This window comes from Microbacterium sp. JAI119, from assembly GCF_013410135.1.
In the GTDB taxonomy this organism is placed as follows: domain Bacteria; phylum Actinomycetota; class Actinomycetes; order Actinomycetales; family Microbacteriaceae; genus Microbacterium; species Microbacterium oxydans.
The window spans coordinates 1-682796 of the sequence record NZ_JACCCK010000002.1 but is presented as its reverse complement, the minus strand read 5'-3'; the positions used below and the strand labels follow the sequence as shown (position 1 = coordinate 682796).

Below are 682796 nucleotides of genomic sequence, written 5' to 3'. Positions count from 1 at the left end.
GTGGGCCAAATCAAACCGACATGAACACCCCGGCGCGTCGCAACATGGGCCAGACCAAAGCGACATCCCTGGGCCAAATCAGAGTGACAGAGTCACGAGCCTGATGGTCGAGGGCATCGTCTACCGGTATCGGTGCGGGATCTGCCGGACGTGTTGGGGCCGTGGCAGACCGTGTGGACCTGGCATCACCGCATGGCCACGGAAGGCACGTGGGACAAGGTGCTCGCGGCGCTGACTGCCGCCGCGGACGAGGCGGGGCTGGTGGATTGGTCGCTGTCGGTGGATTCCACGATCGTTCGTGCGGATCAGCACGCGACGAACACGAAGCGCCTGACAGGGGGCTGGATCGAATTACACGAATCCGGGCGTCGAGCCGCGTGATCACGCGGTCGGCCGCTCCCGCGGCGGCCTGTCGACGAAGATCCACCAGCTCGTCGATGGCAACGGCCTCCCGCTGGTCGCGTTGCTGACAGTGGGGCAGGCCGGCGACTCGCCGATGTTCCTGCCGCTGATGGGGCACCTGCGTGTCGCTCGTCCCGTCGGCCGCCCCCGCCCCGACCCGACGCGGTCCGCGGCGACAAGGCGTACTCATCCCGCGCGATCCGCGGGCACCTGCGCGCCCGCGGCATCAAGGCCGTGATCCCCGAACCGTCCGACCAGTAAGGCCACCGCAAGCGCCGCCGGTCACGCGGCGGACGACCCGTCGGGTGTGATGCCGCCGATTACAAGGGCCGCAGCGTCATCGAGCGCCGCTACTGCCACCTCCAGCAATGGCGTGGACTCGCCACCCGCTACGACAAGCATGCGATCGTCTATCGCGCCGCAGTGATCCTCAACGCCGTCATCGCCTGGACCCGGCAATTGTCAGACACGCCCTAGACCACGGGTGACCGCTGGTGAAAATCATCTCGACGTTGCAACAAGCTGCGCCCGATTGCGCGCGCCGACCTTCCGGAGAAGGTTCGACACATGGAACTTCACCGTGTTGACGGAGATGAGGAGCTCTTCCGCGATTTCGGCATTGCGCGCTCCCGATGCGAGAAGCCGTAACACATCTCGTTCGCGCATGGAGAGTTGTGAGAATTCCGGAAGTGGCTCGGGTTCCGCCGGCGGATCGAGGGGGAGCCGGATGTCGACTGAGGACCCCCAGCCGGGTGTTGAGGAGACCGCAATCGCGCCGTCGAGGGCTGTGACGCGTTCGACGATTGGGCGGATCGAGTCGTCGTGTGCGGAAAGTTCGCCGGCCCCGTCATCTCGGATGCCGATCAGGAGATTTAGGCCGTCGCAGTCCCACTGGATGCGCACCCGCCGAGCCTCGCTGCGATCCGCGAATGCGAGCACCGAGCTGCGGACGATGGCGCGCGCCGCGTGCGCGACCTCTCCTGGGAGTGCACGACCGGTCGCGGGCGGCTCAACGAACTGCACGTCGAGATCGCCGAACCGGACGAGGGGGAGCAGGTCGCTCTGCAGTCGGGCGAACGCACCGACGACGGGTTCGAGGATGCTGCTGCGTTCCTGATCGGTAACAGCGCGCAGCCCGATCAAGGCGCTCGTTGCCGCCTCGATCGCCATGTTGCGTGCTGCGCGGTCATCGAGGCGGGGCGATCGCAGAAGCGCGAGCATAGATTCGAGCGTGATTGCGTGCCGGTCAGCATGTTCGGCGACGATTCGGGCGTGGTCGGCGACATGCTGACGTGACGCGGGCGACGCCAGTTCGGTGAGGTCCATGGTGACAACCTACCCACTCAGGTAGGCCCATTCTTACGGGTAGGTGGGCCTGCTCCTTTGCGGGGGAGCCAACGCGACCGTCGGCTGTGATGATAGGGCGATGGATGTCCTCGAAATCGGTGTGGGTAACTCGCTCAGCCGCATCGCCCGCGAACTCGAACTCACCACCGACAGACTGATCGCTCGCGACCGGGCGGGATTGGCGGAGCTCGCGGACATCGTCGACGCTGCTCCGCGAGTCTTCGTGCTGGGTGCAGGCCGATCGGGGCTCGCGCTGCGAATGACCGCGATGCGACTCATGCATCTTGGCCTGGCCGTCCACGTCGTCGGGGAGGTCACCGCTCCTGCGATCGAACCAGGTGACTTGCTCCTCGCTGCCAGCGGTTCCGGAACGACGGGCGGCATCGTGCGCGCGGCACAGACTGCCGTCGATGCTGGCGCCCGGGTGGCGGCTGTTACAACAGTCCCAGACTCTCCGCTCGCAACGCTGGCAGCCGTCACGGTAGTCGTGCCGGCTGCCGGCAAGCTTGATCGCTCTGAAGCGGCATCTGAGCAGTATGCCGGCAGTCTCTTCGAGCAATTGGTCGTTGTCCTCGGCGACGCGCTTTTCCACACACTCTGGCGCCGCTCCGGCTTGACCGCTGATGAGCTCTGGCCTCGCCACGCAAATCTCGAATGATTCAAACCACTGCACGAAAGGAATCCAAATGAAACTGCAGTTTGCCATGGACACCCTCTCCACCGAGGCCGCCCTCGAACTCGCTGCTGCCGCCGCGCCGCACGTTGACATCCTCGAGCTCGGTACCCCGCTTATCAAGAGTGCTGGCCTTTCGGCGATCACCGCGATCAAGAAGGCCCACCCCGACAAGGTCGTCTTCGCCGACCTCAAGACGATGGATGCCGGCGAGCTCGAGGCTGATATTGCCTTCACTGCGGGTGCCGATCTCGTGACGGTCCTCGGTAGCGCCGGTGACAGCACGATTGCCGGTGCTGTGAAGGCGGCGAAGAAGCACGGTAAGGGCGTTGTGGTCGATCTCATCGGCGTGAGCGACAAGGCGAAGCGTGCGAAAGAGGTCGTTGCACTTGGAGCAGAGTTCGTCGAAATGCACGCGGGCCTCGACGAGCAGGCCGAAGAGGGTTTCACCTTTGCCACCCTGCTCGAGGACGGCAAAGCTTCGGGCGTGCCGTTCTCAGTCGCAGGCGGCATCAATAGCTCGACGATCGCTTCGGTGCAGGAATCTGGTGCGCAGGTGGCTGTGGCGGGAGGCGCGATCTACGGCGCTCCCGATGTCGGTGCTGCCGCCGCGGGACTCCGTGCAGCCATTGTCTGACGACCCTGGGGCGTGTCTGACAATTGCCGGGTCCAGGCGGTGACGGCGTTGAGGATCACTGCGGCGCGATAGACGATCGCATGCTTGTCGTAGCGGGTGGCGAGTCCACGCCATTGCTGGAGGTGGCAGTAGCGGCGCTCGATGACGTTACGGCCCTTGTAGTCGGTGTCGCGCGTCAGACTTAGTGGCAGGGGTTGTTAGTTGCTGAGGCAATGCCCCTACTGGAAGGTCTAAGAACTATGAGTCGTCCCCCGGTGATCCCGGCGGAGAAGAAGATCCGCATTGTGTTGAGAGTGCTTCAGGGTGAGATCTCGATCGCGGAAGCCGCGCGTCGGGAGAAGGTGTCAGCTACTGATTCCCAGGAGGCAGGTCGCCTGCGTCGCGGGTGGTGCAGGAGCGATTCTGTGGAGAACAGCAGTAGGAGGGGCCCGGATTGGGCCCCTCTTACTGCTGTTAATAGTTCTTGCTGGCGGATCCGACGCTGTGGCCGCCACGCTTCAACCAACCACTACGTGCACCGTCCCGGCCGCCGATATCTGACGCGCCAACACCCAAGGAGAATCACATGAAGTACATGGTCCAGATGACTGTTACCCCGCCCAAAGACATGGATCCGCAGGAGTGGCAGGAAATCCTGCGCCGTGAGAAGGAGTACGGCCAGGAGTTCATGAAGAACGGTAAGTTCCAGCACATCTGGCGGATTGTGGGCGAATTCGCCAACGTCAGCATTTTCGACGTCGAATCTAATGACGAACTGCACACCATCCTCGCCGGATTCCCGCTCTTCCCCTACATGGACATGAACGTCACGGCCCTAGCCAAGCATCCCTCTGCCCTCAACTGATCACAGCAGAGCTGTGCGTCGCTGACGGCGGGAACCTGGTCACCGGGTTCAATCGCCAGGGTGTGGGTGTCACGGGCATTCAATTCACCCGACGCAGACAGCCTCCGCACTTTTCGACGCCGAACACCGACGTTCATTGGGCGATGCGGCCATTCGAGGACTTCGCGGCATGGGTTGTGTCCGGCAGAGTGGTGTATCGGTAGCTCGGTGAGCGTGTCGCCTGGGATGGCGACGGTCACCGCGTGATCTTTGGCGCTTGACCCCTGATCTTGGACTCGCTGATTCCAGCACGATGCTGGGGAAGCGAGAATCCAAGGGATGGCTAGGAAGAACTACACGGACGAGTTCCGGCAGCGGGCGGTGGACTTGTATGAGTTCACGCCGGGTGCGACGCTCAAGGGCATCGCCGGGGATCTCGGGATCTCTCGGGGTGCGCTGAAAGAGTGGGTCGACAAGTTCGGCTCCGGGGTCACGGTTGCCGCTGCGTCGCCGCCGGGGGCGACGGGGCGACCGGAGTCGCAGGCGGCGAAGGTCCTCCGGTTGGAGGCCGAGCTCGCGGCCTCGCAGGCCGAGGCCCGCAAGCTCGAGACGGAGCGGGACATCCTCCGTCAGGCGGCGAAGTATTTCGCCGGGGAGACGAACTGGTGAACCGCTTCCAGTTTGTTGAGGATCACAAGGACGCCTACGGCGTGAAGCGGTTGTGTGAGGTCGTCGAGGTCGCCCGCTCGTCGTTCTACGCCTGGCTGGACTCCGCCGGGCGGCGAGCCGCGAAGGCGACAGACGACGCGGTGTTGGCGGCGCGGATCCGGGTGCTGCAAGACCCCGCTCAGGGCGGCGACCGCGCCTACGGGGCACCCAGGATCACCGCCGACCTCAACGACGGTGTGCCCGTGGCGGAGCGGGTGAATCACAAGCGCGTCGCGCGGGTAATGCGTGAGCACCGTCTCGCGGGGATCCGGTTGCGACGACGGGTGAAGACCACGATCGCGGACCAGTCCGCCAGGCGCTTCCCCGACCTGATCGGACGGGACTTCTCCGTCGGCGACCCCGGCCGCCGCTACGTGGGCGACATCACCTACCTGCCTATCGCTGACGGCACGAACCTCTACCTCGCGTCCTGCATCGATCTCGGCTCCCGGAAGCTCGCGGGCTGGCAAGTCGCCGACCACATGCGCACCGAACTCATCGAGGACGCCCTCCGTGCCGCGCACCGCGACCGCGGGTCGCTGGTCGGCGCGATCTTCCACTCCGACCACGGCAGCGTCTACACCTCGAAGGCCTACGCCGCGCTCTGCGAGCAGCTGGGCGTGACCCAGTCCACGGGCGCGGTCGGCACGAGTGCCGACAACTCACTCGCGGAAAGCTTCAACGCCACGCTCAAGCGCGAACTCCCGGACCAGGCCACCGCCTACCGGGCCGTGTTCCGGTGGGCGAACCGCTACAACACTCGCCGGCGCCACTCCGCGATCGGCAACATCAGCCCGAACGCCTACGAAGCCGCGCGCTCCGCTACGCTCGCGGAAGCGGCATAATCGAACCGACACCGTGTCCACGATCAAGGGCCAAGGTCCGTCCGCGGCTTCAGCGGCGTGAAGCAGCATTTGGATGCTGGAGAGTCCTTGCGCGACGGTGTCGTGGATTTCACGCGCGAGACGTGCACGCTCGGTGAGGACGCCTTGCTGGCGTTCGGTCGCGGCAAGCCGGTCACGGGTGGCGAGCAGTTCGGCAACAAGTGCTTCCCGCTCGACGGCATCACGGGCGAGTGCACGGTAGCCGAGACCGATGAGGAGCGCCACGCCGGCGCCAACGAGGGGACCGATCACACCGCCGACGGTGAAGCCGCCATGCAGCCCGAGGGCGAGAACCGCGATCAGCGTCGCGATGATCACGGCGGCAGGCCCGACGATTCGGGGTAGGACGTGCAGGTAGAGAAAGAACAGCGGGAACACCAGGTACGCCGCTTCCGGCACCAGCACGAGCAGGTTCGGGATCCTCGTCGGGGAGGTCGCAGCTGTCGATCAAGGAAAAGCGAGCGGCCAAGCGCGAAAAGCGCGAACCCGACGTCTTCCTCAAGCCGCGCAAGGGAGCGAGCCGCTGATCGGCTGACCGGGGGACCCCTTGGGTGCGAGGAGTTCCCCGGTCGCAACCGACCGCTCGCAACCGTTCAGGAGCAGGATGCAACCCTCGACAGTGTTCACCATCGGTCACTCCACACACCCGATCGAGGAGTTCATAGCGCTGCTCGAAAACAACGGCGTGCAACAACTCATCGATGTGCGGACGGTTCCCGGCTCCCGACATAACCCGCAATTCGGCGCGCAGGCGCTTGAGGAAAGCCTGACGGACGCAGGCCTGCACTATGCGCGGATGGAAGAACTCGGCGGTCTCCGCCACACCCCAGTGAATGTGGAGAGCATCAACGGCGCCTGGCGCAACAAAAGCTTCCGAAGCTACGCCGACTACATGCAAACCGAGCCCTTCGCGCGTGGAATAGACCGTCTGATCGATCGAGCAAAAGAGAAGACTGTGGCGATCATGTGCGCGGAAGCGGTCCCGTGGCGCTGCCACCGGTCTCTCATCGCGGATGCGCTGCTCGTTCGCCACATTTCTGTGGAGGACATCATGAGCGCCACCTCCACCAAACCTCACACACTCACGTCGTTCGCGTCGGTGGACGGGCAGCGGGTCTGGTACCCGCCCACTCACCTGGAAGGGCAACCGTAGGCATAGCGAGCCTCTCGCCGATGTGACCGAGTTGTCATTCCGAGAATGGATGTCGTCCACCATGGGCACACTGCACTACGGCGGGTCGGAAGCGCCGATCCACATCGAGGAGCGTGCCCTCGCACACCTCAAAGTGATCGTCGCCACCAAGCTCCGCCGCAACGAGTCCTTCATCCTGTCCTGGCGTCATCCGGAAGGGGACCCTGAAGGGCGTAGCACCGTCTGGTTACACCCGTCGATCCCACTGCAATTCACCTTCGATGAGCTCGAACCCCCGCAACTCAACCTGCAATGGCTCCACGCGCTGATGGAGTCAGCCAACAGCTCCGGAGGCATCACGTTCCTCGAGGAAGTCCTGGAAGCACCCACAGGATGACCCTCACTCGAGTGGGAACGATACTACGTGGTCCAGCCTTGAGTATTGCGAGTCGAAAACTCTCGAGCCGAGGGAGCAGCCCTCTCGAAACGATGAGTTCCCCAAAACCGAGGCTCCGAGAGGGCTCGTCACAGAAACGTGACATCGCCTCGTTGCGTGTGGCGTAGCGCCCCAGACGCTCCGCAAGTAGCCCCAGCTACTAACCAAACGTTACCATCCATGTCCCCCAAAAGGTGGGCATGGTGGCTTAACTGCAGCGGCGCGGCGTTTGCTACAGGCAACTTACCGCAGTGACTCGCCCCGGTGTGTCCGGAGACAGGATTCCTTGGAAGGATCTGTCTTATGGGACGTCCCAGTAAGTATCCGCGCGAGCTTCGTGAGCGCGCTGTCCGTATGGTCGCCGAGGTGCGATCCGATTATCCGAGCGAGTATGCCGCGATGACTGCGGTCGCGCAGATGCTCGGGATCGGGTCGCCGGAAACGATCCGCACCTGGATCCGCCGGGAGCAGGTCGACGCGGGCGACCGGCCCGGTGTGACGACTGACGCGACAGTGGAGATCAAGCGCCTCAAGCGGGAGAACGCCGAGTTGCGGCGGGCGAACGAGATCTTGAAGGCGGCTTCGGCTTTCTTCGCGGCCGAACTCGACCGGCCACACAAGCGATAGTCGACTTCATCGACGAACACAAGGACCGCTGTCCAAGCAGCGGATGCAGGAATTGGCGCGATCATTCGCGATCGAATCAAGACGATTGGCCCGGCAGCGACTGCCCTCGCGAACCTTGCAGCTCTTCTCTGGCTTCTGCTGCTGTAGCGACCGCGCCGACCCCAAGATCCGTGCACCGAAGTCAGCTCGACGTAGGGAATCCCCTACATATCTGGGGTGACGAGTGAGGTCAGCAACCCGCTCACAAGTCCGGGCAGATATCGCCCTCCTGCCGTGAAGCGGGGTTAACGTGGGCGTATGCCGGTCTCATCCGCAGTCACACGCAGCGGGTCACTTGAGCCGACGGGAAGAGATGCGTTATGTCGAAGGAACTGAGCAAGAAACGCTCACGGTCAGCAGCTGGCCGCCTGAGCCGTGAACTCATCGTCGAGACGGCGTTGGAACAGATTGACCGTTCGGGCGCCCAGGGGTTGTCGATGCGCTCCCTCGCCCAAGAGTTGGGTGTCGAGGCAATGTCCCTATACCGATACGTGCATGGGCGAGAGGATCTCCTGGAGGGTGTGATCGCTCTGCTCCTCGGCAGGCTGACCTCAAACCTGGATGACGAGCTAGCCGAGCATTGGCAAGGGTTCCTGCAGGATGTTGCCCACAAGGTGCGGCAGATCGCGATCGATCATCCTCACGCGTTCCCTCTGGTCGCTACACGGCATCCTGCCGCTCCGTGGCTGCGTCCTCCGTTGCGCAGTGTCGAGGTCGTGGACATGTTCCTCCGCACCCTTCTGGGTCATGGCTTCACCGACGCTCAAGCGGTCGACGCGTACCGCGCGTTCAGCAGCTTTCTGCTCGGCCAGCTCCTCCTGGAGTCCGCGGTGCGCGGGGCCGAAACCGGTCCTGTGGAAGAGCCCCTGGATGAAGGGGACGCGGACATCCCCGAGCGCGACGGCCAGGTCGGTTTGCACGATGCACCGGAGGTGCGGAGGTTGCGGTCCTTGCTCAGCGAGGACCGCTCCGATGAGGAATTCGAGGTGTCGCTCGAGGTTCTTCTCGACCGCCTCAACCGAGACATGACCCAATAGCCCTGCGGCTCCACGAGTGCGGTCGCATCTTCCGCCTCCGCGCCGCGGGTCCGGTGATGGGTTACTGTTTTCCGGGCTCACCCTGATCCGTGTCGTGGGGCGTCCGCGTCGTTCGAGTCCGCTTGTTCGCGGAGCTGGCGGCCCTGCTCAATGTCCTTCTGTTCCTTCTCGGCGGCCTTATCGCTCTTGCGGGTGTCGCGGGGAGGGAGCTGGATGTCCTCCTCCGCAGCGATTCCGGCCTGCAGCTGGCGTCCGCGCTCGAGCTCGGCGTCGAATTCCGCACCAAAGAGCAGCGCAAGATTCGCGAGCCACAGCCAGAGCAGGAAGATGATGATGCCGGCGAGAGAGCCGTAGGTGCGGTCGTAGTTGGAAAAGTTCCCGACGTAGAATCCGAATGCGAGCGTGGCCAGAGCGAGGACGATGATCGCGAGGAGGGCGCCGATGCTGATCCACCGGAACTTGGGCTGCTTCGCGTTCGGGGTGGCGTAGTAGAGGATCGCGACGACCAACACCACGATGAAGGCGAGCAGAGGCCACTTGGCGATGGACCAGATCGTTTGGGGAACGTCGCCGATGCCGAGGGCATCGCCGATCGCTTTGGTGACGTCGCCGGAGACGACGAGGATGATCGCGGCGAGAACGAGCAGCACGATGATGATGACTGTGACCAGCAGCTGGGCGGGCTTCAGCTTCCAAAACGGCCGGCCCTCCTCGATCTCATAGATCCGGTTCATCGCACGGCTGAACGCGCCCACGTAGCCGGATGCCGACCAGATGGCCAGCAGGATACCGGTGATGAGAGCGAAACCGGCACCCGGAGACTCGGCGATCTGCTCGATCGGCCCACGGATCGTGTCGACCGTGTCACCGGGAGCGACCTGCTCGATGATTCCCAGCACTGCGTCGCTGGCGGCTTTTCCTTGGCCGACGACACCGAGGAGCGAGAAGATTGCGATGAGGGCAGGGAAGACCGACAGCACCGCGTAGTACGTCAGCGACGCGGCGATGTCGGTGCATTGATCGGAAGAGAACTCGCGGATCGTTTTCCGCAACACGTACTTCCAGGACCTCTTGTGCAGATCGTCCGGGGAGTCGGGCTTGCTGGTGGATTCGGGGTCCGGGGCGTTGCGTTCGGTGGAGGGGGCTTTGCTGCTCATCGCGAGTCCTTCATCGTGGGGGGCGGGCCCGTCTGATGACGGGCCCGCCCGATCCGTGTAGGTCAGTTGTCGGAGATGTTCTCGCGAGCGTGCTGAGCCTGGTCTTTCACTTCACCGGCGGCGTTCTGTGCTTCATCCTTGACCGTGGAGACGGAGTTTTGCGCCGATTCCTTCACGGATTCGACGGAGGCCTGCACGGGCTCTTTCAGATGCTCGCCGACTTCCTTCGCGACGTCTGTGACCTCGTCCACCAGCGGCTGCGCCTGCTCCTTCACCGTGGCAGCGAGATCCTTCTCTTTCGACGATGCAGGGATCAGCGAGGCGACGACCAGACCGGCACCGAAAGCGATCAATCCGACCGCGAGCGGATTGCCTTCCGCTTTGGCCACGGCGCGGTCCTTCACGTCGCCGACGTGAGATCCAGCGCCCGACAGTGAGGAGCCGGCGTCGTCTGCGGCGCCCATCACACGCTCCCGCACGGAGCCGAAAACTCCGCGGACCTTGTCGATCTGCCGGTCCACGATCTTCGACGGCGAGACCTTGTCGGCCAGCGCGTCCACATCCATGCCGAGGTCTTGGCGGGTCCGCTCGATGTCGGCGCGGATCTCATCGGGTGAATCGCTCATCGGTTCTCCTCATTTCTCTTCAGCGTTTCGGGGATCTCTTTGAGGGTGTCCACGGTTTGCGGGGCGCCCTTGACTTGCTTGAACTGAGTCCGTCCCACCAGGAACAGGATCGCGGCGATAATCGCCCAGAGAACGGCGACGACGACGCCAGACCAGCCTCCGCCAATCAGGGTCCCCAGTGCCCACCACAGTGCGACAGACAAGAAGAACACCGCCATCAGCCCTCCGTAGCCGGCGGCACCCATGAGGCCTGCGCCCTTGGCGGACTTGGTTGCCGAGTCCTTCAACTCCGCTTTGGCGAGCGTGACCTCTTGGCGCATGAGCGTCGAAATGTCACGGGAGACCTCGCCCAGCAGATCTCCGATAGACGTCGACGCGGCCTTCGCCTCAGACGGCGTTGGGTCGGTCATAGCCGCCCTCCCCGAGAAGATCCGGACGGCTAGAAGCCGTCTGTGTGTAGACGGGGGTGCCGCCCGCGCCGAGGTCGTTCACGACAGGGACAGGTACCGAGGGGTCCGGGTGCACCTGCTGCGGCGGCGACACTGGTGCCGATGAGGCGTTTTTCTCGTCCGACGCGTTCGCGGCGAGAGCGCGAGTGAGGCGGCCGACGACGATTCCGCCGATCGCTGCGGCGAGGATGAACGTGCCCGGCTTGCGGCGGGCATAACGCTTGACTTCCGTGAGCACGGAACCGGGATCGCGGTCACCGAGCCACGTCGCGGCTGCGGACAGGCGACCCGAGACTTGCTGGACCAGATCGCTGGCGACGCCGCTGCCGTCGGAGTTAGTGGCCATGGAACTGAGTTCGTCGCTGACCGAGCGAAGACCTCCCGCGAGGCGCTGCTGCTGCGTGTTGGCCTGCTCCGACAGCTCCCGCTGGGTCTGCGCGTACAGATCCTTCGCCTGAGTCTTCGCCTCCCCGACGACAGAAGCCGCTTCATCCTTGGCCGTACCCAGAACATCCTTCGCCTGCGACGTGGCCGTGTCTTTCAGGTCAGAGGCTTCCTGCTTGGCAGCGTCCACCTTGCCTGAGGAATCCGGGGATCGTACGTCCGAGCCGCTCGGGCTGGTCGTCTCATAGTTGTCCGACATTAGTGCTCCTCTCGCGGACCGATCAAACCGATCGGTGAATCCTGTTGTAGACCCCCGCACCCGACTTCATCAGGACCCTTGCACCGAGCAGCCTTACGGTGTACACGGCCCGCCGGATCTCGAACAACGCCAGAGCCGGAGCCTTACTATGTAAGGTCGCATACAGTACGCCTCTATCTCCGGGAGGACAACCACCTCCCTCACCGGAATCCTCACCGCCCTCGGCGCTGCCGTGGTCACTCTCCTCGGCGCAATCCTCGGCGGCCTCGCAGGAATGCGCTACCACCGCAAGGTCGACCGCGTCGGACTCGGCCGCTGACCCTGCGGCAGACATCCGCGTCTTTAAGCGTTTCTCTCCCTCCGCCCCATCAACGAACGAACGAACGGCAGCATCGCATGATCAGCGAACAGAACATCGCCAGTCTCATCGGAGCCAACGTCACCGACACTGAGGGCAACAAGATCGGAAAGGTCGGCCAGATCTATGTCGACCCCACCACCGGCCGCCCGAACTGGGCGACAGTGGTGACCGGCCTGTTCGGTACCTCCGAATCGTTCGTTCCCCTCGACCAGGCCGACGCCGTCGACGGGGAACTCCGCGTCCCGCACACCAAGGACGTCGTCAAAGACGCTCCGCGCATCGACTCGGGCACCGACCTCACCGACGCAGAACAAAACGAGCTGTACACCTATTACGGACACGGCGGTGCTCCTGCCACCGCTCCCGCAGACGGTAACACCGCTCAGGTCGAGGGGTACGACACCTCCGGCCCGACCACCGACGACGCGATGACCCGGTCCGAGGAGCAGCTGCACGTCGGCACCGAACGGGTCGAGACCGGTCGAGCCCGCCTCCGCAAGTACGTCGTCACCGAACAGGAGACCGTCTCCGTCCCCGTCAGCCACGAAGAGGTTCGCCTCGAGCGGGAGCCGATCACTGACGGAAACGTCGGCGACGCTCTCGACGGCCCCGACATCAGCGAAGAAGAGCACGAAGTCGTCCTCACCGAAGAACGCCCCGTGATCGCGAAGGAAACAGTACCGGTCGAGCGTGTCCGCATCGGCACCGAAACGAAGACCGACACCGAGCAGGTCAGCGCCGAAGTTCGCAAGGAAGAGATCGAGCTCGAGGACGACACCACCCACCACACCGACCGCTGACCCAACCGTCAGTCCACTGAAAGGAGAATCCGATGGGTATCGGAGACGACATCAAGAACACCGCCGAAGATCTGAAAGGCAAAGCCAAGGAAGCCGCCGGCAAAGCAACCAACGACAAGTCCACCACCGCCGACGGTCACGCCGACCAGGCCAAGGCTGGCGCGAAGAAGGCCGGTCAGAACGTCAAGGACTCTCTGACCGACAAGTAACACCCTCAAGTTTCACGACGTATCCGGTGCCCCTACTTTCCCTTCGGGCACCGGATACTTTTTGCCCCCCATCAGCCCGGAACGCGCGCCGCAGCGCACGGAGACGCGCCAGCAGCTCGTCGTAATCGAAGGGCTTCCCCAGGTAGTCGTTCGCTCCGCCGTCCAGACCGGTGACACGATCGTCCACGGTACCGAGCGCGGTCAGCATCAGGATGGGGGTCGTGATGTGGGCCGTGCGCACGGCACGGATGAAATCCACGCCGTCCATGCCGGGGAGTCGTCGATCGACCACCATGACGTCATACCGCCGGCTCAGCGCGAACCGGAGCGCGGTCTCGCCGTCTGAGGCATGCTCGACGTCGTACACGTCTTCCAACACTTCGACGGTCAGCGCAGCGATGTCGGCGTCATCCTCCACGTAGAGCAGCGAACTGCGCGGCCTCTGTGCCGAGTCACCCATGGTCGCCGTCCTGTCGTCTGCGATCGAGATCATCAGCGTACGCCCGACCCAAACCCGGTCGGGTATCGCAGACTGATCTTCCGCATGCCGTCGCCGTCCGGCCAGAAACGATCGTTTTCGACTGGCGCGTCCTGGGTGCTCAGGTTGGTAGCCGGTAACACTCTCCGAAAGAGGGTTCTGGTGGGCGATTTTGGCCGATCGACGCATCCATTCGGTTGGGCGCGGCAGCTTGAACACTCGCGAGTTCGTGTCTTGCGTGCGTTGAGTTCTTGGAGTGTGCTTCTCTTACCCGGCTTTTCGATTCGTCATAGACGGAGTGGTTGCACCGTCCCCCCTCCTTGGTGCCCACTCCGAGCGGGGTGCCTCGACCTGTATGGCGGGCACCCCGTGCTTCATGCGATACCCAGACGCAGGCGGTCAGCGCTGCCGTTGGCTCTCCACGTGACGATGGTGATCGTGTCGGCGAGGCCGATGACTTTGCCGGCATGGTCGTCCGATTTAGGCAGGCGGCGAGGGGCGTGTGCGGGATACTGGTGATGCACCCGGCAGGAAGGCTGGTTATGGGTAAGTTCACGTACGAGGGCGACCAGAAGGTCGAGATCGAGGACCGCGCTCTGACTCATGTTCAGCTCGTCATCACGGCGAAGCTGCGTCGCGGGGAGCCGTTCCCGTTCACCTGGCGGGAAGATGTCAGCATCGGCGGCGGCCGGACGACGGTGTGGATCCACCCGGGCAGTAACCTCGTGTTCAAGTACTACGGGAGCCGGACACCCCCGGTCAATCGCGCGTGGATAGATGCGTTGGCGTTCACGGCGAACTCGCCGGCCGGCCTCTTTGTGGTGTCGGAACCGGCGGAGGGCACCAGGGCGGAAGAGGACCTGGCACCTGCCTTAACGTGACCTGCTCGCGCAACCCCTTTCGCCGACGGATCGGGGTTGTCGTACGGTGCTCTCTATGCATGAGCGGACGGTGGAGCAGACCCACGTGAGCATCGACGGCTCTCGTTTCGTGGTGTCCCCGTCACAGGACGTGGATGCGCTGTGCGAACAGCTGGAAGCTGCCGTGGCGACGGCGGGACTATTTGTGCGGTTCACGACGATGGAGGGCCGCCAGGTGAGAGCGTTGATCACGCCGCGCAGCCGGGTGCTGATCACCGATGAGAGCGTCACGTACGACTCGGACGACTCGGTGTTGTCGCTGAGCGCGTCGGGGAACTGGGATCTGCTCTAGGCGTTGCTGGCCTCGAGCTCGGGCGTCTCCAGGACCTCGTCGACGAGCATGATCCCGCCGCTGGAGTTCGCGGTGTGCATGAGCTGCTCCACCCACTTCACGTTGATCTGAGGGGCTTCGGGTTCGTCGAACACGAACCGCAGCGGGATCGAGGGGTGAACCCAGATCGTGGAGCGCCCGCCGGGCTCGCCTTCGGGGTGCTTCCAGGACAGAGAGAACGACTCGTTGCGGCGGAGTTTGGTTGCGATGACGATCTTCAGGTGCGCGAGAGCACGGTCATCGATATGGATCGCATCATCGGATGCCCCGTAGTAGAGAGTCGCCATACGCTCACCATAGCGGCAGAGGTAACCGGTGCCGCACGAGATCGCGCGGTCGAAAACCAACGCGCGTCGGGAGGATTGTGACCACGGGACGCCGTCTCCCGATGCGCGGGGACGGGCGTTGGTGATCGGGCGGTTGCTGAAGACTCTGGGGGAGGGAAAGCAACCGCCCGACCGCGTCGAAGATACCGGTCCCCAGGAAGGTGCCTCCCACCCATCGATGTCGCAGACGCGAAACAACAGTCCCACCTTTCCCCATGCCGCACAAGGCTAATTTTGCGCCCGGGGTCCGCTCGGCCAGGGGGGACGGGGTCGTCAGGGGAGCTGGTCGAGGACGAGTTCACCCCGCGAGGCGACGTGCTCCATCATCCGTTCGATCCGTGCGGGGTCGCTGAGACGCAGCAGGGCATCGTCGAAGGCGAAGATGAGGGGGATGCTCGGATGCATCCAGATCGTTAGACGACTGGCCGGAGCCTCGTCGCGGGGGAGCCAGGTCATCATGAAGCTCTCTTGGCGGCGGAGCTTGGTGCCGATCACGATCTTCAGATGCGTCAGCGTCTCGTCGTCGATCTGAATCGGCGGCCGGGAGCTGTTGTATTCGAGTGTCCCCATGACGTGAACCTACTCGGTCCCCGCGGACATACGAACCGGCCACGAGATCTGGCACGGTGCAGGGATGGATCCCGATCACTCCTGTGCCTTTGCCGTCAGGATCGGGGTCGTGGGGGTGGGCCGCATCGGGGAACCGGCCAGCGAATCTCGCAGCGTCGATTCGGCACTCACTCCACGAGAACGACGGCCCACCAACGACCCGAGAAAGAGTCACGGTTGGCGAGCCGCCGTCGCGACAACGAATATTGCGAGTCTTCCCCCGAAGACGGCTAGCGGTGTCAATAGCTGAGTCTACGGGCTTCACCAACCAGCTCAGCATGGCTGCCTTGAACGCACAGCGTGTGGCCGGCGTGACTGCCGCAATTGTCCTCATGATGACCCTGGCCGCGTGCGGTTCCGGCGAGGAGATAGAGATGCCCGACGTCCTGGGATTGTGTGTCGTGTAGGAACTGGTGACATCCTTCCAGACCAGCCCTCCCGGGCTAGCCACGCTCGATGTCACCAGTTCCTACATCGGACCCGGGCACTATACCGGCTCGATCGCTACACATCAACCCAAGGCGAGCCCGTTGACACGTGGTTCCTGGGGGCGTTTGCTGTCTAGCGATGGGGCCGGCGTCGGAGAGGCCTTGCCAGAAAGACATCGAGCAACACAATCGGATCGGAGTGGACATGAAAGCAGTGGTGTATGAGGGGCCCCGTCAGGTCAGCACGAAGGAGGTCCCGGACGCGAAGATCGAGCGACCCACCGATGTGCTGGTCAGGGTAACGACGACGAACATCTGCGGCTCGGACCTCCACATGTACGAGGGGCGGACCTCCTTCGAAGTAGGCCGGACGTTCGGTCACGAGAACATGGGGGAGGTCATCGAGGTCGGTAGTGGCGTGGAGAAGGTCAGGGTCGGAGACCGGGTTGTGCTCCCGTTCAACATTTCGTGCGGATTCTGTAAGAACTGCGAACGTGGCCTGACCAACTACTGTCTCACCACCCAGCCCGAACCATCGTTCGCCGGTGCGGCCTATGGGTTCGCCGATATGGGTCACTATGGCGGTGGCCAAGCGGAGCTGCTCCGTGTGCCTTTCGGTGACCACAATGCGCTGCGCCTGGGCGAGGATGCGGAGGAGAGGGAGAACGATTACGTCATGCTCTCTGACATCTTCCCCACCGGCTACCACGCCACCGAGATGGCCGGCGTGATCCCCGGCGACAGCGTGGTGATCGCTGGGGCGGGTCCGGTCGGATTGATGGCCGCCCTGTCCGCAATGATCAAGGGCGCAGCAAAGGTGATGGTGGTCGATCGCCACCCTGACCGGCTCGCGCTGGCCGAGCAGATCGGTGCGATTGCCATCGACGACTCCAAGGTCGACCCCGTGCAGGCTGTTCTCGACGAGACGATGGGGCTCGGAGCTGACCGTGGTTGCGAATGCGTGGGCTACCAGGCCCACGATCCGCAGGGCAACGAGGACACCGCCGCCACGCTGAACATGCTCATCAACTCGGTCCGCTTCACCGGAGGAATCGGCACCGTTGGCGTGTTCATCCCCCAGGACCCTGGAGGCAAGGATGACCTTGCCAGGCAGGGCAAGGCAGCCATCGACTTCGGCACACATTGGTTCAAGGGGCAGACCATGGGAAGCGGTCAAGCCCCGGTCAAGCGGTACAACCGCCGGCTGCGGGACTTGATCGCGGCCGGCAAGGCGACCCCTTCCTGGATCGTCTCCCACGAAATCTCGCTGGACCAAGCCGCCGATGCCTACAAGAACTTCGACGCCAGGTCCAAGGGTTGGACCAAGGTCCTCATCAAGCCCGGCATGTCAAACGGAAAGAAGGAAAACTGAGATGGCAGCAGATCTTCAGGGCAAGAGGGTCGCGATCCTCGCCGCCGACGGAGTCGAACGCGTTGAGCTCGAGCAACCCCGCGAAGCACTGGAACGGGCCGGCGCTCAGACCGAGGTCCTCTCGATCCACGACGGCGAGATCAAGGCCCGTAAGAACGACCTGGATGAAGCGGGCACGTTCACCGTCGACGGGTTGGTCGCCGACGCCTCGGCGGGCGACTACGACGCCCTGCTACTTCCCGGCGGCACGGTGAACCCCGACCAGCTCCGGGTCGACAAGGACGCCGTTTCCTTCGTCCGCGACTTCGTCGAGAGTGGCAAGCCCGTGGCGGCGATCTGTCACGGTCCGTGGACGTTGATCGAGGCTGGCGTGGTCGGAGGTCGCACCTTGACGTCCTTCCCGAGCATCCGCACAGACCTGCGCAACGCCGGTGCGGACGTCGTCGACCAGGACGTCGTGGTCGACGGGAACCTGATCACCAGCCGCTCACCCGACGACCTGCCTGCGTTCTGCGACACGATCGTGGCGAAATTTGCGAGCAATTCGACCCAGGAAGAGGTGACGTCATGAGCGTGACAAAGGGACTGCTTGTCAGGGTGGAGGCCCTGCCCGGCAAGGAAGACGAGGTCCAGGAATTCCTCGGCATCGGGCGAGGGCTCGTCGAGGAGGAACCGGCCACCATCGCGTGGTTCGCGATCCGTCTCGGCCCGTCCTCCTTCGGGATCTTCGACGTGTTCCCCGATGACGCCGGCCGCGACGCGCACCTGTCCGGCGCAGTCGCTGCCGCTCTCGGCGAGCAGACGGGCAAACTGTTCAGCGAGCCTACGATCGAGAAATTGGACGTCCTGGGCTCCAAACTCCCCGCCTGACACCACAGACCGGGGAGTACTGGCCCAGAAAGGAGGGGTCGCTGCGCTCGGTGACTTCGGGCTTACACAGCCCGCTGACGTCGTGGCAGCGGCCCCTTCTCTTGCGGCCTAAACAGATCGGGGAACCGCGATGACAGGAACTGACGACGGCGTTGCCACGACGCGTTCACCCGAGGTAGCAGTGATCGGGGGCGGGATCGTCGGTCTGTCGACGGCGTACGCGCTGCGGGAGCAGGGCGTGCCGGTGCGCTTGTACGAGGCTGGTGTGCCCGGGACGGGTCAGTCCGCAGGCGAGTCGCGGATCTTCCGGCATGCCCACGACGACCCGCGACTCGTCGCTTTCGCGCGCGAAAGCCGTGGCGTATGGGATGAGTGGTCCGAACACTTCGACGTCGAGCTGGTCTCATCAGACGGTGTCCTGGCGATCGGAGACAGCGCCCTGGCGCGGCTGCGGGTGCTCGACCAGGTCGGCGGCGTGGAAGCGCACGAGATCGATGCGGCCGAGGTCGCCCAGCGGATGCCGCTGCTTGCTGGGTACTCGGGGCCAGCGGTGCTCGACGAGTCGGGCGGCGCGATCCGCACCCGCGCCGCGATCACGGCACTCACGGGTGCCCTCGCAGATGCGGTCACCACCGGTGAGGTCATCTCCATCGATCCCCGCGCCGACGGGACGGTCGAGGTGCGCAGCGTCACCGACCGGGCTGTTTACTCCAAGGTGATCGTGTGCGCCGGCCGCGAAACCGCCCGCCTGGCACGCAGCGTCGGCCTGTCGCTGCCGGTTCGCCTTGCCGCACACGTCAGGCTGACCTTCGACGTGAAAGCCGCCGGCCCGGAACGAGTCGCGTGCCTGCAGGACAGCAGCGGCGTCTTCGGCGAAGTCGGCGTCTACGCGACGCCGCTACCGGGCAACAGCAACTATTCGGTCGGACTCAGCGACACCGTCGGCGTCCGCGACGACGGAACTTTCATCGACCCGGCGGCGATTCGATCGCTGGACAAACGCGCACGCGAATACGTGACACGGGCGCTGCCCGGTCTCCACCCAGAGCCGCGCGACTTCCTTCACTGCTGGGTGACCGATCTCCCGTGGAGTGAGGACGGCGTGGCCGTGTGGGAGGCAGGCTCTGTCCTTTTTGTGGCCGGTCACAATTTGTTCAAGCAGGCACCTGCGCTGGGTCGTGCTCTTGCCCGGGCTGCGACCGGCGGCGGTCTCCGCGTCGAGCTCACGCCCGAAGCGCGCCTCGGCGAGGCCCAGAGCTAGGGCGTGTCTCCCAATCGCGGGGGGTGACCCGCGATTCTGGCCGGCAAACTGTTCAGCGAACCCACGATCGAAAAGTTGGACGTCCCGGCCTCTAAGCTCCCCGCCTGAGACTAGGCGGATTCCAGCGGTCGTTGCAACACGACGTCCTCTGAGCATACGAAAGTGCCCCTTCCGGTCGTTCGCCGGAAGGGGCACTTCTATCGTTACTCGAGAGTCGAATCAGGGTGCGATGGGGCGGATTGGAACGAGGCAGTCGACCTCGCCCTCTCGCTTGTAGTACTCGATGTGCGGTCGGTTATCGTCGTGATCCGCAAGGGCGAAGAGAGCATCGAATGCTGGAGCGATTTGCCCGTAGATTTCAGGTGCGTTGCCACGAAGTCGTAGGCGAAGGTAGGGGCCGCCGTGGATCGTCGTTTCGTCGAGGCTGAGTGAGTTGGCGGTGTCTCGGTCGAGGCGCACGGATGACAAGCGGTAAATATCGTTGCCGCCGAAGACGAGCCCCATCATCTTGCGGCCCTGCAGCGAGTCAAAAGCTCCTTCAAATTCAGGCCACGCGGTTTGCACTGCATCGACATCGAGAGTGACATCACGGCTGAGCGCCGGGGTGTCGGGGAGATCAAGAACATCGATTCGCCCAAGGGCGTGCGTGTGCGGATAGATCGTCATGCCCTCGTGTCTAGCATTTTTCTTGTCCCCAGCGACAGCCCCGGGCCGAGCCCCTTACCTGGCGCTGAGCAGACACGCCATCCGTTGAGTGGGAGTGTCCCAGTCGAGAGTCTTGCGGGGTCGCGTGTTCAGCTCATGAGCAACCATCTCGAGCGTCTCGGCCGAGTACTTTGACAGGTCGGTGCTCTTCGGGAAGTACTGCCGCAGGAGACCGTTCGTGTTCTCATTCGAGCCGCGTTGCCAGGGTGAGGCGGGGCCGCAGAAGTACACGGGCATGTCGGTCGACATGGTGAACGACCGGTGCTTGCCCATCTCGCTGCCCTGGTCCCAGGTGAGAGAACGGCGCAGGTGCGCGGGGAGCCGCTGAATCGTGTGTGCCAATGCGGCGCCGACGGTGACGGCGCCGTGGTCGTCGGGCAGGTGGACGAGCATCGTGAACCGTGTCGTGCGCTCGACGAGCGTGTCGATCGCGGAACCGCTGTTCTTCCCGATGATGAGATCGCCCTCCCAGTGGCCTGGAACGGCTCGCTCTTCAACCTCAGCCGGTCGATCACTGATCATCACCATGGGGCGCGGTAGCGCGGCTGGCGAGTCTGAGCCTGCTTGTGGGTCTTCCGGCGCAGTTCACCCCGTCCCTGGACGTAGAGGGCGAGGTAGATCGTTTCGTGGGCACGCGCACCTCCGGTCGGTCGGGGAAGTCCCGCTTGAGTGAGTGCACGATCTGCTCGGGGCTCCATCGGATCTCCAGTTTGCGCTGGATGTAGTCCCGAAGCTCGGGATTCTGTGCGATCTTCCCCGCCTTCGGCCGCGGCAGACGCGCCATCGCCCGGTCGTGCGCGGCATACGGACAATAGTCGCCCGACCGGGGGTGACTGTTCCGGCGAACCTCCCGGCTGATCGTCGACGCCGGCCGTCCCAGCTCGGCCGCGATCTTCCGCAGCGACCACCCCGCACGCAAGCTGTCGGCGATGAAGATGCGATCCTTCTCCACTATGATCCGGTCATGACTTCGTCTGATTCTTCACCCGCCGCCGACGCGCAGGTTCGGGTCTCGGGTGCTCGGGAGCACAACCTGCGGAATGTGGACCTCTCCGTTCCGCGGGACTCGTTAGTGGTGTTCACGGGTGTGTCGGGTTCCGGGAAGTCATCGTTGGCGTTTGGGACGCTGTACGCGGAGTCGCAGCGACGGTATTTGGAGTCGGTGGCGCCGTACGCTCGCCGTCTGATCGACCAGGCGGGCGTTCCCGATGTTGACTCCATCACCGGGATGCCGCCGGCCGTGGCGTTGCAGCAGCAGCGTGGAGGACGCAGTGCCCGGTCCACGGTGGGAAGCATCACCACGGTGTCCAGTCTCGTGCGGATGCTGTACTCCCGCGCCGGGGACTATCCGGATGGGCAGCCGATGCTCTACGCGGAGGATTTTTCTGCGAACACGGTGCAGGGGGCCTGTCCGGAGTGTCATGGCATTGGTCGTGTCTACGCGGTGCCCGAGGAGCGGATGGTGCCGGATCCGTCGCTCACGATCCGGGAGCGCGCGATCGCGTCCTGGCCGACGGCATGGCACGGACACCAGCTCCGCGACGTGTTGGTGGCCCTCGGCTATGACGTTGACGTGCCATGGAAAGATCTGCCACGAAAAGACCGGGACTGGATCCTTTACACGGATGAGACCCCGTTCGTTCCGGTCCACTCCCGGTTGACGCTTGCTGAGGCTCGCGCCGCGACCAAGGCCGGGGTCGAGCCGAGCTACTCGGGCACCTTCGTCGGAGCCCGCCGGTATGTGTTGGACACATTCGCGAACTCGAAGAGCGCGTCGATGAAGCGTCGCGTCGCGCAGTACCTCGACGCTGCCCTATGCCCGGTCTGCCACGGGAAGCGGCTGAAGCCTGAAGCGCTCTCGGTCACGTTCGAGGGCCTGGACATCGCGGAGTTCTCGCAGTTGCCGCTTCGAGAGCTTGCTGACATGCTCTCCGACGTTGTTGCGGAAGCGCAACAGGCCGAGACCGTTCCGAATGGTGCTGTGCTGCATGCCAATTCCCGTCGCACAGCCACGGAGCAGCGCATCGCCGCCGGAGGGTCCGCGCACGCCGCCGCACCCGATGTGCGCCGCACCGCAAACCGTTCGCCGGAGAAGCGCGCCGCTGCGTCTCGACTCGCTTCCGGGCTGATCGAGCGACTCCGCCCACTGACCGATCTTGGCCTCGGGTATCTGTCGTTAAGTCGAACCACCCCGACCCTGTCGGGTGGCGAGTTGCAACGAATCAGGCTCGCCACACAGCTCAGCTCCGACCTGTTCGGCGTCGTCTATGTCCTCGATGAACCATCCGCAGGCCTTCACCCACAAGACGTGACAGCGCTCTTGAAGATCCTCGACGGGCTCAAGAGAAGCGGAAACAGCCTGTTCGTCGTCGAACACTCCGTCGATATCATGCGGCACGCGGACTGGCTCGTGGACATCGGCCCCGGCGCGGGCGAGCACGGCGGCCGCGTTCTCTACAGCGGCCCTACCGATGGGCTTGCCGACGTCAAGGACTCAGTGACACGCGGCTACCTCTTCGGTGGAAGTGGACTGCCCCCGCACACCCCTCGCGACCCGCGCGGGTGGCTCCACTTGAAGGACGTGACTCGTAACAACCTGCACGGCGTCTCCATCGACATTCCCCTGGGTGTTTTCACCGCGGTCACCGGAGTCTCGGGTTCCGGCAAGTCGAGCTTGGTCAGCCAGGCCCTCCCGGCTCTCGTCGGTGACCGCCTCGGTCACAGCACTCCGGCGGAGGACGAACCGACCGGCGACGAGTTGCTCCTTGCCGATACCCCAGAGCGGCTCGACGGTGTCCTCGACGGCTCTCTCGAGGGGGTCCGGCGGGTGGTCAACATCGATCAACGACCCATCGGACGAACCCCCCGATCGAACGTTGCAACATATACGGGCTTGTTCGACCACGTCCGTCGACGCTTCGCTGAGACGCCCGAGGCTCGCTCGCGTGGGTACAAGCCCGGCCGTTTCTCCTTCAATGTCTCCGGCGGCCGCTGCCCCACCTGTGAGGGCGAAGGGTCCGTGATGGTGGAGCTACTCTTCCTCCCATCCGTGTACACCGAATGCCCCGACTGTCACGGGACCCGGTACAAAGCCTCGACCCTCGAGATCACTTGGCGGGAGCGCACCATCGCTGACGTGCTCGCGATGAGCGTTGAGGAAGCCCACCCGTTCTTTGACGGTGAAGACGACATCACCCGCTCACTAGCTGCACTGTCAGACGTGGGCCTCGGATACTTGCGACTCGGACAACCGGCAACCGAGCTCTCTGGAGGTGAGGCACAACGCGTGAAGCTCGCAAGCGAGCTACAGCGCGCACAACGAGGGGACACCTTGTATGTTCTCGACGAACCAACTTCGGGCCTGCACTGCGCTGACGCTGACCGGCTCGTCACGCATCTGCAAACCCTCGTCGACGCAGGAAACACCGTCGTCGCGGTGGAACTTGACATGCGCGTGGTGGCAGAAGCCGACTACGTCATCGACCTCGGACCCGGCGCCGGCGATGATGGCGGCGCAGTCGTCGCCGCTGGAACTCCTGCACAAGTTGCCGAGAACGGCGTCGGCGCGTCCGCGGAATACCTTGCCGCGGCGATCAAACTGATCGTTGCGGCTACCTGAGCAGAAGAGCCGACGCTTGACAACCGATGACCCGGTACGCAGTCACAAGAGCACTGAGCAGCCAAACTTTCCACAGGCGAATCAAGTGTGTACACACCTCAGGGATCGGCTACGGTCGTCTGCGCCGCGAACGCCCAAGTTCAGTGGAGGGCGGCTTTCCACGCCTCGAGCCAGGGGATGACGTCGCGCAGGTCCTTCGTGTCAACGGCAGCGGACGCGGCCGCCCGAGCCGGGGCCCGGCGTTCAGAGTGAGTGATGTCGGCACGGCGGCGAACAGCGGAAGGTCGGACCGACTCTCACCGATGGCACAGCAGTGATCGATCGAGACGCCGTGCTCCGCCGCGAACTGGAGGGCGCGATCTCGCTTGTCGTACTCGTTGAAGTGCTCCGCCACGGTGCCGTCTCCGACGCCGTGTAATCGGCCCACTCTGGCGCCGGCGACTCGCCGAAGCCGAGCAGGTCGATGGCGATGCACCGCGGTGGGTGCGCTCGAGCAGCGGGATCACGTGGTGAAACGTCACCGACGAGGACGCGATACCGTGCAGCAGCAGCACCGTCGGGCCCTCGCCGCGTTCCTCGGCGATATGCAGCACCGGCATGCGGCGAAACCACCTCATTCGACGCAACGTCGAGCGGATCTCGCCCGCTACGCCCGCATGGGCCACCGGAGGATCCGCGGGTTCTCCCACGGCTGCCGGGTTCGGGGCGGCGTGCGGCGTCAGGTGTCCCTGGATGTCGGAGCTCATGCGCACACCCGACTGTGACGACCCTCGTTCAGGTACTCGTGGATCTGCCGGACCACACTGGCGCCCTCACCCACAGCCGAGGTCATTCGCTTCACAGACCCGTGCCGCACATCGCCGATAGCGAAGACCCCGGGGATGGTGGTCTCCAAAGAGAAGCGGGGGCTTCCTTCCGTCCGCGCGCCGGCCAGCTCCGCCTCCGCGCCGGTGAGGATGTACCCGTCAGGATCGCGTGCCACATCGACCTTCAATCCCGTCGTCGCCGGAGCGGCGCCGATGAAGACGAACACGTGCCCCACGCGGAGCTTCTCCAGCACGTCACCGTGACGGACTGTGACCGCTTCCAAACGGTTGCCGCCGTGTGCTTCCACGACCTCCGAGGACAGCAGCACGTTGATACGGGGGTGATGTTGGATCTGGTCCACCAGGTACCTGGACATTCCCGCTCCCAGGTCCGCGGCGCGCACCACAAGGTGCACACGGGAGGACGTGCGGGCAAGAAACAGCGCCGCCTGGCCGGCGGAGTTGCCGCCGCCGACAACAGCGACAGGTGTGTCTACGCACATCTGCGCTTCCTGCGCTGTTGCCGCGTAGAACACGTTCGAGGTCTGGAACCGGTCCAGCCCCGCGGCGGGAAGCGAGCGGTATCGCACTCCGGTGGCAAGGACCACCACATCTGAGGTGACCTCCCTGCCATCTTGGAAGATCACCCGGAAGCAGTCCTCATCTTCCACGACCTCCTGGACCGTGGTCGGGATGTCCAACGTGGCACCGAACTTGCGCACTTGCAGGAGGCTGCGGTCGGCGAGCTCAGTGCCGGAGATTCCGGCAGGAAACCCCAGATAGTTCTCGATCTTCGCTGACGTTCCCGCCTGCCCGCCGGTGGCGACCGTGTCGCACAGGTAGACCGACAACCCATCGGAGGCTGCGTACACCGCCGCGGCAAGACCAGCCGGCCCAGCGCCGACCACCACCACATCGCAGGTGGCCGGTGGGGCGGGCGGGCGCATCCCCAACTCTTCGGCAAGCCGTGCCGGGGTGGCACCCAGGACGGTGCGTGAGCCGCCGAGGATCACCAGCGGGAAGTCGGCGACGGTGGCGCCGAGCTGACGGACCAGCCGCTCCGCTTTCTCGTCGTCATCCAGGTCCACCAGCCGGTGGGGCAGCCGGTTTCGTGCGATGAAGTCCAGCAGATCCCGGGTCTGCGGGGAGAAGCAGGAGCCGACGATCCGCAGGCCCGCTCCCGCCCCGATGGCCAGGGAGCGGCGGATGAGGTAGGCCCGCAGGATGATCTCACCCAACAGCGGGTCCGAGGTGACGATGGCCTCCAGCTCATCGACGGGCACCTCCACCACCTCGGCGGCGCCGATGGCGGAGACGAACACGAAAGACGGTTGTCCTTCCAGCAGCCCGACATCCCCCACGAACCGGCCGCGGCCGTGCACCTCGACCGCCAACGACTCATCGGAGTGACGCGGATCCGCCGCAAGCTCGGTGTCCGCCGTCAGCAGGTGCCCTTCCAGGACGACATAGAGGGAGGACGGGTGCTCGCCGGGCTGGATGAGAACCTCCCCGTCGGTGAGGGTGCGGCGCTGCCCTCGTACGAGCAGCACCGCGATCTGCTCGTCGCTGAGCCGCGGGAAGGCGCCGATGGTGTCAGGCGTCTCGGCCTGAGCGACCTGGCGGCGGTTGGCGGCGGGCGTGTCACTCATAGGTACGCTTCGTCCACGTAGCACCAGCTCCAGTTCTCCCCCAGCTCCAGCGACCGCACGATGGGGTGCCCCGCCGTGAGCGCATGCGTGCGGGCGTGCCGCATCGGGGAGGAGTCGCAGCACCCGACCTTCCCGCAGGTGCGGCACATCCGCAGGTGCAGCCAGGGCGTGCCGGCCGCCACGCAGTCCCCACATGACCCGGGTGTCCGGGGACGGACCGGGCGGATGAGCGCGACGTGTGGGTCGACATATCTCATCGAGCAGCACCGGCCGAGTCAGCCTTCTTCTGCAGCGCCTCGTCCACCCAGCGCAGCAGCACGTCCGGCGGGGCGGCTCCGGATTGGCGGGAGAGCACGTTCCCCTGGTTGAGGATGAGCAGAGTCGGCACCGCCTGGACGGAGAACTTGCGGGCCGTCTCCGGCGCGGCGTCCACGTCCACTTTCACCAGCTTGAGCTTGCCGGCACGTTCCGTGGCGACCTTCTCGAGGGCAGGGCTGACCATCCGGCACGGTCCGCACCAGGTCGCCCACAAGTCCACGAGCACCACTTGCGGGGCCTTCTCGACCACCTCGGCGAAGTCCGCATCGCCCGCATCGACGATCCACGGCACGGCGCTCTTGCAGACGCCGCAGCGCGGGTACCCCGACGCGGCGGCGGGGACACGGTTCTTCTTCCCGCAGTTGGGGCAGGTCACAATCGCGCTCACGCCGTGTCCTCCTCTTCGACGGGCGCTGCGATGTTGAAGACGAGGTCGCCGTCGTGCACGTCCAGCGTGACCGTCGACCCGTCCATCACCTCCCCGCTCAGCAGCGCACGACCCAGTCGGGTCTCGATCTCATGGCTGATGTAGCGTCGCAGCGGACGCGCACCGTACACGGGGTCGTAGCCGCGGTCGGCGATGAGTTGGCGTGCCGCGGGCGTCAGCTCGATGCGGATCTGACGCTCGGCCAGCCGGGAGCGCAGGTCGGTGAACTGCAGCTCCACAATGTCCCGGATCTGTTCACGACCCAGCGGCGAGAACACCACGATGTCGTCCACCCGGTTGAGGAACTCGGGACGGAAGTGGGCGCGCAACTCACCGAGCACACTGTTTCGCACGTCGTCGGGGATCGCGCCCCCATCGGAGCCCAACAGGTGATGGGCACCGATGTTGGAGGTCATGATGACGATGGTGTTGCGGAAGTCGACGGTGCGTCCCTGGCTGTCGGTGATGCGGCCGTCGTCAAGGACCTGCAGCAGCGTGTTGAACACGTCCGGGTGCGCTTTCTCGATCTCGTCGAAAAGGACCACGCTGTACGGGTGGCGGCGCACCGCCTCGGTCAGCTGCCCTCCCTCGTCATACCCGACATACCCGGGAGGTGCACCGACCAGCCTGCTGACGGTGTGACGTTCCTGGTACTCGCTCATGTCCAGCCGGACCATCGCCGACTCGCTGTCGAACAGTGCTTGCGCGAGCGCTTTGGCCAGTTCGGTCTTTCCCACACCGGTGGGGCCGAGGAAGATGAAGGAGCCGATGGGTCGGCGCGGGTCGCGGATGCCGGAGCGGGCACGGATAATCGCGTCGCTGACGAGCGTGATGGCCTCATCCTGACCGACCACCCGCTCCTTGAGGGTGGCGTCCAGGGTGAGGATCTTGTTGCGTTCACCTTCCTGCAGCCGGGCCACGGGGATCCCCGTCCACGCTGCGACGATCTCGGCGATCTCGTCCTCGGTGACCACCTCCCGCAGCAGCCGCTGCCCGCCTTGTTTGGAGGTGAGACGCTCCTCCTCGGCGCGCAGGCGTCGTTCCGCGTCAGCGATAGCCCCGTACCGCAGTTCAGCGGCACGGTTGAGGTCGTAGGAGCGCTCAGCTTCCTCCGCCTCCCGCCGCAGCCGCTCCAGCTCACCGCGCAGCTCCTGGACCTTGCGGATCGCTTGACGCTCCGCCTCCCACTGGGCGCGCTTGGAGTCCGCCTCCGCCTTCAGGTCGGTCAGTTCCCGGCGCAGCTCCTCCAGCCGTTTCTTGCTGGCAGGGTCCGTTTCCTTCGACAGCGCCGCTTCCTCGATCTCCAGGCGGGTCACCCGCCGGGTCAGCTCGTCGAGCTCAGCGGGCATTGAGTCGATCTCGGTTCGCAGTCGCGCGCAGGCTTCGTCGATGAGGTCGATGGCCTTGTCGGGCAGGAACCGGTCGGAGATGTACCGGTGCGACAGCACGGCGGCAGCGACCAATGCGCTGTCCTGGATGCGGACACCGTGGAAGATCTCCAGTCGTTCGCGCAGGCCGCGGAGGATGGAGATCGCGTCCTCCACGTCAGGCTCCTCGACCATCACCGTCTGGAACCGGCGTTCCAGGGCAGCGTCCTTCTCGATGTGCTTGCGGTACTCATCGAGGGTGGTGGCACCGATGAGGTGCAGCTCCCCGCGGGCGAGCATCGGCTTAAGCATGTTGCCGGCGTCCATTGCCCCTTCGGTGGCTCCCGCCCCCACCAGAGTGTGGAGCTCGTCGATGAACAGCAGGATGCGTCCCTCCCCTGCCTTCACCTCTGCCAGGACTGCCTTCATTCGCTCCTCGAACTCGCCCCGGTACTTCGCGCCGGCGACCAGGGCAGACAGGTCCAGCGAGAACACGGTCTTGTCGCGAAGGCCCTCGGGCACGTCCTCACGCAAGATCCGCTGGGCAAGGCCCTCCACGATGGCGGTCTTTCCGACACCGGGCTCGCCGATGAGGACGGGGTTGTTCTTGGTCTTGCGGGAGAGGATCTGGATGACCCGGCGGATCTCCGCATCACGCCCGATGACCGGGTCAAGCTTGCCCAACCGGGCGTCAGCGACCAGGTCACGGCCGTACTTCTCCAACGCCTCGTACGTCTGCTCGGGGGTGGCGGAGTTGACGTGCTGGTTGCCGCGGATCTTGGTGAGCGCGCTGAGGAAGCTCTCCCGGGTGACACCGTGCCCGCGCAGCACGCGGGACGCGGCACGGTTGGAGGAGTCGTCGGCGAGGGCCAGAACGAGATGCTCCACGGAGATGTAGGAGTCTTTCAGCCGCTTTGCCTCCCGCTCCGCCCGTTCCAGGGTGGAGGTGAGGCTGCGGCTCAGATACACCTGACCGGTCTGCGGGGAGGACCCGGAGACGCTGGGCTTGCGGGCGATCTCCGCTTCGACGTCGGCGCGTACCGCTTCCACGTCAGCACCCGCTGTCTGCAGAAGTCGGGGAACCAGCCCCTCCTCCTGCTGGAGCAGTGCGAGCAGGAGATGCTCCTCGTCCGTTTCGATCTGACCGGCCAGGACCGCGATGCTCTGGGCCGAGGTGAGCGCTTCCTGCGACTTCTGAGTGAGTGAGTTCATGTCCATGGGGTGTCTCCTTCGAGTCGGATGGTCCGGTGCTGCTCGAGCTGCTCGATGCGGGCGAGCAGGTCGAGCACGAGTGCGATGCCGGCGTAGTTCACGGCAAGATCGGAGTGCAGACGCACGATGGTGTGCACGCGGGCGGGGACGGTACCGGCGAACCACAGCCGGCCGCTGGTGTCGACGTGGGCGGTGACCAGCCCCAGCTCGACGAACTTCCGCAGCGTATCCGGGTGGATACCTGCGGCCACGGCGGTCGCCGCCAGGTCGGCCCGGGCGACACGGACGGGCAGGTGATGTGAGGTCATGATCCTCTCCTGGCATCAAACGACGATTCGTCGCGGAGCTGTTCGAACAGCTCCTTCTCCTTCTTGCTGAGAGTGCGCGGAACGACGACCTTCACCCGCGCATACAGGTCTCCCGGCTGTCCTCTGCGGGGCATCCCCTGCCCGCGCAGGCGGAGCCGCCTGCCAGTGGACGAGCCGGGCGGAACGTGCACGGTGACCGGGCCGCCGGGGGTGGGCACGCTGACATCCGCGCCCAGCGCCGCCTCCCACGGTGAGATGGGAAGGTCCGTTTCGATGTCCGCGCCGCTGAGCCGGTACCGCTTACTGTCCTTCACGCGCAGCGTGACCAGCAGGTCCCCGTCCTGTCCATCGGCGCCCGCTCCGCCTGCGCCCGAGATCCGCAGCCGCTGCCCGTCGACAGCGCCCGCTGGGATGTCGATGGTGTACTCCTGCGCGCCGCCGTACGGGGACGCGACCTGCACGGTGCGACGCCCGCCCCGGTAGGCCTCCTCGACGGTGATCTCCAGCTCCGCGGTGTGGTCGGCGCCGCGACCGAAACCACCGAAGCCGCCCCCGAAGAGGTCCTCCCAGTTCGAGCTCTGCGCGCCGCCCCCGCTCCACGTGTATCGGGTGCCCCCGCTGCGGCGCGGCTGCTCGGAGGAGCGAGCCGCGTCCGCGGCGGCGTACTGCCGGAAGTTCTCACCGAACCGGTCGTACTGTGAGCGGGTTTCCGGGTCCGACAGCACATCGTGGGCTTCACTGATCCGTTTGAAGGTCTCCTCCGCCCCCGGGGTCTTGTTGACGTCCGGGTGGAACTTGCGGGCCTTCTCCCGGTAGGCGCGGCGGATCTCCTTCTGATCCGCCGACCGGGAGACCCCGAGCGCGCTGTAGAGATCCTCCGCCATCTCCTACTCCTCATCCGGCCTGCGGGTGACCACGACCGCAGCCGGTCGCAGCATCCGCTCAGGCGTTCCGAACCCGGGGCGAGTGACGGCGAGGATGCTGCGCGGCGGGACGCTGGCATCCTCGACCACCGAGACCGCCTCGTGCAGCTGCGGGTCGAACTCCGCACCGTCGATGACAATCTCGGGGTACCCGAGTGCGCGCAACGCATCAGCGGCCTGCGCCCGGATGGCCTGCATGCCACCCAGAACGCCCTCGTCAAGGTCCACCCCGAAGCTGAGCGCCCGGTCCAGCCCGTCGACGACGGGCAAGAAGGCTTTGGCGGTGTGCCGCCGCTCCTGCTCGCGGACCGTCTGGATCTCGCGCGCCATCCGTTTGCGGAGGTTGTCGTAGTCCGCCGCCGCCCGGCGCCACCGGTCCTCGGCCGTCTCCAACTGGGCGGCGACCGCTGCTTGCGCGGCGCGGATCTCCTCCGGGGACACGTCGGTGAGGTCGTCGTTCAGCAGGTCCACGGCCCGCGTGTCCTCGTTCTGCTCCTCGACCATCGCGATCCTCCCTCCGTGCTACTTGTCGAATTCGGCGTCGACGACGTCGTCTTCGTCGTCCTGAGCGGGCTGCTCAGCGTGGCTGGCGTTCGCGCGGGCCGCAGCAAGGGACTGCGCAACCTGCAGCAGCTCGCCGGTGCGCTCTTTCGCTTCCTGCTCGCCGACGTTGTTCTGCACTGCCTCGCGGGCCTGCGTGATGAGCAGCTCCGCGCGGGCACGCTCGTGCTCCGGTGCAGCGTCGCCGAGCTCACGCAGTACCCGCTCGACCTGGTAGGCGGCGGAGTCCAGCTCGTTGCGGGCGTCCACGGCCTGGCGCAGCGCCTGGTCGTCAGCACGGTGCTGCTCGGCTTCCTTAATCATCCGGTCGATCTCGCCCTGGTCCAGATTCGAGGTGTCGCTGATGGTGATGCCCTGCTCGGTGCCGGTGTCCTTGTCCTTCGCCGTCACGTGCAGGATGCCGTTCGCGTCGATGTCGAAGGTGACCTCCACCTGCGCTTCACCGCGAGGAGCGGGGCGGATGCCGGTGAGCTGGAACCGGCCCAGCACCCGGTTGTCTGCGGCGTTCTCCCGCTCGCCCTGCAGGACGACGATCTCCACCGACGGCTGGTTGTCTTCGGCCGTGGAGAACACCTCGCTGCGTCGGGCGGGGATGGTGGTGTTGCGTTCGATGATCTTCGTCATCACGCCACCGCGGGTCTCCACACCCAGCGACAGCGGGGTGACATCCAGCAGCAGCACGTCGTCGACGTCGCCCTTGAGGACGCCCGCCTGGATGGCGGCGCCCACAGCGACCACCTCATCGGGGTTCACCGTCATGTTCGGCTCCTTGCCGCCGGTGAGCCGCTTGACGAGCGCTTGGACAGCGGGGATGCGGGTGGAACCGCCCACGAGGATGACCTCGTCGATATCGTTCTCGCTGACCTTCGCGTCGGCCATCGCCTGACGCACCGGACCGAGGCACCGCTCAACGAGGTCAGCGGTGAGGTCTTCGAACTTGGACCGCTTCACGGTCATGGTGAGGTGCCTGGGTCCGCTGGCGTCGGCGGTGATGAAGGGCAGGCTGACCTGGGTCTGGGACACCGAGCTGAGCTCGACCTTCGCCTTCTCGGCCGCCTCGAACAGTCGCTGCAGCGCCTGCGGGTCGTTGCGCAGGTCGATGCCGTTCTCGTTCTTGAACTCGTCGGCAAAGTAGTCCACCAGCCGGCGGTCGAAGTCGTCGCCGCCCAGGTGGGTGTCACCCGCGGTGGATCGCACTTCGACGACCCCGTCGCCCACGTCGAGGAGGCTGACATCGAACGTGCCGCCACCGAGGTCGAAAACCAGGATGGTCTCGTGGTTCTTCTTGTCCATTCCGTACGCCAGTGCGGCGGCGGTGGGCTCGTTGATGATGCGCAGCACCTCGAGCCCGGCGATGCGTCCGGCGTCCTTGGTCGCGGTGCGTTGGGCGTCGTTGAAGTAGGCGGGAACGGTGATGACGGCCTCGGTCACCTTCTCACCGAGGAACTTGCTGGCGTCGTCGACGAGCTTGCGCAGCACCTGGGCGCTGATCTCCTCCGGCGCGTACTGCTTGCCGCGGATGTTGAACCGTGCTTCGCCGTTGGGGCCTTCCACGACGTCGAAGCCGACGGCGTTGGCTTCCTCCTTGATCTCGTCGAAGGACCGGCCGATGAACCGCTTGGCGGACGAGATGGTGCCCTTCGGGTTGAGGATGCTCTGCCGGCGGGCAAGCTGCCCCACCAGCCGTTCACCGTCCTCGGTGAAAGCGACCACCGACGGGGTAGTGCGGGCTCCCTCCGCGTTCGGGATGACCTTCTCCTCGCCGGCCTCCCAGACGGCGATAACGGAGTTCGTGGTTCCCAGATCGATTCCTACTGCCTTGGCCATGATGGTTGTTCCTTTCTTGTCACGTGAGACACGTTGCAGGGGTCGTCAAAGAGCGCGCCAGGATCGGCGCAGGCGCAGGGCTGAGTGCCCAGAGTCAGGAAGCAGGCTGCTTCAGGGGGATCTTTCCGGACGGCGGGCTGCTCGATGGGCATCACCACCCGCAGGACGCCCAGATCGCAACTGGCGGTGACGCTGTCGCTGTCGATGCCGGGCGCCAGTCCCAGCAGCCGCATGAATTGCCCGTGGGGGCCGTTCGGCGGTGAACCACTTCGCGCCGGCGGTCCCGGACTGGGCCGCTGACCGCGCGGACGGTGAGCGGCTGGCCGCCCACCCAGCTCGATGGACTCCGAGTCGATGCCTGGCAGGTTCGCCTCAGGAACGTACTCGTCGCCCGCTCGGGACAGATCGACCGACATCGAGCGCGGATCCATCTGCTGAGCGATGCGCAGGTCCGCACATGAGGTCACCATCTCACCACCCCCTCCCATTTACGCTGAGTCGCTATAACTCCACTGCCGATGTTTGTTCGACGGTCGGAGGTGTAGAACCCACCAGGACGATGTGGTCCAAGCAGAGGCGCGAACGAAACTCGTTCTGGCGCCAGCATGGACCCCACGTAGACATTTCGCAAGACATTTGCCTGACGAACGGAGCCTGACCCGCTTTTCCGGACACCGACTTTGAGGCGATGATCGTCTCGGAAGGAGTCCGTGACATGCCTGCTGCCCACCCGCCGGAGTTCCGGCGTCGAGCCCTCGATCTTGTTGCTCAGGGCAATCCCGATGCGCAGACCGCGCGTGACCTCGGGATCAGCGAATCCTGCCTTCGGAACTGGATGAACCGTGACGCTGTCGACTCCGGCCGCAAGGCCGGGGTCACCACCGACGAGCACAAGGAGCTCGTCGAGTTGCGGCGCCGGAACCGGGTGAATGGGCGAGCCGGCCGCCGTCACGGCGCGCGATCGCGGATGCGGAACTGACGACCACGATCCGCCGGATCCACTCTGACTCGCGGGAAACCTACGGTGCTCCGCGGGTGCTCGCCGAGCTCCGGCTCGGACTCGGCGTTCACGTCAGCCGCAAGCGCGTCTCGCGCGGCTGATGCGACTGGGCAGGCTGGCCGGAGTCTCGCACCGCCGGAAGCGGCGCGGCTGGAAGCCCGACACCGCCACGCACGAGGACCTCGTGAAGCGGCAGTTCCGCGCTGACGCGCCCAACCGGCTCTGGTTCTGCGACATCACACAGCACCGCTCGAGAGACGGATAGGTCTACTGCGCCGCCGTCATCGACGCGTTCAGCCGCCGCATCGTCGGCTGGTCGATCAGCGACCGGATCACCGCCGAGATCGTCGTCGACGCGCGGCAACGGACTCCCTCTGGTCACGCTGATCACGCCCGGGCAGGCCGGGGACTCGCCGATGTTCCTGCCGCTGATGGCGCACCTGCGCGTCGGCCGCGACACCGGTAGGCCGCGCACCCGACCCGAGGCGGTCCGCGCCGACAAGGCGTACTCGTCCCGCGCGATCCGCGGCCATCTGCGCTCCCGTGGAATCAAGGCCGCGATCCCCGAGCCCGACGACCAGAAGGGTCATCGCAAGCGTGGCGGGTCACGAGGCGGCCGCCCGGTCGGACTCGACGCCGCCGACTACAGGAACCGGAACGTGATCGAGCGCCGATTCTGCCACACCAAGCAATGGCGAGGGCTCGCCACCCGCTACGACAAGCACGCGGTCATCTACCGCGCAGCCGTCCTCATCCACGCCGCGATCAGCTGGATTACAGAGCGGGGCCTATATCGCACCCTGCAACGGCTAGAGAACTCCGGCTTCCTGATCAGTACGCAGGTCGAGGCCCACCGCACCGGAGCTAGTCGAAAGACCTTCACCGTCACCGACACCGGAAAGCGATTCCTCAGCGAGATCTCTGGACGGCTAATCACGCTGACGGAGACGGGTCCTTCAAGACGCTAGCGGCGTCGGCGTCGGCGTCGGCGTCGGCGTCGGCGTCCTTGCCCGTAGAGCAACAGCAGCCCGCAATCCCCGGGGCTCGAAAGCCACGCTGGGCGTCCAAGGTCGGACGTTCCTGGACGCATTCACGACCAGCTCGCCTGAAATTTCCGATGACAGGTAACGCCGAAAGGAGCGCGACATTTAACGCCCCAACTCACAGGCTCGCCGCGTGGGCGTGCGCGGGGTGTCTCGGTAGGGGATCGGCTTACGGCACGGCGGTATGGTCAAGCGGATTTCCGGGTGATGCCGGCCGTAGGTGATCATGCAGGCCTCGACTCCTACCCGGGCGTCACCGCCTTCGTCCCTCACCTGCGTTGAGCCCGCATAGGGTTGGCTACGTGGACCAGGTCATCCTCATGTGCGGTCCGGCTGGATCGGGGAAGTCGACCTACGCGCGTGGCCTGGAGGCCCGGGGCTATGTCAGGGTCTCGTTCGACGGCGAGGCGTGGGCCCTCGGGCACCGGACGCACCCGATCGGCGACGACGCGCGCCAGGTCGTCAACGGAACGCTCCAGGACAAGCTCGTCGACTGTGTGAAGCAGGGGAAGGGCGTCGTCGTGGACTCCTCGTTCTGGTCCCGTGCCTCGCGCGATGAGTTCAGGCGGCTCTGCGCCCCCCTCGGCGTCGTCCCGGTCGTCTACTACCTGGACACCAGGCGGTCGATCCTCCTGGGCAGGTTGGCCCAGCGCGAGAACTCCGGCCCGGACGACATCGCTGTGTCGCGCGAGCGAGCGATCGCGTACATCGACGGGTTCGAGACGCCCACACCTGAAGAAGGCCCACTCAGGATCGTCCACGTGACAAGCCCGATGTGATCGTGGCTGCGCCCAGACCGGCGCCACGCCCACGCTGGTCGCCCTCCTGACTCGAAGGGGTATCCCCGGTGGGCGGTCTCGCAGAGACACATCACAGTCGCCGATTCTCATTGCCTGCCCCGGCTTCATTCCTCAGCTACAGCTCGCACGCCTGCGTCGGATCTGCTCATCGACCGGCGCAATTCTCGAGCCGCCGCTGCGGTCTCAAGAAACCTCTCCGTCGGCGCCGCCCATTCAAGGACCTGCCGAGGCCGTTCGTTCAGGAGCCTCTCGATGCGTTCGAGCTCGTCGTTACTCGTCGCGTTCATGTTCGTGCGTCGCGGGAGGTACTGGCGCAGGAGGCGGTTAGTGTTCTCGTTGGTGCCGCGCTGCCACGGGCTGCGGGGGTCGCAGAAGTAGACCGGGGCGTCGATGAGTGCGCTGAGGAAGGCGTGGTCGGCCATCTCGCGGCCGCGGTCCCAGGTCAGGGACTTGCACATGCCGGGTGGGACGTTGAACAGGGCGCGGGCGACCGCGATGCTGACGTCCTTGGCCTTGATCCCGTCGGGCAGCGGCACGATCTTCAGGTAGCGGGTGGTGCGCTCGACGAGGGTCGCGACCGCGCTCGGGCGCTTGCCCATGACGAGGTCACCTTCCCAATGACCCGGCTCGAGCCGGTCGGTCACGGTGGCGGGGCGGTGGTGGATGGAGACCATGTCGCGCAGATGCCCTCGCCCCATGCCTGCCACACGACGTCCTGTACTGCCGCTGGCAGCGACGTCACCACACTCATCCCAGCCTCCACGACAACGCATCATCTACCCTCGTGGTGCGTTGGTGGGTTGAGACCGCCATCGTTTCGGTGCGACTGTCCGTCAGCCGATCTAGAATGTACGCAGAAGCAGTATCCCTCCAAGTCTGCATAGCAGCGGAGGGTGCAATACCCCGACTGCGTAGCAGCGGGGATACCCCGCGTAGCGGGGTATCGATGAGATCCCAAGCCGGCGGGACCGGCACCCTGTCTCATCGGCGGAGAGGCTGCAAGCCGGCGGGACCGGCACCCTGTCTCATCGGCGGAGAGGCTGCAAGCCGGCGGGACCGGCACCCTGTCTCCCCGCAGGTGGTCTGCGCTCGCGCCGTCATCTCCCGTCCTCCCCGTGGGTCGGGGCAAGATGTCCGCTGATTCGATCGCAGCTTGCGGATTAGTCCGCCCACCAGAAGCCCTAACTGACCTGTCTTTCCTGACCGGCGCCGGGCGACGGGGCGCTAGCGCCAGTTCGGAGACACGGTGCCCGACTACCTCTCGCAGCTCCTCGACGCCGCCCCGCCCGCATCAGTCGTCGCCCTGGCCACTGCAGTCAGTGCCCGCTACTGCCTCAAAGTGTTCCTAGCGATGGTGGCGACCTTCGGACGGGGCGAGACCCGGAAGAACGCCGAGCGCGTGCTGAAACTCCTGTTGGGACCAAAGCGACCGCGTGGTTCATAGCGACCGATTGACCGTCGGCACCGCGGTTCGCACCGTAGTGCAGCACTGATCCCGCCGAAATCGATCATTTACGGCGCGATCTAGTGCCTGCCTAGGAGTTCCCGTCACAAACGTTCGCCGCAACCGCCAAACGACAAGGGCTTTCGGCTGATCTCGGACTGTCCCGCTCGTCTCTGCCCCGTCCGGGGTATGAGGTGACGTTGGTAGACAGTTTGGACGGTTACCAGGCGTAGACGTTCTCGGAGATCTTGACCGCCCCTTCCGGTGCTTGAACTCCGTCGACCACGACTTGGTACTTGCCTGCCAGACCGTCGACCCCGACCGTGCCGCCACCGCAGCCCACCACCCACTCATCCTTGCCTGCGTCCGCGACAAGACAAACGGTTGAGTTTTCGAGGCCGCGAGCGAGCCAGAGCGAAGTGCCCGCATGCTCCCCGACGTAGCGACTCGTCGATACGTCGACGTCGTCATACGCATAGTCCGTGAGTTCCGGCAACTCATCGCGGCTTTCTCTCTCCCCTTGAAGGTCCGAGAATCCGACCAGGTCAGTACTGCAGCCAGAGAGAAGCGTGATCGACGCGAGAACCAGAGCTGTCGCAGAAGCGTAACGGAGGCGAGGCATGGCCCCCATCTTGGCTCACCACAAACAAGAGCACCACAGGTCGACCGCCAGGCAGCCGATAACGATCGTTTCCGGCGAGCTCGCATCCCACGTCCTTAGACGCCTGCCGCTAGTGCTCGCCGGTACCTGCTTTCGGCAGGCGTTTCTGGCTTGTCCCCCCATCGGGCATTATCCACTCGGAGCCTCGAGGGCTCGAATGGCGATCCATCGACTCGGAACCCGTCATCGCCGCTACGCCAATACGTTGAGTCCCAGCCCGATCGTGAAGGCTGCGAGGAGCACGACAGCCACGATGCCCGCGAGAGTCCGGGTGCTAAACGTGGTGCGCAGGAGAGCGAGCATTTTGACGTCGACGAGGGGGCCGACGAGGAGGAGGGCGACGACTGATCCTGCGGAGAAGAATGACGCGAACGACAGGGCAAAGAACGCATCCACGTTCGAACAGATCGATACGACCATCGCGATCAAGATCATTGCCACGATCGACATGACTGGATTGGATCCGACAGACAGGAGAACCTCACGGGGGATTAGCACCTGAATGGCACCGGCTAGTGCGCAGCCGATCACGAGTGCGGGCATGACTGCGCGGAACTCGACGACGAACTGGGTGAGGCTGCGCCGACCGCGGCCACGGCTGCCTGACTCGTGGGCGGCTCTGTCGCATGTATCACGGAACTGGTCAGTGAGTAGAGTTCCCGGATCGGGGTGACGGCTGTACAGCCAGCCGATGAGGTTGGCGATCGCGTAGCCGCCGAGAAGGCGCGCAATCAGGATGCCGTCATCGAATCCGAAGGCTTGGTGGGTCGTGAGAATGACGATCGGGTTGACGATCGGGGCTGCGATCAAGAATGTGAGCGCATCCGGGACAGTGAAGCCGCGCATCAGCAGTCCCCGAGCAAACGGCACGTTGCCGCATTCGCAGACCGGGACGAACATGCCCAGGAGCGAGAGCACCATCCGACGCAGCCATGCCCGTCGCGGCATCCAACGTTCGAGCACCCCGGCGGGAATCCACACCTGCACGATGATCGACAAGACCACGCCGAGCGTGACGAATGGCATCGACTCAATGAGGACGCTGACAGCGAGTGTGAGGCCGTCCTGCGCGCGGGTCGGGAGGGAAACCGGGAAGAACGTCGGCGCGAAAATTTCGATCAGCAATAGTGCCGCAATCACGCACACGCCGACACCGACCATCGCCCACGCAGCACGCGAGCGAGCAGCAGGAGGTGCCCCGCTGCTCGCCCTGGTGGTCACCTGCTCCGGGTCAGGCAACCGCGTCACTCGTGCTCGACTCATCGCAGCCCGAATGCGCCACCGCTAACCAGGATGAAGATGCCCAGACCGATCAGAACGAGCGGGAACAGCACGTGTTCCCAACGTTCCAGGATCTCCGCGATCGGTCGACGAGTAGCGATGAACTTTGCGACAACGACCAGGACCGCAACGAGGGCCAGGAACACCACGCAGTACGCGACGACCGCGGCGGGACCCACGCTGAGGAACACGGGGACGTAGACGCCGATGTTGTCACCGCCGTTGGCGAAGGTGACCCCGGCCACAGCCCAGACCGCGACCTTTTTTCCTTCGATCTTGCCCTCGTCGTCATCGTCGTCGTCGCGATTGCGCCACGCCTGCCATGCCGCCCAGAGACCCAAACCCAGGGGGATGAGGCCGAAGTAGGGAATGACTTCAGGAGGGAGGAACGCTCCTGCGCCGAGAGCAACGAGTACGGCGGCGCCGAGGATGCCAGCGAACCCCAAATACTGTCCGAGCAGAATCCGGGTCGTTGTACCTCGTTGGCCCGCACCTCGGGCGAAGAACAGCGAGAGCACGATGATGTCGTCGATGTTCGTTACCAGGAACAGACCAACTGCTTGCAGGATGGAGAGGAAGATCATGCGCTGACCTCCATCGTGCAGCAGTCCGCAACTGTGCACGTGGGGTCGATGCACTCGGCCTCGTGATCCACGGCCAGGGTCGTATCCAGTAGAGCGGTCAGCGCCGTGGTCAGCCGAGGATCTGCGACCTCGTATCGAGTGCGCCGCCCCTCGGGCTCTGCCACGACGATGCCGCAGTCACGGAGGCACGTGAGATGGTTGGAGACGTTCGATGGGCTCAGGCCCAGCTCGCGGGCGAGCGCCGCCGGATAGATCGGGCCGTCAAGCAGCGACATAAGAATGCGTGATCGCGTCGAGTCGGCCATAGCGCGGCCGAGGCGATTCATCACGTCCAAGCGAGTAGTAATAGTCAGCACTCAATGAATATACACGCTTGGATGTATTATCGAGTGCGGCGCCAGATCCTCCGAATGGGCGCGATCCGAAGCGTCTGGACTACAAACGCTCAACGTCAGGAATCCCCTCGTGCACACCTCATCACTCCTACCGGAGCACCGTGCTGGCGCCCGCCATACCTACCGCATGAGTGGCGCCTGGTGAGGCGGGATCGAGGTCGGAGGCTGGTTGTTGCGCTCCTGGTCGCATTCAGCATGACGGTGATCGACCAGGGTTCGAAGGCTCTAGCCCTGACCCGGCTCAGCGAGCACGAGCGCATTCCCCTAGTTGGTGACCTGTTGGGCCTCCAGCTGGCATTCAATCCCGGCACAGTCATGTCGCTCGGGTCGGGGAGCACGTGGGTGTTTACTGTGATCGGAACCACAGCGACGATCGCACTCCTCTACGCTGCGTGGCGATCCAAGTCGATCGTGTGGGCGGTCGCTATCGGATTCGTCTGGGGCGGAGCAGTGGGCAACCTCATCGATCGCCTCCTTGCCCCGCCGGGATTCGGCGTCGGTCACGTGACCGATTTCCTCGCCTACGGCAACCTCTTCATTGGCAACATCGCGGATATCTCCATCGGCATCGGCGTCGGCCTGGGCCTCATTCAGATCATCCTGAATCCCCGCCCTGAGCTTCCCCGTGGACAGTCTCCTGGTGCCTGACCTCCGCAAACTCATCTCGTCTTTACCGTAGTCATCTGTTTGCCATGTCCGCGTGAATCTCCTCCCCGTGCTGGGACGCTCGCGCTGCATGGGTCACGCGAATATGGCTTCAGCGCCCGCCGAAATCGATCGTTTTCGGTGGGACGACCGGCACCGCCGCTCAGGTGCGCGACACGCCGTGAAACGATCCGCCGAAACCCCCTGCCGAAACCTAACCGCGCCGGAACATCGGCAGTACCGTTTTCGGCATGGCACACGAAGTCGGATACGCCCGCGTCTCGAAACGAGACCAGAACCCCGAGGCGCAGGAAGCCGAGCTGCGCGCCGCCGGCTGCGAACGCGTCTTCGTCGACCACGGCGAGTCCAGCCGAGTCACCGACCGACCGCAGTGGCTCGCCTGTCTCGACTACCTCCGACCGGGGGACACCCTCAAAGTCCGGCGCCTCGACCGTCTCGCCGGCAGTGAGCGCATCCTGATTGAAACGCTGCAGGATCTCGACACTCGCCAGGTAAACATCGTCAGTCTTAGCGAGCCCCTGATCGACACCACCACCCCGATGGGGCGGGCGCTCTACGGCATCGTTGCGGTGTTCGCGCAGCTCCGCGTCGATACCATCCGAGACAACACGCAGCGTGGCCTCAATTTCGCGCGCAGCCAGGGCCGCGTTGGCGGCCGTCCGAGCGTGATGACGCCCGAGCGGATCGCGACCGCGGAGCGCATGCGCGCCGAACACGCGAGCTGGGAGAGCATCGGCCGTGTACTCGGAGTGGGTGCGTCCAGCGTGCGCCGAGCGCTGCGATCCAGCTAAAGGTAGGTGGATTGCGCTCCCTCAAGGGTCAGAGTGCCCTTCCGAAGTTGCTCGACTGGTGTGTCCGCGCTGGCTGACGGTGAGGTAGTCCACCATTCCAAGATCTGCCATCGGGCATCCTCCGCCTCAGCCCCGTCAGTCGTCAGATGAGCATAGAAATCAGCATTGATATCGCCGACAACGGAGTGAATGTTCCCAGAGTCGTGATCGAGCTGGAACGACGGAAAGAGCTTCGCTTCGCCCATTGTCACCCACACCAGGGCATGGCGACTTCGAAGATAGTTCAGCCAACTGCGGCGTTCCTTGGGCTCGCGACTGTGGAGGAGTTCTCGCATCGTCGAGGTGCTGGCCAGGTTGAGATCGGCCAACAGGCTGACGCGCTGGGCTACTTTCGGATCTCTCTGATAGTTCTCTCGCCACATGTCAGCGGTTTCCCACCCGGGTGGAAACCCGAGTGCGTCAAGATCAAGCCCCAGCTTGTCGGTACGCGACTGGATGAAAGGTTGGATGCGCGTCCTCCAGTCGGCCGCGGGCGCAACTCTCGCCAGCAGAAACGTGAGTACGGAGATCGTGCCGTACAGACGGCGTTGTGACTTGCTGGCGAGATGGGCTAGGTCGGGGATGTGAGCTGCGGAAGCTAGCTCCACGTCGAAACTGCGGTTCCACATACGCGAGTGGTGCGCGCAGAGGTTCCGAATGTAACGAATGTGGTTGAGCCAGTTCGACAGCAGTGTTGCATCACCTTTGCCGTCCTTGCCGATGAGGTCCAGGCTGGCAGCGATCCGCTCGCGATCATCTTGTGCGGCGCCGCCGTACAGTTGCGCGAGCGTGCCGAAGGACATGACCTCGGTCGCCACCCACACCGGCAGGTGCGGGCCGTACTTGGAACGAAAATGAGTGGCGAACGCCTCCTGGGAACGGCGTTCCTGGTCATCGAAGCGCTCCAGCCATTCCTGATGACGCGTCTTTGAGGGGACCTGCTCGACTGGGTCGGTCTTGGCGTCCCCCTGCGCGCCCACGCCCGAATGGGTTGTTTCTCCTGACTCCGCCTGCGCCGGCGCCAAGACGAATCCGGGGTCCAAGGCAGTGGGCTGGCGGTGCGCAAAAACGTCTCGCCGTCCTAGCGTATGCCCAACCTGAAACCGAAGGGCTACCTCAACTGCTTCCAGGGCATCAAACAGGGAGGCACGGAGTTCGCGATCGAAGTCGTACACCGAGCAGACATGGGCGAGCGTCGTTCCGGGCCGGACGGAAGATTTCACGATGGTGTTACCGACACCGTCGATTTCTCGCTCTCGATACGGATACCAGTATCCCGACAGTCGGTAGTAGCCGATGCGGCTTAGCAGCGTTTCCGCTGTCTCCTGGTCCCCAACATCCATGCCCCGCGACGCGAGCAAGGCAACCTGTTCGCGCACCGTCTTGAACGGCTTAGCGTAGCTGCTGTCATGCGTCATAAAAGAAAACTAGCCGCCTCTCGGTGAAGAGATAGCGGCTAGCCGTGTTGGGACAAAGCTAACACACCCCACCGACCTTCGGCTGAAAACAGGTACGGAGGAGCTTCTGGAGGCCGCACATCAACCCCAGTGACGAGAAAAGGTGTGTTATGCGTATTTTTGGACCACACATGCGGTAGAGTTTCACGCATCGAGCGAGGAGGCGTCCCATGACGATCTTGAATCTGTTTCCCCAAGAAGGAGCCGGCGATGAAGATCGCCTCGCTGAGCTCGACCTGTACTCCAGCGACTTTCAAACCGCCTTCCGTCCCGGATTGGCCCGAGCTATCAACCGCTCTGAGCTCGCGCCGCCCAACGCCGCGGGGACAGATCTCTACAATGACACTTTCGAGCTTCTCGCGCAGATCCTCGTCGCACGCGGCTGGCGAAAGGCCGTCGTGATGGGGCAGCCGCGCCTCCTCAACCCGGACGGAAAGTGTCAACTCGCTCTCTCCTCGGCCGAGCATGTTTCTGACCCGGATCCTCGAGTCAGCCCAAAAACTCGCCGCAAAGGCCCGGCAACGCAGCACTCCCTCGACAACGACCGCCCGAAGTCTCAGCTACCCCTCCCATTGCCCGAGTGGGTCGAGAACGACGATGAGCTTCCCCAGAAACTCAAGGAGGCTCCGCTCTGGTTCGTGCTTTACGGACGTAAACCCAGAAGTAGTTTTCTCCAGCTCGGTCTTGGCCGCCCGGCGAGGATGGATGTCTCCGACCGTGTTGTCGAGTGGAGTGACCTCATCAACATGACCGGGCTTGAGGGTGTGGGTGACCTCAGCGCCTTCGACCTGGATGACGACGGTGATATCGACGTTCCAGTCGAGCCCCGCGACTGACATCACAATCACGACGTCCCCGAATGTTCAGTCCAGTCCGCCTAAAGCTCGCCCGCCAACGTCGCGGCCTCACGCTCACCAAGCTTGCCGAAGAGAGCACAGTCTCGCTGCGGTCTCTCACCAACTACGAGAACAACAGCACTGAGCAGCCTTCCGATGAGTCTCTCCGTAAGATCGCACGGACGCTCGACGTCTCACTCGAGTACTTCCATCGACATGAGGTCGAACCCGTCCCTGTCGAGGCAGTGAGTTTCCGCAAGCTCTCGAAGACCTCCGCGACCAAGAGGGACGCCGTTCTATCGTCGGCGACCCTCGCTCTCGAGCTGTTCGATGTCATCGATCGTCACTTCCAGCTGCCAAACCCGGAGATACCGACATACGACAAGTTCTCGCCAGAACAGGCTGCCGAGATGGTCCGTCAGCTGTGGGGTCTCGGAGACAAGTCCATCGCTCACATGATTCACCTGCTGGAAGCCAAGGGCGTTCGGGTCGTGTCGCTGGCTCACGACTACACCGACATCGACGCCTTCTGCTTCTTCCGCGACTCTGTGCCTTACATGTTTGTGAACACCACTAAGTCCGGGGAGCGGCAGCGGTTCGATGTAGCTCACGAGTTGGGCCACCTCGTGCTTCACGATGAACGAGACATGACGCCAAAGGACTCGCGAGAGCGTGAAGCCGAAGCCAACGCCTTTGCGGCAGCCTTCCTGATGCCCGCCACCGGACTCCATGCCCAGGCGATGTGGAGTGCGAGCATGCCAAAGATACTCGCGGCCAAGAAGCACTGGAAGGTCTCCGCCATGGCGATGACCCACAGGCTCCACGAACTCAAGATGCTTAACGACTGGCAGTACCGCTCGACGGTCGTGACGCTGTCGAAGGCCGGCTACCGAAGCAGCGAGCCGGACGGCATCGTCCCCGAATCGTCGCAGCTTCTCCGCAAAGTCCTCTTCGGGCCAAAGGGCGTGTCGCTGAGCCGCGCGGCGGAGGAGCTAGCGGTTCCGTCTCGTGACCTCACAGGGCTCCTACAGGGTCTTGTGCCAGTCGCGGCATAGCAGCAGAAGCGATCGGACTGGATCAAGTTCGCCACGACTCGACACCACGGCCGAAGGTACTGGACCACAAAAAAGACCAGCCGCTGAGGTGTGGACTCTCAACGGCTGGCCTTCCGTTTCTGCGGGGGTGAGCCCGTAAGTGCGCATCAGATGTGCACGGGCTGTATCACCCTGGCCGTCTTGGGTGTTGAACTTGGCGGTGGAGACCAAGCAGAAGGCCGAGAAACTAGGGAACATGCTCCCCGCCTGACCTTATACACAAGGAGACCACCGGGCGCAACCCTCAGTCATCGGGACCTCTGTTTATACCCGTACCGAACATGTATAATAGCCCTAACGGGACCCCTATAGAGGTACCCCTCGTCACGGCGCATCAGTACTCACGCCAGTTTAGCCCTGAACTGCGGTTAGGGCAAAGATCAAGGGACGGACGCGATGGTGAACGCACTAGCTAAGGACGTAAGGCGAGACACTTGCCCTCTTCGCCGTTCTTTCGTAGAGCGCCCGGAGGGCAGTGACGCGCTGACACCTCTGGCCGCTCTCCTGAGAACCTCTGGGGAGGTCGGCGGAAAAGGCGGCGGCTTGCGAATCGCTCTGCTGATGTCGTTGATCTGGGTCACCGCGCGCCCCCCCTACGTGACGAATCGAGTGGCGCCCTATTGGGCGGAGCTACTTGGCAGAGAGGATCCAGGAGGGGTCGGTGCGCGAGCAATCCGCGATGCACTGCACGAACTCGCGGATCGTGGTCTCGTTCAGTTGCGCAGCACGGGTACCCGGCTGGAGATCATCCTCTGCAACGAATCTCAGCCCGAGACGGCCGCAGGAGATCCGAACCTCTACGTTCCCCCATACGGGCTTGAACAGTACATCCCTGTTCCTCGCTCGTTCTGGACGAGAGGACTTGCAGGGGAATTGTCCGGCGCAGGGATCGCGATGTATCTATGCTCGCTCGCGCTGACACGTAGCGACGATCCGGAGTTCTTCATCGCTGGCGCCCACTTCGAGGAACGCTACGGGATCTCGCGATCTAGCCGGAAGCGAGGCCTCGCGGAACTCACAGAGCGAGGAGTCCTAACGGTTCGCGTCGAAGAGACGATCGACTTCAAGACTTTTCGAAAGGTTCGACGCAACATCTACCGTCTTGCGAAAAGGTACCGGCAGCCGGAGGCGTGGACGCCGCCAGCCATAGAGGCGGGAGCTGAAAAGACGAAGAACGCCCTCGACCCGGCAGCCCGGCTCAGCGCGATCACATCTCCCTCGTCAGGGCGTGAGCGCGAGGAGACAGCTCGTTTGCTCGCTTCGTCGATGAGCTCGAAGCGACGCTCGCAGAAATAGGAGAGCGGTTCGCGTCGGCGCGGCGCGCAACAAGCAGAGTACTGTCACCCCCTAGCGTCAGAGTAAGCAGCTCTGCGTGAGGCCCTCCGTTGGCGTGTCGTTGCCTTTTGATCCCATTGGACCTCCTAGAGTGATGGTGCGCGATAGAAGTGCGCCTCGAACCCGGCCTAGAAGCCGGGTTTTGTCGTTAAGAGCCATCCGTGAGCCGTGAGCCTGACCCTTGGGGTACACGCACACGGAACGCGTTCGCGGCTCATGCCGCGTGCCGCCGGCCACAGTTCCGTGGACGGACCACCCAGAGGGGAGGTCGCAACGTGGATCTTTCGAGCCTGTTCTCGGATCCGCTGTTGCTGCCTGCTCTGCTGATCGCAGCCGGCCAGGTCACCTGCCGGCTGCTGCCCCTTCTGTCGAAGCGAGCTAACAAGCTCGCCGTTCGGCTGATCCGGGCCAAGCGGAGCAAGTAGCAAAAAGCGCCCAACGCCAATGGTTAAGGAGGAGTCTGCCCAAAATCAGACTGACATAATTACGACTATCAGTGGCGCCACCCGTCGGTCACAGCGGAGCGGTGCAGACCATTTGTTTAACAGGATAGGCCCGGGCCCGAATTTGTGACGAGCACGGTGATCCGGGCGGCGCCAGGTGTCCCCCAGGTGTCCCCGGGTATCGCGAGGATACTGTTTCAGGCGATCTCTCGCGTGCCGGAAGTGCGTCAGGTGCATCCTGATAATCCCTGTTCATCCGCCAAAAGCAGAAGTTTCCTCGGCTGATCAGGTTCAGGGTCTCGGTGCCGCACTTCCGTCAGAATCACCCTGCTAAGGTGGAGTCCCCTCACGGGGACCAGGGGTTCAAATCCCCTCGTCTCCGCAGAAGAACCCCCGCTCCGGCGGGGGTTTTCTCGTTCCCGACCCGTGCGCCCCGCTCACTGCGCTCCGGTTCACTGCCCTCCGTCCAGAAAACTGCTGCCGACTGTGAACGGAGCGTCGCCCTCGGGTAGCCTCGTCCGCATGTCCTCCGCCACGACGCAGACCCACAAACGCGAAGCCTTCGGCTCGCGGAACGTGTTCATCCTCTCCGCGATCGGCTCAGCGGTCGGCCTCGGGAACATCTGGCGGTTCCCCTACGTCGCCTACGAGGGCGGCGGCGGGGCGTTCCTCATCCCGTACCTGTGCGCGCTGCTGACCGCCGGCATCCCGCTGCTGTTCTTCGACTACGCGATCGGTCATCGATACCGCGGATCGGCGCCTCTCGCCTTCCGTCGTCTGCACCGTGCTGCCGAGCCCCTCGGATGGTGGCAGGTGCTCATCTGCGTCGTGATCGCCGTCTACTACGCCGTGATCATCGCGTGGGCGGCCATGTACACCTGGTTCTCGGCCCAGCTCACCTGGGGTGCGGGCAACGAGAACGACTTCTTCTTCGCCGACTTCCTGCGCTCGGCGGACGTCGCCGAAGTCGGCGTCTCGACCGACTTCGTCCCCCAGGTCGGCATCCCTCTCGTGGTCGTGTGGCTCATCGTCATCGTGATCATGGCGCTGGGTGTGAAGCGCGGCATCGGCAGGGCGAACATGATCCTGATGCCGTTGCTCACGGTCATGTTCGCGATCCTCGTGGTGCAGTCGCTGTTCCTCCCCGGTGCGATGGACGGCCTCAACGCCTTCTTCACCCCGAACTGGGAGGCACTCGCCGACCCGGGCGTCTGGGCCTCCGCGTACGGCCACATCTTCTTCTCGCTGTCGGTCGCGTTCGGCATCATGGTGACCTACTCCTCGTATCTCAAGCGCAAGACCGACCTGACCGGTTCGGGACTCGTCGTGGCCTTCGCGAACTCGGGCTTCGAGATCCTCGCCGGCATCGGTGTCTTCGCGGCCCTCGGCTTCATGGCGCAGGCGCAGGGGACCGAGGTGGCGGGAGTCGCCTCTTCCGGCATCGGATTGGCGTTCATCGCGTTCCCGACGATCGTGTCGCAGGCGACGGGCGGATCGATCATCGGCGTCCTCTTCTTCGGGGCTCTGGTGTTCGCCGGAGTCACCTCGCTCATCTCCATCCTCGAGGTGATCGTCGCCGCGCTGCAGGACAAGCTGGGCTGGGCGCGTGTGCGCACGACCCTGACCGTGGCGATCCCGCTCGCTATCGTCTCGATGGCGCTGTTCTCGACGACGACGGCGCTCTCCGTCCTCGATACGGTCGATGCCTTCGTGAACTCCTTCGGCATCATGGCGGTCGCCCTGGTGGCCGTGATCATCGTGGCCTGGTTGCTGCACAAGCTGCCGGTGCTGGTCGAGCACCTCAATCGTCGATCGAGCTTCCGGGTGGGCGCGATCTGGAAGCTGCTCGTCGGCGTGCTGGCACCCGTCGTACTCGGGTACCTCTTCATCAGCGAGCTCATCGCGAAGACGTCCGAGCCGTACAGCGGCTATCCGGCCTGGTTCCTCGCCGTCTTCGGATGGGGCATGGTGATCGCCCTCGTGGTGCTGGCCCTGGTCCTGTCGGCGTTGCCGTGGAGCGGCCGTTCCCACGCGAAGGACGATCCCGAGTACGACGAGTTCCTCGTCGAAGAGGAGTACGAGCCGGATGCGGAGACGTCCGCGATCCCGGCCGTTAGCACCACGACGAAGGGAGCGAGCGCATGACTCCGATCGCTGTCGTCATGATGATCATCGCCATGGTCACGGTCTGGGGTGGGCTGGTCGCCGGGATCGTGAACCTGGCCCGTCATCCCGAGGAGTCGGAGACGGAGCCGGCACCTCCCGTCGAGCTCTGACCGGGCGTCGACGGAGAACCGATCGCATCCGACCGGAGAAGTCGGGTCGGCGTATGAGATGCGCAGCGACGATGGTGGGGAAAGGAGGACCCCATGATCGGCACGCTGAACGCCCTGGTCGACCTCGTCGACACCTACGGTGTCGCGGGAGAGATCGACATCGACGCGTTCGCCCGTGAGAACGGCACGACGGAGTACCACCTGCGTCGGATGTTCTCGGCGCTGGCGGGGATGCCGCTCTCGGAGTACGTGCGTCGTCGCCGGATGACGCACGCGGGAGCGGAACTCGCAGCCGGCGCTCCGAGCCTGCTCGACGTGGCCGTGCGCCACGGATACGGCTCGGTCGAGGCGTTCGCTCGCGCCTTCCGCGCGGTGCACGGCATCGGACCGGCCGATGCGCGCCGTGACGGGGGTCCTCTCCGTACACAACCCTCGCTCCGGTTCCGCCTGAGCGTGGAAGGGAGCATCCCCATGCACGTCACCATCACCCACCGGCCCGCGCTCGTGCTCGTCGGTCACGCCGTGGAGGTTCCGTTGATCCACGAAGGCGCCAATCCGCACATCCAGGCGCACATCGCGGCCATCCCGCCCGAGGAGCATGCGCGGCTCAAGACCCTCGGCGATGCCGAGCCCTCGGGGATCCTGGCCGTCACGGCAGACGTCGAACCCGACGCCCCGGAAGGCTCGCTGCTGAGGTATCTGCACGGCGTCGCGGTGCAGAGCACGACATCGGTTCCGGAAGACCTCGACGTGCTTCCGGTCGACGAGGGATCGTGGGCGGTCTTCGCCGCCAGTGGGCCCTTCCCCGCCGCTCTGCAGACGCTGTGGGCGGCCACGGCGACGGAGTGGTTCCCGTCGAACCCGTGGAGGCTGCGCCCAGGCCCGTCGATCGTGCGCTACCTGGAGTTCAGCGGTGACTCCGCGTCGTGCGAGCTCTGGCTTCCGGTCGAACCGGCCTGAGGCCGGCGGGGTGGGCGCGCGTGCGCACCCACCCCGTGTCCGTGGCCCGTGCGACACTGAGCGCACGATCCAGGGAGGCACGTGATGGCGGCCATCGATCCGAAGAAGACACTCGACGCGTACCGGGCGAAGCGGGGCGAGTTCCGCGTCGTCGAGGTGCCGCCCCTGCAGTACCTGATGATCGACGGGGCAGGAGACCCGAACACCGCGCCCGCCTATCGGGACGCCGTGTCGGCGCTGTTCCCCCTGGCATACGCGCTGAAGTTCGCGAGTCGGAACGACCTCGGCATCGACACCGTCGTGATGCCGCTCGAGGGACTCTGGCATGCGCCCGACATGGAGTCGTTCACCTCCCGACGTGACAAGTCGGCCTGGATGTGGACGATGATGATCATGGTCGGCGATCACATCACCCCCGCGATGTTCGCGGCAGCCGTCGAGTCGGTGTCGCAGAAGGCTGTGAAGAAGAGGGAGCCGATCCCTGCGCTCGACTCCGTGCGGCTGCAGACCCTCGACGAGGGCAGCTGCGTACAGACACTCCACGTCGGACCGTTCGACGACGAAGGACCGGTGCTCGAAGAGCTGCATCACCACTTCATCCCCGACAACGGGCTCCAGATGCGGGGGCTCCATCACGAGATCTACCTGAGCGACCTGCGCCGTGCCGATCCGGCGAAGCTGCGCACCATCCTCCGGCAGCCGATCATGCCGCACGCCTGAGCGACAGGGCGGGAGCGACAGGGCGGGAGCGACAGGCGAGGCGAAATCAAGCCCCTCGGCGGGGTTCCGCACGACGGATACGCTTCAACGATGAGCACGGTCAAGAACGCGGCGCGCGTCGCCAAGAGGTCGTCGACGTTCCGACGGGTCGCCCGTGCCGGCTTCGTCGTCCTCGGTCTCATCCACGTCATCATCGGCTCGGTGGCGATCTCCATCGCGGCCGGCGCCTCCGGTGACGCCGACCAGGACGGGGCCATGGAGCAGATCCGCCAGAGCCCGATCGGAGGGCTGCTGCTCGTGCTCGTGGCCGCCGGGCTGATCGCGCTCGCCGTGTGGCAGATCGCCAGTGCCTTCCTCGCCGCCGATCCGGCCGAGACGAAGAAGTGGGGTCAGCGCGTCAAGCTGTTCGGCATCGCCGCCGCCTACCTCATCGTCGGGGGCATGGCCCTGATCTACGCCGTGGGTGGCAATGCCGACTCCGAGACGGCGTCGAAGACCCTGAGCGCGGTGCTGCTCTCGGCGCCCGGCGGCGTCGCCCTGTTGGTCGTCGTAGGGCTCTCGGTCGTCGGGGTCGGGGTCGGGTTCATCGTCGGCGGCTTCACCCGCGGCTTCGAGAAGCTGCTCGACCTGCCATCGGGAGTCGCCCGCAGGGGCATCGTGACCCTGGGAGTGATCGGCTACTTCGGCAAGGGCACCGCCGTCGCCGTGACCGGGGTGCTCTTCGTCGTCGCCGCCGTCACGCAGGACCCGGAGAAGGGCGCGGGGCTCGATGCCGCCCTGCACAGTCTGCTCGACCTGCCCCTCGGCGGACTCGTCCTGGGTGCTGTCGGCGCGGGGTTCGCCGTCTACGGCGTCTTCTGCATCGCCCGGGCCCGCTACGCCAGGATGTGAGTTCGAGCGTTCACGCGGTGGCGGGTTTCTCGCTCCACACCAGCAGGAAAGCGCCGAGAGCGATCATCAGCCCGCCACCGGTTGCCCCCATCGCCTCAATACGTCGGGGCGAGCGGCCGAACCAGTCACGGGCGGCGCTCGCCAGGAGCACCCATACGGCGTCGCAGCTCACGCCGATCACCACGACGACCACCCCGAGCAGGAACAGCTGCGCCGGCACCGATCCGGCATGCAGATCGACGAACTGCGGGAGGATCGCGAGGAAGAACGCGATGGACTTCGGGTTCGTGACGCCGACGACGAAGCCCTCGGTGAGAAGCCGCCAGCCCGAGCGCTTCGCCGGCGCCGTGGCCATGGCTCTCGCCGCGTCCTTCCGGTGGCGGATCGCCTGGATGCCCAGGAAGATCAGGTAGCCGGCGCCGAGCACCTTGACGATCGTGAACAGCACGACCGACTGCGCGATCACGGTGCCGACGCCGAGAGCCACCGCGACGACGAGCACGATCGATCCGACCGCCGTGCCCAGGATGCTGAGGAATCCGCCCATCCGGCCGAGCGCCATGGCTCGGCCGATCGTGAAGAGCACGGTCGGCCCGGGGATGACGACCATGATGAACGCCGCGACGACGAAGGTGAACAGCGTGTCCTGGGCGATCATGGGACGAGCTTAGAGGCGCGGACGCCGGGCGGTCGAGGTCCGCGACCACCCGGCGTCGCTCGAATCGGGGGACGGATCAGGCCGTACCCCAGAAGCGATCCTCCGCTTCCTGGTCCTCGCTCATCAGCCAGACCTCGACGATGCGGCCGTCGGCGACACGGAACACGTCGACACCGTGCTGATCGAGAACGTGCTGATCGAGGTCATCGTGCCCCACGCGCTGCGCGCGGAATCGCACGGTGGCGGATACCAGGGCACCGCTCTCGGTCGCCGACTCCGTCTCGAGGGCGAACGTGCCCCCGCTCAGCTGCATGAACCGTCCCAGGTGCGCGATGATCGCGTCGGGGCCGACGTGATCTCCTGACAGCTGGTTCGCTCCGGGCTGGTGCCAGACGGCATCCGGATGGAAGGTCGCCGCCAGCGCCTCCATGTCTCCGGCGGCCATGGCCGCACCGTACTGTCCTACGACGTCGATCGCCGACATGATGCTCCTTCTCGATGGGTCGGTACTGTGGAGCATCCAGCGTCTCGGCAGGGGCGCGGTTACTTCAACGTCACCGGAAGGGGCAGCGGATGTCGAACACGTGGACGGTGTTCTCGGCCAGCTGCCCGTCGCGCGCATCACTCGCGCGCATCGCGAACAAATGGACCGCGATGATCGTCGTCCTCCTGCACGAGCAGCCTCTGCGCTTCGGCGAATTGCACACCAGGATGGACGGAATCACGAAGAAGGTGCTCGTCGACACGCTCCGCGCCCTGGAACGCGACGGCATGCTGGAGCGCGGCGTCGGAGACGACGGCCACTCCCGCTATCTGCTCACTCCGCTCGGGCGCACGCTGTATGCGCCGCTCCAGGCGCTGCAGGTCTGGGCGGAGTCGCATGTCGAGGACGTACGTGACGCGCAGGACCGCTACGACGCGGCCGCCGACGCGAAGACTCTCGGCGGCCCTTGACCCGTCGCGCCCACCCCCGGTCCGCAGGTGGGAACATGGAGGGATGAGCACTTCTCCCGGTCTCGACGTGATCGCCTCCCTGAACGACGCCGAGGTGCGGCGCATTCGCGGCGACTTCCCGATCCTGGGTGCACAGGTGCACGGGCGTCCGCTGGTGTATCTGGACTCCGGGGCGACGTCACAGCGACCGGTGGCTGTGCTCGACGCCGAGCGCGACTTCGCCACCTCGATGAACTCGGCCGTGCATCGCGGTGCGCACACGCTCGCTGCCGAGGCGACCGAGCTGTTCGAGGACGCCCGCACGGCCGTCGCCCGATTCGTCGGCGCGGACGACGACGAGATCGTCTGGACCTCCAACGCCACCGAGGCGATCAACCTCGTCGCGTACTCCCTCTCGAACGCGTCGCTCGGGCGTGGCGGTGCGGCTGCGGAGCGCCTGCGGCTCCGAGAGGGCGACGAGATCGTCACCACCGAGATGGAGCACCACGCGAACCTCATCCCGTGGCAGGAGCTCGCGGCCCGCACCGGCGCCACGCTCAAGGTGATCCCCCTCGACGACGACGGTGCCCTGCGGCTCGACGCCGCGGCCGAGCTGATCACGGCACGCACCAAGCTCGTCGCCTTCACGCACGTCTCCAACGTTCTGGGAGTCATCAATCCCGTGGAGCAGCTGGTCGCGCTCGCCCGTGAGGTCGGGGCGCTGACGCTGCTCGACGCCTGCCAGTCGGCACCGCATCTGCCCCTCGATGTGCGCGCCCTCGACGTCGACTTCGCCGTGCTGTCCGGACACAAGATGCTCGGACCCACCGGGATCGGTGCCCTCTACGGCCGCCGCGAGGTGCTGGCTGCGATGCCGCCCTTCCTGACGGGCGGCTCGATGATCACGACGGTCACCACGACCGAAGCCGAGTACCTTCCGCCGCCGCAGCGTTTCGAGGCGGGCACCCAGCGGGTGTCGCAGGCGATCGCGCTCGCCGCAGCGGTCGGCTACCTGACCGAGGTCGGGATGCCGCGTATCGCCGCGCATGAGGCGGCCTTCGGTCGACGACTCGTCGACGGTCTGAGCGCGATCGACGGGGTGCGCGTGCTCGGCGCCGGTATCGACCTGCCCCGCGTGGGACTGGCGAGCTTCGACGTCCAGGGCATCCACTCCCACGACGTGGGGCAGTTCCTCGACGATCTCGGCATCGCGGTGCGCGTCGGCCATCACTGCGCACAGCCGCTGCACCGCCGGCTCGGCGTGACCTCATCCACCAGGGCGAGCACCTATCTCTACACGACCGATGCCGAGGTGGATGCCGTGATCGAGGGCGTCGCCGGAGCCATCGACTTCTTCCGGAGGGGCGCATGAGCGACCTGCAGAACCTGTATCAGGAGCTGATCCTCGACCACTCGCGCACCCCGCACGGGTATGGGCTGCGGGAGGAGATCCCGGCGCAGTCGCACCAGCTGAACCCGACCTGCGGCGACGAGATCACCCTCCAGGTGCACCGCGGAGCCGACGGCGGCATCGAGGCTATCGCCTGGGAGGGACACGGCTGCGCGATCTCGCAGGCATCCGCCTCGCTGCTGGCAGAGCTCGCCGAGGGGCTCAGCGTCGAAGACCTCGAGGTGCGCATCGCCGCATTCCGCGAGGCGATGCGCTCCCGCGGCAAGATCGAACCCGATGAGGAGCTGCTCGGAGATGCCGCAGCTCTCGGTGGGGTGTCGAAGTACGTCGCACGCGTCAAGTGCGCCATGCTCGCCTGGGTCGCAGCGGAAGACGCGCTCACCCGCAGCTGAGGTGCAGGATGGACGCATGTCCGTGCAGCTGATGCCTCTGCCCGCCGAACGCTTCGACGAATGGCGGTCCGCCGCGCGGAAGCGTCTCATCGACGGCAACAGGGCGTCGGACCGGCGCCCCGGCGTCGACGCGGTCGCCCACGTCGATCAGCTCTTCGGCGAGGTGTTCCCGGACTCCGCCGCGACCGCGACCGCGCGGGTCATGCGCGTGGTCATGGACGCGGAAGGGGAGGTCGGGACGCTCCTGCTGAATCTGCGGGACGACAAGCTCTTCCTCCTCGACCTCGTCGTCGACGAGCCGTTCACCGACGCGCACAGCGACGATCTGCTCGCAGAGATCCTGCGGGTCGCGCGAGAAGAGGGCGCCACGCAGGTCGGCATGCAGCTGTTCCCGCAGGACTCGACCGGTCGGGCGTTCGCGCGCGGGAGAGGCTTCGAGGTGGCCTCCATTCAGATGGTGCTCGAGCCGCTCCCGGCGCGCGACGTCGCTTCCCACGTCGACGTGTCGCCGATGATCCCGGAGCGCTTCCCGACGTTCGCCGCCGCATCGGAGGAGGGGTTCGCGAACGACCTCGTCGAGTCCGGTCGCTACACCCCGGAGGAGGCGCTCGCCGAGTCGCATCGTCAGATGATCGCCGAGCTTCCCGACGGACTCGACACCGCGGGGCAGGAGCTCTTCACCGCCTCCGTCGACGGGACGGAGGTCGGCATCCTGTGGGTCGGCGTGCGTCAGCGCGAAGGTCGTCCTCATGTGTTCGTCCTGGACATCGAGGTGGCCGCCGAGCACCGGCGCAGAGGGTACGGGCGCGAACTGATGCATGCCGTCGAGCGGGAGGCGCGCCGGCTCGGTGCGGACTCGATCGGTCTGCACGTCTTCGGCTTCAACACGGGAGCGATCGACCTGTACGAGCAGCTGGGCTACCGCCGCACCGAGGAGAGCCTGCTCCGTGACGTCTGAGCCGTCGTAGGAGGACTCGACGGGAATAGCCTCGAGCGCCCGGCGTTGGTCCCGACATGACAACTCTCGGAATCATCGGTGCAGGACACATCGGCAGCCAGGTCGCACGCGTGGCGATCGCGAACGGGTACGACGTGGTGATCGCGAACTCGCGGGGACCGGAGACTCTCGCCGACCTCGTCGCCGAGCTCGGCCCGAACGCTCGCGCCGCCACTGCGGAGGATGCCGCCGCCGCTGCGGACGTCGCGGTCGTCACGGTGCCACTCCGCGCGATCGACGACCTGCCTGCAGAGCAACTCGCCGGCAAGATCGTGCTCGACACGAACAACTACTACTTCGAGCGGGACGGGCACATCGAAGCCCTCGACAAGGGGGAGACGACGACGTCGGAGCTGGTGCAGCGCGCGCTCCCGAACGCCAAGATCGCGAAGGCCTTCAACCACATCTTCGCCTCGGAGATCACGTCGGACGGCACTCCTGCCGGCACGCCGAACCGGCGGGCGTTGGCGACTGCCGGTGATGATGCGGAGGCTGTCGCCTTCGTGACCCGCTTCTACGACGAGGCAGGGTTCGACACCGTCAACGTGGGACCGCTCAGCGAGTCGTGGCGGGTCGAGCGTGACCGTCCGGCGTATGTGGTCCGACAGAACGCGGAAGAGCTGACGGAGAACCTCGCACGCGCGAACCGTCTGCCCTGAGCATCGATGCGGGCGGGGGGACGCATCCTCTCGCCCGGTCGTCGGGGTCCATCGGCGCGGAGCCTTGGGATACCAAAAGTTGAGGAACACCGGCAGGGGTGCGACAATGCCCAGATGGCGGGGGCTATAGCAGCAGGCGGGGAACTCGAGTCGGTGCGGGTCACCCGCATCCTTCGTGACGACATCATCCTCGGACACCGGAAGCCGGGTGCGCGACTCGTCGAGCGGGACATCGCCGCGGAGTTGAACGTGTCCCGCCTTCCGGTCCGCGAAGCCATCCGCACGCTCGTCGCCGAGGGGATCGTGGTCGCGCGTCCTCGTACCTGGGCTGTCGTGAGGGAGTTCACGCACCGCGACATCCAGGACTTCGCAGAGGTGCGCGAGGCTATCGAGACGCTGATCTTCGTCTTCGCGGCGGAGCGGCACGACGAGGCGGGTATCGCCCGCATCCGTGCCGCGTACGAGCGCGAGCTCGCGGCCGCACGTGCCGAGGATTCCGAGGCGGCGAGGATCGCGGCGGCGGAGTTCCATGAGGTCGCCGTCGAACTCGCCGCGAACGAGATGCTCGGAGAGCTGATCGCCGTCTTCCTCACCCGTCTGCGCTGGCTGTTCGGTCAGCACGACGACCTGCTCGCCATGGCGGACGAGCACAGGATCATCCTCGAGGCGATGACGGCGCGGGATACGGAAGCGCTGCGTCGGATCGTGCCGGCGCACCTCGCCAGCGGCCAGTCCGCGGCGGAGCGGCGGCTTGCGGCGCGCAGCGACCTGACGGTCTGAGCCTCGCGGGTCCGCGCCCCCCCCGAGGTGAGGTCCTGCGGAGGCGCCTCCGGTTGTATATTGGGGCGATCGGAGTCGGTCCGGAACTGGTGCGCTGTCCTGGGGAGCGAGATGCGAGGTCTTGCTGTCGCGGTCGGATGCCTCTTACTTGTCGGTGGGATCACAGTCGTCGCCATCGCCGATCAGGAGCGTCTGGAATCGATCGCCGCGGTCAAAGCGGAGATCGTGCGGATCGAGCATGCGCTGAAGATGACGCGCGACGACAACCGGGAGCTCGCCGCGCAGCTGACCGCGCTGCGTTCTCAGCTCGCCGAGCAGGACGCGCAGATCGCGGACACGACGGGCTTCCTCCCGTGATGCGTCGCGCCGTGGCCGTCGCGCTCGCGGCCTCCGTGCTCCTCGTCTCGGGGATGATCGGCAGATCCCAGGGCCTCGAGCAGGAGAGGGCGTCCGCCGTCGCTGAGCTGACCGCGCTCACCGAGCAGTACCACGATGCCGGACAGCGCACGGACTACCTCGACGGTGCGGTGGACCGCGCGGAGCAGGACACCGCGGAGCGTGCCGCCGTCCTCGCCCAGCGTCCCGCCTTCCTCGCGGAGGTGCAGGCGCTCACCGTCGCCCTCAAGGGTGCGGAGGGGCGGGTGGACACCGCCGCGCACCGTGCTGCCGCGCTTTCGGCACAGCAGACGGTCGCCGCCGAGAAGGAGAACCCCGACACGGTCGCTGCGGCCACGGCGACCGTGCACGCGCTCACCGAGAAGGTCGGCACGGAGGTCGCCTCGTGGCAGGCGGCGCAGAGCTCGGGCCCCGGCGGGCCGGCGTGGTCGTCGAGCGGCCCTGACGGCTACGCGCGGGTGCGGGCGGCGCTCGACCTCGTCGGCGGTGGAGGCGTCGGGCTCTACGAATCGTCGTCCTGTGCGGGGGGAAACGCCCCGGCCTGCGCGAACAGCAACGGGTACATCAAGTACCGCGCCGACATCGCGAGCTGGGGCGCCGGCCGGTTGAACTGGGCGATGGCGCACGAGCTCGCGCACATCTATCAGTTCCGTGTATGGGGCTCGCTCACGTCGTCCGGTGCCTACGGGTCGCTGTTCGGCGGCGACCCGGAGTTCCTCGCCAACTGCATGGCCGTGGTGCGGGGATATCCCGGATCGGTCGGCTGCAACGGCGATCAGCAGGCGTGGGCCTCGGGTATCTGGGTGGGCGTCGTCCGCTGAGGCGGTGCGCCTCATCGGCGTCAGGATATCGGCGTCGTGGTGTCGATCGCTTCGCGCAGCGGCCGCCGCATCACACGCCAGTACGACGCCGGCGCGATACGGGTGAGCACATCGATGAGGCGCGCCTCGCGGCCGACCATGGTCCGTGCAGCCCGTCGTTCGGTCGCGCGGATGATCCGCGCCGCCGCGTCTGCGGGCTCGGTGTGGTACATCTCCGCCTGGGCGGCGGCGGCGCGGGCGGCGACCTTCGGGTCGATCGCCGCGGCATAGCGGCCGTGCAGGATGATCCCGGTGCGCACCCCTGCCGGGTACACGGCGCCGACGGTCACAGAGGTGCCCTCCAGCTCGTGCCGCAGTGCTTCCGAGAAGGCGCGGACGGCGAATTTGCTCACCGCGTAGGGGATCCGTCCGGCGGGGGCGGCGAGGGCGTAGACGCTCGCCAGATGGGTGATGTGGGCGGCAGGGGCGGCGCGGAGCGCGGGGAGGAGCGCCTTGGTGACGGACACGGTGCCCCAGAGGTTCACGTCGGTGAGCCAGCGCATCTCCTCCATCGTCAGCTGGTCGATGTCGCCGAGCATGGAGGAGCCGGCGCACGTGATCAGCGCATTGATCCGCGGGTGCGACGCGGTGATGTCCGTCACGGCTGCGAAGACGGCGTCGTCGTCGCGGAGGTCGACGACGTGCGTGGTCACGCGTGCGTCGTGCAGCTCCTCGGCGATCCTCGCAAGAGCCGCGGTGTCGTGGTCGACCAGCGCGAGAGATGTTCCTCGGGCAGCGAGCCGGCGTGCGATCTCCGCGCCCATCCCGTTGGCGCCTCCGGTGATCACGGTGGTGCCCCCGGTGAGATCGAGGTGTTTCATGCGTCTCCTGCAGGGCGTGATCGGGGCGCGAACCCGCGGATGTCGGATGGTTGGGGCATGCTGATTCCGACCATTCTGGCCGACACCGGGCCGCATCGATACCGGTACGCTCAAGGAGAGGAGGTACCGGTGGGACGGACAGCGGATGCCATCGCCGAAGGCGTCGCGATCGCGACCGCTGCCGCGCGCCTGGCCGTCAAGAACCACATCCTCATCGGCACCATCGCCGAGGACGGCGTGTTCGACATGGACAAGTACATCGACGACGCGCGTGAGGCGCTCCGTGCCATGGCAGAGGAGTCGGAAGAAGCCGCGGCCACCGTCACCGCCCTGCGCAAGCGGGCGAGGGGCCGGCATTCCGACCCGGTGGGAACGCACGACTACCGCGATCGCGATGTGCGCAACCTCCGCCGTCGGGCCAAGCAGTCCACCGGCGTCGCCGTGCGTCTGCGCGAGATCATGCAGGACCGGGAGCAGCTCGCCGCCATCGTCGAGGAGGCGAGGAGCGCGGCCTGGGCCGACGTGCGCCACAACCTCGACCGTCGACTGCGTGTCGAGGGGATGCGCCCCGACCAGGATCCCGACTACAACCGCATGCGCGAGGCCCGGATGCAGGCCCTTCGGCTCGTCGACCTGCAGGCGCTCTCCTCGGAGCAGAGAGCCAAGGCCAAGAGGCGGAAGAAGCAGCAGAAGGCCGCATCGGCCGACGACTGAGGCCTCGTTTCGCTTTCGCGTCGGGACTGTTGTAGGCTGTTCTACGGCCCGCTGAGCGGGCCGGGCGCCCGTAGCTCAATGGATAGAGCATCTGACTACGGATCAGAAGGTTAGGGGTTCGAGTCCCTTCGGGCGCACACTGTGTTGAGACAGTGAAGGAACGGCTTCCGCTTCGGTGGAGGCCGTTTCTGCGTTAACGCCCGTCGCGAGCCATTCGAGACTCACGCCGCACGCCGCCGCGATTCGGGCCGTTACGTCGAACTGCGGCATCGAGCGTCCCGTCTCGTAATTGGAGAGCGAGTTGCGGGCGACGCCGACCGCCGCCGCCAGCTGAGTCTGATCGAGGCCCGCATCCTTGCGCGCCTTCGCGAGAAGTTCACCAAGGGTCCATGTGACTGTCATGCTCATGCGATCAGTGTAGCGCGCCCAATATCTCGACACGCCGCACTCAATGCGTCGGCGTGTTGTGCGCATGTCGAAATTATGGGCACATGAGCTTGAACGCGTACATCTGGGCGGCGAACCTCCCACTCAGCGTCTGCAACGGTACGCCGTTCCGGGTGCTCCTCCAGTTGGCGGATCGTGCGGACGATCTGGGCTACGGAGCCTACCCGCATGTCTCGACCATTGCCGAACGCCTCGAATGCTCCGAGCGCACTGTCCAGCGAGCCATCAAAGAGCTTCGCGCGTGCGACCTGATTCGCGAGGGCGACCAGCGGTGGGTGGAGCACCTAGACCCCCGCTACCGGCCCACTGTCTACGACGTGCTGACGACGGCGCTTCGGTACACGGAGGAGAGAGGGGGAGGCCTCGAAACCAGGGGTGACACCTAAGTCACCCCTGGTCGATCCAGGGGTGACAGAAACAGGCGTCCAGGGGTGACAACTGCTGTCGCTCTAAGAACCGCCCTTAGAACCCTCTTACTCAACTAACTCTCTCTCCCTACCTACCTGAACGCGCGAGAAAGCGAAAAGACGATGACGAAGCACTACTGGATGTACGACATGAACCGCGACTTCCACGTCACGCTGACCGATCCCGAAGCCACGATCTTCGACGCTGTGCAGGTCATCCGCGACCACGCCGGAGTCGAGGCGTTCGGCTACCAGGTCACCCGCTCGGAGGCCAGAGCCAACGAAGAGGTTCTGGTCGTATGACCGATCCGCACCGCTACCTCGAATCCGGTTGGTGCAGTTGCGGGCACCACCGGCGAGACGGACGCCAAGACCGCGACCACGTCGAGCAGCCCACCATCGCCGAGATTCGCGCGATTCTCGGCCCCACGTATCAGCCCAAGGAGCAACGCAGATGAACACCCCAGACAACTTCCCGGCCCTGTGGGTCGCCCTTCTCTTCGTCGCCATTCTGGTTCTCTGGATCGCGTTCGACCTTCGCGAGCGCAAGCGCATCGCTCGCGAAGCCGCAGCTGGTGCCGTCCTCGTGGCAGAGCATGCGGTCTCGATGGCGAGCAGCGGTGAGTGTGCCCGAGCGTGGGTCACGAGCGAGCGCGCGGGCCACCGCGTCCACCTGTGCGCACGACCGTACGAGCACACAGGGCCGTGTGACTGCGGTGTATGCCCGGAAGGGCTCGACCGATGACCCTAACCAAGGCAGAGGCTCACGCATGCCGAGCCACCATCAACCGCCTTACCACGCTCGTGGACTCAGCACGCGACCTCCGGGGCGAAGCCAAGACGCTCGGGCTTCGGGACACCGCGCGCTCGCTTCACGACGCGGCACGGACACTGGACGGCGCACGGACGCGCCTTGTCGAAGACGGGCCGGAGTACCTGGACGCTGCACGCGCATTCATCAATGCGGCAGAGAACATGCTCACTGACCGTGCCATCTACATCGGGCGCTTCGCCAACGGGCGGCACTGACCGATGGGCGCCAAGCACCAGACACCCGAGTACCGACGCAACGCGCCGGTCATCCGCTCACGCGTGCACGCCGCACACCGAGCAGGGCGGGCCGTCGCATGCTGGCGCTGCCGCCGACCCATCGCGCCCGGACAGCCCTTCGACGTGGGGCACCTGCCCGGCGCGCGGGCATCCGCACTCAACGAGCTTGCACCCGAGCACCGCCACCGCACGGGGCAGTGCGTCGGCAACCGCGCAGCTGGAGGGCGAGAGGGAGCATCCATCACCAACGCACGCCGACACATCAACGTGCCGACCAACCAAGAGACAACATGGCCAGTCTGATCGCACCAACGTTCGAAGAGTCCGACGCCGCTTCTTTGAGTAGCGGCGTCACAACTACCGCCTCCGGCAGCGAAATCCCCCCCCAGGACTGGGCAGGGGTGGAGCTACCCGAAGAGGTCTTCGAACATCCCCTACTCCAAGAGGATGCGTGGAACGAGCTTCGCGATTCCGGCCGCGACCCCCTGGACGAATCCACCCTGCACAGCACTTACCAGTCTCGCGCCGAGTTCCTGGTTGGCGCATGGATCATCAACGAACTCGTTCCCCGTCGCATCATCCCTGGGGGGCTCCTCGGAAACCTCCAACCGCAGATGCTCCGAACCGCCGACGTAATCGGCACAGGCGGTCCCGTCGACCCGGACGACATCGGCCCCGACGAGGCCAGCTTCCTCAACGCGATCCTCGAACCTCGCCGCTCCTCGAAGACCACGAGCCTGTGGTGCATCCTCCTCGGACGGTGCTGGATGCGCGCCGTCTACATGGCCGGTTACACCATGCTCACCACCGCGAAGAAGGCGGGCGAAAGATTCAAGCTCGACGTGCGCGACTCGATCCTCCGCAAGTGGCGCGACAAGACCTACCGCGAGAAAACGATGGGCGTGAAGCTCACTGAAGGCAACGGCAACCTCGGCATTGAGTTCTCCAACGGGTCCAAGCTTGCGATCCTCTCGCCCAACGGCGATGACGTGCGCTCCGGTGCCTATGACATCCTCGTGCTCGATGAGTCCGGCGAGGCCGAGCCCGAGATGTGGGATGACATCGTGGGCGCGGTCGTGCCCTCCTTCGACACCCGCCCCGGCGCGCAGCTCGTCTACGCCGGTACTGGGGGTAAGTATCGCGACGGTTCCCACTTCTGGGCCACCCTCCACGACCTCACGGCGGGCCGTATTCGCTACGGCGTGCCGGATGACATGGATGAGAAGAAGCTGGAGACGTGGGAGGCCGGAGCCGGTGAACTCATCGAACGACTGCACCCGGGACTCGACGGCCTCACCAACCTCGCCACCATCCGCCGTAACTTCGCCATCCTCGGCTGGTTGCGATTCTCGATGGAATACCTCGGCCACTTCGGCAAGGCGGCGGGCAATGACACCATCATCGGCGGCGAGTGGAGCGACACCACCGAACGCGGCCCCGTGCCCACCGGAGTCACACCGCTGTCGCTCGCGTTCGCCGTCCACCCCGGAGGGCTCTGGGCATCCATCGCTGTGGCGTGGTACCTGCCCGACGATGCGGGCGACCTCGCTCGCGCCGCTTGGGCGCTCGACGGTGACGACGACAGCGCCCCGCGAATCGGCATCAAGATTATCCACCACCAGCAGGGTAATGCCCGGATGGCTGCAACCCTCTGGAAGTACTGGAAGCAGCTTCGCCTTCCGATCATCTATGACGATTCTCCGCAGGAGAAGGCGATCATCCAGGAGCTCAACCGGGACGCCCGCCCCCGCCCCCAGTCGCAACTCATCCGCTTCGGGGAGAAGAGTGTCGCGCACACCAAGCTCCTCAATGGGCTACGACACGGCGACGTGCGCCACTGGGAACAAGAGCCCTTGGACAAGGCCGCAGCCGGAGCCGTTAAGCGCACGTCTGGTAAAGCTGTCCTCTTCGGCACCCCGGTTGCCGATCCCGAGTTCGACATCACGCCACTGGAGGCCACGGCGGCGGCGCTCTACAAACTCCCCGATCCCACCGCAGGGAAGTCCTTCGCCCCGATCATTATGAGCTAGTTACAAAGTTATCCACAGGTCTTTGTTGACTACCTACAAAGATCGTGGATAGCTTTCTCGCATGTCCTGGTTCTCGCGCTTCCTGTTCGGCTCGCCCGCATCGGCAGCGAACGTGCTGTCGGGATTGCCGATCCTGCCCTACTCGCCCGCGCCCGAACTGGCCGCTCTCGTCTACTCCGACATCTACGGCCCCACCACGGCGGACGCCGTGACACGCGAAACGGCGATGGCCGTGCAGCCCATCGGTCGCGGGCGTGCTGTCATCGTCGGCCGCCTCGCCGACCTCGTGTTCGAGCTCGGCGAGATGATCGACGGCGAGTTCGTTGCCGACAAGCAGCAACCCGCATGGCTCACCGCAACACGCACCACGCAGACGTGCTGGCACCGATTCGCGTGGTCACTCGACGACACCGTGTTCACCGGATGGACCCTGTGGCTCGTCGAGCGCGATGAGGCCGGAGCCATCATCGACGCCGCACGCCTCGCCCGCCACCGCTGGACATTCGACACCGCATCTCCCACGGGAGTATCCATCGACCAGCAGCCGGTCACGGACGAACGCGGCGTCATCCTCTTCGCCGGACCGGATGACGGGCTACTCATCAAAGCCCGCGACACGATCCGAGGCTGGCGCTACATGGAGCGCGCATGGGTGGGCCGCGTCCGCAACCCAATCCCCCTCGTAGTCCTCCACGAGAAGGAGGACAACGGCGTGGAACAGGAAGAGGCGCAGCAGTACGTGGAGGCGTTCGCGGCGGCACGCACCAGCGATAACGGCGCAGTCGGCTTCCTTCCGGCCTCCCTCGAACTCGAAGTATACGGCGAGATTGAGGCCGACCTGTACGACAAAGGGCGCAACGCCGCCCGCATCGACATCGCCAACGCGATGAATCTGCCGGTGTCGTATCTCGACGGCTCCACCGCAACCTCCTCGCTTACGTACGTCACACAGGAGGGCACTCGGAACCAGATCATCGACGACCTGGAGTACTGGATCGCCCCGTTCGAAGCGCGCCTATCGCAGGAAGACGTGACCGGCGATCCCAAGAAGGTCATCCGCCTGAACCGCTCGAACCTCACCGCGACCCCGAACGACACGTACGGCGCGACCAATCGTGCCGACGCCACGACGCCTGAGGAGGCAGCTGCATGACCGATCACGGAGACTTCTCCTACGACCCCGCCACGCGCATCCTGCGCGGCATCCTGCTCCCGTTCGGCGAGCGTTCGCGGACCAGCGTGTCGGGGGCCGAGCCCATTGAGTTCGGCGCCGACAACATCGACCTGCCGCGTGACGCCTCTGTCGTCGGGCTCAACCGGCACCACAACCGGCACGATCCGGTAGGCCGGGCCACGTTCCTGGAGAAGCGTGCCGAGGGCGTGTACTCGGAGTTCCGGATCGCGGACACCGACGAAGGCGATGCGTACATCCGTGACAACCTCGACGCGTTCGGCAAGCCGAAGCCGGGCGCACTGCGCAAGCTCTCGGCGGAAGTCACCGACATGGTGCGCGATGGCGCTCGGGCCGTGCGCGCTCGCCTCACGGGGGCTGCACTCGTGACCGAAGGTGCCTTTGCGTCCGCCGCCCTCTTCGCCGCCGACGACACCGTGACGGTGCACGGGTACGACATGCCCGCCGAGTCCGAATCGTCCTCCAGCTGGTCGCAGACCAACAGCGACGGCACGGGCGAGGAGTCCACCACAAGTACCACCGAGGAGGCCGAAGACCTCGGCGACGGCAAGAAGCGCATCACCCGCACCACGACCACTGTCACCACCATCACCGAAGAGCCCGAAGCCGACGAAAAGGCCGAGGGCGAAGACAACGACAAGGAAGAAGCACTCATGGGAAACATCGTCCCCGGCGACGGCATCACCGCCACGCCCCGCCCGACCCTCGACGGCATGTTCGCCGCCCTCGCGCGCAACAACCCCGACGACCTCGCCCCCTACGCGGGAGCGGGTGACCTGTTCGCCATCGCCAACCTCCAGCACTCCGGCCCTGGCGCTGTCACCATCGGAGTCGATACCCAGCAGACCGGCTACCTCGGCGAGCTCTGGGACAAGCTGCCCTATCAGCAGCGCTTCATTCCGCTGGTCACTCAGGAGACGCTGACCAGCTACACGATGAAGGGATGGCGCTGGGTGGAGGGTAAGTCCCCCGAGGTCGGCGATTACACAGGCAACGTCACCGATGTTCCGAGCAACGCACTCGATACCGAGCCGGTGGACGTGAACGCGGCTCGCCTCGCGGGGGGCCACGCCCTCGACCGTCGCTACACCGACTTCAACGACCAGGCGGTCATCTCCAGCTACGTCACCCACCAGGGCGACGATTACAAGCGCAAGGCCGATGCGAAGTGCCTTGCCGCCATCATGGGCGCAGCCACGGCCACCGCGCCGGGGTCGGTCCCCGCTGGCATCGCCAAGGGGCTCGCGGCCATCGTGGACGGCGCGCTCGACGTGATCGGCAGCGAGAACCGCCCGGCCTACTCCCTCGTGTCGCCCGAGCTGTGGCGAGACATCGTGCTGACCCCGAAGGACGACGTGCTCGCCTTCCTCAACGCGGGCTTCGGCCTGGAGGAAGGGGACATGGCTGGCTTCAAGATCATGCCGGCCCCGGTCGGCGCGGGCAAGGTCATTGTCGGCGCGAAGGAGGCCGTCACCTTCTGGCAGCTGGGCGGCGAGGCACCCATCCGCGTGGACGGCGTGCGCCCGGGCCAGGGGGCCACCGAGATCGCGGTCTTCGGTTACTACGCCTCCCTGGCGAACAACGCCAAGGCCGTCCGCTCCGTCACGGTCGCGGCCTGAGAGACGGGAGCGTAGACGATGGCTGAATGGCTCACCGCCGACGATGAGGACCTTCCGACCCTGTGGCCGGATGTCCCCATGAACGACGACGCGGCAACGCTCTACCTGAATGCCGCGAAGGAAGCCTGCCTCGCCTACGCTCCCGCCCTCGCTGAGGGAGCCTCCATCCCGGACGGCTGGCGGCTCGCTCAGGCACTCCAGGCGCGCAACACCTACAACTCCTCGAAGGCCGCCCCGGGCGGGGACTTCGACGGCGGCGGGTACGGCATCAGCGCCTTCCCGCTCGACTGGCAGGTAAAGCAGCTTCTCCGTCCTCGACGCGCTCTGGGGGCAATTGCATGAGCGTGCGCAAGGACGTGGAAGCGCAGCTGGGCGCCGACTGGGCCGACATCCCTCCGCTCGCTGCACTGCGTGTCATCGCCACAGAACGCGAGCTTGACGACATCACGCAGCCCACCGCGCTCATCCGCGCCAAGAGCTACGACCGGACGCCAGCCGCTCCACAGTCTCACCGCAACGTCGGTCTCTTGCTCACGCTCATCTCTCCACACCTCGACCTCGACCGCGCCGGGGACCAGCTGGACGACATCACGACAGCCGCCCTCGACTACCTCGACACCCGGTTCTCGCACGAACAGGCCACCGCCGTTGGGTACGGCGCGCGGCTCGCCTTCGACATTCCTCTCACCGTCATCGCATCCAAGGAGTAGCCACATGTCCACCCCTCCCGTTGTCCCCATCATCCTCAACGACTGCGAACTCCTGGTCGAAGAGGACAACTACGAGGCGCACGTATCTCAGGTGCAGCTTGACCCCTCGACGAACATCGCCCGCTGGAAAGGCCTGACCCCGACCAGCACCCATGCATTCCCGACGACGCCCGAGTGGGCGTTGCTCCTCGCGTATGCGCAGGACTGGGCGACCCCGAACAGCCTCAGTTCGTATCTCTTCGAGCACGTTGGTGAGCGCAAGACGTTCAAGTTCAAGCCGAAGAAGGCGGCGACTGGAACGGCTCCTACGATCACCGTCGTTGCCTTCATCGCCCCCGGCTCCATCGGTGGCCAGGTTGACCAGGTGGCAACGGCCTCCGTCACTCTGGGTGTCGAAGGACAGCCGACCATCGCCGCCGCGTAGGACGAGCGGGACGACGATGCGCCTCGACGCCAAGGAGTCACCTGAACTCCGTGCGGCCATCTACGCGATCCGTGCCCTGGATCGCACCATCGCGAAGATGAACCGCCAGGAGACGAAGCGCATCGCCGCCCCCGAGTGGAAGAAGGCGCTTGCGGAACGTGCCGATACCAGGCTCGAACACCGCGTCATTGTGGACACGTCCGTCGTGTCTGTCTCGAATCAGAACGTCCGCATCCAGTCAGCCTCGAAAGGGCGGGCTCTCTCCGGAGGGCTCGCCCCCAAGGCTGACTACCCGGCCATCGAGTTCGGCGCTGACCAGCAACGCAAGACCAGCTACCAGCGACGCGGACCCAAGGGTCGACCGCACAAGGTCACCCGTCACGCCACGCGTGCGCTCAAACCGCGCAACAGCAACGGCTACGTCTTCTTTCCCGCCGCCCGCGAGATGATCCCCCGCCTCGCCGCCCTCTGGGTGCAGACCACCGTCCGCACCATCGCCACCGCCTTCGAAGGGAAACAGGAGTAATGGCCCTCAGCATCGATATCGCCGCCAACACGCGCGCCGCGCAACGTGATGTCAAAGACCTCTCCAAGGCGCTCGACGACACCAGCGAAGCTCTCGACGACCTCGCCCGAGACAGTGGCCGCTCCGGCGACAAGGTGGAGGCGTCGTTCCGCGACATGGTGCGCGCAGCAGGGAAAGCCGATGACGCAGTAAAGAACATCGGCGAAACCTCGCGGCGATCCTTCGACGATGCCAAGGAAGGCGCTGAGGAGTTCAGGGACGAAGCCAACAGCACCGCACGGGAGGCCGCCGCATCCTTCGACGGTAGCGCCGAGTCAATCGCGGACATGTTCCAGGAAGTGGCCGCCAACGCGTTCGCCGGGTTCGGCCCGGCAGGGGCGGCGGCGGGCCTACTTGCGGCAGCCGGGATCGGGCTTGGCGTCGCCGGTTTCGAGGCGATGAACGAAGCCGAGCAGGAGTCTCGTGAACGCGCCGCAGAGTGGGCCGATGCCTACGTGGAGGCAGGAGGACGCATTCTCAACGCGTCGCAACTCGTGGAGAGAGCGCGGGCGATTATCACCGACGAAGAGCAGTATGCCGCGGCGCAGCGGAACGCGAAGGACTGGGGAGTAACCGAGTCCGTCGCCTTGCTCGCTATGGCTGGCGACACTAACGCATTGGCCGAGGCCCGTGAGTCCCTGGCGCAGAAGGAGACGACCGTGGCTGCTGCCCTCGAGAAGACGGGCGGTGATATCCGAGGGCTCAGCCACGACATGCGCACAATGCGAGAGGACGTCTCAGTCGGGGGAGAGTCATTGTCCGCTCTCACTGGAGAGATGAACGCCGGAGCCGAGCAAGCCGACGTCTACTCGACTTCACTGCGGCTCCTGGCGGACCGAACCGAGGGCGCGACACGAACGGTAGATGAGTTCGGCGACACCGTGGTGACACTGCCGGATGGCAAGCAGATCTACATCGACGCCGAGACGGGCCGAGCGACTGAGAACGTGGACGCCATCGAGCGGAAAATCTACGGCATTCCGGACGGGAACTCGACAGTTCGGGTGGGTGTGGACACCAGCGAATGGGACCGGGCGGCACGTCGCATCTCCGGGACCGTGCTCAAGGTCGGAACCAAGGTGCTGACCCCGGACGGGTGGAACCGATGACCACGATCACGCACGCCTCCGGAACGATCGTTCCTACCGTCGTCGATGGCTACGAAGCTTCGAGCGAAGCGCGCTCGATTGTCCACACGGTGATGGGTCGCACCGATCCGGACATCACGTTGCGCCCGGCAGGAATGCGCACTGGCACCCTCTCGCTCGTGTTCGCAACGCGCGCGGCGGCGTGGGCCGCGTTCGCGATCCTGCGCGTGCCCCAGGTGCTCACCCTCACCGATCCCGACGTTCCCGAGGTGGGGATGTCGTTCGTCGTGGCCGGGGGTTCCATTTCGATGGGCCTCGATGACGAGACGCGCTCGGTGTGGACGGTTTCGGTTCCGTTCCACGAGGTCCAGTCATGACCTCCGTATCCAAGCCGATCTACACCGCCCGCGTCTTGGACGTGGCGGGCGATATCAGCCTGTCGCTCGACGAGGGGAGCACGGGCGGCGTGGGCCTCGACGCATCGCGCATCCCGCACGTCGAGGGCGAGATCACTATCGCGGTGAAAGACCCGATGCTCCTGACGAAGCTCGACCCGCGAGACTCGCGCCGCGTCGTGATCGATGTGGACGCCGTGCTCGCGGATGCCACGCGGAATCGATCCTTTGACCTTGGTATCCGTATCGCGAAGCCGGACAGGGCCGGGTCGACGGTGACGATCACTCTCGCGTCGGATGAGGCGCTCCTGGGGGACTTCGCGCAGCTCGTGGATGATGGCACGCCGCGGACGTATCAGGCATCGTTGCGGGCGGTCTGTGACTACGTTCTCGGCCGTGTGGGTGGGCTCGCACCGAACCGGGCGCAGGGTCCGCGCGGCACATCGGCCGCGGTGTGGGCGGCGTCCCAGTCCGGTTCGGGAAGCCCGACGCTCACCCCCACGACGACTGTCGGTCTGAACGTCGGTGGCGAGGGCATCGATACCTTCCTGCGCGCTCAGGCGACCACGGCGAGCACCTACATTGACGTCCGTGGCACCGCGACGAATAACCTCCTGGTGGCACCGCTGGGCACCGCGATCACGGTCTCGGCGTGGGTGCGCCCGTCGTCGATCACCGCGCCTGTCGGGCGGGTCTATGTGCAGCAGCTCGACGCGGGCGGAACGTCGCTCGGCACGTCCGATGTGGTTGCGACCGTCACGTCCGGGCAGTTCACGCGGGTGTCGGCGACGGTGGCACGGTTGCCTGGCGCGGTGCGCGTGGTCCCCATCTTCCGCATCACCGGCACGATCCCCGTGGGTGGGCGTCTGGACGCGACAGGGTTCGTGACGGAGCAGACCAGCAGGCTCGGCCCGTACCGGGACTTCATGCTCGCATCCGGCACGGAGGACGCCAACGTGACGGCCTACTGGCCGATCACGAACCTCGTCACGAATCCGTCGATTGAGGTCAACGCGGACGGGTGGACGGCGGGCACGAACGCTTCGGCGGTGTCGCGTCAGCCGGTGACGTTCGATCCGCCGTCCGGGTTCGGTCTGAGGTGGACGACGAACGCCGCAGGGATCAGCTACGCCGACTATGCGGCCGCGTCGGGTATCCGCGTCACCGGGGGCCGCTGGTACGTACTCGCCGGTCACATGATCTGTAGCGCCGCCTCGACCGTGCACGCCCGCGTGCACTTCAAGGATCAGCAGGGCGTGACGATCGCGCAGGTGACCGGCGCGAATCTCGCCGTGTCGGGGTCTGCGTGGAGCCGCCCGTTCGTGATCGCGAAAGCGCCTGTCGCCGCGACGAGCGCGAGCGTGCACTTCGGGTACCAGGCCACCGCAGCGGGCCAGCAGCCGTACGTAGATGCGGTGATGTTCTACGAGGGCAATGAGGTTGTGCCGTACTTCGACGGCGCGACAGCCGACACCGTGACGTATGACTTCGCATGGTCGGCGGCGGCGCACGCCTCGTCGTCGTCGCGTACCCCGGCTGTCGAGCGCCCGCCCGAGTCGCTGGTATGGCGTGCCGGGGTCTCCGGAATGGCATTCCTGGAGCCTCTACTCAAGGCCGCAGGACTCCGGCTCGTGTGCGACGAGATGCGACGGTGGACGCTCCGCAACAGCGACTACCGCGCGGACGGGAACCAGACCTACCGGCACGCGGTGAACATCGAGACCGCCGACGAAACCCTCAGCCGCGAGGATGACGCCTGGTTCGACGGTGCCGTGTACGAGTACGTCTGGACCGATCGCGACGGCATCGAGCAGCGGCGTATCGATGCGTTCGCGCTCACCGCGAATCCCACGAAGGTGATCCAGGTCGAAGTGCCCGATACCCCGTATCCCGGTCCTGGGCGTGCGGAGAGCATCGTGCGCCGCGCGCAGGGCCGCGGGCGCACCGTCAGCGCGTCCGCGATACCCACCTGGACCGAACGCACCGACCAGACCCTCAGCGTGCTCCTGGAGGGCACACCGATCCAAACCGGCATCGCTGAATCGGTGCGGTTCGACTTCGACACAGACACCGTGACCGTGACGTCACGCACGACCGACACACCCGCCGCCGCCTGGATCCTCATCCCGGCCGGTGAGCGCTGGACCGACTCGCCCGTGGGCGGGACATGGAAGAACGAGGTGATCTAATGCCCGAGTCCTACGTAGGCAACGAAGGAACCACCGCCGCCGCCGACGGCATGAGCGTCCTGGACGGCACCGAAGACCGCCGCACCGGGTGGCTCGCGATCAACAAGACCCGCGACTACATCGTGTCCAAGTGCGCCGCAGCGCTCACCGCAGCGAAGAACTACACCGACACGAAGGTCGCCGCCATCTCGCTCACCTGGGGATCGATCAGCGGCAAGCCCTCCACCTTCCCGCCGTCGGCTCACACGCACACGTCGCTCGACAACGGTGGGATGCGGTTCGGTGAGGCGAGTGGACAGTGGGCGACCGCGCAGACGATCTACACCGGTGCGAACATGTCGGTGGGCGGTCACGTGATCGTGCCGAACGCGACGCCGGCCACGTCCGGCTACGCGGTCGCGTACATCAACGGTGACGGGCGGCTCGCGAAGAACGCATCCTCCGAGCGCTACAAGAAGTACATCAGCGCGATCGACCCGGCCAGCCTCGGCGACATCTGGCCGACGCTCAGCCGGTACCAGATGCGCCACGGTGATGGCTCCTGGAGGTACGGCTACATCGCCGAGCGCCTGGCCGAGCACCCCGACCAGGAACCGTTCGTCGTCTACACCTACGACACCGATGCCGACGGCAACACCACGGTGACCGACCAGCCCGACAGCATCGACTTCATCGCCCTTCTCATGGCGCAGTGCGCGCAGCTGCACCAGGCTGTGGACCTCCTCGCGCAGCGCCTCGACGCCCTGGAGGGACGATGAGCGCGCTGGACATCATCCCGCTGCCCGGGCAACCGGGAAAGTGGGGCCGTCGCGTCCTCGTCGAAGCGTGGATCGAAGCCGGATCGCCGCCCGTGAACGACGGCGGCGCGGGACGCCTCTACGGCCTGCAGAAGTACTTCTGGGACGGATGGGCGGACCGGCTCCCCGGCTTCAACCCCGCCGACAACCCCGACGACGAATCGCAGCGCCTCGCACACGTCCGCTTCGGCGCACTCGACATCACCCCCACACCCGAACGGGTCCGCCGCCTCGAAAACGCCGGACTCATCCGTCCCTACAAGTACGAGCCCTGGCACTTCGAACTGCCCAACATCCGCAATTACCCCATCGTCCGCGCACTCCCCGCCGCCGCCACCGGCAGTGCAGGCGCACAGGAAGGAATCATCATGGCCGAGGCCATCGTCTCCGCACCAAACGGGATCGTTGTGCACCTCCGCACCGGAGGCAAAACGAACTTCACCAAGCCCGACGAGTACAACACATTCCGCGATCAGGTCGCGTTCCTCCGCAACATCGGAGCGACCGACCTCATGCCGCTCCCCGAGCTCGCAAAGGTGCCCGAGGTCTCCTGGGACACATTCAACTTCCTCTGCGCCTATATGGGCGCGCCCAACAAGTAGACCCCGGAGAATCATATGAACAAGCAAACCATCTTCCTCATCATCTCGATCCTCGCGGGTCTCGGCCTGATCGGCGTGGTGTTGCTGCTCATCGTCAAGCCCGACGCGACAGCCACGCTCATGAACTTCTTGTTCACGCTGCTCACGCTGCTCGCTGGTTTCGGCGGCTTGGCAACGATGCAAGCGCAGCAGAACAAGGAGATTGCGACAATCAAGGCGAACACCAACGGGACACTCTCTCGCAAGGACGAGGAGATTGCGGTACTCCGGGGCGCGCTCGCTGAGCACGCCCCGGAGGCGCTACGAGACGTCGAGACCGGCGCTGTCCCGACCGTGGTCACCCGTGCGCAACTCCGCGCCGAGCGGGAACAGCTGACGGACACCGGTCAGCAGTAGCGCCGGGATGAGCGCAACAGCCGCGAGCCCGCCGCCAACGACCATCCACACGGTCGGGGCGTCGGGCTCGTCGGAGCTATTGCCGAACACGACGAGAGCAACGAAGAACAACACGAGGCCGCCACACACGATGACCCACGCGACGCGTTCGGCGAGGGTGGCTCTGCGTGATCCGTCAGGCATTGGCGTAGCGGACATCAGCGGCCTCCAGGTCTTCCACGAGCGATCGCATCCTCTTGCGATCAAGCTCAACATATCGCCTTGTCGTCGAAGGCGAAGCATGTCCCAGTAGCTCCTGCACGAGAAGCAGGTCACTTCGAAGTGCATACGCCCGCGTGCCGAACCGGTGGCGCAGGGTGTGCATCGTCCAGCCATCCGGCATCAAATTGCGGATGCGCTTGCCCACGTAGGCGGGGGACAGATGTCCCGGCCCCCAATCGCCGGGGAACAGATATCCGCTCGGAAGGTCTTGGATGGCACGCGCGAGTGAACCGGGCACCGGCACTACACGCTCCTTATCGCCCTTCCCGTGGACTACGAGGGACCACCCAACCAAGTCATCGAGCAGATCGCGCGTGTGCGCCTGGGCGACTTCCGACCGGCGCAGCCCCATCTCCGCAGCCATCCGTAGCATCAGCGTTTCACGGGCGGGCGCGCGCAGCAGCGCTTCCCGATAGACCGCATCCGGAGCAGGACGTGGACGCGGGGGCGTGGCGCGGACTATCGGGAGCACTTCCGCGACCACCGACTCGCACCGCCCCGTCGCGACTCCCCACCGCCAAAACGCGAGGAAGGTCGCGCGGCGGGACCGGCGCGTCTCCTTCGCCCACTCTTGCTTCCCGACGTATGCGATCAGGTCTTCGCCCACGACGCCCCACGGGGTCTTCACGTCGAGACGACGGGCAAGGTGATAAAGGTGGTCACGGCGAGCCCGACGTGTCGTCTCGGGCTTGCCTCCCGCCTTCTGGTGCGCCAAGAAGCCATCGACTTCGGCGATCCATGCCTCATTCAGCATGTGTACTCCTCATTAACTGGATGAGGCCGCGCCCTTCGCACGGCCTCATCATAAGTAGAGCGTTTGGATTTAGTGGCTCCGAACATCGACATCTGGCGCGGTGGTGCCCGCCATGTAGACGCGGCCGCCGTACTCGGTCGCAGCGCCGTCGCGGAACTCCTGACTCGCACTCATGACTGCGGTGCCCGCGTTGGGGTCGTGGCGGGGGCGCGGCTTCCGATCATTCATTTGCTCTGTCTCCGAATCTCGTGTACGGCGTTCATGCGGCACACGCCTTTGCGTACCGCTCCTGTGCGCTCTGGCGCTTGATCCCGAGGGCATCACCGATGTACTGCCAGGCGTGGCCCTGGTTGCGGAGGCCGACGACGGCGCGAGTGATCGCGGCTTCGATGTCATCCCGGAGGGTGATGAGTTCGGCCAACTCGAAGTCGTCGGCCTCGGCGCAACGCTCTCCGGCGGCGCGGATAACTCGACGCGCAAACGCGATGTAATCGAGCGTTTCGACCGTCTGACGGCTCATGATGCCGACCCCACCAGGTTCGCGATTTCAGCGTCAGGCTCCACCTGACACCACATTGCGGCGAGGATCAGGGAGCGCTCAGGGGTCCAGAACGGGGCCGTGTCTCCGAAACAGAAGGTTAGGGGTTCGAGTCCCTTCGGGCGCACACTGTGTTGAGACAGTGAGAAACGGCTTCCACTCCGGTGGAGGCCGTTTCTGCGTTGTCGGGAACGAGCCGACTCATCGTTGAGGATGAGCCCCGCGTCGTCAGGTGAGCAGGCTCGTGATCGCCGGGTCGCGGTCGGCCACCTCGGCGGCGGTCGCGACGATCACGTCGCGGATCGCGGCGACGGCGACGGCCGGTGTCACATCCGCACGGTGGGCGAGGCTGACCGTGCGGGTCATCATGGGGTGCGTCAGCCGGACCGATCGCAGGGCGGGGCGATCGAGGAGCACCATCGCCGGCACGACCGCGACGCCGACACCGCGCTCGACGAAACGCAGCACCGCGTCCATCTCGGCGCCTTCGAGCACATGGGTGGGCCTGAGGCCCTCGGCGCGGAAGGCCGCCTCGGTCGTGGCTCGAAGCTCGTAGGTCTCGTCGAGTGCGATCAGGGGGAGGGACGCGAGGTGGAGGAGCGTCATGGATGCCGAGCTCGATACGGGCGGCTCGGTCGCGGCCGAGACGACGACGAGCTCCTCGGTGAGCAGCGGCATCCGCGTGAGGCTGAACCCCGAGGGTGGAGGGCCGTCGGATTCCGTGATGAGTGCGATGTCGACGGCGCCGACGGCGAGCTCCTCGACGAGGCGGCGAGAACCGCTTTCGGTGAGATGCAGGTCGACGCCGGGGTGCGCGGCGTGGAAGGAGCGGATCGCCTCGGCGACGAGGCTGATGCAGAGGGTGGGAGGGGCGCCGAGGCGCACGCGTCCCCGTCGGAGTCCCGCCAGCTCGCCCATCTCGTCGCGGATGGCATCGGCCTCCGCCAGCATGCGCTGTGCGCGGGGGAGGAGCGTCTCGCCGGCGGCCGTGAGGGCGATATGGCCGCGCGCGCGGTGGAACAGCTCGGCGCCGAGCTCGCGCTCCAGCGTCGAGATCTGCCGGCTCAAAGACGGCTGTGCCAGGTGCAGGTGCTCGGAGGCGCGGGTGAAGTGTCCGAGACGTGCGACCTCGACGAACCCGCGGAGCTGCTCGAGGTTCATGGCCATAGCCTACCCGCATCGTTTCAAGTCGAACTATGCATTGGAGTTATTAGGTTCCCCTAACTACCGTGGACCGCATGGCTACGCGCGAACGTCAGATATCCACCACCGTCCTCGTCATCGGCACCGGAGGCTCGGGTCTCCGGGCAGCGATCGAGATCGCCGAACACGGCGTCGACGTGCTCGCCGTGGGCAAACGGCCGCGGCAGGACGCGCACACTTCCCTCGCCGCCGGCGGCATCAACGCCGCGCTCGGCACGATGGACGCGGAGGACAGCTGGCAGCAGCACGCGGCCGACACCATCAAGGAGAGCTACCTCCTCGCCAACCCGCACACGGTCGAGATCGTCACTCAGGGCGCCGAGCGGGGCATCCGCGACCTCGAGCGCTGGGGCATGGACTTCGCGCGTGAAGACGACGGCCGCATCTCGCAGCGGTTCTTCGGCGCTCACACCTTCCGGCGTACGGCATTCGCCGGCGACTACACGGGGCTCGAGATCCAGCGCACCCTCGTGCGCAAGGCCGAGCAGCTCGACGTGCCGATCCTCGACCACGTCTACATCACCCGCCTCCTGGTGCGCGACAACGTCGTGTTCGGGGCCTACGGCTTCGACCAGGCCGACGGCACCCGCTACCTCATCCACGCGGATGCCGTGATCCTCGCCGCGGGCGGACACAACCGCATCTGGCGCCGCACCTCTTCCCGCCGTGACGAGAATACGGGCGACTCCTTCCGCTTGGCGGTCGACGCGGGAGCTCGCCTGCGCGACCCCGAGCTCGTCCAGTTCCACCCGTCCGGCATCATCGAGCCGGAGAGCGCGGCGGGAACCCTGATCTCCGAGGCGGCTCGCGGCGAGGGCGGCATCCTGCGCAACGCGCTCGGTGAGCGGTTCATGGCTAAGTACGACCCCGAGCGGATGGAGCTGTCGACGCGGGACCGCGTCGCGCTCGCGGCGTACACCGAGATCCAGGAGGGTCGCGGCACCGAGAACGGTGGCGTCTGGCTCGACGTGTCGCACCTGCCGCGCGAGACGATCATGACCCGCCTGCCACGCGTCTATCAGACGATGATGGAGCTGCAGATGCTCGACATCACCACCGACCCGATCGAGATCGCACCGACCGCGCACTATTCGATGGGCGGTGTGTGGGTGCGGCCGGAAGACCACCAGACCGATGTCGACGGCCTGTACGCGATCGGCGAGGCCTCCAGCGGACTGCACGGCGCCAACCGACTCGGGGGCAACTCGCTCATCGAGCTGCTCGTCTACGGGCGGATCGTGGGGCAGGCGGCCATGGAGCATGCGGCCGGGCTGGATGCGCAGCGTCGGTCGGCGACGGCCGTCGCCGAGGCGCGTGCGGAGATCGACGACCTGCTCGCCGCGGAGGGACGTGAGAACGTCCGCGCGCTGCAGCGCGCGATCCGCAACCTGATGACCGAGTACGCCGGAGTCGTGCGCTCGGAGGAGGGGCTGCGCGCGGGACTCGCCGACCTCGACATGATCGAGGGGCGCATGGAGGACATCGGCATCCACCCCGACATCGCGGGTTTCCAGGACCTCGCGCACGCGTTCGATCTCAAGGCGTCGGCGCTCGCTGCACGCGCCACCCTCGAGGCGGCGCTGGAACGTCGGGAGACCCGTGGATGCCATAACCGCAGCGACTTCCCCGACACCGACCCGACACTGCAGGTGAACCTGGTGTGGTCGCCGAAGGACGGTGTGACCCGAGAGGCGATCCCTGAGATCTCGCCTGAGATCGCCGAGCTCATGCGGGAGGTCGACACCGAGGGCAAGCTCGTCGAGTAGCGGGGACCCCGTTCACGACCGCGGCCCCGTCCTGCCGATGACAGCAGGACGGGGCCTCTGTGGTGCTCCGGATTCTTCGGGAGCTCAGTCGGCCTGCGGCTCTTCCGTGTCGATCACGCCGATGCCGACCGCCTCGTGATCGGGCTCGGGCTCATCGCGCTTCGGAGCCTTGGGCTCTTCGCCCGGGGCCTTCTCGGTGCTGGGCTCTTCGAGCTCCTCGGTGCTCGGAACCTCGCTCGGGTCGGCGTCTTCTGGCGATTCCGCCTCGGCGGGTGTCGTGACCTCGCCCTCGCTCGTGTCCGACGACGGCGTGGGCGTGGGGGTCTGCGATTCGGGGGAGGCCTCGTCCGTGGTCTCCGAGTCGGGAGTGGTGTCGGTCATGATGACCCCTTTCGACGATGTGGTCTGAACAGGATGGCTCCGCACACGCAGGACGGGAAGGGGCTTGACGCGCTGATGAGTTAACCGCGGTGAACCGAAGTGGTGAATCCGGCGTAGCCTGGAGGGGTGACAGCGTACGTCTCGGCCTTCGACCTCTTCTCCATCGGAGTGGGGCCATCGAGCTCCCATACGGTCGGACCGATGCGAGCGGCCCTCGACTTCGCTCGGCGACTCACAGCGACGGGCATCCTTCCCCAGGTCGCCCGGATCGGCAGCACCCTCTACGGTTCGCTCGGAGCGACGGGTATCGGGCACGGCACCCCGGATGCGGTCGTCGCGGGCCTGCGCGGTCTCACGCCGGAGACCTGCGATCCTGCCGACGTCCGTGCAGCCTGGACCGATCTGCCCGCGCAGGCCATGATCCGCATCGACGGCACCCACGACGTCCCCTTCGCGAAGGACGACATCGTGTTCGCGCCGCGCACCCGGCTTCCCGGGCACCCGAACGCCATGACGATCACCGCCTGGGACGACTCGGGTGCGGTGCTCGCCGAGGAGACCTACTACTCGGTCGGCGGAGGCTTCATCCGACGCGACGGCGAGGAGGCGAAGCTCGCGACCGCCGGATTCCCGTATTCCTACGCGGATGCGGCGTCGCTGCTCGCCCTCTGCGACGAGAACGGACTGTCGATCGCCGAGGTGGCGCGACTGAACGAGACATCGCTGCGCTCGGAAGAGGAGGTCGCTGCCGGGCTCGATGCGATCTGGGATGCGATGTCGGGTTGTGTCGATGCCGGCCTCCACGCCGAGGGCACGCTCCCCGGAATCCTCAAGGTCAAGCGGCGTGCCGGTGTGATCCGCGGCCAGCTCGAGGAGGTGGAAGCCGACGGGCACCGCGAGCTTCCCGGCGAATGGCTCGGGGCTTTCGCGCTCGCCGTGAACGAGGAGAACGCGGCGGGCGGTCGCGTCGTCACCGCGCCGACCAATGGAGCCGCAGGCATCCTCCCAGCCGTCGCGATGTACTGGTGGCGTTTCCTTGCCGACTCGGGGCTCGGGGCGGGCAACGCGGTCACCCCGTACGGCGAGCTGGTCGGCAGTGCGCTGCTCGGTTTCGAGTCGGACGTGCGTGCGGTGAGCGACGGGAGCGACCTCGACGAGGAGCAGACCGCTGAGGCGAACCGTCGCCGCGGCATCCGTCGCTTCCTGCTGACCGCGACGGCGCTCGGGTCGCTGTTCAAGGCCAACGCGTCGATCTCCGGCGCGGAGGGCGGGTGCCAGGCCGAGGTCGGCAGCGCCTGTGCCATGGCGGCCGGCGGCCTCACCGCGGTGATGGGCGGCACGAACCGGCAGATCGAGAACGCGGCCGAGATCGCGATGGAGCACCACCTCGGTCTCACGTGCGATCCGATCGGCGGGCTCGTGCAGATTCCGTGCATCGAGCGCAACGCGATCGCCGCCTCGACCGCCGTCACCGCTGCGCGGCTCGCCCTTCGCGGCGACGGCAGCCACTACGTCTCGCTGGACGCCGTCGTCGAGACGATGCGCCAGACGGGGGCCGACATGTCCACCAAGTACAAGGAGACGAGCGAGGGTGGCCTCGCTGTCAACGTCATCGAGTGCTGAGGCTCCTTCCCGTGTCCCTGTCGGGGGATGCGGGTAGCCTCTCCGAGACGCCACACGGGGAGGGATCACGATGGATGCGTTCTGGGAGCCGACCTCTCGGCGACGACGGCAGCAGCCCGTCGTCGCGGTCCGTCCGAACGATGAGGCGCCGACGACGGGCACGGGGTGGCCGACGAACATCCCCGCGGTCGCCCAGGTGCTGCGTGAGGGGATCGACCTCGACCCCGGGGTGACCTTCCTGGTCGGCGAGAACGGCAGCGGCAAGTCCACCCTGGTCGAGGGCGTCGCGATCGCGTACGGCCTCTCACCCGAGGGAGGTTCCCGGCAGGCTCGACACACCACGCGGGCGACCGAATCGCCATTGTCCGAGTGGTTGCGGCTGCAGCGGGGAGTGGGCTCGAGCCGTTGGGGGTTCTTCCTCCGTGCAGAGACGATGCACTCCTTCTACACCTACCTCGAGGAGAACCCGTCGACCAGCGCACCCGATGTGCCGTTCCACGAGATGAGCCACGGCGAGTCGTTCCTCGCACTGCTGGAGAGCCGTTTCGACGAGCCGGGCTTCTACTGCCTCGACGAGCCGGAGGCCGCGTTGTCCTTCAACTCCACCCTCGCCCTGATCGCCGTGCTCCGACGCATCGCCGACGAGGGAGGGCAGGTGCTGTGCGCCACCCACTCGCCGGTGCTGGCGGCCCTGCCGGGAGCGAAGATCCTCGAGGTCGGCGAGTGGGGTGTGCGCCCGGCCGAGTGGGACGACCTCGAGATCGTGAACCACTGGCGTTCGTTCCTCGAGCATCCGACGCGCTATCTGCGTCATCTGCTCGACTGACCGGCGCGCCGTGCCATCGCCGCGCATCATAGGCTGACGGGCATGACCGAGCACAAGCCCCCCAGGCGGCGTGGCCGTCCCCGCGGCGTCTCGGACTCGCGCGCGCGCATCATCGCGTCCGCCGTGGACGACTTCGGGGAGAAGGGCTACGACGGAGCGACGATCCGCTCCATCGCCGCGAGGGCCGGGGTGGACTCCGCCCTCGTGCACCACTACTTCGGCACCAAAGCCGACCTCTTCGCCGAAGCCGTGGGCATCCCGCTGCGTCCGGACATCGATGTGCCGGGGATCCTCGCGGGTCCGCGTGACGAGGTCGGTGAACGTCTGATCCGATACGTCCTCGAGGCGTTCGAGCAGCCCGAGGTGCGCCGGCGCGGGGTCATGCTCCTGCGCACCGCGATCGGGAGTCGGGTGACGACACCGCTGCTGGCAGGATTCCTCTCGCGTGAGCTCCTCTCCCGCATCTCGCGGAGCCTCGACGTCGACGACGCCGACCTCAGGGCATCGCTCGTCGCCTCGCAGATCGCCGGGATGCTGATTGCCCGATATGTGCTGAAGCTCCCTGCGCTCGCTGCCGCCCCGGTGGAGGACCTCGTCGCACGGCTGGGCCCCACGGTGCAGCGCTACCTCTTCGGCTGAGCTCCACTTCCTTCTGCTCTGCACCTTCTACGGCGCTCCACCTTGCTGCGCTCTGGAGAACCCGTTGACGCCGTCGAGCGGGAGGCGCATAATTCATCGCATGATGAATAATGCTGCCGTCGAGATCACGCAGCTGCGCGTGCGGCGCGGGGCCGTTCGTGTGTTCGACGGCATCGACCTCGCCGTGCCCCGCGGCCAGATCACGGGGCTGCTGGGTCCCTCGGGGTGCGGCAAGACCACGCTCATGCGGTCGATCGTCGGGGTGCAGCGGATCGCGTCGGGCGACGTGACCGTTCTCGGTGAGCCGGGCGGTTCCCGCCAGCTGCGGCATCGTGTCGCGTACGGCACGCAGGGCGCCTCGGTCTACGGCGATCTCAGCGTGCGGCAGAATCTCACCTACTTCGCCTCGCTCCTGAAAGCGCCGAAGGGCGATGTCGACCGGGTCATCCAGGAGGTCGGTCTCGGCGCGCAGGCGGCGCAGCTCGTCGATTCGCTGAGCGGTGGCCAGGCGACGCGGGTGTCGCTCGCGGTCGCACTGATCGGCGCCCCGGAGCTCATCGTGTTGGACGAGCCTACGGTCGGCCTCGACCCTGTGCTGCGTGCCGAGCTGTGGAGCCTGTTCCGCCGCCTTGCCGACCGGGGCGTCACACTCATCGTCTCGAGCCACGTGATGGACGAGGCTGTGCGCTGCGACCGGCTGCTCCTGATGCGGGAAGGGCGGATCATCGCCGACACGACACCATCGTCGCTGCTCGCCGACACCGGCACGAGCGACGCCGAAGCCGCGTTCCTCGCTCTGATCGAGCGCGACAGCGCGGCCGGCGCCGCGACCACCAGGCGGGCGCGGCGAGAGGCGCACGAGCGGGATGAGGAGGTCGAGGGATGAACGGCCGTCGGCTGTTCGCGACCGCCGGGCGCGTGCTCACGCAGCTGCGGCACGACCCGCGGTCGATCGCCCTGATGCTCATCGCCCCGAGCCTGCTCGTCGGTCTCTTCGCCTGGCTGTTCAGCGAGCAGGACGGTGTGTTCGACCAGTTCGGCGGTGCGATCCTGGCGCTGTTCCCGTTCATCGTGATGTTCCTCATCACATCGATCACCACCCTGCGCGAGCGCCGTTCCGGCACGCTCGAACGGCTGATGACCACGCCACTCGAGAAGGCCGACTTCATCCTCGGCTACGCACTCGCGTTCGGGCTGATGGCCCTGCTGCAGGCGGTGATCACGGTGTCGTTCGCGGTCGCGGTGTGCGGCCTCGACGTCGACGGGCCGCTGTGGCAGCTCGGCCTCGTCGCGGTTGTCGATGCTCTGCTCGGCACGGCGCTCGGGCTGCTGGCGAGCGCGCTCGCCCAGACCGAGTTTCAGGCCGTGCAGTTCATGCCGCTGCTGGTGTTCCCGCAGATCATCCTCGGCGGTCTGTTCATGCCCCGAGACCAGATGCCCGATGTGCTGCACGCTATCTCCGACTGGCTGCCGCTCAGCTACGCGATCGACACGATCAACGCGGTCGCGGCGGGCGACGAGGGCGCGGACGTGTTCGGTCCGCTGCTCATCGTCGTGGCGTTCGCCGTCGGGGCCCTGGCGCTTGCCGCCCTCACGCTGCGGCGGCGAACTCGCTGAGACCGGCTCGGGGGTGCGGGTCAGCGTGCGGCGCGGTTCTTGGTGTGCTTGGTCGGCGCCGCTGCCCACGGATCTTCGGGCCATGGGTGCAGGGGGTAGCGGCCGCGCATCTCGGCGCGCACCTGGGCGTAGGGACCGGACCAGAAGGAGGCGAGGTCGTCTGTGACGGCGAGCGGCCGCCCCGCCGGGGACAGCAGGTGGAAGAGCACGAGAACGCGTCCGTCCACCAGCCGCGGCGTCTCCGCCCAGCCGAAGCACTCCTGCAGCTTCACTGCCACGACGGGGCGTGCGGTCGCGTCGCCGTCGGGCTCCGGGTAGGTGATGCGCACCCGGGACCCGCTGGGCACGGCGAGCCGTTCCGGGGCGAGCGTATCCAGGTGCACGGCTTCCGGCCAGGGCAGCAGACGGCGAAGGGCGGACGTGAGATCCAGCCGGCTGGCGGGGGCGCCGGACGCGAGGGCATCGAGCTCCGTCGCCAGCCACGTGTCGAGCGATTCGAGCAGCCCCGAGTCCGACACGTCGGGCCAGGGTTCGCCGAGCTCGCGTCGCAGCAGCGCGAGTCGGCGGCGCAGGGCATCCGCACTCTCGGACCAGGTGAACATGCCGAGTCCGTCGCGTCGGAGCGCCCGCTCCACTGCATCCCGGCCTTCCGACGCCGCCGCCCGCACCGGCACCGATGAGCGGACGATCGCCCCGATTCGGCGCTCACGGCGGGCCTGCACGCGACCTCCGACGAACTCGGCCTCGATGCGGTCTGTCATCAGGTGGCTGGCCGCGCTCTCCATCTGCCCCTCCGTCAGCACCGCCGCCGATCGGATGACCGCGCCGGAGCCCGCCGCCGCCCGCGATGAGGCCCGGGTGACGTCGGCCACGGCCAGCCACTCCACGGCGGCGAGCGGACCGGTGACCCCGGCCCGGGTGCCCGAAGCCAGCAGGAAGGTCGCGCCCGACTCCGAGCGCTCGACGCGGTGGGCGACACGGTCAGGGAAGGCCAGCGCGATCACGAGACCCACTCCCTCGAGGCCCGAACGCGTGTCCGGCGTCGGATCGACCATCCGCTCCAGGCGACGCGCGTCCTCGTGCCAACGGCGAGCGTCGGGGGTCCGACTTCCGCGCAGTGCGATGAGAGCGTGGGCGACGTCGGCGTCGGGGACGCGCTGGTCTCCGCTCAGAAGCGCGACCACCTCAGCGGCGAGTCGGTTCCCCACCACGGGACTGCCGTCCCGCAGCGCCCTGGCCAGTCGCGGGTCGGTCGGGATACGTGCCAGCACTCGGCCGTCTGCCGTGGCGCGACCGTCGTCGTCGATCGCGCCGAGTCCGCGGAGCACGGCCACGGCGTCGGCGAGGCTGTCGGCTCGCAGCGGTTCGATCATGCGCAGACCCGCGCCACCCGGTGCGCCCCAGCAGGCGAGGAGGAGGGCGGCGTCGGCGAGGTCGGCCGTGGCGATCTCCGGCGACGGACGAGCGGGAGCCGCGGCGTAAGTGCGCTCGTCGACGCAGCGGATCACGGCGCCGGGGCCCTGCCGGGTGGCGCGTCCGGCACGCTGCACGCACGAGGAGCGTGAGGCGGCGGTGGTGACCAGACCCGTCATGCCACGGGCCGCGTCACGCTGGGGCTGCCGCGACAGGCAGGTGTCCACGACCAGCCGTACACCCGGCACGGTGAGAGATGACTCGGCCAGGGAGGTGGTGACGATGATGCGGGCGACCTCGCGCGGCGCGCGGCCGCGGATCACGGCGTCCTGTTCCGCCGGGGCGATCCGCCCGTGCAACTCGCGCACGTCGAAGGCGTCGCTGAGGGAGCGGACGCGTCGCGCGATCTCCGACACCTCACCAGCGCCGGGGGCGAAGACCAGCACATCGGCTTCCGGGTCTTCGCGGACCAGTTCGGCGGCTGCGGATGCGGTGATGCTCGCGACGTGGTCGAGGAACCCCCGGGTGACTCCCCGTTCGTCGATGCGGGGCACGGGACTCGGAGCCCATCGCTCGGTGAGGGGGAAGGCCGGGACGTCGTGGTCGACGACCGGCGCAGGGGACTCGTCGGTTCCGATGACGGCGGCGATCCGGGCGGCGTCGAGGGTGGCCGACATCGCCACGACCGTCAGGTCGTCCCGCAGCTCGCGCACCTCGGAGAGCAGACCGACGAGGAGGTCGGTCTCGATGGCGCGCTCGTGCACCTCGTCGATGATGACCGCGCCCACGCCGTCGAGTCCCGGGTCGTCGAGCATCCGTCGCAGGAGGACCCCCGCCGTGACGAACTCGACTTTCGTGTCGGCTCCCGCGGAGCGCTCGCCGCGGACGGTGAATCCCACGCGCCCGCCGAGAGGCGAGCCGTCGAGCTGCGCGAGTCGGCGAGCGGCCGCGCGTGCGGCCACCCGGCGCGGTTGGGTGACGACCACCCGACCGGGGGTTCGCGAGGCGAGGAGCGGAGGCACCAGGGTGGTCTTGCCCGTGCCCGGTGGTGCGGTCACCACCACGGATGAACTCGTGTCGAGGGCGGCGGAGAGCTCCTCGACGGCGCCGGCGAACGACAGGCCGGCGCCGATCGTGGCGATGTCGAAGGCGGCGCGCGTCATCCGTCCAGTCTGCCCGGTCGGAGAAACGGCGGATGCCGCGACCGAATCGATCGCGGCATCCGCCGTCATGCGCCGATTACTCCGCGGGCGGCGCGGGCGGCGGTGGCGTGGTCGGCGTCGCGACGCGCGGCGTGGGCGCGGCCGCCGAAGCCTCTGCGACTCCTGCGCCGAAGCCGCGGCCCACGGCCTGACCCTGGATGATGCCGGCCAGGTCGAGCCCCGTAGCCGAGTGGACGCTGTCGAACACCGAGGCCAGCGCCTTGGCGCTGTCGGCGCCCACGACGGTGGATGCGCCGTCTTCGCCGGAGCTGCCGATGATCGACACGTTGCCGATCGCCGCATAGCCCTTCGAGAACTCGGCCATGATCGACGGCAGCACCTCGAGGACGCGCTGCGAGAGGAATGCGTCCTGGTTCGAGGCGATGGCCTTGGCCTCCGCCTCCAGGGCTGCCGCACGGGCGTCACCCTCGGCACGGATCGCGTCGGCCTCGGCGCTGGCGCGGAGGCGGCGGGCTTCTGCTTCGGCCTCGGCCTGGGCTCGGAGGGCATTCGCCTCACCGCTGGCCTTCGCGATCGCCGCTGCTGCTTCACCCTCGGCGCGGGCCTTGTCGGCCTGGGCCTGCTGTTCGGCGATGCGCGTGCGGGCCTCGGCCTGCTTGACCTGCTCGATCGCGGCGGCTTCGGCCGAGCGCTCGCGTGTGTAGAGCTCGGCCTGGGCGCGGGTCTCCGCCTCGTAGCGCTGGGCGTCGGCGACGCGCTTCACGTCGGCGTCGAGCTGTGCCTGCTTGTTCTCGGCCTGCTGCTGCAGCACCGCCTGCTCGGCCTGCGCGCGGGCGAGTGCCTCGGCCTGCTCGGCTTCGGCGCGCGCCCGGCCGATGCCGGAGTCCGCGTTGGCGGTGTTGGTGTCGAGCGCGGTCTGCTCGATCAGGTTCGCTTCCTGGTTGGCGATGTTCTTCTGGTTGATCGCGCGGTCGGCGTTGGTCTGCGAGATCTCGGCGGACTGGCGCTTCGCCTGGATCTCGGGAGCGCCGAGCGACTGGATGTAACCCACCTTGTCGGTGATGCCCTTGATCTGGAACGAGTCGAGGATCAGCCCCTGCTCGGCGAGCTCCTGCGAGACGTCTGCCGCGATCTGGTCCGAGAACTTCTTGCGCTCGCGCATCAGCTCGACGACCGACAGGGTGGCGACGATACCGCGGAGCGCACCTTCGAGCTGCTCGGTGGTGAACTGCTCGATGGCCTTGTCCTGCGAGGCGAATCGTTCGGCTGCGCGGCGGACCAGGATCGGGTCGGATCCGATCTTCACGATCGCGACACCGTCGACGTTCAGGGTCACGCTGTCGAGCGACTGCGCTTCGGCGTTCAGGGAGACCTGACGTGAACGCAGCGAGATGATCTCGTGACGCTGCGTGATCGGGTTCACGAGCGACTTGCCGTTCACGATCACGGTGACCGGCGACTCCGACATCTCGGACCTGCTCGAGCCGTCGGCCGAGAGCACGGCCGTCTGCACCTTCTGCTTGCGTCCCGAGATGACGAGTGCCTCGTCGGCGCGAGCGACTTTGATCCAGCTGCGCGCGAACAGCAGCAGGACGAGCAGTAGGACGACGGCGACGACGACGGCGATTCCGACGATGACGAGGATGCCGACGATTCCGGCGATCTCCATGGATGACCTCCCTGATTCCCCCCGAGGGGGCGGTCTCGGGCGCGCCGTGATGCGCGCCTTCGCCCCCACCCTGCCAGAAAAGCGCCCGGCGTCGCCGCGGCGGACGTCATCTCCCGTGCCCCATGGGGAACTCATCCTCCCCAGAGAAGCTGTGGAGGAGAGTCGGACGTCAGCCCTTGCGGAGCTTCTCCGCGAGGTCGCGCAGGGCGCGGAGCTCGTCGTCGTCGAGGCGGGACATGCGCTCGGCGATCGAGCGTCCGTGCACAGTGGCGAGCGAGCGGAAGGCCCGTGCCCCCTCGTCCGTCGCGCGGATCAGGGCGCCGCGACCGTCGTCGGGGTCGGGGCACTTCGCCACGAGACCGCGCGCGACCATGCGGTCGACCAGTCGCGAGACGCTGGGTTGGCTGATGAGCATATTCGCCGTGATGTCCCGCAGCCGCGCTGTGAGGTCGGGGGAGCGGGTGACGGTGAGCAGCACGTCGTACTCGGCCTGCGCGATATCGCTGTGCTCGAAGTCGCCCATCATCTCGGTGAACAGCTCGTGCTGCGCGCGGAACAGGCTCTCCCAGGCCTCCAGGGCGAGCTTGCGATCGGTCATCCTCACAGAATAGTGCGAACAGTAAAGGGCCGGTCGGAGAGGCTCCCGACCGGCCCTTGTCCCTTGCACCAAGAGTGTCCTGCAATCACATGCGGTGGATGCCACAGCAAACATTCACCGTGCGATCACTGTATAACGGCGAGGTAACGAATGCAACGGTTTGATCACGGAATCTTGAGCGCAGGCATCGATGTCCTGTCTCACCGGATCTGTAGAAATCTCATCTTCCTGTAGAAAGTCTCATCGGAGTACTTAGGCGATCACCCCACGGACACCGTTGCGGACACGTCGCTCCGCGTCGAATCGTCGCTCGAGCGACCTCCTGCACCCGTCCGGATGGAGCAAGATGTAAAAGGGAGGTGATGACGATGAATCTCTACCTAGTGAGGAACCCTGACGGCGTGCCTGTCTGGGTTGCGTTAGAGAGTGACCAGAAGCGCCTGTACACCTACGTGCAAAATACTGGAAAGTTCCATCTCAACGCCGGGCTCTATGAGGACTTCTACTTCGATCACACGATGACGTACGAAACAGTCGATCAGCAGGCCGCTGAGGCAGCGATCCTGAGTGGAGTCGGCCTCCGGGACGAACGCTCATTCGTCCACATCCTCGCGCGCTACCGCCAGGATCCGAATGCCCTCTCACCGGAGGCGGTGTTTGGCCGAGCTCTCTAGCCGCCCGTCAACGAAATCGCTGTCCATCACGAGCACAAGGATCAAGAGAGGGATACGCGACGTGGAGGCTCCGCGCCCCGATGGGCCGCGTGCAATCGGTCAGACACGGCACGTACTTGCCTGCGACGGTGACCATGCCGTTTGCTCATCTGTTTCGAAGAGACGCGCGCTCGTTCGTTCCAGAAGAGTGGGCATGATTCGGCGTGTGGGCGCTAGATTCGGGAGGACATTCCATACCGAGAGGCACGCCGGTACGCGTCATGAAACTCATCACGTTCACGCTCGAGGGATATCGCCGTTTCCTTGCGCCGACGTCAGTCAAGCTGCATAGCGACCTGATTGCGTTCGTCGGGCCGAACGAAGCCGGGAAGAGCTCGTTGCTACGGGCGCTCACCCACCTGAACCACGACGAGCCGTTCGATCGCTCCGAACACCCGAGACGATCGATTGATACGGTTCCTTCTCTCCGCTGGCAACTCCAACTGGAGGACGAAGACAGGCAAGCAATTGCGCACATCCGCGGTGGTGGCGATGTGGAGAAGATCATCGTCTCGAAGATGGGCGCTGACGGGCGAGTGATCGATTTCCATCCGTCGAGGCCGAGCAGGGATCCAGTGCCTCGGGTGCATCTCGGCGATTTGATGGGCGAGTTGAGGCCTGCTCTCGAGAGGATGGCTGAGTATGTCGCGGTTGACCTTGACTTGATCGACAGCGTCATCGCGACTCTCGCGGACGGTGAGATACCGACGGCCGTGGGGAGTTTGGACGTCATTGCTGACTCTGCAGAGGGGGCTGCGGGGGTCCTAGAGGCAGGAGCAATCGACGCCGCTGCCTTCCCGAACGAAGCTATTTCGGTATGGCCGGATAAGCTGCGTAGCCTCGTCGCGGGCCTGAGAGCGAGTGTCCAAGAAGCGGCGGAACCCGAACCGGCCGCCGTTGCAGCGGCCGTACTTCTCGCCCGCCTTCCCGAAATGCGGCTCCTGGGGCCAGAGGACCACAATCTACGATCCGAGTACGACCTCGAGTCCGAAGCAGACCAACCGAGCCCGGCTCTGGCACACCTTGCGCGGCTGGCTCAACTCGATCTCGTCGCACTGCGCCAGGAAGTACGAGACGCCAACTACGCCGATGTTTCAACCCGCCGGATGCATGCGAATGATCGCTTACGAGAGGTCTACGCGGAGAGCTGGAACCAGGAGAAAATCGCTCTGCAGATCGATGTTCAGAATGGCCTTCTGGTCGTTCAAGTGACGACACCGAACGACAAGGGGTACTCGAGCCTTGCGGATCGGAGTGATGGACTGCGATGGTTCGCTGCGTTGCTCGCGTTCACCCATGGTGGTCGCGGTCGTCCGATCTTGCTTGCGGATGAGATCGAGACTCACCTTCACTACGACGCGCAAGCCGACCTCGTCGGGGTCCTTGCGCGACAAGAGTACACATCGAAGGTGCTGTACACGACGCATTCATTCGGCTGCCTTCCGCACGATCTTGGCAACGGAGTGCGCGTAGTGGAACCAATCGACGCGGGCGCATCGTTGCTGCGCAATGGGTTCTGGGAGGCAGGTGCCGGATTCTCGCCGTTGCTCAAGAGCATGGGCGCTGTCGCGGCGACGTTCACGCCTGCTCGTCACGCGCTGATCGGAGAGGGGCCCTGCGAGGCGATCCTCTTGCCCACCCTGCTTCGGCAAGCCGCTGGCCGTGAGCGGATCAAGTTTCAGATTGTCCCAGGGCTGTCTAGCGTTGCCTCGGTGCGCGTGGCGGAGCTTGTGTCCCAGGCAGGACAGGTTGCCTTCATCGTGGATGGCGATCCCGGCGGATTGGAGAACCGGAAGAAACTCCTCAGGGCTGGAGTGGACCCCAGCCGTGTGCTCGTGTTGAACGAGACAGATGGCGCTGGCGCACTCGAGCTTGAGGACCTGATCCACCCGGATGTATACGCTCAGTGCGTCGTGGAAGAGGCTGACTGCTGGTCGGCGACCAAGACTCAACTCGACGGGAGCGCGCTCCCCGAGAGCCTGCGTACGAAAGCGGTTGAACTATGGGCGACAGCGAACGGAGTAGCCTCGCCCGACAAGGTTGCAGTGGCTCAGCGGGTCGCGAATTTGAGTGCTGATCGCGAGATTTTCGATCCCAACAGACGCGAGCTCTTGAACGAGCTTCTAGGAAGCATCGAGTCGGCTTTGCAGGTCTGACTCGTCGCACAGCACGCTCGCGGAAACCATGACGCCAAAGGCCCCGCATCAACTCGGCGGGCTGAGTTAGGTGACCCACAAACCGGACCGTACCGCCACGGTTTGATGGAACTCGCGTTCGCGCGCCGGGCGAACCGTCAAGGTCCCCGAAAGCGGGAGCTAGCTGCAGGAACGGCGGGGCTCGGGCGGCGCGCTCGACGAGGAGGCCTTCGCCTACCGGCTGAGCTTGGCCGAACTATGTTAGGGGCGCGCCAGTTGGCGCACACGCTTAGCAATGGGTGGACCGGGAAATGAGCTTCTCTGACGAGGCACGATCACGCATTCTGACCGAAGGATGGTGCCCTCGTGGCGAGTCATTCCCAGAAGCGCTGAGCCACGCCACGCCCGTAAGCATCCGTGAGACGCAGGATGCCTTTGCTGCGGTCGGGAGCGGGGAACCGGTGGCCGCGCTTCTTCTTCACGCGTTCACCGGTGCGCGACCGGTCGTGGGTGATGACCAGTCTGGCGGCGGAAGCGGTCGGAACGGTGCAGCCGACATCATCTTGCAGCGCAACGACGGCCTCGTGGAGATAGTGGAGGTAACCCGGTCGCTCGACGCGAAGTATCAGAGGTCGCAGGCACACACGAGAAGGTTCGAGGCGGCTGTGGAGCGGGAGTACCTAGGCAGCATGGCATGGCAGCTGGATCTCGAGCGCGGCTGGGAGAGCTCTGATCTGAATGAGGTGGCTCAAGCGGTTGCTGCGGAGCTCAACCGGCTGGTGGGTGTAGGCGCCACTACAGAGGGAATGCTCGACGTTCATCCTGTCGTGCGTGCTGGGGTCGTTGGACCGATGGATCCGCCGCGGGTCATAGTGATGAGCGCAAACGCCGGCGCCAGTAACGCGGAGGCGCCGTATCTGACCGAGCTTTCCGGTTATCTCGCCAACGACCCGATCATCGCAAAGAAGCTCGCCAAGCTCGAACGCGAGCGCGAAGAGTACGGCGCAGCCCGCACCCACCTCTTCATCCATATGGCGGCCACTGGGACGCGTGGCGGTTTGCTGCCCACATCCCCGTCCTATTTCACCTGGGGCGAGTTCCGCGCTCCAGAGGTTCTGACGGATCTGTGGCTCTACGGCAACACGGGACATCTTTTCCACTGGACGGTGGAATCAGGCTGGATCTTTCACGTGACGTCGGGCTGAGATCTGGGACGAGCGTCATGACTTTCAGCTCAGGACCCGGACCACCCAACACGACCTCACCTGAACGCGGAGCATGCTTCCCTCGTAGCCAGCCTGCTATCAAAGGGGTGGGTCAATCTACGACGGTGTCACGAGCGGCGGGTTCGGATCGGAACTCGAGAAAGCCTGCGTAGTCGGGGAACAGGATCTTTGCGGTCCGGTTGTATGTGTTCTCGAGGTAGCGCAGCAGCTTCTTCTTCAAACCGGCCTTGATGATCACCGCGACGAACGGCAGTGCGGATGGATGCCCGCGCTGCCTGTCAGCACTGAGGCTAGCCGCAAGCTTCGCTGAGTCTCCGCGCACCCACGGTACGTCTATCGCCTCGAACGGGTCGATCCTCTGGATGCGGAAGTCCCTCGTGCCCGAAGGCGACGCGATCACTTCCCCGCGAGGAGGGGGAATCGCTCCGGCGACGAAGAACCCTTCCTGGGCTCGGAGTCGCTCGTTGGGGACAGCGGATCGCACCAGGAATGGCGTCGGGTCCTGGAGAGCGTCATGCAAAGTCGATCCGGTGGGGTTATGCAGGGAGCCCCAGCTGCGGCCGGTGGGGACGGTCGAGATCTGGCGCATGCCTGTCGTGTTGAGCGCGAGGAGAATTCCGCTCCTCGCGGCGCCGGGTGCTTTAGGTGACTGGCAGGCAAACCAGAGGGCCGTCATCGGGTTGCTCGTGAAATCAAGTAGCCTGGTCGCGATCCCGTAGTGCTGCAGGTCTGCGAGGAGCTGCAGGTCATCGACATACCCGCCGGGGCCGATTCCCAAGCCCCAGTCTCTCGCTGCCGCTAAGAGCTCGACTTCAGCTGCGCGCATCTCGGTCTCCGATGTCTCGGTCCCGAGCTTCCGTTGCAGAGACGATGTGAGACGGTAGTCCGCACTGGACATACCGCGCCAACTGAAGCTCTGACGGGCGTTGTAGACGCCGATCGCGCCCAGGATGTTCATGACATCACGAGCAGTATTTGGACGAATCCACCAACCAGTTGAAGTCCACCAGAATCCGACGTCGCTTGGCATCTGTCTCCTCGCTCGAAATCAAACGCCGGCGGGAAGCGCAGCCCCGCCCTGCTGGTTCGCCAGCTAGTGGCGGATCAGCCTAGTGTTCCGTGACTCGATAGCCACGGCGATGTCATCTGCTGCGCCAGGTCCGTGCTGAACTATGGCCTGCCCGAGCTCGTAGATGTCTTCCAGTAGCAGCTTGGCGGGATTTATCCACCGTCGATACGCATAATCGACTCCGGCGTTCAGCCAGAAGGATTCGTCATCGCGGACATCGTCGCTCATGGTTCCGAAGCTACCGCACGTGCACCTGTGGCGGATGGTGCGTCAACATTGAGCATCGCCCCGCAGACTGCCAGGCTCCGTCTCGATGAGGCCGACCGGCCTCTCACACCCGATGTCAGTCAGGGAACTAAGCCAATGTCGGACCTCACCCCTAGCATGTTCCTATCGAACTGGGGATGCCCCACAGATGGGAGTGACATGGCGAATCTAAGCAACTGCTTTGCGACCGCGCTGACGATGATCGAGCCCTCGTCGACCGACAAGGAGAACGCACCTCTTGCTCATAAGTCAGTCCGCGAGGCGCTGACGGCCGCCGATTCCCTTAGGGACTGGGGGCTTTCGCCGGTGCTGATTGGGTCGTACAAACGAGATGTGTCAATCCGGCGCGTGAAGGACGTCGACGTCTTCTGCCGAATGGACACGATCGATACGAACGTGTCAGGCCAAGAGGTCCTCAACGCGTTCTTCAAGGTGCTCAACGCCGAGTATGGCCGTGACGACTCCGGCGCGCCGCGCGTGCGACGCCAGGCGCGATCCTTGCAGGTCACGTTCCCTGAGTACGACGGCCTCTACGTGGATGCCGTGCCGGCTCGCTCACGTTACGACGGCTATTGGGAGATCCCGAAGAAGGATTCGGACGAGTGGCAGAGCACCAACCCTGAAAAGCTCACCGATCTGAAGACCGAGATGAACGCAGCGATGGATGGTGTGTACGTGCCAACCGTCAAGCTTCTACGACAGGCCCGCAGAGCGATCCTCGATTCGCGCCCTGGCGGGCTTTTTGTCGAGCTTGCGCTGTATGACGCCTGTTCACGGGGCACCGTGCAATGGGATTCTCAGGCGCACGCGTTCGTCACAGGCTTGGAGGGTATCGCGAGCTACCTTCGAGACAAGGTCAGTTGGGGCCGTGAATTACCGGACCCGACGATGCTTGGCCACAACGCCAGCTTCCGTGCTACCGACCTTCAGTGGGAGAAGGCTCGTGACCGTTTTCAAGCTGCTGCCGAAACTGCGAGGGCGGCCTTCCGCGAGGACGATCTCGGCCTCTCAGCGCTCGGGTACCAATCCATACTGGGCGACAACGGCGACGATGAAACCGTCTTTCCCATGCCAGCGGGCTACGGTGACGACGGCAAGAAGAAGGCGCTGGCCGGTCCGATTACCGCAGGAGAGCGAATGGTCCCGGCCGGTGACCGGCGCTTCGGATGACCGTCTGGGGCGAGCGGCTCGAGGCAACTCGAACTGAGTTCATTGAAGGACTCGAGTCACGCGGCTGGCGCCTCGTGGCGAGATCAGAGCTGACGAAGAAACTCTTCACCGGTGAGATCAGCCATAACGTCATCGTTAGCGTTGACGCTGACTTTCCGTTTGCGCCGCCCAGGGTCTTTCCCCCGGCGGACCTTCCGGCCTCTTGGCACAGAGAGCTTGACGGCGCCATGTGTTTGTATCCGGAGACCGGGCGCGGCAGTCTTCCATGGTTGGACGTTGATGATTTCGTCGCGACCATTGAGCGATGGCTCGAGGCAACAACGCTTGGGTGGCCTGCTGATGCTCCCGACATGGATCTCGAACGGTACTTTGAGCCGATCCAGGAATCCCTGCTGGTTATCTATGACGAAGCGATCGATTTGCTCCTGAACCGGCTGGTCCGTTTCAAGGTTCAGGGCCCGCGGATCGAACTGGCCGGCTCAGGCGTCAAGCCGAGGAAGGCGAGCCAGCGGCGCCACCGGCTTTATGGCTACGTGGCAGACATCGGAGAACCGGAGCGACCACCGCGTAGTTGGGGTGAGCTCCTCGACCTTCTTGACCAGAGGGCCGTGGCAATGCTCGAAAGAGAAGCCCGTCGTGGCGCGATTGACCTACTTCTGCTCCGTTACTCGAGAGGAGGCGCGGCCGGAGCGATTGCGTTGCTGCTTTCGTACAATTCGGATGGCATAAGCCTGAGATCGGTGCCGAGCGCATCCAATTCGGTCGCTACGTTAGGGCTGCGTGGTGGACGTGATGCCCCGTTGCTTAGCAGCAAGCGGGTATTGGTCGTTGGCGCCGGAGCCATCGGATCCTTCATCTGCGACTACCTGGCAAGAAGCGGTGTCGGGCACATCACGGTGAGAGACCCTGACATACTCCGCCCGGGAAATTCTGTCCGCCATCTCGCACCACCGCAGCTGGCCGGGCAGCGAAAGGCGTTCGCGATCAAGTACCTGCTGGAGCGGCGGCCCGGAAACATGACCGAGGTTGAAGTCGATCTGCGTCCGTTGCGCGCGCCACATGAAGTGCCAGAGTTGCTCGCCGAGTTCGATCTCGTCGTTGACGCGACCGCGGATGGCGCCGCATCAGCAATGCTGGCGGACGCAGCGCGAACGCTTGGCAGTCATATCATCAGTGCATCTTTGCAAGATGAGGGTCGAATCGTTCGCACCGATGTGATCCCTCCCATAGGCCGCGACCCGATTCCAGCGGCCGACCTCGAGAAGTCGAACGCTCTGGTCTTCGAAGCAGGTTGCGGTGATCCGGTCTCGATGACTCCGCCGTACGCCGTGAACGAGGCAGCGGGGGTCGCCTCCCGGCTTGCGGTTCGACTCCTGTTAGACCCATCATCCTCCGGTGCCGGCGCGGTTCATGTCTATGCGTAACGAGGGGATGGTCGTTCGCGCTTCACGAGCCTCGTTTGCGCTGGCCTCGCGTCATGCGCGTGAGTCCTTGCCGCACGAGACCGGTGGCATCCTGACAGGGTGGCGAGCAGGCCCAGAGGTCATAGTCGACTCCTTCCTCGAGGTCCGAGATCGAGATGCGACCCGAAGTGGGTACTGGCGGCGTGAGAGTCCGGCAACGCGGATACTGGCGGATTACCTGAAGGCTACAGACGATTCAGACCTCGGTTACGTCGGCGAATGGCACTCACATCCGCGACTGCTGCCTGCAAGCAAGACTGACATCGCCAGTCTGAAGGCGATCGCAATGCAGGTGCGCGCGCCCATTGCGCTCGTCGTTCTCATGGTGGACCAGATACAAGGTGTCGTGAGCGCGGACACAAGCATCGCGGCGCGAGGCCCCTTCTTCCGGACCGCCGTCTCCTCAGTCGCTCTCAACCTCCACTAGGAGTCGCCATGATGACAGAAATGCCGAGCGCAACCGGTGTGCGGATCGCTGGCGACCGGTACCAGTGGCTCGTGGCATGGCGCGCGTGTCTGCAACTTCTGCATGAACATGCCACTGGCCGCGCTGGGAACAGGCTCGTTGCGGTCGGGGTCGAAGCACGCGATGCCGGCAACGCAGATGACGTCGTGTTGTATCGGTCTTCGCCGCCCCACAGCTACATGCAGGTGAAGTACGCGGTTGACGCAAGCTCACCACTCAACCTTGACTACCTCGCGAGAGAGCCGATTCTCCGCAACCTCATAGCGACGCATCGCAGGCTCAAGGCCGAGGACGGCGTCGTGGAGATTTGGCTCGTGACCAACCGTCAGATCGATTCCGCGGATGTTCTTCTGAAAGATCGTGACAGCCGTGACCGCCGCCTCGTTCCCCGGGCGCTTCAAGGCGGTCCGGGATCGAAGCGCGGACTGGCCCGAGCGGAGTGGGCGCATGAAGCAGACGTCGACCTTGGTGAGCTTGGTGATTTTCTAAGCGATTTCTACATCGAATCGGGGTATGACGCGGAGCACCTGCGAACTGAAGTCAAACTTCTCATGACAGCGAATGGGCTCGAAAGTGATGACCGAGCGATCGAGCTGGGGCTCTCCTGGGTGCACGATCGCGTAGTCGCAGGCGAACGTATGTTTGATCTGCAGTCCATCAAACAAGCGGTCGATGACATGGGCATAATCAGGTCAGAACCGTGGGGCACTGTTTCCGTGGCCATCGTCGACTACGATCCGGCCGCCAGAGAGTCGTCTGTTTCGATCGATCGTGTCGGGAGGATGGAAGGAAGCACGCCGTGGTTACGCGTTCGACCGAACGCTCCATATACCTGGGGTGAGCTTGCGTCGGACATCAGAGGGACCTTTCGTCCGCTGAAGCCTGGTCGCGTTCTGGTGACCGGCTTCATGCGTCAGGCCGTGGGCTTCCTTGTTGGAACCGAGCTCCGAGGCGTGCGCGGGTTCACTGTGGCGACTAGGCAACACGCGCAGCTGTGGACATCAGAGGCTCCCACAGAGCCCTTCCCGCTTGAAATCGAAGAGGTGCCTGTGGGGAAGGGAGAGGATCTCGCAATCGTCCTCCAGATCTCCTATCCGGGTGCTGACGATGCGGCCGATTGGATTCGTGCATCAGATCTCCCTGTTGACTCGATCCTTGTCGTCAGCACACCAAGTATTGACGCGACGTCGATCGCCACACCGGGGATCGCAAACTCGGTCGCGACGCAGGTGCGCAATCAAGTGCGATCGAGACTCAAGGGCGTCAGGCGGTTGCACCTGTTCCTAATCGGGCCGCTTGGGCTTTCGATACTCCTTGGTCATCACTGGAGCCGTATGCGGCCGACCACCGTCTACGAGCACATCGACGGAGCGGAGTACGAAGCGGCGTTCGACATCGATGCCTAGGCAGATAGGCACGGTGCCGGCGCTGCTTCATTGCGTGGGCAGCCGCGACATGGTGCCCCGCGACACGGGGTCTGCGTCTGCCGGCGTCTCGCCGTAACGGTGGCGTGAGCGGCATGGACCCGCTCGTCAAGTTCGCTGGGGCAGTAGCGCTATCGGTCTGATGTCGGTCCGTGGCTCTACCTTCGTAGCATGTCCATCGGTGCCTTGCTGTCGGTGCGCTTGTCGGCGGCGTTCTGGCCTTCGTGGGCGGGTATGTCCAGCGACAACAGGTCGAGCGACGCACCAACCGCTCTCGCATCTACGCGACACTCCTCAGGGACGCGCCAACGGAGACCGAGGACTACGTGCGACGGCCCTTTCGTGAAGGACCGCTCGAATACATGAGCAGCGAGCGCCTCTCATCAAGCCTCAAAGAGACATACCGCCGAGCACTCATCGCCTCTCGCTTCGGACTTTCCCAGCCCGGGTGAACGAACGAATGAGGTTCGGGTTCTCAGGCCCGAAGGTCGCCGCACACTGCCTGAGACCGTCCTGCGCAAACTCGATGGCGCGCTCGATCGATGACTCCCGCTTCGGGTAGCTGAAGACCATCCGCGGATCAGCGATTCACTTTTTTGACACCTCTCGTGAGACAACGGCTTCTCACGGTGGCTGAGCTCTCCTGCGGAAATCCGCGTCTCGCGTGTCTCAACTCATGACAACTCCCGTGAGATCGAACAATCGAGCGCCTGTGTCCGATCTCACGAAAAGTGTCGGAATCTCAGATCGCGTGTCGTCGTGTCGCGTGAGGCCTGACTGGGGCGGTGGTCGTCAGAGGGGCGATGCGGTCAGTGCTCTGTGGCAAGCGCGTCGATGCCGTCGCGAAGGGCTGTCACCCGAAAGTCAGGGAATGCGGTGCGGAACTTCGCGTCGCTGAAGATGTTGTCCTGGTGGTAGCGGGGCAACAACTCACCCATCTCCCGGGCCGCGGGTGAGATGCGACCGGCGGCGCGAAGCGCCCAGCTGGGGAGGATGATGGCTTTTTTTGATGTTCCGAACGCCTGGTCGGCCGTGGCGATGATCTCGCGATATGTCGGGTGTGCGGCGTCCACCGGGAGATGCCAGGTCTGACCGTACGCATCGGGCGTCGAGCCGAGCGCGGCGAGCGCGCGGCTCGCGTCGGGCGTCCAGATGAGGGAACGTCGTGTGTCGGCCCGGACGGGGATAAGTGGGCGCTTACCCTGCTTCACTCTGTCGAACACGAGGGAATTCGTGAATCCCTGTGTGCGTTCGGGTCCATAGAACTCCGGGGCCCGGGCGATGAGCGTGGGCATCTCGCCGCGGTCGATCTCATCGAGCACCATCTGAGCCATGCGTGCGCGGACGACGCCTTTGCGCCCATCGGGGTCGAACGGGGTGTCCTCCGTTTGGACGCGGGCGTCCTGCGGGTACATGTATGTGTTGTCGAAGTAGACGAACTTCGCCCCCGCGGTCCGGGCGGCGTCGAGCGCGTTGCGCAGCATCGTCTCGAACTGCTTCTCCCACAGCTCTGTGTCAGCGGGCAGGCCTGCGGTGAAGTAGATCACGTCACTGCCGACCGTGGCGTCGGACGTCTGCGTGGCGTCCGTGAGATCGGCCGATGCCGTGGCGTCGTCGGCGTTCACGGCGTGGGGCTTGCGGCTCACGAGTCGCAGTTCGTCCGTGCCGTGGAGCGCGCGTGCCAGGCCGTTCGCGATCTGGCCACCCGCTCCGAGAATCGTCTGCATGATGTGTCCCCAATCGTGTGTCGACGTGTTATGTTAGCACCGTTCACATCGAGGAGTGCGGAATGACCACCTACCACCATGGCAATCTGCGTGAGGCACTCGTCGAGGCGGCCATCGAGAGCATCGAAGAGGGCGAAGAGCTCTCGATGCGCGCTGTGGCTCGTCGCGCCGGGGTGTCGACAGCGGCGCCGTACAGACACTTCGCCGACCGGACGGCCCTCGACTCCGCGGTCGCCGTTGAAGGGTTCCATGACATGGGCGCTGAGCTGCGCGCCGTCGTCGAAGAGGACGGGCCCGACGTCGTGGCAGACCTCGCCGTGGCGTACGTGTTCTTCGCGCTGCGCCGTCCCGCCGTATTCCGCCTCATGTTCGGGAATGAGTGCGACCCCGAGAACGCCGACCGTGTCCAGGCGTCGACCGCGCTGCACGACCTGCTCGCCGGCGTCGCCGCGCGGCTGTATCCGTCCTCCAATGCCGACGCGCTCTCCACGGCGCTGTGGAGCATGGCGCACGGCCTCGCCTTCCTGCACCTTGACGGGAAGTTCCGTCCTCACCCTGAATCCGACGTGGAGAACCGCGTTCGGACCACCTTCGCCGTCGTCACGGCGGCACTCTGAGATCCCTAGGGGGGAATCATGACGAAGCGCATCCTTCACGTCGTCACCAACGTTTCGCACTACGACGACCCGACCGAGCACCAGACAGGCCTCTGGCTCAGCGAACTTGCCCACGCCTGGGAGGTGTTCGCCGAACGAGGGTATGAGCAGAAGATCGTCAGCCCGCACGGTGGCGCCGTGCCGCTCGAACCCCGCTCGCTGAAGTTCCCGAACTATGACAAGGTCGCCCGCGCCTGGCACAACGATCCGGCGAAGATGGCGCTGCTCGAGAACACACTCAGCCCCGATGAGCTCGACGCGGCCGACTTCGACGCGATCTACTACACCGGCGGTCACGCCGTGATGTACGACTTCCCCGACAACGATGGCCTGCAACGCCTCACGCGCGAGATCTGGGAGCGTGGCGGCGTGGTGTCGTCCGTCTGCCACGGCTACTGCGGCCTGCTCAACGTGAAGCTCACTGACGGCTCGCTGCTCGTCGACGGACGCCGCCTCACCGGCTTCGCCTGGCAGGAAGAGGTGCTCGCCCGCGTCGACAAGCTCGTGCCGTACAACGCCGAGGAGATGATGAAGGAACGCGGCGCTCTGTACGAGAAGGCCAAGCTGCCGTTCGTGTCGTACGCCGTGATCGACGGCAATCTCGTCACCGGTCAGAACCCGGGCTCGGCGAAAGAGACGGCGGAGAAGGTCGTGCAGACGCTCGGGGCGTGAGGGACGGCGGCGCTCGGACTGTGCAGATCGTCCGAGCCTCATGAACGCCCACCAGTATCGATCGTCTACGGCAGCACTCCCGGGCCGCCGGTCGACCACACGACACGCTGGCCGCGCGCCTACCGAAACCCTGCCGAAAACCCGCTGCACCGAAACTGAGCGACCGACGTATTAGGCAGGTTGAGGGTGAGGCGTGATCTTTCCGACGCGCTTCGTGAGACAACAGGCAGCCTCGGCGGCAGATCAGACGCCCGTCTTTCCAAGGGCGTTGCGTCTCACGGTCCGACATGTTTCGTGAGATCGGACAGCCTGCGAGTGAGCAATCGGAAGCTGACGTCCCAGATGTACTCGAGCGGTCCTTTCCGGAACCGGCGGGACCAGAGGTTCGCGAAGAGGACGACGATGCCGGCGATGCCGAGGAACATCACGAGGGTTCCCACGAGTGGGTCGAGCGTCGTCGACAGCGGCGAGTGACCGATCAGCTGCTGCGCGACTCTCCCGAGGATGTTCTGCAGCACGTAGCAGCTCAACGCCATCCGTCCGACGAGGGAGAGTTGCCGCCCGACGAACCCGATGGGGTGTCTCTGGTAGAACGCGGCCATCAGGGCGAGGATGCCGAAGGCGACGAAGGGAGCGGAGAGGAACCGGTCGAGCCCGAACTGGTCCTGCGCGAGGAAGAAGGTGAGCTCCAGCGGAAGACCGATGCCGAGTCCGATGATCATGACCCACCTGCGCAGGCGTGCCCCTCGCGGTTCGAACAGCCCGTGGCGATACAGGATCGCGCCCAGCGTGAAGAGCACGAGCCCGAGCGAAAGGATGGACCCGGTGTCCGTGCCGATGGTGAGGTCGGAGAACACGGTCAGTGAGTTCGCCTGCACCGTCGCCCAGTACCCCGATTGGCCGCTCGAATCGCCCGCGTCTCCCGGGAACACGAGCCCCGGGAGCATGAAGGTGCCATCGGCGGTGAACAGCGGCATGAGCATGAGGGTGATGTGCGCGGTCAGTGCGACCCCGATGAAGATCCACTGGCGCTTCTCGGGCAGCAGGAGCACGAAGGCGACCACGAAACCGAGGATCGCATAGGCCCGGAGCACGTCGAACTGCACCACGAAGATGTAGTTCAGCACTCCGTCGAGGAGCAGGAGCCCGAGGGACTTGCCGTTCGAGGCGGCCGACAGCAGGTCATCCCACCAGATGTCGATGACCCGTTCGCCGAAGAACGCGCGGAACAGCCAGATGTTGCTCGTGAGGGTGCCGATGATGGCCACGCCGCGGATGACGTCGAGCGACGCGATACGGGCGGGATATCGGCTGTGGGTGGAGAGCGGTCAGTCGCCCCGGACCAGGCGTGGGACGAGCGCCACCATCACGACCATGACGATCAGTTCCACCATCGTCTGCGTCACGACGATGAGCGGGGCGATCGCGAAAGCATTCGGAAGAGCCAGTGCCAACGGCAGCACCACGAGCGAGTTGCGGGTGACGGCGCTGAACACCACGGCACGCCGCCCCGGCGCATCGAGTCGTGCGACGCGTGCCGCCAGGGCTCCGAGCGGCCCGACGATCACGGCGAATCCCAGAAAGAGCGGAACCGTCACGAGCACGCCGGCCCATGCCTCGCCGAGGTCCGCCACCTGCGAGGCGACGACGGTGGACAGGGTCAGCATCATGAGCGGCACCATTCCCCCTGCCGATCCCTGCTCGACGGCCCGAGCGAACGCGTGTCTCCTCGCCGTCAGCTGCGTCAGCGCGGCCAGCCCGAGCGGCAGCACGATCAGGAGGAGGAACGTGTCGACGAAAGGGCGGGCATCGAACGAACGCAGAACGCTCGGCCCCATGATGAGGGAGACGTAGACGGGGAGCAGGAGGATCTGCACCAGCATGAGCAGTGGAGTCGCCGCCAGCAGCCGGGCGCGGTCGCCACCGGCGAGGCCGGTGAACACGATCACGTAGTCCACGCAGGGAGTGAGCAGCACGAGCAGTACACCGAGGAGCACGGCTTCGTCGGTGGCGACGAACCTGGTCAGGCCGAACACCACGAGCGGCACGACGGCGAAGTTCACGATCAGCAGCGTGACGAGGAAGCGCCAGTCGGTGAAGGCCCGCCCGACGCGAGAGAAAGGCACGCTCAGGAACGTCGCGTAGAGCAGCAGGCCCAGGGCAGGGGTCATCGCAGACTCCCACCACGGAGCACTCGCAGGTGCCCATAGACCGATCGCGGCGCCGACGACGATGGACGTCAGGTACAACATCACCTGGTGCCGCTCGCCCCATGCCGTCAGCTCGCGCATCACCACCTCCAAGACCCTGTTTTTTCACGGCGATTACGCGGGATGCGATACATTGCAGTGTAGGTAGAACTTCAGGCTCTACTACATTTGCGTGCTCGAGCGGAGGACAAGGCAGTGGCACTCTCAGGCGGACCCCTCGAGCGCAGGTCGATGAGCGATGAGGCCTACAACCGGCTGCAGGACGCGATCATCAGCGGTGAGCTGCGCCCGGGAGAGCGGCTGCGTGACTATGAGCTCGCCGAGCGCCTCGGAACCTCGAAGACTCCGATCCGGCACGCTCTCGACCGACTGGCAGACCACGGCCTCGTCGAGATGCAGCGCAACCGCTACACCCGGGTCGCGCCGATCGACCTCGATCAGGTCCGCAACGCGGTCGACCTCTTCGGAGACATCTGGATCGGATCGGTGCGCCACGTGATGCCGCTCATCCAGGATGACGATCTCGCGTACCTCGCCGAGCTCGCGGATGAGATGTCCGCTGCGATCAAGTCGCGCGACGTCGCCGGCTTCGGTGTCGCGCTGCGAGGCACGGCGACGGGCTTCGCGCGCATCGAGGGCAACGCCTCGCGGGCGGTCATCATCGAACGCCTCGGGCCGCAGATCCGCCGGTTCGGTCAGCACGCGAGGGATGCCTTCGACTGGGAGGGCGTCGGTGGATTCGTCGACTCCCTGCGCAGCGCGATCCTCGAGCGTGATGCCGTGGGGACCCGGGCCGTGCTCGTGACGTTCTTCGATGAAGTGCTCCCCGCGATCATCGATCGCGCCGAGGAGCAGGAGCTCACCCGGCCTGAGATCAGGGACTAGCAGCTCCCGCATCGATCGCCGACGCTCCTTCCTCGCTCGGAGCGGGACGTTCCCGGCAGATCCACAGGAAGCGCAAAGGGTGTTCTCCTAATCTGGGGGAACCCAAGGGGAGTACTCCGACACGGTGGGGTCGTCATTACGGATGCATGTCGCATCCCGGGCCACCGGTTCCATGTTCCATGGAATGGAGAAGACTTTGGCGGTACTGTCGTACCCCGAGTCTGGAGCCCGAATTTGGACGTCACCCCCCTGATCTGGATCATCACGATCGCCGTCACGATCGCGTTCTTCGTCTACGAGTTCTTCGCGCACGTGCGCACGCCGCACGAGCCGACGATCGGTGAATCGGCCCGCTGGTCGATCTTCTACATCAGCCTCGCGCTGCTGTTCGGTGTCGGTATCGGCGTCGTCTCCGGCTGGACGTATGGCGGCGAGTACTTCGCCGGCTACCTCACGGAGAAGGCGCTGTCGATCGACAACCTCTTCGTCTTCCTCATCGTGATGACCGGCTTCGCCGTGCCGAAGAAGTACCAGCAGAAGGTGCTGATGATCGGCATCGTGATCGCGCTGATCCTGCGCGGAATCTTCATCGCCATCGGCGCGACGCTCATCGAGAACTACTCCTGGATCTTCTACCTGTTCGGTGCTCTGCTGCTCGTGCTCGCCTACCGTCAGGCGTTCAGCGACCACGAGAGCAACCCGGCCAACGGGCGGTTCATGACCTTCGTGCGTCGTCACCTGCCGGTGAGCGAGGACTACAACGGCGACCGCCTCACCGTCGTGAAGAACGGCAAGCGCTTCGTCACTCCGATGCTGCTGACGATCATCGCGATCGGTTTCATCGACCTCGTGTTCGCGGTCGACTCGATCCCCGCGATCTACGGCCTCACCGACCAGGCGTACATCGTCTTCACGGCGAACGCCTTCGCGCTCATGGGTCTGCGTCAGCTGTACTTCCTGATCGGCGGGCTGCTCGAGCGGCTCGTCTACCTTGCTCAGGGCCTCGCCGTCATCCTCGCGTTCATCGGCGTCAAGCTGGTCCTGCACGCGCTGCACGTCAACGAGCTTCCGTTCATCAACGGCGGCCAGGGCGTCGAGTGGGCCCCCGAGATCCCGATCTGGTTCTCGCTGCTCTTCATCGGCGCGACGATCGCCGTGGCCACCGTGGCCAGCCTGATCAAGACCCGTCGCGTCCCGGCCTCGGGCCACGAGGTCTCGTCCACCGAATCCACCACCCACACCAACAACACCACCGACAACAAGGAGCATTCTTGAGCGCGCAGCGCTGTTCTGACTCTTCGGACTCTGACAGTACGAGCGCCCGGTTCGTCCCGGGCGCTCACCCCACCACAGACGAGGCGGCCCGCTGATGGGCGACCTGCTCTGGAACATCGCCCTCGTCCTCGCGTTCGTGCTGATCGGCGGTGTCTTCGCTGCGACGGAGATGGCGCTGGTCACGCTGCGTGAGAGTCAGATCAACGCCATCGGGCAGCGCGGTCGTCGTGGAGCGAAGGTCGCCTCCCTCGCTCGCAATCCCAACACCTTCCTGTCCGCGGTGCAGATCGGTGTGACCGTCGCGGGCTTCGCCTCGGCGGCATACGGTGCGACGTCGATCGCGCCGTCCCTGGCACCGGTTCTCGAGTCGTGGGGGCTGACGCCCGCCCTCTCGCTGACCGTCGCGACGCTCGTGCTCACCCTCGTGATCGCGTACCTGTCGCTGGTGCTCGGCGAGCTCGTGCCGAAGCGTCTCGCGATCCAGCGCAACGCGCAGTTCGCCTACGCGGTCGCGCCAGCCCTCAACGGGTTCGCGACGATCATGCGTCCGGTGATCTGGCTGCTCTCGGTCTCGACCAACGCCCTCGTCCGGCTGCTCGGAGGGGATCCGCACAAGACCAGCGACGAGATGACCGACGAGGAGGTGCGCGACATCGTGGCCAGCCACCAGGGGCTCCCGGATGACGAACGACGCATCCTCGACGACGTGCTGTCCCTGCGCGGACGCCAGGTCAGCGAGGTCATGCGGCCGCGCCCCGAGGTCGTCGCCCTCGACGAGGCCGCGCGGGTCGGAGAGGTGATCGCGCAGGTGCGCGACCTGCCGTTCTCGCGCTACCCCGTGTCGGAGACCTCGATCGACGACATCACCGGGTTCGTGCACGTGCGCGACCTGTTCGAGGCTGCCGCCGACGATCCGACCCGTCCGCTGAGCGCGCTCATGCGCGACATCCCCTACATCCCCTCGACCGCGCGCGTGCTGCCGACCTTGACCCGCATGAGGGCCGAGGGGCATCACATCGCGGTGGTCGTCGACGAGTACGGCGGGACGGACGGTCTCGTCACCCTCGAAGACCTCGTCGAGGAGGTGGTCGGCGAGATCTTCGACGAGTACGACGCGGAGGTGTTCATCTCGGCGGACGACGGCATCGACGGGCGACTCAACCTGCAGGACTTCGAAGAGGCGACCGGGTTGGCGATGCCGCGCGGATCGTCCGACACCATCGCCGGCTTCGTGACCGAGCAGCTGGGACGCCTCGCCGTGGTCGGAGACACCGTGGAGGTTCCCGGTGCGACGATCCAGGTCGCCGAGATGGACCGCCGACGCATCGCGCGCGTGCGGGTCATGACCGATCCCATCGCGGAGTCGGACGCCTGATCCCGCGCCTCCGTCGTCAGGTGCGCGGTGTCAGGGTTCCCAGCTCGTGGAGTCCCTCCGAGAGGACATCGACCAGCAGGCGGGCGTAGCGCCCGTCGGGGTCGAGGTCGGGGTCGAAAACCGTCACGGAGGCGCCGACGGCGCGCGGCGCGAGCTCCCGCAGCAGTGCGGTGAGCTCCGCCGCGCCGATCCCTCCCGGGTCGGGACTGTCGACCGCGGGCATGACGGAGGGGTCGAGCACATCCACGTCGAGCTGCAGCCAGTAGGCCGGCCCTGCCACTGCGGCACACTCCGCGCCGACCCGCTGTGCTCCGCGGGATAGGACCTCCGCTGCCGGAGCAACCGTCCCCAGGACGGCGCGTGCCTCCTGCTGCTGCTCGTCGTCGTCGCGGTGGCCGATGTGCGCGGTGCGGGCGGCAGGGAAGTAAGGGCCGCTGCCGTCGATGTCGGCGATGGCCGGCCAGTGCAGTCCCACCGCCGCGGCGAGGTCTTCCCCGGCCACGCTCGCGCTGTCGGGGTCGTTGCCGGGGTGGCGGAAGTCGGTGTGGCCGTCGATGTGCACGAGTCCGATCCCGCCGCGATGGGCGGAGGCGATGCCTGCACCCAGGAGGATCGAGCAGTCGCCGCCGATCACCAGCGGCGCCTCATCCCTGTCGAACGCCTGACCGATGCGGGCGGCGAGGCGTCGCGCGTGATCGACCATCGCGACCTCGTTCCGCACGTGGCCGGGGGGCCTCGTCGCGGCATCGTCGACATAGCGTCCGGGGAGGACGACGCCCGAGTCGGTGGCGCCGAACGCGGCGAATCGGCTGAACAGCCCGGCCTCGCGCAGCGCTTCCGGGGCCTTCGCCGCACCCGGAACCGCGCCGGGCTGTGGCGGGCGGAGGCCGAGGTTGGACGGCGCGGAGAGCAGCGTGATCATGGCCTCATCCTGTCGCGGGGGTCGGACACCCGGCGCCGTCACGTCGGGAAGGGCACCCCGGTGAGGCGCTCGGCCGCCGCCCACAGCGCCGCGCCCACCTCGGATGAGCGCACCTCCTCCGACGCCGCCACCCGCGCGGGGCTTCCGCGGAACTCGAGCACACCGCCGGGACCCCAGTACTCGCCGTTGAGGACTTCCGCCGATGTCGCAGCATGGACGATCGGCAGCGCCCCGCCATCCTTGCCCTGCACGAGCATCTTGGTCGGTGCCGCCAGCGCGCGGACGAATCCGGGCACCGCCGCCAGGCCGGGGCGCTGAGGGGTGAGCGGGTCGACCGCATAGCCCGGGTGCGCGCAGACCGCCGAGCGGGATGAGCCGCCCCAGCGCCGTGCCAGCTCGAACGCGAAAGCCATCAGAGACGCCTTCGACCGCCCGTACTGCTGCAGTGAGGAACCGGTCCACGGGTCGTCGAGCGTCGCCGGGTCGAGGCGTGCGAAACGGTGGGCGATCGAGCCGACCGCGACCACACGGGCATCCGGAGCGAGCCCCGCCTCGAGCTGTGCGACCAGGGCGAAGTGACCGAGGAAGTTCGTGCCGACCATGAGGTCGTGGCCGTCGCTCGTGCGCGCCGCCCGATCCGCCGCCTTCACGCCGGCGTTGCAGATGATCGCGTCGAGGCGTTCATCCACTCCGGAGGCTGCGTCTGACACGCTTCCGAGCGAGCCGAGGTCGAGTGCCAGCACGCGCAGGTCGGCGTCCGGCACCCGGCTTCTGATCGAGGAGACCGCCGTGCGCGCGCGTTCGGGGGAGCGACAGCCGAGGACGACGCGTGCGCCACGTGCGGCGAGCTGCTCCGCGCACCAGTAGCCGATGCCCGCGTTCGCGCCCGTGACGAGAACCGTCCGACCTAGCAGATCCCGAGCCGACGTCGGGGGAGCGGTTTCCATCCCCTCAGCCTAGGTGCCGCCCCTGGGGGCGGCTTCAGCGTGCGTCGTCGTTGTCGTTGTCGTGGTCGTGGTTGTGGTTGTGGTCATGGTCGTGGTCGTCGTTCTCGAGCAGCATCCCGACCGACGTCGCGCAGGCGTCGCCCCGCCATGCCTCGAGGCCCTCGCGCACCGCGAAGGCGGCGATGACGAGACCGGCGACCGCATCGGCCCACCACCAGCCGAGCAGCGAGTTCGCGACCAGCCCGACCAGCACCGCGGCGGAGAGGTAGGTGCAGATGAGGGTCTGCTTCGAGTCTGCGACCGCCGTGGCCGAACCCAGTTCTCGCCCCGCGCGGCGTTCGGCGAGGGAGAGGAACGGCATGACCGCGACGCTGATCGCGGTCAGAGCGATGCCGATCGTGCTGTGCTCGGGGCGCTCGGCCGTGACCAGCGCGGTCGCGGACGTCGCCGTCACATAGATCGCCAGTGCGAAGAAGGCGATGGCGATCACGCGCAGAGTCGGCTTCTCCCAGCGTTCCGGATCGCGGCGGGTGAACTGCCAGGCGACCGCGGCCGCGGAGAGCACCTCGATCGTGGAGTCCAGTCCGAAGCCGACGAGCGCGGCTGACGAGGCGACGGATCCGGCGGCGATCGCGATGACCGCCTCGATCAGGTTGTAGCCGATGGTGATTCCGACGATCAGGCGGATGCGGCGGTGGAGGGTCTCGCGGCGCGTCGCGGCTGCCGTGGGGGTCATCAGCAGGTGCAGCCTTCACCCGAGCAGCAGTCCGGCTCGACGATGAGCGTGACCCGCATGAGCATGTCGAGGGCTGGAGCGAGGTGGCGATCCGCGAGTCGGTAGCTGCTTCGGCGTCCGTCCGGAACGCTCTCGACGAGCCCGCATCCGCGGAGGCAGGCGAGGTGGTTCGACATGGCCTGGCGTGAGACGCCGAGCGCATCGGCCAGGTCGGCGGGGTATCGGGGCGCTTCTCGCAGTGCCAGCAGCACACCGGCCCGGGTGGCGTCCGAGAGGGCGTGCCCCAGACGGGCGACTGCTGCCGTGTGGGTGAGGGAGGCGAGAGCGGTGGTCACAGCTCAACTGTACAGAAAAGACTGAATTCAAGATATTCTGAATCCAGTCTCCTCACGAAGATCAGCGGATCGCGTACACCGCGCTTCCGACGATGACGGCGACGACGGTGGTCCAGCCGATGATGGCCAGAGCCTGCCAGAAGAGGATGCGCGCCCTGCCGATGCCGGAAGCCGCAAGCATGGTCGCGGTGAACTGCGTCGGCAGCAGGAGCGGTCCGAGCAGGCTCACCCCGGGAACGCCGTAGCGCTCGAACGCACGTTGGAACTTCTCGCGACGCGCGGTGCCGCGACCAGTGTCGGCCGCATCCGCGGCCGGCTCGTCGATCGTGCCGCCGCCGGCACCGGCGAGCGCCGCGGTCTTGGCTCGCGAACGGTTCACGACGGCCTGTCGGGCTCCGGAGCTGACGATCACTACCACCAGGACGCAGAGGAAGTTGCCCACGATCGCGGCGATCGCGGCTATCACCGGAGAGATGCCGCCGATGATGCCGATGCTCACCGCCCCTTCACCCTCGATGAAGGGGATCGCGCCGGCGAGGGCGACGATGAGCGGCTGCACGAGTTCGGGGACCTGGGCCACCAGGTTCTGGAAGGTCTCGATGAGGTTCATGGGATACTCCCGGTTGTCGGTGCGATCGGAGTCTCCGATGCGATGGCTCCAGTCCAGCCGAATGCTCCCTTCGGCGGCAGTGTCGGCCCGTCATCGCTTCCCGGGCAGATCGCACGACGCGTCCGTGACAACTGTCACGGCCCTATCGTGGGGAGCGTGAGCAGTCGTATCGAGCCCCCTGCCTCCGTCGGGCCGAGTCCGGGAGCGAGGCAGTTGTCGCGGGGTGTGACCGCGACCTGGTGGTACACGGCGTCCGCAGTCATCATGTTCGAACTCGCGCTTGTCGCTGCGTGGACGGTCACCACGCTCGCGGTCGACCTCCGGGGTATCGGCGGTGTGATCGTCGGAGGCGGTGGAATCCTCTGGGTCGCCTCCACAGTCTCGCTGCTCCTCGACTATCGGCATCGTCTGGACGCGGAGCCGGGTGTGCGTTGGATGCGCCTCGGCGCACCGCTCCTCATCGCGGTCGCCTATGGTGCGGCTGCCGGCGGCTTGATCGGGAGCTGGCAGCTCGCCCTCATGCCCATCGTGCAGTCGATCGTGCTGCTGAACTGGCAGCCGGGTGTCCGATACAAGGTCGTCATCGCTGCGACGGTCGTCCTGGCCGCCCTCGCAGTGGTCGACTCGCACCTCGACGTCGCTCCCGAGGTGCCCTTCCTCTTCACCGCCGCCTACACCGTCTTCCTCCCCGTGATGACGGTCACCTCGCTGTGGTGGTGGGATGTCTTGATCACCCTCGATCGCGCCAGGGCCTCCGAGGCTCGGCTCGCCGCCACGCAGGAACGCCTCCGGGTGGCGACCGACGTGCACGACCTGCAGGGGCATCACCTCCAGGTCATCGCGCTGCAGCTGGAGCTCGCCGAGCGTCTGCTGCCGAGTGACGCCGATGCGGGGATGGAGCAACTCCGTGCGGCGCGGATCAGCGTCGACGAGGCGCGACAGGGGACCAGAGACCTCGCGACGCGCTTCCGCTCCGTGCCGCTGGGAGACGAACTCGCCAACGCCCGTGATCTCCTGACGGCGGCCGGCCTCGATGTGGGAGCCACGATCGATGCGGATGCGAACGCCGCACCGGCATCCGCCCTCGGTCCGGTCATCAGGGAGACGACGACGAACGTTCTCCGACACGGCGGCGGACGGTATGCACGCCTCCTGCTGGGTCGCGTCGGCGACGACTGGCGCTATGAGATCGCGAATGATGTCGCGGTCGACGCCGATATCGAGCACGACGGATCGGGCCTCGACGGTGTGCGGCGGCGGATCGAGGAAGCGCGCGGAACTCTCGATGTCCGGCGTGAGGCCACCGAATTCGTCGTCGTCGTCACTGTGCCGATGGGATCGGAGGAGGCTCGATGATCCGGGTGCTGCTCGCCGATGACGAGGCGATGATCCGATCCGCGCTCGCAGCCCTCCTCCGGTTGGAAGACGATATCGAGGTCATCGCCGAGTGCGAGGACGGCGAGCAGGCGGTCGTCGAGGCTCTGCGACTTCAGCCGGATGTGTGTCTGCTGGACCTCGAGATGCCGGGGCTCGACGGCGTGCAGGTGGCCGAGAAGCTGCACAGGGCGATCGCGACGCGGTGCGTGGTCGTCACCCGTCACGCGCGTCCAGGCGTGCTGCGCCGTGCCCTGGCCTCGGGTGTCTCCGGCTTCCTGCCGAAGTCCCGTGGGGCCGACGAGGTCGCCGCTGTCATCCGCCGGGTCGCGGCTGGCGCCCGCTATGTCGATCCGGAGATCGCCGCCGATGCGCTGAGCGACGAGCGCTCACCGCTCACGGACCGCGAGCTCGACGTGCTGCGTGCCGGTCGGCGTGGGGAGACGACCGGCCAGATCGCACGGGCGCTCTCACTCGCCCCGGGGACGGTGCGCAACCATATCTCCGTCATCCTCGGGAAGCTCTCGGTCGGAACCCGTCAGCAGGCCGTGCTGATGGCCGAGGAGCGCGGCTGGATCTGAGGGCGGATATGCTGGGAGACATGGGAACAATATGCGCAGCGCCCGTGATGGGGCGCACTCTCGTGTTCCGCGACCGCCGCGCCTGACGGCGCGCTCGCTCTCCGCACGCATCTGCGCGCCGTCCACCGAGATGTCATCGCACCTCGGGACGGGCAGTCCTCACTGACGCCTCTTCGCGTCGTCTCCCTCCTCCGAGGTGCTCCGATTCTTCTTCTGGAGCGCACTCATGCCTCGTTCAATCCATGGCGGCCGTCACGAACTCGGCCAGAACTTCCTCACCCACCGCCCGACCCTGACCCGCATCGCCGCCCTCGTCGGTCGTACCTCGGGCTCGATCCTCGAACTCGGCTGCGGCGACGGAGCGCTCACTCGCGTGCTCGCGGATCTGGGCAGACCGCTCACCGCGATCGACGTCGACGAGCACCGCGTGCACCGATTGCGCAGGGCATTGCCCGGTGTGCGCATCGAGATCGCCGACGCCACACGGCACCCGCTCGATGCGGACACCGTGGTCGGCAACATCCCCTTCCACGCGACGACGCCCATCCTGCGGCGCCTGCTCTCGGGCGACCGCTGGAACGAGGCGGTGCTGCTCACGCAATGGGAGGTGGCGCGCAAGCGCGCCGGTGTGGGCGGCGCGACCATGATGACGGCGCAGTCCGCGCCGTGGTTCGAGTTCGCCCTGGAAGGGCGCGTCCCCGCGTGGGGTTTCTCACCGCAGCCGAGTGTCGACGGCGGTCTGCTCGCCATCACCCGTCGGGGGTCGCCTCTCGTCGCGGTATCGGATCGGCAGCGGTACGAGGCGTTCGTCCGCGCGATGTTCACGGGCCGAGGGGGGAGCCTCGCCGCGGTCGTGGCCGCCGCCGCACGCATCCCTATGGGCAAGGCCCGGCGGGCAGTGGCGGCAGCCGGGGCGAGGGAGTGTCGCCTTCCCCGTGAGCTGCGCCCGGAGCACTGGGCAGCGCTCTGGCATCAGCTCTGCCGCGGTTGACGTGTCGAGGCCGTCGAGCTGGTCGTGCGCTCGATGGCCTCGATCGGCGGGCGTTCCTCAGCGGTCGAGCACCTCACGAAGACGCGCGGCGAACTCCCCGGGGTGATCGACGAATCCGGTGTGGTCGCCGGGGAACCGGGTCGGCTCGACTCCGAGCCGTTCCCCGAGGGCAGTCGTCGTGCGTTCGCACAGCTGGCCGACCGACTCCCGGCCGATTCCGAGCACGAGGTCGGCCGTGCGCGCTCGCAGTGCCTCCAGGTCGGGCTCCCAGCGCACGCTGGCCGGAAGCTCGTGACGGAACCAGAACTGTTCGTCGGCGTGATGCTGCGGATCGACCTCGCCGCCGAACCACTGGACGAGCGCCTCCTCGGGCATCGGGATGTTCGCCTGCGCGAAGAAGAGCCTCCAGGCGCCGACGCGGTCGCCGGAGAGCGCCGCCGACCGGAGTTCGTCGGTGAGGCGGCGCTGTTCGACGCGGTCGGGCAGCAGTTCCAGGAGTGGGGGTTCGTGGGCGATGACGACGGATACGAGGTCGCCGTGCGCCTGCAGGACCGCCAGGCTGGTCACGGCGCCGCCGCTGGAGCCGAAGACGCTCGCGGGTCCGCGATCGACGTGCTCGATGAGCGCCGCGAGATCATCGGCGCGCTGCTCGGGACTGGAGCCCTGCGAGCGGTCGTGCAGGATGCTCCGTTTGACCCCGCGCGGGTCGGTGGTGAGGACGGTGTGATCGGTGGCGAGCTCGTCGGCGAAGGGAGCGAAGGCGTCGGCATCCATCGGCGCGCCGATCAGGACGAGCAGCGGTCCCTCGCCGCGGAGCTCGTAGTGCAGACGGACATCGGCGAGGTCGAGCGCGGCCGTGGTGGTGTTCATAGGGTGCTCCTTGTCAGCGAGATGGTGATCGTGCACGGTAAGGGATGCCACCATCCAGGGTCGCGCCGGAAGCGGCGGGGCGCCATACCCTCTCCCCGCGAGATCGCTCCTCCGCGCCGTGATCGTTCGGCCGGTCTGCGTGTCCGGAACGGGCGGTACTCTCGACGCATGTCGGCTTTCGGAACGCTCGCGACTCCGGTCGGCGTCGTCGGAGTCGTCAGCGACGGTGGGGCGATCACCCGCGTCACGTGGCGGTCGACTCCGCCCGACGGGAGTGTGGTGGTGTCCGAGCCGGGCGCCGATCCGCTGCTCACGGAAGCTCTCGCGCAACTCCGAGCCTATTTCGACGGCAGGCTGCGGTGCTTCGACGTGCCGGTCGACCTCGGCGTGCAGACCGCGGCGACCAAAGCTGTGCTCCTTGCCCTGCACGAGACCGTCGCGCAGGGTGAGACGATCACGTACGGCGGCTTGGCTGCACGCAGCGGAACCGCGGTGCCCGCCAGGGGGATCGGCTCGATCATGGGAGCCAACCCCGTGCCCTTGATCGTCCCCTGCCACCGGGTCGTCGCCGGCGACGGACTCGGCGGCTATTCGGGCGGCGACGTCGGTCGCGGGCTCGAGACCAAGCGTTGGCTGCTGGAGCACGAAGGGGCACTGCCCACCTCGCTGTTCTGAGTGCAGCGCCCGCCTCCGTCATCGCGTCAACTCGACGGGGAACACCCTGCGAGAATGGACGGGCCGAGTCCCGAGCCGAGGAGCCAACGTGCAGTTCATCTCCACCCGCGGCGGCATGCAGCCGCAGTCGTTCAGCGAGACGCTTCTGGAGGGCCTCGCGCCCGACGGCGGACTGGCGGTGCCCGAGGTCATGCCGACCGTCGACGGCGAGACGCTCGAGCGCTGGCGTGCGCTGACGTATCCGCAACTCGCGACCGAGGTGCTCGGGCTGTTCGCCACCGACATCCCCCGTGCAGACCTGGCCAGGATGACGGATGCCGCGTACGCCGACTTCCCCGACGGTGTGGTGCCGCTGCGCGCGATCGACGACGACCTGACGCTCGTCGGGCTCTCCGAAGGACCGACGCTCGCGTTCAAGGACATGGCCATGCAGTTCCTCGGCCAGGTGCTCGAGTACACGCTGGAGCGCAACGACGCGGTGCTCAACATCCTCGGCGCCACCTCGGGAGACACCGGCTCGGCGGCGGAGCACGCGCTACGCGGCAAGGAGCGCGTCGCCGTGTTCATGCTGTCGCCGCAGGGCCGCATGAGCGCGTTCCAGCGGGCGCAGATGTTCTCGCTCGATGACGCGAATGTGCACAACATCGCGGTCGAAGGCGTCTTCGACGACTGCCAGAACCTGGTGAAGAAGCTCGCCGGTGACCTCGACTTCAAGCGCGCCCAGCACCTCGGCGCGGTGAACTCCATCAACCTGGCACGCATCACGGCGCAGACCGTCTACTACTTCTGGGCCTGGCTGCGGGCGACGGATGCCGGAGGCTGGACAGAGCTGTCGTTCACGGTGCCCTCCGGGAACTTCGGCAACATCCTGTCCGGTTTCTTCGCGAAGCAGATGGGACTCCCGATCCGTCGTCTCGTGCTCGCAGCTAACGAGAACAACGTGCTGGACGAGTTCTTCCGCACGGGCGTCTATCGACCGCGCAGCGCCGCCCAGACCCTCGCCACGTCGAGTCCCTCGATGGACATCTCGAAGGCGTCCAACCTGGAGCGCTTCATCTTCGAGCTCGTCGGCCGCGACCCCGCTCGCGTCGTCGGCGCTTGGGACGATCTGGAGGCGCAGGGCCACTTCGACTTCTCCGCCGACAAGGAGCGCTTCCTCGAAGAGTTCGGCATCGTCAGCGGCACGTCGACGCACGCGGATCGACTGGCGACCATCCGCTCGGTGTACGAGGCGACCGGCGAGGTCATCGACCCGCACACGGCCGACGGTGTCAAGGTCGCCCGCGAGTATGTCGAGCCCGGCGTGCCGATGCTCGTGCTCGAGACCGCGAAGCCCGAGAAGTTCGCAGAGACGCTCCACGAGGCCATCGGTGTCGAGCTCGGCTACGCGCCGGAGCTGCAGGAGATGCTCGATGCGCCTCAGCACGTGACCGAGATGGGCGACGACGAGCAGGCCCTGCGCGCCTTCATCGAGACCAACGCGCTGCACTGACTCCACGCGCCCCAGGCCGTCCTCGAGACCCACGCCTGGCGCCGAGACCCCCTCCTGCCCGCGTCGGCAGGAGGGGGTCTCGGCGTTGAGCGTGGGTCTCGGCGTCGTTCTTGGACAAGAGACAGGCGAGGAAGAGGAACCTTAGGTGTGCGACCTGCACATCCTCGCGTGATTCTCGTGCGATATGCACATGTCGGGGCCGTGGGAAGCGTCGCTACTGTGGCGCACAACCCGTCCTCCTCCTCCCGAAGGATCCTCATGGCACGCACGGCGCACGCAGACGACTTCGCGCTCTCCCGAGTGACTCCCGAGGCCCGCAAACCCTGGTTCGGAATCGCCGTGCAGCGATTCGGACAGGTCTCGGCCCTCTCGCAGTTCCTCCTCGGCGCGACTCTCGGCTACAGCATGACCTTCGGCGAGGCCGTCCTCGCCTTCCTGTTCGGCTCGCTCATCCTCGAGGTGATCATGTGCGTGGTCGGCTTCATCGGCCAGCGCGAAGGCCTGAACACCGCACTCCTCGCCCGCTGGACCGGCTTCGGCGAGATCGGAGCCTCGCTGGTCGGCCTCGCGATCGGCATCAGCCTGATCGGCTGGTTCGGCATCCAGTCGGCCATCTCCGCCCAGTCTCTCGACGCGCTCATGCCCGGTGCCCTGCCGGTGTGGGCCTGGAGCCTCATCTTCGGTCTCGCCGTCACCGCGATCGTGGCCTTCGGGTTCGTGGGGATGCAGTGGCTCGCGAACATCACCGTGCCGCTGTTCCTCATCCTGGTCGGCTGGTCGGTCATCTCCGAGCTCACCCGCCACGACATCGGCGAACTGCTCACCGGTCCTGCCCCAGGCCCGACCATGAGCGTCTGGGCCGGGACCGGCATCGTCGCCGGCGGTCTCATCGTCGGTGCGATCATCACCGGTGACATGACCCGCTTCAACCGCTCCCGCGCCGACGTCGTCAAGCAGACCGTGGTCGGCGTCTCGCTCGGCGAGTTCGTGATCGGGCTCGCCGGCGTGCTGCTCGCCCACGCGGCCGCCAGTGGCGACATCGTCGCGATCGTGACCTCGTCGGTCGGCTTCATCGGTCTGTTCATCGTGCTCACCGGCACCCTGAAGATCAACGACTGGAACCTGTACTCCTCCACGCTGGGACTCGTGAACTTCATCTCGACCGCGTTCGGCAAGAACCTGCACCGCGTCACGACGACCATCGTGCTGGGCATCGTCGGGTCCGTGCTCGCCGCAGTCGGCATCCTCGGCCAGTTCACCGAGTTCCTGATCGTGCTCAGCGTCGCATTCCCGCCGATCGCCGGGATCATGGTCGCCGAGTACTACATCGTGCGTCGCTGGCGCCCCGAGCTCGACGCCACCCGAGAAGCCGGCACATTGCCGGCGACGGCACCGCGCATCGTGCCCGCGACCATCGTCGTCTGGCTCGTCTCGGCACTCGTCGGATACTTCGTCACGTGGGGCATCCCGTCCCTGCTCAGTCTCTTCCTCTCCATGGTGCTGTACATCGTGGCGGGCAAGCTCGGCTGGGTGCGCGGGGTCGGAGTCGCCACGACGCGACAGGCAGCCCCGATCGAAGAAGCGGCAGCAGCGGCCTGACCGGCCCCGAGACAGACATCCCCTCACCGGAAAGCGAGAATCATGCACATCGGCATCGACGTCGGCGGCACCAACACCGATGCCGTCCTCATGGACGGCACCCGCACCCTGGCGGGGGTGAAGCACTCGACCACACCCGATGTGACGAGCGGCATCATCCAGGCGATCGAGGATCTGCGGGTCGGACACGCCTTCGCCGGTGCGGACATCGACGCCGTGATGATCGGCACGACGCACTTCATCAACGCCCTGGTGCAGGCCAGCCGTCTCGCGCCCGTCGCCGCCCTGCGCCTCGGACTGCCGGCGACGCGCGCACTGCCGCCGCTGGTCGACTGGCCGGAGGTGCTGGTCGAGGCGACCCAGGCCCGCAGCTACCTCGCGCACGGTGGCTACGAGTTCGACGGCAGGCCGATCTCGCCCCTCGACCCCGAGGAGATCCGCGCGCACGCCGAGGACATGAAGGCGCACGGCATCCGCTCGGTGGCCATCTCCTCGGTCTTCAGCCCGGTCAACCACGACCTCGAAGTGCAGGCCGCCGAGATCGTCGCGTCGGTGCTGGGGGATGATGCCGCCATCTCGTTGTCGCACGAGATCGGACGGATCGGGCTGCTGGAGCGCGAGAACGCGACGATCATCAACGCCGCGCTCCGCGAGCTCGCCTCCGAGATCGTCGACGGGCTCACCTCGGCGGTGCGTGCCCAGGGCATCGAGGCGCCGATCTTCCTCAGCCAGAACGACGGCACGCTCATGGACGAGGAGTACGCGCGCCGCTACCCGGTCGCCACCTTCGCCTCCGGACCGACGAACTCGATGCGCGGAGCAGCGGCCACCAGCGGTCTCGACGACTGTGCCGTGATCGATGTCGGCGGCACGACCGCCGACATCGGACTGCTGATCAACGGCTTCCCCCGGGAGACGGCGAACGAGGTGAAGGTCGCCGGCATCCGCACCAACTTCCGGATGCCGGACGTGCTCTCCCTCGGCATCGGCGGCGGCAGCATCGTCGATGAGGAGACCGCGGAGGTCGGACCGGCATCGGTGGGGTACCGGCTGACCACCGAGGCCCTGGTCTTCGGCGGTTCCACGCTCACCGCCACGGACATCGCGGTGGCCGCGGGTCGCGCCCAGGTGGGCGATGCGAGCAGGGTCGCACACCTCGACCCCGTGTTCGTGCAGCGAGTGCTCGCCCGCATCGCCGAGCGCGTTTCCGAAGCAGTCGACCGCATGCGCACCTCGCCGGAGCCCATCGCCGTGGTGGCCGTCGGCGGCGGATCCATCCTGCTCCCCGACGAGCTGCCCCTGTTCGGCACCGTGCACCGACCGGAGAACTACGCGGTCGCGAACGCCATCGGCGCATCGATCGCCCAGGTCGGCGGCGAGATCGACAAGGTCTATGCGATCGAGCCCGGTCGTCGCGATGAGACGATCGCCGAAGTCCGCGCGGAAGCCGTCGACAAGGCGATCGCGGCGGGTGCGAAACCCTCGACGGTATCGATCATCGACTTCGACGAGGTTCCGATCCCGTACCTCCCGGGCAACGCCACGCGCATCCGCGTGAAGGCCGTCGGCGACCTCGACATGGGGGCGTGACATGAGCTGGACCATCACGTCTGCGCACATCGACGGACTCGCCCGCGGTGCTGCCGTCCTCGGCACGGGTGGGGGAGGAGACCCCTACATCGGAGCACTCCTCGCCCGTCAAGCGCTGGCCGCCGGTGAGGTCACGGTCGTGGGCCTCGACGAGGTGCCGGACGACGCTCTCGTGCTGTTCGTCGCGATGATGGGCGCACCGACCGTCATGGTGGAGAAGCTGCCGAGTCTCGCCGAGGTCGTCGAGCCGGTCAAGGCGCTCAGCATCCATCTCGGCCGTCCGATCACCCACATCGCGTGCGCCGAGGTCGGCGGAGTCAACTCGACCATCCCGATCGCGGCCGCCGCAGCACTCGGTCTGCCGCTCGTCGACGCCGACGGGATGGGACGTGCCTTCCCCGAGCTGCAGATGGTGCTCCCGACCCTCTACGGGGTGACCGCCTCCCCTCTCGCGTTCAGCGACGAGAAGGGCAACACCGGCGTACTGCAGACGGTCGACAACTCCTGGACGGAGCGCATCGCCCGCGTGGCCTGCGTGGAGATGGGCTGCTCGGTCATGATCTCCGGGTTCTCGATGTCGGGTTCCGCCGCACGTGAGTCGCTGGTGGCGGGCTCGCTCTCCCGATGCATCGAGATCGGCGAGCGCATCACGGCGGCGCGGGACGCGAAGACGGACCCGGTCGATGGCGTCGTCGATCTGCTCGGCGGGCGTGAGCTGTTCGACGGCAAGGTGGTCGACGTGCACCGGGCCACCACGACCGGCTTCGCCCGGGGGCGCGCGCGCATCGACGGCGACGGCGGGGCGACGCTGACCCTGCAGTTCCAGAACGAGCATCTGGTGGCGGAAGCCGACGGCGTCGTCCTCGCGACCACGCCCGACCTGATCATGGTGCTCGACGGCGAGTCGGGTGAGCCGATCACGACCGAGGCGCTGCGCTACGGACAGCGGGTGCGGGTGATCGCGGCTCCGGCCGACGAGCGCTGGCATTCGCAGGCGGCGCTCGCGATGGTCGGCCCCGGGTACTTCGGGTACGACATGGATGCGCACCGCTTCGATGGCAGCGTCTCCGTCGGAACCGCTGCGGCGGGAGCCGCCGTATGAGCTGGCAGCTCACGGCCGCCGACCTGCCCGACCTCGCCAGGGGCGCGACGCTGCTCGGTACCGGCGGGGGAGGCGATCCGTACATCGGCAAGATGCTCGTCGAGCGCGTTCTCGGCGAGGGCAGCATCACGATCCTCGACCCGGATGAGCTCCCCGACGATCTGTTCGTGATCCCGACCGCGCAGATGGGGGCGCCGACCGTGATGATCGAGAAGATCCCCGCGGGCACGGAGCCCACGCTGGCTCTGCGCACGCTCGAAGAGCACCTGGGGCGCAAGGCCGATGCGACGATGCCGATCGAATGCGGTGGCATCAACTCCATGATCCCGCTCATCGTCGCCGCGGAGACCGGGCTTCCCGTGGTCGACGCCGACGGCATGGGACGGGCGTTTCCCGAGCTGTCGATGGAGACCTTCGCCGTGTACGGCGTGCACGGATCGCCCCTCGCCCTCGCCGGCGAACGGGGCGAGAAGGTCGTGATCGACACGGGCGACGACGACCGGCAGATGGAGTGGCTCGCCCGCGGGATCACCATCCGTCTCGGCGGCGTCGGGCACATCGCCGAGTATGCGATGACCGGAGCCGACGTGCGGAGGACGGCCGTGCCACGCACGATCTCGATGGCGCTCGCGCTCGGTCGCGCGATCCGCCTCGCGCGCGAGGAGCATCGCTCGCCGTTCGAGGCGATCGCCCGCACGCTCTCGACCACCCTGTACCCGCACCTGCGCGAACTCTGCGTCGGCAAGGTCGTCGACGTCGAACGCCGCACGACCGAGGGATTCGCGAAGGGGCGAGCCGTCATCGCACCGCTGGGCGCGGACGAGGGCGACACGTTCGAGATCTCGTTCCAGAACGAGAACCTCATCGCGCACCGCGGCGAGACGCTCGTCGCGATCGTCCCCGACCTGATCTGCGTGGTCGATCACGAGACGGCCGAGCCCATCACGACGGAAGGGCTCCGGTACGGTCAGCGCGTCCGGGTACTGGGTATCTCCACTCCGGAGATGATGCGCACGCCCGATGCCCTCGCCGCCTTCGGACCTTCGGCGTTCGGCCTCGCAGCGGAGTTCGCTCCGATCGAAGCGCTGGCCGCGGGTGAGGGCGTTTCTCCCTAGGCTGGAGCGCATGATGCTGCAGCGCGACGACCTCACGGCGCTCGCCCGCGGCTATGCGCTCCTCGGCTCCGGCGGCGGTGGCTCGACGACCATGCTCGAGCTGATGCTCGCCGGAGCCGAGGGCTGGCCGATCGAGGTCTCACCGGTCGCGGCGCTGGACCCGGCAACGCCATGCCTGGGTGTCGCCTTCGTCGGCTCCACGATGCTGCTCGGTGAGCGGCTCCCCGGGGCGAACCCGTTCGCCCGGCTGCTGGGCGCGGTCGAACGCTGGATCGGCCATCCGGTGCCGGCCGTCTGCTCTCTCGAGGGCGGGGGCATGAACGGCCTCGCTCCGCTGACGCTCGCAGGTTCACACGTGATCGTCGACGCGGACTGCACCGGTCGCGCAGTGCCCGGCCTCGACCAGATGTCGTTGTTCGTGGATCAGGTGCCCGGTCTCGTGTTCGCGTGCGACACGGGGTCCGACGGCGTCGCGCTCGTCGAGGCGCACCGCGCGATCGACGCCGAGAGGGTGGTGCGGTCGGCGATCGTCCAGGCGGGCGGGGTCGGATGTGCCGTGCTCGGCGGGTTCACGGTCGGCGATCTGACGGAGCACGCGATCGGTGGACACCTCGCCTACGCGCTCGAACTGGGCCGGGCCTACCTCGCAGCCTCGGCAGCACCCCTCCCTCTGCTCGCGGACGTCCTCGGGGCGGAACTGCTCGCCGAGGGTCGCATCATCTCGGTATCGCCCTGGGCGCACGATCCACACGTGAACGCGGTGGAGATCAGCGGTCTCACCGGCGCAGTCCATCGCGTGGTCAGCCGCTCCGAGACCCTCGCGGTGCTCACGGATGGCCGTCTCGTGGCGTCGGCGCCGGAGATCATCGTGGTCGTCGACGCGATATCGCGCGAGATCCTCGAGGTGACCGAGCTCCGGCTCGCGCGCACGGTGGCGGTGCTCGCGATCCCGGCGCCTCCCTGGTGGAACGCCAGAGCGGACCGACGCGCGAAGGTGCTGCCCTCGGCGTACGGCCTCGAGGGTGTGGACGCCGCGTGAACGAGAGACTGCAGCTGAGCGCGCTGCTCGCCCACTCCGAGAACGGCGCCCTCAGGCGTGTCGCCGGACCCGCGGATGCACTGTGGGATGCCGTCGCGGTGGGGGCGAGTGAGGCAGAGCTGGTCGAAGCCGGCACCGGCCGACTCGCGATCATCACGGCGGCAGCGCCGACATCGACCTGGCAGCAGGATGCACTGCTGCGCCGCCTGCGTGATCGCGGGTACTCGGGGCTCGCCCTCCCCGGAGCCGCCTCGTTCGACGCGGGCGCGTTCCGCCTCGCAGACCGTATCGGCCTCTGCCTGCTCGATGTCGAGCGACCGATCCAGCTCGCGAGGGCCTGCTGGATGCTGATCGAGGCGCGGGATGCGTTGACGCTCAGTCAGGTGCGCAAGGTCGCCCAGTCCTTCGAGTACGCCGCCGATGACCTGGCCGACCTGCTCGGCCACATCGCCGCGAACCTCGGCGTCGGAGCTGCGCTGATCGACTCGTCCGGCGTGCTCCAGGAGGCGGGTGCTCACCTGGACGAGCGGCTGCACGCCGCGATCGGCTTCGAATCCTGGCTGGATCGGACGAGCATCGGGGATGCTGCGGCCGCATCGGTGCGCGTGGACAGCCCGGGGCGCAGCGGTCTGCGGCTCGTGCTGTTCGGCCGGGGGCTCGGTGAGGCGCAGGTGCAGTCGCTGTCCGTCGCGGCCGAGGTCGCGATGCCCGCCGTCGCCGCACGCATCCTGATCGACGAGGTGGCGGCCGTGAACGACGTCGCGGTGTCGTCCGGACTGCTGCGGGACTTCGTCGACCTGCACGGTGCGGCGGATGCCGACGTCGAACGACGGATGCTCGAGCGCGGGTGGCGCACCAGCGGACATCACCTCGGCTTCCGGATGGTGGCACGGGGCCGCCTCGACTCCTTCTCGCTGCTGCGTACGGTCAGCGCCGGCCTCAGCGCCATCGACGGCGAGGCGCATGCGACGACGGCCGGTCGTGGACTGAGCGGGTGGCTGACCTTCGCCGAGTCGCCGGATCCGGATCAGGTGGAGCGGGCCGTCGCCGCTCTGCGGGACCTGCATCTCGGGGTGCTGCGCGATTTCGCCGTCGCCACCGGGGTCGGCTCGCTCCAGGGCGGTTCGGAAGGCCTCGCAACGACGCTCGACGAGGCGGGCGACGCGGCGCGCATCGCGGCATCGCGGTCGGCGACGGGATGGTTCGTACGGGTGGACAGTCTCGGACTGGAGCAGCTCCTTCTCGCGTGGACCGGCAACGACACGTTCGTTCCCGCGGCGGAATCGCTGTTGGCTCCGCTGCGGGAGGGAGGCGGCGAACTGCTCGTCACGCTCTCGGCCTACCTCGACCACGAATCGGGCATCGCCGCGACCGCGACTGCGCTGGGCCTGCACCGCAACACCGTGACCATGCGGATCAGACGCGTGCAGGAGCTTCTCGGGATCGATCTAACCGACCCGGAGGCGCGCCTCGCCCTGCACCTCGCGTGTCGTGCCGTGCAGCCGCGTTGAGCCGGGGAGTCTTCATTCCTCCGGGTCGCCGTGCAGCATCCACGGGATGCCGAACCGGTCCACGAGCATCCCGAACAGGCCGCCCCATGGGGGCACGTCGAGCGGCATGGTGATCGTCGCCCCGTCCGAGAGCCTGTCCCACACGGCGCGGGTGGTCTCCTGCGAGTTCCCGCTCAGCGAGACCCAGAATCCCTGCGGCTTCTCGTAGGGCATGCCGTCGGGGGTGTCCGAGGCCATCAGCACCAGACCGTCCGGAGTGTCCAGCTGCGCATGCATGATGAGGTCCCGCTGGCTCGGATCCTGCACCATGTCGGGGAACTCCCCGAACGTGTTCACCACGAGGTCGCCCCCGAGGACGCGTTGATAGAACTCCATCGCCGCGCGGGCCTCGGTGCGGAAGGACAGGTACGGGTTGAGAGCGGGCATGAGAACTCCAGGAGGCTGACACGGACGACACGGCCGGTGCCGCTGAGGCTCAGTCTGCGCCGCGGTCGTCGTGCCCGCAAGAGGTTCAGGCCGGGAGCGCTCTGACCGCGGCGGTGAGTACCTGCGGCACGGTCGGGACGCCGGCGGCGCGGAACACTTCGAGGCCACTGGCGTCGCGGATGATCACCGTCGGTGTGACCTCGATGTCGAGTCTCTCGGCGGTATCCGGGTCTCGCGCGACGTCGATCTCCGTGATGGTCGCGTCGGGAAGGAAGCGTGCCGCCTCGGCCAGCACGGTCCTGGTCCGTGCACACGCGCCGCAGAACGACGACGACACCAGGGTCAGTTCCATCCGCACCTCCTCGGACGCTCTCGCGTCATCACCAGAGGTGCAACCTCCGCCCGGTTCTTCGTGTTCCCCGACCGGCTCCAGGACGCTATTGCGCGGCGAGCCACTCGGCGAAGCCCTGGTGCCCGAGGTCGGCGTCGGGGCCGGGGAGCGCATGGCCCGCCCTCATCCCCGCCATCTGCGGCCCCGGCACGTTCACGGTGGGCACCCAGCCGCGGTATCCGCGACGTCGAGCGAAAGCGCGGACCATGTCGGACAGCTGCTCCTCGCGGGGTCCGGCGAGGTCGCGTACCCGGCCCTGCGGTTCCGCCCCTGCCAGTGCCGCGAGACGTGCGCCCACCTCACGGGCTGCCACAGGCTGGGTGCGGGCGTTCGGGGCGAGGTGGAGCGGTCCGAGCTTCGCCCGCTCGAACATCTGCCCGGCGAACTCGTGGAACTGCGTCGCTCGCAGGATCGTCGACGGCACGCGGGATCCCTCGACGATCTTCTCCTGGGCGATCTTGCCGGCGTAGTAGTCGTACGGGATGCGGTCGATCCCGACGATCGACAGCAGCACGAGATGTCCGACACCCGCGTCGGCAGCCGCAGCGGACAGGTTCCCGGCCGCCGCGGTGAAGAACTCGATCGCCGTGCTCGCCTTGAGGGTCTCGACGCTCACGACATCGATCACCGCATCCGCGCCGGCGAGTGCCTCCCCCACGCCCTGCCCGGTCACGAGGTCCACTCCTCGGGATCGGCTGAGGACGACGGCGTCGTGGCCGGCCGATTGCAGCGCCTCGACCGTGTGTCGACCGACGGTCCCGGTTCCTCCTGCGACGGCGATCCTCATGTGCGTTCTCCTTCGTCTCGGTCCATCCTCGTCTTTTTCGCCGAGCCGGACGAGCGCGAACGCAGTCGGAAGGCTCGCGATGAGCGGATCCGCCGCTGGGTACGATGGCGCTGTGACCACATCGACCGTGCGCCCCGGCATCGCCGAGAGGCTTTCGCAGATGATCCGGATCCCGACGGTGTCGGCCGAACTCGATGAACGCGGCTCGGCTCCGTTCGAGGAGTTCGTCGCGCTGATCGCCGAGCTCTACCCGTTGACGCACGAGAGGCTGCGTCTGGAACGGCACACCGAATTCGGCCTGCTGTTCCACTGGAAGGGGAGCGGGAGTGCTGCGGCGGACGAGGGGCCCGTCGTGCTGATGGCGCACTACGACGTCGTCCCCGTCGACGAGAGCGACGCCTGGACGCACCCGCCCTTCGCGGGCGTGATCGCCGGCGGATCGGTCTACGGTCGAGGTGCTCTCGACGACAAGGGGCCGCTGATCGTGATCCTGGAGGCGGTCGAGAATCTGCTCGCCGACGAGTTCGTCCCGCCCCGCGACGTGTACCTCTCCTTCGGCGGGAACGAGGAGACGTACGGACGCGCCGCCGAGGAGATCGCGCGGGTGCTGCGCGACCGGGGAATCGTCCCCTGGCTCGTCGTCGACGAGGGCGGTGCCGTCGTCGATGCGCCCTTGCCGTTCGTTCCCGGACGGGCCGCGATGATCGGTGTCGGCGAGAAGGGTGTGATGACCCTGCGGCTCTCTGCACGGGGCGAAGGCGGCCACGCCTCGGCCCCGCCGACCCTCACGGCGGTCCGCCGCATCGCCAGGGCTGTCGACCGACTCGGCCCGACGACCTTCCGCCCCCGTGCCTCGAAGGCGATCCTCCGGATGCTGTCGCAGTTGGCCGCGCAGACGCCGGGCACGGCTCGCCACCTGCTGCGGTTCCTCGGCTCTGCGCCGCTGCTGACCGCGCAGATCTTCGCCGCGCTGGGTGGTGAACCGGCCGCTCTCGTGCGCACGACCGTCGCGCCGACGATGCAGTCCGGAGGAACCGCGGCGAACGTGCTGCCGTCGCAGGCTTCGGCCACCGTCAACCTGCGCATCGCGCTCGGGGAGACCACGCAGCAGACGGTGTTCCGGGTGCGCCGGCGGGTCCGCGATCCGCTCGTCGCGGTCGAGGTCGTCGAAGCGAGCGAACCGTCGCCGGAATCATCGACCGATAACGCGCAATTCGCTCTGCTGGCCGACGCGCTCGAGGTCGCGTTCCCCGGCGTGCCTGCCGTCCCGTATGTGATGATGGCGGCCACCGACTCGCGACACTTCCATCGCTTCTCACCCGCGGTCTATCGGTTCGCGCCGCTGGACATGTCGAATGCGCAGCGCGCGTCGATCCACGGCGTCGACGAGAGCGTGGAGATCGCCGCGCTGGAACGGGGAGAGCGGTTCCACAGGGCGCTGCTCGAACGGCTAGGGTGATCTCACCCTCCCCTCGGAGCCTGCCGGGGGACCCGAAGCAGAAGCAGGAGACGCGATGACGCGCACCCGCACCCTGGGCACCCTCGCCGTCGTGGTCGGCTTCCTTGCCTTCGTGGAGTTCACGAGCGGTGTGCTGCAGGGGTACTACACCCCGATGCTCACGGACATCGCCCGCCATCTGGGCATCCACGACGCCGACGTGAACTGGCTCGAGGGCACGCAGCTGATGCTGTCGGCACTCGTCGTCCCGGCCTTCGCCAAGCTGGGCGACATGGTCGGGCACAAGCGCATGCTGCTCATCTCCACCGCGGTCACGGCGGCCGCGGCGCTGGTGCTGCCCTTCACCGATTCATTCCCGGTGTTCCTCGCCGCGTGGGCGCTGATGGGCTTCTACGTCGTCTGGCTTCCACTCGAGATCGCCCTGATCTGGTCGCGTTCGCGCCGCATGGAGGGTCGTTCGTCGATCACCGCCAAGGCTGCGGGGCTGCTCGTCGCCGCTCTCGAGGGCGGCGCGATCATCGGCGCCCTGGTCGGCGGTGCGCTCATCGACGTGCTTCCCCTCACCGTCGTGCTGCTGGTCCCGGCCGTGCTCATCGTGGTGTGCTTCTTCGTGATCCTCCTTGGGGTCAAGGAATCGCCGGAGCCCACCGGCGGTGTCTTCGACACGGTCGGCCTCGTGCTCATCTCTCTCGCCCTCGTCTGCTTCACCGGCGGGCTCAGCCTGCTCCGCCTGGAGGGCGGTCTGACCAACCCGTGGTCCTGGGCGGTGGTGATCCTCGGCGTGCTGCTCGTGGTCCCGTTCGTGCTCTGGGAGCTGCGCAGCGCAGACCCGCTGATCGACGTGCGCATGTTCCGCTCGCCCGCGCTCGGACCGGTGTTCCTCACGGCCGGGCTCTTCGGCGTCAGCGTGCTCGGCGCGCAGGCCCCGCTGTCGACGTTCGCGCGCACCGACCCATCGGTGTACGGCTACGGTCTGGGCACGACCGGCTTCGCCACCTCGTTGATCATCGGCGTCTACCTCATCGCCATGATCACGGGGGCGCTGCTGTTCCCGGCGGTGGCGCGGCGTGCCACACCGCGGGTGACGCTGATGGGAGCGTCGATGCTGGTCGGCATCGGCTTCCTCCTCTTCCTGCCGTTCCACGGCTCCTATGCGCAGGTCATCACGAACATGGTGGTCGTGGGGCTCGGGTCCGGGGCACTGGTCGCGGCGCTCCCCGCGGCGGCGGCCTCCGCGGCTCCGGCCACGCAGACCGGCGTCGCGACGGGCCTGACGAATTCGGTGAAGACCGTGGGCGGAGCGATCGCGTCGTGCGTCTTCGGCATCGCGCTCCTGCACGGCGTCGCGAGCACCGCCGGCGCGACGGATGCCACCGCCGGTTCGCTCGCCGGGTACTTCACGGTGTGGATCGTCTGCGGGGTGACGGCGCTCGTCGCCTCCGTGATCCTCGTGTTCGTCCCGAAGACCGCATTCACCGATCGTGCCCCGGAGGTCGAGGTCGCGCCGGCGCTCTGAGCGTCAGGCCCGCAGGTGGAGCGCGTTCACGATCGGCGGCCATGCGAGTGCGCCGAGCTCCGCGTCGGCGGCGGGAGAGCCTCCCCGCGCCATCGTCACTCCTGCGGTCACGGCCGATTCGCCGGGGAGCAGCAGTCGGTGCCCCGCGTCCGGGTGAGTGATCACCGTCGTGTCCAGACCCTTCGCCGTGCGGCGTTCGACGAGCTCGCGGGCGAATCGGATGCTGGGCCAGACCCGGTCGTCGCCGCCGGCGACGAGCACGACGACACCGTCGATGTCCTCCGCCCGGATCGCGGCGGATGCGGCGGCCGAAGGGTCACGATCGACGCTCGACTCGTACAGAGCACGATACTCGGGCGGGTCGGTCGACGGCGTCCACGACGGAGCGAACGGGACGAACGGGATCGGGGTACCCCGACGGGTCCAGTGCGACGACCAGGTCCCCTCTGAGTTGCCAGCCCAGACGACAGAGGACGGGGCGACGGCGACCGTCGCATCGATCGGGTGCAGGGACGCGGTCACCAGCGCCGCCTCCGCTCCGAACGATGTTCCGAAGATCGCCACGCGATCGGCGTCACGACGCAGCAACTCCACCTCTTCGACAAAGGTCTCGATCGGCACTTCGTGCGGGGCCGGGCGCTGGCTGATGCCGCCGAACCAGCGGATGGCCCTCACACGGGCGCCGTGCCGTGCCAGCATCTCCGCCCGCTCGACCTCCACACGCCCGCTGGATCCGGCGAGGAGCAGGACAGCCGTGCCGCACGGGTTCTCCGGGAAGGCATCGTGGCGGTCGGCCGGGTGCACCCCGATGCTGTGTCGAGGCGTCATCGTCACTCGCGGTCGAGGCCGAACGTGCGTTTGACGAGCGCCTGCACGTCGCGGTCGAGACCGTCGATGCGGGTGTTCACGGAATCGAAGCGGGTGTTCACGGAATCGAAGCGGGCATTCATCTCGGTGCGCAGCCCATCGATCTGGCCGTTCATCTCCGTACGCAGGCCCCCGATCTCGCTGCGGAGGATGCGGACGAACAATGTCGAGACGACGGTGAGCGTGCTGAACATCAGCACGGTGAACGACCCGATCATCGTCCAGATCTGCGCGTCGTTCATGACTCCCACTCCCTCATCGTCGCATCGATCCGGCAAGCCTGCCAGAGCGCAGGAGCCGAAGATATCGGTTGCCCACGATCCGTGGATGACACGCTCTCCGTCGCGTCGGTGCAGGAAGGACTGGGCGGGGGAGGCCCCGCCCAGTCCCGGTCAATCGCCCTTCACGTTGACGACCTGCCGCAGCGTGTGCCGGATCGACACGAGGCTCGCGGCATCCGCCATCACCCGGTCGATCGGCTTGTACGCCTGGGGGATCTCGTCGATGAACGCGTCGGTGTCACGGAACTCGATGCCGGCCATCGCCACACGTAGCTGCTCGTGAGTGAAAGTCCGTCGCGCCGCGGACCGCGAGTACTCCCGGCCGGCGCCGTGCGGCGAGGAGCTCAGCGACTGCGGGTCACCGAGCCCTTCCACCACGTACGAGGCGGTGCCCATCGATCCGGGGATCAGACCCGGACGACCGGCGTCCGCCTGGATGGCGCCCTTCCGGGACACCCATACCTGCTTTCCGTAGTGCTTCTCCGACTCTGTGAAGTTGTGGTGGCAGTTGATCCGCTCCTGTTCCTCGACCGGAGTGCCGAGGAACTCCGACACCTGGCGGATGACCCGATCCATCATCTCCTCCCGGTTCAGCAGGGCGAAGTGCTGTGCCCACCGCAGTTCCCGGATGTACCGCGTGAACTCCGGTGTGCCCTCGACGAGATAGGCCAGGTCGGGGTCGGGGAGGTCGATCCACCACTGCTTCGCGAGCCGCTGCGCGACACCGATGTGATGGGTGGCGATCTTGTTGCCGACGCCTCGCGACCCCGAGTGCAGGAACAGCCACACCCGGTCGAGCTCATCCACCGACACCTCGATGAAGTGGTTCCCGGATCCCAATGTGCCGAGCTGCAGACGCCAGTTCCCGGCGTACTGCGCGGGGTCGAAGCCGTTCTTCTCTGCCAGCTGCTCGAGCGCGGCGATGCGCGGCTCGGCCGTGGCCACGACCTTGCGGTTGTACCGGCCGGCCGACAGTGGGATGGCGCGCTCGATCTGTTCCCGGAGCTCGGCGAGCTCGCGCCCGTCGAGGTCGTTCCTCGTGAACTGCGTGCGGACGGCGATCATGCCGCAGCCGATGTCGACGCCGACGGCGGCGGGGATGATCGCGCCGAGCGTCGGGATGACCGAGCCGACCGTCGCCCCCTTGCCGAGGTGCGCATCCGGCATCAGCGCCAGGTGCGGGTGGATGAACGGCATGCGGGCCGTGGTGTGCGCCTGAGCGAGTGTCTTCTCGTCGATCAGTGACGCCCACGACAGCAGCCGTGCGGAGAGCCTCTCCATGATTCCTTTCCTTGTGGTGGTCTTCAGCCACAGGTCAGGGGAGCCTCCAACGGAAGAACGCCCCGGACCTGACGGTACGGGGCGTTGCGAGAGCGGATGCTGTCACACGACGCGTGCCGGAGGGTACGACTCGTAGCGGTCATTGCGCTTCTGCTGAAGCTGCAAGACCGCGGCGATGGGGAGGTTCCGCTGCGCGGTCATCCGTCGACTCCTCGGCTGGTGTGCTGCACCGATCGGCACAGCTTTGCCACCCTAGGGCGCGACACGCCCGGGAGTCAACTCGCCTCGCGAGGAGGGTTGTACATGAACTCGATCCGGATGCCGTCGGGGTCTTCGACGAAGGAGGCGAAGTAGCGCTCCGAATAGCGGGGGTACTCCTTGGGTTCGCGCACAGCCGTCCAGCCGGAATCCTCCGCGATCGCGTGCAGGCGTTCGACGTCTTCGCGCGAGGGCACCGCGAACGCGATGTGCTGCCAGCCCACGCGGCCGTGCCGGTGCGGAGTGGCGTCGTCATCCCAGGTGTAGAGGATGATCTCGGTCTCGTCGCCGTTGTTCCATGAGATCGAATGATCGTTCGCTCCGCCGCTGACATACCCGAGGGCGGAGAGCACGGGATGGAACTGCGCCCTGCCGCGTTCGAGGTCGGTCACGGTGATGCCGAGGTGATCCAGAAGTGCCATGTGCCGAGTCTCCCAGCAACGGCCGACGTCGCACTAGTGCGGCGCGTGGTACTCCGCCTCGCCGCGCTTCCAGTACCCCTTCACGACTGCTTTCGCACTGTCGACGCCCCACCGTTCGAGCAGTGCCCTGCCCGGCTTGACGATCGACTGCTCGGCGGCGACGAAGACGAACGGGTCGAGGCCGACCGTGTCATCGGCCGTCAGCCCCTCGAGGAAGGCGATGAGGGCGGAGCCGGAGGGCTTCTCTCCCCGGTGCAGCCACTCGACCTCGACCGGGGCCTCGACCTCGACCTCTCGGCCGGGGTTCACCGTCTCAATCACGATGCGTGCAGGAGTGCCGTCGGGGATGAGCGCGGCGAACCGTCGGATCGCGGGGATCGCCGTCTCGTCGCCGACCAGCAGCCACGATCCGGGCTCGCCGACCAGCACGGCCGCCCCGCGGGGGCCGCCGACGCCGATCGTGGATCCGAGGGGCGCGTTCGCCGCCCAGGGGGCGGCGACTCCCTGGTCGCCGTGCACCGCGAACTCGACGTCGAGCCAGTCGTCGCCCCAGGCGAGCGGCGTGTACTCGCGGCTGGGGGAGGCGCGCAGCTCCTCGACGGAATCCGTCGGGCCCGCGGGGAAGAACAGGCGCATGTGGTCGTCGGAACCGGGCGAATCGAAGCCGGCGAGATCCGAGCCGGTCAGTCGCACCCGCACGAAGTCCGGCGCCAGCCATTCACGCGCGCTCAGTGTGACGTTGCGGAAGCGCAGCTCGAGGCCGCGACGCTCGATCGAGAAACCGGATTTCGTATCGCTCATAAAGTAAGGCTAACCTAAATGAGACGACGCGGGTGATCCCCGTGCGTCGCCCCGGCGCCCATCGTGTGCGCGCCGATCCCGCAGAACAGGAGTCTCTCCATGTCCGTGCCCAGAACCCTCACCGCTACGAGTGCCGCTCTCGTCGGCCTCCTCGCCCTCGCCGGGTGCACCTCCGGAGGCTCGGAGGAAACGGAGAAGACCGAACCGGCAGCAGCCACCGTCACGATCGAGGACAACACGGGCACGAAGGAGATCGCCACCCCACCCGCATCGGTGGTCGCCCTCGACAACCGCACCTTCCAGACGCTCTCCGACTGGGGCGTCGAGCTCTCCGCCGGGGCCGTGGCACTCATGCCGGAGACCGTGTCGTATGTGAAGGACGACGGGATCGTCGACATCGGCCTGCACAGCGAGCCGAACCTCGAAGCCGTCGTCGCCGTCGAGCCCGACCTGATCATCAGCGGCCAGCGTTTCACGCAGCACAACGCGGCGATCGCGGACCTCGTCCCCGACGCCACCATCGTCGACCTCGAGCCGCGTGACGGCGAGCCCTTCGACGAGGAGCTCAAGCGCCAGGTCACGGTGCTCGGCGAGATCTTCGGCAAGCAGGACGAGGCGAAGAAGCTCGTGGACGACTTCGATGCCGCCGTCGAGCGCGCGAAGGCCGCATACGACGACGCCGACACCGTGATGGCCGTCAACACGTCGGGAGGCCAGATCGGCTACCTCGCGCCGACCGTCGGCCGATCGCTGGGACCGATCTACGACATCCTCGGACTCACGCCCGCTCTCGAGGTGGACGATGCGAGTGACGACCACCAGGGCGACGAGATCTCCGTCGAAGCCATCGCCTCCTCGAACCCGGACTGGATCCTCGTGCTCGACCGCGATGCGGTGTTCGCCGCTGAGACCCCCGACTACGTGCAGGCGGCCGAGATCCTCGAGAGCTCCGAAGCCCTCGCTTCGGTCACCGCCGTGAAGGAGAAGCAGCTCGTCTACATGCCGACAGACACCTACCTGAACGAGGGCATCCAGACATACACCACGTTCTTGAACGACCTCGCCGACGCCCTCGAGAAGAGCGCGAAGAACTGAGCTGACGCGGCGGCATCCGGGTGATCCGGATGCCGCCGCCGCACCACCATGGTCTCCACAGACATCGCTTCGCCGCCCCGCAACGCCGGGCGGCTCTTCGACGTGAAGCTGCTCATCGGCGTGCTCGTCGTCGCCGCCCTGCTCGTGATCTCGCTCTTCACGGGTGTGTACGACATCGCCGGCGCGGACGACGGCGCGCAGATGTTCCAGATCACACGTATCCCGCGCACGGTCGCCCTCGTCCTGGCCGGCGCCTCGATGGCCATGGCGGGACTGGTGATGCAGCTGCTCACCCAGAACCGCTTCGTCGAGCCGACCACGACGGGTACCACGGAGTGGGCAGGGCTCGGCCTCCTCGCCGTCATGATCCTCGTGCCGCAGCCGTCCCTCCCGCTGCGGATGGCCGGTGCGGTACTGGCAGCCTTCGTGGGCACCATGGTGTTCTTCGCGTTCCTGCGGCGGGTGGCGCTCAGATCATCCCTGATCGTCCCGATCGTCGGCATCATGCTCGGTGCCGTGGTGGGTGCTCTCTCGACCTACCTCGCTCTGGCCACGAACTCGCTGCAGATCATCGGCGTCTGGTTCGCCGGCAGCTTCACCTCGGTGATGCGCGGCCAGTACGAGATGCTCTGGATCGTGGCCATCATCGGCGTGATCGTCTTCATCGTCGCCGATCGACTCACCATCGCCGGACTCGGCGAAGAGATCGCGACCAACGTCGGGGTGAACTACAACCGGATCATCCTGCTCGGCACCGTCCTGATCGCGGTCACCACCGGCGTGGTCACCGTCGTCGTGGGGAATCTCCCCTTCCTCGGATTGATCGTGCCGAACATCGTCTCGATGGTGCGCGGCGACGATCTGCGCAGCAACCTGCCCTGGGTGTGTCTGCTGGGGATCGGGATCGTCACGGTCTGCGACATCATCGGGCGCACGATCATCATGCCCTTCGAGGTCCCGGTCTCGCTGATCCTCGGGGTCGTCGGCGCCGTGGTCTTCGTGCTCCTCCTGCTCAGGCAGCGTCGACGTGGCTAGCGGCGTGATGCGCGCCGCGATGAGCGACGCGGCGACTGCCGGAGGGCTCCGTTCGGCGGGCTCCTTCACGACCCCGCAGGCGCGGCGTCGGTACTTCCTCGTGCTCGGCATCCTCATCGTCCTCGCCGCAGGTTCCGGTTTCGGTCTGCTCGCGTGGGCGAATCCCATGCCCGTCGGCTCCGCGGGCTTCTGGCGCATCGCTCAGCACCGGGCGACAGACGTGACCGTGATGGCGCTCGTCGCCGTCGCTCAGGCCGTCGCCACGGTGAGCTTCCAGACCGTGACGAACAACCGCATCATCACGCCGTCGATCATGGGCTTCGAGTCGCTGTACCGGGTGGTGCAGACCTCGACCGTGTATCTGTTCGGCGTGGCGGGCATCGTTGCCATCCAGGGCGTGGGGCAGTTCGCGATCCAGGTGGCGATCATGGTCGGCCTCGCGGTGGCGCTCTACGGCTGGCTGCTCTCGGGTCGTTACGGCAACCTGCAGATCATGCTCCTCGTCGGCATCGTGATCGGAGGCGGTCTCGGCGCGATCGCCACCTTCATGCAGCGTCTGCTCACCCCCAGCGAGTTCGACGTGCTCGCCGCGCGTCTGTTCGGCAACGTGTCCAACGCCGATCCCTCGTACCTGCCGCTGGCGATCCCGCTGGTGGTCGCGGCCTCGGGGCTGCTGTGGCTGCGCTCGCGCCGGCTCAACCTGATGGCACTCGGTCCGGATGCCGCGCGCTCACTCGGCGTCGATCATCGGCGCGAGCTGTTCATCGTGCTGTTCCTCGTCGCCGTGCTCATGGCGACCTCGACCGCGTTGGTGGGGCCGATGACCTTCCTCGGCTTCCTGGTCGCGACGCTCGCGTACCAGTTCGCCGATACCCATGATCACCGGCTGATCTTCCCGGTCGCCGTGCTCACGGCCTTCACCATCCTGGCCGGGGCGTATTTCGTGATGAAGAACATCTTCTACGCGCAGGGCATGGTGTCGATCCTGATCGAGCTCGTGGGCGGCATCGTGTTCCTCATCGTCATCCTCAGAAAGGGCAGGCTGTGATCGCACTCGACGGCGTCCGCCGGGACTACAGCAGCGAGGTCGCGATCGGCCCCGTCGACCTCGAGATCCCCGCCGGCGGCATCACCGCTCTCATCGGTCCGAACGGTGCAGGCAAGTCGACTCTGCTCACGATGATCGGGCGTCTCAGCGGGATGGACGCCGGAGCCATCGAGATCGCCGGACTCGATGTGGCCTCCACGAAGTCGAAGGACCTGGCGAAGGTCGTGTCGATCCTGCGCCAGGAGAACCACTTCGTCACGCGCCTCACCGTGCGTCAACTGGTCGGCTTCGGGCGCTTCCCGCATTCGAAGGGTCGGCTGAACCGCGCGGATGAGGAGATCATCAGTCGAGCCATCGACTTCCTCGACCTCGGCGCGCTGGAGGGCAGGTATCTCGACGAGCTCTCCGGTGGGCAGCGCCAGCGCGCCTACGTCGCGATGGTCCTCGCGCAGGACACCGAGTTCGTGCTGCTGGACGAGCCGCTCAACAACCTCGACATGCGGCATGCGGTGCAGATGATGAAGCACCTGCGACGCGCGTCGGAGGAGCTCGGACGCACGATCGTCATCGTGCTGCACGACATCAACTTCGCGAGCCACTACGCCGACCACATCTGCGCCATGAAGGATGGAGCCGTCGTGGAGTTCGGGGCGCCGGCCGCGATCATGACGGACGACGTCCTCACACGGGTCTTCGACACTCCCGTGCGCGTTGTCGACGGTCCGTCAGGGCCGCTCGCCGTCTACTACTGAACTGTGCCGCTACTGAGCTGTGCCGCGTTCCCACGGGCGAGGGGATCGAGGTCAGAGCTCGATGCCGTGGTCCTCGTCGTTGACGCCGGCGTTGTTGCCGCGCCGCGATTCGTACCCGAGGAACCAGCCCAGCCACACGATCGCGGCGAGCAGCACACCGAGCCAGACGTTCTGGAAGATCAGCCCGATCACGACGCCGACGATCAGAAGGCCGACGGTGACGAGGATGCGCAGCATGGAACGGGACATGGCACCAGCATAGGTGCCGGTGTCAGCGGCGGCGATGGTCCTCCGGTGCGAGGCGAGGACCCCGTCGCGGTTCCTGCACACCGCTGGCGTGGATGAGGCGCACGACGCGTTGCCGCTGCCCGGACCAGGGGGAGAGGAGTTCGATCATCCCGTCGTCATCGGTGCGAGTGCCGGTCAGGGCGTAGCCGACCTGGTGGGCGAGGTGGTAGTCACCGACGCTCACCGCGTCGGGGTCGCCGAGCGAGCGGATGCGGGTCTCCGCCGATGTCCACACCCCCACGCCGGGAAGGCTCGTGAGCACCCGATCGCGATCAGCCCCTGTGGAGGCCGTGCGTACGGCGCGGGCGATGCGGTCTCCGCGTTCAGCCGCACGCACGATGGTGCGAGACTGCGGTGGCTCGACTCCGGCTCTGTGCCAGGCCCAGGAAGGGATCCGGTGCCACTGCTCAGGTGCTGGCGCGGTGAACATCGGGCGCGGCGTCGGTCCCGGCGCGCGCGTTCCGAAGCGGCTGACCAGCCAGCGCCACGCGCCGAAGGCCTGCATGCCGGTCACCTTCTGCTCGATGATCGCGCACGCGAGCGCGTCGAACACCTCGTCGGTGCGGGTCAGGCGCAGTCCCGGATGCCGCCGCGCGGAATCGGCGATGAGGGGGTGATGCGACGGATCGAAGTCCCCGGCGTCGTCGTGCGCCCCGCACAGGGCGGGGACGAGCTCGAGGGCCGAACCCGATCCGGGGCCCCACGCCGTCGCGCGCACCTCGCCGCCGATCATTCGCAGCGCCAGGGTGGCCGGTCCGAGCGGCGTGCGCATCGCCCGCCAGATGACCGGCCCGTCGATGACCATCGTCGGGTCGTTGCCACCGCGTCGGAGCATACCCACGGTGCTGCGCAGATCGAGCTCGTGCGGCGGTCGGTAGACCGTCTCTCGAGGGGCCTCCGAGCGAGCGGCTCCTGCCTCAGCGGGGTCGGCCGTCAGAGTCATGCGCCCACCCTACGCTCCGGTCCTGACACCGGAGTCCTGGGTGCTCAGAACCGGTCGGGCGAGGGCGTGCCGTGACCGTAGCGGATCACGACGTCGGCGTGCCGATCGAAGCGGTAGCCGATTCCGCGCACGGTGCGCACGATGTCCTCGTAGCGACCCAGCTTCGCCCGGAGGCGGCGCACGTGCACGTCGATCGTGCGCTCGCCCGGCGTCTCGTCGTCCTGTGCCTGCCAGAGCGCTGACACCAGTTCGCTGCGCTCGATCGTGCGTCCCTCGCGCAGCACCAGGTACTGCAGCAGCTCGAACTCCTTGTAAGTGAAGGCTGCGGACTCGCCGTCGATCAGCACACGCTTGCGGGAGATGTCGACCGTGACGCCGCTCTCCTCGTCGGTGGTCTCCTCCTCGGCGGCGGCCTTGGTGCGGGCGATCGCGCCCGGCTCCTGCAGTGCGAGGCGCACGACGTCGAGGTCGCGCCCTCCCGAACCGTGGGGCGCGAGGGCGACAGTGGCGTGGGTCTCGGCTCCCGGCGCGAGCTCGGCGAGCGTGCGACGCAGGGCATCGACGAGCAGGGGGAGGCTGACTCCGGCCTCTGCGGCCTTGATCTCGTCCAGGCCCACGTAGAGGGCGAAGCCACGGGGTGAGCGCACGGCGGGGAGGTCGGCTCCGGCAGGAGAGAGCGGCGCGGCGGTCTCGGGCTGCGTGCGGACGGCGGCGGTGGTGGCGGGACGCTCGAGAAGTGCGGTGTTCGACATGATGATGAAGTCCTCAGGACGTGAGCCCGGACCGAAAGGGGCTCTGATGCGTTGCATGAATGACCGGCGGAGCCGGGAATCGAGCAAAGGGTGGATGCTCGGTGACACTGACCTCGCAGATGGCGAGGGGTTCAGGTCAGGCGGGGTGGCTGTTCGTTCAGCGACACATTCGGCAACACATGCCAACGCGACCGGGCATCATCATCCCGGCAGTCCTGTTCGCCTCCTGGGCGGACGAGGGGCTTGCGTTGGTAGTCATGGGGGGATTATGTCCGATCGTGACGTCTCATGTCAAAACGCCCGGGCGTCCCTGACGGGCGTAACGTGGTTGCAATGACGATCTCGCACACCGTCGGCGGCTTCATCCTGACCGACGAGAAGGACGCCTCGCGTTACACGCTCATGCGTGACGGCAAGCTCGTGAGCGTGCTCGACTACCGTGACGACGGCCACACGATCGCCCTCACCCGAGCCTTCACGATCCCGACTTTCCGCGGGAACGGCTATGCGGGGAAGGTCGTCGAGGGTGCGGTGGCCGACATCGAGGAGCGCGGCGATCGCAAGGTCGATGCCGTGTGCTGGTACGTGGCCGACTGGTTCGCCGCCCACCCGGAGCGCGCCGGCCTGCTGCGTACTCGCTGACTCTCCGACCGTATGACGAACTGTTACGCCGCGCCCCTGCGAGGATGACGTCATGAAACTCGCCGAGGCCCTCACCGCACGCGCCGACCTGCAGCGCCGGATCGAGCAGCTGCGGGCGCGCATCGTCGCGAACGCCCGCTACCAGGAGGGCGAGGAACCGGCGGAGGATGCCGCCGCCCTGATCGTCGAGGTCGACGCGGCGTTGACGCAACTGCGCGACCTCATCCGCCGCATCAACGCCACCAACGCGCGACTGCATCTGGGTGCGGACGGCACCATGACCGACGCGCTGGCCTCCCGCGACGTGCTCCGTCTTCGGCACTCCGTGCTGACGGATGCGGCAGCCGCCGCTTCGGGGGCCAACGACCAGTTCCTCCGCCAGATGCGTTCGGAGCTGCGTCAGGTCTCCGCACTCCCCGTCTCACAGCTGCGCTCGCGCGCCGACGCCGTCGCGCAGGAGTTGCGTGAGCTCGACAACAGGATCCAGCAGGCGAACTGGTCGAACGATCTCGAGGAGGAGAGCGGGAGTCGGTAGTCACGACGAAGCGGGCACAACCCTCAGCCGGCGGGGCAAGCCGGCACCTGTCGGGCGGAGGGCAGCCCTGATCTCGCATCGCGCAGCCCTGCACTCCGCACAGGTGAAGGTGCACAACGCATCTCGCATCACCGCGTGCCGATCGTCGTGGCGAGGGTGGGTCAGGGGACCTTCCGCTCCCTCCTCCGCGCCGGGTGCGGGCCGCGCACGGCACGCCTCGGACGGAATGTCGGAGGGGGTTCGTACCGTGTGAGTATGCGGATCCTGCACACCTCGGACTGGCACATCGGCCGGACGTTCCATGGCAATTCGACCATGGACGCTCTCGCCGAGGTGCTCGAGTCGCTCACCGCGCAGGTTCGCGACAATGCGGTCGACGTGGTCGTCGTCGCGGGAGACGTCTTCGATTCCGCCACCCCGTCCGGCGCGGCATACACGCTGCTGGGCGATGCGCTGGTGGCGCTGCACGAGACGGGCGCCCGCGTCATCGTCACGAGCGGCAACCACGACTCCGCCGCACGACTCGGGTTCCAGGCGCGCCTTCTCCGCGAGGGCATCCACGTGCTCACAGACCCCCTCGCGGTGGGTGTGCCGGTGACCATCGCCGATGACCACGGACCGGTGCATTTCTACGGCATCCCCTACCTCGAGCCGGCCATCGTGCGTCAGCACTGGCCCGAGGGCGATGCATCCGGGCGTCAGCTGCGCACGCAGGCGCAGACCATGGCGCATGCGATGGACCTGGTCCGCGCCGGCATGGACCAGCGCGGAGGCCGAGCGGTGGCGATCGCGCACTGCTTCGCCGCGGGTGTCGACGCGACCGCCGGGCTCGAGCGCGAGGTGCGACAGGGCGGTCTCGACGTCGTGCCGCTGAGCGTGTTCGACGGACCCGACTACGTGGCGCTCGGCCATATCCACGGACGCCAGCAGCTCAGCGACCGCGTGCGCTACGCGGGCGCGCCTCTGCACTACAGCTTCGGAGAGCAGCACAAGCCCCGTGGTTGCTGGCTCGTCGACATCGACGCCGAAGGACTCGCCGGCGTGGAGTGGATGGAACTGCCGGTGCCTCGGCGGCTCGTCACCCTCACCGGCCCGCTCGACGAGATCCTGTCCACCGAGTTGGTCGCGCAGCACGCGGATGACTGGGTCTGCGCCGTCTACACCGATGCGGTGCCGCAGCGCGAGCCCATGCGGCGTCTTCGCGAGAGCTTCCCGTACTGCGCCATGGTGCAGCACCAGCCGGAGGTGACCGCCGAGGTCGACGAGCGCTCCTATGTGCAGCGGCTGCGCACCGCTGTCACCGATGCCGACCGCATCGATGCCTTCCTCGAGCACGTGCGGGCCGGGCACGGACCCACAGAGGCCGAGAGCGAGCTGATCCGCGCGGTGCTCGACGAGCGGGTGCGTGCCGAGGCGCTCGTCTAGATGCGTCTTCATCGTCTGGTGGTCGAAGGCTTCGGCCCGTTCCGGTCGCGACAGACCGTTGACTTCGACGCCTTCGCCGACGACGGCATCTTCCTGATCGCCGGACGGACCGGGGCGGGCAAGTCGAGCATCCTCGATGCGGTGTGCTTCGGCCTGTACGGCGGGGTGCCTCGATACGAGGGCGGCGAGAAACGCCTCCGAAGCGATCACTGCGAGCCTGACGATCCCTCAGAGGTGGTCGTCGAGTTCAGCACGCCGGCCGGTCGATACCGCGTCACGCGCTCGCCCGAGTACCTGCGCCCGGCCAAGCGCGGTGGTGGCATGACCAAGCAGGCGGCCACCGTGTCGCTCGACGAGTGGACGGACAGTGGATGGATCGGCCGTGCCGCGCGGGCGGTCGACGTAGCCGGCGAGCTCGATGAGATCCTTCAGCTCAGTCGGGAGCAGTTCCTGCAGGTGATCCTGCTCGCACAGAACCGGTTCTCGGAGTTTCTGCTCGCGGGCAGCCGCGATCGCCAGGCACTGCTGCGGCGGCTGTTCGGAACGCAACGATTCGAAGACGTGCAGGCGCGGTTCGACGATCGTCGCCGTGCGGCCGAACAAGTGCTCGGCAGTCGTCTCGCCGCCGTCGAGGCGCGTATCGACGAGGCCGAGAACCTCGTGGTCGCCGGCGGGCTGTCGGGAGACGGCGATGACACCGTGGCGGAGACGTCGCAGGCTCCCGCGTCGATCGACGAGCGGCTGGAGGCCCTCCGGCGGGCGAAGGCTCGCGCCGACTACCGTGCGGAGCGTCGTGCCTCCGATCGCGCCGATGCCGAGCAACAGTCGACCGCTGCCGACGCCGAACTCGCCATCGCCCGAGAGGAACGACGCGCGCAGCAGGAACGCGATCGAGCCAGATCCGCCCTCGAACGCCTCGATGCCGAGGCGCCGTCGATCGAGCACGCCCGTGCCGAGCTCGCCGCGTCGCGCGCCGCCGAGTCGCTTCGTCCGATGATCGCCGCCGCTGCGCGAGCGGCTGGAGCGCTCGAGGCTGCCGGCCTGGAGGAGCAGAACGCCCGCGTGACCGGGCAGGCGATGGGGCTTCCCGTCGACGACGACCTCGAGGCGTGGGCGCAGGAGCGCACCAGGGAGATCGGCGCCTGGCAGCGGGCGCGGGAACTCGAGGAGAGCGCACCGGCTCTGGACGCCGAGGTGCGCGCCGCCGAGGAGGCGGTCGCGGTCGCCACCGCACGCATCCAGGCCGCCGATGCGAAGCGAGCCGCGCTGCCGGAAGAGGTCGCCGCACTCAACGCATCGCGCGACGCGGCGCGGAGCCTGGCAGATCGGGTGGAGGACAGACGGGCGGCACAGGAGACCGCAGACGCACGTCGCGTGGCGGCGCGGGAGGCGGAGAGGCTGCGGACAGCGGAGCTCTCGGTAGACGTCGAGCTCACGCAGGCGACGGCGTTGCATGCGGCGGCTCAGTCCTCGCTGGCCGAGCTGCGCCGGCGCCGCACGGACGGCATGGCGGGAGAACTCGCGTCGACGCTCCGACACGAACAGCCCTGTCCGGTCTGCGGCTCGCTCGAGCACCCTGCGCCGGCCACGCACGCCGATCCCGTCTCGCCGGAGGACATCGCCGTCGCGGAAGAAGCGCGCGACTCCGCGGCCCGGCGGGAAGGCGAGCTGGCATCCAGATCCTCTGCGCTCCGCGCCGAACTCGCGGCCGCCACCGCTCGCGCCGACGGGCGCGACGTCGAACGTGCCGAGACCGAGTACGAGGAGGCCGCTGCGGCTCTCGCGGACAGCCGCGCGGCTGTCGAGACGCTGACCGCGCTCGACACGCAGCTCGCGGACCTCGTGACGCGGCTCGAGCATCTCGACACCGAACGAGAAGACGACGCGAGGGCTTTGGCGGAGGCACGCGAACAGCATGCCGTCCTGCGTCAACGTCGCACGGAGGCACAGGAGCTGATCGCCGCGGCGCGGGCTGCATTCCCCACGGTCGCCGAACGGCTGGCGGACAACGAGGTCAAGGTCGCGGCTGCGCGTGCGCTGAGCCAGGCGATCTCCGAGCGCGTGCGCAGGGCCGAGGCCCTCGTCGGCGCCCAGGCACAGCGCGACGCCGGTCTCGCGGACTCCGTGTTCGCTGACGAGGCAGCAGCGGAAGAGGCGCTGCGCCCGCTCTCAGTCCAGGAAGCGCTGGACGCGCGGATCACGCAGCACGCGGTGCAACGGGAGAAGGAGCGGGCCGTGCTGTTCGACCTCGAACTCCGCACCCTGCCGGAAGAGCCCATCGACCTGGCACCGGCCGAACGAGCATCAGCGGAAGCTCGTAGCCTCTGGACCACGGCGGTCGACGAGGCAGCCAAGGCCGCCGGCACCGCGGAACGGCTCGGCGGGCTGATCGATTCTGCCGCGATCGAGCAGGCTCGCAGCGCCGACGAGGCCGCGGAGTTCGAGGTGCTGCAGAACCTCGCGGACACGATCGCGGGCAGGGGCGTCAACACCCGCAAGATGACTTTGGAGACGTTCGTCCTCGCAGCAGAGCTCGAGGAGATCGTCGAGGCGGCCAACCGTCGGCTGCACGAGATGTCCACCGGGCGGTATCAGCTGCGGCACTCCGACGCGCTCGCGGCCCGCGGTGCGGCTTCCGGACTCGGCATCGTGGTGTTCGACGCGTTCACCGGCCAGACCCGACCACCGCAGTCGTTGTCGGGAGGTGAGACCTTCCTCACGTCACTCGCGTTGGCGCTGGGATTGGCCGAGGTCGTGACGGCACGCGCGGGCGGCATCCGCTTGGACACCCTCTTCATCGACGAGGGGTTCGGTTCCCTCGACGGTGACACTCTCGACGTGGCCATGCGCACACTCGATGAGTTGCGTCAGGGCGGCAGGACCGTCGGTGTGATCAGCCATGTCGAGGCCATGCAGGAGCAGATCCCCGCGCAGCTCACGGTGCGAGCGCTGCCCAACGGCCCCAGCATCATCGACGCCCGCTGACGCGGGCCAGTGCGATCCGCCTGTCGCGCGTCAGACGCCGTATTCGCTGCGGATGACGTCGCGCAGCTGCACGCTGCAGCGGGCGACGGCCTCGCGCCAGTCTGTCAGCGCGCCGTCTTCCGCCTGGTCGGACACCGCACGCAACACGCGGATCGGAACACCGAACTGCTCGGCGACCCAGATGAAGGCGTAGGTCTCCATGTCGACCAGTGCAGCACCGGAGGGGCGGATCACGGCGGTGACCTCGGCGTCCTCGACGAAGTGGTCACCGGTCGCGATCAACACGCCGTCGCGTCCGGTGGAGACGCGTGCAGGCAGTGAGACGTGCTGCCCGCGAACGCCGTCGAGGTCGGTGACGTCGTGCTGGAACGCGCTGCCGACCTCGTGGACGGTCGCCTCGAGGCCGGGCTCGATGGCTCCGGCTGTTCCGACCACCACGATCTCGTCGTAGACCTTGGCATCGAGTGCGCGGGTCAGGCCGTACGTGGCCGGCAGCTTTCCGGCGCCGGTCACGAGTCGGTCGAAGCCGTCGAGCTCCTCCGGGAATGCGGACAGTTCGGAATCGAGGGCAGCGACGAGGAGCTTCACCGGTCCATTCTCTCAGGCCTTCGCTGGCAGGAGCATGCGAACGCCGCGGTGTCACCCGGACGTAACACGCAGGGGCGATACTGGTCGAGGACAAGACGGAGGATGACATGTCGTTGCAGAAGCAGATCTCTGAAGACCTCGGCGTCAGGCCCGAGATCGATCCTGAGGCCGAGACCGATCGTCGGATCGGCTTCCTCGCCGACTACCTGCGTGCCACCGGAGCGAAGGGGTTCGTGCTCGGGATCTCGGGCGGGCAGGACTCCACGTTGGCCGGCCGTCTGGCACAGCTCGCGGTGGAGCGTGTGCGCGCCGAGGGCGGCGAGGCGAAGTTCCTCGCGGTGCGTCTGCCCTATCGGGTTCAGCACGATGCCGAAGACGCGGAAGCCGCGCTGGCGTTCATCGCGCCCGACTCCTCCGTCGAGGTCAACATCCAGAACGGTGTCGACGGGGTGGAGGAGGACATCGAGTTCGCGGTCACGAGCGACATCAGCGACTTCAACCGCGGCAACATCAAGGCTCGCGTCCGCATGGTCACGCAGTATGCGCTCGCCGGTCACGACGGACTGCTGGTGATCGGCACCGACCATGCGGCGGAGGCGGTGACCGGCTTCTACACGAAGTTCGGTGACGGCGCTGCCGACATCCTCCCGTTGTCCGGGCTCAGCAAGCGGCAGGGACGCTCGCTGCTGCAGTTCCTCGACGCTCCGGACCGACTCGCCTTCAAGGTGCCGACGGCCGATCTCTTGGACGGCCAGCCCGGACGCGCCGACGAGGACGAACTCGGCCTCACGTACGAGCAGATCGACGACTTCCTCGAGGGGCGCGAGGTCGATCCTGAGGTCGCCGGTCGCATCGAGGCCAGGTATCTCGCGACGCAGCACAAGCGACACCTCCCGGTGACGCCCGACGACACCTGGTGGCGCTGAACCCGCGCGTCGAGGAGCCGTCCGCTTTCGCCTGTGTCCGATGCCGCGGATAGTGTCGAAGCATCCGACAGAACGGGAGCATCGTGCGGATCGACACTCAGGCGCAACGCGTCATCTGGAGCGCGAGCGACCTCAAGGCGGCCGCCGAGTGCGAGTTCGCGTGGGCCCGGGCGATCGACGCGAAGCTGGGGCGCGTCCCCGCCGTCGAAGAGCCGGAGGATGCGACTCTGAAGCGCGCGGCCGAGCTCGGCGACGTGCACGAGCAGAACGTGCTCGACCGGTACATCCACGATCTCGGTGACGAGAACGTGCACCGCATCGAGAAGGTGTCCTCGGTCGACGCGGAAGCGCTCGCTGCGGCAGTCGACGAGACGGTGGCTGCACTGCGCTCGGATGCGCTCGTCGTGTTCCAGGCGGCTTTCGCGACGGACGAGTTCGTCGGGTTCGCGGACTTCCTGCGCAAAGACGATGAGGGGCGCTGGCGTGTGCAGGACTCGAAGCTCGCCCGCAAAGCCCGTGTGACAGCTCTCATGCAGCTCGCGGCATATGTCGACCAGCTCGACCGCCTGCGGATCTCCCGTTCCGACGAGGTGGACCTGATCCTCGGAGACGGCACGCTCAGCACGCACGCCGTCGACGATCTGCTCCCGTTGTTCCAGGTGCGCAGGGCAAGGCTGCGCGCCCTCATCGCGGATCGCCGCATCGCCGACGGCGCCGCGGGCGCTCCTCTGGCCTGGGGCGACGATCGCGGTGACCTCCAGGTGGTCGCCTGCGGGCGCTGCGCGACCTGCGAGGAGCAGGTGCTCGCACACCGGGACCTGCTGATGGTGGCGCGGATGCGTCCGGTGCAGCGAGCTCGGCTCCGGGCTGCAGGCATCGAGACGATCGACGCCCTGGCCGGCGCGATCGAGGCGCCGACGGGGATGAACGCCGATACGTTCGAGACGCTCCGTGCCCAGGCCCGCCTGCAGCTGCGGGCTGACACCGAGGGTGTGCCGACCTTCGACGTGCACTACGCGCAGGCCATCCACACGCTCCCGCTCCCCAGCCACGGCGACATCTTCTTCGATTTCGAGGGCGACCCGCTGTACACCGAGCCTGCTCCCGACGGCGAGGCGCACTGGGGGATCGACTACCTCTTCGGCTGGGTGGACAACGCCGACCAGTACTCGGCACTGTGGGCGCATACGTTCGCCGAAGAGAAGCGGGCGCTAGAGACGTTCCTCGACTTCGTCAATGCCCGCAGAGCGGCGCATCCGGGAATGCACATCTATCACTATGCCCCGTACGAGACCTCGCATCTCGTGGCCATGGCAGCGCGGCACGGAGTGCGCGAAGGCGAGGTCGATCGGCTGCTCCGTGAAGGGGTGTTCGTCGATCTGTATCCGCTCGTGCTGCGGACGGTCAGGGTGGGCTCCCGGTCGTACTCGATCAAGAAGCTCGAGCCGCTCTACATGGGCGACGACGTCCGGACGAGCGACGTGCAGAAGGGTGACGACTCGATCGTGCAGTACGTCGCGGCCCGCGAGCTCGCCGCGGCCGGGCAGCGGTCCGAAGCAGACGCGGTCCTCGCCGACCTCGCCGACTACAACCGCTACGACTGCGTCTCGACACGGCGCCTGCGCAACTGGCTGATCGACATCGCGAGGGAGAAGGGCGTCACGCCGGCGCCCCCCGACGACGCGGACGAGGTCATCTATGAGCCGTCTCCCCGATCGGTCGCGCTCCTCGCCGATGCGGAGCGCGCCGTGGAGGCAGGCGGCGACGGACAGGTGCACCGCATCGCGGCCGCGGCCATCGACTACTTCCCCCGTGAAGCGAAGAGCTTCTGGGTGTCGCACTTCCAGAGGCTGCGCGAACCGGTCACGATGTGGGACGGCACGCGTGATGTGGTGCGGGTAGACCGTCCGTCGTCATCGGTCGTCCGGGAGTGGAGCATCATCGAGGGGCGGAGAGTGATGTCCAGGGACATCGAGATCCGCGGCGAGGTGTCACCCGGCACCACGCTCGGTCCCGGTGCCCAGCCGTTCGCGCTGTACGAGGTGCCAGCCCCGTTCGACACCGAGGTGCCCTCACGCGCCGTCCACGTACCGCACACGGTCACGATCGCCGAGGTGCTCGACGACGGCTACCTCGTCACAGAAGCGGCTGTGCAGGGACAGACCTGGGATGAGCTGCCGCTTGCGCTCACTCCGGCGGCTCCGCCTCGGGTGGTGTCGCTGCAGGGCGCGATCGACGAGTGGGCCGACGCGGTGCACCTGGCCGCGCCGGGCTTCCCCCAGGATGCGGCCACCGACATCCTGCGCCGACTGCCCCCGCGCACCTTCTCGGGCGGCGCGCTCCCGGAAGCAGGTGATGACACGATCGATGCGATCGTGCGCGGAGTGCTCGACCTCGATCACAGCTACCTCGCCGTGCAGGGCCCTCCGGGGACGGGGAAGACCTACACGGGTTCGCGCGTGATCGCGCGTCTGGTCAACGAGCACGGCTTCAAGGTCGGCGTCGTGGCGCAGTCGCACGCCATCATCGACACGCTTCTCGAGCGGATCGTCGCCGACGGCGTCTCGCCCGCCCAGGTGGCGAAGGCGCCGAAGGATCCCGATGCGGACCCGTCATACACCGTGATCCCGAAGAACGGCATGGCCTCCTTCCTCGCCGAGCACGCCGGTGAGGGCGCGGTCGTGGGCGGTACGGCCTGGGACTTCAGCAACACCCAGCGCGTCGAACGGGCCGGGCTCGATCTCCTCGTGATCGACGAGGCGGGGCAGTTCTCGCTCGCCTCGACGATCGCGGTCGCGGCCGGAGCGAAACGGTTGCTGCTCCTCGGCGACCCGCAGCAGCTCCCGCAGGTGAGCCAGGGCGCCCACCCCGAACCGGTGGACACGTCCGCTCTCGGCTGGGTGATGGACGGCGATCCGGTCGTGCGGCCCGAGTACGGCTACTTCCTCGCTCGGTCGTGGCGGATGCACCCCTTCGTGGCCGCTCCGGTGTCGAAGCTCGCCTACGCGGGACAGCTCGCCTCGGCACCCGGAACCGAACTCCGGTCGCTCGAGGGTGTCGACGTGGGTCTCCATGTCATCCCGCTGCGCCACCGCGGAAACGCGACGCAATCGCCCGAGGAAGCGGCAGAGGTCGTCCGCCTGGTCGCCGATCTGGTCGGCCGGGTCTTCACCGACAACGACCCCGAGGCGTCGACGCGACCACTCGCGCAGTCCGACGTCATCGTGGTCACGCCCTACAACGCGCAGCGTCAGCTGGTGCTCGACGCGCTCGCCGACGCCGGCTTCCCCGACGTCCCTGTCGGCACGGTCGACAACTTCCAGGGCAAGGAGGCAGTGGTCTCCATCACCTCGCTCGCGGCGTCGAGCGGTCGGGATGCGCCGCGCGGTCCGGAGTTCCTGCTGCTCCAGAACCGCCTCAACGTCGCGATCTCCCGAGCACAGGTCGTCGCCTACCTGATCCACTCGCCCGCGCTGCTCGACGACCTGCCGTATACGCCTGAGGGCGTCGCCAGGCTCAGCGCGTTCGCCCGGCTCGTCGGAGCGGCCGAGTGAGCGCCCACACCACCGACCAGATCATGCGCGCCGCGGCAGCGTGGGTGTGGTTCCCCCGCGACAGTGAGCACGAGCGCGAGCATCTGCTCCTCGTGCGGGATCCTGCACGGTTCGGCGGGGGAGTGCGAGGTTCGCAGGTCGACTCCGCGCTGTCGGCCGTCGACGTGGTGGATGGCGCACTGGCGCGGACGAGAGCATGGGGCGCCTCGCAGTTCACGTTCTGGACGAATCCTTCCGATCGGCCCGACGTCGAGGACGAGCTTCGGCGACGCGGGGCAGAGCACGTCGATACGGTGGCGGTGTTCGCACGACCCGTCGACGAGGTGGAGGTCGAGGTGCCGTCCGACGTGTCCACCGAGATCGTGCGTACCCTCGATCAGGTACGCGACCTCGACGGCGTCAATGTGCCCGTGTGGCACCAGCAGCCCCTCGATGAGGAGGGTCTCCGGGCCGAACTCGACGAGGTGTCCGCGGCGCTCGAGGCGCAGACCGGGTTCCGTGTGCTCGCGCGCATCGATGGACGCGCCGTCAGCACCGGGGGATGCACGATCGAGGACGGGTTCGTGCGGCTCTGGGGCGCATCCACACTGGAGAGCCACCGCGGTCGCGGCGCCTACCGCGCAGTGCTGGCCGAGAGACTGCGGCAGGGTGCGGCATGGGGAGCGAAGACGGCCCTGGTGAAGGGTCGCGTCTCGACGTCAGCGCCCATCCTCGCCCGTGCGGGCTTCACTCACCACGGAGATGAGCGCGCCTACCGCCTCACCATCTGAGGCGGAAGACGCGCCGAAGAGGTCGTACGCTGCCGAGGATCAGACCGTGCCGTAGAGCCGGTCGCCCGCGTCGCCGAGGCCGGGCACGATGTAGCCCTTCTCGTCGAGACGCTCGTCGAGCGCGCCGAGCACGAGGGTCACGTCGCGGTCGCCGGCCATCGCCTCGATCGCGGCGACGCCCTCGGGAGTGCCGAGCAGGCAGATGGCCGTGACATCCTTGGCGCCGCGGTCGAACAGGAACTGGATCGCGGCGGCGAGCGAACCACCGGTCGCCAGCATGGGGTCGATCGCGAAGCACTGGCGGTCGCTCAGGTCGTCGGGCAACCGCTCGGCGTAGGTGGTCGGCTCGAAGGTGGTCTCATCGCGCACCATGCCGAGGAAGCCGACTTCAGCCGTCGGAAGCAGCTTCACGAGGCCTTCGAGCATGCCGAGACCGGCGCGCAGGATCGGCACCACGATGGGGCGGGGCTCCGAGATCTTCACACCCGTCGTGGTGGTCACCGGGGTCGTGATCTCGATCGGGCTGACCTTCACGTTGCGGGTCGCCTCGTACGCGAGCAGTGTCACGAGCTCCTCCGTGAGCTGTCGGAACACCGGTGAGGGCGTGCGCGCATCGCGCAGCACCGAGAGCTTGTGAGTGATGAGAGGGTGGTCGGCCACGTGAACACGCATGAATACAGGGTAATGCGCCACGCGGTCAGGCACGACATCGGGACTCGGGCCGGGCTCGACGGCTGTCGTAGGCTCGACGCATGACCGCAGCCGACCGACGCGCGATGACGCGTGCCCTCGAGCTCGCCAGCGAAGCGGCCATGGCATCCGAGATCCCGGTCGGAGCGGTGGTCCTCGATCCCGAAGGCCGGATCATCGCGGAGGGACGCAACACTCGCGAGGAGACCCACGACCCGACGGGGCACGCCGAGGTCGAGGCGCTCCGTCGGGCGGCGGCAGCGGTCGGGTCCTGGAATCTCGAGCAGCACACACTCGTGGTGACCCTCGAACCCTGCATCATGTGCGCGGGCGCCGTCCTGCAGGCACGCATCAGTCGCGTGGTGTTCGGAGCATGGGACGACAAGGCCGGTGCTGCCGGATCGATGTACGACGTGCTGCGCGATCGACGGTTGCCCTATCGTGCCGAGGTGGTCGGCGGCGTCGAGGCTGAGGCTGCGACCGCGCTGCTGCGTTCGTTCTTCGAGCAGCGGCGCTGAACGCGGTCCCCGTTCAGTCCGACGACTTCAGCACGAAGACGTCGGTCGAGGGCTCCGGGTCGATCGCGGGGCGGTAGACGTCGGGCTCGATGTAGACGACCCGCGCGACCGGCACGGCCTCCCTGATCCGAGCCTCGATCGCGTCGATGTCGTCGGCGGCCTCCCGCAGCGGCTTGTCCGCGTTGAGGGCGATCTTCGCCGCCACCATCAGCTCGTCCGGGCCGAGGTAGAGGGTCTTCATGTGGATGATCTTCTCGATCTCGTCGCCGGCGTTGATCGCATCCACGATGCGGTCGTGGTCGGCCTGGGTCGCGCCCTCACCGACCAGGAGGCTCTTCGTCTCGACACCCAGCACGATCGCGATCAGCACCAGCAGCACACCGATCATCACGGTGCCGAGTGCGTCGAACATCGGATTGCCGGTGAGCAGCGTGAGGCCGACGCCGAGCAGGGCGAACGTGAGGCCGGTCAGGGCGCCCACGTCCTCCAGCAGCACGACGGGAAGCTCGGGTGCCTTGGAGCGGCGCACGAACGACACCCACGACTGCCCCTTCTCCCGCACGAGGTTGCTCTCCCGCACGGCTGTGCGCAACGAGAACGACTCGAGCCCGATCGCGATGACGAGCACCACGAGCGGAAGCCACCACCACGTCTTGTCGAGCTCATGCGGATTCGTGAGCTTCTCGACGCCCTCGTAGATCGCGAAGAGACCGCCGACCGAGAACAGGATGATCGACACGACGAACGCGTAGACGTAGCGCTCGCGACCGTAGCCGAACGGGTGCGCGCGGTCGGCCTCGCGCCGAGCCTTGCGTCCGCCCAACATCAGGAGCAGCTGGTTGCCGGAGTCCGCGACGGAGTGGATGGCCTCGGCGAGCATCGAGGCGGAGCCGGAGAGCGCCCAGGCGATGAACTTCGCGAGGGCGATTCCCATGTTCGCCAGGAACGCCGCGACGATGGCCTTGTTGCCTCCGGATGCACTCATGGGACGAGTCTAGAACCGCCCGCCCGGGGATGTCGGAGTGCCCGCCGTAGGATGACGACATGTCTGACTCGCTTCCTTCGCTCGCTTTCCTCGGTGCCGGCTCGATGGGCGGTGCGATCCTCCGCGGAGTGGTCGCCTCGGGTGTCCGCATCGATGGCGGGATCACCGCGACGAACCGCACGGCGGAGAAGGCAGAGGCGTTCGCCGGCCTCGACGGGGTCACCAGCATCGCGCTCGCCGATCGGCCGGAGGGCAACGTCGAGGCGGCTGCCGGTGCGCGGATCGTGCTCGTCGGCGTGAAGCCGGCGATGGTGCCGGACCTGCTCCGCGAGATCGCCCCGCACCTCGCCGCTGATGCGATCGTGGTGAGCGTCGCCGCCGGGGTCACGCTGCAGACCTTCGCCGATGTGCTGGGTTCGGAGGCGAGGGTGATCCGCTCGATGCCGAACACGCCGTCAACGGTGCGCAAGGGAGTGACGGGGCTCGCCGCCGGTGCTGCGGTTCCCGCCGAAGACATCGCCCTCGTCCGTCGTCTGTTCGAGACCGTCGGCGCCGTCGTCGAGGTTCCCGAGTCGCAGATCGACGCGCTGTCCACGATCTCGGGATCGGGACCGGCCTACGTGTACCTGCTGATCGAGGAGCTCACCAAGGCCGCCGTCGGCATGGGCTTCACCGATGCGGATGCGCGGCTCATGGTCGAGCAGACGTTCATCGGGGCGACGGCCCTGCTCGACGCCTCCGGCGAGGCTCCTGCAGAGCTGCGCCGTCGGGTCACGAGCCCGAAGGGGACGACGGAGCGGGCGGTCGCCGTGCTGCAGGAAGCACGCCTCGATCGCACCTTCGCGGAGGCTGCGGACGCCGCACTCGCGCGTGCCAGGGAGCTCGCCGCCGGAGCCTGAACCATGCGGCTGAGGATCGAGGGACCCATCTGGTACTGGCGCGGGCCCGCGCCTTTCCACTTCGTCACCGTGCCACCTGCCGAGAGCGAGATGATCCACGAGATCGCCTCTGTCGTGACCTATGGCTGGGGCATGATCCCGGCCAGGGTTTCCGTAGGCACCACCACCGTGGCCACGGCCCCGTGGCCGAAAGACGGCGGCTACATCGTGCCGATCAAGAAGACGCTGCAGGACGGCGAGGGCCTCGGGGTGGACGACGTGATCGAGGTCGTCCTCGACATCGACGCCTGACCCGTCGGGCCTGATGTCGCGGGAGGCCTGGTGCCCGGGGCCTGCGTGTCGCGTGGGGTCCGTCCGCGCTCAACTCTCGCTGGACACGTCGGCGAGCACCTCGGGCCAGCGGCGATCCAGGAACTTCCCGCCCAGCGCGGTCCCTCCCCAGAGCGCGAGGCCGCCGAACGCGAGTCCGCACGCGAGGCTGATCCAGCCGAGCGTGGGACTCCAGATCGCCGCGATGGCGAACCCGAATGCGGGTGCTCCGAGGACGAGCGTGATGGGTCCGATGATGACCATCGCGAGCAGCGACTGCACCCCGCCGGATGATCCGCGCCCGAAGGGATTGGCTTCCGGAGCGGGCGCACGGCCCGGAAGGAAGCTCCCCACCCAGGCACCGGCCCCTGCAGCGATCGCCGTGAGACCGAGGGATGCGCCGATGCTGCCGGGGAGCAGATCCGGCCGCCCGGCGAGGAGGCAGGTCGCCACGCACAGGGCGAGCGTCACCGGCACTGCGATCATCCCGAAGCCGAGCAGGCGCCCGGCACGGTCCGCCGCCCCGGACACACCCGTGAGGATGTGCGCCGCGACGGCATCGTTGTCATAGGCGATCGACATCTGCACGATCGTCCCGGCGAGGAGAGCGTTGATCGCCGGGATCAGTGTGATCGCGGGGGCGAAACCGAGGGACTCCTCCTGCAGGCCGTTCATGAGCGCGATGCCGATGAAGATCGCGGGCAGGAGCAGGAGCATCACGATGTTGACGAGCTGACGCGGGTCGCGGCGGTAGTAGTGCAGAGATCGTGCGGCGATCGCACCCATCGGGTTCGCCGGCAGCAGTCGATCGAGCAGACCGCCGGAGCGCACCCGTCCACCGCCGCTGCTCTGGATGGGGGAGACGAGCCGGGCGGCGAGCAGCCGCTGAGACGCCCACCACAGGACCACGACCGTCGCGAGGGCGATCAGCAATCGCAGCGTCGCGGTGAGCACGTCGCCCTGCGCTACCGATGCCGACACCCCGAACACGGCGCCGAACGGCGTCCAGGCGGCGATGTCGGCAGCCGAGGCGAAGGCACCCCCGACGTCCGTCACGGTGGTGAGCGCCCCGATCCCGAGGTTGAGGATGAGGCCGGACGAGGCGGCGAGCAGCACCCCGAGGGTCAGCACCAGGTCGCGGGTGCTGCGTCGGGCCAGCCATCCGGCGAGCAGTCCGCTCACCACGCGGGCACCGAGCACGCAGGTCACGACCGCCACCGGCATCATGATCACCGCGGTGAGCAGTGCGGGAAGGCTCACCGACCAGCCGAGGAGCATCAGCAGCAGGGCGACCGTGGTCCCGATGCCGCCGATGGTCGTGGCTCCGGCGACGACGAAGCCCGGCAACAGGGAGGGGGCGGTCACCGGCAGCAGGGCGAAGCGCTCGGGGGCGAGGGAGTCGTCGGCGCTGACCAGGATGGAGCCGATCCACCATCCGAGGACGAGCACGGACCCGGTGAGCACGATGGCGGTGACAGCGCCCTCCGGTGCGGCGAAGCGCAGAGCGACCAGACCCGCAGCGAGTCCGGCGAGGAGCCCGAGGGCGATCATCCCCGTGATGATCAGGGTGACGATCATCCACGGGTTCCGCGACAGTTGATGCCGCAGCTGCCGCCAGCGCAGGCTTACGAGGAGCGCAACCATGCGAGCGTCTCCGTCCCGAGATCGTGCGCCCCGACGAGCGTGAGGAACCGCTGCTGAAGCGAGAGTCCGGCTCGCACCTCGTCGAGCGGACCGTGCGCGAGCAGGCGCCCCTCGGCGACGATGGCCACCCGGTCGCACATCGACTCGACGAGCTCCATCACGTGGCTCGACAGCACCACGGTGCCGCCGCCGTCGACGAACGAGCGCAGGATCTGGCGGATCGTCTCGCCCGAGACGGGATCGACGGCCTCCAGCGGCTCATCCAGGATGAGCAGGCGGGGAGCGTGGATCAGCGCGCAGGCGAGCCCGATCTTCTTGCGCATGCCGGCGGAGTAGTCCACGACGAGGGTGTCTCGCGCCTCTGCGAGCCCCAGCGCCTCGAGCAGGTCGCCCGTCCGCGAGACGACGTCGGCCTCTGCCATGCCGCGCAGCAGTCCGGTGTATCGCAGCAGCTCTGCTCCACTGAGACGATCGAGCATGCGGATGCCGTCGGGGAGCACACCCATGCGGGCTTTCGCCTCGGCGGGGTTCTGCCACACGTCGGCGCCCAGCACCCACGCCGCGCCGGCATCGGGGCGGAGCAGTCCGGTGGCCATCGCGAGCGTCGTGGTCTTGCCTGCGCCGTTCGGCCCGAGCAGGCCCAGCATGGATCCGGGCGGCACGTCGAGGGACAGACCGTCGACGGCGACCTTCTGCCCGAACTGCTTGCGAAGCCCGCGAAGGGCGAGGACGGGCGGGGCCGCTGTGGGGTCGGTCATGGCCCCATCCCACCACGGCCGCCGGGCGTCGCGCATCCGCCGCGAGGGGGAGTCGCTCGGAAGGCGGGAGGGAGACGTCAGCGGTCGAGGCCGGCGAACCGCTCGATGTCGCTGTTCGTACCGGACACGATGATCAGGTCATGGTTGGTCACGATGGTGTTCGCCTCGGCGTAGCGGAACGGCTTGCCCGGGCTCTTCACGCCCACGACGGTCACCTTGTACTTCGAGCGCACGCCGGACTCGTTCAGGCCGACGCCGCGGATGAACTTCGGCGGGTACATCTTGGCGAGCACGAAGTCGTCGTCGAAGCGGATGAAGTCGAGCATGCGCCCGGAGACGAGGTGCGCGACGCGCTCGCCGGCCTCGCGCTCGGGGTAGATGACGTGGTTGGCGCCGACGCGCGCCAGGATCTTGCCGTGCGACTGCGAGACCGCCTTGGCCCAGATCTGCGGGACCTTGAGGTCGACGAGGTTCGCCGTGATGAGCACCGAAGCCTCGATGGAGGAGCCGACGGCCACGACGGCCACCTGGAAGTCCTGCGCACCGATCTGCCGCAGGGCGTCGATGTTCTTGGCGTCGGCCTGGACGGTGTGCGTGACGCGGTCGGACCACTTCTGCACGAGCTCGAGGTTGTCGTCGATCGCGAGCACCTCGCGGTCGAGGCGGTCGAGCTCACCGGCGCAGGCGGCACCGAACCGGCCGAGGCCGATGACGAGGACGGGAGCGTCGCCCCGGAGGACTTCAACCAACGATCGGCCTTTCCACGGGCAGTGAGTAGTACTGCGTTCGCGATGTCGCGGCGACCGCCGCGGCGAGAGTCACTGTACCAACGCGGCCCATGAAGATCGTCGCGGCCATGACGTAGGAGGCGGAATCCGGCAGCTCGCCGGTGAGGCCTGTCGAGAGACCGACGGTACCGAACGCGGAGATCACATCGAAGAGCACGTGACTGATGTCGGCCTTGGTGATCTGCGCGATCACGATGGTCGACAGCGCGACGATCGTCGCTCCCCACGCGACGACGCTGAGGGCGACGCGCTGCACGTCGCTGGGGATGCGGCGACCGAAGGCTTCGACGGACTGGCGTCCCTTGGCCTCGGACCAGACGGCGATGGCGAGGACGGCGAGGGTGGTCACCTTGATCCCGCCCGCGGTCGAGGCGGAGCCGCCGCCGACGAACATGAGCATGCTCGCCGCGAGCAGGGACGAGCCGTTCAGGTCGTCCATCTCGATCACGTTGAAGCCGCCGGAGCGTGTCATCGCCGACAGGAAGAAGGCTTGGAACGTGGTGTCGGTGGCATCCATCGAGCCGAAGGTCTTCGGGTTGTTGAACTCGAGGATCACGAAGACGGCCGCACCCAGGATGAAGAGCAGGACGGTGGTGACGATGGTGAGCTTGGAATGCAGGGACCAGCGCTTCACGTGCCAGACATGCTTGGCGAGGGTATAGATGACCGGGAAGCCGATGCTGCCGAGGAAGACGCCGACCATCAGGAGCGAGAGCACCAGGTAGTCGTCGGCGAAGACGGCGACGCCGCCGTCGTTCGGCGCGAATCCGGTGTTCGTGAACGCCATCGCCGCGAAGTAGGGCGCCTCCCAGAGCGCCGCGATCGGGTCGACCTTGGCCATCACGAGGGCGGGGTAGAGGAGGATCGCGAGCGACGCCTCGATGATCAGCGCCGAGACGGCGACCGTGGTGAGCAGCTGGCCGACCTCGCCGAGTCGCACGGTCTGGCTCTCGTTGACGACACCGCCGTGCGCGCGCATCGGGTTCGTGTCGCCTGCCGCCATCAGCTTGGCTCGCAGACCGAGACGCTTCGAGATCAGCATTCCCATGAGCGATGCGAGGGTCAGCACCCCCAGCGCGCCGATGTTCACGCCGAGGAAGATCAGCACGTGTCCGAACGGCGACCAGTAGTTGGCCATGTCGACGGTGGCGAGTCCCGTCACGCAGATGGTGGAGACGGCGGTGAACAGCGCATCGCTGAGGGGGGTGACCCTGCCGGACGCGGAGGCGATGGGCAGGGAGAGCAGCACCGTGAAGACGAGGATCAGCAGAGCGAAGATCACGATCGCGAAGCGCGACGGCGATGACGTCACGAGGTGCTTGACCCAGCCGGCTGCGCTCTTCAGGCTCTCGCGCGGGGACGACGCCGAAACGATGCCCGACATCGCTGCCCCCTGTGTGTCGTCGCACGCCCTGCCTCGGGCGGCGGCACGGCGCCTGTCGCCGAGCCTTCGTCATGGTACTCCGTGCCGGGGACGACTACCCTGAACTCATGACGGACATCTTCGACGTGATCGCAGACGGTACGAGGCGAGACATCCTCCAGCTCCTGCTGCGGCGCACGACCGAAGGAGAGGCCGGCACCAGCGTCAGCCAGATCGTCGCCGATCTGGGTATCAGCCAGCCCACCGTGTCGAAGCACCTCAAGGTGCTCCGCGATGCCGAACTCGTCACCGTGCGCGAGGACGGACAGCGTCGCTTCTACAGCCTCGCGGTCGAGCCGCTCGAGGTCGTCGACGACTGGCTGGTGCCGTTCCTGGTGGATGCCTTCGGAGATGGTGCGCCCGACATCGCATACCCGGGTGCCTCGCTTCCCGACAGCGCCGCCCACGCGGCCGAGGTCGTCGGACGCGCGGCGGCATCCGCGAAGCATGTGGTCGCGTCGGCCCTCAAGCGCCTCGGCACCTGACGTTCGGGCGATCCCCGCAACGACTCTCCCCTGACGACACGGGGGGCTTGCCGTCAGGGGAGAGGTGCGGGTCCCCACACCCGGGGGGCGGACTCGGCGGTGCCGCACGAGACCTGCGATGACTCTGCCAGTCGCGATTGAGCGAAGCCCGCAGAATGCCTATGCGCCGGCTGGGCGCCTCTCAGAGTCCCGCGATGCCTCACTGATCACACGGGTCACAGAGGTTTACACGTGTCCCAGCTACCACATAGAGTGTGCACATCGAGAAAGGGGTACGTGGGATGCCCGAGGTTCCTGACGTCCGATTCCTCACGGTTGCTGAGGTCGCCGAGCTGATGCGCGTGTCCAAGATGACCGTGTACCGGCTGGTTCATGCTGGGGAGCTGCCCGCCGTCCGTTTCGGCCGCAGCTATCGTGTTCCGGAGTCCGCTGTGGCCGATGCGCTGCAGCGACCCATCGCCGACGTCGGTTGACGTCGCAGGCTGTCCCATGCTCGGCCGCCCTCGGGCGGAAGGCGCGTGTGACAGCCCACGCCTTCGGGTTTGCTAGACTGACCCGAGGCATTTTCCGTGCCCGTACCCGGGTGTCCGATTTCGGAGACACCCAGCCACTGACTTAGTGAGGTTTCCGTGGGTTCTGTCATCAAGAAGCGCCGCAAGCGCATGGCGAAGAAGAAGCACCGCAAGCTGCTTCGCAAGACTCGCCACCAGCGTCGCAACAAGAAGTAAGCGACCAGACACGAGCGCCTGTCTTCGGACGGGCGCTTTGTGTCTCCGGCCCCATCTCCGTCCTGCCGAGAGGTTGTCATGAAGTCGATCACCGTCACCGAGCTCGCCGAGCGCACCGGTACCCCGCTCATCGATGTACGGGAAGTGGACGAGTTCGCCGCGGGACACGTCCCCGGCGCCGTCAACATCCCCATGTCGGAGATCGGCAACCGTCTCGAGGAGCTGCCGAGCGAGGCGTTCGACGTCATCTGCCAGGCCGGCGGTCGATCGGCGCGTGTGGTCGAGGCGCTCGAGTCGCGCGGCTACGACGCCACGAACGTCGAGGGCGGGACCGGCGAGTGGATCGCCCAGGGCCGCGCGGTCGAGGTGCCGTCGGCGTGACCACGCTGACTCTGATCGGCAAGCCCGACTGCCACCTGTGCGACGTCGCCTCCGACGTCATCGACGCCGTGGTCGCCGAACTGCCAGACGCCGCAGCCGAGCAGATCGAGATCGTCGAGGCGTCGATCCAGGACGACCCCGCACTGTACGAGCTGTGGTGGGAGAAGATCCCCGTGGTCCTGATCGACGGCGAGCTGCATGCGCACTGGCGCGTGGCACCCGATCGACTGCGTGAGGCGCTCGAGGGCGCTCTCCGTGACGGGGCGGCGAAGACCGGAGTGAAGGAAGCGCTATGACGATCCGCCATGTCGTGACCTGGAAGCTCGCTTCCGAAGATGCTGCCGAGCGCGCGGCGCAGGCTGCGGAAGTCGCCCGCCGCCTCAACGCGCTCGACGGCGTCGTGCCGCAGCTGCTCACCATCTCGGCAGGGGCGAACGTCGCCTACCCGGAGGCGAACTGGGACGTCACGCTCGTCGCGGACTTCGCGTCGGTCGAAGCGATCGACGAGTATCAGGTGCATCCCGCGCACGCCGAGGTCGCCACGTACATCCGCTCGGTGGTCGCCTCCCGAGTCGCCGTCGACTTCGAGGTCTGAGACCGCGTCGCGCCGGCTCGGGAACTCGGTTTCCACGTGTGATCGGGGCCTACTCGCAACACAAACGTAATGTGCGTGGACGTGGATGTCATTGGTCACGCGACGAGCCGCATGTTTAGATGAACTCCTACCCGTCAGCGGGCCTCCGTGCCCTCGACTCACAGGAGCCGACATGCCTCGTCGCAACCTCATCGCCGGTCTCGCCCTCGTGGCGACGGCCACCCTCGCGCTCGCCGGCTGCGCCACCGGATCGTCCGACGCGGGCAGCAGTGACGCTCCCGCCGCCGACGACAAGTACGGCCTCGTCGAGGCCGGAACGCTCACCGTGTGCTCCGACGTCCCCTACCCGCCGTTCGAGGTCGAGGACCTCTCCAGCGAGACCGGCTACTCGGGCTTCGACATCGACCTGCTCAGTGCGATCGCCGAGAAGATCGACCTGAAGCTCTCCGTTCAGGACGTCGGGTTCGACGCGTTGCAGTCCGGCACCACCCTCGCGGCAGGCACGTGCGACATCGGCGCGTCGGCGATGACGATCACGGATGAGCGCAAGGCGAACATCGACTTCTCCGACCCGTACGTCGACTCGTTGCAGTCGCTGCTGGTGCGCGCCGACTCCGACATCAAGTCCATCGATGACCTCGACGGGAAGAACGTCGGCGTGCAGCAGGGCACCACCGGCGAGACCTACGCGGGCGAGAACGCACCGGGCGCGCAGCTCGTGCAGTACCCCTCGGATGGCGAGCTGTGGCCCGCCATGCAGGCGGGGCAGATCGACGCGATCCTGCAGGACCAGCCCGTCAACTACGTGCACGAGCAGGACGACCCCGACTACAAGATCGTCGAGACGTACCCGACCGACGAGTCGTACGGGTTCGCCTTCGCCAAGGGTGAGAAGGACGAGCTGCGCGATGCGGTCAACAAGGCGCTCAAGGAGCTCCAGGACGACGGCGGCTACCAGAAGATCTACGACGAGTACCTCGCGGCCAAGTGACCGGCGGGATCGGTAGAGCGGGAGGACCTCGACGATGGCGTTGAGGCGTACCACCAAGAGCAAGCTGTATCGCTACACGGTCTACGTCGTGCTGATCGCGATCGCCGTCTGGGCGATCGTGAGCACCGACTGGGCGAAGATCGGACCGCTGTTCTTCAATCCTGAAGTCGCGGCGAAGATGTTCCCCGGGATCATCACCACGGCCCTGGTCAACACGCTATGGTTCACGGCCGTCGCTTTCGCCGGCGGCCTGGTCCTCGGCGTCGTGCTGGCGCTGATGAAACTGTCGACCATCGCGCCATTCCGCTGGATCGCGACGGTCTGGATCGAGCTGTTCCGTGGTCTGCCGGCGATCCTCACGATCTTCGGCATCGCCTTCATCCTGCCGATCGCCCTGGGCGTGCCTGGGACGAAGCTCGGTGGGCCGGTCGTGCTCGGGCTCATCGGTCTCGTCCTGGTCGCCTCGGCCTACATGGCCGAGACGATCCGCGCGGGTATCCAGGCCGTTCCGAAGGGGCAGACCGAGGCGGCCCGCTCGCTCGGCATGTCGCCCATGAAGACGACGTTCTGGATCATCGTGCCGCAGGGGTTCCGGATCATCATCCCGCCCCTGACCAACGAGTTCGTGCTGCTGCTGAAGGATACGTCGCTGCTGTTCGTGGCGGGTTCCTTCATCTGGTCGAAGGAGCTCACCACGTTCGCCCGCGATGCGAGCACGCAGAACGCGAACGGAACGCCGTTGATCATGGCGGCGATCCTGTACCTGATCGTGACGATCCCGCTCACGCGCTTCAGCGCGTGGCTGGAGCGACGGATGTCGAGGCAGCGATGATCACCGACCTGATTGATGTCCACGCCCCCGCGATCGATGTGCAGGGGCTCGTGAAGTCGTTCGGCGACAACGAGGTGCTCAAGGGCATCGACCTCACCGTCACCAAGGGAGAGGTCGTGTGCGTGATCGGACCTTCGGGATCGGGGAAGTCGACGCTGCTGCGCTCGGTGAACCTGCTCGAGGAGCCGACCGGCGGCAAGGTGCTCATCGAGGGGATCGACATCACCGACCCCGACGTCGACATCGACCGCGTGCGCACCCGCATCGGAATGGTCTTCCAGAGCTTCAACCTCTTCCCGCACCTCAGCGTGCTCGGCAATCTCACGATCGCTCAGCAGCGCGTGAAGAAGCGGTCGAAGAAGGAAGCCGAGCTGATCGCCCATGCCATGCTCACGCGGGTCGGTCTGGCGGAGAAGGCCGACGCCTACCCGGGGCACCTCTCGGGAGGGCAGCAGCAGCGCGTGGCGATCGCCAGGGCGCTGTGCATGAACCCCGACATGATGCTGTTCGACGAGCCCACATCGGCACTCGACCCCGAACTGGTCGGCGAGGTGCTGCAGGTCATGCGCTCGCTGGCCGACGAGGGGATGACGATGCTCGTCGTCACGCACGAGATGGGCTTCGCCCGCGAAGTCGGATCCCGGCTCATCTTCATGGACGGCGGCTACATCGTCGAAGAGGGCGACCCGCGTGAGGTGCTCGGCAACCCGCGGCATCAGCGCACGAAGGACTTCCTCTCCCGCGTGCTCTGACACGAGATCCGGTTCGCCGAGACCCATCGCAATCGCCGAGACCCCCTGTTGCAGACGTCTGCAACAGGGGGTCTCGGCGTGAAACGTGGGTCTCGAGCTCAGTCGGCTTCGACGACCTCGGCGTCCGCGGCGTTGCGGCGCACGGAGTCGATGCCGTTCAGAGCGGCGGACTTCGACGAGTAGCCCTCGCTGATGGCGATGACCTCGCCGTTGCCGGCCTTCAGGCGGAACCGGTACTCGCCGGACTTGTCGGTGTACAGCTCGAACTTGCCTGCCATGAGGCGTCCTTTCTCTCTCGGATGGAGGGAACCCCGCCCCTCGGCCCTCACGCTAGCGCCCGGGGTATGTCAGGGGAAGAGCGGTGAGTCAGCCGCGCGGATGCACGGCCACGGGCTCCGCGGCGATCGCGATGCGCACCCGGTCGCCGAAGGCCGGATGAGTTCCTGGCGCATGCTGCACCCGGACGAGTTCGCCGGACTCGGTGCGCACGAGCGTGCGACGCATGCTGCCGAGGAAGGTGCTCTCCTCGACCAGGGCCTCGGCTGCGGCGTCGGCCTCCGACGCGAAGTAGACGTTCTCCGGCCGCAGGTACACGTCGACCGGACCGTCTGCCCGCGACTGCAGGGGGAGTCGCTGCCCCCACACCATGACGTGATCGCCCTCGGCGACGCCCGACACGACGCTCGACAGCCCCACGAACGCGGCCACTCCGGCGGTCGAGGGCATCGTGTAGAGCTGCTCGGGAGACCCGATCTGCTCGATACGGCCGGCGTTCATCACCGCGATCCGATCCGAGACGGCCAGAGCCTCTTCCTGGTCATGGGTCACGAAGACGGTGGTGATGCCGAGTCGCAGCTGGATGCGGCGGATCTCGTCGCGCAGCTGCACGCGCACCTTCGCATCGAGCGCCGAGAGCGGTTCGTCGAGCAGCAGCACCTTGGGTTCGGTCACCAGCGCTCGTGCGAGTGCCACGCGCTGCTGCTGGCCGCCGGAGAGCTGGTGGGGGAACCGATCCGCGAAGTCGGCGAGGCCGACCAGGGCGAGGGCGTCGACCGCGCGCCGTGAGGCCTCCGCCTTGCCGACGCCGCGTCGCCGCAAGCCGAATGCGGTGTTCTCGGCCACCCGTAGGTGCGGGAAGAGCGAGTACGACTGGAAGACCATGCCGATGTCGCGCTTGTTCGTGGGCACTCGCGACACATCGCCGCCACCCAGCAGCACGGCGCCTTCGTCTGCGCCTTCGAGACCGGCGAGCACACGCAGCAACGTGGTCTTGCCGCACCCGGAGGGCCCGAGGAGTGAGACGAACTCGCCGGGGGCGATGTCGAGGTCGACCCCGTGGAGCACCCGGTTGCCCGCGTAGCTCTTGACGATGCCCCGCAGCTCGACACGGGTGCCTTCGCCCGCCTCGGCGAGCAGCAGATTGTCCTTGGTGCGCGGCAGCGCGTGGTCGACGGTCATGAGCGGGCCTTTCCGGTGCCGCGGGCGACGCGGCCGATGACGAGGAGCAGGAGGAAGACGAACACCAGCGCGAGCAGCGTGAAGATGGCCGGCGCGTAGGGGTCCTGTTTGTTCACCACGACCATGGCCGTCTGGAACACCTGGCGGTTCAGGAGCGAGGCGATCGTGAACTCTCCGAGCACCACGGCGATGGAGATGAGGGACGCGGCAAGCAGCCCCTGTCGGAGGTTCGGGGCGAGCACCTTCAGCACCACGGTCGGCCAGCTCGCGCCGAGGGACCGCGCGGCTTCCGAGAGCGTCCGGAGATCGGCCGCATCGATCGATGCCTGGATGGAGCGGAATGCGAACGGCAGCACGGTGATCCCGTAGGCGAAGGCGAGAGTCCAGGTGCCCGTGCCGAGGGCCCGCCCGATCTGGAGGTAGATCGGTGCGAGGCCGACCACGAGCACGATGGCGGGGATCGAGATCGGCAGCAGCACCGCGAACTCGAAGGCAGGCTTGAGCTTCGGGAAGCGCAGGTTCACCAGGATCATGGTCGGGGCGAGCAGCAGCAGCACGATGGCGACAGTCACCACGGCGAGTACCAGCGAGTTGCCGAGACCGGTCCAGATCGGCTTGAGGGTGGCTGCGGCCGCCGGGTCGAACAACGCGATCCAGCGGGCGAAGGAGAGTCCGCCGGCGGGGTCGCGCAGTGTGAAGAGGAACGTCGACACCAGGGGCACCGCGAAGAACGCACCCACGAGGACGCCGATCACCCACCGGGTCGTGCGGGAGGGGCCGAGCCGGTTCACGACTGCCACCTCGCCGCGCGTCGCTGCACGAGGGAGTACAGGGCCATCACGACTCCGACGATCACGATCATGCCGAGCGCAAGCGCGCCGGCGAGATTCTCCCGACCGAGCACCGTCTCGCTCGTGAGCGCCGTGCGGATCTGCAGCGGCACGATCTGGGCACCCTGGCTGGCGAGAGCGGCGGCGGTGGCGTACGACGAGAACGCGTTCGCGAACAGCAGCAGCAGGCTGGCGAGGAACGAGGGCGCGAGCACGGGGATGCCGATGCGGAGCCAGAAGCTCGCGCGGGTACCGCCGAGAGTGAGGTTGGCTTCGGCCCACTGCGGCTTGAGGGCCGCGAGGGCCGGCATGAAGGTGATGACCATGAGGGGGATCTGGAAGTAGAAGTAGGGGAGTACGAGGCCGGGCAGCTCGTAGAGCCAGGTGCCGTTCTCGAAGATGTTCACGCCGAAGGTGTCCTTCAGGAACACGGTGACGACGCCCTGGATGCCGATGGTCGCGATGAAGGCGAAGGCGAGCATGACGCCGCCGAACTGCGCGAGCACACCCGCGGCGGCATCCACGGCCGAGCGGGTGCGGCCTTCGGGGTCCATGCCGAGGAGCGCGTAGCAGACGAGGGCGCCGACGAGCGCCCCGACCACGGCGGTGAGCAACGAGAGGCCGGCCGAGTTGGCGAAGGTGTCGAGCACGACCGGGTCGGCGAGGGCCGACATGTTGGTCCAGGTGAAGGAGCCGTCCTTGGTGAAGAAGCCGGAGCCGATGGCCAGGATCGTCGGCACCGCGAGGAAGAGCACGACATAGGCGGCGAAGGGGACGAGCCCGAGCCAGGCGAGGGACGGAGCGGACCGCCGGGCCCTCGCGTGCTGCGAGGACCCGGCGGGCGTGGCGGGGGCGGACGCCGCAGCATCCGCCCCCGTTGCGGTGAGGGTGGTCACTGGACCGCCGCGGCCCACTTCTCGCCGAGCAGCGTGCCGGCGTTCGTCGACTGCTCCTCGGTCGGGACGACGGTCTCCTCCGGAGCCTCGGGGAGCGCGGCGGCGAGGTCGGCGTCGATTGTGCCGGCGTCGGTCATGGCCTCCATCCGCACCGGACGGGCGCCGCCCTTCAGCCACAGGTTCTGCACCTCGTCGCTGTAGAGGAACTCCTGCCACAGGCGGGCAGCGGCCGGGTGCGGGGCGTCGGCGTTGATGGCCTGGTTGTAGTACCCGGCGTAACCGGTGCCGTCGAACACGACGACCTTCCAGTCCTTGTTGTCGGCCGTGTGCGAGGCGTTCAGGTAGTCCCAGTCGAAGACGACCGGGGTCTCGCCGCTCGCGATGGTCGCGGTGGTCACGTCGACCTTGAGCAGGTTTCCAGCCTTCTGCAGCTCGGAGAAGAAGTCGATGCCCGGCTGGAAGTCGTCCAGCGTGCCGTCGGACTGCACGGTCGCGAGACCGACGGCGGCGAATGCGGCCCCCGCCTGCGTCGGGTCGCCGTTGATGGCGACGGCGCCCTTGTAGTCGGCGGAGAGCAGGTCGGAAAGTTCGGCGGGAGCGTCGAACTTCGACGAGTCGTAGCCGATCGACATGTACCCGCCGTAGTCGCCCACGAAGAGGCCGGTGGGCTCCTTCAGCTCGTCGGGGATGTCGTCCCACGTCTGCACCTTGTAGGGAGCGAACACATCGGTGTTCTGCAGGGCGACCGTGAGACCGATGTCGAAGACGTCGGGTGCGGTGTCGAGACCCTCGTTCGTCTTGGCGGCCTGGATCTCCTCGGCGCTGGAGACGTCGGGAGACGCCTCGTTGATGGTGATCTCCGGATACTTCTCGGCGAAGAGGTCGAGGATCTCGCCGTAGTTGGCCCAGTCGCGGGGCAGCGCGATGACGTTGAGCGAGCCCTCGGCCTTGGCTGCAGCCTCGAGGTCGGCGAACGTGCCGAAGTCGGCGACCGAGGCCGCTGCGGCGGCATCGACGTCGGAGCTGCCGCCACCAGTGGCGTCCGCTGCTCCGGAGCAGGCGGTGAGCGCGAGTGCGGCGGTGGTGGCCAGGGCGATGCCCGCGCCGATGCGCGCGCGGCGGGTGAAGCGAGCCATGAGTGTCCTCTCGGTGTCCGGCGCTGTGAGCCGGTGTCGGGTTGCGAGAGGACACTATGAGGTGGAGGTTGCCGCCCGTCGCGGGTCAGGTGAACGGATGGTGGCTGGGTGCTGTCCGGTCGGGGCCGCCGGGGCTTCAGCTCTGGGAAACCGTGTACTTGAAGCCGCGATGCGAGCCGACGTAGCCGAGCCGCTCGTAGAAGCGGTGGGCATCGACGCGGGCGGCGTCGGAGGTGAGCTGCACCATCGATGCGTCGACGGCTGGGGCGGCGACCTCTCCGACCCAGCGCATCACGGCGGAACCGATGCCCGACGAGCGCAGACTGCTCTGCACCCGTACTGCCTCGACCAGCAGCCGCCGTGCACCGCGACGCGCCATGCCCGGGATCGAGGTGAGCTGCAACGTGCCGACCACCGCACCGTCGAGCTCGACCACGAGCAGGTCGTTCGACGGCTCGGCCAGGATCTCGCGGAGACCGCGCTCATAGGCCGGGCGGTCCTCAGCGGATGCCACATCGCCGCGTGCCGCACTGATCGGGTCGTCGGCGAGGAGGGCGATCACGGCATCCGTGTCGTCGACCGTCGCGCGGCGCAGGAGCGCGGTGCCGATGCGCGATTCGAAGGAGTGGGGCAGCGGGAGGGCTTCGAGCATGGCTCCAGTCTGTCAGCGGATGAGTCTGTCGGCGGATGCGAGGGCGGCGTCGACTCTCTGGAATCATGGCGAGGTGGATATCGGCGCCGTGCTCGGACTCGAGCAGCTCACCTGGGGGATGCTGCTGCTCGTGGTGATCGCCGCGTTCTGCGCCGGCTGGATCGATGCGGTCGTGGGCGGGGGAGGGCTGCTGCAGCTGCCGGCGCTGCTCCTGATCCCCGGCATCTCCCCGGTGCAGGCGCTCGCGACGAACAAGCTCGCCTCGGTCTTCGGCACGGCCACCAGCAGTGCGACCTATTACCGACGAGCCAAACCCGACCTGCGCACCGCCCTGCCGATGGCGATCATCGCGTTGATCGGCTCCTTCGGAGGGGCCGCTGTCGCCACCGTGCTGCCCCCTGCCGCGTTCAAACCCATCATCGTGATCGCTCTGCTCGCTGTGGCCCTGTTCACGGCGTTCCGGCCGCAGATGGGCGCGGCGACCCAGCTGCGCTTCCATGGGCACAAGCACCACATCATGGCGGGCGCAGCGGGACTCGGGATCGGCTTCTACGACGGGATGATCGGTCCTGGCACCGGTACCTTCCTCGTGATCACGCTGGTCGCGCTGCTCGGCTACGACTTCCTGCAGGCGAGCGCCAAAGCCAAGATCGTCAACCTCGCGACGAATGCGGGTGCGTTGATGCTGTTCATCCCGCACGGCGCCGTGCTATGGCTGCTCGGGGGCATCCTCGCGGTCGCGAACGTCGCGGGAAGCTACTTGGGCTCGCGGATGGCGATCTCGCGCGGGACCACGTTCATCCGCGTCGTGTTCCTCGTGGTCGTGATCGCGCTGATCGGCAAGCTCGGAGTCGATGTGTGGAACGAGAACATCGTCCCGGCCTTCGCATCGATCGCAGGCTGAACGAAGCGACGCCGCCGCAGGCAGAAACGCCGGATCAGGCAGGTTCCTCGCAGAACCGCCTGATCCGGCGTGTGTGCCTGTGCTCGCGCGAGGCGGCTGGACTCAGTCTTCGTCCTCGGGCTCGAAGTCGACGCCGGCCTCGGCGCGTTGCGCATCGGTGATCGGAGCGGGAGCGGAGGTCAGCGGGTCGAAGCCGTTGCCCGACTTCGGGAACGCGATGACCTCGCGGATCGACTCGGTCTTAGTCAGGTGCTGCAGCACGCGGTCCATCCCGAGTGCGATCCCACCGTGGGGCGGAGCGCCGAACTTGAACGCGTCGAGTAGGAAGCCGAACTGCTCGTCGGCCTGCTCGTCGCTGATGCCCATGACCTCGAACACGCGCTTCTGGATGTCCTCACGGTGGATGCGGATCGACCCGCCGCCGAGCTCGGAGCCGTTGCACACGATGTCGTACGCGTACGCGAGGGCCGATCCGGGGTCGGTGTCGAACGTGTCCTCGAACTCGGGCTTGGGACCCGTGAACGCGTGGTGCACGGCCGTCCAGGCACCGGCGCCCACTGCCACGTCACCGGAGGCCACCGCGTCGGCCGCCGGCTCGAACATGGGAGCGTCGACGACCCACGTGAAGGCGAACTCGTCGGGGTTCAGATAGCCCAGGCGGCGACCGATCTCGACGCGCGCTGCACCGAGGAGTGCCCGGCTCTGCTTGGTGTCACCGGCGGCGAAGAACACGCAGTCGCCCGGCTCTGCACCGACGAGCTCTGCGAGTCCGGCCTGCTCGGCCTCCGACAGGTTCTTGGCTGCGGGGCCGCCCAGCGTGCCGTCCTCGTTGAACAGGACGTAGGCGAGGCCACGTGCACCGCGCTGCTTGGCCCAGTCCTGCCAGGCGTCGAGCTGCTTGCGCGGCTGGCTCGCGCCGCCGGGCATGCGCACAGCGCCGACGTACTCGGCCTGGAAGACGCGGAACGGGGTGTCCTTGAAGTACTCCGTCGCCTCGACGAGCTCGAGGCCGAAGCGCAGGTCGGGCTTGTCGGAGCCGTACTTGGCCATCGCCTCGGCGTAGGTCATGCGCGGCAGCGGGGTCTGCACCTCGACGCCGATGGTCGCCCACATCGCCACGATGAGCGACTCCATGAGGGCGATCACGTCCTCCTGGTCGACGAAGCTCATCTCGATGTCGAGCTGCGTGAACTCCGGCTGACGGTCGGCGCGGAAGTCCTCGTCGCGGTAGCAGCGGGCGATCTGGAAGTACTTCTCGACGCCGCCCACCATGAGCAGCTGCTTGAACAGCTGAGGGGACTGGGGCAGTGCGTACCAGCTGCCGGGGCTCAGGCGCGCGGGAACCAGGAAGTCACGGGCGCCCTCCGGCGTGGAGCGGGTGAGGGTGGGCGTCTCGACCTCGGTGAAGTCGTCGGCGTGCAGCACGTCGCGGATCGCCTTGTAGACGTTCGAGCGCAGGCGCAGGGCGGCGGCCGGGGCCGGGCGGCGCAGGTCGAGGTAGCGGTACTTCAGGCGTGCTTCCTCGCCAACGGTCTCGGTGTCGGCGAGAGCCGTGGAGACCTGGAAGGGGAGCGGAGCGGACTCGTTCAGCACCTCGACGTCGGTCGCGATGAGCTCGATCTCGCCGGTCGGCAGGTTCGGGTTCGCGTTGCCCTCGGGGCGCTGCGAGACCTCGCCGGTCACCTTCAGGACGAACTCGTTGCGAAGCGGGTGCGCGATCTCCTCGTCGCGGATGACGACCTGGGCGATGCCGGAGGCGTCCCGCAGATCGATGAAAGCGACTCCTCCGTGGTCACGACGGCGATCGACCCAACCCGAGAGGGTGACGGTCTGACCGATGTGCTCGGCTCGCAGAGAGCCTGCCGAGTGGGTGCGAAACACGGAGTATTCCTTCTGATCTGGGAAATGGGGAACCCGCCCATTCTACGGGGGCGGTCGGCCGGTCATCGGCCCGGTCACCGACGGCCGGGACGGCGTATCAGTAGGATCGCCACGACACAGCTCATACACAGAAAGAGTGCACCGTGGACAACAACGGCATCTCCGATCTCTATGCGTCGATCTTCTCGGGTACCACCGGCCTGATCGCGCTCGTCTTCTACATCCTCGTCGCGGTCGGCCTGTGGAAGGTCTTCACCAAGGCCGGGTACCCGGGAATCCTCGCCATCATCCCGTTCGTGAACCTCGTCTTCCTGGTGAAGATCGCCGGCCTCTCCGGCTGGTTCGCGCTGCTGTACCTCATCCCTGTCGCGAACCTGATCCTGGCGATCATCGTCGCGTTCAAGCTCGGTGGACGCTTCGGCAAGGGCGGGGTCTTCTCGTTCTTCCTGCTGTTCCTCTTCCCGTACATCGGGTACCTGATCCTCGGCTTCGGGGACTCGCGCTACAGCAAGGCGTGACATGACGGCGTCCCGGCTGCACCTCGTGCGACACGGTGAGGTGCACAATCCGGCCCGCGTGCTCTACGGACGTCTTCCCGACTACCACCTGAGCGACGCGGGCCGGGGGATGGCCGCAGCAGCGGCCGACCATGTGGCCGCGCTCGACCGTCCCGTCTCCGCGCTGTACGCGTCACCTCTCGAACGCGCCCAGGAGTCGGCCGAGCCGTTCGCCGCGACGTTCGACCTCGTGCCGGAGATCGACATCCGGCTGATCGAGCCGACGAACGTGTTCGAGGGGACGCAGATGCGCCGTTCCCTGATGAACCCCCTGAACTGGTGGCATCTGCGCCAGCCCTCGGTTCCCAGCTGGGGCGAGCCCTACTCCTCCATCGCTGAGCGGATGCTCGGTGTCATGGACGAGGCGTGGGATGCGACACCCGATGGAGACGTCGTGATGGTGTCGCACCAGGCGCCCATCTGGATCACGCACCTCCGCGTCGCGGGGCTTCCGCTGCAACACGACCCACGCACCCGACGCTGCGCGCTGTCCAGCGTCACCTCTTTCGAGCGCGTCGGTGACGTCTGGCGAGAGGTCGCCTATGTCGAGCCTGCCGCGACCGGCGGTGCCGTCGACGTCGGCGCGGTCTGACCCCCACTTCCGAATCGCGCAGGTGGTTCCATTCCGGCGACGGATGGACCCACGTGCGCGATTCGAAACGGGGTCAGTGCTCGGCGGCCAGGAGTGACTGGATGATGCCGACAGCGGCCAGCTGACCCGCGGCGGCCGCCAGCAGCACGGATGCCATCGGGCCGGGGAGGGTCGCACGGTGGGCGAGGTCGCCCGCGGCGAACACCCCGGGGTGCGAGGTGCGTCCGAACTCGTCGATCTCGATGCACCCGGACTCGAGCATGCCGAGTCCGAGCTGCGCGGCGAACGGCGACCGCTGACGCATCGCCCCTGCGGCGATGAAGACTCCGGCGACCACACGCTCGTCGTCGTCCGTGCGGACGAGCACGCCGCCTTCGACCTTCTCGACGGAGGCGACGGGGGTGCGACTCACCCGCGCGCCCTTCGCCTCGAGCGTGCGGATGTCCTCGTCCGTGAACGCCTCCTCGACCGGCACGACCGTGATGCTCGCGACGATCCTCCCCAGCAACCCGATGAGGTGCTCGGCGCGGGGCGCGGCGCCGACGATCGCTATGTCCTTGCCGGCGTGCTCGTGCCCGTCGCAGAACGGACAGCTGAAGGCGAGCGTGCCCCACAACTCCTGCAGTCCGGACACGATCGGAAGATCGTCGGCGACCCCGGTGGCCAGGATGACCCGGCGCCCCTCGACCACGGATCCGTCGGCGATGCCTACCGCGAACGCGTCCTCGACGCCGGTGATGCTCGTCGCCGCAATGTCGCGGATCTCCACGTCGTCGTAGGCGGCGAGCTCCTCTCGGGCGGTCGCGCGGAGGCCGGCGGGAGCGGCACCGTCCTCCCCGATCATGTTGTGCATGTGCAGGACGGTGCCGTTGCGGTACTCGCCCGAGTCGAGCAGCAGCGTGGAGCGGTGCATCCGTCCGAGGGTCAGAGCGGCCTGCAGTCCTGCCGGTCCTGCGCCGATCACGATGGCGTCGTACATGGTGGTCCTTCCTCTGGATGTTGCGTTCCACGCCAGTCTGTGACTTCATGTCAACATGAAGTCAAGTTCCGAGCATCCGTGGTCCGTCGGTGATGTCGCGACCCGTTTCGACCTGCCGACGAACGTTCTGCGGCATTGGGAGTCGGTGGGGCTGCTCACCCCTCCGCGCGACGCTGCCGGGCGGAGGCGCTACGGCGAGGACGAGGTCGTGCGCATAGCCGTGATCCAGCGCAGCAAGGCCGCGGGGATGACGCTCGACCAGATCGCCGTGCTGCTCGATGACGGGAGTGCAGGGCGGCATCAGGTGCTGCAGCAGCACCTGGACGACATCGACAGGCGCATGGAGGAGATGCGTCGATCGCGCGAGATGACCGAGCACGCGATGGGCTGCCGCGCCCACGACATCGCCACATGTCCACGCTTCCGGGCGGGTGTGGACGACATCCTGGCGCGCTTCTGAGGGGCGTCGGAGGAGGTCCCGTTTCCGGCTCGCGCATAGGATCCTCTGCGTAAACTCGGAGTCGTGCCAAGCGATTCGACGGTCCGTCAGATCCGCAGCGGCCGCTCCTCCCGCACCCGGCGTTCGCGTCGTGCGGTCGGTGCCGCGCTCGCTGCGGTGCTCGCCATCGGTCTGAGCGCGTGCGCTCCCGATCCGGTCAGCGAATCGTTCCTGAACGGCGAGAACACCGGCTACGTCGCAGCCGACGGCGCGATCGTCGAGATCCCCGTCGCCGAGCGCGGCGAGCCCGTCGTGTTCAGCGGCGTGACGGAGAAGGGCGAGGAGTTCGACAGCGCCGACATCGCCGGTCAGGTCGCGGTCGTCAACTTCTGGTACGCCGGTTGCGCGCCATGCCGTCTTGAAGCGGCAGATCTGGAAGGCGTCTGGCAGGACTTCAGCGATCAGGACGTCGCGTTCATCGGCATCAACACCCGTGACCAGGCCGACACCGCCGTGGCCTTCGCGAACGAGTACGACGTCACGTACCCGAGTCTTATCGACGTCGACACCGCTCAGGCCAAGCTCGCCTTCGCGAAGGAGACTCCGATCGCCGCGACGCCGACGACTCTCGTGCTCGACAAGCAAGGGCGCGTCGCGGCGCGCATCATCGGGCCGATCGACGGCAAGTCGATCCTCTCCACGCTCGTCAAGGACGCCCTCGCGGAGGACTCGTGAGCGGCCAGGACTGCTCATGAGTCCCGAAGCGATCATCGGCTCCGGGGCCCTCTGGATCGCGATTCCCGTCGCGATGCTCGCGGGACTCGTCTCGTTCCTGTCTCCCTGCGTGCTCCCACTCGTTCCCGGCTACCTCGGCTTCCTCGGCGGTGCGGTCGCACCTCGGTCGACCGCTGCTGCCGGCGGGGAAGGCGGGACGACGACGCAGACGGCAGAAACCGCGACGCGGGGGCGACTCGTCGGGGGAGTGCTGCTGTTCATCCTCGGCTTCACGATCGTCTTCATCCTCTACACCGTGCTCGGCGGAACGGCCGGGGTCTTCCTGCTGCAGTGGGGCGACCTCATCACCCGCATCCTGGGCGTCGTCATCATCGGGATGGGCCTGGTCTTCCTCGGGCTGTTCGGGTTCGCGCAGAAGGAATTCCGCTTCCACGTGGATTCCAGAGCCGGAATCGTCGGGGCGCCGCTCCTCGGCATCGCGCTCGGCATCGGATGGGCTCCCTGCATGGGACCGACGCTCGCGGCGATCCTCGCGCTGTCGTTCAATGCCGGAGACCCGGTGCGGGCGGGCTTCCTCGGCCTTGCCTACTCGCTCGGCCTCGGTATCCCGTTCCTGCTCGTCGCGCTCGGCTTCGGCTGGGCCACGAAGGCGATCGGGTTCCTGCGTCGGCACATCCGGGTGGTGAACATCATCGGCGGCGTGATGCTTCTCCTCCTCGGCGTCCTGATGGTCACCGGACTCTGGACCGACATCATGTCGAGACTGACGGCGGTGATCGGCAGTGTCATCCTCCCGCTCTGACGATCCCGAGACGAGCGAGCGAGATGGTAGCCGTCCCGACAAGCCCATCCGTCCCGAGAAAACTCCCCGCACTGAGAAGGTCATGACCAAGAACAAGGGTGCCGCGAACAGCGACTCCAGCGATCCGCTCCGCCCGTCCGACCACGTCGACGGAGACGACTCGATCACCCAGCCGCGCCTCGGGTTGGTCGGCTGGCTGCGCTGGGGCTGGCGTCAGCTGACCTCGATGCGCACGGCACTGATCCTGCTGCTCGTCCTGGCGATCGCCGCCATTCCCGGCTCGATCTTCCCGCAGCGGATGGCCGACCCCAACGGTGTGACGCAGTGGGAGCGCGACAACCCCGACCTGTTCCCGATCCTCGACGGCCTCAAGCTCTTCGACGTCTACCTGTCGCCGTGGTTCTCGGCGATCTACCTGCTCCTGTTCGCCTCGCTCGTCGGCTGCGTGATCCCGCGCATCAAGCACCACGCCAAGGCGCTGCGTGCCCGCCCGCCGCGTACCCCCGCCCGGCTGCAGCGCCTCGAGGACTACCGCGCCGTCACGCGCGATCCCGCGGCGGACTCCGGAACCAAGACCGGCGATGCGGAAGCGGAGGCGGCCGCGTCCATCGACGTCGCGACGAAGCAGCTGAAGGCCCTCGGCTACCGGGTGGAGCGCTACGACCGCGGACGCACGTTCTCGGTCTCCGCCGAGCGCGGCTACTGGCGCGAGACCGGCAACCTGCTCTTCCACCTCGCGCTCGTCGGCGTGCTGGTCACGGTCGGCATCGGCGGAGGGTTCTCCTACACCGGGCAGCGGGTGCTGGTCGAGGGCGAGACCTTCGCCAACACGCTCCTCGACTACGACTCGATGAACCGCGGACGGTTCGTGGGCGACGACGCGTTCTCCCCGTACTCGATGCGCCTCGACTCCTTCGACGTGACCTACCAGCCGTTCGGTGAGCCGGGGTCCGGTCAGGCCGGCGACTTCTCCGCCAACGTCACCGTGCAGGAGAACGGCGAGGAACGTACCGGCTCCGTCAAGGTCAACGAGCCCCTCGGTGTCGCCGACGACGACGTGTTCCTGCTCGGCAACGGCTACGCGCCGACGGTGACGGTGCGCGATCCCGAGGGCAATGTCGTGTTCACCAACAGCACGCCGTTCCTGCCGCAGGACAACAACATGACCTCGCTCGGCGTGCTCAAGGTGCCGGACGGGTTGGCCGAGCAGGTCGGCCTGGTCGGGTTCTTCTACCCGACCACGGGTGTGCTCGAGAGCGGTGCGTTCTTCTCCGCGTACGGCGACCTCACGAACCCGACGCTCACGCTCGACGTGTACACGGGTGACCTCGGCATCAACGAGGGTGTGCCGCGCTCCGTCTACGTGCTCGACACCACCGGCATGACGAAGCTCACGGGCCGCACCACCGACGTCAAGTCGATCGAGCTCGCCCCCGGGCAGACCGCGCAGCTGCCGAACGGCCTCGGCTCGGTGACCTTCGAGGACGAGTCTCCGGCCGGCGCCACGGATGCCTCCCAGTCGGTGAAGCGCTTCGCCTCGCTGCAGATCCACCGTGACGAGTCAGGTGTATGGGTGCTGGGCTTCGCGCTGCTGGCCCTCGGCGGTCTCATGATCGCGCTGTTCGTTCCGCGGCGACGTGTGTGGGTCAAGGCCACGGCGCAGGACGGCGAGGTCGCCCTCGAATACGCGGCGCTCGCCCGTGGGGAAGACCCGACGCTCGCGGCAGCGGTGGACGACCTCGTCGCCGGCCACGCCCGACTGCTCGACGCGGCAGGCGGCACCACGGTGCGGGCCGAGGACGACGAGAACCCTGCCGACGACACCGCGGACGATCACACCGTGGCTGATGACATCGCGACCAAGTCCGCCGAGGTGGAAGCCCCGGCAACCGACACCCGGAAAGTAGACTGACACCATGCTCGAGCTCAACGTGATCTCGCCGGTCCTGCTGTGGACGGCGATCGCGATCTACGCGGCAGCCTTCGTGGCCTACGCCTTCGATCTCGCGCGGCGTTCGCAGGCGACGGCCGATGCACAGAACGTGCGGGAGTCGGTGCTCGTAGGGGCCGGTGGAGCGAGCATCCCCGCAGCGTCGGGCGGGTCTGATGCCGGTTCCGCCCCGCAGCGATTCGTGATGGCCAGGATCGGCACCTCGCTCACGGTGCTCGGCTTCCTGTTCCACCTCGCGTCCGCTGTCACGCGTGGCATCGCGGCCGGTCGTGTGCCGTGGGCGAACCTCTACGAGTTCGCGATGATGGGCACGCTGCTCATCATCGCCGTGTACCTCGTCGTGCTCACGCGTATCGACCTGCGGTTCCTCGGCACGTTCATCACGGGCCTCGTCGTCGTGCTGCTCGGCCTCGGAGCGACCAACTTCTACGTCGACGTCTCGCCGCTGATGGACCCGCTGAAGAGCGTGTGGCTCGTCATCCACGTGTTCGTCGCCTCGCTCGCGACGGCATTCTTCGCGCTGGCTTTCGCCCTCTCGGTGATCCAGCTCATGCAGTCGCGACGTGAGCGCCTGCTGGGCGAGGGGGCGACCAAGACGGGCCCAGGCTTCCTCCGCACCTTCCCGAACGCGGTGCGCCTGGAGAGCCTGGCGTACATGTTCACGATCATCGGGTTCATCCTCTGGACCTTCACTCTCATCGCGGGCTCCATCTGGGCGTACTACGCCTGGAGTCGCTTCTGGGGCTTCGACGTGAAGGAGACCTGGACCTTCGTGATCTGGGTCATCTATGCCGGCTACATCCACGCACGGGCTACCCGCGGTTGGCGGGGCAACCCCTCGGCGTGGCTCGCGATCGTCGGATTCTCGGCCGTGATCTTCAACTTCACGATCGTGAACGTCTTCTTCAAGGGTCTGCACGCCTACTCCGGCCTGAGCTGAGCCGCGCTCGGCTGCGACGACTCGGCTGCGAAATCCCGGCCGCGAACACTCAGCTGCGAAAACAGAGACCTCCTGCATCAGGCCCGGCGCGTCCACACAGGACACGCGGGGCAGAGTGCGGGAGGTCTCTGTTTCGGCCGGAGTGGGAGTGGGGAGTGGGGGTCAGCCTCCCAACGGCAGGACCTCGGCGTGCTCGATGCCGTCCTCGTACCAGACCAGCTCGGCTTCGGTGATGGTCTCGGCGGGCGCAGGCTCGAGAGCACGCGACTCGGGCTGCGCGAAGTGCGACCAGACCTCCGGGTCGAGAGTCTTGCCGTAGAGCACCGAGAGGTGGAAGGTCCACTCCTCCAACGGCAGCTCGCCCAGGCGGCGGAAGTCCGTGGCATCCAGTGCGGTGGTCAGGGACGAGTACGCCGAGACGAGTGATGCGGTGCGGGCGAGGCGCACGATCAGGATCTGCCACGGCGTGGGGAACTCGTCCACGGCCTCGGCGGTGATCTCGATCGGCGTCTGCTGCGCCGCCCAGGAGCGGATCAGCGTGGCGAGTTCGTCGCGCCGCTCGGGCTCGTAGAAGCCTCGGAGCGTGACGTGCCCGGTGTGCGGTCGTCGTACCGGAGCGCCGAGCCGTGCGAGTGCAGTGTCCTGCACTTCCCGGTAGGTATCGGCGACCTCGACAGTGGGCCGGAGCACGAGGTACTGCTGCCCCTCCAAGCTCTCGAGCTGGTCGGGGGTGTCCATGAACGGTCGACGCATGTCAGGAGCCTAGGTCCTGGTCACCGCATGCGAAAACGGAGACCGTCACGCGCACGGCTCGGCGCGTCACATGTCGACGCGCTGAGCTGAGGGGAGATGGTCTCCGTTTTGGCAGGGCAGGGCAGGGCAGGGCAGGGAGGGGGCAGGGAGGGGGCAGAGCAGGAGGGAGTCAGGTGGTGGCGAGGACCGCCTTGGCCGAGGTGGTGCGTCGCAGCGTCACGGCGAGCGTGGTGGCCACGAGTGACAGCACGCCCCAGACGACCAGCGCGGCGACGGCCGAACCACTGGCCGTGATGAGCCCTGCGAAGGCCGGGGCCGTCGGAAGTGCCGCACCGATGCCGGCGAGCCAGTCCGGCACGGTCGAGATCAGGCCCGTCGCTACGGCGAGCACTCCCACCAGGGCCGAGATCCAGCGACCGACGCCGCCGAACACCGCGACGAGAGCCTGGTTGACGGCGGCGAACACCACTCCGGCGAGGACCGCTGTGCCCGCGAAGGCCCACCAGGTGCCCGCGTCGTAGCTCGCCACGATCTGCACGATCAACGACACGAGCAGACCCTGACCGGCACCGATCAGCGCCGCCGGAGCGAACGCGCGCAGAGTCAGACCCGCCGAAGACCGTCGAGAGGTGAGCGTGCGAGCGGTGTGGGCGCGCATCACGACGAACGTCGCGAGTCCACCGAACCAGAGCACGACCGCGGCGAGCAGCGGGATCGCGGTGGGGCCGAAGATCGTGTCCACCGACGAGTTCGACGACACCGGGTCGGCGATCACCGAGGCGAGCGACTTCGACTCGGTGTCGCTGAACGAGGGGAGCGAGTCGGATGCCGTGCGCAGCCCGCCCGCGAGGTCGCCCGTGCCGGTCGCCAGCGTGTCGAGTCCGGTCGTGAGCTCGGTCGCGCCGTCGGCGAGAGCGGTCGCGCCGCCGGCGAGCTGGGTCGCACCGGATGCGAGGCTGCGCGCGCCAGAGGCGGATGCCCCGATACCCTGGTCGGCGAGCTGGGTGAGGCCGGAGGACAGCTGCGTGGCGCCAGCGCCGGCCTGGGACATGCTGGACGCCAGAGTGCTGAAGGTGCCAGGGAGGGCTGCGACACCACCGGCGACTTCGTCGTTTGTGAGGATGCCCGATGCCGTGCCGGCGTCTTTCGCGACAGCTCCGGCGTCGGTTGCAAGCGACGAGTACAGATCGCACTGCGCTTGGTCGGTGACCGGAGGTGTGCATGCCTGCTGAGCCAGGCCGCCCAGACGCTGCGCGAGCGCTACCGAGCTGGTCGCTGCCGATTGCGCCGATGCGGAAGCGCCTTGCACGGCCCCGACCAGCTTCTGAACCCCGCCGACGTTCTGCTGCAGCTCCGCACCACCAGCCGCCAGCCCGGACCCGATCTGTCCCGCACCCGCCGCAGCTTCACGGGTCTTGCCCGCGATCGTGTCGAGCCCCGAGGCGAGTGAGGATGCACCCGTGCTGAGCTCACCCGCGCCGGAGGCGAGTTTCGCCGCACCGTCCGGGATCGCCGCGGCTCCGGTGGCGGCGTCGCGTGCTCCGTTCGCGAGCTTGACGGCACCATCTGCGGCCTCGCCGATCTGGTCGCCGATCGTGGTGAAGCCGACCAGGATGTTCTCGGTCGTCGCCTCGGAGAGCATCGTGCCCATGGTCGAAGCGGCGACGTCGGCGATCTGGCCCGTGATGAGGTCGTCGGCGACGAGTCCGTCCTTCGGGGTCGTCACCTCGATGGTGGCCTTCTCCGCCTTCCCTCCGCCGTCGGAGATCGCGGTCCCGGCCGAGGTGGCGGCGGACGAGAAGTCCTCGGGAATCGTGATGACGGCCTGATAAGAGCCGTCGGCGAGTCCGTCAGCGGCGTCGTCCTTGTTCGAGATCACCCACGTGAGGTTCGAATCGAGGTCGTCCGATCCCTCGACGAGGCCCGAGGCGAGCTGACGTCCGAGCGGGGTCATCTGGCCGTCGATGGTCACGGGCTCGTCGAGATTGACGATCGCCGCGGTCATCGAGTCCAGCCGCTCGGTCGGGTTCTGCAGTGCCGCGACCAGGATGCCGCCGACCGCCGCCGGCAGCAGCAGCACGCCGAGGATGGTCAGCCACGTGATGGGCTTGCGGGAGCGCGCGCGCTCGATGGGGAGGGTCATGCGGTCACCTCGGTGGATTCTGCGGCGCTCGGGCGAGGGGCGCGCGTGTCGAGTGTCTGGGCGTCTGGCCATCCGGCCTCGGCGAGGGTCGTCCGTGCCGAGTCGGCATCGGATGCGGTGGTGAAGACCGCGATCGTCCGGGTCGCTGCAGCATCGCGGAGCATCGCCGTCGCCTGGTCGCGCTGCCCGCCGCTCAGCCGGTCGATCCCGTCGATCCCGACGATGGATGACTTTCCGCGCAGGGCTTCTGCGAGATCGTCGAGCCCTGTGTCGGCATCGTCGATCAGCACGCAACCGACATGTGCGCGCACCCAGGCGGCGCGGCCGGGGAGGAGGTGCCCCGCAACCCTGAGTCGTCCCTCCGTCGGGGTCAGACGTCCCGCGATCGTCAGAGCCAGTGCGCGGCGGCTGCGGTGGTCGCCACCGGTCGCGATGAGGGCACCGCCCTCCGGGATCCGCATCGACAGGTTCTCGATCAGCGGCGCATCCGCGCTGATCTCGAGGTCGTCGGCGGCGACGACCGATCCGTCGCCCGGCCACGCGGCCAAGTGGCGTTCCCGTTCGACGGCCTCGCCTTCGACGTCGATGCGGGGGAGGATCTTCTCCAGCCAGCCCGGGAGCTCCCAGGCGCGCTCGCCCAGGATGGCCATGAGGGCGGGGATCAGCGTCATCCGCACCAGGAAGGCATCGAACGCGATGCCGGCGGCGAGGCCGAGTGCGATGGGCTTGAGCGACGAGTCGCCCTCAGGGACGAAGGCCACGAACACCGCGAACATGATGAGTCCTGCCGCCGTGACGACCTTCGCCGAGCCGGTGAAGCCGCTGCGCACGGCGCGGAGGGCAGCGGCCCTGCGGGTGGCGCGGTCGGGACTCTTCGCGTCCTTATCGTGCACGAAGTCCTCGCGCATGCGGGAGACGAGGAACACCTGGTAGTCCATGGCGAGGCCGAACAGCACGCCCATCAGGATGATCGGCATGAAGCTGATGATCGGTCCCACCTTGGCGACATGCAGCAGATCGGCGAACCAGCCCCACTCGAACACGGCGCCGACCACACCGAAAGCGGCCACGATCGACAACAGATAGCCGATGGCGGCGGTGATCGGCACCCAGAGGGATCGGAACACGATGGTCAGCAGGATGAGCGAGAGGCCGATCACGAAGACGCCGAAGGGCAGCAGCGCGTTGCCGAGCTGGTCGGAGATGTCGATGCCGACGGCCGTGAAGCCGGTGACTTTGAGGTCGATGCCGAACTCGTCGAGCCATTCATCGTGGTGGCTGCGCAGCTCGCGCACGAGGTCGGCGGTCGCAGGGTCGTCGGGCGCGGTCTCCGGCACGATCTGCACGATCCCGGTGTCTGCGGTCTCGTTCGGGGTCGCGAGGGCGACCTCCTTGACGCCGGGGACCTTCGCGACCGCGTCGCCGAGGTCCTCCATCAGCGTCAGCGGATCGGTGGAGGTGACGATCGTGCCCGTCAGGATCATCGGACCGTTGAAGCCGGGGCCGAACTCCTCGCCGACGAGGTCGTAGGTCTGCCGTGCCTCGTTGTCCTTGGGTAGCACGCCGGCGTTCGGCAGAGCGAGGTCGAGGCTGAGCGCGGGGACGGCGACGATCCCGAGGCCGAGCACCACTGCGATCGACACCAGCACGGGGTGCTTCATGACGCCGCCGACCCACCGGGCGCTGCCCTTCACCGGGACGACCGGCTTCGAGGGCACGGAATCGTCCGCCTGACCGGCGGCGGTCTTGTTCGTCTTCGGGGTCCTGACCTTCTTCGGGCGCCCGACGACCCTGCCCTTCATGAAGCCGAGCAGGGCGGGAGTGAGGGTGACGGCGATAGCGACGGCGACGGCCACGGCGGCGGAGGCGGCGATACCCATGGTCGTCAGGAACGGGATGCCGGCGAAGCCGAGGCCGATCAGGGCGATGAGCACGGTGACACCGGCGAACACGACGGCGGATCCGGCGGTGCCGACGGCACGGGAGGCCGACTCCTCCGGGTCGACGCCGTCGCGCACCTGGTCCTGATGTCTCGCCATGATGAACAGTGCGTAGTCGATACCCACCGCGAGCCCGAGCATGAGAGCCAGCAGCGGGGTGGTGGACGATACGGTGGCGAACGCGGTCGCGGTGAAGATGCCGGCCATCGAGATGCCGACACCGAGGATCGCGGTGAGCAGGGGGAGGCCGGCCACGACGAATGAGCGGAACGTGACGATCAGCACCAGCAGGGCGATGAGCAGTCCGACGGCTTCGGTGAGCGTGACGCCGGGGATCGAGATCGCGAACAGATCTCCGCCGAGCGAGGTCTGGGACCCTGTCGGGAGTTCGGCTCCCAGGTCGCTCACGACCGTGCGCAGCGCATCCTTCGTCTCCTCGGAGACGTCAGTGGATTCGCCGTCGAACTGCACGCGCACGATGGCGGCGGTGTCGTCGTCGTTGATCATGCCCTTGACCATCTCGTCGTACGGCGAGGTGGCAGCGAGCACGCCGTCGAGGTCGCCGAGCTCATCGACCGCGCCCTCGATGTCGTCCTGGTACTCGGCGTCCGTGATCTTGTCGCCGTCGGCGGCGACCACGATGAACTGCGCATTGGTGCCGCTCACCTGCGGGAACGAGCGCGAGAGCTGCTCGAGCCCGGCCTGCGACTCGGTGCCGGGGATGGAGAACGTGTTGTCGGTTCCCGCGCCCAGGACGAGCGCTCCGGCGCCGGCGATGCCGAGCGCGAGCAACCAGGACACGAGGACCCGCCACGGGTGCCGGAAGGACCAGCGTCCGAGCGAGGACAGGAGAGTGGACACGCGTTCCTCCGAGGGGTGCGGGGTGGATACACAGGTGTATCCAATACATAGATGTATCGTAAGGTGACCCGCCCGGCCAAGCCTGTGTGCGGGGTGTGAATCATGCGAGAGTGAAGGGCTAGGAGGTTTCGATGTCGACACCCGCAACCCGCAGCCGCGAGAACACGCGCGCTCGCCTGCTGGAAGCCGCGGCGCAGGTCTTCGCCGAGGTCGGGCTCGATGGAGCGTCGGTCGAGGCGGTGTGCGAACGCGCCGGATTCACGCGCGGCGCGTTCTACTCGAACTTCGAGTCCAAGGATGAGCTGTTCCTCATGCTCGCCGCCAGCGTCTCCGAGGTGCGCGTGAACGCCGTGCGCACCCGTGTGGAGGAGTTGACGGCCGCCGGTGCCCTGGTGGAAGGCTGCGATCCGATCGAGCTCGTGCAGCAGATCATGGAGCTCGGCGGCGACGACAGGCTCGGCGTCATGCTGCTCAGCGAGATCCGTATCCGTGCGCTGCGCGACGCGAAGTTCGGCGAGGCGTACCTCGCGCAGGAGCGGGAGATGGTCGCCAGCATCGCCCAGATCGTCGACGACATCGTCGCGGCCGGTCTGCTGCGTCTGCGACTGCCCGCGGTGGTCGCCGCCCGCATGCTCATGATCATCTGGGAGGGCATGACCGTGCGCGGGGCGATGGCCGGACAGGACGATGCCCAGCTCCGGCACTCCGGTGGCGAAGAACTCGGGCGCCTGGTGCAGCTGCTCATCGAGTCGTAGGCCGGGCTTTGGTTCCGCAGATTCAGCGCGTGGTCGTGGACAGCTCGCCGTAGCAGCGGGCGAGCCGGGCGAGCCACCATTCGCGACGCTCGTCGGGCGCCGCGAGCCGGCTGAGCGACTCCGCGTCCGGCGTCACGCGGCCGACGGGGATCGAGCCGTCGACCGGGCGAAGATCTGCCACGTCGTCCAGGAACAGGGAAGCCGTTCCGAGCCCGCAGTCGTAGTCGAGCATCGGGAGCGCGGCGGCGAGGGCGGCACCCTGGGACAGGCCGATGGCCGTGTCCAGCGCGCTCGAGACCACGACGGGAAGGCCGGCGGCGGTGACGATCTGCAGGGCGTGCGTGATCCCGCCGAGGGGCTGCGCCTTGATCACGAGCAGGTCGGCGGCTCCGGCGCGGGCGACCGCGAGGGGGTCGGACGACTTGCGGACGCTCTCGTCGGCGGCGACGGGGATGCCCATGTACTTCACGCGTCTTCGGAGCTCCGCCAGTTCGGGAACCGTCGCGCACGGCTGCTCCACGTACTCGAGGTCGCACTCGCCGAGGGCGTGCACCGCGTGCTCGGCCTCGTCGACGTTCCAGGCGCCGTTCGCGTCGATGCGGATGCGGCCCTCCGGACCCATCGTCTCCCGCACCGCCCGGACGCGCGCGACATCGTCGCCGAGCGTCTGCCCTGGTTCGGCGACCTTCACCTTGGCCGTGCGGCAGCCGGCGAAGCGCGCCAGCAGCTCGGGCACCAGTGACGCCTCGATGGCCGGAACCGTGGCGTTGACGCCGATGCGATCCCGCAGCGCGGTCGGCTGACGATTCCAGGCGAAGTCGATCGCGGCAGCCAGCCAGGTCGCCGCCTCCACGTCGTCGTACTCCACGAACGGGGAGAACTCCGCCCAGCCTTCCGGCCCCTCGAGGAGCAGTGCCTCCCGTGTGTCGACGCCACGGAAGCGGCTGTGCATGGGGAGGGCGACGACCCTGGCCGAGTCGAGCAGGTCTGCGAGCGGCGGGATCATGTGCCCATTCTGCTCCGAGTCGCCCTGCGGGCGTGGCCCGTGGAGGGGTGAGTCTCAGTTCGGTGTGCGGTTGACGATAGTGTGCGACACACAGTAATGTGACGGGCATGAACGAAACCCTCGACATCCACCTGCAGGAACTGCGGCGCGGCACCGTGGTGCTCGCCTGCCTGCAGCTGCTGCGCTCGCCGGGATACGGCTACGCGCTGTTGGAGATGCTCGAGCAGCGCGGTTTCGCCACCGATGCGAACACCCTGTACCCGCTGCTGCGCCGTCTGGAGAAGCAGGAGTACCTCACGAGCGAGTGGAACACCGACGAGGCGCGTCCCCGCAAGTTCTACCGCACCTCGGAAGCCGGCGTCCGCCTCGCCGACGCCCTCACCGACGAATGGCGGTCGCTCACGGCGGCGATCGCGTCCCTCACCTCAGAGGAGAACTGACATGACCACCACTCTCACCGAACGCTACGTCAGCGCCACGATCCGCAGTCTGCCGCCGGAAGCGCAGGCGGATGTCCGTGCCGAGCTCGAAGCCTCCATCGCCGACGCGGTCGAGGCGCGCGTGGAGCAGGGAGAAGCGCCCGAGGATGCCGAACGCGCGGTACTCACCGAGCTCGGCGATCCCGGCGCTCTCGCGGCAGGCTATGCCGACCGCCCCCTGTACCTGATCGGGCCCCGTTACTACCTCACCTGGTGGCGTCTGCTGATCCTGCTGCTCAAGTTCGTCCCTGTCAGCGTTTTCGCCGCCGTCGCGCTGGGCCTGACGATCTCCGCGGCCCCGATCGGGGAGATCATGTCCACGTCGCTCCTCGCCACCGGCGGCACGATTCTCCACCTGTGCTTCTGGACCACCCTGGTCTTCGTGATCCTGGAGCGAGCCGGTACCGACACCGGGGTGAGATGGGATGTCGATCAGCTTCCCGAGCCGACCGACGACGGGGTGGGCCGCAGCGAGCTGATCGCCTCGCTGGTGTTCCTCGGCATCAGTGTCGGAGCGCTGTTCTGGGACCGCTTCCGCGGTTTCGTCCAGGTGGACGGTGAGGCGCTGCCGATCCTGAACCCCCAGCTGTGGCCGTGGGGGATCGGCGTTCTGTTCGTGCTGATCGCGGCGGAGGTCGTGTTCGCCTTGGTGCTCCACCGGCGGCGGCGATGGAGCATCGGTCTCGCCGTGGCGAACACGGTGCTGGCCCTGGCCTTCCTCGCCTGGGTCGTGAGCCTGCTGCTGACGGATCAGCTCGTGAACCCCGAGTTCCTCGCACAGATCGCGACGGCCGGTGGCGAGGGTTTCGCCGCCGGTCAGGCGGAATCGGCCGACGAAGGCGGGGTGTTCAGGATCCTCGCCGTGCTGCTCGGATTCGGCGTCGCGATCGGGGTCGGGTGGGACATCGTCGACGGCTGGCTCAAGACCGCCCGCGCGAACAGACGACCGGAGCAACAGGAATAGGGTGGATGCCGTGACCGATGCCTTCGTCTCCGACCTGTTCGACCCGGCCGAATGGGTGCTCGCGCCCGGCGCCGAGGACTACACCGACATCACCGCGCATGTCTCGCGGGACGGCGGAGTCGCGCGCATCGCCTTCAACCGGCCGGAGGTGCGCAACGCCTTCCGTCCGCACACGGTCGACGAGCTCTACCGTGCCCTCGACATCGCCCGACAGGATGCGCGCATCGGTGCGGTGCTGCTCACGGGAAACGGACCGAGCCCGAAGGACGGCGGCTGGGCGTTCTGCTCCGGTGGCGACCAGCGCATCCGCGGTCGCGATGGATACAAGTACTCCGACGCCGAGACGGCGATCGTCGACGGGGCGAGCCGCGCGGCGGTCGGTCGACTCCACATCCTCGAGGTGCAGCGGCTCATCCGCTTCATGCCGAAGGTCGTCATCGCGGTGGTGCCGGGGTGGGCGGCCGGCGGCGGCCACTCCCTGCATGTGGTGTGCGACCTCACGATCGCCTCGGCGGAAGAGGCGCGTTTCAAGCAGACGGATGCGGACGTCGGCAGCTTCGACGCCGGATACGGCTCTGCATACATGGCGCGTCAGACCGGACAGAAGTTCGCCAGAGAGGTGTTCTTCCTGGCGGAGGAGTACTCCGCACAGCGCGCGTACGAGGCCGGTGCGGTCAACCGCGTCGTGCCGCACGTCGACCTCGAACGCGAGGCGCTGAAGATGGCGCGCACCGTGTTGACCAAGTCCCCGACCGCCATCCGGATGCTGAAGTTCGCCTTCAACGCGGTCGATGACGGTCTCGTCGGCCAGCAGGTCTTCGCCGGCGAGGCCACTCGCCTCGCCTACGGCACCGACGAGGCCGTCGAGGGGCGCGACTCCTTCCTCGAGAAGCGCGACCCCGACTGGTCGTCCTTCCCCTGGCACTACTGAGTCCGTCGGTCCCACAGAGTCGGAGACACGCATGACCGCCCTGATCCCCACAGATGCCGAAGACCCGGTTCTGCTGCGGGAGGCCCTGCAGCGGGCGCTCGACGGCGGCCCCGCTCTGGGGCTGGGGATGGTGGCCGATGCCCCGGAGAACGTAGCGGACGCACTCGCGGCGGTGATCGCGACGTCGGGATCGAGCGGCATCCCGAAGCGCGTCGCCCTGAGCGGTGAGGCGCTGAGGGCGAGCGCAGAGGCGACGGCGGCACGGATCGGCAGCGGCCGCTGGCTGCTCGCACTGCCCGCCGGCTACGTCGCCGGGCTCCAGGTGCTCGTGCGGTCGATCCTCGCGGGTACGCAGCCCACACGGATCGAGGGGCGATTCTCGCCGCAGGTCTTCGCCGAGGCGACGTACGAGATGATGCGGCCGTCGTCGAGCACGGGGATGCCCGACCTGTACACCTCGCTCGTGCCCGCCCAGGTCTCGACGCTGCTCGACGCCGCGGACGAGACGTCGGTCCGTGCGGCCTTGACGGCGTATCGGGCGATCCTCGTGGGCGGCCAGTCTCTTCCCGAGCCGCTGCGCGAGCGAGCAGCCGACCTCGGGGTGCGACTGGTGCGCACCTACGGTTCGACCGAGACCAGCGGGGGATGCGTCTACGACGGCGTACCGCTCGACACGGTCGGCGTCCGCACGGTGGACGGAGAGCTGCGCATCGCCGGGCCCATGCTCGCCGAAGGATACCTGGGAGATGCGGCACTGACCGCGCGCACCTTCGTGCGTGATGAGCACGGCATCCGCTGGTACCGCACCGGCGACCTCGGCCTCGTCGAAGACGGCACCGTGCGCGTGCACGGCCGGGCCGACAACGTGATCGTCTCCGGCGGCATCAACATCTCCCTCGACCGTGTGGAGCGGGTCGTCCGCCGCGTCCCCGGTCTCCACGAGGCCGTGGTGGTCGGCGTGGAGGATGAGCGGTGGGGCGAGGCATCCGTGATCGTGGCGGCGCGGGGGGAGGTGCTCCGGCGCAGCGAGTCCGAGCAGCTCGCGCACGCCCGGGGCGCGGTCGAGGAAGAGCTCGGCAAGCATGCCAGGCCTGCACGGTTGATCGTGGTCGACGAGATCGACGTGCTGTCCTCGGGCAAGCCCGACCGCGAGTCCCTCCGACGGATGGTCGCCGAGCTGCGCTGAGGCGTGCCACGACCGGTCTCGAAGGGCTCTGCCAGACTGACCCCATGGCCTCGTACACGCATGGACACCACGAAACCGTCCTCCGCTCGCACAACGTCCGCGACATCGCGAACTCCGCCGAGTACCTCCGTCCGCACCTCGGGGCCAGCACACGACTTCTCGACGTGGGCGCAGGTCCTGGGAGCATCACGGTCGACTTCGCCGGCATCGTGGCGCACGTGACAGCGACGGAGATCGACGAGAACGCCCTGTCCCTCTCGGAGCGGCTCGCCGCCGATCGCGGCCTCACGAACCTGTCGTTCTCCGTCGAAGACGTGCACGCGCTGAGCTTTCCCGACGAATCCTTCGACGTCGTGCACGCGCACCAGGTGCTCCAGCACGTCGGCGACCCCGTGCAGGCTCTGCGCGAGATGCGCCGCGTCACGGTTCCGGGCGGTGTCGTCGCCGCACGCGATGCCGACTACGCGGGCTTCGTGTGGTTCCCCGTACTGCCGGAGCTCGACCGGTGGCTCGCGCTGTATCGCGCCGCGGCCAGGGCCAACGGCGGAGAGCCGGATGCGGGACGACGGCTGTTGGCCTGGGCACGCGCTGCGGGCTTCACCGACATCTCGGCGACGGCGTCGACCTGGTGCTACGCGTCTCCGGAAGAGCGGGCTTGGTGGGGCGGCATGTGGGCCGACCGCATCCTCGAATCCGCGCTCGCACGGCAGCTCGTCGACAGCGACATGGCGACGCCCGCTGATCTACAGGAGATCAGCGACGCCTGGAAGCGCTGGGCCGATGACGGCGACGGCTGGTACCTGGTGCCGCACGGCGAGATCGTCGCACGCGCCTGACCCGGCACGGATACATCCCTCGACGGATGCCCACGCGCAGACGCTCGCGTAGCGTGGGGGAGTGATCCGCCCGCTCTCCCGCACCGCGCTGATCCTCGACATCGTCGGGGCGGCGTTGCTCTTCCTCGTGCTCGCACCGATGTCGCTGGTGTTCTACGGGCCCGTCACGGACAACCCGGCCGTCGGCGGCGCGGCGATCGTGATCCTCGTCTTCGCGAGCGTGCTCATGTCCGGCGCCGTCGCCATCGGACGGCTCGCGCCCGGATGGGCGTTGGCCACAGCCTGGGCCGGCGCCGTGCTGCAGATGATCGCCGGTTTCGGGCCACTGCCGATCGACGTCGCGATCCTGCTGGTGCTGTACGCGACCTCCGCCTGGGGGACGCGCCGGGTGCTCTGGTGGGGATTCGGTTCAGCGCTCTTCGGCGGTCTCGTGGCCGCCGTATTCATGGTGATCGTCAACGGTGTGGCGTTCGGAACCGGCGACGGATGGCAGAAGATCACCACGGGGACGCTGCTCCTCGTGCTCTCGGTCATGGCGCTCGGCTTCGCCTGGGTGTGCGGCCTGCTGTGGCGTGTCGTGCTGCGCGCGCGCCGAACGAGGTCGGCCCAGCTGCAGGCCGAGTCCCTCGCCGCCGAGGAGCAGGAACGGGTGCGCATCGCGCGCGACATGCATGACGTCGTCGCGCATTCGCTGGCCGTGGTGATCGCCCAGGCGGACGGTGCCAGGTACGCGGCCGCGGTGCAGCCCGAAGTGGCGACCGAGGCTCTCGGCACCATCGCCCAGACCGCGCGCGGAGCTCTGAGCGACGTACGGATGCTGCTCACGCAGTTGCGGCATCGACAGGGCGACGGTCCGCAGCCGACGCTCGCCGACCTCGAGGCGCTGTTCGCGCAGGTGCGGCAGGCCGGGATCGAGCCGCGCGTCACCGTGGATCCGATGCCGCCGGGGGAGCCGCCCGCCGCGATCCAGCTCGCCGTGTACCGCATCCTCCAGGAGGCGCTCACGAACGCGATCCGCCACGGAGACGGCGCGGTCGACGTGCACATCGCCTGGCTTCCCGACCGCGTCGACGTCGATGTGCGGAACACGGTCGCGAGCGAGGCGACCTCCGTCCCCGGCGGACACGGGCTCATCGGCATGCGTGAGCGTGCGCAGCTCGTCGGCGGTAGTCTGCAAGCCGAGCGCAGAGGGGCACAGTTCGTTGTCCACGCCACGCTCCCGATCGGAGTCTCCGAATGATCAGAGTCGTGCTCGTCGACGACCAGGCGCTCTTCCGTGCCGGAATCCGGATGCTCATCGCGTCACAGCCCGACCTCGAGGTGGTCGGCGAAGCCGGCAACGGCCAGGAGGCGATCGACGTCGTCCGCACGACCCGCCCCGACGTGGTGATGATGGACATCCGGATGCCGGTGATGGACGGGCTCACGGCGACTGCGGAGATCCTGGCCCGCCCTGATGCCCCGCGCGTCGTCATGCTCACCACGTTCGATCTGGATGAGGCAGCGGCGAGGGCGATCCGGCAGGGCGCGAGCGGATTCCTCCTCAAGGACGCCGACCCCGAGTTCCTGCTCGCGGCGATCCGCACGGTGCACTCCGGGTCGAGCGTGATCGCTGCTTCGGCGACCCGCGATCTCTTCGAGCACTTCGCCGAGGCTCCCAAACCCGTTCCGCCGCAGTATGCCGACCTGACGGACCGGGAGAGGGAGATCTTCGCGCTCGCGGCCCGAGGGCTGTCGAATGCCGAGATCGCGAGCCGGGAGTACCTGAGCGAGGCGACGGTGAAGACGCACATCAGCAGGATCCTCAGCAAGCTGGCGCTGCGCGACCGGGTGCAGCTCGTGGTGTTCGCCTTCGAGCACGGCCTCGCCTGACGCAGACATCCCCTGACGCACGTCTCGCCTGACGCACGTCTGGCCTGACGCACGCCTGGGTGGGACGGGATCATCCTTGCGATGTATGCCGATGCGCCCCGCGGGCGATGACCCGCCACGGGCGGCGGAAATAGCGTCGGAGACATGGAGATCACGACCACCGACCTGGGGCTCGCCGCCCGCGTCCAGCACCTGAAGAAGACCTACGGCTCCGGCGAGGGCACCGTCCACGCGCTGGACGACGTCAGCGTGGGCATCCGCCGCGGGCAGTTCACCGCCATCATGGGGCCTTCGGGTTCCGGCAAGTCGACCCTGATGCACATCATGGCGGGACTCGACAGCCCGACCGAGGGACGCGCGTGGATCGGCGACACCGAGATCACCGGCCTGGGCGACATCGACCTCACCATCCTGCGGCGTCGCCGGGTCGGCTTCATCTTCCAGGCCTTCAACCTCGTCCCGACGCTCGACACCCTCGGCAACATCATGCTCCCGTTCGAGCTCGACGGTCGCCGTCCGAGTGCGATCGAGCGCGCGCGCATCGACGGGCTCGTCGAGACGCTCGGCCTGGGCTCGCGGCTCTCCCACCGTCCGCACCAGTTGTCCGGCGGTCAGCAGCAGCGTGTCGCCATCGCCCGCGCCCTCGCCACGGCACCCGACCTCGTGTTCGCCGATGAGCCCACCGGCAACCTCGACTCGAAGACCGGCCGTGAGGTGCTGCGCCTGCTCGCCACCGCGAGCCGCGAGCACGGGCAGTCGATCGCGATGGTCACGCACGACGCGATCGCCGCCAGCCACGCCGACCGCGTGCTCTACCTCGGCGACGGACGCATCGTCGCCGACCACCCCCGTCAGACCGCTGAGGAGATCTCGGCCTACATGCTCGCCGCGGAGGTGGCCGCATGAGCGCCGTCGCCACGGTCGTCCCCGAGACTCGGGCGACCGGACCCCGACTCGCGTGGTTGCGCGACCGCGGGATGGGGGCCAGCATCCTGGTCGCGGCACTGTCCGCGGCGTTCGGCGTGCTCCTCGTGGAGATCACCGCCTACATCGGCGCCGTGCTGCAGAACGATCCGTTCATCGGCGACAGCGAGACTCTCGCCTTCGTCGTCGCCCTGCTCTCCGTCCTGTTGACCGTCGTCGCGATGTACGTCGCGGCCATCGTCACCGCCAACACCTTCTCGACGATCATCGCCGGTCGTACGCGGCAGATCGCGCTCATGCGCCTGATCGGTGCGACCGCGCGCTCCCAGCGCGCCGAGGTCGGCAGGCAGGGACTCGTCGTCGGACTCCTCGGAGCAGCGATCGGTCTGCTGGTCGGGATCGGGCTCGCGGCCGTCGGAGTGCAGATCGGCGGGCAGCTGATCACCAATGCCCCGTCCGATTTCTCCCTCGCTCAGCCCTTCGTGGCGCTTCCGGCGATCGGCGTGGCCCTCACGACATGGGCGGCGGCGTGGGCCGGTTCCCGACGCGTGCTCGCGGTGACCCCGCTGCAGTCGCTGGGCGGTTCGGTCGAGCGCACCCTCGACGAGGTCTCCGGCAAGCCGGGCCGGCACATCGGCGCCTGGGTGCTGCTCATCGCCGGTGCGCTGCTCCTGGTCGGCGGGATTCTGGTGGGGCTCATGACGCCGCTCGGCGTCGTCGTGGCGTTCGTCGGCGGTGTGCTCTCGTTCACCGGCCTCGCTCTCGGATCCGTGCTGTTCATGCCGCCCGTGCTGCGTCTGGTCGGCCGGATGTTCGGGTCGAGCGCCACCGCTCGCCTCGCCGCCGAGAACGCGCTGCGCTACCCCGAGCGTTCGTCGCGGATGGCGATCGGCGTGGTGATGGGTGTGACCCTGGTGACGATGTTCGCCGTGGCCCTGGAATCGGCCAAGGCGTTGATGATGAGCCAGTCGACGGGAGAGGTCCCTCCGGAGTTCTTCGCCCCGATGGACGCTTTCGCGGCGGTGATGATGGTGCTGGTCGCCGTCTCCGCGGTGATCGCCGCTGTCGGCCTCGTGAACCTCCTCACGATCGGAGTGGTGCAGCGACGCAGGGAGCTCGGACTGCTGCGCTCGATCGGTCTGTCGAATCGCCAGGTGCGACGGATGGTGCTGCTCGAAGCCACGCACATCACGGTCGCGGCGACTCTGACGGGCCTCGTGCTCGGGGTCGTGTACGGCTGGATCGCCGCGCAGTCGCTGCTCGGTTCGGTGCCGACGTTGCCGGACTTCACGCCGGCGGGGCTCGTCGCGCCCCAGATCCCGTGGGTTCCCGTGGTCATCATCGTCGTCGCGACGGCGGTGCTCGCGCTGGTGGCGGCCGCGACGCCGACGCGACTGGCGACCAGGGTGGCCCCGGTCGAGGCTCTCGCAGCCGACTGACGCCTCTAGGCTGGTCGGGTGCCGTCGCCGTTCGATCAGTCCACGTATCAGGTCCGCCTCGACTGGGGGACAGCAGGTCTCGACCGGCTCGCCGGCGCCGACGTCGTCGTGGTCGTCGATGTGCTGAGGTTCTCCTCGATCGTCGTCGACGCCGTCGCGTCCGGCGCCGAGGTCGGTGTGGCCGAGGCGGAGACCTGGTCGCGCAACGGCGCGGCGGTCGCGGTCGCGGCCTCCCGCGGATCGACGGTGCTCGTGGGAAGCATCCGCAACGCCGGCGCCGTCGCTCGCGCGGTGCAGACCATCCAGGAGCGTCGGCAGGCACGCACCTCCGTCGCCGTCATCGCGGCCGGCGAGCTCGACGAGAACGAGCTTCTCCGGTTCGCCGTGGAAGACCAGCTCGGTGCGGGCGCGGTCATCGCCGCGCTCTCGGCTCGGGGCATCGATCACACGGCCCCGGACGCCGCGGTCGCCGCCGAGGGGTTCCACGCACTCCGCGCCGCCGTGCGGCATATGGTCGGGGCGAGCGGTTCCGGGCGGGAGATCGCGGGCGGCGTCGCGGCGACGGCCCGCATCGAAGCAGCAGGACTGACACCCACCACGGTCGCCGACGCGGCGGTGCTCGACGCGGTCGACGTCGTCCCCGTGCTGCGTGATGGGGTGTTCACCCGCTTCGAGTGATGTCGCCTCGGCCCGTCCGGCGCGATCCTGCCGGCACGCAGATGTGTGCCGGATGCCGCGGGGCAGGCGCCGGTGTGGGCGAGGACACGTAGGGTCGTGTCATGAGGTACCTTCCCGCTGTCGTCGTCGACGTCGTGCTCGTGCTGATCTTCGCGGCGATCGGTCGCGCCTCCCATGACGAGAACCCCGCAGGGTTCCTCCTCACGGCATGGCCGTTCCTGATCGCCCTCCTGGTGGGGCATGCCCTCGCGGCCCTGTTGCCTGGTCGACCCCGCCGCCCCTGGTCATTGCTGTGGGGCGCGGTGGTCTGGATCGTGACGGTCGCCGGTGGCATGCTCATCCGCGTGTTGAGCGGTGATACGGCGGAGGTGCCCTTCATCATCGTCGCGACGCTCGTGCTGGGGGTGTTCCTGGTCGGCTGGCGCGCGATCGCGGCGCTGGTGCGTCGTCGGCGCAGCTCGGCGGAGAGCATCGACGGATCCGCACCGGTCGAGACGGAGGGCGTCGACGACTCCGACAGGTGAGTCGCGGTCAGCGCGGGAGCTGCGCGGCGAGCCGCACGTCGCTCGTGATCTCACGTCGGGTCCAGGCGAACAGGTGCCGGGAGTCGAATGTGCGCGAGCAGCGTGCACACGACGTCGGCCTCGTGGGCCGGCGGTGCCGGTACGTGACGTGCCCGGCGGGGCAGCTGCCCACCCAGGGCGCGAGCTCCACCGCCGTCTCGCCGTGATGGGTGGTGCCGCCGACGTAGCCGAGGTCGCGGGCGACGCGCTTCCAGATCGGTCCGTGGGCGGCTTCGTGGCCGGCGAGGGCGTGCGCGACCTCATGCAGCAGCACCTGGTGGATGTCGTCATCGTCGAAGCGCGCGGCGAGGTAGCGCGACACGGTGATCCGCTTCTTCGTGTAGTCGCACTGACCGGCCCGACGCTTGGCATTGTCGAAGCCGAACGACCAGCTGTCGTCGAGATGCAGCGTGATCAGTGCCTCGCCCCAGACGCGCACACGGTCAAGTTCCGCCATGCGATCAGGCTAAGCCATGCCGGTGACATCGCGGCCGCGCCGGGCCTCAGCCGGGGATGAGCTGCGGTGGGCGCCGACGCTCGACCGCTTCGATCGCCAGGAGCGCGGTCTCGAGCTCGCTGTCTTCGGCCCCGGACTCGCGACGCAGGAACAGCGACTGCTTGAAGCTCTCGCGCGCGGTCTCGTAGTCGCCGGCGTCGTAGGCGTTCTTGCCATGGTGCTGGTACGCGAAGGCCGCGATCGACAGCCACCGCTGGCCCTCGGCCTCGGCGGCGCAGGTCGCGAGCTCCTGTTCCGCTGCGGCGTGCGCACCCCGATACTGCAGGATCGTCGCATGCAGCACGCGTGCGCGAAGCACGTCCTTGCGAGTCCCCGCCATGCGCGCCTGGCGCACCGTCTCGTCCGCCAGCGCGAGCGCCTCATCGAGGCGGTCGAGCACCTTCAGCAGCCACACGCGCTCCAGCAGAGCGGGCAGGCTGCGCTGCGAATCGATCTCCGCGAGACGGGCCTCGCACTCATCGAGATCGACCTTTTCGCGGAGGGTCTCCTGGTCGTATCCCCGGATGAAACTCATTGCTCTCCTTCCGCAGCGTCCCCACCCAGTCTGCCTTCCGTGCGCGGGGTCCACCCGACGGCGCGCCCTGGTCTGCCGCATCCTGATTTCGACACGCCGCCATCGCTTTCCGGGGGCGCCGTCCGAGCCGCTCGCGCGCGGGGAGCGGGCGGTGCGTCAGCGCAGGAACAGCGAGGCGTCCGGCCGCGGTGAGGCGACGGCGTCGGCATCTGTCACGATCCGCGCCCCCTGGATGAAGGCGTCGACCTCGGCGCCCTGAGCGATCTTGGCGGGATGGGGGCCCGCGGCCAGGATGCGCGGCAGCCACTCCGTCGGCAGGGGAGCGGCGGAGGCGGCGATGACGAGATTCCCGAAGCGCCGGCCCTTGAGCACCTGGGTGTCGGCCAGGATGCCGACCTCCGGAAGCACGTCCGCGATCGTCGCGGCCTGGCGGCGGGCGAAAGCGAGTCCCGGCCCGTCGGCGACGTTGACGAGGAGCACCCCGCCCGGGGCCAACAGCTCTGCGAGTTCCCGGTAGAACTCGACGCTGGTGAGATGCGCGGGTGTCTGCGCACCCGAGTAGACATCGGAGACGACGAGGTCGCAGCTCGCGCGGAGCGCGCTCGGCAGCTTGGCGACTCCTTCGCGGGCATCGCCGATCCTGATCCGGATCGGCGCTCCCTTCGGCAACGGGAGGTGTTCGCGCACCAGCTGCGCGAGCGGAGCCTCGAGCTCGATCACCTGTTGACGTGAGCCGGGCCGCGTCGCGTCGATGTAGCGCGGTACGGTCAGCGCGCCGGCCCCGAGGTGCACGGCGGTCAGGGGGCCGGGGGCGAGCTGATCGATGACCGCGCCCATGCGGACGATGTACTCGAAGTGCAGGTGCGTCGGGTCGTCGAGGTCGACATGGGACTGCGGGGTGCCGTCGACGATGAGCTCGAAGCCGCTCGTGAACTCCGAGGGCACGATGCCGGCGATGCCGCCGTGGTCCAGCCGGACCTGGGGATGCTCGGTGTCGCGCGATCTCGTCCGGCCCATGGGCACGAGCCTACGCGCTGCTCAGCGTCTCAGCGGCTCAGCGCTGCTTGCCGTTCGCACACGTCTCCTGATCGACCGTCTGACCGGAGATCGCCGAGTCGAGCGTCGCACGGGGAGACGGCGCGTCCGTGGCAGGAGCATCCGTCGCCGGCGGATCCGTCACCGGAGCCTCGCCTTCCGTGCCCGGCGCAGGTTCGACGAGTTCGACGCCCCCGTTGTTGCTGACGTCGCCGGTGAGCTGCACGGGCTGACCCGCTTTCAGAGCGTCCCAGATGGTCGCGGCGGCCTGCTCGTTCGGGATCACGCGGTCGGAGTCGTCGGGGTCGGCGAAGACCGGGTACTGGAGGAACACGAACTCGGAGAACGGCACGTCCTTGATCGACAGGGCCAGCTGGGCGAGCCGGATGGGGTTTCCCAACTCGACGCTCGGATCGATGTTGTCCACGATGGTGTCGGCGAGCCCCAGCACCTTGCCGGGGTCGGACAGCACCTCGTCGCTCATGATCTTCTTCACGAGGCGGGACATGTACTGCTGCTGGTTCGACACGCGCGCCATGTCGCTCTCATCGCCGACGCCGTGCCGCGTGCGGATGAATTGCAGGGCCTCGTAGCCCGACACGGTGCGCAGACCCGGCTCCCAGTCGAGCGCGGTGTGCCGGTCGCGGATGCCGTCGCCGCCGATGCACACCTCGACGCCGCCGATCGCGTCGGTCACCTCCATCACGCCGTCGAAGTCGATCTTGGCGGCGAAGGGGATCTCGATCCCGGTGAGCTCGGTGACGGTCTTCGCGACGCAAGACATCCCGGCGTTCTGATAGATCGAGTTGATCTGCGTCTTGCGGGTCTCCGAGGCGATCGATCCGTCTTCTCTGGTGCACTCCGGCGTCGGGATCATGAGGTCGCGGGGAAGCGAGACGACGGTGACGTTGCGCGGCTCTGCCGAGACGTGGACCAGGAGGTTCACGTCGTTGAGGATCCCACCGTCGGCCTTCGAGCAGCGCTCGCCCAGCAGACCCGTCGACACGGCACCGCATTCGTCGGTGCCGAGGACGAGGATGCTGAACTCCCCGGGGTAGGCGCTGATGGACGGCGGCTCCACCTCGGGGGCATCCTCCAACGCGACGGCGCCCTCGTTGAAGCGGTTGAAGTAGTCGGTGACGACGAACGCGGCGACCGCGATCGCGGCGACGAGGATGACACCGACGGAGATCCCGGCGATCTTCAGGAATCCTCTGGCGGGCTTCTGAGCGGGGCGTGTCGCGTGGCGAGCGACCGTCGAGCGGTCGTTGTCAGGAGTGCGGCGAACCATCCGGGGAGCCTACCGGGGGAACCTGATGTTACGGCCACATGACGATTGTGAGAGGAACTTGCAGGTAATTAGTTAGTCGTGGATACTTTTTCCTAACCCCCGGTGAGTACCCGATGCTTGCCAGGACTTTTCAAAGAGGAGATCCCCGCAATGCACAAGCGCATTCTCTCGGCTGTGGCGCTCGGCGCCGTGGCCACGCTCGCCCTCGCCGGTTGCGCCGGCGGCAGCGACACCGGCTCCACCGACGGCAAGGGCCAGGAGCTCACCGTCTGGATCATGAAGGGCACCAACCCCGACGCCTCCGCCTTCTACGACAAGGTGTCCGACGCCTTCGAGAAGGAGACCGGCGCGACGGTCAAGATCGAGGAGATCCAGTGGGCCGACGCCCACGACCGCTTCGTGACCTCCATCGCCGGTGGCACGACCCCCGACATCGCCGAGACCGGCACCACCTGGACCGCGGAGTTCGCCGACGCCGGCGCGCTCGAGCCGCTCGATGAGTACGTCGACACCGAGAAGGGCCTCCGCGACGACCTCGTCGAGGGCCTCGAAGTCGCCGGCACCTACGACGGCGAGCTGTACGGCATGCCGTGGTACGCGGGCGTCCGCTCGCTGGTCTACCGCGCCGACGTGTTCGAGGAGCTCGGTCTCGAGGCTCCGAAGACGTGGGACGACATCGTCGCCGCGGGTGACGCCATCAAGGCGGCCAAGCCCGACATGCTCCCCTTCCCGGTTCCCGGTGACGCCGAGTTCCAGGTCTACCCCTGGGTCTGGGGCGCCGGCGGCGAGATCGCCACGAAGGACGGCAAGACCTGGACCAGCGAGCTGGACAGCACGCAGTCGCAGGCGGGCATCGAGTTCTACACGGGCCTCGCCACCGAGCACGGCTTCTCCTCCGCAGGTGCCACCACCTGGAAGGAGACCGACCTCCGTGACGCGTTCACGCAGGGCAACGTCGCCATGATGCTCTCGGGCTCCTGGACGCCGAAGTCGCTCATCGAGGCGAACCCCGACCTCGAGGGCAAGATCGGCGCAGCCGTCATCCCGGGTGAGGACGGCGGTATCGCTCCGTCCGTGCTCGGCGGATCACACCTCTCCGTGTTCAACACGACCAAGAACGCCGACCTCGCGTGGGAGTTCGTCAAGCTCATGACCACCGGCGAGTTCGCCGAGCAGTGGTCGAACGAGACCGGCTACTTCCCGGGCGTCCAGTCCGCGATGGAAGAGGCGCTGGCCTCGACCGACCCGCTGGTCGCACCGTTCGCCGAGCAGATGGTCGACGGTGGCGCATCCGTCCCGGTCACCCCGAACTTCGGCGCCGTGCAGGCGAAGAAGACGACCAACTCCATGATCCAGGCCATCCTCAGCGGGCAGAAGGACGTCGCGACCGCGACGAAGGACGCCGCCGCCGAGATGACCGAACTCCTCAACCAGAAGTAAGGAAGCATTCCTTCCATGTCGATGGTGCAAGCGCCACTGCCGGCCACGGAAGCGGAGTCCCCCTCCGCTCCCGTGGCCGGCGGCCGGAAGCGACGCGGTCTCTCGATCGTCGCGGCCCGCCCCTGGCTCCTTCTCGCGCCCGGGCTGGCCATCCTCGCGGTGCTCATGCTCTGGCCGCTCATCCAGGTGTTCATCTACTCGCTGCAGGACTACGGTCTGCGCGAGATCAACACCGGGGAGAACAACTGGATCGGTCTCGACAACTACGTCGAGGCGCTCACCAACCCGACTCTCTGGACGGTGGTGCTGCCGAACACCGTCGGGTTCGCCGCCGTGGCCGTGTTCGTCACGGTCGCCGTCGGCACGCTCGTGGCGCTGCTGCTCGCGCGGCTGGGCACCACCTGGCGCGTCATCGTCTCCAGCTGCATCATGGTCGCGTGGGCGATGCCCGCGGTGACCGGCACGTATGTCTGGACCTTCATCTTCGATGCCGACCGCGGCATCTTCAACACCGTCCTGCGCGACCTCGGCCTGATGGACGATCCCGTGAACTGGTTCACGAACCAGTGGTCGTTCTACGCCATCGTGCTCCTCAACGTCGTACACCACGGCTTCCCGTTCGTCGCCATCACGGTGCTCGCCGGCCTGCTGGGCGTCTCGAAGGAGATGCTCGAAGCCGCAGCGCTCGACGGCGCGGGCGCCTGGCGCCGGTTCTGGAAGATCATCTTCCCCACGCTCAAGCCCGTGTTCTCGGTCGTGATCATCCTCTCCACCATCTGGGACTTCAAGGTCTTCGCGCAGGTGTACCTCATGCCCGGTGGTGGCGGTGGCAACCGTCAGGTGCTGAACCTCGGCGTCTGGTCGTACGTGGAGTCCTTCGGCCAGAACCGGTACGGCTTCGGTGCGGCTCTCGCCGTGCTGCTCACGCTGGTGCTGATCGGCATCACGATCGTCTACATCCGCTCCCTCATGAAGGAGGACGAGCTGTGAACCCGCGTCCGAGGCTCCGCTCCCGCATCGGAATCGGGATCGCGGTCGCCGCCGTCCTGATCTTCACCCTCTTCCCCGTCTACTGGATGGTCTCCAGCGCCTTCGACGGCAAGGCGTCCAGCGGTGGACAGTCGCTCCTCCCGCAGGAGTTCACGTGGGACAACTTCGCCTTCGTGCTCACCGACGGCGGATTCGGCACGTACCTGCGCAACTCGGCGATCGTGGCGCTCGTCACGGTGCTCGTGAGCGCTCTGGTGTGCCTGCTCGCCGCGGTCGCGGTTGCACGCTTCAAGTTCAAGTTCCGCACCACGATCCTGATGATGATCCTGATCGTGCAGATGGTGCCGCTCGAAGCGCTCGTCATCCCGCTGTTCCTGCAGGTCAAGAGCCTCGGTCTGCTCAACAGCATCCTCGGCCTGATGGTCGTCTACGTCGCGCTCTCCCTCGCCTTCGGCATCTGGATGCTCCGCGGCTTCGTCGCCGCCGTTCCCGTCGAGCTCGAAGAGGCCGCCTACATCGACGGTGCGAGCTGGTGGCGGATGTTCCGCTCGGTGCTGCTGCCGCTGGTCATGCCGGGCCTCGTCGCCACGAGCATCTTCAGCTTCATCACCGCATGGAACGAGTTCATCTTCGCGATGACCATCCTGGGTGCGCAGACCGACCAGTACACGGTCTCGATCGGTCTGAAGTCGTTCTTCGGCCTGCACTCCAACGACTGGGGCAGCATCATGGCCGCGTCGACCATCATCACGGTGCCCGTCATGATCTTCTTCGTGCTGGTGCAGCGCAAGCTCGCCTCCGGCATGGTGGCAGGAGCGGTGAAGGGATGACCGACGAGCTCGAACGTCTCGCGAACGGCGTGCTGTGGCCGGGCTTCTTCGGCACCGAGGCGCCCGCGTGGCTGCGCGACGAACTGCGTGATGGACTGGCCGGAGTCGTGTACTTCGGGCAGAACGTCGGAGAGGGCCTGCCTGCGTTGAGCGCCCAGATCCTCGACGCGAACCCGAATGCCCTGATCGGCATCGACGAGGAGGGCGGCAGCGTCACCCGGCTCGAGTCCGCCACCGGGTCGACGGTTCCCGGTGCCGCGCAGCTCGGCCTGCTCGACGATCTCGTCGCCTCGGAGGAGACCGGAGCGGAGTTGGCACGTCGTGTGCGTGCGGTCGGCGCCAACGTCGTGCTCGGTCCGGTCGCCGACGTGAACACCGACCCCCGCAACCCGGTCATCGGCGTTCGCGCGTTCGGTGACGACGAGGCGCTCGTCTCCCGGCACGTGGTCGCGACGATCGACGGCATCCAGGACGGCGCGGTCGCGGCGTGCGTGAAGCACTTCCCGGGTCACGGCGACACCCACATGGACTCGCACCACTCGCTTCCCGAGATCACGCTCGACCTCGAGGAGTTCGAGCGTGTGCATCTGGAGCCGTTCCGCGCGGCGATCGATGCGGGCGTCGATGCCGTCATGACCGCTCACATCGTGGTCCCGGCTTGGGGCGAGCAGCCGGCCACCCTCAATCCGCGTGTGCTCGGCATGCTGCGTGACTGGGGCTACGACGGCGTCATCATCACTGATGCTCTCGACATGGCGGCCATCCGCGAGACGGTCGGACTCGGCGGGGGAGCGGCCATGGCCCTCGCCGCCGGAGCCGACCTCCTGTGCATCGGAAACCCTACCAACCCGGGCGATGCGGCTCTGCCCGACCAGGACGAGCAGGACTTCCGCGCGGCGAGAGACGGGATCGTCGCGGCTCTCCGCGACGGCTCGCTCCCGCGTGAGCGCGTCGAGGAGGCAGCAGCCAGGGTCGCTGCGCTCGCGACCAAGCTCCGCTCCGCCGCGGCCGCGGTAGAAGCCACGCAGGAGCCGACAGGCGACTTCGACGCCGCCGGGATCCTGCGCCGAATGGTGACGATCTCCGGAGGTACTCCCGAGGTGTCGACGGAGCTCGCGGTCATCGATGCGCGTCGCCGATCGACACTGGCGGTCGACAGCGCGGGTTCGTACGTCGCGAGTGCGCTCGCGGAGGAGGGCCTGCGCGTGCGTCTCGACGTGGCGTCCGCGCCGCTGTCCGAGCAGGACCGGGTGCTCGACGAGATGGCGGCCGCGGCGGCCACAGCCTCCGCGACGACCGTGCTCTTGATCGACCGGCCGGACACCGACGCCGCGCAGCGGGCACTCGTCGAACGCGCTGCCGTGCGCGATCCGCACGCTGTGGTCGTCAACGTGGGGCTTCCGACGGCGCAGCCGTTGCCCCTGCCGACCGTGGAGGTCGCCGCAGCCAGTAGGCTCGGTGCCCAGACGGCGCGTGAAGCACTCCTCGGACGCTTCACGGCGCAGCAGAGGATGACCAGCGCCGGCTGAGACAGGACCCTCCATGGACGATGACGTTCTCGCTCTGGTGCGGCGCTCCCTTCCCAAGGTGAGCGCCGCAGAGGCGCGCGTCGCGGAGAAGATCCTGGGCGACCCGACCCTGGTCGTCGACCTGGCGATCAACGACCTCGCCCAGCTCTGTCAGACCTCGCTCTCGACGGTCGCCCGCTACGCCCAGTCCCTCGGATACAGCGGCTACCGCGAACTCAGGGTCGCGGTCGCCCGCGCGATCACCCTGGAGCAGGCGCAGCAGGCACGGTTCGGTCTGGACACCACCGCGATCGACCCCGACGACGGTCCGAGCGCGATCGCCGCCAAGCTCGCCGCCCAGGAGATCGACGCGATCGAGAAGACCGCGCTCGCCCTCGACGCGGCCGCGCTCGACAGGGTCGCCCGTGCGGTCGTCGATGCCCGGCACATCGATCTCTTCGGCCAGGCCGCGTCATCGCTGACGGCGCAGGACCTGCAGCTGAAGCTGTCGCGCATCGGCTGCTCCGTCTCGCACTCGGCCGACCCGCACCTCGCGGTCACGACGGCTTCGCTGCGCAGTGCCGCCGACGTGGCGATCGCCTTCTCCCATGGCGGCGAGACCACCGAGACACTGCGTGCCCTCGAGGTCGCCCGCGACGCCGGTGCGCTCGCGGTCGCGGTCACCAGCGCTGCGGACTCGCCTGTGGCACTGGCGGCCGATGTCGTGCTGCTCACACACGCGCACGAATCCCCCTTCCGGATGGCCGCGATGTCGAGCCGCATCGCACAGCTCGCGCTCGTCGATGTGCTCTTCGTGCGGGTCGTGCAGCACCGCGGGGAGCCGGTCGCCGTCTCGCTGCAGCGCACTCACGACGCGGTCCCGGCCCGGCGTCGCAGCTGAGGCCCGGCGTCGCAGCTGAGGCCCGGCGAGAAGCACCGGTGCGAGAAGGCAGGCTCGAGAAGGCTCAGTCGACGTGGTCGCGGGTGCTGACCAGGGCGCGGGTCGCGATGCGATGTCCGCGCGCGAGACTCCCCGTCAGCGAGAGGCCGGTGAGCACCCCGGCGAGGAAGCCGGCCGCGAAGGCATCGCCTGCGCCGATGGTCTCCACCACGGGCGCGTCGAGCGCGTCGCTCTCGGCGGTCTCGGTGCCGTCGAACGCCACGGCACCGCTCGCGTCGGTGATGAGCAGATGGCGCGGGTGGGGGAACAGGGCGCGGATCCGCTGCGGCTCGCTCGTGCCGAACACGGCCTCCGCGTCGGGTCGGGTGCAGAACACGATGTCGGCGCGGGATGCGAAGTCCGCGACGATCCTGCGGCCCTCGGCCTCGCGTCCGAGCCAGAGCGCGGGTCGCCAGTTCACATCGAAGCTGAGCAGGCGGCCGGGGCGTCGCTCCGTGAACAGCGCTTCCTGGGCGGCGAGGGCTGAGGCCGACAACGCGGGTGTGATCCCCGAGGTGTGCACGAGCGCCGCATCGCCGAGGAGTGCGGATGCCACCGGCGTCGTGAGCGTCCGGGGCGACAGGGACGCGGCGGCCGACCCGGCGCGGTAGTAGTGCATGGTGCCGTCGACGGCACCGTCCTCCCGTGCCGACAGCTCCTTCACGTAAAGCCCGGTGGGTGCGTCGCCGTCGACCTCGACCGCGGAGTCGTCGACGCCGTGGGCACGCAGCTCAGCGGTGAGGAAGCGCCCGAAGCCGTCGTCACCGACGCGGGAGAGGACCGACGTGCGCACACCTGCCGACGCCAGAGCGATCGCGGTGTTCCACTCCGCCCCGGCGAGGGAGCGGTGGAAGGTCCGGCAGTCCTCGAGCGGACCCGCGGTGGCGGCGACGAGGGCGACCATGCCCTCTCCGAAGCAGACGGCGAGCGGAGTGGTGTCTGGCACGATCTGGACACTACCGGATCGATGCCGGTCCCGCCGATATCGGATTGCAACCTGGATGCGTTTGGTATCTGAGGATCTGCTGGGTACCGTCGAGTCATCACCGTCACCGAGGCGAGGAAGCCTCGGGACGCGCAAAGAAGCGCCCGACAGGGAAGGTCACACAATGCACCAATCAGTCAAGCGTCGGCGAGGACTCATCGCCGTAACCGGAGCCACGATCGCGGCGCTCGCGCTCGCCGGCTGCGTCGCCAGTGAGCGTGGCGACGAGGGCTCGGAAGGATCGGGCGACGTCGACGGGACGTTCGTGTTCGCTGCGTCCTCGGACCCGGCGAGCCTCGACCCCGCCTTCGCGCAGGACGGCGAGAGCTTCCGCGTCTCGCGCCAGATCTTCGAGGGTCTCGTCGGCACCGAGCCCGGCACCGCCGACCCGGCACCGCTGCTCGCCGAGTCGTGGGAATCGTCCGAAGACGGAATGTCGCACACCTTCGAGCTGAAGAAGGACGTCACGTTCCAGGACGGCACGCCGTTCAACGCCGAGGCCGTCTGTGTGAACTTCGACCGCTGGTTCAACTGGACCGGTCTCGCGGCTTCCGAAGCCTTCGGGTACTACTACAACAAGCTCTTCAAGGGGTACGCCTCCAACGCGGCCGACGCCGTCTACAAGTCCTGCACCCCCGACGGCGAGAACTCGGTGACGATCGAGCTCAACAAGCCGTTCGCCGGCTTCGTCGCCTCGCTCTCGCTCCCGGCCTTCGCCATGCAGAGCCCCTCGGCGATGCAGGAGTTCGGTGCGGATGAGGTCAGCGGTTCCGCCGAGGCCCCGCAGCTGTCCGAGTACGCCATGGGCCACCCGGTCGGCACCGGCCCCTACGCCTTCGACGAGTGGGCGCCGGGCGAGCAGGTCACGCTCAAGTCCTACGACGGGTACTGGGGCGAGAAGGGGCAGATCGACGAGATCATCTTCCGCACGATCGACGACCCGACCGCACGCCGCCAGGCGCTCGAATCCGGCTCGATCGACGGCTACGACCTCGTCGGACCGGCCGACACCAAGGCTCTCGAGGACGACGGCTTCACGATGGTGTCGCGCCCGCCGTTCACGATCCTGTACCTCGCCTTCAACCAGGCGGTGCCGGAGCTGCAGGACCCGAAGGTGCGTGAGGCGCTCTCGTACGCGGTCGACAAGGACGCGCTGATCAGCCAGGTGCTGCCGGAGGGCACGCAGAAGGCCATCGAGTTCGTCCCCGAGGTCGTCAACGGCTACAACCCCGATGTCACGACCTACGACTACGACCCCGAGAAGGCGAAGTCGCTGCTGGCCGAGGCGGGCTACACCGAGGCGAACCCGCTGAAGCTCACCTTCAACTACCCGGTCAACGTGTCGCGTCCGTACATGCCGGACCCCGAGCAGATCTTCACCGTGCTGTCGTCGCAGCTGTCAGAGGTCGGCGTCGAGACCACCCCGGTCTCGGAGGAGTGGGTCGAATACCTCGACCGCACCACCGGCACCTCGGACCATGGCATCCACCTGCTCGGCTGGACCGGTGACTACAACGACACCGACAACTTCGTCGGCGTCTTCTTCGGCCAGCAGAGCTCCGAGTGGGGCTTCGACAACCCCGAGCTGTTCCAGAAGCTGAACGAGGCGCGCGGCGTCTCGAACCTCGAGGACCAGACGGCGCTGTACGAGGAGATCAACGAGATGGTCGCCCAGTTCATCCCCGGTGTTCCGCTCGCGCACCCGGCGCCGACCCTGGCGTTCGACCCGCGCGTGAAGAGCTACCCCGCCAGCCCGGTGAACGACGAGGTCTTCACGGACATCGTCCTCACCAAGTAGGCCTGACCACTTGATACGTCGTTCCCCGGTCCCACCCCTTCGGCGGGACCGGGGAACGACGTACCTTCTGATCGACGGAGATCTTCGTGCTGCGCACCATCGGCAGGCGACTGCTGTTCCTCATCCCCACCCTGTTCGGGCTCAGCATCCTGCTGTTCGCCTGGGTCAGGGCCCTTCCCGGCGGCCCCGCGGTCGCCCTGCTCGGCGAGAAGGCCACACCCGAGGCCGTCGCCAGAGTCAACGAGCTCTACGGCTTCGACAAGCCGCTCATCGAGCAGTACTTCATCTGGATCGGGCGGCTCCTCCAAGGAGACTTCGGAACCTCCATCCAGACCAACCGTCCGGTGACCGAGGAGTTCATGCGGCGCTTCCCCGCGACGCTCGAGCTCAGCGTGATGGCGCTCATCTTCGCGGTCGGCATCGGCATCCCGCTCGGATACTGGGCCGCCCGCCGCCACGGCAAGTTCACCGACCACGCATCCGTGGTGCTGAGCCTGATCGGCATCACCATCCCGGTGTTCTTCCTCGCCTTCATCCTGAAGTACGTCTTCGCGGTGCAGCTGGGCTGGCTGCCGTCGGACGGACGACAGAATCCACGAATAGACGCGACCCATCCCACCGGGTTCTATGTGTGGGACGGCATTATCACCGGAGAGTTCGATGCCGCATGGGATGCGATCCTGCACCTGATCCTCCCGGCGCTCGCGCTGGGTACGATCCCGCTCGCGATCATCGTCCGCATCACCAGGGCCAGTGTCCTGGAGGTGCAGAACGCGGACTACGTGCGCACCGGTCGGGCCAAGGGCGTCGGTGCGCCGACGCTGCGCAACCGCTTCATCCTGCGCAACGCCATGCTCCCGGTGATCACCACGATCGGCCTGCAGACCGGGCTGCTGATATCCGGGGCGGTGCTCACCGAGACGGTGTTCGCCTTCCCGGGCATCGGCTCGTTCCTGGCGAGGGCGATCTTCACCAGGGACTTCCCGGTCCTCCAGGGGTTCATCATCTTCATCGCGATCGCGTATGCGCTGATCAACCTGGCGGTCGACGTCTCCTACAGCTTCATCGACCCGAGAGTGAGGGTCCAGTGATGTCCCTCTCCATCGTCCGAAAGGAGGCGGTCGCATGACCATCGCACTCCCGCCCGCCCAAGGTCCCTCGGCGGAGAGCGGCGGCAGCATCGACACCGTCGCCATCGCCCAGGCCGACCTGAAGAACGGCTCCGGCGGCTTCTGGCGGGATGTGTTCCGCCGCCTCCGCCGCAATCCGACGGCATGGATCGGCGCGGCCATCGTGGTGGCGTTCCTGCTCATCGCCGCTCTCGCACCTCTGATCGCTCCCTACCCGGAGACGGCGCTGCCCGGCGCGAAGTACATCACGCCGACCTACATCCCGGGGCCGGGGGAGCTGCCGCAGTTCCCGCTGGGCCTCGACCGCTTCGGCGGCGACGTGCTGTCCAAGCTCATCTGGGGTGCGCAGGCGTCGCTCATGATCGGTGTCATCTCCACCGCGATGGGCCTGGTCGGCGGCATGATCCTCGGGTTGCTCGCCGGCACGTTCGGCGGATGGGTGGACACGCTCATCATGCGCATCGTCGACATCATCCTGTCGGTGCCGAACCTGCTGTTGGCCGTCTCGATCGCTGCGATCCTCGGGCAGACGCCCTTCGCGATCATGATCGCGATCGGGGCGTCGCAGGTGCCGATCTTCGCCCGGCTGCTGCGCGCATCCATGCTGCAGCAGCGCTCCAGCGACTACGTGCTCTCGGCGCAGACGCTCGGTCTCGGCCGCGGCAAGATCACCATGTCGCACGTGCTGCCCAACGCCATCGGCCCCGTGATCGTGCAGGGGACCCTGACGCTCGCCACCGCCGTGATCGATGCGGCGGCGCTGTCGTTCCTCGGCCTCGGCGGAGGCCGCCCGGAGACGGCCGAGTGGGGGCGCATGCTCACCTACGCACAGGCCGAGCTCGCCATCGCACCCTGGCTCGCCTTCCTGCCCGGCATCTGCATCGCCGTCACGGCGCTCGGCTTCACCCTGCTGGGTGAGGCGCTGCGCGAGGCGATGGACCCACGGACGAGGGCGCGATGAGCGCCGCGAAGGAGAAGCAGATGTCGACCGAGCCGTTGCTGTCGGTCCAGGGCCTCGCCGTGGACTTCGCCACCATGGACGGCGTCGTGCACGCGGTCGAGGGCGTCGACCTCGAGATCCGTCCCGGTGAGACGGTCGCGATCGTGGGAGAGTCCGGTTCGGGCAAATCCACCACCGCGATGGCCATCATCGGGTTGCTCGCCGGGGGAGGCCGGATCGCCTCCGGCAGCATCCGCCTCGACGGGAAGGAGATCTCCCGAGCGCCGGAGAACGAACTGCGCACGATCCGCGGCCGCGACATCGGCCTCGTGCCGCAGGACCCGATGTCGAACCTGAACCCGGTGGCGAAGATCGGCACACAGGTGGCGGAGACGCTGCTCGCGCACGGCCTCGCCACGCGGCAGAACGTGCAGGCGAAGGTGGTCGAGGCCCTGACTGCCGCAGGGCTCCCTGATCCGGCGCGGCGCGCGAAGCAATACCCGCACGAGTTCTCCGGAGGCATGCGCCAGCGGGCGCTCATCGCGATCGGTCTGGCCTGCAAGCCGCGCCTGCTGATCGCCGACGAGCCCACCAGCGCCCTCGACGTCACCGTGCAGCAGACCATCCTCGATCAGATCGGGCAGATGACGCGCGAGCTGGGAACGGCGGTGCTGCTCATCACCCACGACCTGGGACTCGCTGCCGAGCGCGCGGAACGGGTGATCGTGATGCACCGCGGCAAGGTCGTGGAGCAGGGCGATGCTCGGCAGATCCTGGAGGATCCGCAGCATCCGTACACGCAGTCGCTCGTGAAGGCGGCACCCTCGGTGGCGGCGGCCCGTCTGCGGCCGGAGGCGTTCCGGGTGCAGGAGCCGGTGGACTCGGCGACGGACGCTTCGACAGGATCAGCGACCCCCGGGGTTCCCGGCTCCCAGGGCTCGTCGAAGGGCAACATCGTCGAGATCGAGAACCTCACCAAGGTCTACCCGGTACGCGGCCGTGGGGAGGACTTCGTCGCGGTCGACGACGTGTCGCTGGTGATCCCGCGCGGGGAGACGGTCGCGATCGTGGGGGAGTCCGGTTCGGGCAAGACCACGACCGCGCGGATGCTGCTCAAGGTGATCGAGCCCACGAGCGGGCTGATCCGCTACGAGGGCAAGGACATCGCGTCGCTGAGCCGGGCGGAGACGAAGGACTTCCGCCAGCGGGTGCAGCCCATCTTCCAGGACCCGTACTCGAGCCTGAACCCGATGTTCACGATCGAGCGGCTGATCGCCGAACCGTTGGAGTTCTACAAGCGGGGGAGCACTGCGGATCGTCGCAAGCGCGTGCGGCAACTGCTCGACGACGTGGCGCTGCCGCAGTCCATGCTGCGTCGCTACCCGTCCGAGCTCTCAGGCGGTCAGCGGCAGCGCGTCGCGATCGCCCGTGCGCTCGCGCTCTCGCCCGATCTGATCGTGTGCGACGAGCCCGTGTCGGCGCTCGACGTGCTCGTGCAGGATCAGATCCTGAAGCTGCTCGGCGACCTGCAGAGCGAGTACGGCCTGAGCTACCTGTTCATCTCGCACGACCTCGCGGTGGTGCGCCTGATCAGCGACTACGTGTGCGTCATGAAGGACGGGAAGCTGGTGGAGGCCGCGACCTCGGAGGAGATCTTCACGAACCCGCGCGACCCCTACACGAGGCGTCTGCTGGCGTCGATCCCGGGCAACGAGCTGAACATCGCCTCCTGAGGCCCCGTTCGCCGACACCCAACCCGCCCGCCGAGACCCATCGCCGCAGACGTCTGCGGCGATGGGTCTCGGCGCTGACGGTGGGTGTGGACGACTCCGGCGGGGTGCCAATACCGCAGGTTCGAAGATTGGTCAAGGATTGCGCTTGCCATGTCGCAGAATCGTGCGTATAGTTGGTAGTTGCGCTCGCTTCTCCCTGCCCTCATATGGTGGTCGGCATCTGTTGAGTTCCCGGGCGCACACTCCACCTGACGACAAAGGAATCGAGAAGCCCTGCGGGGCTCACGGAGGTTATTCCCTTGGCTGCTGCTCGCAACGCATCCACATCCACCACCACCAAGAACGGACGCGGAGCTTCCCGTCTTTCGTTCGCCAAGATCTCCGACACGCTGACGGTCCCTGACCTTCTCGCCCTGCAGACCGAGTCCTTCGGTTGGCTGGTCGGCAACGACGCCTGGAAGGCGCGCGTGGCCGAGGCCAAGGCCGCCGGTCGTACCGACGTGAACGAGAACAGCGGCCTCGGCGAGATCTTCGAGGAGATCTCTCCGATCGAGGACCTCGGCGAGACGATGCAGCTGTCGTTCACGAACCCGTACCTCGAGCCGGAGAAGTACTCGATCGAGGAGTGCAAGGAGCGTGGCAAGACCTACGCCGCTCCGCTGTACGTCGAGGCCGAGTTCATGAACCACCTCACGGGTGAGATCAAGACCCAGACGGTCTTCATGGGCGACTTCCCGCTCCAGACCGACAAGGGCACGTTCATCATCAACGGCTCCGAGCGCGTCGTCGTCTCGCAGCTCGTGCGCTCGCCGGGTGTCTACTTCGACAAGACCCCCGACAAGACGAGTGACAAGGACATCGTCTCGGCGCGCGTCATCCCGAGCCGTGGTGCATGGCTCGAGTTCGAGATCGACAAGCGCGACCAGGTCGGCGTGCGTGTCGACCGCAAGCGCAAGCAGTCCGTCACGGTCTTCCTCAAGGCGCTGGGCATGACCAGCGAGGAGATCCTGGCCGAGTTCGCCGGCTACACCTCGATCGAGGAGACGCTCGCGAAGGACACGATCGTCACGAAGGAAGATGCTCTCCGCGACATCTACCGCAAGCTCCGTCCGGGCGAGCAGGTCGCAGCCGAAGCCGCGCGTGCGCTTCTCGACAACTTCTACTTCAACCCGAAGCGCTACGACCTCGCCAAGGTCGGTCGCTACAAGATCAACCACAAGCTGGGCCTCGACCAGCCGCTGACCTCGTCGGTGCTCACCGTCGAGGACATCGTGGCCACGATCAAGTACCTCGTGCGTCTGCACGCAGGCACCGAGGAGACCTTCACCGGTATCCGCGGCGGCAAGAAGGCCGAGATCCGTCTCGCGACCGACGACATCGACAACTTCGGCAACCGTCGCATCCGCGCGGTCGGCGAGCTCATCCAGAACCAGGTCCGCACGGGTCTGTCCCGCATGGAGCGCGTCGTCCGCGAGCGCATGACCACGCAGGACATCGAGGCCATCACGCCGCAGACCCTGATCAACGTGCGCCCCGTCGTCGCCGCGATCAAGGAGTTCTTCGGAACCTCGCAGCTGTCGCAGTTCATGGACCAGAACAACCCGCTCGCGGGTCTGACGAACAAGCGTCGTCTCTCCGCGCTCGGCCCCGGTGGTCTCTCGCGTGACCGCGCCGGTGTCGAGGTCCGTGACGTCCACCCGTCGCACTACGGCCGCATGTGCCCGATCGAGACTCCTGAAGGCCCGAACATCGGTCTGATCGGTGCGCTCGCGACGTTCGCGCGCATCAACTCGTTCGGCTTCATCGAGACCCCGTACCGCAAGGTCGTCGACGGTGTCGTCACCGAGCAGATCGACTACCTGACGGCTTCCGAAGAGGTCGACTTCAACATCGCGCAGGCCAACGCCCCGCTCGATGCCAAGGGTCGCTTCGTCGAGAGCCACGTCCTGGCACGCCCGAAGGGCGGCAGCGGCGAGGTCGACATGTTCCTCCCCGAGGACATCGGCTACATCGACGTCTCGCCGCGCCAGATGGTGTCCGTCGCGACCTCGCTCGTCCCCTTCCTCGAGCACGACGATGCACAGCGCGCCCTCATGGGTGCCAACATGCAGCGTCAGGCCGTGCCGCTGCTGCGCAGCGACTCGCCGCTCGTCGGAACCGGTATGGAGGGCTACACGGCCATCGACGCCGGTGACGTGATCACCGCCGAGAAGGCCGGTGTCGTCTCCGAGGTCTCCGCGGACCGCGTCGTGGTCATGCTCGACGAGGGCGGAACGCAGGAGTACCACCTGCGCAAGTTCGACCGCTCGAACCAGGGCACGTCCTACAACCAGAAGGTCGTCGTCAACGCCGGTGAGCGCGTCGAGGTCGGAGAGGTCATCGCCGATGGCCCCGCCACCGAGAACGGCGAGCTGGCCCTCGGGAAGAACCTCCTCGTCGCGTTCATGACGTGGGAGGGCTACAACTTCGAGGACGCGATCATCCTGAGCCAGGACCTGGTGAAGGACGACACCCTCTCCTCGATCCACATCGAGGAGTACGAGGTCGACGCCCGCGACACCAAGCTCGGCAAGGAGGAGATCACCCGTGACCTCCCCAACGTCAGCCCGGAGCTGCTGAAGGACCTCGACGAGCGCGGCATCATCCGCATCGGTGCCGAGGTCCGCCCCGGCGACATCCTCGTCGGCAAGGTCACGCCGAAGGGTGAGACCGAGCTGTCGGCCGAGGAGCGTCTGCTCCGCGCGATCTTCAACGAGAAGAGCCGCGAGGTCCGCGACACGTCCCTGAAGGTGCCTCACGGCGAGCAGGGCACGATCATCGCGGTCAAGGAGTTCAACGCCGAGGACGGCGACGACGAGCTCGGCTCCGGCGTCAACCGCCGCGTCGTGGTCTACATCGCCCAGAAGCGCAAGATCACCGAGGGTGACAAGCTCGCCGGCCGTCACGGCAACAAGGGTGTCATCGCGAAGATCCTCCCGATCGAGGACATGCCGTTCATGGCGGACGGCACCCCGGTCGACATCGTCCTGAACCCGCTCGGCATCCCGGGTCGAATGAACTTCGGCCAGGTGCTCGAGACCCACCTCGGGTGGATCGCGAAGCAGGGCTGGAAGGTCGAGGGCACACCGGAGTGGGCAGTGCGTCTGCCGGAGCAGGCCTTCGAGGCAGCCCCCGGCACGAAGGTCGCGACCCCGGTGTTCGACGGTGCGAGCGAGGAGGAGATCGCAGGTCTCCTCGACGCGACCATCCCGACCCGCGACGGTGTCCGTCTGATCGACTCCACCGGAAAGGCCCAGATGTTCGACGGCCGCTCCGGCGAGCCGTTCCCGGCCCCGATCTCGGTCGGCTACATGTACATCCTGAAGCTGCACCACCTGGTCGACGACAAGATCCACGCACGTTCCACGGGTCCCTACTCGATGATCACCCAGCAGCCGCTCGGTGGTAAGGCGCAGTTCGGTGGACAGCGCTTCGGTGAGATGGAGGTGTGGGCCCTCGAGGCCTACGGCGCCGCGTACGCGCTCCAGGAGCTCCTCACGATCAAGTCCGACGACATCCTCGGCCGCGTCAAGGTGTACGAGGCGATCGTCAAGGGCGAGAACATCCAGGAGCCGGGCATCCCCGAGTCCTTCAAGGTGCTCATGAAGGAGATGCAGTCGCTCTGCCTGAACGTCGAGGTCCTCTCGGCCGACGGCACGCTGGTCAACCTCCGCGACACCGACGATGAGGCGTTCCGCGCCGCAGAGGAACTCGGTATCAACATCTCCAGCCGCTTCGAGGCCGCCTCGATCGACGAGATCTAATCCTTCGGAGGGCCCGGGACCCACGTCTCGGGCCCCCCGAAGCAGACTTCTCAAAAAGAATTTCCGACACAGGAGAACTAGTGCTCGAGTCCACAACTTTCGATGAGCTTCGCATCGGCCTGGCGACCGCAGACCACATCCGCGCGTGGTCCTACGGCGAGGTCAAGAAGCCCGAAACCATCAACTACCGCACCCTCAAGCCGGAGAAGGACGGTCTCTTCGGAGAGCAGATCTTCGGCCCGTCCCGCGACTGGGAGTGCGCCTGCGGCAAGTACAAGCGCGTCCGCTTCAAGGGCATCGTCTGCGAGCGCTGCGGCGTGGAGGTCACCAAGAGCTCCGTCCGTCGTGAGCGCATGGGTCACATCGAGCTCGCCGCTCCCGTCACCCACATCTGGTACTTCAAGGGCGTGCCCTCGCGCCTGGGCTACCTGCTCGACATGGCACCGAAGGACCTCGAGAAGGTCATCTACTTCGCCGCCTACATGGTCATCTCGGTCGATGAGGAAGCTCGTCACCGCGACCTGGGCACGCAGGAGAACAACATCCGTCTCGAGCTGAAGACGCTCGGCGACCGCCGCGACGCCAAGATCGCGGAGCGCCTGGCCAAGCTGGAGGAGGAGCTCGCTGCTCTCGAGGCGGAGGGTGCCAAGGCCGACGCCAAGAAGAAGGTCAAGGACGCCGCCGAGAAGGAGATGTCGCTCATCCGCAAGGGTGCCGACGAGGCGATCCTGAAGCTGGAGCGCGTGTGGGAGGACTTCCGCACGCTCGAGGTCGGCGCACTCCGTCCGGAGGACGACGTCTTCCACGAGCTGCAGGACCGCTTCGGTCAGTACTTCGAGGCCTACATGGGTGCCGAGTCGATCCAGCGTCGCCTCGCGGCGTTCGACCTCGAGGCCGAGGCGGAGAACCTGCGTCTGCAGATCTCCGAGGGCAAGGGCCAGCGCAAGATCCGTGCGATCAAGCGCCTGAAGGTCGTCAGCTCGTTCCTCGAGACCGGCATGAGCCCGGCGTCGATGGTCCTGGACGTCGTCCCGGTCATCCCGCCGGAGCTGCGCCCGATGGTCCAGCTCGACGGTGGCCGCTTCGCGACCTCCGACCTGAACGACCTGTACCGCCGCGTGATCAACCGCAACAACCGTCTTCGTCGTCTGATCGACCTCGGTGCCCCCGAGATCATCGTCAACAACGAGAAGCGCATGCTGCAGGAGGCCGTGGACGCACTGTTCGACAACGGTCGCCGTGGTCGCCCCGTCACCGGTACCGGCAACCGTGCCCTGAAGTCGCTCAGCGACATGCTGAAGGGTAAGCAGGGTCGTTTCCGTCAGAACCTGCTCGGAAAGCGTGTCGACTACTCCGGCCGTTCGGTCATCATCGTCGGCCCGCAGCTCAAGCTGCACCAGTGCGGTCTGCCCAAGCAGATGGCTCTGGAGCTCTTCAAGCCGTTCGTCATCAAGCGTCTGATCGACCTCGGTCACTCGCAGAACATCAAGGCCGCCAAGCGTGCCGTCGAGCGCACCCGTCCCGAGGTCTGGGACGTGCTCGAGGAGATCATCCGCGAGCGTCCGGTGCTGCTCAACCGTGCACCCACCCTGCACCGTCTGGGCATCCAGGCGTTCGAGCCCCAGCTCGTCGAGGGCAAGGCCATCCAGCTGCACCCGCTCGTCTGCGCGGCGTTCAACGCCGACTTCGACGGTGACCAGATGGCTGTCCACCTGCCCCTGTCGGTCGAGGCTCAGGCCGAGGCCCGCGTGCTGATGCTCGCGTCGAACAACATCCTGAAGCCGTCGGACGGCCGTCCGGTCACCCTGCCTTCGCAGGACATGATCATCGGTCTGCACCACCTGACCACGGTCAAGGAAGGCGCGACCGGCGAGGGCCGTGCATTCGGTTCGGTGGGCGAGGCGATCCTGGCCAAGGACGAGGGCTCCCTCGACCTGCAGGCGAAGATCCGCATCCGCATCCCCGGCCTGACGTTCCTCGAGGGCGAAGCTCCCGAGGGCTACGAGCGTCACGGTCTCGTCGACGCCTCGCTGGGTCAGGCGATCTTCAACGACACGCTGCCGAAGGGCTACCCGTTCGTCCGCGAGCAGGCTGACAAGAACAAGCTGTCGCAGATCGTCAACAAGCTGGCCGAGGAGTACCCCAAGGTCGAGACGGCTGCGTCGCTGGACCGCATCAAGGACGCCGGCTTCTACTGGGCAACGCGCTCCGGTGTGACCGTCGCCCTGAGCGACATCCTCACGCCGCCGAACAAGGCGGAGATCGTCGCGGGCTACGAGAAGCAGGCCGCGAAGGTCCAGTCGCAGTACGAGAAGGGTCTGACGACCGACTCGGAGCGTCGCCAGGAGCTCATCAAGATCTGGACCGAGGCCACAGACGAGGTTCAGGCCGCCATGAAGGCGAACTTCCCCGAGGACAACACCATCAACCGCATGGTGTCGTCGGGTGCTCGTGGTAACTGGCTGCAGATCCGGAACATCGCCGGTATGCGTGGTCTGGTGAACAACCCCAAGGGTGAGATCATCCCGCGTCCGATCATCTCCTCGTACCGCGAGGGTCTGTCGGTTGCGGAGTACTTCATCGCGACGCACGGTACCCGTAAGGGTCTCGCCGACACCGCTCTGCGTACCGCCGACTCGGGTTACCTGACCCGTCGTCTGGTGGACGTCTCGCAGGACGTCATCATCCGCGAAGAGGACTGCGGCACGTCGAAGGGCCTCGAGCTCCCGATCGCCGCTCCGAACTCGCAGGGTGAGCTGGTGCGCGACGCGAACGTCGAGAACTCGGTGTTCGCCCGTACGCTGGCCTCGGCCGTGGTCGACAGCAAGGGCGAGGTTCTCGCCGAAGCCGGTGAGGACGTCGGTGACGTGCTGATCGACAAGCTCGTCGCTCTGGGTGTCGAGACCATCAAGGTGCGCTCGGTCCTGACCTGCGACTCCGCCGTCGGTGTGTGTGCACAGTGCTACGGCCGTTCGCTCGCGACCGGAAAGACCGTCGACATCGGCGAGGCCGTCGGCATCATCGCGGCCCAGTCGATCGGTGAGCCCGGTACCCAGCTGACGATGCGTACCTTCCACACGGGTGGTTCGGCATCGGCGGATGACATCACGCAGGGTCTGCCCCGCGTGCAGGAGCTCTTCGAGGCGCGTACCCCCAAGGGCGCGTCGCCGATCGCCGAGGCCGACGGCCGCATCGCGATCGACGAGACCGACAAGGGCAAGAAGGTCATCCTCACGCCCGACAGCGGCGACGAGCCCGTCATCTACCCGGTGCTGAAGCGTGCCACGCTTCTCGTCGAGGACGGGCAGCACGTCACGGTCGGTCAGCCGATCCTGGTGGGCACGCTCGACCCCAAGGAGATCATGCGCGTCATGGGTGCTCGCGAGGTGCAGCGTTACCTCGTCGGCGGCGTCCAGGGCGTGTACCGCTCGCAGGGTGTGCCGATCCACGACAAGCACATCGAGGTCATCGTCCGTCAGATGCTCCGCAAGGTCACCGTCGTCGATCACGCCGACACGACCCTGCTCCCGGGTGAGATGGTCGACCTCAAGCGCTACCAGTCGATCAACCGCGAGGCTGTGGCAGAGGGCAAGCGCCCCGCGTCCGGCCGTCCGGAGCTGATGGGTATCACGAAGGCGTCGCTCGCGACCGAGTCGTGGCTGTCGGCCGCCTCCTTCCAGGAGACGACCCGCGTGCTCACCGAGGCTGCGATGCAGGGCAAGCGCGACCCGCTGGTCGGTCTCAAGGAGAACGTCATCATCGGTAAGCTCATCCCCGCCGGAACCGGTCTCTCGAAGTACCGCGACGTCACGGTCGAGGCCACAGAGGAAGCCAAGAGCGAGCGCTACCCGAACCGGATCTTCGCATCCGACGGTGCGTACGCCGATGGTGACTTCGGCTACGTCGACTTCGACGCGTTCTCGACGGACGACATCACCCCAGGCACCTACAACTGATTGAGGTTGTCGAGCGACGAAGTCGCGACACAACTGAGTGCTGAGTGACGAAGAAGGCCCCAGGGTTCGCCTTGGGGCCTTCTTCGTGCCCGGGTTTCACGCCATGCCGTCGACGGGGCTCCGGGCGCGGCGGGGTCAGTCGAAGATGTGCTCGATGATGCTCGAGGTGTAACCGGTCGGCGCCAGGTTCGAGTAGCGGGTGTCGATCATGACGTCGTCACGCCAGAACAGGGTGCGGCCGTCCGTCACGGGGTACTGCTCGTTGGGCCAGGTCTTCTCGCATCGGGTGCCGCCGTCCGGCGTGAAGCAGGAGAAGCCCTCGTTGTCGGCGAGTGCATTGAGCATGTCGAGCGCGGGACCGCGGTTCATCCGCGAGATGGTGGTCGTGAGCCTCGTGGTGTCTGCGCGCGGGTCGGCCCAATTGCAGGTGAGGGCGCCGTCCGCACCCACGCCCGAGGGTCCGAAGGCGGCGTCGTTGAGCGGGATGTCTCCGAGCTCGGCGAGCACGGATTCCGACAGGATCGCGCGGCAGTCTGTCGGGAGCGTGACGGCCTTGGCGGTGGGCGTGGGGGAGGGCGTTCCGGGCCCCTCCGTGCTGGTCGAGTCCGGGCTGGGCGCGTCGCTCGCTGCTGAGGGCGCCGAGGACCCTGCTCCCGCGCCGGCTTGCGGAGTGCACGCCGTGAGGGCGATGAGGAGCGAGAGGGCCACGGCGGCGCCGGCGAGGCGGGGGTTCATGGCCACACCGTACTGCCCTCCGGCGTCGGGACGCGAGAGGATCGCGGTGTTGTCAGGGCGTCCCGGCACCGCGATAGTGTCAGCGGGTGAGCAACGTGACTTCTGCTGCCGGTTCCGTGGTCGTGATCGGCGATGCCCTGATCGATGAGATCCGTGATGATTCGGGGGTGCGCGAGCTCGTCGGCGGCGCTGCGCTGAATGTGGCCGTCGGCCTTCGTCGGCTGGGGGTCGACACCACGCTGATCGCGATGGTCGGTGACGATGAAGCGGGCGCCCACATCCGCGAGTACCTCGGGGATCACGGGGTGCGCCTGATCTCGAGCGAGGCCCCGCACGGCTCCTCTCGTGCCGTCGTACAGCGCGCGTCGAATGGCGAGCCGCAGTACGTGTTCAATGAGGCGGCGCAGAAGCGCAGCATCCGATACTCCGATGAGGCACGTCAGGCGATCTCCGACGCCGCGCTCGTCGCCATCAGCTGCTTCCCCTTCGATGTGCCGGCAGAGGTCGATGCCCTGGTCGATGCCCTGGGCGATGCGAGGGTCGCCGTCGACCCGAACCCGCGCACCGGGATGCTCAGCGATCGCGAGGAGTTCGTCCGCGGGTTCGAGCGGCTGGCGACGTCGGCGGCCGTCGTCAAGGTCGGCGCGGATGATGCAGCGATCCTCTACGACGGCGACCTGGACGCACTGCGGGGGCGCCTGCGAGACCTCGGAGCCGCTGCCGTACTGGCGACCGCGGGAGCGGAAGGTGCCATGATCGATGCGGACGCCGGTGTCGTCTCCGCGCCCATCGCCCAGCTTCCCGGAGCCGTGATCGACACCGTCGGGGCGGGTGACGCGACGCTCGCGGCGGTCTCCGAGGGCCTGGTCTCGGCGTCGCCGTCCGACCTGGCGCAGTGGCGCGTGCTCCTGCTGCGAGCCATGGACATCGCCGCTGCGACCTGCCGCGCAGAGGGCGGCCTGCTGCGGACTCCGGAGTCTCTGGCCGACTCGGGGCGGGGCGTGAACGGCAGCTGACGTTTCGATTTCTTGCACCCGCCTCGGACAGGTATGCTTGTCTCTCGTGCCCCCGGTTGGCTGTTCAAGTCGGACGGGTGCGCTCTGGCGAGTTACCCAAGCGGCCAAAGGGATCTGACTGTAAATCAGACTGCACTGCATTCGGGGGTTCGAATCCCTCACTCGCCACCAGAATCAAGGCCCCGAGATCCGCGGATACACGCGAGATTCGGGGCCTTAGCTGTTCCTCGAACCAGCCGCGCGACCTCCACGTGACACGGCCGGTCAGGGCGAGCCCGATCCCGGGCACCCGCGACGGCGTTCCGAGCATCCACACGGGTCGGCGTGCGTATCCGACGTCACCGCCGTCGTCGCCTGGCCACGTCCGCTGCACGGCCCTCGACGGAGCGGACCGTGTGAAGGGGGGACCGGACCTGCATCGCACGTCGACGGGCTCGACGAAGTCTCCCTGTTACGCGTCGTGAAGCCGGATATCCATCGACGACGAACGGTGACTGCGGACGGGCTGCAGGTGCGGGCGAGCCCATAGATTTCGGGCAGAAGTCGACCCGAGGAGTCCCGTGCACACCGTCAGCATCCCAGCCGTCGCGCCATCGGCGCAGACGAGCATCACCCTGGCCGGGCGACCAGTCTCCCGGCTCGGCTTCGGCGCCGCCCGGCTCACCGCAGGTGACGGATGGGGGCGCGCCTCCGACGAGGGCGAGCCACGTCGGCTCCTGCGTGCGGCGATCGACGAGGGATACGACTACGTCGACTCCGCCGATGCGCTCGGTCCCGGCATCAGCGACGAGATCATCGGAGACGTCGTCCGTCCCTCTGAGAAGGTGCTCGTCGCGTCGAAGGTCGGGATGCTGCGCACCGGTCCGCACGGGTGGGGTGTGCTCGGCCGACCGGACTATCTCCGTCAGCAGGTGCACGCCACGCTGCTCCGACTGCGCCGGGATCAGATCCCCCTGCTGTACCTGCACCGCATCGACCCTGCCGTCCCGCTCGCCGATCAGTGGGGAACGCTGCGCGAGCTCCGCGACGAGGGGCTGATCGGTCACCTCGGTGTGTGCGAGCCGGACCTCATCCAGCTCGACGAACTGGTCGAAATCGAGGTGCCGGCGGCCGTGCAGAGCCTGTACAACATCGCGGCGCCGGCGAACGCGGTGGTCGCCGACAGAGCCGCGGAGCTGGGCGTGCCCTTCGTCGCCTACTGGGCGCTGATCGGTCGTGGGCTGGCGCGCAGCGAGTACGACCGGGTCTTCCGGGTGCTCGGCGCGGGGGGAGCACCGTTCGGATTGTCGGCAGCGCAGACCGCCCTCGCCTGGGCGCTGAGCACGCGTCCGAACGGACTCGCCCTCGTCGGGTCGCGCTCCCTCCGACACCTCGCCGAGAATCGACGTGCCCTGGAGTTGCGACTGCCGGATGATGTGACGAGTCGGCTGGCAACCGAGGTCGCCGATGCGCTCGGCGGCGTCGCCTTCGACCCGCGTCGCACGGCGGAGGACGAGAGATGAGCCTCGACATCCGACCCGGCACAGACCCGCTCGACGCGTATCTGGCCTTCGACACCGCCGCACCGCAGCGGGGGAGCATCCCCGCCGATGCCTCGATCGAGAGTGCCTTCGACGGTGCCGCGGACGGCACGCACGACCGCATCGCCGCGTCGGTGAGGGCTCTGCGCCCCGAGCTCGTCGCGCTCGCCACCGATCTGTACGAAAACCCCGAGATCGGCTTCCAGGAGGTCTACTCCTCCGGACGCATCGCCGACCTCCTCGACGCACACGGCATCGACGTCCAGCGCGGAGCCTTCGGACTCGACACCGCTTTCCGGGCCACGGTGGGCGAGGGCGACGCGCACTTCGCGATCATCGCGGAGTACGACGCGCTGCCGGAGGTCGGTCATGCGTGCGGGCACAACATCATCGCCGGTCAGGCAGTCGGAGCCTTCCTGGCGGCACGGGATCATCTCGCGCCGGGCGGAGGGCGCCTGTCGATCATCGGTACCCCGGCCGAGGAAGGCGGGGCGGGCAAGGAGCTCATCATCCGCGCCGGCGGTTTCGACGACGTGGATGCCGCGGCGATGGTGCACCCGGGCGGAGGTACCAGTGTCTCCCCGGTGTATGGAGGCGGCACGAGCGGCGTGCGCCGCGTGCGGGTGACCTACCGCGGTCGCGCGGCCCACGCCGCGCTCAGTCCGTACCTCGGTCTCAACGCGCTCGACGCCGTGGTCACCGCCTACCAGGGCGTGGCGCAGCTGCGTCAGCACATCCTGCCCGTCGACCGGATCCACGGCATCATCACCGACGGCGGCGCGGCGGCCAACGTCGTGCCGGAGCGCGCCGCTGCGGAGTTCCTCATCCGCTCGACCGAGGTGGCGACGTTGAACGCCTTGACGCAGCGAGTGGTCGACATCCTCGAAGCGGCGGCGCTCAGCACCGGCACCACGGCGGAGCTGGACGTCGACTTCGAGCCGCCCTACCTCCCGCTGCGCCCGAACGTCGAGCTGAACAAGCGCTGGGCCACCGCCCTCACCCGGCAGGGCAGATCCGTCCCCGTACGGCCGGCGGTCGTGCGGCAGGGCGGCCCATCGACAGACATGGGCAACGTCAGTCAGTTCATCCCGGCGATACACCCGGCGCTCGGTCTGGGCGCGGCCTCCGACGTGCTGCCCCACAACGCCGCCTTCGCGGATGCCACCGTGCGTCCTCCTGCGTTCGACACGCTGGTCGACGGTGCGATCGGTCTCGCCGCGACAGCACTCGACTACCTCGCCGACGAGGGGCTGCAGGCGGCGGTCTCCGCCGAGTTCGTCGCGACCGGTGGACGGTACCGCTGGGGGGACGGATGACGGCGACAGCAGCGCTCGCACCGGCCACCCGGGTGCGCGGCCTCCGTTTCGGGGGGTGGCTGCCGTTCACCCTGCACCGGCTGCTCGACGCGGTGATCGTGCTCTGGGCAGCGGCGACCCTCGCTTTCGTGGCGCTCAAGCTGATTCCCGGCGATCCGCTCGACAGCCTGCTCGCCGGGGTGCTCGATGCGCCGCCGGAGCTGCGCCAACAGGTCGCCGCGTATTACGGCCTCGACCAACCCGTGTTCGTGCAGTACCTCACGTTCCTCGCGAACCTGGTGCAGGGGGATCTGGGGATCAGTTACCAACGCTCCGCCCCCGTCACACAGATCATCTTCTCCGAGCTCGGTGCGACGGTCGAGCTCACGGTGACCGCCATGGCGATCGCCGGCATCGTCGCGGTGGGACTCGCGCTCGCCACTTCCGGACGTCGCCGCTCGGCGCGTCTGGCTGCGCAGGCGATCGAGCTGGTCGCGATCTCGGTGCCGTCGTTCTGGCTCGGCATCCTGCTGATGAACCTGCTCTCGTTCACGTTCCCGATCTTCCCGGCCTTCGGCGCCAATGGTCCCGCCTCCCTCGTGCTCCCCGCCGTCACCCTCTCGGTGCCGCTCATCGGGGTGCTCGCCCAGGTGCTCCGCGAGCGCATGGAGTACACGCTGCACGAGCCCTTCGTGACGACCGTCCTCGCCCGTGGTGTCTCGGAGAGTCGGCTGCGCTCGCACCACGTGCTGCGCCATGCCGCGATTCCGGCACTCACGCTGAGCACCCTGATCTTCGGCTCGCTGCTCAGCGGCGCAGCAGTGCTCGAGACCCTGTTCGCCCGTCCGGGCCTCGGCCGCATCGCCGTCTCCGCGGTCGCCGACCGCGACATCCCGGTGGTGCTGGGCACCGTGGTCTTCGCGGCCCTGGTGTTCGTGGTCGTGAACATCGTGGTCGACCTCGTGTACCCGCTGTTCGACCCGAGATTGAAGGAGGCGCGCTCATGACCGCTTCGGCCGTCCTGCAACCGGCCCCCGCCGACGGCCTCGTGCGCCGACGGGTGCATCCGCCGGTCGGCGTGCTCCTGGCGATCGCGGTGCTCGCCGCCCTGCTCGTGATCGGCCTCGCTCCTGGGGCCTTCACCTCATATGACCCGTTGCAGGGTGATCCGCTCTCCTCACTCCAGGCGCCGAGTGTGGCGCACCCCTTCGGTACCGATCAGCTCGGTCGCGACGTGCTCTCACGCGTTCTGCACGGCGCCCAGTACTCGCTCTCTCTGGGCCTGCTCGCGACGGCGATCGGCCTCGTCGGCGGCATCGTGCTCGGGGTCGCCGCCGGATACTCCCGCGGCTTGGCCGACCGGCTGATCAGCCGGTTCCTCGACATCCTGCTCGCCTTTCCCGAGGTGCTGCTCGCGCTGATCCTGATCACCGTGCTCGGCCCGGGGATGTCGAGCGTCATCTGGGCCGTCGGTATCGGCCGTATCCCCGGTGCGGCTCGCCTCGTGCGGTCTCAAGTGCTGCAGGTGCGCCGATCCTCCTACGTCTCGTCGGCCGTGGGGCTCGGGCTGCCGTCGCTCACGGTGGTCGCGCGGCACGTGGTTCCCAACAGTCTCGGCCCCGTGCTCGTCAACTCGGTGCTCGGCGTCGGGGTGTGCATCATCTTCGGCGCGTCGCTGAGCTTCCTCGGACTCGGTGCCGTGCCGCCCACCCCGGAATGGGGGCTGATGCTGTCGGAGGCCAGACAGTACCTCTCGCTCGCTCCGTGGGTCAGCGTCTGGCCCGGAGTCTTCATCACCCTGACCGTGGTCTCGGTCACGGTGACCGGCCGTTGGTGGCAGCAGAGCGTCGTCTCGCGGAGGAGGTCGCTGTGACCGTCGTCGATTCCCACCCCCTGGTGTCGACCGTCGACGAGGAAGCCAACGAGACGGCGATCGTCTCGGTGCGCGACCTGCGTGTGCGCTTCCCCGGGGCCGTTGCCCCTGCGGTCGACGGCGTGTCGTTCGCCGTCACTGCCGGACGCTGCGTGGCCCTGGTCGGTGAATCGGGGTCGGGCAAGAGTGTCACCGCGCGCAGTCTTCTCGGACTGTCCGGCCGCGGCGCGCAGATCACATCGACCGAGCTCCGCTACGGCGCGATCGACCTGAGGGGGCTGCGTGGTCGCGGATGGTGTGCCGTGCGGGGGAGTGGGATCGGCCTCGTGCATCAGGACGCGCTGGTCTCGCTCGATCCGCTGCGTCGGGTCGGAGCCGAGGTCGCCGAAGGTCTCGATGGCATCGGCTCCCGGCGGGCGCGTGCGGCCAACGTCGAGGAGCTGCTCGGTCGCGTCGGTGTCCCCGAGCCTCGGATGCGCGCGCAGCAGCGTCCGCATGAGCTCTCGGGTGGATTGCGACAGCGTGCTCTGATCGCGTCGGCCATCGCGGGTGGGCCGCGCGTGCTCATCGCGGATGAACCGACGACGGCGCTCGATGTCACGGTGCAGGCGCAGATCATCGATCTGCTGATCGAACTCAAGACCACCGGCACCGGCATCCTCCTGGTCAGCCACGACCTCGCCGTCGTGAGCCGCATCGCCGACGAGATCCTGGTGATGAACCAGGGCGTGGTCGTCGAGCGGGGAGCTCCACGCACGATCTTCGCCGACCCGCAGCATCCGTACACGCGTCGGCTCATCGACGCGATTCCGGCCGAGCATCGTCGCGGCACGCGTCTTTCGACCGCCCCGCTGCCGGTGCTGCAGGAGCGGCGGTCATCGGAGGCCACCCTGCAGAGCGCGACCCCCGTGATCGAAGCCCGCGGCCTCCACAAGACGTACCGCGCGCCCGGTGGTGTCCTCACGGCTCTCGACGACGTCTCCTTCGCCCTCCGCCGCGGCACCACCCTGGGCGTGGTCGGGGAGTCGGGCTCCGGCAAGTCCACGGCCGCGCAGATCGTCCTCGGCACCCTCGCCCCCGATCGCGGCGAGGTGGTGTTCGACGCGAAGCCCTGGTCGGGGATCCCCGAGCGGGAGCGACGAAGCCGGCGTCCGCGCATCCAGTCGATCTCCCAGGATCCGCTCAGCTCGTTCGACCCGCGCTATGACGTGGCCGCGTTGCTCGGTGAAGCGATCGCCGCGGGTGCTGTTCCTCGCGAGCGGCGTCGGGAGCGCGCCGAGGAGCTGCTGACCCAGGTCGGACTGACCGGTGCCGTGCTCGCACGCCGTCCCCTCGACCTCTCCGGTGGGCAGCGCCAGCGGGTCGCGATCGCGAAGGCGCTCGCGACGAACCCCGACGTGCTGGTGTGCGACGAGCCGGTGTCAGCGCTCGACGTCTCGGTGCAGGCACAGGTTCTCGACCTGCTGCAGGCGCTGCAGGAGCAGCTCGGCGTCTCGCTCCTCTTCATCAGTCATGACCTCGGCGTCGTCCGCCATCTGGCGCACGACATCGTCGTGATGCGGCACGGACGTGTCGTCGAGTCGGGCCCGGCCGACGACATCTTCGCCGCTCCCGCCCAGCCCTACACCCGCGAACTGCTCGCCGCCGTCCCGCGCCTCTTGCCCTGACCGCCCACCCGACCACACCCGCACACAGCGACCAAGGAAGAACCTTCACCATGAACAGAACACGAGCAGCATTCGCGCTCGGCGCCGTCCTGACCGCCTCCCTCGCCCTGTCCGCCTGCGCCGGCGGCGCATCGGCGCCGTCGTCGTCGGATGCCGCGGACGCCTCGCCGGTCTCCGGTGGGACGCTCACCTATCTCGCGAACACCGAGCCCGGGACCTGGGACGGATAGAAGGTCCCTTCCCTCAACCTGAACTCGATCAACAGCAGCATCTTCGACCCGCTGGTGGTGCAGGCGGAGGACGGCACGTACAAGCCGCATCTGGCCACAGGGTGGGAGATCAGCGACGACGGACTGGTCTACACCTTCACGTTGCGCGATGACGTCGTCTTCCATGACGGAACCCCGTTCAACGCGGCTGTGCTCAAGCAGAACCTCGACCGACCGCTCAACGAGGTCGGTCTGGCGACTGCGGGCAATGCCATCGTCTCCACGGCTGTCCTGAGCGACGACGAGCTGCAGGTGACCCTGGGTCGCAAGAACGCCGCGTTCATCCACGCGCTCTCCACCCCGCACTGGCCGATCTACTCCGGCAAGGTGCTCAGCGAGCACACCCCCGCCGAGCTCGGGACCGACCCGGCCCTGTCGATCGGGACCGGCCCCTTCCGCGTCAAGGAATACGCGAAGGGATCCAAGCTCGTGCTCGAGCGCAATCCCGACTACGCGTGGGCACCCGAGACCGCGGACCACGAGGGGCCCGCCTACCTCGACGAGGTCGTCATCCAGTTCGTGCCGGAGACGCAGGCGCGCATCGGTGCTCTCAACTCGAAGCAGGCCGACGCGATCGATCAGGTGCCGCCGCTGAACATCGGCGAGGTCGAGGCGGCCGGCAACACCGTCATCACGCAGGACAACACGGGAACGCCCTACTATCTCGCGCTGAACACGAACATCGCTCCCTTCGACGACAAGAACGTGCGCCTCGCGTTCCGAGAGGCGATCGACATCGATGCCCTCCTGAAGAGCGTCTACGGCGGTGTCTACAGCCGCTCCTGGACGACGACCTTGCCCGGCACCCCGCCGGTCGGCGCCTACGACGAGAGCCTGGAGGGCTCATGGGGCTACGACCTCGACAAGGCGCAGGAACTGCTCGACGAAGCGGGCTGGGACGAGTTCGACTCCGCGGGCTACCGGGTCAAGGACGGCGAGCGTCTGCACATCGACTGGTACTTCGACAGCCTGTACGTGCAGACCGATCAGCGTCAGCAGCTCGGCGAGGCCATCGCCTCCTCGCTCAAGGACGCCGGATTCGAGGTCGAGCGCATCCCGTTCGACACCGCCTCCTTCACGGCGGCGATCGCGAAGAACGAGCACAACCTCGCTGACGCCTCCCGCGGCTACGCCGATGTGGGCACCTCCGTCTCGCCCTTCACCTCCAGCGCCGACCCGCGCAACGGCGGCAACGGCATCAACTACGGCCTGCTGAACGACGAGGTCATCGACGCGCAGTACGCGATCGTGCAGTCCGACGGCGACCCCGAGGCGCGCATCGAAGCGGCGCACATCGTGCAGGCCCGCATCCTCGACGGGGGCTTCGCGGTTCCGCTGTACATCCCGAAGAAGATCGTCGGCACCACTCCGGCCGTTCACGGATGGACCTTCGACGCCGTCGGCTACACCGACTCGTTCTACGACACCTGGCTCTCCGAGTGACGCACCACCCCTGTTGAGAGGAAAAGGACCAGCACATGCCACGCATCGATCTCTTCTACTACGGAGACGTCTCGCCCGGACAGAGTCCGGTCTCGCTCTATCGCGACATCGAGGAACAGGTGATCCTGGGTGACCAGCTCGGATACAACGGCGTCTGGATCACCGAGCACCACCTCACGATGCGCGGGGAGGTGCCGGACCCGCTGCTCTTCCTCGCACGACTCAGCGGAGTGACCAGCCGCATCCGGCTCGGGACCTCGATCGTGTGCGCCCCGTTCTACCACCCGATCCGACTCGCGGAGTCGGCGCTGCTGCTCGACGCGGTATCCGGTGGGCGGCTCGATCTGGGGGTCGGCAGCGGCGTCGGCTCGGAGGAGTTCTTCGCCGTGTGGGGAATCGACAAGGCCTCGTCCTCCGCGCGGTCGGCCGAGGTCCACGAGATCCTGCGGCAGGCGATCGATGAGAAGGTCGTCGACTTCGAGGGGGAGTACTACTCCTTCCACGGTGTGGAGATCTCGCCGCCGGCGGGGCGTCCCGCACGCGACCTCATCTGGACGGCGGCCGGCCGCAACGCGATCGGCCTGGCGGCCCGGCACGGCTACCGGCTGATGATCCCGCGTCCGCTCCCGCTGGAGGAACGACTGCGGTTCAGCCGCGAGTATCGCGCCACCGTACCCGGCGGAGAGATCATCCATCTTCGATCCGGTCTCGTCGCCGAGACGAAGGACGCCGCACGCGCCGGAGCGCTGGAGTTCTTGCGCACGTACGCGCGGATCTATCTCGGTCTGGACTGGACAGGAGGGGTGGACTCCGAGGACTACGACGACATCGCCGAGCAGCTGAGCTTCGCGATCGGCACCGCACCCGAGGTCGCCGACAAGGTCCATGAGTGGAACGACCAGTTCGACGGCACCGAGCAGACCGCGATCCAGTTCCAGGGACCGGGGATCAGCCAACTGCAGGCGCTGACGGCGATCGAGCTGTTCGCGGCGGAACTGCCCGCGCTGCAGGCGGACGCCGTGCGCACGGCCGTCGACTATGTCGATCCCCGCATTCCCGAGCGCGCGCTCAGTGCCGGCCCTCGCGTGCAGGAGGCCCGCGGATGACCGCAACTACAACCTCCCCGTTCGGAGGCACCGACCTGCCCCTCGGCTCTACCACGATCGGTGACCGTCTGCGTATCGGCTTCATCACGCACCTCGACCACAGCGAGGATCCGCGATTCGTCTATCGAGACACGATCCGTCTGATCCAGGAGCTCGAGGAGCTCGGCTACGACAGCGCCTGGATCGCCACACGGCACTTCCACTCCGGGTGGGCGGCTCTTCCCTCCCCGTACGGGTTTCTGGGGGCGCTCGCCGCCGCGACGAGCACGATCGGACTCGGTACCGCGGTGCTGCCGATCATCCTCGACGATCCTGTGCGCGCCGCGGAGGAGGTCGCCGCGATCGACCATCTCGCCGGTGGGCGGCTGCTGCTCGGCCTCGGGAAGGGAGTCCCTTCCGACTCTTATCACGTGTTCCACACCTGGACGAATGACCGCGACACCAGCTTCGAGAATCAGATCGACCGTCTGCACTGGGCGCTCCAGGGAGGCGTGGTCGATGGGGGCACGGGCGCGATCTGGCCACAGAACACCGCGCTCGAGGGACGGCTGTTCCACGGCAGCTCGAACATCGAACGATCCGTTTCGCGGGGCGCACCGGCGACGGCTTCATCCTGGAGCGGTTCGGCAACGGGCCGGAGCGGCACCCTGATGCACGGGCGGCATTCCAGCGGCGCCAGGCGGACTCCGTGCGAGAGTATCGTCGGGTCTTCGCGGACACCTGGGGATCGACGCGCACTCCCTGGGTCGTCACCTCCCGCTCCGCTTTCCCCGGCCGCACGACCGAGGAAGCCCTCGCGTTCGCCGGAGAGCGCACCGCCCGCTGGAACGTCGCCAGCGCTGCAGCCGGACGCGTGGATCTGTCGCTGTCGATCCCGGACCAGCTGCTGTCGGACAACTTCGCCTGGGGGAGCCCTGAGGCGCTCGCCGCCGATCTGCTCGCCGACCCCACGATCGCGCTGACCGACGAGCTGGTGCTGGGCATCCATCCGGCCGTGCTCGACAGGGCCGAGACGATTGATCGCGCCCGCGTGCTCCTGCGAGAGGTCGTGCCGCTGGTCGAGGAGGGGTGGCGCGCGCAACGAGCACCCGCGCTGGCAGAGGTGAACGCCAGAGCGGACACACTGCAGGGGAGCTGACGCGGCTCGAGTCGATTCGCAGAACGGGGGCGGGGCGGGGGGTCCCCACCCCGCCCCCGCGAACGGTTTCCTAGACTGGAGAGATGCGACCGCTCACCGAAGCCGAAGTCCGGGCATCGTTCGTCAATGCGGACGATGACGAGCTGCGTCTGATGGAGATGCCTCATGACTTTCTGCTCGTCGACTGGGACTACCTCGACTTCTTCGCCTGGCAGGACCCCGGAGCGAGCCGTCGCGGCTATGTGCTGATCCCGCATGACGACGAGGTGATCGGAGTGGTGCTGCGTGCGACGGACCCCGGTCGCGCGAGGTCGGGCATGTGCAACATCTGCCACACGATGCAGCCGGGGAACCAGGTCGCCCTCCTCTCCGCCCGTCGAGCAGGCGAAGCGGGCAAGCGGGGGGATTCGTTCGGCACCTACATGTGCGCCGACCTCTCCTGCCACGAGAACGTGCGCCTCGCGCACCCGCTCGCACCGAACGAGGTCAGGTCGCCCGGTCAGGTCGACTTCCGTCTCGACGGCACGCGCCGGCGCATGGAGAGCTTCGTCTCGCAGGTCTGGGAGCGGGTCTGATCGCGGTTACGCTGGTGCGACACGTTCTGTGCTCGAAGGAGAAGCCATGACTGACGCCATCCTGTTCGCCGTCGAAGAGGGGATGGCTCGGCTCACACTGAACCGGCCCGCTCGGCTCAACGCGTTCAACGCCGACCTGGCGCACGCCTGGAAGGACGCGACGGCCGAGGCCACGTCGCGCACCGACGTGAAGGCGATCCTCATCGATGCCGCGGGTCCTGCGTTCTGCGCGGGAGGCGACGTGATCGACATGGCGACGACCATGGGCGCGTCCGGTGCGGAGATCACCGCGCTTGCCGAGGTCATCAACTCCGGTATCCGCTCGCTGACGGAATCAGCGGTGCCTGTCGTCGCCGCGGCCCACGGCACGACCGCGGGAGGTGGCCTGGGCATCCTGCTGTGCAGCGACTACGCCGTCGTGGGCTCGCGGTCGAAGCTCGGTAGCCTGTACGCGAACATCGGTCTGACCCCAGACCTGTCGGTCTCCGCTCAGCTCGCTCGTGCCGTCGGCCAGCGCCGTGCCCTGCAGCTCGTCCTGCAGGATCGGCTGCTCACCGCAGCGGAGGCCGTCGAGTGGGGACTCGTCGCCGAGGCCGTCGAGGGTGAGGACGCCGCCGCGGAGGCGGAGCGTGTGCGAGCGCGCGGTGAGGAGATCGCACGCTTCTGGCTGGCGGGTGCCGCCGACGCTTACGGTCAGGCGAAGAGGCTGGTGCGCGAGCAGCCGGAACGCTCCTTCGTCGAGCAGCTGGGCGAAGAGGCGCGCTCGATCGGTGCCGCCCTCGAGACACCCGACGCGCAGGCGAGGGTCGCGGCGTTCGCTGCGGCGTCGGCGAAGAAGACCGGCTGACCTCTCCTCCCCAGACCCGAAGGGTCAACAGACTTCTCGCGACGGGGTCGAACCCCTGGCAACCGTCGGCGCGCATGGCAGGATGAAGGCATCGCCGCTCGACGAGAGGAACGCCATGTCCCAGCCGGACATCACCACGCATCGACCGCAGGGTGAGAAGAAGAACATGTCGCTGCTGATCAGGGGCTCCCTGTGGATCGCCATCGGCGCTCTCATCGCCGCGGCCCTCGTGTGCGTCATCTGGGTGCTCATCGGTGACCAAGACGGTCTGATCGGTCGTGCGTTCCTCACGATCCTGCTGCTGGCAGCGTTCGCGGGAATCGCGATCCTCGAGGCCGGGTTGGCGCCGAACCGCCCCGACTGGCTGCAGCTGGCGAGCATGGTGAGCTGGATCGTCGCTCTCCTCGTCGGCGCCGTGAAGATCTGGCTCCCGGAGGACGGGTTCTACTTCGGCGCCGAGCGCTTCTTCCAGCTGCTCCTCGTGATCGGCATCCTCCAGCTGGCCCTGCTGCACGTGCGCCTGTTCACGCCGGCAGCGCAGCGATACGTCACGACCTTCACCCGAGTGATCTACATCGTGACGGTCACTTTCCTCGTCGGTCTCGTCGGCATGCTCGTGTTCTTCCTCGCCTTCCCCCACACGTTCCACTACGGCGAGCTGTATTGGCGCATCGTGGTCGCACTCACGATCCTCGTGGCCGTTGGCACCACGCTGATCCCGTTGCTCAATGCGCTCTTCGCGCCGAAGAAGAAGACCCCGGCCAACCGTGCCGTCGCGTCGGCGCCGTCGTGGCCGACCTACGCCGATGGCATCACCCCGCTTCCGGCGCTGCCCGATGCATCGCCCGACTGGAACGCCTACTACACCGGGTACCCGACGGTCGCCCCGCCCCAGCAGGCACTCCCGCAAGCGCCCGTCTCGGGGTTCCCCGTCGTGCCGCAGCCCGTCTCGCCGCAGCCCGCGCCGCCGCAGCCCGCTGCGTCTCAGTTCGCGCCGCCGCAGTTCTCGCAGCCCGCAGAGCCCGCGCCTTCGACTCCGGGCGAGCACCCGATGCCCCCTGCCCCGGCCACGCAGATCCCGGCCTCCCCGCAGGAGGCTTCGCAGGCTTTCCCGCCGCCGCCGCCCGCGCCCCGGCAGCCCGAACAGTGACGCTGGAACTCGAACTCCGCGACCTCGCGACCGAGATCGCCGAGGAAGCAGGGCAGCTCGCGCGACTTCGACGACAGGAAGGGGTGCGCCTGGCGGCGACCAAGTCGTCGTTGGCCGACATCGTCACGGACGCAGACCGAGAGGTCGAAGCGCTCATCCGTTCGCGTCTCCGCGCGGCGCGGGCGGACGACGGCTTTCTCGGCGAAGAGACGGGGGCCGAAGCGGGGAGCAGCGGGATCACGTGGATCGTCGACCCCATCGACGGCACCGTCAACTACGCGTACGGCATCCCGGCGTACAACGTGAGCATCGGCGCGGTCCGCGGGGAACCCGATCCCGAGACCTGGGAAGCGCTCGCCGGCGCCGTCAACGCCCCGGCGTTGGGAGAGACCTTCTCAGCGGCGCGAGGTCATGGCGCCTGGTCGAACGGCATTCGTCTCGCGGTGACGGACACGACCCCGGCCGGCGCTCTCCTCGCCACGGGCTTCGGCTACGACCCCGCCACCCACGAAGGCGACATCGCGACCGTGGCGCGGGTCATGCCGATGGCTCGCGATGTGCGACGTATGGGTGCGGCCGCACTCGACCTGGCCTTCGTCGCTGCGGGGCGACTGGACGGTTACTTCGAGCGGGGCCTTCGCCCCTGGGACTTCGCCGCCGGTGCGCTCCTCGTCGAGGAAGCCGGAGGCGTGGTGTCCCGAACGGATGTCGACTCCCCACGCCCGATGCTGGTGGCGGGGGGAGTCGATGTGCACGCCCGACTGCTCGCGATCCTCGCGGAGAATCCGTGAACGATTCATGGCATTCTCAGCCTGGTCACGGTAGGGTTTACCCGATCGTTACTTTCATCACCCGAAGGTGAAAGTCAAAGTTTGCGCCCCCCGAGCACGACGCACGACCGAGAGAAACGCTTTGCCCCTCGAGAACTCCCAGGCTGCCTCTGCGCCCACGCGCCGATCTAGCCGACTCCGCACTGCGGCCTCCGAGGCCCCCGCGGCGGGACCGACGGCACCCCTTTCTGCCGCTGATTCCACTGCCGTCGCCCTCGTTGCTGTCGCCCCCCTTTCCCGACGCGCCGCCCGTCAGCGGCCGGCACCCGACGAGGTGGTCACGGAAGCGCTGATCGAGCCTTTCGTCGCCACGAACTCGGAGCCGGTGATCGCCGATGTTCCCGCGGTTCCTGTCGCCTCGGAGCCGGTCGAGGCTCCTGCGGCTCCGGTCCGCGAAACCGGTGAGGCCGGGCGTGGACCGGCGGTCGAAGCCGACGCGTTCGAGCGCGCTTCCCGTGCCTTCCGCGCGACAGGTGCGGTTCCGACGGTTTCCACGGCTGAGCGCTCGTCGTCCGCAGCGAGTTCGGACGCTGAGCCTGTCGTCCCCTCGCATGTGGCCCCTCGTCGCCCCCGTAACCTCCGCAAGGTGGTCACGGTCGGAGCAACCGTAGGTGTGATGAGCCTCGCAGGGCTTCTCGCGGTGTCCATGACGCTCCCCGCGGAGGCGGTCGCCGGTGTGCGGGGCGGCTCGGCCGCATCCATGTCGTTGGTCTCCGCTGCTGCCGCCGACTCGAAGGACGAGGCCGAGGACGAGATCCAGGCTTTCGTCGCACCGTCCGGCGTCGAGAGCGTCCCGCTCTCCCGCTCCGATGACTTCAGCACGGTCTCGCTCGCCGAGGTCGCCGCCGAGCAGGGCATCAACTACTCGGGTGAGATCTTCACGAACGACCCCGACGCCGCCATCCAGTGGCCGTTCCTCGTCGGTGTCGGCATGAGCTACGGCTATGGGATGCGCAGCGGCCGCCTCCACGAGGGCATCGACTTCGTGCCGGGCAACGGTGCGCCGATCCAGGCCATCGCCGACGGCACTGTCCGCATCGCCACAGAGCAGGGCGGGGCCTTCGGGGTCACGGTCTACATCGACCACGTCATCGACGGCCAGGTCATCACGAGCCACTACTCGCACATGCAGTACGGCTCCCTCAACGTCAAGGCCGGCGACACCGTCAAGGTCGGAACGATCGTCGGCAAGACGGGTAACACGGGTCGTTCCTACGGCGCTCACCTGCACTTCGAGCTCATTGTCAACGGAACGACCATCGACCCGATGCCGTGGCTCAAGGCGAACGCCGGTCGATCGTCGCTGACCGCGGAGGAGTGACCGGCTCGATTTCATGAGGACGCCACAGTAATGGTATTCTCGTACGGTTGCCCCGCGAGGGGCAGCACGCCCCGATAGCTCAGTGGCAGAGCACTTCCATGGTAAGGAAGGGGTCGTCAGTTCAATCCTGACTCGGGGCTCGCAAGCATTCTTCTCACGCGGACGGATGCCTCGCGGCAGGGTAGCTCAGCTGGTTAGAGCGCACGACTCATAATCGTGAGGTCGCGGGTTCAAGCCCCGCTCCTGCTACAGAAAGTACCACCCAGGTGGACCCGATAGTGTCCCCGATCCACTGAATCTCGCGGAGCGAGGGTCACGCGGCCCGGCTGAGAATGAACGACCGAAACAGCGTCGTCGTCACTCCGAGCTCGGCAACGATCCGCCTCTCATCGCGGCACCAGCCATACAGGTCGGCCAGTTCGTCCGGACAGATCAAGTTCTGTGCGGCGAACTGGTCGGCCTGTTTTTCGTGCTTCGGGCGATCATCGGGGTGCAGCAACTCAGCGTGCCCGAGCTCATGGGAGAGCGTGAGCCGCAGGTCGCGTGCTCGAAGACGGTCACTGAGAAGAATCTCCCCGTACTCGCGAAAGTAGCGGCCGTTCGCCGTCCGGAGCCGGCGCACATACACGGGGATGCCGAGAGCGTCCGCGTGCTCGAAAGGATCGTAGGCGCGCCCCCTAGGGAGCGTCAGGCTCGTCGAAGCCAAGCTCAGGGTCCGTGTTGGCTGCGGATTCTCCTTCGAATGCATCCAACTCCTCCTCAGTCATCTCGGATGGCTTCTTCTTGCGGGCTTGATTAGCGATCGTAGGGATACCCTCGGACGCTAGCCGCTCCTCATGTTCGGTGTCCTTCATGATCTCGGCCATCACATCGACGGGATCAACCCCGATTGCGCGGGAGAGCATCACGAGGTCCGTAGCCGTGATCGGGGCGTTCGCCTTCAGCTTCTTCTGCAGCGTTGGAAGGGGGATTCCCGATCGCTCGGACAGTTCCTCTTGTGTGAGCCGCTTCCTCTTGTAGTAACCGGTGAGAACATCGGCTGCGACTCGGCTGATCAGTGGCTGCGAAGGGGACATGGATACCAGTTTAGATTCCGAATCCATCGAAATCGACTGAAAAACTTTCACTAACGGCTTGCAGCCATCGCTATCGGCATGTAGCCTATCGATATGGACAGGCAAGCAACCGGAATCGGTATCGCAAGAAGAGTCGACCTCGCTATCAGCGAGGCCGGCTTCGACCTGAACACTGTCGCACAAGCCGCCGACATCACCACTCCCGAACTGGAGGACCGCCTTTCTGGGCGCGTCGACTTCCAGCTCGATGAACTGGTGCGTGTCGGCGGCTTTTTGCGCACCCCTGCCACTCGATTCATGGAGGAGGCCGCGTGAGCGCGGAAAGCAAGACTGACAGCAGAAAGCCCATCGGGCTGACCGTCGATGATGCCGCCGCAGAGGTTGGCCTGTCGAGAGACTCCATCACCAAGGCGATCAAGAACAACCAGCTGCCCGCCAAGTACTTCGGCAGCAAGCCCCTCGTGAAGTTCACGGAGCTCATGCGCTGGTTCGACAGCCTGCCGGACGAGAAACCAGGGCGTGTTGCATGAGCGCCCTGGTCGTGAACGAAGTAGCCCCAGCAGTGCTGCAACACGCTGGGGCTGGGACTGATGGAGATCAGTACGCCCAGGGTACCGCAGTGACTGATGTTGCGCTTCTTGACTCGCTCCCGAAGGCGAACCAGGAGATCGTCGTCACCCAGTCCCTTGAGCAGGCGAATCAGTGGATTGACCGTGCCAACCTCGGACAGTCCACCGTGTACGAGATCAAGGACTTCAACGCATTCGTTGCCACGGTGACCGAAGCCGCCCGCCAGAAAGAGCTGAGCGGCGAGATCGTACTCAAGGCGCAGAAGACACAGCGTCGCGCAGAAGACGCGCTTGGCCGCGCGGTACGTCGGGGGCAAGAAGCCGGTGAGATCCGCACGAATGGTCAGCGTGCCACGGTGGCGAATCAGTATGGGCGATCTGCTGCTGCTGACGTGGAGAGTAGCAGCAGATCACCCAAGGAGTTCCTTCCCAGCTCGAAGGAGGCGGCTGACATCTATGCCATGGCAGATGCCGACCCCGAGCACGTCACGCAAGCTCTCGACGAGGCGGAGGAGGAGGGCAACCTCTCGCGGTCGAACGTCGTCCGCAAGATCAAGAACTTGCCGACGTTCTCGGAGGCGCAGGCGGAGAAGTGGCAGACGATCGCGGACCTCGCGAACGATCGCCTGACTTCTGCCCAGATCGCGAAGAAGGTCGGCATGTCGGAGAAGGGCATGCGTAAGGGCGCAGCTCAGCGCGGCATCACCTTTCCCGCCGATGAGGTTCTGGGGAAGACGAAGAGGATCAACGGCCTGGACGTGCTGGAGCGCATTGTCGCCAGTATCGAGGCCGACGAAAGCGTTCTTGGGCTCGTGGAGTTTGAGAGCATCACGCCGGAGCAGGCGGCCGAGTTGCTGCAACGACTCACCTCCCCCCTCCGTGCGATCAATCGAATGAAGAACCGACTGAAGGAGATCAGTGGTGAGTAACGCAACGGCAACCGTGACGCCCATCGACGCGGCCAAGAAGATCAAGCGTCAGGCGCAGCTCCGGACGATCCGCCTGGCCGACATCCGAATTTCGCCGGCAGCACAGCGTGACGTGAACGCGGCGCGCGTGAACAAGATCGTCGATTCGCTCGACATGGAGCGTCTCGGCACCCTCACGGTCTCAAGGAGAGACGGGTTCTACTGGCTCATCGACGGCCAGCACCGCTACACGGCCCTCAAGGAGTTCTTCGGGGAAGGGTTCGAGGAGTGGGAGGTCACCGCATGGACGTACTTCGACCTCACCGAAGACCAGGAGGCCGAGAAGTTCCTCCAGCACAACGAAGTCCTCGCGGTCTCCGCGTACGACCGCTTCAAGGTCGGCGTCACGGCAGGCCGCCCCATCGAGACCGACGTTGATCGCATCGTCCGCTCGCTCGACCTCAAGGTCGCTCGAGCTCAGTCGCACGGCGCCATCTCCGCAGTTACCGCGCTGACGTCCGCCTACAAGAAGCACGGTCCCCGCGGGCTCGTCGGCACCCTCTACGTGATTCGCGAAGCCTTCGGTGACCGCGGGTTCGAGTCCGTGATCATCACGGGCCTGGCTCTGTTCCGTGGCCGCTACGACGGGCGGATCGAAGAGGAGCGCCTGATCAAGAAGCTCAACGCGACTAGCGGCGGCGTGAAGGGTGTCCTCAACCGGGCTGCACTCATCCGCGAGAAGACCGGACAGCCCATCCCGACCTGTGTCGCCGCCGCCGTCACCGACATCTACAACGCCGGCCTCCGCGGCACGAACTCGCTCGGATCGTGGTGGAAGGACGCGGCGTGATTGACACCATTCCTCTCTGGTTCGCGATCGGTGGCGCCGTGTTCGCGACGTACTGCTACCTCGTTCTGGAGTTCCGCGCGTCGGCCCGGTATTGGGCTGAGCGTGACGCAACCGATCCGGTCGTGGTTACTGGTTCTGGTGTCCGTCGAGACTCCCGTCCGTACGCATGTAAGAGCGCAGGAGGTGTGCGATGAAGAAACGTCCCGAAATCGGAACGCGAGTGATGCGTACGTACGGACGCAAGGAGTACGTGGACTACGGAGAGCTCGGAACCGTGACCGCGCACGGTGACGGCAAGTCTTTCTCGATGACACTCGATGCGGATCAGCCCTTCGCCCGGTGGATGTGGGGATCGAAGGCCAAGCGCACCGATCACGGCGGACTGGTTCACGACCGGCTCGGCCCGTCAGAGGTGGAACCTCTGGCATCCGTCTATCGCGAGAACGCCCGCCGTTTTCGCAGCGTCGCTAGGGCGTGGGATGAGCACGCACGCGTGGTCGAGGAGAGTGCATCTTGAGTCAGTTCGCTTCCACCCTGTACCCGCAGACCAACCCGACGAACCCGATCCTGCTTGCCTATCGCGAGTATTTCGAGGACCGCATGCTTCCTCTTGGCCGCGTAGCCACCATGTTCCTCAAGATGGCGGATCTCGGCTAGTCCACTTTGGCAAGCAGGCGCACTGCACTTGGCGGCGCCGAACCGGCTGATCCCCGTTACAGGTTCCGGCTCTACTCCCCGTCGCTGGGGGTAGCGCTACTCGGCGTACCCGGAAACGGGCCGCTTTCAACTGAACAGAACTCGCAGGAGTAACCCCTCGCTGATCCCTCGGGATATCGGAGGTCGCCTTGGGTACGCGCCCCGGCTACGAGAACTGCGAGCGGAACGTCACCGAATACCGCACCCCACCATCGTGGGGTCAACCACGGCGGCGTGAACCCCTGCAAGCGACCCTTTGGTGCGGCTGGCTGGGCGTCGTGCTGGAGCGGGCGACGTAGGGCTTAGGGGTCGAAGGAAAGGAAACGCCAATAGGCGTACAAGATTCGACAGTTCGCCGCCGTGCAACACGGGCGGAACCAGCCGCGAAGGGTCAAGCGGATGGCACGGGGTTAGTCGCCGTGAACCAGGGCACAGGGTTAGTGTCCGCGTGAACCAGGGAGTACACCGGTGGCCAGTCATCGGCGCGCACGAACATCACTAGAGAGAGGCTGTTCAATGGCTGGACATGAGTGCCCGAGTAGTCACTCGGATATCCAATGTGGTGAGTGCTTGCTGTACTTCCGCCTCGACGGCGACCTGATCGCCCACCGCGAGGAAGAGCACAGCGAAGCGCGCCCGACGTCAATCCTGCGCGGTGTCGTCTCCGGTGGACGGTTCGTGCCGACGAGCGATTGGGAAACGCTATGAGTGCCCAGCATGACGAGGCATGCGAGGCGGACTGGGGTCCGGAGGGCCAGGAAAGCCCGTGTAGGTGTGGACAGTTGATGCCAGCAGAGCGCCCCGACACCTGCCCGCACGAGAGCTTCACGTCTCTCCACATTGGTCGAGGCATGGTGCGGATGACGTGCCATGACTGCGGGGAGACGACCGAAGCTCCCAGCGCCACAGCACAAGCCGACATCGACGAACGAAGCACACGATGATCCGGTGCTACTGCTGCGGACGCCCTGGACCCGACACCCGTGTGGACGGTGGTCCGATGCACTTCCGCTGTTGGGGCGAACACCACTCCGATCCGACCGGGGAATGGCCGGTGGATCACGAATGCGAAGGAGGCAGGCGATGACTGACTCGAATGCCATACAGGCGATGCGGGCCGGTATGGATATCTGTCCCGACGAGCACAAGGGTCACGTTGCTCTGAAGGCCGTGTGGCTTGCGGGCTTCATGCGGGGATACCGATTTAAGCAAGAGGAGCAGGCCGATGAGCTGGCATGACCATTACGAAGAGGCCCGCACGGCGCTCGAATCGGGTGTCGCAGCCGTGGAGAAGATCATCCGAGACAGGGACGTCGAGTCGCACATTGCACGGCTCAGACTCGAACGGCTTACGGGACTCCTCGACCGAATGCAGTCGATCCAGGAGCCATCCGACGCGATCCTCGACCGGTATCTGCTCGAGGAGTGGAAGCACGAACGATGGGCGTACGGAGAAGATGATGTACCCCGATGCGGGTGTGGCGAACGACTACGGGACAGCGATCGTGGCCCCGTGAGCTCACTTGAGCAACATCGAGTCCGGATGTCACTGCGTGCCGCATTCGCCTTCACCCCGGAGTGCCCGCAACCGTGCGAGCACCTGTCACAGGAGGACTCACGCGACGGCCACACGTGCGCTGAGCACCCATGCACCTGTTAGCCATTTCGGCCCGTGCGTGCGCTCGCAGATCGGCGCACGGGCACTCGGGTTCGCGGTCTCTTGAGTTTGTAGGCGGGCAGGAATCCGCCGTAACTCCCGCGGAACCCTCGGGGCTGGTGTTGGTGGGAAGACGTCGATGACGACTGAGCGCAGACCTAACCCGGCCATCCATGACTACTGCCGTCCCTGTTTCGGGTGGGGCAGTACCACGGTCCGCAAAGGGACCGACTACGAGAACGAGATCGAATGCCTCGCCTGCTCAGGGAGCGGGCGACAGGCCAACAACCACGAGATTCGGAGACAAGACCATGCCTGAGAAGTGCCCGTACTGCGCTGAGCGTGAGCGCATGAACGTCGAGTACAACGTCCAACCGCCGATGGGGCCGTGCCCGCTGCACGCTCCCGCCGATGTCGAGATTCGGAGGCAGAGCGATGTCTGAGTACGTCTGCCCGGGGTGCCGGGATAGCAATATGGCCGACGAGTGCTGGCACGACGAGAAGACCTGGACGCTGGCCGAGGCGCTGTCGGTCGGGCTTCCCGGTGGTCCCGCAACGTGGGGAGATCCGGTCAAGCGCGCGTGGGCATTCATCGACGACGCCGAGGCGCTCATGGGCGACGTCGGCGAGCCGCCCTACGCAGTGTCGATGTTCCATCCCGCAGGGGTCGCACCGTACACCACCGTGGGCCTCGTGAACGGCCGCTACCTGTTCGCCGTGGATGAGGAAGCCACGTTCATCGGGGACGTGTGGGACGAGCAGGGGCGATCCCGCCTCCTGATGCCCACGCTCTCGGCAGATGCCGAGAGTCGGAGCGTGTCATGACCGCAAACAGCATCCCTCCTGTCCTGGTGGAGCGTGCCGACACCAGACCCATCCGCCTCGTACCCCTCCGTGACACCCGGGCGTGGGCAACGTTCACTGCCGTGTCCTCAGGGATCGCTGGCGCCCTCGCTGGTGGGTGGTTCGTCTACGGGCTCGTGCTCCTCAATGGGGGACCCTGACTGCCCGAAGTGCGCACACCCGACACCGGGCCAGCCGCCCCACAACCCCTCGCTGGCGTGCACACGTCGGCCCATCATCGTCCCCCATTGCGCCTGCACGGCCTGCTTTGGGTGAAAGGAACCAGACATGAAAGACCGTTGGAGAGTCGTTCACGGAGCATATGGGGCGTGGCGAGTGATGCACGGCGAAACCCGCATCGCTGTCTTCACCGCATGGCATCGCGCCTACGAGTACGCCCGTGAACAGGCCACGTTCGAGAACCTCAACATCGTCAGTCTCGAGATCTGCTCATGACGTGCCCCCTATGCCTTGACCGCGACGAAGTGGTCATCACCCATAACCCGACCGTGTGGATGGACTGCCCCCACACCTACTGGAAGGACCAGACATGACCGACGTGTTCACCGCTGAGCCTGAGAAGTTCTGGGATCAGGTTGATCGCAGTGGCGAGTGCTGGGAGTGGCGCGGAAGCACGACGTCTGGTGGGTACGGGAACATTCGCCGCTCCGGAAAGAACGACTACGCCCACCGCGTTTCATACCGACTATCCGGACGCGAGATACCCGACGGATTCCACATCGATCACTTGTGCCGGAACACCAAATGCGTGAGGCCCGAACACCTCGAAGCTGTGCCTCCCGCAGTGAACGTTCGTCGTGGCGCCAGCGGGTACGGAGGTGTGCGCACCGAGTGCCGCCACGGCCACGACATCACCAATCCGGCGAACGTGTACACGCAGCCAGACGGGGGACGACGCTGTCGTGTCTGCTCGCGCGCGGTCACGGCCCGTCAGACCGCGGAGCGCAGAGCGCGAGGTGACCGGCGCCTCATCCACAAGACCGAGTGCGTCCGTGGTCACGCTTTCGACGAGGAGAACACCCGCGTGAACGCCAAGGGGCATCAGAAGTGCAGAGCGTGCGCGCGAGAGAACGAGAAGAAGTACAGGGAGGCGCGGAAAGCATGACGTACTCAGGACTTGTTCATGGACTTGATGAGCATCTTTACCACCGTCAGCCCGGCCTGAGCTCCACCGGGGCGAAGAAGATCCTCCAGTCCCCGGCGCACTACCGCCACTACGCGGAGCACCCGGAAGAGCCCAAGGCTGGTTTCGACCTGGGGTCCAGTGTCCACACGAAGGTGCTCGGCGTCGGCGCTGGCATCGCCATCTACCCGGATGGGAACGGCCCGGAACGGTTCGAGTACGACGGGACCGAGCTCGACAACGTGCTCGCATCGAACGGTGCCATCTCCACCAAGGCCGCGAAGGCCTTCGAAGCTGACGCACGCGACCGGGGACTGATCCCCGTGAAGCGCGTCACTGCACGGGTGGTGGACATCATGGCCGAATCGGTGCTGTCGAACCCGACCGCTCGCGCGCTCTTCGAGGGCGGGGATGCGGAGGTCTCCATGTTCGCGACCGACCCCATCACAGGCATTCCGATGCGAGGACGCCTGGACTACCTCAGCAAGCGAATCGCCGACCTCAAGACGACCGCGGGGGACGCATCCGAGTCCGGGTTCGCGCGCCAGGCGTTCAGTCTCGGGTACGAGATCCAGTTCGGCTGGTACTCGCACTTGTACGAGCTGATCACGGGGGAGCGTCCGCCGTGGCTGTTCGTTGTCGTCGAGACCTCAGCGCCGTACCTCGCCAACGTGCATGTGCTGAGCGAAGACGGTCAGCGCATCGGCACACAGAAAGCTCGAGCGGCACGCGAGCTTTACGCACGGTGTGTCGAGTCCGGCTCTTGGCCGGGCTATCCGAACCGCAGTGGGGGAGCCATCGGCATTCTCGACGTCCCGATGTACGCCATCTATGAGTACCAGGAGAGATTCAATGACAACGGGCTCGAACTCGTACAGCCGAGATCGAATAGCTGAGGCCATCGGCAAGCGGCGTTGGCCGACGATGAAGCGATCTCTGCTGTTCCACGATCTCAGCCCAGAAGAGTGCTGGCCGTGGCAAGGGTGGGTCGACAGCTTCGGGTATGGGCGCGCCTACCCGGATGGTGGTCGCGCCAACGCGGCGGGCGCGCATCGCGTCGTTTGGATGCTCCTGAACGGGCCACTCGACAGCAGCGTTCAGATCGACCACAGGTGCCATGACTTCACAAGGTGCACTCTGGCACGTGACTGCCCGCATCGACGGTGCGTGAACCCGCATCACCTCGAACCCGTGAGCGCGCTGGAGAACGGGCGGAGAAGCAACAGTCCCCACTCTGAGAACGGACGCAAGACGCACTGCATCCGAGGCCACGAGTTCAACGCAGAGAACACCCTTCCACACGGCAACGGCTACGGACGCAGGTGCCGCATCTGTGAAGCCATCCGAGCGCGAGCTCGACGGGCAGATCGGGGCGTCAAGCCTCGCATCGCTCGCAGACGAATCGAGGTTCCAGAATGACCGACATTGCCATCCCTGAGGACACGAGGAGATCCCGTCTCCCGAAACCTCACGCACAGGTCATGGATGAAGAGTTCGTGACTGCAGCGGAACGGTTCGCCGCATTCCGCGAGCAGCACCCGAACGGGTACGTGGAGGCCACCCTTGACCGGGTTCTGGAACACCCGGACGGGCATGTCACCTACGTGATGAACGCCGCCGCCTACCTCGAGCGCCCCGGATTCGGGATGGTGTCACGTCCGGATGCGACCGCATGGGCACAAGGCTCCACGAAGGACGACAACGCAATCATCGCCGGTTCGCCCCTCGAGTCTGCCGACACCATCGCAAGGTCAAGGGCACTCCGCAACCTTGGCATCCTCGACGGCGCCAAGCCGGCCAAGATCCGTGAACCACAGACCGAGGAGCAGATCGGCGCCGAGGTTCAGGCGGCAAGGGAGAAGATGCCTGGGCTGTCCCAGAAGGGGCTGGCGCTCGTCATGACCACCCGCGGCTTCAAGTGGTCACAGGCCACCGTCTCCCAGATCGAGAAGGGCGAACGTCCGTTGCGGCTCAGTGAAGCCGACCACCTGGCCGAGCTCATCAGGTTCCGGACGTGAGCGCGATACCCGCGAAGGTCCGTGCAGCAGTGCATGAGCGGGCGCAGGGCAGATGCGAGGGGTGCGGCAAGATCGCACCCCTCGAACTGCATCACCGGAAGTACCGGTCACGTGGCGGCAAGCACACCCTGTCGAATCTCGTCGCACTGTGCGGGTGGGGGAACCACACCGGCTGTCACGGGCTCGCTCACGGACCCAACCCGCCTCAAGGGTGGTCGCTCCCATCTGGGCGTTGCGACCCCGCCGAAGAACTGTTCCTGCACCACTGGGGACTCATCTACCTGAAGGACTAACCATGAGAATCCTGACTGTTCGCCAGCCCTGGGCTTGGGCGATCATCCACGGCGGGAAGGACATCGAGAACCGGGTGCGGAACGTGGCCGGGGGATACCGGGGGCCGGTTGCGATTCACGTCGCACGCGCCGACGCTGAGGCCGCCCCCGAATCGCTCTGGCTGCAGCACTCCGATTGGTACCGCGCGCGCACGGCCCAGCCCAAGAAGTTCGATCCTGCGTGGTCTGACCGCGGACACATCATCGGCGTCGTCGACCTCGCGGATGTACATGACTCCGCGAAGTGCTACGACGAAAGCATCCAGCACGCAGTGGACCTCTACCGGACGGATCGCGAAGCGTTCGACGCCCTGCCGGTTCGGAACGGTGCCGGTGGCCTGATCGCGCGTGGTGGCTACTGCTCCGAGTGGGCACAAGACGAGGCGCATCACCTCGTGCTCGCGAACCCTCGGGCGCTCCCTGAGCCGATCCCGTACACGGGTGCGCTCGGCCTCCGAGGTCTGGACGACGACACGATCGCTCGCATCAACGAGGGGCTGTCATGACTCCCGGTCACGTGTTCCCGGCCCGCTACGACGGCGTCTGCGCCGCGGAATGCGGATCTCGCATCCACCCCGGAGACGCGGTGAGGTACGACGACGATGACCAGCTGCGGCACGACCAGTGCACCCCGAAGCGGTCCAAGTTCGACATCGGACCCCGTGAGGTCGTCTGCCCGGACTGCTTCTGTATCAGGCCATGCCGATGTGTCGATTGAAAGGAGGGTGAACGGTGCCCTGGTTCAAGGTAGATGACCAGTTCTGGTCTCATCCGAAGGTCGTCGAGTTGTCCGCCGAGGCGGTTGCCCTCTGGGTGCGTGCCGGGTCGTATGCCGCACAGCATCTGACGGATGGGGTGGTGACGTACGGGATCATCCGCATGCTTGCTGCCGACAGAGACGCAGCCACAGAGCTCACGAATGCGGGGCTGTGGGACCAGCAGGACAACCGCACCTGGTTGTTCCACGACTGGGACGACTACCAGCCTGACGCGGTTGTCTCGAAGGAGCGAAGACAGAAGAAGCAGGATGCGTCAGCGCTCGGGAATCACGACCGTTGGCACGTCGCTAGAGGTATCCAGGTCGAGGGGTGCTCGCACTGCATCGCAGGTGCGATCCCACCTGCGATCCCTTCTGCGATTCCCGGGGGATTCCCCCCGTCCCCGTCCCCGTCCCCGGACTCTACTCACCTTTCAGAGAGTCAGTCACGAGATACACGCGCGAGCGTCGGGACGGACGAGCAATCTGCGGAGCCGTACAAGAGCACCCTCGCTTCGCAGTACGGGATCGACGTCGCCCGGGTGCGGAAGCACCTTGACGACAAGCTCGGCCTGATACTCGCACCGCCCGACGTGGTGAACGTGTCGATGTGGATCCTGAACAAGATCCCACAACCACCGCGAGCACCCACGAGCTACATCATCGGGTCGATCACGAAGTCGCCCGCCGAGGTGCAGCAGTACATCCACGAATCAGCGCTCATCTGACCGCTGACCGATCGCAGGCCACCACCCACACGGGCTGGTGGCCTTTCCCATTGACGGAGGAAGACATGCCCCCAACACCAGGACGGCCAACCGACTGGGGACTCTCAGACGAATGGTTCACCGATTTCATCACCGACCTCCAGAACTCACCCACACGACGACGCAGGCTCCACCGGGAACGAATCGTCGCCCTCCCCGTGAAGGACACCCTCGCCGTCACCTTCCAGGAGAAGACCGAACAGCTACGGCGATACCTCGCCGGCGAACGAGAGAAGGACATCGCATGAAGGGGATTCGCAAGCCGAGGGTCTGTGAACATCCCGGGTGCGACAAGCCGCACCATGCGAAGGGCATGTGCAGTCTCCACCACGCCAGGCGAAAGCTCGGGATCGGTATGGATCTCGAGAAGAAGTCGCTGCAGGAGCGATTCATGGCGAAGACCCGCGTGACCGAGGCCGGATGCGTCGAGTGGACGGGCGTCAAGCATCGGGGTTACGGGCACTTCGCCATCACGCTTCCCGATGGCCGCCCAACGATGGCCAAGGCGCACCGCATTGCCTATGAGCTGCGCTTTGGTGCGATCCCGGACGGTCTAGTCATCGATCACCTGTGCCGGAACAGATCCTGTGTCAATCCGGACCATCTCGAGGCGGTGACATCGCGGGAGAACACGCTCCGAGGTGTCAACTTCTCCGCAGTCAACGCGGCGAAGACCCACTGCCTGCGAGGGCATCCATTGTCGGGAGACAACCTGTATGTCATCCCTTCGACCGGAAGTCGAAACTGTCGAACTTGCCGAAAAGACCAGAGCCGTGCGCGCTGCGCTCGCGAAAGGAAGGGGGAGCAATGAGCTCCGAAATTCTGCACGATCAAGGATTCCCGCACGGAACTGTTGATGGGTTCACGCTTGGGTGTCGGGGCTCTCGCTGCCCAAGCCCAGTTGCCTGCGTAGACGTGCAACGCCTTTACGCAGGGGACTGGGCGTTCAGGAGACAGATCAACGCAGGGATGACCCCAGCACAGATCGTCGCCGCCGAACAGAAGCAGGCACAGGAAGCCGCACAAGCCGATCTGAGAGCCAAACGAGCCCGCCCAGGTGTACGTGCCGGGGCAAGCCGAGAAGACCGCCGTGCAGCCGCCAACAGGGCACGCGGCGACGGCCTCGCACTCATCCCACGCCACACCCTCCGCGAACTCCTCAACGCGGGACTCACAGACCGGGAAATCGCGACCAAGCTCGGCCTCAACCGCCGCCAAGTCACCGGGTCACGCCGCAACGCCGGGTATGAACGCAACCCGGACCGGAACCGGCGTCCAACCCCCAACCCAGCCCCCGCAACCTTGGGGGCTTCTTCGTTCCAGGAGAACACATGACGACGCCGGTTCCATACGCCGAGTTCATCGCTCGCCGTCGTGCACGAGTGGTGTTCTCGGCATTCGCCGGCGTCGGGTCGGAACTCCACGTTGCGGTCCGGCTTGGGCGCCGAGCGCGCGGCATCGAGCTCAAGCCCTCGTACTGGCGGACCGCATGTCAGTACCTGCATGAGCTCGAAGCGGAGATCGCAGCGCCCAAGCTCACCGATCTGCTCACGGCGGAGGACTCGTCGTCATGACCTGGACTCTCGAGCTCCCATACGACCGCCCACCCAAGGGGCTGTCAGCCAACTACCGAGGCCACTGGGCACCGAAAGCGAAGTCCACGGCGGAGGTGCGTGCACTCGTCGTCACCCTCGCCCGCAACGCCCGCATCCCGACCATGGGCCGCATGCAGGTGGAACTGGTGTGGGTCGTGACGGACAACCGGAAACGGGACGCCGACAACGTGTTCCCGCTCCTAAAAGCCGCCGCTGATGGTCTCGCATCCGACAGGGGAGTGTCCGCACACCTCGTCCCGGACGACAGCCCCGAATGGTGCGTGAAGATCGCACCCCGAATCGAGAAACGCGACACCGACACAGCCCACTTCGAGCTGATCGTCACTGACATCACCCACCGGCCCGAACAGGTCGACCAACTCACGAAGGAAAGACTCACATGAGCAAGCGCACAAGCCAGCACGAGCAGGTAGATCATTCTCAGATCGCAGTCGGTGACCAGATCCGCTTCCAACCTGACTCGCGGGAGCGCGCATGGTGGACCGTCACTCACCGAAACGACGATCATGTCGTCGCGGTGAGGCAGGCGCCGTTCCATCCGAAGGGCACAGTCGAGTACACCGTTACCGGACGCATGGACGGACGTCGAAACGGCACCGGCCCCGGACTCGTCCGGTCTTCGCTCAATACCCTCGGGGGCGGTTGGGACTTGAGTAACCGCGAGGACGCCGGCTCGGTGGAGATCCTCGACGCCCTCGAATCAGGGCAGTACGAGCTCTCAATGCGTCGTGTCATTGACGTCCACAGCATCCATCGAAGGTCGGGCGCGCAGCAGCCCACCACTGACCTCACCCCGTCTGAACTGGCCGAGGTCACCCGGTTCGGCATCCACGAAGACGACCAGGAGAACGAACAGTGACCGACAACAAGAAGCTGATCGAGAGACTGCGCGCTGTAATCGACACCGCGACCTCTGACTCCATGCTCGTCGAGAACGACCGCGTCGTCACGAACGCTGAGCACGACGCGTGCCGGGCTGAAAGGGACGAAGCCGAGGCGGTGCGTGACCTCATCATCGCGGCTCTCACCCCTACCGACGACGAGCGGGAAGCGCTGGTCGCGATCCTCGAAGCGCCGCTCACCGAGGAGTCGCAGGGGCGTACGTTCTCGGAGATGCTCGCCGATGTGATCCTGGTGCGGTTCAGTTTCCGTCGCACCGAGGTACCGGAGCCGAGCGTCGAGGACTGCCCGGATGCTGAGGGTCTGGTCGCGCTTCGGTCCAACGGATCGGAGCCACAGGGCGAACCGTCCGAACACCGCGACCGGATCGCGCTTGCTGAGTTCATCGACAAGGCGCTCGACGGAGACGCAGGGTATGGGGTCGGCGAGTTCCTCGCGGGCGGAATCCTGTCGTTCCTGAGTGAGCGCACCGCTCTCCACGCAGCGTTTGAGCCACAGGGCGAACCGTCCGACGCGCACCTGAGCAACGTCAGCATCGACGGCGTGCAACAGTCATGGAAGCAGCTGTACGAGCGCGAGCACGAGCAGCACCTCGCACTGCAAGGCTACCGACGCATGCTGTCCGACCTCGATCGCAACGCGAGCGGACGCCACGAGGGTGACTACGACTCGCACGCGACGGGTAACGGCGGGATCTCGGCGGGCAACCCGCACCTGACGACAGGTCAGATCATCGGGTACGACATCGGCGGACGCGAGTATGTCGTGCCCGAGCCTCGCGACCGCGGCACGCTCTCGGCCTGGGTTCGTGCTGCTGGGGAGGCTGGCTCAAGGTTCTTGAGCAGAACGTCGCACAGCACGTGAAAACCGTGCACCACGGCTCACCTCGGAAGATCGATTGCGGTCACTGCGGACGGAGGATGCACCGGAGCAACAAAGCGCGCCACCTGAGGCTGGTGCATTTCATCCAGGCTGAAGGAGCGACCGATGCCTGACGTCCTCGGCCCCGACTGCAGGGACGGGAAGTGTGCGGCCTGTACGTGCGACGCATGGAACAACACCACCGATCGACCATGCGCCTGCGAGTGCGCATGCCACGACACGAAGGAGGGCGAGTAATGGCGATCGTCACGCACTACACGGACGAGCAACGTAAGAACATCGCTGAACGAATCGGTGCACTGTTCGAGCTCCCCAACGCGGGCATGAAGATGACCCGCGAAGGATGGCGCATGGAGGGCTGGGGCGATGGAGTCCAGCTGACCGTCGAACTCGTGACGTTCATCACCCCGGAGGAAGCCGAAGCCATCCTCAACGCCAAACCGATCGAGGGAGCCGCAAAATGAGCGATCATGCAAACGTCGGCTACCTCACCTGGGAAGAGTTCGACCGGTTCCAGAAAGCCGTGCACAACTCACAGAAGGTCGTCCCATGGTTCCGCGTCGCCGGGTACATCAAGGGCGGAGTCGAGGAAGTGCGCGCCCCGTCATCGAACCACCCAGTCGGCATTCCGCCGACGTGGCTCGCGGCCGAAGAGATCACCAGGCTCTCCCGCGAGCTCCGATACTGGGCCAACCTCGAAGACATCGCCAACGACGACATCGGCGCCATGACCGCACGAGACTTCACCCGTGAGGTCGAAACCGCGATGGCACGCTGGCCGATCGAGGACAAGCCCCGCAAGGTCCGCCACGTTCGCTGCCAAGGCTGCGCCGGCGAGACCATCCGCTACACGCCACCGGTAGGCATCTGGCAGCCCGTCAAGATCGCGTGCACCGAATGCGCACGCACCTACACCGAGGACGAGTTCAAGACCCTCGTCGAACTCGTCAACGCCGAGATCAAACGAACGGAGGAAGCCATTGGGCGCACTAGACGACTGGGTGCAGCTTGACGAAGCCACCACAATCACTGGCAGATCCACCCACACCATCTACCGGTGGGCCAGAGAAGGAACCGTCCGCACCGTCAGGCCCGGTGATGTCATCTGGTACAACATCCGAGACCTCAGAAACGCATCCAAGAAAACACCGGGACGCCCGAGGAAGTAATCTGCAAAACCTGCTACAGTAGCCGCGAGGCTCAAGAACTATGTTCCCAGCCCCCTAAGCCGCCACTCACACGAGGGCGGCTTCTTGCTTTCACGCCTGATCCGCGAAACGATCCGCCTGGCCCCCGTAAGGGGCTACTTCTCGTTAAGAAGCCCCGACGCTGCTACCAACAGCTCGGGGCGGTGACCGACTTCAAGGAGTCGATATGAAGAATGCTAACTCATTGAGCGATGTTCCCCTCCACGCTCGCGAGCGTCTCGCCGCGGGGATACAGGAGACCCCAAGCGGGTGTCATGAGTACAGGATCAAAGCCAAGCGAGGGTACGGGCATCTGCGCTTCGCGGGGCGCGAGTACGCGGCTCACCGCGTTGCGTGGGTGATTTCCAACGGACCGCTCCTCGACACTGACGTTGTTATCCATCACGTATGCGAGAACCGGAGCTGCGTGAATCCCAGGCACCTTGAGGCGGTCTCGCAACGGGCCAACCTCCTGGCGACATCCTCAACCATCGCGGCGCGCAACTCCACCAAGACGCACTGCATACATGGACATGAGTTCACGCCTGCGAACACAATCCGGACGAAGACCGGTCGCGCTTGCAGGCCATGCAGCCGAGAGGCAAAAGCCCGATACCGCGAGAAGAAATCCCCAAGCCTCCCGGCAGATCGTTGACCCAGAGTCGCGGTTAGCTCGGTCGCAGGACGCCGCAATGACACGCGGCACATAGAGCACCCCATGACGGGAGCTCACCAACTGAACACACTCGGTGCCCGCGTGATGGCGTGGCCGAGTACATGCCTCTAGCTCATTGGCAGAGCGGCGGTCTCCAAAACCGCGCCGTACCAGGTTCGATTCCTGGGAGGTATGCGACACCGCAAGGTGCTATCGAGGTCCGCCGTGCACCCGCGTAAGCAAAGCTCGGCACCCTCTCCTTTCCTTCGACTCCACCCCACCAAACACGGGGAAGCGATCGGCGTAATCGAATAGCCAATACGGCTATTAATCCCATCTCATGCAGGGAGCGGGAATGAAACTCACGCTCGGCATCGTCGCCGGCATCAGCCTCTCGATTCTCGCCCACATCATTTGGAAACCTGCCCTCGGATGGGCACTCTCGAGAGGCGACTGATGAGTGACATTCGCGAAGTCAACGCCGCACACCAGCCGAATGACCTCCAGCGGCGCCGTGACCTTCACCGCCTCGACAAGCGCGAACTCGTCAACATCATCCGCGGCTACGAGACAGGCATCGCCAACCTCACAGCCCGCATCGACGCATACACGGACGAACCATGAGCGCCTACGTCTGCGAGCTCTGCGGCATCGACCGGCACACCTACGCCGCCATGATGGCCTGCGAAGAGGAATGCCACGCCGAGAACATCGCAGCCCGCAAGAACCACGTCAGCCCCCGCATCATGCGCCCCATGCACAGGTGGGAAGACGACTGACATGGCGCCCCACACCTGCCCCAGTGCGGCACCCCATGGCCATCCCCAGCCGACGCCGACACCTGCTGCACCCACGATCACCTCACGGGATACGAGCACAGCGGGGACGACAGGCACGGTGTCAGCTACCAACTCGGCTACGACTGAGGAGGTGGGCGCGATGGTCCGCCGCAACAGCAACATGCAGAACCGCATGAGGGAGCACGTACGCCGCCTCGGGGGAAACTGCCGCATCTGCGGTGAACCCATCGACTACACGATCCCATACTTCCTGCCAGGGACACGCAAACCAAACCCTGAAGCATTCGTTGCCGACCATGACATCCCCATCGACAAGGGCGGACGTCACGACCTGAGCAACGCACAGCCTGCACACTGGCGATGCAACAGCAAGAAGCGCGCACGCCTGGTAGCCCCGATCATCAAGAGGTCAGGCACACTCAACTGACCTTCGAACACGACTCCGAACCCCAGGGGGAGTGCCCCCTCACCCGCATCGACAGCGGGTCTCCGGGGCTTGCCGTTCTCTCTCTCTGGTCTTTTTTTCGTTTCCTCGAAAGGGGCCGTGATGAAGAATCGAACGTCTGTTCTTCGGGCGGTGAAGGCTGATGAGGTGCCGGAGCCGCCGAAGATTCTGACTCTCGCTGAGGCGATCGAGTCGGGTGACTACTTGCAGATCCTTCTTGCGCAGCGTCGCGAGATCGCGAATGACCTCCCTGATGAGAAGGGGCCGGCGAAGGCTGCGCTTCACCGTCAGCTCTCGCTTCTGTCGAAGGAGATTGAGGCGTTGCAGCGCGGCGGCGAGGAAGACGCGGAGGGCGGCGCGAATGTCGAAGACGGAGAGTTCGACGCCGCCGCGATCTGAACCGAAGCTCACTGACCTCGCCCGCCACGTGGTCTACCCCAAGGGGATCGTGTCGACGGCGTGGCCTCGAGTGGTTGCCCAGTGCGCCGCGATGGGCGTCAAGTTTGACGAGTGGCAGCACGGCATCGGCACGGTGGCACTGGGCAAGTCGAAGGACGGCAAGTACGCGGCGACGATCGGTGGCATTGTCCTCTCGATCCCGCGTCAGGTCGGCAAGACGTTCCTCGTCGGCATGATCATCATCGCCCTGTGCATCCTGAACCCGAAGATGACGGTTCTGTGGACGGCACACCGGACGAAGACGGCCACGAAGACTTTCCAGACGATGCAGGGCATGGTCCGGAAGAAGAAGATCCGTGGTCATCTCGCCGCTGGGCGCAATGACGGCATTCGAACAGCGAATGGCGAACAAGAAATCCGGTTCCGCAACGGTTCGGTGATCATGTTCGGCGCCCGCGAGGGTGGTTTCGGCCGTGGTTTCGATGAGGTCGACGTCGAGGTGTTCGACGAGGCGCAGATCCTCGGCGAGAAGGCGCTCGAAGACATGGTGGCGGCGACGAACCAGTCCCGCCAGCCGGCCGGCGCACTTCTGTTCTTCATGGGCACACCGCCACGGCCCACCGATCCTGGTGAGGAATGGCTGGGGCGTCGCAGCGAGGCGCTCGAGGTCAAGCCGCTCGATCAGGTCGTGGGTCTGTCCGACGACATGGTGTACGTCGAGTTCTCAGCGGACAAGGATGCCGATCCGGATGACCGGGCGCAGTGGGCGAAAGCGAATCCGTCCTTCCCGCACCGCACGCCGCTCGAGTCGATGCTCCGCATGCGGAAGCAGCTCAAGAACGAGGACTCATTCAAGCGCGAAGCGATGGGCATCTACGACGCGCTCGATTCCGGGCAGGTCATCGATGACAACTCGTGGGGTGCTGTCAAGGATCCCGCGTCGATGGCGATCGATCGGATCACACTTGCGATCGATGTCGCCCCGGATCGCTCGGTGGCTTCGGTGTCTCTGGCTGGTCAGCGTGCTGATGGTTTGTGGCACGTGGAGCTCGATGAGCAGAAGCGGTCGGTGGAGTGGGTGTCTGCGTGGGTGAAAGCTCGTGCGGAACGCAATCAGCTGCACGCGGTCGTCGTGGATGAGATGACCGGACTCGTCGAGGAGCGACGCGGCCGGAACTATCTGGTCGGAACCGATGTTGTGGTGACGCTCGCTGCTGCTGAGGGCCGGGATATGGCGATCGCGTGCGGGCAGTTCTTCGACGGAGTGATGGAGCCTTCACCGAAGCTTCGGCACACGGACCAGCCGCAACTGAACGTGGCCCTTTCCCTCGCCCGGAAGCGCCCGCTCGCTGGCGCGTGGGCGTGGAACCGGAAGGACGCAGAGTCGGACATCACTCCGATCGTGTCAGCGACTCTCGCCCTGTGGGGTGCTCAGAAGGACGACGTGGAACGCCCGACGCGGCGCCGCGCAACGGAACGTACGGCTTTGGTGCTGTAGGGATGGGGGACCGCATGGTTGATGAGACTCTGCGAGTCCCGGGACTCTCTGACGACGAGACGGTGGACCTGAACTTCCTCGCGAAGCAGCTGGAGGACAAGTCACCTCACAACAAGAAGCGTTCTGACCTGTACGACGGGAAGTCCGCTATCCGTCAGGTGGGGACGATCATTCCACCGCAGTACCACCGGCTGGGGCTGGCCCTGGGGTGGACAGCGAAGGGCGTCGATGGTCTCGCTCGCCGGTGCAACCTCGACGAGATGGTGTGGGCTGACGGCGACCTGGACGCGCTCGGAATGCAGGAACTCGAGGACTCGAACTTCCTCCGTTCCGAGCTGTCCCAGGGGCGCACGGACTCTCTCATCCACGGAATCTCCTACCTGATCACGACGCAGGGTGGCGAGGATGAGCCGAAGGCGCTGGTTCACGCGAAGGACGCGCTCAACGCGACCGGCGAGTGGAACAACCGGAAGCGTCGTCTCGACAACCTGCTCTCGGTGACCTCGCGTGAGCGGAACAAGATCACCGGGCTCGTGCTGTACCTCGACGGCGAGACGATCAACGCCGACATCGTGGACGGCAAGTGGGAGATCGACCGCTCCGAACACCCATGGCATGTCCCGGTCGATCCGCTCGTTTACAAGCCGCGGTCATCGAAGCGCATGGGACGTTCCAGGATCACGCCGGCTGCGATCTCTCACCAGTACGCCGCGATTCGCGAGCTCGTCCGCCTCGAAGCGCACATGGACATCTACGCGATCCCGCAGCTCATCTTGCTCGGTGCCAACGAGTCGATGTTCAAGAATGCTGACGGATCGTACAAGGCCGCGTGGCAGGTCGCACTGGGCCGAGCCCTTATGCTGCCCGATGCGGTTGATGAGCGCGGTGACGTGATTGAGGGCGGCCGCGCCGCCGTCGAGCACATCGCCGCGCAGTCCCCGGCGCCGCATCTCGCGGACCTGAATGCGCTGGCGAAGCTCGAGGCGCGCGAGTACGACCTTCCTGACGCTGCGTTCGCGCTCACCGACATGGCGAACCCGACTTCCGAGGGCTCCTACATCGCTGGGCGTGAAGATCTCATCGCTGAGGCGGAGGGTGCGACGGATGACTGGTCTGTTCCGATCCGTCGCCGAGTGATGACCGCGCTCGCTATCCAGAACGGCCTGTCGGAGATTCCGAAGGAGTGGGCGTCGATCGACACCAAGTGGCGGTCGCCGATGTACCTGTCCAAGGCGTCGCAGGCCGACGCCGGCGCGAAGCAGATCGCCGCGGCTCCTGAGTGGGTTCGTGACACTGAGGTGGGTCTCGAGGTTCTCGGGTTCAGCACTCAGCAGATCGCCCGACTGCAGGCGGATCGGGACAAGATGCGTGGTCGCCAGTCGGCCGAGTCCCTGATAGCGGCACGTCAAGCGGAGGTCGCGAATGGTGACGCCACTCGAGTCCAAGCAGCTCCTAACCCTGCTGGGTGATGACGCGGAAGATCAGGTGCGGTGGATGCTGCGCCGGTCCTCCGGGTCATGGGAGTCGCGTCGGCTGCAGCTTCTCGACACGATACCTGGGGTTCTCGCGTACTACTCGGAGGGGTCCGCTGCACTGGCCGCGGATCTCTACGATGATTCCCGTTTCGGGGTCGCCGAGGGTGCGTACAGCGCGACTCCGGTGGTCCTCGACCGGACGGTGAAGATCCGCAGAGGTGTCGCGTGGGCATCGGATCCGTTGTCGATCGACGACGACGAGCTCGCGGCCGCGCGGTTCGCACAGTTGATGCGAACGGAGATGGCGCGCCCGTACCGGGACACGATCATCGCGAATCGGAAGCAGGATCCGGCGTGCGTCGGGTGGAAGCGGATCACGCGTGACTCGAAGTCGTGCAGCTTCTGCCGGATGCTCGCTGACCGTGGCGCCGTGTACCGCAAGGAGACGGCCACGTTCGCGGCTCACGACGACTGCATGTGCACCGCTGCTCCCGTCTTCCAGGGTGGCGAGATCGGCCCCGAGGCTGACACCGCTCAGTACCTGGCGTCGAAGCGCCGGCGCACCGCCAAGGAGAAGGCGTTCCTGCGCGACTACCTCAAGGGGAACTACCCCGATTGACTTCCCGCCTCGGTGGGCTGTACCCGACAGTTTCGGGGTTCTGACGTGCGACGGCACAGAAACGGATGGAACCAATGACCGAAGGAACTCCCAACCCCGAGCCGAATCCTGGCGCGGGGGGCGAGCCGAAGCCCGCCGAGGGAAAGACGTTCACGCCCGAACAGCAGGCCGAGGTAAACCGCATCGTGCAGGAACGCGTCCAACGTGTCGAAGCGAAGTACGCGGACTACCCCGACCTGAAAGCGAAGGCAGACGGGGCGAAGACGCTCGAGGATCGGCTGGGCACGCTGGAAAGCGAACTCAGCACCACACGATCCGAGGCTGCACGCACCCGAGTCGCGGCGAAGTTCGGCATCAGCACCGAGAAGGGCGCCAAGGGCGAGCCTTCCGACGCCGAACTGCTCCTCACTGGTTCCGACGAAGAGGCGATGACCAAGCAGGCCGAACGGGTCGCGGGGCGCATCGCGGATCAGAAGAAGAACGGCAACGTCGCCCGAAAAGAGGGCGGCACCACAACCACGCCGGACAAGGACAAGGACATGCGGGAGTTCACCCGCAGCCTGTTCGCGTCGGCACAGACCGAATAGGGAGGTAGCCACATGGCTGCACTTGCAACGGGGTTCCTTGAGCTCCCCGATCACATCATCGACCCGTGGCTCGGCAAGGTCGCCGCGGGCTCGACCATCGCGACCCTGTCGCCTTCCGAGCCGCAGAAGTTCGGCACCGGCAAGGCGATGATCTTCGACTCGGGTGAAGCCGAGCTGGTGTCCGAGGGCGGGCAGAAGTCCTCCAACGACATCACGAAGAAGATCCAGACCGTCGAGCCTCACAAGTTCCAGAAGACCGTTCGCATGAACGAGGAAGTCATCTGGGCGGACGAGGATCACCAGCTGCAGGCTGTCGAGAGCATCCTCGCTCAGATCCAGCCGGCGCTCTCGCGTGCCCTGGACTTCGGTGGCATCCACGGTGTCAACCCGAAGACCGGTGCCGTCGCGGCCTCGATCACGCAGAAGCTCTCCGCCGCAACCAACCAGGTTGAGCGCGTCGCTTCGGATAAGCCCTACGCGAACCTCGACGCCGCTGACGCGCTCGTTCTCGCTGATGGCTACACTCCGAGCGACATCGCCCTCGACCCGGCGTTTGCTGCGAAGTTCTCTGCCCTGCGTGGCGTGAACAGCGAGCAGAAGCTCTACCCGAACTTCCGCCTGTCGCTGGATCCCTCCGAGCTGGAAGGCCACCGCGCGTCGGTGTCCCGCACGGTCGGCGGCGCCGGCGTCCTCGCAGTCGCGTCGAACATCCTCGGCATCGTCGGAGACTTCTCCGCCTTCCGCTGGGGCGTGCAGCGTGCGCTCGGCCTCGAGCTCATTCGCTACGGCGACCCGGATGGCCAGGGCGACCTCAAGCGCAACAACCAGGTCGCGTTCCGCGCAGAGGTTGTCTACGGCTGGGGGATCGCGGACCTCGACGCGTTCGCGCTGATCGTGGACAAGGTCGCGGGCTGATGCGTCTCCTGAACATCGTCACTGGGGTGGTGGTCAACGTTCGCGATGACCACCCGATCGTGTCCGACTCTCAGTGGGCCGATGTGGACGCGAAGCAGGCCGTGGAGCGATCGGACGCTCCCGACAAGTCATGGAAGGTCGCGGATCTCAAGGCTCATGCCGAGGAGAACGGGATTGACCTCGGCGATGCCACCAAGAAGGACGACATTCTCGCGGTCATCGTTGCCGCTGGTGCGTCCGGCTCGGAGGACGAAGAGGAATCCGGCGAAGAGGAGTCCGAAGAGGACTAACTAGGGAAGGGGGCGGTCATGACTGTGACTCCCGCAATGATCGCGGTCAAGCTCGGCAGGGCCGCCCCCGAACCTGGCTCCATCACGGAGCAGCAGTGGGACATGGACATCGACGATGCGTTGATGCTCATCCAGAACCGAGCCGAGGAGCTCGACGTCGACATGTCGACGATCTCCGAGGTGAAGCTCGACTACGTGGTGCGTGAAGCTGTCGCCGCGTACATCAAGCGTCCAGACGACGCGACACAAGTCTCTGTGACCGTTGACGACGGCACGACAGCGCGTACCTACCAGTCGGGCAAAGGCCGTATCGACATCATCGACGAGTGGTGGACCCTTCTCGGCCTCACTGACCCGGATGACAGTGGCGCGTTCTCGATCGACATGATCCCCCCGGTTGGGTCACAGCATCTTCCCTGGTGTTCCCTCGCATTCGGGGCGACGTTCTGCTCCTGTGGGGTAGACATCGCGGGGAAGCCGATCTTCGAGCTGGGGGAATGGTGACCCTCGGTACAGACATCGCTGCAGCCCTGCCGCAGCTGCGCGCTGAAGCCGAATCGCGGATGTTCGAGACGGTGCTCGTGGGGAAGTTCCGTGACGGAATCGACCCAGACACCAAGGATGCCACGCGCGTCCTCGACGCCGAGCGGTACACCGGCAAGGGCCGGATTCGATGGGGGTCGCGCGAAGTGTCCAACTCCCAGGCGACAGGCTCCCCAGTCGCGATGCAGGAACCGTACCTGTCTGTCCCGTTCGGCACGGCACGCTTCTTCACCGACGACGAGGTGGAGTGCAGCGGATCCGATGACCCGATGCTTGTCGGTCGGCGGTTCAAGATCGCAGGCGCGGCCGGTGGGGGACAGGTGACCGCCTACCGCTACCCGTTGGAGGAGCTGAGCTGATGGCTGACGACTTCTCCGAACTCGCTGAACTCGCCGCAGATCTCTCCGCGGTCCCCCCGGAAGCGAACCGGAACATCAAGAAGGCGCTCGAGGTCACTGCCAGGAGCGTGAAGGAAGACTGGCGGCAGGGGGCCGAGGTTGGCCGCGGCGATGGCTACTCCGAGCGGTACGCGTCATCGATCTTCTACGACATCAAGTACCCGCTCAACGGAATCGAAGCGGAGATCGGTCCTGAGCTCGGTCGCGCGGGCGCTTCCGCAGGCTTCCTGGAGGATGCTCCGGGTGGTGTGCAGGCGGCCCCACAGCACGCCGGACGTGACGCCCTGGAAGCGAACGAAGCCGACTTCGCGCGTGGCCTTGAGATCGCCATCACGCAGGCCGTGATCGACAAGGTGGAGGGCTGATGTTCTCTCACTTCGCCGCGTTCCGTGCGCTCCTGCTCGCCGTGGCCGTCCTGGTGGGGAAGGTGTACGACAACGTTCGTCGCGTCGATGGCAAGCCCGTCCGCGCGAACTACATTGTCCTGTTCCCTGACGCACCCGCAGAACTCAACGACAACAGGTTCACGTCCCGCCAGAGGGCCGATTCCCGGTCCAAGTGGCGGTACGACGTGCGGATCGTCGCGACGACCGCAGACGGGCTCCTGGAGCTTGCCGACGCGGTGATGACAGTGATCGGGAAGATCCCGGCTGTGTCGGGGCGTCGGTGTGACCCGGTGTCGCTTGTTCCCGGGGTTGAGGAAGGGAAGGGCCGGTTCGATCCGGTCACTGACCTCCACTACCTCGACCTGTCATTCGAATTCGTTTCAAGGAGGGCGTGATGTTCATTCGCGTGCGCAGCGCGGTTCCTGGTGGGCCGCTACATGAGGTGGACGTTCCCCAGTCATGGGTTGAACGTCACCCAGACCGATACAAGGTCATCGATTCGGAGCCGGTTGCTACACAGCGACCGGCTTCTCACTTTCCCGGCACGGTGCCGGTGAAGAGTTCCGCACGTCCCAAGCGTGCGAAGTCTGCGAAGAAGCAGGCGACCAGTCCTGGTGAGGATTCGAACGCCCCCTCCGAGGGGCTTACCCCTGAGGAGAACTAATGGCAACCGAGGAAGTGCAGGAGTCTTTCGGCTACGACGGGATGGGCGTGGTGCTGCACTGCACCACGATCGCAGACCCGTCGAAGCCGACCGTCGCGGAGCTCGCGGCCGGCACCCCGATCACGTACGGGCTTTACGGCCCGACCGGATACGCGCTCGAGACGACCATCAACGAGCGCACCTCGACGCGTTACACGCTCGAGCAGGAGCTCTCATCTGAGGGCACGAAGAAGTACAAGCTGACGCTGCTCTACGTCTACAACCGCGAGACGCCGACCGAGGTCGAGACGATCCTCGGCACGAAGGGTGTCGCCGGGTACATCGTCCACGCGCTCGGCTACGAGTCCGGTCACACGTTCGCGGCGGGCGACAAGATCAACGACGTGGTGCCGATCCGCACCGCAACGTCGGTCGATGTGCCGGCGACGGCGAACACGGACGCGCACAAGCAGACCATGCCGTCGATCACGGGTCGCGTCGAGCAGGAAGTCGCTGTCGTCGCGTAGCCCCAAGCTCCGGGGGTGGGGTTTCCCTCACCAGGCTCCACCCCCGGGTCATCTCTCTTCTGGTGAGGATGGTGAGGAATAGGTCTCATGGATGTCGCAACTGAGCGCCCAGTGAAGGCGCAGCTGACCACGGCTCGGCTGTTGCTGGCGCAGTTCATCGCACAGCTCGACGAGTACGCGGCGATGAACCGCGAAGCCCGCCGCACACCTCGCGGACGCGATCTTTCCGCCCGTCTCGGCGGACTCAAAGACGGCCGCGAGAAGTGGGCTGCGAAGGTCGACGAGCTCGAAGCTCGGCTTGCAACGGAGGTCTCTGAATGATCGATATCGACGCGGGGATCGCGAAAGCACGCGCGCGAGCCGAGAAGCGCGAGACGGTCGTGCAGCCGGTGATCTTCAACGACGCGCAGATCGGCGTGAAGATGACCGCGATGTCTGATGACGACTGGCGCGCCTACACACTGTTGCATCCTCCGCGCGAGGCAGTCCGCCTGGACCTGAACGCGGCCACCAACCTTGACTCCGCTGTCCGCGAGTACCAGGGCGTCGTCCTGGTCGACGGTGACGAGTCAGACGATCTCCTCGCGACGAACGCGGATGGTGAGACGGTCTACCGATGGCCTGAGGTGTATGACACTCTCTCCCGCCAGGACCGCGAGAACCTCGCCTTCGCTCTGTGGATGATCCACGATTCCTGGTACCAGGAGGCGTTGAAGACGGCGGGAAAAGCACGGACGGGCTCGCCGCAGAGCTAGCCCAACTCGCGCTGGAGCTCGGCGTCACAGTGCGGGAACTGCAGGGCCACGCCACCGAGACGCGCACCTACAGCCCGGATGGGACACTGCTGTCCGTGTCCTTCGCCGAGGCGCGTTTCACGCCGTACGAGGTGGGGGCGCTTCTCGGCGCCCGTCGAGCAGCAAATGAGCCACGCAGCAGCACCGGCTGGAAGATGTCCGACGCCACGGACAAGAAGAACATGGGTCGCTTCAAGCTGAGCGATCCTGTCACCGATTTCGCTTTGAAAGCGCGCGTTGAAGGGATGGAAGCCGCCGAGAAGAAGTACGGCGAGAAGATGCTTCGCTACCTCAGCTTCCGCGTCGAACTCGACGACTAATTCTTGCCGACGAGCTCCTTGTAGGACCGTCCGACTGAGGCTGACAGCGCCCAGAGGATTCCTGCCGCGATCAGAAACACGAATCCGCCCATCGGGGCGAAGAAGAAGAAGACGACTGCGACAGGGATGCACAGAAGTGCGAGCGCGCCAAAGAGGACGTACACCGCGAAGGTGAACCGCGCGCCACCGAGTTTTGTGCTCATTCCCTGATGGTAGCGGTTCGTCGCGAGCCATGGGGGTGTTCGTATGGCCGATCGCGTCGTCAAGGTTCGGTTGCTTGCTGAGGTTGCGGATTTCAAGCGCGGCATGGAGGAAGCCGCAAGCGAGACTCGCAAGGTCGGGACTGCCTCCGAGCAGCTTGCGCAGAAGCGCGAGGCGTTCAACCAGCTAGGAACGGTCGCCCTGGGTGTCGGTACAGCGATGACCGCGATGACGGCGCTCTCGATCAAGGCCGCGATCGGCTGGGAATCTGCCTGGGCTGGCGTCACCAAGACTGTGGAGGGTACGCCCGCGCAGCTGGCTGCAGTAGAGGATGGGCTTCGCGGCCTGACCTCTGTGCTCCCCGCTTCGCACGACGAGATCGCCGCGGTTGCCGAAGCTGCTGGACAGCTCGGCATCAAGACTGAGAACGTCGTCGCCTTCACACGGACGATGATCGACCTCGGCGAGACGACCAACCTGTCAGCGAATGACGCGGCCACTTCGCTCGCCCGGTTCATGAACATCATGGGCACGGCTCAGGGTGACGTCGACAAGCTCGGTTCGGCCATTGTCGGTCTGGGCAACAACTACGCCACGACCGAGGCCGAGATCATGGAAATGGCCATGCGTCTCGCTGGTGCCGGCAAGCAGGTTGGGCTCACTGAGGGTCAGGTTCTCGGACTTTCCACTGCGCTCTCTTCTGTAGGTATCGAGGCTGAGGCTGGCGGATCCGCCATGTCCAAGGTGATGATCGACATCGCCGCCTCCGTGGAGGAGGGAGGCTCACGCCTCGAGCTGTTCGCCAAGACAGCGGGGACGTCAGCGGATGAGTTCGCCGCGAAGTGGAAGTCTGACCCGGCTGCGGCCCTGTCGCTGTTCGTGAAGGGGCTGTCGGACGCAGAGTCACAGGGTTCATCGACTCTCGGTGTCCTGTCGGAGCTCGGTATCACCGAAGTCAGGATGCGCGACGCGCTCCTGCGATCTGCCTCGGCAGCGGACATGTTCGCCGGCGCGATGGGCATGGGCAACAGCGAGTTCGAGAAGAACAACGCGCTGCTCACTGAGGCGGAGAAGCGGTACAACACCGTCGAATCGCAGATGCAGATCGCGGGGAACGCAGTCAACGACGCGGCGATCTCATTCGGCTCGGTGTTCCTGCCTGCGGTCGCGGAAGCAGCGGGCGGGCTGAAGGAGTTCGCGAGCTTCCTCGCAGACATTCCCGAGCCCGTTCAGGGCATCATCGGTGTGCTTACCGGGGTCGTCGGCGTCACGGCTCTCATCGGGGGCGCGGCCCTGGTTGCGATCCCGAAGGTTGTGGCGTTCAAGGTCGCGATGCAGTCCCTCCCGAGTGTTACCAGCGCGGTGCGTTCTGGTTTGGGCGGCCTCTCCTCGTTCCTGGGTGGCCCGTGGGGCGTTGCGCTCTTCGCGGCTACGGCGGCTGTCGCACTGTTCAACAAGCAGATCGAGGATGGCGTGCCTGCTCAGGCGGACATCCTCAACGCGATCAAGACGTCTGCCAGCGCGGCAGAGAGCCTGAACGCAGCCTTTGAGCGAGGATCGCTCGAGACTTTCATGTCCGGGGACTACGCCGAAGAACTGAAGGATCTTCCTGGGCTGCTCGACCACGCGATCGATGCTCAGAAGAACTGGGCGGATGCACTTTCCACCACCGTTTCTCAGCGTGGTGCCTACGACTCGCTCAAGCGCTACGGCGGAGCTCTCTCGGAGATGGCCTCGAGCGATCTCCCCAAGGCGCAGCTCGCTTTCCGCGCGCTGCGGGATGAGAACAAGCTCACCGCCGAGCAGACACGACAGCTGCTCAATGAGATGCCCGCGTATCGTGACGAGATTTTGAAGCTGGCGGCAGGGCAAGGCATCGCTGCGGACAGCACGGAGTTCCTGCAGCTCGCGATGGGCGAGCTTCCGGGGTCTACTGCTGAGGCTGAGGCCGCGCTTGCAGAGATGAAGACAGAGGCGACAGAGGCGGACGAGGCGCTTCGCGGCACCGCTACCGCGTTGACTGATGTTGGCGATGCGGCGATGTCGATGGGGGACGCGAGCGATCGCGCTCTGTCGTCGCTGAACTCGCTTGCCAAGGCTGCCGAAGAGGAGGGGGCGGTCCTCGACGGGACCAACGACGCCTCGATCCGTCTGCGTGATGCCATGCGTGAGGTGGAGCAGTCGCACCTCGATTCCGCTACGGCGATCATCAACAACGGTGGGACTCTCGCAGCGGCAACGGAGGAGTGGGAGAAGGGCCGGCAGAAGGTCATCGAGATGCGTGTCGCGAAGGGTGAGGACATCGCCACGGCGACAGCGTGGGCTGACAAGAACCTCGGATCTGCCTCACAGGTCACGTCGGCGCTTGGGAACGTCTATCAGGCGTGGCTGAACTTGCCCGAGAACCGCGAGACGAAGTACCGAGTCGAAGCCGAACAGGCCGCTGCGAAGCTGGCTGAGGTAAAGGCGCGCCTCGACGCGATTCCCGGGTACAAGCGGATCACCCTCGAGTCTTTCTCGGTCGGCAAGTTCGACGTGACTCCGAACGCCACTGGCGGCTACTACCAGGGCGGCGTGAAGAAGTTCGCGGCGGGTGATTTCCTGCCTGGGATCTATCCGGCCACGCCTGGTGGGATCGAGCACCGTGTCATGGCTGAAGCTGGCTACGACGAGATGTACGGGACGACTGACCCGAAGTACAGGGACCGCACTCACGGAATCTGGCAGACCTTCGGAGATCGAATGGGCTTCACCCAGTCGCAGCGCCCGTCGTCTTCTGCCCCCATTCAGGTATCTCTTGCTGGGGCTGAGTTCACGTTGTTGGTCGACGGGAATCCGGTGCGGGCGATCGTCCAAGAACAGATCGTTGCGAAGGCCAAGACGGATGCTGTTGCGTACAGCGGAGGGCAGGTGTCGGCATGACGGTTGTTCTCACTCCTTTGTCGGATATGACCCCGGTGCCTCGCGTCGAGATGGTGATCGAGTCGGCTGATGTGCTCGCGGGTACCAACCGGGTGACCCTATGGCGTATCGCCGATGGGCGTGAGATCAAGGTGCGCGGCGGGGTCGACCGTGCGTTCGCGGGCGGGCCTCCTCTGGAGGTTCGACGGAACGTTGACGTCGACCCCGCCGGCACCTCGACGTCATCCCATTCGGCGTCACAATCGGGGGCAGGTTCACCGACGTTCACGGCCACCTCAACGCTGGGGATGAACGTTGGCGGGATGGGGATCGACACGTTCGTGCGTGTCGAAGCGACAGCCGCATCGACCTACCTGGATGTGCGCGGCACGGCGACAAACAACGTCCTGAAGACCCCGTTGGGCCCGGACATCGCGGCTTCGGCTTGGGTTCGCCCGTCGTCGATCTCGGATCCCATCGGACGGGTCTACATCCAGCAGTACAACTCATCCAACGTTCTTCTGGGCACCTCGGATGTTGCGACTGGTTCCATCGGTAGCGGGTGGAACCGTGTGGGCTTCTCTGTCCCGCGGCTTGCCGGCGCAGTGCGCGCAGTGCCGATCTTCCGCATCACGGGCACAGTCCCCGTGGGTGCACGACTGGACGTCACAGGGTTCCTCACCGAGTCGGCCAACAGTGTCGGTCGGTGGTTCTCCGGTTCGTCCACGCCCTACCTGGGGTACGCGCCGTCATGGTTGGGCGCGGTGAACGCGAGCGCCTCGATCGAGTCGGCGGGTACGGGCTCACTGTCCCTGATCGACTATGAGCCGCCCCTTCGGGGATCGTTCTCCTACGAGGCGGAATGCTGGGCGGGTAGCACCCCGCTGGGACGAGTCGCGATCGGGTCGTCGACAATCGGATGGACTGGGGGGACTGTCATCCAGCAACCGCTGGATCCGTCCCTGGCGGTCAAGGTTCAACTGAACTGGGGCACGGCGCCAGAGCTCACGCGAGCAACACCGGGTGGCCTGGTCTTCTCCTCGGGAGAGGCAACACCCGACTACGTGGGCTTCGGTCCCCGTCGCTCGCTGCAGGGAGTCCCCGTGGTGTTCGAGGTCGCGGATGCTGACCTCGAGACGCTGCACGCAACGTTGGGCACCTACGAGACCCCGCAGTTGCCCATCTGGCTGATCCGATCTACATCGGGGCGCTGGCCTTCCGTGTTCTTCTGCCACGTCCCGTTCCTTTCAGAAGTCGACAGGTCAGGCTACGGCGGCGATGTTCTGGGATTCACGACCACGGTCGATGAAGTGAACCCGCCTGCGCCGGCGCTCGTGATCGCAACACTGTCCTACGCCGACCTCGACGCGGGGTATGCGTCGTACACGGCTCGAGATGCCGCCTATGCGTCGTATGACGCACAGGATCGCGACTACTCCCTGGCGGGGCTTGCTGGGTGAAACGGGGGTGCGGGATGCGTGATGTTTCAGCCCGCACCCTCGATCTCATTCGCAGCGGTGGTTTCTCGCGCGTCTGGGTCGCTGACCTGATGTATGACGGTCAGCGTCGGCTGGCGAACCTGGATATCTCCGACGTGGACCTGTCTTGGGACGGGAACCAGTTCGTCGCAGGGTCTGGCTCCTGCACCGTGGTGTGGGCGGATGACCATGCGACGTCGATGATTCCGAAACAGGTGGGGGACTGGTTCTCGCCCTTCGGGTCCGAACTCCAGATCGACTGTCTGGTGGGAGCGGGGGAGTTCACGGAACGCATCGCGATGGGTCGGTTCGTCATCGACTCCGTGCCGACGTCGGTCGAGTCGCAGATGCCGTGGACGGGCCGAGTCATCCACCCCGGCGAGTCGTTCGAGCTGAACCTCAAGGATGGACTGCAGCGCGTCATCCGCGACCGATTCGCGGTGCCCACCCAGTCGGCGTCCACGTCGGTATGGGGCGAGATTCAAGCGATCACGGGTCTGCCGCTCGTGCGCAACGTCGCGGATGCCACGATCGCGACCCCGGTCGCACACGATGAGCAGAAGGATGCCGCAGTATCGAAGTTGTTCGACAGGCTCGGCGCATGGCCGGCGCTGAACGCCTCCGGTGTACTGACAGCCCGCCCGAAGGCATGGCCCGAACCTGTCGATGACCTGACCGGTTACGTGTCCGCACCGCGCACGCTGACGGCTGAGAAGACGTACAACCGGGTTGTCGTGAAGGGCAAGAGCCCGACCGGCGAGCCGGTCTATGGTGTCGCCAGCGTGACGGATGGCTTCCTGCGGGTCGGGAACGCTGACGGTTCCGCATCACCCTTCGGCGTCGCCACCTACACGTACTCGTCGGATCTCCTCACCACCACGAAGCAGTGCTACGACTACGCGGCCGAACTGCTTCCGCGCGTATCGCGTGTGCGTGGGGTCACCAGGGAAGTCACGGAGCGCTTCAACCCGCTGCGCGAGGTCGGTGACGTGTTGCGCTTCGAAGGGTCGCGAGTTCGGGTGCTGAAGGTGTCTCACAGTGATGAGGCCACGCGGCTCACTGTGGAGGTGGCGGATGAATGACACCGACCGCCTCCTCGACCTGATCGCGAAGAAGTCGAAGGTCATCACCCGCGTGGGAACCTTCGCGGGCATCTCCGCCGGTCAAGCGCTCATCGACATCGACCAGTCCCGATTCCCCGCCGCGTTCCTCACCGCCTACGTGCCGTCCGTGAACGAACCCGTCCACGTGTGGTCGGTCGATGGTTCCTGGTTTCTGCTCGGTCCCACGACGGGCCGGCCGGGAGTGGGGGTTGTGACGACGGTCGGTTCCGGGGTCGTGAATGTGACGACCGACTTCGGCGAGTTCTCGATGCCTTCGGTCGGCACGGCTCCCACCTCGGGGCAGACGGTCGGGATCTCGTGGCCCGGGCCGGTGTGCCTTGGTGCGCTGTCGGTTCAACCGGCGTCCCCGACGCCTCCTCCCACCCCTGGCGGGGGCGGGGTGACGGTGAAGGAAGCCACCTTCCGAGCCATCGACGCAGGCTCCACCGACAGGGGAGCGACGCGATGGTGGACGGCGCAGCCGTGGGCGTCGAACTCGACCTATGGGGCATGGTTCTACGGCACGCAGATCAAGGACACGATCCCTGCCGGTTCTCAGCTCGTGTCGATGGAGATGTTCATCAACCGGGTGCAGGACCAGGGCTCCTCGCCGAATTTCGCGCTCCACACCTCACCGGGGAAGGCGGGCGTTCCCGCGATGGGGAGCCTGTTCCCCTGGGATCCGCCGAACGGGTGGAACCCGGTACCGAACAATGCATGGTTCGCCGCGCTCATCGCGGGGGGCTCCTTCTACGGTGTGGGGCTCAACCAGGGCGGGTATTCGAAGTTCGCTTCCCTCGCTCAAGACGGCCTCTCTGGCGCGCTGCGCATCAAGTGGCGTTGAGCCTCCCTCTTCCTACGACTCTCGCGTGAGCTCAGCCGCGCGCCAACAGAAACGAGGTAGCTCATGGGCTACACCCTTGATGCTTACGGCAAGCCGGTTGTCTCCCCGACACCCACCCAGACCGTGGTCGACCTGCAAGCGATCGCCGACTTCGCGGCGTCGTTCGCCAACGTGCGAGTGGGCTCGAGCACGGAACGTCAAACTCTGCCCGCCGCGAAGCACCGCAACGGCATGCTGTGGGTGGAGACGGACACCGGGCGCATCTATCGGTCGAAGGACGCAGCCTGGGTGCTCGCAGCGCCCGGAACCGACTGGGTGACCCTGACTCCTGCATCCGGGTGGGCGGTTAGCAGCGGCGCGATCCGCTACCGGCTCACACCGGGCGGTGCGGAGATCTCCGCGTTCGAGGTCACCCGCACAGGATCCAACCTCGCTGTGAACGCCGGCGCCGCAGTCGTCGTCGGAGTCCTCCCCGCAGGTGTGCGCCCACCCGGCAACGCCCCCCTGGGCTCCGGGACGATCGGTGTCGGCGGGAACCTCGGCGCGTCCCGCTGGTACGTCGGCTCAGACGGAAGCATCTTCTTCCAGTCGATGGTCGTCAACGGCACCATGACGACCGCTGGCGGTGTCGCCAACCACGCCTTCTTCGGCACCGGCCGATTCGAGTTCTAGGTGTCATGTCTCAGGACGTTGTTCACTCGACATGAACTCGAGGACGTCATCGAAGAGACGGCTTTCGTCATGACCCACGGGTATGACGGTCTCCGGCCAGACCATTACCTGAGGACTCAGTCGGAAGTCGCTGGGGGCCACTGACGCGGGCGGCTTCATACCGTGCGCGGTGTGTGGCCGCTCGTGGTTGTAGTAGTTCAGGAAGCGGTGCAGCTCTTCGATGCGGGCGTCTTCGGACTCGTAGCCCTGCACCTGGAGCCACTCGGCTTTCAGAGTGGCGTTGAACCGCTCGACCTTGCCGTTGACGCGGGGCGTGTAGGGCGGAGTGAACCGGTGGTGAGTGCCGGTCGCTTCGAGTGCCTCATTGAAGGGCCGCGAGCGGTACGCACCGCCGTTGTCCGTGAGGCAGTTCTCGACGGTCGTGATCGCGTGGTGGGCGAAGAACTCGAGCGCGCGGAGCCAGTGGCCGGCCGCGGTCGTCCCCTTCTCGTTGAGGTGCACTTCGGAGTACGCGAGCCGTGAGTATGCTTCGACGGCGGTGTGGATGTAGATGTAGCCGACCTTGCCGACGCCCGCGCGCTTCGACTTGCGGTGCAGGTCGGTGCCCTGGCCGTGGATGAACCACCCGCCGCCGTCGGGGATGCGGCCCACCTTCTTCACGTCGATGTGCACCATGTAGCCGAGGTACTTCGGGTCCATGGTCTTGTACGTGGGGCGCTTCTTGATCTCACCCGTGGCAGGGTCCAGGTCACGCACGCGGCTCAGCCCGCGCTTGGTGAGCACGCGGTGCACGGTCGAGGGGGAGATTTCTACCCCGTACTCGGAGAGCATGAACGCGGCGATCCGCGCGGCTCCCCACTTCTTCGATAGGCGAATCGCTACGAGAATCTCGACGACGTCTTCCGTCGTCTCTGTGGGGCTGCTGAGGGGCCGTGAGGACGCTTCCTGTAGCCCGTCGAACCCGTACGCGAGGTAGCGGCCCCACCACTTCGTGGCGGTCTGCCGAGAGATTCCCATCTCCGTGGCGACGTGTGCGATCGGGCGGCCCGTCTGCAGGCGCTCGATGAGTCGTCTCTTCCCCTCGGGGGTAAGCGGCGAGTTCGCGTGCAAGAGAGTTCCATGAGTAAGGGCGCCCTGAAGCACCAGCCGTGTGGCTCCTCTTGCTCTCTCGTCTCGCTACGAAGAACTATCGCACAAGCGTTCCGAATCTGACTCGATCGTCCAGAGGTCTTTACATCTGTCTTTACTCGATGGTACGCTAATGTAAAGACGAAAGTAAAGACACTAAGGAGCAAAATGCCTGTTCAGGTCGAACATCAGTCGAGCGGCGATCGACGGCGTGTCGCAGAGAAGCGAGTTGAGGGCGGCGTGCTCGCGTCCCCGACATGGCCGGACGGGTGCAGGCTCACGCTCAACGAGTTGGCGACTCCTGGTGCTGGACATGTCGACTGCTCGACCACCTGCAGTCACCCGATGGGTTTCACGGTCGTCAAGGACGGGCACGCGACGTGCTTCGACTGCAAGGCCGCCAGCCCGGGCCGCTGCGTGTGTGGGGCTCTGTACCGCACGATGGTCTGCCAGGGCCGCGCACACTTGAAAGGCGCTCGGCTCGAAGCGGAGGTAGCACGATGACCGGTGGACCGCTGAACATCGAGCGAGAGAACGCCGCTGCCGCACACGTCAAAGCGGACCGAGATGAGGTCTACTCGAACAACGAAGACCGCGTTCACAACGCTTTCGTGTCGGGGGCCGAGTGGGAGCGCGATGGACATGAGGTGGGAGGAATCGCCGGTCTTCCACCTACGGCGACTCCCACCTCAGCAGACGCGCAGGTGTCGTACGACGAAGCGACAGCGGCCCTCGAGAAGTTCCGCGAGGTGGAGACGATCGCAAGCGACATCGACGCGATGTGGGCAGTCCTGGTGGAACGCTCGGCATGGAGCCTCGTGCCAGCAGTAGCCGCAACCGACGAACGGCCGTACTGCACACGAAAGGGCCACAGGAACTGCGAGACCGAACCTGCCACCCGTCAGGCCGATGCGTGGGATCAGGGATACTGGCTTGGCATCAACGGGCACACCGGACCAGGGAACCCCTACCGGGAATCGAACCATGTCCCGCTGAGGGGCAGTGAAAAGCAGGGGAACGCATGACCGCCGTAAAGACATCTGTAAAGATGTCGTCTGTGACCAAGACGCCCGTGACGAACTTCCGCATCCCGCCCGACATCAAGGCCGCGGCTCAAGCGAAAGCGGAAGCAGAGGGCAAGACCCTCTCCCGAGTCGTCGTCGATCTCCTACGCGAGTACGCGCGGGAGAAGAAGTAGCTACCCGCCCGCGGAGACAGAAGAGACCCAGTGTTCATCACCGGGTCTCTTCTTCGTTTCCACCCCGCGGGTGTCAACAACGTCACGAGATAGAACATCTAGGAGTCGACATGGGCGGCACATTGAGCAAGACGGACATCGGTCACGGACGTGGGTGGCTCGAGACCGAAGCGGCGAAGAGTCAGGCGCGGATCGATCGAGCTCTCGGGCATCCGCAGCAGATCACCGAGGCCGGTCGATCGTGGGAGCAACAGAACGCGCACTGGCTCACATTCCTGAGGTACGGGAAGCCGATCGCGCTGCACCCGGACACCCCGAGCGTGCACCAGAAGGGGCGTGCGAAGGACACCGACGAGCGCAACGTCGCCCTGATGAACGAGCACGGGTGGTTTCAGACCGTCTACCGCACGGTCAACGGTCGCCGAACGCTCGTCGAACCGTGGCACTTCGAGTACTTCCCGGAGCGCGACAAGCACCGCAACGACCCGGCACCCGCTGGCGGCAAGACGACCGCAGCGGCCATCACGACCCTGGAGGAACCCGCCATGCGCACCATCCGCTGGAACGGCAAGCACGTCTTCACCTTCGGTGAGGAGAAGGTCTCCCACCAGGATGTCCCTGTGGACGCGATCAACGCCGCGATCATCCACAACCCCGATCAGAAGTACCTCGAGCTCGACGACGCGGGACTGACGACCGCTCTGAAGACCTTCGGGGTGCCGTGGTCGGCGCTCGACGCGTGCATGCGTGGTCTCGCCTACGACATCTCGGGAGCTGTCGGGGGCCGGTACTGGTCGCGGGCTGTGGAGCAGAAGATCGACACATCCCAGCTCGCTCAGACCATCGCTGGCCTACAGAAGACTGCCGCCTCCGTGCCGGCCGTCGAGGGATGATGCGGAGGGTATGGCTCGCGTCGATCTGGCACCCCGACGCGATTCCACCAGATGAGTGGAAGTACCGGTCACTGAAGCGCGTCTGGTTGCCGGTGTACGACCTGATCGCGATCGGTGCGGGGATCTGGGCGGCGCTCTTCGGCTCTCCCGTGTTGCACGAGCTCTTCGATGAACCGGTGATCGACACCATGGGGACGCTGCTCGCGATCGTTGCCACGACCTGCTTGCTGGGCGTCGCATTTCCGCGCTTGTGGCGGTGGGAGATCTGCGGCAAAGCGCTGTTGGTAGCGCTTCTCGCTGCTTACGCCGCTGCCGTGGTGCTGTTCCGGGCCAATCCCGCCGCGTCTGCCGGTTTCGTCGCGTTCATCATTGTCCTCGCTCTGCCGCTCCCGATCTTCCGGCTCACCCTGCTCGGTGAGGAGATCAAGGAACGGCGAGAGGAGGGCGCCTGATGGACCCGCAAACGATCATCACCATCATCGGCGCTGGCGTGGGCGGGATGGGCGTTGTCCTCACCTTCCTCGCCACGCGTGGCAAGACCAAGACTGATGCGAAGACCGCGCTCGATGCGCGAATCGATAAGCGGGTGAGTGAGCAGCTCGAGGGTGCATGGACAGAGATCACGGCTCTCAAGACGGATGTCGCGACGCTCACCGAGAAGGACCGTCTCAAGTCGTCCGCATTCGCTCGCATCCTGCGCGCTATCGCTCGCCAGTGGCCGACAGACCACGGTCCCGACCTTGATCCGTCCGACATCGCGCTGATCGAAGACACCATTCCTCCCACATGGCTGCGCAAGCACCACCCCCGTCCCGAAGGAGATCCCACATCATGACTGACCCCATCATCCCCGCTGCGACGAAGCTCGCCGCGAAGCGCGGATTCATCCGCACCGCTACCCAGTCGCTCGCATCGGTGATCCCGATCGCAGCGATCGCGATCCCCACGACTGGTGACGCGCTTCTCGGCATCGGCCTCGCCGCGGCTGGCGCGGTCGCCACGGCGGTTCTCGCTGGTGCCGCGTCCGCGCTCTCGATCGTGTCGAACGGGATCCCGAAGGACTACGCCGACGTGACGCTGGTGCGCCAGGCCGTGCTGGACGCGCCCGAAGCTGAGGCCTCCGTCGAGATGGCCGTCCAGCGGGTCACGCTCCGCCGCGACCGGAAGCGAGGTTGATCATGGCGTTCACGAACGACTCGAAGGAAGCGGCGGCACTCGCCGTCACCGCGCGCGGAAACTGGATCAGCCTCCACACGGCTGACCCGGGCGTCACGGGCGCATCGGAGGCCACCGGGGGCACTCCCGCGTACGCGCGGAAGCAGACCGCATGGGCTGGCGGTGCGGTCGACGGCGTGGTGTCCGGCTCCAGCGTGGCCGTGGATGTCGCCAGCGGTAACTACTCGCATGGGGGCATTTGGACGGCTGCTACCGGCGGCACGTTCGTTGGCGGCTTCGCGCTCTCGTCCCCGACCGGGCCGCTTCCCAGTCAGACAGTGGTGAACGTGGTTCCCACGGTCAACGTCACCTCGGTCGGCTGATCGATCTTTCTGGGCATCGGAGGTAGTCATGGCTGATGCCGCAGTGCTGGGAACCGCGTACACCCGTGTGAATGACTCTCTGAGTCCCGCGGTGAGCATCGCTGACGTGCCGGTGGGGGCATGGGTGATCGTGTCACTCATGTCCGCATCGTCCACGGCGACGTTCACCGCACCTGCCGGGTGGGAGGTGCTGAAGGCAGCCATGGGATCAGAAGCAAGACGGTCCATCGCGACTTCCACGGCAATCAAGCGACCCAGGTTGATGCCCATGCGCATAGCACGAGCGGCGTCCGCAGATACGCTCATAGTAAATCCTTGTACTCGTTGCGGTAGTTCTCGAACGCCCGCCGCACGATGTCGGACGCTGACTCGCCATTGATCTTGGCTAGGTGCAGTACGTCACGTTTCAGGTCACCGTCGATCCTGAACGACATGTGAGGCGTCTTCGGCTTATTCGCCACGAGATGATTCGAAGCTGGCAATCGCGTCGGCTATTCCTTTGGATGCCTCGTGGGCAGCTTCGCCGATCTCGATTGCGGCACACCGGAAGTAGTCATCCATGGCTTGCTGCTGCTGAGCGTTGAGACTTGACATGCATCCATCGTACCGGGTGTATATACACCGCGCAACCATTCAACGTCAGAGGTTCACGGCAAACTCCACCCCATGACGCCCACCGACCTACTCGCCTTCGAGGCCCAACACCCGCGCCACACCCCCACCAAGACATCACGCATCCGCCACGAGCTCGGAATCACAGAGGTCAGGTACTACGTGCTCCTTGCCAGAGCTGCACAATCCGTCGAGGGGATCGCTGCCGACCCCACGACAGCGCGCATGGTCAGGCAGCGGGCGGAGCGTCGAGCTGACGATCGGGCGAAGCGGGCGGCGTGAACAACGCGGAGAACTGGGCGTACGCCGCGGTGAGCCTGTCCCGGTTCTGCGCTGACTGATAGCCGCGAGTCGTGGCGCGTGTGGAGTGCCCCACGATGGTCATGATGATGTCCTCTGGAATTCCCGCCGCGTAGAGCAGATCGACAGTCGTGTGGCGAACGTCGTGAAGGCGTACGTTCTTCTCCAGGCCAGCCTCAGCCAGAGCGGTTCGCCAGTCGCGTGATGCCTGGTCAGGGCCGATCGGGCGTCCGTTCTTCGTGAACATGAGCCCCCATTCGTTCTCTGGGGTCTCGTTCATGTGGCGTTCCAGGATGGTCTTGAGCGGATCCATCAAGGGGATGACGCGCCACGACTTCGAGGACTTGGGGCGCGTGAGGTAGAGCCCACCGGTGAGGTGCCGGTACTCATAGTCGACCGGCACGTCTGGGCGCCCATCGGTGTCCGAGAGTGGCAAGCGCAATAGCTGCCAGGACAGATCGAGGACGTCGGTGATCCGGTCCCGCTCGAGCCCAAGCACTTCCCCGCGCCGAGCGCCGGTAAGGAGGGCGGTGGCCCACAATGCGCCTTGCGGGCGGTACGCCGGCTGGTCGTCGAGCGCGTACTTCATGAACGCCAGAGCCTCGGCCAACGTGAGCGCCTCGAGTGTGGAGCGCGCCTTTCGTGGAGGCGCGGTCAGTGCGGCCGGATTCCGTCCGATCCGGCCTTCCCGGACGGCCATCTTTAGAGAGACGGACATCGTGCGGTGGGCAAGGAGAGCGGTGGTTGACGACAGCCCCTTCAAGATGATGGAGTCGTGGACGCGGCGAATGTGCGTCGCTGTCAGCTTGTCGAGCTTCACCTTCCCGATTGCCGGGATGATGTGGTTCTGAACCGTGCGACGGTATCCGTCCAACGTGTTGGGGCGGATCTCTTTGGCAACCTGCTTGAGCCAGTAGAGGAACCACTGCTCCACGGTCTGGTTCTTGGTGGGCAGGTCGCCGAGGCGTTCTAGCTCAGCCTTCGCTTCATTCATCGCTTGGAGAAGATCGGCCTTGTTCTTGCGCCGGATCTTCTTGCGACGCCGCTCGCCGTTGAGCGACGGGAGTTCGATCACTCCGGTCCAGAGCCCTCGACTGTCTTTGAAGATCGAGCCTTCGCCTTTGCCTCGCATGGTTGCCCTTTCGTGGTGATTGAGTTCCGCGTGCTCGGGCAACACCCGAGGGTCTTCTTCTCTTGCTTACGACGTACGTCACAGCTGTTCCCTTCCGGCCAAGGTCGGTGTACCCGGTGGTGTACCCATCGGTAACGGCGGCTAGCGGTTGCTGACTGCCGTTAAAGCCACCATATACGTAGATTTCGCCGGAAAGCAAGTCGAAATCGACAGATTCCACACGACTCATAATCGTGAGGTCGCGGGTTCAAGCCCCGCTCCTGCTACAGATGAAAACCCCCGGATTCCCGGGGGTTTCGTCGTTCACGGGGGCAGCGCGTCGAAGCTCAGTCGCGGGACTGGCGCGCCGGTTGGAGCCCACCGATCGGCGAATCAGCCTCGCCGTTGACGTACATGTAGCCGTCGATGATGTCCGCGGATCGCCCTCGGCCGAGCCATGCGTCGATGCCGTCGCAGGCGTTCTCCGTCTGGGGGAGGAGCGTCTCCAGCTCGATCCTTCCCGCCGAATCCTGCGACCAGCGGCCGCTCAGATCGTTGCACCCGTCGCTGCCCGTGACGGTCCCGTCGGGACTGAACGACAAGAACGTCGCTCCGTCGACGCTCGCCTCCCAGCCCCCGACGGGGTCGGGGAGTGGCGGAGTCGTCTCGGCGGGAACCTCACCGTTCGCGATCCTGTCGTTGCGCGCGTACATGGGGGCGAGCCCGGCTTGGAAGACGGCGCTGGTGGTGATGGCCGACACCAGCACGAGGACCACGCCGAGCAGGGGAGCCCAGTAGGCGGGCTTTCTCCGATGCCGGAGCGTGAACGCGGCCACGATCGCCGCGATGACCGAGGCAGCGACCGCCCACGGGAAGACGGCGCGGGCGCCGAAAGCGACTGCCAGGTCGCAATCGCCTTCGCAGCCGACGGCGCTGAACGACTCGAGGATCTGCGCGACGTACGCCGCGACGACGAGCAACGGAACGAGCAACCAGAGGGCGACGGCGAGTGCGGAGCGGTGCGCACGGTCGCGATGGGCAGGTTCCGGATCCTCGACGGTCATGTCCCTGAGGGTATGGCGGAGTGCCGAGACGGACCGCAGGCGCGACGCGTGTCGTCGGCGCGGTGATGGCACGTCTCGGCTACGACGCGGCAGAGGTCGTGGTCGCCGTCGGCGAGGAGTCGACCCGCTTCGCCGTGGGGGATCGCGTGTTCTACGCCGGGCAGATCGATCGCTCGGGCACGAACGCGCGGTTCCACCTGGTGGACGAGAGCATCGTCGGCCATGCTCCTCGCACGCTGTCGGTCGCCGAGGCGGCCGCACTGCCGCTGATGGTCATCACCGCGTGGGAGAGCCTGTTCGACCGCCTGGCGCTCACCCGCGAAAGCACGGGAGTGCTCCTGGTGATCGGCGCGGCAGGAGGCGTCGGCGCGCTGATCATCCAGCTCGCGAAGGCCCTCACGCGTCTCGAGGTCATCGCCGTGGCCTCGCGCCCGGAGACGGCGGAGTGGGTGCGTCAGATGGGGGCCGACCACGTCGTTGGCCGTGACTTCGCCGGCGAGGTGTCGGCGCTCGCCCCCGCCGGCGTCGACTACGTGTTCACCTCGTTCACTCCCGGCAACGTCAGGGCGATCGCCGACGTGATCCGTCCGCGCGGACGGGTCGTCTCCATCGACGAGACCGGGGGCAGCATCGACGCGCTCAAGGCGAAGAGCGTGACCTGGCACTGGGAGCTCATGTTCACGAGGCCCGTCACCGATCCCTCCGACCACTACCAGCACGACCTCCTGGAGAGCGTCGCGAACCTGGTGGATTCCGCTGGACGCCGCGACGATGCGTCGGGCCCACGAGATCGTGGAGGCCTCCCGGACGATCGGCAAGGTCTTCGTCACCGACTGGCCAGAGGCGGAACGCCCCTAGCGCTGCGGTGCGTCGAAGGCCGGACCCACGTCTCCCGCCGTAGCGTCTGCGACGCCGACACGTCCGCGGATGAAGAACAGCAGCACGAGACCGACCACGATCACGGCGGGGTTTCCGAGCCCAGCCAGCGTCGAGACCGGACCCTCGACCGGATAGGCCGTGTGGAGGAAGATACTCGGATCGGTGCTGGCGTGCAGCAGGATAGGCGCGATGAGAGTGCCGGTGACCCGCATGGCGAGGTACATGCAGATTCCGAAAGCGAAGGTGTAGACCACCTGGAACGCGGTGGCGAACAGTGATTGACCGCTGAGCAGGTTCCCGGAATGGAGTCCGGCGAACACCGCGGCCGAGATCACGGCGACGACGATCTCGCGGTATCCGGCCTTGCGCAGCATGTTCACGACGAGACCGCGAGTGAGCACCTCTTCGGCGAAACCGATGAAGACGCCGGCGAGCAGCCAGGTCGCGACCACCTGGAACCCGGCCTCGCCGTAGTCGATGCTGAGCAGGTGCAGGACGTTGAACAGCAGCACGATCACGATCGCGATCCACATCCAGCCGCGGCCCGTGATCGGCTGCCGTCTGAAGAGTTCGCCGAGCCAGCTGACCGACGCGGCGAAGCCGACCAGGAGCAGACAGCCGACGAGAACGGGAAGTGCGTAGAAGACCAGGATGCCGGTGGGGCCCGTCGGGTCGTCGATCTGTGCCGCGAGCGGAGTGAAGGCGAGCGACAGTCCGTTGTAGAGCACGAAGTAGACGGCCGCGAGAAGGAGTGCGCGCCACCAGCCGCCCTTCTCCCAGAATCTCTTCCAAGGGGTGCCGGTCGCGGCGGCGGGGGCGGGTGCGGTCATGAGAGCTCCAGGGCTCGGGGGGACGGTTCTCCCGATCAGTGTGGCGCAGCCGTAGGCGCCGCGTCCATCCGCCTGGTCATCGCGGGCGCGTCCCGCGCCCTGCTCTCCCCGTCGGCGGAGGTAGACGAGGGATCGGGATCGGGCGGGTGGCGCGCGAGGTGTCGTGGAAGCGCTGGACAGCGGTGAGCACGTCGTTCACGGACGAGTAGCGCAGGGCGAGGGGGAGGTCACGCAGCCAGAGCACTTCGACCTCTGTCGGCGCATCCTCATAGACGCGGCACACGACCCGCCGGTGATCTACGTCCGGGTATTGCAGATCGACGATGGCCCAATCCGTGGCGCTGACCTGCTCGAGAGCGAACCGTGGGTCTGGTACGCGATCCATCATTCTCCTGACTGTCCCCACGATGAAGCATGCCCGCAGGTGAGCCGGGGCGGGAGCCCCTTGACAGACGGCGGCCCCTGCTCCAGAGGGGGCAGGGGCCGCCGTGTTCACCGAGCTGGCGTGTTCATCGAGATGGCGGTGTCGAGTCAGACTCCTCCGGTGCGCCAGACGACGCGACTGCAGCTCCCGACCATTCGACGCCTCGTTGCTCGGCCTCCAGACGCTCCGCTTCCTCTCCGCTGATGGCCTCGCCCCTGGCCACGAGCCCCGCGGTGTCCGACAGCGGGATCTGCTTCAGGAACAGCGAGAGCAGCAGCGCGAGGGCGATGAACGGCACGAGATACCAGAAGACCGGGGCGAGGGCATCCGCATACGCGGTGACGATGCCGTCGCGCACCTCGTCCGGCAGGGAGTTGAGCGTGGAAGGGTCGATCGTCGATGCGGCCTCTGAGGCGGCATCGGGGTCTTCGCCGGCGCCGGCGAAGACCCCGAGCAGGTTCTCGGTGAGGCGAGTGGTGAAGATGGTGCCGAAGACCGCGGTGCCGAGAGACGCGCCGACCTCCCGGAAGTAGTTGTTCGTGCTGGTCGCGGTGCCGATCTCACCCGCCGGAACCGCGTTCTGCACGACCAGCACCACGACCTGCATGATGAGGCCGAGCCCCGCTCCGAACACGAACAGGAACACGCAGATCAGCCAGATGGGAGTCGACGCCGAGAGTGTGGTCATCGCGACCATGGCCATACCGGTGATGATCGTGCCGAGGATCGGATAGATCTTGTACCTGCCGGTCTTCGAGATCGCGATCCCGGAGAAGATCGACGTGCCCATGAGGCCGACCATCATGGGGATCATCAGCAGACCGGATTCCGCCGCAGAGGTGCCGGAGGACATCTGCAGGAACGTCGGCACGAATCCGATCGCCGCGAACATGCCGATTCCGAGCACCAGTCCGATCGCGGTGGCGTTCACGAAGATCGGGTTGCGGAACAGGCTCAGCGGGATGATCGGGTCCTGCACGCGCGATTCGGTGATCACGAACGCCGTCGCCGCGACGATCAGCCCGGCACCCCATGCCCAGGTCGCGAGCGAGTCCCATCCGAACTCCTTGTCACCGCCGAAGTCGGTGAAGAAGATGAGGCACGTCGTGGCGATCGAGAGGAAGATGACCCCGAAGATGTCGATCGGCTTCTCGGCCTTCTTGCTCGGGAGCTTGAGGGCGATGAGGGCGATGATGAAGGCCGCGATCCCCACCGGGATGTTGATGTAGAACGCCCACTGCCAGGTCAGGTGATCCACGAAGTAGCCGCCGAGGAGAGGGCCGGCTACGGCCGAGAGGCCGAAGACCGCCCCGAGGGGACCCATGTACTTGCCACGCTCGTTGGCGGGCACGATGTCGGCGATGATCGCCTGGGACAGGATCATCAGGCCGCCGCCGCCGAGACCCTGCAGGGCGCGGAACACGACGAACATCCAGAAGTCCGTGGCGAACGCGCAGCCGACGGATGCCAGCGTGAACAGTGCGATCGCGACGAGGAACAGGTTGCGCCGGCCCAGCACGTCGCCGAACTTGCCGTAGATGGGCATCACGATCGTGGTGGCGAGCAGGTAGGCGGTGGTGATCCACACCTGGTGGTCGACGCCGCCGAGCTGTCCGACGATCGTCGGCATGGCGGTGGACACGATGGTCTGGTCGAGGCTGGAGAGCAGCATTCCCGCGATGAGAGCGCTGAAGATGATCCAGATGCGGCGCTTCGTGAGCAGGAACGGCGCATCCTTCGTGGCGGTGGCGGACATTCAACGGGCTTTCTGTGACGGTGCGTAGAGCGAGCGGGCGAGGTCGAGGCGTCGCCCGATGAGATCGGCGAACGGCTCGGGGGACTGGTGGTGCAGGAGCTGGTCCATGCTCATGCGCACGAGCGCGCCGACGGTGTGCACGACCACCTCGGCGCGGAGTTCGGCATCATCGCCGCCCTCGGTGCGACGGAGGATCAGGGTCTGGTCACGGCGCTCGTTCTTGGCGAGCTGTTCGAAGGCCGCCTTCAGCAGCCGCGGCTCCTGCTCGATCACGGCGAACATCGCCGGCGCATCATCGACCGGGTTGAAGAGCTCGAAGCGACGGATCGTCAGCTGGATGAAGTCGTCGAGGAGGTCTCCGCGCTGCGTGGCGAACTCCTCCTCGAGAGCTTCCTGGCGGGAATCGATCGTCGCGAAGCCGAAGACCGCGTTCTCCTTGCTCTCGAAGTAGTTGAAGAACGTGCGCCGCGAGACTCCGACCTCGGCGCACAGCTCCTCGACCGTGAATCCGGCGAACCCCTTCTCTGTGGTCAACCGGCGTGCGGCATCGGTGAGGGCTCGGGAGGTCTCCCGCTTGCGCTGTTCCCGCAAGGATTCTGCACTGTCGCTCATAGAGTGCAATATTGCACTTGGAAGCTTGGAGTGCACTGTGAAGTGCTCGTATCCGTTGTCGGCGACTTTCTTCGGATCGATTTGTGACATCCGCTGCTCGCGATCCGTCCTAGTCATAGCGTCGCCGACCGCGACCGGCGCCCCTACGGGCAGAACACGGATGAAGGAGCTCATGATGGCGAACACGACTCCGGGCACGCAGCCCGAGATCCACGTCGAAGCACCGCTGCAGGGGGCTGCAGTGGGCACGACGACGATCGAGGATGCGGTGGTCGCGAAGATCGCCGGCATCGCCGCGCGGGATGTCGACGGGGTTCATGCGCTCGGCGGGGGCGCTGCGCGCATGGTGGGAGCCATCCGGGATGCCTTCAACACGACCGACCTCTCGCAGGGCGTGTCCGTCGCGGTCGGCGAGGCGCAGATCACCGTCGACATCACGATCGTCGCCGAGTATCCGGTCGCCCTGCAGAAGGTCGCCGACGAGGTCAGGGCGGCGATCCATCGAGACCTCGTCGAGCTGGCAGGGGCGGACCTCGTCGAGGTCAACGTCACGATCGACGATGTGCACGTCCCCTCGGACGACGTCGAGGGCGAGACCGCTGTGGCAGCGAGCGAGTAGTCGCCACATCCAAGACACGGCTCCGAGACCCGGGGCCGTAACGAGAAAGGGAGAAGAAATGAGCGCTGAAGACAAGATCAAGGCCACAGCCGAGAAGGTCGCCGGAAAGGCCAAGGAGACCGTGGGCAAGGTCATCAACGATGACAAGCTCGTCGCCGAGGGCAAGGCCGAGCAGGCCAAGGGCAACGTGCGCGACGCGGCGGAGGACGTGAAGGACGCGTTCAAGAAGTAGGCGGGACCGGGGGAGAGGCCGCACCGCCTCTCCCCGATCCCTCACAGGCGGGTGAGACATGATCCGATCCGATGGGGCATCTGTTCCGAATTCCTTCGGGGATCGGATCGAGGGGTGGGGTAGATGGAGAAGGAACGCTTTCGGACAGCGCTCGAGGATGCGGACGACGGCATCGTCGCCGGACGGGCGATGGATGGGGACGTCGAGGCGTTCGCCGTCTTGGTACGCAGGTATACGCCGATGATGCGTGCCTATACGCAGCGGATGCTGAACGCCTCCGCCGACGTCGATGACATCGTGCAGGAGTCCTTCGTGGTCGCGTGGCAGCGGTTCGGCGAGCTCGAGGATCCGGCGAAGGTCAAGAGCTGGCTGATGCGGATCGTCAGCCGGAAGGCGGTCGACCGCATCCGTGCGATCCGCCCGGCCGTCGACATCGACTCGATCGACCGACCGGCACCTCTTCATGCGGCACCGTCCGCGGTCGTCGAGGCTCGCGCCGGTGTCGCAGCCCTCGGTGCTGCTCTGCGGGAGCTGCCCGACGCCCAACGCGAGTGCTGGGTGCTTCGCGAGATCGGCGGCTACACCTATGAGGAGATCTCGGAGCAGTTGGACATCCCGATCTCCACGGCGCGCGGCCTACTGGCCCGCGCCAGAAAATACATGATCGTACGGATGGAGGAGTGGCGATGACCGACGACAGAGACGCGCCTGAAATCCGCAGACTCGGACTCGAGCCCACCGACCTCGACGGGCACACCCTGGACGAGCTCACCGACTACCTCGACGCCGGAAGACGCCCGGCCGACCGTTCCATCGACGAGTCGCCCGGGTGTCAGCTGGCCTTGGATGCGCTTGAGCGTCTGCGAGGGCTCGGCGCGGAGCTGCTCGCTGCGGAAGCCGCAGCCGAACCCGAGGTCGATGACAGCTGGGTCGACCGCATCCTGAGCGGCATCGCGATGGATGCGCGGGCCGGACGCCGCATCCCCTTCGAATCGCCCGATCCGAAGGCGGATCTCGCCATCACCGAGGGAGCCGTTCGCGGTCTCGTGCGCTCCTCGGAAGACGCCGTTCCCGGTCTCCTCATCGGCCGGTGCCGGCTGGAGGGCGATGTGACCCGGCCAGGCGCCCCGATCCGCGTCGGGATCGATGCGAGCGCGCTGCATGGACAGCCGATCCCGAAGGTCGCGGACGAACTTCGAGCCGAAGTGGATCGTCGCCTTCGCGCGCACACCGAACTGAACGTGGTCGCGATCGACATCGCGATCCGAGACATCAGAGAGGTGTCGTCGTGAGCGGCGGAGACGTGAGTGGGGGAGACGTGATGCAGGCGGAGGAGCGCGAGGAACTCGCTGCGGCGATCGAGGCGACCCTGCGATCGACCCCGGGGGTGCGCAGCGTCTACAGATCGGGATCTGTGATCTCTCAGCTGTTGCGACTCGGCGCTGAGGCCATCGGCGCGCGAAAGGACGATGAGCCCATGGTCTCGGTGATCGTCACCGACGGCGGGGTGGTGGTCGAGGCCACACTCGGGGTCGAGTCCACGGCGAGATCGGGCGACATCCTCCACGCCGGGCACGGGGCCGTCGACGCGCTGCTCGACGCCCGAGGCCTGCGGCACGAGAGCATCACCCTCACGGTCGCGCATGTGCAGCCGGCCGAACGCCCTCAGGTGCCTGCGACCTCCTGAGGCACGGAACCACCGAGTGCCGCCGTCCGGGGGGACGGCGGCACTCGGTCTTGCGGGGCCGATCAGGCGGAGGCGGCGCGGAGTCCCTCGACGAGCGGGGTCGTGGGGCGCCCGATGAGGCGAGCGAGCGTGCCGTCGGTATCGGCGAGCGCGCCGTCCTTGATGCCGGCGTCGAGGGCGGCGACGAATCCGGCCGTCCCCTCGTCGAGCCCGGCCTCGCGGAGCGCGGCGACCTGGTCGTCGTGGTCGAGCGCGACGAACGCGACTTCGCGTCCCGTGACCTCGGCGATGGCAGCAGCGAGATCGGTGTAGTTCCAGGCGACATCGCCGCCGAGCTCGTAGACCTCGCCGACGTGTCCGTCCTCGAGCGCGACGACGGCTGCGGCCTCGGCGAAGTCCTTGCGGCTCGCGGAAGCCACCCGCCCTTCTCCCGTGCCGGCGGCGAGCACACCCGTCTCCGCGGCGCGGGCGAGGTCCGCGACATAGTTCTCGGTGTACCAGTTGTTGCGCAGGATCACGGCGGGCAACCCGGCCGCGGCGATGAGCTCTTCCGTCGCCTTGTGTTCGGGGGCCAGGATCAGGTCGCTCGTCGTGGCCTTCGGAGCGCTCGTGTAGACGAACTTGGAGACGCCGGCCGCCTTCGCGGCATCGATGACCGCCCGGTGCTGCGGGACCCGCTGGCCGACCTCGGAGCCGGATACCAGGATGACCGTGTCGACGCCTTCGAGTGCGGACGCGATCGATGCGGGGTCGGTGTAGTCGAGGTGCGCGACGCGAACGCCGAGGTTTGCGGCCTTCGCGGTGTCGCGGGCTCCTGCCACGATCGACTGCGGGTCGGTGCCGCGCTCGAGCAGGCTGGCGATGATGAGGCGGCCGAGGTTGCCGGTCGCACCGGTGACGAGGATGGTCATGAGGGTCCTTTCGTAAGTGACACCCACGACAACCCGCGATCGGGTGTTCGGCATTCCGATCTGACGGTACCCACTTTGAAGTAAGGTACACACATGACGGTTAGTTTCGCGCAGATAAAGGAATCGACTCCGTTCGTGTTCGACCAGAATTGCGGCACGCGTGTCGTCCTCGATCACATCATGAGCAAGTGGGGAGTGCTCGTGCTCTCCTGCCTGTCCGACGGCACCCACCGCTGGGGCGCCCTCCGCAGGGAGGTCGACGGCATCAGCGAGAAGATGCTGGCCTCGACGCTGCGGACGCTCGCCGATGATGGCCTGGTGCACCGGGAATCCCTTCCGACCGTCCCTCCGCACGTGGAGTACAGTCTGACCCCGCTGGGGCGTGACCTGATGGAGCGCATGCTGCCGCTGATGGAGTGGGTGGCTGACCACGCCGACGGCATGCTCGAAAGAGGCTGAATCTGCGGATTCCGTCGTGAGCTCCACTTCTTTGCTTCGGATTCATGCTGTCTGAGAAAGCCGTTGACGCGAGAACCGTTGTGGCTCTACTGTTCTGACATGGCAGCAACGACGCCGATTCATCTGGAACGACCCGACGGCAAGGGTCTGGCCGCCGGCACTCTGGGACTCTGGGGATCGACCGTGATCGGTCTCGCCTCGACAGCACCGGTGTACTCGCTCGTGGCGACGCTCGGCTTCGTGGTGCTCGCGGTGGGGGCGCAGGCTCCGATCGCGTTCATCATCGCCTTCGTCCCGATGCTCCTGATCGCCTTCGCGTACCGCGAGCTCAACAACGCCGTCCCCGACTGCGGCACGACGTTCACCTGGGGAACCAAGGCGTTCGGTCCCTGGGTGGGCTGGATGGGCGGGTGGGGAGTCGCCGTCGCGGGAATGGTCGTGCTGGCCAACCTCGCGCAGATCGCCTCGGTCTACTTCTGGTCCCTGATCGGACAGGATCTGGAGAACAACGACTGGCGCGTCGTCGTCGTCGCCGTGCTCTTCATCGCGGCGATGACCTGGGTCAGCTGGCGCGGCGTCGAGATCGGCGAGCGCATCCAGAACATCCTCCTCGCGATCCAATACCTGGCACTGGCGATCTTCATCGTCGCGGCGCTGTGGCAGTTCTTCGACGGCACGGCTCCGAACGCGACGCCTTTCGACTGGGAGTGGATGAACCCGTTCGCGTTCACCGACTGGTCGGGCTTCACGGAGGCGATCCTTCTGGCGCTGTTCATCTACTGGGGGTGGGACACCTGCCTCGCGCTCAACGAGGAGACCAAGGACCCGAAGCGCATCCCCGGACGCGCCGCGCTGCTGACCACCGTGATCCTGCTGTTCACGTACGTCGCGGTGACCATCGCCGCGATGATGTACGCCGGACTCGGCGAGGACGGCACGGGCCTGGGCAACGAGGCGAACGCCGACGACTTCTTCCTCGCGATCAAGGACGGGTTGCTCGGTCCGTTCGGCTGGGTGCTGGTGGTGTCCGTGATCATCTCGGCCATCTCGTCGACCCAGACCACGATCCTGCCGACCGCCCGGGGAACGCTCGCCATGGGTGTCTACCGCGCCCTGCCCGCCAGGTTCAAGGAGGTGCACCCGACGTACAAGACGCCGTCGTTCTCGACCATCGTCATGGGTGTGGTCGCCTCGGTCTACTACGTCGGGATGACGCTGATCAGCGACAACATCCTGCAGGACTCGATCCTGTCCCTCGGTCTCGCGATCGCTTTCTACTACGCCATCACCGGCTTCGCGTGCGTGTGGTACTTCCGCAAGGACCTCACCTCGTCCGCGCGCGAGTTCTTCTTCAAGGGGCTGTTCCCGCTGCTGGGCGGGCTCATGCTCGCGTGGGCGTTCATCCAGTCGGCCATCGACATGTGGGATGTCGACTACGGATACACGGTCCTGTTCGGTATCGGCGGCACGTTCGTGATCGGCGTCGGCTCGTTGGCATTCGGTCTGGTGCTGATGTTCGTCTGGTACCTCTTCCCGCGCTCGAAGCGCTTCTTCCGTGGCGAGAGCCTGAACCGCGACACCGAGGTGATGGTCCCGGACGAGCCTGCCGTGACCATCCGGTCGATCGACGGAGGCATCTGAGGATGGCGGTCGCGACGGCGGACCTCTACGACGAGCTCGGGGAGGAGATCCAGTCGCTCTCGCTGCAACTGCGCTCCTTCGGCCGGCGGTCGGCGTTCGACGGGCCGATCCGCACCGTGCGCTGCTTCGAGGACAACGCGCTGGTGAAGGCGGTGCTGGCGACTCCCGGTGCGGGCGCGGTCCTGGTCGTCGACGGCGCTGGATCGCTGGAGACGGCACTGATGGGCGACCTGATCGCGGCGTCCGCCGTGGCGAACGACTGGGCCGGGGTCGTGATCAACGGCGCCATCCGCGACAGTGTCGCCATCGATGCCCTCGAGCTGGGGGTCAAGGCCCTGGGGACGAATCCGCGCAAGAGCGCGAAGCTCGGAGCCGGTGAGACCGATGTCGCGCTCGTGATCGAGGGTGTGGTGTTCCGGCCGGGGGCGCATCTCTACAGCGATCGGGACGGAATCCTGGTCGAACGGTGAACGCCGCCTGAAGTCCGGTGGTCTCGGTGTCCTAGGCTTGCTGCGTGCGCATCCGGCTCGACATCGCCTACGACGGCACCCATTTCCGAGGGTGGGCGAAGCAGCCGACTCTGCGCACGGTGCAGGGCACGCTGGAAGCCGCCCTCGCGCGCATCGTGGGCTCGGACGTGCAGTTCGTGGTGGCAGGTCGCACGGATGCCGGCGTGCACGCGAGCGGCCAGGTCGCGCACGTCGACCTCGACGAGAAGCAGTGGTCGCGCATCGAAGCCCGGCAGGGGCGGGCGCCGTCGGAGCCCGCCGAGACCATCGCGGGCCGCATGCGGGGTGTGCTCGGTGCGTACTCGGATGTGACCGTCACGCGGTCGTCGATCGCCCCCGAGGGGTTCGACGCGCGGTTCTCTGCGGTCTGGCGTCGCTATCGCTATCGTCTCGCCGACGGACAGGCCGGGTACGACCCGCTGCGGCGCCACGACACGACCCTCGTCCGCGGCCGCCTCGACGAGCGCGCGATGGATGCCGCGGCGCGGACGCTGATCGGACTGCACGACTTCGCGGCGTACTGCAAGCCTCGGGAAGAGGCGACGACGATCCGCACACTGCTCGACTACCGCTGGGAGCGCGATGCCGACGGCGTGCTCGTCGCGGAGGTCAAGGCCGACGCGTTCTGCCACAGCATGGTGCGCGCACTCGTCGGGGCCTGCGTCGCCGTGGGGGAGGGGCGCCTCGATGTCGACGACCTCGTGGTGCTGCGCGATGCGCTCACCCGCACCAGCGAGTTCAAGGTGCTGGCCGCGCGGGGATTGATCCTCACCGAGGTCGGGTACCCCGCCGACGAGCTGCTGTCGTCGCGAGCGATCCAGACGCGCGCGCGTCGAGACCGCGACTGACGCGCGCCTCGAGCAGGGGGCATGCGGCGCAATACCGCAGACGAGTCACGGTGTGCAACCCGGAGCAGATGCACAGCGGGCCGGAGTAGCGTGGAACGGTCATGAAGGTCATCTCGTACAACCTCCAGAAGCATCGAGCCGCGGGTGAGCTCGTGACTCTGGTGCGCGAGCACGATCCCGACATCCTCTGTCTGCAGGAGTGCGACGTCCCCGCGCTGCCGACGCAGATCGGCGACCTCGTGCTCGCCGACGCCACCCAGGGCAACCGTCTCGGACTCGCACTCTTCTATCGCGCGAGCACGTTCCACCTGCAGGCGATCCGCATGCTCGGACTCAAGAAATCCCTGCACGACCGGATCGCGAAACCCGCACACGAACGCGTTCTCGGTGCGCGATTGCGCGACATCGACGACGGCCAGGACTTCATCGTCGCCTCCTTCCACGCCGCTCCGCTGACCGCGTTGAACTCCCTGCGCCGTCACCAGATCCGCGCCGCGCTCTCCGAGCTCGCCGCGCTCGGAGAGGGCCTGCCCCAGCTGATGGTCGGTGACTACAACTATCCGATCTTCAAGGAGAACCTCGGTCAGGCCGTGCGCGACCACGGTTACGCGCTCTCCCTCAGCGACGACCACACGTACACGCGCTACCGGGTGTTCCGGGGCCATTACGACTTCGCCACGTCGACGGGCTTCGAGATCGAGCGCATCACGACCCTGCCGCAGGGGGCGAGCGATCACCGTCCGATCCTCGTCACGGTCAAGCCCGACTGAGCCGCGGTTTGGGCATACGGCACCGGTGGCGTATGATTTCCCTTTGGTGCCTTTCCCGTCCGCGGAGAAAGCGCATCGTCCGAACGTGAGCCCTCCACTGGCGTGTTCCTCCCTGTCGGGAAGAACCACCCCGGAGTGGGATTCACGAACTTCTCCGTTCGACACAAGAAAGCAGCACTATCGTGACGCGCACTTACACTCCCAAGGCTGGCGAAGTCCAGCGCGATTGGGTCGTCATCGACGCCACCGACGTCGTTCTCGGCCGTCTGGCTTCGCACGCCGCTACGCTCCTGCGTGGCAAGCACAAGCCGACCTTCGCCAACCACATCGACTCGGGTGACTTCGTCATCATCGTGAACGCCGACAAGGTCGCGCTCACCGGTCAGAAGCTCCAGAAGAAGATGGCCTACCGCCACTCGGGTTACCCGGGCGGCCTGAAGTCCGTCACCTACGCCGAGCTCCTCGAGAAGAACCCGGTCCGCGCTGTCGAGAAGGCCATCCGTGGCATGCTCCCCAAGAACAGCATCGGCCGCCAGCAGCTGTCCAAGCTCAAGGTGTACGTCGGTGCCGAGCACCCGCACGCCGCGCAGCAGCCGACGCCGTACACCCTCGACCAGGTCGCCCAGTAAGCGCCGTAAGACTTAAGGACATACTCGTGGCTGACATCCAGGACACCACCGAAACCCCCCAGAACTTCTCGACGTCGACTCCCGAGACCGACGCGGTCGAGGCGGCTCCCCGCCCCGTCCTCAGCGTCCCGGGTGCCGCTGTCGGCCGTCGCAAGCAGGCCATCGCCCGCGTGCGCATCGTCCCCGGCTCGGGCACGATCACGGTCAACGGCCGCACGATCGAGGACTACTTCCCGAACAAGCTGCACCAGCAGCTGATCAACGACCCGTTCACCGTGCTGAACCTCGCCGGTGCATACGACGTCATCGCGCGCATCTCCGGCGGAGGCCCCTCGGGCCAGGCCGGTGCGCTTCGCCTCGGCATCGCCCGCTCGCTGAACGGCATCGACGAGGAGAACAACCGTCCGACCCTGAAGAAGGCCGGCTTCCTCTCGCGCGACGCTCGCGTCAAGGAGCGCAAGAAGGCTGGACTCAAGAAGGCCCGTAAGGCGCCTCAGTACTCGAAGCGTTAAGGTCAACTGCTCCGATGCCGATCTTTGGCACGGACGGTGTGCGAGGACTCGCCAATGGCATCCTCACCGCCGACCTGGCGCTCACCCTGGCCCAGGCGACTGCTGTCGTCCTGGGCCAGGGCCGTACTGCGGAGGCTCGCAAGGCCGAAGGCAAGCGGCTGACCGCAGTCGTGGCCCGCGACCCCAGGGTCTCCGGGCACTTCATCGCGGCGTCCGTCGCTGCCGGTCTCGCCTCCTCGGGAGTGGACGTGCTCGAGGCGGGGGTCATTCCGACACCCGCGCTCGCCTTCCTCGTCGCCGACCGTGACGCCGACTTCGGTGTGATGATCTCCGCATCGCACAACGCCGCTCCCGACAACGGGATCAAGATCTTCGCCCGCGGGGGCCGCAAGCTCCCCGACGAGGTCGAGCGGCGCATCGAAGAGGCCATGTCCGGCGAGAAGTTGCGCCCGACGGGCGCCGGGGTGGGACGCATCGACCGGTTCTCCGACGCGGAGGACCGCTACGTCATGCATCTTCTCGGCTCGCTCCCGAACCGCCTCGACGGTATCCACGTGGTGCTCGACTGCGCCCACGGCGCCGCCTCAGGAGTCTCTCCTGAGACGTTCCGGGATGCGGGCGCCGAGGTCACCGTCATCGGCGCCGACCCTGACGGCTGGAACATCAACGACGGCGTCGGCTCGACCCATCTCGACAATCTCGCCGAGGCCGTCGTGCGCCTCGGCGCCGACATCGGGATCGCCCACGACGGCGACGCCGATCGCTGCCTTGCCGTCGACGCCGAGGGCAACCACATCGACGGCGACCAGATCATGGCCATCCTCGCGGTGTCCATGAAGGAGCGCGGGCACCTCACCGACGACACCCTCGTCGCGACGGTGATGAGCAACCTCGGTCTGCACGTCGCCATGCGCGAGCACGGCATCACGGTACGGCAGACCGCTGTCGGCGACCGCTACGTGCTCGAAGACATGAACGAGGGCGGCTACGCGCTCGGCGGTGAGCAGTCCGGTCACGTGATCATGAGCGAGTTCGCCACCACGGGCGACGGGATCCTCACCGGCCTGCACCTGGTCGCCGAGATGGCGCGGCAGCAGAAGTCGATCGCAGAGCTCGCGTCGGTGATGACGGTCTACCCGCAGGTGCTCATCAACGTGCGCGACGTCGACAAGGACCGTGTGTCCGAGGACGAGGTCGTGCAGCAGGCTGTGCGCGACATCGAGTCGGAGCTCGGCGATTCCGGAAGGGTGCTGCTGCGCAAGTCCGGAACCGAGCCGCTGGTGCGTGTGATGGTGGAAGCCTCCGACGCGGAATCCGTCCATGCCTACGCCGGTCGCCTCGCCGAGGTCGTGCAGGATCGTCTGTCGCTCTGACCTCGCGACCGAACACGGCCGACCGCTGATCTCAGCGGTCGGCCGTTTCGCGTTCCCCACCGTGCCGAGCGGCGTCGCGATGGGTGCGCAATGCGCGGGGCGTGGCACCGTAGTCCTCCTCGATGGCGCGGCGAAGGCTGATCGGAGAGGCGAAACCTGAGCGCTGCGAGATCTGCTCGACGCTCAGATCGTCGTATCGGCTGTCGGTGAGCAGCGACCGCGCCAGGAGCGTGCGTCGGTGTCTGATCTCGCCCGCGACCGTGTTCTCGACCTCGGCGAAGACCAGCTGGAGCTGGCGGAGGGAGGTCTGCACCTCGCGGGCTACCCGCGCGGGGTTCAGCCCCGGATCGCCGCACTGCTGGGCGATCAGGGCGACCGCTCGGTCGCGCAGGGCGGCGTGAGCTGAGCGCGGTCCGGATACGGTGTCCACGCGGTCGAGCAGCACCGCTCCGCTCATCTCCACGATCAGATGCTCCATCGCATATCGTTCGATCGCGGTCGTCTCGTCATCGACGGCCAGCACCTGCTCGATGAACGCCTGCATCGCCCGATCGAGCGGACGTCGCTCCTCGAGGATCCATGTCGAGGAGGGGAGTGCGGCGACGTATGTCCCGAGCGCGGTGCGGGGAACATAGGCGGCGATGATGTGCCACGTGCCGAAACACCGCACGCGCTCCGCGACCCCGGGCGGGGCCACCACGAGCCCGCTCTCGACGGGCATCCACGGACCGTTCTGCTCCTTCGCCGCGAGCCCTGCGGCGTCGACGAAGGCGAAGACCGCGTGGTCGGGGTGAGTCGTGGTGGTGTCGATGGCGAGCTCCGTGGTGCTGCCCTGCAGGGACAACAGGGTCACCGGACCCGACGTCCGCCGCGTCACCAGGAGGGGGACACGTTCATCCACCGCGTGCACGCCATGCGCGCTCAGCTCCGCGGAGTCGATCGTGCTCTCATCTCCAGGACCCACTCAGCACCCCCCGACGCCGATGACCACCGACGGTGTCGACCAGCTGGCCGCCACGCCGAGCGATCACCTCCCGTCCTCCTCCGAGCGGGCGGGCCGGTGCTCGCTTGATCAGAGGATACCGGCGCGGACCGGGCGGGCAACAGAGGATGTTCATCCGATGTCACGCACCGCTCAACGGGAGGAGTCGCTCCAGTTCAGCTGTTCGATGTAGCGCAGCAGCACGCCTTCGCGCAGCGCCCATGGTGAGACCTCGAGCTCGTCCACGTCGAGGGCGGTCATCGCGGCATGCAGAGACACGGCCGCGGCCACGATCTGGAACGTCCGATCCGGGGTGATGCCGGGCAGCTCCTGTCTGGCGGACGCGGGCAGACGTGCAAGCCGGGGGATCCACGATCCGAGAGCGGTGCGGGGGAGCAGCATCCGTTCGCTCCCCGACCATCCCTGGGCCGGATATCCGACCAATCGGGCCAAGGAACGGATGGCCTTGGACGAGCCCACCACGTGATCGGGGCGGGGGAGAGCGACGAACCTCGGCAGCACCCCTGCGAGCGTCGCCGTCGCGTGCGCGCGCAGTCGTTCCACGTCCGTCTCACCGGGCGGGTCGTTCGGCAGGAACTGTACGGTCATGCGCCCCGCGCCCAGGGGGACCGAGACCGCAGCGTCCGGCAGCTCCTCGGCTCCCGCTGCGATCTCCAGTGAGCCGCCGCCGATGTCGAGCAGCAGGAGCTGACCTGCCGACCAGCCGAACCAGCGACGGACCGCGAGGAAGGTCAGCTCCGCCTCGGTCTCGCCGTCGAGCACCTGGAGACTCTGTCCCAGCGCTGCTTCGATGCGGGCGATGACGTCGGCGCCGTTGCGGGCATCGCGCACGGCGCTCGTCGCCGTGGCGAGCAGGGCATCCACGCGCTCGCTCTCCGCGACCCTTCGGGCCTGCGCGACCGCGGCCTCGAGCGCGACGACGCCCTCCTCCGCGATGGACCCGTCGGGGGTGAGGTAGCGCATGAGGCGCAGCACCGTCCGGTCGCTCGTCGTCGCGAGCGGACGTCCACCGGGGCGGACGTCGGCCGCGAGCAGGTGGACGGTGTTGGATCCGATATCGAGGACTCCCAGGCGCACGGGATGAGAATACTCTCCCGCGGACATCGCGCCGTGAGCGCGCCGATACGATGGACCCCGTGACCACCGCCGACCCCACGCTGCCGCTGTCTCCGTATCGGGAGATCGGGCGTGCGGAGTGGGCGCGCCTCGCCGCCGGACTCGACCAGCCACTCACGGAGACCGAGGTCGTCGAGCTGCGCGGCATCGGAGATCGCCTCTCGCTCACCGAGGTGCGCGAGGTGTATCTGCCGCTGAGCCGATTGCTCAGCCTGTACGCGACGTCGACGAAGCGCCTGGGTGCCGCCACCTCTTCGTTCCTCCAGGAGGACGACACCACCACCCCGTTCGTCGTGGGAGTCGCCGGGTCTGTCGCCGTGGGCAAGTCGACCATCGCGCGCCTGCTGCGCGAACTCATGAGCCGTTGGCCGGGGACCCCGAGGGTGGAACTGGTGACGACCGACGGGTTCCTCTACCCGAACGCGGAGCTCGAGCGCCGCGGCATCATGGACCGCAAGGGCTTCCCCGAGTCCTATGACCGCCGCGCCCTGATCGAGTTCCTGACCGAGGTCAAGAGCGGTGCCGCCGAGGTGCGTGCTCCCTTCTACTCGCACATGCGCTACGACATCGTCCCGGATGCGAACGTGGTGGTGCGCCGCCCCGACGTCGTCATCGTCGAGGGCCTGAACGTGCTGCAGCCGCCGCCCGCGCCGAACGACGTGGCCGTGAGCGACCTCTTCGACTTCTCGATCTTCGTCGACGCCGACACCTCGCATATCGAGAAGTGGTACGTCGATCGCTTCCTCGCCCTTCGTCAGGCCGCGTTCAGCAACCCCTCGTCGTACTTCAACGTGTTCGCGCACCTCACCGACGAGGAGGCGATCACCACTGCACTGGGATATTGGAACGAGATCAACATGCCGAACCTCGTCGAGAACGTGATGCCCACCCGGCACCGTGCGCGGCTCGTGCTGCGTAAGGGCGCGGATCACGACGTGGAGAGCGTGCTCCTGCGCAAGCTCTGAGGCGGCCGCCGGCACCCGATTGTACGGACGACTCGCAAAAAACGCGCCTTACTCTTGATCCCATGTGTGGAATCGTCGGATACGTGGGCCCGCGCCCCAGCCAGGACATCCTTCTCGCAGGCCTCGCACGCCTGGAGTATCGCGGATACGACTCTGCGGGTGTCGCGGTCATCGATGGCGACGGCACGCTCGGGATGCGCAAGAAGGCGGGCAAGCTCGCCATCCTGCGCGACTCGCTCGCCGATGCCCCGCTCCCCGACGGCTCGACCGGCATCGGGCACACCCGTTGGGCGACGCATGGGGGTCCGACCGATGGCAACGCGCACCCGCACCTGGCCGATGACGACAAGCTCGCGGTCATCCACAACGGCATCATCGAGAACTTCTCGGCCTTGCGTGACGAGCTCCTCGCCGACGGTGTGGTGTTCCGCAGCGAGACCGACACCGAGGTCGCCGCAGCCCTGCTCGGACGGGAGTACGCCGGCAACGGCGGCGACCTGCAGCTGGCCTTCCGCAGCATCGTGAACCGCCTGGAAGGGGCCTTCACTCTGCTGGCGATGCACCAGGACCACCCGGGCCTCGTCGTCGGCGCTCGTCGCAACTCTCCGCTCGTGATCGGGCTCGGCGAGGGCGAGAACTACCTCGGATCCGACGTCGCCGCCTTCATCGAGCACACCCGCAAGGCGCTCGCGATCGGTCAGGACCAGATCGTCTCGATCACCCCGGACTCCGTGACGGTCACCGACTTCGCCGGCACACCCGTCGAGCCGGAGCCCTTCGACGTGTCATGGGACGCGGCAGCCGCCGAGAAGGGCGGATGGTCGAGTTTCATGGCCAAGGAGGTCGCTGAGCAGCCCGAGGCGGTGGCGAACACCATCCGCGGCCGCATCCAGGACGGTCAGGTCGTGATCCCGGAGCTCGACGGGCTCGACGAGCTCTTCGTCGGCATCAACCGGGTCATCATCACCGCCTGCGGCACGGCGTCCTACGCGGCGCTGGTGGGCAAGTACGCGATCGAGCAGTGGGCGCGCGTGGCGGTCGACGTCGAGCTCGCACACGAGTTCCGCTACCGTGACCCCGTGATCGGTGCCGACACCCTGGTAGTGTCGATCAGCCAGTCGGGAGAGACGATGGACACCCTGATGGCCGTGAAGTACGCCCGCGAACGCGGTGCACGCACGCTGTCGATCTGCAACACGCAGGGCGCCACCATCCCGCGCGAGTCGGATGCGGTGGTCTACACGCACGCCGGGCCCGAGGTCGCCGTGGCCTCGACCAAGGCGTTCTCGGCACAGATCACCGCCCTCCTGCTGCTGGGGCTGCACATGGGCCGGGTCCGCGGTGCCGTGGCCGACGCCTCGCTCGATGCGGCAGAGCTCGCAGCGCTCCCCGAGAAGATCGCCAAGGTCCTCGACAGCGAGCAGGAGCACGTCACGCAACTCGCCGGGTGGATGGCCGACACGCGCTCGGTGCTCTTCCTCGGCCGGCACGTGGGGTACCCCATCGCGCTCGAGGGTGCGCTCAAGCTCAAGGAGATCTCCTACATCCACGCGGAGGGCTTCGCCGCCGGCGAGCTCAAGCACGGTCCGATCGCATTGATCGAGCCGGGGCAGCCGGTGTTCGTGCTCGTGCCGTCGCCGCGTCACTCGGCGCTCGTGCATTCCAAGGTCGTCTCGAACATCCAGGAGATCCGCGCGCGCGGTGCCAGGGTGATCGTGATCGCCGAGGAAGGCGACGCGGCCGTGCTGCCGTTCGCCGACGAGGTCATCCGCATCCCGCTCGCCGGCCCGATGTTCGAGCCGCTGCTCGCCGTCGTGCCGCTGCAGATCTTCGCGATGGCCCTGGCCACGGCGAAGGGACTCGACGTCGACCAGCCGCGCAACCTCGCGAAGTCGGTGACGGTCGAGTAGACCCGGCCTCCGATTCGCGCGAATGGCTTCGTTTCCAGCGGAAACGGAGCCATTTGGGCGATTTCAACGGGATTCAGGCTCGGTAGGCTGAACGGGTGATCATCGGAACCGGCATCGACCTCGTGGACATCCCGAGGTTCGAGCGGACGATGGAGCGGACGCCGCGACTTCGCGAACGCCTCTTCGCCCCGTCGGAGCGCACGTTACGCCTGCCTTCCCTCGCCGCGCGCTATGCCGCCAAAGAGGCGTTGATCAAGGCTCTGGGCGGATCCGACGGTGTGCACTGGACCGAGATCGAGATCGCCTCGGAACCCTCCGGTCGCCCGCACTTCGTGCTCTCCGGGTCGACGGCCGCCGTCGTCGAGGAACGGGGCATCCTCACACTGCATCTGACTCTCACCCATGACGCCGGCCTCGCCGCGGCGTTCGTCGTCGCCGAAGGAGCACCGCTGTGACCGTCCCGTTCCGAGAAGCGACCATCGATCTCGATGCCATCGCCGACAACGTGCGGCACTTCCGGCGCCTCACCGGCGTCGAGGTGATCGCCATCGTGAAAGCCAACGCCTACGGTCATGGTGCGGCTTCGGCAGCGGTGGCCGCGCTCTCGGCCGGTGCCACGCGGATCGGCGTCGCCGAGATCCCCGAGGCGCTCGAGCTGCGCAGACAGGGCGTGCACGCGCCGATCATGGCGTGGTTGCATGCGCCGGGGGAGAGGTTCGAGCACGCCGCGGCACAGGACATCGAAGTCGGGATCTCCTCGTTCGATCAGCTCGAGGCAGCCGGCGCGGCAGCCGCTGTCGACCGGCCGGTCGGAGTGCACCTGAAGCTCGAGACCGGGCTGTCGCGCAATGGCATCGCCCCGGCGGACTGGGGACGTGTGCTGGCGGAGGCGGCGCGGCTCGAGCGCATCGGGCGCCTGCGCATCGTGGGACTGTTCAGCCATCTCTCCAACACCTCTGTGGACGACGACAGGGCGGCGCTCGCGAAATTCGAAGAGGGGGTCGCCACCGCTGCGTCGTTCGGCGTCCATCCCGAGATCCGACACATCGCCGCCACGGCAGCAGCCATAGACCTGCCCGAGATGCGCCTCGACGCCGTCCGCATCGGCGTGGGACTCTACGGCCTCTCGCCCTTCGACGACCGCAGTTCAGCGGAACTCGGGCTGCGGCCGGCCATGACCCTCCGGGGCGCGATCGCCGCCGTCCGTCGCGTGCCGGCGGGAACCGGGGTCTCCTACGGCTATGACCATCGCACCGACCGCGACACGACCCTGGTGCTCGTTCCTCTCGGCTACGCCGACGGGGTGCCCCGCAACGCCTCGGGGAAGCTTCCGGTCTCGATCGGCGGGCGCCGGTTCCTCAACGTCGGACGGATCGCGATGGATCAGTTCATCGTCGACGTCGGGGACACCCCCGTCTCGATCGGGGATGAGGTGGTCCTGTTCGGCGACCCCACCCTCGGGGTGCCCTCGGCTGCGGACTGGGCCGAAGCCGCCGACACCATCAACTACGAGATCGTCACCCGGATCGGCTCCCGGGTGCCTCGGAGGACGTCGTGAGCGTGGATCCCGCCTTCCTCGGCCGCCGGGAGATCGCCACCGCCGAGGAGATGGAGCAGCTGGGTCTGCGCATCGGCGAGCAGCTCGAGGCGGGCGACCTGCTCGTGCTGACCGGTCCTCTCGGCGCGGGGAAGACCACCTTCACCCGCGGTCTCGCCGAGGGGCTGGGGGTGCGCGGACCGGTGCAGAGCCCGACCTTCGTGATCGCCCGCACTCATCCCTCCCTGGTCGGCCGAGCACCACTGGTGCACGTCGACGCCTACCGGCTCGGCTCGGCTGCTGAGCTCGACGACCTCGACCTCGACCTCGAGCGGTCCGTCGTGGTGATCGAGTGGGGGCGTGGCATGGCCGAGGAGCTGGCGGACTCGTGGTGGGACATCGAGGTGGAACGGCCCGTCGGAGCGGCGGATGTCGACCCGTCCGAGCTGGATGCCGACGCGCCGCGCTTCGTCACGATCACGCGCGAGAGCGCCTCGTGAGCTCGGGGGACGTCCGCGCCCTGGTCGCCGTGATCATCGAGGACGATCCCGGTGTGCGCTCCCTGCTCGACGAGGTCTTCCTCGCGGCGGGCTTCGAGACGATCCTCACGGGGTCGGGTGTGGACGGTCTCGGGGCCGTCGAGCGGCACCAGCCGGTGATCACGACCCTCGACATCAACCTGCCCGGCATCGACGGCTTCGAGGTGGCGCGGCGCATCCGTCGAGTCAGCGACACCTTCATCATCATGCTCTCGGCGCTCTCCGACGAGTCCGACGTGGTTCTGGGGCTCACCTCCGGTGCCGACGAGTATCTGGTGAAGCCGTTCCGCCCGCGCGAGCTGCGTGCCCGCATCGAGGCGCTCCTGCGTCGTCCTCGACTGCCGGACGTCCGCAGTGCGTCGAGCCTGCGTGCCCCGGTCGAACCCGAGCCCGTGGCCGACGGCGCGACCGTGCTCACCTGGCGTGGGCGGGTGCACCGGGACCTCAGCCTCGACCTCGACACGCGGATGGTCCTGATCGGGCAACGGCGGATCGACCTCACCCCGACCGAGTTCGATCTGCTCGCCGCACTGCTCGAGGCGAAGCAGCGCGTATGCAGCAAGGCCGAGCTCGCCCGGGGGTTGCGCGGCCTTCCCCCGGGCTCGAGCGACTACGTGAGCGAGCCGGACAAGCGCGCGATCGAGACGCACATCGCCAACCTGCGGCGAAAGCTCGGTGACAGCACGAGCGCCCCTCGCTACGTCGAGACCGTGCGCGGGGTCGGCTACCGCCTGACCCCCGCAACGATCGAAACGAACTGACCGGGGCGGAGCCGCGGCTCCCCAGCCGCGGCCCCGGATGCCTGCGAATCCCCACTCGCCTGGCCCCGGCGTCTGCGTTGTTCCCCAGTCGCAGTTTCGGCCCCACTCAGAATGCTAGGGGTGAGAGGCCGCCCGAAGAGCGGGCTGCACCGATCTTTGAGTAATCTTGCGGGAAAGCTGAGGATCGACCGGAGGGCGGGCGAAGAGCATGATCCGCACCGTCTCGATCTGGCGATGGCAACTGGTGTTCATGGGCAGCATCGTCGCCATCGTGGTGATGATCACCGCCTTCAAGCCCCAGACCTTCGCCAACCCTCTGATCGTCACGGGGATCGCCCTCGTCGTCGTGACCACTCTGGTGACCCTGGCCGTGCCCTGGCATCGACTCCCGCACAGCGCGGTGGCTGCCATCCCGCTCCTGGACGCCCTCGCCGTCGGCTTCACGACGAACGCGCCCGACATCCGCCTGGGCTTCCTCTGGGTCTTCCCCGTGGTCTGGCTGGCGACCTACTTCTCCCTGCCGTGGGTGCTCGGAGGCATCGCCTTCATCAGCGGCACCCTCGTGGTCTTCGCGGATCAGAACGGCACTCCGGCGGACATCCTGCTGCGGCTGTTGACGCTCGTGATCACCCTCGGGTTCCTGGGCGTCACGGTGCGCATCGGCGCTCAGCGCTCTCGTGCGGCACGCCGACTTCTCCAACGGCGGTCGGAGCAGGTCAATCGCGCGGCCGAGCGCGCCGAAGCCAACCAGCGCAGGGTCACGCAGATCGTCGACGCGCTGGGCGCCGCGCTCGTCGTAGTCACATCGTCCGGTCGCATCCTGCAGATGAACGACGCGTACAGGTCTCTGTACGGGCGCGACCGCTTCGGCGCCGCTCTGCCCTCCGCCTCGGTCGAGTACGACGCGCGTCGCGGCCATGCCGTGCCGCAGACGCGCACGACGCTGGCAAGGGCGGCGCGCGGAGAGACGTTGCAGTCCGAGCGGGTCTGGCTGTTCGACGGCGGTGGACAGTGGAGGGCGCTGGAGGTGAGCACACAGCCGATGGCCACGGCCGGCGAGGGGGAGGACATCACTCTCGTCGTGATCGATGATGTGACCGCGATGCTCGAGGCCGAGGAGGAGCGCAGGGCGTTCACGGCGGTCGTCTCGCACGAGCTGCGCAACCCGCTCACCGCGATCATCGGCCACGTGGAGCTGCTGCGCGAACGCGAGGATCTCCCGGGCAGGGTGCCCGCTCAGCTCGAGATCATCGCGCACGCGGGCGATCGCATGCAGGAGCTCGTCGGGAGCATCCTGGAGCAGACGAGCCACACGGCTCCGGAGCCGTTCGCCCCTGTGGACCTGCGCGAACTCGTCGAGGCGTCCGCCGCTTCGTACTCACCGCTCATCGCCGGCAGCAGACAGACCCTCACCGTGGAGGGGGAGGGCGGACTCGTCGTCTCCGGCGACGCTTTCCGCCTGCGCCAGGTGCTGGACAACCTGCTCAGCAACGCCGTCAAGTACACCCCCGCCGGAGGGATCATCACCGTGGACCTCTCGACAGGGCCCGATGGGTACGCGGAACTCGCTGTCTCCGACAACGGTACGGGGATGTCTCCCGAAGACCTCTCGCGGGTGTTCGAGCCCTATTTCCGTGCGGACAGCGCGATGCGCGCCGGCATCGGCGGAACGGGGCTCGGGATGGGGATCGCCAGGGAGATCGTCGCCGCCCACGAGGGCACCATCGATGTGGTCAGCGAGGCCGGCACCGGAACCAGGGTGACACTGCGGTTCCCGCATCACCGAGCGAAGGAGAAGCACACATGAGTCCGCTCGTTCCGGTGAGCGTCGACATCACCACCAGCATGGTGGCCGTCGTCACCGTGCTGACAGCGCTGGTGGTGGGGCTCGGAACGCTCGCCCGCCCGAGCCGCGCGACGGTGACCTGGGCCGGCGCGTTCGGGCTCGGGATGCTCGGGGCCTACCTGTGGCTGGCCGGGCAGCAGACCGATGAGCAGATGCTGCGCGCCGCGGCCTCTGCGCTGATGCTGTGCTTCGAGCCGCTGGTGTGGATCGGACTGCGGCTGCACTTCGGTCGCCGCGCATCCTGGTGGGCGGTGATCCCCTTCCTGGTGGCCGCCCCCGTGCTTCTCGTGGCGACGACGGAGACGCCCTGGTATCTGCCCACTTTCCACGTCGTCTTCCTCGTCAGCGGGGTGTTCGCCGGCATGGTCGCGTACGAGCTCCTGCGCGGACGGCCCGTGGCCAGGGACATCGTGCTGCCGCTGGCTCTCGCCTCGTGCGGATTCGTGGTCGTGGCGGTCGTGAGCGCCGCCTCCGCCCTCGTCGTGGGCGGTGCGGGAACCCAGGAGCAACTGAGCGCGCTGCGCGGCATGAACGCCGTCGGGACCCTCGTGGTGAGCACCTGCGCGGCCTTCACCCTCGTGCTGCTGGTGCGCGTGGGGGAGAAGGCCGCTGCCGGTCGCAGCACCGACGGGGCGGATCGCGCCCGCAGACGTCTGCGCAAAGCCGAAGCGCAGAACGACCAGCCGTGGTCCGTCCTCGACATCCGCCTCGACGATCCGGTCGACCTCCGCGAAGCATCGACCGGAGCGGAGTTCGCCCGCATCGTCGATCGCTTCCACGACGACATCGAAGACGCGCTGCCGGCATCGGCGGACGCCGATCGGATCGAGGACGGGCGGGCCGTCGTGATCATCCGTGGCAGCGACGAAGCGGTGCGGTATCACCTGCGCGCCATGCTCACCCGCATCGCCATGCTCGAGAGGGGAGCCTCCGCGAGTGGTATCCGCTCCTCCGCCAGCATCGGCTGGGCGCCCGTGTCCGTCGTCGGCTACGACTACGACCTGCTGCGGGCTGCGGCGGACCGGGCCGCGGTCAGAGCCAGGGCGGCGGGCGGCGATCAGTGGAAGCGCGCCAACGCGGACGACCTGATCGGCGTGCGACCGGCGGGCTGACTACCGCGTGCGGGTCTCTCGTCCTCGCGCGAGGGCAGCGACGATCGCGCCTTCGGCGTCGTCACCCGTCTCGGCGGCGGCCGACACGTTCTCGGCGACCACGGCCTCGATGATCTCGGTCCTCTGGATGCGCGTCTCGCGCGGCGCCTTCACGCCGATGCGCACGCTGTCGCCCTTGATCTCGAGCAGCGTGACCTCGATGTCGCCGTCGATGCGCACGCTCTCACCGATCCGCCTCGTCAACACCAGCATTCGTTCAGCCTAGTGCTGCGGGGACGACGCCGACCGCCGGTGCGGGGATGTCGTGCACGACGCCCACCGTCTCGATCGTGAGAGCCGCGGCAGTCGCCTCGTTGTACGACAGCACGGGGAGGCCGTCGGTCTGCGCGGAGATGAGGCGCCGCACGGCCGGTCGCAGCGAGGGTGCGCACACGAGTACCGGCTCGCCGCCTTCCCGCACCGAGGAGACGGCGTGCTTCACGGACTCGATCACGGTCTCCATACGCTGCGGATCGAACACGATCTGACTGCCCTCGTCGCTCGAGCGCAGGCTCTCGAGCATGGCCTGCTCCAGCAGCGGGTTGATCATGACGACGCGCAGGGTTCCGGCATCGGCGAAACGGGCGGCGATCGCCGGGCCGAGGGCGGCGCGGGCGGCCTCGATCAGGCCCTCCGGCTCGGTGGACACCCTGGCCCGCAACGCGAGAGCCTCGTAGATGCGGCTGAGGTCGTTGATGGGGACCCGCTCCGCCAGGAGGCCCTGCAGCACGCGCTGCACCTCTGCCAGCGAGAGCAGAGCGGGGGTGAGCTCCTCGACCGCAGCGGGCGAGACCTGCTTGAGGGCGTCGGTGAGCTGGCGCACGTCTTCGCGGCTGAGCAGTCGAGCGGCGTGGGCGTGGATGACGCTGGAGAGATGCGTGATGATCACACTCGCGCGGTCGATCACGGTGGCCCCGGCGAACTCTGCGCTGTGGCGCATCTCCATGGGGATCCACTTGCCCTCGAGACCGAAGACCGGGTCGAGCGTCGCCGTGCCGGGAAGGCTGTCCAACCCCTGTCCGAGCGCGAGCACCGACCCGACGGGTGCCGTACCGCGACCGGTCTCGACCCCGGCGATCCGGATGACGTAGGTCGCCTGCGGCAGCTCGATGCTGTCGCGGGTGCGCACCGGTGGCGCGACCAGCCCCAGATCGAGGGCGATGCGGCGTCGGAGGGCTTTCACGCGTGCGAGGAGGTCGTCCGGGCCCCCGGTGACCAGATCCACGATGTCGGGGGCGAGCAGGATCTCGAGCGGATGCACACGCATCTTCTCGATGAGCTCCTCCGGCTGGTCGGTCGGAACCGTCGACGGGCTCTGCACCGCAGCCGCCTCTTCGCGTTTCTGGGTGGCCTTGATCCGCTGCGCGATCAGCAGCAGCGTCGCGCCGATCGCGACGAACGGCAGCATCGGCATGTGCGGGATGAGCGACATGATGATCGCGGCGCATCCGGCGATGATCAGCGCATTGCGGGACTGGCCGAGCTGGGCGGACGCCGCCGTCCCCATCTCCGCCTCCGCCGTGGAGCGGGTCACGATCATGCCGGTGGAGACGGCCATCAGCAGGGCGGGGATCTGCGTGACCAGACCGTCGCCGATCGTCAGCAGGCTGTAGGTGCTCACGGATTCGTCGATCGTCATGCCGTGCTGCACGATCCCGATGGCGATGCCGCCGACGATGTTGATGATGATGATGACGAGACCGGCGATCGCGTCGCCCTTCACGAACTTGGACGCACCGTCCATGGCTCCGTAGAAGTCGGCCTCGGCCGCCACCTCGGCGCGGCGCTCGCGGGCCTCCGCATCGGTGATGAGTCCGGCGTTCAGGTCGGCGTCGATGGCCATCTGCTTGCCGGGCATCGCGTCGAGCGTGAATCGTGCGCCGACCTCGGCCACGCGCTCCGCACCCTTTGTCACGACGACGAACTGGATGACGACGAGGATGAGGAACACGACGGCGCCGATGATGAGCGAGCCGCCGACCGCGATGGCGCCGAAGGCCTCGATCACCTGCCCCGCATACGCCTCGCCGAGCACCAGACGGGTGGAGGCCACGTTGAGCCCCAGGCGGAACAGCGTGGCCACGAGCAGCAGCGAGGGGAAGACCGAGAAGTCGAGCGGCTTCTTCACGAACATCGACGTCAGCAGGATCACGAGCGCGAACATGATGTTCAGGATGATGAGGATGTCGAGCAGGAACGGCGGCACCGGCACGACGAGGAGCATGATGATGCCCACGACGCCGATCGGCACTCCGAGCTTGGGAAGCAGCTGTCTCATGCGGTCCTCCGGTAGGGAAGGGAGTGGATGCCGCGGGCGGCCCCGCGTCGTCGCAGCGAGTCGACGAACACGAGCACACGGGCCACGGCGTTGTACAGGTCTTCGGGGATCTCGTGCCCGAGCTCGCAGGCGGCGTGCAGAGCCCTGGCGAGGGTGATCTCGCGCACCAGTGGGACACCGGCGCGCACGGCCTCGTCGCGGATGCGCTCCGCGATCACGCCGCTGCCCTTCGCGACCACCTTGGGCGCGGCCCTGCCGGGTTCGTACCGCAGTGCCACGGCGATGTGGGTGGGATTGACCACCACCACATCGGAGCCGGCGACGGCCGCGATCATGCGGTTGCGGCTGACAGCGAGCTGCCGTGAACGGCGCTGCTGGCGGATGAGCGGATCGCCTTCGGAGTTCTTGCTCTCGTCGCGGATCTCGCGCTTGGTCATGCGCGTGTGCTTGCGGTTGCGTCGCATCACCACGAACATGTCGATCGCGGCGAGGGCCAGCCCCACGCCGATCGCGGTCTGCAGCAGGGCGGTCGTGCCTTCGCTCGCGGTGCCGAGCATTCGGGTGACGGAGTGCGCCCCGCTCGCGGTCAGCACGGGCATCAGGCTCGCGATCACGAACCAGAGGGCGATGCCGATGGCGGCGGTCTTCATGAGGGCCTTGGCGCCCTCCCAGAGAGCCTGCATGCCGAACACGCGGCGCACGCCGTTGACGAGGTTGAACTGCTCGAAGCGGCCCGTCAGAGGGCGCAGGTGCACACCGCCCTGGATGACCGCGCCGATCAGGGTGACGATCGCGACGGCCGTCAGCATCACGGTGAGCGTCGGGAGCACGGAGGCCAGGCCGCGGCCGAGCGCTGCGAGCGCGGCCTCCGGCGTCGGCGCCGCGACCAGGGAGTCGAGCGTGAGCAGCTGCTCCGTCCCCGCCGATGCACCGAGCGCGATCGCGGCGGGCATCGTGACGGCCGCCGCGCCGATACCGAGCCAGGCCGTGAGGTCCTGACTGCGTGACAGGCGTCCCTTCTTCCTCGCTTCGCTGAGGTGCTTGTCCGTCGCCTTCTCGCTGCGTTCGCCGGTATCGGTCCCGCTCATCGGTGCACCCCCTGCATCATCCGCAGGGCGTTGGCGGCGAGGGCGTCGACGATGCCGGGGAGCACGGCGTACACGGCTCCGGCGAGCAGCAGCGTGAGCAGGATCTTCACCGGGAAGCCCATCGCGAACGCGTTCAGGGCAGGGGCGACACGGGTGATGAGCCCGAGCCCGACATCGGCGAGGAACAGCACGAGCACGAGCGGTCCGGCGATCTGCACGGCCGCCAGCACGAGCTGCGTCACCCCGTCGACGAGCAGTTCGGCAGGACCGGCCACCTGGAAGATACCGTTGACGGGCACGGCCTCGAAGCTCCGCGCGAGCCCGGCCAAAATCAGCTGGTACCCGCCCGAGGCGAACAGCAGCGTGAGCGCGGTGATGTGGAACAGCCGGGTGAACTGCGCGCCGTTGACCATCGAGTGGGGATCGAACGCCTGCGCGAGCTGGAACCCGCCGAAGACGTCGATCAGGCTTCCCGCAGCCTGGAGCGCGGAGAAGCACAGCAGCACCAGGAACCCCAGCAGGGCACCCGTGACGAGCTGCAGGACGAGCGCGCCGAGGAAGGGACCGGTGTCGAGGTTCTCGTACCCGGGGGCGACGGCGGTGCCGACGGCGAGGGAGAGCCCGATCGCGAGCATCGCCTTCACGCGCACCGGGATCGCCCCGTAGGAGAACGGCGGAGCGATCATGATGAAGGCCGTGATGCGCACCGCGGTGAGCATCGTGGCCTCCAGCCACGCGAAATCGATGGGGATGTACACGCCGTCATCCGCTCAACAGCGAGGGGATGCGGGCGAACATCTCGTTGGTGAAGGCGATCATCTCGGCGATCATCCAGTTGCCGGCGATCAACAGTGCGATGCCGACGGCGACGATCTTCGGGACGAACGACAGCGTCACCTCCTGCACCTGGGTGATGGACTGCAACAGCGAGATCGCGAAGCCGACGACGAGCGCGGTGACCAGGACGGGGGCGGCGAGCTTCGCCGCGATGATCAGTCCCTGCGTGCCGATGTCGATGACCGCCTCGGGGCTCATCGGACCCCTCCGTAACTCTCCAGGAGGGCTCTGATGATGAGCCCCCAGCCGTCGACGAGGATGAACAGCAGGATCTTGAACGGCAGCGAGATCATGACGGGCGGGAGCATCATCATGCCCATCGACATCAGCGCCGCTGCCACGACGAGGTCGATCACCAGGAACGGGATGAAGATCACGAAGCCGATGATGAACGCCGCGCGCAGCTCGGAGATCATGAACGCGGGGATGAGCGTGTACATCGGGACGCTCGAGGGGTCCTCGGGGTTGGGCTGGCCGGCCATCCGCGTCATGAGCGCGAGGTCCTCTTCGCGGGTGAAGCGGAGCATCCACTCCTGCAGGGGCAGCTGGCCCACGTCGATGGCCTGTGTGAACGAGAGCGAGCCGTCGATGTAGGGCTGCACCGCGACCGTGTTGATCTCGGTGAGCACCGGCCACATGATGAACAGCGACAGGAAGAGGGACAGCCCCGCCAGCACCTGGTTCGGGGGGATGGTCGGCAACGAGAGGGCGTTCCTGGTCATCGCCAGCACGACGAAGATCTTCGTGAACGACGACATCATCAGCAGCAACGCGGGGGCGACCGAGAGCAGCGTGATGCCCAGCAGGGTCAGGATCGACCCCGACGGACCGCCGTCGACGCCGTTGATGTCGATCGTGACGCCCTCGCCCTGATCGTCCGGGGTCACCTGTGCGTGGGCGGCCGTGCCCGTGATGAGGGTGAGGACCACGACGAGTGCGAGTGCCGCGGCGAGGATCAGCGCGATTCGTCGCAGCGCGCGCCCGTCGACGACCCCACGGGTGACGCTCATCGGGTGCGCCGGATGGCCTCGGCGGTCTGCCGCCACGTCTCGGGGGAGAGGATGGAGCCGCGCAGCGGATCGTTGCGGTGCCGCACACGGCGCTGCGGCGCCGATGACTCCGGAGGGATGTCCGTCGATTCCGTCAGGGCCGCCGCGGCCAGGATCCGGTCGAACTCCGCGGCGTCGGACGCCGCTTCCGTGGTCGCCGGCGACCATGCCGGGCGGGGTGTCTCCTCCGAGGTGTCGGTCCGCTTGACCGGCAGCCGATCGACGACGTTCACGCCGTGCTCCGTGACGCCGAGCACGTATCGGGCGTCCTCGGTCTGGATCACGACGATCTGCGCCTTCGGGCCGACTCCCTGGCGTCCGAGCACCGTGATCGCCTCACTGTCGCGACGACGGGCCTGCGTGCGCGCGACACGGCGCTGCAGGAACCACAGCACTCCGAGTACTGCGGCGAGCGAGAGCACGACCCGCAGGCCGAGCAGGAGGTCGTCCAGGGTCAGGCCTCGACGTTCTCGAGGATGCGGGTGATGCGCACCGCGTAGTCCTGATCGACCACGACGACCTCGCCATGGGCGATGACGCGTCCGTTGAGCTTGATGTCTGCGGGGGCGCCGGCGGAGCGGTCGAGCTCGACGATGCGTCCGGGTTCCAGGTCCAGCACGTCGCGCACCGCCATCCTGGTGCGGCCGATCTCGACGGTGAGCTCCATCTCGACGCCGGCGATGCGGTGCAGCCGGCGGGACGGGTTCGCGGCTCCTGCCGGCGCGCGGGTGACGACGACGGCCAGGCGTCCGACCGTGTGGTCGGCGTCGTCCTGCAGATCGAACAGCTGCACAGCCGGGTCCGCGAAGAGGGCGGAGGCATCGCCCACGGCGGCCTCGCCGAGAGCGCCGGAGCCCAGTGCGCTGGTCGCGGTCTCGAGGGCATCGCGCAACCGATCGGTGAGCGGTGTGCCGCCGAGCCCGTCGACCAGGATCTCCGGCTCGAAGAGCTGCACGGCGAGCTGGGCGCTGGCCTCGCCGACGAACTGCACGATCACGGCGTCGCCGGTGTCGCCCGAGACCTGGGAGGCGCGTGCGATGAGCGGGGAGGGCGTCGGGAGCGATGCGGCGAAGGCGGCGGCGACGGCGGACTCGTAGGTGGTGGTGCTGCTCACGCGGACTCCTCGGCGGATGCGGGATCGGGGACGGTGGTGGTGACGACACAGGCCAGCCGCGCGCCCGCGCTGCCAACGGCAGCGGTCGCGATGGTCTGATCGCCGACGGTGAGGACCATCGGACGGTCGGCGGAGTGCGGGAAGGCGATGATGTCGCCCACAGCGAGATCGAGCACCTCGCGCGGCAGCACCGTTCGGGGTGCGAGCCGCAAAGCCACCTCGACCGGTGCCACCTCGACCTGGCGGCGGATCCGGTCGGGTGCGGCAGTGCGCTCGAGGTCGGAGGGACGCACGGTGAATCCCGCGAGCACCGAGGCGGGCAGCATCACGCTCGTCGGCACCGTGCGACCAGCCAGACGCATCGAGAACCGCGCGACGATGACGGGCTCACCGGCAGCCGCGACCTGCGCGAACTGCGAGCTGTACTGGATACCGCTGAACGAGACGCCGACGGGGAGCAGACCATCGAGCGCCCCGGTGAGGTGGTCGATCGCGTCGACGATCAACGAGCGGATCAGGGCCTGCTCGATCGGGGTGAAGGTGCGGTCCTCCGAGGCGGTCGATGCCCGGCCGCCGACCATCTGCACGATCCACGCCGTCGCGGCGGAGGTGGGCAGCTGCACGATGAGGCGCTCTTCGGATTCGGGGAGCGCGCACACGATCATGGTGGTCGTGGTGGGGAGGGACTGGGCGTACTCGCCGTAGGTCATCATCCCGACGTGCTCGACCGCGATCGTGGCCCGCACGTGGATCTTCGCCGACAGCTGCGCCGACCACTGCCGCGAGAACGTCTCGAAGGCGAGTTCCAGGGCGCGGGTGTGCTCGCGGGAGAGGGTCGCGGAACGGCCGAAGTCGTACACCTCGACTTCGGGGGCCTTCGCCGTCGTCCCCGCGCGCACTTCGGAGCGCACGCTGTTATCGATCACCACGAACCGGACTATCGGGCGGTGATCGGCGTGCGTTAGGAGGAAGGGTGCTCAGGAGGCCGGCTTCCCCGCCTGGGCCTGGGGGATGAGGGCTCGCACCTCCTCGTTCGCATCGGACAGGACCACGATGTCGACCCTGCGATTCTGGGCCAGTGCGTCCGGTGCATCTCCGGCGGCGACAGGACGCGTGTCGCCGAAGCCGACCGACTTGAGATGGGCGGGGGGAAGGCCCGAGGCCTCCACGAGGTGTCGCAGCACCTGCGTCGAGCGGCCGGCGGAGAGCTCCCAGTTCGTCGGGTACGGGGCGACCGACCCACGCACGTCGGCGTGGCCCTCGACCGAGATCTCGTTGGTGGTGGTGACCAGTACGGAGCCGAGCGCATCGAGGACCAGGAGCGCCTTGTCGCTGAGCGTCGTGCTGTTCGTGTCGAAGAACGTCTCCGCGCTCACCAGCCCGATCGTGAGGCCGCGCTCGTCGATCGTGAAGGTGACATCGGCCTCGAGACCGTTGTCGGCGAGCACCTGGCGCAGACGCTCGCGAAGCGCCGAGAGCTCGTTGAACTCGGTCTGCGCGGCGGCCAGGTCGACGTCGGCGAAGTCCTCGCCCTTCTCGTCGACCAGCTCCGGGGGCACGACCACGCCCGTCGTGGCGTCGATCTCGTCGGACGGCTCCTGCCCGAAGCCCGTGGCGAGAGAAGCGCTCAGAGCCTCGAACTTCTCCTGGTCGACGGTCGACATGGCGAACAGCACGATGAACATGCACATCAGCACGGTCACCATGTCCATGTAGGACGCCATCCACCGCTCGTCCGGACCGCTGTGCTCCTCCTGCGGCACGCGGCGACGGGCACGGACGCTCATGACGCCTGCTCCGTCTCCTCGGCTGCTGAGGTGCGGGCCTTCCGGCCGGATCGGGCAGAGGGACGCTCGGACACCAGCGCTCGCAGACGCTCGTTCACGAACTGGGGCGGAGCGCCGGCCTGGACCGCGAGCATGCCCTCCATGAGCACCGTCATGCGCTCGACTTCGAGCTCGCCGAGCCGCTGCAGGCGACCGCCGATGGGCAGCCAGATGAAGTTTGCCGAGAGCAGACCCCACAGCGTCGCCACGAATGCTGTCGCGATCATCGGACCGAGGGTGTCCGGCTTGTCGAGCTTCTCGAGCACGTGCGTGAGGGAGACGACGGTGCCGATGATGCCGACCGTTGGCGCGAAGCCTCCGAGCGTCATGTAGAAGCGTGAGGCGGTGCGGTTGCGGGCGGCGGTCGAGGTGAGCTCGTCCTCCAGCAGCGTGCGCAGGTCTTCCGCGTCCGTGCCGTCGGCGATGCTCTGCAGTGCCTGGCGCAGGAACGGGTCCTTCTCGTCCCCGAGTCCCTGCTCGAGGGCGAGGAGCCCTTCGGCACGCGCCTTCTCGGCGTAGCCGACCACCGTGTCGATCATGCTCGACGCGGTGCGGCGCTCACCGCGGAACGCGCGGGGGAGCGATTTGACCGCATGCAGCGCATCGCGCATGGTGCCGCTCGCGATGCCGACGGCGATCGTGGCTCCGAAGACCAGCACCATCGGGGCGGGGATCAGCAGCGATCCGAGGGTCGCGCCCTCGAGGTTGATCATGGCGATCAGGGCGCCGAACGCGAGGATCAGTCCGAGGATGAGAGACGGATCCATCAGAGACCGACCTCAGAAGCGGGGGCCGCGGAATCGGTTCCCGCTGCGGCGATCAGGGCGGCGGCGGTTGCCAGCACCCCGGCGCGGAACCGGGTGATCTGCGCGATCACGTCATCCATCGTCTCGGTGACGACGAAGGTCGCACCGTCGACCATGATGAGCGTCGTGTCCGGCGTTGCCTGGACACGTTCGATCAGGTCGGGATTCACCGCGAACCGCGAACGGTTCAGGCGCGTGAGGACGATCATGGGCTCCATCCTGGAAAGATCCGTCCGCGTTCCGAAGAGCACAGACCCGACGGCCCGTCCTGGGCTGTCGGGGGTGACTGTCGGCCGGACGGCGTTGCGCGTTAGGCGGGCTCGCCGTCGGTGATCGACGCCAGGATTCAGCGGACTCAGCGGTCGGCGAGCAGCTGGTCGCGCACTTGGCGCCGCAGCACCTTGCCGATGAGGGACCGGGGGAGGTCGTCGACGGCCGTGATCCGTCGCGGCACCTTGTAGGGCGTGAGCCGGGTGCGGCAGAAGTCGCGCAGCGCATCGACCTCGAGAGCAGCTCCGTCGCGGAGCACCACTGCCGCGACGACCTCTTCTCCACCGTGCGGCTTGGGGAGACCGACGACCGCTGCGGCCTCGACATCGGGGTGGGCGACGAGCGCATCCTCCACCTCGCTCGGCGACACGTTGAAGCCTCCCGTGATGATGAGTTCCTTGAGCCTGTCGACGATGGTCACGAAGCCGTCGGGCGAGACCTGGGCGATGTCGCCTGTGCGGAGCCACCCGTCGGGCAGCAGCGCGTCGGCCGTCTCACCCGGACGACGCCAGTACCCCTGGAACACCTGCGCGCCGCGCAGGAGCAGTTCCCCTGGATCGCCGGCGGACAGGTCGACATCGGGGTCAGCGGGGTCCACGATCCGGATCTCCGTGCTCGGGAAGGGCACACCGACGGTGCCGGGGCGACGTGTCGGGCCCATCGGGTTGCCGAGCGCCACCGGCGAGCTCTCCGTCATGCCGTAGCCCTCGACGAGCAGGCCGCCGGTCGCCTCCTCCCAGCGTTTCACCGTCGCGACAGGGAGGCTCATCGCTCCGGAGATGGCGAAGCGCACGGTCGAGAGGTCGATGGTCCCTCGGGCGGCTGCGCGGGCGAGAGCGTCGTAGATCGGCGGCACGGCCGGAAGGAACGTGGGTGGAGTCGTCCGTGCCGCAGCCGTGACCAGGCCCAGGTCGAACGCGGGGAACAGGACCAGCCGCGCTCCGATGCTCATCGCGAAGGTCAGGCACAGAGTCATGCCGTACGCGTGGAACAGCGGCAGCACACCGTAGAAGGTCTCCTCGCCGTCGACGAGTCCGGGCACCCACGCCCGCCCCTGCATCGCATTGGCTCGGAGGTTGGAGTGGGTGAGGATCGCTCCCTTCGGGACGCCCGTCGTGCCGCTGGTGTACTGCAGGAGTGCGGTGTCGTCCAAGGTCGGCCCCGGCACTCGGCGTGAGATGCGTCGGTGCGCAGCGAGCTGCTTCCACGCGATCAGGTGCCGCGCTTTCGGGGTGCCGGTGAGCTTCGCGCGGGCCTCGCGGGCTTTGGGCAGAGGTAGACGGAGAGCGAGGCGCTTCGACAGCGGCATCGCCTCGGTGATGTCGACGCTCACGATGTGCTCGACCCTGACGTCGGCGGGGAATCCAGCGATCGTGTCGGCGGACTTGTCCCACACGACGGCGACCCGCGCCCCATGATCTTCGAACTGGTGGCGAAGCTCGCGTGCGGTGTACAGCGGGTTGTGCTCGACCACGATCGCCCCGAGCCGGAGGATCGCATAGAACGCCACGACGTGCTGCGGGGAGTTGGGCAGTACCAGGGCCACCCTGTCGCCGGCGCCGACCCCGAGCCGACGCAATCCCTCGGCGGCCCTTTCGACCTGCTCGCCGAGGTCACGGTACGACGTGACGGCACCGAAGAAGTCCAGCGCCGGTCGTCGAGAGAACGCCTTGACACTCGCGGCGAGCATCTCGGGCAGCGTCTGCGATGGTTCCTCGATCTCGGCGGGAACGCCGTCCGCATAGGAATCGAGCCAGGGACGTGCGGCGAGCGGTGATGCGGACATGTCTTCCATCCTGCCCGCGAACACTGTGTGCCGACTCCGTGCCTCAGCCGACGAACAGCAGGACGACGGAGAGGACGACCGCACAGCCTCCGACCGCGGCCAGAGTGATCCCGAGCACCTGGAAGGCATGGAGCAGCGGTCGTCGGGGCTCGAACCGCATCAGGCCGGGGTGACGCGCGCTGACGAACGCGTCGACTTCCTCACGTCCGCGCCAGTGGACGGACTCGTCGGAGCGGAGCGCTCGTTCCCGGAAATCGCCGGACGCGAACCAGCGGGCGCGTGCCCGGCCATCCTGCTCCTCGACGATGACGACCTCCTGAGGCAGCCAGGAGCCGTCATGCATCTTCACCAGGAGCACGATGACGAGCAGGGGCAGGCCGATGCCGAGCCCGATCCAGGACAAGACCTCGGCGATGGTGCCGAATGCGTCGAGGGCGTTCATCTCCGGCTCCGTTCTTCCGGATACGACAGTACCGGGGGAGCGCGGGGTGTTCGGATCAGCTGGGCCCTGGCGGAAGCCCGTGACCTATGGAAGGGGCCTCGGTGACGCCGGCTCGTGCCGAAGGGTGTGGAGCACTGCCCGCGAGCCGACGAAGAAGTGCACGCCATCCTCTTGGAGCCGAAGGGGACCGTCAACACGGGGGACGCCGGCGGGGAGATGACCTCGGAGCTCCGCGAGCTCTGACGATCGAGGTGCTCAGACCGCGTGGAGAGCAGCGGCAGCCGCATCCATCGCGTCGACGTTCAGAGCGAAGTACGCCCACTTGCCGCGCTGTTCTCGCGTGACCAGTCCCGCTTCCGCGAGCAGTTTCATGTGGTGGGACACCGTGCCCTGCGAGAGTCCCACAGGCTCGGTCAGGTCGCAGATGCACGCTTCTCCGCCAGCTCCGGCGGCGATGAGCGACAACAGTCGGACGCGCGTGGGGTCGCCAAGCGCTTTGAAGACCCGGGCAACGCGTTCCGCATCCTCGACGGTCATCGAGGGTGCTATTGGCGGAACGCAGCAGGATGTCGCTTCGATTGTCGTTGACACGCTCACGGGTCTAGTCTGCCACGTATTGACAATCTTCGATAGGTGAGCGACAGTCTTCATATTGAACTTTGTCAATGTGAGGAGATGTCATGTCTGAGCTACCTGTCGTCATCGTCGGAGCGGGTCCGCAGGGCCTCGCCGCCGCGGCGCATCTCGTCGAACGCGACGAGAACGTGATGGTGATCGAGCGTGGTGAGGGGCCTGCTGCTGCGGTTTCCGAGTGGGGACACGTGCGCCTGTTCTCGGCCTGGCCGGAGCTCGTGGACGCTGCAGCACGTCGTCTTCTTGAGACGACCGGCTGGGCTGCACCGGTGTCGGGATATCCGACCGGTGCCGACTGGGTGGACGGCTACCTGGCGCCTCTGGCGAATGCCTTGGGTGAGCGGGTCCACTACGCGACGACCGTCACCGGAGTCGCTCGTCACGGCCGTGACAAAGTCGTCGAGGGCGGTCGCAGGGGCCAGTCCTTCGTCGTGCATACGGTCAGTGCGGACGGACAGGAGTCGCGAGTTCTCGCTCGCGCTGTCATCGACGCGAGCGGCACTTGGGCTCTTCCGAATCCGGCGGGAGCGGATGGATATCCCGCCCTCGGGGAGGCCGCAGCATCGGATCTGATCTCGTACCGCATCCCGGCTGATGTGTCAGAGCTCGCGGGCTCGCACGTCGTCGTCGTGGGAGCGGGGCACTCTGCCGCGCACGCCGTCCTGAGATTGAGCGAGCTGGCACGACGGGCCCCTGGCACCCGCGTCACCTGGATTCTCCGTAGGGGGGCGGCAACGAACGTCTTCGGAGGCGGCGCCGGAGATGAGCTTCCCGAACGGGCCGCGCTCGGCTCGCGCGCGCGCAAGATGGTCGACGCGGGTGTCGTGGAGCTGGTGACCGGATTCCGGGTCGCCGCGTTCCGGCAGACCGCTGACGGGCTGACCGTGGTCGCCGAAGACGGGCGCGAGGTGGAAGGTGTCGGTCGCGTGTTCGCACTCACGGGCTTTCGGCCGGACACTGAGATGCTGCGAGAGCTCCGGATCGATCTCGATCCCGCGCTCGAGGCGGTCGCTGGCATCGCGTCCGAGATCGACCCGAACATCCACTCCTGCGGATCCGTGGGTGCCACGGGAGCGCGAGAGCTCGCGCAGCCGGAGCAGGGGTTCTTCATCATCGGCGCGAAGTCCTACGGCCGGGCGCCGACCTTCCTCGCGTTGACCGGCTTCGAGCAGGTGCGAAGTGTCGCCGCGCACCTCGTGGGAGATCATGAGGCCGCAGGGCGCAGCGAGCTCGTCCTCCCCGATACCGGCGTGTGCGGGGGATCCGGCGACTTCGACGACGACGCGGGCAGCTGCTGTGCGGCTCCCTCGGCTATCCGGATCGGCGCGCGGCCCGTCACTGTCGGCTGATTTCCGGTGGCGGAAGGGCGGGGCTCCTCAGAGGAGGCCCGCCCTTCCATGTCCAACCGACGAATCAGGTTGCCAGGGTGCCCGGCAGATGAACTCCCCGAGCAGCGATTGCGTTCTATATTTATGAATGTCAATATAGACGTATGCCGATACAAGAAGCTGAGCTTGGAATCATCGGGTCCGGCCCTGCGGGGTGCACCGCAACCGTGCCCACCACAGCCCCGGCCGCTCGGCGTCTGTCCACCTTGGATCGGTGGTTGCCGCTGTGGATCGGCCTGGCCATGGTCGGGGGTATCCTCGTCGGCCGCTTCATCCCGGGCGTCTCCGATCTCCTGGCCGGCCTCAAGCTCGGTGGGATCTCCGTTCCCATCGCGCTCGGCCTGCTCGTGATGATGTACCCGGTCCTCGCGAAGGTCCGCTACGACAAGGTCGCCGCCGTCACGGGTGACAAGAAGCTGCTCATCTCGTCGCTGGTGCTCAACTGGATCGTCGGCCCTGCGCTGATGTTCGTCCTCGCCTGGGCGTTCCTGCCCGATCTGCCCGAGTACCGCACAGGACTCATCATCGTCGGGCTCGCGCGCTGCATCGCCATGGTCGTCATCTGGAACGATCTCGCCTGCGGTGATCGCGAAGCGGCCGCAGTCCTTGTCGCCATCAACTCGGTCTTCCAGGTCGTCGCGTTCTCGCTGCTCGGCTGGTTCTACCTCACCGTGCTCCCCGGCTGGCTGGGGCTGGACTCGCAGGGGCTGGAGATCTCGGTCTGGCAGATCGCACTGAACGTGCTGATCTTCCTCGGCATCCCCCTCATCGCCGGCTTCGCCTCCCGCCTCATCGGAGAGCGTGCGAAGGGGCGCGACTGGTACGAAGACCGCTTCCTGCCGAAGATCGGTCCCTGGGCCCTCTACGGGCTGCTGTTCACCATCGTGCTGCTGTTCGCCCTCCAGGGGGAACAGGTCACCAGCCGCCCGTGGGACGTCGCCCGGATCGCGCTTCCCCTGCTCGCCTACTTCGCGGTCATGTGGTTCATCGGCCTGTTCACCGGGAAGACACTCGGACTCGGTTACGCCCGCTCTTCGACCCTGGCATTCACCGCGGCCGGCAACAACTTCGAGCTCGCCATCGCCGTCGCCATCGGCACGTTCGGAGCGACGTCCGGGCAGGCCCTCGCCGGCGTCGTCGGCCCGCTGATCGAGGTCCCGGTTCTCGTCGGGCTCGTGTACGTCTCCCTCTGGGCGGCCCGCCGCTGGTTCCACACCGACCCGTACACCGCTGAAAGGATGCCGTCATGAACGTCACCGCTGCGACCGACACTGACACCTGCAGTCCCGTCGCCACCCATGCCATCGGTCTGGAAGCAGCCTCCTCAGTGGCGGCCACCCTGAAGGCGCTGTCGGACCCGCTGCGCCTGCGGATGCTGTCGGCCATCGCCTCCGACCCGCGCGGCGAGTCCTGCGTGTGCGACCTCGCCGAGCTCGCCGATGTCTCGCAGCCGACGGTCTCCCATCACCTCAAGGTGCTCAAGGACGTCGATGTCCTCACCTCCGAACGACGCGGAACCTGGGTCTGGTACCGCATCAACCCGACCAGGCGCGGGGCCGTCACCGCATTGCTGGACTCCTTCGCCCCCGCCTCTGTCGCACCCGGAAGCATAGACGACGACGGTCCACTGCGACCGGACTTCGACGCACGGGTGACCCGTCTCGCCGAGGAGCTCGCAGCGGAAGTTCCCGAACTCGAAGCAGACGTCGTCCTCACCACCGTCCGCGAGTCCTACACCGCGCTCGCACGCACCGCACGCGTCACCTCAGCACTCGTTCCGCTGACTGAGCGCTTCGCCCGTCAACGGCTCGCGGACCTGACCCGCGACCGCGAGGCTGCAGCACCCCAGGTGCTCTTCGTCTGCGTCGCCAACGCGGGGCGCTCACAGCTCGCTGCCGCTCTCGTGAACCAGCTGGCTGCCGGAAAGGTCGTTGCACGCTCTGCGGGTTCCGCCCCCGCCGACGTCGTCCACCCGCACGTCCGCTCGCTTCTCGCAGAGATCGAAGGCGACCAGGCTGCAGAGCGCTTCCCGAAGCCGCTCACTGATGACGCCGTGCGTGCAGCCGACGTCGTCATCACCATGGGGTGCGGTGATGTCTGCCCCATCATCCCCGGCGTCCGCTATGACGACTGGGCGGTCGGAGATCCTGCCCTCGCGTCGCGCGAAGGCGTCGAAGCCATCCGCGACGACATCGCCGAACGCGTGCGTGCGCTCGTCGACGAACTCCTCAACTGACAAGACCTCTCACCTGGAGCAACCATGACTGACACGACCACCAAGCCCTCGGTCCTCTTCGTCTGCGTGCACAACGCCGGACGCTCCCAGATGGCGGCCGGTTTCCTCCGCGACATCGCAGGGGACCGCATCGACGTCCGCTCTGCCGGTTCCATGCCCGCCGACCAGATCAACCCGATCGCGGTCGAAGCTATGAGCGAGCTCGGCATAGACATCACCTCCGAGCAGCCCAAGGTGCTCACGACCGAAGCCGTGCAGGCATCTGACGTCGTCATCACGATGGGATGCGGCGACGCCTGCCCGTTCTTCCCGGGCAAGCGCTACGAGGACTGGAAGCTCGACGACCCGGCAGGCCAGGGCATCGACGCTGTCCGCCCCATCCGCGACGACATCCGCGCGCGCATCGAACAGTTGGTGAGCGAGCTCGTCTGACGTCGGGGGAGCCGCGGCGCGCTCGTGAGCATGCAGGCCGCCGCGGCTCCCCGACGGCTCAGCGCTTGAGGTTCGTCAGCTCCTGCAGCACCTCGTCGCTCGTGGTGATGATGCGGGCGTTGGCCTGGAAGCCGCGCTGCGCGACGATCAGGTTGGTGAACTCCTGCGACAGGTCGACGTTGGACATCTCGAGAGCGCCGCTGATGATGCCGCCGAGACCGTCGGAGCCCGCCTGACCGAGCGTCGGCTCTCCGGAGTTCCCGCTCGGCCGGTACTGCGAGGAGCCCGCCTTCTCGAGTCCGCCGGGGTTGACGAATCCGGCCAGCGCGACGCGGGCGAGTACCTCGGTGTCGCCGTTGCTGAACGTGCCGACCAGGCTGCCGTCGTTCATCAGCGCGTACGAGCTCAGGGTGCCGGCCGGCTTGCCGTTCTGCTCCTTGATCGCGACGTCGCTGACATCCGCGAAACCGGTGACCGCTGAGAGGTCCACCGTGACACCACCGGAGACGATGGACGAAGCTGCGCCCTGCTTGCCGTCCGTGAACGTGAGAGCGGTGTTCGTGCCGCCCGGTTCGGTGACGTTCCAGCCGGTGGCCGTGCGGGTGAAGGTGAGGCGCAGCGAGGTCGCCGTACCCTCGGCGTCGTAGGTCTTGATGTCGCGCACCAGCTGCTCGCCCACGGCGGCACCCGAGGGCAGGTTCCCCGTGACACGGGCCGTGGTGGTCGCCGCGGCGGGGCTGAGCGCGCCGACCGGAAGTCGGATGTCGCCGATGCCCTGACCGGGGACGATGACGCCGTTCTGCGCCGTCCAGCCCTGGACAAGGGCACCGTCTGCCGAGACCAGCTTGCCGCTCGCGTCGAACGAGAATCCACCGTTGCGGGTGTAGAGGGTCTCGCCGCCCGAGCGCACGACGAAGAATCCGTCTCCGGCGATCATGAGGTTGGTCGGCACGCCCGTGGGCTGCGGTGCCCCGGAGGCGAAGTTGGTGCTGATGCCGGCCACCTGCACGCCGAGGCCGACCTGGGCGGGGTTCTGACCGCCGGCGGCCTGCTGCGGCATCATCGAGTTGCGCACGAGCTGGGAGAGCGAGTCCTGGAACTGCACGGCCGAGGCCTTGAAGCCGGTCGTGTTGACGTTGGCGATGTTGTTGCCCGTGACGTCGAGCATGGTCTGGTGGGAACGCAGACCCGAGATTCCGGCGAACAGAGAGCGGAGCATGGTGATGCCTTTCTGGATGGACTGGTCAGGACTGCGGACGGGGAGCGACGGAGACGCCGGAGACGGCGTCGAGGGGGATGGAGGCCTCGCCGATGGTGACCAGCGGCACGGCGCCGGCATAGGACACCGATGTGACGATGCCCTTCTGGGTGACACCCTTCTCATCGACGTACTGCGCCTCGTGGCCGATCAATGCCGCAGCGGTCTGACGCATGCTGAGGGCGAAGCTCTCGGTCGAGGTCGCCGTGAGGGCGGTCAGCTGCTCCATGGAGGCCAACTGCGTGGTCTGCGAGATCATCTCGTTGGTGTTCATGGGCGAGCTGGGGTCCTGGTTGGTCAGCTGCGTCACCAGGAGCTTAAGGAAGACCTCGGAGTCGAGCGTCTTCTTGCGCTCGGACGCGGGTGTGGTGCTGCCGGTCTGCACTCCCGAGGGCGGGATGGTGCCGGAGATCGGTTCGACCATGGTCGTGGGTTCCTCTCGGATCAGGCGAAGATGTCGATGCCGCCGTGCGGCGAAGTCAGCGGGGAAGTCGGATCGACGGATAAAGGGTGATCCGCGGAAGGTGAGCCTCCCGGCACTGCGGTTCCGGTCGTCCCGTCACGGCCGTTCGGTGTTCCCGGTCCCGCCCGACCCTGGTCCGCCCCCGCGGTGTGCGAAGACCCACCGGCTGTACCGCCGCCGGAGCTCTGCGGGTTCGAAGCGGCGGGTCCGTCGTCCGAGCTCGACAGCAGGAGGGACGCATGGGGTGCCGCGGCGACGAGGTCGCGACGGAGGTCGACGAGGATCGCGCGCAGCGCCTCCCTGCCGAGGTCGTTCGGCGCGTGCAGCTCGATGTGGATCGCGCCCCCGGAGATGTGGGCGCGCACCGTCACGGGACCGAGGTTCTCGGGCGACACGGTGAGCGTGAGGCTGTGGTCGCCGTCCGGTGCCTGCGCGAGCGAGACGATGGGGGTCGCGATCTGGGTGAACAGCGCGGGACGGGCCGTCGCGACGACGCTCGGAGCCGCCGCAGTGGACACGGGCGTCGCGGGGGTCGTGCCCCCGATCGCCGGAGTCGCGGTGGACGCGTCGCCGGTGGCATGGGGGACCGAATGCGCCGGGGTCGCCGACGGGCCGGTCGGCGCGACCGGGGCCGTGGACTCCGACACCGGATCCGACGGGACGATCGTCTGATCCTCCGCGCCCGCTGCTCCGCGGGCATCTGCTGCGGTGCTCCCGCCGGCGGGGAGGGCCGCGGTGGTCGAGAGCGCTGACGCGGCAGTGCCGGCGTTCCCCCCGCTGGAAGTCGATGTCGAAGCCGAGGTCGAGGTCGAGGTCCAGGTCGAGGTCGAGCTGAGCGCATCCGTCTCCGGAGCAGCCACCCTCGTCGCATCCGCCGACATCCTCAAGGCCGCCGGTCCGCTGAGCGGCGGCGATGGCAATGCACCGCCGGTCGCGAGACCTGAGGCGGCGGCGACCGATCCCACCGGGGACGGTGGCGACCCGATCTCGATCACGCCCGCTGCCCCTTCGCCCACGGCAGTGCCGCCGGACGCACCCGTCGACGCGGCGCCTCCCGGGGCGTGAGCCGTCGGCGGTGTCCCCGTCGGAGCTCCGACGCCGAGCAGGGTCTCCTCCACGGGCAGAGCCGGGCTGGTCGGCACGGGGGTGGGCAGGGCGACGCTGGGCGGAACCGGACCGGATGGCACGGGTGAGGCCGTGGGGTCGGACGGCGCGGGGTGAACTGTCGCGAGATCGGGGGAAGAGTCGTCGGCGGGCGCGCTCGCCGACGTGTCAGCCGCCCGATCGTCGGTGGCACGCGAGGCATCGATGATGACATCGGCGAAGGCCGCGGCCCCGGGGGTGGGCTGACGGGCGTCGGCGGGCGATCCCGCAGCACGGTTCATCCGCGGGGTGAGCATGTCGACGATGCCGAGAGACGTCATGCGTGGTCCTCCGTGGTCGTGCTGCTCGTGCGCGAACCGATCTCGTCGAGCTCCGTCTGCTCGGCCTGCAGCTCCGCGGTCCGCATCCGGAGGGCGTGCGCTTCGGCGAGCCGGTCGAGTCCGCGCATCGCCCTCCGCGCTTCGGCGTGCTCTGTCCTCGCCTCGTCCACCGTCCGCTTCTGCAGTTCGGACAGGGTCGTCAGGTCGACCAGCAGGGTCCGGCCGGCGACGCGAGCTGCCGCGAGCGCGGCGAGGGAGCGGACGTCGACGGCTTCGCTTCCGACCCCGGACAGGTGCGCGCGGAGGGATCGATCGCGCGCCTCCGTGTGCTGCGCGTCGATCACGGCGCGCGAGAGGCGCTGGGCCGCTGCGCGTTCCTGGATCTCCCTGACCCGCAGCAGACCGGCGAGCGAGAACGACCGCTTCATGACACTCCTCCGAACGATGCCACGAGGTCGTCCAGGCGACGCCAGGAATCCTCGATCTCACAGGTCTCGTCGAGGGGCTGCGTGAGGAACGCGCTGATCTCCTTCTCATGGGCGATCGCGGCGTCGATGCGGGCATCCGCTCCGGCTTGATATGCACCGATGTCGATGAGGTCGTTGGCGCGTCGGCGGGCGGCCAGCACGGCGCGGAGCGTCGCGGCGTGCGTCCGGCGCTCGGGCGTCGTGACCTTGCCGGCGACACGCGACACCGATCCGAGCACGTCGATCGCGGGGTGGTGGCCTGACAGTGCGAGCGCCCGGTCGAGCACGACATGGCCGTCGAGGATCGACCGCACCGTGTCGGCGATCGGCTCGTTGTGGTCGTCGCCGTCGACGAGCACCGTGTAGATGCCGGTGATGGAACCGCGCGTGTCCGTGCCTGCCCGCTCGAGCAGACCGGCGAGGAGGGAGAACGTGGAGGGCGGGTATCCGCGGGTGGCCGGAGGCTCCCCGGCCGAGAGCCCGATCTCGCGCTGCGCCATGGCGACGCGCGTGAGCGAGTCCATCATGAGGATGGCGTGTGCGCCGTCGTCGCGGAAGGCCTCGGCGATCCTGGTGGCGGTGTACGCGGCGCGGATGCGGGCCATGGCAGGTTGGTCCGAGGTCGAGACCACCACGACGGAGCGGGCGAGTCCTTCCGGCCCGAGGTCGTCTTCGATGAACTCGCGCACCTCGCGTCCGCGCTCGCCGACCAGCGCGATCACGGTGACCTCTGCTTCGGTGCCCCGCGCGATCATCGACAGCAGCGACGACTTCCCCACACCGGAACCCGCGAAGAGTCCGACGCGCTGACCGCGTCCGACGCTGACGAGTGTGTCGAGCGTCCGTACGCCGAGCGGAAGGGGCGAGTCGATCCGGTCGCGGCCCATGATGGAGGGCGGAGCATGGTCGAGGCTCACCGGCACAGCACCGGTCAGCGGACCCTTCCCGTCGATCGGGCGGCCCAGACCGTCGAGGACGCGTCCGAGGAGCGCTGCTCCTGTCGGCACCCGCAGTGCTCCTCCGCGAGCGCGCACAGGGGCTCCCACCGTGAGGCCGGCGACAGGGGCGAGCGGCATGCAGCGCAGTCCGCCCTCGCTGATCGCGACGACCTCGGCATCGACACCGTCCAGCGTCACGACGTCGCCGACGGCCCCGTCGAGGCCACGCACCTGCACGCTGAGGCCGCGTACCTGGGAGACCTCGCCGATGCGCTCGGGTCGAACCGCCTCGCGCACCGCGCCCCAGACGCTCACGGGGCGTGCTCCGTGAGGGCGCGACGGGCGCGCTCGAGCGCGCTTCCGATCCTGGCGTCGATGTGGCCGTGAGCCAGGGTGGCGACGGCATCTCCCCGGTGGAGTGCGTCGTCGGCGACGAGGGCGATGTCGCTCGGCTCCGCGGCGGACGTCTGCAGGGTCGCGAGGTCATCCGGGTTCAGGCGCACCTCGCGGATCGCTTCGGGGCCCGCGCCGGTCATCGCGCGTCGGAGGGCGGCGGCCGCGGCCGCCCCTGGCTCGGAGAGCTCCGAGACCAGGATCAGTTCCGCGAGCTCGATCGCGCAGCGCAGCACCTGGTCCTCACCGGCGGCGGTGAGCTCCCGTTCCCGGTCTCCCAGGGATCGCGCTGCGGCGTGGAGCGCGGCGACCGCGGTCTCGATCCGCTGCGCCTCGGCCGCCTGGCTCGCTGCCCGCGCCTCGTCCGCCGCGCGCTGCTCCGACTCGGCCTCCGCGCGGCCGGCGCGGAACCCCTCCGCATGCCCGTCGGCGTAGCCGCGCGTGCGGGCGATCGCGTATTGCTCGCCGTCCTCGCGGCCGTCGAGACGCGGGAACAGCACCGGTGCGAAGGCCTCAGTAGACATATTCGTCCTCGTCGGCGCGTTGCACGGTGATGTCGCCGGCGGCCTCGAGCGCGCGGATCGTGCGCACGATCTCCGCTCTGGCCTCCTCGACCTGCGAGACGCGCACGGGGCCGAGCGTGCGGGCCTCCTCGTCGAGGTTCTCCCTGTTGCGCTCGGAGACGTTGCGACGGATGAGGTCGGCGATGGGCTGGTGCGCGCCCTTGAGGGCCAGTGCGAGCGAGCGGATGTCCATGCCCCGCAGCACGCGCTGGGTGTCGCGGTCGTCCAGCTTGACGATGTCGGCGAACGTGAACATGCGCGAGCGGATGTCCTCGGCCAACGCGCTGTCCCTGTCCTCGATGCTCGCCAGCAGAGCCTTCTCCACCGTGGCGCCGGAACGGGCGATGATCTCGACGAGGGGCTCGACGCCGCCGAGCACCTCAGGAGTGTCGCGCGCCGCGAAGGTGCCGGTCCGCGCCTTGAGGGCGTCCGCCACGATCGCGATCGCCTCCTGAGATGCGGTACCCATCGTCGCGATCGCGTGGGCGACGTCCGTGCGTGTGGGGTCGGGGAGCGTGGAGAGCACGGCGGCAGCACGGTCCGTGGGCAGATGGGCGAGCACCAGGGCGACGGTCTGAGGAAGTTCGCCGTCGAGCAGCGTCGCGAGTTGAGCCGGGTCTGCGGATCCGAGGAACTCGAAGGACGAGTTCATCGACGACGATCCGACTCTGCCCAGCACGGCGGCCGCGCGTTCGGCGCCGAACGTCGCCTCCAGGAGTCCCGCTGCGATGTCGCGCCCTCCGCGGGCGGGTGGCAGGTGGCCCGACGCGATGCGGTGGAACTGGCCGAGCGCCTGAGCGGTGGTCGCCGCGTCCAGGTTCTGCAGGTCGATGATCTCGGCTGCGACGGCCTCGGCCTCCGCTTCGGACAGATGCTTCATCACCTCGATCGCCTGGGCGCGATCGAGGTTCATCAGGACGACGGCCGCTGTCTGCCGATCGGTCAGTCCGGTCATACCTGCTGCCTGTCGTCGATGAGGGTCCGCAGCAGGTCGGCTGTGCGCTTCGGGTCCTGCCGCGTGAGGGAGTCGATCTCCGCGCGCCGGCGCTCGAGGCTCACCTGCGCGGGCTCGGGGTCGGGCTCCGGCTCGGGGTCCGGCGTCGTCTCGAGGAACGCCAGCGGCGTGGTCGGCGCCTGATCGATCGCGGCGGTCGCGCCCGCGTCGAGGGCGGAGAGCGCAGGCGGACGGGCGCCGAAGAGCTCCTCGAACTCGGTGTCGGCCCCGCGGCGTCGGCGCGCACGCATGATGAGTGCGGCGAGACCGGCGAGCAGCGGGATGGCGATGGCGGCTGCGATGATGACGGTGTTCAGCAGCGCGGCCTGGCGCTCGGCGCCCTCGGCGTCCTTCGCCGCCTGGAGTGCCGCCTGCGCCGCCTCGGAACTGGTCTGGTTGAAGGCGACGAGCTCGACGGCGATCGAGTCGCCGCGGTCGGTGTCGATCCCTGCGGCGGTCTCGACGAGGTCGCTCAGCTGCGCGGTGCTCAGGTCGCCGCCCGCACCGGCGTCGACGGCCACGGACACCGACTGCCGCAGCAGCGAGCCGGCGGGTGTCGAGGTGCTCTGCGTGCTCTTGTTGACCGCGTTGGTCTTCGAGGTCTCCGTCGACTCGGAGGTGCCGTCGCCCCCGGCCGAGGGGACCGCGATGTTGTCGGGGCCCAGCACGCCGGCGTTCGAGCTCGAGCCGTTCTGCGTGTCGGTCCTGGTCTGCTCTGTCAACGGGGGCGCGCCCTCGGCGGGCGTGTAGGTCTCCTCGACGCGCTCGTTGACGGAGTGGTCGATCTCGGCGACCACGGTCACCTTGGCGTTGCCGGGGCCGACGACCGTGTCGAGCATCTGCTGCACGTTCGCGGTCACCCGTGCTTCGTAGTCGCTGGCCTGCTGGTCGATGCCGCCGGTCGTGCCGACGCCGGCGGCCGAGAGGGTCTGGCCGCTCTGATCCACCACGGCCACGTTCTCCGGCTTCATGCCGCTGACCGCGGCCGAGGTCAGATGCACGATCGCCTCGACCTGCTTCGGGGAGAGCGTCGAGTTGCCCGAGGTCTCCACGAACACGGAAGCCGTGGGGTCGACGGTCTCGGAGACGAACACGCTCTCCTCGGGGATGGCGAGCTGCACCGACGCGGCCGTCACGCCCTTGATCGAGGAGATGGTGGCGGCGAGCTCGCCCTCGATCGCGCGCTTGAAGGTCACCGACTGCTGGAACTCGCTCGTCGTGACGCCCATCTTGTCCAACAGCGAGTACCCGCCGGAGCTCGCGCCGGGAAGACCGGCGGACGCTGCGGCCAGGCGCTGGTCGTACACGTCCTTCTCGGGCACGAGCACCGTCGCTCCGCCGTCCGCCAGTTCGTACGGCACCGACGACGAGCGCAGCTGCTCGACCACGGCGTTCGCGTCGGAGGCGCTCATGCCGGAGAACAGTGGGGTGTAGGTCGGGCGGGTGAGCCAGCTGGAGAGCGCGACGATCCCGAGGGCGAGCACGGCGACGCCGATGATCGCGATCGTGCGCTGCGCGAGCGAGAAGCCCGCGATCACGCGCCCGATCCGCTGGAACACGTTGGTGACGGCCTGGGGCATCAGGCTTGCATCCGCATGATCTCGTTGAACGCGTCGACGCCCTTGTTGCGCACGGCGGCTACGAGCTCGAGGGTGACGGCGGCCCTCGACGACGCGATCATCGCCGAGTGGATGTCATCGAGGTCTCCGGTCACCGCGGCGACCTTGAGCTTGTCCGACTCCGACTGCAGCGTGCGCAGCTCGTCGATGGCGCCGGTGACACTGTTCGCGAACGCCGTGTCGTCGGTGGCCTTCGCGGGGGCGACGGCGGGAGGGGCGAGCGTGAAACTCGAGGAGATGGCTTCGATGCCGGGGAGTGCGGCCATCAGCTGCGTCCGATCTGCAGGGCGGATTCGTAGGAGTTGCGGGCGCGGTCGACGATGGCGGCGCTCGCCTGGTAGCCGCGCTGCGCGAGGATCAGCTGGCTCATCTGGTCGCCGAGGTCGATGTCCGGATAGCGCACGTAGCCGTCTGCGTCGGCGAGCGGGTGGTCGGGCTGGTGCACCAGACGTCCCTGTGCACTGCCCTGGGCGGTGCCGGCGACGTACACGCCGGGGGACTGGTCGCTCGTCTGGGCGAGGATGTACCGTGCGCGGAATGCCGCACCGTTGCTGGGAGCGGCGGTGTTGATGTTGGCGATGTTGTCGCTGATGGCGTCGAGCCACTTGCGGTGCACGGTCAGGCCGGTGCCGGCGATGCCGATCGCGTCGAAGGTCATGAGGTCCTCATCGCGGTGCGCATCGATGTGAACGAGCCGTTCACGGCCTGCGTGGCGAACTGGTAGCGCAGCATCGTGTCGATGCTGGAAAGGGTCTCGGTATCGAGGTTGACGTTGTTGCCGTTGAGGCGCGTGGGCTCGAGCGAGGTGCCGACCGTCGCCCCGACCCGTCCATCACCCGCATCGATCGACCGGGCGAGAGCCTGCTCGAACTGCACGCGCTTGGCGTGATAGTTCGGGGTGTTGATGTTGGCGATGTTGTCGGAGATCGCGCGCTGGCGCTGCGCGAGGCCGTCGAGCGCGCTCGTCAGCGCGTTCATGGTCACAGAATCGAACACGAAACCGGCTCCCCGTGTGTGGGTGGTATGGCCGATCCATGGCCGAAAATTGCGAGCCATCCGTGCTCTCCCTGCTCTATCGGCAGGGTTCAGCGCGACGTTAGGGAGCGAGCTCACCCATCGACGTCGAGGTAGGCAGGCTCCTCCGGCCGACGGGTGCTGGGGATGCGGCTCACGGCGCCGAGATGCCGGCGCATGCCGTCGAGGTCGGAGCGGGCACGGTCCATCGCTGAGCGCTGGAGGTCGATCACCCGCCGGGCGCGGTCAGCGAGCTCGGCGGGAAGCGGCGTGCTCGGCGGCGTCCACGGGGCGAGGTCGGCGTCGGCAGCGGCACCGGGGGCGGCATCGAGGATCTGCTCGGCCTCCTGTTCGAGCCGGTCGAGCAGCGCGGTCCACTCTTCCCCGCTCACGCCCGCGCCTCGGCGACGGTGCGAGCGGCCTCGTGCCAGGCGTCACGCAGCGGCGCGACGATCTCGTGGCACGCGTGCGTGCGCTCCGGGTCGCGGCCGATGTTGGCGCCGATGAGCGTCTGCGACAGGAAGACGTACAGCGAGCGCAGGCCGGCGCTGCCGTTCCAGTCGTCGGTCAGCGAGGACGACAGCTCGGAGACGATCGCCTGGGCGTGCTGCAGCTGGGCGTTCGCCTCGGTCCAGTCCTCTGCGCGCTGAGCGATCTCCCCGCGCTCGATGTCGAGCAGGAGACGGTCGTAGAGCATGGTCACCAGACGCTCGGGCGGCGCCGACAGCACGGCGTCGTCACGGTAGCGCTGCTGGGCGCGGAGCGCGGCGTTCATGCTCACTTCCCCGAGTTGGAGCTCGAGCCCGGAAGGGCGGCGATCTGCGAGGTCAGGTACGAGGACTGTGACTGCAGTTGCGAGAGCATCACCTCGAGGCGTGCGTAGGTGCGCTCGAGAGTGGTCTTGCGCTGCGCGAGGCGGACATCCCAGCGCTCCATCTGCTCGCCGAGTCCCTTGACCTCGCTCTCCTGGCCCGTGATCCGCGTGGTGAGGAGCCCCTCGTACTTGTCCGAGTACACCTTCGCGGTGTCCTGCACCCGCGAGGCGATGTCGGAGAACAGTCCTGCGACGGCATCCGGGTCCTTCGCGAGGGCTTCGGCGAACTTCTCCTCGTCGAAGCTCATCACGCCGTACGTGTCGCTCGAGATGCCGATCGACGAAGGAGAGACGCCGTTCACGGGGTGCTGCACCGCATCGGCGAGGGCCGTGCGCAGTCCCCGGACTGCGCTGTCGCCGGTGAAGACGCCCAGAGTGGTCTTGTCTCCCTGCTTGGCGGCGATGGTCGCCTTCGAGCCGTTGTCGATGCGGGTCAGGATGTCCTTGACGGCGGCGATGAACTCTGCGGAGGCCTTGGTGCGAGCAGCGGTGTCGACGGCGACGCCGATGGTCACGGGCGCCGCCGAGGCCGCGGAGACGGTCACGTCCACCCCGTCGAACAGGTCGGTGAAGGTGTTGCTCGACGAGGTCAGCACCTGCTCCGCGCTGGTGCCGGCCCACAGGCGCACCTGGGCGTCGGCACCGACGTCGATGACGGCCGCTCCTGCTTCGGTGGAGATGTCGGAGGCGGTGCCGGCCGCTACCGCAGCGGTGTCTCCGCGGTAGGCGCGGAACTGGCCGGCCTCTCCCGAGTCGGCGGCCCGCAACTGCAGGCGGTGCATCGGGTTGCCGTCGGCGTCACGTCCGGCGGGGACGGCCGCGGCGACGATGCCGAAGCCTGCTTCGTTCACCGCGCGGGCGACATCCTGCATCGACGTGGAGTCTGCGGTGACCTGCACGCGTTCGCCCTTGGCGTTCTCGAGGGTGATCACCGGTGGGTCGACGGGCCACCCGGCGGAGGCTGCGGAGACGATCGTGTGGTTCTTGGCGACCTTGTCGACGACGATGTCGGCCGAGAGCGGCGCGGCACCATCGCGGGTGGCGACGGTGACCGTCGGCGAGGAGGACGAGGTGGTGAAGCGGGCGAGTCCGTCGCGGGTCGCGGCCTTCTCGGCTGCCGTGGCGAGGTTCTGCACCGCCGTGTTCAGGGTGCGCAGCTGGGTGACGATGCCGTTCTTGTCATCCATCTTCGCCTTGAGCAGTGAACGGGGGATGGAGGCGACATCCATCAGCGCCTTGATGACCTCGGTGGTCTTCAGGCCGGAGACGAGGCCGTCGAGCGAGAGGGACATGGTCGTCTTTCCTGTTGAGGAGCGGACAGGGTCCGGACGCCGGTGGGCGTCCGGACCCTATGACGTGGTTCAGCGCAGGAGCTGGAGCACGCCCTGGTTGGCCTGGTTGGCCTGTGCCAGCATCGCCGTACCTGCCTGGGACAGGATGTTCTTCGACGTGAACTTGACCATCTCGGACGCCATGTCGGTGTCGCGGATCCGGCTCTCGGCGGCGGAGAGGTTCTCCGCCGACACGTTGAGGCTGTTGATGGTCGACTCGAAGCGGTTCTGCAGCGCACCGTAGCCGGCGCGTGCGGTCGAGACCGCCTGGATCTGCGTGTCGATACCCGCCAGCGCGGCACCGTACGTCGCGGCGTCCGTCATGGTCCCCGCGAGCGTCTTGATGTCGGCACCGAGGGTGGCGAAGTCGGTCAGGGCGACCGAGATCTGGTCCTCGGCGGCGACGGAGCCCGCACCGACCTGGAACGTCAGCGTGTTGCCGCCCGAGAGCAGCTTGATGCCGTTGAAGTTCGTGCTGCCGGCGATCCGGGTGAGCTCATCACCGAGGGTGTTGATCTCCTTCTGGATCGCGTCGCGCGACTTCGTGTTGTTCGAGTCGTTCGCACCCTGAGCGGTCAGGTCGCGAACGCGCTGCAGGATCGAGTGGACCTCGGTCAGGGCGCCTTCAGCGGTCTGGATGACCGAGATGCCGTCCTGGGCGTTGCGTGCCGCGACGTTCAGGCCGTTGACCTGCGAACGCAGGCCCTCGGAGATCGCGAGGCCTGCAGCGTCGTCGGCCGCGCGGTTGATGCGGAAGCCGCTGGACAGCTTCTCGAGCGACTTCGACAGGTCGTTCTGCGTGTTGGACAGGTTGCGGTAGGCGTTGAGTGCCGACACGTTCGTGCTGATCTGCATACCCATAAGGGTTCTCCTCCGTGAATGGTGTTGTGCGGGAGACCATCCGTGGTCTCCCGGTCACACCTATCGGCGGAGGTTCCCGGCGCGTTAGTCGGGCCGGCGGGGAATCGGCTCAGGCAGTCGCCGATTCGCGGAAGACCCCGGCGATCCGGGAGCCGGCGGCGTCCGCGATCCTGGTGAAGTAGGCATCGCGGGCCGCGGGGGAGACCCGCGTCGTCGCTGCCGGCGTCGACCCCTCTGCGTAGTAGCGGTCCAGGGCGTCGCGCAGAAGCCGGATCGCTTCCGAGCGCTGCTGCGACACCGCGGAGTGCGTCACCCCGAGCTCCTCGGCGATCTCCTTGACGGGGCGTTCGTCGAAGTAGACCGCCTGCACGATCCGCCGCATGCGCTCCGGCAGGGCGATGACCGCCTGCTCGAGCACCTCGCGCCGTTCTCCCACCAGTGCCGATTCCTCGGGGAGGGGGATTTCGGCGGTGACGTCACGGGCGGCGGGGTCGTCGAGAGTGGTCAGCATCCTGGCGGCGTCGCCGAGTGCTTCGATCACGACGTCCTTCGCGACGCCCATCGCGGTGGCGACCTCGGCGACCGTCGCGGTGCGGCCGAGCCCGGCGGTCAGCGCCTCGCGGACGGCGACGGTCTCCTTGATGCGTTTGCGTATGCCGCGGGAGGCCCAGTCCATTGAGCGCATCTCGTCGGCGAAAGCGCCGAGGATGCGTCGGCGGGCGTAGGCCCCGAAGGGTACGCCGAGCTCCGGATCGAATGCTTCGGCCGCTGTCACGAGCGCGAGTGCTCCGACGGCCGCGAGCTCGTCGCGGGGGATGTGGGTGGCGCGGGCATGGGTCTCGGCGGCGAGGTATCCGACCAGGGGGAGGTTGCTCTCTATGAGCAGATTGCGCTCAGCGCGCGACGACATGGGGGATGATCCACCTCTCTGGATGCACTCCGAAAGATCCAAGGAGATGAACAGATGTACATATCACACGTTTTGTGATTTGTACATGGGGAGAACTATCCATCGCCGTTCCACATAGTAACGTTAGGCAGACGCTGGCCGATAGTGACCTTTGGCCGCGTTGTCAGGCGGGGCGATCACTGGGGAAAAGGGGATCATGGGAGCCAACGAACTATCGATACAGCTGTGGCGAGAGCGCGAGCTGCTCGAGATGCTGCTGTTCAAGCTCGATGAGCAGCAGCTGCTTCTCGCCGCCGGGCGATCCCAGTGGATCCAGTTTGCCGCACGGGAGATCGATCAGGTGCTCGATCGACTGCGCGGCGCAGGCCTCGCCCGCACCCTCGAGGTCGCCACCGTCGCCGAGGAGTGGGGAGCTCCCGAGGCGTCGACGATCCGCGAGCTGATCGAGCACGCGCCGGAAGGGGCATGGCAGGAGGTGTTCGCCGACCATCTGCGAGCGCTGTCGAAGCTCGCCGCCGAGGTCGAGCAGCTGCGCGACGCCAACGCCGAGCAGCTCAGCGGAGTGCTCCGCGCGACGCAGGAGACGATCGCCGCGCTCGGGCACGACACGGGCGAGTACACGACCAAGGGTGACCGCGCGCGCGACGACGCCGCGCGGATCATCGACACCGAGATGTGACCGAGAGGGGATCATGTCGACCTTCAGCGGATTGAACACGGCGGCCAGCGGACTGGCGGCTGCCCGACGCGGCATGGACGTGGTCGGGCAGAACATCGCCAATCAGAAGACGGAGGGGTACACGCGGCAGCGTGTGACCACCTCGGCCGTCGCGGCCATCGCGCAGACCGGACGGTTCAGCGTGGGCGCCCTCCCGGGGCACGGCGTCTCGATCGACGGCGTCGCACGCCTGGGTGACGCCCTTCTCGACGCCAGGGTGCGCGACGCCCTCGGCGCTTCGGGGTACTGGTCGACCAGGGCGGTGGCCGCGACCACGGTCGAGGCATCGCTGGCCGAGCCCACGGCGAACGGGCTCGCCGCCCGGCTGTCCAAGTTCTGGTCCGGCTGGCAGGACCTCGCGAACACGCCGGACTCGGGGGCAGCGGCCTCGAGCATCCTGGAATCGGCGAAGGAGCTCGCCTCGCACATCGCCGGCGGGTACCGGAACGTCGCCACCCAGTGGAGCAATGCGCGCGACTCCGCCGACCGCACGGTCTCCCAGGTGAACGCCACCGCCGACCAGATCGCGGTCCTCAACGGAGAGATCCGCGATGCACTCGCTTCCGGCCGCTCGGCGAACGAGCTCATGGATCAGCGCAGCGTCCTCGCGCAGAACGTGGCCAGGATGTCCGGCGCGGCGGCGACCATCGAGAGCGACGGCACGATGACCGTGCGGCTGGGCGGCAACGCGCTGGTATCGGGTTCCGATTCACGCCACCTGGTGCTGACCGGGCCCGCCTCGATCGATTCGGGGCAGCGGTTCAGCCTCTCGTGGGCGTCTGCGCCCGATCTGCCCGTGTCGATCGACGGCGGTGAGCTCGGTGCCTCGCTGTCGGTGCTGGCCCCGGCCTCCGAAGGCGGCATGCTCGCCGGGCTCGCGGCGACGTACGACAAGGTCGCAACGACGCTGGCCGACGCCATGAACGCCCAGCACAGGGCAGGGGTGACCTCCACCGGCCAGGCCGGGGGAGACTTCTTCACCGTGCCGACGACGGGCTCCGCCGCACTGGGCGTGACCGTCGCCGTCGGCTCGGCCTCCGAGCTCGCGCTCGCGGCGCCCGGTGCCGGTGCCCTGGACGCGACCAACGCCGACCTGATCTCGCAGATCGGTCGGAGCGCTGGCTCCCCTGACGCCGTCTGGTCCGATCAGGTCACCCGGTTCGGGGTCGCGACAGCGGCCGACGTGCAGCGCGCGAAGCTCTCCGACTCCGCAGCTGTCGCCGCCGTCGGAGCCCAGCAGTCGGTCGCCGCTGTCGACGGCGACGAGGAGACCATCAGCCTGCTCACCTACCAGACCGCCTATCAGGCCGCCGCCCGTGTGATGACAGCGGTGGATGAGGCGCTCGACGTCCTGATCAACCGCACCGGCCTCGTCGGACGCTGAGCGAAGGAGCACCGTGATCTCTCGAGTGACGTCATCCGCCATGACGCAGACGGCCATGCGCCAGCTGCAGTCCAACCTCTCCGAGCTGGCGCGTCTGCAGGAGCAGGCGACATCCCAGCGTGCCTTCGCCGCACCGTCCGACGACCCGGCGGCAGCGGCCACGGCACTGGCGCTTCACGCCGAGCAGCGTCGCACCGAGCAGTATGCGCGCAACATCGACGACGGCCTCGCCTGGGTCACCGCTGCCGACACGGCCATCACGGCGAGCACCGCCCTGCTCGCGCGCGTGCGTGATCTGACGGCCCAGGGCGCGAACGACGGGGCGCTGGACGCGACGGCCAAGGAGGCGTTGGCGGTCGAGCTCGAAGGCATCCGCAAGGAGATGCTGTCCCAGGCGAACACGCGGCTGCTCGGCCGTTCCGTGTTCGCGGGCACGTCCGACACGGCCGCCTTCGCCGCCGACTACAGTCACAGCGGGGTGCCGGGAGCGGAAGTCACCCGTCGGGTCTCCGACGCCGCCTCTGTGCGCGTCGACACCGACGGCGCCGCGGTCTTCGGCACGGGAGACGACTCCGTCTTCGCGCTCGTGGACAAGATCGTGGCGGACCTCCGCTCCGGCACGAACGTCGGGCCCCGGCTCGGCGAGATCGACAGTCGACGCACCGCCATGCTCGGGGTGCAGGGCTCGGTGGGAACCAGGCAGTCCCAGATCGAACGCGCCAAGGAGGCGGCAGTGCAGAATTCCGTGTCCCTCGAGTCCCGCAGGACGGCGGTGGAGGACGTCGATTCGATCGAGGTGCTCGTGCGTCTGCAGGCGCAGGAGCTCGTGTACCGTTCGGCGCTCGCCGTCAACGCGCGTGTGCTGCAGCCGTCGCTCATGGACTTCCTGCGATGAGCGCCGTACTGACGTTCATCGCCCCGCCTCCGGGACTGGCTCCCCATGTGGACTTCGCACTCGCCCCCGTCGACGGGTCAGACGGGTTGTTCTCCCTGCGGGCGGTCGAGGATGCGGAACTGCGCCTGTTCCTGGTCGATCCTCGGACGGTGCTGAGCGACTACGCGCCGACCCTCAGCGATGAGCAGGCGGACGGCCTCGCTCTCGGCTCTCCCGACGACGCGCTGGTGCTGGTGGTCGCCCACCCCTCGTCCGAGGGCGTGAGCGTGAACCTCCTCGCCCCCGTGATCGTGAACCAGACCACAGGAGCCGCCGCGCAGGTGATCCTGGAAGACCAGGACTACCCCCTGCGCGCGCCGCTCGGCTGACCCGGGGTGCGCGGCTCGGGTCGGCAGCCCTCCCCAGGGGACGGCGGCTAACCTGGAGTCGTGATCCTTGCCGTCGATACCTCCCTGGGCACTGCCGTCGCCCTCATCGATGCCGACGGGGAACGACGTGCCGAAGCGGCTGCCGTCGACCCGCTCGGCCATGCCGAGGTCATCGGAGACCTGCTCGTGCAAGTTCTCAGCGAGGCGGGCGATGCTTCCGGCGGGGCGGGCGACACGGAGATCACGCACGTGGTCACCGGCATGGGGCCGGGGCCGTTCACCGGCCTGCGCATCGGCATCGCCGCCGCGCGCGCCTTCGCCCTCGGCCGCGACCTCCCCGTCGTCCCCGTCCCCAGCCACCTCGCGGCAGCCCTCACCGCTCTCGACACCGAGACCGCACCCTTCGCGATCGTGACCGACGCGCGCCGACGCGAGGTCGCCATCACCGTGTTCGATGGTCTCGACGACGACGGCATCCCCGCTGTGGTCGCCGACACCGTGCTCGTCCGAGCGGCAGACGCGGATGCCCACCTCGACGGCATCCGCCGCATCGATGTGTCGACGCTGTCCGCGACGGACCTCGCACGGGTCGGCGCGCGGGCTCTCGCGGCCGGCCGCACGCTCGCCGGGGAGGAGCCCCTGTACATGCGGCACCCTGATGTGACGCTCCCCGGTGCCCCGAAGAAGGTGGGCACATGACCCTTCGAGACGCCTCAGCAGATGACCTCGACGCGATCATGGCGATCGAGAACAGGTCCTTCCCGACCGATGCCTGGAGCTCGGAGACCATGGTCGCCGAACTCGTCAGCCCGCACGGCCGGTATCTGGTCGACGAGCACGACGGCGAGGTCATCGGCTACGGCGGGGTACGGGCACTGCTCGGCAGTGCCGACGCCGACATCCAGACCATCGCACTGCTCGCCGAACATCGGGGACACGGGAGAGGACGCGCCCTGTTGCGCGCTCTGCTCGCTGCGGCGGCGGAGCGTGGTGCGCGAGAGGTCTTCCTGGAGGTCAGGGCCGACAACCCCTCCGCGGAGGGGCTGTACCGTGCCGAGGGCTTCGAGGAGATCGCCCGCCGCCCGCACTACTATCAGCCGGATGGCGTCGACGCGATCGTGATGCGAATGCACCTGCGGCACCATGCGGCGCCCTCCGCGGCGGACGAGGAGGCGAAGGCATGAGCGAACCGCTGGTTCTGGGCATCGAGACGAGCTGCGACGAGACGGGCATCGGCATCGTGCGTGGGCGCACCCTGCTGTCGAACACCATCGCCTCGAGCATGGACGAGCACGCGCGCTACGGCGGCGTCGTTCCCGAGGTCGCCGCGCGGGCGCACCTCGAGGCGCTGCAGCCCTCGATCGACGCCGCGCTCGCCGAAGCGGGGGTGGGACTCGCCGACCTCGATGCCGTCGCGGTCACCAGCGGGCCAGGGCTCGCCGGCGCGCTGATGGTCGGTGTCGGCGCCGCGAAGGGCCTCGCCGTCTCGATCGACAAGCCCCTGTACGCGGTGAACCACCTGGTCGGGCACATCGCGGCCGACATCCTCACGGCCGACTCCGCGCCGCTCGAATACCCGACGATCGCCCTGCTCGTCTCGGGCGGGCACACCTCACTGCTGCACGTGCGAGACCTCACCACAGACGTCGAGCTGCTCGGGGAGACGATGGACGACGCCGCGGGCGAGGCCTTCGACAAGGTCGCCCGGCTGCTGTCGCTCCCGTACCCCGGAGGGCCGGAGATCGATCGGGCGGCGGCGACCGGCGACCCGCACGCGATCCGGTTCCCCCGCGGACTGTCGCGGGCCTCCGACCTGGCGAAGCACCGGTACGACTTCTCGTTCTCTGGGCTCAAGACGGCGGTCGCCCGCTGGGTCGAGCGCTGCGAGGCCGAGGGGATCGACGTGCCCGTCGCCGACGTAGCCGCGAGCTTCCGCGAGGCCGTCGTCGACGTGCTGGTCACGAAGGCCCTCGCCGCGTGCTCCGATCTCGGCGTCCCCCGCCTGCTGCTCGGGGGAGGGGTCGTCGCGAACCGACGGCTCCGCGATGTCGCGCTCGAGCGCGCCGACGCCGCTGGCGTCACCGTGCGCATCCCCCCGCTCTCGCTCTGCACCGACAACGGGGCGATGATCGCCGCACTCGCCGCCGAGCTCATCTCTTCCGGGCGTCCGCCGTCGACGCTCGCCTTCGGGGCGGATTCGACGCTTCCCGTGACGGAGATCCAGGTCGCGGAGGCGGTGCCCGCATGAGCGCCGCCCCCGACGCTCCCGACGCGGAGCCGGCCCCGCCCCCGACGCCGGCGGCTCGCATCGAGCGCCCCAGCGACGAGGTGGAGCACCCCGCGGGAACCGCCCGCCTTCCCGGCGCGCGGCGCGACGGCTACACCCGCCTGCCCACGGGCCCGGTGGGCATCGAACCGGTCGTCGTGACGGGACCGGACATCGACGCCCCCGAGGAGACGGAGTGGGAGCCGTCCACCGGGACCGTGTCGATCGACGACACCCGACTGGCGCCGTGGGCGCTGGTGGCCGCGATCGTGGCGCTCGGAGCGTCGTTCTTCGTGGGGTGGGGGATTCCGGTCGCAGTGGTGGCGGTCATCGCGGCGATCATGTCATTGCGTCGCCCGGTCGAGAACCGTGCGATCGCGCGCTGGGCGCTCGTGCTCGGGCTCTGCGCGACCGTCTACAGCCTGGGCTGGCTGGTCTGGGCCGGCATGCAGTTCGAGCGGCTCGGCTGAACCGATGTCGGACGCGGCCGAGCTCGCCGAGCTGCGCTCACTGCAGGCGCGGGCGTACGGTCGCGATGCATCGCTCACGGCGGCCGAAGCGCTCAGACTGCGCGAACTGGAGCGGCGCCGTGCCGAGCCGACGCCCGAGGTCGCGGATCCGCCCGTCGGAGCTCCTGTCGCAGCCTCGACGCCGGAGACAGGGAACGAGGAGCCTCAGACAGAGGACCTGCCGGGTTCGACCGACGGCGATGTGACGACGACCGGCATGGACCCGGGAGACTCGGGCGGCTCCGGTCGGCCACCGCAGAGATCATGGCTGCGTACGCGCTGGCTTCCGCTCGCCGCTGCCGTCGCGACGCTGGTGCTGGTCGGTGTCGGGCTCGGATGGGCGCTGTCCGGCGGGTCCGGGCCCGCCACCGTCGCCCTGAGTCCGGAGCAGCAGGAGTGGCAGAGCTCCCTGCTCGCCAGCGGGAACTACGACCGGGGCTCGCTGCGCGCCCTCGCCGTCGAGGAAGGTGCGGTCATCTGGGTGGCGACGAAGAATGCCGCCGCGATCACCTGCCTGCTCGTGGCGACCTCGCCGTCTGCACTGCCCAGCTGCGAGCGCACCGAGACGGTGGGCAGGACGGGACTGTTCGGCGCGGTCACGCTCGAGTCGAAGGCGGACACCCGCCGCGAGCTCAACGTGCAGATGGTGTTCACGGCCTCCGGCGAGCCTGCCGTCGCCGCGAACGTGGCGGAGTTCGGACCGGGCACCACCAATGGGATGACGTGGGCGAATGCCGACGAGGCGGAGAAGGCCAAGCGCATCGCGGATCAGGGGTTCCAGATCAACTCGCTGTGGGTGGTCGGCTATGACGGCGATGTGCCGGTGTGGACCGGAATGGAGCTCGACGGCTTCCAGACCTGCTTGATCTACGACGGCTCGGACGCGGCGTTCCCCCGGGTGTGCGCCGATGCGCTCACGATGCAGGAGCAGAGCGCCACCCTCGTGCTGAACGTGGTGGACGAGCCCAGCGGTGAGGTCGTCCGCCTGGAGCTTCCGACCGCCAGCAACGGGCACTCCTCTCTGATGATCACGCGCGAAGGAGGTGCTGACGGTGCTGCCGGAGAATGACGCCGACGAACTGCGACAGCTCCAGCGCCGCGCGTACGGCCGCGACGGCGCCGCGACCGAGGGGGAGCTGCGGCGGTTGCGTGAGCTCGAGGATGCACGGCGAGCGTCACCCGCCCCCTCGTCACCCGCCCCCTCGGTTCCCGCACCGGATGACGATTCCCGGCCAGCGCCGCCCGAACCCGCGGCCGACGTCGCCTCAGCGGCAGCGCCGGTCGTCGGTGAAGGGACCGAGCCGCCCTCCGATAGCGACGTGCCGCGCCGGCGGGAGATCCTCGCCCGGACGCTGCGTCGGCTCCCCGTGCTCGTGCCCGTGGTCTCCGTCCTGCTGCTGGCGGCCGGAGTGGGCATCGGCTGGGCGGTGTTCGCGCCGCCATCGCCGGAGGTCACGCTGACGGCGGTGCAGCAGGACCGCCGTGACGCGCTCGCCGCAGCCGACTTCGATCCCGGCTCGGTCGTGCCCCTCGCGCGAGAGGGGGATGCGCTGGCCTGGTACGCGACCCGTGAGGAGGCCGGCATCCGGTGCCTGATCCTCGACGTCGGCGCGCAGTCGCAGTCGACCTGCCTCCCGGTCGACAGCATCGGGCGCGGCCTGAGCGCGACGATCCCGGTCCCCATGGAGGACAGCGGTGACACCCCTCGCGGAGTGGAGGCGGTGAGCGCCTCGATGCTCCTCTCGACGACGGGGGAGCCGATCGTCACCCTGGAACGCTGGCCGATGACGTCTTCTTCACCGTCGCAGTTCGCGGGTGCGGAGCGGTCACGCGCGGAGGAGCTGGCCGGCGAGGGGTTCGTCTCGTCCCTCGAGATCGTCGGTTCCTTCCGCACCTTGCCGGTGTGGACCGGGGACCGCGTGTCGGATCTGGGCACCGTCGAGAAGTGCCTCATCGTCGATGCGGTCGATGCGATGACCTGCGCCGCCTCCACCGCCGCCGTCGAGTCCGGTCTCGAAACGCGGATCGACCGCGTCGACGGCGGAGACGGTGCGCTCATCGGCACCTCGACTCTCGCGGCGAGGTTCACGAGGTGGCAGACGCCCTACCTCGTCATCACCGAGGCATCGCCGGGGAAGGGAGGCCCGGGCGAGATCGTCCGGGTCGAGGCCCCACCCGGTGACCCCATCGTGGTCGAACCGCCGGGCCGCGATCCGGACGGCTGAGCGGACGTCAGCTCGCCGCGGGCACCCGGTCGGCGAGGATCGCGCGGCGCTGGTCGCCGATACGGACGAGGATCAGCGTCGCGTCCTGGTCTCCGCGCAGCGTGAGCTTCTTCCGGAAGGCGGCGGGATCGACATCCACTCCGCGTTTCTTGATCTCCAGGCGTCCGACATCGTTCGCCTTGAGCGCGGCGTTGATCGCCTTGGGGCTCGCCGGAAGCGTCTCCCTGACGCGGAAGGATTGCACGAACGGACTGGTCAGGGCTGCGTCGGATGTCAGATAGGCGATGTGTTCGTCGAGCATGCCGGCGTCGAGACTGCGGGCGACCTCTCCGATCAGCCGCGCGCGGATCACCGCCCCGTCCGGCTCGTGCAGGAAGGCGCCGAGCTCGCGCACGGGCTCATCGGCGGTGTCGGCCGCAGCCATGAGCTCGTGCGAGCGCTCGCCGCGGATCACCAGTGCCGCGCGGCGCACTCCTTCTCGGGCGAGGGATCCGCTCCACACGACGAGTTCGACCACGCTGCCGTCGGCGCTCACCCACTGCGCCTCGGCATCGGCGGGCAGTGCGTCGCGGTCGTGAGCCGGTCCGAGCTTGATGCCGGTCGGGCGACGTGCGGCCACATCGAACGCCCAGTCCAGGGAGGGGGAGTAGTCGTCGGCGGAGACACGCCTGGTCTCGCTGTGCCCGGAGGTGCGTCTGGCCGGGTCCATCCAGACCGCGTCCCCGTCGTCCAGTCTGGAGAGGGCTTCCTCCGCCGTCTCGTGCCGCACCGCGGCGTCGTCGCCGAACGGCGCCAGGTTGTATGCCGCGATGGCGGAGGTGACCTCGTCGGCGTCGACGGCGTGCACTTGGAGTCCGGCTCCGGCGAAGGCGAGCGCATCGCCGCCGATACCGCAGCCGAGGTCGGCTACACGGGTGAAGCCCGACTGACGGATGCGCTGGGCGTGCCGTGCCGCGACACCGAGCCGCGTCGCCTGCTCGAGGCCGGCCCTGGTGAAGAGCATGCGGGCGGCGAAGGGGCCGAACTTCGTCGCTGCCCTCGACCGCAGGTGCGCCTGCCCGACGACGGCGGACACGAGGTCGGGGGAGTGGCCGGCCGCACGCAGCCGCGACACCGCTCGCGCGACCTCGGTGGTCGACTCGATGGGACCGGTCGTGTCGAGAAGCTCGAGACCTTCGGGGGTGAGCAGGGCGCGCAGCTCGGACATCTCCACGGTCTCAGCCTAATCGGCCGCGCCTCGAGTCGAACCGCGTCGCTCACTGGCACTCGCATTGCGTGAGTGCCAGCCGAGCGCCTAGACTGGATTAGCACTCTCGGGTTGAGAGTGCGAACAAGTCTTTCGTGTCAGCGTCAAGAAAGAAGAGGTAGACCGTGTCGGTTTCCATCAAGCCGCTCGAGGACCGCATCGTCATCAAGCAGGTCGAGGCCGAGCAGACCACCGCGAGTGGCCTGGTCATCCCCGACACCGCCAAGGAGAAGCCCCAGGAGGGCGAGGTCGTGGCGGTCGGCCCCGGCCGCATCGACGACAACGGCAACCGTGTTCCGCTCGACGTCGCCGTCGGCGACCGCGTGCTCTACAGCAAGTACGGCGGCACCGAGGTGAAGTTCGGCGCAGACGAGTTCCTCGTCCTGTCGGCTCGCGACGTCCTGGCGGTCGTCGTCCGCTGATCTGCTGAACCTGTTCCCCGCCTCTCATGAGGGGCAGGGTGAGGTCCTCGAAGGGGGCCCGGATGCGTCTCGCATCCGGGCCCCCTTCTGCGTCCGCCAGCGGGCATCCCTTTCCTGCCAAACTCCGCCGGGAGGCTCTGCCGCCGACGTCCGCATCCACGCCGCGGGCATAGGGTTGTGCGGTGACCCCAGAGACGACCCGCGCCACGCAGACCGCCGGAGTCGTCTACGCCGGAGGGGCGTACCTCCTCTGGGGCGTGCTTCCCCTCTACTTCCTCCTCCTCGTTCCGACGGGTCCGTGGGAGGTCGTGGCCTGGCGGGTGCTGCTCTCCTTCGTCTTCTGCGTCCTGCTGCTCACCGTCACGCGCGGTTGGGTGGCCTTCGGCGTCATCATCCGCCAGCCGAAGCTGCTGGGGTTGACCGCGCTGGCGGGTCTGCTGATCTATGTGAACTGGCAGGTGTTCCTGATCGGAACGCTCAGCGGCAACGTCGTCGAGACGAGCCTGGGGTACTTCATCAACCCGATCACGACGGTGCTGCTGGGTGTCTTCGTGCTGAAGGAGCGCATCCGTCGATTGCAGTGGGCAGCCATCGCCATCGCGGCTATCGCCGTCATCGTGATCGTCGTCGCCTACCGGCAGTTCCCGTGGATCGCGCTGTCGCTGACCGCGTCCTTCGGCGTGTACGGGCTCATCAAGAAGAAGATCGGCCGTGCGGTCGATGCGATCAGCGGCCTGACTCTGGAGTCGTTCTGGCTGATCCCCATCGCGGTGGCGCAGCTGATCATCGTCGCGCTCACGTCGGGCATCACGATGGGCGCGAACGGGTGGGCGCACGCGTTGCTGCTGGCCTTCGCCGGTGTCGCCACGGCGGTTCCGCTGCTGCTTTTCGCCGCGGGAACCCGACGCATCAACCTCACGGTGATCGGCATGATCCAGTTCATCACCCCCGTCATGCAGTTCCTCATCGGGGTCCTGGTGCTGCACGAGCCGATGCCGGCCGAGCGCTGGGCCGGCTTCATCATCGTGTGGATCGCGATCGGCGTCTTCGTGGTCGACCTCCTGCTCGCCGCGCGACGAGGGCGCAGGATTCCACGGGTCGAAGCCGCCTGATCCCGAGGACCACGGGTCAGGGAACCCGGTCCCGGATCGTTAACGCACCGAGACACTTGCACCCCCTGCGCGCGATACTCACGCCCTAGTGTTAGAGCACCCGATTGTGGTCACATTCCACGTTCAGTTACGCAAGGGAGCATCATGAACGCATTGAAGGGCTCGCGAACCGCGAAGGTCTTCGCCGGGATCGCACTGGTCAGTGCATCCGCCATCGTCATCGCTGGTTGCAGCAGCACTCCTAGCGGGGAGAGCGGCGGCAGTGACAAGCCCGCAGCCGATCTGACGCTCAAGCTCGGCTCGCTGCTTCCGCAGACCGGCTCGCTGGCGTTCCTCGGCCCGCCCATGGAGTCGGGCGTCGGGCTGGCCGTCCAGGAGGTCAACGACGCGGCTGCCGGCATCACGATCGACCTGACGGCCGAAGACGAGGGTGACACCGACACCAAGGCCTACGAGACCTCGATCACCAAGCTGCAGGGCGCCGGCGTCTCCGCCATCGTCGGAGCTGCCGCATCCGGTGTCTCCAAGCTCATCCTCGACGGCAACGTCAGCGCCGGGATCCTCCAGATCTCCGCGTCGAACACTTCGCCCGACTTCACCACGTGGGATGACAACGGTCTGTACTTCCGCACCGCCCCCAGCGACCTGCTGCAGGGCGAGGTGCTCGGCAACCTCATCGCCGAGGACGGCGCGAAGACGCTCGGCATCATCTACCAGAACGACGCGTACGGCACGGGCCTCGACGCGGCGATCAAGGAGACCTTCGAGGGCACCGGCGGCGAGGTCGTCGCCGAGGCGTCGTTCAACGTCGGCGACGCGCAGTTCGACGCCCAGGTCGAGACGATCAAGGCGCAGAACCCCGACGCGGTCGCGATCGTGTCGTTCGACCAGTTCAAGACCATCGCGCCGCTGCTGGTGAACGCCGGCATCTCGGCCGACAAGTTCTACATGGTCGACGGCAACCTGTCCGACTACGGCTCGGAGATCCCGGTCTCGCTCGAGGGCGCGCAGGGAACCAAGGCCGGCCCCGCACTTGCCGACGACTTCACCTCGCGTCTGCAGGACTTCTGGACGGGCGAGGGCAACGCCGAGGTCAAGGACTTCACCTACGCGGCTGAGGCATACGACGCCGTCATCCTCGTGGCGCTGGCCTCCCTGGCCGCTGGCTCGACGGACGGCGCGGACATCGCGGCCAAGATGCAGGAGGTGTCGGGCGGCTCCGGTGACGGCAAGAAGTGCACCAGCTTCGCCGACTGCGCCAAGATCATCAACGACGGCGGCACGGCCGACTACGACGGCTACTCCGGTGACGTCACGTTCGATGAGGCCGGCGACCCGCAGGGTGCGTCGATCGGCATCTACAAGTACGGTGCCGACAACATGATCACCCGCACCAACTGATCAGACGATCACACGACGAAGGCCCCGGATCCGATCCGGGGCCTTCGTCGTGGTGTCGGCGGCTTTCTCGCTCGCGGCTTCTCGCTCGCCGCTCAGGCGGCGTCGGTGCCGAGCGTGCCGAGATAGAGACCGATGACCTTGGGGTCGTTCAGCAGGTCCCTGCCACTTCCCTCGTGCGCGTCCTTGCCCTGATCGAGGACGTACCCTCGGTCGCAGATCTGCAGGCAGCGTCGAGCATTCTGCTCCACCATGATCGTGGTGACACCGGCCTTGTTGATGTCGGAGACCCGGATGAACGCGTCGTCCTGTCGCACCGGGGAGAGGCCGGCCGACGGCTCGTCGAGCAGCAGCACCGACGGGTCCATCATGAGGGCACGGGACATGGCGACCATCTGCCGCTCACCACCGGAGAGCGAACCGGCGCGCTGCTTGAGGCGCTTGCCCAGCTCAGCGAAGATGCCGGTGACGAACTCGAGTCGCTCGTCGTAGATCTTGGGGTTCTGGTACAGCCCCATCTGCAGGTTCTCCTCGATCGACAGCGAGGGGAAGACGTTGTTGGTCTGCGGCACGAAGGCCACTCCACGCCGGACGAGCTTGTCGGCCTTCAGACCCACGATGCTCTCACCCTTCACCGTGATGTCGCCGCTTCGCACGTTCACGAGCCCGAAGATGGCCTTCAGGAGAGTGGACTTCCCCGCCCCGTTCGGACCGATGATCCCGATCAGCTCTCCCTGCCGCGCCACGAGGTTGGCACCGTTGAGGATGTTCACACCGGGAAGATAGCCGGCATGGACGTCGGTCAGCTTCACGACGACATCGTCCTGAGCCGCGCTCGTCGCTGCATCGGTCGGCGTTTCCCCGCTCATGCGGTGCCCTTTCCCTCGGTATCGGTATCGGTAGCGGTGCCGGGAACCGGATCGGTCGCCTCGAGCTCGGCCTCCGCCTCCGCTTCGATCTCCTCACGGAGCCTGCTGGCGGCGGCATCGGGGAGCACCGGGATACGTCCGGTGACGGCGCCGAGGTCCACGTCCTGGTGTGCACCGAGGTACGCGTCAACGACAGCCGGGTTCTCCATGACCTCGTCGGGAGGGCCCTCCGCGACGACCCGCCCCTCGGCCATCACGATCACCCAGTCGGCGATGTGACGCACCATGTGCATGTCGTGCTCGACGAAGAGCACGGTCATGCCCTCCTCCTTCAGGTCGAGGATGTGGTCGAGGAGCGACTGCGTGAGCGCGGGGTTGACGCCGGCCATGGGCTCGTCGAGCATCACCAGCGTCGGGTCGCTCATCAGCGCCCTGGCCATCTCGAGGAGCTTGCGCTGGCCACCCGAGAGGGCCGCGGCGAAGTCCTTCTCCTTCGCGTCGAGCTTGAAGCGCGTCAGCAGTTCGCGCGCCTTGGCCTCGATCTCGTTGTCCTGTGCCCTCCACAGGACAGGGAACAGGCTGGACCAGAATCCCTCACCGCGCTGATGCGGAGCGCCCAGCTTCATGTTCTCGAGCACCGTGAGCAGCGAGAGCGACTTGGTGAGCTGGAACGTGCGTACCTGGCCCATCCTGGCCACCTTGAACGACGGCACCCCGGAGAGGCTCGTGCCGTCGAACGACCACGTGCCGCTGTTGGGCTTGTCGAATCCGCAGAGCAGGTTGAAGAGCGTCGTCTTGCCTGCTCCGTTCGGGCCGATCAGCGCGGTGATGGCTCCTCGGGGGACTTCGAGGTGATCGACGTCGACGGCGGTCAGGCCTCCGAAGCGACGCTGGACGGCGTCGACGACGAGGATCGGATCGACCTTCGCGACTCCGGGCTTCACCTCACCCGTGGTCAGGCCGGTGGTCTTCGGGCGTCGGATGCTCCCCGTGGAGGGAGCCGCGGTCACCGCGGCGTCCGCCGAGCCGGGGACCTGTTCCGGGGTCAGTTCATTTGACAAAGGTCATCTCCCTCTTGTCTCCGAGGATGCCCTGCGGGCGGAAGATCACGAGCAGCATCAGGGCGATGCCGACGAAGACGAAGACGAGGGTCGACGCCTGGCTGTCGGTCATCGGCAGCAGCCCGGCCTTCGCCATCGACGGGAGCAGGTTGGCCATGAAGGCGAACACCACCCAGAAGAGCACCGCACCGAGCGTGGGTCCGAACACCGTGGCCGCGCCTCCCAGGAGGAGGATCGTCCACAGGAAGAACGTCAGCGACGTCGAGTAGCTGCCGGGGACGACCGCGGAGGGGAGGACGAAGACGATCCCACCCGCGGCACCGATCACACCACCCACGACGAGCGCCTGCATCTTGTAGGCGAAGACGTTCTTGCCCAGCGAGCGCACGGCGTCCTCGTCTTCGCGGATGCCCTTGAGCACGCGGCCCCACGGGCTGCGCATCAGCGCCCACACCAGCAGGATGGCGATGACCAGGACGATCACGCCGAACACGCGGTTCCAGAGGTCGTTCGCGCTGTACGTCCAGGGTCCGAACCCGTAGGTCCCCGGCGGGATGGGGTTCGCGTCGCGGAATCCGCCGTTGTACTGGGCGAGGCCGTCGGCGCTGTTGGTCCATTCGTCGAACACCTGCGTGGTGAAGAGGAGACGGACGATCTCGCCCGCGGCGATCGTGGCGATCGCGAGATAGTCGGCGCGGAGCCGCAGCGTCGGTATGCCCAGGAGCACGGCGAAGAGGGCGCCGCCGACCAGGCCGATCAGCATGCCGATCCACCACGGCAGGCCGAAGCTGAGCACCGAGATGGCGTAGCCGTAGCCGCCGATCGCCATGAACGCGGCCATGCCGAAGTTGAGCAGTCCGGCGTATCCGAAGTGCACGGCGAGGCCGGTCGCCGCGAGCGCGTAGGCGATGGTGACCGGGCTGAACAGGTAGACGGCCGTGTTCGAGAAGATGCTTCCGAAGTCCATGGCGATCAGCCCAACCTTTCCCTGCGTCCGAGCAGCCCTTGAGGTCTCACGAGGAGGATGAGGATGAGGATCACGAGAGCACTCGCATACTTGAGGTCGGACGGGATCCACAGCGTCGACACCTCGACAGCCATGCCGACGATGAGCGATCCGACCAGAGCGCCGAACGCCGTGCCGAGGCCGCCGAGGGTGATCGCGGCGAAGATCAGCAGGAGCATCTGCATCCCCATGTCCCACTTCACGCCGGGGCGGAAGTACGCCCACAGGATGCCGGAGATGGCGGCGAGCGTTCCCGCGAGGATCCAGACGTAACGGATCACACGGTCGACGTCGATCCCGGACGCGGCAGCGAGCTGCGGGTTGTCGGAGATCGCGCGGGTGGCCTTGCCGATGCGGGTGCGCGTCAGGAAGAAGGCCACGGCCAGGATCACGACGATGCTCACACCCATCGCGATCATGTCGATGTAGGACAGTGAGATCGGCCCGAACTGGATCGGGGTGGGGCTGGCACCGGGGAGCTGATATGTGCCTCCGCCGATCATGAACTGGAACGCGTATCGCAGCGCGAGCGAGAGCCCGATGCTGACGATCATCAGCTGGACGACACCGAGACCGCGCCGGCGGAGCGGACGCCAGATCCCGGCATCCAGCGCCCAGCCGAACAGGCCGCCGCCGATGACGGCTGCGACGATGCCGAGCCAGAGAGGAAGGTGCCAGAACGTGGTCGTGACGAGGGCGACGAGGCCGCCCCACGTGACCATCTCGGCGTGCGCGAAGTTGGAGAGGCGCGTGGTGCCGTAGATGAGGGCAGCGCCCATCGAGGCGAGAGCCAGCAGGAGTCCGAAGTTCAGTCCGCCGACGAGGCGTGAGAGCAGCTGGTCGACGAAGGAGACGGTGACCCGTTGCCCCTCGCCGAGGAAGAGGTTCATGATCTTCGTCCCGGTGAGGCCGAACTCGACTTCGAAGGAGGCCGTGGTCCCGGCGATCGGCTGGGTGCCCTCCGGGAGCTGGGTCGCATCGACGATCACGCCGTCCGGCAGCGTCGACTCATCGACCGTGAGGGTGTACTTCTCCTTCTCGGGCACGTACAGGCGCCATTTGCCGTCGGCATCGGTCTCGGTCTCGCCGTCGAAGCCCTTGCCCTCGATGGTCATGACCACGCCTTCGACCGGCTGGTCGTCGAAGGTCACGACGCCGGCGAAGTAGAAGTCGGTGACCTCCTGCCCGTCGTCCGTCGTCTCGGCCGAGGCCGCTGACGGGGGCAGGAACAGGAACGCTGTGAGCGCCATGAGGATACTGAGGAAGGCGACCACCCAGGGTCGCTTTCGCTGCACGGCGAGTGTTGTGGGTCCCACGCAACCTCCACTTTGAGTGCTGTGTCTCTGCGATCTCGGGTTTGTCCGCAGAGATGGACGACGCACTTGAGCGTAATGCGCCATCGCCGATTCACCTACGGTCGGTGCCAACGGTCCGGTAACGACGCGGCTCTGGGAATGTTCTCGGGCGTGTCTCGCTTAGAATCTTCATACGGGCCGCGGCCCCGCACCGGCCGACGTCGACCACCCCCTCGCACTCGGACATGCGCGACTCGCGCAGAAGGAGAATCCATGGAACAGCACGATCCCTTCGGCTTCGTCGGACTGACGTACGATGACGTGCTGTTGCTCCCCGGGCACACCGATGTCATCCCCAGCGAGGCCGACACCTCGTCGCGCATCACCCGGCGCATCTCGGTCGCGACGCCGCTCCTCTCGAGCGCCATGGACACGGTCACCGAGTCGCGGATGGCGATCGCGATGGCGCGTGAAGGCGGCATCGGCATCCTGCACCGCAACCTCTCCATCGCCGACCAGGCAGCGCACGTCGACCGCGTCAAGCGCAGCGAGTCCGGCATGATCACCGACCCGATCACCACGACGCAGGATGCGACGGTCGAAGAGGTCGACAACCTCTGCGCGAAGTACCGCATCTCCGGCCTCCCCGTCGTCGACGACGAGGGCAGGCTCGTCGGCATCATCACCAACCGCGACATGCGCTTCGTCTCCGGCTTCGAGCGGCAGACCACCTTCGTCAAGGACGTCATGACGCGGGAGAACCTCGTCACCGCTCCGGTGGGCGTGGCCGCAGGCGAGGTCATCGCCCTGTTCGCGAAGCACCGTGTCGAGAAGCTGCCGCTCATCGACGACGACGGCAAGCTCGCCGGTCTCATCACCATCAAGGACTTCGACAAGAGCGAGAAGTACCCGCTCGCCACCAAGGACGACCAGGGGCGTCTGCGCGTCGGCGCGGCGATCGGCTTCTTCGGCGACGCGTGGGAGCGTGCCGAGGCGCTGCGCGATGCCGGAGTCGACGTCCTCGTGGTCGACACGGCCAACGGGCAGTCGCAGGGTGTCATCGACCTCGTCCGCCGGCTCAAGGCCGACGAGTCCTTCGCACACATCGACGTCATCGGCGGCAACGTCGCCACCCGTGAAGGCGCTCAGGCTCTCATCGATGCCGGAGTCGACGCGGTCAAGGTCGGCGTCGGCCCCGGGTCCATCTGCACCACCCGCGTCGTCGCCGGCGTGGGCGTGCCGCAGGTGACCGCGGTCTACGAGGCTTCGCTCGCCGCTCGTCCCGCAGACGTTCCGGTCATCGCCGACGGTGGTCTGCAGTACTCGGGCGACATCGCCAAGGCGCTCGTCGCCGGTGCCGACGCCGTGATGCTCGGCTCGCTCCTCGCCGGAACCGACGAGTCGCCGGGCGAGATCGTCTTCCAGTCGGGCAAGCAGTTCAAGCAGTACCGCGGCATGGGCTCGCTCGGCGCGATGCAGACGCGCGGCAAGCAGACCTCGTACTCGAAGGACCGCTACTTCCAGGCCGATGTCCCGAGCGACGACAAGCTGATCCCCGAGGGCATCGAAGGCCAGGTCCCGTACCGCGGACCGCTCGCCGCGGTCGCCTATCAGCTGGTGGGCGGGCTGCGTCAGTCGATGTTCTACGTCGGAGCGCGCACGATCGAGGAGCTCAAGACGCGCGGCAAGTTCGTGCGCATCACCTCGGCAGGGCTCAAGGAGTCGCACCCGCACGACGTGCAGATCGTGGTCGAGGCGCCGAACTACAAGAAGTAGGCGTGACACGAAGAGGGGCCGGATGCGCATCGCATCCGGCCCCTCTTCGTGTCACGCCGCTGCGGTCACCCGCAGGTGTAGGTGACGCCGTTGACTTCCCAGACGCCGGCGCCCAGCTCGGCGCACGTGCCGAAGATCGCGGCGAAGACGGTGACGGACAGGATGATCCCGATGATGCCGAGGATCGTCAGGATCGCGCCGATGATGATGCCCGCGATGGCCAGCCCCTTCGGCTGCCCGGTCTTGCCGAGTTTCACCGCGGCGACGATGCTCAGGATGAGTCCGATCGGCGCCGCCAGGAAGGCGAGGACCAGACCGACGATCGACAGGACGCGACCGGGAGGCGTGGGCTCCGGCTGCGGGTACGCCGGTGCCGTGGGCGCCGGATAGGCCGGGGCTGCTGTCGGTGCGGATTCCCAGGCCGGGGCTGCGGTCGGCGGAGCGGGAGGGGCAGCGGGCGGTGTCGTCGGGGTCGAGGAGTCGGCAGCGGGCGGTTCGGGGAACGGCGGGTTCGTCATGGTCTGTCCTGTCGACGGGGGTGGGGATCGCACTGGCGGCCCGGATAGCCCCGAGCGTAGCGAGCGGCCCTCGGCGGCACCATCCCCTGTCGTCGGTCCGACCCCGGTGGGCGGGGAGACGCCGCGACTCTTCCGTCGACCCGCCGTGCGGCGTAGCGTGCGGGTATGTGCCGCAACATCATCCCGCTGAACAACCTCGAGCCCGCTGCGACCGCGCAGGAATGCCACGATGCGGCGTTGCAGTTCGTGCGCAAGATCGCCGGGACCACGGCGCCGTCGCGGGCGAACCAGGCCGTCTTCGAGAGCGCGGTCGACGAGATCGCGGCTGTCGTCGACCGTCTCCTGGGTGAGCTCGTCACCACCGCACCTCCGAAGAATCGTGAGGACGAGGCGGCGAAGCGACGGGCGCGCTCGGCCGAGCGGTACGAGGCGATCCGGGTGTTCCAGGAGGAGAAGCGCGCCGCCCGCGCAGGAGCGTAGGCGCATACCGTCGCAATGGCGGCGGCGTATGCCAGAATCGTCATACCCCGCTCGACTTTCCCTGCGGTCCCGGTGTTGAAGGCCCCGAGATCGCGCCGCCGATCCCCATCGGTCAGGGAACCTCCCCAAGGAGAGCCGTACACATGCCTGAGGACTCTCCTCGCGTTCTCGTCGTCGACGACGATCCGGACGTCGCCCTGCTCGTCAAGACCGTGCTCGAGCGACGTGCCGCGTGCATCGTCGACGTCGCCGAGGACGGACAGGTCGCGATCGATCGGGTCGCGGAGGTGCGGCCGGACGTCGTGGTGACCGACATCGAGATGCCGGGACTGAGCGGCCTCGAGCTGCTCGCCGAGCTGCGACGCATCGTTCCGTCGGTGCCTGTCGTGGTGATGACCGCCCACGTCTCCGTGGAGTACGCGGTCTCGGCCCTGCGGGCGCAGGCGGACGAGTTCCTGACCAAACCGCTCGACAACGGCAAGCTCGTGGAAGCCGTCACCCGTCTGGTCGAGGAGGGGCACCGCCGCCGAGCGGAAGCGCGCACACCGGAGCGGGTGCTCGCGATCGGCGCACATCCGGACGACGTCGAGATCGGCGTCGGCGGATTGCTCGCCGCGCACGCCAGGGCTCAGGACGAGATCACGATCCTCACGCTCTCCCGCGGTGCCAGGGGTGGGGACGCCGACAGCAGGCAGAACGAATCCCTCGCAGCGGCGGAGATGCTGGGCGCCCGCCTCTTCCTGAAGGACCTCATCGACACCGAGATCTCCGGAGGGGGATCCACGGTGCGCATCATCGAAGAGGTCGTGCAGGAGATCCAGCCGACGATCGTCTACACGCACTCGCCGCACGACCGGCACCAGGATCACCGTGCCGTGAGCGAGGCGACCGTCGTGGCCACGCGGCGGGTCGGTACCGTCGCGTGTTATCAGAGTCCGTCGGCGACGATCGACTTCCGGCCCACGAGGTTCGTGCGCATCGACCAGTACCTCGACGAGAAGCTGCGGCTCCTCGAACGCTTCGGCTCGCAGACGGCGAGCCGCGACTACCTCGCGCCCGAGTTCGTCACCGCGACAGCGCGGTACTGGTCGAGATTCGGTGGGGGTACGGCCGTCGAACCGCTCGAGGTCGTGCGGGAGACCGCCGAGTTCATCGGCGCCCACGAGCTCACACGACGGGAGAGCTGATGACGAAGCGCGTGCTGGTGACCGGTGCCGGTGGTCCGGCGGGAGTGGCCGTGATCCGGTCGCTGCTCCGCCGCTCGGACCTGACCGTGTTCGCCGCGGACATGGACGGCTGGGCGAGCGGCATCTACCTGGTGCCCCCGGGGCAGCGACGCCTCGTGCCACCGGGACGTGACGACGACTTCGTGCCGGCGATCGCGCGCATGGTGGCGGACGACGGCCTCGATTTGGTGATCTCGACCGTCGACGTCGAGCTCATCGCCCTCGCGGGACGGCGCGATGAGCTGGCACCCGCCGTGCTGGCTGCGCCGTCCGAGGACACGCTGAACACCGCGCTCGACAAGCTCGCCCTCGCGGAACGCTGCGCGTCGACCGGTCGCGTCCCGCGCACCGTCCTCGCCGGGCGTGATGCCGAGGCCGTCGAGTGGGAGTTCCCGGTCTTCGCCAAGCCGCGTCAGGGTGCAGGGAGCCGTGGCGTGCGGCTCGTGCCCGACCGTGCTGCTCTCGAGGCCCTGCCGACGGACGAGGGACTCATCGTCCAGGACTTCCTTCCGGGGGAGGAGTACTCCGTCGACGTCATCACGGATGCCACCGGGGCCGTCGTGGCCGCGGTACCCCGCACGCGAGCCAGGGTCGACTCCGGCGTCGCCATCGCCGGACGCACGGTCCGCGATGCGGAACTCGAGGAGACGGCGGCATCGATCGCCCGCGCGATCGGACTGGTCGGCGTCGCGAACGTGCAGCTGCGGCGCGATCGCGCGGGTCGTGCGGTGCTGCTCGAGGTCAACCCTCGCTTCCCCGGCGCCTTGCCTTTGACGATCGCGGCCGGCGTCGACATCCCGTCGCTCGTGGCCGACCTCTTCCTGGGGCGAGAGCTTCCCGTGCAGATCCCGTTCCGCGAGGTCGCCTCCGTGCGCTTCCTCGAGGATGTGATCGTGGAGATCGAGGATGTGCTGGTCTCCGACCATGCGGGGCATCAGGAGGAACTGTGAGCCACGCGCTGCTCCGCGGCGACCACCACGTCCACTCCACCTTCTCGGACGATGCGGTCTCGACACTCGCACAGAACGTCGAGGCTGCGGCCGCAGCGGGACTGACCACGGTGCGCCTCGTCGACCACGTGCGTCAGAGCACGACCTGGGTGCCGGAGTACCTCGCTGCGGTGCGGGTGCTCCGGGTGCCGGACGGGCTCACGGTGCTCACCGGTGTCGAGGCGAAGATCCTCGACGTCGGGGGAACTCTCGACATCCCGACCCTCCCCGACGGCATCGATCGGATCCTCATCGCCGACCACCAGTTCCCGGGGGCGGACGGTCCGCTCGGACCCACCGCGGTGCGGGAGCGGATGGCCGCGGGATGGGCCGCTGACGACGTTCTCGATCAGTTCGTCGAGGCGCTCATCGCCACGATGCGGCGCTACCCGGGGAACCAGCTCGCGCACTGCTTCTCGATCCTGCCGAAGATCGGTCTGTCCGAGGCCGACTTGGGTGCGCAGCGCGCGGATGCCTGGGCACGCACCGCCGCCGACACCGACACCCTCGTCGAAGTGAACGAGAAGTGGGGCTGCCCTGGGGTCGATGCGCTGGCCGCGCTGCGCCGCGCCGGCGGCACGGTGGTCGCCTCGACCGACAGCCACGACGCCGCCGAGGTGGGCCGGTACTCGAGGATCCTCCCGCTGCTCGACGCGGTGGCGGTCTCCTGATGGCCGATCTCACCTGGCTGGAGACCGTGGTGGTCATCCTCCTGCTGCTCTGCATCCTCGTCGGCACGCTGCCGGTGGTCAACACCGGCCTGCAGTTCCTCATCCTTCCGCTGCATGCGTTCCGCAACCATTACGGCAAGGCGGCGCCGTACCACCCGAACGTCGCCGTCGTCATCCCCGCCTGGAACGAGGGTGCGGTGATCGGCCCCGCGATCGAACGGCTGCTGCAGCTGGAGTATCCGGCTGAACGCCTGCGGGTCTTCGTCGTCGACGACGCATCGACCGACGACACCCCCGAGGTCGTCGCCGCCACGTCAGCGGCCCACCCCGGCCGCGTCGTGCACCTGCGGCGCGAGAAGGGGGGAGAGGGCAAGGCGCACACGCTCAACCACGGTCTCGACGTGATCCTCGCCGACACGTGGGCCGAGGCCGTGCTCATCATGGATGCGGATGTGATCTTCGCCCGTGATTCGCTGCGCAAGCTCACCCGCCACCTGGCCGACGAGAAGGTCGGTGCCGTGACGGCCTACATCGCCGAGGGCAGCCGCGACCGCAACTACCTCACGCGTTTCATCGCCATCGAGTACGTGATCGGTCAGCTCTCCGCACGTCGGGTGCAGAACGTCGGCGGCGCCATCGCCTGCCTCGCGGGCGGCGCCCAGTTGCACTCGCGCGCGAACCTCGAAGCCATCGGCGGACGCATCCCCACGGGAACCCTCGCCGAGGACACCATGACGACGTTCGAGGGCCAGCTCAAGGGACGCCGGATGGTGTTCGAGCCGCATGCCGTGGTGCTGGCCGAGGAGCCGCGGACGATCGACAGCCTGTGGAAGCAGCGTCTGCGCTGGGCGCGCGGCAACGTGCAGCTCACCTCGATCTACCGAAAGCTGTGGTTCCGCCCGAGCCGGGACCACAACCTGGGCAGTTTCGGCTTCGGGCTCGCCTGGTTCACGATCCTCCTGCTCCCTGCGTTCATGCTGCTCGCGGCGGCCGGCCTGCTCGCGCTCCTCCTGCTGCACAGCGACATCGCGGAGTTCGTGTTCCGCTTCATGTGGATCGCGGCGGCCTGCATCTACATCTACTCGATGCTCTACTCGGTGCAGCTGGATCCCCGCATCGGCAGACAGTCCTGGCGCGAGGCGATCATGTTCCCAGGGCTCGGTGCCCTGATCCTGATGGCCATCGCGATCTTCCCGCAGCTGTTCGAGTCCGCGTTGCTCGCGCTCGGGCTGCCCGTGACGCACGAGGCCCGCATCATGTGGGCGGTGATCTTCTACCTGTGGGGACCGATCTCGATGCTGGGGATCTGGCTCGCCCGGGCGGTGGAGCCGCTCCCTGGCGGACGCTTCTTCGCGGGGCTGCTGCTCTACGTCTGCGGGTATGGCTCACTGCTGTGCGCCATCACCGTGGATTCCTACATCAAGGAGTGGCGTCGCGCCGATGCCTCCTGGATCAAGACCGAGAAGATCGGACGTGTCGACTCATGACCGCAACCCCGTCGAACGATGCCGAGGTGGAGGAGATCGCCGCGGATGCCCGACGTGAGCGACGTCTGATCCCTCAGGCTCTGCTCGCCCTCGCCGTGGTGGTCGTCATCGTCGTGGTGAGAGAGCTGCTGCTCCGATGAGCGGGAGGCCGTTGGCCCTCGTCGTCGAGGACGCGCCCGATCAGGCCGCGCTGCTGCGCCGCTATCTCGACCGCGAGGGGTTCGACGTGTTCGTGGCCCGTGACGCCGAGTCGGCGATCGCCGCGTTCTCCGAGATCGATCCCGTGGTGGCCGTGCTCGACCTGCTGCTGCCCGGTATCTCGGGACAGGAGTGCGCGCGGCTGGTCCGGGCCCGTTTCCCCGACTGCTTCCTGGTGATCAGCTCGGTGCTCGATGCCACCGACTATCCGCCGGCGGACGCCGCGCTCCCCAAGCCGATCACGGGTTCCGAGCTGCACGCGATCGTCGAGGGCGTGCGGCGATGAGGGCCACGCCGCTCGATCGCGCGGAGAACCGCTGGTATCAGGTCTTCGACAACCCGAGCCCGCTGCTCAAGCAGGCGCCGACGGTCACCGCGACGGTGATCGCGGCGCTCCTCACCTGGTGGGTTCCCGACCTTCCCATGACGCACGTCGCACCGGCCGTGGCGGGGATCATCCTGGTGCTCGCGGCCACGGCCTTCGCCGCGGTGCTGACGGCCCGCGGGGTGCACGAGGGACGGGCGCTCCTGCTCATCCCCATCGTCGACATCATCGGCCTCGGACTCTTCCGCACGGGTACCGGGGGAGCGACATCGCTCTTCTCATCACTCGTGCTCCTCCCGGTGGTCTGGCTGGCCGCCGCCCCGGGCATCCGCTGGGTGTTCGTGGTCGGCGGGCTCACGTCGATCGCGTTGCTGATGCCGTACGTCACCGCGCCACCCGCGACCTCGGTCGAGTGGCTGCGGGGCGTGGTGGGCCCGCTCGTGTTCTCGGCGGTGGCGGCCGTGATCAACCAGCTCGCGCGGCAGCAGCGGATGCGCGTGGAACAGGCGGAGGAGCTCGTCGCCGAACGAACCAGAGCGCTGTCCGAGAACGTGGCCATGATCGTGCAGCTGCGCGAGAAGGAGCACCAGTACCGGGAGCTGCTGGACTCGTTCGAGAGTCTGTGGTCGTCGATAACGGCGCAGGCCGTGGTGGCCACGGACTGCAGCGGTATCGTGACGGCCTGGAACCCGGGAGCGGTGCGCCTGCTCGGACTTCCCGTCGACGAGGCTCTCGACGACGTGCGCATCGATCGCTTCTTCTCGACCGCCGTGCTCTCGATGCTGGCGGCTGACACGGCGGAGCACTCCGCGCCGTCCGGCGACATGCCCGCCGGCTACGCCGAACTCGACCCGGGGATCAAGGCTCTGTTCGGACAGGCGGACGCCGGTGTCCCCGTCGACGGGGACATCGAGGTCGTGACCGCAGGCGGGACGACGGTTCCCGCACGTGTGACGGTCACTCCCCACAAAGACGGTGCGGGCGCGCAGCAGGGATATCTGTTCGTGCTGACAGACGAGACCAGGGCCGTCGAGGTCGCGAGGATGAAGGACGAGTTCGTCGGGATGATCTCCCATGAGCTCCGGACACCCCTCAGCGCCATCATCGGCTTCCTGGACCTGCTGCAGAACGATCCAGGGCAGCCGCTCACGGAGGACCAGCAGGAGTTCGTCGGCATCATCGAGCGCAACGCGCAGCGTCTGCTCAATCTCGTCGGCGACCTGTTGTTCACCGCCCAGGTCGAGTCCGGGCGATTCCCCCTCGAGCGCGATGAGGCCGATGCGGCCGCGCTGGTGCGATCCGCGGTGGTGTCGGCCGGTCCGCATGCGCAGCGGGAAGGGATCGAACTCGTCGCGGAGGTCGGTCCTGCGGCGATGCCCGTCTTCGTCGATGCCGGAAGAGTGGGGCAGGCCATCGACAACCTGCTCTCCAATGCCATCAAGTTCACCTCTCGCGGCGGGAAGGTCACCGCGCGAGTGCGCGCGGTCGACGGCGGCGTGGAGTTCTCGATCGCCGATACCGGGGTCGGGATACCGGAGGACGAACAGGGGATGCTGTTCACCCGCTTCTTCCGTGCGTCGACCGCGACGCGCAACGCGGTACCCGGAGTGGGTCTCGGTCTCACGATCACCCGTGCCATCGTCCTCGCGCACGGAGGGACGATGGACGTGACGAGCAAGGAGGGTGTCGGCACGGAGTTCCGCTTCTTCCTGCCTGCCGCTCCGCGCACCGAGGTGCTGACGAGTCTGAGTCGCGCCGAGTGAAGCCCCCGCCGTGAGGGGCGGTGGTATCGTCGAAGGATGGATACCACATTCGTTGCACCGATGGGTGATCGTGGTCGCCTCGTGGTCCCTGCCGAACTCCGCGACCGTCAGCATTGGGATCAGGGCGTGCCGCTGCTCATGATCGAGACGTCAGGAGGCGTGATCCTGCTCACCAGGGAGCAGGCCAAGGCCCTCGTCAGGTCGCAGCTGGAGGGGAGGCGCGCTCTCGAGTCGCTGCTCGCGGAGCGCCGGAGGTCCGCGGACTCCGAGGATGCAGCGGCGTGATCGTGGTCGACGCGTCAGCTCTCCTCGCTTTCCTGCAGGGCGAGCCTGGCGCCGATCGCGTCGAGGAGATCCTCGACGACTCCGTGATCGGAGCCGCGAACTGGTCGGAGGTCGCGCAGAAGGTGCGCGCGTCCGGAGCGGACTGGGGCATCGCCTCCGGCTTGTTGCTCAGCTACCGGCTGAAGGTCGAGCCGGTGTCCCAGCGCGACGCGGAAGCCGCCGCGGAATCGTGGAGGCGCGGAAGCGGGCTGTCGCTGGGGGACCGCCTGTGTCTCGCACTTGCGCGACGGCTCGATCTTCCTGTTCTCACGGCGGACCGGGCGTGGGGAGAGTCCGAGCGCATCGAGCAGCTGCGGCGCTGACACCACCGGCGTGGTCTCGGCGTCGTGACGCTGCGTTTCGCGGTGTGAAGCCCGATGACGGGCGGCGGGCGCGGGGAACCGGACGATCGCTACCGTCGGGCCATGACTCTTCTCCAGGACCAGCTCGCCGGTGTCGCGGATGTCACCCCGGCCCAGCGCGCGCAGCGACTCACAGACGCGGGATCGGCGTGGAACGAGCGGATCGCCGCGGACGAGGCGAACGCGCGATTGACGTACCGCGTCAGCGGACGCGGAATCGGCTCGGTCGCGACCGAGATCCGGGCCGGCGCGCACCGCTTCCTCGTCGACGAGCCGGGTGCGCTCGCCGGGGACGACGTCGCGGCCAGCCCGGTCGAGTACGCACTGGGTGCGCTCGTCTCGTGCCAGGTGGTCGTGTACCGGCTCTACGCCCAGGCCCTCGGCCTCACGATCGACGCGATCGAGATCACGGCCGAGGGCGACCTCGACGTGCGCAAGCTCTTCGGCATCGACGAGTCGGGGCGCGCCGGATTCCACGATGTGCGCGTGGCTGTCGACATCACCGGTCCGAACAGCGTGGAGGAGTATGAGAACCTGCGCGCCGTCGTCGATGCGCATTGCCCGGTGCTCGACCTCTTCGCCGCTCCCGTACCGACGTCGAGCGCTCTCGTCTGAGCGGTCCGCAGCGTCTTCGGCCCGGTGTCGTCTGCGACCTGGCCCGTTCCGTCCGTGACCTGGCCCGTTGGGTCCGTGACCGCTCCTGCTGATATCCTGGTCGGCTCGGCATGTGCGGGGCGGAAGGACGGCCACGCACCGTGGGCTTCATCGATGTATCCAGCGTCTCCCTGACGCTTCCAGACGGCAGACCGCTTCTCGACGAGGCGAGCTTCCGGGTCGGCGCGGGCTCGACGAGCGCTCTGATCGGCCCGAACGGCGCCGGCAAGACGACCATGCTGCGCATCATCCGCGGCGATCAGACGGCTGATGACGGCGTCGTGACGATCGACGGCGGACTCGGCGTCATGGACCAGTTCGTCGGCCACGGCGAAGCGGGCGAGACCGTGCACCAGCTGTTGGTGCGTGTCGCTCCCACACGTATCCGCGTCGCTGCGGAGGCGCTCGAGACCGCGGAGAACGCGCTGATCGAACGCGACGAGCACGATACGCAGATGGCCTATGCATCGGCGATCGCCGAGTACGCGGACGCCGGCGGATACGAGCACGAGACGATCTGGGACCAGTGCACGGTCGCCGCGCTCGGCGTCCCGTTCGAGCGCGCAAGATACCGCGAGCTCACCACGCTCTCCGGTGGCGAGCAGAAGCGCCTGGCGCTCGAGGCCCTGTTGCGCGGACCCGACGAGGTGCTGCTGCTCGACGAGCCGGACAACTATCTCGACGTGCCGACGAAGCGCTGGCTCGAGGATCAGCTGCGCCAGACGCCCAAGACCGTGCTGCTCGTGTCGCACGACCGTGAGCTGCTCGCTCGAGCGGCCGACCGCCTCATCACGCTCGAACCCGGAGGCGCCGGGGCCACGGCCTGGGTGCACGGCGGCGGCTTCGGCACCTACCATCAGGCTCGCACCGACCGGATGGACCGGCTCGACGAGCTGCGCAGACGGTGGGACGAGCAGCACGAGAAGCTGCGGACCCTGGTGGCCAACCTCAAGGTCAAGGCCTCGGCGAACGACGGCTTCGCCTCGCGCTACCAGGCGGCGCAGACACGCCTGCGCAAGTTCGAGGAAGCGGGTCCCCCGGAGGAGCGTCCGCCGGCCCAGGACTTCGACATGCGCCTGCGCGGCGCGCGCACGGGCAAACGGGCGGTGGTCGCGCAGCGCCTGGAGCTGACGGGTCTCATGCGGCCCTTCGACGCGGAGGTCTGGTACGGCGACCGGGTGGCCGTGCTCGGGTCGAACGGGTCAGGCAAGTCGCACTTCCTGCGCCTGCTCGCTCGCGGTGGATCCGACCCCGACGCCACGCTCGGTCACGTGACGTCGACGGGTGAGCAGCTCAGTGCTGTCGAACACACCGGCTCGGCCGTGCTCGGAGCGAGGGTGGTGCCGGGCCTGTTCGCGCAGACGCACGCGCACCCCGAGTTCGTCGGCCGCACGCTGCTAGAGATCCTGCATCGGGGGGACGATCGCCGAGCGGGTATGCCACGTGACGCCGCGAGTTCGGCACTCGACCGCTACGGTCTCGTGCGTCAGGCGCAGCAGAGCTTCGACTCGCTGTCGGGAGGACAGCAGGCGCGGTTCCAGGTGCTCCTTCTGGAGCTCTCCGGGGCGACGCTGCTGCTGCTCGACGAGCCGACCGACAACCTCGACCTGGAATCGGCCGAGGCGCTGGAGCAGGCCCTCGCGCGCTTCGAGGGAACGGTACTGGCGGTCACGCACGACCGCTGGTTCGCCCGTTCGTTCGACCGGTTCCTGGTGTTCGGGTCGGACGGCGAGGTCTACGAGTCCGACGAGCCCGTGTGGGACGAGAAGCGGGTGGCGCGCTCGCGCTGACGTTCGTTCGCGGACACGGGCCGTGCTCCCGTGTCGCTCAGGACAGTCGGGTCGCTCAGGGCAGTCGGAAGGGTGCGGCAGCGCGCGCGGCGGGGTCGATCGCGAGGTCGGCGAGGACCCCGCCGACGCCGGGCGCGAACTTGAAGCCGTGGCCGGAGAACCCGGCGCCCACCACGATCCGGCCGAGGCGATCGAGCACGAAGGCGCCGTCGCCGGTCGAGGTGTACGTGCAGCTGATCGGTTCCGGCCCCGCCGGGTCGAGGCCGGGCATCCACTCCCGCACGTAGTCCGAGAGCGCACGCTGATGCGTCGGCAGGTGCGGGCGGGCATCGGGATCGACCTCGTCGCCGACACGGTGGAACCCGACTTTCACGCCCTCTCCTGGCGTCGGCATGCCGTACACGGTCGCGGGGTAGGTCCCCGGCTGCACGTAGTGGTTGAACGAGGGCCACGGCGCGTCCGTGAGCGGCCGGAAGTGTGCCGGCGTCTCCTCGGTCACGGTGAGGCGCGGCAGGCCGAAGTGCGGAAGCAGAGTCCGCGTCCAGGCTCCCGCCGTCACCACGACGGTCTCGGCACGCAGGTGGATGTCCTCGGCGACGCTGACCCCCACGCCGTCCGAGTCCTCCTCGATGCGCTCGACCGGGGTGCTCCAGCGCACTTCTCCGCCGCCGATGACGACGCGACGCTCCAGCTCCCGCAGTGCCTCGGCGGCGCGCACGACCCCGGCGTCGGACGACCACAGCACGTCGCCGCCGAAGCGCATTCCCGGCCACCGGGCACCCGCCTCGGCGGGCGAGAGGACGGCACTCGGGATGCCGCGGCCCTCCAGGCCCGACCGCACGGCGGCGATGTCGATGTCGCCGTGGGTCACGAGGCCGTGCAGACGAAGGAGAGACTCGCCGCCGACCGACCCGAGGGCGTCCCACCCTTGACGGGCGCGCACGAGCAGGTCGAGGTAGTGCTCCTCGTCGTAGGCGTTGTTGAAGTTGCGGGTCGCACCGTGCGATGCGCCCTCACGGTGACCGCGGGCGAATCTCTCCAGCACGACCGGTCTGAGTCCTCGACGTACGAGGGCCCAGGCCGTCGCCAACCCCATGACCCCGCCGCCCACCACGACCACGTCGACATGCTCGATCCTCATGGTGCCTCCCGGTCTCGCCTCCAGTCTCCCAGCACGGGCGGCTCCGCCTGCCGGGTAGGCTGGAGGGGTGACCATGGAGATCGAGCTCGGCCGAGGAAAGCGTGCACGTCGCGCGTACACGTTCGATGACATCGCGGTGGTGCCCTCGCGGCGCACGCGCAACCCGGAGGACGTGTCGACCGCCTGGACGATCGACGCCTTCGGGTTCGAGATCCCGGTGCTGGGCGCGCCGATGGACTCGGTCGTGAGCCCTCAGACGGCGATCATGCTCGGCCAGCTCGGCGGCCTCGGAGTGCTCGACCTCGAGGGGCTCTGGACACGCTACGAGAACCCCGAGCCGCTGCTGGCGGAGATCGCAGGTCTCGACGACACCAAGGCGACGGTCCGCATGCAGGAGCTCTACTCGGAGCCGATCAAGCCCGAGCTCATCACCCGTCGCCTCGCCGAGGTCCGCGAGGCGGGCGTCACCGTGGCCGGCTCCCTCACGCCGCAGCGCACGCAGGAGTTCTACGACACCGTCGCCGCCGCAGGTGTCGACCTGTTCGTGATCCGGGGGACCACGGTCTCTGCCGAGCACGTGTCGAGCGTTGCCGAGCCCCTGAACCTCAAGAAGTTCATCTACGACCTCGATGTGCCGGTCATCGTGGGAGGAGCTGCGACCTACACGGCAGCCCTCCACCTGATGCGCACGGGGGCTGCGGGCGTGCTCGTCGGCTTCGGCGGGGGAGCGGCCTCGACGACGCGGGCCACCCTCGGCATCCACGCCCCGATGGCGACAGCGGTCTCCGACGTCGCCGCTGCGCGCCGCGACTACCTCGACGAGTCCGGTGGGCGCTACGTGCACGTCATCGCCGACGGTGGCGTCGGCACGTCCGGCGACATCGTCAAGGCTCTCGCGATGGGCGCAGACGCCGTCATGCTCGGCGTCGCGCTCGCTCGTGCGACCGATGCGCCGGGACGCGGGTTCCACTGGGGACCTGAAGCGCATCACCCGAAGCTCCCGCGCGGGCACCGCGTCGAGGTGGGTGGCATCGGCACGCTCGAGGAGATCCTGTACGGACCGGCGCCCGTCGCCGACGGCACCGCCAACCTCATCGGCGCGCTGCGCAAGTCGATGGCGACCACCGGGTACTCCGACCTCAAGGAGTTCCAGCGGGTCGAGGTCGTGCTGGCGCCCTACGAGGCCTGAGGGTCCTGCGCGTCACCGTGACCACTCCTGCACTCTTCCCCCCGACTCTCCGCGAGGTCATGCTCAGGGGACGCTGGATCGGCATGCTCCTGCTCTGCCTCCTGGTGGCCGGGGTGTTCGCCTGGCTCGGTCAGTGGCAGCTGGAACGTGCGATCGAGACCGATCCGCCGGCCCCTGGCGCCACCGAGCAGGTGCAGCAGCTCGAGGATGTGCTCCAGCCGGGGGAGTATCTGCCGGAACCGCTCGTGGGCCAGCGGGTCCAGACCGCGGGCACCTGGGTTCCCGGCGACTTCATCGTCGTGGCGAGCCGTTTCAACGACGATGTCGAGGGGTATTGGGTCACCGGCCAGCTGCGGGTGGCCGACCGGACCTCGATCGCCGTCGCGGTCGGCTGGGCACCGGATCCGGAGTCGGCCGAGGCGGCTGTCGAAGAGCTCGAGGCTGCCGCTGACGGCTCCGAGGTCGAGATCACCGGGCGCATCATCTCGGACGAGGGCCCCAGGGTGCCTCCGCACGCCGACCCGCAGCGACTGGACCGCATGTCACCCGCCGCGCTCCTCAGCCGCTGGCACGACATCGAGGAGCTCGACGTCTACCGTCCGTACCTCGCCTCGACGACCGCGACGGCCGGGCTGGTCGACATCTCGTCCCCCGCGCCCGATGAGCTTTCTCCCGTCAACTGGCTCAACGTGTTCTATGCCGTCGAGTGGGCCATCTTCGCCGGTTTCGCGTTCTACCTCTGGTACCGACTGGCGAAGGATGCCTGGGAGCGCGAGGTCGAGGAGTTCGAAGACCGGGCCGGAGAAGGCGCAGTCGTCTGATCGGACGCGCATCCGCGCGCCCAGCGGTGCGCAATTGCGTGCTCGCGTGCGTCGGTAGTGACCTTCGTCAGGGGTGCTTCCGGCCATCCGGTGAGCGCTCGATGACGAATCGGAAAACTCCGTTGAGGATGTCCGGACCGCTCCGTATGCTCGCACCATGTGAGCACGCTGGGAGTTTCCCCTGTGTGCCGTGACAGCCCTGAGAAGTGTCGAACCCGACCGAGGAGACAGCACCGATGATGTCCGCTCCAGATGACGAGAACCGCGTGGCTCCCGTCTCGCACCGTAGAAGTCGGGGGCGCATCGGCGCTCTCGCCGTGACCTGCGTCGCCGCATTGAGCCTCGGCTCGCTGGCTGCGGTTCCCGCCACAGCCGACACCACGGGCACGGGGGTGGTGATCAACGAGGCCTACCTCTCCGGCGGCAGCGCGGGCGCGGCCTTCAAGAACAAGTTCGTCGAGCTCTACAACCCCACCTCGGCTCCGGTCACGCTCGACGGGATGTCGCTGCAGTACCGGTCCGCCACCGGGTCGGCCGCCTTCAACGGCGTCGCTCCGCTCACCGGTGTGATCCCCGCTGGCGGTTACTACCTGGTGCAGGGCAACAGCAACGGCGCGAACGGTGCGGAGCTTCCGACCCCTGATGCCGTCAGCGCTCTGACCCCGAGCGGCACCAACGGCACGCTCGCGCTCGTCGAGGGTACGGCGGCGGTGAGTCTCACTCCCGGCTCGGTCGTGGGCGTCGACGGCGTCGTCGACCTGCTCGGCTACGGCACGTCCAACACGTTCGAGGGTGCGGCGGCGACCGCACCCGCCGGCAACACCGACGTCAAGTCGCTCAACCGCACCGGCGGTGTCGACACCGACGTCAACAGTGCCGACTTCACGCTCTCCGCCGCCATCACGCCGCAGAACTCGGGCGGCGTCGACCCCGGCCCCGGCCCCGGCACCGATCCGAAGAAGGCGACGATCGCCGAGGTTCAGGGCACCACCGACGTCTCGCCGCTGAACGGCCAGACCGTGCAGGTCGAGGGCGTCGTCACGGCCGACTACCGCACCGGCGGGTACAAGGGCATCGTGATCCAGACACAGGGGTCCGGCGGCACGACCGATGCGACTCCCGGTGCGTCCGACGGTGTGTTCGTCTTCTTGAACGCGCTGACCCCGACCCTCGCGATCGGCGACCTCGTCTCGGTGACGGGTTCGGTGAGCGAGTACTTCGGCCAGACGCAGATCAACCCGGCGGCAGCCGCCGACGTCTCGGTCGTCACCGCCGGCGTCGGAGTTCCCGCCGTCACCCCGCTGCCCGCCACGGTGCAGGGCACCGACCGTGAGCAGTACGAGAACATGTACGTGGCCCCGGAAGGCACCTATCGCCTGGCTTCGAGCCACCAGCTGTTCAACTTCGGAGCGCTCTGGCTCAACGCCGGCGACGCGCTCGCGGTGAAGAGCACCGAGACCACGCGACCCGGTGATCAGGCCGCCGCGATCGCCGCAGCGAACCGCGCGAACCGCATCCTGCTGGATGACGGCTGGTCGATCCAGGTCACCAACAGCGGTCACCCGGGACAGCAGCCGTACTTCACGAAGGACACGGTGGTCCGCAACGGCGACACCGTCGACTTCGGCGACAACGGCTACGTGCTGCAGTGGGGCTTCAACGACTGGCGCCTGCAGCCGGTCGTCCCGATCGACGACTCCTCGTCCGCCGACCTCAAGGTCGGATTCACGGCGACGAACCCGCGCCCCGCACAGGCTCCGGAGGTCGGCGGCGACGTGCAGGTCGCGTCGTTCAACGTCTACAACTACTTCACGACGCTGAAGAGCGAGAACTCCAGCGCCCGCGGGGCCGCGAACGCGGCGCAGTTCGCGATCCAGAAGTCCAAGATCGTCGCGGCGATCAACGGACTGGACGCGGACATCGTGTCGCTGATGGAGATCGAGAACTCGGTGAAGCTGGGCAAGCCGATCGACACGGCCCTGAAGGATCTGGTCGCCGGACTCAACGCCGACGCCGGGAGTGACGTGTGGGGCTACGTGCCCACGCCCGCGGCCCTGAACGATGCGGCGACGACCGACTTCATCACCAACGCGATCATCTACAAGAAAGACGCCGTCAAGCGGGTCGGCGACAGCGTCACCGTCACCGATGAGTCCGTGTGGGGCAACGCCCGCGAACCGATCGCTCAGGCGTTCGACATCGACGGACGCGTGGTCACGGTGGTGGCGAACCACCTGAAGTCGAAGTCGCCGCCCGAGGGGGCAGGTGCGGAGCCGGCCGACGGTCAGGGCTTCTTCAACGCCGACCGGGTGAAGCAGGCGAACGCGATCCTCGCCTTCACCGCACAGCTGGAAGAGACGACAGGCAGCGGCGACATGCTGCTGATCGGCGACTTCAACGCCTACGGCAAGGAAGACCCGATCGACGTGTTCACCTCGAACGGGTGGAGCGACCTCGTCGCCGACAAGGCATCTGGTCAGTACACGTATTCGTTCGACGGCGAGCTCGGATCGCTCGACCACGTGATCGCGTCTCCGTCGCTCGTCTCGTCGATCACCGGCGCCGGCGTGTGGGGCATCAACTCGCCCGAGTGGAGCGACCGTGGCTATGCCTTCGGCGCGACCGAGCAGGGCACGCCCTACCGTTCCAGCGACCACGACCCGATCATCGTCGGCGTCTCCTCGGAGATCCCGCCGGTGAGCATCGACGTCGTCACGGTGAACGACTTCCACGGTCGCATCGAGGCCGACGGTGCCGCAGCGGGTGCAGCGGTGCTGGCCGGTGCGGTCAAGCAGTTCCGTGAGGCGAATCCGAACACGATCTTCGCCGGTGCCGGCGACCTGATCGGCGCCTCGACGTTCACCTCGTTCATCAACGACGACAACCCCACGATCGACGCGCTCAACGCGGCCGGCCTCGACGTCAGCGCGGCGGGCAACCACGAGTTCGATCAGGGCTGGGCCGACCTCCGCGACCGCGTGCAGGACCGCGCGGACTGGGAGTACATCTCCTCGAACGTGTTCGTCACCGAGACCGGCGAGCCCGCGCTCGCACCGGCATGGGTGAAGGAGCTCGACGGGGTGCGGGTCGGTTTCGTCGGAGCGGTCACCGAAGACCTCGATTCGCTCGTCTCGCCCGAGGGCATCAAGGACCTCGAGGTGCGCAGCATCGTCGACTCCGTGAACGCGGTGGCCGACGACCTGCGCGACGGTGACGAGTCCAACGGCGAGGCGGATGTCGTCATCCTGCTCGTGCACGAGGGTGCATCCAGCACCGCCGTCTCCAGCATCACCCCGGACTCGCCGCTCGGCGAGATCGTCTACGGGGTCGACGGCGACGTGGACGCGATCGTCTCGGCGCACACCCACCTCGCCTACAACCACGTGATCGACGGCCGCCCGGTGGTCTCCGCGGGGCAGTACGGCGAGAACCTGGGCCTGATGAACATCAAGGTCGACCCGAAGACGAAGGACCTGATCTCGATCACCAACGAGATCAAGCCCCTCACCGCTGCGGGCAAGCCGCTGTACCCAGCCGTGCCCGAGGTGCAGGCGATCGTCGACCAGGCGAAGGCCGAGGCCGATGTGCTGGGTGCGATCAAGGTCGGAGACATCACCGCCGACTTCAACCGCGCACGTCAGACGAACGGGTCGGAGAACCGCGGTGGCGAGTCCACCATCGGCAACTTCGTCGCCGACGTGCAGAAGTGGTCCACGGGCGCCGATGTGGCGATCATGAACCCGGGTGGCATCCGTGCCAACCTCACGTACGCCTCGGCGGGCGCGAACGATCCGGCGGGCAACGTCACCTACCGCGAGGCGGCGACGGTCCAGCCGTTCGCCAACACGCTGGTGACGCTGACGCTCACGGGTGCGCAGCTGAAGGGTGTTCTCGAGGAGCAGTGGCAGCCGGCCGGTTCGGCTCGTCCGTTCCTGAAGCTCGGCGTCTCGAAGGGGCTGGTCTACACCTACGACCCCGCCGCGGCGCAGGGTTCGCGGATCACCTCGATCACGCTCAACGGTGCGGCGCTCGACCCGGCTGCGAACTACACGGTCGCAGCCAACTCGTTCCTCGCGGCGGGTGGAGACAACTTCTTCACCTTCAAGGAGGGCACGGGTAAGCGCGACACCGGCAAGGTCGACCTGCAGTCCATGGTCGACTGGTTCGACGCGAACAAGACCGCGAGCCCCGACTACGCCCAGCGCGCGGTCGGCGTGGCGGTCAGCCCGGCGGATGCCGACGGCTACAGCGCCGGCGACCAGGTGACCGTGTCGCTCTCCTCGCTGGCGTTCAGCGCCGGTGAGCCGGCTCCGGGCGAGGTGACGCTGTCGCTCGGTGGCACGCAGCTCGCAGCCGGTGCGGTCGACCCCGCGGTCGTCGACACCACCGACGAGGGTGGGCGCGCCAGCCTGACCTTCACGGTCCCGTCCGGTGTCTTCGGTGAGCAGGTGCTCACGGTGGCCGTCGCCGGTACCGGAACCACGGTGCAGGTGCCGTTCACGATCGCGGGCGAAGAGGCGTTCGCCGGCACGATCGCCCTCGGCTCGTCCAAGGTGACCGCGGGCAAGAACCTCAAGGTCACCGGCGCCGGCTACGTGCCCGGCGAGACCGTGAGCATCGAACTGCGTCCGAAGAAGGGCAAGCCGGTGCAGGTCGGCACCGTCCAGGTCGGCGCAGACGGCACCTTCAGCACGTCGGTCACCGTGCCGAAGAGCGCTCCGTCCGGCAAGTACACCGTCGCCGCATCGCAGGCGGACGGGGACGCGGCGACCGCGACGGTCACCGTCAACCGGGCAGGCGGGATCATCGGTGCGATCCTCGACTGGCTCTGGGAGCTGCTGACCCGGTGGTTCTGACCGGATGACACAGGCGAAGGCCGTCGGGAGTGATCCCGGCGGCCTTCGTCGTCTCCTCGCCCGATTGTGTGTTCCAGACCACAGGCCGAGAAGTGTGTTCAAACGCACTAAGCCAAGTGTTACTTTTACGACACATAGGCGATAGTGTTTTTAAACACACAGCATGGAGGTGTCATGGAGAGTCAACCATTCCACTCAGCGCGACAGCTCGGGGCCGTTCTGAGAAGCGCGCGTCTGCGTCGAGGCTGGAGTCAGACGGAGCTTGCTGAGCGGGCGGACGTCGATAGGCCTTGGTTGGTGAAGCTGGAGACTGGGCGCCTCGACAACCCGACGCTTCGCCGGGTTCTGCATGTGGTGGAGTCTCTCGGACTGCAGCTGAACGTCCAGGAGCACGCAAAAGGCGATTCCTCGTTCGATCTCAGTGCCTTGTGGAGCGAGGAGGAGGGCGGGAGATGAACGCCGCATCCTCTGCGCAGGGCGATCTGGTCGCGTTCGTCGATGGTCAGCGCACCGGCCTGTTCACTCAGAATGCGCATGGCGCGATCAGCTTCGCGTATGACGACGATCTGTCGCCCGTGGCGACGCCACTCTCGATCTCGATGCCACTCGTGGCCGGTGCGGAGTACGGCAACCGGGTGGCACGACCGTTCCTGCAGGGGTTGCTGAGCGACAACCCCGCAACTCTGGAGGGCATCGCTGCTGCGCATCACACGAGTCCCCGGAACCCGATGGGTCTCCTCCGCCATGTCGGACGTGATACGGCCGGTGCGCTCCAGCTGTTGCCTCCGGGCGAAGCGTCCGACGACGCTGCGGCGCGCACGGGTGACGTGCATTACATCGACGACCTCGGCGAACTCGTCGCGTCCGTGGTCGATTCCGCAGGGAATTGGTCCGAGAGGTACGACGAGTTCCGTTGGAGCCTCGCCGGTGCGCAGCCGAAGCTTGCGCTGTACCGTTCAGACGACGGCCAATGGGGTGTTCCGCGGGATTCGACGCCGACCACCCACATCCTGAAGCCCGCAGCGCGTGGTGGCCGTCACGACGTCAACGAGTTTCTGACCATGAGAGCTGGGCGTCGTCTGGGGTTGCGGGTCGCCGACCACGGGCTCATGGTCACGGACCGCGGCGACTTCGTCTTCGTCGCGAAGCGCTATGACCGTGTCCAAGCCGGCGATCGGCTCCACCGACTCCATCAGGAGGATTTCGCGCAGGCACTCAGCGTCGACCCCGCGCTCAAGTACCAATCCGACGGTGGCCCCGGGCTGGAGAAGTTCGCTCGGGTGGTGCGGGCGTTCGCCCCATCCGAGCAGCGGCGCGCGGCGAACGAGCTGTTCGAAGCGCTCGTCTTCACCTGCGCCGCGGCGAACACCGATGCACATGCCAAGAATTACTCCGTCATCCATTCGGGGACGCAGATGAGGTTGGCGCCTCTCTACGACCTCGGAAGCAACGCGCTCTACCGAGGGGATCAGCCGATGCCCTCTGCGGTGTCCATCGGAGGCGAGCGCGTGATGGCACGCATTGGGATGACGCACTGGTTGAAAGCGGCCAAAACGCTCGGAGTCGAGGCGCAGGCGGCACGGGATGCCGTCGAGCGAATCCGCGGCGGGGTCTCCGCCGCCTTCGTGGCCGCGCGCGCCGACCTCCTAGCGGACGACGACGGACTGGACTACGCCGATCGGCTCGTAGAGGCCGTCGAGGAGCGCGCTCGCCATCACGGGTGGTGAACGCGTCGCCTAGGCGCTCACCGCGACGGGAGCCCAGACGAAGCCGTCGGGATCGACGGCCGCACCGAGCACGCCGTTGACGGTGATCCGATGCGAGCCCGAGCCGTCCGCCGGAACGCCCGCATCCTTGGCGAGTGACGCGTGCCGGTACAGGCCGAGGCCGATCGAGCCGGATCCGGTGTCGAACTGCACGTAGCTGCGCCCGAAGCTCTTGTCGACCGGGATGCCGCGATCTGCGTAGAAGGCCTTCGAGGCCACCACGTCCTTCGCGCCGAGCAGCAGCACGATCTCGTCCACCGTGCGACTCGGGTGAGCGGTGTCCTTCTTCGCCGAGGTGGCGACCTTCCAGATGGCACCATCGGGTGCCTGAATCGTGCCGCCGACGCCCCAGAGCGACTTCGATACGGGCTTGATCACGGTGGCCCCCGCGGCGACGGCCGCATCGACGAGCGCGTGCACGTTCGCGGGCTGCGAGACGACGAGCGACAGCGTGTAGCCGCGGAAGCCGGAGGAGGGGGCATCCGCGGCGCGGAACCGCAGGCGGTCGCCCAGGTCGAACGCCTCCGCGTAGAAGGAGCGGGCGGCGTCCACATCCGGGACGTCGAGGGTGAGGGAATCGATGGTCGTGTTCATGTCGAAGACGCTACGACCGTGACCTTCCGGCCGCTTCTCGATTCCTGACCGATGCATCGCCCTCTCCCGGACGCCGCTGCCGGATTCGTCACGATTTCCCGGCGGCTAGACTGGACGCATGCCCGAACCGAAAGTCGCCAGCTTTCCGGCGATCCGCGGTGCGCTGAAGTTCTACCAGATCGCGTCGATCATCACAGGTGTCATGCTGCTCCTGCTGTTGACCGAGATGGTGCTGAAGTACACGCCGATCCACCTCGAGCTCTTCATGGGCGGCTCCGGAGGTCCGCTCTGGTTCGCCGGCGTGCTCGCCGGTCCCGACTGCCAGTGGTGGTCGCTGTTCGCCCCCATGACGAACTCCTGCGAGATGACGTCTCTGGGTGACGGCTTCAACCTGTCGCTGTTCATCCTCGTGGCGCACGGCTGGTTCTATGTCGTGTACCTCTTCGCGTGCTTCCGCATGTGGAGCCTGATGCGCTGGCGCTTCCCGCGCTTCATCCTCCTCGCGCTCGGCGGCGTCGTGCCGCTGCTGTCGTTCTTCATGGAGGCGGTCGTCGCCCGTGAAGTCAAGACCTATCTCGCCACCAGGGAGGCCGCCGAGGCCTCCGCCCCCGCCCCGGAAGGTGTCCGTTGACCGAACAGTCCGAGACCCAGCAGCGTCCTGCGCTCGTCGTCGACTTCGGCGCGCAGTACGCGCAGCTGATCGCCCGTCGCGTCCGTGAGGCGGGTGTGTACAGCGAGATCGTGCCGCACACCGCCACAGCAGAGGAGATCGCCGCGAAGAACCCGGTCGCGATCATCCTCTCCGGCGGACCGTCGTCGGTGTACGAGGAGGGTGCCCCCAAGCTCGACCCCGCGGTCTTCGATCTCGGTGTCCCGACTCTCGGCATCTGCTACGGCTTCCAGTACATGGCCCAGACACTGGGCGGCGAGGTCGCGAACACCGGTCTGCGCGAGTACGGCGCGACGGACGCCGTCATCACGGGCGACGGCGGCACGCTGCTCGGCGGCCAGCCGGTGCAGCAGAACGTCTGGATGAGCCACGGCGACCAGGTGGCCAAGGCCCCCGACGGCTTCGAGGTGCTCGCGACGACGGAAGCGACCAAGGTCGCCGCATTCGCGAACCCCGAGCGCGGTTTCTACGGTGTGCAGTGGCACCCCGAGGTCAAGCACTCCGACCATGGCCAGCGTGTGCTGGAGAACTTCCTCCACAAGGGTGCCGGACTCGCCTCGGACTGGAACAGCGGCAACGTGATCGCCGAGCAGATCGAGCGCATCCGGGAGCAGGTGGGTGACGCCCGCGTCATCTCCGCGCTCTCCGGTGGCGTCGATTCCGCGGTCTCGACCGCTCTCGTGCACAAGGCCATCGGCGACCAGCTCACGGCCGTCTTCGTCGACCACGGGCTTCTCCGCAAGGGCGAGCGCGAGCAGGTCGAGAAGGACTACGTCGAATCCACCGGTGTGCGCCTCATCACGGTCGATGCCGCCGACACGTTCCTCGGTCACCTCCAGGGTGTGACCGACCCCGAGGAGAAGCGCAAGATCATCGGCCGCGAGTTCATCCGCGCGTTCGAGAAGGTGCAGCTCGACCTCGTCGCTGAGGCCAAGGCCTCGGGCGGTGCTCCGGTGAAGTTCCTCGTGCAGGGCACGCTCTACCCCGACGTCGTCGAGTCCGGCGGCGGTGCGGGCACCGCGAACATCAAGTCGCACCACAACGTGGGCGGTCTCCCGGACGACCTCGACTTCGAGCTGATCGAGCCGCTGCGCGCCCTGTTCAAGGACGAGGTGCGTGCGATCGGCCGCGAGCTGGGCATCCCCGAGGCCATCGTCGGACGCCAGCCGTTTCCGGGGCCCGGCCTCGGCATCAGGATCATCGGTGAGGTCACCGCTGACCGTCTCGAGATTCTGCGTGAGGCCGACGCCATCGCCCGTGAGGAGCTGACCAAGGCCGGCCTCGACCAGGAAATCTGGCAGTGCCCGGTCGTGCTCCTGGCCGACGTGCGCTCGGTGGGCGTGCAGGGTGACGGTCGCACCTACGGTCACCCGATCGTGCTGCGCCCGGTGTCGAGTGAAGACGCCATGACGGCCGACTGGACGCGCCTGCCGTACGACGTGCTGTCGAAGATCTCCAACCGCATCACGAACGGCGTCCGCGACGTCAACCGCGTCGTGCTCGACGTCACGTCGAAGCCGCCGGGGACGATCGAGTGGGAGTAGGGAGCACGATGCTCCCCGACGCGGCGCCGGCACTTCCCGACGCCGAGTATCTGGTGCTGTCCAGTCGGCTCATCCCCGGTATGGACGGCGGATACACGATCGCGACGCTGGCCCGTGCCCGCCAGCTCGCGAGCGCCGGTGTGGCCGACGGATCGGGCCCGCAGCTGCTCACGTTCGACCCAGGAACCGCGGCCGACCATGCCGCGCACCGGCAGACGTTCGTGGAGCAGGGTGCGCTCGTCGACTCCTCGCGGATGCGCAACCTGTTCGACGAGGCCACGGCTTCCGGCGGGGGAGCGGCCGATTGGCTGCGGACAGCCGCCGATCCCGCGGTGAGCGCCGATCCCGATGTGGAGTACCGGGTGCTCACGGATGCCGAGGGGCGACCGTTCGCGGCGCTGCCGGTGATCCCGGGCAACCCGGACTGGCATCTGAGCGAGGAGCCCGTGCTCGTCTACGACGCCGCGGGCCAGGTGACGGGAGCGCTGCACGGCTTCCGCGGCCTCTATCGAGCCTGGCTCGACCACGTGACCGCGGCCTTCGGCGACCGTCGGATCATCGTGATCTGCGAGTCCAGGCAGCTCGGCGAGCTCATCGCGGACTGGTCCGACCCGCGCGTGCGCATCCTGCACACGATCCACACCATGCACGTGGAGGCGCCGTACACGCCTGATGCCCCGATGAACACGCTCTGGACACGGTGGTTCCGGCTGGCCGACCGGTTCGACGCCGTGATCTGGCCGACCGCCACGCAGCGCGATGACGTCGTGTCGCGCTTCGGTGCATCGGCACGGCACGTCCTGGTGCCGAACCCCATCGCTCCGGTCGACCGTAGCGACGACCTGCGCGAGGAGGGCCTCGTGGTCGTGCTGGGGCGCCTCGCCGCCGGAAAACGCGTCGATCAGGCGATCCGCGCCTTCCTCGCGGCCGACGTACCTGGCACCCGCATGGAGATCTGGGGCGGCGGCCCGGAGGAGGAACGGCTGCGCGCGTTGATCGCGGAGCTCGATGCGGGAGGTCGTGTGCTCCTCGCCGGCTACACGGATTCACCGGGAACCGTTCTCGATCGAGCCGCGATGATCGTCACCGCGACCGCCTTCGAGGGACAGCCGCTGTCGATCGTCGAGGCGCTCCTGCACGGTGCCCCGGTGGTGTCCTACGACGCCCGGTACGGTATCCGCGATGTCCTGGAACAGGGCGGCGGCGTTCTGGTCCCGAGCGGTGACGTCGAGGCGCTGGGACAGGCGATCCGCGCACTGCTCACAGACCCCGATCGACTTGCGGCTCTGAGCGCCGAAGCCCCGTCGGTCGCGGCCGCGTGGAGCCCGCAGCGCTCGCTCGACGCCCTCACGGCAGTGATCGCCGAAGCCGCCGCGCGCCCGTCCCGTCGCGCCTGACTTCCCGAGACCAGAGCTTCTCCGTCGCTCGGACAGAATTTCTCGGAGAGAATTCCGGAACGATGTCGATCCGCGGCGTTCCCGTTCGACGTCCTAGATGAGAGGGTCGAGAGACGGCCCATCGAACAAGGAGAACACCATGAAGTTCATGCTCATCATGCGCGCGACCGACGAGGCTGTGGAGGCGTACAAGGAGATGCCCTTCGACCAGGTCATCGAGGCCATGGGCAAGTACAACGAATCCATGATCAAGGCCGGTGTGCTCGTGGCCGGTGAGGGACTGACCGACGCAGCCGAGGGCTTCGTCGTCGACTTCAGCGCCGAGAAGCCGCTGATCACCGACGGCCCCTACGGCGAGACCAAAGAGCTCTTCAACGGCTTCTGGATCATCGAGGTCCCCACGCGCGAAGAGGCAGCGGAGTGGGCGAGCCGTGCTCCTCTCGGACGAGGGTCGTACCTCGAGGTGCGTCGCGTGACCGGCGTCGAGGACTTCCCCGCCGACAACGAGTGGATCCAGAAGGAAGCGGGCTGGCGCGAGGACGCAGAGCAGCGCGCGCAGCAGTGACGGACGAGCAGCGATGACGCCTCCCGTGCACAGCGAGACGGCGCGCTCGGCACCCGATCCCGGGTCGGCGGAGCGCGCCGTCGCCGCGGTGTGGCGCATCGAGTCGGCGCGTATCGTCGGCGCGCTCACCCGGATGGTGGGTGACTTCGGGCTCGCGGAGGACCTGGCCCAGGAAGCGTTGATCGATGCGTTGCAGCAGTGGCCGGTCGAGGGTGTTCCGCGTAACGCCGGGGCATGGTTGACGGCGGTCGCGAAGCGCAAGGCCATCGACCGGTGGCGCCGCCAGGAACGACTCGACGACAGGGTGGCCCTACTCGCGCATGACCTGGAGCGGGAACAGGCGGAGGGCGGCGACCTGCTGTGGGATCCGGATGCCGTGGATGACGACGTGCTGCGACTGATCTTCATCTCCTGCCACCCGGTCCTCGCCAAGGAGGCTCAGGTCGCTCTGACGCTGCGTGTCGTCGGCGGGCTGTCGAGTGAGGAGATCGCCCGTGCGTTCCTGGTGCCGACGGCGACCGTGCAGCAGCGCATCGTCCGCGCGAAGAAGACGCTCGCCGCCGCGAACGCTCCGTTCGAAGTGCCGCCCCGTGAGGAGCGGGCTCAGCGCATCGGTGCGATCCTCGGGGTGCTGTATCTGATCTTCAACGAGGCGCACGCCGCGAGCAGTGGGCCTGAATGGATGCGTCCTGAGCTGAGCGACGAGGCCATCCGCCTCGGCCGGGTGCTCGCCGCTCTCATGCCGCAGGAACCCGAGGCGCACGGTCTGCTGTCCCTGATGGAGCTCACGGCGGCCCGGTTCGCCGCGCGGGTGGACAGACATGGAGACCCCGTGCTGCTGGCCGATCAGGATCGCAGGCGCTGGGACCGGGGTCGTATCGCGCGGGGTCGGGCTTCTCTCGCCACCGCCGATGCGCTCGGCCGCGGCCGGGGGACGTATTGCCTGCAGGCGGCGATCGCGGAGTGTCATGCCGTGGCGGCGTCGGTCGACGAGACGGACTGGGATCGGATCGTCCTGCTGTACGAGGCGCTGGGCCGCATCTCCCCGTCACCGGTGGTGGAGCTCAATCGAGCGGCGGCCGTCGCGATGGCAACCGGCCCTGCGTCCGCGCTGCGCATCATCGACGAGCTGGCGAGTTCCGGGGCGCTGCGCGGCTACCATCTACTGCCGGCCACTCGGGGAGAGCTGCTGCGTCGACTCGGTCGCGAGGAGGAGGCCCGCAGCGAGTTCGCCACCGCGGCGGCGCTCGCCGGCAACGATCGGGAGCGCGCACTGCTGGAGCGCAAGGCGCAGGGCGCACAGAAATGACCCGCCCCCTTCGGTAGCGTGATGCTGCCGAAGGGGGCGGGCGTCTGGATCCGGGGGATCGTCAGTCGTTGACCTTCTGGCCACGGCCGGCGATCAGGCCGTAGATCAGCAGGACGATGATCGAGCCGCCGATGGCGAGGAGCCACGTGCCCAGGTCCCAGAACTCGGTCAGCGGACGGTTGAGGATCAGGCTGCCGAGCCAGCCGCCGAGCAGCGCACCCACGACGCCGAGAAGCAGCGTGATGAACCAGCCGCCGCCCTGCTTGCCGGGAAGGATCAGCTTGGCGATGGCACCGGCGATGAGGCCGAGAAGAAGAAAGCCGAGAAAACTCATGGTCAGCTCCTGTGATCGGGAGCCCCGGGGTGCCGGGGCTTCTTGTCCACAAGCCTGCCGAAATCCGGTTCCGAGTGCCAACCCCTTGCGCGCGCACCCCCGGATATGCCAAGAGGCCCGACTCCCTCGTGGGAGACGGGCCTCTGCGACTGTGGCGACGTGGTCGCGTCAGTTGTTGCCGCGGGCGATCGCGATGATGCGCAGGATCTCGACGTAGAGCCACACGACAGTGACCATGATGCCGAAGGCGCCGAGCCAGCCGTACTTGCGGGGAGCGCCGTTGCGGACGCCCTGCTGGATCTGATCGAAGTCGAGCACCAGCGAGTACGCGGCCATGATCACGACGAGGACGCCGATGATGAGGCCGAGCGGGATGCCGAAGATCTCCTGGCTGAACAGACCGAACGCGTTGGTGTTCACGCCCGTCCACATGAGGACGAGGTTCAGAAGCGAGAAGACCAGGTAGCCGATCATCGCGATCATGAAGATCTTGGTGGCCTTCTTCGAGGCGCGGATCTTGCCGCTCGCGAAGAGCGCGAGGGTCACACCGACGACCGAGATCGTCGCGAGCGTCGCCTGGAACACGATGCCGGGCCACTGCACCTCGAAGAACGCCGAGATGCCGCCGATGAAGAGACCCTCGAAGGCCGCGTAGGCGAAGATGAGCGCGGGGCGCACCTTCTTGCGCGACGTGAACGTGATGACCATGGCGAGCACGAAGCCGCCGAGGGCTCCGATGGCCCACGGCAGCACGTTGACGGCAGCGGGGTTGTACGGGTTGTAGCGGGGGACGTCGAGTCCGCCGAGCGTCAGCACCCAGCCGATCGCGGCGGTGACGAGCAGGATGCCGAACAGGCCGGCGGTCTTCCAGACGGTGTCCTCGACCGACATGCGGTCGGTCTCGATGGCGCCGGCGGGCGGTGCCGCGTACATGCCCTCGAGCTGTGCGTTGGCCGCAGCGTCCATCGCCCCGTGCTGGAGCGAGGCGCTCTGCGCGCCCTGGGCAGCCTGAGGTCCGCCCGGGTACGTCGCGACGTTGCGCGGGTCCTGCTGCTGGAAAGCAGGGTTGTTGAAAGCGAAGTTGCTCATTGGTGGGCCTCACTCCAAAGGGGGGTAGTAGGTCTCTTTCCTCCACGATACTCGGCAGGGGGCGCCGCCGGGGTGTTCTACGCTGAGAGCGTGCCCAGGAATTCCCCCCTCGTCATCGGGCACCGCGGTGCGCCCGGCTACCGTCCGGAGCACAGCCGCTCCTCCTACGAGCTCGCCCTCGCCATGGGGGTGGATGCGGTCGAACCCGACGTCGTGGCGACGAAGGACGGTGTGCTCATCGTGCGTCACGAGAACGAGATCTCGGGCACGACCGATGTGGCGGACCATCCGGAGTTCGCCGACCGCAAGACGACCAAACGCGTCGACGGAAACGCGCTGACCGGCTGGTTCACCGAGGACTTCACCTGGGCGGAGCTGTCCACCCTGCGTATCCGGGAGCGTCTGCCGGAGGTGCGGGCCTCGAGCGCGAGTTTCGACGGCGCTCAGCAGATCCTGCGACTGCGCGACGTGCTCGACATCGTGCGTGAGGGTTCGGTGGAGCACGGACGCGAGATCGGCGTGGTGCTCGAGGTCAAGCACGCCACGTACTTCGCGAGCATCGGCCTTGAGCTCGCCCCGCTCATCGACCTCGAGCTGCGCGACGCCGGATGGGCCGAGGGCGAGCTGCCCCTGGTGATCGAGTGCTTCGAATCGACCGTGCTCGGGCAGCTGCGAGAGCGCGGGATCTCGGCCTCGTACATCTATCTGATCGAGGCGTCGGGGCGTCCCTACGACCTGCTGGTGGCGGAGGGCAAGCGTGCTCTCACCTACAAGGAGACGGTCGCGCCGAAGGGGCTCGACGCTCTGGTCGGCCGGGTCGACGGCATCAGCGTGAGCAAGAAGATGCTGCTCGACCGCGGCAACACGATCGTCGCGGATGCGCACGCGCGCGGACTTCAGGTCTTCACGTGGACATGCCGACCGGAGAACGCCTTCCTCGCCGCGGAGTTCCGAGGACCGGGCGGCCGCGGGGAGTTCGGCGACTACGAGGCGGAGTGGGGCGTCCTCGCCCGTCAGGGCATCGACGGGGTGTTCGTGGACCACCCGGATCTGGGCGTCGCCTTCTTCCGCGGCTGAGTCGTCCCCGACCGCGTCAGAGCGGGCCGAGCACGCTCTTCACATCGTCGTCGAGCGTCAGCGTGCGCAGCGGTTCGAGGATCTCCCGTTCCTCGAACCGGAAGTGCGATTCCATGATCGCCGCGATCCCGTCGAGGTGCGCGCCGATCGTCGCCGAGTCATCTCCGCGCTCGGCCGCACTGCGCAGCGAGGCGAGCAGGTGGGCGAGCATCGAGTGATCCTGCATGAGCTTGTCGATGACTCCGCCGAGCTCGGGATGTTCGGCGCGCAGGGAGGGGAAGAGCTGCCGGTCCTCGGCGCCGTGGTGACCGTCGAGGGCGGCGCAGAAGCCGATGCAGTAGAGCACGAGCTCCGACGTCGCATCCGGCAAGTCCGCACCCCGGGCGAGCGCGTCGCGCGTGGCAGCGAGGGCGGCACGCAGGCGGGAATGCGCCGACCGTAGCTCCTGATCCCAGGCGATCAGGCGGGCGGCATCCATCGCGCCAGTGTAGATCGGTTCAGTGCAGGAGGCATCCCGTTCAGAGTGTGCGGTCGAAGGCACCGCGCCGCGTGGAGACGATCTCCTTGCCCAGCGGCATGAGGGAGACGGGGACCATCTTGAAGTCGGCGATGCCCATCGGGATGCCGATGATCGTGATGCACAGCAGGATGCCCGAGACGATGTGGCCGATCGCGAGCCACCAGCCGGCGAGGATCACCCAGAGCACGTTGCCGAGGAACGATCCGACCCCGGCGGTCGGCTTGCTGATGACCTCTCGTCCGAAGGGCCAGATCGCGTAGGCGGCGATGCGGAACGAGGCGATCGCCCACGGGATCGTGATGATCGGGATGCACAGCAGGATGCCGGCCAGGACGTACCCGAGGAACAGGGCCCATCCGGCCAGGATGACCCAGATGATGTTGAGGATCGTGCGCATGAGCCGATTGTGTCACCACCCACCCGCCGGGACTGAGCATCCGCCCGGAGGTCCCGGTCGAGACCATGTGCGGATGCCAGACTGACCGCATGACCGGAATCGTTGTGCAAGACGTCAGCAGAGCATTCGGGACGGTGCAGGCGGTGAAGGGGGCCACTCTTCAGGCGGAGCCGGGGCGCGTGACCGGCCTCGTTGGTCCGAACGGTGCGGGCAAGACGACGCTGCTCCTGATGCTCGCCTCCCTGCTCGCTCCCGACGCGGGGACGATCAGCATCGGCGGTGTCGACCCGTCGGTCGACCCGCTCGCCGCGCGACGTCTGCTCGGCTGGATGCCGGACGCGCTCGGCGCCTGGCCGTCGCTCACAGCTCGCGAGACCATCGTCACGACCTCCCGTCTGTACGGGATCGAGAAGCCCGATGCCGAGGTCCGCGCCCAGCAGCTGCTCGCCCTCGTCGGTCTGGCTGACCTCGCTGACTCCCCGGCCAAGGTGCTCTCCCGTGGCCAGAAGCAGAAGCTCGGACTCGCGCGTGCCCTCGTGCACGATCCGCAGGTCCTTCTCCTCGATGAGCCGGCCTCCGGTCTCGACCCCGAAGCGCGGGTGCAGTTGCGCGTGCTGCTGCGCGGCCTTGCCGCCGAGGGGCGCACCGTGCTGATCTCCAGCCACATCCTCTCCGAGCTGGACGAGGTCGTCGACGACGCGGTGTTCCTCGTCGCCGGCTCCGTCGTCGACGCTGCGCCGGCACAGCGCGTGATGCGGGCCTGGCGGGTGCGTCTCGCCGGCGCGACGGAGGAGCGGACGAAGGCCGACGCATGGCAGGTGGCATCGACCCTCGGCATTGCGCCCGAATCGCTCGGACAGGATCGCGGTGCAGTGCTCGTCCGCCTGGAAGGGGAGGGGGCTGCGGCGCAGGCACTGCGGCACCTCGTCGAGGCGGGACTCCCGGTCGTCGAGTTCGCGCCGGCGCAGAGCCAGCTGGAGCACACCTTCCTGAACCTGCAACAGGCGTCACCGCCCCCAGCACCCACCGGAACGGAGGCGGGCGCATGAGCCTCGCGAACATCGGCATCATCGCCCGACTGGAACTGACCCAGCGGCTGCGCAGCGTCGGGTGGTACGTGCTGCTCGGCGTCTTCGCTCTGGTACTGCTCGGCGTCACGGCTCTGTCTTTCGCCGTGTACTCGTGGGGCGACGCGATCGGCGCCGGCGTGTACTCGATCGTGGTCCACGTCGTCCTGCTGCTGGTCGTGCTCGTCTCGCCGACGCTCAGCGGCAACGCGATCAACGGCGATCGGGATGCCGCCACCCTCGCCGCGGTGCAGGTGACCGCCGCATCGACCGGTGACATCATGCTGGGCAAGCTCGTCGCTGCGGTCGCCACCGGCGGTGCCTTCCTGGTCGTGGCGGTTCCGTTCCTCGGGCTCTCCCTGCTCGGCGGAGGCACCAACCCCGTCGTGCTGCTCGTCTCCCTGCTCGTGCTCGCCGCCGAGATCATCGTCGTCGCCGCGATCGGCGTGGGCCTGAGCGGTCTCATCGCGCGCCCGCTGTTCTCGGTGGCGACGACGTATCTCGTGGTCGCCGCCCTCGTGTTCGGAACGCTGATCGCGTTCGGACTCGGCGGCATGGCGGTGCGCGGCGAGGCCACCGTCTACTCCCGCCCGTACGACGCGAACGGCAACCCCGAATGCGATCGCTGGGAGGTGAACAGCATGCAGGAGGTGCCGCGATTCGATCTGGTCTGGTGGACCCTGTCGGCGAACCCCTTCGTCGTGCTCGCCGATGCCACCCCGACCGAGTATGCGACCGGTGGCTACCCCGTCGACCTGTTCGGTCAGATCAAGTACGGCCTGCGCAGCGCCCAGCAGTCGCCGCTCGAACAGCGCTGGGACGCCTGTGACCCCGATGGCGGATACCGCACACCGCAAGAGGTCATCGAATCGACGGTGCCGAGCTGGTTCGTCGGACTCGGAGTGCAGGTCGTCATCGCCGGCTCGCTGTTCGCGGGGGCATGGGCGCGCACCCGCACCCCCGCCCGGCGTCTGCCCCCTGGCACGCGAATCGCCTGACGGGAATCGCCACCTCCTGTTCACCTGGTGTGCACCCGAGGGATCCTCGGCGGCCATCCGGGGTCGCTGGTCTGGGCTGGTACCCGACTGAGTCCCGTCCGGACCGTCCTCGCGTCCCGCGGAGGCTGCCGGCCCAGCCACCCAGGAGTCCTCCATGCCCCACATGCATCGTGCTGCGGCGGTCACGGCGGTGTGCGCGTTGAGCGCCGCCGCTCTGCTCGCCACTCCCGCCGTCGCGATCGGCGCCGATCCCGGCATCCGTCCGACCGAAGCGATCTCGGCTGCTCCGAGCCTCGTGCTGAACGAGATCGTCTACGACGACGCGGCTAGCGGCCTCGCCGATCAGGTCGAGCTCTACAACGCCGGCGCTGAGACGATCGACCTCACCGGCTGGACCATCGCCGACGAGAAGCGCGACAGCTTCGGCAAGGCGCCGGATGGCACGTCTCTCGCGCCGGGGGAGTTCCTGGTGCTCGTGAAAGACGTCGACTTCGCCTTCGGACTCGGCAAGGGCGACGAGGTCGTGCTGTTCGATCCGAGCGGCGCCGAAGCGGACTCCTATGCGTACGAGAACACCGCGCCGTTGTCGGTGTGGGCACGCTGTCCCGACGGGACGGGGCCGTGGGCACCTGCGACGACGGTCACGCCGGGCGCGCCGAACGACTGCGCGGTCGCTCCCGTCGCCGGCTCCATCGTCGTCAACGAGGTCGACTCGCAGCCGGCCGACTGGGTGGAGTTCTTCAACCCCGGCACCGCAGCGCTCGATATCTCGGGCTACGAGATCCGCGACAACTCCGACGATCACCGCTGGCAGTTCCTTCCGGGAACGCAGATCGGAGCGGGACAGTTCCTCGTCGTCGAGGAGGGGACGATCGGCCTCTCCGGAGGCGTCGAGGTGGCCTTCCGCGAGCCGATCGGCATCGGCAGCGCCGACCGCATCCGGCTCTACGACGCCTCGGGCACGATGATCGACGACACGCTGCCCTGGCAGGGCCACGCGGCGATCGACGGCGACTTCGCCGCAGCCACCCTGGCCCGCTGCCCCGACGGCATCGGGGCGTTCGTGCTCGCGCACCCGACTCCCGGTGCGACGAACTCGTGCGTCATGCCCGACGTCGTGATCAACGAGATCGAGTCGAACGGCGACACCACCGACTGGGTCGAGATCGTCAACACCGGGGCCACAGCGGTCGACCTCTCCGGCTGGACCGTGATGGACAGCGACCCGACGGGGCACGCCGCCGAGACCACGCCGCTCCCGTCCGGGACGATCCTGCAGCCGGGCGGCTACTTCGTCTTCGACCAGCCGTCGAACTTCGTCTTCGGTCTCGGCAATGGCGACACCGTGACGATCCGCGACGCGAACGGCAACACGGTCGATGAGCACGTCTACACCGCGCACGCGGCCGGCGTTCTCGCCCGCTGTGCCGACGGCATCGGGGACTTCGTCGACATCGCGGTCTCGACCAAGGGGCTGCGCAACGCGTGCGGCAACCCGGTGCGCATCAACGAGGTCGAGTCCGACGGCGGCTCACCCGACGATTGGGTGGAGCTCGTGAACCCGACGGACACCGCGCTCGATGTGTCGGGCATCGTGGTGAAGGACGACGATGACGCGCACGCCTACGCGATTCCGGACGGCACCACGATCGGAGCGGGGGAGTACCTCGTGATCGAGCGGGCTCAGCTCGGCTTCGGACTCGGCGCGGGCGATGCGGTGCGGGTGTTCGACGGCGATCTGCTCGTGGACTCGACCTCGTGGGGCGATGGCCACGCCGCGACCACCTGGGGCCGCTGCCCCGACACCACCGGCGCGTTCGCCGTCACCGCTGCTTCCACGAAGGGCGTCGCGAACGTCTGTGCCGGCGAGGTCGCCGTGGGAACGTGGCCAGGCTCCGCTGAGGTGCGCGTGGTGGACAGCATCCCGACGTTCCTCGAGGACAGCTCTGGTCTCGACGTGCAGGAGACGGCCGACGGGGCGTTCCTCTGGGCGGTCGACAACGGCGAGGGGCGCATCTGGAAGCTCGAAGCGCACGCCGACGGCTCCATCGAGAAGGTCGACGGCTGGGATGCGGGCAAGCGGGTGCGCTTCCAGAAGGATGCAGCGAACCCGGGAGCCGCAGGTCCAGACACCGAAGGCATCACGGTCGACGGAGACGGCTTCGTCTACGTCGCATCCGAGCGAGACAACAGCGCCAAGGGCGTGAACCAGAACGTGGTGCTGAAGGTCGACCCCGATGCCTCGCCCGGCGACCTCGTCGCCCAGCAGGAGTGGGACCTGACCTCGCTGCTGCCTGCGGTCGGGGCGAACCTCGGCATGGAGGCCGTGCAGTGGGTTCCGGACTCCGCGCTCGCCGGAAAGCTCTTCGACGACCGGAAGAGCGCAGCATACGACCCGAAGGACTACGCGGGACACGGGGGCGGGCTGTTCCTCGTCGCGGTCGAGGACAACGGTCATGTGTACGCCTTCGCGCTCGGCTCCGACGGCTCGGCGACGCTGGTCTCGGAGATCGCTCCCGGCCTCGCCGGAGTGATGGCGCTCGACTACGACAGCGTACGCGACAGCCTCTGGGCGGTGTGCGACGACGGGTGTCAGGGGCGCTCGGCCGAGATCACGCTGAACGGCACCGCACAGCCGGGCATCGCGCACTACGCCCGCCCGGCTGGAATGCCCGACATCAACAACGAGGGCTTCGCCACGGCGCCGGCCTCGCTTTCGGTCGACGCGCAGCGGCCGGTCTGGTGGTTCGCCGACGGTTTCGCCTCGGAGGCGCTGCGCACCGGGACGCTCCCCGGTGGTGGCGGCACTCCTGGAGGAGAGATCCCGCCGCTTCCCGGCACGGAGCTCGTCGACGGCAACCGCGGTGGTCTCACCGTCGATCCCGCGGTCGCGACGCGAGGCCAGACGGTCACGATCACCGTCGACGCGAAGGGCGCTGGCACGGACGTCGCGGTATGGATGTACTCCGATCCGACGCGTATCGCGACGGGCGCGCTCGCGGAGGGCGGCACCATCGCGGTGAGGATCCCGGCGGATGCACCGCTCGGGGCACATCGGATCGCGGTGTTCGATGCGAGCGGCGCTCTCCTCGGCTGGGCCGACATCCGGATCTCTGCGGAAGCGGGCGCAGGAGCGGGAGCAGGGGCCGGTGCAGGAGCCGGCGCAGGTGGGCTCGCGGCCACCGGATCCGAGCTTCCCCTCGCGGGTGCAGTCCTGGCGCTGCTGCTGCTCACCGCCGGCGCGGCGACGATGGGACGTCGGCGGCGCGGGGCCTGAGTCGTGAGCGGGGGTGCGATCTGCTCGTGCCCCCGCGCACCCGCGCCATCTTCCTCCAGGGGGTGCGCGCACGACGCCCGACCGACTAGACAGGGTGTGAGCGCGGGGAACCGCATGAGAGGACGTCGATGAGCATCGCATTCCTGCTGACCACGCTGGTGATCGTCGCGACGCCCGGCACCGGCGCCGTCTACTCCATCGCCGAGGGCATCTCCCGTGGGCGCAGAGCGGGCATCATCGCCGCATTCGGCTGCACGCTCGGCGTCATCCCCCACATGATCGCGGCGATCACCGGGCTGGCCGCGATCCTGAACGCCTCCGCCGTGGCATTCGAGACGATCAAGTGGATCGGCATCGCCTATCTGCTCTTCCTCGCCTGGCAGACGCTGCGCGACAAGTCGCTGATCCAGGCCGAAGAGGATCCTGCTCCGCGCTCGTCGTGGCGCGTGATCGGCACGGCGGTGCTCATCAACGTGCTCAACCCGAAGCTCACGATCTTCTTCTTCGCCTTCCTCCCTCAGTTCGTGCCGTCGCAGGCGCCGGACGCCGCCTGGCAGATGGCAGGACTCAGCCTCGTGTTCATGGCTCTCACCTTCGTGGTCTTCGCACTGTACGGCATCTTCGCCGCCACGATGCGCACCCAGGTGCTGGGGCGGCCGAGGGTCGTGACCTGGTTGCGCCGCTCCTTCGCCGCGACCTACGTGCTCCTGGCCGGACGCCTTGCGCTGGAGACCCGGTAGCGTCCCCTGCACGCGCAGTCGCTGCACGCCTCCGGGGAGGCGAGGTTCCGTGCCGTGGTGTCGGTGCCGACGCCTAGACTCGTAGGGCCATGACCGAAGCTCCTCTCATCGTCCCCTCCACAGCTGGTCCTCGCTCGTCGGGAACCCCGGGGCAGGACGATCTCCTCGCCGGCCTCAACCCTCAGCAGCTCGAGGCCGTCACCTATCGCGGCCCGGCGCTGCTGATCGTCGCCGGCGCCGGATCGGGCAAGACCAGCGTGCTCACCCGCCGCATCGCCTCGCTGCTGCGCAGCCGGGAGGCGTGGCCGAGCCAGATCCTCGCGATCACCTTCACGAACAAGGCCGCCGGCGAGATGCGCGAGCGTGTCGAAGGGCTCATCGGCGACGCTGCGCGCGGCATGTGGATCTCGACCTTCCACTCCGCATGCGTGCGCATCCTGCGTCGCGAGGCCCAGCAGTTCGGATTCACCAAGAACTTCACCATCTACGACTCCGGCGACTCGCGCGCGCTCATCAAGCGACTCGTGAAGGAGCACGAGGCCGATGCCTACGGGCTCACCCCCGCCGCGGTGCAGGGTCGCATCTCCAAGCTGAAGAACGAGCTGTCCGATGCCGAGGGCTATGCGCGTCAGGCCAACATGTCGGATCCCGCCGAGCGCGTATTCGTCGAGGTGTTCGCCGACTACCAGCGGCAGCTGCAGAAGGCCAACGCCTTCGACTTCGATGATCTGATCGGCCAGACCGTCTACCTGTTCCGCGCCTTCCCCCAGGTGGCGGACACCTATCGCCGTCGGTTCCGGCACATCCTGGTCGACGAGTACCAGGACACCAACCACGCCCAGTACGCGCTCATCCACGAGCTCACCCGGCCGGTATCGGGCGCGGGTGCGGCATCGGAGCCATATGCCTCGAACGGCATGATGATCTTCGAGCCCGACCCCGAGCCAGCACCGGGCGCCGGTGAGGCCGGGGCGTCGCTCACGGTCGTCGGTGACTCGGACCAGTCGATCTACGCCTTCCGTGGTGCCGACATCCGCAACATCAGCGAGTTCGAACGCGACTTCCCCGGAGCGAAGGTGGTGCTGCTCGAGCAGAACTACCGTTCCACCCAGAACATCCTGTCCGCCGCGAACGCCGTGATCGGCAACAACTTCGACCGCAAGGACAAGAAGCTCTGGAGCGACAAGGGCGACGGTGACGCCATCATCGGCTTCACCGGGTACTCCCAGCACGACGAGGCGCAGTTCGTCGCCGACGAGGTCGAGGCACTCCACCGCAAGGGGATGCCGTACTCGGAGATGGCCGTCTTCTATCGCACGAACTCGCAGTCCCGCGCGCTGGAGGAGATCTTCATCCGCTCCGCTGTGCCGTACAAGATCATGGGCGGCACGAAGTTCTACGAGCGCGCCGAGATCAAGGACGCGCTCGCCTATCTCGTCGCTGTCGCCAACCCCGCCGACGAGATGTCCGTCCGCCGCATCCTCAACAAGCCGCGGCGCGGCATCGGCGATGTCACGGAGACGGCGATCGCCCGCTTCGCAGAGGAACACGGGATCTCGTTCCGAGACGCCCTGTCGCTTCCTGGCCAGCTCGGCGTCGGCCCGAAGATCCAGGCCGCGATCGCGCAGCTCGACGCGGTGCTCGCCGAAGCGACGGCGATCATGCTGCCGGCGACGGGCGAAGTGCCGCCACCCACCTCGGTGGCCGATGGGCTCAGCCTGCTGCTGTCGAAGAGCGGCTACCTCGACGCGCTGCGAGCCAGCCGCGACCCGCAGGACGAGGCACGCGTCGAGAACCTCGACGAATTCGTCGCCGTCACGCGCGACTTCGCCCGGAACAACCCCGAGGGCACCATCACCGACTTCCTGACCGAGGTCGCCCTGGTGTCCGACGCCGACGATCTCGACGACGAATCCGGCTCCGTATCGCTCATGACGATGCACACCGCCAAGGGCCTGGAGTACGACGCGGTGTTCGTCACCGGCGTGGAGGAAGACCTCATCCCGCACCGCATCTCGGCGGGAGAGCCCGGAGGGCCGCAGGAGGAGCGTCGACTGTTCTACGTGGGGATCACCCGCGCCCGCAAGCGCCTGCACCTGTCCTTGGCGATGACCCGCGCGCAGTTCGGCGAGGTCACGGTCGCGATGCCCAGCCGCTTCCTGCAGGAGATCCCCGCGAACCTGATCGACTGGCGGCAGTCTCCGGGCGACGTCAACTCGCGCGGCGGGATGCAGTCGCGTGCGCTGAACGCCCGTCGTCAGGGCGGTTTCGGCGGATCGGGCTCCGGAGATCGCTTCGCGGTGAAGTCGTTGCCGGGGCGAGACTCCTTGAAGCCGCTGTCGACCGCCATGGACAAGTTCCCCAACAGAGTCACGGCCAAGATGCGCGACAACGGCGACCTCGAACTCGCCGCGGGCGACCGCATCCGTCACGTCGACTTCGGTGAAGGACGGGTGGACGCGGTGACCGGCGAGGGCGCGAAGCGCATCGCTCACGTGCGGTTCGACTCGGCGGGACAGAAGAAGCTCCTCATCAAGGTCGCGCCGATCGAGAAGATCTGACCCCGTCCCGGTGCGCCCGCGTCGGCGGAGCATCGGGAGGGAGCGCCGTGCGGATTGCCGGTTAGGCTGGCTCATATGGCCCTCTTCTCCCGCCGCAAGAAGTCCGGTGACGATGCCGTCGCCCCCACCGCCGAGGCCGTCGAGCCCCGCACAGCGCAGGGGGATGACCATCCCGCCGAGAGTGCGCTCTCCGAAGGCACGGCGTCAGAGAGCGCGACGTCCGACAGCGTGACGTCCGACAGCGTGACGTCGAACAGCGTGACGTCGGACAGCACCGTCGACGAGCAGCCCGCTGCGGCGCCGTCGATCGGGATCTCGGTGCAAGCGTTCCGAGGCGTCGGTGCGGAAGCCGGTCCTGAGGTCGAGCTGCCGTCCTCCGACGCGCCGTCGAACCCGCAGACGCCGCCCGCAGCTCCGGCCGCGCCGCAGACGCCGCCGCGTCCTGCCACCCGGCCCGAGGCGCCCGAGGAGCGGCGCCTGCCCCTCGCGTCCGCGCTGCCGCCGGAGCAGACCGAGACGGTCCCCGGCATGAAGGACAACGTCCTGCTGCGTGAAGCGCTCACCGAGATCGAAGCCGGCGCGACCAACGATCAGCTGCTCGGGGTCATGCGTCAGGCGCTCCAGGGGCACCTGTACATCCGCGTGAACGGCGACGCGCGTGCACAGATCAGCGAGGGCAAGGCCCTTTCGGTCGCGGTCGTCCGAGACAGCGAGGACCGCCAGTACATGCTGGCGTTCAGCTCGGCGGGCGCCGTGCGTGATTCCGTGCAGCTCGAGGCCGACCCCTCGTCGACCTCGGCGGTCGCTCAGCCGGTCACCTCGGTGCTGCAGCAGGTCGTGTCCGGTGACTTCGCCGGCCTCATCGTCGACAACGCCTCGGCTCCGCACCGCGTGGTCTTCCCGACCGAGCTCCTGCAGAAGACTCTCGAGCAGGCCGACGTCGACATGACGGTGAAGAGCATCCTCGCAGCCCCTCGCGAGCAGGACTCGGCCGTCAAGGTCGGGGAGGCACTCGCGACCACGCGGATGTGGGTCGCCGTCAACGACGGTTCCGGCGGCGGCCCCGTCGGCATCGCCGAAGCCCAGACGACGGACGGACGCCGATTCCTGCAGCTCTTCTCGCACCCGCTCGAGGTCATCGCCCTCGGCCGCGGCGACCGACCGCTCCCGTTCGCACCCGAGCAGCTCGCGAAGGTGCTCACCAGTCACGCCGACATAGCCGGGGTGATCGTCGACTCGGCCGGTCCCTCCATCGTCGTCGAACGGGATGCGCTCACGCCGGTCCTGGTCCTCGCCGTCGACCTCGGCGACTGACCCAGATCTGCTGACCTGATCCGGACCCTGCGCGCTGCGGAGCGAGCGGGGTTCCGTCCGTCCTCGCTGCACCCTAGGGTCGGAACATGGCCTCAGAACGCGTGACCCTGACCGTCGCCGACCTCGACGGAGAGCGCGAGGTCGCGCTCTCCAGCCCGAATCGCGTGATATGGCCCGACCTCGGCATCACCAAGGCGGAACTGGCCGAGTACGTGCAGCTGGTCGCCGGCCCTTTCCTGGCCGCCAACGGCAACCGCCCGGTGTCGCTGGAACGGTTCCGTGACGGTATCGGCCCCTCCGGAGGGGCCAGAGCGGAGGGCTTCTTCTCGAAGAACCCGCCCAAGGGGACGCCGGATTTCGTCGATGCCGTGACCGTCACCTACAACAGCGGGCGTCGACACCCGCAGATCGTCCTGAACCGCGCCAGCGCGATCGTCTGGGCGGTCCAGATGAACACGATCGTGTTCCACCCGTGGGCATCGCTCGCCACCGACCCCGACGATCCCGTCGAACTGCGCATCGACCTCGACCCGCAGCCGGGCACCGACTTCGCAGACGCCGTGACAGCCGCCCACACGCTGCGCGAGGTGCTCCGCGAGGCCGGACTCGAGGCCTTCGCCAAGACGAGCGGCAACCGCGGGCTGCACGTGTTCGCGCCGATCGAACCGACTCACGAGTTCCTGGATGTGCGTCACGCGGTGATCGCCGCCGGACGCGAGCTCGAGCGGCGGATGCCCGAGCAGGTCACGACGAACTGGTGGAAGGAGGAGCGGGGCGAGCGCATCTTCGTCGACTTCAACCAGGCCAACCGCGACCGCACGATGGCGGGCGCCTACAGCCCGCGTGCCCTGCCGGGAGCGACCGTCTCGACACCGGTGGCGTGGGAGGAACTCGACGGCCTCGACCCGACGGCGTTCACCGTCCGGAGCATTCCGAAGCGCCTCGATGACATCGGCGATCCGTGGGCGACGCTGCAGGACGGCCCAGGACGCATCGACACGCTGCTGGAGTGGTGGGAGCGCGACAAGGAGAACGGGCTGGGCGAGCTGCCCTTCCCGCCGGAGTTCCCGAAGATGCCCGGCGAGCCCCCGCGGGTGCAGCCGAGCAAGAAGGTCGCGGCGAACTGGGACGACGACGGCACCCCGGCCGAGAAGGGCTGACCCCCGCCGTCGAGTCGGGGATCTCAGCGCACGACGGTTTCAGCTAGCGCTTTTCAGCTCAGGACGTCTGCGAGGTCGTAGCCCGCGACGGTCTCCAGCTGCTCGTAGGTGCACGAGCGGGCATCGCGATCGGGCCGCCAGCGCTCGAACTGCACGGTGTGACGGAAGCGAGCGCCTTCGAGCTGGTCGTATCGCACCTCGAGCACGCGCTCAGGACGCAACCGCACGAACGAGACATCCTTCGATCCGCTGAACCGCGATCGCTCGCCCTCCGCGGTCACGGCTTCGCCCGCCTCATCGCGCTCGACCAGCGGGGCGAGCTCCTCGACGAGTTCTTGCCGACGGGCATCGCTCCACGCCGCCACACCGCCGACCTGGCGAAGGGTCCCGTCCTCGTCGTACAGCCCGACCAGGAGGGAGCCGACGCCCGAGCCGGACTTGTGGACGCGGTAGCCGAGCGCGACCACGTCGGCTGTGCGGGCGTGCTTGATCTTGAAGAGCGTGCGCTTGCCGGGTGCGTAGGGCTGATCGAGCGGTTTCGCCACGACGCCGTCGAGTCCGGCTCCCTCGAACTCGGCCAGCCAGCGCACCGCGGCTTCGCGATCGCGGGTCGCGCGGGTGAGGTGCAGCGGGTGCTCGACGGTCTCCAGGAGCGTCTCGAGGCGCGCTCTTCTGGTCTCGAACGACTCGGTGAGCAGATCGTCCTCGCCGGCGGCGAGCAGATCGAAGGCGATGAACATCGCCGGTGTCTCGACGGCAAGCTTCGCCACGCGCGAGGCGGCGGGATGGATGCGCTGGCTCAGCGCCTCCCAGTCCAGTCGCTGCGATCCGTGCGGACCGGTGGCGACGACGATCTCCCCGTCGAGCAGACACGGTTCAGGCAGCAGCTGGGGGATCGCATCGACCAGTTCGGGGAAGTAGCGGGTCAGCGGTTTGGCGCCCCGCGAGCCGATCTCCACCGTCTCGCCGTCCCACGCGATGAGTCCGCGGAAGCCGTCCCACTTCGGTTCGTACAGCAGCCCACCCGGAGTCTTCGCGGGGTCGGGCACCGCGGGCACCGCTTTGGCGAGCATCGGCGCGGGGATGTCGTAGCGCATGCTCCCATCCTGGCTGCGCGTGATCGGCGAGGGAAGAGGGGCGGTCAGCCGAACAGGTCGGAGAGCGCCGCGAGTTCTCCCGCATCCCGCAGCGCGGTGCGAGCGGCGTGCCAACCGGCCATCCCGTTCACGGACGGACCGGGGGGCGTCGAGGCGGAGGCCAGATACACGCCGTGCATCGGGGTGCGCCACGGGGCGGGGGAGAGCACCGGGCGACGCAGCGCCTGGCGGATGTCGAACACTCCGCCGGAGATGTCGCCGCCGATCTCGGTCGGGTTGATCGCCTCCCGCGACGACGCCGGCACCGCGTGGTGCGCCAGGATCAGGTCGCGGAAACCCGGGGCGTAGCGCTCCACCTGCGCGGTGATGAGCTCTGTGGGGTCGAGGTCGGAGCCCGGAGGGACGTGGATGTAGGCCCAGAACACGGCCTTCCCGGCGGGAGCACGGGAGTCGTCGAGGACAGAGGGCTGCACGGCGAGCACGTAGGGGCGATCGCTCACGTGGCCTGCGGCGACGGCGTTCTCACTCGCCCAGACCTCCGCGCGGGTGCCCCCCAGGTGCACGGTGGGTGCGCCGGCGACGTCGGGGTTCGTCCACGGAACCGGGCCGTCGAGGGCGAAGTCGACCTTCGCGGCACCCGGGCCGTAGCGATAGGAACGGACGGAGCGGGCGTAGCCTGCGGGGACGTCGGGGTGCGTGAGTGCGAGTCGCGGCGAGGTGTTGAGCAGCAGCAGGTCGCCGCGCTGCGGGTCGCCCCAGTCCAGCGTCGCGAGATCGGAGACGGGGGTGCTCACCTCGATGGTGCCGCCGTGGTGTTCGAGGTCGGCGACCATGGCGTCGGCGATGCGCTGCGCACCACCGCGCGGATAGGGCCAGCCTCCCGCGTGACCGAGTGCGGCGAGCAGCAGCCCTGCGGCAGCGCCCGCCAGCGACGGCTGCGGGGAGTTCGCGTGCGCCACCACCCCCGACATCAGTGCGGCGGCCTCCTCCGTGCGGAACGCCGCGGCGGCCAGGGGCGTGCCCTGATCCAGCATCCGCAGGGCGTAGCGCACGGCGGTCACCGGATCGCGCGGGATCCGGAGCAGCTGATTGCCCGTGAAGTCGACGACCCCCTCGATGTGCCGGCTCAGAGGCCGCAGTCGGGACAGCCAGGCTCCGCCGTCGACGCCGAGCTGTGCCGCGGTGCGATCGATATCGCGCCATGCCACCGCCGCACGTCCGTCGTCGAGGGGATGCGCGTAGGACGCCTCCGGCCGGATCCACTCGATCCGCCGATCGAGACCGAACGCCTGGAAGAACGGAGAGGAGAGGGCAGCGGGGTGCACGGCGGAGCATACGTCGTGCTGGAAGCCGGGGAGCGTGGATTCGCGGGTACGGACCCCGCCGCCGATCGTGTCCGCGCCTTCGAGGACGCGCACCGTGTAGCCGGCACGAGCGAGCGACACCGCCGCCGCGAGGCCGTTCGGGCCGGATCCGATGATCGTCGCCTGAGCCATGACGTCAGTTTGGCACGTATACGAGGAGAAAACGGTCGGCCGCACCCCTCGCGGCGTGGGATCCTGGAAGGGATGAAAGAAGTACAGGGCCCGACCCCCGCAGGCACCTCCCGTCCATACCGTTCGCTCCCGGAGGCGCTGCGCGCGCACCGCATCGACCCGTCGAACCACGCGTTCATCACGGCGATCGTCGAGGCCATCGGGATCAGTTCGTTCATCGACCGCGGTCGATACATCGAGGCGATCCGTCGTGGCGAGGGAGCATCCCTCCACATCGGCCGCACCTACACGAACGGCTTCACGGAAGACGAGCGACTCATCGTCGGTTCCGCGCCGTTGCGACTGCAGCCCAGTGAGGGGCGCCCGCCGTACTTCTACGTCAGTCACCCGAGCGAGTTCATCCCGCTGACTCCGCAGCGTGCGGCGAAGCGTGCGACGACTCCTCGCGTCTCCGCCCCCCGCGCGGAGAAGGCGCCGAAGCCCGTCGAGGAGCGCGACTACGGCGTCTGCGACGTGTGCTTCATGGTGAAGACGCCGTCCGGCGGCTGCGGCTGCGACTGAGCGTGAGCGTCGCGCTCGGACCCGAGGCGGATCGACCGGTGATCCGGCTCGCCGACCTGTCCGGAGCCGATGCGCACGAGGTCGGCGCTGCGGTGCGGGCATATCTGCTGCAGACCGAGCGTGAGAAGAGGCAGCAGGAAGGCGGCAGCGCGCCCGATCCCTCCGGAGCACTTCCCGAGCGCTATCGCCGCGAGATCGATGACCCCTCAGCGGCCTACGCGGGTCACCGCGTGCGTGTGGCCCAGCTCGGCGATCGCGTCGTCGGGGTCGTCGTGCTCTCCGTGAGCGACGACGTGGCCGAGATCAAGCGCTTGTGGGCGGTGCCGGAGGTGCGTGGCCGAGGCGTCGGGTCCGCACTGCTCGACGCCGCGCTCCACGACGCGCGCGACCTCGGCGCCGCGCGGGTGCGCCTGTCGGTCTGGGCCTGGCGGGCCGGGCCGGTGCGCCTCTATGAATCGCGAGGCTTCGAACGCGTCCCGTCCTGGGACGAGCGTGCGCGCCTCGTGTGCATGGAGCTGTCTCACACCGCGGGCTGAGACTGTCGGTATCGGCCGGGGGTCATCCCCACGAGCGGCGTGAACTGCTCGATGAACTGGCTCGTCGTCGCCCAGCCGCACGCGGCAGCCGTCCCGGTGACCGAAGCTCCGTCCGCGAGCAGGACGAGTGCGCGGTGCACCCGCAGCTGGAGACGCCATTGCCGATAGCCCATCCCGGTCTCCTGCTGGAACAGGCGGCTCAGCGTCCGTTCGGCCGTACCGGTGCGCATGCCGAGCTCACCCAGCGGCACGGGGCGGGCGAGGTCATGCTCGACGATGCGCGCCGCCCTGCGCAGTCGCGGATCTCGGGGCTCGGGCAGATGCAGCGGCTGCTCCGGCGCCGTCACCGCCTCGTCGACGACGACATGACGCAGATGGTCCAGTGCGCTGGAGCTGCGGGGGCGGTCGGACGTCATCGCGAGCAGCGCCTCCCGCGCAAGAGGCGTGGCGACGAGAACGGCAGGAGCGGAGGGCAGGAGTGCTGCGAGTTCGTCGTCCAGGTGCACGATGCGCATGTCGGTGCGACCGTGCGCACGATGGCGATGCTCGGCGCCGGCGGGCACCCAGGCCATGCGCGTGGAGGGCGCGATCCAGGCTCCGTCGTCGGTGAGCAGGGAGAGCACACCGGAGGCGGCATGCACCAGATGTCCGAGCGGATGAGCATGACGCGGAGATGTCTCGGCGTGCGCGAACCGGTAGGCGCCCTCCAGGGGGAGAGTGGTCAGCGCGTCGAAATCGACCAGGTGCAGGTCGACCATTCGGGATTGGCGGGTATTCGACATCAGACTGCAGTGTACGTGTTTCCTGACGCACGGCGCGGATGCTGGACTCGAAGCATGACCACCATGCAGGAACCGTTCGACACCGCCCCGACCCCACTGACGCCGTCCGTTCGTCGTGGTGGAGTCCTCACCGGGATCTATGTCGGCGTCGGCCTGCTCCTGATCGCGCTGAACCTCCGCATGGGCGTCGCCTCGGTCGGGCCCGTGCTCCCCGCGATGGAGCGGAGCCTCGGGCTCCCGGCAGCCGCGGCAGGACTGCTGACCACGATCCCGGTGTTCGCGTTCGGCGCCTTCGCCTTCCTGACGCCGGCGCTGACGCGCTGGGTGGGCCTGCATCGGCTGCTCGCCCTGACCATGGTCGTCGTGGCGATCGGCATCGGCGTCCGCCTGCTTCCCTCACCCGTGGCGTTGTTCGGCGGCACTGTGCTGGTCGGCGCGGGCATCGCAGTGGCGAACGTGTGCATGCCCGCTGTCATCAAGCAGGACTTCGCCCACCGCGTCGGGCTCATGATGGGGCTGTACTCGACCGCGCTCTTCCTCGGTGCTGCGGCGGCTGCGGCCCTCACGGTGCCCTTCATGACCGCTCTCGACGGTTCCTGGCGTGGTGCCCTCGCGGTCTGGGCGATTCCCGCCGTGCTCGCGCTGGTGGTGTGGCTGCCGTGGGCGTTGCGCGGGGTCCCGGGAGCGCCGGTCCGCTCGCCCGCGACAGGCGCTCCCGCGGATGCGATCGTCGAGCCTCGAGACGAGCCGCGGATGTCGGTTCTGCTGCGTGATCCCGTCGCCTGGGCGGTCACCGGATTCATGGGGTTGCAGAGTCTGAGCTACTACGCAGCCCTGACCTGGATCCCGACCATGCTGCAGGACGCCGGCGTGCCGGTGTCCGAGGCGGGACTGCTGCTGTCTTACTCGAGTCTCCCGGGGATCGCCGCCGCGCTGCTCGTGCCGACGATGCTGCGACACCTGCGGCCGAGCTGGCTTCCCGTCCTGCTCTCCGCACTCCTGTGCGCGGCAGGTCTGATCGGCCTTCTGGTCGCGCCGGGCGGAGCCGCGCCCTGGGTGTGGATGACCCTCCTCGGACTCGGTCAGGGTGCGGCCATCGCGCTGTCGCTGACCTACATCGTGCTGCGTGCCCCCGACGCACAGCACACCGCGCACCTGTCGACCATGGCCCAGGGGATCGGCTACCTGCTGGCAGGGCTCGGCCCGATCGGTCTTGGCGTGCTGCACGCTGCCGTCGGAGGGTGGGGCGTCCCCGTCGTGGCGCTGGTCCTGCTGCTCGGCGTCCAGGCCGTGGCCGGGGCGGCAGCGAGTCGCGAGCGCCACGTGCGCGCGCGGCGCAGGTGAACCGGTCCTCGCGGACGGAGGCTCAGGCGAAGGCGCTCATCCCCGTGATGTCGCGTCCGAGCAGCAGGGCCTGCACGCTCTCGGTGCCCTCGTAGGTGTGGATCGCCTCGATATCGGCCAGGTGCTGCATCACGCCGTTCTCGAGCAGGATGCCGTTGCCGCCGAGCAGGTCACGGGCGGTCGAGGCGATCCGGCGCGCGGCACGCGTGTTGTGGAACTTCGCCAGCGACGCCTGAGTCGGACGCAGCTCGCCGGCCGTCTCGAGGTCGGCCATGCGCCGGCAGTACAGCTGCATGGCTGTGAGGTCTTCGAGCATGTGGGTGAGGCGCTCCTGGACCATCTGGAACTTCGCCAGGGGCTTTCCGAACTGCACGCGCTGGGTCGCGTAGGCCAGCGCCGCTTCGTAGCAGGCGGTCGCGTGCCCCAGTGCCGACCAGGCGACACCGGAGCGGGTGGCGTAGAGCACGGTCGATGCGTCCTTGAAGCTCTTCGTCCCCGGCAGTACGGCATCGAGCGGCACCCGCACGTCGTCGAGCTCGATGTGGGCCTGGTGGATGGCGCGCAGCGAGGCCTTGCCGCGGATCACGGTGCCGGTGTAGCCGGGGGTGTCCTGCTCGACGAGGAAGCACCGGACGGCACCGTGATCGTCGGCGCCCTCGTCGTCGACACGCGCCCAGACGAACGTGACACCGCCGGAGGCGCCGTTGCCGATCCACTTCTTCGTGCCGCGGATGACCCAGCTCTCGCCGTCGCGGCGGGCGACCGTCTCCAGCGATACCGAGTCGGAGCCGTGATCAGGCTCGGTCAGAGCGAACGAACCGAGCACCGAACCGTCGGCGAGGGCCGTCAGCCATCGCTCCTGTTGCGCGGGGGAGCCGAACAGGGCCAGGGTGCGCAACGCGAGTCCGCCCTGCACCGCGAGGATCGTGCCCAGCGAGCCGTCACCGCGGGAGATCTCCATGTTCACGAGGCCTGCGGCGAGGGGCGACAGGCTCGTGAGCGACGGGTGCTGGACCCCGTCGACGACGAGGTCCATCTCGCCCATCCGGCGTGCGGCATCGAGCGGGTACTCGGCACGGTCCCAGGCATCCGCCATCTGCGGGGCGACCTCGTCGACGTAGGCCTTCGCGCGGTCCCACGCCTCCCGGTCGGCGGAGGGGATGTCGGTGAAGACCGCGTAGTAGTCGCTGTCCTGACGTCCGGTGATGTCGTACGACGAGACGCGCTCGCCGGGGAAGGGGGAGGCTGCAGTGCTCATGGGGCTCCTTCGTGGCACCAAGTATCGTACTCCTCGATACTGGGTTCCACGACCGGGACGCGTCAGTCGAGCTGGGACTGCAGCCTGCGGCTCACCTCTGCGATGGGCATGGAGCGGGGGAAGACGGCGACCACCATGTCATCCGGAGCGGACGCGGCCTCATCGGCCGCGACACCGTAGCGCCGCCGCACATCGACCAGCGCCGTCTGGAGCGTAGACAGCGGCACCTTCTTGCGGCCACGCAGCAGCTGGCGCAGCACGTGGTTGTGCACCGCTGTGACCAGAGCGGCGAAGCCGACAGCGTCGAGCGGATCGACGCCGGGAAGCGCGCTGCGCAGGTAGTCGTCGAACAGTCGTTCGTAGCGGAAGACCGTGATGATCTCGCGCTCGCGCAGCACGGGGACCTGGCGCACGATCTGGTAGCGACGCCTGGCGAGTTCCGGGTCGCGGGCGAAGTGCGCGAAGACGGATTCGGAGGCGGCGCACACGGCACCCCATGGATCGTCATGACCCTCGTCGAGGAACTCCCTGAGCTGCTCGAGGAGCACCTCGTGATCCGCGAAGACGACGTCCTCCTTGCCGCCGAACTGACGGAAGAACGTCGAGCGGGAGACCCCGGCGGCCTTCGCGATCTGCTCCACCGAGGTCTGGTCGAACCCCTGGGCGTTGAAGAGTTCGAGCGCGGCGGCGACGACGCCGGTGCGCAGTTCTGCGGATTCGTGCATGGCGAAAGCCTAGACCGGAGCGCGCGGAGACGCCCAGGCATCGCCGTCATACTGAGGAGCGTGAGAGACGACGGGATCCCGGCCGGCTGGTTCGACACGCGGCGACGTGGCACCCGGCGGTGGTGGGACGGGGTGCGGTGGACCGAGCACATCCGGGTGCGGGGGCGGGAGACCACCCTGGCGGACGACGGGGCCTCGGTGCGCCGCCAACTCCTGATGGTCGAGGTCGTGCTGGCCGTCGTCCTCGTGGTCGCGATCCTGGTCGCCTTCGTGGGCGGTCTGCCCGTGGTCGTCGTGCGTCCGCTGATCGTCGCGGTCGGTGCCGCGCTCGTGTTCACGCCGTTCGCGATCAGGCGTCAGCTCCGCTTGGCCGGCATGCCGGTGCGACGAGTCGGCGTTCCCCCGCTGCGTTGAGGGAGGGCGGCCTCGCGGCCGCAGGAGCGCCCAGGCCGAGGTAGTAGGCTGGGGGACTGGTCGATGTCTCGACATCGAGAGAATTACCAGACAGCAGCCCAGTGAAGGAACCACAGTGGATCTGTACGAGTACCAGGCACGAGACGTTTTCGAAAAGTACGGAGTGCCGGTCCTCGCCGGCATCGTCGCGGACACCCCTGAAGAGGTGAGGGCGGCCGCCGAGAAGATCGGTGGAGTGGTCGTCGTCAAGGCTCAGGTGAAGACCGGCGGCCGTGGAAAGGCGGGCGGCGTCAAGGTCGCCAAGACGCCCGACGAGGCGTACGAGGCAGCGAAGGCCATCCTCGGCCTCGACATCAAGGGCCACGTCGTCAAGCGCGTCATGGTCGCGCAGGGTGCGCGTATCGCCGAGGAGTTCTACTTCTCCGTGCTGCTCGACCGTGCCAACCGCTCCTACCTGAGCCTCTGCTCGGTCGAGGGCGGCATGGAGATCGAAGAGCTCGCGGTCGAGCGCCCCGAGGCGCTCGCGCGCGTCGAGGTCAACCCGCTGACGGGCATCGACAAGGAGAAGGCCGTCGAGATCGCTCGTGCGGCCAACTTCCCCGAAGACCTCGTCGACAAGGTGTCCGACGTCTTCGTGAAGCTGTTCGACGTGTACAAGGGTGAGGACGCGACGCTGGTCGAGGTCAACCCGCTCGTGCGTACCGAAGAGGGCGACATCATCGCGCTCGACGGCAAGGTCACGCTCGACGACAACGCCTCCGAGATCCGCCACCCCGAGCACGAGGCGCTCGAGGACAAGGACGCCGCCGACCCGCTCGAGGCCAAGGCCAAGGAGTCGGACCTGAACTACGTGAAGCTCGACGGCGAGGTCGGCATCATCGGCAACGGCGCGGGACTCGTCATGTCGACGCTCGACGTGGTCGCCTACGCCGGCGAGAACCACAACGGCGTGAAGCCCGCCAACTTCCTCGACATCGGTGGTGGAGCCTCGGCTGAGGTCATGGCCGCCGGCCTCGACGTCATCCTCGGCGACCCGCAGGTCAAGAGCGTCTTCGTCAACGTGTTCGGTGGCATCACGGCGTGCGACGCCGTCGCCAACGGCATCAAGGGCGCGCTCGAGACGCTGGGCGCCACGGCCTCCAAGCCGCTCGTCGTGCGTCTGGACGGCAACCGCGTCGACGCGGGTCGCGCGATCCTCGCCGAGTACGCGCACCCGCTTGTCACCCTGGCCGCAACCATGGACGAGGGCGCCGACAAGGCCGCCGAGCTCGCCAACGCCTGATCGCCTGAGACACAAGGAACCAGAGCTATGTCTATCTACCTCAACAAGGACTCCAAGGTCATCGTCCAGGGCATCACCGGCGGCGAGGGCACCAAGCACACCGCGCTGATGCTCAAGGCCGGCACCCAGGTCGTCGGTGGCGTCAACGCCCGCAAAGCCGGTACCACGGTCTCGCACACGGACAAGGACGGCAACGCCGTCGAGCTTCCCGTCTTCGGATCGGTCGCCGAGGCCATGAAGGAGACCGGCGCCGACGTGTCGATCGCCTTCGTCCCCGGCGCCTTCACGAAGGACGCGATGATCGAGGCCATCGACGCCGAGATCCCGCTGCTCGTCGTGATCACCGAGGGCGTGCCCGTCGGCGACTCGGCCGAGGCGTGGGCGTACGCGCAGAGCAAGGGCAACAAGACCCGCATCATCGGACCGAACTGCCCCGGCATCATCACCCCCGGTGAGGCGCTCGTCGGCATCACGCCCGCGAACATCACCGGCAAGGGTCCGATCGGCCTCGTGTCGAAGTCGGGCACCCTGACCTACCAGATGATGTTCGAGCTGCGCGACCTGGGCTTCTCGACCGCCATCGGCATCGGCGGCGACCCGGTCATCGGCACCACGCACATCGACGCGCTCGCCGCGTTCGAGGCCGACCCCGAGACCAAGGCGATCGTGATGATCGGCGAGATCGGCGGCGACGCCGAGGAGCGGGCGGCCGACTACATCAAGGCGAACGTCACCAAGCCCGTCGTCGGCTACGTCGCGGGCTTCACGGCCCCCGAGGGCAAGACCATGGGTCACGCGGGTGCGATCGTCTCCGGTTCCGCCGGTACCGCTCAGGCGAAGAAGGAGGCCCTCGAGGCCGCCGGCGTCAAGGTCGGCAAGACGCCGTCCGAGACGGCGGATCTGATGCGCGCGATCATCGAGTCGCTCTGATCTGAGTTACGCTTGATCTGAAGGCCCCGGGCTCCACCCCGGGGCCTTCTTTCATGCCCGGCCGCTTGACCGGCTGCATGACCCGATGACACCTGCATGACCGAGGGCCCCGTGTGGGTCATGCATCCGTGCGATGCTCATGCATCCGGGCGACGGTGCCGACAGCTGCCTCGAGAGGGGGCGTGATGGTCGTGTGGCATGTGCACGCAGCTCCTCCCGGTCGTCGGGCTTCCACCCTCGCGCGGTCGACGGTGGCCGCGCAAGCACCGCTCAGCTTCGGCTGGCAGCTGTGTCCAGAAGCGCGTCGAGTGCGCGGTGGGCCTGTTGTCGTGCCGCCGCGTCGTCCGGGCGAACGGCGAGCCAGAGGGCGAGTTCGTTCATGGCGCCGGACAGGGCTGCGGTCAGGGCGTCGAGGAGCGCGGGCGGGGCTCCTGCTTCACGCAGTCCCGTCCGCAGCTCGCGCTCCGGCCCCTCCGCGTCGAGGCGGCGCCACTCCTCCCAGCCGAGCACGGAGGGTCCGTCGATGAGGAGTACGCGCGCGGCCGTCCTGCCCGTGATGCCGTCGAGGTAGGCATGGCTCCCCTCGCGGAGTGCGGTCTCCGGGGTGCTGTCCCTCGTCGCGGCCACGATCGCCTCGGCGACGCTCTGCTGTTGGCGGGTGGCGACCGCGGCGAACAGTCCCGGCTTCGATGCGTAGTGGTGGTACACGGCCCCGCGGGTCACTCCGGCGGCGCGTGCGAGGTCATCGACGGAACAGGATGCGTAGCCGTGTTCGGCGAAGTGCGCGGTGGCGGTCTCGAGGATGCGTCGCGCCGTCTCGGCGGCGTCGGCAGCGGATGCTCGCGGCATGGGACTTCCTTTACGTGCGACTTGTATGTATTCTAGCCACCGATGTTACAAACACACTGTATGTAAAGGAGAGTTCATGGAGATCACGAGCTTCTACCCGGTTCTGATGGTCGATGACGTCGCCGCTGCCGCGCAGTTCTATCGTGAGGAACTGGGCTTCGAGACGACGTTCGAGGCGGACTGGTACGTGAGCCTGCGCGTCGAAGGAGGAGAGCTCGCGCTCCTCGACCGGGGTCACGAGACGATCCCCGATGGCTTCCGTGAGCCCGTCCGAGGTCTGCTGCTCAACGTCGAGGTCGTCGACGCGACGGCAGCGCACCGTCGGCTCGTGGGTGAGCACGGGTTGGTCGAGCGCCTCGCGCTTCGGGACGAGACCTTCGGGCAGCGTCACTTCATCGTCGAGGCGCCCGGGGGTGTGCTGATCGACGTGATCGAGCCCATCGCGCCGTCAGCGGAGTTCGCCGAGGCCTATTCCTGAGGCCCTGTCGGATGCATGATCGGCCGACACCTGCATGACCGAGGACCCCGTGTGGGCAATGCATCCGTGCGACGGTCATGCATCCGGGCGACGGTACCGAACAGAAAGAGGGGCGGATGCCGCAGCATCCGCCCCTCGTGTTCTCGCGTCAGATCCCGACGCCGAACAGCGCCTCGATGGGGCCTCTCGCGAAGAAGATCAGGAAGCCGGCGCCGACGACCCACAACAGCGGGCTGATGGTCTTCGCCTTGCCCGAGAACGCGTGGATGAGCACCCAGCTGACGAAGCCCGCCCCGATGCCGTTCGCGATCGAGTAGGTGAGCGGCATGACCGAGACGGTGAGGAACACCGGCAGCAGCACGCGGAAGTCGCTGAAGTCGATGTAGCGGATCTGCGCCATCATCATCGCACCCACGATGATCAGGGCCGCGGCCGCGATCTCGGTCGGGACGATGGAGGTCAGCGGGGTCAGGAACATCGCGATCAGGAACACGACACCCGTGACGACGTTCGCGAGTCCCGTACGGGCTCCCTCGCCGATACCGGCACCCGACTCGATGAAGACGGTGCTGGAGGACGACGAGGTCGCACCACCGGCGATCGCGCCGACGCCCTCGACGACCAGTGCCGACTTGATGCGGGGGAAGTCCCCGTTGTCGTCGGCGAGGTTCGCCTCCTTCGCCAGGCCGGTCATGGTTCCCATGGCGTCGAAGAAGTTCGTGAAGAGCAGCGTGAAGACGATCATCACGATCGCGACCAGGCTGACCTTGCTCAGGTCGAAGCTGAAGTCGACGGCGCCGATCAGGCTGAGGTCCGGGATGCCGATGGGGGAGCCGTTCAGTGCCGGGACCGTGAGGCCCCAGCCGCCGGGGTTGACCACGTTGCCCTCGTCGTCGAAGCCGCGGGCGCCGATGTGCCAGATCGCCTCGACGATGACTGCGAGCACGGTGCCGCCGATGAGGCCGATGAGCATGCCGCCCTTGACCTTGAGGGCGACGAGGATGCCGGTGAGGAGCAGGGTGATCACGAACAGCAGGGTCGGCACGGTCGCGACCGAGCCGTTGACGCCGAGCCCGACCGGAGGGGACGAGGCGCCGGTCGCGGTGACGAAGCCCGAGTTGACGAAGCCGATGAAGGCGATGAACAGGCCGATGCCGACCGTGATGGCGATCTTCAGCTGGAAGGGCACGGCGTCGAAGATCGCCTTCCGCAGCCCGGTGGCCGCGAGCAGCACGATCACGACACCGTTGATCATCACGAGTGCCATCGCCTCGGGCCAGGTCACCTGCCCGACCACGGAGAACGCGACGAAGGCGTTGATGCCGAGTCCTGCGGCGAAACCGAAGGGCAGGCGCGTCACGAGACCGAACAGGATCGTCATGACGCCGGCGGTCAACGCGGTGGCGGCGCCGACGGCGTTGAAGCTGAGCATGTCTCCGGCGACGTCGGGCTTGCCGGAGAGGATGATCGGGTTGAGGATCACGATGTAGGCCATCGTGACGAACGTCACCAGACCTCCTCGGATCTCGGTGCCGATCGTGGATCCGCGCTTGCTGATCTCGAAGAAGCGGTCCAGGGAGTTCTTGGGCTCGGTGGGTGCCGGGGCGGGCGGGGCAGTTGTCATCGGGAAACCTCCGGAGAAACGCTATCGTGTCGCCGACCCCACGCGCGCCCCCGGGGCTTCGTCGGGAACTCGTCGTAGTCTCGAAGCGCTATGCAACGCCTCCTCGTCGCGCTCCTCGCCGCCTTCGACGCCGCCATCGCCGCGGCGGTCGGTCTCGTCGTGCTGCTCGCGCCGTTGACGCTGCTGTGGACTCTCGCCTTCGGGATCAGCGCCGACTGGGGTGCGCTCTGGCCGCTCACCGGCACGCTCTGGGAGTTCGGACACGGGGTGCCGCTGGCGGTGACGATTCCTGACGAGCTTCTGGTCGCCCTCGCGATCCCCGCCCAGGCCGCCTCGTTCGCGGTGTCGATCACCCCGCTGGCATTCCTGCTCTTCACACTGCTGTTCGCCGCGCGCTCCGGAGCCAGAGCCGCCACGGCGGGAACCTGGCTGCTCGGCGTGGTGTCCGGCACCGTGGTGTTCACCGCGATCTCCGCCGGTGTCGCGCTGACGGCGCGGCTGGATGCGGCGCAGACGCCCCTCCTGCTCGCGATCGCCCTTCCCGCGGCGGTCTACTTCGTCGGCGCGCTGTGCGGCGCCGTCCGGATCGCCTGGGAAGAGGGCGACGGCGGCATCCTCGACCGTCTGCACGATCGCATCGACGTCCGCGACGACTGGGCACCGGTCCCCGCCGCCGTCGTTCGAGGCGCGGCCTTCACCCTGATGGGCGTGGTCGGCGCTTCTGCTCTGGCCCTCGCGGTGGTGACGCTGTTCCGGGGAGGTGAAGTCGTCGCGCTTTTCCAGGCCTCGCGCGTCGATGCGCTGGGTGCGACGGTGATGACCCTGGCGCAGCTGGTGTACCTGCCGACCCTCATCGTCTGGGTCGCGTCCTGGCTCGCCGGCCCCGGGTTCGCCGTCGGCGTCGGCACCGCGGTGTCGCCTGCGGGCACCCAGCTGGGAGTCGTGCCCGGCATCCCCGTGTTCGGACTGCTGCCCGAGAACAGCTCGATGTGGATGCTGATCGTGGTGCTCGTCCCGATCGCCGCCGGAGCGTTCGCGGGGTGGGCGGTTCGCTCCCGTCTCCTCTGGGAGGGCACTCCGCTGGGAACGGCGCAGCGTGCCGTCATCGCGGTGGGGATCGCGGTCGTCACCGCCGGTATCGCCGGGATCGCCGCCGTGCTGGCGAGCGGGTCGATGGGACCGGGACGGCTGTCGGACGTCGGACCAGCGGCGCTGCCCTTCATGCTCGCCCTGGGCCTCGAGGTGCTCGTCGGCGCCGCGATCCTGCTCCTGTCCCCACGACATCGCGATGAACTGGCGGAGGAGCGCACCGATCGGTGGATAGCCGAGATGTCCGAGCTCGATCCGAGCGCAGCGTCCGTGGTCCCGGTGCCTGGCATCCCCTTGCCCCACACGCAGGCCTTCGATGACACGGCTCCGCTGGATGATGTCCGCGGTTTCACGCCGCCGAGGGACGACCGCGACTGACGGCTCCCGGTGTGCGTGCGACGCAGGCGGAACGAGCTTCGGCGCCCCGGTAGACTGGGCGCGTGCTCACGGTCGCCGTTCTCATCTCGGGCACCGGCTCGAATCTTCGCGCCCTCCTCGAGGCCGCTCGTCATCCCGATTTTCCCGCCAGGGTGATCGTGGTCGGCGCCGATCGCGAAGCCGAGGGGCTCGCCCATGCCGAGGAGTTCGGCGTCCCCAGTTTCACGGTGCCGTGGCATGAGCACGAGAGTCGCGAGGCGTGGGGTGCGGAACTCGCCGGCCAGCTCGCCGTCTGGAAGCCGGACCTCGTCGTGCTCAGCGGGCTCATGCGCCTGCTTCCGCCGTCGCTCGTCGCACAGTACTCGCCTCGCCTCATCAACACGCACCCGGCGTTCCTGCCCGAGTTCCCCGGCGCCCACGGCGTCCGCGACGCGCTCGCGGCCGGCGTCGCCGAGACCGGGGCCAGCGTGATCGTCGTCGATGACGGCGTCGACACCGGTCCGATCCTCGCCCAGGAGCGCGTCCCCATCCTCGACGGCGACACCGAGCACAGCCTGCACGAGCGCATCAAGCCCGTCGAGCGCCGACTGCTCATCGACGTGGTCCGCAGAATCGCCACTGGCGACCTCGTCCTCAGCTCTTCCTCCTGACCCCCACCCGACGCCCCGCACGAAGGAGCCCATCATGGCCGGCCCCCGCCACGACCCCACGCTCTACCGCGATCGCGACACCGTGCCGATCAGGCGCGCGCTCGTCTCGGTGAGCGACAAGACCGACCTGCTCCTGCTGGCTGCGGCTCTGGCTGAGGCGGGTATCGAGATCGTCTCGACGGGTTCGACGGCGTCGACCATCCGCGAGGCGGGATTCGAGGTCACCGACGTCGCCGCCGTGACCGGCGTCGCAGAGATGCTCGACGGTCGCGTCAAGACGCTGCACCCGAACATCCACGGCGGCCTGCTCGCCGATCTGCGTCTCGAGGACCACGAGCGCCAGCTCGCCGACCTCGACATCACTCCCTTCGAGCTCGTGGTCGTGAACCTCTACCCGTTCATCGAGACCGTCGCCTCCGGCGCGGTCGGTGACGACGTGGTCGAGCAGATCGACATCGGCGGCCCCGCGATGGTACGCGCCGCGGCCAAGAACCACGCGAACGTGGCGATCGTCGTCTCGCCGCAGTCGTACCCCGGCATCATCGCGGCGATCGGCGAGGGCGGCACCTCGTTGACGCAGCGTCGTGAGCTCGCCGCCCGAGCATTCGCGCACACAGCGGCGTACGACACCGCGGTCGCCTCGTGGTTCGCCGAGGGGACGCTGCAGGATGACGGCGATCTGCCGACGCATCTCACGATCCAGGCTGAGCGGCTCGCGACGCTCCGCTACGGCGAGAACTCGCACCAGCGCGGCGCGATCTACACGCGCGCCGGTGGACACGGCATCGCCCAGGCCACGCAGCTGCAGGGCAAGGAGATGTCGTACAACAACTACGTCGACGCCGATGCCGCCCTGCGCGCGGCATACGACATGGTCAAGCCGGCTGTCGCCATCATCAAGCACGCCAACCCGTGCGGTATCGCGACCACGGCGCCGAACGCGCTCGACCCGATCGCCAGCGCCCACCTGCGTGCGCATGAGTGCGACCCCGTCTCGGCATACGGTGGTGTGATCGCGGCCAACGGCACAGTCACGCTGAAGATGGCCGAGAACCTCAAGGACATCTTCACCGAGGTCATCGTCGCGCCGTCGTTCGAGCCCGCGGCGCTCGAGGTGTTCAAGGCGAAGAAGAACCTGCGCCTGCTGCAGCTGCCCGAGGACTGGCAGCAGGAGCGCATGGACGTGCGTCTCGTCTCCGGTGGGCTGCTGCTGCAGGATGCCGACCGGTTCCCCGACGACATCGTCTCCGTCGCGAAGAACTGGGAGCTGGTCTCGGGTGAGCGTCCGACCGACGAGGAGATGGAGAACCTCATCTTCGCGTGGAAGGCCTGCCGAGCGGTCAAGTCGAACGCGATCGTGCTCGCGAAGGACAACGCCACGGTGGGCGTGGGCATGGGCCAGGTCAACCGCGTCGACTCCTGCCGCCTCGCGGTCGAGCGTGCAGGGGACCGGGCGGCCGGATCCGTCGCTTCCTCCGACGCGTTCTTCCCCTTCGCCGACGGCGCTCAGGTGCTGATCGATGCCGGCGTCACGGCGATCGTGCAGCCGGGCGGTTCCGTGCGCGACGAGGAGGTCGTGGACGCGGCGCGCAAGTCCGGCGTCACGATGTTCTTCACCGGTGAGCGCCACTTCTTCCACTGAACGCGCGCCTGCGCATACCTCGAGACCCACTCTCCACGCCGAGACCCACACGCGCCCACTGCGGCGGCGATGGGTGTCGGCGAGGCGGGTGGGTCTCGGCGTTCGTGCCCGGACAGTCATGTCCGATTTCCGCCAGTCGTTGTCGGTGGGGCGTGACACAGTGGAGGCATGAGCTTCCCCGTGACGGACTTCGACGAGCGTTACCGTGCGATCAGCGCGCGCGACACCCGCTTCGACGGGCAGTTCGTGACGGCCGTCCGTTCGACCGGGATCTACTGCCGTCCGAGCTGCCCCGCGCGCACGCCCAAACCCCAGAACGTGACGTTCTATCCGACCAGCGCCGCAGCGCACGAGGCCGGGTATCGCGCCTGCAAGCGCTGCCTGCCCGAGGCCGCTCCCGGCTCGCCGGCGTGGGATATCCGCGGCGACACCGCCGCGCGAGCGATGCGGTTGATCTCCGACGGCGTCGTGGAACGGGAGGGCGTGCCGGGCCTGGCCGCGCGACTGGGCTATTCCGGTCGGCACCTCACGAGGCTGCTGACCACCGAACTCGGCGCCGGGCCGCTCGCACTGGCGCGGGCACACAGGGCGCACACCGCGCGCATGCTCCTCGTCGGCACCGACATGCCCATCTCGGATGTCGCGTTCTCCGCCGGGTTCGCAAGCATCCGACAGTGCAACGACACGATCCGCGAGGTCTTCGGCCTCACGCCGGGGGAGCTCAGGGCGCGGCGACGGCTTCCGGCGTCCGCGGCTCCCGGCTCGATCGACCTCGTGCTGCCCTATCGCGGTCCACTCGACGCGAGCGGCGTCTTCGCCTGGATGGCGGCGCGTGCGATCCCCGGCGTCGAAGAGACCATGGCGACGTCCTTCTCGCGTCACCTCCGCATGGCCGGTGGTCCCGCCTGGTTCGAGGTGCGTCAGGAGGAGGGTGAGCGCCTGCACCTGCGGGCACGCGTCGCGCGGCTGGGGGACCTGGCACCGCTGGTCTCGACCGTGCGACGCATCTTCGACCTCGATGCCGACCCGCTGGCGATCGACGAGGCGCTCTCGGAACACGACGAGATCGCGCCGCTCGTCGCGCGCACCCCCGGCATCCGCGTGCCGGGGTCGGCTGATCCGCATGAGATGCTCATCCGCGCCATGGTGGGGCAGCAGATCACCGTGGTCGCCGCCAGAACCGCGCTCACGGCACTCACCGAGGCGCTGGGGGAGCGCACCGAGAACGGACTGCTCTTCCCGACGATGACGGCGATCGCCGCCCATGGAGCCGAGGTGCTGCGAGGGCCGGCCGCCCGTATCCGCGCGATCACCGGCGCTGCGGCCGCTCTCGCCGACGGATCCCTGACGCTCACGGTCGGAGATGACGGCGTCGACCAGCGTGCTGCCCTGCTCGCGATGCCCGGCATCGGACCCTGGACAGCCGACTACGTGCGCATGCGTGTGCTCGGCGATCCGGATGTGCTGCTCCCGGGAGACGTCGCGCTGCGCGCCGGCGCGGCGGCCTCCGGCCTGCCGGGCGAGCCACGGGCGCTCACCGACTGGGCCCTGCGCGCGGCACCATGGCGCAGCTATCTGAGCGCGCATCTATGGCGCGCCGCTCCGGTGCGCCCCGTCGGGCCGCGGCGGGTCCCCGCAGCGCACCGTCCCACCGACATCACGACGAAGGAGAACTCATGACCGCCCTCATCCAGACCATCGAGACGCCGGACGGCGCCTTCACGATCCTCGCCGACGACCATCAGCGCGTGCTGGCCTCGGGCTGGACGTCCGACGTCGAGGCGATCCTCGGGCGGCTGTCGGCGGCGAACCGTCCGGAGGCGCTGCGCGATGGTGCGACGGACGCCGCGGACGCGGTGGTCGCCTATTACGCGGGCGACCTCTCGGCCATCGACGATGTCGCCGTGAAGCAGACCGGCACCGCACTCCAGCTCGCCGGCTGGTCGGCGCTCCGGGAGATCGAGCCGGGCGGGCCGCTGACCTACACCGGTTTCGCCTCACGCCTGGACAACCCCCGGGCCGTTCGGGCTGCGGCGTCCATCTGCGCCCGCAACGCCCCGGCGCTCTTCGTGCCCTGCCACCGGGTGCTGCGCACCGACGGGAGCCTCGGCGGTTTCGCGTGGGGCGTCGATGTCAAGGAGAGTCTGCTGGCCCGCGAGAGTGCCGCGGCGTGAGCCAGGAGCACCAGATCCGGCACCGGTGATGGTGCGCTACGACGAACCGTCCGTTCCGACGCGGCCATAGGCTCGAGCCGTGACCGCCATCGATGCCCTCGATCTCCACCGCCGCGCCGTCGTCGCCGATGCCCACAACGATCTGCTCTGCTCGGTGACGAGTCGTCCGCCCGCCGAGTGGTCGGACTACTTCCGGGCCCAGTGGCTGCCGCAGCTGCGCACGGGTGGTGTCGACCTGCAGGTCCTGCCCGTGTTCGTCGATGACATCTACCGGCCGGAGGGCGCGCTGCGTCGTACGTTCCGCATGATCGAAGCCGCGCACCGGGTGGCGGAAGGAAACGCGGATGCGGTGGGGCTCTGCCTCGACGGGGACGACATCGACAGGGTGATCGGTGAGGGGCGCATCGCGTTGGTGCTCGCTCTCGAGGGCATGCCCGGCATCGCCGACGATGTCGAGCTCCTCGAGACGGTGCATCGGCTCGGAGTGCGCGTCGGCTCGGTCGCCCACTTCGGTCGCAGCGCCTTCGCGGACGGAAGCGGAGAAGACGCCGCGGGCAGCCGGCTGACGCGCACGGGCGTCCAGGCGCTGGCCGAGATGGAGCGCATCGGCATGATCTTCGATGTCAGCCACCTCGGAGCGGGCGGCGTCGACCACGTGCTCGAGCTCGCCACGCGACCCGTCATGGCAACGCATTCGTCCGCCCGCGCCCTGTTCGATCACCACCGCAACCTCACCGATGCGCAGATCGCCGGAGTCGCGGAGACGGGGGGAGTCGTGTGCGTCAACTTCTTCGCCCCGTATCTGCATGCGAGCGACTACACGATCGACACCCTGATCGACCACTTCGAGCGGGTGGTGTCCGTCGCCGGGGTGGACCACGTCGGGATGGGACCAGACTTCGTCCGCGAGGTGCTCGCAGACACCACGGCCCCGTGCTGCGTGCAGACGACGATCGAGGGCGTCCCCGCCGATCGGTACCTTCCCGGGCTCGAGGGTCCGGAAGGGCTTCCGCTCGTCACCGAGGCTCTGCTGCGTCGCGGCTGGCGCGAAGCCGTTGTCCTGGCCGTGCTGGGCGGCAACCTGCAGCGCTTTCTCCGAACCGGGCTCGCTGTCCAGGGGTGAGCCACCCGAGCCACCTCGCCGCGGTCGCCGGGAAAGAGCAGGGCGAATCGGGAATGACTCTTGCTTTCAGCTGGTTCACAGCAATAGGCTGGTGGGCTGTCGCGCCAACCGGACGACATCGCCGAGCCCCTGAGGAGGACACCATGTTCACGATCGCCACCGCGCGGATCGCAGCTCTCGGCTCGACCCCGGCGCGTCCGCTCTCCTAGAGCCACCCCGCCCCTTCTCCGTCGGATGCCGGACCCTGTGGGTCCGCTCTCGCATCCGTCCCCTTCCGCAACCGCTGTCCATACGAAACTCGTCTGAGAGACATGTCCTCCTCGCCTTCCGCGCAGAATCCCTCGCCTTCATCGACCCTTTCCACTCCGGCCGCACTGTGGCGCCTGAAGCCCTTCGTGAAGCCGGTAATCTGGCGGCTCGCCGGCGGTGCCGCCAGCGCGCTCATCGCCGCCGTCATCGCCCTGATGATCCCGATCGTCCTCGAGCAGATCATCAGCGGACCCGTCCGTTCGGGTGAGATCAGCGCCATCATCTGGGGTGCTGTCGCCGTGTTCGCGCTCGCCCTGGGCGAGGCCCTCATGGTATGGCTGCGACGTCAGTTCGTGCTCAACCCGGCCACGCAGGTCGAGTACAAGATGCGCACGGAGCTCTACTCGCGCCTGCAGACCCTCCCGGTGTCCTTCCACGACCGGTGGGGCTCAGGACAGCTGCTCAGCCGCATGATGCAGGACATCGGCCTCATCCGCCGCTGGCTCGCGTTCGGCCTCGTGCTGCTGGTCGTCAACATCCTCACGATCATCATCGGCTCCGTGCTGCTGTTCCGGTGGCACTGGCTGCTGGGCACGATCTTCCTGGTCACGGCGATCCCGCTGTGGATCCGCGGCTACCTGTTCGAGAAGCGCTACGGCGCCCTCACCCGCCGCAGCCAGGATCAGGCCGGTGACCTCGCGACCAGCGTCGAGGAGAGCGTGCACGGGATCCGCGTGCTGAAGGCGTTCGGGCGCGGCAAGCACGCCCTGAGCCGCTTCAGCAGGCAGGCCGAGACGCTGCGCGAGACCGAGATGAGCAAGGCCGGTGCGATCGCGTCGATCTGGTTCTGGCTCGACCTCATGCCGCAGATCGCGTTCGGCCTCAGCCTGATGTCCGGCATCTGGCTGATCTCCGTCGGGCAGATCGGCGAGGCGCAACTGTTCGCCTTCTTCGCGATGGCCGTCGTGCTGCGCTGGCCCATCGAGTCGATCGGCTTCCTGTTCTCGTTCATGCTCGATGCGCGCACGGCGACCGACCGAGTGTTCGACATCTTCTCGGAGACCAACACCATCACCGACCCCGAGCACCCGGTGCACATCGAGAACCCGCGCGGAGAGCTCACGTTCGAGAACGCGCACTTCCGCTATCAGGACGCCGGCGCGCACGAACGCGACCTGCTCGACGGCATCGACCTGGTGCTGCGACCAGGGGAGACCATGGCGCTGGTCGGTCTCACCGGCAGCGGCAAGACCACCCTCACCACGCTGCCCACGCGTCTGTACGACGTGACGGGAGGCAGGGTCACCCTCGACGGCGTCGACGTGCGCGACCTGCCGCTGTCAGAGCTCCGTCGGCACATCGCCATGGCGTTCGAAGACGCGACGCTGTTCTCGGCGACGGTCCGGGAGAACGTGCTGCTCGGTCGTGCCGAGCTCGACGTGCACGGCGAAGAGGGCGAGCGTGTGCTGCGCGAAGCTCTCGACGTCGCTCAGGCCTCGTTCGTGGATTCCCTGCCAGACGGCGTCGAGACGGTGATCGGCGAAGAGGGGCTCAGCCTCTCCGGCGGTCAGCGCCAGCGGCTCGCCCTCGCCCGTGCGGTGGCGGCGAATCCGAAGGTGCTCGTGCTCGACGACCCGCTGTCGGCGCTCGACGTCGACACCGAGGCCCTCGTGGAGGAGGCGCTGCGGCACGTGCTCGCCGACACCACCGCCCTGATCGTGGCGCACCGCCCTTCGACCGTCGCGCTCGCCGATCGCGTCGCCCTGCTCGAGGCCGGTCGCGTGACGGCGGTGGGCACGCACTCCGAGCTGCTGAAGACCAGTCGGCACTACCGTCATGTCATCTCCAGCCTCGAGGCGGAGGAGGCGGCGCGCACCGGGACGATCCCGGTGATCCGCGATGAGCAGTCCGAGATCGATGAAGAGGTCCGTGCGGGCCTCGGGATGCAGGCCGCCGACGAAGACCCCATCACCGAGAAGGAGGTGCAGCGATGAGCTCCGCCATCACCGGAACCAGGAACGAGGATCGTTCCGAGTACACCCGCGAGGAGAGCAGGGAGATCCGTCGTCGATCCCTCCGACTGCTCGGATCCCTGGTCAGCCCCTTGAAGCCGAGGATCGTGCTCGCCGCCGCGGTGCTGGTCGTGTCGACCGCGCTCCAGGTCGCCGGCCCCATCCTCATCAGCCTGGGCCTCGACCGAGCGCTGCCTGCGGTGATCGAGCGTGCCGACTGGATGCCGACGTTCATGATCGGAGGCATCTACCTGCTGGCCGGTGCCCTCGCTGCGGTGCTGATCGCCTGGTACGTGATCATCGCGGCCAAGCTCACGCAGGCGGTGCTGCTGGACCTGCGCAAGCGCATCTTCCTGCACACCCAGCGCCTGAGCCTGGAGTTCCACGAGTCGTACACGTCGGGGCGCATCATCTCCCGTCAGACCAGCGACCTCGACTCGATCAAGGAGCTGCTCGACGGTGGCCTGAACGAACTCGTCTCCGGCGTGCTCTTCGGGCTGTTCACCTTCATCGCGCTGTGCTTCTGGGACTGGCAGTCGGGCCTGATCCTGGCGATCGGCGGAGTGCCGCTGTTCTACCTGATGCGCTGGTTCTACTCGCGCTCGCAGCTCGTCTACCGCGAGTCGCGCGTGATCAGTGCGAAGGTGATCGTGCAGTTCGTCGAGACGATGACCGGCATCCGCGCCGTCAAGGCGTTCCGCAAGGAGCCGCGCAACGACAAGGCGTTCCAGGAGATCGCTGGCGACTACCGCGACGTCAACCGTCGCTCGATGCTGCTGTTCGGCACGTTCGAGCCCGGCCTGATGGGCGTCGCGGCCCTCGTGCTCGGCATCGTCGTGCTGTGGGGAGGCATCCGCGTCTCCGAGGGTGCGCTGACCGTGGGTGTGCTGCTGTCGGCAGTGCTCTACGTCCGCAACTTCTTCGCGCCGATGCAGGAGATCGCGATGTTCCTGAACTCCTATCAGTCGGCCACGGCCGCGCTGGAGAAGGTCTCGGGCGTGCTCGAGGAGGTGCCGACGGTTCCCGACCCCGAGAACCCCGTCGACCTGTGGGAGTCCCGTGGGCATGTCGAGTTCGACGAGGTGACCTTCGGATACAACGGAGAGAAGACGATCCTCCCGAACTTCTCCCTCGACATCCCGGCGGGGCAGACGATCGCCCTCGTCGGAACGACCGGCGCCGGGAAGTCGACGCTCGCCAAGCTCATCTCGCGCTTCTATGACCCCTCCCAAGGGCGGGTCACGCTCGACGGCGTCGATCTGCGGTCGCTGCACCCGAAGGACCTCCGCCGCGCGATCGTCATGGTCACGCAGGAGGCCTACCTGTTCAGCGGCACCGTCGCCGACAACATCGCGCTCGGCAAGCCGGATGCGACGCTCGACGAGATCAAGGCCGCGGCACGGGCCGTGGGCGCCGACGGGTTCATCTCGTCGCTGCCCGACGGATACGGCACCGATGTGAACAAGCGCGGTGGTCGGGTGTCGGCGGGGCAGCGTCAGCTCATCTCGTTCGCCCGGGCTTTCCTCGCCGACCCCGCGGTGCTGATCCTCGACGAGGCGACGGCTTCGCTGGACATCCCATCCGAGCGCTTGATCCAGGATGCGTTGCAGACCCTCCTCAAGGACCGCACGGCGATCATCATCGCGCACCGCCTGTCGACGGTCGCGATCGCCGACAGGGTGCTGGTGATGGAGCACGGCCGCATCATCGAGGACGACACTCCCGCTGCCCTGATCGGCGGTACCGGCAAGTTCGCGCAGCTGCATGCGGCCTGGCAGGAGACTCTCGTCTGATCTGCCTCTTCCGGTCGCGATATGACAGCCGTCTGGTGCAGGTGAGCTGTCATATCGCGACCGGAAGTCGTGTGCGTCTGGGTAGCATCGAGGTATGGACCCCCTGCTGCTCGTCGCCGAGTGGTGGTGGATCGCGCCGACGGCAGTCGCCGCGGGAACGGTGGGTGTGATGGGAATGCGACGTCGCAACAGCACGGTGAGCGGACGCAGGCTCGCGGTCGATGCCGCCCGCCACGATCTGAGAGAGGCGCAGCTGGTCGCCGCCGAGCGGCGCACCGCGTGGAAGATCGCGCGCGCCGACCTGGCTCGCGTCACGGCGGAGCGGGCGGCCCAGCGAGCGACGCCCGAACAGGTGGCAGGGGCTCGGCGGATGCTGAAGGAGCGGGAGCGCGATGCGAAGGCCGCGTCGGCCGATGTGCGCGCGCGCCAGGTGCGGCTGAACGCGGCTCGCGCCGCCGTGCCTTCCGCGGCGGAGCCGCGCCCGATCGAGCGACTCCACGCCGCGCATGACGCGGTGACGGCACGCTGGATGCGTTACGAGACCGACCCCGCTCTGCAGATCTCCTATCCGGCGATGACCGACGTGAAGTCCGCGGAGACGGCCGCATACTTCCGTGCCGCCGGACACGCGACGGAGATGCGCCGCGCGGCCTCCGGACGCATCACCCCGGCTGAGTTCGCCGCCTATCGTGACGCTGTCGCCGAGCTCGAGCGGGCGTTCGAAGCCGCCGAACACGCCGCGAAGGTGCACGCGGGGGAGGCGCCGGCGACGCCGGCGTGGCAGGATGCCGCTCAAGACATGCTGAACCGTTCCGCCGAGGCCATCGATCGCGCTGCCGGAGCGGCCGCGGCCGCTCTCTCATCGTGGACGAGCCGGCGGAAACCCGGGGGCACCCCCGACGACCGTTCCTGAGAACCCGCCAGGGCTGTGAGAGCGCTCCCCCGAAGGGGAGTGAAGGGCGACGAGGTCTCGATGGGGGAGGGGATTCGAGACCCCGCCGCCCGGTCTAGGACGTGACCCGGATCTCGGCGATGACCTCGCCGTAGGCCGTCTCCCCGACGGGGGTGAAGCCGACGCGACGGAAGAAGGCCTCCGGGCCGTCCTCGCCGGCTTCGTAGATCACGTTGACGTGGTCGACTCCGCGTTCACGCGCCTCGTCGATGAGCGCCTCGACGGCGAAGCGGCCGACGCCGCGACCCTGGTCGTCCGCGTCGACGTTGATGCGCCACAGCACGGAGCGGAAGTGCTCCTCCGGGGCCTCGTCGTCGAAGTTGGCGCTGACGAAGCCGACGACCTCGTTGCGGTCCAGGATCACCCGCTGCCAGGAGGTCTGCGGGTTGATGACGGTCGCGGCGATCCCGTAAGAGACCGGAGCGAGGAACTGCTCCTGTCCGGGCTTGAGCGACAGGTTGTTCACGGCGACGATCGTCGCAGCGGAGAGTTCGACCATGCGCAGTTCGGACATGGACCCAGGCTAACCCCTCCGGAGAGGCGGGACACGTTTCCGACGAAGATTTCGCCCCTCTGTGGCCGTTCGTCGACATGGGGTGGTCGGCGGTCGCAGGCGCGGACCACAGGGCCAGACCGGCTCAGGTATCTTGGTATCGAGACAAATTTCCCCGCGAACGGAGTACCTCCCGGTGACCGACGACGCCATCATCTACACGTACACAGACGAGGCACCGGCGCTCGCCACCGCCTCGTTCCTCCCGATCATCCAGGCATACACCGGCCAGGCCGGCATCGAGGTCGAGACGCGCGACATCTCGCTAGCCGGACGCATCCTCGCCGCCTTCCCGCAGAAGCTCACTCCCGAGCAGCAGGTGGGTGACGCTCTCGCCGAGCTCGGTGGCCTCGCCACCCTCCCCGAGGCCAACATCATCAAGCTGCCGAACATCTCGGCGTCCATCCCGCAGCTGAAGGGTGCGATCGCCGAGCTGCAGAAGCAGGGCTTCGACATCCCCGACTTCCCGGACGAGCCGACCTCCCTGGAGGAGAAGGACGTCCGCGCCCGCTACGACCGCATCAAGGGCTCCGCAGTGAACCCCGTGCTGCGCGAGGGCAACAGCGACCGTCGCGCACCGCTCGCGGTGAAGAACTACGCCAAGAAGCACCCGCACCGCAACAAGCCTTTCGCGGACGGCTCGAAAACCCGCGTCGCGACCTTGGGCCACGACGACTTCAAGCACAACGAGTGCTCGTGGGTCGCGGCCCACGACGACGTCCTCTCGTTCCGTCACACGGCGCAGGACGGCACCGTCACGATCCTCAAGGAGGGCCTCAAGGTCCTCCCGCGTGAGATCATCGACGCCACGTTCCTCTCCGCGAAGGAGCTGGACGCGTTCCTCGCGGAGACGCTCGAGGCGGCCAAGGCCGACGACGTGCTCTACTCCGTGCACCTCAAGGCCACGATGATGAAGGTCAGCGACCCGATCATCTTCGGTCACGTCGTGAAGGCGTTCTTCAAGAACGTCTTCGACCAGTACGGCACGCAGCTCGCCGAAGCCGGACTCAGCGCGAACGACGGCCTCGGCTCGATCCTTGCAGGCCTGTCGAATGTCGCCGGTGGCGAGGAGATCGCTGCGGCGTTCGACAAGGCCATCGCCGAGGGGCCGCGCCTGTCGTACGTGAACTCCGACAAGGGGATCACCAACCTCCACGTGCCCAGCGATGTCATCGTCGACGCGTCGATGCCCGCCCTCGTCCGCAACGGTGGGAAGCTCTGGGGCAAGGACGGCGAGGAGGCCGACACGATCGCGGTCATCCCGGACTCGTCCTACGCGAGCGTCTACCAGGCCGTCATCGACGATGTGATCGCGAACGGCCCGCTCGACCCCGCCACGATCGGTACCGTCCCGAACGTGGGTCTCATGGCGCAGGCGGCCGAGGAATACGGCAGCCACGACAAGACCTTCGAGATCGCGGCGGACGGCATCGTCCAGGTGCTCGACAGCGAGGGCACCGTGCTCATCGAGCACGAGGTCGGCAAGGGCGACATCTGGCGCGCGACGCAGACCAAGCACATCCCCGTCATGGACTGGGTCAAGCTCGCCGTGACGCGTGCACGCGCGACCGGCGACCCCGCCGTGTTCTGGCTGGACGCGAACCGCTCGCACGACGCCCAGATCATCGCGAAGGTGCACCAGGGCCTCGCCACGCTCGACACCAAGGGCCTGACGATCACGATCCTCGCGCCGGAAGAGGCCACGCGGTACACGCTCGCCCGCATGCGTCACGGGCTCGACACCATCTCGGTGACCGGCAACGTGCTGCGTGACTACCTGACCGACCTGTTCCCGATCCTCGAGGTCGGCACGAGCGCCAAGATGCTCTCGATCGTGCCGCTGCTCGCCGGTGGTGGGCTGTTCGAGACGGGTGCCGGTGGTTCCGCTCCCAAGCACGTGCAGCAGCTGGTCGAGCAGAACTACTTGCGCTGGGACTCGCTGGGTGAGTTCTTCGCGCTGGCGGCTTCGCTCGAGCACTTCGCCGACCGCACGGGCAACGACAAGGCCCGCGTGCTTGCGGAGACGCTGGACGCCGCGACCGGAACCTTCCTCGAGGAGGACCGCTCGCCCGGTCGTGCGCTCGGCACGATCGACAACCGCGGCAGCCACTTCTACCTCGGCCTGTACTGGGCGAAGGAGCTGGCAGCGCAGACGAAGGATGCCGAGCTCGCTGCGGCCTTCGCGCCGATCGCCGAGAAGCTCGCCGCGAACGAGGAGGCCATCGTCTCCGAGCTCAACGCCGTGCAGGGACAGCCCGCGGAGATCGGCGGGTACTACCGTCCGGACGAGAAGCTGGTCGAGGCCGTCATGCGTCCGTCCACGACGCTGAACACGATCGTCGACGCCCTGCGCTGAGACGAGCGAAGGGGGCGGATGCTTCGGCATCCGCCCCCTTCTTCGTGTTCGGCCCGTCTGCCCGAGCGAGCGCGGAGCGCTTCGTCAGTAGTGGACGGAGACCTCGAGCCCCTTGGGGGACCAGTCGTAGACGTACTTGGCGAGGTCGATCGGCAGGTTGACGCAACCGTGGCTCATGCGCTGGCCGAAGTTGTTGTGCCAGTACGTGCCGTGGAAGCCGATGTTCGGAGCGAACCAGGTGATCCAGGGCACGTCCTTCGTGCAGTACGGGGCGCCCTCGTAGCAGCCCATGTCCTGGATACGCGTGTGCGCGAACACCTTGAAGTTGCCGGTGGGCGTCAGAGTCCCTGGCAGGCCGGTGGACACGGCCCACGAGTTCACGACAGCGCCGTTCTCGTAGAGGACGGCCCGCTGCGAACTGAGGTTGATGTCGATGCGGCGGAACAGGTTCACCGTCTCGAAGGGCGTCTCGGTGACCGAGAGCGCGAAGGCTCCGTTTCCGGCTGCCAGCTGCTCGGCGAACTGGTCCGCGATGCCTGACGTGTCTCCCAGCGCTCGACCGGTGGCACCCTCCTGCTCCGCACGGAGCACGGTGCCGGCGGAGTCGACGATGTTGGTCGCGTTGACCGGCGCGCGGTCGACGACGGAGGGGAGACTGTCCACGGTGGCCTGGATCGCCTGGGGGTCGGCCTTGATGCTCAGCTGTCCGTCGTCATCGACGACCGTGAGCCAGGAGGCGGCGACGGCGGGATCGACCGGGACGGTCCGCTCCTCGCCGACGTAGAAGCCGACGGTGGGAAGCATCGTGTTGAGAGCGGTGGCGGTGGCGGTGGCGTCGTCATCGGAGACGGCCGGCGCGGCTTCCGCGGCGTCTCCCGAGTACTCGAGCGCGCTGCGACCCTCTTCGACGGCTGCCGTGAAGGCGGCGTTGAGGTCGGCGAGGTCGATCCCTGTTCCGGCCTCTGCCGGTGTGATCACGAAGGTGCCGCTGGCGGCATCGAAGACGACACCGGCATCCACCGGGTCGTCGAAGCTGGTCGGCACGGCGCCACGCAGCGCGGCGTCCGCCTTCGCGGTGTCGAAGGCGATCTCTGCGGGGACGGGGTCGCCCATCCAGGCGCCGAGGTTCCACAGCGGGTGCTCCGCGAAAGCCTTGTCGGCGAGAGCGGTGGCGTCGACGTCCGCACCGAGGTCGGCGCCGGTGAGGACGGTGCCGTCTCCCGCGCCGGTGAGCGTGATCTCGGTCTGAGCGAGGCGGGCGTCGATGGCGTCGGCGGCGGCGCCAGGAGTCATCCAGCCGACCGGGATCCCGGCGACCGTGGTTCCCGGTGCGATCAGGATCATCGACGCGGCTCCGGCGCCGAGGGCGACGACTCCCAGCCCGAGGCCGATCCAGAGGCCGAGGCGACGTTTCTTGGGAGACGGTTCGATCGGAGCCCAGGCGAGCGGCTGGTCACCGGTGGTCGGCGGGACGGTCTCCGTGGGAGCGTCCGTCGGCGCGAGCACTGCAGTGGGCGCGGAGTCGTCTCCACGCGCCTCGGCTGCTGCGCCCGGCGCAGAAATCAGATCGGTCACGAACTTCACCCCCCGGCTCTCAAACGTGTCCTGACGTCCAATGGTACGGGATGGGAGGTAACGGGGAGGCAACGGTCCGTGATAACGTGCCTCCCCGCAACGCAGACGTCAGTCGATGATGGCGATGCCGTCGATCTCGACGAGCATCTCCTCGCGCGGAAGGCCGGTGAAGACCGTGGTGCGCGACGGCAGGACGCCGTTGGTCGTGTGAGCGGTCACGAAGGCGCCGTACGCGTCGTTCATGATGGGGAAGTCCTCGCGCTTGGTCAGGTAGACGCGCAGCATGACGACGTCGTCGAACGTCGCGCCGGACGCCTCGACGATCGCCTTCACGTTCTCGAGCGTGCGGGTGGTCTGGGCAGCGACGTCCCCGGGGTGCAGGTACTCGTTGGTCTTCGGGTCGACGGGTCCCTGGCCGGAGACCTGCACGAACGGGCCCTTGCGGATACCCTGCGAGAAGGTGTGGGCGGGGGCGGGGGCGGCGTCGGTGGAAACTCGGATCTTCGCGGTCATGCCGCCAGCCTAGTAGCATTGTTAGATGCCTCTACAAATCCCGGATCCCGTTCTCGGCACCTGGACGAAGGGCTTTCCTGCGCACGCAGCGGGACTCCGCCTCTCGCAGGTGGGGGATGCGGATCTGCATCTCTCCGACCTGGTGACGCCGGTGCTGACGGTGCACGAGGGCGCCCTCGCGCACAACGAGGAGACCGTCTTCGCATGGGCGAGGGAGCGCCGGGTGCTCCTCGCACCACACGGCAAGACCACGATGGCTCCGGCCCTCTGGCAGCGACTGCTCGACGCGGGAGCATGGGGGATCTCCGTGGCGACGCCCTGGCAGGCCGAAGTCGCCGTCGACGCGGGCGTCTCGACCGTGCTGATCGCGAACGCGGTCACGGATCTCACTGCGGTGCGTCGCCTGGGGGCACTGCTCGCAGCCGACCCCGACCTGCGCGTGCTGTGCTGGGCGGACTCTCTCGAGGGAGTGGCCATCCTCGCGCGGGGGATGCACGATGCCGCGCGTCCGCTCGATGTCTTGGTCGAACTCGGCGGCGCGCACGGCCGCACGGGCGCACGGAGCGTGGAGGAGGGCGAGCGGATCGGGAAGGCCGTCTCGGACGCATCCGGGCTGCGCCTCGCCGGCGTCGCGGGATACGAGGGGCCCTTCGGTCCCGATCGCTCCGATGCCTCGGTCGCCGCCGTCGACGCGTACCTGCAGACGCTCGTGGATCTGCACGCCCGACTGGAGTACCCGCACGGTCTCCGTCCGATTCTCAGCGCGGGAGGCAGCGCCTTCCCTGATCGGGCGGCCGCCGTCCTCGCAGCCGCCGGGGACGACGTGGACGTCGTCCTGCGTTCGGGGGCGTTCCAGATCCACGACGACGGCTTCTACTCGCGCATGTCTCCGTTCGGACCGCTCGTCGGCACCGCGCCTCTGCGCTCGGGGATGCACGCCTGGTCGCGGGTGGTGTCGCAGCCCGAGGACGGCCTTGCGCTCCTCGACGCCGGACGGCGCGATGTGCCCTTCGACCTGGATCTGCCGATCCCGCAGGGGCTGCGGGGGGAGATCACGGCGCTGAACGATCAGCATGCGTTCCTGAGCCTCACGGGCGATGACACGGTCGCGGTGGGCGATGTCGTCCGTCTCGGGCTCTCCCACCCGTGCACCGCCTTCGACAAGTGGAGGGTCGTCGCCGTGATCGACGACCCCGATGCCGTCGATCCGCGCGTGATCGGGGCGGTGGCGACGTGCTTCTGAGTGCCGAGAAGGCCGCCGCCGGACAGGTGCGGGTGTACCGCGGAGCCACCGTCATCGACGGGACGGGGGCGCCCCGGTACGTGGCCGACGTCGCGGTGGAGGGCGCGAGGGTCGTGGCTATCCTCCCGGCCGGTGCGGTGAATCCTGAACTCGAGCTCCCCGAACTCGAACTTCCCGAGGGCGCCGTGGAGGTCGCGGCAGAGGGACTCGTCCTCGCGCCCGGATTCATCGACATGCACGCGCACAGCGAGCTCGCAGTGCTGAGCGGCGCGGCGCACGACGCCAAGATCCGCCAGGGCGTGACGACCGAGGTGCTCGGTCAGGACGGCCTGGGCTATGCGCCCCTCGACGATGCGGCGGCGGCGATCATCCCCGCGCAGATCGCCGGGTGGAACGGAACTCCGGCCGACGTGCCGTGGCGGACGATGGACGACCTGCTCGCGGCGATCGACGCCGCAGCGGTCGCGAACGCCGCCGTCCTCGTCCCCCAGGGGAATCTGCGGATGATGGTCGTCGGCCACGAGAACCGTCGGGCGACGACTGCGGAGCTCACCGCGATGGGGGAGATCCTGGGTCGCGCGCTGGACGCGGGAGCCTTCGGCATGTCGAGCGGCCTCACCTACACGCCAGGGATGTACGCGGACACGGCGGAGCTCGAAGCGCTGTGCCGCATCGTCGCCGAGCGAGGAGGCTACTGGGCGCCGCACACCCGGAGCTACGGGGGAGCGGCGCTGGAGGCCTACCGGGAGGCGCTCGACATCGGTCGGCGCACCGGGTGCCCCGTGCATCTCACACACGCGACGATGAACTTCGCCCCGAACCGCGGCCGCGCCGATGAGCTCCTGGCCCTGATCGACGAGGCGATCGAGGACGGCGTCGACGTGACGCTCGACACGTACCCGTATCTGCCCGGCGCCACGACGCTCTCCGCTCTGCTGCCGAGCAGGCTGGCGGAATCCGGCGACCTGCTCGCTGCCGTCTCCGCGCTCGACGAAGCGGGCAGGGAGGCCGTCCGCGTGGAACTGGAAGACGTCGGCTGCGACGGATTCCACGGCGAGAGGGCCGATTGGACGCAGATCCAGGTCTCCGGCACCGTGAACCCCGCCCTCTCGGGTCTGATCGGCCGCACCATCGCCGAGATCGCGACCACGACCGGTCGCCGTGCCGTCGATGTGGTGCTCGACACGATCGTGGAGGACGCCGCCGCCACCGGAATCCTCATGCACATCGGAGACGAGGAGAACGTCCGGACGATCATGCGTCACTCGCAGCACACGGGAGGCAGTGATGGGATCCTGATCGGGGCGCGGCCTCATCCGCGTGGGCGGGGTACGTTCCCGCGGTACCTCGGACACTACGTGCGCGAGCTCGGCATCCTCACCTGGGAGGAGGCCGTCCGACACCTGTCGGGGACGCCGGCGCATCGGCTGGGACTCGACCGGGGTGACGCACCTCGGGGCGTCGTCCGGCGGGGAGCGACCGCCGATCTCGTGCTCTTCGACCCGGAGACGGTCGAGGCGGGGGCCACGTTCGACTCCCCCTTCGCACCGCCGCGCGGGATCATCGAGGTACTTGTCGGGGGAGTGCCGGTGGTGTCGGAGGGCGAGGCGACGGGGCGGACCCCCGGACGCGCACTGCGGATGCCGCCCCCGCCGCATCGCGCCACCGTGCCGCACATCGGTGCCCGCATCGATCCGGTCGCTCCCGGATTCGCGTGGACGGAGCGCACGCCGATCCTCTCGGCCCCTGAGCTCGTCGCCGCTGCCGCCCGGCTCGGCGGTCTCGCCGGCGCGGGCGACGCCGAACTCCCGCCGATCCGACTGATGGTCGACGAGAACCTCGGCGCTGAGGCCGCGGCGCGAGGACGTGTCGGTGACGAGGCCTTCCGGGTGAGCGTGAGTGCAGCCGGAGTCGAGGTCAGAGGAGCGAGCCCCGCCGGCGTGTTCCGCGGTGCCACCACTCTGCGGCAGCTGCGGGATCCGGACGCCGCATCGGCCCACATCCCCGCCGGGGTGTGGGAGGGAGCGCCGGCGTACAGCTGGCGAGGGACGATGCTCGACGTCGCCAGGCACTTCCGGACCGTCGACGAGGTCCGTCGTCTGGTCGATCTCCTCGCCGATCATCACCTGAACGTGCTGCACCTTCATCTCACAGACGATCAGGGGTGGCGCTTCGAGGTGCCCGGCTTCCCTCGGCTCACGGAAGTGGGCGCGCGACGGGAAGCCACCCAGCTCGGACACGGCCCCTTGTCCACCGTGGAGCCGGGAGTGCACGAGGGCTTCTACACGACCGCGGAGCTGCGAGAGCTCGTCGCCTATGCGCGAGAACGTTTCGTGACCCTCGTGCCGGAGGTCGAGCTGCCCGGACACATCCAAGCGGGTCTCGCCGCGTATCCGGAGCTCGGCAACGTCGACGTCGGAGAGCCTGTGCTGTCTGCATGGGAGCGCTTCGGGGTCAATCCGCGCACCCTCGCCCCGACGGACGAGGCCCTGGCCTTCGGATTCGCCGCGATCGATGTTCTCTGCGATGCGTTCGACTCGGAGTGGATAGGCATCGGCGGTGACGAGGTGCCGGTGACCGAGTGGGAGCAGAGCGCCGCGGCGGCCGAGCGCATGCGACAACTCGGACTCGAGTCTGCACACGACGTGCAGCCGTGGTTCACGGAGCAGTTCGTCGCGCATGTCCGCGGACGAGGCCGCACGGCACTGGCCTGGGACGAGGTCCTCGAAGGCGACGTGCCCGAGGGCGTGCGCATCCTCGCGTGGCGGGGTCCCGCCGCGATGCGTGAGGCGCTGCGGCTCGGCATCGAGGTCGTCGCGTGCCCCGACCTCGAGGTCTACCTCGACTACCCGCAGTCGGAGTCGGAGGAGGAGCCGATCAGAGTGGGCCCGCCTCTCACGATCGAGCGCGCGTACTCCCTGCGTGTCGAAGACGGCGCTGTGGGCGGGCAGGCGAACGTGTGGAGCGAGCACCTGCCCACCAGGGACCGCGTCGACTTCGCGATGTTCCCTCGACTCGCCGCGATCGCGGAGCGTCTGTGGGACGGCGGGGAGCCGGGACCCTACGCCGACTTCGAGCGGCGTCTGCCGATGCACCTGCGCCGGCTCGCCGCAGCGGGGGTGCGGTATCGTCCCCTTGACGGGCCGGAGCCCGAGCAGCGCCGTCCCGGCGTGCCGAGCAAGCCGCTCACGATCGAGGCGCGGGAGCAGATCGTCGCAGGCCTGGTCGAGCGCCTCATCGGGCGCTCACGCACGGTCGTCGTCGACGATCGAAAGTAATGTAACGTTTCGGTAACCCTGCCAGCGCGTCCGCGGGCAGAGGTTGCGCAAATTTTGTTCGTAAGGTCTACTAACAAACATGTCCGTTTCGGATGAACAGCGTTCCGCATCGCCGTCAGAGTACGCCGGTGCGAATGCGCACGCCTTCGGCCCGGGGCGCCACCTGCGCTCGCGATCAAAGGTGCTGCCAGAGCATGCGCGCGGTCACAACCGTGCACTGGTGCTGCAGACGCTGTACCACGCGGGGGCGATGAGTCGCGCCGACCTCTCCCGGGAGACGGGCCTCACCCGTGTCACCATCTCCGACCTGGTCGCCGAGTTCATCGCCGACGGGATCGTCATCGAGATGGGCGTCCGTGAAGCGGTGGGGCCGGGCAAGCCGCCCATCCTCATCGACATCGATCGCTTCGGCCATCAGATCGTCGGCCTCGATCTCTCCGGCCCCGACGCCTTCACCGGGGCGGTGCTGAGCCTCGACGGAGACGTGCTGGAGCGGCGCGAGGTGCCTCGTCCGAAATCCCCCGACGGGGAGGCGGCATACGCGGCGCTGCGGGAACTCGCACAGACGCTGGTCGAGGCCTCGACTCAGCCGCTGCTGGGTGTCGGCATCGGCACCCCGGGTGTCGTGCGTCCCGACGGGCTCGTCCTGAGCTCTCCCAACCTCGGCTGGACGAACTTCCCGCTGGAGGCGAAGCTCGGCGTCGATCTCGACCTTCCGGTCCTCGCCCGCAACGACGCCAACGCGGCGGTGCTCGCCGAGTACACGTTCGGCGAGGCGAAGGCCGACTTCATGCTGATCAAGATCGGCAAGGGTGTCGGCGCCGGCCTCATCACCGGCAGCCAGCCTCTGCTGGGCAGCCGCTTCGCCGCGGGAGAGATCGGTCACGTCGTCGTCGGTACCGACGGGGGCCCTCGCTGCGCGTGCGGGAAGGACGGCTGTCTCGAGGCGTGGCTCAGCGTGAGTCGGCTCGAGGCGGCGATCGCCGCTGATCCCGAGGCACGCGATGAGATCCTCCGCGATGCCGGGACGCGGATGGCGATCGCGACCGCTCCGATCGTCGCTGCCCTCGACCTCTCCGAGGTGGTGATCTCCGGTCCGGCGGAGCTGCTCGACGGCATCTTGATCGAGGCCGCCATCGCGACGTTGCGCGCGCGCACCCTCGAGGGCGTGTTCGAAGACGTCGTCGTGCGGTTGACGCACCAGGAGGACATCGTCCTGCGCGGCGCTGCGGTCATGGTGCTCTCGGGACAGCTGGGAGTGTCGTGAACGTCATCTGCACCGTGGACGGCACGGCCGGGAGCAGCATCCGATGACGGGTGCGAGCACTGCCGACCGCGCCGGTCGGCCGATTCGAGTGGGCCTGGACGTCGGCGGCACGAAGATCGACGCGGTGGCCGTGGACCCCTCCGGGGCCATCCGCGGACGCCTGCGCCGACCGACGGGTTGGGGCGATGACGCGGTCGTCGAGAGCATCGTTACGGCCGTGAAGGCACTCGCGGAGGAGAACGGGTTCCCCCTTGCCGACGTCGGCTCCGTCGGGATCGGCATCCCCGGCCTCGTAGACGCCGAGACCGGCCGTGTCGACCACGCGGTCAACCTCGGCGTGGAGTCCCTGGACCTCGCCGTCAGGGCCGAACTCGCTCTTGGAGTCCCGTTCCGCGTGGAGAACGACGTGAAGGCCGCGGCCCTCGGCGCTGCGGTGCTGAGCGGAGTCGCCGGTTCCATGGCCTACCTGAATCTCGGGACCGGCGTCGCTGCCGGGATCGTGATCGACGGACGGATCTGGCGCGGCGCACGCGGAACCGCGGGGGAGGTCGGTCATCTCTCCGTCGATCCGCGAGGGCGCCTGTGCGGCTGCGGGCAGTACGGGTGCGTCGAGACGTTCTGCGGCGGAGGGGCGTTGGCCAAGGCCTGGGGGCGACCCGGCACTCTGCCCATCGGGGACATCTTCGATGCGGCCGACGCCGGGGATCCGCATGCTGTCTCCCTCCGTGACGACCTCTATCACGGGGCCGCCGCCGCAGTGCGTGTTCTCGTGCTCTCCGCCGACGTGGAGAGGGTGGTCATCGGGGGAGGGCTCACCGCTCTCGGCGACCGACTCGAGAACGGACTCCGCGCGGCCCTGCATGCCGGCGCGGAGGCCTCGCCGTTCATGCGGTCGCTCCGCCTGGATGAGAGAATCGAACTGCTTCCCGCGGGTTCCCCCGCTGCCGCATTCGGCGCCGCACTCGTCGGCGCCTCCACCACCGAGAAGGAGATCGTCCCGCATGGCTGAGGTCGTCATCGTCGAGAATGCCGAGGCCGCAGGCGCTTTGGTCGCCACCGAGATCGTGGAGCTGATCGCGCGTCGTCCCGACGCGGTCCTCGGCCTCGCAACGGGGTCGACCCCGTTGCCGGTCTACCAGGCGCTGCGCACGCAGCTCGCAGGCCGCGACGTCTCACAGGTGCGTGGTTTCGCCCTCGACGAGTACGTCGGCATCGACCCGGCGCACCCGGAGAGCTACCGCTCGGTCATCACCCGCGAGGTCGTCGAGCCGCTCGGTCTCGACCCCGCGCGCATCCACGTGCCGAACGGCGCGGAGGCCACCATCCAGCATGCGGGTGAGGACTACGACGCGGCCATCGCGGCTGCCGGTGGAGTCGACCTGCAGATCCTCGGGATCGGCACCGACGGGCACATCGGGTTCAACGAGCCCGGCTCCTCCTTCGCATCGCGTACGCGTGTGAAGACCCTCACGGAGCAGACGCGCGAGGACAACGCCCGCTTCTTCGAGTCGATCGACGACGTCCCGATGCACTGCATCACGCAGGGGCTCGGCACCATCCTGGAGGCGCGCCACCTCGTGCTGCTCGCCTTCGGCGAGGGCAAGGCAGAGGCTGTGGCCGGTGCGGTAGAGGGCCCGCTGTCGGCGATCCTGCCCGGATCGGCGATCCAACTGCACCCGCACGCGACGATCGTCGTCGACGAAGCGGCTGCGTCGCGTCTCGCGCTCGCCGACTACTACCGGTACACGTTCGCCAACAAGCCGGCCTGGCAGGGCATCTGAGACGTGCCTGATGCCTGCCCTGGTGAACTCAGTTCGCCGGGGCGGGCCAGGCGATCGGGAGCAGGTGCTCCAGGCTCAGCGGCGCCAGCGGGAGCGTTCCGACGTCTGCGGGCGTGATCCAGCGCAGCTCGGCGAGCTCGGCCTGGACGGCGACGGTCGCGGGATCGATGGAGGTCGCGAAGGCCTCGGCGACGACACGGTGACCCGGTTCGTTCGCTGCGGCGGAGACGAACGTGCCGAGAGGGCGGAGCGCCGCTTCATCGAGCACCACCCCGAGTTCCTCCTCGATCTCGCGGATCAACGTCTGCGCCGGGGACTCGCCGGATTCCGGCTTGCCGCCGGGCTGCATGAACATGGTCGTTCCCTGCTTGCGGACCACGAGCACCCTCCCCGCTTCATCGACGATCACGGCCGCGCTCACGTGGATGTCAGGCATCGGGGCTGAAGACCTTCCCTGGGTTGAGGATGCCGAGAGGATCGAAGACCGCGGCGATCTGGCGCTGGAGTCGCCACTGGTCGTCGCCCAGTTCGTCGGCGAGCCAGCGGCGCTTGAGCACCCCGATGCCGTGCTCCCCGGTGAGGGTTCCTCCGAGGCGGATGGCGGCGCGGAACAGTTCGTCGGCGGCCGCCCACACATGCGGAGGCGTCTGCGTCCCTTCGAAGATGAAGTTCGGGTGCAGGTTGCCGTCGCCTGCGTGTGCCACCGTCGGGATGACGATGTCGTACTCGCGTTCGATGCGGGCGATCTCGTCGAACATCGCCGGCATGGCGCTCCGTGGTACCGAGACGTCTTCGATCAGCGTCGTCCCCAGCGAGGCCATCGCTGCATGCATCGAACGGCGCACCGCCAGGAGGCGCTCGCCCTCGTCGCGGTCGTGTGAGACGACAGTGAGGCCGTCATGGGCGCGCAGGATCGCGGCGATCGCCTCCGCTTCGGCCGCGGCGGCCGGACCATCGGTCTGGATGGTCAGCTGAGCTGTTCCCTGATGCGGGATGGGAAGAGCGAGGAGCGCGTGCACGGCGGCGAGGCTCGCGGCGTCCATCAGCTCCATGATGGCTGGCTGCACGCCGGCGGCTGTCACAGCGGCCGAGGCGGCGGCAGCGTGACGCACCCCCGAGAAGGTCGCGGCGATCGTGCAGGTCTCCCCGGGGACGAGCCTGCGGAGCTTGAGGGTCGCGCCCACGACGACGCCCAACGTGCCTTCCGAGCCGACCACCAACGCGGTGAGATCGAGCCCGGTCACTCCCTTGACGCTGCGGTGTCCGAGGTGCAGCAGGCGCCCGTCGGCGAGCACCAGGTCCACCCCCAGCACGGCGTCGCGAACCACCCCGTACTTGGCGCAGAGCAGCCCTCCGGCACCTGTCGCGATGTTCCCACCCACCGTGGAGATGTCGCGGCTGGCGGGGTCAGGTGGCCACCACAGCCCGTGAGCCGCGAGCACGGCGTTGAGGTCGGCGTTGAGGATGCCGGGTTCGACGACCGCGAGCAGATCGTCGGCACGGATCTCGTTGATCGCGGTCATCCTGCGCAGGGAGAGGACGATCTCGCCCGTACCGGCGTTCGCGGCACCGGCGAGACCCGTGCCGGCACCACGCACCACGACCGGTGTGCGGGTGGCGGTCGCGATGCGCATGGTCTGCTGCACGTGCTCGACCCGCTCCGCATGGATCACAGCGAGCGGTCTGCCGGCGGCAGCGTACCCTGAGCGGTCGGCTCTGGCTTCCTCGAGCGTCGCCTCATCGGTGTCGACGAGCGCTCCGAGGGACTCCTCAAGGAGCGCGAGCACACTCATGAGGGAGATCTCACGACAATGCGCGCCGGCCGCTGAGCACACCGGCGACCACGGCGACGAGGGCGAAGGCGGTGCCGATGAGTGCCTGCCCCATCGACCACCAGGCGATCGTCACGCCGACGTAGATCAGCAGCTCGACCGCGGCGCGGAGGAACGGGTGCACGCGCAGCACAGGTCGCGGCGAGAGGAAGAGAGCCCACACCAGGATCACCAGTACCGGCGCGCCGATACCGATGACGATGTTCCACGGAAGATCCCAGCTCGCGAAGCCCCACAATGCCAGAGAGGCGACGGCGACGATGAGGACGACAGCGCGCACGATGTCGAGTGCGGTGACCACCGGACGGTCGACGCCGGGAACGGGAGCGGGATCCGAGGACATGGATCCAGTCTATTCGCCGGTGGGGGCTTCCTCAGCCGGTGCAACGGGCGCCTCCGTGGGCGCTGCTGCGGGCGTGGTCTCGGCCGGCGGAGTCTGGACGGGGGCCGTCTCGACCGGAGCGGGTGCTGCTTCGATCGGTGCCGGTGCTGCTTCGACCGGTGTGGGTGTCGGGTCTGACGCGGGTGCCTCCGGCTCGGTAGCGACCGGAGCAGACTCGGACGGCACAGACGACGCGGAAACGTCGCTCGTCGTGGAGGGCTCCGCTGTGGCCGATTCGACCGGAACCACCTCACCCGGAGTCTCGGGGCGGTTGGGCTCGAGATCGAGGAGGGTGGTGACCGCGGAAGGGCCCGTGCCGGATGCGAGGACGTATCGGAACGTGACGGTCGTGAGGTCGGCGTCGATGAACTGCCAGAAGGTGGGACGGAGATCGATGACTCCGAAGCCGGACTCGTCGAGCAGGATGCTGTCGCCTCCGCCGGTGCTGTCGTCCAGGAGCGCCTCGACCCTCTGGCCGGCCACACCCGAGACCGGAATGCTGTAGTGGACCTGGAGTCCGTTGAACCAGATGGTGGCGGTCTGCCACGTAGGTGCCTCCGTGGGGACGACCGGACCCACGGGGTCGACCGGGTCCACCGGATCGACGGGGTCCACCGGGTCGACGGGGTCCACCGGGTCGACGGGGTCCACGGGATCTACGGGGTCCACAGGATCTACGGGGTCCACAGGGTCGACCGGGTCCACGGGATCGACAGGCGGGACGACGACCGGCGGAACGATGACCGGCGGGACCGTGACGGGCGGGACGGTGGCGGGCGGTACAGGAACGGGTGCGCCCGCCTGATCTGCGCCGGGCTGAGGTTCTGCGGCCGGCGGCGCTGGGGTCTCGTCGGGGACGGTGACCGGGGGTTCGATGACGACGGGCTCGTCGAGGTTCATCGTCTCGTCGGGTCCGACATCTGCAGAGATCGAGGACGGGTCCTCATCGCCGGCGTTCGGAAGCGACGTCGCGGGATCGGCACCGGCGAGCCCGGGGACGATCGCGGCGGCGGCGACGACACCGGCCACGACCAGAGCGGCGGATCCCACTCCCACCAGTGCACCGATACCGGTGAACATGCCACCTGCGGATCCGGCTCCTGACGAAGCGCCGGCCGTTCCACCCGCTGAGCCGCCGGCACCGGAACCAGAACCGGAACCGCCGGCCGCGGCGAGACCGGTTGCGGCATGCGTGGCGCCGGGGTCGCCGGCGAAGACGGCACCGGGAATGCTGGACGGCATCGCCGCCAGGGCGACGATCGGCGTGCCGGCGCCCTGGAGCGTGGCGAGGTACCCCGCGGCGCCCGTGACGCCGAGGACGAGTGGAAGCAGCACGAGGGCCAGACGCTTGGAGACGTCCTTCGCCTCGGCCGCGACGATCATGCACCGCGCGCACTCGTCCAGGTGCAGTTCGAGGCGCTTGTGATCGCGAGTGCTGAGGTTGCCGCGCGAGTACGCGCCCAGGTGCTCGATGGTCCACTGGCACTCTGAGCCGTCTTCGGCGCTGCGCAGATGGGCCTGGATCCACGCTTCACGCAGGCCTTCGCGGGCGCGGAAGGCCAACTGCGACACGGCGCCGGCCTTCATGCCGAGCAGCGGCCCGACTTCCTGCGGCTTCATCTGCTCGATCTCGGTGTACCAGAGCACCTCCTGCCAACGGGAGGGGAGGCTGCGGAACGCCTGAGCGGTGAGGCTGCGGTCGAGTGCCTCGCTCGCAGCCTGGTCGGTGCTGTCGGGGTCGGCGACGGTGTCGAGTTCGTCGATCGCCGTCTCGCGGCGCGCGCGCCCCCACCCTGCGGCCGTGTTGCGGATGCTCGTGAAGAGGTAGGCGCGGAACGAGCCGTTGGGGCCGCCGCCTTTGAGGATCGCCTGATAGATGCGCGTGTACGACTCCTGCACCAGATCGTCCGGGTCGATCGACGAGGTCACGGAGCGCGCGACGGAGAGTCCGGACGGATAGTGTCGGCGCCAGAGTTCACCGAACGCCCCCGTGTCTCCCGAGCGGGTGCGGAGGATCAGGTCGGCGTCGCCGATCGTTTCGTCGTGAGTCGTGTTCTCTTCGTGCACAATCATCCATCTGTCGCGGGGCGCAGCTGCGCCTCCACCGGAAGAGACGCAGGAGAGCGCCTCTCATCACGCGACTTCATCATTCTCTCGCGAATCTCCCAGGTAAGCCACCCTCCGTCGGAACTCCAAGCGGATGCCCGGCTTCGGGCACTGTCACCGCCCAGCGGGCGTGCGATGTGCGGGGCCGGAGATCGACGACGTCTTTTCGGGCTGTCGAAGTTTTTTCGGGAAGTCGCGTAATGAATCGGGATGTGCCACGTCTCATCCCATGTAGACAGCCGTAGCGATCCCACCGGGGGGCGGGATCCAGGCACTGGTGCGGGGGGTATTCGCGCCGGTCGGGCGGGTCGGGATCCTCGGGGGAGGAGAACCCGGCCGCCCGTCTCACGAGGGGGAACGAGGCCGCCGATCTGGGGAACGGCGGCCTCCCACACGTTGATCAGATGATCGAGAGCGACTTCTCGAAGTTTTTTCGGGAAGTCGCGTAATGAATCGGGATGTGCCACGTCTCATCCCATGTAGACAGCCGTAGCGATCCCACCGGGGGGCGGGATCCAGGCACTGGTGCGGGGGGTGTTCGCGCCGGTCGGGCGGGTCGGGATCCTCGGGGGAGGAGAACCCGGCCGCCCGTCTCACGAGGGGGAACGAGGCCGCCGATCTGGGGAACGGCGGCCTCCCACCCCACCAACGCATGACCGGAGAGCGCAGAGCTGCGCGTCGCGCGCGGCGCCGTCTCAGACGAGCAGCCGTGGTCCTGACCACACGCGCGCGACGCGCAGTTCCGCATCCAGCAGCACGGCGTCGCCGAGCATCCCGGGACTGAGTCTTCCCAGGAAGGCGTCGCGCCCGATCGCACGCGCCGGGGTCTCGGTGAGAGCCCGGACGGCTTCCGCCAGGCTCGCCCCTGCCTGCACGGCGCGCTGCAGAGCCACATCCTGCGTCAGCGTGGAGCCGGCGATCGACCCGGTGTCATCGGCTCTCGCGACTCCGTTCTCGACCGTCACGCTCACCGCGCCGAGGTCGTAGTGGCCGTCGGCGCTTCCTGCGGCCGCCATCGCGTCCGTGATCAGCGCCACTCGTCCCGGCGCGGAGTCGAACACCAGCTTGATGACGTGCGGGTCGAGGTGGACGTTGTCGGCGATCGCCTCGAGGACCACACGGTGGTCTGCCGCCGCGGCGAGCACAGGTCCGGGGGCACGGTGATGGATGCCCGGCATCGCGTTGAACGCGTGCGTGAGGATGGAAGCGCCGGCCTCGAACGCCGCGACCGCCATGCTCGCGTCCGCGTCGGTGTGCCCGACCGCAGCCGCCGAACCGGCTGCGACGATCTGCCTGATCGCGTCGAGCCCGCCTGGAAGTTCGGGAGCGATCGTGACCTGGCGGATGGTGCCACGTCCGGCGTCCAGCAGTCGCGCGACGTCGGCGGTCGTCGGATGGCGCAGCAGTGACGGTTCGTGCGCACCGTGGTGACCGGGGTCGAGGAACGGACCCTCGAGGTGCGAGCCCAGGATGTCGGCATCCGTCTCGGTCAGGTCGGCGATCAGCCCGACGCTGCGGGCGAGCGAATCCAGCGACGCCGTGACCAGCGACACGACGGCGCGGGTCGTGCCGTGCTCCCGGTGCAGATCGCGGCCGATGCGGATCGCCTCCGCCCCGTCGTCGAACGCCGCGCCGGCGCCGCCATGGCCGTGGATGTCGACGAATCCCGGGGTGAGCAGAGCATCGGCACCGGCGACGGCCGTCGCGTCGACGACCTCATCCGCGGACGTCCACCCCGAACCGGTCCCGCGCTCGGTCACGATGCCGTCGTCGATACGGACCCAGCCGTCCTCGACGATGTCGCCGTGGTCGACGATCCGTGCGGAGTGGATGACCAGCGAACCGGTCGCGGAGGAGTGGGTGCTCAACGTGCGCTCCAGGGGATCTCGTCTGCGGGGTGGAAGTCGACCCCCTCAGCCTTCCACAACGGGGCGAGCGACCCGACGCGCACGCGGAACGACTCCCACGCGCGTTCCGGTGCCTCTCTCGGCGACCAGGCGACCTCGGCCTGTGCGGCCGCGCGAGGAAAGACCAGCTGTTCGACCTCGTCGAGCGTGCGGGTGGTCTCCGACCACAGTGGAGCCTCGATGCCGAGGATCGCGCTGTCCGGCACGTCGAGGACGTCGGTGGGTTCCCACTCGTAGGCGGAGCGCACATCGATGATCGCTGCCCAGGTGAGGCCCAGCGGGAAGTCCTCGGTGTACTTCATGTCGAGATACGTGACGTCCGCCGCCGACATGATCAGGGCGCCGCCGCGCTCGACGAAGTGGGCGGCCTCCTCGGCGTGTGTGCCCTCGGGGGTGGTCTTCCCCCAGTACTGTCCGACCGTGCCCTCGGCGATGTGCGCCGCCGAGCCCATCTCGTGCCAGGCCACCGGGATCCTGCCGGCTTCCACGACGATCGCGGTCGCGCGCTCCGCGAAGAGATCGAAGTCGGCTTGAGGTGTTCCGAGGGACTCGTCGCCGCCGATGTGGATGTAGGGGCCAGGGGTCATCTCGGCGAGCTCACGCACGACGTCGCGCACGAAGTCGTAGGTGCGCTCATCGTGGATGCGCACGCTGGAGTGGCCGACCCCCCACCCCAGGTAGGTCTCACCGGCGACGGGGAGGGGCTGGCCGAGCCGCTCCGACTCCGCGATCAGGTTGTCGTTCAGCACGGGTGCCTCGACGAGCTCGGGGTAGGCGACGCCGATCGCGTGGGTATGGCCGGGAAGGTCGATCTCGGGGATGACGATCATGTGACGCGAGGCGGCGTATCTCACGATCTCGCGGTAGTCGTCCTTCGTGTAGAAGCCGCCGGGGTCGCCGTCCGCCGAGGTGAGGGATGCCCGCTCGGTCAGCAGGGGCCAGGAGTCGATGTGCACGCGCCACCCCTGGTCGTCGCTGAGGTGCAGGTGCAGGTGGTTGAACTTGAGGGCGCTGGTGCTGTCGATGAACCGCTTGACGTCGTCGACGCCGAAGAAGTGACGCGCCACGTCGAGCATGACTCCGCGCCGCGGGAAGCGGGGGGAATCCGCGACGTCCGCGCCGAGCAGGCCCCAGCCGGACTCGTCCTGGCGCAGCAGCTGCAGCAGTGTCTGCACGCCGTAGAACAGTCCCGCCTCGTCGGCACCCACGACGACAGCCCGCTCGCCGACCTCGAGTGTGTACCCCTCGGGTGCGGAAGAGGTCGCATCGATCAGCAGCTCGATGTCGGCGGGCGCCTCGTCCGCGAGCGACAGGCGGATACCGCTGCGACGCTCGACCGCCTCGATCAGCTGGTCGGCAGCAGGGGAGGAGCCGAGAACACGCGTCGTCGCGGTGATCGGCATCCGTCCTTCGCGCGGGACGGCCGAAACGGGTGCGGGGACCAGAGGGAGAGGATGAGGAAGGACCATGAACAAAACCTACCCGTCGGTGTCGTCGAGGGGAATGGTCGAGATCGAATCGATTCTGCGACGATGGCCGGATCAGCAACGTGCGCGCCGGCTCTGATCGGCTATGCTCGTAACCGTCGCGACTGGCGTCTGGGTGGACTACCACCGGGGAGCGACTGACCACGGAATTCGACCGCGCGCCTGGGCCGATAGGAACACCCCTTTCGAATCCGTCGTCAAAAGGAGCACGTCATGACCGACCGTTACTTCAACGCCCCGCTCTCCGAGGTCGATCCCGAGATCGCCCAGGTGCTCGACCGCGAGCTGAAGCGTCAGCAGACCTTCCTCGAGATGATCGCATCGGAGAACTTCGTGCCCGTCTCGGTGCTGCAGTCGCAGGGCTCCGTGCTCACCAACAAGTACGCAGAGGGCTACCCCGGTCGTCGCTATTACGGCGGCTGCGAAGAGGTCGACGTGGCTGAGGAGCTCGCCATCTCCCGCGCCAAGAGCCTGTTCGGCGCGGAGTTCGCGAACGTCCAGCCGCACTCAGGTGCATCCGCGAACGCCGCTGTGCTGCACGCGATCGCCCGCCCCGGCGACACCCTGCTCGGCCTGTCGCTCGACCAGGGCGGCCACCTCACGCACGGCATGAAGATCAACTTCTCCGGTCGTCTCTACGACATCGTCGCCTACGGGGTCGACCCTGAGACCTCGACGATCGACATGGACGAGGTGCGTCGTCTCGCGATCGAGCACAAGCCCAAGGTGATCATCGCCGGCTGGTCCGCCTACCCGCGCACGATGGACTTCGCGGCGTTCCGTGCGATCGCCGACGAGGTCGGGGCGCTGCTCTGGGTCGACATGGCGCACTTCGCCGGCCTCGTCGCCGCAGGTCTGCACCCGAACCCGGTTCCTCACGCGCACGTGGTCTCCTCGACCGTGCACAAGACCATCGGCGGACCGCGCTCCGGCTTCATCCTCACCAACGACGCCGAGCTCGCCAAGAAGATCAACACCGCGGTGTTCCCTGGCCAGCAGGGCGGGCCGCTCATGCACGTGATCGCCGCGAAGGCGACCGCCTTCAAGCTCGCAGGCACGCCGGAGTTCAAGGAGCGCCAGGAGCGCGTGCTCCGCGGTGCGAAGCTCATCGCCGAGCGTCTGTCGCAGCAGGACGTTCAGGACGCCGGCATCGCCGTGCGCTCAGGCGGAACCGACGTGCACCTCGTGCTCGTCGACCTGCGCGACGCCGAGATCGACGGCAAGCAGGCCGAGGACCTCCTGCACGACATCCACATCACGGTGAACCGCAACGCCGTGCCGAACGACCCGCGTCCGCCGATGGTGACCTCGGGTCTGCGCATCGGTACGCCCGCGCTCGCGACCCGCGGCTTCGGTGATGCCGAGTTCACAGAGGTGGCCGACATCATCGCGCTCGCGCTGCTCCCCGGTGCCGATATCGAGGCCCTCCGCGCGCGCGTGGACGCCCTCGCCGCCGCTTTCCCGCTCTACCCCGACCTGCAGCAGTAGCACCTCTCGCTCCTCGCTCCGCGAGTGCACGCGATATCGCCGAGTGCACGGCTCGTTCACGCGAACCGGCCGTGCACTCGCCGAGTACCGGTGCACTCGACGGGCCGAGTGGGGCGAGGGGGCAAGGTGAGCAGGAACAGGACACGACAGGGAAAGAAGGAAGAAGACATGACCGCGAAGATCCTCGATGGGAAGGCGGCCTCTGCGGCGATCCGTGCCGAGCTCACCGAGCGTGTCGCCGAGCTGAAGAGCAAGGGGATCACGCCGGGAATCGCGACGGTGCTCGTGGGTGCCGATCCGGCGTCGCAGCTGTACGTGGGCATGAAGCACCGGCAGTCCGAGGCGATCGGCATGAACTCGATCCAGCGTGAACTGCCCGCCGATGCGACGCAGGCCGACGTCGAGGCCCTGATCGACGAGCTCAACGCCGACCCCGCCTGCCACGGCTACATCGTGCAGCTGCCCCTGCCGAAGCACATCGACACGGACGCGATCCTCGAGCGGATCGACCCGGCGAAGGACGCGGACGGCCTGCACCCGACCAACCTCGGTCGGCTGGTGCTGAACGTCAACAGCCCGATCCACACCCCGCTGCCGTGCACGCCGCGCGGTGTGATCGAGCTGCTGCTGCGCAACGACTACGACCTCAAGGGCAAGCACGTCGTGGTGGTCGGACGCGGGGTGACCATCGGTCGCTCCATCGGCCTGCTGCTGACCCGACGCGACCTCAACGCGACCGTCACACTCACCCACACCGGCACCGTCGACATGCCGAAGTACCTGCGTGAAGCCGACGTGATCGTCGCCGCCGCCGGGGTGAAGCACCTGATCCGCGCGGAAGACGTCAAGCCCGGAGCCGCCGTGCTCGACGTGGGCGTGACGCGCGAGACCGACCCCGACACCGGCAAGAGCCTCGTGTTCGGCGACGTCGCACCGGATGTGGCCGAGGTCGCGGGGTACATCTCCCCGAACCCGGGCGGCGTCGGCCCCATGACGGTCGCCCTGCTCATGACGAACGTCGTGGAGGCCGCTGAGCGGTCGCTCTGACGACGACCGACCTCGAGACGAGAAGGCGCCCATCCTGGAGGATGGGCGCCTCTCGTCTTCGCGGAGCGGGGTCGAATCAGCCCAGCTCGTCGAGCATCCGACGCTGCTCGGCCGTCAGACCGTCTCCGAGCTCGTCACGTGCGGCTCGGGTCTCGGGGGTCTCGGGGACGGGCGCGGCGGCGGAGGGCGCGGTCTTCGTCCCGCCCTTCATCCTCGCCTGCACCGAGTCGTAGATCTCGCCGGCCTTCGCCCGCAGGCGATCGTCGATCTGGTCGTAGATCATCCACCCGAACAGCAGCGCCAGGGGCGGCAGCACGAATGCCCAGAACCCGGAAGCGCGCACACCGCTCAGCCAGACCGTGAGCACCCAGATGATGAGTTCGACGAGGTACACCAGCACGTACTGCACGATCTTCTCGCCGGTCTTCGTGCGCTCGGCCGCCGATTTCGCCGCCGATCTGCGGAAGGCCCCGGCGAGCAGGGGCTTCACGAACAGGGCGGCGAGAGTCAGGACGACCGATGCCCACAGGGCGTTGAGGCCGACGGAGACGCCCGGCAGCAGCAGGCCGATCAGCAACAGGGCCGCGACGTTGAACACGTAGAGCGCGGCGAACCGGACGATTCCGTTCTTCATGCGACCAGAATCCCACACCTCAGGAGGCGATCACCCCTGGGTCTGCAGGGTGCTCTCGATCCCGCTGATGCGGGCCTGCTCGTCGAAGCGGAAGCTCGCGGTTCCCGTGGCATCCGACACCGTCGCCCCGGAGAACGCCTCGTCCGTCCAGGTGAGGGTCCACCCCGCGAGACGCGCGAGGTCCCAGACCGCCGTGCGCGCGTCGGGGAGTGCCGTGGCGGAGAGGACACGGGGCAGTGCGATGACCGCATCCGCGACCGTGAGCGGTGCGAGCGGGGCATCGAGGAGGAACACGGCGCGGGTTCCGTTGCCGACCGGGGCGGAGTAGTACGGGGAGCGGCCAGTGAGCTCGACGGCGACACCGCCGATCGTGTGCGCAGCCTGAGCGATCCACGCGTCGTCGCCGGACACGCCGTCGGGGAACGGCACCTCCGCCGTCGTCAGTTCTGTGATCCCGTGCTCGCTGCCATAGGCGTGCAGCTGACCCGCGACGCCCTGCGGGTCGCCGCTCGGATGCGCCCAGGCCCAGAGGAGAGAGCGGGGGCCCGGCGCGATCGTCGCGATCAGGTGGGCGCGGGCGACCAGCTGGCGAGACGGATCCGCGTCGGACGTGAAGGTGATCGTGCCGGCGGCCAGGTCGGCGTCCCAGCGGTGCTCGCCGAGGGCGTCGGCAGCGGCGGACAGGGCGTCCTGACGGAGTGCGACGAAGAGAGCGGCACGATCGGCGAGGGGCTGGAGCGCGGCGAAGGTCATGCCCACAGTCTCGCGGTCGATGCTATGAATCCGCTCGCTCATACGGGGAGCGTCGCGGATTGCGGCCTGCCCATCCGCCACACGCTCGGCACCGCGAGCGTGACGAGCGCGACACCCGCGTAGACGACCCCGGACGTGATCAGAACGGTCGCCGGATCTGCGTGCGTGATCAGCCAGCCGTAGACCAGGGTTCCGATCGGCATCACGACGAAGCTCCCGAGCATGTCGTAGCTCGACACCCGGGAGAGCTTCTCGCCGGGGATGTTCTCCATCATCGCGAGGTTCCAGCCGGTGCTGAACACCTCGGCGCCGGCACCCGCGATGAAGGCGGCCATGGCGAGCAGGACCACGGCGGGGTGGACGCCCAGCATCGTGACGGGGATCGCGAACGCGGCCATGCCGATCATCCCGTAGCGCAGCGGTCGTCGCAGCGGGAACCACATCAGCAGCAGGGTCATCAGCAGCACCCCGACGCCTTCGGCGCTGACCACCCATCCCCAGCCGGTGATGCCCAGCAGGTCGTTGTTCTTGGCGATGTACGGACCGACGACGCCCCACGCGCCCACATGGATGGCGTTCATGATCATGAAGGCCAGCACGATCGTCCACAGCCACGACCGGCTCCAGAACTCCCGCCAGCCGATGCGGAGGTCGTGGAACATCGTGGTGCCGCCCGCGTGCGATGGCGGCGGGAGCTTCACGAGCGCCAGCACCGGGATCGCGATCACCCAGCCGGCGGCCTGCACCACCATCGCCCACGCCGGCCCCGCCGTCGCCACCAGGACGCCCGCGATGATCGGGCCGCCGATGGTCACGGCGGACCGCACGAAGGACAGCATCGCGTTCGCCTGCTGCAGGTGCTCCGGCGTCGTCAGCTGCGGGATGATGCCCTGCATCGCGGGCAGCACGAATGCCGTGGAGGCGCCGTTCACGATCGACAGCACGATGAGCAGGGGGATCGTGGCGGTGCCGGTGAACAGCAGAGCCGCGATCGTGCCGATCGAGAGGATGTCGACCACGTAGCAGGCCTGGATGATCAGGGCACGGGGGAGACGGTCGGCGATCACTCCACCGAACAGCACGAACACGATGTTGCTGATCGTGAAGGCGGCGAGCACGAACGACAGCGACCTGGCGTCGTTGTCGATCTCGAGGACCGCGAACGCGAGCGCGATCGACGACATCGAGCCGGCGATCATCGTGATGGCGCGCGCCAGGAAGAACCAGCGGAAGTTGCGGTCCTGCATCGCGGCGAGCCCGCGGATCACCTCACGACCTCGCCTCTGTGCACCCGGCTATCCTGCCATGGCCCGGAGTCCTTCGAATCGCGCAAAGGGGTGCATCCAGGACCTGGATACGACGATTCGCGCGAGTCGAACGGTCAGTAGCTGGCGCGGTCGGCGGCATCCACGGCGATGAAGCGAGCGGCCAGGGCCTCGGAGGCGCGGGCGAGCAGCGCCACATCGGCTCCGACCGCCACGAAGTCGGCGCCGGCCGCGAGATAGGCATCGGCGGCCGCGGGGTCGAAGGCGTTCACACCCACGGCCTTGCCCGCAGCCTTGACGGCGGTGAAGACCCTCTCGACAGCGGCCGTGACCTCGGGGTGGGTCTGCTGGCCGAGCAATCCCATCGACGCGGAGAGGTCGGAGGGACCGACGAACACCGCGTCCACCCCGTCGACCGCGGCGATGTCGGCGGCGGCTTCGACGCCCGCGGCCGTCTCGATCTGCACCGTCAACGACACGTGTTGCGCGGATTCCTGCAGATACCGGTCGACGCGATTCCAGCGGGCGCTGCGGGCCAGAGCGCTGCCCACTCCGCGCACGCCCTCCGGCGGGTACCGGGTCGCGGCGACGGCGGTGCGCGCCTCTTCGGCGGACGACACCATCGGGACGATGAGGTTCTGCGCCCCGAGGTCGAGGACCTGCTTGATCGCGACGGTGTCATTCGACGGCACCCGAACGAGGGGAGCGATCGGGTAGGCGGCGACCGCCTGAAGCTGCACCAGCACGGACTCCAGCGTGTTCGCCGAGTGCTCCATGTCGATCAGCAGCCAGTCGAGACCCGACCCCGCGGCGACCTCGGCGAGCAGCGGGCTGCCGGAGCAGACCCACATCCCCACGAGCGATCGGTCGGAGTCGGCCAACTGCTCGCGGAAGGACGGAGCTAGACGAAGCGGCATGCGATTGTTCCCATCGGTCCGTAATCGCACAGCACCTCGTCGCCGCGCGACACCCACATCGGGCGCGTGAACGATCCTGCCAGGATGATCTCGCCCGCTTCGAGACGCGCGCCGTGCTGGTGGAACTTGTTCGCGAGCCATGCCACTCCGGTGGCCGGATGCCCGAGCACCCCGGCGGCGACACCGGTCTCCTCGATCTCTCCGTTGCGGGAGAGCACGCCGGGCACCCAGCGCAGATCGATCTCGTCCGGACGCCTGTGCACCGTGCCGAGCACCATCGCCCCGTAGGCGGCGTTGTCGCTGATGGTGTCGACGATCGTCCGGCCCTCGAGCTCGATGTGCGAGTTCAACACCTCGAGCGCCGGCACCGCGTAGTCGATCGCCGCGAGAGCGTCCTCGAGAGTGCAGTCCGGCCCCTCGAGCGGCGTCTTCAGCACGAAGGCCAGCTCGACCTCGATGCGCACGTTCGAGAAGTGGTCGACGGGGATCGCGGCGCCGGACTCGTACACGGTGTCGTCGAACATGACGCCGTAGTCCGGTTCGGTGATCCCCGTCGCCTGCTGCATGGCCTTGGAGGTCAGGCCGATCTTGCGCCCCACGAGGCGACGTCCCGCAGCGATCTGCGAGTCCCTCCAGACGCCCTGGATCGCGTAGGAATCCTCGACCGTGGCTTCGGGGTACCGCGCCGTGATGCGCGGGATCACGCTGTGCGCGCGGTCGGCATCGGCGAGTTCTGCGGCGATCGCGGCGATCGTCTCCTCTGGCAGCATCGGATCCTCCTAGAGCTGGTGGCCGAGCTTGTACTCGCCCTGCTTGTACTCGGGCATGTCCTTGTCGTCTTCCGCTCGCGTGTAGGAGAAGCCGTCGGCACCGATGGTCACTGCCATCTCGCTGGAGTCGGTGCGGGCGACCACGGGCTGCGGGTTGCCGTCGAGGTCGAGCACCAGAGACGCATCCGTGTACCAGGACGGGACGACGGGGTTGCCCCACCAGTCGCGGCGCTGGTTGTCGTGCACGTCCCAGGTGATGACCGGGTTGTCGGGGTCGCCGGTGTAGTAGTCCTGCGTGTACACCTCGACGCGGTGCCCGTCGGGGTCGCGCAGGTAGAGGTAGAACGCGTTGCTCACGCCGTGACGGCCGGGACCGCGCTCGATCGAGTCGGAACGGCGCAGAGCTCCGAGCTTGTCGCAGATCGCGAGGATGTTGTGCTTCTCGTGCGTCGCGAAGCACACGTGGTGCATGCGCGGTCCGTCGCCGCCGGTCATGGCCGTGTCGTGCACGGTGGGCTTGCGGCGCATCCAGGCGGCGTAGACCGTGCCCTCCTCGTCCTGGATGTCCTCCGTGACGCGGAAGCCGAGGTCCTGCATGAAGCCGACGGCGCGCGGCACGTCGGGGGTGACCTGGTTGAAGTGGTCGAGCCGCACCAGCTCGCCGGGGATGTGCAGGTCGTACCGCCACGACATCCGCTCGACGTGCTCGGTGGCGTAGAAGAACTCGTACGGGAAGCCGAGGGGGTCGACCACACGCACCGAGTCTCCGATGCCCTTCACGAAGCCGCCCTCCTTGCGGCGCACGTCGCAGCCCAGCTCGGTGTAGAACTCGACGGCGCGGTCGAGGTCCTCCGGCGTGCGGACGCGGTACGAGAACGCGGCGACGGCGGCGATCGGTCCCTTTCGCAAGACGAGGTTGTGGTGGATGAACTCCTCGGTCGAGCGCAGGTAGATCGCCTCGTCGTCCTCCGCGGTCACGTACAGACCCAGGACGTCGACGTAGAACTGGCGCGACGCGGCGAGGTCGGTGACCACGAGCTCCATGTAGGCGCAGCGCAGGATGTCCGGAGGCGAGCTCTGCGGCGTCGCGATGGGGTTGTCCGAGCGGATCGGCGCCTCCTGGGAGACGTAGAAGCCCGAGGAGGTCAGGGTCATGTCGTCGCGGTGTGTCATGTCAGCGTCCTTGCTTACGGTTCCGGTCGCGATATTCCAGGGAATTCGGGCGAGAAGCCTGTCATATCGCGACCGGAGCGGAGGGGTTGTGGTCAGTTCTTGCCGAAGGTCGGGTTGTGCGAGTGCTCAGCGAGCGTGATGTGCACGCTCTGCTGGTCGGTGTAGAAGTCGATGGAGCGATAGCCGCCCTCGTGGCCGAGGCCCGATGCCTTCACACCGCCGAACGGGGTGCGGAGGTCCCGCACGTTGTTGCTGTTCAGCCACACCATGCCGGCCTCGACCGACTGCGCGAAGTTGTGCGCACGCTTGAGGTCGTTGGTCCAGATGTAGGCGGCCAGACCGTACTTCGTGTTGTTCGCGAGCGACAGCGCCTCGGCGTCGGAGTCGAAGGGCGTGATCGCGACGACCGGACCGAAGATCTCCTCCTGGAAGATGCGGGCATCGGGGGAGACATCGGCGAACACGGTCGGTGCGACGAAGTTCCCTTCCTCGAAGCCCTCCGGACGGCCACCGCCGGCGACCAGGCGGCCCTCGCCCTTGCCGATCTCGACGTAGCTCATCACCTTGTCGTAGTGCTCGGGGTGAACGAGCGCTCCGACCTCCGTGGCGGGGTCGTGCGGGTAGCCGACCTTGACGCGCTTCGCCTGCGCCGCGTAGCGCTCCACGAACTCCTCGTAGATCGACCGCTCGACGAGGATGCGCGAACCTGCCGTGCAGCGCTCGCCGTTCAGGGAGAAGACTCCGAAGATGGTCGCGTCGACGGCGGCCTCCAGGTCGGCATCGGCGAAGACCACGGCGGGCGACTTGCCACCGAGCTCCATCGAGAGCCCCTTGAGGACGGGGGCCGCGTTGCCGAAGATGATCTGTCCCGTACGGCTCTCGCCGGTGAACGAGATGAGCGGCACGTCGGGGTGCTTCACGAGCGCGTCGCCCGCGTCTTCGCCGAGGCCGTTGACGAGGTTGAAGACACCCTGGGGGAGGCCGGCCTCCTCGAAGATGCCCGCCCAGAGGGATGCCGAGAGCGGCGTGAACTCGGCGGGCTTGAGCACGACCGTGTTGCCGGTGGCCAGTGCGGGACCGAGCTTCCAGGACTCGAGCATGAACGGCGTGTTCCAGGGTGTGATGAGTCCGGCCACGCCGATGGGCTTGCGGTTGACGTAGTTCATCTGCTTGCCCGGCACCTTGAAGGCGTCGTCGGACTGCGCGACGATCAGGTCGGCGAAGAAGCGGAAGTTCTCGGCGGCGCGGCGGGCCTGCCCCAACGCCTGCGTGATCGGCAGGCCGGAGTCGTACGACTCCAGCTCGGCGAGCCGGGCGTCGCGCGACTCCACGATGTCGGCGATCTTGTGCAGCACCCGGGAGCGCTCGCGCGGCAGCATGCGCGGCCAGGGACCTTCGTCGAAGGCGCGCTTGGCTGCGGCCACCGCGAGCTCGATGTCGGCCTTCTTGCCGGCAGCGGCCGTCGTGTAGGTCTTGTTCGTCACCGGGTCGAGCACGTCGAACGTGTCGCCGTCGACGGAATCCACGAAGGCGCCGTCGATGTAGTGCTGGATGTGGTCGGGGAGGTCGGCGGGGATGCGCGAATCGGTCATGAGGTTTCTCCGGTCGTCTGTGCAGAAGTCGTCTGTACTGGATTCGTCTGAGCTGAGGTCGTCTGGGCGGAACGGGTGTGCAGGGCGTCGAGGAACGCGTCCATGGTGCGCCAGCGGTGGTTGCGCGCGGCGAGTTCGATCTCGAGCGGATCGGCGCCTGCTCGGATGAGGTCGAGGATCTCGGTGTGCTCCTCGACCGAGTGCTGAGCGCGCCCTGGAATCGAGGCGAAGGTCGTCTCGCGGATGCCGGAGAGTCGCGACCAGCCGCGGTGCACGAGATCGAGCAGGTGCGGGTTGGGGCACGGCTCGAACAGCACCGAATGGAACTGGCGGTTGAGCTCGGTGAAGGCGTGCGCGTCGAGGTGGTCGAGCATCTGCGCCATCCGATCGTTGATCCGGGCGGCCTCCTCGAGGGCCTGGTCGTCGAGCAGGGGAGCGGACAGGGCGGTGGCGCAGCCCTCGACGAGGCCGAGCGTCTGCATCGTGTGCGCGTACTCGCTCTCATCCACGAGGGTCACCCGCGCGCCGACGTTGCGCTCGAACGTCACGAGCCCTTCGGCCTCGAGACGGCGGATCGCCTCGCGCACGGGGACGACGCTCATCTGGAGATCGTCGGCGATGGATCCCAGCACCAGCCGGTATCCGGGGCTGAACATGTGTCCCGTGATGCGGGAGCGCAGCCACTCGTACGCGACCTCGGACTTGCTCGCGGCCGTCGTGGTCATCGTGTGCTCCCGTCGGACACGGCCTTCTCGTAGCGTGCCCGCCACTCGGCGTTCAAGGGGAAGAGGCCGTCGACCGGGTGTCCTGCGGCGACCTGCTCGGCGATCCAGGCGTCTTCGATCTCCTGCGCGACGGCGCTCGCCGCGACCTCGGCGGCCAGGGCCGGTGGGATCACGATCACGCCGTCGCTGTCGCCGACGATGATGTCGCCGGGCTGCACGGTCGCGCCGCCGCAGGAGATCGTGACGTCCACGTCCCACGGCACGTGCTTGCGACCGAGCACCGACGGGTGCGCGCCCTGCGAGAACACGGGAAGGCCCATCTCGGCCACCGCGTCGTAATCGCGGACGCCGCCGTCGGTGACGACTCCCGCTGCGCCTCGCACCTTGGCGCGCAGGGCCAGGATGTCGCCGAGCGTGCCCGTCGTGGCATCGCTGCGAGCTTCGATCACGATGACCTCGCCGTCCTCCACGGCGTCGAACGCCCGCTTCTGGGCGTTGTAGCCGCCGCCGTGCGAGGCGAAGAGGTCTTCGCGGAACGGGACGAAGCGCAGCGTCTTCGCGGTGCCGACGATCTTCTGTCCCGGGATGTTGACCGAGACCCCGTCGATGAAGCAGGAGTGGTGTCCGCGCTTGCGGAGCTGCGCCGAGAGCCCGGCCGTCGGCGCCTCCAGCAACTGTGCGCGCAGTTCGGGGGAGAGGCCGGGAGCCTTCTCGACGGGAGGCAGTCCTGCTTCCGCCCGCGAGCCCCATGCTTCGGTGCGCTGCAGGTCGTCCACGGCGGGGAGCGAGCCGATCTGTCCGTCGAACGGAGTCTCGCCCTGGGTCACGGTGGTGACGAGCCGTCCCGAGCTCGGGGCTCCCGGTGCATCCGGTGCGTCCACCTCGACCTCGACGACGTCGCCGGGGACGATGACGGATGAGCCGGCGGGGGTGCCGGTGAGGATCACATCGCCGGGTTCGAGCGTGAAGTGCTGGGAGAGGTCGGCGACGAGTTGGGCAAGCGGGAAGATCAGTCCTGCCGTGGTGTCGTCCTGGCGGAGTTCGCCGTTGACCCAGGTGCGCACGCGCAGCGCCGCGGGGTCGACGGTGCGGGCATCGATCAGCTCGGGGCCGATCGGGGTGTAGCCGTCGCCGCCTTTGGAGCGGACGTTCGAGCCCTTGTCGTTGGCGCGCAGGTCGTACAGGCCGAGGTCGTTCGAGGCGGTCACCCAGCCCACGTGGGACCAGGCGTCGTCGAGGGAGACGCGGCGCGCGGCCGAGCCGATCACGAGCGCGATCTCTCCCTCGAACGCCAGCAGCTCGGTACCGGCCGGCCGCTCGACGGTGCCGCCGGAGACGCCGACGGAGCTGGCCGGCTTGAAGAAGTAGGAGGGGGCGGCGGGGCGCCGGCCGCGCTGATCCGCTCGGGAGGCGTAGCTCAGGTGGATCGCGATGATCTTGCCGGGGCGGTCGATGGGTTCCGTCACGGGGCGCCTCCTCGCGCTGTCAGTGTCCTGCGCGACGCCTTGTGCGTCGTATTCGAAATCATATATTATCGGTTCACCCCTCGGCAAGCACTTCGGATTCACGTCCGCCGCGCGCCGTGACAATGCGGTCACAACCAAAGGAGACACCCCATGAGCGGGCAGTCACAGGCTGGGTTCACGCCCACCGGAACCATCGCGACAGCGGCTGATCGGCGCCGTGTCGTGTTCGCCACCGTCGTCGGCACCACCGTCGAGTGGTACGACTTCTTCATCTACGCCACGGCGGTCGGGCTCGTCTTCGGGCAGCTCTTCTTCGCCCCGCTCGGCGAGAACAGCGCCCTGATCGGCTTCGCCACGGTCGGCGTCAGCTTCCTGTTCCGCCCCCTCGGCGCCTTCCTCGCCGGTCACTACGGTGACAAGCTCGGACGCAAGACCGTGCTGATGTGGACGCTGATCCTGATGGGCGCGGCCACTGCCCTCATCGGCATCCTCCCCACCTACGAGACCATCGGGCTGATGGCGCCGATCCTGCTGGTGCTGCTGCGCATCGTGCAGGGCATCTCGGCGGGCGGCGAGTGGGGCGGCGCGGTGCTGATGGCCGTCGAGCATGCTCCCCGCAAGAAGCGCGGCATCTTCGGCGCATCGCCGCAGATCGGAGTGCCGCTCGGTCTGCTGCTCGCCTCGGGCGTGATGGCGCTCATGACGGTGATCGCCCCCGGCGACCAGTTCCTCGCGTGGGGCTGGCGCGTGCCGTTCCTGCTGAGCGTCGTGCTGATCCTCGTCGGCTACTACGTGCGTCGCAAGGTCGAGGAGAGCCCCGTGTTCACCGAGCTCGCGGCCCGCAAGGAGAAGGCCAGGATGCCGATCGCGCAGCTGTTCCGCAAGCACCTGCTGCTCGTGATCGTCGCCGCGTTCGTCTTCGCCGGCAACAACGCGGTCGGCTACATGACCACCGGTGGCTACATCCAGGGGTACGCCACGGACCCCGCAGGTCCCATCGGCCTCGAGCGCGGCCCCGTGCTCTGGGCTGTCGCCGGGTCTGCGGTCACCTGGCTGCTCACCACCCTCCTCGCGGGGTGGCTCTCCGACCGCATCGGCCGCCGCACCACGTACATCGTCGGCTGGGTGCTGCAGCTGGTGGGTGTGTTCACGCTGTTCCCGCTGGTCAACACCGGCGAGATCGGGCTGCTGTTCACCGGACTCGCGATCCTCACGATCGGCCTCGGATTCACCTACGGCCCGCAGGCGGCGCTGTATGCCGAGCTGTTCCCCGCGAGCATCCGCTTCTCCGGTGTCTCGATCTCGTACGCGATCGGTGCCATCGCCGGCGGCGCGTTCGCCCCGACGATCGCGACGGCCATCGTGAAGGCGACCGGCTCGACGGGCGCCGTCACCTGGTACCTGGCCGGCATGACCGTGCTGGGCCTCGTCGCGACCCTGCTGCTGCGCGACCGCTCGGGCATCCCGCTCGGACCGGATCACGAGGAGGAGCAGTCCGTCAGCCCGATCTACGGACTCGCGAAGGCCTGAGCCGCGCCGCTCGTCGACCTGCTCCCGTCGCGCTCCCTGTCATCTGCCCTACGGCGACCGACCGGAAGCGCGGCGGGAGTGTTCGTCTGTGCGCGGTCTCGGCGGAGCCGGACGTCAGCCGTCGAGAGCGTCGCGGATGTCCGATGCTGCACGCTGGAGCCGTGCGGCGATCTCGGCGTCGTCGAGGTCTGTGGACACGTGCACCACGGCGATCGCGGCGGGGCGCTGTCCGCGCAGGGCGAGGGGGACGGCGACGGCCTGCACCGTGGGGATGACCTCGTCGTGGCTCGTCGCATAGCCGCGGATGCGGGTCGACTCCACATCGCCGGCGAGGGTCGGCGGCACGACGTCCGGCCATTCATCCTCGGGGAGCAGCGACAGGATGGCCTTGCCGGGTGCGCCGACCGTGACCGGGTGACGGGCGCCAGGGCGCTGGGCGACGCTCGCGACTGCATGTCGGGGCTCGACGCTCGCGAGGGTGATGCACTCCTCGCCGTCCAGCACGCCGAGGAAGCAGGTCATGCCGAGCTCGTTGGCGATGGCCGTGAGCTCGGGGAGCGCCTCGGCCTGGAGGTCGTGCGCGACGCCGGCGGCGAGTGCGGCCATCCGGGCGCCGAGGCTCACGGCCCCTGCGGCGTCGCGCGTGACGAGACCGTGGTCCTCCAGCGTGCGCAGCAGTCGATAGGCGATCGAGCGGTGCACGCCGAGGCGGGACGCGAGCTCGTCGATCGACAGGGGCGTGCGGGCATCGGCCAGCACCTCGAGGATCCGGATGCCGCGGCTCAGAGTCTGCGAAGCGGGAGAGGTGGTGCTGCCGGGCATGGGGGCACTCCCTTGCGATGACGGACGGCGCGGTTTAGGCTGTGTTCAATAGTAGAACTCTCTGTTCGAATATAGAACACGCCTGTTCTTCGCGCAAGAGCTCCTCACACACGACCCGAAGCGTATGACCCGACGCGCTTGACCCGACGCGCTTGACCCGACGAAGACGTCCGGAAGGAATCGACGACGATGCAGTTCCACCACCACGGCTATGTGTCCGCTGACCCGCGTGTGCAGGACGCCGCCGGCATCGGCTCAGCCCGCCCCACCGACCTCCCTGACGAGATCGACGTGCTCATCGTCGGATCGGGGCCTGCAGGAATGCTGCTGGCCGCCCAGATGGCGCAGTACCCCGAGATCTCCACCCGCATCATCGAGAAGCGCGACGGCCGCCTCCCGCTCGGCCAGGCCGACGGCATCCAGCCGCGCAGCGTCGAGACGTTCCAGGCGTTCGGGTTCGCCGAGCGGATCATCGCCGAGGCCTACAACATCGGCTGGATGAACTTCTGGGGCCCGAACCCCGACAAGCGCGACGAGATCGTCCGCACCTCCCGGACGGCCGACTACGCCTACGACATCTGCGAGTTTCCGCACCTCATCATGAACCAGGCGCGCGTGCTCGACTACTTCGCCGAAGCCGCGGCCAACGGCCCGGGGCGGATCGTGCCCGACTACGGGATCGAGTTCACCGGGCTCACGGTCCACGACGAGGGGGAGTACCCGGTCGAGGTGGGGATCCGCTACGTCGCCGGTGAGCGCGCGGGCGAAGAACGCACGATCCACGCGAAGTTCGTCGCCGGGTGCGACGGCGCACGCAGCGGTGTGCGACAGGCCATCGGCCGCACGCATGTCGGCGCCTCCGCCGCGCATGCCTGGGGTGTGATGGACGTGCTCGTGAACACCGACTTCCCGGACTGGCGCACCAAGTGCGCCATCAACTCGGAGGCGGGCAACATCCTGCACATCCCGCGCGAGGGCGGATACCTCTCGCGCATGTACATCGACCTCGGCGAGGTCGCGGAGGACGACGACCACCGGGTGCGCCAGACGCCCATCGAGGAGATCATCCGTCGCGCCAACGCGATCCTGCACCCGTACACGCTCGACGTGCGCGAAGTGGCCTGGCACAGCGTGTACGAGGTCGGCCACCGCGTGACCGACGGCTTCGACGACGTCATCGACGGCTCCGGACGCACACCCCGCGTGTTCCTCACCGGCGACGCCTGCCACACGCACAGCGCCAAGGCCGGGCAGGGCATGAACGTCTCCATGCAGGACGGCTTCAACCTCGGATGGAAGCTCGGGTCTGTGCTCACGGGCCGCGCTCCCGAGGCGCTCCTGGCCACGTACGGCGCCGAGCGACGCCCCGTCGCCCAGCAGCTGATCGACTTCGACCGCGAATGGTCGAGCCTGATGGCCCGCAAGCCCGAGGAGATCTCCGACCCCAACGAACTGGCCACGTACTACCTCGCAACGGCCGAGTTCCCGTCCGGGTTCATGACGCAGTACACCTCCTCGATGATCACGGGGACCGCCGCGCACCAGGCGCTGGCGCCCGGCTACCCGCTGGGCAAGCGGTTCAAGTCGGCCGAGGTCGTGCGCGTCGGCGACGGCAATGTGGTGCACCTCGGACACCACGCGAAGGCCGACGGGCGCTGGCGCGTGTACGCGTTCGGCGACCGCACCGGCGAGGCGCTCGCCGCCTGGGCGGAGCAGGCCGCTCCGCTGTTCGCGCGCTTCACTCCGACGGATGCCGACGTGGATGCGATCTTCGACGTCAAGGCCGTCTACCAGCAGCCCTTCGAGGAGGTCGAGGTCACCTCGGCACCCGAGCTGTTCCAGCCGAAGACCGGCCCGCTCGGACTCACCGACTGGGAGAAGGTCTACGCGGCGGGCCCCAGCAAGTGGACGGAGACCGACATCTTCGCAGCGCGTGAGCTTTCGCGCGACGGTGTGGTGGTCGTGGTGCGCCCCGACCAGTACGTGGCGGCGATCCTGCCGCTGGACGACACGGCAGAGCTCTCCGAATTCCTCGAGGGGGCGCTGCTCCCGGCACGATGAGCCGAGGGTCTCGACATGACACGTGTCACGTCGAGGAGATGACACCGCCCTCCGGACTCCTCGTCGGCATCGGACGAGGCTGGAGGCATGGACGACACCTCTAGGGACGGATCGGCGACGCGGGTCATCGCGCGACCGGCTTCCGCTGCCCCGATCGATGACCCCGTGGTGCTGGAGCTCAGCGCCGTGAGACGACACTTCGGCGCAGGGGAGCGCCGTGTGCAGGCCGTGGACGGGGTCGACCTGTCCATCCGGCGGGGCGAGGTCGTGGCACTGCTGGGACCGAACGGGGCAGGCAAGACGACCACGCTCGACATGCTGCTGGGCCTCACCGAACCGAGCAGCGGCACCGTCCGCGTGCTCGGGGTGACTCCGGATCGTGCGACCTCCAGCGGTGCGATCGGCGCCGTGCTGCAGACGGGCGGATTGCTGGGCGACCTCACCGTCGGGGAGACCGTGCGCCTCATCGCCTCCCTCTACGGAGACGAGGCGCGGGGGAGGGTCGACGAGGTCATGGCGCGCGCCGACCTCACCGCTCTCGCCCGCCGACGGGTGTCGAAGTGCTCGGGTGGCGAGCAGCAGCGCGTGAAGTTCGCGCTCGCGATGATCTCCGACCCCGACATCCTGGTGCTCGACGAGCCGACGGCGGGGATGGACGTCACGGCCCGCCGCCACTTCTGGGACGTGATGCGTGCGGATGCCGACGCCGGCCGCACGATCGTCTTCGCCACCCACTACCTCGAAGAGGCGGAGCAGTTCGCTCGGCGGACCGTCGTGATGCATCGCGGAACGGTCGTCGCCGACGCCCCCACCGCGCTGCTGCGCGCCAGCCTCGGGGAGCGGACGGTGTCCGCCACGGTCGACGACGACCCGACGGCGCTCGTCGCGACGCTGACGTCGACGGAGGGGATCGCGGCTGTGCGTGTGGACGGTGATCGTCTCAGCCTGCGCGCGGCGGACTCCGATGCGGCAGCGCGGATCCTCCTCGCCGGCGGCGCGCACGACCTCGAGATCGCCGCCCCCACCCTCGAAACCGCCTTCACGGCTCTGACGGAGAACTGACATGCTCGTCTCACCCACCATGCTGCGCATCGAAGGCGTCCGCCAGCTGCGCAACCCCTACACTCTCGCGTTCACCCTGGCGATGCCCGTCGCGATGTACCTGCTGTTCGGTGCCGGGATGGGATACGGCTCGCTCTCTGCCGGCCACGGGAACGTCTCGTTCTACGTCATGACCTCGATGGCCGCGTACGGCACCGCTGTCGCGATGAGCTCGCTCACCTCCCTCGCGGCGACCGAGGCGAAGCAGGGGTGGGGACGGCAGCTCGCGATGACCCCGCTCACCACCGCGGGGTATGCGCTGACCAAACTGCTCACTGCCGTGTCCTTCGCCGCGCTCGCCCTGGTCGCGGTGTTCGTGGCAGGGATGATGACCGGTGCTCAGGCCGAGGACGCCTGGCGGTGGGTCGCGACGGCGGGCATCATCCTCGGGATCGGTCTCATGTACGGGCTGTTCGGCCTCGGCGTCGGACTGTTCTTCAGCTCGGACTCGGCCGCGGCGCTCGCTTCCATCTCGATGACGTTCTTCGCGTTCTTCGGCAACGTGTTCATGCCTCTCGACGGCGTGATGCTCGACATCGCCCGGTTCACCCCGCTGTACGGCTTCGTGGCGCTGAGCCGCTGGCCCCTCACCGACGGGGTGCTCACGACGGGGCAGACCGATCCGCTGTGGATGCTGTTCCTCAACGTGGCTGTCTGGCTCGTCCTCTTCGCGCTCCTCGTCGCGATGGGAATGAAGCGCTCGCGGGCGCGGCAGTAGTGGCACGCGGCGACACTAGGTTGGACGGATGACCCCGCACGAGAAGCGCACGACGAGCCGCGCCACGGGAAAGGACCCGTGGGCGCGGTTCGGCTGGCTGATGGCGGTGGTCTGGCTGGTGTTCCTCGTCTACCCCGTGATCGCCCTGCTCGGTTCCGAGGCGCCCCTCGCCTGGGTGGTCGGGGGATGGGTCGCTCTGGTGACGTTCGTCGTGCTGTACGTCACCGGGTTCATGCACGGCATGCGCGGGGGTGGCGGGCTGGGGCGCACCCCCTCGAAGCGGCAGTGGGCCACGTTCGCCGCGCTCATCGTCTGCGCATTGGTCTCGGTGCCGGCCGAAGGCGGATCGGCGCTCAGCTTCCTGCCTTTCATCATGTCGTTCGCGTCCTACGGCCTGACGCGCGTATGGCACTGGATCACGACCATCGCGGCGGTCGCCGTGACGGCGCTCTGCGTGTTCCTGCTCCCGGGCGGGCTGAGCTACCTGTCGGTGCTCGCGATCGTCGCGCTGCTCGGTGTGGTCAACACGGTGTCGACGTGGCTCATCCTGCGTTCGGCCGAGGCGGAGCGGCTCGGTCTGGAACTCGCGACCAGCGAGGGACGTGAAGCCGTGGCCCGCGATGTGCACGATCTGATCGGGCATTCGCTGACGGTGGTGGGTCTCAAAGCGCAGCTGGTGCGGAGACTCATGGACTCCGACCCGGAACGCGCCAGGGCCGAGCTCGCAGACATCGAGCGGTTGACGGCCGAGGCGATCGCCGGAGTGCGCTCGACGGTCGCGGGCGCGCGGGCGACCACCCTGATCGAGCAGCTCGCTTCCTCGCGGGATTCGCTCCGCGCGGCGGACATCGAGCTGCGGGTCGAGGGGGAGCCGGAGGCGCTGTCGCCGGTGCAGGCCATCACGGCGAGCTGGATCCTCCGCGAGGCGACGACCAACGTCCTGCGGCATTCGGGTGCCCGCACCGTGCGGGTCATCCTGTGGCCGGGACGGCTCGCCGTGGAGGACGACGGAGTGGGCATCGGCGCGGGCATCGCCACCGCAGAGGGCAACGGCATCCGCGGCATGCGGGAGCGCGCGGCGGCTGCGGGGGCGGCGTTCGCCCTCGGCTCGACCGAGAAGGACGGAACCCGCGTGGAGGTGACATGGTGACGGCGCCTGACGATGGGTCCATCCGATTGCTGATCGCCGACGATCAGGCGCTCGTGCGTGGTGCGCTCGGTGCGCTGCTCGACCTCGAGCCCGACCTGACCGTGGTCGGCATGGCCTCGGACGGCGCGGAGGCAGTGCGGCTCGCTGAGGAGCTGCACCCCGACGTGTGCCTGATGGACATCCAGATGCCGGGCATGGACGGTGTGGAGGCGACGCGGCGGATCAGACAGGTGAGCACGAGGACGCGCGTCCTCGTGGTGACCACCTTCGCACGCCCGGGCTATCTGCGCTCCGCATTGGACTCCGGGGCGAGCGGATTCATCGTGAAGGACACTCCCGCCGAGACGCTCGCCGACGCCGTCCGCCGCGTGCATTCGGGTTTGCGGGTGCTGGATCCGCAGCTCGCCGCCGACGGCCTGTTCGACGGAGCGAATCCGCTGAGCGACCGGGAACGCCAGGTGCTGCGACTCGCCGCCGACGGACGCTCGGCGGCCGCCATCGCCGCCGAGGTGTTCCTGTCGGCCGGCACCGTGCGCAACCACCTGTCCGCTGCCATCGGCAAGACCGGTGCGGCCAATCGTGCGCAGGCGGTGCGCATCGCGCTCGACAAGGGGTGGATCTGACGCCGAGGCTCGCGGCGGCTCCACATCGCGTCTCGGTGTCCTTGCGGTCTCGGCGTCCATGCACGATCGGCGACTGTGCACGATCGGCGACTGTGCAGTGTCGGTGTCTCTGCGGTGTCGGTGGCCCCGCGTACCGTGGGTGCCGACGGGCGACGGAGCCCGACAGGAGGAGTGCGTGATGGACTGGAAGATCGAACTCATCTTCGTGCCGGTCACCGATGTGGACCGGTCCAAGGAGTTCTACGAGAGGATCGGATTCACCCCCGATCACGACCAGACGCCCGTCGATGGGCTGCGCTTCGTGCAGATGACGCCGCCGGGGTCCGCCTGCTCGATCGCGTTCGGCACCGGGCTGGGCATCGAGCTCGAGCCGGGACAGCAGAACTCGATCCAGGTCGTCGTCCCCGATGCCGACGAGGCGCTCGCGCACCTGCAGGGGCTCGGCGTCGAGGCCCGTGGCGTCCAGGACCTCGACTGGGGACGGTTCGTGTCGTTCGACGATCCCGACGGGAACACCTGGACGCTGCAGGAGCTGCCCGACTACGGCGCCTAGGGGTCCGGCACGGCAGCAGGCCGGCTCGGCTACGACGGATCCGCGACCACTTCGATCTTGAAGCCGGAGGCGTTCTCGAACCAGCCCGCGTAGTGCTGGTCGCCGCCGGCGTGCGGGTAGCGCTCCGCATACAGTGGTCGCCAGCCGTGGCGCTCGGCCTCGGCCATCAGCGCATCCACCGCGGTGCGATCACCGCCCTGGAATGCCAGATGGTTGAGGCCGGCGCGTCGACGGTCGTGCGCGGAGCTCGACAGGTTCGGAGACATCGTGAGCGTGAGATAGCTGCCCCCTGCGGCCCACGACTCGCCGCCGCTCCATTCGCTCGTCAGGGAGAACCCCACGCGCTCGAGGATCCACCGCCACTGCGCGCGCACATCATCGAGGTCGGCGATCCACAGCTCGACGTGATGGAGACCAGGCATCGTCCGATTCTGCCATTCACCTCACGGTCACGGTCCGGTCATCCGGCGGCCGTAGCTTTCGATGCGCCACGTCGTCGAAAGGACCTTCTCGTCATGACCTCCGCCACTCGGCCGAAGCGGGGGCTCCTCGCCCTGCTCGGCACCGGCATCGTTCTCGCCGGTCTCCTCGTCGTTCCCGCCGCTCAGGCGGCGGAAGGGATGCTCACGCTGGACACGCCCCGCATCGGGGTCGACGAGACGGTCACGTTCTCGTTCGACGCCGGCTCGGCGGTCCACGATCGCAACTGGATCGGGATCTATCGTGACGGCGCGGTGCCCGGCGGTCCGGCATCCCTCGACTGGCGATACGTCGCAGACCAGACCGGCCAGGTCACGTGGAACGCCTCGCGTCGGGACGGCTGGACCCGCAACTCGGCGACGATGGGGGCGGGCGAGTACGACGTCTACCTCCTCGAAGACGACGGCTACACGGTGCTGGCCGGGCCGATCGATCTCACCGTCACGGACGAGGAGGCGCAGCCGGTCGCCCCGGCCGCCCCGAAGCCCGAGGTCGGAGGGAAGAGCGGCCTGAACGTGCTCACCTTCAACGTCTGGCACGGGGGCACCCAGGTGGCCGACGGTGCGCGTCAGATCGCCGATGTCATCACGCAGACCGACGCCGACGTGACGTTCCTCCCCGAAGTGGGTCAGGCGCCCGCTCAGGTCGCCGCACTGCTCGGCTACCAGCACCTCACGGCGACCGACACCGGGATCGTCTCGCGCTACCCGATCGTCTCCACCGACACGATCGGCCGCTGGTGGTCGAAGGCGGTTCTCGACGTGAACGGATCGGAGGTCGTGGTGTACGGCGGCCACCTGGAGTACCGCTGGTACACCACGTACCTCCCGCGCGGCTACGGCGGGGAGATCCACGGCGACTGGCCGGCCGGGTGGAACACCTGGAACAAGCTCGACGCCCCGGTGACCGACGTCGAGGCCATCCTGGCGGCGAACGCGCAGTCGGGCCGACCGGCCGCCGCTGCCGAGCTGCTCGCCGACATCGCCGCAGAGCGCACGACTGGACGGATCGCCATCGTGGGCGGCGACTTCAACGAGCCGCCGTCGCAGGACTGGACCGCGGCGACAGCCGAGCTGTTCGACCACAACGGCGTCGTCGTTCCCTGGCAGACGACGCAGACGCTGCTCGACGGGGGACTGGTCGATGCCTTCCGCACCGTGCATCCCGATCCCGCGGCGAACCCGGGCTTCACGTGGCCGTCGGACAATCCTCTGTTCCCCACGTCATCTCTGACCTGGGCTCCCGACGCCGATGAGCGCGACCGCATCGATTACGTCTTCGCCACGCCGGACGAGCGACTGTCGATCGACGGAGCGAGCGTGGTGGGACCGCAGTCGACGATCGTGCGCAATCAGCGTGTCGTCGACGACAGTGCCGATGAGATCCTGACGCCGGATGCCGTCTGGCCCTCCGACCACAAGGCGGTGCTGGCGAACTTCACCGTCTGCGGCGGCGGGTGCACGACGCCTGAGCCCGAGCAGCCGACCGTGACGCTCGCTTCGGCATCGGTCGCCGCGGGCGATGCGATCACGATCTCCGGCGCCGGCTTCCCCGCCGCCACAGCGCTGCGGATCGAGCTGCGTTCGACGCCGGTTCCGCTCGGTGCCGTGACGACGGACGCGACCGGCGGGTTCCGCGTGACCGTGACCGTTCCGGCCGCTACGAAACCCGGCACCCACAGCATCGTGCTCATCGACCCGGACGGCGTGGAGACGACGGCGGCGATCGCCGTCACGGTTGCGCCCGGTGGCACACCTCCCGGCGGCGGTACCCCAGGCGGAGGCACTCCCGGTGGCGCTCCGGGTGGTGTTCCCGCCGACGGCTCGGGGAACGCGGGTTCCGGCCCCGGCACGACGAGCAACGGCGACCTCGCCGCGACAGGAGCCGACAGCGCGCCGTTCCTCCTCGCCGGGGTGCTGCTGCTGGCAGTCGGAGCGGGCCTCGGCATCGCGCGCAGGCGCCGGCGTCTCGGGTGATCGACTGAACGACGCTCGGGTGCGACGAGGGGATCGGCACGACGTTCGCGTCGTGCCGACCCCCTCGCGTTGCCGACTGTCCCGCGGCGTCAGGAGTTCACGCGGATGATCTCCTGCTGGTACGGCGCGATCACATCGCCCGAGACGCGCAGATCGAGAAGCAGGAAGGGCCGTGAGGACGGGTCCTCCTCGACCCAGTTGGCGAGACGGTCGAGATCGGAGAGCGTGCGCACCACGACGCCCTCCGCGCCGACGGCCGCACCGAACGCGGCGAAATCGACCTCAGGGATGCGCATGGGTCCTTCCGCCAGTCCCTTGAGACCGTAGAGGTTGACTTCGGCTCCGTAGGCCGCGTCGTTCCAGACCACCGCCATGCCGCGTCCTCCCGCCGCCCGGACGGCCGACTCCAGATCAGCGATGGCCATCAGCCCGCCGCCGTCGCCGGAGGTGAGTACCACGGTGGACTCGCGGCGCGCGAGAGCGGCCCCGACGACGCTCGGCCAACCGAGCCCGATCGACTGGAACGCGGTGCCGACCATCATCATGCGGTCGGGGGCGGCGACCGGCCAGTACATGTTCGCCCACCCGATGAAGTGCCCACCGTCCGACACCACGACGCGGTCTTCCGGCAGCAGCTCGGCGATGCGACGAGCGGCGGAGCGCGGGTCGAGACGCCCGTCGGGGGCGAGGTCGTCGCCGCGGTCGTAGGTGCGTGCGGCCGCCACGTCCACGCTCTCGCGCCAGGAGTGCGCCGAGCCGGCGTCTCCTATCCGCGCCACGAGCTCTTCCGCGGCGAGACGGGCGTCCGCACGGACGAAGCCTCCGACGTGGGCGTGCGTCGCCGCCGCCGCGATGTCGATCTGGAAGACCCGGGTCCCCGGCGCGAACAGGTCGCCGAAACGCATCGTGAACTGGTTCAAGCCCGCTCCGAAGACGACGGCGACGTCTGCAGATCGCACGAGCTCCATCGCTCCGTCCGCCCCGAAGCCACCGGTCACACCGAGGTCGTACCTGGTGTCGGGGAACACTCCGCGGCCCAAAGCGGAAGAGGCGGTGAGAGCGCCGGTGGCCGCGGCCAGCTCTCCCAGCGCGGTGCTCGCACCGGACAGCCACGCGCCGCGACCGGCGAGCAGGAACGGGCGCTCTGCCCCGGCCAGGGCGGTGGCGATCTCGTCGAGCATCGCATCGGCGAATTCGCCGCGAGGGGCGAGCGGGGCCGGGATCCGGGGTGAGGGAGCATCCGGCACCTCACCTGCTTCGAGCGCTGCGACGTCATAGGGGATCGCGAGGACGACGGGCACCCGGTACGTGAGGGCGTGCTCGATCGCGATGACCGTGGTGGCGGCGGCGTCGGCCCGTCCGACCGTATAGGTGCGGGCGCCGACCGCCGAGGCGAGGGCGATCTGGTCGACGTCCCACGGGCGGGGGCCGGACGTGGGCTCATCGCCGACGACCAGCACCAGAGGCACCCGCGCCTGCACGGCCTCGGCGAGGGCGGTCAGCGTGTTCGTGAAGCCGGCTCCGTACGTCGAGGTGCCTGCGGCGATGCGACCCGAGGTGCGGAAGTGGGCGTCGGCTGCGACCACAGCACCCTGCTCGTGACGGACGGCGGTGAACACCGCATCCGTCTGCGTCTCGATCGCGTCGAGGAAGTAGGCGTTGCCGTTGCCCATCACTCCGAAGACGGCATCGATGTGCTGGGCGAGGGTGAGGGCGACATGGGCGGACACGGAGGGCATGGGAAAGCCTTTCGAGACAGGGACGGAGGAACTGCGGGATCCGTATGTGTCTCGCCTCCGCGTCTTCGCGAAGTGCTTCGTGCCTCTTTTTCAGGCACCGGCCTGGCCGGACCAGCTCAGTCTATCGGCGAGCGAGCCCGCAGAGATGCGGGAGAATGCAGGAATGACTGATGCGGAGATCGAGCGCGAGACACTCACCTGGGACGGCTTCGGGGAGGCGACGCGCGATCTGGCACGAAGCATCCTGGACAGCGGCTTCATGCCGGAGGTCGTCGTCGCCATCGCCCGGGGCGGCCTGCTCCCGGCAGGGGCGATCGCCTACGGGCTGGGCGCGAAGAACTGCGGCGCCATCAACGTCGAGTTCTACACCGGCATCGGCACGGTGCTCGACGCGCCCGAGGTGCTGCCTCCCGAGCTCGACATGGCGTACCTCGATGGCCGCCGCGTGCTGCTGGTCGACGACGTCGCCGACTCCGGACGCACGCTCGCCCTGGCCGTGCAGCTGCTGAAGGACAAGGGCGCCGATGTGCGGTCGGTCACGATCTACACCAAGCCCTCCACGATCATCCAGCCCGACTTCGCATGGAAGGACACCGACCTCTGGATCAACTTCCCGTGGTCGTTCCGCGGCACCGTGCGGGAAGAGGACCTGGGACTCGCCCCGTCGGCCTGAATGCCGTCGGCCTCAACGCGGTCCGCCTGACTCGCGTGGTTCGTCAGCCGCGCAGCAGGGAGCGCAGCGTCTGGATCGTGTCGGCTTCGGCCGGCGACTTGTCGGGCCGGTAGCCCTTCACCCGGGCGAAACGCAGCGCGACACCTCCCGGATACCGCGGAGAGCGCTGCACGCCGTCGATGGCGATCTCGACCACGACATCGGGGCGCAGGAACACGGTCGACGCCGTGCGGTGGGTCTCATGCTCGGGGAACTCCTCGGTCTGCCAGCGCAGCAGCTCGTCGGTGAGGCCCTTGAAGGTCTTGCCCACCATGACGAATTCCCCGGGGTCGCCGAACTCGCCGTCGGGGTCGCGCGCACCCAGGTGCAGGTTCGACAGCCATCCCCGGCGGCGGCCCGAACCCCACTCCGCGCCGAGTACGACGAGATCGAAGGTCAGCACGGGCTTGACCTTGACCCAGGACTTGCCCCGACGGCCGGCGGCGTAGGGGGCGTCGAGACCCTTGACCACCACGCCTTCATGGCCGGCGGCGAGGGCTTCGTGCGACAGCTGCTCCGCGGCATCCGGGTCGTCGGTCACGATGCCGGGCATCCGCCAGTCGCCGGCCACGCGCTCGAGCTCGGCGAGGCGGATCGAGAGCGGCTCGTCGATCAGGTCGCGTCCGTCCACGTGCAGCACGTCGAAGAACCATGGCCGCAGCACCAGTTCGCGGGAGGCATCGGCACCGAACCTCGACATCGTCTCCTGGAAGGGCCTGGGCCCACCGTCTTCATCGAGCGACAGCGTCTCGCCGTCGAGGATGACATCGTCCACGGGGAGAGCGCGCACGATCTCGACGAGTTCCGGTACGCGGTGGGTGATGTCGGCCAGGCTCCGCGTGTAGACGCCGACGTCGTCGCCGTGACGGTGCACCTGGATGCGAGCACCGTCGAGCTTGTACTCCACCGACGCCGTGCCGGTGATCTCGAGTGCAGCCGATGGCGTCGCCGCGGTGGAGGCGAGCATGGGAAGGACAGGGCGACCGACTTCGAGGCCGACCGCGTCCAGCGCGTCTGCGTCTTCGGTGAGGGCGACACGAGCGGTCTCGCCGAGATCGCCGGAGAGCATGGCGGCGCGGCGCACGAGGGAGAGTGGCCGGTCGGACGCTCTCGCGACCGCGTCGAGAAGGACGCCGGACAATGCCCCGGTGCGAAGCTCGCCGAGCATGGCGCGGACGAGGAAGTCCCACTCGGCGGCCGTCGCTCGCGAGCCGAGCTCGCCGAGGATCCCGGTGCGGGCTGCCGCGGAGCCTGATCCGGAGGCGGCGGCGAGGGCGGTGAGCGAGGCATCGACGTCGCTCACCGTGAGGGTGGGATCTTCCGCATGCGTGATCTCGATGGCGGCGAGTCCCCGCCAACCGACGCCGAGCCGTCCCTGGCGCGGAGCGGCCAGCAGGAGCCCCATGACGGCTGGGAGCTCGTCCGCTGCGGAACGCGCCAGCAGCCGTGCGAGGGCATCGATCTTCGTGAGGCGGGACGCCGTGGCGGAGACCTCTTCTGCCGTGGAGACGACCTCGGAGAGCATCATCTCCGTATTGTCGCATCGGCCTCCGACGCTGGAGACGACGCTGCCGAGAAGCGGGAACCCGGACGTCAGCGCCCGCGGAACTCGGGCCTGCGCTTCTCCTGGAACGCCGCGAAGCCCTCGCGATAGTCGTCGGTGTCGCAGAGCGCGGCCTGTGCGGCGTTCTCGATCCCGACCGCATCCCACAGGGCGAGTCGCTCGTCGCGGATGCGGGCGAGGAGCTCCTTGCTCGCGAGGAACGCCGCCGTCGCACCGCGAGCGGCGGCGGCGGCCGCGTCGGTCGTGGCCTGCACCACCTCATCATCGGGGAACACGCGGGAGAACAGGCCGGACGCCACGGCCTCGGTGCCGCTCATCAGGCGTCCCGTGTAGATGAGGTCGAGCGTCTTGTGCGCGCCGAGCCGATCGAGGAAGAGCGCGTGTCCGCCGGAGTCCAGCGTCGCACCGAGGGCGGCGAACGGGGAGCCGATCTTCGCCGATTCCGCCACATAGACCACGTCGGTCGCGATCAGCAGGCCGAGGCCCACGCCGAGGCAGGCGCCGTGGGCGACAGCGAACGTCGGCGCGGGGAACCGCGACATGCGCTGCAGCAGAGGGGTCACCAGACCGCCGAGATAGCCGAGCACATCGTCGTCCCGTGGGTCGACGCCGGAGATGTCACGCCCCGCGCAGAACGCGCGCCCCTCGCCACGGAGCACGAGTGCTCGCACTCCCGCAGCCTCGGCCTCGACATAGGCGGCATCCAGTTCGGCGAGTGCCCTCTCGTCGAGAGCGTTCAGCTTCGATGGCGCGTCCAGCACGATCATGGCCACGTCGTCGGCGATGGTGAGGTCGATCATGGGCGCTCCTCGATCAGACGTCGTAGTCGACGACCACGCGGTCGCTGGTGGGGTGGGACTGGCAGGTGAGCACGAAGCCGCGCTCGAGCTCGTCGGGCTCCAGGGCGTAGTTCTCGGTCATCGTCACGCTGCCCTCGATCACGCGTGCGCGGCAGGTGCCGCAGACTCCGCCGGCACAGGCGAACGGAGCGTCGGGCCGTACGCGCAGTGCCGCATTGAGCACCGACTCCCTGGCGTCGACGGGGCTCTCCACGGTCGACGAGACGCCGTCGAGAGTGACCTCGATACGCACCGTCTTCTCGCCGGCACGCACCTGCACCGGCCGTGCCGCGCGCACGGGTTCATCACCCGTCGTGAACAGTTCGAAGCGGATGTGGGAGCGGTCGACACCGTGGTCGGCCAGCACCTCGCGACACAGGTCGACGAGAGCGAGAGGGCCGCACAGGAACCATTCGTCGACGGTCGACGGGGGGATGAGGGTCGCCAGGATCGTGCGGAGCTTCTCCTCGTCGATGCGCCCGGAGAGGACGGGAGCGGCCCGCTGTTCACGGGACAGCACATGGTGCAGCACGAGTCGGGTGGGGTAGCGGTCCTTGAGGTCGGCGAGATCTTCCAGGAACATCACGTCGAGCGTGGCGCGGTTCGTGTACAGCAGGGTGAATCGCGACGTGTCCGACCGGGTGAGCACAGTGTGCGCGAGGGCCATCAGCGGCGTGATGCCGGAGCCGGCCGCGATCCCCACCACGTGCCGGTCGTCGAGGTCGGGCAGAGCGGAGGTGAAGGTGCCCTGCGGGCTCATCACGTCGATCTCGAAGCCGGCGTGGAGACCGGTCTGCGCCCACGTGGAGAAGAGACCTCCCTCGTCCCGCTTCACGGCGACGCTCAAGCGCGTGTCCTGACCGTCGCCGCGGTGTTCCGGGGCGCGGCACAGCGAGTAGGAACGCCGGACTTCGACGCCGTCGAGTGTCGTGCGCAGCGCGACGTACTGACCGGGCAGGTGGTCGTACTCGTCGGCGAGGGCGGCGGGAACCGTGAAGGTCACCTCGACAGCGTCGTCGGTGAGCGGGCGCACGTCTTCGACCGTGAGGGTGTGGAACCGGGCGCGCTTGCGGGGTGCGGTCTCGCGGGGCGTCGTCGCCTGCGGGATGGGCGCTGGCGCGGAGGTGAAGAGCGACATGTCAGTGCACCTTGAAGTGGTCGAAGGGTTCGAGGCAGGCGCGGCACTCGAACAGGGCTTTGCATGACGTGGAGCCGAAGTGGGAGACCTCGCGCGTGTCGAGCGACCCGCAGCGGGGGCAGCGCACGCTCAACGCCAGGCGGATGGGGCCGGTCGACACGGCGGCGCGGCCCGAGGGCGGTGCGATGCCGTACTCGGCGAGCTTGCTCTTGCCCGCCTGTGTCATCCAGTCGGTCGTCCAGGCGGGGGAGAGGACCAGGCGCACGAACACCTCGTCGAAGCCGGCGGCGGTGAGAGCCAGGACCACATCGTCGCGGATCGTGTCCATCGCGGGGCAGCCGCTGTAGGTCGGGGTGATGTCGACATGCACCGCGGTGCCGTCGACCTCCACCGCGCGGAGCACACCGAGGTCCTCGATCGTGAGCACAGGAACCTCGGGGTCGGGCACGGAGGCAGCGATCCGCCACGCGGCCTGCGTCGGCGTGAGAGTCACCATGTCGCCCCCGGATGTCTGCGGGCGAGCACCTGCATCTCGGCGAGGATGTGGCCGAGCGGGGTCGCGTGCGCACCGGTGCGCCCGCCGGCCGACGACGACATCACGGCGGGCACCGAGAGCTCCGCTTCCGCGAACACCGTCTCGACCACGCCGTCGAAAGCAGGCCGCAGCGTCGACGGCACCACGGCCGCGTCGCCGAGCCGCGCGATCAGATCGTCGTCGCGGAACAGCTCATCGACGTACGGCCACACGTCGCCGAGTGCGCGGATGATCCTGGCGCGCGACTCCTCCGTGCCTCCGGCGAGACGCAGGATCCACTGCACGGCGTGGTCGCGGTGGTAGTCGACCTCCTTGAGCGACTTCTCCGCGATCGCGGCGAACGTCTCGTCGCTGCTGCCGCGCAGGGCCGAGTACAGCTCGAACATGTACGTGGCCACCACGAACTGGCGAGCGATGGTCTGGGCGAAGTCGCCGTTGGGCTGCTGCACGATCCATGCACAGCGGAAATCGGGTTCGTCGCGGAAGAAGGCCAGATCGTCTTCGCTGCGCCCGTCGAAGGACCCGGCGTAGTGGAGGAACGAGCGCGCATGACCGAGCAGGTCGAGGGCGATGTTGCCCAGGGCCACGTCTTCCTCGAGCTCGGGAGCGCGGGATATCCACGCGCCCAGCTGCTGCGAGAGGATCAGCGCGTCGTCGCCGAGACGAAGTGCGTACTCCGCCACGTCGGCCGATGCGGCGACCGCGCCGGTGCCTGACAGCTCCTGCGCCAGGTCGAGTTCGTCGACCGAGACGTTCCCGTGCACGTCGATGTCCTCGTGCACCGTCTCCTCGTGCACCGTCTCCTCGTGCACCGTGTCCTCGTGTGCCGTGCTCACAGGTGCGGCACTCCCTCTGAGGCGGTGTAGTACACGGCGTGGCGGTAGTTCTTGCCGGCGGGACTCTCGAAATAGGCGCCCTTGGCGTCGGGGTCGCTCGTGGTGATCGCGTCTGCGGGGGCGACCCAGATCGAGACGCCCTCTCCACGACGCGTGTACAGGTCGCGCGCATTGCGGATCGCCATCTCGGCGTCCGGCGCGTGCAGCGAGCCGACGTGCACGTGGCTCAGTCCGCGGTTCGCTCGGACGAAGACCTCCCACAGCGGCCAGGGCTCGCGCTCGTCGGCGCCGGGCGTCGCCATCACGCCACCGCCTTCGTCTTCGGCGACTGCTTGCGCGCGTACTCGGCCGCGGCCTCGCGTACCCAGGCGCCCTCTTCATGAGCCGTCCGGCGGCGTTCGAGGCGTTCGGCGTTGCAGGGCCCGTTGCCGCGCACCACCTCGAAGAACTCGTCCCAGTCGATCTCGCCGATCACGTACTGTCCGCTCTCCTCGTCGAAGTGCAGGTCGGGGTCGGGCAGCGTGACGCCGAGGACCTCGGCCTGGGGCACGAGCATGCCGACGAAGCGTTGGCGCAGCTCATCGTTGGAGAACCGCTTGATCTTCCACTTCATCGACTGCGCCGAGTTGGGGGACTGGTCATCGGGCGGCCCGAACATGGCGAGGCTCGGCCAGTACCAGCGGTTCACCGCATCCTGAGCCATCGCGCGCTGCTCCTCGGTGCCCTGCATCAGGGTGAGCAGGATCTCGAAGCCCTGACGCTGGTGGAACGACTCCTCCTTGCAGACGCGCACCATGGCGCGGCCGTAGGGGCCGTAGGATGCCCGGCACAGCGGCACCTGGTTGCAGATCGCGGCGCCGTCGACGAGCCAGCCGATCGCGCCCATGTCCGCCCAGGTCGGGGTGGGGTAGTTGAAGATCGACGAGTACTTGGCCTTGCCGCTGATGAGCTGGTCCATCATCTCGTCGCGCGTGGTGCCGAGGGTCTGGGCGGCGGAGTACAGGTAGAGGCCGTGACCGGCCTCGTCCTGCACCTTGGCCATCAGGATCGCCTTGCGCTTGAGGCTCGGCGCGCGCGTGATCCAGTTGCCCTCCGGCTGCATGCCGATGATCTCGGAGTGCGCGTGCTGCGAGATCTGCCGCACCAGTGTCTTGCGATACGCGTCGGGCATCCAGTCGCGGGGTTCGATGCGCTGCTCGTTGGCGATGAGCTCGTCGAACAGGCGCTCCTCATCGGAGATCTCGCCCACCAGGGACAGGTCTGCAGGACTGGTCATCATCGACTCCTCGGCATCGGGCCATCTTTACTGACCGATCGTTTGGTAATTCTGACACAGTGGACTGCCGGATTCAAGACGGCGGGGTCAGCGCGAGCGGGAGATCAGATCGAGGAGGGCGCGGCCGTACGCCTCTGAGGGGTCGGGGTGCTCGAAAGCGAGCAGCTCGCCCCCGACCTCGATCTCGACGCGGAAGGAGTCCTCGAGGCGCACCAGCGAACGGAACGTGCCGCGGAGCAGATCGCGAAGCTGGTCCTCCCGCGGCAGCCATACGGCGTCCGCGAGCGTCACCGCGTCGAGCGCCCACTCCGTCGTGCCGTTGAACGCCAGATCGGTGCCGCTCGGCGTCTGACGGGCCTCGATCGTCATCTCACTCACGGTGAAGACGTCGGCCTCCGCTTCGAGTTCCACGTCGTCGGGGAGATCGAGCTGGAAGCGGTCGCCATCGGCCGGATGCCAGATCAGTCCGGTGTCCCGCAGGGCGACGGCGAGCTCGCGTGTGATCATCCCCTCACGCTAGACGACGGCACTCGCCCGGGGCCCGGCGAACCTGTGGAACGCGACCACGGGTGTCGGAGGTGTGGGAGGTGTGGGAGGTGTCGGAGGTGTGGGGCAGAGTGGGGGGATGACCGCCGACGCCGCTGCAGCATCCCCCGAGGCCGCCGACCTCCGCGAGTCCGCCCGTGCCGCGCTGCGCGAACTCGTCGGACGCCCGGATGCCGATTTCCACGACGGACAGTATGAGGCGATCGAGGCGCTCGTCGAAGGGCGCCGCCGCGCGCTCGTGGTGCAGCGCACCGGGTGGGGCAAGTCCGCTGTCTACTTCGTCGCCACGCTCCTGCTGCGTCGGCAGGGGGCGGGCCCGACCGTGCTGGTGTCTCCGCTGCTCGCCCTCATGCGCGACCAGATCGCCGCCGCCGAACGTGCGGGGGTGCGGGCCGTGGCGATCAACTCCACCAATGCGCACGAGTGGTCGGATGTGCTCGCGAAGCTAGATCGCGATGAGGTCGATGTGCTGCTGGTCTCTCCCGAGAGGCTCAACAACCCCGCCTTCCGTGAGCAGCAGTTGCCGGCGCTCGTCCGGCGCATCGGGATGCTGGTGGTCGATGAGGCGCACTGCATCAGCGACTGGGGGCACGACTTCCGTCCCGACTACCGCCGCCTGCGCGACCTGATCGCCCAGATGCCGCCTGACGTGCCGGTGCTCGCGACCACGGCGACCGCCAACAGCCGTGTCGTGGCCGACGTGGCCGAGCAGCTCGGCAGCCTCCGAGCGGACGACGGGGCGGCCGCCGACGCCGATGCGGTTCCGGTGCTCACGATCCGCGGGCCGCTCGCCCGGACGTCGCTGCGACTGGGAGTGCTGCGCCTGCGCGATTCGGCGAGTCGCCTCGCCTGGCTGCTGAGCCACCTCGACGACCTTCCCGGTTCCGGCATCATCTACACGTTGACGGTCGCGGCCGCCGTCGACACGGCACGCCTGCTGCGTGAGCACGGCCACGACGTGCGTGCCTACACCGGGCAGACCGACCCCGACGAGCGCGCCGAGTCCGAGGGGATGCTCAAGCGCAACGAGGTCAAGGCTCTCGTCGCCACGAGCGCGCTGGGCATGGGGTTCGACAAGCCCGATCTGGGTTTCGTGCTGCACCTGGGCGCGCCGTCTTCCCCCGTGGCCTACTACCAGCAGGTGGGTCGTGCCGGACGTGCCAGCGAGAGCGCGGACGTGCTGCTGCTCCCCGGCGTCGAGGACCGTGACATCTGGCACTACTTCGCGACAGCTTCGATGCCCGATCGTGAACGAGCCGAGCGGGTGATCGGGGCCCTCGGCGACGTTCCGATCTCGACGCCGGCGCTCGAGGCGATGGTCGACATCCGCCGCACGCCGCTCGAGCTGCTGTTGAAGGTGCTCGACGTCGACGGGGCGGTCCGGCGCGTGCAGGGCGGGTGGGTCGCGACCGGTGCACCCTGGAGCTACGACGCCGAGCGGTATGAGCGCATCGCCGCCGAGCGTGTCGCCGAGCAGCAGCACATGATCGAGTACGAGCAGACCGACGGGTGCCGCATGGAGTTCCTGCAGCGCGCGCTCGACGACGACACGGCCGCTCCGTGCGGGAGGTGCGACAACTGCGCGGGGGAGTGGTTCCCGCGGGAGATCGGTGCCTCCGCGAGCTCGCAGGCCGTGGAATCGCTCGACCGCGTCGGAGTGCCGATCGAGCCTCGTCGTGCCTGGCCGACCGGTGCGGACCGGCTGGACGTGCCGGTCAAGGGGCGCATCCCGGCAGAGGAGCAGGCGAGTGAGGGGCGCGCACTCGCGCGTCTCACCGATCTGGGCTGGGGCGGGGCGCTGCGCGAGCTGTTCGCGGCCGGGGCGCCCGATGCCGCGGTGACACCGCAGCTGCTGCAGGCGTGCGTCCGCGTGCTCGCAGGTTGGGGGTGGGAGGAGCGCCCCGTGGCGGTGGTCGCGATGCCCTCGCGCTCGCACCCGCTGCTGGTCGACTCGCTCGCGCGCGGACTCGCCGATGTCGGGCGCCTGCCGTATCTCGGGGCGCTCGAACTCGTGGGAGGAGGGCCTTCCGGCGGGCCGGGTGGGAACAGCGTCTTCCGCCTGGCGGGACTCTGGGAGCGCTTCAGCGCTCGGCATCTGGATGTGCCGACCGGACCGGTGCTGCTCGTCGACGACCTCGTCGACAGCCGGTGGACGATGACCGTCGCGGCGCGTGAGCTCCGTCGTGCCGGGGCGACGGGCGTGCTGCCCTTCGCGCTGGCGCTGCGCGGCTGACAGCCGACCGTCGGCGTGGCGCTGCGTGGGACAGGTGTCAGTCGTCGGCGGGCGCGATGCGCGGGGGCCAGGCGGTGGCGCCGAGTTCGCGTGAGATGTTGCGTGCCGTCTCCCGCAGTGCGTTGAGGATCGCATCCGACGCCGGCGCTTGCGAGGTGGGCAACACGACGGCGACCGCGGCGACGATGTCGTTCGACGCGTCAGCGACGGGGGCGGCGATCGAGGACTCGCCGAGGACGGCCTCGTCGAACTCCCCGGCCATGCCGCGTTCGGCGATCGACGGCAGCTCCAGCGTCAGGCGCGCCACGTCGGTGACGGTGTCGCCGGTGAGGCTGCGCAGCGGCTGTTCGAAGACGCTCTGCTGGAACCCGAGGTCGTAGGCGAGGAGCACTTTGCCCATCGCCGAGGCGTGGGCGGGGATGGCGACACCGGTCTCGAGCATCTGCTGGCTGTCATCGGGGCGCAGATTGTGGTGGATGACGAGCACATCGGTGAAGTGCGGAGCGCCCAGCCGTACGGACAGGTCGGTGCGGCGTGCGAGCTCCTGCGTCCACCGCATGGCTCTGGCGCGCACGTCGAGGGTGTCGAGGTAGACGTTGCTCAGGCGCAGCAGGGTGGGGCCGAGCATGTAGCGCTGGCCACCCCGCTCTTTCGCGACGAGCCCGTGCGCGCGTAGCGACTTCACGATCCCGTGCACGGTCGACGGCGGCAGGCCGAGGGCTGCAGAGAGGTCGGTGATGCCGAGGTGGCGTGCCCCCTGGAGCAGTTCGAGGATCTTCGCCGCGCGGTCGATCGCCTGGATCACGGGGAGGGCCTCCTTCCGGTGCGTCGTCGAGCCGGTGTCGATGGAGCCGGGCTTCACGATTGATCTTGACAACCCGGCAGGCTCCGAGCATATTCGACATTAACGAATTGCTTTCGGATTTCTGCGAAAGAGTCCGCGAAAGATCAAAGGAGATCGAACGATGAAGAAGCTCATCAACGCCCCGGAAGACGTTCTCGTCGAGTCGCTCAGAGGCGTCGCGCTCGCTCACCCCGAGCTCTCCGTCGACCTGGAGAACCACGTCATCACGCGCGCCACGCCCAAGGCGCAGGGCAAGGTCGCGATCGTCTCCGGCGGAGGCTCCGGCCATGAGCCGTTGCACGGCGGTTTCGTCGGCACCGGGATGCTGGACGCCGCTGTCGCCGGAGAGATCTTCACCTCACCCACCCCCGACCGCGTGCAGGTCGCGACCAAGGCCGTCGATCGCGGAGCGGGTGTACTCCACATCGTGAAGAACTACACCGGTGACGTGCTGAACTTCGAGATGGCCGCCGAGCTCGCCGCCATGGACGGCATCGAGGTGGGCAGCATCACGGTGGACGACGACGTCGCGGTACAGGACTCCCTGTACACCGCAGGACGCCGCGGGGTGGGCCTAACCGTGCTGCTCGAGAAGATCCTCGGTGCGGCAGCGGAGGAGGGGCGCGACCTCCCGGCCGTGGTCGAGCTGGCGAAGAAGGTGAACGGACAGGGCCGCTCGATGGGAATGGCCCTCACCAGCTGCACGGTGCCCGCAGCGGGCAAGCCCACCTTCGACCTTCCGGACGATCAGATGGAGATCGGCATAGGGATCCACGGGGAGCCGGGTCGGCATCGCGAACCCCTCGCCCCGGCCTCCGAGATCGCCCGGCAGCTCGTCGAGCCGATCCTGGCCGACATCGACGGCACCGGCCCTGCGATCGTGATGCTCAACGGCATGGGTGCGACCCCGCTGATCGAGCTGTACCTCATGTACGGCGAGGTCGCCGCGCTGCTGGAGAAGGCCGGAGTGCAGGTCGCCAGGAACCTCGTCGGCAACTACATCACCTCGCTCGACATGGCCGGGTGCTCGGTGACCCTGCTCAAAGCCGACGATGAGCTTCTGCGGCTGTGGGATGCCCCGGTGAACACCCCCGGTCTGCGATGGGGCGTCTGATGGCCGCGGTCGACACCACGCTCCTCGCCGACTGGATCGCACGCTTCGGCGCCGCCGTGACGGAGAAGCGCGACTGGCTCACCGAACTCGACTCGGCCATCGGCGACGCCGATCACGGGGCCAACATGGCTCGGGGCATGGGCGCTGTCGGCGAGAAGCTGTCCGCCGGCGCGCCGGCAACGGTGGACGAGCTCCTGAAGACGGTCGGCATGACGCTGGTGAGCTCGGTCGGCGGTGCCAGCGGGCCTCTGTACGGCACGTTCTTCCTCCGCATGGGCATGGCCGCGGGTGCCGTGTCCGATCTCGATGGCGACGCTCTCGCGGCCGCACTGCGGGCAGGACTCGACGGTATCGTCGCGCGCGGCAAGGCCGAGGCGGGGGACAAGACGATGTTCGACGCGATGGCGCCGGCGGTCGACGCGATGGACGCTGCGCTCGCCGCGGGCGCCTCCGTCTCCGACGCCGCCAGAGCCGCTGCGGATGCCGCGGCGGCAGGTCGGGACGCCACCCTCCCTCTCGTCGCCCGGAAGGGCAGGGCGAGCTACCTGGGCGAGCGCAGCGCCGGACACCTCGACCCCGGAGCGGCCTCGACGGCGATCCTCTTCGAGACGCTCGCCGAGACGATCGAGGACAGCGCCAGATGATCGGCATCGTCGCCGTCTCCCACAGTGCACGGCTCGGGGAGGCGGCGCTGGAGCTCGCCCTGCAGATGGTCCACGACGGCGAGGTGCGGGTGCGGGTCGCCGCCGGCGCCGGAGTCGACGCCGAGGGCGTACCGATCCTCGGTACGGACGCCGTCGCGGTGTCCGCCGCCATCGATGAGCTCGCCACGGAGTGCGACGGCGTCCTCGTGCTCATGGATCTGGGCTCAGCCGTGCTCAGCGCGGAACTCGCGGTGGAGCTGCGTTCGAGCGACGTGCCCGTCCGGCTCGCTCCCGCACCCTTCGTGGAGGGGCTTCTCGCCGCTGTCGTGTCCGCTGCGGCGGGCGGATCGCTCGACACCGTGGCGGCTGAGGCCTCTACGGCCCTGGCGGCGAAGACCGGCGCCCTCGGTGTCGAGGAGGCGCACGAGGCGGAGACCTCCGATGCTCCGAAGGACGATGACGCGCAGGTGCGACGAGTGCGGGTCCGCAACCCGCAGGGGATCCATGCGCGTCCTGCGGCACTGATCGCGAAGGCGTCGTCCGGCGCGGATGTGCGCGTGCGCCGGCTCCCCGACGGCCCCGACGCGTCGGCGGCGAGCCTGACGCGGCTGCTCGTGCTCGGAGCGCGGCAGGGGGACGAGATCGAGCTGACCGCACGGGGCGATGGGGGAGAGGAGGCGCTGGATCGCCTGGTCGCTCTGTTCGATGACGGCTTCGGGGAGGGGACCGAGGAGACCGGACCCGATGGCGACGCGACTTCGACCGCGATCGCACCCGCACCCGGTCTGCCGACGGGCGCGGATGAACCGAAATCGCGTGAGCAGGAGGAGCCGACGCGAACCGTCGCGCCGGGCGCCGTGCTCCGCGGGCGCGGGGTGAGCTCCGGCCGGGCCGCCGCCCCCGTCGTGCATCTCGCACCGCCGCTTCCCGAACCCGATCCGGACGTGCTGGTGCCCCCCGCCGACCGCGATTCCGAGGTGTCAGCGATCGAGTGGGCCGCCGTCGCGGTCGCCGATCAGCTCCGCTCGCGCACGGCGCAGGCGACGGGAGAGACCAAGGCCATCCTCGATGCCTCGCGCCTGCTGGCCTCCGACCCCGAGCTGGTGTCCGAGGCGACGGCTCTGGTCCTCTCCAAGGGGCGCACCGCCGCCCGTGCGGTCTGGGAGACCGCCGTCGTCCACGAGAAGGCCCTCGCCGCGCTGGGGGGTCGGATGGCCGAGCGCATCGCCGACATCCGCGATGTACGCGACCGGATCATCGCCGAGATCCTCGAAGTCGACATGCCGGGTGTCCCCGAGCGCGACGATCCCTTCGTGCTGGTGGCCGCCGACCTCGCTCCCGCTGACACCGCTCTGCTCGCCGGGGGCCGATGCGTCGCCCTCGTCACGGTCCAGGGCGGACCGACCTCGCACACGGCGATCATCGCGCGCTCCCTGGGGCTGCCGGCTGTCGTCGGTGTCGTCGACGCCCAGGCGATCCCGGTGGGGACGATGGTCCTCGTGGACGGCGACCGCGGCACGGTGGAGGTCGCCCCGGCGGAATCCCGCGTCGCCGAAGCGCGCGCCTCGGCGACCGCTGTCGACTTCAACGGCGTCGGAGCGCTCTCCGACGGGCACCGCATACCGCTGCTCGCCAACGTCGGAGGAGCGGAGGACGCGACGGTGGCGGCCTCGGCGCATGCGGAGGGTGTCGGACTCTTCCGCACGGAGTTCTGCTTCCTCGACCGCGCCGAGGCGCCGAGCATCGACGAACAGGTGACCGCCTATCGCGGCGTGCTGTCCGCCTTCCCTGGGCGCAAGGTCGTCGTGCGCACCCTCGACGCGGGGAGCGACAAGCCCCTTCCCTTCGCCAACTCCGACAGCGAGGACAACCCCGCGCTCGGCGTGCGCGGGCTGCGGATCGCCCGACGCCGCCCGCAGCTGCTCGATGATCAGCTGGTCGCCCTCGCACGAGCGGCTGCGGCGGAAGCGGCGGAGGTCGAGGTGATGGCTCCGATGGTCGCGACGGTCGACGAGGCCAGGGACTTCGCCGAACGCTGTCGGTCCGCGGGGCTCGACAGGGTCGGCATCATGATCGAGACCCCGTCCGCCGCACTGCTCGCCGCGGAGCTGTTCGAGGTCGTCGACTTCGTGAGCCTCGGCACCAACGACCTCGCCCAGTACACGATGGCGGCGGATCGGCTGCTCAGCGATCTGGGCGACCTCAACGATCCGTGGCAGCCTGCAGTGCTGCGACTCATCGCCGCCGTCGGTGCCGCAGGTCGGGCTGCCGGAAAGTCGGTGGGCGTCTGCGGCGAAGCAGGCGGCGACCCCGCGCTCGCTCCGGTCCTGATCGGCCTCGGGGTGACGTCGCTGTCCATGGCGCCGCGATCGCTCGGTCGCGTGGCCGCGCGCCTGCAGGAGTTGTCCGTCGATGACTGCCGACGAGCCGCGGAGGCAGCAGTCGGTGCGAGCTCTGCGGATGCCGCGCGCGCTGCCGCTTCCTCGGCTCTCGTCGAGGGGTGAACGAGACGGTCCTGCCACGTCGTATGCGCACCTCGGCATGCGTTTCGTTCCATTCTGATATGGACATGGTCCAGAAGGGTGAGGGCGATGGATCCGGCTCTAGGCTCGTCAGCGAGGGGGCGTCGATCGGGGCGTCGCGAGCAATCGGAGGGTCCATGTCCACACGGTGGTCGTCACGAACTGTCCTGGGAGTGCTCACGGCGGGGGCGATCATCGCCCTGTCGGGGTGCGTGCCCGCACCGCAAGCCACACCGAAGCCGACTCCGGCAACCGAGAGCCCTGCTCCGGCGCCGTACGACGGTCCGACGGTGTTCGTCGGAGACCAGCTCGACTGGTTCCTGCCGAGCGCCGACGAGATCGCCGGTCTCCTCCCCGACGTCGGCGACGTGGGGTCGCCGTCACCGTCGCTGATCCAGATCTCCGACGGAGGCGGCCCCGAGCTCTCGCCGGCGATCTGCAACCTCTTCCTCTACGAGCCTTCCCAGGCGTCGATCGGCGCGCGCTCGGTCACGTGGACCAGCTCCCTCCCCGATGGGCGGGACGGCTGGATGCATGTGCTCCAGTTCGCGGACGAGGCGACGGCGCAGGGGCTGATGGACCGGTACGTCGAGGTGGCGAAGCAGTGCGCGGACTTCACCTACGGCAGCGGCGCGTCGACGTTCGACTCGACCACGCTCGACTCCGGGGATGGGATCCGCGCCGTCACCGGAGCGTTGGTGCTCGACGACGGACTCGGCGGCGGACACCGGCTCTACCAGGGGTACGCGTCGGTCGGCAACGTCCTCGTGAACTTCTGGCAGCCGTTCACCGGCGACGCCGCCTTCGACGCTGAGCGGGCCGCCGCGTTCCTGAGCGACCAGGCGTCCGACGCTCGGTCGCAGCTGATCGAGGAGTTGACCGCGAACCCGCCGGCGCCCGCAGCGACGCCGCCTGCTGTCGACCCTGCTGCGGCGTGGAGCAGCTGGCAGGTGAGCGCTACCGGGATCGGGCCGATCGTCCTCGGCTCCGACCTCGACGAGGCCATCGCGGCCGTCCCGGGAGCGACGGTGATCAGGCCGGAGTGGGACGGGGGGCAGACGCGGATCGTCAGTCCGGACGGTTCGGCCTCTGTGCTGTTGTGGACCGACGCGGGCGACTCCGTCGTCGATGCCGCATCCATCGGTTCCGCGAACGTCGGGAACGAGCCCCAGGAGGATCCTGCCGCGTTGCCGACGGCAGGCGAGGTGCGGATCGGCGACACCGTCGGCGAGGCCGAGGATGCGTTCCCCGGGGGCACGGCGATCCGTATCGTGTCCTCCGGCGAGTACTTCTATCAGTGGACGACGCGCGAGGGGGCGGCGATCCGGTTCCGCGTCGATCGCGACGCCGGCGACCCGAGTGCCGTGATCACCGGCATCCTGACGGAGGATGCGACACTGCGCCGGCTTCCCGACTTCAGCTGAGGGGTTCGTCCACAGGCCGGGATCCCGGAGCAGACGAGGCTGACCTGCTTGACTAACTGAACGATCGGTCGGTTAGTATGAGCGGATCGGGTACCGCAGGTGCAGCGCCCGAACCCGCTCGACGAGGAGGTCGACGATGACGGAAGCGACGGCGTGGACGACGGACGACGCGCGCCCGAACCGCGCGATGATGGAGCGCGACCGCGCCTCGGCTTCGCTGGGCCTCGTGGTCGAATGCGATGACCCCGGCCACGCGGTCGTCTCGATGCGCGTGCGGGACGACATGACCAACGGCTTCCACATCACCCACGGCGGCTTCGTCTTCGCCCTGGCGGACACCGCCTTCGCGATCGCGTGCAACGAAGACGACAGGGTCACCGTGGCCGCCGGCGCGGACATCTCCTTCCTGAAGCCGACCGTATCGGGACAGACCCTCACCGCCACCGCCGTCCGACGGTCGCTCAGCGGACGCTCCGGCATCTACGACGTGACCGTGGTCGACGAACGGGGCGATCCCGTCGCCGAGTTCCGCGGGCGCTCCCGCACCACCAGCCAGACCTTCTGAATGCTCCGGAGAACCTCGTGTCGATGACGACCGCAACACCCTCCCACGTCCACCCGCCCGCATCCGCCGAGCTCGACGCGGAAGAGCGGATGTCGCGCGACGAGATCGCCGCGCTCCAGCTCGGTCGACTCCAGCAGACCGTGCGCCACGCCTACGCGAACGTGCCTCTCTACACGCGCAAGTTCGACGAGGCCGGCGTGCACCCGGACGACATCCGCACGCTCGACGACGTGCGGCTGCTTCCCTTCACGACCAAGGCGGATCTGCGCGAGACCTATCCGTTCGGGATGTTCGCTGTGCCGATGTCCGACGTCGCCCGCATCCACGCCTCCAGCGGCACCACCGGCCGCCCGACGGTCGTCGGCTACACCAGAGGCGATCTCCAGCGGTGGGGCGCGCTGGTCGCGCGTTCGCTGCGAGCCAGCGGCATCCGCCCCGGCATGAAGGTGCACAACGCCTACGGCTACGGACTCTTCACCGGCGGGCTCGGCGCACACGCGGGCATCGAAGCGCTCGGCGCGACGGTCATCCCGATGTCCGGCGGCCAGACCGCACGCCAGGTGCAGCTGATCCTCGACTTCGAGCCCGACGCGATCCTGTGCACGCCCAGCTATCTGCTGACGATCGCCGATGCGATGGCCGCGCAGGGAGTCGACCCGCGCTCCACCTCGTTGAAGGTCGCGGTTCTGGGAGCGGAGCCCTGGTCGAACGAGATGCGTCACGAGCTCGAGCAGCGCCTCGGCATCGACGCGCTCGACATCTATGGTCTCAGCGAGGTGATGGGGCCCGGTGTGGGCAACGAGTGTCTCGAGACCAAGGACGGTCCGCATGTGTGGGAGGACCACTTCCTGCCGGAGATCATCGACGGAGAGAGCGGCGCCGTGCTGCCGGACGGCGAACTCGGGGAACTCGTGTTCACCTCTCTGACCAAGGAGGCGTTCCCGGTCATCCGCTATCGCACCCGCGACCTCACCCGCCTGCTTCCCGGGACGGCCCGGCCCGGGATGCGGCGGATGGAGAAGATCACCGGCCGCAACGACGACATGATCATCCTGCGGGGCGTGAACCTGTTCCCCACGCAGATCGAGGAGCTGGTGCTGGGGATCGAGCAGCTGACCCCGCACTTCATCCTCGAGCTGTCGAAGGCGGGGCGCATGGACACGCTGAAGGTCCGCATCGAGCGGCACCCCGACCTGTCCGTCGATACCTGCCGCAGCGCCGCGGAGGTGCTGGCGCAGCGGATCAAGATCTTCGTCGGATCGACGGTGGCCGTCCAACTCGAGGAGCCGGGAGCGCTGCCCCGGAGCGAGGGGAAGTATAAGCGGGTGTACGACCTGCGCTGATGCGGGCGATGCGGGGATTGACACGGAGAGCCGTCGCGCCCGCCTCGCGGTCGGTGCTCCCGCCCGCCCGCCGCTTCGAGTGCGAGACTGTGGGGTGATGTCCGAGATGCAGAGCACGCGACGAGGCCGACCGGGGTACGACCAGCAGGGGATCCTCGCCGTCGCCGTCGCCGCGTTCAACGAGTACGGGTACGACGCCACGTCGATCGGGATGCTCGCCGAGCGCCTCGGTCTGTCGAAGTCGGCGATCTACCATCACTTCGGCTCGAAGGACGAGATCCTCGACCTCGCTCTGGACGCGGCGCTGAGCGGCTTGGAAGCCGTGGTGGACGGCCCGATTCCCGACTCGGCTGCCGCTCAGGGGGCATCGAGCGCGGTCGACCGGCTCGAGCAGGTGCTGCGCGGCGCCGTCCGGGTGCTCGTGGAGCAGCTGCCGGCCGTGACGCTGCTGCTGCGGGTGCGGGGCAACACCGAGGTGGAGCGCAGGGCTCTCATCCGTCGCCGGGCGTTCGACCGTCGGATCACCGCTCTCGTGTCTGAGGCGCAGCGCGAGGGGGAGCTGCGGGCCGACATCGACGCGAGTGTGGTGGCGCGTCTGGTGTTCGGGATGATCAACTCGATCGTCGAGTGGTATCGGCCCGGCGGGCGCGAGGGCGCCGACCGTCTCGCAGACGACGTGGTGGCCGTCGCCCTGGACGGCTTGCGCACGGACGATGGCGCGGGAGCCGCGGTCGTCTGACCGGGGCTCCCGCGCTCAGCGTCACGCCGCCGCACGCTCCTTCGCCACCAGGGTGAGCACGTCGTACGTGGCCACGATGTCATCGTGCTGGTTCTTCAGCACCGCATCCCACCGCACCTCCCCGTACTCGTCGGTCTCCCTTGGGGTGATCTGCTTCGCGGTCAGCTCGACCCTGATGTCGTCGCCGGGGGAGACGGGCGTGACGAATCGCAGGTTCTCCAGCCCGGAGTTCGCCAGCACGGGGCCGGGAGCCGGGTCGACGAACAGTCCCGCAGCCCACGACACCAGCAGGTATCCGTGCGCCACGCGTCCGGGGAAGAACGGGTTCGCGGAGGCAGCGTCCTCGTCCATGTGCGCGTAGAACGTGTCGCCGGTGAACGCCGCGAACGTCTCGATGTCGTCGAGGGTCACCGTGCGCGAGCCACTGGCCACCTGATCGCCGACGTGCAGTTCGGCCAGCGACTTTCGGAACGGGTGCACGCCGTCGCCCCGCTCGTACGGGCGCGAGCTCGCGCCCTGGTGCCAGACTCCCGTGAGCGCGGTCATCATCTCCGGGGAACCCTGCACCGCGGTGCGCTGCATGTGGTGCAGCACCGCCCGGATGCCGCCGAGCTCCTCACCTCCGCCCGCGCGGCCCGGGCCACCGTGCACGAGGTTCGGGAGTGGAGAGCCGTGCCCCGTCGAGGTGCGGGCGTCGTCCCGGTCGAGGAAGAGGACGCGCCCGTTGCAGGCGGCCATGCCGGTGGCGAGGGCGACGGCTACCTCGGGGTCGTGCGTCGCCACGCTCGTCACGAGCGAGCCGCCGCCGCGAGCCACGAGGCTGCTCGCCTCGTCGAGGGTGCGATAGCCGACGATGCTCGACACGGGTCCGAACGCCTCGATCTCGTTCACGGCGGGGCTCGTGGGATCGGGGAAGCGCAGCAGCATCGGCGCCACGAAGGCGCCGTCGGGGGCTGCTCCTTCGGTGCCGTCGGCATGGCGGACGATCGGCGCGTCGGTCGTGCCGATCACCAGTTCGCCGCCGCCGGCCTGCAGGCGGTCGACCTGACGCAGCACCTCCTCACGCTGCGCGGTGGAGGCGAGCGGGCCCATGGTCACCCCTTCGGCGCGCGGGTCGCCGAGGATCACGCGCGACGACAGCCGCTCGCGGACCGCGGCGATCACGTCGTCGACAGCTTCCGCCGGCACGATCGCCCGGCGGATCGCGGTGCACTTCTGCCCGGCCTTCGTGGTCATCTCGGCGACCAGCTGCTTGACGTACGCATCGAACTCCGGCGTGCCCGAGACGGCATCCGTTCCGAGGACCGACGCGTTGATCGAGTCGGTCTCGCTCGTGAAGCGCACCCCTCCCGTCTGCACGGCATCGTGGGCACGCAGGCTCTCGGCGGTCGACGCGGAGCCGGTGAAGGCGACCAGATCGCCCAGCCGCAGTTCGTCGAAGAGACCCGGCACGCTGCCGGAGACCAGCTGCAGCGACCCGTCGGGGAGGAGCCCCGATTCCACCATCACGCGCACCATGGCCTCGGCGAGGTATCCGGTGGGGGTGGCCGGCTTCACGACGGTGGGGACGCCCGCGAGGAACGCGGGTGCGAACTTCTCGAGAGACCCCCAGACCGGGAAGTTGAAGGCGTTGATCTGCACGGCGACGCCGCGGAGTCGCGTGTAGATGTGGCGGCCGAGGAACGAGCCGTCCTTGGAGAGGTTCTCGACACCCCCGTCGACGTACACTTTCGCGTTGGGCAGCTCGCGCCGGCCCTTGCTGGAGTACGCGAACAGCACGCCGATCCCGCCGTCGATGTCGACCCAGGAGTCCTGCGCTGTGGCACCGGTGCGGCTGGACAGCTCGTACAGCTCGGCCTTGCGCTCGGTGAGGGCGAGGGCGAGCTGCTTGAGCACCACGGCGCGCTGATGGAAGGTGAGCTCTCCCAGCGACGCCTGTCCCACGGTGCGGGCGTGGTCGAGCACGGGCCCCAGATCGAGCCCGTCGGTCGAGACGCGGGCGACGACCTCTCCCGTTGAGGCGTCACGGACATCCGTGGCCTCGGCGTCGGACGACGGCGTCCACCACGCTCCCTCGACGTAGCTGGGGAGGATCTCGATCATTTCTGTTCCCTTCCTGAGGCGTCCCATTCGTAGAAGCCGCGTCCGCTCTTGCGGCCGAGGTGGCCTTCGGCGACCAGGCGTCGCAGCAGGGCCGGAGGTTCGAAGCGCTCACCCAGCTGTGCGGAGAGGTACTCGGCGATGCCCAGGCGCACGTCGAGGCCCACGATGTCGGTGAGCCGCAGCGGACCGACCGGGTGCTTGTATCCGAGCGTCATCGCGGCGTCGATGTCCTCGGCGGAGGCCACACCTTCCTCCAGCATGCGGATCGCCTCGAGCCCGATCGCGACACCGAGGCGGGACGACGCGAATCCGGGGGCATCGGCCACGACGATCGGTGTCTTGCCGATGGCGGCCACCCAGCCGCGGGCGGCATCGACGAGCGCAGGAGCGGTGCTCGCACCATGGACGATCTCGACGAGGGTGGAGGCGGGCACCGGGTTGAAGAAGTGCATGCCCAGCAGCCGCGAGGGGCGATCGAGCACCGCGGCCAGCTCATCGATCGAGATGGAGGAGGTGTTCGAGGCGATGGCGGCGTCCGGTGCGATCTGCGCCTCGACCCGACGGAGCGCGTCGACCTTGAGGGCGAGGTCCTCCGGAACGGCTTCGACGACGAGCGTGCACTGCGCGAACAGGGCGGCATCCGTGCCCGTGGTCAGGCGCGCCCGATAGGCCTCGGGGGAGTCGAGGGCCGTGCCGCGTGCGACCGAGGCGTCGATGGACTCGAGCACGCGTGCCGTGGCCGCCTCCGCCGCGTCGGCGTCGCGTTCGACGATGCCGACCCGGGAGCCGGCGAGCAGGAAGGCGTGCGCGATGCCCGCGCCCATACGTCCGCCGCCGAGCACCCCCACCTGTTCGGGCGCGATGAACGTGCTCTCGGTCATCGGTCTCTCCGTTCGAGGAAGTCGGTCATCCGTCGGAACTTCTCCGGACTCTCGAAGAGCTCGGCCTGGGCTTCCAGGTCGGCGGCGGGGTGGTGGTCGCGGGGTGCCCGGAACACCCGCTTGGTCGCGATGGTCGCTGCGGGGTCGTTGCGGGCGATGCGGTCGACGATGGCGTGGGCGGTCGGCAGCAGGTCCGTCGTCTCGTGGATCGCCGAGACCAGCCCGATGCGCAGCGCCTCCTCTGCCTTCACCGTGCGACCCGTGAGCAGCAGCTCGATCGCCCTGGCGTCGCCGACGATCTCCTTGAGACGCCAGCTCGCGCCGGCCGCTGCGAGGATGCCCAGCCCGGTCTCCGGGTTGCCGATCGCGAGCGTCGGCGTCCCGATGCGGATGTCCGCCGCGTAGGCGAGCTCGGCTCCACCGCCGAGCGCGTAGCCGTCGATCGCCGCGATGACGGGCATCGGCAGTTCGGCGAGTCGGACGAACGCGTGAGCGTTGATCCCGCGCAGCGCGTCGGCGGCACGCCGTTCGCGCAGTTCGGCGATGTCGGCACCCGCCGCGAAGACCCCGCCGGCGCCGGTGAGGATCAGCGGGAGCGGCACGGTCTCCAGCTCGGTGCACAGCGCGTGCAGCGCGTCGATCGTGGCCTGGTCGATCGCGTTGCGCTTGTGCGGCCGATTGAGGGTGGCGACCACGCGGTCGTGACGCCTTTCGACGAGGAGGGGTTCGTCGTGCGCCTGCGTATCGCCGAGGGGAGACCGCGGCATCACACCTTCTCCACGATCAGAGCAGCGCCCTGGCCGACGCCGACGCACATGGTGGCGAGTCCGTAGCGGGAGCCCTCGCGCTCCATGCGTCCGAGGAGCGTGACCAGAAGGCGGGAGCCGGACGAGCCGAGCGGGTGACCGAGCGCGATCGCTCCGCCGTCGGCGTTCACGCGGGATTCGTCCAGCCCGAGGCGTCGGAGGCAGGCGATGGACTGGGTGGCGAACGCTTCGTTGAGCTCGACGGAGCCGATGTCGTCGATGGAGAGCCCGGCGCGCTGCAGCGCCTTCTCCGTGGCGGGCACCGGTCCGAGGCCCATGATCTCGGGCGCGAGTCCTGCGCTGGTGCCGACGACGATCCGCGCCCGCGGTGTCAGCCCGTGCCGCTCGACCGCCTCCGCGCTCGCGACCATGATCGCGGAGGCACCGTCGTTGAGCGCGCTGGAGTTTCCGGCGGTGACGACCTGACCGCCCGCGACGACGGGCCGCAGTCGGGCGAGGCCTTCAAGCGTCGTCTCCGGTCGAGGGCCCTCGTCCACGAGCACCTCACCCGAGCCGACGGGGACTCCGACGATCTCCGCCTCGAACCGTCCGTCTGCGATCGCCGCGGCGGCCCGTTGCTGCGAGCGCAGGGCGAACGCGTCCGCCTCTTCGCGTCCGATGCCGTCGACGCGCGCGACCTCCTCCGCGGTCTCCGGCATCGTGTACGTCGCCTTCTCGCGGGCCAGGAGCCGCGGGTTCGGGAATCGCCAGCCGATCGAGGTGTCGAACGCGGCGCCGGGCTTCGCCCATGCCTTCTCGGGCTTGGCCTGCACCCAGGGTGCGCGGGTCATCGATTCGACGCCGCCGGCGATGATGAGGTCGGCGTCGCCGGCTCGGATCGCCTGAGCGGCCATCGTGACGGCGGACATGCCGGAGGCACACAGTCGATTGACAGTGATGCCGGGGACGCTGTCGGGAAGGCCGGCGAGCAGGACCGCCATCCTGGCGACATTGCGGTTGTCCTCGCCCGCCTGGTTCGCGGCGCCGAGGATGACCTCGTCGATCTCCGCCTGGAGGGGGTCGACGCCTGCGCGTCGCGCCGCCTCGCGGACGACGATCGCTGCGAGGTCGTCGGGACGGACGGAAGCCAGGGCTCCGCCGTAGCGACCGACCGGGGTGCGTACGCCTCCGACGAGGTAGGCCTCGGTCATGCGGAACTCCTGACTGCGTTGTCTCGACGGGTTGCCCGTTGTCCGGACGATCGGCCCGAATTACTGACCGATCGTCCGGTAATTATGTCACAGGTGTGGCCGGCGCCGCGATCGGGGCGGCTTCAGCTGAGCAGGTCCACGCCCTTCGTCTCCTTGACGAGCGAGACGCCGATCAGCGAGATCACGGATGCCACCGCGATGTACACGCCGATCGTCCAGGCCGCGTGGAACTGGTTCATCAGCGCCTCCGCGATCATCGGCGCGAACGCTCCGCCGAGGATCGCACCGAGGGCGTAGCCGATGGAGACGCCCGAATAGCGCACGTTCGCGGGGAACATCTCCGCGTACAGGGCTGCCTGCGGGCCGTAAGAGAGTCCGAGCGCGAACGTCATCACGAACAGTGCCACGAAGTACCAGAGGATGTTCGCGGTGTCGATGAGGAACCACATCGGCACCGCCCAGAGTGCGAGCGCCACGTAGCCGATCTGGAACGTGCGGATGCGGCCGAGCCGGTCGGAGAGGTGTCCGCCCCACAGGGTGAAGATGAGCCACCCGAACGAGGCGAGGGTGGTCGCCAGCAGCACCGGGGGTCGGTCCATGCCGAGGGTGGTGACGGCGTAGGTCGCGAAGAACGCGATGAGCAGGTACCCCGCCGCGTTGTTCGCGATGAAGATGATCGCGGTGAGGACGACCTGCTTGGTGTTCTGACGGAAGAGCCGGCGCAGGGGAGCGGATGCCTCCTTGCGGCGGCGCCGCAGGTCCTCGAACACCGGGCTCTCATCGACCGCGCGTCGGATCACGTAGCCGACCGCGATGAGCACGATCGAGAGCAGGAAGGGGATGCGCCAGCCCCACTCGAGGAAGGCCTCCGGCGACATCGAACTGGTGAGCACCCACAGGGTGGAAGTGGCAAGGATCATGCCGACGGGGACGCCGATCTGCGGGAACGCCCCGAAGAGTCCTCTGCGGCTGTTCGGCGCGTGCTCGACGGCCATCAGGGCGGCTCCGCCCCATTCGCCACCCGCGGAGAATCCCTGCACGATGCGGAGCAGGATCAGCAGGATGGGCGCGGCCACGCCGATCGCGGCATACGTCGGAAGGAGGCCTATCAACGACGTGGACAGGCCCATCATGACGAGTGTGAGCACGAGCATCTTCTTGCGACCGAGCTTGTCGCCGAGGTGGCCCGCGACGATCGCGCCGAGCGGGCGGAAGAGGAAGGAGATGCCGATTGTCGCGAACGAGAGCACCTGGGCGAAGCCGGGGTTCTCCTGTGCGATCGGAGCCAGGAAGAGGGGCGCGAGCACCAGTCCCGCTGCTTGCGCGTAGATGAAGAAGTCGTACCACTCGATCGACGTGCCCACGAGGGTGCCGGCGAGTACGCGCCGTTCTTCGGCGGGCATCCGTGTGGATGGGGTGCGGTCGGAGACTGCTGACGTCATGAGAACTCCATTGTTCTGCGATTCCGGGGGAGAGCGCTGTACGGCGCTCGGCGACTTTCATAACCGAATGATCGGTCAGTAATTGCCGAGCGTACCGCATCGGGGTCGCGTGGAACGTATGCGTTCGAGGGCATGCGATCGGTCTCGGTCTGATCTCGACACGGTCGCCCTTCTCGCGCCATCGAGTCCGGGAACCCTACGATCAACGCAGGGGGCGCCGGATCGGCGCTGTATGACACATCGGAGGGTTCGCATGGCGCGTTCTGGAATCGCTCGCATCCACGTCGGAGGAATAGCGGTCGCCGCACTTCTCGTGCTCTCCGGCTGCGCGCCGGGGGCCGATCCCGAGCCGACCGCTGCTCCGGAGACGACGTCGCCACCGGAGCCCTATACGGGGCCCGCGATCTTCGTCGGTGAGGAACTGGAAGGATTCCTGTTCACCGCCGACGAGATCGGCTCGCTCCTCCCCGGCTCGACCGACATCCGTCCTCCGTCCTCCGTTCTCGAGCAGATCTCCGATGGCGGCGGCCCGGCGATCGTCCCGGAGGTCTGCGGCGCGCTGTTCGCCGAGCAATCGTTGTGGAGCGTCGGGTCGCGCAACGTGTCGTGGACGACGACGGCCGACTCGGACTATCGCTTCGGGCACATGCTTGCTCTCCAGTTCGCCGATGAAGCGCATGCACAGGCGCGACTGGACCAGCTCGTCGACGCGGCGGCACAGTGCGCGAGCTTCGACTACAACGGCCCTGCCTCGTTCGAATCTGTCACTCCCGCGGCCTCGGACAACGTGCGCGCACTGGCCGGCACGTTGACGCTGCCGGAGATCGAGGGGGGATGGTCGACGTTCAGCGCCTACGCCACGGTCGGGAACGTTCTCGTGCAGGTATCGCAGTCGCTCGACGGAGAGGCCCGGCCGGATGCCGAAGCCGTCGCGGAGAAGCTCCAGGAGCGAGCGGAACAAGCTCGCGCCGCGTTGATGGACAAGCTCACCGCGAACCCCCCGACGGAGCAACCGGAACCTGCTGAGAATGCCTCGGCCCCCTGGGGTGACTGGATGATCACGGCCGGCGGTGTCGGGCCGGTCCGTCTCGGAGACCCCGTGGACGAGGCGATCTCTGCGGCGCGAGCGGCGCAGGTGATCCCCCCGCCCTTCCCGGGCGACCCCTCGAAGCTCGTGAACGACGCGGGCACGAGCTCGATGCTCGTCCAGGCGACCGAAGGCGGCGCCGCCGTCGCATCCGTCACCGTCGGCGACGCCCGCTCCGTCTCCGGGACGACTCAGGTCGGCGCGGACCTCCCGGCGATCGACGGACTTCGCGTGGGGGCTCCGGTCGCGGACGCGGTCGCGGCGTACCCGCAGGGCACGACGGTCTCGGTCGTCTCCTCCGAGGAGCATTGGTACGACATGGCGTCGCGCGATGGTCGATTGCTGCGGTTCCATGCCGATCGCGATGTCGAGGAGCCGGGCGCCACGATCATCGGCATCACGGTGGAGGACGCCACGAAGCGTCCGCTCGTGTTCGGCTGACCCGGAGCCGCGGCTCAACCGAGCGCGCAGCGCCTACACCCTCCCGAATGCCCGCAACGGATGCTCGATGAGTTCGGTCACCCGGCGCAGGAAGCCCGCGGCGTAGCCTCCGTCGCATACCCGATGGTCGAACACCAGCGAGATCTGCACGATGCGGCGGGCGACGATCGCTCCGTCCACGACCCACGGGCGCTCGATGATCCGGCCGATCCCGAGGATGGCCACGTCGGGGTGGTTGATGATCGCGGCTGAGCCGTCCACGCCCAGGCCTCCGTAATTGTTGAGCGTGAAGGTCGATCCCCGCAGCCGCTCCGGTGGCATCGCGCCGGAGCGGGCCGTGGTGGTGAGTTCGCGCAGCGCCGAGTCGAGCTGGGTCACGGAGAGGGCATGGGCGCGGGGGACGACCGGGACCAGGAGCCCTCGTTCGGTGTCGGCGGCGATGCCGAGGTTCACTCCGTCGAAGGAGAGGATCTCGTCCCCGTTCTCGCTGAGGCGCGAGGCCAGCACGGGGTACTCCTCGAGGGCGAGCAGGACGAAGCGGGCGAGCAGTGCGGTCACCGACGGCGCCTTGCCTCCCTCCGGAGCCATCCGCGCACGCAGATCCCACAGCTCGGTGGCGTCGACATCCACCCAGACCGTGGCCTCGGGGATCTCGGACCGGCTGCGGGAGAGCTTCGCGCTGACAGCCTTGCGCAGCGGCGACATCCGCTCGCGCGCGCGCACCTCGAGACCGTCGACCGTCTCGCCTGCTTCGGGGCCCACGCCCGTTCCTGGCGTCGTCCGGCCGCTGTCGTGTGCGGAGGCGCCGTCGGCCACTGCGTCGACCGCGGCACGCAGCACGTCGGCGCGGGTGATGGCACCATCGGCGCCGGTCGCTGTGATCGAGTGGACGTCGAGACCGAGGTCTCGCGCGAGACGACGCACGAGCGGGGAGCGGACGGCGACGGGGCGCCGCTCGGACGATCCAGCGGGCGAAGTGCCCGCAAGCGTCCCCGATGCGGAGTGGATCGTCGTCGATGCGGGGTGAATCGTCGTCGATGCGACCGGGGGGCGCCGCCGCCCCTTGGTCGCACGAGCGGTGGTGCCGTAGCCGATGAGGACGTTCCCTGAGCCCGCGCGTTCCTCCTCGCGGTACGCCTCGTGCTCGGGCTGGGTGGGCGGAGCGGGAGTCGCCGCGGAGGACGGGGAGTCCGCCACCTCGAGCACGGGGGCGCCGACGTCGATCGTGTCCCCGGCGGTGCGGTGCAGAGCCGTGATGACTCCGGCGAACGGCGACGGCAGCTCCACGATGCTCTTCGCGGTCTCGACCTCGGCGATCGGCTGGTCCGTCACGATGGTGTCGCCGACCGCGACGAGCCACTGCACGAGTCCGGCCTCGGTCAGCCCCTCGCCGAGGTCGGGCAGTCGGAACACCCGCGTGCCCGTCTGCGGCTTCACCGGAGTGCTCATGATTCGTCCTCCCAGTGCAGGGTGTCGATCGCATCGAGCACGCGGTCGACGTCCGGCAGGTACCAGTGCTCGAGCTTCGGAGGTGCGTAGGGCGTGTCGAATCCGGTCACCCGTCGCACGGGCGCCGACAGGTATTCGAAGCAGCGCTCGAACACGCGTGCCTGGATCTCGGAGGCGACGCTCACGTAGCCCGGCGCCTCCGCGATGACCACGGCACGGCCTGTCGACTTCACGGCGGCCGTCACGGTGGCGTCGTCGAACGGCGAGAGGGAGCGGACGTCGACGACCTGCACGCTCCGCCCCTCCGCAGCGGCCACCTCGGCGACCTCCAGTGCGAGCGGCACGGACGAGCCGTACGCGAGGAGCGTCACATCCGTGCCGTCGCGGGCGATACGCGCCGAACCGAGCTCCGCGGTGACCGAGGTGTCGACCTCGCCCTTGCTCCAGTACAGCTTCTTGGGCTCGAGGAAGATCACCGGGTCGGGCGAGGCGATGGCCTCACGCAGCAGGGAGTACGCGTCCTGCGGAGTGGCCGGGCTGACGACCGTGAGGCCGGGGGTGTGGGCGTAGTAGGCCTCGGACGAGTCGCAGTGGTGCTCGACGCCCCCGATGCCGCCCCCGAACGGGATGCGGATCACCAGGGGCATGCGCATGCCACCGCGCGTGCGGTTGCCGAGCTTGGCGACATGGCTCACGACCTGTTCGAACGCGGGGAGGGCGAAGGCGTCGAACTGCATCTCGATCACGGGGTGCAGCCCGTTCATCGCCATCCCCACCGCGGTGCCGACGATCCCGGACTCCGCGAGCGGGGTGTCGAAGCAGCGGTCCTCACCGAAACGTGCGGTGAGTCCATCCGTGATGCGGAAGACGCCACCGAGGGCTCCCACGTCTTCGCCGAAGACCACCACATCCGGATCCGACTCGATGGCGTCGGCCAGCGCCCTGTTCAAGGCGGCGGCCATGGTCATCGTGGTCGTCGTGGTGGCTCCGCTCTCGATGCGCGTGTCGTCCTGTGCGATCGTCATCGGTGGCCTCCGGTCGTGGCGTGCTCGGCGTCGGCAAGACGCGAGCGTTCGATCTCGTCGCGCAGCAGGTGCCACTGCTCGCCGAGCTGCGGGGAGCGGGTCGCGGTCACGAAGCGGAACAGGTCTTCGGGATCGAGGTCTGCGTCGGTGTTCAGCGCTGCCCTCATCGCCGCCGCGATCTCCTCGGCACCCGAGGCGAAGCGCTCCTCGGCGGCGGCGTCGAGCGCCCCTGTCGCAGTGAGATGCGCGCGCAGGCGCAGGAGCGGGTCGCGGGCGAGCCAGGCCTGCACTTCCTCGCGCTCGCGGTAGCGGGTGTCGTCGTCGGCGTTGGTGTGCGCCTGCATGCGATAGGTGTGCGCCTCGACCAGGGAGGGGCCGCCGCCGGCGCGGGCGCGGTCGACGGCTTCCGTGAGCACCGCGAGGACCGCGGCCACGTCGTTGCCGTCGACGCGCTGCCCCGGCATGCCGTAGCCGACCGCCTTGTGTGCCAGGGAGGGGGCAGCGGTCTGCCGGGAGAGGGGCACCGAGATGGCGAACTCGTTGTTCTGCACGAAGAACACGACCGGGACATGGAACACGGCGGCGAAGTTCATCGCCTCGTGGAAGTCGCCCTCGCTCGTGGCACCGTCGCCGCAGAGCGCGAGCACGACGGTGTCCTCACCGCGGTGCTTCGCCGCCTGCGCGAAGCCGACCGCGTGCAGGAGCTGGGTCGCGAGCGGGGTGGCCTGTGGGGCGACGCGGTGCGCGCGCACGTCGTAGCCCGAGTGCCAGTCGCCCTTGAGGAGCACCATCGCCTCAGCGGGAGCGATGCCGCGGGCGATCACCGCGACCGAGTCGCGGTACGTGGGGAAGAGCCAGTCGGTGTCACCGAGCACCATCGCCGCTGCCACCTGGCATGCCTCCTGACCATGTGACGAGGGGTAGACCGCGAGGCGGCCCTGGCGGACGAGCGCGCCCGCCTGGTCGTTGATGCGTCTGCCTTCGACGAGCCCGCGGTAAGCGGCGAGCAGGACGTCGGCGGCGGGGAGCGCGTATGCCTCGTCGGGGAGGGTGGTCCCGTCCTCGTCGATCAGTCGTACCGCGGTGTCTCGCGGGAGCAGGTCATGGGGGTGCATCCGTCCGCCTTCCTTGCCGAACTCGATGAGGACAGCATGCCGCGCATGCGACAGTCATCCAAGAACCGCTGCGCAATCATGGACGATTGCGCTCGCCGTGTCAGAATGGCCTCCGAAGTGTCAGTATTTCCCGGAGGAGAGAGGGGTGCCATGGCGGCGCTCGATGACACGGATCGCGCGATCCTCGCTGAGCTGCGGCGGGATGCTCGCGCGTCGATGACCGCGATCGCCGAGGCGGTGCACATCTCCCGCGCCGGAGCGCACGCGCGGATCAAGCGACTCACCGACGCCGGGGTGATCACGGGGTACACGGTGCGCACCGACCCCGTACTGCTCGGACACCACGCGAGCGCCTATGTGACGCTCGCGATCGAGCAGGCCACGTGGCAGGAGGTGAGCGCGCGGCTCAGGGCGATCCCCGAGATCGAGCACATGGCTCTGGTCGGAGGCGACTTCGACGTGCTGCTGCTCGTGCGGGCCAACGACGCCCGCGACCTCCGTCGCATCGTGCTGGAGGACATCCAGGCGATCCCGTCGATCCGCTCCACACGGACGATCCTGATCTTCGAGGACTCCGACCTGGTGTGAGGGTTCTCCTGCGACCGGGGTGCGGCGGAGGTTTTCGGTGCGGATGCTGGGGTGGTGTGGAGGGCTGATCGCGGGTCTCTTGGTGTGAAGGAGGAGTGTCTCGAGCGTACTGGAATATCGCCCTGAACAGGGGTAATCGTGCCTCGAAATGTCGGTGGCCCTCTATTGAATCGTCGTATGGAAAGCACCCCGGCAGCGGTTCTCGACGACACGGTCGTCGCTCTCGACGCCGTGCTCCAGTCCGGCGCCATGGGCGCTCTCGATGCAGGAGAGATGATGGACCTGCTGCGGGTCGTGGGCGAGATCCAGCGACGCGCGGAGGCCGTGGTCGTCGAGGCGGTGGCGAGCGTCGATCAGCGTCCTGACAGGTCGGGGGAGCCGGCGTTCTGCGGACGGTACGGCTGCCGCTCGATGAACGAGTTGCTGCAGCGTGTGCTCCGCACCGACGCGGCGGGTGCCGCGCGCCTTGTGAAGGGCGCGCGCTTGGTGCGACGCGATGTCGACCTCTCCTCCGGAGAGTGGCTGCCGGCGCGGTGGCCGGCGCTGCGCGAGGCCCTCCTCGACGGGGCGATCGGCGTGACCGGGTTGCTGGCTGCGACGGGGCCGATCGAGCAGGCCGGTCCGCGCGTGCGCGTCGCCGACCGGTGGGAGGCGGACGCGTACCTGGCGGGAGTCGCTCGTGGCGCGGAGAGCGACGACGGTGCCGAGAACGAGCCCGGTCCGGCACCGACGCCCGAGGATCTGCGGGTGCAAGCTCAGCTGATCGTGCAGTACCTGGACCCGGACGGGGCGGAGCCGGCTGAGGACATCGCGTTGCGAGCGCGGGGTGTGGTGTTGGGGCGCGCCAAGGACGGCGTCATCCCGGTCCGCGGCGCGCTGTTGCCGGAGGTCGCGGGGCAGCTGCAGCGGATCTGGGACGCGTATCTGAACCCGAGGGTCGACGGTCCGCCGCTTCCCGGTGTCCACTTCGTACCGTCCGCGGAGCTCGAGGATTCCGACGCCGGGAGTCCGCATGCCCCGGTGTCGCCGGATGACGATGTGCTTCCGTCCGGGGACCCTGGCGGGATGATCGACGCGCGCACGCGGGCACAGAAGCAGCACGATGCACTCGCGGCGGCCCTGGGCATCGCGGCCCGACACGACGAGATGCCGCGGCTGGGCGGTGCTGCCCCGACTCTCGTGGTCACGGTCGGTGCCGAGGATTACGCCACGGGGCGGGGCTGGGCGCGGGTCGACGGGGTCGACACGCCTGTCTCGACCCGCGTCGCCGCGCACACGGCGTGCGGCGGTTCGATCCAGCGGGTCGTCTACGGGGCCGGCGGAAGGATCGTCGGGCTCGGGTCGAGCGACCGGATCTTCACCCCGGCGCAGCGCCGCGCGATCTGCGTGCGGGACCGCGAATGCCTCATTCCCGGGTGCCACGTCCCGGCCGCCTGGTGCGAGATCCACCACGTCACGGAGTACGCCCGTGGGGGTCCCACCCACACCGACAACGGGGTGGCGCTCTGCTGGCACCATCACCGCACGTTGGACACCTCAGGTTGGCAGATCCGCATGCGTGGGGGAGCGCCGCAGGTGCGAGGGCCGGCCTGGTGGGACCCGGCGCGGCGATGGCGCACCCCGCGACCGGCGACGGGGACTCGAACCGATCGCGAGAGGCCTGCTCGCCGCGCACCTGCCAGCGGGCGCATCGTTCGCGCGAGGACATCTTCGGCGCGCTCCGCGACAAGTGCGGCGGGAAGGGGCATCCGAGAATGAGAGGAAGGCCGGCGGCCACTCCGCCATCGGTCAGCGCCACGCTCGAAGGAGAGACACCGATGTCCGATTCCGCAGCTTCCGCAGCCGCCGCGCTGCTCGACCGCATCCAGGCGCCGGAAGGCGAGGGCCGTGAGATCCCCGATGCTGCGACCCGCGAGGTCATCGGCCGTGCACCCGTCGCCGCCGTGGACGACCTCGACGACGCGATCGCCCGTGCGAAGGCTGCGCAGCCCGCGTGGGAGGCGCTCGGTCACGAGAAACGGAGCGAACTGCTCCTGGCCGCGGCCGACGCGATCGATGCGAACGCCGAGGGTCTGGCCTACCTCCTGTCGCGCGAGCAGGGGAAGCCGCTCAACGGCCCGAACGCGCGGTTCGAGCTCGGTGCCTGCTCGGCATGGCTGCGCACCAATGCCAGCACCGTGCTCGAGTCGCAGGTGCTCGTCGACGACGAGACGCTGCACGCCGAGCTCGTCTACAAGGCGGCTGGTGTCGTCGGAGCCATCGGGCCGTGGAACTGGCCGCTCATGATCACGATCTGGCAGATCGGGCCGTCGCTGCGGATGGGCAACACGGTCGTCGCGAAGCCCAGCGAGTACACCCCGCTGAGCGTGCTCGCGATGATCGCGGTGATGAACGAGGTGCTGCCGGAGAATGTGCTGCTCGGCGTCTCCGGAGACCGTGAGGTGGGCGCTCGCCTCGCGTCACACCCCGACATCGCCAAGATCATGTTCACCGGCTCGACAGCGACCGGTCGCCGCATCATCGAGAGCTCCGCAGGCAACCTCGCCCGCCTCACGCTGGAGCTGGGCGGCAACGACGCGGGCATCGTGCTTCCCGGCACGGACGCGTCGGCCATCGCCGAAGACCTCTTCTGGGGGGCGTTCATCAACACCGGACAGACCTGCGCAGCCATGAAGCGCCTCTACGTGCACGACTCCGTCTACGACGAGGTCGTGGACGCACTCGCCGCGATCGCCGAGCAGGTGCCGATGGGCAACGGACTCGACGAGGGCAACGTGCTCGGACCGCTGCAGAACCGGCCGCAGTTCGACATCGTCAGCCGCCTGGTCGACGATGCGAAGAGCCGCGGTGCCCGGATCGTCACCGGCGGCGAGCCGGCATCCGACCTCGGCGAGCTGTTCTACCGGCCCACCATCGTCGCCGACATCGACAACGATGCGGCGCTGGTGCAGGAGGAGCAGTTCGGTCCCGCACTCCCCGTCATCCGCTACAGCGACGTCGACGAGGCCTTCGCGCTCGCGAACGCCCTCGACGTGGGCCTTGGCGCCTCGGTGTGGGCCAGCGACCCGGAGGAGGCCCGCGCCGTCGCTGCGCGCATGCAGTCCGGCACGGTGTGGATCAACTCGCACGGTGGGCTGCACCCCATGGTGCCGTTCGGCGGTGTGAAGAGCTCGGGCTACGGGCTGGAGTTCGGCGTCGAGGGACTCAAGTCCGTCGCCGTCACCCAGGTCGTCTCCGGACCGGGCCGGAAGGCCTGAGCGTGACCGCGGCGAACAGCGGCGCGGTGCGCTCCGCCATCGTCGTCGGGGCCGGCACCTCGGGCGCCATCGTCGCCCGGCGTCTCTCCGACGCCGGGGTCGCCGTCACGCTCGTCGAGGCCGGCGGCTACGACACGAATCCGGCCATCCACGACCCGTCGCGGGCGGGGGAGCTCTGGCACTCCGCCGAGGACTGGGACTTCTTCACCGTGCCGCAGCCGCACGCGGCCGGTCGACGTCTGCATCTCCCTCGCGGCAAGGTCACCGGCGGCTCGCACGCGCTGAACGCCATGATCTGGGTGCGCGGCGCGGCCTCCGACTACGACGCGTGGGAGGCCGCCGGCGCGACGGGATGGGGCTGGGCCGAGGTCGAGCCGATCTACGACGCGATCGAGAACGACCTGCTGCCCGTGACCGACGATTATGCGCTCTCGCCCATCCAGGCTTCGATCATCGACGCCGCCGTCGAGGAGGGGCTGCCGCGCAACCCGAACTACAACGGGGGCACGCTCGACGGGGTCTCACAGGAGCAGGTCACGATCAAGGACGGCCGTCGGGTCAACACCTGGACGGCCTATGCGCAGCCCGTCGCCGACCGGATGACGATCCTCACCGGCCGCGCCGTCCACTCCGTGATCGTGCGCGACGGGCGCGCGGTCGGCATCCGGCTGGGGGAGGGCGATGAGACCGAGGAAGTGTTCGCGGACGAGATCGTCCTGTCGGCGGGAGCGCTCGGCACGCCCGTCATCCTGCTGCGCTCGGGCATCGGTCCCGCCGACGAGCTGAGTGCGCTCGGCATCCCCGTCGTGCACGACGCCTCCGCTGTGGGCAAGAACCTGCACGACCACCTCCTCTCCCCGGTGATCTTCGCGACCGAGAAGAAGCCCATCGGCCCGCCGCAGTCGGGGGTGTCCGTCACGCAGAGCCACCTGTTCTGGCGCAGCCGCGACGGCCTCACGCAGCCGGACACGCAGCCCATCCACTTCTCCGTGCCGATGTGGGGCGACCTGGAACCACGGGGCGACGACGGGTTCACGCTCATGGCGGGCCTGGTGACGCCGTACAGCCGCGGCGAGCTGCGCCTCACCGGTCCCGGCCTCGACGACCTGCCGCACATCGACCTGGCGGCACTGGAGGATCAGCGCGATGCCGACGCCCTCGCCGCCTCCGTGCGCCAGTGCCGCCGCATCGGCGCACAGCCTGCGCTCGCCGAGGAGTGGGGAGCGGTGGAGGTGTACCCCGGGCCGGACGTGACGGACGACGATGTGGAGGACTGGGTGCGCCGCACGGCCATCACCTACCACCACCAGGTCGGCACCTGCCGCATGGGCAGCGACCAGGAGTCCGTGGTCGATCCGCAGCTCCGGGTACGCGGGATCGACGGGCTGCGTGTGGTCGACGCCTCCGTCATGCCGACCGTGCCCACCGGCAACACCAACGCGCCTGCGGCCATGATCGGCGAACGCGGCGCGCGGTTCATCCTCGCAGGCTGAAGGCAGGACGACGGATACGATCAGCGGGCGGGCGGGACGGAGGGGCGACGGAGCGTCGACAGCAGCGCGTCGAGGCCGTCGTTCAGCCGCCCGTCGCCCGCCGAGTCCGGCATCAGCACCGAGATCATCTGCCACCCCGCATTGCGCGACGCGATCTCGTTCACCGCGGTCTCGATGTCGATGCCGTCGGCGAGCTCGCCGTCGTCCCTGGCCTCGATCAGACACTGGCGGAACAGGTCCCGCCAGTGCAGGTTGTTCACGCGGTGGATCCTGGTGACCTCGTCGTCCTGCGACGCGTGATCCCAGAACGCGATGACCACCTTGGCGTACAGCGGGCCGTTCGGGCTGTAGGGGAGGATCTCCCTGCACATCCGCTCCAGAGCCTCGAGTCCTCGGACGCCCTCGATGCGGGCGTGGATGCGGTCGTTGGCGAGCGAGTACAGACGGAGGAACGCCGCCGTGAGGACGCTCCTCTTGTCGGGGAAGTACCGGGCGATCGCTCCATGCGCGTAGCCGGCCTCCGTGGCGATCTCGCGCATCGTGAGGTTGTCGAAACCGACGCGGATGATCACCTGTGTCGCCGCATCGGCGATGTGGGTCCTGCGTTCCTCATGGTCGACGATCTTGGGCATCGCGCCCCCCTCTCCGGTCCTGCACTCTCACATCCACGATTCTTCATTTGCTGTTTTTAGTCACCAAACGGTGACTAATGTAACCCGATCGTAATCAACAAAGTACTAAGCGCGACTACGATCTTTAAAATCACCAACCGGTGACTAACTCGAAGAGGAGTTCTCATGAACGTCACAAGACTCGCACGTCGCGCCTCCGGCGCCCTCGTGGTGGCCGGGACGCTCGCGCTCGCAGCCTGCACCTCCGCCCCCGCGTCCTCCTCCGGCGGCGACGGCGAGCTGACGACGCTCAAGGTCGCGACCATCGGCCTCGTCTCCGACGGGGCGCTGATACGGGGACAGGAGCAGGGCTTCTTCGAGGAGGAGGGGCTGAAGCTGGAGACCTCGGTGGTCGCCAACCCGCCGGCCGGACTCGCCGCTGCGCAGGGCGGACAGGTCGACATCGCGTACGCCCCCAGCATCCCGCTGCTGAACGCACTCAGCAGCGGCGTCCCGCTGAAGGTCGTCGCACCGGCGGACGGATTCGTCGCCGGAGCGGCTGACGCCGAAGACCCCGCGACCGTCGACGACACCGGTCTGTTCGCCTCCGCCGCCAGCGGCATCTCCTCGGTCGCGGACCTGAAGGGGGCGACCATCGCCATCCCCGCGCGCAAGGCGCAGCTCGAAGTCGTCATCTCCGATGCCCTCGACCGTGCCGGCGTCGACCCCGGCTCGGTGGAATGGGTCGTCCTGGACTTCACCTCGGCGGTCGCCGCGCTGCAGAGCGGCACGGTCGATGCGGCGGGGCTCGTCAGTCCCTTCACCGCGGAGGCGGATGCGGCGGGTGCGGTGCAGCTCGACTCGCCGTCCGTCGGCTTCTTCGAGGAGGGCGCCGTGGGGCTGTGGACCGCGGGGGAGAGCACGATCGCGGCGAAGGCCGATGCCATCGCCGCCTTCCAGCGCGCCGTCGCCAAGAGCAACGCCTACGCGAACGAGCACCCGGAGGACGCGATCCAGGCCGGGATCGACGCCACAGGCTCGACGCTGACGGTCGACGACGTCAAGCTGCCGTTCTGGCCGGCCGAGGTGGCGCCCGTGGATCTCGAACGCGTGAACGACAAGCTCGTCGCCCTCGGCTTCCTCGCGGCTCCGGTCGACCTCGAAGGCGTCGTCCTCGCCGCCGGATGATGCTCATGAACCGCTCTTCTCTCCTCCCGCCGCTCATCGGAGCCGCCGGCGTCGTCTCGGCGCTCGCGCTCTGGGAATGGTCGGCGACCGCCGGGCCGCTCGCCGGGTCACCGCTGCCGGCAGCCACGGCCGCGATCGGCGAGGCGATCCGTCTGCTCGGAACCCCTGCGACGTGGACGGCCCTCGGCGACACGCTCACGATGGCCCTCATCGGACTCGTCTTGGCGATCGTCGTCGGTGTCGCCCTCGGCGTCGCGATCGGCACGTCCCCGCTCGCGATGCACGCGACGCGGGTGCCGCTGGAGTTCCTGAAACCCATCCCGCCGATCGTGATCCTGCCCGTCGTCGTGCTGGTCATGGGGCCGACGGCGAGCATGGGCATCTTCCTGGTGTTCTTCGGCTGCTTCATCGCGATCGCGGTGCAGGCCTCGGCCGGCGTCTTCGACACCGATCCGGTCGCCAGGGCCACCGGACGCTCGTACGGCATGGGAAGAGCCGAGATCCTCGGCCGGATCGTGCTCCCGAGCGCGCTGCCCTACATCGGCACGGCCGTGCGGGTCGCCGCACCGACATCGCTCGTGGTCGCGGTGGTGGCAGGACTCCTCGGGGGAGGGCCGGGTCTCGGCCAGAGCCTGCTGCTGTCGCAGATCACCGGCAACCAGGCGCAGCTCTTCGCGTACGTGCTGATCCTCGGTGTGCTCGGCCTGTTGATTCAGGGACTCAGCCAGTGGGGCGAGCGCACGCTCCTGCACTGGCATCCGCAATACCGGAAGCAGGTCGTGTGATGACCCTCACCTCGTCGATCCAGACCCGAACCAGGCTCGCTCGACGACGCGGCCAGGACGGACTCCCGCGCGGCGTTCTGCTCGGTGCCGAGATCGCGGTGCCCGTCGCGCTGCTGGCGCTGTGGTGGTTCGCCTCGGCCGGGTCGACCAACGCGTTCTTCCCGCCGCTGCAGACGATCCTGCAACGGCTCTGGCAGCTCGCGCAGACGCCCGCCTTCCTGCTCGACATCGCCTCGTCCGTGGGCAACCTGGTGGTGTCCTTCCTGCGGGCGACCGTGATCGGTGTGCTCGTGGGGCTGCTGCTGGGCCTCGTCCGTCCGCTGAGCTGGTTCGCCGAGCCGACCATCCACTTCTTCCGTGCGATCCCGCCGGTCGCGCTGGTGCCGATCTTCGTCTCGCTCATCGGTTTCGGCACCGAGACACGCATCCTCTCCATCACCCTGGCCGCGGTGTTCCCCATCCTGATCTCGACGATCGACGGCGTCCGCGCCGGCGAGCCCACACTCGAGATGGTGAGCCGCGTGTACCGGCTGAGCGCCGGCGAGCGGCTGTTCTCCGTGATGCTCCCCGCTGCGAGTCCGCGCATCCTCTCCGGGATGCAGGTCAGTCTGATCACGGCGTTCGTCGTCATGATCGCGAGCGAGATGCTCGGCTCCTCGACGGGGCTCGGAGCGGCGACCCTGCTCGCGCAGCAGTCCTTCGCCATCCCGGACATGTGGGCCGGGATCCTCGTCCTCGGCGTCATCGGATACACCGCGACCGCCGTGTTCACCCTCTTCCGGCGCCGCGTGCTGCGCTGGTACATCGCCTCCCAGCAACAGGAGAAGAACGCATGACCACCACCACCGTCACCGCGCCGGTGCGCCTGAGCGTGCAGGGCCTCGCGAAGTCGTACGAGACGAAGGCGGGTCCTGTGCCCGTGATCGCCGACCTCACCTTCGACGTGCACGCCGGGGAGGTGTGCTGCATCGTCGGTCCCTCCGGCATCGGCAAGACCACCCTGTTGAAGTGCCTCACCGGGCTGCAGAGCATCACCGCCGGGAGCGCGGCCATCGACGGGACCCCCATCGACGGCCCTCCCGAGGAGATGGCGCTCGTGTTCCAGGAGTACACCCGGTCGCTGATGCCCTGGCTCACGGTCGAGAAGAACGTGCGCCTGCCGTTGAAGCATCTGCGCCTGCCCGCCGCGGAGCGCGAGGAGCGCATCGCCGCCGCCCTCTCCGCCGTCGGACTGTCCGGTGCGGAGTCCAAGTTCCCCTGGCAGCTGTCCGGCGGCATGCAGCAGCGCGTCGCGATCGCGCGGGCGATCGCCTACCGGCCGGAGGTGCTCGTGATGGACGAGCCCTTCGCCTCGGTCGACGCGCAGACGCGCTTCGAGCTGGAGGACCTGTGCCTGCGCATCCGCGAGCAGTTCGGGATGACGATCGTCGTCGTCACCCATGACATCGATGAGGCGGTCTACCTCTCCGACCGTGTGGTGGTGCTCGGCGAACGCCCCGCGAAGGTCACCGAGATCATCGAGATCGACTTCAGCGGTCCTCGTGATCAGCTCACGACACGAGCCCTCCCGGTGTTCGCCGAGCTGCGCACCCGCATCTTCGAGCTCATCCGGAAGGCGGGCTGAATGTCCGTGTCGTACGAAGCCCGTGGATACGAACGGTTCCAGGGCCGCGCCGAGGAGTTCACCTCGTCCTCCGAGCCCTGGTGGCCGGAGCCTCGCCGTGCGAGAGCGGGGGCTCCGAACGTGATCGTGATGCTGATCGACGATCTGGGCTTCAGCGACCTCGGGCCCTTCGGCAGTGAGATCGACACCCCGCGCATCGACGCGCTGGCCGCCGACGGCTGGGTCTTCACGAACTACCGCACCGCTCCGATGTGCTCCCCGGCCCGCGCCGCCCTGCTCACGGGCCTGAACCCCCACCGTGCGGGCTTCGGCTTCGTGGCGCACGTCGATCCCGGTTACCCGGGGTTCAGCTGCGAGCTGCCCGCCGACGCCCCGACCCTCGCCGAGTCGCTGCGGGCAGGGGGATACGCGACGTTCATGGTCGGCAAGTGGCACCTGACCCTGGAGTCGAGCCTGCACGACGGAGCCGACCGTCGCACGTGGCCGTTGCAGCGCGGCTTCGACAGGTACTTCGGCAGCATGGACGGCTTCACCTCGCTGCATCACCCGCACCGGCTCGTGCAGGACAACGCAGTGGTCGATCTGCATGAGTACCCCGACGGCTTCTTCCTGACGGACGAGCTCACGGACAGGGCGATCGGCATGATCGACGATCTGCGCGTGAACGACCCCGACAAGCCGTTCTTCCTCTATTACGCGCACACCTCGGTGCACGGCCCCATCCAGGCGAAGGACATCGACATCGCGAAGTACCGCGGTCGGTACGAGGCCGGGTGGAACCGGATGCGCGAGGAGCGATTCGCTCGGCAGCGCGAACGGGGCATCGTGCCGGCGCATGCCGACCTGCCGACGGACGCGATAGCCGACGGTGCGCAGATCCCCGCCTGGGACGACCTCGCCGAAGAGGACCGGCGGCTGTTCGCGAGGCACATGGAGGTGTACGCGGCGGCCGTGGACGAGATCGACCAGAGCGTCGGTCGCCTGCTCGATCGACTCGAACGCAGCGGGGAGCGCGAGAACACCATCGTGGTGATCGCCAGCGACAACGGGGGGACGGCGGAGGGCGGTCCGACCGGCACGCGGAGCTACTTCGCGCAGTTCGGCAGCCACGGCGGCATGCCCGAGGACTGGGTCACCGACGTGCCGCGCGACGTGGACGACATCGGCGGGCCGCGCCTGTTCGGGCAGTACCCCACAGGGTGGGCGCGGGTGTCCAACACCCCGTTCCGCTCGTTCAAGGCCACCACCTACGAGGGGGGAGTGCACGCGCCTCTGCTCGTGTCCTGGCCCGATGCACCGATGCGCGGCGGGCTGCGCGACCAGTTCGTGTTCGTGTCCGACCTCGCGCCCACGCTGCTGGAACTCTGCGGGGTGCCTGCCCTGGCCGAACGCAACGGCGTGCCCGCGCTCGACATGGACGGCGGCAGCATCGTGGATGTGCTCGCGAACCCTCGCGCGGACGGGCGTGAGGTGCAGTACTTCGAGTGCGTGGGGCGGCGAGCGATCGTGGACGGCCGCTGGAAGGCGCTCTCGACCGTGACCCCCACACCGGACGAAGGACCGGCAGGCGGGAGCTGGGAACTGTACGACCTGGAGCTCGATCCCACGGAGACCGTCGACGTCGCGCACGCCCACCCGGAGGTCGTCGCCGCACTCGCAGATCGTTGGCATGCCGAGGCATGGCGGAACACAGTGTTCCCGCTGGACGACGAGGGTGCGCTGTTCCGGGTGCGACCCGACACCGAGGAGCCGTTGTCGGCACCGGTCGACCTGATCCCGTTCCGCCCGCCGCTGGAGAGATTCCGTGCGGCGAAGCTGACGGTGCTGCGCTCGTTCCGGATCGAGGTGGATCTCGAGGCCGGCCACGACGCCGCAGGGGTGATCGTGGCGCACGGCGACCAGGGCGGCGGCTACCTGCTCGCGCTCGACCGCGGCGCCCCGCTGCTCGTGTACAACGCGTACGGACGCATGCACCGCGCGCGAGGTTCCCTGCTCGGCGCCGGTCCGCATCGCCTCGTGGTGCGCATGGACGAACAGCCCGGTCTGCGCTGGAGCGCGAGCGTCGAGGTCGACGGGCGAGACGACGCCCGGATCGACGACGTGTCCATGCTGATCGGGATGTCGCCCTTCACGGGCATCAGCGTCGGCTACGACTTCGGTGGCCCCGTCGACTGGGAGCTGCACGAAGAGCACCGGTCGTATCCGTTCCGCGGCGGTTCGCTGCAGCGCGTGCGCTACGTGCCGGGTGCCCGTTCCGTGCACGATGCCACTGTGCTGCGCGCGGTGGGACGCGCCGTGCTGACGGTCGCCGACTGAGGTCGGCACCGGGCCCGGCTGGCACTGGGTCCGGTCGGCACCGACGTCTGAGGGGGCGTCGGTGCCGACCAGTCACATCGCGAGCTGTGCGACGACGACGAGGACCACCGCGATCACGCCGAAGCCGGTCCCGAACACGGTGAGCGCGAGCAGGAGCGAACCACCGGGAAGGGGCCCCGCCGCCGTCTCTGTGAGCACGGCGGTCGTGCGGCGCTGTCGTCGTCGTGCGGCGATCCAGAGCACGCATGCGGTGCCGACGCCGATCACGCCTGGTGCGATGCCCCAGGCCCCGAACACGGGCGGCAGGACGAGCGGGAAGACCCGCAGCGACAGCAGCGAGCCGATCGCGATCGCGAGGGCGGTGCGTCGCCAGGCGAGTTCGGTGCGCTCCGGTTGCAGTCCGGGGTCGTACCGTCGTTGCGGTTCGATGGCACGTCGCATCATCCGCGCTGACCGATCAACGCCACAGCACGCCGGCGAGCACCAGCAGCCCGACCGTCACGACCACCGCCGCCAGCAGCACGGCGGACAGCGCGCCGGGCAGCGGCCGTGACTGCCGCATCGCGCGTTCCGCCCGCATCCACTCCCACCACGCGAGAGGCGCGACCACGGTACCGGTCACCATCAGCAGCAGCGAGGCCGCGAGGCGGAACCCCGGATGCAGATCCAGGCCGAGCACCTCGAGCGCGACGCCCCCGGCGATCAGCGCGAGAGCAGTCCTGGTCCACGCCAGGAACGTGCGCTCGTTGGCGAGCGAGAACCGCGGGTCGGGCTCTTCTCCGACGCCGTACACGGAGGAGGGGAAGCGTCGCATCGCCTCATCGTATCGGCGCGACCGCCGCATCCGCGGGTCAGTCCCCGTGCACACGGCGACCGGCGAACCACGTCGACTCGATCGAGGTGTGCACGATCTCGTCGGCGGGCCCGGCGATCGCATCGCGTGCCAGCACCACGAAGTCGGCCGATTTGCCGGGGGAGAGGGATCCGGTCTCGTTTCCGAGGCCCATCGCGGTCGCCGCGTTGATCGTGAAGACCTCCAGCGCCTCCTGCGCCGTGATCGCCTGTTCGGGCCAGAGACGTCCCGGTGCGCGGCCGAGCGGATCGGCTCTGGTCACCAGGCCCTGCAGCCCCTCCAGCGTGTTCGGGGAATCGCTCACCGGCCAGTCGGATCCGCCGGCCACGAGCGCCCCGGCATCGAGGAGAGAGCGGTTGGGCTGCGAGTGCTCCGCCCGGTCACCGAGCACGTCGGCCAGCGCCTGCGGGATCACCCCGGGGTACCAGATGAACGGGGAGATGTCGGCCGAGACGTTCAGCTCCGCCAGCCGAGGGACGTCGGACTCGGCGAGGAACTGCCCGTGCGCGATCTGCACGGGCGTGGTGAAGCCTGCTGCGCGCAGCTGCTCCGCGGCGTCGAGGACCAGTCGGGCGGAGCCGTCCCCCGTGCAGTGCACCTTGGCGCCGAGGCCACGCTCGGCCACGGCGCGCAGCCACCTCGTGAGCTCGTCGAGGGTCATGGTCGTCTCGCCGTGGAAGTGTGCGCCGTGCACCGGGTCGGCGGGGTACGGGTCGAGGAAGGCGGCGGTCCGGGCCGGCGGAACGCCGTCGAGGAAGATCTTGACGAAATCGGGCCGATGGTGCGGGGTGCGGAACTCCTCGCCCCGGTCGAGCAGGGGAGCGCCGATCGGGTCGAACCCGAAGATCTCGTCGTTGATCAGCAGCGATGACACGACCCAGGCGCGCAGGTCGTCCGCGCGGTCGAGGTCGGAGAGCGCGCGGAGGATGTCCACCGAGACCCCTGCATCCTGGAACGCCGTCACGCCGTAGGAGTTGAGGATCTCGACACCTCGTCGGGAGGCCGCGGCGTGCTGCTGCGGTGTGAGCCCGCCCGTGCGGTCGTACGCCTCCTGCACCGGGATCCCCGCGGCTTCGAGCAGGACGCCGGAGGGTGTGCCGTCGTCAGGGTCGAGCAGGGTCACCCCCGACTCGGGGACGTGCTCCGCCGTGATGCCCGCGAGCTCCAGCGCCCGACTGCTCACCCAGCGGTTGTGGCGGGAATCCTCCATGAGCATCACCGGGCGCCCGCCGCTCGCCTCGTCCAGGCGGCGTCGGCTCGCGGTGTTCGCGAGGGAGGGCAGCAGGGTGGTCGCCACCGCGCCGCCGACGATCCAGGCGTCCTGCGGCAGCTCCGCGGCCTTCTCCCGCACGCGGTCGAGCACCTCATCGAGACTCAGCGACGGCGCGAGCGACAACTCGAACAGGTCCGTGCGCCCGGCGAGCGCGTGGTGGTTGTGCACATCGACGAAACCGGGGTACACGGCCGCGTCGCCGACCTCGAGCAGACGGGTCCTGCGGCCCCGGAGCGCTTCGATGTCCGAGCGCGCTCCGACCGCGATGATCCTGCCGTCGCGCACGGCGAAGGCCTCGACCACCGGGTTCGCGCGGTCGGCCGTGCGGATCGCGGAACCGGTGACGATGAGGTCGGCGACGTCGGTCATGTCAGACGGCTCCGAAGGTCGCGGGCTCGAGCTCCGGCGCGTGCAGCGTCGTGGAGAGCAGTCGTCCGTGGGCGCCGAACGTGAAGTGCGTCGGCACCTCCCCGCTCTCGTCGAGGCCGAACAGCACGCCGTGGGAGCGGATCGCGTTCACGTCGCGGTGGTCGGCGATCGTCACGGATGCGCAGGGGATGACCTTCTCGCGCCAGGCGAACACGTAGATGCCGGGGCGGATCTGCCACACGCTGTTCTCATCCGTGTCGGCGAGGCCGCGTTCCGGTCCCGCGAGGCACTGCCACGAGTACCAGTGCGACGACAGGTAGACGTGTTCGTACGCGTGCTCTTCGCTGTACACCCACTCGACCCTGCGACCGATGAGGGTCGTCGTGGGAGCGGCCTCCTCGCCGCTCTGCTCGATGCCCTCGATCGCCCCGGGGGCGAAATGGTGCTGCACGCGGGTGCGGCCCTGCTCCGGTGCCGGCAGGATCTCGGAGATCACGGCCAGAGCGCGGCCCTGTCGCAGGTCGAGGACGAGCGAGACGGCCTCGTGCGGCAGGTAGCGGTGGTGGAACTGCACGAAGTAGAGCTGTTCGTCGACCTCGAAGGCCTCGTAGTCGTCGGTGTCCGCCGCGGCCTCGGTGTCGTCCTCCGCTCCCGGCTGGTACTCCCACGAGACGGTCGAGTCGGCGAAGCGATGCACGATGCGGGTGCCGCGACCGTCGACGACGGTGACCTCGGTGCCGCTCAGCGCGGTCGAGTGCGGGGCCTTGTTGGCGTCGAAGCCGGGTGCCAGTCCCTCCAGGGGCAGCCAGGTCGAGGTGTCAGCGGGATTCAGAGTGGTCATGCGATCTCCTTCGATGGATGGTCTGGGGGAGTCAGCGGTCGCTGAACTGCTCCAGGTCGGTGGCGAGGCCTTCGTAGACGGCCGGTCTGGCGCGCTTCAGGTAGGCCCCGTAGCCGATGCCGCCGATCAGGGCGACCACCAGCAGCAGCGGCATCAGCCGGATGGCGAGCTCCTCCGACCCGGCGACGATGTTGAAGTTCACGACGGCGAGGACGGAGATGGCCGCGATGCCGAGGAAGCCGATGCCGGGGGCGATGAACGTGCTCCACCAGCGCGGGTCCTGGCGGCGGCGGAAGTAGACGACGATCGAGATCGCGGCGAGTCCCTGCAGGATCAGCACGCTCAGGGTGCCGAAGCCGAGCATGGCGGGGACGAGCGTGACGATCGGGTCCGCTCCCGCGATGGCGAAGATCACCGCGACGACCGCGGCGAAGCCGGCCTGCACGATCCCGGCCAGCTGCGGCGCGCCGTTGGCACGCGTGCGGGCGAGGGCCTGCGGGAGGATCCTGGCCCGCCCCAGCGAGTACAGGTAGCGCGTCGCCGAGTTGTGGAAGGCGAGCATGGCGGCGAACAGGCTCACCAGGAGCAGGATCATCATCACGGTCGTGAGCGGGCCGCCCAGGTACTGCTGCGACAGCGAGAAGATGAGGTCGCCCGTTGGCAGGTGCTCGAGCGCGGTGGCCTGGGCCTGCGCCACACCGGTCGCGCTCACGACGGCCCAGGTGGTGACACCGAGGATCACGCCGATCGCGATGATCGAGGTGTAGGTCGCCCGCGGGATGGTGCGCAGCGGCTGCTTGGCCTCCTCGCTGAACAGCGCCGTCGCCTCGAAGCCGAGGAAGCCGGTCGCCGCCAGCAGCAGGCCGATGGGCAGCGACCCGGAGAACACGGCCTCGGGGCTGAACGCCGCCACGTCGTAGCCCGTCTGCACGAGCACGGAGATGTCGAACACCACGAGCATCAGCACCTCGAGCACGAGGCAGACCCCCAGGATCTTCGAGCTGAAGTCGACACCCACCCGGGCCAGCACGAAGCAGACGACGATGGACAGCAGACCCCAGACGAGCCAGTGCACGTCGAGGCCGGTGAGGTCGCGGATGATCGTCTGCATGAAGAAGCCGCTGGTGCCGATCGTTCCGACGACGAAGAAGTTGTAGCCGAGGGTGGCGATCAGACCCGCGATGAGGCCACCGGTGCGACCGAGGCCCTTCACCACGAACGCGTAGAAGCCTCCGGCGTTCACGAGCTGCTTCGACATCTGGGCGTAGCCGATCGCGAACAGCAGCAGGATCGCCGCGACCAGGAAGAACGACATGGGCGTGCCACCGCCGTTGCCCAGCGCGATGGCGAGCGAGGCCACCACCACGATGCCCGTGAGCGGGGCGACGGCGGCGAGGACGAGGAAGACGATCCCGGCGACGCCGAGGGCTCCGGGTCGGAGAGAGGTGTGCGTATGCGTCGTGGACGCGGATGTCGGGTCTGCCACGTCGGCTCCTTTGCTGGGTGACGGCCGTGCGGACACGGCATCGACGACGAGGGGAATCGTCGATAGAGCGAGTCTGCTCGTGCTGTCGACGACGCGCTTGACCCTGAGGGAAAGACGATGGTGCCAGCGTGCACAGCCTCCTCCCGAACCTTCGAACGGCCGGGAACAGGGGAGCAGGATGACCGTGATGACACCGCCGTCCTCTCCCGCACCACCGGTGCAGGGACGGCCTGCGAGGGACAGATGGATCTGCAGCTGCACGACAGGACGGCCCTGATCACGGGTGCCGGGAGCGGCATCGGGCGCGCCACGGCCCGCGCGCTCGCGCAGGAGGGGATGCGGGTGGCGTTGCTCGACCGCGACAGCGCCGCTCTGGAGGGCACCGCTGCGCTCGTGCGGGACGCTGTTCCGGAAGCGGCGGAGGCGGTTCTCGTCCTCGCCGACGTGACGGATGAAGAGCAGGTGCGCGCCGGCGTGCTCAGGGCGGTCGACGGTCTCGGTGGGGTGGATCACGTGGTGTGCTGCGCAGGCATCTCCGGCCCGGTCGGCTCGTCGATCGAGGACACCGACCTCGCTGCGTGGAACACCGTGCTCGCCGTCAACGTGACAGGGCCCTTCCTGGTGCTCAAGCACGCGCTCCCCGCGCTGCGGATCGCGGATCGGGGATCCATCGTCCTCCTCGCGAGCGACTCGGCCCTCGTCGCGTCACCAGGGATGGTCCCCTACTGCGCGTCGAAGGCCGCGGTCGTCCAGTTCGGCCGCGCGCTGTCCGTCGATCTCCTCGGCACCGGGATCCGCGTGAACTCGATCGCCCCGTCGATCGTCGACACACCGATGAGTCGCGGCGATCTGGGTGAGGCCGCTCTGGACGATCCCGGGTTCCCCGTGCAGACCGCGGACGAGGTGGCCGCCCACGTGGCCTACCTGCTGTCGCCTCACGCCGCGGCGGTGAACGGCACCACGCTGATCAGCGACTTCGGCTACACCGCCCGCTCGGGATTCCCCGCCTGATACGGACGCATCGGACCAGACCACCGCGCGCACGCGCATCGAGCGAACACCACACAGGAGAAGACATGGGAATCACGGTCGGATCGAGCGTCTCAGGGCGCGTCGTCGTCATCACCGGAGGCGGCACGGGCATCGGCGCGGCCATCGCCGAGCGCTACGCGGCAGAGGGGGCCCACGTCGTGGTGGTGGGTCGGCGAGCGGAGCCGCTGCACGAGGTGGAGCGGGCGGTGGGTGCGGTGCCCGTCATCGCGGATGCCGCGGACACCGCGTCGGCCCAGGCCGCTGTCGCCGAGGTGCTGGCGCGCTTCGGTCGCATCGATGTGCTCGTCGCGAATGCCGGCGGCCACGGGTTCTCCCCGGTCGGCGACACCGACGATGCGAGCTGGGAGGCGGCGATCCGCGCGAACCTCACGACGGCGTTCACGATGGCGCGCGAGGCCCTTCCTGCGCTGATCGAGGCGAAGGGGCAGATCGTGATCGTCTCCTCGCTCGCCGGTCTGTTCGCCGGCCCGTCGGTGGCCGGGTACACGGTGGGCAAGCATGCGCTGATCGGTCTGACCCGCACGTTGGCACGTGACTACGGCCGGCACGGCGTGCGGGTGAACGCGATCTGCCCCGGCTGGGTGCAGACGCCCATGGCCGACGACGAGATGGACGAGTTCGCCTCGCACGCGGGGCTCGGTTCCCGTGAGGAGGCGTATGCGACCGTCACGGCCGACGTGCCGCTGCGTCGCCCGGCGCGCCCCTCCGAGATCGCCTCGGTTGTGCGCTTCCTCGGGTCAGGGGAGTCGTCTTACATCACCGGTGCCGTGATCGTCGCGGACGGCGGTTCGCACGTCGTCGACGTGCCGACCATCGCCTTCGACCACGCCGGGATGTGACCGACCGAGGGTGCGTCAGGGGCGGGTCCCGGCCGTTGCGCGGTAGCGGAGACCGTCCACGAGCAGCCCGACCAGGACCTGACTCTGCTCCTCCGACCCCGCGGAGTGGCAGAGGTTCGCTGCGGCATACAGGAGTTGCGTCGCGTCGAGGTCGCGGCGGATCGTCCCCGCCTCGGCTGCGGCGTCGAGAAGACGTTCGAGCGCTCCGCCGAGTTCGGCGGTGAAGTACGACGGCAGTGCCTCGAAGGCGGGATCTCCGGAGTGCAGCGCGGCAGCGAGCCCGCGCTTCGTGGCGACGAACTGCGTGAAGCGCTGCAGCCACAGGGCGAGCGCGTCATCCGGGGAGTGCGCGGCGGCGAGCTCGTCCGCGGCCGCCGCGGTGGCATCGACGGCATGCCGGAAGACGGCGACCACGAGGTCCGACCGCTGCGGGAAGCGGCGGTACAGGGTGCCCACTCCGACGCCTGCGCGCTCGGCGATCAGCCTCGCGGGCGCGTCGACCCCCTCCGTGGCGAAGACCTCGCGCGCGGCATCGGTCAGTGCGTCGGCATTGCGGCGGGCGTCGGCGCGCATGGATCCTCCGGGGGGTTGCATAAACGGAACACTGTTCCGTATGCTTCCGGAAAGGCGTTCCACTTCGGTCAACGATAGGGCACCGGACAGCAGAGCGCCATCGATGGAAGGAACACGACATGCACTACCGCACCCTCGGCAGGACCGGGATCCAGGTGAGCCCGTTCGCCCTCGGGGCCATGATGCTCGGCACGGACGGCAGCATCGGGAACGGCGACGAGCGGGACTCCATCCGCATCGTGCATCGAGCCATCGATGCGGGCATCAACATCATCGACACGGCCGACCGATACTCGCAGGGCGGCTCCGAAGAGCTCATCGGCAAGGCGCTCGCCGGCCGTCGCGACGACGTGGTCCTGGCCACGAAGTTCAACGGACCGATGGGCACCGACCCGAACAGGCGCGGCAACTCCCGCCGATGGATCATGCGCGCCGTCGAGGACTCGCTCCGTCGGCTGGGGACCGACTACATCGACCTGTACCAGGCGCACCGTCCTGACGACACCGTCGACCTCGAGGAGACGCTCTCCGCGCTGACCGATCTGGTCCGCAGCGGCAAGGTGCGAGCGATCGGCAGCTCGGACTTCCCCGCCTCGATGCAGGTCGAGGCGCAGTGGACCTCCGAGCGTCGGGGCCTCGAGCGCTTCCGCACCGAGCAGCCGACCTACTCGATCCTGAACCGTGGCATCGAACGGGAAGTGCTGCCCGTCGCGCAGCGCTACGGCATGGGCGCCCTCGTCTGGAGTCCTCTCGCCGGCGGCATGCTGACCGGACGGTTCCGGAGGGGACAGCAGACCGATCTCGCTCGCGCGACCATGTTCCGGCACAACCAGGACGAGCGGCGGATCGACGCCGTGGAGCAGATCGTCGCGCTCTCCGAGGAGACCGGCATCCGGATGACCCACCTCGCGATGGCGTTCGCGATCGCGCATCCCGATGTCACGAGCGCGCTGATCGGCCCGCGGTCGATGGAGCAGCTGGACGACCTGCTTGCGGGAGTGGACATCGCGCTCACGGACGAGGTGCTCGACCGGATCGACGCGATCGTCCCGCCCGGCACCGATGTCGGACGCCTCGATCAGCAGTACAACCCGCCCGCTGTGCTCGAGCCCGCGCTGCGACGGCGACCGGTGGCGCACCGCTCCGCCGCCTAGGCGACCGGGTGTGAGCTCCGGACCGCTCAGCCGATCCGGAGCTCGAAGCCGTCGTCGACGGCGGCGATCGACACCTGCGTGAGGTCGTCCACGTGCGCGGTCGGGGCATGGGCGGCGGCGTGCGGGCCGACTCCGATCACTCGCATGCCCGCGGCGTGGGCGGCCTGGATCCCGGCGCCGGAGTCCTCGAACACGAGGCAGTCCGCGGGGTCGACGCCCAGCGTGCGCGCAGCGAGGAGGAAGCCCTCAGGGTCGGGCTTCGACGCGGACACGTTCTCGGCCGTCACGGCGAGGGCGGGCACGGTCAGCTCGGCCTGACGCATCCGCGCGGTCATCAAGGCGACGTTGGCGGAGGTCACGATCGCGTGGGCGAAGGGCTGCAGAGCATCGAGCAGACCGTCGGCGCCGGGGATCATGATGACGCCTTCCACGTCGGACGCCTCGTTCGCGAGCATGACCTCGTTCTCGCGGAGGTTGATCGCGTGATCGCGCTCGGGCAGCATGATCGCCATGCTCTGGTGACCCTGACGTCCGTGCACCACACTCAGCACCGTCTCGGGGGCGATCCCGTGCGGCTCCGCCCAGGCCAGCCACAGCCGCTCCACCACGGCGGTCGAGTCGACGAGGGTGCCGTCCATGTCGAGGAGGGCAGCGCGGGCGTGGATGGTCTGGGTCATCCTCTCAGGCTAATCCCCACGTCCCGGTGATCGCCGACGGTCGCTCGACCCCCGACACGTGCTCAGCCGCCGAGGTAGGCCCGGTGCAGCAACGCGGGGTCCTCCTGCAGCGCCTGCGCCGTGCCCTGGAACGAGACGCGCCCGCCGGCGACGACCACCGCTTCCTCGGCCAACCCGAGAGCGAGCTGGGTGAATTGCTCGACCAGCAGCACCCCGACCCCGGACTCGGCGATGGACTGCACGATCGGCATCAGCCTCAGGAAGACGACGGGTGCGAGGCCGAGCGACATCTCGTCGATCAGCAGGATGCGGGGTTTCGCGGCGAATGCCCTGGCCAGCACGACCATCTGCTGCTCCCCACCCGACAGCAGGGCGGTGGGGGCGTCGATGCGTTTCTCGAGTTCGGGGAACTGCGCCAGGACGGCGTCGAACTCCGAAAGGGTGCGCGCTGTGAGCGAGAGGTTCTCCCGCACGGTCAGCGACGGGAAGACGGCACGGCCCTGCTCGATGTGGACGATGCCGCGGCGCGCCCTGGTGACGCGGGAGAGCCGGTCGATGGGTTCGCCGTCCAGGGTGATCGTCCCCGCGGAGTGAGGGGTCACACCGGAGACGGATTCGATCAGACTCGTCTTCCCCGCACCGTTGGGGCCGACCAGGGCCAGCACCTCGCCGCCGGCGACCCGCAGCGAGACGTCGGAGATGACGGGTCCGGCTCCGCGACTCACCGTCACGGCGTCCAGCACGAGTTCGCTCATGTCAGCAGCTCCGTCTCTCCCATGTAGGCCTTCACCACGTCGGGGTTCGCGAGCACCTCGGCCTGCGGCCCGCTCGCCAGCACCCGACCGAAGTCGAGCACGGTCAGAGTGGGGCACACGGAGCGCACGAGGTCGAGGTCGTGCTCGATGATGATCAGCGCGACGCCGTAGCGCGCCGGCAGGTCTCGCAGACGTGCCGCGAGCGCCAGGTGCTCCTCGTGCGACAGGCCGGCAGCGGGTTCGTCGAGGATCAGCAGACGGGGTCGGGCGGCGACGTTCGCGGCGACCTCCACGAGCCTCCGGGTGCCGACGTCGACGCTCGACAGGCGCGCGCGGGAGGGAGGGCAGCCGAAGAACTCCAGCACCTCGTCGATGTCGGCCTTCGCGAGCCGGCGTCTGGCTACGAACCGCACGTAGGCGCCGACCGTGAGCTCGGGCGGGACCCGATCCTGCTGGAACGTGCGCCGCAGCCCCAATCTCGCGCGACGGGTGGGGGAGAAGCCGGCCAGGTCGCGGTCGCCGAGCAGCACACGTCCTCCGTGCTTCGGCAGGAAGCCGCTGATCGCGTCGACGAAGGTCGACTTCCCTGCGCCGTTGGGCCCGATCAGTCCCATGATCGATGCGGCCGGCACCTGGAACGACACATCGTCCAGTGCCTTGAGTGCGCCGAACTGCACGGTGAGACCCTCCACGGTGAGCACGGGCGCACCACGCAGGTCCGCATCGTCGACCGTGGCCGTTGTCGTCGTCGTGACGGCCGAGGCATCGGCTCCGGCATCGGCCGGCAGGGCGGTGAGCTGCGCGTTCGCGGTTCGCCGGTCCGCGCGGCGGTAGAGCAGGTTGCGGATGCCCTGGCCGAGGTTGGTCCCGCTGGTGAGAGCCTGCACGCCCAGCACGCCGAAGACGACGAAAGCCCAGTCCTGCGGCACACCCCAGCGCTTGAGCAGCTCGGGAACGAGCACCCAGAGCAGCCCGCCGAAGATCGCCATGTCGATCAGGTGGGCGCCGGACATGATCGCCAGCACGTAGAGCGCGAGGGACTGCAGCGGAGTGAAGCTCGACGCGAACGGCAGCTGCACCTGACCGGCCAGCAGCCCACCCGAGATGCCGCCGAGGGCCGCGGAGACGGCGAAGGCGGTCAGCTTGGCCGCCTGCACGCTCTGCCCCGAGGCGGCGGTTCCCCGTTCGGAGAATGCCACGGCCTTCCAGCTCGACCCCCAGCGGCCCCGCTGCAGGAAGAACACTCCGAGAGCGCAGACCGCGAGCACGACGATGGACAGGAAGAAGAATTCGCGGTCGTTCGAGAACATCTCCGGTCGTTCGATGGCCGTGCCGTCCGCCGAGCCGGGGAACTGGATCTGCACCAGCGTGACGTCGGCCGCTGCGGCGAAGCCGAGGGTCACGACCGCCAGGTTCACCCCCCGCAGCCGCAGGGCGGGAAGGCCGACCAGGATGCCGACGAGCCCCGCCGCGACACCGCCGAGGATCAGCCATAGGAGGAATCCTCCCGGCGCCTGCACAACGTTGAGCAGCGACACGATCCAGGCGCCGACGGCTGCGAACGTGAGCTGGCACAGGGCGATCATCCCTGCGGAGCCGGTCACGATGCCGAGGCCGAGGATGGCGATGGCGGCGGTGACCGCGCTGATGGCGAGGAAGACGAAGTACCCGGGCAGGGCCGAGCTGAGGATCGCACCGACCCCGATGCCGACGAGGGCGACGGCGAACGGCCAGGTGACCCGGAACCAGGGGCGGTCAACGAGCGGCATCCCACACCTCCTTGCGCTGCGTCCAGAGCAGCAGGACGACGATGAACAGGAACGGGAGGAAGTTGCGCACCAGCGCGACCTCGCCGATCTGGGCGACGAGTCCGCCGAGCACGCCGAGGATGAGTCCGCCGGCGACGGCGAGGTCGAGACGGCGGAAGCCGCCGAGGAGCGCGGCCGCGGCGGCGGGCACGATGAGCATCGACAGGCTCGTCGCGTCGTTGGACTGCGACGGCGCCACGATGATGATCGCGATCGCGCTGATCACACCCGTGACGAACCACACCGCGATGGAGAGCGGCCGCGAGCGGATGCCGAGCAGCTCGGCCGTCGTGGGGCGCTCGGAGAGGGCGCGCAGCTGCGTTCCGACTCTGGTGCGACGCAGGACGATGCGCACGGCGATGGCCGTCACGATCGCCATCGCGACGGTTGCGACCGTGACCTGGCTGACGACGACGCCGCCGATCGTGAAAGCGGGCCCGGCGATGATCGGCGCGAACGGCTGCGGTTTGTTGCCGAACAGGATGAACGACATCGAGATCAGCAGCAGCAGCGGGCCGACGGTCATCGCCGAGCGGGTCGTGGTCGACGCTTCGGACAGCCACGTCGCAGCGATGAAGCCGATCGCCGCGGCCAGCAGCCCTGCCACGAGCACCCCGAGCACGGAACCGACCCAGATGGGCAGCCCCAGTTCGCGCACGAACCACACGGCTGTGAAGCCGCCGAACATGCCGGTCGCGGCCTGGGCGAAGTTCACGACCCGCACGAGCCGGGACATGAGCGTCAGGCATACGCCGAGAACCGCGTAGAGACCGCCGGCGGCGAGCCCCGCGATGGCACCTTGCAGCATGGGCGTCCTTTCTGTTCCGAGGGGGAGGGGGAAGGTGCCTGCCGCCGGTAATGCGCCCGGCGGCAGGCGGTCTGGTGGACTACTCGCCGATGCGGAGCCAGTCGTCGGCGACCTGCTCCCAGGCGTGGGTGCCGGACTTGAGGATGATCGGCCAGCCCGCGGTGTTCTGCGTGCCGAACGCGTAGGGCGTGCCGACCATCGGGTTCTCGATCGGCTCCATGTTCTTCAGCGCCTCGGAGACGCTCTCACGGGTGATGTCGCCGTCGATGCCCTTGAGCACCTCGATGAAGTAGGTCGCCGCGAGGTAGCCGCCCTGACTGAACGACGTCAGCGGGATGTCGTTGTCCTCCATCAGGGTGCGCCAGTCGGCGTTGATCTCGCTGTCGTCCGTGAACGGGTAGAACTCGGCGGGAACGTAGATGCCGGCTCCCGCATCGTCCACGGCCTCGGCGAAGTTCTCGCTGTAGACGCTCGTCAGGTACAGCCAGGTGACGTCGTCCCAGCCCTGGGCGTTCGCGGCCTTGACCTGACCGATCGCGTCCGGCTCGACGGGGTTGATCGCGAGGGCCTTGCAGCCGGCCTCGCGCGCCTTGACGATGTACGGGGTGTAGTCGGATGCGCCGTACGGGACGGTGTCGTCGACGTACTTCGGCTCCTTGCCGGTGATCTCCGACCACTTGTCGATGGCGGCCTGGTAGGTCGGCCGGGTGGAGCCGGCGATCTCCAGCAGGATGCAGATGTCGTCGAGCCCGAGCACCTCGGATCCGTACTGCAGCGTGAGGGTCATGTCGTTGAACGGGCCGACGTTCGCCGGCGAGATGTTCTCGCTGTCGAAGCAGCCGGTGTCGACGCCGATTCCCGGCATCGACAGGATGCTCTCCTGCTCGTAGTACTTGGCGTTGATCTCGCACTCGATCAGGCTCGCGGAGCCGACCAGCGCGACGGCGCCGTCGCTGCCGACCAGTTCCCTGGCCGAGGCGGTCGCCGTGGCGGGGTCGCCCTTGTCATCGAGGGTCTTGTAGTCGATCTTGCGGCCGTCCAGTCCTCCGGCGTCGTTGAAGGCGTCGAAGACCGCGGCCGCCGCCTGGGAGGCCTCGGGGAAGGTGGCCGGCCCGCTGATGGTGTTGATGGACCCGACCACGATCGGGGCTCCGTCGCCCCCACCGGATCCGCCGTCTCCTCCGGCGCAGCCGGCCAGGGCGAGGGCTGCCACGGCGATGAGTGCCGCGGCGCCTGATGCGCGCTTGTTCATGTGGTTCCTGCCTCTCGTGTTCGGATCGTGCTGTGCGTGCCGTTCGTGTCGTGCAGTGATGGGGTGGCGTCGCTCAGTCGCGCAGTGCGCGGGACACGAGCTCGGTGTCGGTGAACTGCTCGAAGGCCACGACCTTGCCGTCCGCCAGGCGCCACACATGGGCCACCCGTGCGGCGAAGAAGCGGCCGGTGCGCCGATAGGTGCCGGAGTAGGTGCCGATGCCCACGACCGCATCGCCGGCGTCGAGGACCTCGTCGATGGCCACGGTGTAGTCGTCCCAGTCCTCCTGGATGCGCTGGAACACGTTGGCGGCCACCGCGTCGGGGCCGATGTAGGTTCCCGCGTAGGGGAAGCCGGCGGCCTCGGTCCACTGCACATCGGGTGCGAACGGCGCGAGCATCCCGTCGAGGTCGCCGCGGTCGCTCGCCGCGTAGTGTTCGCGGATGATGTCGGCATTGCCCATGGTGTCTCCTGTTCTCGCTGTCGATCAGACGGGCTGCGCGTCGGGATAGGCGACCGAGCCGAGCGGGTAGATGTGCCCGCCGGCCCTGGAGTGCTCGGAGTCGCCATCGCCGTTCAGCCCGAGGAAGATCCCGGTCGTCATCAGCTGGTAGCCGAGGTCGTGCAGCCAGACGCTCGCGACGGCGATGCGGAACTCGCGGAAGCAGAACAGGTACAGGCCGTCGGCGAACTTCCAGACGGTCGACAGGTCCATGTCGCCGTGACCGCGCTGCACGCCCTCGAGGCACTGCCACGCGTACCGCTGGCTCGACACGTACACGTGCTCGTACAGGTGGTACGGGCTGTAACGGTAGATGTTGCGCTTGCCGATCAGGTCGCGGCTGGGGCCGGGGACCTCGCCGGTGGCCGGTCCCGCATCCGTCGTGGCCGCCCAGAAATCCTGTCCGACCTGCGGAGTGCCCTCGACGGCCTCGGCGGCGATGCGGGAGCGGATGACGGTCGCCCGATGCGTGGAGGAGGAGACCACGACCGTCAGGGCCTCGCGCTCCCGGCTCTCGAACGGGATGTTGATGAACACGACGTCCTCGCGCACACGGACGGCGTCATACGGGTCCGTGCCGCCGACCCCGAAGCCCTCCCAGGTGACGGTCTCCTCGTCGAAGCGCAGCGAGAGCGTGCCGCCGTCGTCGAGGGTCAGCGTCAAGGAGGTTTCGGCGAGCAGCGTGCTCGGCAGGCGGAAGGTGTCGATCCCGGCGGCGAACTCATCGTAGGTTCGCCATTCATCCAGTGCCGGGTCGGTCGTGATGTCGGTCATGCGGGTCCAGACGTCGCACACGGCAGGGCCTCTTCGCCCCGGGCACCGCGTCGTCGCGATGCGCTTGCCTCATGCTCGGTCCGACGCCCTCAGGGGCTCAAGGTCGCGAGGCCCATCGCGCGCCGAGAGTCAACCGGCGTGCCGTCCAGGGCAAGCGGTCATGACGGCGATTCCGCGCGCACCGATCACCGGTCCCGCACGGTGAGTCCTCGGGTCGCGCTCAGTGGGCGGCGCGGTACTCGCTGGGGGAGATCCCGAATGCCGACTTGAATGCGCGACTGAAGTGCGCCGCGTCGACGAAGCCCCAGCGGGCGGCGATCGCGGCCACGGGTCGGTCGGCGAGCATCGGGTCGAGCAGATCGCGGCGGCACTGTTCGAGACGGCGCGTGCGGATCCACGTCGACACGGTCACACCCTGCTCTTGGAACAGGCCGTGCAGGTGACGGGTCGAGATGAAGTGTGCCGAGGCGATCGATGCGGGACCGAGGTCGGTCGACGCGAGGTTCCGGTCGATGTGGGAGCGGATGCGCTGCACGAGCGCGCGATGCGGATCCGCCGAGACACCGTCGAGCCCGAGCTCGCGGGTGAAGACCGTGGAGACGAGGTCGAGGGCGCTGTGCGCGAGGCGTGCCCCGGTGGCACCGGCGAGCTGGTCGAGGTTCCCGGCGAGTTGGGTGAGGTACGGCACGACCATGCCGCCCAGACCCTCCTGCCCGGAGATGCGCACGGCGGTGAGCTGGCCGACCACGTCGGGGGGAAGGCTCAGGAGGTGCTTCGGGAACATGACGACCATCGTGCGGAACCCCTCGTCGAAGACGAGCGAGTACGGCCGATCGGTGTCGTACACCGCGAGATCCCCGGCCTGGAGCACGGCCTCCCGATCGTCCTGGATCAACAGGCCGGTGCCGGCGAGCATCAGGCTGAGCTTGAAGTAGGACCGGTCGCTCCTGGCGATCAGCTCCGGGGTGCGCTCGACGATGTGCGATGTGGCGCGCACTTCGGTCACGTGGACCTCGTCGACGGACGCACCACGGATGACGCCGCGGAAGTGGTCGGGCCCTGCCGTGGAGACCTGCAGCGGGACGAAGGACTCGGAGACGGCGGCTCTGAAATCACTGATGTTGCGCGCGACGAGAGTCGATACCGATTCGGCGGGGGCAGCGGGTGCACCGTTCATGACTGATCACCTCGGGTGGTGGAACGACGACGTTGTATACGATCCGTTCCGTGATGGTACCACCGGCCGCGCCGGATCTGCGCTCCTTCTATGATGTGGACCGGGAAGGACGAGGATGAACGCGCTGGCGAGCAGAGTCGTGCAGGTGCTGAGACAGGTGCGCGGCCCGGAGACGTCCGCCGCGGTCTTCGAGGCGACGGCACTCATCGTCGGTGCCGGCTTCTTCGTCGCGGGGTTCGCGATCGGCCTGCCGGTGTTCTGGGGTCACGACCTGGCGATCAGCGGCAGCGGGTCGATCGGCGTCTTCGCCGCATGCGGCGGGGCCATCACCGCGGTGATCGCGTTCACGCTCGGCCGGTTCGCGGTGCGACCGGAACGGCCCGACCCGCAGGCGGTCCGCGACGGCTTCAGCGTGCCGGGTGATCGGCTGCGCTGGTACGACCTCACCGCCATCGCGTTCGCCCACGCGGCGATCGCCTGCCTCGGCTGGCTCGGCATCGCCGAACTCCTCGAACGGAGCTTCACGGACGCCCCGGTGTTCCCGCTCCCCGGAGCGATCCTGGTGGCCGTGGCCTTCGCCCTGACCGGATACGTCTGCTTCCTCAGCGCGGTCGCTCTCAACCCCATGGTGCTCTCGCTGGTGCTCGCCGTGTTCCTCGTGGTCGGAGCGTTCGCCAGCATGCTCGCCTCGAGCGATGTGCACTGGTGGCGTGACAACCTCTCCGCGCTCGGGATGAGCACCAACAGCGCGTCCGTCGCCTTCAACGTGACGCTGGTCATCGCCGGGATCATGGTCACGACCATCTCCCGGTACGCCACAGCCGGCCTGCCGGCCGAGACCCCAGAGGAGCGTCGCGGCCGGTTCATGGTGCGCGGCGGGCTCATCCTGATGGGGATCTTCCTCGCGTGCGTCGGGCTCTTCCCCGTCGACGAGTTCTTCCTCCTGCACAACACGGTCGCGACGGGCATGACGGTCGTCTTCGGGATCATCGTCGTCGGGCTGCCGTGGTTCCTGCCGACCATCCCGCGCGTGTTCGTGGCGTTCGGCTGGATCTACGTTCTGGTGATCATCCTGCTCGCCGCCTTCTTCGCGGTCGGCTACTACAACCTCACCGCGGTCGAGCTGATCGCCGCGGTGCTGATCTTCAGCTGGATCATCGTCTTCCTGCGCACGGCCGGGTCGGTCTCAGCGCCCACTCCCGATGCGCGGGCCGACCGGTCCCCGGTCGACGCCTAGTCCCGGATCGGCTCGACGCCTCGTCCCGGATCGGGTCGACTCCTAGTCCCAGATCGGGTCGTCGGGGTCGGGGGAGTCCGTGCCGTCCGCGTCGGTCATGATGCGGGCTCCGTCGATCCATGCGGTCAGGGACGCGTCGTGCAGCATGTGCGGTCGCGGTGCGCCGAGGAGATCGGGGTCCATCACGACGCTCAGCGGCTCATCGCTCGCGAACACGACGACGTTGCCGAGAGGCCCCTCGTCATCTTCCGGCTCGGCGTCCAGGACGACGGCGACATTCTGGAACACCGACCGCAGCGTCGCCGCCTGTCGCCGCGAATACTCGAACGGGTGCCCGTCGAGGAGGTTCACCGCCACGACGGCGCCTGCTGCGGAGCGGGCGGCGACCCGACGGTAGAACTCCTGGCTGGCCACACGGTGTCGGATGACCGCGGCGTCCCACAGGTCGACGACGGTGAAGCGTGCATCCACCCAATCGGTGTCGACGGCGCTGCCACCCGTCGTCGGGGCGCCGAGCCCCGGGGAAGGGGATTCCGGCACCGCCGATCGGTCCGTGTCAGGGTGATCCGCGTCGAGGTGATCTGTGTCGGGGTGATCTGTGTCGGGGTGATCTGTGTCGGGGAGTTCCGCGTCCGCGACGGCCCGCGCGTCCCCGAAGACGACGCGCAGATCAGCGCCGGGCGGGAGGGGCAGCGCGGCGATCACCGCGGCATAGAGCGCGGGTTCGAACTCGACCACGAGCTGCGGGGATCCGGGGCGCGTGGCCTCGACATAGCGTGCCAGCGTGAGCGCTCCGGCTCCCAGGTGCACGGTGAACAGCGGTGCACCGGGCTCAGCCGCGGCATCGATCGCTCTCGCGATGTGCTGCGTGTACGCGTACTCGAGTGTGGTCGGGTCGGTCATCGAGACCACCGACTGCGCGATCCCGTCGACACTGAGCTCGTAGTGCCCTGGGCGCCTTCTCGACTCCATCAGCTTCGCCCTGCGGTTGTCGAGCATGAGCGAGAACACCCGGCGATTCCTTGGCACCCGTCGATTTTAGATCGGGCGGAGCCGAACGACGATCCGGCCACCCGCCGCGGTCCGACGGCGGCGGTCGTCCTGGCGTCACCGGGCGCGGCTACCCTGGAGGGAACATGGCACATCTTCTCGGGGCTGAAGCCCTCCACCTCGAATATCCGACAAGGGTCGTCTTCGACTCCGTGACCCTCGGCATCGAGGAGGGCGATCGCATCGGCATCGTCGGCCGCAACGGAGACGGAAAGTCGAGCCTCCTCGGCATGCTGGCCGGCATCAAGGAGCCGAACTCCGGACGCGTCACGGTGCGTGGCGGAACGCGCATCGGCGTGCTCGATCAGGCCGACAATCTTCCGGACGACCTCACGATCAGCGCCGCGGTCGTCGGCGACACCCCGGAGTACGAGTGGGCGGGCGACGCGCGGGTGCGGGATGTCATCGAGGGGCTGCTCACCGATCTGCCGTGGGACGCCGAGATCGGCTCTCTCAGCGGTGGACAGCGTCGCCGGGTATCGCTCGCCAGGCTCCTGACCGGTGACTGGGATGTCATCGCGCTGGACGAGCCGACCAACCACCTCGACGTCGAGGCGATCACGTGGCTCGCCCGGCACCTCAAGAGGCGCTGGTCGTCGAACTCGGGCGCCCTCATGGTCGTGACCCACGACCGGTGGTTCCTCGACGAGGTCTGCACCGAGACCTGGGAGGTGCACGACCGCATCGTCGAGCCCTTCGAGGGCGGCTACGCGGCCTACATCCTGCAGCGTGTCGAACGCGACCGCATGGCGGCCGCCACCGAGGCAAAGCGCCAGAACCTCGCCAAGAAGGAGCTCGCCTGGCTCCGTCGTGGCGCCCCGGCCCGCACCGCGAAGCCGAAGTTCCGCATCGATGCGGCCAACGAGCTCATCGCCGACGTTCCCGAGATCCGCGACAAGGTGTCGCTGCAGTCGCTCGCGGTCTCACGCCTCGGCAAGGACGTGGTCGATCTGCTCGACGTCGGGGTGACCTACCCGACGGCGGACGGCGGCGAGAAGGTCGTGCTGCGCGACATCGAATGGCGCATCGCACCGGGTGAGCGCACCGGCATCCTCGGCGTGAACGGCGCGGGGAAGTCGACCCTGCTCGGCCTCATCTCCGGCACCGTCGAACCCACCGTCGGTCGGGTCAAGCGCGGCACGACCGTGAAGGTGCAGACCCTCACGCAGCGGCTCGACGAGCTCACCCAGCACTGGAACGACCCGGTGCGCGTGATCATCTCCGGCCTGCGCACCTCCTACACGATGGGCGCGGGCTCGAAGGCGCAGGACCTCACGCCGGGGCAGCTCCTCGAGCGCCTCGGGTTCGACTCCGCTCAGCTCTCCACCCCGGTCAAGGACCTCTCCGGTGGACAGCAGCGCCGTCTGCAACTGCTCCTCGTGCTCCTCGACCAGCCGAACGTGCTGATCCTCGACGAGCCGACCAACGACCTCGACACCGACATGCTCGCCGCGATCGAGGATCTCCTCGACTCGTGGTCCGGCACCCTCCTCGTCGTCAGCCACGACCGGTACTTCCTGGAGCGCGTCACCGATCAGCAGTATGCGATCCTGGACGGCCATCTGCGCCACCTCCCCGGCGGGGTCGACGAGTACCTCCGCCTGCGCGAACTGCAGTCGTCCGCGGGCTCGAAGCAGACCGCGACGGCGGCAGCGACGGCAACCTCAGCCGCGGCGACGAAGGGCCTGGACGGAGCGGCGCTGCGCGCGGCGCAGAAGGAGATCTCCGCGCTCGAGCGCCGCATCCAGAAGCTCACCCAGCAGGTGAACGCCGCCAAGACCGCGCTGGCCGATCACGACCAGTCCGACTATGCGGGGCTGGGCGATCGCATGAAGAAGATCAGCGAGCAGCAGGCCGAGATCGAAGAGCTCGAGCTGCGCTGGTTCGAACTCACCGAGGAGATCGGCTGACGGAGGAATATCCTTCTCTCACCGCTGTTGGGAGGTAGGGATGGAAGGCCTCGAAGTAACAGTCCTGCTCGGACTCACGATTCTCGTCGGAACCCTGATCGCCCCGCGCGTGCGTCTCGCGCTGCCCCTCGTCCTCGTCATCTTCGGACTGCTGCTGGGCTTCGTGCCGCAGCTTCGCGAAGTGCAGCTGCCCCCGGAGACGGTGCTGCTGCTGTTCCTCCCGGTGATGCTCTTCTGGGAGAGCCTCACCACGTCCCTGCGGTCGATCCGCCGCGACTTCCGCTACATCCTGCCCATGAGCACGGTGCTGGTGGTCGCCTCGGCGTTCGCGGTCGCGGGCATCGGTGTGCTGTTCGGGATGCCCTGGGAGATCGCCCTCATCCTGGGCGCTGCGGTCGCCCCACCGGATGCCACCGCCGTCGCCGCCCTCGGTCGACTGCTGCCGCGCCGCATGTTCATGAAGCTCAAGGCCGAGAGCCTGACCAACGACGGCACGGCCCTGGTGCTGTACGCGATCGCGGTGTCGCTCGCGCTCGGCGGCCAGATCACCCCGCTGTCGGTGACGCTCGACGTGCTGATCTCCTACGTCGGTGGAATCGCCGCCGGCGTGGTCATCGCGGCTCTCGGCTACCTCCTGCTGCGGCGCACCTCGTCGACGATCGTGATCAACGTCACGCTGCTGCTGATCCCGTTCACCGCATTCCTCGCCGCCGAGATGGTGCACGCCTCTGGAGTTCTGGCGGTCGTGGTGGCGGGGCTCATCGTCGCGTACGTCTCTCCGCGGGTGACCACCGCCTCGTCGCGACGCCAGGCGGATGCGGCGTGGCCGTTCGGTGTCTTCCTGCTCAACGGCGCGCTGTTCGTGCTGATCGGTCTCGAGGTGCAGTACGTCGCGCATGAGATCTCGGCCGCCGCGATCGGGCGCCTGGTGCTCATCACTCTCGCCGTCTGGGCGACGCTGCTGGTGGTGCGCTATGTGTTCCAGCTGCTGAACGTGGTGTTCCAGCGGCAGAGCGGTCCGCGTCCGGCGCCCGGCGCGAGAGCACGGGCCAGGGCCGTCTCCACCGTCGCCGGCATGCGCGGTGCCGTCTCCCTCGCCATCGCTCTCTCCGTCCCGACGAGCATCACCCAGGGCGGCGCGATCAACGGTCGCGACGAGATCGTGTTCGTGACGGCGGGTGTCATCCTGCTGAGTCTGCTCGTGCAGGGTCCGCTGCTGCCCGCCATCGTGCGATGGGCGCGGTTCCCCGTCGACCACGCCGAGGACGAGGAGTACGAGCTCGCAGAGCGGGCGATCTCCGGTGCCGCCCTCGCCGCCCTCGACGACCTGGCCGCCGAGCACGGTGTGGGCCAGGAGGTCCTGGATCGCGTGCGATCGGAGGGGTATCAGATGCTCGAGTTCGCCAACGCCCGGTCGCTGGCCCGCGAGCAGGCCCTCGTCGACGCTGAGGCCGACGTGCTGGACGAGATGCTCGGCGAGCCCGACCCGCTCAGCGCGGGAACCGCCGACGTAGGTGGCGACCCGGCGCCCGGAGGCGGCGTCTCGCAGGTCGTGGAGGGAGAGGCCACGGACGGCACCGTACTGCAGATCATCGCGACCTCCGCCGACGTCGATCTGGCACAGCGTTCGCCCTTGGTCCGACACGAGGAGCACACGCGCCTGAAGCTCGCCCTGCTCGACCGCAAGCGCGAGGTCCTGCTCGGACTGCGCGGCGCCGGCACCATCGACGACATCGTGGTGCGTCGCATCTCCGCCCGCCTCGACCTCGAGCAGGTGCGCCTGCAGGGGATCGAGGACTACGACTGAGCGTCCGGGCGTCCGAGAGCCGGACCACCGATGAGAACGAGGAGTCCCATGCCCACGACGATGAAAGCCCTCATCCTCGATCGATTCGGTGACGAGACGGAACTGCATGAACACTCGGTTCCGGTCCCCACGGTCGGGGACAGCGACGTGCTCATCCGCATCCATGTCGCAGGGCTAGGGTCGTGGGACCGAGAGGAGCGCGAGGGTCACTACGACGGCGCATTCGGCGTGCCGTCGACCTTCCCCTACATCCTCGGGTGGGAAGGGGCGGGGACCGTCGAGGCGGTCGGGGCCGAGGTGACGCGCTTCGCCCCGGGCGACCGGGTGTACGCTGCCTCGACCCCCGTCCCGAGAGGCGGGTTCTACGCCGAGTACGCCGTGGTCGACCAGGAACACGTCGCTCCGGTGCCCGCCCGTCTGACCGACGAGCAGGCAGGAGTGCTGGCCTGGGACGCGCTCACGGCCACGAGCGGACTCGACACCATCGATGCGAGTCCCGGTGATGCCGTGATGATCTTCGGCGCGAGCGGAGGGATCGGCCATCTCGCGGTGCAGCTCGCCAAGCATCGAGGGCTTCGTGTCCTCGCCGTGGCCTCGGGACAGGACGGAGTCGCGCTCGCGAGCAGACTCGGAGCCGACGCGGTCGTCGACGGTCGGAGTGACGACGTGCCGGCGGCCATCGCGCGCTTCGCACCGGACGGGCTCGACGGGGCGCTGGTCACGGCGGGAGGAACGGCGGCCGAGGAGGCACTGAGCGCAGTCGCACCCACCGGCCGCATCGCGTGGGCGCACGGCGTGAACCCGCCGCCGTCAGCGCAGCTCGTCGATCGGGTGTCCTTCTACGACGGCGATCGCAGCCGCGCCGCACTGCAGCGTCTCAACGAGGTCATCGAGTCGAGTCACATCTCACCGCATGTGTCCCGCGTCTTCGACGCCGATGAGATCGCGACGGCGCACCGGGCGCTCGGAGAGCACTACGTGGGCAAGCTGGCCCTGAGGGTGCCGCGGCCCTGACCACGCCTCGCTGTGACGCCGTGTGACACTCGATTCCGCGTGCGCCGCGCGGCCTGCCTAACGTATTCGAGTCCCCCAAGAGAGGAACTCCTTCACATGTCACGCCGCACCACTTCCATCCTGGCCGCGCTCGCCGCGGTCCCGCTCTTCGTCGCGCTCGCCGGGTGCGCCACGGGGTCGTCCGATGCCGGATCCGGCAGCGAGGGGTCCTCCGAGAACGAGGTCGTCAAGATCGGCGTCGTCGGCAAGGGCGACGAGCAGTGGCCGGCCTTCGTCGACGCCGCAGCCGAAGAGGGGATCACGGTCGAGCTGGTCGACTTCGGCTCCTACGAGCAGCCGAACCCCGCGCTCACCGAGGGGGAGATCGACCTCAACCAGTTCCAGCACATCGTGTACCTCGCCGAGTACAACAACGCCTCGGGTTCCGACCTCACCCCGATCGGCTCGACCGCGATCTACCCGCTCGGTCTGTACTCGAAGAAGTACGACGACGTCGACAGCATCCCCGAGGGCGAGACCGTCGCCGTCCCCGATGACGCCTCCAACCAGGCGCGTGCGCTGAACGTGCTGCAGCAGGCCGGCCTCGTCGAGCTCAAGAGCGGCGGCACGCCGTACTCCGACCTCGCCGACATCGACACCGACAAGTCCAAGGTCGAGGTCAAGGCGCTCGAGGCCGCGCTCATCCCGACCTCGCTGCCCGACGTCGCCGCTGCGATCATCAACAACGACTTCGTGCAGGACGCCGGCCTCACGTTCGAAGACGCGATCGCCCAGGACGACCCCGAGGATCCCAGCGCGCTGCCGTACGTGAACATCTTCGCCGCTCGTGCGGAGGACGCCGACAACGAGACCTACCTCAAGCTCGTCGAGATCTTCCAGACGAACGAGGCCGTCCAGAAGGGCCTTCTCGAGTCGTCGGGCGGCACCGCCGTGGCGCTGCAGACGCCGGTGGATGACCTGGTCGCCTCGCTCGCGAAGGTCCAGAAGGACGCCGACGCGAAGAAGTAGGACGCGGGAGATCCACCCCGTCCGATGAGGGAGAATCGGGTGGCGCGAAAACGCGTCACCCGATTCTTCGTTCCCGAAGCAGACCGGAGCACCACATGCCGATCGTCACCCTGACGAACGTGTCCAAGACGTACCCGCCCCGCACCCGTGACGGCGCGGAGGTCGTGGCCGTCGACGACGTCTCCCTCTCGATCGAGAAGGGCGACGTCTTCGGGATCATCGGCTATTCCGGGGCGGGCAAGTCGACCCTCGTGCGCCTGATCAATGCACTGGAGCCGGCCACCAGCGGCACCATCACGGTGGACGGCGTGGACATCACCGCGCTGAAGGAGAGCGAGCTGCGCAAGGTCCGCGGCGGGATCGGCATGATCTTCCAGCAGTTCAACCTGTTCTCCTCGCGGAGCGTCAAGTCCAACATCGCGTATCCGCTCAAGCTCGCCGGCTGGTCGAAGGCCGATATCGAGACACGTGTGGCGGAACTGCTCTCGTTCGTCGGTCTCTCCGACAAGGCGAAGGCCTATCCCGAACAGCTCTCCGGCGGCCAGAAGCAGCGCGTAGGCATCGCCCGTGCCCTCGCCACCGGGCCCGCGATCCTCCTCGCCGACGAGGCCACCAGCGCCCTCGACCCGCAGACCACCCACGAGGTGCTCGATCTGCTGAAGCGCGTCAATCGCGAGCAGGGTGTCACGATCGTCGTCATCACGCACGAGATGGATGTGATCCAGACCATCGCGACCAAGGTGGCGGTGATGGAGAACGGTCGCGTGATCGAGCACGGCGATGTCTTCGACGTCTTCTCCGCGCCGCAGAACCCGGCGTCGCAGCGTTTCGTCGGAACGGTCGTCAAGGGCGTGCCGTCACCCGCAGAGCTGGCGGTGCTCCGCGAGCGCCATCAGGGCCGCCTGGTCACGTTCTCGTTCCGCGACGGCGACTCCTCGCAGGCGCAGGTCTTCCTCGATCTCGCCGGTGCCGGCCTCGACTTCGAGCTCGTCTACGGCGGCATCAACGACATCCGCGGACGGGCCTTCGGGCACCTGACACTCGCGATCCGCGGTGACGCCGCGGCGATCGATCGCGCCCTCGCGAGCATCGCCCGACGTGTCGAAGTGACCGAGATCGCCGGAGAGGAGGCGCGCTGATGGAACGCCTGAACGAACTGTGGCCGGAATTCTGGGCGGCTGCCCTCGAGACGCTCTACATGACGTCCTTCGCGCTCGTGCTGGGTGGCGTGCTCGGTCTCGCTATCGGCATCATCCTGTACGTGACGCGGCCGGGCGGCCTCGCGCAGAACAAGCCGGTCTCGCTGTTCGCGAACCTCGTGGTGAACTTCTTCCGCCCCATCCCGTTCATCATCTTCCTCGTGGTCGCGCAGCCGCTGGCCCGTGCCGTGGTCGGTGTGGGCATCGGCACGACGGCGGGTGCCTTCATCATCGGTCTCGCCGCGGCCTTCGCGATCGGACGTATCGTCGAACAGCATCTGATCTCGGTCTCGCCCGGCGTGATCGAGGCGGCGCGTGCGATGGGTGCGGGGCCCTGGCGCATCCTGTTCACTGTGGCGATCCCGGAGTCGCTCGGACCGCTCATCCTGGGCTACACGTTCATCGTGGTCGCGCTCATCGACATGACGGCGATGGCAGGACTCGTCGGTGGCGGTGGCCTCGGCGCATTCGCCCAGATCTATGGTTTCCGGCAGTTCGAGCCGCTCGTGATGTGGGCGGCGATCGTCCTCATCGTCGTGTTCGTGCATCTCGTGCAGATGCTCGGAACCCGCCTGGCCCGAAAGGTCATGCGCCGCTGACGCGAGCCTACGGATTCTCACCACGAGGCGCGTGCTGCAGCGCCCGCCTCGTGGTGAAGACCCGCTCCGCGCCGCTCAGCGGATCGACGAAGCGCAGCTCGCGAGCGAGCAGCTGCAGCGGGCGGTCGAAGTCGTCCGGCACATCGTCGAGCAGCTCGGGGTAGAACCGGTCGTTGAGGATGCCCATGCCGAGGGCGGCGAGGTGCACGCGCAGCTGATGCATCTTCCCGCTGTGCGGGCGGAGCAGGGTGTGCACCACACGGTCATCGGCGCCGATCAGTTCGATCAGCGTCTCGGCGTTCGGCTCCCTGGTGTCGTCGACCTGCACCCGCACCTGGGCACGCGGCTTCTCGATGTGGTTGCGGTAGACGAGCGGGAACGAGGGGAGTTCGCCGTGCGGGGGCAGCGCGGACACCGCCTCGTAGACCTTCTGCACCTGCCGGTTCTCGAACATCAGCTGGTAGGCGCCGCGGGTGGCGGGTCGCGTCGAGAACATCAGCAGTCCGGCGGTCGCGCGGTCCAGACGGTGGATGGGCGCCAGGTCCGGGTTGTCGAGGAGGTTGCGCAGCCGCACCAGTGCCGAGTTCTGCAGGAACTTGCCGCCGGGAGTCGTTGGCAGGAAGTGCGGCTTGTCCACGACGACGAGATGCTCGTCCTGGTGCAGGATCTCGATCTCGAACGGGATCCGCGTCTCGATGGCGGGCTCGCGGTAGTACCAGATGAACTCGACACTCCCGAGCGGGGCATCGCGCGGGACCGCAGAGCCGTCGGCGCGAACGATGTCGCCGCGATCGAACCGCTCGAGCAGCCGCTCGGGATCGAGGTGGAAGAACCTCTCGATCATGTAGGCAGCGACCGTGGGCCACGAGCCGGTGAGGGGCACGTGCAGCCGTGTGGCTCCCACGCCGTCGCGCACGGGCAGGGGAGAGGGCATGCCCATCAGTTGCGGCCGGTCACGAGTCGAAGCTCAGGCTCAGCTTGCGCAGCAGCCCCGCGAGGCGGTCGCGGTCGGAGCGGGAGAGCGCCTGCAGCAGATCGGCCTCCACATCCACCAGACGCGTGATGGCGGCGTCCACGCGGATGCGCCCGTCATCGGTGAGCGTCACCAGCACGCTGCGACCGTCGCCTGGGTCGGCCTCGCGCCGCACGAACCGACGCCCGACCAGGCGATCGATCCGGTTGGTCATGGTGCCGCTCGAGACCAGGGTCTGCTGGAGCAGTTGCTTGGGGGAGAGTTGGAACGGCGCCCCCGCTCTCCGCAGCGCGGAGAGCACGTCCCACTCCCAGTGCTCCAGATCGCTCCGTCGGAACACATCGCGGCGGGCGCGATCGAGGTGCCGCGACAACCGGTCCATCCGTGACAGGACCTCGAGCGGGGAGAAGTCGAGGTCGGGACGCTGGGTGTTCCACGCGCCGACGATCCGGTCGACCTCATCCACCTCGCTCATCCGCCCATTATCGCGCGCGCGGCGACGAGATCAGGACGCGGTCGGGAGCGTGACCGTCATGAACGTGCTGTACGGATCGAGCGCGTAGCCGCCGAACGGGCCGCACTCGCGGAATCCCGCCGCGGCGTACAGCGCACGTGCCGGGATGAAGAAGTCCGCGCTCCCGGTCTCGAGCGAGAGGCGGCTGATGCCCCTGGACTCGGCGTCCGCCAGGAGGAACGCGAGCATGGCGCGGCCGAGGCCCTGTCCGCGCAGGGCGGGGTCCGTGCGCATCGACTTGATCTCCTCGTGTCCCTCCTCGACAGTCGCCAGGGCACCGGTGGCCACGGGGGCATCGTCGAGGTGCGCGGCGAAGAGCCGCACTCCCGGAGCCAGCAACCGCTCGAACACCAGGGCGTGGCGGCTCTCCGCAGGAGCGGTGTGCTCCAACTCCGCATGGTGGGCGACCAGGAACTCGGCCAGGGCGGGGCTCGCGGCCTGCACCCGTTCGATCACGATGCTCATGTCGCCAGCATTGCAGATCGGTATTTCACGCGGATGACGGGCCGCGGTGTCAGCGGAACCGGGGCCGGAGCATGGCAGACTTGTCCCCGCGGTGCCTTCATGGGCGGCGCGGTCCGCCGTGGTGTAATGGCAGCACGACAGCCTTTGGAGCTGTGAGGTCTAGGTTCGAGTCCTGGCGGCGGAGCATGACTGGGAACAATCTCGCGATCATCGTCCTCGCCGCAGGGCAGGGCACTCGCATGAAGTCGCGTCTGCCGAAGGTGCTGCACCCGATCAGCGGACGTCCACTCGTCGGGCACGTGCTCACCACAGCGCAGCGGTTGCAGGCGACGCACGTCGAGGTCGTCGTGCGGCATGAGCGGGACCAGGTGGTGGCCGCCCTCGCCGCCGATTATCCCGACGCGGTCTTCGTCGACCAGGACGACATCCCCGGAACGGGTCGTGCGGTGCAGGTGGCCGTCGATGCGCTGCCCGCCGACTTCGAGGGCGACGTGCTCGTGCTCTCCGGCGACTGCCCCCTCGCCGATGCCGGCACCCTCTCGGCCTTCCTCGCTGAGCACCGGGCGTCCGGGGCGCCTGCCACACTCATGACCGCGCTGGTGGAGGATCCCACCGGCTACGGTCGCGTGGTGCGCGATGCCGATGGCGGGGTCGACCGCATCGTGGAGCAGAAGGATGCGAGCCCGGAAGAGGCGGCCGTCCGTGAGATCAACGCCGGTATGTACGTGTTCCGCGCCGCGACGCTGCGTACCTACCTGCCGCAGCTGAGCCTCGACAACGCTCAGCGCGAGATGTACCTGACCGACGTGCCTGGACTGCTCCGCCGCGATGGCGACCGCGTCGCGGCGTCGGTCGTGTCGGATGTCACGGTCACCTACGGCGTGAACGACCGCACGCAGCTCGCGCTCGTCGGGCGCCTGCTCAACCAGCGGATCGTGCGCCGGTGGCAGCTCGAGGGCGTCACCGTGATCGACCCCGCCACCACGTGGATCGACGACGACGCGACACTCTCGCCCGACGTCACGATCCTCCCGAACACGCAGATCCTGCGGGCAACGGCCATCGCCTCCGGAGCTGTCATCGGCCCCGATACGACGCTCGTGGACTGCGAGGTCGGTGAGGATGCGGTCGTCCGCCGCACGGATGCGACGCTGGCCGTCATCGGCGCCGAGGCGACGGTCGGTCCGTTCTCCTTCCTCCGCCCCGGCACTGTGCTGGGCGCCAAGGGCAAGATCGGCGCGTACGTCGAGACCAAGAACGCCGAGATCGGCGAGGGCAGCAAGGTGCCGCACCTGTCGTACGTGGGCGATGCGACGATCGGTCGCGGAGTGAACCTCGGTGCGAGCACGATCACCGCCAACTACGACGACGTGAACAAGCACCGCACCGAGATCGGCGACGAGGTGCACACCGGGTCGCACACGGTGCTCGTCGCGCCCGTTAGGCTGGGAGCCGGTGCGAAGACCGGTGCAGGCGCCGTCGTCCGCAAGGACGTCCCCGCCGGCGCTCTGGCCATGAGCGTCGCCCCCCAGCGCAACATCGAGGGCTGGGTCGAGAAGAACAGAGCAGGGACGGGCGCGGCGGATGCTGCGTCCCGGGAGAATTCGGCGGAATAGGCGGACATGGCGCGCAAGAAGAAGACGGTCGATCTGGATCGCGACAACGGCGTGGCCCCCGGGATCATCGCCAAGACCAAGAAGCGGCTCGTCGTCGCCGGCGGTCGTTCGCACCCTGCCCTCACGGCGGCGGTCGCCGAGGCGCTGGGCACCGAGATCGCCCCGGTCGAGCACCGCACGTTCGCATCGGGTGAGATCTACGCGCGCTTCGAGGTCTCCATCCGTGGAGTGGATCTCTTCCTGATCCAGACGTTCGGCGAGCCGGTCAACGAGTGGCTCATGGAGACTCTCATCATGATCGACGCGGCCAAGCGCGCGTCGGCGAAGCGCATCACCGTCGTCGCGCCGTACTATCCGTATTCGCGTCAGGACAAGAAGGGTCGCGGTCGCGAGCCGATCAGCGCCCGTCTCGTGGCCGACCTGCTGAAGACCGCCGGTGCCGACCGCGTCATGAGCGTCGACCTGCACGCAGCCCAGATCCAGGGCTTCTTCGACGGTCCCGTCGACCACCTGTTCGCCAAGCCCGTGCTGCTCGACTACTTCGAGCGCACCCTCTCGCCGGAGGACCGCGAGATCCTCACGGTGGTATCGCCCGACATGGGCCGCGTGCGCGTGGCCGACACGTGGTCGGACAGCCTCGGCGCTCCGCTCGCGATCATCCACAAGCGTCGCGACCCGAAGGTCGCCAACCAGGTCTCCGTGCACGAGATCGTCGGTGCCGTCGAGGGACGCACCTGCCTCCTCGTCGACGACATGATCGACACCGGTGGCACGATCGTCAAGGCTGCGCAGGCTCTCAAGGCGAACGGGGCGCACCGCGTGATCGTCGCCGCGACCCACGCGATCTTCAGCGACCCGGCGTCGGATCGTTTGCAGGACTCGTCCATCGACGAGGTCGTCATCACCGACACGATCCCGCTCACCGAGTCGCGCCAGTGGGACAAGCTCACCATCCTCCCGATCGCCCCGCTCCTGGCCCGCGCGATCCATGAGGTGTTCGAGGACGGCTCCGTCACCAGCATGTTCGGCGGAGACGCGTAACACGTTACGTCAGCCCGTTCATAGGCGCGATGCCTAGCGTGAGGGGGTCGACGACCACGTCGACCGACACCGAGCCGGGAGGACCACCATGATCCGCACGACCGTACCGACCTCTGTCCGCAAGGGATCCGCACTCCTCGGGATCGCAGGTCTCTTCGTCCTCGCCGGATGCTCCGGCTCTGCCGATGCCGAGGGCTCTTCCGGAGCCGACAGCACTCCCGATACGGGTGCCTCCGCATCGTCTTCGGGAGGTGACGCCACGGCGACCTACACCGACGGCACCTACACGGCCGAGGGCTCGTACCAGACCCCCGAGACGGTGGAGAAGATCTCCGTCACGCTGACGCTCGCCGACGGCGTCGTCACCGATGTGGAGGTCACGGGTGATCCGCAGGCGCCCGAGAGCAAGCGCTACCAGGGCGAGTTCATCGACGGCATCGCCGCCGAGGTCGACGGCAAGCCGATCGACGAGCTGAACGTCACCCGTGTCGCGGGCTCGTCGCTCACCAGCGGCGGATTCAACGACGCCGTCGAGTCGATCAAGGAGCAGGCTGCCGCGTAGGCGCCTGAAAGCCGCATGGCCACCTGGAGCTTCGAGGCCATCGGAACGCACTGGGAGATCGAGACGACCGACCCGCTCCCGGCTGCCGCGAAGGCGGCGGTGACGGCGGAGATCGAGCGCTTCGACCGCGAATGGTCCCGCTTCCGTGCAGACTCCGAGGTCGTGCGCCTCGGGAGACTCGGTGGCGTTCTCGCCTCCGCCGACGCCGCCCCCATGCTCGACGCGTATCGCGAGCTCTCCGCGGCGACCGCCGGTGCGGTGAACCCCCTCGTCGCCGCGAGCCTGGATGCGCTCGGCTATGACGCGGCCTACACGCTGATCGCCGGGCAGCCGCTCCCGGCGCCGGAAGAGTGGGATCGGCATCTCTCGTGGGATGGTGGCGAGGTCAGGGCTTCGGCTCCGGCTCTGCTCGACGTCGGCGCCCTCGGGAAGGGTCGCCTCGTCGATCTCGTGTCCACGGTGCTGGAGCGTGTGCCCGGCGATCTCGTGATCGATGCCGGTGGCGACATCCGGGTGCGCGGGGCCGGTGTGCGCATCGCCCTCGAGCACCCCTATGACGCGACGAAGGCGATCGGCGTCATCGAGGTGAAGGACCAGGCCCTGTGCGCCTCGGCCATCAACCGTCGGGCGTGGGGGAGCGGGCTCCACCACGTCCTGGATGCGCGCACCGGCACCCCGGTGCGCACCTGGGCGGCGACCTGGGCCGTGGCGCCCCACGCTATGAGGGCCGACGCTGTGGCGACCGCCCTCTTCTTCGACGGCGGCCCTGAGATCGCTGCGGCCTGGGGAACCGAGTGGGTGCGGATGAGCACCGACGGACGGGTGCAGCGTTCCCCCGGATTTCCGGCCGAACTGTTCCTCACCGTCCAGAACCAGGGAAGAGTGGAATCGTGATCACCTCATTCACCGCTGCGCGTCAGCGGGTCCTCGCCGTTCTGGGCTCGCTGTCGATGTACCGTCTGGTCCTGTTCGCGCTGATCGCCCTCGCCGTCATCGCCTTCGTGCTCTCGCTGTTCGGCGTCATCGTCTCGCCGACCCCGCTCGAGCTCGTGGCGTCCTTCCTCGTGCTCGCGCTCGTCATCTCGGTCGTCGACGCTGTCGCGCAGCGCATCCTGCGGCTGCCCTGGCGCATCGAATCCTCGGTCGTGACCGCCCTCATCCTGTTGTTCGTGCTCCGCCCCGGCGTCGAGCCGAGTGCACTCGTCGGCCTCGCGATCGCCGGTGCCGTCGCGAGCGTGTCGAAGTATCTGATCGCCTGGCGGGGCCGGCACATCTTCAACCCGGCCGCGTTCGGCGCCGCCGTCGTCTCGATCCTCGGGGCGTTCGGGGCCTTCGAGTGGTTGGGCACCTCGTCGGCGTGGTGGGTGGGCACGCCCGTGCTCACGATCCCGGTCGCGGTGCTCGGTCTCCTGGTGCTGTGGCGCACCGAGAAGATCCGCGTCGTGCTGGTGTTCCTGATCGTCGCGGTCGCCACCTCCGTGGTGCGGCAGGCAGTCCAGGCCGTGGAGTTCGATGTCGCCTTCGACGTCGTGACAGCCCTGCAGTTCGCCGTGCTGCAGTCGCCGTTCCTCTTCCTCGGGGCCTTCATGCTCTCGGAGCCGCTCACTCTTCCGCCGCGGCGTCGGCAGCAGCTCGTGGTGGCCGTCGTCGTCGGTCTGCTCGCGGGGTGGCCCCTCTCCGTGGCCGGCCTGTTCACCCTCGGACAGGAGCGCGCGCTGCTCATCGGCAACCTGGTCGCGTTCGCCTTCGCACTGCGCGGGTCGGTGCGGCTCGTGCTCGAACGGCGTCAGTTCGTCACCCCGACCGCGCAGGAGCTGACTTTCCGCGCCAAGGGCCGTGTGCGTTTCCTCCCTGGTCAGTATCTCGAGCTCGACGTGCCGCACCACCGCCCCGACGCGCGCGGCACCCGCCGGGAGTTCAGCATCGTGTCGGCGCCGGCCGACCTGCCCATGCTGCGCATCGCCTACAAGAACGGCGACCAGAAGCACCCCTCCAGCTACAAGCGGGCTCTCGCGGCCGCCGAGCCGGGGGCGACCTTCGCCGTGACCGGGACCTGGGGCGACTTCATCCTGCCGCGGGGCGAACAGCCGGTGCTCATGGTGGCGGCAGGTATCGGCGTGACGCCTTTCGTGTCGCAGCTGCGGCAGTTGCAGGCGACCGGGCAACGGCGCGACGTGGTGCTGATCTACGTCGCCGCAGACGCCTCGGAGCTCGCGTTCCGCGACGAGCTGGCCGAGACAGGCGTGCGCACCGTCGTGTTCACGCGCGACGAGCCGGCCGCCCTGCCCTCGCACTGGTCCTGGGCTCAGGGGGCGCGTCTGGACGCCGATACCCTCGAGCGTGCCGTTGCCGATCTGGCCGCGCGCCACGCGTTCATCTCGGGACCACCCCGCCTGATCGCCGATCTCGCGCCCGCACTGCAGAAGGCCCGCAGCCTCACCACGGACGCCTTCGCCGGCTACTGATCCCGCCGGCGCAGGAATCCTCTCGCGCGCGGCTCAGCATCGTGGTGGGCTCAGTGTCGTGGCGGGCTCAGTATGGTGGTGGGCGCTGTGCTCGTGGCGGGCGCTGTGCTGCGGGTCAGGCGTCCGTAGCGGCGGTGTCGGGGGAGGCCGCCGGATTCGTCGGGATGCGGACGCTGAAGGTGGTGTTCCCTGGCTCGCTGTCCACCGTGATGGAGCCGTGGTGGCCCTCGACGATGGCCTTCACGATCGCGAGGCCGAGCCCTGTCCCGCCGGTCTGGCGCGCACGGGAGCTGTCTCCGCGGGCGAAGCGGGCGAACAGCTCGTCTCGGATGGCCGGATCGATCCCCGGACCGTCGTCGTGCACGCGCAGCACCGCCTCATCGCCCTCCTGCGCGACGCTCAGTGTCACCGTCGTGCCGGCCGGCGTGTGCGTGCGGGCGTTCGCGAGCAGGTTGGCCACGACCTGGTGCATGCGTCCCGCATCTCCCAGGATCGTGACGGGCTCGTCGGGCACGTCGATCTTCCAGTGGTGGTCCACGGCCGTGGGGCGCGCATCCGACAGCCCTTCCAGCGCCAGCTGGGTGAGGTCGACTGTGCCGTAGACGAGCTCCCGGCCTTCGTCGAGGCGGGCGAGCAGCAGCAGGTCCTCGACGAGCCTGGTCATCCGCAGCGACTGCGCCTGGATGCGCTCGAGCGAAGAGGTGGTGCTCTCGATGACCTCCGGTCGCTCGGACGGTTCCTTCGTCTGGCGGAGAGCTCGCAGCGAGAGCTCGGAGTAGCCGCGGATCGAGGCGAGCGGTGTGCGCAGCTCGTGGCTGGCATCGGCGACGAACCGCCGCATCCGCTCCTCGTTCTTCTGCCGGGACGCGAGCGAGGTGTTCACGTGATCGAGGAGCTTGTTCAACGACGCCCCGACCAGCCCGGTCTCGGTGCGCGGATCGGCCTCGGAGGCGGGGACGCGCTCCGTGATGGTCACCTCGCCGCGATCGAGCTGCTGGTTGGCGACCCTGGTCGCGGTGGTCGCGACGGCGCGCAGCGGGCGCAGGCTCACGCGGATCGTGATCGCCGTGGTGAGGGCCAGCAGGATCAGGCCGCCGATCGTGGCGAGCGCGATCACCGTGAGGAGCTGCGTGAGCTGGTTCTGGATCTCGTCACGGGGGAGGCCGGTCACCACGATGACCCCGTTGTTCGTCGGCAGCGCCATCACCCGGTACGAGCCCACGTCGCTGATGGAGACTGAGGCGACCGATGAGTCCTTCAGCGCGCCGGCGATCTCCGCCAGCTGGGCCCCGCTGAGGGTCTGCAGCGACCCGGCGAGGGGGTCGCCGTCCGTGGTCTTGGCGACGACGCCGCTGAAGCCGGTCACGGGGCTCGAGACCACGAAGAGCACACCCACCGGCGGTGCGGAGCTGTTCGCGAGCACGTTCTGCGCGGTGGCGGACGACGGGGGGAACGCCTCGGTCACCCGGACGAGCTGGTGCGCATTATTGGAGAGCTTCTGGTCGAGCTGATCCTCCATGGTCTTGCCCAGCGTCGCGCTGGTGATGATGGCGACGATGATGAGGATCAGCGAGACGAACCCGATCACGGCGGTCATCAGCCGTGTCTGCAGGCTCATCGGCCGTCTCATCGTCGTCGCCGAGCTCACTGAGGGGCCTTGATCATGTAGCCGACGCCGCGGACGGTGTGCAGCAGCGGCGTGCGTCCGGCGTCGATCTTCTTGCGCAGGTACGAGATGTACAGCTCGACGACCGATGACTTGCCGCCGAAGTCGTAGCTCCACACCCGGTCGAGGATCTGCGCCTTCGAGAGCACCCGGCGCTCGTTGCGCATCAGGTAGCGCAACAGCTCGAACTCGGTCGCGGTGAGCTCGATCTCGGTGCCGTCGCGCACGACCTCGTGGCTGTCCTCGTTGAGGGTGAGGTCGGCGACGCGCAGGATCGACTGGCCGTCGTCAGCGGTGGCGTGGCCGGTGCGGCGGATGATCGCCCGCAGGCGCGCGATCACCTCTTCCAGGCTGAAGGGCTTGGTGACGTAGTCGTCGCCGCCGGCGGTGAGTCCTGCGACGCGGTCGCCCACGGCGTCCTTGGCGGTGAGGAAGAGCACGGGGACGAGGTTGCCGGCATCCCGGAGCCGCTTGAGCACCGACATGCCGTCGAGGTCGGGCATCATGATGTCGAGCACGAGGGCATCGGGTTCGAACTCGCGCGCGACCTGGAGGGCCTCCATGCCGGAGGAGGCGGTGCGCACCTCCCAGCCCTCCATGCGCAGGGCCATCGCGAGCAGGTCGGTCAGCATCTGCTCGTCGTCGACGGCGAGGATGCGCAGGGGGGAGCCGTCGGGGCGGCGCAGTTCGGGCAGGTCGCTGGTCATGTCCCTATTCTGCGGAATCTCCTATGCGATTTCTATGGAGAACGCTATGCATTTTCTGAGAAGCGGTCCGTTGGGGTGTTCAGATCAGACGGTCGTCGGGCAGTGCGAGGAAGTCGATGCCGTCCTGCAGCGCGAGTCGGTCCGACAGCTCGCCGACCGTTCCGGGGAGGTGGCCCGCCGCCCGCACGCCGAGGCGCTTCGGGCCGGAGACGGCGTGGTAGACCGCGAACTGCCCGCGCGGATCGACGGCGGGGTCGAGCACGGCCGCGCTCACGTGCACGGGCAGCCGCAGCCGCCGCGCCGCGATCGCCGCGTCGAAGTAGTCGAGCACTGTCCGGACCTCCGGGTGCTCGCGGAGGTGCAGGCGCACGGCCTCACCACTCCCGGTGCATCTCCGTGACAGGCGCACGTCATGGTTGCCGAAGCTCGGGACATCGAGCGCGGCGCGACGGAACCGCCCGTCCCACGGCAGGGCGAGCGCGCCGATGCCGCCGCCGAAGCTACCGCCGCTGAAGTCGAGCGCTCCCGCTGCGGATGGGGCCATCTCGAGGAGCACGGTCGCCGCTCGCCAGATGTCGGCGGCGCTGAAGCGGTGCGAGTAGGTGTCGCGGTGTTCGATCCCTGCCAGCACGTGCTCGTCGGGCGATGCGGGGAACCGGCTGCTCGTGCCGATATGGGTTCCGGGGGCGACCGGGAAGATCGCGGCGGTGTCGGAGGCGACGCGTTCGATGTCGGGGCCGGTGCGACCGCCGTAACCGTGGCCGACGACGAGGCCGCGGCGGGTCACGTCGGCAGCGTGCGGAAGCATCACGTACGCGACGGCCGCCTCATCGGCGGAGGAGTGGAAGCGGATCTCGGCGATGCGATGCGTCGGGGTCTCAGGGTGCTCCTGGGTCACCTCCCATGCCACGGCGCCCGTGCCCAACTCCTCGAAGGAGGCCCTCCAGAAGTCGTCGAAATCCGACGGTTCCACGGGGGGATCGAGCGGAGTCAGGAGCGTGCTCAGCGAGTACTCCGTCATCTCCTCAGGCGGGGTCTCGGGCGGGGTGTACGTCACCGCGTGCATCCTTTCGGGTGGGCTGCCTCGTCGACGCTACCGGTGTCGACAAGGCATGTGGGCTCGGGTGATCGGTGCGGCGCATGCATTGACATCATCGCATAGGGATTGCAGTATGTGCATCATGGATGCAACTCCTGGCGACGGTGCCGAACACAATCCCCTGATGTGGAGCCGACGCTCCGTGCTGCGAATGCTCGTGATCGCCGGCGTGCTCCCCCCGGTGCTCGGCTCGCCGGGCGGCATGGCCCCCGCGGCGGCCACCGAACTCACCACCGCCAGCGGGGTGTATGCCGATGCTCTGCGGCGACTGGACAAACCGAACCTCGCCTTCACACAGGTCGCTCAGCTGGTGGGACAGAACCATCGCATGACCTTCCTGCAGGCGACGTGGGACGGCGGCGCGACGATCGTGCGCGACCTCGAGGTCAAGCACAACGGCGGATGGCTGCAGATCACCGACCCCGCCCACCGCTTCGACGAGCAGTGGCTCGTGCTGGAGGGCACGCTGCCGGCCGGGAGCGCTCCGGAGCTGTACGGCCCGCTCGCGCCGAGCTGGCTGGGGTTCACCTCGTTCCAGGTGCTCGGGCCGCAGTCGATCGAACTGACCACCAGCACAGACGACGTCGACCTGGTGGTCCGCTGGCGGCTGGAGGGCGCGCAGCCCGAGGCGCACTACGTGCTCACGGCCAAGACCGCAGGCGACTACATCGTCGGTTACCAGAGCCAGGACACCCGGTCGATCGACGACCTCGACGAGGTGCTCTGCGGGTCCTATCAGCACGCCCTCTCGGTGCTCGACGGCTCGGCGCCGCTGGGGGCCTGGGAGCTCTTCGCACCGATGGCGCTGACGCAGTACGCGATCGGCGACGTCGCCGTCACCTCGGGTGTCTATCTGCCTTCGGAGGTCGCCGAGTTCGTGCACGAGCGGCAGCTGATGTCAGACCGACAGCCGTACGGCATGAGTCTGCGCAACGACAGCCTCGACATCGTGCCGTCCATGTACGCACCCCAGCCGGGGCTGCGGACGGCGATGACGGTCGGTCAGCAGCGCGGGTTCGCCTTCGGCCTCGCCGCGCGCGCCGACACGCTGTACGGCACCTACACGCAGCTGTGCCGCAACGAATACGGCCTCACGGCGTACCGGCACAACGTCTACGACCGGTCGCTCACCGACGCCGTGCACGCCATGGCGGAGCTGATCGCCGTCGAGCCCAGCGGCGACGACTCCATCGACTACGTGCCGTCGTACTCGGGGTGGTGGAACCGTGCCAAGGGGTTCGTCGACGTCGAGAACGAGGATGCCGTCCGCGCGGCGGCGAGCGGTGTCGTGCTCTCCGCGCACTACCTGACGGGGACCGCGGACAGCACCCTCTACGACCGCCGTGCCAGGCCGCTCGTCGAGTATCAGCTCTCCCGCAAGGGCATCGGGCATACTCCGATGATCGGCAGTCCCGTCTACAACGACAAGACGCAGTACCGGATCGGTCGGATTCCCACAGACGCCGTGAACCTCGCGTCGCTGTATCAGCTCACCCACGGGCGCAACGCTGGCATCCAGCGGCTCGCGGTGCAGGCGACCAAAGCGGGTGTGGCCGGGCAGAGCAGAGCCCCGTTCTCGAACGCGCTGGCGACCTACCGGGTGACGGGGGATCCGGCCTATCTCACGGAAGCCACCCTGATCGCGCGGCGGTACTCGCAGGAGCAGATCCTGACGCCCTATCGCAGCAACGGTCAGCCGCCCGGCGGCTTCGCCTACAGCTTCTCGAAGTACTGGGTCGACCTGCTGGAGATGTTCGAGGCCACGGGGGAGTCCGAGTTCCTCGACGGCGCGTACCGCGAGGTGCAGCGCTTCATCACGCAGACGGCCGTGCGCCCGGTGCCGGACACGACGGTCACGGTGCCGGTCGGTTCCGTGATCAGGCAGCAGTACGACTGGGAGTCGCGCTCGTCCCTCCCGTCGTATCCCACCACCGACGTGCCGACCGAGGCGGTGCCGGCCTGGTACGTGTCCCCGTCGGGGCTCACGTTCGAGGCATTGTCGTCGTTCAAGCTCGGTGTCAGCACGCTGACGAACCCGGGTGGCGGCTACGTGTTCAACCCGTGCTGGGCCGGAGCACTGCTGCGCCTGGCACACCACACCGGAGACGAGCTGCTCGCCGACATCGCGCACAACATGGTGATCGGTCGCTTCACCACGTACCCCGGTTACTACGGGCGGCAGTTCCAGGTCGCGCACATGAAACCCGACTTCGCGACAAGCGGCCCGGTGGGCATCACGGGGTACTACTTCCACCACGCACCGGCCCAGCTCGGACTCGCGATGGACTACCTGATCAGCGAGAGCTTCTATCGGAGCGCGGGGGCGATCGAGTTCCCGCACGTGTTCGAGGCCGATTTCGCGTACTTCAAGTTCTTCGCCTACGGCCATGCCCCGGGAACGTTCTTCGGTGAAGACGGGGTCTGGCCGTACCTTCCCGCGGGGCTCATCGCGGTCGACAACCCTATGGTCAACTGGATCGGCGGTGTCGGCAACGGCGCCCTGTACATCAGCCTGACCAACTCCGCCGGGACCGCGCAGCAGGTGGTCGTCGACCTCTCCAGCGACCTCACCGGGGTGCCCCGGAACTCCTCGACGCCCGTGGAGCTGGTGACGGCGAACGGCGCTCGATCGACCGGGGCGGCGAGCAGCGGACGGGTCACCGTGACGGTCCCCGCGCGCGGGCTGGTGGCCCTCGTGGTGCGCGACGTCGACGTGCAGCGTCCCGAACTGCCGTTCGACGACATCGTCGATCACGGGCCGGACAGCTTCCACGAGGTCGACTCCGACCCGGCGACCGAGTACGGCGTCGCGCGAGGGATGCTCCTGGTGCGCCCCGACGGTCAGGGGTACGACGCGTACGTGCAGCTCGACACGGAACAGCAGGCGACGCTGTCGTACCGGATCGGCGGGAACGCGGTGCAGCAGGCGCCCCAGAAGGCGTACCCGTTCGAATGGACGATCCCGGTCGACGACCTGACCGACACCTTCCGGTACACGATCACCTCCGGCGGAGTGACCACGCCCGAGGTCACGCTGAAGCTGCCCGCACGGATCAGCGGTGCGAACCCGGGTCTCGCGGGAGATGTCATCGCGCAGGCGACGGGTACCGCCGGCGACCGTGTGCCGCTGACGATCGAAGTGCGCAACGCGACGGACGACCCGATCACCGGCACGGTCGCGATCACACTCCCGTCCGGGTGGCAGCTCGACGGCGCGGTCCCGGCCGTCTCCGTCCCGGCGCAGGGCTCAGCCCGCGTGGAATCGGCCGCGGTGATCGCCACCGCCGCACCGCTCGGTGAGATCGAGGTGAAGGCGAAGCTCACGGTCACGGGCGAGGACCCCGTCACGCTCAGACCGGCCGCGATCGAGGTGATCGACCGGCGCCGACTGGTGTCGCTCACCTCCGATGTCGAGATCGTGAGCGGGCCGGGCGCCGTCGCGAAGCTGACCGCACTCGTCATCAACACCGGGGTGACGCCCCTGCAGGGCACGCTCGCCCTCTACGGCCTCACGGGGTGGAGCGTCGGACAGCAGAGCACGACGATCACCGTGCCACCGCGATCGGATCTGACCCATACCTGGACGGTGACGGCCGGCTCCGGTGTCGCACCCGGATCGTCGACGCGCTTCGAGGCACGCCTCGATCAGAGCCTCAGGAGGGGAGTGCTCGTGCGCGTCGCCGACGAGGGCGTGATCGCCCACACGCAGTCGCCGTGGCCGGGGTACCTCGAGGCGGGGAACTGGTACCCCAGCGGACTCTCCGGCTGGAACGGCACCCGCACGCGGTACAGCGATTCCGACTCGGTGGGCAGCACTGTGACGTGGAACGTCGACCTCCCGCAGGCAGGGCTCTACCGTGTCTCGGTCTGGTACCCGACGAACCCCACGACCACGACGTCGGCGGCCTACGTCGTGGAGCATCAGAACGGCAGCTCCGAGGTGATCGTGGACCAGACCCAGGGCGCAGCCGCCTGGCGCTCGCTGGGCTCGTTCCGCTACGCGGCCGGTGCGACGGGCACGGTGCGACTCGAGGTGCGCAACACCAGCATCCACCGGGTCAGCGCCGCGCAGTTCGTCCGTATCGGCGACTGACTCCCCGGTTCGAATCGCGCAAATGGTCGCATCCGCCAGGCGGATGCGACCATTTGCGCGATTCTGAGGAGAGTTGACGACTCAGTGGCGCACGTACTCCTTGATCGCGTCCTCGTCGACCGCGACGCCGAGGCCCGGGCCGGTCGGGACGACGAAGCCGCCGTCGGCGCGCACCTCGAGAGGCGTCGTGAGCAGACGGTTGGCGACCGGGAGCGTGAACGGCTGGTACTCGAACGCGAGGAGCGAGGCGGCGCTCGCCGCGACGTGAACGCCGGCGGCCATCGCGATGCCGAAGGCCGCCGAGTGGTGAGGGGCGACCTGCACGTGGAAGGCGTCGGCGACCGCCGAGATCGCGAGGCCCTCGGTGATGCCGGTACGGCCGATGTCGGGCTGCGTGAGGCCGACCGCGCGGCGGGTGAGCCAGTCGGTGAACTCGAAGCGGCTGCGCATCGCCTCGCCGACCGCGATCGGTGTCGCGAGCGCGGAAGCGAGGTCTCGGTGGCCCTCCACGTCTTCCGGAGCGAGTGGCGCCTCGAAGAACCAGGCCCTGCGGTCGTCGAGCTCCCGGCCGAGAGCACGGGCCTCGCCGAGGCGGTAGGTCCAGTGCGCGTCGAGCGCGACGTCGAGGTCGGGGTGAACGCCGCGGACCGCATCGTAGGTGGCGAGGTCGGTGCGGATGTCGACGCCGAGGTGCAGCTTGATGCGCCGCACGCCCCCTTCGACGAGCTCGGCCGTCTTCTCCGCGCGCTCGACGTCGTCTACGCCGCGGATGCCCGAGACGTATGTGGGCAGCACCTCGTGGAAGCGTCCGCCGGCGAGCTCCGAGACCGAGAGCCCGGTCGCGTGACCCCAGAGGTCCCACAGGGCGATGTCGACGGCTGCCATGGCGTCGGCCTGATGGCCGGTGAGGTGCCCGCGCTCGCGCATCGACTCGGTCATCCGGTGCCAGAGCGTGCGCACCGAACGCGGGTCCTCGCCGAGGATGAGCGGGGCCAGCAGGTTGTCCACGATCGCCGCGACCACGACCGGGGCGACCGGAGCGAGCGCTTCGCCCCACCCGATCAGCCCCTCGTCGGTCTCGATCTTCACCAGCAGGGTCTCGTAACCGGGGGAGTACAGGCTCCGCCACGGTGGGCGGATCACATAGCCGCGGTGGTCGACGGCGGTGTCGCCCGCGTAGGAGTTGTTCGCCTCCTCCTTCGAGAGGTAGAGGGGAAAGGTCTGGACGCGCGTGATTCTCACAGGGGTCTCCAAAGACATCGATGGGCGAGCGGTCGGCGGCTGGTGCCGCGGTCAGGGTAGGGAGCGTCGCGGCCGGGCGTCAGAGCGCGGCGAACGCGGATGCGGTGCGGGAAGGGCTGTATCCGAGGGCGACGGAGATCTCGTCGGCGGCTTCGATCAGCTGCAGCGCGAGCTCCTGATGCGGGGCGTGCAGATCCAACACGGACAGCGGGCCGCTCGCCGAGATGCCGGCCACGATCTCGCCCGCACGGTTGCGGATCGGGGCGGCGATGCAGGCACGTCCGAAGGCGAGTTCCTCGATCTCGGTCGAGTAGCCGCGGCTGCGCGTCTCATCGAGCGCGAGCTGCATGGCCTCGCGGTCGACGATCGTGTGCGGGGTGAAGCGCTGCGGTGCCTGCGCGAAGTACTCGTCCACCTGCGCGTCGGTCATGCCGGACAGCAGTGCCTTGCCGATGCCGGTGGCGTGCAGGGGACCCGTGCGGCCCGCCATGTCGAACGACTTCGGTGCGAGCGCCCCCTCGAAGTTGCACAGGTACATGAAGGTGAAGCCGCTGAGCTCGGCGACGTTCACACCGATCTCGATCCGGCGGGCGAGGTTCTGCGCGATCTGCCGCGCTGCGCGGAAGATGGGGGAGCCGTTGAGGGCGATCGTGCCGAGCGAGACGGCGGCCGGACCCAGGCGGTACAGGCCGGTGCGCGGGTCCTGGACCACGAACTTCATGCGGTCCAGCGCCGACATCATCCGCGAGACCGTGGACTGGCCGAGCCCGGTGAGGGTGCAGAGCTCCGAGACCCGCAGTTCGCCCGACTCCTCGGTGAAGCAGGCGAGCAACGACATCGCCCGTTCGACGGTCTGGGTGCCGCCCACCGATTCCGATGCCATGGTCACTCCTCCTCAGTACTGCCGCCGCGTGGGCGACGTCGCGGCTGGTCACCGCTGCCAGTCATCCTATTCAGAGAGATGGCTTCGAGCAACACAAATGTGGGTGTCGTATGCATTTTGTGGATTTCGCATCCGCATTGTGGTTAACTGGCCGCACGTCGACGTCGACGACTGTGACGACGACGCGCAGGGCCCCGCGGGGGTCGTCTCTACTGGAAAGTGACTGCAATGCAACAAGCCATACTCGAGCGGCCCGCAGAGAGCGAGCAGAAGGCCGTCGAGCCACGCTCCGGGCGACGCTCCACGCTGGGCGCGAAGGATCGCACCTTCGGTTTCATGATCGCACTTCCCGCGGTCCTCCTGTTCCTCGTGATCGCGATCTTCCCTCTCGTGTCGAGCATCTTCACGAGCCTGTTCGATCAATCCCTCCTGCGTCCGGAGCGCACGTTCGTCGGTCTCGACAACTACGCGGCCGTCTGGGACGAGTTCTTCGCGCGGCTCGGCACGACCCTCGTCTTCGCGTCCCTCTCCACGATCTTCCCGCTCGTGCTCGGCGTGGCCCTGGCGCTGCTGCTGAACGCCCGCATGCGCGGACGGAACATCCTGCGCGGGGCCCTCATGCTTCCCTGGCTGCTCCCCGGTGTGGTCGTCTCCTTCCTCTGGGCGTGGATCTTCAACGACAGCTACGGCGTCGTCAACCACGTGCTCTCGGTGTTCGGTCTTCCCGAGGTCAGCATGCTGGGCACCCCGACCGGCGCCATGGCGGCCGTGGTCATCGCCAAGACGTGGCACTCGTTCCCCTGGATCATGGTCGTGGCCCTCGCGGTGCTGCAGACCCTTCCGAGCGAGCAGATCGAGGCCGCCACCATCGACGGTGCGACTCGCGCGCAGCGGTTCCGCCACATCTCCCTGCCGCACATCGCAGGCCCCGTGACCCTCGTCGCCGTCCTGGAGTTCATCTACAACTTCGGCAACTTCGACACGATCTTCGTCATGACCGGTGGAGGGCCGGGCAACTCGACCACGGCGCTCGCGGTCAGCCTCTACGATCTCGCTTTCGGCAGCTACGAGCTGGGCAAGGCCTCAGCCATGGGCACGCTCTGGCTGGTCCTGCTGGCCATCATCACCACCGGATACCTGTTCCTCAACCGACGGCTGGAGAAGTGATGCGCCGTAGTCGCGATGTGGGGGAGTCGATCATCCGCCCCCACCTGTCCATCCCGGGACGTGTCCTGCTCCTGCTGCTGGCGCTGTTCGGCCTGCTCCCGGTGTACTGGCTCACGGCCACCGCTTTCACGAAGAAGGAGGACGTGTTCTCCCTCGACCGTCCGTTCTTCCCTGTGGATCCGACCTTCGAGAACTTCATCGGCTTCTTCCAGAACGACCTGCTGCTGAAGAACCTCCTCAACAGCATCATCGTCTCCACCGGAACCGCTCTGCTCGCCGTCCTGGTCGGCGGACTGATGGCGTACTCCCTGTCGAAGTTCCGCTACCGCGGTCGCAACGCCGTGATGTTCATGTTCCTCATCGGTCAGCTGATCCCCGGTGCGCTGCTGCTCATCTCGCTCTACCTGATGCTGAGCTCGGCAGGGCTGCTGTACACCTATACGGCACTGATCATCTCGTTCACGACGTTCACGCTGCCGCTCGCGGTGTTCCTGCTGAAGGGCATCATCGACGCCCTGCCGGACGACATCATCGAGGCGGCCAAGGTCGACGGACTCTCGCGCACGGGGACGATGTTCCGCATCGTGTTCCCGCTCGTGGTCCCCGGACTCATCACCGCCGGGATGTTCGCCTTCATGCGGGGCTGGAGCGATCTCCTCTTCGCCCTCACGCTCGCAGGACCCGACAAGCAGACGCTGCCGGCGGGTCTCACCCAGGCGTTCATCCGCGAGGGCACGGCGGACTGGCCCGCGCTCATGGCGGCGTCCCTGATCACCTCCCTCCCACTCGTCCTCATCTTCATCCTCCTGCAGCGCTACTTCGTCTCCGGCCTCGCCGCCGGGGCGGTCAAGGGATAGCGCCGCACCGCAGCACCGCTCGTCACCCCTCATCCCGAAGGAGCAGTCTCCATGAACATCTCGAACTCGCAGCTGAGCCGCCGAGCCTTCCTCGGAGGCGGAACCGTCCTGGCGGCGTTCGGCGCACTCGCGCTCGCCGGCTGTGCGACCCCCGCCGCCCCCGGCACCGGAGCCGGAGCCACGGCCGCAGGAGCCACCAAGGCCAAGACCATCAACTTCTACGGCAACTCGCTCGGCGAAGAGGCTCTGAAGTCGGCGTGGCAGGGCATCCTCGACGGCTTCTCGAAGCAGGAGGGCGTCAAGGTCGCCCCGGTCATCTACCCCTACGATCAGGCCGCCACGCAGCTGGCTCTGACCGGACGCTCCGGCAACCTCATGGGCGTCGGGCAGTCGGGCGGGTGGCAGGTGCTGACCCCCATGAACGTGCTCGCCGACCTCTCCGACCTCGCGAAGGGGCTGGGCATCCCGCAGGGTGTGCTCGACTCCTACACGATGGACGGCAAGCTGCTCGTGCTCCCGCTCACGGCTGCCGGTATCGGCATCATCACCAACGGCGAGATCGCGAAGAGCGTCGGCATCAAGTCGGGCATGACCGTGGAGCAGTTCGCCACGGCGCTCGAGAAGATCAAGAAGCAGGACTCGTCGCTGATCCCCTACGCCGCCGTCACGAAGAACCCCGACCTGAAGGACGCCGTCCCGTGGATGTGGGGCTTCGGCAGCGACGTGGTCACCGACGACCTGAAGTGCACCCTGGGAGATGCCGAGAGCGTCAAGGCCGTCACCTGGTACAAGTCCCTGCAGGATGCCGGTCTGACGCAGACGAACGTGGCACGCAGCGATGCCCGCATCCTGTTCGCGAGCGGTCGGGCGGCCCTGTACGACGATGCCCCGCTCGCGTCGACCTTCGTCAAGACGAACGGTGCGGCGCAGAACATCATCGACAACATCGGGGCCATCTCGCGCCCGACCGCCGGTGGCAAGGACTCGTTCAACCGGGCTTGGGGCAGTGGTGTCTTCGCGACCGCGGGGGAGGGCGAGCTCACGAGCCGCGACTTCATCCTCTACGCCGCGACGAACGTCGAAGCGGCGACCGCGCTCTACGAGAACTCCGCGGTGGCACCTGCCGCCAAGAGCGTCGCCGACAAGATCCCCGCCCTCGCGGCGGACAAGTTCCAGGGCGCGTTCCGCACCGAGGTCTCCGAGCATGCACGCGGTGCCGCGTGGGACCGCGTCGCGGTGACCGCGCAGATCGACGCCGCGATCGGCGCGGGTGTCGCGACGATCCTCGCCGGGCAGGTCGAGGTGCAGGCCGGCCTCAACGCGCTGAAGAAGGAAGTCCAGGGGCTGCTCGACGCCAACTCCTGATCGAGAGCGGCGGGAGATACGAAGAAGGCCGCGTTCCCGGAAAGGGACGCGGCCTTCTTCGTAGAGGTGAGCGGGTCAGAGCCAGCGTTCGCGCAGCACCGGCTTGAGCCAGGCCGCGGGGGAGGAGATCGACAGGCCGCCGTCGACCGCGATCGACGTGCCGGTGACGAAGGACGCGGCATCGGAGGCGAGGAACGCCACGACGGACGCGACCTCCTCCGGACGGCCGATGCGTCCGAGCGGGTAGCCCTCGCTCTCGCCGGTGTCCTGCGCGGAGATGCTGCCCGGCTGCACGGCGTTCACGCGGATGCCTCGGGGGCCGTAGTCCAGCGCCAGCTGCCGTACGAGGCCGTCCACTCCGGCCTTGGCGGCTGCGTAGGCGGCCAAGGCCGGGGCGGCGAGCGACGAGTTCACGGAGGTCACCGCGACGATCGACGATCCGGCGGAGAGACGGGAAAGAGCCGCGCGCGCCACGAAGAACGCCGAGTCGAGCGTGGCCCCCAGGGCGCCGCGCCAGTCTTCGTCGCTCGTGGTCTCGGCGCGGGCGATCGGCATGCGTCCGGCGGCGAGCACGACGACATCGAGTCGGCCGAGAGCCTGCTCCGCATCCGCGACGGCGCGATCGGCGGCCTCCGGCCGACTGCAGTCCGCGACGAGATACCGCGCGAAGACGGCGTCGTCGCTGTCATCGATCCCCACGCCGACGACGGTGTCCCCGCCGTCGGCGAAGGCGCGGGCGATCGCGAGACCGATGTCGGAGCTGCCGCCGATCAGCAGCACGCCGCGGCCGGTCACACGCGCACCGTGGTGGGGACGGGGGGAAGGGCGAGCTCGTCGATCACGAGCTTCACGGACGCACGGCTGCCGGAGTCGAGGCGCGACGCGGGGTAGCGGACCGTCGCGTGGTCGATGATGCCGCGCGCGACGAGAACCTCCTTGTGCACCGCCCATGCGATGCCGCCCTGCAGACCGATGAGCACGAGAGGGAGCATACGACGGAACTCGGCTCTGGCCTCGTCGACGCGCCCCTCCAGGAACCTGTCGAGCACCGGGCCGAGCAGGTCGGGGAACTCGCAGGCGGGCATCGTGCCGACGGCGCCCCTGGCGTACTCCTCCAGGCAGAACTGCGCGTTCTGTCCGCCGAGCACGGCGAAGTCGGGGTCATCGATCGCCGAGACCACGGCCCCGACCTTGGGTGCCGTCGGGGGAGCTTCCACCTTGACCGAGTCGACGCCGTCGAGCCGGGCGATCTCGGCGATCAGAGCCGGAGCCATCACCACGCCGGTGACGCCGGGAGCGTCCTGCACCATGACGGAGAGCGAGGTGGCCGCGGCCACGTCGCCGTAGAAGTCGACGAGCGTCGCTGCCGGCGGCTTCACCATGAACGGCGGAAGCACCATGAGCGCGTCGGCGCCCCCTTCCTCCGCGAGGAGCGCCTGCTCGATCGAGGTCGCGGTGGACGTGCCGTTGACGCCGGCGATCACCGGGATCCGGCCGTCGACCACCCGGACGACATCGTCCAGGATCGTCCGACGTTCCTCCGTCGTCAGTGCGAAGCCCTCGCTCGCCATGCCGAAGACGGCGACACCGTCGACCCCGGAGGCGAGCTGGAACTCGACCAGCCGACGCAGGCCGGCACGGTCGAGGGCGCCCGATTCGTCGAAGGGTGTTGCCAGGATGGGCATCAAGCCATGGAGTGTCGGAGCCATCAGCTGTTTCCCGCCTTCATCATCGTCTGTCCACATTTCTCGCAAGTGTTATGCATATTGTGAGATAGTCTGCCACATAACGGTTACGAGCTACCAGCGAAGGACGCCCCCGGATGTCGCACACCCTGCCCTCCCGAACCGTCGAGATCCTCTCCGACGCCCGATACGTCCAGGCCGAGTCTCCGCGGTGGGACGGTCGCGACGGCAGCCTCGCCTGGATCGACATGGCCACGGGTTCGCTGCACCGCGGGCGTATCGACGGCGGGCGAGTGATCCCCGGGTCCGCGGTCGTCGTCGGCGCGCAGATCGGTGCCCCGATCCCGCTCGCGCAGCCGGGGCAGGGCTGGCTGGTCGGAGTCGATCGTCGCGTCGTGCACGTGAGCGACGACGGAGCCGTCTGCCCACTCACGGATGACATCGCCGCACCGGGGGACTACATGAACGACGGCGGCGGTGATCCGGTCGGTCGCTTCTGGGTGGGCAGCCAGTCGATGCCCCGCGACCCGCACTGCACGCTGTGGAGCATCGACCCCGATGGTGAGCCGACTGCTCGCCTGGAAGGGGTCACGGTGTCCAACGGTCTCGCCTTCGACAGCACGGGATCCACGCTGTTCTACATCGACACTCTGCCGGACCGCAGCATCGAGGCCTTCGACGTGGCGCCGGACGGGGAGCTGTCGAATCGCCGCACGGTGTGCCGGGTCGAGGGCGGCAACCCCGACGGCATGGCGATCGACCTCGAGGGCATGCTCTGGGTCGCGGTCTGGGACGCCTCCGAGGTGCGCCGCTACTCTCCCGACGGTCAGCTCGTGGAGACCATCGTCCTTCCGGCGAAGCGTCCGACCGCCGTAGCCCTCGTTGACCGGTTGCTCGTGATCACCACCGCGAGCATCGGCCTGGCAGAACCAGCTGACGCCGACGGTGCGCTTCTCGGCGTGCAGGTCGAGGTCGGAGGGGTCCCCGCATACCCGTGGCGAGGTGCGGTGCCGACGGCCCGCATCGCAGGGGAGGGCGCGCTGTGAGCGCCGTCGACAACGACCAGCTGCGGGAACGGTTGCGCCGCACGCGGCTCGTCGCGATCCTCCGCGGAACCGACGTCGATGCGACGGTCGCCGCGGCACGGACCCTCCTGGAAGCCGGCGTGCGCACGCTCGAGATCGCGCTCACCCTCCCCGACGCGGAGGAGGCGATCGCGCAGGTGGTGCACGACGCTCCGGTCGATGCGCTGATCGGCGCGGGCACCGTGCTCGACGAGGCGGATGTCGATCGCGCCGTATCCGCCGGCGCGCAGTTCATGGTCACCCCGACGCTCAGCGCATCTGTGCCCTACGCCGTCAGCTGCGGCATCGGCGTCCTGCCCGGTGTCTACACGCCGACGGAGGTCCAGCGCGGTCACGACCTCGGCAGCGCGGCGGTGAAGCTGTTCCCCGCGTCGGCACTCGGTCCCGGCTTCATCCGCGCCGTGCGTGATCCGTTCCCGCACGCGCGGATCATCCCCGTGGGAGGTGTGAGCGTCGACACCGTCGGCGACTTTCTCGCGGCCGGTGCCTTCGGCGTCGGGGTCGGTGGACCTCTGGTCGGCGATGCGGCGACCTCAGGCGGCGACCTCGACGCTCTCGCTGTCCGCGCCAGGGCATTCGTGGAGGCCGTGCGGGCGGTGTGATCCGCGCTCCATAGCGTTCTCATCACCGGACCCTCGATTCCGCTTATGCGCGATTCCTAACGTCGATCTCGCCCCGCGATGGCCGCGGCGGAAGGAGAGAGATGTACGGAACATATCTGCGGCGCGAACTCGCGGGACGCAGGAAGCAGACCCTGATCGTCGCGATCGGGCTGGCGATCGCGATCGCACTGGTGATCGTGGTCAACGCCCTCACCGCGGGGGTGCGGGACGCCCAGGCGCAGGCTCTCGCGTCCGTCTACGGAGTCGGCACCGACCTCACGGTCACGGGCGCTGCCGCCGAGCCGGGCCAGGGGGAGGGGCCGCGCTTCGACTTCGATGCGGATGCCGGTGAGAGCGATGGTGAGACCACCACGCTCGCACAGTCCACGCTGCGAACCGACTTCCTGCGGGGCACCCTCGACTCGTCCGTGCTCGACACCGTCGCCGCGACCGACGGCGTCTCGGCGGCATCCGGGGCGCTGAGCCTCACGAACTCCACGTTCTCCGGCGAGGTGCCCAGCGGTGGATTCGCGCCGCAGGACGGCGAGCAGCCCGCCGCGCCGGAGGAAGGGCAGACGCCACCGGATGGCGCAGCGGGCGGCGGGGGCTCTTTCGGGGTGGACTCCTTCTCCGTGCTCGGCATCGATCCAGCTGCCACCGCCGTGGGACCGATGGGCTCGGCCACGGTCACGGACGGTCGCGGTCTCGACGCCGATGACGCTGAGGCACTGGTCGCCATGGTCGACAGCACGTACGCCTCCACGAACGGGATCACGGTCGGAGACGCCATCGACGTGGCCGGCTCCGATGTGGAGGTCGTCGGGATCCTCGGATCCACGTCCGACAGTGCGGACACGGCGGCGAACGTGTATCTGCCGCTGCGCACAGCGCAGACGCTCGCCGGAGTCGACGACGTGATCTCCACCGTGTACGTCCAGGCCGATTCGGCCGCTTCGATCGATGCGGTCCAGTCCGCGCTCGCCGAAGAGCTCCCTGACGCCACCGTCACGTCGCAGTCCGAGCTCGCCTCGACGGTGTCGGGTTCCCTCTCCAGCGCCACGGCGCTGATCACGAACCTCGGCACCTGGCTCTCCGTCATCGTCCTCGCCGTCGCTCTGCTGCTCTCCGTGCTGCTCACCCTCTCGGGCGTGGGCCGTCGCACCAGGGAGTTCGGAACCCTCAAGGCGATCGGCTGGTCGAACGGGCGGGTCGTTCGCCAGGTCGCGGGCGAGTCGATGGTGCAGGGACTCATCGGGGGAGCCGCGGGCCTCGTCCTGGGTGTCATCGGCATCGTGCTCATCAACGTCCTGCGTCCCACCGTCGCTGCGAGCGGGGGAAGTCAAGCAGGTCCTGGCGGCATGGGCGGTGGCCCGACCGGAGGCGGGGCGGTGTTCCAGGGACAGCAGACGGCGGACATCGTGCTCCAGGCACCTTTCACGCCGGGGGTGCTGCTGGCCGCCGTCGGACTCGCCGTGCTCGGCGGTGTCGTCGCCGGAGCGTTCGGCGGCTGGAGGGCCGCCCGTCTCCGTCCCGCCGAGGCGCTGCGCTCGGTCGCATGACCAGGTCTCGGGCGAACGATGAGCGACCGAACCCGACATCCCCGCAGAAGGACACCCCAGAGAAGGAGAAGACCATGATCACGGCAGACCTCGCACCGACGGCGCCGACAGACGGGAGGGAGCAACCGCTCTACCGTGTCACGGGCGTCACCCGGACGTACACGCAGAAGGGGCGCATCGTGAAAGTGCTGACGGGCGTGGACCTCGACATCATGTCCGGCGAGTTCGTCACGATCCAGGGCCCCACCGGAGGGGGCAAGTCGACCCTGCTGCAACTGCTCGGCGCCCTCGACACACCCTCCACCGGATCGCTTCTGCTGGACGGCAGCGAACTCGCGTCCGCTTCGAGCGCCGAGCTCACCCGGATCAGGGCGGAGGAGATCGGCTTCGTGTTCCAGGGGTTCAACCTGATCCCGACTCTCACCGCCACCGAGAACGTCGACATGGCGCTCGAGCCGCTGGGGGTCGACAGGGCCGAGCGACGCGCCAGGGTCGCGGAGGCTCTTGCCCACGTCGGTCTCGACGACAGAGGTGACCATCTGCCGGCGGAGCTCTCCGGAGGGCAGCAGCAGCGGGTCGCCATCGCGCGTGCCCTCGTCAAGAAGCCGCGAGTGCTGCTCGCCGACGAGCCGACGGGCAACCTCGATGAGAGCATGCGGGACGAGATCCTGGCGCTGCTCGAATCGCTGTGCGCCGAGGGGATCACGGTCATCGTGGTGACCCACGACTCGGCGGTGGCGCGGCGAGCGACCCGGCGTCTCCGTCTCGCGAAGGGCACGGTGCGCGACATCACGAGGGAGGGGCTCGCTGCGGCGCCGTGAGCGGCGAGCCGTCGTGACCCGCGGGGGTCATGATGCACGAAGGGCCGGGTACCTCGCGGTAACCGGCCCTTCGTCGACGGGACGTCAGTGCGTGTCTTCCGCCTCGATCTCGGTGCGGTCACCCGACCACAGCGTGTGGAAGGTGCCCGGCTTGTCGATGCGCTTGTAGGTGTGCGCGCCGAAGAAGTCGCGCTGTCCCTGCACGAGAGCGGCAGGCAGGCGATCGGCGCGGATGCCGTCGTAGTACGACAGCGACGACGAGAACGCCGGAGCCGGGATGCCCGCCTGCGCTGCGGTCGCCACGACGCGACGCCACGACGACTGCGCCCGGGTGAACGCCTCGGCGAAGTAGGGTGCGGTCATCAGCACGGGGAGGTCGGGGGTCGCCGCGTAGGCATCGGCGATGCGGTTGAGGAACTGCGCACGGATGATGCAGCCGCCGCGCCAGATCTTGGAGATCGCGCCGAGGTCGATGTTCCAGCCGTACTCGGCCGCGCCGGCGCGGATCTCGTCGAAGCCCTGCGAGTAGGCGACGATCTTCGACGCATACAGTGCCAGGCGCACGTCCTCGATGAACTGCTCGGTGTCTTCGGCCGAGACCGTGAACTCCTCGTCGGGGCCGGGAAGGCCGCCGGCGACGGCGCGCTGCTCGGGGTGCGACGACAGCGAGCGGGCGAACGTGGCCTCGGCGATGCCCGACACCGGTACGCCGAGCGACAGCGCGGTCTGCACGGTCCAGGCGCCGGTGCCCTTGGCTCCCGCCTGGTCGAGGATCACGTCGACGAGCGGCTTGCCGGTCTCGGCGTCCACCTGGCGGAGCACCTCGGCCGTGATCTCGATCAGGTACGACTCGAGCTCGCCCCTGTTCCACTCGGCGAAGATCTCGGCGATCTCGGCGGGCGACTTGCCGGTGCCGCGGCGGATGAGGTCGTAGGCCTCGGCGATGAGCTGCATGTCGGCGTACTCGATGCCGTTGTGCACCATCTTGACGAAATGACCGGCGCCGTCGTGGCCGACGTGGGTGACGCAGGGCTCGCCTTCGGCGATCGCCGCGATGGACTTGAGGATCGGCCCGAGGGTGACCCACGACTCGTCCGAGCCGCCCGGCATGATCGAGGGTCCGGTGAGGGCGCCCTCCTCGCCGCCGGAGATGCCGGCGCCGACGAAGTTGATGCCGGTCTCGCGGACGGCCTTCTCGCGACGGATGGTGTCGGGGAAATAGGCGTTGCCGCCGTCGACGATGATGTCGCCCGGTTCGAACACCTCGACCAGCGAGTCGATCACCGCATCGGTCGGACCCCCGGCCTTGACCATGATGATCGCGGTGCGCGGCTTCTGCAGCGAGTCGGCGAACTCCTGGTAGGTGCGGGCCGGTACGAAGCCGGCCTCGGGGTGCTCGTCGAGGAGCGTCTGGGTCTTCTCGTAGCTGCGGTTGAAGATCGCCACCGTGTTGCCCTCGCGGCTGGCGAGGTTGCGGGCGAGGTTCGAGCCCATGACGGCGAGTCCGACGACTCCGATGTTCGCTGATGCTTCGGGCACAGAAGGCTCCTCGAGATCGTGAAGAAGGGGTGGTTTCAGAGTATCGCTGTCCGGGAGGTCAGTGGCGACCTGTGTCTTGGGAGGCGATGTCGTGAGAGGCGATGTCGCGGGAGGCGATGAAGCGCCGCGACACCGCGATGTCGCGGTCTCCGAGCCCGGCGGCGACGAGTTCGTCGAAAGCCGCACGCAGGGTGGGGAGCAGCACGGGCGCGGTGCCGGTGGCCTCGGCGATGTCGGCGGCGAAGCCGAGGTCCTTCACCATGTACTGCGCGATGCCGCTGGGGGAGTCGTCACCGGTGACGAGCTTCTCGCGGCGACTGTCGAGCAGGCGCGATCCGGCGTATCCGCCCGAGAGCAGCGACCAGAGCGCATCGAGGTCGAGTCCCGAGCGCTCGGCGAGCACCGTGGCTTCACCGAGCGCCATGATCGTGGCGGAGACCACGAGCTGGTTGCAGGCCTTGGCGACCTCGCCCGCGCCCAGCGGGCCGAGCAGCACAGGGTTGCCGCAGGGGTCGAGCACCTCGGCGGCGATCGCCGCGTCCTTCTGGTCCCCTCCGAGCATGATCGAGAGGGTTCCGGCGATCGCACCGTCCTCACCGCCGGAGACAGGGCAGTCGACGACTCGCACCCGTCCCTGCGTCTGTGCGCCCACCCGCTCCGCGAGCGCACGCACGGCCGGCGCCGACGACGTGGACCCGATCAGGATGAGCAGGTCGCCGGCGTCGGCCAGCAACCCGTCCGGCCCGTCGAGCATGGCTTCGAAAGGGGGGAGGTCGGGCAGCATCATGAGAAGGACGTCTACTCTGGAGGCGAGTTCGCGTGGCGTCTCCGCCCAGGAGGCACCGGCAGCCAGCAGTTCCGGCTGAGGGCGGCGGGCATGGATGACGAGCCGACCGTGCGCGGCGAGCAGATGGTCCGCCATCGGGCGACCCATCGCGCCGAGGCCGACCACGCCGACGGTGGCAGGTGTGTTGCTCATGCGCACACCGTAGCAACAATCCAACAGATAGAACAGTGTCCAACAGGATGGAACTGGGCTAAGGTGAGTGATTCAGACTTCCCGAGGAGGGGACCAAGATGACGGGGACCGAGAAGAAGCTGCGTGCCGTCGTGGCGGTGCCGCTGCGGGAAGAGCTGTGCCGACTGATCGAGGAGCTCGAGCCGCGCCTCGAGGTGCTCCGCGACCACGATCTGATGCCGCCGATGCGGGGTCCTGCCGACTGGTCGGGTGATCCTCGGTACACGCGCACGCCGGAGCAGCAGCAGGCCTTCGATGCGCTGGTCGATTCCGCAGACGTGCTCTTCGGGATCCCCGATGTCGACGCGGGGGCTCTGGCTCGCACGGTGGCTGCGAACCCGCGGCTGCGCTGGGTCATGACGACCGCGGCCGGGGGTGGAGCTTCGGTCAAGGCTGCCGGCCTCGACCGTTCCCAGCTCGACCGTGTGGTCTTCACCACCAGCGCCGGCGTGCACGGCGGCCCGCTCGCGGAGTTCGCGGTGTTCGGGGTCATGGCCGGTGCGAAGAACCTCCCGCGCCTCCTCGCCGACCAGGGAACGCGCACCTGGCCGGATCGCTGGGAGATGCGTCAGCTCGACGAGATGACGGTCCTGGTCGTCGGTCTCGGCGGCATCGGCTCGGAATGCGCACGGCGCTTCCATGCGCTCGGCGCGCGGGTGTGGGGCACGACGCGCTCGGGTGAGCCGGTGGCGGGTGTGGATCGTCTCGTGCCGTTGGGCGAGCTGACCGAGGCCGTGGCCGGTGTCGACGCGATCGTCGTCACCCTTCCCGGCACGGCGCAGACGCACCATCTGATCGGCGCCGACGTGCTCGAGGCCGTCAAGCCCGGTGCGATCATCGCCAACGTGGGCCGCGGCACCGTTATCGACGAGGTCGCGCTGCTCGGCGCGCTCGACGATGGTCGCGTGGCCTTCGCCGCCCTCGACGTGTTCGAGCAGGAGCCGCTCGATGCCGCCTCGCCGCTGTGGGGGCACCCGAACGTGCTGGTGAGCCCACACACCGCAGCCCTCAGCTCCAAGGAGGAGGAGCGGATCGCTCGACGCTTCGCGGAGAACGCGGCACGCCTGCTGGACGGCGAGCCGCTGGCCGCGGTGGTCGATACGGTCGAGTTCTACTGATCGACCTGCAGGTCTTCACCGCCTGACGGGATCCCGAGCGCGAAAGGCGCGGCCATGGATGACGACACCCGCGAGGGGCGAGACCCCGCACCCGCCGTGACCCGCAGCATCCGCCTGCTCGGGATCCTCGCCGAGGCCGGTGGCCCGCGCACGCTCACCGAGCTGGCCGGGGACCTGGGACTGGCCAAGTCGTCGACCGCGAACCTCTGTCTCGCGCTCGAGGCCGGCGGCATGGTCGACCGCACGCCGCAGGGTTACCGCCTCGGCGTGCGCACCGCCGAACTGGGTGGCGCGTTCGCCGCGCAGTTCAACCAGGTGCGGGAGTTCTACAGCGTGTGCGAGGCCTCGCCGCAGCTCGCCTCCGAACTGGTGCAGGTCGCCATGCTCGACGGCACGGACGCGTTGTACCTCGCCCGTCACGAGGGCTCGCGCTCGCTCCGTCTCGGCACCCCGCTCGGGTCTCGTCTCCCGGCCCCACTGTCGGCGACCGGACGCGCGCTCCTCGCCGCGATGAGCGACGACGAGGTGACCGAACTCCTCGGTGCTGACGCCGTCTTCCCGCAGCTCACCGAGCGCAGCGCGACCACCATGTCGGGGCTTCTCGAAGTGCTCGCCACAGCCCGCCGCAGAGGCTGGGCGCTGGACGCGGAGGAATCCTTCCGCGGCATCGTCGGCGTGGCCGTGCCCCTGGAGGGGTGGGCGCCGACCGATCCGCCGCTCGCGCTCGGTGTCGCGATCCGTGCGGCCGAGGCCGACTACGAGCGGATCGAGCGTGTGGGCGAGGCACTGCGCGAGGCCGCCGCCGCGCTCACGAATCCGTTCAGCGCTGCCGTCCGACGCTGACCTCCCCGGACGCGCCGCCGCCCTTCTGAGGGGTGGCGATTCTTCGTGCGCGAGAAAGCGGGCCACAACCCGTCCAAAGGGTTGAACGGAATTCAACAGGCTGGTACAGTCGTCATCACGCCGCAGGCGAAGCCGATCGAAGGAGATGGCCGTGACAGACCCCCGCACCTCAGCCCGAGCAGCGTCGGACGACCCGGAATACGCGGCGAATCTGCGCCGCGCGACGCTCGCGTCGAGCATCGGCAGCGCGCTGGAGTACTTCGACTTCGCGCTCTACGGCCTCTCGACCGCCCTGATCTTCAACGTCCTGTTCTTCCCCCAGGACGACCCGGCCATGGCGACGGTCGCCGCGTTCGCGACCTTCGGCGTCGGATTCCTGGCGCGTCCGTTCGGTGGACTGTTCTTCGGTGTCCTGGGCGACAAGCTGGGACGCAAGTGGGTGCTGGTCGCGACCATCGTGCTGATGGGTGGAGCCTCCACGGCGATCGGGTTGCTTCCCACGTACGCCGCGATCGGCGTGTGGGCGCCGATCCTGCTGGTGCTGATGCGACTGCTGCAGGGCTTCGGTGCCGGTGCAGAGCAGGCAGGGGCGACCGTGCTGATGGCCGAGTACGCGCCGGTGAAGCGCCGCGGCTTCTTCTCGGCTCTTCCGTTCGTCGGCATCCAGGCGGGCACGCTGCTCGCCGCGGTCGTCTTCGGCCTGATCACCCTGCTCCCCGAGGACCAGCTGCTGAGCTGGGGATGGCGCGTGCCGTTCCTCGCCTCCTTCGCGCTGATCCTGCTGGCGCTGTTCATCCGGATGCGGCTGCGGGAGACGCCGACGTTCGTCGAACTCGAGAAGCACGAGCAGATCGCCGATCGTCCGATCCGGGAGATCTTCACGCATGGTCTCCCCGGCGTGATCGTGGGCGTCGGGCTGCGCATGGCGGAGAACGGCGGCTCGTACATGTTCCAGACGCTCGGCCTCGCCTTCTTCGTGACGGTGGTCGGCGACACCGCCGACAAGAGCCTGCTCACCTGGGGCGTCACCCTCGGCTCGCTGATCGGCGTCTTCTCCGTGCCGTTCACAGGGCACCTGTCCGACCGCTTCGGCCGCCGCACGGTGTACCGGTTCGGTGCGGTCTTCATGCTCGTCTACACGTTCCCCGCATGGTGGCTCCTGTCGCTCGGGAACTACGCCATCGCGATCGGTGTGATCGCGATCGGCATCGGCGTGGCGGTGAACAGCATGCTCGGACCGCAGTGCGCCATGCTCCCCGAACTCTTCGGGAACCGTCACCGGTACCTCGGCGTCGCCATGGCCCGCGAGATCTCCGCCGTGCTCGCCGGCGGCCTCGCCGGTGTCCTCGGCGCGTACCTGATCGCGGTCAGCGACGGCAACTGGGTGCTGCTGGCCATCTACATGGCGGTGCTCGCTCTCATCACGACCGCATCGACGTTCCTCGCTCCCGAGACCCTCCGTCGCGACCTCACCCGCGTCGACGACGCGATCAAGGTCTCGCGCGCCGAGGCCGGCGACGACGTGTTCGCCACCACCGTCTCGATCAAGGCCGTGGGGCGATGACGGCATTGCCTGCGGGACTGGCCGCCTTCGATCTCACGGGGCGGACGGCGCTGGTCACCGGGTCGAGCCAGGGCATCGGGAAGACGCTCGCCGCGGGGCTGGCCGGAGCCGGAGCGACCGTCGTCGTGCACGGGCGCGATGCGGCGAAGGCGCACGCGTCGGCGAGGGAGATCTCCCGCACGACCGGGGCCGACGTGCACAGCGTCGTCTTCGACGTGACCGATGCTGCAGCGGTCGACGAGGGCATGAACGCGGTCGAACGGCTGGTCGGCGCCCCTGACATCCTCGTCAACAACGCCGGTGTCCAACGACGCGCGCCCATCGCCGAGTTCGCGGACGAGGACTGGGATGCACTCGTGCAGACCAACCTGTCCAGCGTCTTCCACCTGTCACGTCGGGTCTCCGCCGGGATGATCGCGCGCGGTTCGGGCAAGATCATCCAGATCGGCAGTGTCCAATCTCAGCTCGCCCGTCCCTCGATAGCGGCGTATGCGGCGACCAAGGGCGCGATCGTGATGTTCACGAAGGGCCTGTGCGCCGACCTCGCCCCGCACGGCATCCAGGCCAACGCGATCGCCCCCGGGTACTTCGCCACCGAGCTCACGAAGGCGCTCGTCGCCGACGAGCAGTTCTCGGACTGGGTTCGCGGACGGACCCCCGCCGGTCGGTGGGGAGACACCGAGGATCTCGTCGGCGCTCTGCTGTTCCTTGCGAGCTCCGCGAGCGACTTCGTCAACGGGGAGACGCTGTTCGTCGACGGCGGCATGACGGCGGTCGTCTGATGCGCATCGGTCGCGTCGCCGCACCCGGTGGCCCCGTGTGGGTGCGGGACGGCATCCACGGCCCGGTGCCGATCACCGACCCCTTCGCGGCCTTCGCCGGCGGGACCGAGCCGGGAGACATCGGCGAGACCGTCGAGGGGACCGTCATCGCGCCGGTGGATCCGGTCGTCATCATCGGCATCGCCCAGAACGGCCCTGACCACGCCTCGCCGGTGCAGGCGTGGCTCAAGAGCCCGCGCACCGTGGTCGGCAGCGGGGTGACGGTGACGCTGCGCCGCGACGCCGGTGCACAGGTGGCTGAGGGCGAGATCGCCGTCGTGATCGGACGCCCGACCGCAGGGCTGACGGCGCAGAACGCGCAGGAGTACGTCCTCGGCGTCACCGCCGTGAACGACCTCTCCAGTCCCGAGCGTGCCGAGGTCGACCCGCGCAACTTCGAGTCGAAGTCGGGGGAGGGCTACACCCCGCTGGGTCCCTGGATCGACACCGACGCAGGCATCGACGATGTGACGCTCGAGGTGGCGATCGACGGTCGCCGCGTCGCCGCCACCGGGAGCACTCAGCTGCCGATGTCGATCCGGGAATGCCTCGCGTATGTGGCCGCGTGGTCACCGCTGGGTCCCGGGGACGTCATCATGACCGGCGCGCCGCACTCCCAGGCGGTCGTGGCGCCAGGACAGACCGTGACCGTCGACGTGGCGGGCATCCGATTGGTCACGCCCTTCGTGTGACCGGGGAAGGAGCGCGGTGGAGAACCTCGCTGTGGTGGCGCATGCCGCCGACGATCTGCGGATCGAAGACATCGGTGCGCCGATGGCCCGACCGGACGAGGCCGTGGTCGACGTGGCCTTCGGGGGCGTCTGCGGGTCAGACCTCCACTACTGGCGGCACGGAGCCGCCGGGGCCTCCGTGCTGCGGGAGCCGATGATCCTCGGGCACGAGGTGTCCGGTGTCGTGACGGTCGCCGCAGCCGACGGCTCGGGGCCGGCAGTCGGCACGCCCGTGGCCGTCCACCCGCTCACCGCGCACGGGGACGGGCGCACACCCTGGCCGGCCGAGCATCCCAACCTCGCACCGGCATCGACGTATCTCGGGTCGGCGATGCACCTGCCTCACACTCAGGGGGCCTTCGCCCGTCGCGTGGCGCTCCCCGCGCGGATGCTGCACGCTCTCCCCACCGGCCTCGATCTGCGCACGGCGGCGTTGGCCGAACCTGCCGCGGTCGCCTGGCGCGGTGTGCGGCGAGCCGGCGACGTCCGAGGTCGCAGCGTCGTGGTCATCGGCGCCGGACCCATCGGCCAACTCGTCGCGGCCGTCGCCCAGCGGGAGGGGGCCACGTCCGTGACGGTCACCGATCTGCAGCAGCTGCCGCGGGAGATCGCCGAAGCGCGTGGCATCCGGTCGATCGACGCCAGGGCGGAGAGCGAGGTCTCCGAGCTGCACGCCGATGTCGTGATCGAATCCAGCGGCACCGTCCCCGGTCTCGCGGCCGCCGTCTCCTCCGCCGTCCGCGGGGGCGTGGTGGTGATGCTGGGGCTGCAGCGCGGGGGCGACGTGCCGGCGCCGATGGCCACCGCGATCACGCGCGAACTCACCCTGCGCGGATCGTTCCGCTTCGGGGCGGAGTTCGACGAGGTCATCGCCGCTCTCGCCGACGGCAGCCTCGACGTGCGCGGTATCATCAGCCACGTGCTGCCGGTCGACGATGCGCTCGAGGCGTTCGCACGGGCCGCCGACCCTGCGAGCTCCTGCAAGGTGCTCATCGACTTCGGAAGAGGCGCATGAGCGTGCGCATCGTGGTGATGGGTCCGAGTGGCTCCGGCAAGTCGACGGTGGGCGCGTTCCTGGCCGACTCTCTCGGAGCGCGGTTCATCGACGGCGATGACCTGCATCCGCCGGAGAACGTCGGCAAGATGGCCGCTGGAGTTCCGCTGGACGATGCGGATCGACAGCCCTGGCTCCGCCTCGTCGGGAAGACCCTCCAGGCGGAGGAGCGCGTCGTCGTCGCGTGCTCAGCCCTTCGACGCGTCTATCGCGACCTCATCAGAGACGAGGCGCCGGAGGCATTCTTCGCCGAACTGGCGATCGGTCGCGACGTCCTCGAGGAGCGGATGCGCCTGCGCGTGGATCACTTCATGCCGGCCGCACTGCTGGATTCCCAGCTGCAGACCCTCGAGTCGCTCGATGCAGACGAAGAGGGCATAAGCATCGGCGCGGAGGCGGATGTGCGGACCGCGTCCGCGCTGATCGCCGCGGCGGTGGGGCAGCGCTAGCGCCGCTGTCGCTCGTCAGTCCTTGCGGTAGCCCGAGCGGCCCATCGCGAACAGCGCGATGAACGAGGTGACGGCCGCGCACACGGTCATGGCGCCGATCAGCCAGAGGAGTGCGTGCGAGAGGAAGGCGCCGTCGAGCATGGGGGTTCTCCGTGTTCTGCAGAAAAAGGACCGGTGTCCTCAGCCTATCGGGTCATCCGGTACCATTGAGGCTGTACCTCGGCGAGGGATGCTTCTGCGCGTGCGCGAACATCCGTTATCGACGCGGCGAAGCAAGCCCGGTGGCTTTCCTCCTGCGTCAGCGAGTTCGAAAATTCCAAGACCACCGCGCGGCGCCTTCGCTGCGTGCCCCGAAGGAGAACCCATGTCTGAAGACACCAAGGTCCAGGCCGAGCTCCGCGAGAGCTTCGGCAAGGGCTTCGCCCGCCGCCTCCGCGCCGCCGGCAAGATCCCCGCCGTCATCTACGGTCACGGCACGGAGCCGGTGCACGTCGCACTCCCCGGCCACCAGGTCTCGCTCATCCTGCGCCGCGCGAACGCGCTGCTCGAGCTCGACATCGAGGGCAAGTCCCAGCTCGCTCTGGTCAAGGACGTGCAGAAGGACCCGGTGCACCAGATCATCGAGCACATCGACCTGCTCGTCGTGAAGAAGGGCGAGAAGGTCGCCATCGACGTCCCGATCATCGTCACGGGCGAGTCGGCTCCCGGTACGATCGCGAACCTCGACGCCACCACCGTGTCGATCGAGGCCGAGGCCACGCACATCCCCCAGAACATCGAGGTCTCGGTCGAGGGCCTGGAAGAGGGCGCGCACATCACTGCCGCCGACGTGCAGCTCCCCAAGGGCTCCACGCTGCTCTCCGACCCCGAGGTGCTCGTCGTCGCGATCTCCGTGCCCGCCGCACCCGCGGAAGAGGACGAGGCGGAGACCGAAGGCGAGTCCGCCGATGAGGCGACCGAAGAGGCCGCCGCGGAGTGATCTCCGACTGATTCATCACAGAGGGGACGCGATCCGATCGCGTCCCCTCTGTCGTATCCTGACCGGGATGCTGCAGCCCCGGACAGGGAGAGGACGAGGACATGCCATCGACCTGGCTCGTGGTGGGGCTCGGCAACCCCGGCCCGCGGTATGAGAGCACTCGGCACAACATCGGACAGATGGTCGTCGATGAGCTCGCCTCGCGGCGTTCCGAGGCGTTCCGCGAGCACAAGGGGGGAGCGCGCGTCGTCGAGACCTGGCTGCGCCCTGGCGCGGACAAGCTGGTGCTCGCCAAGCCCAACACGTTCATGAACGTCTCGGGCACGCCGGTGGCGGCTCTGGCGCGGTTCTACTCGGTCCCCACCGAGCAGGTGGTCGTCGTGCACGACGAGCTCGACATCCCGTTCGACACCGTCAAGCTCAAGACGGGCGGCGGGCACGGAGGGCACAACGGTGTGCGCGACGTCGCCAGAGCGCTGGGCACGGCGGATTTCCCGCGCGTGCGAGTCGGCATCGGTCGTCCGATCGGGCGTCAGGATCCTGCGGACTGGGTGCTGGCACCCTTCGGCAAGGAAGAGCGGCCGAACCTGCCGATCCTCGTCTCGGATGCCGCCGATGCGGTCGAGCTGCTGGTCGACGAAGGACTCCTGGCGGCGCAGCAGAAACACCACGCGCCGCGCTGACGCGGCAGCTGCTTACCGGCCGTGCGGTCAGGCCGAGAAGTTCGACATCCCCGCAGCGGCGCCGGTCGTGAGAGCCACCACCAGTGCGATGAAGAAGATCACCGACGCCAGGACCGCCACCACGAGAGCGGCGATTCCTGCACCCCGGCCACGCTTCTTGGCGATCGCGATGATGCCGAGGACGATCGCGGCGACGCCGACGAGGGTCCCGAGCCAGAACGAGAGCTCCGCCCAGAGCACCTGATCCCGGACCGGGGTCAGCACCCGGAGGTCATCGGCGGTGACCGATGCGCCGTTGGGCAGATACCGACCGATCTCGAACGCGCTGACGCTGACGACGATCGCCGGCACGACCGCCGCGACGAGAGCGAAGACCAGGGCGAGCGTCCCGAAGAGCCGCGAGGACGAGGGAGCCGGTGCGGTGGGCACCTGGTAGGCGCCGGAGGGAGCCGTGTAGCCGCCGACGGGCACCTGGTAGGCGCCGGGAGGGGCTGCGGGGTAGCCGGGGGCCGGGGCCGCGGGGTAGCCGGCCGGTGCTGCCGGGGGATACGCGGGAGCCGCGGGAGGATACGTCGAAGCCGCCGGAGGATATGCGGGTGCGGCCGGCGGCGGGAACGCGCCGGCCGGGAAGCCCGTTGCCGGAGGCGCCGGCACCGCGGGCGGCGCAGGCGGATCGGAGGGCACGGCGCCGGACGGGGGAGGCAGCTGCGGATCGGTCACGACCCCCATCCTAAGGCGAGCGTTAGACGCGCCGGAGCAGACCCACCCGGTCGTACACGTTCGAGAGCGTCTCGTCGGCGACGGCGTCGGCGCGTGCGGCGTTCTCGGCGAGGATGCGGTCGAGCTCCGCGGGGTCGTCGAGCAGCTCCAGAGCGCGCGCGCGCACCGGCTCGAACTCGTTCACGACGACCTCGGCGAGACCCTTCTTGAAATCGCCGTAGCCACGACCGGCGTACTCGTCCTCGATCGCCGGGATCTGGCGTCCGGTCAGCGCCGCGTAGATGGTCAGCAGGTTCGAGACACCGGGCTTGTTCTCGCGGTCGAAGCGCACCGAGCCCTCGTTGTCGGTCACCGCGCGCATGACCTTCTTCGCCGACTTCGCCGGGTCGTCGAGCATCCACAGCACGCCGGTGTCGCTCTCGGCCGACTTCGACATCTTGGACGTCGGGTTCTGCAGGTCGTAGATGCGCGCCGTCTCCTTCTGGATGACCGGCATCGGAACGGTGAAGGTCTCTCCGAACCGCGAGTTGAAGCGCTCGGCGAGATCGCGCGTGAGCTCCACATGCTGCTTCTGGTCATCGCCGACCGGCACCACATCGGTCTGGTAGAGCAGGATGTCGGCGGCCATGAGCACCGGATACGTGAACAGTCCCACGCTCGTCGAGTCGGCTCCGTAGCGCGACGACTTGTCCTTGAACTGCGTCATCCGCCCGGCCTCTCCGAAGCCGGTGATGGTGCTCAGGATCCACGCCAGCTCGGCATGCGCGCGCACATGGGACTGCACGTACAGGGTCGACAGCGACGGCTCGATGCCCGCGGCGATGTACTGCGCAGCGGTGCGGCGCGTCTTCTCGCGGAGCTCTGCCGGGTCCTGGGCCACCGTGATCGCGTGCAGGTCGACGACCGAGAAGTAGGCGTCGTAGGAGGTCTGCAGGTCCCGCCACTGGAGCAGCGCGCCGATGTAGTTGCCGATCTGGAGGGAGTCGGCGGAGGGCTGCATTCCGGAGTAAAGGCGAGGTCTCGTCACGGGATCAATCCTATGCGGTTCGTGCGGTGCCCCTACGATGGGCGCATGGCCTCCGCATCTCCCCGTCAACGGTCGCGGAAGGATCGGGCCCTCTACGTCGAGGTGCTGATCCGGGCTCCCCTGGACGATGTGTGGCGGCTCACCCAGGACCCGGCCTCGCACGTGCGATGGGATGCGCGTTTCACGGACATCGCGCCGCAGCGCACCAGGGCGGACGGAGCACAGGAGTTCCGATACGAGCTCGATCTCCGGCTGCACACCATCCGCGGGACCGGCATCTCGCTGGCGACGAAGGAGAGCGCTGCGGGGGAGCGCACCTCCGCGTTGCTTTTCGATACCGAAGACGCGTTCTCGCCCCTGGGCACAGGGCGCGGATACTGGCGGTACGTGCCGACAGAGGACGGCGTGCGGTTCCTCACGGGCTACGACTACGCCCCAGGATGGGGCTGGATCGGACGAGCGCTCGATCCGCTCATCACCCGACGCTTCGTCTGGTGGCTGACCGCGAGGAGCTTCGACCGTCTCCGGCTGTGGGCCGAGGCGGGGATCCCGCCCGAGCAGACGAGTGGATGGAGGTCGTTGCGCAGAGGCCGACGTCCCCGTGCCCGCAATTGCCTCTCGCGCCCGCCCCGACATGGCGGACGCACCATCATGCAGGACGCGCCCGAGTCGCTCGAGGCCATCGGATGAGCGCGGGGCGGGGGATCTTCGAGCGTGCGCTGGGAGACGATTTCGCCCGGCTCCACCCCCAGCTGCAGCGACGATTCGGGGTCGGGGTGGATGCGGGATACGGCTGCATCGGACGCGGCGTGATGTCAGAGGTGCGTCGCGGACCGTGGTGGACGTTGCCTTTCCTGCTGGTCGGCACCTTCCGCAACATCCTGTTCCCCGAGCGCGGGAGCGAGGTGCCCTTCCGTATCGACAACCACGCGTATATCGACGACTTCGGGCGCGAGACCGTGACCTTCGTGCGGACCATGGATGTGCGGCCGGGGCGACGCCGCCGGTTCGACGCGACCATGATCTACAGCGACGCCCGCCGGAGGGTCGTCGACTACCTGGGCACCCATCAGCACCTCGCCGTCGACCTCGACCTGGAGGTGACCGACGACGGCGCACTCCTGCTCACCTCGGGCGCACAGCGCTTCTACGAGGGGCGGTTCGCCTTCCGGTTCCCGATGCTGTTCAGCGGTCGCGCCAGACTCCTCGAGCGCTACGACGATGAGCAGAAGCGGTACCTCATCGACCTGGAGATCCACAACGACGTCTTCGGGTTCCTGTTCGGCTACCGAGGCGCCTTCACGTGCGAGTTCGTCGAGGGGCCGGCACCGGCGACCGTGAAGCCCTACCGCGAGGAGGTGAGGGAGTGACCGCTCGCGGTGCGGCCTTCCTGGAGGCGCTGGGCGAGGAAGCCGAGCGGCTCCACCCCGAGATCCTCGCGCAGATGCGTGTCCACGCGGATCCGGGGCGACCGGACCTCGACAGCGCCGACGGCGTGTTCACCGTCGCCGGCAGCAGGTTCGGCCGGCTCTCCGTTCTCGCTCGCCCCGTCGTCGGGCCCGGTCTGCTCGTCACCCGGCTCGCGAGGCATGTGCCGTTCCGGATCGAGACCGCATCGGCACGCACATCCTCGGGCCGGGGCGTGCTCGCCACCGTCCGCGAGTTCCGCTTCCCCGGTGCGACGCAGTATGTCAGGGATCGGCTCTTCGCGACGGGGCATCCTGGGCTGGTCCAGAACGCACTGGGCGATCGAGGCCGGGTCGAGATGCTCGAGCATTGTTCGGTGACGTCCGACGGCGCGCTGCGGATGCGCACTCGTGCCGTCCGCCTGCGGTTCGGGCGGTTGCGCATCCCGCTGCGTGGACCTCTTCGCGTCGACGTCGATCTCGTCGACGGCTGGGACGAGGTCCACGGTCGTCGCACGATCGACATGCAGGCAGTGAGCCCCCTGGTGGGAACAGTGCTGGAGTATCGCGGCTGGTACCGCTACGCGCCCGGCAACGGCCACGCCGTCACGGATGGCGACGGCGTGGCCGGCTCCGATCAGTAGCGGTAGTCGACGACCACCGGCGCGTGGTCGCTCCAGCGCTGGTCGTAGGCGGCGGCGCGCGCGACGTGATAGGTCTCCACGCGCTCCGCAAGAGCGGGCGTCGCCAAGTGGTAGTCGATACGCCACCCGGAATCGTTGTCGAACGCCTGCCCACGCATCGACCACCAGGTGTAGGGGCCGTCGACCTCCCCGTGGAATGCCCGGCCGACGTCGATCCAGCCGAGGCCGGTGCCGACGGTGCCGTCGACACCCGAGACCTCCGTACCCGCCTCTCCGAGGAACCGGTCGAAGTAGGCGCGCTCGCGTGGCAGGAAGCCCGCCTTCTTGCGATTGCCGCGCCAGTTCTTGATGTCGAGCTCACGGTGGCCGACGTTGAGGTCACCGGTGACGAGCGCCAGCGCACCTTCGGTGTTGAGTTCGCCGAGACGGGTGCCGAAGGCGTCGAGGAACTTCCACTTCTCATCCTGCTTGGGCGTGTCGGCCTCTCCGGAGTGCACGTACGCGCTCACGACGGTGAGGGGGCGGTCGCCGATCAGGTAGTCGGCCTCGATCCAGCGGCCCTTGGAGTCGAAGTCGTCGGGGCCGAAATCGGTGCGCGAGGCGAGCGCGGGCGTGCGGCTGGCGATGGCGACGCCTGCCCGTCCCTTCGCGGTGGCCTCGTCGTGCACGAACGACCACCCGGGAAGCGCGGCCTCCAGATGCTCGTCCTGCCCGCGGACCTCCTGGAGCGTGAGGATGTCGACGCCCGCCTCGTCCAACCACGAGCTCATCCCGTTGCGAGCCGCCGCTCGGATTCCGTTGACATTGACCGAGGCGATACGCAGATGAGGCATGGTCCCCAGCCTAACGAGGGTCGCCGACATCCCGTCCGGAGCGGTGGTTCAACTCGGCCAGCAGGCGTCGAGCGAGCGGTGTGCTCATGTCCGCCGGCGGGGGAGGGGAGGCCTCGAGGTCGTGAAGTTCATCCTCCGCATCGCGCAATGCCCGTCCCGCGGCCCACGCCCGATACCAGGGCGCGTCGAGTCGGGCCGCACGGGCGTCACGTACGCGGATGCGGGCGGCGGTCAGGAGGGTCTGGTACTCGGCCACGCGGCGTTCCGCTTCGGTCTGCTCCAGGAGGGGTTGATCGCGATCCTGTGCGGCGACCGCGATCCAGGACGAGGCGACCAGCATGACCACGCCGTTGATGCGGAACCAGAGCAGGAGACCGATGAAGATGGCGAACGTGGCGAGCAGCGGGTTGGAGGGCGTGTAGCTGAGGAGGAAGCCGGCACCGAACTGCAGGATCGTCATCGCTCCACCGCCCAGGAGAGCGCCGGGCCAGATCGTCCCCCAGTGCAGGGAGGTGCCGGTGAGGAAGCGGACCATCGCCGCCAGCGCGCCCGACATCAGCGCGAATGACACGATGACCGCGCCGATGCGGATCAGGATGACGCCGTTGGAACCGGAGTCCCAGCCCAGGAGGCCGAGGAGCCAGCTCAGGACGGCGGCGCTCGCGGAGCTGAGGATCGATCCGGCCACCAGCGAGGCACCGAAGATCACGGCGGCGAGGAGATCGCGCGCCTTCAGGATCACGTAGCTGCGGCGATCGGGCGGCAGACCGAAGATGTCTCTGGTCGCGCGCCGGGAGAAGGTGACCCAGCCGATCGCCGTCCAGATCACGGTGCCCAGGGCGATCAGACCGGTGATGCTCAGCACACCGGTCGTGCTCGAGGCGATCTCCTGCACCTGCTCCGGTGTGATCACCCCGCCCTCGGGCTGGATGAGGTTCGGTATGTAGCTGTTGATCATCGCGATCAGACCGTTCACCGCGTCTTCACTGCCACCGAGCCAGAGACCGGCGATCGCGAAGGCGAGGTAGATGGCCGCGAAGATCGCGAACAGCGCCTGGTAGCTAACGCCCGCGGCGAGGAGGAACCCGTTGTGCTGGAGGAAGTGCCGCCACACGCGAACGGGGAACAGCCCGAGAGTGCGCTGAGTGAGCGCTGAGGCGCGTTCGACAGCGGCATCGAGACGACCGGACTCGGTCGTGGAGCCATCGGGATCAGCCACGGTCCCACCTTATCCAAGCGTCGTGTTCATCCCCGCCTCCGCCATCTCCACATGCGCCGTCTCAGGCAGAAACGCGAGAACAGGCGGCTCCGGAACGGAACCGCCTGTCCTCGCGTGATCGCCTGATACGGCTCGTGCAGGCGAAGCCCGGTCAGGGGCGGCCGCGCAGGACAGCCTGCTTGACCTCGGCGATGGCCTTGGTGACCTCGATGCCGCGGGGGCACGCCTCGGAGCAGTTGAAGGTCGTGCGGCAGCGCCAGACGCCTTCCTTGTCGTTGAGGATGTCGAGACGCACGGCGGCGTTGTCGTCGCGCGAGTCGAAGATGAAGCGGTGTGCGTTGACGATCGCCGCCGGGCCGAAGTACTGCCCGTCGGTCCAGAACACGGGGCACGACGAGGTGCACGCGGCGCACAGGATGCACTTGGTGGTGTCGTCGAAGATCTCGCGGTCGGCGATGGACTGCGTGCGCTCCTTGCCCTTCTCCGGAACGGAGTTCGCGACGAGGAACGGCTGCACCTCGCGGTACGAGGCGAAGAACGGCTCCATGTCGACGACGAGGTCCTTCTCCAGCGGCAGACCCTTGATGGCCTCGACGTAGATCGGCTTCGAGATGTCGAGGTCCTTGATCAGCGTCTTGCAGGCCAGACGGTTGCGTCCGTTGATGCGCATGGCGTCGGAGCCGCAGATGCCGTGGGCACAGGAGCGGCGGAAGGTCAGCGAGCCGTCGACCTCCCACTTGATCTTGTGCAGGGCGTCCAGCACGCGGTCGGTGGAGTAGAGCTCCACGTCGTAGTCGACCCAGTGCGGCTCGGAGTCGACCTCGGGGTTGAACCGGCGGATGTTGAAGGTGACGATGAAGGACTGGATGCCGGTCTCTTCGGTGGTGTCGGCAGGTGCCTCTGCGATGGCGGTCGACATGCTCAGTACTTCCTCTCCATCGGCGGGTAGTTGAACTCGCCCTGCTCGTTCTTCGTGAAGACGACGGGCTTCCAGTCGAGCTTGATGTGATCGCTCGGCGTGGACGAGTGCGGGTCGCCGGTCAGGTAGGCCATGGTGTGCTTCATGTACTTCTCGTCGTCGCGCGTCGGGAAGTCGTCGCGCATGTGTCCGCCGCGGCTCTCCTGGCGGTTCTGCGCGGCGTAGACCACGACCTCGGCGATGTCGAGCAGGAAGCCCAGCTCGACGGCCTCGAGCAGATCGGTGTTGAACCGCTTGCCCTTGTCGTCGACGTGGACGTTGAGGTAGCGATCGCGCAGTTCCTTGATGACGCCGAGCACGTGCTCGAGCGACTCGTGCGTGCGGAACACCTGCGCGCCCTTGTCCATCTCGTCCTGCAACGTCTTGCGCAGCACCGCGATGCGTTCGGTGCCCTGGTTGTTGCGCAGACCCTCGATCATGCCGGACACGAAACCGGCCGGGTCCTCCGGCAGCGGCACGAACTCGGCGGTCTTCACATACTCGACGGCCTTGCGACCCGCGCGCTTGCCGAACACATTGATGTCGAGCAGCGAGTTGGTGCCGAGGCGGTTGGCGCCGTGCACCGAGACGCAGGCACATTCGCCGGCGGCGTACAGGCCGGGCACGACGGTGTCGTTGTCGGCGAGTACTTCGGCGTCGTTGTTCGTCGGGATGCCGCCCATCGCGTAGTGCGCGGTCGGCATCACGGGGACCGGCTCGACGACGGGGTCGACGCCCAGGTAGGTGCGGGCGAACTCGGTGATGTCCGGCAGCTTGGTCTCGAGCACCTCGGCACCGAGGTGCGTGCAGTCCAGCAGCACGTAGTCCTTGTGGGGACCGGCGCCGCGGCCCTCCGCGACCTCCTGGACCATGCAGCGCGCGACGATGTCACGTGGGGCGAGGTCCTTGATCGTCGGGGCGTAGCGCTCCATGAAGCGCTCGCCCGAGGCGTTGCGGAGGATGGCGCCTTCTCCTCGCGCTCCCTCGGTGAGGAGGATGCCGAGTCCGGCGAGGCCGGTCGGATGGAACTGGAAGAACTCCAGGTCCTCGAGCGGGAGGCCCTTGCGCCATACGATGCCGACGCCGTCGCCCGTGAGGGTGTGCGCGTTCGAGGTGGTCTTGAAGATCTTGCCGAAGCCGCCGGTCGCGAAGATCACGGCCTTGGCCTGGAAGACGTGCAGCTCGCCCGTGGCGAGGTCGTAGGCGACGACACCGGAGACCTGCGTCTTGCCGTCGGCGTCCTTCACCGTGAGGAGGTCGAGCACGTAGAACTCGTTGAAGAAGTTGATGCCGAGCTTCACGCAGTTCTGGAACAGCGTCTGCAGGATCATGTGGCCGGTGCGGTCGGCGGCGTAGCACGCGCGGCGGACCGGGGTCTTGCCGTGCTCGGCCGTGTGACCGCCGAAACGGCGCTGGTCGATCTTGCCCTCGGGGGTGCGGTTGAAGGGGAGGCCCATGTTCTCGAGGTCGATGACCGCGTCGATGGCCTCCTTCGCGAGGATCTCGGCTGCGTCCTGGTCGACGAGGTAGTCGCCGCCCTTGACGGTGTCGAAGGTGTGCCACTCCCAGGAGTCCTCCTCGACGTTCGCGAGGGCCGCCGCCATGCCGCCCTGCGCCGCACCGGTGTGCGATCGCGTCGGGTAGAGCTTGGAGATCACGGCGGTCTTCGCGCCGGGGCCGGCCTCGATGGCGGCGCGCATGCCCGCCCCACCGGCTCCCACGATCACGATGTCGAACTGGTGGTAGTGCACGCCGTCTCGGACGACGGAATCCTGCGTCTCGGTAGTCACTTCTCGTATGCCTTCTTCTAGTACCCGACGATCGCGGCGCATTCGGACCAGAGGACGCTGTCCTCGGTCACACCCAGGCACGGGTCGAACGTGAAGACCACGAGCGTGCCGAGGATGATGAGCAGGCCGGCGGCCAGCCCGAGCGCCCAGACCAGCGACTTGCGCGCCGTGCTGTTCGTCACGTAGTCGTTGACGATCGTGCGCATGCCGTTGGCGCCGTGGATGAGGGCGAGCCACAGCATGAGCACGTCCCACCACTGCCAGAACGGCGTGGCGAACTTGCCCGCGATGAACGCGAAGTCCAGTGCATGGATGCCTTCGCCGACCATGAGGTTGACGAACAGGTGGCCGAAGATCAGCACGACGAGCACGACGCCCGAGACGCGCATGAAGATCCAGCCCCACTTCTCGAGGTTGACCCCCCGGCGGCGGCGGGCCGGAGCGGCGGCGACGGTCTGTGCGGACATCAGTGTCCCCCTCCGAATCCGGCGAACGCGAGCATCAGATGGCGGGGCACGAAGCCGGCCATGATGATGCCCCACACCAGCAGGACGCCCCAGAACAGCTGACGCTGGTACTTGGCGCCCTTCGACCAGAAGTCGACGGCGATGATGCGCAGACCGTTCATCGCGTGGAACACGATGCCGGCCACGAGCACGACCTCGCCGAGGGCCATGATGGGGTTCTTGTACGTGCCGATGACGGCGTTGTACGCCTCCGGCGACACCCTGATCAGCGCCGTGTCGAGCACGTGCACCAACAGGAAGAAGAAGATGGCGACTCCGGTGATGCGGTGAAGCACCCACGACCACATGCCTTCGCGACCCCGATAGAGGGTGCCGCGGGGGGTCTTTGACGTGGTTTCCGAAATCGACGGTGTCAAGCGGGCGCTTGTGGACACGGTCGTCCTCCCTGGATCGATGTGAACCGGTCGCGTGCGCTCAGGCACGCCCGATCGGTGTCCATCCTATTCCTGTCAGATCACTGGGAGCGACGAAGGGGAGCCTAAGTGTCTCGATGTCGAGATGTTCCGTGGGGCTACCCTGGGCAGGGTGAGCGCACCAATCAAGGATTTCTACGCAGTGATTCCCGCCGGCGGCATCGGCAGCAGGCTCTGGCCGTTGTCCCGAGCCGACGCTCCGAAGTTCCTGCACGATCTGACCGGCTCGGGGCATTCGCTGCTGCGCGACACCTGGGATCGGCTCATTCCGCTCGCGGGGGAGGATCGGATCGCGGTGGTCACCGGGCGTGCGCACCGTGCCGCCGTCGAGGCCGAATTGCCCGGCATCCCGGATCTGAACGTCTTTCTGGAGTCGGAGCCGCGAGAGTCCGCGGCTGCGATCGGACTCGCCGCGGCGATCCTGCACCGCCGGAATCCCGACGTGGTGATCGGCTCGTTCAGTGCGGACCATGTGATCCGGGGAACGCGCGTGTTCGAGTTCGCCGTCCGCGACGCCGTCGAGGTCGCGCGGGAGGGGTACATCTGCACGATCGGCATCACCCCGACGGAGCCGGCGATCGGGTTCGGATACATCAAGATGGGCCCGGAGCTCGTGGTCGACGGTGCACGGGAGGCCGCTCTGGTGGCGAGCTTCGTCGAGAAGCCCGACCTCGAGACGGCGAAGGAGTACATCGCCGATCGCGGCTACCTCTGGAACGCCGGCATGTTCATCGCCAAGGCCAGCGTGCTGCTGGACGAGCTCGCTGCGAACGAACCGGAGCTGCACGCCGGTCTGCTCGAGCTCGCCGAGGCCTGGGACGATCGCGAACGTCGAGGGCCGGCTGTCGATCGGATCTGGCCGCGCCTGAAGAAGATCGCCATCGACTACGCGGTCGCCGAGCCCGCCGCGCGACGTGGACGCCTCGCCGTCGTCCCCGGTCACTTCGACTGGGACGATGTGGGTGACTTCGCCTCGCTCACCAAGCTCATCACCAACGGCCGCAAGAACGACCTCGCGGTGCTCGGGCCCAAGGCGCGCGTGCTCGCAGACGGCGCGAGCGGGATTCTGGTCAGCCAGACGACACGCGTCATCAGCCTGGTCGGGGTGCAGGACATCGTCGTGGTCGACACCCCTGACGCCCTGCTCGTCACCACGGTGCAGCACGCGCAGCGGGTCAAGGGCGTCGTCGAATCGCTCAAGCTCACGGGACGCGGTGACGTGCTCTGACACGTGCTCCGATGAGCAGGTGCTCACGCTCATCGGCTGTCTTGATTTCAGCTTGGTAACCATTGGCCAGCACGTGCGGCGCCGGTGTGCACAAAAACCGAAACACTAGGTAACTTTGATCGATCCGCGATGGCCGCGGTTTCGTTGAGGGAGGCATCAGTTGACCATCTCCACCACCAAGAAGCTGCTCGGCGTCACCGTCGCCGCTGGCGTCGTCTTCGCACTCGCCGGTTGCGGCCAGGCACCGACCGACAAGCCCGCCGGCTCCGGCGAGCCGGTTGCCTCGGACTTCCTGCCCTGCCTCGTCTCCGACGCCGGCGGCTGGAACGACAAGTCGTTCAACCAGTCCGCCAAGGAGGGCATGGACAGCGCCGCCGAGGAGCTGGACATCAAGCCGCTCGAATTCGAGTCGGCCAATGACAACGACTACGCGCCGAACCTGGAGACCGCCGTCTCCGAGGGCTGCTCGCTGATCGTCTCCGTCGGCTTCAAGCTGTCGGCCGCCACGGTCGAGTCCGCGCTCGCGAACCCCGAGATCGACTACGCGATCATCGACGACTGGGCCGACAACGACTTCGACGGCAACGTCGACGCTCCGAACATCAAGCCGCTGGTCTTCGACACGGCTCAGGCCGCCTACCTCGGTGGCTACGCCGCCGCGGCATGGTCCGCGCAGAGCGGTGTCAACAAGGTCGGCACCTTCGGCGGAATGCAGATCCCGTCGGTCGCCGTGTTCATGGACGGCTACCAGCTCGGCGTCGAGAAGTACAACGAGGACAAGTCGGCCGCTGTCGAGGTCTTCGGTTGGGACGAGGCCACGCAGAAGGGCTCCTTCACCGGTGGCTTCGACGCGAACGACACCGCCAAGCAGACCGCGCAGGGCGTGCTCGACCAGGGCGTCGACGTGATCCTCCCCGTCGGCGGTCCCGTGTACCAGAGCGCCGCGGCCGCGATCGCGGACAGCGGCAAGGACACCCTGATGCTCGGTGTCGACAGCGACCTCGCCGTCGCCGACCCGCAGGTCGCCGACATCACGCTCGTCTCGATCATGAAGGCGATCGACGTGGCTGTGAAGGACGCGACCCTCGCCGCTGCGAAGGGCGAGTTCGACCCGGCTCCCTACGTGGGCACGCTCGAGAACGAGGGCGTGAAGCTCTCCGGCTTCGGCGACTTCGAGTCGCAGCTTCCCGACGGCCTGATGGACGAGCTCAAGACCCTGCAGGAGCAGATCGTCTCGGGTGACATCAAGGTGGAGTCCCCGAACTCCCCGACGGCCAAGTAGATCCGTCGCAGTTCCCGCACGGGGCGAGTGGTGAGCAGTACGCCACTCGCCCCGTGCCGTGGGCGGACGACGAATCCGTCCACGACTCCTCTGGATAATCTTCTGGATACTCTTCTGGATAAGGTGCAGATATGAAGCTCGAACTTCGCGGCATCACCAAGCGCTTCGGCACCCTCGTCGCCAACGATCACATCGATCTCGTTGTCGAACCGGGGGAGATCCATGCGCTGCTCGGTGAGAACGGCGCAGGCAAGTCCACCCTCATGAATGTGCTCTACGGCCTGTACCAGGCCGACGAGGGCGAGATCCTCCTCAACGATGAGGTGCAGCGCTTCCGCGGTCCCGGAGACGCGATGGCTGCGGGGATCGGCATGGTCCACCAGCACTTCATGCTCGTCCCCGTGTTCACGGTGGCGGAGAACGTGATGCTCGGTCACGAGCAGACCAAGGCCCTCGGCAGGCTCGACATCGCGAAGGCGCGAGAGCACGTGCGCTCGGTCGCCGCCCGCTTCGGCTTCGACATCGACCCGGACGCCCTCGTCGGCGACCTCCCCGTGGGCGTGCAGCAGCGTGTCGAGATCATCAAGGCGCTCTCCCGCGATGCCAAGGTGCTGGTGTTCGACGAGCCGACGGCCGTGCTCACCCCACAGGAGACCGACGAGCTGATGGGCATCATGCGTCAGCTGCGTGACGAGGGCACGGCGATCGTCTTCATCACCCACAAGCTTCGTGAGGTCCGCGAGGTCGCGGACAAGATCACCATCGTCCGCCTCGGCCGCGTCGTCGGCGAGGCTTCGCCGACGGCGACCAACGCCGAGCTCGCCTCTCTCATGGTGGGACGAGCCGTCGAGCTCACCGTGCACAAGGAACCGCCCCGCCTGGGCGAGGGCGGTTTCGAGGTCAAGAACCTCCGCGTGCTGACTCCCGCGGGCGCGATCGTCGTCGACGGTGTCGACTTCGCCGTCCGCCCAGGGGAGGTGCTCGCGATCGCCGGCGTCCAGGGCAACGGGCAGACCGAGCTCGTCGAGGCGATCGTCGGTCTCGCCGCCCGCGTCGAGGGCAGCATCGAACTGGATGGCAACGAGCTGGTCGGCAAGAGCGTGCGGGCGATCCTCGATGCCGGTGTCGGCTTCGTGCCGGAGGACCGCACCGAGGACGGCCTGGTCGCCGGGTTCTCGGTCGCGGAGAACCTGATCCTCGATCGTTCGGACGACCCCGCGTTCAGCCGGGCCGGGACCCTGCGCCGCGGGGTGCTCGATGAGTTCGCCCGCGCGCGCATCAAGGAGTACGACATCCGTACCCAGGGGCCGGAGACGCCGGCGGGCACGCTGTCCGGCGGAAACCAGCAGAAGGTCGTGATCGCCAGGGAGATGAGCCGAGAGCTTCGTCTTCTCGTCGCGGCACAGCCCACCCGTGGTGTCGACGTCGGCTCGATCGAGTTCATCCACAAGCGCATCATCGAGACGCGAGACGCCGGTGTGCCGGTGATCGTCGTCTCCACGGAGCTCGACGAGGTCGCAGCTCTCGCCGACCGGATCGCGGTCATGTACCGCGGCACGATCGTCGGCATCGTCCCCGGCGACACGCCTCGGGAGACGCTCGGACTCATGATGGCCGGAGCGGCCGAAGGGGAGGTGGCCGCGTGAGCGGAGCGACACCCGGCGCAGGAGACGTGACCAAGGGGATCCCGCCGCAGGAGCTCGCCACGAGCACCGGCACGGTTCCGCGCGACCCCAGCGATGTCCCCCCGCCTCCGCGCGGAAACGTGATCCTCAAGGAGATCCTCCGGGGGAGTGCCGTCACGACGATCCTCGCGATCGTCCTGGCCCTCATCGTCGGCGGCATCCTGATCGCCCTGACGAACGAAGACGTGCAGGCGGCCTCCGTCTACTTCTTCGCGCAGCCCGGCGACACCTTCGTCGCCGCCTGGAACGCGGTGTACAACGGGTACGAGGCGCTGTTCCGCGGGGCGATCTTCAACGCCCGCGGAGCCGACTTCGCCGCGCAGATCCGTCCCCTGACGAACACGCTCGGCTTCGCGGCACCGCTCATCGCGGCCGGTCTCGGCGTCGCACTCGCGTTCCGCGTCGGTCTGTTCAACATCGGTGCCCGCGGCCAGATGCTCATCGGTGTCGCCGTCGCGGCCCTGCTGACGTTCTCGCTCGACCTGCCGATCTGGCTGCACATCCCGGTCACGCTCATCGCGGGAATCGCGGGCGGTGCACTCTGGGGTGCGATCGCGGGGCTCATCAAGGCGCGCACCGGTGCGCACGAGGTGATCCTCACCATCATGCTCAACTACATCGCCTACTACCTCCTGCTGTGGATGATCCGCACCCCCGGACTCCTCCAGAAGCCGGGGACCAACCAGGCCCTGGGTTCCGCGACTCCGGAGAGCGCGCAGTTCCCGACCCTGCTCGGTCCGCAGTTCCCGCTGCTCGACCTCGGTTTCGTGATCGTGATCGTCGCCACGCTGTTCGTGTGGTGGCTCATCGAGCGCTCGTCCCTCGGCATGCGCATGCGCGCAGTGGGTGAGAACCCGCATGCGGCTCGTGCGGCGGGCATCAGCGTGCAGCGCATCTACGTCTACGCGATGCTCTTCGCCGGCGGTCTGGCCGGCCTCGCCGGCATGAACCAGATCCAGGGCGCCGTCACCACGGGTGTGACGGAGACCATCGACGCCGGCATCGGCTTCGACGCGATCACGGTCGCGCTCCTCGGACGCAGCCGCGCCTGGGGCACGTTCGCGGCCGGCATCCTGTTCGGTGCGCTCAAGGCGGGTTCGTTCTCGATGCAGGCGCAGAACATCCCGGTCGACATCGTGCTCGTCGTGCAGTCGCTCGTGGTGCTCTTCATCGCCGCGCCGCCGCTGCTGCGCACGGTGTTCTTCCTCCCGAAGACCGACATCGAGAAGGCGGCGAGGCTCAGAGCCAAGGCCGCGAAGAAGGCGGTGGCGGCATGATGTCCCTCGTGCAGACCCAGGCCGCGGACGGCACAGTGCAGCTCGCGACCGTCAAGGAACGGCACCTCAAGGCGCCGATCGTGCTCGCCGGAGCCACCGTGCTCCTGGCGCTGCTGTTCCTGCTCGTGCCGCGCGACGGCATCAGCACGTTCCGGCTCTCCGACCAGTCGTCGGCACTCGCCCTGCCCGACGTCGCCCTGCCGACCGCCTCGACCTTCTGGGTCGTCTTCGGCATCCTGGTGGTCCTGACCGTCGGAGCGTTCCTCCGCGCCTGGACCTATCGCAAGCCGTCGCTGTGGCTCGTGGTGGCCTACGGCGTGCTCGCCGTGTTCGCCTTCCTGGTCTGGGCTGCGGCAGGCGGGCTCGTCCCCGTCACCAGCCTGCTGTTCGGCGCGGTGTCGCTCTCGGTGCCGCTGGTGTTCGGCGCGCTGGGTGGTGTCATCGGCGAGCGTGCCGGTGTGGTCAACGTCGCGATCGAGGGCCAGCTGCTGCTGGGCGCCTTCTCCGCCGCGCTGCTCTCCAGCATCACCGGCAACCCGTTCGTCGGCCTTGTCGGCGCGATGATCGGCGGCGTCCTCGTGGCGAGCGTCCTCGCCGCGTTCGCGATCAAGTACCTCGTCGAGCAGGTCATCGTCGGTGTCGTGCTCAACGTGCTCGTCACCGGCCTCACCGGGTTCCTCTACGGCGCCCTGCTGGCCCCGAACGAGGCGACGCTGAACGCCCCGGTGCGGTTCCCGCGCTTCGAGATCCCGCTGCTCAGCGACATCCCCATCATCGGCCCCGTGCTCTTCAACCAGACGTTCATCGGGTACCTGATGTTCATCACCGTCGCGGTGGTGGCATGGGGCCTGTACCGCACGCGCTGGGGTCTGCGGCTGCGTGCCGTCGGCGAGCACCCGCAGGCGGCCGACACGGTGGGCATCAAGGTCAACCCGACGCGATTCTGGAACGTGCTGCTGGCCGGCGCGATCGCGGGCATGGGTGGTGCGTACTTCACACTCGTCTCGGTACCGCAGTTCGGCAAGGACATGACGGCGGGGCTCGGCTTCATCGCCCTCGCCGCGGTGATCTTCGGTCGCTGGGATCCGATCCGTGCGACCCTCGCCGCCCTGCTGTTCGGCTTCGCCACCAACCTGCAGAACCTGCTGTCGATCCTGAAGACGCCGATCCCCGGCGAGTTCATGCTGATGCTGCCGTACGTCGTGACGCTGCTCGCGGTCGCCGGGTTCGCCGGCCAGATCAAGGCGCCTGCCGCCGACGGCAAGCCCTACATCAAGTCGTAGCCCTGCCGGGAAGAGAGAAGCATCGCAATGACGGACATCGACTGGGATGAACTGCGCCAGGTCGCGACCGACGCCATGACCAAGGCCTACGCGCCCTACTCGCGCTATCGCGTGGGGGCGGCGGCCCTCGTGGGCGACGGTCGGATCGTGGCCGGCTGCAACGTCGAGAACGCCTCGTACGGTGTGACGCTGTGCGCGGAGTGCGCTCTGGTGGGCGACCTGCACATGTCGGGCGGCGGCCAGCTCGTCGCCTTCGTGTGCGTGAACAACGAGGGGCAGACGATCATGCCGTGCGGGCGCTGCCGCCAGCTGCTGTTCGAGCATGCGATGCCCGGGATGCTGCTGGAGACCGTCTCCGGCATCCGCACGATCGACGAGGTGCTGCCCGATGCGTTCGGGCCGCGCGACCTGGAGGAAGCACGATGACCGCTGGACAGGCTCAGGGAGCCATCGAACCGTTCGATGCGATCGATGTGATCCGCGCCAAGCGCGACGGCGGTGCGGTGCCCGAGCCCGCGCTGCGCTGGATGGTCGACGCCTACACGCGGGGCTACGTGTCGGACGCGCAGATGGCATCGTTCGCGATGGCGATCTTCCAGCGCGGCATGGAGCGCGACGAGATCCGGGTGCTGACGGATGCGATGATCGCGTCGGGGGAGCGGATGAGCTTCGCCTCGCTCGGCAAGCGCACCGTCGACAAGCACTCCACCGGTGGTGTCGGTGACAAGATCACGCTGCCGCTCGCGCCTCTGGTGGCATCCTTCGGTGTGGCGGTGCCGCAGCTGAGCGGTCGCGGTCTCGGACACACCGGCGGCACGCTCGACAAGCTCGAGTCGATCCCCGGCTGGCGCGCGGCTCTCAGCAACGAGGAGATGTTCGCGCAGATGCAGGGCGACGTGGGCGCTGTCATCTGCGCCGCCGGCTCCGGGCTCGCTCCCGCCGACAAGAAGCTCTACGCGCTCCGCGACGTCACCGGCACCGTGGAGGCGATCCCGCTGATCGCCTCCAGCATCATGTCGAAGAAGATCGCGGAGGGGACGGATGCCCTCGTGCTCGACGTGAAGTTCGGATCCGGTGCGTTCATGCAGGACATCGACCGCGCTCGCGAGCTGGCGCGCACGATGGTCGCCCTCGGCACCGACTCCGGCGTCGCGACGACCGCCCTGCTGACCGACATGAACGTCCCGCTCGGCCTCGCGATCGGAAACGCGAACGAGGTGCGGGAGTCGGTGGAGATCCTCGCCGGTGGCGGACCCTCCGACGTGCGGGAGCTGACCATCGCCCTGGCGCGCGAGATGCTGGCCCTCGCCGGACAGCCGGACGCCGACGTGGAGGCCGCGCTCGACGACGGGCGTGCCATGGACACCTGGAAGGCGATGATCCGCGCGCAGGACGGCGATCCGGATGCCGAGCTGCCGACGGCACGGGAGACGCACCAGGTGCTCGCACCGGCCGACGGCGTCGTCACGCGCATGGACGCCCTTCCGTTCGGCGTCGCCGCCTGGCGTCTCGGCGCGGGTCGCGCCAGGGCGCAGGATCCCGTGATCTTCGAAGCGGGAATCGATCTGCACGCGAAGCCCGGCGATCGCGTCGTCGCCGGTCAGCCGCTGTTCACCCTCTCCGCCGCAGACGATGCTCGTTTCGGCCGGGCGCTCGACGCGCTCGATGGCTCGTGGGAGATCGGGGACGAGGCGCCGGTCACCGGTCCCATCGTCCGCGAGCGCATCACCTCGTGACGTCGGACCGCTAGCCTGATCTGAGCACATCCGCGACCGAGAGGATCACCATGTCGATCGATGCGAACGGCGACGTCACGCTTCAGGGAGTCTCCTTGCGGAGCCTGCCCAAGGTGTCGCTGCACGACCACCTCGACGGTGCGGTACGGCCCGCCACGATCATCGAGCTCGCGGATGAGATCGGACTGGACGTTCCCGAGTCGAAGCCTGCTGCTCTGGGTTCGTGGTTCGCGAAGCAGAGCGACTCGGGTTCTCTGGTCGAGTACCTCAAGACGTTCGACCTCACCACCGCCGTGATGCAGACCCAGGAGGGGCTCACCCGCGTCGCGCGCGAGTTCGTGCAGGATCTCGCCGCCGACGGAGTGATCTACGGCGAGGTGCGCTGGGCACCAGAGCAGCATCTGGCTCGCGGTCTCACGCTCGAGCAGACCGTGGAAGCCGTGCAGCAGGGCATCGAAGAGGGAGAAGACCTCGCCGACCGCTCCGGACGCAGCATCCGGGTCGGGCAGCTCATCACCGCGATGCGCCACACCGACCGCGCCCTCGAGATCGCCGAGCTCGCGGTCGACTTCCGCGGTCGCGGTGCGGTGGGCTTCGACATCGCGGGACCGGAGGACGGATTCCCGCCGTCGAACCACCGCAAGGCGTTCGACTACCTCGCCGAGAACTTCTTCCCCGTCACCGTGCATGCGGGCGAGGCGGCCGGCCTGGCCTCGATCCGCTCGGCGCTGCTGGACGGGCGCGCCCTGCGCCTCGGCCACGGCGTGCGCATCGCGCAGGACCTCCAGGTCATCACGCAGGAGGGCGACGAGGTGCAGGTGCAGTTCGGCGACCTCGCTCGCTGGGTGCGCGACCGTGAGATCCCGCTCGAGCTCTCGCCGTCGTCGAACCTGCAGACCGGAGCGATCGCCGCGTGGGGCGACACGATGGTGGATCACCCGTTCGACCTTCTCTACCAGCTCGGGTTCGCGGTGACCGTGAACGTCGACAACCGCACCATGAGCGCCACGTCTCTCACACGGGAACTCGCCCGGCTGGTCGAGACGTTCGAGTACGACCTCGACGACCTCGAGACGTTCCAGTTCAATGCGGCTGCTGCGGCATTCCTGCCCGTCGAGGAGCGCGAGGAGCTCGTGGAGATGATCGCCGAAGGCTTCGACGCCTGATCATGGCTTCCGGGGGGAAGAAACGGGCCGCACGAACCGCCGTCATCGTCGGCACGATCGCGGCGGCCGTCGTGGTCGGAGGAGGCATCGCCGCCTTCGCCTGGATGAACCGCACGCCGGAGAACACCGTCCCGAAGGCGCAGTCCATGGCGATCGAGCATCCGCTGACTCCCGCGGAGCAGATCGTCGCCGATGCGGACGACCCGCGCGCCTGCGCTGTCACGTTCTCGGGCGAGGGTGCGCCCACCGATCCGATGCTGCAGTTCCAGGACGACCTCTACCAGGGACTGCCGATCCCGCAGCTCGACGGCAGGGTGTTCGCCGGCTGGTACTCGAGCGCTGCGGACGCCGGGGCGCTCACCGTCGCCGCGCGTGTGAACGGCGCAGACCCCGTGGTGTGCGCCGATCAACAGGTCGAGCTCTTCGCGGCATGGAGGACGCCGGAGGACAACGCGGCGGAGAACGTGCGAGTGCCCATCCTGATGTACCACCAGTTCACGGCGAACCCGGAGGGGGAGAAGGGCTGGTTGCGGGGCAACTACGCCTACATCGGCGACTTCGACGCGCAGATGAACCACATCGCGACGACGGGGTTCTACCTGCCGACGTGGGACGAGCTCAGCGCCTTCATCGACGGTCGGCTCTCGCTTCCCGCCAAGAGCGTGATCATCACCGATGACGACGCCGACCAGTCGTGGTTCGATCTGGCGGTGCCGGTCGTCGACAGGTACAAGCTGCTCAGCACGTCGTTCATGATCACGGCCTACCGGCAGGATCCCGCGCCCTCGATCTACGTGCAGCGTCGCTCGCACACGCACGACATGCACCAGGCCGGAGACAACGGCAAGGGCCGGATGGTCAACTGGACGGCCGATCAGATCGCGGCCGACCTCACCACGTCGGCCGGCGTGCTCGGCGTGGGGCAGGTGGTCGCCTATCCGTTCGGGCACTACAACAACACGACCAAGCAGGGAGTCGCGCAGGCCGGATTCGAGATGGGACGCACCATCGAACCCGGTTACGTGACGATCGGCACCGACAAGCTCGCTCTCCCCGTCGTGCGCATCGACTACGGCATGGGGCTCGACGCGCTGGTCTCGCGCATCGGCTGAGGGCGGAGCACGCGGCAGGATGGTGCCATGCCCTCCTCGTCAGAGTCCGCCTCCGTCGTCATCGTCGGGCCGGCGTCATGGAACACGATCGTCGTGCTCGACCGGCTGCCGGAGCCGGTACCGCACATGCAGTTCGCCGAGAGCGCCTGGGAGACGGTCGGAGGCACGAGCGCGGGCAAGGCGCTCAGCCTGACCGCGCTGGGCAGGTCTGTCCGGCTCCACGCCACCGCCGGGGTGGACAGGGAGGGCGTACACGTCCGAGAGGCCCTACGTGCCGCGGGGGTGCCGGTGGACTGGCATGACGGTGTCACGGAGCGGCATCTCAATCTGATGACGCGCGCGGGTGAGCGGGTCTCGCTCTACCTGGCCACGCCGGGGGAGACGACGGGTGAACACGACCGGCTCGCGCACGGGGAGATGGCGGCAGCCGACGCCGTCGTGCTCGACCTTGCGGCCGAACCCCTGCGCCTGCTGCCCCTGGCCCGGTCGACCGGTACGCCGATCTGGGTCGACGTGCACGACTACGACGGGTCGGCGGACTACCATCGGCCTTTCCTCGACGCCGCCGACGCGGTGTTCTGCAACGCCGACAGACTCGACGACCCGATCGGGTTCCTCCGATCACTCATCGCGGAGAGAACCCGTCTGGCCGTCTGCACTCTGGGCGCGGACGGTGCCGTCGCGGTCGACGAAGACGGCACCGTCCACCGGGTTCCTGCAGAATCCGTCGATGTCGTCGACACGAACGGGGCGGGAGATGCCTTCCTGGCTGGGGTGCTCGATGCGCGGCTCGACGGAGCCGACGTCCCTACCGCCCTCCGGGCGGGAGCACGGTCAGCGGCGACGGCGCTGCGAACGCGACACCTGCATCCGTTGCTCGACCCCGTACTCGACCCCGTGCTCGACCTCGGGTTCGACCCTGTGGGGGAGTGAGGCTCAGGGGGCGAGCGGGGCGAGGAAGTCTCCGGCGAGACGCGTGACCTCCGCATGCATGTCGTCGCTCGAGATGGTCGGGGTGCCGTCGCCGTCCTGTGGACCGTAGTCGCCGAAGGAGGCGTGAGATGCGCCCTCGATCTCGACCAGGTCGGCATCGCCGGGCAGCTCGGGCCGGGCATCCGCGATCTTCTGGGGCGTGGACAGCCCGTCCTCGCTCCCCGCGAGGCTCAGAACGGGCAGGTCGCTTCCGGAGAGGTCGTTCGCGCAGTAGGACGCGAACAGCACCAGCGCGTCGGCATCGGACGCGAGCTGACAGGCACGCACCCCGCCCAGTGAGTGGCCGCCGACGCTCCACACGTCGATTCCGGGGGCCGCGGAGGTGAACGCGTCGAGACCGCGCGGGTCGAAGAATGCCAGGTTGAGCCATGGGCGCGTGATCACGACGGTGACCCCGTCCTCGGCCAGGCCCTGCAGGATGGCCGCGTATGCCCACGGGTCGACCTTGGCTCCGGGGATGAACACGAGGCCGAGGTCCGAGTCTCCGTCCGCGGGAGCGAGCACGATGCCCTGGTCGGCGTCGGTCACCGTGATCGCCGGGTTCTCGCGCACGGCCGCGAGCGGTTCCGGCTCCGCGGACATGACGCCGATCTGGCTCCAGGCGAGTACACCGCCGACGGCGAGCACGAGCACGATGGCGATGCTCCACAGCACGCGCCTCAGGATCCGGTGGGACTTCTTCTTCACGGGACAACGCTACTCCGCGCGGTGACCCGGTGATGCACGACGGCGCTCTCGCAACGGCGACCCGCGACGGCGGCTGCGCTCAGGCCGGCACCTCGAGTGCGCCCTTCTCCCGTCGCACGGCCGTGCGGTAGGCGTCCTTGTTCACGTAGTAGGCCATCCGGTCGAGGCCCAGGTAGTGGTAGCCGCCGGTGACATCCGGCCACGGGGTCTCGGTCACGCGTCGGCGGAAGCGTGCGGCGCGCGTCGGCTCCTCCTCGGCGGCGCTCAGATAGGCCGCCAGCAGCTCGGCCTGCTCGTAGCGGCCCTGCCAGCCGATGCCGGAGGCTTCGATCATGCCCATCACGTAGAGACCGTTGAACGACGACGGGAACACGTTCAGGAACAGTCGCGGCGAAGCGCCTCGCCAGTGCAGGTGCTCCCTGTCGACGAACGGATAGTCGAGCGTGTACCCGGTGGCCAGCAGCACGAGGTCGTAGTCGTCGGCGCCGCCGTCGCGGAAGTGCACGGTCGGCCCGTCGAACCGGTCGACGTCGGCGCGGATCCGCAGATCGCCCTGCCCGAGGTGGTTCAGGATCAGGGTGTTCACGATCGGGTGCGACTCGTAGATGCGGTAGTCGGGCTTCGGGAATCCGAAGCGCACGGGGTCGCCCGTGAAGGCGCGCAGCACGCGGCTGTCGAGCGCCTGCTTGATCCTGGCGGGCAGTGGGCGGCCCTGGTTCAGGGTGTCGCTGGGTCTTCCGAACAGGTAGCGCGGCACGAAGTAGTAGCCGCGCCGCACGCTCATGTCGACGGACACCGCATGATGCACGGCGTCCACCGCGATGTCGCAGCCGGAGTTGCCCGCGCCGATCAGCAGCACCCGTCTGGACTTCAGCTGCTCCGGCGACTTGTAAGCGCTCGTGTGCAGCAGTTCGCCCGTGAACTCGCCGGAGAAGGAGGGAACGTTCGGCCGGGCGAGCGTTCCGTTCGCCAGCACGACACCCGTGTACCACCGGGTCTCGACGCCGTCGGGGCCGGTGCTCGTGAGATCCCATCCGCCATCGCGCGGTTCGAGCCGCGTCACGCGCGTGTCGAACCGGAACAGAGCGGTGAGGTCGAAGTGGGCGGCGTAGTCCTCGAAGTACTCCTTGAGAACGCGGTGACCCGGGTAGTCGACCGAGGAGCGCATGGGGAACTCGGTGAACTCCGTCGTGGTCCGCGAGGAGATGAGGTGAGCCGACTCGTACATCGTGCTGCGGGGATTGTCGATGTCCCACAGGCCGCCGACGCCGTGCGAGGCCTCATACCCGTCCACGCCGATCCCGCGCTTCTGCAGCGCTCGTGCGGCGGCGAGGCCCGATGGTCCCGCACCGATCACGGCATATCCGTTCATGTGGCTCCCGCACCTCGCTGTCCTCCCGCACGCCGTCGTGTCGAGAAACGCCCCCGCCCACCGATGGTATCGGCAGACGGGGGCGTCTCTGAGCGAGGGGTCAGACAGCTCCCAGACGCTGTTGCCTGGCCGCGACGGCGTCCCGGATCAGCGGGAACAGCGGGTGCTCCGGGTCGAGGCCTGTCGTGGTGGTGGTGAACGCGGCAGGGTCCTCGGCACGGAGCAGCTGCTGCAGTTCGACAGACTGCTCGTCGGCGGGATCGTCGAACTCGAGCGCTGCGGACACGGCGGCGACCAAGGCGTCGGTGGGCAACCCCCGCTCTGCGGCCATGGCCGCCGGGCCAACGAAGCGCTCATGCCGTGAGATCTTCCGCAGCGGCTGACGTCCGACGCGCTGCACGGTGTCGACGAGCGCGGGGTTGCGGAAGCGCTCCAGGATCGTCGCGCGGTAGTCGGCGAGGTCTGCCGGGTCGAGCCCGTGCTCGGCGACCAGGACGGCCGACGTCTCCTCGAGCGCCGCCGAGACGCTCGAGGAGATGTCCGAGTCGGCGAGGGCGTCCGAGATGCGCTCGATGCCCGCACGCGCCCCGAAGTACGCGGTCGCCGCATGGCCGGTGTTCACCGTGAACAGCTTGCGTTCGATGTACGGCGCCAGGTCGTCGACGAAGTGCGCGCCGGGGATGTTCGGCAGCGCGCCCTCGAAGGGTCCCGACTCGATGGCCCACTCGAAGTAGGGCTCGACCGTCACGTCGACCCCCGATCCCTCCGGCTGCGCCGGGACGATGCGGTCGACGGCCGTGTTGGCGAAGACCGCGCGCGCGAGCAGCGTCTCTGCATCCGCGCCCGCTGCGGCGACGATCTCCCGCCGCAGCAGCTCCGTTGCCCCGATCGCGTTCTCGCACGCCATCACCTGGAGCGGCGCGGAGTCCGGACTGCGCAGGGCGAGTCCGGCGACGATCGACGGAGCCACGAACCGCAGCACCGTCGGGCCCACCGCGGTCGTGACGACATCCGCGGTGGCGACCTCCTCGGCCACCGCGGCCGGATGCGTCCTGCTGTTGACCGCGCGGAACCCGGTCACGACGTGATCGGTCCCTCCGGGGCCGGCCTCGTGCACCGTGTACGAGTCGACCTCGTTGATCGCGTCGACGAGCGCATCGGCGACGTCCGAGAAGACCACCTCGTACCCGCCGTCGCTCAGCAGCAGACCGACGAACCCGCGCCCGATGTTGCCCGCCCCGAAGTGGACCGCCTTCATCCTTCGTTCACCTCCGAGAGGAGGGCGTAGAGCTCCTCGGCGGTCTGTGCCGCCGACAGCCTGGCGACATCGTCCTCCTCGGAGAACAGGATGGCGATGCGGGAGAGGATCTCCAGGTGCTCGTCCCCGACGCCGGCGATGCCGATCACGAAGGTCGCGGGCTCGCCGGACCAGTCGACGCCCCCGTCATAGCGGACGACCGACAATGCGGAGGCGAGGATCGTGTCCTTCGCCTCGTTCGTGCCATGCGGTATGGCGAGGCCGTTGCCCATGAAGGTCGACACCGTCTCCTCACGCTGCCGCATCGCGTCGACGTAGGCCGGGGTGACCGCACCGGCGGCGACGAGGATGTCCGTCGCCTCCTGCAGAGCCTCGTCTCGTGTCGCACCACCGGGGTGGATGCGGACCTGATCCTGGGTGAGGACGCTCATTCTGTTTCCTTTCGCTGCTCGCGCACCATCTCGACGACTTCTTCGTAGCGGGGCGAGTTCATGAAGTTGTCCACGGAGACGTGGACGGAGTTCGGCGACTTCGCCTCGGCGCGCTCGGTGAGCTGCTGCTGGGTGATGACGACGTCAGCCGTTCCGTCGAGGTTCGCGATCGCCTGGTTGGTGACCGTGATGTCCTCGATGCCGGCCTTCTTGAGCTTGTTGCGCAGCACGCTCGCGCCCATGGCGGACGAGCCCATCCCGGCGTCGCAGGCGAACACGATCCGCTCGATCGGTGCGGAGATCACGGTCGCGCTCGTGGCGGTCGCGGCTTCCGGAGCCGCGGATGCCGTCGACGTGCGCAGCGCGTCCATCGCGGCGGACGACTTGCCCTTGTTGGCCTCGGTCTGTGCGATCGCGGCGCCGAAGGTGTCGCCCTCGGCCTCGAGGTCGCGCTTGCGGGAGGCCCGCAGGATCACGCCGGTGATGAGGAAGGTCACGGTCGCTGCGACGATGACCGAGAGGTAGACGACCAGGAGGTTGCCGACTCCCGGGCCGATGGCCGCAGCCGTCACGGCGATGATGCTTCCCGGTGCTGCAGGGAAGGCGAGACCCCCGCCGAGGACCATGTTCGTGGTGACCCCGGCTGCACCACCCGCGATGAGGGCGAGGATCGTGGTCGGCTTGCTGAGGGCGTAGGGGAAGTAGATCTCGTGGATGCCACCGAAGAACTGGATGATCGCCGCGCCGGGAGCGGATGCCTTCGCCGCACCGACCCCGAAGAAGGTGAAGGCGAGGAGCAGACCGAGGCCGGGCCCGGGGTTCGCCTCGATGAGGAACAGGATCGACTTGCCGGTCTCGGTCGCCTGCTCGATGCCGAGCGGGGTGAACACGCCGTGGTTGATGGCGTTGTTCAGGAACAGCACCTTCGCGGGCTCGACGATGATCGATACGAGCGGAAGCAGCTGCAGCGAGACCAGCCAGTCGACGGCCGTGCCGAGCGCGGCGCTGATGCCGAGCATCACGGGGCCGAAGGCGAAGAAGCCGAAGATCGCGAGCAGCATGCCGAGGATACCGGCGGAGAAGTTGTTGACCAGCATCTCGAAGCCGGGCTTGATCTTGCCGTCCCACAGCCGGTCGACCTGCTTCATGACCCAGGCGGCGAGGGGGCCCATGATCATGGCACCGAGGAACATCGGGATGTTCGTGCCGACGATCACGCCGACGGTGGCGATCGAGGCGACGACGCCTCCGCGCTCGCCGTAGACCATGCGGCCGGCGGTGTTCGCGATCAGCAGCGGCAGCAGGTACGTCACCATCGGGCCGACCAGTCCGACGTAGGCGAGGATGTTGCCGTCCGCGCCTTCAGCCACGGCGGTCATCGCGCCCTGCCAGCCGATGATGACGGAGTCGCCGCCACCGCCGAGGATCTCGGACACGCCTGCCCAGTGCCAGCCGAACGGGCTCTCCGCGCCGAAGAACCCCTTCGGGATGAACAGCATCGTGATGAAGCCCCAGGCGATGAAGGCGGCGATGTTGGGCATGATCATGCCCGAGAGGAATGTGCCGAAGCGCTGCACTCCTACGCGCAGGCCGCCGGGTCTGGTGGCGGCAGGTGACGTCGTCGTCATGATGTCGTCTCTTTCTTGTGGAGGGGGAGTTCCGCGGCGAGGGCTGCCACGGCGTTTCGGGCGGAGGAGGCATCGTCGGCGGCCAGGGCGGCCTTGGCGAGACTCCGCGCCTCGGACGGGGTGCGCTCGGACAGCGCATGACGGACATCGGCCAGGGCGGCAGGCGCCATCGACAGGCTCGTCGCGCCGAGACCGACCAGCACCACGGCGAGCAGCGGATCGGCGGCGGCTTCGCCGCAGATCCCGACGGGTTTGCCGAGTCGGGCACCTGCATCGCCGACCTCGCGGACGAGGCGGAGGACGGCAGGGTGCCAGGGGTCCTGGAACCCTGCGACCGAGCCGAGCATCCGGTCGGCAGCCATCGTGTACTGCGTGAGGTCGTTGGTGCCGATCGAGGCGAAGTCGGCGTGCGCGAGCACGCGATCGGCGAGCAGAGCGCTCGCCGGGATCTCGACCATCACTCCCGCGGTCTTCAGCCCGTACTCGCGTGCGAGTCCCGTGAAGTAGACGGTCTCCTCGACCGTTGCGACCATGGGAGCCATCACCCAGAGATCGGCCTCGGTCACGGCGGCGGCCTCGGCGAGTGCGGTGAGCTGCTCCCGCAGGATGTCCTCGCTGGCGCGCAGCGCCCGCAGACCCCTGAGCCCGAGCGCCGGGTTCTCCTCGTGTGCATCGTTGAGGAAGGCCAGAGGCTTGTCAGCGCCGGCATCGAGCATCCGCACCACGACCTTCCGGCCGGGGAAGGCCGCGAGCAGCTCGCGGTACGACTCGCGCTGCTGAGCGATGGTGGGCGCCTGGGCGGAGGAGAGGAACAGGAACTCGGTACGGAACAGCCCGACGCCCTCGGCCCCCCGAGCGACCGCGTCGGCCGCATCTGCAGGCTTCCCCAGATTCGCGAGCAGCGCGACAGGCGTGCCGTCGGCGAGAGCGCCGGGAGTGGTTGGGGCCGCGTCGGCCGACCGCCGAGCGGCAGCGCGCTCGGTGGCGCGAGCCTTCTCGTCCTCCGTCGGTTCGCGCGTGACCACGCCGCTGGCCGCATCGACGATCACGGTCTCGCCGGTGGTCAGCATCTCGCCGTCGGCGACGCCCACGATCGCGACGATGCCCTTCTCCCTGGCGAGGATCGCCGTGTGCGAGGTCGGGCCGCCGTCGGTGGTGATCAGTGCCAGGACCTGATCCAGATCGAGGAGTGCGGTGTCCGCCGGCGCGAGGTCGCGGGCGACCAGCACGAACGGGTGTCCCGGGTTCGGGACACCCGGGGCGTCGACGCCGCGAAGATGCGCGAGCACTCGCTGCGCGATGTCGTCCAGGTCCGCGGCGCGTTCGCCGAGGTAGCCGCCGACCGCCTCGAGCGTGGCGCGGAACCCGGCGAATGCGTCGTGCACGGCCCACTCGGCCGTCGCCCCCGCGTCGATCCGTGTGTCGACCTCGTCCTGGAGCGTCGGGTCCTCGGCGATCATGGCCTGCGCCTCGAGGACCTCCTGCGCGGATCCTCCGGCTGCCTCGCCGCGCTCGTTCAGTTCCTTCGCCACGACCGAGACGGCGTCGCGGACCCTGGCTCGTTCGGCGTCAGCCCCCGCGGTGCTCGGCGTGTTCTCCGGGGCCGGCATCGCCTCGGCCATGCGGACGATCGGCCCCTGGGCGACCCCGAGACCGATGCCCACTCCGCGCAGCTCGCTCATCCGGCGGCGTCCTGGTCGTGGTCGGTGGTGAGGAGCTCGGTGAGGGTGTCGAGCACGTTCTCCGCGCCGTCGCCGTCCGCCGTGAGCGTGACGTAGTCGCCGTGCTCGATCGCGAGGGCGATGACGCCGAGGATGCTCGCCGCGTTGACGGGTTTTCCGGAATCCTTGGCGATCGTCACGGCGATGCCGGAGTCCTTCGCCGCCTGCGCGAACAGCTTGGCTGGACGGGCGTGGAGTCCGTGGGAGGAGCCGATCCGGACGGTGCGGGTGGCGGTCATGATGTTCCTTTCGGGGTTTCGCCGGCGGCGAGGAGCGAACGGGCGAGGACGAGCGTGCGCGAGCCGTCGAGATCGGAGAAGACGTCGTCCGGGAGGATGGCGACCGGCGCGTTCGAGCTCTCGCGGATGGCGTCGAGGCGGTCGGCCAGGTGCGGGCCGACCAGGATCAGGTCGTGGTCGGAATCCGAGGCGGCGCCCTCCGTCCCGGCGGATGCGTCCCAGGCCAGACCGGCCGTCTCCGCGGCACGGCGGAGCCGCTGCGCGACGAACGTGCTCGATGCTCCCGCACCGCACACCACGAGGATCCTCATCGATGCCCACCTACTTCCTGAGAACAGTCTGGGAACCAGGAAGGGGTGCGCGCCAACAGGATCCTTTCCGCCCCCGCGGAACGGCGCCTTCCGCCCCGAGGCGCCGGCCACCTGACATCATGGAGAGCACGTCGAGACGGTGCAGTCAGCACGCGGGAGGGGAGGATCATGTCGCGCCAGCGTCAGGACCAGCTCCTCGCCGCGCTGCTGCGTCAGGAGGGCTGGGCTACGGCCGCGAGCCTCGCCGACCTCATGGGGGTCACCCCGCGCAGCATCCGTTCCTACGTCGCGGCGCTGAACGCTCGCACGCCCGGAGCCGCCGTGATCGAGTCGGGTCCCGCGGGGTATCGCGCCGGATCCGGTGCACGGGGTGCGATGCGCATGCGTCAGGGCGGGGAATCGGCCCCTCGCGATCGCCTGCACACCCTGGTGCGACTCCTGCTCGATGAGCCGGCTGGCATCGATGTCTTCGACACCGCGGAGGATCTGCACGTCAGCGAGGCGACGCTCGAAGCGGATCTGGTGCGCGTGCGCGGCCTTCTCGACGACACCGACCTGACGCTCGAGCGCGAGCGCGAGATCGTGCGTCTGCGCGGCAATGAGACAGCGCAGCGCCGTCTGCTCAGCAGGCTCGCCCACGACGAGATGGATGATGCCTCCTTCCATCCCGAGACGTTCCGGCGCGCGCTGTCCGGATCGGCGGTGGACGCCGGCGCGGTCGGTCCCTTCAAATCGGCCCTGGTGCGCGAGTTGGGTGAGCTCGGCTACTACGTGAACGAGCTCGCGATCTCCGACGTGCTGCTGCACATCGCGATCGCCGCGGAGCGGGTCGCTGCGGGACACACGCTCGAATCTGCACCGGCGGGCACGCGCGAGGAGATCCCGCGCGTGGGGGCGGTCATCGCCCGCCTGGCCTTCGAGCACTTCTCGGTGGTCCTCGGCGATGGCGACAGCGGCCACCTCGCCTCCCTCGTGCTGACGCGCATCGTCGCGCCGGGGGAGGCGACGACACGCGAGGTCGCCCGCAGCGGCGTCGACCCGATGGTCGAGGCCGCCGTCCGTGCGGAGATCACGCGTGCGGCCGAGGACTTCGAGGTCGACCTCGTCGATGAGACCTTCGTCCTGCGTCTCGCCCTGCACGTGCAGAATCTGCTGCGGCGGGCGGAGGAGAGCGCCCTCACGCGGAACCCGCTCACCCGGTCGTTGAAGGCGACGTACCCGATGATCTTCGAGGTGGCCGTGTCGATCGCGAGCGGCCTGCACGACCGCGTCGGCACGCCGATCCACGACGACGAGATCGCCTACATCGCCATGCACGTGGGCGGCCGTCTCGAACGCAGCCGCAAGGCGGAATCCATCCTCACCGCCACGATCGTGTGCCCGGGGTATCACGAGCTGCACGAACTGCTCCGCTCCAGCGTCGACCGTTCCCTCGGGACGGCCATCGAGGTCACCACCGTCGTCACCAATGTCGATCCGGACTGGTCGTCGTTCGATACCGATCTGGTGCTCAGCACCATCGAACCGGGATCCTCCGGCGACCGCTTCGTACGCATCCAGCCGTTCCTGACCGATGCCGACGTCGACCGCATCCAGCAGGCGGCGGCGCGGGTGCGGCGGGGACGGCGTCTCACCCGCCTCCGCGGTGAGCTCGCCCGCTACTTCCTCGCGGACGCCTACGTGTTCCCCCTGCCGGATGAGGGGGAGGAGGCGATCATCCGGCGTCTGGGCGGTCTTCTGGTGCAGGCGGGCCTGATCGGCGAGGACTACATCGAGAACACCATCGTGCGGGAGCGGATGTCGTCGACCGCCTTCACGGATGCGCTCGCCGTGCCGCACGCGCTCCAGATGACCGCCACTCGCACGGCCATCGCCATCGGCGTCGCGGACGGCTCAGCGGCCTGGGGCGGAGGGCGAGTGCAGGTCGTCGCCCTCGCGGCGTTCAGCGAGAGCGACCGTGCGGCTTTCCAGACCGTGTTCGAGCAGCTCGTCGAGGTGTTCAGCGAGCGCGAGAGCGTGCAGCGGATCGTCCGGAAGGGGACGACTTTCGAGGCGTTCCTCGACGAGCTCGTCGCCGTGATCGACGGGTGAGGGTCGCGGTCAGCCGCGGGGAGCGAGAACCTCCGCGAGCTGATCGAGGACGGCCTCGGACGTCGGAGACGGTGCGGTCTCGATCTCGACCGGATCTCCTGTCGCGATCCCGAGGTCCATCACGGCCAGCACGCTGCTCAGGTCGACGGTGGTGCCGTCGGCCGTGCGGAGGGTGACCGGAGACCCGTGCGACTGCGCGAGTCGCACGAGCTCGGCCACCGGACGAGCGTGCACGCCGTTGTGCGCGCTGACGATGATGCGTCGGATCGGCATGCTCAGGAGCGTTCGTCGAGCAGGGTGCGCACCCCGGCTTCGAGTTCGGCGACGGCCTCTCGCGCGCGCTCGGCGGAGTCCGCCTTCGCGTCGATGTAGACCTTCAGCTTCGGCTCGGTGCCGCTGGGACGCACGATCACGCGGGACCCGTCCGTCAGCCGGTAGCGGAGCACGTCACCGGACGGCTGCCCCTGGCCCGCCTGCAGCAGATCCTCGGCCGAGGCGATCGACCGACCGGCGATGTGTGTCGGCGGAAGCGTGCGCAGGGCGAGCATCACGGTACCGATGATCGAGAGGTCTTCGACGCGCACCGACACCTGACCGCTGGCGAAGTGCCCGTAGGTCTCGCCGAGTTCGTCCAGCAGGTCGCTGAGCGTCGCTCCACGGTCGCGCGCCTCTGCCGCGAGGCCGAGGACCGCGACGGCGGCCGACACGCCGTCCTTGTCGCGCACGGTCTCCGGGTTCACGAGGTAACCCAGAGCCTCTTCGAAACCGAAGACGATGCCAGGGGCGCGTGAGATCCATTTGAAGCCCGTGAGCGTCTCGTGGAAGTCGAGTCCGTGGTGGGTCGCGACGGCGCCGAGGCCGGGGGAGGAGACGAGTGAGCAGGCGAGTGATGCCCCTGGCGTGCCCGCCGCAGCACGTGCCGCCCTCGCGCCGAGCAGGAGTCCGACCTCGTTGCCGGTGAGGCGACGCCAGCCGTCCGCTGCCGAGTCGTCGGGGATCGCGACGGCCAGGCGGTCGGCGTCGGGGTCGTTGGCGAGGATGAAGTCCGCCTTGACGCGCCGAGCCCTCGCGAAAGCGAGATCCATGGCACCGGGCTCCTCCGGGTTCGGGAAGGACACGGTGCGGAAGGTGGCGTCGGGCGTGAGCTGCTCGTCGACGACGAACGGCTGCGGGTATCCGGCGTCCTTGACGATGCGGGACAGCGTCTCCCAGCCCACGCCGTGCATCGCCGTGTACACCCAGCGCATCCCGGTGGTGCCGGCGGGGGCGGGGGCGACGGCGGCGGTCGCTGCGATGTATGCCTCGACGACGTCCTCGCCTGCGACCTCGTATTCCGTGGAGCGCGGCATTGCCGTCACCGGTCCGGCGTCCGCCATCCGCTGGATGTGCGCGGCGATCTCCGCATCGGCCGGAGCGACGATCTGCGACCCCTGATCCGCGCCGCCCAGGTACACCTTGTACCCGTTGTCGTTCGGCGGGTTGTGGCTCGCGGTCACCATCACGCCGGCATCGGCTCCCAGGTGGCGCACGGCGAACGCGAGGACGGGGGTGGGGAGCAGACGGGGGAGCAGGACCGCGCGCAGTCCGGCTCCGGCGAACAGCTCGGCGGAGTCGGTCGCGAACACGCGGGAGTTGCGACGCCCGTCGTATCCGATCACCACGGTCGGCGTCTGGCCGTTCGACTTCTGGCCGTTCGACTTCTCGCGCAGGTAGGCGGCGAATCCCGCAGCGGCCTGCGCGACCAGCACCCGGTTCATCCGGTTGCTCCCGGCGCCGAGCTCACCGCGCAGACCGGCGGTGCCGAAGGCGAGACGCGTGCGGAAACGGTCGTCGAGGTCGGCGATCGCGTCCGCATCCCCGGCGGCGGCCCGGGTGATCACACCTGCCAGTTCGTCGCGGGTCTCGTGGTCGGGGTCCTGGCGCAACCAGGCGCGGGCCTGCGCGAGCCGCTCCTCGCTCACAGGGCCTCGACCACCCTGGCCAGAAGCGCGGAGATCACGGGCTCCGCCTCCCGTCCGGCCTCGATCACCTCGGCATGGCTGAGCGGGGTCTGCTGGATTCCCGCGGCGAGGTTGGTGATCAGGGAGAACCCGAGAATCTCCATGCCGGCCTCGCGCGCGGCGATCGCCTCGAGCGCAGTCGACATGCCGACGATGTGGCCGCCGATGTGCTTGGCCATCTGCACCTCTGCCGGGGTCTCATAGTGCGGGCCGCGGAACTGCGTGTAGACGCCTTCGTCGAGTGAGGGGTCGATCGAGCGGGCGACGTCCCGAAGACGTTTCGAGTACAGATCGGTGAGGTCGACGAACGTGGCGCCCTCGAGCGGCGAATCGGCCGTGAGGTTGATGTGATCGCTGATCAGCACGGGCTGGCCAGGGGTCCAGGTCTCGCGGATGCCGCCGGCTCCGTTGGTCAGCACCATGATCTTGGCGCCCGTCGCGGCTGCCGTGCGGACGCTGTGCACGACGCGGCGTACGCCGTGAGCCTCGTAGTAGTGCGTGCGCGCGCCGATGACGAGGACGTTCTTGCCGCCGGGGGTGCGGATGCTGCGCAGTGTGCCGACGTGGCCTTCGAGCGCGGGCTTCGAGAAGCCGGTGACCTCGGTCGCGGGGATCGTGGCGACGGTCTCGCCGATGATGTCGGCCGCCTTGCCCCAGCCGCTGCCGAGGGTGAGGGCGATGTCGTGGTTCTCGACGCCGGTCAGACGGGCGATGTCGGCTGCGGCCTGCGCGGCCACCTCGAACGGGTTCGCGGTCGGGTCGTCGAGGGGGTTGCTGTGCGTTTCGGGCATGGATCCACTCTAGGAAGGTGCAGGCTCGGGTGCCAGGATTGCGCGAGAATGGATTCCATGTCTTCCACCACTTTCGAGCGCACTCAGCGCGTCGCCGTGCTCGGCGGCGGTCCCGGCGGCTACGAGGCGGCCCTCGCGGCCGCCCAGTTGGGTGCCGAGGTTACCCTGGTCGAACGGGTGGGAGTCGGCGGATCAGCCGTGCTCACCGACGTCGTGCCTTCGAAGAGCCTGATCGCCACCGCCGATGCGGCCGTCGCCATCTCCGAGGCCAGCGACCTCGGCGTGAACTTCTATGCCAAGGGCGACCACTCCCGCCCCCTCAAGCCCGAGATCGCGATCAACCTCGCCGCCGTGAACAAGCGCCTCCTCGCGCTCGCCGGCCAGCAGTCCGAGGACATGCGCGCGACGCTCCTCGAGGCCGGTGTGCGCATCCTGTCCGGCCACGGACGCCTCGAAGGGCCCACGGCGATCATCGTCTCGACCGGCCAGGGCGGCACCGACTTCGACCGGGTCGAGGCCGACACCATCGTCGTGGCCGTCGGCGCCTCGCCGCGCGAGCTGGACTCCGCAAAGCCCGACGGCAAGCGCATCCTGACGTGGACGCAGCTGTACGACATGAAGGCGCTCCCCGAGCACCTCATCGTGGTCGGATCCGGTGTCACCGGAGCGGAGTTCGCCTCCGCGTACATGAACCTGGGCGCCAAGGTGACCCTGATCTCGAGCCGTGAGCAGGTGCTCCCCGGCGAGGACAAGGACGCGGCTGCGGTGCTGGAGAAGGTCTTCAAGCGCGGGGGAATGCAGGTGCTCTCCAAGTCGCGCGCCGACAAGGTGGAGGTCACGGACGACGGCGTCACCGTCACGCTGTCCGATGGGCGCACGGTCGAGGGCAGCCACTGCCTCATGGCCGTCGGGTCCATCCCGAACACCGCAGGCATCGGTCTCGAGGAAGCCGGCGTCGAGCTCGACGAATCCGGGCACGTCCGGGTGAACAAGGTCGCTCGTACCTCGGTCCCCAACGTGTACGCCGTCGGCGACTGCACGAACTTCTTCCCGTTGGCCTCCGTCGCGTCGATGCAGGGGCGCACCGCGGTGTTCCACGCCCTCGGCGACATCGTGATCCCGTTGGAGCTGATCAAGATCACCTCCAATATCTTCACCGCGCCAGAGATCGCCACGGTCGGCTACGGCGTCAAAGACGTCGAGGATGGCGTCGCGGACGGCATGGTCTACAAGCTGCCTCTCGCGGCGAACCCGCGCGCGAAGATGATGGGCATCAAGGACGGCTTCGTGAAGCTCATCGCGCGGAAGGGCTCCGGTACGGTGATCGGCGGTGTGATCGTCGCTCCGAAGGCCTCGGAGCTGATCTACCCGATCGCGGTCGCCGTCGAGCGCCGCCTCACGGTCGATCAGGTCTCGCGGGTCTTCGCCGCCTACCCCTCGCTGTCCAGCAGCATCACCGACGCGAGCAGGGCGATGCACCTCGTGAACATCTCCTGACGCCCGTAGGCACAGCAAAGGCGCCCCACTTCGGTGGGGCGCCTTTCGCGTGTCAGTGGGAGGATCAGCTGATGGTGAGCAGCTGGTGTCCCGCGGAGACCGTGGCGCCGGCATCGGCGTTGATGTTGCCGACGACGCCGTCCTTGTGCGCCTGCAGCGGCTGCTCCATCTTCATGGCCTCGAGTACGACGACCAGATCGCCCTTGACGACCTGCTGTCCGTCGGCGACCGCGATCTTCACGACCGTGGCCTGCATGGGGGACTTGACGGCATCCCCCGAGGCTCCGGCGTTGGCTGTTGTGGCATGGCTGCGGCGCGACGGCGGAACCGCGGCGGGGCGCCCAGCGGTGCCTGCGGCGACGGCGACGCGGTCCGGCAGGCTCACCTCGAGTCGCTTGCCGGAGACCTCGACGACGACCGTGTGCCGGGCTTCGGAGGCAGCCGGCGCCTCGAGCTCTCCGTCCCAGGCCGGGATGTCGTTGACGAACTCGGTCTCGATCCAGCGCGTGAAGATGCCGAACTCGCCGCTCTCCGCTGTGAACGCAGGATCGCGCACGACCTTGCGGTGGAACGGGATGACGGTGGGAAGGCCGGCGACCTCGAACTCGTCGAGGGCACGGCGCGAGCGCTCGAGGGCCTCTGCCCTGTCCTTGCCGGTCACGATGATCTTGGCGAGCAGCGAGTCGAAGGCACCGGAGACCGAGTCGCCCGCAGTGACACCGGAATCCAGACGGATGCCGGGGCCTCCGAAGGTCTTGAAGACGTGGATCGGGCCCGGCTGGGGCAGGAATCCGCGACCGGGGTCCTCGCCGTTGATGCGGAACTCGATCGAGTGGCCCTGCGGCTTCGGGTCGTCGTAGTCGATGGTGCCGCCGGCCGCGATACGGAACTGCTCTCGTACCAGGTCGATGCCGGTGACCTCCTCGGAGACCGGGTGCTCGACCTGCAGACGTGTGTTCACCTCGAGGAAGGAGACGGTTCCGTCGGCTCCGATGAGGAACTCGCAGGTACCGGCGCCGACGTAGCCGACCTCCTTGAGGATGGCCTTGGAGGCGGCGTAGAGGAGGTCGTTCTGCTCCTGCGTGAGGAACGGAGCCGGCGCCTCCTCGACGAGCTTCTGATGGCGGCGCTGCAGCGAGCAGTCACGCGTCGAGATCACGACGACGTTGCCTTCGGCATCGGCCAGGCACTGGGTCTCGACGTGACGCGGCTTGTCGAGGTACTTCTCGACGAAGCACTCGCCGCGGCCGAAGGCGGCGACGGCCTCGCGCGTGGCGGACTCGAAGAGCTCGGCCACCTCGTCGAGCTCACGCGCGACCTTGAGGCCGCGTCCGCCGCCGCCGTAGGCGGCCTTGATGGCGATCGGGAGGCCGAACTCCTTCGCGAAGGCGATGACCTCGTCTGCGCCCTCGACCGGTCCCGGCGTTCCGGGGGCGAGGGGTGCGCCGACCTTCTCGGCCACGTGACGCGCGGTCACCTTGTCACCGAGGGCCTCGATGGCTTCGGGGGAGGGGCCGATCCAGGTCATCCCCGCGTCGATGATGGCGCGGGCGAACTCGGCGTTCTCGGCGAGGAAGCCGTAGCCGGGGTGCACGGCGTCGGCGCCGGCACGGCGGGCGATCGAGAGGATCTTCTCGATCTGGAGGTAGGTCTCGGCGCTCGTCGAGCCGCCGAGCGCGTAGGCCTCGTCTGCGAGGCGGGTGTGCAGGGCATCACGATCCTGGTCGGCGTAGACGGCGACGGAGGCGATCCCGGAGTCACGGGCGGCGCGGATGATGCGGACGGCGATCTCGCCGCGGTTGGCGATGAGCACCTTGGCGATAGCAGGCATGCTTGCCAGCCTAGCGAGAACGACCGCGATCCCTTTGACGACTCCCCACAAGAAAGTCGGGAAAACGTGGATGGGAGTCTACGACCAGAGGTCGGTCCAGCGAACGCCGAGCTCCGCGGCGAGACGGCGGACGGTGGAAAGGGACATGCCGACGACCGTGGACGGGTCGCCCTCCACGCGGGTGATGAAGGCTCCCCCCAGGCTGTCCACGGTGAAGGCCCCCGCCACGAGCAGCGGTTCGCCTGAGGCGACGTACGCGGCGATCTCGGCGTCGGTCACGTCGGAGGCGAACGTCACAGCGGCTTCGGCGACGGCGGTGGCTTCCGTGGGCTCGGCACCGGGGGCGACCCGGAAGACGGAGTGGCCGGAGTGCAGGATGCCCGTGGCTCCGCGCATCTCTCGCCAGCGCCTGGTCGCTTCCTCCGGAGTGTACGGCTTGCCGTAGACGCGCCCGTCCAGCGCGAACATCGAGTCACCGCCGATGACCAGGCCGTCGAACCCGCCGTCCTCGACGAGGCTGTGTGCCACGGCGGAGGCCTTCGCGCGGGCGAGCAGCAGCACCAACTCCTCGGGCGCCAGGGGCTCGCCCCTTTCCGCCTCCGCAGCGGCGGCGACGGCGTCCTCGTCGACGTCCGGTGACACCGTGAGCGGCTCGATGCCCGCCTGACGCAGCAGCATGAGTCGGGCGGGAGAGGTCGAGGCGAGGCAGACGCGCATGTCCACCACCGTATCCTCGAAGGATGACTTCCTCCCCAGCCGACGTGCTCGAACTCGACATCACCCGCATCGCTCACGGGGGCACGTTCATCGCGCGGCACGAGGGACGAGTGGTGTTCGTGTCCGACGCGATCCCCGGTGAGCGCGTCCGTGCCCGACTGATCGCTCCGCAGGAGGGGGCCGATGCCGACACCCGCAGTTTCTGGCGGGCCGAGACGATCGAGGTGTTGGAAGCGTCGGAGCACCGCCGTCCCCACATCTGGGCGGAGGCCGACGTGTCGCGCGATCCCGCTGATCGTCCAGGAGGAGCTGATCTCGGGCACATCGATCTCGATCACCAGCGTGAGCTCAAGAGGCGCGTGCTGACCGAGGCCCTCGACCGCTTCGCGGGGAAGGGTCTCGTCGCGCCCGAGATCGAGGCCGTGGAGTCCGGAGACGGTCGAGGATGGCGCACGAGGGTGACGCTGCACGTCGACGACGCGGGAGTGGTGGGGCCGTATGCCTCACGCAGTCACCGTGTCGTGCCGGTGACGTCGTACCCGCTGGCGCGGCCGGCGATCGCCGCGGCAGCGCTCGCGCTGCACGGGGAGGCTCCTGGTCGCATCGAGCTCGTGGAGCCCGCCGACGGCACCGTGCGCGTGATCCGTCGTGAGGAGACCGAGCGCGCCCCGCGCGTGCAGAGGGGCTTCCGCAAGCGCCCGGCGCCCGAGGTGATCCAGGAGATGGTCAACGACCGCCGCTTCGACGTCGACTCCACGGGCTTCTGGCAGGTGCATCCGCGCGCCGCCTCGGTGCTCGATGCCGCGGTCTACGGCATCCTCGACGGTCACGTCGACGAGGAGAAGACCCATTTCGACCTGTATGGCGGGGTCGGGCTGTTCGCGGCGACCCTGGCTGACCTCGGGGGCACGGACATCGTGACGGTCGAGTCGAGTGCACGTGCCACTCAGCATGCTGCGGCGAACCTCGCCCCTCTCGAGATCGACGCGGTGACAGCCCGAGTCGATCGGTTCCTCGCCACGCGCAAGGGCGGCGGTCGGGCCGGGGCCGTCGTGCTCGATCCGCCGCGAGCCGGAGCGGGGCGTCAGGTGGTCGAGGCGATCCACGGGCTCGCCCCCGACGCCATCGCCTACGTCGCCTGCGACCCGGTGGCGCTCGCACGCGATCTCGGCACGTTCCGCACGCTCGGGTGGAATGTCGACCGTCTTCGCGGCTTCGATCTGTTCCCGCACTCCCACCACTTCGAGGTCGTGGCACTGCTCACACGATGAGCGATCCACGGCCTTCCGAGGGGACTCAGTAGGCTGAGGGGATGAGCACGGTCGCACTCATCGACGATCACGAGTCCGTTCGCCTCGGTCTCGAGGCCGCGTGCGAGCGGGATTCGCAGACCGTGGTCTTCTCCGGGAGCACCGTGGTGTCGTACATCGACTGGCGGAAGGCGACGGGGGCCGCGCCGGCCGATGTGGTCGTGCTCGACCTCACGCTGGGAGACGGCACGACCGTTACTGAGAACGTGACCGCCCTCGTGAACGACGGCGCCAGCGTGGTGATCCACAGTGTGGCGGATCGTCCTGCAGCCGTGCGGGAAGCCCTCTCCGCCGGTGCGGCGGGAGTGGTGAGCAAGTCGTCAGCACTCGACGACGTGCTGGACGCGATCCGCACGGTCGCACAGGGCGAGGCCCTCAACAACGTGGAGTGGGCGAGCGCTGTCGACGGAGACCGCGCGTTCGCCGACGCGCAGCTCGCCACCCGCGAACGGGAGGTCCTCCGCCTGTACGCGACGGGTCTGCCGTTGAAGGCCGTGGCCGAGAAGCTGGGCGTCGCGTACTCGACCGCCAAGGAGAACATCACCCGCATCCGCGTGAAGTACGTCGAGGTGGGGCGCCCGGCGCCCACGAAGGTCGACCTGCTCCGGCGAGCGATGGAAGACGGGATCGTCACAGCCGACGAGGCACTCGGTGGCCGCTGAGCCGCTGAGCATCCGCGACGCCTGGAGCAAGATTCCGTCTCCGGGCAGCACGGAGACAGCATACGAGCGCTTCACCGGCAAGCGCATGGAGCGGATACTCGCCATCGTGGTCGCGATCGGCTCGGCTGTGCTCGGCGCCCAGGCGCTGGTCTCCGCGATGGCATCCCTGTCGGACGCGGACCCCGCGCATGTGGTCGCGTTGTGTGTGGTGTTCGTGCCCCTGCTCGCGATGCTGGTGGCGTGCCTGATCGGACGCGGGGTGCGCACCTTCTCCGGCATCTTCGCCGTGGTGTACGTGCTGGTGCTCGCCGCGTGGCCGACGATCGTCGACCCCTCCGACAAGGGGGCCGGAGAGCAGCCGTGGATCTTCTTCCTCGTCAACGTCGGTGTCGTCGCGGCCATGCTCGCCTTCCCCCTTGCGCTGCAGTTCGTCTGGGCGGCGGGAGTGCCGTTCGTGTACGGCTATGTCCGTCTCGTCCAGGGCGAGTTCTCGCGCGATTTCTGGGTGACGACCGCCTTCGACGTCTCGTTCACCCTCATCCTCGGCGTGGTGATCGTCTCACTCGGCTGGATGTTCCGCTCGGTCGCCGCCGGGGTGGACGAGGCCAGGGGACAGGCGGTCGCGTCGTACTCCACTGCTGCGGCAGCGGCGGCGGCCGAGGAGGAGAGGGCGGCGATGTCCGCCCTGATGCACGACAGTGTGCTGGCCGCTCTGATCGCCGCGGAGCGTGCCGAGGGCGAACGCGCCAGGGAGCTGGCCGTGGCGATGGCGCGAGAGGCTCTCACGCGCCTCGCGAACACCGAGGCCGCCGTCGCACAGGAGGGGAGCGACGAACCGGTCGGAACGGTGCAGATCGTTGTCGAGCTGCGTCGGGCGCTGTCCGAGCTCGGCGCCGATGCGATCGTGGAGGAGCGCGGAGGCATCGGACTCATCCCCGGACGTGCTGCCCGCGCGCTGGTGCTCGCGGCAAGACAGGCGATCGGCAACGCGGTCTCGCATGCCGGCGGGCGCGGACTCCACATCATCGTCGAAGGGCACGGGGACGAGGGCATCGGCGTGACCATCTCCGACACCGGACCCGGATTCGACGTCGAGTCGATCGGCGTCGACCGACTCGGGATCCGTGCGTCTATCTTCGCGCGCATGGCGGGGGTGGCCGGCACCGCCGACATCCTCTCCGACGGGCACGGGACCACTGTCGTCCTGGGGTGGGAGCGCTCGTGAACCGCACCGTCCGGAGTGTCGCCACCTCCCTCGCCGTCGGCTTCGCCCTGTACTTCGTCGCCAGGGGGATCTGGTGGATCGAGCAGCCGACCGCACCGCTGGTGATGGTGCTCGCGATCGGGTTGTACCTCGTGGTCGTGAACGTCGCGATCCTCGGACACGGCGCCGTCGTCAGGATGCCGATGTGGTCGGCGATCCTGGCGCTGGTGGCGAGTGCGCTCATCCCCATCCTCGTCACCTCGTCGCTCGACCCGGCGGATCGGACGGCTCCCTTCGCCACGTGGTACATCGGGGCGCTCGGACTGCTCGGCGTCGTCTGCGTCGTCCGGAGGCGCGCTCTGATCGGTGTTCTCGTTCTCGGGGTGCTCGTCGTCACCGCGTCGGCCTATCTGGGATTCGTCGTCGCCCTCAACCTCGGACTCGTCGGCTCCATCATGTGGGTGGTGGTCGCTGGGCTCCTGGTGATGTTCTGGGACCGCGCCGTGCGTGACACGGAGCGCCTCGCCGAGATCCAGCAGGCCGTGTCCGCGTGGCATGCGACGCAGCGGGTGCGTCAGCGGGAGCGGCGCCTGCGCACGCAGTTCGCGCTGGCCGTCGCCGGTCCCGTCCTCAGCAGAGTGGTGGCCGCGCGGGGTGTGCTGGACGAGCAGGAGCGGATGGACGCCCGCCTCGCCGAGGGCAGGCTGCGCGACGAGTTGCGCGGAGCCGATCTCCTCAACGACGCCGTGCGCAACGCGATCGAGGCGGCACGACGCCGGGGGGTGGTGGTCACGGTCTTCGATGAGGGCGGTTTCGACGGGATCGACGAGACACGGCGAGAACTGATCAGGGACGAGCTGGCCGTCGTGCTCAGTCGCGCGCAGACCGCTCGTCTGATCATCCGCTCGGCGCGTGATCCCCGTGTCGCCGTCACGGTGGTCGGCCGCGCCGGCTCACGGGCGTCCGGCGACGATGACGCCGTCGACCTCTGGCACGAGATTCCGCGCTGACAGGCGGGCACAGGGCTGACGGGCGTGGCCAGGGCTGGCAGGCGGGGACAGCGGACGAACGCATGCGTCCTCGGCTCCGGCCTGGGGAGATGACCGGAGTCGAGGATGGTGAGAGTGGGAGAGGGGCGGCGAATCCGCCTGCCCCTCTCCGTGCGGACAGTTACCCGAAAACCGTCCGCTGGTGGCCGATCAGCGTCTGTCTACCCTGGGACAGAGAGACCAGCCGAACGCGAAGCGTCCCCCTCAGTCTGATGGTTCGCGCGAACATTGTCTGTAGGTATTTTGGGGGACACGATTTCACCCCCGATAGGCCATCATTGGACGATGGCAACGCGTCGTGGCACCAACCTTCCGCGCATGGGCGACTTCAATCAGTCCGTGATCCTGGAGGCCATCCGGCAGTCCGGCGAAGGGCTCAGCAGGATCGAGCTGTCGACGGCGACGCGCCTCTCGGCGCAGACGGTCACGAACATCACCCGCAGACTCCTCGATGACGGCTTCATCAGGGAAGCGGGTCGAACGATCAACGGACCAGGCAAGCCGCGGGTCACCCTGCGGCTCGTCGCGGACAGCCGCTTCGCCGTGGGGGTCCATCTGGATCCCGCGCTGATGACTTTCGTGCTGTTGGATCTGGCCGGCGCGGTCGTCCGTCGTCTGAGCGTGCGAACCCCTGCCGAGGATCCCCACCGCATCGTCGAGGCCATGGCGTCGACGATCGATGCGTTGATCGTCGGTTCGGGCGTCGACCGCTCCCGGATCGCCGGGGTGGGGGTCGCGGCTCCCGGCCCGCTCGACGCGGAGCTGGGGACGGTGATCGACCCGCCTAAGCTCGCAGGCTGGCACCGTGTGCCGTTGCGGGCAGTGCTCGCGGAGGTGACGGGGTTGCCCGTGGTCGTGGAGAAGGACACGACCTCGGCTGCGGTGGGCGAGCTCTGGACGAGGCGGGAATCGGCGGACGACTCCTTCGTCTTCGTCTATCTGGGGATCGGTATCGGCGCGGCCATCGCACGTGATGGAGAGGCGGTCCGGGGGAGCACACGCAACATCGGCGAGATCGGCCACATCATCGTCGACCCCGACGGACCGTCCTGCGCGTGCGGGGCCCGCGGATGCGTCGAGGTGGTGTGCACCCCGCAGGCGATCATCGAGCAGGCGGAGAGGGCAGGGGTATTCGACGACGAGCATCAGACGAGCGACGCCGCGGCAGTCGACCAGCGATTCGGGCAGCTGTGCGAGCGAGCGGCTGCCGGGGACGAAGCCGCGGGGGAGGTGCTTCGGCGCTCCGCCGCGCACATCACGGTGCTGACGGCGGTGCTCACGAACATGCTCGACGTCGACCGCGTCGTCTTCGGTGGGCCGTTCTGGTCGCGGCTCGCTGATGTGTACCTGGCAGAGGTCCCCGACCTGCTCGATCGGGCCAGCGCCACCAGGGCGATACGCACCCTCCCCGTCGACGGCACGGTGGTGGGCGACGATGTCGGTGCGGTGGGAGCGGCGTGCGTCGTCCTCGACTCGGTCCTGAGCCCGCGTGCCTCCGACCTCCTGCTCGACAGCTGAGTGCTCGGGGGTCACCTTTGCGAGCATAAGTCGAATCGATATAGTATTTGAGTTTCGTCCTTCGGACAGATCAGCGGAGTCCGCCTTCTGCTGTGCGCACGGCACCGTCGCACGCCGCGGAGCACGCAGGTCTTCACGAGGGGGGATCCGTCCGGCTCTCGAAGAGGGGCGGACGAGGCGGCGACGGGGACGCGGCCGCGCAGGGCGCTGGGGGTCCTGCGACGATCGTCGACGTGGTTCGTGAAGCGGAGGGTTCGCGGACCACGCCGACGGCGTTCTTTCCGTGTTCCGAGCGGCGTCAGCCGGAGAAACGGCCCCACGGTATGTCGCGACGGAGCTGGCGACGCAACGGACGCTGCGTCCTGGCCCAGGCGGAGACGGCGGGCTCGTCGGCCACGGCTGCGGCCTCCTCGGTCGCGTACGCCTCGCTGATCACCGCGATGAGAGCGGCGAGCTCCTCCTCGGTGGCCGCGCCCCGGGTGATGTCGAGCAGCGGCGCGTCCGAGGAGGGGCCGCCCTGCGGGTTGTGCTCGGTCACAGGGGGATGTTCCCGTGCTTCTTCGGGGGCAGCTCCGCGCGCTTTCCGCGCAGGGCGCGCAGGGCCTTGGCGATCGAGACGCGGGTGTTGGCCGGTTCGATGATGCCGTCGAGCTCCCCGCGCTCAGCTGCCAGGAAAGGAGACGCCACGTTGTAGGTGTACTCGTTCGCGAGCCGGGTGCGCACGGCGGCGACGTCCTCGCCGGCCTCCTCCGCCTTCTTGATCTCACCGCGGTACAGGATGTTGACCGCCCCCTGACCGCCCATGACCGCGATCTCGGCGGTCGGCCAAGCGAGGTTCACATCCGCGCCGAGCTGCTTCGAGCCCATCACGATGTACGCACCCCCGTAGGCCTTGCGCAGGATGACGGTGACGAGGGGCACGGTGGCCTCCGCGTAGGCGTAGAGCAGCTTCGCACCGCGGCGGATGACGCCGGTCCACTCCTGGTCCGTGCCGGGAAGGTAGCCGGGCACGTCGACCAGCGTGACGATCGGGATCGAGAAGGCATCGCAGAATCGCACGAAGCGACTGGCCTTCTCGCCTGCCTCGATGTTCAGGGTGCCGGCCATCTGCGACGGCTGGTTGGCGATGATGCCGACCGAGCGACCTTCGACACGACCGAAGCCGATCACGATGTTGGGCGCGAACAGCGGCTGCACCTCGAGGAAATCGCCCTCGTCGACGACGTGCTCGATCACCGTGTGGATGTCGTAGGGCTGGTTGGTCGAGTCGGGGACGATCGTGTTGAGCACGCGATCGGCGTCTGTCGTCTCGAACTCGAACGCGCTCTCGTACGACGGGAGTTCCGCCATGTTGTTGTCCGGGAGGAAGCTCAGGAGCGTGCGCGCGTAATCGATGGCGTCGTCCTCGTCTTCCGCGAGGTAGTGCGCGACACCGGATCGGGTGTTGTGGGTGTAGGCGCCGCCCAACTCCTCCATCCCCACGTCTTCGCCGGTCACGGTCTTGATCACATCGGGACCCGTGACGAACATCTGGCTGGTCTTGTCGACCATGATGACGAAGTCGGTCAGAGCGGGGGAGTACACCGCACCACCCGCGGCCGGGCCCATGATGATGGAGATCTGCGGGATGACACCGGAAGCGCGGGTGTTCAGGCGGAAGATCTCACCGTACTTGCCGAGCGCGACGACGCCCTCCTGGATGCGCGCGCCGCCGGAGTCGAGGATGCCGATGCAGGGCATCCCTCCGGCGAGGGCGAACTCCATGATCTTCACGATCTTCTCGCCGGCGACCTCGCCGAGCGAGCCGCCGAAGGTGGAGAAGTCCTGCGAGTACACCGCGACGGTGCGCCCGTTGATGGTGCCGACGCCGGTGACGACGGAGTCGCCGTAGGGGCGGGAGCGATCCATGCCGAAGGCCGTGGTGCGGTGGCGTACATACTCATCGAACTCGACGAAGCTTCCCGGATCCACGAGCAGCTCGACGCGCTCGCGGGCGGTCATCTTGCCCTTCGCGTGCTGCTTCTCCTTCGCCTTCGCTTCCGCGTCGACGACGGCTTCCGTGTAGCGAGCGCGCAGGTCCGCGATCTTGCCGGCGGTGGTAAAGAGGTCGGGCTTGTCCGTCACGGATTCCACCCTATCGTCGGCTCGCCCCCCGCTGTTGGATGCTCGCCACAACGGCTCAGCGGATCCTTTGGCGACCTGCGCTCAGCGCTCTTCGCGCTCGTCGCCGGGGTTCGAGGGCAGGGAGTGGTCGCCGGTGCCGGCCTCGAGCTCTTCGGACGGGCTCTCTCGTCGGCGACCTGCACGTCCGCCGACACGGTGCCCGACCCACTCCGCGCCTCGTGCCACGGTGCCGGCGGCACCCACCACCGCGTTCCCGGCGTAGCGGGCGCCCCGGAGCATCCGCAGCTCGAGCTTCTCGGCCCCGGGGACAGGCTCCAGCTCGAGCGGCAGGTCGATCGGCGCAGAGCCGAAGGCCTTGTGCGAAGTGGTCAGCACGCGGCGGCCGAGGATGTTGTTCCCCGCGCCTCCGATCGCGGCGCCGATGCCGAACGGGAGAGCCTTGCCGATCACCGACGCGCCTCCCTTCGCCGCGAACTGCTTCACGAACATGCTCTTGAGCTGGTCGACGAGGGGGCCGACTGCGGCACGGGGGAGGGATTTCGTGACGAGCTCACCCCAGTACGAGGACCTGCTGCCGCCGCGCCCAGCGACCTGGCCGGCGAGCTGTCCGACGAGGTCGACGCCCTCCTTGCCGAGCATCAGCGTCATCACCAGGGCGCGGGCGCGATCCGGGTTCGCCACGGCGATCCCGTGCACCTCGGCGACCGACTGGGCGAACAGGGCGGTGGACTCCACGAAACCCACGGTCTCGACCCCGGAGAGGGCGAGGGTGACACCGGTGCCGATGCCCGGCACGACGGCGGTCGCTCCCACCGCCGCACCTCCGGTCGTCACGGCCGCGAGGTAGCGCCGCTCGAGGATGCGGATGAGTTCCGCGGGTGAAGCCTGGGGATTGCGCAGCCGGATGCTGCGGATGTGCGCGAGGACGAGTGGGCGCTGGATCGCCAGCACGCGATCGAGACCACGCACCATCATCGGGTGCTCCGCCGAGCCGGCGGGGGGAACGCCCTTGTCCCACGGAGCGTCGTCCGGGAGCGAATGGATCTTGTGCACCTTGGGGGCCATGCAGAGATCCTATGGAGACAGCCCGCGAAAACGCCGAAAGCCCGGTCCCGCGAGGGGGACCGGGCTTTCGTATCGTTCGATCAGACGAAGAGGTTCGCGCGCTCCAGGTCTTCGGCGAAGTCGACCTCGACCGCGTACAGGTCGGAGACGTCCATCGGCTCGAGCAGCAGGCCGTCCTCGGCGATCGCGAGTTCGAGGCCGCGCTCGAAGTAGTCCTGGTCCTCCACCCGCTGCAGCTGGCGCATGAAGGCCTTCTTCTGCGCGGAGGAGAGATGTAGTTGATGCCCACAGCCTCGCCCAGTCCGCCCTTGACGGTCTTGGACAGTTCGTTGATGAAGCCCTCGGCGGTGACCGTGTACTTCACCTCTTCGTCGCTGACCTTGGAGGTGTTCACCGTGACGAAGGACTGGTCGCGCTCGATGTACTCGAGAGCACGGCCGAGGATCATCGGGTCGAAGACGACATCGCCGTTCATCCACAGCACACCGCCGCGACCGGTGGCACCGAGGGCGCGCAGCAGGCTCTTGGACGTGTTGGTCTCGTCGTAGCGCTCGTTGTGGACGTAGTTCACGTGCGGGAAGGCATCGATGATGGTCTCGGCGCGGTAGCCCACCACGGTCGTGATTCGGGCGTCGGAGCCGAATGCGGCCCGGATGTTGTCGTGCTGCTGGCCCATGATCGTGCGGCCGTCGCTCAGTTCGGTGAGCGGCTTCGGCAGCGCGCGGCCGAGGCGCGAGCCCATTCCGGCGGCGAGGATGACGGTCTGAAGAGTCACGAGTGCTCCTAAAGGAAGTTGTGTTCACGGTCGATTAACCGACCAGACACTTCGTCGTGCCGCGTTCATGGTATCGATTCCGCCTGGGAACCTCAGGGCCAGGAGGGCCCCGTTGTCATTTCGTGATCGACTACACACGTGATGCACAGGCTTGCGACCACCCTGCAATCGCTGTGAAGTCACAGCATCCGAGGGCAGTTTATTGCGCGGCGGCCTTGGCGCACAGCCGCCCGTTGATACCGTAGGACGGTGACTGCCTCCCCTGACGACCGCACCGCCCAGGTGGACCTGACCGAGACCGCGCAAGAGAAGACGTCGGCGAAGCGCCCGCCGGTGAAGAAATCGAGTTCCGACGAGGCATCGGCGGCCGGGACGACGGCGAAGCGACCTGCAGTGAAGAAGCCGGCCGCGAAGAAGCCGGCCGCGAAGAAGCCCGCCGCGAAGCGTCCGACCACGAGCGGAACCACGACTGCCGCGAAGACATCGACCGCGAAGACATCGACCTCGAAGACGTCGACCGCGAAGGCTGCGGCGGAGAAAGCCGCACCGACTGCCGACATCGTCGTGGAGCCTTTGGTCAAGGCGTTGCCCGACCAGAACGGAACGCCCGCCGCTGCCGCGCGCAGCGGCGCAGCCAGTCGCACCACCGCAGCGAAGAAAACGGCACCGAAGTCGACGACGAAGACGGCTGCCAAGACGACGACGGCCAAGGCGACGGCGGCAAAGACCACGGCCGCGAAGACCACGGCCGCGAAGACCACGGCCGCGAAGACAGCTGCCGCGAAGACAGCTGCCGCGAAGGCGACTGCTGCGAAGTCGACTGCTGCGAAGTCCACGGCCGCGAAAGCTTCGGCGGCGAAAACGGTGGCGGCGAAAGCGGCCGCCTCCAAGGCTGCAGCGACGAAGTCCACTGCTCGCGCGGCCGCAGCCAAGTCCACGGCGGCGAAGACAGCGGCGGCGAAGGCCGCGGCAGCGAAGAATGCTGCAGCGAAGAAGGCCGCCGATGAGGCGGAGAAGGCGGCGGCGGACGCGGCGAAGAACGCCCCGGAGTCTCCGAGCCTCGAAGCGGCTCCGGTGGACCCGATGCGTGCCACCGAGACAGCCGCAGTATCGGTGCTGCCGGTCGAAGTCACCTCGGCGCCGGAGCCCGTGGCTGAGCCTGCTCCGGAGCATGATGCGATCGCCGAACCCGAACCCGAACCCGAGCCGGTTGCCGAGCCTGTCGTTGCACCCGCCCTCGCGGCGGAGGTCGCCGGCGCCGAACCGGTCGAGGCCGAGCCGATCGTCGAGGAGCCGATCGAGTCGGGAACGTCCGCGTCGGTCGAGGTCGTCGAGGCTGAAGGGGGTTCGGACGACGCGGCTTCCGAGGTCGTGGATCCCGTGGACGGACTCTCCGGGGGCGAAGCGATCACCATCCGCGGCCTCGTCAAGCAGTTCGGAGACAACCGCGCCGTCGACGGCATAGACCTGACCGTGCCGGCTGGATCCTTCTACGGGGTGGTCGGCCCCAACGGGGCGGGAAAGACCACGACTCTCTCGATCGTCGCCGGGCTCCTGCGCGCAGACGAGGGCAGCGTCGTGATCTGTGGCATCGACCAGGCGAAGCAGCCGCTGGCCGCGAAGAAGCTGATGGGCGTGCTGCCGGACAGGTTGCGCACGTTCGACCGCCTCACCGGTCGTCAGCTGCTGTACTACTACGGGCTGCTGCGCGGCCTTGCGGCTGATGTGATCGAGAAGCGCGCGGCAGATCTCGCTCGGGCGTTCGACCTCGGCGATGCGCTCAGCCGCGTCGTCTCGGACTACTCGGCGGGCATGACGAAGAAGATCATGCTGGCAGGGGCGATGATCCATTCCCCGCGCGTGCTCGTGCTCGATGAGCCGTTCGAATCGGTCGATCCCGTCTCCTCGGCGGTGATCCTCGACATCCTCCGTGCGTATGTGTCGCACGGTGGCACGGTGATCCTCTCCAGTCACGGCATGGATCTGGTGGAGCGCGTCTGCTCCCGCGTGGCCATCATCGTCGGAGGGGAAGTGCTGGCCGAGGGGACCGTCGACGACGTGCGCGCAGGGCAGACGCTCGAGGCGCGCTTCGTCGAGCTCGCCGGCTCCAGCGGAGAGGTGGAGGGGCTCGAGTGGCTGCACACGTTCTCCGACTGAGGCTCGCGCTTCTGATCGGAACTCTGCGCGGCGACCGTCGGGTCCGTTCGATCATCTCGTTCGTCGCTGTCGTCGCGATCACGTCCGTGGTGTGCATCGCGGTCTTCAGCCTGTCGTCCGCTCCGGTGCCGGTCGCCCGTGCGGTCACCGTCCTCGGTGGCGCTGCCCTTCTCGTCGGTTTCCTCGTCGGACCGCTCCTCGTCGGGGCAGTCGACCAACTCGATCCTCGCCGCTTCGCGGTCTTCGGCGTCGATGAGCGGCAGATGCCGTGGGTACTCACGCTGGCCGCATTCGTGAGCGTGCCCAGCCTCGCGCTCCTCGCCGTCTACATCAGCGTCTGCATCGTCGCGATCGATGCCGGGACGCCATGGCCTCTCGCGATCCTGATGACGGTCGTCGGCGTCGTCACGACGATGCTGGTCTCGCGGATCGGAATGGCGCTCAACGCCCTGCTCCTTCCCGAGCGTCGATCACGAGAGCTCACCGCGCTGTTCGCGCTCGCCCTGATCGTGATCGCGTTCCCCGTGGCTGTGTTCTTCGGATCCCTTCGCTGGGACGGCCTGGTGCCCCCCTCGCTGGCGACCCTTTCCAGCGTCTTCGGCTTCAGTCCGTTCGCGGCAGCGCCGGCATTCCTCTTCGACTCCGCGGCAGGGGCGACTGCTTCGGCGTGGGTCACCGGGATCATCGCGGTCCTCACCGTCGTGCTCCTCGGGATCGCGTGGGCATGGCTCGTCCGGCGACTCCTCACGACGACCGAGCGCCCGGTCGCCTCGCGGGAGCGCACCGGGCTCGGCTGGTTCGGGCTGCTGCCGTCGAACGCCTTCGGGGCGATCGCCTCGCGAAGCCTCGTGTACTGGCTCCGCGACCGTCGCTACATCATGAACATCATCGTGGTCCCGGTCGCCGGTGTGCTCACGGTGCTGCCGCTCATCGTCGCCGGTGTCCCGGTGGAGATCGCCGCGCTGGTCCCCGTTCCGGTGATGGCACTGTTCTTCGGATGGTTGCCGCACAACGACGTCGCCTACGATTCGACGGCCCTGTGGACGCACGTGGCGAGTGGCGTCCGGGGGCTGCCCGATCGTCTCGGTCGCCTCGTGCCCGTGCTGCTCGTCGCCATTCCGGTGCTCGCGATCGCTGTGCCGCTGAGCCTCCTCCTGGTGGGGAACTGGAGTCTCCTGCTGCCCATGGGCGGTGTGGCCGCCAGCCTCCTCTTCAGTGCACTCGGCATCTCGAGCATCGTCTCCGTCGTTGCGCCCTACGCGGTCTCACGGCCCGGAGACAGCCCGTTCCAGCAGCCGCAACGGCCGACATCCCGCGGGATCTACGGACCGGCCGCGACGTTCCTCGGGGCGATCGTGCTGAGCGCGCCCACCATCTGGCTGTTCGCTGCCACGATCCTCGAGGGGTCGGCGTATGCACCGGCCACCTTCTGGGTCGGGCTCCTCGTCGGCCTCGGGGTGCTGGTGCTGGGCGCCGTCATCGGCGGCCGCATCTTCGAGCGCAGCGGAGAGCGTCTCATGGAGTTCGTCGAGACGGCATGACGACCACCCGCGAGGCTTTCGACGCGGCTAGACTCTCGGGATGAGTACTCCGCTGGACAGCCCCGATCAGGGCGGCGTGGCAACGCTTGATCGCGAACTGGAAGAGCTCCTCCGCGAGGAGAACCTCGAACCGGGCGACCATGAGCGCTTCTCGCATTATGTGAAGAAGGACAAGATCCTCGAATCCGCGATCACCGGCAAGCCGGTGCGCGCGCTGTGCGGCAAGAAGTGGACCCCGGGGCGCGACCCGGAGAAGTTCCCGATCTGCCCCACGTGCAAGGAGATCTACGAGTCGATGATCGGCTGACCTCAGTCGGCTTCGACGTACACGGTGGGGATCGCAGGGTCGGATTTGCTCAGCGCGAGAGCCCGCACCGGCAGTTCTTCGCGCACCCGAAGGTGATGAGCGCGAGCGGCCGCGGTACCCGCGACCCCCTCGTACGACGTATCGATGTCGCCGGCCTCGACGAAGGTGACCTGCAGCGGTCGGCCGTCGGGGTGGTCGGCTGCCGTGTCGAGCTGCTCGAAGCCGTCCGAGACGACGACCGTCTCCGCCGTGGCGACTCCGTCCGCAAGGGTGCGGAACGCCGACTTGCGTCCGCCGTGTGACGCCTTGTCCGCCGATGCCTTGGCGACGCCGACCCACGACCCGGCGGCATCCTGGCGCGCCACGAGCTTGTAGACCATGCTCGCTGTCGGGTATCCGGAGCCGGTCACGACCGATGTGCCCACCCCGTACGCATCGACCGGCGAAGCGGCGAGAGCGGCGATCGCGTACTCGTCGAGATCGCTGGTCACCGTGATGCGCGTCGATGTGGCACCGAGCTCGTCCAGCTGCGCCCGGACATCGGCGGCGACGATCGGGAGGTCGCCCGAGTCGATCCGCACACCACCGAGCTCCGTTCCGGCGACGCGGATGGCGGTCTCGACGCCGGTGCGGATGTCATACGTGTCGACGAGCAGGGTCGTGCCGGAGCCCAGACTCTCGACCTGGGACCGGAACGCCTCCTCCTCGGTGTCGTGCAGCAGCGTCCAGGAGTGCGCGGCCGTCCCCATGGTGGGGATGCCCCAGCTTCGTCCCGCCTCGAGATTGCTCGTGGCGCCGAAGCCCGCGATGTACGCAGCGCGCGCCGCCGCGACCGCGGAACGCTCGGCGGCCCGACGGGAGCCCATCTCGGCCAGTGGACGCTCGCCGGCGGCGATGCTCATGCGCGACGCGGCAGTGGCGACGGCGGAGTCGTGGTTGAGCACGCTCAGCGCGAGCGTCTCGAGCACGACCGCGTCCGCGAACGTTCCCTCCACGGTGAGGATGGGGGAGCCCGGGAAGTACAGCTCGCCCTCGCGATAGCCCCGGATCGAGCCCGTGAACCGGTAATCCTCGAGGTGCTTCAGCGACGCCGGGTCGACGACCGCCTCGTCGCGCAGGAAGCGCAGCTCGTCCTCACCGAAGCGGAAGTCGCGGAGGAGGCCGAGAAGCCGGCCAGTACCGGCGACCACACCGAAACGGCGGCCACCGGAGAGGCGTCGGGAGAACAGCTCGAACACGCTGGGGCGGAAAGCAGTGCCGTCCCGAAGGGAGGCGGCGAGCATCGTCAGCTCATAGCGGTCGGTGAGCAGCGCCGTCGACGTGGTCATGCGCTCAGTTTAGTGAGCACCCCGATGCGCGCGGCGGGCCACGCGCAGGTAGGCTGGGGAGTCATGAACGACGCGCCGATCGGGATCTTCGACTCCGGTGTCGGCGGGCTCACGGTGGCGCGGGCCATCCGCGCCCAGCTGCCCCGAGAGTCGTTCGTCTACATCGGCGACACCGCGCACTCGCCGTACGGGCCGAAGCCCATAGCCGATGTGCGCCGCTACTCGCTCGAAGTGCTCGACACGCTCGTCGACCAGGGCGTGAAGATGCTGGTGATCGCGTGCAACACCGCCTCCGCGGCCATGCTGCGCGATGCTCGGGAGCGCTACGACATCCCCGTGGTCGAAGTGATCGGTCCCGCGGTGCGCCGTGCCGTGTCGACGACCCGCAACGGTCGCGTCGGCGTGATCGGCACGGTCGGCACGATCGGCTCGCGCGCCTACCAGGACATGCTCGAGGTGAACGAGCGGCTGCAGGTCTTCACCGCTGCATGCCCGCGCTTCGTCGAGTTCGTCGAAGCCGGTATCACCGGCACGCCCGAGGTGCTCGCGGTGGCCGAGGAGTACCTCGCCCCCCTCCGTGATGCAGACGTCGACACACTCGTGCTGGGCTGCACGCACTATCCCTTCCTCCGTGGTGCCATCAGCTACGTCATGGGCGAGGGCGTCACGCTCGTCTCCAGCGACGATGAGACCGCCGGCGACGTCTATCGTCAGCTCGTCCGCGGTGACCTGCTCGCCTCACCGGATGCGACCGCAAGCTACGTGTACGAGGCCACGGGGGCCGCGACCGACGACTTCACCGCGCTGGCCAACCGACTGATGGGGCACGAGGTGCGCGATGTGCAGCTCGTGCAGACCGGCGTCATCACCCTCCCCGACACCGCCTTCGAGTAATCCCGATCGTCTCGCTCCGACGCGATCAGCCATCCCGACCTGAGAGAAGCACATGTCCGAAATCGTCCGCGTCGACGGCCGCTCCACCGATCAGCTGCGCGAGATCACCATCGAGCGCGGCTGGAGTGCTCACGCCGAGGGATCGGCATTGATCAGCTTCGGCGGCACCAAGGTGCTGTGCACCGCGTCCTTCACCAACGGCGTGCCGCGGTGGCTGACCGGCAAGGGCAAGGGATGGGTCACCGCCGAGTACTCCATGCTGCCGCGCGCCACGAACAGCAGGAACGACCGCGAGAGCGTCAAGGGTCGCATCGGCGGACGCACGCACGAGATCTCCCGGCTGATCGGCCGCGCGCTCCGCGCGGTCGTCGACACGAAGGCCCTCGGCGAGAACACCATCGTCATCGACTGCGATGTGCTCCAGGCGGATGGCGGCACCCGTACGGCAGCCATCACCGGTGCCTACGTGGCGCTCGCGGACGCGATCGAATGGGGTCGGGAGAAGAAGTTCATCGGCAAGAACTCCACCCCGCTGCTCGACTCGGTCGCCGCGGTGTCCGTGGGCATCATCGATGGCGAGCCCATGCTCGATCTGGCATATGTCGAGGATGTGCGCGCGGAGACCGACATGAACGTCGTGGTCACCGGCCGTGGACTCTTCGTGGAGGTGCAGGGGACTGCGGAGGGAGCGCCGTTCGACAAGCGTGAACTCGACGCGCTCCTCGAGCTGGGGCTGGGCGGATGTGCCGATCTGAAGGACGCGCAGCTGGCCGCACTGGCGGGGGAGTGACGATGCAGGTCGTGCTCGCGACGCACAATCCGCACAAGGTCGCGGAGTTCCAGCAGATCGTGGAGCGGACACGTCCTGATCTCGAGATCATCGGTTACGACGGCCCTGAACCCGTCGAAGACGGCGTGACATTCGCTGAGAATGCGCTGATCAAGGCGCGGGCGGCCGCAGCGCACACGGGGCTTGCGGCCCTCGCCGACGACTCCGGCATCTGCGTCGACGTCCTCGGCGGCTCTCCGGGGGTCTTCTCCGCGTACTGGGCCGGGCAGAAGAAGGATGCGACCGCGAACCTCGAACTGCTGCTCGACCAGCTGCGCGACATCGCCGACCCGCACCGCGCCGCGCACTTCACCTCCACCATCGCCCTCGTGCTGCCGGACGGCCGCGAGCAGGTCGTGGAGGGGCGGTGGCCGGGTCGCCTGGCGCACGCGGCGTCGGGAACGGGCGGCTTCGGCTACGACCCGATCTTCGTGCCGGATGGCCAGCCTGCAGGGGAGGAGCGCTCGGTGGGCGACTTCTCCTCCGCGGAGAAGCAGGAGCAGTCGCATCGTGCACGCGCCTTCGCCGAGCTCGTTCCGCTCCTCGCAGCACTCTGACGCGTCGGCCGCGGAAAAGTGCTGCTGAAGCTGAGAATCGTTACCCTTCCCGACTAGCCGCAAGACGCCTTCCCAGGCTGTTTCCCGGTCTAGCCTGGTGGCATGCACGATCACGCACCCGCGCCCGGCGGCATCCGTTCGGCCAGCAGCAGACGACTGCTCGCGATCTCTCTTTCCCTCACGGCGACGGTGATGGTCGTGCAGGTCGTGGGCGCGCTGCTCTCCGGGTCGCTCGCGCTGCTCGCAGACGCCGCGCACATGTTCACGGATGCATCCGGCCTCGTCATCGCCTTGATCGCCGCGACAGTGGCAGCGCGCCCGGCGGATGACCGTCGCACCTTCGGGTATCAGCGTGCCGAGGTCTTCGGTGCGCTGATCAACGCGATCATCCTCATCGCCCTGGCGACGTGGGTCGCGATCGAGGGCGTAGGGCGTCTGATGAATCCGGGGGAGGTCGAGGTCGCCGGCGGACTCATGCTGGTCGTCGCGGTCGTCGGTCTCCTGGCGAACGCCGTCTCGATGTGGCTGCTGAGCCGCGCGCAGCGCACCAGCATCAACGTGCGAGGGGCCTACCTGGAGGTGATGGGCGATCTGATCGGGTCGGCTGCCGTGATCGTGGCCGCTGTCGTCATCCTCCTCACCGGCTGGATGCCCGCGGATGCGATCGCGTCCCTCTTCATCGCGGCGATGATCATCCCCCGGGCCATAGCGCTGCTTCGGGAGGTGTTCTCCGTGCTCGCAGAGTCGGCCCCGAAGGGCACGGCGGTGAGCGAGATCCGTACGCACCTGCTCGGATACGACGGCGTCGTCGGTGTGCACGATGTGCACGTGTGGCAGCTGACTCGCGGAGCGCCCGTGTTCACCGCCCACGTCAGCGTGGAGCCGGCGCTCTTCGCCGACGGACGCTCGTCGCAACTGCTGACCGAGATGCAGGCGTGTCTCGCCGACCACTTCGACGTCGAGCATTCGACCTTCCAGATCGAGCCCGCCGAGCAGTCCGACTGCGAACCGCACCACGCCTGATCCGGCGCCGTGATCTCGGGTCAGGTTTCAGGAATCGACGGGGGTCTCGACAGTGATCTCCAGAGGACTCTTGTCCGGGCGGAGGCCTCGCCAACGGGCATGGCGGAGCACTCCGTCGGGCGTCCAGTTCGCGAACTCGACCTCGCCGACGACTTCGGGGCGCACCCAGAGCGCGTCGGAGGCATCAGGGGCGGGGACGCCGTCGAGGGGGGCATCGTCCACGCGAAGAGGGGTGAGCCGTGCGAGGAGGTCGCGCAGGATCCGATCGGTGAATCCGGTGCCCACACGGCCGACGTAGCGGAGCCGTCGCCGTCCCGATGAGGTGTCCGGAACGGCGAGAAGCAGCGATCCGAGCGTGCTCTCCCTGTCGCCTTTGCCCGGTCGGATACCCACGATCACGGCTTCCTGCATCCGGGTGTGCTTGAGCTTCAACCAGGAGGGTGAGCGCTGCCCCGGACGGTAGCGCGATCGCGGGTCCTTGACGACGACGCCCTCGAGACCGAACTCCCGGCTCGCGATGAGTGCCGCGTCGACGTCGTCGAACACGGGAGGGACCTGCACGGGAGCGTCGAGGCCGGCGATCACATCCTCGAGAAGTGTCCGTCTCTCCCGGAGCGGCAGGCCCGTGAGGTCGTGCCCATCGAGGCGGAGCAGGTCGAACAGCATGTAGACGATGGGAGTGCGGATCACCTCGCGCTCGATCTCGCGGGGGCGGGTGAGGTGCATCCGGTTCTGGAGGAGCGAGAAGCTCGGTCGGCTGTTGGCGTCGAACGCCACGATCTCCCCATCGACCACCGCGTCCTTCACCGGGAGGAAGGGGGCGCCGTCGGCGGTGAGCTCGGGGTAGCGGGCGGTGATGTCGGTGCCTCGACGCGCGTGCAGGAGCATCCGTCCGTCCACCCACGTGCCCACCGCGCGGATGCCGTCCCACTTGACCTCGACCCAGGAGGGATCGCTCAGCGCGCGCGCGGTTCCGGGGGTGCCGTTCTCGGCGAGCATCGGCGCCACCGATGCCACGGATGCCACCGATGCCACGGATGCCACGGATGCCGCGGATGGCGGGGCGGCGGGTGCGGCTGAGCTCCGGGGATATCGGTGGGAGCTCCGCGTCTTCGCGGGTTGCGGCAGCGGAGCCGTCATGGACGGGCGGAGCGTGGCGAGCGGATCGACTCCCGCGGCGGCGCGCTCGAGCACCTCATCGAGGTCGAGCTGGGCGAGATGCGGATCGGCGAGCTCGTCCCAGGTGCGAGGAGCGGCGACCCACGGCCGCGCACGGCCGCGGAGCGAGTAGGGGGAGATGGTGGTCTTCTTGCCGTTGTTCTGACTCCAGTCGAGGAAGACCTTGCCACCCCTGACCGCCTTCGCCATGACGCTGGTCGCAAGATCGGGGTGGTCGTTCTCGATCATGCGGGCGAGTTCTTTCACGACGGCGGAGACCTCGTCGCTCGTCTGCTCGCCGGGGAGTGAGGCATAGAGGTGGATGCCCTTGCTGCCACTGGTGACCGGCAGTGGATCGAGACCCATGTCCGACAGGATTCCACGGGCGATGCGGGCGACCTCGGCGCACTGCGGCAGTCCGACTCCCTCACCGGGGTCGAGGTCGAGGACGAGCCGATCAGGGTTTCCGGGAAGGCCTTCGGAGGAGAACCGCCACTGCGGCACATGCAGCTCGATCGCGGCGACCTGCGCGAGCCAGACGAGGGTGGGGACGTCGTCGACGAGCGGATACTCCTTGGGCCCGTCCGAGTGCTGGATCGCCTGCCGCGGGATCCACGACGGTGCCCCCGGTTCGAGCTGCTTCGTGAAGAACGCGTCAGCCGGCGCCTGCGCTGTTCCGACACCTTCCACCCATCGCTTGCGGGTGACGGGGCGGCCGTCGAGGAGGGGGAGCAGCAGAGGTGCGATGGCCGTGTAGTACGCGATGACCTCGCCCTTGGTGGTGCCGGTCTCGGGGTAGACGACCTTGTCGAGGTTCGTCACGCGCAGGCGGCGGCCGTCGACCTGGACGATCTGCGCATCTCCCACCATGGAGCCAGCGTAGTCAAGGGCTGGTCGTGACGGCTGTGGCTGGTGTCTACTGGTGTGATGAGGACGATCTGGAAGGGCGCACTGACGTTCGGGCTCGTGAACGTCCCGGTCAAGGTGTACTCCGCGACCGAGGACCACGACGTGCCGCTGCATCAGGTGCATGAGAAAGACGGCGGTCGCATCCGTTACCAGCGCACCTGCGAGGTCTGCGGAGAGACCGTCGCCTACGCCGACATCGACCGCGCGTACGTCGAGGAGGGCCAGACCGTCGTCCTCACGAAGGACGACCTCGCCGCGCTCCCCGCCGAGAAGAGCAGGGAGATCGACGTCGTGGAGTTCGTGCCTTCCGACCAGGTCGATCTGCTCACGCTCGACAAGCCGTACTACCTCGAACCCGATTCCAAGTCACCGAAGGCGTACGTCCTCCTGCGCAAGACGCTCGAGCAGACCGACCGCACGGCGATCGTGCGGTTCACCCTGCGGCAGAAGACGAGGCTCGCCGCGCTGCGCGTGCGGGGGAAAGTGCTCGTGCTGCAGACGCTGCTCTGGGCCGACGAGGTGCGCGAAGCGGCGTTCCCCGCGCTGGACGAGGATGTGCGGATCTCGAAGAAGGAGTTGGAGCTCTCGGCGTCGCTCGTGGACAGCTACTCGGCGGACTTCGATCCCGAGGAGTTCGTCGACGAGTACCAGAAGGAGCTCCGCACGCTGATCGACGCGAAGATCGAGGCAGGCGAGACGTTCGACGTCGCGGAGACCTTCGGCGAAGCCGAGAAGGCGGCCGAGGGCGGCGAGGTCATCGATCTCATGGAGGCTCTGCGTGCGAGTGTCGCCCGCTCGAAGGAGGAGCGCGCCAAGAACGCGGGCTGACCGACCGCGGTCAGTGCTTGCCGTCGCCGTCCAGGTCGGGAGCGCGGTCGAACACGTCGGCGTCGAGCACGAGCTCCTGCGCCTCCTCAGCGTCGGTGACGACGTCTTCCCCTGCTGCGGCAGCCTTCTTCGCCTTGTGGCGCTCCGACAGGTAGTGCCACAGCGTCACCAGCGCCGTGCCGCCGACGGCCGCGAGCAGGATGAGGTCGATGTAGTTCTCCACGAACGTCGCGACCGGCGGGATGAACCCGATGAGGTAGCCGAACATGGTGAGCCCGAAGCCCCACAGGATCGCACCGATCAGGTTGTAGAGCGTGTACTTGCGCCACGGCATGTGACCGACACCGGCGGCGACCGGGGCGAACGTGCGCACGATCGGCACGAAGCGCGCGAGGATCACGGTGATGCCTCCGAAGCGCTCGAAGAACGCGTTCGTGCGCTCGACGTTCTTCTTGCTGAAGAGTCCCGACTCCTTGCGCTCGAACACGGCCGGTCCGCCCTTGTGCCCGATCACATAGCCGACCTCGCCGCCGACGAAGGCCGCGAGGCCGATGAGCAGGGCGACCCACCAGACGTTGATGCCGAAGACACCGTGCTCGGAACCCGCGATCGGGTGCGAGAGAAGGCCCGCGATCACGAGCAGCGTGTCGCCGGGAAGCAGGAAACCGACGAGCAGACCGGTCTCCGCGAAGACGATGAAGCACACCACGAGGAGCGCCCACGGCCCGGCGGTCCCGATGATCGTGGCGGGGTCCAGCCAGGGGATGAGAGCGGTCGGTGCGTGCAGCATGGTTTCGAGCACTGGGAGAGTCCCGTCGGTCGCGATTGGTCGGCGGTGTAACAGAGCGATGTCATGGCGACCTGAGAAGGCTGCCGTCGTCTCTCGTGCGGAAGGTGGGACTTGAACCCACACGCCCTGGGGCACAGGAACCTAAATCCTGCGTGTCTGCCAATTCCACCACTCCCGCGCGGTGGGATAAGTCTACTGATCGCCGAAACCGGGTATCTGGGGATCCGCCCGCAGTCCGAGCCGGGCCGGGAGTCTGCGGAGGGGATGGGACTCCAGGTCGGCTTGTGGATAACTTCGGAGGCCGCGCGTCGAATGTTGCGAGGATGCCTGAGTGATTCGTCCGTCCGCCCTCGTCGCCGAGCGTGTGCGTTCGCGTCTGCGCGCCGAGGGCATCGACCCGTCGATCGATCCGGACGGGGCCTGGCGCATCGCCCACGCCGAGGTCCGCCGACACGACGATCTCGCCCTCGCCCGCGGTGAGGCGTTGATCGACGATGAGGCCGCATGCGTGCGGGAGGTCCTGGCGACCTTGAGCGGATTCGGCGCGCTGCAGCCGCTGCTCGACGATCCACAGGTCGAGGAGATCTGGCTGAACGGCGCAGGGCACGTGCACGTCGCGCGCGAGGGCACGGCCGAGCGGACCGACGTCGTGCTCGATGAGGTGTCGGTGCGCGACCTCGTCGAGAGGATGCTCCAGTCAACGGGGCGGCGAGTCGACATCAGCCAGCCGTTCGTCGACGCTTCGCTGCCGGACGGGTCCCGTCTGCACGTAGCCATCGCCGATGTAGTGCGCGGTTCGTGGGCTGTCAACATCCGCAAGTTCCTCCCGAAGTACCGATCCCTCGCACTGCTGACGGATCAGGGCATGATGCCTCGCGGTGTCGCGGATCAGCTGCGCGTGGCGATGGACGCCGGCCGCAGCGTGATCGTCTCCGGAGCGACGCACGCAGGCAAGACGACGATGCTCGCCGCGCTGCTGGCTTCCTGCGCCGACACCCAGCGCATCGTGACAGTCGAGGAGACGTTCGAGCTGGCCGTTCACGGACCCGATCTCGTCTCACTCCAGGGACGCCAGGCGAGCCTGGAGGGTACGGGGGAGATCACGTTGCGGCGACTGGTGAAGGAGGCGCTGCGTATGCGACCGGACCGTCTCGTCGTAGGCGAGGTCCGGGACGCGGAAGCCCTGGACCTCGTGCTCGCCCTCAACACGGGGGTTCCCGGCGCCTGCACCGTGCATGCGAACTCCGCGGCGGAGGCGATCGAGAAGCTGACGATCCTCCCGCTCCTGGCCGGGCGCAACATCGACCGCGCGTTCATCGCGCCCGCGCTCGCCGCGTCGATCGACCTGGTCGTGCACTGCGTTCGAGACCGGGCAGGTCGGCGATACGTCCAAGAGGTCATCGCACCGACCGGTGACGTCGACGAAGGCAGAGTCCGGACCGAGCAGGTGTACCGGGTGGCAGACCGCAGGGATGTCGTCGTGGAGCGCATCGCCGCTCGCCGGGTCGGAGCCTCATCGTGACGGTCTTCGTCGGTGCCCTCCTCGCGGCGGGGGTGCTGCTGTGCGTCTCCCCGTGGATGTGGCCGCCTTCCGACGATGCCGTGATGACGATGAGGCAGGGGCGACTCGCCCGTCTGATCGAGGAAGCGGGCATGGAGGGGCTGTCGCAACGTGGACTCCTCGCCATCGTCGTCGTAACCGGACTGATGACGGCATCGGGTGCATGGCTGCTGACGGGGATCCCCGTGCTCTCCGTGCTGGCCGGTCTTGCAGGCGCAACTGCGCCGATCGTGTTCGTGCGAGGGCGACGGATGCGCCTGCGACGGTTGCGTCGCCAGCTCTGGCCGGACGTGTGCGATCTGCTGATCGCGTCGATCCGCGTTGGCTTGTCGCTTCCCGACGCGGTGGCCGGTCTGGCGGAGTCCGCGCCGAAGATGCTGCGGCCGGCGTTCATCGTGTTCGCGCGGGACCTGCGGGCGAGCGGCAGGTTCGAGACCAGCCTCGATCGACTCAAGACGACGCTGTCCGACCCCATCGGCGACCGCATCGCCGAGACGCTGCGGATGGCGCGTCAGGTGGGCGGCACCGAGCTCATCAGCGTATTGCGGGCACTCTCCAGCTCGGTGCGGGCGGACGCGGCTCTCCGTGGGGAGGTCGAGGCGCGGCAATCCTGGATCCGCGGTGCCGCCGTCCTCGGTGCCGTCGCCCCGTGGGTGATCCTCGGCCTGCTCGTGCTCCGACCGGAAGGGGCGGCGGCGTACGGCACTCCCGAAGGCGTGCTCGTGATCTGTCTGGGCGCGGCCGTCTCTGTGGTCGCCTTCCACATCATGGTCCGCATCGGTCGACTCCCCGAGCCTCGGCGGTGGTTCGGATGAGCGGGATGACGGCTCTCGCGAGCGCCGTCCTGATCGGGTGCGGCTTCGCCGCCGGGGTGCTGAGCGCGCTTTCCGCGCTTCCACGGTGGAGGGCGGCATCGCTGGCCGTACGGATCGGTCCTTACGTGCGCGACGTCGTCGCCGATGATCGTCTGCCACGAGGTGTCCTCCCGGCCGCGGGCGCGCTGCCCGCGAGTTCGCGGACGCTGTGGGAACGCGCACGAAATGCGTTCGAGAGTCTGCTCGGCGGGGGAGAGCCCCTCCGCCGGCGTCTGGCACAAGCCGGCGTGCGGACCGACCCTGCGGCGTTCCGCGGCAGGCAGCTCGGGTGGGGCCTCGCCGGGATAGGGGTGGGGGCGATCGGGGTGACCGTGCTCGCACTCACGGGCCGCCTCTCCGTGCCGACGGGCGTGCTGCCTCTGCTGTGCGGGGCGGCGGCGGCCGCCGCCTACGACCTGCAGCTCTCCGCGCGGGCCAAGGCGCGACGGGTGCGGCTCACGGATGAACTGCCGACGACACTCGAGTTCCTGGCCCTCTGTCTTTCCGCGGGGGAGGGGTTCCTCGATTCGCTGCGCCGGGTGTCCGAGGGGGGCTCCGGCGAACTGACCGCCGAACTGCGTCACGTGGTGCTCGCCGTGGGCACCGGGTCGCCGCTGGCCGACGCGCTGAACGAGATGGCGCGACGTCTGCAGCTTCCCGGCCTGTCACGTGTCGTGGATCAGGTGATCGCCGCACTCGAGCACGGTGCACCGCTCGCCGCAGTGCTGCATGCCCAGGCGTCGGATGCACGGGAGGACGCGAAGCGTGTGCTGATCGAGCAGGCGGGGCGCAAGGAGATCCTGATGCTCCTCCCGCTCGTCTTCCTGATACTTCCGCTCTCCGTGCTCTTCGCCGTCTATCCCGGGCTCTTCATCCTCCGTCTCGGCATCGGCTGACCCCTCAACGAAAGGATCCACCATGACGACACCCACCTGTGACCGCGGGCGACTCACATCGACGGGAACCACTGCTCGGCTCCGCGCATTCTTCGCGGATGAAACCGGGGACGTCCCCGGCTGGGTCCTTGTCACGTTGATGACCGCCGGGTTGGTGGTGCTCATCTGGGCCGTCGCGGGCCCCGCGCTCACGTCGCTGTTCGAGCAGGCGATCCAGCGGGTGTCGGGACTCTGAGATGGACGACCGGCGTGTGTGCGCGGATGATCGCGGGTCGGCTCCGGTGGAGTTCGTGCTCGTGGGCACCCTCCTGACCGCGCTCACGCTCGCGGTGCTGCAGCTCGCATTCGCGGTGTACGTGCGCAACGTGGTCCACGATGCCGCCGTCGAGGGGGCCTACCACGCTGCACTCGCCGACACGACGCCGCAGGAGGGCGTGGATGTCACCCGGGAGGTCATCTCGCGCGCGGTCGGGTCGGAGTACGCCGATGACGTCCGCATCGGAGTCTCCGGTATCGCACCGCACGAGACGGTCGACGTCCGAGTCCGTACGACGTTCCCCCTGCTGGGGTTGATCGGCATTCCCCTCGCGATGGAGGTGGAGGCGCATGCACCTGCCGAGACGTTCGGGGAGGAATGACGAGGGATCGGCTGCCCTCGAGTTCATCGCAGCCGGGGTGATCCTGCTGGTCCCGCTCATCTACCTCGTGATCGCGCTCGGCACCATCCAGGAGCAGACCTTCGGAGCGGAGGCGGCAGCGCGGCACATCGCCCGTGTGATCGCCCGTGCTCCGGACGCGACGACGGCCGCGGAACGGAGCGACGCTGTGCTCGCCGGCATCGTCGAGGAGTACGGTCTGGACGAGGACACGGTCGACCTGACGCTCTCCTGCACACCGCAGTCTCTCGAGTGCCCGGCGGCTGGCGCGACGATCGTCGTCTCCGTCTCCACGCGGGTACGGCTGCCCCTGATGCCGGAGGTGATCGGCCTCGACAGGTCAACCGCCGTCGCCGTTCAGGCCGAGGCCGTGCAGAAGATGTCCAGACAGTGGGGTACCGAACGGTGACGCCGGGCCGTCGCACCCTCGGCGCCGGGATCGAGCACGACGAGGGGAGTGTGCTGCTCCTCACACTCGGGTATGTGCTGCTCGCGCTGGCCGTGCTCTTCGTGTGTGTCTGTGCCACCGACCTTTACATCGCCCAGAAGCGGTTGGATGCGCTCGCCGATTCCGCAGCGCTCGCCGGGGCTGACGGGTTCACGCTGGTGGTTCGCGACGGCGGCGCGCGAGCCGAGCTGACCGACGCCGGTGTCGAAGAACAGGCCGCGTCGCTCGTGGTAGCGGTGCCGGGCGATGCTTCGCTCACCGCTGCCGGAACGCCCGACGGCGTCACGGCGCGCGTCACCGTCGCCGCACAATGGCATCCGCCGTTGGTATCCGTGTTCGTGCCTGACGGAGTCCCGCTCGAGTCGACGGCCACCAGCCGCACGGCGCTGCGGTGAGAACCCCGCTCAGCGGGGGCTCTGCAGCTGCGTGAGCAGTCCGGTGAGACGGGGCACGAGCTGGGGTGGCACCTCCGCTGGCAGGGCATCGACGGGCCACCAGCGTAGGTCCTCCGACTCCTCGCTCACGGTGAGCGCCGACTCTCGGTCGACCACGACGGCGATCCCGATGTCGAGGTGCGAGGCGCATGCGCCGAAGCGCGAAGACAGGCCGTGGTGGTCGAGGTCATAGGCGAGCGGCGGGTTCACCGGGTCCACCACGATGCCGGTCTCCTCACGCAGCTCCCGCAGCGCGCCGGCCATGACCGATGCGTCGCCGTCCTCGACGTGGCCTCCCGGTTGCACCCAGAACTGCCCCTTGCGGTGGAACACCAGCAGCGTGTGCTGGAACGTGGCATCGAACACCACACATGATGCCGTGAGGTGGTCAGGGCCTGCCTCACGGTGCACAGGCCCGCCGTCGGCATCGAAGAACGAGGCGAAGTCCGCCTGCGCTGCGCGGTCTCGTGCGGATCGGGGGACGAAGGTCGAGACGAGGCGATGAGCATCCGCCTCGAGGTTCGGGATCATTCCGGGTCTCCTTCCGGTGGCTCTTCGCTGGACTCGGGTCGTGCTCGGGGGACGAACTGCGGGATCCAGCGCAGGAAGCCGAGAGCACCCACCAGGCCGATGACGCCCATGGCGGCCGCGGCGAACGGGAGCGAAGCCACGGCCGTGATCCCCGAGACGAGCAGCGGGGCGATCGCGCCGCCGGCATCGGTGAGCGTGCGCCACGAACCGAGGAAGGCGGCGGGATCCCGCTTCGGCGCGACATCCGCCCCCAGAGTCAGCAGGATGCCGCTGGACAGTCCGTTGCCGACGCCCAGGACAGCGGCGAACATGCCGAACCACAGCACAGCCGCATCCCCGTCGTGCGTGAACGACAGCGCCAGGAAACCCGCTCCCATGAGCACCATCGCCGGCATCGCCGCCCACAGCCGGCCGAAGCGGTCCATCACCTGGCCGCTCGCATAGAAGAGCGCGAAGTCGATGGCCCCGGAGACGCCGACGACGAGGGAGATGGTCGAGGCGTCCAACCCCAGGGACAGCCCCCACAGGGGGAGCACGACCTGGCGGGCCGACCGGACGGCGGAGAGCGAAGCGGCGGCGAGGCCGAGGCGTCCGAGCACCGCACGCTGGCGCCACATCGTCTGGAAGATGCCGAGGCGCTCGACCGTGGGGATCGAACCGCTCACGGCCTCGCCGGAGTCCTCCGCATAGCGCTCGCGCGTGGCCGTCGTGACCGGCGGGACCATCTTCTCCGGATCGGGCCCGAAGAGGACCAGCGCGACCATCACCACGAGGCAGCCGAGGAAGAACCAGATCGCTGCGCTCTCGCTGCCGAAGAGCTGAAGCAGTCCTGCCGCGATGAACGGACCGACGAAGATGCCGAGGCGGAAGCTCCCGCCGAGCAGCGAGAGCGACCGCGCGCGGAAGGCGACAGGAACCCGCGTGGTCATGAACGCATGCCGGGCGAGGCCGAAGGCCGCCGCGCAGATGCCCAGCAGGAACACCGAAGCCGCCAGCACACCGAGCGACGGCGCGAACACCATTCCGATGCCGGCGACGATCGAGATCACCCCGGCGATCACCATGGTGTAGCGCTCGCCGATCCTGCCGACCGCCCATCCGGCGGGGAGGTTCCCGCACAGCTGGCCGATGACGAGGCAGGAGGCGACGAGGGCGGCGAACGCCACGTCCGCTCCCATGGAGACGGCGAGCACCGGGATGAGCGGGATCACCGCACCCTCGCCGAGCGAGAACAGGATCGTCGGCAGATACACCATCGGTCCGAACTGCCGAAGGACCGTCGATGCGCTGCTCACGACTTCACGCTACTCCCGTTGCCCGGAGCTCCCGGACGATGGCGTCCCCGTGCGGGCAGGCGGCACGTTAGGCTGAGGTGTCATGCTCGAACTAGATCTCTCCGCCGAAATCCAGGCGCTCAGGCACACCTTCGGCGACATCAGCGAGGTCGTCGATGTCTCCCGTCTCCGCGACGACATCGCGCGTCTCAGCGAGGAGGCCGGCGCTCCCGACCTCTGGGACGACACCGAGAACGCGCAGAAGGTGACCAGCGCCCTCAGCCACCGCCAGTCGGAGCTCGCCCGCATCACCGGCATCGCCCAGCGTCTCGACGACCTGGAAGTGCTGGTCGGTCTCGCGAACGAGATGGGCGACGAGGACTCAGCGCAGGAGGCCCGCACGGAGCTCGCTGCGCTGACCGATCTGATCAACCAGCTCGAGGTGCAGACGCTCCTCGACGGCGAATACGACGAGCGCTCCGCGATCATCACGATCCGCTCCGGGGCCGGCGGCGATGACGCCACGGACTTCGCCGAGATGCTGATGCGCATGTACCTGCGCTGGGCCGAGCGGCACAAGTACCCCGTCAAGGTCATGGACACGTCTTACGCGGAGGGCGCCGGCATCAAGTCCGCGACCTTCGAGATCGACGCTCCCTACGCCTTCGGCACCATCTCGGTCGAGGCCGGAACGCATCGTCTCGCCCGCATCAGTCCGTTCGGCTCCGCCGACAAGCGGCAGACGTCGTTCGCCGCCGTCGAGGTCATCCCGCTGATGGAAGAGGCCACAGAGGTCGACATCCCGGAGAGCGACATCCGCGTCGACGTGTTCCGCTCCTCCGGCCCGGGTGGGCAGTCGGTCAACACGACAGACTCCGCCGTGCGCCTCACGCACCTCCCGACCGGCATCGTCGTGTCGATGCAGAACGAGAAGTCGCAGATCCAGAACCGTGCCGCCGCCATGCGCGTGCTGCAGACGCGACTCCTGCTGCTGCAGAAGGAGCAGGAGGCTGCGAAGAAGAAGGAACTCGCGGGCAACATCACCGCGAGCTGGGGCGATCAGATGCGCTCGTACTTCCTCTACGGCCAGCAGCTGGTCAAGGACCTCCGCACCGGCCAGGAATCCGGCAATCCGGCTGCGGTGTTCGACGGCGACCTCGACGACTTCATCTCGGCGGGTATCCGCTGGCGCAAGCGCAAGACCGAGGACTGAGTCCACGAAGAAGGCCCCGGAGCGATCCGGGGCCTTCTTCGTATCGTTGTGGTCAGCGACCGGAGTCCCGCAGGGTGCCGGTCACATCGTCATAGCTGAAGAGGATGCACTGCACGGTGCGGTCCCCCTCCCGGATCCACGTGCCCTTCGTCGGCTGGTAGTTGTAGAAGTCGAGCTCCGAGGCCTCGTACGAGGTGCCGACGTACGCCTGGAACGCCTCGTAGCAGCCGTTCCACGCGGTCTCGGTGAGGGCGTCGTCGCCCGGGAACTCACCGTCTTCCACGTCGTAGATGAAAAAGACCTCGTCGGTGTGCGGCTGCTCGCAGGGCACGACGGGCAGCTCGAAGACGAGCTCGTCCTCGTCGTACACGACCAGGGGCAGACAGTCACCGACCTCGAGATCGGCGAAGGTCGTCATCTCGGCGCCCTCGATCGCGGACGGGTCCGGACGTTCCGTGGACGTGCCTCCATCCGTCGGCCGTTCGCTCGGGATCGCGGACGAAGCACCGTCCGACGATGTCGCGGCGAGCAGCAGCAGCGACACGGCAGCCGCGAGCACGGCTCCGATCACAGCGAGGGCGAGACCGGTGATGCCCGGCCACTTCCGCCCGCGCAGGAACAGGGAGACGAGCGACATCACGAACCCGACGGCGAGGAGTGCCCACCCGGCGATCGCGATCACGGGGATGCATGCGCAGACGACGCCGATGACCACGGCTGCCAGGCCGATGATGCCCACGACAGGGACGCCGGGGCGGGCTTGCGGGGTGGAAGGCGTGGGCCACGAGGCTGCCGGATACCCGCCGTATGGAGCGGAGATCGCACCGTTCGAGGGCACCGTCCCGGCGGGGAAGGCAGGCATCTGGTGCGCGAGCGTGTACGGCGGGGCGAAGGGCGCGGGTTCGAGGTCGGCCACGGTCCCGAGGGGCTGACCCGTGGCGGCGGTCGTCGGGACCCCGGGGTCCGTCGCCGCTGCGGGCGCCGTCGGGTCAGCAGCGACGTGCGCGTCCTCGGCAGTCGAGGTCGTGACCTCCGATTCCGTGACGGCAGCGGGGTGCCCGGTGACGACATGCTCCGTCCAGCTCAGCCCATCCCACCACCGTCGGTTCCCGGAGCCGTCGTCGTACCAGCCGGCAGGTGTTGTCATCAGGCGTTCCCGTGCGTCTTTCTCGGTCGGCGATTGCGTGGTGAGGTCGTCCTCGCGACGCCGGCCGTTCTGCGAGGGGCGGCCGTCAAAGATGACGGTAGCGCCGGGGACGCCCCTGTGTCGAATACCGGTTAGATCACACGAAGAAGGCCTCGAGAGCATTGCCCTCGAGGCCTTCTTGAATTGAGCTGACGTCGCTCAGGGAACGAGGCAGGCCGTGATCGCCTCGGTATCGCTGAGCACCTCGGCGACACCGTACAGAGCGTCCGTGTCGGTGAGATTGCCGTCGCTGTCCGCGATCGTGCGCAACGTCGCGTTGTCGAGATCCGAGGCCACGAGCAGATCGGCGAGGCAGGACACCTGGGGCTCCGTGTACCCCTCAGCGCCCGACGAGGCGAGGATGGCGGTCAGTCCCTGCGCCACTTCCGGCGAGGTCGGACGCACACCGGCGTCGGGCCCCTCGCTCTCCGGCGGTGCCGATGCCTCGATCGAGGGGGAGGAGGTGGGCAGCTTGTCGATCTCCTCGCTCACGCCCTGTGCGAAGGCGAAGAGGTAGACGAACGACATGATGATCCCGATGATGGTGCCGACGACCGCGAGGACGAGGCCCGCGATGCCCGGCCACTTCTTGCCCTTCAGGAAGAGCGAGATCAGCGAGACGACGAAGGCGGCCGCGAGCAGCACGAAGCCGATGAACCCGACGACCGGGATGAAGACCAGGATCGTGCCGAGCGCAGCGACACCGAGACCGACGAGCCCCAGGACCGAGAGCTTCTTCGGCTCCTCGGAGACCGGCTGCCCGTAGGGGGCAGCGGTGGGGTAGCCCGTCGTGGTGCCGGGGTAGGCGGGTGCGACGCCGGGGTAGGCGTCCGTGGACTGTCCGGGCGCGGCTGCCGGGTATGCGGGAGGGGCCGCCGGCGCGGAGTAGGCGCCGAGGTCGTCGCCGAGCGGGGTCGTCGCGGCGGTCGCACCCGCAGCATCGACATCGCCCTGGTCCGCGGCGGCCGACGAGCCGCGCTCCTCGGGAATGATCACCGTCTCCTCGGACGGACGGATCACCGTGTCTTCGATCACCGTGTCTCCGATCACCGTCTCCTCGATGACCGTGTCCTCGATCGGCGTGGTCTCGGAGACGTTCGGCTCCTCAGAGGCCGACCCCGCATCCGTCGCCTCAGGGGCGAAGTGCTCCGTCCACTGCTGGCCGTCCCACCAGCGCTGCCGTCCGGATCCGTCGTCGTACCAACCTGCAGGTGTCGTCATGGCTCCCCCTCGAAAGAATTCGGCGACCGCTTCGTGCGGTCGGCATCTTCATGTATAGCAGTGGCAGGTGACGCGGCAGTGGCGTGTGCATGGGGAGCAATCCCCATCCGGGCGGAGGGCGGACGTGCCTGTGCGGGGTGTCGCTCGCCGTCAGGGAAGAGCCCGCGCTTAGGCTCGTAGCGCCATGATTCGGTTCGAGAACGTCACGAAACGCTACCGCGGGACGTCGAAGCCCGCCCTCTCCGGTGTCGACTTCGAAGTGCAACGCGGGGAGTTCGTCTTCCTCGTCGGGGCCTCGGGTTCCGGCAAGTCGTCCTGCCTGCGCCTCATCCTGCGCGAGGACGTCCCCACCTCGGGACGGGTCGCGGTGCTCGGGAGGGACCTGCGAGCCCTCGCGAACCGCAAGGTGCCGTACTTCCGCCGCCATATCGGGTCGGTGTTCCAGGACTTCCGACTCCTCCCGTCGAAGACCGTCCATCAGAACGTCGCGTTCACGCTCCAGGTGACCGGTGCCTCCCGCGGCTTCATCCAACAGGCGGTGCCTGAGGCTCTCGCTCTGGTGGGCCTCGACGGCAAGCAGAAGCGGATGCCCCACGAACTGTCGGGCGGTGAGCAGCAGCGCGTCGCGATCGCGCGCGCTCTCGTCAATCGGCCCCAGGTTCTGCTCGCCGATGAGCCGACCGGAAACCTCGACCCTGCGACCTCGGTCGACATCATGCAGCTGCTCGCCCGCATCAACGCGGGGGGCACCACGGTGCTGATGGCCACCCACGAGGCCGGTTTCGTCGATCAGATGCAGCGCCGCGTGATCGAGCTGCGCGACGGCGAGATGGTCCGCGATGAGGTGCATGGCGGATACGGCGACACGTCCAACATCCCGCGCCTCGTGCCAGAGGAAGTGCGTGGTGCGGCAGCCGCTGCCGCACTGACCGCCGTCCAGGAGGTGCAGCGCCAGACCGCCGATCTCTCGGTGGTGCGTGCCGCACTCGCAGAAGAGCTCGCCAGTCAGCGTCAGGCTGCGGCAGCAGTCGATCGCGACGGGGAGACGGTGGTTCCGCCCGCCCCGCGCACGGTCGAAGCGCCGGAACCGCAGCCCGCGGTGCAGGAGGGCGCAGCTGCGAACGTCGTCGAGCCCCCCGCCGTGGTCGAGCCTCCCGCTGCCGTCGAACCTCCCGCGGTGGTCGAGCCGCCTTCGGCCGTCGAACCCGCTCCGGCGGCACGCCCGCGAACGCATCCGATCGTCCTGCCGACGGTCGACGTCGCCGAACTCGGTGTCGCGGATCGCCTCGGTCTCTCCGACGAGGACGACGAGGAAGTGGGCCCGACCTCATGAGAATCGGACTCATCCTGACCGAAGCCCTCGTCGGACTCCGGCGGAACATCTCGATGGTGATCTCCGTCGTGCTGGTCACCTTCGTGTCCCTGACCTTCGTGGGCGCCGCGATCCTCATGCAGGGGCAGATCGGCGTCATGCGCGGCTACTGGGCCGAGCGCGCCCAGGTGGCTGTGTACATGTGCTCGGCCGTGTCGGAATCCGAGACGTGTCTCGACGGTGCGGCGAGCGAGGAGCAGGTCGCAGCCGTGCGTGCGCAGCTCGAGGGCGACGCGCTCAAACCGCTCATCAGCTCGATGACCTTCGACACCAAGGAAGAGACCTACGCCAAACTCGTCGACCAGCTCGGCGCGGACCAGGCGAGCGTGCTCACTCCCGACCAGGCCTTCGAAGTGTTCTTCGTGACCATGAAGGATCCCGGCCAGTCCCAGGTGCTCGCCGAAGCCTTCAGCGGACAGGCTGGGGTCGAGCAGGTGAAGGATCAGCTGCAGTACCTGGAGCCCCTGTTCTCCGCTTTGACCGTCGCGACCTACATCGCGGTCGGGATCGCCGTGCTCATGCTCATCGCCGCGACTCTCCTGATCGGCACGACGATCCGCCTGTCCGCGTATGCGAGGCGCAAGGAGATCGGCATCATGCGCCTCGTCGGCGCTTCCAACCGCTTCATCCAGACCCCGTTCGTGCTGGAGGGCGTGTTCGCGGCCTTCCTGGGGTCGGCCCTGGCCAGCGCCGCGGTCGTCGCCGGCGTGCACTTCGGCGTCAACGGCTATCTGCGGGGAAGGGTGCCGTTCATCACGACGTGGGTCACGATGCAGGACGCGGCACTGGTCGTCCCGGTGCTGATCGGCATCGGAGTGATCCTCGCCGCCCTGTCCGCGGGCTTCGCGATCCGACGCTGGCTGCGCACCTGATAGCCTGAAAGGCTGCGCGGTCGGATCGATCGATCGGGCTCATCACGGCAACAGGAGAGCATCATGCCCAGGGAACGCGGAGAGAAGGTCGTCGCGACCAATCGTCGCGCACGTCACGACTACGCCATCGAGAAGTCGTACGAGGCGGGGATGGTGCTCACCGGCACCGAGGTCAAGTCGCTGCGTCAGGGACGAGCCAACCTCAGCGACGGCTACGCGTTCGTCAAGGGGAACGAGGTCTTCCTCGACTCGGTGCACATCCCGGAGTACTCGCAGGGGCATTGGACGAACCATTCGGCCAAGCGCATCCGCAAGCTGCTGCTGCACCGTGAGGAGATCGCGAAGATCGCCCACGCCGTCTCGGCAGGGGGATACACCCTCATCCCGCTGAAGCTGTACTTCTCCGACGGTCGCGCCAAGGTCGAGATCGCCCTCGCCAAAGGTAAGCGCGAGTACGACAAGCGACAGACCCTGCGTGAGCGTCAGGACACCCGCGAAGCCGACCGCGCCATGCGTCTGCGCAACCGCGTGGGGGAGTGACCCTCGCGGGGGAAGCCGCCCTCACAGACGCGGCTCGAAGCCGAACACACGGCCGAGGAACGTCAGCTCGCGCTCGAGGGCGTCGACGATCGTGTCGGCGCTGCGGAATCCGTGCCCCTCGGCGGGGTACAGCACATACTCGTGGTCGACTCCGCGTGCCGCGAGCGCGTCTCGGATCGCCTCGGACTGCGAGGGCGGAACCACGCGATCCTCGCCGCCCTGCAGCAGCAGCACGGGCGCGTCGATCCGGTCGGCGTGCGTGAGCGGTGAACGCTCCACGTACAGGTGCTCGTGCTCGGGGAGGGGGCCGACCAGACCGTCGATGTACGACGCCTCGAAATCGTGGGTCTCCGCGACGAGCATGCGCAGATCGGCGACCCCGTAGCGGCTGATCCCGGCAGCGAAGGCTCCGCCCCGCACCAGCGTCGACAGCACGGTCCAGCCGCCGGCCGACCCGCCGCGGATCGCGATCCGGTCGGGGTCGGCCAGGCCCGCGTCCGCCAGACCGCGGGCCGCGGCGATCACGTCGTCGACATCGACGATGCCCCACTGGCCGTCGAGACGTTCACGGTACGAGCGGCCGTACCCCGTGGAACCTCCGTAGTTCACGTCGAGCACGCCGATGCCGCGGCTCGTGTAGAACGCGATCGCCTCGGACGCCGCCCCGGTGACGTGCGCCGTCGGCCCCCCGTGCACGAGGACGATGTAGGGCGGGAGCTCGTGATCGGGAGCCGTCGCGTGCGGGTTCGCCGGCGGGTACGCGAACGCGTGCACCTCTCCGTGCGGGCCCTGGATCTCGATCGGCATCGCAGCGGGCATCCACTGCGGATCGACCGGTTCGCCGCCGCGCACCGCCACGGTGGCACCCGATACGACGTCGACGCACCACAGCCCGGCGTTCGCACGCGAACCGTTGCCGGAGAGGAGCACGCGGGTGCCGTCGACATCGTCGACGCTCACATGGCCGTCTCCGGGGAACGAGATGACGTCGACGCGGTCGTCGGCAGCATCGTCGGTATCGATCACCACGACCTCGTCGCGCCCGTTCGTCCGGACGGCGACGACGCGGCCGTCGTCGAGCAGCTGATACCAGCGGTTGCCGAGGACCCAGAGTCCATAGCCCGTGTCGGCGTCCGAGGGTGAGACCTGCCGTGCGGTGCCGACCGGGACCACACCGTCCAGGGAGATGCGCTGCAGGGCCCAGCGCCCACCCGGATCATCGGCGAAGAGCAGCTCCGAGTCGCTCAGCCACTCCGGCTGCAGCGCCGCCCGTGAGGGGATCGTGCGCGGAGTGTCCTCACCGACCTCGGCGACCTGCACGTGCGCGTCCTCCCACGGCATGCGGCCCCTGTCCCACGCGACCCACGCGGCGCGGGTGCCGTCGGGGGAGAGCGCGGGGTGGGCGAAGAAGCCATCGCCCTGCACGATCACCGTGATCGCGGACGCATCCTCGGCTGCGGAGCCGTCGAGCGGGATCTCGACGATCGCTCGGAGATGCGGCGTGCGGGAGAGGTCTTCGCGCACGGCCAGCAGTCGACCGGACTGCACACGCAGGCCGCCGTGGGAGGGCCCGGGAGGGGTGAGAGCAACGGGCTCGCCTCCCACGCTCAGACGATGAACCCGCTGGTCGTTCGCGTCGACGAAGTAGAGCGTGCCGTGCTCGTCCGCCGTCCACGCACCCCCGCCGTACTCGTGCACACGTGAGCGTGCGCTCCAGGGGGAGGGGAGGATCTCGGCTCCGGAGGAGCTCCGCACCGTCACGCGGCCCTTCTGGGCCGGCACCGACTCGCCCCACCAGATCTCCGAGCCGACGAAACGGGCGCCGTCGATGCGCGGTGAAGACGCGGCGACCGAGGCGGCGGAGAACGGGGATGACCAGGAACCGTAAGGGGACGACGACATGTCTCGAGCCTATGCGGCGTCGCACCGCGTGTGCGGCCACGCCGTGGGCCCGACCACTGTGGAAGCGCGCGAAGGGAAGACGGTCACCGACACGACCAGGCCCGATCCGCGCTGACCGGATCGAGGGTCAGACGGCGCGGAGCACCGCCACGACCTTGCCGAGGACGACGGACTCGTCGCCGAGGATGGGTTCGAATGCCGAGTTGCGGGGGAGGAGCCAGGTGTGGCCGTCCCGGCGGCGCAGCACCTTGACCGTCGCCTCGCCATCGAGCATCGCCGCGACGATCTCGCCGTTCTCCGCGCTGTTCTGGGAGCGGACCACGACCCAGTCGCCGTCGCAGATGGCGGCGTCGATCATCGACTCGCCGGAGACCTTGAGCATGAACAGGTCGCCCTTGCCCACCAACTGGCGGGGGAGCGGGAAGATCTCCTCGACCTGCTGATCCGCGGTGATCGGCACGCCGGCGGCGATCCGTCCCACCAGGGGGACGAGCGCGGCGTCGCCTACGGGAGTCGCGACGTCGGCCGGGTTCTCGGTGCTGGCGCCCGGCAGATCGATGAGCACCTCCATCGCCCTGGTCTTCCCCGGGTCGCGGCGCAGGTAGCCACTCAGCTCGAGCTGTCCGAGCTGATGGGTGACGCTGGAGAGGGACTTGAGACCGACGGCGTCTCCGATCTCGCGCATGCTCGGCGGATAGCCGTGGTTCGCGATCGAGTTCTGGATGACCTCGAGGATCGCCATCTGCTTCGGGCTGAGGCTCTTCCGGCGGCGCGTGCGCGGTGCCTCCGACTCGGCGGCAGAGTTCTCGCTCATGGTGCTCCTTCAGTGCGTGATCCGACGTCCCTCTTCGAATGTCGGAGGCCCGTGGTGGGGTGTCCTTATCGAAACCGTATCCGAGAATCGGGCCGATCTGGAAGATCTGTTCGAGCGTGTCGGCCTCTTTCCCCGGTGTGGTTTCGAAGAATACTTGACAGATGTTCGAACTCGAAGATATCTTCGGTACGTAGCTTCGCATTCCCGGCTCCCGGCCGAGTCGTGAATGCGAACGCTACGCCAACTTCCCCGGCAGCCTCACCGCTCCGGGACAGGCTAAGGAGCACCACATGAGCAGCATCGGCTTCAGCACCGCAGCAGTCATCCCGGCATCGCCCCGTCCTTCGACGAGACTCCGGCTGACGACGCGCGGTCGCGCTGTACTGCTCGCCCTGGCGTCGGTGCCCCTCGCCGCCGGCATCGCGTTCGCGGCGCTCAGCGGCGGCAGCGCGGTCGCGTCGGGTGCCGACACCGCATCCGTCGGCGTCGAGACCGTCACCGTCATGCCCGGTGACACGCTCTGGTCCATCGCCACCGGCGTCGCGCCCGACGCCGACCCGCGCGATGTGATCGGCGACATCAGCCGGATGAACCTGTTGCGCGGCGGGGAGCTGCAGATCGGGCAGACTCTGGCGATCCCGGCTCAGTACGCGCGCTGATCCGGCGGAGGGCTCAGACGAGGAGTTCCTGGGGCGGGCGACTTTGCGTCATCAACCTCAAGCGCCGCATAGCATGGGAAGGGTGACCCTCTCCCTCAACGATCTCCCGCTACGTGACGATCTCCGCGGATTGAAGCCATACGGTGCTCCACAGGCGCCGCTTCCCATCGCGCTCAACGTGAATGAGAACACGCATCCGATCCCCGATGCGGTGGCGAGCGACATCCTCGATGACATCGCCGTCGCGATCCGTGATGTCAACCGCTACCCGGATCGTGAGTTCACCACGCTTCGCGAGTCTTTCGCGGAGTACCTGGGCCACGGTCTCGTCCCCGAGCAGATCTGGGCGGGCAACGGGTCCAATGAGGTGCTCCAGCACATCCTGCAGGCCTTCGGAGGCCCTGGTCGCACGGCTTTCGGGTTCGCGCCGACCTATTCGATGTACCCGCTCATCGCGCAGGGCACCGGTGCGCGGTGGATCGCCGGTACGCGTCAGCCCGACTACACCATCACTCCGGAGGAGGCGGCCGAGCAGGTGCGGGCCGCCGAGCCGGACGTGGTCATCCTCTGCTCTCCCAACAACCCCACCGGCACGCCGCTCGGACTCGACGTCATCGAAGCGGTGTATGAGGCTGCCAGGGGCATAGTGATCGTCGACGAGGCCTACCAGGAGTTCGCGCCGCATGACGCGGTCTCCGCACTGACGCTGCTCGAGGGGCGGCCGCGTCTGGCCGTCTCGCGCACGATGAGCAAGGCCTTCGCGTTCGCCGGAGCCCGTGTCGGGTATCTCGCGGCCGACCCGGCGTTCATCGACGCGCTGCGGTTGGTGCGTCTGCCGTACCACCTGAGCGCACTCACCCAGGCGGCGGCCATCGCGGCGCTGCGCAATGCCGACGTCATGCTCGGCATGGTCGAGGAGATCGTCGAGCAGCGCGACCGCATCACGGCGACTCTCGAGGCGCTGGGTTACCAGCCGCACGAATCCTGGTCGAACTTCGTGCTGTTCGGTGGAGTCTCCGACCCGAAGGCCACCTGGCAGCAGCTGTACGACCAGGGGGTGCTGGTACGCGATGTCGGCATCCCAGGACACCTGAGGGTGAGCGCGGGCACCGAGGCCGAGACCACCGCGTTCCTTGATGCTCTTGCCTCGATAGGATCGGCTTCATGAGCACTTCCGCACCGACCCCGCGCACCGCGAGCCGTGTGCGCCGCACGTCGGAGTCCACCGTCGAGCTCGAGCTGAACCTCGACGGGACCGGCGTCAGCCACATCGACACCTCGGTGCCCTTCTTCGACCACATGCTCACGGCGTTCGCGAAGCACTCGCTGACCGACCTCACCGTGCGCGCCTCGGGTGACACCCACATCGACGCACACCACACCGTGGAAGACGTCTCAATCGTGCTCGGACAGGCGATCCTCGAAGCCCTCGGCGACAAGTCCGGCATCTCCCGGTACGGAGACGCCCTCGTCCCCCTCGACGAGGCGCTCGCGCAGGCCGTGGTCGACATCTCGGGCCGCCCGTACCTCGTGCACACGGGGGAGCCCGAGGGGTTCGAGCACCACCTGATCGGCGGACACTTCACAGGGTCGCTCGTCCGCCACTCCTTCGAAGCCATCACGTTCAATGCCGCTCTCACGGTGCACGTGCGTGTGCTCGGCGGCCGCGACCCGCACCACATCGCGGAAGCGGAGTACAAGGCGTTCGCGCGTGCGTTCCGTCAGGCGAAGGCGCTGGATCCGCTCGTCGACGGCATTCCGTCCACCAAGGGCGCGCTGTGACGTCGGCTCCTCGCGTCGCGGTGTTCGACTACGAGTCGGGCAACGTCCACTCGGCCGTCAAGGCTCTCGTGGCTGCCGGTGCCGACGCCGTGCTGACGCGCGACCGTACCACCGCCCTCGAGGCGGACGGCCTGGTCGTTCCCGGCGTCGGCGCGTTCCAGGCGGTTCGCGATGCCCTGCGTGCGCACGGAGGCGACGAGATCATCGACCGCCGTCTGGCCGGTGGCCGTCCCGTCCTCGGCATCTGCGTCGGGATGCAGGTGCTGTTCGAGCACGGCGTCGAGCGTGGGCGTGATACCGCAGGGCTCGGAGAGTGGCCCGGAGCCGTCACCGAGCTCAACGCGCCGGTGCTTCCGCACATGGGCTGGAACACCGTCGCGCCCGGTTCCGACAGCGTGCTCTTCCGCGGCATCGAGCAGGAGCGCTTCTACTTCGTGCACTCCTACGCCGCCCAGTCCTGGCAGCTCGATGTCATTCCGCCGTTCCCGGAACCCGTCCTGACCTGGACGACCTACGGCGATCCCTTCCTCGCCGCCGTGGAGAACGGCCCGCTGTCGGCGACGCAGTTCCACCCGGAGAAGTCCGGCGAAGCAGGTATCCAGCTGCTGCGCAACTGGGTCGAGAGTCTCTGACGACGCCCGCCGGCGTCACCCGTTTTGTTCCCCGCCGCCCGGCGGACTACCCTCGGTTCTCGTGCCCGCACCGGGCCGAAGAGCTTCCCGATCCAAGGACCCCATGAACGACTTCGCGCAGTCCCCCTCGCTCACGCTCCTTCCCGCGGTCGATGTCGCCGGGGGCAAGGCCGTCCGACTGACTCAGGGCGAGGCCGGAACCGAGACCAGCTATGGCGACCCGTTGGACGCCGCAGGGGAGTGGGTGTCGCAGGGCGCCTCCTGGATCCACCTGGTCGACCTCGACGCGGCCTTCGGTCGGGGCAGCAACGCGCCGATCCTGCGCAAGGTCATCAAGCAGTTCAAGGGCGTGAACATCGAGCTTTCGGGTGGTATCCGCGACGACGCGACGCTGGAGGCGGCTCTGGAGAGCGGCGCGACGCGGATCAACCTGGGCACGGCGGCGCTGGAGAATCCGGAGTGGGCTGCCGACGTGATCGGCCGTTACGGCGAGGCGATCGCCGTCGGTCTCGATGTGCGCGGAACGACGCTCGCCGCCCGCGGATGGACCAAGGAGGGCGGGGACCTCTGGGAGGTGCTCGACCGCCTCGAAGACGCCGGCTGCAGCCGCTACGTGGTCACCGACGTCACGAAGGACGGAACCCTCCGCGGTCCGAACCTCGACCTTCTCCGTGAGGTCACCTCTCGCACCCCGAAGCCGGTGGTCGCGTCAGGCGGCATCTCGAGCCTGGACGACATCGCCGCGCTCCGCGACCTCGTGCCGTTGGGCGTCGAGGGCGCGATCGTCGGCAAGGCACTCTACGCCGGCGCCTTCACGCTGGCTGAGGCACTGGATGTCGCAGGAGACTGACGCGCACGCGTGCGGCCCCGAGCCGCACAACCACGGCGATTCAGCAGGCGTCCCGTGGGAGGGGCGCAGCTTCGAGTCGAATCCGCACGCCGCGGACGACGGTTCCGCCGACCCCGCGCTGCTGGCGGCGCTGCTGCGCTTCCGCGCCGGCCAGGGCAGCCAGTCCGAGGTCGTCGACGCTTTCCGTGCCGCCCGTGTGCTGGTGCCCCTCATCGCGGAGAAGGGGGAGGAGGGGATCGCCCCCAACGGCCTCACCGTTGACAAGACGCAGGAGCTCTCCATCGTCACGGTCGCGGCTCCGGATGGTCGGCGCGTGCAGCCGGTGTTCTCGTCGGTCCAGGCGATGCAGGCGTGGGACCCGACGGCGCGACCGATCCCCGTCGAGGCTATCCGCGCGGCGCTGGCCGCCTCGTCGGAGGACACCGACCTGATCGTGCTCGACCCGACGTCCGACACCGAGTTCGTCATCCGGCGTCCTGCCGTGTGGGCGATCGCTCAGGAGCAGCGCTGGGAGCCGAGCTTCCTGTCGACCGAGGTGTTCACGGCGCTGCAGGAGAGCGTGGCCCACGAACTGGCCGTCATCGACGTGGCTGTGGCTTCCGGGGACCCCGACGCCCGTCTGCGCGGGCCCGAGCTCATCGTGGTCCTCGAGCTGGTCGACGGACTCGAACGCGAGGTGCTCGACGCCGTGCTCTCGCGTCTCGCGTCTCGCTGGGCATCGGACGACCGGATCGCCGTGCTCGTCGACTCCCTCACCGTGAAGCTCCGCCGCAGCGCCTGAACCGCTTCGCTACGCTCGGGGACATGCCCCGGACTCTGTTGCGAGCCCTCGCCGCCGTCGTGCTGCTCGGAGGCGCCGTCGCCGGCACTTCCGGCTGCGTGGTCAACGCGTGCCCGGCGATCGCCTACATCAGCACGGTCGTCGTCGACGTGAGCGCCTTCCCGGCGGCGACCGACCTCCAGTTCTGCGCGGACGGGCAGTGCTCACCGGGGCCGGGGGAGGATGCGAGCTCGTCCGCGAACTTGTTCTCGGCGTCTCCGTCGGCCGACGGCACGTGGAGCATGTCCTTCGACATGTCCACGCCCGACCTGGTCGACATCCGGTTGTTCGATGCGCAGGGTGCCGTCATCCACGAGTCGGAACAGGAGATCTCCTGGACTCGCACCGAAGGGCAGTGCCCCGGCCCGGCCTCGGCCGACCCTCTGGTCGTCGAGCCCGCGGCAGCTAGTTGACCGGGCCGGTCCACTTCTCGCCCGGTCCCTTGCCGATCGGATCGGGGATCGTGGACGCCTCGCGGAAGGCGAGCTGGAGTGAGCGGAGACCGTCGCGCAGGGACCGCGCGTGCATGTCGCTGATCTCCGGAGCGCCGGCGGTGATGAGCCCGGCGAGGGAGTTGATGAGCTTGCGCGCCTCGTCGAGGTCGAGCTGCGCTGCGGCGTCCGGATCGTCGGCGAGCCCGAGCTTGACGGCTGCCGCGCTCATGAGGTGCACGGCGGCGGTGGTGATCACCTCGACTGCGGGTACATCGGCGATGTCGCGGGTGGCCGACGATGCGGCCTCCTCCTGACGTGCCCAACGCTCTTCGCGCTCGCGTGCCGCCTCGTCCGGTGCCTGGTTCGTCACTTCGCCTTGCTTTCTGTTAGACTTTGGCGGGCTCCGGAGCGTCATGCTCCGGAACGAAAGAGGATTCACTTCCCACCCGCGCTTGCCGTTCAAGGCTACCGGGTCTTGCACTCCACCGGCTCCGTTCGAAAGAAGGAGCCGGTAGACAGGGTGCGGAGCCGGCGTCTGAATGCCGGTGGGTGGGGACGATTCCGATTTCGCCCGTGATGCAGACAGCGTCGCGGTGGCCGAATCACATCGTCTAAGGAGTTCCGCATCAGCGATCCCCGTACCAATGAGCGCATCCGCGTCCCCGAGGTCCGCCTCGTCGGCCCCGCGGGTGAGCAGATCGGCGTCGTCCGCATCGAAGCCGCACTGCGCCTCGCGCAGGAAGCCGATCTCGACCTCGTCGAGGTCGCCCCGAACTCGAAGCCGCCCGTCGTCAAGATCATGGACTACGGCAAGTTCAAGTACGAGGCCGCCCAGAAGGAAAAGGAAGCTCGCCGCAACCAGGCGAACACGATCCTCAAGGAAGTGCGCTTCCGTCTGAAGATCGAGGCTCACGACTACACGACCAAGCTCAAGCGTGCCGAGGGCTTCCTCAAGGCCGGCGACAAGGTCAAGGCCATGATCCTGTTCCGCGGTCGCGAGCAGTCGCGTCCGGAGCAGGGTGTGCGTCTGCTGCGCAAGTTCGCCGAGGATGTCGCCGAGTTCGGCACCGTCGAGTCGAACCCGACCATCGACGGTCGCAACATGGTGATGGTCGTGGCTCCGCTCAAGAGCAAGTCCGAGGCGAAGCAGGAGCAGAACGCCGTGCGCGATGCTCAGCGCGCGGACAAGAAGCAGGCTGCGCGCGAGGCGAAGAACGAGGCCGCCGCCACCACTGCGGAGTAGTACCCGCCCCAGAACTCCCGCACCGCGGGTTGACACCGTCGCCTGAGAAGGCGCCATACGAAGGAAGAGAAGATGCCGAAGCAGAAGACCCACTCGGGTGCTAAGAAGCGCTTCAAGATCACCGGCAGCGGAAAGCTGAAGAAGCAGCAGGCCGGGATGCGCCACAACCTCGAGCACAAGTCGAGCCGTCGCACGCGTCGTCTGAACCAGGACCAGGTCCTGTCGAAGGCTGACACCAAGGTCGCGAAGAAGCTTCTCGGTCGCTGACGCGCGCCGAACGCACGAATAGGAACACAGGAAAATGGCAAGAGTCAAGCGGGCAGTAAACGCCCACAAGAAGCGCCGGGTCATCCTCGAGCGCGCCTCCGGTTACCGCGGACAGCGTTCGCGCCTCTACCGCAAGGCCAAAGAGCAGGTCATCCACTCGCTGGTCTACTCGTACCGTGACCGTCGCAAGCGCAAGGGCGACTTCCGTCGTCTGTGGATCCAGCGCATCAACGCTGCGGCCCGCCAGAACGGCATGACGTACAACCGCTTCATCCAGGGCCTCGGCCTCGCGGGTGTCACGGTCGACCGTCGCATGCTCGCCGACCTCGCGGTCAACGACGCTGCCACGTTCACGACGCTGGTCGAGACGGCGAAGAAGGCTCTTCCCTCCGACGTCAACGCGCCGAAGTCGGCTGCGTAAGCACCTCTTCACACAGGGCGCTCTCCTTCGGGAGGGCGCCCTGCGGCGTTTCCCGGCGTGGCGAGGACTGCCGCGCGGCTGACCGCGAGGTCGACGAGAGCGGCCATGGCGACGGCACCCGCGTAGACGAGGATGTCGCGTCCATCGAATCCGGAGCCGAGGACGTGGCGGATCGGGGGGAGTGCCGATCCCCACTCACGAGGGATACCGGTGAGCTGGAACAGTTCGACGCCGGCGCAGAACACGAAGGCGACGAGGGCCGGCGCGAAGGGGCGCCACCGCGCGGCGATCAGGGCGACGAGCAGATAGATGAGCACAGCGTACAGCGCATCGCCGATGACGTCGCCCACGACCCCGCCCGCACTGCGATGGATGACGAGCCCGATCGCGACCGTCGCGACGGCGAGCACTGCGAGGACGATCCGCCGACGGGAGCTCCTCACCGCGGCATCGATCGTCATGCAGGCACCCTACCCGGATGGTGCGGGAGAGGGCCGTGCGTTCCCTAGACTGTGATCGTGCTGGAGAACCCCCGTTCGCCCCGAGTCCGTGCTGTCGCGAAGCTGACCAAACGCAGCGCGAGGACTGAGACAGGCCTGTTCCTTCTGGAGGGCCCGCAGTCGGTGCGCGAGGCGCTCACCTACCGTCCCGAGGCGATCGTCGAGCTCTTCGCGACGCCGAACGGCTGGGAGCGGCACCCCGACATCCGCGCGAAGGCCGCAGAGGCGGACATCGAGGTCGAGTACGTCACCGAGTACGTGCTCAACGCCATGGCCGACACCGTCACACCGCAAGGCCTCGTCGCCGTCGTGCAGCAGACGCCGACGTCGGTGCGCGACATCTTCGACGCCTCGCCGCGACTGGTGGCGATCTGCGAGGAGGTGCGGGATCCAGGGAACCTCGGCACGATCATCCGGGCAGCGGATGCCGCGGGTGCGGATGCCGTCGTCCTGACCGGTCGCACCGTCGATCCGTACAACCCGAAGGTGGTGCGCGCGACCACAGGGTCCCTGTTCCACCTTCCCGTCTCGGTCGGGGGCGACCTCGCCGAAGTCGTGAAGCGTGCTCACGCCGCAGGTCTGCGCATCCTCGCGGCGGACGTGAAGGGCGATGACCTGTTGGAAGCGCGCGCGGAGGGCGTGCTGGCCGAGCCGACGGGATGGCTCTTCGGCAACGAGGCGCGCGGACTCGAAGACGAGGCGCTGGATCTCGCGGACCGCGTGCTCAAGCTTCCGATCTTCGGCCGAGCCGAGTCGCTCAATCTGGCGACGGCCGCCAGCGTCTGCCTGTATGAAAGCGCATTCGCTCAGCGGGCGACGTCCGTCGACTGAGGTGACGGACGCCGGGGGAAGCGGGAAGCGGAGTCGATGAGGATTCTGATCGTCGAAGACGACGACCGGGTCGCAGGCGCACTGGAGGCGTTTCTCGCCCGGTCCGGGTACGCGACCGTCCGCGCGGCGGATGGAGCGTCTGCGCTGGGTCTTCTCGGAGCGGACACCGAGGTGGTGCTGCTCGATCTCGGTCTGCCCGACGTCGACGGGGTCGACCTGTGTCGCCGGATCAGGGGCCGCTCCGAGGTCCCGATCGTGATCGTGACCGCCCGCAGCCAGGTCGCGGAGCGCATCAAAGGGCTCCGCGCCGGAGCCGATGACTTCGTGGTGAAGCCCTACGATGTGCACGAGCTCCTGGCGCGGATCGAGGCGGTCACACGGCGATCCAGGCCGATGAGGCCCGAGGCGGATGCGCGCGTCCTGCTCCACGGAGGCGGCGTGCAGGTCGATCTGATCGCTCGCCAGGTGCTGGTCGACGGCGCGGCCATCGACCTCACGCGCAAGGAGTTCGACATCATCGCCGTCCTGGCCCGCTACCCGGGAGTGGCGGTGCCGAAGGACCGGCTGATCCGCGAGGTGTGGAACACCGACTGGCGAGGATTCGGCCATTCTCTGGAGGTGCACGTCGGGGCGATCAGGAAGAAGACCGGGGTCCGCGGGGTCATCGAGACGGTCCGCGGGGTCGGCTATCGGCTGGCAGGGTCCTGAGTCGTGCGTCGTCGCCTCATCCTCGTGTTCCTGATACCGCTCGTCGCGATCCTGGCCGGACTCGGCGGTGCCGCGGGGTGGAGCGCCGCCCAGAGCGTGCAGCAGGCCTTCTATGCGCAGCAGATCGGCGACCTCGGCTACTTCGTCACGAGCGCGCGCCAGGCTCTGCGTTCCGGCAGTGCTGCCGTGATCGAGGCGGAGGTGGAGCGGTTCCGCGAGGTCTACGGGATCGAGGTGACCGTGTTCGATCTCGGGGGCGGCGTGTGGGCCGCAGCGGATCAGGACCCGGCGGTGCTTCGCGAAGACGATGCCGAGCGCGTCAAGCTGGCGCTCTCCGGTCGACGAGCCGAGCAGCCGACGGTGGTGTTCCCGTGGAGCGTCTCGGATTCCGCATTGGCCGAGCCGGTGTTCGATGACGGTGACGTGATAGGCGCCGTGCTCGTCGCCGGAGATGTGGCGGCTCCGCGCGCCGCGATCCTGCACCAGCTCCTGCTCATCTCGGCGATCGCGGGCGTGCTCATCGCGCTCGGCGTGCTCCTGGTGTTCCGGCTCGCGCGTTGGGTGCTCTCGCCGGTGCGCCGACTCGACGAGGCCATGGTCGCGATCGAGCGCGGCGAGATGGACGCGCGCGTTGCTGCGGACGACGGTCCGCCGGAGCTCCGCCGCATGGCGCAGGTGTTCAACGGCATGGCCGACGAGATCGAACGGGTGATGACGAGGCAGCAGGAGTTCGCGCTCAACGCCTCACACGAACTGCGCAACCCCCTCAATGCTCTGCTCCTGAGAGTGGAGCATCTGGCGACGGGACTCGGCGACGAGTGGCAGGGCGACGTCGAGGAGACGAGGGAGGAGGGGCGCCGGATGACCCGCATCCTCGAGACACTTCTCGGCCTCGCGCGCGGCGGCCGTGGCGACTCGACCGTCTCCGCTGTGGATCTGGCGACTCTGGCCGCTCGTCGCCGGGAAGCATGGCGCGATGTCGCGGCTCAGCGCGGAGTCGGGCTGCGCTCCACCGGTGTGTCATCGGTGATGAGCGTGACCGACCGCACGATCGTGGAGAGCGCGCTGGATGCCGTGATCGACAATGCCGTGAAGTTCTCGCCCGAGGGGGCGCACATCGAGATCGGGGCGAGACGGGAAGGAAGCGTCTGTCGGATCACGGTCCGCGATCACGGCCCGGGCCTCACCGACGAGCAGGCAGCTGCGGCGACCGACCGGTTCTGGCGCAACGCCGACACCGGGGACACACCGGGGTCAGGACTCGGGCTGGCGATCGCGAGCGATCTGCTGGAGACGATCGGGGGAGAGCTGGCGGTCTCTTCGGCACAGGGTGGCGGACTCGAGGTCGCGCTCGTCCTGCACGACGGGTCCACGCCATGAGGTCGGCCGCCAGGGGACTTCTCGCGGGAGGACTCGCGTTCGTGCTGCTGACCGGGTTGACCGCGTGCGTCCCTCGCTCCGACGAGTGGAGCGACGTCGAGTACGCGATCGCCAGCGGGGGCTCGACCGGTGTGTACTACGACTACGGCAGCCACCTGGCGGAAGAGCTGTCGGACCGGCTGGACCTCCGGATGGTCGCGCAGGAGACCGCGGGATCGGTCGACAACCTGCTGCGGGTGAGTTCGGGCGAGGCCCTGCTCGGATTCGCGCAGGGGGATGCCGCCGCCGACGCGGTGTCGGGCACCGGCGCCTTCGAGCGGCCGTTGGAGGTGGAGGCTCTCGCCCGCCTGTACGACGAGTACGTTCAGGTCGTGGTGCGGGGGGATTCGGACATCGACGACATCGGCGATCTTGCCGGCCGCACCATCTCCCTCGGCGCCGAGAACTCCGGCGTCAACGTGATCGCCGGCCGAGTGCTCGACGCGGCAGGCGTCGCGCTCGATTCCGTCCGCGACCCCCAGCTCGACCTCAGCGCGTCGATCGGTGCGATGGAGCGTGGTGAGATCGACGGCTTCTTCTGGGTGGGGGGCCTGCCCACTCCCGGCGTGGCCGAACTGTCCTCGCGGGCTCCGGTGCGTCTGCTCCCGATCGAGCCCGAGTGGGTCAATGCCGTGAACGAACGGTACTCGCATGCCTATCGGCAGGCCGATGTCCCCGCGGGGACATACGGCCTGCCGGACTCCGCGCCGACGATGGCCGTTCCCAACTATCTCGTCACCGCCGCGTCCACGCCGGATGCCGTCGTGCACGATGTCCTGGCCGGGCTCTTCGACGCGCGACTGCGCATCGCGGGGGAGGTGCCGACCGCGGCGCTGCTGGATCGGCGCTCGGCGATCTTCACCGGTCCGGTCCCTCTCCACGATGGTGCGATCGACTACTACCGCGACCTGCGCGGTTGACTGCTCAAGAAATCCTCAAGAAGTCTGACAGCGGGGCCGGCGCTCTGCCATTGTGAGGTCGATCGCGCACGATCGTCGCCTGCTGCACAACTGTCGTTGGGGCATCGCAGCAGGACGATTCCGCGGCCCGTGGGGGCGGGCCGCGGGGTACCCATGCACAGCAGCATTGGTGCCGCGATCAGGTGATTACGAACGTGTAAATCTCACCGAGGTGCCTGGAGACCCGCGCCCGACGTGGCTAGTTTGGAGAAATGATGACCTCTGATACCCCGCTCGTCGTGGTCGAGAACGTTCAGAAGCACTACGGCGACTTCCAGGCGCTCACTGACATCGATCTGACCGTGAACTCGGGGGAGGTCGTCGTCGTGATCGGCCCGTCCGGCTCCGGGAAGTCGACACTGTGCCGCACGATCAACCGCTTGGAGACGATCACCAGCGGGAGCATCCGCATCGACGGCAAGGAGCTCCCGGCCGAGGGCAAGGGCCTGGCTCATCTGCGCGCCGACGTCGGCATGGTCTTCCAGTCGTTCAACCTCTTCGCCCACCTCACGATCCTCGAGAACGTGACTCTCGGACCGATCAAGGTGCGCGGCATCAAGAAGGCCGACGCCGAGAAGGAGGCGATGATGCTGCGCGAGCGCGTCGGCGTGGCCCAGCAGGCCTCGAAGCTCCCTGCCCAGCTCTCCGGTGGTCAGCAGCAGCGCGTGGCCATCGCCCGCGCTCTCGCGATGCAGCCCAAGGTGATGCTGTTCGACGAGCCCACCAGTGCGCTCGACCCCGAGATGATCAACGAGGTGCTCGACGTCATGGTCGAACTCGCCCAGGACGGGATGACGATGATCGTCGTCACGCACGAGATGGGCTTCGCGCGCAAGGCCGCCGACCGCGTCGTGTTCATGGCGGACGGACGGATCGTGGAGGAGGCGACTCCCGAGGAGTTCTTCACGCACCCGAAGAGCGATCGCGCCAAGGACTTCCTCTCGAAGCTCCTCACGCACTGACGCGCCCGCACACTCACACACTCACACACAGACCCTGCACACACAGCACACGAAGGAGACGCACATGCGACGCACACGGACACTGGCAGGCATCGGAATCGCGGCAGCCGCGCTGCTGACGCTCACCGCCTGCAACAGCGGAACCCCGTCCAGCACGGGGGCCCCGGAAGGCGGCGACGAAGGTGACTCCTCCAGCAGCACGCCCTGGACCGTCCTGACCGACGTCAGCATCGACGGCAGCCCGACGTTCGACCGGATCGAGTCGTCCGGAAAGATCAAGGTCGGCGTCAAGGAGGACCAGCCCGGTCTCGGCTACCTCGACCCCGTGACCGGTGACCGCACCGGATTCGACGTCGACATCGCCCGCTGGATGGCGGCATCGCTCGGTGTCGACCCGGAGAAGATCGATTTCCAGGCGATCGCCTCCGCGAACCGCGAGCAGGCCATCGTGAACGGCGACATCGACTACTACGTCGGCACCTACTCCATCACCGACAAGCGCAAGGAGCAGATCTCCTTCGCCGGTCCGTACTTCGTCACCGGTCAGGGCCTCCTCGTGGCAGCTGACAGCGACATCAAGAGCGTCGACGACCTCGACTCCTCGACGACCGTCTGCTCGGCGACCGGCTCGACGCCGATCCAGAACATCAAGACGAACTACCCCGACGTGCCCACCAAGGAGTACGACACGTACTCGAAGTGCGTCGAGGACCTGAAGAACGGCCAGGTGGACGCGGTCACCACCGATGAGGCGATCCTCATCGGCTACGCGGCTCAGGACCCGGACAACCTCAAGGTCGTCGGTGAGCCCTTCAGCGAGGAGCGCTACGGCATCGGCGTCGCCAAGGGTGACGACGCCCTCGTGGGGTACTTCAACACGCAGCTGACCGACGGTGGCGAGATCTGGCAGCAGATCTTCGACAACAACCTCGGTGCCTCCGGCGTCAAGGCGACGCAGCCCGAGGTCGACCCGGTCGGTTGATCTCCGCGGGGCGGTCGGCATGGTCGGCCGCCCCGCTCATGCAGGACACTTTCGAGAACCCGAATCGACAGGAGCAGCAGTGGGAGTCATCTCCGACCACCTCGACCTCTGGGGAGAGGCACTGTGGGGAACCATCGTGCTGTTCCTCGGCGGCGGCATCATCGCGCTGGTCCTCGGACTCATCGTCGGGGCCGCACGTGTCTCGCCGGTTCCGATCGCCCGCGCCGTCGGTGGCGTGTACGTGAACTGGATCCGCAACACACCGCTGACCCTGGTCATGTTCTTCTTCGCCTTCTGCCTTCCGATCCTGCTGGGGGAGCGGGTGAACTCCCTGCTGCTGGCCGTGATCGCGCTCGGCATCTACACCGCGACCTATGTGGCGGAGGCGCTGCGAGCCGGCATCAACACCGTGCCGGTCGGCCAGGCGGAAGCCGCACGGGCGATCGGCCTGAACTTCGGCCAGGTCATGCGCTACGTGGTGCTGCCGCAGGCGACGCGCTCCGTCGTCCCGCCCATGATGAGCGTGCTCATCGCCCTCATGAAGAACACCACGGTGGCCGCAGGGTTCTCGGTCGTCAACCTCGGCACCATCCGCGCGGCGCTCAGCGAACGCGGTGAGAACGCGCTCGTCGTGCTCCTGTGGGTCATGGTCCTGTTCGTGGTGCTGGTGCTGCTGCTCGCCTGGGTGCAGCGCGTTCTCGAGAACAAGTGGAGGATCGCGCGATGAGTTCCGTCCTTTTCGACGTCCCCGGCCCCCGTGCCGTCGCCCGCAACAGGCTCATCGGAGTCGCCACGGTGCTCGTGGTCCTCGCGGTGCTCGGCTGGGTGGTGTGGAGGCTGTTCGCCACCGGGCAGTTCTCCGCAGAGAAGTGGAACATCTTCACGTTCTCCGCGGTCTGGGTCCGCTTCGGCGAAGGCCTGCTGGCCACGCTGGCCGCGTTCGCGGTCGCCGGCGTCGGATCCATCGTCCTCGGTTTCCTTCTCGGCATCGGCCGCCTCTCGGAGCACGCCTGGGTGCGTGAGCCGGTCCGGTGGATCATCGAGGTGCTGCGAGCGGTGCCCGTGCTCATCCTGATGATGCTGCTGTACTACGGCCTTCCGGTGATCGGCGTGAAGATGCCGCCGTACTGGGCCGTCGTGATCGCCCTCATCGTCTACAACGGCTCCGTGCTCGCCGAGGTGCTCCGTGCCGGGATCGAGTCGCTGCCGCGCGGACAGAAGGAGGCCGGCTACGCGATCGGACTGCGGAAGACCGGGGTGATGTACTTCATCCTGATCCCGCAGGCCGTCCGGGCCATGATGCCGGTGATCATCGCGCAGCTCGTCGTGGCGCTCAAGGACACCGCGCTCGGCTTCATCATCACGTACCAGGAGCTCCTCTACGTCATCAACCAGATCGGCAACCAGGCGCCCTACGGCTCCCCGCTGATCCCGGCGGCGATCGTCGGCGGATCGATGTACGTGGCCGTGTGTCTCCTGCTCTCCTACATCGCCTACCGCCTGCAGAAGCGTGCCAAGCGCTCGCCGAAGGCAGGGCCTGCGGTGCCGGATCCCCGCCAGCACGGAGGCGAGACCAACACCTCGCTCATCGTGCTGCAGGGAGATGGGTCCGAGAAGGCGCGCTGATCCGCGAAAGGGACCCGCACGCCCCCGGTAGACTCGATTCTCGTGTCAGAGTCTCCTGAAATCACCCCGGAAGCGGTCGAGTCCGCTGTTGCCGATGCCCTCGCGGCGATCGCCACAGCCGCCGACACCGCCGAGCTGAAAGCAGCCCGCGCCGCACACGTCGCCGACGGATCGCCGCTCGCGGTACTGAACGCCTCGATGCGCCAGGTCGCTCCCGAGAACAAGGCCGCATTCGGCAAGCTCGTGGGCCAGGGGAGAGGGCAGGTGACCCAGGCGCTGGCCGCGAAGGAGGCCGAGCTCGCCGAGGCCGAGGTCGCCGCGCGCCTCGAGTCCGAGCGGGTGGACATCACCGCCGTGCCCTCGCGCACGCGTGTCGGCGCCCGACACCCGCTCACGCTCCTGCAGGACCAGGTGTGCGACATCTTCGTCGGCATGGGCTGGGAGATCGCGGAGGGACCGGAGCTCGAGCACGAGTGGTTCAACTTCGACGCACTGAACTTCGATGTGGACCACCCCGCACGCCAGGAGCAGGACACGTTCTACGTGGACCCGCCCTCGCGTCACCTCGTGATGCGCACGCACACGAGCCCGGTGCAGGTGCGCTCGATGCTCGACCGCGAGGTGCCCATCTACGTGCTGTGCCCCGGCCGGGTGTATCGCACCGACGAGTTCGACGCCACGCACCTGCCGGTGTTCACGCAGTTCGAGGGACTCGTGATCGACAAGGGCATCACGATGGCGCACCTCAAGGGCACGCTCGACCACTTCGCGAAGCTGCTCTTCGGCCCCGAGGCCAAGACGCGCTTCCGCACCAACTACTTCCCCTTCACCGAGCCGTCCGCCGAGCTCGATCTGTGGCACCCCACCTTCAAGGGCGGTGCGCGCTGGATCGAGTGGGGCGGCTGCGGCATGGTCAACCCGAACGTGCTGCGCGCGGCAGGGATCGACCCGGAGGAATACAGCGGCTTCGCGTTCGGCATGGGCATCGAGCGGGGCCTGATGTTCCGCAGCGACGTCCAGGACATGCGCGACATGGCCGAGGGCGATGTCCGATTCAGCGAGCAGTACGGGATGGTGGTGTGATGCGCGTCCCGCTTTCGTGGTTGCGTGAGTACGTCGATCTGGCAGCGGACGCCACGCCCGAGGATGTCCTCGCGGCCCTGGTGACCGTCGGCTTCGAAGAGGAGGACGTGCACCGCTTCGACATCACGGGCCCCGTGGTGGTCGGCCAGGTCGTCTCGCTCGAGCCGGAGCCCCAGTCCAACGGCAAGACCATCAACTGGTGCCAGGTCGACGTCGGCGCGGCGAACGGCGGCATCCGTGGCATCGTCTGCGGCGCGCACAACTTCGTCGTCGGGGACAAGGTCGTCGTGACCCTTCCCGGTGCGGTGCTGCCCGGTCCGTTCCCGATCGCCGCCCGCAAGACCTACGGTCATGTGTCGGACGGCATGATCGCCTCTGCGCGCGAGCTGGGACTCGGTGACGAGCACAACGGCATCGTCGTGCTGTCCGACCTCGGCATCGATGCGCCCGTCGGCACCGACGCGATCGCCCTGCTCGGCCTCGACGACGTCGCGGTGGAGATCAACGTCACGCCCGACCGCGGTTACGCCTTCTCCCTGCGCGGGGTGGCTCGTGAGTACGCGCACGCGACCGGAGCGACCTTCCGCGACCCGGCGGAGCGCGATTTCGCCGAACTCCAGCCGGGCACCGGCCACACGACCATCGTCGACGACGTCGCACCTGTGCGCGGGAACGTCGGAGCGAGCGAGTTCGTGACCCGCGTCGTCCGCGACGTCGATCCCTCACGTCCGACTCCTCCGTGGATGGTGGCGCGGCTCAGCCTCGCCGGCATGCGGTCGCTGGGCGTGCTCATCGACATCACCAACTACGTGATGCTCGAGCTCGGACAGCCGCTGCATGGCTACGACCTCGACAAGCTCACCGGGGGGATCACGGTTCGCCGCGCGCACGAGGGCGAGAAGATGACCACCCTCGACGGCGTCGAGCGCGCGCTGCACACCGAAGACCTGCTCATCACAGACGAGTCGGGTCCGATCGGCCTGGCCGGCGTCATGGGCGGCGGCACGACGGAGATGAGCGACTCCACCCGGAACGTGATGATCGAGGCGGCGAGCTTCGACCCGACCACGATCGCTCGTTCGGCTCGTCGTCACAAGCTGCCCAGCGAGGCGTCCAAGCGTTTCGAGCGCGGCGTCGACCCGCTGATCCCCTTCGTCGCGGCCCGGCGCGCGGCCGACCTCATGGTCGAGTTCGCCGGGGGCACGCTCACGGAGGAGGGCGGCGCGCTGTTCGCCGAGGTCTTCGTCGCGGAGATCGAGCTGCCCGCCGGCTTCGTGCAGGGGCTCATCGGCGTCGACTACACCGATGAAGAGATCACCGGTGCGCTGACGACGATCGGCGCGGAGGTCAGCCCTTCGACCGGCTCAGGGACCCAGGGCGGGTGGACGGTCATCCCGCCGACCTGGCGCCCCGACCTCACCGACAAGTGGACGCTCGCCGAGGAAGTCGCCCGCATCCACGGGCTCGACCGCATCCCCTCGGTGCTGCCGACGCCTCCCTCCGGGCGCGGCCTCACCGCGCACCAGCAGGGCCGCCGCCGCGTGGCCGATGCTCTGGCTGCTGCGGGGCTGGTCGAGACGCCGTCGTTCCCGTTCACCACGGAGGCGCAGAACGATCTGCACGGCTCCGCGTCGGGCGAGCACCTGCCGAGCATCCGTCTGGCGAATCCGCTCGACGGGCAGGCGCCGTACCTGCGCCGGTCGCTGATCCCCGGTCTGCTGCAGACCGCGCACCGCAACATCTCCCGCGGGCTCACCGACCTCGCGATCTTCGAGACCGGGGTGGTCTTCCTGCCCGAGCCGGGTGTGCAGTACGGCACCGATGAGGTGCCGCCGCTGGGGGAGCGTCCGTCCGACGAGACGCTCGCGGAGCTGAACGCCTCGATCCCGCCACAGCACCGGTTCGTCTCCGGACTCCTCACCGGCCATGTCGCACCGCGCCAGCCCGGTCGCCCCGCCGAGGCCGCCGGCCTCGTGGAGGCTCTGGACGCGGTCCGTGTGATCGCGGCAGCCGCCGGGGTCGACATCGACGTGCTCCAGGCCGAACGCGCCGCCCTCCACCCGGGGCGCACCGGGTCGCTCCTGGTGGCAGGCGAAGAGGTCGGATACGTCGGCGAGCTGCACCCCGCTGTCGCCGAGGGGGCCGATCTTCCCGGGCGCGCGACCGTGTTCGAGCTCGACCTCGACCGCATCCTGTCGCTTGCCGGCGGACGGGTCGTCGCGGCTTCGCTGTCGACGTTCCCCGCCGCTACGCAGGACGTGTCGCTCCTGGCTCCGGCCGGGGTCCCCGCCGCGGATGTGCAGGCCGCCCTCGCCGAAGGTGCGGGCATGCTGCTGGAGTCGGTGCGCCTCGTCGACGACTACCGCGGAGAGGGCGTTCCGGAGGGTTCCAAGAGCCTGACCTTCGCGCTGAGGTTCCGGGCGGATGACCGCACCCTCACCGCGGCGGAGGCCACGGAGGCCAAGCTCGCCGGAGTCGAGGTCGCTGCGCAGCGCTTCGGAGCGACGCTGCGCGACTGAGGATCGATCCGCGGTGTGAGGCGGACCGTGTCGTCGCTCGGACGATCCGGGCCGTCGCCGGAGTACCGTGGCGGGATGAGAATCCTCCCCCAGGGCACTCCGGCCGCCGTCCCCGACGGGGCGCGACCGCTCGGCGAGGGGCCGTTCCTCGAGCCCGGCGCACAGATCGACTGGCACTATCGGAAACCGGGGTGGCAGCCGGGAGAGCCGTCCAGGATCTCGCCGATGCGCGTGGTCCGTGATGATGAGCGCGGTCTCGTGGCCTGGCTCGCTCCGGGGACCCTCCAGGAGGCGCCGGGATCCAGCGACGGTCAGCGCGTGCGGGAAGTGCCTCTCGCCCGGCGCTGGCTCGAGCCGCGGACGCGCATCGTGGAGCGCTGGCGGGGCAACGGGGTGCTGTGCATCGCCCCTGCGGGGATGCCGTGGTCGATCTGGCTGTTCTGGAGCGACACCACCGGGCCGGACTGGGCGTTCTCCGGGTGGTACGTGAATCTCGAGAACGCGCATCTGCGGACAGACCGGGACACCTTCTCGTCCGACCATATCCTCGACGTCGAGATCGATCCGGCGGGCGGCATCCACCTCAAGGACGAGGATGAGCTCGTCGCCGCGATCGCCCAGGGACGGCTCAGCTCCGAGCAGGCCGCGCAGATCGAGCGGCACGCGGACGCGGCCATCGCGTCGTTCGAGGCCGACGACTGGCCGTTCGACTCCGCGTGGACCCGCTGGCGGCCCGACCCCGCCTGGACGGTTCCGGTGCTGGCAGGCCTTGACCGGTTGGGTGCAGGCACACCATGACGGATGTTCTGATCCTGGGCGGCACCGGGTGGCTCTCCGGGCGCATCGCCGGTCACTGGCGCGACCACGGAGCCACGGTCACCTGCCTCGCTCGAGGCACACGGCCCGCGCCGGAGGGAACGGTCCTGGTGCGTGGCGATCGCGAGGAGGCTTCGACCTACGCCGACCTCGCACGACGGGAGTGGGACCACGTCGTCGACATCTCCTCCCAGGCGGCGCATGTCGATCGGGCAGTCGAGATGCTGGGCGATCGAGCGGCACGATGGACGTACGTGTCATCCGTGTCGGTGTACTCCGATGACGAGACGGTCGGTGCGGACGAATCGGCTCCACGACACCCGGCGGCGGTTCTCGGCGACGAGTACGAGTACGCGGCGCAGAAGGTCGCCGCCGAGGACTCCGTCGCCCGATTGGGGGAGCGGGCACTCGTGGTGCGTCCCGGCCTGATCGTGGGCGACGGAGACCCGAGCGACCGCTTCGGCTACTGGAGTGCCGCGTTCGCTCGTGCCGACGCTGACGCCGTGCTGCTGCCCCCGCTGGACGGGCGGAGCGCTCAGTTGATCGACGTCGACGATCTGGCGGAGTACGTCGTCACCGCGCGAGGCAGCGGAGCCGTCAACGCCGTCGGCGACGAGAGGCCTCTCGCGGATGTGCTGCGGATGGTCCGCGCTGCATCCGGGCACACCGGGGCGACCGTCGTCGCGGACGAGGAGTGGCTCATCGCGCGTGACGTGGACCACTGGGCCGGCCCGCACTCCCTGCCGCTGTGGCTCCCGCCCGAGATGACGGGATTCATGACCCGCTCGAACGCGGCATTCCATGAGACCGGTGGGATGCTCCGTCCGCTCGTCGACACGATCGAGCGCGTGCTCGCCGACGAACGGGAGCGCGGACTCGACCGCGAACGACGTGCCGGGCTCACGCGGGCGCAGGAGCGGGCGCTGCTGGCCGATCGATAGACTGCGGACAGTGACACGGGGTGCCGCGATCCGCGGCTGAGAACAGACCCGTCGAACCTGATCTAGTTCGTACTAGCGAAGGGATGTCGCGATGAGCGATCTTCTGCGTCCTGATTCCACACACGATCTCGCCGAAAAGGCTGCGGTGCTGCTGGGGGTGTTGCGTGAGGCGCCACCGCTGACGCACTGCATCACCAATGCCGTGGTCACCGGCTTCACCGCCAACGTGCTGCTGGCGCTCGGGGCTGCTCCCGCCATGGTCGACATCGTCGGGGAGGTCGGCATGTTCGCCGGTGTCGCCTCGGGGATGCTGGTCAACCTGGGGACGCCCACCCCGGAGCAGCGCGCGGCGACTCTGGAAGCCGTCACCGGTGCGAGGGCAGCCGGTACGCCCTGGGTGCTCGACCCCGTCGCGGTCGGTGCGCTCCCGGTGCGCACCGCACTCGCGCGTCAACTCGTCGAGCAGCGTCCGACCGCGATCCGCGGCAACGCCTCGGAGGTGCTGGCTCTCGCGGGGCTCAGCGCCGGTGGGCGAGGTGTGGATTCCACCGACAGCACCGAGTCCGCGGCCGAGGCCGCATCGGCGCTGGCTCGGACGACACGCGGTGTGGTGGCCGTGTCCGGCCCGATCGATCTGCTCACCGACGGCGAACGCGTGCTGCGGTTGTCCAACGGGCACGAGCTGCTCACGAGGGTCACGGGCGGCGGTTGTGCTCTGGGCGCGGTGATGGCGGCCTTCCTCGGCGCTGCGCGGGCGACAGGGCACGACGCGCTCACGGCGGTCGCGTCGGCGAGCCTCGTGTACACGATCGCGGCGGAGCAGGCAGCGGAGCGGTCCACCGGGCCGGGGAGCTTCGCCGTCGCGCTGCTGGATGCCCTCGCCGCGGTGGATTCCGCTGACATCAGGGTCCGTGCCCGCGCCGAAGGCGGTGCCCTGTGAACGCCGACCTCTCGCTCTACCTCGTCACGGATGCGGAGCTGTGCGGAGACCGGGGCGTCGTCGAGACCGTCCGGCACGCGGTGGAAGGCGGGGTGCGCATCGTGCAGCTGCGCGACAAGGACGCGACCGACGAGGAGACGGTCGAACAGCTGGTCGCGCTGTCGCAGGCGATCGACGGTCGGGCGCTGCTCGTGGTGAACGATCGGCTGGGCGCGGCCGTGGCTGCTCGTGAGCGTGGAGCCAGGGTCGATGGCGTGCACCTCGGTCAGGGCGACGCCTCGGTGCTGCGCGCCCGTGAGGCACTCGGACCCGACGCGTTGATCGGCCTCACCGCCAACACCGCCGCGCACCTCGACGCGCTGCGGGCCCTCCCAGCCGGGACGGTCGACTACCTCGGGGTCGGCGTCATCCGTCCCACCTTCACGAAGCCGGATCACCCCGTCCCGCTGGGCGTGGAGGGATTTCGCGACTTCGCCAGGCGCAGCGCACTCCCGTGCGTGGCGATCGGCGGTGTCCACATCGACGACACCGAGGCCCTTCGCGATGCCGGTGCGGCGGGGGTGGCCGTGGTCTCGGCGCTGTGTGCCGCCGACGATCCGGCCGCCGTAGCGACGCGGTTCCTGCGGCGCTGGCGCTCCGGGGGTGTACCGCGAGTGCTCAGCATCGCCGGGAGCGACCCGTCCGGAGGTGCGGGCATCCAGGCCGACCTCAAGTCCATCGCCGCGAACGGCGGGTACGGGATGGCTGTGCTCACGGCGCTGACCGCGCAGAACACGCAGGGCGTGCGCGCTGTGCACGTGCCGCCGGTCGACTTCCTCCGCGCGCAGCTCGATGCCGTGTCGGACGACATCGTGATCGACGCCGTGAAGATCGGGATGCTCGCCGACGCCGAGGTCATCCGCGCAGTGGGGGCGTGGCTCGACCGCGTGCGCCCGCCTGTCGTGGTGCTCGATCCCGTCATGGTCGCGACCTCCGGCGACCGGCTGCTGGATCCGGAGGCGGAGCGGGCACTGCACGGACTCCTCGCGCGGGCGACTCTGGTCACTCCGAATCTCGCCGAACTCGCGGTGCTCGCCGGTCGGGAGATCGCCGACTGGGAGGATGCCATCTCCGCGGCGCACGAGCTGTCCGCCCGGATCGATGCAGCCGTCCTGGTCAAGGGCGGCCATCTCGTCGGGGATGAGGCCCCCGATGCGTTGGTCGACGCAGCGCGCGGTCTGCGCAGAGACTTTCCAGGACGACGGATCACGACAGGAAACACCCATGGCACCGGCTGCTCGCTGTCGTCCGCGCTCGCGACCCTGCTCGCGCGGGGGCACGACGCAGAAGCGGCCGTCGGCGCCGCGCGCATCTGGCTTCGCGAAGCCCTGCGGGCGGGGGACGCGTTGCGCGTCGGCGGTGGGCACGGGCCGATCAACCACTTCTCCGGACTCTGGGAACGGGCGGGAACAGAGGCCCGTCCGATCGCGGACGACATCGCGGCGGACTGGTGGCACGACATCAGGGAGATCCGCACCGCGATCGACGAGCTGCCCTTCATCCGCGCGCTCGCCGACGGGACGCTGGAGCGCGGACCGTTCCTGTCCTATCTCGCCCAGGACGCGCTGTACCTGCGCGAGTACGCCCGTGTGCTCGCGGAAGCGTCCCGGCTCGCGCCGACATCCGATGAGCAGGCGTTCTGGGCGGAGTCGGCCCGCGGTTCGATCGTGGGCGAGCTCGAGCTGCACGCGTCGTGGTTGACTCCGACGCAGGGGGTGAGCGCGGACACGTTCTCCGCCGAGCCGGGGGCGGCCACCACCGCCTACCTCGATCACCTGCGCTCTGTCGCGTTCGGTGGGGACTACGCCGAGATCGTCGCGGCCGTCCTCCCGTGCTTCTGGCTCTACACCGACCTCGGCCGACGCCTGCACGCCGGGGCCTTCGGTCAGTACGCGCAGGATCCCCAGCACCCCTACGCCTCGTGGCTGGCGACCTACGCCGATCCCGCGTTCGAAGAGGCGACCGAGACGGCGATCGCCTACGCCTCCGAAGCGGCGGCAACGGCTGATGCCGCGACCCGCGCCAGGATGCGCCACGTCTTCGAGGTCTCGAGTGGCCACGAACTCGCCTTCTTCGCCGCACCGCTGGAGCCCTCACCCCGCAGATGACGAACCGGATTTGCGGTGGCAGCCGAGGCCGCGCTACTGTCACGACATGCCTTCGGCCGCCACCGCTTCTCCGACGCTCGCTCCGAGCGTCATCGCTGTGCGCCGACGCCGCGGCCGCCGACTGTAGGCGACCCCGCCCTTCTGCCCGTGCGCGCACGGCGGTCGAGTGCCGGTGTCGCCGCCTCCGGCCCCGTCCACGGTCCCGATTTCCTCGAGGGCCTGACCGTTAAGGTAGAAGCATGACGTATTCCGTCGCCGTCTCCGGCGCATCCGGCTACGCAGGCGGCGAGATTCTGCGCCTCCTGGCCGCCCATCCCGACATGGAGATCCGCACCGTCACGGCGCATTCGAACGCCGGGCAGCCTCTCGTCGACCACCAGCCGCACCTGCGCTCACTCGCACACCTCACGCTGCAGGACACGACACCGGAGATCCTCGCCGGCCACGACATCGTGTTCCTCGCCTTGCCGCACGGGCAGTCGGGGCAGTACACCGATGCGCTGGGCGATGTCCCGCTCGTGATCGATGCCGGCGCCGACCACCGACTCACGTCCGCCTCGGCGTGGGATGCGTTCTACGGCGGCGACTTCCACGAGCCGTGGACCTACGGTGTGCCCGAGCTCCTCATCGACGGGGTCAAGCAGCGTGAGCACCTCCGTGGAGCCACGCGCATCGCGGCGCCGGGATGCAATGCCTCCACCGTGAGTCTCAGCCTCGCGCCCGGTGTGGCCTCCGGGGTGATCGACCCCTCCGACATCGTCTCCGTGCTCGCCGTCGGACCGTCCGGCGCGGGGAAGAGCCTCAAGACGAACCTGCTCGGCAGCGAGATCCTGGGCACCGCCAACCCCTATGCGGTCGGCGGCACCCACAGACACATCCCCGAGATCCGTCAGGCGCTCGCCGCGGCGTCCGGGGTGGAGTCCGACGGCATCCGGATCTCGTTCACGCCGGTGCTGGTGCCCATGTCGCGCGGGATCCTCGCCACGTCCACCGCACCCATCGTCGACGGTGCGACGGATGCGCAGATCCGTGACGCCTGGCAGAGCGCCTATGGCGACGAGACCTTCGTGCAGCTGCTGCCCGAGGGACGCTTCCCCCGCACGGCCGACGTGCTCGGAGCCAACACCGCGCTGATCGGCCTCGCGATCGACCGGGCCGCGAACCGGGTCACGGTCGTCACCGCGGTCGACAACCTCGTCAAGGGCACCGCCGGCGCTGCCGTCCAATCCATGAACATCGCGCTGGGTCTTCCCGAAGCCCGCGCCCTCTCAGTGAACGGAGTAGCGCCGTGAGCGTCACCGCCCCCGCAGGATTCGAAGCGGCCGGTGTCGCCGCCGGGCTGAAGTCGACCGGCAAGCCCGATGTCGCCGTCGTCGTCAACCGCGGACCTCGCAAGGTGGGTGCCGCGGTCTTCACCAGCAACCGCGCCAAGGCGAACCCGATCATCTGGTCGCAGCAGGCAGTGGCCGACCGGGTCGTCGAGGCCGTGGTGCTCAACTCCGGCGGTGCGAACTGCTTCACCGGCGCGTTCGGGTTCCAGACCACCCACCAGACGGCGGAGAAGGCGGCCGAACTGCTCGGCGTCAGCGCCGGGGATGTGCTGATCTGCTCCACCGGCCTCATCGGCACCGGGGACGAGACGTTCCGCTCGCGTGTGCTGGCCGGCACCGAGCAGGCGATCGCCGAGCTCAGCGCCGACGGCGGGGAGAGCGCGGCACAGGCCATCATGACCACCGACACCGTTGCGAAGACCGCCGTGATCAGCCGTGATGGCTGGACGATCGGCGGTATGGCGAAGGGCGCGGGCATGCTCGCGCCGGGACTCGCCACGATGCTCGTGGTGATCACCACCGATGCCGTCCTCGAGCCGCTTCAGGCCGATGAGGCGCTGCGCCGTGCGACAGGGCAGACGTTCGACCGTCTCGATTCCGACGGCTGCATGTCGACGAACGACCAAGTCACGCTCCTCGCCAACGGGGCATCCGAGGTCGTGCCGGACCTCGACGACTTCACCGCCGCGCTCATCGAGCTCTCCCAGGAGCTCGCGGTCAAGCTGCAGGGTGATGCCGAGGGCGCGAGCCACGACATCACGATCGAGGTGCAGCATGCGGTGACCGAGCAGGACGCCGTCGAGGTCGGCCGGTCGGTCGCGCGCAACAACCTCTTCAAGGCAGCGATCTTCGGCAACGATCCGAACTGGGGGCGGGTGCTCGCGGCGATCGGAACGACGAATGCGCAGTTCGACCCCTACGACGTCGACGTCTGGATGAACGGCGTGCGCGTCTGCAGCCAGGGTGGTCCGGACCGCCCCCGCGAAGAGGTCGACCTCACCCCGCGCGCCACGCACCTCGTTATCGACCTCAAGGTCGGGGAGTCGACGGCCACGGTGCTCACGAACGACCTGACCCACGACTACGTGCACGAGAACAGCGCCTACGCCTCATGACCGACATCCAGGACACCACGCCGGACGTCGCCGCGCAGAAGGCCACGACGCTCATCGAGTCGCTGCCGTGGCTGAAGAAGTTCCGCGACCAGATCGTCGTCATCAAGTACGGCGGCAACGCCATGGTGTCGGAGGAGCTGCAGGACGCCTTCGCCCAGGACATCGCCTACCTCCGCTACGTCGGGGTGCTTCCGGTCGTGGTGCATGGTGGAGGGCCGCAGATCTCCAACATGCTGCAGCGGCTCGAGATCCCGAGCGAGTTCAAGGGCGGCTACCGCGTCACCAACACCGAGGCGATCAGCGTCGTGCGCATGGTGCTCACCGGTCAGGTCAACCCGCAGCTCGTGTCGAAGATCAACTCGCACGGCCCGATCGCGACCGGCCTCAGCGGGGAGGACGCCGGACTCTTCGGAGGGCGCCGTCGTGGTGTCGTGATCGACGGCGAAGAAGTCGACCTCGGTCGGGTCGGCGACGTCGTCGAGGTCGATCCGACGCCCGTGCTCGACCACCTCGCCGCAGGGCGCATCCCGGTGGTGTCGAGCATCGCGCCCGATCTCGATCACCCCGGTCAGTCGCTCAACGTCAACGCGGATGCCGCGGCAGCCGCTCTCGCGGTCTCGTTGCACGCGCGAAAGCTCGTCATCCTGACCGACGTGCCGGGGCTGTATGCCGACTGGCCCAACCGCGACTCGCTCGTCTCCCATCTGACGTCGGATGCGCTCATCCAGATGCTTCCGACGCTCGAGTCGGGGATGATCCCGAAGATGCGGGCCTGTCTCGACGCGGTCGAGGGCGGCGTCGACGCGGCGGCGATCATCGATGGGCGGGTGCCGCACTCGGTGCTCGTCGAACTCTTCACCAGCAAGGGAATCGGGACCGAAGTGGTCCTGGGAAAGAACGAGGTGACGGCATGACCGTCTGGCAGGACGATGCGGCACGCGATCTCGTGCTCAACGCGGGGGAGCGGCTCGCGCTGCTGGTCCGCGGTGAGGGCTCGTACCTGTGGGATGCCGACGGCCGACGCCACCTCGACTTCCTCGCGGGCATCGCGGTGACCTCGCTCGGGCACGCGCATCCGGCCTTCGTCGAGGCGGTCTCGACGCAGGCGGCCACGCTCGCGCACGTGTCGAACTACTTCGCCACCCCGCCCCAGCTCGCGCTCGCGGCACGCCTGAAGCGTCTGGCCGGTGCCGGCATCGACGGTCGCGTGTTCTTCTCGAACTCGGGTGCCGAGGCCAACGAGGCCGCGTTCAAGCTCGCGCGTCTGCACGGCGGCTCCGAGCGGCCGCGCATCCTCGCTCTCGAGAACGGCTTCCACGGTCGTACGATGGGCTCGCTCGCGCTCACCGCCAAGGTCTCGATGCGCGCGCCGTTCGAGCCGATGCCCGCCGGGGTCGAGCACATCCCCGCCACGATCGAGGCTCTCGAGGCCGCGATGGATGACCGCGTCGCCGCGATCATCGTCGAGCCCATCCAGGGCGAGGCCGGAGTGGTCGAGCTGCCGGAGGGCTATCTCGCCGCTGCGCGCTCGCTGACCCTCGCTCACGGCGCCCTGCTGATCGTCGACGAGATCCAGACCGGTGCCGGTCGTACCGGTGAATGGTTCGGGTTCAGCCACGAGGGCATCACCCCCGATGCGATCACCCTCGCCAAGGGCATCGGCGGCGGCTTCCCGATCGGCGCGCTGGTCACCTTCGGCAGCGCCAGTGCGCTCTTCACCCCGGGATCCCACGGTTCCACCTTCGGCGGCAACCCGCTCGCGACCGCGGTCGCGGATGCGGTCCTGGCCGAGATCGAGAGTGGCGGCCTGGTCGAGAACGCCGCCCGTCGTGGTCCCGAGCTGCGCGAGATCCTGCTCGGCATCGACTCGCCGCTGATCGACGGTGTGCGCGGACGTGGTCTGCTCATCGGCGTGGCGCTGACCGCGCCCGTCGCCGGTGAGGTCGTCGCGGCCGCCCAGGCGCGCGGTCTCATCGTCAACGCCGCCAACCCCGAGACGGTTCGCATCGCACCGGCTCTCACGATCGGCGACGCCGAGCTCGCCGAGTTCCGCGAGCTGTTCACGGCTTCGCTCGCCGACGTCCAGGCCTCTGCTGCCGGAAAGGTATCCGCATGACCCGCCACCTGCTGCGTGACGACGATCTGACCCCCGCCGAGCAGGCCGAGATCCTCGATCTCGCGATCGAGCTGAAGAAGGACCGGTGGGCCGACAAGAGCCTGGCCGGCCCCCAGACCGTCGCGGTCATCTTCGACAAGTCCTCCACGCGCACCCGCGTCTCGTTCGCGGTGGGGATCGCCGACCTCGGCGGTTCGCCGCTGATCATCTCGACAGCGAGCAGCCAGCTCGGCGGCAAGGAGACCCCGTCCGACACCGCTCGCGTCCTGGAGCGCCAGGTCGCGGCCATCGTGTGGCGCACGTATGCGCAGTCGGGTCTCGAGGAGATGGCGGAAGGTACGCGTGTGCCGGTCATCAATGCGCTGTCGGATGACTTCCACCCGTGTCAGCTGCTCGCCGACCTGCTCACGATCCGCGAGCACAAGGGCGACCTGAAGGGGCTCACGCTGACGTTCTTCGGAGACGGGCAGAGCAACATGGCGCACTCCTACGCGCTCGCCGGTGTGACTGCGGGCATGCACGTGCGCATCGCGTCGCCCGAGGACTACGCTCCTCGTGCGGATGTCATCGAGGCCGCCGATCGACGCGCCGCCGAGACCGGCGGGTCGATCACCCTCTTCACCGACCCGGTCGAGGCCTCTGCCGGTGCCGACGTCGTCGTGACCGACACCTGGGTGTCGATGGGCAAGGAGGAGGAGAAGCTCGCACGCATCCGCGACCTCGGCGGCTACAAGGTCACTCCGGAGACGATGACCCTGGCCGATCCTGAGGCGATCTTCATCCACTGCCTCCCTGCCGACCGCGGCTACGAGGTCGATTCCAGCGTGATCGACGGTCCGCAGAGCGTGGTCTGGGACGAGGCCGAGAACCGCCTGCACGCGCAGAAGGCGCTGCTGGTCTGGCTCCTCGGCAAGAAGGACGCGTGATGAGCGACGCGACGCACGAAGGCACCAACGAAGGCGCGCTCTGGGGCGCCCGCTTCGCCACAGGGCCCTCGCCTGAACTGGTGGAGCTGAGCCGTTCCACCCACTTCGACTGGATCCTCGCTCCGTACGACATCGCGGGCTCCCACGCGCACGCCACCGCGCTCGAAGCGGCCGGGTACCTGGAACCGGATGAGGCGCGGCGGATGCACGAGGGGCTGGACGCGGTCGCGCGCAAGGTCGCCGACGGCACTCTGCGCCCCGTGCCGACCGATGAGGACGTCCACGGCGCGCTGGAGCAGGCGCTGATCGTCGAGCTCGGGCCGGAGCTCGGCGGGCGGCTGCGTGCCGGTCGCAGCCGCAACGACCAGATCGCCACGCTCGTGCGCATGTACCTGATCGACCATGCGCGAGTGATCGCCCGCGACATCCTCCGGGTGATCGATGCCCTGGTCGCTCAGGCCGAGGCTCATCCGACGGCGATCCTTCCCGGCCGCACGCATCTGCAGCACGCACAGCCGGTGCTGCTCGCCCACCACCTGCAGGCGCACGGGTGGCCGCTGGTGCGTGAGCTCGAACGTCTCGTGGACTGGCGTCGTCGCGCCGGTGTCTCGCCGTACGGCGGCGGAGCGCTGGCCGGTTCCACCCTCGGGCTCGATCCGGCACTCGTGGCGACCGAGCTGGGCCTCGACCGCCCCGCGGAGAACTCGCTCGACGGCACGGCGGCTCGAGATGTCGTGGCGGAGTTCGCCTTCATCACGGCGATGACCGGCGTCGACATCTCGCGCCTGTCCGAGGAGATCATCCTCTGGAACACCCGCGAGTTCGGCTTCGTCACCCTCGACGACGGCTACTCGACGGGCTCGAGCATCATGCCGCAGAAGAAGAACCCCGACATCGCCGAGCTCGCTCGGGGCAAGTCGGGGCGTCTGATCGGAAACCTCTCCGGCCTGCTCGCCACCCTCAAGGGCCTCCCGCTCGCGTACAACCGCGACCTGCAGGAGGACAAGGAGCCGGTCTTCGACTCGGTGCAGACCCTCGAGGTGGTGCTTCCCGCGTTCGCCGGGATGATCGCGACGCTGCGTTTCGACACCGAACGGATGGCGGCGCTCGCGCCTCAGGGGTTCTCCCTTGCGACCGATGTCGCCGAGTGGCTCGTGAAGCGCCGCGTGCCGTTCCGGGATGCGCACGAGATCTCCGGTGCGCTCGTGCGGGCGTGCGAGGAGCGGGGGATCGGGCTGGAGGATGCTTCCGATGAGCTGCTGCTCTCGGTGTCGCCGCATCTCGTGCCCGAGGTGCGCGAGGTCCTCACGATCGAGGGCTCCGTCGGGTCGCGGACCGGGATCGGCGGCACCGCACCGGAACGGGTCGCCGAGCAGCGCGCGGAACTCGTCGCGCGCGCACAGGCGGCAGCCCACGCCCTCGGTATCTGACCGGAGGCTTCTGACCGGAGGCGCAGGCGGCCGCCGTCGCTGCCTGCTCAGTGCAGGTCGGCGTCGGCCTCCGACCGTTCCCAGCGCGTGAAGCGCACGGTGAGGCCGGCGCGGGTCGGTGCCGCGAGGAACGGACCGGCTGCCGCGGCTGCCTGTCCGTCGAATGGGGCGACCCTGACGAGTCGCCAGGGGCCGTCGTCGGCGCGGGCGCGAACGATCAGGGAATCCGCCCAGCGGCTGACGCGCACGGTGATCTCGCTCTCGAGCCACTCGTCGACGTGGCCGACGGACCAGTCGGAGACACCGGCTGTGACCACGGCGCCGAGTCCCAGATGGCCGTCGGCGTACTCGAGACCCGTCTTCACCCAGTGCTCCTCGTCGATGCGCACGAAGACGCCTGCCTGGTCGAACTGGCCGTCCCACGGTGCGCGGAAGGAGACCTCCATGGCCTCACCGACCCCGAGCGGGGCGAGCAGGGCGTGCTCGGTGTCGTGCACGAAGCCGTAAGCGGTGTGCCGCCAGGCATCGCTGCTCTCCACCGCGGTGACATCGAGCGGAGTCGTTCCGGCGGGTAGCGCGGCGGGGGAGGTCGGAGCGTTGGTCCAGGTTCCGTCGGACCAGGGGATCATGTGCGATTCAGGCATGATCTCAAGATATAACCAATTGACGCATAAGTCGAGGATTATTCGTGATATGGTTATGCCATGGTCATCGCGGTACTCGCAGACATCGTGGGTTCTCGTCGTCTCGACGATCGCACAGCCGCGCAACGCGTGCTCGACGACACCATAGCCGACGTCGAAGCAGACCTCCCGTTGGCGGCGCAGCCGCTCACGCCCACCGTCGGCGACGAGCAGCAGGGTGTCTATCTCGATCTGGCCGACGCCATGGTGTCGCTCCTGATGATCCAGCTGCGGCTGCCGGACGGTGTCGCCTTCCGCTTCGGCATCGGGGTGGGGGAGGTGCGCCCTGTCGAGTCCGTGCACGGTGAACTCGCCGACGGACCGGGCTGGTACGCGGCCAGAGCGGCGATCGAGACCGTGCACGCGCGAGAGAGTCGCGCCGTGCCGCGCACGCGGTCGTGGATTGTCGGATCATCCGGGCAGGATGAGGTCATGGAGAGCACGATCGCGGCATCGAACGCCTACCTCCTCGTCCGCGATGAGCTGGTGGGGGCGATGAGCGAGCGGGAACGACGGCTCGCCTACGGTCGTCTGCTCGGTCGATCCCAGCAGGAACTCGCTGCGGAAGAGGGCATCACCCAGCCCAGCGTCTCCAAGTCGCTGCGCAGTGCGGGAACGGCTGCGCTCATCGAGGGCGTAGCCGCGCTTCGAGGGGCGCGCGCATGATCGTCGCGGGGTTCCTCCTCCTGGCGGTCGGCGCCGCCGATCTGGTGCGTCAGTTCGCGCCCCGCCGCTGGGTCGGCTATCTCGTGATCGCCGTCATCCTGCTCCTGCTCGGCAGCGTCGGCGATGCCCTTCTTCCCATGGTGCTCGCCCTCGTCGTCGGCGCGCTCTGGGTGTGGTGCATGCCGACGGAGCGTCCGGCGCCCCTGGGGTTCTGGCCGGCCGTCCTGCTCGCGGTTCTGAGCGTCGGAGCCGTCGTCTGGCTCGGCGCCCGTTCCGACTCCGGTCTCATCGGTGCGATCTGGCACCTCCGGTCGCCGTTCGGGGAGGTTCCGTTCGATCTCGCCATGCTCGCGCTCGGTGCCGGGGTCTTCCTCCTCGAGTCGTCGAACCTCGTGGTGCGTGCGGCACTCGATGGCGAGCACACGTGGCTTCCCCGTGACCCGGCGATGCCGACCGCGGAGGCAGCACCTGTCGTGGCCGGAACCGTGGAAACAGGAACCACCGAAGCAGACACCGTCCAGGCAGACACCGTCGAGGAGGAGGGCGCCGAGACGGCACCCGCACCCCGCGATCCGCGCAGCGGCTTCAAAGGCGGTCGACTGATCGGACCGCTGGAGCGCATCCTCGTCCTCATCCTCACCCTCGCCGCGGCGTATCCGATCCTCGCCGCGATGCTCGCGGCGAAGGGCATCGTCCGATTCCCCGAGATCTCCCGCGATGGCGAGACCGGCGCCCGCGCCGAGTACTTCCTCGTAGGCAGTCTGGTGAGCTGGGTGATCGCGCTGGGTGCCGCGTTCCTGGTGTGGTGGGCGGCGCACAGCTGAGCGATCTCAACTCAGCGATCGATACCAGTCCAGCTTCTCCGCGAGGCGTCGCTGCTGCGCGAGGACCTCGGCGAGCTGCTGTTCGACCGTCGCCGCATGCTCTTCGAGGAGTGCGATCCGTTCGGGGATCGTCTCCTCGCTCCGACAGAGCTGTCCGTAGCGGCGCAGTCGTTCGACCGGCATGCCCGTCTCGCGAAGGCACTTGAGGAAGTCGAGCAGCCCGAGGTCGGCGTCGGTGTAGGCGCGATGCCCGCCGGCGGTGCGGGTGACCGTGGGCAGGATGCCTTCCCGTTCGTAGTACCTGAGCGTGTCGATGCTGAAGCCGGAACGCGCTGCGGTCTCCGCCGGGGTGTACGTCGTCATCTCCTGAGCATAGGTCTTGACCTGGAGTGCGCTCCAGGTTGCACAGTGAGGTCATGACCACTCGGAACGCACCCGCATCCCCGCTCGTCCTCGGCGCGATGTCCTTCGGCACGCTCGTCGACGAGGACACCTCCTTCGCCCTGCTCGACCGTTTCGTCGAGCGAGGCGGCACCTGGATCGACACGGCAGACTGCTACAGCTTCTGGGCGAGCGAGAGCGGACACGGGGGAGCGTCGGAGGAAGTCATCGGACGCTGGCTCGCGGCACGACCAGGCGCCCGGCAGCAGGTGCGCATCTCCACCAAGGTGGGAGCGGAGCCGCTGTGGCCCGGCTCCTGGCCCGAACACCGGACCGGGCTCTCGCCACGCGCGATCGGTGCCGCCGTCGAGGGGATTCTCGATCGCCTCGGCGTCGACAGGATCGACCTGCTCTGGTTGCACCAGGAGGACCGCGCCGTCGCGATCGAGGACACCGTCGACGCCCTGGCCGCGCTCACGTCCGCCGGCACGGTGACCCGTGTCGGCGCCTCCAACCATCCTGCCTGGCGCATCGAACGCGCCCGCGCTCACGCCAAGTCGATCGGCAGCGTCCCCATCGATGCCTTCCAGCTGAACAGCACCTACCTGCGCACCCGACCGGGCACCCTCCCACCCGGTGTGGCGCATCCCTTCGGCGTGCTCAGCGATGAGCAGCGGGACTTCGCCCGAGACAACGGCATCGAGGTGTGGGCGTACACGCCGTTGCTCTCGGGGGCGTATGACAACCAGGCCAAACCGGTACCCGAGGTGTACGACCACCCGGGGACCACGCGGCGGCTCGCGGTGCTGGAGGAGATCGCCGCCGCTCGCGGAGTCGGCAGAGGGCAGATCGTGCTGGCCTGGCAGCTCGCACGGGGGATCCGCCCCATCGTCGGGGGAAGCAGAGTAGAGCAGTTGGACGCCGCCATGGATGCGGCATCGATCTCGCTGACGGCGCAGGAGTTCGACCGTCTTGACACGCCTGTCTGAACGGAATTCGAGGCTGTACCGCGCTGATAGCCTGGAGCGCGTGTCAACTCCCGATCTGACGACCGCACCCCAGGCGATCGATCCCGCGTTCGAGAACGTGTGGGACGAACTCGTGTGGCGTGGCCTGGTCCATGTGTCCACCGACCAGGAGGCGCTGCGCGCCCTGCTCGCGGGAGACCCGATCACGTACTACTGCGGTTTCGATCCGACGGCGGCGAGTCTGCACCTCGGAAACCTCGTGCAGCTGCTCACGCTGCGTCGCATCCAGCTCGCCGGTCACAAGCCGCTCGGTCTCGTCGGCGGCTCGACCGGTCTGATCGGCGACCCTCGTCCGACGGCCGAGCGCACGCTGAACACGCGGGAGACGGTCGAGGACTGGGTCGGACGCCTGCGTGCCCAGGTCGAGCGCTACCTCAGCTTCGAGGGTGAGAACGCCGCCCGCATCGTGAACAACCTCGACTGGACGGCGCCGCTGAGCGCGATCGACTTCCTGCGCGAGATCGGCAAGTACTTCCGTGTGGGCACGATGCTCAAGAAGGATGCGGTCGCGGCGCGACTCAACTCCGATGAGGGCATCAGCTACACCGAGTTCAGCTACCAGATCCTGCAGGGCATGGACTTCCTCGAGCTGTACCGGCAGTACGACTGCGTGCTGCAGACCGGCGGCTCGGATCAGTGGGGCAACCTCACCAGCGGCACCGAGCTCATCCGCCGTGCCGAGGGGGCGTCGGTGCATGCCATCGGCACACCCCTCATCACGAACAGCGACGGCACGAAGTTCGGCAAGAGCGAGGGCAACGCCATCTGGCTCGACGCCGACATGTGCAGCCCGTACCGGATGTACCAGTTCTGGCTGAGCACCGCGGACTCCGACGTGATCGAACGTCTGAAGGTCTTCACATTCCTCACCAGGTCGGAGATCGAGGAGTACGCCGAGCTCGTGGCCGCGGAGCCGTTCCGCCGAGCCGCTCAGAAGAGGCTGGCGCTCGAAGTTGTGGCGACCGTGCACGGTGTGGCGGCGACAGCTGCCGTGCTCGCAGCTTCCGAGGCTCTCTTCGGACAGGGAGACCTGACCACGCTCGATGCCGAGACGCTCCGCACTGCTCTGGAGGAGCTGCCGAATGCGACCGTCGGCGCCGGCACCCCGGTGGTCGAGGCCCTGGTGTCGACGGGGCTCGTGTCGAGCCTGTCAGAGGCGAGGCGCGCGATCACGCAGGGCGGCGTCACGCTCGACGGCGAACGCGTCGACGACGAGACGGCGACGGTCCAGGGCTCGCTTCCCGGCGGGGTCTCCGTGCTCCGCCGTGGCAAGAAGACCCTCGCCGGCCTCTTCGTCGGCTGAGCCCGAGCTCGATGCCGTTCACGCCCAGTCACGCCCTGGTAGCGCTGCCGTTCATCCGCACGCCGCTCGTGCCGGCTGCGATCGCGATCGGCGCGATGACCCCGGACCTGCCGTTGTTCGTGCGTGGCGCAGGACTGAACTACTCGTTCACGCACACGTTCGGCAATGTCGTGTGGACAGGGCTTCTCGCGTTCGTGCTGTTCTTGATCTGGCGGGTCGTGCTCCGTCCGGCTGTTCCCGAACTCGCTCCGCTCTGGCTGGTTCGGCGGTTGCCTGAGGAATGGAATGACAGGGGTCTCACGGCGGCAGGAGCTGCAGTCGGTGTGGGGCGCACGCGCGCGTATCCGTTCCTGCTCGCGGCGTCGTTCGTGATCGGTGTTCTCTCGCACATCGTGTGGGACCTCTTCACGCATGAGGGACGGTGGGGCGTGCACCTGATCCCCGGCCTCGACGACATGTGGGGACCGCTGCCAGGGTTCAAGTGGCTCCAACACGGTTCGAGCCTGATCGGCCTCGGGGTCATCGGCATCTGGGCTCTGCTCCGGCTCCGTCGGCAGACACCGCGTCAGGGCGTAACGCAGTCATCGCCGCCGTGGGTGCGCGTGGCGTGGTGGATCTCGCTCCCCGGGTTCCTCGTCATCGCGTGGGTCGGGGGTCTCGTCGTCTTCGGCCCCCTCGACGCGGACTTCACCGTTCAGCACCTCGCGTATCGGGTGCTTCCTCCGGCCTGTGCCCTCTGGGGTGCGCTCACCGTGGCGCTCTGCATCGCGCTGTCGGTGCGAGGACGCCGTCACCAGACGGGCTGATCGGACCCCCAGGCGTGCGGGGCCGCGAACTCGAGTCCCGTCAGCGCGGGTCGAGCGGTCACCACTGCGCTCCCGTCGACACCGAACCGGGCGGCATGCGGCCGCACGTCGAACTCGACCTCGGCTCCGGCCATCCCGCGACGCGGCATCCCGAGCAGTTCCGCCGCGATGCGACGAAGCGATGTGCGGACCACGCACGAACGCTCCTCTCGGCGGTTCCCCCGGAGCAGAGAGGTCACAGCGGCAGCGAGCAGATAGCCCGCGCTGTGGTCGAGAGCCTGCGCGGGAAGTGCGCCGGGACGATCACCGTCGACCGATTCGATGAGCGCGATGCCGGATTCCGCCTGCACGAGGCTGTCGAAACCGGCTCGCTCCGGTTCCTCCGTGCCCCAGGCGCTCAGTTGCGCGACCACCAGGCCCGGGTATCGGCGCACGAGCAGGTCGGGGTCCAACCCCAGCCGGTCGAGTGACGCCGGACGGTATCCGAGCACGACGGCATCGGCCCGCGCGAGCAGATCATGGAAGCGAGCGCTCCGCGCGTCCAGCACGGCCGACCGTTTGCCATGGCCCGTATCGAGGTGCTGCCACTCCGGCTCTGGCAGCGTCGGCGGATCGATGCGCAGCACATCGGCACCGAGCAGGGCGAGTGTCCTCGTGCACACCGGGCCGGCGATGACCCTTGTCAGGTCGAGGACGCGCATGCCCTGAAGTGGTCGACGGCCCGCACGCACGGAAAGTCCAACGGCGGGTTGGTCGAGCGCATCGGACATCCCGTCCGGTCGGCTGATCTCCAGGAGCGGACGCTCTCTGGCGGCACGATCGAGGGCGGGATCCTCCGCAGCGACGACGACAGCGAGCCCGCCGGCAGCCGTGATCTCGCGGACGGCATCGTGAGAGTCCCGTTCGGCGAGGGTACCCCCGACGAGATCGCCGCCCGCACCGTCTCGCAGACCGAGTCCCGCACGCAGCGCCGCCGCGTGATGGGGATAGTTCCCGTGGGTGCGGATCCATCCGTCTGCTGTCCGCCAGAACCCTGAGTACTCGGACCAGACCGGGGGAGCGACGTCATCGATCGTCAAAACACGGTCACTGCGGAACGCGACCGCGATCCGATCCGGATCGAGCGAAGCCGGGACCCCGCCGGCAGCAAGCATGGCTGCGCTCACGCTCGCCCAGGCGAGGTCAGCGGTGGCCAGTCGCGAGGGAAGTGGGACCACACGGAGCGGTCGGACAGCGTCGTCGGCGTCACCGAGGCCGAGCTCCCGCCCGATGCGCGCGAGCAGCTGAGCTGCCGCCCGCCCCTCATGTGCGCCGCCGTCGGCGTCCATCGAGAACAGGCCTGGGGTGGGGAGGCGATCAGCTGAATCCGGCATGGCGTGATCGTACTGCGGGTGCGCATCGCCACCGAAACTGCCCCTGACCCGCAGGAAATCACTCGACGAGTCAAGGCGACACGCCCGGGTGGGGTGGCCCGATTTGCCAGATCCCCGGGACCCGCGTAACTTATTACTTGTTCGCCCCACAGGGAAGCGGAGGAGCCAAGAGCTTCACCCCCCTCAAGCGGAGAACCACTCCCGATCCACTCTCACTTGAGAGAACAGGCGCTTGCGTCTAGGATAGGGACTCCACCTCTTCTGCGGCTGTCATCAGCTGCGCTGCGGATCTCTGATTCGCACAGCGCGCCGATTTGACAAGCGGGACAAGGTGGGTAAGATAGAGAAGTTGCCCTTCGGGCCTGGCTGTGATGGCTGGGTCGTGGGAGCATCCGATCCTTGAGAACTCAACAGCGTGCACTTGTCAAATGCCAAATTATCCTCGTCTAGCTTCGGCTAGTTGAGAATTCCTTTGGATCAAAGACCAACCTCCTTGTGGGGTTGGCAATGGATGAAGTCAGCAATGAATTTGTCTCTTTGGTCAGCATCAAACTCGCTGCGTCACCGTTTTCCCGGTGGGGTATGCATTTCT

The 682796-nt window shown here is 68.0% G+C and carries 694 protein-coding genes, 8 tRNA genes, 9 pseudogenes and 2 riboswitches; of the genes and pseudogenes, 450 read left to right on the top strand and 261 right to left on the bottom strand.

Going from position 1 to position 682796, the window contains the following annotated elements; translation table 11 throughout:
- Nucleotides 1-103: 103 nt before the first annotated feature.
- A pseudogene (locus HDC31_RS14355) lies at nt 104-879 on the top strand (IS5 family transposase); the annotation flags it as partial.
- A gap of 24 nt (nt 880-903) precedes the next feature.
- Here the strand turns inward: HDC31_RS14355 and HDC31_RS14350 are convergent.
- On the bottom strand, nt 904-1728 hold the full coding sequence (locus HDC31_RS14350) for a LuxR C-terminal-related transcriptional regulator (RefSeq protein ID WP_257022182.1): 825 nt from the start codon (nt 1726-1728) through the stop codon (nt 904-906).
- Nucleotides 1729-1828: 100 nt separating this feature from the next.
- On the opposite strand from HDC31_RS14350, the gene hxlB reads away from it, so the two are divergent.
- Nucleotides 1829-2407 carry a 6-phospho-3-hexuloisomerase gene (gene hxlB, locus HDC31_RS14345; protein WP_113681161.1) on the top strand — a complete coding sequence of 193 codons (579 nt, stop codon included), beginning with the start codon at nt 1829-1831 and terminating at the stop codon, nt 2405-2407.
- Nucleotides 2408-2435: 28 nt separating this feature from the next.
- Nucleotides 2436-3059 (top strand): 3-hexulose-6-phosphate synthase, encoded by a 624-nt coding sequence (gene hxlA / locus HDC31_RS14340; protein WP_113681162.1) that lies wholly within the window; start codon nt 2436-2438, stop codon nt 3057-3059.
- An 8-nt stretch (nt 3060-3067) separates the two neighbouring features.
- Here hxlA and HDC31_RS14335 read toward each other — a convergent pair.
- Nucleotides 3068-3220, bottom strand: a pseudogene (locus tag HDC31_RS14335) (IS5/IS1182 family transposase); the annotation flags it as partial.
- A 404-nt stretch (nt 3221-3624) separates the two neighbouring features.
- Between HDC31_RS14335 and catC the strand changes: the two are divergent.
- Together catC and HDC31_RS14325 are read left to right on the top strand one after the other, a co-directional pair.
- On the top strand, nt 3625-3903 hold the full coding sequence (gene catC / locus HDC31_RS14330) for a muconolactone Delta-isomerase (RefSeq protein WP_113681163.1): 279 nt from the start codon (nt 3625-3627) through the stop codon (nt 3901-3903).
- A 318-nt stretch (nt 3904-4221) separates the two neighbouring features.
- Nucleotides 4222-5435 (top strand): IS3 family transposase gene (locus HDC31_RS14325; RefSeq protein ID WP_113681164.1). Its coding sequence is split into 2 segments (ribosomal slippage): nt 4222-4531 and nt 4531-5435, totalling 1215 coding nucleotides; the frame shifts between segments, so codons are not numbered across the junction.
- A gap of 27 nt (nt 5436-5462) precedes the next feature.
- On the opposite strand, the pseudogene HDC31_RS14320 reads toward HDC31_RS14325, so the two are convergent.
- Nucleotides 5463-5885 (bottom strand): annotated as a pseudogene (locus HDC31_RS14320) (histidine kinase); the annotation flags it as partial.
- 208 nt (nt 5886-6093) lie between these two features.
- Here HDC31_RS14320 and HDC31_RS14315 point away from each other — a divergent pair.
- The 4 genes and pseudogenes from HDC31_RS14315 (at nt 6094) to HDC31_RS14300 (ending at nt 8745) form a co-directional block, all read left to right on the top strand.
- Entirely contained in the window at nt 6094-6627 is a 534-nt protein-coding gene (locus HDC31_RS14315) for a DUF488 family protein (protein ID WP_258546395.1), read from the top strand.
- Between the two features lie 61 nt (nt 6628-6688).
- Nucleotides 6689-7003, top strand: coding sequence for a hypothetical protein (locus tag HDC31_RS14310; protein ID WP_113681166.1), 315 nt, complete (start codon nt 6689-6691; stop codon nt 7001-7003).
- A 342-nt stretch (nt 7004-7345) separates the two neighbouring features.
- Nucleotides 7346-7695 (top strand): annotated as a pseudogene (locus HDC31_RS14305) (transposase); the annotation flags it as partial.
- Between the two features lie 333 nt (nt 7696-8028).
- The gene (locus tag HDC31_RS14300) at nt 8029-8745 is read left to right on the top strand and encodes a TetR/AcrR family transcriptional regulator C-terminal domain-containing protein (protein WP_179516251.1); all 717 of its coding nucleotides are present in this window, start codon (nt 8029-8031) and stop codon (nt 8743-8745) included.
- A 77-nt stretch (nt 8746-8822) separates the two neighbouring features.
- Here HDC31_RS14300 and HDC31_RS14295 read toward each other — a convergent pair whose 3' ends face one another.
- The 4 genes from HDC31_RS14295 to HDC31_RS14280 all read right to left on the bottom strand — a co-directional run bounded on the left by HDC31_RS14295 (nt 8823) and on the right by HDC31_RS14280 (nt 11620).
- Nucleotides 8823-9902 carry a YihY/virulence factor BrkB family protein gene (locus HDC31_RS14295; RefSeq protein WP_179516250.1) on the bottom strand — a complete coding sequence of 360 codons (1080 nt, stop codon included), beginning with the start codon at nt 9900-9902 and terminating at the stop codon, nt 8823-8825.
- A gap of 62 nt (nt 9903-9964) precedes the next feature.
- Complete coding sequence (locus tag HDC31_RS14290; protein WP_113681168.1) at nt 9965-10528, bottom strand: DUF3618 domain-containing protein; 564 nt, start codon at nt 10526-10528, stop codon at nt 9965-9967.
- Nucleotides 10525-10938 carry a phage holin family protein gene (locus tag HDC31_RS14285; protein ID WP_127011783.1) on the bottom strand — a complete coding sequence of 138 codons (414 nt, stop codon included), beginning with the start codon at nt 10936-10938 and terminating at the stop codon, nt 10525-10527. The genes HDC31_RS14290 and HDC31_RS14285 overlap by 4 nt, the downstream gene beginning before the upstream one ends.
- On the bottom strand, nt 10916-11620 hold the full coding sequence (locus tag HDC31_RS14280) for a hypothetical protein (protein WP_113681170.1): 705 nt from the start codon (nt 11618-11620) through the stop codon (nt 10916-10918). Before HDC31_RS14280 ends, HDC31_RS14285 begins: the two co-directional genes overlap by 23 nt.
- Before the next feature lie 396 nt (nt 11621-12016).
- Between HDC31_RS14280 and HDC31_RS14275 the strand changes: the two genes are divergently transcribed.
- Both HDC31_RS14275 and HDC31_RS14270 read left to right on the top strand, forming a co-directional pair.
- Nucleotides 12017-12781: a DUF2382 domain-containing protein gene (locus tag HDC31_RS14275; protein ID WP_113681171.1), complete on the top strand. Its 765-nt coding sequence runs from the start codon at nt 12017-12019 to the stop codon at nt 12779-12781.
- A 32-nt stretch (nt 12782-12813) separates the two neighbouring features.
- The gene (locus tag HDC31_RS14270) at nt 12814-12990 is read left to right on the top strand and encodes a CsbD family protein (RefSeq protein WP_113681172.1); all 177 of its coding nucleotides are present in this window, start codon (nt 12814-12816) and stop codon (nt 12988-12990) included.
- Here the strand turns inward: HDC31_RS14270 and HDC31_RS20295 are convergent.
- On the bottom strand, nt 12965-13687 hold the full coding sequence (locus HDC31_RS20295) for a response regulator transcription factor (RefSeq protein ID WP_258546398.1): 723 nt from the start codon (nt 13685-13687) through the stop codon (nt 12965-12967). The two genes, HDC31_RS14270 and HDC31_RS20295, sit on opposite strands and share 26 nt — an antisense overlap.
- 323 nt (nt 13688-14010) lie before the next feature.
- Between HDC31_RS20295 and HDC31_RS14260 the strand changes: the two genes are divergently transcribed.
- Together HDC31_RS14260 and HDC31_RS14255 are read left to right on the top strand one after the other, a co-directional pair.
- Nucleotides 14011-14349, top strand: a complete 339-nt coding sequence (locus HDC31_RS14260) for an ATP-dependent DNA ligase (RefSeq protein WP_113681199.1) — start codon at nt 14011-14013, stop codon at nt 14347-14349.
- A 55-nt stretch (nt 14350-14404) separates the two neighbouring features.
- Nucleotides 14405-14680 carry a hypothetical protein gene (locus HDC31_RS14255; protein WP_113681173.1) on the top strand — a complete coding sequence of 92 codons (276 nt, stop codon included), beginning with the start codon at nt 14405-14407 and terminating at the stop codon, nt 14678-14680.
- Here the strand turns inward: HDC31_RS14255 and HDC31_RS14250 are convergent.
- Both HDC31_RS14250 and HDC31_RS14245 read right to left on the bottom strand, forming a co-directional pair.
- On the bottom strand, nt 14677-15006 hold the full coding sequence (locus HDC31_RS14250) for a hypothetical protein (protein ID WP_113681174.1): 330 nt from the start codon (nt 15004-15006) through the stop codon (nt 14677-14679). The two genes, HDC31_RS14255 and HDC31_RS14250, sit on opposite strands and share 4 nt — an antisense overlap.
- Nucleotides 15007-15318: 312 nt before the next feature.
- The gene (locus HDC31_RS14245) at nt 15319-15615 is read right to left on the bottom strand and encodes a hypothetical protein (RefSeq protein WP_113681175.1); all 297 of its coding nucleotides are present in this window, start codon (nt 15613-15615) and stop codon (nt 15319-15321) included.
- 672 nt (nt 15616-16287) lie between these two features.
- Between HDC31_RS14245 and HDC31_RS14240 the strand changes: the two genes are divergently transcribed.
- The 4 genes from HDC31_RS14240 (at nt 16288) to HDC31_RS14225 (ending at nt 19585) form a co-directional block, all read left to right on the top strand.
- Nucleotides 16288-17454, top strand: a complete 1167-nt coding sequence (locus HDC31_RS14240; protein WP_113681200.1) for a glutathione-independent formaldehyde dehydrogenase — start codon at nt 16288-16290, stop codon at nt 17452-17454.
- 1 nt (nt 17455) lies between these two features.
- On the top strand, nt 17456-18025 hold the full coding sequence (locus HDC31_RS14235) for a type 1 glutamine amidotransferase domain-containing protein (protein ID WP_113681176.1): 570 nt from the start codon (nt 17456-17458) through the stop codon (nt 18023-18025).
- Complete coding sequence (locus HDC31_RS14230; protein ID WP_113681177.1) at nt 18022-18324, top strand: putative quinol monooxygenase; 303 nt, start codon at nt 18022-18024, stop codon at nt 18322-18324. The genes HDC31_RS14235 and HDC31_RS14230 overlap by 4 nt, the downstream gene beginning before the upstream one ends.
- Nucleotides 18325-18454: 130 nt before the next feature.
- Nucleotides 18455-19585: an FAD-binding oxidoreductase gene (locus HDC31_RS14225; RefSeq protein ID WP_179516249.1), complete on the top strand. Its 1131-nt coding sequence runs from the start codon at nt 18455-18457 to the stop codon at nt 19583-19585.
- Between the two features lie 219 nt (nt 19586-19804).
- Here HDC31_RS14225 and HDC31_RS14220 read toward each other — a convergent pair whose 3' ends face one another.
- The gene (locus HDC31_RS14220) at nt 19805-20251 is read right to left on the bottom strand and encodes an AraC family transcriptional regulator (RefSeq protein WP_113681179.1); all 447 of its coding nucleotides are present in this window, start codon (nt 20249-20251) and stop codon (nt 19805-19807) included.
- Nucleotides 20252-20305: 54 nt separating this feature from the next.
- Nucleotides 20306-21269 (bottom strand): annotated as a pseudogene (locus tag HDC31_RS20025) (IS30 family transposase).
- On the opposite strand from HDC31_RS20025, the gene HDC31_RS14205 reads away from it, so the two are divergent.
- Nucleotides 21255-23909, top strand: coding sequence for an excinuclease ABC subunit UvrA (locus tag HDC31_RS14205; protein ID WP_179516246.1), 2655 nt, complete (start codon nt 21255-21257; stop codon nt 23907-23909). The pseudogene HDC31_RS20025 and the gene HDC31_RS14205 sit on opposite strands and share 15 nt — an antisense overlap.
- 742 nt (nt 23910-24651) lie before the next feature.
- Here HDC31_RS14205 and HDC31_RS14200 read toward each other — a convergent pair.
- The 9 genes from HDC31_RS14200 to HDC31_RS20615 all read right to left on the bottom strand — a co-directional run bounded on the left by HDC31_RS14200 (nt 24652) and on the right by HDC31_RS20615 (nt 33723).
- Entirely contained in the window at nt 24652-26364 is a 1713-nt protein-coding gene (locus tag HDC31_RS14200; RefSeq protein WP_113681180.1) for an FAD-dependent oxidoreductase, read from the bottom strand.
- Nucleotides 26361-26513 (bottom strand): UBP-type zinc finger domain-containing protein, encoded by a 153-nt coding sequence (locus tag HDC31_RS20290; protein WP_229778846.1) that lies wholly within the window; start codon nt 26511-26513, stop codon nt 26361-26363. The genes HDC31_RS14200 and HDC31_RS20290 overlap by 4 nt, the downstream gene beginning before the upstream one ends.
- A 104-nt stretch (nt 26514-26617) precedes the next feature.
- Nucleotides 26618-27070, bottom strand: a complete 453-nt coding sequence (trxA, locus tag HDC31_RS14190) for a thioredoxin (RefSeq protein WP_113681182.1) — start codon at nt 27068-27070, stop codon at nt 26618-26620.
- Entirely contained in the window at nt 27067-29694 is a 2628-nt protein-coding gene (gene clpB / locus HDC31_RS14185; protein ID WP_113681183.1) for an ATP-dependent chaperone ClpB, read from the bottom strand. Before clpB ends, trxA begins: the two co-directional genes overlap by 4 nt.
- A complete protein-coding gene (locus HDC31_RS14180) occupies nt 29685-29996 on the bottom strand; it encodes a chaperone modulator CbpM (RefSeq protein ID WP_087132767.1) in 312 nt (103 codons plus the stop codon). The genes clpB and HDC31_RS14180 overlap by 10 nt, the downstream gene beginning before the upstream one ends.
- On the bottom strand, nt 29993-30880 hold the full coding sequence (locus HDC31_RS14175; protein WP_087132768.1) for a DnaJ C-terminal domain-containing protein: 888 nt from the start codon (nt 30878-30880) through the stop codon (nt 29993-29995). Before HDC31_RS14175 ends, HDC31_RS14180 begins: the two co-directional genes overlap by 4 nt.
- Nucleotides 30881-30883: 3 nt before the next feature.
- Nucleotides 30884-31423 (bottom strand): nucleotide exchange factor GrpE, encoded by a 540-nt coding sequence (locus HDC31_RS14170; RefSeq protein WP_087132769.1) that lies wholly within the window; start codon nt 31421-31423, stop codon nt 30884-30886.
- 18 nt (nt 31424-31441) lie between these two features.
- Nucleotides 31442-33307 carry a molecular chaperone DnaK gene (gene dnaK / locus HDC31_RS14165; RefSeq protein WP_087132770.1) on the bottom strand — a complete coding sequence of 622 codons (1866 nt, stop codon included), beginning with the start codon at nt 33305-33307 and terminating at the stop codon, nt 31442-31444.
- Nucleotides 33292-33723: an Hsp20/alpha crystallin family protein gene (locus tag HDC31_RS20615; RefSeq protein WP_374939225.1), complete on the bottom strand. Its 432-nt coding sequence runs from the start codon at nt 33721-33723 to the stop codon at nt 33292-33294. Before HDC31_RS20615 ends, dnaK begins: the two co-directional genes overlap by 16 nt.
- A 299-nt stretch (nt 33724-34022) precedes the next feature.
- Between HDC31_RS20615 and HDC31_RS14160 the strand changes: the two genes are divergently transcribed.
- The 5 genes and pseudogenes from HDC31_RS14160 to HDC31_RS14145 all read left to right on the top strand — a co-directional run bounded on the left by HDC31_RS14160 (nt 34023) and on the right by HDC31_RS14145 (nt 36129).
- Complete coding sequence (locus tag HDC31_RS14160) at nt 34023-34286, top strand: transposase (RefSeq protein ID WP_164734079.1); 264 nt, start codon at nt 34023-34025, stop codon at nt 34284-34286.
- On the top strand, nt 34268-34408 hold the full coding sequence (locus HDC31_RS20610; protein ID WP_113681201.1) for an IS3 family transposase: 141 nt from the start codon (nt 34268-34270) through the stop codon (nt 34406-34408). The genes HDC31_RS14160 and HDC31_RS20610 overlap by 19 nt, the downstream gene beginning before the upstream one ends.
- Nucleotides 34409-34537: 129 nt before the next feature.
- A pseudogene (locus tag HDC31_RS14150) lies at nt 34538-35080 on the top strand (transposase); the annotation flags it as partial.
- Nucleotides 35060-35275 (top strand): PadR family transcriptional regulator, encoded by a 216-nt coding sequence (locus tag HDC31_RS20020; protein WP_308472283.1) that lies wholly within the window; start codon nt 35060-35062, stop codon nt 35273-35275. The pseudogene HDC31_RS14150 and the gene HDC31_RS20020, both read left to right, overlap by 21 nt.
- Nucleotides 35276-35652: 377 nt before the next feature.
- Nucleotides 35653-36129 (top strand): ATP-binding protein, encoded by a 477-nt coding sequence (locus tag HDC31_RS14145; protein ID WP_308472282.1) that lies wholly within the window; start codon nt 35653-35655, stop codon nt 36127-36129.
- Between the two features lie 125 nt (nt 36130-36254).
- On the opposite strand, the gene HDC31_RS14140 is transcribed toward HDC31_RS14145, so the two are convergent.
- The 5 genes from HDC31_RS14140 to HDC31_RS14120 all read right to left on the bottom strand — a co-directional run bounded on the left by HDC31_RS14140 (nt 36255) and on the right by HDC31_RS14120 (nt 40476).
- A complete protein-coding gene (locus tag HDC31_RS14140) occupies nt 36255-36848 on the bottom strand; it encodes an IS30 family transposase (RefSeq protein WP_181800725.1) in 594 nt (197 codons plus the stop codon).
- A gap of 966 nt (nt 36849-37814) precedes the next feature.
- Entirely contained in the window at nt 37815-38090 is a 276-nt protein-coding gene (locus tag HDC31_RS14135) for a hypothetical protein (protein ID WP_137772159.1), read from the bottom strand.
- A gap of 357 nt (nt 38091-38447) precedes the next feature.
- Nucleotides 38448-39416, bottom strand: coding sequence for a permease (locus tag HDC31_RS14130; RefSeq protein WP_257022179.1), 969 nt, complete (start codon nt 39414-39416; stop codon nt 38448-38450).
- Between the two features lie 98 nt (nt 39417-39514).
- Nucleotides 39515-40120: a cadmium resistance transporter gene (locus tag HDC31_RS14125; RefSeq protein WP_025103726.1), complete on the bottom strand. Its 606-nt coding sequence runs from the start codon at nt 40118-40120 to the stop codon at nt 39515-39517.
- Nucleotides 40117-40476, bottom strand: a complete 360-nt coding sequence (locus HDC31_RS14120; protein ID WP_061018111.1) for a helix-turn-helix transcriptional regulator — start codon at nt 40474-40476, stop codon at nt 40117-40119. Before HDC31_RS14120 ends, HDC31_RS14125 begins: the two co-directional genes overlap by 4 nt.
- Before the next feature lie 234 nt (nt 40477-40710).
- On the opposite strand from HDC31_RS14120, the gene HDC31_RS14115 reads away from it, so the two are divergent.
- Both HDC31_RS14115 and HDC31_RS14110 read left to right on the top strand, forming a co-directional pair.
- Nucleotides 40711-41163 (top strand): signal peptidase II, encoded by a 453-nt coding sequence (locus HDC31_RS14115; RefSeq protein WP_227530113.1) that lies wholly within the window; start codon nt 40711-40713, stop codon nt 41161-41163.
- 248 nt (nt 41164-41411) lie between these two features.
- The gene (locus HDC31_RS14110) at nt 41412-41972 is read left to right on the top strand and encodes a recombinase family protein (protein ID WP_113681187.1); all 561 of its coding nucleotides are present in this window, start codon (nt 41412-41414) and stop codon (nt 41970-41972) included.
- Here HDC31_RS14110 and HDC31_RS14105 read toward each other — a convergent pair.
- The gene (locus HDC31_RS14105) at nt 41969-43429 is read right to left on the bottom strand and encodes an Abi family protein (RefSeq protein WP_179516244.1); all 1461 of its coding nucleotides are present in this window, start codon (nt 43427-43429) and stop codon (nt 41969-41971) included. The two genes, HDC31_RS14110 and HDC31_RS14105, sit on opposite strands and share 4 nt — an antisense overlap.
- 209 nt (nt 43430-43638) lie before the next feature.
- Between HDC31_RS14105 and HDC31_RS14100 the strand changes: the two genes are divergently transcribed.
- From HDC31_RS14100 to HDC31_RS14060, 9 genes are all read left to right on the top strand, one after another.
- Nucleotides 43639-44304: a hypothetical protein gene (locus HDC31_RS14100; RefSeq protein WP_113681189.1), complete on the top strand. Its 666-nt coding sequence runs from the start codon at nt 43639-43641 to the stop codon at nt 44302-44304.
- A 23-nt stretch (nt 44305-44327) separates the two neighbouring features.
- Nucleotides 44328-45359 (top strand): XRE family transcriptional regulator, encoded by a 1032-nt coding sequence (locus HDC31_RS14095; RefSeq protein WP_113681190.1) that lies wholly within the window; start codon nt 44328-44330, stop codon nt 45357-45359.
- Between the two features lie 582 nt (nt 45360-45941).
- A complete protein-coding gene (locus HDC31_RS14090) occupies nt 45942-46694 on the top strand; it encodes a hypothetical protein (protein WP_218867782.1) in 753 nt (250 codons plus the stop codon).
- Nucleotides 46695-47008: 314 nt separating this feature from the next.
- A complete protein-coding gene (locus HDC31_RS14085) occupies nt 47009-47158 on the top strand; it encodes a hypothetical protein (protein ID WP_179516243.1) in 150 nt (49 codons plus the stop codon).
- Nucleotides 47159-47698: 540 nt separating this feature from the next.
- On the top strand, nt 47699-49321 hold the full coding sequence (locus HDC31_RS14080) for a sodium-dependent transporter (RefSeq protein ID WP_113681191.1): 1623 nt from the start codon (nt 47699-47701) through the stop codon (nt 49319-49321).
- Complete coding sequence (locus HDC31_RS14075; protein WP_082108540.1) at nt 49318-49452, top strand: methionine/alanine import family NSS transporter small subunit; 135 nt, start codon at nt 49318-49320, stop codon at nt 49450-49452. The genes HDC31_RS14080 and HDC31_RS14075 overlap by 4 nt, the downstream gene beginning before the upstream one ends.
- Nucleotides 49453-49545: 93 nt before the next feature.
- On the top strand, nt 49546-50412 hold the full coding sequence (locus HDC31_RS14070; protein WP_179516242.1) for a GyrI-like domain-containing protein: 867 nt from the start codon (nt 49546-49548) through the stop codon (nt 50410-50412).
- 84 nt (nt 50413-50496) lie between these two features.
- Nucleotides 50497-51132: a GyrI-like domain-containing protein gene (locus tag HDC31_RS14065; RefSeq protein WP_179516241.1), complete on the top strand. Its 636-nt coding sequence runs from the start codon at nt 50497-50499 to the stop codon at nt 51130-51132.
- 90 nt (nt 51133-51222) lie between these two features.
- Complete coding sequence (locus tag HDC31_RS14060; protein ID WP_113681192.1) at nt 51223-52023, top strand: DUF1206 domain-containing protein; 801 nt, start codon at nt 51223-51225, stop codon at nt 52021-52023.
- Nucleotides 52024-52033: 10 nt separating this feature from the next.
- Here the strand turns inward: HDC31_RS14060 and HDC31_RS14055 are convergent, their stop codons facing one another.
- Complete coding sequence (locus tag HDC31_RS14055) at nt 52034-52681, bottom strand: LysE family translocator (RefSeq protein ID WP_061016105.1); 648 nt, start codon at nt 52679-52681, stop codon at nt 52034-52036.
- 76 nt (nt 52682-52757) lie between these two features.
- Nucleotides 52758-53165: a nuclear transport factor 2 family protein gene (locus tag HDC31_RS14050; protein WP_046746717.1), complete on the bottom strand. Its 408-nt coding sequence runs from the start codon at nt 53163-53165 to the stop codon at nt 52758-52760.
- A gap of 89 nt (nt 53166-53254) precedes the next feature.
- On the opposite strand from HDC31_RS14050, the gene HDC31_RS14045 reads away from it, so the two are divergent.
- From HDC31_RS14045 to HDC31_RS14010, 8 genes are all read left to right on the top strand, one after another.
- Entirely contained in the window at nt 53255-53635 is a 381-nt protein-coding gene (locus HDC31_RS14045) for a helix-turn-helix domain-containing protein (protein WP_061016101.1), read from the top strand.
- 43 nt (nt 53636-53678) lie between these two features.
- Nucleotides 53679-54986, top strand: coding sequence for an aminotransferase class V-fold PLP-dependent enzyme (locus HDC31_RS14040; protein ID WP_113681193.1), 1308 nt, complete (start codon nt 53679-53681; stop codon nt 54984-54986).
- Nucleotides 54983-55417, top strand: a complete 435-nt coding sequence (gene sufU, locus HDC31_RS14035; protein WP_046746714.1) for a Fe-S cluster assembly sulfur transfer protein SufU — start codon at nt 54983-54985, stop codon at nt 55415-55417. The genes HDC31_RS14040 and sufU overlap by 4 nt, the downstream gene beginning before the upstream one ends.
- 16 nt (nt 55418-55433) lie before the next feature.
- Entirely contained in the window at nt 55434-56375 is a 942-nt protein-coding gene (locus tag HDC31_RS14030) for a GNAT family N-acetyltransferase (RefSeq protein ID WP_179516240.1), read from the top strand.
- A 56-nt stretch (nt 56376-56431) separates the two neighbouring features.
- Complete coding sequence (locus tag HDC31_RS14025; protein WP_113681195.1) at nt 56432-57073, top strand: NADPH-dependent F420 reductase; 642 nt, start codon at nt 56432-56434, stop codon at nt 57071-57073.
- 114 nt (nt 57074-57187) lie between these two features.
- Nucleotides 57188-57853, top strand: a complete 666-nt coding sequence (locus HDC31_RS14020) for a GntR family transcriptional regulator (protein ID WP_046746712.1) — start codon at nt 57188-57190, stop codon at nt 57851-57853.
- A 111-nt stretch (nt 57854-57964) separates the two neighbouring features.
- Nucleotides 57965-58210 carry a hypothetical protein gene (locus HDC31_RS14015; protein ID WP_113681196.1) on the top strand — a complete coding sequence of 82 codons (246 nt, stop codon included), beginning with the start codon at nt 57965-57967 and terminating at the stop codon, nt 58208-58210.
- A complete protein-coding gene (locus HDC31_RS14010; RefSeq protein WP_058631592.1) occupies nt 58210-59070 on the top strand; it encodes a hypothetical protein in 861 nt (286 codons plus the stop codon). The genes HDC31_RS14015 and HDC31_RS14010 overlap by 1 nt, the downstream gene beginning before the upstream one ends.
- A gap of 20 nt (nt 59071-59090) precedes the next feature.
- Here HDC31_RS14010 and HDC31_RS14005 read toward each other — a convergent pair whose 3' ends face one another.
- Nucleotides 59091-59930 carry an SDR family oxidoreductase gene (locus HDC31_RS14005; RefSeq protein ID WP_179516239.1) on the bottom strand — a complete coding sequence of 280 codons (840 nt, stop codon included), beginning with the start codon at nt 59928-59930 and terminating at the stop codon, nt 59091-59093.
- A 129-nt stretch (nt 59931-60059) separates the two neighbouring features.
- Between HDC31_RS14005 and HDC31_RS14000 the strand changes: the two genes are divergently transcribed.
- The gene (locus HDC31_RS14000) at nt 60060-60644 is read left to right on the top strand and encodes a hypothetical protein (protein WP_058631503.1); all 585 of its coding nucleotides are present in this window, start codon (nt 60060-60062) and stop codon (nt 60642-60644) included.
- Nucleotides 60645-60708: 64 nt separating this feature from the next.
- Nucleotides 60709-60781 (top strand) — tRNA-Arg (locus HDC31_RS13995).
- Here HDC31_RS13995 and HDC31_RS13990 read toward each other — a convergent pair.
- Nucleotides 60747-61052 carry a helix-turn-helix domain-containing protein gene (locus HDC31_RS13990; protein ID WP_179516238.1) on the bottom strand — a complete coding sequence of 102 codons (306 nt, stop codon included), beginning with the start codon at nt 61050-61052 and terminating at the stop codon, nt 60747-60749. The genes HDC31_RS13995 and HDC31_RS13990 overlap by 35 nt on opposite strands.
- A gap of 83 nt (nt 61053-61135) precedes the next feature.
- On the opposite strand from HDC31_RS13990, the gene HDC31_RS13985 reads away from it, so the two are divergent.
- Nucleotides 61136-61477 carry a helix-turn-helix domain-containing protein gene (locus HDC31_RS13985; protein ID WP_179516237.1) on the top strand — a complete coding sequence of 114 codons (342 nt, stop codon included), beginning with the start codon at nt 61136-61138 and terminating at the stop codon, nt 61475-61477.
- 144 nt (nt 61478-61621) lie between these two features.
- Complete coding sequence (locus tag HDC31_RS13980) at nt 61622-61801, top strand: hypothetical protein (protein WP_179516236.1); 180 nt, start codon at nt 61622-61624, stop codon at nt 61799-61801.
- A gap of 130 nt (nt 61802-61931) precedes the next feature.
- Here the strand turns inward: HDC31_RS13980 and HDC31_RS13975 are convergent, their stop codons facing one another.
- On the bottom strand, nt 61932-62162 hold the full coding sequence (locus HDC31_RS13975) for a hypothetical protein (protein ID WP_179516235.1): 231 nt from the start codon (nt 62160-62162) through the stop codon (nt 61932-61934).
- A 77-nt stretch (nt 62163-62239) separates the two neighbouring features.
- Between HDC31_RS13975 and HDC31_RS13970 the strand changes: the two genes are divergently transcribed.
- From HDC31_RS13970 to HDC31_RS13905, 14 genes are all read left to right on the top strand, one after another.
- Nucleotides 62240-62527: a hypothetical protein gene (locus HDC31_RS13970; protein ID WP_179516234.1), complete on the top strand. Its 288-nt coding sequence runs from the start codon at nt 62240-62242 to the stop codon at nt 62525-62527.
- 218 nt (nt 62528-62745) lie between these two features.
- On the top strand, nt 62746-64578 hold the full coding sequence (locus HDC31_RS13965) for a hypothetical protein (RefSeq protein ID WP_179516233.1): 1833 nt from the start codon (nt 62746-62748) through the stop codon (nt 64576-64578).
- A 61-nt stretch (nt 64579-64639) separates the two neighbouring features.
- Nucleotides 64640-65731, top strand: coding sequence for a hypothetical protein (locus HDC31_RS13960; protein ID WP_179516232.1), 1092 nt, complete (start codon nt 64640-64642; stop codon nt 65729-65731).
- Nucleotides 65728-67389, top strand: coding sequence for a hypothetical protein (locus HDC31_RS13955; RefSeq protein WP_179516231.1), 1662 nt, complete (start codon nt 65728-65730; stop codon nt 67387-67389). The genes HDC31_RS13960 and HDC31_RS13955 overlap by 4 nt, the downstream gene beginning before the upstream one ends.
- 18 nt (nt 67390-67407) lie before the next feature.
- Nucleotides 67408-67731: a hypothetical protein gene (locus HDC31_RS13950; protein ID WP_179516230.1), complete on the top strand. Its 324-nt coding sequence runs from the start codon at nt 67408-67410 to the stop codon at nt 67729-67731.
- A complete protein-coding gene (locus tag HDC31_RS13945; RefSeq protein ID WP_179516229.1) occupies nt 67728-68099 on the top strand; it encodes a hypothetical protein in 372 nt (123 codons plus the stop codon). Before HDC31_RS13950 ends, HDC31_RS13945 begins: the two co-directional genes overlap by 4 nt.
- Before the next feature lie 4 nt (nt 68100-68103).
- A complete protein-coding gene (locus tag HDC31_RS13940; RefSeq protein ID WP_113680927.1) occupies nt 68104-68523 on the top strand; it encodes a hypothetical protein in 420 nt (139 codons plus the stop codon).
- Nucleotides 68524-68539: 16 nt separating this feature from the next.
- Nucleotides 68540-69049: a hypothetical protein gene (locus HDC31_RS13935; protein ID WP_179516228.1), complete on the top strand. Its 510-nt coding sequence runs from the start codon at nt 68540-68542 to the stop codon at nt 69047-69049.
- On the top strand, nt 69049-70197 hold the full coding sequence (locus HDC31_RS13930; protein WP_179516227.1) for a hypothetical protein: 1149 nt from the start codon (nt 69049-69051) through the stop codon (nt 70195-70197). Before HDC31_RS13935 ends, HDC31_RS13930 begins: the two co-directional genes overlap by 1 nt.
- Complete coding sequence (locus HDC31_RS13925; protein ID WP_113680926.1) at nt 70194-70553, top strand: hypothetical protein; 360 nt, start codon at nt 70194-70196, stop codon at nt 70551-70553. The genes HDC31_RS13930 and HDC31_RS13925 overlap by 4 nt, the downstream gene beginning before the upstream one ends.
- Nucleotides 70550-72760 (top strand): hypothetical protein, encoded by a 2211-nt coding sequence (locus HDC31_RS13920; protein ID WP_179516226.1) that lies wholly within the window; start codon nt 70550-70552, stop codon nt 72758-72760. The genes HDC31_RS13925 and HDC31_RS13920 overlap by 4 nt, the downstream gene beginning before the upstream one ends.
- A complete protein-coding gene (locus HDC31_RS13915; protein WP_179516225.1) occupies nt 72760-73518 on the top strand; it encodes a hypothetical protein in 759 nt (252 codons plus the stop codon). Before HDC31_RS13920 ends, HDC31_RS13915 begins: the two co-directional genes overlap by 1 nt.
- Nucleotides 73515-74159, top strand: a complete 645-nt coding sequence (locus HDC31_RS13910) for a hypothetical protein (RefSeq protein WP_179516224.1) — start codon at nt 73515-73517, stop codon at nt 74157-74159. The genes HDC31_RS13915 and HDC31_RS13910 overlap by 4 nt, the downstream gene beginning before the upstream one ends.
- Nucleotides 74160-74174: 15 nt before the next feature.
- Nucleotides 74175-74555: a hypothetical protein gene (locus HDC31_RS13905; RefSeq protein ID WP_179516223.1), complete on the top strand. Its 381-nt coding sequence runs from the start codon at nt 74175-74177 to the stop codon at nt 74553-74555.
- A 175-nt stretch (nt 74556-74730) separates the two neighbouring features.
- On the opposite strand, the gene HDC31_RS13900 is transcribed toward HDC31_RS13905, so the two are convergent.
- The 4 genes from HDC31_RS13900 to HDC31_RS13885 all read right to left on the bottom strand — a co-directional run bounded on the left by HDC31_RS13900 (nt 74731) and on the right by HDC31_RS13885 (nt 77269).
- On the bottom strand, nt 74731-75570 hold the full coding sequence (locus tag HDC31_RS13900; protein WP_179516222.1) for a site-specific integrase: 840 nt from the start codon (nt 75568-75570) through the stop codon (nt 74731-74733).
- 69 nt (nt 75571-75639) lie between these two features.
- Nucleotides 75640-75798, bottom strand: a complete 159-nt coding sequence (locus tag HDC31_RS13895; protein ID WP_179516221.1) for a hypothetical protein — start codon at nt 75796-75798, stop codon at nt 75640-75642.
- A gap of 31 nt (nt 75799-75829) precedes the next feature.
- On the bottom strand, nt 75830-76090 hold the full coding sequence (locus HDC31_RS13890; RefSeq protein ID WP_179516220.1) for a hypothetical protein: 261 nt from the start codon (nt 76088-76090) through the stop codon (nt 75830-75832).
- A 246-nt stretch (nt 76091-76336) separates the two neighbouring features.
- On the bottom strand, nt 76337-77269 hold the full coding sequence (locus HDC31_RS13885) for a LysR family transcriptional regulator (protein WP_058631591.1): 933 nt from the start codon (nt 77267-77269) through the stop codon (nt 76337-76339).
- A 77-nt stretch (nt 77270-77346) separates the two neighbouring features.
- Here HDC31_RS13885 and HDC31_RS13880 point away from each other — a divergent pair, with 77 nt between their 5' ends.
- Complete coding sequence (locus HDC31_RS13880) at nt 77347-79077, top strand: L-aspartate oxidase (protein ID WP_046746706.1); 1731 nt, start codon at nt 77347-77349, stop codon at nt 79075-79077.
- 84 nt (nt 79078-79161) lie between these two features.
- Here the strand turns inward: HDC31_RS13880 and HDC31_RS13875 are convergent, their stop codons facing one another.
- A complete protein-coding gene (locus HDC31_RS13875; protein ID WP_113680919.1) occupies nt 79162-79458 on the bottom strand; it encodes a hypothetical protein in 297 nt (98 codons plus the stop codon).
- A 126-nt stretch (nt 79459-79584) separates the two neighbouring features.
- Here HDC31_RS13875 and HDC31_RS20285 point away from each other — a divergent pair, with 126 nt between their 5' ends.
- From HDC31_RS20285 to HDC31_RS13850, 5 genes are all read left to right on the top strand, one after another.
- Nucleotides 79585-81081: an L-serine ammonia-lyase, iron-sulfur-dependent, subunit alpha gene (locus HDC31_RS20285; RefSeq protein ID WP_179516219.1), complete on the top strand. Its 1497-nt coding sequence runs from the start codon at nt 79585-79587 to the stop codon at nt 81079-81081.
- A 70-nt stretch (nt 81082-81151) separates the two neighbouring features.
- Nucleotides 81152-81907 (top strand): AAA family ATPase, encoded by a 756-nt coding sequence (locus tag HDC31_RS13865; RefSeq protein WP_046746703.1) that lies wholly within the window; start codon nt 81152-81154, stop codon nt 81905-81907.
- A gap of 42 nt (nt 81908-81949) precedes the next feature.
- Nucleotides 81950-82546, top strand: a complete 597-nt coding sequence (locus HDC31_RS13860) for a TetR family transcriptional regulator (protein WP_113680918.1) — start codon at nt 81950-81952, stop codon at nt 82544-82546.
- 100 nt (nt 82547-82646) lie between these two features.
- Nucleotides 82647-83432 (top strand): ABC transporter ATP-binding protein, encoded by a 786-nt coding sequence (locus HDC31_RS13855; RefSeq protein WP_218867781.1) that lies wholly within the window; start codon nt 82647-82649, stop codon nt 83430-83432.
- Nucleotides 83429-84163 (top strand): ABC transporter permease, encoded by a 735-nt coding sequence (locus HDC31_RS13850; RefSeq protein ID WP_179516218.1) that lies wholly within the window; start codon nt 83429-83431, stop codon nt 84161-84163. Before HDC31_RS13855 ends, HDC31_RS13850 begins: the two co-directional genes overlap by 4 nt.
- Nucleotides 84164-84183: 20 nt before the next feature.
- Here HDC31_RS13850 and hrpB read toward each other — a convergent pair whose 3' ends face one another.
- The 3 genes from hrpB to HDC31_RS13835 all read right to left on the bottom strand — a co-directional run bounded on the left by hrpB (nt 84184) and on the right by HDC31_RS13835 (nt 89006).
- Nucleotides 84184-86739 (bottom strand): ATP-dependent helicase HrpB, encoded by a 2556-nt coding sequence (gene hrpB, locus HDC31_RS13845; RefSeq protein ID WP_179516217.1) that lies wholly within the window; start codon nt 86737-86739, stop codon nt 84184-84186.
- Between the two features lie 76 nt (nt 86740-86815).
- Nucleotides 86816-88408, bottom strand: coding sequence for a flotillin family protein (locus HDC31_RS13840; RefSeq protein ID WP_046746700.1), 1593 nt, complete (start codon nt 88406-88408; stop codon nt 86816-86818).
- Nucleotides 88409-88577: 169 nt separating this feature from the next.
- Nucleotides 88578-89006 (bottom strand): MarR family winged helix-turn-helix transcriptional regulator, encoded by a 429-nt coding sequence (locus HDC31_RS13835; protein ID WP_045264204.1) that lies wholly within the window; start codon nt 89004-89006, stop codon nt 88578-88580.
- A gap of 362 nt (nt 89007-89368) precedes the next feature.
- Here HDC31_RS13835 and HDC31_RS13830 point away from each other — a divergent pair, with 362 nt between their 5' ends.
- From HDC31_RS13830 to HDC31_RS13820, 3 genes are all read left to right on the top strand, one after another.
- On the top strand, nt 89369-89680 hold the full coding sequence (locus HDC31_RS13830) for a hypothetical protein (protein WP_113681759.1): 312 nt from the start codon (nt 89369-89371) through the stop codon (nt 89678-89680).
- 260 nt (nt 89681-89940) lie between these two features.
- Nucleotides 89941-91875, top strand: a complete 1935-nt coding sequence (locus HDC31_RS13825) for an AAA family ATPase (protein WP_113681760.1) — start codon at nt 89941-89943, stop codon at nt 91873-91875.
- A gap of 290 nt (nt 91876-92165) precedes the next feature.
- Nucleotides 92166-93059, top strand: coding sequence for a hypothetical protein (locus HDC31_RS13820; protein WP_179516216.1), 894 nt, complete (start codon nt 92166-92168; stop codon nt 93057-93059).
- 112 nt (nt 93060-93171) lie between these two features.
- On the opposite strand, the gene HDC31_RS13815 is transcribed toward HDC31_RS13820, so the two are convergent.
- A complete protein-coding gene (locus HDC31_RS13815) occupies nt 93172-94110 on the bottom strand; it encodes an FRG domain-containing protein (protein WP_113681762.1) in 939 nt (312 codons plus the stop codon).
- A 63-nt stretch (nt 94111-94173) separates the two neighbouring features.
- Nucleotides 94174-94377, bottom strand: coding sequence for a hypothetical protein (locus HDC31_RS13810; RefSeq protein ID WP_113681763.1), 204 nt, complete (start codon nt 94375-94377; stop codon nt 94174-94176).
- 198 nt (nt 94378-94575) lie between these two features.
- Between HDC31_RS13810 and HDC31_RS13805 the strand changes: the two genes are divergently transcribed.
- From HDC31_RS13805 to HDC31_RS13790, 4 genes are read left to right on the top strand one after another with little or no spacing between them, the layout of a single operon-like run.
- Entirely contained in the window at nt 94576-95586 is a 1011-nt protein-coding gene (locus tag HDC31_RS13805; RefSeq protein WP_113681764.1) for a nucleotidyltransferase, read from the top strand.
- On the top strand, nt 95583-97010 hold the full coding sequence (locus tag HDC31_RS13800) for a ThiF family adenylyltransferase (protein ID WP_113681765.1): 1428 nt from the start codon (nt 95583-95585) through the stop codon (nt 97008-97010). The genes HDC31_RS13805 and HDC31_RS13800 overlap by 4 nt, the downstream gene beginning before the upstream one ends.
- Nucleotides 96997-97476 (top strand): Mov34/MPN/PAD-1 family protein, encoded by a 480-nt coding sequence (locus HDC31_RS20605; RefSeq protein ID WP_147251389.1) that lies wholly within the window; start codon nt 96997-96999, stop codon nt 97474-97476. The genes HDC31_RS13800 and HDC31_RS20605 overlap by 14 nt, the downstream gene beginning before the upstream one ends.
- Nucleotides 97477-97484: 8 nt before the next feature.
- Nucleotides 97485-98921, top strand: a complete 1437-nt coding sequence (locus HDC31_RS13790) for an SAVED domain-containing protein (protein ID WP_113681767.1) — start codon at nt 97485-97487, stop codon at nt 98919-98921.
- A gap of 827 nt (nt 98922-99748) precedes the next feature.
- Here the strand turns inward: HDC31_RS13790 and HDC31_RS13785 are convergent.
- Entirely contained in the window at nt 99749-100666 is a 918-nt protein-coding gene (locus HDC31_RS13785) for an NAD-dependent epimerase/dehydratase family protein (protein WP_113681768.1), read from the bottom strand.
- Between the two features lie 62 nt (nt 100667-100728).
- Between HDC31_RS13785 and HDC31_RS13780 the strand changes: the two genes are divergently transcribed.
- Together HDC31_RS13780 and HDC31_RS13775 are read left to right on the top strand one after the other, a co-directional pair.
- A complete protein-coding gene (locus tag HDC31_RS13780; protein WP_061015560.1) occupies nt 100729-101283 on the top strand; it encodes a TetR/AcrR family transcriptional regulator in 555 nt (184 codons plus the stop codon).
- Between the two features lie 18 nt (nt 101284-101301).
- Nucleotides 101302-101994, top strand: a complete 693-nt coding sequence (locus tag HDC31_RS13775; protein ID WP_113681769.1) for a type 1 glutamine amidotransferase domain-containing protein — start codon at nt 101302-101304, stop codon at nt 101992-101994.
- Nucleotides 101995-102269: 275 nt separating this feature from the next.
- On the opposite strand, the gene HDC31_RS13770 is transcribed toward HDC31_RS13775, so the two are convergent.
- Nucleotides 102270-103262 (bottom strand): DUF418 domain-containing protein, encoded by a 993-nt coding sequence (locus tag HDC31_RS13770; protein WP_113681770.1) that lies wholly within the window; start codon nt 103260-103262, stop codon nt 102270-102272.
- A 60-nt stretch (nt 103263-103322) separates the two neighbouring features.
- On the bottom strand, nt 103323-104285 hold the full coding sequence (locus HDC31_RS13765; RefSeq protein WP_113681771.1) for an arsenic resistance protein: 963 nt from the start codon (nt 104283-104285) through the stop codon (nt 103323-103325).
- A gap of 114 nt (nt 104286-104399) precedes the next feature.
- Here HDC31_RS13765 and HDC31_RS13760 point away from each other — a divergent pair, with 114 nt between their 5' ends.
- From HDC31_RS13760 to HDC31_RS13750, 3 genes are all read left to right on the top strand, one after another.
- Nucleotides 104400-105089 carry a GntR family transcriptional regulator gene (locus HDC31_RS13760; protein WP_308472281.1) on the top strand — a complete coding sequence of 230 codons (690 nt, stop codon included), beginning with the start codon at nt 104400-104402 and terminating at the stop codon, nt 105087-105089.
- Nucleotides 105090-105323: 234 nt separating this feature from the next.
- Nucleotides 105324-106364, top strand: coding sequence for a TerC family protein (locus HDC31_RS13755; RefSeq protein WP_061015555.1), 1041 nt, complete (start codon nt 105324-105326; stop codon nt 106362-106364).
- Between the two features lie 94 nt (nt 106365-106458).
- Complete coding sequence (locus tag HDC31_RS13750; protein ID WP_113681772.1) at nt 106459-107739, top strand: hemolysin family protein; 1281 nt, start codon at nt 106459-106461, stop codon at nt 107737-107739.
- A 16-nt stretch (nt 107740-107755) separates the two neighbouring features.
- Here the strand turns inward: HDC31_RS13750 and HDC31_RS13745 are convergent, their stop codons facing one another.
- The 5 genes from HDC31_RS13745 to HDC31_RS13725 all read right to left on the bottom strand — a co-directional run bounded on the left by HDC31_RS13745 (nt 107756) and on the right by HDC31_RS13725 (nt 111289).
- Nucleotides 107756-108661: an arginase family protein gene (locus HDC31_RS13745; protein ID WP_179516214.1), complete on the bottom strand. Its 906-nt coding sequence runs from the start codon at nt 108659-108661 to the stop codon at nt 107756-107758.
- 38 nt (nt 108662-108699) lie between these two features.
- A complete protein-coding gene (locus tag HDC31_RS13740) occupies nt 108700-109608 on the bottom strand; it encodes an SDR family NAD(P)-dependent oxidoreductase (RefSeq protein ID WP_179516213.1) in 909 nt (302 codons plus the stop codon).
- 34 nt (nt 109609-109642) lie between these two features.
- Nucleotides 109643-110344, bottom strand: coding sequence for a cation transporter (locus HDC31_RS13735; protein WP_113681534.1), 702 nt, complete (start codon nt 110342-110344; stop codon nt 109643-109645).
- Nucleotides 110344-110679 (bottom strand): helix-turn-helix transcriptional regulator, encoded by a 336-nt coding sequence (locus HDC31_RS13730; RefSeq protein ID WP_058630426.1) that lies wholly within the window; start codon nt 110677-110679, stop codon nt 110344-110346. The genes HDC31_RS13735 and HDC31_RS13730 overlap by 1 nt, the downstream gene beginning before the upstream one ends.
- A gap of 61 nt (nt 110680-110740) precedes the next feature.
- On the bottom strand, nt 110741-111289 hold the full coding sequence (locus tag HDC31_RS13725; RefSeq protein ID WP_058630427.1) for a hypothetical protein: 549 nt from the start codon (nt 111287-111289) through the stop codon (nt 110741-110743).
- 156 nt (nt 111290-111445) lie between these two features.
- On the opposite strand from HDC31_RS13725, the gene HDC31_RS13720 reads away from it, so the two are divergent.
- The 3 genes from HDC31_RS13720 to HDC31_RS13710 all read left to right on the top strand — a co-directional run bounded on the left by HDC31_RS13720 (nt 111446) and on the right by HDC31_RS13710 (nt 114235).
- Nucleotides 111446-112645 carry a histidine kinase gene (locus tag HDC31_RS13720; protein WP_308472280.1) on the top strand — a complete coding sequence of 400 codons (1200 nt, stop codon included), beginning with the start codon at nt 111446-111448 and terminating at the stop codon, nt 112643-112645.
- Nucleotides 112642-113244 carry a response regulator transcription factor gene (locus HDC31_RS13715; protein ID WP_046747263.1) on the top strand — a complete coding sequence of 201 codons (603 nt, stop codon included), beginning with the start codon at nt 112642-112644 and terminating at the stop codon, nt 113242-113244. Before HDC31_RS13720 ends, HDC31_RS13715 begins: the two co-directional genes overlap by 4 nt.
- 226 nt (nt 113245-113470) lie before the next feature.
- Nucleotides 113471-114235, top strand: coding sequence for an rRNA adenine dimethyltransferase family protein (locus HDC31_RS13710; RefSeq protein WP_113681532.1), 765 nt, complete (start codon nt 113471-113473; stop codon nt 114233-114235).
- Between the two features lie 57 nt (nt 114236-114292).
- Here HDC31_RS13710 and HDC31_RS13705 read toward each other — a convergent pair whose 3' ends face one another.
- Complete coding sequence (locus HDC31_RS13705) at nt 114293-115105, bottom strand: alpha/beta fold hydrolase (protein ID WP_113681531.1); 813 nt, start codon at nt 115103-115105, stop codon at nt 114293-114295.
- Between the two features lie 168 nt (nt 115106-115273).
- Here HDC31_RS13705 and HDC31_RS13700 point away from each other — a divergent pair, with 168 nt between their 5' ends.
- The 8 genes from HDC31_RS13700 (at nt 115274) to HDC31_RS13665 (ending at nt 125228) form a co-directional block, all read left to right on the top strand.
- Complete coding sequence (locus HDC31_RS13700) at nt 115274-115780, top strand: methylated-DNA--[protein]-cysteine S-methyltransferase (RefSeq protein WP_113681530.1); 507 nt, start codon at nt 115274-115276, stop codon at nt 115778-115780.
- An 88-nt stretch (nt 115781-115868) separates the two neighbouring features.
- Nucleotides 115869-117272 (top strand): threonine synthase, encoded by a 1404-nt coding sequence (gene thrC, locus HDC31_RS13695; protein ID WP_113681529.1) that lies wholly within the window; start codon nt 115869-115871, stop codon nt 117270-117272.
- A gap of 258 nt (nt 117273-117530) precedes the next feature.
- Nucleotides 117531-118871, top strand: coding sequence for a cytosine permease (locus tag HDC31_RS13690; protein WP_113681528.1), 1341 nt, complete (start codon nt 117531-117533; stop codon nt 118869-118871).
- A gap of 42 nt (nt 118872-118913) precedes the next feature.
- Nucleotides 118914-120461, top strand: coding sequence for a hydantoinase/oxoprolinase N-terminal domain-containing protein (locus HDC31_RS13685; protein WP_179516211.1), 1548 nt, complete (start codon nt 118914-118916; stop codon nt 120459-120461).
- Between the two features lies 1 nt (nt 120462).
- Nucleotides 120463-121563 (top strand): DUF917 domain-containing protein, encoded by a 1101-nt coding sequence (locus HDC31_RS13680; RefSeq protein WP_061015545.1) that lies wholly within the window; start codon nt 120463-120465, stop codon nt 121561-121563.
- A complete protein-coding gene (locus HDC31_RS13675; protein ID WP_113681527.1) occupies nt 121560-122678 on the top strand; it encodes a DUF917 domain-containing protein in 1119 nt (372 codons plus the stop codon). Before HDC31_RS13680 ends, HDC31_RS13675 begins: the two co-directional genes overlap by 4 nt.
- 10 nt (nt 122679-122688) lie before the next feature.
- A complete protein-coding gene (locus tag HDC31_RS13670) occupies nt 122689-123717 on the top strand; it encodes a DUF917 family protein (RefSeq protein ID WP_046747272.1) in 1029 nt (342 codons plus the stop codon).
- The gene (locus HDC31_RS13665; protein ID WP_113681526.1) at nt 123714-125228 is read left to right on the top strand and encodes a CdaR family transcriptional regulator; all 1515 of its coding nucleotides are present in this window, start codon (nt 123714-123716) and stop codon (nt 125226-125228) included. Before HDC31_RS13670 ends, HDC31_RS13665 begins: the two co-directional genes overlap by 4 nt.
- Nucleotides 125229-125240: 12 nt before the next feature.
- Here HDC31_RS13665 and HDC31_RS13660 read toward each other — a convergent pair whose 3' ends face one another.
- The 3 genes from HDC31_RS13660 to HDC31_RS13650 form a co-directional block, all read right to left on the bottom strand.
- Nucleotides 125241-125654, bottom strand: coding sequence for a VOC family protein (locus tag HDC31_RS13660; protein WP_113681525.1), 414 nt, complete (start codon nt 125652-125654; stop codon nt 125241-125243).
- A gap of 85 nt (nt 125655-125739) precedes the next feature.
- On the bottom strand, nt 125740-126006 hold the full coding sequence (locus tag HDC31_RS13655; RefSeq protein ID WP_061015541.1) for a thioredoxin family protein: 267 nt from the start codon (nt 126004-126006) through the stop codon (nt 125740-125742).
- An 85-nt stretch (nt 126007-126091) separates the two neighbouring features.
- Complete coding sequence (locus HDC31_RS13650; protein WP_113681524.1) at nt 126092-126832, bottom strand: SDR family oxidoreductase; 741 nt, start codon at nt 126830-126832, stop codon at nt 126092-126094.
- 112 nt (nt 126833-126944) lie between these two features.
- On the opposite strand from HDC31_RS13650, the gene HDC31_RS13645 reads away from it, so the two are divergent.
- Together HDC31_RS13645 and HDC31_RS13640 are read left to right on the top strand one after the other, a co-directional pair.
- Nucleotides 126945-128291 carry a M20/M25/M40 family metallo-hydrolase gene (locus tag HDC31_RS13645; protein ID WP_082738403.1) on the top strand — a complete coding sequence of 449 codons (1347 nt, stop codon included), beginning with the start codon at nt 126945-126947 and terminating at the stop codon, nt 128289-128291.
- Between the two features lie 55 nt (nt 128292-128346).
- Nucleotides 128347-129807, top strand: a complete 1461-nt coding sequence (locus HDC31_RS13640) for an MFS transporter (protein ID WP_179516210.1) — start codon at nt 128347-128349, stop codon at nt 129805-129807.
- A 3-nt stretch (nt 129808-129810) separates the two neighbouring features.
- Here HDC31_RS13640 and HDC31_RS13635 read toward each other — a convergent pair whose 3' ends face one another.
- The 5 genes from HDC31_RS13635 to HDC31_RS13615 form a co-directional block, all read right to left on the bottom strand.
- Nucleotides 129811-130635 (bottom strand): acyl-CoA thioester hydrolase/BAAT C-terminal domain-containing protein, encoded by an 825-nt coding sequence (locus HDC31_RS13635; RefSeq protein ID WP_179516209.1) that lies wholly within the window; start codon nt 130633-130635, stop codon nt 129811-129813.
- Between the two features lie 2 nt (nt 130636-130637).
- Entirely contained in the window at nt 130638-130916 is a 279-nt protein-coding gene (locus tag HDC31_RS13630) for a hypothetical protein (RefSeq protein ID WP_218867779.1), read from the bottom strand.
- Between the two features lie 150 nt (nt 130917-131066).
- Nucleotides 131067-132236 carry an RtcB family protein gene (locus HDC31_RS13625; protein ID WP_113681317.1) on the bottom strand — a complete coding sequence of 390 codons (1170 nt, stop codon included), beginning with the start codon at nt 132234-132236 and terminating at the stop codon, nt 131067-131069.
- A 275-nt stretch (nt 132237-132511) separates the two neighbouring features.
- Nucleotides 132512-132916, bottom strand: coding sequence for a VOC family protein (locus tag HDC31_RS13620; RefSeq protein WP_113681316.1), 405 nt, complete (start codon nt 132914-132916; stop codon nt 132512-132514).
- A 33-nt stretch (nt 132917-132949) separates the two neighbouring features.
- Nucleotides 132950-133717, bottom strand: a complete 768-nt coding sequence (locus tag HDC31_RS13615; protein WP_141370430.1) for a siderophore-interacting protein — start codon at nt 133715-133717, stop codon at nt 132950-132952.
- A gap of 99 nt (nt 133718-133816) precedes the next feature.
- Here HDC31_RS13615 and HDC31_RS13610 point away from each other — a divergent pair, with 99 nt between their 5' ends.
- Genes HDC31_RS13610 through HDC31_RS13595 form a run of 4 tightly spaced genes read left to right on the top strand, consistent with a single transcriptional unit; the run spans nt 133817 to nt 137647 of the window.
- Nucleotides 133817-134812: a siderophore ABC transporter substrate-binding protein gene (locus tag HDC31_RS13610; RefSeq protein ID WP_058630446.1), complete on the top strand. Its 996-nt coding sequence runs from the start codon at nt 133817-133819 to the stop codon at nt 134810-134812.
- Nucleotides 134813-134860: 48 nt separating this feature from the next.
- Nucleotides 134861-135847 carry an ABC transporter permease gene (locus tag HDC31_RS13605; protein WP_046747284.1) on the top strand — a complete coding sequence of 329 codons (987 nt, stop codon included), beginning with the start codon at nt 134861-134863 and terminating at the stop codon, nt 135845-135847.
- Between the two features lie 19 nt (nt 135848-135866).
- A complete protein-coding gene (locus HDC31_RS13600; RefSeq protein ID WP_046747428.1) occupies nt 135867-136895 on the top strand; it encodes an iron chelate uptake ABC transporter family permease subunit in 1029 nt (342 codons plus the stop codon).
- Nucleotides 136892-137647, top strand: a complete 756-nt coding sequence (locus HDC31_RS13595) for an ABC transporter ATP-binding protein (RefSeq protein WP_046747285.1) — start codon at nt 136892-136894, stop codon at nt 137645-137647. The genes HDC31_RS13600 and HDC31_RS13595 overlap by 4 nt, the downstream gene beginning before the upstream one ends.
- A gap of 51 nt (nt 137648-137698) precedes the next feature.
- On the opposite strand, the gene HDC31_RS13590 is transcribed toward HDC31_RS13595, so the two are convergent.
- From HDC31_RS13590 to HDC31_RS13580, 3 genes are read right to left on the bottom strand one after another with little or no spacing between them, the layout of a single operon-like run.
- A complete protein-coding gene (locus HDC31_RS13590) occupies nt 137699-137896 on the bottom strand; it encodes a hypothetical protein (RefSeq protein ID WP_021198082.1) in 198 nt (65 codons plus the stop codon).
- Nucleotides 137897-137918: 22 nt separating this feature from the next.
- Nucleotides 137919-138878, bottom strand: a complete 960-nt coding sequence (locus HDC31_RS13585; RefSeq protein WP_113680085.1) for a DNA-3-methyladenine glycosylase — start codon at nt 138876-138878, stop codon at nt 137919-137921.
- 44 nt (nt 138879-138922) lie between these two features.
- The gene (locus HDC31_RS13580; RefSeq protein WP_058630499.1) at nt 138923-139630 is read right to left on the bottom strand and encodes a winged helix-turn-helix domain-containing protein; all 708 of its coding nucleotides are present in this window, start codon (nt 139628-139630) and stop codon (nt 138923-138925) included.
- A gap of 333 nt (nt 139631-139963) precedes the next feature.
- On the opposite strand from HDC31_RS13580, the gene HDC31_RS13575 reads away from it, so the two are divergent.
- The 4 genes from HDC31_RS13575 (at nt 139964) to HDC31_RS13560 (ending at nt 145217) form a co-directional block, all read left to right on the top strand.
- The gene (locus HDC31_RS13575) at nt 139964-140272 is read left to right on the top strand and encodes a GNAT family N-acetyltransferase (protein ID WP_058630449.1); all 309 of its coding nucleotides are present in this window, start codon (nt 139964-139966) and stop codon (nt 140270-140272) included.
- Nucleotides 140273-140324: 52 nt separating this feature from the next.
- Nucleotides 140325-140807, top strand: a complete 483-nt coding sequence (locus HDC31_RS13570) for a DIP1984 family protein (protein WP_046747288.1) — start codon at nt 140325-140327, stop codon at nt 140805-140807.
- Between the two features lie 255 nt (nt 140808-141062).
- Entirely contained in the window at nt 141063-142232 is a 1170-nt protein-coding gene (locus tag HDC31_RS13565) for an exonuclease SbcCD subunit D (RefSeq protein WP_179516208.1), read from the top strand.
- Entirely contained in the window at nt 142233-145217 is a 2985-nt protein-coding gene (locus HDC31_RS13560; RefSeq protein ID WP_179516207.1) for an AAA family ATPase, read from the top strand. It abuts the gene before it with no gap.
- Nucleotides 145218-145247: 30 nt separating this feature from the next.
- Here HDC31_RS13560 and HDC31_RS13555 read toward each other — a convergent pair whose 3' ends face one another.
- Complete coding sequence (locus HDC31_RS13555; RefSeq protein ID WP_046747291.1) at nt 145248-145805, bottom strand: nucleoside phosphorylase; 558 nt, start codon at nt 145803-145805, stop codon at nt 145248-145250.
- A gap of 107 nt (nt 145806-145912) precedes the next feature.
- On the opposite strand from HDC31_RS13555, the gene nadE reads away from it, so the two are divergent.
- From nadE to HDC31_RS13540, 3 genes are all read left to right on the top strand, one after another.
- Nucleotides 145913-146731 (top strand): ammonia-dependent NAD(+) synthetase, encoded by an 819-nt coding sequence (gene nadE, locus HDC31_RS13550; RefSeq protein ID WP_061015528.1) that lies wholly within the window; start codon nt 145913-145915, stop codon nt 146729-146731.
- 83 nt (nt 146732-146814) lie between these two features.
- Entirely contained in the window at nt 146815-150285 is a 3471-nt protein-coding gene (locus tag HDC31_RS13545) for a bifunctional RecB family nuclease/DEAD/DEAH box helicase (protein WP_113680960.1), read from the top strand.
- Entirely contained in the window at nt 150282-151055 is a 774-nt protein-coding gene (locus HDC31_RS13540) for a hypothetical protein (protein ID WP_113680959.1), read from the top strand. The genes HDC31_RS13545 and HDC31_RS13540 overlap by 4 nt, the downstream gene beginning before the upstream one ends.
- Before the next feature lie 39 nt (nt 151056-151094).
- Here HDC31_RS13540 and upp read toward each other — a convergent pair whose 3' ends face one another.
- Nucleotides 151095-151727 carry a uracil phosphoribosyltransferase gene (gene upp / locus HDC31_RS13535; RefSeq protein WP_021198071.1) on the bottom strand — a complete coding sequence of 211 codons (633 nt, stop codon included), beginning with the start codon at nt 151725-151727 and terminating at the stop codon, nt 151095-151097.
- Between the two features lie 80 nt (nt 151728-151807).
- Here upp and tadA point away from each other — a divergent pair, with 80 nt between their 5' ends.
- Entirely contained in the window at nt 151808-152263 is a 456-nt protein-coding gene (gene tadA, locus HDC31_RS13530) for a tRNA adenosine(34) deaminase TadA (protein WP_058630456.1), read from the top strand.
- Nucleotides 152264-152276: 13 nt separating this feature from the next.
- Here the strand turns inward: tadA and HDC31_RS13525 are convergent, their stop codons facing one another.
- Nucleotides 152277-153248 carry a cation diffusion facilitator family transporter gene (locus tag HDC31_RS13525; protein ID WP_058630457.1) on the bottom strand — a complete coding sequence of 324 codons (972 nt, stop codon included), beginning with the start codon at nt 153246-153248 and terminating at the stop codon, nt 152277-152279.
- 59 nt (nt 153249-153307) lie between these two features.
- Between HDC31_RS13525 and proC the strand changes: the two genes are divergently transcribed.
- Complete coding sequence (gene proC, locus HDC31_RS13520; RefSeq protein ID WP_179516206.1) at nt 153308-154147, top strand: pyrroline-5-carboxylate reductase; 840 nt, start codon at nt 153308-153310, stop codon at nt 154145-154147.
- A 3-nt stretch (nt 154148-154150) separates the two neighbouring features.
- The gene (locus HDC31_RS13515) at nt 154151-154438 is read left to right on the top strand and encodes a DUF1905 domain-containing protein (protein ID WP_113680958.1); all 288 of its coding nucleotides are present in this window, start codon (nt 154151-154153) and stop codon (nt 154436-154438) included.
- 69 nt (nt 154439-154507) lie between these two features.
- Here the strand turns inward: HDC31_RS13515 and HDC31_RS13510 are convergent, their stop codons facing one another.
- The 4 genes from HDC31_RS13510 to HDC31_RS13495 all read right to left on the bottom strand — a co-directional run bounded on the left by HDC31_RS13510 (nt 154508) and on the right by HDC31_RS13495 (nt 159030).
- Entirely contained in the window at nt 154508-156100 is a 1593-nt protein-coding gene (locus HDC31_RS13510; protein WP_113680957.1) for a hypothetical protein, read from the bottom strand.
- Nucleotides 156082-156858, bottom strand: a complete 777-nt coding sequence (locus HDC31_RS13505) for an ABC transporter ATP-binding protein (RefSeq protein ID WP_113680956.1) — start codon at nt 156856-156858, stop codon at nt 156082-156084. The genes HDC31_RS13510 and HDC31_RS13505 overlap by 19 nt, the downstream gene beginning before the upstream one ends.
- Before the next feature lie 77 nt (nt 156859-156935).
- Nucleotides 156936-157607 carry a TrkA family potassium uptake protein gene (locus HDC31_RS13500; protein WP_021198064.1) on the bottom strand — a complete coding sequence of 224 codons (672 nt, stop codon included), beginning with the start codon at nt 157605-157607 and terminating at the stop codon, nt 156936-156938.
- Nucleotides 157600-159030: a TrkH family potassium uptake protein gene (locus HDC31_RS13495; RefSeq protein WP_046747301.1), complete on the bottom strand. Its 1431-nt coding sequence runs from the start codon at nt 159028-159030 to the stop codon at nt 157600-157602. The genes HDC31_RS13500 and HDC31_RS13495 overlap by 8 nt, the downstream gene beginning before the upstream one ends.
- A gap of 107 nt (nt 159031-159137) precedes the next feature.
- On the opposite strand from HDC31_RS13495, the gene HDC31_RS13490 reads away from it, so the two are divergent.
- The 9 genes from HDC31_RS13490 to HDC31_RS13450 all read left to right on the top strand — a co-directional run bounded on the left by HDC31_RS13490 (nt 159138) and on the right by HDC31_RS13450 (nt 163833).
- Nucleotides 159138-159554 carry a helix-turn-helix transcriptional regulator gene (locus tag HDC31_RS13490; protein WP_113680962.1) on the top strand — a complete coding sequence of 139 codons (417 nt, stop codon included), beginning with the start codon at nt 159138-159140 and terminating at the stop codon, nt 159552-159554.
- Nucleotides 159555-159835: 281 nt separating this feature from the next.
- Nucleotides 159836-160027, top strand: a complete 192-nt coding sequence (locus tag HDC31_RS13485; RefSeq protein ID WP_017204627.1) for a helix-turn-helix domain-containing protein — start codon at nt 159836-159838, stop codon at nt 160025-160027.
- A gap of 156 nt (nt 160028-160183) precedes the next feature.
- Nucleotides 160184-160282 carry a 30S ribosomal protein bS22 gene (locus HDC31_RS13480; protein ID WP_003792170.1) on the top strand — a complete coding sequence of 33 codons (99 nt, stop codon included), beginning with the start codon at nt 160184-160186 and terminating at the stop codon, nt 160280-160282.
- A 78-nt stretch (nt 160283-160360) separates the two neighbouring features.
- The gene (locus HDC31_RS13475) at nt 160361-160663 is read left to right on the top strand and encodes a rhodanese-like domain-containing protein (protein WP_058630462.1); all 303 of its coding nucleotides are present in this window, start codon (nt 160361-160363) and stop codon (nt 160661-160663) included.
- Nucleotides 160660-160959, top strand: a complete 300-nt coding sequence (locus HDC31_RS13470; RefSeq protein ID WP_046747303.1) for a glutaredoxin family protein — start codon at nt 160660-160662, stop codon at nt 160957-160959. Before HDC31_RS13475 ends, HDC31_RS13470 begins: the two co-directional genes overlap by 4 nt.
- Entirely contained in the window at nt 160956-161258 is a 303-nt protein-coding gene (locus tag HDC31_RS13465; RefSeq protein ID WP_046747304.1) for a Dabb family protein, read from the top strand. Before HDC31_RS13470 ends, HDC31_RS13465 begins: the two co-directional genes overlap by 4 nt.
- Nucleotides 161259-161430: 172 nt before the next feature.
- The gene (locus tag HDC31_RS13460) at nt 161431-162249 is read left to right on the top strand and encodes a basic amino acid ABC transporter substrate-binding protein (RefSeq protein WP_113680955.1); all 819 of its coding nucleotides are present in this window, start codon (nt 161431-161433) and stop codon (nt 162247-162249) included.
- A gap of 34 nt (nt 162250-162283) precedes the next feature.
- Entirely contained in the window at nt 162284-163081 is a 798-nt protein-coding gene (locus HDC31_RS13455; protein WP_046747306.1) for an amino acid ABC transporter permease, read from the top strand.
- Nucleotides 163078-163833 carry an amino acid ABC transporter ATP-binding protein gene (locus HDC31_RS13450; RefSeq protein WP_113680961.1) on the top strand — a complete coding sequence of 252 codons (756 nt, stop codon included), beginning with the start codon at nt 163078-163080 and terminating at the stop codon, nt 163831-163833. The genes HDC31_RS13455 and HDC31_RS13450 overlap by 4 nt, the downstream gene beginning before the upstream one ends.
- A gap of 98 nt (nt 163834-163931) precedes the next feature.
- Here HDC31_RS13450 and HDC31_RS13445 read toward each other — a convergent pair whose 3' ends face one another.
- The 6 genes from HDC31_RS13445 to HDC31_RS13420 all read right to left on the bottom strand — a co-directional run bounded on the left by HDC31_RS13445 (nt 163932) and on the right by HDC31_RS13420 (nt 168805).
- Nucleotides 163932-164111 (bottom strand): YegP family protein, encoded by a 180-nt coding sequence (locus HDC31_RS13445; RefSeq protein WP_021198051.1) that lies wholly within the window; start codon nt 164109-164111, stop codon nt 163932-163934.
- An 88-nt stretch (nt 164112-164199) separates the two neighbouring features.
- A complete protein-coding gene (locus tag HDC31_RS13440) occupies nt 164200-165291 on the bottom strand; it encodes an ABC transporter ATP-binding protein (RefSeq protein ID WP_113680954.1) in 1092 nt (363 codons plus the stop codon).
- Complete coding sequence (locus tag HDC31_RS13435; RefSeq protein WP_046747309.1) at nt 165288-166082, bottom strand: ABC transporter permease; 795 nt, start codon at nt 166080-166082, stop codon at nt 165288-165290. Before HDC31_RS13435 ends, HDC31_RS13440 begins: the two co-directional genes overlap by 4 nt.
- Nucleotides 166079-167017, bottom strand: coding sequence for an ABC transporter permease (locus HDC31_RS13430; protein WP_308472279.1), 939 nt, complete (start codon nt 167015-167017; stop codon nt 166079-166081). Before HDC31_RS13430 ends, HDC31_RS13435 begins: the two co-directional genes overlap by 4 nt.
- On the bottom strand, nt 167014-168153 hold the full coding sequence (locus HDC31_RS13425) for an ABC transporter substrate-binding protein (protein WP_058630465.1): 1140 nt from the start codon (nt 168151-168153) through the stop codon (nt 167014-167016). Before HDC31_RS13425 ends, HDC31_RS13430 begins: the two co-directional genes overlap by 4 nt.
- A gap of 136 nt (nt 168154-168289) precedes the next feature.
- Nucleotides 168290-168805 (bottom strand): GNAT family N-acetyltransferase, encoded by a 516-nt coding sequence (locus HDC31_RS13420; protein ID WP_113680626.1) that lies wholly within the window; start codon nt 168803-168805, stop codon nt 168290-168292.
- A gap of 118 nt (nt 168806-168923) precedes the next feature.
- Between HDC31_RS13420 and HDC31_RS13415 the strand changes: the two genes are divergently transcribed.
- On the top strand, nt 168924-169709 hold the full coding sequence (locus HDC31_RS13415; RefSeq protein WP_058630502.1) for a TSUP family transporter: 786 nt from the start codon (nt 168924-168926) through the stop codon (nt 169707-169709).
- Nucleotides 169710-169811: 102 nt separating this feature from the next.
- Here the strand turns inward: HDC31_RS13415 and aspS are convergent, their stop codons facing one another.
- Entirely contained in the window at nt 169812-171590 is a 1779-nt protein-coding gene (gene aspS, locus HDC31_RS13410) for an aspartate--tRNA ligase (RefSeq protein WP_113680627.1), read from the bottom strand.
- 143 nt (nt 171591-171733) lie between these two features.
- Between aspS and HDC31_RS13405 the strand changes: the two genes are divergently transcribed.
- On the top strand, nt 171734-172108 hold the full coding sequence (locus HDC31_RS13405) for a DUF5684 domain-containing protein (RefSeq protein WP_046747313.1): 375 nt from the start codon (nt 171734-171736) through the stop codon (nt 172106-172108).
- Nucleotide 172109: 1 nt separating this feature from the next.
- Complete coding sequence (locus HDC31_RS13400; protein ID WP_113680628.1) at nt 172110-172739, top strand: histidine phosphatase family protein; 630 nt, start codon at nt 172110-172112, stop codon at nt 172737-172739.
- A 73-nt stretch (nt 172740-172812) separates the two neighbouring features.
- On the opposite strand, the gene HDC31_RS13395 is transcribed toward HDC31_RS13400, so the two are convergent.
- Complete coding sequence (locus HDC31_RS13395; protein ID WP_113680629.1) at nt 172813-173718, bottom strand: NAD(P)/FAD-dependent oxidoreductase; 906 nt, start codon at nt 173716-173718, stop codon at nt 172813-172815.
- Between the two features lie 55 nt (nt 173719-173773).
- Between HDC31_RS13395 and HDC31_RS13390 the strand changes: the two genes are divergently transcribed.
- The 5 genes from HDC31_RS13390 to ccsB all read left to right on the top strand — a co-directional run bounded on the left by HDC31_RS13390 (nt 173774) and on the right by ccsB (nt 178585).
- Nucleotides 173774-174178, top strand: a complete 405-nt coding sequence (locus HDC31_RS13390) for a MerR family transcriptional regulator (RefSeq protein ID WP_113680630.1) — start codon at nt 173774-173776, stop codon at nt 174176-174178.
- A 63-nt stretch (nt 174179-174241) separates the two neighbouring features.
- A complete protein-coding gene (locus HDC31_RS13385) occupies nt 174242-174892 on the top strand; it encodes a TlpA disulfide reductase family protein (RefSeq protein ID WP_113680631.1) in 651 nt (216 codons plus the stop codon).
- Between the two features lie 16 nt (nt 174893-174908).
- Nucleotides 174909-175694 (top strand): cytochrome c biogenesis CcdA family protein, encoded by a 786-nt coding sequence (locus HDC31_RS13380; RefSeq protein ID WP_061017254.1) that lies wholly within the window; start codon nt 174909-174911, stop codon nt 175692-175694.
- A gap of 82 nt (nt 175695-175776) precedes the next feature.
- Entirely contained in the window at nt 175777-177606 is a 1830-nt protein-coding gene (locus tag HDC31_RS13375) for a cytochrome c biogenesis protein ResB (RefSeq protein ID WP_113680632.1), read from the top strand.
- A gap of 4 nt (nt 177607-177610) precedes the next feature.
- Entirely contained in the window at nt 177611-178585 is a 975-nt protein-coding gene (ccsB, locus tag HDC31_RS13370) for a c-type cytochrome biogenesis protein CcsB (RefSeq protein ID WP_058630472.1), read from the top strand.
- Nucleotides 178586-178747: 162 nt separating this feature from the next.
- Here the strand turns inward: ccsB and HDC31_RS13365 are convergent, their stop codons facing one another.
- The 3 genes from HDC31_RS13365 to HDC31_RS13355 form a co-directional block, all read right to left on the bottom strand.
- On the bottom strand, nt 178748-179338 hold the full coding sequence (locus tag HDC31_RS13365; protein ID WP_227751275.1) for a 2'-5' RNA ligase family protein: 591 nt from the start codon (nt 179336-179338) through the stop codon (nt 178748-178750).
- A gap of 169 nt (nt 179339-179507) precedes the next feature.
- Complete coding sequence (locus HDC31_RS13360) at nt 179508-181481, bottom strand: YhgE/Pip domain-containing protein (protein ID WP_179516204.1); 1974 nt, start codon at nt 181479-181481, stop codon at nt 179508-179510.
- Complete coding sequence (locus HDC31_RS13355; protein ID WP_113680063.1) at nt 181478-184282, bottom strand: MMPL family transporter; 2805 nt, start codon at nt 184280-184282, stop codon at nt 181478-181480. Before HDC31_RS13355 ends, HDC31_RS13360 begins: the two co-directional genes overlap by 4 nt.
- A 131-nt stretch (nt 184283-184413) precedes the next feature.
- Here HDC31_RS13355 and HDC31_RS13350 point away from each other — a divergent pair, with 131 nt between their 5' ends.
- Nucleotides 184414-185037 (top strand): TetR/AcrR family transcriptional regulator, encoded by a 624-nt coding sequence (locus HDC31_RS13350; RefSeq protein ID WP_046747323.1) that lies wholly within the window; start codon nt 184414-184416, stop codon nt 185035-185037.
- Between the two features lie 22 nt (nt 185038-185059).
- Here the strand turns inward: HDC31_RS13350 and HDC31_RS13345 are convergent, their stop codons facing one another.
- Entirely contained in the window at nt 185060-186043 is a 984-nt protein-coding gene (locus tag HDC31_RS13345; RefSeq protein ID WP_113680062.1) for an o-succinylbenzoate synthase, read from the bottom strand.
- A 107-nt stretch (nt 186044-186150) separates the two neighbouring features.
- Here HDC31_RS13345 and HDC31_RS13340 point away from each other — a divergent pair, with 107 nt between their 5' ends.
- The 11 genes from HDC31_RS13340 to HDC31_RS13290 all read left to right on the top strand — a co-directional run bounded on the left by HDC31_RS13340 (nt 186151) and on the right by HDC31_RS13290 (nt 195876).
- On the top strand, nt 186151-186483 hold the full coding sequence (locus HDC31_RS13340; RefSeq protein ID WP_046747325.1) for a PadR family transcriptional regulator: 333 nt from the start codon (nt 186151-186153) through the stop codon (nt 186481-186483).
- A 1-nt stretch (nt 186484) separates the two neighbouring features.
- Nucleotides 186485-187486, top strand: a complete 1002-nt coding sequence (locus HDC31_RS13335; protein ID WP_113680061.1) for a permease prefix domain 1-containing protein — start codon at nt 186485-186487, stop codon at nt 187484-187486.
- A gap of 10 nt (nt 187487-187496) precedes the next feature.
- Nucleotides 187497-188417: a 1,4-dihydroxy-2-naphthoyl-CoA synthase gene (locus HDC31_RS13330; protein WP_046747434.1), complete on the top strand. Its 921-nt coding sequence runs from the start codon at nt 187497-187499 to the stop codon at nt 188415-188417.
- A gap of 31 nt (nt 188418-188448) precedes the next feature.
- Nucleotides 188449-189603 (top strand): AMP-binding protein, encoded by a 1155-nt coding sequence (locus tag HDC31_RS13325; protein ID WP_113680060.1) that lies wholly within the window; start codon nt 188449-188451, stop codon nt 189601-189603.
- Nucleotides 189604-189647: 44 nt separating this feature from the next.
- Nucleotides 189648-190439 (top strand): class I SAM-dependent methyltransferase, encoded by a 792-nt coding sequence (locus tag HDC31_RS13320; RefSeq protein ID WP_046747327.1) that lies wholly within the window; start codon nt 189648-189650, stop codon nt 190437-190439.
- Nucleotides 190440-190500: 61 nt separating this feature from the next.
- Complete coding sequence (locus HDC31_RS13315; RefSeq protein ID WP_113680059.1) at nt 190501-191679, top strand: sensor histidine kinase; 1179 nt, start codon at nt 190501-190503, stop codon at nt 191677-191679.
- The gene (locus tag HDC31_RS13310) at nt 191676-192311 is read left to right on the top strand and encodes a response regulator transcription factor (protein WP_061017172.1); all 636 of its coding nucleotides are present in this window, start codon (nt 191676-191678) and stop codon (nt 192309-192311) included. The genes HDC31_RS13315 and HDC31_RS13310 overlap by 4 nt, the downstream gene beginning before the upstream one ends.
- A 144-nt stretch (nt 192312-192455) precedes the next feature.
- Nucleotides 192456-193217, top strand: coding sequence for an ABC transporter ATP-binding protein (locus HDC31_RS13305; protein WP_046747330.1), 762 nt, complete (start codon nt 192456-192458; stop codon nt 193215-193217).
- On the top strand, nt 193214-194674 hold the full coding sequence (locus tag HDC31_RS13300; protein ID WP_113680058.1) for an ABC transporter permease: 1461 nt from the start codon (nt 193214-193216) through the stop codon (nt 194672-194674). Before HDC31_RS13305 ends, HDC31_RS13300 begins: the two co-directional genes overlap by 4 nt.
- Nucleotides 194675-194692: 18 nt before the next feature.
- On the top strand, nt 194693-195352 hold the full coding sequence (locus HDC31_RS13295; protein WP_141370398.1) for a 2-phosphosulfolactate phosphatase: 660 nt from the start codon (nt 194693-194695) through the stop codon (nt 195350-195352).
- Between the two features lie 101 nt (nt 195353-195453).
- Nucleotides 195454-195876, top strand: coding sequence for a DUF3054 domain-containing protein (locus HDC31_RS13290; protein ID WP_046747333.1), 423 nt, complete (start codon nt 195454-195456; stop codon nt 195874-195876).
- Nucleotides 195877-195883: 7 nt separating this feature from the next.
- On the opposite strand, the gene HDC31_RS13285 is transcribed toward HDC31_RS13290, so the two are convergent.
- From HDC31_RS13285 to HDC31_RS13270, 4 genes are all read right to left on the bottom strand, one after another.
- Nucleotides 195884-196372 carry a SprT-like domain-containing protein gene (locus HDC31_RS13285; protein WP_061017169.1) on the bottom strand — a complete coding sequence of 163 codons (489 nt, stop codon included), beginning with the start codon at nt 196370-196372 and terminating at the stop codon, nt 195884-195886.
- Nucleotides 196373-196418: 46 nt separating this feature from the next.
- Nucleotides 196419-196946, bottom strand: coding sequence for a hypothetical protein (locus tag HDC31_RS13280; protein ID WP_046747335.1), 528 nt, complete (start codon nt 196944-196946; stop codon nt 196419-196421).
- Nucleotides 196947-197102: 156 nt separating this feature from the next.
- Nucleotides 197103-197963 (bottom strand): spermidine synthase, encoded by an 861-nt coding sequence (locus HDC31_RS13275; RefSeq protein WP_113680585.1) that lies wholly within the window; start codon nt 197961-197963, stop codon nt 197103-197105.
- A 37-nt stretch (nt 197964-198000) separates the two neighbouring features.
- Nucleotides 198001-199272, bottom strand: a complete 1272-nt coding sequence (locus tag HDC31_RS13270) for an LCP family protein (protein WP_113680586.1) — start codon at nt 199270-199272, stop codon at nt 198001-198003.
- 150 nt (nt 199273-199422) lie between these two features.
- Between HDC31_RS13270 and HDC31_RS13265 the strand changes: the two genes are divergently transcribed.
- Genes HDC31_RS13265 through HDC31_RS13245 form a run of 5 tightly spaced genes read left to right on the top strand, consistent with a single transcriptional unit; the run spans nt 199423 to nt 204941 of the window.
- Nucleotides 199423-200712 carry a sugar ABC transporter substrate-binding protein gene (locus tag HDC31_RS13265; protein ID WP_179516203.1) on the top strand — a complete coding sequence of 430 codons (1290 nt, stop codon included), beginning with the start codon at nt 199423-199425 and terminating at the stop codon, nt 200710-200712.
- Nucleotides 200713-200727: 15 nt separating this feature from the next.
- A complete protein-coding gene (locus HDC31_RS13260) occupies nt 200728-201702 on the top strand; it encodes a carbohydrate ABC transporter permease (RefSeq protein WP_058630487.1) in 975 nt (324 codons plus the stop codon).
- Nucleotides 201699-202532: a carbohydrate ABC transporter permease gene (locus HDC31_RS13255; protein ID WP_017828171.1), complete on the top strand. Its 834-nt coding sequence runs from the start codon at nt 201699-201701 to the stop codon at nt 202530-202532. Before HDC31_RS13260 ends, HDC31_RS13255 begins: the two co-directional genes overlap by 4 nt.
- On the top strand, nt 202529-204061 hold the full coding sequence (locus tag HDC31_RS13250) for a glycoside hydrolase family 3 protein (protein WP_179516202.1): 1533 nt from the start codon (nt 202529-202531) through the stop codon (nt 204059-204061). The genes HDC31_RS13255 and HDC31_RS13250 overlap by 4 nt, the downstream gene beginning before the upstream one ends.
- 13 nt (nt 204062-204074) lie before the next feature.
- Entirely contained in the window at nt 204075-204941 is an 867-nt protein-coding gene (locus HDC31_RS13245; RefSeq protein ID WP_046747341.1) for a MurR/RpiR family transcriptional regulator, read from the top strand.
- A 64-nt stretch (nt 204942-205005) separates the two neighbouring features.
- Here the strand turns inward: HDC31_RS13245 and HDC31_RS13240 are convergent, their stop codons facing one another.
- A complete protein-coding gene (locus HDC31_RS13240; protein ID WP_052748658.1) occupies nt 205006-205926 on the bottom strand; it encodes a sugar kinase in 921 nt (306 codons plus the stop codon).
- 163 nt (nt 205927-206089) lie between these two features.
- On the opposite strand from HDC31_RS13240, the gene HDC31_RS13235 reads away from it, so the two are divergent.
- The 6 genes from HDC31_RS13235 (at nt 206090) to rpoC (ending at nt 219325) form a co-directional block, all read left to right on the top strand.
- Complete coding sequence (locus HDC31_RS13235) at nt 206090-207763, top strand: ABC transporter substrate-binding protein (RefSeq protein WP_058630490.1); 1674 nt, start codon at nt 206090-206092, stop codon at nt 207761-207763.
- Nucleotides 207764-207849: 86 nt separating this feature from the next.
- Nucleotides 207850-208854 (top strand): ABC transporter permease, encoded by a 1005-nt coding sequence (locus HDC31_RS13230; protein ID WP_058630491.1) that lies wholly within the window; start codon nt 207850-207852, stop codon nt 208852-208854.
- A 34-nt stretch (nt 208855-208888) separates the two neighbouring features.
- Nucleotides 208889-209854, top strand: a complete 966-nt coding sequence (locus tag HDC31_RS13225) for an ABC transporter permease (protein ID WP_021199008.1) — start codon at nt 208889-208891, stop codon at nt 209852-209854.
- Nucleotides 209851-211566 (top strand): ABC transporter ATP-binding protein, encoded by a 1716-nt coding sequence (locus HDC31_RS13220; protein WP_231728803.1) that lies wholly within the window; start codon nt 209851-209853, stop codon nt 211564-211566. Before HDC31_RS13225 ends, HDC31_RS13220 begins: the two co-directional genes overlap by 4 nt.
- Nucleotides 211567-211865: 299 nt before the next feature.
- A complete protein-coding gene (locus HDC31_RS13215; protein ID WP_061017158.1) occupies nt 211866-215369 on the top strand; it encodes a DNA-directed RNA polymerase subunit beta in 3504 nt (1167 codons plus the stop codon).
- An 80-nt stretch (nt 215370-215449) separates the two neighbouring features.
- Entirely contained in the window at nt 215450-219325 is a 3876-nt protein-coding gene (gene rpoC, locus HDC31_RS13210) for a DNA-directed RNA polymerase subunit beta' (protein WP_061017157.1), read from the top strand.
- 135 nt (nt 219326-219460) lie between these two features.
- On the opposite strand, the gene HDC31_RS13205 is transcribed toward rpoC, so the two are convergent.
- The gene (locus tag HDC31_RS13205; protein ID WP_308472278.1) at nt 219461-220129 is read right to left on the bottom strand and encodes a hypothetical protein; all 669 of its coding nucleotides are present in this window, start codon (nt 220127-220129) and stop codon (nt 219461-219463) included.
- Nucleotides 220130-220146: 17 nt separating this feature from the next.
- Between HDC31_RS13205 and HDC31_RS13200 the strand changes: the two genes are divergently transcribed.
- The 19 genes and pseudogenes from HDC31_RS13200 to HDC31_RS13110 all read left to right on the top strand — a co-directional run bounded on the left by HDC31_RS13200 (nt 220147) and on the right by HDC31_RS13110 (nt 236359).
- On the top strand, nt 220147-221076 hold the full coding sequence (locus HDC31_RS13200; protein WP_113680590.1) for a PfkB family carbohydrate kinase: 930 nt from the start codon (nt 220147-220149) through the stop codon (nt 221074-221076).
- An 86-nt stretch (nt 221077-221162) separates the two neighbouring features.
- Nucleotides 221163-221247 (top strand) — tRNA-Tyr (locus HDC31_RS13195).
- Between the two features lie 389 nt (nt 221248-221636).
- Nucleotides 221637-222578, top strand: a complete 942-nt coding sequence (locus HDC31_RS13190) for an aldo/keto reductase (RefSeq protein WP_179516201.1) — start codon at nt 221637-221639, stop codon at nt 222576-222578.
- On the top strand, nt 222575-223912 hold the full coding sequence (locus HDC31_RS13185) for a M20 family metallopeptidase (protein ID WP_113680592.1): 1338 nt from the start codon (nt 222575-222577) through the stop codon (nt 223910-223912). The genes HDC31_RS13190 and HDC31_RS13185 overlap by 4 nt, the downstream gene beginning before the upstream one ends.
- Entirely contained in the window at nt 223909-224898 is a 990-nt protein-coding gene (locus HDC31_RS13180) for an ABC transporter permease (protein WP_113680593.1), read from the top strand. The genes HDC31_RS13185 and HDC31_RS13180 overlap by 4 nt, the downstream gene beginning before the upstream one ends.
- A complete protein-coding gene (locus HDC31_RS13175; RefSeq protein WP_113680594.1) occupies nt 224895-225764 on the top strand; it encodes an ABC transporter permease in 870 nt (289 codons plus the stop codon). The genes HDC31_RS13180 and HDC31_RS13175 overlap by 4 nt, the downstream gene beginning before the upstream one ends.
- Complete coding sequence (locus HDC31_RS13170) at nt 225761-227431, top strand: ABC transporter ATP-binding protein (RefSeq protein ID WP_113680595.1); 1671 nt, start codon at nt 225761-225763, stop codon at nt 227429-227431. The genes HDC31_RS13175 and HDC31_RS13170 overlap by 4 nt, the downstream gene beginning before the upstream one ends.
- A gap of 50 nt (nt 227432-227481) precedes the next feature.
- Nucleotides 227482-227661, top strand: a complete 180-nt coding sequence (locus tag HDC31_RS13165) for a hypothetical protein (RefSeq protein ID WP_113680596.1) — start codon at nt 227482-227484, stop codon at nt 227659-227661.
- A gap of 54 nt (nt 227662-227715) precedes the next feature.
- Nucleotides 227716-229143, top strand: coding sequence for an ABC transporter substrate-binding protein (locus HDC31_RS13160; protein WP_179516200.1), 1428 nt, complete (start codon nt 227716-227718; stop codon nt 229141-229143).
- Nucleotides 229144-229178: 35 nt separating this feature from the next.
- Nucleotides 229179-230249, top strand: a complete 1071-nt coding sequence (locus HDC31_RS13155; protein WP_061017746.1) for an LLM class flavin-dependent oxidoreductase — start codon at nt 229179-229181, stop codon at nt 230247-230249.
- Nucleotides 230246-230674, top strand: a pseudogene (locus HDC31_RS20600) (LLM class flavin-dependent oxidoreductase); the annotation flags it as partial. The gene HDC31_RS13155 and the pseudogene HDC31_RS20600, both read left to right, overlap by 4 nt.
- Before the next feature lie 263 nt (nt 230675-230937).
- The gene (locus HDC31_RS20275) at nt 230938-231387 is read left to right on the top strand and encodes a hypothetical protein (protein WP_257022160.1); all 450 of its coding nucleotides are present in this window, start codon (nt 230938-230940) and stop codon (nt 231385-231387) included.
- 83 nt (nt 231388-231470) lie between these two features.
- Nucleotides 231471-231962 (top strand): FBP domain-containing protein, encoded by a 492-nt coding sequence (locus tag HDC31_RS13140; protein ID WP_058633240.1) that lies wholly within the window; start codon nt 231471-231473, stop codon nt 231960-231962.
- A 46-nt stretch (nt 231963-232008) separates the two neighbouring features.
- A complete protein-coding gene (locus HDC31_RS13135; protein WP_061017769.1) occupies nt 232009-232809 on the top strand; it encodes an enoyl-CoA hydratase/isomerase family protein in 801 nt (266 codons plus the stop codon).
- 115 nt (nt 232810-232924) lie between these two features.
- Nucleotides 232925-233959, top strand: a complete 1035-nt coding sequence (locus HDC31_RS13130; RefSeq protein WP_179516197.1) for a hypothetical protein — start codon at nt 232925-232927, stop codon at nt 233957-233959.
- Nucleotides 233956-234750: an inositol monophosphatase family protein gene (locus HDC31_RS13125; RefSeq protein ID WP_058633247.1), complete on the top strand. Its 795-nt coding sequence runs from the start codon at nt 233956-233958 to the stop codon at nt 234748-234750. The genes HDC31_RS13130 and HDC31_RS13125 overlap by 4 nt, the downstream gene beginning before the upstream one ends.
- 313 nt (nt 234751-235063) lie before the next feature.
- Nucleotides 235064-236110: a M23 family metallopeptidase gene (locus tag HDC31_RS13120; protein WP_308472277.1), complete on the top strand. Its 1047-nt coding sequence runs from the start codon at nt 235064-235066 to the stop codon at nt 236108-236110.
- 68 nt (nt 236111-236178) lie between these two features.
- Nucleotides 236179-236250: transfer RNA gene (locus HDC31_RS13115), tRNA-Thr, on the top strand.
- Nucleotides 236251-236285: 35 nt separating this feature from the next.
- Nucleotides 236286-236359 (top strand) — tRNA-Met (locus HDC31_RS13110).
- Between the two features lie 64 nt (nt 236360-236423).
- Here HDC31_RS13110 and HDC31_RS13105 read toward each other — a convergent pair.
- Nucleotides 236424-236858, bottom strand: a complete 435-nt coding sequence (locus HDC31_RS13105) for an ImmA/IrrE family metallo-endopeptidase (protein WP_113681516.1) — start codon at nt 236856-236858, stop codon at nt 236424-236426.
- On the bottom strand, nt 236788-237186 hold the full coding sequence (locus HDC31_RS13100) for a helix-turn-helix transcriptional regulator (RefSeq protein ID WP_113681515.1): 399 nt from the start codon (nt 237184-237186) through the stop codon (nt 236788-236790). The genes HDC31_RS13105 and HDC31_RS13100 overlap by 71 nt, the downstream gene beginning before the upstream one ends.
- 93 nt (nt 237187-237279) lie before the next feature.
- On the opposite strand from HDC31_RS13100, the gene HDC31_RS13095 reads away from it, so the two are divergent.
- The 44 genes from HDC31_RS13095 to HDC31_RS12885 all read left to right on the top strand — a co-directional run bounded on the left by HDC31_RS13095 (nt 237280) and on the right by HDC31_RS12885 (nt 263606).
- The gene (locus HDC31_RS13095; protein WP_113681514.1) at nt 237280-237501 is read left to right on the top strand and encodes a hypothetical protein; all 222 of its coding nucleotides are present in this window, start codon (nt 237280-237282) and stop codon (nt 237499-237501) included.
- A complete protein-coding gene (locus tag HDC31_RS13090) occupies nt 237498-237716 on the top strand; it encodes an excisionase family DNA-binding protein (RefSeq protein ID WP_179516196.1) in 219 nt (72 codons plus the stop codon). Before HDC31_RS13095 ends, HDC31_RS13090 begins: the two co-directional genes overlap by 4 nt.
- Nucleotides 237713-238684 (top strand): hypothetical protein, encoded by a 972-nt coding sequence (locus HDC31_RS13085; RefSeq protein ID WP_147251337.1) that lies wholly within the window; start codon nt 237713-237715, stop codon nt 238682-238684. Before HDC31_RS13090 ends, HDC31_RS13085 begins: the two co-directional genes overlap by 4 nt.
- Entirely contained in the window at nt 238677-239513 is an 837-nt protein-coding gene (locus HDC31_RS13080; protein WP_179516195.1) for a DUF6551 family protein, read from the top strand. The genes HDC31_RS13085 and HDC31_RS13080 overlap by 8 nt, the downstream gene beginning before the upstream one ends.
- Before the next feature lie 190 nt (nt 239514-239703).
- Nucleotides 239704-240030, top strand: coding sequence for a hypothetical protein (locus HDC31_RS13075; protein WP_113681510.1), 327 nt, complete (start codon nt 239704-239706; stop codon nt 240028-240030).
- Nucleotides 240027-240170 carry a hypothetical protein gene (locus HDC31_RS13070; protein ID WP_179516194.1) on the top strand — a complete coding sequence of 48 codons (144 nt, stop codon included), beginning with the start codon at nt 240027-240029 and terminating at the stop codon, nt 240168-240170. The genes HDC31_RS13075 and HDC31_RS13070 overlap by 4 nt, the downstream gene beginning before the upstream one ends.
- Nucleotides 240171-240779: 609 nt before the next feature.
- Nucleotides 240780-240917 (top strand): hypothetical protein, encoded by a 138-nt coding sequence (locus HDC31_RS13065; protein ID WP_179516193.1) that lies wholly within the window; start codon nt 240780-240782, stop codon nt 240915-240917.
- A 375-nt stretch (nt 240918-241292) separates the two neighbouring features.
- Nucleotides 241293-241448: a hypothetical protein gene (locus HDC31_RS13060; protein ID WP_179516192.1), complete on the top strand. Its 156-nt coding sequence runs from the start codon at nt 241293-241295 to the stop codon at nt 241446-241448.
- Between the two features lie 892 nt (nt 241449-242340).
- Nucleotides 242341-242691, top strand: coding sequence for a hypothetical protein (locus HDC31_RS13055; RefSeq protein WP_179516191.1), 351 nt, complete (start codon nt 242341-242343; stop codon nt 242689-242691).
- A 568-nt stretch (nt 242692-243259) separates the two neighbouring features.
- Nucleotides 243260-243835: an HNH endonuclease signature motif containing protein gene (locus HDC31_RS13050; RefSeq protein WP_179516190.1), complete on the top strand. Its 576-nt coding sequence runs from the start codon at nt 243260-243262 to the stop codon at nt 243833-243835.
- Nucleotides 243832-244749 (top strand): PD-(D/E)XK nuclease-like domain-containing protein, encoded by a 918-nt coding sequence (locus tag HDC31_RS13045; RefSeq protein WP_179516189.1) that lies wholly within the window; start codon nt 243832-243834, stop codon nt 244747-244749. The genes HDC31_RS13050 and HDC31_RS13045 overlap by 4 nt, the downstream gene beginning before the upstream one ends.
- On the top strand, nt 244685-245272 hold the full coding sequence (locus tag HDC31_RS20595) for an HNH endonuclease (protein WP_374939224.1): 588 nt from the start codon (nt 244685-244687) through the stop codon (nt 245270-245272). The genes HDC31_RS13045 and HDC31_RS20595 overlap by 65 nt, the downstream gene beginning before the upstream one ends.
- Nucleotides 245273-245334: 62 nt before the next feature.
- A complete protein-coding gene (locus HDC31_RS13040) occupies nt 245335-245871 on the top strand; it encodes a helix-turn-helix transcriptional regulator (RefSeq protein WP_179516188.1) in 537 nt (178 codons plus the stop codon).
- Entirely contained in the window at nt 245868-246164 is a 297-nt protein-coding gene (locus tag HDC31_RS13035; protein ID WP_179516187.1) for an HNH endonuclease, read from the top strand. Before HDC31_RS13040 ends, HDC31_RS13035 begins: the two co-directional genes overlap by 4 nt.
- 2 nt (nt 246165-246166) lie before the next feature.
- Nucleotides 246167-246709 (top strand): hypothetical protein, encoded by a 543-nt coding sequence (locus tag HDC31_RS13030; RefSeq protein ID WP_179516186.1) that lies wholly within the window; start codon nt 246167-246169, stop codon nt 246707-246709.
- A 793-nt stretch (nt 246710-247502) separates the two neighbouring features.
- A complete protein-coding gene (locus HDC31_RS13025; protein ID WP_136053460.1) occupies nt 247503-247688 on the top strand; it encodes a hypothetical protein in 186 nt (61 codons plus the stop codon).
- Between the two features lie 65 nt (nt 247689-247753).
- A complete protein-coding gene (locus tag HDC31_RS13020) occupies nt 247754-247975 on the top strand; it encodes a hypothetical protein (protein ID WP_179516185.1) in 222 nt (73 codons plus the stop codon).
- 107 nt (nt 247976-248082) lie between these two features.
- A complete protein-coding gene (locus HDC31_RS13015; protein WP_218867778.1) occupies nt 248083-248538 on the top strand; it encodes an HNH endonuclease signature motif containing protein in 456 nt (151 codons plus the stop codon).
- A gap of 520 nt (nt 248539-249058) precedes the next feature.
- Nucleotides 249059-249301, top strand: coding sequence for a hypothetical protein (locus HDC31_RS13010; protein WP_113680906.1), 243 nt, complete (start codon nt 249059-249061; stop codon nt 249299-249301).
- Complete coding sequence (locus HDC31_RS13005) at nt 249298-249726, top strand: hypothetical protein (protein WP_113680905.1); 429 nt, start codon at nt 249298-249300, stop codon at nt 249724-249726. The genes HDC31_RS13010 and HDC31_RS13005 overlap by 4 nt, the downstream gene beginning before the upstream one ends.
- Nucleotides 249723-250202, top strand: coding sequence for a hypothetical protein (locus tag HDC31_RS13000; RefSeq protein ID WP_179516184.1), 480 nt, complete (start codon nt 249723-249725; stop codon nt 250200-250202). The genes HDC31_RS13005 and HDC31_RS13000 overlap by 4 nt, the downstream gene beginning before the upstream one ends.
- The gene (locus HDC31_RS12995; RefSeq protein WP_179516183.1) at nt 250199-251107 is read left to right on the top strand and encodes a hypothetical protein; all 909 of its coding nucleotides are present in this window, start codon (nt 250199-250201) and stop codon (nt 251105-251107) included. Before HDC31_RS13000 ends, HDC31_RS12995 begins: the two co-directional genes overlap by 4 nt.
- A gap of 254 nt (nt 251108-251361) precedes the next feature.
- A complete protein-coding gene (locus HDC31_RS12990) occupies nt 251362-251589 on the top strand; it encodes a hypothetical protein (protein ID WP_113680899.1) in 228 nt (75 codons plus the stop codon).
- On the top strand, nt 251586-252137 hold the full coding sequence (locus HDC31_RS12985) for a hypothetical protein (RefSeq protein ID WP_113680898.1): 552 nt from the start codon (nt 251586-251588) through the stop codon (nt 252135-252137). Before HDC31_RS12990 ends, HDC31_RS12985 begins: the two co-directional genes overlap by 4 nt.
- A 362-nt stretch (nt 252138-252499) precedes the next feature.
- Nucleotides 252500-252967, top strand: coding sequence for an HNH endonuclease signature motif containing protein (locus HDC31_RS20590; RefSeq protein WP_113680897.1), 468 nt, complete (start codon nt 252500-252502; stop codon nt 252965-252967).
- A 122-nt stretch (nt 252968-253089) separates the two neighbouring features.
- Nucleotides 253090-253162: transfer RNA gene (locus HDC31_RS12975), tRNA-Trp, on the top strand.
- 261 nt (nt 253163-253423) lie between these two features.
- On the top strand, nt 253424-253591 hold the full coding sequence (locus HDC31_RS12970; RefSeq protein WP_179516182.1) for a hypothetical protein: 168 nt from the start codon (nt 253424-253426) through the stop codon (nt 253589-253591).
- Complete coding sequence (locus tag HDC31_RS12965) at nt 253588-253746, top strand: hypothetical protein (RefSeq protein WP_179516181.1); 159 nt, start codon at nt 253588-253590, stop codon at nt 253744-253746. Before HDC31_RS12970 ends, HDC31_RS12965 begins: the two co-directional genes overlap by 4 nt.
- A 160-nt stretch (nt 253747-253906) precedes the next feature.
- Nucleotides 253907-254194 (top strand): HNH endonuclease, encoded by a 288-nt coding sequence (locus HDC31_RS12960; RefSeq protein WP_179516180.1) that lies wholly within the window; start codon nt 253907-253909, stop codon nt 254192-254194.
- Nucleotides 254195-254263: 69 nt separating this feature from the next.
- Nucleotides 254264-254611, top strand: a complete 348-nt coding sequence (locus HDC31_RS12955) for a hypothetical protein (protein WP_147251257.1) — start codon at nt 254264-254266, stop codon at nt 254609-254611.
- A 91-nt stretch (nt 254612-254702) separates the two neighbouring features.
- Nucleotides 254703-256109: a terminase gene (locus tag HDC31_RS12950; RefSeq protein ID WP_181800699.1), complete on the top strand. Its 1407-nt coding sequence runs from the start codon at nt 254703-254705 to the stop codon at nt 256107-256109.
- 14 nt (nt 256110-256123) lie between these two features.
- Complete coding sequence (locus HDC31_RS12945; RefSeq protein ID WP_179516178.1) at nt 256124-257578, top strand: phage portal protein; 1455 nt, start codon at nt 256124-256126, stop codon at nt 257576-257578.
- On the top strand, nt 257532-258203 hold the full coding sequence (locus HDC31_RS12940) for a hypothetical protein (protein ID WP_113680894.1): 672 nt from the start codon (nt 257532-257534) through the stop codon (nt 258201-258203). The genes HDC31_RS12945 and HDC31_RS12940 overlap by 47 nt, the downstream gene beginning before the upstream one ends.
- 74 nt (nt 258204-258277) lie before the next feature.
- Nucleotides 258278-258790 carry a hypothetical protein gene (locus tag HDC31_RS12935; protein ID WP_179516177.1) on the top strand — a complete coding sequence of 171 codons (513 nt, stop codon included), beginning with the start codon at nt 258278-258280 and terminating at the stop codon, nt 258788-258790.
- A 12-nt stretch (nt 258791-258802) separates the two neighbouring features.
- The gene (locus tag HDC31_RS12930; protein ID WP_113680893.1) at nt 258803-259705 is read left to right on the top strand and encodes a phage major capsid protein; all 903 of its coding nucleotides are present in this window, start codon (nt 258803-258805) and stop codon (nt 259703-259705) included.
- Nucleotides 259705-259995 carry a hypothetical protein gene (locus HDC31_RS12925; protein WP_113680892.1) on the top strand — a complete coding sequence of 97 codons (291 nt, stop codon included), beginning with the start codon at nt 259705-259707 and terminating at the stop codon, nt 259993-259995. The genes HDC31_RS12930 and HDC31_RS12925 overlap by 1 nt, the downstream gene beginning before the upstream one ends.
- Nucleotides 259996-260013: 18 nt before the next feature.
- Complete coding sequence (locus HDC31_RS12920) at nt 260014-260499, top strand: hypothetical protein (RefSeq protein ID WP_147251255.1); 486 nt, start codon at nt 260014-260016, stop codon at nt 260497-260499.
- A complete protein-coding gene (locus HDC31_RS12915) occupies nt 260493-260897 on the top strand; it encodes a DUF6093 family protein (protein ID WP_113680890.1) in 405 nt (134 codons plus the stop codon). The genes HDC31_RS12920 and HDC31_RS12915 overlap by 7 nt, the downstream gene beginning before the upstream one ends.
- Complete coding sequence (locus tag HDC31_RS12910; protein WP_113680889.1) at nt 260897-261301, top strand: hypothetical protein; 405 nt, start codon at nt 260897-260899, stop codon at nt 261299-261301. The genes HDC31_RS12915 and HDC31_RS12910 overlap by 1 nt, the downstream gene beginning before the upstream one ends.
- Entirely contained in the window at nt 261301-261717 is a 417-nt protein-coding gene (locus tag HDC31_RS12905; protein ID WP_113680888.1) for a hypothetical protein, read from the top strand. Before HDC31_RS12910 ends, HDC31_RS12905 begins: the two co-directional genes overlap by 1 nt.
- A 268-nt stretch (nt 261718-261985) precedes the next feature.
- Nucleotides 261986-262492: a hypothetical protein gene (locus HDC31_RS12900; RefSeq protein ID WP_113680887.1), complete on the top strand. Its 507-nt coding sequence runs from the start codon at nt 261986-261988 to the stop codon at nt 262490-262492.
- A gap of 87 nt (nt 262493-262579) precedes the next feature.
- On the top strand, nt 262580-262813 hold the full coding sequence (locus tag HDC31_RS12895) for a hypothetical protein (protein ID WP_147251254.1): 234 nt from the start codon (nt 262580-262582) through the stop codon (nt 262811-262813).
- Nucleotides 262810-263247, top strand: coding sequence for a hypothetical protein (locus tag HDC31_RS12890; RefSeq protein ID WP_113680885.1), 438 nt, complete (start codon nt 262810-262812; stop codon nt 263245-263247). The genes HDC31_RS12895 and HDC31_RS12890 overlap by 4 nt, the downstream gene beginning before the upstream one ends.
- Nucleotides 263169-263606: a hypothetical protein gene (locus tag HDC31_RS12885; protein ID WP_179516175.1), complete on the top strand. Its 438-nt coding sequence runs from the start codon at nt 263169-263171 to the stop codon at nt 263604-263606. The genes HDC31_RS12890 and HDC31_RS12885 overlap by 79 nt, the downstream gene beginning before the upstream one ends.
- Here HDC31_RS12885 and HDC31_RS12880 read toward each other — a convergent pair.
- Complete coding sequence (locus HDC31_RS12880) at nt 263603-263809, bottom strand: hypothetical protein (RefSeq protein ID WP_113680883.1); 207 nt, start codon at nt 263807-263809, stop codon at nt 263603-263605. The genes HDC31_RS12885 and HDC31_RS12880 overlap by 4 nt on opposite strands.
- A 43-nt stretch (nt 263810-263852) precedes the next feature.
- On the opposite strand from HDC31_RS12880, the gene HDC31_RS12875 reads away from it, so the two are divergent.
- The 5 genes from HDC31_RS12875 (at nt 263853) to HDC31_RS12855 (ending at nt 270805) form a co-directional block, all read left to right on the top strand.
- A complete protein-coding gene (locus HDC31_RS12875; protein WP_113680882.1) occupies nt 263853-266729 on the top strand; it encodes a phage tail tape measure protein in 2877 nt (958 codons plus the stop codon).
- 26 nt (nt 266730-266755) lie between these two features.
- On the top strand, nt 266756-268168 hold the full coding sequence (locus HDC31_RS12870) for a hypothetical protein (RefSeq protein ID WP_113680881.1): 1413 nt from the start codon (nt 266756-266758) through the stop codon (nt 268166-268168).
- Between the two features lie 14 nt (nt 268169-268182).
- The gene (locus HDC31_RS12865; protein ID WP_113680880.1) at nt 268183-269268 is read left to right on the top strand and encodes a hypothetical protein; all 1086 of its coding nucleotides are present in this window, start codon (nt 268183-268185) and stop codon (nt 269266-269268) included.
- Complete coding sequence (locus HDC31_RS12860) at nt 269261-270133, top strand: hypothetical protein (RefSeq protein ID WP_179516174.1); 873 nt, start codon at nt 269261-269263, stop codon at nt 270131-270133. The genes HDC31_RS12865 and HDC31_RS12860 overlap by 8 nt, the downstream gene beginning before the upstream one ends.
- Nucleotides 270134-270196: 63 nt before the next feature.
- The gene (locus HDC31_RS12855; protein ID WP_113680878.1) at nt 270197-270805 is read left to right on the top strand and encodes a hypothetical protein; all 609 of its coding nucleotides are present in this window, start codon (nt 270197-270199) and stop codon (nt 270803-270805) included.
- Between the two features lie 3 nt (nt 270806-270808).
- Here the strand turns inward: HDC31_RS12855 and HDC31_RS12850 are convergent, their stop codons facing one another.
- A complete protein-coding gene (locus HDC31_RS12850) occupies nt 270809-271915 on the bottom strand; it encodes an IS481 family transposase (protein WP_218867777.1) in 1107 nt (368 codons plus the stop codon).
- Nucleotides 271916-272433: 518 nt separating this feature from the next.
- Here HDC31_RS12850 and HDC31_RS12845 point away from each other — a divergent pair.
- The 7 genes from HDC31_RS12845 to HDC31_RS12815 all read left to right on the top strand — a co-directional run bounded on the left by HDC31_RS12845 (nt 272434) and on the right by HDC31_RS12815 (nt 275562).
- Nucleotides 272434-272958, top strand: coding sequence for a hypothetical protein (locus HDC31_RS12845; RefSeq protein WP_179516173.1), 525 nt, complete (start codon nt 272434-272436; stop codon nt 272956-272958).
- A 32-nt stretch (nt 272959-272990) separates the two neighbouring features.
- Complete coding sequence (locus tag HDC31_RS12840; protein ID WP_179516172.1) at nt 272991-273131, top strand: hypothetical protein; 141 nt, start codon at nt 272991-272993, stop codon at nt 273129-273131.
- 110 nt (nt 273132-273241) lie between these two features.
- Nucleotides 273242-274024, top strand: a complete 783-nt coding sequence (locus tag HDC31_RS12835) for a hypothetical protein (protein ID WP_113680877.1) — start codon at nt 273242-273244, stop codon at nt 274022-274024.
- Nucleotides 274021-274476: a hypothetical protein gene (locus tag HDC31_RS12830; protein WP_147251250.1), complete on the top strand. Its 456-nt coding sequence runs from the start codon at nt 274021-274023 to the stop codon at nt 274474-274476. The genes HDC31_RS12835 and HDC31_RS12830 overlap by 4 nt, the downstream gene beginning before the upstream one ends.
- A complete protein-coding gene (locus HDC31_RS12825) occupies nt 274476-274859 on the top strand; it encodes a hypothetical protein (protein ID WP_113680875.1) in 384 nt (127 codons plus the stop codon). The genes HDC31_RS12830 and HDC31_RS12825 overlap by 1 nt, the downstream gene beginning before the upstream one ends.
- Complete coding sequence (locus tag HDC31_RS12820) at nt 274856-275200, top strand: hypothetical protein (protein ID WP_113680874.1); 345 nt, start codon at nt 274856-274858, stop codon at nt 275198-275200. Before HDC31_RS12825 ends, HDC31_RS12820 begins: the two co-directional genes overlap by 4 nt.
- A 2-nt stretch (nt 275201-275202) precedes the next feature.
- A complete protein-coding gene (locus HDC31_RS12815) occupies nt 275203-275562 on the top strand; it encodes a hypothetical protein (RefSeq protein WP_218867776.1) in 360 nt (119 codons plus the stop codon).
- Nucleotides 275563-275864: 302 nt separating this feature from the next.
- Here the strand turns inward: HDC31_RS12815 and HDC31_RS12810 are convergent, their stop codons facing one another.
- Together HDC31_RS12810 and HDC31_RS12805 are read right to left on the bottom strand one after the other, a co-directional pair.
- On the bottom strand, nt 275865-276023 hold the full coding sequence (locus HDC31_RS12810) for a hypothetical protein (protein WP_179516171.1): 159 nt from the start codon (nt 276021-276023) through the stop codon (nt 275865-275867).
- A complete protein-coding gene (locus HDC31_RS12805) occupies nt 276013-276156 on the bottom strand; it encodes a hypothetical protein (RefSeq protein ID WP_179516170.1) in 144 nt (47 codons plus the stop codon). The genes HDC31_RS12810 and HDC31_RS12805 overlap by 11 nt, the downstream gene beginning before the upstream one ends.
- 72 nt (nt 276157-276228) lie before the next feature.
- On the opposite strand from HDC31_RS12805, the gene HDC31_RS20585 reads away from it, so the two are divergent.
- Nucleotides 276229-276456, top strand: coding sequence for a DUF3263 domain-containing protein (locus HDC31_RS20585; RefSeq protein ID WP_113680873.1), 228 nt, complete (start codon nt 276229-276231; stop codon nt 276454-276456).
- On the opposite strand, the gene HDC31_RS12795 is transcribed toward HDC31_RS20585, so the two are convergent.
- The gene (locus tag HDC31_RS12795; protein WP_147251249.1) at nt 276404-277648 is read right to left on the bottom strand and encodes a site-specific integrase; all 1245 of its coding nucleotides are present in this window, start codon (nt 277646-277648) and stop codon (nt 276404-276406) included. The genes HDC31_RS20585 and HDC31_RS12795 overlap by 53 nt on opposite strands.
- A 150-nt stretch (nt 277649-277798) precedes the next feature.
- Here HDC31_RS12795 and HDC31_RS12790 point away from each other — a divergent pair.
- A tRNA-Met gene (locus tag HDC31_RS12790) sits at nt 277799-277871 on the top strand.
- 61 nt (nt 277872-277932) lie between these two features.
- On the opposite strand, the gene HDC31_RS12785 is transcribed toward HDC31_RS12790, so the two are convergent.
- Entirely contained in the window at nt 277933-278649 is a 717-nt protein-coding gene (locus tag HDC31_RS12785; RefSeq protein WP_141370376.1) for an META domain-containing protein, read from the bottom strand.
- Between the two features lie 151 nt (nt 278650-278800).
- Nucleotides 278801-279064: a hypothetical protein gene (locus HDC31_RS12780; RefSeq protein WP_179516102.1), complete on the bottom strand. Its 264-nt coding sequence runs from the start codon at nt 279062-279064 to the stop codon at nt 278801-278803.
- Here HDC31_RS12780 and HDC31_RS20580 point away from each other — a divergent pair.
- Nucleotides 278982-279344, top strand: a pseudogene (locus HDC31_RS20580) (zinc-binding dehydrogenase); the annotation flags it as partial. The gene HDC31_RS12780 and the pseudogene HDC31_RS20580 sit on opposite strands and share 83 nt — an antisense overlap.
- A 159-nt stretch (nt 279345-279503) precedes the next feature.
- On the opposite strand, the gene HDC31_RS12770 reads toward HDC31_RS20580, so the two are convergent.
- From HDC31_RS12770 to HDC31_RS12755, 4 genes are all read right to left on the bottom strand, one after another.
- On the bottom strand, nt 279504-280358 hold the full coding sequence (locus HDC31_RS12770) for a CPBP family intramembrane glutamic endopeptidase (RefSeq protein ID WP_113680869.1): 855 nt from the start codon (nt 280356-280358) through the stop codon (nt 279504-279506).
- Between the two features lie 76 nt (nt 280359-280434).
- Nucleotides 280435-280743: a hypothetical protein gene (locus tag HDC31_RS12765; protein ID WP_113680868.1), complete on the bottom strand. Its 309-nt coding sequence runs from the start codon at nt 280741-280743 to the stop codon at nt 280435-280437.
- Nucleotides 280744-280867: 124 nt separating this feature from the next.
- A complete protein-coding gene (locus HDC31_RS12760; protein WP_113680867.1) occupies nt 280868-282538 on the bottom strand; it encodes an MDR family MFS transporter in 1671 nt (556 codons plus the stop codon).
- Nucleotides 282539-283150, bottom strand: a complete 612-nt coding sequence (locus HDC31_RS12755; RefSeq protein ID WP_113680866.1) for a TetR/AcrR family transcriptional regulator — start codon at nt 283148-283150, stop codon at nt 282539-282541.
- A 175-nt stretch (nt 283151-283325) separates the two neighbouring features.
- Here HDC31_RS12755 and HDC31_RS12750 point away from each other — a divergent pair, with 175 nt between their 5' ends.
- The 5 genes from HDC31_RS12750 to HDC31_RS12730 all read left to right on the top strand — a co-directional run bounded on the left by HDC31_RS12750 (nt 283326) and on the right by HDC31_RS12730 (nt 285688).
- Nucleotides 283326-283769, top strand: coding sequence for an Asp23/Gls24 family envelope stress response protein (locus HDC31_RS12750; protein ID WP_082682755.1), 444 nt, complete (start codon nt 283326-283328; stop codon nt 283767-283769).
- A gap of 58 nt (nt 283770-283827) precedes the next feature.
- Nucleotides 283828-284001, top strand: coding sequence for a CsbD family protein (locus tag HDC31_RS12745; protein ID WP_045263668.1), 174 nt, complete (start codon nt 283828-283830; stop codon nt 283999-284001).
- A gap of 123 nt (nt 284002-284124) precedes the next feature.
- Nucleotides 284125-284691: an RNA polymerase sigma factor gene (locus tag HDC31_RS12740; protein ID WP_061017754.1), complete on the top strand. Its 567-nt coding sequence runs from the start codon at nt 284125-284127 to the stop codon at nt 284689-284691.
- Nucleotides 284688-285293, top strand: coding sequence for an Asp23/Gls24 family envelope stress response protein (locus tag HDC31_RS12735; protein WP_046747443.1), 606 nt, complete (start codon nt 284688-284690; stop codon nt 285291-285293). The genes HDC31_RS12740 and HDC31_RS12735 overlap by 4 nt, the downstream gene beginning before the upstream one ends.
- A complete protein-coding gene (locus HDC31_RS12730) occupies nt 285290-285688 on the top strand; it encodes a hypothetical protein (RefSeq protein ID WP_258546340.1) in 399 nt (132 codons plus the stop codon). The genes HDC31_RS12735 and HDC31_RS12730 overlap by 4 nt, the downstream gene beginning before the upstream one ends.
- A gap of 62 nt (nt 285689-285750) precedes the next feature.
- On the opposite strand, the gene HDC31_RS12725 is transcribed toward HDC31_RS12730, so the two are convergent.
- A complete protein-coding gene (locus HDC31_RS12725; RefSeq protein WP_179516169.1) occupies nt 285751-286599 on the bottom strand; it encodes an SDR family oxidoreductase in 849 nt (282 codons plus the stop codon).
- A 93-nt stretch (nt 286600-286692) separates the two neighbouring features.
- Between HDC31_RS12725 and HDC31_RS12720 the strand changes: the two genes are divergently transcribed.
- From HDC31_RS12720 to glmM, 8 genes are all read left to right on the top strand, one after another.
- The gene (locus tag HDC31_RS12720) at nt 286693-287058 is read left to right on the top strand and encodes a helix-turn-helix domain-containing protein (RefSeq protein WP_045263673.1); all 366 of its coding nucleotides are present in this window, start codon (nt 286693-286695) and stop codon (nt 287056-287058) included.
- Nucleotides 287059-287157: 99 nt separating this feature from the next.
- On the top strand, nt 287158-288699 hold the full coding sequence (locus HDC31_RS12715) for an APC family permease (RefSeq protein WP_046747360.1): 1542 nt from the start codon (nt 287158-287160) through the stop codon (nt 288697-288699).
- 2 nt (nt 288700-288701) lie between these two features.
- On the top strand, nt 288702-289169 hold the full coding sequence (gene rraA, locus HDC31_RS12710; RefSeq protein ID WP_046747361.1) for a ribonuclease E activity regulator RraA: 468 nt from the start codon (nt 288702-288704) through the stop codon (nt 289167-289169).
- 44 nt (nt 289170-289213) lie between these two features.
- Nucleotides 289214-290056 carry a tRNA pseudouridine(38-40) synthase TruA gene (gene truA, locus HDC31_RS12705; RefSeq protein WP_046747362.1) on the top strand — a complete coding sequence of 281 codons (843 nt, stop codon included), beginning with the start codon at nt 289214-289216 and terminating at the stop codon, nt 290054-290056.
- Nucleotides 290057-290157: 101 nt separating this feature from the next.
- Complete coding sequence (locus HDC31_RS12700; RefSeq protein ID WP_058632688.1) at nt 290158-290826, top strand: endonuclease/exonuclease/phosphatase family protein; 669 nt, start codon at nt 290158-290160, stop codon at nt 290824-290826.
- A 182-nt stretch (nt 290827-291008) separates the two neighbouring features.
- Entirely contained in the window at nt 291009-291455 is a 447-nt protein-coding gene (gene rplM, locus HDC31_RS12695) for a 50S ribosomal protein L13 (RefSeq protein WP_046747364.1), read from the top strand.
- 26 nt (nt 291456-291481) lie between these two features.
- Entirely contained in the window at nt 291482-291967 is a 486-nt protein-coding gene (rpsI, locus tag HDC31_RS12690; protein ID WP_045263679.1) for a 30S ribosomal protein S9, read from the top strand.
- Nucleotides 291968-291981: 14 nt separating this feature from the next.
- Entirely contained in the window at nt 291982-293340 is a 1359-nt protein-coding gene (gene glmM, locus HDC31_RS12685) for a phosphoglucosamine mutase (RefSeq protein WP_058632689.1), read from the top strand.
- Between the two features lie 31 nt (nt 293341-293371).
- Here the strand turns inward: glmM and HDC31_RS20515 are convergent, their stop codons facing one another.
- On the bottom strand, nt 293372-294241 hold the full coding sequence (locus HDC31_RS20515; protein ID WP_147251404.1) for a helix-turn-helix domain-containing protein: 870 nt from the start codon (nt 294239-294241) through the stop codon (nt 293372-293374).
- Nucleotides 294242-294475: 234 nt separating this feature from the next.
- A complete protein-coding gene (locus HDC31_RS12675; protein WP_113681836.1) occupies nt 294476-295420 on the bottom strand; it encodes a Ppx/GppA phosphatase family protein in 945 nt (314 codons plus the stop codon).
- 50 nt (nt 295421-295470) lie between these two features.
- On the opposite strand from HDC31_RS12675, the gene coaA reads away from it, so the two are divergent.
- The 8 genes from coaA to HDC31_RS12635 all read left to right on the top strand — a co-directional run bounded on the left by coaA (nt 295471) and on the right by HDC31_RS12635 (nt 304129).
- Nucleotides 295471-296424: a type I pantothenate kinase gene (coaA, locus tag HDC31_RS12670; RefSeq protein WP_046747367.1), complete on the top strand. Its 954-nt coding sequence runs from the start codon at nt 295471-295473 to the stop codon at nt 296422-296424.
- Between the two features lie 62 nt (nt 296425-296486).
- Entirely contained in the window at nt 296487-298334 is a 1848-nt protein-coding gene (glmS, locus tag HDC31_RS12665) for a glutamine--fructose-6-phosphate transaminase (isomerizing) (protein WP_113681837.1), read from the top strand.
- Nucleotides 298335-298429: 95 nt separating this feature from the next.
- Nucleotides 298430-298789 (top strand): holo-ACP synthase, encoded by a 360-nt coding sequence (locus HDC31_RS12660; protein ID WP_017828216.1) that lies wholly within the window; start codon nt 298430-298432, stop codon nt 298787-298789.
- Nucleotides 298786-299892, top strand: a complete 1107-nt coding sequence (gene alr / locus HDC31_RS12655) for an alanine racemase (RefSeq protein ID WP_113681838.1) — start codon at nt 298786-298788, stop codon at nt 299890-299892. The genes HDC31_RS12660 and alr overlap by 4 nt, the downstream gene beginning before the upstream one ends.
- The gene (gene tsaE, locus HDC31_RS12650; protein ID WP_374939223.1) at nt 299889-300371 is read left to right on the top strand and encodes a tRNA (adenosine(37)-N6)-threonylcarbamoyltransferase complex ATPase subunit type 1 TsaE; all 483 of its coding nucleotides are present in this window, start codon (nt 299889-299891) and stop codon (nt 300369-300371) included. The genes alr and tsaE overlap by 4 nt, the downstream gene beginning before the upstream one ends.
- Nucleotides 300368-301171, top strand: a complete 804-nt coding sequence (locus HDC31_RS12645) for a response regulator transcription factor (protein WP_061018510.1) — start codon at nt 300368-300370, stop codon at nt 301169-301171. The genes tsaE and HDC31_RS12645 overlap by 4 nt, the downstream gene beginning before the upstream one ends.
- A 208-nt stretch (nt 301172-301379) precedes the next feature.
- Nucleotides 301380-302978 (top strand): cell wall metabolism sensor histidine kinase WalK, encoded by a 1599-nt coding sequence (locus HDC31_RS12640; protein WP_113681839.1) that lies wholly within the window; start codon nt 301380-301382, stop codon nt 302976-302978.
- Nucleotides 302975-304129 (top strand): hypothetical protein, encoded by a 1155-nt coding sequence (locus HDC31_RS12635; protein ID WP_058632697.1) that lies wholly within the window; start codon nt 302975-302977, stop codon nt 304127-304129. Before HDC31_RS12640 ends, HDC31_RS12635 begins: the two co-directional genes overlap by 4 nt.
- Here the strand turns inward: HDC31_RS12635 and csrA are convergent, their stop codons facing one another.
- The 15 genes from csrA to HDC31_RS12560 form a co-directional block, all read right to left on the bottom strand.
- Nucleotides 304130-304381 carry a carbon storage regulator CsrA gene (csrA, locus tag HDC31_RS12630; protein WP_046747374.1) on the bottom strand — a complete coding sequence of 84 codons (252 nt, stop codon included), beginning with the start codon at nt 304379-304381 and terminating at the stop codon, nt 304130-304132.
- Nucleotides 304382-304385: 4 nt separating this feature from the next.
- Complete coding sequence (locus tag HDC31_RS12625) at nt 304386-306446, bottom strand: flagellar biosynthesis protein FlhA (RefSeq protein WP_058632698.1); 2061 nt, start codon at nt 306444-306446, stop codon at nt 304386-304388.
- On the bottom strand, nt 306443-307534 hold the full coding sequence (locus HDC31_RS12620; protein WP_179516168.1) for a flagellar biosynthesis protein FlhB: 1092 nt from the start codon (nt 307532-307534) through the stop codon (nt 306443-306445). Before HDC31_RS12620 ends, HDC31_RS12625 begins: the two co-directional genes overlap by 4 nt.
- Nucleotides 307531-308292 (bottom strand): flagellar biosynthetic protein FliR, encoded by a 762-nt coding sequence (locus HDC31_RS12615; protein WP_046747445.1) that lies wholly within the window; start codon nt 308290-308292, stop codon nt 307531-307533. Before HDC31_RS12615 ends, HDC31_RS12620 begins: the two co-directional genes overlap by 4 nt.
- Before the next feature lie 4 nt (nt 308293-308296).
- Complete coding sequence (gene fliQ / locus HDC31_RS12610) at nt 308297-308569, bottom strand: flagellar biosynthesis protein FliQ (RefSeq protein WP_017828226.1); 273 nt, start codon at nt 308567-308569, stop codon at nt 308297-308299.
- On the bottom strand, nt 308566-309381 hold the full coding sequence (fliP, locus tag HDC31_RS12605; protein WP_113680342.1) for a flagellar type III secretion system pore protein FliP: 816 nt from the start codon (nt 309379-309381) through the stop codon (nt 308566-308568). Before fliP ends, fliQ begins: the two co-directional genes overlap by 4 nt.
- The gene (locus HDC31_RS12600) at nt 309378-309842 is read right to left on the bottom strand and encodes a flagellar biosynthetic protein FliO (RefSeq protein WP_230977946.1); all 465 of its coding nucleotides are present in this window, start codon (nt 309840-309842) and stop codon (nt 309378-309380) included. The genes fliP and HDC31_RS12600 overlap by 4 nt, the downstream gene beginning before the upstream one ends.
- Nucleotides 309843-309874: 32 nt before the next feature.
- Nucleotides 309875-310534: a flagellar motor switch protein FliN gene (fliN, locus tag HDC31_RS12595; protein ID WP_046747378.1), complete on the bottom strand. Its 660-nt coding sequence runs from the start codon at nt 310532-310534 to the stop codon at nt 309875-309877.
- Nucleotides 310531-311463 (bottom strand): flagellar motor switch protein FliM, encoded by a 933-nt coding sequence (locus tag HDC31_RS20510; RefSeq protein ID WP_058632701.1) that lies wholly within the window; start codon nt 311461-311463, stop codon nt 310531-310533. The genes fliN and HDC31_RS20510 overlap by 4 nt, the downstream gene beginning before the upstream one ends.
- Nucleotides 311464-311511: 48 nt before the next feature.
- Entirely contained in the window at nt 311512-312321 is an 810-nt protein-coding gene (locus tag HDC31_RS12585) for a flagellar motor protein MotB (RefSeq protein ID WP_046747379.1), read from the bottom strand.
- Complete coding sequence (locus HDC31_RS12580) at nt 312318-313127, bottom strand: motility protein A (RefSeq protein ID WP_113680341.1); 810 nt, start codon at nt 313125-313127, stop codon at nt 312318-312320. Before HDC31_RS12580 ends, HDC31_RS12585 begins: the two co-directional genes overlap by 4 nt.
- Nucleotides 313127-313375, bottom strand: coding sequence for a flagellar FlbD family protein (locus HDC31_RS12575; RefSeq protein WP_113680340.1), 249 nt, complete (start codon nt 313373-313375; stop codon nt 313127-313129). The genes HDC31_RS12580 and HDC31_RS12575 overlap by 1 nt, the downstream gene beginning before the upstream one ends.
- Before the next feature lie 146 nt (nt 313376-313521).
- Nucleotides 313522-315222 carry a long-chain-fatty-acid--CoA ligase gene (locus tag HDC31_RS12570; protein WP_113680339.1) on the bottom strand — a complete coding sequence of 567 codons (1701 nt, stop codon included), beginning with the start codon at nt 315220-315222 and terminating at the stop codon, nt 313522-313524.
- Between the two features lie 43 nt (nt 315223-315265).
- Entirely contained in the window at nt 315266-315664 is a 399-nt protein-coding gene (locus HDC31_RS12565; protein WP_113680338.1) for a hypothetical protein, read from the bottom strand.
- A gap of 255 nt (nt 315665-315919) precedes the next feature.
- Nucleotides 315920-316201 (bottom strand): helix-turn-helix transcriptional regulator, encoded by a 282-nt coding sequence (locus HDC31_RS12560; RefSeq protein WP_046747384.1) that lies wholly within the window; start codon nt 316199-316201, stop codon nt 315920-315922.
- A gap of 143 nt (nt 316202-316344) precedes the next feature.
- Here HDC31_RS12560 and HDC31_RS12555 point away from each other — a divergent pair, with 143 nt between their 5' ends.
- From HDC31_RS12555 to HDC31_RS12540, 4 genes are all read left to right on the top strand, one after another.
- The gene (locus HDC31_RS12555; protein ID WP_113680337.1) at nt 316345-317646 is read left to right on the top strand and encodes an NAD(P)-binding domain-containing protein; all 1302 of its coding nucleotides are present in this window, start codon (nt 316345-316347) and stop codon (nt 317644-317646) included.
- Nucleotides 317647-317789: 143 nt separating this feature from the next.
- The gene (arsB, locus tag HDC31_RS12550; RefSeq protein WP_257022155.1) at nt 317790-318935 is read left to right on the top strand and encodes an ACR3 family arsenite efflux transporter; all 1146 of its coding nucleotides are present in this window, start codon (nt 317790-317792) and stop codon (nt 318933-318935) included.
- The gene (locus HDC31_RS12545; protein WP_113680335.1) at nt 318932-319921 is read left to right on the top strand and encodes a metalloregulator ArsR/SmtB family transcription factor; all 990 of its coding nucleotides are present in this window, start codon (nt 318932-318934) and stop codon (nt 319919-319921) included. Before arsB ends, HDC31_RS12545 begins: the two co-directional genes overlap by 4 nt.
- A gap of 24 nt (nt 319922-319945) precedes the next feature.
- A complete protein-coding gene (locus HDC31_RS12540; RefSeq protein WP_046747388.1) occupies nt 319946-320353 on the top strand; it encodes an arsenate reductase ArsC in 408 nt (135 codons plus the stop codon).
- A 58-nt stretch (nt 320354-320411) separates the two neighbouring features.
- Here HDC31_RS12540 and HDC31_RS12535 read toward each other — a convergent pair whose 3' ends face one another.
- The 16 genes from HDC31_RS12535 to HDC31_RS12460 form a co-directional block, all read right to left on the bottom strand.
- Nucleotides 320412-321572, bottom strand: a complete 1161-nt coding sequence (locus HDC31_RS12535; RefSeq protein ID WP_046747389.1) for a flagellar hook protein FlgE — start codon at nt 321570-321572, stop codon at nt 320412-320414.
- A gap of 25 nt (nt 321573-321597) precedes the next feature.
- Nucleotides 321598-322035 carry a flagellar hook assembly protein FlgD gene (locus tag HDC31_RS12530; protein ID WP_046747390.1) on the bottom strand — a complete coding sequence of 146 codons (438 nt, stop codon included), beginning with the start codon at nt 322033-322035 and terminating at the stop codon, nt 321598-321600.
- Between the two features lie 20 nt (nt 322036-322055).
- Complete coding sequence (locus HDC31_RS12525; RefSeq protein ID WP_179516166.1) at nt 322056-323498, bottom strand: flagellar hook-length control protein FliK; 1443 nt, start codon at nt 323496-323498, stop codon at nt 322056-322058.
- Nucleotides 323495-323926, bottom strand: coding sequence for a hypothetical protein (locus HDC31_RS12520; protein ID WP_179516165.1), 432 nt, complete (start codon nt 323924-323926; stop codon nt 323495-323497). The genes HDC31_RS12525 and HDC31_RS12520 overlap by 4 nt, the downstream gene beginning before the upstream one ends.
- The gene (locus tag HDC31_RS12515) at nt 323923-325218 is read right to left on the bottom strand and encodes a FliI/YscN family ATPase (protein WP_179516164.1); all 1296 of its coding nucleotides are present in this window, start codon (nt 325216-325218) and stop codon (nt 323923-323925) included. The genes HDC31_RS12520 and HDC31_RS12515 overlap by 4 nt, the downstream gene beginning before the upstream one ends.
- Nucleotides 325215-325820 (bottom strand): FliH/SctL family protein, encoded by a 606-nt coding sequence (locus HDC31_RS12510; RefSeq protein ID WP_179516163.1) that lies wholly within the window; start codon nt 325818-325820, stop codon nt 325215-325217. The genes HDC31_RS12515 and HDC31_RS12510 overlap by 4 nt, the downstream gene beginning before the upstream one ends.
- Complete coding sequence (fliG, locus tag HDC31_RS12505; protein WP_046747395.1) at nt 325810-326814, bottom strand: flagellar motor switch protein FliG; 1005 nt, start codon at nt 326812-326814, stop codon at nt 325810-325812. Before fliG ends, HDC31_RS12510 begins: the two co-directional genes overlap by 11 nt.
- Nucleotides 326811-328433 carry a flagellar basal-body MS-ring/collar protein FliF gene (fliF, locus tag HDC31_RS12500; protein ID WP_058632716.1) on the bottom strand — a complete coding sequence of 541 codons (1623 nt, stop codon included), beginning with the start codon at nt 328431-328433 and terminating at the stop codon, nt 326811-326813. The genes fliG and fliF overlap by 4 nt, the downstream gene beginning before the upstream one ends.
- Nucleotides 328433-328738: a flagellar hook-basal body complex protein FliE gene (fliE, locus tag HDC31_RS12495; RefSeq protein WP_046747397.1), complete on the bottom strand. Its 306-nt coding sequence runs from the start codon at nt 328736-328738 to the stop codon at nt 328433-328435. The genes fliF and fliE overlap by 1 nt, the downstream gene beginning before the upstream one ends.
- Nucleotides 328738-329130, bottom strand: coding sequence for a flagellar basal body rod protein FlgC (locus HDC31_RS12490; RefSeq protein WP_021198933.1), 393 nt, complete (start codon nt 329128-329130; stop codon nt 328738-328740). The genes fliE and HDC31_RS12490 overlap by 1 nt, the downstream gene beginning before the upstream one ends.
- Entirely contained in the window at nt 329127-329468 is a 342-nt protein-coding gene (locus HDC31_RS12485) for a flagellar basal body protein (protein WP_046747398.1), read from the bottom strand. Before HDC31_RS12485 ends, HDC31_RS12490 begins: the two co-directional genes overlap by 4 nt.
- Before the next feature lie 113 nt (nt 329469-329581).
- Nucleotides 329582-329878 carry a hypothetical protein gene (locus HDC31_RS12480; RefSeq protein ID WP_061015743.1) on the bottom strand — a complete coding sequence of 99 codons (297 nt, stop codon included), beginning with the start codon at nt 329876-329878 and terminating at the stop codon, nt 329582-329584.
- The gene (fliS, locus tag HDC31_RS12475; RefSeq protein WP_046747400.1) at nt 329875-330261 is read right to left on the bottom strand and encodes a flagellar export chaperone FliS; all 387 of its coding nucleotides are present in this window, start codon (nt 330259-330261) and stop codon (nt 329875-329877) included. The genes HDC31_RS12480 and fliS overlap by 4 nt, the downstream gene beginning before the upstream one ends.
- A gap of 2 nt (nt 330262-330263) precedes the next feature.
- Nucleotides 330264-331652 (bottom strand): flagellar filament capping protein FliD, encoded by a 1389-nt coding sequence (gene fliD, locus HDC31_RS12470; RefSeq protein ID WP_179516162.1) that lies wholly within the window; start codon nt 331650-331652, stop codon nt 330264-330266.
- 69 nt (nt 331653-331721) lie between these two features.
- The gene (locus HDC31_RS12465; protein WP_045263723.1) at nt 331722-332552 is read right to left on the bottom strand and encodes a flagellin; all 831 of its coding nucleotides are present in this window, start codon (nt 332550-332552) and stop codon (nt 331722-331724) included.
- A 109-nt stretch (nt 332553-332661) separates the two neighbouring features.
- A complete protein-coding gene (locus tag HDC31_RS12460) occupies nt 332662-333462 on the bottom strand; it encodes a sigma-70 family RNA polymerase sigma factor (RefSeq protein WP_113680845.1) in 801 nt (266 codons plus the stop codon).
- Nucleotides 333463-333658: 196 nt separating this feature from the next.
- Between HDC31_RS12460 and flgN the strand changes: the two genes are divergently transcribed.
- Genes flgN through HDC31_RS12410 form a run of 10 tightly spaced genes read left to right on the top strand, consistent with a single transcriptional unit; the run spans nt 333659 to nt 341827 of the window.
- Nucleotides 333659-334141 carry a flagellar export chaperone FlgN gene (flgN, locus tag HDC31_RS12455; protein ID WP_113680844.1) on the top strand — a complete coding sequence of 161 codons (483 nt, stop codon included), beginning with the start codon at nt 333659-333661 and terminating at the stop codon, nt 334139-334141.
- A 13-nt stretch (nt 334142-334154) separates the two neighbouring features.
- Nucleotides 334155-335564, top strand: a complete 1410-nt coding sequence (gene flgK, locus HDC31_RS12450) for a flagellar hook-associated protein FlgK (protein ID WP_179516161.1) — start codon at nt 334155-334157, stop codon at nt 335562-335564.
- Nucleotides 335565-335577: 13 nt separating this feature from the next.
- Nucleotides 335578-336459: a flagellar hook-associated protein FlgL gene (gene flgL, locus HDC31_RS12445; RefSeq protein WP_058632719.1), complete on the top strand. Its 882-nt coding sequence runs from the start codon at nt 335578-335580 to the stop codon at nt 336457-336459.
- Complete coding sequence (locus HDC31_RS12440; RefSeq protein ID WP_113680842.1) at nt 336456-336827, top strand: flagellar assembly protein FliW; 372 nt, start codon at nt 336456-336458, stop codon at nt 336825-336827. Before flgL ends, HDC31_RS12440 begins: the two co-directional genes overlap by 4 nt.
- Nucleotides 336828-336887: 60 nt before the next feature.
- Nucleotides 336888-337526, top strand: coding sequence for a tRNA (adenosine(37)-N6)-threonylcarbamoyltransferase complex dimerization subunit type 1 TsaB (gene tsaB, locus HDC31_RS12435; RefSeq protein WP_179516160.1), 639 nt, complete (start codon nt 336888-336890; stop codon nt 337524-337526).
- Complete coding sequence (rimI, locus tag HDC31_RS12430) at nt 337523-338011, top strand: ribosomal protein S18-alanine N-acetyltransferase (protein ID WP_058632722.1); 489 nt, start codon at nt 337523-337525, stop codon at nt 338009-338011. Before tsaB ends, rimI begins: the two co-directional genes overlap by 4 nt.
- Nucleotides 338008-339075, top strand: a complete 1068-nt coding sequence (tsaD, locus tag HDC31_RS12425; RefSeq protein ID WP_046747410.1) for a tRNA (adenosine(37)-N6)-threonylcarbamoyltransferase complex transferase subunit TsaD — start codon at nt 338008-338010, stop codon at nt 339073-339075. The genes rimI and tsaD overlap by 4 nt, the downstream gene beginning before the upstream one ends.
- Complete coding sequence (locus HDC31_RS12420; RefSeq protein ID WP_058632723.1) at nt 339072-339563, top strand: hypothetical protein; 492 nt, start codon at nt 339072-339074, stop codon at nt 339561-339563. Before tsaD ends, HDC31_RS12420 begins: the two co-directional genes overlap by 4 nt.
- Nucleotides 339564-339567: 4 nt before the next feature.
- Nucleotides 339568-340671 carry a hypothetical protein gene (locus HDC31_RS12415; protein ID WP_179516159.1) on the top strand — a complete coding sequence of 368 codons (1104 nt, stop codon included), beginning with the start codon at nt 339568-339570 and terminating at the stop codon, nt 340669-340671.
- A complete protein-coding gene (locus tag HDC31_RS12410) occupies nt 340655-341827 on the top strand; it encodes a hypothetical protein (protein WP_179516158.1) in 1173 nt (390 codons plus the stop codon). Before HDC31_RS12415 ends, HDC31_RS12410 begins: the two co-directional genes overlap by 17 nt.
- Before the next feature lie 7 nt (nt 341828-341834).
- On the opposite strand, the gene HDC31_RS12405 is transcribed toward HDC31_RS12410, so the two are convergent.
- Complete coding sequence (locus tag HDC31_RS12405) at nt 341835-343034, bottom strand: class I SAM-dependent methyltransferase (RefSeq protein WP_218867818.1); 1200 nt, start codon at nt 343032-343034, stop codon at nt 341835-341837.
- Nucleotides 343035-343198: 164 nt separating this feature from the next.
- Here HDC31_RS12405 and groES point away from each other — a divergent pair, with 164 nt between their 5' ends.
- From groES to HDC31_RS12390, 3 genes are all read left to right on the top strand, one after another.
- The gene (gene groES / locus HDC31_RS12400) at nt 343199-343495 is read left to right on the top strand and encodes a co-chaperone GroES (RefSeq protein ID WP_017203655.1); all 297 of its coding nucleotides are present in this window, start codon (nt 343199-343201) and stop codon (nt 343493-343495) included.
- 182 nt (nt 343496-343677) lie between these two features.
- Nucleotides 343678-344607 carry an EamA family transporter RarD gene (gene rarD, locus HDC31_RS12395; protein ID WP_113681654.1) on the top strand — a complete coding sequence of 310 codons (930 nt, stop codon included), beginning with the start codon at nt 343678-343680 and terminating at the stop codon, nt 344605-344607.
- Nucleotides 344608-344751: 144 nt separating this feature from the next.
- Nucleotides 344752-346008, top strand: coding sequence for an ABC transporter substrate-binding protein (locus tag HDC31_RS12390; protein WP_046747416.1), 1257 nt, complete (start codon nt 344752-344754; stop codon nt 346006-346008).
- A gap of 92 nt (nt 346009-346100) precedes the next feature.
- Here the strand turns inward: HDC31_RS12390 and HDC31_RS12385 are convergent, their stop codons facing one another.
- From HDC31_RS12385 to HDC31_RS12370, 4 genes are read right to left on the bottom strand one after another with little or no spacing between them, the layout of a single operon-like run.
- Complete coding sequence (locus HDC31_RS12385) at nt 346101-346874, bottom strand: ABC transporter ATP-binding protein (protein ID WP_046747417.1); 774 nt, start codon at nt 346872-346874, stop codon at nt 346101-346103.
- On the bottom strand, nt 346871-347884 hold the full coding sequence (locus HDC31_RS12380) for an ABC transporter ATP-binding protein (protein WP_374168979.1): 1014 nt from the start codon (nt 347882-347884) through the stop codon (nt 346871-346873). The genes HDC31_RS12385 and HDC31_RS12380 overlap by 4 nt, the downstream gene beginning before the upstream one ends.
- Before the next feature lie 40 nt (nt 347885-347924).
- On the bottom strand, nt 347925-348902 hold the full coding sequence (locus HDC31_RS12375) for a branched-chain amino acid ABC transporter permease (RefSeq protein WP_058631857.1): 978 nt from the start codon (nt 348900-348902) through the stop codon (nt 347925-347927).
- 5 nt (nt 348903-348907) lie between these two features.
- Entirely contained in the window at nt 348908-350257 is a 1350-nt protein-coding gene (locus HDC31_RS12370) for a branched-chain amino acid ABC transporter permease (protein ID WP_046747419.1), read from the bottom strand.
- 252 nt (nt 350258-350509) lie between these two features.
- Here HDC31_RS12370 and guaB point away from each other — a divergent pair, with 252 nt between their 5' ends.
- The gene (gene guaB, locus HDC31_RS12365) at nt 350510-352012 is read left to right on the top strand and encodes an IMP dehydrogenase (RefSeq protein ID WP_058631856.1); all 1503 of its coding nucleotides are present in this window, start codon (nt 350510-350512) and stop codon (nt 352010-352012) included.
- A 65-nt stretch (nt 352013-352077) separates the two neighbouring features.
- On the opposite strand, the gene HDC31_RS12360 is transcribed toward guaB, so the two are convergent.
- The gene (locus HDC31_RS12360; protein ID WP_113681652.1) at nt 352078-352530 is read right to left on the bottom strand and encodes a DUF4190 domain-containing protein; all 453 of its coding nucleotides are present in this window, start codon (nt 352528-352530) and stop codon (nt 352078-352080) included.
- Between the two features lie 165 nt (nt 352531-352695).
- Here HDC31_RS12360 and HDC31_RS12355 point away from each other — a divergent pair, with 165 nt between their 5' ends.
- The 12 genes from HDC31_RS12355 (at nt 352696) to HDC31_RS12300 (ending at nt 362799) form a co-directional block, all read left to right on the top strand.
- Nucleotides 352696-353010, top strand: coding sequence for a DUF2277 domain-containing protein (locus HDC31_RS12355; RefSeq protein ID WP_061018604.1), 315 nt, complete (start codon nt 352696-352698; stop codon nt 353008-353010).
- Between the two features lie 143 nt (nt 353011-353153).
- Entirely contained in the window at nt 353154-354197 is a 1044-nt protein-coding gene (locus HDC31_RS12350) for a response regulator (RefSeq protein WP_061018601.1), read from the top strand.
- Nucleotides 354197-355186, top strand: coding sequence for an ATP-grasp domain-containing protein (locus HDC31_RS12345; protein ID WP_179516156.1), 990 nt, complete (start codon nt 354197-354199; stop codon nt 355184-355186). Before HDC31_RS12350 ends, HDC31_RS12345 begins: the two co-directional genes overlap by 1 nt.
- Nucleotides 355183-355896, top strand: a complete 714-nt coding sequence (locus HDC31_RS12340; RefSeq protein WP_113681650.1) for a PHP domain-containing protein — start codon at nt 355183-355185, stop codon at nt 355894-355896. Before HDC31_RS12345 ends, HDC31_RS12340 begins: the two co-directional genes overlap by 4 nt.
- Nucleotides 355896-357383 carry a glycosyltransferase gene (locus HDC31_RS12335; protein ID WP_113681649.1) on the top strand — a complete coding sequence of 496 codons (1488 nt, stop codon included), beginning with the start codon at nt 355896-355898 and terminating at the stop codon, nt 357381-357383. Before HDC31_RS12340 ends, HDC31_RS12335 begins: the two co-directional genes overlap by 1 nt.
- A complete protein-coding gene (locus HDC31_RS12330) occupies nt 357380-357523 on the top strand; it encodes a hypothetical protein (protein ID WP_170224283.1) in 144 nt (47 codons plus the stop codon). The genes HDC31_RS12335 and HDC31_RS12330 overlap by 4 nt, the downstream gene beginning before the upstream one ends.
- On the top strand, nt 357520-357867 hold the full coding sequence (locus HDC31_RS12325) for a response regulator transcription factor (protein WP_046748786.1): 348 nt from the start codon (nt 357520-357522) through the stop codon (nt 357865-357867). The genes HDC31_RS12330 and HDC31_RS12325 overlap by 4 nt, the downstream gene beginning before the upstream one ends.
- Entirely contained in the window at nt 357864-359669 is a 1806-nt protein-coding gene (locus tag HDC31_RS12320) for a cell wall metabolism sensor histidine kinase WalK (RefSeq protein ID WP_179516155.1), read from the top strand. The genes HDC31_RS12325 and HDC31_RS12320 overlap by 4 nt, the downstream gene beginning before the upstream one ends.
- Before the next feature lie 36 nt (nt 359670-359705).
- A complete protein-coding gene (locus HDC31_RS12315; RefSeq protein WP_113681648.1) occupies nt 359706-359954 on the top strand; it encodes an AbrB/MazE/SpoVT family DNA-binding domain-containing protein in 249 nt (82 codons plus the stop codon).
- Nucleotides 359951-360316: a type II toxin-antitoxin system VapC family toxin gene (locus HDC31_RS12310; protein WP_113681647.1), complete on the top strand. Its 366-nt coding sequence runs from the start codon at nt 359951-359953 to the stop codon at nt 360314-360316. Before HDC31_RS12315 ends, HDC31_RS12310 begins: the two co-directional genes overlap by 4 nt.
- Nucleotides 360317-360418: 102 nt before the next feature.
- Nucleotides 360419-360970 (top strand): OsmC family protein, encoded by a 552-nt coding sequence (locus HDC31_RS12305; protein WP_113681646.1) that lies wholly within the window; start codon nt 360419-360421, stop codon nt 360968-360970.
- Nucleotides 360971-361110: 140 nt separating this feature from the next.
- Nucleotides 361111-362799 (top strand): ABC-F family ATP-binding cassette domain-containing protein, encoded by a 1689-nt coding sequence (locus HDC31_RS12300; RefSeq protein ID WP_082738594.1) that lies wholly within the window; start codon nt 361111-361113, stop codon nt 362797-362799.
- A 55-nt stretch (nt 362800-362854) separates the two neighbouring features.
- Here the strand turns inward: HDC31_RS12300 and HDC31_RS12295 are convergent, their stop codons facing one another.
- Nucleotides 362855-363940: an FAD-dependent oxidoreductase gene (locus tag HDC31_RS12295; protein WP_179516154.1), complete on the bottom strand. Its 1086-nt coding sequence runs from the start codon at nt 363938-363940 to the stop codon at nt 362855-362857.
- Between the two features lie 73 nt (nt 363941-364013).
- Between HDC31_RS12295 and HDC31_RS12290 the strand changes: the two genes are divergently transcribed.
- The 5 genes from HDC31_RS12290 to HDC31_RS12270 all read left to right on the top strand — a co-directional run bounded on the left by HDC31_RS12290 (nt 364014) and on the right by HDC31_RS12270 (nt 372533).
- A complete protein-coding gene (locus HDC31_RS12290) occupies nt 364014-365129 on the top strand; it encodes a GuaB3 family IMP dehydrogenase-related protein (protein ID WP_046748792.1) in 1116 nt (371 codons plus the stop codon).
- A 59-nt stretch (nt 365130-365188) separates the two neighbouring features.
- Nucleotides 365189-365950, top strand: a complete 762-nt coding sequence (locus HDC31_RS12285; protein WP_046749044.1) for an SURF1 family protein — start codon at nt 365189-365191, stop codon at nt 365948-365950.
- A gap of 236 nt (nt 365951-366186) precedes the next feature.
- Nucleotides 366187-370806, top strand: coding sequence for an ExeM/NucH family extracellular endonuclease (locus HDC31_RS12280; protein ID WP_061018584.1), 4620 nt, complete (start codon nt 366187-366189; stop codon nt 370804-370806).
- A 174-nt stretch (nt 370807-370980) separates the two neighbouring features.
- Nucleotides 370981-371262, top strand: coding sequence for a helix-turn-helix domain-containing protein (locus tag HDC31_RS20575; RefSeq protein WP_058632649.1), 282 nt, complete (start codon nt 370981-370983; stop codon nt 371260-371262).
- Nucleotides 371259-372533, top strand: a complete 1275-nt coding sequence (locus tag HDC31_RS12270) for a HipA domain-containing protein (RefSeq protein WP_113681643.1) — start codon at nt 371259-371261, stop codon at nt 372531-372533. The genes HDC31_RS20575 and HDC31_RS12270 overlap by 4 nt, the downstream gene beginning before the upstream one ends.
- Nucleotides 372534-372542: 9 nt before the next feature.
- Here HDC31_RS12270 and HDC31_RS12265 read toward each other — a convergent pair whose 3' ends face one another.
- Complete coding sequence (locus HDC31_RS12265) at nt 372543-373166, bottom strand: glyoxalase (protein ID WP_061018615.1); 624 nt, start codon at nt 373164-373166, stop codon at nt 372543-372545.
- 118 nt (nt 373167-373284) lie between these two features.
- On the opposite strand from HDC31_RS12265, the gene HDC31_RS12260 reads away from it, so the two are divergent.
- The 5 genes from HDC31_RS12260 (at nt 373285) to HDC31_RS12240 (ending at nt 378651) form a co-directional block, all read left to right on the top strand.
- Entirely contained in the window at nt 373285-373797 is a 513-nt protein-coding gene (locus HDC31_RS12260) for a DUF3817 domain-containing protein (protein WP_021198891.1), read from the top strand.
- Entirely contained in the window at nt 373794-375380 is a 1587-nt protein-coding gene (gene guaA, locus HDC31_RS12255; protein WP_058632651.1) for a glutamine-hydrolyzing GMP synthase, read from the top strand. The genes HDC31_RS12260 and guaA overlap by 4 nt, the downstream gene beginning before the upstream one ends.
- Before the next feature lie 8 nt (nt 375381-375388).
- Nucleotides 375389-376777: a glycosyltransferase gene (locus HDC31_RS12250; protein WP_113681642.1), complete on the top strand. Its 1389-nt coding sequence runs from the start codon at nt 375389-375391 to the stop codon at nt 376775-376777.
- A gap of 139 nt (nt 376778-376916) precedes the next feature.
- Entirely contained in the window at nt 376917-377342 is a 426-nt protein-coding gene (locus HDC31_RS12245; protein ID WP_058632653.1) for a YciI family protein, read from the top strand.
- Nucleotides 377343-377355: 13 nt separating this feature from the next.
- The gene (locus tag HDC31_RS12240) at nt 377356-378651 is read left to right on the top strand and encodes an RNA polymerase sigma factor (protein ID WP_061018580.1); all 1296 of its coding nucleotides are present in this window, start codon (nt 377356-377358) and stop codon (nt 378649-378651) included.
- Between the two features lie 61 nt (nt 378652-378712).
- Here HDC31_RS12240 and HDC31_RS12235 read toward each other — a convergent pair whose 3' ends face one another.
- Both HDC31_RS12235 and HDC31_RS12230 read right to left on the bottom strand, forming a co-directional pair.
- Entirely contained in the window at nt 378713-378985 is a 273-nt protein-coding gene (locus HDC31_RS12235; protein ID WP_045263759.1) for a GlsB/YeaQ/YmgE family stress response membrane protein, read from the bottom strand.
- Between the two features lie 168 nt (nt 378986-379153).
- Nucleotides 379154-380074: a Bax inhibitor-1/YccA family protein gene (locus HDC31_RS12230; protein WP_046748800.1), complete on the bottom strand. Its 921-nt coding sequence runs from the start codon at nt 380072-380074 to the stop codon at nt 379154-379156.
- A gap of 90 nt (nt 380075-380164) precedes the next feature.
- Between HDC31_RS12230 and HDC31_RS12225 the strand changes: the two genes are divergently transcribed.
- Nucleotides 380165-381151 (top strand): glycerophosphodiester phosphodiesterase family protein, encoded by a 987-nt coding sequence (locus tag HDC31_RS12225; protein WP_061018613.1) that lies wholly within the window; start codon nt 380165-380167, stop codon nt 381149-381151.
- 16 nt (nt 381152-381167) lie between these two features.
- Here HDC31_RS12225 and HDC31_RS12220 read toward each other — a convergent pair whose 3' ends face one another.
- Together HDC31_RS12220 and HDC31_RS12215 are read right to left on the bottom strand one after the other, a co-directional pair.
- Nucleotides 381168-381629: a hemerythrin domain-containing protein gene (locus tag HDC31_RS12220; protein ID WP_113681641.1), complete on the bottom strand. Its 462-nt coding sequence runs from the start codon at nt 381627-381629 to the stop codon at nt 381168-381170.
- A gap of 40 nt (nt 381630-381669) precedes the next feature.
- Nucleotides 381670-382068, bottom strand: coding sequence for a YccF domain-containing protein (locus tag HDC31_RS12215; RefSeq protein ID WP_046748802.1), 399 nt, complete (start codon nt 382066-382068; stop codon nt 381670-381672).
- Between the two features lie 89 nt (nt 382069-382157).
- Here HDC31_RS12215 and HDC31_RS12210 point away from each other — a divergent pair, with 89 nt between their 5' ends.
- The 7 genes from HDC31_RS12210 (at nt 382158) to ligD (HDC31_RS12180) (ending at nt 393185) form a co-directional block, all read left to right on the top strand.
- The gene (locus HDC31_RS12210; protein ID WP_113681640.1) at nt 382158-383117 is read left to right on the top strand and encodes an ABC transporter ATP-binding protein; all 960 of its coding nucleotides are present in this window, start codon (nt 382158-382160) and stop codon (nt 383115-383117) included.
- Entirely contained in the window at nt 383114-384133 is a 1020-nt protein-coding gene (locus tag HDC31_RS12205) for an ABC transporter permease (protein ID WP_179516153.1), read from the top strand. The genes HDC31_RS12210 and HDC31_RS12205 overlap by 4 nt, the downstream gene beginning before the upstream one ends.
- A 154-nt stretch (nt 384134-384287) precedes the next feature.
- Nucleotides 384288-387410 carry a lamin tail domain-containing protein gene (locus HDC31_RS12200; protein ID WP_179516152.1) on the top strand — a complete coding sequence of 1041 codons (3123 nt, stop codon included), beginning with the start codon at nt 384288-384290 and terminating at the stop codon, nt 387408-387410.
- A 128-nt stretch (nt 387411-387538) separates the two neighbouring features.
- Nucleotides 387539-388150: a LysE family translocator gene (locus HDC31_RS12195; RefSeq protein WP_046748806.1), complete on the top strand. Its 612-nt coding sequence runs from the start codon at nt 387539-387541 to the stop codon at nt 388148-388150.
- Between the two features lie 89 nt (nt 388151-388239).
- Nucleotides 388240-390711, top strand: coding sequence for an ATP-dependent helicase (locus HDC31_RS12190; RefSeq protein ID WP_058632660.1), 2472 nt, complete (start codon nt 388240-388242; stop codon nt 390709-390711).
- 75 nt (nt 390712-390786) lie between these two features.
- A complete protein-coding gene (locus tag HDC31_RS12185) occupies nt 390787-392025 on the top strand; it encodes an SseB family protein (protein WP_179516151.1) in 1239 nt (412 codons plus the stop codon).
- An 86-nt stretch (nt 392026-392111) separates the two neighbouring features.
- Nucleotides 392112-393185, top strand: a complete 1074-nt coding sequence (gene ligD, locus HDC31_RS12180; RefSeq protein ID WP_113681028.1) for a non-homologous end-joining DNA ligase — start codon at nt 392112-392114, stop codon at nt 393183-393185.
- Between the two features lie 53 nt (nt 393186-393238).
- Here the strand turns inward: ligD (HDC31_RS12180) and HDC31_RS12175 are convergent, their stop codons facing one another.
- Together HDC31_RS12175 and HDC31_RS12170 are read right to left on the bottom strand one after the other, a co-directional pair.
- Nucleotides 393239-394282 (bottom strand): ATP-dependent DNA ligase, encoded by a 1044-nt coding sequence (locus HDC31_RS12175; RefSeq protein ID WP_113681029.1) that lies wholly within the window; start codon nt 394280-394282, stop codon nt 393239-393241.
- A 44-nt stretch (nt 394283-394326) separates the two neighbouring features.
- Nucleotides 394327-395778: an NAD(P)/FAD-dependent oxidoreductase gene (locus HDC31_RS12170; protein ID WP_179516150.1), complete on the bottom strand. Its 1452-nt coding sequence runs from the start codon at nt 395776-395778 to the stop codon at nt 394327-394329.
- A 72-nt stretch (nt 395779-395850) separates the two neighbouring features.
- Between HDC31_RS12170 and HDC31_RS12165 the strand changes: the two genes are divergently transcribed.
- Nucleotides 395851-396339, top strand: a complete 489-nt coding sequence (locus tag HDC31_RS12165) for a hypothetical protein (RefSeq protein ID WP_113680550.1) — start codon at nt 395851-395853, stop codon at nt 396337-396339.
- 2 nt (nt 396340-396341) lie between these two features.
- Nucleotides 396342-396875 carry a GNAT family N-acetyltransferase gene (locus HDC31_RS12160; protein WP_308472276.1) on the top strand — a complete coding sequence of 178 codons (534 nt, stop codon included), beginning with the start codon at nt 396342-396344 and terminating at the stop codon, nt 396873-396875.
- Here the strand turns inward: HDC31_RS12160 and HDC31_RS12155 are convergent.
- Entirely contained in the window at nt 396860-397657 is a 798-nt protein-coding gene (locus HDC31_RS12155) for a helix-turn-helix domain-containing protein (protein ID WP_127011899.1), read from the bottom strand. The two genes, HDC31_RS12160 and HDC31_RS12155, sit on opposite strands and share 16 nt — an antisense overlap.
- Nucleotides 397658-397711: 54 nt before the next feature.
- Here HDC31_RS12155 and HDC31_RS12150 point away from each other — a divergent pair, with 54 nt between their 5' ends.
- The gene (locus HDC31_RS12150; RefSeq protein ID WP_113681396.1) at nt 397712-399001 is read left to right on the top strand and encodes an MFS transporter; all 1290 of its coding nucleotides are present in this window, start codon (nt 397712-397714) and stop codon (nt 398999-399001) included.
- A 22-nt stretch (nt 399002-399023) separates the two neighbouring features.
- Here HDC31_RS12150 and HDC31_RS12145 read toward each other — a convergent pair whose 3' ends face one another.
- Entirely contained in the window at nt 399024-400259 is a 1236-nt protein-coding gene (locus HDC31_RS12145) for an acyl-CoA dehydrogenase family protein (protein WP_179516149.1), read from the bottom strand.
- A 62-nt stretch (nt 400260-400321) separates the two neighbouring features.
- Nucleotides 400322-400984, bottom strand: a complete 663-nt coding sequence (locus tag HDC31_RS12140; protein ID WP_046748814.1) for a TetR/AcrR family transcriptional regulator — start codon at nt 400982-400984, stop codon at nt 400322-400324.
- Nucleotides 400985-401044: 60 nt separating this feature from the next.
- On the opposite strand from HDC31_RS12140, the gene HDC31_RS12135 reads away from it, so the two are divergent.
- The 3 genes from HDC31_RS12135 to sucD all read left to right on the top strand — a co-directional run bounded on the left by HDC31_RS12135 (nt 401045) and on the right by sucD (nt 403610).
- Nucleotides 401045-401398 carry a DUF2510 domain-containing protein gene (locus tag HDC31_RS12135; protein WP_113681394.1) on the top strand — a complete coding sequence of 118 codons (354 nt, stop codon included), beginning with the start codon at nt 401045-401047 and terminating at the stop codon, nt 401396-401398.
- A 115-nt stretch (nt 401399-401513) separates the two neighbouring features.
- Nucleotides 401514-402680 carry an ADP-forming succinate--CoA ligase subunit beta gene (sucC, locus tag HDC31_RS12130; RefSeq protein WP_179516148.1) on the top strand — a complete coding sequence of 389 codons (1167 nt, stop codon included), beginning with the start codon at nt 401514-401516 and terminating at the stop codon, nt 402678-402680.
- Between the two features lie 27 nt (nt 402681-402707).
- Nucleotides 402708-403610: a succinate--CoA ligase subunit alpha gene (gene sucD, locus HDC31_RS12125; protein WP_046748816.1), complete on the top strand. Its 903-nt coding sequence runs from the start codon at nt 402708-402710 to the stop codon at nt 403608-403610.
- A gap of 270 nt (nt 403611-403880) precedes the next feature.
- Here the strand turns inward: sucD and HDC31_RS12120 are convergent, their stop codons facing one another.
- A complete protein-coding gene (locus tag HDC31_RS12120) occupies nt 403881-404459 on the bottom strand; it encodes a TetR/AcrR family transcriptional regulator (RefSeq protein ID WP_113681392.1) in 579 nt (192 codons plus the stop codon).
- A 76-nt stretch (nt 404460-404535) separates the two neighbouring features.
- On the opposite strand from HDC31_RS12120, the gene HDC31_RS12115 reads away from it, so the two are divergent.
- Nucleotides 404536-404937, top strand: coding sequence for a VOC family protein (locus tag HDC31_RS12115; RefSeq protein WP_113681391.1), 402 nt, complete (start codon nt 404536-404538; stop codon nt 404935-404937).
- Between the two features lie 148 nt (nt 404938-405085).
- Here HDC31_RS12115 and HDC31_RS12110 read toward each other — a convergent pair whose 3' ends face one another.
- Nucleotides 405086-406561, bottom strand: a complete 1476-nt coding sequence (locus HDC31_RS12110) for an NCS2 family permease (RefSeq protein WP_061018553.1) — start codon at nt 406559-406561, stop codon at nt 405086-405088.
- Between the two features lie 90 nt (nt 406562-406651).
- Here HDC31_RS12110 and HDC31_RS12105 point away from each other — a divergent pair, with 90 nt between their 5' ends.
- From HDC31_RS12105 to HDC31_RS12065, 9 genes are all read left to right on the top strand, one after another.
- On the top strand, nt 406652-408028 hold the full coding sequence (locus HDC31_RS12105) for a DUF6350 family protein (protein WP_179516147.1): 1377 nt from the start codon (nt 406652-406654) through the stop codon (nt 408026-408028).
- A 62-nt stretch (nt 408029-408090) separates the two neighbouring features.
- Nucleotides 408091-408678: a phosphoribosylglycinamide formyltransferase gene (gene purN / locus HDC31_RS12100; RefSeq protein ID WP_113681388.1), complete on the top strand. Its 588-nt coding sequence runs from the start codon at nt 408091-408093 to the stop codon at nt 408676-408678.
- A 34-nt stretch (nt 408679-408712) separates the two neighbouring features.
- A complete protein-coding gene (purH, locus tag HDC31_RS12095) occupies nt 408713-410320 on the top strand; it encodes a bifunctional phosphoribosylaminoimidazolecarboxamide formyltransferase/IMP cyclohydrolase (protein ID WP_179516146.1) in 1608 nt (535 codons plus the stop codon).
- A gap of 168 nt (nt 410321-410488) precedes the next feature.
- The gene (locus HDC31_RS12090; RefSeq protein ID WP_179516145.1) at nt 410489-412000 is read left to right on the top strand and encodes a DNA-3-methyladenine glycosylase 2 family protein; all 1512 of its coding nucleotides are present in this window, start codon (nt 410489-410491) and stop codon (nt 411998-412000) included.
- Entirely contained in the window at nt 411997-412494 is a 498-nt protein-coding gene (locus HDC31_RS12085; RefSeq protein ID WP_046748824.1) for a methylated-DNA--[protein]-cysteine S-methyltransferase, read from the top strand. Before HDC31_RS12090 ends, HDC31_RS12085 begins: the two co-directional genes overlap by 4 nt.
- Before the next feature lie 79 nt (nt 412495-412573).
- On the top strand, nt 412574-413617 hold the full coding sequence (locus HDC31_RS12080; RefSeq protein ID WP_113681455.1) for a dipeptidase: 1044 nt from the start codon (nt 412574-412576) through the stop codon (nt 413615-413617).
- 311 nt (nt 413618-413928) lie between these two features.
- Nucleotides 413929-415860, top strand: coding sequence for an ABC transporter ATP-binding protein (locus tag HDC31_RS12075; RefSeq protein ID WP_058632672.1), 1932 nt, complete (start codon nt 413929-413931; stop codon nt 415858-415860).
- A complete protein-coding gene (locus HDC31_RS12070; RefSeq protein ID WP_046748826.1) occupies nt 415857-417671 on the top strand; it encodes an ABC transporter ATP-binding protein in 1815 nt (604 codons plus the stop codon). Before HDC31_RS12075 ends, HDC31_RS12070 begins: the two co-directional genes overlap by 4 nt.
- Nucleotides 417672-417765: 94 nt before the next feature.
- A complete protein-coding gene (locus HDC31_RS12065; protein ID WP_058632673.1) occupies nt 417766-418584 on the top strand; it encodes a hypothetical protein in 819 nt (272 codons plus the stop codon).
- 94 nt (nt 418585-418678) lie between these two features.
- Here HDC31_RS12065 and HDC31_RS12060 read toward each other — a convergent pair whose 3' ends face one another.
- Nucleotides 418679-419137, bottom strand: coding sequence for an N-acetyltransferase (locus tag HDC31_RS12060; protein ID WP_046748828.1), 459 nt, complete (start codon nt 419135-419137; stop codon nt 418679-418681).
- A gap of 175 nt (nt 419138-419312) precedes the next feature.
- Between HDC31_RS12060 and HDC31_RS12055 the strand changes: the two genes are divergently transcribed.
- Nucleotides 419313-421532, top strand: a complete 2220-nt coding sequence (locus tag HDC31_RS12055; RefSeq protein ID WP_179516144.1) for an NADP-dependent isocitrate dehydrogenase — start codon at nt 419313-419315, stop codon at nt 421530-421532.
- 84 nt (nt 421533-421616) lie between these two features.
- Here HDC31_RS12055 and HDC31_RS12050 read toward each other — a convergent pair whose 3' ends face one another.
- The gene (locus HDC31_RS12050) at nt 421617-423107 is read right to left on the bottom strand and encodes a L,D-transpeptidase family protein (RefSeq protein ID WP_231728732.1); all 1491 of its coding nucleotides are present in this window, start codon (nt 423105-423107) and stop codon (nt 421617-421619) included.
- A gap of 108 nt (nt 423108-423215) precedes the next feature.
- A complete protein-coding gene (locus HDC31_RS12045) occupies nt 423216-423620 on the bottom strand; it encodes a RidA family protein (RefSeq protein WP_046748830.1) in 405 nt (134 codons plus the stop codon).
- Nucleotides 423621-423645: 25 nt separating this feature from the next.
- On the opposite strand from HDC31_RS12045, the gene HDC31_RS12040 reads away from it, so the two are divergent.
- The 5 genes from HDC31_RS12040 (at nt 423646) to nagB (ending at nt 431189) form a co-directional block, all read left to right on the top strand.
- A complete protein-coding gene (locus HDC31_RS12040) occupies nt 423646-424863 on the top strand; it encodes an alanine racemase (RefSeq protein ID WP_218867771.1) in 1218 nt (405 codons plus the stop codon).
- A complete protein-coding gene (locus HDC31_RS12035; RefSeq protein WP_179516143.1) occupies nt 424854-428141 on the top strand; it encodes a family 20 glycosylhydrolase in 3288 nt (1095 codons plus the stop codon). Before HDC31_RS12040 ends, HDC31_RS12035 begins: the two co-directional genes overlap by 10 nt.
- Before the next feature lie 79 nt (nt 428142-428220).
- Nucleotides 428221-429408: an ROK family transcriptional regulator gene (locus HDC31_RS12030; protein WP_046748833.1), complete on the top strand. Its 1188-nt coding sequence runs from the start codon at nt 428221-428223 to the stop codon at nt 429406-429408.
- 43 nt (nt 429409-429451) lie between these two features.
- Nucleotides 429452-430417, top strand: coding sequence for an ROK family protein (locus tag HDC31_RS12025; protein ID WP_179516142.1), 966 nt, complete (start codon nt 429452-429454; stop codon nt 430415-430417).
- A complete protein-coding gene (gene nagB / locus HDC31_RS12020; RefSeq protein WP_046748834.1) occupies nt 430410-431189 on the top strand; it encodes a glucosamine-6-phosphate deaminase in 780 nt (259 codons plus the stop codon). Before HDC31_RS12025 ends, nagB begins: the two co-directional genes overlap by 8 nt.
- Before the next feature lie 28 nt (nt 431190-431217).
- Here the strand turns inward: nagB and HDC31_RS12015 are convergent, their stop codons facing one another.
- The 6 genes from HDC31_RS12015 to HDC31_RS11990 all read right to left on the bottom strand — a co-directional run bounded on the left by HDC31_RS12015 (nt 431218) and on the right by HDC31_RS11990 (nt 438885).
- Nucleotides 431218-431625, bottom strand: coding sequence for an NUDIX domain-containing protein (locus tag HDC31_RS12015; protein WP_046748835.1), 408 nt, complete (start codon nt 431623-431625; stop codon nt 431218-431220).
- Nucleotides 431618-432982 (bottom strand): FAD-binding oxidoreductase, encoded by a 1365-nt coding sequence (locus HDC31_RS12010; protein ID WP_179516141.1) that lies wholly within the window; start codon nt 432980-432982, stop codon nt 431618-431620. Before HDC31_RS12010 ends, HDC31_RS12015 begins: the two co-directional genes overlap by 8 nt.
- Nucleotides 432983-432992: 10 nt before the next feature.
- Nucleotides 432993-433364: a YrdB family protein gene (locus HDC31_RS12005; RefSeq protein ID WP_046748837.1), complete on the bottom strand. Its 372-nt coding sequence runs from the start codon at nt 433362-433364 to the stop codon at nt 432993-432995.
- A 9-nt stretch (nt 433365-433373) separates the two neighbouring features.
- Complete coding sequence (locus tag HDC31_RS20435; RefSeq protein ID WP_179516140.1) at nt 433374-435470, bottom strand: sigma-70 family RNA polymerase sigma factor; 2097 nt, start codon at nt 435468-435470, stop codon at nt 433374-433376.
- 734 nt (nt 435471-436204) lie between these two features.
- Entirely contained in the window at nt 436205-437377 is a 1173-nt protein-coding gene (nagA, locus tag HDC31_RS11995) for an N-acetylglucosamine-6-phosphate deacetylase (RefSeq protein WP_113680329.1), read from the bottom strand.
- Nucleotides 437374-438885 (bottom strand): family 20 glycosylhydrolase, encoded by a 1512-nt coding sequence (locus tag HDC31_RS11990; RefSeq protein WP_113680328.1) that lies wholly within the window; start codon nt 438883-438885, stop codon nt 437374-437376. Before HDC31_RS11990 ends, nagA begins: the two co-directional genes overlap by 4 nt.
- A gap of 108 nt (nt 438886-438993) precedes the next feature.
- Nucleotides 438994-439078: riboswitch (ZMP/ZTP riboswitch) on the top strand.
- Nucleotides 439079-439116: 38 nt separating this feature from the next.
- On the opposite strand from HDC31_RS11990, the gene glyA reads away from it, so the two are divergent.
- The gene (glyA, locus tag HDC31_RS11985; RefSeq protein WP_046748839.1) at nt 439117-440391 is read left to right on the top strand and encodes a serine hydroxymethyltransferase; all 1275 of its coding nucleotides are present in this window, start codon (nt 439117-439119) and stop codon (nt 440389-440391) included.
- A gap of 168 nt (nt 440392-440559) precedes the next feature.
- On the top strand, nt 440560-441438 hold the full coding sequence (locus tag HDC31_RS11980) for a bifunctional methylenetetrahydrofolate dehydrogenase/methenyltetrahydrofolate cyclohydrolase (protein WP_046748840.1): 879 nt from the start codon (nt 440560-440562) through the stop codon (nt 441436-441438).
- A 76-nt stretch (nt 441439-441514) separates the two neighbouring features.
- Here the strand turns inward: HDC31_RS11980 and HDC31_RS11975 are convergent, their stop codons facing one another.
- The 9 genes from HDC31_RS11975 to HDC31_RS11935 form a co-directional block, all read right to left on the bottom strand.
- Nucleotides 441515-442072, bottom strand: coding sequence for a hypothetical protein (locus HDC31_RS11975; protein ID WP_113680327.1), 558 nt, complete (start codon nt 442070-442072; stop codon nt 441515-441517).
- A gap of 30 nt (nt 442073-442102) precedes the next feature.
- A complete protein-coding gene (locus HDC31_RS11970; RefSeq protein WP_046748842.1) occupies nt 442103-442825 on the bottom strand; it encodes a DUF6882 domain-containing protein in 723 nt (240 codons plus the stop codon).
- Nucleotides 442826-442863: 38 nt separating this feature from the next.
- Complete coding sequence (locus HDC31_RS11965; protein ID WP_052748791.1) at nt 442864-444093, bottom strand: MFS transporter; 1230 nt, start codon at nt 444091-444093, stop codon at nt 442864-442866.
- Nucleotides 444094-444206: 113 nt separating this feature from the next.
- Nucleotides 444207-445007 (bottom strand): HpcH/HpaI aldolase/citrate lyase family protein, encoded by an 801-nt coding sequence (locus HDC31_RS11960; protein WP_113680326.1) that lies wholly within the window; start codon nt 445005-445007, stop codon nt 444207-444209.
- Nucleotides 444992-445777, bottom strand: coding sequence for a 2-keto-4-pentenoate hydratase (locus tag HDC31_RS11955; RefSeq protein WP_113680325.1), 786 nt, complete (start codon nt 445775-445777; stop codon nt 444992-444994). The genes HDC31_RS11960 and HDC31_RS11955 overlap by 16 nt, the downstream gene beginning before the upstream one ends.
- Nucleotides 445778-445786: 9 nt before the next feature.
- Nucleotides 445787-446950, bottom strand: coding sequence for a 3,4-dihydroxyphenylacetate 2,3-dioxygenase (hpaD, locus tag HDC31_RS11950; RefSeq protein ID WP_046748845.1), 1164 nt, complete (start codon nt 446948-446950; stop codon nt 445787-445789).
- Nucleotides 446951-447042: 92 nt separating this feature from the next.
- Nucleotides 447043-448542, bottom strand: a complete 1500-nt coding sequence (gene hpaE, locus HDC31_RS11945) for a 5-carboxymethyl-2-hydroxymuconate semialdehyde dehydrogenase (protein ID WP_113680324.1) — start codon at nt 448540-448542, stop codon at nt 447043-447045.
- Complete coding sequence (locus HDC31_RS11940) at nt 448539-449267, bottom strand: GntR family transcriptional regulator (protein WP_179516139.1); 729 nt, start codon at nt 449265-449267, stop codon at nt 448539-448541. The genes hpaE and HDC31_RS11940 overlap by 4 nt, the downstream gene beginning before the upstream one ends.
- Nucleotides 449264-450733, bottom strand: a complete 1470-nt coding sequence (locus HDC31_RS11935; protein ID WP_113680323.1) for a fumarylacetoacetate hydrolase family protein — start codon at nt 450731-450733, stop codon at nt 449264-449266. The genes HDC31_RS11940 and HDC31_RS11935 overlap by 4 nt, the downstream gene beginning before the upstream one ends.
- A 150-nt stretch (nt 450734-450883) precedes the next feature.
- Here HDC31_RS11935 and HDC31_RS11930 point away from each other — a divergent pair, with 150 nt between their 5' ends.
- The gene (locus HDC31_RS11930; protein WP_046748849.1) at nt 450884-452263 is read left to right on the top strand and encodes an MFS transporter; all 1380 of its coding nucleotides are present in this window, start codon (nt 450884-450886) and stop codon (nt 452261-452263) included.
- 114 nt (nt 452264-452377) lie between these two features.
- On the opposite strand, the gene HDC31_RS11925 is transcribed toward HDC31_RS11930, so the two are convergent.
- Nucleotides 452378-453085: an IclR family transcriptional regulator gene (locus HDC31_RS11925; RefSeq protein WP_058632496.1), complete on the bottom strand. Its 708-nt coding sequence runs from the start codon at nt 453083-453085 to the stop codon at nt 452378-452380.
- A gap of 189 nt (nt 453086-453274) precedes the next feature.
- On the opposite strand from HDC31_RS11925, the gene HDC31_RS11920 reads away from it, so the two are divergent.
- The 6 genes from HDC31_RS11920 to HDC31_RS11895 all read left to right on the top strand — a co-directional run bounded on the left by HDC31_RS11920 (nt 453275) and on the right by HDC31_RS11895 (nt 459291).
- Nucleotides 453275-455146: an FAD-dependent monooxygenase gene (locus HDC31_RS11920; protein ID WP_113680321.1), complete on the top strand. Its 1872-nt coding sequence runs from the start codon at nt 453275-453277 to the stop codon at nt 455144-455146.
- An 87-nt stretch (nt 455147-455233) separates the two neighbouring features.
- Nucleotides 455234-456208, top strand: coding sequence for an ABC transporter ATP-binding protein (locus tag HDC31_RS11915; protein ID WP_179516138.1), 975 nt, complete (start codon nt 455234-455236; stop codon nt 456206-456208).
- A gap of 1 nt (nt 456209) precedes the next feature.
- On the top strand, nt 456210-456965 hold the full coding sequence (locus HDC31_RS11910; protein ID WP_058632493.1) for an ABC transporter permease: 756 nt from the start codon (nt 456210-456212) through the stop codon (nt 456963-456965).
- Between the two features lie 28 nt (nt 456966-456993).
- Nucleotides 456994-458115: a sensor histidine kinase gene (locus HDC31_RS11905; RefSeq protein ID WP_061017889.1), complete on the top strand. Its 1122-nt coding sequence runs from the start codon at nt 456994-456996 to the stop codon at nt 458113-458115.
- Entirely contained in the window at nt 458109-458738 is a 630-nt protein-coding gene (locus HDC31_RS11900; protein ID WP_061017891.1) for a response regulator transcription factor, read from the top strand. Before HDC31_RS11905 ends, HDC31_RS11900 begins: the two co-directional genes overlap by 7 nt.
- A 178-nt stretch (nt 458739-458916) precedes the next feature.
- Nucleotides 458917-459291 (top strand): VOC family protein, encoded by a 375-nt coding sequence (locus HDC31_RS11895; protein WP_058632490.1) that lies wholly within the window; start codon nt 458917-458919, stop codon nt 459289-459291.
- Nucleotides 459292-459320: 29 nt separating this feature from the next.
- On the opposite strand, the gene HDC31_RS11890 is transcribed toward HDC31_RS11895, so the two are convergent.
- Nucleotides 459321-459713 carry a VOC family protein gene (locus HDC31_RS11890; protein ID WP_061017892.1) on the bottom strand — a complete coding sequence of 131 codons (393 nt, stop codon included), beginning with the start codon at nt 459711-459713 and terminating at the stop codon, nt 459321-459323.
- 93 nt (nt 459714-459806) lie between these two features.
- On the opposite strand from HDC31_RS11890, the gene HDC31_RS11885 reads away from it, so the two are divergent.
- Complete coding sequence (locus tag HDC31_RS11885; RefSeq protein WP_179516137.1) at nt 459807-461747, top strand: endonuclease/exonuclease/phosphatase family protein; 1941 nt, start codon at nt 459807-459809, stop codon at nt 461745-461747.
- Nucleotides 461748-461836: 89 nt separating this feature from the next.
- On the opposite strand, the gene HDC31_RS11880 is transcribed toward HDC31_RS11885, so the two are convergent.
- Nucleotides 461837-463486, bottom strand: coding sequence for a thiamine pyrophosphate-binding protein (locus HDC31_RS11880; protein WP_046748857.1), 1650 nt, complete (start codon nt 463484-463486; stop codon nt 461837-461839).
- 163 nt (nt 463487-463649) lie between these two features.
- Here HDC31_RS11880 and HDC31_RS11875 point away from each other — a divergent pair, with 163 nt between their 5' ends.
- Complete coding sequence (locus HDC31_RS11875; protein WP_046748858.1) at nt 463650-464159, top strand: phosphoribosyltransferase; 510 nt, start codon at nt 463650-463652, stop codon at nt 464157-464159.
- 43 nt (nt 464160-464202) lie between these two features.
- Here the strand turns inward: HDC31_RS11875 and HDC31_RS11870 are convergent, their stop codons facing one another.
- From HDC31_RS11870 to HDC31_RS11835, 8 genes are all read right to left on the bottom strand, one after another.
- Nucleotides 464203-465726, bottom strand: a complete 1524-nt coding sequence (locus HDC31_RS11870; protein ID WP_113680091.1) for an ATP-dependent DNA ligase — start codon at nt 465724-465726, stop codon at nt 464203-464205.
- Between the two features lie 65 nt (nt 465727-465791).
- Nucleotides 465792-466562 (bottom strand): enoyl-CoA hydratase/isomerase family protein, encoded by a 771-nt coding sequence (locus HDC31_RS11865; RefSeq protein ID WP_113680092.1) that lies wholly within the window; start codon nt 466560-466562, stop codon nt 465792-465794.
- Nucleotides 466563-466575: 13 nt separating this feature from the next.
- On the bottom strand, nt 466576-467739 hold the full coding sequence (paaE, locus tag HDC31_RS11860) for a 1,2-phenylacetyl-CoA epoxidase subunit PaaE (RefSeq protein WP_113680093.1): 1164 nt from the start codon (nt 467737-467739) through the stop codon (nt 466576-466578).
- Between the two features lies 1 nt (nt 467740).
- Nucleotides 467741-468235, bottom strand: coding sequence for a 1,2-phenylacetyl-CoA epoxidase subunit PaaD (paaD, locus tag HDC31_RS11855; protein WP_046748862.1), 495 nt, complete (start codon nt 468233-468235; stop codon nt 467741-467743).
- Entirely contained in the window at nt 468229-469110 is an 882-nt protein-coding gene (gene paaC, locus HDC31_RS11850; RefSeq protein ID WP_374939222.1) for a 1,2-phenylacetyl-CoA epoxidase subunit PaaC, read from the bottom strand. Before paaC ends, paaD begins: the two co-directional genes overlap by 7 nt.
- The gene (gene paaB / locus HDC31_RS11845) at nt 469107-469412 is read right to left on the bottom strand and encodes a 1,2-phenylacetyl-CoA epoxidase subunit PaaB (protein WP_017828375.1); all 306 of its coding nucleotides are present in this window, start codon (nt 469410-469412) and stop codon (nt 469107-469109) included. Before paaB ends, paaC begins: the two co-directional genes overlap by 4 nt.
- Nucleotides 469412-470386 carry a 1,2-phenylacetyl-CoA epoxidase subunit PaaA gene (gene paaA / locus HDC31_RS11840; RefSeq protein ID WP_113680096.1) on the bottom strand — a complete coding sequence of 325 codons (975 nt, stop codon included), beginning with the start codon at nt 470384-470386 and terminating at the stop codon, nt 469412-469414. The genes paaB and paaA overlap by 1 nt, the downstream gene beginning before the upstream one ends.
- An 87-nt stretch (nt 470387-470473) precedes the next feature.
- A complete protein-coding gene (locus HDC31_RS11835; protein ID WP_113680094.1) occupies nt 470474-470893 on the bottom strand; it encodes a pilus assembly protein CpaE in 420 nt (139 codons plus the stop codon).
- A 118-nt stretch (nt 470894-471011) separates the two neighbouring features.
- Between HDC31_RS11835 and HDC31_RS11830 the strand changes: the two genes are divergently transcribed.
- On the top strand, nt 471012-473165 hold the full coding sequence (locus tag HDC31_RS11830) for a RecQ family ATP-dependent DNA helicase (protein WP_179516136.1): 2154 nt from the start codon (nt 471012-471014) through the stop codon (nt 473163-473165).
- Between the two features lie 37 nt (nt 473166-473202).
- Here HDC31_RS11830 and HDC31_RS11825 read toward each other — a convergent pair whose 3' ends face one another.
- Complete coding sequence (locus HDC31_RS11825; protein WP_227751373.1) at nt 473203-474042, bottom strand: IclR family transcriptional regulator; 840 nt, start codon at nt 474040-474042, stop codon at nt 473203-473205.
- An 88-nt stretch (nt 474043-474130) separates the two neighbouring features.
- Between HDC31_RS11825 and dhaK the strand changes: the two genes are divergently transcribed.
- The 7 genes from dhaK (at nt 474131) to HDC31_RS11790 (ending at nt 482360) form a co-directional block, all read left to right on the top strand.
- Complete coding sequence (dhaK, locus tag HDC31_RS11820; protein WP_058632482.1) at nt 474131-475123, top strand: dihydroxyacetone kinase subunit DhaK; 993 nt, start codon at nt 474131-474133, stop codon at nt 475121-475123.
- Nucleotides 475123-475767, top strand: a complete 645-nt coding sequence (gene dhaL / locus HDC31_RS11815; RefSeq protein WP_061017936.1) for a dihydroxyacetone kinase subunit DhaL — start codon at nt 475123-475125, stop codon at nt 475765-475767. The genes dhaK and dhaL overlap by 1 nt, the downstream gene beginning before the upstream one ends.
- Complete coding sequence (ptsP, locus tag HDC31_RS11810; RefSeq protein ID WP_179516135.1) at nt 475764-478271, top strand: phosphoenolpyruvate--protein phosphotransferase; 2508 nt, start codon at nt 475764-475766, stop codon at nt 478269-478271. Before dhaL ends, ptsP (HDC31_RS11810) begins: the two co-directional genes overlap by 4 nt.
- A gap of 155 nt (nt 478272-478426) precedes the next feature.
- Nucleotides 478427-479713 carry a sensor domain-containing protein gene (locus tag HDC31_RS11805; RefSeq protein ID WP_179516134.1) on the top strand — a complete coding sequence of 429 codons (1287 nt, stop codon included), beginning with the start codon at nt 478427-478429 and terminating at the stop codon, nt 479711-479713.
- 136 nt (nt 479714-479849) lie between these two features.
- Nucleotides 479850-480278, top strand: coding sequence for a hydroxyphenylacetyl-CoA thioesterase PaaI (gene paaI, locus HDC31_RS11800; protein ID WP_113681228.1), 429 nt, complete (start codon nt 479850-479852; stop codon nt 480276-480278).
- Nucleotides 480279-480301: 23 nt separating this feature from the next.
- Complete coding sequence (gene paaK, locus HDC31_RS11795; RefSeq protein WP_113681231.1) at nt 480302-481621, top strand: phenylacetate--CoA ligase PaaK; 1320 nt, start codon at nt 480302-480304, stop codon at nt 481619-481621.
- Nucleotides 481622-481718: 97 nt separating this feature from the next.
- Entirely contained in the window at nt 481719-482360 is a 642-nt protein-coding gene (locus tag HDC31_RS11790; RefSeq protein WP_113681227.1) for a TetR/AcrR family transcriptional regulator, read from the top strand.
- Nucleotides 482361-482381: 21 nt separating this feature from the next.
- Here the strand turns inward: HDC31_RS11790 and paaZ are convergent, their stop codons facing one another.
- The 5 genes from paaZ to HDC31_RS11765 all read right to left on the bottom strand — a co-directional run bounded on the left by paaZ (nt 482382) and on the right by HDC31_RS11765 (nt 488743).
- Nucleotides 482382-484463, bottom strand: a complete 2082-nt coding sequence (gene paaZ / locus HDC31_RS11785) for a phenylacetic acid degradation bifunctional protein PaaZ (RefSeq protein ID WP_113681226.1) — start codon at nt 484461-484463, stop codon at nt 482382-482384.
- Nucleotides 484460-485344: a 3-hydroxyacyl-CoA dehydrogenase family protein gene (locus HDC31_RS11780; RefSeq protein ID WP_058632478.1), complete on the bottom strand. Its 885-nt coding sequence runs from the start codon at nt 485342-485344 to the stop codon at nt 484460-484462. Before HDC31_RS11780 ends, paaZ begins: the two co-directional genes overlap by 4 nt.
- Nucleotides 485341-486111 carry an enoyl-CoA hydratase/isomerase family protein gene (locus HDC31_RS11775; RefSeq protein ID WP_058632477.1) on the bottom strand — a complete coding sequence of 257 codons (771 nt, stop codon included), beginning with the start codon at nt 486109-486111 and terminating at the stop codon, nt 485341-485343. Before HDC31_RS11775 ends, HDC31_RS11780 begins: the two co-directional genes overlap by 4 nt.
- Nucleotides 486111-487301, bottom strand: coding sequence for an acetyl-CoA C-acyltransferase (locus HDC31_RS11770; RefSeq protein WP_179516133.1), 1191 nt, complete (start codon nt 487299-487301; stop codon nt 486111-486113). The genes HDC31_RS11775 and HDC31_RS11770 overlap by 1 nt, the downstream gene beginning before the upstream one ends.
- A 122-nt stretch (nt 487302-487423) precedes the next feature.
- Nucleotides 487424-488743, bottom strand: coding sequence for an MFS transporter (locus HDC31_RS11765; RefSeq protein ID WP_046748874.1), 1320 nt, complete (start codon nt 488741-488743; stop codon nt 487424-487426).
- Nucleotides 488744-488996: 253 nt separating this feature from the next.
- On the opposite strand from HDC31_RS11765, the gene HDC31_RS11760 reads away from it, so the two are divergent.
- Complete coding sequence (locus tag HDC31_RS11760; RefSeq protein ID WP_179516132.1) at nt 488997-490271, top strand: sensor domain-containing protein; 1275 nt, start codon at nt 488997-488999, stop codon at nt 490269-490271.
- Between the two features lie 33 nt (nt 490272-490304).
- On the opposite strand, the gene HDC31_RS11755 is transcribed toward HDC31_RS11760, so the two are convergent.
- Genes HDC31_RS11755 through HDC31_RS11745 form a run of 3 tightly spaced genes read right to left on the bottom strand, consistent with a single transcriptional unit; the run spans nt 490305 to nt 493860 of the window.
- Nucleotides 490305-491720, bottom strand: coding sequence for a dihydrolipoamide acetyltransferase family protein (locus tag HDC31_RS11755; RefSeq protein ID WP_179516131.1), 1416 nt, complete (start codon nt 491718-491720; stop codon nt 490305-490307).
- Nucleotides 491717-492745 (bottom strand): alpha-ketoacid dehydrogenase subunit beta, encoded by a 1029-nt coding sequence (locus HDC31_RS11750; RefSeq protein ID WP_113680613.1) that lies wholly within the window; start codon nt 492743-492745, stop codon nt 491717-491719. Before HDC31_RS11750 ends, HDC31_RS11755 begins: the two co-directional genes overlap by 4 nt.
- Entirely contained in the window at nt 492742-493860 is a 1119-nt protein-coding gene (locus tag HDC31_RS11745) for a thiamine pyrophosphate-dependent enzyme (RefSeq protein WP_179516130.1), read from the bottom strand. Before HDC31_RS11745 ends, HDC31_RS11750 begins: the two co-directional genes overlap by 4 nt.
- A 150-nt stretch (nt 493861-494010) precedes the next feature.
- On the opposite strand from HDC31_RS11745, the gene HDC31_RS11740 reads away from it, so the two are divergent.
- The 4 genes from HDC31_RS11740 (at nt 494011) to HDC31_RS11725 (ending at nt 499198) form a co-directional block, all read left to right on the top strand.
- Entirely contained in the window at nt 494011-494448 is a 438-nt protein-coding gene (locus tag HDC31_RS11740; protein ID WP_113680614.1) for an Lrp/AsnC family transcriptional regulator, read from the top strand.
- Nucleotides 494449-494625: 177 nt separating this feature from the next.
- Nucleotides 494626-496206, top strand: coding sequence for an HNH endonuclease signature motif containing protein (locus HDC31_RS11735; protein WP_179516129.1), 1581 nt, complete (start codon nt 494626-494628; stop codon nt 496204-496206).
- 59 nt (nt 496207-496265) lie between these two features.
- Nucleotides 496266-497705, top strand: coding sequence for an aldehyde dehydrogenase family protein (locus HDC31_RS11730; protein WP_058632468.1), 1440 nt, complete (start codon nt 496266-496268; stop codon nt 497703-497705).
- Between the two features lie 2 nt (nt 497706-497707).
- Complete coding sequence (locus HDC31_RS11725) at nt 497708-499198, top strand: FAD-dependent oxidoreductase (protein ID WP_179516128.1); 1491 nt, start codon at nt 497708-497710, stop codon at nt 499196-499198.
- Nucleotides 499199-499218: 20 nt separating this feature from the next.
- Here the strand turns inward: HDC31_RS11725 and HDC31_RS11720 are convergent, their stop codons facing one another.
- The gene (locus HDC31_RS11720; protein ID WP_046748880.1) at nt 499219-499830 is read right to left on the bottom strand and encodes a TetR/AcrR family transcriptional regulator; all 612 of its coding nucleotides are present in this window, start codon (nt 499828-499830) and stop codon (nt 499219-499221) included.
- A 165-nt stretch (nt 499831-499995) separates the two neighbouring features.
- Here HDC31_RS11720 and HDC31_RS11715 point away from each other — a divergent pair, with 165 nt between their 5' ends.
- Genes HDC31_RS11715 through HDC31_RS11695 form a run of 5 tightly spaced genes read left to right on the top strand, consistent with a single transcriptional unit; the run spans nt 499996 to nt 505722 of the window.
- Nucleotides 499996-500997, top strand: a complete 1002-nt coding sequence (locus HDC31_RS11715; protein WP_113681439.1) for an ABC transporter substrate-binding protein — start codon at nt 499996-499998, stop codon at nt 500995-500997.
- Between the two features lie 5 nt (nt 500998-501002).
- Nucleotides 501003-501782 carry an ABC transporter permease gene (locus tag HDC31_RS11710; protein ID WP_113681442.1) on the top strand — a complete coding sequence of 260 codons (780 nt, stop codon included), beginning with the start codon at nt 501003-501005 and terminating at the stop codon, nt 501780-501782.
- Nucleotides 501782-502618 carry an ABC transporter permease gene (locus HDC31_RS11705; RefSeq protein WP_113681440.1) on the top strand — a complete coding sequence of 279 codons (837 nt, stop codon included), beginning with the start codon at nt 501782-501784 and terminating at the stop codon, nt 502616-502618. Before HDC31_RS11710 ends, HDC31_RS11705 begins: the two co-directional genes overlap by 1 nt.
- Nucleotides 502615-503406 carry an ABC transporter ATP-binding protein gene (locus HDC31_RS11700; protein WP_082108700.1) on the top strand — a complete coding sequence of 264 codons (792 nt, stop codon included), beginning with the start codon at nt 502615-502617 and terminating at the stop codon, nt 503404-503406. Before HDC31_RS11705 ends, HDC31_RS11700 begins: the two co-directional genes overlap by 4 nt.
- Nucleotides 503407-505722: an arylsulfatase gene (locus tag HDC31_RS11695; RefSeq protein WP_058632466.1), complete on the top strand. Its 2316-nt coding sequence runs from the start codon at nt 503407-503409 to the stop codon at nt 505720-505722.
- Nucleotides 505723-505794: 72 nt separating this feature from the next.
- Here HDC31_RS11695 and HDC31_RS11690 read toward each other — a convergent pair whose 3' ends face one another.
- The 5 genes from HDC31_RS11690 to HDC31_RS11670 are packed head-to-tail and all read right to left on the bottom strand — an operon-like array spanning nt 505795 to nt 510544.
- On the bottom strand, nt 505795-506166 hold the full coding sequence (locus HDC31_RS11690; RefSeq protein ID WP_227751372.1) for a DUF202 domain-containing protein: 372 nt from the start codon (nt 506164-506166) through the stop codon (nt 505795-505797).
- A 13-nt stretch (nt 506167-506179) separates the two neighbouring features.
- Nucleotides 506180-506536, bottom strand: a complete 357-nt coding sequence (locus tag HDC31_RS11685) for a YidH family protein (RefSeq protein ID WP_127011929.1) — start codon at nt 506534-506536, stop codon at nt 506180-506182.
- 37 nt (nt 506537-506573) lie between these two features.
- Nucleotides 506574-508217, bottom strand: coding sequence for an amidohydrolase (locus HDC31_RS11680; RefSeq protein ID WP_141370193.1), 1644 nt, complete (start codon nt 508215-508217; stop codon nt 506574-506576).
- A 1-nt stretch (nt 508218) separates the two neighbouring features.
- Nucleotides 508219-509058: a molybdenum cofactor biosynthesis F family protein gene (locus tag HDC31_RS11675; protein ID WP_113681441.1), complete on the bottom strand. Its 840-nt coding sequence runs from the start codon at nt 509056-509058 to the stop codon at nt 508219-508221.
- Nucleotides 509059-509089: 31 nt separating this feature from the next.
- Nucleotides 509090-510544 carry an APC family permease gene (locus HDC31_RS11670; RefSeq protein WP_046748886.1) on the bottom strand — a complete coding sequence of 485 codons (1455 nt, stop codon included), beginning with the start codon at nt 510542-510544 and terminating at the stop codon, nt 509090-509092.
- A gap of 117 nt (nt 510545-510661) precedes the next feature.
- Between HDC31_RS11670 and HDC31_RS11665 the strand changes: the two genes are divergently transcribed.
- Both HDC31_RS11665 and HDC31_RS11660 read left to right on the top strand, forming a co-directional pair.
- Entirely contained in the window at nt 510662-511555 is an 894-nt protein-coding gene (locus tag HDC31_RS11665) for an SDR family NAD(P)-dependent oxidoreductase (RefSeq protein ID WP_227751371.1), read from the top strand.
- Nucleotides 511556-511620: 65 nt separating this feature from the next.
- A complete protein-coding gene (locus tag HDC31_RS11660; RefSeq protein ID WP_045262180.1) occupies nt 511621-512436 on the top strand; it encodes an SDR family NAD(P)-dependent oxidoreductase in 816 nt (271 codons plus the stop codon).
- A 15-nt stretch (nt 512437-512451) separates the two neighbouring features.
- Here the strand turns inward: HDC31_RS11660 and HDC31_RS11655 are convergent, their stop codons facing one another.
- Nucleotides 512452-513009 (bottom strand): TetR/AcrR family transcriptional regulator, encoded by a 558-nt coding sequence (locus HDC31_RS11655; protein ID WP_179516127.1) that lies wholly within the window; start codon nt 513007-513009, stop codon nt 512452-512454.
- 119 nt (nt 513010-513128) lie between these two features.
- On the opposite strand from HDC31_RS11655, the gene HDC31_RS11650 reads away from it, so the two are divergent.
- The gene (locus HDC31_RS11650) at nt 513129-514163 is read left to right on the top strand and encodes an aldo/keto reductase (RefSeq protein WP_113681148.1); all 1035 of its coding nucleotides are present in this window, start codon (nt 513129-513131) and stop codon (nt 514161-514163) included.
- A gap of 26 nt (nt 514164-514189) precedes the next feature.
- Here the strand turns inward: HDC31_RS11650 and HDC31_RS11645 are convergent, their stop codons facing one another.
- From HDC31_RS11645 to HDC31_RS11610, 8 genes are all read right to left on the bottom strand, one after another.
- Nucleotides 514190-514840, bottom strand: coding sequence for an HAD-IA family hydrolase (locus HDC31_RS11645; protein WP_113681149.1), 651 nt, complete (start codon nt 514838-514840; stop codon nt 514190-514192).
- Between the two features lie 62 nt (nt 514841-514902).
- Entirely contained in the window at nt 514903-515595 is a 693-nt protein-coding gene (locus HDC31_RS11640) for an ABC transporter ATP-binding protein (RefSeq protein WP_113681150.1), read from the bottom strand.
- Nucleotides 515592-517364, bottom strand: coding sequence for an ATP-binding cassette domain-containing protein (locus HDC31_RS11635; RefSeq protein WP_179516126.1), 1773 nt, complete (start codon nt 517362-517364; stop codon nt 515592-515594). The genes HDC31_RS11640 and HDC31_RS11635 overlap by 4 nt, the downstream gene beginning before the upstream one ends.
- The gene (locus HDC31_RS11630; protein ID WP_058632456.1) at nt 517351-518211 is read right to left on the bottom strand and encodes a branched-chain amino acid ABC transporter permease; all 861 of its coding nucleotides are present in this window, start codon (nt 518209-518211) and stop codon (nt 517351-517353) included. The genes HDC31_RS11635 and HDC31_RS11630 overlap by 14 nt, the downstream gene beginning before the upstream one ends.
- Nucleotides 518212-518290: 79 nt before the next feature.
- Nucleotides 518291-519463, bottom strand: coding sequence for an ABC transporter substrate-binding protein (locus HDC31_RS11625; RefSeq protein WP_046748894.1), 1173 nt, complete (start codon nt 519461-519463; stop codon nt 518291-518293).
- Between the two features lie 73 nt (nt 519464-519536).
- Nucleotides 519537-519926 carry a nuclear transport factor 2 family protein gene (locus HDC31_RS11620; RefSeq protein WP_058632455.1) on the bottom strand — a complete coding sequence of 130 codons (390 nt, stop codon included), beginning with the start codon at nt 519924-519926 and terminating at the stop codon, nt 519537-519539.
- Nucleotides 519927-519950: 24 nt separating this feature from the next.
- Nucleotides 519951-520739 carry a MoaF C-terminal domain-containing protein gene (locus HDC31_RS11615; protein ID WP_179516125.1) on the bottom strand — a complete coding sequence of 263 codons (789 nt, stop codon included), beginning with the start codon at nt 520737-520739 and terminating at the stop codon, nt 519951-519953.
- Between the two features lie 220 nt (nt 520740-520959).
- Nucleotides 520960-521916, bottom strand: coding sequence for a helix-turn-helix domain-containing protein (locus HDC31_RS11610; RefSeq protein WP_046748897.1), 957 nt, complete (start codon nt 521914-521916; stop codon nt 520960-520962).
- Nucleotides 521917-522031: 115 nt separating this feature from the next.
- Between HDC31_RS11610 and HDC31_RS11605 the strand changes: the two genes are divergently transcribed.
- Entirely contained in the window at nt 522032-523153 is a 1122-nt protein-coding gene (locus HDC31_RS11605) for a DUF998 domain-containing protein (protein WP_113681151.1), read from the top strand.
- Nucleotides 523154-523195: 42 nt separating this feature from the next.
- Here the strand turns inward: HDC31_RS11605 and HDC31_RS11600 are convergent, their stop codons facing one another.
- Nucleotides 523196-524182, bottom strand: coding sequence for a spermidine synthase (locus tag HDC31_RS11600; protein ID WP_179516124.1), 987 nt, complete (start codon nt 524180-524182; stop codon nt 523196-523198).
- Between the two features lie 107 nt (nt 524183-524289).
- Between HDC31_RS11600 and HDC31_RS11595 the strand changes: the two genes are divergently transcribed.
- From HDC31_RS11595 to HDC31_RS11570, 6 genes are all read left to right on the top strand, one after another.
- Nucleotides 524290-526113 carry an ABC-F family ATP-binding cassette domain-containing protein gene (locus HDC31_RS11595; RefSeq protein ID WP_061017216.1) on the top strand — a complete coding sequence of 608 codons (1824 nt, stop codon included), beginning with the start codon at nt 524290-524292 and terminating at the stop codon, nt 526111-526113.
- 40 nt (nt 526114-526153) lie between these two features.
- Nucleotides 526154-527920 carry a Na+/H+ antiporter gene (locus tag HDC31_RS11590; protein ID WP_061017218.1) on the top strand — a complete coding sequence of 589 codons (1767 nt, stop codon included), beginning with the start codon at nt 526154-526156 and terminating at the stop codon, nt 527918-527920.
- A 48-nt stretch (nt 527921-527968) separates the two neighbouring features.
- On the top strand, nt 527969-528934 hold the full coding sequence (locus tag HDC31_RS11585; protein WP_179516123.1) for an NADP-dependent oxidoreductase: 966 nt from the start codon (nt 527969-527971) through the stop codon (nt 528932-528934).
- Between the two features lie 96 nt (nt 528935-529030).
- On the top strand, nt 529031-529942 hold the full coding sequence (locus HDC31_RS11580) for a MetQ/NlpA family ABC transporter substrate-binding protein (RefSeq protein ID WP_046748902.1): 912 nt from the start codon (nt 529031-529033) through the stop codon (nt 529940-529942).
- Nucleotides 529943-530037: 95 nt separating this feature from the next.
- Nucleotides 530038-531081: a methionine ABC transporter ATP-binding protein gene (locus HDC31_RS11575; protein ID WP_113681299.1), complete on the top strand. Its 1044-nt coding sequence runs from the start codon at nt 530038-530040 to the stop codon at nt 531079-531081.
- Nucleotides 531081-531740, top strand: coding sequence for a methionine ABC transporter permease (locus HDC31_RS11570; protein WP_046748904.1), 660 nt, complete (start codon nt 531081-531083; stop codon nt 531738-531740). Before HDC31_RS11575 ends, HDC31_RS11570 begins: the two co-directional genes overlap by 1 nt.
- Before the next feature lie 7 nt (nt 531741-531747).
- Here the strand turns inward: HDC31_RS11570 and HDC31_RS11565 are convergent, their stop codons facing one another.
- Genes HDC31_RS11565 through HDC31_RS11555 form a run of 3 tightly spaced genes read right to left on the bottom strand, consistent with a single transcriptional unit; the run spans nt 531748 to nt 533692 of the window.
- Complete coding sequence (locus HDC31_RS11565; protein ID WP_218867770.1) at nt 531748-532674, bottom strand: pseudouridine synthase; 927 nt, start codon at nt 532672-532674, stop codon at nt 531748-531750.
- Between the two features lie 19 nt (nt 532675-532693).
- Nucleotides 532694-533188 carry a MarR family winged helix-turn-helix transcriptional regulator gene (locus HDC31_RS11560; protein WP_029260528.1) on the bottom strand — a complete coding sequence of 165 codons (495 nt, stop codon included), beginning with the start codon at nt 533186-533188 and terminating at the stop codon, nt 532694-532696.
- A gap of 30 nt (nt 533189-533218) precedes the next feature.
- A complete protein-coding gene (locus HDC31_RS11555; protein WP_058632447.1) occupies nt 533219-533692 on the bottom strand; it encodes a GNAT family N-acetyltransferase in 474 nt (157 codons plus the stop codon).
- 112 nt (nt 533693-533804) lie between these two features.
- Between HDC31_RS11555 and HDC31_RS11550 the strand changes: the two genes are divergently transcribed.
- The 6 genes from HDC31_RS11550 (at nt 533805) to HDC31_RS11525 (ending at nt 539376) form a co-directional block, all read left to right on the top strand.
- Nucleotides 533805-533876, top strand: a tRNA-Gln gene (locus HDC31_RS11550).
- Nucleotide 533877: 1 nt separating this feature from the next.
- Nucleotides 533878-535308, top strand: a complete 1431-nt coding sequence (gene glmU, locus HDC31_RS11545; protein WP_113681297.1) for a bifunctional UDP-N-acetylglucosamine diphosphorylase/glucosamine-1-phosphate N-acetyltransferase GlmU — start codon at nt 533878-533880, stop codon at nt 535306-535308.
- Nucleotides 535309-535314: 6 nt separating this feature from the next.
- The gene (locus HDC31_RS11540; protein WP_046748908.1) at nt 535315-536349 is read left to right on the top strand and encodes a ribose-phosphate diphosphokinase; all 1035 of its coding nucleotides are present in this window, start codon (nt 535315-535317) and stop codon (nt 536347-536349) included.
- 88 nt (nt 536350-536437) lie between these two features.
- The gene (locus tag HDC31_RS11535) at nt 536438-536911 is read left to right on the top strand and encodes an FMN-binding protein (protein ID WP_113681296.1); all 474 of its coding nucleotides are present in this window, start codon (nt 536438-536440) and stop codon (nt 536909-536911) included.
- Nucleotides 536912-536926: 15 nt separating this feature from the next.
- Nucleotides 536927-537805 (top strand): FAD:protein FMN transferase, encoded by an 879-nt coding sequence (locus tag HDC31_RS11530; protein ID WP_061017224.1) that lies wholly within the window; start codon nt 536927-536929, stop codon nt 537803-537805.
- Nucleotides 537802-539376 (top strand): flavodoxin reductase, encoded by a 1575-nt coding sequence (locus tag HDC31_RS11525; RefSeq protein WP_113681295.1) that lies wholly within the window; start codon nt 537802-537804, stop codon nt 539374-539376. Before HDC31_RS11530 ends, HDC31_RS11525 begins: the two co-directional genes overlap by 4 nt.
- Before the next feature lie 115 nt (nt 539377-539491).
- Here the strand turns inward: HDC31_RS11525 and HDC31_RS11520 are convergent, their stop codons facing one another.
- The 3 genes from HDC31_RS11520 to HDC31_RS11510 all read right to left on the bottom strand — a co-directional run bounded on the left by HDC31_RS11520 (nt 539492) and on the right by HDC31_RS11510 (nt 542806).
- Nucleotides 539492-540994 (bottom strand): cell wall metabolism sensor histidine kinase WalK, encoded by a 1503-nt coding sequence (locus tag HDC31_RS11520; RefSeq protein ID WP_113681294.1) that lies wholly within the window; start codon nt 540992-540994, stop codon nt 539492-539494.
- Nucleotides 540995-541020: 26 nt separating this feature from the next.
- A complete protein-coding gene (locus HDC31_RS11515; protein WP_045262204.1) occupies nt 541021-541749 on the bottom strand; it encodes a response regulator transcription factor in 729 nt (242 codons plus the stop codon).
- A 79-nt stretch (nt 541750-541828) separates the two neighbouring features.
- A complete protein-coding gene (locus HDC31_RS11510; protein WP_218867769.1) occupies nt 541829-542806 on the bottom strand; it encodes an acetylxylan esterase in 978 nt (325 codons plus the stop codon).
- Between the two features lie 124 nt (nt 542807-542930).
- Here HDC31_RS11510 and HDC31_RS11505 point away from each other — a divergent pair, with 124 nt between their 5' ends.
- Complete coding sequence (locus HDC31_RS11505) at nt 542931-546941, top strand: hypothetical protein (protein ID WP_179516122.1); 4011 nt, start codon at nt 542931-542933, stop codon at nt 546939-546941.
- Between the two features lie 81 nt (nt 546942-547022).
- Here HDC31_RS11505 and HDC31_RS11500 read toward each other — a convergent pair whose 3' ends face one another.
- Both HDC31_RS11500 and HDC31_RS11495 read right to left on the bottom strand, forming a co-directional pair.
- A complete protein-coding gene (locus HDC31_RS11500; protein ID WP_046748915.1) occupies nt 547023-548183 on the bottom strand; it encodes a mandelate racemase/muconate lactonizing enzyme family protein in 1161 nt (386 codons plus the stop codon).
- 79 nt (nt 548184-548262) lie between these two features.
- Complete coding sequence (locus HDC31_RS11495; RefSeq protein ID WP_046748916.1) at nt 548263-549066, bottom strand: IclR family transcriptional regulator; 804 nt, start codon at nt 549064-549066, stop codon at nt 548263-548265.
- Nucleotides 549067-549294: 228 nt separating this feature from the next.
- Here HDC31_RS11495 and HDC31_RS11490 point away from each other — a divergent pair, with 228 nt between their 5' ends.
- The 3 genes from HDC31_RS11490 to HDC31_RS11480 are packed head-to-tail and all read left to right on the top strand — an operon-like array spanning nt 549295 to nt 552455.
- Entirely contained in the window at nt 549295-550233 is a 939-nt protein-coding gene (locus tag HDC31_RS11490; protein WP_113681404.1) for a carbohydrate ABC transporter permease, read from the top strand.
- Nucleotides 550233-551090 (top strand): carbohydrate ABC transporter permease, encoded by an 858-nt coding sequence (locus tag HDC31_RS11485; protein WP_052674532.1) that lies wholly within the window; start codon nt 550233-550235, stop codon nt 551088-551090. The genes HDC31_RS11490 and HDC31_RS11485 overlap by 1 nt, the downstream gene beginning before the upstream one ends.
- A 51-nt stretch (nt 551091-551141) precedes the next feature.
- Nucleotides 551142-552455 (top strand): extracellular solute-binding protein, encoded by a 1314-nt coding sequence (locus tag HDC31_RS11480; protein ID WP_061015229.1) that lies wholly within the window; start codon nt 551142-551144, stop codon nt 552453-552455.
- 75 nt (nt 552456-552530) lie between these two features.
- On the opposite strand, the gene HDC31_RS11475 is transcribed toward HDC31_RS11480, so the two are convergent.
- Both HDC31_RS11475 and HDC31_RS11470 read right to left on the bottom strand, forming a co-directional pair.
- Entirely contained in the window at nt 552531-553250 is a 720-nt protein-coding gene (locus HDC31_RS11475; RefSeq protein ID WP_113681405.1) for an SDR family NAD(P)-dependent oxidoreductase, read from the bottom strand.
- Complete coding sequence (locus HDC31_RS11470; protein WP_257022130.1) at nt 553247-554140, bottom strand: dihydrodipicolinate synthase family protein; 894 nt, start codon at nt 554138-554140, stop codon at nt 553247-553249. Before HDC31_RS11470 ends, HDC31_RS11475 begins: the two co-directional genes overlap by 4 nt.
- Before the next feature lie 137 nt (nt 554141-554277).
- Between HDC31_RS11470 and HDC31_RS11465 the strand changes: the two genes are divergently transcribed.
- The 4 genes from HDC31_RS11465 to HDC31_RS11450 all read left to right on the top strand — a co-directional run bounded on the left by HDC31_RS11465 (nt 554278) and on the right by HDC31_RS11450 (nt 558207).
- The gene (locus HDC31_RS11465; RefSeq protein ID WP_141370160.1) at nt 554278-555186 is read left to right on the top strand and encodes an SMP-30/gluconolactonase/LRE family protein; all 909 of its coding nucleotides are present in this window, start codon (nt 554278-554280) and stop codon (nt 555184-555186) included.
- Nucleotides 555183-555827, top strand: coding sequence for a bifunctional 4-hydroxy-2-oxoglutarate aldolase/2-dehydro-3-deoxy-phosphogluconate aldolase (locus HDC31_RS11460; protein WP_206549501.1), 645 nt, complete (start codon nt 555183-555185; stop codon nt 555825-555827). Before HDC31_RS11465 ends, HDC31_RS11460 begins: the two co-directional genes overlap by 4 nt.
- 101 nt (nt 555828-555928) lie before the next feature.
- Nucleotides 555929-557386, top strand: coding sequence for an ABC transporter permease (locus tag HDC31_RS11455; RefSeq protein ID WP_113681408.1), 1458 nt, complete (start codon nt 555929-555931; stop codon nt 557384-557386).
- Nucleotides 557387-557460: 74 nt separating this feature from the next.
- Nucleotides 557461-558207 (top strand): ABC transporter ATP-binding protein, encoded by a 747-nt coding sequence (locus HDC31_RS11450; protein WP_058632438.1) that lies wholly within the window; start codon nt 557461-557463, stop codon nt 558205-558207.
- Nucleotides 558208-558291: 84 nt separating this feature from the next.
- On the opposite strand, the gene gndA is transcribed toward HDC31_RS11450, so the two are convergent.
- Both gndA and HDC31_RS11440 read right to left on the bottom strand, forming a co-directional pair.
- Nucleotides 558292-559746, bottom strand: coding sequence for an NADP-dependent phosphogluconate dehydrogenase (gene gndA / locus HDC31_RS11445; RefSeq protein WP_113681409.1), 1455 nt, complete (start codon nt 559744-559746; stop codon nt 558292-558294).
- Nucleotides 559747-559804: 58 nt separating this feature from the next.
- Nucleotides 559805-560725 carry an NAD(P)-dependent oxidoreductase gene (locus tag HDC31_RS11440; protein WP_113681410.1) on the bottom strand — a complete coding sequence of 307 codons (921 nt, stop codon included), beginning with the start codon at nt 560723-560725 and terminating at the stop codon, nt 559805-559807.
- Nucleotides 560726-560823: 98 nt separating this feature from the next.
- Between HDC31_RS11440 and HDC31_RS11435 the strand changes: the two genes are divergently transcribed.
- From HDC31_RS11435 to HDC31_RS11405, 7 genes are all read left to right on the top strand, one after another.
- On the top strand, nt 560824-561882 hold the full coding sequence (locus HDC31_RS11435) for a D-2-hydroxyacid dehydrogenase (RefSeq protein ID WP_179516121.1): 1059 nt from the start codon (nt 560824-560826) through the stop codon (nt 561880-561882).
- A gap of 54 nt (nt 561883-561936) precedes the next feature.
- The gene (locus HDC31_RS11430) at nt 561937-562725 is read left to right on the top strand and encodes an IclR family transcriptional regulator (RefSeq protein ID WP_046748923.1); all 789 of its coding nucleotides are present in this window, start codon (nt 561937-561939) and stop codon (nt 562723-562725) included.
- Between the two features lie 145 nt (nt 562726-562870).
- Nucleotides 562871-564289, top strand: coding sequence for an MFS transporter (locus tag HDC31_RS11425; RefSeq protein WP_046748924.1), 1419 nt, complete (start codon nt 562871-562873; stop codon nt 564287-564289).
- The gene (locus HDC31_RS11420) at nt 564286-565071 is read left to right on the top strand and encodes an SDR family oxidoreductase (RefSeq protein ID WP_113681411.1); all 786 of its coding nucleotides are present in this window, start codon (nt 564286-564288) and stop codon (nt 565069-565071) included. Before HDC31_RS11425 ends, HDC31_RS11420 begins: the two co-directional genes overlap by 4 nt.
- A complete protein-coding gene (locus tag HDC31_RS11415; protein WP_113681412.1) occupies nt 565071-565802 on the top strand; it encodes a fumarylacetoacetate hydrolase family protein in 732 nt (243 codons plus the stop codon). Before HDC31_RS11420 ends, HDC31_RS11415 begins: the two co-directional genes overlap by 1 nt.
- A 16-nt stretch (nt 565803-565818) precedes the next feature.
- On the top strand, nt 565819-566856 hold the full coding sequence (locus tag HDC31_RS11410; protein WP_179516120.1) for an alcohol dehydrogenase catalytic domain-containing protein: 1038 nt from the start codon (nt 565819-565821) through the stop codon (nt 566854-566856).
- Complete coding sequence (locus HDC31_RS11405) at nt 566853-567344, top strand: gluconokinase (protein WP_113681865.1); 492 nt, start codon at nt 566853-566855, stop codon at nt 567342-567344. The genes HDC31_RS11410 and HDC31_RS11405 overlap by 4 nt, the downstream gene beginning before the upstream one ends.
- Before the next feature lie 15 nt (nt 567345-567359).
- On the opposite strand, the gene HDC31_RS20245 is transcribed toward HDC31_RS11405, so the two are convergent.
- Nucleotides 567360-567485: a hypothetical protein gene (locus HDC31_RS20245; RefSeq protein WP_017828452.1), complete on the bottom strand. Its 126-nt coding sequence runs from the start codon at nt 567483-567485 to the stop codon at nt 567360-567362.
- A 223-nt stretch (nt 567486-567708) separates the two neighbouring features.
- On the opposite strand from HDC31_RS20245, the gene HDC31_RS11400 reads away from it, so the two are divergent.
- Entirely contained in the window at nt 567709-568323 is a 615-nt protein-coding gene (locus HDC31_RS11400) for a 50S ribosomal protein L25/general stress protein Ctc (RefSeq protein ID WP_046748929.1), read from the top strand.
- 101 nt (nt 568324-568424) lie between these two features.
- Nucleotides 568425-569006 (top strand): aminoacyl-tRNA hydrolase, encoded by a 582-nt coding sequence (pth, locus tag HDC31_RS11395; protein ID WP_046748930.1) that lies wholly within the window; start codon nt 568425-568427, stop codon nt 569004-569006.
- 27 nt (nt 569007-569033) lie between these two features.
- Here the strand turns inward: pth and HDC31_RS20005 are convergent, their stop codons facing one another.
- Entirely contained in the window at nt 569034-569735 is a 702-nt protein-coding gene (locus HDC31_RS20005; protein ID WP_374706398.1) for a hypothetical protein, read from the bottom strand.
- A gap of 13 nt (nt 569736-569748) precedes the next feature.
- Complete coding sequence (gene trpS, locus HDC31_RS11385) at nt 569749-570753, bottom strand: tryptophan--tRNA ligase (RefSeq protein ID WP_179516119.1); 1005 nt, start codon at nt 570751-570753, stop codon at nt 569749-569751.
- Between the two features lie 45 nt (nt 570754-570798).
- On the opposite strand from trpS, the gene HDC31_RS11380 reads away from it, so the two are divergent.
- The 3 genes from HDC31_RS11380 to HDC31_RS11370 are packed head-to-tail and all read left to right on the top strand — an operon-like array spanning nt 570799 to nt 572803.
- Complete coding sequence (locus HDC31_RS11380; RefSeq protein ID WP_113681698.1) at nt 570799-571443, top strand: SRPBCC family protein; 645 nt, start codon at nt 570799-570801, stop codon at nt 571441-571443.
- Entirely contained in the window at nt 571440-572123 is a 684-nt protein-coding gene (locus HDC31_RS11375; RefSeq protein ID WP_113681699.1) for a DUF4166 domain-containing protein, read from the top strand. Before HDC31_RS11380 ends, HDC31_RS11375 begins: the two co-directional genes overlap by 4 nt.
- Nucleotides 572120-572803 carry a DUF4166 domain-containing protein gene (locus tag HDC31_RS11370; RefSeq protein WP_113681700.1) on the top strand — a complete coding sequence of 228 codons (684 nt, stop codon included), beginning with the start codon at nt 572120-572122 and terminating at the stop codon, nt 572801-572803. The genes HDC31_RS11375 and HDC31_RS11370 overlap by 4 nt, the downstream gene beginning before the upstream one ends.
- Here the strand turns inward: HDC31_RS11370 and HDC31_RS11365 are convergent.
- The 6 genes from HDC31_RS11365 to sdhC form a co-directional block, all read right to left on the bottom strand.
- Nucleotides 572797-573636 (bottom strand): exodeoxyribonuclease III, encoded by an 840-nt coding sequence (locus tag HDC31_RS11365; RefSeq protein WP_179516118.1) that lies wholly within the window; start codon nt 573634-573636, stop codon nt 572797-572799. The two genes, HDC31_RS11370 and HDC31_RS11365, sit on opposite strands and share 7 nt — an antisense overlap.
- A gap of 10 nt (nt 573637-573646) precedes the next feature.
- Complete coding sequence (locus HDC31_RS11360; protein WP_058631792.1) at nt 573647-574855, bottom strand: YihY/virulence factor BrkB family protein; 1209 nt, start codon at nt 574853-574855, stop codon at nt 573647-573649.
- Between the two features lie 151 nt (nt 574856-575006).
- Entirely contained in the window at nt 575007-575774 is a 768-nt protein-coding gene (locus tag HDC31_RS11355; protein WP_058631793.1) for a succinate dehydrogenase iron-sulfur subunit, read from the bottom strand.
- A gap of 2 nt (nt 575775-575776) precedes the next feature.
- Complete coding sequence (sdhA, locus tag HDC31_RS11350) at nt 575777-577603, bottom strand: succinate dehydrogenase flavoprotein subunit (RefSeq protein WP_046748937.1); 1827 nt, start codon at nt 577601-577603, stop codon at nt 575777-575779.
- Between the two features lie 17 nt (nt 577604-577620).
- Nucleotides 577621-578070 (bottom strand): succinate dehydrogenase hydrophobic membrane anchor subunit, encoded by a 450-nt coding sequence (locus HDC31_RS11345; protein WP_058631794.1) that lies wholly within the window; start codon nt 578068-578070, stop codon nt 577621-577623.
- Nucleotides 578070-578504, bottom strand: a complete 435-nt coding sequence (sdhC, locus tag HDC31_RS11340) for a succinate dehydrogenase, cytochrome b556 subunit (protein WP_072591539.1) — start codon at nt 578502-578504, stop codon at nt 578070-578072. The genes HDC31_RS11345 and sdhC overlap by 1 nt, the downstream gene beginning before the upstream one ends.
- Before the next feature lie 151 nt (nt 578505-578655).
- Between sdhC and HDC31_RS11335 the strand changes: the two genes are divergently transcribed.
- The 10 genes from HDC31_RS11335 to HDC31_RS11290 all read left to right on the top strand — a co-directional run bounded on the left by HDC31_RS11335 (nt 578656) and on the right by HDC31_RS11290 (nt 590245).
- Nucleotides 578656-579771 carry a mannose-1-phosphate guanylyltransferase gene (locus HDC31_RS11335; RefSeq protein ID WP_113681701.1) on the top strand — a complete coding sequence of 372 codons (1116 nt, stop codon included), beginning with the start codon at nt 578656-578658 and terminating at the stop codon, nt 579769-579771.
- 160 nt (nt 579772-579931) lie between these two features.
- On the top strand, nt 579932-581053 hold the full coding sequence (locus tag HDC31_RS11330) for a BMP family protein (protein ID WP_058631796.1): 1122 nt from the start codon (nt 579932-579934) through the stop codon (nt 581051-581053).
- Nucleotides 581054-581184: 131 nt separating this feature from the next.
- Complete coding sequence (locus tag HDC31_RS11325) at nt 581185-582699, top strand: ABC transporter ATP-binding protein (protein WP_046748941.1); 1515 nt, start codon at nt 581185-581187, stop codon at nt 582697-582699.
- Nucleotides 582696-584015, top strand: coding sequence for an ABC transporter permease (locus HDC31_RS11320; RefSeq protein ID WP_046748942.1), 1320 nt, complete (start codon nt 582696-582698; stop codon nt 584013-584015). Before HDC31_RS11325 ends, HDC31_RS11320 begins: the two co-directional genes overlap by 4 nt.
- Nucleotides 584015-585298 carry an ABC transporter permease gene (locus HDC31_RS11315; protein WP_371861866.1) on the top strand — a complete coding sequence of 428 codons (1284 nt, stop codon included), beginning with the start codon at nt 584015-584017 and terminating at the stop codon, nt 585296-585298. The genes HDC31_RS11320 and HDC31_RS11315 overlap by 1 nt, the downstream gene beginning before the upstream one ends.
- A 27-nt stretch (nt 585299-585325) precedes the next feature.
- Nucleotides 585326-585724 (top strand): cytidine deaminase, encoded by a 399-nt coding sequence (locus tag HDC31_RS11310; RefSeq protein WP_017828470.1) that lies wholly within the window; start codon nt 585326-585328, stop codon nt 585722-585724.
- The gene (locus tag HDC31_RS11305) at nt 585721-587034 is read left to right on the top strand and encodes a thymidine phosphorylase (RefSeq protein ID WP_179516117.1); all 1314 of its coding nucleotides are present in this window, start codon (nt 585721-585723) and stop codon (nt 587032-587034) included. Before HDC31_RS11310 ends, HDC31_RS11305 begins: the two co-directional genes overlap by 4 nt.
- Before the next feature lie 50 nt (nt 587035-587084).
- Complete coding sequence (locus HDC31_RS11300; protein WP_113681702.1) at nt 587085-588200, top strand: adenosine deaminase; 1116 nt, start codon at nt 587085-587087, stop codon at nt 588198-588200.
- A gap of 2 nt (nt 588201-588202) precedes the next feature.
- Nucleotides 588203-589312: a polysaccharide deacetylase family protein gene (locus HDC31_RS11295; protein ID WP_113681703.1), complete on the top strand. Its 1110-nt coding sequence runs from the start codon at nt 588203-588205 to the stop codon at nt 589310-589312.
- Nucleotides 589313-589339: 27 nt separating this feature from the next.
- On the top strand, nt 589340-590245 hold the full coding sequence (locus HDC31_RS11290; protein WP_113681704.1) for a carbohydrate kinase family protein: 906 nt from the start codon (nt 589340-589342) through the stop codon (nt 590243-590245).
- A gap of 3 nt (nt 590246-590248) precedes the next feature.
- Here HDC31_RS11290 and HDC31_RS11285 read toward each other — a convergent pair whose 3' ends face one another.
- The 8 genes from HDC31_RS11285 to HDC31_RS11250 all read right to left on the bottom strand — a co-directional run bounded on the left by HDC31_RS11285 (nt 590249) and on the right by HDC31_RS11250 (nt 597952).
- Nucleotides 590249-590992 (bottom strand): alpha/beta hydrolase, encoded by a 744-nt coding sequence (locus HDC31_RS11285; RefSeq protein WP_046748948.1) that lies wholly within the window; start codon nt 590990-590992, stop codon nt 590249-590251.
- Between the two features lie 79 nt (nt 590993-591071).
- Complete coding sequence (locus HDC31_RS11280) at nt 591072-592364, bottom strand: NAD(P)/FAD-dependent oxidoreductase (protein WP_113681705.1); 1293 nt, start codon at nt 592362-592364, stop codon at nt 591072-591074.
- A gap of 100 nt (nt 592365-592464) precedes the next feature.
- Nucleotides 592465-593622 carry a mannitol-1-phosphate 5-dehydrogenase gene (locus HDC31_RS11275; protein ID WP_046748950.1) on the bottom strand — a complete coding sequence of 386 codons (1158 nt, stop codon included), beginning with the start codon at nt 593620-593622 and terminating at the stop codon, nt 592465-592467.
- The gene (locus tag HDC31_RS11270; protein ID WP_046748951.1) at nt 593619-594053 is read right to left on the bottom strand and encodes a PTS sugar transporter subunit IIA; all 435 of its coding nucleotides are present in this window, start codon (nt 594051-594053) and stop codon (nt 593619-593621) included. Before HDC31_RS11270 ends, HDC31_RS11275 begins: the two co-directional genes overlap by 4 nt.
- Nucleotides 594050-595681, bottom strand: coding sequence for a PTS mannitol transporter subunit IICB (locus tag HDC31_RS11265; protein WP_113681706.1), 1632 nt, complete (start codon nt 595679-595681; stop codon nt 594050-594052). The genes HDC31_RS11270 and HDC31_RS11265 overlap by 4 nt, the downstream gene beginning before the upstream one ends.
- Nucleotides 595678-597363, bottom strand: coding sequence for a phosphoenolpyruvate--protein phosphotransferase (gene ptsP, locus HDC31_RS11260; protein ID WP_179516116.1), 1686 nt, complete (start codon nt 597361-597363; stop codon nt 595678-595680). The genes HDC31_RS11265 and ptsP (HDC31_RS11260) overlap by 4 nt, the downstream gene beginning before the upstream one ends.
- Complete coding sequence (locus tag HDC31_RS11255; protein WP_046748954.1) at nt 597360-597641, bottom strand: HPr family phosphocarrier protein; 282 nt, start codon at nt 597639-597641, stop codon at nt 597360-597362. The genes ptsP (HDC31_RS11260) and HDC31_RS11255 overlap by 4 nt, the downstream gene beginning before the upstream one ends.
- Nucleotides 597638-597952 carry a PTS sugar transporter subunit IIB gene (locus HDC31_RS11250; RefSeq protein ID WP_113681213.1) on the bottom strand — a complete coding sequence of 105 codons (315 nt, stop codon included), beginning with the start codon at nt 597950-597952 and terminating at the stop codon, nt 597638-597640. Before HDC31_RS11250 ends, HDC31_RS11255 begins: the two co-directional genes overlap by 4 nt.
- A gap of 168 nt (nt 597953-598120) precedes the next feature.
- Between HDC31_RS11250 and HDC31_RS11245 the strand changes: the two genes are divergently transcribed.
- A complete protein-coding gene (locus HDC31_RS11245; protein ID WP_113681214.1) occupies nt 598121-600043 on the top strand; it encodes a PRD domain-containing protein in 1923 nt (640 codons plus the stop codon).
- A 9-nt stretch (nt 600044-600052) separates the two neighbouring features.
- On the opposite strand, the gene HDC31_RS11240 is transcribed toward HDC31_RS11245, so the two are convergent.
- From HDC31_RS11240 to HDC31_RS11230, 3 genes are read right to left on the bottom strand one after another with little or no spacing between them, the layout of a single operon-like run.
- On the bottom strand, nt 600053-600316 hold the full coding sequence (locus HDC31_RS11240) for an HPr family phosphocarrier protein (protein ID WP_046748957.1): 264 nt from the start codon (nt 600314-600316) through the stop codon (nt 600053-600055).
- Between the two features lie 2 nt (nt 600317-600318).
- Nucleotides 600319-602004 (bottom strand): phospho-sugar mutase, encoded by a 1686-nt coding sequence (locus HDC31_RS11235; protein ID WP_113681215.1) that lies wholly within the window; start codon nt 602002-602004, stop codon nt 600319-600321.
- On the bottom strand, nt 602001-602834 hold the full coding sequence (locus HDC31_RS11230) for a purine-nucleoside phosphorylase (protein WP_046748959.1): 834 nt from the start codon (nt 602832-602834) through the stop codon (nt 602001-602003). Before HDC31_RS11230 ends, HDC31_RS11235 begins: the two co-directional genes overlap by 4 nt.
- Before the next feature lie 48 nt (nt 602835-602882).
- On the opposite strand from HDC31_RS11230, the gene HDC31_RS11225 reads away from it, so the two are divergent.
- A complete protein-coding gene (locus HDC31_RS11225) occupies nt 602883-604331 on the top strand; it encodes an NAD(P)H-quinone dehydrogenase (protein WP_046748960.1) in 1449 nt (482 codons plus the stop codon).
- Nucleotides 604332-604395: 64 nt separating this feature from the next.
- Here the strand turns inward: HDC31_RS11225 and HDC31_RS11220 are convergent, their stop codons facing one another.
- Both HDC31_RS11220 and HDC31_RS11215 read right to left on the bottom strand, forming a co-directional pair.
- On the bottom strand, nt 604396-606162 hold the full coding sequence (locus HDC31_RS11220) for a biotin carboxylase N-terminal domain-containing protein (RefSeq protein WP_046748961.1): 1767 nt from the start codon (nt 606160-606162) through the stop codon (nt 604396-604398).
- Between the two features lie 78 nt (nt 606163-606240).
- Nucleotides 606241-606879, bottom strand: a complete 639-nt coding sequence (locus HDC31_RS11215; RefSeq protein WP_046749078.1) for a nucleoside triphosphate pyrophosphatase — start codon at nt 606877-606879, stop codon at nt 606241-606243.
- Between the two features lie 23 nt (nt 606880-606902).
- On the opposite strand from HDC31_RS11215, the gene HDC31_RS11210 reads away from it, so the two are divergent.
- From HDC31_RS11210 to HDC31_RS11190, 5 genes are all read left to right on the top strand, one after another.
- The gene (locus HDC31_RS11210) at nt 606903-608150 is read left to right on the top strand and encodes a class I SAM-dependent RNA methyltransferase (RefSeq protein ID WP_179516115.1); all 1248 of its coding nucleotides are present in this window, start codon (nt 606903-606905) and stop codon (nt 608148-608150) included.
- 41 nt (nt 608151-608191) lie between these two features.
- Complete coding sequence (locus HDC31_RS11205; protein ID WP_046748963.1) at nt 608192-608851, top strand: response regulator transcription factor; 660 nt, start codon at nt 608192-608194, stop codon at nt 608849-608851.
- Nucleotides 608841-610076: an ATP-binding protein gene (locus HDC31_RS11200; protein WP_058631808.1), complete on the top strand. Its 1236-nt coding sequence runs from the start codon at nt 608841-608843 to the stop codon at nt 610074-610076. The genes HDC31_RS11205 and HDC31_RS11200 overlap by 11 nt, the downstream gene beginning before the upstream one ends.
- On the top strand, nt 610073-611065 hold the full coding sequence (locus HDC31_RS11195) for a hypothetical protein (protein WP_230977937.1): 993 nt from the start codon (nt 610073-610075) through the stop codon (nt 611063-611065). Before HDC31_RS11200 ends, HDC31_RS11195 begins: the two co-directional genes overlap by 4 nt.
- A 357-nt stretch (nt 611066-611422) precedes the next feature.
- Nucleotides 611423-612622, top strand: coding sequence for an ROK family transcriptional regulator (locus tag HDC31_RS11190; protein ID WP_179516256.1), 1200 nt, complete (start codon nt 611423-611425; stop codon nt 612620-612622).
- A 298-nt stretch (nt 612623-612920) separates the two neighbouring features.
- On the opposite strand, the gene HDC31_RS11185 is transcribed toward HDC31_RS11190, so the two are convergent.
- From HDC31_RS11185 to HDC31_RS11165, 5 genes and pseudogenes are all read right to left on the bottom strand, one after another.
- Complete coding sequence (locus tag HDC31_RS11185) at nt 612921-613160, bottom strand: acyl-CoA carboxylase subunit epsilon (RefSeq protein ID WP_113681217.1); 240 nt, start codon at nt 613158-613160, stop codon at nt 612921-612923.
- A complete protein-coding gene (locus tag HDC31_RS11180; protein WP_374168968.1) occupies nt 613157-614746 on the bottom strand; it encodes an acyl-CoA carboxylase subunit beta in 1590 nt (529 codons plus the stop codon). Before HDC31_RS11180 ends, HDC31_RS11185 begins: the two co-directional genes overlap by 4 nt.
- A gap of 81 nt (nt 614747-614827) precedes the next feature.
- Nucleotides 614828-615811, bottom strand: coding sequence for a hypothetical protein (locus tag HDC31_RS11175; RefSeq protein ID WP_113681218.1), 984 nt, complete (start codon nt 615809-615811; stop codon nt 614828-614830).
- An 80-nt stretch (nt 615812-615891) separates the two neighbouring features.
- A pseudogene (locus HDC31_RS11170) lies at nt 615892-616586 on the bottom strand (NTP transferase domain-containing protein).
- A gap of 179 nt (nt 616587-616765) precedes the next feature.
- Nucleotides 616766-617680, bottom strand: coding sequence for a hypothetical protein (locus tag HDC31_RS11165; protein WP_179516114.1), 915 nt, complete (start codon nt 617678-617680; stop codon nt 616766-616768).
- On the opposite strand from HDC31_RS11165, the gene HDC31_RS11160 reads away from it, so the two are divergent.
- From HDC31_RS11160 to HDC31_RS11150, 3 genes are read left to right on the top strand one after another with little or no spacing between them, the layout of a single operon-like run.
- Nucleotides 617670-618743: an ABC transporter ATP-binding protein gene (locus tag HDC31_RS11160; RefSeq protein ID WP_113681223.1), complete on the top strand. Its 1074-nt coding sequence runs from the start codon at nt 617670-617672 to the stop codon at nt 618741-618743. The genes HDC31_RS11165 and HDC31_RS11160 overlap by 11 nt on opposite strands.
- Nucleotides 618719-620284 carry a hypothetical protein gene (locus tag HDC31_RS11155; protein ID WP_113681220.1) on the top strand — a complete coding sequence of 522 codons (1566 nt, stop codon included), beginning with the start codon at nt 618719-618721 and terminating at the stop codon, nt 620282-620284. Before HDC31_RS11160 ends, HDC31_RS11155 begins: the two co-directional genes overlap by 25 nt.
- 40 nt (nt 620285-620324) lie before the next feature.
- Nucleotides 620325-620591 (top strand): DUF3039 domain-containing protein, encoded by a 267-nt coding sequence (locus HDC31_RS11150; RefSeq protein ID WP_026049764.1) that lies wholly within the window; start codon nt 620325-620327, stop codon nt 620589-620591.
- A 2-nt stretch (nt 620592-620593) separates the two neighbouring features.
- On the opposite strand, the gene HDC31_RS11145 is transcribed toward HDC31_RS11150, so the two are convergent.
- A complete protein-coding gene (locus HDC31_RS11145; protein WP_061018238.1) occupies nt 620594-621919 on the bottom strand; it encodes a nicotinate phosphoribosyltransferase in 1326 nt (441 codons plus the stop codon).
- 63 nt (nt 621920-621982) lie between these two features.
- Between HDC31_RS11145 and murI the strand changes: the two genes are divergently transcribed.
- The 4 genes from murI to HDC31_RS11125 all read left to right on the top strand — a co-directional run bounded on the left by murI (nt 621983) and on the right by HDC31_RS11125 (nt 625222).
- Nucleotides 621983-622813: a glutamate racemase gene (gene murI / locus HDC31_RS11140; protein ID WP_046748971.1), complete on the top strand. Its 831-nt coding sequence runs from the start codon at nt 621983-621985 to the stop codon at nt 622811-622813.
- A gap of 52 nt (nt 622814-622865) precedes the next feature.
- Nucleotides 622866-623603: a ribonuclease PH gene (gene rph / locus HDC31_RS11135; RefSeq protein WP_046748972.1), complete on the top strand. Its 738-nt coding sequence runs from the start codon at nt 622866-622868 to the stop codon at nt 623601-623603.
- Between the two features lie 2 nt (nt 623604-623605).
- A complete protein-coding gene (gene rdgB, locus HDC31_RS11130) occupies nt 623606-624199 on the top strand; it encodes an RdgB/HAM1 family non-canonical purine NTP pyrophosphatase (RefSeq protein WP_046748973.1) in 594 nt (197 codons plus the stop codon).
- Between the two features lie 102 nt (nt 624200-624301).
- On the top strand, nt 624302-625222 hold the full coding sequence (locus tag HDC31_RS11125) for a cation diffusion facilitator family transporter (protein ID WP_046748974.1): 921 nt from the start codon (nt 624302-624304) through the stop codon (nt 625220-625222).
- 27 nt (nt 625223-625249) lie between these two features.
- Here the strand turns inward: HDC31_RS11125 and ligD (HDC31_RS11120) are convergent, their stop codons facing one another.
- A complete protein-coding gene (gene ligD / locus HDC31_RS11120; RefSeq protein WP_179516113.1) occupies nt 625250-627250 on the bottom strand; it encodes a non-homologous end-joining DNA ligase in 2001 nt (666 codons plus the stop codon).
- Nucleotides 627251-627307: 57 nt separating this feature from the next.
- On the opposite strand from ligD (HDC31_RS11120), the gene HDC31_RS11115 reads away from it, so the two are divergent.
- On the top strand, nt 627308-628117 hold the full coding sequence (locus tag HDC31_RS11115; RefSeq protein WP_046748976.1) for a Ku protein: 810 nt from the start codon (nt 627308-627310) through the stop codon (nt 628115-628117).
- A gap of 10 nt (nt 628118-628127) precedes the next feature.
- On the opposite strand, the gene HDC31_RS11110 is transcribed toward HDC31_RS11115, so the two are convergent.
- Together HDC31_RS11110 and HDC31_RS11105 are read right to left on the bottom strand one after the other, a co-directional pair.
- Entirely contained in the window at nt 628128-628907 is a 780-nt protein-coding gene (locus tag HDC31_RS11110) for a DedA family protein (RefSeq protein ID WP_058631818.1), read from the bottom strand.
- A 96-nt stretch (nt 628908-629003) separates the two neighbouring features.
- Nucleotides 629004-629085, bottom strand: a tRNA-Leu gene (locus HDC31_RS11105).
- A 153-nt stretch (nt 629086-629238) separates the two neighbouring features.
- Here HDC31_RS11105 and HDC31_RS11100 point away from each other — a divergent pair.
- From HDC31_RS11100 to HDC31_RS11070, 7 genes are read left to right on the top strand one after another with little or no spacing between them, the layout of a single operon-like run.
- Nucleotides 629239-630429, top strand: a complete 1191-nt coding sequence (locus HDC31_RS11100; RefSeq protein ID WP_308472275.1) for an ATPase, T2SS/T4P/T4SS family — start codon at nt 629239-629241, stop codon at nt 630427-630429.
- Nucleotides 630426-631283: a type II secretion system F family protein gene (locus tag HDC31_RS11095; RefSeq protein ID WP_179516112.1), complete on the top strand. Its 858-nt coding sequence runs from the start codon at nt 630426-630428 to the stop codon at nt 631281-631283. The genes HDC31_RS11100 and HDC31_RS11095 overlap by 4 nt, the downstream gene beginning before the upstream one ends.
- A gap of 5 nt (nt 631284-631288) precedes the next feature.
- Nucleotides 631289-632218, top strand: coding sequence for a type II secretion system F family protein (locus HDC31_RS11090; RefSeq protein WP_257022128.1), 930 nt, complete (start codon nt 631289-631291; stop codon nt 632216-632218).
- 22 nt (nt 632219-632240) lie between these two features.
- On the top strand, nt 632241-632453 hold the full coding sequence (locus tag HDC31_RS11085) for a hypothetical protein (RefSeq protein WP_137772306.1): 213 nt from the start codon (nt 632241-632243) through the stop codon (nt 632451-632453).
- Nucleotide 632454: 1 nt separating this feature from the next.
- On the top strand, nt 632455-632856 hold the full coding sequence (locus tag HDC31_RS11080) for a TadE/TadG family type IV pilus assembly protein (RefSeq protein WP_046748999.1): 402 nt from the start codon (nt 632455-632457) through the stop codon (nt 632854-632856).
- Nucleotides 632825-633283, top strand: a complete 459-nt coding sequence (locus HDC31_RS11075; protein WP_113682009.1) for a TadE family protein — start codon at nt 632825-632827, stop codon at nt 633281-633283. Before HDC31_RS11080 ends, HDC31_RS11075 begins: the two co-directional genes overlap by 32 nt.
- Complete coding sequence (locus HDC31_RS11070) at nt 633280-633717, top strand: pilus assembly protein TadG-related protein (protein ID WP_061018249.1); 438 nt, start codon at nt 633280-633282, stop codon at nt 633715-633717. Before HDC31_RS11075 ends, HDC31_RS11070 begins: the two co-directional genes overlap by 4 nt.
- 9 nt (nt 633718-633726) lie before the next feature.
- Here HDC31_RS11070 and HDC31_RS11065 read toward each other — a convergent pair whose 3' ends face one another.
- Both HDC31_RS11065 and HDC31_RS11060 read right to left on the bottom strand, forming a co-directional pair.
- The gene (locus tag HDC31_RS11065) at nt 633727-634287 is read right to left on the bottom strand and encodes an NUDIX hydrolase (RefSeq protein WP_061018252.1); all 561 of its coding nucleotides are present in this window, start codon (nt 634285-634287) and stop codon (nt 633727-633729) included.
- On the bottom strand, nt 634284-635543 hold the full coding sequence (locus HDC31_RS11060; RefSeq protein ID WP_061018259.1) for an MFS transporter: 1260 nt from the start codon (nt 635541-635543) through the stop codon (nt 634284-634286). Before HDC31_RS11060 ends, HDC31_RS11065 begins: the two co-directional genes overlap by 4 nt.
- A 121-nt stretch (nt 635544-635664) precedes the next feature.
- Here HDC31_RS11060 and prfB point away from each other — a divergent pair, with 121 nt between their 5' ends.
- Nucleotides 635665-636774: a peptide chain release factor 2 gene (gene prfB, locus HDC31_RS11055; protein WP_046749003.1), complete on the top strand. Its 1110-nt coding sequence runs from the start codon at nt 635665-635667 to the stop codon at nt 636772-636774.
- A 52-nt stretch (nt 636775-636826) separates the two neighbouring features.
- On the opposite strand, the gene HDC31_RS20000 is transcribed toward prfB, so the two are convergent.
- Nucleotides 636827-637921 (bottom strand): DUF2510 domain-containing protein, encoded by a 1095-nt coding sequence (locus tag HDC31_RS20000; protein WP_181800798.1) that lies wholly within the window; start codon nt 637919-637921, stop codon nt 636827-636829.
- 198 nt (nt 637922-638119) lie between these two features.
- A complete protein-coding gene (locus HDC31_RS11045; RefSeq protein ID WP_179516110.1) occupies nt 638120-639181 on the bottom strand; it encodes a DUF2510 domain-containing protein in 1062 nt (353 codons plus the stop codon).
- A 184-nt stretch (nt 639182-639365) separates the two neighbouring features.
- Between HDC31_RS11045 and ftsE the strand changes: the two genes are divergently transcribed.
- From ftsE to smpB, 3 genes are all read left to right on the top strand, one after another.
- Entirely contained in the window at nt 639366-640514 is a 1149-nt protein-coding gene (gene ftsE / locus HDC31_RS11040) for a cell division ATP-binding protein FtsE (protein WP_046749006.1), read from the top strand.
- On the top strand, nt 640511-641425 hold the full coding sequence (gene ftsX, locus HDC31_RS11035; protein WP_046749007.1) for a permease-like cell division protein FtsX: 915 nt from the start codon (nt 640511-640513) through the stop codon (nt 641423-641425). Before ftsE ends, ftsX begins: the two co-directional genes overlap by 4 nt.
- 63 nt (nt 641426-641488) lie before the next feature.
- On the top strand, nt 641489-641965 hold the full coding sequence (gene smpB, locus HDC31_RS11030; protein WP_046749008.1) for an SsrA-binding protein SmpB: 477 nt from the start codon (nt 641489-641491) through the stop codon (nt 641963-641965).
- A 21-nt stretch (nt 641966-641986) separates the two neighbouring features.
- On the opposite strand, the gene HDC31_RS11025 is transcribed toward smpB, so the two are convergent.
- Together HDC31_RS11025 and lexA are read right to left on the bottom strand one after the other, a co-directional pair.
- A complete protein-coding gene (locus tag HDC31_RS11025) occupies nt 641987-643867 on the bottom strand; it encodes a prolyl oligopeptidase family serine peptidase (RefSeq protein ID WP_179516109.1) in 1881 nt (626 codons plus the stop codon).
- Nucleotides 643868-643994: 127 nt separating this feature from the next.
- Nucleotides 643995-644681 (bottom strand): transcriptional repressor LexA, encoded by a 687-nt coding sequence (gene lexA, locus HDC31_RS11020; protein ID WP_046749010.1) that lies wholly within the window; start codon nt 644679-644681, stop codon nt 643995-643997.
- A 290-nt stretch (nt 644682-644971) separates the two neighbouring features.
- On the opposite strand from lexA, the gene HDC31_RS11015 reads away from it, so the two are divergent.
- The 7 genes from HDC31_RS11015 (at nt 644972) to HDC31_RS10985 (ending at nt 649837) form a co-directional block, all read left to right on the top strand.
- On the top strand, nt 644972-645340 hold the full coding sequence (locus HDC31_RS11015) for a LysM peptidoglycan-binding domain-containing protein (RefSeq protein WP_113681490.1): 369 nt from the start codon (nt 644972-644974) through the stop codon (nt 645338-645340).
- 82 nt (nt 645341-645422) lie between these two features.
- Nucleotides 645423-646508 carry a histidinol-phosphate transaminase gene (locus HDC31_RS11010; protein ID WP_058632208.1) on the top strand — a complete coding sequence of 362 codons (1086 nt, stop codon included), beginning with the start codon at nt 645423-645425 and terminating at the stop codon, nt 646506-646508.
- Entirely contained in the window at nt 646505-647122 is a 618-nt protein-coding gene (hisB, locus tag HDC31_RS11005; protein ID WP_113681491.1) for an imidazoleglycerol-phosphate dehydratase HisB, read from the top strand. Before HDC31_RS11010 ends, hisB begins: the two co-directional genes overlap by 4 nt.
- A complete protein-coding gene (hisH, locus tag HDC31_RS11000) occupies nt 647119-647754 on the top strand; it encodes an imidazole glycerol phosphate synthase subunit HisH (RefSeq protein WP_058632209.1) in 636 nt (211 codons plus the stop codon). Before hisB ends, hisH begins: the two co-directional genes overlap by 4 nt.
- A gap of 103 nt (nt 647755-647857) precedes the next feature.
- Nucleotides 647858-648604 carry a bifunctional 1-(5-phosphoribosyl)-5-((5-phosphoribosylamino)methylideneamino)imidazole-4-carboxamide isomerase/phosphoribosylanthranilate isomerase PriA gene (gene priA / locus HDC31_RS10995; RefSeq protein WP_046749015.1) on the top strand — a complete coding sequence of 249 codons (747 nt, stop codon included), beginning with the start codon at nt 647858-647860 and terminating at the stop codon, nt 648602-648604.
- A complete protein-coding gene (locus HDC31_RS10990) occupies nt 648588-649385 on the top strand; it encodes an SseB family protein (protein ID WP_113681492.1) in 798 nt (265 codons plus the stop codon). The genes priA and HDC31_RS10990 overlap by 17 nt, the downstream gene beginning before the upstream one ends.
- Before the next feature lie 23 nt (nt 649386-649408).
- Nucleotides 649409-649837, top strand: a complete 429-nt coding sequence (locus tag HDC31_RS10985; RefSeq protein ID WP_058632210.1) for a hypothetical protein — start codon at nt 649409-649411, stop codon at nt 649835-649837.
- Here HDC31_RS10985 and HDC31_RS10980 read toward each other — a convergent pair.
- Nucleotides 649830-650228, bottom strand: coding sequence for a DUF1844 domain-containing protein (locus tag HDC31_RS10980; RefSeq protein ID WP_046749018.1), 399 nt, complete (start codon nt 650226-650228; stop codon nt 649830-649832). The genes HDC31_RS10985 and HDC31_RS10980 overlap by 8 nt on opposite strands.
- A 231-nt stretch (nt 650229-650459) precedes the next feature.
- On the opposite strand from HDC31_RS10980, the gene infC reads away from it, so the two are divergent.
- The 3 genes from infC to rplT all read left to right on the top strand — a co-directional run bounded on the left by infC (nt 650460) and on the right by rplT (nt 651789).
- Complete coding sequence (infC, locus tag HDC31_RS10975) at nt 650460-651101, top strand: translation initiation factor IF-3 (RefSeq protein ID WP_082108707.1); 642 nt, start codon at nt 650460-650462, stop codon at nt 651099-651101.
- A 72-nt stretch (nt 651102-651173) separates the two neighbouring features.
- The gene (gene rpmI / locus HDC31_RS10970; RefSeq protein ID WP_017828564.1) at nt 651174-651368 is read left to right on the top strand and encodes a 50S ribosomal protein L35; all 195 of its coding nucleotides are present in this window, start codon (nt 651174-651176) and stop codon (nt 651366-651368) included.
- Nucleotides 651369-651402: 34 nt separating this feature from the next.
- Nucleotides 651403-651789, top strand: a complete 387-nt coding sequence (gene rplT, locus HDC31_RS10965) for a 50S ribosomal protein L20 (protein ID WP_017202428.1) — start codon at nt 651403-651405, stop codon at nt 651787-651789.
- A gap of 8 nt (nt 651790-651797) precedes the next feature.
- Here rplT and HDC31_RS10960 read toward each other — a convergent pair whose 3' ends face one another.
- Complete coding sequence (locus tag HDC31_RS10960) at nt 651798-652250, bottom strand: DUF2809 domain-containing protein (protein WP_113681494.1); 453 nt, start codon at nt 652248-652250, stop codon at nt 651798-651800.
- Between the two features lie 57 nt (nt 652251-652307).
- On the opposite strand from HDC31_RS10960, the gene HDC31_RS10955 reads away from it, so the two are divergent.
- The 20 genes from HDC31_RS10955 (at nt 652308) to argH (ending at nt 675140) form a co-directional block, all read left to right on the top strand.
- A complete protein-coding gene (locus tag HDC31_RS10955; RefSeq protein ID WP_045263330.1) occupies nt 652308-653120 on the top strand; it encodes an RNA methyltransferase in 813 nt (270 codons plus the stop codon).
- A 36-nt stretch (nt 653121-653156) separates the two neighbouring features.
- On the top strand, nt 653157-653828 hold the full coding sequence (locus HDC31_RS10950; protein WP_046749021.1) for a response regulator transcription factor: 672 nt from the start codon (nt 653157-653159) through the stop codon (nt 653826-653828).
- A 3-nt stretch (nt 653829-653831) separates the two neighbouring features.
- Complete coding sequence (locus HDC31_RS10945; protein WP_058632211.1) at nt 653832-655208, top strand: HAMP domain-containing sensor histidine kinase; 1377 nt, start codon at nt 653832-653834, stop codon at nt 655206-655208.
- Nucleotides 655205-656167 (top strand): TAXI family TRAP transporter solute-binding subunit, encoded by a 963-nt coding sequence (locus HDC31_RS10940; RefSeq protein ID WP_046749023.1) that lies wholly within the window; start codon nt 655205-655207, stop codon nt 656165-656167. Before HDC31_RS10945 ends, HDC31_RS10940 begins: the two co-directional genes overlap by 4 nt.
- Nucleotides 656168-656418: 251 nt before the next feature.
- Complete coding sequence (locus HDC31_RS10935; protein ID WP_374939221.1) at nt 656419-657168, top strand: amino acid ABC transporter ATP-binding protein; 750 nt, start codon at nt 656419-656421, stop codon at nt 657166-657168.
- A gap of 64 nt (nt 657169-657232) precedes the next feature.
- The gene (locus tag HDC31_RS10930; protein ID WP_113681495.1) at nt 657233-658150 is read left to right on the top strand and encodes a glutamate ABC transporter substrate-binding protein; all 918 of its coding nucleotides are present in this window, start codon (nt 657233-657235) and stop codon (nt 658148-658150) included.
- A 79-nt stretch (nt 658151-658229) separates the two neighbouring features.
- On the top strand, nt 658230-658877 hold the full coding sequence (locus HDC31_RS10925) for an amino acid ABC transporter permease (protein WP_046749025.1): 648 nt from the start codon (nt 658230-658232) through the stop codon (nt 658875-658877).
- The gene (locus HDC31_RS10920; RefSeq protein WP_113681500.1) at nt 658874-659776 is read left to right on the top strand and encodes an amino acid ABC transporter permease; all 903 of its coding nucleotides are present in this window, start codon (nt 658874-658876) and stop codon (nt 659774-659776) included. The genes HDC31_RS10925 and HDC31_RS10920 overlap by 4 nt, the downstream gene beginning before the upstream one ends.
- A 42-nt stretch (nt 659777-659818) precedes the next feature.
- Nucleotides 659819-660859, top strand: coding sequence for a phenylalanine--tRNA ligase subunit alpha (pheS, locus tag HDC31_RS10915; RefSeq protein WP_113681496.1), 1041 nt, complete (start codon nt 659819-659821; stop codon nt 660857-660859).
- Complete coding sequence (pheT, locus tag HDC31_RS10910) at nt 660859-663378, top strand: phenylalanine--tRNA ligase subunit beta (protein WP_113681497.1); 2520 nt, start codon at nt 660859-660861, stop codon at nt 663376-663378. Before pheS ends, pheT begins: the two co-directional genes overlap by 1 nt.
- Before the next feature lie 75 nt (nt 663379-663453).
- Nucleotides 663454-664176 carry a DUF402 domain-containing protein gene (locus tag HDC31_RS10905; protein ID WP_052748799.1) on the top strand — a complete coding sequence of 241 codons (723 nt, stop codon included), beginning with the start codon at nt 663454-663456 and terminating at the stop codon, nt 664174-664176.
- Entirely contained in the window at nt 664173-665135 is a 963-nt protein-coding gene (locus tag HDC31_RS10900; RefSeq protein WP_113681498.1) for an NAD-dependent epimerase/dehydratase family protein, read from the top strand. The genes HDC31_RS10905 and HDC31_RS10900 overlap by 4 nt, the downstream gene beginning before the upstream one ends.
- 6 nt (nt 665136-665141) lie before the next feature.
- Nucleotides 665142-665236, top strand: a riboswitch (TPP riboswitch).
- The gene (gene thiM / locus HDC31_RS10895; protein WP_058632219.1) at nt 665227-666075 is read left to right on the top strand and encodes a hydroxyethylthiazole kinase; all 849 of its coding nucleotides are present in this window, start codon (nt 665227-665229) and stop codon (nt 666073-666075) included. Its footprint overlaps the riboswitch before it by 10 nt.
- On the top strand, nt 666072-668222 hold the full coding sequence (locus tag HDC31_RS10890) for a bifunctional hydroxymethylpyrimidine kinase/phosphomethylpyrimidine kinase (protein WP_179516107.1): 2151 nt from the start codon (nt 666072-666074) through the stop codon (nt 668220-668222). The genes thiM and HDC31_RS10890 overlap by 4 nt, the downstream gene beginning before the upstream one ends.
- 239 nt (nt 668223-668461) lie before the next feature.
- Nucleotides 668462-669514: an N-acetyl-gamma-glutamyl-phosphate reductase gene (gene argC, locus HDC31_RS10885; protein ID WP_058632221.1), complete on the top strand. Its 1053-nt coding sequence runs from the start codon at nt 668462-668464 to the stop codon at nt 669512-669514.
- Complete coding sequence (argJ, locus tag HDC31_RS10880; protein ID WP_113681465.1) at nt 669511-670668, top strand: bifunctional glutamate N-acetyltransferase/amino-acid acetyltransferase ArgJ; 1158 nt, start codon at nt 669511-669513, stop codon at nt 670666-670668. Before argC ends, argJ begins: the two co-directional genes overlap by 4 nt.
- The gene (argB, locus tag HDC31_RS10875) at nt 670665-671582 is read left to right on the top strand and encodes an acetylglutamate kinase (protein WP_045263191.1); all 918 of its coding nucleotides are present in this window, start codon (nt 670665-670667) and stop codon (nt 671580-671582) included. Before argJ ends, argB begins: the two co-directional genes overlap by 4 nt.
- A complete protein-coding gene (locus HDC31_RS10870) occupies nt 671579-672784 on the top strand; it encodes an acetylornithine transaminase (protein ID WP_179516106.1) in 1206 nt (401 codons plus the stop codon). Before argB ends, HDC31_RS10870 begins: the two co-directional genes overlap by 4 nt.
- Nucleotides 672781-673710: an ornithine carbamoyltransferase gene (gene argF, locus HDC31_RS10865; RefSeq protein ID WP_058632223.1), complete on the top strand. Its 930-nt coding sequence runs from the start codon at nt 672781-672783 to the stop codon at nt 673708-673710. The genes HDC31_RS10870 and argF overlap by 4 nt, the downstream gene beginning before the upstream one ends.
- Nucleotides 673710-675140: an argininosuccinate lyase gene (gene argH, locus HDC31_RS10860; protein ID WP_046749036.1), complete on the top strand. Its 1431-nt coding sequence runs from the start codon at nt 673710-673712 to the stop codon at nt 675138-675140. The genes argF and argH overlap by 1 nt, the downstream gene beginning before the upstream one ends.
- A gap of 47 nt (nt 675141-675187) precedes the next feature.
- Here argH and HDC31_RS10855 read toward each other — a convergent pair whose 3' ends face one another.
- Entirely contained in the window at nt 675188-675784 is a 597-nt protein-coding gene (locus HDC31_RS10855) for a DUF1349 domain-containing protein (RefSeq protein ID WP_179516105.1), read from the bottom strand.
- A gap of 60 nt (nt 675785-675844) precedes the next feature.
- Here HDC31_RS10855 and HDC31_RS10850 point away from each other — a divergent pair, with 60 nt between their 5' ends.
- Together HDC31_RS10850 and HDC31_RS10845 are read left to right on the top strand one after the other, a co-directional pair.
- Nucleotides 675845-676489 (top strand): SatD family protein, encoded by a 645-nt coding sequence (locus HDC31_RS10850; protein WP_046749038.1) that lies wholly within the window; start codon nt 675845-675847, stop codon nt 676487-676489.
- Complete coding sequence (locus tag HDC31_RS10845) at nt 676486-677313, top strand: hypothetical protein (RefSeq protein WP_179516104.1); 828 nt, start codon at nt 676486-676488, stop codon at nt 677311-677313. Before HDC31_RS10850 ends, HDC31_RS10845 begins: the two co-directional genes overlap by 4 nt.
- Before the next feature lie 6 nt (nt 677314-677319).
- Here the strand turns inward: HDC31_RS10845 and HDC31_RS10840 are convergent, their stop codons facing one another.
- Nucleotides 677320-677676, bottom strand: coding sequence for a MerR family transcriptional regulator (locus HDC31_RS10840; RefSeq protein WP_058632227.1), 357 nt, complete (start codon nt 677674-677676; stop codon nt 677320-677322).
- 53 nt (nt 677677-677729) lie between these two features.
- Here HDC31_RS10840 and HDC31_RS10835 point away from each other — a divergent pair, with 53 nt between their 5' ends.
- From HDC31_RS10835 to HDC31_RS10825, 3 genes are read left to right on the top strand one after another with little or no spacing between them, the layout of a single operon-like run.
- Nucleotides 677730-678683, top strand: a complete 954-nt coding sequence (locus tag HDC31_RS10835; RefSeq protein ID WP_061016145.1) for an aldo/keto reductase — start codon at nt 677730-677732, stop codon at nt 678681-678683.
- A gap of 40 nt (nt 678684-678723) precedes the next feature.
- On the top strand, nt 678724-680025 hold the full coding sequence (gene tyrS / locus HDC31_RS10830) for a tyrosine--tRNA ligase (protein WP_179516103.1): 1302 nt from the start codon (nt 678724-678726) through the stop codon (nt 680023-680025).
- Between the two features lie 11 nt (nt 680026-680036).
- Entirely contained in the window at nt 680037-680831 is a 795-nt protein-coding gene (locus tag HDC31_RS10825) for a DUF4184 family protein (protein ID WP_113681562.1), read from the top strand.
- Here the strand turns inward: HDC31_RS10825 and HDC31_RS10820 are convergent.
- On the bottom strand, nt 680816-682204 hold the full coding sequence (locus tag HDC31_RS10820) for a CoA transferase (protein WP_113681561.1): 1389 nt from the start codon (nt 682202-682204) through the stop codon (nt 680816-680818). The genes HDC31_RS10825 and HDC31_RS10820 overlap by 16 nt on opposite strands.
- Between the last annotated feature and the right edge of the window lie 592 nt (nt 682205-682796).

Excerpts from the sequence above, each read along its gene's own strand:
- HDC31_RS14350 (WP_257022182.1), bottom strand. The coding sequence starts at position 1,728 with ATGGACCTCACCGAACTGGCGTCGCCCGCGTCACGTCAGCATGTCGCC.
- hxlB (WP_113681161.1), top strand. The coding sequence starts at position 1,829 with ATGGATGTCCTCGAAATCGGTGTGGGTAACTCGCTCAGCCGCATCGCC.
- hxlA (WP_113681162.1), top strand. The coding sequence starts at position 2,436 with ATGAAACTGCAGTTTGCCATGGACACCCTCTCCACCGAGGCCGCCCTC.
- catC (WP_113681163.1), top strand. The coding sequence starts at position 3,625 with ATGAAGTACATGGTCCAGATGACTGTTACCCCGCCCAAAGACATGGAT.
- HDC31_RS14310 (WP_113681166.1), top strand. The coding sequence starts at position 6,689 with ATGGGCACACTGCACTACGGCGGGTCGGAAGCGCCGATCCACATCGAG.
- HDC31_RS14300 (WP_179516251.1), top strand. The coding sequence starts at position 8,029 with ATGTCGAAGGAACTGAGCAAGAAACGCTCACGGTCAGCAGCTGGCCGC.
- HDC31_RS14295 (WP_179516250.1), bottom strand. The coding sequence starts at position 9,902 with ATGAGCAGCAAAGCCCCCTCCACCGAACGCAACGCCCCGGACCCCGAA.
- HDC31_RS14290 (WP_113681168.1), bottom strand. The coding sequence starts at position 10,528 with ATGAGCGATTCACCCGATGAGATCCGCGCCGACATCGAGCGGACCCGC.
- HDC31_RS14285 (WP_127011783.1), bottom strand. The coding sequence starts at position 10,938 with ATGACCGACCCAACGCCGTCTGAGGCGAAGGCCGCGTCGACGTCTATC.
- HDC31_RS14280 (WP_113681170.1), bottom strand. The coding sequence starts at position 11,620 with ATGTCGGACAACTATGAGACGACCAGCCCGAGCGGCTCGGACGTACGA.
- HDC31_RS14275 (WP_113681171.1), top strand. The coding sequence starts at position 12,017 with ATGATCAGCGAACAGAACATCGCCAGTCTCATCGGAGCCAACGTCACC.
- HDC31_RS14270 (WP_113681172.1), top strand. The coding sequence starts at position 12,814 with ATGGGTATCGGAGACGACATCAAGAACACCGCCGAAGATCTGAAAGGC.
- HDC31_RS14260 (WP_113681199.1), top strand. The coding sequence starts at position 14,011 with ATGGGTAAGTTCACGTACGAGGGCGACCAGAAGGTCGAGATCGAGGAC.
- HDC31_RS14255 (WP_113681173.1), top strand. The coding sequence starts at position 14,405 with ATGCATGAGCGGACGGTGGAGCAGACCCACGTGAGCATCGACGGCTCT.
- HDC31_RS14250 (WP_113681174.1), bottom strand. The coding sequence starts at position 15,006 with ATGGCGACTCTCTACTACGGGGCATCCGATGATGCGATCCATATCGAT.
- HDC31_RS14245 (WP_113681175.1), bottom strand. The coding sequence starts at position 15,615 with ATGGGGACACTCGAATACAACAGCTCCCGGCCGCCGATTCAGATCGAC.
- HDC31_RS14240 (WP_113681200.1), top strand. The coding sequence starts at position 16,288 with ATGAAAGCAGTGGTGTATGAGGGGCCCCGTCAGGTCAGCACGAAGGAG.
- HDC31_RS14235 (WP_113681176.1), top strand. The coding sequence starts at position 17,456 with ATGGCAGCAGATCTTCAGGGCAAGAGGGTCGCGATCCTCGCCGCCGAC.
- HDC31_RS14230 (WP_113681177.1), top strand. The coding sequence starts at position 18,022 with ATGAGCGTGACAAAGGGACTGCTTGTCAGGGTGGAGGCCCTGCCCGGC.
- HDC31_RS14225 (WP_179516249.1), top strand. The coding sequence starts at position 18,455 with ATGACAGGAACTGACGACGGCGTTGCCACGACGCGTTCACCCGAGGTA.
- HDC31_RS14220 (WP_113681179.1), bottom strand. The coding sequence starts at position 20,251 with ATGACGATCTATCCGCACACGCACGCCCTTGGGCGAATCGATGTTCTT.
- HDC31_RS14205 (WP_179516246.1), top strand. The coding sequence starts at position 21,255 with ATGACTTCGTCTGATTCTTCACCCGCCGCCGACGCGCAGGTTCGGGTC.
- HDC31_RS14200 (WP_113681180.1), bottom strand. The coding sequence starts at position 26,364 with ATGAGTGACACGCCCGCCGCCAACCGCCGCCAGGTCGCTCAGGCCGAG.
- HDC31_RS20290 (WP_229778846.1), bottom strand. The coding sequence starts at position 26,513 with ATGTGCCGCACCTGCGGGAAGGTCGGGTGCTGCGACTCCTCCCCGATG.
- clpB (WP_113681183.1), bottom strand. The coding sequence starts at position 29,694 with ATGGACATGAACTCACTCACTCAGAAGTCGCAGGAAGCGCTCACCTCG.
- HDC31_RS14180 (WP_087132767.1), bottom strand. The coding sequence starts at position 29,996 with ATGACCTCACATCACCTGCCCGTCCGTGTCGCCCGGGCCGACCTGGCG.
- HDC31_RS14175 (WP_087132768.1), bottom strand. The coding sequence starts at position 30,880 with ATGGCGGAGGATCTCTACAGCGCGCTCGGGGTCTCCCGGTCGGCGGAT.
- HDC31_RS14170 (WP_087132769.1), bottom strand. The coding sequence starts at position 31,423 with ATGGTCGAGGAGCAGAACGAGGACACGCGGGCCGTGGACCTGCTGAAC.
- dnaK (WP_087132770.1), bottom strand. The coding sequence starts at position 33,307 with ATGGCCAAGGCAGTAGGAATCGATCTGGGAACCACGAACTCCGTTATC.
- HDC31_RS20615 (WP_374939225.1), bottom strand. The coding sequence starts at position 33,723 with ATGTCGGTCGATCTGTCCCGAGCGGGCGACGAGTACGTTCCTGAGGCG.
- HDC31_RS14160 (WP_164734079.1), top strand. The coding sequence starts at position 34,023 with ATGCCTGCTGCCCACCCGCCGGAGTTCCGGCGTCGAGCCCTCGATCTT.
- HDC31_RS14140 (WP_181800725.1), bottom strand. The coding sequence starts at position 36,848 with ATGGGGCGAGGGCATCTGCGCGACATGGTCTCCATCCACCACCGCCCC.
- HDC31_RS14130 (WP_257022179.1), bottom strand. The coding sequence starts at position 39,416 with ATGGTCGGTGTCGGCGTGTGCGTGATTGCGGCACTATTGCTGATCGAA.
- HDC31_RS14125 (WP_025103726.1), bottom strand. The coding sequence starts at position 40,120 with ATGATCTTCCTCTCCATCCTGCAAGCAGTTGGTCTGTTCCTGGTAACG.
- HDC31_RS14115 (WP_227530113.1), top strand. The coding sequence starts at position 40,711 with ATGACGGTGATCGACCAGGGTTCGAAGGCTCTAGCCCTGACCCGGCTC.
- HDC31_RS14110 (WP_113681187.1), top strand. The coding sequence starts at position 41,412 with ATGGCACACGAAGTCGGATACGCCCGCGTCTCGAAACGAGACCAGAAC.
- HDC31_RS14105 (WP_179516244.1), bottom strand. The coding sequence starts at position 43,429 with ATGACGCATGACAGCAGCTACGCTAAGCCGTTCAAGACGGTGCGCGAA.
- HDC31_RS14100 (WP_113681189.1), top strand. The coding sequence starts at position 43,639 with ATGACGATCTTGAATCTGTTTCCCCAAGAAGGAGCCGGCGATGAAGAT.
- HDC31_RS14095 (WP_113681190.1), top strand. The coding sequence starts at position 44,328 with ATGTTCAGTCCAGTCCGCCTAAAGCTCGCCCGCCAACGTCGCGGCCTC.
- HDC31_RS14080 (WP_113681191.1), top strand. The coding sequence starts at position 47,699 with ATGTCCTCCGCCACGACGCAGACCCACAAACGCGAAGCCTTCGGCTCG.
- HDC31_RS14075 (WP_082108540.1), top strand. The coding sequence starts at position 49,318 with ATGACTCCGATCGCTGTCGTCATGATGATCATCGCCATGGTCACGGTC.
- HDC31_RS14070 (WP_179516242.1), top strand. The coding sequence starts at position 49,546 with ATGATCGGCACGCTGAACGCCCTGGTCGACCTCGTCGACACCTACGGT.
- HDC31_RS14065 (WP_179516241.1), top strand. The coding sequence starts at position 50,497 with ATGGCGGCCATCGATCCGAAGAAGACACTCGACGCGTACCGGGCGAAG.
- HDC31_RS14060 (WP_113681192.1), top strand. The coding sequence starts at position 51,223 with ATGAGCACGGTCAAGAACGCGGCGCGCGTCGCCAAGAGGTCGTCGACG.
- HDC31_RS14055 (WP_061016105.1), bottom strand. The coding sequence starts at position 52,681 with ATGATCGCCCAGGACACGCTGTTCACCTTCGTCGTCGCGGCGTTCATC.
- HDC31_RS14050 (WP_046746717.1), bottom strand. The coding sequence starts at position 53,165 with ATGTCGGCGATCGACGTCGTAGGACAGTACGGTGCGGCCATGGCCGCC.
- HDC31_RS14045 (WP_061016101.1), top strand. The coding sequence starts at position 53,255 with ATGTCGAACACGTGGACGGTGTTCTCGGCCAGCTGCCCGTCGCGCGCA.
- HDC31_RS14040 (WP_113681193.1), top strand. The coding sequence starts at position 53,679 with ATGAGCACTTCTCCCGGTCTCGACGTGATCGCCTCCCTGAACGACGCC.
- sufU (WP_046746714.1), top strand. The coding sequence starts at position 54,983 with ATGAGCGACCTGCAGAACCTGTATCAGGAGCTGATCCTCGACCACTCG.
- HDC31_RS14030 (WP_179516240.1), top strand. The coding sequence starts at position 55,434 with ATGTCCGTGCAGCTGATGCCTCTGCCCGCCGAACGCTTCGACGAATGG.
- HDC31_RS14025 (WP_113681195.1), top strand. The coding sequence starts at position 56,432 with ATGACAACTCTCGGAATCATCGGTGCAGGACACATCGGCAGCCAGGTC.
- HDC31_RS14020 (WP_046746712.1), top strand. The coding sequence starts at position 57,188 with ATGGCGGGGGCTATAGCAGCAGGCGGGGAACTCGAGTCGGTGCGGGTC.
- HDC31_RS14015 (WP_113681196.1), top strand. The coding sequence starts at position 57,965 with ATGCGAGGTCTTGCTGTCGCGGTCGGATGCCTCTTACTTGTCGGTGGG.
- HDC31_RS14010 (WP_058631592.1), top strand. The coding sequence starts at position 58,210 with ATGCGTCGCGCCGTGGCCGTCGCGCTCGCGGCCTCCGTGCTCCTCGTC.
- HDC31_RS14005 (WP_179516239.1), bottom strand. The coding sequence starts at position 59,930 with ATGAAACACCTCGATCTCACCGGGGGCACCACCGTGATCACCGGAGGC.
- HDC31_RS13990 (WP_179516238.1), bottom strand. The coding sequence starts at position 61,052 with ATGAGCATGACAGTCACATGGACCCTTGGTGAACTTCTCGCGAAGGCG.
- HDC31_RS13985 (WP_179516237.1), top strand. The coding sequence starts at position 61,136 with ATGAGCTTGAACGCGTACATCTGGGCGGCGAACCTCCCACTCAGCGTC.
- HDC31_RS13980 (WP_179516236.1), top strand. The coding sequence starts at position 61,622 with ATGACGAAGCACTACTGGATGTACGACATGAACCGCGACTTCCACGTC.
- HDC31_RS13970 (WP_179516234.1), top strand. The coding sequence starts at position 62,240 with ATGACCCTAACCAAGGCAGAGGCTCACGCATGCCGAGCCACCATCAAC.
- HDC31_RS13960 (WP_179516232.1), top strand. The coding sequence starts at position 64,640 with ATGTCCTGGTTCTCGCGCTTCCTGTTCGGCTCGCCCGCATCGGCAGCG.
- HDC31_RS13955 (WP_179516231.1), top strand. The coding sequence starts at position 65,728 with ATGACCGATCACGGAGACTTCTCCTACGACCCCGCCACGCGCATCCTG.
- HDC31_RS13950 (WP_179516230.1), top strand. The coding sequence starts at position 67,408 with ATGGCTGAATGGCTCACCGCCGACGATGAGGACCTTCCGACCCTGTGG.
- HDC31_RS13945 (WP_179516229.1), top strand. The coding sequence starts at position 67,728 with ATGAGCGTGCGCAAGGACGTGGAAGCGCAGCTGGGCGCCGACTGGGCC.
- HDC31_RS13940 (WP_113680927.1), top strand. The coding sequence starts at position 68,104 with ATGTCCACCCCTCCCGTTGTCCCCATCATCCTCAACGACTGCGAACTC.
- HDC31_RS13935 (WP_179516228.1), top strand. The coding sequence starts at position 68,540 with ATGCGCCTCGACGCCAAGGAGTCACCTGAACTCCGTGCGGCCATCTAC.
- HDC31_RS13930 (WP_179516227.1), top strand. The coding sequence starts at position 69,049 with ATGGCCCTCAGCATCGATATCGCCGCCAACACGCGCGCCGCGCAACGT.
- HDC31_RS13925 (WP_113680926.1), top strand. The coding sequence starts at position 70,194 with ATGACCACGATCACGCACGCCTCCGGAACGATCGTTCCTACCGTCGTC.
- HDC31_RS13920 (WP_179516226.1), top strand. The coding sequence starts at position 70,550 with ATGACCTCCGTATCCAAGCCGATCTACACCGCCCGCGTCTTGGACGTG.
- HDC31_RS13915 (WP_179516225.1), top strand. The coding sequence starts at position 72,760 with ATGCCCGAGTCCTACGTAGGCAACGAAGGAACCACCGCCGCCGCCGAC.
- HDC31_RS13910 (WP_179516224.1), top strand. The coding sequence starts at position 73,515 with ATGAGCGCGCTGGACATCATCCCGCTGCCCGGGCAACCGGGAAAGTGG.
- HDC31_RS13905 (WP_179516223.1), top strand. The coding sequence starts at position 74,175 with ATGAACAAGCAAACCATCTTCCTCATCATCTCGATCCTCGCGGGTCTC.
- HDC31_RS13900 (WP_179516222.1), bottom strand. The coding sequence starts at position 75,570 with ATGCTGAATGAGGCATGGATCGCCGAAGTCGATGGCTTCTTGGCGCAC.
- HDC31_RS13895 (WP_179516221.1), bottom strand. The coding sequence starts at position 75,798 with ATGAATGATCGGAAGCCGCGCCCCCGCCACGACCCCAACGCGGGCACC.
- HDC31_RS13890 (WP_179516220.1), bottom strand. The coding sequence starts at position 76,090 with ATGAGCCGTCAGACGGTCGAAACGCTCGATTACATCGCGTTTGCGCGT.
- HDC31_RS13885 (WP_058631591.1), bottom strand. The coding sequence starts at position 77,269 with ATGAACCTCGAGCAGCTCCGCGGGTTCGTCGAGGTCGCACGTCTCGGA.
- HDC31_RS13880 (WP_046746706.1), top strand. The coding sequence starts at position 77,347 with ATGGCTACGCGCGAACGTCAGATATCCACCACCGTCCTCGTCATCGGC.
- HDC31_RS13875 (WP_113680919.1), bottom strand. The coding sequence starts at position 79,458 with ATGACCGACACCACTCCCGACTCGGAGACCACGGACGAGGCCTCCCCC.
- HDC31_RS13865 (WP_046746703.1), top strand. The coding sequence starts at position 81,152 with ATGGATGCGTTCTGGGAGCCGACCTCTCGGCGACGACGGCAGCAGCCC.
- HDC31_RS13860 (WP_113680918.1), top strand. The coding sequence starts at position 81,950 with ATGACCGAGCACAAGCCCCCCAGGCGGCGTGGCCGTCCCCGCGGCGTC.
- HDC31_RS13855 (WP_218867781.1), top strand. The coding sequence starts at position 82,647 with ATGATGAATAATGCTGCCGTCGAGATCACGCAGCTGCGCGTGCGGCGC.
- HDC31_RS13850 (WP_179516218.1), top strand. The coding sequence starts at position 83,429 with ATGAACGGCCGTCGGCTGTTCGCGACCGCCGGGCGCGTGCTCACGCAG.
- hrpB (WP_179516217.1), bottom strand. The coding sequence starts at position 86,739 with ATGACGCGCGCCGCCTTCGACATCGCCACGATCGGCGCCGGCCTGTCG.
- HDC31_RS13840 (WP_046746700.1), bottom strand. The coding sequence starts at position 88,408 with ATGGAGATCGCCGGAATCGTCGGCATCCTCGTCATCGTCGGAATCGCC.
- HDC31_RS13835 (WP_045264204.1), bottom strand. The coding sequence starts at position 89,006 with ATGACCGATCGCAAGCTCGCCCTGGAGGCCTGGGAGAGCCTGTTCCGC.
- HDC31_RS13830 (WP_113681759.1), top strand. The coding sequence starts at position 89,369 with ATGACGATGAATCTCTACCTAGTGAGGAACCCTGACGGCGTGCCTGTC.
- HDC31_RS13825 (WP_113681760.1), top strand. The coding sequence starts at position 89,941 with ATGAAACTCATCACGTTCACGCTCGAGGGATATCGCCGTTTCCTTGCG.
- HDC31_RS13820 (WP_179516216.1), top strand. The coding sequence starts at position 92,166 with ATGAGCTTCTCTGACGAGGCACGATCACGCATTCTGACCGAAGGATGG.
- HDC31_RS13815 (WP_113681762.1), bottom strand. The coding sequence starts at position 94,110 with ATGCCAAGCGACGTCGGATTCTGGTGGACTTCAACTGGTTGGTGGATT.
- HDC31_RS13810 (WP_113681763.1), bottom strand. The coding sequence starts at position 94,377 with ATGAGCGACGATGTCCGCGATGACGAATCCTTCTGGCTGAACGCCGGA.
- HDC31_RS13805 (WP_113681764.1), top strand. The coding sequence starts at position 94,576 with ATGGCGAATCTAAGCAACTGCTTTGCGACCGCGCTGACGATGATCGAG.
- HDC31_RS13800 (WP_113681765.1), top strand. The coding sequence starts at position 95,583 with ATGACCGTCTGGGGCGAGCGGCTCGAGGCAACTCGAACTGAGTTCATT.
- HDC31_RS20605 (WP_147251389.1), top strand. The coding sequence starts at position 96,997 with ATGTCTATGCGTAACGAGGGGATGGTCGTTCGCGCTTCACGAGCCTCG.
- HDC31_RS13790 (WP_113681767.1), top strand. The coding sequence starts at position 97,485 with ATGATGACAGAAATGCCGAGCGCAACCGGTGTGCGGATCGCTGGCGAC.
- HDC31_RS13785 (WP_113681768.1), bottom strand. The coding sequence starts at position 100,666 with ATGCAGACGATTCTCGGAGCGGGTGGCCAGATCGCGAACGGCCTGGCA.
- HDC31_RS13780 (WP_061015560.1), top strand. The coding sequence starts at position 100,729 with ATGACCACCTACCACCATGGCAATCTGCGTGAGGCACTCGTCGAGGCG.
- HDC31_RS13775 (WP_113681769.1), top strand. The coding sequence starts at position 101,302 with ATGACGAAGCGCATCCTTCACGTCGTCACCAACGTTTCGCACTACGAC.
- HDC31_RS13765 (WP_113681771.1), bottom strand. The coding sequence starts at position 104,285 with ATGCGCGAGCTGACGGCATGGGGCGAGCGGCACCAGGTGATGTTGTAC.
- HDC31_RS13750 (WP_113681772.1), top strand. The coding sequence starts at position 106,459 with ATGGGCGACCTGCTCTGGAACATCGCCCTCGTCCTCGCGTTCGTGCTG.
- HDC31_RS13745 (WP_179516214.1), bottom strand. The coding sequence starts at position 108,661 with ATGATCACGCTGCTCTCCGCGCCGTCCAACCTCGGCCTCCGCCCGCCA.
- HDC31_RS13740 (WP_179516213.1), bottom strand. The coding sequence starts at position 109,608 with ATGGAAACCGCTCCCCCGACGTCGGCTCGGGATCTGCTAGGTCGGACG.
- HDC31_RS13735 (WP_113681534.1), bottom strand. The coding sequence starts at position 110,344 with ATGACCCCCACGGCAGCCGCGACGCGCCGCGAGACCCTCCACCGCCGC.
- HDC31_RS13725 (WP_058630427.1), bottom strand. The coding sequence starts at position 111,289 with ATGAACCTCATCGAGACCTTCCAGAACCTGGTGGCCCAGGTCCCCGAA.
- HDC31_RS13715 (WP_046747263.1), top strand. The coding sequence starts at position 112,642 with ATGATCCGGGTGCTGCTCGCCGATGACGAGGCGATGATCCGATCCGCG.
- HDC31_RS13710 (WP_113681532.1), top strand. The coding sequence starts at position 113,471 with ATGCCTCGTTCAATCCATGGCGGCCGTCACGAACTCGGCCAGAACTTC.
- HDC31_RS13705 (WP_113681531.1), bottom strand. The coding sequence starts at position 115,105 with ATGAACACCACCACGGCCGCGCTCGACCTCGCCGATGTCCGTCTGCAC.
- HDC31_RS13700 (WP_113681530.1), top strand. The coding sequence starts at position 115,274 with ATGTCGGCTTTCGGAACGCTCGCGACTCCGGTCGGCGTCGTCGGAGTC.
- HDC31_RS13690 (WP_113681528.1), top strand. The coding sequence starts at position 117,531 with ATGGCACGCACGGCGCACGCAGACGACTTCGCGCTCTCCCGAGTGACT.
- HDC31_RS13685 (WP_179516211.1), top strand. The coding sequence starts at position 118,914 with ATGCACATCGGCATCGACGTCGGCGGCACCAACACCGATGCCGTCCTC.
- HDC31_RS13680 (WP_061015545.1), top strand. The coding sequence starts at position 120,463 with ATGAGCTGGACCATCACGTCTGCGCACATCGACGGACTCGCCCGCGGT.
- HDC31_RS13675 (WP_113681527.1), top strand. The coding sequence starts at position 121,560 with ATGAGCTGGCAGCTCACGGCCGCCGACCTGCCCGACCTCGCCAGGGGC.
- HDC31_RS13670 (WP_046747272.1), top strand. The coding sequence starts at position 122,689 with ATGATGCTGCAGCGCGACGACCTCACGGCGCTCGCCCGCGGCTATGCG.
- HDC31_RS13660 (WP_113681525.1), bottom strand. The coding sequence starts at position 125,654 with ATGCCCGCTCTCAACCCGTACCTGTCCTTCCGCACCGAGGCCCGCGCG.
- HDC31_RS13655 (WP_061015541.1), bottom strand. The coding sequence starts at position 126,006 with ATGGAACTGACCCTGGTGTCGTCGTCGTTCTGCGGCGCGTGTGCACGG.
- HDC31_RS13650 (WP_113681524.1), bottom strand. The coding sequence starts at position 126,832 with ATGAGGATCGCCGTCGCAGGAGGAACCGGGACCGTCGGTCGACACACG.
- HDC31_RS13640 (WP_179516210.1), top strand. The coding sequence starts at position 128,347 with ATGACGCGCACCCGCACCCTGGGCACCCTCGCCGTCGTGGTCGGCTTC.
- HDC31_RS13635 (WP_179516209.1), bottom strand. The coding sequence starts at position 130,635 with ATGACGCCTCGACACAGCATCGGGGTGCACCCGGCCGACCGCCACGAT.
- HDC31_RS13630 (WP_218867779.1), bottom strand. The coding sequence starts at position 130,916 with ATGAACGACGCGCAGATCTGGACGATGATCGGGTCGTTCACCGTGCTG.
- HDC31_RS13625 (WP_113681317.1), bottom strand. The coding sequence starts at position 132,236 with ATGGAGAGGCTCTCCGCACGGCTGCTGTCGTGGGCGTCACTGATCGAC.
- HDC31_RS13620 (WP_113681316.1), bottom strand. The coding sequence starts at position 132,916 with ATGGCACTTCTGGATCACCTCGGCATCACCGTGACCGACCTCGAACGC.
- HDC31_RS13615 (WP_141370430.1), bottom strand. The coding sequence starts at position 133,717 with ATGAGCGATACGAAATCCGGTTTCTCGATCGAGCGTCGCGGCCTCGAG.
- HDC31_RS13610 (WP_058630446.1), top strand. The coding sequence starts at position 133,817 with ATGTCCGTGCCCAGAACCCTCACCGCTACGAGTGCCGCTCTCGTCGGC.
- HDC31_RS13605 (WP_046747284.1), top strand. The coding sequence starts at position 134,861 with ATGGTCTCCACAGACATCGCTTCGCCGCCCCGCAACGCCGGGCGGCTC.
- HDC31_RS13600 (WP_046747428.1), top strand. The coding sequence starts at position 135,867 with ATGAGCGACGCGGCGACTGCCGGAGGGCTCCGTTCGGCGGGCTCCTTC.
- HDC31_RS13590 (WP_021198082.1), bottom strand. The coding sequence starts at position 137,896 with ATGTCCCGTTCCATGCTGCGCATCCTCGTCACCGTCGGCCTTCTGATC.
- HDC31_RS13585 (WP_113680085.1), bottom strand. The coding sequence starts at position 138,878 with ATGACTCTGACGGCCGACCCCGCTGAGGCAGGAGCCGCTCGCTCGGAG.
- HDC31_RS13580 (WP_058630499.1), bottom strand. The coding sequence starts at position 139,630 with ATGTCGAACACCGCACTTCTCGAGCGTCCCGCCACCACCGCCGCCGTC.
- HDC31_RS13575 (WP_058630449.1), top strand. The coding sequence starts at position 139,964 with ATGACGATCTCGCACACCGTCGGCGGCTTCATCCTGACCGACGAGAAG.
- HDC31_RS13570 (WP_046747288.1), top strand. The coding sequence starts at position 140,325 with ATGAAACTCGCCGAGGCCCTCACCGCACGCGCCGACCTGCAGCGCCGG.
- HDC31_RS13565 (WP_179516208.1), top strand. The coding sequence starts at position 141,063 with ATGCGGATCCTGCACACCTCGGACTGGCACATCGGCCGGACGTTCCAT.
- HDC31_RS13560 (WP_179516207.1), top strand. The coding sequence starts at position 142,233 with ATGCGTCTTCATCGTCTGGTGGTCGAAGGCTTCGGCCCGTTCCGGTCG.
- nadE (WP_061015528.1), top strand. The coding sequence starts at position 145,913 with ATGTCGTTGCAGAAGCAGATCTCTGAAGACCTCGGCGTCAGGCCCGAG.
- upp (WP_021198071.1), bottom strand. The coding sequence starts at position 151,727 with ATGCGTGTTCACGTGGCCGACCACCCTCTCATCACTCACAAGCTCTCG.
- tadA (WP_058630456.1), top strand. The coding sequence starts at position 151,808 with ATGACCGCAGCCGACCGACGCGCGATGACGCGTGCCCTCGAGCTCGCC.
- HDC31_RS13525 (WP_058630457.1), bottom strand. The coding sequence starts at position 153,248 with ATGAGTGCATCCGGAGGCAACAAGGCCATCGTCGCGGCGTTCCTGGCG.
- proC (WP_179516206.1), top strand. The coding sequence starts at position 153,308 with ATGTCTGACTCGCTTCCTTCGCTCGCTTTCCTCGGTGCCGGCTCGATG.
- HDC31_RS13515 (WP_113680958.1), top strand. The coding sequence starts at position 154,151 with ATGCGGCTGAGGATCGAGGGACCCATCTGGTACTGGCGCGGGCCCGCG.
- HDC31_RS13510 (WP_113680957.1), bottom strand. The coding sequence starts at position 156,100 with ATGGTTGCGCTCCTCGTAAGCCTGCGCTGGCGGCAGCTGCGGCATCAA.
- HDC31_RS13505 (WP_113680956.1), bottom strand. The coding sequence starts at position 156,858 with ATGACCGACCCCACAGCGGCCCCGCCCGTCCTCGCCCTTCGCGGGCTT.
- HDC31_RS13495 (WP_046747301.1), bottom strand. The coding sequence starts at position 159,030 with ATGTCGGGCATCGTTTCGGCGTCGTCCCCGCGCGAGAGCCTGAAGAGC.
- HDC31_RS13490 (WP_113680962.1), top strand. The coding sequence starts at position 159,138 with ATGACGGACATCTTCGACGTGATCGCAGACGGTACGAGGCGAGACATC.
- HDC31_RS13485 (WP_017204627.1), top strand. The coding sequence starts at position 159,836 with ATGCCCGAGGTTCCTGACGTCCGATTCCTCACGGTTGCTGAGGTCGCC.
- HDC31_RS13475 (WP_058630462.1), top strand. The coding sequence starts at position 160,361 with ATGAAGTCGATCACCGTCACCGAGCTCGCCGAGCGCACCGGTACCCCG.
- HDC31_RS13465 (WP_046747304.1), top strand. The coding sequence starts at position 160,956 with ATGACGATCCGCCATGTCGTGACCTGGAAGCTCGCTTCCGAAGATGCT.
- HDC31_RS13460 (WP_113680955.1), top strand. The coding sequence starts at position 161,431 with ATGCCTCGTCGCAACCTCATCGCCGGTCTCGCCCTCGTGGCGACGGCC.
- HDC31_RS13455 (WP_046747306.1), top strand. The coding sequence starts at position 162,284 with ATGGCGTTGAGGCGTACCACCAAGAGCAAGCTGTATCGCTACACGGTC.
- HDC31_RS13450 (WP_113680961.1), top strand. The coding sequence starts at position 163,078 with ATGATCACCGACCTGATTGATGTCCACGCCCCCGCGATCGATGTGCAG.
- HDC31_RS13445 (WP_021198051.1), bottom strand. The coding sequence starts at position 164,111 with ATGGCAGGCAAGTTCGAGCTGTACACCGACAAGTCCGGCGAGTACCGG.
- HDC31_RS13440 (WP_113680954.1), bottom strand. The coding sequence starts at position 165,291 with ATGACCGTCGACCACGCGCTGCCGCGCACCAAGGACAATCTGCTGCTC.
- HDC31_RS13425 (WP_058630465.1), bottom strand. The coding sequence starts at position 168,153 with ATGGCTCGCTTCACCCGCCGCGCGCGCATCGGCGCGGGCATCGCCCTG.
- HDC31_RS13420 (WP_113680626.1), bottom strand. The coding sequence starts at position 168,805 with ATGCTCGAAGCCCTCCCGCTGCCCCACTCCTTCGAATCGCGCATCGGC.
- HDC31_RS13415 (WP_058630502.1), top strand. The coding sequence starts at position 168,924 with ATGCTGCTGCTCGTGGTGATCGCCGCGTTCTGCGCCGGCTGGATCGAT.
- HDC31_RS13400 (WP_113680628.1), top strand. The coding sequence starts at position 172,110 with ATGACGGCGTCCCGGCTGCACCTCGTGCGACACGGTGAGGTGCACAAT.
- HDC31_RS13395 (WP_113680629.1), bottom strand. The coding sequence starts at position 173,718 with ATGTACGACGCCATCGTGATCGGCGCAGGACCGGCAGGACTGCAGGCC.
- HDC31_RS13390 (WP_113680630.1), top strand. The coding sequence starts at position 173,774 with ATGAAGTCAAGTTCCGAGCATCCGTGGTCCGTCGGTGATGTCGCGACC.
- HDC31_RS13380 (WP_061017254.1), top strand. The coding sequence starts at position 174,909 with ATGAGTCCCGAAGCGATCATCGGCTCCGGGGCCCTCTGGATCGCGATT.
- HDC31_RS13375 (WP_113680632.1), top strand. The coding sequence starts at position 175,777 with ATGACCAAGAACAAGGGTGCCGCGAACAGCGACTCCAGCGATCCGCTC.
- ccsB (WP_058630472.1), top strand. The coding sequence starts at position 177,611 with ATGCTCGAGCTCAACGTGATCTCGCCGGTCCTGCTGTGGACGGCGATC.
- HDC31_RS13365 (WP_227751275.1), bottom strand. The coding sequence starts at position 179,338 with ATGCGTCGACCGTTCATGGACACCCCCGACCAGCTCGAGAGCTTGGAG.
- HDC31_RS13360 (WP_179516204.1), bottom strand. The coding sequence starts at position 181,481 with ATGACCCTCCCCATCGAGCGCGCGCGCTCCCGCAAGCCCATCACGTGG.
- HDC31_RS13350 (WP_046747323.1), top strand. The coding sequence starts at position 184,414 with ATGTCGACACCCGCAACCCGCAGCCGCGAGAACACGCGCGCTCGCCTG.
- HDC31_RS13345 (WP_113680062.1), bottom strand. The coding sequence starts at position 186,043 with ATGATCCCGCCGCTCGCAGACCTGCTCGACTCGGCCAGGGTCGTCGCC.
- HDC31_RS13340 (WP_046747325.1), top strand. The coding sequence starts at position 186,151 with ATGAACGAAACCCTCGACATCCACCTGCAGGAACTGCGGCGCGGCACC.
- HDC31_RS13335 (WP_113680061.1), top strand. The coding sequence starts at position 186,485 with ATGACCACCACTCTCACCGAACGCTACGTCAGCGCCACGATCCGCAGT.
- HDC31_RS13325 (WP_113680060.1), top strand. The coding sequence starts at position 188,449 with ATGACCGCCCTGATCCCCACAGATGCCGAAGACCCGGTTCTGCTGCGG.
- HDC31_RS13320 (WP_046747327.1), top strand. The coding sequence starts at position 189,648 with ATGGCCTCGTACACGCATGGACACCACGAAACCGTCCTCCGCTCGCAC.
- HDC31_RS13310 (WP_061017172.1), top strand. The coding sequence starts at position 191,676 with ATGATCAGAGTCGTGCTCGTCGACGACCAGGCGCTCTTCCGTGCCGGA.
- HDC31_RS13305 (WP_046747330.1), top strand. The coding sequence starts at position 192,456 with ATGGAGATCACGACCACCGACCTGGGGCTCGCCGCCCGCGTCCAGCAC.
- HDC31_RS13300 (WP_113680058.1), top strand. The coding sequence starts at position 193,214 with ATGAGCGCCGTCGCCACGGTCGTCCCCGAGACTCGGGCGACCGGACCC.
- HDC31_RS13290 (WP_046747333.1), top strand. The coding sequence starts at position 195,454 with ATGAGGTACCTTCCCGCTGTCGTCGTCGACGTCGTGCTCGTGCTGATC.
- HDC31_RS13285 (WP_061017169.1), bottom strand. The coding sequence starts at position 196,372 with ATGGCGGAACTTGACCGTGTGCGCGTCTGGGGCGAGGCACTGATCACG.
- HDC31_RS13280 (WP_046747335.1), bottom strand. The coding sequence starts at position 196,946 with ATGAGTTTCATCCGGGGATACGACCAGGAGACCCTCCGCGAAAAGGTC.
- HDC31_RS13275 (WP_113680585.1), bottom strand. The coding sequence starts at position 197,963 with ATGGGCCGGACGAGATCGCGCGACACCGAGCATCCCCAGGTCCGGCTG.
- HDC31_RS13270 (WP_113680586.1), bottom strand. The coding sequence starts at position 199,272 with ATGGTTCGCCGCACTCCTGACAACGACCGCTCGACGGTCGCTCGCCAC.
- HDC31_RS13265 (WP_179516203.1), top strand. The coding sequence starts at position 199,423 with ATGCACAAGCGCATTCTCTCGGCTGTGGCGCTCGGCGCCGTGGCCACG.
- HDC31_RS13260 (WP_058630487.1), top strand. The coding sequence starts at position 200,728 with ATGTCGATGGTGCAAGCGCCACTGCCGGCCACGGAAGCGGAGTCCCCC.
- HDC31_RS13250 (WP_179516202.1), top strand. The coding sequence starts at position 202,529 with ATGACCGACGAGCTCGAACGTCTCGCGAACGGCGTGCTGTGGCCGGGC.
- HDC31_RS13245 (WP_046747341.1), top strand. The coding sequence starts at position 204,075 with ATGGACGATGACGTTCTCGCTCTGGTGCGGCGCTCCCTTCCCAAGGTG.
- HDC31_RS13235 (WP_058630490.1), top strand. The coding sequence starts at position 206,090 with ATGCACCAATCAGTCAAGCGTCGGCGAGGACTCATCGCCGTAACCGGA.
- HDC31_RS13225 (WP_021199008.1), top strand. The coding sequence starts at position 208,889 with ATGACCATCGCACTCCCGCCCGCCCAAGGTCCCTCGGCGGAGAGCGGC.
- HDC31_RS13220 (WP_231728803.1), top strand. The coding sequence starts at position 209,851 with ATGAGCGCCGCGAAGGAGAAGCAGATGTCGACCGAGCCGTTGCTGTCG.
- HDC31_RS13185 (WP_113680592.1), top strand. The coding sequence starts at position 222,575 with ATGAGCCTCGACATCCGACCCGGCACAGACCCGCTCGACGCGTATCTG.
- HDC31_RS13180 (WP_113680593.1), top strand. The coding sequence starts at position 223,909 with ATGACGGCGACAGCAGCGCTCGCACCGGCCACCCGGGTGCGCGGCCTC.
- HDC31_RS13175 (WP_113680594.1), top strand. The coding sequence starts at position 224,895 with ATGACCGCTTCGGCCGTCCTGCAACCGGCCCCCGCCGACGGCCTCGTG.
- HDC31_RS13165 (WP_113680596.1), top strand. The coding sequence starts at position 227,482 with ATGAACAGAACACGAGCAGCATTCGCGCTCGGCGCCGTCCTGACCGCC.
- HDC31_RS13155 (WP_061017746.1), top strand. The coding sequence starts at position 229,179 with ATGCCACGCATCGATCTCTTCTACTACGGAGACGTCTCGCCCGGACAG.
- HDC31_RS13140 (WP_058633240.1), top strand. The coding sequence starts at position 231,471 with ATGCGACCGCTCACCGAAGCCGAAGTCCGGGCATCGTTCGTCAATGCG.
- HDC31_RS13135 (WP_061017769.1), top strand. The coding sequence starts at position 232,009 with ATGACTGACGCCATCCTGTTCGCCGTCGAAGAGGGGATGGCTCGGCTC.
- HDC31_RS13130 (WP_179516197.1), top strand. The coding sequence starts at position 232,925 with ATGTCCCAGCCGGACATCACCACGCATCGACCGCAGGGTGAGAAGAAG.
- HDC31_RS13105 (WP_113681516.1), bottom strand. The coding sequence starts at position 236,858 with ATGCATTCGAAGGAGAATCCGCAGCCAACACGGACCCTGAGCTTGGCT.
- HDC31_RS13100 (WP_113681515.1), bottom strand. The coding sequence starts at position 237,186 with ATGTCCCCTTCGCAGCCACTGATCAGCCGAGTCGCAGCCGATGTTCTC.
- HDC31_RS13095 (WP_113681514.1), top strand. The coding sequence starts at position 237,280 with ATGGACAGGCAAGCAACCGGAATCGGTATCGCAAGAAGAGTCGACCTC.
- HDC31_RS13085 (WP_147251337.1), top strand. The coding sequence starts at position 237,713 with ATGAGCGCCCTGGTCGTGAACGAAGTAGCCCCAGCAGTGCTGCAACAC.
- HDC31_RS13075 (WP_113681510.1), top strand. The coding sequence starts at position 239,704 with ATGAAGAAACGTCCCGAAATCGGAACGCGAGTGATGCGTACGTACGGA.
- HDC31_RS13060 (WP_179516192.1), top strand. The coding sequence starts at position 241,293 with ATGACTGACTCGAATGCCATACAGGCGATGCGGGCCGGTATGGATATC.
- HDC31_RS13055 (WP_179516191.1), top strand. The coding sequence starts at position 242,341 with ATGGCCGACGAGTGCTGGCACGACGAGAAGACCTGGACGCTGGCCGAG.
- HDC31_RS13050 (WP_179516190.1), top strand. The coding sequence starts at position 243,260 with ATGACCGACGTGTTCACCGCTGAGCCTGAGAAGTTCTGGGATCAGGTT.
- HDC31_RS13045 (WP_179516189.1), top strand. The coding sequence starts at position 243,832 with ATGACGTACTCAGGACTTGTTCATGGACTTGATGAGCATCTTTACCAC.
- HDC31_RS20595 (WP_374939224.1), top strand. The coding sequence starts at position 244,685 with ATGAGTACCAGGAGAGATTCAATGACAACGGGCTCGAACTCGTACAGC.
- HDC31_RS13040 (WP_179516188.1), top strand. The coding sequence starts at position 245,335 with ATGGATGAAGAGTTCGTGACTGCAGCGGAACGGTTCGCCGCATTCCGC.
- HDC31_RS13030 (WP_179516186.1), top strand. The coding sequence starts at position 246,167 with ATGAGAATCCTGACTGTTCGCCAGCCCTGGGCTTGGGCGATCATCCAC.
- HDC31_RS13020 (WP_179516185.1), top strand. The coding sequence starts at position 247,754 with ATGCCCCCAACACCAGGACGGCCAACCGACTGGGGACTCTCAGACGAA.
- HDC31_RS13015 (WP_218867778.1), top strand. The coding sequence starts at position 248,083 with ATGGATCTCGAGAAGAAGTCGCTGCAGGAGCGATTCATGGCGAAGACC.
- HDC31_RS13010 (WP_113680906.1), top strand. The coding sequence starts at position 249,059 with ATGACGACGCCGGTTCCATACGCCGAGTTCATCGCTCGCCGTCGTGCA.
- HDC31_RS13005 (WP_113680905.1), top strand. The coding sequence starts at position 249,298 with ATGACCTGGACTCTCGAGCTCCCATACGACCGCCCACCCAAGGGGCTG.
- HDC31_RS13000 (WP_179516184.1), top strand. The coding sequence starts at position 249,723 with ATGAGCAAGCGCACAAGCCAGCACGAGCAGGTAGATCATTCTCAGATC.
- HDC31_RS12990 (WP_113680899.1), top strand. The coding sequence starts at position 251,362 with ATGGCGATCGTCACGCACTACACGGACGAGCAACGTAAGAACATCGCT.
- HDC31_RS12985 (WP_113680898.1), top strand. The coding sequence starts at position 251,586 with ATGAGCGATCATGCAAACGTCGGCTACCTCACCTGGGAAGAGTTCGAC.
- HDC31_RS20590 (WP_113680897.1), top strand. The coding sequence starts at position 252,500 with ATGAAGAATGCTAACTCATTGAGCGATGTTCCCCTCCACGCTCGCGAG.
- HDC31_RS12970 (WP_179516182.1), top strand. The coding sequence starts at position 253,424 with ATGAGTGACATTCGCGAAGTCAACGCCGCACACCAGCCGAATGACCTC.
- HDC31_RS12965 (WP_179516181.1), top strand. The coding sequence starts at position 253,588 with ATGAGCGCCTACGTCTGCGAGCTCTGCGGCATCGACCGGCACACCTAC.
- HDC31_RS12960 (WP_179516180.1), top strand. The coding sequence starts at position 253,907 with ATGGTCCGCCGCAACAGCAACATGCAGAACCGCATGAGGGAGCACGTA.
- HDC31_RS12950 (WP_181800699.1), top strand. The coding sequence starts at position 254,703 with ATGGGCGTCAAGTTTGACGAGTGGCAGCACGGCATCGGCACGGTGGCA.
- HDC31_RS12945 (WP_179516178.1), top strand. The coding sequence starts at position 256,124 with ATGGTTGATGAGACTCTGCGAGTCCCGGGACTCTCTGACGACGAGACG.
- HDC31_RS12940 (WP_113680894.1), top strand. The coding sequence starts at position 257,532 with ATGGTGACGCCACTCGAGTCCAAGCAGCTCCTAACCCTGCTGGGTGAT.
- HDC31_RS12935 (WP_179516177.1), top strand. The coding sequence starts at position 258,278 with ATGACCGAAGGAACTCCCAACCCCGAGCCGAATCCTGGCGCGGGGGGC.
- HDC31_RS12930 (WP_113680893.1), top strand. The coding sequence starts at position 258,803 with ATGGCTGCACTTGCAACGGGGTTCCTTGAGCTCCCCGATCACATCATC.
- HDC31_RS12925 (WP_113680892.1), top strand. The coding sequence starts at position 259,705 with ATGCGTCTCCTGAACATCGTCACTGGGGTGGTGGTCAACGTTCGCGAT.
- HDC31_RS12920 (WP_147251255.1), top strand. The coding sequence starts at position 260,014 with ATGACTGTGACTCCCGCAATGATCGCGGTCAAGCTCGGCAGGGCCGCC.
- HDC31_RS12915 (WP_113680890.1), top strand. The coding sequence starts at position 260,493 with ATGGTGACCCTCGGTACAGACATCGCTGCAGCCCTGCCGCAGCTGCGC.
- HDC31_RS12910 (WP_113680889.1), top strand. The coding sequence starts at position 260,897 with ATGGCTGACGACTTCTCCGAACTCGCTGAACTCGCCGCAGATCTCTCC.
- HDC31_RS12905 (WP_113680888.1), top strand. The coding sequence starts at position 261,301 with ATGTTCTCTCACTTCGCCGCGTTCCGTGCGCTCCTGCTCGCCGTGGCC.
- HDC31_RS12900 (WP_113680887.1), top strand. The coding sequence starts at position 261,986 with ATGGCAACCGAGGAAGTGCAGGAGTCTTTCGGCTACGACGGGATGGGC.
- HDC31_RS12895 (WP_147251254.1), top strand. The coding sequence starts at position 262,580 with ATGGATGTCGCAACTGAGCGCCCAGTGAAGGCGCAGCTGACCACGGCT.
- HDC31_RS12890 (WP_113680885.1), top strand. The coding sequence starts at position 262,810 with ATGATCGATATCGACGCGGGGATCGCGAAAGCACGCGCGCGAGCCGAG.
- HDC31_RS12880 (WP_113680883.1), bottom strand. The coding sequence starts at position 263,809 with ATGAGCACAAAACTCGGTGGCGCGCGGTTCACCTTCGCGGTGTACGTC.
- HDC31_RS12875 (WP_113680882.1), top strand. The coding sequence starts at position 263,853 with ATGGCCGATCGCGTCGTCAAGGTTCGGTTGCTTGCTGAGGTTGCGGAT.
- HDC31_RS12870 (WP_113680881.1), top strand. The coding sequence starts at position 266,756 with ATGACCCCGGTGCCTCGCGTCGAGATGGTGATCGAGTCGGCTGATGTG.
- HDC31_RS12865 (WP_113680880.1), top strand. The coding sequence starts at position 268,183 with ATGCGTGATGTTTCAGCCCGCACCCTCGATCTCATTCGCAGCGGTGGT.
- HDC31_RS12860 (WP_179516174.1), top strand. The coding sequence starts at position 269,261 with ATGAATGACACCGACCGCCTCCTCGACCTGATCGCGAAGAAGTCGAAG.
- HDC31_RS12855 (WP_113680878.1), top strand. The coding sequence starts at position 270,197 with ATGGGCTACACCCTTGATGCTTACGGCAAGCCGGTTGTCTCCCCGACA.
- HDC31_RS12845 (WP_179516173.1), top strand. The coding sequence starts at position 272,434 with ATGACCGGTGGACCGCTGAACATCGAGCGAGAGAACGCCGCTGCCGCA.
- HDC31_RS12835 (WP_113680877.1), top strand. The coding sequence starts at position 273,242 with ATGGGCGGCACATTGAGCAAGACGGACATCGGTCACGGACGTGGGTGG.
- HDC31_RS12830 (WP_147251250.1), top strand. The coding sequence starts at position 274,021 with ATGATGCGGAGGGTATGGCTCGCGTCGATCTGGCACCCCGACGCGATT.
- HDC31_RS12825 (WP_113680875.1), top strand. The coding sequence starts at position 274,476 with ATGGACCCGCAAACGATCATCACCATCATCGGCGCTGGCGTGGGCGGG.
- HDC31_RS12820 (WP_113680874.1), top strand. The coding sequence starts at position 274,856 with ATGACTGACCCCATCATCCCCGCTGCGACGAAGCTCGCCGCGAAGCGC.
- HDC31_RS12815 (WP_218867776.1), top strand. The coding sequence starts at position 275,203 with ATGGCGTTCACGAACGACTCGAAGGAAGCGGCGGCACTCGCCGTCACC.
- HDC31_RS12805 (WP_179516170.1), bottom strand. The coding sequence starts at position 276,156 with ATGTCAAGTCTCAACGCTCAGCAGCAGCAAGCCATGGATGACTACTTC.
- HDC31_RS20585 (WP_113680873.1), top strand. The coding sequence starts at position 276,229 with ATGACGCCCACCGACCTACTCGCCTTCGAGGCCCAACACCCGCGCCAC.
- HDC31_RS12785 (WP_141370376.1), bottom strand. The coding sequence starts at position 278,649 with ATGACCGTCGAGGATCCGGAACCTGCCCATCGCGACCGTGCGCACCGC.
- HDC31_RS12780 (WP_179516102.1), bottom strand. The coding sequence starts at position 279,064 with ATGACCTCGAGACGCGTGAGGGCCTTCGCGAGCTGGATGATCAGCGCG.
- HDC31_RS12770 (WP_113680869.1), bottom strand. The coding sequence starts at position 280,358 with ATGACCGCACCCGCCCCCGCCGCCGCGACCGGCACCCCTTGGAAGAGA.
- HDC31_RS12765 (WP_113680868.1), bottom strand. The coding sequence starts at position 280,743 with ATGGATCGCGTACCAGACCCACGGTTCGCTCTCGAGCAGGTCAGCGCC.
- HDC31_RS12760 (WP_113680867.1), bottom strand. The coding sequence starts at position 282,538 with ATGTCCGCCACCGCCACGAAGGATGCGCCGTTCCTGCTCACGAAGCGC.
- HDC31_RS12755 (WP_113680866.1), bottom strand. The coding sequence starts at position 283,150 with ATGAGCGACAGTGCAGAATCCTTGCGGGAACAGCGCAAGCGGGAGACC.
- HDC31_RS12750 (WP_082682755.1), top strand. The coding sequence starts at position 283,326 with ATGGCGAACACGACTCCGGGCACGCAGCCCGAGATCCACGTCGAAGCA.
- HDC31_RS12745 (WP_045263668.1), top strand. The coding sequence starts at position 283,828 with ATGAGCGCTGAAGACAAGATCAAGGCCACAGCCGAGAAGGTCGCCGGA.
- HDC31_RS12740 (WP_061017754.1), top strand. The coding sequence starts at position 284,125 with ATGGAGAAGGAACGCTTTCGGACAGCGCTCGAGGATGCGGACGACGGC.
- HDC31_RS12735 (WP_046747443.1), top strand. The coding sequence starts at position 284,688 with ATGACCGACGACAGAGACGCGCCTGAAATCCGCAGACTCGGACTCGAG.
- HDC31_RS12725 (WP_179516169.1), bottom strand. The coding sequence starts at position 286,599 with ATGACCATCCTCGTCACCGGTGCGACCGGCAACCTCGGCCGCCTCATC.
- HDC31_RS12720 (WP_045263673.1), top strand. The coding sequence starts at position 286,693 with ATGACGGTTAGTTTCGCGCAGATAAAGGAATCGACTCCGTTCGTGTTC.
- HDC31_RS12715 (WP_046747360.1), top strand. The coding sequence starts at position 287,158 with ATGGCAGCAACGACGCCGATTCATCTGGAACGACCCGACGGCAAGGGT.
- rraA (WP_046747361.1), top strand. The coding sequence starts at position 288,702 with ATGGCGGTCGCGACGGCGGACCTCTACGACGAGCTCGGGGAGGAGATC.
- HDC31_RS12700 (WP_058632688.1), top strand. The coding sequence starts at position 290,158 with ATGAAGGTCATCTCGTACAACCTCCAGAAGCATCGAGCCGCGGGTGAG.
- glmM (WP_058632689.1), top strand. The coding sequence starts at position 291,982 with ATGCCGATCTTTGGCACGGACGGTGTGCGAGGACTCGCCAATGGCATC.
- coaA (WP_046747367.1), top strand. The coding sequence starts at position 295,471 with ATGGACCCCGTGACCACCGCCGACCCCACGCTGCCGCTGTCTCCGTAT.
- glmS (WP_113681837.1), top strand. The coding sequence starts at position 296,487 with ATGTGTGGAATCGTCGGATACGTGGGCCCGCGCCCCAGCCAGGACATC.
- HDC31_RS12640 (WP_113681839.1), top strand. The coding sequence starts at position 301,380 with ATGATCCGCACCGTCTCGATCTGGCGATGGCAACTGGTGTTCATGGGC.
- HDC31_RS12635 (WP_058632697.1), top strand. The coding sequence starts at position 302,975 with ATGAGTCCGCTCGTTCCGGTGAGCGTCGACATCACCACCAGCATGGTG.
- csrA (WP_046747374.1), bottom strand. The coding sequence starts at position 304,381 with ATGCTGGTGTTGACGAGGCGGATCGGTGAGAGCGTGCGCATCGACGGC.
- HDC31_RS12625 (WP_058632698.1), bottom strand. The coding sequence starts at position 306,446 with ATGAGACAGCTGCTTCCCAAGCTCGGAGTGCCGATCGGCGTCGTGGGC.
- HDC31_RS12620 (WP_179516168.1), bottom strand. The coding sequence starts at position 307,534 with ATGAGCGGGACCGATACCGGCGAACGCAGCGAGAAGGCGACGGACAAG.
- fliQ (WP_017828226.1), bottom strand. The coding sequence starts at position 308,569 with ATGAGCCCCGAGGCGGTCATCGACATCGGCACGCAGGGACTGATCATC.
- fliP (WP_113680342.1), bottom strand. The coding sequence starts at position 309,381 with ATGAGCGTCACCCGTGGGGTCGTCGACGGGCGCGCGCTGCGACGAATC.
- HDC31_RS12585 (WP_046747379.1), bottom strand. The coding sequence starts at position 312,321 with ATGAGCGTCCGTGCCCGTCGCCGCGTGCCGCAGGAGGAGCACAGCGGT.
- HDC31_RS12580 (WP_113680341.1), bottom strand. The coding sequence starts at position 313,127 with ATGGATCCGTCTCTCATCCTCGGACTGATCCTCGCGTTCGGCGCCCTG.
- HDC31_RS12575 (WP_113680340.1), bottom strand. The coding sequence starts at position 313,375 with ATGATCGTCCTCACGCGCCTGAACCGTTCGCGGTTCGCGGTGAATCCC.
- HDC31_RS12570 (WP_113680339.1), bottom strand. The coding sequence starts at position 315,222 with ATGTCCGCATCACCGCTCGCCGCACGTCCCTGGCTCGATTCCTATGCG.
- HDC31_RS12565 (WP_113680338.1), bottom strand. The coding sequence starts at position 315,664 with ATGAACGCCCTCGACGCATTCGGCACCATCGCCGAGGTCTTGTCCTGG.
- HDC31_RS12560 (WP_046747384.1), bottom strand. The coding sequence starts at position 316,201 with ATGACCGTCGAGGATGCGGAACGCGTTGCCCGGGTCTTCAAAGCGCTT.
- HDC31_RS12555 (WP_113680337.1), top strand. The coding sequence starts at position 316,345 with ATGTCTGAGCTACCTGTCGTCATCGTCGGAGCGGGTCCGCAGGGCCTC.
- arsB (WP_257022155.1), top strand. The coding sequence starts at position 317,790 with ATGCCGATACAAGAAGCTGAGCTTGGAATCATCGGGTCCGGCCCTGCG.
- HDC31_RS12545 (WP_113680335.1), top strand. The coding sequence starts at position 318,932 with ATGAACGTCACCGCTGCGACCGACACTGACACCTGCAGTCCCGTCGCC.
- HDC31_RS12540 (WP_046747388.1), top strand. The coding sequence starts at position 319,946 with ATGACTGACACGACCACCAAGCCCTCGGTCCTCTTCGTCTGCGTGCAC.
- HDC31_RS12535 (WP_046747389.1), bottom strand. The coding sequence starts at position 321,572 with ATGCTCCGCTCTCTGTTCGCCGGAATCTCGGGTCTGCGTTCCCACCAG.
- HDC31_RS12530 (WP_046747390.1), bottom strand. The coding sequence starts at position 322,035 with ATGGTCGAACCGATCTCCGGCACCATCCCGCCCTCGGGAGTGCAGACC.
- HDC31_RS12525 (WP_179516166.1), bottom strand. The coding sequence starts at position 323,498 with ATGACGTCTCTCGGCATCGTCGACATGCTCACCCCGCGGATGAACCGT.
- HDC31_RS12520 (WP_179516165.1), bottom strand. The coding sequence starts at position 323,926 with ATGAAGCGGTCGTTCTCGCTCGCCGGTCTGCTGCGGGTCAGGGAGATC.
- HDC31_RS12510 (WP_179516163.1), bottom strand. The coding sequence starts at position 325,820 with ATGTCTACTGAGGCCTTCGCACCGGTGCTGTTCCCGCGTCTCGACGGC.
- fliG (WP_046747395.1), bottom strand. The coding sequence starts at position 326,814 with ATGACCGGACTGACCGATCGGCAGACAGCGGCCGTCGTCCTGATGAAC.
- fliF (WP_058632716.1), bottom strand. The coding sequence starts at position 328,433 with ATGCCCCAGGCCGTCACCAACGTGTTCCAGCGGATCGGGCGCGTGATC.
- fliE (WP_046747397.1), bottom strand. The coding sequence starts at position 328,738 with ATGGCCGCACTCCCCGGCATCGAAGCCATCTCCTCGAGTTTCACGCTC.
- HDC31_RS12490 (WP_021198933.1), bottom strand. The coding sequence starts at position 329,130 with ATGACCTTCGACGCGATCGGCATCGCCGGCACCGGCCTGACCGTGCAC.
- fliS (WP_046747400.1), bottom strand. The coding sequence starts at position 330,261 with ATGAACGCCGCGCTCCGCGCCCAGCAGCGCTACCGTGACGACGCCGTG.
- fliD (WP_179516162.1), bottom strand. The coding sequence starts at position 331,652 with ATGTCCCTCTCGCTCGACGGCCTCGTCTCCGGCCTGAAGACCACCGAG.
- HDC31_RS12465 (WP_045263723.1), bottom strand. The coding sequence starts at position 332,552 with ATGGGTATGCAGATCAGCACGAACGTGTCGGCACTCAACGCCTACCGC.
- HDC31_RS12460 (WP_113680845.1), bottom strand. The coding sequence starts at position 333,462 with ATGTCGTCGCGCGCTGAGCGCAATCTGCTCATAGAGAGCAACCTCCCC.
- flgN (WP_113680844.1), top strand. The coding sequence starts at position 333,659 with ATGGGAGCCAACGAACTATCGATACAGCTGTGGCGAGAGCGCGAGCTG.
- flgK (WP_179516161.1), top strand. The coding sequence starts at position 334,155 with ATGTCGACCTTCAGCGGATTGAACACGGCGGCCAGCGGACTGGCGGCT.
- HDC31_RS12440 (WP_113680842.1), top strand. The coding sequence starts at position 336,456 with ATGAGCGCCGTACTGACGTTCATCGCCCCGCCTCCGGGACTGGCTCCC.
- rimI (WP_058632722.1), top strand. The coding sequence starts at position 337,523 with ATGACCCTTCGAGACGCCTCAGCAGATGACCTCGACGCGATCATGGCG.
- tsaD (WP_046747410.1), top strand. The coding sequence starts at position 338,008 with ATGAGCGAACCGCTGGTTCTGGGCATCGAGACGAGCTGCGACGAGACG.
- HDC31_RS12420 (WP_058632723.1), top strand. The coding sequence starts at position 339,072 with ATGAGCGCCGCCCCCGACGCTCCCGACGCGGAGCCGGCCCCGCCCCCG.
- HDC31_RS12415 (WP_179516159.1), top strand. The coding sequence starts at position 339,568 with ATGTCGGACGCGGCCGAGCTCGCCGAGCTGCGCTCACTGCAGGCGCGG.
- HDC31_RS12405 (WP_218867818.1), bottom strand. The coding sequence starts at position 343,034 with ATGTCCGAGCTGCGCGCCCTGCTCACCCCCGAAGGTCTCGAGCTTCTC.
- HDC31_RS12390 (WP_046747416.1), top strand. The coding sequence starts at position 344,752 with ATGAACGCATTGAAGGGCTCGCGAACCGCGAAGGTCTTCGCCGGGATC.
- HDC31_RS12385 (WP_046747417.1), bottom strand. The coding sequence starts at position 346,874 with ATGAGCGGGGAAACGCCGACCGATGCAGCGACGAGCGCGGCTCAGGAC.
- HDC31_RS12375 (WP_058631857.1), bottom strand. The coding sequence starts at position 348,902 with ATGGACTTCGGAAGCATCTTCTCGAACACGGCCGTCTACCTGTTCAGC.
- guaB (WP_058631856.1), top strand. The coding sequence starts at position 350,510 with ATGGAACAGCACGATCCCTTCGGCTTCGTCGGACTGACGTACGATGAC.
- HDC31_RS12360 (WP_113681652.1), bottom strand. The coding sequence starts at position 352,530 with ATGACGAACCCGCCGTTCCCCGAACCGCCCGCTGCCGACTCCTCGACC.
- HDC31_RS12355 (WP_061018604.1), top strand. The coding sequence starts at position 352,696 with ATGTGCCGCAACATCATCCCGCTGAACAACCTCGAGCCCGCTGCGACC.
- HDC31_RS12350 (WP_061018601.1), top strand. The coding sequence starts at position 353,154 with ATGCCTGAGGACTCTCCTCGCGTTCTCGTCGTCGACGACGATCCGGAC.
- HDC31_RS12345 (WP_179516156.1), top strand. The coding sequence starts at position 354,197 with ATGACGAAGCGCGTGCTGGTGACCGGTGCCGGTGGTCCGGCGGGAGTG.
- HDC31_RS12335 (WP_113681649.1), top strand. The coding sequence starts at position 355,896 with ATGGCCGATCTCACCTGGCTGGAGACCGTGGTGGTCATCCTCCTGCTG.
- HDC31_RS12330 (WP_170224283.1), top strand. The coding sequence starts at position 357,380 with ATGACCGCAACCCCGTCGAACGATGCCGAGGTGGAGGAGATCGCCGCG.
- HDC31_RS12325 (WP_046748786.1), top strand. The coding sequence starts at position 357,520 with ATGAGCGGGAGGCCGTTGGCCCTCGTCGTCGAGGACGCGCCCGATCAG.
- HDC31_RS12320 (WP_179516155.1), top strand. The coding sequence starts at position 357,864 with ATGAGGGCCACGCCGCTCGATCGCGCGGAGAACCGCTGGTATCAGGTC.
- HDC31_RS12315 (WP_113681648.1), top strand. The coding sequence starts at position 359,706 with ATGGATACCACATTCGTTGCACCGATGGGTGATCGTGGTCGCCTCGTG.
- HDC31_RS12305 (WP_113681646.1), top strand. The coding sequence starts at position 360,419 with ATGACTCTTCTCCAGGACCAGCTCGCCGGTGTCGCGGATGTCACCCCG.
- HDC31_RS12295 (WP_179516154.1), bottom strand. The coding sequence starts at position 363,940 with ATGAGGATCGAGCATGTCGACGTGGTCGTGGTGGGCGGCGGGGTCATG.
- HDC31_RS12290 (WP_046748792.1), top strand. The coding sequence starts at position 364,014 with ATGGAGATCGAGCTCGGCCGAGGAAAGCGTGCACGTCGCGCGTACACG.
- HDC31_RS12285 (WP_046749044.1), top strand. The coding sequence starts at position 365,189 with ATGCTCAGGGGACGCTGGATCGGCATGCTCCTGCTCTGCCTCCTGGTG.
- HDC31_RS12280 (WP_061018584.1), top strand. The coding sequence starts at position 366,187 with ATGATGTCCGCTCCAGATGACGAGAACCGCGTGGCTCCCGTCTCGCAC.
- HDC31_RS20575 (WP_058632649.1), top strand. The coding sequence starts at position 370,981 with ATGGAGAGTCAACCATTCCACTCAGCGCGACAGCTCGGGGCCGTTCTG.
- HDC31_RS12270 (WP_113681643.1), top strand. The coding sequence starts at position 371,259 with ATGAACGCCGCATCCTCTGCGCAGGGCGATCTGGTCGCGTTCGTCGAT.
- HDC31_RS12265 (WP_061018615.1), bottom strand. The coding sequence starts at position 373,166 with ATGAACACGACCATCGATTCCCTCACCCTCGACGTCCCGGATGTGGAC.
- HDC31_RS12260 (WP_021198891.1), top strand. The coding sequence starts at position 373,285 with ATGCCCGAACCGAAAGTCGCCAGCTTTCCGGCGATCCGCGGTGCGCTG.
- HDC31_RS12250 (WP_113681642.1), top strand. The coding sequence starts at position 375,389 with ATGCTCCCCGACGCGGCGCCGGCACTTCCCGACGCCGAGTATCTGGTG.
- HDC31_RS12245 (WP_058632653.1), top strand. The coding sequence starts at position 376,917 with ATGAAGTTCATGCTCATCATGCGCGCGACCGACGAGGCTGTGGAGGCG.
- HDC31_RS12240 (WP_061018580.1), top strand. The coding sequence starts at position 377,356 with ATGACGCCTCCCGTGCACAGCGAGACGGCGCGCTCGGCACCCGATCCC.
- HDC31_RS12235 (WP_045263759.1), bottom strand. The coding sequence starts at position 378,985 with ATGAGTTTTCTCGGCTTTCTTCTTCTCGGCCTCATCGCCGGTGCCATC.
- HDC31_RS12230 (WP_046748800.1), bottom strand. The coding sequence starts at position 380,074 with ATGAGCAACTTCGCTTTCAACAACCCTGCTTTCCAGCAGCAGGACCCG.
- HDC31_RS12220 (WP_113681641.1), bottom strand. The coding sequence starts at position 381,629 with ATGGATGCCGCCCGCCTGATCGCCTGGGATCAGGAGCTACGGTCGGCG.
- HDC31_RS12215 (WP_046748802.1), bottom strand. The coding sequence starts at position 382,068 with ATGCGCACGATCCTCAACATCATCTGGGTCATCCTGGCCGGATGGGCC.
- HDC31_RS12210 (WP_113681640.1), top strand. The coding sequence starts at position 382,158 with ATGACCGGAATCGTTGTGCAAGACGTCAGCAGAGCATTCGGGACGGTG.
- HDC31_RS12205 (WP_179516153.1), top strand. The coding sequence starts at position 383,114 with ATGAGCCTCGCGAACATCGGCATCATCGCCCGACTGGAACTGACCCAG.
- HDC31_RS12200 (WP_179516152.1), top strand. The coding sequence starts at position 384,288 with ATGCCCCACATGCATCGTGCTGCGGCGGTCACGGCGGTGTGCGCGTTG.
- HDC31_RS12195 (WP_046748806.1), top strand. The coding sequence starts at position 387,539 with ATGAGCATCGCATTCCTGCTGACCACGCTGGTGATCGTCGCGACGCCC.
- HDC31_RS12190 (WP_058632660.1), top strand. The coding sequence starts at position 388,240 with ATGACCGAAGCTCCTCTCATCGTCCCCTCCACAGCTGGTCCTCGCTCG.
- HDC31_RS12185 (WP_179516151.1), top strand. The coding sequence starts at position 390,787 with ATGGCCCTCTTCTCCCGCCGCAAGAAGTCCGGTGACGATGCCGTCGCC.
- ligD (WP_113681028.1), top strand. The coding sequence starts at position 392,112 with ATGGCCTCAGAACGCGTGACCCTGACCGTCGCCGACCTCGACGGAGAG.
- HDC31_RS12175 (WP_113681029.1), bottom strand. The coding sequence starts at position 394,282 with ATGCGCTACGACATCCCCGCGCCGATGCTCGCCAAAGCGGTGCCCGCG.
- HDC31_RS12170 (WP_179516150.1), bottom strand. The coding sequence starts at position 395,778 with ATGGCTCAGGCGACGATCATCGGATCCGGCCCGAACGGCCTCGCGGCG.
- HDC31_RS12165 (WP_113680550.1), top strand. The coding sequence starts at position 395,851 with ATGAAAGAAGTACAGGGCCCGACCCCCGCAGGCACCTCCCGTCCATAC.
- HDC31_RS12155 (WP_127011899.1), bottom strand. The coding sequence starts at position 397,657 with ATGTCGAATACCCGCCAATCCCGAATGGTCGACCTGCACCTGGTCGAT.
- HDC31_RS12150 (WP_113681396.1), top strand. The coding sequence starts at position 397,712 with ATGACCACCATGCAGGAACCGTTCGACACCGCCCCGACCCCACTGACG.
- HDC31_RS12145 (WP_179516149.1), bottom strand. The coding sequence starts at position 400,259 with ATGAGCACTGCAGCCTCCCCCTTCCCCGGCGAGCGCGTCTCGTCGTAC.
- HDC31_RS12140 (WP_046748814.1), bottom strand. The coding sequence starts at position 400,984 with ATGCACGAATCCGCAGAACTGCGCACCGGCGTCGTCGCCGCCGCGCTC.
- sucD (WP_046748816.1), top strand. The coding sequence starts at position 402,708 with ATGTCTATCTACCTCAACAAGGACTCCAAGGTCATCGTCCAGGGCATC.
- HDC31_RS12120 (WP_113681392.1), bottom strand. The coding sequence starts at position 404,459 with ATGCCGCGAGCATCCGCTGCCGACGCCGCCGAGACGGCGCGACGCATC.
- HDC31_RS12115 (WP_113681391.1), top strand. The coding sequence starts at position 404,536 with ATGGAGATCACGAGCTTCTACCCGGTTCTGATGGTCGATGACGTCGCC.
- HDC31_RS12110 (WP_061018553.1), bottom strand. The coding sequence starts at position 406,561 with ATGACAACTGCCCCGCCCGCCCCGGCACCCACCGAGCCCAAGAACTCC.
- HDC31_RS12105 (WP_179516147.1), top strand. The coding sequence starts at position 406,652 with ATGCAACGCCTCCTCGTCGCGCTCCTCGCCGCCTTCGACGCCGCCATC.
- purH (WP_179516146.1), top strand. The coding sequence starts at position 408,713 with ATGGCCGGCCCCCGCCACGACCCCACGCTCTACCGCGATCGCGACACC.
- HDC31_RS12090 (WP_179516145.1), top strand. The coding sequence starts at position 410,489 with ATGAGCTTCCCCGTGACGGACTTCGACGAGCGTTACCGTGCGATCAGC.
- HDC31_RS12085 (WP_046748824.1), top strand. The coding sequence starts at position 411,997 with ATGACCGCCCTCATCCAGACCATCGAGACGCCGGACGGCGCCTTCACG.
- HDC31_RS12075 (WP_058632672.1), top strand. The coding sequence starts at position 413,929 with ATGTCCTCCTCGCCTTCCGCGCAGAATCCCTCGCCTTCATCGACCCTT.
- HDC31_RS12070 (WP_046748826.1), top strand. The coding sequence starts at position 415,857 with ATGAGCTCCGCCATCACCGGAACCAGGAACGAGGATCGTTCCGAGTAC.
- HDC31_RS12065 (WP_058632673.1), top strand. The coding sequence starts at position 417,766 with ATGGACCCCCTGCTGCTCGTCGCCGAGTGGTGGTGGATCGCGCCGACG.
- HDC31_RS12060 (WP_046748828.1), bottom strand. The coding sequence starts at position 419,137 with ATGTCCGAACTGCGCATGGTCGAACTCTCCGCTGCGACGATCGTCGCC.
- HDC31_RS12045 (WP_046748830.1), bottom strand. The coding sequence starts at position 423,620 with ATGACCGCGAAGATCCGAGTTTCCACCGACGCCGCCCCCGCCCCCGCC.
- HDC31_RS12040 (WP_218867771.1), top strand. The coding sequence starts at position 423,646 with ATGCCTCTACAAATCCCGGATCCCGTTCTCGGCACCTGGACGAAGGGC.
- HDC31_RS12030 (WP_046748833.1), top strand. The coding sequence starts at position 428,221 with ATGTCCGTTTCGGATGAACAGCGTTCCGCATCGCCGTCAGAGTACGCC.
- HDC31_RS12025 (WP_179516142.1), top strand. The coding sequence starts at position 429,452 with ATGACGGGTGCGAGCACTGCCGACCGCGCCGGTCGGCCGATTCGAGTG.
- nagB (WP_046748834.1), top strand. The coding sequence starts at position 430,410 with ATGGCTGAGGTCGTCATCGTCGAGAATGCCGAGGCCGCAGGCGCTTTG.
- HDC31_RS12015 (WP_046748835.1), bottom strand. The coding sequence starts at position 431,625 with ATGCCTGACATCCACGTGAGCGCGGCCGTGATCGTCGATGAAGCGGGG.
- HDC31_RS12010 (WP_179516141.1), bottom strand. The coding sequence starts at position 432,982 with ATGAGTGTGCTCGCGCTCCTTGAGGAGTCCCTCGGAGCGCTCGTCGAC.
- HDC31_RS12005 (WP_046748837.1), bottom strand. The coding sequence starts at position 433,364 with ATGTCCTCGGATCCCGCTCCCGTTCCCGGCGTCGACCGTCCGGTGGTC.
- HDC31_RS11990 (WP_113680328.1), bottom strand. The coding sequence starts at position 438,885 with ATGGTCCTTCCTCATCCTCTCCCTCTGGTCCCCGCACCCGTTTCGGCC.
- glyA (WP_046748839.1), top strand. The coding sequence starts at position 439,117 with ATGACCGACCGTTACTTCAACGCCCCGCTCTCCGAGGTCGATCCCGAG.
- HDC31_RS11980 (WP_046748840.1), top strand. The coding sequence starts at position 440,560 with ATGACCGCGAAGATCCTCGATGGGAAGGCGGCCTCTGCGGCGATCCGT.
- HDC31_RS11975 (WP_113680327.1), bottom strand. The coding sequence starts at position 442,072 with ATGAAGAACGGAATCGTCCGGTTCGCCGCGCTCTACGTGTTCAACGTC.
- HDC31_RS11970 (WP_046748842.1), bottom strand. The coding sequence starts at position 442,825 with ATGACCTTCGCCGCGCTCCAGCCCCTCGCCGATCGTGCCGCTCTCTTC.
- HDC31_RS11960 (WP_113680326.1), bottom strand. The coding sequence starts at position 445,007 with ATGCCGCTTCGTCTAGCTCCGTCCTTCCGCGAGCAGTTGGCCGACTCC.
- HDC31_RS11955 (WP_113680325.1), bottom strand. The coding sequence starts at position 445,777 with ATGCTGCCAGAGGAGACGATCGCCGCGATCGCCGCAGAACTCGCCGAT.
- hpaD (WP_046748845.1), bottom strand. The coding sequence starts at position 446,950 with ATGACACACCGCGACGACATGACCCTGACCTCCTCGGGCTTCTACGTC.
- hpaE (WP_113680324.1), bottom strand. The coding sequence starts at position 448,542 with ATGACCGATTCGCGCATCCCCGCCGACCTCCCCGACCACATCCAGCAC.
- HDC31_RS11940 (WP_179516139.1), bottom strand. The coding sequence starts at position 449,267 with ATGACCACGACGGCCGCGAGCAAGTCCGAGGTCGCGTACGAGTGGCTG.
- HDC31_RS11930 (WP_046748849.1), top strand. The coding sequence starts at position 450,884 with ATGAGCGGGCAGTCACAGGCTGGGTTCACGCCCACCGGAACCATCGCG.
- HDC31_RS11925 (WP_058632496.1), bottom strand. The coding sequence starts at position 453,085 with ATGCCCGGCAGCACCACCTCTCCCGCTTCGCAGACTCTGAGCCGCGGC.
- HDC31_RS11920 (WP_113680321.1), top strand. The coding sequence starts at position 453,275 with ATGCAGTTCCACCACCACGGCTATGTGTCCGCTGACCCGCGTGTGCAG.
- HDC31_RS11915 (WP_179516138.1), top strand. The coding sequence starts at position 455,234 with ATGGACGACACCTCTAGGGACGGATCGGCGACGCGGGTCATCGCGCGA.
- HDC31_RS11910 (WP_058632493.1), top strand. The coding sequence starts at position 456,210 with ATGCTCGTCTCACCCACCATGCTGCGCATCGAAGGCGTCCGCCAGCTG.
- HDC31_RS11905 (WP_061017889.1), top strand. The coding sequence starts at position 456,994 with ATGACCCCGCACGAGAAGCGCACGACGAGCCGCGCCACGGGAAAGGAC.
- HDC31_RS11900 (WP_061017891.1), top strand. The coding sequence starts at position 458,109 with ATGGTGACGGCGCCTGACGATGGGTCCATCCGATTGCTGATCGCCGAC.
- HDC31_RS11895 (WP_058632490.1), top strand. The coding sequence starts at position 458,917 with ATGGACTGGAAGATCGAACTCATCTTCGTGCCGGTCACCGATGTGGAC.
- HDC31_RS11890 (WP_061017892.1), bottom strand. The coding sequence starts at position 459,713 with ATGCCTGGTCTCCATCACGTCGAGCTGTGGATCGCCGACCTCGATGAT.
- HDC31_RS11885 (WP_179516137.1), top strand. The coding sequence starts at position 459,807 with ATGACCTCCGCCACTCGGCCGAAGCGGGGGCTCCTCGCCCTGCTCGGC.
- HDC31_RS11880 (WP_046748857.1), bottom strand. The coding sequence starts at position 463,486 with ATGCCCTCCGTGTCCGCCCATGTCGCCCTCACCCTCGCCCAGCACATC.
- HDC31_RS11875 (WP_046748858.1), top strand. The coding sequence starts at position 463,650 with ATGACTGATGCGGAGATCGAGCGCGAGACACTCACCTGGGACGGCTTC.
- HDC31_RS11870 (WP_113680091.1), bottom strand. The coding sequence starts at position 465,726 with ATGATGCTCTCCGAGGTCGTCTCCACGGCAGAAGAGGTCTCCGCCACG.
- HDC31_RS11865 (WP_113680092.1), bottom strand. The coding sequence starts at position 466,562 with ATGATCGACCTCACCATCGCCGACGACGTGGCCATGATCGTGCTGGAC.
- paaE (WP_113680093.1), bottom strand. The coding sequence starts at position 467,739 with ATGTCGCTCTTCACCTCCGCGCCAGCGCCCATCCCGCAGGCGACGACG.
- paaD (WP_046748862.1), bottom strand. The coding sequence starts at position 468,235 with ATGGTGACTCTCACGCCGACGCAGGCCGCGTGGCGGATCGCTGCCTCC.
- paaB (WP_017828375.1), bottom strand. The coding sequence starts at position 469,412 with ATGGCGACGCCCGGCGCCGACGAGCGCGAGCCCTGGCCGCTGTGGGAG.
- paaA (WP_113680096.1), bottom strand. The coding sequence starts at position 470,386 with ATGACCAGTCCTGCAGACCTGTCCCTGGTGGGCGAGATCTCCGATGAG.
- HDC31_RS11835 (WP_113680094.1), bottom strand. The coding sequence starts at position 470,893 with ATGATCACACGCGAGCTCGCCGTCGCCCTGCGGGACACCGGACTGATC.
- HDC31_RS11830 (WP_179516136.1), top strand. The coding sequence starts at position 471,012 with ATGACCGCCGACGCCGCTGCAGCATCCCCCGAGGCCGCCGACCTCCGC.
- dhaK (WP_058632482.1), top strand. The coding sequence starts at position 474,131 with ATGAAGAAGCTCATCAACGCCCCGGAAGACGTTCTCGTCGAGTCGCTC.
- dhaL (WP_061017936.1), top strand. The coding sequence starts at position 475,123 with ATGGCCGCGGTCGACACCACGCTCCTCGCCGACTGGATCGCACGCTTC.
- ptsP (WP_179516135.1), top strand. The coding sequence starts at position 475,764 with ATGATCGGCATCGTCGCCGTCTCCCACAGTGCACGGCTCGGGGAGGCG.
- HDC31_RS11805 (WP_179516134.1), top strand. The coding sequence starts at position 478,427 with ATGTCCACACGGTGGTCGTCACGAACTGTCCTGGGAGTGCTCACGGCG.
- paaI (WP_113681228.1), top strand. The coding sequence starts at position 479,850 with ATGACGGAAGCGACGGCGTGGACGACGGACGACGCGCGCCCGAACCGC.
- paaK (WP_113681231.1), top strand. The coding sequence starts at position 480,302 with ATGACGACCGCAACACCCTCCCACGTCCACCCGCCCGCATCCGCCGAG.
- HDC31_RS11790 (WP_113681227.1), top strand. The coding sequence starts at position 481,719 with ATGTCCGAGATGCAGAGCACGCGACGAGGCCGACCGGGGTACGACCAG.
- paaZ (WP_113681226.1), bottom strand. The coding sequence starts at position 484,463 with ATGATCGAGATCCTCCCCAGCTACGTCGAGGGAGCGTGGTGGACGCCG.
- HDC31_RS11780 (WP_058632478.1), bottom strand. The coding sequence starts at position 485,344 with ATGACCGAGAGCACGTTCATCGCGCCCGAACAGGTGGGGGTGCTCGGC.
- HDC31_RS11775 (WP_058632477.1), bottom strand. The coding sequence starts at position 486,111 with ATGCCGCGGTCTCCCCTCGGCGATACGCAGGCGCACGACGAACCCCTC.
- HDC31_RS11770 (WP_179516133.1), bottom strand. The coding sequence starts at position 487,301 with ATGACCGAGGCCTACCTCGTCGGAGGCGTACGCACCCCGGTCGGTCGC.
- HDC31_RS11765 (WP_046748874.1), bottom strand. The coding sequence starts at position 488,743 with ATGACGTCAGCAGTCTCCGACCGCACCCCATCCACACGGATGCCCGCC.
- HDC31_RS11760 (WP_179516132.1), top strand. The coding sequence starts at position 488,997 with ATGGCGCGTTCTGGAATCGCTCGCATCCACGTCGGAGGAATAGCGGTC.
- HDC31_RS11755 (WP_179516131.1), bottom strand. The coding sequence starts at position 491,720 with ATGAGCACTCCGGTGAAGCCGCAGACGGGCACGCGGGTGTTCCGACTG.
- HDC31_RS11750 (WP_113680613.1), bottom strand. The coding sequence starts at position 492,745 with ATGACGATCGCACAGGACGACACGCGCATCGAGAGCGGAGCCACCACG.
- HDC31_RS11745 (WP_179516130.1), bottom strand. The coding sequence starts at position 493,860 with ATGCACCCCCATGACCTGCTCCCGCGAGACACCGCGGTACGACTGATC.
- HDC31_RS11740 (WP_113680614.1), top strand. The coding sequence starts at position 494,011 with ATGGCGGCGCTCGATGACACGGATCGCGCGATCCTCGCTGAGCTGCGG.
- HDC31_RS11735 (WP_179516129.1), top strand. The coding sequence starts at position 494,626 with ATGGAAAGCACCCCGGCAGCGGTTCTCGACGACACGGTCGTCGCTCTC.
- HDC31_RS11730 (WP_058632468.1), top strand. The coding sequence starts at position 496,266 with ATGTCCGATTCCGCAGCTTCCGCAGCCGCCGCGCTGCTCGACCGCATC.
- HDC31_RS11720 (WP_046748880.1), bottom strand. The coding sequence starts at position 499,830 with ATGCCCAAGATCGTCGACCATGAGGAACGCAGGACCCACATCGCCGAT.
- HDC31_RS11715 (WP_113681439.1), top strand. The coding sequence starts at position 499,996 with ATGAACGTCACAAGACTCGCACGTCGCGCCTCCGGCGCCCTCGTGGTG.
- HDC31_RS11710 (WP_113681442.1), top strand. The coding sequence starts at position 501,003 with ATGAACCGCTCTTCTCTCCTCCCGCCGCTCATCGGAGCCGCCGGCGTC.
- HDC31_RS11705 (WP_113681440.1), top strand. The coding sequence starts at position 501,782 with ATGACCCTCACCTCGTCGATCCAGACCCGAACCAGGCTCGCTCGACGA.
- HDC31_RS11700 (WP_082108700.1), top strand. The coding sequence starts at position 502,615 with ATGACCACCACCACCGTCACCGCGCCGGTGCGCCTGAGCGTGCAGGGC.
- HDC31_RS11695 (WP_058632466.1), top strand. The coding sequence starts at position 503,407 with ATGTCCGTGTCGTACGAAGCCCGTGGATACGAACGGTTCCAGGGCCGC.
- HDC31_RS11690 (WP_227751372.1), bottom strand. The coding sequence starts at position 506,166 with ATGATGCGACGTGCCATCGAACCGCAACGACGGTACGACCCCGGACTG.
- HDC31_RS11685 (WP_127011929.1), bottom strand. The coding sequence starts at position 506,536 with ATGCGACGCTTCCCCTCCTCCGTGTACGGCGTCGGAGAAGAGCCCGAC.
- HDC31_RS11680 (WP_141370193.1), bottom strand. The coding sequence starts at position 508,217 with ATGACCGACGTCGCCGACCTCATCGTCACCGGTTCCGCGATCCGCACG.
- HDC31_RS11675 (WP_113681441.1), bottom strand. The coding sequence starts at position 509,058 with ATGACCACTCTGAATCCCGCTGACACCTCGACCTGGCTGCCCCTGGAG.
- HDC31_RS11665 (WP_227751371.1), top strand. The coding sequence starts at position 510,662 with ATGGTGCCAGCGTGCACAGCCTCCTCCCGAACCTTCGAACGGCCGGGA.
- HDC31_RS11660 (WP_045262180.1), top strand. The coding sequence starts at position 511,621 with ATGGGAATCACGGTCGGATCGAGCGTCTCAGGGCGCGTCGTCGTCATC.
- HDC31_RS11655 (WP_179516127.1), bottom strand. The coding sequence starts at position 513,009 with ATGCGCGCCGACGCCCGCCGCAATGCCGACGCACTGACCGATGCCGCG.
- HDC31_RS11650 (WP_113681148.1), top strand. The coding sequence starts at position 513,129 with ATGCACTACCGCACCCTCGGCAGGACCGGGATCCAGGTGAGCCCGTTC.
- HDC31_RS11645 (WP_113681149.1), bottom strand. The coding sequence starts at position 514,840 with ATGACCCAGACCATCCACGCCCGCGCTGCCCTCCTCGACATGGACGGC.
- HDC31_RS11640 (WP_113681150.1), bottom strand. The coding sequence starts at position 515,595 with ATGAGCGAACTCGTGCTGGACGCCGTGACGGTGAGTCGCGGAGCCGGA.
- HDC31_RS11635 (WP_179516126.1), bottom strand. The coding sequence starts at position 517,364 with ATGCCGCTCGTTGACCGCCCCTGGTTCCGGGTCACCTGGCCGTTCGCC.
- HDC31_RS11630 (WP_058632456.1), bottom strand. The coding sequence starts at position 518,211 with ATGCTGCAAGGTGCCATCGCGGGGCTCGCCGCCGGCGGTCTCTACGCG.
- HDC31_RS11625 (WP_046748894.1), bottom strand. The coding sequence starts at position 519,463 with ATGAACAAGCGCGCATCAGGCGCCGCGGCACTCATCGCCGTGGCAGCC.
- HDC31_RS11620 (WP_058632455.1), bottom strand. The coding sequence starts at position 519,926 with ATGGGCAATGCCGACATCATCCGCGAACACTACGCGGCGAGCGACCGC.
- HDC31_RS11615 (WP_179516125.1), bottom strand. The coding sequence starts at position 520,739 with ATGACCGACATCACGACCGACCCGGCACTGGATGAATGGCGAACCTAC.
- HDC31_RS11610 (WP_046748897.1), bottom strand. The coding sequence starts at position 521,916 with ATGAACGGTGCACCCGCTGCCCCCGCCGAATCGGTATCGACTCTCGTC.
- HDC31_RS11605 (WP_113681151.1), top strand. The coding sequence starts at position 522,032 with ATGAACGCGCTGGCGAGCAGAGTCGTGCAGGTGCTGAGACAGGTGCGC.
- HDC31_RS11595 (WP_061017216.1), top strand. The coding sequence starts at position 524,290 with ATGGCACATCTTCTCGGGGCTGAAGCCCTCCACCTCGAATATCCGACA.
- HDC31_RS11590 (WP_061017218.1), top strand. The coding sequence starts at position 526,154 with ATGGAAGGCCTCGAAGTAACAGTCCTGCTCGGACTCACGATTCTCGTC.
- HDC31_RS11585 (WP_179516123.1), top strand. The coding sequence starts at position 527,969 with ATGCCCACGACGATGAAAGCCCTCATCCTCGATCGATTCGGTGACGAG.
- HDC31_RS11580 (WP_046748902.1), top strand. The coding sequence starts at position 529,031 with ATGTCACGCCGCACCACTTCCATCCTGGCCGCGCTCGCCGCGGTCCCG.
- HDC31_RS11575 (WP_113681299.1), top strand. The coding sequence starts at position 530,038 with ATGCCGATCGTCACCCTGACGAACGTGTCCAAGACGTACCCGCCCCGC.
- HDC31_RS11570 (WP_046748904.1), top strand. The coding sequence starts at position 531,081 with ATGGAACGCCTGAACGAACTGTGGCCGGAATTCTGGGCGGCTGCCCTC.
- HDC31_RS11565 (WP_218867770.1), bottom strand. The coding sequence starts at position 532,674 with ATGCCCTCTCCCCTGCCCGTGCGCGACGGCGTGGGAGCCACACGGCTG.
- HDC31_RS11560 (WP_029260528.1), bottom strand. The coding sequence starts at position 533,188 with ATGAGCGAGGTGGATGAGGTCGACCGGATCGTCGGCGCGTGGAACACC.
- HDC31_RS11555 (WP_058632447.1), bottom strand. The coding sequence starts at position 533,692 with ATGAGCATCGTGATCGAACGGGTGCAGGCCGCGAGCCCCGCCCTGGCC.
- glmU (WP_113681297.1), top strand. The coding sequence starts at position 533,878 with ATGACTGGGAACAATCTCGCGATCATCGTCCTCGCCGCAGGGCAGGGC.
- HDC31_RS11540 (WP_046748908.1), top strand. The coding sequence starts at position 535,315 with ATGGCGCGCAAGAAGAAGACGGTCGATCTGGATCGCGACAACGGCGTG.
- HDC31_RS11535 (WP_113681296.1), top strand. The coding sequence starts at position 536,438 with ATGATCCGCACGACCGTACCGACCTCTGTCCGCAAGGGATCCGCACTC.
- HDC31_RS11530 (WP_061017224.1), top strand. The coding sequence starts at position 536,927 with ATGGCCACCTGGAGCTTCGAGGCCATCGGAACGCACTGGGAGATCGAG.
- HDC31_RS11520 (WP_113681294.1), bottom strand. The coding sequence starts at position 540,994 with ATGAGCCTGCAGACACGGCTGATGACCGCCGTGATCGGGTTCGTCTCG.
- HDC31_RS11515 (WP_045262204.1), bottom strand. The coding sequence starts at position 541,749 with ATGACCAGCGACCTGCCCGAACTGCGCCGCCCCGACGGCTCCCCCCTG.
- HDC31_RS11505 (WP_179516122.1), top strand. The coding sequence starts at position 542,931 with ATGGATGCAACTCCTGGCGACGGTGCCGAACACAATCCCCTGATGTGG.
- HDC31_RS11495 (WP_046748916.1), bottom strand. The coding sequence starts at position 549,066 with ATGGCATCGGAATCGGTGGGCGGCACCCAGACCGTCGAACGGGCGATG.
- HDC31_RS11490 (WP_113681404.1), top strand. The coding sequence starts at position 549,295 with ATGCAACAAGCCATACTCGAGCGGCCCGCAGAGAGCGAGCAGAAGGCC.
- HDC31_RS11485 (WP_052674532.1), top strand. The coding sequence starts at position 550,233 with ATGCGCCGTAGTCGCGATGTGGGGGAGTCGATCATCCGCCCCCACCTG.
- HDC31_RS11480 (WP_061015229.1), top strand. The coding sequence starts at position 551,142 with ATGAACATCTCGAACTCGCAGCTGAGCCGCCGAGCCTTCCTCGGAGGC.
- HDC31_RS11470 (WP_257022130.1), bottom strand. The coding sequence starts at position 554,140 with ATGCCCATCCTGGCAACACCCTTCGACGAATCGGGCGCCCTCGACCGT.
- HDC31_RS11465 (WP_141370160.1), top strand. The coding sequence starts at position 554,278 with ATGTCGCACACCCTGCCCTCCCGAACCGTCGAGATCCTCTCCGACGCC.
- HDC31_RS11455 (WP_113681408.1), top strand. The coding sequence starts at position 555,929 with ATGTACGGAACATATCTGCGGCGCGAACTCGCGGGACGCAGGAAGCAG.
- HDC31_RS11450 (WP_058632438.1), top strand. The coding sequence starts at position 557,461 with ATGATCACGGCAGACCTCGCACCGACGGCGCCGACAGACGGGAGGGAG.
- HDC31_RS11440 (WP_113681410.1), bottom strand. The coding sequence starts at position 560,725 with ATGAGCAACACACCTGCCACCGTCGGCGTGGTCGGCCTCGGCGCGATG.
- HDC31_RS11435 (WP_179516121.1), top strand. The coding sequence starts at position 560,824 with ATGACGGGGACCGAGAAGAAGCTGCGTGCCGTCGTGGCGGTGCCGCTG.
- HDC31_RS11430 (WP_046748923.1), top strand. The coding sequence starts at position 561,937 with ATGGATGACGACACCCGCGAGGGGCGAGACCCCGCACCCGCCGTGACC.
- HDC31_RS11425 (WP_046748924.1), top strand. The coding sequence starts at position 562,871 with ATGGCCGTGACAGACCCCCGCACCTCAGCCCGAGCAGCGTCGGACGAC.
- HDC31_RS11420 (WP_113681411.1), top strand. The coding sequence starts at position 564,286 with ATGACGGCATTGCCTGCGGGACTGGCCGCCTTCGATCTCACGGGGCGG.
- HDC31_RS11415 (WP_113681412.1), top strand. The coding sequence starts at position 565,071 with ATGCGCATCGGTCGCGTCGCCGCACCCGGTGGCCCCGTGTGGGTGCGG.
- HDC31_RS11405 (WP_113681865.1), top strand. The coding sequence starts at position 566,853 with ATGAGCGTGCGCATCGTGGTGATGGGTCCGAGTGGCTCCGGCAAGTCG.
- HDC31_RS20245 (WP_017828452.1), bottom strand. The coding sequence starts at position 567,485 with ATGCTCGACGGCGCCTTCCTCTCGCACGCACTCCTCTGGCTGATCGGC.
- HDC31_RS11400 (WP_046748929.1), top strand. The coding sequence starts at position 567,709 with ATGTCTGAAGACACCAAGGTCCAGGCCGAGCTCCGCGAGAGCTTCGGC.
- pth (WP_046748930.1), top strand. The coding sequence starts at position 568,425 with ATGCCATCGACCTGGCTCGTGGTGGGGCTCGGCAACCCCGGCCCGCGG.
- HDC31_RS20005 (WP_374706398.1), bottom strand. The coding sequence starts at position 569,735 with ATGGGGGTCGTGACCGATCCGCAGCTGCCTCCCCCGTCCGGCGCCGTG.
- HDC31_RS11380 (WP_113681698.1), top strand. The coding sequence starts at position 570,799 with ATGGCCTCCGCATCTCCCCGTCAACGGTCGCGGAAGGATCGGGCCCTC.
- HDC31_RS11375 (WP_113681699.1), top strand. The coding sequence starts at position 571,440 with ATGAGCGCGGGGCGGGGGATCTTCGAGCGTGCGCTGGGAGACGATTTC.
- HDC31_RS11365 (WP_179516118.1), bottom strand. The coding sequence starts at position 573,636 with ATGCCTCATCTGCGTATCGCCTCGGTCAATGTCAACGGAATCCGAGCG.
- HDC31_RS11355 (WP_058631793.1), bottom strand. The coding sequence starts at position 575,774 with ATGTCGACCGCCATCGCAGAGGCACCTGCCGACACCACCGAAGAGACC.
- HDC31_RS11345 (WP_058631794.1), bottom strand. The coding sequence starts at position 578,070 with ATGTCCGCACAGACCGTCGCCGCCGCTCCGGCCCGCCGCCGCCGGGGG.
- HDC31_RS11325 (WP_046748941.1), top strand. The coding sequence starts at position 581,185 with ATGAAGCTCGAACTTCGCGGCATCACCAAGCGCTTCGGCACCCTCGTC.
- HDC31_RS11315 (WP_371861866.1), top strand. The coding sequence starts at position 584,015 with ATGTCCCTCGTGCAGACCCAGGCCGCGGACGGCACAGTGCAGCTCGCG.
- HDC31_RS11310 (WP_017828470.1), top strand. The coding sequence starts at position 585,326 with ATGACGGACATCGACTGGGATGAACTGCGCCAGGTCGCGACCGACGCC.
- HDC31_RS11305 (WP_179516117.1), top strand. The coding sequence starts at position 585,721 with ATGACCGCTGGACAGGCTCAGGGAGCCATCGAACCGTTCGATGCGATC.
- HDC31_RS11300 (WP_113681702.1), top strand. The coding sequence starts at position 587,085 with ATGTCGATCGATGCGAACGGCGACGTCACGCTTCAGGGAGTCTCCTTG.
- HDC31_RS11295 (WP_113681703.1), top strand. The coding sequence starts at position 588,203 with ATGGCTTCCGGGGGGAAGAAACGGGCCGCACGAACCGCCGTCATCGTC.
- HDC31_RS11290 (WP_113681704.1), top strand. The coding sequence starts at position 589,340 with ATGCCCTCCTCGTCAGAGTCCGCCTCCGTCGTCATCGTCGGGCCGGCG.
- HDC31_RS11280 (WP_113681705.1), bottom strand. The coding sequence starts at position 592,364 with ATGAACGGATATGCCGTGATCGGTGCGGGACCATCGGGCCTCGCCGCC.
- HDC31_RS11275 (WP_046748950.1), bottom strand. The coding sequence starts at position 593,622 with ATGAAGGCGGTCCACTTCGGGGCGGGCAACATCGGGCGCGGGTTCGTC.
- HDC31_RS11270 (WP_046748951.1), bottom strand. The coding sequence starts at position 594,053 with ATGAGCGTCCTCACCCAGGATCAGGTCCGCATCCACCCCGGTGGTGCG.
- HDC31_RS11265 (WP_113681706.1), bottom strand. The coding sequence starts at position 595,681 with ATGACGACGACGTCACCTGCCGCCACCAGACCCGGCGGCCTGCGCGTA.
- ptsP (WP_179516116.1), bottom strand. The coding sequence starts at position 597,363 with ATGAGCGAGCTGCGCGGAGTGGGCATCGGTCTCGGGGTCGCCCAGGGG.
- HDC31_RS11255 (WP_046748954.1), bottom strand. The coding sequence starts at position 597,641 with ATGACCGCCACCCGCACCGTCCGGATCGGCTCCTCCCACGGACTCCAC.
- HDC31_RS11250 (WP_113681213.1), bottom strand. The coding sequence starts at position 597,952 with ATGAGGATCCTCGTGGTGTGCGGTGCGGGAGCATCGAGCACGTTCGTC.
- HDC31_RS11245 (WP_113681214.1), top strand. The coding sequence starts at position 598,121 with ATGTCGCGCCAGCGTCAGGACCAGCTCCTCGCCGCGCTGCTGCGTCAG.
- HDC31_RS11240 (WP_046748957.1), bottom strand. The coding sequence starts at position 600,316 with ATGCCGATCCGACGCATCATCGTCAGCGCGCACAACGGCGTGCACGCT.
- HDC31_RS11230 (WP_046748959.1), bottom strand. The coding sequence starts at position 602,834 with ATGCCCGAAACGCACAGCAACCCCCTCGACGACCCGACCGCGAACCCG.
- HDC31_RS11225 (WP_046748960.1), top strand. The coding sequence starts at position 602,883 with ATGGATTCCATGTCTTCCACCACTTTCGAGCGCACTCAGCGCGTCGCC.
- HDC31_RS11220 (WP_046748961.1), bottom strand. The coding sequence starts at position 606,162 with ATGCCTGCTATCGCCAAGGTGCTCATCGCCAACCGCGGCGAGATCGCC.
- HDC31_RS11215 (WP_046749078.1), bottom strand. The coding sequence starts at position 606,879 with ATGCGCGTCTGCCTCGCCTCGACCTCTCCCGCCCGACTCATGCTGCTG.
- HDC31_RS11210 (WP_179516115.1), top strand. The coding sequence starts at position 606,903 with ATGACTTCCTCCCCAGCCGACGTGCTCGAACTCGACATCACCCGCATC.
- HDC31_RS11205 (WP_046748963.1), top strand. The coding sequence starts at position 608,192 with ATGAGCACGGTCGCACTCATCGACGATCACGAGTCCGTTCGCCTCGGT.
- HDC31_RS11190 (WP_179516256.1), top strand. The coding sequence starts at position 611,423 with ATGGGCGACTTCAATCAGTCCGTGATCCTGGAGGCCATCCGGCAGTCC.
- HDC31_RS11175 (WP_113681218.1), bottom strand. The coding sequence starts at position 615,811 with ATGGCCCCCAAGGTGCACAAGATCCATTCGCTCCCGGACGACGCTCCG.
- HDC31_RS11160 (WP_113681223.1), top strand. The coding sequence starts at position 617,670 with ATGCGTGCCACCGAGACAGCCGCAGTATCGGTGCTGCCGGTCGAAGTC.
- HDC31_RS11150 (WP_026049764.1), top strand. The coding sequence starts at position 620,325 with ATGAGTACTCCGCTGGACAGCCCCGATCAGGGCGGCGTGGCAACGCTT.
- HDC31_RS11145 (WP_061018238.1), bottom strand. The coding sequence starts at position 621,919 with ATGACCACGTCGACGGCGCTGCTCACCGACCGCTATGAGCTGACGATG.
- murI (WP_046748971.1), top strand. The coding sequence starts at position 621,983 with ATGAACGACGCGCCGATCGGGATCTTCGACTCCGGTGTCGGCGGGCTC.
- rph (WP_046748972.1), top strand. The coding sequence starts at position 622,866 with ATGTCCGAAATCGTCCGCGTCGACGGCCGCTCCACCGATCAGCTGCGC.
- rdgB (WP_046748973.1), top strand. The coding sequence starts at position 623,606 with ATGCAGGTCGTGCTCGCGACGCACAATCCGCACAAGGTCGCGGAGTTC.
- HDC31_RS11125 (WP_046748974.1), top strand. The coding sequence starts at position 624,302 with ATGCACGATCACGCACCCGCGCCCGGCGGCATCCGTTCGGCCAGCAGC.
- ligD (WP_179516113.1), bottom strand. The coding sequence starts at position 627,250 with ATGGTGGGAGATGCGCAGATCGTCCAGGTCGACGGCCGCCGCCTGCGC.
- HDC31_RS11115 (WP_046748976.1), top strand. The coding sequence starts at position 627,308 with ATGAGGACGATCTGGAAGGGCGCACTGACGTTCGGGCTCGTGAACGTC.
- HDC31_RS11110 (WP_058631818.1), bottom strand. The coding sequence starts at position 628,907 with ATGCTGCACGCACCGACCGCTCTCATCCCCTGGCTGGACCCCGCCACG.
- HDC31_RS11090 (WP_257022128.1), top strand. The coding sequence starts at position 631,289 with ATGACGGCTCTCGCGAGCGCCGTCCTGATCGGGTGCGGCTTCGCCGCC.
- HDC31_RS11085 (WP_137772306.1), top strand. The coding sequence starts at position 632,241 with ATGACGACACCCACCTGTGACCGCGGGCGACTCACATCGACGGGAACC.
- HDC31_RS11080 (WP_046748999.1), top strand. The coding sequence starts at position 632,455 with ATGGACGACCGGCGTGTGTGCGCGGATGATCGCGGGTCGGCTCCGGTG.
- HDC31_RS11075 (WP_113682009.1), top strand. The coding sequence starts at position 632,825 with ATGCACCTGCCGAGACGTTCGGGGAGGAATGACGAGGGATCGGCTGCC.
- HDC31_RS11065 (WP_061018252.1), bottom strand. The coding sequence starts at position 634,287 with ATGATCCCGAACCTCGAGGCGGATGCTCATCGCCTCGTCTCGACCTTC.
- HDC31_RS11060 (WP_061018259.1), bottom strand. The coding sequence starts at position 635,543 with ATGGTGTATCTGCCGACGATCCTGTTCTCGCTCGGCGAGGGTGCGGTG.
- prfB (WP_046749003.1), top strand. The coding sequence starts at position 635,665 with ATGCTCGAACTAGATCTCTCCGCCGAAATCCAGGCGCTCAGGCACACC.
- HDC31_RS20000 (WP_181800798.1), bottom strand. The coding sequence starts at position 637,921 with ATGACAACACCTGCCGGCTGGTACGACGACGGCTCCGGGAACCGACGG.
- HDC31_RS11045 (WP_179516110.1), bottom strand. The coding sequence starts at position 639,181 with ATGACGACACCTGCAGGTTGGTACGACGACGGATCCGGACGGCAGCGC.
- ftsE (WP_046749006.1), top strand. The coding sequence starts at position 639,366 with ATGATTCGGTTCGAGAACGTCACGAAACGCTACCGCGGGACGTCGAAG.
- ftsX (WP_046749007.1), top strand. The coding sequence starts at position 640,511 with ATGAGAATCGGACTCATCCTGACCGAAGCCCTCGTCGGACTCCGGCGG.
- smpB (WP_046749008.1), top strand. The coding sequence starts at position 641,489 with ATGCCCAGGGAACGCGGAGAGAAGGTCGTCGCGACCAATCGTCGCGCA.
- HDC31_RS11025 (WP_179516109.1), bottom strand. The coding sequence starts at position 643,867 with ATGTCGTCGTCCCCTTACGGTTCCTGGTCATCCCCGTTCTCCGCCGCC.
- lexA (WP_046749010.1), bottom strand. The coding sequence starts at position 644,681 with ATGAGCGAGAACTCTGCCGCCGAGTCGGAGGCACCGCGCACGCGCCGC.
- HDC31_RS11015 (WP_113681490.1), top strand. The coding sequence starts at position 644,972 with ATGAGCAGCATCGGCTTCAGCACCGCAGCAGTCATCCCGGCATCGCCC.
- hisB (WP_113681491.1), top strand. The coding sequence starts at position 646,505 with ATGAGCACTTCCGCACCGACCCCGCGCACCGCGAGCCGTGTGCGCCGC.
- priA (WP_046749015.1), top strand. The coding sequence starts at position 647,858 with ATGAACGACTTCGCGCAGTCCCCCTCGCTCACGCTCCTTCCCGCGGTC.
- HDC31_RS10990 (WP_113681492.1), top strand. The coding sequence starts at position 648,588 with ATGTCGCAGGAGACTGACGCGCACGCGTGCGGCCCCGAGCCGCACAAC.
- HDC31_RS10985 (WP_058632210.1), top strand. The coding sequence starts at position 649,409 with ATGCCCCGGACTCTGTTGCGAGCCCTCGCCGCCGTCGTGCTGCTCGGA.
- rpmI (WP_017828564.1), top strand. The coding sequence starts at position 651,174 with ATGCCGAAGCAGAAGACCCACTCGGGTGCTAAGAAGCGCTTCAAGATC.
- rplT (WP_017202428.1), top strand. The coding sequence starts at position 651,403 with ATGGCAAGAGTCAAGCGGGCAGTAAACGCCCACAAGAAGCGCCGGGTC.
- HDC31_RS10960 (WP_113681494.1), bottom strand. The coding sequence starts at position 652,250 with ATGACGATCGATGCCGCGGTGAGGAGCTCCCGTCGGCGGATCGTCCTC.
- HDC31_RS10950 (WP_046749021.1), top strand. The coding sequence starts at position 653,157 with ATGAGGATTCTGATCGTCGAAGACGACGACCGGGTCGCAGGCGCACTG.
- HDC31_RS10940 (WP_046749023.1), top strand. The coding sequence starts at position 655,205 with ATGAGGTCGGCCGCCAGGGGACTTCTCGCGGGAGGACTCGCGTTCGTG.
- HDC31_RS10935 (WP_374939221.1), top strand. The coding sequence starts at position 656,419 with ATGATGACCTCTGATACCCCGCTCGTCGTGGTCGAGAACGTTCAGAAG.
- HDC31_RS10930 (WP_113681495.1), top strand. The coding sequence starts at position 657,233 with ATGCGACGCACACGGACACTGGCAGGCATCGGAATCGCGGCAGCCGCG.
- HDC31_RS10920 (WP_113681500.1), top strand. The coding sequence starts at position 658,874 with ATGAGTTCCGTCCTTTTCGACGTCCCCGGCCCCCGTGCCGTCGCCCGC.
- pheT (WP_113681497.1), top strand. The coding sequence starts at position 660,859 with ATGCGCGTCCCGCTTTCGTGGTTGCGTGAGTACGTCGATCTGGCAGCG.
- HDC31_RS10905 (WP_052748799.1), top strand. The coding sequence starts at position 663,454 with ATGAGAATCCTCCCCCAGGGCACTCCGGCCGCCGTCCCCGACGGGGCG.
- HDC31_RS10900 (WP_113681498.1), top strand. The coding sequence starts at position 664,173 with ATGACGGATGTTCTGATCCTGGGCGGCACCGGGTGGCTCTCCGGGCGC.
- thiM (WP_058632219.1), top strand. The coding sequence starts at position 665,227 with ATGAGCGATCTTCTGCGTCCTGATTCCACACACGATCTCGCCGAAAAG.
- argC (WP_058632221.1), top strand. The coding sequence starts at position 668,462 with ATGACGTATTCCGTCGCCGTCTCCGGCGCATCCGGCTACGCAGGCGGC.
- argB (WP_045263191.1), top strand. The coding sequence starts at position 670,665 with ATGACCGACATCCAGGACACCACGCCGGACGTCGCCGCGCAGAAGGCC.
- HDC31_RS10870 (WP_179516106.1), top strand. The coding sequence starts at position 671,579 with ATGACCGTCTGGCAGGACGATGCGGCACGCGATCTCGTGCTCAACGCG.
- argF (WP_058632223.1), top strand. The coding sequence starts at position 672,781 with ATGACCCGCCACCTGCTGCGTGACGACGATCTGACCCCCGCCGAGCAG.
- argH (WP_046749036.1), top strand. The coding sequence starts at position 673,710 with ATGAGCGACGCGACGCACGAAGGCACCAACGAAGGCGCGCTCTGGGGC.
- HDC31_RS10855 (WP_179516105.1), bottom strand. The coding sequence starts at position 675,784 with ATGCCTGAATCGCACATGATCCCCTGGTCCGACGGAACCTGGACCAAC.
- HDC31_RS10850 (WP_046749038.1), top strand. The coding sequence starts at position 675,845 with ATGGTCATCGCGGTACTCGCAGACATCGTGGGTTCTCGTCGTCTCGAC.
- HDC31_RS10845 (WP_179516104.1), top strand. The coding sequence starts at position 676,486 with ATGATCGTCGCGGGGTTCCTCCTCCTGGCGGTCGGCGCCGCCGATCTG.
- HDC31_RS10840 (WP_058632227.1), bottom strand. The coding sequence starts at position 677,676 with ATGACGACGTACACCCCGGCGGAGACCGCAGCGCGTTCCGGCTTCAGC.
- HDC31_RS10835 (WP_061016145.1), top strand. The coding sequence starts at position 677,730 with ATGACCACTCGGAACGCACCCGCATCCCCGCTCGTCCTCGGCGCGATG.
- HDC31_RS10825 (WP_113681562.1), top strand. The coding sequence starts at position 680,037 with ATGCCGTTCACGCCCAGTCACGCCCTGGTAGCGCTGCCGTTCATCCGC.
- HDC31_RS10820 (WP_113681561.1), bottom strand. The coding sequence starts at position 682,204 with ATGCCGGATTCAGCTGATCGCCTCCCCACCCCAGGCCTGTTCTCGATG.